Raw genomic sequence first — 756,392 nt, forward strand, 5'->3', positions numbered from 1 at the left:
TGCCGGATCGGGAAATGCCCCGGGTGCATCTGCTGTCCAATGGCTCCTATTCCCTGTTGTTAACCGATGGAGGAGCGGGTTACAGTAAATGGCAGGATCTGGCCTTGACCCGCTGGCAGGAAAACTGGCCCGGTTTCTGCAGCGGTTTTTACATCTATATTCAGAATCTCAATGCCAATAATGTCTGGTCTGCTACTTTTGAACCTTACCGGGTGGAGCCGGAGTATTACCAGGTGATTTTTGCGCCGGATAAAGCGGAATATTTGCGCAAGGATGGGAATATTGAAACCCACACTCGAATTACCGTTTCTCCGGAGGATAATGCGGAAATCCGCACTGTCACTCTGACCAACCACAGCCAGTACGAACGAGTGGTAGAGGTTACCAGCTACCTGGAGGTTGTGCTGGCGCCCCCGGAAGCGGATGCTGCCCATCCTGCTTTCAGCAAACTGTTTGTGACTACGGAGTTTGTACCTGGATATGATTGTTTGCTGGCGGTGCGCCGACCCCGCAGTCAGGGGCAGAAACCCCTTTATGCCCTGCACAGCATTAGTGTTAAGGGTGAAGTGGCAGGGGATCTGCAATACGAAACCGATCGGGCCAAATTTATCGGCCGTAATCGCAACCTGGACTATCCCCTGGCCCTGGAGGTAGACCAGCCTCTTTCCAACAGCAGTGGGGCGGTGCTGGATCCCATCTTCAGCTTGCGGCGGCGGGTGCGACTTAAACCAGGACAATCGGCCCAGGTGGCTTTTGTCCTAGCAGTAGCGGAAACGCGGGAAGAAGCCCTGCGCCTGGCGGATAAATATCGGGATGAAAAGGCCATTGCACGAGCTTTTGAACTGGCCTGGAACCGCAGCCGCCTTGAGGCTGATTATCTGGATCTGCCTGCCCGGGAGGTGGAAACTTACCTTAAACTGATTCCAGCCTTGCTCTTTCCCGGACCGGCTCGCCGCCAGTACGCAGAGGTGATCGCTGGCAACCGGAAGGGACAGCCTGATCTCTGGCCTTTTGGTATTTCTGGTGATTTGCCCATCGTGCTGGTTCGGATTGCTGATCAGGAGGAAGTCGAGCTGGTACAGCGACTGCTGCGGGCCCATGATTTCTGGCGGCGCAAAGGGCTGGCGGTGGATCTGGTATTGCTGGTGGAGGAAGAAGAAGGGTACACGCGGCCGCTGCAGGACCGGATCCGGGAACTGATCCTGGTCAGTCCGGCCCGGGAGCTGTTCCAGCGCAAGAGTGGAGTTTATCTGCTGGTCGAGCGGCAGTTAACTGAGGCGGACCGAACCCTGCTCTTTACGGTAGCGCGCCTGTGCTTTACTGCTGCTACCTCCTGGGAAGAGCTGGCGGCCAATCCCCGCTACCGGCCGGCCCTGCCGGAACTGGTGCCTGAAGCAGCAGAGGAGGAAGAGGAGACAGTGCCGCTAGAGCCCGGTTCCCTGCTTTTTTACAATGGCCTGGGCGGGTTTAGCCCTGACGGCAGGGAATACGTGATCTGGCTCAAGGAAGGGCAAACAACTCCGGCCCCCTGGCTCAATGTGCTGGCCAATCCCGGTTTTGGCTGCAATATAACGGAAGCGGGGGCAGGTTACACCTGGGCGGAAAACAGCCGGGAAAACAAACTCACCCCCTGGTCCAATGATCCGGTAAGTGACCCGCCCGGGGAGGTCATTTATCTGCGGGATGAAAGCAATGGCCGCTACTGGAGCCTAACGCCCCAGCCTATCCGGGAAAAACGGGACTACCTGATCCGCCATGGGCAGGGTTATACGGTGTTTCAGCAGCAGGGCCACGGGCTGGGCCAGGAATTAACTGTCTTTGTAGCCGGTCAGGATCCGGTTAAGCTCTGTCTGGTCAAGTTGCATAACTACTCTTCCCGGCCGCGACGACTGACTTTGACCTACTACCTGCGCCCGGTTATGGGGGTAGACAGCAAGAGCACAGCTCCCTACCTGGTCAGCCGCAGCTATGGGGAAAAAGGCATCCTGCTCTTTACCAATACCTATAACCACGATTTTCCGGGCCGCCTGCTTTTTGTTGACTGTTCCGAAAGCAGGCGCAGCTGGACAGCTGATGGGCTGGAGTTTATCGGGGCCAATGGCACTCTGGAATTCCCTGCGGCTATGAAACGGACCGGGCTTTCCGGCCGGGTGGGGGCTGGGCTGGTGCCTGCCGGGGTGATGCAGACAACCCTGGAGCTGGCTCCCGGCGAAACCCGGGAAGTGGTCTTTCTCCTCGGCCAGGCCCGCTCGGAGGCAGAGGTGGAAACCCTCTGCGCCCGTTATAGCCGGGTGGAGGAAGCCAGAGCCGAGCTGGCACGGGTCAAAGCTTTCTGGCAGGAGCGGCTGGGAGCCCTGCTGGTAAAAACCCCGGATCAGGCCCTGGATTTACTGCTCAATGGCTGGCTGCTTTATCAAGTGATAGCTTGCCGGCTCTGGTCCCGGGCAGCTTTCTACCAGTCCGGAGGAGCTTATGGTTTCCGGGACCAGTTGCAGGACGTGATGGCCGTGGCCTATACCTGGCCAGAGCTAACCAGGAAGCAGATAATGCTTCATGCTGCCCATCAGTTCCTGGAGGGGGATGTGCAGCACTGGTGGCATCCGGGGGCGGAGAAAGGCATACGCACTCGTTATTCCGATGACTTGCTCTGGCTCCCTTATGTGACTGCTGACTATATCAGGGTGACCGGTGACTGGTCTATCCTGGCGGAGGAAGCTGGTTACCTGGAGGATGAGCCTCTGGCCGCCGGGGAAGATGAGCGGTACAGCATACCCAGGCAGTCCCAGCACCGGGAGAGTCTTTACCAGCACTGCCTGAGGGCCATCGACCATGCCCTTAAATTCGGACCCCATGGCTTGCCCTTAATGGGTTGCGGGGACTGGAATGATGGCATGAACAAGGTTGGCCACCGGGGCCAGGGGGAAAGTGTCTGGCTGGCCTGGTTTCTGTGTACCGTGCTGGAGCGGTTTATCCCCATCTGCCGGGCCCAGGGGGACCTGGAGCGGGCTGAGAAATTCGCGGATTTGCGCCAGCAACTGGCTGAAGCTATTGAAAAACATGCCTGGGATGGCAGCTGGTATCGCCGGGCCTATTTCGATGACGGCACTCCCCTGGGATCGGCGGAGAACAGTGAATGCAAAATCGATGCTATCGCCCAATCCTGGTCGGTAATTTCCGGCCTGGGACGGCCCCGCCGGGCGGAGGAAGCTATGCGGGCGGTAGAAAACTATCTGGTGGACCGGGAAGCGGGGATTATCAAGCTTCTGACTCCACCCTTTGGTGATGGCGAGCTTGAACCCGGCTATATCAAGGGCTATGTGCCGGGTGTGCGGGAAAATGGCGGCCAGTACACCCATGCCGCTGTTTGGACCGCACTGGCCTTTGCCCTGCTGGGCCAGGGGGACAAAGCAGGAGAGCTGCTGAGTCTGCTCAACCCCATCAACCACGCCCGCACCAGTATCGAAGCCATGCGCTATAAAGTAGAACCCTATGTCCTGGCTGCTGATGTTTATGCTGTTGCCCCCAATACCGGCCGGGGCGGCTGGACCTGGTATACCGGGGCCGCCGGCTGGTTCTACCGGGTGGCTATTGAGCATATACTGGGGCTGAAAAAGGAAGGGAACCGGCTGCGTTTCAATCCCTGTATTCCCCGGGACTGGGCGGAGTATCAGGTGCAGTACCGCTTTGGTTCTACCCTCTACCTGATTCAGGTGCGCAATCCTGAGCGCATGAATCGAGGGGTAAAGAGGGTAGTGGTGGATGGCAGGGAAAAGCAGGATGGAGCGGTGGAGCTGGTGGATGATGGGGAGCAGCACCGGGTTGAGGTGATCATAGGGTAAAAGAAACCAGGGACACCGTTAGGGTAGTGTCCCTGGTTTCTTTGCTTAATACTAGCTAGGGTGAACATAAGGGAGAACGGTTTTGATCAGTTTTTTTACCAGCTCAAGTTCTTTTGGTGAGCATTTATTAAGTAATTCATTTATTTCAATATCACTAACATAATTGTAGGCGTTACCGACATCATGTATATAATAATTATTGTAGGCGGTTTTACCGAAAACGAGGAAATCCAGAGATACATGCAAACAATTAGCTACTTTAGCTAAAACGGGAAGGCTCATTTGTCGTTCTCCCCGTTCCAGTTGACCGACATAGTAGTCTGACAGCTCGATGATTTCAGCAAATTCTTCCCGGGAAAGCCCCAGTTTTTCTCTTTCTGTCCGTATTCTCTGTCCAATTTCTTTATTATTTATTTCCTTATTTTTTTTCATCCTGTTCACTCCCTGCTCAAAAATACTTTATCCAATTTCCAGCTGCAACTGAATATGCAACAAGCATATATTTTTTGTTTGCATTGATCTGAATTTTGTTGTAAAATTATGTTAATCTTTGGATACAGGGAGTGGAAAATGGGTGGGAAAGAAGGATAAAATAGAAATAGCAAGAAGTATCCTTACTAATGCCATGAATATGAATTTGAGCACAGATATTCTTCTTAAAATAAGTCAAAAAATTGATAAGTATATTGTTGAATATTATCAGATGTGTGACGGTACGAAAACTGAATTTGAAGAAAAAGAAAGTCAATAACGGAAATCAAACTTTGGTTGCTAATCTGGCAATCAAAGTATTTTTTTGCAGGAAATAGCTTATAAATATAGAATTAAATAGCTAAGAAAAAAATAAGGAGGCCAAACATGAAGCTTCAGCAATTGCTTGAGCAACTGCAAACTGATGGAGTCTGGTGTCTGGCAGTGCTTCCCCTATATAGAGATAGGAAGTCCTATACGACCTCACTGCCCCGTTATAGCCTGGTACAAAAATATCTACGCCTGGGAGAAAAAATAGTGGTAGTTAGCCTTAAACAGTATGATGTTGATTGGTCTTATATGATTGGCATCGAAGCATTTCCTCTCACTGGTATTGAATTTTCTGAGACAGATGGGAAAATTATCATAAAACGAGATTACATCGAGGTAGAAAAAATTTTACGAGGAGAAGAGTATCTTCAGGATGCCGGGGTATTCCTGGTTAAGGAACAGGACTTTACCCTCAGATATCGTCGCTACCGGCCTGGGCCCCAGTATAAAGTGGACATGGTGGCTACCGGTTTTCTTACCGCTGAGGAATTCGATTATTATAATCAGGACAGGGTAGCAGAGAAGTTACCTCAAATTGACCTGTGCGATATACACCGTTATTTACCTGCCAGAGACGCTGATCCGGAAATTTGTGCCTGGTGTCAATGTCCCAGAGAAAAACAGGAAACTCTCTGGAATTGTCCTTTACTGGGTAATAGACAGATTTGCCAGACCTGTTGTTATTATGATAGTCAGTCAATGGATATTTATCTGCGAGTACCGGAAATACTGGAAGTAGCTCGCTTCTTAACCGATCAAAATTTGACCCTGGAAGAAGCGATTAAGATTTGCCAGAATTGTGGAAAAGGTGGTTTGCAGAATTGGAACAGGAAACAAAAATTATGAACAGTCATTTTCAAGAGATTGAGCGGTTAAAACGACAAATTATTGAAAAATATAGCCCTGAAGCAATCATCCTGTTTGGCTCTTGTGCTAAAGGAAGAATTAGAAAAAACAGTGATATTGATCTTTGTGTTATTATAGAAACTGATAACAAACGAGAGCTTGTCCAGGAAAGTCATTTTTAGACCGTCAGAATGGGAAAGGGATAAGGATAATTTGGCCACTTTTGCAGGTTTAATAAATAGGACTGGAGTGAAGATATATGGTTGATACTCAGAACTACAGGAAGATGCTGAAGAAAGTCTGCGCATAGCTGAAAGATTCATAAACGTGGTAGAAGAATTGCTAAAGGCATGACCCCGGGCAGTCATGCCTTCTTGTGTATTACAGAAAGGAGTTGGGCTATGAAACGGGAATACCATACCCCGAATGTGATCGTCTACTGGGATTCTGACCTTTGTACCCATTCTGGCAATTGTGTGCGGGCCCTGCCCCGGGTCTTTCGGCCCATGGAGCGGCCCTGGGTGAAAACCGACAGGGCTGAAGCGGAGGAAATCATCAAAGCAATTGACCTCTGTCCTTCCGGGGCCTTGCGCTATGCTATTCCACCGGGCTCGCGGCTCAAACCTGATGAATGCCGGGGTCCTGGCCTGAAGCGGGATAAACTGAAACTGGCCCTGCTGCAAATGCCTGTAACTACAGACAAAGCAGCCAACCTGGAGACAGCAGCCCGGATGCTGGCTGAAGCGGCAGTTCAGGGGGCGGAACTGGCTATCTTGCCGGAGATGTTCAATTGCCCTTATCAAAATGACCAGTTCCCTCTTTTTGCTGAGCTGGAAGGGGAGCAAACCTGGCAGTTTCTGCAGGAACAGGCTAAAAAACATGGTCTTATCCTGGTGGGAGGCTCTATTCCGGAAAAAGATGAGGAAGGACACCTCTATAATACCTGTTATGTTTTTGGCGCGGAAGGACGCCCCCTGGCCAAGCACCGCAAAGTCCATCTCTTTGATGTGGATATTCCCGGCGGCCAGTATTTCAAGGAATCGGATACTCTGCGACCGGGGGATAAACTAACAGTATTTAACACACCCTATTGCCGGATGGGAGTAATGATCTGCTATGACCTGCGCTTCCCGGAAATGGCGAGGATAATGGCTTTACAGGGGGCCCGCCTGGTGATTGTTCCCGGGGCTTTCAACCTGACGACCGGGCCGGCCCACTGGGAACTTTTGCTGCGCAGCCGGGCGGTGGACAATCAGGTGTTTACCGTGGGGGTGGCTCCAGCCCGGGATGAAAGGGCCAGTTATGTTTCCTACGGGCACTCAATGGTGGTAGACCCCTGGGGCCAGGTAGTGGGCCAGCTGGGAGCAGAGCCGGGTTTGCTGACGGTAGAACTGGATTTGACCCGGGTGGACCAGGTGCGGCAGGCGATGCCTTTGTGGCAACACCGGCGGCCGGATTTATATACCCTTAAACTTACGTAAAATTTGTGGTATAAATATATATGTGATCATTTTGTGAAAGGTTGGTAGGAATGGAGAACAAACAAGCACCATCCAATTTTATCCGCAATATCATCCTCAATGATCTGGAGTCCGGTAAACATAAAACCATTGTTACCCGTTTTCCCCCTGAACCCAACGGCTATTTACATATCGGACATGCCAAGTCGATAGTGCTCAATTTCGACCTGGCCGATGAGTTTGGCGGCAAAACCCACCTGCGCTTTGATGATACCAACCCTCTGAAAGAGGATACCGAATATGTGGAATCCATCAAGGAGGATGTGCGCTGGCTGGGCTATGAATGGGACGGACTCTACTTTGCTTCCGACTATTTCGAGGAAATGTATCAGCGCGCAGTGTTGCTGATCAAAAAGGGCAAAGCCTATGTCTGTGACCTTTCACCTGAAGAAATTCGGGCCACCCGCGGCACTCTGACCGAGCCGGGGAAAGAAAGCCCTTACCGCAATCGTTCAGTGGAGGAAAACCTGGATCTGTTTGAGCGCATGCGCAAAGGGGAGTTTAAAGACGGGGAGAAAACCCTGCGGGCCAAAATCGATATGGCTTCTCCTAACCTGAATATGCGGGATCCGGTGCTGTACCGCATACTCCACGCTACCCATCATAATACCGGGGACAAGTGGTGCATCTATCCCATGTATGATTTCGCCCATCCCCTTGAAGATGCTATTGAAGGGGTGACCCATTCCATTTGTACCCTGGAATTTGAAGACCATCGCCCCCTGTATGACTGGGTGATCAGGGAATGTGAAATGGAATGCCAGCCCCAGCAAATTGAGTTTGCCCGCCTCAATATGACCAATACGGTGATGAGCAAACGCAAACTGAAACTGCTGGTGGATAACGGTATCGTAGACGGCTGGGATGACCCGCGCATGCCCACCATTGCCGGGCTCAGACGGAGGGGTTATACGCCAGAGGCTATCCGGGAATTCTGCCGGGCCATCGGGGTAGCCAAAAGCAACAGCACCGTGGACTACCAGATGCTGGAGCATTTTATCCGGGAAGATTTGAAACTGAAAGCTCCCCGCACTATGGCCATTCTGCGGCCTCTGAAAGTGGTGATTACCAACTATCCGGAAGGCCAGGTGGAATGGCTGGATGCGGAGAACAACCCGGAAAATCCGGAAATGGGGACGCGGAAGATTCCTTTTTCCCGGGAAATCTACATTGAACAGGATGACTTCATGGAAGTGCCGCCGCCCAAATACCACCGCCTCTATCCTGGCAATGAAGTACGCCTGAAACATGCTTATATTATCAAGTGTGAAGAGGTCATCAAGGATGAGGCTGGCAATGTGGTGGAATTGCGCTGTACCTATGACCCCACAACCAAAAGCGGTCAGGATACTTCCGGCAAAAAGGTCAAGGGCACCATTCACTGGGTGGAAGCCAATCACGCCCTGCCGGCGGAATTCCGCCTCTATGAACCTTTAATCCTGGAAGACGATCAGGAGGAGGAAGAAAACAAGTCCTTCCTGGAGCGCATCAACCCCAATTCCCTGGAGGTATTGCAGGGGTTTGTGGAGGCCCAGCTCAAAGGGGTGGCGCCTCAAACCAAGTTCCAGTTCTTCCGCCATGGGTACTTTAATGTGGACCCCAAATATACCACGGCGGAAAAACCGGTCTTTAACCGGATTGTTTCCCTGAAAAGCTCTTTCAAATTATAAGTGGGGGCTTTTGCCCCCCTGTATACTGTGTATGGGGCCAATACTTGTAATCTTTTGGAACCGCTGAGTGCGGACCCGCATGCTAGGTGGTGTGAGCGGATGGGGGTTAATCACCCCCTCCTACTCACTCGATGAGGATTTCAACAAGGCTTACAAAGCAGTAAGGAATTTCTTTTCCTCGACTAACATCGACCTTCCGCTGAACTGCATTATCCGCATGATAAACCCTCACCACCAGGCTGCCACTGCTATCAACCAGTCCCAGCACATCCCCATGGGCATTGACCAGATCGAAGTAGGCAGGAAGCTGGCGAAGGCAGAAAAAAGGGGGATTACTTCAGAGGTTATTGAAAAACTCCGCCTGGTAGTCAAAGGGCGGAACAACCGGGTAGCGTCTTTGGAGAAAAAGCTAGCTGAGTTTGATGCCCACCGGCAGAGCGGCACGATACCAAAGGTAATCTTTGGCGGCAGAAAACTCTGGGAAAGAATCTGCAAGGGGCCTTTCCCTTTGCGAAGATGGTGGAAGCGGTGTGCAGAAGGGTTGTCAAGGAAAGGATACCCTTCGAGCTTGTACCTGCCCGGCACACGTCCACCATAGGTTACTGGAAGTACATGGAGCGTTATGCCGTCCCGGTACACTGTGCTGCAGCACTGGTTATTGGCCGCCGGGCGATGGGCTTTAGGGAACGGGTAACGAAAGAGCTTCAGCAACTGGTAACCCAAATCAAGCAAGACCTAACCTGTAAAGTCAATCCTAATATACCGAGGGAAGGAAAAGGGATGACCCGCAGGGTCAGGGCCTGCTTGAGGTGGCTGGATGGTAAGCTCCTGTTGCACAACGGGTTTGCCCGACAGCAGCAGGAGGCATATTACTCCGTCTGGCACGACCTCAAAAAACTTGCCCTGTCCTTACGGTAACCCCGTTTAGCCGGTGTCGGGAAAACCGGTAGGCGTTCTAACAGGACGGTTCGGACGGCGGTGAGCTTGCCGCTTCTACTCCAGTTTACTTCGACCTGCTGGTGCCGAAAGACATTCCGAAGGCGAGCCTTGGGTACGGGAGAGGATAACCTCTTCGTTCGGGCTCCGGGTGGGACTCCCGGGCCGAGGTCCCCTGTCGCCCTGCCCCTCGGAGGGCAAATCAAATGTTCGGAAAGGAGGCGAAGACCTGGTCTGGGGGCCGGTTTGGCTGGAGATAAAAACAGTCAAGTTTTTTGAACCAGGTGTAAATAATGGACAAATTTTTTGTGAATAAGGACGAAGTGGTTTTAATGGTCATTGATATACAAGAGAGACTAGTTCCGGTAATGAAATATGGAAGTCAAATTATTAATAAGACAAATATCTTGCTAACTATAGCTAATAGGCTAAATATACCGGTGGTGGTTACACAACAGTATACAAAAGGCCTGGGAAAGACAGTAGAAGAGGTTGCAAGCAACTTTAATCAAGTAACGATTTATGAAAAGATAACTTTTTCAGCATGTACAGACCAGTTGGTTGCGGATTTAAAGAAGATAGGTAGACCGAAAATAATAGTTACAGGAATGGAGGCACACGTCTGTGTTTTCCAAACTGTTAGAGACTTATTGAAAATTGGATATAACGTTTTCGTTGTTAGTGATGCCGTTTGCTCACGTAGTAAAGAAAACTATTTGAATGCATTATCCTTAATGCAACAAATGGGAGCAGTCATTACCAATACTGAATCTGTATTCTTTGATTTGATGAAAGAGGCGGGGACACCAGAGTTTAAGGAATTATCTCGTTTAATCAAATAACCGAAATCGCCAAGGGCAAAGCCTATGTCTTTAATTTTGTTACTGCTTGTGGCTAATAAATGTAAGCATAAATAAAAGGGGCTGGTGATATGCCCCTTTTACTTATGTCGAAACTAATAAACCAAGCTGGTATTCGCATAAACTTTACTGAATTTTAGTCTGAAATGGGGGAGGTAGAGTGCGGAGACCGGTGATTTTTTTTCTCTCCTGGCGTCAGTTAAAATTTACCACATATGTTTTTATTATACTAGTTATAGTTATTTTTGTCTATAGAATTGGCTGGGAACTGGCCCGCCAGGTTTTTTATCCCCTCTGGCCCAGGGTGATTGTGATTGACCCGGGCCACGGCGGCATTGATGGTGGGGCTAATTGCCCCGGTTTTCTGGAAAAGGAGATCAATCTGGCGATAGCCCTGAAGCTGCGGCAGGAGCTGGAACAGCAGGGGGTCAAGGTGATTATGACCAGGGAAGATGACAAAGCCTTACAGGACGAAGTAAAGCGTTATACTTCCCGGCATCGGCAGGACCTGACGTCACGGATCGAAATAATTGAAAATTACCGGCCTGATTTATTTGTCAGCATCCACGTCAATGCCAATCCGCGGCGGCCCCAGACCTCCGGTCCCATGGTCTTTTATAACCGGCGGATACCAGCCGCTGCTCAACTGGCTACTCTGGTTCAGCAAAAACTGAATGAGGCGGCTGTAGAGGAGGGAGGCAAGCCCCATCAGGCCCGTCCGGCGGAATATTATTTGCTGCGACATAGTTCTTACCCCGGCTTGATCATTGAAACAGGCTTTATGACCAATACCAGGGAACGGGAGCTATTAAAACAGGAAGCCTATCAGAAACGGCTGGCAGAACAGATTGCGGCCGGTATCTATGCTTACTTCCTGCAACAGGATATTCCTGTACCTGAGCCGACTGCAACAAAAACTACACTGGCTGCCGATGGGCCTGGCTTACAGGTATATTTCCCCACGGCCGATGGGGAAAAGCTGGTGGCTGTTAGCCTGCCGGGGGAAGTGAAAACCTGGGCCCAGCCGCACAACAGTAAGGAACTGGTGCGTTTGCTGGTGGAACAGCTGCTGGCCGGGCCTCCGCAACAGGGTTTGGAGCCGGTTTTCGTGCTCGACACCAGGTTATTGGGAGTGGAGATAGATAACGGGATTGCAGTCCTCAATTTCTCGACGGCAGCAGTACCCACTGCGGGGGGCAGTTGCCAGGAACAACTGGCTCTCTGGGCCTTGACGGAAACAGTTTGCAGTATACCGGGTATCAATGGGGTCAAAGTGCTGATTAATGGTCAAGAACGGGAGACTTTTGGAAAACATCTGGATCTAACCCGGGTTTTAACCCCCATCAAACCCAAATTAAAGGTAGCTATCGTAATCGATGACCTGGCCGGGAGCAATCGGGGTCTGGAGGAAATGCTGGCTTTGCGGCGACCATTAACCCTGGCCATTATGCCCAAACTGGAATTGACCCGGCCCACGGCGGAAAAAGTTCATCGTCTGGGTTATCAGGTCTTTTTGCATCTGCCGATGGAGCCGGAAAAAGGGAAGAAAAGCTGGCTGGGGCCTGGGGCTGTGACGGCAGATATGACTCCAGCACAGGTGCGCCAGACGGTGCTGGAGGATCTGGCAGATGTCCCCTATGCCAGCGGCATGAATAATCATATGGGGTCAAAAATCACCAGGCGCAAGGATTTGATGTACGAGGTGCTCAGGGTAGCCAAGGAGAAAAACCTGATCTATCTGGACAGCCGTACAACGGAGGATACAGTTGTGCCGGTCCTGGCCCGGGAGTTGAACATGACAGTGCTGGAACGTTCGGTCTTTTTGGATGACATCAATTCCGTGACGGCGATCAAGAAACAAATCCGCGAACTGGCCCGGGTTTGCAGGCAAAACGGAGAAGCTATTGCCATTGGCCATGTGGGGGTAACGGGACCCAATCTGGCCAAGGCTTTGCGGGAAATGGTGCCCTGGCTGGAGGAACAGGGGATTGAGCTGGTCTATGTGGCCGACCTGTGGTCGGAACGCAGCCGCAGATAATAAGATACTATCTCATTTTTGGCACAGACCAACTTAAGATACCTATAGTAAATAATAATAAGATTATTAAAGGAATAAATTCCCTAGGAACTCTATCTATGTTAAATAATCTTTCAAAATCGTCAGAGGCGGCTAATATTACAAGTGGGCTACACCAAAGTGTAATGGCAGGTAAATATTTCTTAAGATTTGAATTTTCTTTGACCCAGGCATATATTGAAAAAAAAGGCCAGCCAATTGTGACTGCAAGGAAAATAATTGATAACCATACTGGCCAATTGCCATACAAACTATAGTAGGATAAATAAAAAAAAGCAATAGAAATAAGTGAAACAAATATAAGTATCTTTATCATCTTGATTAATTTATTTAATTCTTCATGCTCCTTGTTACTAGATAGTTTTAGAGTGAAGAGAAAGAAAACGGCAAAACCAAGCATACCCCAAATAATTAAAAACATCACCTCTACCTCTACCTCCTTCAATAAGGTTTGTTGAGATAGATATGTAAAATTTACTGTACAAGGAGCCATATACAGGCCCCTTGTACAGTAATAGTTAATATTTATCCGGAATAGGTAGTAGTTTGGTATTATATGTTCCTTTTTTTCCATCAACTGTTATTCTATAATATTGTGCTGGTTCACCGAATTTTCTTTTCGCAGAGCCGTGGATACTTAATTCTCCGTTGGAATATTTTACGAGTTTAACTTTGTCAAGAATTACTTCACTATTGGAGTCTGCTTTAAGCTCCTTGCTTTCAACAACAGTATTATTCTCTTTGAGCGTTGCAAAAGCCTGACCATTTATTGAGAGCATAAAGAAAGTTAATACTAAACCAATTATATGACGAATTTTCATTTCTGTTCCTCCCTTCCAATATTATTCTTTGGGCGTCCAATAAAATTATAGAATATCAAAAAAAAAAAAAAAACAACCATTATTTCCCAGCAAATTTCGCCAAATTATTCATTTTTCTGCCACAATTCGGCCTTAGTTTTGTCACAATCGAGGGGTATACTAAAGACAAGAGGAGGAACACGAAAGGAGTTGAGGTAAGATGATGATGGGACGCTGGTTTGGCGGTTGGGGATATGATCCCTTTATTGATGGAGGAGGTTGGTGGATGATGGGAATTGGCATGCTGTTCAATATCCTGTTCTGGGGAGCTTTGATTTACCTGGCGATCAGATTCTTGAACAAAAGCAGTGTTAACGGTTTTGACGGTAATCAGAGCGAAAACCCGGAAGAAATACTGCGTAAGCGCTATGCCCGGAGTGAAATCACCCGGGAAGAATACCAGCAAATGCTGGCAGACCTGAAAAAATAAAAGGAGGATGATGGACATGAAAAAGAAATGGTTAGCTCTGGTAGCGGCAGTACTTCTGGTGGCCTTTGCGGTTCCGGCCTTTGCGGCCATCACTGACGCTCAGAAGAAGGAAATCCTGGACTTGCAAAAACAAATTGTCGAGTTACGCAAGAAGATGGTTGACAAGTATGTGGAAGCGGGGCAACTAACCCCTGAACAAGGGAAGCTGATGAAAGAGCGTATGGACCAGATGGAAAAGTACCGGGAACAAAACGGAATCCTACCCGGGCCTGGTATGATGCAAGGTGGCGGCTGTGGGGGATTTGGTTTTGGTGCTAATGGCGGTTTCGGCGGGCCCATGATGCGGGGCGGCTGGGGCGCTCAAGCTCAGGGATTGTAAGTGAAAGGGGCTGAGATAGCCCCTTTTCTTATTGCTGGTCAGATTTGCCGACCTTATACCCGCGTTGCCAGTATCTCGATTCTCTAGGCAGTAATAATATCTTTATTATATGGATCGATAGCTATAACCTTTTTAGTTTCAGTAGCCAACTATACCTGTAATTTGCAGCCCCGCCATATCAAAAAACCAACTAGTATTTGCCAACAATTATCGCCAAATTATTCATTTTTCTGCCACAATTCGGCCTTAGTTTTGTCACAATCGAGGGGTATACTAAAGACAAGAGAAGGAACACGAAAGGAGTTGAGGTAAGATGATGATGGGACGCTGGTTTGGCGGCTGGGGATATGATCCCTTTATTAATGGAGGAGGTTGGTGGATGATGGGCATTGGCATGCTGTTCAATATCCTGTTCTGGGGAGCTTTGATTTACCTGGCGATCAGATTCTTGAACAAAGGCGGTTTTGGCAGTTTCGGCGGTAACCATGGTGAAACTCCGGAAGAAATTCTGCGCAAGCGCTATGCCCGGGGTGAAATTACCCGGGAGGAATACCAGCAAATGCTGGAAGATTTAAAAAAATAGGAGGAGGATGATGAAGATGAAAAAGAAATGGTTAGCTCTGGTAGCGGCAGTACTTCTGGTGGCTTTTGCGGTTCCGGCTTTTGCGGCCATCACTGACGCTCAGAAGAAGGAAATCCTGGATCTGCAAAAACAAATCGTTGAGCTGCGCAAGAAGATGATCGACAAGTATGTGGAAGCCGGGCAACTAACTCCTGAACAGGGTAAACTGATGAAGGACCGCATGGACCAGATGGAAAAATACCGGGAACAAAACGGAATCCTGCCCGGGCCTGGCATGATGCAAGGTGGCGGCTGTGGGGGATTTGGTTTTGGTGCTAATGGCGGTTTCGGCGGGCCCATGATGCGGGGCGGCTGGGGCGTTCAAACTCAGGGATTGTAAGGAAAAGGGGGGTAGATAGCCCCCTTTTTTATTTTATTAAATCTTGCAAAGCGGTAAGGAATTTTTTTCTTCATTTAAAAGGTATTTATTTTTATCCTTTATTTTTTTTACATGTTCAAGACTGGTAAACTCAAAATCTACTTTAGCTAAACCATTTTTATACGAAATTAGATATGTTGTCTGATACTCATCATTAATTATTTTTTGCATTTCTTTTTCCACAAAGGGAGCACTAGCATGCATACGATTTTGCAAAACTAAAATACTAGTATCTGTAAATTGAGGACAATAATATTATTCCTTTTCAGAGGTAAGCTTTTTCGGCGTGGATGTAGGTAAGCGGTAAAGATAAGTGCTGACTCCGAGAGCGGACATGACCAGGAGCATTTGCACTGGTAAGTTATTACGTAGCATCCAAATTGAAAAGCCAATAGAGAGGTTGAGCATGAGCAGAGAAATAACTTTGGCCCGTAGACTAATTGTACGGGTTTTTTCCCATTGTCTTAAGGGTGGACCAAAAATGTGATGGCTTAACAGCCACCGATGGGCTTTGGTTGAACTTCTGGCAAAACAGGCTGCAGCTAACAGCAAAAAGGGGGTAGTGGGTAAAACTGGCAAAAACATACCCAGTATCCCTAATACGACAAAAAGAAAACCTAAAATAACCAGAATACTGCGCATCCCTTTCCCCCTTTCATGAAAAATTTATTCGCCTCTATTATATCGTAGCTTTCACCTGCGAATCACTAGACATTTGCATTTTATCCCTGAAATGTAACAAAGCTTTTCTCAACTCACAAGTTCCCCGTCTGGAAAACACAATGGGAAGTTGGCGGCGTTTGGCCTGTTCCTTTATAACATCCATCAGTCCGTGGCTCACAAAATCGTAAAAAACGAGTACAATTTCCACATTGGCAGGGATACTTTTTTTCCTGGTTTTGGCTTTACGACCGCTCCAGTGAATTATTTCTTTACAACCATATTGTTTCAGTTCTTTTGGGATGTTACCAAGTTGATCGGCCCCAACCAGCAAGACTGTCAAAACAGCTCACCTCCATTTTACCCCCATATGTATAGAGAATGATTTTCATTTTCATTATATGCTTTCTTTTCAGCAATGTCAAGACAAAGTGTTCTCATAAAAGCCAAAAACTGCCGCCCAACGGACGGCAGTTTTTGGCCTTACTGCATTTGCAATTGCTGGGTAGCCTGGTTGATCTGATTTTGCACCCGGGCCAGTTCCTGTACAGTAGCAGCCTGAACCTGATACCAGCCCCGCTGGTTCATGGCCTGCCAGATTTGCTTCTGGTGATCCAGGGTCTTATTGAGGATATTCTGGCAGTCGGTGCGGAGAGCGTCATTGGCGCACTCCAGTACGCACATCAACATATGCTGGGCTGAGGCTTTGTGGTCAGAGAGCAACAGTTGCATTAAATCCTGGTCATTCAGTTTGGCGGGCATAGCTTTCACCTCCTATTGCAAATTGGTCTGAATGTGACGGGAGAGAGTGTTAATGAAATTCTGATGGTCGGCAATCATAGCCTGGCACATGCCTTTCAACTGGGGATCGGTGCAGTTTTCGGCGGCAAACTGCAAATGCTTGATACAGGCTGTTTCCATAGCGATGTGGTCATTGATCAGAGAAGCTTCTTTACCGGTTAAAGCCATCCTTGTTCCCTCCTTTCTCAGGCAATAGTTTGGCATATCTTACGGCCATTTATTAGCGTGAATTCTTGACAAATAGCAAGCAAAAGGATAAACTATTAGCCAGATATGGTAATGACAAGGAACGGGAAGAGTAGCCGGGACTGGCCTGCCAGGGAGAAGGGGTCGTGACTGGAAGCCCCTTTCAGGAAAAGCCGGTGAAAGACACCCGGGAGTTGGCGGTCGAACTTCAGCTTTAGCTGGATAGTAGGCTGGCCCGGTTGCCCACCGTTAACGGGCGAGAGGGGAACGGCTTTTTGGCTGTTCAACCAGGGTGGCACCGCGGGTAATGACCCGTCCCTGCGCAAGCAGGGACGGGTTTTTAGTTTTGGAGGGAATGGGAAAGGAGTGAAAGGATGCTAACCCAGAGACCAAAAGGAACCAATGATTTTTTGCCGCAGGAGACCTGGAAGTGGCAGTATGTAGAGCAAATTTTGCGGGAAGTTTGCCGTCAGTATGGCTATGGTGAATTGCGTACCCCTATTTTCGAGCATACCGAGCTCTTTCAGCGCGGGGTAGGGGAAACCACCGATATCGTGGAAAAGGAAATGTATACTTTTTTGGATAAAGGCGGTCGTTCTGTAACCTTACGGCCAGAAGGGACAGCGGCAGCAGCGCGGGCCTATCTGGAAAACCGGCTCCATGCCGGGCCCCAGCCGGTAAAGGTCTATTATATTGGTCCCATGTTCCGCTATGATAAGCCTCAGGCCGGGCGCTACCGCCAGTTCCATCAGTTTGGAGTTGAGGTTTTCGGTTCGGATGAGCCGGTGGTGGATGCGGAAGTAATCGCCATGGCCATGGAAATATACCGGCGCCTGGGTATCAAGGACCTGGAGCTAAACATCAACAGTGTAGGCTGTCCTGTCTGCAGGGCCCGGCACCGGGAAGCTCTGCAGGAGTTTTTGCGTCCGCAGCTGGCTTCCCTCTGCAAGGATTGTCAGAGCCGGTTTGAACGCAATCCCCTGCGGATTCTGGATTGTAAACAGGAAGGTTGTCAGGCAGCTACCCGGGGAGCGCCTACCATTACCCGGCAACTTTGTCCTGATTGCAAGGACCACTTCGACCAGGTGCAAACCCTTCTGAAGGCCCTGGGTGTACCTTTTACCGTCAATGAGCGACTGGTGCGGGGCCTGGACTATTATACCAAGACCGCTTTTGAAATTATGGTCAAGGATATCGGGGCCCAGAGTTCTATCTGCGGCGGTGGCCGTTATAATGGCCTGGTGGGGGAACTGGGCGGTGAGGATGTGCCCGGCATCGGCTTTGCCCTGGGCCTGGAACGCACCATTTTGACTATGGAAAAACAGGGGGTAGCCTGGCCGGAGGAGGCCGGCACCCGGGTCTTTGTGGCAGTATTAGGCACGGAAGCCCGGGAACAGGCCCTGGTGTTGACCCAGCAGCTGCGCAGCCGCGGCCTGGCTGCCGAAACTGACCTGCTGGGGCGCAGCCTTAAGGCCCAGCTGAAACAGGCGGACCGGCTCAAGGTCAGTTACACCGTGATTGTAGGTGGCGATGAGCTGCAGCGCGGCGAAGTGCAGCTTCGGAGCATGAGCGATAGCAGCCAGCAGGCTCTCAAGCTGGAACAGGTAGTGGATTACTTGACAGAAAAACTGAAACCGTAAGGAGGAAAAGGCAATGGAAGCATTACAGGGTTGGAAGCGGACCATGATGTGCGGCAGCTTGCGGGCAGCTGATGCCGGCAAAGAAGTAATTCTCATGGGCTGGGTCCAGCGGCGGCGGGACCATGGCGGCCTGATTTTCGTGGACCTCAGGGACCGGGAGGGTATCACCCAGGTGGTATTTAGCCCGGAAGTTGATCAGGAGGCGTTTGCTAAAGCGGAAGCGATTCGCAATGAGTACGTCATTGCTGTCAAAGGGGAAGTGCGCTTGCGTCCAGAAGGCACTGTTAACCCCAACCTGGCTACCGGGGAAGTGGAAGTGTATGCCCGGGAAGTGAAGGTGCTGAACGGGGCCAAAACACCGCCCTTCTATATCCAGGACAATATCGATGTAGATGAAAACCTGCGCCTGCGCTATCGTTACCTGGACCTGCGGCGGCCGGAGATGCAGCGGGCCCTGGGTTTACGGCATCGGCTGGTCAAAACTATTCGGGACTATCTGGACGCCCGGGGCTTCTGGGAAATTGAAACTCCCATGCTGACCAAATCCACCCCGGAAGGGGCAAGGGATTACCTGGTGCCCAGTCGGGTCAACCCGGGCAAATTCTTTGCCCTGCCCCAGTCTCCCCAGATTTTCAAGCAAATACTCATGGTGGCTGGTATGGACAAATATTTCCAGATCGTGCGCTGTTTCCGGGATGAGGACCTGCGCAGTGACCGGCAGCCGGAATTTACCCAGCTGGACCTGGAGATGTCCTTTGTGGAACGGGAAGAGGTGCTGACCCTGATGGAAGAGATGATTGCGGAAGTGGTCAGGACTACCCTGGGCCGGGAAGTGCCTACTCCTTTCCCGCGGCTGACTTATGCCGAAGCCATGGCCCGCTATGGCTCGGACAAGCCCGATACTCGCTTTGGCATGGAACTGGTGGATTTGACCGATATCGCCGCTGGCTGTGAATTCAAGGTCTTTCGGGCTGCTGCCGATAACGGCGGAGTGGTCAAGGCTATCAATGCTAAAGGCTGTGCCCACTTCAGCCGCAAGGAGCTGGATGAGCTGACCCAGTATGTGGCTATCTATGGTGCCAAAGGCCTGGCCTATATCCAGATGACCCCGGAAGGCCCCAAATCTCCTATTGCCAAATTCTTCAAGGAGGAAGAGCTGCAGGCTATCCTGGAGCGGCTGGGGGCGGAAACAGGTGACCTCCTGCTCTTTGGGGCGGATACGCCCAGGATTGTGGCCGACTCCCTGGGCCACCTGCGGGTACATCTGGCGGAGAAACTGGGTCTGATTGACCCCGAGGCCATGAATTTCCTCTGGGTAGTGGACTTCCCCTTGCTGGAATGGGATGAGGAAGAAAAACGCTATGTCGCCATGCACCATCCCTTCACCTCTCCGATGGATGAAGACATTGAGCTGATGGATACTGATCCGGGCCGGGTGCGGGCCAAAGCTTATGATATGGTTCTGAACGGGGTGGAAATCGGTGGTGGCTCTATCCGGATTCACCGGCGGGATGTGCAGGAAAAGATGTTCCGCCTCCTGGGTTTAAGTCAGGAGGAGGCTGTAGAAAAATTTGGCTTTATGCTGGAGGCTTTTGAATATGGCACTCCGCCCCATGGTGGCATTGCTTTTGGTATCGACCGCCTGGTGATGCTGCTGGCAGGCCGGGATACCATCCGGGATGTCATCGCTTTCCCCAAAACCCAGAGTGCCAGCTGTCTGATGACCGGAGCGCCTTCGGAAGTAAGTGCTAAACAATTGAAGGAACTGCATATCAAGCTGGATGTTATACCCAGGAAGTAATGCTGTCTTGTCAAACCATCGGGTTTGTGTTAAGATAAAGGCAGATAAAACCCTGCGGTGTGCGTGAGGTCAGCGCGTGTTTAGAGCCAACACGTTCAGAAAAGGGAGCCCGGTCTCTGCTGGTGGAATGAATGCCCCCATAGTCAGGGGACTCAAGAAGCCCGCAGGAGGGCACCCACCTGCTGGGAGCAGGTTCTGAAACAGGCGGGCCCACGGCATCATGGGGTTGTCCGCTATTAATTTATAAACAGGCAGTAGGCAAAAGGCCTACTGCTTTTTCTGTTTTTCATTGATGATAGTACGGGCCCCATTTAAAGCCAGCTTGAGAGCGCTGATCCAGACTTTAGCTTGTGCAGCCCAGTTGTTAAGCTGGCTGGGGTCTATCTTGATTTTTTTGGTCTTACCTGCCATTGCCCTCACCCTTTCAATTCTTCAGCGATCAAATTAATCACTTGTTGCCAGGCAGGAGGCATCTTGCTAAACTGGGGCTGCAGGGTGGTAAAAAGGGTCTTTACCAGCTGCAATCTTTCCGGAGTTGCGCTGGCAGCTCCCTGTCGGATTAGCTGTCTAACTTCTTCCAGCTCGGCAGCGCTGAGACTGCCGCCGGCATCAACTTTTTTGCCCCAGGTTAACAGTTTGTTTTTGGTTTCGGAATCCATATCGCCGCCGAATTGCTCCAGCAAAGAAACGATTACGCTGAAATTTAATTTGTTGGGGTTGGCCAGCAAATTCAGGGCCAGGGCCATAATTTCCTGGGGGGTAATTTTTTTACTCATCTTTTTTTGCCACCTCGCCTTTGATTTTTCATTTCTGTCCAGGCAGAAAGTACCGGTTCAGCTACTGCCAGTAACTCTTCGGCTATAACCAAAATGGACAAAAACTTATCCAGCCAGACCTGCCACTCCGTTTCCGGGCGGCTGACAGCACTGGTTCTGGCCGGAGATGCTACCGGTTGGCCACTGGAGAGGGGAATGATGATTTTTCTTTTTGCCACTGATTATCCCTTCTTTCGCAAAGACGGAAAGCCCCGCAGGGCTTTCCGCGGAGCTTAGTCCTGGTTGCCAGGATAGGGCCAGAAGGGGAATCCCAGCAACAGCAACACGATAATAATCACCACGATAACAACCACTTCTCTATTCCGGCGATGACCCATATGAATCCCTCCTTTTTAATACTTCAGATTACAGGACATCCAGTAACAAGAGGATGACCACAATCACCACAATGATGAAGATAAAATTGGGATAGTAATGCATAGGAGCTTCCCCCCTTCCCGATTTCTGCTTTATCTTACGGCAAAAGGCGGTCAGGGGTGCTCGGCGGTTAGCCTATTTTTCTGGGCTTGCGCTTGGGAAAGGAAATAGGGTATGATGGGAAAAAGAACTATTCTATGGGCTGTAGGAGGAAGACAGGTATGTTGCACAGATTTTCCCGCACAGAATTGCTGCTGGGGTCAGAAGGATTGGAACGGCTGCGCCAGGCCCGGGTGGCAGTCTTTGGTATTGGCGGGGTGGGTTCTTATGCTTGTGAAGCCCTGGCTCGAGCCGGGGTAGGGTCACTGGTGCTGGTGGACTATGATGATGTCTGTTTAACCAATATCAACCGGCAGATTCATGCTTTGAGCAATACAGTGGGGCGGCCTAAAGTGGAATTGATGGCGGAACGGATCAAATTGATCAATCCCGGAGCAGAGGTAGAATCCATCAAGGAATTTTATGCTCCTGAACATAGAGAGCGCCTGCTCAGGCCAGACTATGATTATGTAGTGGATGCCATTGATAATGTCACCGGCAAGCTGGACTTGATCAAGGGCTGTCTGGCGTTGAATATCCCCATAATTTCCGCCATGGGAGCAGGAAACAAACTGGATCCTACTGCTTTCCGGGTGGCAGATATTTCTGAAACGGCGGTCGACCCTCTTGCCCGGGTACTCCGGCGGGAATTGCGCAAAGCGGGGATCTACCGGGGGGTCAAGGTGGTTTATTCGGAAGAGCCACCCATCCCACCCAGGGTAGGGCTGGCTGATTGTAAGACCAATTGTGTTTGCACCAGCGAACAGGGCCGGGGCAGCTGCACCTTGCGGCGTCAGATTCCAGGCAGTGTTTCTTTTGTACCTCCGGTAGTAGGGATGATTATGGCCGGGGAAGTGGTAAAAGATTTATGCGGTCTTGTTGACAAAAGGACAAAAGGGGCATATAATAAAAAGCAAGATACCCGGGTATAGTATAGGGGGTGAGGATAGTGAACAGTACCGAAGTATCGGTAGAAGGCAAAGAGGAGATACTAAAAAGGCTGAGAAGGATAGAAGGGCAGGTCAAAGGGATACAGCGGATGATTGAAGAGGACCAGGATTGTCTGAAGATCCTCACCCAGATCGCCGCTGTTAAGGCAGCTGTTCAGGCTGTCGGAGTGACCATTGTAGAGCGCAATACCGTCAAGTGTCTGGAATCAGCCTGCAGCCAGGGGCGGCAGGATGAGTATGTCAAACATTTAGTAGAAGTGCTGATGCGCTTCGCTAAATAAGAAAAAAAGGAGGAGATTACATATGGCAGGCGCAAATGTTAAAACCTTTACTAATGCCAACTGGAAAGCGGAGGTTCTGGAAGCTACTCAACCGGTACTGGTGGATTTCTGGGCAGCCTGGTGTGGCCCTTGCCGCATGATCGCACCGGTAATTGACCAGCTGGCCGATGAATATGTCGGCAAAGTGGTAGTGGGCAAACTGAATGTGGATGAAAACCGGGAAACAGCCATTGAATACGGGGTCATGAGCATTCCCACCTTGTTGTTGTTCAAAGATGGCAAACCGGTAGAGCGGATTGTTGGCTACCAGACCAAAGAGCAACTGGCCCGCATTTTGGCCAAACACATCTAAATAAACAAAGGGGCATCCCTGGTGGGTGCCCTTTTAGTTTCATCTGGCCTGTTTCAGTAAATAAATTTCTCGCTCGTTTTCGGCAATTTTGCTGGTCTGGTAATCGATATAGGCTTGAATATTAAATAGTTTTTTGTTGATATTCTCAACTTTACCGGATAATTCAACAACATCTTCTGTTGTCCGTTGCAAAGCAGCGGAAATATATTCGGTGCGGTGTTCAATAGAACGGGTCACAAGATACAGCTCACCCTGGCGTGTATCAATTCCGTCAACCCGCTGTTCCAGGCCATTCACGCGTTGCTCCAGGTTGTCCATGCGCTGTTCCAGGCCATTCATGCGTTGCTCCAGGTTATCCATGCGCTGTTCCAGGCCATTCATGCGTTGCTCCAGGTTATCCATGCGCTGTTCCAGGCCATTCATGCGTTGCTCCAGGTTATCCATACGTTGTTCCAGCCGGTCGAAGCGCTGATTGAAAGTGCTATGCAAGTTTTCAACAGCATGCAGTATCTGGTATAACATTTGTTCCACCTTTTTCCCTCCCCCCATAGAAAATCCTGAATAAATTATAGCAAATGGGCATAGTGGAGAACAAGTGTTTTTGGGGAGAAAATTTTTAGAGAGCGATAATTTTATAGGGATGGGCGATCAGCCGTCTAGGGAGAGAAAAAGCCACCAGAGTCTGCTGATTATTGCAGATCTGCCAGCTGCCCACTTCTCTGGCCAGAGCCTGGGCCCGGGAGAAGACCAGGCCCAGGTTTTTCTGCAAACAAAGGGTGGCTCTTTGCAGAGCAGTATTCCAGGCGGTTTTGCTACTGGAATGGGATACTAGAAAAATCAAGGCATTAGGGGCTTCCAAAACAGGACCCTGTAACGGGAAGTCATCCAGTAAAGACATTTTTATATCTACCTGACAGGGAGGGGCTTCCCGGCAGTAGCTTGCGGAAACCATTGAGGGAACAGCTATCGGACCGAGATAAAGCAGGGGCTGACATTCAGAAACAGGCAAGTAGGCTGTCCAGCCAGCTTTGATAGTTATCGGCCAGAACCAGCCACCATGGCGGTTGAAATCAGCCAGGAGATGGGAGGAAAGTTTTAGTCCGGTCAGGCCCAGAAGCAAACTGGAGGGAATTTTGAAATGCAAAAGCTGTTGGATTTCCACAGCCAGTACGTGGCCAGTACGAGCCTGGGGTAAATATTTGCTGATTTGCCAGCTAAAGCGGTTTGGTTCCCGATGAGTCACCGGACAGACTGGAATTTGTAACTGAATTTCTTCCATATCCCTTCCCTCCTTGCCTTTTGTTCATTGATATGCAGCTAGCTCCCGGGAATATGTGGGGAAAGATGGCGAGGAAAGAGAAGGTTTTTGGGGAAGAATGTAGAATGGGAAAAAAACAGAAACTGTCACAGGGGGGAATAAAGTGAAGTACATAGACTTACGCAGTGATACCGTAACCCAGCCGACCGAGGAGATGCGGCAAGCCATGGCCCGGGCGGAAGTGGGGGATGATGTTTACGGGGAAGATCCCACGGTTCGGCGATTGGAGGAAAAAGCGGCCGAGCTGTTTGGCAAAGAGGCGGCCCTGCTGGTACCCAGCGGGACTATGGGCAACCAGCTGGCGGTGCTGGCCCATACCCAGCGGGGAGATGAGGTTATAGTAGAGGCAGAAGCTCATGTCTTTTTCTATGAGGTAGGAGGCCTGGGCGCCCTGGCCGGAGTCCAGACCCGTACCATCCGCGGGGAAAAAGGGGTGTTGCCGGCTGCCAGGGTGCGGGAGGCCATTCGCCTCAGTGATATTCATTTTCCACGCACGGCCTTGATCTGCCTGGAAAATACCCATAACCGGGCGGGGGGAACAGTAATGGGGCTTCAGGAAATGGAGGCTATTGGCCAGATTGGCAAGGAATATCAAATTCCCATTCATCTGGATGGGGCCAGGATTTTCAATGCTGCCACCTACCTTGGACTGCCGGTAAAGGTGCTGACCAAGGATATGGATTCGGTGATGTTTTGCCTCTCCAAGGGTCTGGCAGCTCCTATCGGTTCCATGCTGGTCGGGTCTGCCCAGTTCATTGCCCGCGCCCGGCGTTTGCGGAAAATGCTGGGCGGTGGTATGCGTCAGGCCGGGATAATTGCGGCAGCTGGAATGGTGGCCCTGGAGACCATGGTGGAGCGGCTGGCAGAGGACCACCGGCGGGCCCGTCAGCTGGCGGAGGGATTGGCTGCCATTCCCGGGCTGAAGGTGGACTTGGAACGGGTACAAACTAATATCGTAGTGGCTGATATTATGGCAACAGGCTTGAGTCCGGCGGTTTTCCTGGGCAAATTGAAAGAACAGGGGGTACTGGCCGCAGCATTTGGCGGCAATCTGGTGCGGTTTGTTACCCATAAAGATATCGATGATCTGGATATTGATCAGGCACTAATGGAAATCGAGAGGATTTGCCGGAAAGGGAGATAGTATGAATCTGTTTGAACAGGCTAATCTGACGGGACGGGGGAAAATGGCTCCCCTGGCGGACCGCATGCGCCCTCGTACCCTGGAGGAGTTTGTGGGGCAGGAGGAAATTGTGGGGCCGGGGCGGCTTTTACGCCGGGCCATTGAGGCTGACCAGCTCAGTTCCATGATATTTTACGGTCCGCCGGGCACGGGAAAAACGGCCCTGGCCAAAGTAATCGCCAACCAGACCCGGGCTGTGTTCACTCAGCTCAATGCCGTGACTTCTGGTGTCAGTGAGCTGCGCCAGGTCACAACAGCGGCAAAAGAACGCCTGCTGTACGAGCAAAAGCGGACTCTTTTGTTTATTGATGAGATTCACCGTTTTAATAAAAGCCAGCAAGATGCCCTGTTACCTTTTGTAGAGGATGGGACCATCATTTTGATTGGGGCGACCACGGAAAATCCCTACTTTGAAGTGAATAAGGCTTTGCTTTCCCGCTCCCGGGTTTTTCAATTCCGCCCCTTGACTGAACAGCACATCCTGGAACTGCTGCGTCGCGCTCTCGACGATGAGGAGCGGGGCCTGGCCGGTTACCGGCCGGAGGTGACCGAGGAGGCCCTGCGGCATTTAGCCCGGATGGCCAACGGTGATGCTCGCACGGCTTTGAATGCCCTGGAGCTGGCGGTGCTGACAACTCCGCCGCAGGAAGACGGCAGGCGGTTGGTAGACCTGGCGGTGGCGGAGGAATCCATCCAGCGCCCGGCCTTGCTTTATGATAAAAGCGGGGACCAGCATTATGATGTGATTTCGGCTTTTATCAAGAGCATGCGCGGTTCCGATCCTGATGCCACACTGCACTATCTGGCCCGCATGCTGGAGGCGGGGGAAGAGCCGGAGTATATAGCCCGCCGGATTATTGTCCATGCCGCCGAAGATGTGGGACTGGCTGATCCCCAGGCCCTGGTGGTGGCGGTAGCTGCTGCCCAGGCGGTGGAACGGATTGGTATGCCGGAAGGCAGGCTACCGCTGGCTCAGGCTGCTCTCTATGTGGCACTGGCACCCAAGGAAAACCGGATTATCAAGGCTATTGATGCGGCCCTGGCTGATGTGCGGGCTGGCAAAGGGGGGCCGGTTCCCCTCCATTTGCGGGATACCCATTACGCGGGAGCCCGGGATCTGGGCCACGGACAGGGATACAAGTACCCCCATAATTATCCGGGGGCCAGGGTGGAACAGCAATATCTGCCCGATGATCTGCGGGGTCGGCAGTACTGGCCCCGACAGGAGAAAAAAGACGAGTAAAATAGTTGGATTTCAAATTGACAAATATACCCCTGTATGCTATTATATGACCAGAAAGAAAACCGACGAATTTGCTAGGAATTGAGGTGAGGGGCATGAAGCTGTCCACGCGCGGTCACTATGGGGTGCAGGCTATGTTCGATCTGGCCCAGCACTACGGGGAAGGACCGATTCCTTTAAAAAGCGTGGCAGAACGCCAGAACCTCTCCGAACACTATCTGGAACAGCTGGTGGGCAGCCTGCGCAAGGCTGGCCTGGTCAAAAGCATTCGCGGAGCCCAGGGAGGTTATATCCTGGCCCGGGACCCGAAGGAGATCACCGTCGGGGACATTATCCGGGTGCTGGAAGGTCCGGTGGCTCCGGTAGAGTGTGTCGGTGAGGAGATGCAGGAAAGCTGCAATCGCCTGGATGTCTGTATTACCCGGCTGGTCTGGCAGCGGGTGAAGGAAACCATCGACCAGGTGCTGGATTCCATCACTCTGGCCGATATGCTGGAAGAAGCAGAGAAGTTGAAACAGCAAGGTGATTTTTATATGTACTATATTTAAAGGAGATGAAAGCAAATGCGGCGCATATACATGGACCACAGTGCTACCACTCCGGTGGATCCGGAGATTGCCCAGGCTATGGTCAAGTACATGACTGAGGATTTCGGTAACCCCTCCAGCATTCATGCCTTTGGCCGGGAAGCCCGCAAGGCGGTGGAAGAGGCCCGGGAGCGGGTGGCAAAAGCTATCGGTGCCAATCCCCAGGAAATCATTTTCACCAGTGGCGGTACAGAGGCGGATAATATGGCCATACTGGGGGTAGCCCAGGCTAACTGCAAGAAGGGCAATCATATCATCACTTCCTCGGTGGAACACCACGCTGTACTGGATACCTGCAAACATTTGGAGAAAAATGGCTATTCTGTCACTTACCTGCCTGTGGATGAATATGGCCGGGTACGGGTGGAGGATGTGGAAAAGGCTATAACCAAAAACACCATCCTCATTACCATCATGCATGCCAACAATGAGGTGGGTACCATCCAGCCCATTGCTGAAATTGGCCAGCTGGCCAAAAAGCATGGAGTGCTCTTCCATGTCGATGCCGTGCAGTCTTTTGGCAAGATTCCGGTGAATGTGGATGAGCTGCAGGTGGATTTGCTCTCCCTTTCCTCCCATAAAATCTATGGGCCGAAAGGAGTAGGAGCTCTCTACATCCGCCGCGGTACCCGCATCACTCCTATCACCCACGGTGGGGCCCAGGAGCGCAAGCGCCGGGCCGGTACGGAAAATGTGCCGGGGATTGTCGGCTTTGGCCTGGCAGCGGAAAAAATTGTAGCGGAAATGGCAGAAGAAAGCCCGCGCCTGCAGGCTTTGCGGGACAAGCTGATCAAAGGCATTATGGAAAAAATGGATTATGTCAAGCTCAATGGCCATCCGACTGAACGGCTGCCCCATAATGTCAATTTCAGTTTCCACTTCATTGAGGGCGAATCGCTGCTTTTAATGCTGGATATGAAGGGTATCGCCGCTTCCAGTGGTTCAGCCTGTACTTCCGGTTCCCTGGATCCTTCCCATGTCTTGCTGGCCATGGGGCTGAGCCATGAAGTAGCTCACGGTTCCCTCCGCCTGACCCTGGGCAAGGTCAATACAGAAGAGGATGTGGATTATGTCCTGGAGGAGTTGCCGAAAATTGTACAGCGGCTGCGGGAAATGTCTCCCCTGGGGCCGGGAGTGACTATTGAAGCAAAGGAGTGTTATCATCATGTACACTGAGAAAGTAATGGACCATTTCACCAATCCCCGCAATGTGGGGGAAATTCCCGATGCCGATGGGGTAGGGCAGGTCGGCAATCCTTCCTGTGGGGATATCATGAAAATTTTCATTAAAGTGGACAATGATGTGATTACAGATATTAAATTCAAGACCTTCGGCTGCGGGGCAGCAGTAGCTACCAGTTCCATGGTCACTGAGATTGTCAAGGGCAAGACCATTCAGGAAGCCCTGCAGGTCACTAACAAAGATGTGGCTGAAGCTCTGGAAGGTCTACCACCCCAGAAAATGCACTGTTCCAACCTGGCTGCTGATGCTCTGCACGCAGCGATCAAGGATTATCTGCAAAAGCAGGGACGCAGTGAGTAAGGATGAAAAAAATCGAAGCCGTAATTCGGCCGGAGAAACTGAATGAGGTTAAACAGGCATTAGAAGCCTACGGGATCAAGGGTATGACTGTCTCCCAGGTAGTAGGCTGTGGACTGCAAAAAGGGCGGACTCAGCTTTATCGGGGTACGGAAATCAACCTCAACCTTTTACCCAAAGTGAAACTGGAACTGGTGGTACCCAATGCCTGTGTCGAAGAAATTATGAATGTTATACTAAATTCTGCTTGCACAGGCGCCGTAGGTGATGGTAAAATATTTGTGACAGCAGTGGAAAATGCCATCCGGATTCGAACTGGAGAAGAAGGAGAGGCAGCTCTTACTTAATAAGTTTTAACCCGGTGCGATGGGGTACCGGTTGAAAAAGGCGATGACGCCGATAGGACAGTCAAGGTAGACTGTCTTGTCGGCGTTTGTTTTTTTATTCCACGAGGAGGAGGAGAAAGGACAATGGAGTTGAATTTGCAAAATCTGTCTGTGGGTCTGGATACTATCTGGGTTTTGCTGGCAGCAGCTCTGGTTTTCTACGGCCAAAGCAACGGCTGGTTTGGTAGGAGCGGCTTTTTCCTGCAGGGGGATTTCAGCTTTCTGGGCCTTAATATACCAGTCTCTGTTTTCTGGCTCTTTCAGGCTGCCTTTGCCGTGGCAGTGGCCACTATCGGCAACCAGCCATTGCTATTCCAGACCCAGCCGGCAGCCAGCGGGTAAATCAAGCCGGTCGCAACCGCACTGAAGAGATCAAATAAGCACTGAATTTCATCCGTTCTGCCACTGCACCTGATACGGCATAACCTGGGCATGCTGGATTTTGCCGGTTCCGCTGCGGTGCATGCCGTTGGCGGCTGGGCGTCCCTGGCGGCGGCGATGGTGCTGGGGCCGCGGCTGGGCAAGTATGGTAAGGATGGCACTATCAATGCCATTCCTGGACATAATATCCCGCTGGCAGCACTGGGGGGCTTTATCCTCTGGTTTGGCTGGTTTGGCTTCAATGCGGGCAGCACTCTTTCCGCTTTGCACAAAGACATCGGCCTGATTGCTCTCAATACCAACCTGGCGGCAGCAGCCGGGGGTACGATGGGTTGTCTCTACACAATGTTCCGTTTTGGCAAGGCCGATGTCAGTATGGCTATTAACGGGGCCCTGGCCGGGCTGGTGGCTATAACCGCTGGTTGCGCCTATCTGGAACCGGCGGCTGCGGTAGCGGTGGGCCTGATTGCCGGCTTGCTGGTGGTGGAAGCTATTGGTCTCTTTGACCGCCTGCGCATTGATGATCCAGTGGGGGCTATTGCCGTCCATGGGGTTGGCGGCAGTTTTGGCACCCTGGCGGTGGGCTTGCTGGCCAAAGACGGTGGCCTCTTCTATGGCGGTGGCTGGCATTTGTTCCAGGTGCAGTTGATTGGGTTACTGGCCGTTTCAGTCTTTGCTTTTGCTGCAACTTACCTGTTGTTCCGGCTGCTGGCTGCGACAATCGGCATCAGGGTAAGTGCCGAAGAGGAACTGGAGGGACTGGATATAGCCGAGCACGGCTTCCAGGCCTATAATGAACTGGTCAACGGTAGCTTCAGTACAGCAGCATTGCCATCAGTTCTGGCGGAAAGCTGGGTGGAAAAGGTAGAAACCAATTAGAGTATGTGCCGGCCTTCGGGCCGGTTTTTTGCTGGCAAGGTAAAGAAAATTTATGATAAAATGAGGATAGTAATACAAAATCGAAAGGACTGGGAGTATGTCAAAAGAGTCTATTTATTCTTTAGAGGACATAAAAAATAAACTTGAACCGATATTCAGGAAGTTTGGGTTAAAAAGAGCTGCTGTTTTTGGCTCTTATGCCAGAAAGGAAGCCAGCATGAGTAGCGATGTGGATCTGCTTGTTTTATTGGATGACACTTTTGAACTGGAAAAATACTTAAAATTCGAGGCAGCTGTTAAAAGGGCACTAAAGAAGAATGTAGATATTCTAGAATACAGATGTATTAACCCTGTTATGAGAGATGATATTTTAAAGGAGGCTATAGAAATTTATGGAAACAAGAGACAGGAAAATACTCCTGGTAATTCTTGAGGATATAGAAGACATTTATAAGGCACTAGATGAATTTAGTTGTGTTACGTAATATTGCCGCACATAAGTATGGAGCTATTAATTTTGTTGTAGTATGGAATATTATCAACAAAAATATCCCTATTTTCAAAAAAAGTATAATTAACATTTTAAAAGAAACTGAGATACAGCAATAAAAACTTTAGTTGGAGGACTACAATGCTAGTTTTACTGGTAGCTATCGGTACGGCCCTGCTGGGGGAAGTGAAAATTCAGCCTTTCGGGACGGCTTTTCGCTTTGGCCTGGGCAGTGTGTTCTTTCTGCTGGCCCTGATATTCTGGCGCCAGCTGCCATTGCGCCTGACCGGCCTGGTGGTGGGCCTGACCACTGTTGCCTGGCGGATAGGGCTGGCCAGCTATCACGGGCTAAGCTGGAGCGAGGCTTTGTGGCTGCATTTGCCGGCCCTGGCCTACTACCTGACCCTGGTTTTCTTCTTGCATAATGCGGGCTGGGAGAGCAAGCGGGAACAGCCCCTGCAACTGGGGGGACTGGTGGCTCTGGCTGATGGCGGGGCCAACCTGGTGGAGATGCTGGTACGCACCGGTTTCAATCTGGAGCTGCTCACCCCCGGAAAACTGTGGGCCTTGCTGGTCGTAGCCGTGCTGCGGGGGTTAGCCGTGGTTTTGCTGGCCGATGTCCTGCTGCAGGAACGGCATCGGACCACCAGGGAAGTGGAAGAGGAACACCTGCTCAGGCGGTTACTGGTGGGGTCTAACCTGCACATGGAGGCTTTTTTTCTGCGCAAATCCATGGCCCAGGTGGAAACGGTAATGGCGCGCAGCCATGAACTCTATCAGAAATTGAAAAATCGTCAACCGGTTCCTGATCCCCTGGCCAAAATGGCCCTGGATGTGGCCAAAGAGGTCCATGAAATCAAAAAAGATCTGAAACGGCTGGAAGAAGGCTTAAATCAGCTGCTGGCCGAAGAGCCGGTAACTGAGGTGCTGACGGTAGAGGAAATTCTGGAGCTGGTGGCAGCCACCAACCGGGCCTACGCCCAAACTCTGGGCAGGAAGATCGAAATACAGACTGAGGCGGAAGGACAGTATGTCACTGACCGTATTTATCCGCTGGTTTCCATCTTGAACAACCTGGTGCAAAATGCAGTGGAGGCCATGGAGGAAGGACAGATCATCCTGCGGGCCGGGCTGGTAGCGGGTAAACTGGAGCTGCTGGTAGCCGATAATGGCCCGGGGATTGCCCCCCGGGACCAGGAGCTGGTGTTTGAACCCGGTTTTACCACCAAATTTACCCCGGAAGGGCGGCCTTCCACCGGGATAGGGCTGACCCAGGTCCGGGATATGGTAGAGCATCTGGGCGGGGAGATCAGTTTGTCTTCCCAGCCGGGAACCGGAACCGTTTTTACTATAAAAGTACCCTTGTAGGGGAGGCGACATATGGGCGAATTCAAATTCATGATTATCGATGACGACCGTATCTGCAGGCGCATGTTGAGTATGATCATCGAACAGGAAGGTTTAGGGGAAGTAGTCGGGGAACTGGAGACCGGGGAAATGGCCGATATGGTGGTGATGCAGGTCCGGCCCGATGTAGTGCTGGTGGACTTGTTGCTACCCGGTCAGGATGGGGTTGAGGTAGTAGCTGCCCTGAAAGAAAGAGGTTTTACGGGGGCCATTGTCATGATTTCTCAGGTGGAAAACAAGGAAATGGTGGCCGGTGCCTATCAGGCGGGCGTGGATTTTTATATCCACAAACCCATCAACCGGGTGGAAGTGGTGTCGGTTTTGCAAAAAGTGCTGGCCAATTTGCGCCTGACCCAATCCCTGGCCCAGGTGCGCAATTCCCTGGCAGCATTGGATTGGATGGTGGGCAACCAGCAACCGGAACGGAGCAGTGACAGGGAGAGCGGCAGCAAGAAAATGCGCCGGGTTTTGCGGGACCTGGGACTGGCGGGGGAAATGGGCAGCCGGGAACTGAACTGGCTGGTGGAGATTTTGCGGGAGAAGGAAGAAGAAGGGCGCACTCCGGCCAACCTGCAGCTCAAAGAGCTATATCAGGAATTGCAGGAACGCTACCGCCAGGAAACTGGAGAAGAGGTGGATCTGGGTACCCTGGAGCAGCGCATTCGCCGGGCAGTACACGAAGCTATGGAACATCTGGCCGCTTTAGGGGCGGAAGATTACCATGATCCTCTTTTTGAATACTATGCTCCCCGCTTTTTTGATTTTAACGAAGTACGGGCCAAATTGCGAGGAGAAAAGGGCAAGATCAACCTGAAAAAATTCATCATGGCCCTTTATGATGAGGTTACGCATCAATAACTGGAGTATACAATGTAGGCTCCAGTTATTTTTTTGTAGTTTTTTGTGGGCTGGTCACCAAAATGGAGCCAGAGGTGAGAGCAGTGATCAAGTTCAAGAATGTCAATAAATATTTCGGCAACCATCATGTCCTCAAGGATATCAATCTGGAAATCCGGGAAGGGGAAGTGGTGGTGGTCATCGGCCCCTCCGGCTCAGGGAAGAGCACCATGTTGCGCTGTATCAACCAGCTGGAGAAGATTTCTTCCGGTGAATTGATAGTGGACGGTTTCCGGCTGGATGACCCAAAGGTGAATATAAATCTCTTACGGCAGGAAATCGGCATGGTTTTCCAGCATTTCAATCTCTATCCTCACAAGACGGTGCTGGAAAATATCACTTTGGCTCCCATCAAGGTCAAAAAAATGGACCCCCGGGAAGCGGAAAAAATCGCCCGTTACTATCTGCAAAAGGTAGGCATTGCTGAAAAGGCTGACGCCTATCCCAGCCAGCTTTCCGGTGGCCAGCAGCAAAGGGTGGCCATTGCCCGGGGTCTGGCCATGAAGCCGAAAATCATGCTCTTCGATGAGCCCACCTCAGCCCTGGACCCGGAAATGGTCAATGAGGTACTGGATGTAATGAAGTCCCTGGCCCGGGAGGGAATGACCATGGTGGTGGTTACCCATGAGATGGGCTTTGCCCGGGAAGTGGCCGACCGGGTGATTTTCATGGATGAGGGGCGCATTATCGAGGAAGGCACCCCGGAACATTTCTTCAAAGAGCCCAAAGAGGAGCGAACCAGGCTCTTCTTAAGCAAAATTCTCTAAAAACAAGGGAGGTTGAACCGATGAAACTGAAAAAACTGATAGCATTGGCTTTCGCCGGGATCCTGTCTCTTGGACTGCTGGCCGGCTGCGGAGGCGGCGGAGAGCAGAAACAGGCGGAAAACCAGCCGGCAGCCGGAAAGGCTGGCAAACTGGAGCAAATCAAACAGCGGGGCAAATTGATTGCCGGTGTCAAGTATGATGTCCCCCTGTTTGGCATGCTCAATACCCAGACCAACCAGGTAGAAGGCTTTGAAATCGACCTGATGAAGGAACTGGCCAAAAAGATTTTTGGTGATGAGAGCAAAGTGGAATTCGTCAAGGTTGAATCCAAAACCCGGATTCCTATGCTGCAAAACGACCAGGTGGATATTGTGGCCGGTACCATGACCATTACTGAAGAGCGGAAAAAGCAAATTGACTTTTCCGATGTCTATTTTGAAGCCGGTCAGTCCCTGCTGGTCAAGAAAGGCAGCTCCATTAAATCAGTGGATGATTTGAAAGGCAAGAAAGTAGCGACTGTCCAGGGTTCCACCAGTGCCAAGAACATTCGGGCCAAGGCTCCGGAAGCCCAGGTGCTGGAATTCCCCACCTATCCCGAAGCCTTCCTGGCTCTGCAAAATGGCCGGGCTGATGCTATGACCACCGATAACTCCATCTTGCTTGGTTTTGCCCAGCAGGATCCTAATGTAGAACTGGTAGGCGGGCTCTTTACTTCCGAACCCTACGGTATGGGCTTCAAGAAAGGCAATGATGACTTTGTCAAGTTTGTCAATGACTGGCTGAAGGAAATGAAGGACAGCGGCAAGTACGCTGAACTGTATAAAAAGTGGTTTAAAGAAGAACCCCCCAAGTAAGCGGCCGGGGTCCCCTGCCCGGGGACCCCTTTAAATTGCACCGGAGGAGGTAGTTTGTATGACCAACTGGGCAGATGTCTGGCAACGCTCGGATCAATTCTTCTCCGGGCTGGCCATTACCCTGCAGGTATCCTTGCTGGCCCTGGTTCTGGCCCTGGCGATTGGCGTAATTGTGGCGGTTTTGCGGGTTATCGAAAACCCGGTAACCCAGTTTATCGGCAAATGGTATGTGGAGTTTTTTCAAAATACACCCCTGGTAATTCAGGTCTTTTTCTTTTATCAAGGACTGCCCTCTTTGGGGGTAAGCCTGTCGGAATTTACCTGTGGCACCCTGGGGCTGGGCATTTATACCGGTGCCTATATTGCCGAAGTGTTTCGGGCTGGCATCCAGTCCATTCCCAGAGGACAGTGGGAAGCGGCCCGCTCCCAGGGCTTCACTTATCTGCAAACCATGGGTTATATCATTCTGCCCCAGGCCTTGCGGGTAGCTTTGCCCCCGCTGGGCAACCAGGTGGTAAACCTGGTGAAAAACTCGGCCATTCTCAGCACCATTGCCGTTGCTGACCTGATGTATAATGCCAACCTGGTTTCTGCCGAAACTTTTATCGTTTTTGAAGTCTATATTTTTGCTGCCTTACTCTATCTGACTTTGACAATTCCCCTGAGTGCCCTGGTGGAATACCTGGAACGCCGGGTAGCTCAAGGTTATCATTAAAGGAGGGCTGAAGGATGACTACAAGTGGCTGGGCTCCCTTTCTGGATTTAAATAACCTGACCTTTCTGGCGGCTGGTTTGCGCTGGACCCTGGGGTTAGCCGCCCTGAGCATAGCCTTCAGTCTGTTTTTCGGTGTGCTGCTGGCTCTGATGCGCATTTCGGGCTGGAAGTTCCTGAGCGGGCCGGCCTATCTCTATATCCATGCCTTGCGCAATAGCCCCTTGTTGCTGATCATCTTTTTTACCTATTTCGCCTTGCCCCGGATGGGGATCAGCCTTTCGCCCTTCTGGGCCGGGGTGGTGGCTTTGACCATCTTTACTTCTGCTCTGGTAGCGGAGATTTTCCGGGGTGGAATTCAGGCGGTGCCTAAAGGGCAATGGGAAGCGGCTCGCTCCCAGGGTTTCACCTGGGCCCAGACTATGGCTTATATTATTTTGCCCCAGGCTTTCAAGAAAATTATACCGCCCCTGGTCAGCCAGTTTACTTCCCTGATCAAGGATACTTCCTATTGTTTCATCATTTCGGTACCGGAGCTGTTCAGCCAGGGCCAGGTTTTCTTCAGCCGTTACAATAACCCGATGCAGACTTTGCTGGTGGAGGCAGTGATCTATTTTGTCATCTGCTATGCCCTGACTTCCTACAGCCGCCGCCTGGAACGCAAGTTGGCCTATGGCCACTGATTGTGGTATAGTATATCCTGAGGTGATTTGTAGTGAAACCCACAGTGGCGGTTGGCATGAGCGGAGGCGTGGACAGTTCGGTAGCGGCCGCTCTTTTAAAAGAGCAAGGATATAATGTTATCGGCATAACCCTGCAAATCTCCCCGCGGGAAATTGAAGATGAGGATTACGGGGGCTGTTGCTCTCTTTCCTCCATCAATGATGCCCGCCGGGTTTGTGACAAACTGGGGATACCCTTTTATGTCCTCAACTTTCGGGAATTGTTTGCTGAAAAGGTAATCGATTATTTCTGTCAGTCCTATTTGCGGGGGGAAACCCCCAATCCCTGTATTGCCTGTAACAAGGAAATCAAATTCGAAGCCTTCCTGCGCAAGGCCCGGGCTCTGGGAGCTGACTATATCGCGACCGGCCATTATGCCCGCCGGGAATATGATGAACAGAGGGGGCGCTGGCTGTTGCGCAAAGGGGTGGATCAGCGCAAGGACCAGTCCTATGTGCTGTACACCTTTACCCAGGAGCAGCTGGCCCATACCCTCTTTCCCCTGGGGGAAATGGTGAAGGAACAAACCCGGGAACTGGCCAGAAAGCTGGAATTGCCGGTGGCCAACAAGCCGGAAAGCCAGGAAATCTGTTTTGTGCCAGATGATGATTATGGCGCTTTTCTTGAGGAAAAGCTGGGTGAGCAAATCAAGCCTGGACCTTTCCTGGACCGCCAGGGCCGGGTGCTGGGACAACACAAAGGAATTGTCCATTATACCATTGGACAGCGGAAAGGGCTGGGCATTGCCCTGGGTAAGCCCATGTTTGTGGTGGATATCGATCCGGAACGGAATGCAGTGATTCTGGGGGAAGCGGAGGAAGTGTATTCGGACCGGCTGGTTGCCGATGAGCTGAACCTGATTTCCCTGCCCGTCCTGAACCAACCTGTGGAAGTGGAGGCCAAAATCCGCTATGCTGCCCGACCGACACCTGCATTGGTACGTCCTCTGGGAGAGAAGGCTGGTAATGGGGAGCAGGTACTGGTGGAATTTAAGGAGCCGCAGCGGGCAATTACCCCTGGACAGGCAGTGGTGTTCTATCAAGGGGAGTATGTGTTAGGCGGTGGAGTAATTAGAAAACTTCCTCTGCAAATATGCAACCCATAAAACTGCCGCAGTACCGGCAGTTTTTCTTTTTAAAACCCTTGCTTTCTGCACATACTAACAGAAACCGGAGGGATAAAGGATGGCAAAAAATCTTTGCCGGGGCCGCCATCTGACGGGCTTACCCCTGTACAATCAAGCGGGAGAAATGCTGGGGCGAGTACGGGAACTGGCTGTGGATGAAGAGGGAAAACTGCGGGCGCTGGCTATTTCTGATGATAAATGGTTTACCTGGGAACAAATTCTTGCTTGTACGGATGAGGGCATTAAAATCGCAGGGGAAGCCCTGGCGTCCTGTCCAGTACCCTGCCCGGCCTGGCTGGAACAAACTCTGCTCGATCAACAAAAACAGGAAATCGGACAGGTAGGGGATCTGATTCTGGATAAAACTACCGGAACTGTGCAGGGGATTGAACTGGCCCAGACTATTTTTGATGATTTGTGGCAGGGACGGCGGGAGATTCCATGGCAGCAATTGACCTGGGAAAATGGCTATCTGGTATGGTTAGAAAGTGAAAAAGCGGGTCAAACTATGAATGAAACCTGAAGAGAGAAAGGAGTCATTCTTATGATTTGTCCCGTTTGTGGTGGAAAAAGCACCGGGAAAGTGGGAGTGGACCAGTATTATTGCTGGGATTGTTTTGTGGAGTTTCGCCGCCAGGGTAATGAAATCCAGGTTTACGATGTTGCGGAAGATGGTAGTCTCATGGCCTGGGAGGAAGAATTGGCCGAGCCCTATCTCTAAGAGGAGGTGTTTTCTATGGCCAGAAGTTTCTGGAATGGGCTGGTTGCTGGAAGCGTGCTGGGAGCAATCATCGGTTTGGTAGCCGGACCACAGCTGAAACCCACTCCCAAACGGACTTTGCTGGGAAAAACCCGGCGGGTTACAGCCCGGGCAGCCAAAATGGTCAATGATGTGCGGGACGGTGTCAGGGATATCAAAAACATTCTGGACTAAAACCGGTGATGGCAAATGAACAGAGTTAAAATAATCGCCCGCCGCAGTTTCCTGATTGGAATGCTGTTGGCGGCGCTCTTTTTTTTCTGGACCATCAGAAAAGTTTTGCTGCTGTTTACTGGTGGCTGGCTGCTGGCCTATTTGCTGGGACCGCTGGTAGACAAGCTGGAAGAGAAGGGCTTGAGCCGTTTGCAGGCTCTGATTGTCCTCTATCTTGCCATGGCGACCCTGGTGCTGGCAGGCGCATTTTTTCTCCTGCCTGCTTTTCTGCGGGAACTCAGTCAGGTAGGGGAAGTATTGCCTCGGATCTGGACCAGATGGGAAGGTTTCTGGCAAACCTGGTTACAGCGCCTGGATGGAGCGGGCTTGCCGGCAGAAGTGCAGAAGGTTCTAAGTAGCCGTCTGGCCCTGGCGCAGAAAGAGGTGGAAGGCTGGCTGGCCCAGGGGGCAGCCGGAATTCTGGCTCTGGCCGGGGAAGTTGGCACATTTTTGATTTTGCCTATCCTGGCTTTTTACTTTTTACTGGATTGGAACCAGTTGCTTCAGGGCTGGGAGCGATTGCTACCGCGGATCGCCCAATTCCATGTAGCAGCTCTGCTGGCCGAATTGGACCAGATTATGAAAAAATTTATCAGGGGACATTTGTTGATTTGCTTGCTGGTAGGTCTGTTAACGGGTTTGGCCATGCTGCTATTAGGGGTTCCTTATGCACTTTTCCTGGGGGTAGTGGCTGGGATTCTGGACCTGATTCCTTTTTTTGGTCCCATTCTGGGCGGGATACCGGCAGTAGTACTGGCCTTGCAGATAAGCTGGTCCAAGGCAGTGGCAGCTACTCTGGCGATTCTGGTAATCCAGCAAATCGAAGCCCATCTGCTTTCCCCCAAAATTTTAGGGGATGCTTTGAACTTGCATCCCCTCACCGTTATTTTTGCCTTGCTGGCCGGTGGTGAACTGGCCGGGTTATGGGGGCTGTTGCTGGCGGTGCCGCTGACAGCTATGGGCAAGGCCATTTTACGTTATGTTTTTCTTTTACTGGTGGAGGAATAATCAGCAGGGGCAGTTGGATAGCTCATTCCACTACCTCTTTATCGCTTAGCATTTGGGAAAAGAACAAGGAAAACACTCATGTTCGTGTTCTTCGGGTTCTCTGGTAGCTGCAATCAAAGTGGCGATGGCTTTTTCTTTGGCTGCACTGGCCAGGAGGAAGCTGTTGGCCAGCCGCACTACCTGAGCCAGTTGCTCGAAGTCACAGGCTTTCACCACCTCCTTACGCAAACGGTGAGCGATTTCGCAGAAAAGCTGGGCTTCACAGCGGGTAACGGGACCCTGGGTGCCGAGAATGCAGGGCAGGCAATGACGGGTATAGATGGCCTGATTGCAATCGGGACACTTATAATGGGGATTGTCATCACGTTCTTTGTTCATTTTTCTGGAACCTGGTTCAAAAAACTTGACTGTTTTTATCTCCAGCCAAGTTGGCCCCCAGACCAGGATTTCGCCTCCTTTCCGAATACTTGATTTGCCCCCGCGGGGCAGAGCGACAGGGGACCTCGGCCCGGGAGTTCCACCCGGACGGGAGTACTGCACCGGTTTATGCTGACCTCCCGGTGGGAGTATAACTCCGCCTCCCGCGTCCTGTTAGGACGCCTACCGGTTTCTCCGACACCGGCTAAACGGGGTCACCGTACGGACAGGGCCAATAACTTCAGGTCAGGCCAGACGGAGTTATACGCCTCCTGCTGACACGGAGCAAGCCCGTTATGCACAGAAAGCCTCTCCCCCAGCCGCCTCAAGCAGGCCCTGACCCCACGGGTCATCCCTTTTCCTTCCCCAGGTCTATCAGGATTAACCTTCCGGGTCAGGTTTTGCTTGATTTGCGATACCAGTTGCCTGAGTTCTTCAGTCACCCGTTCCCTGAACCCCATTGCCCGACGACCTATAACCAGTGCCGCCGCGCAATGCACCGGAACGGCGTAACGTTTCATATACTTCCAGTAACCTATGGTTGAAGTATGCCGGGGTGATACTAACTTGAAAGGCACCCCTTCTTTTGTCGCTCTCCGATACATTGCTCCTACCATTTTTGCAAATGGAAAGTTAGAAGCCATGCGGTTAAACTTTTTATTAGTGTCCAGTCTGTCTTTGCCAAAGTTCAGGTTTTCTAAAACAATGGGTTTGCCTGAAAAGAAAGCTATATCTACCACTACTCTGGCTAAAACGCCTATCAGGTAGCTACGCCGGAAGCTGGAAGCATGGGTTAAGTCTGGTATTCTGATATAAAGAAAGCCGTTCGGGTAAGGGATAACCTGAAACTCTCCTTCATACTTGCCCAGGTTGCCGGGATAAGGAACACTGAAGCCCTCCGGCCACGGCTCCGGTTGGCCGGAAGCGCTAACGTTACACAGGGCTACCCCATCAGGGTTTGTGTCTATAGCCAGACAACCTTTAGCAAAGTCCGGTTCCTGCACCCTGACCAGTTCAAATGTCAAATGTACCAAATAGCGTCCTTCCAGGGTGCGGATCAGTTCTACCGCATAGGGTAACTTCATGGCCAGCCATATCTGCACCAGTTCCCGGTGTTTTTCCGGCAGCCACAACTTACCCTCAACCCTGGGGGCCTGGCTCATCCTGGGGCGACCAAGTTTATCTATGCCTGTCTGTTCAGAAAGGTGGGAGAGGGAAACCGCCAGGCGGAAGTCCTGTCCGCCATAAAATATCTTAATGTTGGGGTTGCCTCCCTTGCTCTCGTCTCCCCGGGAGTAGAGGCGGTTCCTGCGGGCGTGCCGCCATTTTTCACGGGCGGCCCGGCCCTGGCAGACCTTTTCCCATAGCCTTCTGCCCCCAAAGACTACCTCTGGTATTGTACCCTTCTCCTGGTAATCCTTCAGTTCAGCCAGCCTTTTTGCCAGTGAAACCACCCGCTTGTTCCGCCCCTTGACTGCCAGGCGGAGCTTTTCAATAACTTCTGAAGCAGCCCCCTTTTCCTCTGCCTTCGCCAGTTTCCTCATAGCCAGGCTGAGTTTCTTCCTGGCCCGGCCCAGTTTCTTTTCTGTTTCTTCATTTTCTAACTTCAGCAGTTCTGTTTGGGAGTCCAGCAGGGCCTGTGCTTTAAGTCTGGCATCATCCGTATAGCGGGAGTTCAGCCCGAAAAGTTCTTGTCCTGACTTCTTGATTTCACGGCGGGAAGCACCTTCCAGGAGCCGGTTAAAGGCCCACCGCATACAGGCACAGAAGAGACGCATCTCCGTAGTCAGCGGGTCTTCTTCGCCCCTGCTCCACTTCGAAGACCGGTAAGTCGGGTAAATCTCCGGAAAAAACTCCCCGCACACAGTCATGCTAAATTTGTTCTTCTCGTGTTTCTTTGGCATTCCTGATCAGCTCCCCGAAACCCTGCCGGACTTTGCTGCTTCTCCAATGGATAATAGTTCCATTTTTTTATTGTAGCAAAACAGTTAAATACAATCAATTATAGTCTAGTTTTCTGAAGCTGCTGCTTACCTCCTTCGTGGGAATTGCGAGTATATTCTCGTAAAAAATATGGCTGGGGAAGCAGGAATATGCCTGTTTAATCCAGCCATTTCAGCAGACGGGGATTTGGGTCAAGGATAGATTGATACTGCTTAATATTGCCGAATTTTCCTTCCGGATCCAGAGTCAGATAGCGGTGGTACTTAGCTATGCGATCCACCGGGCGGGCCCAGCCATAGTGCTTGATTCTGATAGCTGAGGCCAGGCCTGGTAACTCCGTGATATTTCTGGGAAAACGCCCGCAGTGCAAGGCAGTTTCCTGCCAGACATAGGGGAAAGAGGGAATATATCTAACCAGAAAGGGACGATAGGTCAGGTGGGCCTGCCAGTATTCATCTTCCCGGTAATGGTCTTCATCCCACATATCATAGAGGCGGAAGGCAATCCAGTCATATTCAGTCTGATTTATTAAGCTGGAAAACTCGCTATATATACGGTCTTCGAAAACTTCATCGGCATCTAAAGCCAGGATCCAGTCAGGCTCAGTCTTGATGGTTTCCAGCCACTGTTGCTGGCGTAATACGATTTCATTGTGAAAGGAAGATTGGGATCGGCGAATCAGTTTTAAAGGGATACCCTGCAAGATTTTTTCACAGAGCTCCGGGGTTTCATCTTCGGAACCGTCATCAATGATTACGGCAGTATCAACCAGCGGGCGGGCCTGTTCTAAAACCCGGGCCAGATAGCGATTGGCTTCGTTACGTACCACCATGGAAAGGGTAACGCGGTTGTTGCTGTTTTTTCTTTGCCAGCCGGGGCGGGGGAAATTCCAGAGGGGCTGGTAGCTTTTTTTATATTCCTCAATTCGGGCCATGTCTGCTTCCCGGTAAAGGTGCAGGGCGGGAAACTGGGTATCTACATAGAGAGGGAAACCGAGAACAGCAGCCCGGATGCAGAAATGACGATCTTCGCCCCAGTAATCCAGATTGGGAATAAAATTAAAATTAACACCGGCTGTTAGAGCCCGGTGGGAGATGAGGGTACAGGCCCCCAGCCCGCCCACCTGGTAAAGGCCGGGAACTTGCAGTCGTCGGAGAAATTCAGGACTTAACTGATACTGTCCCCTTTCCCAGACCTGGGGAAGGCGAGGTGTCTCCGGTTGCCAGCAGGTCCAGAAAATCTCCGAGACGATGTCTTTTTCACAGAGATAGAGATGCCGGAGGGTTAAGGGATGGAGGATTAGGTCGCTATCCACCAGAAAGACATGGGTGTATTCTTTTTCCAGTGCAAAATTGAGAATAAAGTTTTTTAAACTGGCTACAAATTTAATCAGCTCATCATTCCAGTGGTGAGTGGTAGTATTACAAAGATAAGGGGTGGAGTTGGGCGGGACCTGAGCGTAGAAGTAGGTAGAACCTTCCCGGCGAAAACCCTGCAGTAACTGGCTGGAGAGAGGATCATCATTGTTATCAATGAGGAGGAAATCGGCGGTTAAACCGGTCAGATCCAGCTCCTGCAGGGAGCGCAGAAACTCTCGTAAAATAGCAGGTTTTTGCCGAATGGGACTGGCAATCAGAATCATAGCCATCCTTCTTCCTTCCAGAATAAATCAGAGAGCAAAGACCAGCAGGGGTCGGGACTGAAGACAGCTCCCAGGGCCAAATAGATAACTGCCTGGTAGCAGGGCAAGGCTTGCTGCTCCAGTTGCTTTAATGGCAAGAAGGCTTTCTGGTAAGCCAGAGACATAATATAGTAAAGTACCAGCCGGGTATCGTGCTGCCAGTTCAGGAATTGCAACAGGCGCAAACAGGAGTCAGGAGTATAAAGACAGAACCACTCATCCTGCCAGAGCCGGGGATGAGTCTGAGCCAGCTCTAGCAATCTTGTCAGGGGATAGAGATAAGTCGGCTGGCTCTGGAGGGCCGCCAGATAATAGCGAGCAGCCATGGCAGGTTGCTGACGGGCCAGCGCCATATCCCCCCGGGCCTGCTGGATTTGGGCCCGGGCCTCCGGACAGCCCCTGGCTGCCAGGGTCAGCAGGGTTTCCGCAGCAGCATAATTATTTTGTTCCAGTTCCTGCAAAGCCAGGAGCAAATAAAGCTGAGGAGCCAGGGGGGCGTATTTTTCAGCATCAGCCCAATTGCCCAGCAGAAAATGGCAGTAACCTGCCCGCAGGGCCAGGTCAGGTAAGTAACCGGCACCGGTAGGGATGACTGCCAGGGCCTGTTCAAAATAATGCAGGGCGGTACGGGGATTAGCGGCGGTCAAATACTCACATCCCAGACTGTAAAGCAAAAAAGGGTCCTGCTTGTTCTGGGTCAGGGCCAGCTGGATTACCTGCTGGTTACGCTGACACTTTTGTTTTTGCTGGATTACTGCCGGGAGATAACCGTAATGGTAGATGGTGAGGGGAGCCTGACCAATGGCCTCCTTGCCGGCATGAGCGGCTATACTGGGCAGTACTTGTTCGTGGATTACCCCGCTGAAACGATAGTGAGGCCGGTTACGAAAAAGGCGGACAACCAGGTCCTGGCTGCGATACAGCCAGTTGTCTGGCTCATGCAAGTTAATAACCGGCAGGTAGAAGCCTTCATACAGACTGCCAGGCGCAGTCAAAAACCGCTGCAGCTGTTCTCTCCCCTGATGGATTAAAACCTCGTCGGCATCCAGCACCAGAATCCAGTCACCCCGGGCCTGCTCCAGGGCAAAGTTACGGGCCTGGCTGAAATCATGGGTCCAGGGACAGGAAAATAGGCGGGCAGAGAAACTGGCCGCAATCTCCAGGGTCCTGTCCGTAGAGCCTGTATCAACGATGATGATTTCATCCACCAGTTCCTGGATTGAGGTCAGGCAGCGGGCCAGACAGTTTTCCTCGTTTTTAACAATCATGCAAAGGGAGAGCAACATAATCAATCACCTCCGGCAATTAATGGGAGGCGATTCAGCCAGTACTGGCTGAGTTCCTGATAAAACCTGGCTACTTCCAGGGGAGGACTGGCAGCCAGCAGCCTGTTGCTGATTTCAATCATCCTTGTCAGAGCTGCCTGCCAGGCCAGCTCACGTACGGGGAAATTTTGTTGTTCATTGAGCCAGTTAGCCAGTCGTAGAGCCGGTTCCGAACAGCCGAGCCGACATAGGGTTTGATAAACCTGGACCGCTAAGTCCCTGGCAATTCCTTCCCCTGAAGGAGAAACGGATTGTTGCTCCAGTAGCCAGTTCAGGAGGGAAGCGTTAGCCTGGCCATCGGGAATGGAATTGAGTTCGGTCAGAATGGGAGTCAGTTCTTGCCGGGAGAGATATGCTGCCAGACAGGACCAGATGAGAGCAGCAGGACGCCGGTGATTCTTTGCAGGTATCTGCTGGAAATAAGCCAGGGCCTTGCTAAACTCCCCTTCCAACATGGCCGCTTCTCCCATTAACAGGAATTTATCAGCCAGTGCCACACAGGAAGTATTCTCAAGCAGTAAATTGAGAGCAGCAGTCTGAAAATGTTCCAGGAAAATCCGGCAAACCAGCAAGGTGGCTGCCGGGTTATTGAGGTTAAAATGGTAGTATAACCAGCGCAGGACGGTCAAACCATCAGCCAATTCCAGCCAGCAGGTTACCAGTTCCTTCAATGCTGGAGCGAAGGTAGGGTTATCCAGCAGAGCTTTAGTCCAGGCGATTACGGCCTGCCAGTGCTGTCGTAAAGCCCGGTAGGAAAGACCAAGATAGTAGAGACTGCGAAAACCGGTTACTCCCGCTCTGCTTGTGCCCCCGAAAGCTGGCCCGGTCCGGGCAAGAGCTGTCTGAAAAGCGCTGGCGGCCTGGCGGTGGTCGTCCAGAGCCCGGTAGCAGAGACCAAGGGCATAATGATAGTCGGGAAAATCGGGGTAGACCTTGATTTCAGCTTCCAGCATATTAAGGGCCTCCTGCCAGCGTTCCAGGGCGCTTAAACACTGGAAAGCGTTCATAACTGTAGCCGTACGGAACAGGATGACAGCCGGGGGTATTTGAGCCAGGGCCAGACTGAATTCTTCCCAGGCTGCTTGATAGTTTCTGATATAGAGATACTCAACTCCTAGATAATAGTGATAATAGGGATTGTCAGGCTGAGCAGCCAGGGCCCGCTGGAGGAGGTCAAGATTGCGCTGGTGCTTGTTCTGGCGGCGTTCCGGGAGATAGCCGCTATGAATAATCAGTGGTCCCTTGCTGGCGATTTCCGTTCGATAACCGGACGGAACCATGATCTGCTCGTGGATCTGACCCTGAAAGCGCATCCAGGGGTCCTGGCGAAAAAGACGCAATACCCAGGAGAGATGCCAGTCTGAGCCATCAGGAACCAGGAGATTTTTTACAGGTAATAGATAGGCGTCTACACCACTGGCATTAGTTACCAGTTGAGGTAGAAAGGCGGCGGATTCAGGCTCCAGGTATTCATCGGCATCCAAAACCAGAATCCACTCACCACGGGCTTGATCCAGGGCAAAATTACGGGCAGCGGCAAAATCATCCTGCCAGGGAAAAGTATAGATTTTATCGGTAAAGCGGGCGGCTATGGCCCTGGTGTCATCAGTGGAACCGGTATCCACCACAATTATTTCCGCAACCCAGGGCTGAGCAGAGCTGAGACAGGTGGCCAGGGATTCAGCCTCATTGCGTACGATTAGGCACAAACTGATATCAGCCATAGCTTACACCTCAATTAGACAGGCTTCGATCCTGGCCAGCAGCTGAGCACATTCCTGGTGCTGGGGGCTAATTGCCAGTTCAGTACGCAGGACGGAGAGAGCCAGCTCCTGGTAAAGGCGGGCCAGTTCCCGGGCCACTCTAGGTTCATTGTAGCCCTGTTGATAGGCCTTGACCATAAACTGTTCGGCTTCCGCCAGCTTACCCTGTAACCAGCAACTTTTGGCCAGCAAATATTTCAGATACGGGTCCGGACTCTGACTGACCAGCTGCCGGGCCTGTTTTTCTGCCTGAGCTCCCCAGCCCTGTTGCAGGTATAATTCCACCCAGGCAAGATCGGGCTCCGGTGGCAACCAGGGTTTAAGCCGTTTCCTGGCTTGCCAGAATTTTTTCAGCTTTTGGTACTCTGCAATTTGGACCAGCAGTTCCCAGGCAGCCTGCTGCCATTCGCCTTCAATAGCAGCAGAGCTGGTTGGCGGGAGATAGCCGTAAACCAGCAAGTGCAGCAGACAGGCAGTCGGGGAAAGGAACTGCTGCAAATTGCGGAGAGTTTGAAGGGCATGTTTCCGGTGACCATAAACCCAGTACCAGAGGATAAGGTGGTATTGAGCCGACAGAAAAAGGGAACCAGCCGGGGAAAGGCGGCCAAACAGAGATTGGGCGGCCAGGATATTACCCAGTTTCAGCTGACAGAGGCCAGCTAACCAGATGATATTCTCCGGACCGTCCTCCAGCTGGCTTAAAGCTTGTTCAAAACAGGCAAGGGCCAGCTGATAAGCTTTTTCATTGAATAACAGGCGGCCCAGTAACAAACGGGCAGAGGGCTCGGAAAAATCAAAAACCTTTTCCAAATCGGTCATAGTTTCCTGTGGATATTTGCGCGGTTCCAGAATGGCAATAATGCGGGCTAAAGCGGGAACCAGATTGGGATTGTGTTGAAGGGCAGTTAAGTAATACTTGAGTGCCCCTTCCCGGTCCTGAAAATATTCAGCCAGTTCTCCCAGATGGTAATTAACTTTATCCACCTGGCAGCTGTATACATTGGCATAAAAGGCTGGCTGGGGTGGCAGTTGCAGACATTGACGAAAGCTGGTTATAGCCAGGGCCGGTTGTTTGAGCTCCTTTAAAACCAGTCCGTGGATAAAATAAAGATCTCCCTGTTGGGGAAAGAGAGGACGCCATTCTTGCTCAATAAAATCCAGTAATTCCTGATAGTTTTTTAGATGTAAAAGACAGGAGGCAATGTAACGGTAAAGCTTGGGGGCATAAAGTGCCTGGGGAGCAAGCCGGGATTGAACCAGGCGGAACTGGGATAACGCTTCAGTATATTCCCGGGCGCGGAAATATTCCACTCCCAGGTGGAAACGGTTCAGAAGATGATCAGGGTTACTGTCTACTTCTTTCAACAGTAAGCGTAAATTGCGCTGCCGTTTGTCCTTGTTTTCGATCTCTTCATCCAGATAGCCATAGTGATAAAGCACTATATCTTCAGCAATTTCGATTTTAGCGGTAGGATTGACGGCCAGGATGTTGTCACAAATTTGTTCATGTACTGCCCCGGTAAAACGGTACTGGGGCCGGTTGCGGAAGAACCGGAATACCACATCAGCAGCTGTTAGTACTTCTGAGCCGGAATTGAAATAATTGATGATTTTCAGCAAATAGCCTTCAACTTCGGTAGCTGAAATTTTGTTGCGCAGACAGGCAATACTGTCAGGATGCAGCTCTTCATCACCATCAATAACCAGAATCCAGTCCCCTGTGGCCTGTTGCAGGGCGAAATTGCGCACCTGACTGAAATTATCCTGCCAGGGCTGGATATATATTTTTTCCGTAAAACGGCGGGCGATTTCTAATGTGTTATCGCTGGAACCGGTATCTACGATAACAATTTCCTCCACTGCCGGTTTAATGCTGGACAAACAGCGTTCCAGGTATTTACCTTCATTTTTTACTACCAGGCAGGCGGTGATGGTAGAATTGTTCATTTCTATCCCCCCTTTGCCTAAAACTATATTATTGTTTAAACCAAAGAAAGTTGCAGAAAAAGGTAACAATTTTTTTGAGCTTATCATAGTGTATATCAGCTATCTGATTAATTAGGGAGTGAAAGGTATGCCGAACTATAAAGTTTTTCAGGATAATCCTGATTCACTAAAAATCAAGATATTCGGCAGCCAGAATCAGGCTATTAATACTGATAACTCTGGTAGTATAGTTATTACTTCAACGGGCCTGGCGGTTACCGGAAGTATTAATGTAGGTACAGTCACAGTCACTTCTACGGGATTGTCAGTGACTGGTGCAGTAGATGTAGGCACAGTAACTGTGACCTCGACGGGCCTGGCGGTTACCGGAAATATTAATGTAGGGACAGTCACAGTAACTACAGGATCAGGACAACTGGCCGTTTCTCTAGGTACTGGTCTGGTCAATGTCTCAATGAATAATCTGGCAACTACAGATGTTACAGAAGTAATTGCCAATAATGCTTCTGTTACTGCCAGCGGCGCAACTGCCAGGCCGATTCTGGGTTACAATACCTGGACATTTGCTGTCAAAAACAGCTCTACGGTGGCAAATGCCCAGGCGGTTGTTCAGCTACAACTTAGCGCAGTGGGAGCTGATGAGTCCGACTGGGTCAATGATGGTAGTCCGGTCACTCTGAACCAGAACAGTGTGGCTTTTTTGGTTGGTTCCTACCAGGTCAAATATGCCCGAATTTATTACCGGGCAGTGAATGCAGCCAGTGCTGTAACCTTGAATATAACCTATCAGGCACAGGTTTAGAACTTAATTTAGATAGGGCACTTTGTCTGAGCAGACAAGTGCCTGTTTTCATGTTTATCCGGGTCAGGATACAGGTTTTTATTAAAATGACCACTGGTGGTGAATAGCCAATGCTATTGTATATACCGAATGTAATTGCTAATACTACTGAAAATTCCACCGGCCCGGTAGAAATCAGTGGCGCAAGTACTGTTACGGTTTTTCTCAAAAACCAGGGCTTATTCCCGGTTATCTGGTGGCTGGAAATCAGTCCGAATGGAGAGGATTTTCTCAGGGAAAATATCCAGACTTCGACCAATCCTGGTTGTTTGCAAAGGCTGATATTATCCACTCCCGCTCCCTTTCTGAGAGTGAAATATAAGACAGAGTTTTGCCAGACCAGTTTTGATTTGTGGATTTATTACTTCTGATTGGGAGGGGAGAAAATGAGCAAGCAGAGCAATTATTGTCCCAATGAGTTCAGGGTCCAGGTTTACGGAACCAGTACCTCCCAACCACTGAAAACCAATAACCAGGGGCAGTTGATTATAAAAAAAATTATTGAACCCATGAATGTTATTCAGGTACCTGTTTTTGTTTCACAAAAACTACAGGGTGTGCAGGTAACGGGCATACCCCAAAAATGGTTGCAGCAGGATGTAGCTACATTGCGTGAATATAGTTATCTGTTGCATAATGTAGGCAGTGTCACTGTGGTAGCTACTTTGCTGATCGCTCCGGAGAGCACCGGTCCGTGGGTAACGGATGGGTTGGCCCAGGTACTTGAACCCGAGAAAGCTAAGGTGATGAATCCAAACTTTTTCTTGCGCTACCTGGCGGTGGAGCTGGTAAAAATTGATAATCAAGGTCCGGATGGAATCGTGGATATATATTTTCAAGGTCATAGTTAAGAAAAAGAAGAATCGCCCCTGGCAACAGGAGCGATTTTTAATTACTTTGTATTCGCCAGGCTCAACCCGGGCAAACTGCAACTTAACTACAACTGCCTCAAAAAAGCCACCAGGTCCTTTTTCTCCTGATCACTCAGCTTCAATTCCAGCACCAGGTTGAAGAATTCCACCGTATCCTCGATGGTCAACAATCTCCCATCATGCAGGTAAGGTGGACTATCCTTTAATCCCCGTAACGGGAAAGTCTTGATAGGCCCTTCCGGACGGCCTTCATAGAAGCGCTCTACCTTCAGATCATGGGCCAGATTGTCGGTATAATAGGGAGCGGGATGGCACTTGCTGCAGCGGCCTTTGCCGAAGAAGATCTGCTCTCCCCGCAGTTCTGCTTCAGTGGCTTTGGCTGGATTGAGGCGACCATATTCATTCAGCTTGGGTGCGGGTGGGAAATCCAGCATGTTAATAAACTGGGCCATGTGCATTACCTGTTCCCGGGACAGGGGATTGATGCCCTTTTTGGCAGCAGCTACATGGTCGCCATCAAAATAGGCGGACCGCTGTTCAAATTCGGTGAAGTCCTCGACGGAACGCAGGGAACGCTTGGAACCGAATAGCTGCTGGATAAAGGTGCCGCGCAGGCTGGGAGTATCGATGCGGAAACGGGCTTCCTGGGGCCGGTTGTCAGGGTTAAGATGGAATTGACCGGTGGTGTGACCATTGACGTGACAGTCAAAACAGGAAACTCCCTGGCTGGGTTTTTCCGATTTGCGGTCATCGGTAGCATTGAACTGTTGCTGGGGAAAGCGGGTGACTAACAGGCGCAGGCCTTCCAGCTGGACGGGGGTGAGGATGTCCTTGAACAGCTCATAAAAATTGTCCAGGGTAATGACATGTCCTTTGGACACGTCTCCCAGTTCCGGTCTGGTGGTAAGAAATATGGCAGGCGGAAATTCGGGTAGATAAGCATCAGGCAGGTCGAAATCCACATCGAAACGGGTCAGCTCGGGAAACTGTTTTAACTGCACCGGGGGAAAGACCATACCGCCATTGGCCGGATGGGGATGGGGCAGAGGCAGATAGGGGAAAAGTCCTTTTTTCTTGATTTCCTCCGGGCTCATCTGGGCCAGCTCCTGCCAGGTCAGGCCCTTTTTCAGTCTGGCGGTGGGGCCCACGGGAATGGGTTTGCCCCGGGACATGGTAACTTCCTTGGTGGTTTTTCCGGTCAGGTTATAGCGTTCTTCCAGCAATTTGCGCTGTCTGGCCATCACCTCCGGTTTTTCTTTTTTCTCCTTTTCCATGATCTCCTTGAAATTGCTGCGTTTCCAGGACCAGACATTCAGGGCTTTGCTGCCCGGGGTCAGAAAAGCCAGAGCTGCGGCTAGGAAGCCGATAGCCAGGATGCCGGCAGTTACTTTTAGTAAAAATCGTTTCAAACTGCGATAAGCCAGAAACATAAAACCCCTCCCTTCGGACAATTTCCCTAACAATTTATGTCCGCCAGGCAGGGGATATGCGTTGAACATCATTTTAATTTCAACAGGTTTTTCTTTTTCTCAGCATGTACTCGTAAAATCCCCCACATTCCCGCCTCGACATCCCAGCGTAAGACCCCCGCCCGGTAGAGATAATCCCCCGGCACTCTGAATCTGCCCCCGGCTTTTTCCCGTAAATACAGGGTCCAGCTGTTGCCAATGCTCACTTTTCCCTGGCAGGCGATAATACTGGTCCCCAGAGTCCAGGTATGGCCGTGAATGAGGAAAGAGGTATTGCGGGGTTTGCTGGCAGCCATGCCGAAGTGAAAGACCAGGGGTTCACCGGTATAGGCTTCAAACAGGGGTGTTGCCGGGTCGCCATGAACAGCTGAGCTGAAGACCAGGGCCGGATCGGGGTTGAAGGCCAGTCGGTTAGCCAGCCGTTCACTGCGGTAATTGAAGGCTTTATGTCCCTGATCTTCAAAGTCCTCAACTTCCTGCGGGTCAGGTATCCGCTGACCCTGCTGATCAAAAAGTTCAATACCGTTGTGGGCAATGACTGCGAATTCCCGGTAGGGCGGTTGGCCAGGAGGATAGATGAGTAAATGAGCGCCATGGCTGCGGGGTTTGCCGCTATAGGGATCAAGCCAGTAGGAACCTGGCGGTTCAACAATTATGGCTCCGAACAGCCCCCGTTGCCGGTGGTTGCGCAGGTCAGTCATACTGTAGAAGAAATGCAGGCCCGGGACGTCAGCATGAAAGCGGTAGAGCCGGGAAGCGCCGGGAGGGATAGTGCTGTCGGGATTAAAGCCGACGGCAGCGCCATCCTGTTCCGGACCCAGGTAGGTCAGGGTCTGGATGTGCAGGGAAACCCGGCTGGAGGCAGGCCAGGGTATTTGCAGGGGCACTTCCGGGAAGGTGGCTGAAGGCAGGTACTCCGGCAGTTTGTTGGTGAGGTGGATTTCCACCACTTCACCCAGGTTGGCCCGCAGCAGCAAGGGTTCGGGAACTAGCGTGCCCTGCCGTATGGCCGCCTCATCGTGAGCCAGAGCGAAAAGCAGCCCATTGGGATCATGATCACCAAAGCGGTTATACACAATGGGGTGAGCCATGGCTACCACCTGGTAACGCCGCACCGGACCGGCTGGCAATGGCCGGATGGGAGCGGTCAGAGGCAGATATTGCCGGTCAGGCAACGGGTGCAAATGGGCAACCGGTCGGACATGGACCCGGAAAATACCCCATAGACCCAGCCAGAGGTCATCGATGCCGCCGAAATAATAGAGATAATCAGTACGACGCTGGGCCCGGGCGGTGAAAAAGAAATTGAAGGCTTCCGAAATACCGATGGTCTGGCTGGAAGTACGGGGGGATGCCGGATCCCGGGGCTGACGGTGCCAGCGGTGGCCGTGTAAAATAAAGGAATGCTGTTCTTCCTGGGCCCCATCCAGCAGCCGGATGCGGACGGGATCGCCGGCATAGGCTTCCAGCAGGGGGGTATCGGGCTCGCCGTGCACCCGGGAGCTGAAGACATAAGACGGATCCCCGGGACGGAACAGAAATGGGGTACAGCGGTAGTTAATCCCCATTACCCCGGGGTCCTGGGGCGAATCAGGAAAAGGCGGCGGATTCAGGGGTTGCCCTTCCCGATCGAACAGCAGGGCAAAGTCATGGACAAAGAGGACGAATTCCCGGAAATCCGGCAGGAAAGGGTTGTGAATGATGGCCCTGGTGCCGGATTTCAAGGGTATGCCGGTACCGGGATCGAGATAAATGGAATGAGGTGGCTCTACGATCAGGGCGCCGAAGACCCCGTGTTGCTGGTGCAGGTTGGCAAACTGATGGTCATGGAAAAAAACTGCATGCAATTCCCGGTCACAGTACCACTGGTAGACAATGGTCTCACCATAGGGGGCGCTGCTGTCGTAATTCCAGCCATTAGCGGATCCGTCAGAACATTGAACATCGAATTTCACCAGATGGATATGGATGCCGGCTTCAGTGGTATGATGCCGGTTTTGAAAAGCATTGCCGCCCAGTTGCAGGGGGAATTTGTTGGTGAATTTCACCCGCACCACTTCACCGGCATTGGCCCGAATCACCAGAGGTTCTGAGACTTTCTGGCCGGATAAAACAGCCTCTTCATCTTCGGCCAGTACGTACAGGCGTCCCTCCGGGTCATGCCAGCCCTGCTGATTGTAGACCAGGTCCCGGCTGATTCCGACAATCTCATATTCCCGTACCGGGGCATCGGGAGGGGCTGGATTGGCGAAAACCGCACCGGGCCGGGCATTGGCAGCAAAGGCCGCCTGTTCCAGCGGTGTCGGATCTCGTCCGCCGACTATGCCCAGAGGAGGAGCCGGGGGTTTCTGACCGAAAATGCCAGGAATAAAGAGGGGGAAGCCAGGGCGTTCCGGAGCAGGCGCTGGCGGCGGCTGGCGGTCAGGCAAAGGCTGCAGAGCCTTGATGGGGGTGCCATCGGGGTAGAAACGGCTGCCATCTTCCAGCACATCATGGGTACGCCAGAGGCCCCACATACCATTATCGAAGTGAGGATAGAGATGACAGTGAAAAATAGCGTCTCCGAAGCTACGGGCCAGGCTGCCGGCACCGTGCAGGGGTTTGAAGGTATAGGTTTCCTGGGGGCTGATGCTGATCGAGTCGATGATGGGAGAGCGGGGATTATCCGGTTCCAGATGCCACTGGTAGAGATGGAGGTGGAAGACATGGGTCTCCTTGATTCCGGCATGAATGAGATGGAAAACCGCCGGGTCCCCGATATAAGCGTGGAAAACAGGAGTGGCCGGATCACCGTGTACCCAGGAGCTCATCATACATTCCTCGCCGCTGCAGCCCCCGCGGGGGGGCCGAATGCGGCTGGGTTCGGAGCGATAACTGATGGTATGCACTTCCACCACTGGCTCCGGATGCATGGGATCGATGATGGGGCCGCCATCAGCTGCCACGGCCGGGAATTCGTCATGGAAGAAGACGACATATTCCCGAAAGGAGGGACGTCCGGGCGGGTGAATATCGGCTGCGGTGCCACTGGGCAATTCGCCTCCCGTCTCGGGATCGGTCCAGCGGGAGCCGGGAGGTTCGACGATCAGTGCACCCCAGAGGCCATTGGCATTGCTGCCGGTCTCACTGCTGAGGGGGTTGGCCAGGTCATTGAACAGGTAGGCCCCTTCCCGGGGACAGAACCAGCGATAGGTGCTAGAGCCACCCGATGGGGCCAGGGATGACTGGTTCAGGCCCACCAGGCTGCCGTCACTTGTCTGTATGGAATAGGCGGCTTTTTGGATATGCATGGAGACCGGGAAGGGAAGCTGGTTTTCCAGCAGCACTTCCACCCATTCGCCGGCACAGGCCCGGATGACCAGGGGCTGGACCAGAGGCACCGGTTGTCCGGGGTTGCTGGCAATTTGTTGCCGTAGCTCAGCTTCCCTTTCTTTCAGGACAAACATCATGCCATTGGGATTGTATTCTCCAGCCCTGTTGAGCACGATGGGCACAGAAAGAGCGACTACATGGTAGTAACGGGCAGGTGCAGACACAGGCATCCCTCCCGCTATTTGTTCCTTCTCTATATTATGGACCGCCGGTCAAATGAGTGCTTTGACACCTTTCTGGCTTTATGCCCATAAAATATAGCAAAAAAGCCCGGAGGTGGGCAAAATGGGCCATAATGATGACTGTAGCAAAGACAAACTGAAAGTGAAAATTCGCCAGTCGGAGGACGGGCGAAAGAAAAAAATCAAACTGGAAAATGACTTTATGTCCATCAGTATCCGTATTAAGGATGCTAAAGTTGATGTGGACTGCGATGGAGATTAATGCAAATATTGTCCATAAAATTGCAACTTTTAAAAAATGAGTCTTTAATCACAAGGATTTATTAGAATTGTAGCGAAGTATTAAAAATAAAAAATGGCAGCATGAGGAGAGCGAACAGGATGAAAGAAAAAGAAAGAGAAAATCTAATAGACATGGCTTTAGCGGAGAATACTGCTGGTAGTCTGGCCCGAGCCACTGGTCAGGCTTTTTTCCAGCAGCTTGTTTATTATCTGGCCCGCTTGTTGAAAATGAGCCATGTGCTGGTGGGTGAATATTTACCGGAAACTAACCAGGTGCGCACTGTTGCCGTTTGGGCTGAAGGGTTGGCCTGGGATAATTTCTGCTTTAATCTGAAGGAACTCCCCTGTGCCAGGCTGATGGCAGGACAGTTTTGTTGCTGCCCGCAGGGGTTGAGCCAGGCTCCGACATTCCCTCTCCTGAAGGGAAAGTTAGAAAGCTGTGTTGCTGCTCCCCTTCTTGATGCTGAAGGGAGATTGCTGGGGCTCTTGCTGGCCCTGGATCGTCAGCCTCTACGGGATCAGCAAGTGGTAGAAAAAGTGCTAAAGATTTTTACCATGCGGGCTGTATTGGAACTGGAACGCCTGCAACTGGAGGAAAAATTGCGGCAAATGGCTTACCGGGACCCGGTGACGGGTTTACCAAACCGGCGCTGGTTTTGTGAGCAGCTGGCCCAGGCTTTAGAACTGGTAAGGCTAAACCTGGACACGGTGGCGGTTATGTTCGTGGACCTGGACCGGTTGAAATTTGTCAATGATACTCTGGGCTTTCTGGCGGGAGATGAATTGCTGTTGCAAACAGCCCGGCGCCTGCTGGAGAGCGGGGGAGAAAAGCTGCGGATTGCTCGTCTCAGCGGGGATAAATTTGCCGTCCTGGCTCAGGGGATTGGGACAGAGAAGGAAGCGCTGGAGCTGGCCCGCAGGCTGATTAAAATTATGGCAGAGCCGTTTAAGATCAAAGGGGAAAAAATCTATACTTCCGTCAGTATCGGGATTACCCTGGCTCCTCAGCAGGGCATTGATAAAGAGGAATTAATGAGGCAGGCGGATACCGCCCTGTTTGAAGCCAAGGAACAGGGTCGCAATCTTTGCCGGGTCTTTGATCGGGACATGGGGGCCAAAAGCCTGGAAAACATGCAGCTGAAAGCCGATCTGGACCAGGCCCTGGCGCAGAAGGAATTAAGCCTGCATTATCAGCCCCAGGTGCTGGTGGAAAACGGTCAGTTGATAGGAGTGGAAGCATTACTGCGCTGGCAACATCGGGACAAAGGTCCCATCAGCCCCGGCGATTTTATTCCCCTTGCCGAAGAAAGCGGCCTGATTGTTCCCATCGGGGAATGGGTACTCTACCAGGCCTGCCGGCAAAACCGGCTCTGGCAGGAAGCGGGGCTTTCTTCCCTGCGGGTGGCAGTTAACATTTCCGCCCGCCAGTTTCTTCAGGATGATTTTGTACCCATGGTCAAGGGAATACTGAAGGAAACCGGCCTGGATCCCCGCTGGCTGGAGCTGGAGATTACTGAAAGCACCGCTATTAAAGATGTAGAGCGAACCATTGATATTCTCAAGGAACTGCGAGAACTGGGGATTCATGTAGCCATCGATGATTTCGGTACGGGTTATTCTTCCCTCAGTTATTTGACCCGTTTTCCTTTAACTGCCTTGAAGATAGACAAGTCCTTTATCCGTCAGGCACCTCATCATCCCAGTGACACTACGGTGGTAACCGCTATTATTCGCCTGGGACAGGCCCTGAATTTACATGTAGTGGCGGAAGGGGTGGAAACCCGGGAACAGCTGGAGTTTCTGCGGGAAAGCCAGTGCCACCTGGCCCAGGGTTTCTACTTTGGCAAACCCTTACCACCGGGGGAAATTGTGCCCTTGCTGCTGCGCCGCATTTGACATTGCTTGCCAGAACCCCTATGATGGTAAAAGGGGGGGGAGCAAGATGTTTGACCGGGAGAAAGGGAGAATAAAAGTAATCTTTGGTGAGCGCGGGGCCAATTTTCCTTACAGTAACAACCTCTACCTGGAAGGCAAGGAAGTCAAGGCTCTGGTGGATGCCGGGGCCGGAGAGGAAAAACTGCAGGCCCTGAAAGCAAGGTTGCCGGTAGAGCGGGTCTATCTGACCCACTACCATTTTGACCATGTAGTCTATACCTATTTGTTTAAAGAACAGGCGGAAATCTGGAGTAATCCCATCGATGCCCCTAATTTACTGGATTTACGGCAGCTGGTGCGCACTATTGGGATAACCTGGGCCCTAGGAGAGGAAAAAGTAGCGGCCTGGCTGGCGGATTTGCAGGCTGATCGGATCAAGGGACAGAGTCTGGCTCCCTGGGGTCGCCAGGAATGGCTCTGGTCCACCGGCCGAGTTGATGGGACCTATCCTTATGGAGAACCGATGGACCTGGGGGATTTACCCCTGGTCTTCCTGCATACACCGGGCCATACTGCCGGCATGGCCTGTCTCTGGTTCCCGGAGGAGAAACTGGTCTTTACTGCTGATGTGGATCTGACGGAATTCGGGCCCTGGTATATGGGGGAAGATGGGGACATCACCGCCTACCGGCAGTCGGCTCTGGCTTTGCTGGAACTGCCGGCAAAATACTATCTTACCTCGCATGTACCTGAGCTATTGAGTAAAGATGAGTTTTATCGGCGTTTAAAGGAATACTTGCAAATTATCGACCATAAACATGAAAAAATCCTGACTCTCTGGCGTCAGGGTCTTTCGGTAGCTGAAATCGCAGTCCAGGGGATTTTTTATCCTGCCCGTTTCCAGGTGGATCCCTGGATCAATGCCTGGGAACAGTTGACCATCCGCAAACATCTGCAGCTGGCAGAAGGGGAATGAAGATGGATAAAAAACAGGTAGCCCATGTGCTGGAAGAAATCGGCAAGTTGCTGGAACTGAAAGGGGAAAACCCCTTTAAGGCCCGGGCTTTTTACGGCGGGGCCCGCATTGTGGAGACCCTGACCGAAGACCTGAACCAGCTGGTTGACAGCGGCCAGCTGGAAGAAATCAAAGGTATCGGCAAGAGCCTGGCGGAACAAATCCGGGAGCTGGTAGTAGAGGGGCGGTCCTCTGCCTATGAAGAACTGCGGAATGAGTTTCCGCCAGGCGTGCTGGAAATGCTGGCGATACCCGGACTGGGCCCGAAAAAAGTGGGAACCTTATACCGGGAGCTGGGAATCAGTAATCCCGGGGAACTGGAATATGCCTGCCGGGAGAATCGGCTCCTGACCCTGCCGGGTTTTGGGGCCAAAAGCCAGGCCAATATTCTGGCCGCTATCGAGAAACGGCGGGAATATGCCGGGCGCTGGCGCTGGGCTGAGGCCAATGTCATCGGCTTTGACTTGCTGGCCGAGCTGCGTCTGTTGCCTCAGGTTAAGCGCGCCGAGATGGCGGGCAGCTGGCGCCGTTTACTGGAAGTGGTCAAGGATCTGGACCTGGTGGTGGAACTGGCCCCGGGTACTGACTGGCAGCAATTCCGGGCAGCTCTGGAGCAACTGTCCCTGGTCAAAGCGGTATCAAGTGGCGGCGAAAACAAGCTGACTCTGGAGCTGATGTCTGGTATCAACTGTGACCTGCGGCTGGCCAAAGGAGAGGAATTCGCCTGGACCTGGCTCCATTTCACCGGCAGCAAGGAACACAATACTCTCCTGCGCCAGCGGGCCAAAAAACAGGGCTTAAAGCTCAATGAATACGGCCTGTTCCAGGAAGAGAAACCGGTAGCCGCTGCTACTTCTGAGCGTGAGGCCTATGCAGCCCTGGGCCTGCCTTATATCCCGCCGGAGCTGCGAGAGGGTCTGGGCGAGATTGAAGTGGCGGAAAAGGGGCAGCTGCCAGAACTGGTGAACCTTTCTGATCTGAAGGGAGTATGGCATGTCCATACCAATTACAGTGATGGCATCCACACCCTGGCGGATATGGCTGAGGCCGCCCGCAGGCTGGGCTGGAAATTTCTTGGTATCGCTGACCACAGCCGCTCTGCTCATTATGCCCACGGTCTCTCCCTGGAGGATATCCAGCGCCAGCAGCGGGAGATTGATGTCCTCAACCGTAAGTGGCAGGAAGAAGGCATAGATTTTCGCCTCTTGAAAGGGATAGAAGTGGATATCCTGCCTGATGGTGGGCTGGATTATCCTGATGAGGTGCTGGCCAGCTTTGATTTTGTTATCGCTTCTGTCCATTCCGGTTTTAAACAGGATGAAAAGCTGATGACCCGGCGCCTGCTGCGAGCTCTGGAGCATCCAGCGGTCACCATGCTGGGCCATCCCACGGGCAGATTGTTGCTGGCCCGGCCAGGGTATCCGGTGGATCTGGAAGAGATTTTGCAGGCTGCTTCCCGCTATGGCAAGGCCATTGAACTCAATGCCAATCCCTATCGCCTGGACCTGGACTGGCGCTGGTGCCGCCGGGCCCGGGAGCTGGGAGTTAAAATCGCCATCAATCCCGATGCCCATCGCCGGGAAGAACTGGGCTATGTCATTTATGGGGTCAATATCGCCCGTAAAGGCTGGTTAACTGCAAAGGATGTCCTGAATAGCCAAATCCCTCCTTGGAAAAGCTAACCCGGGGAGGGATTTTTTATGCTTAATTGCATAATCCTCTTGTTAATTATGGTGGTGATTATAGGACCGGATGCTTATCAATACTGGCATCTGGGTCAGCATAAAGAAGTCTGGGTTATGTTAGGGTTAACTTTTTCTGCCTGGTTACTGGGAGTAGTGATTATCTTTAAACTGGCAGAACCGCTGATTGATGCCTTCTTTGATCTTATTCCGGAAAGGTGGTAGCCAGTTTATGAAAAAAACAGGGAATTGGCGTAAACTGGGCAAAAATGCGGGTCAAGACCAGACCAATTTTCAGTTACAGGGTCAGCCTGTTCAAGATAGTACTATTATTATAGAGTGGCTTAGCTGTCCTGATGATCTGGTAGTCCAGAGTATTAAATGGCAAGGGGCTGAAGCCAGAGTCCTTTACCTGGAAGGTTTGGTGGAAAAAAGTCAACTGGCCAGGCTGTTAGCTGCGGAACGGGCAGGGCCGGATTTGCGTAAAAGTGCTGATATTACAGAAATTGCCCGGGAGCTTCTCAATGGACGTACAGTCCTCCTGGTAACAGGGGAAAAAGAAGCCTGGCTGTTAGCGACTTCTGGCTGGGAACACCGTCAGCCGGAGCAGCCATTAGCGGAAATGGTACTTCGGGGTGGACGGGAAGGCTTTTGCGAAGTATTAAAAACTAATCTGGCTTTAGTACGACGTAGATGCCTCGATCGGCAGCTAAAAGTCAAATATATATCAATAGGAAGTGAACATCAGGTTAAAATCGCTTTTCTTTATCTGAATCATTTGGTCAGCCCATCCCTGGTTCGGGAAGTAGAGGGACGCTTGCGTCAGGTTCGGTTACGCGGAATATGGGATAGTGGTATGCTGGAAAGGTGGCTGGCCGACCGGCGCTGGTCCCCTTTTCCCCAGGTGCTGGCAACTGAGCGACCAGACCGGGTCGGGGCAGCTTTAGCCGAAGGGAGAATTGCCCTGCTGGTAGATGGGTCGCCGTTTGTCTTAATCGTACCTGGTTTATTTACTGATTTTCTCTTTTCGGCTGAAGATTATTATATTCACCCGATCCTGGCTACCAGCGTACGCTGGATTCGGGTTTTATCCTTCATGATTGCTTTGTCATTGCCGGCTTTATATATTGCACTCACTACCTTTCATCAAGAAATGGTCCCCACTTCCTTAATGTTATCGATTGCCGCCGGACGCAGTGGTGTACCTATGCCTGCCTTTGCAGAAGCAGTGATGATGGAAGTTGCGATCGAGCTGATTCGAGAAGCCAGTTTGCGTTTACCTGGGCCAATGGGTAATACCCTGGGAGTAGTGGGAGCACTGGTTATCGGGCAGTCAGCTGTCCAGGCCGGCCTGGTTGGGCCCATTCTGACTATTATCGTAGCCTTGACGGCTTTAGCAACTTTTGCTATTCCCAACTATTCCCTTGCCTTTAGTATTCGGTTGTTGCGATTTTTAGTTATGCTGGCAGCGGCAGTCATGGGGGGATTTGGCCTAACGCTGGCCCTGGGTTTGATTTTGGCTTATATATTGCAAATGGAGGTCTATGGTATACCTTATGCCTTGGGCCTGTTTCCTTCATCGTGGCGGGTGTGGGATGATCATCTGCTCTGCATCGGAGGAGAGGCTGCGGGTCAGGAACGCTTTCCTTTTAAAGGTGAGGTGGGCAAAGGGGAGGAACAACAATGACCGTTTGGCAGTTGTTCTGGTTAGAAACAATAGCAGGAATGGGCTTTTATTTTGTTACAATTCCCCGTACTTTAGTGGTATTGATGCAGTCAGGGGCATGGTTGGCTCCTCTGGGAGCAATCGTTTTGTTAGCCCCTTTCTTGTTCTGGTTAGTGCGAAGGATACCCTGGGGCAGCAGTATCAAGCTTGGACCAGGGCTGGCATTGGTAATTCTGGGTCTAACCATGATAGAGGGGGCAGTTACTTTACGCCGTTACGGAGAATTCATCAATACTGCCATAATGCCGGAAACCCCGATACTGGTTATCGTGATTTTGACATTGATACTGCCAGTTGTCTTAGCTCGTGGTGGGTTAAAGCTGATTGTTCGCTTTAATTTTTTGTTAACACCGATATTTATTTTAGCAACAGTCATAGTATTTATGTTATCCGCTCCTGACTTTGATCCCTTTCGCTTAAAACCCCTGTTTTTTATTGAATTTTCCGCCTTTATCAAAGCAGTAATCTTTATGATGGGCTTTACTTTAAATATGTTACCCTTGTGGTTTTTGAGTGAGTATTTTAAGATAAAGAAAGAATATGAGCACTGGTTAATCTGGGCCGGAATGCTAATGCCAGCCTTGCTTATCAGTCTTACCTGTACGCTGGTGGTGGGAATTTTTGGTTTATATACAGTACAACGTTTATTTTGGCCGATGTTGGATGTAGTTAAAAATATTTCTCTTGGGGGTTTTATTGAACGGATTGAAGTGGCTTTTCTAATGCTCTGGTTTCAAAATGCGGTGATTAGGCTCGCTTTACTGTTGTATATCGGGGCCTGGGCTGTGGGACGGCTATTTCAGCTGAAGAATGATCGAATGCTGGTATGGCCTTTAGCATTCTGGCAACTGGGCCTGGCCATGTTGCCTACTGATGCGGTACAGGCAGTACTTAAGATCGATACAGTGCATTTTTGGTTAATTTTACTACTCAGTCCCTGGTTGTGCTGGTGGCTGGCCCGCCCTAAACTGAATAGCAAAAGGATTTTAAGCCTGTTAATAATCTTTATGATGTTAATCAATCAGGGCTGTTGGAACCGCAAAGAAGCAGAAAAAATCCAGTATGCCTTAGCTGTGGGAGTAGATCGGGCACCGGATGGTAAAGTGTTGATAACTGTACAGATGCCTTTGCTGGATAAACTGAAAGCAGAGAAAGGGGCCGAGGGGCATAAGAGCTGGACTATTATCAGTAATGGGGAGACTACCTTTGAAGCGGTTCGCCACCTGATCATGGCTACAGGGGCGAAATTGTTTTTCTCCCACATGCAGGTTCTAGTGATCGGGGAAGATGCGGCCAGGGAGGGAGTAGACCAAATTATCGATTTTTTCAGCTCTGATCATGAATTACGGGGTACACCCTATGTTTTGGTTGCTAGAGGCAAGGCTTACCAGGTACTGCAAAATGCTCCTCCTTATACACCCCTGCCGGCGACTTTTCTTAAAGACCAGGTGGAAAAAGTTGCTTCTGGTACTTCTGGTACTGTAAAAGTGAAAATGGGAGATTTTCTTGCTGCCCTGGCCAGCCAGGGAGCACAGGCACCGCTGGCGACAGCGGTTGAGCCACTGAGCTGGCAAAAATACAGCCGGGAGGTTTTAGGGCTGGAGGTAGAACAACGGGGGGAATTATTGCCGGAAAGAGTACTCTATATGGCTGGGGCAGCCTTTTTAAAAGGTACACGGCTAGCAGGCTGGCTGGATGCCAGAGAGACCCGGGGGGTATTGTGGGTTAAAGGCAAGGTACAGAGCGGGATTATCGTTGCACCCCAGCCAGGAGGAGGAAAAATTTCCTTTGAAATTATTCGGATAGAAAAAAGACGGCTCAAGCCTGGCTGGCGAAATGGTAAACCCTATTATCAATTAGAGTTGGAGGTGGAAGGCAATCTCGGGGAAAAAAGCGGATTTACCAACCCGGCTACTGGTCCGAATGTAAAGCAATTGGAACAGCACTTAACCAGAATGATACTTCAGGAAATTCAACTGGCCTGGAACAAACAACGCCAGACCCGAGCCGATATATTCGGTCTGGGGGCGGCGCTAGCTGCTGAAAAACCGGAAATTTGGGAAAAAGTGAAAGAGCGGTGGAGTGAAGTAATGCCCACCGCTCATCTGGAATTGAAGATTAAAGTAAGAGTACGGCGTTTATCTACCACTATTTATAGTCCCTGGGCGAAAGGGAAGTAAGCAATTCCACCGGGTGTTTCACCAGTACCGGCAGTCCCTGCTGCCGCAAGCCATGGCTGATTTGCAAAATACAGCCTGGACAGGGAGTGACCACTACCTGAGCCCCACTCTGGCGGATATTGGCTACCTTTTCCGCCAGGATAGTCTGGGACAGCTGATAGTTGGTGGCGAAAAAGGTGCCGGCCCCCCCGCAACAGCGGTCAGCCTGAGCCATTTCCCGCACTTCCACTCCCGGCAGCTGCTGCAGGAACAGACGCAGGGCGGCTTTTTGTTTCAGGCCCCGGGCCAGGTGACAGGGGTCATGGATGGTTACAGTCAGGGGTAATGTACTGGAAGCGGTAATTTCCCGCAGGCCTTGCTCGGCCAGGAAAGCGGTAACTTCCCGCGTGCGCTCAGCCCAGGTACGGGCGGTGGCTGCCAGTTCAGTACCGGCCAGCAGCTGGGGGTATTCCTTTAAAGCTGCGCCACAGGAGGCACAATCACTGACTACCCACTGAGCCCCGGCGGTTTCGATTTGCTCTAGTACCCTGGCCGCCAGGCTGACAGCGGTATCACGGGCGCCGTTACCCAGCTGGGGCATACCGCAGCAGTTCAGCTCCGGACTGATTACCACATCAAAGCCCTGCTGACTCAAGGCCTTTACTGTGGCCTGGGCGATGTGGGGAAAGAGCATGTCAGTTGCACAGCCGAGGAAATAATAGACCCGGCCCCGCTTTTCTCCCTGAGCAGGAGTCACTGTGGGCAGCAGCTGACGGGCCCGTTGCCTGGGGACGGTGGTCAGGACGGCTTCCGCCTGCCCTAGAGAGCCGGGCAGCAACCGGGTCAACCCCAGCCCCCGGGCCAGGCTGCGGATACCCAGATGCTGATAGGCCTTGAGCAGCTCACCGGCCAGAGAGAGAAAACGGGTTCTGGGCCAGAGCTTGCCGAAGAGCTGGCGCTTGAATTTATAATACCCTTTCTTGGCCAGATGGCTGCGGGCGATACTGACATAGCGATGCACGGGAATCCCGGAAGGGCACTCCTGACTGCAGGCTTCACAGAGCAAACAGGCTGTGAGCTGGCCGGCCATTTCCTCCGACAGGGGCAGTTTTTCCTTGTGCAGCATTTCGGTCAGAAACACCTTGCCCCGGGGAGCGGCCGACTCCTTGCCCAGCACAGCAAAAACGGGACAGACGGAACGGCACTGGCCGCAGCGCACGCATTTTTTCAGCTGATTTAACAGTTCCGGTTCATGGGCCAGCATTTAGCTCTCCTCCTCAGGCAGCAGCACTTTCCCCGGATTCATGATATTTTTGGGATCCAGAGCTTTTTTAACTGCCCACATAGCTTTGAGGGCGGAACCGTGTTCCAGCCGTGCATAAGGAGCGCGGACCAGGCCGACGCCATGCTCACCGGTGGTGGTACCGCCCAGTTCCACGGCCAGACGGTGGATAGCATCAGCCAGACGGTGGGCCTGTTCCACTTCTGCCGGGTTTTCCGGGTCGATGACCGGGGCGGTATGGAGGTTGCCATCTCCGATGTGGCCATAGACCACCACCTTGACCCCGAATTCTTCCCCCAGGGCCTGAATGCGGCGCAGCGCCTCGGTTACCTGGGTAAATGGAACCGAAATATCTTCCCCGTGGAAAATCCGGCTGCCATCAGGGCGAACACGGGCAGCGGCAGTTGCCACCACGCCACGGGCGCGCCAGAGATCAGCCATGCGCTTGGGTTCAGTGGCCCATTCGATGCGCAGGGCCCGCTGTCCCACGATTTGCTGAATTTGTTCTCCTTCCCAGGCTACACTGGCGGGATTGCCATCCACTTCAAAGATCAGGATGGCCTGGGCATCCACCGGCAGATTCAGTTCCGGGGCGAATTCACTTACCGCCCGGATGGCGGAATTATCCATAATTTCGATGCCGGAAGGCAGGATACCGGCGCGATAGACGTCCAGGACAGCGGCAGGAGCATCTTCCAGGTTGGCGAAAACCGCCATGGCTATGCCCCGGCCTTTGGGTTTGGGCCAGAGGCGCAGGCGGATATTGGTGATCACACCCAGAGTGCCTTCCGAGCCGACAAAAACCTTGGTCAAATTGAGGCCGGTAACGCTTTTTACCGCTTTGGAACGGGTGCCACCGGTAATAATCACTTCCCCGTTGGGCAGAACCACTTCCAGGCCCAGGACATAGTTTTCTGTGGCTCCGTATTTGACCGCCCGCAGGCCACTGGAATTATTGGCTACCATGCCTCCGATGGTGCACATACGGGTACTGCCAGGGTCAGGGGGAAAGAAAAGTCCATAGGGAGCCAGGGCTTCATTTAGCTCAGCGTGAATGACACCCGGGCGTACCCAGACCTGCATATTGGCGGCATCGATTTCTTCGATGGTTTTCCAGCGGCTCAGGTCCAGTACGATTCCCCCTTTAACAGGAACACAGCCACAGGTTTCCCCGGTTCCGGCTCCCCTGGGGGTGACGGGAATTTCATGCTGCCAGGCCAGTTTCATAATGGCAGCGACTTCAGAAGTAGAGGTCGGGAAAACCACCAGATCAGGTAAAAAACTTTTTTCCCGGGCTAGAAAAGAACTGTCATAAGAATAGTAAGCCAGCTCCAATGGGCTGGTGAGCACTTTCTCATGGCCAAGCATCCGGATAATTTCTGTTTGGATTTGTTGGGCTAAGGCCACCCCGGTTCCCTCCCACGTATATTGAGTCTTATCTTAAAATATTATACGACTACAGCACTCCTCCTGTCTGCCCTAAATGAATAAGTATACAGTATTTTGCAAGTCTTGCTCTTTTCTCTGGTTCTGCGATTGGATAAGATGGAAGGTAGAGGGATGGAGGTAAGCAGCAGCTTCAGAAAACTAGACTATAATTGATTGTATTTAACTGTTTTGCTACATTAAAAGTATGGAACTATTATCCATTGGAGAAGCAGCAAAGTCCGGCAGGGTTTCGGGGAGCTGATCAGGAATGCCAGAGAAACACGAGAAAAACAAATTTAGCATAACTGTGTGCGGGGAGTTTTTTCCGGAGATTTACCCGACTCACCGGTCTTCGAAATGGAGCCGGGGCGAAGAAGACCAGCTGACTACGGAGATGCGTCTCTTCTGTGCCTGTATGCGGTGGGCCTTTAACCGGCTCCTGGAAGGTGCTTCCCGCCATGAAATCAAGAAGTCAGGACAAGAACTTTTCGGGCTGAACTCCCGCTTTGTCGATGACTCCAGACTTAAAGCACAGGCCCTGCTGGACTCCCAAACAGAACTGCTGAAGTTAGAAAATGAAGAAGAAAATGAAGAAACAGAAGAGAAACTGGGCCGGGCCAGGAAGAAACTCAGCCTGGCTATGAGGAAACTGGCGAAGGCAGAGGAAAAGGGGGCTGCTTCAGAAGTTATTGAAAAGCTCCGCCTGGCAGTCAAGGGGCGGAACAAGCGGGTGGTTTCACTCGCAAAAAGGCTGGCTGAACTGAAGGATTACCAGGAGAAGGGGACAATACCAGAGGTAGTCTTTGGGGGCAGAAGGCTGTGGGAAAAGGTCTGCCAGGGCCGGGCCGCCCGTGAAAAATGGCGGCACGCCCGCAGGAATCGCCTCTACTCCCGGGGAGACGAGAGCAAGGGAGGCAACCCCAACATTAAGATATTTTATGACGGACAGGACTTCCGCCTGGCGGTTTCCCTCTCCCACCTTTCTGAACAGACAGGCATAGATAAACTTGGTCGCCCCAGGATGAGCCAGGCCCCCAGGGTTGAGGGTAAGTTGTGGCTGCCGGAAAAACACCGGGAACTGGTGCAGATATGGCTGGCCATGAAGTTACCCTATGCGGTAGAACTGATCCGCACCCTGGAAGGACGCTATTTGGTACATTTGACATTTGAACTGGTCAGGGTGCAGGAACCGGACTTTGCTAAAGGTTGTCTGGCTATAGACACAAACCCTGATGGGGTAGCCCTGTGTAACGTTAGCGCTTCCGGCCAACCGGAGCCGTGGCCGGAGGGCTTCAGTGTTCCTTATCCCGGCAACCTGGGCAAGTATGAAGGAGAGTTTCAGGTTATCCCTTACCCGAACGGCTTTCTTTATATCAGAATACCAGACTTAACCCATGCTTCCAGCTTCCGGCGTAGCTACCTGATAGGCGTTTTAGCCAGAGTAATGGTAGATATAGCTTTCTTTTCAGGCAAACCCATTGTTTTAGAAAACCTGAACTTTAGCAAAGACAGGCTGGACACTAATAAAAAGTTTAACCGAATGGCTTCCAATTTTCCATTTGCGAAAATGGTAGGAGCAATGTATCGGAGAGCTGTAAAAGAAGGGGTGCCTTTCAAGTTAGTATCACCCCGGCATACTTCAACCATAGGTTACTGGAAGTATATGAAACGTTACGCCGTTCCGGTGCATTGCGCGGCGGCACTGGTTATAGGTCGTCGGGCAATGGGGTTCAGGGAACGGGTGACTGAAGAACTCAGGCAACTGATATCGCAAATCAAGCAAAACCTGACCCGGAAGGTTAATCCTGATAGACCTGGGGAAGGAAAAGAGATGACCCGTGGGGTCAGGGCCTGCTTGAGGCGGCTGGAGGAAAAGCTTTCTGTGCATAACGGGCTTGCCCAGAGTGAGCAGGAGGCGTATAACTCCGTCTGGCCTGACCTGAAGTTATTGGCCCTGTCCGTACGGTGACCCCGTTTAGCCGGTGTCGGAGAAACCGGTAGGCGTCCTAACAGGACGCGGGAGGTGGAGTTATACTCCCACCGGGAGGTCAGCATAAACCGGTGCAGTACTCCCGTCCGGGTGGAACTCCCGGGCCGAGGTCCCCTGTCGCCCTGCCCCGCGGGGGCAAATCAAGTATTCGGAAAGGAGGCGAAATCCTGGTCTGGGGGCCAACTTGGCTGAAAATAAAAACAGTCAAGTTTTTTGAACCAGGTGGACTGTCTTGGAAGTAAAACTGGCTTATGGAAAGGATAAACTTCAGGTTGAGCTGAATCCGAAGGGATATTGCCAGATTATTACACCCAGATCTTTGCCGGGAGTGAGTGATCCTCTAGCTGAGATCAGCCGGGCGCTGGCTGAGCCCATTGGAACTTCGCCTCTGGCAGAGCTCCTCAGGAAGCGGCAGCCGCAAAAGGTTGTAATTGTTGTCAATGATGTTACCCGGCCCACACCCTATGAGGTGATGTTGCCACCGCTGGTAGCTGAGCTGGAAAGGGCCGGGATCGGGGATGAACAGGTGACCCTGGTGGTGGCGACCGGGAGTCACCGGGCCAATACGGAAGAAGAAAATCGGGCCAGCTTTGGGGAAGAAATTTGCCGGCGTTTTAATATCATTAGCCATGACTGTGACCGGGATCTGGTAGCCATCGGACGCCTGTCCGATGGACAAGAGCTGGTTATTAACCGTCTGGTGGCTGAAGCGGATTTTATCATCACCACCGGCCTGATTACCATGCATTATATCGCCGGGTTCTCCGGTGGCCGCAAATCCATTCTCCCCGGGGTGGCAGCTCGCAATCTGATTCAGTACAATCACAGCCTCATGACCGATCCCCGCGCCTGTGCCGGCAACTGGCGCACTAATCCGGTCCACTGGCTGATGCTGGAGGCCGCGCGCCTGGTGGGTGTGGATTTTATCCTCAATGTAGTGACCAATGAGAAAAAGGAAATCGTGCAGGCAGTGGCCGGTGACCTGGAACAGGCCTGGCTGGCCGGAGTGGAAACCTGCCGCCAGATGAGTATGGTCACAGTACCTCGGGCCGCTGATGTGGTGCTGGTCAGTGCCGGTGGCCATCCCAAGGACATCAATCTCTACCAGGCCCAAAAGGCCCTGGAGGCAGCGGCAGCTGCCACCCGGCCGGGCGGAACCATCATCCTGCTGGCCCGCTGCAGGGAAGGACTGGGCGAACATACTTTTGAAAAATGGATGCTGGAAGCAGAGACTCTGGAAGATATTTTCCGCCGTTTTGAACAGGGGTTTGTCCTGGGCGGACACAAGGCCTATGCTATCGCCAGGGTCTTACAGGAAAAACAGGTAATTTTAATCTCAGATCTGGGAAAAGAGTTGACGGAGAGCCTCTTTATGCGTTATGCTGACAGTATCCCGACTGCACTGCTGCAGGTAGAAGAACAATACGGACAGGATTATTCCCTGCTGGTTATTCCCGATGGCAGCCAGGTGCAGCCGGAAGTTGCTTCAGCATAGGAGGCAGAGCATGGAAATCATACGCTGGTCAGAAATGTTAAGTCCCATTGGGCCGCTGGTCCTGGTCAGTACGGAAAAGGGGCTCTGTCGCCTGGTTTTGCCGGGAGAAGGACAGGCTACTTTGCTGAACTGGTTAAATCGGAAATGGACTGAGGAGATAGTGGTGGAACGCAACCTCAAAGTCCACCAGCAGGCAATAGAACAGCTGGGCGCTTATTTTGCCGGAGAGCTGCAACAATTTGACCTGCCGCTGGATGTAAGTGGTAGCCCATTCCAGCTGCAGGTCTGGCAGGAACTGCAGAAAATCCCCTATGGCGAAACTCGAACCTACCAGGAGATCGCTACCAATATCGGCAAACCGCGAGCAGTCAGGGCCGTGGGACAGGCCAACAACAGAAACCCCATACCCGTCATCATCCCCTGTCACCGCGTAATCGGCAAATCAGGGGCACTGGTTGGGTATGGGGGTGGACTGGAGGTCAAGCTCTATTTGCTGGGCCTGGAAGGGGCCCCGGGTTTTAGTGGCTAGAGCAGGTTGCGCCAGTGCAAGAGGCTGAGCAAGTCACCCACGGTTTTGATTCCCCGTTGCTGAAATTCCTGCAGAAAAGTCAAAAACAAGCGGCTGGTGATCAGCGCATCCCCCAGTGCCGTATGGCGCAGGGGGGTTTTTATTTGCCAGGCGGTACAGAGGCTATCCAGGGTATAGGAACTGCGATAGGGCTGCAGGGCCATGGCCAGAACTACCGTATCGAGGATAACTGGCTTGAATTTGGTTTTTAAAGCTTTTTTCAACTGGATATTAATAAAAGCCAGGTCAAAATCGGAATTATGGGCGATCAGCATCCGGTTCCCGCAGAAGTCAAGGAAACGGTTGAAGACCGTCAGAAAATCATCGGCCTCAGCCACCATTTCATTATCGATACCGGTAATCTGGGTGACCAGCGGTGGAATGGGACGACCGGGATTGACCAGCTCCTGAAAGGAATGTTCAGGGCAGATTTCACCATTTTTGATTAGAACAGCACCGATAGAGGTGATGGTATCACCGCTAAAGGGATACAACCCGGTGGTTTCCAGATCAAAAACAACAAATTCCATTTCCCGTAGCGGTTTTTGGGGATTGTGGCGCTGTTCCTGGAATTTCTTCAATTTTTCCTTAACCTCGGTCAAAATCAGGGAGTCACAGGCTCTATCTCCTCCCGCAGTTTCAAATCCCATCAATCGGGAGGTGCGGCCTAACCACGCGCGTAACATCATCATCTACCCCCTACCCGGCATGAAAAACAGTACCAGTAAAGCTCTGCAGTTTATCGACGGCCAGCATGGCATAACGCAAAGTGGCCGCTTCTTTTTTAGGCAACTGATTGGGATTGATCCAGTTATCGGCTTCCAGTCCCTGCTCCAGTTTCTTAAGGTTGGTTTTCAGGCGCAGGGTCATCAGGATTTTATAGGCAGTGGAATAATACTCACTATCCTCGGGGTTGAAAATATTGCGCTGTTCCATGATTTTCAAACGCCCCAGGGTACTGGTTTCGTCAATGCCCCATTTGAGGGCAAAAATCCGGGCACAATCCACCATATGCACACAAACCGCCCGCTTTAAATCGATTTCATTTTTATGCTCCCCGTGCTTTTCCGTAATGAATTGCCGGAAAAACCCCAGGGGCACTTTGTATTCCAGATCATCCTTGGCCAGAAAATGGAGCAGAACCGGATAATCCTCCACCCGGCGATGGACAAAATGGCGCAAATCCTGGGCCAGTTCCTTTTTGCCGTAGACGGGGCGGAAATCCAGGAAAATGGTGAGTTTGCGCACTATTTCCGGTACCGGCTGAGCGATCCAGCTGGTGACATCCAGGTACCACTGGCGCAGGGGTTTGGTCCACTCCGGATTGGAGGCCATGACATTGCCCTTGCAGCGGGCAAAGCCACAGGCGACCAGGCCATTGACGATTTTCTCCCCCAGGGTAAGAAAATAGTTCTGAGCTTCCTCGGCCAGGTTGGCCGGGACATCGGCATAGATAATGCCATTATCCTGGTCAGTGCGCAGGACCTGTTCCTTGCGGCCGCCACTGCCCATGGTGATAAAACAGTAAGGGACAGGAGGGGTACCCAGACCGGCCTGGACCATTTCCTCTTCCGCCAGCTGAATGACTTTGGCGGTGAGCCGGTCATAGAACTCACTCATAACCACGAAGATTTCTTCAATAGGGGCATTTTCAGCCAGCAAACCCACCAGTACCTGATCCACTTCCCGGGTGGCCTGGACCAGATCGTCCAGGTTGCGGGAGGTTTCAATGGTATCGACAGTAGTGAGGGCGCCGGAGCTGCGGGCCCGAATCAGATCCCGCATGGAGATAATCCCGAAAAGATGGCCCTGGTCTACCACAGCCAGATATTTGACTTTATTTTTGACCATGGCCAGCAAGGCCTCGGAATAAAAAGCATCAGGAGGCAGGGAAACCAGCTGGGTGTTCATTACCATATCGGCGGTAATATCCCCGGTTTGCGGACAGCCCTGGGCCAGCACTTTAGCTACCAGGTCCCGGTCGGTGACGATTCCCACCGGCCGCTCCTGACCATCCACCACGACCAGAGCCCCGATATTGCGCTCCGCCATGAGCTGAGCTACTTCGGTGACGGTCTGGTTGGCGCGGCAGGTCAGAACCGGGCTGGTCATGATTTCCGACAGCCGCTTGCGAAAAGGCTGGGTTTCCAGGTTGCCGGCCAGATAACTCTGTTCGGCAACCACTTCTTCATAAATTACCCGCATCCGCTCTAAAAGGGTTTGGGTAAAATAACCGGCGAATTTAGGATAGTTTTCCAGCAGACTTTCAAAAACTTCCCGGGGCATAAGCAAGCAGATACAATCCTCTACTGCTCGCACAGAACCGGGATAGGGCTTGTCATTGAACAGGACCGTTTCCCCGAAGAAATCCCGGGGCTGACGCAGTCCTACCACGTTGTCTTCTCCTTTTTCATTGGTCAGGACTACTTCGGCCAGGCCATTGGTAAGAATATAGAGGACAGCGCGGGAGGGTTCACCCTGTCGGAAGATATAGGTGCCTTTGGGATAAAGCCGGGATTCGCATTTGACTAAAGCTGCCTGCAATGCTTCCGGGGGCAGCAAGCTAAAGGGTTGAGCTTCGTGCAAGATAGAAAGGTATCCCATCGGCGCCTCCTCCTTCCTCTTTCTTAGTTTCAATATAAAGGGAGGACGGAGTGGACGGCAAGAAATTTGCGGTGAAGGGGAGAGAAATGCAGGCGGAAGGTCGAAAACAGCCGTTTCCCGCCGGGGAAACGGCTGTCCTTCTTCCTGAATGGTGACTCAGACGTAGTTAAGCAGTCCACCAGCCAGCAGGATGGCCCGCTGGCGGGGGGTAAGGTCTACCAGCAAGGGGATGGTCAAATTTTTATTTTCCACGATCAGATTTATTTCTTCGGCTCCGGCGCCAATCCGCTCAACCAGTTCGGGCAAGCGGATAATATCCCCCTGTTCAATAGCCTCATAGTCTTCTGCCCGGGCAAAAGTCAGGGGCAGGATGCCGAAATTGATCAGATTGGCCCGGTGGATACGGGCGAAGGACTGGGCAATCACTGCCCGTACTCCCAGGTACATGGGGGCGAGAGCGGCATGCTCCCGGCTGGAGCCCTGGCCATAGTTCTGGCCGCCCACCACAACGCCACCGCCTTTAGCCAGGGCCCGGGCGGGAAATTCGGGATCCACCTGGTGGAAGACATACTGGCTGATGGCCGGGATATTGGAACGCAAAGGCAGGATTTTGGAGCCGGCCGGCATGATGTGGTCGGTTGTGATGTTATCCCCTACCTTCAACAAGACCTCACCGCGGTATTCAGCAGGCAGCGGCTGGCCTTTGGGCAGGGGCTTAATATTGGGGCCCCGCCGTACCTCAACGGTTTCCGGCGCCGCTGCCGGGGGGATGATCATGCTGTCATCCAGCAGGAACTTTTCCGGTAAGGTCACTTCCGGATATGCGCCCAGTTCCCGTGGGTCAGTTAATTGGCCGGTCAGGGCGGCAGCAGCGGCTACTTCCGGACTGGCCAGATAGACCTGGGCATCTTTGGTGCCACTGCGCCCTTCAAAGTTACGGTTAAAGGTGCGCACTGATACGCCTGCAGAAGGAGGAGCCTGGCCCATGCCGATACAGGGCCCGCAGGTGCATTCCAGCAGGCGCACTCCGGCGCTGAGCAGGTCAGCCAGGGCGCCATTCTGGGCCAGCATAGTCAGCACTTGCCTGGAACCAGGACTGATCACCAGACTGGTGCGGGGATGGATCTTCTTACCCCGCAGGATAGCAGCTACCCGCATCAGGTCTACGTAAGAGGAATTGGTACAGGAACCGATGGCCACCTGGTCCACCGGGAGACCAGCTATTTCCCGCACCGGAACTACTTTATCCGGGCTGTGGGGACAGGCGATCAGGGGTTCTAGGGCAGAAAGGTCAATAGTCAATTCCTCATCATAGACCGCATCGGGATCAGCGCTCAGGGGTACCCAGTCCTCCTCCCGGCCCTGGGCGGCCAGGAAGGCCCGGGTGATTTCATCACTGGGGAAGATGGAAGTGGTGGCCCCCAGTTCGGCTCCCATATTGGTGATGGTGGCCCGTTCCGGTACCGTCAGGGTTGCTACCCCCGGGCCGGTATATTCCAGAATCCTGCCCACTCCGCCTTTGACGGAGAGACGGCGCAGCACTTCGAGAATGACATCCTTGGCACTGACCCAGGGGGAAAGGCGGCCCAGCAGCTCGACTTTGACCACTTTGGGCATAGTCAGATAAAAAGGTTTGCCCGCCATGGCCACCGCTACATCCAGGCCTCCGGCCCCGATGGCCAGCATGCCGATGCCCCCGCCGGTGGGGGTATGGCTGTCAGAACCCAGCAGGGTTTTGCCGGGTTTGCCAAAACGCTCTAAATGAACCTGGTGGCAGATACCATTGCCGGGACGGGAAAAATAAATACCATGTTTGGCGGCAATGGTCTGCAAAAACAGATGGTCATCGGCATTTTCGAACCCGGTTTGCAGGGTGTTGTGGTCCACATAACTTACGGACAGCTCGGTTTTGACCCGGGGCACGCCCATGGCTTCAAATTGCAAGTAGGCCATGGTACCGGTAGCATCCTGGGTCAGGGTCTGGTCGATTTTGATGGCTATTTCCTGGCCAGGCACCATTTGGCCTTCCACCAAATGGGCGGCGATGATTTTTTGAGTCAGATTCATGCCCATCTTGCCACACCTCCGTTTTATCTAAGGAAAAGGGTAACATAAAGAAAAGCCCGGTGTCTATAACACCGGGAAAAGTATACAATATATCGCTTGTGCTTTTAAACTTTGCCGGGAGGTGCCTGCAGACTGACGGTAAATTTATGACCAGCCTGATCCTCGTAGAGGACTTTATCCACCTGCTGGTCTCTGGGAATCTCAAACAGCAGGAGACCACCACCGCGGTAATGGGGCGGCAGGTCCATGGCTTTGAAGGCCCCTTTGCCGGTAATGGCAGTGCGGGCTTCCGAATACTGATAGCTCTTGCCGTCTTCGGTGATGATGGTAACGAATTCCGGCTTGATGTTCAGGTCCTGGTCGCTGTCATTGGTAATAGCGGTAAAAAGGCCAATTACCACTTTGCCTTCCTCAGCGGGCATCAGCTCAGGACTGAAATATTTGGGCTTCTGGCTCACTTCCAGGGTAAGGGGGCCCTGCACCAGTTTAATATGACCGGATTTTTCTTCCCTGTTGCTGGCATGAGGCGGCACCTGCGGCTGAGTGCTGGCACAGCCCCCGAGAAGCAGTGCAGCTGCCAGGAAGGAAAGGAGAAGGATTTTTTTCACAAACTTTCACCTGCCGTGTTAGATTTATACCATCACTAGTATTCCACGCCCGATTATTTTTTCCTGCTGGCGGGAAAAATATTGACAAAGGAGGGTGATTGCCATGAGCGACTGGCAGGTGGATTTACGGAATCTCCACGGTCAGAAAAAAGTGGAACGGGTCAAAGAAGTAGTCAGCCAGGTGGGGCCGGTGGACACCCTGAATATTGTCTTTGACCGGGTAGACCCGGTCTTCACCGATGAAGTGGTGGATATCCTGGAGGAAAACGGTTTCGCCTGGCAACCCAAAGGCAGTGAAGAGGGGTATTATATTCAGGCCAGAAGGCTGCACTAGCTTATTCTGGCAAAAGGGGACAGCTGGCAATACATATTCCGCAGCGTTTACCGGCGTTCACTACGAAAATGTAGTGGGCGCATTTTTCTTTATTGATGGTCCAGCCGGTGGTCGGATTATACTGGCCTTCCCAGCCCTGCAGGGCCCCGGCCGGGCACTGCCGGACACAGGCCTGGCACTGACTGCAAAGGTCGGGTCGGGCCGGGTTAGCCACCTGAAGCGGAGTATAAGGGGCAGAGGTAATCACCGCTGCCCAGCGCTGGGCCGGGCCATAGGCAGGGGTCAGAATCAGGTTGTTGAGGCCGAAAAAGCCCAGACCGGCCAGGACGGCAGCGTGTTTAAGGGAAAAATCCGCCTTCAGACGCCCATAATCGCCGATGGCTGCTTCTGAGCTGATGGGCAGGGCCTGGTGGCCCAGTTGCTGGAGTTGCCGGGCCAGCTGATAGGCAGCGTGAGTCAGATGCCAGTTGGCCATTTCGAATTCTACCATGTACTGGTTGCGGGTTTTCGGCAGATAGCGAATTGGTGTCGGATTCAGACTTCGAGCGATTACAATAACCTGCTGCGCGGTAGGCAACAGGTCCTGGGGTTTAAACCCCGGGGGAGCCTGGTCAAAGGCGGAGACAGGGGCAGTACCGTAAAGGTCCACGTCCAGGCGGGACAGGAGTTGCTCTAAGTCCATACTTATCACCTCTGCACAGGGTTTTTAATTAATTTTAAGCCAGCCCCTCTCGTATGGGCAATCTTCCTGCTCTCAAATGTGTTATAATGGGGCTGGGAGGAGAGAAAATGCGGCCTGAATTGCAACACAAACTGGAACATTTGCCGGAACAGCCTGGAGTCTATCTGATGAAAAATGCCGGGGGGCAGGTTATCTATGTTGGCAAGGCACGGGTTCTGAAAAACCGGGTGCGCTCTTATTTTCAATCCACTGCCAACCAGACGGAAAAGGTCAGGGCCATGGTGGAACAGATTGCTGACCTGGAATATATCATCACCGATACCGAAGTGGATGCCCTAATGCTGGAATGCAACCTGATCAAGAAATATCGCCCCCGTTATAATGTTCTGCTCAAGGATGATAAACACTACCCTTATATAAAGGTTACAGTTCAGGAGCAATATCCCCGGGTGCTTTATGTCCGCAAGGTCGAGCGCGACGGGGCCCGTTACTTTGGCCCCTATGTCCATGCCGGGGCGGTTAAGGAGACTTTGCATTTACTGAAAAAACTCTTTCCTCTGCGTTCCTGTCCGGGTAGCACCTTGACGGAACGCAGCCGCCCCTGTCTGCAATTTCACATTCGCCGCTGTTCAGCTCCCTGCAGCGGGGAGATCAGCCGGGAGCAATACCTGCGGACGGTGGAAGATGTATTGTTGTTTCTGGAAGGGAAATACGGCCACCTGATCAAACAATTGCAACAGGAGATGAACGAGGCGGCGGAAAAATGGGATTTCGAACGGGCTGCCCGTTTGCGGGACCAGATCAAGGCCCTGGAGATTCTGGGCGAAAAACAGAAGATGCTCACCCCTGGCGGCGGGGATCGGGATGTGCTGGCGGTAGCCCGGGGAATCTGGGAAACCTGCGGGGTGATTTTGCTGATCCGCCATGGTACTTTACTGGGGCGGGAGGTGTTTTTCCTGGGAGATACCCAGGGATATAGCCGGGAGGAAATCATGGCGGCCCTGGTCAAGCAATACTATAGCCAGGCCCAGTTTATTCCCGGGGAAGTGATTCTGGCCGAGGGGGTCCCGGAAGAGGAAAGAGAAGTGATTGAACAATGGCTGCAGGCCCGACGGGGGAAAAAGGTGGAACTGCTGGTGCCCCGGCGGGGGGAGAAAAAAGCCCTGACGGAAATGGCCCACAAAAATGCCGTTCAGGAACTGGAACTGAAGGAAGCGGCCATTCTGAAAGAGCGGGAAACCAGAGAACAGGGGTTGAAGGAACTGGCTCAGGCCCTGGGACTGGCAGCTCCACCCCGGCGCATCGAGTGCTATGATATTTCCAACACCCAGGGTAGCGAATCGGTAGGGTCGATGGTGGTTTTCCTCGATGGGAAACCTGCTCCTGAATGTTATCGCCGTTTCAAAATCAAGACAGTAATCGGTCCCGATGATTTTGCTTCCATGGCTGAGGTGCTGCGCCGGCGGCTGGAACGGGCCCGCAAAGGGGATGAAAAATTTGCTCAGCTCCCGGATTTGCTGATTGTCGATGGGGGCAAAGGTCAGCTCGCTGTTGCCCGGCGGGTAATGGAGGAGCTGGGATTTGGCCATATCCCTACCTTTGGCCTGGCTAAAGAAGAAGAATGGCTGTTTGCTCCCCACCAGTCTGAGCCCATCATCCTGCCACGGCAGTCCCAGGGGCTCTACCTCCTGCAGCGCATCCGGGATGAAGCCCATCGCTTTGCCCTGACTTACCACCGCAAATTGCGGACTCAGCGCAATTTGCGGAGTGTGCTGGAAGAAGTGCCGGGTATAGGCAGCAAGCGCAAACAGGCTTTATACAAACATTTCGGCTCTCTGGCCAAAATCCGGGCGGCAACGGTGGAGGAGCTGGCAGCTGTCCCTGGTATGAATCAGCAGGTGGCCCAGGCTTTGTGGGAATGGCTGCGGCGCTGGGAGGCCGAGAATTAACAATATAGGCAGGAAATCGCCGGCAAGTGCCGAATTTCTTAAGGATAAAACAGTTGAGCGGGAGGTGAAAAGATGACCGGTTTGTTAATTCGCTGGGGAATCAATGCTCTGTCCTTGATGCTCACCGCCTATTTGATTGAAGGGATTGAAGTGCGTGGTTTCGGTGCGGCTTTGATCGCAGTGCTGGTGCTGGGCATAGTCAATGCAGTGATCAGGCCGCTGGTGCTGTTATTGACTCTGCCCCTCAATATCCTGACTCTGGGGATTTTTACCCTGGTGGTCAATGGCATGATGCTCTATCTGGTAGGTTCAGTGGTGAAAGGATTTGATGTAGCCGGTTTCATTCCGGCTTTGCTGGGAGCGATTGTGTTATCATTTATCAGTTCCATTGCTAATGCTCTGGTGGAGTAGGAGGAATTATCTTGGTAAAATTAATAGCAATCGATCTGGATGATACCCTCTTGCGAACTGACTGTACTATTTCCCCCCGGGCCCAGGCGGCTATTAAGGCCGCCAGTGCCCGGGGGGTGGCGGTAACTCTGGCCACGGGCCGGATGTACCGTTCCGCCCGGCCCTATGCCCTGGAACTGGGACTGGATCTGCCCTTGATCACCTATCAAGGGGCTTTGATCAAATCCGGGCTGAGCGGGGAAGAGCTCTGGCACCGCCCCCTGCCGCCGGAAATGGCGGCGGAAATCATCACCCTGGCCCGGGAAGAAGGGATTCATGCCAATATCTATCTGGATGACCACCTCTATGTGGAAAAGGCGACAGCAGAGGCAGAAGCATACAGTCAACTGGCCCGGGTTCCCTACACGGTGGAAGAGGATTTGCGGGGCAGGATTCTGGCCAGCGGTCAGGGACCCAGCAAAATTCTGCTCATCGCTGAACCGGAACGGCTGGACCAGCTGGCGGCAGCCTTGCGCCCCCGCTGGCAGGGCAAAGTGCAGCTGGCCAAATCCAAGGATCATTATCTGGAGTTCACCCATCCGGAAGCCAGTAAGGGCCAGGCCCTAATTGCCCTTTGCCGCCATCTGGACCTGGAGTTAAAGGACGCCATGGCTATCGGGGACAGTTTCAATGACCTGGATATGATTGAGCTGGCAGGGATCGGGGTGGCCATGGGCAATGCCAAACCGGAAGTCAAGGCTATCGCCGATTATGTCACTCTGGCCAATGATGATGATGGAGTAGCAGAGGCAATTCACCGTTTTGTCTTGTGAAAAAAGACGGTTTTCGATAGAATGGAATGGAATACTGAAGCAGTGAGGGGGAAGTAAAAATGGCAAAGGTTACAGTCGAAATCACCAATGAAATGGGCTTACATGCCAGGCCGGCAGCCCTGTTTGTCCAGACTGCCAGCCGTTTCAAAAGTCAGATCAAGGTGAGCAAAGACAATCATGAAGTTGATGGCAAGAGCATTCTGGGTTTGATGACCCTGGCGGCCAAGAAGGGAAGCTATTTGACCATTGAAGCCCAGGGCGAGGATGAAGAGGCTGCGGTGGAGACTCTGGCCCAGCTGGTTGCAGGTGGATTTAATGGTTGAACTTAAAGTACGGGATCTGATCAAGGCCCTGGGCCTTGAGGTATTAAGCGGAGAAGAGGAGTTAGGGCGCAAGCTGAAGGTGGCGGACATCAATCGGCCGGGCCTGGTGCTGGCCGGCTTTTTGCAGCATTTTGACCATCAGCGCATTCAGGTACTGGGTACTACCGAGTTTGCCTACCTGGGCACCCTGCCAGCCGAAGAAGCCTGGCAGCGCTGGAATGTTTTGCTGAGTCTGTATTTTCCCTGCCTGATTATTACCAGGGGCATTGAAATCGAGCCAACCTGGCTGGAAGCGGCCCGGGAAAAGAGGATCCCCCTGTTGCGCACTCCGCAACCAACTACCAGTTTTATCAGTCGACTTACCGATTTTCTTGAAGAAAGACTGGCTCCCAGTGCCACCATCCACGGGGTGCTGGTGGATGTCCATGGCGTTGGGGTCCTGATTACCGGGGAAAGTGGCATTGGCAAGAGTGAGACAGCTCTGGAACTGGTGAAAAGGGGCCATCGCCTGGTTGCTGATGATGCGGTAGAAGTGATTAAAATCGGGGAACGCCTCTCGGGACGGGCGCCGGAGGTGGTCAGACATCTGCTGGAGATTCGCGGCCTGGGGATTCTGGATATCCGGACTCTCTTCGGGGCAGGGGCAGTGCGGATCGAGCAGACCATTCATATGGCTATCCGTCTGGAAGAGTGGCAGGAAGGTAAATATTATGACCGCCTGGGCCTGGATGAGGAAAAAGTTAAGCTGCTGGGCAATGAAATCCCCGGGATCACTATTCCCGTTCGTCCTGGACGCAATATTGCCAGCATCATTGAAGTGGCCGCCATGAATTTCCGGCTCAAGCTGCTGGGCCATAATGCGGCCCTGGAATTGACCCGGCGGCTGGCAGCCCTCTCCTTGCATGAGGGGGAATAATATGCGACGTTTTTCTGTGTTTCTGGTGTTTTTCCTGCTGTTAGGGCTGGCAAGCAGCAAGTCGGCAGCTGCTAATGCAGTCCCGCGGCAGGTGCTGTTTCAAATGGAAGATCCCCGGGGGGATGACCGGGGCCCGGGAACCTATGTCTATCCAAAGGGACCGGTATTTGATCCCCGGCATGGGCTCTATGACCTGACCACCTTTCGCGTGGAAGTGGATGATTCCAGTTATTATTTTTATTTTACCTTTGCCGAAAAGCTGTCCAACCCCTGGGGAGCGCCGGAAGGGTTTAGTCATCAGCGGATTGCTCTTTACATAGACAGCCAGCCCAATCAAGGCCGTTCTGAAACCTGGCGGGAAGGGGCCTATGTGGACTTTGACCCCCGCCATGGCTGGGAGTACTTTATCGATGTTACCGGCTGGCATAAAGGGGCGGTTTATTACTGGAACCAGCGCAAGACTGAACCAGGACGGCGCCAGGGCCTGCTGTTCCGGCGGGCAACAGATGGGAAAACGGTAGAGGCTGTCATCCCCAGGGAGGCCCTGGATGAGCATCCCGAGACCTGGTATTATTATGTCCTCATCGGCAGTCAGGATCCCATCGGTCCCGATGGCTGGCGGCCTGTACTGGCCAAAGCTACGGAATGGCAATTTGGTGGGGGTACCGATACCAATCTGGACCCCAATGTTCTGGATGTTCTGGCTCCGGCCGCGGGTGAAAACTCTCAGAGCAGTCAGCTGGGCTCTTACAGTGTGGAAAAACAGCGACTGGCAGTGGTTAAGCCTGTCCACCCGGAACAGCCGGTGAGCATAAAAAAATACACCTGGTATGATCGCCTGGTACTGGCAGTTAGAGAAAAAGGGAATGCTATTCTGAAAAAATATCCCTGGAACATTTATTTTCCGGTCTATGTTGCAGCTATCCTGGCGTTTTTGATACTGTTGCTGCTGATCGGGTTCAATCTGGCCAACTGGCGGCGGAGGCGGAAATAGGATGGATACGGTTCAGCGGCAGTACAGCAATACGGGGGCTTCTGAGAGAAGCTCTTTTTTATTTTCCTCTTGTCAAATCGTTTTGAAAGGGGTATAATAAAAACAAAGCTGGGCAAACGATTGCACATGCAAACGTTTGCTTAGGAGGTGGATATGTGGCGCCAACAATAAAAGATGTAGCTAAACTGGCAGGGGTGAATCCATCTACTGTTTCAAGAGTGCTGGCCAATAACCCCAAAATCAGTGAGGAAACCAGGCAGCGGGTTTTGCAGGCCATGAAAGAGCTGGGGTATCATCCCAACCTGGTAGCCCGCAATCTGGTGACACGCAGTACGGAAACTATTGGCCTGGTTATGCCCCGGGCTGCCGAAGAGGTATTCCTCAACCCATTCTTTCCGGAAGTAATCCGTGGCATCAGTTCGGTGGCCAGGCGGGAAGGCTATGACTTGCTGCTGGCTACCGGGGAAACGGAACAGGAGGAAAAGGAAGCGGTTCTGCGCATGGTCAGAGGGCGCAGAGTAGATGGCGTAATCTTGCTGGTATCCCGGGTTGATAACCAGCTGGGGGCGGAATTACAGGCCCGCAAGTTTCCTGCGGCTCTGGTGGGCAAGCCGTTGCATGACTGGGATATGTGCTGGGTTGATAATGATAATATCGAAGCTGCTTATCAGGCCACAGCATATTTGCTGGGATTAGGACACCGGCGGATCGGCTGTATTATCGGGTCGCTGGAGTTTGTAGTCAGCCTGGATCGTCTGGATGGGTATAAAAAGGCTCTGCAGGAGTTCGGGGTCGGTTTTGACCGCAGTCTGGTAGCCCATGGTGAGTATACCCAGGAAGGGGGAGAGCGGGCCATGCTGGAACTGCTGGACCGGCATCCTGATTTGACGGCTGTTGTTGTGGCGGATGACCTGATGGCTTTCGGTGCTATCCAGGCGGTTAGGGAACGGGGGATGAAAGTACCGCGGGATGTTTCAGTAGTGGGGTTTAATAATGTCCCTATGGCCCGGTTTACGGCTCCGCCTTTAACGAGTGTGGAGATTTTTACCTATGAGCTGGGAGTGCGGGTAACGGAACTCTTGATCGAGAAGATACGCAACCCGGCCCGGAAAGCTGGACATGATTTTATCAGGACCGAACTGGTGATTCGCAAATCCTGTGCTCCGGCAAAGGAGGCTAAAAACTGATGGCTCAAGTGATTTTGCGCAATGTTTACAAGCGCTATGGCGAAGTGGAGGTTGTTTCCAACTTTAATCTGGAAATCAAGGATCAGGAGTTTGTAGTTTTTGTGGGACCATCAGGCTGCGGCAAGTCTACTACCCTGCGTATGATCGCTGGACTGGAGGATATATCCGCAGGGGAGCTGTATATTGGCGACCGTCTGGTCAATGAACTGCCCCCTAAAGACCGCGATATTGCCATGGTTTTCCAGAATTATGCTCTGTATCCGCATATGAATGTTTATGATAACATGGCTTTTGGCCTGAAACTGCGCAAATTGCCGAAAGACGAGATTGACAGGCGGGTGCGAGAAGTGGCGAAAATCCTGCAAATCGAGCACTTGCTGGACAGAAAGCCGAAAGCTTTGTCAGGTGGTCAGCGCCAGCGGGTAGCTATGGGACGCGCTATTGTTCGCGAACCGGCTGTTTTCCTGATGGACGAGCCTCTTTCCAACCTGGATGCCAAGTTACGGGTACAGATGCGTGCGGAAATCACCCGTTTGCATCAACGACTGAAAACTACCACTATTTATGTTACCCATGACCAGACAGAAGCCATGACCATGGGTGACCGGATTGTGGTGATGAAAGATGGCGTCATTCAGCAGGTAGACACCCCCATGAACCTTTATCGCCAGCCGCGGAATAAATTTGTGGCTGGATTTATCGGTAGTCCCAGCATGAACTTCCTGAAGGTGGTAGTAAAAGAGGAGGAAGGAAACATTTGGCTGACTGCACCGGGACTGAAATTGAAGGTGCCTGAGGGTAAGCAGAACGGAATCAGAGCCTATCCTGGTAAAGAAGTGATTATGGGCATCAGGCCGGAACATATTCATGATGAACCGGTAGCACTGGAAACCTACCCTGACAGTCAACTGCAGGCACCTGTTGAAGTGGTGGAGCTGTTAGGGGCGGAAATATACCTGCATCTTAAGGTAGGCGAACAGGAGGTGACAGCCCGGGTGGCGGCACGCCAGCCTTACCGCATGGGGGATAAGGTAACTCTGGCGGTAGACATGAACCACCTGCACTTGTTTGATCCTGACACTGAACTGGCCATTTTATGAATGATTTGAAGGAGGACAGGGATATGAAGGGAATTGTGAAAAGCCTTAGTTTAGGACTGGCTACTGTATTGCTGGCATCCAGTTTTGTCACTGGCTGTGCCAAAAACGAAGAGCCCAGGACCGGGAATAAGCCGGGTGGAGAAAAAGTTACCATCAGTTTCTGGCATACTTTTAACCAGGAAGAAACCCAGACTATTAATGAAATCGTGAAGGAATTCGAGGCCCAAAACCCGGATATCAAGGTGGACATGCAAGCTGTTCCCTTTGCGGATGCGCAGAACAAATTTAAAGTGGCGGCCCAGGCAGGGAATGCTCCCGATGTTTTCCGGGCTGAAATAGCCTGGACACCTGAATTTGCCGCTCTCGGCTATCTTGCTCCTATTGATGATTTAATCAAGCCTGAAGATAAGGCAGATTACCTGGAAGCGCCTTTCAACTACAATGTATATAATGGCAAAATATGGGGTGTACCCCAGGTAACCGATGCCCTGGCGCTGCTCTACAATAAACGCATGTTGAAGGAAGCCGGGGTTGAACCGCCGAAAACAATGGACGAGCTGGTTAAAGTGGCTCAAAAACTGACCGACAAGCAGAAAGGGCGTTATGGCTTTTTCTATCGCGGAGATGCTTACTGGTATCAGCCCTTCATGTGGGCCTTTGGTGGTGGGCTGATCGATTCTAAGGACAAAACCATTCTGGTCAATACTCCCGGGGCAGTTAAAGGCTTGCAGTTTATGATTGATTTACGGGATAAATACGGGGTAGTTCCCAAAGAAATCGATTTTGCCAACGACTATGACAATATGCAGGTGGGCTTTAAAACCGGTAAATATGCTATGATTTTAAATGGTCCCTGGGCAACTTCCGATCTCCTCAGCGGTCCTGAATTCAAGGATCCTGATAACCTGGGCATTGCGCCCATCCCTGTCGGTCCAGAAGGTAAAACCGGTTCTCCTGTCGGTGGACATAACTATGTGATTTCTGCTAATACCAAAAACCGGGAAGCAGCGTATAAATTTATCGAATTTATCAACTCCAGGGAAGCTCAGGCTAAATTCGCTGTTAAAAATAATCTGTTGCCTACCAGGAAATCCGCTTATGAATTGCCGGAAGTCAAGAACAACCGGATTGTTTCTGATTTTAAAGCAGTGATTGAAAAAGCTACCAACCGGCCGGTAATTCCTGAAGGCGGTCAAATCTATACTGACTTTACTCCCAATTATCAGGCCGCATTGAAAGGACAAAAGACTCCACAACAGGCCCTGGATGATGTAGCAGCCGCCTGGAAGAAATTGCTGAACAAGTAGAGGCCAACTGCTGTTGGCCTCTCCCCTTCCTTGGCGAGAAGGAGGTTAAGTCAATGAATAAAAAGCTGAGCCAGAGCTGGCTGGCCTATCTGTTTCTGACCCCGGCTCTACTGGCCATGGCTGTACTGGTCTTTTATCCCTTGATTCTGGGTATATCCTATAGTTTCACTGATATGAATCAGTATAACATGGGCAACCAGTTTGTCGCCCCTTCATGGAAATGGGTGGGGCTGGCCAATTATCGCAAACTTCTGGGCAATTTGAACTCCGAGTTCTGGGATGTAGCTCTTAACACTCTTATCTGGACCTTTACCAATGTTTTTTTCCATTTTGTCATAGGTCTGTTTCTGGCTTTGCTGCTCAATCGCAAGCTCAAGGGCAGAGCTATTTACCGCATGTTAATGCTTATTCCCTGGGCGGTGCCCTCTTTTGTATCCGCCTTTTCCTGGAAATGGATGTTTAATGCCGAGTACGGTATAATAAACCTGATGCTGGGTAAATTGGGAATTGAACCGATCGCCTGGCTTTCCAACAAGTGGACAGCCATGTTTGCGGTAATTATCACCAATATCTGGCTGGGCGTCCCCTTTATGATGGTAACCCTGCTGGGGGGCTTACAGTCCATACCCAGAGAACTATATGAAGCGGCAGAGGTGGATGGCGCTTCCAAATGGCAGCAATTCCTGAATATCACTTTACCCCTGTTGAAACCGGTAGCATTTACTGCTACGCTGCTGGGGGTCATCTGGACCTTCAATATGTTTAATGTTATTTATTTAATAACCGGTGGCGGCCCCTACAAACAGACGGAGATTTTAGTTACCTATGCTTATCGGGAAGCATTTATGAACTGGAATTTCGGGATTTCGGCAACTTATGGTGTGATAATCCTGAGCTTTTTGCTGGCTTTCAGCTTTTTCTACAATCGCCTGCTCAAGAATGCGGGAGAGAAGGTGTACTGATGAAGAAAAAAACAGCAAAACGCTGGGTTGATTTGCTGGTACACATAATTCTGGCTCTGGCCTCCATAATTTCTGTCTTTCCGGTGGTATGGGTGCTTTCTACCTCCTTCAAACCGGAAAGCGAAGTTTTCAGCAATGTTATTCGCTTTATACCCGAACATCCCACTCTGGACAATTACCGGTACATTTTAACTTTCAAAAATCATATCTTTTTGACCTGGCTGGTCAACTCGGCGCTGATCGCTTTTCTTACCACCCTGGTCGGAGTGTTCCTGGCTGCAACTGCCGCCTATGCCTTCAGCCGCTTTGAATTTCTGGGTAAACAAACCGGGCTTTTTTCTTTCCTGGTTGCGCAAATGTTTCCCGGTTCCCTGTTGATTGTGCCATTATATAATATTATTAAATCCTATGGGCTCTTAAATAGCTATACCGGTCTGGTGCTGGCTTATTCTACCGTCAGCCTGCCCTTTTGTGTCTGGATGTTAAAAGGATTTTTTGATACAATTCCGGTGGAGCTGGAAGAAGCGGCTCGGGTAGACGGTCTGACTCCTTTCGGTACTTTCTGGCGGATTGTACTGCCCTTATCTCTGCCGGGCCTGGCAGTAACAGCCTTTTATTCCTTTGTAACAGCCTGGAATGAGTTTATGTATGCCCTGACTTTCATGAACAGGGAAGAACTCTACACTTTACCTGTTGGTTTAAGGACTTTTGTCAATGAATTCAATACTGACTGGCATTATATGTCGGCAGGAGCTATTCTGATTACCGTGCCAGTAGTGATCTTCTTTTTCTGGGCCCAAAAATACCTTATTTCCGGTCTGACTGCCGGTGGAACCAAAGGTTAAGGGAAGGAGTCGCAGTAATGGAAAGGAAACCCTATTTGATGAGTGCTGTAATCGGGAATTCCCGTTTGCTTGCTTCTCTGGGCAAGCGGGCGGAACTGGAGCGCCTGTTCTGGCCCCGTATCGATACACCCCAGAATATTGGCCGCAACTGGCTGGGGCTGGCTATCGATGGCCAGCCCCGGACTAGCTGGTTCCATGAAGACCAGTGGCAGAGCCACCAGTATTATCTGCCGGACAGTGCAGTCCTGGTCACCGTCTTGCAGGGGAGCGAGAATAGCATCAAGGCCGAAATTACTGATTTTGCTGTCCCAGGCCGGGATTTGCTGGTGCGCCATCTTCAGGTCACTAATACCGGTGCAGCAGATCAGCGCTTGCGCTTGCTGCTGTTTTCTCAGCTGCAAATCGGGGAATATGGGCGTTACCATACCACCATTTTCCGCCCGCAAGCGGAAGCGCTCTGGCAGTTCAAGCAAAATTACCATTTTCTCTGGGCAGCAGACCGGCCAGCTCAGCAATTCCAGTGCGGTGGCGCTATGATGAATGCCGACAATGGCCAGCTCTCACCTGTTATGCATGCCATGGCGGCCGATGGGGCGATGGCCTGGGATCTGGGGCTTTTGGCCCCCGGGCATAGTAATGCCATAACGATTTTCCTTTCCCTGGGGCCTTCCTATGAGCTGGCTTTAGCTCAGCTGGAAAAGGCACGGGAAGAAGGCTATGCAGCTTTGCTGGCTGCTACCCGCAGCTACTGGAAAGGATATTTGGCCCAGGCTAAACCGGTGCAGACAGGGGATGAGCGTCTGGATGCCCTCTATCGCCGTTCCCTGATAGTTTTTTCCCTGATGACTGATGCGGAACATGGTAGCATGATCGCTGCTCCTGAATTTGATGAGGATTTTACCCGCTGTGGCGGTTATGCCTATTGCTGGGGCCGGGATGCTGCCTTTATCACTTATGCCATCGACCGGGCCGGTTATAAGGAAGCTGCCGCCCGTTTTTACCGCTGGGCAGCAAAGGCCCAGAATGCAGATGGTTCCTGGGAGCAGCGCTATTACCTGGATGGAGCGATTGCACCAAACTGGGGTCTTCAGATCGATGAAACCGGCTCGGTACTTTGGGGCATGTGGCAGCATTATGCTCTTTACCGGGAACGGGCCTTTCTGGCAGAAATGTGGCCCTCATTCAAGAAAGGGGCGGAGTTCCTGATAAACTTCAGGGATGCAGAAACCGGTCTGCCGCAACCCAGTTTTGATCTCTGGGAAGAACGCTGTGGGGAACACACCTATTCGGCGGTAGCAGTCTGGGCTGGTTTAATGGCCGCTGCTGATGCTGCAACTACTCTGGGCTATCAGGAGGAAGCGGAACGCTGGAGACAGGCAGCAGAGGAACTGGGCCAGCGGATTCAGGAAAAGCTCTGGCATCCCGGCTATAACCGCTTTTTGCGGGGAGTCAAGCTCTGTGTCAACCGGGAAGAGTATCAATGGCGCACTGGCCAGGGAGAAAAGGGAGTTATCCTGCCAGGAGAGCGGGGACAGATGATTTACTGCCTGCAGGAAGATGCGGTGGTGGATGTCTCTTTACTGGGGTTGACAGTTCCCTTTGCCTTCCTGCCACCGGATGATCCCCGCGTGGAAGCCACGGCGCAAGCAGTGGAGCAATTCCTGACCTCACCCAGGGTGGGAGGAATCAAGCGTTACGAGAATGACCATTATATCGGGGGGAATCCCTGGATTCTCTGCACCCTCTGGCTGGCCCAGTATCATGGGGCCCGGGGCAATTACCAGCGGGCCAAAGAGCTGCTGTACTGGGCTGTTGACCACCAGACTGCTACCGGCTTGTTGCCGGAACAGGTGGATCGGGAAACTGGTCAGCCAGCCTGGGTAGTACCCCTGACCTGGTCCCATGCCATGCTGGTCTTAACGGTGCTGGATCTGCTGGAAAAAGGTCAGTTTTAGGGATATAATAAAGTCAGGCTGGGCTAAACTAAGCTCAGCCTACTTTTTACAGGTGGTGATATAATGCTCCATTTTCCCAAAAGCCAGCTGGCTGATTTAGACCAGGCTCTAAATAAGGAATGGCTGGTGACCAATGGTCTGGGCGGTTTTGCGGCTTCCACTATTACAGGCTGCAATACCAGGCGCTATCATGGATTATTAATCGCTTCCCTTAATCCCCCCACCCAGCGCCTGCTGCTGTTGAGCAAGCTGGAGGAAAAGGTGATCTGGCGGGGTAAGGAGTACCTGCTTGGGGTCAATGAGACGACGGGAGGTTTTTATCCCCAGGGGCAAAACTATTTGTTGCAGTTCAGCCGGGAACCATTGCCCCGTTTCCTCTATGCCATTGAGGACCTGTTGCTGGAGAAAATCGTCTTTATGATCCATGGTCAGAATACCACTGTTGTTCGCTATCGGGTCTGGAATGGGAGCGGGGAAAAGGTAGAAATACGGATAACCCCCTTAGTCAATTGCCGGGACTATCATGGGAATGTGCGGCGCTGTCCCTGGCCCTGGCAGCGGGAAGATGGGCCGGAACAGGTCAGGTTACAGGCCTGGCCGGAGGCTCCTGCCCTTTATCTGCGCGGACAAAACTGTCGCTGGCAAGCCGGTCCGGGCTACTGGTTCGAGAATATGGTCTACCGCATAGAGCAGGAACGGGGGCTGGAATCTGTTGAAGACCACTACATGCCAGGGGAGTTTATAGCTCAGCTGGACGGAGATGGAGAATTGGCCATTCTGGCTTCAGTCGAACCGATAGCTGAAATGCCTTCCGCCCGCCTGTTACAGGTTCGGGAAGAAAAGCGGCTTGCCGCCCTCCTGGAACAGGCAGGCTATCAGCATCCAATGCTTAATGCCCTTGTGCTGGCGGCAGACCAGTTTATTGTCCGCCGGGCCAGCACCGGCACGGCCACTGTGATTGCCGGCTATCCCTGGTTTACCGACTGGGGCAGGGATACTATGATCGCCCTGCCGGGCTTGACCCTGGTCACCAGGCGCTTTGAAGTAGCCAGGGAATTGTTGCAGACATTTGCCCGCTATTTGGAGGAAGGGCTGATCCCCAATCGTTTTCCTGATGGCGGGGAACGGCCGGATTATAATACGGTGGATGCGTCTCTCTGGTATTTCCAGGCAGTTTTTAAATATCTGGAATATACTGGTGACTATTCTTTTGTTTACAAGGAAATTTACCCCGTTTTACGGGAAATTCTGGCTTGGCATCAACGAGGAACCAGGTATAATATTAAAATGGATGAGGACGGCTTGTTGACTGCCGGCAGTCGTGGCACCCAGTTAACCTGGATGGATGCCAAAGTCGGGGACTGGGTGGTAACCCCCCGGGAGGGCAAAGCGGTGGAAATCAATGCTCTCTGGTATAATGCCCTCAAGATTGCGGCGGAGCTGGCTCGCAGGCAAGGAGAAAGCGCCAGGGAGCTGGAGGAATTGGCCAGGTTAGCTGCCAGCAGTTTTAATGCGAAATTCTGGTATGCCGAGGGCGGCTATTTGTATGATGTGATTGATCCCGCAGGCAACCCTGATCCAGCCTTGCGGCCCAATCAGATCCTGGCGGTAAGTTTACCCCATCAATTGCTGGATCCTATTCGCCAGAAACTGGTGGTGCGGGCGGTTTGGCGGGCCTTGTATACCCCTTACGGGCTGCGCAGCCTGGCGGCAGATCATCCCCGGTATCAGAGTACATACATCGGTGACCGCTGGAAAAGGGATGGAGCCTATCACCAGGGAACGGCCTGGAGCTGGTTGATTGGCCCTTTTTTGACAGCGCTGCGAAAAGTGCACAACTATGATGCCAGCAGCCGGGAAATAGCTGAAAAATTGCTGGAGCCCTTCCGGGGCCATCTATTCGAAGCAGGTGTTGGTACCATTTCCGAAATTTTTGATGGTGACCATCCCCACACTCCCCGGGGTTGTTTTGCCCAGGCCTGGGGAGTAGCGGAAGTGCTGCGGGCATGGGTGGAAGAGATCATGCAGAGATAGAAAGGGGAGATCCCGGCCATGCGTTGGTTGGTGGATTTACATTGCCATAGTGTTGCCAGTGGCCATGCTTACAGCACCGTGCAGGAAATGGCCAGGGCAGCTGCTGACAAGGGGTTGAAAATGTTTGCTTTGACCGATCATGGTCCAGCCATGCCGGGGGGGCCCCATCTTTATCATTTCGGTAACCTGCGGGTATTGCCGGAAACCATTTACGGGGTGAGAGTATTAAAAGGTGTGGAGGCTAACATTATCGGGCTGGATGGGACCCTGGACCTGCCAGACCAGTATCTGGCCAAACTGGAGATTGTGCTGGCCGGTTTTCATACCTACTGTTTTCCTGCTGACCAGGGAATTGTGACCAATACTGACGCCATGCTGAAAGCTATGGCCCACCCCCTGGTGGATGTGATTGTTCATCCGGGCAATCCCGAATTTCAGATCGACCCGGAAGTGATTGTCCAGGGGGCCAAACATTACGGGAAGGCGATTGAAATCAACAACAGCTCCCTGGGCGGCAGCCGCAAAGGCAGTGCTACCAATTGTGCCGCGATTGCCCGTCTGGCGGCGGAATACGGGGTGTTGATCAGTCTGGGCAGTGACAGCCACTATGCCGACTGGGTGGGTGAACTGACCGCTGCCTGGGATTTGTGCCAGCGGCAGGGAGTAAAAGAGGAGCAAATCCTCAATCGCTCTCCGGAAACGGTGCTGGCTTATCTGGAACAAAGGAGGAGAACGGGGACATGCAAGTAATCGCAGGAATTGATCTGGGCGGGACCAACATTAAAGGCGGATTGTTTACCACCGCGGGGGAGTTGCTGGGAAAAAAGGAAATCCCCACCCAGGCGGCAGCGGGGCCGAGGGCAGTGGTAGTGCGGATTGCTGACCTGGTGCGGGAATTGGTGACAGAGTTTGGCCAGGGGCATACTCTGGCCGGGGTAGGGGTAGGCGCTCCTGGCCTGCATGACTTCGCGCAGGGAGAATGCATTTTTTCCCCGAACTTGCCGGGCTGGCGGAATGTTCCCGTGACCACCTGGTTAACAGAGTTGCTGGGTGTACCGGTCAAATTGGACAATGATGCTAATCTGGCCACTCTGGGCGAGTTCTGGCAGGGAGCTGGCCAGGGGGCAAATAACCTGCTGATGCTGACCCTGGGTACCGGTGTAGGGGGTGGCCTTATCTTGAACGGTCAGCTCTTCCGGGGCCCGGATGGCACTGCTGGCGAGCTGGGCCATATGGTGATCTGGCTGGATGGCCCTGCCTGCAATTGTGGTAATCGCGGCTGTCTGGAGACTCTGGCTTCAGCCACGGCTCTGCTGCGGCTGGGCCGGGAGGCTGGCTTGCCGGTCAAGGAGGCCCGGGAAGTGATGCAACTGGCTACGGCAGCTGACCCCAGGGCAATAGAAGTAGTGGATCGATATATTTCTTACCTGGCAGTTGGAGTAGCCAGCCTGGTCAATATCTTTAACCCAGATCTGGTTCTAATCGGCGGGGGTGTAGTTAAGGCAGGGGAGCAGCTGCTTGCTCCCCTGCGGGAAAAAGTGGCCCGCCTGGCACTGGCTGTGCCGGCGCAGAGGGTGAAAATCAAAGCTGCGACCCTGGGCAATGATGCCGGCATTTATGGGGCGGCAGCATTGTTTGGGGATAAAAGATAATTTTTCCTTGACAAATACAGGAACTACCCGTATACTTTTACTTGTGATTTTTTGTTTGTAACAACTTTCTTTTCACAGAGACAGGAATAATCAGGTGGGGTGATAACGGTGTCCAAGGAGGAACTGCTGTCAGCGATCAGCCGACAGCAACGGCAACTGGCAGAGATACTGGCCCGAAATGGTCAGAACTTTTTAGCTGCTGATGTCTATGCCCTTTCCCGTGAATTGGACAAGCTGATCGTTCAGTATCTCAGGGAATATGGTTACTAATCCGGCTGGTAGGCCGGTTATTTTTTTGTTCCGGCGGATACACTGTTTGCCGGAGGTGATTTTGATGGCTAAGTGGGCGGACTGGCACACTCATACCCGGTACAGTGATGGTCGAGGTACGGTACGGGAAAATCTGGAGGCGGCCCGACAGCGGGGGCTGGCTTCCATTGCTATCACCGATCACGGACCGGCTAATATCGGGGTTGGGGTTGAAAACGGGCAAACCTACCTGGACATAAAAAAGGAAATTGCTGACCTGGCCCCTGCTTTTCCTGAACTGGAAATCAAGGTGGGAGCAGAAGCGGATATTATCAATCCGGCAGGAACAATCGACCTGCCGGAAGAAGTAATAAAAGAGCTGGATTTGCTGATTGTCGGGCTACATCCCTATGTCTGGCCTGCTGATACTGATGGAGCGGGCTGGGTCATCGCTAACCAGCTGGCCCGTCTTTCCCGGGGATACAAGGAAAAAATCCGGACCGACAACACCAAAACGGTCAAGGAAGCACTGCATCAATACCCGGTGGATATTCTCTCTCACCCTGATCTGGGCATGCCCCTGGATCGGCGGGAAATAGCCCTTTGCTGTGCTGAACAGGGAGTTGCTTATGAAATCAATACCGGACATCATTACCAGAAGGTGGAGGATATCAGGGAACTGGTGCTTACCGGGGTTGAATTTGTCGTAAACAGTGATGCCCATTTTCCCGCCACGGTAGGGAGGCTGACCGATGGAATTGAACTGTTGCAGAAAGCCGGAGTGCCGGAGGAAAGAATCCGCAATTGCTGGCAGGAATAAGCCGGATGGAAAGCGAAGTTAGTTAGCGGAAAGGGTGAAGGGAATGAAGGATATCAGTCTGATTATCATCACCGGCCTTTCCGGGGCCGGCAAAAGTACGGCGGTGAGGGCTTTTGAAGACATGGGCTTTTTCGTGGTGGACAATTTGCCTCCGGCCCTGGTCAGCAAATTTGTGGAATTGACCCGGCAGGTCAAAGGCCAGCCTTATCGCTATGCCCTGGTAATGGATATGCGGGGCGGCCGGTTTTTTGACCAGATGCAGGAAGCCCTGGATTATCTGCAACAACAGAAAGTAGATTACCGCATTCTGTTCCTGGAGGCGGCTGATGAGGTGCTGGTCCGCCGCTTTAAGGAAACCAGAAGGCGCCATCCTCTGGCTGGCGGGGGGACAGTGCTGGATGGCATCAGGCGGGAGCGGGCCAAGCTGGAAGAACTAAGGGGCCGGGCCCATCGCATTATCGATACCTCAAGTCTGAAGCCAGCTGAACTTAAAGAAGAAATTTTCCGGGCCTTCCAGCCGGAAGAGGAAGGGGCCCGGCTCAGCATTACAGTTATGTCTTTTGGCTACAAATACGGGATCCCGCTGGATGCGGATCTGGTAATAGATGTTCGTTTCCTGCCCAATCCCTTTTATATCAAGGAGCTCAGGCCTTTAACCGGCAATGACCCGGAGGTGCAGGAATACGTTGTCTCCCGGGAAGAAACTAAAAAGTTTCTGGACAAATTTCTGGATTTAATCACTTTCCTTATTCCCGAATATATTAAAGAAGGCAAAACCAGTTTAACTATTGCCATTGGTTGTACCGGGGGCCAGCACCGCTCTGTGACCCTGACCAATCGTCTGGCCGAATTGCTGGCTGACAGGGGGGATAAATCCTATCGGGTAGAGGTGCGCCACCGGGACATTCAACGGGAAAAAGGGAGGGAAATTTAGTGAGACGCCGGAGGCCTCGCCAGTGGAAATGGTTTTTGCCCGGCATGGGAGTAAAGCGCTGGTTCTTTCTGGCTCTAATTGGAGCCGGCTTCCTGGTTCTGGGCCTGACCTTTGTGCTTAACTGGGATATGCTGGTCTGGCTGGCCAATTTTTTTACCCGCTCCCGGCAGCTGCTGGGGGGTAAAGGGATAGCAGTGGTTGGAGCTGGTTTGCTGGTAACAGGGGCAGTATTGCTGGTTTACGGCCTGCTCAGTGCTATTACCTCTGTGGTGATGGCAGTTTTACCCTACCGCTCCTGGCGGCTGGTGGATAAAGTCTGGGAAAAACGCAACTTGCGCTTAGGGCCCAATATCGTGGTCATCGGGGGCGGCACCGGGCTATCGGTGCTTTTGCGCGGATTGAAGGAATATACCAGCAATTTGACTGCGGTTGTAACCATGGCCGATGATGGGGGCAGCTCCGGGCGGCTAAGGGAACATTATGGTATGCTGCCTCCAGGGGATGTGCGCAACTGCCTGGCGGCTCTGGCTGAACCAGGCAGCCGGTTAGGAGAGCTGCTGCAGTATCGTTTTAATGAAGAAGCCGGTTTAAAAGGCCACACCATGGGTAACCTGATGTTAACGGCTATGACTCAGCTCAGTGGCAGTTTTGTCAGGGCCATCAATGAGCTGGGCTTATTGCTGGCCGTGCGGGGCAGGGTGTTACCTTCTACCACCCAGCAGGTTACTCTGGTAGCGGAAATGAGTGATGGCCGGATTGTACGGGGGGAATCCCTCATCCCCGGGGCCAAAGGGCGGATACGTCGGGTCTGGCTGGAGCCGGAAGAAGTGGAGGCTTACGGGGAGGTAATCAAGGCCATTCAGGAAGCGGATATCATCGTTTTAGGGCCGGGGAGCCTGTATACTTCCGTGTTGCCCAATCTTTTGATTAAGCCCATTGCTGAGGCGCTGGCCCAGGCCCGTTGTCCCAAGGTTTATGTATGCAATATCATGACTCAGCCTGGAGAGACTGATGATTATACCGTCAGTGACCATGTTGCCGCTATCCAAAAACATGCGGGTGATATTGTGGATGTAGTGATTGCCAACAAGACGCGGATCCCGGCGGATTTGCTGCGCAAATATGCGGCTCAGGGTCAGTACCCGGTCCGTTATGATGGGGACAGGGTTAAGAAGCTGAATGTGGTGGCCCTGGTGGAACCGGTGGCCGATTTATCCGAGGTGGTGCGTCACAATGCCGGACGGCTGGCCCGGATTATCCTGCGTTTGACCAAACAATGGACTTATCCTTATTAATCTAACGTATAGATCCCTCCCGGACGGGCAAACTAAACTTGAGTTTGTGCCGAGGGAGGTGAAATTGATGTCAAAGCGCAAAGAGATAGCTTGGTTAACTGCTGTCCTGGCCGCAACCCTGATCTGGTCCGGAGGATGTCCGGCCCGGAAACCGGCACCGCCAACGGCGCCAGCACCTACCCCGCCAGGGACTATTACTACTCCGGCGCCTACTCCCACACCGCCGCGGACAGAAGGGCCCCGTACCCAGGCGCAGGCCTGGGATGCAGCCGATGATATTGCTGATGCCGTTTCCCGGATCGACGGAGTGAACAAGGCTTCAGTAGTGGTGGTAGGCAATGTGGCCCTGATCGGTCTGGACTTGAAGGCCGGGATTGAAGGAACCAAAGTGGAAGCTATTCGCGAAAAAGCAGCGACTACTGCCAAACGGGACCCGCGGATAGTCAATGCCGTAGTGGAAACTGATCCAGATGCAGTAGGCAGGATCAAAAAAATTGCTGCCGGTGTGCGGCAGGGCCGGCCTATCAGCGAGTTTTTTGATCAAATCAGTGAATTTTTCAAACGGTTAAAACCCACTACCTAAAGGTCAGCGGCGGAATTTCCCGCCGCTTTTGCTTTTCCTGCTCTCCTGGCTGTGTTAAAATGGACTGGGGGTGGGAAAATGTCTTTTTCACTGCAAACTAAAGAAGAACTGGCCCGGCTGTTACCACCTCATGAAGGTTGCCTGAAGGCGGAGCTGGCCGCTTTAATCAAAATGGATGGTTCCCTGCAGCTCAGTGCCGGGACGGGCTGGGCCTTGTCTATACATACTGAAAGCGCCGCTATTGCCCGCAAGGTTTTTTCCTTGCTCAAGAAATTATTTGGTGTACAGGCGGATATTCTGGTCAGCAAACAGAATAGATTGAAAAAACATAACACATATATAGTAAAAGTGGCAGATAGTGATGAGGTAAAAAAAATCCTGCTCTTTGCCGGGGTACTTGATGAAAGGGGAGAGCTCTGGGATGGAATTGCTGACCCATTGCTGGCCCGGGATTGCTGTAAACGCTCTTATTTACGGGGAGCCTTTCTGGGGGGCGGTTCTGTCAATGACCCGGAACGGGACTATCACCTGGAAATTATCGTTGACAACCAGGAAGACGGGGAAGCTATCGTCAATCTCTTGCGCGATCTGGGGCTAAAAGGCAAGCTGACTGCCCGCAAAAACAATTTTGTAGTCTACCTCAAGGAGGCAGAACAGATTGCCGATTTTCTCAGCCTGATTGGAGCCAATCGGGCCCGGCTGGAACTGGAAAATGCCCGGGTCGTGAAGGAAATGCGCAATAATGTTAACCGGCTGGTCAATTGTGAAACTGCCAATCTATCCAAAACGGTGAATGCTGCAGTCCGGCAGCTGGAAAATATTCGCCTGCTGGCGGAGAGGGTGGGTTTGTCCAATTTGCCGGAGGGTTTACGGCAGGTGGCAGAAGCACGGCTTAATTATCCCGATATCAGTTTGAAGGAACTGGGGGAACTGCTGGAACCGCCTTTGAGCAAATCCGGGGTGAACCATCGCCTGCGCAAGCTGGAGCAGCTGGCCAGTCGCCTGTTACAGGGGGAGAAAGGGGAATGAAAAAAGAGGAACTGGATGCTTTTTTGCGGTACAAAACAGCGATGGCTGTAGAGGCCAGCCGCCGTTTCTATAAACTGCGGGAAGGGCGGCAGGAGAAAGAGAAGAGCTGGACCCTGACTTTTCTTGGTACCGGCGGTAACCCGGAAGCGGTAATCAGCCAGCAACCGCGGACTGCTGGATTTTTTCTGCAGCTGGGGGATTTCTATTTCATGGTGGATCCAGGACCGGGGGCGTTATATGCTGCCCTGGAACTGGGGATTGATCTGGGTCAGCTGGATGCAGTCTATATCTCCCATGGCCATGTGGACCATTATGCCGGGGCGGAAAGCATTATCGAGGGCATGTGCTGGGCCATGTCCAGCCGCCGGGGAAAACTCTTGCTGCCCCGGGATATGGTGGAGGAAAATGCCCATATCAGCACCTTTCACCGGGGGGAGGCGGCCCATAGCGGCTATCTGGGCGGCCCGGAAGTGGTGTTTTTGCAGGCCTATCAGCCCATTGCCCTGGGAGAGCTGACTCTGATTCCTGTACCGGCATATCATGGTCCGGAAAACTATGGGTTTATTCTGAAAGCCCCGGGGTTAATCCTGGGCTACACCAGTGATACCAATTTTCTCCGCAGTTATCGCACTTTCAGTGGAATCAAGGAGGTTATCCCCTGGGGGCCGGTGCTGGATTTCCAGGAAGCGATCAGCTGGCGGGAGGAACTGGTAGAGGCCTACCGGAAAGTGGATCTCCTCATTGCCAATGTTACGGCCCATAATAGCTGGTTTCACCGGCATATTACCACCCTGGGCCTGCCTTATCTGTTGCGAGAAAGCAATATAAAACAGTGCTACATTACCCATTTTAATCACTGCTGTGTCTGGCCGGAAGATTTACGACCGGCCATGGCGGCCTACGTGGAAGCGGTCAGTGGGGTGCCGACCAGTGCCGCTTATGATGGCTTGCAGGTTGATTTACAGCGATGGCTCAAGCGGGAGGGAGAAGATGAAGCGCAGAGTTGAGAGCTACCGGGTAGAGGGACCGAATAGTATGCAACACTGGACCCGAATTATTTCACCCTGGCGGGTGATGTTCAATTTTGCTATAATACAGCTGGGACGCTATTGTCCTTCTTTGCGCCTGAAAGCCTGGCTCTACCGCCATTTGCTGGGAATGCAGCTGGGGAAGAATGTTTCTCTGGGTCTGATGATGATGCCGGATATCTTTTTCCCTAACCGCATCAGCATTGGGGATAATACAGTGATCGGATATAACTGTACCATCCTGACCCATGAATATTTGGTGGAAGAATACCGGCTGGGAGAAGTAAAAATTGGCAAAAATGTCATGATTGGGGCCAACACCACTATTCTGCCGGGGGTGACTATCGGTGATGGGGCCAAAATCTCAGCCATGTCACTGGTAACCGGGGATGTGGAAGCAGGAGCGGTAGTTGGAGGTATACCTGCCAGGCCCTTGCGAATAAATTAGCAGTAAAAAGAGGATTTCCCCGGTAGAGAAGAGAAGTTATTAGTATTAGCCTGGGAAGGGAAGTAGGGAGCTATGTCAATCCGCATAGGTTATGGACTGAACCTGGAACAGAGCCAGAAATTGATAATGACTCCCGAATTGCGCCAGGCCATCACTGTCTTGCAGTTATCGGCCCTGGAACTGTCTGAGTACGTGCAACAGGAGCTACAGGAAAATCCTGTTCTGGAAATCAAGGAAGACAAGGAAGAGCTGCCGGAAACGGAAGTGGAAGCTAACGGGGGGAAGGATGATGGCCTGGATGTTGACTGGCAGGAGTATTTTGCTGACAAATCCGATCTGGGCATAGTCAGGCAGGGAGCCGAGGAAGAAAAGGAACAGGTACAGTGGGAAAATTTCCTCACTCAGGGACCGACTCTGGTGGAACACCTGCTGTTCCAGCTTAATGTCAGCCCTTTGGACCCCGGGGAGAAGGAAATCGGCGAGTTTATTATCGGTAACCTGGATGATAATGGCTATTTGACCTGCAGTACGGAGGAAATTGCCCGTAGCTTGCAGGTTCCGGTCGAAAAGGTAGAGAAAGTTTTGCGTACCATCCAGACTTTCGATCCGGCCGGAGTAGCTGCCCGCAATTTACAGGAATGTTTACTTCTGCAGGTAGAAGCTCTGGGCTGGAATGAACCCCTCTTGCCGGCTTTGATCCAGCATCATTTGACAGCTCTGGGGGAGGGGAAAGGGCCGAAAGTAGCCCGGGCCCTGGGGGTGCCGGTGGAGGAAATTCAGCGCCTCTATGACTTGATCAAACAACTGGATCCCAAACCGGGGCGGCGCTTTGGGGGCAACCAGGATGTGCGCTATGTAGTGCCAGATATTGTGGTGGAAAAAATCGATGGGGAATATATCGTGCTGGTTAATGATTATGGTGTGCCGCAACTGACCATCAATTCCACCTATCGCTCCATTCTTTTGCAGGAAAAAGATTCGGAAGCCAGAAAATATGTAGAGGCCAAACTCAATGCGGCCAGCTGGCTGATTCGAGCCATTGAACAGCGGCGTCTGACCCTGTACCGGGTGGCCAACTGTCTGGTGCAATTGCAAAAAGACTTTTTTGATTTCGGTTTGCGTTATTTAAAACCGCTGAACCTGAAACAGGTAGCCGAGCTGCTGGACTTACATGAATCTACCATCAGCCGGGCTACCGCCAACAAATATATCCAGACCCCCCATGGCGTATTTGAGGTAAAATATTTCTTCGCCAGCGGGCTGGAAAGCGGGGGCGGGCAGGAAGTTTCCTCCCGCAGTGTCAAATTGCTGCTGAAAGAATTGATCAGCAATGAGGATCCGAAACAGCCCCTGTCTGATCAAAAACTGGCGGAACTCTTAGGCCAGAAGGGAATCCAGATTTCCCGGCGCACCGTGGCCAAATACCGGGATGAGCTGGGCATACCGGCAGCAGCAAGGCGCAAACGCTACTAGAATTGCATAGAATATTACAACTTGGTGCATCCTATAAATGCCCCTCTTGACAAGGTGGAATTGCTTACCTTAGAATATGGATGTGGGGCAAATGCACCATCTTTTTTTCGGAAAGGCGGGACCATAATTGAATGGGCGGGACAATAACGGGCCTAACAGCCAGGAACTGGCATTACAGGAGCTGGTTCACTACGGACAGAAAGTAGTGCCTGAGCTCATACAGCAGCTGGAGAAAAGGTATACTATTCTTCGCAGCATCTATTTTGCCCAGCCGATTGGACGCCGGGTATTAGCCGCCAACCTGCGCATGGGGGAACGGATTGTACGCAATGAAACCGACTTCCTGCGCACTCAGGGTCTGGTGGAGGCCCAGCCAGGCGGGATGGTCATTACTCCCGAAGGTGAAGAGGTCATTTTCGGTCTGGAGCAATTAATCCGCTTGCTGAAAGGACTCACTTCCCTGGAAGAGGAGCTGGCCAGTCGCCTCGGTTTACATAAAGTGATTGTAGTGTCCGGGGATCTGGACCAGGACCGCCAGGTTCTGAAGGAAATGGGTCGGGCCGGGGCCAACTTCTTGCAGGAAATTATCCACAAGGATAAAATTGAAACCATTGCTGTTACCGGCGGCACGTCCACTTTGAGTGTGGTGGAAAGCCTGCCAGAAATCAGTCCGGGGCGTTCCATTCTAGTGGTGCCGGCCCGGGGTGGTTTCGGAACAGAAATGCGCACTCAGGCCAACGCCATTGCTGCCTTACTGGCAGGCAAACTGGGCGGGGAGTATCGCCTGTTCCACGTTCCTGACGCTCTGTCGCCCCAGGCGCGCCTGGCCCTGCTGGAAGAGCCCCACATTCAGGAGATGTTGCGGCTGATGACCCAGGCTCAGCTGGTGATTCACGGGATCGGCGATGCGGTGGAAATGGCCAAACGCCGTCATCTGCCCCAGGTGGAAATCAGCTGGCTGATGCGCCATGGAGCCGTGGGAGAGGCCCTTGGCTCTTATGTAGACAAAGATGGTAAGGTAGTGCTTTCGGCGCGCAACATTGGCTTAAATCTTCAGGAATTACCCCCTGCTTCCACTCTGGCGGTGGCAGGTGGTAAACATAAAGCTCAAGCCATACTGGCGGTCGCTGCCACCGGTGTACTGAAATACCTGGTGACAGATGAAGGGGCCGCTCAGGCAATGCTGGAAACATTAAGGAAAAAGAATTAGCAGTAAAGGAGAGATGAATCATGACAGTACGCGTAGGTATTAACGGTTTTGGCCGCATTGGCCGCAATGTTTTCCGGGCCGCTCTCAACAAGCCGGAAATCGAAATCGTAGCCATCAATGACCTGACTGATGCTAAAACCCTGGCTCATCTGCTGAAATATGACTCTGTGCATGGCATCCTCAATGCCGAAGTACAGGCTGGCGACGGGGAGATCATCGTTAATGACAAGGCTATCAAGGTTTATGCTGAAAAGGACCCGGCCAATCTGCCCTGGGGCGATCTGGGGGTGGATATTGTGGTGGAATCCACCGGTCGTTTCACCAACCGGGAAGATGCTGCCAAACACCTGCAAGCTGGCGCTAAGAAAGTCATCATTTCTGCTCCAGCCAAAAATGAGGATATCACTATTGTGATGGGGGTTAACCAGGACAAATATGATCCAGCTAACCACCATGTAGTTTCCAATGCCTCCTGCACCACCAACTGCCTGGCTCCCTTTGCCAAAGTTATCCACGAGAAGTTCGGGATTGTGCGGGGCTTGATGACTACAGTACACTCCTATACCAATGACCAGCAAATTCTGGACCTGCCTCATAAGGATTTGCGCCGGGCCCGGGCTGCTGCTATGTCCATCATTCCTACCACTACCGGTGCAGCTAAAGCGGTCGGTCTGGTTCTGCCGGAACTGAAGGGCAAGCTGAATGGCTTCGCAATGCGGGTTCCCACTCCTAATGTTTCTGTAGTTGACCTGGTCTGTGAGCTGGCTACCGAAGCAACAGCGGAAGAAATCAATGCCGCTCTCAAAGCTGCAGCTGAAGGGGAATTGAAAGGCATTCTGGCCTACACCGAAGAGCCCCTGGTTTCCAGGGATTTCAATGGCAATTCCAATTCTTCTATTGTGGATGGCCTCTCCACCATGGTGATTGATAAAAAACTGGCCAAGATTGTATCCTGGTATGACAATGAATGGGGTTACTCCTGCCGGGTAGTGGATCTGGCTCTGTATATTGCTTCCAAAGGTCTGTAATGGTAAGATATAGAGTGGGTTAAAAAACAGGGAGGTGGGCCCGCGTGGAAAAAAAGACCATCCGCGATGTGGACGTTAAGGGCAAACGGGTTCTGGTTCGGGTGGATTTTAATGTCCCCACGGACGAAAACCGGCAAATTACCGATGATACCCGGATCAGGGCTGCACTGCCCACCATTAAATACCTGCTGGAACAGGGAGCCAAAGTAATTCTGGCTTCCCACTTTGGCCGGCCGAAAGGCCAGGTTAATGAAAAATACCGTCTGGACCAGGTTGCCAAGCGTTTAAGTGAGCTGCTGGGCCAGGAAGTGGCCAAAACCAGTGACTGTGTTGGCCCGGAAGCCGAGGCTGCCGTTGCTGCGCTGGCACCCGGGCAGGCACTGCTGCTGGAGAATGTGCGCTTCCATGCTGAGGAAGAGAAAAACGATCCTGAATTCGCGAAAAAACTGGCGGCTTTAGCCGATCTATTCGTCAATGATGCCTTTGGCGCTGCTCACCGGGCCCATGCCAGCACCGCCGGTGTGGCCCAGTACCTGCCGGCTGTGGCCGGTTTCCTGATGGAAAAGGAAATCAGCATCATGGGCAAGGCCCTGGCCAATCCGGAGCGGCCCTTTGTGGCTATTATCGGTGGGGCCAAGGTGTCAGACAAAATCGGGGTTATCCAGAATCTGCTCACCAAAGTGGATACTCTGATCATCGGTGGCGGCATGGCCAACACCTTCCTCAAGGCTCAGGGGTATGAACTGGGTAAGTCCCTGGTGGAAGAGGATAAGGTCCAGCTGGCAAAAGAACTGCTGGCTACAGCCCAGCAACGAGGAATAGAACTGTTGCTGCCCCGGGATGTAGTAGTGGCAGCCGCCTTCGCTCCCGATGCTGAACATAAGACAGTAGCCGTAGGGGAAATTCCTGCTGACTGGCAGGCCCTGGACATTGGCCCGGCTACCGCTGAAAAGTACGCTGGAGTAATTCGCCAGGCCAAAACTGTGGTCTGGAATGGACCTATGGGGGTCTTTGAAATGGATGCCTTTGCCAGAGGCACCGAAGCGGTGGCAAAGGCTATGGCCGAATGCCCTGGCACTACCATCATCGGTGGTGGCGATTCGGTAGCAGCAGTAGAAAAAGTGGGCGTAGCCGAAAAAATGACCCACATTTCCACCGGGGGCGGCGCTTCCCTGGAGTTTCTGGAAGGCAAGACCCTGCCTGGCGTAGCAGTACTGCAGGATAAATAAATTTCATACGTGAATGGAGGTGGCCCGGTTTGCGGCAACCAATTATCGCCGGGAACTGGAAAATGCATAAAACGGTAGCTGAGGCCCTGGCTTTTGTGGAAGCTATTAAGCCTGAGCTGGCCGGTGCCACCGCCGCGGAAACGGTCATCTGTGCACCCTTCACCGCCCTGGCCTCCCTGGCCGAGGCGGTGAAGGGCACTCCTATTCGTATTGGGGCCCAGGACCTGTTCTGGGAAGAACAGGGTGCCTATACCGGGGAAATTTCTCCCCTGATGTTAAAGGAACTGGGTGTCAGCTATGTGATAGTAGGCCATTCCGAGCGGCGGCAATATTTTGCTGAAACCGATGAGACAGTGAACAAGAAAGTCAAGGCAGCATTGAAACACGGCCTGGTTCCCATTGTCTGTGTGGGGGAAACCCTGGAACAGCGGGAAGCGGGCGAGACTTTTCAGGTGGTGGAACAACAGACCCGTCTGGGGCTGGCCGGTCTGACTGCAGAACAGGTTGCCGGTCTGGTTATTGCCTATGAACCGGTCTGGGCCATCGGCACTGGCCGCACTGCTACTGATGCTGATGCGGAGGAAGTGATCGCCTACATCCGCGGTGTGGTCAATGACATGTTTGGGGCTGAAGCCGCTGAACGAGTCCGGATTCAGTACGGGGGCAGTGTCAAGCCTGACAACATCGCTGGTCTCTTAGCCCAGCCCAATATAGACGGGGCTCTGGTAGGAGGAGCCAGCCTGGATCCAGTTTCCTTTATCGCCCTGGTCAGGAGGTAAAAGCAATGAAACCTGTCAAAAAACCGTTAGCCCTGATTATCCTGGATGGTTTTGGCTGGCGGGAAGAAAAGCGGGGCAATGCCATTGCCCAGGCTAACCTGCACTATTTCCATCAGTTGCTGCGGGAATGGCCCTGGACCACGCTGGAAGCTTCCGGTCTGGCTGTAGGTCTGCCCCAGGGTCAGATGGGTAATTCCGAGGTAGGGCACCTGAACATGGGGGCCGGTCGTATTGTTTACCAGGAATTTACCCGTATCAGCCTGGCTATTAAAGAAAAGACCTTTTTCCAGAATGAAGTGCTGAAGGAAGCCATGCAAAAAGCCAAAAACAGTGGTAAAGCGGTCCATCTGCTGGGACTGGTTTCCGACGGAGGAGTGCACAGCCATATTGAACATCTTTATGCCCTGCTGGACCTGGCCAAAGCAGAGGGGGTAGAGCGGGTTTATATCCATGCTTTCCTGGATGGACGGGATGTGCCTCCCGCCAATGCCCTGGAATATATAAGGCCCCTGGAGCAAAAGCTATCAGCGATAGGGTTAGGCAAAATCGCTACCGTCAGCGGCCGCTACTATGCCATGGACCGGGATAAGCGCTGGGAACGGGTGGAAAAAGCCTATGCCGCTATGGTATATGGCGAAGGTGTTACCGCTGCTTCGGCGGAGGAAGCAGTTCAGTCTGCCTATAACCGCGGTGAGACCGATGAGTTTGTGAAGCCAGCAGTGATTGTAACAGAAGGTAAGCCGGTAGCCACTGTTAAAGCCGGGGATACCATGATTTTCTTCAACTTCCGGCCTGACCGGGCCCGTCAGCTGACCCGGGCTTTTGTGGACCAGGAGTTCAGCGGTTTTGAGCGGCGGCAAGGCTATTTCCCGGTGTATTTCGTCTGCATGACAGAATATGATGCCACTATTCCGGCACCGGTGGCTTTCCCGCCCCAGTCTTTGAAAAATACCCTGGGGGAAGTGCTGGCTGCCCATGGCAAAACTCAGCTCCGCATTGCGGAAACGGAGAAATATGCCCATGTCACGTTTTTCTTTAATGGCGGGGTAGAGATCCCCAACCCCGGGGAAGACCGCCTGCTCATACCTTCACCCAAAGTGGCCACCTATGACCAGAAGCCGGAAATGAGCGCCTTTGAAGTTACCGCTGAACTGCTGAAAGAACTGGAACAGGATAAATATGATGTGATCATCCTCAATTACGCTAATCCGGATATGGTAGGTCATACGGGGGATATGGAAGCAACCATTAAAGCCGTAGAGGCAGTGGATCAGTGTCTGGCTAAGGTAGTTCCTGCCATCCTCAAGCGGGGCGGTGTGGCCATCATCACTGGTGACCATGGCAATGCGGACTGCAAACGGGATGATGAAGGCAATGTCCTGACTTCTCATACCACCAGTCCGGTGCCCTTTGTTCTGGTTTCTCCTGAACATAAGGAGGCCAAACTGCGCGCTGACGGCAAGCTGGCTGATGTGGCACCTACTATTCTGGAACTAATGGGCTTGCCCCAGCCAGAAGAAATGACAGGACAAACCCTGTTGATCAAGTAAGGGAGGGATTTTTTGTGTCAACCATTATCGAAAATATTTATGCCCGGGAAATCCTGGACTCCCGTGGCAATCCCACAGTTGAAGTAGATGTCTTCCTGGAAGATGGCACTCTGGGCCGGGCGGCTGTACCTTCAGGCGCCTCTACCGGCGCATTTGAGGCTGTTGAGCTGAGAGATGGGGACAAAGGCCGTTATCTGGGCAAAGGGGTCCAAAAAGCGGTGGATAATGTCAATTCCATCATCGCTCCCCAGCTGATCGGCATGGATGCCACTTTCCAGACCGAAATCGACAAGGTCCTGCTGGAACTGGATGGTACCCCCAATAAAGGCAAACTGGGGGCCAATGCCATCCTGGGCGTTTCCCTGGCGGTAGCCAAGGCCGCTGCCAAATCCCTGGGTCTGCCGCTGTATCAATACATAGGAGGCACCAATGCCAAGGAATTGCCGGTGCCCATGATGAACATCCTCAATGGCGGCAAGCATGCGGATAATAATGTGGACATTCAGGAATTTATGATCATGCCGGTGGGGGCCGATTCCTTTGCCGAAGCCCTGCGCATGGGTGCTGAAGTCTTCCACAATCTGAAGACTGTGTTGAAGGGCAAAGGGATGAATACTGCCGTTGGTGATGAAGGTGGCTTTGCTCCCAACCTCTCCTCCAACGAAGAGGCTCTGCAGGTTATTATGGAAGCCATTGAAAAGGCCGGTTACAAGCCGGGAGAAGATATCGCCCTGGCCCTGGATGTGGCTTCCACTGAGCTGTATAAAGATGGCAAATATGTGCTGGCCGGCGAAGGAGTATCCTACACTGCCGAGGAAATGGTAGCCTATTACGAAAAACTGGTGTCCAGATACCCCATCGTCTCCATTGAAGACGGTATGTCCGAAGAAGACTGGGAAGGCTGGGCCCTGCTCACTGCCAGACTTGGCAAAAAAATCCAGCTGGTAGGGGATGACCTGTTTGTTACCAATACCGAGCGCCTGAGCAAGGGGATCGAGCGCGGGGTAGCCAACTCCATCCTGATCAAGGTCAACCAGATCGGTACTCTGACCGAGACCCTGGATGCCATTGAAATGGCCAAACGGGCCGGTTATACCAATGTCATCTCCCACCGCTCCGGCGAAACTGAAGACAGCACCATAGCTGATATTGCCGTGGCTGTTAATGCCGGTCAAATCAAAACCGGTGCTCCTTCCCGCACCGACCGGGTAGCGAAGTACAACCAGTTGCTGCGCATTGAAGAAGAGCTGGGCAATCTGGCTATCTATCGCGGCAAAAAGACCTTCTATAACCTGAAATAAGCAATTAGCCCCGTCCTTAGCGGACGGGGTTTTTGCTATACTGGTTATAGTGGATTTTGTCGTAAGCCAGCTGCTCCAGGCTGGCTGGTGACCTGGTTTCGGCTGGATAGCCGATGGCCAGCAAGGCCAGGACCCGGTAAGGGGCCGGGACCTGCAGAATCTCCTTGACATATTCCTCCGAGGACTGCCCTGCTGCCGTTTGCCGCAGGCGAATCTGAATCCAGCAGGAACCCAGGCCCAGGGAGGTGGCAGCCAATTGCATCAGGATGGTAGCGATGGAGGCATCTTCGATCCAGACATCGCATTTGTTTTCATCGGCGATAACAGCGATACCCAGTGGTGCCTCAGCCAGAAAAGAAATACTGTGGGCCTTGGCTTTGGCCAGCTGTTGCAACAAACTTTTATCCTGGATGACAATGAATTCCCAGGGGCGCAGGCTGCGGGAGGAGGGCGCCAGCAGGGCCGCTTGCAGGATTTTTTCTATTTTTTCTTTCTCCACTGGCTGGTCGGTAAAACGGCGAATACTGCGGCGCTTTTGTAATAATTCCAGCATCTTACCCACTCCTTTCAAATTTTTATAACTATATTATAACATTGCTTTTTACTGGTGGAATATGCTAAAATGTCAGAAAAATGCCCTTGGAGGTGAAGGCATGCAGATAACAGGACGCCCGGTCACCCCGCTTTTTTTTCCGGGCAACCGGACCGGCATAGTATTGATTCATGGCTTCACCGGTTCACCGGGGGAAGTGGAGCCCCTGGGCCGGGCCCTGGCGGCTCAGGGCTGGACGGTACAGGTGCCCCTGTTACCCGGCCATGGCACTGATGTGGAAGAGCTGGCCCGCACCTGCTGGCGGGACTGGGTGGCTGCTGCGGAAAAAGCGGTAGTAGAGCTCAGGCAAAAGTGCGACCGGGTCTACCTGGCCGGGTTATCGATGGGGGGGTTGATCAGCCTCTACCTGGCCCATTATCAGCCGGTAGTAGGAGTGATCAGCCTGGCGGCCCCGATTTATCTCAAAAACAAGAAAGCCTATCTGGCTCCTTATTTACGCTGGGTCAGACGCTATGCTCCCAAAGAGAGGCAAGAAGATGGGCATTACCTGTTAACTCATTTCAATTATGATCACATACCGCTGGCCGCTCTGGTCAGTTTACTGGAATTTATTCGAACTGCCCGCAAGCAACTCCCCCTGGTACAAGTACCGGTCTTGCTTATCCAGGGTGATGCGGATGAGACTGTTGACCCGGCTAGTGCCGAATACATCTTTCACCAGCTGGGAAGCAGAGAAAAAAAGTTGTTGTCCCTTCCAGGAGGCAGACACCTTTTGCCTTTAGGGCCGCAGCGCCAGCAGGTGGCAGAAGCGGCCATCGCCTTTATTAACAGTTTGGAGGAACAGAGCAATGAAGGAGTTTCAAGGAGAATATGACCACTGGTGTTTTGCCTGTGGCAAGCAAAATCCCCGGGGTTTACATCTGGAATTTACGATAGAGGGGGAGGAGTATGTGACTACCTTCACTCCGGGCCCGGTCCATCAGGGCTATCCCGGTATCATGCACGGAGGGATTATCTGCACCCTGCTTGATGAAGTAATGGGCCGCTACCTCTGGAAGCAAGGCCTGACGGCACCTACGGCGGAGTTGACGGTGAGATTTCGGCGGCCTGTTCCCATCAATGAACCTTTACAGGTTCGGGGCCGGGTGGTCAACCGCCGGGGCCGGGTGATTGAAATGGAAGCCAGTCTGATTTTGCTCAAGGACCAGCAAGTGGCGGCCACAGCCACTGGCAAATTCATTCAAATCAAAGAAGGAGGACTGACTGATGGACAGAATTGAAGCAGTACAGCTGATGGAGAAATATGTAACCAACACAAATTTGCGCAAGCACTGCCTGGCAGCGGAATTCGTCATGCGCCGCCTGGCCCGCCATTTTGGCGAAGATGAGAAAATCTGGGGCTTAGCTGGCCTCTTGCATGATATCGATTATGACCAGACCAAGGATGACCCGGCCCGCCACAGTCAGGTGGGAGCCGACCTGCTGGCTGAACTGGGGCTGCCGGAGGAAGTGGTCTATGCCGTGCGGGTACATAACGAATACCACGGCCTGCCCCGCCTGTCCCGCCTGGATAAGGCCCTCTACAGCGTTGACCCCACCACCGGCCTGATTGTGGCCGGAGCCCTGATCCGTCCGGAAAAGAAGCTGGCGGCAGTGGATGTGCCTTTTCTGGTCAATCGTTTTCACGAAAAATCCTTTGCCCGCGGGGCCAACCGGGAGCAGATTCAAGCCTGTACGGAACTGGGTCTGAGCCTGGAGGAGTTCCTGGGGCTGGCGTTAGAGGCGATGCAGGAACATAGTGAGGAACTGGGATTGTAGAGATAAGACACCCTGGCGAGGGTGTCTTTTTTTATGTGCTGTATTTAGGAGGCAGATTTTCATTGAGTAAATGCAAGAAAGCTTGGAAAGGTGACATTTTCACAAGGTAAACACATGATTAAAATTACATTATTGACAAAATATTTACAGAAAAGGTAAAATAACATATATCAATGCGGGCGCTATCGCTGTCGACTTTTAGTCACTTGTTAAAGCAAATCAAAGATTCATCTTGCTGTAGACTGCAAAAGCGAAGTTACCAACTGCAATAGAAGTACACCAGATAACGTAAATGATGGGGAAATGGGTAGCACTTTAATTCAACTCTGCATTTTTATTTTATCTAGCCATAAATATATTACACAGAACTTTATTGGCTAGGGGGGTAACTTCACATGGCCTTAGTTGAGTTTCAGATATACTTTCCTATAGCGGATAGTGTAGTTTTAGAATTTTGGGATTCGAGGACAAAACTGGCGCATATTCCCATGGATATTGATTCCGATGGATATTGGGAAAAAAGTATTAACTTGGATGATGGCTTGTATCACTATTGTTTTTTCATTAATAACAGCTTTCGAGTCAATGACCCACAAACGTTTCCTGCTTATGTTCTAGAAAATGGTAAACCTATATCAAGTCTTGTAATCGAAAATTCCGAGGTTAGAAAATTAAATTATGATTCTGCTAATATAGAAGTTGAATACATAGACATGTATGCCGGAACGTCACGTTTGCCTAGACTCAACAGGGAATTCAGCAATTCTGATGGAGAAATAGGTATAAATATTGATTTCATTAAAGTTAAGGGCATACATCTAGTTAGTTTCGTATGGGTTAATCCTATGTTGGAAATAGCATACGTTTCTGATTGTATCGTATCAGGTAATCCTTCAGGCAAAGGACAAGCAGTTCAAGCTTCGGGTTGGATCACAACTGATCCCAATAATCAGCTAATCCCAGGCAAATGGCATCTTGTAGTTTTAGTAAATGGCAATGAAATTTGTTGTTTGCCATTCTATATACGAAGTTATTTCTACCGACTGCAACAGGGTAGAGTTATAGCCCTGTAAAAAATTAAAAATTATGGGATGCATGGTAAAATGGGTATGGGGGACTTAAGGGTCGCCGAGAGAAAAGCAAGGTCAACACAACAGTCGGCAGCAAACAAAACTTCTACTTCGACAGTTCAAAAAACTTCTACTTCAACTACTCAAAAATCTTCTACAACAACGAAACATACTCCAATAGTACAACTAGCCAAATCCGGAGGCGCGGCTTCTACTAGTAGTATTTCATCTACACATAAATTCTCTGGGGCAGCAAAACAATTTTCATCTGGTATGGGAGGATTAAGGGTAACCGAATCGAAAATATCGAGCAATTCTTCTTCCCCCACTAAATTCTTAGGAGCAGCGAAACAATCTTCACCTGGCATGGGAGGACTAAGGGTAGCCGAAGCCAAGAAGTTAGGCGAAAAAAATCTGGGGACAGGAAAATTTGTCGATGACAAAGCAACCTCAAAAACATTATTAGGAACTGATAACATGAAAAACGGTCCTAGTAACGCTAAGCTAAATTTGGGTAAGGCACAGGTATCTAGATTTAGTGGAGGACCTGGTGGAGTCAAAGGAGAAGCTTATACTGTGGAAACAGGTGTAGAGATAATAAGCCTTGACAATCCTAAAAACTTCTTAGGATTTACTGCAGGTGTAGATGTAAATACAGGTGTTGTAAAAGGAGGACTTTATCTAGAAAGTGATAAAGGACTTGCACTGGGCAGTCTTGGAGGGGGTGCTTATGCTACATTAAAAGAAGGAAATCTTCATGCAAAGTTAAGGGTTGGCAATTTAAATGTGTATGCTAATGTAGGAGGAAATGTGGCGGGAATAGGTGCCATGGGTGAAGTCTCTATACTTGATAGACGGTCGGATGATTCATATCATATTTTTTCTGCAGACGGGTTACTAGAATTTTTAGTTGGGGCAAATGTCAATATTGACATTTATTTACAAGACAAAAAAAGCAAACACTAAAAAATACTTCAGCCAGAAAGGGATATAAACTATGGCGTTTAAAACTTTAAAAAGTTTATTAAAAAAACTATTTATTTTTGATGAGTTTATGAGGATGTACTTAATAATGTTCTCTATATTATACGTCATAGGGATATTCAAATTTATCTATCTCATAAACAGTATTATAGGATTCGTTCAATACGTGGGGTTAATGATTGGGCTGCTCATAGTTATTGTACTTGGTCTTCACTTCTTTCAATTTCTATGTAGGTCGGTTGGTATGGACAAAATCTATACTAATATGAAGCAGATTATAATGAATAGAAATAAGAAAAACTAATCATTAAAGATGCTTGAAGAGAGTACTACTCTATTAAGGTATGATTTATTGGGGTATGTAAATAGTTTTGTGTAAATGGTTTTTCCCTGGTAATTGAGGGCATACTATAAACGGCTCTTACATTTCAGGAGGATAGGGCTCTGCTGGGGAGCAACCTGAGCGCCTGAAGTGGTTCTGCCAGGGGGGATTTCCCCCTTTTTTCTTCCTCCTTGGGAGAACAAAAGCGTAAAACCCCGGGGAGTTGGGGGCAGAGCCCCCAAGCATCCTTATTGCAGTTTACTAGATAAGCGATCACCAAAATATATTACTAATTGTGACATACATCTACCCCAGTCTCTGATTGGCATTGTCCATTTTTTGCTTATTTCCTGGGTTGCAAGATAAATTATCTTGCGCAAAGCATCATCCGTAGGATAAGCCGTTTTGGTTTTACATATTTTACGCAATTGTCTGTGGTAGCCCTCAACAATGTTTGTTGTATATATGAGCCGGCGGATTTCTTCAGGGTATCTAAAATATGCCGTAAGCTCAAGCCAGTTTCTTTCCCAGGATTTTATGACTAATGGATATTTACTTCCCCATTTTTCCCTTGAATTTTTCAAAATTCAGCTCTGCTTCTTCAAGAGTTAATGCTTTATAGATTGTTTTAAGATCTGTTACCAAGGCTTTACTATCTTTGTAAGAAACATATTTTAAGGAATTTCTAATTTGATGGATTACACATAGTTGTATTTCTGTCTGTGGAAATACAGCCGCAATAGCCTCAGAAAAGCCGGATAAATTATCCTTTGCGTCTTGTACACCGTGGTTTTTAAGATCGTTCAAAACTCCCAACCAAAAACTAGCACTTTCATTTTCACCGATCCATATCCCGAGTACAACTTTAAAACCATTTAGGTTAATTCCTAAAACTGTATATGCAGCTTTATTAATAATACGTCCATCCTGACGTACTTTGAAATGGATGGCATCAAGAAATATGATTGGATAAACTGGCTCAAGAGGTCTGGATTGTCATTCCGTTATTTGAGGTAATATTTTATCCGTTATTTTGCTGATTAATGCAGGGGAAACTTCTATACCATAAATTTCTTTTAAATTGTCCTCAATATCACGATTGGATATTCATTTTGCGTACTTGGTATTATTAACCATTTACACAAAACCCTAAACATTCTCATTTATTGCTTAAGCTTACCAACAAGTGCGCCGATAGGCGCTTTTTTTTAGTGCGCCCGGCATGGGCGTTGTCTATAGGGTGGAATTCCCGAACGGCGAAGGTAGCAGTAGCCGTAGCTTAAGACAAGGGTGTCCACCGTGAGGTGGAATCTGAAGGAAGTCGGCGGCAAACCTCCGGCCCGACGAACAGAAACCACATAAGAGGCTAGCGGCAGTTGGATGAGCTTGCCAAACAAAGCGAAGTCCTTGCTACCGAAGGCTGCCGAGAGTAAATGTGGCGGGTAGATGGAGGGAAAGACAGCGCTTTTACCCGGGGAGGTCTGCCGGAGATGTTGGTAATGCCAATAACCCAGGTTGTAAGGCCTGGCTGAACCGGCAGAAGTCAGCAGAGGTCATAGTAGCCAGTATTGACGTCAAACTGGTGAAGGGCCGAACACGAAGCGAGGGATGGACTTGGCAATAGCATGTATAGAGGGAAAGACAGAGTAGGAATCAGATTAGCCCCGGAAACAGTTAAACGGGTAAAGAATAGACTTCGGGAAATGACTTCTCGAAGCAAGGCAGAGAAGATTTCGGACCGCATCAAGAGCATCAATGCCTACCTTGGAGGCTGGATAGGATACTATGCGCTGGCGGAAACGCCGAGCGGATTCCAGGAAATCGAAGGGTGGCTAAGGCGAAGGCTACGGATGTGCGTCTGGAAACAATGGAAACGTGTCCGAACCCGATACCGTGAACTGCGGGCCCTGGGCCTACCGGAGCGAGTAGTCCACATAATGGCTAATGCCCGTAAAGGCTACTGGCGTATGTCTCGACAATTAAATAACGCCCTGAACAATGCCTACTGGCAAAGTCAGGGCTTGAAGAGTTTAACTGAACGTTATCATCGCATTCGTCAAGCTTGGTGAACCGCCGTATACCGAACGGTACGTACGGTGGTGTGAGAGGACGGGGGTTAATCACCCCCTTCTACTCGATTGTTTTGCGAGCTGGCTCCCTAATTTTGACACATACTCCTAATCTCAAGTTTTCATACCTGTTCAGAGTTCTGGCAGCATCTGTTTGATTTTCCTTATCACGAAGAATAGCTATTTCCCGTCTTTTTCACCAAGAAGTTTCTTTAGCTGCTCATTTTCCTTAGCAAGCTGCTTGTAATCAGGATAAATTTCATTAATAGTTGAATGACCCACTGACACAGATTGATGTTTGCCTTGTTTGTATTCTCTTGGCCAGCGGCTGACCATATTAGGATTCAGTTCATGCCTTCTTGCTACTATGGCATTATTTCCTGTTTCCAGCGCATCCTTAATGACTAATATCGCCTCCTAACATTTTTTAAACTATTAGTCGCAGTGTCCAAATTAGTTAGGGAGATAAAAAGGCAACCAGAAAAAATCCCGATTTACAAACTGGAAAAATAGTGCTAATATATAGTTAGCTGTATTATGTGTATTAATACGGATAGTGGGCCTGAGAAAGGAAGGGAATAAGGATGCTTCAACTGGATTTCAGGAGCAGGATGCCGGTTTATGAACAGCTTACGGAAAAAATCAAAGAGCTCATCGTCCATAACGTCCTGAAGAGCGATGAGCAGCTCCCTTCAGTCAGGGAACTGGCCCTTGAGCTTACTGTCAATCCCAACACCATTCAAAAAGCTTACCGGGAACTGGAACGCCAGGGTTATATCTATTCCATCCCGGGGAAAGGGAGTTTTGTTACGCCCAAAGAGAAAATTGACAACAGCCGGCGTCGAGAAGAACTTATGGAACAACTGAAAAAGGTAATTGCCGAATTGTTGTACCTGGGGGTTCCCGTCGAGGAAATCCGGGAGACTGTTGAAAAAACCAGAAAAGGGGGAAAGGGTACATGATTGAAGTAAGACAGCTGGTCAAGAAGTTTGGCAAACTTGAGGTGCTCAAAGGCCTGGACCTGAATGTGCACAAAGGGTCGATCTACGGGCTGGTGGGAGCCAATGGAGCCGGAAAGACTACCTTGCTCAAGCTAATTGCTGGTATTTACCGGCCGGACCAAGGAAGCATCCTGGTGGAGGGACAGCAGGTCTTCGAAAACAACCGGGTAAAGGAGAACATAATCTTTATCCCCGATGATCTCTTTTATTTTAGCCAGTATTCGATCAGGGAGACAGCGGATTTTTTCCGACAGGTTTATCCGACCTGGGATGAAGACAGGTTTACTGAACTGACGGAGGTTTTTGGCATTGATGTTAAACGCCGGGTAACCAGGCTGTCCAAAGGGATGAAGCGGCAGGTCGCTTTCTGGCTGGCTCTCTCTGTCAAGCCCCGGGTGCTTATCCTGGATGAGCCTCTGGATGGGCTGGACCCCATGATCCGCAGCAGGGTCAAAAAATTGCTGCTGGCCGATGTAGCTGAGCGTGAAATGAGCATACTCATTTCCTCCCATAACCTGCGGGAACTGGAGGATATCTGCGACTATATGGGGATTATTCACGACGGCAGAATAATCATAGAGAGTGAGCTAGACACCTTAAAACGAGGGATTAGTAAGGTTCAGATCGCTTTTTCGGAAGGGATACCGGAAGAATTGCTAAAGGCAGAAAACATTTTGTACCACGAAAAGAGAGGTAGTGTTCACCTGTTGATTATGCGGGGAGATGAGCAGGCCATTAAAACCCAGGTGCAAGCTTTTAATCCCCTGCTGCTGGATGTGTTGCCGTTAACTTTTGAAGAAATCTTCGTATACGAGATGGGAGGGGTTGGCTATGACATCCGGAATATCCTCTAGTAAATGGGTTGTGTTTAAAAGCGCGGTGAAGAGGTTCAAATGGCTGGGCATCCTCTATGCCGTGGCATTGTTTCTAGAACTGCCTCTGGTTTTATGGATGGAGCTCAACAGAGAAAAATCCATTCAGGGAAATCTCTGGGCCGAGGTTGCCGGTAAAAGTTTCCAGTCCCAAATCTTGTTCCACCCTGTTGCGCACCTTACCAGCATAGCCGTGGCGGTGATTTTCGGGTTGATACTGTTCTATTACCTGCAAAATGAACGGGCCAGCACCTTTTTCCATAGCCTGCCCATTAAACGGTGGTCCCTTTACTGGCAAAACCTCCTGGCGGGGTTGACCCTGATCTGGCTGCCGATCTTGATTAACGGGCTGTTGCTATACGGAGTTATGGCTGTTTTTGGAGTGACGGAAGTCCAGTGGCCCAATCATTATGCATATGACCCGTTAATGGAGACGGTTGATGCCAATCTTGCCAATGCCGTTTCCGTCGGTAAGCTTTTTGCTTTCTGGTTGTTCCTGAATTTATTGATGACCGGATTGTTCTATATATTTACCGTGTTTGTTGGCATGCTCACCGGCAATGTGCTGCTCCAGGGAGCATTAACCTTTATTGGCCTGATCCTGCCTTTAGGACTGTATTTACTGATAAAATTCAACCTGTGGAAGTTGTTATACGGTTTTCCGAGAGACATTGATGAAAGCACCGTGCTGTGGCTGTCCCCTCTGGTCAGATACCTGGATTATCAGAATTACCAGCTCCTGTTTAAATCACAGGCAGGATATATATGGTATGTGGTAGCTGCCGTGTTGTTCTGTCTGATTAGCCTTTTCCTTTACAGGAAAAGGCATGTGGAGGCTGCCGGGGAAACCCTGGCTGCCGGGTGGATACGCCGGGTATTCATATACGGAGTGGCGACCTGCGCGACTCTGACCGGTGGCCTGTACTTTAGCGCACTCAATGAAAGCAGCACCGGAGCATTATACCTGGGATATTTTATCGGCGGGGTGCTGGGTTATATCATCGCCGACATGATCGCCTATAAGTCCTTTCACTTTTATAGGAGATGGAAGGGGATGGTGGTTTTCGGCGCTGTCTTCATCGTGCTTCTCGCTTCAGTCAAACTGGACTTGTATGGCTATCAAAAATATGTCCCGGAACAGGATGAGGTAAAAGAAGTGTTCTTTAACGGCCTGAACAGGGATAGCGTACCGGCTGTCGAAAGTCTGAAAGGGCAGGACAACATCAGGCGGGTGCGTGAACTCCACCGGCAGATAATCAAGCTGGAAAAGGAGAACCGGAACCTGGAGAAATCTTTAAACAGGCCGATACCCGACGGTGCTTTCAGACCAGAAGAGCCTAGAAGGGTTATGACAGCTGATATAACTTATGTTCTGGACAGCGGCCGCAAGGTTAAGCGGACATACATGATTGACATGGACCGCTACCGTGAGTTTCTCTACCCCATATTCAATTCTGAGGAAACAAAGAGAAGTATCTACGGGCGCCTGTTCAAAACCGATGTGAAAAAGATAGACGAGCTAAATATAAGCAACTATCATCTGGGTAAAAGTGTCCGCATCTATAAACGGGCGGAAATAGACGAAGCTCTGGCGGCCCTGAAAAAGGATGTGTTAAATGTCTCTTATGAAGCAGCCGTGGAAAACAAGCGGCCAACCCTGGCGATGCTTGAATTTATCGCAAAGACAAGCTGGGAGAGTAAGTACGTTTACTATAATTTGAATTATTATGAGGACTTCAAAAACTTTACAGCTTTTCTGGAGAAACACGGTTATATGGAAGAACTGTTCCTGAACCCGGAGGATGTGTCCGAAATAATTGTGAAAAAAGCTGGTTCTGCTGAGACCGTGGCAGTGAAGGATAAGCAGAAGATAAAGGTACTCTTGAACTGGTGCAACCTGGAGGATGAGCGGGCCTACCTCATGAGGCAGCAGCAGCCGGTCAACAAAGGGATGGTTGAATATTACGGCAAAATAGTAACGAAAAAGGGCAGCCCCATCTTTGTTGTGTTTGATAGCAGCCCTTATGCTCAGCAGTTGATTTTTAAAATGATGCAAGAGAAGTAGAGGAACTGGGACAAATTAGTTTTCTTAGGCGATCTTTCTTCTCGTCGGTAACATTCCGCGAAGGGAAGATCGTCTTTTTTTATGTGCTGCATTTAGGAACCAGGTTTTCATTAACCAGGCGCAAAAAAGCCTGGACCGGAGCGGAGATTTTACTGTCCTTGTGCCGCAGTAGCTTGATTTCCCGGCGAATGGTGAGTTCGGGTATTTTGATCACCTGCAAACTGCCGGCACAGACTTCTTGATCAATTACAAACCGGGATAAGAGGGAAATACCCAGGTTGGCAGCTACAGCCTGTTTAATCGCCTCCAGGCTGCCGAATTGCATGGCGACTTTGATTTTTTTGCCCAGCAGTTGCAAACGTTGCTCCAGGGCAATCCGCGTACTGGAACCCGGCTCCCGCAAAATAAAGGGTTCGGCCAGTACTTGTTCCAGGGCAACTGTAGTTTCCCTGGCCAGGGGATGGTCTATAGCTGTAACTATTACCAGTTCGTCATAGGTGATGGTTTTAGCTTTGATTTGGGGATGAGCAATGACTTCGCCGCCACAGAAGGCGATTTCCAGCTCATGTTGCAGCAGTTTTTGCTCGATTTCCTGGGAGTTGCTAATTTCCAGCACTACTTCTATACCTGGATAGAGCTTGCGGTACTGGCCGAGAATCCGGGGCAGCACATAAATGCCGGGGGTGGTGCTGGCTCCTACCAGCAAGCGCCCTTTGCCCAGGCCCTTTAAGTCCTTGAGGGCATTTTCAGCCTCTTCCAGCTGGTTGAAAATTTTACTGGTGTAATGAAATAGAGTTCGACCAGCCTCTGTCAAATAGACCTTACGGCCGAGTTTTTGGAATAATTCCAGGCCCAGCTCCTGTTCCAGATTTTTTATTTGCACAGAGATGGTAGGTTGACTGATCAACAATTCTTCCGCTGCTTTAGTAAACCCCTGGTGTTTGGCTACGGTATGAAAAACTTTAAGATAATTTAAATTCATGCTCTCACTCCTGACACATGACAAATAGTCATTGATATTATCAATTGATAACATTGAAAAGATATATTTTTATTATAGATGATTTTACTTTAAAATGAAAGTAAGCAAAAGATGGGGAGATGAGAACATGAAAGAAAAAATCAAACAGATACTGGCGAAGCGAGCCAAAATACAGTGGTTTCTGGCCCTTGGTTTCATCGCCTTGAATGGAGTATTGTTTTTCGTAACACCCAGGGCAGCCTATATTCCTTTTTTTGTCTTACCATTGATGATCATTAGTGTTTTTTTCTGGTCCCGGGCCTTTTGCGGCTGGGCCTGTCCACGGGCGGCTTTTCTGGAAAGAATTTTGAGCAAGGTAAGTTTAAACAAACCTGTACCCAAATGGATGAATTACTACTGGGTCAGTGTCCTGGTTTTCATTATTCTGATTTCCAGGGTAACTTATGTTGGCTTTACCAGGGGCTTGCTGGCTGCCGGCTTTCTACTCTGCCTAGTTCCTACCATTGGTGCTTTGGTAGTCGGCTGGTATAGTCCTAAATCCTGGTGTGCTATTTGTCCCACCGGTACTTTGCTGAAAACCCTTGATCGCTTGCAAATTGCCCGGTTTAAAATCGCAAAGGAGGGCAAATGTACCAGTTGTGGTGCGTGTGATCGGGTTTGCCCTATGGGAGTTGAACCTTCAAAAGTACCATTGAATAGTGGCATTGAGCAGATGAACTGTACCCAGTGTGCCATCTGTACAGCCAGTTGCCCGTACAACAGCTTGCATTTACCGGAAAGGCTGAACAATCATATTAAACAGGGGGTAGCGGTAAGATGAAGGTGGGAATTATTCGTTGCCAGCAAACGGAAGATATGTGTCCCGGGACTACTGATTTTGCTGTTGCCAGAGAAAACAAAGGAGTTTTTAGTACCTGTAATGAACCCGTCGAAGTGATTGGTTTTGTCAGCTGTGGGGGTTGTCCGGGGAAAAAGAGTGTAACCCGGGCGGAAATGCTGGTTAAACGGGGGGCCGAGGCTATTGTACTGGCATCCTGTATTACCAGAGGTAATCCCATTGGCTTTGCCTGTCCACACCGGGAGAGCATGATTGCGGCTATCCAAAAGAAGATTGGAAATCAGGCAGAACTCTGGGATTGGACCCACTAAGGGAAAGAGACCTTCATAAAACTGAGGAGGATTAGCATGTCAATAACTTTAGAGACTGCATTAGATGAATATAAACGACGCTACAGGCGGAAAAAAGAATATGACATACTTATCAATTTTTTTCAAAACAGGAATTTCGCTATTAATGCTGACATTATTACAAACTGGAAGACCAAATTCAGAAGGGACAATGGTCGTTACAGAATGTTAGGTGTCAATTTTGGCAAGGTGCGGATGTAATAATTGCACCAGAGCTCACAGATGAACTGCAGCAGTGGGTATCAGAAGACAACCTGGTTGTGGATTTGTCCGGCGTTAATAGTAAAACCAGAGTACTGGTAGTTTCAAGGCATGCACGAAAGATCAGTAAGCTGTTTTACGAGATACGTGAAATATTTGGTGATTATATCGATTATGGAAACAAGTATTACTTCTATAGACGGCTTGGTATGAGGGCCAACGAGTGTATTGAACAGGGCAATAATTTGCAAGCGATTTTACTTGGGATTGTTGATGAAGCGAAGAAACTAGCTTATGAATTTGAAGGCCGGATGTATTTTGCCTAATTTCTGGTAAGCCCCGTCCCGGCTACCTGGAGAAGATCCTGGTTGCTGGAAAGAGATTCAATTTCAGTCCTGAGTATATGATAGAACTGGAAGGGTGGGTCAAGAAATAATATTTTATCTATTGACAATCGCAAGTTGTCTATTATAAAATATACTGTACCCTGTAAATCAGGTTGGAGGGACCCGCAATGGCAGACAAGCAACAGGAAAAGGTAGTGGCAGAAAACCGTCAGGCCCGCTTTGAATACGAAATCCTGGAGGTCTATGAGGCCGGTCTGGAGCTCAAAGGCACAGAAGTGAAAAGCCTGCGAGCTGGCAAGGCCAACCTCAGGGACAGCTTTTGCCTGATAAAAAATGGTGAAGCCTGGGTCCACAACCTGCATATCTCTCCGTATGAACAGGGTAACCGTTTCAATCATGATCCGACCCGGGTGCGGAAATTGCTCCTGCACAAACATGAAATCATGAAACTGTTTGGGGCTATTTCCCAGAAGGGGCTGACTATCGTCCCCCTGAAAATCTATTTTACCCGGGGGAAAGCGAAAATGGCCATTGCCCTGGCCCGCGGCAAAAAGCTGTGGGACAAACGCCAGGACATGGCCGAGCGGGATGCCAAACGGGAAATTGAACGGGCTTTCCGCGACCGGCAACGTCAATAAGGGGGCGTACTGGTTTCGACGGGGGCTGAATGAGCGTCAGTAGCGAGCCGGGGTTCCATCTGCCCGTCAAGACGGTGGGAAAACAACGAATGCCAACGAAAATTACGCTTTAGCTGCTTAATTTCAGCTAACCTCCAACCCTCTGGGCTCCGGGTGAGGGCTTGGGGGTCACATTGACGGAGCTGGCCTGGCCCCAATTCTCGGAGGGGTGAGGCGAGATTAATCGAGATAGCTGCGGAAAAGCCTGTCGGTGGGCGTTTCGGCAGCGAAAGGTAAAACACCTGACTGCGCTCGGAGAAGCTGGCGTGGGTTCGCCTTCGGACAGGGGTTCGACTCCCCTCGCCTCCACCATAGAAAACCCTAACAGTAAGTTTTACGTCTAAGCCGTTATCCTTAGAGTGTAAAACTACTACTGAATCAACATATTCCTGTAATACCTGCTTTTTATCTTCATCGTTATCGGAGAAAAGCAGGTATTTTTTATTTTCCAGTACTTAATAATTATTGCCTCATCAAAATGATGGTGGATAGCAAGATGGGCGCAGCAGCATAAAACAGCGGGTACGCGGTTCGTTATTGCTCATCCAAACCCTTACGGGTTTCACATACCCGCAAACCGTTATATGAAAGACTATGCCTTTTAAATATCAATCGTCAGGAAATATTTAAAGAGGATAAAAGAAAAAATTTGAGATAATTTTAGCAAAGTATTATATGAGCATAATATCAATATTCTGCGTTTGAGAGAAGTGTTTTTTTCAGTTAAAAATTCCCCCTTTAGTTTAAAAAAAGATATTAATATTTATACTTTTCTTGAACCCATCGTTTGGTTTCTTTTAATCTTTTTCTAACAGCCTGTGAAGGTATTCTTCATAACTTAATTCGACTAATGCTGCCTCTTCTTCAAAATATTCTTTATTTCAGTTGTTTTTTAGTTGTGTAGGATGATGATTAAATGTGGTATAATAATTCTGAGGTGAGATTTATGAATACAGCTAAGAGTATTTTATTAAAATTAATTGATGAAATTCCAGAAAGTCAAATACGAGAAGTTATTGATTTTATTTTATTTTTAAAAAATAAGCAGGATAATCAGGTATTCAAGGATTTATTGTCTGCCAGTGAGAGCAGTATAGATTTTTGGAACAATGATATTGATGATGAGGTATGGAACAATGTATAGGCAGGGCGATATCTTATTAATTCCTATTCCTTTTAGTGATTTGACTTCCAACAAAAAACGCCCTGTCCTTGTTTTATCTAAATGATAATTATAATAGCAGAACAGAAGATATAGTGGTTGCGGCTATTACTTCGAACCTGGTGGCAAAAGATTATATTAATCGAGCTTGATGTATATCACCTTGGATACCTTCTTAGGATTAGCGATTGTGACTTTTCCTTGTACAGCCTAATCCTGAGAGAGGTATCTTCTTTTTTAAAATCTTTAGTCTTTTAAATTATTCATATTTCTGCCATAATTCGGCCCTAGTTTTGTCACAACTTGGGGATATACTAAAGACAAGAGGAAGATATGAAGGGAGTTGAATTAAAATGATGATGGGAAATTGGTTTGGTGGCTGGGGATATAGTCCTTTTGATGGAGGAGGATGGTGGACGATGGGAATTGGCATGCTGTTTAATATCCTGTTCTGGGGTGCCCTGATTTACCTGGCTATCAGGTTTTTGAACAAAGGCGATTTTGAAGGATTTACTGGTAAAAGGGGGGAACCGCCGGAAGAAATTCTACACAAGCGCTATGCCCGGGGCGAAATCACCCGGGAACAATACCAGCAAATGCTGGGAGACTTAAAAAAATAGGAGGATGATGGACATGAAAAAGAAATGGTTAGCTCCGTAGCAGCAGTACTTCTGGTAGCCTTTGCGGTCCCGGCCTTCGCGGCTATTACTGATGCCCAGAAGAAGGAAATCCTGGATCTGCAAAAACAAATGGTCGAGCTGCGCAAGAAGATGATCGACAAATATGTGGAAGCCGGGCAACTGACACCTGAACAGGGTAAACTGATGAAGGACCGCATGGACCAGATGGAAAAATACCGGGAACAAAATGGGATTCTGCCCGGACCTGGCATGATGCAAGGTGGCGGTTGTGGGGGATTTGGTTTTGGTGCTAATGGCGGTTTCGGCGGTCCCATGATGGGGGGCGGCTGGGGCGCTCAAACTCAGGGGTTGTAAAAAGGAAAAGGGGGCTATGATAGCCCCTTCAGGCTGTCGACAAAGTCTCGGCAGCCTATTTTAGCTTTATTATCACATTTTGTGGGATATTGCGATTATAGTACTTGATGTTCAGTCCTCTGGATAATCTCATTCTGCAAAGCTTCACTGAGGTCACAAAAATAGTCACTATAACCGGCCACCCGCACAATCAGATCCCGGTAGCGTTCCGGCTGGCGCTGCGCTTCTCGCAACGTGGCGGCACTGACCACATTAAACTGAATGTGATGCCCTTTGAGACGGAAATAGGCGCGAATCAGGGCCATCAGCTTATGAATACCTTCTTCTGTTTGCAACAGGCCAGGGGTGAATTTCTGGTTCAAGAGAGTACCACCGGTGCGAAGATGGTCCATTTTGGCGGCAGACTTGATCACAGCCGTGGGGCCAAAGCGGTCAGCCCCCTGCACAGGTGAAATCCCCTCGGATTGGGGTTCCCCTGCCCGCCGTCCATCGGGGGTAGCGCCGGTGACTGCCCCGAAGTAGACATGACAGGTAGTGGGCAGGAGATTGATGTGATAGGTTGCCCCCCGGACCGATTTACGTCCTTCGATAGCCTGGTAGTAGGCTTCAAATACTTCCTGCATTATAGAATCAGCAAAATCATCATCATTGCCGTATTTGGGAGTTTTGTTCTGCAAGAGCTGGCGCAAATCCTCCTGCCCCCGGAAATTTTGGCGGAGGGCGGTGAGCAATTGTTCCATCGTAATGGTACCATCGAGAAAAACATGTTTTTTAATAGCTGCCAGGCTGTCGGTAAGGGTAGCTATGCCTACTCCCTGGATATAGTTAGTATTATAGCGGGCTCCCCCGGCATTATAGTCTCTGGCATTGGCGATGCAATCATCTATTATAATGGACAGAAAGGGAGCGGGCATGTATTCACCATAGAGTTTTTCGATGATCTGATTTCCTCGCAGTTTAATTTCCAGGAAATGCTGGAGCTGTTGTTTATAAGCCTGGAACAGTTCCTCATAACTGGTAAAGTTAGCAGGGTCGCCGGTTTTCGGCCCCAGCTGCTTGCCGGTGCGAGGATCGAGGCCGTTGTTGAGGGTGATTTCCAGTACCTTAACCAGGTTAAAGTAGCCCGTAAGCCAGTAGGCTTCTTTACCGAAAGCCCCGGCTTCCACACAGCCGCTGGTACCACCGCAGCGGGCATCTACCAGAGATTTGCCCTGGCGTATCAGCTCAGCGACGACGGCATCGGCATTAAAGACCGAGGGCTGGCCCCAGCCTTTGGCGATGATCTGACAGGCCCGTTTCAGGAAGTCATCGGGGTTTTTCTGGCTGAGCTGGATATTGGAGCTGGGCTGCAGCAGGCGCATTTCATCGATGACATCCAGGATAAGGTAGGTAACCTCATTGACTCCATCTTCGCCCTCAGCAGTCAAGCCGCCGCAATTGATATTGGCAAAATCGGTGTAGGTGGCACTTTCCTGCAAGGTAATACCTACTTTAGGGGGAGCAGGCTGGTTATTGAATTTGACCCAGAAGCATTGCAGCAGTTCCTTGGCTCGTTCCGAAGTCAGGGTGCCTGCTGCTATTTCTTTTTGATAAAAAGGATAGAGATGCTGGTCCAGTCGCCCGGGATTAAAGGCATCCCAGATATTGAGTTCGGTGATGACACCGAGATGGACAAACCAGTAAGCCTGCAGGGCTTCCCAGAAGGTGGAGGGAGCTTGAGCCGGGACTTTGCGGCAGATGGCAGCGATTTGTTCCAGCTCCTGGCGGCGCCGGGGGTTGGGTTCACTGGTTGCCAGCTGCAGGGCTTTTTCTGCATGGCGTTCGGCGTAGCGGATAATAGCGCGGGCGCAAATGGCCATTGCCCTCAGTTCCTCCTGTTTCCGATAGGCTTCGGGGTCATGGAGGTAATCAATCTGTTGTAATTGCTGTTCAATCTCCCGCAGAAAATCAAGAAAGCCCTTGCGGAAGACTTTGTCATCCCCGGCGGTATGGCCGGGAGCCCGTTGCTCCATGAATTCCGTAAATATCCCGGCTTGATAGCAATCAAGCCATTCCTGGCTCATCCGGGCAAAAATGCGGTCCCGCATGGAGCGGCCCTGCCAGTAGGGGATGATTTTTTCCGCTTGAATACGTTTTTCTTTGTCACTGACCCGGAAGAAGATTTTTTCCCGGCTGTCAATGATGGTGAAATCCTCCAGAGTATGACAGCAGAGCTCGGGGTAGGTGGGGGTGGCTTTGGGGGCCGGGCCCCGTTCGCCCACAATTAGTTCATCTTCGCCAATGTAGATGGTTTTGCGCTCCATCAGGGCCTGAAAAACCAGAGCCCGCAGGACCGGGATGGAAACCTTGCCGGAGTATTGCTGGTAAACCTCGGTTACGATTTCGGCCCGTTCAGTAGAAAGGGTAGGGATGGCTTCCAGGCTTCTCTGTCTTAATCTGGCTACACGCTCATTCATCTCTTCAACCTCCGATCTTGATTTTTTGACAGTAGGGGGCCAGCAAGGCGGCGATTTCCTCCAGCTGAGCGGCTGTGGGCTCAGGGGTATCTGCCAGGGGGTAGTCCTGCTGCAGGCGACGGTATTTGTCCCGGGCCAGGGCATGGTAGGGCAGCAGATTGATTTGTTCCACCTCGCCCAGCTCTCGCAAAAAGACAATCAAGGCAGACAGGTGTTCCTCATCATCATTGATGTCAGGGATGATGGGCAAACGCAGAAAAAAACGCTTTTTCAGCCTGGTCAGCAACTGCAAGTTGTTCAAAATGAGGCGATTGGATACCCCTGTATAAAGAAGATGCTTCTCCTCGGCCATCAGTTTCAGATCATAAAGAAAGAGATCTGTAAAAGGGGCGATGGTTTCGAGGATGGCAGGATGGGCATAACCGCTGGTATCCACAGCGGTTGGCAGGCCCTGTTCCTGACAGGCCTGCAGCAAAGCCAGAAGAAAAGCGGGCTGGGCCAGGGGTTCACCACCGGAAAAAGTCACACCACCCCCGGATTCTTCGTAAAAGACCCGGTCCTGGGTTACTACCTGCAGCACTTCAGCCACTGTCACCCTGCGTCCCACCAGTTCCCGGGCCAGAGCCGGGCAGGCAGCAGCACACTGGCCGCAATGCCGGCAGCGGGACGGGTTGTTCAGGGCCTGCTGGTAACAGGCGGACTGACAGCGGCCACAGCCGATACAGCGCTGGGGAAAAAGCAGCAATCTGGGCTGAAAGCTCTGGCTTTCCGGGTTATGACACCACTGACAGTGCAGGGGGCATCCCTGCAAAAAAACAGTGGTTCTGATTCCTGGTCCATCCTGGATGGAAAATTTCTGGATATTGAAGATCATACCGGTTTTCATTTCATCACCTCGATATCGGGATTATAAGCAAGAATGATGCCGCCTTCAAAACGGGCAAGAAAACAAGCCACTGTACCATTTTTGGTACGGTGGCTGTCAAATTTATGGGACTATGTCTCATTTTTGGGATGGAGCCCATATTTTTTTAATTTGTTATGCAGGGTCTGTTTGGGGATACCCAGCAAGCGGGCAGCCTGAGTTAGCTGATTGCCCGCCTGTTGCAGGGCAGTTTGCAGCAGGCGAGTTTCCAGGTCTTGCAGGGCTTGTTTCAGGGGCAATAGCGGCTGGGCAGGTTGGGGAAGCGGAGCCGGGTCCAGCAGACCGGGGTGTTCCCGGGGTAAATCAGCCTGAGTGAGCAGGGGACCATCAGCCAGGTTGACTGCACTTTCAATGACATGCTCCAGCTCCCGTACATTACCGGGCCAGTTATGGCGGTAAAACAGTTCCAGCACCTCCGGGGCAAGGCCCTGGATATCCTTTTTCAGCTGTTGCCGGTACTTATGGATAAAGTGTTCAGCCAGCAGTGGTATATCTTCCTTGCGTTCCCGCAGGGGCGGCAAATGAAAGAAAATCACATTCAGGCGGTAGTAGAGATCCTGGCGCAGCCGCTTTTCCTGCAATAGTTTGAGGGGATGTTCATTGCTGGCGGCAATCACCCGCACATTTACTGTTCGGGTCATAGTGTCACCAATACGGCGAATAACCCCATCCTGCAGCACCCGTAAGAGTTTGGCCTGCAGATCCCTGTCCAGGGAATTGATTTCATCCAGAAAGAGGGTACCGCCATCAGCCAGCTCAAACAGGCCGGGTCGGTCTTTGGCCCCGGTGAAACTGCCGGCAGCAGTGCCGAAGAGCAGGGATTCCAGCAGGGTAGGGGGCAGGGCAGCACAGTTCTGGGCAATAAAGGCGTGCTGGCGCCGTTCCGGGCAGGCATTATGGATGGCCTGAACCAGCAGTTCCTTGCCAGTACCTGTTTCGCCATAGATGAGGATAGGGGAGGGACTGGCGGCTACCTTGCGGGCCCGGTGCAGAATATCCTGCAATACCGGGTTATGGGTAAGAATATCGGCAAAGGTATAACGGGTTCCATTCCCCCGGGCTTTGCCAGGATTTTTGCGGCCAGCCAGTTCTTTTTGCAGGGCCAGGATTTTTTCGGACAGCTGTACTACCTGGGTCAGGTCCTTGAAGATTTCCACTGCTCCCACCAGCTGACCGTCTTCGAACATGGGGATGGTGGAGGTGACAGTGGCCACCTGTTTACCCTGATAGTTGGTATAGTGCTGGACATGATTGAGCAGCGGCTGACGCTGCCGTAAAACATAGTAGAAGGTGCTGGTTTCTTCCGTCAAACCGGGAAAGACCTCCAGGATATTTTTGCCGATGGCGGCTGCCGGGTCGATGCCAGCAATATTGGTGGCCGGCTCGTTATAGAAGATGATATTGGCCTGAGTGTCGGTAACAATGATGCCTTCATCCAGATTGGACAGGATTATATCCAATAGATGTTTGTAATCCACTTTGGTTGCCCCCTTGTTGCTGGCGATATACGTGAAGAATTCTCCACAGCCGGGGGAAGTCCTTTTTTTAACACATCTTTTCTGGACGCCAGAAATACCAGGAAACCTGTAACACAAAACCAAACCACCTCGCCGGACAGGCAAGGTGGTTTAGCTTTAGTCCTGGATTATCCGTATAGCCCCTGCTTCTTTCATCAAGGCCCGCACTTTGTCTCCTTCCCCTTTGGGAATCTCCACTGCTATCAGGATGCCGGCCTCTTCCTCCAGGCCATTAATTGAGCCGGCAAAGCTGCTCAAATCCGCCAGCCGCTCAGTTTCTGTTTGTACCCAGATTACATCCTGCACTGCCTTTTCCGGTGGCAGAGGCAGGGGTTTTTCCCCGATATTGCTGACGATCAGGTCCTGACGGTCCAGGCCGATCTGGTGCAAAGAATCAATGAGGGCACTGGCTTGCTGCTGGTCAGGCATTACTGCGATTATGCGCATAGTCTCACCTCCGCCTTTATTATGCCCGCTTGTGATAGCTTTAACCCGGATTGTTAACTTCACATAATTATGCTACAATGATTTTGATAAACAATGATTAAGGGGCTGATTACTTATGCCTGAGATTCGACCAATTAAGGACTTAAGAAACACAAATGAAATTTAACAGGAGGAAATAAACTTGCGAATAGCAGCTGCTGCGGTTAACAGCTATGAATATAAAGAAGTGGAAAAGGGAATAGAAGAGGTATTGGCCTGCTTCGGAGGGATCGAGGCTCTGATCCGGTCAGGGGAGAGGGTGCTCATCAAACCCAATATGCTGGAAGGACTGCCTCCGGAGCGAGCAGTAACCACCCATCCGGAAGTAGTAAGAGCGGTAATTCGTCAGGTAAAGAGGGCCGGCGGCATACCTTTAGTCGGAGATAGTCCTGGAATTGGCAGTGGCATGAAGGCGGCGGAAAAAAACGGCATAGCCGGGGTATGCCGGGAAGAAGGAGCGGAATTGCTGGCATTTGCCGAATCAGCGGAGTATTCCTTTCCTGAGGGAAAAGTAATCCGCAAGTTCCATTTGACCGGTGAACTGCAACAGGTGGATAAAGTTATCTCTCTGGCCAAAATGAAGACCCATTCCTTTATGGGCATCACCGGGGCCGTCAAGAATTTGTTTGGCTGCATAGTGGGTCCAGGCAAAGCTCAGTTTCACCTGCGCCTGAAGCGACGGGACGATTTTGCTGCTATGCTGGTTGACCTGGCCCTGCTGGTTAAGCCGGTTTTTTTCCTGGTAGACGGAATTGTTGGGATGGAAGGCAATGGCCCCCGTAATGGTTCGCCTATTCAAGCGGGAGTGATTTTGGGCGGCACTAATGGCTTTGCTGTTGACCTGGTCATGGGTCAGATGATGGGTTTCAACAGTGAGGAATTGCCGGTATCACGGCTGGCTCTGGCCCGGGGGCTGGTACCGGGGTTGAAGAGGATTGAAGTGGTAGGCAGTGGCCGGGAGTTACGCTGGGATTTTCAGCCCCCCTATAACCTGGAGTCTCTGGATGGGCGGGTCCCGCCTTTTCTGGTCCGCTTTTTCCAGAATCAGTTCACCTATCGGCCGGTTATGAATGAAAAGTGTACCGGTTGCAGCCGTTGTGCTCAGCATTGTCCACCGCAAGCCATAAAGATCGAAAATGGGAAAGCGATGGTAGACTATGAGCAATGTATTCGCTGCTATTGTTGCCAGGAACTCTGTCCCTTTGATGCTGTTATTCTGGAACAGGGATTATTGCTCAAACTGTTCGGTCGGAAAAAGTAACCAGATGCCAGTGGCAGGCATATACTAAGACAAGAAGCTTAATCAGAGCAGAAGGGATTATTGGGTCAGCTACAGCTAGCGGTATTTATGGCCTGGCTAAAGCGGCTATTAAAGAACAAACAACCCCGTGAGTACCAGGGCTCACGGGGTTTATTTTATGATCTGCACACGCTTTTGTTTACGCAGCACCAGGCGCCAGTAGATGCCTTCCCAGCCGGTGAGGGAGTGGTCATTAACAATTTGTTTGGACATTAACTCAAAAGGGCTGCGCGCTACCAGTTGTTCTACTTCTGCTTCGGTAAGGCAGCAAAGCTCGGGCAGGCCACAGCCGGGGATATCGGTCCAGAGGGCGGTAAAAACGGCAATTCCACCGGGTTTAAGCACTCTCCAGGCCTCATCTAATACCTGCTGCCGGTTTTCCTCGATGCTTTCTGTAAAAACATGAAGGAGCCCAAAGCTGTAAATGGCATCAAAGGAGAATTCCCGAAAGGGCAGATTAAGGGCATCAGCCACCAGGCACTCGAACTCTGCTTTTAAAGCCAGCCTACCGATAGCTTCAGCATCAATGTCTACAGCTACCACTTGCAGGCCTTGTTCAAAAAAATACAAGCTATCCCGCCCATTGCCACACCCCAGGTCCAGAACTGGGCCTTTGGTAGCATGGAAAAGGGGAAGAACCCAGCGGGCAGTCTGGCTGGGTGGAGTATTTTGCGCTTTTTCACTGGCAAGCAGAGTATGAAAATCAAAGGCCATGGGCTGGTTGCCTCCTGTAATTAGACATATCCTTATACAATTTACCAGTTTTATGCTAGATAATCAACAGGAAATTTCACGAAAAAACAAAATATGTGTCTGTATTTTATGCAGGGCAAAAAACTTGCATTTTTGCCTAAAATCAGGTATTATAAGGAATGTGTTAGCACTCTATTTAATTGAGTGCTAATAGTACATAAAGAGGAGGTTTCTCAGTGATGATTAAGCCGCTTGGAGACAGAATTGTCATTAAGCCCTTGGCATCGGAAGAAGTAACTGCCAGTGGGATTGTGTTACCCGATACAGCCAAGGAAAAGCCCCAGGAAGGGGAAGTAGTAGCTGTCGGCAATGGCCGTCTGCTGGAAAATGGTGAGCGGATAGCCCCGGAAGTCAAAGTAGGTGACCGGGTGGTCTACTCCAAATATGCCGGTACTGAAGTGAAATTTGAAGGCGAGGAATATCTCATCCTGAATGAACGGGATATCCTGGCTGTAATCGAATAATAAGGGGGTTTAGCAAGTGGCGAAGCAGATTATTTTCGGTGAAGAAGCCCGTCGGGCTCTGGAACGGGGGGTAAATACCCTGGCTGAAGCTGTGCGGGTAACTCTGGGCCCCAAAGGCCGCAATGTGGTTCTGGAGAAAAAGTTCGGTTCCCCGCTGATTACCAATGACGGGGTTTCCATCGCCCGGGAAATCGAACTGCCCGATCCCTTTGAAAACATGGGTGCCCAGCTGGTCAAGGAAGTAGCGACCAAAACCAATGATGTAGCCGGTGATGGTACCACTACTGCGACTGTGCTGGCCCAGGCCATTATCCGCGAAGGTTTGAAGAACGTAGCTGCTGGTGCCAATCCCATGATCCTGAAAAAGGGGATTGAGAAGGCTGTAGCCGTTGCTGTTGAGGAAATCAAGAAAATGGCCCGTCCGGTGGAAAGTAAAGAAGCTATCGCCCAGGTTGCTTCCATTTCCGCTGCTGATCCGGAAATCGGCAACCTGATCGCTGAAGCCATGGAAAAAGTGGGTAAGGACGGGGTAATCACCGTTGAGGAATCCAAAGGTATCGGTACCACCCTGGATGTTGTGGAAGGGATGAATTTTGACAGGGGTTATATCTCCCCCTATATGGTAACTGATGCCGAGCGCATGGAAGCGGTGCTGAATGATCCCTTTATTCTGATCACTGATAAGAAAATCAGCTCCATTCAGGAAATTCTACCTGTTCTGGAGCAAGTAGTGAAAACCGGTAAGCCTTTGTTGATCATCGCTGAAGATGTGGAAGGGGAAGCCCTGGCTACCCTGGTGGTTAACAAACTGCGGGGCACCTTTAACTGTGTGGCTGTCAAGGCTCCTGGTTTCGGCGACCGCCGCAAGGCTATGTTGGAAGATATCGCTATTTTGACCGGTGGCCAGGTTATCTCCGAAGAACTGGGCCGCAAGCTGGATGCAGCTAACCTGTCCATGCTGGGTCGGGCCCGTCAGGTCAAGGTAACCAAGGAAGAAACCGTGATTGTGGATGGGGCTGGCTCTGCTGAAGAAATTCAGAAGCGGGTGGCCCAGATCCGCAAACAGTGGGAAGATGCCACTTCCGAATATGACAGGGAAAAACTACAGGAACGGCTGGCCAAACTGGCCGGTGGGGTAGCGGTAATCCAGGTGGGGGCTGCTACTGAAACTGAAATGAAGGAAAAGAAACTGCGCATTGAAGATGCTCTCAATGCTACCCGGGCTGCTGTGGAAGAAGGAATCGTCGCCGGTGGCGGTACCGCTCTGGTGGATGTAATTCCGGCTCTGGCTGCCATTGAGGCTGAAGGCGATGAAGCTACCGGTGTGGCTATCGTCCGCAAGGCCCTGGAAGAGCCTCTGCGTCAGATTGCCAATAACGCCGGTCTGGAAGGCTCCGTAATAGTTGAAAAAGTCAAGAGCATTGATCCTGGTATTGGCTTCAATGCTTTGACCGGTGAATATGTAGATATGATCAGTGCCGGTATCGTGGACCCGGCCAAAGTTACCCGTTCTGCTCTGCAGAATGCTGCTTCCATTGCTGCTATGTTGCTCACCACTGAGTGCCTGGTAGCCGATGAGCCCAAAAAAGAAGAACCGGCTATGCCCGGTGGCGGCATGCCTCCCATGATGTAAGCCAAAAGAAGGCAGGGATAATTCCTGCCTTCTTTTTATGTGTCATCGTCAAGAAAGTTTTTGGCGAACTCAGCCTGGTCCAGCAAAACCAGGGTCTGATATTCATTGACCAGCAGTTTAAGCAATTTTAAAAGCTTATCAATAATTTCTCCCGTTTTCACTGTACGCTCTACAGCTTCATCGATTTCGCTGCGATGGGAGAAGGCGTTGGCGCTGAGCTGATTGGCGGCACTGGCCATAGATGAATAGGCGGAGGCAAGGGTACCGAGAAAGCTGATGGTTTCCGAGAGCCGCTGTTTGACATACTGTAGAGCAGTTTCGGTTTCCGGGGGAAGCAGATTGCGAAATTGCTGCTCTTCCTGGCTCATGCCGCCATTCCTCCTTTCACCCTCATTTTATGCATGGATGGGAAGAAAAAGAAATATATCTTATAGTAATGGAAGGAGGGATTGGTGTGGAATGTAGCAGATGGGAAGGTCAACTGCGGGAGGTGATGGTGCAGGCAGTCTGTGCCCGCGGTGAGAAAAATCATATCCTGGAGTTTCAGCTCAAGCCCCTGCATCCAGCCAGCAAAGTCCTGGGCTGCTGGGCGGCAGATCATAACTTTTCCGGTTCTATAATTGGCGATACTGTGATTATAAATGGTGATCTGGAGCTGACCGTCTGGTATGCCTATGAGCAAAACCAGAAAACGGAGCTGCTGAGGGAGAGGCTCAACTATCTCTGTGAGATCGAACTGGAGAACCTTACTGGTCGGCTGGAACAGGGGGAAGAATTGCATTTAACTGAGGAAAAAGAACCCCAGGTCAGCTCTTATTATCTGGAGGAAGAAGAGATCAAGGGTGCGGTGGAGATAGGTTTTACCGCTGAAATCATGGGATTGACCAAATTGCGGGTATTAGCTTATCCTGCCGAAGAAGATTAAGAAAAAAGAAGGAAAAAGAAAAAAACTGTCGAAAATACAATTAAGAGAAAGAGAGAAAGTGCAAGTTGTTACGAGGAGGGAATATGATGGACTGGCGCCGGATTGCGCTGGCTGTAACCGTTGGGTTGGGGCTTGTCCTTTTTTTATTTGGTTGTAGTGGGGACAAGCCAAAAAAGGTAACTGAACGACAACCGGCGGCTGTCAGCCAGGAACAATTGAGAGCTTTTGTTACCACTCTCTCCGGGGTAATAAACAAGGAAGCAGAAGGGTATCAGAAGCTGACTGACAGTATCAAGGCCCTGGGATATGGGAAAACAACACCGGCCCAAACCAAACAGGAAGCCGAAAAACTTCTGGCTTTGAACCAGCAGTTGAGGCAGGAACTGGATGGCCTGCAAACCACTACCCGGGAAATGGAGGAAGCGGAAGGCAATATCGCTACCTGTATTTATTTGCGCAATCAGGTAGTAGAGAAATTTGTTCAGCGCCTGGCCAAATCTCCTGCGCCCAAAACCAGTGAACTAAATGGGGTTTTAAAAGAGTTACGGGAGTCAGAAAGTTTTGCTGAAGCTGCCTCCGGCAAGCTGGCTGTTTTGAAGCAACAGGCAGGCATGGAATAAGGGTTTGCGAAAACCGGCTCAAGCTGGTTTTTTTTTCTTTCTTCATAGGCATAGACTTTTTTCACCGAATTAGGTTATATTTAAGGCAGGGAGGAATGAAAAATGGCCAAAAATACCCGCAAACAAACCTTATTATCTTTTGCCAAGTTATTTGGGGCTGCGTTACTGGGAGCTATCGGACTGGATCAGGTCAAAGAAGGGCTGGTATTACTGGCAGCGGTGCCGGGGACATCCTGGCCGGAAGCTCTGGTGCGTTTGGGCCTGGGCTCGGCAGCATTGCTGTTTGGGCTTTATGTGATATTGCGTTTTGTTTACCACTATGACAAGGCACGGGGACGGGTCAAAAACAAAATCAAGTTTCTGGAGTAGATGAGAATGGATAAAAAGTTTAAGATCACTATCTATTCCAAAGAAAATTGTTGCCTATGTGACAAGGCTAAAGCCATTATCGACAGGGTGAAGCGTTACTGGGAACTGGAAGTGGAAGAAGTGGACATCACCATGGATCCGCAGCTGTTTGAGCTGTATAAGGAGAAAATTCCGGTAGTGGCCATTGATGGTGAACCGATATTTTTCGGTAAAATCAGCGAACTCTGGCTCAAGCGGGAACTGGCGAGGAGAGGAGAGTGAGAGCTTTGGAATTGAAACTGGACGAGCTGGCCGGTCTTTGTGAAGGGCTGGACTTGCCTGCCTACTGGGTGGACCGTTATGGTTTTATCCAATGGGCTACATCTGCTGCCCTGCAGCGTTTAGGCTGGCCGGAAGGGCTCTGGCAGGGACGGCGGATCAGTGAAATGATGCCCCAGAGCCGGATTTTTGAGGTCCTGGCCGGAGGGCAGTCTCTGCGCTGTCGGGAGCTGACCTATATTGGAGAAACAATCCAGATCTCCTATCAACCTTGCTGGCGCGATGGGGAACTGCTGGGAGTCTGGGCGGTGATCGAACAACAGGAAAAAAGCTGTCTGGAACTGGAAGAAGAAGAAATAGGCGCTTCCCGACTCTTAATTCAAATGTATGAAACGCTGCTGGGTGACCTTCTATTAGGGCTGGCGGTAGTGGACAGCAATGGGGTCATCATTACCGTCAACCAGTACTGGGAAAAACTGTTCGGTGTCAATCTGGCTGAAATCCAGGGTATGCCTCTTAAAACCCTTTTTCCCGAAAGTAACATGGGTCAGGTACTGGCTACCGGTCAGCCCCGGATCGGGGAAACCTGGACCAGGGATGATGAAGTCTATTTCCTCTCTGAATTGCCTTTACGTTGCGGTGAATTGATTATTGGCGGCCTGGTCAAACTGGTGCCGGTGGAAAATGTCGAAACCCGGGATCTGGTGGCTCGCTATCAATTGCTGGAACGGAAGCTGCTTTTTTACCAGAGTGAGCTTTCAGCTTTAAAGCATGAGGAAGACCCCTTTGTGGCCATTATTGGCGAAAATCCGCACATGGTGAAAGTTAAGAATATGGCTCGCAAAGTGGCTCGCGGTGATGCTACGGTTCTGATTCTGGGAGAAAGCGGTACCGGAAAAGAGGTTTTCGCCCAGGCCATACATCGGGCCAGTCCCAGGGCTGATCAGCCTTTTATCAGTATCAACTGTGCTGCGATTCCGGAAAATCTGCTGGAAGCTGAGTTGTTTGGTTATGAGGAAGGGGCTTTTACCGGGGCGGTAAAAGGCGGTAAGGCCGGCAAGTTTGAACTGGCTCATGGCGGAACCCTCTTTCTCGATGAAATCGGGGATATGCCGCTGGCCATGCAGGCCAAAATCCTGCGAGCCTTGCAGGAGCGCCAGATTGTCCGCGTAGGCGGACACAAGCCCATTCCTGTGGACGTTCGGCTGATCGCCGCTACCAATCGGGATCTGGTAGCCATGATGCAGGCCGGGGAATTTCGCAGCGACCTTTATTATCGCTTGTCAGTAATAACTTTACAGTTGCCGCCACTGCGGGAGCGGCGGGATGATATTCCGGCCCTGGTTAAGATGTTGATTGAGAAGTTTAACAAAAAGTATCTGACTTCAGTAGAGGGTTATGACAAGGAACTGGAACGATTTTTGCTAAGTTATAGTTGGCCGGGGAATGTGCGACAGCTGGAGAATGTGCTGGAATATGCTTTTAATATGCTGGAACCAGGGCAGAAACTGCTTACTTTGCAGGATTTGCCGGAACAGGTTACCGGGGGTGGACCGCTGGGAGAAAATGACCTGCGCCTGGAAACAGTAGTAGCGCGGGCGGAGAAAAAGGCGATTCTGCAGGCACTGCAGGCAACCAGAGGCAATCGGATGGAAGCGGCCCGGCTACTGGGGATCCAGCGTTCAGCCTTTTATCAGAAGTTGAAGAAATATGGCTTGTCCGGCAAGGAGGAGGACCATGATTAAGCGATTGATGGATGCGGCCAGACAATTGCATAAAAGTACCGGTACCGTGCCGCCCCCGTCAGCGCTGGAAGATATGATGCTGGATTTGACCCGGCGGGCTTTGCATCTGGCGCGCGGTAAAGCCGAGCGCTGGGTATCCACTACCTGCGGGTATTGCTCTACAGGCTGTGGGCTCTTGCTGGGACTGGAAGGGGATACCCCGGTGGCGATCCGTGGTGATGAGGCCTGTGCAACCAACCGGGGCCAGCTCTGCATAAAAGGAGCCTATCAGTGGCGAACTCTCCGGCATCCGGAACGGGCTACCACGCCAATGGTCCGCAAAAACGGACAGCTGGTGCCGGTTTCCTGGGAGGAAGCTTTGCAGGTTGTTGCCGACAAAATACGGGAAGCTATAGCGGAACAAGGGCCGGAAGGAGTAGGTATTTATGGTTCCGGTCAGCTGACTCTGGAGGAGAATTATGCCCTGACCAAACTGGCACGGGGGGTACTGAAAACACCTAATTTTGATTCCAATACCCGACTCTGTATGAGCGGGACAGTACAGGGGTTGATCAAAGTTTTTGGTGCTGATGGGCCACCGGGTTGTTATGAAGATCTGGACCTGGCGGATTGTTTGTTGATTTTCGGTTGTAATCCGGCGGAGATGCATCCACAGCTGTGGCGGCGTATGCTCAAGAACAAACTGGAACGAGGAGCCCGCTTGATAGTAGTTGATCCGCGCCGCACCATTCCAGCACGAGTAGCAGATTTACATTTGCAGCTACGGCCAGGTACTAACATCTATTTGCTAAACGCTATTTTGCATGTACTGTTCCGGGATAATTTAATTAACCGGGAAGAAGTAGCCCGGCTGGCGGTCGGCCTGGAACGGGTAGAAGAAATCGTGAAAAAATATTCTCCAGCAGAAGTGGCTCCCCTTTGCGGGGTGGCGGCAGTGGATATTGAGCAGGTGGCTCGCTGGATTGCTGAAGCCAAGGCAGCTACCACTGTTTTTGTCCAGGGGGTTACTCAAAGTGCTGCCGGGGTGGAGGCTGTTTCCACCATTTGTACTCTTCATTTGCTGACCGGACATATTGGACGCCCGGGAGCGGCGCCTTTTTCCCTGACGGGGCAGGCGGCGGCCATGAGTGCCCGGGAGGTGGGAGCCAGTGGTTTTCTGCCTGGTTACCGCAACTGGCAGAATCCCCGGCATCGCCAGGAAGTGGCTGTTTACTGGGGGATTAAGCCGGAAGAATTACCCGCAGGTACCAATGACATTGGTACCATGCTGGACATGGTAGCCGAGGGCAAACTGAAGGTAATGTGGAATATTGCCACTAACCCGGTGGTTTCCCTGCCCGAGCAGGCAAGGGTTCGGCCTTTGCTGGAAAAAGTATTTCTCATCGTGCAGGATATCTTTTATCCAGTAGAAACCGCGCAGTATGCTGATGTTTTCCTGCCTGCTGCTCAGTGGGGCGAGAAAACCGGTACTTATACCAACTCGGAACGGCGGGTGAACCTGGCGGAACGGGCGGTGAATCCGCCGGGAATGGCCAAAACGGATCTGGAAATCATTCAGCTGGTAGCAAAACGACTGGGAGCTGAAGAGGCTTTTGCCTGGCCGGATCCGGAAGCGGTTTTTGAGGAGTGGAAAGGACTGTCCCGCGGTCGGCCCTGTGATATGAGTGGTATTACCTATGGCTTGATCCGCCAGGAGCGGGGAGTACAATGGCCTTATCCGGCCGGGGGTGTTAGCCAGCAGCGGCTCTATACTGATGGACATTTCTGGACTGATCCGGAACAGAGCCAGAGTTACGGTGATTTTAATCAGGCTGCGGGCAAGGCCTGGCTTTTTGCTACGGATATACCAGGGGAAATTTTGCGTCCAACTGAGGAATATCCTTTTTATCTAAATACCGGCCGGATTATGGAACATTACCATAGCCGGACCAAAACCAAACGCATTCCCGAGATTCAGCAATTAGCGCCAGAACCCTTTCTGGAAATCAATCCGCTGAACGCTCAGTCCCTGGGCATCAAGGAAGGAGAAAAGGTACGGATTGTTTCTCCCTGGGGGACGGCCGTTGCCCGGGCACGCTTGTGTGACACCGTTGCTCCCGGCCAGGTTTTTCTGCCCTTTCACTTCGGAGATGCCGATTACCAGCAACCAACTGCGGGCAACAACCTGATCGGCAATGTAGTTAACCCTCTCAGCCGTCAGCCATTGTTCAAACTGGGAATCTGTCGCCTGGAAAAGTGTCCTGATTAACGGACACTTTTCCGCATTTTTGGACACTTTTTATTCAAGAGGCGGTAGCCAGGTTACAACCGGTAAGTGGCATAAAATTTGCTAACTCAATATTTGCCTGGAGTAATTCTATAACATAAAGTGAAGAGAAAAACTTTCTCAAAGCGAAGGAGGGAAAAAGGATGTTCCAACAACAAGGCAAAGGGATTTTGCTGGGAGCCGTGCTGATGCTGGCTTTAGTAGTTTTGTTTACCGGCGGCATGGCTTATACTGACAGCGGTGCGTTTTGCAGCAGTTGTCACGTTATGGCAGAAGCCCATAAATCCTGGCAAAACTCGTCTCACCGGGAGCTCAAATGTAATGAGTGCCACGCCCCCCATAACCTGGCGGCAAAAATCCCCTTTAAGGCAAAAAGTGGCCTCAGAGACGTCTGGGCGGTAACTTTAGGGGATGTACCGGCCCAGATTAAAGTGACACCGGAATCGAAAGCAGTTATCCAGGCTAACTGTGTTGAATGCCATCGCACTACAGTGAGCCGGACCCACGTGGAAAAACTTTCCGGCCAGGATTGTACCTTCTGTCACCGGGGTCTGCCCCACGGCAGAACGCAAAAATAGCAGAGGAGGGATACATATGTGGCAAAAGGCGAAAAAATGGTTATTAATCGGTATGTCCATTACCAGCATTTTTGCTCTGGCTGCCTGTGGTTCTAATACCAGCAGTCAGCAGGGTGGGGTTGGCTTAAGTGAGGAAGAAGCTGTAGATTCATCTTTATGGAAGGATAAATATCCCCTGCAGTATGCCAGCTATCTGAAAAACAAAGAGGGCGGGATGACAGAATTTGGTGGATCTGATAAGGTTCCCAAGGCGGATACAGAGCCGGAAATCAAGAAGCTGTTCGCTGGCTATGGCTTTTCCAAGGATTATAATGAAGACCGGGGTCATGTTTATGCCGTTGAAGATGTAACTTCCACCAAGCGCTTAAAACCCAATACCCCGGCAACCTGTATGACCTGTAAATCCACCCAGGTGCCCCTTTTCTACAAAAAACTGGGTGAAGATGGGTATTATAATACCTTGTTCAGCGATATCGCCAAACAGACTAAACATCCCATTGGCTGTTCTGATTGCCATGATCCCAAAACCAATGAACTGAGAGTTACCCGTCCTGCTTTCATCGAAGCGATGAAAAGAAGAGGTATTGATGTCACCAAGGCAACCCGCCAGGAAATGCGCAGCTACGTTTGTGGTCAATGTCACGTGGAATATTATTTTGATAAAGGGAAAGTATTAACTTTCCCCTGGGATAATGGTTTTGGTGTGGATGATATTGAAAAGTACTATGATGCCAAGCAGGGCTTCAAGGATTGGGAACATCCTGATTCCAAGGCACCCATGCGGAAGGTACAGCACCCCGAATTCGAATGGTGGATTACCGGTACCCATGGTACTGCTGGTGTAGCCTGTGCTGATTGCCATATGCCCTACATGCGGGATGCTTCCGGGGAAAAATATTCTTCCCACTGGTGGACCAGTCCTTTGAAAACTCTGGAACAGTCTTGTACCAAGTGCCATACCCAGGGCACAGACTGGCTGAAACAGAAAGTACATGATATCCAGTCCCGGACCTGGGAATTGCAAACTATTGCTTCCAAAGAAATTGCCAAGGCTCATGACCAGATCAAACTGGCTCTGGCTACTCCCGGGGCAGATCAGAATCTGATTGCCCAGGCTCAGCGCAAGGTAGTGCAGGCCCAGTGGCGCTGGGACTGGATTGCAGCGGAAAACTCCCGCGGTTTCCACAACCCCGATATGGCTCTTAACACTTTAGGTAAAGCTATCCTGATGGCCAAAGAAACTCAGGAACTGGCTCAGCAGGCGATGGCCAAAGGGCAAAAGGCACAACCGGTTAAACCGGCCCAATAAAGAAGAGTTCCCGGCAGTTAATGCCGGGAACTTTTTTGCATTGGTATGATTTTTGCATATAAAAAAGATTGAAAAGGAGGTGGCGGGAACAGGATGGAGAGAAAACGGCAACTGGCCCATTTACTTGGGGGCGGCATAGCCATGTTTGTTCTCCTTTTTTTGACCAAAAACCAGGGTTTTTCACTGGCAGCCCCCTCGTTTGGTGCCTCGGCTATGCTGATTTTTGCCCTGGGAAAGGGTCAGCCGGCTGAAGGGAAAAATGCTTTCTGGGGACAAGTCCTGTCTGCCTTGGCCGGAGTGACAACAGCCAAAATCCTGGGCACTACCTGGTATGCAGTAGCGATAGCGGTTTTTCTGGCTTTTCTGGTAATGCTGGTCACCGACACCTTTCACCCTCCTGGGGGTGCTACTGCCTTCCTGGCCTGTGATACAGGCCAGGGCTGGTGGTTTGTGCTCCTGCCCGTAGCCAGCGGAATAGGTATCATGCTGCTTATCCGTTATATATCCTACCGGCTCACTGAATTAATTCCTGAATCCCGGGTTGAGGTGGAGGAAGGATAACAGGTGTCCTGAAAGATGGACAGTTTTCTTTCTGATTGCACAGTAGTGGAGCAAGCAAAGTTAGCTCATTTTCCTGAAAGGTGGTTTTTCTTAGTCCAATGGAAGTCAAATTTCTCACACAAATTGGTACTGGGAGTTCTGCTACTCAGGTTAGAGAGGTTTTATTAGCTGCTGTGAAAGCGATTGTGCAGGCAGTGGGAGAGCGGGACCGTTATACCAGACATCATTCTCAGAATGTGGCTGAATATGCTAAAATCATTGCCCGTGAGCTGGATTTGCCGTCGGAACAGGTGGAGAGTATCTATCTTGCTGCCTTGTTTCACGATATAGGTAAAATTGGGGTTCCCGACCAGGTTTTAAATAAACCAGGCAAATTAGAGGAAAACGAACTGCTACTGATTAGAGAACATCCATTGATTGCTGGCCGCATTCTGGAAAGTTTCGGCGAGTTCAGGGATATTCTCCCTGCCATTACGCAACATCATGAACACTGGGATGGGAGCGGTTATCCTTTTGGTTTAATTGGGGAAGCTATTGATTTGGGTGCCAGGATAATCGCTGTTGCTGATGCTTTTGATGCCATGACCAGCGATCGAATCTATCGTCCGGGAATGCCTCAGGCCCAGGCCATTGACATTTTGAGTAAAGGAGCGGGTCAACAGTGGGACTCCCGGGTGGTGAACGCTTTTATTAACTGGTGGGAAAAAACCTATAATCCCCGGGGTCGGCACGACTGGCAAATGAAACATATACAGACTATTTATCAAAACTTTTTAAAGGATACGACTGGTGGAAAAGTATTACTCCTTGACGAAAAAGAGATCGAGCAATTTCTCAAACCTCTGCAGTGTTTTGCGGAGCTGCCCATCGAAAATGGTTTGCATTTAAGCTGGTCAAGGCAGTTATTCAGTGACTGGCTGGGGGAGCTGGGACTGGACCAGGTATATCAACAGACCTATCAACTGGTCTTCTCTGAGCTGGTTAGCAATATGCTCAAACACGCTGAGAAAGGGACAATCCAGTGGGGCCGAAATAGTGCCGGGGAAATTGTACTCATTGCCAATGACCAGGGCCAGGGTTTTGTGCTGGAAAAATTGCCGCAGAGCATCATGGTCAGCGGTTTTTCCACCAAAAAGTCCCTGGGCTGGGGACTTCCTTTTATACTGGAGCATTGCCGACAACTGGTAATTGCGAAAACGGAAAGCGGTACCTTTATTGCAATCAAACTTGGTTGTGAACAGATTGAAGACATGGGCCAGACTATTTAGGTGTCCATTTTGGTGGACTGAGTTCCATTAATAAGCACAATTTTAATATGCAAAGCCGTGCTAAACCGCCTCGGGCTGGTTGGCACGGCTTTTGCTTTGTTGTTGGCCGCAAACAACAGCGTTTGCATACCTTTGTGAAGGGAGGGAACAAAGTGGAAAAAATGTGGCGTACTGCAACAAATCTGATGGTTTTTCTCACCTTACTGGCAGTTGCCACCATTGGCCTGATGGGCAAATACTGGCTAATCGGTGATAGCCGCGGAGTTTTCATCTATGGTGGCATCTTTTTTATGATTTCCGGTATTGCTCTCTATGTCTGGAAAAGTACAGTATTTCCCAATGAGGAGGTAGAATGGCGTGACTAAACAACAGGACATGTCCAGGCGCAAGTTTTTAACCCTCCTGGGGGGTATACCGCTGGCTGGTATTGTAGTATCATCCACCTCAGTCTTTACCCAGTATCTGTATCCCCCTGAATCCCTGCGGACTCCACCCAAGCCAATGGAGGTGGCAGCTGAAGGGGAGTTAAAGGTAGGGGAGCTGAAGGAATTTGAATACAATGATGCTCCGGCGGTACTGGTGCAGGTGAAAGAAGGGGAATACAAGGCCTTTTATCGCAAATGCACTCACCTGGGCTGTGTAGTGATTTTTAACCAGGAGCAAAAAGTTTTTGATTGCCCCTGCCATGGCGGCAAATTCGATTTGAACGGCAATGTGTTGGCCGGGCCACCGCCGGCTCCCCTGACCCAGCTGGCAGTTAAAGTCGATGGTGGCAAGATTATCGTCAGTGAGAGGAGTGCGTAACCGATGAAAGCCTGGTTGATCGAACGTTTTGGCACCGGCTGGCTGGAAACCTGGAAGGAGATCAAGGAACATCCGGTTCCGCCTCATGCCTTGAATCCCATCTATTGTCTGGGTGGCTTAACCTTTCTCTCTTTTTTGATCCAGGCTGTGACCGGAATCATTCTAGCTCTTTATTATCGGCCCACACCGGAAGAGGCCTATGCTAGTATTCAGTTCATTATGGAGCAGGTTTCCTTTGGGGCCATGATTCGTTCTGTTCATCACTATGCGGCTAATATCATGGTTTTGCTGGTCATGTTGCATATGCTGCGGGTCTTCTATACCGGTTCCTTTAAAAAACCGCGGGAACTGAACTGGGTAGTAGGGGTATTGCTCTATCTGCTCACTCTCGCCTTCGGTTTTACCGGCTATCTGTTGCCCTGGGACCAGGTAGCTTACTGGGCTTCAGTGGTTGGCACCGAAATCATGGGTGGAGTACCGGTAATTGGTAAATACCTGATGATTTTGGCCCGTGGTGGATTGAAAGTTACTGAATTCACCCTCACCCGTTTCTATGTCGCCCATGTCATTATCCTGCCCTTGCTGGCTATCCTCCTGATGGGTTTGCACTTCCTGATGGTAAGGCTGCAGGGTATATCGGAAGAACTGTAAGGGGGATGGAAAATGGCAAATAGCAAATACAAAAAAGGCACTATTCCCTTTATACCAAACCATTTGCTGACTGAAGTTGCGGTTGCCCTCTTTTTTATCGGTATCATCCTCTTTTTATCCGGGCTTATTCCCCGGGAACTGGGCGAGCCGGCCAACAAGCTGGCTACCCCGGAACATATCAAGCCGGAATGGTATTATCTCTGGATGTTTGAAATGTTAAAACTGATCCCCTCCAAGATTTTAGGACTACTGGCTTCCGGGGCGGTATTCGTAGTTCTAGCTCTGATCCCCTGGTTGGATAAGAGCCCTTATCGCCGGCCCAGCCAGCGGCCAGTGGCTTCAGCAGTAATGGGCCTGGCAGTAGTAGCAGTCATTATCTTGACTATTATGGCCTGGTAAGAGAAAAAAGGAGGCGAGGCCCATGCTGGATAAAGCCTGGGCGCTGATTGGCGGGGCTCTCGGTTATGGCGTTTTACGCATGCTGAAAGATAAAAACGGGCTGGTGCGTCCGCCGGGAGCCCTGGAGGAAACAGCATTTTTGGCTACTTGTGTACGTTGTGGGCAATGTGCCACCGCCTGTCCCTATCAAGCGATTAAGATTGCCGGTCCAGGCAGTGGTTTTGGAGTTGGCACTCCCTATCTTGCTGTCAGGGAAAATCCCTGTCGCCTCTGTGCTAATTTTCCTTGCATCAAGGCTTGCCCAAGTGGAGCTTTAAAGCCGGTCAAGGAACGGAAAGCAGTACGCATGGGAGTAGCTCGCTTAAACCGTAAAACCTGTTTATCCTGGCAGGGGATGCGCTGTGAAATCTGCTATCGCAATTGTCCTTTCCTGGATGAAGCAATTTACCTGGATTTGCAGCCCAACAGGAAAACCGGCTATCATACCATTTTTCAAGTTTGGGTCAATGAAGAAAAATGTACCGGCTGTGGAATCTGTGAACACTCCTGTCCGGTGGAACAGGCGGCAATTGTCGTTGACCCGGAGGGGCGGTGAACAAGATGAGGAAATGGACCTGGTTACGGCGGCTGGTGCAGGTACTGGTGATCGGATTACTACTAAGTCAGTTATTTGGTTTCAAATTTTTCAGCGGTGACCTCAATGCTTCCAACCTGCTGGGTATTCCCCTGACCGACCCCCTGACAGCGCTGCAGTATCTTTTACTGGGCCAGCTGGCAGGAAAAATCTTGCTGGGAGCACTGTTGATTACAGCCTTCTACTGGCTACTGGGGGGTAAGACTTTTTGTAGCTGGGTTTGTCCGGTGAATACCGCAGGAGAACTGCTGGATAAGTTGCGCCACTGGCTGGGGCTGCCGGAGCGAAAACTTGACCATGGCTTAAAATACCTGGTGCTGGGGCTGGTGTTGCTTTTAACCCCCATCCTGGGCTATCCGGCCTTTGCTCCCTTTAATCCAGTGGGTCAAACCAGTATGGCCCTGGCCTTTGGTCTGGCAGGAGCACTGGTGCCCCTGTTGCTGGTGCTTGCTTTTGAGTTACTGCTTTACCGGCGGGGCTGGTGTCGTAGTCTCTGTCCCATTGGAGCCTTTTATGCCTTGCTGGGGCGACTGAGTCCCTTCGTAGTCACCTACCGGCAGGACCAGTGTGTGAATTGCCGGGCCTGTGCCCGGGCCTGTCCCATGGGAGCTGATACTTTAAACGGCCCTCTGGTGCAGAAGGAAGCGCTGGTTACTGACTGGGACTGTACCCGTTGCGGCAGTTGTATTGATGTCTGTCCGCAACAAGCTCTGCAATATGGCTGGAAACTGAAGCGAAAGGGGAGAAAAGACCAATGAATTTATCCCGTCGGGATTTTATCAAATCTATCGCTGCTGCTACGGCAATGGCAGCTGCCGGTTGTTCAGCACAAAAGCCAGGAGAAAAGGTGGGCCTGGATAAAGGCACGGTAGAAGTGGATGAATGGCGTAAAGCCACTTGCCGCTTCTGTGGTACCGGTTGCGGCATTATGGTCGGGATCAAGGATGGCAAGGTTGTAGCTAACAAGGGAGACAAGGAGTCACCGGTTAACAAAGGGCTGAACTGCGTAAAAGGCTATTTTGTCCGCAAGATTTTGTATGCTGAAGACCGGCTGAAAAAGCCCTTGATCCGCAAAAACGGCAAGCTGGTGGAGGCCAGCTGGGAGGAGGCCCTGGATCTGGTGGCCCGGAAGTTCAAGGAAGCCATTGATCAGTACGGTCCAGACTCCGTAGGGATGCTGGCTTCCGGACAGATGTATGTCTGGGAAGGATATGCGGCAGTCAAACTGTTTAAAGCTGGTATCGGCACTAACAATATTGACCCCAATGCCCGTTTCTGTATGGCCAGCGCTGTTGCCGGTTTCATGACCACCTTTGGCAAGGATGAGCCCATGGGCTGCTATGAGGATATTGAACATGCCAATGTCTTTATCACCTGGGGCAACAATATGGCGGAAATGCATCCTGTGCTTTTCTCCCGGGTAACCGCGCGCAAGCTGGCTGACAAAAGCGTGATAATGATCGATATCGCGACCCGCCGTACCAGGACTACCGAGATTGCTGATGAATATCTGCAATTTGTTCCCGGTACTGACCTGGCGGTAATGAACGGGATCGCTAATGTAATTATCAATGAAAAACTTTATGATGAAGAATTTGTCAGCAAGCATTGTGTCTTCAAACGGGGTAAAGAAAATATCGGCTATGGTCTGGAAGACGGGGCTAAATTCAAGGATGAGCCGCAGCCCATGACCTTTGATGAGTACAAGGCTTATGTGGCCAAATATACTCCTGAGTATGTCCAGCAATTAAGCGGCGTCCCGGCAGACAAAATTCGCTGGCTGGCTCATCTCTTTGCCGACAAGAGCAAACGCATTATGTCTTTCTGGACCATGGGCTTTAACCAGCATGTACGGGGTACCTGGGCCAACAACCTGGTCTATAACCTCCACCTGCTGACCGGACAAATCTGTAAACCGGGAGCCACCCCATTCTCCCTGACCGGCCAGCCCAGTGCCTGCGGTACAGCCCGGGAAGTCGGTACTTTTGCCCATCGCCTTCCGGCCGACATGGTGGTGGAAAATCCCGAACACCGGGCCATTGCTGCGAAAATCTGGAATGTGCCAGTGGAAAAGATTCCGGCTCAGGTGGGTTTCCATGCTACGGAAATGCTGCGGGCAGTGGACTATGGCAAGATTAAGGTGCTGTGGGTGATGTGCAATAACCCCCTGGCTGCCGCTCCCAAAGCCGGTCGCTGGCGCAAGGCTTTTGAAGAAAACAAGGCGTTCCTGGTAGTATCTGATGTTTATCCCAACCAGACCACCAAATTTGCCGATGTCGTGTTGCCGGCAGCCATGTGGGTAGAGAAGGAAGGTATGTACGGCAATGCCGAGCGACGGACCCAGCATCTGGCCAAGTGTACTTTGCCTCCTGGCGAAGCCAAGGACGATCTGTGGCAAATCATCCAGATCGCCAAACGGCTGGGCTATGGTGACCTCTTCAACTATCCCGGGGTGGACAAATATGATGGCGCTCATCCGGAAGGGGAAAGCGAGTTGAAAAAAGCCCTCTGGGAAGAATATCGCCAGTTTACCATCGGCAAGGGCAAGGACCTGGCTCCTTATGAAGAGTATGTCAAGCACCGGGGCCTGCTCTGGCCGGTAGTGGACGGCAAAGAAACCAAACGGCGCTATGTGGAAGGGGAAGATCCCTATGTCAAGCCCGGGGAAGGCATTAAATTCTATGGTAACCACAAGGAAGGGGACCGGGCTGTTATCTGGGCCCGTCCTTATGAGCCCCCGGCAGAAGTGCCCGATGCCGAATATCCCTTCTGGCTCTGTACCGGCCGGGTGCTGGAGCACTGGCATACCGGCACCATGACCCGTCGGGTTCCGGAATTGAAAAAAGCGGTGCCCAATGCCTATGTGGAAATCAACCCGGCGGATGCGGAGCGGCTGGGTATAAAGAATGGCGATCTGGTCAAGTTGACAACCAGGCGCGGGTCCATTACCGCTCCCGCTATGATTGACGGGCGGGGCAAGCCGCCGAAAGGCTCTGTCTTCGTACCTTTCTTTGATGAGGAAATTCTTATTAACCTTCTAACTCTGGATGCTTTCTGTCCTATCTCAAAACAGCCTGACTATAAAAAATGTGCGGTGAAGGTGGAAAAAGCATGATCAACCGCCGGCAATTTTTCAGCTCCCTGGGTTTGAAAACTCTGGACTGGGCCAGACAAGCTCTGGTCCAGCTCCTCAGCCAGGAAGACCTGTGGCTGCGGCCTCCAGGTGCCTTACCGGAAGAAGCCTTTTTGTTAGCCTGCACCCGCTGTGGACAGTGTGTCAATGCCTGTCCCCGGGGGTGTCTGAGCCAGCTGGGGCCTGAAGCAGGGACAGCTGTGGGCACACCGATCCTGGCATTTATAGCTGGCAAGGCCTGTAATCTCTGCGGACAATGTGCAGCCAGCTGTCAAAACGGAGCCCTGGCTTCGAACCAGGTGGGAAAAACCCTGATAGCCAGGCTGGATGCAGAAAGATGTTTGGCCTGGCAGGGAGCAATGTGCCGTGTGTGTTATGAGAGTTGTCCTAAGTTGGGAAAAGCATTGATTTTAACAGATTTTCAATACCCCACGGTAATTCAGGAGGAATGTGACGGATGCGGGTGCTGTCAACTGGCCTGCATTCAGTCCGATCCGGCAATAGCCATAAGGAGGCGAGAAGATGGCCAGCAATAAATACTTGCTACCAATGATCTTTACCATACTGGTTACTATCCTGTTCGGCGCTACCTTCGCTCTCAGCTGGGAACCTTTTATCGCCGGCCCGCCGCCGGCGAAAGTAAATCCGCCCACTATCCCCCATACCCTGCAGGGACGGGAAGGGAAATGCATACTCTGTCATAAAGATGCCGCCGGGGTTAAAATCCCCCGCACTCCCCATCCCGACCGGGCGAACTGTCTCCAGTGCCATGTCCCCAATTAAATAAAGGTGGTGGACGCGATGGTGATTTCCGGATTGTACATTCAAGTTAAGGAAGAGATGATGGAAGAGGTGGCAAAGCAGCTGGCTGCTCTGCCCGGGGTAGAGGTGCATGGCTGCTTTCCGCCGGGAAAAATTATTATTGTCCTGGAAAGCAAAAATGAAGATGATGCCCATGAAATGGTAAGCCAGACTATTGTCAACATTCCCGGTGTCCTGGGGGCTTACCTGGCCTATTGTAATTTTGAAGAACTGGTGAGCTGAAAGAGGGCTCCTGCCCTCTTTCAGCTTGGAGAGGAGGTTAGAAGATGATTACCTGCAAATGCGGTTATCAGCACCATGACACAAGCAAAATCATCAACAAACGCGATTTGCATGGCCGCCTGCGCCCTGAGTGTGCTATCTGCGGGCGACGGATTATCATCCGTTCCGTTTCTCCGCGGGAGTACAAAGACTTGCTCAGCCGGAATAGAGCCAGTTAACAGGGACCCCTTGGAGCAAAGGGGTCCCTTGCTTTTGCTTCCGTTTAAGGGTAGAATGAAAACAAAACAGGGGGAAGGTGGAACAGGACGATGCAGGTTAATGGGATTATTCTGGCTGGTGGCCGCAGCAGTCGTATGGGAAGAAACAAGGCGCTCCTGCCTCTCCAGGGGAAAGTTTTTCTGGAACGCATCCGGCAGGCGATGTTGCCAGTAGTGAAAGATATTATTCTGGTCAGCAATGAACCGGAGTGTTATCCTGACTGGCAGGGCCTCCTGGTGACGGATATCATACCACGGCGAGGGCCTTTAAGTGGCATCCATGCCGGGTTGACTGTTTCAGACTGCCACTATAACCTGGTGGTGGCCTGTGATATGCCTTTTGTCAGCACGGAGCATTTGAAGCGGTTGCGCAAGGAAGCAGAGGGCTATGATGTGGTGGTGCCGCAACATGGTGATTATTTGCAGCCCCTGTTTGCTGTTTATAGTCGCAATTGTATTGCCGCCATTGAAGACTGTCTTCTGCGGGATATCCGGAAAATTATTGCCTTTTACCCCCAGGTTAGGGTCAAGTTCTTGCCGGTGGAACGCCTGGGCGACCCGGCTGAAATGGAGCAGGTCTTTTTCAATGTCAATACTCCTGCCGACTGGCAGCAGGCCCGGCAGCTGGCAGGAGAGATAGAGGAGGAAAAGCGGCATGAGTGAACGTTACTCTGTACATACTACTATCCGCTGGCAAAAACATGAACGGACAGAACTGGAGGATCCAATAATCAGGGAATCACCTCTGACCATTTACCTGAATGGCAAGGAGATGGTTTCCCTGCTCTGCACGCCCGAATATCAGGAGGATCTGGCTCTTGGCTTTCTAACGGCAGAAGGGCTTCTGGAAAACCCTGATGATCTGCTATCTGTTCGTCTGGATGAGGAACAGGGAGCAGTCTGGGTAGAAACCCTGCGCACTCCCATGATTGCAGAACAGCTTTTCCTGAAACGGTTTATCACCACCGGCTGTGGCAAGGGAACCACCTTTTACAATGTTATGGATCACAGCCTGGCCCGGCAGGAGCGTATACCCCTGCAGGTCAAGGCTGAGGATCTGGTAGAGCTGATGCGGGAAGTGCAGCAAAAATCCGAGCTTTATCGCCTGACCGGCGGTGTACACAGTGCGGCTCTCTGTCAGGGCCGGGAAATTTTGCTTTTCCGTGAAGATGTGGGCCGGCACAATGCGGCTGACAAAATTATGGGCTATTGTTTCCGCCACCGCATTCCTATGGAGGATAAAGTCCTCCTGACCAGTGGCCGCATTTCCTCGGAAATCCTGCTGAAAGCGGCCAAAATGGGAATCGGGGCCATTGTCTCCCGCTCAGCACCTACTGACCTGGCCCTGCAGCTGGCAGAAGAACTGGGTATAACGGTGATCGGATTTGTGCGCGGCAGCCGCATGAATATCTATACCAATGCAGAGCAGGTGATAGAATGAAAATACCGGTTCTGGCCTTTGTCGGTACTTCCAATTCCGGCAAAACTACATTGTTAACCAAGATAGTTTCCCTTCTCAGCCAGCAGGGTTACCGGGTGGCAGTGGTTAAGCATCATCACCATCGTCCCCAGCTGGACCAGCCTGGGAAAGATACTTACCGCTACGCCGAGGCCGGGGCTCAGGTGGTGGTCAGTGCTTCCCCGGAAATGACGGCTTTTCTGGAATACCGGCCGGAACCGCCCCTGGCAGCCATTCTGGAGAGGATAACAGATGTGGATATTATCCTGCTGGAAGGGTTTAAATGGGAACCGGTGCCCAAGGTGGAAGTTATCCGCCGGGAGATAAGACAACATCTCATCTGTCAGCCTCAGGAATTAAAAGCAGTAGTGGGAGATATCATTTTTCCTGAACTGGATATACCTCAGTTTGATATCAATGATACGGAAGGAGTGGCTCGGTGGCTGGTCGCCAGTTATCTAACCGCCAGTTAACAGTTTTGCTGGTCAGTGGAGTTATTTTGCTTGCTGCCATCTGGCTCTGGCCCTGGTTAAAAAACTTGACGGCGGCCCGTCTGGCCGCTACCGTCCTGGGTTGGGGCTGGGCGGGCAGGGTAGTAGTTTTTTTGCTGGCTTTATTACAGGGCTCGTTGCCTGTCATCCCCTTTTTTCTGCTCGCTTCCGGAGCCGGGCTGGCTTATGGATTCTGGCAGGGAGCTTTTCTGGTATGGAGCGGGGCCGTCCTGGGTTGCCTTTTGCCCTTTTATCTGGCGCGCTTCCTGGGCTACCAGTGGGCCCAGACCTATCTTGACAAAAAGGGCTGGCACTTTCAGGCCAGACCAGCTTTTGGCTTCATGGCTGTTCTAACCGGCCGCCTGTTTCCCGTGGTACCTTCCTCGGTTATAAACATTCTGGCCGGTCTCAGCCCTCTTTCCGTCCCGGTGTTTCTGTCAGCTACCGCCCTGGGTAAATTGCCCTGGACCTTGATGTATGCTGGTCTGGGGCGACTGCTGACTAAAGGAGAGCTGCCTCTCGGTTATATCCTGGTAGTTGTCAGCTTTTTGCTTATCGGCTTTACTCTTGTCTACCTGAAGTATCAAAAAAACCGCTTACTCCGGGAAAAACCGGAATAAGCGGTTTTTTTACTTGACGATCAGCACCGGACAGGGGGCCAGGTGGGCTACTTTACTGCTGATACTGCCCATAAACAGGCCTTTGACTGCTCCCAGCCCCCGGCTGCCCACTACAATCATATCATAGCCTTCATATTCTGCCACCTTGCAGATAACGGTAGCCGGGTGACCATATTTGCTCAGGGTTTGTACTTCAAAGCCATCAATGCGGAAGAAATCCCGGGCCCGGGCCAGCACGGTTTCAGCATTGATGCGAGCCTGTTCCTCGAAGACAGCGGGGCTGATTTCCCCGGCCTGATGGGCCAGAACATTGTTGGGAATATCAATAACATAGAGAACTGTTATTGCCAGGCTATCATTGAGCCGCAATAAATCCTTGACGGCTTTCAGGGCTTTATCAGAGTGGCGCGACCCGTCCACTGCCACCAGGATTTTTTTCATAGGCTATCCCTCCGCTTCAGCTTATTAATATTATCTTAGCCGCTCAGGGAGAAAATTACAAGCGGGAAAGCAATTGTATGAATATTTGATAAATTACGGCGATTGGCCGCTATCTTTATTGTAATCTTTGACAGGTTGTGGTATAATGTTGCCAGCAATTTAACATGCTATTACTGTCCTTTGGATAGGAGGTGATTATGTGCTAAAAGGTGTGCTCACAGCAGTTCACGTACTATTGTCCCTGGCTTTGATCGCCACTGTTCTTCTCCAGTCGGGCCGCAGTGCCGGTTTATCTGGAGCTATCGCCGGTGGGGCCGAGTCCATTCTGGGGAAGAAAAAGGGATTGGATGAACTACTGCACAAGCTAACCACCTTTGTAGCCATCGGTTTCATGGTGACTTCACTGGTTCTGGTTATCTTGTCCAAGTAGAAAAATCCCAAGGAACATAGGGACGAGGAGGGCGAGTGCAGGTGTCTTTACTCAATTCTGTGTGGGCTATCGTAGCAGGTTTGCTCGGTTTGGCTTTTGCCGGTTATCTGGCAGCCAGTGTTCTGAAAGAACCCCAGGGAACCGAGCGCATGAAAGAACTGTCCCAGGCTATTTTTGAAGGGGCAATGGCCTATCTCAACCGGCAGTACAAAACCCTGATTCCTTTTGCGGCTGTTATCTTCCTGGCCTTATTCTTTACTCGTGGGCAATCCTATGCTGTCTCCTTCCTGGTAGGGGCAGTCTTTTCCGCTCTGGCCGGTTATGCCGGTATGACCATTGCTACCAAATCCAATGCCCGGACTACCCAGGCCTGTATCGAAGGGCTGGACAAAGGGCTGAGCGTGGCTTTCCGCGGTGGCGCGGTGATGGGGATGTCCGTTGCCGGTCTGGGGCTGTTTGGTGTGTCCATTCTCTATTATTTTTATGGTGATCCGGAACTGATTGACCCCTTTGCCTTTGGGGCCAGTGCGATCGCTCTGTTTGCCCGGGTCGGTGGTGGTATCTACACCAAGGCAGCTGACGTGGGGGCTGACCTGGTGGGTAAAGTAGAAGCCGGGATTCCGGAGGATGACCCGCGCAACCCGGCGGTTATCGCTGACAACGTTGGTGACAACGTAGGGGACACCGCCGGTATGGGTGCAGACCTCTACGAGTCCTATGCAGCGACTACTATTGCTGCCATGTTGATCGGGGCTACTTCCATGGAAGGCGAGCTGAAAATCGCCGGCGTTATCTTCCCGCTGCTGGTGGGTGCAGCTGGTTTGATCGCTTCCATCATCGCCAGCTTCTTTGTCAAGATGGGCCCCGATGGCAACCCGCAGGCTGCCTTGAATAAAGGTTTGTGGGGTACCAATATCATCACCGGTATTGCTACCTGGTTCCTGGCCAGCTCACCGGAATTCTTCGGCAAGTTCACCGAGAAATCCGATACCTTCCCCCTGGGAATGCCTCTGGGTATCTTCCTGGCGGTAGTAGCGGGTCTGGTGGTCAATGTTGCTATCGGTTATATCACTGAATACTACACCTCCTATCAAAAGGCTCCGGCCAGGGAAATTGCAGAATCCTCCCAGACCGGCCCGGCTACTAATATCATCAGCGGTCTGGCTGTAGGTCTTAAGAGTACCATGTTGCCCATTTTGGTCATCGTAGCGGCGACCTTTATTGCCCATAACCTGGCTGGCATCTATGGTATCGCTATGGCAGCTATGGGCATGCTCTGTACAGCCGGCATGGTGGTAGCCATCGACTCCTTTGGTCCGGTGGCGGACAATGCCGGTGGTATTGCGGAAATGGCGGAACTGGGTCCGGAAGTGCGGAAGAAAACCGACAAGCTGGATGCTGTTGGGAACACCACTGCTGCTGTGGCCAAGGGTTTTGCTATCGGTTCGGCGGCTCTGACCGCCCTGGCGCTGTTCAATGCCTTTGCTGAAAAGGTAATATCTGCCGGCAAGATTCAGGGCGAATTTGCACTGAACTTGCTGGAGCCCACTATCGTTATCGGTCTCTTTATCGGTGCAGCTGTACCTTTCCTCTTCTGCGCCCTGGCCATGAAGGCTGTGGGCACTGCCGCCTTTGAAATGATCGGGGAAGTGCGGCGGCAGTTCCGGGAAATTCCCGGCCTGATGGAAGGTAAAGCCAAGCCCGATTATGCTCGCTGCGTGGATATCAGTACCAAGGCTGCGATTAAGCAAATGATCGCTCCTGGCCTGCTGGCTGTGGTCAGTCCCCTGGTTGTTGGCTTTATCCTGGGAGCCAAGGCTCTGGGTGGTTTCCTGGCTGGAACGACTGTGGCCGGGGTGTTGCTGGCCATCTTTATGGCTAACTCCGGTGGCGCCTGGGACAATGCCAAGAAATACATCGAGACCGGACAGTATGGTGGTAAGGGTTCTGATGCCCATAAAGCCGCTGTTATCGGGGACACTGTCGGTGACCCCTTCAAGGACACTGCAGGTCCTTCCTTGAACGCTTTGATCAAGGTTACCGGTACTATCTCCTTGATCATTGCGCCTTTCCTGAATCTGTAATTCAGATTGATTTTAATACGATTTGAGTTAAGAAAAGGGCACTTTGTTTGCTAGTTAAGCAAGGCAAAGTGCCTTTTTTATTTCATAACCGGTCTACTGCCAATCCGTTAAAGTCAAAAAAGTCTATTGGAGTGAGGTTAGGTGGGGGACAAAAATTTCTTTAATATCCAGAAACAATTGTTAACTCTCTATCTATGTATAGCAGTGGGGGGGATAGGTATGGGAGTAGTTATTCCTCTTATCCCTCTGACCCTGCGGGACCAGGGAATAAGTACAACAACTATCGGGCTAATCGCAACCACTATGTCGGTGAGCGGAGCTCTGTTTGCAGTACCCATCGGAAAACTGGTAGATAAGTTCGGCAGCAAGGTTGTTCTGCTGACAGGTTTGGCTATCTACGGGGTTTGTATGCTGATTTTTCCCTTTGCGAAAACAATAATTTCTTATTATATAATAAGAGCTATTGAAGGTATTGGCTGGGCTGCTATATGGGTAGGAACCGAAACTATAATTAACCTGTTGAGTAGTCCGGAAGACCGGATTCGTAACCTTGGTTTATATGGGGTATTTACCGGTTTGGGAATCGGTGTAGGGCCTCTCCTGGGAATGACTGGAGTGGAAAGGTTCGGTAATTATTTTCCATTTATAATATCCTTTGTCATTTCCCTCCTGGCCATGTTGATGGTCCTCTTTTTTGTGGAGAACATTAAGGCGAGCTATAAGAAAGAAAAACAGGTGGATAGTTATTTAATTTTAGGGTTAATCCAACTTCCCTTACTGGCTGCTTTTCTTTATGGAGTAACCGAAACAACGGTAACCTCTTTTCTGTCCCTTTATCTCCGTGAACTAGGTCTTAACAGTGTTGAGACGGGGACAATTATTACCATCTTTGTGCTGGGGGGAATTGCAGTACCTCCCTTAGTGGGATTCTTTGTCAAGGGTTTAAACAAGTTTATTATACTTTTGGCTGCGGGTTTAAGTTTGACGACATGTACTCTGGCCTTCCCCTGGTTTAAAACTTCTCTATTATTGAACGGGGGAACCTTGATTCTTGGTGGCAGTGCGGGGCTTTTATATGTAACGGCCTTGTCTATAATAGGTGACCGAGTTGACAGAAGCCACATGGGCACAGGCAACGCTTTGTTTACCAGTTTGTATGGGATAGGAAGTATTGTTGGTCCGATAACGGGAGGAGTCAGTTACCAGTATTTCGGGCCCAGGTTTATATTTTATCAGATTGCTGCCATGGCTGCAGTTGGCTTGATTCTTATATTGATAATCAGGTTAACTAGTTTGATTTACCGTAAAGTTTTAGACGAAAAAGAGGCTATTGGCAAGGGACGTGAGTCTTAGGGGCGGTCTGACCGGTTTGAATTTTGCTCGTAATTATGGTTCTTTGAAGACCTACCACTTGTTCTATTTTCCCTCCTTGTCCCATAAGATGTAATGGACAATCTATTGGGAGGGGAAAGACAATGAAACAGAAACTGGCCTTAATAATGATGCTGGTTCTGTTGCTGACAGTAACCAGCGGCTGCAATGGCGTCAAGGGGGCTCTGGCCTACCTGCTGGGCAGCAAGCCAGTAGCAACACAGCCTCAGCAGGGGGAAGAAAAACCCCTCTGGCTGGGAAAGCCGGAAGAGGCTCAAAAAACTGTGCCGCAATTAAAAGAAGTACTGGTGTATTTCCCGGATGCCCGGGGGCAGCTAATCGCAGAACAGCGGCAGGTGGACAAAAATCAGGGGATCGGCAAAGGAGCGCTGCTGGAATTGCTCAAAGGGCCCAAACAACATGGGTTATATCCGGCGGTACCGGCAGGGACGAAATTGCTGGGATTGAAAATACAGCAGGATGGGCTGGCGGTGGTTGATTTTTCCCGGGACCTGAAAGCTAATTTTAAAGGCGGCAGCCAGCAGGAAATTACCACCCTCTGGAGTATTGTAAATACTTTGGGGCAGTTCCCTACTGTCAAAAAGGTACAAATTCTGGTTGAGGGTCAAATCATTGAAACTTTAGGCGGGCATGTGGAAATCAATCAGCCCTTAGAACCTGATCAGACATTAGTTCCGGCAGGAAAAAATTAGGCCGCAAGGCCTTTTTTCTATTTTTCTGGCAGGAAAATAGCGAAGCTTGTAGAAGTTTTAACAAAATGGCTAATCTGTGAGCGAAGAGGGGGAGGAGAATGACAAAAACTCGCAAGATTTTTCATCTTCTGCTATTCATTTCCCTGTTCTGGCTGTTATTGCCAGGTTGGGCCATAGCCAGCGGTACAGCAACGGTAACGGGGACAAAGCTGAATATTCGCCAGTTTCCCTCGACAACAGCAAAAATTCTTGGGCAAGTCAAAAAGGGGGACAAGCTACCGGTTTTCAGTCAAAAAGGAGATTGGCTGCAGGTCAAATTTGGCAAACAAACAGGCTGGGTTTTTAAAAGTCTGGTTAGTTATCAGGCGGCTAATTCCCAGACCACTGCCGTTCGACCAGTACAACAGCAAACAACAACTTCTGGAACAGGCAGCAATTATGCGACAGTAACGGGGACAAAGCTGAATATTCGCCAGTTTCCCTCGACAACAGCAAAAATTCTTGGGCAAGTCAAAAAGGGGGACAAGCTACCGGTTCTCAGTCAAAAAGGAGACTGGCTGCAGGTCAAATTTGGCAAACAAACAGGCTGGGTTTTTAAAAGTCTGGTTAGTTATAAACTAGCTCAGCCGGAGGCAAAACCGGTTAACCAGGCTCCGGCTGCCGTGCAGAAAACAGTTTATGTAATCGCTACTACCGTCAATCTGCGGACTGGCCCGGGCACTAACTACGCCAAAGTAGGGGTAGCCAGACAGGGGCAGGAATTAAAGGTGGTCGCCCAGCAAAAAGCCAGTGACGGCAAGATATGGTACAAGCTGGCTAATAACGCCTGGGTAGCAGGCTGGCTGGTGCAGGAAAAACCGCAGGTAACGCCTGTCAGCAGTCAACCTCAGGACAAACCTGAGCCGGAACCGGTGCCAAACCTGCCGCCAGCTGAGCAGGGCCTTTATATTGACATCAGGGCCATTAAAGAAGGGGATGGCACCAGGATTAAGGTTTATGCCAACAGCTCTGTTACCGATCAGGTAGTGCTGGAGAAACAGGATAGACAGTGGAAAGTGATACTGCCAGGGGCGAAATTGCTCAATCCTTTCGATGGGGCGGGACAAAGCTGGCCCGGGCTGGAATTACTCCAGGTCCAGCAGCTGGAAGATGATGCTGCTGGGGTAGTGCTGACAGCAGTATATAGCAGTGTTTATGCTCCGGTGCTGATTCCCGGTCAGGATGGGCGCAGCCTGGAGATTCTGGTAGGTCTGGGCCGTCTGCAAGGACGCACGATTGTGATTGATCCAGGTCATGGTGGTACTGACCCCGGTGCCATCGGCGGGGTGCTGAAGGTTAAGGAAAAGGATGTAAACCTGGCTATCGCCCAGCGGGTACGGCGGTATCTGGCGGAAGAAGGGGCCCAGGTCATCATGACCCGGGAAGGGGATACCTACCCAACCCTGGCGGAACGCTATACCCTGGCCAACGACCAGCAGGCCCAGCTCTTTGTGAGCATCCACGCCAATTCCAATACTAGCAGCAGTGTTTATGGTTCTGCTACCTATTACAACAATGAAAACCGGACTTCTGAGGAAATTGCTGCCCGTCTCAAACTAGCGCAACTGATTCAGGAAGAGATTTTGAAAATCCCAGAGCGCAAGGCCTTTGGAGCCAATAATGGCGTCTGGCTGGACAGCAGGGGCCTGGCGGTTTTGCGCGGCACCAGGATGCCCAGTGTGCTGGTAGAAACGGCCTTCCTCAGCAATCCTACCGAGGAGCAGCTCCTTAATGATCCCGGTTTTCAGGACCAGATAGCCCGGGCCATTGCCCAGGGAATAATTCGCTATTTCACGGAATAAGGGTTCATCAGCACCTCTGTGCAGCAGAGGTGTTTTCTTTTATTTTTGGTGCATATTATATTCAGAAAAAATTTTGCAGTTAGCAGGAAAAAGCCATAGACTTGTCGAATTGGACTAATACATTAGTCCAATGCTCCATTAGAAAGGTGGTGAAGGAATGAACCTGAAAATTGAAATAGATCGCAAGTCCGGAGTACCGATCTACATACAGCTCAAAGAAGGAATCAAGCGTTTGATCGAGACCGGCTACTGGGAAGCGGGTCAGAAGATTCCCACCGAGCGGGAACTGGCGGAAATGCTCAATATCAGCCGCAATACCGTCAGCATGGCCTATAAAGAGCTGGAGGGGGAAGGGATTCTGGTTTCTACCCAGGGTCGGGGGACGTTTATTACCGATTCTGATGCTGTTCTGCGCCAGGAGGGGCGGAAGGAGCGGTTATTGCGGATAATCGATGTGGCTCTGGAAGAGGCGGCGGAAATGGGCTTTTCCCTGGATGAATTTGTGGCCATTGCCCATGTGCGGGCCCGGGAGAAGAAAGAGATGCTGGCCCGCATGAAAATCGCTTTTGTGGAATGTAACCGGGAACAGCTGGACTATTTTAGCCGGGAAATGCATCTGGGTATGGGGATTACCATCCTGCCCATCCTGCTTGAGGATTTTCGCCGCCAGCCGGCAAAAATCAATCAGGTGCTGGAAAATGTCGACCTGGTGGTCTCTACCTTTTTTCATTTGCAGGAAGTCAAGCAACTGGTGGCCGACAAGAAAAAGACGGTGCTGGGCATCGCTCTGAATCCGGAGATTGAAACGATTGTCCGCATTGCCCGCTATCCCCAGGGTAGTAAACTGGCTATTGTTTGCCTCTCCGAGACTTTTGCGGCTAAAATCAGAGCGGCCCTGAAACAGGCCGGACTCAATCATTTGCAGCTGCTAACATCAATAAGTCATGACGAGGCTGAATTGACTGCTCTCCTGCAGGACGTGGATGCAGTGATTGTTTCTCCCAACCGGAAAAAGGAGATTCAGACACTGGCTCCCCGGCTGGATGTCATTGAAATGAGGTTTTTACCTGACCCTGAAACTATCAATGTAATAAAATCGGCTTTACTGGAGCTTAAAGATAAATAGAGGTGATTGTTGTGGATAAATTTGCCCCCATAGGTGTATTTGATTCTGGAGTGGGCGGCCTGACTGTTGTCAGGGAGCTGTTGAAACATCTGCCAGCAGAAAATGTGATTTACTATGGAGATACCGCCCATGTCCCCTATGGGTCAAAAACCAGGGAACAGTTACTGGCTTATGGCCGCGGTATTATGGAGTATCTGACTGCTGCCGGAGTAAAACTGGTGCTGGTGGCCTGTAATACCAGCTCTTCTTTGACCCTGGAGGCTCTGGCGGCGGAATTTCCTGTCCCGATGATCGGCATGATCAAACCCGGGGCCAAAGCGGCAGCAGCAGCCAGTAAAAACGGGAAAATTGGAGTGATTGCTACAGAAGCCACCACCCGCAGCCAGGCTTATCCGGCGGCGATCAAAGCTCTGCGGCCCGAGGCGGAGGTGCTGGGGCAGGCTTGCCCCAAATTCGTTCCGCTGGTGGAGAGTGGTCGCTTTGATACAGAGGAAACGGTTGAGGCGGTGCGCGAATATGTCCTGCCCTTACTGGCAGAGGGCATAGATACTCTGGTTTATGGTTGTACCCACTATCCTTTCCTGGAGCCGGTGATTCGCCGGCTGGCAGACAGTAACCTCACCCTGGTGGATCCGGCCCAGGCAGTGGTGAGGGAAGCGGAGCAGCTGCTGGCCAGCAGAGGACTGGCAGCAGAAGGGGGGCAGGGTCAATATCGCTTTGTGGTCAGCGGGGATCCCCTGCAATTTCAGCGTGTAGGAAAAATTCTGCTGGGAGATATTATAAAACAGGTGGAAAAGGCAGACAGGTAACGGGGAGGATTCAGTCATGGCAAGAAAAAACAATACCCTGGTTCTGGGGGTAATAGGTGCTGATGTTCACGCTATTGGCAACAAAATTCTGGACCACGCTCTGACCGCTGCAGGATTTAAAGTGGTAAACATAGGGGTAATGGCCACTCAGGAGGAGTTTATCAATGCCGCCATTGAGACCGATGCCGCCGCTATACTGGTGGGTTCGCTGTATGGGCATGGTGAGCTGGACTGCCGGGGGTTAAGGGACAAGTGTATTGAAGCCGGGATTGGGGATATCCTGCTTTATGCTGGTGGTAACCTGGTTGTAGGTAAACAGGATTTCGCTTCGGTGGAGGCGCGCTTCAAAACGATGGGTTTTAATCGCGTTTATCCACCGGGCACATTGCCGGAAGTGGTAATTCGAGACCTCCGGCAGGACTTGGGGGAGGGAGAATCCAATGACAGCGAGGGCCCTCTTGGTTGATTTCGGCAGCACTTACACCAAGGTAACGGCAGTAGACCTGGAAAAACGGTGTTTACTGGGAACGGCCAGAGCCTTTACTACCGTTCAGGAGGATATTAATATCGGTTTGACCAGGGCCTGTCGCCAGCTGGGTGAAGAGTTGGGAGAAGATCCGCTGACTTACCCCCATAAACTGGGCTGTTCCAGTGCAGCCGGGGGTTTAAAGCTGGCGGCAATCGGACTGGTACGGGAATTGACAGTGGAAGCGGCCCGCCTGGCTGCCCTGGGGGCTGGAGCGCGGCTAACCCATGTGTTTTCCCGTTTTCTTACTCCGCAGGATGTGGAACAAATGGCTGCTACACCTCCTGATATTATCCTGCTGGCCGGAGGAACCGATGGAGGAAACAGGGAGACGATCATTGCCAATGCCCACACTCTGGCTGTCGGCTCTTTACGGGTACCGGTGGTGGTTGCTGGCAATAAAGTGGCAGCGGCTCAGGTGGCGGAGATTCTCAGCCAGGCCGGTTTTCCCGTGCGGGTGACGGAAAATGTTATGCCAGAACTGAATCAGCTCAATGTGGAACCGGCCCGGGAAACCATCCGGGAAGTCTTTCTGGAACGGATTATTGCCGCTAAAGGGCTGGATAAGGCAGAAACATTGCTGGGGATTGTAATGCCTACCCCGGCAGCAGTATTACAAGGAGCGCGGCTGCTGGCAGAGGGGACTCCAGGCCAGAGGGGCTGGGGGGAGCTGCTGCTGGTGGACATTGGCGGGGCCACTACGGATGTGCATTCCATTGCCGAAGGGGGGCCCAGCAAGCCGGGAGTTAACTGGAAGGGTTTACCGGAGCCTAAAGCCAAGCGCACAGTTGAGGGTGACCTGGGCATGCGTTATAGTGCCGAGGCCCTCTGGGAAGCAACCCCCAGGGCCCTGTTGCTAAAGCTATTTAGAGAAAAATGGCAGGAAGGTCAGGAATATGTACGGAAAGTACACCAGCAGCCTGATTATCTGCCGGTAAATGAACAGGAATGGGAGTGGGATACGCTGCTGGGCTACCTCTGTGCCCGCCTGGCCACTGAACGGCATGTGGGGCAGCTGGAAACAGTTTACACTCCTTTTGGGGCGACCTTTGTCCAGTATGGCAAGGATTTGACCCAAATCGGGCATGTCATCGGTACCGGCGGGGTGCTGGTCCATCATCCCCGGCCCCGGCGGATTCTGGAAGGAGTACTGTTTGAACCGGAACAGCCCATGTTGTTGAAACCCATGCAACCGCGCCTGTGGTTGGATCAGGAGTATATTCTGGCAGCGATGGGTCTGCTGGCTGAAATAGATGAAGAGGCGGCCATGACTATCATGACGGCCGGACTTAGAGAAATCTAGGAGGGGTAAGTGTGGAACTTGTGAACAAAAAGCTGGACTTAGAACAGTTTTGGGCTGAACGGCAGGAAGTATTGCAGTCCTGGCCTACCGGACGCGGAGTAGATCTGGAAGAAGCTATTGCCTATCATAAACAGTTACCGGCCAGCAAGGTGATGGCCAAAAAACTGGCTCAGGGCAAGCGGGAAGGAATTACCTTTGCCCAGCCCCGGGCCGGAGTAGCTCTCTTGCATGAACACATAGAGCTGTTGCGTTATTTACAGGACGAAGGCGGGGCGGATTTCCTGCCCACCACCATTGATTCCTATACCCGGCAAAACCGCTATAAAGAGGCGGAAACAGGAATCGAGGAGTCCCGGGCAGCAGGTCGCTCCATGCTCAATGGCTTTCCGGCAGTCAATTACGGGGTAGATGCCTGCCGTAAAGTGGTGGAAGCAGTGAATGTGCCGGTACAGGTTCGGCACGGTACTCCTGATGCCCGCTTGCTGGCGGAAATTACGCTGGCTGGAGGTTTTACCGATTTTGAGGGTGGCGGTATCAGCTATAATATTCCTTATTCCAAAGATATGCCGCTGGAAAAGTCTATCCGTTACTGGCAATATGTTGACCGCCTGGTGGGATATTATGAAGAAAATGGGGTCAGCATCAACCGGGAGCCTTTTGGGCCTTTAACCGGTACCCTGGTGCCTCCCAGTATATCCCATGCGGTGGCTATTATTGAAGCCTTACTGGCAGCCGAACAGGGGGTTATGAACCTGACCCTGGGCTATGGACAATGTGGTAACCTCTATCAGGATGTAGCGGCCATAAGGACCCTGGCCGAACTGGCAGAGGAATATCTGAACCGCTTTGGGTACAGTGGTCGGCAAATCACCACGGTGTTCCACCAGTGGATGGGCGGCTTCCCGCAAGATGAAAGCAAAGCCTTTGGTGTCATCTCCTGGGGCGCTGTTACTGCCGCCCTGGCCAGAGTTAATAAGGTAATTGTTAAGACTCCCCATGAGGCGATGGGAATTCCGACCAGGGAAGCCAATGCCGCCGGGCTCAAGGCCACCAAACAGGTACTGAACATGCTCAAGGATCAGAGTTTGCCCCTGACCAGTGAGCTGCAGCTGGAAATGGAGATGATTCGCAAGGAAACCCGGGCCATCCTGGACAAGACCCTGGAACTGGGAGAGGGAGACTGGGCCGTTGGGGCCGTACGGGCCTTCAAGGCCGGTGTAATCGATGTACCTTTTGCCCCCAGTCGCCACAATCTGGGCAAGATTTTGCCGGCCCGGGACAATCAGGGGGCGGTGCGTTTCCTGGATTTCGGCCAGTTGCCTTTTGATGCGGAAATCCGGGCCTTCCATCAGGAGAAAATTGCTGAACGGGGCCGTAAGGAAAATCGCCAGCCCAGTTTCCAGATGGTAATCGATGATATCTATGCCATTGGTAAAGGCATGCTGGTAGGCCGGCCCAGATAGAAAAGCGGAGGCGATGATAATGAAGATAATAGATGTTGTTTTTTCGGCAGGATTAACCGGATTCTTCTTTGATGACCAGAAAGCCATTAAAGCCGGAGCTCAGCCTGATGGCGGTACTTACCGGGGTCAACCTCTGACCCCGGGTTTTTCCGCTGTCCGGCAGCGGGGTGAATCCATTTCCATCATGTTAATGCTGGAAGATGGACAGATTGCTTTTGGCGATTGCGCTGCGGTACAGTATTCGGGAGCAGGGGGCCGGGATCCCCTTTTTCTGGCCAGAGATTTTATTCCTCTGCTGGAGGAAGAGGTAAAGCCCCGGTTGCTGGGTCGGGAACTGACCGCTTTTCGGCCCCTGGCCCAGGAATTTGACCATTTTATCCGTCCCAATGGGGAGAGACTGCATACTGCTCTGCGCTATGGTATTACCCAGGCCCTGCTGGATGCCGTAGCCAGAGCCCACAGGGAGACCATGGCGGAAACCATCGCCCGGGAATATGGGACTCAACTGGTTAACGCTCCTGTACCGATCTTTTGTCAGACGGGGGATGAAAGGCATAACAATGCCGATAAGGCCATTGTAAAAAGGGCTGATGTGCTCCCGCATGGACTGATCAATAACGTGGAGACCAAACTGGGCAAAAATGGAGAGCTGTTACTGGAATATGTAGAGTGGCTGCGGAAACGGGTAGAGGAATTAGGCCAACCCGGTTACCGTCCTGTTTTACATATTGATGTTTATGGCACCATTGGCCTGGCTTTTGGCCATGATACCAAACGGATGGCAGCTTACCTCAAGGAACTGGAGGCGGCAGCACGGCCCTTGCAGCTGCGCATTGAAGGGCCGATGGATATGGGCAATAAACCGGACCAGATGCGGGCCCTGAAGGACCTGAAACAGGAACTGACTGACACAGGCTGTACGGTGGAAATTGTGGCCGATGAATGGTGTAACACCCTGGAGGATATTATAGAATTCACCGATCACCAGTCAGCCCATATGGTGCAAATCAAAACACCGGACCTGGGAGGCATCAATAATACCATCGAAGCGGTCCTTTATGCCAAAGCCAGAGGTATGGGAGCCTATCTGGGCGGTACCTGTAATGAAACTGACCGTTCGGCTCAGGTCTGTGTGCACATCGCCCTGGCTACCAATCCCGATCAGATGCTGGCCAAACCCGGAATGGGAGTGGATGAAGGCCTGATGGTGGTGTATAATGAAATGGCCAGAACCCTGGCTATATTGAAAATGAAAGGGAAAATTTAGGTCAAGAATTTCGTGTAAAGGAGGAACGCCTGTGGGCAAGGTGGGCATAACCACCACGGTGCCGGTGGAAATAATTTACGCAGCAGGAGAGATACCAGTGGATCTCAACAATATCTTCATTACCAGCCCTGATCCCATGCAACTGGTGGAAGAGGCAGAAGTAGCCGGTTATCCCCGCAATTTGTGTGGCTGGATCAAGGGCATCTACAGCACCGTTCTGGCCAACCGGGAAATTGACCGGGTGATTGCTGTGACCCAGGGGGATTGTTCCAATACCCACGCTCTGATGGAGACCCTGCAGGTCCAGGGGATTAAAACCATACCTTTCGCCTTTCCCTACGATCGGGATCGGGACATGCTCAAACTGCAAATGGAAAAACTGATGGAGGCCCTGGGGGGAGTAACCTGGGACCAGGTTAATGCTACCAAACAGCGGCTGGACCGCATTCGCCGCAAGGTGGCAGAAATTGACCGTCTGACCTGGGAAGGCCAGCAGGTGAGCGGGTTTGAAAACCATCTTTTCCAGGTGTCCTGCAGTGACTTTAATGGGGATCCCGATACTTTTGAACAGCAAGTGGAAGCATTCCTGGCGGAAGTCCAGCACCACAAGGTGATTGAAGAGGATGTGCGCCTGGGCTATATCGGTGTACCCCCCATTTTCTCCGATATCTATCAATTTGTAGAGGAGCTGGGAGCCCGGGTGGTCTATAATGAGGTGCAAAGGCAGTTTGCCATGCCTTTTGCCACTGAGGATATCGTGGAGCAGTACCTGCTCTATACCTATCCCTATGATATTTTTGCAAGGCTGGAGGATATCAGTCGGGAAGTGGAACGGCGCAATCTGGATGGGATTATCCATTACACTCAGAGTTTTTGCTTCCGTCAGATTGAGGATATAATCATCCGGGAGAAGCTGGATATCCCTGTTTTGACTCTGGAAGGAGACAAACCGGGGCGGCTGGATGCGCGCAGTAAAATGCGGCTGGAGTCCTTTATCGAGATGTTGAGGTGAAATCGATGTTACTGGGACTGGATTTAGGCAGCCGGCAGGCTAAACTGGTGCTGGGCCCGCGGCAGGCAGGCTGGCAACCGGGGGAGCCTCTGCCGGAGTTGAGTTTTCACCGCTACGATACTATCCTCTTTTATCGCCAGTACGGCCGTAAAGTGGCAGAAGACCTGGCGGTGGATTTCGCTGCTCTGGGTCTGCCGCAGTTTGAAGCCATTGTTTCCACCGGCTATGGGCGCAATACCGTAAAAATAGCTGGTGGTAAAACGATTCCGGAGCTGAAAGCCCACATGCTGGGAGCAATGGCTCAGACCGGGTTGCAGGATTTTACCCTGCTGGATTTAGGAGGCCAGGATAGTAAAGTCATCGCTGTCAGCCGGGGGAAAATGCGGGATTTTGTCACCAATGACAAGTGTGCGGCCAGCTCCGGCCGCTATCTGGAAAACATGGCAGCGGTTCTGGGCATTAGTCTGGAGGAACTGAGTCAGTATGCCGATAACCCGGTGGAGTTGAGTTCTACCTGTGCTGTTTTCGGGGAATCGGAATTGATTGGCCGGATTGTTGAGGGCTATTCCGTTGCCGAACTGGCGGCAGGAGTGAACTATACCATTTTCCGGCGGGTCCAGCCTATGCTAAAACCTTTGTTAGGGAAAGGTCCACTGGTTTTCACCGGCGGGGTGGCCTTTAACCGGGCCCTCGTTACTATTCTGGAGCGGGAGCTGGGGGTAGAGGTGGTTATTCCGCCGGAACCGCAGATGAATGGCGCTATTGGTTGCTGGGTGGAAGCCCAATTACAGACAGAGAAGGAGGTTAACTGATGAAGTTGACAGTGCTGGGCTGCTGGGGCCCCTATCCCCGGGCTGGTGGTGCCTGTTCCGGCTATCTGGTTCGCTCCGGGGACACAGCGATTCTGCTGGATTGTGGCAATGGCGTTTTCGGCCGTTTGCGGGAACATATGGACTTCTGGCAGCTGACGGCAGTAATCATTACCCACTGGCATCCTGACCACTGGGCTGATTTGCATTGTATAAGGCATGCTATCGCAGGTGCCATTCGGGAAGGGAGGCGGCCAGGACCGCTACCAGTGTATGCACCCGTCGAACCGGCGCAGTTGTTTGAGCAGTTTGTTGCCTACCAGGAAGCCTTGCAGCTGATAGCAATTCCGGCTGCCGGAGGGCAGGCCAGGGCCGGCCAGCTGGAACTGAAATTTTTCCCGGTCAGCCACAGTTTACCTGCTTATGCCGTGCGGCTGGAAGCTGAAGGCAAAAGCCTGGTCTATACCGGGGATGCCGCATACAGCGAGGAATTGGCTGAATTCAGCCGGGAATGCGGACTGTTGCTGGCTGAAGCCAGTCTGCAGGTAGAGCATGAAAGCAAAGGTCAGGAACTGGGCCATCTTAGCTCCCGCCAGGCCGGACAGCTGGCCCGGCAGGCTGGGGCAGGCTTCCTGCTGCTTACCCATCTCTGGCCGGAATTCAATGCTGCCCTGTCACTGAAAGAGGCCAGAGAAGTCTTTAGTGGCCGTCTGGATCTGGCCCGGGAAGGGCGGAGCTGGACGGTGGAGGGGAGGTAAGGTAAGGAAGATGAAGGAGATGCGCATCTTGTCTCCTACTGCTATTTTAGGCTATGGCTTTCCGGAGGAAAGTTTTCGCCGCGGGTTGGAGTATCGGCCCCACTTGATCGCTGTGGATGCCGGTTCCACTGATCCGGGACCCTATTATCTTGGGGCAGGGGTATCCTTTACTGACCGGCGGGCGGTTAAGCGTGACCTGAAGCTGATGCTGACAGCCGGGCTGGCAGCCGGGGTTCCAGTGGTGGTGGGCACTGCGGGCGGTTCCGGAGCCACTCCCCATCTGGAGTGGACAGTGGATATCGTCCGGGAAATTGCCCGCGAAGAAGGTTTGCGTTTTCGGCTGGCAGTAATCGGTGCTGAACAGAGCCGGGAACAGGTTCAGACCTGGCTGGCAGCAGGGAAAATAACTCCTTTGCATCCGGCTCCTCCCTTAACTGCAGAAGCGGTGGCAGCCAGCAGCCATATAGTGGCACAGATGGGAACAGAGCCTTTCATTGCAGCCCTGGCAGCAGGGGCCCAGGTGATCATTGCTGGACGGGCCTATGACCCGGCGGTGTTTGCTGCTCTGGCCATCAAGGAGGGGTTTGATCCCGGCCTGGCCATCCATCTGGGTAAAATTCTGGAGTGTGCAGCCATCGCAGCTGTGCCGGGCAGTGGCAGTGACTGCATGTTCGGCTGGTTGCGGGAAGAACACTTTGAGGTAGAACCCTTGAGCCCGGAACGGCGCTGCAGCGTCACTTCTGTTGCGGCTCATACCCTGTACGAAAAAACCGATCCCTATCGCTTGCCAGGGCCAGGAGGAATACTGGATTTGACAGCTACCCGCTTCACCCAGGTCGGTGAACGGCGGGTACGGGTTACAGGGAGCAAACATAACCCGACTCCTTTGGCCTTCAAGCTGGAAGGGGCAAGGCAAATGGGCTACCGCACCGTTAGTATTGCCGGGGCCCGGGATCCCATTTTCATTGCGCGGCTGGATGAAATCCTGGCTGGAGTGCGGCAGCGGGTAAAGGATAATTTCCGCGATATACCCGGCAGTGAGTATTTCCTGCACTTTAATATCTATGGCCGCAATGGGGTAATGGGACCACTGGAGCCCACACCTACCATCACCTCCCATGAAATCGGAATAGTTATCGAAGCTGTAGCGCCAACCCAGGAGCTGGCCAATACCATTTGCGGTTTTGCCCGTTCCACCCTGTTGCATTACGGTTATGAAGGGCGGATTTCCACTGCCGGCAATCTGGCTTTTCCGTATAGCCCTTCCGATTTCAAGGCGGGTCCGGTTTACCAGTTCTCCCTCTACCATTTGGTGCAGGATGTAAGCTGGCAGGAACTGTTTCCCATTCACTATGAGGAAATCGGGGGTGGCGGCAATGGCTAAATACCGGTTGACGGAGCTGGCCCGGGTGATCAGGAGCAAAAACTCCGGCCCCTATGAACTGACCCTGGATATTATGTTCAAGGATGAGGAAACCTATCAGAAAGTGAAAGCATCCCGATTTTTTACTCCGGAGCTCTTCGCTCGCCTGTACGGGGTTAAACAGGAGGATATCATCGCCTTTGTAGAATTTGACCCGGCAGCAGCCATCAAATGCACCCTCAAGCGCCCCCTGGCTTCGGGGGACCTGGGAGAAACCGATGTCTACGGGGCCCAGCAGCATGGGCCTTTGCTGGAATTGGAACTGAATCTGGACTAGAAAAACAAGCCCTCAGGTAGCCTGGCTAACCTGAGGGCGAATTACTATTTATCTTTTACCAAAAAAGTAGATGGGTTCAGGGAGGCCGTAAACTGACATTCCCTTATCCAGTCTGTCTTGACCCTTTTTGAAAGTATGGGTGCGTACATAGAGGTTTTCAGCCGTTTTGCCAGTACCTGGCATTATCTTCTTCCAGAGGTCGGAAGGAGCACCGGTATGGCACTTGGCGCAGAGATCTTCCGGCTTGGCTCTTAAGCTGCCGGCCACTTTATCGCGCTTATGCGGGTTATGACAGGTGGTACAGGTAATATTCATCATAGTGGTTTGATAATGTTTGGACTGAATAAAACCTTGATATTGTTGATGGTGCTTGTTCTCTTCATATACTCCGGCTGTGACGGACTTATCATCCACGATAAAGAGGTTTTGCAAATCTCCGGTGTAAGGAGCACTGGCTGGATCTTCAGGTTGAACACCGGGGATAATTACTTCTTCGGGATACCACTTTGTCCAATCATCCCAGGGTTTCCAGGAAGTATTAAGGGTAGGAGCGGGGAAATCTTCCCTGGGTTTGCCCTGTCTGGATTTATACTTATCGTTTTCCAGTCTGATGTGGCAGTAGCCGCAGATTCTGGCCTGTTCCTGTTTTGATGCTTTGGCCGGGTTGAAAATATCAGCTTTATTTGCGGTTACGACGTGGGCGGAACCAGGTCCATGGCAGGCTTCACAGCCAACATTCAGTTCAGCCCAGGCTACTTTGGTAGCGCTGGGATTAGCCTCATCATAGCTTAAGATTTTATAACCGGTGGAATGGCAGGTGATACATTGAGTGTCCCAGTCATTTGCATTTCCATAATTTTCCCATTTCCTGGTAACGGCGTTAAATTGTTTATTCATCAGCTGGTAACCGCCGGTTTGCGGGTTTTTAACCAGATAGCGCTGTTTCCAGCGGGAGCCAATGACCATGACCACATCATCAAAAGTGAAGGGGGTTTTAGTGGCATTCCCGATAGTCGGACCCTGGTTGCCAGCGTCGTCATAAGTCCAGCTTAACACAGCGTCGCGCAGGATACCTTGTTCTTTGGGTTGAATCATTTTGCTATGGTAGGTTTCCTGCCAGCCTTGATAATAAGCGGTATGACACTGACCACAGCGTTTGGAACCGACGTATTGCCGGGCAGCCAGCGGAACCGGTTTAGGAGGTTGAGGCTTTACTGCAACTGTTCTTAATTTGGCAATTTGCTGTAAAAGATTTTCAGCCTCATTCTTTTTCATGATTGACTGGAGATTGAGGGTGTTGCCCTGTACCAGCCCCTTTTTGACAAAAAGGGCAACTGTGTATTTCATTTTTGCTGGTACTTTTCCTCTATCCTTATACTTTTTTAATAAGTTATCAGCTTCTTTGCCCAGTTTTTGCGCTTCCTGGGTCCAGCCCAGAGCATTTGCCAGGTAGAGATAAGCTTCACCCCGGGTAAGAGATGAATTTGGGCTGTTTACTTTCACTTTTACTTTCAGGATTTGATTTGCGCTGGCAGCGAAATCTTTTTCTTTATAAGCTGCTACAGTTGTTTTAGGTTGATTTGAAGTAGTTGATTTGGTTTGCGAGGTTGTTCCGGTTTTCACGTTCGTTGGCTGGCTAACAATTTTGTACCCGTTGGCTTTAAATTTTTGGCCGAAAGCATTCAGGGCTGGCAACTTACTGAGGTCATGGCAGTCAGCGCATGTCTTGCCGGTTGTTGAGGAAAACTTGGTACTGCCTGAAGCTCCGCTGAAGGCCAGCAAGGATGAGAGAACAAGGAAGAGTCCGATTAGAGCCGCTTTTTTGTTATGCATAACACCACTCCTCTCTGTTAATTTTTTGACAATTTTATTATTACAGACAATAGTAGCCAGGTCAATGCTTTTTACAGAAGTTAGAATTGAAAGAAAAAGTCGACATAATATTCATATGCTCACATTTATTTGTTTTTGCTTCTTTAATATAATATTATTAAGAAAATGAAGAGTATGAAGGTGAAAGGAATGGAAAGGGAAAAACTCGGCCGCTACCTGGCAGCAAAACCAAATATTCTATTTGCCTTTCTTTTTGGCTCCTGGGCCCGCGGGGATGCGCGGGAGGACAGTGATGTGGATATTGCTGTATATCTAAAAGATCGGGATTACGATATACTGGAATATTTGGACTGGAAAAGGGACCTGGAGGAGATTTGCGGTCGTACAGTGGATTTGGCTATCCTGAATGAGGCCACTCCTTTACTCAAATATCAGGTCTATCTGGATGGAGTATTGTTGTTCAGCAAGGACGATATCCTGGCCAGTAATTTCCTGGTCAGAGCCTTGTTCGAATATGAGGATATACGGCCTTATCTGGAATTGACATACAAACGCATGATAGATCGGGTACGTCAGGAGGTGAAAGGAAATGGTGAGACGTGAAGTGTTAGCGAAACGGCTGGAGCAACTTAATTTGTCAATCGAAAAAATCAATAGATATCGACATCTGACAGAAGAAGAATTTTTAGCCGACGAAATTGCGCAGGATGTGGTTGAGTACAACTTGTTTATTGCCATCAATATGATTGTGGACATGGCTACGCACATAGTTGTTGATAACAATATGGGTCGCCCGCAAAAAATGGCGGACGCTTTTGATATTTTGTACCGTGAAAAACTTATTAGTAAACAGCAAAAAGATATATTTCAAAAGATGGTAGGATTTCGTAATATTCTTTCTCATGAGTATTTAAAAATAGACAAAAAAATTGTATTTGCGATAATGAAAAAGCATCTTGATGATTTCAAAAATTTTATTTTAATGGTAAATGAAAATTTTATGCCCAAACAGGAGCTCTAAGGGAGTGACCACAAATGGCTGTTCTGCCCATGTATGAATACTTGATGTATGCCGCCTATTTTGCCCCCCGGGGCAAACAGCGCCTGCTGAACCTGGGCAACAATATCGGGCAGCGGTACTTGAGCCCGGAGGACCGCATTATAGGTTTGATCGGGGATGCCGGGGCTGGCAAATCCCTCTTGATTCGCGGCATGTTTCCTGGCCTGGAACTGACCAATGATGATGATGGCATCAATGTGCGGCCTTTGCCTCTGATCAGGGACTGGGAGCAAGGGCATTTTCGCACCCGAACCTATCATCTGGATGTTCGGTTTGAGACTGCTTTTACCCAGCTCTGGCAAATTGCTGAAGCGGTGAAAGCGGCAGTACGGGCCGGTCGGCGGGTGGTAATCGAGCATTTTGATCTGCTGTATCAGGCACTGGGGTTTAATGCGGAAATCCTCATCGGCGTGGGAGAGGAAGTAATAGTAACCCGGCCGGGGGTTTTCGGCCCCTATCCCCAGGATATAGCCAAAATCGTTTTCCGTTCACTGAAATACCGGAAGATGGCCCACAGCGCCGAGGACCTGGTGGCTATGGTGCTGGAGGAAATGGGGCTCAAAAAACCGGAAGTACATAGTGATATCAAACACGGCTTTGTCCTGGAATTTGCGGAAAAACCCAATATCGACCTGGCAGAGGTGGAAAGAAAAGTTAATGAACTGATTGCCAAAGACCTGCCAATTTGTTATCATGGTGAAGATCACATCAAGGTAGGAGAGGAAGTGCGGGAATGTACCGGGCCGCGCATTCACATGAAACGCACCGGGGAAATTCAGGGTTTCCATTTATTGAAGGAATTTAGATGGGACCCTGTGCGCAAGCTGTATGTAGTAGCAGGTCTGGTGGGACGGCGGGAAGAAAATCCCTTTGCCCGCACCTACCTGGACGAGTTTATGATCATTCCCTTAGAAGAAGCGCGGGAATGGGATAAAGGATAGGAGGATGTCCATGGAACAATTGCTCTGGCAGCGGGTGGATGGCAGAAAACCCGATGATTTGCGACCACTGAAAATCACCCGCAACTATATCAAACATGCGGAAGGTTCAGTCCTGGTAGAACTGGGAGATACCAGGGTGATTTGTACCTGTACAGTAGAGGATAAAGTACCTCCCTTTCAGAAGGGAACAGGCAAAGGCTGGATTACAGCCGAGTATGCCATGTTGCCGCGGGCTACTCATCAGCGCAGCCAGCGGGAAGCGGTCAAAGGCCGCATCGGCGGGCGGACTTATGAGATCCAGCGCCTGATCGGCCGGGCCCTGCGAGCAGTGGTGGATCTGGATTTACTGGGTGAACGGACCCTGACCCTGGATTGTGATGTGATTCAGGCCGATGGGGGAACCAGGACCGCTTCTATCACCGGTGCCTTTATCGCCCTGGCTGATGCCCTGCAGGGTCTGGTAGAGGCAGGCACTTTGCCTGGTCTGCCTTTGCGGGATTATCTGGCAGCCGTCAGTGTGGGCAAGGTGGAAGATCGGCTGCTGCTGGATTTGTGCTATGAAGAGGACAGCCGGGCCCAGGTGGATATGAATGTGGTAATGACCGGCCAGGGCTTACTGGTGGAAGTACAGGGCACAGCGGAGGATACCGCTTTTCCCCGGGAGGAATTGGACGCACTGCTGGATTTAGCCAGCAAGGGGATTGCGGAAATGGTGGCTTACCAAAAACAACTGGTGGTGTTAGGATAGTGGGTAAACTGGTGATCGCAACGGGAAACAAGGGAAAACTGGAGGAAATCAAGGCTTTGCTGGCAGGGACTGACTGGGAAATCAAAAGCCTGACCGATTTTCCCCATTTGCCGGAAGTGGTGGAAGATGAGTTGACTTTTGAGGGCAATGCTCGCAAAAAGGCCCTGGAAATAGCCAGGGCTACAGGTTGCTGGGCTCTGGCCGATGATTCCGGGCTGGAGGTGGCAGCTCTGGGGGGAGCGCCCGGCGTGCATTCGGCCCGCTATGCCGGTGAGGTTAAGGATGATGCCCGCAATAATGCCAAATTACTGGAAGAACTGGCGGGAGTGCCTTTTTCTGACCGGGAAGCCCGTTTTCGTTGTGTGATGGCTTTAGCCCATCCGGAACGCGGGGTAGTGGCAGTTACCGAGGGCAGCTGTCCTGGCATTATCCTCTGTGAAGCCAGAGGAGAAGGGGGCTTTGGTTATGATCCCCTCTTCTACCTGCCGGAAAAAGGCAAGACCATGGCTGAGCTGAGCCCGGATGAAAAAAATGCCGTCAGCCACCGGGGCCAGGCTTTGCGCAAAATGATAAGTGAACTGGAACGACTGGCCAGGGCAGGTGAGTAATTATGAAAATCCTGGTTTTCAGTGATACCCATGGTCGCTGGCAGTTATGCCGTGAGGTACTGGACAGGGAAGGCAGGGCTGATGCTATCCTGCATGCCGGGGATCATTATGATGATGCGATTGCCCTCAGCCAGGTAATCGAGGTGCCGGTGTACGGAGTGAAGGGAAACTGTGATTGGGCAGGGCCGGAGGAGAAAAAGCTGGTCCTTGCTGATGTACCCCTTTTGCTCCTGCATGGTCATCGTTATGGAGCCAAGTCAGGGCTGAGCTCCCTTTATTACAAGGGCCAGGAGGAAGGGGTAAGGATTGTAGTATTTGGCCACAGCCATATACCGGTTCAGGAGGATGACGGGCAAGTTTTGCTGTTCAACCCCGGCAGCCTGGCCAGACCGCGCACGGGTTCTCCTTATGGCAGCTATGGTCGCCTCTGGCTGGAGCAGGACGGGATACGAGTTGAAATTGTCGAATGGCGGCCCTGAGATTTTTCTGAAATTTATTTGCGTATCTTGACAGAATCATGTAAAATAAATATATGCCGTTTAAAGACTGGCTAAAAAACTACATAATCTTAAGGGGGAGCATTAGTTGATGAAAGCCACAGCCCAAAAAATAGAAAAGAACCTGGTACAACTGGATGTGGAAGTACCGGCTGAACGCTTCAGCCTGGCGCTGGATCAGGCCTATCGGAAACTGGTGAAAAAAGTGAATATCCCCGGCTTCCGGAAAGGAAAGGCGCCGCGGTTCATTTTTGAAAGATATTTTGGCAAGGAAAGCCTCTATAATGAAGCTCTGGATACCTTGCTGGCAGATGCCTATTTCCAGGCCGTTATGGAGACTGAAATTGAGCCCATTGACCGGCCACAGGTAGAACTGGTGCAGGCAGAAGAAGGTCAACCGCTGATCTTCAAGGCTACTGTTCAGGTAAAACCGGAAGTGGAACTGGGTCAGTATACTGAACTGGAAGTCAATAAGCCTGAAGTCAATGTAACCGATGAAGATGTGGAAAAGGAACTGGCCCAGCTGCAACAGCGCTATGCTAAAATCCAGACTGTGGAAGATGGCACTGTGGAAAAAGGCGATGTCGCTGTCATCGACTTTGAAGGCTTTATCGATGAGGAAGCTTTTGCTGGTGGCAAAGGGGAGGACTATCCCCTGGAAATCGGCTCTGGTACCTTTATTCCTGGCTTTGAGGAGCAGCTGATTGGGGCCCGGGTGGGCGAGACCAGAGATGTGAAAGTAACCTTCCCGCAGGAGTATCATGCCGAAAACCTGGCCGGTAAGGATGCCGTTTTCAAAGTTACTGTCAAGACCATCCGCCGCAAGGAATTGCTGCCTCTGGATGACGAATTTGCCAAAGATGTCAGTGAATTTAATACTCTGGAGGAATTAAAAGCTGACATTCGGAATAGACTATTGGAGACCGCAGAAAAGAATGCGGAAGCCTCTGTCCGCAGTCAGGTAGTGGAAAAGGCGGTTGCCAATGCCAAAGTGGAAATTCCGGCAGTGATGATTGAAAACCGCCTGGAAAACATGGTGCAGGATATGTCTGAGCGCCTGCAGCGGCAAGGTCTGACCATGGAAGACTATCTGCGTTACACTGGTTCCACTATCGAGCAGGTAAAGGCCGATCTGCGTCCGGAAGCGGAAAAATCTGTGCGCACCGATCTGGTTCTGGAAGCTATTGCCCGCAAGGAAGCTATTGATGCCACTGAGGAAGAAGTTACTGCTGAACTGGAAAAGCTGGCCAAAATTTATAACCAGGGTGTGGAAGAACTGCGCACAGCCTTTGAACGTTATGGCTCCATGGATGCGTTGAAAAATAGCATAGCTTTTGAAAAAACCATCAAGTTCCTGGTGGAAAAAGCCAAAATAGCTTAGGGTGGGAGGACAAGGCGGCTGTGTAATGCCGTCTTGTTTGCCCATTTACCCATTTAAGAGTAGAATGAGGTGATAACAAATGAGTTATTTGGTACCAATTGTGGTGGAACAGACTAATCGCGGTGAGCGCTCCTATGATATTTATTCCCGCTTGCTGAAAGACCGGATTATCTTCATTGGTGGTCCCATTGATGACCACATGGCCAACCTGGTCATTGCCCAGATGCTGTTCCTGGAAGCGGAAGATCCGGACAAGGACATTCATCTGTATATCAATTCCCCGGGTGGGGTTGTAACCGCTGGAATGGCAATTTATGATACCATGCAGTATATCAAACCCGATGTATCCACTATCTGCCTGGGCCAGGCAGCTTCCATGGGGGCTTTCCTGCTGGCTGCCGGGGCCAAAGGTAAGCGCTTCGCTTTGCCCCAGGCCCGGATCATGATCCATCAGCCCCTGGGCGGTGTACAGGGCCAGGCCACTGAGATTGAAATCCATGCCCGCGAGATTTTGCGCATGAAGCAGGTATTGAATGAATTGCTCTCCCATCACACCGGCCAACCACTGGAGAAAATCGCTGTCGATACCGAAAGGGATTTCTTCATGTCAGCAGACCAGGCTAAACAGTACGGGATCATCGATGAGGTGATTACCCGTAAGAAGTAAACTTTGAGGTGATATTTTATGTACAAATATGATGACAAAGGCCAACTGAAGTGTTCCTTCTGCGGCAAGTTACAGGATCAGGTCAAGAAGCTGGTGGCTGGCCCCGGGGTATATATCTGTGATGAATGTATAGAACTGTGCAATGAAATCATCGAAGAGGAATTGCACGAGGAAACGGAATTCGAACTGGGTGATATCCCCAAACCCAGAGAGATCAAGGAGATCCTGGACCAGTATGTCATCGGTCAGGAGGAAGCCAAAAAAGCCCTGGCCGTGGCAGTCTATAACCACTACAAGCGCATCAATCTGGGAGGCAAAATTGATGATGTGGAACTGCAAAAGTCCAATATCATCATGATCGGCCCTACCGGTAGTGGTAAGACGTTGCTGGCTCAGACTCTGGCCCGGCTTCTCAATGTGCCTTTTGCCATTGCCGATGCGACCAGTTTGACGGAAGCCGGTTATGTGGGTGAGGATGTAGAGAACATTCTCCTCAAGCTGATCCAGAATGCCGATTATGATATCGAGCGGGCGGAAAAAGGGATTGTCTATATTGATGAAATCGATAAAATCGCCCGCAAGTCCGATAACCCCTCCATTACCCGGGATGTATCTGGAGAAGGGGTACAGCAGGCCCTGCTGAAAATTCTGGAGGGGACTACTGCCAGTGTGCCCCCGCAGGGAGGACGCAAACACCCCCATCAGGAATTCATTCAGCTGGACACTACCAATATCCTCTTTATCTGCGGTGGTGCCTTTGATGGTCTGGACAAAATCATTCAAAACCGGCTGGCCAAGAAAACCCTGGGCTTTGGGGCGGAAGTCAAGTCCCGGCAGGAGCGCAACATCGGTGAGCTGCTGCGGGAGATCCTGCCCGAGGATTTGCTCAAGTACGGCCTGATTCCCGAGTTTGTCGGTCGTTTGCCGGTGATTGTTACCCTGGATGCCCTGGATGAAGAGGCTCTCGTCCGCATCCTGACTGAGCCCAAGAATGCTCTGGTCAAGCAGTACCAGAAACTTTTCGAGCTGGATGGCATCGAGCTGGAGTTTCAGCCGGAAGCCCTGCGGGTAGTGGCTCAGGAGGCGCTCAAGCGCAATACCGGGGCCCGGGGGCTGAGGGCTATTATAGAAGATATCATGCTGGATGTCATGTACGAAATTCCTTCCCGGGATGACATCGAAAAAGTGGTTATCACTGCTGATTGCATTTTGAAGAAGGAACAGCCCTTGATTATTACAGCGGAAAAGAAGAAAAAGAAAAAAGGCGTTACAGCCTAAAGATTAAAATCACCTCTGGCTGGTAATAATATCTAAGTAGACCAACCGGAGGTGATTTTTTATGAATTCCATTGGCATCAGTGGCATTGTCGGCTTGATTCAGCTTTTTTTTGCCATTGTGATCGGACTCTACTTTTTGAACTTGTTCAAGGCCCAGCAGGGCACCAAAATTGCGGTCAACCGGGAAAGCCGGAAGGAAATGGAGAAACTCCAGCAGCTCAGGCGCATATCCCTGACTGAACCCCTGGCGGAAAAAACCCGTCCAACCCGCTTCGAGGAAATCATCGGCCAGGAAGAAGGTTTAAAAGCTCTGCGGGCAGCTTTGTGCGGACCTAATCCCCAGCATGTTATCATCTATGGTCCGCCGGGGGTAGGAAAAACCGCAGCAGCGCGGCTGGTGCTGGAAGAAGCCAAACGCAATCCCCTTTCTCCCTTTGGGCCGGAAGCTACCTTCACGGAACTGGATGCCACTATTGCCCGTTTTGATGAACGGGGCATTGCCGATCCCCTGATCGGCTCTGTCCATGACCCGATCTACCAGGGGGCTGGTCCCCTGGGTATGGCCGGTATTCCCCAGCCCAAGCCGGGGGCAGTAACCAAAGCCCACGGAGGGATTTTGTTTATTGACGAAATCGGAGAATTGCATCCGGTACAAATGAATAAATTGTTAAAAGTCCTGGAGGACCGCAAGGTTTTTCTGGAGTCAGCCTATTACAGTGCGGAAGATGGCAATATCCCTTCCCATATTCATGATATCTTCCAGAATGGACTGCCAGCGGATTTTCGTCTGGTGGGAGCCACTACCCGCCTGCCCCAGGAATTGCCTCCGGCTTTGCGTTCCCGCTGTATGGAGGTTTTTTTCCGGGCCCTGCTGCCTGAAGAAATAGGGGTCATAGCGGCCAACGCGGCAGAAAAAATCAAGATGCCTGTGGAAGCAGGGGCTGTGGATGTGATTAAAAAGTATGCCACCAATGGCCGGGAAGCGGTCAATATGGTGCAAATCGCTGCCGGTCTGGCTTTGACCGAAGGACGCAATCTGATTCGGGTGGCGGATGTGGAATGGGTGGTTAACAGCGGCCAGTACAGTCCCCGGCCGGAGAAAAAAATCCCCCCGGCGCCCCAGGTGGGTCTGGTCAATGGACTGGCTGTCTATGGACCGGGCATGGGTACCGTAGTGGAAGTGGAAGCCACGGTAATTCCCGTCACTCCGGGGACGGGGCGGGTGCTGATGACCGGTCTGGTGGAAGAAGAAGAACTGGGGGGCGGGGGCAAGACCCTGCGCCGCAAATCCATGGCCCGGGCTTCGGTGGATAATGTCCTAACTGTTCTTCGCCGTTACCTGGGGATTGAGGCCCTGGATTATGACATTCACCTCAATTTCCCCGGGGGCACTCCTATCGATGGACCTTCAGCCGGAATCAGTATCCTGACCGCTATTTATTCGGCAGTGCGCAATTTGCCGGTGGACAATCGGGTAGCCATGACCGGAGAAGTCTCTTTAAGAGGTCTGGTGCGGCCAGTAGGTGGAATTGTGGCCAAAGTGGAAGCTGCTCGCCAGGCCGGGGCAGAAAAAGTGCTGATTCCCCAGGATAACTATCAGCAGCTGCTGGCGGAAATCAAAGGTATTGAAGTAATCCCGGTTAAACACATTTCCGAGGTCATCCGGCATGCTATCCTGGTGCGAGAAGAAAAAAGCCAGGGTCAAACCCTGGCGGCCATGTCATTGTAGTTTTACCCAGTACCAGCCGGTTTTGTCCGCAATTTGCTTGCCGTTGCTGCCAGTCATGCCGGCCAGCAACACCCGGTTGGCCTGGCCTAATAGTTCGGAAGGTATTTGCCATTCCAGTCCCTTTTCCTGCCAGTGAAAGGGGACTTTTTTTGTTGCCAGGTTGTACGCAGCAGTTGCCCAGAGTACCCTTGCCTTATCCCCCTCCAGCAGCAGATGGGCCAGAGGATGCTGATCCCGGTAAAGCCAGAGGTATAAACGATAGGAACTACTGCGTTCAGGGGTTCCATAGAGCTGTAAGTTAGCAGTCCAATCTGAGGCTGTGGGCTGGATGGCAAGGGCTTTGATATCTTCGCCTGGCTTTAGCCGTACCCGGACATGGTCCAGCTCGCCGTCTGGCATAGTAAAGGGCAGGTTGTAATCGGACCAGGACAGGAAAATTTCCGAAGCTCGCAGAAAGCCTTTCAGATATGGTTCCATCACCGCCAGCTGGGAATGGTGGGCAGCCAGAGCCTGGTCCTTGGCAGTTTTGGCTTCATTATTTAACTTCAGTCTTTCCCAGTTAAATTCCGGTCCGACCAGGCGTGGAGGCGGTTCTGCCTCCCGGTTTGGTTCTGCTGCCCACAATGCCGGCCAGGCCACATGGTGGACCAGGTAGGTATGGCGCCTGACGGGCAGCTGTAATTCCTGCAGGGCTATTTCGGTAAAGGTGCCTACCGCCCAGTGGTCGGGATGCTCATCAGCCGGAGTCGGATAGAAGATATCCGTAGGTTGAAAAGCCCGAATTTCTGCCTGCAGGGACTGGAGCAGATTTTCTCCTGTATAACTCAGACCGGGCTGTCTGGCCTGGGGATAGGGGACTTTATCGGTACGCACTCCGCCACTGAGCCGGGGTTTTTGCCAGGATTGTTCCCAGAGGAAACGCAGGCCTCCATCAGGAAAACCCAGGTAGACGGCTTGCTGGTCAGGTTTAAGACCCAGGCGGGTCAGTCCTTGCCTGCTTTCCTGCCACCTCTGCAGGCCGAGACGGAAAAAATCAGCTGCAGTCGGTTCTATTTTACCGCTGCTGTGTTCACAGGCCAGTTTAAAACTGTCGCCCATAGTTACCACGATTACTTTGACGGGCAGGCCCTGGGCGTGAGCCATCGCCAGCAACCCCCCGGTGGCCAGCACCTCATCATCAGGATGAGGTGCGATCACCAGCAGGCGCTGGTTTGGATTAAGCTGCAGGGGCGTATAACCGACCTGTTCTGATTTGAACAGAGCAGCAGCGGTGAAAATAACCTGGGGTTGCCACCACCAGAGCAGGCTGCTGACAGCAGTAGCCAGTAGAAAAAGCAAGAGGGGATATTTCAAGCGGTAATTGACCATTGTTAGCCCTCCCTTACAAGGGCTATTATATCATATCAGGCCGATTTTGTGGGCAAGAGGCTGAAAGAGTCTGGTGACAAATTGATCCAGATTAGGTAACGGTAATGCCAGAGCTGCCAGCATTAATAAGCCAATTCCGCTTAACCAGAGCAGGCTGAGCAGGATTTTTGCGGTACGGGAACTTTCCTGTTGCCAGAAACGAAAAACTGCAGGTAAGCTGGCAGCCAGAATCGCCAAAAAACTGAACCAGAGCAGTCCACCGGGGGTCATCTCGTTTCCTCCCTTGTAAAGGATTGACTGGTAAGGCCGATATTTTCCAGATTGACATTGACCTGAATCAGGATCTGGCTGCTGGCAATCAGGTCAGGCCAGTTCTTTTCATATTGATGCCAGAGGTGGTGCTGCTGGCGATGGAAGGTTTTGCCCAGGCCCAGCGGGTCAACCTGCCAGTGTTTGAATTTGTTAATGGTGCTGTTGAGGCGGATGGTCAAATCCCGGGCCAACAATTTTTCCACTTTTTTATAAGCTTCAGGGTCAGCTAAATTGAGATAGGTTTGTTGTTCTGTTAAATTGGCTTTTAGTCTAATATAAAGTTTAAAGGTTAAGGGCCGGGATTTGACCAGTTCCTTGCTGCATTCGGCCAGGCGAATCTGTACTGTTAATTTCTTATTGTTTCTCAGGTCAATGGTGATTGCCCCGTTTTTGATTTCATTGATCAACCACATATAAGCCCGCATTTCATTGACCGATAAAAACCCTTTCAGTCGAGAATTGTCAAAAACAGCCAGTCCCCCGAAAACAGGATTCTGTCCTTTCAATTCCAGTAAACCCAGGACCGGAGTTATTTCCGGATCGATCCATTGATTAATGAACTGATATAGTCTGAGGCTATAGCCACCGGAAGTGGTAGCCAGAAACCCGATTTGCTGGGCCATGGAAGTTTCAAATTGCGGTCTGGCAGCCAGAAATCTGGCTGCTGAACCTTTAGTAACAAAAAGCCAGACATTTTCCCGGATTTCCGGGTAACGGGTGAAAAAATCCAGCAGTTTGCCCGGATTTTCTCTGGCCAGATCTTCGTTAATCAAAACCGCAATAACATGCCCCCAGTAGAGTTCCCGGGATACCGAGAGGGATAAATTGCGGGCCGCAGCAAAAATCGTTTCCCCACTGCTGGAAACCAGGATCCGGCGCTGGGTTGGGGCTACTTCCCCGGCACTTTGTTCAGGTTTTATTACTTCTGCCGTCAGGCGCAGGGTGTTACCGGGGCCGGGGTCGATGGCCAGGCCCAGTGCTACTGCGCGGCGGTTTAATTCTTTAATACTCCAGCAGCCGCTATTAAGAAGCAGCAGAAAAATCAGGAGGGGAAAGAGCAGTTTACGGCCTGCCAGCCATAACAGCAAACAAAAGGGAATGACAAAACCAAAGGTCAGCAGGGTATAGACTGGCCAGATGCCACCCAGAAAGGCAACCAGCTGGGAAATATTATCATAGAGAAAATAATTGGATGCGACCATTAGAGGTAATAGCAGCAAACCAATAGTTACTTCCCGGCTTTTGAGATTAAAAATATCCTTGATAGCAAAACAGGTCAACCAGTACCAGATTGCCAGTTTAACGAATACTGTAAGAATCCAGAAGGAAAGAAAAAGGGATTCCAGTCTTTCCAGGAAATTAAAAAGGGAAATTACCCTGGCTCCACTCAAAGTTGGGAAAACCAGTTTACGGACATATAAGGGGCCGAAAATGGAAACAATCCCGATAACATTTATGGTAAACAAAAATCCACAGATGGCTATGATTCCATAGCCAATTTTTCGCCCCCGTCTTTGGGTTTGTTGATTACCATGATAGATGAGAAAAGATAGGCAGACTATTTCCGCAAACCAGCTGGCAGGAGTAACTGCACCTTTCAGCACCGGCAAAAAGCCCCGGTCCAGAAAGGGAAGCAGGTTATCAAACTGATAATTAGGTAAAGCCAGGAGAGCTAAAATTACGAAAAATATAAAAGAAACAGGCAGAAAAATTTCTGCAGTCCGGGCCAGGGTATGAATTCCCAGGTTCAGGCAGTAGAGAATGGGAACCAGAATGGTCAGGAAAAAAATCATTTTAGGCGTTTCCGGCATAAAGACCGCCACCAGGATGGTAGTAAATTCTTGAAAGACTTCAATGGTAACATGGAAGAACCAGAAAGCATAGCCAAGACCAATAAGCCAGCCCAGTTTGCCCCATGTCTGGCGCAGGATGCTCAGTAAATGTTGACCGGGATAATAAGATTGGAGTCTGATCTGGATTTCGGCCAGCAAGAAGCCGGCCAGAGTAGCCAGTATAGCAGATAACCAGCTGTCATTCAGGGCATGATGGGTGGTAATAGCCGGTACGAACAGAATAGATGTGGAAAAGATAGCGGAAACGCCCAGCAGAATCGCTTGCCAGGGAGTCATGTTTTTTGCCTCCTGTTAAACCAGATGGGTACCCGCAGAATAAAATCCTTCAGACCTTGAATATTAAGGGGGGCGATCGGTGACATATAAGGCTGTCCGAAAGAATGCAGGCTGGTAACATGCAGCACTATCATTATTACCCCAAGCATAATGCCATAAAGGCCAAGGATAGCTGCTAAAGCTAACATGGGGAAGCGCAAAAGCCGCATAGCGATAGCCAGGGGGTAATTGCCGGCAGCAAAGGATGCAATACCGGTAACTGCCACCATGATTACCATGGCAGGAGCTACCAGGCCAGCCTTGACCGCTGCTTCACCGATAACCAGAGCCCCGACAATACTGACAGCCTGACCCACGGCCCGGGGTAAGCGCACCCCGGCTTCCCGCAGGGCTTCGAAAGAAACTTCCATGATCAATGCCTGGACAAAGATGGGAAAAGGGACGCCTTCCCGTTGTTGCATAAAATTCAGGAGTAAAACAGTAGGCAGCATTTCCGGATGAAAGCTGATTACCGCCACAAAAAGGGAAGGCAACAGCAAGGACAAAAGCAAGGAAGCCAGACGAATAGTACGAATCAGTGAAGCAATGGGATAGCGTTCATAATAATCCTCATTGGCCTGCCAGAACTGGTTAAAGGTAGTGGGGATAATCAGCACAAAAGGAGTGCCGTCACATAAGATGGCCACCCTGCCCTCCAGCAAATTGGCTACCACCCGGTCAGGCCGTTCAGTATGGGCGATTTGGGGAAAGACACTGTATTTGTTATCTTCAATAAACTCCTCCAGATAACCTGACTCCAGGACGGTAGGCAATTTGATGGCCTGCAGGCGTTTTTTTACTTCCAGGACCAGATCGGTGCGGGTGGTGCTGGTCAGATAGATAACAGCGACTTTGGTCGGTGCCAGGTCACCGATTTCCATTAATTCCACTTTCAGGTCGACAGTATTGAGCCGGCGCCGAATCAGGCTGATATTGGTCAACAGATTTTCCACAAAACCTTCCCGGGGACCACGGACTACTGTTTCCGATTCCGGTTCAGTTACCTGACGATCAGGATAGCCTTTAACTTCCAGGCCATAACAGGAACGCTGGTTTTGCAATAAAAGCAAACAGCTACCATTGAGTATGGCCGGAATGGCTTCCTGCCAGCTATCGTATTTTTCCAGAGCATGGATGGTCAGGAGGGATTCATAATTAATCATTTCCAGTTTGGGTAGATGCAGAAGAAGGGGAGCAAGAACCTGGTCACTGACGGTCTTTTTAGTGACCAGGGACTCAAAAAACACCAGGGCCCCTTTACCATGGCGGGTATGAAAGGTTCGGATTTGCAAATCGGAGCTGGGGCTGAAAAGATTTTCAAGGAATTTGATATTTTTTTCTAATAGAGTGGAAATTGTGGGATTTGCCATATCCTGCTCACCTCCCCCATTATTATGTACTGTTTGTTTGATGAAAAATCTTATGATAGAATATACTAACGATAGTGTCATAGGGGTTTGGAGGTGAAAATATGGCAGCTGCTGCCAGTAAAGAAAACAAGACACTACCATTGCTGCCTCTGCGCGGTATTCTGGTCTTTCCTCACATGGTCATTCATCTCGATGTGGGACGGGAAAAATCCATCAGAGCCATCGATGAGGCCATGACTCAGGAGCGCTTGATTTTCCTGACCACTCAAAAAGAAGCACAAAATGATAATCCCGGTCCGGAAGATGTTTATGCTATTGGAACCATTGCGGAAGTCAAGCAATTGCTCAAATTACCGGGAGGTACCATTCGGGTGCTGGTGGAAGGTCTGGCCCGGGCACGGATTCGAAAGTACATAGCGGAAGAACCATTCTTCCAGGTTGAAGTCGAAGAACATATGGATGAAGAAAGAAAAACCCCGGAAACTGAAGCCCTGATGCGTACTTTGCTCAACCAGTTTGAGCAATACGTTAAGATCAGTAAAAAAATTCCTCCGGAAACTCTGGCCGGACTGATCAATCTGGACGAACCTGGGCGTCTGGCGGATATCATTGCTTCCCACCTGAGTCTGAAGGTAGAAGAAAAGCAGGCTATCCTGGAAGCATTCTCCGTGGCAGAACGGCTGGAAAAACTCTGTGAAATCGTCGGCAAGGAACTGGAAATCGTGGAGCTGGAACGGCGCATCAATATCCGCGTCCGCAAACAGATGGAAAAGTCCCAGCGGGAGTACTATTTGCGGGAGCAAATCAAGGCCATCCAGAAGGAGCTGGGAGAAAAGGACGAACGGGTAGCAGAAAGTGAGGAATACCGGGAAAAGATCAGGGCCGCCAAAATGCCGAAAGAAGTAGAGGAAAAAGCCTTGAAAGAGGTAGAGCGGCTGGAAAAAATGCCTCCCATGGTGGCAGAGACCGCTGTGATTCGTACATATCTGGACTGGCTCCTGGCTATGCCCTGGGCCAAAGAAACCAGAGATCGCATTGACATCAAACGGGCAGAACAGATTCTGGATGAGGACCATTACGGCCTGGAAAAGGTCAAGGAGCGCATCCTTGAATATCTGGCTATTCGCAAACTGGCCAAGAAGATGAAAGGTCCTATTCTCTGTCTGGTAGGCCCGCCGGGGGTGGGCAAAACCTCCCTGGTCAAATCCATAGCCCGGGCGTTAGAGCGCAAATATATTCGCATGTCCCTGGGTGGGGTACGGGATGAAGCGGAAATCCGCGGCCATCGCCGCACCTATGTAGGCGCATTGCCTGGCCGCATCATTCAGGGTATCAAACAGGCAGGGTCCAAAAACCCAGTTTTCTGTCTGGACGAAATCGATAAAATGTCCATGGACTTTCGGGGAGACCCGTCGGCGGCTCTGCTGGAAGTGCTGGACCCGGAACAAAATGCTAATTTTGTCGATCACTACCTGGAAGTGCCGTTTGATTTATCCAAGGTGATGTTTATCACTACTGCCAACAATCTGTATAGCATTCCGCGGCCTTTGCTGGACCGGATGGAAGTAATTCATGTCAGCGGTTATACCGAGGAGGAAAAAGTACAAATCGCCCTGCGTTATCTTTTGCCCAAGCAGGTCAAGGAACATGGGCTGAAACCGGAACAATTGCAGGTTTCGGAAAATGTTATCCGCCGCATCATCCGGCAGTATACCAAGGAGAGCGGGGTTCGCAACCTGGAACGGCAAGTGGCTGCTCTCTGCCGGAAAGCGGCCCGTCAGATTGTACAGGAAGAGGCAGAAACCGTCAAGGTCACGGTGCAGAATCTGGAGCAATACCTTGGTATTCCCCGTTTCCGCTATGGTACAGCGGAAAAGGCCAATGAAGTGGGAGTAGCTACCGGTCTGGCCTGGACGGAAGTAGGGGGAGACACCCTGGCCATTGAGGTTTCCCTGATGAAAGGAAAGGGCAAGCTCACCCTGACAGGCAAGCTGGGGGATGTCATGAAAGAGTCGGCCCAGGCAGGCTTTACCTATGTGCGCTCCCGGGCCGAACAGCTGGGAATTGACCCTGAATTCCACGAAAACACTGATATCCATATCCACGTACCGGAGGGAGCTATTCCCAAGGATGGGCCTTCGGCGGGGATTACCATGGCCACGGCCCTGGCTTCAGCTCTGCTCAACAAACCGGTGCGCTGTGATGTAGCCATGACGGGGGAAATTACCCTGCGGGGACGGGTTCTGCCCATAGGCGGGGTCAAGGAAAAAGTGCTGGCTGCCCACCGGGCCGGAATTACCACGGTAATTTTACCCAGCGAAAACAAGAAAGACCTGGAGGAAATTCCAGCGAATGTGCGCAAAAAGCTCAAGTTCGTCCTGGTTGACCATATGGACCAGGTCTTGAAAGAAGCCATAGTCTGGAATGAAACCGAAGCTCCCAGGTGTGGTGAGGAACAGCATGAAAATCATTAAGGCAGAATATACTGTTAGTGCAGTCAAAGCAGAACAATATCCTCAGGACGGCCGGCCGGAAATTGCCTTCGCCGGCCGTTCCAATGTGGGCAAATCTTCTCTTATCAATACCCTGGTGCAGAGAAAAAACCTGGCCCGTACCAGTTCCCAGCCGGGCAAAACCCAGACCATCAATTTTTATAGTGTCAATGACCTGCTTTACCTCGTGGATTTGCCCGGCTATGGTTTTGCCCGGGTTTCCAGGGCGGAACGGGAGCGCTGGGGACGTTTTATTGAAGCCTATCTCAATCAACGCCGGGAGCTGGTGGCAGTGGTGCTGCTGGTGGATATTCGCCATCCCCCTACCCGGGATGACGTGATGATGTATGACTGGCTCTGCTACTTCAACAAACCGACCCTGGTGGTAGCCACTAAGGCGGATAAAATCAGCCGGGGGCAATGGGCCAAACACCTGAAGATTATCAGGAATGAGCTGGGGTTAAAACCGGAACACCAGCTGCTGCCCTTTTCGGCAGAGACCAGGCAGGGTCGGGAAGAAGTATGGGACTGGCTGGCCCGGGCCGCAGGAATTACTGAGGAGAACGGAGGCTGAGGCATGCTGGAAATCGGTATTCTCCTGGTCAGTTTGGGAGTAATTTTGTTAGGAGCAGAGCTGTTCACCAACGGGGTGGAATGGCTGGGGAAACGATTAGGAATGAACGAAGGGGCGGTGGGCAGTATTCTGGCAGCGGTGGGGACGGCCCTGCCGGAAACCCTGGTACCCATTATAGCCATTCTCTTCAACGCTGGCCGGGAGGCTGGTACAGAAATCGGTATTGGAGCTATTCTGGGAGCTCCGTTTATGCTGGGAACCCTGGCTTTTTGTGTGTCCGGGCTGGCAGCTCTGGCTTTTGCCTATCGGCGCCCCAGCTGCACCTGGATGACAGTGGATAAGAGGGTAGTTGGCCGGGATTTGCGTTTCTTCTTGCTGGTCTATGCTCTGGCCATTGTGGCTTCATTCCTGACTATAAGGCAGTTGAAACTGGCAGTGGCAGTGGCCTTGCTGGGAGCCTATATTATTTATGCTTATAAAACCATTCAGGATGAGGAAGGGGTAGAATGTGAATGCCTTTCTCCTCTCACCTTTGCCAGAAATAATCCCAACCCCGCCCTGGGCATAATCCTGTTACAGGTTGTAACTGCTTTAGGGGCCATTGTACTGGGGGCTGAGTATTTCGTCAAATCTCTGGAAGTTCTTTCGGGACACTGGGGTATTTCGCCGCTGGTCCTGTCCCTGATTATCACGCCCATTGCCACTGAGTTACCGGAAAAGTTCAATTCAGTAATCTGGATTCGGCAGGGAAGGGACACTCTGGCGCTGGGCAATATTTCCGGGGCAATGGTTTTCCAGAGTTCAGTTATTCCCGCTCTGGGGATCTTCCTGACCCCCTGGCAATTTACCTGGCCTTCTTTACCGCTTATTAGCTCCTTTTTTGCTCTGGCCTCCGCAGGTTATGTTTATCTTTTGATGAACATCAAAGGCAGGATTAGTGCCTTTACCTTGCTGGCAGGCGGTATTTTTTACGGGTTATTTTTGTTAATCGCCTTTAGCCAGTGATATTGACAAGAAGCGGGGGAGAGGATATAATTAAGTTGCGGTAAACGATAATAACACTCATTAGCGAAAATGTAAAAAAGTTTACAAGTTTGGAGTTCATTTTTGAACTCCAATACCATAGACCCACACCCACTCATCCATCCTCTCCCCATGTTAAAGCCCCGGTCATGACCGGGGCCCTTGTTTTTATTGCTGTCGATCCAGATAGCGCACTGCTGCCAGAGCCGCTACCAGCCCTTCTCCTACAGCCTTGGCCAGCTGGTAGGGGGTACCGGTACAGTCCCCGGCGGCAAAAACACCTGGGAGATTGGTTTCCTGCTGGCGGTTGACTTTAATATGGTTATCCTCCAGCTCTAGCCCTGGAATCAGTTGACCGGGTGGTAAGGTCTCTTTTTCCAGAAAAACTCCATCCACTGTCAGCCGGGTACCGTCGGCCAGCTCCAGGGCCTCCACCTTATCCTGACCATGGATTGCCCTGGGCCTAATGAACACAACCTCCAGATTGGCAGCTTGAAAACCTATATTCTTTTCATAAAGGGGAAGATAGTAGACTTTGCCGCAGATCTGGGTCAAGAAAGGCAGTTCTTCTTCCCCTTTGGGGTTTTCGGCTATGTAGGCTACTGTTTTACCCTGATAAAGGGGACCATCGCAAGTGGCACAATAGCCTACTCCTTTGCCCAGCAGTTCCTGTTCTCCAGGCAAAAAGCGGGCCATAGGTATGCCGGTGGCGATAATCACCGTTCTGGCCTGGTAGAATTCATTTTTGGCCAGCAGGCCAAAAACTTCTCCCTGAGGTGCGACCTGAGTAACCTGCTGGGGCAGGATATTGAGCCCCAGACTCTGGTAATGGGCGAGAAAACGCTGGCGCATTTCATCTCCGCTCATTTCCGGCAGGCCCAGGTAATTGTCCACCCGGGGGGCTTTATGTAATTTAGGGGAACAAAAATCTGTCCCGAAGTGGATGATGGACTTACGGCGAATCTGACCATTGATGGCGGCTGAAAGGCCAGCGGGGCCGCAGCCGATGATGGCGATATCATAGATTTTATCCTCCATGCCAATCCCCTTTCTGTTGCTTGTGTTTCTTTCATAGTATGACCGGTAGAGGAAAAAGTTAGACCTGGCAGGGATTGGGGATTTAGTGGAGAATATAAACAAGGGATTCTGGAGGTGAGGGTTGTGTTGCGGGAGGAATGCGCTTTTTGTCTGCGGGATATTCCCCTTTTTGCCGGGGTACAGGAAGATCTTTTCCAGCATATTTGCCAGAATACAGGGAAAAGGCACCTGGAAAAAGGGGAGGAACTGTTTCGGCAAGGGGAACCGGCGGAAACGGTATTTCTGCTCAAAGAGGGTTCTGTCAAACTGATCCAGTTTACAGAAGAAGGCAGGGAAGTGATTGTTGATATTGCTGGCAAAGGGGATGTACTGGGGGAAGAAAACCTGTTTTCAGTGCAAAACTGGCCGGTAACTGCGATCGCTCTGGAGAACACCCGCTGCTGTACCATCAGCAGACAGCAGCTGGAAAAGGCGGTGCTGGCTCAGCCCCGCCTGACCATGCAGTTAATTAGCTATCTGGGGAGCAAGTTTTATCAGGCTCTGGAAAGCAAGGGGGAGTTATTGACCGATACCGTGCCGGTACGCCTGAGCAAGTTACTGGTCCGGCTGGCCCGGGAGCATGGTCGTTCCACTCCCCAGGGGACGGTGATCCAGGTTCAGCTGACCCAGCAGGACCTGGCCGATATGCTGGGAGTTTCCCGGGTAATTGTGGTCCAGGCCTTAAAAGAACTGAAGGAAAGCGGCAGAATTGACAAACAGGGGAGATATTATTTGCTCAAGGACAAATGTTTTTAATGGGACAGGGCTGAGCGGGCCGGCTCTGGATTGACCAACTCCTTTTCTGGCAGAGGAGCAGCCAGCTGGCCGGTACTGACCATCATTTCCTGGAGATTATTAAAAGCAGTCGCGGCAGGGAGAGGACTTTCGGCCCAGACTCCGGCCTGATAATAGCGGGTAAGCATTTGCTCCAGTTCTGCCTGGCTGTATTCGGGGAAGAAGGGCTTGATGGCAGCGGCCGTATCGGTCGGGGTATGTTCTGCCACCCAGCGCTGGGCCCGGGCCAGGGCCCGCAGGAAGGCCAGGGTGGAGGTCTTTTTTAATTCCAGAGTGGAGGGCAAGCTCAGGTAAACCGCAAAAGGCAATTCTGGCTCAGCCTGGCCCAGAGATGCCAGTACCTTTCCCTGTCCCTGTTTTTCCAGAGTAAAGGCCAGGGGCTCAAAAGCCTGTAGATAATGGCCACTGCCGCTGATGAAGGCTCCGGCTACCCATTCTGCCGGGATATTCTGGACTAATGTTACATCCCGGTAAGGTTTGAGGCCCTGTTGCTGTAATAGCCAGTTCAAAGCCATTTCCGGCATGCTTCCCCGGCGGCTGGTGATTACCATTTTGCCTTTGAGATTGTTCCAGGTGAAATCAGGTTCAGGCTGGCGGCCAATTAAAAAGGAACCATCCCGGCGGGTTAACTGGGCGAAAACCAGGGGCAATTCCCGAAGGGGAGGGTGCTGGCGGCGAGCCTGAAGGACCAGGTCAGGCCCGGCCAGGATAAAATCAGTTTCCTGCTTGATCAGGGAAGCTAGAGATTTATCCCCGCCCCAGGCAGTTTGAAGCTGAACTTCCAGGTGTTCGGCCTGAAAAAAGCCCTGGCTGAAGGCTACATACTGGGGAGCATAATAGACACTGCGCACAGCTTCGGTCAAACGGACCGGGGTTAATTTTTTTTCAGTGATAGGGGGTTTGGCTTCTTTGCTGAGACTGCAACCTGCCAGGAGCAAGGAAATAAGCATAACCAGTACCCATCTCAAGATGCTCATTTTCCACCCACCTCTCCTTCATCAGTATGGAGTCACTATTTTCAATATATGAATTTTTAATTTATAATAGAAGGGTAAAAAAGAAAGGAGGCAGGAAATGCTAGGGAAAATGGAACTGGCGACGGGAATTTTTCTTCTCACGTATGCTCTGATTGTGGCGGAAAAACTGCCACGAACAGCTGTAGCCCTGGCCGGTGGCCTGGCTATGATTTTGCTGGGTTTAGAGACCCAGGAGCAGGGGTTACATCATGTGGATTTTAATACCCTTGGCTTATTGATCGGGATGATGATCATTGTGGGGATTATTCGCAAAACCGGTGTTTTTGAGTATCTGGCCCTGACATCTGTGCGGCTGGCAAAGGGGCGGCCGTTAGCTTTGCTGGTTTACCTGAGTCTTTTAACTGCAGGGGCTTCCGCTTTTCTGGATAATGTCACCACGGTTTTGCTGGTAGCACCTGTTACCTTTACTCTCTGCCGGGAAATGGGGATTAGCCCTATACCCTTTCTCATCAGCGAGATCATCGCTTCTAACGTAGGTGGAACGGCGACTCTCATCGGGGACCCACCCAACATTATGATTGGTAGTGCCGTCAAGGAGCTGAGTTTCCTTGATTTCATGCTGCACCTTGGCCCGGTGGCGATTATTGTTATGGCAGTCACATTGCCGATTCTGGTTTTGATTTACCGGCGGCAGCTGGTTATCGATGAGGAGACCAGGCAACGGCTGTTACAACTGGATCCGGCGCGAGAACTGAAAAAGGGACCATTGCTTTATCAATCTTTGGGAGTACTGGCCTTGACCATTCTGGGCTTTTTCCTGCACCAGGTTTTTCATATTGAATCAGCCACCATTGCCATGGGGGGAGCGGTACTCTTGCTGTTGCTCTCCCGGATTGATCTGGAGGAAGCTTTTCATACAGTGGAATGGGGAACCATTTTCTTCTTTGTAGGCCTGTTCGCCCTGGTAGGGGGTCTGGTGGAAACGGGAGTAATCAGCCGGCTGGCCCAGTGGACTTTGACTGTCACCAGCGGGGATACGGAGCTGGCGGCAGGATTGATTCTCTGGGTGGCGGCCATAGCTTCGGCATTTGTGGATAATATTCCCTTTGTAGCTACTATGATTCCCTTGATTAAGGAGGTAGGCCTGACCGGCGGGATTGCCAATCTGGAGCCCCTCTGGTGGTCTCTGGCTCTGGGAGCCTGCCTGGGCGGCAATGGAACACTGGTAGGTGCTTCAGCCAACGTGATTGTAGCGGGAATGGCTGAGAGTCAGGGTAAACCCATCGGTTTCCTGCGCTTTATGCTGGTAGCCTTCCCCTTGATGTTGCTCTCGATTGTTATAAGCCATATCTATATAACCTGGCGCTACTTCTAAATCAAACCCCCTGACCTTACCGGCAGGTAAGGCCAGGGGGTTTTTTAAGTCCAGGGACAGGCCAGCGGATCACTGGTAAGATGGATGACCTGAAAACCGGCTTCGCTGAGGGCTCGTTTTACCAGCTCTTTATCCTCCTGAGCCAGTTTGAGAACAATTTCATCGGGCAAGACCACCAGTTTTTCCACCCGGAGATTGTACCGGTCAAGGGCGGTAACCAGACTGGCCAGAAATCCTTTGCGGGGACTGATGGCAATAGTTACCCGGGTACCGGGTTCGGCAAAACCGAAGGCGGTGGCAAAAATGCGAAAAACATCGGTTTCGGTGATAATACCTACCAGGCGCTGGTTTTCCACCACAGGCAGGCAATCCAGATGGCAGCTGGCAAAGAGATGGGCTGCTGCTTCAACCGTGGCGGTTGGTTCAATAAAATGGGGATCGGTTTTCATGATTTGTCGGACCGGGGTCCGGCTCAGCAAGTTGGCTTCATACTTATTCAACTCCTTGCGCGGAAAAAGGCGCAGGATATCGGTTTCACTGAGCAGGCCTACCAGTTTGCCCTCCCTGGTGATTACCGGCAAATGGCGAACACTGTGAGTGCGCATCAATTCCAGGGCCTGTCCCACCTGGGCATCAGCACTGATGCTGACCGGCTGGGGTGTCATGATCTCTGCAATTAGCATTTTATCCCCTCCTCCCCTATAGTTTTCGCTGAAAATGCAAAAAATCCTGTTAGCCGGGGCAAGTTATTACTGTGGAGGTGGTTATTATGCCTTTTTTCCTGGCACTGGCTTTGACCTGGGCGTCAATGCCCCTGGTTATGGAATTAGCCGAAAAAATGGGGGCGGTGGCCCAACCGGGAGGACGTCATATTCATGCCCGGCCTATACCCCGCCTGGGGGGACTGGGAATAGCTCTGGGCCTGTTTATTGGCTGGCCCCTGGCGGTAGGGCTGGATTCCCGGCTGGCAGGGCTGATTTTAAGCAGTTTGTGGCTGGTATTACTGGGCATAATCGATGACTGGCGGGGGATGAAAGCCTGGCATAAACTGCTGGGCCAGCTGGCTGCGGCCCTGATTCTGGTGGGCTATGGTTTTTACAGTCAGTGGGCTGTGAATCCTTTTGGTGGCCTGTTCTATATTGATGGCCTGGGAGCGGTATTTTCTATCCTCTGGATCGTCGGTCTGATCAATACTATTAACCTGACTGATGGTTTAGATGGACTGGCAGGCGGGATTACCCTTTTTGCCAGCCTTTTTCTGGCCTTGCTTTTTGCCGGGGCCGGGGAATGGCGGGCGGCCCGGCTGGCCCTGGTGCTGGCCGGGGCGGTACTGGGCTTTCTCTTTTATAACTTCCATCCAGCCCGCATTTTTCTCGGGGATACAGGCAGTATGTTGCTAGGATTTACCCTGGCGGCCATAACTCTGGAAGGAATGGCTGGTGCCCTCTCCCTAGTACGCATTCTGGTGCCGGTGCTTATCCTGGCCTTGCCCATCAGTGATGTCCTGCTGGCGATTATCCGGCGGCGGGCCAACGGGCAGGGCGTTTTTGTCCCCGATCGGGGGCATTTGCATCACCGTCTGCTGGATTGGGGTTTAAGCCAGCGGCAGGCGGTACTGGTCCTCTATGGCGGAACTTGCAGTCTGGGTTTACTGGCTATCGGCCTGTCAGGCATCAATCTCTATTACTCTTTTACTGCCCTCCTGGCAGGAGGCATCATCTTGCGCTGGCTCTATGGCCAGAGAAGGGAGGTAGCCTGAAATGCGGCGTACGCTGGGGATATTGCTGATTTTCATCCTTTTTGGGGCAGGAATCTGGTGGTACCGGGAAGGGAAAATTTCTCCTCCCATTAGCGGTCAGGCAGTACGTAAACCCCAGCTACCGGGTTTTACCGTGCTTCTGGTAGGACTGGACAAGCGCCCTCACGATCCTACCCCTCGCAGTGACTCCATTATCGCCGTGCGGGTGGATTCCGAGAAAAAGCAGATTGGCGCTCTTTCCATTCCCCGCGATACCCGGGTATTGCAGCCTGATGGTGTGATGGGGAGAATTAACCGGGTCTATTTCAAATGGAAAATCGATGGGTTGTTGCTGGCAGTTAATCACCTGCTGGGTACTGCTATTGAACGCTATATTATCACTGATATAGCAGGATTGGCTCAGGTAGTAGATGCCCTGGGAGGGGTAACTATCTATGTGGAAAAAGATATGTACTGGCGGGATGACCTGGGGGAAATCAATCTCAAAAAAGGCTGGCACAGACTCAATGGTCAGCAGGCTGCGGGCTATGCCCGTTTTCGCCATGACCCCCAGGCAGACATCGGCCGCACCCGGCGACAGCAAAAACTGCTCCAGGCTATCTGGCAGGAAGCCAGAAAGCCGCAAAACCTGGGGCGGCTGCCTCAGGTCTGGCTGAAAATCAATCAGGCGGTGACCAGCAATCTATCCTGGCAGGAAAAAAGCCAGCTGGCTGAGGCTTTTTTGACTATCGAGGGTTACCAGGTCAAAACGGCTACTCTGCCGGGCCGGCCGACTTATATCGGTGGAGCCAGTTACTGGCTGGTGGAGAGAGCGGCAGTTGAAAAAAGTGTAAAAGAAATTTTAGGCAGATAAAAATAAAAGGATTTTATTCCTTTCTGTCGAAATACATTATCATTATTGATATTGCTGGAATTTAAGGAGCGATGTTAGTTGAAAATCCGATTTGGTGCGGCAGGCAACCCTGATTCCTTTTATGCTGCCGGTTACAGGTCTTCGCTGCAGATGCCTGCCTATCTGGCCAGTCTGGGTCTGAATGCCTATGAGTATCAGCTCAGCCGCGGGGTACGGATTTCGGAAAAGATGGCCAGGCAGCTGGGGGAAGAAGCGGTTAAGCATGATGTTCTCCTTAGTGTTCATGCTCCCTATTACATTAATTTTGCCTCACCGGATCCGCAAATTCAGGCCAGTTCCCGGGAACACCTGCTCAAGTCAGTAGAAGCAGCCCGCTGGCTGGGAGCACAACGGGTGGTATTTCATCCCGGCGGAGCGGCCCGGATGGAGCGGGAAACGGCGGTACAACTGGTAAAAGAGAGGCTACAAGAGGTTATCGCCATACTGGAAGACCGGGGCTGGACGGATGTTTATCTTTGCCCGGAAACCATGGGCAAGAAAAACCAGGTGGGCACTCTGGCGGAAGTGATTGAATTTTGCCAGTTCAGCCCCATGCTATTGCCCTGTGTGGATTTTGGTCACCTCAATGCCCTCTTGCAGGGAGAGCTGGAGACGGAAGCGGGCATGAATCGGGTACTGGAGGACCTGGCAGCTGGTCTGGGCCCGGATGTGCTGAGCAAGTTGCATGTACATTTCAGTCCGGTGGAGTACACAACCGGTGGAGAAAAACGGCATGCTACTGTAGCGGATGGAATTCCTCCGGATTTTCGCTGGCTGGTTCCGGGATTGAAGGCATGGAAAGCAACTCCGGTGATTATCTGCGAATCAGCGGGGACCCAGGCGGAAGATGCCTGTCATTATCGCGACCTCTATCTTGAGGGATAATGGAGCAGAGAGAGGGAAACCGGATGAAAAGAAAGATGTCTCTAGTTAAGCAATTCAGTATCTCCAGTTTTATTGTCATCAGTTTGCTGGGAGTGGTGCTGGCTCTTACCTTTTCCGTTTTTTTCGAAAAACAGGTACTGAATGTGTCGGCAGAACGGACAGCTGATCTGGTCAATATCATTGTTTCCTATTCCTTGCGGCCGGAGGATTTCAGCCAGCCTATGAGCGGCCCTCGTCTGGATGCTATCGATACTGTGATCAGGGAAAATATTACTAATGAACCGGAAATGAAACTGGTAAAAATCTGGAATACCCAGGGGCAAATTATTTATTCCAATAAAGGGGACTTGATCGGTCAGAGTTTCCCGAAGGAAAGTGATCTAAAAGAAGCGCTGGCAGGAAAGATAGTTGCGGAAATAGCTGATATGCAGAAACCGGAAAACCAGATAGATGAGCTGGATCCATCCAGGCGCTATATAGAGGTTTATGTTCCCATCCGCGATAAAGCTTCTGGTCAGACGCTGGGCGTATTTGAGGTTTATCGGGAAGCGGATAATATCTACGAGTATATTGCCAATGGGCAAAAATTCGGTCGTTTCTTCATTGGCATCAGCTTTCTGGTCTTATATTTATCTCTGTACCAGATTGTTAAGCGGGCAGCTAAAACCATTGAGGAACAAAATGTGGCCATTCGGCGCCTGACCAGTCGTCTGGATGAGACCATGGCGGCCCAGGAGGCCATCCATGTAGGTACCATTAAAGCTCTGATGAGTGCCCTGGATGCCAAAGATCATTATACTGCCGGGCATTGCATGCGGGTGACTGACTATGCCCTTTTACTGGGGAGAGCTGTTAATTTGCCTCAGGAGCGTCTGGATTTGCTGGAAGAAGCCGCCCTTTTCCATGACATCGGCAAAATCGGTATTCCCGAGCAAATTCTGAACAAAAAGGATTCCCTGACCACGGAAGAATTTGAAGAAATGAAAAAACACCCGGTAATTGGTGCCGAAATCATTGCCTCTACCAGGGTATTTGCTGAACATGCCGAACTGGTCCGCCATCACCATGAGCGTTATGACGGGCGAGGTTATCCTGATGGGCTGAAAGGAGAGGAAATCCCCATTGAGGCCAGGATTATGGCCATAGCTGATACCTATGATGCCATGACCAGTGACCGGCCTTATCGCAGCCGGATGTCAAAGGAAAAGGCGATTAATATTTTGCTGGATTGCCGGGGTACCCAGTTTGACCCGCAACTGGTAGATGTTTTTGTGGAATTGATCCGTTAAAAAGGGGGGAGTTGAGTGGAGCTGACAGGTAAACATTTGCGCCGTCTGCCGCTTTTTGCCGGTTTGCCGGAAGAGGCCCTGAACGAACTAGCCAAACTGGTGAGGGTGAGGAATTATAAAAAAGACATGCTGATTTTTCTGGAAGGGGAGCCCGGAGAGGGTTTGCATTTTGTCCAGCAGGGGAAAGTAAAAATCTACAAAATGGCCAGTGATGGCAAGGAACAGATTTTGCATTTCCGTCAGCCCGGTGATATTTTCGCCGAAGTTACCCTTTTTGATGGCGGGCCTTATCCAGCTTCGGCGGAAACGATTGAGGAAAGCCAGATTGGCATTATCCGTAATGCTGATCTTTACCAGTGGCTGGAACATCATCCCTCCCTGACGGTGCAGTTGCTGAAGGACATGGCCAAAAAACTCAGGGAAGCCCAGCAACGGCTGGTGGAACTGGTTCAGAAAGACACCTACGGTCGGGTTGCTTCTACCTTACTAAGGCTCGCCGAAAGTTTCGGCAGTGAGTGTGCAGTTTGTAAGGAAAGCACAGTCATTAACCTCTACCTGGACCGTCAGGAACTGGCCAATTATGCTGGCACTTCCCGGGAGACGGCAACCCGGATTTTGCAGGACCTGGCCCGCAGTGGAATCATTAAACTGGAAGGCAAAAAAATCACCATTCTCAAACAAAAGGAACTGGAACGCTGGTTGTAGAGTGTGAGCAATCTCACACTCTTTTTTGTTTTTGCTTACAGTAACCTGCTGTCTGCCTCCGGTATAATTAGCCCTGAACAAAACTAAAGGAGGCCTGGTCATGGGTATTTTCGATTTTTTGCTGGGTGGCAATAAACAAAATCATAAGGAAAGTCATGGTTGTGCCAGCTGTGCTGCAGCGGATAGCTGTTATTCAGCCCACGAATCAGTGAACCAGCTGCAGGAAAGGATGAGCCAGCTGGGTTTACCCAGTGTATTTGATCGTTATCAGGCTCAACAGCCTCAGTGCGATTTCGGGAAAAAGGGAATCTGCTGCCAGCTGTGCAGTCATGGTCCCTGTCGGATTACTCCCAAAGCTCCTTACGGGATCTGCGGAGCTACTGCTGATACTATTGTTGCCCGAAATCTGGCCCGTTTAACAGTGCACGGAGTGTCAGCCTATACCCATCACCTGGAAGAATTGTGTAAAACTCTGAAAGCCACTGCGGAAGGGAAAACTCCCTTCACCATTGGCGATCCTGATAAACTGAAAGCTCTGGCTCAGGTACTGGGGCTGGAGCCGGAACAGCCGGTGAATGAACTGGCCAAAGCGGTAGCGGATATTGTGCTGGTGGAATTGCGCAAAGGAGCCGATGAACCTCTGGCTCTGGTCAAGTTGTTTGCTCCTCCTACCAGGATTCAGGCCTGGGAGAAGCTGGGGATTGTTCCCGGCGGTCCTCTGTCCGAGGTGCGGGATGCTTTGACCAAAACCATGTCCAACATCACCAGTGACCCGGTAGATCTGTTACTCACTACTTTGCGGCTTGGCATTGCTGCCGGTTACATGGGTCTGGTAGCAACCATCACCCTGCAGGACATCCTGCTGGGCTCTCCGAAATTGGTGAAGAGCGCGGCAGACCTGGGCATTCTGGATCCTGATACGGTCAATATTGTAGCTCACGGACACGTGCCTTTGATGGCCACTGCCGTGATTGAGGCCGTCAATGATCCGGAACTGATTAAGCTGGCGGAAGCCGCTGGCGCCAAAGGCATCAAGGTCTATGGTTCCATGTGTACCGGTCAGGAGCTGATGCAGAGAAATGCCCACAATCGTTCCGGCTATGCCGGCCAGCTGGGTAACTGGATAACCCAGGAATTTATGATTGCTACCGGTGCGGTGGATCTGGTAATGATGGATATGAACTGCTCGATTCCGGCCTTGAAATATGTGGCTGACCGCTTCCACACTAAACTGATCTCCGTATCCCACATTCTGCGCATGGCCGGGGTGGAAACCAATATCGATTACAAGCCGGAAAAAGTGGCAGAACAGGCCCGGGAAATCGTGAAAATGGCTATTGCTGCTTACAAGAACCGGGGCAAGGATGTGGTGATTCCGGTCAACCAGAAGCCGGTGGTAGCAGGCTTTGGCCTGGAAAGCATAGCTTCTGCTCTGGGCGGTAGCCTGAATCCCCTGCTGGATGCTATTAAATCTGGTGCTATTAAAGGGGTAGTCGCGGTAGTAGGTTGCACCAACAACCGCAATGGGCATGATTCCATGGGCATCGCCCTCACTAAAGAGCTGATTAAGCGGGATATTCTGGTGATCAATTCCGGTTGTATGTCCAGCGCTACCGAAAATGCCGGTCTGATGGACCCTGCAGCTGCGGAACTGGCCGGTTCCGGTCTGAAGGCGGTTTGCCAGTCCCTGGGCATTCCTCCTGCTTTGAACTTCGGTTCCTGTGTGGATATCGGCCGTATCGGGGTAGTGGTAACTGAATTGGCCAATGCCCTGGGTGTAGATCCTTCCCAGCTGCCGGTAGCAGCTTCTGCGCCTGAGTATCTGGAACAAAAAGCAGTTGCCGATGGGGCTTTTGCCGTAGCCTTTGGTTTACTAACCCATTTGGCACCTGCGCCACCGGTACTGGGCTCTGAACTGGTAACCAGGATTCTTACCAAAGATGTGGAAGACCTGACCGGCGGTCGCTTCCTGGTGGAACTGGATCCCGTTAAAGCTGCCGATGCCATTGAAGCCCATATTCTGAAAAAGCGCCAGGCCCTGGGCATTTAACCGGGGAGGGAGATAGGCGGCAGTCGCTGACTGCTGCCTTTCTGTGTTATAATAACGCTAAGAGAGAATGGGAAGGATGGGAGAAAAGATGTTTAACAGTGTTGCGGAACTGAAAGAAGCTTTTCGCCAGCAGGGTTATATCGGGGAAGAGGAGATCATAACCACTGTTTATCTGGCCTTGAAACTGGGCAAGCCCCTGTTGATTGAAGGAGCACCTGGAGTAGGGAAAACGGAAATTGCCAAGGTATTAGCCCGGATTTTTAACACCGAACTGGTGCGCCTGCAGTGCTATGAGGGTCTGGATGAAGCTAAAGCCCTGTACGAATGGAACTATCAAAAACAATTGATTGCTATCCAGATGGCCAAGGAGATGGGCTGTGTAGCTCCGGGGGCAGATAATCTCTTTTCCGGGGAATATCTGCTGGAAAGGCCTCTGCTCAAGGCCATTCGTGCTGAAAAACCGGTAGTATTGCTGATCGATGAAGTGGATAAGACGGAAACGGAGTTTGAGGCTTTCCTCTTCGAAGTACTGAGTGATTTTACTGTTTCCATTCCTGAGCTGGGGACCATGGTGGCCCGAACCCGGCCGATTGTGATTCTGACCTCCAATGCGGAACGGGAGCTGTCTGATGGTTTAAAGCGCCGTTGTGCCTATCTCTACATTGAATACCCCTCCTATGACAAGGAACTGGCAATTATCCGCACCAGAGTGCCGGAAGCTGAGGAACAGTTGGCCCGACAGGCTGCGGCGGTGGTTCAGACCTTGCGGCAAATGGACCTCAGCAAGAAGCCTTCCATTGCCGAGACGCTGGACTGGGTCCGGGGACTGCTGGCCCTGGGCGCAGCAGAAGTAAATGCCCGGAACCTGGAGCAGACAATGAATTTACTGCTGAAGCACCGGGAAGACCGGGAAATGGTCAAGGAAGCCGGTGGTTGTGCTGGTTTATGCCAGCGGGCAGGATGTGGAAGAAGGGATAAATAATGGATATGCTGGCCCGTTACTTGCGCTTTATTATCGCCCTGCGCAGCCTCAATTTGCGTATCAGCACTGCTGAAGTGATGGATGGGCTGGAGGCCTTACTTGCTGTAGACTGGACCAGCCGCTCCCAGGTAGAGACTGCTCTCATCACTACCCTGGCTAAAGACGCCCGCAGCCGGCGGCTGGTGCGCCAGGCCTTTGCCAGTTATTTTCGGCCTCCGGAGCAGGTAGCGGAAATGCTAGCCCAGTATGCGGCTCAGCAGCAGGAACAGGCCCAGCAGCTGGCTGAAGCGGAGGCGGAGCTGGTTTTCACCGGTCCGGAGGAAGAGTGGACTCAGGAACTGCAATTATCCCAGGAAGATAAAGAAACCTATGCCCGCCTGCCGGAAGAGGAAAAGCAAAAACTGCGGGATTTTTTACAGCAGTACGCAGCTGGAAACCAGATTGTGGACCCGCGCGGCCTGATGGAAAGGGTGGTGCAAAGTCAGCTCAATTACTGGAAACGCAAACTGCTGGCTGAAGAGGAAGAACGGGAAAGCAGGCAGGTGCAGTTGAAACCCCTGGAGACAGGGGATGCGGAGCTGGATGCCCTGCTGAGCCAGCTGGTAGTGAATGTGCCGGAAGAGGATAGCTTGCTCTATCAGGATATGAAGAACATCGAAGATGAGGACTTGCCCCGGGTAACCCGCCTGATTCAGCAGCTGACCCGGCGGCTGGCGGTGAAAATTTCCCGCCGTTACCGGCAAAGCCAGCGCCGTCGTTTACTGGATCTGCGCCGTACTATTCGCCACAATATCCAGTACGGGGGAGTAATGTTTCGGCTCAAATATCGACATCATCGCCTGGATAAACCCCGGGTAGTGCTGATCTGTGATGTTTCCGGTTCCATGGCCCGTTATGCCCGGTTTGTCCTGCAGTTCGTCTATGGTCTGGCCGGAGCGGTCCGGGATGTGGAAGCCTTCGTTTTCGCCGAGGACCTGGAACGCATTACACCGGTATTGAAACAAAGGCAGGGTTTTGCCGAAACCATGAGTGAGATCATGGCCCGCAGCAAGGTCTGGGGGCAGGGTACTAACCTGGCTCAGGCCCTGGCCCAGCTGGAACGGGATTATCAGCGGGTGCTGACTCCTTCCACGCTGGTGATTTTGCTCAGTGACGGCAAGACCACCGGGCTGGAACAGGCAGCAGCCCGGCTTAAGAAGGTGCGGGGACGGGTCAAGCATATCCTCTGGCTCAATACCCTGCCCCGCAAGGAGTGGCCTCTGACCCGGGCCCCCAGGTTACTGGGGCAACATGCCCGCTTACTGGAGTGCAACACTATCAGTCATCTGGAACAAATTTTGTCCCGCCATCTCTCATTTGCTTGACGATAGCTGGTACAGGTTTTATAATGTAATTAGAAATGATTATCGTTATGAGAGGGGACGGGGCCATGAAACAGACCCGGATGACCAGACAAAAAAAGATAATCCTTGAGGTTCTGCGTTCCACCAGGTCTCATCCTACTGCCGACTGGATCTACATGGAGGCACGCAAGCAGATTCCTAACCTGTCCCTGGGGACTGTGTACCGCAACCTCAACCAGCTGGCGGAAATGGGCGAGATTCTGGAATTGAATTATGGCAGCAGTTTCAGCCGTTTTGATGGCAATCCGGTACCCCACTATCATCTGGTCTGTGAAAACTGTGGCCGGGTTTATGACCTGGAACTGCCGGTAATGCACCAGCTGGAAACTTCCGCAGCTGCGGTGAGTGGGGCGGAAATTCGGGGACATCGCCTGGAATTTTACGGGATTTGCAACCACTGTAAAAGGGAACAATATCAACAGTAGAGGTAAACTGTATAAAAACAACCCCCTGACAGTAGCTTGTGCCAGTCAGGGGGAATTTATTTTTTCTGGATGATAGCTATAAACAGTTCGGTCAGCTCCGGGTCAAACTGGGTGCCGCTGGCCGCTGCCAGCCGCAGCAGGGCTTCATCCCGGGACAGGCCCTTGCGGTAAGGGCGGTCAGTGGTGAGAGCATCATAGGTGTCAGCTATGGCCAGGATGCGGCTTTCCAGGGGGATGGCCTTTCCTGCCAGACCGACAGGATAACCGGATCCATCCCAGTGTTCGTGGTGGTGGAGAATGATGCGGGCCTGTTGACTGAAACCGTCCATCACACCAATAATCTGGCTGCTAATGCGGACATGAGTTTGCATGGCGGCATATTCCTCTTTAGTAAGGTCTGTCGGCTTACCCAGCAGGTGTTCGGGAATACCGATTTTGCCGATATCATGGAACAGGGCAGCTTCCTCCAGAATTCGTAGTCTCTCGGCGGGTAAACCGATTTTTTTACCCAGCAGGAGGGCATAGTCTGCCACTCGCAGGCTGTGACCGGCGGTATAATGGTCCTTGGCATCCAGGGCGGCCAGCAGGGACTGGATGGTACCCCGGTAGATTTGTTGTTGTTCACTGAGAGAACGGATCAAGCGTTTTTCAATGCGATCCAGTTCATTTTTCTGGTGGGAAATGGTGTTGGCCGCGCCAAAGACAATGCGATACTGGACAATAAAGAGGATGAAAAAACTGGCTCCAATCAGGCCCCAGACGCTAAGGGCCACCTGTTTAAGTTTGGCAAAAAGTTCTTCAGTATTCCAGTAGGCTTCATATATGCCGGTAATCTTGCCATTGATTTCGATGGGCAGATAGACTTCAATTAATTCCTGATAGTTTTTGGTCAGGCCGGCTGCTTCGGCATGGGCGGTAGCAGAGTAGTCATCGGTAAATTCTGCTATGATCTGTCCGCTTAATGCGGTTTTGATATCCGGGTTATTGGGTTCCTGCTTTCCGATATATTTGTGATCAGTGGAATAGACGATCATTCCCTGCGAGTTCCAGAGCTTGATGAGCAAGACCTGGTTGCTGGCCAGATAGGCATTGAAGAAATTATCCAGCTCAGCCAATCGCCTGGGAGCAGGAATGGCAGCAAAGTCCGTCGAATTTATATGATCACGCATTAAAGGCAGTTGCTGAGCCTTGATTTGCTGCTTGAACAGCCAGATGGCCGTTTCTTTAATGGTATTATTCAAATCAAAACCCAGGATTGCACCTAAGATTATCATTGTTGCAATACTGTAGATGGCAAACTTTCTAACCACTGCTCTGGTGCCTCCTTAGACACGTTCAACACAAAATCGTTATAATTGTAGAATAAATTCGCTACAATTTCAATAGCCATTTTGCGCTATGAATTTATTTGCAGACTACTGAAAAAAATTGCAGATAGTTTCTGCAAATGATTGCGGAGTCGGGAGGTTGTCTGGCAAAATATTGCCATCTACTTATTTTTATCACTTGAATTTACTGAAAAATCTTAATTTTGGCCTGTTTTTTGCATAACTTATAGTCACGGCAAAGACAAGCTACAAATATGGGCATTTGTCTTTGAGTGATAGACAACAAAAGGGAGTAAAGGAGGAGATAGGGGATGAAGTTGTTCGAGTACATGGCCAAGGAAATCTTTCGCCAGGAAGGCATTGCTGTGCCGGCTGGACGAGTGGCGAACACCCCTGAGGAAGCAGCCCGGGCGGTGGCGGAACTCGGGCCGGCGGCTTTGAAATCCCAGGTGCTGGTAGGGGGCCGGGGCAAAGCGGGAGGCATCAAGTTTGCCAGCACTCCGGAAGAAGCTCTCCAGGTGGCAGAGCAATTGCTGAACATGGAAATCAAGGGCTATCGGGTGGAAACCTTGCTGGTGGAACAAAAGATAGGGATCGAAAAGGAGATCTATGTAGCGATTACAGTGGATGGCAGCGCCCGCAGACCCCTGTTAATCGCATCGGCCCAGGGGGGCATGGATATCGAGGAAGTGCCGGAAGAATACCTGGTCAAGCTGCATCTGGATATCAACCGGGGGATTATGCCCTATCTGGCCCGGGAAATCAGCCGGCGGCTGGGTTTGGCTGGAGATATATACAAGCAGATGACTGTGCTCCTGCAGAAATTGTGGCAGATCTTCCGCCGCTATGATTGTGAACTGGTGGAAATCAATCCTCTGGTGATAAGTGAGGGCAAATTGCTGGCTGCTGATGGCAAAATTAACATTGATGATGAAGCGGCTTTCCGCTATCCGGCAGGATTGCCCAGGGTGGAGGAACGGACAGAACGGGAGAGGCTGGCCCATGAACTGGGGATTTCTTACGTAGAGCTGGACGGGGATATCGCTGTTATGGCCAATGGAGCCGGGATTACCATGGCCACCCTGGATATTTTGCAATATTATGGCGGGCGAGCCCGCAATTTCATGGATGCTGGCGGCGGTGCCAGTGAAGAGGCCACTGCCAGGGCCCTGGAAATTCTTCTTTCCACTCAGCCCAAAGCCATACTGATCAACATCTTTGGCGGGATTACCCGTTGTGATGATGTGGCCCGGGCTTTCGTCAGGGTCAAGGAAAAACTGGGCATCACTGTGCCGGTTGTGATTCGCCTGGTGGGAACCAACCAGGAAGAAGGGGTGGCTATCCTGAAGGAAATCGGGGTAGAAGCCTATGAATCCATGGCAGAAGCAGCGGCCAAAGTGGTAGAACTGGCCAAACAAGCAGGTTAAGGGGGAGCAGGGAGATGGCGATTATTATTAACAAAGATACAAGGGTACTGGTGCAGGGGATTACCGGTAATCAGGGCAGTTTTCATACCCGCCAGATGCTGGCTTATGGTTCCAATATCGTAGCCGGGGTTTCCCCGGGCAAGGCCGGACAGGAAGTGCATGGGGTACCGGTATTTGATACGGTAGCTCAGGCGGTGGAAGCGGTTCAGCCCACAGCTTCCATTATCTTCATACCGGCGCCACTGGTAAAGGATGCAGCTTTTGAAGCCATAGATGCCGGTCTAAAAACGGTGGTTATCATTACCGAGCATGTGCCCTTACATGATGAAATGGAAATCATGGCTTTTGCCCGGGAACGGGGGACAACTGTAGTCGGGCCTAACACCTTCGGGATCATTTCTCCGGGTCAGTGCAAAATGGGGATTATGCCCAACCAGATTTTCCTGCCCGGTAAAGTAGGGGTAGTAGCCCGCAGTGGCACCCTGTCCTATGAGATCGTCTACAACCTGACCCGACAGGGGCTGGGGCAATCTACCGTAGTAGGCTTGGGCGGTGACCGGGTAGTGGGGCTGTCCTTTGTCGATGTGTTACAACAGCTGGAGGCTGACCCGGACACGGAAGCGGTGATCCTGGTCGGGGAAATCGGCGGTAATGCTGAAGAGGTGGCGGCGGAATATATCAAGACCATGACCAAACCGGTGGTGGCCTTCCTGGCCGGCAAGAGCGCGCCTCCTGGCAAGCGTATGGGCCATGCTGGGGCCATTGTGGAACGGGGCAAAGGCACTTTTGCCAGCAAGGTGGAGGCTCTGACGGCAGCAGGAGCCCGGGTAGCGGAATTGCCCTGGCAGGTACCGGAATTGCTTAAGCAGGCGCTCAAGAAATAAGGAGGGGGCGAGGTAATGAGGGAGAAACTGGCAGCCTGGGAAAAGAAAGTGGAAGAAAAGATATTGCCCAGGACACCGGAGCGACAGGCAAAGTTTGCTACCACTTCAGAGATTGAGATCAAAAGACTTTACACTCCGGAAGATACAAAAGACCTGGATTATCTGGAACAGCTGGGTTTCCCGGGGGAATATCCCTTTACCCGTGGGGTTCAGCCCACCATGTACCGGGGCCGATTCTGGACCATGCGCCAGTATGCCGGGTACGGCACAGCTGCGGAAACCAACCGCCGCTTCCATTACCTGCTGGAACAGGGTCAAACAGGGCTTTCGGTGGCTTTTGACCTGCCTACCCAGATTGGCTATGATTCCGATCATCCCATGGCCCGGGGGGAGGTAGGCAAAGTGGGGGTGGCTATCGATTCCCTGCAGGACATGGAAATTCTTTTGCAAGGCATACCCCTGGATAAAGTCTCCACCTCGATGACTATCAATGCCCCGGCAGCAGTGTTGCTGGCTATGTACATCGTGGTAGGGGAAAAACAGGGGGTCAGGCCAGAACAGCTCAATGGCACGATCCAGAATGATATTCTCAAGGAATATATCGCTAGGGGAACCTATATTTTCCCGCCGGAACCCTCCATGCGCCTGATTACCGATATTTTTGCCTTCTGTTCCCGGCATGTACCCAACTGGAATACCATCAGTATCAGTGGTTATCATATCAGGGAGGCGGGTTCGACGGCGGTTCAGGAAGTAGCTTTTACCCTGGCCAATGGCATCGCCTATGTGGAAGCAGCCATCAAAGCCGGGCTGAAGGTGGATGATTTTGCACCCCGTTTATCTTTCTTCTTTAATGCCCATTCCAATTTCTTTGAGGAAATCGCCAAGTTCCGGGCAGCGCGCCGGATCTGGGCCAAAATCATGCGGGAACGTTTTAAGGCGGAAAATCCCCGCTCCTGGATGTTGCGCTTCCATACCCAGACGGCAGGGTGTACCCTGACAGCCCAGCAACCTGATACCAATATAATGCGGGTGGCTTTCCAGGCTTTGAGTGCAGTTCTGGGGGGAACCCAATCCCTGCATACCAATTCCCGGGATGAGGCCCTGGCTTTGCCGACCGAGGAATCAGCTCTGATTGCCCTGCGGACCCAGCAGGTGATCGCCTATGAAACCGGGGTAACGGATACCATTGATCCCCTGGCTGGTTCTTACTTCATTGAGTCCTTGACTTCTGAGATTGAGAACAGGGTCTGGCAGTACCTGAACAAAATTGAGGAAATGGGCGGGGCAGTCCGGGCTATTGAGCTGGGATACCAGCAGAAGGAGATTCAGGAAGCAGCCTTCCGCTACCAGATGGAAATCGAATCCGGAGAGCGGATTGTCGTAGGAGTCAACAAGTTCGTGCTGCCGGAGGAAAAACAGCCGCAAATCCTGCGGGTGGATCCGGCGGTAGGAAAGGAACAGGTGGCCCGGTTACAGGCTTTGAAACAGGAGAGAGACAACCTGGCAGTTGCTAATGCCTTGCAAAACCTGAAGGAGACGGCCTGTAGCACGGATAACTTGCTGCCTGCCATCCTGCAGGCGGTCAGAGTATATGCTACTCTGGGAGAGATTTGCGATACTTTGCGGCGGGTGTTCGGAGAACATCAGCAGCATTTGACAATATAGAGTTATGGGAGAAAGAGGGGGGTAGCAGGTGGAGAAAAAAATCAGGGTATTGGTGGCCAAACCCGGTCTGGACGGTCATGACCGGGGGGCAAAAATCGTAGCCCAGGCGCTCAGAAATGCCGGCATGGAAGTGGTCTATACCGGGCTCAGGCAAACTCCGGAACAGATTGTGGCCACGGCCATTCAGGAGGATGTGCAGGTAATCGGGCTCAGTTGCCTGTCCGGAGCCCATAATGAGCTTTTTCCCCGGGTAATGGAACTGCTGCGGGCCCAGGGGATTGAGGACATACTGGTGATTGGCGGGGGGATTATACCACAGGAAGATATCCCGGGCCTGAAAGCGGCCGGTCTGGCGGAAATATTCACTCCTGGTACGCCCACTTCCGCTATTGTGGAGTTTATTCAAGAGCGGCTGGGAGGTGATGGTCATGCTGAAGAAAATTGACCATCTGGGCATTGCCGTCCGCTCCTTAGAAGAGGGGCTGGCTCTCTACCGGGATATTCTGGGCCTGGAAGTGAAGGGAATTGAGGAGGTACCGGCCCAGAAAGTCCGGGTGGCCTTCCTGCCTGTCGGGGAAACCAAGGTGGAGTTGCTGGAATCAACTGACCCCGATGGCCCCATTGCCAAATTCATTGCCAGCAAAGGGCCGGGGTTGCAGCATGTGGCCTTCCGGGTGGAAAACCTGGAACAGACACTGGCGGAACTGAAAGCGCAAGGGGTTCCGCTGATCGATGAGACCCCACGCCAGGGGGCAGGAGGAGCCAGAATTGCTTTTCTCCATCCCAAAGGCACCCAGGGCCTCTTGATTGAACTTTGTGAACGGCAGGAGGGGAAATAATGGCGACCATTGAAGAAAAACTGCAAGAACTGGCCGCCCGCCGGGAAAAGTTCAAGCTAGGGGGCGGAATCAAGCGCATCCAGCGCCAGCATATGGCCGGTAAAATGACAGCCCGGGAGCGGATTGAGCTGCTCCTGGACCCAGGCTCCTTTGTGGAAACCGATATGTTTGTCCAGGGGGAAGCGCCGGAATTTGGCAAGAGTGATGAACAGCTGGGTGAAGGGGTTGTCACCGGTTATGGTACCATCAATGGCCGGCTGGTCTACGTTTTTTCTCAGGATTTTACCGTCTATGGCGGGGCCCTGGGGGAAATGCATTCTCTCAAAATTTGCAAAATCATGGACCTGGCCATGAAATCGGGGGCCCCGGTGATCGGGCTCAATGATTCGGGGGGTGCCCGTATCCAGGAAGGGGTGATGGCCCTTTCCGCTTATGGCAATATCTTTTACCGCAACACCCTGGCCTCAGGGGTGATACCCCAGATATCGGCCATTATGGGGCCCTGTGCCGGTGGAGCCGTCTATTCCCCGGCTATCACCGATTTTATCTTTATGGTGCAGGAGACTTCCAAGATGTTTATCACCGGTCCGCAGGTGATTAAGGCTGTTACCGGGGAGGATGTTTCCACTGAACAACTGGGAGGTGCCATGACCCATAACCATGTTTCCGGGGTGGCCCAGTTCCTGGCTCATAATGAAGAGGACTGTTTGCGGCAGATACGCACCCTCCTTTCCTATATACCTCAGAACAATATGGAGGAACCGCCCCGGGTGGAGCCACGGGAGCCCTTCGGCCGGGCGGAAGACATCCTGAAAATCGTGCCCACAGAACCTAACAAACAGTATGATGTCCGGGATGTCATCCAGGCAGTAGTGGATGGGGGCGAATTCTTCGAAGTTCATCGCTACTGGGCGGAAAACTGTGTGGTGGGCTTCGCCCGTTTGGATGGCTACAGTGTGGGCATTGTGGCCAACCAGCCCAAAGTGCTGGCCGGTTGTCTGGATATCAACAGCGGGGACAAAATCGCCCGGTTTGTCCGTTTCTGTGATTGCTTCAATATCCCCATCATCACTTTTGTGGATGTACCTGGCTTTTTGCCGGGCACGGCCCAGGAATACGGGGGTATTATTCGTCACGGAGCTAAAATCCTTTACGCTTACTCAGAGGCGACAGTGCCGTTGATGACGGTGATTTTACGCAAGGCTTACGGAGGAGCTTATGTGGCCATGTGCAGCCGCTCGCTGGGGGCTGATGTGGCCCTGGCCTGGCCGACAGCGGAAATCGCCGTTATGGGTCCCGATGGTGCAGCCAATATCATCTTCAAGGATGAAATCAACAGTGCCGATAATCCAGAGGAAGTGCGGGCGCGCCGGACGGCGGAATACCGCGAAAGGTTTGCCAACCCCTATGTGGCCTGTGCCAAGGGGCTGGTGGATGACGTTATCGATCCCCGGCAGACCAGGGCCCGCTTGATTCAGTCCCTGCACATGCTGCGCAATAAACGGGAAAGCCGGCCGCCGAAGAAACACGGCAATATTCCGTTCTAAAGGAGGGAGAGCCGTGTTTAAAAAAATCCTGATTGCCAATCGGGGAGAAATTGCGGTTCGGATTATCCGGGCCTGTCATGAACTGGATATCGCCACTGTGGCCGTTTATTCCGAAGCGGATGCCCATAGTTTGCATGTGCAGCTGGCCGATGAGGCCTATTGTCTCGGGGGCCCCCGCAGCTACCTGGAGGCGGAAAAAATCATCGAGGTGGCTGTCAAAGCTGGTGCCCAGGCGGTGCATCCCGGCTATGGCTTCCTGGCGGAAAACGCTGATTTCGCCCGGCGCTGTGCTGAAAACGGTCTGGTCTTTATCGGCCCCTCCCCGGAGGCCATCGAAGCCATGGGGGATAAAGCGGTGGCCCGGGAAACCATGATCAAGGCCGGAGTGCCGGTAGTACCAGGCAGTGAAGCTATTATTGAGTCGGAGGCAGAAGCGTTGAAACTGGCTACCAGAATGGGCTTTCCTGTGCTGTTAAAAGCAGCTGCCGGCGGGGGCGGCCGTGGGATGCGGATTGTCCGGCAGAAGTCGGAGTTTGCCGAGGCCTGGCGGGCAGCCCGTTCTGAAGCCCAAACCTGGTTTAATAATCCTGATGTCTATCTGGAAAAATATCTGGAGAACTGCCGTCACATCGAGTTTCAAATTCTGGCTGATAACCACGGCAACGTAGTTTATCTGGGAGAACGGGACTGTTCGGTACAGCGCCGGAATCAGAAATTGATTGAAGAAGCGCCGTCTCCTGCCCTCAGCAGCCGCTTGCGCGAAATCATGGGGGGAGTGGCGGTCCGGGCAGCTCAGGCCGTTAACTATTCCGGTGCTGGCACGGTGGAATTTCTCCTGACCCGGGATGGCGACTTTTATTTCATGGAAATGAACACCCGGATTCAGGTAGAGCATCCCGTGACTGAAATGATTACCGGAATCGATTTGATCAAGGAGCAAATTCGCATTGCGGCCGGAGAGCCTCTGGGTTATGAGCAAAAGGATATCCAGATCCGCGGCCATGCCATTGAATGCCGGATCAATGCCGAAGACCCCTTTAACAATTTCCTGCCCAATCCAGGTACTATCACCTTTTACCGTCCGCCGGGCGGTTTCGGGGTGCGGCTGGACAGTGCAGCTTACCAGGGGTATACTATTACTCCCTTCTACGATTCCATGATCGGCAAACTGATTGTTTGGGGGCATGACCGGCAGGAAGCCATTCAGCGCATGCGCCGCTGTCTCAAGGAATTTCTCATTGAAGGAGTAACTACCACCATCCCCTTTCATCTACAGGTGCTGGATAATTTCTATTTTCAGAAAGGGGAGGTCTATACCAATTTCCTCACTACCCGCATGGGACCCCTGGCACCCAAGGAAAAAGCAGCGGTGCGCTCGCCGGTGGCTGAGGCTGTACCTCGACCTGGACCTGAAGCGGTAAAGGCGGTTACCGGCAGTGACAATCAGAGGGTGGCCGGGACCGGAGGGGAACTGACCCCGGAATTGCTGGCAGTGATTGCTGCAGCCGTGGATGCAGTCAGTGATGGCAAGCCGTTACAGATAAGAGAAATCAGGAGAGCAGACAGGGACGGCGGTTTGGCTGGCGGCAGTCCCTGGCGAGTGCTGGGATTGTATCAGCAGATGCAAAGCAGACTGCTGAGGTAGGAAGGGGAGAGATGCATGAAAAAGTTGCGAATAACCATTAATGGCATAGCTTATGAAGTTTTGGTGGAGGAACTGCCCACTGAAGCCGGGGCCCAGACGCCGGCCACCATTCAGCGTCCGGCGCAACCGGCGGCGACACCGCCGCCTCCTGCGATGGCTGCCCCGGCACCGGCTGCCGGTGGCAACGGCCAGGTTACTGCTCCCATGCCGGGGGTAATCAAAGGTGTAAAGGTCAAGCCGGGGGATAAGGTAGATGTCGGGCAGGTGCTGGTGATACTGGAAGCGATGAAAATGGAAAATGAAATTGCTGCCAAACAGGCTGGTACCGTTAAGGAAGTGCTGGTCAGTGAAGGCCAGAACGTGGGTATGAATGAAGTGCTGGTAGTAATAGAATAAAAAGAGGGCTAAGAGCCCTCTTTTACATTTTATGCCCGGTGGGATGGGGCTGGCCAGTTTGTCCCATCATACCGGATTCAGCCATCATCATTTTCATTTCTGCCATCATGGCTTTCATGTCTTTGATTAATTGCATCATTTTTTCTTTCTGTTCACCATTCATCGTAGACAGCATTTTTTCCATTTGCATAATTCTGGTCTGTTGTTCAGCCATCATTTTAGCCATTTTTTCCTTCATCATGCCCTGTTTCATATTCATGCTGGTTTGTTTTGCATCCATCATTTTATCAGCCAGTTCGGGACTGTTGTTTGAGGTTATTAAATTTTTCTGGGCCAGTTTGGCCAGCAGTGTTACTGCTTCGGCGCGGGTAATTTCCTGATGGGGGCGCAACTGGTTGTTTTCCTCTGCAGGCACCAGTACACCTTGCTGTACGAGATAAGCAACGGGCTTGCGGTCTGCATCCGGGATGTCCTGCTGGTCATTGTATGCAGACAGGAGTGCGGTGGTTTCTTCAGCGGTTAAAGCCTCAGCGGCGCTATTTAAACCGAACAGATCTACAATACCTTTAATTACTGCTACCCGGTGAGTCATGGTCAGGCTGGCTTCTTTGCCGGATACTCTGGTAAGTAAACGGTTGAGATGCTTCAGGTCCATTTTCATGTCGGGATGAAACTGGCCGTTTCCCGTGCCCTTTACCATTCCTTTACTTTGCATGAACTGAATATAAGGGGCGGCGGGATGGTTGGTTATGTCGCTAAACTGAGTTTCAGCAGCGAAACTCAAAGATGGCACAGCCAGCACAGCTGCAGTTACAAAGGTTACAATTGTTTTTTTCATAATACAGTCCCCCTTCGCTATTAATTAGTTTATCTATTACATAGTGTAATATACATTTTTGGCTAAAATATGTCGAATTTATGAAGATTTTGTGAAGATGTTGTGAAGACGTTGTCATATTTTTACTGTATTTTCCAGCTCTCACCCGGATTAAGGATAATTACTTCCGCTCCTGTTTCCGCTTCTACCCGCTGTTTGAAACTGGTGGCATCCTGGGCGATCAGGGGCCAGGTGTTGTAATGCATGGGGATCACATAACGGGGGGTAAGCATTTTCACCGCCTCCAGGGCATCATCAGGACCCATGGTGAAATTATCCCCGATGGGGATAAAGGCTACATCCAGCACATGCCGGCGGCCGATCAAGGCCATATCTCCAAAGAGTCCCGTATCGCCGGAATGATAGAGGGTCAAGCCATCCATTTCCACGATAAAGCCACAGGGGTTGCCCAGATAGATGGCAGGGTATTCGCCGCTGGAACTGCCATGCAGAGCCGGGGTTAGCTTGATTCTCACCGGGCCGAAATTGTAGCTGCCGCCGATATGCATGGGATGGACAGTGGCCCCCTGGGTGGCACAGTAGTTGGCGATTTCAAAAACGCTGACAATGGTGCCATTGCTCTGGCGGGCGATAGCCACACTATCTCCCAGGTGATCACCATGGCCGTGACTGACCAGGATATATTCGGCCTGGATTTCCCCGGGCTGATGTTTGGCGACGGGATTGCCGGTCAGAAACGGATCGATGGCAACTCGAGTCTGGTTTCCTGCCAGCCAGAAGCCGGCATGACCGAGAAATGTAATCTTCATAGCTCTCAACCTCCTGAAATAATTTTCTGATTATATTTTAACTGCTGGTGCAAACTTTGCCAAATTCAGTTATAATAGGAGAAGATAAAGGAGGCGAAAAAATTGCTGAAAAATAAAGGGGAGCTGGCTTTACTGGTAGTGACCCTGATCTGGGGCACTACTTTTATTGTGACTAAGCTGGGGCTGGGGGAGATGCCGCCATTTAGCTATCTGGCCATCAGGTTTACCATTGCGGCTCTGGTGCTGGGGGTGATCTTCTGGCGGGAGATTAAAGCCCTGCCGGCGGGGGGCTGGTGGGCAGGGATCAAGCTGGGATTGGTTCTGGGCGCTGGCTTTGTTCTGCAGACCCTGGGCTTATTGAGCACTACTGCCTCCAAGTCAGCTTTCATAACCGGCCTGGCTGTGGTATTAACCCCGGTAGTAGCTTTTTTCCTTTACGGGCAAAAGCCCTCCCGGGCAGTCTGGTTGGGGTCACTGCTGGCTTTCACCGGGCTGGCTTTGCTTTCCTGGTCTCCGGAACTGGTGCAGGGCGAGTTTAACCGGGGAGATGTACTGACCCTGCTGTGTGCCATTGCCTTTGCCCTCCATATTGTGCTGGTTTCCCGTTATGCCGGCCGCTACCCTACCGGCCCCTTTACCTGGCTGCAGTTACTGGTGATCGGTTTGGGTTGCTGGCTGTTCTCCTGGTGGACCGGGGAAAGCTGGCTGATGGCCGGAAAGGCAACCTGGCTGGGTTTACTGTACATGGGGGTAATAGCCACCGGTCTGGTATTATTTTTGCAAAACTGGGGCCAGCGCTTTACATCGGCCCAGCGGGCAGCTATAATCTTTACTCTGGAGCCAGTTTTTACAGCGGTGTTTGCATTTGTCTTTCTAAGAGAGACACCAACCCTGCAGCTGTGGCTGGGAGGGACATTGATTTTAGCAGGGATTCTTTATTCGGAAATCGGGGATCAGCGCATAAAATCCCGGGAACTGGAAATAATGGAGGCGAATGATGGGTAAGTCGATTGTACCAGCAGGGAAAACTATGATACAATAATGGTAGCACAATCGGGTTGTTATGCAACACAGGAGAGGAAGGAGTGCGGACCATGGCACCACAAACCAAACATGAGCAGATATTGCAGTATATTGAGGCATTACCGGTTGGAACCAAGGTTTCGGTGCGGCGAATTGCCCGGGAGCTGGAAGTAAGTGATGGTACAGCCTATCGGGCCATCAAGGAGGCGGAGGCCCAGGGGCTGGTCAGTTCCATTCCCAAAGTAGGTACAGTACGGATCGAAACTCCGGAGGCACGGGAAATTGAGGATCTAACCCTGGCTGAAATCAAGCGCCTGGTTGAGGGTACAGTGCTTACAGGTGAAGAGTATTTGAGCCGAGGGATTAAAGCTTTTACAATTGGAGCGTCAACGGTGGATGTATTGCCCCATTATGTTGAAGAGGGCAGTGTCTTTATTGTGGGTAACCGTACTGATGCTCAGCGGGCGGCCCTGGAGCTGGGGGCCCATCTGCTGATTATCGGGGGCTTTACCCCGGAAGAAGAGATTATCCAGCTGGCCCGGCAAAAAAATCGGGCGGTCATTTCCACCCCCTATGACACTTTTGCTGTGACCAGTATTATTAACCGGGCCCTGCTGGCAGCCATGCCGGACAAGGAGATTGTGCTGGTAGAAGATGCTATGGTGCGGGAGTTTCGCTATTTAAAAGCAACTGACCGGATTGCAGACTGGCACGCCGCGGTGGAGAAATATCACCACAGCCGTTTCCCGGTTTTGAACGAGGCCGGGGAGGTTATTGGCCTGGTTACCCCCGTAGATGTGTTTGGTCGGGAAGAGGATGAACCGATTTCGGCGGTAATGCGGCCGGCAGTTACAGTTGAACAGGATGTCTCCATTGGTCATGCCGCCCGTCTGATGATCTGGGAGGGCCAGGAGCTGCTACCTGTAGTGGATGACAGGGGCAGGGCAGTGGGGGTGCTCAGCCGGCAGGATATTATCAATGCCTACCAGCATCTGCAGAAGCAGCCCCATATAACTGATACCCTGGATAATATTGTCCTTTCCGGTTTTCGCATGGAAGATACCGAGCTGGGGGTGAAGCTGCTGGGGGAAATTACAGAATTTATGACCAATGAATTTGGCTTTGCATCGGTAGGTGTGCTGGTTACATTGATTAATTCCACCGCTTATATAGCCCTTAAACGCCGCAAACGTCTGGACTTGTCCACCGAGAGCCTAACTCTGTTACATATAGAGCCGGTACCCTTTGACCAGCAGGTAGAAGTAGAGGCTGCCGTCCTTTCCACCTCCCGTCGGGTAGCCAAAATTGAAGTAACAGTACGGCAGGGAGAGCAGCTGGTGGCTAAAGCCTTTATTACCGGCAAGAACCTGGAGAGGTGAGCGAAATGAAGAAAAAAATGGTACTGATCTGGGCCTTGACCGGGCTGGGACTGTTCTGGTTTGCCAAACTGGCTGAGGATCTAATCTATCATGAGCTTTACCCTTTTGATTCCCTGGTGTCAGGCTGGATTCAGGGCTGGCGCCAGCCCTGGCTGACCGAACTAATGCGGGCTATTACCTTTATGGGCAGCGGTAAGGCGGTTATTCCTCTGAGTTTGCTGGCTTTATGGCTGCTGGGGCATTCTCAGGCCGGGAAGCGGGCAGCCCAGCTTTCCGGGGCTGTACTCATTGGCGGAGTGGCGCTGGAGGAGAGTTTGAAGCGCCTCTTTCATCGTCCCCGGCCACCCCGGCCCTGGTTAACTGAGGCCAGTGGTTTTAGTTTTCCCAGCGGCCATGCCATGATCGGGATTATTGCCTATGGATTGCTGGCTTACTGGGCCTGGAAGCTGCTACCCCGGCCATATAACAGAATGGCAGCAGCCCTGGCGGTATTTTTGTTTCTCTGTATTGGTTTAAGCCGGGTCTATCTGGGGGTACATTATCCCAGTGATGTGCTGGCGGGCTTTGCGGCAGGAGTCTTCTGGCTGGGAACCTGGTGGCTGGCAGTAAAAAATTTTAACTGGCTGGTTGACGGGCAAAGAAAGAGGAGCGTATAATAATAATTGAAATAAATAATTCCTCGTTAGGTGAGGCTACTGTATAGACAGATGCCACTGCCCAGAAATGTCGAGAGACACCAATGGGTTAGCAGATATGGCCGGCTTAAGGCTTTATCTAATGTGGCTGGCGAACAGCCTAGCTATACAGAGCTAAAACTCAAACGAGTGGGGAGTGAAGATGAAACTTGGCTTCCCATTTTCGGGAAGTTTTTTTTTTGGAGGTGATGAAGAGCATGGATGGAAGTAAAGGAAAAGATAACAGTGACGATTTACGAAGTATATTGGCAAAGGAGTGTTATCCATGGTGGAAATCTTCATCACCGAAACTAATAATAATTCTCTGCAAAAAAGCCAGATTACCAAAGGGGTTTGGATTGATGTAACAGCACCTGAGCCTCATGAGATCGACCTGCTGGTTGAGCATACAGGGGTAAAGAGGGAATTTCTTTTTCACCCTCTTGATCTGGATGAGCAAGCTCGCATTGATCAAGAAGGAGACCAGATCCTGATCATTGTGGATATTCCTTACAGTGAAAGTGATCAGGATTTTTATACGGTACCTTTAGGTATTATCATTGTTAGAGATGAATTTATAATTACCGTGTGCAGTGTACAGAGCCCTGTGATTGAAGACTTTAAACGGGAAAAAGTCAAAGGTTTTTTCACCTATAAGAAAACTAGGTTCGTTTTTCAACTGTTTCAACAAATCGCCAGCTATTATTTAAAGTATTTGCGCATGATTAACCGTAAACGGGAACAAATAGAATCCATTTTGCACCAATCAATGAAAAATGAAGAAATTTTTAATCTATTAGATTTAGAAAAGAGTTTGGTCTATTTCACTACTTCCTTGAAAGCTAATGAACTGCTGATGGAAAAAATGCTGCGCTTAAAAATTTTAAACATGTATGAAGAAGACAAAGATGTACTGGAAGATGCTATAATAGAAAATAAGCAGGCTATTGAAATGGCCCACATTTACAGTAATATTTTGAGTGGAATGATGGATGCTTTTGCTTCCATCATATCCAACAATCTTAACATTGTAATGAAATTTTTAACATCGGTTACTCTTGTCTTATCGATACCTACTATGGTTGCCAGTTTCTTTGGCATGAATGTCAGTATTCCGATGCAAAATTATCCCCATGCTTTCCTGATGACAATCATTTTATCTTTATTACTATCTGTCTTGCTAGCCATCTATTTCAGGAAAAAAGACCTGTTTTAAAGGTGGTGCCGCCATTGAGTTTTGTTCATCTTCATGTTCATACTGAATACAGTTTGCTGGATGGAGCGGCCCGAATAAAAAAGCTGGTACAGAAGGCAGTCGAACTGGGTATGCCTGCCCTGGCCATCACTGACCATGGCGCCATGTTCGGCGTGATCGATTTTTATAAAGTCTGCCGTCAGGCGGGGATTAAGCCCATCATTGGCTGTGAAGTGTATGTGGCTCCCCGCAGCCGCTGGCAAAAAGAGGCCAAAATGGATGAATCCCCCTATCACCTGGTGTTACTGGCGGAAAACGAGCGGGGATATCGCAACCTGGTGACTCTGGTTTCCCTGGCTTATACCGAAGGCTTTTATTATAAACCGCGGGTGGACAAGGAGCTTTTACGCCAGCACAGTGAAGGCCTGATCGCCCTCAGTGCCTGTTTGGGCGGGGAAGTGGCCTGGCATTTGAGCCAGGGCCAGGAGGAGTTGGCCCGGCGGGCTGCGCTGGAATACCGGGAGATTTTTGGGCCGGCAAACTTTTTTCTGGAGCTGCAAAACCACTACCTGGAGGAACAGCTGCGGGTTAATGCCGGTCTGGTGCGCCTCAGTCGGGAACTGGGTTTGCCGCTGGTAGCTACCAATGATGTGCATTGTGTAGAAAAAACTGATGCGGAAGTACAGGAGATTTTACTCTGCATCCAGACCGGTAAAACCCTGGAAGATGCGGACAGGATGCAATTTGAGAGCCGGGAATTTTACCTCAAGTCCCGGGCGGAAATGGAGCTGGTACTGGGCCAGTATCCCGAAGCCCTGGATAATACCCTGGCCATTGCCGAGCGTTGCCAGCTGGAACTGGAATTCGGCCGTTTACATTTGCCCGAATATCAGGTGCCAGAGGGGCATAATTTGGACAGCTATCTGGAAGAGCTTTGCCGGGAAGGACTCAGGCAGCGCTACCAGCCGGTTACGGCGGAAATGGAGGCCCGGCTGGAGTATGAACTGGGTGTAATTCGGCGGATGGGCTATTCCGGCTATTTTCTCATCGTCTGGGACTTCGTCAACTATGCCCGCCGGCAGGGGATTTTTGTCGGGCCCGGCCGGGGCAGTGCTGCCGGCAGTCTGGTGGCCTATGTGCTGGGTATCACCAACATCGACCCTCTACGTTATAATTTACTGTTTGAGCGGTTTCTCAATCCGGAACGGGTCAGCATGCCGGATATAGATATCGATTTTTGCTTTGAACGGCGGGAAGAAGTAATCCAGTATGTGATCGAAAAATACGGAGCGGACCGGGTTTGTCAGATCATCACCTTTGGTACGATGGCGGCAAGGGCGGCAGTGAGGGATGTGGGCCGGGTACTGGGACTACCCTACGGGGAAGTGGATAGGGTAGCCAAGCTCATCCCCGCTGAACTGGGGATGACTATTGAAAAGGCCCTGCAGGTTTCCGGTGAGCTCAAGGCCCTGTATCAGGAAAAACCAGCGGTAAAGAGATTACTGGACCTGGCGGCAGCGGTGGAAGGTATGCCCCGCCATGCTTCTACTCATGCGGCCGGGGTAGTGATCGGAAAAGAACCCCTGCAGGAGGTGATCCCCCTCTATCGTTCCGCTGATGGGATTATTACCACCCAGTTTGCCAAGGAGACGGTGGAAGAAGTCGGACTGTTGAAAATGGATTTGCTGGGGCTGCGCACCCTGACGGTAATGCGGGATACCCTGGCTTATATCCGGGAAAGGCACGGTATCGAACTGGATCTGGATCAACTGCCGTTGGATGATAGAGCGACTTATGAACTTTTAAGCCGGGGAGAAGGAATCGGTGTCTTCCAGCTGGAATCCGCGGGGATGCGGCAGCTGTTGCGGGAACTGAAACCGGAGTGTATTGATGATATCATCGCTCTGGTGGCCCTCTATCGGCCTGGCCCCCTGGGTTCCGGCATGGTGGAGGATTTTATCAGGAACAAACATGGCCAGCAGCAGATTAAATATCTGCATCCCAAACTGGAACCAATTTTGCGCTCTACCTACGGGGTGATTCTCTACCAGGAACAGGTGATGCGGATAGCTTCTGACCTGGCAGGCTTTACGCTGGGAGAAGCGGACCTGTTGCGTCGGGCCATGGGCAAGAAAAAACCTGAGGTCATTGCTGGACTGCGCCAGCAATTTGTGGAGGGGGCGGTGGCCAATGGAGTAGAAGCGGAAGTGGCCGGACAGATCTTTGATCTGATGGAATATTTCGCCGGTTATGGCTTTAATGCCAGCCACTCGGCGGCCTATGGCCTGCTGGCCTACCAGACTGCTTACTTGAAAGCCAACTATCCCGAGGAATTCATGGCTGCCTTGCTAACCTCAGTGATGGGCAATGCCGATAAAGTAGCCATTTATATTGAAGAATGCCGCCGCATGGGGATTAAGGTTCTGCCTCCGGATGTTAACCAGAGCGGGCTGGGATTCACTGTGACCGAAGCAGGAATTAGAATGGGCCTGGCAGCCATCAAGAATGTGGGGCAGGGGCCGATCCAGGCCATTATTGCGGCCAGAAACGATGGGCCTTTTCTCTCTTTCCAGGACTTATGCGAGCGGGTGGATTTATCCCAGGTTAACAAAAGAGTGCTGGAGTCTTTGATCCGCGCCGGGGCGCTGGACAGCCTGGGCGGACACCGGGCCCAGTATATGGCAGCTCTGGATTTAATGGTAGAACACGGTCAACAGGTACAACGGGAACGCGCTGGCGGCCAGCTCAGCCTGTTTGATGTGCTGGGGGAAAAGGAGGCAGCGGAAATTCCCCTGCCGCAGGTTCCTGCCTGGACGGAGGCAGATATATTACAGAATGAAAAGGAATATCTCGGGCTCTATATTTCCGGCCACCCGCTGGACCAGTTTCGCACCTTACTTCATTCTCCTGGCTTTACCCCTCTGGCGCAACTGGGGGAAATGGCTGAAGGTAAGATGGTCTACTGTGGCGGCTTGCTGGTGGAAATCAAGCCCACTCTTAGCCGGCGGGGGGAAGAAATGGCCTTTGCCTGGCTGGAGGACCTGGCCGGGAAAGTGGAGCTGGTTATCTTCAGCAGTATTTTGAAAAAATACCGGAGTCTGTTACAACCGGAACGTACCCTGGAGATTAAGGGCAAGGTCAACCACAATGATGACGGAGTTAAGCTGCTGGTGGAAGAGGTATTGCCTCTAGAAGATTTTGTGCTGCCAGCACTGGAACCCCGGGCTCCGCAATTTCGGCCTTTAATACAGGTTTATCTGCGTTTACCAGGACCCCGGGCACAAGCGCTGGAAATCCGGGAAAAGGTGCTGACCTTGCTGTCCCGTTATCCCGGCCCTCATCCGGTGGTACTGGTCTATGTCAGTCCTGCGGGTAAGGAGGCGGAATACTTGCCGGTCAACTGGCGAGTAGAGCCAGGGGAAAGCATGGTGAAGGAATTGCAAAACCTGCTGGGCGAAGGGACGGTAGTGACCAGACCCTTCATAGCCAGAACCAATGGGAAGGAGCGAAAATATGAAGCGGCACAACCGATGGCTTAAAAGAATAGCGGTGTTCATTTTAATGACCTGGTTGCTGGGCGGGCTACAGGGGGAAGCGGCCACAGCTACGGTAACAGTTACTCAAAAAGGAGCAGCGGTGAGCGGTGGACCAGGGGTAAGTTACCGGCAGTATGATATAAAAATTGGCAGCAAGAAAACCCTGCTAAAAGCAGTAAGTGTGGATTTAAAGACTCCGGGCTTACGCCTGGCCGTGGCTCTGGGCGGAGGCCAGGTGGGAAAAACCGCATCCCTGGAGGCGCTGGCCCGCAGCAAGAATGGCATTGCGGCAGTAAATGGCACTTATTTTAACTCCTATTCCGATTTTCAGCCTCAGGGCAATCTGCTGGTTGAAGGTATACCGGTTCATACCGGCAATACCGGTACTACTGCCCTGTTCACTCGGACAGGGGAGCTGTTGATGGAAAGACTGCAAAGCGAAGTAACAGGGAGTATCAATGGTTCCTGGGATTATCGCAACAACTGGTATGCCTGGGGGCTAAATCACGTCTATGCTGAAGCTGATGCCAGTGCTGTCTTCACACCGGCCCGCGGCCTTAGGACCGGGACCCGTTCCGGAAAAGAAGTGATTGTTCGTCAGGGCCGGGTGGTGGCTATCAGTGGGCCCAACTCCCAGATTCCGGCGGATGGTTTTGTTATTCATTTTGGCCCGGGACCGAAGGCCCAGGCCCAGTTCAGCAAATTCAGAGCTGGCGACCGGGTGCAATGGCGGCTGAACTGGCATATTGGCAGCAAGACCGGTCCGGTTCTTGACTGGCGCCGAGGGGCAGTTGGTCTGGGGGCAGGACCGCTACTGGTTAAGAATGGCCGGGTGGTAGTTAACCCGCAGGCGGAAGGAATTACTCACTGGAAACAGACGCAGGCTGCCGGGCCCAAAAGCTTTGTGGCCATCCTGCCCGGCAAGGTTGTGTTAATGGGCAATATCAGTGACGCTACCGTATACCAGCTGGCAGCAGTTTTGCAGAAACTGGGCGTCAGGGATGCCATGGCTCTGGATGGGGGAGCTTCTACCGGTCTGTACTGGCAGGGAAAATATCTTACCCGCCCGGGGCGGCTGTTGAGCAATGCCCTGGTGGTAGTACGGGGAAGTGCCTGGCCAGCTGCCCAGGTCAAACCTGGCTGGGAAATTGCCGCCGATCTGGTTAAAGCGGGCAAATTTGAGGAAGCCTTACAGTATGACCCGCAAAATCCAGATGCCCATTATCAGCTGGGGTTGAAACTGAAAGCGGCTGGGCAACTGACTGAAGCTGCCCGGCATCTGGATGAAGCTTTTCGGTTAAATCCCCGCAATGAGGAGGCTATCAATACCCTGGGCTGGCTTTATTACAGTCAGCGCCAGTATGACCTGGCAATCCAGGCTTTCCAGGAGGAAATTCGCTGGTTTCCGCAGAAAGCCAATGGTTATTATGGACTGGGCCTGTGTTATGCCGCCTGGGATGTGAAGGACTACGCTGCAGCCAGGCTAAACCTGAACAAGGCCGTGGCTTTAGATCCCGGTGGCACCGTTGGGGCAAAGGCCAGAGCAGCTCTGGCCAGTTTGCCCCAGGTATAAGAAATTTTTCGCTAGTGGCAGCATGGTTCGCCCTGCCCTCCTTCGTGCATATGATAGGATACCTGAAGGAGGGGAAGAAGTATGAGTCAGGAGATGCTGGCCCTGTTAAAAGAGCGGGGAGTAGATGTCCGGGATATAGCCAGAATCGTGTTGAGGTTGCAAAAGCCCTTTAGTCCGGAACTTACCCTGGAAGAGTGTCTGGAGGCAGTCCATAGCGTATTGCGCAAGCGGGAAGTACAATATGCTTTGCTCACGGGACTGGCTCTGGATAAACTGGCAGAGCAAGGGCTGTTGCCTGAACCCTTACAGACCATTGTGGCGGGAGATGAACCTCTGTATGGAATAGATGAAAATCTGGCCATGGCTATTGCTAGTATTTATGGGACAGTGGGAATTACCAGTTTTGGTTATCTGGACAAGAAAAAGATGGGAATTATCGGCAGACTGGATAAAAACAAACTAAATCGCGTAAATACCTTTCTGGACGACCTGGTGGCTGGTATTGCCGCTGCAGCTTCTGCCCGGATTGCGCATCATTATTGCAAAACCCCCTGAGCTGTGATAACATTTAAGCTGAAATAAGTGTGAACAAAAAGAGGTGGCCGTTTTGTTAAACCTGGAAGATATTGCGGGTGACTATATTGTGGTCAAAGCCAAAGAAAATGGAGTGACTATTATCGGTTTGACCAGGGGCAAAGACACCAAATTTCATCATTCGGAAAAGCTGGATCGGGGCGAAGTGATGATCGCCCAGTTTACTGAACATACTTCAGCTATTAAAATCAGAGGCAAGGCTTCTATCTATACCAAACATGGTGTGGTGGAAGCGGGAGAATAACCAGAGAAAACCTGGCCGGAGAAGGAAAAGGGAGGGCGGAAAAAGGTGCTAAAAGTAGTTTATATCGCTCCCAGCAAAACGGCAGCGGAAAAACTGCGGGATGTGCTGATGGCAGAAGGGTTTCTGGTTTCACTACGTCCGGTGGGCCTGGCCAGTTCCACCCAGGATGACCGCGCTTATGAAATACTGGTTCCGGCTTCCGAACTGGAAGACGCTCTGGAAGTTATTAACAACCATGCTGTTTATGGACGTTAAAGGGAAATGAGGTGAAAGCCCGTTCATGGCTTTAAAGGATTTATTTAAAAAGCCCAAATATGTGACGGTCCAGCCCGGACCGGCTAAACCGGCAGAACCGGCAGTTAAACGGGAAATACCGGAAGGACTCTGGCAAAAATGTGCTAAATGCGGTCAGATTGTGTTTATAAAAGAACTGGAACGCAATCTCAAAGTTTGCCCCCATTGCCAGTTCCATTTCCATCTCACTGCCCGGGAAAGGATTCAGCAGTTAGTGGATGGGGACAGCTTTGTCGAACTGGATGCCGGGCTTACTTCCGTAAATCCGCTGGGCTTTCCCGGCTATGAGGGCAAACTGGCTGAAGCCCAGAGCAAAACTGGCTTAAAGGAAGCTGTTGTGTGTGGTACTGCCACCATTGGGGGCCAGCCTGTAATGCTGGTGGTGATGGACAATCAGTTCATTATGGCCAGCATGGGCTCAGCGGTAGGGGAAAAAATCACCCGGGCTATTGAGGCTGCTATTGAACGGCGGTTACCGGTAGTGGTTTTTGCCACTTCCGGGGGAGCCCGCATGCAGGAAGGCATTCTCTCTCTGATGCAAATGGGCAAAACCAGCCTGGCGGTGCGCCGATTGAAAGAGGCAGGCCTGCTCTACATAACGGTTCTGACTGATCCCACTACCGGTGGGGTGACTGCCAGTTTTGCCTCCCAGGGGGACATCATTCTGGCTGAACCGGGTGCTCTCATCGGCTTTGCCGGGCCCCGGGTGATTGAACAGACCATCAGACAGAAGTTGCCGGAAGGGTTTCAGCGGGCGGAGTTTTTGCAGCAACATGGTCAGGTGGACAGGGTAGTACACCGCAAGGAACTGGCAACGGTACTGACTAAACTGCTGGCCTGGCACCAGCCTCAGGAGGTGAAGGCTTAATGGCTGTGACTTTACTGGAGTTTGAAAAGCCTCTCCTGGAGCTGGAAAACAAAATCGCGGAACTGAGGAAATTTTCCCAGGAGAAGGGGATTGACCTCTCGCGAGAAATCGCTACTCTGGAGGAAAAAGCCCGGCAGCTGAGTCAGGAGATCTATACCAACCTGACACCCTGGCAGAAGGTGCAAATCGCCCGTCATCCCCAGCGGCCAACCACCCTGGACTATATTAATTTAATTTTTGATGATTTCATCGAATTGCACGGTGACCGCAATTTTGCCGATGATGCTGCTCTGGTAGGGGGGATTGCCCTCCTGGAAGGGCGGCCGGTAACGGTGCTAGGGCACCAGAAAGGGCGGGATACCAGGGAAAATATTGCCCGCAATTTCGGTATGCCCCATCCTGAAGGCTATCGCAAGGCCATTCGCTTGATGGAACAGGCGCAACGGTTTAAACGCCCCATCATCACCTTTATTGATACCCCGGGGGCTTTTTGCGGGATTGGGGCAGAGGAACGGGGCCAGGGAGAAGCCATTGCCCGAGCTCTTTACGCCATGGCTGGACTTTCTGTTCCCCTGCTGGCAGTAGTTATCGGTGAAGGGGGCAGTGGTGGAGCGCTGGCCCTGGGCCTTGGCAATAAGGTATATATGCTGGAATATTCTGTTTACTCCGTGATTTCCCCGGAAGGCTTTGCTGCTATTCTCTGGAAAGATGGCAGTCAGGCGCCCCGGGCGGCTGAAACCATGAAGCTGACCGCCCAGGATCTCCTGCAGCTGGGGGTAATAGATGGCATCATTCCTGAACCCCTGGCAGGGGCCCATCGGGATCATGAGTTTACAGCCAGCAAGGTCAAGGAGCAACTGCTCCAGGGACTGCAGGAGCTGGCCGGTCAGACGGGAGAACAGTTAATGGAACAGCGTTATCAGCGTTTTCGCCGTATAGGCAGTTTTCAGGAGGGATAAACTATTACCGATGAGGCATTGCCCCATCGGCTCCTTTATTACAAGGCTGGGACAGTTAAAGGCCCGCCAGGACAAAAAGTGGCAAGGGGGTAATTGGCATGAAAAGAATTGGCGTACTTACCAGTGGTGGCGATGCACCGGGCATGAATTCAGCAGTGCGGGCGGTGGTTCGGACTGCCATTTATCACGGTCTGGAAGTGGTGGGAATCGAACGGGGCTATGCCGGCCTGATCAATGGCGAAATGAGGCTGATGAATCTCAGTTCTGTTGGAGATATTGTGCACCGGGGCGGTACCGTTTTACGCACAGCTCGTTCCGAGGCCTTCCGCACTCCGCAGGGCAGGGCCCAGGCGGCTGATAATCTGCGCAAAATGGAAGTGGATGCCCTGGTTGTTATTGGTGGTGATGGGTCCTTCCGCGGTGCCACCTTGCTGGCCAATGAACATGGCATCAAGGTGATCGGCATTCCCGGCACCATTGATAATGACATTCCCTGCACGGATTACACAATTGGTTTTGATACCTGTGTCAACACGGTGCTGGATGCCATCAACAAAATCCGCGATACCGCTACTTCCCATGAACGCACCTTTATCATTGAAGTCATGGGGCGGCGGGCTGGTTACATAGCCCTGCAAGCCGGCCTGGCCGGGGGGGCGGAATCCATCCTCATCCCGGAAGTTCCCTTTAGCCTGGAGGATGTGGTGCAAAAACTTTTAAGAGGCCATGCCCGGGGTAAGTTGCATTCTATCATCCTGGTGGCAGAAGGGGCAGGCAGTGCCCTGGACATCGGTAAATATATTGAAGAAAAAACCGGTTTTGATACCAGGGTGACCATTCTGGGCCATATTCAGCGGGGTGGAGCGCCATCAGCCTTTGACCGGGTGCTGGCAGCCCGCATGGGTGCCAAAGCGGTGGAATTGCTGCTGGCAGGGGAGAGCAAAAAAATGGTAGGTATAGTTTCCGAGCAAATTAAAGACTTTGATATTGAATGGGCTTTGCAGCAGAAAAAGGAGATTGACCTGGAGGTCTATAAACTGGCCAATATTCTTTCGATATAGCAAGAGGAGGGAATTAAGGTGCGGCGTACCAAAATTATTTGCACCATTGGTCCTGCCAGTGAGCAGGTGGAGACTCTGGTTCAATTGATTGAAGCTGGAATGAATGTGGCCCGGCTGAATTTTTCCCATGGCACCCATGAGGAACACGGGCGGAGGGTGGAGGCTATCCGCCAGGCATCTGCTAAGGCCAACCGGCCGGTGGCCATCTTACTGGATACCAAGGGCCCGGAAATTCGCCTGGGGGTCCTGAAGGAAAAAATCACTGTCAACCCCGGGGACAAGCTGATTCTGACTGCGGAAGAGATGGAAGGAGAGGGCAACCGCATACCTGTAACCTACAAAGGTTTGCCTGAAGATGTGCGGGAAGGTACTTCCATCCTCATCGATGATGGCTTGATCGGCCTGAAAGTGGAGCGAATTGAAGGCACGGAAATTCACTGTGTAGTGGAAAATGGCGGGGAAATCAGCTCCCGTAAAGGGGTAAATGTTCCCGGTGCAGTTATCAACTTGCCTGCTCTTACTGAGAAGGACATTGCCGATATTGAATTCGGGATCAAGATGGGCATGGATTTTATTGCGGCCTCTTTTGTGCGCAAAGCGGCGGACGTGCTGGCCATTCGTGAGATTCTGGAAAAACATAGCTCAGATATGCAGATTATCGCCAAAATCGAAAACCATGAAGGGGTTAACAATATTGATGAAATCCTGAAGGTAGCGGATGGTATCATGGTGGCCCGGGGTGACCTGGGAGTGGAGATTCCCATTGATGAAGTACCGCTGGTCCAGAAAATGATCATCGAAAAATGCAACCGGGCCGGTAAGCCGGTAATCACAGCGACCCAGATGCTGGATTCCATGATCCGCAATCCCCGTCCTACCCGGGCAGAAGCTACCGATGTGGCCAATGCTATCTTTGATGGCACTGATGCGATCATGCTCAGTGGGGAAACAGCAGCGGGCAAATATCCTGTGGAAGCGGTAAAAACCATGGCTCGCATTGCCGAACGGGCGGAAAGGGCTTTGCGCTATGAGGAGTTAACGGTAAGGCGAGGGATAGTGCCGGAACGGACCACCACCGATGCTATCAGCCATGCCACGGTGACTACCGCCCATGATCTTGGGGCTTCCGCTATTATCTGTGCCACCAAATCAGGCCATACAGCCAAAATGGTTTCCAAATACCGTCCTCAGGCACCGGTTGTAGCCATTACTCCCAAAATGGATGTGGTCCGCAAGCTCTTGCTGGTCTGGGGGGTATATCCCCTGCTCTGTAAGGAAACCAAATCCACAGATGAAATGCTGAAGGTATCAGTGGAAACCGCCCTGGCTGCCGGTCTGATAAAAGCCGGTGATCTGGTGGTAATCACTGCCGGTGTACCGGTTGGGGTGCCGGGAACAACCAATTTGATCAAGGTACACACTGTGGGAGAGATTCTGGCCAAAGGAACCGGAATAGGGGCCCGGGCGGTAACAGGTACAGTAAAAGTGGCCCGCACAGCGAAGGAAGCGGAGGCCAAAATCAAGCCTGGCGATATTCTGGTTACCATCGCTACAGATAAGGATTTTGTACTGGTAATGGAAAAATGTGCCGCAGTGATTACCGAAACCGGTGGATTGACCTCTCATGCTGCCATTGTCGGCCTCAATCTGGGTATCGGTGTCGTAGTAGGTGTGGATAATGCTACTCACATTCTGGAGGATGGCACCCTGGTCACCGTTGATGGCATGCGGGGGCTGATTTATCGCGGAACTGCCAATGTTCTCTAATGGTGGTATAGCTCCCCTTTCTGTGCTATAATAGTCTCTGGGGAGGGGAAGAAAATGGACAAAAAATGGCAGGGACTGCTGGCAACTGTCATTTCGGCCATGGGCTTCGGCTCCATGGCCATTTTCGTTAAAATTGCCTATCAGCACGGGGCTGATCCCTACAGTTTGCTGGCTTTGCGCTTTCTGGCGGCCTGCGGGGTCCTCTGGCCTCTGCTGGTCTGGAAATATCCCGGCCAGTGGCGACTTGGACCGGTCCAAACCGTGCGTTTTGCTTTACAGGGCTGGCTGGGCTATGGGATTACGGCCATAGGATATTTCTCATCCTTGCAATATATACCGGCGGGGCTCACCGCTTTGATCCTTTATCTCTACCCCGCTTTGATTGCGTTGCTGGCCTGGTTTTTTGGCCTGGAGCGGCCTTCTTTCTGGCAATGGAGCGGAATAGCTTTGTCCTTTCTGGGTTGTGCCCTGGTGCTTAATCCTTTTGCGGGCGGGTTCAGCGCTACAGAGTGGCGAGGGATAGGTCTGGCTTTGCTGGCTCCAGGGGCTTATGCCCTGTTCGGGATACTGGGGCAGAAAAATGTTGAGGCGAAACCGCCAGTGGTTGTGACTGCCTGGATTTGCCTTGCCTGTGCCCTTTTGTTTAACGCGCTGGCCCCGCCCTGGCGCTGGTGGCCTGCTTTTGACAGTATAGGGTTGCTCGCCGGGCTTGCTATTGGAGTAGTTTCCACTGCTATGGCTATCCTGGGTTATCTCTACGGGATTGAAAAACTGGGGGCGAGCCGAGCAGCCTTGATCAGCAGTTTTGAGCCTGCCTTTACTGTCCTGCTGGCCGCATTTGTCCTGGGAGAGAATTTAAACCTGAAGGACTGGTTTGGACTACTGGCCATTCTAACCGGGGTAATGCTGGGACAATGGAAAAAAGAAAGAGCAGCCGCAACGGCTGCTCAATCTTAAACCTGGATTTCACCGCTGAAGCGGTTAACCAGGGTGCCATCGCCTTTTTTCACGACTACCTCCCAGGTATAGACACCAGGGGTGGCCCAGTCAGTGCGGCCGGGTTCCAGGGTGACTTTTTTATCCCAGACCACGGTGTTGAGGCCATCAGGCAGGGGTTCAGTAGGCCGGTCATAAATGACCGCAACTACCTGCTGCTGACTGTTGTAGATTCGAATCGATACATAGCTGGGTTCAGCCAGGTAAAAACGAATAGCATAGCCGGGAATGGCGGAGTTTTTCACCTCATCCACCCTTGGTACAGCATATAACCGGGCCAGCTCGTCTGCTGGCAGATTGTTTACCGGTTCCGACTGCGAGGACCCCGGTGGTGGAGTTATTACCGGTGGTGATGCCGACGGAGAAGGTGGAACCGGATTGTTTGTCCCCGGTGGAGTAGAGCTTCCCGTGCTGATGCTACCGCCGTTACTGTTGCCACCAGCTCCACTGCTGGAGCTGCCTCTCCCTGTACTGCTGCTGCCAGGGGTTTGCCGCCCGGGATTGCCGGGGCTAACGGCAGGAGGGCTACTGTTTGCCGGACGGTCACCTATCTTTACTGTCATTTTCCAGCGACTGCGGTTGCCGAACCGGTCCTGGGCGGTGAGCCAGAGGGTGTAGTTGCCTGCTGGCCAGTTTTTAAGGCTGATATTTACCCCGATAGGGCTTACCTGGTACCAGCGACCCTGGATGGGACGAACTAATGCCTTGCCTTTACTGTTATAGACAGCCAGCCAGACCCGGGATTTTTCATTAAAGCGAAAACGCAGGGGCCAGTTACCTCCGCTGACCAGAGGTGGATTGGGCTTTTGCAGCCAGCTGAGGACAGGCGGCTTGCGGTCTGTTATTTTTCTGGTGGTTTTAGCCAGAGCTGGTCCTGGAAAGGCTAATAGCAACAAGAGGAACAAACTCAACCACCTGGTTATTAGCTTCATAGTATCACTCCTCTATTTGATGCATGTTGGCCGCACACTCGTGACTTCAGTCATGAGTAAGGCCGACAAACATTGTACCCCTTGTCCCAAGTATACAACAAATGTAATAATATGTACAAGGGGTGAAGTTTTTGTGGCTAGCGTTAGCGAAAACACCGAGGAAGCGATCAAAAATTACATACGAGGAGGAAGAAGGCAATTGAAGAAAATCTGGGGACTGCCGCGGAATGTTTTCATACTGGGCTGGGTCAGTTTTTTCAATGACCTCTCCAGTGAGATTGTGATTCGTACCCTGCCCTTGTTTCTCAGCAATATCCTGGGGGTAAAGACTTCGGTTATTGGCTTGATTGAAGGGATAGCCGATACTACAGCTACCCTGCTGAAATTTCTGGCCGGCTATTTATCTGACCGGATTCGGCGCCGTAAACCATGGGTGGTAGCCGGTTATCTGATTCCGGCCCTTTCCCGGCCTTTTCTCTATTTTGCCAGTAGCTGGCTCTGGGTGCTGGGCATTCGCTTTCTGGACAGGGTGGGCAAAGGGATTCGCACCGCCCCCCGGGATGCGCTCATCGCTGATTCGGTGGCTCCGGAAGAGCGGGGGCAGGCTTTCGGTTTTCACCGGGCCATTGACCCCTTCGGAGCGGTGCTAGGAGCTACCCTGGCTGCCTTGCTGGTTTACTGGTCCCAGCAGGGGCAAGTACAACTAACGTTAACAGGCTATCGCTATCTGGTGCTGGCGGCGATCATTCCGGTATTTATAGGTACTATACTGCTGATTTTTTTTGTTAAGGAAGTGGAGCCGAAAGCGGAAAAATCAGCACTGAAGCAGGGATTGGACTGGTCTTTATCCGGGTTTGACTGGCGCTTTAAGGTATTTTTGCTGATTAATATTCTGTTTACCCTGGGTAATTCCAGTGACGCTTTCTTGCTGTTAAGAGCCCAGAACGTCGGTTTATCGGTGGTGCAGATATTCTTTCTGCTGGCTCTCTTTAATTTACTCACGACAGCAGTAGCGTGGCCCGCCGGTAAACTCTCTGACCGCATTCCACGGATTTATCTGATTGTTGGGGGCTGGCTGGTGTATGCTGTTGTCTATCTTGGTTTCGCCATAGCTGATAGCAGCTGGCAGGTCTGGTTTTTCTATGCCCTTTATGGAGTCTATTATGGCGCCACTGAAGGGGTGGCCAAGGCCCTGGTGGCGGACCTGGTTCCGGCGGAAAAGCGGGGGACAGCCTATGGCCTCTATAATTTCAGTCTGGGTATCAGTCTGCTGCCTGCCAGTCTGCTGGCGGGCTGGTTATGGCAATGGGCTGGTCCGGCTGCTCCCTTTTATTTTGGGTGCGGACTGGCATTGCTGGCAACAGCTGGTTTGTGGTATGTTTTTCGTTAAAAAAATTGTGAGCCGGGGGAACTTCTGGCTCATTTTTTTCGTCTAACTGATTGAAAGCGGAAAGGAGGCGAAGGGATGGAACTGGCAGAACTGCTGGCCCGCAGTCAAAAAGGGGATAAAGAGGCATTTGCCCGCCTGGCGGAACATTACCAGCCCTATGTCTGGCGCGTCGCCTGGCGTTTGATGGGGAACAGAGAGGATGCGGAAGATCTGGCCCAGGAGATCTGGCTGAAAGTCTTTTTACAATTACCGGGTTTCAAGGGGGAAGCGGCTTTTACTACCTGGCTCTATCGCGTGGCTGCCAATACCTGCAAAGATGCCCTTCGCCGGCGTTCCCGCCAGCAGGAAACAGCCTGGGAGGAAGAGATTGCTGTGACGGTCAGGGAGGACATCGAGGGGGAGCTGGAGGTCCAGCAGCTGTTAAATCAGCTGCCGCCAGAACAGCGCCTGATTTTGATTTACCGGGATGTACAGGGTTTCAGTTATGAGGAAATTGCCGCTATCCTGAGGATTAATCCGGGGACAGTCAAATCCCGTCTGGCCCGGGCCCGGCAGAATTTGCGCCAGCTCTGGCTGTCTGCCAGGGAAAGGGGGAGGGAACTATGACCTGTGAACGCGTGAAAAAACTGCTGTCTCCTTTCCTGGATGGGATGCTGACAGAAAAGGAAAGAATGGCAGTGGAGGAGCATCTGGCTACCTGTACCGCCTGTCAGCAGGAAAAAGAGGAGCTGCAGCGCTTGCAGAAACTGCTGGCGACTGAACCGGAGCAAACACCGGGTCCTGATTTCCAGCAGAGACTCAAAACAAGGCTGGCCCGCCAGCCTTTAGGTGCCGGGCACTGGTGGCTGCGGTTGAGCAAGGGCAAAATCGTTACTGGTGTAGCCAGTCTGGTGGCAGCTTTGCTGCTGGTGACTGTGGTCAGCTTTAGCCTCTGGCCTGGTGTTCGGGCCTTACTAAATCAAGAGAACGTTTATCATTCATATGCAGACCCAACTTTGACGGCTAAGAGTATGGCAGGGGCCCCAATGAAAGAATCGGGCAGTCCTCCTGCCTCCTCGAGTACAGTTGAGCGCAAATTGATTGTGACCGCTACTCTGGAAATCGCCGTAAAAGATGTGCAGGCCAGTTTCGAGCGCCTGCAAGCCAGAGCGGGACAATTTGGAGGCTATGTGGAAAATGCTTTTCTCCAGGGTAACCAGGAGAGGGAGGACCAGGTGCAGTCGGCCAGTGTTACGGTGCGTTTGCCAGTTGCCAAACTGGACAGCTTCCTGGCCGGTCTGGGTAAGGAAGGCCGCATCCTTACCAGCCAGCGCAGCAGCCAGGATGTTACCCTGCAGTACACGGACCTGGAAGCAAGGCTGAACAATCTTAAGGTCCAGGAAAAAAGGCTGCTGGAACTGTATCAGAAAGCCACCAAAGTGGAGGATATCCTGCGCATGGAGGAGCAGGTGGGCCGGGTGCGGGGTGAGATTGACAGTCTGACGGCCCAGCTAAAAGTAATGAACAACCAGGTGGAATTTGCCACTATTACTGTTAATCTGCAAAAAGACCAGGCGGCCGGAATCGGTGTAGATGGGGAAGGATTCTGGGCCCAGCTGCAACTGGCCTTCTGGGAGGGGACCAATCAGCTGGTTCAGGATGCCTGGCAAGTGCTTCTGAGCCTGGTCTATAACTTCTGGCGCTTGCTCCTGGCCGGTGGAATTCTGGGGCTGGCCATCTTCTGGCTCAAGCGCAAACTGAAAAATTAGCAGGCATTTCCTACCCGGGGAAGTAGCCCCGGGCCTGTTTTTTTGTTAAAATACTTTTGAGGTGACAGGAATGAAAAAACTGCTGTTAATTGACGGCAATAGTCTGGTACATAGAGCTTACTGGGCCTTGCCTCCCCTGACTACCGGTTCGGGGGTACCCACCAATGCCGTCTTTGGTTTTCTTAACATGCTTTTAAAATTGCTGGAAGAGGAAAAACCTGACCTGGTGGCAGTAGCTTTTGATGCCGGGCGTCCTCAGTACCGGCTGGAGCTGTATCCGGAGTACAAGGGACACCGGCCCAAAACTCCTGATGACCTGCGGCCCCAGTTTCCCCTGGTCAAGGAAGTGCTGGAGGCTCTGCGCATAGCCCGCTGTGAGTTGGAGGGCTATGAAGGAGATGATATCATCGGCACCCTGGTGGAAAGGGCCAGGACAGAAGGGGGAATCAGGAGTCTAATTGTCACCGGGGATAAGGATAGTTTACAGCTGATCGATGAACAGACGGAAGTTTTGCTGTGCCGGAAAGGCATCAGTGATCTGGAGCGGTATAATTTTGAGAATTTAACGGAAAAGACGGGACTGCAACCGGCTCAGATGCTGGATTTGAAGGGGCTGATGGGGGACAGTTCTGACAATATCCCCGGTGTACCGGGGGTAGGGGAAAAAACCGCCCTCAAACTGTTACAGCAATATGGCAGCCTGGAGAACCTTTATCAGAACATAGGGGAGATTGCCGGGAAACTGAAGGAAAAGCTGCTCCAGGGTCGGGAATTGGCTTTTATGAGCCGCGACCTGGCCCGGATACGCCGGGATGTACCTCTGGCTTTCAGCTGGGAGGAACTCAGGCGCCGGCAGCCTGATTATCCCCGTTTGCAGGAAATGCTGACCAAACTGGAGTTTAAAACCCTGCTCAAACGGTTCGGAGATACAACCAGTGCTGAAATTGAGGTGAGGGCAGAGGAACCAGCGGTAGTTCCTGGCAGTGAAGCAGACTGGCAGCGTTTGCTGGCCGGAGCCCGGGAGGCAGGATACCTGGTTGTGGGATATAACCCTTATGGCAGTGGCGATGCCAGATTTAAAATCGAAGAGTTCTGGCTGGCAGCGGAACAGGGAGAGCTGGCTTTTCCTCTGACCCGGGAGCGGGTTCAAACGCTGGTCGGGCTGGGTTTGCCCGTAATTACTTATGATGTAAAAACCCTGAACTGGGGTCTAAGCAATGCTCTGGGGCAGGCGGTCTGGTTGAATCCAGCAGGAGATTTACTGTTGGCCCGATATTTACTGGATCCGGGCAAGAAACAGGAACCACCGGCCGGTTCACTGCTAAAAGCCTGGGAACAGGCCCGGGAACAGTTAGAAGCCAGGGATTTAACCCATTTATTGACTGAGGTGGAACAGCCCCTGGCTGAGCTGCTGTTCCGCATGGAACGGACTGGAATAAGGGTTGATGCCGGGGAGCTGGAACAGATGGGCCAGGAGCTGCAGGCAGCGATCCAGCGCTTGACCGGGGAAATTTACCAGCTGGCGGGGGAGGAGTTTAACCTTAATTCTCCCAAACAGCTGGGGGAAATTCTCTTTAATAAACTGGGTTTACCGGTGCTAAAGAAAACCAAGACCGGTTTTTCCACCAGTGCCGAAGTGCTGGAAGAACTGGCTCTGCATCATCCTATCGTGGAAAAAATCCTGGAGTACCGGCAGCTGGCCAAACTGCAGTCTACCTATATAGCCGGCTTACAACAGCTACTGGGGGCTGATGGGTTGATCCATACTACTTTTAATCAAGCCGTTACTGCGACCGGACGGTTAAGCAGCACCGAACCCAATTTGCAGAATATTCCGGTGCGGCTGGAACTGGGCCGCCGCATCCGCAAGGCCTTTCGGCCCCTGGAACCGGGACATAAATTGCTTTCTGCCGACTATTCCCAGATCGAGCTGCGCATTCTGGCTCATTTCAGTGGGGATCCGGAGCTGGTGGCAGCATTCCGGCATGGGGAAGACATTCATACCAAAACCGCCAGCCAGGTCTTTGGCGTACCGCGGGAAGCGGTAACCAGGGAAATGCGGCGGGCGGCCAAAGCGGTCAATTTTGGGATTGTCTACGGGCTCAGTGACTTTGGTTTGGCCCGGGACCTGAAAATCAGCCGGACGGAAGCCAGGGCCTATATCGAAAGCTATTTTCGCCAGTATCCCGGGGTTAAGGACTATATTAACCAGACCATAGCCCGGGCCAAAGAGCAAGGCTATGTCACTACTCTGCTGGGACGCCGCCGCTATTTGCCAGATCTGTTCAGCAGTAACCGGAATGTCCGGGCTTTTGGCGAGAGGACAGCAGTGAATACCCCGATTCAGGGGACAGCGGCGGATATTATGAAAGTGGCGATGCTGAAAGCCGATGCGGCCCTGAAAAGAACCGGGCTCAAGGCCAGAATGCTGCTGCAGGTCCACGATGAACTGATTTTTGATGTACCGGCGGAAGAAGTCCGGGAAGTAGCCCGGGTTCTCAGGGAAGCAATGGACACAGCAGTACAGCTGACAGTGCCCCTGGAAGTGGAAGTTAAGGCCGGAGATAACTGGTATGATATGAGTCAGCTGGAGGTGTAATTATGCCGGAATTGCCGGAAGTGGAGACAGTGCGACGCAGCCTTTCCCCTCTTGTGTGTGGCCAGGAAATCAGAGCAGTAGAGGTATTGCATCCGGGGGTAATCAAAGGGGTGCTGAATGCCCGGGCCTTCGTTACAAACCTGATGGGACGGCGTTTTGTGGAAATCCGGCGGCGGGGCAAATATCTGCTTTTTTTGCTGGATGATGGGCAGGTACTGCTGATCCATTTGCGCATGACCGGCCGACTGGTGCTGGCAGAGGCGGAGGCGCCTTTGTTGCCCCATACCCATCTGATCTGGCACCTGTCCAGCGGTCAACAGCTGCGTTTCAGTGATGTGCGCCGCTTTGGTGAGGTGCGGCTTTGCCGCCAGGAGCAACTGGAGATAGAGCCAGGGTTGGCCCGGCTGGGACCAGAGCCTCTGGAGCAGGAATGGACAGTGGCAACACTGGCGGCAGCTGTACGGGGGAAAAAAGCTCCCATCAAGAATATTTTGCTGAACCAGGAAATAGTGGCCGGGCTGGGCAATATTTATGCCGATGAGGCTCTCTACCGGGCAGGTATCAAGCCGGATCGGCCTGGTCAATCTTTGAGCCAGGAGGAGATCGAGCGCCTCTGGCTGGCAGTACGTCAGGTTCTGGCCGAAGGGATAGAAAACCGGGGCACTTCTTTCAGTGATTATGTGGATGGGCTGGGCCAGAAAGGCCAGATGCAGACAAGGCTGAAGGTCTATGGTCGCAGCGGTTCACCCTGCCACAGCTGTGGCACTATCCTGGAGAAAATGCGCCTGGCGGGCAGGAGCACCGTTTACTGTCCTGTCTGCCAGCAGTAACCTTTCCCTTGCCCTTGCCATATAGTGAGATAGACTTATCTGGCAAGGGAGGGAAAGAGGTTGAATTTACTGGTCGGTATTTTATTCGCGGTTGCGTTGAGTCTGGATGGACTGGCTGCGGGGATGGCTTATGGTTTACGGCAGATCAGGGTGCCCTGGTATTCTCTCCTGATCATCAGCCTGGCGTCTTCCGCTACTCTGGCCCTGTCCCTGCTGGGCGGAAAGGGATTGTATCGCTTTTTGCCTGCGGTCTGGGCGGAAAAGATAGGCGGCCTGATTCTGATCGGGGTGGGGATCTGGATTTTTGCCCAGAGGCTGGGCTCCGCTGAAGAAAGGGGAGAAAAAGAGGAGGCTACCCTGGTCAAATTTCGCATTCCCGGTCTGGGTTTAATTATCCAGATTTTGCGGGAGCCCCAGCAGGCGGACCTGGATCGCTCGGGAGTCATTTCACCAGTAGAAGCCCTCTGGCTGGGGGTGGCCCTGGCGCTGGATGCCTTTGCCGCTGGAATTGGCCTGGGTCTAACCGATGCCAGTATGTGGGAAATACCCCTGCTGGTGGGGGTAACCACATTTATTATGGTGGGAGGAGGCTTGAAACTGGGACAGGTTTGCAGTCGGCTGGCTTTTTCCCGCTGGGCAGCAATTTTACCGGGAATGATTTTAGTGGTATTGGGGATAAATAAATTGAGATGAACAACAAGGGGACCGGCAGCGGTCTTCTTTTTCTGTAATCCAGGGCAGGAATTGCCGCCTCAGGCTCGAATATATACTGTATATAATGTGCCTGAAAGGAGCGGTAACCGTGCGGGTAATCGGTCTGACCGGCGGTTTGGCCAGTGGCAAGTCCACGGTTTCGTCTTATTTAAAAGAAAAAGGGGCAGAAATCCTGGATGCGGATTTGATTGCCCGGGAACTGATGGCTCCAGGCCAGCCGGCCTGGCTGGAAGTAGTGCGCTATTTCGGCCGGGATGTACTCAATGAAGATGGGTCTATTAACCGGCAGGTGCTGGCGGAGAGAGTCTTTACCCGTTCGGAAGACCTGGCTCTGTTAAATGCCATCACTCATCCCCTGGTCAGACAGGAGATAGTGCGCCGCCTGAATGAGCTGAACAACCGTCCTACCCCACCTCCGGTAGCGGTGGTGGATGCACCTCTGTTAATTGAAGCGGGTTTGACCGACCTGGTGGAAGAGGTCTGGCTGGTGGCGGTAGAGCCGAAAATTCAGATTGAGCGGGCGGTGGCCCGGGGTATGGCAGCTGAGGAAGCGCAAAGAAGGCTGGCTGCCCAGTGGCCTCTGGACAAAAAAATGGTATATGCTACCAGGGTTATTGATAATAATGGAAGCAGAGAAGAGATGAAAAAGCAAGTGGATGAATTATGGCTCCAGCTGCTTTAAATGGAGTGGTTGTGGTTTGAAAAAGTATGGAAAAGGAAGAAAAAGAGCACTCTATTGGACAGGGGTAGCTGTTTTGTTTTTGCTGATACTCATTATCGGGCAGAGCCGGGCCCTGTGGAAATGGCTCTACCCCTTTCCCTATCAGGAGGTGATCTACCGGGAGGCGGAACGCTATCATCTGGATCCCTTACTGGTGGCAGCGGTAATTCATACGGAAAGCAAATTTAATCCCCGGGCCCGTTCGGAAAAAGGGGCCATTGGCTTAATGCAGCTGATGCCGGAAACTGCCCGCTGGGCGGCTTCACAACTGCAACTGGGGTCGGTAAAAGAGGAGGATTTGTTAAGGCCGGAGCTTAATATCAAGCTGGGATGCTGGTACATAAATCAGCTGGCTCGGGAGTTTAATGGTGACATGATAATCGTCCTGGCTGCCTATAATGGTGGCAGTGGCAATGTGCGGAAATGGCTGGAAAAAGAGAAATGGAGCGGACAGCATTCCACCATCGATGACATTCCTTTTCCGGAAACCAGAGCATATGTTAAAAAAACCCTGCGAGCTTATGAAATTTATCAAATTTTATATGCAAAAAATAAATTTTTGCAAAATTCTCAAGATATTCAGCAGGATTCTTACGAAAAACGTAGAAATATATAAAACACGCTACGAAAAAAGATTGTAAACTAGAACATCTCATGCTATTATTAGGAGGGGAAAATGAAAGGCCAGGGAGAAATTGACGCACTTGACCGTGAGATTATCAAACTGCTCCAGGAAGATGGGCGCAAGCCCTACACAGAAATGGCGCAACGCCTGGGAGTGAGCGAAGGGACGGTGAGAAGCCGGGTCAACCGCATGGTGGAGGAAGGGATTATAGAAATTGTTGTCCATGCCAATCCTGGCCGGGTAGGGTTACATACCCAGGCTATTATCGGCCTTACTACCCAGTTAGGGATGACCGAAGAGGTAGCCCAGCAGCTGATACCTTTCAAGGAGGTTCGCTTTATCGCTGTCTCCTCGGGGGCCTATGACCTGATTATCCAGGTTTACGTGGAGAACAATGAAAGGCTCCTGGAATTTGTCCACCAGAAGCTGGCCAGGATTCCCGGAATTGTCAGGGCGGATGTGTCGATTGAACTCAAAGTCTACAAAGACACCTTTGATTTTGTGTAGGGTAAACTGATCTAAAGGAGGATTAGCGCATGAAATTTGGGAAAAAAGCACTGGCCGCTCTTCTTTCTCTCAGCCTGGTGCTGGGAGCCGGTCTGGCTGGTTGTGCCGGCAAGACTGAAACCAAAGAAGGGGGCAAACAGGCTGAAGTACAAATGGCCAAAGAACAGGTGATCAAGTACAACCTGGGAGCTGACCCGGAAACTCTGGATCCCGCCAAAGCTACCGGCGCTCCCGAAATGACAGTTCTAAATGCCCTGTTTGAAGGTTTGACCCGCTATGACAAGGATGGCAAAATTGCCCCTGGTATGGCGGAAAAGTGGGAGATTTCCGAAGATGGTACCAAATACACCTTCCATCTGCGGGATGCCAAGTGGTCCAATGGCGACCCTGTAACTGCTAAAGATTTTGAATACGCCTGGCTGCGGGCCCTGGATCCCAAGACTGCTTCTGACTACGCTTATCAGCTCTACTACCTGAAAAACGGGGAAGAGTACAACAGCGGCAAAATCACCGACCCTGCTCAGGTAGGGGTCAAAGCCATCGATGATAAAACCCTGGAAGTAACCCTTAAGGCTCCTGCTCCCCAGTTCCTGGGTCTGACTGCTTTCTCCACCCTCTATCCGGTGAACAAGAAAGCCGTTGAGGCCAATCCCGAAGCCTGGTTCAAAAAGCCGGAAACCATGATTACCAACGGACCCTTCAAGATGAAAGAATGGACACCTAAGCAGCAGATTGTGGTGGAAAAGAACCCCGGCTACTGGGATGCTAATACTGTGAAGCTGAATCAGGTTGTCTTCACTATGGTTGAATCTGCTGATACTGAACTGACCATGTTCAAGACCGGTCAGATCGATATTGGGAACAATCCGCCCACTCAGGAAATCGAAAACCTGAAGAAAGACGGTTCTTTGAAAATCGGACCCCAGTTGACCACTTATTTCTATCGTTTCAATGTAACCCGGAAACCTCTGGATAATCCCAAGGTGCGGAAAGCTCTGGCCCTGGCCATTGACCGGGAAGCTATTGTCAAGAATGTAACCAAGGCTGGACAGACTCCGGCTGATGCCTTTGTTCCCGTTGGTTTCCCCGATGCAACCCCGGATAAGGATTTCCGCAAAGTAGGCGGTTCCCTGATCAAGACCTTCGACGCAGAAGAAGCCAGGAAGCTGCTGGCTGAAGCTGGTTATCCCGATGGCAAGGGTTTCCCGGAGATCACCATTCTCTATAACACCAATGAAAACCATCAGAAGATAGCTCTGGCCATTCAGGAAATGTGGAAAAAGAACCTGGGTATCAATGTGAAACTGGTGAACCAGGAGTGGAAAGTCTACCTCAAGTCCCAGTCTAATCTGGATTATGACATTTCCCGTGCCGGTTGGGGTGCTGACTATCTGGATCCCATGACCTTCATGGATATGTTTGTCACCAATGGCGGTAACAACAATACTGGCTGGAGCAACGCCAGGTATGATGAGCTGATCAAAAAGGCTAACCTGGAGTCTGACAATGCCAAGCGCATGGAATACATGCATGAAGCGGAAAAGATCCTCATGGATGAAATGCCCATTGCTCCTATCTACTTCTATACTCATCCCTATCTGATGAAAGATAACCTGAAAGATGTAGTAGTACCCAGCTTTGGTCCCTATTTCGAATTCAAGTGGGCCTGGGTAGCAGAGAAATAAGCTACTTTTAGAGGACGGCAGGGAGGTATATGCGGCTCCGCTAAGGGAGTCCGCATATACCTTCTTACCTTGTTAGGGAACTAGTAAAATAATGGTACAGCCAGGAGGTGTTTTCGGGGTGCTGAGATTTTTAGTGAGGCGTGCGATTTCGGTGGTGACCGCCCTCTTTTTTGTGGTGACCCTCACCTTTTTTATGATGAAAGCCATTCCCGGCGGGCCTTTCGATGCGGAAAAGAAACTGCCGCCGGCTATTCAGAAGAACCTGGAGGAAAAATATCACCTTAATGATCCCCTGTACAAGCAGTACCTGGATTACTTGAAAGGGGTAGTAACCTGGAACCTGGGCCCGTCTTTCAAGGAAGAAGGGGTTACAGTCAATGATATCATCAAAACCTATTTCCCTGTCTCCGCTACCCTGGGGGCAGTAGCTGTTACCTTTTCATTGATAGTAGGTATTATTTCCGGAATCATAGCTGCATTACGACATAACAAGTGGCAGGATTATCTGGCCATGATTTTGTCCACTATCGGATTTGCTGTGCCCAGTTTTATTCTGGCGACCTTGCTGATGTACGTGTTTGCCCTCAAACTGCAATGGTTTCCGGCAGCGATGTGGGGGAGCTGGGAGAATGTGGTGCTTCCCGCTCTGGCGCTATCCGGGATGCCGACTGCGGTTATTGCTAGATTTATGCGCTCCAGCATGTTAGAGGTCTTACAACAGGATTATATCAAGACAGCTAAAGCCAAAGGGTTGTCTGAACGGGTAATTATCTACCGGCACGCTTTGCGCAATGCCTTAATGCCCATTATTACCTATCTGGGCCCTCTGGTGGCCGGTATCTTCACCGGTTCCTTTGTGGTGGAGCATATTTTTGCTATTCCTGGTCTGGGCCGCTATTTTGTCACCAGCATCAGCAACCGGGATTATACCGTGATCATGGGTCTGACTATCTTCTACAGTATTTTCCTGGTTTTGATGAACCTGCTGGTAGACCTGGCCTATGCGGCTGTTGATCCGCGCATAAAACTTGTGGAGAAGAAAGGGTGATCACGGTGGAGCTGTCCAAAGAGATGTTTCAACGGGTGGAAGTAGAAAAGGGGGCGGCAGAAGCCATCACCCGACCCAGTACCACCTTCTGGCAGGATGCCTGGCGGCGTCTGAAGAAAAACAAGCTGGCAGTAACCGGTCTGTGGATTATCGGGATTATGATCATTCTGGCTATTTTTGGCCCCTATATCAGCGGGTATACTTATTCAGATCAGAACCTGAACGCAACCAACCTGCCCCCTTCAGCTGCGCACTGGTTCGGCACCGATGACCTGGGCCGGGACCTCTTCACCCGGGTGATGTACGGTGCCCGCATCTCCTTGTTCATTGGGATTGCCACCAGTTTGATTACCTTTATCATCGGTGTTATCTATGGTGGCATTTCCGGCTACCTGGGCGGGAAAGTGGATGAAATCATGATGCGGATTGTGGAAATCTTCTGGTCTGTACCTTTCCTGCTCTACGTGATTTTGTTGATGGTGATCATGACTCCCGGCCTGAAAACCATCTTGATTGCCCTGGGAGCGGTTTACTGGATGGGGATGGCCCGGATTGTACGGGGACAGGTGCTGGCCTTGAAAGAACAGGAATATGTGCTGGCAGCCCGCACTCTGGGGGCCAGTTCCTGGCGTATCCTGTTCCGCCATCTGATTCCCAACGCCATGGGTCCGATTATCATTCAAATGACTCTGGCTATTCCGGAAGCAATTTTCACCGAAGCCTGGCTCAGCTTCCTGGGTCTGGGGGTTTCTGCGCCTATGGCATCCTGGGGTGTGCTGGCCAGTGACGGCATCAAGGGGATTTACTCCTATCCCTGGCAGATCTTCTTCCCCGCGATGTTTATCACCATTACCATCTTAGCCTTTAACTTCCTGGGTGACGGGCTGCGCGATGCCCTCGATCCCCGTATGCGCAAATAGGAGGTGCTGGGATTGCAACAGGAAAAACTCTTAGAGGTCAAAGACCTGCGGGTGTCTTTCTTCACCTATGCTGGTGAAGTACAGGCTGTCCGCGGTGTCAGTTTTCATGTTAATAAAGGAGAAGCAGTGGGGATCGTAGGGGAGTCCGGTTGTGGTAAGTCAGTAACCTCTCAGTCCATTATGCGGCTGATTCCCTGGCCCCCCGGGAAAATTGTAGGTGGTCAGATTCTTTTCCAGGGAAAGGACCTGGTTAATGCCACCGAACAGGAAATGGAAAAAATCCGGGGCAATGAGATCGGTATGATCTTCCAGGACCCCATGACCTCCTTGAACCCCACCATGACCATCGGTCGGCAAATTGCCGAAGGTTTGATCAAACACCAGGGTTTGAGCAAGGAGCAGGCCCGGGCTAAAGCAATTGAGATGCTGGGGAAGGTGGGCATTCCCAGCCCGGAAAAACGGGTGGACCAATATCCGCATGAATTTTCCGGAGGTATGCGGCAACGGGTTATGATTGCCATCGCCCTGGCCTGCAATCCCAAACTGCTGATTGCTGACGAGCCTACTACTGCCCTGGATGTGACCATCCAGGCCCAGATTATCGATTTAATGCGGGATTTGCAGAAGGATATGGATACTTCCATTATCCTGATCACTCATGATCTGGGGGTAGTGGCAGATCTCTGCGAAAGGGTCATCGTTATGTATGCCGGTAAGGTAGTGGAAGTGGGTACTGCCCGTGATATTTTCCACAAACCTCAGCATCCTTATACCTGGGGGTTGCTGCGTTCTGTACCGCGGCTGGATGCCCGCAAAAAAGAGCCTCTCAGCCCCATTTACGGTACACCACCGGATTTGCTCAATCCACCTAAAGGCTGCGGTTTTGCTGCCCGTTGCGAATATTGCATGAAAGTCTGTTTGGAGCAGGAACCACCGGTAACAGACCTGGGGAACGGCCATCAGGTAGCATGCTGGTTGCAACATCCTCAGGCGCCTAAACCGGAACGCCTGCAGGTAAAGGAGGTGGGCTAAGTGGCCAAACAACCACTGGTAGAAGTTAAAGGATTGAAAAAGTTTTTCGAGGTAGGCCACGGCCAGGTCCTGAAAGCGGTCAACAACCTCAATCTGACCATTCATAAGGGAGAAACTGTCGGTCTGGTAGGGGAGTCAGGTTGCGGTAAGTCCACTGCCGGTAGGACCATCATCCGGCTCTATGAGCCCACAGCCGGTCAGGTTCTATTCAATGGCCGCAATATCTATGATCTGAAGGGGAAAGAGTTGCTGCAATTGCGGCGGGGCATGCAGATGATCTTCCAGGACCCCTATGCTTCCCTGAACCCCCGTATGACGGTAGGGGATATCATCGGGGAGGCGCTGGATATCCACGGTCTGGCCAAGGGCAAGGCCCGCCAGGAACGGATTATCGAGCTCTTGCGTCTGGTTGGCCTCAATGCCGAGCATGCTAACCGCTTCCCCCATGAATTTTCCGGGGGTCAGCGGCAGCGGGTGGGTATCGCTCGAGCCCTGGCAGTAGAGCCCCAGTTCATTATCTGCGATGAGCCCATCTCCGCCCTGGATGTGTCCATTCAGGCGCAGGTGGTTAACCTGCTCAAGGATTTGCAGGAAAAAATGGGCCTGACCTATCTCTTTATAGCCCATGACCTGGCTATGGTTAAATACATCAGTGACCGGGTAGCGGTGATGTATCTGGGCAAGATGGTGGAGCTGGCTGAGTCCTTTGAACTGTATGACCGGCCGCTGCATCCCTATACCCAGGCCTTGCTGTCAGCTATTCCCATTCCCGATCCGGAAGTGGAGGCTTCCCGGCAGCGCATAATCCTGCAGGGGGATGTGCCCAGTCCCATCAATCCCCCCAGTGGGTGCCATTTCCGCACCCGCTGCCGTTATGCCAAGCCTATCTGTGCTGAACAGGAGCCGGAGTTAAGAGATATGGGCGGCGGTCACATGGTAGCCTGCCACTTCGCCGGTGAAGTGGGTAGATAAATGAAAAAAGCCCCTCTGGAAGAATTTTCTATTCCGGAGGGGTTTACGTTTGTTAAATTGATTCAATACCCAGCCTATCCGCCAGTTCCCGGGCAAAATTAACATACTTATCCCGGATCGCAGCATTTTCAGGATCAGCCTCAATTTCGGCAAACAGCCGATTGAGGCTTTCTTTTGTTTCCGGGGCCAGTTGACGCCAGGCCAGAGGATAGATGACATTGTCTTCCTTATGGATGTGTTCCTGCAACAACTGCTCATAGCCGATGGCATTGGCAATCACATCCAGTTTGGCACTCTTATCGCCCTGATCCCAGCGGTTGAGAGCTTCCGCCAGTTTGCTGATAAACCGCCGCCCCAGATCATGTTCCACCAGCATGCCCAGCACGGGACCATCCTTCAACCGCTGGTCCATTTCTCCTTCCATACGGTTAAACAGCTGGTCTTCTTCTTTCATGTGATGATATTTATCGGCATAGTTGCGGACAAATTCAATAATCTGCCGGAAGAGGGCGGTATCCACCTCCGCCCCTTCCACTATCTGAGAACAAAGCTGGCGAATAGCCTTTAATACCAGCAGGATAGGTTTATGTTCGGCAATCAGGATCTCTTTTGCATCCATTGAATTTCACCTCTTAATCTGAATGACGATGGTGGCCATGACTGTGACCGCCTCCGCAGCCGCAGGAAGGGGTACCACTGGTCAGTTTGCCTGCAAGGAAGGCTGCAACTGCTTCTTCAACAGTGCCACTGGCTCCACAATAGACATTAATACCGGCAGATTGCAAGTGAGACATAGCTCCCTGACCGATACCCCTGGCCAAGGCCACGCTGACCCCTTCTGATTGCAGCAGTTCAGCCAGGCGGCCGTGCTGATGCTGGTAGCTGGCTGTATCGACCAGAGCTTTATTGACAATCTGGTTGTCTTCCACTGTTACTATGGTAAACTGCCGGGAACGACCGAAATGGGGATTAACCTGACCGTTTTCAGTGGGTATAGCGATTTTCATCGTATATCTGCCTCCTCCGTGAATGAGTATGCCATGGCCCATGAGCAGGGCATGGGCGATTTTTTGCCGGGCCTGTTTGAGCAGGCGGTGAAAAGTAGGGCGACTCACCCCCATGGTCTGGGCACATTCCGCCTGTTCCAGATCCAGATAATCTTTAAGGCGAATAGCTTCCAATTCTTCAAAGGTGAGTTCAATATCATGCAAATGGCTAGCAGGAACACCTGCCGGTTTATAATAGCGTGCCCAGGGCAAAGCTCTAATATGTCGACACCGGGTAGGTCGGACCATTCCATCACCTCCTTATTTTCAACATAACACGATTATGAACATATGTCAATAATAATTGGCATGAAATACCATGAATTTTTTTCGTTAGAAATATAACACTATAAAAGGAAAATTACTGGGGAGGTGAAGTATATGCCTGGCCAACTGTCTCAAAAAGAGCTGACACTGTTGCAGGACCAGATCAATAATGAGCGCTTGCTGGTTGCCAAGTTCAACAGCTATGCAGCTCAAACTACTGATCCCCAAATTCGGGCTATGTGTCAGCAAATAGCCCAGCGCCATCAACAGCACTACAATACCCTGATTCAATTCCTGGGACAATAAGGAGGTGAAAGCCATGTTCGGCCAAATGACAGATAAAGATCTTCTGCAGGACTTGCTGGTAACGGAAAAGTACATTACCTCTGCCTATGACAATTTTGCCAATGAATCTGCCAATCCCAGCCTGCGTCAGTCGGTACTTAACATACTCAATGATGAACACAATATTCAGTCCGATCTCTGGAATACCATGAATCAGCGGGGCTGGTATCAGGTTCAACCGGCTCAGCCCCAGCAAATTCAGAGTGCCATCAGTCAGGTTATGGGCGGTGGTGTCACCATCAGTCGAATTGGTCAGCAATTTGGCCAACAGCCCATGGGTCAACAGCAAATGGGCCAATTTGGCCAGCAAGCCATTGGTCAGCAACAGTTTGGCCAGCAGCAGATGGGTGGCTTTGGCGGGGGTGTAACCCTGACCCCATCTCTGGCTCAGGCCCAGAATGTGCTGCAATCCAATCTGAGCAATATGCGGCAACAGGTGATGAACGACTGGACCCAGACCAACCCCGATTACCAGATGCAAGCCGGTGGTTATGGCCAGCAGCAATTCGGCAGATACTAAGACCAATGGGAGGAGCGATTTTTCGCTCCTCTTTTTATGTTATAATAGTAGAAAATGAATAAAGCGACACAGGGGGGATTAAACTGGAACAGATCAGGCAGGCAGCGCTGGCTGCTGGTTTTCTGGCTGCTGGTTTTACTTCATGGCAGGGCCAGACCGCCCTGGTAGTAGCAAGGGCCATGCCTGAGCAGGGATGGCAACGTCGACAGGAGGGAAGGTGCCAGGGCTATGTGGCCCGGGTGGCCTGGGGTCAGGATTATCACCGGGTTATGCGGGAAATGCTGGAACGAGTTTTACAGCGAATGGGGTTAACAGGACAAATCCAGGTAGACAGCGGGCCCTGGCCGGAAAAGGAACTGGCAGTAAAAGCCGGCCTGGGCTGGATTGGCCGCAATACCCTGTTTTACCACTGGCAAGCCGGCTCTTTTGTTAACCTGGGGGTAGCTTTATTGCCCTTCCCAGCAGATGGAGGGAAGAACGAAATAGAAAAAAAACCCGGCAGCCGTTGTGGACAGTGTCGGCGCTGTTTGGAAGCATGCCCTGGTGGCGCCTTGACTGAACAGGGGCTGGTGGTGAGCCGCTGCCTTTCAGCGGTCAGTCAGCGGCGAGGGGACATAACTGAAGCAGAGGCAAGGTTGCTGCCGCCCCGACTGTACGGTTGTGATGATTGCCAGAAAGTCTGTCCCTATAACCGGGAGCAGGTAAAGAAAATGGGGGACTGGGGCTGGATAGATGTGGATGAGGTATTGAGTTTAAGTAACCGGCAATTCAAGGAGAGCTGGGGCAAAACAGCGGCGGGCTGGCGCGGGGCCGGGGTAATCCGGCGCAATGCCAGGCTGATTACAATTTCACAGAATGGACAAAAAAATATGGTATACTGGAATAAAAAAGATAATGGGGGATAAATGATGGCGAGAGTACTGGTGGTAGATGATGAAGAGCGGATCAGAAGGATGTTGAGGTTGTTTTTGGAAAAAGAAGGACTGGAAGTCCTGGAGGGGGAAAACGGCCAGCAGGCAGTGGAGCTGGTGCGAAAGGAACGGGTGGACCTGGTGGTACTGGATCTGATGATGCCGGTCATGGACGGCTGGGAGGCCTGTCAGCAGATTCGCAGCCAATCCCAGGTTCCGATTATCATGTTGACGGCCCGGGGGGAAGAAGAGGAAAGGATTCATGGTTTTGAACTGGGAGCTGATGATTACGTAGTCAAACCCTTCAGCCCCAAGGAACTGGTGCTGCGCATAAAAGCCCTTTTGCGGCGCAGCCTGGGCTCAAGTCCAGTGGAGGGCGAAAAAAAAGGGCTGAGTTTTCCTGGCCTTACCATTTTGCCGGAGAGCCGGAAAATCCTGGTGGATCAGCAGGAGGTTGCCCTGACGCCCCTGGAGTATGATTTGCTCCATTTCCTGGCCCGGCATCAGGGGCGGGTATTTACCCGGGAGCAGCTGCTGGAAAAAGTCTGGGGCTATGATTATTTTGGCGATTTGCGTACCGTGGATACCCATGTCAAACGGGTACGGGAGAAACTGGGGAAAATCAGCACTGAAGTAGCAGGCTATGTGGTCACCGTTTGGGGTGTGGGCTATAAGTTTGAGGTGAAGAAATGACCTGGCTCAAGCAACTGAGAGAAAGTATCGTTGTCAAGCTCTGGCTTTCCATGGTATTGTTGTTTGTCGGAGTAATGATTATCCTGGGCCTGGTTCTGAGTTCCATGTTCGAACAGTTCTATTTTAACTGGCAGGCCCGGGATTTAATCAATCGCAGCCTGCAGGTTGGCAAGGTACTGGCTGAGGAAGGGGACTGGGCCAAAGCCTATACCTATGCGGAAATCCTCAGTAAAGAAGATGGCTCGACCATTGGTATTACCAACTCTCATGGTGTGGTAATGGGATGTTCCAACCCGGAACATTTCTCCCGGGGAGCGCGCCTGAGCCAGGAAGAACTGGAGGCCCTGGACGCTGGACGGATATTGATTAAACAGGGCAATATCCCCGGTCAACGGCAGACTCTGTTGATGGTCCTGGTGCCGGTGGAGTTGCCGGTTAGTGTCATGCCCGGCATGGGGCACTGGCGGGGCGGCCGTAATACCAGTTTGCAGCGGGTTGGGGTGTTTGCTTATGTACCGGTTGCGCCTATAACAGAAACCATCTTGCAGGTACGGCTGCTGTTAAGCGCTACTGCCATGGGGGCGGTGGCTTTAATCACCGTTCTGGGGCTGTTGATGAGCCGCAAGATTACTACTCCGGTGCTGGCTATTACTGAAGTGGCCATTGCCATGATTAAAGGAGATTTCAGTCGCCGGGTGGAAATCAGTTCCCAGGATGAAATCGGGCGGCTGGGTCAGACTCTGAACAAGCTGGGGGAAGAACTGGAACGTTCCCGGCAGGCTCAGGAGGGGCTGGAAAAAATGCGCCGGGATTTTATTGCCAATGTGTCCCATGAACTGCGCACCCCGCTGTTTTTGATTCAGGGTTACACTGAGGCCTTGCAGGAAGGGCTAGCAGCAGATGAGGCAGCCCGGGAGGAATTACTGGCAGTGATTATGGACGAAACCAGACGGATGCAAGGTCTGGTCAATGAACTGCTGGATCTGGCCCGCTATCAGGCGGGACAGGCTCCCCTGCGCATGGAGCCTATACAGGTAGAAGAATTGCTGGCCGGGGTGGCCCAGAAGTTTCGCCCCTGGGCCCAGGAACAGGGGATTAGTCTGGAAGTGGAGGCGCAGCCAGGGCCTCCGCTGACCGGAGATTATGATGCGCTGACCAGGGTGCTGATCAACCTGACGGATAATGCTCTGCGTCATACGCCGGCCGGGGGACAGGTGACCCTGCTGGCTGAGCCGGAAGCAGATGGCTGGAAAATCAAGGTCAGGGATAGTGGTTATGGCATTCCTGCAGCGGATATCCCCTATATTTTTGAGCGGTTCTACAAAGTGGACAAGGCCCGCACCCGGGGGCGGGGCGGAACAGGCCTGGGACTGGCTATTGCCCGTTCCATTGTGGAGGCCCATGGAGGTAGTATCAAGGTGGAGAGCGAAGAGGGCAAAGGTACCGAATTTCAGATCTTTTTGCCCGCTAAGGTGTAGGCAAGGGCCTACACCTTTTTTCCTTTTCCGGCATATGATGCTGTATGACCGGGAGGGAGGCAGTATTATGGCTGTGGAAACGGGACGAGCGCTGCGGCTGGCCTGCCAGGCCTATGGGGTGGAACCGGTGCTGGTGACCAGGTTGCAGGAGGATGTGTACCGGGTGGATTATGCCAGCGGTGCCCTGGCTCTGAAAATTACCGACATGAAACCGGAGCGCATCCAGTTCCTCTGGTTCTTGCAGGACTGGCTGTTTCGCCAGGGGTTTGAGCGGCTGGCTCCGCCTCTCTACACCCTGGCCGGGCAGCCTTATGTTCAAATCGGCTCCTTGACCTTTATCGCTACTGGCTGGGTGGAAGGCAAAAAATGCCGGTTCAGCAAGGAGAGCCATCTGACGGCAGCGGCCCGGGTGCTGGGTGAGTTTCACCAGAAAGCCAGCCAACTCAAGCCCAGCGGAGATGGGGGCGGAAAAGCCATGTGGCAGCGCTGGCCCCGGGTTTGGGAGAAACGCTGGCAGGAACTGCAGGAATTTCGCGACCTGGTACGAAAACGCGATTTACTTACCCCCTTTGACCGCCTTTTCCTGAATTCTGTCAATGATTACCTGCGGCAGGGGGAGCAGGCCATTACCATGCTGCAGGGCAGTGCCTATCGCAGCCTGGCCAGCTGGTCGGCCCGGGAAAGGACTTTTATTCACCGGGATGTGGCCGCTCGCAACTTCCTGATCGATGCAGAGGGGAGAGGCTGGTTGATTGATTTTGATTATGCCCGTTATGACCTGCATATTGCCGATGTGGCCCGTTTGCTGGATCGAAGCATGCGACGGTATCACTGGAAATTTAACCAGGCCCGTCTGATTCTGGCCGCCTACAACCAGGCCCGCAGCCTGAACCGGGAGGAAATCGAGGTATTGCAGGCATTTCTGCTTTTTCCCCAGCGTTACTGGCGGCTGGTCAACCGTTACTACCGGGAAAAACGGGATTGGAGCCAGAATGATTTTCTGCTCCGAATGGAAGATCTCTTGCGCCAGCGGGGGGAAAAGCATTATTTCCTGGCAGAGTTTGGCCGTTACTTTGGTTTGCGCAGTTATCGCGGGGGAGGAGTGGCCTGATGCAGCTGGAAAAACTATTGAAAGAGGAGTGGGGTTTGACGGTCAAAAAACTGACTCCGGTACGGTCAGCCTGGCGGGTGGAGGCAGAGGAAGGGATTTTTGCCTGCAAGTTTAGTCGTAGCAATCCGGAACGATTGAAACTGCTGGTAGAGGCCCAGGAATATTTGCTGGCAGCTGGATTTAACCGTTTTGCCCGGCTGGTGCCTACTCGGACGGGGCAATGGCTGGTACAACCGCAAGAGAAGGCCTGTCTGCTGACTACCTGGGTCAATGGAGAGGAACCCAGCTATTACCGGCAACGAGATCTGCTGGCGGTGAGTCGCGTTTTGGGCCAGTTCCACCGGGTGGCCTGCCAGTTCCCTGCTGCCCGGGTAGGCCAGGGCAAGGATAAGCTGGGGCAGTGGCCCAGGAAACTGGAGAAAAAAAAGGAGGAACTGGTGCAATCCCTGGAACTGGCCCGGCAGGAGGGAAACCGGGATCTGTTTAGCATCATTCTGTTATCCCGGCAAAAATGGTTACTGGAAATGGCCCGGGAGGCGGTTGAGGCTGTACGGCACTCCCCTTACCAGCAGCTGGTGGAAAGTTATCAGCGGGAAGGTCTGGCCCCTCTCTGCCATGGGGATACAGCGATGCGCAATTTTCTCCTGCGCTTGAATGGAGGTCAAACTGAGGGCTGGTTGATTGATTTTGATTCACTGGCGGTTGATTTGCCGGTGGTTGATCTCTGGCGTCTACTGCGCCGCAGTCTGCGCCGCAACTACTGGTCCCAGCCTCTGGCCTTTGCCATGTTGAGAAGTTATCACCGGGAAAGAAAAATGACCCGGGAGGAAGTAGAAGTGTTGACGGCCTTGTTGACTTTCCCGGAAAAGGAATGGCGGCTGGCCAAAGCCTACTATCGTCAGCTGGACCAGCTAAGTGCCAGGGATAAATGTCAGTGGGCCGGGAAATTGCTGGACCTGGTAGCGGGACATGAGGACAAGGAGGCTCTGCTCCAGCAGCTGCCCCAGGTCCCCCTGACGGAAGAATATATTCCCTGGCTAAATGGATTGGGTAAGGAGGGAGCAGACAGTGAAAATCGCCGTCCTGGCTGATACCCATGTGGGCGACCGGCGGGAAAAACTGAATGAACGTATACTGACTGCCATTCAGGGGGTGGATATGATTTTTCATGCCGGTGACATAGTACAACCGGAGACCCTGGAGGAACTGGCCCGCATCGCCCCGGTGGAAGCAGTAGCTGGCAACCATGATTGCCAGCGCTTTGGCCTGGCCCTGCCGCGGCGAAAAATCGTGGAAGTGGCGGGTTACCGTTTTGGGCTAATTCATGGGGATGAATTCTGGGGGGTACACATGAACAAGAGCCAGCAGCTGGAATATCTATACCAGCTGGCAGTGGAACCTTTTCTGGAAGAAGAACCTCTGGACATGATCGTTTTCGGCCATAGTCACCGGCCCATTCTGGATTCCTGCAAGGTGGTATTCCGTCCCTCCAGTCCCATGGGAAGAAAGGAAAAGCGGACAGTACTGCTCTTTTCTCCGGGCATGGGCCATCGCAACCGCTATTTGTCCACTATTGGCTTTCTTCATCTGCAACCGGCAGAGTTGCGGGCCGAAATAATGGTCTTCGGGGTACCGAAAGAAAAAAAAGGTCCGGTAATTGAATAATTTTGCTTTATTTTTTAGCCTCCTTTGGTATAATATTCATGTCTTATATTTAACCAAGGAGGCGTCAGAGCAAAAATGGAATTATGGTACACCGAAAAACAGACGGAAAATGTTGGTATTACCTGTAAAATCACTCAGACCTTGCATACAGAAAAGACTGAGTTTCAGGATCTGGCGGTGATCGATACCCTGCAATTTGGCCGCATGCTGGTTTTGGATGGCATGGTCCAGACTACCATCAAGGATGAATTCGTTTACCATGAAATGATCTCCCATGTAGCCCTGAATACCCATCCAAACCCCGCTAATGTCATGGTCATCGGTGGCGGTGATGGGGGAGCGATTCGGGAAATCATCAAACACCCCGGAGTGCAGAAAGCTACCCTGGTGGAAATCGATGGCAAGGTAATTGAGGCTTCCAAAAAATATCTGCCGGAAATCGCCTGTGCCCTGGATGATCCGAAAGTGGATGTGCGGGTGGAAGATGGTATCAAGCATATCGCTGAACATGAGAACCACTATGATATTATCCTGGTGGACTCTACTGAACCGGTAGGACCGGCTGTTGGTTTGTTTGCCGCTGATTTCTACCGTTCCATTTACCGGGCCCTGAAGGAAGATGGTATCATGGTGGCCCAGACTGAATCTCCTTTTTTTAATGCTGATCTGATCAGCCGGGTTTTCAAGGACATATCCGCTATTTTCCCTATCACCCGGCTTTATCTGGCTTCTATTCCCACTTACCCCAGTGGTCTCTGGTCCTTTACTATGGGCAGCAAAAAATATGATCCTCTCGCGGTTAAAGAAGAGGATATCGCTCAATATCCTACCAAATACTACAATGCGGCTGTGCACAAGGGAGCTTTTGCTCTGCCCAATTTTGTCGCCGAGCTGCTGAAGTAGGTGGCCAGGATGTTAAAACAGGTTGAACGCATCAGTGATTTCATGGGTTCCACCCGGGACTGGGCCGAGGCCAAATCGGTAATTATCGGCATTCCCATGGACTTTACCACTTCTTTTCGTCCTGGTACCCGGCTGGGGGCGGCAGCGGTAAGAGGGGTATCCTGGGGAATCGAGGAATACAGCCCTTACCAGGATCGGGACCTGGCTGACCTCAGCTATTATGATGCCGGGGATATGGCCCTGCCTTTTGGACAGGTGGAGGAAAGTCTTAAGATCATTGAACAGGTCACTGCTGAAGTGCTAACTGCTGGCAAGTTTCCTCTCTTCATCGGAGGCGAACATCTGGTCAGCTATCCCATTATCAAGGAATATGCCCGCCGTTATCCGGACCTGGCGGTTATCCATTTTGATGCCCATGCCGATTTGCGGGAAGATTATCTGGGCAATCCCCATTCCCACGCCACGGTGATGCGCAAAGTTGCAGAACTGATTGGGCCACAGAATGTCTACCAGTTCGGGATTCGCAGTGGTACCCGGGAGGAATTTGCCTATGGTCGGGCCAAAACCAATTTTTATCCTTTCCAGGTGTTAGAACCACTGCAGAAGGTGATACCGCAGCTGCAAAACCGGTCTATCTATGTGACCCTGGATATCGATGTGGTTGATCCTGCTTTTGCGCCGGGAACCGGCACGGCTGAACCGGGGGGCATATCGGCAGCGGAAATGCTGGCTGCCATTATCGCCCTCAAGGAATTGCAGGTAGTAGGATTTGACCTGGTGGAAATCGCGCCCCAGTATGACCAGAGTGAACGCACCGCCCTGCTGGGGGCCAAAATCGTCAGGGAAGCGCTGCTGGCTTTTACGGAAAAATAGTTGCCATTAATTACAATTTATGATAATATATATGTGTGATTTATCACATGACTTTTCACCCCACCTTTTATACGCCCGCATTATGCGGGTGTTTTTTTGTGTAAGTTTGTAAATTTTTTTGACTTCTATAAGGATAAAGCATATAATAATAGCAAAGGATGTGTTCAGTATAGAAGGTGGATGTTATGGCAACTGTATCTTTTGATAAGAATATTATTATCAGAGAACCAGAAGCAATTGAAAAACTGATTGATGTACTTTTGTCTGAAGATGTGAAACCTGTCAATAAGAAGCTGGCTTCTGCTGAGGAGATAGCAAGGGGTGAAGAAATATTAAGACGTTGCTTATCCCTCTCGAAAAATTCTTAGGGATGGCTTCCGAAAAGAAAGTATCGGAAGTCATCTCTATTTTTAAATGCGCAAAAGATCGTGATATTGAAAATTTTATTAAAGAGAAAGCAATTATTTATGAGAAAAAAGCAAAAAGCCGAACATACCTTGTTTTTGATGAGGAGGCATCATTAGAAGGAGAATTTAAGCTCCTGGGATATTTTGCCCTGGCATTACAGTCGCTCAAAATACCTGAAGGCACCAGCGTATCCCAGATTCGCAGACTCGATGGGCTTTATTCAAGAAAAGGAGACGGATTAATTACTGAAATACCTGCATTTTTAATTGGTCAACTGGGAAAAAATGATCTATATAAAGATGATATAAACGGAGATAAGTTAATGAAATATGCCCTCGCGGTTATCTCAAGAGCACAGGAAATAGTAGGTGGGCGGATTGTTTTTTTAGAATGCCAGGACAAGCCCAAGCTAATTGATTTTTATTCACGAAATGGATTCAAGATTTTTCGGAAGGATCCACTGGATAATTTAGTTCAAATGATTCGTTTAATTAACTAAGCAACAAGAGGACCGCTGATAGGTCCTCTTGTTTTTTTCCCACCCCTGACATATAATATAATTAACATATCAACATATCTAAATATATAAATAAAGGAGGCCTTATTAAACATGAGTGCCAAATCGGGTTTATCGCTCCTCGATCGTTTCCTCACTCTCTGGATTTTCCTGGCCATGGCGCTTGGAGTAGGGCTGGGCTGGGCCTTTCCCGGACTGGCGCAGTGGTTGGATAGTCTCTCGGTCGGTACCACATCCATCCCTATCGCTATCGGTTTGATTGTGATGATGTATCCGCCCCTGGCTAAAGTAAATTACCGGGAGCTGGGCAAGGTGTTCCGGGATGGTAAGGCCTTATCCCTTTCCTTGCTGCAGAACTGGGTGATTGGCCCGGTGCTAATGTTCATCCTGGCAGTAGCCTTTTTGCGGGATTATCCTTCATTTATGGTAGGCTTGATTCTCATCGGCCTGGCTCGCTGTATCGCCATGGTGATTGTCTGGAACAGCCTGGCCAAAGGGGATACGGAATATGCGGCAGCTCTGGTGGCCTTTAATTCCATCTTCCAGGTCCTGTTCTATTCTGTTTATGCCTATATTTTTATTACCGTCTTGCCCACCTGGATTGGGCTTAAAGGCTATGAAGTGCATATTTCCATGGCTGAGGTAGCCAAATCGGTAGCCATTTATCTGGGGATTCCCTTTGCGGCCGGGTTTTTAACCAGAACCCTGCTGGAACCGGCTAAAGGTAGCGAATGGTATATGAAAAAGTTTGTGCCTAAAATCAGTCCCCTGGCGTTAATTGCTTTGCTCTTTACAATTGTGGTAATGTTTACTTACAAGGGGAAATATATAATTGAACTGCCTCTGGATGTGTTACGCATTGCAGTTCCCCTCTTGATTTACTTTGTGGTTATGTTTGCGGTTTCCTTCTTCCTCAGCCGCCAGGCGGGAGTTGATTATGGCAAGACAGTGAGTCTGTCCTTTACCGCAGCCAGCAACAACTTCGAGCTGGCGATCGCGGTGGCGGTAGCTGTCTTCGGGATTGAGTCCAAAGAGGCCTTTACAGCGGTTATCGGTCCCCTGATTGAGGTGCCGGTGATGATCGCTCTAGTTAATGTAGCTCTGGCCTGGGGTAGAAAGTATTATGGCTTAAAGGATAGCAGCATCTGACAGGAGGCTAACCATGAAAGAACTGGCGGAAAAACTGCGGGCCCTGGCGGATGAGAATCGGCTGCAGATTATCCGGCTGCTGGCCCGGGGAGAGCTGTGTGTCTGTGAAATCATGGATTATCTGGAGATGAGTCAGCCAACAGCCTCCCATCATCTGAAAATCCTGAGACAGGCCGGACTGGTGACGGATCGCAAAGAGGGGCGCTGGAGTTATTACCGTTTGCAGTCTGAGGCTGTGCAGGCACTGACGGCAGAAATCCAGGGCCTGCTTGTCACCGGGGAACCACTACCTCCCCGGCCTGCCAGCCGGTGTCAGCCAAAGGAGTAAAAGAACATGAAAGCGGTCAAAGATGATGAACTAACCTGGATCCCTACCTGTTGCAATGGCTGTGGCGGCCAGACCGGTATTCTGGCCGGCATCAGGGATGGGGAGGTAGTCAAAATCAAGCCCAATTCCGAAAACCCGATCGGAGTGGCCCTGACCTGGGAGGAGTTTCAGGAGCAAAAACAGCGCGGTGGGCGGGTCTGCTTGAAAGGAGTGCATGCTCCCCGGCAGTGGGCGGATCCGGAACGCCTTACCCGGCCCCTTCTGCGCAAAGGGCCACGGGGCAGCGGGCAGTGGCAGACCATCAGCTGGGAAGAGGCCCTCGCACTACTGGCAGAACGGCTGGAGCAGTTGCGGCGGGAACATGGGCCGGAAAGTCTGCTCTGGTTTTGTGAAGATCATTCCTTTATTCACATTCAGGAGGAGTTTTGCCGGGCCTATGGCACTCCCAATTTCCTCAACCACACCAATATCTGCGATGCCGGTCGGCGGGCCGGATTTCTGCGGGTTCTGGGCATAGAGCGTCCGCTGGCCCATTTGTCTCAGGCCCGGGTCATTCTGCTGCTGGGCTGGAACCCCCTGGAGGCAGTGAAATGGATGTACTTGCCGGCAGCTCTGGAGCAGGCTCTGGACCAGGGGGCCCGGCTGTTTGTGGCTGACCCGGTCAGGAGCAAAACCGCCAGCCGCGGTCACTGGCTGCCAGTGCGACCGGGAACCGATGGGGCCCTGGTGCTGGCTCTTTGCCATATCCTCTGGCGGGATGGCAAATATCAGCGGGATTTTGTCCAGCAATACACCAGTGGCTGGGATGAATTCGCCGTCTATCTGCAGGACAAAACCCCGGCCTGGGCTGCCGAACTGACCGGCCTGGAGGAAAGGAAAATTGAGGAACTGGCTGCTCTGCTGGCCGAATATGCACCCAGGGTAGTGGTGGATGCCTGGTGTGGTGTCAGCCATTACAGTAACGGTATGGAAACTACCCGGGCGGTGGCCTGTCTCAATGCCCTGCTGGGAACCATTGATCGCCCCGGTGGATTGCTCTGGCCGGAAAGGTTTAAACTGACGGGGCGTCCTCCGCAACCGAACTGGCCGCAGATTGCCAGTCCTGCTGTCGATGGGCGAGGAGCAGCCTATCCCTTTGCCCACAAGTCCGGCAGTTATGTGGCAGCCCGGGAAGCCATTCTCAGCGGACAGCCCTATCAGCCGCGGGCGGCAGTGGTGGTTTTTCAGAATCTGATGCTATCCCTGCCCAATGTGGAGAAAAGCGAAGCAGCCCTGCGTCGCCTGGATTTTCTGGCTGTTTGCGATGTCTATCTGTCTGAAACGGCCCTGCTGGCTGATCTGGTCCTGCCAGGTACTCATTTTTATGAACGTTATGACCTGACAGTAAACTGGACGGCTTTTCCTTCCCTCAGTTTGCGCCAGCCGGTGGTGGAGCCGCGGTCCGGCATCTGGCCGGAATATGAATGGATTCTGGAACTGGCCCGGAAATTGAGCTTATCCGGATTTGACCTTTCTTACCAGCAGTACCTGGACTGGCAGGTGAAACAGGCCTGCGGACTTTCCTTGTCGGAACTGGCCAGCCTGCCGGGAGCGGTATTCAACCGGGGACCGACCCGTTATGAGAAATGGCGGGAACGGCCCTTTCCTACTGAAAGCGGCCGCATCCAGCTGGGCTGTGACTGGCAGCCGCCAGGGACTTTGCCCAATCAGGATTATCCCTTTTATATGGTTAACTGGAAAGTGTATCAGCATACCCATACCCGCAGCCAGAACAATCCGGCTCTGTTACAAGCCTATGGGGAAAACCCCCTCTGGATTCATCCCGAGACAGCAGCAGCTCTGGGTATTGGCCCGGAGGACCGGGTACGGGTAGAATCAGAGTATGGCTGGATTGAGAGCGGGGTTTTCCTTACAGAAGGTATCCATCCCCGGGTGGTAGGCCTGGCCCATGGTTTTGGCCACTGGGCCCTGGGCAGTCGGGCTAAAGGGCGGGGGGCAGCCGTAAATCGTTTGTTGGCCGGTACGGCAGAAGCAGGCAGCGGTCAGGCTATTCTCAAGGAATGCCGGGTTAGGCTAAGAAAGGTTGACAAATGAACCTTCCCTTGCTAAACTATACTTAGCATATACACAGGGGGAGTAGCTGTCGGGCAAATTGCCCGGTGAACAGAGTCGTCATTCCGGCCGTTTAGGCCCGGCTCTGTTGGCTGATGGAGCCAAGCAAGACCCTGTCTTTCCTGAGCAGGAAAGGCAGGGTCTATTTTTGTTAATAATAAAGTTGATAGGAGGGGATAGTTATGTTGTGGCAGTTATTGGGAGGACTGATTATTATCTTAATTGGGGCTGAACTTTTCACCAATGGGATTGAGTGGCTGGGCAAAAAGCTTAATCTGTCCCAGAGTGCAGTGGGAAGTGTGCTGGCGGCTGTCGGCACAGCCTTACCGGAAAGCATGATTCCGGTGATAGCCATTTTATTTGGTGTGGGAGAAGCCGGGCATCATATCGGGGTAGGGGCGATTCTGGGTGCCCCCTTTATGCTGGTCACCCTGGGGCTGGCCCTGGTGGGAACCGGGGCTCTGGTTTACCGGAAGCGACGGGAAACAGGCACTGAGGTGGCAGTCAACAAAGGACAGCTCAACCGGGATCTGGGCTTCTTCCTGGTCTTCTACGGTCTGGCGGTAGTCGCAGCTTTCCTGCCCGGTTGGGCCAAATATGGTATCGCTCTGGTGCTGGCCGGGGGCTATTTCTGGTATGTCTGGCGTACCCTGCAGGCTGACTGTGAAGCCATCGGCCACTGTCCCCCTCTCTATCTGGCTCGCAAAAACCCGGAACCGGGCAAGCCGCTGGTGATTTTGCAGGTAGTGCTGGCATTAGGGGTGATTATCCTGGGGGCCAAACTGTTCGTAAGTGGAGTAGAGGAAATAGCGGTCTGGCTGGGCCTCAGTCCTATGCTGGTCGCCCTGATTCTCGCCCCGGTGGCCACCGAGTTGCCGGAAAAACTGAACAGCATTATCTGGATGCGGCAGAATAAGGATGTAATGGCCACTGGCAACATGACAGGAGCGATGGTCTTTCAGAGCAGCCTGTTGCCGGCCTTTGGTATGGTTTTCACCGACTGGCAGCTGGGGCAACAGGGGCTGACCAGTATCGGCCTGGCCCTGGTGGCTGCTCTAGTCCTCTGGCTGGTGAACCGGCGGCGCCAGGGCCGCATTCCAGGCCAGCTGCTCCTTTTGTTTGCGATTTTTTATTTGCTTTTTGTACTGACCATTATATAATGACAGCAGGGGGTGGTGTTCATGTTGTTAAGGGAAATCCTGGAAGCTAACCGGGAATTTGTCCAGCGCTGGGAACAGGAGCGGGAAGCCCGGCAGGCGGGCAAGTTGCCGGCCAAAAAACTGGCCATTTTCTCCTGTATGGATACCCGGCTAGTGGAAATGCTGGAGCCGGCCCTGGGTTTAAAACGGGGGGAAGCCAAGGTTATCAAAAATGCCGGTACTATTTTAACCGAAGATGTGGTACGCAGCCTGGCCGTGGCTATCTATTTGCTGGGGGTAGAAGAGGTGGTGGTAATCGCCCACCTCGATTGCGGAATGGCCAAACCGGATGCGGATAGGATGCGGCAGGCCATGCTGGCCCGGGGTGTGAAGCCGGAAGACCTGGAGGGTGTGGACCTGGCTGCCTGGCTTCAGGGCTTCGGGGAAGATTACCACGGCCATGTGCGAGAAGTGGTGGCAGGATTGCGCAATCACCCGCTTTTGCCTAAAGATATTCCTTATCATGGCCTTTTATTCTGTCCCGATACCGGGCATCTGGAACTGGTAGTGGATGGGTATAAAGAGTAGCCCCTGTACAGGGGCTTCTTTTTTTGCAGCATAATCTGTTTTGATAACCGCAGGAAATCGACTACTGATGTCGAATAAACATAACTTAACTATTGTTGGTTGTGGGGGTAAAAGGGGTCAATGAAAAAAATTAAGCCTACTTTTTTAAAACTCATAGCATCATACATTTTATTGACTTCTATTATCTTGCTTGTTACTACAGTAATTTTATATAAAGGTTATAAAGAACAAATTATTGAACAAGCAGATATAGCATCCCAACAAATGCTTAGTCAAGCAAAGTATTACACTCAACATACGGAGAATTGGGCTAAATCATTCATTTATCAGCTTTATATTGATAAAGATATATATAAATTAATGTATGAAACTAATCGGGATTATTCTCAAAATGTTTTAATCGGTATGATGAAAATTCGTCAAGCAGCCACTTTGGTGCCGCTTATACATTCAATTTATATTTATAATAATGTTAATAAAATGTTTTATTCTTCTCTCGGGAACAGTGCTGACCGATTTACATTTGAAGATCAAGGCATTGTAGAGTTATTAAAAGAAAATAATCAAACATTTAGCAGTAATTTAATCCCGCGTTATGTTGATTTTAACACCAATGGTTTGAAGTATAGAAAAAACCTGCTAACTATCATTCTTTCCAATGTGAAAAATACCCGTAATAATATGCCAGATGGTGCAATAATTATAAATATTGATGCTGATAATGTTGAAAGTTATTTCAAAAATAGTATTTCTGGTCAAAATAATCTTATTTTGGCTATAAACACTGGCGGAAAAATAATTTTTCATCCTGACCCTAAATTATATTTAACTAATATTTCTAATAAAAGTTATATTAAAAAAATTTTAAAGGAACACAAAACAGGAGGAAGTTTTATTCAAGAAATTAGTGGGAAACCTTCAATTGTTACGTTTTTGAAGTCACCACGTTCAGATTTGATTTTTATTAATATAACTGCTTACGATACTCTTCTTGGCACAATCAATAAAATGGTACGGCTGATTATTATAGTAATCATTTTAACTTTACTGATAGGTATATTCTTTGCAATCTATTTATCGCGTAATATTTATCAACCTATTAACAAGGCTGTTAATTATTTAAAAGACATAGCACCAATGGACAGCTACAGAGATGAACTTGACTATTTGGTCCTTGCCGTGGATAAAATTTTAAACACTCCTTCATCTCTCAAAGATCTTTCAATAGAAGATAAAAAAATGATTAAAGAAAAGCTTTTACTTGGGATCGTCCTCGATACGATCGATGATTATGAAAAATTACAAGAAAAAATTGAAGAATTACAACTGAAAATTAGTAATAGTAATAGCTTTATTGTTATTGTCTTCAAGATTGATAATTATAAAGAAACTGGTCAATTTACCAACCATTTAGTTGAGTTTTTCGAAAGAGATGAAGTAGACTATGAGTTTTTACAATTAGAAGATAGTGAGATAACATTAATTAAGGGTTTTACAACTTTAGTTTCTGTTCCTGATATTATAGAAAGCATCAGGCTAATACAGAATGAAATAAAACAAAATCTAGGCATAACAGTATCAGCAGGCTTAGGGGAGTGTGTAGAAAGTTTAACAGAAATAAACAGATCATATAAAATAGCAAAAGAATGTTTAAATTACCGCTATAAATATGGTAAAGAAAATATACTTTATTATGATAAAATTGTTTCAGAACTATCAGAGGGCTATAAATATAATAGTAACCTGGAACAGAACATTTTTAACGCTCTGAAAATGGGTAACCTGACAAAAGTTGAAGAAGAATTAAATAAAATGTTAGCTGAAATCAAAAATTATACTTATCATGAAGTATTATTGGCTTTGACCCAATTGGCGTTAAATTCAAAGATTTTGATTACCAATTTGTCTCAGATGAGTAACCAGAGTTTGTATATTGACATCCAGGAATTTAAAAAAGTAATAGAAAATATGGAAGACCTGGATGAAGCAAAACAGTGGTTTATAGAACTATATAAAAATACCATAGAAAAACTAAAAGAAAAGAAAGTTAACCGCAAAAAAGATTTAATATATAATGTGATAAAATATATAGAAGAAAACTATCATGATCCCCAGTTATCACTGGAAATCATTGCTGAACATTTTGGGATTTCGCCTAATTATTTGCGGATGCAGTTTAAAGAAGCAGAAAACAAGTCCTTATCTGCTTATATTAACGAGTTGCGTTTTGAAAAGGCTAGACAATTGCTTGAAGAAACCAGTTTAACTGTAAAAGAGATAGCAATTAAAGTTGGGTTTGAAAATTATAACTACTTTTATACTGCCTTCAAAAAATATTATGGCTTATCACCTAATCAGTTCCGTTTAAATATTGAAAAAAAGAATAAGTAGTAAGACTGACAGACTCGCACGTTTTTTTCTGTGCGAGTCTTCTTTTTTGCAGAAAGTGATAAATTTTGAAGTCGTGGAGTAAGCGCATTTTGAAGAAAACTGTTATTTTAGAACTTTAACAAAGTTCAGAAAACAGTTAATATTCATGCTAGATTAAGCCCTAAATTAAAGGCCCCAAAATAAGAAAAATACGGAAAGGAGATGATATCAAGTAGCAAGGCCCAGACAAAACTAATTATTTAATATCAAATAAAAGTAGATGGGGGTGAAAATTATCGAAGTTTATAGCCGATATAAATCCAATTACAAGTAGGTTATGGGAGCTAAAAAATGATGGGGAGGAAAAAATGATGAAGAAATTTTTAAAGATCATTAGTTTAATAGTAATTTTGTCATTGGTAGTTGCCGGTTGTGGAACTAAAAAGAATGAAACAGCGCAAAACAACAATGAACAAAACAGCGGAGCTACACAACAGAAACCCAAAATTGCAGTAGTATTAAAGGCAGTGAACAGTGACTACTGGAAGATTGTGCAAGCAGGGGCAATGGATGCTGCCAAAGCTCTGGGAGTTGAGGTAGAAGTTTTGGGTCCCAATGCCGAAACGGATATTGCTGGGCAAACTTCTATAATGGAAGACCAAATTGTCAAGAAAGTATCGGCTCTGGTAGTAGCACCTTCCCAGCCAAGCGCTGCCGTTGCGACTTTTGATAAAGCCGATGCAGCCGGCATTCCGGTACTCTTAATTGATACTGATGCTAATTGGGATAAGAAGAAGTCCTTTATCGGTACCGGTAATTTCGCCGGTGGCAAAATCGGGGGCAAATTTTTGGCCGAAAAATTAGGTAAGGGTGCTGAAGTGGTAATCATTCGCGGTGCTTTGGGCGATGCTACCCATGATGAACGGGTTAACGGTGCCAAGGAAGAATTGGAAGCTGCCGGTTTAAAAGTGGTTGCCATTCAACCCGCTAACAGTGACAGGAATATGGGTATGTCAGTAATGGAAAACCTGCTGCAAACTTATCCTAATGTCAAAGGGGTATTTGCTTCTAATGATGAAATGGCTCTGGGGGCGGTAAGAGCGTTGAAGCAAGCCAAAAAGACTGATGTGGTAGTTGTTGGTTTTGACGGTTCGCCGGATGCCTTAAAGTCTATTAAAGCCGGGGAATTAAGTGGTTCTGTGGCGCAAAGTCCCTATAATATCGGTAAATTTGGCGTAGAAGCTGCTGTCAAAGTGGTAAAGGGAGAAACAATCGAAAAGCGGATTGATACTGGCACCAGCATGATTACAAAAGATAATGTGGATCAAGCTATCTCTGATTTGGAAAAAATTCTGGGCAAAAAAATTAACTAACTTAATCATGGCAGCCGCTGGCTGCGGCTGCCATTCCCTCAATACAAGAAGATTTGAGGTGTTTAAGTTATGATCCGGCCTTTTTTAGAGCTTAAAGGTGTATCTAAAGTATTTCCTGGAGTAAAAGCACTTGATGCGGTGGATTTAGAGATTTACCCCGGGGAAGTTCATGGTCTGATTGGTGAAAACGGCGCCGGAAAATCAACGTTAATTAAAATTTTAACCGGCGCTCATAAGCATGATGCCGGTCAGATTTTTATTGAAGGGCAAGAAATAAAAATTCTCAATACCAAAAAGGCAATGGAACTTGGAATTACTGCGATATACCAGGAACTTAACATAGTTAAAGAATTGTCTGTATATGAAAATGTTTTTCTTGGGCGAGAAATAAAAAAGAATAACGGCAAATCTGTATTTTTGGATATCAACCTGATGAAAGAAAAGTCCCGGCAGCTGTTAAGTGAGCTCGGGCAAAATATCGACCCCGGTGTAAATATCGGAACCTTAGGAATTGGCAAACAACAAATGGTGGAAATAGCCAAGGCTTTATCGGTTCAAACCAGGTTATTAATTATGGATGAACCTACGTCCAGTCTAAGTGGAAAGGAAGTCAGGGAACTTTTAAAAACGGTTAAAGAGTTAAAAAACAAAGGTATTGGTATTATCTTTATTTCCCATCGGTTGGATGAGGTAATGGAGATATGTGACCGCATTACAGTTATGCGGGATGGAAAAAAAATTACCACAATGCTGGCCCGGGAGGCTACCGTGGACGAGTTAATTAAATTGATGGTGGGAAGAAGCCTGGAGCAACAATTTCCCAAAATTAAAGTCACGCGCGGGGAAGAGATTTTAAGAGTTGAAAAATTAACCCGTCAGGGTGTTTTTAAAGATGTAAGTTTTTCGCTTTATCGCGGGGAAATCCTGGGCATTGCCGGTTTGGTGGGTTCGGGAAGAACGGAAGTAGCCAGGGCGATTTTTGGAGCTGATGAACTGGATAGTGGTGAGATTTATATAAAGGGACAGAAAGTGCAAATCAAATCACCTAAAGATGCCATGAAGTACGGAATTGCTTTCTTAACTGAGGATCGTAAAGGGCAGGGCCTGGTTCTGGATAACACAGTGGATTTCAATATGAATCTGGCCGTTTATGACAAAGATAAATCAATGCTGCTTGATTTAAAAAAATTAAAAGAATTAACTATGAAAAATATTAAGAAGCTAAATTTGAATCCTCCTTCTGCCAGCTTTATTGTCAGGCAGCTCAGTGGAGGTAACCAGCAAAAAGTGGTTATCGGTAAATGGTTAAATACCAATGCCAGTATTTATATTTTCGATGAGCCTACCCGCGGAATTGATGTTGGTGCCAAAGTGGAAGTTTATAATGTGATCAACGAACTGGTAGCAGGCGGTGCGGCGGTTATTATGATTTCTTCCGAATTGCCGGAGCTATTAGGTATGTCAGACAGAATTATTGTTATGAGCGAGGGCAAAGTGACTGCGGAATTGATGAGAGACCAAGCCAATCAGGAAAATATTATGAGAGCAGCAACAGGGGGAGTTTGAATGGGAGACTTAAATCAGCGCTTTCAATTGAATGAGGGTATGACACTTAAAAACGCAGTATCAAAATTTGGGTCACTCCTTGGCTTATTATTGCTTTCAATTATACTGGCCCTTGCTTCCGACCATTTTCTGACTTTGGATAACCTGATGAATATTGCCCGGCAATCAGCTATAAACAGTTTAATCTCCATGGGGATGTTATTGACAATATTAACGGCCGGTATTGACCTATCGGTAGGCTCTATTTTGGCTTTGTCGACAATGGTCATGGGAGTGACTACCGTTACCTGGGGATTAAATCCCTTTCTGGGCATTCTGGCCGGAATTTTAACCGGTACAGCCTTGGGATTGTTAAACGGCTTGTTATTAACCAAACTGAAATTACCCCACCCTTTTATTTCTACCCTTGGTACTAAAAACATTGCCCGGGGTTTAGCTCTTATAATAACCGGGGCCACTCCAATTTCCGGTTTTCCCAGGTCAATCCAGTTCATAGGTTCGGAATTTATCGGACCGGTGCCGGTGAGTTTTATTCTTGTCATAATCATGTGTATTCTATTTGCTGTTTTCCTCAATCGTACCGCCTATGGTAAACACATTTATGCCGTGGGTGGGAACCTGGAAGCTGCCAAACTTTCCGGGATAAATGTGGAAAAAACTTTAGTGATGGTTTATACCATCTCCGGGACCATGGCGGCAATTGCCGGGCTTGTTCAGGTAGGCCGGGTTAATGCAGCTTTTCCCCTGGCCGGTCTGGATTATGATCTGGATGCCATTGCGGCAGTAATCATCGGTGGCGCTTCTTTTATGGGCGGTCAAGGAACTGTTTGGGGAACCCTGATTGGAGCAATGATTATGGCAGTATTGCGCAATGGCTTGAATCTGCTTGGGGTTTCTGCCGATTTGCAAACTGTAGCCATCGGTATTGTTATCATTGGGGCAGTTTATGTAGATGTTTTACGCAGACAAGCTTTGAAGAAAGCCAAAGCAAACTAAAGTAAGGGGGTATTTAAAATGGTTAAAGTAGGTGTAGTAGGTTATGGTGTAATCGGACAACGTCTGGCTGACGGGGTAAAACTACAAAAAGACATGGAGCTTGTAGGAGTTGCGGATGTGGCTCCCACTCTGGCGGTAAGGGCTTTGAAGGAAAAAGGTATGCCCTATGATTTATATCTTGCTGTTCCGGAAAATAAACCCAAATTTGATGAACTGGGTATCCCCGTATCCGGTACTCTGGAAGATCTGGTGCAAAAATGTGATATCATCCTGGACGCTACCATTGCCGGTGTCGGAGCAAAAAACAAAGAGATTTATAAAAAGTATGGTAAAAAAGCTGTTTTCCAGGGTGGCGAAAAAAATGATGTGGCCGATGTATTTTTCCATGGTTATGCCAACTACGAAAAAGGTTTGGGCAAGCAATTTTTAAAACTGACATCATGTAACACTACCGGTCTAATCCGTGCTGTAGATTGCCTGGATCGTGCCGTGGGTATTGAAAAAGTTGCTATCACTATCATCAGAAGAGTGGCAGATCCTGGCGATTATCACCGGGGCCTGACCAATGCTTTGCAGGTTGAAAAGGCACCCAACCACCAGGCGGTGGATTTAATGACGATTATGCCCCATATTGACGCTACTGGTATCCTGGTACACACCCCTGTTACCCATGGCCATATAATTACGGTTTTGGCCACCCCTAAACAAGATCTTTCCGTTGAGGAAGCCATCAAGCTCTTTAATGCCCATCCGCGGATCAGAGTTGTTCGGATAGCTGACGGGTTCCAGGGCAATGCCGCTCTCTTCCGTTATGCCAGAGATCTGGGCAATCCCCGTGGAGACATGTATGAAATTGCAGTCTTTGAAGAAACGATTGTCAAATCCGGTCGCGATATTATGTTCGCTATTAATATTCCCCAGGAAGCAGTGGTTATTCCTGAAAGCATGGATGCTATCCGGGCTGCACTGGAACTGCAAACTGACCGTCTGGAAGCGGTAGGCAAAACTAACGAGTATTTGGGGATGGGAAAATGGATGCAAAAGTAAACATCGGAATCAGAACCATGGATGAATTTGACTACAGCGGCAAAAGGGTTTTGCTACGGCTGGATATCAATTCCCCCATCGATCCGGTAACTAAAAAAATCGTTAATGAAAACCGGATTAACATGAGTATTCCTACCCTTAAATACCTGCTGGACAGAGGGGCTAAAGTAGCCATCATAGCCCATCAGGGGGATACCCTGGATTATCATAACTTGATTCCTTTGCAGGAACATGCGGAAAAACTTTCACTCAAATTGGGAAAAACAATCCGTTATATTGATGATGTCTGCGGGCCAGCCGCTCAGGAAGAGATAAAGAAGTTGATGCCCGGGGAGGCAATTTTGCTCGGTAATTTACGTTATCTGACCGAAGAAGTTTCTACCTTTGAAAAAGATGTAAAATTACAGCCTGCGGAAATGTTGAACACTTATTTAGTAAGAAGCCTGGCGCCATTGTTTGATTACTATGTTAATGATGCTTTTGCAGCTGCTCATCGCAATGCCCCTTCCATGGTCGCCTTTCAGGAAATTTTGCCTTCGGCTGGCGGGATGTTGCTGATTCAGGAGCTAAATGCTTTGATCAGGGTTAGGGAAAATCCTGACAAACCGGCAGTTTTTGTTCTGGGGGGCCTGAAAATATCTGATGCCTTCGGCATGATGAAACAAGCTCTGCAAAGCGGTACGGCAGATAAAATCCTGGCCTGCGGGGTAACCGGTCATATTATGTTAATTGCTGCCGGCTACGATATCGGGAGTAAAAACACTAAATTTATTTATGACCGTTCCCTGGATGTATTTATTCAACCAGCAAAAGAGTACTTACGAGATTATCCCGGTAAAATTGTTTATCCTGTTGACCTGGCTTATGAAAATGATGGCCAAAGAGCGGAAATAGATATTGAAAACCTGCCAGCTGATGAGCTCTGTATGGATATCGGACAAAAAACCATTGCTATCTTTAAAAATGAGTTAGCGTCTGCAGGCACCATTTTCGTCAATGGTCCGGCCGGGGTTTATGAAAATCCTCTCTTTGCCGATGGTACCAGAGAAATCTGGGAAGCCATTGCCAACAGTAAGGGATATTCGGTCATCGGGGGCGGTGATACGGTCAGCGCAGCCCAGAGGTTTATTGATACTTCCAAAATTGATTATGTATGTACCGCGGGCGGAGCAATGGTCAGATTTTTATCCGGTGTCAAACTACCCTTGCTTGAAGCAATGAGAAAGGGGTGGACCAATGCTAAGCAGGGATAAAATTCAGCAATTGGAAGCCTTTGCGACCAAAATCAGGATGGAAACTATCAGAGCTATCGGGCATCTGGGCTTTGGTCACGTCGGTGGATCTATGTCCATTGCCGATACGGTGGCGGTATTATACGGGGAAGTAATGCGGGTAGATCCCCAAAATCCCCGCTGGGAAGACAGAGACTGGCTGTTCTGTTCCAAAGGGCATGCGGGACCGGCAATTTATGCGGCTCTGGCTTTAAAAGGTTTTTTCCCGCTAGAAGAATTGCTGACGTTAAATAAACCGGGGACTAAACTGCCCAGTCACTGTGACCGTAATTTGACTCCTGGCGTGGATATGACAACCGGCTCCCTGGGCCAGGGAGCCTCCACCGCCCTGGGGGTGGCTTTAGGTAACAAGTTGGACGGCAGAGAAAGTTATACGTATTTAATTCTTGGCGATGGCGAAATGCAGGAAGGGCAGGTCTGGGAAGCTATTCTCTATGCTGCCCAGAAGCAACTGGATAATTTGATTGTGTTCGTAGACTACAACAAAAAGCAGCTGGATGGAAATATCCAGGACATTAATGACCTGGGAGATCTGAAAGCCAAGTTTGCCTGTTTTAACTGGCATGCCCAGGAAGTGGACGGCCACAATGTAGAGGAAATCTACACGGCCATTCTCAAGGCCAAAGAAGTAAAACACCGGCCTTCAGTAATAATACTGCATACTATTAAAGGTAAAGGGTGTAATTTTGCCGAACAGGCTGCGGCAAACCACCATATGGTTGTAAGCCGGGAGCAGGCAGAAGCAGCAATTGCTTTTCTGGAGAAAGAGCTGGAAAAGGTGGTGCAGCAATGAAAGCAATCCTTGCAGAACAGAGAATAGCAGAAGCAAAGGAAATGCGTAGCGTTTATTGTGAAACCCTGATGGAACTGGCTCAGAAGGACCCAAGGATTGTAGTACTGGATGCAGATTTGATGAGCTCGATGGGAATGGTCCCTTTTGCCAAAGCTTTTCCGGAGAGAACATTCAATGTGGGGGTTCAGGAAGCCAATATGATTGGCGTAGCAGCAGGGTTGTCGGCAACCGGCAAAATTCCTTTTGCTCACACCTTTGGACCCTTTGCTACCCGGCGCGTTTACGACCAGCTCTTTTTATCCTGCGCTTATGCCCGTTTAAATGTCAGAGTAACCGGCAGTGATCCAGGTGTAACTGCTGCCTTCAATGGCGGAACCCATATGCCCTTTGAAGATATGGGGATTGTCAGGAATATACCGGGAGTTACTATTCTGGAACCGGTGGACTCGGTGATGCTGAAAGATTTATTAACTCAAACGGTGGACATGTTTGGTGTGTTTTATATCAGGCTGTTGCGGAAAAACGCCATTAAGATTTATCAGGAAGGCTCCAGCTTTACAATTGGCAAAGGTATAACTTTACGAGATGGAGATGATGTTACTGTCTTTGCTACCGGCATCATGGTGGATGAAGCCTTAAAGGCGGCCACAGAGCTAGAGCGGGAAGGGGTTTCCGTCAGGGTAGTCAATATTTTCACTTTAAAACCCATCGACAAAGAACTTATAATCAAGTGTGCCCGGGAAACCGGAGCGCTTGTTACGGCTGAAAACCATAGCATCATCAACGGCCTGGGCTCGGCGGTAGCGGAAGTGATTGCTGAAAATTGCCCGGTACCATTAGAACGGGTAGGGGTAAATGACCTGTTTGGTGAAGTGGGCCCAGTTGATTACCTTAAAGAAAGATTTAATCTGACTGCTAAAGATATTGTAGCAAAAGTCCGTAAGGTTTTAGACAGAAAATAAACCTGACGATGGTGGTGAGATGATGTACAGAATCAGAAGAGAAAGGCCTTTTGACTACGGTTATAACCCCATCACCTCTCACGATGAACAAGAAAACAATACGTTGATGGATTTCGGTATTCTGAAACTGAAGTCCGGTCAGATAGAGACTTCGGCGGAAAGCAAGGAGCGGGCTTATTTATTAATCAGTGGCCGGGTTTTACTGGAGTGGCAGGGAAAAACTCAAGAAGTTGCCCGTCAATCCTTTTTAGAGGAAAACCCCTGGGTGTTACACGTACCTCAGGGAGTGGAAGTGAAAATAACCGGAATTGGCCCAGATTCGGAGGTTTGTGTAATTAAAACCTTAAATAATGAGGATTTTGAGCCCAAATTATATTCTCCGGCCGACTGTGCCTGTGAAGATCGGGGTAAAGGCAGTATGCAGGAAACTTCAACCCGGGTGGTAAGAACTGTATTTGATTATTCTAATGCTCCTTATTCCAGGCTGGTACTGGGAGAGGTAGTTAATTATCCTGGCAAATGGTCCAGTTATCCGCCCCATCACCATCTTCAACCGGAAATTTATTTTTATAAATTCTATCCGGAACACGGTTACGGTTTTGCCCAACTGGGAGAAGAGGTACTTAAGGTCAAACACAATGATACAATAAAAATTTTAGATAATGTTTCTCATCCGCAAGTGGCGGCGCCGGGATATGCCATGTTTTATGTCTGGGTAATCAGGCAACTGGATAATAATCCCTATATCACTCCAGTGTTTGAACCGGAGCATCTATGGGTTATGGAAAAAGATGCCAAAATATGGCCGGACAAATAAGCTTGGAAAGAGGGTGAAAGGATGAAAACCATTCGACTGACAATGGCCCAGGCTTTAGTTAAATTTTTAGATAACCAGTATGTGGAGTTTGACGGCCAGGTGACGAAGTTTGTCAAAGGCGTGTTTTCCATTTTTGGCCATGGTAATGTAACTGGTTTGGGCCAGGCCCTGGAAGAGCATAAAGGCAGCCTGGTGTTATATCAGGGCAGAAATGAACAGGGCATGGCTCATGCGGCCATTGCTTACGCCAAGCAAAAAAACCGGAGAGAAATTATCGCTTGTACCACTTCCATTGGCCCGGGAGCCTTGAATATGGTGACAGCTGCTGGTACAGCAACTGTGAATAGAATTCCTCTCTTATTATTGCCAGGGGATACATTTGCCTGCCGGCAACCGGACCCGGTATTACAACAAGTTGAAGATCCCACTGATTATACAATCACTGCCAATGATGCCTTTAAACCAGTTTCCCGGTACTGGGACAGAATTACCCGGCCAGAGCAACTGATGACGGCAGCAATTAATGCCATGCGAGTGTTAACCGATCCGGCCGAAACCGGTACCGTCACATTGTGTCTGCCGCAAGATGTTCAGGCCGAAGCTTACGATTATCCGATCGAGTTTTTTGCCAAACGAGTACATCACATTGAAAGAATGCTGCCTACTGCCGGGGCTGTTGCCAGAGCAGTTGAGTTAATAACCAGGAAAAAGAAACCTCTCCTGATTTGCGGTGGGGGAGTGGTTTATTCTGAAGCACAAGAGGAACTGAAGAATTTTGTAGAAGCTTTTCAAATACCTTTTGCGGAAACCCAGGCAGGTAAAGGCTTGCTGCCCTGGAATCACAGCCTTAATCTCGGGGGAATCGGGGTAACAGGTACCCAGGCTGCCAATGAAATCGCCCGGGATGCTGACCTTGTTATTGCTGTAGGAACAAGGCTTTCCGATTTTACTACAACCTCAAAATGGGCTTTCCAGAATCCTGAGGTTGAAGTGTTAGCTATCAATGTCAATAAATTTGATGCCATGAAAATGAATGCTACCTTTATTCAGGCTGATGCCGCTGAAGGGCTGAAGGCTTTGACAGAAGCCTTAAAAAAGGCAGGTTATCGTTCCGGTTATCAAGATGAAATCAGGGTTGCCAAGGAAAAATGGGACAGGGAAGTTGACCGCTTATATGCCATCGAGCTGGAGGAAGGATTGGCTCAGACAAGAGTATTAGGGGAACTGAACCGTTCAATTGGTGAAGATGCAATTATAGTTGGTGCTTCCGGCAGTTTACCTGGAGATTTACAGCGAATCTGGCGTCCGCTAAAACCCAAAACCTATCACATGGAATACGGTTTTTCCTGTATGGGGTATGAAGTAAGCGGGGCCCTGGGTGTAAAAATGGCAGAGCCTGACCGGGAAGTTTATGTTATGGTAGGGGACGGCAGTTATTTGATGCTCCATTCCGAACTGGTAACCAGTATCCAGGAAGGCTATAAAATTAACATTATGCTCTTTGATAATAATGGTTTCCAGTGTATCAATAATCTGCAGCGCTCCCAGGGTATACCAACTTTTGGAACTGAGTTTAGATATCGCTCAGCAGAAACCGGCCGGTTAACGGGAGAATATATGGCGATTGATTTTGCAGCTAATGCCAGAAGTTACGGCGCCGAGACCTATACTGTTAGAACTGTCGATGAATTAAGAGAAGCTTTAGAAAAAATTAAACATAGTAAAGTTTCCACTTTGCTGGATATTAAAGTTACCCCTGATTCCATGACCTGTGGTTACGCTAGCTGGTGGAGAGTTGGCGTTCCAGAAGTAGCTGAAAGAGAATCGGTTCTGAATGCACACCAGAAAATGCAAGAAGAAATTAAGAAAGCTAAAAAATTCTAATGGGGGTAATAATATGTCACAAGTTTTACTGGGAATTGCTCCTATTGCCTGGACCAATGATGATATGCCGGAATTGGGAGCTGAAAATACCTTTGAACAATGTATCAGTGAAATGGCTCTGGCCGGCTTTGTCGGCTGTGAGGTTGGAAACAAATTTCCAAGAGATACCGCGGTCTTGAAAAAAGCCCTGGAGCTGCGCCAGCTCCGAATTGCCAGCGCCTGGTTCAGTTCCTTTTTGACTACCAGGACCTATGAAGAAACTAAAAACGCTTTTATCGCCCATCGTGATTTCCTGTATGAAATGGGAGCCAAAGTAATTGTGGTTTCTGAGCAAGGACACAGTATTCAAGGATTAATGGATGTCCCGGTCTTTGAACAAAAACCGGTTTTTACAGAGGAAGAATGGGATAGACTTGGAGATGGTTTAAATAAACTTGGGCAAATTGCGGCAGAAAAAGGAATGAAAATTGTTTATCATCACCACATGGGTACCGGGGTTCAAACTGCCGAAGAAATCCATCGACTGATGGAGATCACTGACCCGCAGCTGGTTTACCTGCTGTATGATACCGGACATTTAGCTTTCTCCGGTGAAGATCCGGTAGCAATTCTGCAAAAATATTTGCCGCGCATTAAGCATGTACATCTGAAAGACGTGCGTGCAGAAGTCCTGGAGATGGTGAAGAAGGAAAAGCTCAGTTTTCTCCAGGCGGTCAGGGCAGGTGTCTTTACCGTACCCGGTGACGGGATGATTAACTTTAAACCAATTTTTGAACTGTTAGCTCAAGGTAATTATGAAGGATGGTATGTAGTTGAGGCAGAACAGGATCCGGCTAAAGCCAACCCGTTTGAGTATGCCTTAAAAGCCCGTAAATATATCAGAGAAACAGCTGGATTATAAACTGGGAAGGGGTCATGGAGAATGAGCGATAAAATCAGAGTCGGGGTTATTGGTGCTGGTCGCATCGGCAAATTGCATACCGAAAATATCATCAAACACTTTCGACAGGTAGAAGTAAAAGCGGTTGCTGATGTTTATGCCGATAAAATAACAGATTGGGCCAACAGTTTGGGCATTAAAGAGATTTATGCCGATTATCACCAAATTCTGAATGACAGAGAAATTGATGCCGTCCTGGTCTGTTCCTCCACCGATACCCATTCGCAAATTACCATTGAGGCTGCCAATGCCGGTAAACACATTTTTTGTGAAAAGCCCATTGACTATGATCTGGACCGGATTTATGCCGCTTTAAATGCCGTGGAAAAAGCCGGGGTAAAATTTCAGGTAGGATTTAACCGCCGTTATGATCACAACTTTAAAAGAGTCAGAGATCTGGTAGCCGAAGGGAAAATCGGGGATGTGCATATCGTAAAAGTAACTTCCCGCGACCCGGAGCCTCCGCCGCTGTCTTATGTAAAAGTTTCCGGAGGACTTTTCCTGGATATGACCATCCATGACTTTGATATGGTAAGATATTTGTCCGGCAGTGAAGTAGTAGAAGTTTATGCCAATGCTGCCGTTCTGGTTGATCCGGCTATCGGTGAAGCCGGAGATGTGGATACTGCCCTTATCACCTTGAAATTCCAAAATGGCGCCATTGGAGTAATCGATAACAGTCGTAAAGCTGTCTATGGTTATGACCAGCGGGTGGAAGTGTTTGGTTCAAAGGGCAGTTTGCAGGCCTTTAACGATACTCCTACCAACGTGGTTTACAGCAACAATGAAGCTGTGTGCACGGATAAGCCCAAATATTTCTTCCTGGAGAGGTATCAGGACTCTTTTGTGGCTGAGCTGGAGGAATTCTTTGACTGTATAAAAAATGACCGCCAGCCTGCGGTTTCCGGGAAAGACGGTTTGATGGCCGTCATCATCGCTTTAGCGGCGCAACAGTCTTACAGGGAAAAAAGACCGGTGCAAATTACAGTGGACAGGACATAAACTGTCCACTGTAATTTATCCAAAGAGGTGTTATAAATGACAATTGAACTGGGGTTTGGCAAAACAAAATTAAAATTGAATATTAATCAAGAAAATTTGCTGGGGGTTTTGCAGCCTAATCAGGTTAAAGTTGAACTGACGGGACGAGAGGAAGTAATCAGGGCTTTGCGCCAGCCGATTAACTCGCCCAGGCTTAGCGAGATAGTAAAGCCCGGGGAAAAAGTAGTCTTTATCACCAGTGATATTACCAGACCTGTTCCTAACCAGATCATACTCCCTTTATTACTGGAAGAATTATGGCAAGCGGGGATAAAAAAAGAAGACGTAAAGATTGTATTTGCGCTGGGTAGCCACCGTTTTCATAGTGAAGAGGAAAAGAAAAGCCTGGTGGGAGAAGCTGTTTACCGGCAGGTGGAGTGCCTGGATAGTGATCAACGGGATTGTATTCGTTTAGGTTTTACCAGACTGGGCACACCGGTGGATATCTTTAGACCGGTAGTAGAAGCTGACAGGCGAATTTGTGTAGGAAACATCGAGTATCACTATTTTGCCGGTTACAGCGGCGGGGCTAAAGCGATTATGCCAGGGGTTTCTACTCGGGAAGCAATACAGGCAAATCACAGCCGCATGGTGGAAGCAGAAGCTCATGCCGGTAACATTACTACCAACCGGGTACGGCAGGATATTGATGAAGTAGCAGAATTTGTTCCGATTGATTTCATTGTCAATGTAGTGCTGAATGAGCAAAAACAAATAATCAAAGCCGTAGCAGGTCATTATCTGGATGCTCATCGGGAAGGCTGCAAATTTCTGGACTCTCTGTACAAAGTGAAGATTAAGGAACAAGCTGACATAGTTATAGTATCCGCCGGGGGCTTTCCCAAAGATATAAACCTGTATCAGGCCCAGAAGGCGCTGGATAATGCCAAACATGCAGTGAAAAAAAACGGGGTCATTATTCTTGTCGCCTCCTGTAAGGAAGGCCTGGGTGAGGAAATTTTTCAAGAATGGATGTTAAGCGCTTCCCGTCCGGAAGATTTGATCTTGAGAATTAAAGAAAAATTTCAGCTGGGTGGACATAAAGCTGCTGCCATCGCTATGGTTTTACAACATGCTGATATCTATCTTGTCTCTGATTTGGAACCAGATTCTGTAAAAAGAATTTTTATGCAGCCTTTCAACAGTCTCGAAGCAGCTCTGGACCAGGCTTTTCAGGCCAAAGGGGATGCTGCGAAAGTACTGGTTATTCCTTATGGAGGCTCGACATTGCCCTATCTGGAACTGTAAATCGTAAAAGAGGTGAAAAAAATGCGCAGAATTGCCGTATTAACAAGCGGGGGCGATGCGCCAGGCATGAACGCAGCCATCAGAGCGGTTGTACGCCGCAGTATCTACAAGAAAAAAGAAGTATATGGTGTCATGTATGGTTACGAAGGGTTGATGAATGGCAATTTTCTGCAACTGGAAGCAGGGAGTGTTGGTGACATAATCCACCGGGGCGGAACTTTCCTGTGCAGTGCTCGCAGTGAAAGTTTTAAAACTGAAGCAGGGCAATTGCAAGCTTTAACAAAGCTCAAAGAAAACGGGATTGACGGTTTAGTGGTCATTGGGGGTGATGGCTCTTTTCAGGGAGCGCTGAAATTGCATCAATTAGGTATGCCTACTATTGGTATTCCAGCAACTATTGACAACGATATAAACGGAACGGAATATACCCTGGGCTTTGATACAGCCGTCAATACTGTGATCGAAGCCATTGATAAAATAAGAGATACAGCTACTTCGCTGGAAAGAATTCATGTTATTGAAGTAATGGGTCGGCAAGCCGGCTATATTGCCCTGTGGGCCGGTTTGGCCGGAGGGGCAGAGTCGGTCCTGATTCCTGAAGCTCCCCTCGATATTGAAGAAATCGTTGAACGAATTAATAATGGTCTGAAGCGGGGTAAAAAACACAGTATTATTATTGTGGCTGAAGGGGTCGCCAGAGGGGCTGACATCGTTGATGCTATTCGTGGTGCAACGGGAAATGAAGTCAGATTGACCGTCTTAGGCCATATTCAGCGTGGGGGATCGCCGACTGCCTACGACCGGATGATGGGAAGCCGGATGGGTACATTAGCGGTGGACTGGTTGCTGGAAGGAAAATCCGGCGTGATGGTTGGATTGAAAAACAACCAACTAGTACCGGTACCACTGCAAACAGCTGTTAACAGAAACAGTCAGTTTCCTTTGGAGCTGTATGCACTGGCAGGCTCCCTGGCTATTTAGATTCTATGCAATAGAAAGGATTGGGAATATAATGAGCAATTTGCGGGAAGAAGCATTAAAATTACATCGGGAATATCAGGGTAAGCTCGGAGTTTATAGTAAAGTACCTGTTAGAGATGCGCGAGAATTGTCTTTGGCGTATTCGCCGGGAGTTGCTGAGCCCTGTAAAGAAATACATGCCAATGAGGATGAAGTCTATACCTATACTAACCGTGGAAATTTGGTGGCGGTGGTAACTGATGGCACTGCTGTACTTGGTCTGGGGAACATTGGCCCTAAAGCGGCTCTGCCGGTAATGGAAGGTAAGGCTATCTTGTTCAAAACTTTTGCCGGGATTGATGCTTTTCCTATCTGCCTGAATACAACTGATGTTGATAAAATTGTTGAAACAGTAAAGTTATTAGAACCGACTTTTGGTGGAATAAACCTGGAAGATATAGCAGCTCCCGGCTGTTTTGAAATTGAAGAGCGGTTAAAACGGGAATTGAATATTCCGGTATTTCATGATGACCAGCACGGGACTGCCATTGTGACCATGGCCGGCTTGATTAACGCCTTAAAAGTTGTTGGGAAAAAGCTGGAAGAAATTAAAGTGGTTACGAATGGTGCCGGTGCGGCAGGGGTTGCTATTATCAAACTTCTGCTGAGCATGGGAGTAAAAGATGTAATTATGTGTGATCGACAGGGGATTATTTATGAAGGACGAACAGAAGGAATGAACAAGTATAAAGAAGAAATCGCCAGGGTTACAAACCGGCAGATGCAGAAAGGGACGCTGGCTGACGCCCTGGTTGACGCTGATGTCTTTATCGGGGTTTCTGTTGCCAATACCGTAACTCAAGATATGGTGCGGACAATGGCTCCAGATGCTATTATCTTTGCCCTGGCCAATCCGGTACCGGAAATCCATCCGGACCTGGCCAAAGCAGCCGGAGCCCGGGTTGTGGGTACCGGGCGTTCGGATTTACCAAATCAGATCAACAATGTTCTGGCTTTTCCTGGGATTTTCCGGGGAGCTCTGGATGTTAGGGCAACCGCGATTAATGAAGAAATGAAAATTGCTGCAGCATATGCTATTGCCGGTTTAATTTCTGATGAAGAACTGAGCCCGGAATATGTAATACCTTCTGCCTTTGACCCGCGGGTTGCGCCAGCCGTAGCGGCAGCAGTAGCTGAAGCGGCGCTCAGGAGTGGTGTGTCAAAAAAAGACTCTATTAACAAATAAAGGGGGCATAAGGGCCCCCTTGCCTTTACCGGTTGGCAGGCTTGAAGGTATTGCACATGGTACCATCAGAAGAAGAGACCCGCTTATCACCGGTGGACATTACTTCGATGGTATTGGCAGTGCACATAGCATTATCATAATAGGTGCATTCTTCTACTTTGCATTTAATAGTGGCCATTTTTCTACACCTCCCCTTATAGATTTACAGGCATATTGTTTCATTTGTTTTCTGCTTTTATTCAGGATATAATTGTGTGGGGAGGGGATAATTGTGAGCAAAAAATGGTTAGTGCTGGCCAATGTAGCTCTTGGTACTTTTATGGCCACTCTCGACGGCAGCATTGTCAATGTTGCTTTACCCACCATAGCCCGGGATTTAGGTGTAACCATCGGGGAAATTCAGTGGGCAGTTACATCCTATTTATTAACTATTTCCGGTCTTTTGCTGGTATTTGGCCGGGCAGCGGATCTGTGGGGACGGCGGCGCGTCTATGCCAGCGGCTTTCTGGTTTTCTCCCTGGGTTCTTTTTTTTGTGGCCAGGCCAGTTCCCTGCTGGTCCTGATCCTGGCCCGCATCCTGCAGGCAGTGGGAGCAGCTATGTTAATGGCCAATAGCATGGGGCTGGTGACAGCAGCTTTCCCGCCCCAGGAACGGGGGCGGGCCCTGGGTCTAATCGGTACCGTGGTTTCGGCAGGCAGCATGACCGGGCCTTCCCTGGGCGGAGTAATGGTGGCTCAGTGGGGCTGGCCCAGTATCTTTTATATCAATATACCCATTGGACTTTTAGCTTTCATCTGGTCGATCTTCAACTTACCCCGGGAAGAAGAACTGAGCCGGGGGGAAACCTTTGACCGCCTGGGAGCAGTGCTGCTGGTTACCGGTTTAACTGCCTTTCTCTGGGCTCTGTCGGAAGGTTACAAACTGGGTTGGACTGATCCTCGCTTGCTGGCTGTTGGTAGCGCGGGGCTGGCACTCCTGATCTTTTTGTTTTACCGCATGCGCCGCATGGACAGTCCTTTAATCGACTTAACCCTGTTCCAGCGCCGCCCCTTTTTCTATGGCGGTATCACCGGTTTAATTTCTTTCATCTCCCTGTTCTCCACCAATTTGATTATGACCTTTTATGTCCAGCAGGTACTGGGTTATTCCCCGGCTCAGGCCGGAATCGCTCTTTCCGCTTTTCCGGTGGTAATGGCAGTTGTGGCCCCGGTGGCAGGCAGTTTGTCCGACAAATTCGGCTATCAGTGGTTGACCAATACCGGTCTGGCGGTCAATACCATCGGATTGCTGGCTTTGACTACTCTGAATAAAAACTCCTCTCTGCTGGCGGTTTTCCTGCACCTGGCCGTACTGGGCCTGGGTATGGGCCTGTTCCAGAGCCCCAATAACAGCAGTATGATGGAAGTTGTTCCCAAACCAAAACTGGGGATTGCCGGCAGCATCAATGCCCTGATGCGCAATGTGGGGATGGCTACCGGGATCGCCTATTCCATGTCTGTCTTTGGTACCGTCTACAAGCTCAGCCACGATTTTTTGCAGGCTATGGACTGGGTGTTTTATACAGGGGCCCTGATCAGTATACTGGGTCTGGTCATCAATATGCAGGGCCGAAAAGCGGTACAGGAGGGGGCCAGATAAGTTTTAGCTGTTCACCCTGGTAAAGCGACCGTTCAGAGGCCGGACAAGCCCGTTGGGGTGGTGAGTTAACATTAATTTAACATTAAAATTTTCGCTAAAAGTATTGACACATTCAGACATCATTAGTACAATAACTAACAAATATAGCTGTTATACATTATACAAGCGACGACGGGGAAGGCTGTCGGGAGAACGGACGCAAGAGAGCCGGGAGGGTGGAAACCGGTGTCACGGGCCCGGACGGGGATCACCCCTGAGCTGTCGGTCGAACCCTTGCTCAGGCAGTAGGCCGTACCGGGTTAGCCGCCGTTATCCGGCTACAGAGGGGTTCCGGTTTGCTTGACCGGAACAACCAGGGTGGTACCGCGGAAGGCATCTTCAGCCTCTCGTCCCTGTCGGGACAGAGAGGCTTTTTTACAAGTAAATAGGCATTACCGAGGGAAGTGTACCTAGGGTTCCGCCGCAAGTTCTTTGCGGGACTGTGACCAAGCGGTACAGGCGGCTTTGGCCGTTACACCGTGGGGATAAAAGACCCAAGCGGATAGGTTCCACTCGATCTTGGATCAAGATTGAACTGGTGGGGTCTGTCCGCTTGGGTTTTATTTATACACAAATTCAAAATTTGTCTCCCCTGGATAGACATGGGGGTGATGGGAGCGGTGGGGAGACAGGAGGTTTGAGCTGTAGAATTTTTGAGGGGAGGAATTTGTTGTGGGTCTGATCATTTATCTGGATGGCAAGTTCGTACCGGAGGAAGAAGCTAAAGTTTCCGTTTTCGACCATGGTTATCTCTATGGAGACGGGGTTTTTGAAGGCATTCGCGCCTATCACGGCCGGGTATTCAAGTTGAAGGAGCACATCGACCGGCTCTATGAATCGGCCAAAACCATCATGCTGGACATTCCGCTCAGCAAAGAGGAAATGACGGAAGTGGTGGTGGAAACCTGCCGCCGCAACAATATCCGCGATGGCTATATCCGCCTGGTGGTTTCCCGGGGCAAGGGGGACCTGGGTCTGGATCCGCGCAAGTGCCCGCGGCCGACAGTGATGTGTATTGCTGCTACTATTACTCTTTATCCCCAGGAATTTTATGAAAAGGGGCTGGAGGTTAAAACCGTTCCCACTCCCCGCAATCTGTCTGAAGCCTGTAATCCGCGGGTGAAGTCCCTGAACTACCTGAACAATATCTATGCCAAAATCGAGGCTAACCTGGCCGGGGTGCTGGAAGCCCTGATGCTCAATGCCCAGGGTTATGTCTGTGAGGCCACCGGGGATAATGTGTTCATTGTCAAGGATGGGGAACTGATTACTCCTCCCATTTATCTGGGGATTCTGAAGGGGATAACCCGGGATGTCGTTATGCAGCTGGCCCGCCAGCGGGGTATTACCGTCAAGGAAGAAGTTTTTACCCGGCATGATGTTTTCAATGCCGATGAGGTATTCCTTACCGGTACCGCTGCAGAGCTGATTCCGGTTATCAAAGTGGATGGCCGGGTAATCGGCGATGGCAAGCCCGGGCCCATGTTCCAGCAGCTGCTGCAGGACTTCCGGGCCCTGACAGAAGTGGATGGACCGGAAATCTTCGTACCTGCTACGGAAAAAGTCGGTTAAGTGAGGAGGAAACAGGGTGCAACTGCGCAGTTCTGCGGTCAAATCGGGATTGGAAAGGGCGCCCCATCGTTCGCTCTGGAAGGCGATGGGCTATACCGGGGAAGAATTGCAGCGTCCCATTATCGGGGTAGTGAACTCCCACAATGAAATTGTACCCGGACACATGCATCTCAATACCATTGCCGAGGCGGTCAAGGCCGGGATCAGGATGGCCGGGGGACTGCCGGTGGAATTTCCGGCCATTGCCGTCTGTGACGGGCTGGCCATGGGCCATAAGGGCATGCACTACAGCCTGGCCAGCCGGGAGCTGATCGCCGATTCGGTGGAAATCATGGCAGAAGCTCATGCCCTGGACGGACTGGTGCTGATTCCCTCCTGTGATAAGGTAGTGCCAGGAATGCTGATGGCGGCGGCTCGCCTCAATATTCCCGCCATTTTTATCAGCGGGGGGCCGATGCTGGCTGGACGCTGGCAAGGTCAGGCCGTTTCCCTCTCCACGGTGTTCGAGGGCGTAGGGGCAGTGGCGAATGGTCGCATGACCGAAGCCGAACTAGAGGAACTGGAAGAAGGAGCCTGTCCGGGTTGTGGTTCCTGTGCCGGCATGTTTACTGCCAATTCCATGAATTGCATGACGGAAGTGCTGGGGATGGCCCTGCCGGGCAATGGCACCATCCCGGCGGTGATGGCAGCCCGTTTGCGGCTGGCCAAGGCAACAGGAAAGCAGATCATGGAACTGGTGCGGCGGAATCTCAGGCCGCGGGATATTATGACTGCGGCGGCTTTCCGCAATGGCCTGAAAGTGGATATGGCCCTGGGTTGTTCCACCAATACCCTTTTGCATTTGCCGGCTATTGCCCACGAGGCGGGAGTGCCCTTTGAGCTGGATGATGTCAATCGTTTTAATGAAGAGATTCCCCAGCTTTGCAAGCTGAGCCCTGCTGGCCCTTACCATATGGAGGACCTGCACCGGGCTGGCGGTATCCCGGCGGTGATGAGCCGGCTGGCTGCCCAGGGCAAGCTGGAAACAGAGGTATTGACGGTAACAGGGAGAACCATGGCGGCCAACCTGGAGGGGGTCAGGGTGCTGGATGAAGAAGTCATCCGGCCCTGGGATCGTCCTTACCAGGCCACCGGGGGACTGGCGGTGCTGAAAGGCAGTCTGGCTCCCCAGGGAGCAGTGGTCAAGAAAGGAGCCGTGGCTCCGGAGATGCTGAAACATACCGGTCCGGCCCGGGTGTTTGACGGAGAGGAAGCGGCGGTTAAGGCCATTCTCGGCGGGCAAATTCGGCCGGGAGATGTGGTGGTGATCCGCTATGAAGGGCCGAAAGGCGGACCCGGTATGCGGGAAATGCTGACTCCCACAGCGGCGGTGGCCGGAGCGGGATTGGATAAAGAGGTGGCACTGATTACCGATGGTCGTTTTTCCGGAGCCACCCGGGGGGCTTCTATCGGTCACGTTAGTCCGGAAGGAGCGGAAGGGGGACCCATTGCTCTGGTCCAGGAAGGGGACTTAATTGCCATTGATATAGAAGCAGGCCGGTTGGATTTACTGGTAGATGAAACAGAACTGGCCCGGCGCCGGGCAAAATGGCAGCCACCGGAGCCGAAGGTCAAAACCGGCTACCTGGCCCGCTATGCCAAACTGGTAGGCTCAGCGGCGGGCGGGGCGGTTGTGAAGGGGTGAAAAGCGAATGGAAATGACAGGAGCCCAGATGCTGGTCAAATGTCTTGAGGCCGAGGGTGTAGAGCATATTTTCGGTTATCCCGGCGGGGCAGTGCTGAATATCTATGATGCCCTTTTTGATTCTAATATTTGCCATATCCTGGTTCGCCATGAGCAGGGGGCAGCCCATGCTGCTGACGGATACGCCCGGGCCACCGGCAAAGTGGGGGTCTGTCTGGCCACTTCCGGGCCGGGAGCGACCAACCTGGTTACCGGTCTGGCTACCGCCTATATGGATTCCATACCGATTGTGGCTTTCACCGGCCAGGTAGCCACGGGGCTAATCGGTAAGGATTCCTTTCAGGAAGCAGACATTTTCGGCATCACCTTGCCCATAACCAAGCACTCCTTTCTGGTTAAAAACCTGGAGGATCTGCCCTTTACTATCAAGGCAGCCTTCAAAATCGCCCGGGAAGGGCGGCCGGGCCCGGTGCTGATCGACTTGCCCCGGGATATTATGGCAGCTAAAGGCCATTTCCGCTATCCGGAAAAAATCTGCCTGCCGGGCTTCAAACCAGTTTATGATGGGCATCCGGAACAGATTGCCCAGGCTGTACGGCTGATCCAGGAAAGCAGCAAGCCGGTGATCTATGCCGGGGGTGGGGTGATCGCTTCCGGAGCTGCCAGACATCTGCTGGAACTGGCGGAATTGATTCAGGCGCCGGTGACTACCACCCTGATGGGGCTGGGGGCTTTTCCCGGAGACCATCCTCTCTTCCTGGGGATGCTGGGCATGCATGGTACCGTGGCAGCCAATTTTGCCGTCAGCCATTGTGACCTGCTGATTGCCATCGGTTGCCGCTTTGATGACCGGGTGACCGGCAAAATCGAGGAATTCGCCCCCGGGGCCAGGATCATCCATATCGATATCGACCCGGCGGAAATCGGCAAAAATGTGCGGGTGGATGTGCCCATTGTTGGTGATGTCGGCCGGGTTTTGTCTGAACTGAACAGCAAACTGGTAGCCCGGGCTCCCGGGGATTGGCTGGCCACCGTGGAAGCCTGGAAGGAAAACCATCCTTTGCGCTACAGCAAAGAAGGAGAAGGGATCAAGCCCCAGTATGTGGTAGAGGAGCTGCGGCGCCAGACCAGGGGCATGAAGGTGAAAATCACTACTGAGGTGGGACAGAATCAGATGTGGGCCGCCCAGTATTTCACCTTTACCGAGCCCCGCAGCCTGATTACCTCCGGTGGGCTGGGCACCATGGGCTTTGGTTTGCCCGCTGCCATTGGAGCGGCGGTGGCCTGCCCCGACCATGTGGTCATCGATATTGCTGGTGATGGCTCTATCCAGATGAACAGCCAGGAGCTGGCCACCGCTGTCCAGTACAACCTGCCGGTCAAGGTGGTTATCCTCAATAACGGCTATCTGGGTATGGTACGGCAGTGGCAGGAACTCTTCTACAACCGGCGTTACTCTCAAGTGGATATGAGCTGGGCCCCGGATTTTATCAAACTGGCCGAAGCCTATGGAGCCAAAGGCCTGCGGGCCACCCGGCCGGAAGAAGTGCCGGAGGTACTGGCTACCGCCCTGGCGACTCCGGGTCCGGTAGTGGTGGATATCGTTGTTGACCGGGAAGAAAATGTCCTGCCCATGGTACCGCCGGGCGGGGCACTGCACAAAATGATTGGAGGGTGAGGGATATGCGCCATATCTTAGCGGTGCTGGTGGAAAACAATCCCGGGGTGCTGACCCGGGTAGCGGGCCTGTTCAGCCGCCGGGGCTACAATATTGACTCCCTCACCGTGGGCAGAACGGAAAACCCCCGCATTTCCCGCATGACCATTGTGGTGGAGGGAGATGACCTGGTTTTAGAACAGGTGACCAAGCAATTGCACAAGCTGGTGGATGTGCTGAAGATCAAGGATATTTCTTCCGAGGATTATGTGGACCGGGAGCTGATGCTGATCAAGGTCAATGCCGCCGACCAGCAGGTGCGGGGAGAAATCATGCAAATCGTCGATATCTTTCGGGCCCGCATTGTGGATATCGGGCGCAAGACCCTGACCATCGAAGCTACCGGGGATGAGGGCAAAATCAATGCTCTGGAAAACGCCCTGCGGCCTTTTGGGATCAGGGAACTGGTGCGTACCGGCAAAATCGCCATGCTGCGGGGCCAGAAAACTACAACAGCAGACATAAAGGAGGAAGATTGAGAATGGTAAAGTGCTATTATGATCAGGATGCCAATCTGGAGTTATTGAAAAACAAGACCGTGGCAGTGATCGGTTATGGCAGCCAGGGCCATGCCCAGGCTCTGAACCTGCATGAATCCGGAGTACGGGTAGTAGTCGGCTTGCGGCCGGGCAGTGCCCGCTGGGCAGAAGCAGAGGCGGCTGGACTGAAGGTGGCCACTCCGGCGGAAGCGGCGGCTCAGGCGGATATTATCCAGATTCTCACTCCCGATGAAACCCAGGCCAAACTGTACCGGGAGGAAATCGCCCCCCATCTGACCGCCGGCAAGGCCTTGATGTTCTCCCATGGGTTCAACATCCACTATGGTCAGATTGTGCCTCCTGCTGATGTGGATGTCTTCCTGGTAGCGCCCAAGAGCCCTGGCCACATGGTGCGTCGCATGTACCAGGAAGGCCGGGGGGTACCGGGCCTGATCGCCATCCATCAGGATGCTACCGGACAGGCCAAAGACCTGGCTCTGGCTTATGCTAAAGGGATTGGCTGTACCCGGGCCGGGGTATTTGAAACCACCTTCAAGGAAGAAACGGAAACCGACCTCTTCGGGGAACAGGCGGTCCTTTGCGGCGGGGTTTCCGAGCTGATCAAGGCCGGTTTCGATACTCTGGTGGAAGCGGGTTATGCTCCGGAAATGGCCTATTTTGAGTGCCTGCATGAACTGAAACTGATTGTGGACCTGATCTATGAAGGCGGCCTGAGCTGGATGCGCTATTCCATCAGTGATACGGCTGAATTCGGTGACTACATGACCGGCAAGCGCATTATTACCGAAGAAACCCGGCAGGAAATGAAGCGGGTACTGGCCGAAATCCAGAATGGCGAATTCGCCAAAAAGTGGATTCTGGAAAACCAGGCCAACCGCCCTGTCTACAATGCCATCAAGAACAAGGAACAAAACCATCTGATCGAACAGGTCGGCCGGGAATTGCGGGCCATGATGCCCTGGTTGAAAAAGTAAGCAGTAAGAGGGGTTTTCGCAGATACAGGAGGGGTTTTGATGAAAATGAAGGCAGCTCAGGCCCTGATTAAATGCCTGGAGTTGGAAGAGGTAGAAATCATCTTCGGCTATCCCGGCGGGGCTGTGCTGCCCATCTATGACGCCCTGTACGGGAAGGGGATCAAACACGTACTGGTGCGTCAGGAGCAGGGGGCGGTCCATGCCGCTAATGGTTATGCCCGGGTCACCGGAAAAACGGGAGTGGTACTGGCCACTTCCGGTCCCGGAGCCACCAACCTGGTGACAGGTATAGCCAATGCCTATATGGATTCCATCCCGGTGGTGCTGATCACCGGGCAGGTATCTACCGGCATGGTAGGTACTGATGCTTTTCAGGAAGTGGATATTACGGGAATAACCATTCCCATTACCAAACACAATTACCTGGTCAAAAACGCCCAGGACCTGCCCCGCATTGTCAAGCAGGCCTTTTACCTGGCCCGCAGCGGCCGGCCGGGCCCGGTGCTGATCGACATTCCCCGGGATGTGCAGGAACAGGAAATAGAGTTCGCTATTCCTGAAGATTTTCGCCCCCAGGGCTATAAACCCACCTACCGGGGGAATGCCCGCCAGGTCAAGCTGGCCGCTGAACTCTTAAACCAGGCCCAGCGGCCGGTGCTCTATGTGGGAGGAGGGGCCATCCATGCCGGCGCCCAGCCGGAACTGGTAGCCCTGGCGGAAAAGCTGCAGGCACCGGTGACCACCACCCTGATGGGGTTAGGGGCCTTTCCCGGCGGGCATCCCCTGGCTCTGGGCATGCTGGGCCTGCATGGCTGGAAAAGCGCTAACCTGGCGGTGCAAAATTGTGATGTCCTGGTTTCCCTGGGCGCCCGTTTCGACGACCGGGTGACCGGAGCGGTGGAGAAATTCGCTCCTCAGGCCCGGATTATCCATATCGATATCGACCCGGCGGAAATCGGCAAGAATGTACGGGTGGATGTACCCATCGTCGGCGATGTGCGCCTGGTCCTGCAGGATCTGCTTCCCCGTCTGGAGCCGGTGGCGTCCCGGGAGGAGTGGCTGGCGCAAATCCGCCAGTGGCAGCGGCAGTATCCCCTGCCTACCCCCCGGGAAAAAGGCTGTCCTCAGGCCCAGATCCAGGGCTGGGAAGTAATCCAGGCCCTCTATCGCCTGACGGGAGGAGAAGCTATTATCGTCACCGATGTGGGCCAGCACCAGATGTGGGCGGCCCAGCATTTCCCCGTCAACCGGCCCCGCTCCTTCCTCTCCTCCGGTGGCCTGGGCACCATGGGCTATGGCATGCCGGCAGCGGTGGGAGCGCAAATGGGGCGGCCGGGGGAAAAGGTGATTCTCATCACCGGGGATGGCAGTTTCCAGATGTCCATGAATGAATTCGGGACAGCGGTGGAACAGGGCCTGCCGGTAAAGGTGATTGTGCTCAATAACCGGCAGCTGGCCATGGTGCGGCAGCTGCAGGAATTTTACTGTGGCGGCCGCTATCTGGGCGTGGATTATACTGGCCAGCCGGACTTTGCCATGTTTGCCCGCTGTTATGGCGCCCGGGGGTACAGCATCAACCGCAGGGAAGAACTGGAAGCGATACTTAAAGAAGCATTGACGGAAAAAGGGCCGGTAATTGTTGATATATCCGTCTGCGGCCGGGAAAATGTCTACCCCATGGTGCTGGGCGGCTGTGGTCTGGAAGAAGCCATAACCAGTAAGGAGGAATGGAACGGGTGAGCAGTAATCGCATCTATTTTTTTGATACTACCTTGCGCGACGGGGAACAATCCCCGGGTGTCAGTTTGAATATAAAGGAAAAACTGGAGATCGCCCGCCAGCTGACCCGGCTGGGGGTGGATGTGATTGAAGCCGGCTTTCCCATCGCTTCCCCTGGCGATTTCGCTGCTGTCCAGGCTATCGCCCGGGAAATCAGGGGAGCGACTATCGCTGCCCTGGCCCGGGCCAACCAGCTGGATATCGACCGGGCCTGGGAAGCCATCAGGGAGGCGGAAGAACCGCGCATTCATACCTTTATCGCCACCTCGGATATTCATCTCCAGTACAAATTGCAGAAAAGCCGGGAGGAAGTGCTGGCCCAGGCGGTGGAGGCGGTCAAATATGCCTGTCGTTATACCCCCAACGTGGAGTTTTCGGCGGAAGATGCCTTCCGCAGTGACATCGACTACCTGGCTCAGGTGGTAACTGCCGTGATCGATGCGGGGGCGAAGGTGGTCAATATCCCCGATACGGTAGGCTATGCTACACCGGAAGAATTCGGGACCTTTATCCGGGAACTGCGGGAAAAAGTACCCAACCGGGACCAGGCAATTTTTTCCGTCCACTGTCACAATGACCTGGGCCTGGCGGTAGCCAATTCCCTGGCTGCCATTCTGGCCGGGGCCCAGCAGGTGGAATGCACCATCAATGGTATTGGAGAAAGAGCGGGCAATGCCGCTCTGGAAGAGATCGTCATGGCCCTCTACACCCGGCGCTCCATTTTCCAGAAGGAGTTCCGGATTGTCACCGAGGAGATCTATCGTACCAGCCGCCTGGTTTCCGCTCTCACCGGAATGAAAGTCCAGCCCAACAAGGCGGTGGTGGGCAAAAACGCCTTTGCCCATGAGTCGGGAATTCACCAGGACGGGGTGCTGAAAAACCGGGCCACTTATGAGATTATGAACCCGGAATTGATCGGGCTGCACAAAAACACCATCGTCCTGGGCAAACATTCCGGACGCCATGCTTTCCGGGATCGTTTGCAACAACTGGGCTACCAGCTGGAAGGAGAACAGCTGGAACAGGCCTTCCAGCGCTTTAAGGAGCTAGCTGACCGCAAGGGGGAAATCTCGGACGAAGACCTGCTGGTCATAGTCGAAGGGGAAATATTGCGGGTACCGGAAACCTATACTCTGGAATACTTCCATATTTCCAGCGGCAGTGCAGTGGTACCTACTGCAACAGTTGTATTGACGCGGGCCGGAGAACGGCTGGAAGAAGCGGCCTGTGGCGATGGGCCGGTAGATGCCATCTACAAGGCCATTGATAAACTGACCGGCAATACCGGCTGTCTGGTCCACTATGCCCTCAATGCTGTTACCGGCGGCAAGGATGCCCTGGGGGAAGTAACTGTCCGCCTCAAGGATGAAAAGGGCAAAATCTTCGTCGGCCGTGGCCTGTCCACCGACGTGCTGGAGGCATCGGCCCGGGCTTATGTGGATGCTCTCAACAAACTGGAATACGAGCGGGCCCTGGGACTGGTCAATGGAGAACAGGTAAGGGAGAGTGTTTAAGACATGGCAATGACGATTACCGAGAAAATACTGGCTGCCCATGCCGGCCGGGAGCAGGTACAGGCCGGGGAATTGATCAATGTCAGGGTGGACCTGGTATTAGGCAATGATATCACCGCTCCCGTAGCCATCAAGGAATTCAGGAAAATCGGGGTGGAACGGGTTTTTGACCCGGAGCGGATCGCTCTGGTACCCGACCATTTCACTCCCAACAAGGATATCAAGTCAGCGGAACAGGCCAAACTGGTGCGGGAATTCGCCCGGGAGCAGGGCCTGACCAATTACTTTGAAGTAGGACGGATGGGGATTGAGCATTGTCTTCTGCCGGAACAGGGGCTGGTAGGGCCCGGAGATGTGGTGATCGGGGCCGATTCCCATACCTGTACCTATGGCGCCCTGGGGGCATTTTCCACCGGGGTCGGTTCTACCGACCTGGCAGCGGCCATGGCCCTGGGGGAAATCTGGTTCCGGGTGCCGGAAACCATCAAGTTCGTTTACCACGGTCAACTGCGGCCCTGGGTCAGCGGCAAGGACCTGATTCTGCATACTATCGGCCTGATCGGGGTGGATGGTGCCCGCTATATGGCCATGGAATTCACCGGTGAGGCTATTGAGAACCTCTCCATGGATGGCCGTTTTACCATGTGCAATATGGCCATTGAAGCCGGGGCCAAAAACGGCATTATCGCTCCCGACCAGAAAACCCTGGAATATGTGGAAGGTCGAGCTAAACGGCCCTGGCGGGTCTACCAGAGTGACCCCGATGCCAAGTACTATAAGGTCATCGAAATCGATGCCTCGGCCATAGAGCCTACTGTTGCCTTCCCCCACCTGCCGGAAAATACCCGCCCCATCAGCCAGGTGGGCACGGTGGAAATCGACCAGGTGGTAATCGGCTCCTGTACCAATGGCCGCATTGAGGACCTGCGCATTGCCGCCCGCATTTTAGAAGGCAAGAAAGTCCATCCCCGGGTGCGCTGTATCGTTATCCCCGGCACCCAGGCCATTTACCAGCAGGCTATGGCGGAAGGGCTGATCAAGACCTTTATTGAAGCGGAATGCGCTGTCAGCACCCCCACCTGTGGTCCCTGTCTGGGCGGCCATATGGGTATTCTGGCCAAAGGGGAACGGGCTCTGGCCACCACCAACCGCAACTTCGTAGGCCGTATGGGCCACCCCGAAAGTGAAGTCTATCTGGCCAGTCCGGCTGTGGCTGCCGCTTCCGCCATCGCCGGGCAAATTGTGGCACCTGAGGAGGTATTGTAGGATGAAACTGCGTGGACGCACCTGGAAATTCGGTCATGACATCGACACTGATGCCATTATTCCTGCCCGCTATCTCAATACTTCCGAACCGGCGGAGCTGGCCAAACACGTGATGGAGGATGCTGACCCCACCTTCCCGGGCAAGGTGCAGGCCGGGGATATCATCGTGGCCGGGAAAAACTTCGGCTGCGGTTCTTCCCGGGAACATGCCCCCATTGCCATCAAGGCAGCGGGAGTCAGCTGTGTGATCGCCCAGTCCTATGCCCGCATTTTCTACCGCAATGCTTTCAATATCGGCCTGCCTATCCTGGAAAGCCCGGAAGGGGCTGCGGCCATTGAGGAAGGCCAGGAGGTAGAAGTGGATTTGAATACCGGGGTGATCACCAATCTCACCACCGGGACTACCTACCAGGCTACCCCCTATCCGCCTTTCATGCAGGAACTGATCCAGGCTGGAGGCCTCATCAACTATACCCGCCGCCGGCTGGGGAAGGAGGCGTAGGGTGATGACAAAACTGATCGCCCTTTTGCCCGGGGATGGCATCGGCCAGGAAATCGTGCCTCAGGGCCGGAAAGTGCTGGAGGTAGTGGCCAGCCGCCTGAGGCTGGAACTGGAGTTTGAGGAAGGTTTGATCGGAGGAGCGGCCATTGATGCCACCGGCACCCCGCTGCCGGAAGCCACTCTGGATCTCTGCCGCCGCAGCACCGCTATCCTGCTGGGGGCAGTTGGGGGGCCAAAATGGGATAACCTGCCGGTCCATCTCCGTCCGGAAGCAGGGGCACTGCTGCCCCTGCGCAAGCAGCTGGGACTGTATGCCAACCTGCGCCCTGCTTTTCTCTTTGCTCCGCTGGCCAAGGCTTCCCCGCTGAAGCCGGAGCTGATTGAGGGGTTGGACCTGCTGGCAGTGCGGGAATTGACCGGCGGCCTCTATTTCGGGGAGAAAAAAACCTTCCGCCGGGAAGACGGCCAGGAAACGGCCATCGATACTCTGGTCTATACGGAAGGGGAAATCGAGCGGATTGTGCGCCTGGCCTTTGAGCTGGCCCGCAAGCGCCGCCGCAAGGTCACCTCTGTAGACAAGGCCAATGTGCTGGAAAGCTCCCGCCTCTGGCGGCGGGTGGCGGAACGGGTGGCTCAGGATTATCCCGATGTCACCCTGGAGCATATGTATGTGGACAACTGCGCCATGCAACTGGTGCGCTGGCCCAAACAGTTTGATGTGATTGTCACCGAGAATATGTTCGGGGATATCCTGACCGACCAGGCTTCGGTTCTGGCTGGTTCCATCGGCATGCTGCCTTCCGCTTCCCTGGGGGGCGAAGTGGCCCTGTATGAGCCCAGCCACGGCTCAGCTCCCGATATCGCCGGTCAGGACAAGGCCAACCCCCTGGCTACCATCCTTTCCGTGGCCCTGATGTTGAAGTTCTCCCTGGATTGTGAAGAGGGAGCAAAGGCCATCGAACAGGCAGTGGCTGAAGTGCTGGCTGAAGGCTACCGGACGGCTGACCTCTGGGAGGAGGGAGCCAAACTGGTAGGCTGTCGGGCCATGGGGGATCTGGTGGCAGAAAAAGTAGCCGCTATTTTAGGCTAAGGAAAGGAGGAACACCCTTGGCGGTAAAAATCTACGATACCACTTTACGGGACGGCACCCAAGGGGAAGGCATCTCCTTTTCTGTGGATGACAAGCTGAAAATCGCCGGGCGTCTGGTGCAGATGGGTTTTCACTGGGTGGAAGGGGGCTGGCCCGGTTCCAACCCCAAGGACATGGAGTTTTTCCAGCGGGCCCGGGAGCAGGAATGGGCCCGTTCCCACCTGACAGCCTTTTCCAGCACCTGCCGGGTAGGCCAGCGGCCGGAAACGGATGTTATCATTCAGGCCTTGCTGGAGGCCGGCACTTACTGGGTGACTGTATTCGGCAAGAGCTGGGACCTGCATGTCACCGAGGCCCTCAATACCACCCTGGATGAAAACCTGCGCATTATCCGGGAAACCATTGCCTATCTGGTGCAGCAGGGCCGGCAGGTAATCTTCGATGCCGAGCATTTCTTCGATGGTTACAAGGCCAATCCTGACTATGCCCGGGCAGTGCTGGCAGCAGCCCGGGACGGCGGAGCCAGCTGGCTGGTTCTCTGTGATACCAATGGCGGTTCCCTGCCCTGGGAAGTGCAGGAAATTACCCGCCAGATCGGGCAGGAATTTGCCCTGCCCCTGGGCATCCACTGCCACAATGATGGCGAACTGGCGGTGGCCAACTCCCTGGCGGCGGTCCAGGGAGGCGCTACCATGGTGCAGGGCACCATTAACGGGTTCGGGGAGCGCTGCGGCAATGCCAATCTCTGCTCCATCCTGCCCAATCTCACTTTCAAGATGGCTGCGGAGACCATTCCCCGGGAGCAGCTGGCCCATCTGACCGAGCTGTCCCGCTATGTCAGCGAGCTGGCTAACCTGCACCATCCCAACAATTTACCCTTTGTAGGCAAAAGCGCCTTTGCCCACAAGGGTGGTATCCATGTCAGTGCCATCCTGAAAAACCCGGGCACCTATGAACACCTGAACCCGGAGCTGGTGGGCAATGAGCGCCGCGTCCTGGTCTCCGAACTGAGCGGGGCCAGTAATATCGTCTATAAAGCAGAGGAACTGGGGCTGGACCTGGACAACATCAGTGCCGAAGCCAGAGCCATCCTGCAGGAGATCAAGGAACTGGAACATCAGGGCTTCCAGTTTGAAGGAGCGGAGGGCACTCTGGAACTGATGTTGCGCCGGGCTTTTGAGAACTACCAGTATCCCTTTAATCTGGTGGCCTTTCGGGTGATCAATGAGAAGCGGGAAGGGGAGCGCTTCCACTCGGAGGCAGTGATCAAATTGCAAGTAGGGGACGAAATTATTCATACCGCTGCGGAAGGCAATGGCCCGGTGAATGCCCTGGACCGCTGCCTGCGCAAGGCCCTGGAGGGGGTATACCCCGCCATCCGGGAGATGCAATTGAGTGACTACAAGGTACGGGTTCTGAATGAAAAGGCAGGCACAGAAGCAAATGTACGGGTGTTGATTGAAACCACCGATGGCCATGACAGCTGGAATACAGTGGGGGTATCGGAAAATATTATCGAAGCCAGCTGGCAGGCTTTAGTGGACAGTCTGGCCTATGGGTTACTGAAACGGAAAAAGACCTCCGGTCCGCAGGAGTAGCGGACCGGGGGTCTTTTCAAGAAAGAAGGTATATAATTATGGATGATAGTCCAAAGCAAAAAGAAACTGAGGGGGAAGTGGAGGTGGAGATGATGGCAGTTTCCATGAAGCCAGCACCAGTCTTTACTGGTTCAGCTGCGAAAAAATTGATTGAACGGCTGGAAAATCCTAAAGATAACACAGCAATATTTCAGAAATGCATAGAACTGGCAAAGGCCATAAGGGAGAAGAAAGAATAAATATGATATCTTGAGTTTGAAAAGCTAGGCGGACCTTGCTAAACAGATAGCAGGGTCCGCTAATTTATTTTTAGGTTCAAAATTAAAAAGAAGCTGGTCCACAGAAAAAAGGGGCCAGCGGTCTTTTTTAGACAAAATTTGACAAAAATATTTGCTTAACTCAAGTATACTTCGACAAAAAAATCCCCTTACCTTATGTTACTATATTTACGTGTATTACCAAAATCATGAAAGGGTGAGGGGTAAATGAAACAAAGGCTGCTCAGCTTAATGCTAGTTTTCATCCTGTTATTGAGCCAGGTCATGCCGGCGGCAGCTGGCACGGTACCAGGAAAAAACATGGGTCAGATACAATCTACCCCAGGCGAGTATATCGTCAAGCTGCGTAACAAGCAGGCAGGCAAGAAAGTCAAGGCTAACCTGCAAAAAGCCAGCATCACTGTCCTGAAGGAAAAGGGTGACCGGTTGCTGGTCAAGGCCAGGCCGGGACAGGATACCAGAAAACTGCAGGACATGATGGCAGCAGCCGACATCGAGTATGTAGAACCAAACTATATTCTTCAGAAGGCAGATGTACAACCGGCAGAACCTTTGCAGGAATTACAGTGGGGATTACCAGCAGTCAAGGCTCCGGAAAGCTGGAACCTTATCTATCCTACTGCTCCGGAAGTAACGGTGGCAGTGGTGGATACCGGGGTGGACTATACTCACCCTGATCTCAAAGATCGAGTGGACACCGAGTATGACCGGGATCTAGTTAACAATGACGATGATGCCATGGATGACGAAGGCCACGGTACCCATGTGGCCGGGATTATCGCTGCGGCTATTAATGGCCGGGGTATTAGCGGGGTAAGCGGGCCGGCCAATATCCGCATTTTGCCGGTAAAGGTGCTGAACGCCTGGGGTTCCGGCAGTGTATTTGATATTGCCGAAGGTATTCGCTATGCCGCTGACCGGGGAGCAGCGGTAATCAACATGAGCCTGGGTGGCAAGGTCTACAGCCGGACCCTGGCTGAGGCAGTAGCATATGCCCAAAACAAGGGGGCTCTAATTGTAGCTGCTGCCGGCAACAGCGATGATAATGTAGAATACTTTACTCCGGCCAGTTTGCCGGGGGTACTGGCAGTAGGCGCAATCGATGAGAACAAGGAAAAAGCATACTTTTCTAACTGGGGGCGCAAATTGGATCTGGTAGCGCCTGGTGTGGAAATTCTCAGCTCTATTCCGGAATTTGTCTATGATTATTATAAGGATGATAAGTACTTCCAGGAAAAGTTTATCAAAGATCAGGGCGCATCCTATCTCTACGCATCCGGTACTTCCATGGCTGCTCCCCATGTGGCCGGAGCTGCGGCATTGCTCAAAGCCGTTAAACCAGATTTAAAACAGCAGGAAATAGCCGCTATTCTCCTGGCCAATGCCGAAGACCTGGGGGCCCCGGGCTTTGATGATAAATATGGTTATGGCCTGCTGGATATCCAGAAAGCATTAAACAATCTGGAGAATAAAATAACCAGGGTCCAAATCCACAATCCGCGGCCAGGCCAGTTGATCTGGGGTAAGACAGACGTTAAAGTAGAACTGAACCAGCCACGCTCCGGGCAGACTTTGAAATTAACCTTAATCGGGCCTGATAACACGGAAATTTCTCTGCCGGATCAGGAAGTACAGGAAGACAAATTTGTTTATCTGACCGAGCTGGATATTGATAAAGTGCTGACCAATACCGGTGAGACCATTCCTTTACCTGACGGCGATTATCTGATCAAGGCGGAATTAGTTGAGGGCCAGGAAACAGTAGCAACAGAAGAATTATCTTTTCAGGTTAAACGAGAGCCCCAAAACGGGATACAGGTTCAGGTTTTTGATCCGGAAGGGAAACCGGCTGATCGGGCCTGGGTAATCCTGATGCACAAAGGCTACTGGGACGAACAGGGATGGCATGATGGCTGGCCTTTAGACATTGCCTATTTTGGCATTACCGACCATTTTGGCCAGTTAACTATACCGGCAGCAGATGCGGTAGACGGCAACAAGTATGACTTATATGTTTTGAGTGACCCGTATCTGCCGGACTCTACGCCCTTTTTATACCGCAAAACAGTGAGCCAACCCGGGAAAATTACTTTCTATGGTACAGGCTTACAGCAGGTTAAGGTCAAGCTGGAAGATCGCCAGAATCAGCCGGTAGCTGCTGCTGAAATCATGATAGACATGATAGAAAATGATTTTAACTATTACGGCTTCTCCTTGCCGCTGGGCAAAACTGATGCCAATGGCGAATTAATGGCATATGTGGATAAAGGGTTATACCGGTTCCAGGCTCTGGAAACCGATCCTTCAGACCATCAGATTATGATGTTGCAAACCGAGAATATTAGCCTGAACGGAATGCAGGACATAAAAACTGTAAATTTCGATCTGGAAAAAGCCGGGATTGTGCGTTTGAGCGATACCACGCCGGATAAGCTGCAGGTAACGGCTTTTCTGGACGGAGTCGGAATCGGATTGCCTTTGACCAAGGATGTGGAAGCCCTGGTAACAGCCCGCGATTATTTCCCTGCCTTTCTTAATGAAACTACGGATGAAACCAAAATGAACTGGTTTTATTTTACATCACTAATGCAACCACTCACAGTTACGGCCGGCCAAGTCCAGGAAATAGACCTGGGAGGAGAATGGTCAACTACGTTACAGGTTTTTGAACCTGATCCCTATATGCAGACGCAGGAAGTTGTTGGCCAGGTGTTGACCCAAACTCAAGCTGGCCAGCGTTTATGGGAAGTTTACCGGGAAAAAGGGGAAACAGAACCGGACGGTACAGTACAAATGTTGTTGAAAGGTGAAAAGGGTAAACCGAAATTTGTGAACCTGTCGGCAAAGGGTCTGCAGGAGGAAGAAGAAAGCGGCTTCGTCTGGCCGGAAATGAAGATTTATGATCAGGAAGGCAATGAAGTAGTCAATGCCAAAGCCGAAGCCTATTGGAGCAACTTTTTCATTGCCACGGAAAACCTGGCAGAAGGCAAATATACAGCCAGATATACCCTGAACGGCGGGCCTTTGGTAAAAGATCAGCAGGCTGAAACTGGGTTCCAGGTGGCACATGAAGATGGGAAAGATACCCTGGGCGAAATCACCGTTCAGGTAACCGATGTGGATGGCCAAACACCGGCCCGAAATCCGTTCCTGATGATTTTCGAAGTAACACCTGACCAGGAATCTTCTTTTCCAATTTATGCTGATTATGGCGATGAAAACGGCATGGTCGCCATCCCCGGCGGATTGCTCGCGGAAGACCGGCAGTATTATCTGCTGGTGCAAAATACCGAAGCAGAAGAACGGGCATTGGCCTGGTTTGAATTCAAGAAAGCAGAAACCGTAGATCATGTTCTAAAAGTTGATCTTTCTAAGACTACAAAGGTTCAGTTTAGGGCAGATTTGCCAGAGGACTTTAATGGCTATGCCTCTGCCATTGCCAGGTTGAAAGATGCCAGAGGGAAGGTGCTGTGGGAGACCTGGTTGACCGACATCAATGATCAGGAAAGTGTGCGCCTGACCCCGGGCAGCTACGATTTCGCCCTCTATGTCTGGGATGAACAAAACCAGCAAACTCTGGCCTATTTGACTGCTGCGAATCAGACGGTGCCGGCGGATGCAGGGGGCCAGATGGAATTTTCTCTGGCAAATGCTGTAACGCTCAGCGTGGAAAATGACGATGATTCCCTGATTGTACTGAATCAGGCAGGCGGCCTATTCGGATACTTAATTGATCCCGGGGCTGCACGGCAATTTAAAGTTTCTCCCGGCCAATACCGGTTCCAGTACTTGCTCAATAAACAGGAGAATGAAGAACACTGGTTCTATGTCCTGGGAGAAGATGTCGCCAGAACCGTTGACGGTGCAGCCACGCTCGAATTTGACGACGAAATGCACATGGAGTTTGAGCTAAAAGATGAGTTCCGCCGCGGAGATACGCTGACGGGAACGGTAAAGATTGCTGATTCTCATGGTAATCGCTTAACCAATATCTGGGCTTACTCTGATTACTATGAGATTTACCGCCAGGGCCAGGTGCTGGTGAAGGATAAGCAAGGCGACTATCTGTTTATGGATTTCCATAAACAGTCCGGATTGAATGTAATCCAGAAGAAAAATCACTTCCTGATTGCGCCCATTCTGAACATCTACGATCAACAAGGCAAGCAGCTGGTGCATAAAAAGGATTATCTCCACTATCGGGAAATCAGCCACTGGCTCAGTCCCGTTTTCCAGACCGGACAAACTTACAGGGCTGAGCTTTATCTGGGAGTGAGCCCATCGCAAACCCTGACGCAGAACAGGGAATTTACCATATTGCCGGGTAATAATGCCGATCTGGCCAGGATTTTGATTAACGGCCAGCCGCTGGCAGATTTCGAGCCGAATAAGACCGAATACACGGTGACGTTGCCCTATGGCGCGGAGTTGCCCACGGTAGAAGCCTTTGCTCAGGACGAGCTGGCCAGGGTGGAGATCCAGAAACCAGCGCCCGGCAATTCGCTAGCCCTGATTACGGTAACGGCGGAAGATGGCACAGAAAAGGTTTATACTATTAAATTTGTCTGGGCAGAAAATCCTTTTAGCATCAAGGTCCAATTCCTGTATAATGGTGAGCGGGCTGATTTCCTGGTAGACGGGAAAAGTCTGGATGCAGAGGTGGAAGTGAGAAATTGTCAGGCACAAGGGCAGCAAGTAATGGTCATCGTTGCCCTGTATAACCAGCATAACCAGATGGAGAATTTCGCTTATGTCTCCAAATTCATTGAAGCTGGAACTATTGAACATTTGCATGCCGGTTTTAACCTGCCCAGTAATGTTAATGGCTACAAAGTTAAAGTCTTTATCTGGGATGGCATGAATCTGGCTGAAACTAAAGCGACGCCATTAAGCAAGGAATTTTTTATCACTGCAGCGGAAAGGAATGGGGCCCGGTGAGAAAATATCCAATAATAATATTAGCCCTGTTGTTTATGCTGTTCGGGTCGGGAATTAACCCGGCCCGGGCAGCAGCGGGATTCAGCAATGTTAGCGTCAGTTTCCGGCACTCAGACAGCAGGTTTGTCATTACCGGAAATTTTGGCGACCTGGCTGGAAAAATGGTAACCCTCTTGATTTTTGACCCGGAAGGGAAACCGGTATATATTGATCAGGGTTTAACCGGCGCCCGGGGAGCCTTCAGTTTTCAGGGACCGGTCAGCCGCCCGGTTAAAGGTTTGTATAAAATCAGGCTGGGCGGTGAAGGTAATGATGCGCCCTATGAAACCGAATATGAATACAAACAGCCTCAAATAACAGGCGGAGGAGGCAGCGGAGGCGGTGGCAGCAGCAGCCCTGCGCCTGCTAGTGCCGTTGACCTGGGGAACAGTGCCAGTAGCCAGGTCCGGGAGGAGCATGGCCGTCAGGTGCAGGAGACAGTCCTGGATGAAGCCAGAGCCGCAGCTGCTCTCAGCCAGGTTGCTGTTCGGGGAGAGGTTAATCTTACTATAAGTGGGACAGCCGCGGAAAACCGCATAACCATACCATCCCCAGTATTTAAAATAATGGAGGAAAAAGCAGTAACCCTCGAAATCCAAACGGAGAGCGCCGGCTACACTCTGCCTCTACAGGCCCTGGAGGGGCAGAAGGCCAATGGCGGGCTGGTACTGACCATCAGTAAAATCAAGGCTGAGGAAGAGAAGCAGTGGCGGCAGGCAATGGCAGCAGCTGGACTGGAACTGGCCGTTACACCGGTAGAATTCAAGGTAGAAGTGATTAATGACGGGCAAAAGCAGGAAGTCAGGCAATTTAACCGCTATGTCAGCCGTACCCTGTATTATGCTGGCACAGGGCAGGAAAATCTGGTAGGGGTAGTATTAAATGCCGATGGCAGTTTTGCCCCGGTCCCCACCCTGGTGACCAGAGAGAACGGTAAAGTAGCAGTAGTGATAAAAAGGCGCAGCAACAGCACTTATGCAGTTGTTGCGGTTCCCCGGCGGACTTTTGCTGATCTGAACCAGCACTGGGCCAGGAAAGAGGTGGAACAGCTGGCCGGCAGGATGATCATTAAAGGGATCGATGCGAAACGGTTCAATCCTGCGGGCAAGGTGACCAGGGCGGAGCTGGCAGCCATGCTGGTGCGGGCCCTGGGTTTGTCCGAACAGCAGACTGGTTCGGCTAAAGCTTTTTCTGATGTACCGGCTCAGGCCTGGTATGCCAGGGCAGTGGCTGAAGCGACGGCGGCCGGTTTGCTGGTAGGTTATCAAGATGGGCGTTTCCGGCCTTTACAACCGGTAAGCCGGGAGGAGATGGCGGTGATCCTGGTGAGAGCTATGAAGCTGGCCGGTACCGAGGTAAAGCCGGAAACAAAGGCGGAGCTGGCCAAATTGCAGGACTGGCAGCAGATCAGCACCTGGGCGCAGGAGGATGTGGCCGCAGCGGTGAAACTGGAGCTGTTTGCCGGGGATGAGAAAGGACGGTTTAATGGTGGGAACAAGGCCAGCCGGGCGGAAACGGCTCTGGTGTTGCAACGATTGCTGGTGAAAGCCGGGTTGATGTAGTTAAAAGGGAAAGGACCTCCGGTCCGCAGGAATAGCGGGCCGGAGGTCTTTTGATTATCAAAACAAATTTAGCGACAGCAGAATATACTGGAGTAAAGGAAAAACTGGGAGGCTAACCAAAATGGAAGAAATTAAGCGCTATATTATCAGGCTGAAGCATAGGGGTTGGCGGAAAAAGGCTAAACTTCTGAATCGTTCGTTGGCGGGGAAAATAATTCATACTTATGAGACCCTACCGTATCTGGTGGTGGCATTAAGTTCTGAAGAAGCTAACAGCATACGGGGAGAGGATGGATTAGTGGAAATATTTGAGGACGGGTTGGCTACCACACAGGAGCAACAGGTACCCTGGGGAGTGTCGGTCATCAAAGGGTCCAAGGGCGCAACCCAGTCCGGTATCCGTGGAGAAGGGGTACGAGTGGGTATACTGGACACTGGCATTGACTTAAATCATCCGGACCTGCGAGTTGCTGGTGGAATAACCTTTGTGGGCAATTCCTTTCAGGATGACAATGGCCACGGTACCCATGTAGCTGGAATAATTGCAGCACAGGACAATGATCAGGGTGTGGTGGGCGTAGCACCGGGTGTTGAGCTGTTTGCTATTAAAGCACTGAACAGCGCCGGTAATGGCTGGTACAGCGATATAGCTGCCGGGCTAGAATGGGCGGTAAAAAACAAGCTTGATATAATTAACCTGAGTTTAGGTGGAAATCAGGATAATGCCTTACTGCGGGCAGCGGTGAAAAAGGCGGCTAATGCTGGAATATTGCTGGTGGCGGCAGCAGGCAATTCCGGCAATGAAGAGGGGAGCGGGGATACGGTACTGTTCCCGGCTAAATATCCAGAAGTGATTGCTGTGGCGGCTATTGACCGACAATGGCAACGAGCGGCTTTTTCCAGTACCGGACCCCAGGTAGAACTGGCTGCCCCCGGGGTGGAAATACTCAGCACCAATCTCTGGGGAGGATATAGGACAATGAGCGGTACCTCCATGGCTACGCCGCATATTACCGGGCTGGCAGCTCTGCTGAAATCTGCTCTACCTCAGTTAACAGCCCCAGAGCTCAGGCGGCGGCTGGGGGAAGGAGTAATTGATCTGGGGCCGAAAGGACGGGACTCCTGGTATGGTTATGGGTTGCCTACCGGGGGGTTAGTTTTGCCGCAAACACAACCTGACAATACGCCACCTCAGCTTTACCTTATGGGCTTGCCGCCTGGTGAACCTGTTAGCGGTGAAGTAAACCTGGAAATTCTGGCCTTTGATCCCAGTAGAATAAAAGAAGTACAGCTGTTGATTGACCAGATACCAGTGGCCAAATGGACGACAGCACCTTACCGTTATGCCTGGGATACTCGGAAAGTGCCTGTGGGTGAACACCAGTTAACGGTATATGCGCTTGATGGTATGGGTAACCTGGGAGAACTGAGGCAAATAGTAAAGGTTGTACCAACGGTAACTATCCTTGAGCCACCGGCGGGAACAGTAGCCAGGCATCAGGTGCGGGTACGGGCTGTGTTTTCACCTAATGCAGTGATCGAAGGGGCGGAATTTTATGTAGATGGCATTAAGCGGGAAGAGGCCCGAGTGACAGCTAATGAAGTGGAATTTAGCTGGGACAGCGGTGAGGTCAGTCAAAGTGGATTATCAGTGCATACCCTGAAAATTATCGGTATTACTGCTACAGGTATGACTGGAACAGGCAGTGTTCAGGTTAAGGTGCGCAATCCAGTAGTGCAAATTTATGCCCCGGCAGCTGGCAGTGTACTGGGCGGAGATACTGTCGATGTTTTTGTGCAAGCCAGTGACCAGGAAGGAATAGAACGGGTCGAGATGTTTTGGGACGAAGAACTTATTAGCAGTATAGCTGGTGGCACTCAACCATACCGGTTTGCCTTATCACTTAAGGAGAAAAGGGCGGGAAGCCATATTCTTAAAGCTATTGCCTACACACCAGGGGGCAGACGGGCTATAAGTCCGGCGGTAAAGGTGCAAAAAGGGGTGGAGATCCTGTGGCTCAGTCCCATTCCGGGGACGAGAATTTGGGGGAAAAAAGAAGTCAAGGTGCGATTCGGTGATCCGGTTAGCCGGGCAGAGCTGCTGGTAAATGATCAGCGGCTGGGAATCAGATACCCGAATGGCACGGGTCCGGTAAGTTGGACGCTGGATGCTACAGCGTATCCGGACTTGACGGTATTGGTGCTAAAAGTGCTGGTTCTGGCAGCAGAAGAACGAATTATCAGCTCAATGATTGTACCATTAACGGTGGACAGCCAGGCATGAAAAAAACGCAAGTTGCAGGTTTTTGTCGAAATATGACTAAAAATATTTGCTTAACCAGAGCAGGAAAATCAAAACAAATATAGAAAAAGAAATTTATTGTATAGAATATTCTGCAGAAAGGGGCTGAAAAGTTTGCATAAAAAAATAATTTCCGTCATTTGCGTCCTATTCTTGCTGTTGACGGAATTTTTTCCTGCGCGGCAGGCAGGGGCAGCTGAAGACAAGGCTGGTGTGGGCTATGTGGCCCTGGGGGATTCGCTGGCCCTGGGTGTAGGCAGCTCTAAAAGTTATGTCCAGAGATTTTACGAGCAAATAAAAGACAGGCGGGGCGTCAAGGAATTGACCCTGATCGCAGAAGAACAGGCTACCAGCAGGGATCTGCTCCGGTTTGTTACCGATCCGGCCAATCGGGAAGCGATCAAAAAGGCCAGGGTGATTACCATCTGGTTTGGCGCCCATGATTTCATGCAGGCAGTGAGACGCAATCCCCACAATTACCGGCAGGCCGGGAATGAGTTGAAAGAGAACTTGATTACTGCGGTGCAATTAATAAGGTCTATTAATACCGGTAAGGACACTACCATCTATCTGCTCAACTTCTACAACCCGGCACCCGGAGAAAAAGTTCCAGGGGTGAGAGCTACCGACCCGGCAGAGAAAAAGTATGAAGCCTTTGATTTGTTGATTCCTTACCTGAATGGTTTTATTGCTGATGCCGTGAAACAGGTCAACAGTGACCCCTATATGCCTCCTGTGGTGATTGTGGATGTGTTCAAGTCCCTGCAGGAGCTGGGGGTGGCCAAATATCTTGGCAAAGGAAAGGATCCCATTTATCAGGACTATAATAATGCTCATCTCTCCGATGCCGGGCACCAGGCAGTAGCTGAGGCACTGTTTAAAGCGCCGGTCAGTATCCGGCCGGGCAGGCCGCTGGCTCCTTCCCGGGTGGAGGAGTTTTCCCTGCCGACTAACGGGGCAGCAGTAAGTGCAGACCAGGGGCGCCTGGCAGTGGATTTCGGCAATGCCAGCTTGCCGGCCAATGCCTTGCTGTATGTTAAGACCTATGAAGAGCCTCCTTTTATCGTTAGGGGAGAATTGTTAAGTCCGGTTTATGATCTGGTTCTGTCCTTCAAGCCGCCACAAGCATTCAAAATTAGTTTGAAGCTAGATCAGAATAAAGTCAAGAATTGGAAAAATGTTTATGTTTTCGAATTTAAAGGCAATGGGCAAAAACTGAAAGTGCGGCAACAGAGCGCTGATACTACCAGGGGGACGATCACAGCAGTTGTTAAAAGGGGCGGTTTATATGGAGTAGTAGCTGTGAAAAACAGTTTCCCCGATACTGCTAAACACTGGGCCAGAGGGGAGATCGAAAAAATCGCCGGGTTGGCCGTAATCGATGGAGATGAGCAGGGATACTTCCGGCCAGAGCGGCCGGTTACCCGGGCAGAAGCGGCTAAAATGCTGGTGGAGGCTACAGGAGTAGAAGTTGAGGATAATACCGCTGCCACCTTTAGCGATGTACAAAGCTCAGCCTGGTATGCGTCCTATGTGGCAGCAGCAGCTAAAGCCGGACTGATGCAGGGGTATCAGGGCAAGTTTCGGCCAGGGGATAAGTTAACCCGGCAGGAGCTGGCAGTGATCCTGGAACGGGCTTATGGGAGCAAAATCAAGGGCGGAAATGGCGGTAAGCTGGAGAGCTACAGCGACCGGCAGCAGGTAGCCACCTGGGCGCAGGGAGCAGTGAACAAACTGGTGGAAGCCGGCATCCTGAAAGGACGGAAAAAAGATAAACTGGCTCCGGCAGGAGTGACGACAAGAGCTGAACTGGCAGCATTGCTGGCCAGATTGATGTCATAAGGGAAAAAGCGGTACCAGGCCGTAAGGCGAGGTACCGCTTTTGCAGTTTATCGGTATTCTTCCGCCCGGTGGTAGCGGTAGAACTGGCTGTAGGACATGGAGAAGTAGAGGGTTTGGGCACGAGGGATAAATCGGTTGCCCGCCAGGTAACCGGCATCCCAGGTAGGGTCCAGGGGTTGCCATTTGCCGTCCAGCAGGACTTCGGCCCAGGCGTGTTCGTACCAGATGCGGTCATAGGCTTGTCCAACCACGACTCGGGCAGGCAGGCTGGCAGCGCGCAGGAGAGCTACCGTCAGGTTGGCGTAGTCCAGACAGAGGCCCTTGCGGCTGGCCAGAGTGGCCAGGGCACCGGAACCGGGACCGTAAAGTTGCTGGCTGCTGAGGCGAGCAGCATCATAGGCGATGTTTCTGGTGACCCAGCGGTAGATATTATAGGCTTTTTGTCTGGCGCCAGCGTTTTTGCCAGCCAGATCCTGAGCCAGTTTACGCACAACGGGATGGTCGCTTTCCACGCCACTGCCAGGCAGGAGATAACGTCGGTCCGGCAAGTCGATAGCTTCCAGACGTGCTTCAGCCTCGATCTGGTAGAGGAAATTAGCACCGGCCGGGAGATAAACGGTCAGGTAATACTGGCCGCTGCCAAAGCGCAACCAGAAGGAACCATTGATAGCACCGTTACGAACCGGGAAGTAATAGGCGGCGCGGTCATCGCCGCGACGGATTTCCACCAGTACCTGTCCGGCAGGCAAGTTCTGACCCTGAATCAGCAATTGTCCCGGCTGGGCGGGATTGATTTTTACCTTCACCAATTCGGAAGTTAAGGGATCCAGCCACCTGACACCAGGCTGGGCAGCTGCCCAGGCCGGCACTGCGGCTATTAGCCCGAGCAGAAACAGGAGAATCAGACTCACGCTTCGCTTCCTCATAAAATATCGCCCCCAGCGGGAAGGGAAAGCCGGGGGCGCGTACAGTAAAGGGTGGGAAAGAAACAGCCTGCTTTCCACTGGAAAGCAGGCTGCTCAAAATGGCTATAGATGCCATTACCCTTTGCCATATGAGCAGCCTGGCAATCATAGTTCCCAACGGGAACCTTAGACCCATGGCTTTGCGCCCCAGGCTTTCGCCTGGTTTGCCCGTTGTCTTCTGTTCTTACCCAATATATTCGGGGTTAAATGGAAAAATCCTGCCTCTAGCAAGAAGTTCTAATTTAATAGAAAAATCGCCAATTTAACGACAGCGGAATATAATGCAACAAAAAGACAGAGGAGGCAAACCGGATGGAAGGCAAGAAGCGTTATATTCTCAAACTGGAAGAACGTTACTGGCGACGGCGGCGTGAAGGCTTACTGCGCTCTCTTTCCGGCAAGATAGTCCGCAGTTTTGAAACTATGCCTTATCTGGTAATTGAACTGAACCAGACTGAAGTTGAGCAGATACGGAACCTGCGCGGGGTAATGGAAGTTTTTGAAGATGAACAGGCCACCACCCAGGAACAGCAAATACCCTGGGGGGTGGCGGTGCTGGCAGGCCCGCAGGTGGCGAGCCAGCTGGGGGTCAATGGTTCAGGAGTAAGGGTAGGGGTGCTGGATACAGGAATTGATTTACAGCATCCTGATTTGAAGGTGGCCGGAGGGATTGCGCTGACAGGGGACAGCTTCCAGGATGATAATGGTCATGGCACCCATGTGGCCGGAATAATAGCGGCTCAGGACAATAGCCAAGGGGTAGTCGGGATTGCCCCGGGGGTCGAGTTGTTTGCCATCAAGGCCCTGAACAGTGCGGGGAGCGGCTGGTACAGTGATATAGCGGCTGGTCTGGAGTGGGCGATCAAAAACCGGCTGGATATAGTCAACCTGAGCCTGGGAGGAAAACAGAACAATCCCCTTTTGCGGTATGCGGTGAAAAGAGCAGCCAGAGCGGGAATCCTGCTAATGGCTGCGGCGGGCAATGCTGGGAACGAAGAAGGAAAAGGGGATACCGTTCTCTATCCGGCCAGGTATCCGGAAGTGATGGCCGTAGGAGCGATTGACCGTCAGTGGCAACGGGCTCCCTTTTCCAGCACTGGCCCGGCCCTGGATCTGGTAGCGCCGGGGGTGGAGATTCTCAGTACTATACCGGGGGGAGATTATAAGGTGATGAGCGGAACATCGATGGCCAGTCCCCATATCACCGGGCTGGCAGCCTTATTGAAATCCGCCTATCCCAGGCTGAAAGCGAAAGAGATCAGGCAACGGCTGACAGCTGGTGCAATTGATCTGGGCAGTAAAGGATGGGACAGCTGGTATGGCTATGGGCTGCCCACTGGCATCCAGGTTCTGGGCAAAAGAAAACCCCGCTAAGCGGGGTTTTCAGTTTGCGGCCAGCAATCTTTGCAGACCGGCCAGGGTGTCACTGACCAGCAGGGCCAGGGGTTTGCTGAGGGTCTGGATTTGCTGCTGGGGTGGTAAAGTGGTCAGGGGTTTTTGCAGTAATAGTTTTTGCTCTGCTTCTGGCAAGCGATAGAATTCGTAGAGGAAGCGGGCAGCCAGCTCATTGCGATTCCAGCCCACCAGTTTGTTGACGATGATCACAGTCAGTTGCTCTCGACCGGTATCAGGGGTGAGGTCCGGCAAAAGGGCCTGGATTTGCGCATCAGGAACGGTTTTGAGTTGAGCTAGCACCATCTGATCCAGCTGGGCCCGGCTCAGCTGCTTGGCCTGGCTGGCCAGGGCCAGAGCCACCGTTTCCGCACCGGTAGTACCGGGTTGCCGGGCCTGCAGCTGGGCGACAGGAGCGACCGGTTTCTGGTTAACCGGGGCGGGAGCCGGCGGGGCTGGTGTGGCTTTTTTGGCAGCCGCCTCTTTGATTTGTTCCTCCAGCTCCTGCCATTGCTCCACACTGAGCAGGCCCTTGTCCACAAATTGCAGTAACTGGGCCTGAGACAAGCCTCCCTGCTGATAGAGGGGCAGTAAATCCGAGGTAGTAAGCCGGCCCTGGGTTAAGAGCAACTGAAAGGTATCGAAGTTTTCCCCGTTGATTTTCCCTCTGGCTACAGCCTGCAATTCTCGCATGCGCTGCCGGGCCTGTCGGGTCTGTTCTGCCAGGGTTATTACTTCAGGATGGTCGACAGTGCTGGCCGCCTGGGCTGAGGCCAGAGCGGGCCCGCGAAAGTTTTTGTAGTAGTTGAGCCAGTGGGGATCGGTGGACCATTCGCTTTTATACTGGTACCAGTATACTGCGGTTGACAACCAAAAGCAGGCGGTAAGCCCCAGAGAAATCAGGGTTGGGCGGATTTTGCGCCTTTCCAGTAAGAGCAGGCTGAGGATGAAAGCTATTAATGATAGGACAACCAGAGTCAAGAAAATATATAAGGACAACAGTCTCACCCCGATTTATGTTTATATATTCAAATTTTAACATAAAGCGAAGATATTATATGTCGAAATATGATAGAGAAAAGAAGGAAAACTGAAAAATTTTCGACAAAAAACGAGAAAATTTGTCGATAAAAAAATAGAATTGCATACACAATTCGACATAAAATCAGGGGGGATTTAGTTATAATAAAAAATGATAAAAATGATTTTAAATAAACGAGGAGGCATGACAGTGCAGCTGGAAGAGGAAATTGACCTGCGCGAGCTGGGGCAAATACTGTGGAAACACAAATTGCTTTTAATCGTAATCCCTCTGATTGCGGTAATAACCAGCGGGATTCTCAGTTTTTTTGTGTTGCCACCGGTATATGAGGCATCAGCGACCTTACTGGTTAATAAAGGTGGCCAGAAATTGATTCGGGATGACTATACCAGCTTGCTAGCTGCCAAGGAGCTGGTGAAAACCTATAACGAAATTGTGAAAAGCCGCACAGTGGCGGAAAAAGTGGCCCAGAATCTGGGCGGGGAACTGAAACCGGAAGAAATCCAGGAGATGCTGAAAGTTAGTTTGCTGAAGGATACCATCATGCTGACCATCAGTGCCGAGGATACCAACCAGGAACGGGTGGCTCATCTGGTGAATACTGTCGCCTATGTTTTTGCCGATCAGATCAAGGATATGATGGCGGTAGACAATGTGAAGGTGGTTGACCCGGCGGTACGGCCGGAAAAACCCATCAAGCCGAAAAAGGCGCTGAATATGGCTATGGCTCTGGTACTGGGGTTAATGGTAGCTGCGGGCTTGATCTTCTTGCTGGAATTCCTGGATGACAGTCTCAAGACACCGGAAGATGTAGAAAAATATCTGGAAATCCCAGTGCTGGGCATCATTCCCCGCCGGGATTAAGGGAGGGCAGATGATGGAACGGCTAATCGTGGACAAGGAACCGAAATCCCCCGTAGCGGAAGCATACCGGCGGCTGCGGACCAATATCCAGTATGCCAATGTGGCCCATGAACTGAAAACAATACTGTTTACCAGCGCTGGCCCGGGTGAGGGGAAGTCTTCGGTAGCGGCCAATTATGCCGCCCTGGTGGCCCAGCAGAAAAAGGAAGTAATCCTGGTGGATTGTGATTTGCGCAGGCCCAGTTTGCACAGGATCTTTGACTTAAAAAACAGCCGGGGATTGACCAATGTCATGACCCATGATTTTGAACTAAAGGATGTTCTGCAGACTACCAGTGTGCCCGGGTTGAGGGTACTGACTTCTGGCCCGATTCCCCCCAATCCGGTAGAATTGCTGTCAGCAGAAGAAATGGAAAGTATACTGAGAAAGTTAAAAGAGATGGCAGATCTGGTGGTCATCGATACGCCGCCCATCCAGGCTGTAACGGATGCTCTGGTGCTGGCACCGAAGGTAGATGGGGTGGTGCTGGTGTTGATGGCAGCAGCGGTGAGCAGACAGCAGGCCCGACTGGCCAAAGAAGGGATTCAGCGGGTCGGGGGACGACTGCTGGGGGCTGTGTTGAATGGGGTGGAAATGAAGAAGGGTAGTTATTATTACTATAATTATCATTATAGCTATGGGGTGAGCGAATAGAAAACAGGAAGGAGAGGGGAAGAGAGTGGGGATTATCCGCAAAAGAGAACTTATCCGGGAGCTGATCTGGCTGGCCCAGGTACCGGTAGTCGGTGCAGCTGTGTTGACAGCGGCTATATTTCGTTTTGGCTGGATCGGGGCTATACCTGTCAATGATCGCTTGTTTTCCTTTTCAGCTGCTGTATTGTGGCTGCTGGCCGTCAAACTGGCGGAAGATAACCGTTTGATCTGGCAGGAACCGGGAAAGCAAATGATGCGCTTGCTCAAAACCTGGCTGGCATATATTTTTGCCTTGCTGGTGTTACTGGTAGGGATTAAGCTGGATATCAGCCGGGTGTTTCTGGGGGTATTTTCACTCTCGTTGCTATTATATAGCCTGCTTGCGCGTTTTGGTCTGCTCTGGTATGCCCGGCAGAGTCAAAAAGAGGACAGGGTGCGCGTTTTGCTGGTGGGCAGTGGCGAAATGGCCAATTATGCCGTGCGGCATATAGAAGAGAAAACGGGACAAGATGTGCAGATTATTGGAATCCTGGGAGAAGCGCAGCTTCCCGGCATCCGCTGGCTGGGCACCGTCAATGAACTGGGGCGGGTGCTGCATGAGGAAGTGGTGGATGAAATCCTGATCGCCATGCCGCTCAAGGATTATGAGGAATGGAAGTGGGTTATTGACCGGGGGGAAGAAGAAGGCAAAACGGTGCATTTGCTGGCAAACCTGGGTGAAAAACGGCTGATCAGAGGGCAGGCCGGTGAACTGGCGGATTTACCGGTGATTTCCTATATGCCGTCAAAGCAGAACATCTGGCAGAGGATGGCCAAAAGAGCTTTTGATGTGGTCTTTTCCTCCCTGGTGCTGATTGGTGGAGCGCCGGTTTTCTTGCTGATTGCTATCCTGATTAAGCTGGATTCCAAAGGCCCGGTCTTTTTCATTCAGCCCCGGGTCGGCCTGAATGGCCGGATCTTCAAGATGATCAAGTTCCGCACCATGGTGCCGGATGCGGAAGCCCGGCTGAAAGAAGTGGCCCATCTCAATGAAATGGACGGGCCGGTGTTCAAAATCACCAATGATCCGCGAATTACCAGGGTGGGCAAGTTTTTGCGCAAGACAAGCCTGGATGAGTTACCGCAGTTTATCAACGTGCTGCTGGGAGATATGAGTGTGGTAGGACCGAGGCCGGCGCTGCCCCGGGAAGTGGCCCAGTATGATAGCCGCTATCGCAGGAGGCTGTCGGTGAAGCCAGGGATTACCTGTATCTGGCAGGTGTCGGGGCGAAATGATGTGAGTTTTGAAGAGTGGATGGGAATGGATATGGAGTATATAGATCGGGCCAGTTTGTGGCTGGATCTGGCGCTGGTGGTAAAGACGGTATTTAAAATGGCTGAGGGGAAGTAACGTTTCACAAAAATATAATACTTAATTTATTCTAAATCTTAAATAGTTTGTTTTCTTTTTAGCTACACACATATTGATATTTAAGAGCTTGGTTATGATCTTTGTTATTTTTATAACAAATCAACACATGCTTCAACTTGTTTGGCTGTATGGATTGCGTCAAGACATTTTTCATACTTATATAATGGAGAGTAGCTATGCTATACTTTATTATTGGAATTATTTCTATTATATTTTTTAGTGTCACTCTTAAAAGTATTAGAAAAGGTGCAAAGTTGTTTCTTTTATTGGTATTAATTATTCCATATTTTAAATTAGGTCATAGCTATTTTAATATGGAATATATTTATATAATATTTTTATTTATTGTATTGCTAATAAAAAGATTTTTTTCAAAAAAAGCAATAGTTTGGCCCAAGGTCGCCAATTATTACCTTATGTTTGTAATGTATATTTTTTTTAATACTATTATTAATATAAACCATTATAGTGAAATTACTACTATATTTAAAAATTTTTTCTTTTATGTTAAACCTCTAATACTGATGTTCATCTTTTCAAATATACAGTTAAACCACAGAGATGTAAGAAATCTTCTTGATTCTTTTGTATATTTATCTATTATTTTTTTAATATTTGAGATAGGGCAAATTAATAATAATGAGTTTATTACTAACATTACTTTAGAGTATTATAGCTCTCCTTCAAGGCTTTCTATCCAAAATTTAATAGAATTTTATGGCGGTATTATACGAGGTGTTTCGGTTTTTGAACACCCTGCTTATGCATCAATATATTTTCTCTTATCGTTATGTATATCTATATATAGGTTATTATCCGGTATCCATGGCTTTAGATTTATAGCATGGCTTGTTCTTGTTTTTATAAATATAGTTGGTGGTTATTTAACAGCAAGTGCTACTTTTATTAGTGGGATTATATTATTACTTTTGTTTTTATCATCATACTTATTATATAAGCGTAGATTTATTAGTTTAATTAAAATTTATTTTTGTGTGTTGATACTCATATATTTAATTTCCCTAAATTGTAATTATTTATCTAATGGTGATGTAATCAAATACCAAATTGACAGGGTATATAATTTAGAAATATTTAATACTCGATTTAATTCTCAAAATGGATTCTTACTTGAAACAATAAGTCAAATAAAAAATAATTTTATTTTTGGGTTAGGAATTTTGAATTTTAATAATGTTTTTATTGGAGATTCTATGTGGGTGATAATTTTTTATTATGGAGGATTAGTTGGATTTATTATTTTTTCTACTTTCTTGATTCAAGTTATTCATAATTTTATTAAATTACAATATGATTTACTTATTTTAGTTTTATGGGTGTATGTTTTTGTTATAACAGGCTTTGGTATACCTAGTTTTTTTACTCCGAGAATACAAGATTGGTTTTGGGCTTTTGTTAGTATAATGTGTGTAAAGAGATATTCAATCTATTTAGGAATTGGGAGAGGATATTATCGTGAGAAAATTGAAAGTTTTGCACATTTTACCTAAACTTGGGTTTGGCGGAGCGGAGCGATTGGTTTTAGATTTAGTTAGATTTAAAAAAAATGTAGATACTGGATTATGTATTTTATATAATAATATTAATCCTTTTTTTGAACAGGAATTAATCAGCATTAATACAAGATATTGGTATCTTAATAAAAAAAGAGGCTTTGATGTTTCTATGTTTAATAAAATTTTAACAATAATTAATGATTTTGATCCAGATATTGTTCATACACATTTATATGTTCTAAGATATGCACTTGTTCCATCAATTTTAGCAAAAGTACCAGTAATAATACATACTGTTCATAATGACCCTTATTATGAGGTCGATAAAGTAGGGAAAATTATTCACTATTTAGGATTTAAAAAACAAAATTTAATTCCAGTAAGTATTTCAAATTTAATTTGTGACAAGTTAAAAAAATTTTATCAGGTAGAATATTCTCCTGTAATTTATAATGGTGTAGATACTGAAAACTTTAATATGAGGTTAAATGACTCAACTAAAATTGATTTTAAAAAATATTTTGGAATACCAATCGATAAAAAAATTATTTTACACATTGGTAGGTTTGCTAGACAAAAAAATCATATACTTCTCGTAAATGCATATATGATGATAAAAGAAAAGTTAAATGATACTATTCTCGTTCTTGTTGGTGATGGACCAGAAAGAGCAAAAATAGAGAGTTATGTAAAAGACAAAGATTTGCAAAAAAATGTTTTTTTTCTAGGTGAAATATCAAATGTTAATTCCTTATACCAAATAGCTGATGTTTTTGTCTTATCCTCTGATTGGGAAGGGTTTCCATTAGTGTTATTGGAAGCGATGTCAGCAGGGTTACCCATTGTTTCGACAAACGTAGGAGGAATATCAGAAATTATAGAAGATAAGGTTACTGGGTTTTTAGTAGAACCAAGAGATACTTATGGACTTGCGTCAAAAATTATTGAAATCTTAAAAAATCAACAATTGGCATATAAGATAAAAAATAACTTAGAAAAAAGGGCTAAAGAATTTGATATTAGAAAAACCGTGGAGAATTACGAAAAATTATATTTAGAAATGCTTAAAAAATTTAAAACTAATCCTGAATTAGTGAATTAGTCATAAATATCTTTTTAAATGTGCTATGTAAACATTTTAAGCCATTAAATTATCGTTTGCTGTTTAAAATTGGCACCTTGAAAAAGATAATAAAATCGACTCTGTTTTTTGGGTTTAGCAAGAATTTAATATTGTCAAGGCTATGATTTTGGAATCCAATCTTATCAAAGCAGCTGGTCGAAAATTATAAGTGCATAGCGGATGCTTTTTTCAAGAAGTTCATCCGTGCTTTTTTGACTGTGATCCTTTCCTTCGCGAAGCTCTGTATTGACACAATAACCTTCCTAGCCAAGATAGGCAAAAGATAGGAACATAACCATCATGGACTTATATGTCCGTGAAAGACCATACTTTTTGGTACTGAATTATCGAATTGGGAAATATCGATATCCAAGAGGAACCAATTCACGTTTACTGAGGTTGATTTCAGCGCCAGCAATTTTAATCACACGGGGGGATTCATCTAGAATAATAGCGTTTTACAGTCTCCTGCCATATCCAAACGTTGCGTAATGTTGGTTAACCTTGTTGATATTTAAACTAAATAAGAAGTCAACTCATCTTTACGAATAACTTCGATATAATCAAAATCATTTTTGCCCCTGGCATAAAAGACCAATATATGCTATTGCTCAATCACTATTACAAATCTTGAGGTTATCATTTTTTGTAAAGAAATTTTTAAAGACGATTAATAAACCTAGTTTGCAGCAATAGTAAGCCGACTAATGCCATGCCGGAGTGGGTAGTTAAAAGTTTATTTGTGTGTCTAGCTGGAATCTCACGAGGCACAACGAGGTAAAATCTAATTTAAACAAAATTATGTTGTCATATCTTATTATTCTTGCCAATTCTACCTTGAGAACGAATTATACATCACAGATTCAGATTGGGTTAATTTTATTTAAAGTGGTATGGGAAGTGTTTTGCAGTTATGAAGAATAAAATTTTATTAATTAGTCCATTGCCTCCTCCAATAGGAGGGATTAGTATCTGGACTCAGAATATTTTAAATTCAAAAATTAAAGATTTATTTATTCATATTAACACTTCTAATGGTATCAATGCTAATTTAATACAAAAAATATATAAATTATATAAATATATTTTTGATTTCTTGCAAAAAATTAATAAAGTTTACATTGTCCATATTAACACGTCTTCTTTTTTATCGTTTTATCAAAAATCAATTTTTGTATTGTTATCAAAAATTTTTAAAAAGAAAGTGATTCTACATATACATAGTGGCAATTTTTTGGACTTTTACAATAATGCTAATCTTTTATTCAAAATTTATATAAAAAAAATTTTGTTGATTAGCGATAGGGTTGCAGTATTATCTAACCAATGGGAAAAGCGTTTTAAAAGTATAGATTCAGAAATTAAAACAGTAGTATTGCCTAATTGGGTTGAAATGCCAAAAGAGGATTTTATGAGAAATTATAATAGTAGATGTGAACATACTAGAATAATTTTATATCTTGGTTCTATCATTGAAAATAAGGGAATACACGATTTAATAAAAGCAATTTTTTTAATTAATAACAATTTAATAAATTTTAAAGTTTTAATAGCAGGAGCGGGGAAAGCTGAGTATGTTAGTAAATGCAAAAAAATGGTAACAAATATGGGGTTAGTAGATAAGGTTCATTTTATCAATGAAGTTTCTGGTAACGAGAAATATTTGTTACTACGTAATGCTAGTATTTTTGTTTTGCCTTCATATTATGAAGGAATGCCTTTAGCTATGTTAGAAGCTATGTCATTTGGACTACCAATAATTGCAACAAAAGTAGGATCAATTCCTGAAGTTATTGAAGAAGAGGTAAATGGTTTTTTATTTGAGGAAGGCGATGCAGAAAAACTAGCTCAAAAAATTCTATATATATTAAATAATTATAAATTAGCTGAACAAATCGGAAAAAACAATATTGAAAAAATAAGCAAATATTTTTCTGATGAGGTTGTATTAAGAAAATTTGAAGAACTTTATTACAGTTTACAGGGGGGGAATTATGAGTAAAAATGTAATATTCATAAGTACAAATTTTTCACCAGAAACGTGTCCGGGTGCAAAAAGAATAAAATTTTTTGCTGAAGAAATTAATAAAAAGAATAATGTAATAATAATTACGTTACTACCCAATTACCCACAAGGTGAAATATATAAAAATTATAGAACGACAAAAGTTATTACAAAATATTTAGAAAATAATATGACAGTATATAGAATTTACCCTCTAATAGTACCTAAAAATAGAATATTTCTTAGAGTTTTAGCAGAATTATATTTTGCTTTTATAAGTTTTTTATTAATATTATCATTTAGTAAAGTTGATTTGGTTGTCACTACAACACCATCTATGTTCCTAGGACCTACAGGTTTTGTTGCTAGTAAGCTTAAAAGAGCATTTTTCATTTGGGATATTAGAGATTTAATTTGGTTGTATGCGGCAGATATAATAAAAAAAAGATTTACTGCGAAGCTAATTGAAAAATTGATAATTAAAATTGCTCATCGTGCTAATGGAATTATTACTACTACAGATTCTCAAAAAGAATATTTTATTGATAACGGTTGTTCACATAATAAAATACTAGTAATACCAAACGGTGTAGATGATGATTTTTATAGCTTTTTTTGTAACCAAATTCAGATAGATGATACATTTATGCCTCAAGAATATAAGGTGGTTTATTCAGGACTTATTGGTTATCCGCAGGATTTATCTGTATTAGTGGAAACAGCAAAACTTATGCAAAATGATAAAAGAATAAAATTTATTATTGCAGGCCAAGGTGTAGAATATAAAAAAATTAAAAATTTAATACTTTCCAACCAATTAAGAAATATAGAATTACTTGGTTACTTAGATCAAGAAAAGATTAAAAAATTATACAGGGATGCTCATATACTATTTGCGCACCTCAGGGATGACCAATCGCTGCGAACAGCCCAACCGTCAAAAATCTGGGAATATATGGCTGTTGGTAAACCGATAATTTTTGCTGGTGAAGGTGAAAGTAAAAAAGTGTTAAACGAAGTAAGATGCGGAATTGTAGTACCTCCAAATAAACCTGAACAAATTGTTAAAGCTATTTATGAGATTATAGAAAATTATCCACAATATTATTTAGAGTTTAAATCAAAAGCTCATAAATATATCTCAAAAAATCGTCTTAATAGTATTTTGGCTAAAAAATTTGAAAACTATGTCATGAATAAAATAGGTTTAAAAGATTAGGAGGCCGAAATGAACATCCTTGTCACCGGCGGCGCCGGCTACATCGGTAGCCACACCGTATACTACCTGCTCCAGCAGGGCTATCAGCCCATCGTGCTGGACAACCTCAGCACCGGCCATCGCCAGGCTGTACCATCTACCGTCCCCTTTTACCATGGCGACATTGCCGACTCTGCCCTGGTCACCTTCATCATCGACCGGCACCAGATCAGCGGCGTCATCCATTTCGCCGCTAGCAGCCTGGTGGGAGAATCCATGGCCAACCCGGCCAAATACTTTGAAAACAACGTCGTCAAAACCATCCTCTTCCTCAACACCCTGCTCAAAACCGGAGTCAAGCACCTGGTTTTTAGTTCCACGGCAGCCGTCTACGGCGAGCCGCGGCAACTGCCCATTCGGGAAGAGGATCTCACAGAACCTACCAATGTCTACGGTCAGACCAAGCTCATGCTGGAACAGGTCATGGCTCAATATGCCAGGACCTATGATTTTCACTATGCTGCTTTACGCTATTTCAATGCCTGTGGTGCCCTGCCTGATGGCTCCATCGGCGAGGATCATCAGCCGGAAACCCACCTGATCCCTTTGATCCTGCAGGTGGCTAATGGCAGGCGGGATCACATTACCATCTATGGCCAGGATTATCCTACCCCTGATGGCACCTGCATTCGGGACTATATTCACGTCCTCGACCTGGCTGAAGCCCATTTGCTGGCCTTGCAATACCTCTGGAATGGGGGAGAATCCGGGCCTTTTAATCTGGGCAATGGCCAGGGTTTCTCCGTTCAGGAGGTCATCAGCGTCGCCCGCCAGGTGACCGGTCATCCTTTGCCGGTACAGATCGGTCCCCGGCGGCCGGGAGATCCGGCCCGGCTGGTGGCAGCAGCGGAAAAAGCCAGGCAGGTACTGAGCTGGCAACCTCGCTACCCTGATCTGGCGGCCATGGTGGCATCAGCCTGGGCCTGGCATCGCCAGCATCCTGATGGATTTAAGTAGAACTTTTCATTAAGAAAGGAAATGGGAATGTTTGGACGGGGAAAATTGGTCTGGCTGGTACTGGGTTTTGGCTGGCTTCTTCTCATCTTCTGGTTTTCCAGTCAGCCCTTTGCCCTGCAGAGGGCTCTTTATTCTTCCTCCTTGCGGCATTTTCTTGCCCTGCTACCGGCACAGCTTACCTTCGTTGAAGCCGAATATCTTTTACGCAAGTTTGCCCATGTAGTTGAATATACTATCTTTGGTTTTATTCTCTTACGGGTGCTGGGCCGCTGGTGGCCAGCTCTGCTTTTCCTGCCTTTGATTGCTCTATTCGATGAACTCAACCAGCGCCAGATCAGTGGCCGCCATGGCCGCTGGCAGGATGTGCTGCTGGACTTGAGCATTTTTTATCTTTTGGCTATATTTAATTATTGTAGAGCAAAATTCAGGCAGGAAAAAACAAAATCTAACAGAAGATAAAAAATAATACTGTGTTTTACAGGGGGGAGTGAAGAGGATGAAAGTGCGTAAAGCGATTATTCCAGCGGCAGGTTTGGGAACCAGGTTTTTGCCTGCTACCAAGGCCCAGCCCAAGGAGATGCTGCCTCTGGTGGATAAGCCCACCATTCAGTATGTGGTGGAGGAGGCGGTGGCTTCCGGGATCAAGGACATTATCATTGTCACCGGCCGGGGCAAACGGGCCATTGAGGACCATTTTGACCGCTCCATTGAGCTGGAGACTTTCCTGGAGGAAAAAGGTAAACTCGATTTGCTGAAAGAAGTGCGTTCCATCTCCGATATGGTGGATGTTCACTATGTTCGGCAAAAGGAGGCCAAAGGTCTGGGCCATGCCGTCTGGTGCGCCCGCCGCTTTATCGGCAATGAGCCCTTTGCTGTCATGCTGGGCGATGATATTGTGGTCGGGGAACCGCCCTGTCTGGCCCAGCTGCTGGAGGTCTATTACCAGACCGGGGAACCGGTGGTAGGAGTGCAACCGGTGCCTCTGGCTGATACCCGGAAATATGGCATTGTGGATGTGGAGCATACCGGTGGTAACTGCTTGCCGGTTCGGGACCTGGTGGAAAAACCTGACCCGGAGGTAGCTCCTTCCCGGCTGGCCATCATGGGCCGCTATGTCCTGACTCCGGATATTTTCCCTATCCTGGAGGCCCAGGAAACAGGGGTAGGGGGCGAAATCCAGCTCACTGATGCCCTGCGCAAATTGAACCAGAAACGGCGCATTCATGCCTGCATTTTCACTGGCAAACGCTATGATGTTGGGGATAAGCTGGGCTATATTCAGGCTACGGTGGAACTGGCCTTGCGCCGCGAGGATTTGCGGGAACAGGTGGAAAAGTATCTGGAAGAACTGGTGGAGAAGAAAAAGGTGCTGTTGTAGCCTCAATTTGAGGCTATTTTTTCTGCAATTTTTGCTTGGATTTCCTGGATGTGCTATAATAAAATTAAGCAGCTTAATCAAAAGGCAGTGATCAAAATGAACGAAGATGTTATTCAAGAAATGGTGAATGCCATTCGGACAAAATTTAATCCAGAGCAAATAATAGTATTTGGTTCATGGGCTAGAGGAGAAGCAAATGAGGATAGTGATATAGACTTTTTAGTCATTATGCCTGATGAAATACCAAATAAGAGATTTTTACAAATAGAAATCAGAAAAGCTCTAAGAGGATTTGCTATCCCTAAAGATGTTGTAGTTCTGAGTAAAAATGAAATCTCCAAATATAAAAATATTAATGGGTTAGTATATAAAAACGCTCTTGAAGAGGGTAGAGTTTATTATGGAAGATAACCTTATTTATACAAAATGGCTCAATTATGCAAATGAAGACATCCGAACTGCAAAAGCCATAATTAAAGAAGATTTACCAGCTAGAAATGCCTGTTATATGGCCCAGCAATGTGCTGAGAAAAGCCTAAAAGCTTTATTATTAAAATTTAAAATTCCTTTTAAAAAATCTCATGACCTGGCATATTTGGCAGAATTGTTACCGAGGGAATATGCAAACACCTTTTTAGAATTTGACCTTGAATGGCTCACAGAATGGTGTGTTGAAGGTCGATATCCGGGAGATTACCCGGAAGCTGATAGAGAGGATGCAATGTTAGCCATTAATATAGCCGAAGCAGTTTACCATTTAGCATATAAGATCCTTACAGAACAAAAAATAATTATTAGTTAGCCTCAACTTGAGGCTATTTTTTCTGCATTTTTTGCATTTTTTTGCTTGAAATTCCCAGAATTGAATAGAAAAATTCGCCAGAGTTTGGTATAATATTTCTAAATTAGTATCTAAGGAGGTAGCATTTTGGCAACAAAAGTTTTAGTTACCGGTGGGGCCGGTTTTATTGGCTCCCACTTGACCGAAGCTTTGTTGGAACAGGGCTATGAAGTAACAGTAGCAGACAACTTGAGCACAGGCAAGTTGCTTAATTTACCTCATAAAGGGGAAAATTTTCACAAACTTGACATCACCGCTCCCGAATTTCGGCAGCTGGTACGAGAACTCAAACCCCGTTATATCTTCCACCAGGCGGCGCAAATCGATGTCCAGACCTCCCTGGCTGATCCCATCCTGGATGCTAAAGTCAATATCCTGGGCACCCTCAATGTCCTGGAAGCCTGCCGTGAGGCAGGGGTGGAAAAGCTGATCTATGCCTCTTCCGCTGCGGTCTTCGGGGAACCTCAGTATCTGGGCATCGATGAAGCTCATCCGGTAGAACCCCTTGCTCCCTATGGCGTCTCCAAGCATACTCCTGAACATTACCTGGCCCTCTATGGCCAGCTTTATGGCCTGCGCTGGACTGCCCTGCGCTATGCCAATGTTTATGGTCCCCGCCAGGATGCCTCCGGTGAGGGCGGGGTGGTGGCCATTTTCACCGACCGCCTGTTAAAAGGCCAGGAGCCGGTGATTTATGGCGATGGCCAGCAGACCCGGGATTTCATCTATGTTGCTGACGTGGTAGCTGCCAACCTGTCCGCTCTGGAACGGGGCGATGGCGGGATCTACAATATCGGCACTGGACAGGCTACCAGTGTGCTGGAGCTTTACCGGACTCTGGCGGAGCTGTTGCGCGAGTCAGGAGAAAGGGAGGTACCGTCCTACCGGCTGGCTCCGGCCCGGCCGGGCGATATCCGCCACAGCTATTTTAATCCACAGCGGGCAGAACAGGAACTGGACTGGCGAGCCCGTTACAGTTTGCGTCAGGGATTGGAGCTGATGCTGGCATGTCTCAGGGCCGATTAGCCAGAGCAGCTGCCGGCATGGTAGTGGTCAGCCTGCTCAGCAAGATCCTGGGTTTTGGCCGGGAAACGGTGATTGCCGCCCAGCTGGGGGCGACAGCGGCCGGGGATGCCTTCAAGGTGGCATCCTTTATCCCGATGATGCTGTTTAACATCATCGCGGCTGCTCTGGGCAACACCTTTATACCCCTGCTGACTGAACTGGAAACCAGCCGGGGGGAGAAAGAACTAAACCGCTATGTCGCCAATGTCACCAACTCCATCACTGTTATTGCCCTGGTCTTCGCCGGGCTGGGCATGCTCCTCAATCCCTGGTTGGTGAAACTGATTGCACCCGGCTTTAAGGCCGAAACCTATCAGCTTACAGTGGAACTGGTCTACTGGTTAATGCCCTGTATTGTGCTGCTGGGCTTTATTGGCCTGACCACCGGTTACCTCAATTTCCGCCATGTCTTTGCCAGGCCTCTGCTGGGCGGGGTGGTATTTAATATCATCATTATCGCCGGCCTGATTTTGCTGGTGCCCTGGCTGGGAGTGCAGGGAGCAGTGCTGGCCTTGCTGCTGGCCTATGGCGGCCAGGTGCTCTACCAGCTGGCGGTAGCAATCAGGTACGGTTTTCGCTTTCGGCCTGTCCTGGACTGGCGGGAACCATACCTGAAGCGGATGCTCAAACTGGCGGTGCCGGTGATTATCGGGACCGCAGTCTGGACGGTATCTACCCTGGTGGACCGCATTTTTGCCAGTTCCCTGGCCGAAGGCAGCATTTCTGCCCTGGACTATGCTGCCCGGTTGAACAGCTTTGCCCTCGGTCTCTTTGTTTCTGCTATTGCCAGTGTCTATTTTCCTACCCTATCCCGGGCCGGTGCAGCCCGGGACTGGGGGGCTTTCAACGACCATTTGTTGCGGGCTATTAACATTAACATCTATATTATCCTGCCCATGGCGGTGGGATTGCTGGTGCTGGCTCAGCCCATAGTGCGGCTGCTCTTTGAACGGGGGGCTTTTGACAGCAGGGCTACAGCCATGACTGCCGAAGCGCTGGCCTTTTTGTCCCTGGGTTTGCTGGCTTTTGCCCTGCGGGAGATTTTTAGCCGGGCCTTTTATTCCCTGCAGGATACGCTTACTCCGTTGACTAACGGGATCATGACGGTGTTGCTGAACGTGGGCCTCAATGCGATCCTGGTCAGGCTGATGGGCCTGAGTGGTATCGCTTTGGCTACTTCCCTGGCTTCCAATCTGATGATCCTCTACCTGGGCTGGCGCTTGAAAGGCAAGGCGCCCCGGCTCAGCTACCGCCCTGTCTGGATAGCAGCAGGCAAAGGGGTGGTGGCAGTGCTGGCCATGGCCCTGGCTGTGAAGGGCTGCGACCTGCTGCTGGCCCGCTGGGGCAGTCAGCACTGGGGCCTGGTCCTGCGGGTAGGACTGGATATTGTCCTGGGGGCAGGGGTGTATTTTCTGGCTCTCTGGTGGTTAAAGGTGACGGAATTGCAGGAGCTTTTAAGCTGGGCGGGAAAAAAATTAAAAATTTCCTTCTTAAAGGTTTAAACTTTATGGCTTCTGCATATCCTATATAAGGGAACTTTTATTTAAAGGAGTTGGGAGTCGTGAAAGGAAAAGGCAGAAAACTGAAAAAACTCATTCTGGACATGCAAGGTCAACTGAGTGAACGTCTGGAAGCCCTGGCCGATGAGGAAAAGAAGCTGAAAAAGGCTTTGGAATATCTGGCCAAAGGGGTTGAAATTCTGGATGAGTTGGAAGAAGCTCAGGCCAGAAAGCGGGCGCGGACGCCGCGGGCCCATGATCCCAATTCACTGGGGGGCAAGGACCTGCGGGCCAAGGTGGTGGAAGTTTTGCAAAACTCCCCCATGCCCCTGGCGGCAGCCCAGATTCTGCAGAGCCTTACTGATCAGGGCCTGACTCCTCGTAGCAAGGATTTGCTCCTGGTTTATCTGGCTGAGATGGCCAAGCAGGGGGAAATCGTGCGGCCGCGGCGGGGTTATTACACTGTGCCTGAGGCTATGGAAAATGTCTAGGTTCTGGCAGTGGACAGCCATTATTGCCGCCCTGGTGCTGCTGGGCGGTTGTCTGGGCCGGCCGCAGGCCGGCTCACCCCCTGCTGCGCCTCCGAATACGGTGACCCGGGAAATCACGTTGTACTTTGCTGATATGCAGGCGGAAAAGGTAACCCCGGAGCGCCGCCAGGTGCAGGTTGAGCCGGACCAGGCTCTGGTACCGGTGATTGTGCAGGAATTGATCAATGGCCCGCGGGTAAAAGGCCATTTTCCCACTATTCCTCCTGGGACCCGCTTGCTGGACTGGAAACTGGAAAAGGGACTGCTTACCCTCAATTTTTCCCGGGAGATTCAGGTCAACCATCCGGGTGGGACGGCCGGGGAAGCCATGACCATCTATTCCCTGGTTACCAGCCTGACTGAACTGCCGGAAGTGCGGGAAGTGCAGTTTCTGGTGGAAGGGGAAAAGAATGAAGCCATCTGGGGCCACGCTGATACCACCCGCCCGTTTAAACGCAATCCCGACATGATCGATAAACCCTGACAGGTCGAGGGAATCGACCTGTTTCTTTTTTATTGACCTGGTCCGGCTGGAATGCGTAAAATAGAGGCAGGAGGTATAAAACGATGTTTTTTCTCCTGGATTTTACCGCTCTGGCTTTGCTGCTGGAGGAAAGGCTGGAAGCTATATATATCTGGCGGGATTTCTGGGACCGGCTGGCCGGTCTGGGCCTGATGCTGGCTCTGGCCTGGTGGTTGCTGGCCTGGCGCTGGGGCTGGAGCTGGTGGCAGGCAGGGGCTGGTTTACTCTGGCTGGCCCAGGCGGGCTATCTGAAATGGCGCCTGGAGGGCCGGCGCCTTTCGCCCTGGTGGCTGGCGGCAGGTACCTGGCTGGCCCATGCGGGAAGGGGGTTTTGGGGCTGAAACAATGGGAAAAAATCGGACGTTTGTTACTGGCTTTGCTGGCCAGCTGGTACCTGACCTTGCTGGGACTGGTCATATGGCAGGGGGAAAAGGCGCAACCTGGGCGGGGAGACGTGATCATCGTCCTGGGGGCCAAACTCTGGAATGGTAAGCCCAGCCCCATCCTGGCAGAAAGGCTGAAAGTGGCGGCAGACCTGTACCGGCAGGGGCTGGCGGGGAAAGTGATTGTCAGTGGCGGCCTGGACCAGGGCCAGAAACTGACCGAGGCTCTGGCTATGGCCCAGTGGCTGAGAGAACACGGTGTCAGGGCAGAGGATATTATTACCGATGAGGTTTCCACCAGCACCTGGGAGAATGTGCTTAACAGCCAGCGCCTGATGCAACAGCATGGCTGGCAGCGGGCCATACTGGTTACCAACAACTTTCATCTCTTCCGGGCGGGTCTTACTGCCCGGTGGCTGGGAATGACCTACTCCCTGGCGGCCGCTCCCATGCCTTTTGACTGGTGGACTGTCAGTAAGTATTACCTGCGGGAGCCTGTTGCCCTGACTTATTACCTGTTTTTTGTTTTCGGCAAAACCATTTAACCCCATGCACCGACAGTTCGGGGCCTTTTCTGCCAGTTTGGCCCTTTCGCACTTTAACTATCCGGGCAAATAACTATAATAAGGGTAGGATAAGATAGGGGGAAAAAGCTGTGCGCGTACTGGTAAAAGATATAATGACCCGGGGTGTTATCAAACTGGACAAGAACAGCACTTTGCAGGAAGTGGCCAAACTCTTTGCCGAGCGCATGATTGACGGGGCGCCGGTGGTGGAAAACAAAAAGGTGGCCGGGGTTTTAACCAAAACCCATCTTTTGCGGGCCATGGCCCAGGGACTGGCTCTGGATACCCCCATCGAAGCCCTGATGTCCCGCAATGTCATTACCATTAACCAGATGATGCCGGCCGAGGAGGCCATGGCTATCCCGGTAGGGCGATTGCCAGTGGTCAATGACCGGGGGGAACTGGTGGGCTGGTTGACCAGGACCGACCTGGCCAATGCCTTCAGTGAAAAATACAAATTTTTCACCCAGGATCTGATAGCTGTGCTGGATTCTTTGCCCTATGCCCTGGTGGCGGTGGACCGGGAGGGGCGCATTACCACCATCAACCGGGCTGCCTGTGAGCTCTGCGGAGTAGAGGCTGAGGATGCCCTGGAGCAGCCAGTTCAGGAAGTCTTTAACTGTCCTGATCTTTTGAAAGTAGCTAGAAATGGCATTGCTTTGTATAATCAAAAATTGCAGATCAATAACCGTCCCGTTCTGGCTAATTATTTTCCTGTTTTAGCAGAAGAAAAGTTGATTGGAGCAGTGGCTTTGTTGCATAATTTATAATAGAGAAACAGGAAAGGGGAGAATGAGGATGATCTTAAAAGGCTTAATCGGATTGTTTGTGACAGGCTTTACCGCTTATGTGTTTACGGCCATGCTCTTTATCCCTGACCGCAGCAGCAAGTTTTACCACAGATAAGCAAGGGAGCAGGGGTTGACCCTGCTGGCACTCCTCGCTATAATAAATGATGTTGAGCAAAAGTGGGCGTGTAGCTCAGCTGGGAGAGCGCCAGAATCGCACTCTGGAGGTCGTGGGTTCAAGTCCCATCACGTCCACCAATTTTTTTGGAGGGTTGTTTGTGCCCGAGATTGCCAGATTTTATGGTATCGTTATTAAAATGTTTTTTAATGATCATTTGCCTCCCCATTTTCATGCTATTTATGGGGAGAGGGTAGGGATGTTTGAAATTTCTACTCTCGAAATGATCGAAGGAGATTTACCTAACCGAGCAATAAAGTTAGTTAAAGAATGGGCTGAAAAATATCAGACTGAGTTAATGGCAATGTGGAATAATCAAGAGTTTCGTAGGTTAGAAGGTCTTGAATAAGGGGGTAGGGAGATGTACCCTAAAGTTAAGGAAGTTAAGGCTAGTTCGGATTATACCCTCTTAATTACTTTTGACAATGGTAAGAAAAAAATTTACGACTTTAGTCCTTTATTAGATCAAGACAATTTTTTAGACCTTAAAAACATAGCTCTTTTTAAAGCGGCTCAAGTAGATGCAGGTGGCTATGGAGTTACCTGGCCCAATGGGGCGGATATCAGTGAATACGCCCTCTGGGTCGACGGAAAGGAAATAAAAGACTGAAGGCATAGGCCCTCAGTCTTTTTTTATTGTCTTTTTTTGTAACAGGTGCTAAGATAAATTTAAGAGCGAAGCAGAGGAGTGAACTAAATGAAAGAAAAGTCCGCCTGGCTGGCGTTATTTATAAAAATCGGTCTTATACTTGCTATAGCCATTCTGGTTGCCAATCAATCAATAGTTTTGTTTTTGGCAAATCAAATCCAGGCCCGGGAAAGAGAGGATATAGCTGCTATTACCCGGGTGATTCAGCTGGCTATCCGCAACAGTGATGCTGCGGTGAAGGAAATTGAGCGGTCAGTGGATCTGCGCCTGTATAATGCTTCCCTGTATTTGGCTCGTGAACTTAAGGGGCGCCGGATTGAAACCATCAGCCAGCAGGAGCTGGAGCGCTTACGGGACAAACTGAAGTTAACCCATATCTCTCTCTTCGTCCGCCAGGGTGAGGATATTGTTGTCGCTAAGTCCACAGACCCCAAAGAGATAGGCCTCAGCTCCAAACACTGGGGTTACTGGTTTCAAGCTTTTAATCAGCTTTTTGCCTTAAAACAGGTGGATGTGGGCAAGGGCTTCTACTTGCCCTACTACTGGGCCGGGCCCGTCTCTCTCTCTGATGCCGATGGGAAGTACTACAAATATGCTTACTACTATGATGGTACCACTGCCTTCATAATCAATCCCTTTATTTCCGAACAGGAAATTAAGGCTTTAAGTGCTCATTCCCGGCCGGGTAAGCTGATTGAAAGCCTGCTCAATGCCAATGAACATCTGGTTGAAATTGCTGTCATCAATCTGCCGGCCTATCTCAATGACAAGCCGAAAGTGATCGAACCGGAGCGGGATCTGCCTGTCCTGTATGGGGCCAATAAATTCAGCCTGCCCCAGGACCGCACCTACTTTCGGCAGGTATTGAACACCGGGCAACCGGTACATTCCAGTTTTAAACATCAGGGCAAGGATTATGAAAAACATTATATTCCCCTGGACAACAACCGGGTACTGGCGGTGGTGGTAGACAAACAGCCCCAGCAAAAGCTGTTTGTCCGGATCAAGGGATTTTTGCTTTCAGTAACCGGGATAATTTATTTGCTGGTAATGCTTCAGCTTTATGGGCTCACTCGCCGTTACTGGTCCTTGCTGGTCATGGAGAAAGAACGGCTGCAGGTAGCTGAGGAGTTTAAAAGCCTGATTGGGGTTTTACCCAATGTCATCTTCAAACTAAAACGGGATGAAGCTGGTAACATCTACCCCACTTATAGTGAAGGTTCTACTGTCACTCAAGCGGGCATGGAAACGGCCAGGGTCAAAGGCCTAAAACTCGCCGATCATCTTGAGCCCAGGCTCTATTCTCGGATCAAGCCCTACCTGGATCAGGCCTTTGCCGGACAGGAAACGGAATTTCATATCGAATACCAGGGGAGGGTTTTTCACTGCCAGATTAAACCCATCTGGCGCGAAGGCCAGGTGGTGGAAATCGCCGGTTTTGCCACCGATGTTACGGAAAAATATCAGGCGGAGGAGAGAATCAAGTTTCTGGCCTTTTTCGACCAGGTTACCGGTTTGCCCAATCGGGCCCATCTAATGCAGCATCTGGAGACGGTGCTGGCCGATGGGCGTCAGGATGGCTTTACCGCTGTCTTGCTGATGGACCTGGACCGCTTCAAGGTGATTAATGACACTCTGGGTCATATCCGGGGGGATATGTTGCTGGTGGAGACGGCCAAACGCCTGCGCCGGGCCGTTGGCCCCGGCCATTTCCTGGCCCGCATGGGGGGAGATGAATTCATCCTGATTTTGCATCGTATCCCCAGCATCCGGGAAATCAAGCAGGTGGCCGAACGCATTATTGCCAGCTTTCAGGAGTCCTTTCAGATCGATAACCACCAGGTGTATATTACCACCAGTATCGGTATCAGTCTGAAACACATCCATGGGGACGATGCCGAAACCCTGCTGAAAAATGCGGACAGTGCCCTCTACCGGGCCAAAGCTAAAGGCAAAAACAACTACAAATTCTATGTTAAAAATGGACAAGCTGTGGAGCGTTTGCAGCTGGAAAATGATTTGCGCCAGGCCCTGGAACGGGGGGAATTTTTCCTGGTCTATCAGCCCAAGTTTTACGTTTGCGATGGCCGCCTGGGCGGGGTGGAGGCCCTGGTCCGCTGGCAGCACCCTCAGCGGGGTGTAGTAATGCCCGGGGAATTTATCGGGCTGGCGGAAGAAATGGGCTTGATCATTCCCCTGGGGGAATGGATTTTGCGCCAGGCTTTGCGCCAGCTCAAGGCCTGGGAAGAGGCGGGCTTGTCACCGGTCAAGGTTTCTGTCAACCTCTCCGGTGTCCAGTTTTACCAGAAGGACCTGGTGGTGCGGATTGCTGAGATTATAAGAGAAGAGGGGGTAGATCCATCGTTGCTGATTCTGGAAATTACCGAAACGGTGTCCATGCAGAACCTGGATTATACCCTTTCTGTGCTGAAAAAATTGCGGGAACTGGGGGTCCAGATTTCCATCGATGATTTTGGCACCGGTTACTCGGCCCTCAATTACCTCAAACGGTTCCCGGTTGACTATCTCAAGGTGGACCGTTCCTTTGTCCTGGATATCGGACGGGATGCCAATGGGGAGGCGGTGATCAAGACCATCATTGCCCTGGCCCAGAATCTGGGCCTCAAGGTGGTGGCTGAAGGAGTAGAGACAGAAGAACAGGTCAGGTTCCTGCAGGCACTGGGGTGCCATTTGGCCCAGGGTTACTATTACAGTAAACCGCTGTTACCTGTGGAGCTGGCCGACCGGTATCTGGCTCAGCCTCTGTCCGTATAGGACAGGGGCTTGTTTTTGTACAGAAAGAGGAGCAGGTTTTCCTAAAATTGCAGGTTAACTTGCATCACAACACCGATAATGGTATGTTATAGAGTGACAGTAAAGGAGGTACATATCATGCTGGCTGAACGGATTGAACGCCTCTTGCCCCGGGTGCAGAAACCGGCCCGCTATGTAGGCAATGAGGTCAACAGCATAAAAAAGGACTGGCAACAGGTACAGGTAATCATGGCCTTTGCCTTTCCCGATGTTTATGAAGTGGGTATGTCCCATTTAGGCCTGCGCATCCTCTACCATGAGGTGAACAAGCGGCAGGATGCTCTAATGGAGAGGGTTTTTGCCCCCTGGACTGACCTGGAGGAATTGCTGCGCCAGGAAGGTTTGCCCCTCTTTAGCCTGGAGAGCCGCCGCCCCCTGGCTGATTTCGACCTGATCGGCTTTACCCTGCAGTATGAGCTGAGTTTCAGCAATATTCTCAACATGCTGGATTTGGCCCGGCTGCCTTTGTTTAGCCGGGAGCGGGGAGAGGAGCATCCCCTGATTCTGGCCGGGGGACCCTGTGCTTTTAACCCCGAGCCTCTGGCGGATTTCATCGATGCTTTTGTTATCGGTGAAGGGGAAGAAGTAATTCACGAAATTCTGGATGTGGTAAGGGACTGGAAGCAGGATGGCCGCCCCGGCGGGCGTCAGGAAGTGTTGCTGCGCCTGGCCCGGGTACCGGGGGTCTATGTGCCCGCTTTTTATACCGTCAACTACCGGGAAGATGGCAGCATTACCTCTATTGGTCCCAACCGGGAAGGAGTGCCGGCCCGGGTAACCCGGCGGCTGATCAGGGACCTGGACAGTCTGGATTTTCCCACTGCCCCCATCGTGCCCTTTCTGGAAACGGTGCATGATCGTATTATGCTGGAGGTACTCAGGGGCTGTACCCGCGGCTGCCGCTTCTGTCAGGCCGGGATGATTTACCGGCCGGTGCGGGAACGGAAGTCGGAGACTTTGCTGAGACAGGCCCGGGAGGCGGTACGTCACACCGGTTACAATGAAATTGCCCTCACGTCCCTCAGCACTGCCGATTATTCCTGTGTTGCCCCCTTGCTGGCTACCCTGATCAATGAACTGGGGGAAGAGGGAGTAGGGGTTTCGCTGCCCAGTTTGCGGGTGGATGCCTTTTCCGTAGATCTGGCCCAGCAAATCCAGCGGGTGCGCAAAACCGGCCTGACCTTTGCTCCCGAGGCTGGAACCCAGCGTATGCGGAATATCATCAACAAAGGGGTAACCGAAGCGGATCTGGAAGCGGCGGTCACTGCTGCCTTCCGGGCGGGCTGGAATCAGATCAAACTTTATTTCATGATCGGTCTGCCGGAGGAACGGGAAGAGGATGTGGCCGGAATCGCAGCCTTAGCTGCCAGAGTGGTGGAAATCGGGCGGCGGGAGAAAACGACCAGCCGCCAGGTCAAGGTGACGGTCAGTGTATCCTCCTTTGTGCCCAAGGCCCATACCCCTTTCCAGTGGGTGGGCCAGGACAGTATGGAAAACCTGCAGAAAAAGCAGGAATTGCTGAAAGAGCTGGTGAAAAAGAACAAAGCCATTACTCTCAACTACCATGATGCCCGTACCAGCCTCATTGAAGCGGCTTTTGCCCGCGGGGATCGGCGGCTGGGGGCTGTACTATATACTGCCTGGCAGCAAGGCTGCAAATTTGATGGCTGGAGTGAGCATTTCCGCTATGAGACCTGGCGGGAGGCTTTTGCAGCCCATGGTTTCACACCGGAAGACTTTGCCCGGCGCAGCTTCGGACGAGAGGAAATCCTGCCCTGGGAGCATATTAACAGCGGGGTCAGCAAGGACTTTCTCTGGCGGGAATATGAACAGGCCATACGGCAGGCAGTCACCCCTGATTGTCGCTGGTATGGCTGCAAGGGCTGCCGCCTCTGTCCTGACCTGGAAGTGGATAATCTGCTCCAGGGAGGTGAACGGGCATGAAATATCGTTTGAAATGGCAACGGGGCTGGGAAGTGCGGTTTGTTTCCCACCTCGATCTGTTGCGTACCTGGGAGCGGTCCTTGCGCCGGGCCGGTTTGCCCCTGGCTTTAACGGAAGGTTTTAATCCCCATCCCAAACTGGCTTTTGCCCATGCCCTGGCTGTGGGTATGACCAGTGAGGGAGAATATTTGGACCTGGAACTGCGGGAATACCTCCTGCCGGCTGAAGTGCAGGAGCGTCTCAATCAGGCCTTGCCCCGGGGTTTCCAGGTAGTAAAAATCCGCACTTTGCCGGAAGGGGCACCGGCCCTGATGAGTATCGTCAACCGGGCGGATTATCTGTTAGGCCTGCCCCTGCGGGAAGCGGTGACCGATGTCAATGAGCAGCTGCAGGCCCTGCTGACAAAGCCTGCTCTGCCTTTGCTCAAACGCAGCAAGAGCGGGGAGAGGGAAGTGGATTTCCGCCCCCTTCTTTACCGGCTGGCCGGCAGCAGTGATGGCCCGATGGTGCATCTGCGCTGTCTGGTAGCAGCCGGCAGTGAGGCCAACGTGCGGCCTGAAGATATAGTGAAGCTGCTGGAAAAATATCTGAGCTGGCCGGTGGTGGAACACGGCTTGCTGATGCATCGCCTGGATTTGCTGGTGGCCAGGGGAGGCGAACTGTATAGCCCAATGGAAATCGTGCATAAGGGGTGAGCCCTTTGGGCAGAGAACTGGTTGTGAATGTTAGAGAGGAAGAGACCCGGGTTGCCATGCTGGAAGAAGGCCAGCTGGTGGAGGTACTGGTGGAGCGCTCCCAGGCCCAGCGCCTGGTGGGCAATATCTACCGGGGCCGGGTGGAAAATGTCCTGCCGGGGATGCAGGCCGCTTTTGTCAATATCGGCCTGGAGAAGAATGCCTTTCTCTATGTGGATGATGCCGTGCCCCAGCGGCTGCCAGAGGAGTTTCTGGGAGAGGAGGAAACCCCTTTACCACAGGAAAAGCGGCCCCGGGCCAATATTACCGATGTGGTCAAGGAAGGCCAGGAACTGCTGGTGCAAATCACCAAGGAACCCCTGGGCACCAAAGGGGCTCGCATTACCACCCATATTACCCTGCCGGGCCGTTATCTGGTGCTGATGCCTACCGTGGACTATGTCGGGGTCAGCCGCCGCATTGAAGATGAAGAGGAAAGACAGCGTCTGCGGGAACTGGCGGAAAAGCTGCGGCCCCCTAAAATCGGGGTGATCGTACGAACGGTGGCAGAAGGTATGTCGGCCAGTGAGCTGCAGCAGGACCTGGAGATGCTGCTGAAACTGTGGAAGCGCATCCAGATGCGCAGCACTGGTGGGGGAGTGCCCAGTCTGGTGCACCGGGATTTGGATCTGGTGCAGCGCCTGGTTCGGGATTTGTTTACGGAAGAAATTGAACGGGTAATGATCGATCAGCGCCATGCCTATGAAAAGGTACTGGAACTGCTGGACCTGATGGCTCCTCAGTTGAAATACCGGGTGCAGCTGTTTGAGGGGGAAAACCTCTTCCAGCGCTTCAACCTGGAAGCCGAGCTGGAAAAGGCTTTAAAACGCCGGGTCTGGCTGAAAAGCGGCGGTTATCTGGTTATCGACCAGACAGAGGCTTTGACTGCCATCGATGTCAATACCGGTAAATATGTGGGTCAGAAGGACCTGGAGGAGACGGTGCTGCATACCAATCTGGAGGCGGCCCGGGAAATCGTGCGCCAGATGCGCCTGCGCAATCTGGGCGGCATTATTATTATTGATTTTATCGATATGGCGACCGAGGAGCACCGGCAACAGGTGCTGGCAGTACTGGAGGAGGAAATCAGGAAGGACCGGACTAAAACCCATGTGCTGGGTATTACCCAGCTGGGTCTGGTGGAAATAACCCGCAAGAAAACCCGCTCCGGCCTGGAAAGCCTGTTGATGCGCCCCTGTCCCTACTGTGAAGGCCGGGGCCTGGTGCTCTCCGAGGAGACGGTCGCCATCAAGGTCAGACAGGCCCTCTATGAGCTCTGCAGCCGCACCCTGGGCGAGGCCATTCTGGTGGAAGTCCATCCAGCGGTGGCTGCCTTGCTCATCGGCAGTGGTGGCAGCGGCCTGAGAGAGCTGGAAAGCCGCACCCGCCGGGAGATTTTGATTCGGGGTAATCAGGAGTTACATCTGGAGCAATTTAACCTGCGGGCCCTGTCATCCCGGGCTGAACTGGAAAACAATATTCCTGTCAAATTGGGACAGGTGCTGCAACTCAAGGTGGAAGAGCCCCACACCGGCAATCCTCGGGATGGGATTGCCCGCTATCATGGTTTTGTCATCAATATCGATGGCGGTGGGGCTTTTATTGGGGAAAAGCTGCAGGTTGAAGTGACCCGGGTGCAGAAAACTTCTGCCCGGGCCCGGATTTTGCGGATTGTTACTTGACATTTCTGCCCTTTTCCGGTAGAATAATTGAGTGTTCACAACCGCACGAAAGGGGCCGGAAAATGGCCGACAGGCCTGCCTGCTTTCGGCGAGTCTGGAATAGGGAGGTGCAAGCATGTACGCAATTATCCAAACTGGCGGTAAGCAGTACCGGGTACAGGAAGGCGATGTACTGCGGGTTGAAAAGCTGAATGCAGAAGTTGGCGCTACTGTGGAACTGGACCAGGTTCTGGCTGTAGCAAAGGATGGCCAGCTGGTAGTGGGCAATCCTACCGTACCGGGGGCCAAGGCTGTACTGAAAGTGCTGGAACACGGCAAAGGCAAGAAGATCATTGTCTTCAAGTACAAGCCCAAGAAAAACTATCGCCGTAAGCAAGGTCATCGTCAACCCTACACCAAGGTTGTAGTGGAAAAGATTATGGCCTAACTATGATTACCATCGAAATTTTCCGGACCGGTACAGGGGAAATCAAGGCTTACCGTTTCAGCGGACATGCTGGTGCGCGCCGTCCCGGGGAGACTTATGACTTCCTCTGCGGAGTGGTTTCCATGCTGGCTCTGGCTATCACCAACGGACTAACCGAGGTGGCAGGCGTTGAGCCCCGGGAACTGACGGTGGCTGATGGTTACCTGTACTGTGTGTTACCCGATAATCTGGCGGCTGACCGGCGCCTCCAGGCCCGAGTTTTGACAGAAACGCTGGCACTAAACGCTGAACAGCTGTCAGCCGACCACCCCGAACATGTAACTGTGATCAAGAGGAGGTGGACCTGATGTTAAAGCTGAATCTGCAGAACCTGCAACTGTTCGCTCAGAAAAAAGGGGTAGGTTCTTCCAAGAACGGCCGGGACTCTGAAGCCAAGCGGCTGGGGGTCAAGCGGCATGATGGCCAGGTTGTACTGGCCGGCAATATCCTGGTGCGCCAGCGGGGAACCAAGATTCACCCTGGCCGCAATGTCGGTATCGGCAAGGATGATACCCTGTTCGCCCTGATCGACGGGGTTGTGCGCTTTGAAAGAAAAGGTCGCGACAAGAAACAGGTCAGCGTATATCCTGTGGAAGCGGCTCTGTAAGATTTACCCCAGCCAGCCTCTGGCTGGGGTCTTTATCTTTGCGGGGGAAGGTGAGGGAGTCATGGGGGAACGCTGGCTGCAGCAATTGAACCGGCGCCGACATGACCTGTTCAATTATTTGCAGATGCTCAGTGGCTACCTGCAAATGGGGGATCTGGAGGCAGTGCGGCGGCAGCTGTCAAATCTACAGCGAACTCTGGAGGAAGAAAGCCATCTCTGCCGTCTGGGCCAGCCAGACCTGGTGCTGGCCTTGCTGGAGCTGAAGCAGTGGGCCCAGGCTCAGGAGCATGAGCTGGAAATAGTCTGTGCAGGGCAGCCGCAGCCCCGGGCAGCCCTGGCTCTGGTTGCCTTTCTGGAGGGTTTGTGCCAGCAGGGGCGGCTGCCAACAGGGGAAGACAGCATGCTTTTCCTGCAAGCATCCGGGCCCAGTCTGCGCCTCAGCTGGCAACCAGCCCCGGTGGGAATGGAAACGGGGCTGGCAGGGGCATATTACATAGCAGAGGATGGAGCCCTAATCTGGGAATATCCAGGGAGGGATAAAAGTGTTTCTGGATAAAGCAAGAATCTACGTCAAAGGTGGCGATGGCGGCAATGGGGCTGTTGCCTACCGGCGGGAAAAATATGTCCCCATGGGTGGTCCCTGGGGTGGTGATGGTGGCAAAGGCGGAGATGTTATCCTGGTAGTGGATGAGGGGTTGCGTACCCTCATCGATTTTCGCTACCAGAAGCATTACAAGGCGGAACGGGGCGAAAACGGCGGTACCAAGAACATGCATGGCCGCAAGGGTGAAGACCTGCTTATCCGCGTACCCCCTGGAACCGTGGTCCGGGATGCTGACACCGGAGCCTTGCTGGCTGACCTTACCGAACACGGCCAGCGGGTGGTAGTAGCCAGAGGCGGCCGGGGTGGCCGGGGCAATACCCGTTTTGCCAGCAACAAAGACAAGTGCCCAGCCTATGCGGAAAAAGGCGATCCGGGCGAAGAGCGCTGGCTGTTGCTGGAGCTGAAACTGCTGGCTGATGTGGGGCTGATCGGGTATCCCAATGTGGGCAAATCTACCATCATTTCCCGGGTTTCCGCCGCCAAACCGGAAATTGCCAATTACCACTTTACCACCATTGTCCCCAATCTGGGGGTGGTCAAGGTGGGAGAGGAAAGTTTTGTCATGGCCGATATTCCCGGTCTGATTGAAGGGGCCCATACCGGTGCTGGTCTGGGCCACGAATTCCTGCGCCATACGGAGCGAACCCGCCTGCTGGTACACGTGCTGGATATCGCCGGGTCGGAGGGACGGGACCCCTTGCAGGATTTTGCCGTCATCAACCGGGAGCTGGCCCTGTACAGTGAGCGGCTGGCCCGGCGTCCCCAGGTGATTGCGGCCAACAAGATGGACTTACCGGGAGCCGAGGAAAACCTGGCCCGCCTGCGCCAGGAACTGGGGGAGCAGTACCCTGTATTCCCCGTATCCGCTGCGACCGGACAGGGCCTGGATGAACTGGTAAAATATCTGGCCCGGCGTTTGCCGGAATTGCCGCCGGAAGAAGCGGTGGAGGCGGTAGAACCGGAGGAGGTCAAGGTCACCCGGGTGGAAGAGACGGAGCCCTTTACCCTGAAGCGGGATGAGGAGGGCGTTTGGGTAATCGGTGGCCAGGAAGTAGAGAAGCATTTCCATCGCACTGATTTCAACAATGAGGCAGCAGTACGCCGCTTCCAGAAAATCCTGGAGGTGCTAGGCGTGGATCGGGCTTTGCGGGAAGCTGGCATCCAGGAAGGGGATACTGTCAGGATTATGGATATGGAATTTGAATGGCAGGAGTAAAGCCTGCCTTTTTATTTTCTAACGTAAAAAATAATTATCCGCTGACGTAATAAATAATATATAATCCAGATGGAGGCCAGAGCGGTAACAGGCCATGGAATACTGATTAAATGCCAGTGCTGCGGTACTAGTATACCAAGGCTGACCAGGAGAGGTAAAATTACCGGGAGAGCGCAATGGAGTAGGTGCCAGACAACAGTCACAACAGCCAGGATAAATCCGAAAAAACCGTTTTTTATCATTGGACTTACCTCCTTCCATAAAATAATATAAGCTGGGATTGGAAACGATGTATGCAGATGATAACTACCGGGGTGGAGAGACCCTTTTTTTTATGGTATAATATAAGCCAAACTTAAACGAATGAGGTGCAAAATTCATGGTATTGACAGGGAAACAGAAACGCTATCTCCGGGGATTGGGCAGTTTAGAACCCGTCACCGTTCAGATTGGTAAAGGTGGGGTCACTCCCACTGTCATTCAGCAGCTGGATGAAACTCTGGAGGCCCGCGAGCTGGTCAAGGTCCGGGTGCTGAAAAACTGTCTCGAAGAAAAGGAAGACATTGCTCGCCGGCTGGCAGAAGGTACCGGGGCCGAGCTGGTACAGATGATCGGGCACAATCTCCTCTTCTATCGACCGGCCCAAAAGCCGCAAATTCAATTACCCGGATAAGCGATTTACGGTGTGGAGGGGAGCAAGATGGTTGAGGAGAGAAAGAGATATCTGAAGCAGGTAAAAAGGGTAGTTGTCAAGGTTGGTTCATCTACCCTGACCCACAGTAGCGGGCGGCTCAACCTGCAGCACATGGAGGCGCTGGTGCACCAGCTGGCTGATTTACATAACCGGGGTTTACAGGTGATTCTGGTTACTTCCGGAGCAGTAGGGGCCGGGATCGGCAAGCTGGGTTTGAAACGACGGCCTCGCACCATCCCGGAAAAGCAGGCCGCGGCTGCGGTGGGACAGGGGATATTATTGCATATGTATGAAAAATTGTTCGCCGAATATGGTCAGACGGTGGCCCAGATTCTCCTGACCCGGGAGGATGTGGCCCATCGTTCCCGGTTTCTGAATGCTCGCAATGCCCTGTTTACCCTGCTGAAGCTGGAAGTAATTCCAATCATAAATGAAAATGATGCGGTGGCGGTGGAGGAAATCAAGTTCGGGGACAATGATACCCTTTCCGCCCTGGTGGCCAGTCTGGTGGAAGCTGATCTGCTTATTTTGCTTTCCGATATCGCTGGCCTGTATGAGGCTGATCCGCGCAGCCAGCCTGATGCCCGTTTGCTCAACTGGGTGGCGGAGATTACCCCGGAAATTGAGGCTATGGCCGGGGGAGCGGGGACCCAGCTGGGTACCGGAGGAATGGCGACTAAAATCCAGGCAGCCAAAATCGCTGTTTCTTCCGGAACGGCTATGGTAATTGCTGATGGTTCCCGGCCCGGAGTGATTCAGGATATCCTGGCCGGAGAGGAGGTTGGCACCTGGTTTAAACCCCAGGACCATCCCCTGCAGGCCCGTAAGCGCTGGATTGCCTTCAGCCCTGGTGTGAAAGGGCGGCTGGTAGTGGATGACGGTGCTGTCCGCGCTCTGGTTAAGGGGCGCAAGAGTCTGTTAGCCAGCGGCTTGCTAGCGGTAGAGGGCAGCTTCAGCGAGGGACAGGTGGTAACGGTGGTGGACCGGGAAGGACGGGAGATCGCCCGGGGACTGGTCAACTACAGTGCTACTGAGCTGGAGCAGATCAAGGGTCTGAAAACCGAGGCGATTGAACGGCTATTAGGTCATAAAAACTATGATGAAGTGATTCACCGGGATAATCTGGTGGTTTTATAGGGAGGGTATAGGATGGATGTACGGCAGTATGTAGTGGAAAAAGCCAAACTGGCCCAGAAGGCGGCCCGGCAGCTGGCAGCTGCCAGCACTGATGTCAAGAATGCAGCCTTACTGGCCATGGCCGAGGCTTTGCAACAGCGGTCAGATGAGATATTGCGGGCCAATGCCCAGGATATGGAGGCAGGACGGCAGAAGGGGCTCTCCCAGGCCCTGCTGGATCGGTTGTTGTTGACGGAAAAGCGCATTGCCGACATGGCAGAAGGGTTACGCCAGGTAGCCGCTTTGCCGGATCCGGTTGGGGAAGTGGTAAAAATGTGGACCCGCCCCAATGGGTTACAGATCGGACAAATGCGGGTGCCGCTGGGTGTAGTGGGCATAATCTATGAGGCCCGGCCCAATGTCACGGTGGATGCGGCTGCTCTCTGCCTGAAAACCGGCAATGCTGTGCTTTTGCGTGGCGGCTCGGAAGCCATTCATTCCAATACCGCCATTGCCCGGATTATTTCCCGGGCGGCCCGGGAGGTGGGTCTGCCGGAAGGGGCTATTCAGCTGATAGAAATCACTGACCGGGAAGCGGTCAATGTTATGTTGCGTTTAAATGGCTATCTGGATGTCCTCATTCCCCGGGGGGGTGCCGGGCTGATTCGCACGGTGGTGGAAAATGCCAGCGTGCCGGTAATTGAAACCGGGGTGGGCAACTGTCATGTTTATGTGGATGCGGAAGCCGATCTGGCCATGGCGGAGGAAATTGTGATCAACGCCAAAACCCAGCGGCCGGCGGTTTGCAATGCCATGGAGACTCTGCTGGTCCACCGGGAGGTAGCCGCCGAATTTTTGCCCGGCCTGGCAGAAAGGCTGACGGAGCTGGGGGTAGAGCTGAGGGGCTGTCCTGTCACCCGGAGTCTGGTGCCGGGGATTCAACCCGCTACTGAGGACGATTGGGCCACGGAATTTCTTGATCTGATTCTGGCCATCCGGGTAGTGGATTCCCTGGATGAGGCTCTGGAGCATATCTACCTGTATGGTACCAAACATTCAGAAGCGATTGTGACCAGCAACTATTTTACTGCCCGGCGCTTCCTGCAGGAAGTGGATGCGGCTGCCGTCTATGTAAATGCCTCTACCCGTTTTACTGATGGTTTCCAGTTCGGTTTCGGGGCGGAAATTGGGATCAGTACCCAGAAATTGCATGCCAGGGGGCCGATGGGATTGACGGAATTGACAACCATCAAGTATATTGTTTATGGTGAAGGTCAAATCAGGGAGTAAACGGGAGATATTTTTGTTTTTTGATAGTACATGACAGAACAAGTCTCTTTTCTGCTGCTCAGGGGGTATTTTTGGCGGTTGCCGGAAAAGAACTGGTCCGGACAGCCCTTTGTCGCTTATGCTGTTATTACAAATCGGCGACAAAGGGGTGAAAGGCCATGGTGTGCAAGAGCTGTCAACTGTGTGGCAGGGAAGGGCAGGCTGACCTGGTCTGTAGCTGGATTCTGGCAGATGGGGAAGTAACAGAAGCCTGCTGGTGTGTGTGCAAAGATTGTCGCCAGCATCTAGAAGATCGGGTCTGGAGTGTTTATCGGGAATTGCTGGGAATGTGAGGCAAGGAGTGGACCATGGATAAGCGGGTTGCGGTGATGGGTGGGACTTTTGATCCCATCCATCTAGGCCACCTGGTGGTGGCTCAGGAAGTTGCGGATGAACTGGGGCTGGATCGGGTGCTGTTCGTTCCCTCCGGCCAGCCCCCCCATAAACAGGGGGCAAAAGTGACAGCGGCGGAGCTAAGGGCGGAAATGGTCAGGCTGGCCATAGCGGACAATCCCCGTTTTCAGCTTTGCCTGCTGGAGCTGGAAAGGCCAGGGCCTTCATATACATACGATACGGTTCGGCAGCTGCTGGACCAGGGGAATTACCAGGAGCTCTATTTCATCACCGGGGCCGATGCGGTGCTGGAGATTCTGACCTGGCACCGGGTGCGGGAATTGCTGGCCTTATGTCATTTTATTGCTGTTACAAGGCCGGGTTTTGAGCTGGAGCAATTGCGGGAGGTGCAGGGACGGCTGGGAACGCAGCTGGGACAGCGAATCCGGCCCTTTACAGTGCCCTCTCTGGCTATTTCCTCCTCGGACATACGGGCCCGGGTGGCCCGGGGGAAAAGCATCAAGTATCTGGTTCATCCCGAGGTAGAAAAATTTATTGTTAATAATAACCTGTACCGGTTTTAATTTGCTCACATACTTTGCGCCCACCATTCAAATACTAAACTTGCCTGAAAGGCAGACTTATTTTTGGAGAGGTGGGTTACCATGGTGACAACATTGTATGTAGGCAATTTGCCCTGGGCCATTAAACAGGATGACTTAATCCGGGCCTTTTCCCAGCATGGGGAAGTGCTGGGGGCCAGGATTATTACTGACCGGGAAACCGGGCGCAGTCGCGGTTTCGGTTTTGTGGAAGTCAACGATGCCGATGCCGATCGCATGATTCAGGCGATGAACGGGGCGGAGCTACAGGGACGTACAATTACTGTAAATGAGGCTAAACCCAGGGAATTACAGTAAGTAAAAGAAGACTGTCGACCTTTACGTCGGCAGTCTTCTTTTAAAATTCTTTTTCAGCAATCTTTTCACAGGCCAGTTTTACTGAAATAAAGGTACCCTTTCCAGTATAGGAGATAAGCAATTGTTCACATTGATTAAAAACCAGCGGCAGACCTCTTCCCAGGGAGTTCCGGGTGGAAAAACCATTAATTAGGATGAATTGTGGCAATTTTTCCAGCACAAACCCTTTTCCCTCGTCTCTAAGGGTAATAATGATGTTATAGCTTTTATCTAACCCCCATTGTACGTGCCCCCGGCCAGCATGTTTTACAATATTTGTGATTAACTCAGAAAAAACCACGGAATAGATCCTTTGCTTATGCTGGGGTACTAAAATTTTTTCCAGCCAGTTGCTAAACATTTGTCTGGCCTGGGATATATCAAAAACGCTTTTAATAGAAACTTTAGTAAAATAGGTGTAATCGAGTTCGTGGTGTTTAATTTCTTCATCGCTGATTAACTTTACCTTTCCGTTTGTGACATCCTCCAAAAAATTTTTATAAAGTGCTACTATATGTTTATACTGCCAATCATGGTGTCCTTCAGGGTTAAAAGTTTTTTCCCACCAATTAATGAAGACATTTACTACCTGCGGGTCCCATTGTTTACCTGCCTCTTGAATTAATATCCCGATTGCCTGTTCCTGGGACATACCTGGACGGTATACTCTGTCACTGGTCATTGCATCAAAAGCATCTGCCACTGCTAATATTCTGGCGCCTAAATCAATGGTTTCACCAACCAGGCCATAGGGGTAACCGCTTCCATTCCAGTATTCATGGTGCTGAGCAATGGCAGGCAATAGTTCCCGAAAACTTTCAAATCCTTCCAGAATACGACATGCTATTAAAGGATGCTGTTTAAGCAGGGTCATTTCTTCTTCTGTTAACTTATCTGGCTTTCTTAATATTTGGTCGGGTACTCCGATTTTACCGATATCGTGGAATAGTGCGGCCAGATAGATTTGCTCCACCTGTTCTTGTGGGAGATCCATTTCCAGGGCAATGATTCTGGCATACTCTGCTACTTTCTGGGAGTGATGTTTTGTATAACTGTCTTTTGCTTCAACAGCCTGGATGATTGTATTAATCGCTGCAATCATGACTTCATTAGTTGGTATTTCCGAGTATTTGGCAGCGAACAGGCTGATGTATTTGATGTCCATTGAATTTGTATCCCCTTCCCTATGTTATTAACCATGAAATAGCACATTAAATTAAAGCCAGCGGTACCATTTTTCCGGACTAGATTCTTAAACATCCTTAATAATAGAAAAAGCCTTTCCAGGGAAGCCCATGGAAAGGCAGAGCAACCATATGCTCGCTGCTTTCCAGCTTCGGCAACCTGGCAATCATAGCCCTGGAGGGGCCTTAGACCCATGGCTTTGCGCCCCCATCTTTCGATGGGTTTGCCTTTATCGACTGTTTTGCATTTTATTGTATAGCACAAATTTAATCTACTAAATAATTTATTACAATTAAACTAAAAATGTCAATACTGGATAAAGAATATTTTAACATACATCCACCACTTGACCACCGGTAATAACCTGCAGTTGCTCCAGGGTTACTGGCACAGCTGAATTGGGAGTACCGGCAGCAGCATAGACCAGCGGAAATCTCTGCATACTGATATCCAGATATACCGGCAGGGGCTGGGAGAGAGCAAAGGGACAAACTCCGCCAGCGGGATAGCCGGTATAGTGCAGGGCCTGTTCGGGATTAGCAAAACGGATTTTGCGGGCTCCGGTCAGGGCCTTTAATTTTTTGGTATCCACCCTGAGATCTCCACAGGTAACTACCAGCAGGGGCTTCTCATCAGCCAGGAATACCAGGCTTTTAGCGATTTGGGCCGGTGTCACCCCTAGCGCCCTGGCAGCCAGCTCACTGGTTTCGGTACTGACCTCAAACTCGATTACCTTTATTCCCAGCTGGAATTGATCCAGAAATTCCTGAATCCGTTGATGAACTGGATTTTGCAGGGTTTGTACCACCATTGTCTCCCCCTCATCTCCTTTTTTAGAGTCAGTATAAAGAAAAATGGGAGAAAATGCAAGGCACTCGCCATTTTTGCCTGTTTATGCTATAATGGGCGGAGAAAACTGTCAACAGGGGTTAACCGGGATGGAAGCAGTTACCTTTATTCAACAACAAGTAAAAGGAGAACGCTGGCAGCATATTGAAGGGGTACGCCAGCAGGCCCGCCGTTTGGCCCTTACCCACGGACTGGAGCCGGAAAAGGCGGAACAGGCGGCCGTCTGGCATGATGTCGCCCGCGATTATCCTCCGGAGCGGTTGCTGGAACTGGCCCGGCAGCAGGGGCTGGAACTGGATGCCGACTGGCTGGCTGTACCCATGCTTTTACATGGGCCGGTGGGAGCGCAGCTGGCGGCTGAACAGGGGGTAAGGGACAAGGAAGTTTTGCAGGCCATTGCCCGTCATACCCTGGGCCATCCGGAGGCGACAGCCCTGGACAAGCTGTTGTTTGTGGCCGATATGATCGAACCGGGACGGGATTACCCTGGAGTGGAGGAATTAAGACTGCTGGCAGCCAGGGATCTGGAAGGGGCCTATCTGGCCGGGCTGGATCATACTCTCCGCTATTTGCTGGAGCGCCAGCAATACATCCATCCGCTGGCGGTTAGGGCCCGCAATGCCCAGTTACTAAGACTTAAGGCAAGGGAGGTAAAATAAGTGTCTGAGCAAGAGACCAGAAAGTTACTGGATTTGATTAAAGCCGGTGCCGAAGACAAGAAAGCCCGCAATATCACTATTCTGGAACTGGGTGAACTCTCAATTATGACCGATTATTTTGTCATCATGAGCGGTAATTCCACTACCCAGGTGCGGGCTATCGCCGATGGGATTGAAGAGAAGGTCAAGGAAGGCCTGGGGGTAATTCCCCTGCGGCGGGAAGGCCTGCGTTCTGGCCGCTGGATTTTGCTGGATTATGGTCAGGCGGTGGTGCATGTCTTTCTGGAGGAAGAGCGCCAGTATTATAACCTGGAACGTCTCTGGGGCGAGGCTAAGCGCCTTGACAGTTAAGCCGCTTTTCAGTATAATATCGGACAAAATGGTAATTTAATGGCGATGAAGGGGAAGAGTACCTTATTAGCCGGTTGACAGAGAGCCGCTGGCTGGTGGAAAGCGGTAACCGCCATAGGGGAACTGGCCCCGGAGCTGGAAAGGCGAACCCGCTGGCAGTAGTCTTTCCCGGCCGCCGCCGTTACCGGCAGCAAGGGGATCGGGCTTTTTGAGTCCGGTCAATTTGGGTGGTACCGCGGAAGCAAGGCCTTTCGTCCCAAGGGGGAGGAAAGGCTTTTCTATTTGGCAAAAATAAGGAGGAGTGGACTGGATGGAGCAGCGCTATAATTTTGCTGAGATCGAACCGAAGTGGCAGGCCCGCTGGGCGGAGGAAAAGCTCTACCGGGTAGAAGAAAGTCAGGACAAGCCCAAGTATTATTGTCTGGAGATGTTCCCTTATCCCTCCGGCAATTTGCATATGGGGCATGTGCGCAATTATTCCATCGGGGATGTGGTGGCCCGCTTTAAAACCATGCAGGGTTACCAGGTACTGCATCCCATGGGCTGGGATGCTTTTGGCTTGCCGGCAGAAAATGCGGCAATTAAGCATGGGATTCATCCGGCGACCTGGACCTGGTCCAATATTGACAATATGCGGCGGCAATTAAAGGGCATGGGGATCAGTTATGACTGGGACCGGGAGGTAGCTACCTGTCATCCCGGCTATTATCGCTGGACCCAGTGGCTGTTCCTGCAATTCTTCAAAAAAGGTCTGGCTTATAAGAAAAAATCGGCGGTTAACTGGTGTCCTTCCTGTGCCACCGTGCTGGCCAATGAGCAGGTGGTGGACGGGCACTGTGAACGCTGTGATTCCCAGGTTACCAAAAAGGACCTGGAACAGTGGTTCTTGCGCATTACCGATTATGCGGAACGTTTGCTGAATGACCTGGAAAAACTGACCGGCTGGCCGGAAAAGGTCAAGATTATGCAGGAAAACTGGATCGGCCGCAGTGAAGGGGTGGAAATCACCTTTGGCATCAAGGGGCGGGAGGAAACCATTACCGTCTATACTACCCGACCGGATACCATTTTCGGGGTAACCTATATGGTGCTGGCCCCCGAACATCCCCTGGTGCCGGAACTGGTAAAAGGCCAGCCCCAGGAAGCTGAGGTTATGGCTTTCCGGGAAAGAATGAAAACCCTGAGCGAAATCGCCCGCACATCCACGGAAGCGGAAAAGGAAGGGGTTTTCACCGGGGCCTATGCCGTCAATCCCCTGACAGGCAAGGAAGTACCCATCCTGATTGCCAATTACGTCTTACTGGATTATGGTACCGGGGCGGTAATGGGGGTTCCAGCCCATGATCAGCGGGACTTTGAATTTGCCCGCAAATACAAGCTGCCGGTGGTTGTGGTAATCCAGCCGGAAGGGGAAGAACTGGATGGTGCCAGCATGACCGCGGCCTATGCCGGGGAAGGCAAGCTGGTCAACTCCGGGGAATTCAATGGCCTGCCCAATGAAGAAGCCTGGGATAGAATCGCCGAAACCATTGAGGCCAGAGGACTGGGGCGCAAGCGGGTTAATTACCGCTTGCGGGACTGGCTGATTTCCCGCCAGCGTTACTGGGGTGCGCCTATTCCCATTGTCTACTGCGATAGTTGCGGGATTGTGCCGGTACCGGAAGAACAGCTGCCGGTGCTGTTGCCGGAAAATGTGGATTTCAAGCCCGGGGGTCAGTCACCTCTGGCGGAATGCGAGGAATTTGTCCACACCACCTGTCCGCAGTGCGGCGGAGCCGCCCGGCGGGAAACCGATACCATGGATACTTTTATCTGCTCATCCTGGTATTTCCTGCGCTACACTACCCCACGGGCTACAGATGTGCCCTTCGCCAAAGAGCTGGTAGACTTCTGGATGCCGGTGGACCAGTATATCGGCGGGGTAGAACATGCTATTTTGCATTTGCTCTATAGCCGTTTCTTCACCAAGGTTTTGTATGATCTGGGTTTGGTCAGTGTGGATGAGCCCTTTACCAATTTGCTCACTCAGGGCATGGTGCTGAAGGATGGGGCCAAGATGTCCAAGTCCAGGGGCAATGTGGTCAGTCCGGAAGAGATTATGGCCAAATACGGGGCTGATACCGCCCGGCTCTTCATCCTTTTTGCTGCTCCCCCGGAACGGGATCTGGAGTGGAGTGACCAGGGGGTAGAAGGGGCTTATCGTTTCCTGAACCGGGTCTGGCGCCTGGTTCACCATTACCATCAGAATCTGGCCGGAGTCAGCGCCTACCAGGGTGGGGAACTGAGAGCTGAGGACAAGGAGTTGCGGCGGCAGCTGCATGCCACCCTGAAAAAGGTTACCGATGATATCTCCCAGCGCTTCAATTTCAACACCGCCATCAGTGCCATCATGGAACTGGTCAATGGCCTCTATAGCTACAAGGACAAGGTAACTGAGCCCAATCTGGCGGTAGTCAAGGAGGCGCTGGAGTTGCTGGTCATCATGCTGGCTCCCTTTGCCCCGCATATTACTGAGGAATTGTGGCAGGCTCTCGGCCACACTGACAGTGTCCATCGCCAGAGCTGGCCCCGGGTGGATGAGCAGGCCCTGGTGGCTGAGGAAATTACCCTGGTGGTGCAAATCAATGGCAAGGTGCGGGATCGGGTGAATGTGCCCGCTGGCCTCAGTGTCCAGGAACAGCAGGAGGCGGTACTGGCCCTGCCCAAAGTTAAAAGCTGGCTGGAAGGCAAGACGGTGGTCAAAGTCATTCCGGTACCCAATAAACTGGTGAATATCGTGATAAAATAACCAGAGCGGGACTGTCTGGCGGGACAGTCTCCTCTTTTTTGCAGGAAAAAATCGGCCGAGGGAGAAGTATAGAGGGTGGAGGGGATTTGAGTTGTGGTTTTTTGCTGCTGGCCCAGTTTTTTGGACAAATGGGCCGCGGGATGTTTGAAGTTCTCTATAATCTGCTATTATTAAAATACGGATATACTATGGCCTTTGCCGGACAGGTGATTGGACTGTCAGCTGCGGTTACAGCCGTGATGATGCCCCTGGCCGGCCGGCTGGGGGACCGGCGGGGGCGGAGGACTTTGCACATTCTGGATGGCCCTGATGAATGCTGCCCATCCGCTGGTGCAAAATATTACCCTGACGGCAGTGGCCGCAGATAAACGCGGGCTGGCTTCTTCCCTGAACGGCACTCTCTACCAGGCGGGCTGGGCCGTGGGAGGGCCGCTGACCGGTTATTTGCTGCACTGGGGAGGTTACCAAGCCGTCTTCTGGGGTGTCGGTTTGTTATATCTGGTAGGTACCGGCTGGTTTTATCTCTTTTTTGGCCGGCCATTGAAGGAGGAAGGGGTATGAGCAAGTGGCTAATTGTCAATGGCGATGATTTCGGATTATCTCCCGGCATCAACGAAGGGGTACGGCGCTGCCACCGGGAAGGGATTTTGACCAGCACTACCATCCTGGTCAACCAGCCCTGGGCCCGGGAGGCGGTGGACCTCAGCCGGGAATGTCCGGCCCTGGAAATGGGTGTGCATCTCAATTTGACAGTGGGCAAGGCCCTGACTGACGGCCGCCAGTTTGAACCCTATCCCGTTTTGTATGAACGCCTGCAGCGGGCCAGTGCCGAAGAGATCGCTCGTTTCCAGGAATGGGCGGAAGCAGAATGGCTGGCCCAGATTCAAACGGCCCGCAGCTGGGGCCTGGAACTGAGTCACCTGGATTCCCATCATCATGTCCACGGTTGGCCCTGGTTACGGCCGGTAGCACTGCACCTGGCCCGGCTCTTTGATTTACCCCTGCGGGCTCCCCAGGAGGAGGCTAAAGCCTTTTTCCGGCAGCAGGGAGTAGCAACTCCCGACTTTTTTGTGGAGCATTTTTTTGGTGCCGGGGTGACCAGGGAGAATTTTGAAAAAATCTTACAGGGGATGGCTGCTGGTTTTACAGAAGTGATGACCCATCCGGCGGTACCGGACTGGCAACTGCTGGCCATCAGCTCATATACCGAAAACCGGGGGCGGGAACTGGAGATTTTGCGCTGGCCGGGCTGGCAGGAAATAATGGCTGAGCTGGGCGTTAGCTATGGCCACTGGCGGGATTTACAGGGGAGGTAAAAAAGATGGAGAAAGAACAGATTTATGAACTGATGCGCAGCCGGCGCAGTATCCGGCTTTACAAGCCCGACCCTATTCCTCAGGAGACGCTGGAACGGATCATTGCCGGGGCCCTCTGGGCCCCCTCGGGGATGAACAAACAGGACTGGCTGGTGGTAGTGGTAACCGGCGAGAAAAAACAGGAGCTGATTCGCCTGTTTGGCGAAGGGGGAGAATATTTACGGGAACGGCTGGAACAGCTCTTCCCCCCCAAAATGGTCAATCTGACTATGCAGTTCTTTCGCACTGGCGGCAATGCCCAGGCCATCGTGCTGGTCTATGTACCCAGGGAACAGATAAAGATTTCGCCTGACATGAATCTTAATGAGCGCCATGCTGCCGAACATGATCGCATGGGCGCGGTCCAGAGCGCTTCAGCCCTGATTCAGAACCTGTTGCTGCTGGCTCATGCCGAAGGGCTGGGTTCCTGCTGGCTCAATGGGCCTCTGTTCGTGCAGGAGGAAATCAACGCCTTGCTGGGTATCAAGGATAAGGAACTGGTGGCTGCCGTAACTCTGGGCTGGCCGGATCAGCAACCACCGGTACCACCCCGCAAACCGGATCGCGTCCTCTGGTACAAATAAACGACAAAATCTCCCAAAAAAGCCCCCTTGTTCCCGGGGCTTTTCTTTTTTACAATGGGAGAGAGGTGAGAAAATTGGTCAGGAAAGTCATCATTGGTCTCTGTGCCGGTTTGGCCTGCTTTTTACTGGGCTGGCAAACCGGGCGGCTGGTGGAAAAAGAGCCGGCAGCCATGGTGCTAAAGGCGGACAAGCTCTTGAACCAGGTTAAACTGCCGGTTGATGCCAGCCTGGTGCCCGCAGCTCAGCCCCTGGTGGAGGAAGAAAAGCAAGAGCAATCCCTGACGGAGGTAAAAAAGGAGGCGCCGAAAAAGGTACAGACCAGAACAAAAATTAAAAATAACCAGCAAACGCAGCAGGTGGTGAACATTAATCAGGCTACCGCTGAGGAACTGGAGAATCTGCCTGGTATCGGTCCGGCCCTGGCCCGGCGAATAGTGGAATATCGCAATCAGCATGGTCTTTTTACTGATAAAGAGCAGTTACTGGCTGTGCCGGGCATCGGGCCGAAAAAGATGGTGGAACTCCGGCCCCGGGTCAGGATATGAATCCCCTGGTTGGAACTGCCCTCAGCTACGCTCTGGTGCTGCTCAGCTGGGAACAGGGGGGATGGCTGTTCTGGTTTGCTTGCCTGTTGGCCCTGCTGGCCCTTTTTAGCTGGCGGCCCCGGAAGATTCTACTGCCCATCGGGGCAGGGATAGTGCTGGCGGGGCTGGTGCTGGCTCTCTGGCAATATTCCTTTCCTCGCTTGCCCTGGCAGGAGGGGCAAAAGGTGACTGTGGAAGGGGAATGGCTGGAAACCAGTCCGACAGCTTATGGCTGGAAAGGCATCCTGCGTACTGATGCTGGCAAAGTGCTGGTCTATACCGGGACGGAGATCGGGGCAGGGCGCCGGGCCCGGGTTAGTGGTAAGGCGGAACAGCCGCCCCTGGCCCTCAATCCCGGCCAGTTCGATTACCGGCGCTATCTCTGGCACCGGAAGATCAGCTGGCAAATCAAGGCGGACAGGGTGAGTGACCTGGGGCCAGGCAGCAGTTGGCGCCTGGCTCTGGCAGGGCTGAGGGGACAAATCAGCCAGCAGGCACTAAACAATGCGCCGGGCCGCAGTGGCACCTTGCTGGCAGCCATGGTCTGGGGTCAGGAGCAGTACCTGGAGTCAGAGACCAGAGATGGACTGAACCGGGCGGGGCTGGCCCATCTCCTTTCTGTTTCCGGCTTCCATGTCTCCCTGCTGGCGGTGCCGGTCTGGCTCTGGAGCCGCCGGCTGGGGGGCTCGCCCTGGTGGCGGCTGGGGGCAGCTCTGACCCTGGCCCTTTTTTATGGCGCTCTTTCCGGTTTTGAGCCACCTGTACTCAGGGCGCTGATTATGCTGGCTCTGGCCATGCTGGGCCGGGAGCTAGGGCAGGGCAAAGATGATGAAGCCGGATTAGCCCTGGCCCTGTTTCTGACTTCCTTTACCCAGCCCTTGCTGATTACGGAAGCTGGTTACCAGCTGACCTTTCTTGCCACCTGGGCCTTGCTGGTGCCTGGGCGGCAGTTGAGGGGGCGCTGGGCCTGGCTGTCTTTGCCCCTGCTGGTACAGGCCTTCACTTTACCAGCACTGATTTACCACTTCCACTACTTTAATCCCTGGTCCCTGCTGGCCAATCTGCTGCTAACCCCGGTGGCTACTCTGGCTCTCTGGCTGGGGTTTCTGGCCGGGAGTCTGGGCTGGTTCTGGCCCCTCTGGGGACAGGCCCTTTATCCGGCAGCAGCGTTGCCGGCCCTGCTGTTGCTTGCAGCTGCTGACCTGATCCAGCAGTTGCCAGGGGCCCGGTTGGCTTTTCGGGGCTGGTCGGCGGCTGCTACCGTCCTGTTTTTGCTGGTGCTGGCCTGGTTTTTACGGGGCGGCTGGGCGGGCAGCAGTGGCCTCTGGCTGCGGGGTTGGGCCTGGCGGCTATTGCCTGGTCGCTGGCGCTACGGACTGGCGGTAGGGCTGGTAATAGGCTGTTTTAGCCTTTACTGGCGCTGGTCCCAACCGGCTTTACAGGTTACCTGGCTGGCTGTAGGGGAAGGGTTTGCTGCGGTAATCACTACCCGGACCGGGGAAACCTATTTGCTGGATGCCGGCCCAGCCGGCAAGCGGGTAGTAGGGGCCTATCTGGCCCAGGCGGGAATTGATCATCTGCGGGGAGTCATCATTACCCACCCTCATGCTGACCATTATGGGGGTCTGGAGGAGCTTATGGGGAAGGTGAGCATCGACTGGCTGGCAGCGGGGCCGGGAGCCTGGCAGGAACCGGCGCTGGCTGCCCTGGGGCAGAGCTGGCAGAGGGAGGGAACCCGACTACTCACCTGGCAGCAGGGGGAAGACAGACAGCTGGCCCCTGGTATGCGCCTCAGGGTATTAATGGCCAGAACAGCAGGAGAGGATTGGAATCAGCGCTCCCTTGTGATAGAATTGAAAAAGGATAATTACTCCCTCTTGTTTACCGGAGATGCCGATCGTCAGGGGCTGGACCAGCTGGCCAGTGCCTACCGGCCCCAGGACCTGCTGGCAGTAACTATGCCCCATCATGGCAGCCGGGATGGTGCTAGTGGCTACTGGCTGCAGCGCTGGCAACCCCGGCTGGCGGTGATTCCTGTAGGCCCTAATCGCTATGGTCACCCCCATCAGGAAACCCTGCTCAGGCTGCAAAGGCAGGGGATAGCCGTATTGCGCACTGACCGCCAGGGAGCGGTAAGCCTTAGTTGGCCGGAGGGAGAGGATCCGCAGATTAGCTTTTTCAGGCAGGAGGAACCTTAATGCTGGCAGCAGACGGAGTTTTACAGAGCATTAAAAGAGGGGTAGTCAGTCCCCTTTATTTTATCTATGGTGAGGAAACCTGGCAGATTCGGGAGCTGGTACGGGCTTTTCGGGAGTTGCTGGCTCCCGCGCTGCGGGATTTTAATTTACAGGTACTGGATGGGAAGAACACTTCCTGGGAGCAGCTGGTAAACAGCGCCCGCACCATTCCCTTTCTGGCTGAACGGCGGGTAGTAATCGTGGAAAACTGGCAGGCCCTGCTCGCGGGAGAAGGCGGGCAGGGGGAAGAAGTCTTTTTGAGCTACCTGTCTGATCCCAACCCGGCCACGACCCTGGTGCTGGTCCAGGAAGGCAAGCCGGATAAAGGGCGGAAAGCGGTGAAGGCCCTGGAAAAAGCAGCCCAGGTGGTGCAGTGTACCCAACCCAAAGGCAGTGAATTGCTGGAGTTTATCCGCAACCAGGCCAGGCAGCTGGGCTTGAGACTGGAAGAGGAGGCGATCCGGGAGCTGGCCCTGATGGCAGGTAGTAACCTGCCTTTGCTCCACCAGGAGCTGCAAAAACTGGCCCTGTATGCCCAGGGGGAGATGCTGAACAAGGACCAGATTCAGGAGCTGGTGGCCCCTAGTCCAGAAGCAACCATCTTTCAGCTGGTGGATGCGGTGGCTGAAGGGCGCTTTACCGCAGCCTTACCGCTGTTGAAAGAACTTCTTTTTCACGGGGAACCACCGGCACGCATCCTGTATATGCTTACCCGCCAGTTTCGCTTGCTCTGGCAGGCCAGTTTGCTGGCAGCACGGGGCTACGGGGATAAGCAAATAGCTGCCCAGATCAATGCCCCCCCTTTTGCTGTTCCCAAATTACTGCGCCAGAGCCGCCGGTTTTCTGAGGGGGATTTCTACACCATCTGGGACATACTGCTGGAGGCAGATCTGGCCCTCAAAACCAGTCGCCAGGACCAGCAGCTGGTGCTGGAGCTGACAATTTTACGGTTGTGCGGAAAAAAATAAAAACAGCAGGACTGTGAGCCTGCTGTTTTTTTAATGACTAATCTGTCGACAAATTAGCCGGCGATTTGATTGAATTTCCTGGTTAAACGGGATTTGCGCCGAGCAGCGGCGTTCTTATGTAGAACACCTTTGGTAACTGCCTTGTCCAACAGGCGGCAAGCCTTAACTAAAGCAGCTTTGGCGGTATCCACATCAGTGGTGGCCAGAGCTTCATGGAAACGCCGGATGGCAGTTTTTACGGTGGATTTGATGGCAGCATTGCGCAGAGCACGCTTTCTGGCTTTGATAGCTCTTTTGGCTGCGGACTTGATGTTGGCCACAGATTTCACCTCCTTCGGGGTTGCAGTCAACAAAAGTAATTTTAACATGAGTAACCCAAAAAAGCAAGAGTATAAATTAAGAATAGGATATGGTCAATTGGGTATCCTAACGTTGAACGTAAAAACAAGGGGGTGAAAATAATGCTGGGAGCGATTGTGCGTTTTATAGTCTCTGCCATAGTACTTATGGTTGTCAGTTTCCTGGTACCCGGCTTTAAGGTTGCCGGTTTCGTCGGCGCCCTGATAGCAGCAGCAGTTATTGCGATTCTGGGTTATGTGGCTGAGCTGGTACTGGGAGACAAAGTCTCACCGCGTAGCCGGGGTCTGGTCGGCTTTATTACCGCAGCGGTGGTTATCTATCTGGCCCAGTTTATCGTTCCGGCCCAGATCAGCGCTTCCATTCTGGGAGCATTGATTGCCGCTTTTGTCATCGGTTTGATCGATGCAGTGGTACCGACCATGATTCGCTAACAGGAAAAGTTAAAATAAAAGGACTGTCGGCAAAAGTGCCGGCAGTTTTTTTGTTCTATTTGCCTGAAGGCCTGCATAGATATATTCTGCAGGCAGGAGGTGGACAAAATGCGGTTCAAAGGCAGGACAGCGGGCTGGTTAGCCCTGGGTTTGACTACTTTGCTGGCGGCCTGGTGGAATATTCCCACCCGGGCCCAGGTGGAGGCGGTAGATAAGGTGGGGCAAATAGCACCCAAAATGGATGCCCGTCAGATGTTACAGCGGGAATTGCCTTTGCTGGGAACGGAAATGATGTGGACAAGCCCGGAATGGCTGCCGGTAGGCAAACCCCAGGTATATCTGGCCCAGGGGATTCCCTTCTTGCGAGTGATGGCCGAAGAGGAGGAATGGAATGACAGTGATAAACCAGTGGCCCGGACCGATAGGGTGGTGGATAGTGTCTATCAGCCCCAGGCTGATCCGCATGAAGAGGTCAAACCGGAACAGGTGCCGGGTTTAGGTCAGTTTCGCCTCTGGTTGCCAGCGGGACAGAAGGTTCCTCTGGTTGGGATTTATAATACCCATACTTCCGAAACCTATCGCCTTACTGATAAAACCGACAAGGTACCCGGGGAAAAAGGCGGGGTTTTTGCCGCTGCTTCCGCCCTGGCGGAAGAGCTGAGCAGCCGCTATGGCATTGGCGTAGTGCAGAGCCAGGCTATTCATGATGAAAACTGGCTTCTGCATAATCCCTATGCCAATTCGGCTGTGACGGCCCGGCAGATGCTGGAAAAGTATCCGGACTTGCAGCTTCTTATCGATATTCACCGGGATGCAGAAGTGCCCCGGGAGAACAGTGTGGTAAAAATCCAGGGCCGGGAGGCCGCCCGGATTATGCTGGTGGTGGGCACCAACAGCAGGGGCAATCACCCCAGCTGGCAAAAAAACCTGGCTTTTGCCCAGCAGCTGGCAAAGCAGATTGAGCAACAATATCCAGGCCTGGTGCGAAAGGTGATGACTAAACCAGGCCGCTATAACCAGCATCTCCATCCCCGGGCTGTTTTGATTGAAATTGGGAGTACAAGCAATTCTACAGCTGAGGCAGAATACACTGCCCGCCTGCTGGCTAAAATGGTAGCAGATGTTGTCAAGAAATAAAATCAGGAGTATAATCGTTGTTAAGTATAGAGAGATAGGGGATGGGGACAGGTGCAATATTTATTACTGGTATTGACAGCTTTTTTCTGGGGTGGGGCCTTTATTGCTGGAAAAGTGGCAGTAAAGACGACACCCCCTTTTGTCGTGGCTTTTTTACGTTTTCTGATAGCTGGTATTTTACTTTTGTTGCTACTGAGGCGTCGGGAGGGTTGGCCGGACTGGCGGAAGAAAGAAAATTTCTCTGGTCTTTTCTTTTTAGGTCTAACCGGGGTGTTTGGCTATAATCTGCTATTTTTTGAGGCTCTCAAACATACTTCTCCTGTCAATGGTTCCCTGATTGTGGCGGCCAATCCCGGAGTTACGGCTTTAATCAATCGCTTCTGGCATGGTGAAAGACTGGGTCCACGGCGCTGGCTGGGGATTCTGCTGTCCTTTACCGGGGTTACTCTGGTCATCTGCCGGGGAGATCTGGAGCTGCTGGCCAATTTGCGCTTTAATTTTGGCGATATTCTGCTGGTGGGCGCTACTTTGTGCTGGGCCCTTTATTCCATCAAAGGCAAAGAGGTCATGAACAACTTTACTCCCCTGGCGGCCACGGCTTTTGCCTGTACGTTCGGGGCCTTATTACTCTTGCCTTTTGCCCTCTGGCAGGGGGGGCAACAGGGATGGAGCTGGCTGGGACAGGCCCAGCCCTGGCTGGCCATTATCTTTTTGGCAATTTTTGCTTCTGTGCTGGGGTTTGTCTGGTGGTACCAGGGAGTGCAGGCTATCGGGGCATCCCGGGCTGCCATTTTCATCAATCTGGTGCCCATTTCAGTGATGCTGATGTCAGCCCTGCAGGGGGAAAAGTTGACCTGGGTACAGCTGCTGGGAGCAGCCCTGGTGCTGGGTGGGGTTTATCTGACCTCCATGGCTAAAGTCCAGCCTGGCCGGGCACACTAAAAAGTAAAAGCCTGGTTGAAAGGATGGACCCCTGTGCAAAAACTGGTGCTGGTACTGGCACTGACGGTGACTTTCTGGGGAGTGGCAACAGCCTACTCTGTATTTGTCCACTGGGTGAAGCCGCCTGCTGACCCCTGGCAACGAACGGTACAGGGGCTGGAGCGAAGCTTCAAAAAGGTGGAAAAGCGACTGACCGTGGAACTGGCGGCCCGCAGGGCTTTGCTGAAATACTGGCGAAAGGAAGACGGACATGAGTAGCAAAAGCGGTGGAGTGGCCCGGGCGGCCGGTATTTTAATGGTGACCATGATATTAAGCCGCATCCTGGGACTGGTAAGGGATCAGGTGCTTACTGCCCGCTTTGGCAGCAGCCATTTAACTGATGCTTATCTGGCGGCTTTTACCATACCCGATTTGCTATATAACTTGCTGGTGGGTGGCGCCCTGAGCGCCGCCTTTATTCCGGTTTTTTCCTCCTACCTGGCCCGGGGGGAAGAGAAAGAGGCCTTTACTGTTGCCTCTACAGCTATCAATCTGGTTATGCTGCTTCTCAGTCTGGGGACAGTGCTGGCCATGATATTTACCCCCGCTCTGATGCCCCTGGTAGCTTACAAGTTTCCTGCTGAGACCAGGGAAATAACCATTTATCTGACCCGCATTATGTTGCCTTCGGTGCTATTTACCGCCCTTAACGGGCTGATGATGGGCATTCTCAATTCCTACAAGCATTTTACCGCTCCGGCGGTAGGGGCACTCTGGTATAATGTGGCCATCATCCTGGCTGGTTGGTTTCTCGCCCCCTGGCTGGGGATTGCAGCCTTTCCGGTGGGGGTCTTGCTGGGAGTAATGGCCAATTTCCTCTGGCAGTTGCCCCGGGTGAAAAAAATAGGCTTTCGTTACCGGCCGGTACTGGAGCTCCGGCATCCTGGCCTGCAAAAAATGCTGTGGCTGATGTTACCGGCTTTACTGGGGCTGGCGGCCAATCAGATCAATCTGATTATCAATCAGAATCTGGCTTCCGGACTGGATGCAGGCAGTATCACAGCCCTACGGGTAGCCAACCGCCTGATGGCGGTACCTCTGGGGGTTTTTGCCTTTGCGATTGGGGCTGCGGTTTTTCCCACCCTTACCTCACTGGCGGCTGTGGGCAAAATGTCGGAATTCAAAAACACTCTGCTGGATGGCCTGCGTTCGGTTTTTTTCATTACCCTGCCGGCAGCCGCAGGTCTGATGGCATTAGCAGAACCCATTGTGCGCCTGCTGTTTCAGCAGGGCAAGTTTTCTGCTGCTGATACCCGGCTGACAGCCCTGGCCCTGTTCTGGTATTGTCTCGGCCTTTTTGCCCAGGGAGCGGTGCTGGTGGTAACCCGGGCTTTTTATGCTTTGCAGGATACCACTACTCCTGTAAGTGTGGCAGTGGTAACAATCTTAATCAACTATCTACTGAATGTAGCTATGGTGGAGCGCTTTGCAGCGCCCGGGCTGGCTTTTGGTTATTCGGTTACCGGTATTATCAATTTCCTGGCTTTGCTTTATCTTTTGCGGCGCAAGACCGGGCCTCTCGGACTGTCCCAGCTGGTGCGTTCCTGGGGCAAGGGCAGTACAGCTGCTCTGGTGATGGGGATAGCGGTTTATTTCCTGGACCAGGGGCTGGTGCAGGTGGTCCCGGTCAGCCAGAAGGGAGGGCAGTTGCTGGAAGTACTGCTCACTGTGACAAGTGGAGCTGCCCTGTACTGGTTGCTGGCTCGCCTCTTCAAAATGCAGGAAGCGGAACAGGTGCGCCAGCTGGTGGTGCGGCGTTTGAACAGGCAACGAGCGGCTTAGCTCTTGCCTGTATTTTTTTTCACCTCGGAGAAATACTAACCTCAGCAGGCAGAGTTTGGCTGAACGAGGTGAGAGTATGCGCTGGTTCGGGGGTAAAAAGAGCAATTCGCTGAAAGCACGGGTTCAGTACCTGCAGGGACGGTTTCAACAGGCCCCTGATTTTACTATTCGCTATTTTCGCATTGGCAAAAGCCTGGAACAGGAAGGCGCCATTGTTTTCTTGAAAGGCATTGTTGATCGCACCATGGTCCATGCCGATATTCTGCGGCCTTTGCTGATCTGGGGGCGGCAGACGGAGAGCGTGGACTGGCAGGCAACAGAATCTTTGTTGTTATCGGTAGGGCAAATCAAGGAACTGGGAAACATAGAGGAGGGGGTACAGTCCCTGTTGCGCGGGGATACCCTCTTGTTGCTGGATGGGCTGGACCTGATTTATGCCATCAATACCCGGGGCTGGGAAAAACGGGGCATAACGGAACCCTCCTCGGAGCCGGTTATTCGTGGTCCTCATGATGGCTTTACGGAAACCCTGGTCACTAACCTGTCCCAAATTCGGCGGCGGCTGAAAACCACCCGGCTCAAAGCCAAACGTTATCAGGTGGGGAGATATAGCAAGACTGATGTGGCTTTGCTTTACCTGGATGGTATCGCCAATCCCCAGGTAATCGAGGAGCTGGAGAAACGGATCGAACAGCTGGATCTGGATGCTTTGCAAAGCAGTGGCCAACTGGAACAACTGATCGAAGATAATCCCTATTCTCCTTTTCCCCAGATTCAGTCCACCGAGCGACCGGACAAAGCAGTGGCCAATTTACTGGAGGGCCGGGTGGTTTTGGTGGTGGATGGTAGCCCCCAGGTGCTGATTGCCCCGTCGGTTTTCAGCCAGTTTTACCAGAGTCCAGAGGATTACGGTTCCCGCTGGCTAATGGCCACTTTTGTGCGCCTGATGAGGCTGGGCGGGTTCATAGTGGCTCTGACTCTGCCGGCAATTTATATTGCCTTGATTTCTTTCAATTATGAGATGATACCTCTGCGTTTATTGATACCTCTGGCGGAAAGCCGTTCCCGGGTGCCTTTTCCGCCCATAGTTGAGGCAATGCTGATGGAAATAACCATTGAGCTGTTGCGGGAAGCGGGGATTCGCCTGCCCAGCCCTATCGGACAAACTATCGGTATCGTGGGCGGTCTGGTGGTGGGCCAGGCGGCCGTGCAGGCTGGCCTGGTCTCCAATGTTATGGTAATTGTAGTAGCGGTGACAGCCATTGCATCTTTTGTGGTGCCTACCTATGATGTGGGCTTTTCGGTACGGCTTTTGCGTTTCCCCCTTATGTTTCTGGCCTCAGCCTTTGGGCTGGTGGGGATTGCAGTGGGTTTGACCATGTTGCTGGCCCATCTGGCTATTCTGGAGTCGGTAGGTACTCCTTATGCCCTGGGTATCAGCCCCTTGCGCCTTAAGGACTGGCTGGATTCAGCTATTCGCGCGCCTAGCTGGTTTCTGAATCAGCGGCCTACCATCGGTCATCCCTTGAACCGGACCAGACAGCAGACGGGAAAGGGGGAGAAAAAGCATGAGTAAAACGGCACCAGCAGGCAAACTTACCCGACAACAGCTGTTTTTCCTTATTTCCGGGATCCAGATCGGGGTGGGTATACTTTCCTTGCCAGCTGGTTTGCACAAGGTTGCCCGCCAGGATGGCTGGATTTCCGCCTTTATTGCGGGTTTAATGGCTGCCCTGGGACTGGTGTTTATCCATCTGGTTTGCCGCCGCTTTCCCGGACAGGCCCTTTATGATATTCTGGACAGCGTTTGGGGGAAATATCTGGGTAAATTCTGGACTGGATTGTTTATTATCTATTTCTGGGCTACAGGGGCGGTAATTTTCCGTATATATTTGGAAATCCTGCAAATCTGGATGCTGCCCCTGACACCGCGCTGGGTCCTGATTATCCTTTTGATGTTACCAGTTTTTTACCTGGTATTCAATGGGTTGACTGTACTGGGACGTTTTGCGGAAATGCTGTTTCTCATCAGTGCCTGGATTGTGATCCTTCTTTATTTCCCTCTGCGGGAGGCTCACTGGTATTATCTCAAACCCATCGGTACGGCAGGCCTGAAAGCCATCCTGCTGGGGAGTTTTAAAGCAGCTCTGGCTATGCTGGGGTTTGAGTTTTACTGGCTGGCCTATCCCTATACCAGTCCACGGCGGCGCTTGCTCTTCTGGGCCCTGGCTGCCAACGGCCTGGTTACTATTCTCTACATGGCAGTAACAGTAATTGCTTTTGCTTTTTATAGCCCGGAGGAGATTGAAAGCTGGCGCTGGCCGACTCTAGGCCTACTCAAGGTGATTCAGTTTTCTTTTATTGAGCGGATGGAATATGTGATTTTAGCTCTTTGGGTGCCGGTAGTCCTTTTGACTGTGATTGGGATGTTTTATGGTGCCGGTTTAGGAACAGCGCATTTGCTGAAGCGTGAGGATCATCGTTATCTAACTTTGCTTCTGGTCCTGCTGGCAGGGGTTGTCGACATATTTTTACCTGATGCTGATAAATTGAGTAAACTGGGAGATTATCTGGGTTATGCCGGTTTAGGGCTGGGGATCCTCCTGCCAGGACTAAGCTGGTTGCTGGCCAGTTTGCTGCCCAGGGGAGGGATGAGGAATGAAAGGAATTAAAACCCTGGCTCTGGGCTTGATTCTATTAATCACCAGTGGTTGCTGGGATGCCAGACCCCTGGAAGAAAGTACCATCACCCTGAGTGTGGGGATTGACCGGGATGAACGGGGACGGTTGCTCATGACCACCGTGGCTCCAGTGCTGGAGGAAGATGCGAAAAAGAAGGTACTGGTTGTCTCCACTCTGGCCCATACTCCCCGCCAGGCTCGCATGAATCTGGACCGGATGTTACCAAATCCGATCAGTGGTGGTAAACTCCAATTTATTTTGATCGGTGAGGAACAAGCCCGAAATGGTATCCGGGGTATCATGGATGTGTTTTTCCGGGATCCTGGCAATCCTTCTACTGCCTATGTGGGAGTAGTGGAGGGCAAGGCCCAGGAGCTCTTTATGCAGGAATATCCTGATAAGCCCCGCATTTCCCTTTACCTGGCCAGCCTGGTCAAACACGGTAAGGGGGAAGGAAAGGTGATACCTGTTACAGTGCAGCGCCTGCGCACCATGATGTATGATGAAGGCCAGGATACCTTTTTGCCCTATTTTCGCCGGGGGTCCAAGGAAGTTAGCCTGGCTGGCACTGCCTTGTTTATAGAGGACAAATTCCAAACAGTCCTGCCGCCACGGGAAAGCGCCTGGCTCTCCCTGGTTAACGGCGATACCAGCAGAATAAAACTTACTATGCGCTGGCGCAAGGATGAACTGGAAACACCTGATGACTTCCTTTCGGTCTGTTATTTTGCCGAGGATCGGGACTTCAAGGTGCATAAAGGAGAGGGGTGGAAAGTGGAAATAAATCTAAAAACCAGGACGTCCCTGGAGGAAGTTCCCTGGGATTTAGATTTAAGTGATAAAAAAACTGTCAAGAAAATACAGAGTTTTTTAAGTCAGGAAGCTCAGAGGGAAATAATGAATATGTTGCGGTTTGTACAGAAAGTGCCTGCTGATGTCCTGGGTGTGGGCCAGCGGATACGGGCAGAGTTCCCGCGGGAATGGCAAAAAATGGACTGGAGGCAGGAATTTCCCCGGGTAAAGTTTCAGGTCAAGGTTCAGGTGGATATTGCCCGCACTGGATTGACCAAATAGGATTGCTCCTCAGGGCAGAAAATGCTATAATATTTTGGTAACTGATGCCCTGAAGGAGGACAGAACAGCATGGTCCATGACCATATTCGCAATTTCTGCATTATCGCTCATATTGACCACGGCAAATCCACTCTGGCCGACCGGCTGTTGGAATATACCGGCACCTTAAGTGAACGGGAAATGACGGAACAGGTGCTGGACTTGATGGAACTGGAAAAGGAACGGGGTATTACCATCAAGCTGCAGGCTGTGCGCCTCAATTATAAGGCCAGGGATGGCAGGGAATACATCCTCAACCTGATTGACACACCTGGCCATGTGGACTTTACCTATGAGGTATCCCGAAGTCTGGCCGCCTGTGAAGGAGCGCTGCTGGTGGTGGATGCCTCCCAGGGGATTGAGGCCCAGACTCTGGCCAATGTCTATATGGCCTTAGAGCATGATCTGGAAATCATCCCGGTAATCAATAAAATCGACCTGCCCAGTGCCGAGCCGGAGCGGGTGCGGCAGGAGATTGAAGATGTAATCGGTCTGGATGCTTCTGAAGCCATCCTGGCTTCAGCCAAAGCCGGTATTGGGGTGGAAGAGATTCTGGAAGCCATTGTAGCCAAAATTCCGGCTCCCAAGGGGGAGCCTGAGGCTCCCCTGCAGGCCTTGATTTTTGACAGTCACTTTGACCCCTACAAGGGGGTAATCGTCTACTTCCGGGTAGTGCAGGGCACCATCAAAAAAGGTATGAAGATTCGCTTCATGGCCACGGGCAAGGAGTTTGAAGTCACCGAAGTGGGGACTTTCCGGCCTTTCCCGGTGCCGACAGTGCAGCTGTCGGTGGGTGAGGTGGGCTATCTGGCGGCCAGTATCAAAAATGTGAAAGATACTACTGTTGGGGATACTATTACCGAAGCGGAGCGGCCGGCTGCTGAGCCTTTGCCCGGTTACCGCAAGGCCACGCCCATGGTCTTCTGTGGCCTCTATCCAGTGGATAGCGGGGATTATGATGATCTGCGGGATGCTCTGGAAAAGCTCAATCTCAATGATGCGGCCTTAATCTATGAGCCGGAGACATCGGTGGCGCTGGGTTTTGGTTTTCGCTGTGGGTTCCTGGGGCTGTTACACATGGAGATTATCCAGGAGCGCCTGGAGCGGGAATACGGCCTGACTTTGATCACTACTGCCCCCAGTGTGGTCTACCGGGTTTATCTGACCAACGGGGAAGTAATCGATATCGATAACCCTACCAAATTGCCGCCGCCTACTCAGATCGAACACCTGGAGGAACCCTATGTCAAAGCCACCATCATGGTGCCCAACAATTTTGTCGGGGCAATTATGGATCTGGCTCAGGAAAAGCGGGGCAATTTCCTCAACATGGAATACCTGAGTGAAAGCCGGGTCATGTTGCATTATGAACTGCCCCTGGCGGAAATCGTTTATGATTTCTTTGATCAGCTTAAATCCAGGACCAAGGGTTATGCTTCTTTTGATTATGAATTCATTGGCTACAAGCCATCCAAACTGGTCAAACTGGATATACTCATCCACGGGGAAGTGGTGGATGCCCTTTCCTTTATTGTCCACAAGGACAAAGCCTACCAGCGCGGGCGGCAGATGGTGGAAAAACTGCGGGATCTCATCCCCCGCCATCAGTTTGAAATCCCTATCCAGGCGGCCATCGGCAATAAAGTCATCGCCCGGGAGACGGTCAAGGCTTTGCGCAAAAATGTACTGGCCAAGTGTTATGGCGGGGATATTACCCGGAAGAAAAAGCTGCTGGAAAAACAAAAAGAAGGGAAAAAGCGGATGAAGCAGGTGGGAAATGTGGAAATTCCCCAGGAAGCCTTTATGGCAGTGCTCAGTATTGACCAGAAATAAAAGAGGCCGGGTTTCCGGCCTCTTTATACTTCGGCAATGGCATCAGTGGGGCAATTTTCCAGAGCTTCCCTGGCCTCATCCTCCAGGTCATCTGGCACCTCATCCACAATGGCTTTGGCTTTGCCTTCATCATCCCAGTCATAGACATCGGGGCAGGTGCTGACGCAGGCGCCACAGCTGATGCACAAATCAGGATCTACCTTGACTTTCATGGTCTCAACCTCCTTCGCCTACAGTTTGCCCGAAAGGGGGAAAAATATGCTGGGGGTCTATGTTCATGTTCCCTTTTGTTTGCGAAAATGCCATTATTGTGATTTTTATTCCCGGCCGGCCAGCGGGGAAGAAAGGGAGCGCTATCTTGACCTTGTTTGCCAGGAAACGGAAGCGGCTGTCCGGCAGGTGCCGGAACGAGAAGTGGATACCATTTTCCTGGGGGGCGGTACTCCGGGGCTGCTGGGTCCAGAGGGCATAAAAAAAATTCTGCAGGCTATTGCCGGGAATTTTCATATCATCAATACCGTTGAAATAACTATGGAGACAAACCCCGGAGCAAATAGAGATATATGGCCGCTAATGGCAGCAGCAGGCATCAACCGGGTGAGTCTGGGTGCTCAGGCGGCCCAGGAGCGACTGTTACGGGTTTTAGGCCGCTGCCATACCTGGCAGGAAGTCCAGAACACGGTGCAGGCAGTTCGCCGGGCTGGCTTAACCAACCTCAATCTCGACCTGATGTACGGATTGCCGGGACAATCCCTGGCGGACTGGCAGGAAACAGTAGCAGCTGCCCTGGCGCTGGAAGTGCCCCATCTCTCCCTTTATGCCCTGAAAGTGGAAGAAAATACCCCCTTTGACCGCTGGGAAAGGGAGGGCAGGATAACCCTGCCGGAAGAAGAGGAATGGGCGGAAATGTACTGGTGGGCCAGGGAAAAACTGGAGACAGCAGGTTACCTGAATTATGAACTGAGTAACTTCGCCCGGCCAGGATTTGAATGCCGGCATAATCTCAAATACTGGCGCCGCCAGCCTTATCTGGGACTGGGGCCGGCAGCCCATTCCTGCTGGGGGAATGTACGCTGGGCCAATCCCGCCAGCCTGGAGGAGTGGGAAGCAGAAGTTCGGGCTCGGGGCTGGAGCGGGCAGCTGGTGGAAAGGCTGAGCGAGAAAGAAATCCTGGCTGAACAGGTTATTCTCGGCCTGCGCCTGGCCGAAGGAGTGGTTCTGACCCCGGAAATTGAGGCAGAATGGTCAACAGTTATAGCTTCTCTGAAGCAGCGGGGTCTGGTCCAGGTTTCGGGAAACAGGCTTAAACTCACGCGGCAGGCCTGGTATATTGCCAATGAAGTGATGGCAGAGTTTATCTAGTACCTTGACATTCCCTGCCCCAGGTGGTATTTTTTAAGTAGTGGCCTTTAGCACTCGTCTGGTGAGAGTGCTAACAACGGGCCTGGCGGAAGGTGATGAGGGATGCAATTGGATGAGCGGAAAAAGCGCATTTTACTGGCGATTATTCAGGACTATATTGCTACCGCTGAACCGGTAGGCTCCCGAACCATTGCCAAAAAGTATGAGCTGGGGGTGAGCCCGGCTACTATACGCAATGAAATGGCCGACCTGGAAGAAATGGGCTATATCGAACAGCCTCATACTTCAGCGGGGCGGATTCCCTCAGACCTGGGCTATCGCTATTATGTGGACTTTTTGATGGAGAAATACCGCCTGGCTGATGAAGACCGGGAATACATCCGCCAGGGGTTTGAAACCAGACGGATGGAAGTGGCCCAGGTGATTCAGCGGACTGGCCAGTTGCTGTCCCAGATGACCAATTATACCACAATAGTGCTGGGACCACAGCTGGGCAAAACGGGGATTAAGCATGTGCAACTGGTACCGGTAGAACCAGGCAAGGCCTTGCTGGTCATGGTCAGCCTTTCCGGTCTGGTACAGAACCGGCTCATCGAGATTCCGGAAAATTTGTCAGCCGAGGATTTATGGCAGATTAGCCAGGTATTGAATGCCAAGCTCCATGGCAAAACCATAGCCGATATTCGCCGCACCCTGTTGCAGGAGATTTATTCTGAACTGGCCCGGCAACGGGCGGTGGCGGAACTGGTACTGGATTTACTCAGCCAGGAGGAGCTTCTGAGCGGGGAGGAAAAGGTCTATCTGGCCGGGATCCTCAATATTCTTAACCAGCCGGAATTTCGCAATATCGAGAAAATCAAGACTCTGTTGTCCCTGCTGGAACAGGAGGAACAGCTGCGCCACCTGGTTCAGCCCGAGGATGAAGGCTTGCTGGTGCGAATCGGGGCAGAGAACCCCATTCAGGTGATGCGGGATTGTTCCATGGTCACTGCTACCTATACGGTCGATGGTCAGGTGGTGGGAGCCATCGGGGTACTGGGCCCCACCCGGATGGAGTATGCCCGGGTGATGGCCCTGGTGGAATATATTACCGAAAACCTCTCCCAGATGCTGACCGATTTTTACCGCCGCACCTAGAGCGGCTGAAGGAGGGAAGGCAATGAGCTTAAAACAGCAAGCTGTCCAGGCCACCGAGGTGGATGAGAAACTGGCAGCTCTGATGACCAATGCCAATGCCATCAGGGCCATTGCCGCTGCTGTGGAAGGCACTCTGGGTCCTAAAGGTCTGGATACCATGCTGGTGGATAAATTCGGTGACGTGGTCATCACCAATGACGGCGTCACCATTTTAACGCTGATGGAAGCCAATCATCCGGCCGCCCGATTGCTGATCAATGTGGCAAAAGCCCAGCAGGCGGAAATCGGTGATGGTACTACCACTGCCACTGTGATGGCCGGGGCCCTGGTTGCAGAAGGGGTTAACCAGGTAGTACGGGGGGTGCCGGTCACCAGGGTGATCGAGGGCATCCGGATAGGAGTCAGGGGAGCCCTGGAGTTTATCGAACAACAGGCCCGCCCTGTACGCAGCCTCAAAGATCCCCTGCTCTATCGCATTGCCTACATAGCCGGACGGGAAAACGAAGATATTGCCCGCCTGGTAGTGGATGCAGCCCGCCTGGTGGGAATCAAGAAATTGAAGGAACCGGGCTTTAAGCTGGCAGATACGATTGTGGCCGAGGAAGGGGCCGATAACCAGGTCTTTTCCGGGGTGATCATCAACAAGGAACCTATGAATGACGAGATGCCCCGGGACCTGCGGGATGCAAAAGTCCTGATCATTGATGATGCCCTGGAACCGGAGGAGCTGGAAGATGAGGCCCTGGCTACTGAGGCCGGTTTCAACCGCTATATGGAATTACAGCAGGAATTCAAGGATAATGTGCGCAAAATCGTGGATCTGGGTGTAGGACTGGTTATCGTTGACCGCGGGGTAGAGGCCTGGGCGGAAGAAACTCTGACTGACGCCGGAGTGATGGTGTTACAGCGGGTTTCCAACAAGGAACTGCGCAAGGCAGCGGAACATACAGGAGCCCGACCCATTAAACGCACCGGTCTCAAGCGCTCCCCGGAAGAACTGGTTCGCTATCTGGGCCAGGCCAAATGGGTGCTGGCTGATGAGCGCCTGGAACATGTGCGGATTCTCGGTGGTGCTGGTAAACCTATGGCTACCGTGCTGGTGGGAGCCGCCACTGAAGAAGTAGTCGGTGAACGGGAGCGGATTGCCAAGGATGCCGCTTCCTCCGTTCAGGCTGCTGTTTGTGGCGGGGTAGTGGCCGGAGGCGGTTCCCTTGAGCTGGCTGCTGCTCGCCAGGTGGAAAAACTGCGGGAAAACACCCGGGGTATGGCTGCCTATGGTATTGATTGCGTGGTGGCTGCCCTCAAACGGCCCCTGGCCCAAATCGTGGAAAATGCCGGCTTCAATTCTCTGGAGAAACTGGGGGATGTGGTAGCTGCTCAGGCGGAAAAAGGCAATAACGCCCTGGCCATAGATTGTGACAGCGGTCAGGTAGTGGATATGTGGGAACTAGGCGTGGTTGATCCGGCCCTGGTGAAACTGCATGCTTTGCGCGCTGCCGGGGAAGTCGCTGAAGCTATTCTGCGGATTGATACCATCATCCGGAAAAAAGAGGAGAAAAGCAGCAAGCTGGAGCCAGAAATGGAGGAATAGGGAGACATGACCCAGATGGAAGAGGATAAAAAAATGGAAGCCAATGAACAGGAACCGGCCGGGGCCGGAGCTGCTCAGGAACAGACGCAGGAACCCGGTCAGCTGGAACAGCTGCAACAGCGAATAAATCAGCTGGAACAGCAGCTGGCCGAGGAAAAGAATGCCCGCTTGCGGGCCCTGGCTGATCTGGAAAACTTCCGACGGCGGGCCCGGCAGGAACGGGAAGAACTGTTGAAATATGAGGCAGAAGGCCTGATTACAGCCCTCTTGCCGGTTATTGACAATTTTGAACGGGCTCTGGCGGCTACCGGAGAAGAAGGCCAGTTACGGCAAGGGGTGGAAATGATTTACCGCCAGTTGATGGAAGTCCTGACCAGAGCGGGGCTGATTCCGATGGAATGTCAGGGCCAGGAATTTGATCCTCACCTGCATCAGGCTGTTATGCAGGTCCCAACTGAAGAACAGCCGGAAAACACCATTGTGGATGTGTATCAAAAAGGATATTATCTCAAGGATAAGGTAATTCGCCCGGCCATGGTCACAGTGGCCGTCAGGAACTGAGCAACATATAATCTTTAGGAGGGTGAAGGACAGCTATGAGCAAGATTATCGGCATCGACCTGGGTACAACCAACTCCTGTGTAGCAGTAATGGAAGGTGGCGAAGTGACGGTTATTCCCAATGCGGAAGGGGGCAGAACCACTCCTTCTGTTGTGGGCTTTTCCAAAACCGGGGAACGGCTGGTGGGCGAGGTAGCCAAGCGCCAGGCGGTAACCAACCCGGAACGGACTGTGATTTCCATCAAGCGCCACATGGGCACAGATTATAAAGTAAACATCGATGGCAAGCAATATACTCCCCAGGAAATCAGTGCTATGATTCTGCAGAAATTGAAAGCTGATGCGGAAGCCTATCTGGGCGAACCGGTGACCAAGGCGGTAATCACTGTACCGGCTTACTTTACCGACAGCCAGCGCCAGGCTACCAAGGATGCCGGGCGCATTGCCGGACTGGAAGTAATGCGGATCATCAATGAGCCTACCGCTGCGGCCCTGGCCTATGGTCTGGATAAGGAAGAAGACCAGACCATTCTGGTTTATGACCTGGGTGGCGGTACCTTCGATGTCTCCATCCTGGAACTGGGGGATGGGGTATTTGAAGTCAAGGCTACTGCCGGTAATAACCGCCTGGGTGGTGATGATTTCGACCAGCGCATCATCGACTGGCTGGTGGCCGAATTCAAAAAAGAAAACGGCATCGATCTGTCCCAGGACAAAATGGCTATGCAGCGATTGAAAGAAGCAGCAGAAAAAGCTAAAAAAGAACTGTCCAGCACCACGGTGACCACTATCAGCTTGCCCTTTATCACTGCGGACCAGAACGGGCCCAAACACCTGGAAATGACTCTGACCCGGGCCAGGTTTGAAGAGATGACCGCTGATCTGGTTGAAGCCACTATGGGTCCCACCCGGCAGGCTCTGAAAGATGCGGGTCTGGAGCCCAAGGATATCGACAAGGTCTTGCTGGTAGGCGGTTCTACCCGGATTCCGGCCGTTCAGGAAGCTATTCGCCGTTTCCTGGGCAAAGAACCTCACAAGGGTATTAACCCCGATGAATGCGTAGCAATTGGTGCTGCCATCCAGGGGGCAGTGTTGTCCGGGGAAGTCAAGGATGTAGTCTTGCTGGATGTTACGCCCCTCTCCCTGGGGATTGAAACCCTGGGTGGAGTGTTTACCCGGATTATTCCGCGCAACACCACTATTCCTACTTCCAAGAGCCAGATTTTCTCCACTGCGGCGGATAACCAGACCCAGGTGGAGATCCATGTCCTGCAGGGTGAGCGGGAAATGGCAGCTTACAACAAGACCCTGGGCCGGTTCATCCTGGATGGCATTCCGCCGGCACCGCGGGGTGTACCGCAAATTGAGGTTACTTTTGACATTGATGCCAACGGGATTGTGCATGTTTCCGCCAAAGACAAGGCGACCGGGCGGGCCCAGAGCATTACCATCCAGTCCTCTTCCGGTTTGAGTGAGGAAGAAATCCAGCGCATGGTCAAGGAAGCAGAAGCCCATGCGGAAGAAGACCGCAAGCGCAAGGAAGAGGTAGAAATCCGTAATAATGCCGATTCCATGGTTTATCAGGCGGAAAAAACCATCAAGGATTTCGGGGATAAGGCGGATCCGGCCAAGGTGGAAGCAGTGAAAAAGGCGGTAGAAGAACTGAAAACTGCCCTGGCTGGCAATAATATTGATGAGATCAAGGCCAAGACCGAAGCCCTGACCGCACCCCTCTATGACCTGACGGCGGCCATGTACCAGCAGCAGGCCCAGCAGCAGCCGCCTCAGAATGACAGTAAAGACGGTCAGGATCCCAATGTGGTAGATGTGTAAACTGGCGGGGGAGGAGACTCCCCCTTTTCCTAATTGCCGCAAAAAGTTTGAGGTGGTAGCTGATGAGCAAACGGGATTACTATGAGGTGTTAGGGGTTGGCCGTAACGCCACCGAAGAGGAAATCAAGAAGGCGTACCGCAAATTGAGCAAAAAGTATCACCCGGACCTCAACCCTGGAGATAAAAGCGCCGAGGAAAAATTCAAGGAAATCAATGAAGCCTACGAGGTGCTGTCTGACCCCCAAAAGCGGGCTGCCTATGACCAGTTTGGCCATGCCGGGGCCCAGGGCTTTGGCGGCCAGGGGGGCTTTGGTGATTTCCAGGGCGGCTTCGGTGGTTTTGGGGCCGAGGAAATCTTCGGCGATATTTTCGATATGTTTTTTGGCGGTGGTAGCCGTAAGCGCCAGGGCCCGCAGCGGGGTTCTGACCTGAGTGCGGAAATTGAGCTGACTTTTGAGGAGGCGGCTTTTGGCACCACCAAAACCATCGAAATTCCCCGCACCGAAACCTGTGAAATCTGCCATGGTACCGGGGCGAAGCCGGGCACCGGGCAGCGTACCTGTCCCACCTGTAATGGTACGGGACAGCAGCAGATTGTGCAAAATACGCCTTTTGGCCGCTTTATCCAGAGCCGCCCTTGCCAAACCTGTGCTGGACAGGGTAAAATTATTGAGCAGCCCTGTCAACACTGTCATGGCAAAGGCAGGGTAAGGAAATTGCGCAAAATCACCGTCAACATCCCTGCCGGGGTGGATAGCGGCACCCGGGTGCGCAAGGCGGGGGAAGGGGAAGCCGGCCTCAGAGGTGGGCCGCCGGGAGATCTCTATTTGATTGTACGGGTTAAACCCCATAAGATTTTTCGCCGTGAGCACAATGATGTGGTGATGAAATTGAATATTTCCTTCCCGCAAGCAGCGCTGGGAGATGAAGTGGAAGTACCCACCCTGGAAGGGAAGGAGAAAATCAAGATCAGTCCCGGCACCCAGAATGGCACAGTCATTCGCTTGCGCGGCAAAGGCATCGTAGATGTCCATGGCCGGGGGCGGGGTGACCAGCGCATCGAAATCCAGGTGGAAGTGCCGACCAAATTGACGGAACGGCAAAAACAGCTGCTGGAGGAACTGGCGGAAACCATGGGACAGAAGCCGGCAGGAGTTCACCAGGAAAAGAGTTTTTTTGATAAAGTGAAGGATGCCTTTATGGGCTAAATGATGGTGGTATGCAGCAGCTTCAGAAAACTAGACTATAATTGATTGTATTTAACTGTTTTGCTACATTAAAGGTATGGAACTATTATCCATTGGAGAAGCAGCAAAGTCCGGCAGGGTTTCGGGGAGCTGATCAGGAATGCCAAAGAAACACGAGAAGAACAAATTTAGCATAACTGTGTGCGGGGAGTTTTTTCCGGAGATTTACCCGGCTCACCGGTCTTCGAAGTGGAGCCGGGGCGAAGAAGACCCGCTGACTACGGAGATGCGTCTCTTCTGTGCCTGTATGCGGTGGGCCTTTAACCGGCTCCTGGAAGGTGCTTCCCGCCATGAAATCAAGAAGTCAGGACAAGAACTTTTCGGGCTGAACTCCCGCTATGCGGATGATGCCAGACTTAAAGCACAGGCCCTGCTGGACTCCCAAACAGAACTGCTGAAGTTAGAAAATGAAGAAACAGAAAAGAAACTGGGCCGGGCCAGGAAGAAACTCAGCCTGGCTATGAGGAAACTGGCGAAGGCAGAGGAAAAGGGGGCTGCTTCAGAAGTTATTGAAAAGCTCCGCCTGGCAGTCAAGGGGCGGAACAAGCGGGTGGTTTCACTGGCAAAAAGGCTGGCTGAACTGAAGGATTACCAGGAGAAGGGTACAATACCAGAGGTAGTCTTTGGGGGCAGAAGGCTATGGGAAAAGGTCTGCCAGGGCCGGGCCGCCCGTGAAAAATGGCGGCACGCCCGCAGGAATCGCCTCTACTCCCGGGGAGACGAGAGCAAGGGAGGCAACCCCAACATTAAGATATTTTATGACGGACAGGACTTCCGCCTGGCGGTTTCCCTCTCCCACCTTTCTGAACAGACAGGCATAGATAAACTTGGTCGCCCCAGGATGAGCCAGGCCCCCAGGGTTGAGGGCAAGTTGTGGCTGCCGGAAAAACACCGGGAACTGGTGCAGATATGGCTGACCATGAAGTTACCCTATGCGGTAGAACTGATCCGCACCCTGGAAGGACGCTATTTGGTACATTTGACATTTGAAGTGGTCAGGGTGCAGGAACCGGACTTTGCTAAAGGTTGTCTGGCTATAGACACAAACCCTGATGGGGTAGCCCTGTGTAACGTTAGCGCTTCCGGCCAGCCGGAACCGTGGCCGGAGGGTTTTAATATTCCTTATCCCGGCAACCTGGGTAAGTACGAAGGAGAGTTTCAGGTTATTCCTTACCCGAACGGATTCATGTACATCAGAATACCAGACTTAGCCCATGCTTCCAGCTTCCGGCGTAGCTACCTGATAGGCGTTTTAGCCAAAGTAGTGGTAGATATAGCTTTCTTTTTAGGCAAACCCATTGTTTTAGAAAACCTGAACTTTGGCAAAGACAGGCTGGACACTAATAAAAAGTTTAACCGCATGGCTTCCAATTTTCCATTTGCGAAAATGGTAGGAGCAATGTATCGGAGAGCGGTAAAAGAAGGGGTGCCTTTCAAGTTAGTATCACCCCGGCATACTTCAACCATAGGTTACTGGAAGTATATGAAACGTTACGCCGTTCCGGTGCATTGCGCGGCGGCACTGGTTACAGGACGCCGGGCAATGGGCTTCAGGGAACGGGTGACTATAGAACTCAGGCAACTGGTATCGCAAATCAAGCAAAACCTGACCCGGAAGGATAATCCTGATAGACCTGGGGAAGGAAAAGGGATGACCCGTGGGGTCAGGGCCTGCTTGAGGCGGCTGGAGGAGAGGCTTTCTGTGCATAACGGGCTTGCCCAGAGTGAACAGGAGGCGTATAACTCCGTCTGGCCTGACCTGAAGTTATTGGCCCTGTCCGTACGGTGACCCCGTTTAGCCGGTGTCGGAGAAACCGGTAGGCGTCCTAACAGGACGCGGGAGGCGGAGTTATACTCCCACCGGGAGGTCAGCATAAACCGGTGCAGTACTCCCGTCCGGGTGGAACTCCCGGGCCGAGGTCCCCTGTCGCCCTGCCCCGCGGGGGTAAATCAAGTATTCGGAAAGGAGGCGAAATCCTGGTCTGGGGGCCAACTTGGCTGGAGATAAAAACAGTCAAGTTTTTTGAACCAGGTTGGGCAAATGAAGTGGCAGGAAATTCAGGTGACTGTCCACCGGGATGGAGTGGAAGCGGTAGCCAATATTCTACATGAGACTGGAGCCAATGGAGTAATCATCGAAGACCCGCAGTTGAAATGGCAATACATTGAGGAGAAACGCTGGGATTATTATGAATTTCCCGAGGAAGAGGCGGGTGATCCCGATCTGGTGGTGGTCAAGGCTTACCTGCCCGAAGGAACAAAGCTGGCCGCCCAGGTGGAAGATGTGAAGCGGGCGGTCAATGACCTGAAACATTATCATTTGCCCGGACTCTATTGTGAACTGGCCTTTTCCCTGGTTGATGATCAGGACTGGGCGACCTCCTGGAAAAAATATTTTAAAACGGAAAAAATAGGAGAGAAGATAGTGATCAAACCCACCTGGGAGGATTATCAGGCTCAGGATGGGGAGATCGTGGTAGAACTGGATCCGGGGATGGCCTTTGGCACTGGAACCCATCCCACTACTGCCATGTGTATCCGGGCCCTGGAAAAACTTTTCCCCGGTCCCAGAGTTGTCTATGATGTGGGCACCGGTTCTGGCGTGCTGGCCATCGTGGCCGCTAAACTGGGGGCAGAAGATGTCCTGGCCATCGATCTGGATGAAACGGCGGTCAAGGTGGCCTGGGAAAATGCCGACCAGAATGATGTCACCCATATTGTCCGGGTGGAAGAAGGCAATTTGCTGGATACAGTGGCCGAGCCCGCGGATTTGATTATCGCCAACATTATCGCTGATATCATCATCATGGTTACACCGGCAGTAAAGGAACACCTGCTGCCTGGTGGCCGGTTCCTCTGTTCCGGCATTATCGAGGAAAGGGAACAGGAGGTCAGGGCTGCCCTGGAGGTCAGTGGCCTGACTATAGTGGAAACCTGGCGGGATAGCGGCTGGGTAGCTATGCTGGCCGAAAGGAGATAGGAGATGACCCGCTTTTTTGTCCAACCAGAGCAAATCGGTGAACAGTATATTACCATCACCGGGGACGATGCCTACCATTTGGCCCGGGTGCTGCGGGCCAAACCGGGAGAGCTGCTGGAGGCCGTCTGCGGTGATGGTTATGTATATTCCGGGGAAATTGTGGAAATTGCTAAAGATAGGGTGTTTGCCCGCAGGCAGGAGCGTCAGCCTGACCTATCCGAATCCCCTCTGGAAATCTGTCTGGTTCAGGGGCTACCCAAAGGGGAAAAAATGGAGCTGGTACTGCAGAAAGGTACAGAGCTGGGGGTCAAGCGCTTTATCCCCCTGGTTATGGCCAGGACGGTAGTAAGGCTGGAAGGCAATAAAGCCGCCGAACGAGTGGAACGCTGGCGCAAGATCGTACGGGAAGCGGCCAAACAATGCCGCCGTGGGCTGGTGCCGGAAGTGGACCCAGTTGCAACCTGGGAACAGCTCTGGCCGCAAATCCAGGCAGGGGACCTGCTACTTCTGCCCTGGGAAGAAGAGCAAAGCCGGGGGTTAAGGCAGCTGGCTGCTACTCTGCCGGTTCCTGGCCCCCGCCGCGTCTTTGTCATCATTGGCCCTGAAGGAGGGATAACCCCGGAGGAAGCAGCAGCGGCCCTGGAAAAGGGGGCCATCAGCATCAGCCTGGGGCCTCGGATTTTGCGCACAGAAACGGCGGCTATCACTGCAATCAGTCTGATCCAGTATCTCTGGGGCGACCTGGGAGGTGAGCCTAATGGCTGAACGAACAGTAGCTTTTGCTACTCTGGGCTGCAAGACCAATCAGTATGAAAGTGAAGCCATGGCCTCCCTCTTTCGTCAGGCCGGCTACCAGGTAGTGGATTTTGAACAACCGGCAGATGTCTATATCATCAATACCTGTTCTGTTACCCATCTCAGCAACCGCAAAAGCCGCCAGTTGATCCGGCGGGCTGCCCGCCGGGGTGGGCTGGTGGTGGTGACTGGCTGTTATGCCCAGACGGCTCCGGGGGAAGTGCTGGCCATCGAGGGTGTAGACCTGGTAGTGGGCACCCGCGACCGCCAGCAGCTGGTGCAGCTGGTGGAAGAAGCCCGCGCCGGTACGGAACCTCTGGCCCGGGTGGAGAATATCATGGAAGCAGCGGCTTTTGAGGAAATCGCTCCCGTTCTAGAGGAGGGGCGGGCCCGGGCTTTTGTCAAAATCCAGGAAGGCTGCAATAATTTCTGCAGTTATTGTATTATCCCCTATGCCCGGGGACCCCAGCGCAGCCGGGAGCCAGCCCGGGTGCTGGCGGAAATCCAGGCCCTGGTGGAACGGGGTTATCAGGAAGTGGTTCTGACCGGTATCTGTATCGGGGCCTATGGCCGGGAAGGCGGCGAGGGCGACCTGGCCTGGCTGGTGGAAAAAATCTGCCGGGAAACAGGCATATGCCGTTTACGCCTGGGCTCTATTGAGCCCACTGACCTGACACCGGCCTTGTTAGAGATAATGGCAGATTATCCACAGGTTTGTCCCCATCTACATATCCCCCTGCAAAGCGGCTGTGATGTAACCTTAAGGGAAATGAACCGCCATTACAGCACCTATGAGTATGCCCGCCTGCTGGGAGTGGTGCGGGAATTTTTGCCCCAGGCGGCTATAACTACCGATGTGATTGTGGGATTTCCCGGGGAATCAGGGGAACACTTTGCCGCAACTAAAGACTTTATCAGCCAGATGGGTTTTGCCCGCTTGCATGTTTTCCCTTACTCACCACGTCAGGGAACTCCTGCTGCAGAACGGACAGACCAGGTTCCGGCAGCGGTGAAGGAAAAGCGGGTGAAAGAGCTAAACCAGCTGGGACGACAGCTGGCCCGCAATTATGGACAGCGTTTTCTTGAAACAATCCAGGCAGTGCTGGTGGAACAGGAATATAAAGATGGTTTCTGGGAAGGCCTGACCGCCAATTATTTACGGGTTTTGTTACCAGCCCGGCCAGAGGAAAGAGGACAGCTAATTTCTGTTCGCCTCATCGGATGGCGTGGAGATTATCTGGTTGGGGAAAGATTGTAAATTTTTTGCGACAATAAGCAGGATTTGTTGTGGTAAATAGCGAATTATATAGTGTTGCAACCAGTATTCGGCGGAAGGAGGTGTACTATGCAGGACTGCATTTTTTGCAAGATCGTCAACAGGGAAATCCCGGCCAAAGTAGTATATGAAGATGAAAAAGTGCTGGTTTTCCACGATATTAACCCGGTGGCACCCATTCATCTTTTGCTTATTCCCAAGCAGCACATCCCTCATTTGCTGGCTGCGGATGAAGTTGACGAAGCACTGTTGGGACACCTTCAGCTTGTCGCCGGACGGGTTGCCAAGGACCTGGGTTTGGAGGAAAAGGGTTTTCGACTCGTAACCAATAATTTGAAGGATGCGGGTCAGGTTGTTTTCCACCTCCACTACCACCTGTTAGCCGGGCGTCCCTTTGGCTGGCCGCCGGGTTAAATGGGGTTATTGACACCCCTTTGTATTGTAGGATATAATAGGCAAGGCGCTTAATTAGCGCTAGGGTGCCAGTGGAGGGGAGGGAAACAGATGTCTGAAGTTCGCGTGGGTAAAAACGAATCCCTGGACAGCGCCCTGCGGCGGTTCAAGAAATCCTGCCAGCGGGCCGGGGTTCTTTCTGAAGTGAGAAAACGGGAACACTATGAAAAACCCAGTGTTAAACGGAAGAAGAAGTCCGAAGCTGCCAGAAAGCGTAAGTTCCGCTAATTAAGGGGGTTACCTTATGTCCCTGTTAGAGCGGTTGACAGCTGATATGAAAGAGGCCATGAAAGCCAAGGAAGCCGGGAAAGTCCGCCTCTCCACCATTCGCATGGCCAAATCAGCTATCAAGAACGCAGAAATTGAAAAAAAGCGGGAATTGACGGAAGAGGAAATCATCGAAGTCATTGCCCGTGAAGTCAAACAGCGGCGGGATGCCATGGAGGAGTACCGCAAGGCTGGCCGTGAGGATATCGTCCAGCAGCTGGAAGCAGAGGTGGCAGTCCTGCTGCCTTACCTGCCAGAACAGCTGGATGAAAACCAGTTACGGCAACTGATCCAGGAAGCCATCGCAGCTACCGGGGCCCAGGGGCCTAAGGAAATGGGCAAGGTCATGGGCTATCTGATGCCGAAAATTAAAGGCCGGGCCGATGGCAAACTGGTCAATCATCTGGTTAAGGAATATCTGGGATAAAAACAGGCCCGGGATCGAAGATCCCGGGCTTTTGATGTGCGCCCGGCATGGGCGTTGTCTATAGGGTGGAAGTCCCGAACGGCAAAGGTAGCAGTAGCCGTAGCTTAAGAAGCGGGGCTAAAGCTCATCCGCTGTTATCTTCAGGCCGGTGTAATGGTCAATGGGGTAGTAATGGACGGGCTAACCCCCTAATTTTGGATACATACTTTTAAATTCTCAAGTTTTCGTTGATTTTTCTCTCAATCTAATAAAATTTCATAAAATCACTTACTACTTTGTAGGCTTCGGCATATGTTTGGAACTCATACAAGCTTAAGCATTCTGCTTCTAGAATGTTTTTCCTGGAAAATACGAAATTTGATTTGTGGACCATTATCTGTTCTGATAACAGGTTTAATTTCTCCCTCAAGTAGTTTTCGCTTCCATAATGCCTGTTCCAGTGTTCGTAAGTCGAATTGTAGTAGATAAACAAGTTATTTGACGAAACTTTTTGGAAAATATTAGTTGACAATGTTTTTTTTTATTATTACTTACGGGGCCCCAAAAAACTTCAAAGAATTGGGGGAGATTATATTTGAAAGGTGGCATTTTAAGTAAATCCTATATTTGGGCTATTACTTTGGTCGTTTTAATTTTTATATTTACTTTAAGCCCTCATGTTCATGCATACAACAGTACAGGCGCTGTTTCATATGCTGAAAAGTGGGCAAAAAGTCGAAACTCTAACTATCCATCATTTGATAACGATTGTACAAACTTTGTTTCTCAGGCTATCCATGACCCTACGGGTGCTGGTAAACCCTTTGATGAGTCAGGATCATCCCAGTATTTTATGTGGTATATATATAAACGGTGGTGGGGATGGGATTATACCACAACCTGGTCAGTAGCAAGTCACTTTTATAATTACCTAAGAGAAAATCCAGCTGGCTCCTGGATTAACTCATGGAATCCTCCGCAACCTACCACACCTTCTGATATGAAGGAAGGTGACATACTTTTCTATGATTGGAATAACGATGGTTCTAAAGACCATGCAGCTATTGTGGTAGGATACGGGACTGATCCTACTTCCGGTTATGTTGGTAATTTACAAGACCAGCATACTACTGACAGATATTATGCCATTTGGCACTTACGCCCTTACAATTCCAAATGGACTACCACCGTAATTTATGATATGAGACCTTTTTGAAAAGGGGGCAAATAGATAATGCAAGTTACAAAGAAAAGTTTATTTATCAGTACTCTTATTGTCTTATCCGCCTTAGTCATAATATGGGGAGGTCTGGGCTTTGTTGATAAAAATACAGCCGATGACCAGGCAGAGATTCGCCAGACAATTTTAAAATCTGTTGAATTAAGCCAGTCTCTTCCAGTACTCCCTGAACCTCAGGCATCAACCCCCCAGGAAAAAATTCCTGATCAAGTAAAAAGAATAATGTATGATAAGATTACATCCAGCTTGATGGAAATCTACAGCTCCAAATCTCCCTTACTTATACAACGTATTAGCGCCTTACAACAAGCTGTTGACAAACAAGAGCTGGAAAAGTTCAGAGCCAGGGGTGGCGGCTACTCTAAAGTCGAAAACGTTCAGATTACTATCAATGGAGATTCAGCCACTGCCCAGGCTGATATTACCACCTGGTCAGAATTTATCGAGGCAAATGGTAAAAAATTCAGGCCAGAAAATGGCGGACATTATGTATTTAGCCTGGTTAAAGAAAATGGTAAGTGGAAAATAACCGGTGAAGAATTTAGCTTTCTGCCTGGACAAGAACCTTAATCAATGTTAAAAAGGGGCTTTTTCAGCCCCTTTTCCTTTTTAATCTCTGAGCTTAAGCACCCTAAGCCACATGTTTTTCTTCCTGGCCTAAAAGGGCGACAGAGCGGGGAGCCCGCGTCACCAGAGACAGGCCGGCGGCCAGGACGCAGAGCAGGGCAGCGATATAATAGGCATAAGTATAAGTGCCGGTGGTATCGGCTACCCAGCCTGCCAGTAACGGTCCCACCATACCGCCTACTCCCCAGGCGGTGAAAACAATCCCGTAGTTCAGCCCCAGGTTTCTGGTGCCGAAATAGTCAGCGGTAGCAGAGGGGAAGAGGGAGAGACAGGCCCCGTAATTGAAGCCAACCAGGGCAGCGCCGGCGGCCAGCAGGGACAGAGTGTTCAGTTTGGCGAACAGGCTCATGACAATTGCCTGCAGCACGAAGACCAGCAGCATGGTGCGGGTACGGCCGATAATATCAGAGAGGATCCCGGCAATTATTCGCCCTCCGGCATTGAAAATGGCCAGCAGAGCCACCAGGGCAAAACCCCACTGGATATTGAGCTGAACCTTGGCGATTTTGGAAAGATGGCCGATAATCATTAACCCGGCAAGGGAGCCGCAGGCAAACATGAGCCAGAGCAAATAGAACTGCCGGGTTTTCAGCATTTCCTGCCAACTGTAGTCATTAACAGCAGGAGCAGTATTCTGGGGTTTGCCCGCAGGGCTGGCCACGGGAGCTTTGTAATCAGCGGGCGGGTTAGTCAACAGCTGGGCCAGCAGGGTGGCGACCAGCAGAAAGGCGATGCCCAGGATCCGGAAAGAATCATTGATTCCATATACTTTTAACAGGTAGTTGGTCAATGGGGCGATATAGACGGAAGCAAGGCCAAAACCGCTGACCACAATCCCGGTGATCAAGCCTTTCTTTTCCGGGGGAAACCATTTGACGGCAGCGGGGGTGGCGGCGGCATAACCTAGGCCTATGCCGGCCCCGGCTAACAGGCCGAAAGAAATGGTGATCCCCATTACTGAATCGAAAAAGCTGGCCAGAATCAGGCCGCTACCAGTCAAGATGCCACCGACCGTAGCTACAATTCGGGGGCCGGCTTTATCCTGCCAGCGCCCGGCGGGAATCATCATCAGGGCAAAAACCAGAATGGCCAGGGTATAAGGTAAAGAGGATTGGGTTTTGCTCCAGTTCCACTGTTCAGTTAAAGCTTTGGCAAAGACGCTCCAGGCATATAGCACGCCCAGGGCCAGATTGATACCCGTCCCGGCCAGGGTCACAACCCAGCCGCGGGATGAATTAGCCATTTCACACACCTCCTGTTTTGAGGAAGGCGGGCCCCTGCCTTCCGGAGAGCTCTCCTGAATTTGTTATTTCCTGTTATCAATTGTAAGCCATAAAGAGAAAAAAAGCGGTACAATTTCCGGTAATAATAAAAAATAAATCCTGAATGGAAGTTATGAGCATATAAATGGTATATAGTAGAATTGACAAACAATTTGAAAATTTGGGTGAACGGGCTTGAATGATTATTCAATGGAAAGTTTGAAAAAATGGCATTTTTCCCCTGTTTCAGGTATAATGGTAGCAAAGGCGGTGAGAAGGATGGAAGAACTGGCTTTATTACATCCATTGTGGAAAAAAAATAAAGTAGTGGCGGTCTGGCTGTTTGGGTCACGGGCGCGCGGTGAGGCCAGAGAGGATAGCGACTGGGACCTGGCTCTTTTATTTAAGCAACCATATCCAGGGTTGCAGGAAAAAATGAGCTTAATTGCTGATGTTACGGGTATCCTTAAAACTGATAAAGTTGACATTGTTTTTTTACATGATGCCCCTCTGGTTTTGCAGAAGGAAATAGTATATGATGGTAAAGTCATTTTTGAAACTGACTGGGACTTCCGGACTGATTTCGAGGAAATGGTGGTTCGTCGCTGGCTGGATTTTGAACCAGTCTGGCAACAAATGACCAGGGATTTACTGGAAAACCTGAAGGAAGAGTTCGGAGGTGGTGAAAGTGGTCTATAATTCAACGCGCCTGTTTGCCTATTTAGAAAATTTAAAGGAAAGATATTTTAATCTTGCTGAAATGGCAAAGCTGAGTAAAGAGGAATTTTTAGCAGACAAACGCAATAGCGATATCGTGTTTGCCAATCTATATATTGCTTTAAATATAATTCTGGATGCTGGCTCACATATTATTGTCAAAAATGGACAGAAAAGGCCGGGTACCTATCGGGAAATTATTGATGAACTGGGTAAGCTGGGGGTAATTCCGGCGGATTTTGCAGAAAGAGTTAAAGGGCTGGCCGGATATCGCAATCGTATGGCTCATGGTTACATTGATATAACACCGGAAGAGCTATATCAGATAATTACTGAAAATCTTGATGATATTAAAAAATTCATTGGCTATTTCAGTCGATTGCTCACCTAGAGGGAGGGAGAGGGAATTGCCTTATCCTGCGTTTTATCTTAACGGCTGGGAAGCGCTATTGATCTTCATGATCGGGTTCCTGGCCTTACTGGTGGAAATCCTGGTTATCCCTGGTTTTGGGCTGGTAGGACTGGCGGGTATCCTGTTCATGCTCTTTGCCCTTTATCTGGCCCTGCATGCCCCGGGAGCGGTGCTGGCTGCTCTGGCTCTGGCTATTCTGGTTGCTGCCGTTGTTCTCTACTGGGCCTGGCGGCGGATGGAAGAAAAAAGATTGCTGAATCAGCTCATTCTCACCGATAACCAGGAAAGCAAAGCCGGTTATCTGGCCCCTGATCCTTCCTGGCAGAAACTGGTGGGAAAAAGCGGGCTGACGCTGACGCCTTTGCGTCCGGCGGGCAAGGTGGAAATAGCTGGCCAGGTGGTGGATGTAGTCTCAGAAGGGGAGTACCTCCCCGGAGGTGTAAAGGTGACAGTAATCAAGGTCGAGGGACAAAGGATTGTAGTGAGGAAAGAAAAACCCGGGCCATAAAGGCTCGGGTTTTCTCATAGCCTTTTTTATTTATGGTATTTCTGTTTCAGCATTATGCAGGCTGGGGTTAACAGTTTGATGGCGGCTTCCATATAGCTTGCAATCGCAGCTGTTGGGTCATAGATTTCTTCAATTCCCATGGCTTCAGCTACCAAATCGGTGATATCTTTTTGCTTGACGTTGGCGTTGAGCATATTGGAAGTAAAGTTCATTTGTGAGCCACAACCGGCACAGTTGGTTACAATGTACTCGGCTCCGGTGGCTGTGGCCTCATTAATCCGTTTTTGTCCGGAATAGCCGACAGTGGGAATGGATTGGAAGGAAGCGACCAGACCGCAACAAAGGCCTTTTTCGCGGTTATGCTCCATTTCAATCAGTTCAATCCCGGGAATGGCTTTCAAGATTGCCCGTGGTTCTTCATAAATATTAAACCAGCGCCCGCAGTGGCAGGAATCATGGTAAGTAACTTTAGCGTTGATGGGTTTGGTGAAGCGCAATTTTCCTTCCTGCAACAAGCGGTTAAGGAAAACCGTCACGTGTTCTGTTTCAATATCCCAGTCAATTCCCAGATGGTGAGCCATCTCCGGATAATTTTCCGTAAAGGTGGCAAAACAGCCGGGACAGGACAGGAGTAATTTTTTAACCCCTCGTTTTTTCAGATTTTCATAGTTGGCCTTAACTTTGGCCCCGAACTCTTCCATATACCCACCTAAAGCATGATAAAGTCCGCAACATCCTTCATCAGCACCAAGATAGACGAAAGGCACTCCTGCTTTGTTCATAATGCGCGCAATATTCTGCGGCATGTTTTTCATGATAATGGAAGCCCAGCAGCCTGGCCAGTAGGCTATTTCCCCTTCTTCCTCGTACTTGATTTCAGGGGTAATCCAGCTTTTGGTTTCTGCCGGCACGCCCCAGAAGTTACCGCTGTTAACTACATTATCTTTTACTAACTCAAGCCCGGTGTTGATAAAACCGGCCTGATTGACGGCAGGTCGCATTTCCAGCCACCGGTGGGCATTGGGTAACAGGGTCTGACAGACCAGATCGCATTTTTTACAGGTAGTACAGTTAAACAGGGCGGTCACTGCTGTCTCATCCAGATCGATATTGCCTTTGGCATATTCGTTCAGGATATACCACTTTCCTCTAGGTGAATTGGATTCCCAGGGGTCGGGCATAAATACGGTACAGTTAGTACGGCAGAAACCGCATTGGGCGCAAATGTAACTTTCGGCCAACACAGCACCGGAAAAGGGACCTTTGGCTTTTTCCTCGATATGATCTTTAGCTGAATTTCCGCCGAGCAGGCTGGTTAACCCGCCTAATAGGGATTTACCCATGGTAGCACCTTTTATGGCGGTATTTAACATCTTAAGGGGTGAATTTTTATCCAGACCGGGGGGAAGAATTTTTCCAGGATTAAGGATGCCCTGGGGATCGGTTTCTTGCTTGAACTTCACTATCTGTTTTAACAGGTTATTTCCCAGTAGCTGTTCGGCGTAATCGGTAAAGTACATGCCCAGGGCGAAAATTTTACCCCCCAGTTTGGTGGCAATGTCATTGATTATCAGGGAATTGGCATAGAGCAGAGGGAAATTGAGTTTGCGTTCATCAGCCGGCATCAGACCTAAAAAGGTAATGGCGTCTTGCCCGACGAAAGTACCCTCGAAAGCAAATTCTCCTTTGAATTTGTGTTCCACTTCACCAATAAATTCAGCGGCTTTTGCCAGGGGTACTATTACTTCTGACGCAATCAGGGAAGGCCCCAGTCTTTTCAGGCGCATGGTATAGAAACGGTTATTCCATTCATGGTGAGCAGCTTCGGAAGAAAGCAGCTGACCACCGGCCCGGGCAATCAGTGTTTGCGCTATATCGACCTGTTTTTCATCAGGAGAGGATAAAACAATATTGACCAGGTATTTATCCTCTGGTAACACCTTTTCCCGGGTAGTGCTTTGATGTAAGGCGATAAATTCTGGTGTCAGCACCGTTATGTTCCAGACAGGAAGATTATGGTTTTCCAGTTCTTTGACAAGCTCGGGTAAGGGCAAAAGATTGTTAAATACTGCGGCAAGGGGAAAATCATTTTTTTGCTTCATTACTTTCAAAGTAATTTCGTAAATAATTCCGGTGATACCTTCCAGGCCGTAAATCAAATCCAGGTCTTGCAGAGAGAATGTTCTTTCTGTACCATCGCCAAGGATAGCTTTTACCTCCACCAGATTATCTTTAAAACTGCCGTAGCGATAGCTGCCCAGTCCTGTTCCTCCTTGAGCTGTCCAACCGCCAACAGTGGAACCGGGATAACTGGAGGGATATAGCCTGAGGGTATATCCGCGGGAGGCAAGAAAACTATCCAGCTCTTCCCAGACAATACCTGGCTCGACAGTAACAGTTTGTTGCTCCGGATCAAAAGCGATGATATTTTTCATGCGGATCAGGTCCACTACTACGCCGCCTTTGGTGGGAATGGCTCCGCCGAAGCCTGATGTAGCGGCACCGCGGGGGATTAACGGAGTTCTGGTTTCATTGGCCCACTTCATTAAATCGATTAATTCCTGTTTGTTTTCCGGCTGCACTACTGCAGAAGGCATGGAATTGAAGGTTTTTTTCACTGCTGCTGGCAGCACTCCGACGTCATGGCTGTACAAAAGCCGTTCCAGTTGATTGTCCCGAAAACGGTTACCAAAAATGTCTTTTAGGGTTTGCATAATTCTACCTCCTCCGCTTATATTGATTGTGTATTTAATCACATATACAGAAAGAATAATCTTTCTGTATATGTGAAAAATATTTTAAGCTCTAAGGGCAGAGAAAATAAGTTCCGCTGTCTCATCTATCAGGTTGCTCAACGGTTCGGTAATGACACCGTCAGTTTTCAGTTCGATCATTCTCATAATGGGGCCGGAAACCATGGCGGCCAGCAATATGGGATTAACAGGTTTGAACTCACCGCAAGCCTGACCACAGCTGATAATTTCTTTGACCGCTTCCAAACCTTCAGCGGTACAGATAGTAAAATTACAGTTTAGCACTTCCGGGGGACGGGCGTGTAATAGATAATTTACGGTGATCAAATCCGTGTCCGCCCATTCAAACATCATTTTGACAAAATATCTCACCTTTTCGCGCCCTGATTGCCGGGGGCGGACATAGCAGTCATATTTGTTCAGAAACAGGTTTACCGCATCTTCATGGATGGTTCGGGCCAGTTCTTCCTTGGAGGGAAAGTGGTGGTAGATAGCTCCGATACTGACGCCGCTCGCCTTGACCAGATCGGGAATACTGGTCCGATGATAGCCTTTTTCCACAAACAGTTTTCGCGCTACATTGTAAATTTTGTTTTTGATCTCCGTATCGGGCGTCGTTTTCTTCAATCTGATGACCTCCACCGAATGATCTTTCTGTTTGATTTTATTATATACCAGTGCTGTTCTCTGCGCAAGACAAAAAATGGTTGTTATATGCTTAACAAATCGGATATAATTGTAAAGAGAGCAAGGAAAGGAGAGGATGGAAGCATGTATTTACCCCAAATAGCCGGTCTTGGGCTGGGATTGAGTTTTGTTTTGCTCTTTTTTATCATCATCGTTGTTTTTAGTTTTATTCCCCTGGGTTTGTGGATTAGTGCCCTGGCTTCTGGAGTGCCGGTGGGAATTGTCACCCTGATCGGGATGCGGCTGCGCCGGGTACCGCCGGCCCAGATTGTCAACCCTCTGATCAAGGCTCGTAAAGCCGGGCTGGACCTCAGTGTCAACCAGCTGGAGGCCCATTTTCTGGCCGGAGGCAATGTGGACCGGGTTGTGGATGCCCTGATTGCAGCGGAACGGGCCAATATTCCTCTGGCTTTTGAGCGAGCTGCGGCCATTGATCTGGCCGGTCGCAATGTCCTGCAGGCTGTACAGATGAGCGTGAACCCTAAAGTAATTGAAACACCCCTGATTTCAGCGGTGGCCAAGGACGGCATCGAGGTAAAAGCCATCGCCCGGGTGACAGTAAGGGCCAATATCGACCGCCTGGTGGGCGGTGCCGGGGAAGAGACCATCATCGCCCGGGTGGGAGAAGGGGTAGTAACCACGGTGGGCAGCAGTGAATCCCACAAGGCGGTGCTGGAAAACCCTGATCTGATTTCCCGAACGGTACTGGCCAAAGGTTTGGATGCCGGGACAGCTTTTGAGATATTGTCCATCGACATTGCCGATGTGGATGTGGGGCGCAACGTGGGGGCACAGTTGCAGACAGACCAGGCTGAGGCGGATAAACGGATTGCCCAGGCCAAGGCGGAAGAGCGGCGGGCGATGGCGGTGGCCCGGGAACAGGAAATGAAGGCGATGGTGCAGGAGATGCGGGCCAAAGTGGTAGAGGCGGAGGCGGAAGTACCGCGGGCCCTGGCCCAGGCTTTACGGGAAGGAAGGCTGGGGGCGATGGACTATTATGCCCTGCAGAACCTGCTGGCTGATACCCGCATGCGGGATAGTATCGCTGGACCCCGCCAGCCGGAAGCGGGAAAGGAGTAGGTCTGGATGGAGAAAAGGAAAAAAGAAAAGCAAAGCCAGCGGGAAACCAGGCGGGAGCAAGAGCTGGAGCCCCGGGAATGGCAACGGGAGGACTGGCGCCAGGCGATTCTGGCCCGGGAGATTCTGGGACCCTGTAAAGGCAGGAAATGGTTTTTTGGCAGGTAACAGGCAGGCATATAACCCCTCCTGTCCTCATAAATATGGATGAGGACAAAGGAGGGGATTTTTATGTCCTGGAAGAACTGGCGGCAGAATTTGAACCAGATTCTGGATTTACCCCGGGATGTGACTTTGAATTTGCCCAAAATCATTGTCTCTGGCCAGGTACAGGCCATTCTGGAAAACCATCGGGGGGTAGTGGAATACAGTCCGGAAAGAGTTCGCTTTCAGCTGGAGAAGGGACAATTGCTGCTGAAAGGCAAGGATCTGGTATTAAGGGGAATATTGCCGGAAGAAGCGGTAGTGGAAGGCTGGATTACCGGTATCGAGTTTCTGGAGTAGGGGGGAAAAGAGATGCTGGTACAGAGAATACTGGCCTGGTTAAGGGGATATGTGATTATTCGCATTCGCGGGCCTCGGCTGGAACGGCTGCTGAATATGGCTGTGAGCCGGGGTATTTATTTATGGGATATTGTCCGCTTAAAGGATGGGTCTGCCCTGGCCAAGGTCTCTCTCCCCGGGTTTTTGGCGCTGCGCCATTTGCGCCGAAGACTTAATCTGCAACTGGGCATAGCAGCTCGCCGGGGCCTGCCCTTCTGGTGGAGTGCCTTGAAAAAAAGACAAATGCTGCTCTATGGGGCGTTATTATTTGTTTTTGTCCTCTATCTGGGGGCGAGTTTTGTCTGGCAGGTTGATGTGGTGGGTAACAAAAACCTGAGTCGGGAACAATTATTGCGCGCGGCAGAGGCCCAGGGCTTAAAGCCCGGGGTGTGGAAGAAACAGCTGCCTTTGGAACGGCTGGAAAAACAGCTGTTACTGCAGTTTCCCCAGCTGGCCTGGCTGGAAATCGATTTTGAAGGAACCCGGGCCCTGATTCGGGTGGCCGAAAAAAAACTGCCACCGGAAAAGGAGGTAGCTATCGAGGGACCGGCTTCACTGGTGGCTAATAAAGAAGGGGTTATCTGTGAAATCCTGGTCTTCAGCGGGGAAGGCCGGGTGAAGGAAGGGGATACTGTCAAACCAGGAGATATCCTGATTGATGGGGTATTAACTCCCCCGGTGCCCACTACTCCCGATAGTCCCCCGCCGGAACCGAAAAAGGTACAGGCTCAGGGGATTGTGCGGGCCCGGGTCTGGTATGAGGCTATTGTGGAAACAGAACGGGAGCTGAGCTGGCAGGAACCGGGGGAAGTAATCGGACGGAAAGTGATTGTAAATCTGCGCGGGCACAGCTATACTTTATGGCAGTGGGAAAATAATCGCAGTTCTGGCCCCAGGGTTACCGCGGAAAAGAGAAGGAATCCGCTGCCCGGTGTCGAATTAATTACTGTTGAACAAAAACAGCTGCTGACCAGGCGCAAACAGCTGACAGCAGCAGAGGCAGAAACTCTGGTGCGGGAAAAAGCCTGGCAGCAAATTGCCAGCCAGCTGCCGGCCGGAGCCGAGGTGTTGCAGAAATCGTTTACCTTGCTGGATTCCGGCAATAATAGTACCGTAAAAGGCAGAATGATTGTGGAGACCAGAGAACCCATAGGAGAGTTGAGGAGGATTGAATAATTGGTCAGGACAGTAGAAGAAAAAGTGATATTCGGCGATAACGGTGAGGCAGCCCGGATTTTTGGCCAGCTGGATGGTCATCTGACCCTGATGGAGCGCGAATTTCCAGTCCAGCTGGCAGCCCGGGGCAATACTGTCACCATCCGCGGGGAAGAGGAGACAGTCAGCCAGGTACGGCAGGTTTTTGGCCAGTTAACCCAGCTGGCGCGACAACAGGAGGTTTTAACCAGCCAGGATGTGTTGCAGGTTATCGGCATGGTGAAAAAGGGCAGGGCGGAAGAGAGTGCCCTCTTGAGTCAAGAAGTAATCTTGCACAATGCCAGGGGCAAGGCGGTGCGGCCCAGAACCAATGGCCAGAAGGCCTATTTACAGGCGATCCAGCAGCATGATGTGGTTTTTGGTATCGGGCCTGCCGGCACGGGCAAGACTTACCTGGCGGTGGTGATGGCAGTCCTGGCTTTACGGCGGCGGGAGGTCAGCCGGCTTATCCTCACTCGCCCGGCGGTGGAAGCGGGGGAAAAACTGGGCTTTTTGCCCGGTGATTTACAGGAAAAAGTGGACCCGTATCTGCGGCCTCTCTATGATGCCCTTTATGATCTACTGGGGCAAGAAATTACCCAGCGTTATCTGGAGAAGGGCATTATTGAAGTGGCACCTCTGGCTTATATGCGGGGAAGAACCCTGGAAGACAGTTTTATCATACTCGATGAGGCGCAAAATACTACACCGGAACAAATGAAAATGTTTCTGACCCGATTGGGCTTAGGCTCCCGGGCAGTGATCACCGGGGATATCACCCAGATCGATTTGCCCCGGGGCCAGTTTTCCGGCCTGGTGGAGGTTCAGCAGATTTTGCGCGGAATCGAAGGGATAAGTTTTTGTTATCTCTCAGAAGCAGATGTAGTACGGCATCCGCTGGTGCAGCGAATTGTGGAGGCATATCGGCGGCGTAACGAACGGAGTGAATAGCAATGAACTGGCAAGAACAGTTACGCAACCTCTTGTTACGGGGATATGTCAGGAAGCTGTGGGAACAAAAAGAAGTGCGCCGGGCACTGCTGGCCGGATTTTTTTTCCTGGCCTATTTTGTCGTCCTCAGTGTTAATTTTCTGCCTGATAACATTAATTTGAAAGTAGGGCAGGTAGCACCAAAAAACATTTTTTCACCAAGCAGTGTGGTTTATGTGGATGAGAAAGCCACCGAAGCCAGGCGGCAGGCAGCGGCTGCCACTATCGTGCCGGTTTATGACCAGAATGTAACGGTAGCCAGTAAACTGGAGGAAGAAGTAACCGGGTTCTTTGACCAGATTCGCCAGGCCCGGCAACAGACCCAGCTGAATTTGACGGACAAGCGTCTGCTGGTGGAAAAAACCCTGACCATCCAGGTTCAGGACCAGGAAATCGAAATGCTGTTAACGGCCGATGACCGGACTATTGACAGTCTGGAGCAACAGGCTCTGCAGCTATTGCGCCAGGCCATGACCCAGGGCGTGCCAGAAGACAAGCTGGAAACGGAAAAAGAGCGGCTTCGCCGCCAAATAGGCGACCTGGGACTGAAAAAACCATACCGGGACTTACTGGTGCGGCTGACGGCCAATATCCTGCGGCCCAATCTGATTATCAACCAGGAGGAAACCAAACGGCGCATCAATGAGGCCCGACAGGCTGTGCCGCCGGTAACCAAGTCGGTATTGCAAAATGAGCTGATCATTTCCAAGGGGGAAAGAGTAACCCAGGAAACCCTGGAGAAACTACAGGCAGTGGGATTGATGCGGCCTAAGTCCACCTGGCCGGTTTTGCTGGGCATTGCCTTGATGCTGGCTCTCAATTTTGCCCTGACTCTGGCCTATTTGATTTATTTTCGCCCTGATCTGTATCACAATGAGAAACAGCTTTCCCTGCTGGCACTGATAGGGTTGATCAGCCTCCTGATTATTCGGGGCTTTTTGGCCCTCAATTTCAGTGACCGACCTGAAATCAATGTCCTGAGTGCCTATATGGTTCCAGTAGCTGCGGCTTCCATGCTGATAACAGTCCTTTTGGACAGCCAGCTGGCCCTGTTAATTACCCTTTTGCTGAACTGGTGGCTGGGAGTGCTGTCAGGATTTCAACTGCGCTTTGCCCTGGTGGGATTGGTCAGTGGCATTTTTGCCATCTATGGCCTGCGGCGGGTGACCCAGCGTTCCGATCTGGTGAAAACAGGACTGATGCATGTGGCACTATCAGCGGTGGCGATGATTATCTCCGTCTGTCTGGTAACGGATGTCAGTCCTACCCTGACCGGAGTGGCCATTGCCTATGGAGTGGTGAACGGGGTGCTCAGTGCCGTACTGGCAGGAGGCTTTTTGCCTTTGCTGGAATCGGCTTTTGACCTGACTTCACCCATGCGATTGCTGGAAATTACCAATCCCAATGCCCCTTTGTTGAAGGAGCTCTTGATGGAAGCACCGGGCACCTATCATCATGCCATTATCGTCGGTAATCTGGCTGAAGCAGCGGCCGATGCTATTGGGGCTGATTCTCTGGTCTGCCGGGCCGGTGCCTATTATCACGATGTGGGGAAAATTCAGCGACCGGGCTTTTTTATCGAAAACCAGATGAGTGGAACTAACCCCCATGAACGGATTGCACCGTCTCTATCCACCCTGATCATTACTTCCCACGTTAAGGATGGGGTGGAACTAGGCCGGAAATATCGCCTGCCCCAGGCAGTACTGGATATAATCGCCCAGCACCACGGCACCTGTTTGGTCAGCTATTTCTACCACCGGGCCAAGGAGGCTGACCGCCTGGAAACGGTACAGGAAGAAGACTACCGCTATCCAGGGCCCAAACCCCAGACACGGGAGGCTGCCATAGTCATGCTGGCGGATTCCGTTGAAGCAGCGGTCAGAGCCAAAATGCAGGCTGGCCAGCTGGCAGGCCTGGGCCCTCTGGAAGGGTTTGTGCGCAAGATTATCAAGGAAAAACTGACTGATGGCCAGCTGGATGAGAGTGATTTAACCCTGCGGGATCTGGAAAAAATCGCTCAGGCCTTTATGAAGGTATTAAAAGGGATAGTCCATGCCCGCATTGAATATCCTGAAGAATTGAAAGGATTGGAAAGGGGCAGTGCCAATGCCGATTCAGATCGAGAATCTCCAGAGCCAGCGGGAAATAACAGCGGAAATGCTTGATACAATCCGCCAGGTGGCGGAATACACCTTGCAAATCCATGAAGGTACAGAAGGAGCAGAGGTCAGCCTGGTGCTGGTGGACGATGAGGAAATCCGCCGCCTCAACCGGGACTACCGCGGCAAGGATATGCCTACGGATGTGCTGTCTTTTGCCCAGCGCGAACGGCTGGAAGAAGAGCCGGAGTTTACCTCCCCTCTGGAAACAGAAGTGCTGGGCGATGTGATTATCTCGGTGGAAAGGGCCGAAGAACAGGCCCGGGATTATGGTCACAGCCTGAAGCGGGAACTGGCTTTTTTGACTGTGCATGGAGTCTTGCATCTCCTGGGCTATGACCACCAGACTGAAGCCGAGGAAGCGGAGATGCTGGAAACACAGAGGGAAGTACTGAATGCCCTGGGTATCCACCGTTAGGAGCATTGGGTATGAGAAACCGCAATCTTTTACAGAGTTTTGCCTGTGCCTGGCAGGGGCTGTTATATGCCCTTAAAACCCAGCGCAATATGCGCATTCATCTGCTGGCTTTCATTCTGGTGATTGCCTTTAGCTTTATCCTGCACCTGAGCCGGGGAGAATTTTTATGGATCTGGCTGGCAGCTACCATGGTAATTTGCCTGGAACTGGTCAATACCGCTTTAGAAGCGGTGGTAGACCTGGCAGCCGGGCAGGAATGGCACCGTCTGGCAGCTATTGCCAAAGACGTGGCCGCCGGGGCGGTGTTGCTGGCAGCTATTCACGCTATGTTTGTCGGCTTACTGGTATTTGGCCCCCGCCTACTGGCTTTATTCAGCAGATAGAGGAGGTGCAGCAGCTTCAGAAAACTAGACTATAATTGATTGTATTTAACTGTTTTGCTACAATAAAAAAATGGAACTATTATCCATTGGTGAAGCAGCAAAGTCTGGCAGGGTTTCGGGGAGTTGATCAGGAATGCCAGAGAAACACGAGAAGAACAAATTTAGCATAACTGTGTGCGGGGAGTTTTTTCCGGAGATTTACCCGGCTCACCGGTCTTCGAAGTGGAGCCGGGGCGAAGAAGACCCGTTGACTACGGAGATGCGTCTCTTCTGTGCCTGTATGCGGTGGGCCTTTAACCGGCTCCTGGAAGGTGCTTCCCGCCATGAAATCAAGAAGGCAGGACAAGAACTTTTCGGGCTGAACTCCCGCTATGCGGATGATGCCAGACTTAAAGCACAGGCCCTGCTGGACTCCCAAACAGAACTGCTGGAGTTAGAAAATGAAGAAACAGAAAAGAAACTGGGCCGGGCCAGAAAGAAGCTCAGCCTGGCTATGAGGAAACTGGCGAAGGCAGAGGAAAAGGGGGCTGCTTCAGAAGTTATTGAAAAGCTCCGCCTGGCAGTCAAGGGGCGGAACAAGCGGGTGGTTTCACTGGCAAAAAGGCTGGCTGAACTGAAGGATTACCGGGAGAAGGGTACAATACCAGAGGTAGTCTTTGGGGGCAGAAGGCTGTGGGAAAAGGTCTGCCAGGGCCGGGCCGCCCGTGAAAAATGGCGGCACGCCCGCAGGAATCGCCTCTACTCCCGGGGAGACGAGAGCAAGGGAGGCAACCCCAACATTAAGATATTTTATGACGGACAGGACTTCCGCCTGGCTGTTTCCCTCTCCCACCTTTCTGAACAGACAGGCATAGATAAACTTGGTCGCCCCAGGATGAGCCAGGCCCCCAGGGTTGAGGGCAAGTTGTGGCTGCCGGAAAAACACCGGAAACTGGTGCAGATATGGCTGGCCATGAAGTTACCCTATGCGGTAGAACTGATCCGCACCCTGGAAGGACGCTATTTGGTACATTTGACATTTGAAGTGGTCAGGGTGCAGGAACCGGACTTTGCTAAAGGTTGTCTGGCTATAGACACAAACCCTGATGGGGTAGCCCTGTGTAACGTTAGCGCTTCCGGCCAGCCGGAGCCGTGGCCGGAGGGTTTAAATATTCCTTATCCCGGCAATCTGGGCAAATACGAAGGAGAGTTTCAGGTTATCCCTTACCCGAACGGCTTTCTTTATATCAGAATACCAGACTTAGCCTATGCTTCCAGCTTCCGGCGTAGCTACCTGATAGGCGTTTTAGCCAGAGTAGTGGTAGATATAGCTTTCTTTTCAGGCAAACCCATTGTTTTAGAAAATCTGAACTTTAGCAAAGACAGGCTGGACACTAATAAAAGGTTTAACCGCATGGCTTCCAATTTTCCATTTGCGAAAATGGTAGGAGCAATGTATCGGAGAGCGGTAAAAGAAGGGGTGCCTTTCAAGTTAGTATCACCCCGGCACACGTCCACCATAGGTTACTGGAAGTATATGAAACGTTACGCCGTTTCAGTGCATTGTGCGGCGGCACTGGTTATAGGTCGTCGGGCAATGGGGTTCAGGGAACGGGTGACTGAAGAACTCAGGCAACTGGTATCGCAAATCAAGCAAAACCTGACCCGGAAGGTTAATCCTGATAGACCTGGGGAAGGAAAAGGGATGACCCGTGGGGTCAGGGCCTGCTTGAGGCGGCTGGGGGAGAGGCTTTCTGTGCATAACGGGCTTGCCCAGAGTGAGCAGGAGGCGTATAATTCCGTCTGGCCTGACCTGAAGTTATTGGCCCTGTCCGTACGGTGACCCCGTTTAGCCGGTATCGGAGAAACCGGTAGGCGTCCTAACAGGACGCGGGAGGCGGAGTTATACTCCCACCGGGAGGTCAGCATAAACCGGTGCAGTACTCCCGTCCGGGTGGAACTCCCGGGCCGAGGTCCCCTGTCGCCCTGCCCCGCGGGGGCAAATCAAGTATTCGGAAAGGAGGCGAAATCCTGGTCTGGGGGCCAACTTGGCTGGAGATAAAAACAGTCAAGTTTTTTGAACCAGGATTGACATGAAACTAACGGAACAGCAAATCCAGCAGCTGATCAGTGAAGCCATTGCAGCCCAGCAAAAGGCCTATGCACCCTATTCCCACTTTCGGGTAGGGGCAGCGCTGCTGGGTAAATCTGGCCGCATATATCAGGGCTGCAATGTGGAAAATGCCTCTTATGGTTTGACCAATTGTGCTGAGCGGACTGCTATTTTCAGGGCTGTTGCGGAAGGAGAAAGGGATTTTGTGGCGCTGGCTTTGGTGGGAGATATAGCTGAACCCTGCTCCCCCTGTGGCGCTTGCCGCCAGGTGATGGTGGAATTTAACCCTGACCTGCAGGTGATAATGGCAGCACCGGACGGAAGTTACCGCCTAACCACGGCTGCCCAGTTATTGCCGGGATTTTTCAGCCCCCGGGCATTGCCCGCAGGAAAGGAGGAGTAAGATGGCTTTTCGTTCCGGTTTTGTAGCCATTGTCGGACGACCCAATGTAGGTAAATCCACTTTGATGAACAGTGTGGTTGGGGAAAAAGTGGCCATCATGTCCGATAAGCCTCAGACTACCCGCAATAAAATTCGCTGTATTTATACTACAGATAGCGCTCAGGTCATTTTTGTTGACACTCCCGGAATCCACAAGCCCAAACACCGGCTGGGGGAAGTATTGAACCAAGCTGCCCTCTCAACCTTAAAGGAAGTGGATGCCATTCTCTTTGTAGTGGAAGCTACTGCCCAGCCCGGACCAGGGGATGAATTCATTATCGAGCACCTGGTGAAAGTTAATACTCCGGTGTTGCTGGTAGTTAACAAAATCGATCAGTTGCCTGATAAGCAGGCGGTTTTGCCGATAATCGAAGCCTACCGTGATTTGCTGCCTTTTGCTGAAATCGTCCCTGTATCAGCTCTTTACCGGGACAATCTGGACCGGCTGGTAGAAGTCCTGTTCAACTATTTACCGGAAGGGCCGATGTATTATCCTCCGGATATGGTAACTGATCACCCGGAACGTTTTATTGTGGCAGAAATAATTCGGGAAAAAATCCTGCATCTGACCCGGGATGAAGTACCCCATTCCGTAGCTGTTGAAGTGGAGGAAATGAAGGAACGGTCCAGCAATCTGGTGTATGTGCGGGCCAATATCTATGTGGAACGGGAATCCCAGAAAGGCATTATTGTCGGCCATCAGGGCCGGATGTTAAAACAGGTAGGACAGCTGGCCCGTCAGGATCTGGAAAATTTGCTGGGTTCCAAACTTTATCTGGATTTATGGGTTAAAGTGAAAAAGGACTGGCGCAACCGGGAACAAATTTTACGGCAATTTGGCTACCGGGAGGAGGATTAGACAAGTTTTTGTCTAATTCTTTTATGGGTGTAAAAGTCAGACATCTGTCATCTTACAAAGGAGGAGTATCGAAATGAACACCAGAGAAATCGCTGCTATGATTGACCACACTTTATTGAAACCGGAAACCACACCGGAACAGATTATTAAGCTCTGTCAGGAGGCCCGGGAGCATGAGTTTGCCTCGGTTTGCGTCAATCCCGCCTATGTGGCTCTGGCAGCCAGAGAGCTGGCTGATAGTCCGGTCAAAGTCTGTACTGTGATTGGTTTTCCGTTAGGAGCCAACCGTCCTCAAATCAAGGCCCAGGAAACAGAACTGGCTATCCGGGAAGGGGCCAGGGAAGTGGATATGGTTATCAATATCGGGGCGGCTAAGGCCGGGGACTGGCAGCTGGTAGAGGAGGATATCCGGGCTGTGGTGGCTGCTGCCCGGAATCTGGAAAAGGAAGCGGGGCAGATTATCGTCAAGGTAATCATTGAAACCTGCCTGCTCACTGATGAGGAAAAAGTAAAAGCCTGCCAGGCGGCGGTAAACGCCGGGGCAGACTTTGTCAAAACTTCCACTGGATTTGCCGGTGGCGGGGCTACTGTGGCTGATGTGGAATTGATGCGCAAGACGGTAGGACCGACCATCGGAGTTAAGGCATCCGGCGGGGTGCGCAACTTAGAACAGGCCCGGGCCATGATCGCTGCTGGAGCCAATCGCATCGGTACCAGTAACGGAGTAGCCATTATGGCCGGATTGACTGTAAACGGTGGCTACTAATCACTGGGACGGGGCGGATAGCCGACACAGGTTCCGGCCAGTTCCCTGGCCACTGTCTCCAGGGCTTCTTCCTCGCTGCTGGCACCGCTGACCAGGTGAGTATTGATGACCAGCGGCAGAAAAGCTGCCAGCAGATTTTTCATGTTAATACAGCCTTCACTACCACTGAACAGCTGGTTAAGGGTGCGGTTCAGGCCGCGAGCTACCCGCACTCCCACCAGCTGTTTTAGTTTGGTTTCAATCAGGGGGCAGTAGGGGCTGGGGGTACGGTGGAAGCTGGCCTCTACCCTGGTGATTTCATAGTCCGGTAAGCCAATGAATAACAGTAATCTGATGTCATGGTAGCGGTCACAGATGCTCAGTTCAGCCTGGATAACCTCAGAACTGATTTTTTTGAAATCTGCCTGCATGGTACGGGAAAATTCCGCCATTTCTCTCTCCTCCTCCCTTTTCTTTATCTTAAAGTTCAACACCGGGTTTTATAATCCTGCTCTCTTTGTTAAAATATAAAATAAGATAAGAAACGGAGAGAAGGATAATGGCACTGATTCAAACAGAAGGACTGGTACTGGCAGTCAAACCCCAGTCCGAGGCGGATTTACTGGTGACCCTGTTTAGCCGCGAGCTAGGAAAAGTGCAGGTAGCAGCCAAAGGGGTAAGGAAGGCAGCCAGCCGCCGCCGGGCCCTGGCTCAGCCTCTGATCCATGCCCGCTATTTACTTTATGAAGGCTCAAATTATCTGCATTTGAACCAGGGCGAGCTGATTTCTGCCTTTCCGGAGCTCAGACAGGACCTGGAAAAGCTCCTTTCCGCCCAGTATTTGCTGGGGTTATGGGAACGGGTCCTGCCCCTGCGTCAACCGGCCCCGCGTCTGTATCGATTGCTGGGGGCAGCTCTGCATTTGCTGGCTCCTTTAGATACCAGCCTGGTTTTAACCTATGTAGAAGCCCAGTTTTTGCAGGTGCTGGGACTAAGGCCAGAGGTTAACCACTGTGTCCAATGCCGGCGGCCACTAGGGGCGGGTAAATCCTGGTGGGCCCTGGCTGCGGGAGGACTGCGCGGGGAATGCTGTGGCCCACCCTATCCAGGAGCAGTTTTGCTTTCACCCCGGTTGAAAAGGCTTTTGCGGTGTTTCTTTTATCTGCAGCCAGCGGAATTGGCTGCTCTGGAGGTATCTGCCGCGGAACTGGAGGCTATTCATCAGCTGCTGGCCGAACATGCCAGCCAGCATTTGGAAGGTATAAAACTGCAGCGACCCCTGATAGACCTTTCGGCTCCGGTTATACTAGGGGATGAAAGGGGGAATCAGGATGGCAATGGAACTGTACGAAAAAATGGATATTCTGCGGCAGAAAACAGGGGTGACTTATCGGGAGGCCCGGCGGGCCCTGGAGGCGACTAAAGGGGACCTGGCAGAAGCCTTGATCTGGCTGGAAGAACGTCGGCCACAGCTGCGGAAAAAACCGGCTTTGAAGCGTTTGCGCAGTGTACTGCAGTGGTCTGCGGAAACCAAAATCCGGATTAGCAAAGAGGGCAAAGTGCTGGCTGAACTTCCGGCGGCAGCAGGAATAGCCGCTTTGGGTTTAACTTTAACCAGTGCCAGGGCGGCATTTATCGGGGCCCTGGGAATTTCTGCTTTACTGAATCGAGGTTATCGACTGGAAATGGAATTAAATAATGAAAGATAACAGCCTGGAATAACAGACGGAGCCGGTCTCCTCAAAAGGAGCGGCTCCGTTTTTGGCTGGTTAGCGATTGGACTCTTCTTCATTATATTCCTTTTGAGTGTCATCATTATTATTTTCACCGTTTTTTTCCTCTTTGTCATCTTTTTGGTTCGCCGTTTCTGTTAATATTTCTGTTTTCGTTTCTATGGTTGTATCTGTTTCAAGTTTATTCTCATCTTCATCATTAAGACTATCTTTTTCTTTTTTCTTTTCTTTTTCAGTTTCTTTTTTGGTTTTCTCTTTCATTTCTTCTTTTGCTTCTGCTTGTTTTTCAATAGCTTCATTCAGCTTGTCCTGAGTCTCTTGCAGGTTTTCTTGTGCTTTTTCTATAGCTTCAGGATTACTGGTGTTAATAGCTTCATTTAAAGCTTTTTCAGCTGCTTTAACTTCCTGTTTAGCTTGTTGTAATTCTTTGTGTGAACTGACAAATTCTTTAATTAATTCCAGACGGTCTTTAACATCTTCGAGATTATCACTGGCTTCATCTGGGGCTTTTGCTAATACCTGGTTGAGAGTATCTACACTCTGTTGTTTTACCTCTTGGATTTTGGGCGAAATTGTTGTTGCTACTTCTGCCGGCAGTTGAGTTTGCATATTTTCCAGGGTCTGTACAGTTGTTACAAGGTCAGCGGTTGCTTTTACTGCTAAATCATATTTCCCTGCTGCCTGCATCGTTTTAGCTTCAGCCATACGCTCCTGGGCCAGAGTGGCTAATAATTCTGCTTTAGCCTGTTCAGAAAAGGTAATTGCTAATTGCAGTTGTTCCAGGAATCTCTCGAGAGGGTAGAGCCAGCTGTCAGGAGTAACACCGGCCTCAGCAGATTGTTGAATTACCGGGGGACTGGACACAGTCTCGGCGGCCCAGGTCAATCCAGGGGTGGTAACTGCCAGGGCTGTCGATAAAGCGATACTGAGCAATTTTCCAGAGTTTTTCATATTTCATCCCTCCGCTTCTCTATTTGTCATCAAATAATACGGATAAAAAGAGGTATTTTAGGGGGCTACTTGACAAAAAAACAATTTTTTTGTTTAATAATCTTCAAGTACAACCATTCCATATTTGCGCAGCGAGGAACAGGAGGAGTAACCATTTTAAGCCTGCCAAGCGAACCGGGGAGGGTGGAAGCCCGGTCAGGGGGGATGGTGAAGGGCGCCTGGGAGCTGCAGTTAAAGAGGTGGACCGCATTAGCGGTCAACCAGGGTGGAACCGCGGGTAGCAAGCCCGTCCCTGGCCTGATGGGCCGGGGACGGGCTTTTTAGATTGACAAGGAGGTTGATGCTATGAATTTTCAGGACATGATCCTGGCCCTCAATAAGTTCTGGGCCGAACAGAACTGCATCATTCAGCAGCCCTATGATGTGGAAAAGGGTGCTGGTACTATGAATCCTGCTACTTTTTTGCGGGCATTAGGACCTGAACCCTGGAATGTGGCTTATGTGGAACCTTCCCGGCGGCCCACGGACGGTCGCTATGGGGAAAACCCCAATCGTCTGCAACATTATTATCAGTATCAGGTGATCCTCAAACCCAGCCCTGATAATGTGCTGGATATCTATCTGGACAGTTTGCGGGCTATTGGCATTGATCCAGCCCAGCATGATATCCGCTTTGTGGAGGACAACTGGGAAAGTCCCACCCTGGGAGCCTGGGGTCTGGGCTGGGAAGTCTGGCTGGATGGCATGGAAGTAACCCAGTTTACCTACTTCCAGCAGTGTGGCGGGATTGATTGCCGTCCAGTTTGCGCAGAGATTACTTATGGTTTGGAACGCCTGGCTATGTTTATTCAGAAAAAGGACAATGTCTTTGACATCGAATGGGTAAATGGCATCACCTACGGCGATGTCCATCATCAGGGCGAAGTGGAACATTCCCATTATAACTTTGAAATCGCAGATACCGACATGCTCTTCCGCCTTTTCGATATGTATGAACAGGAAGCCAAACGGGTGCTGGAGGCCGGGTTTGTCCTGCCTGCCTATGACTATGTCCTCAAGTGTTCTCATACCTTTAACCTGCTGGATGCCCGGGGGGCTATCAGTGTTACCGAGCGGACCGGTTACATCGCCCGGGTGCGCAACCTGGCCCGTCTCAGCGCTCAGGCCTATATTGAACAGAGAGAGCGGCTGGGCTATCCTTTGTTAAAACAGGCGAAACAGGAGGGATAAGGGAATGACCAGGGAGTTTTTGCTGGAAATAGGCACAGAAGAAATACCGGCTAAATTCTTGCCCGGAGCCATCAAACAGCTGGAAGAACTGGCCCAGAAGGCCCTGGATAAAGAGAAATTAACTTATGAGCAAATCCGGGTCTGGGCCACACCGCGTCGGCTGGTGTTGAATATCACCGGTCTGCCGGAAAAACAGGCCGATGTGACCGAAGAAGTGAAAGGGCCGGCAAAAAAAGCGGCTTTTGATGCTGAGGGCAAGCCCACGAAAGCAGTGGAAGGTTTTGCCCGCAGTCAGGGAGTAGCCCTGGCTGATCTGCTGTTCAAAGAAGTGAACGGGGTGGAGTATGTTTTTGCCCGCAAGGAAATCAAAGGGCGCAGTACCGCTGAGGTGATGACTGAACTTGCCCCTACCTTCATCAGTGGCCTTTCTTTCCCCAAGCCCATGCGCTGGGCCCATTATGATTTTCGTTTTGCCCGGCCTATCCGCTGGCTGCTCTGTCTGCTGGATGACCAGGTGCTGGAATTTAAGCTGGAAAACCTGGTGAGTGGCCGCCTGACTTATGGCCACCGGGTGCTGGGTCCAGGCCCCTTCACTGTCAACCATGCTTCTGAATACCGGCAGCTATTGCTGGAGAAAGGCTATGTTATGGTGGATCAGGAGGAACGGCGGCGCCAGGTCTGGCAGCAGATTCAGGAGCTGGCCGCCCGGGAAGGGGGACAGGTGGAAGAGGATGTGGACTTGCTGGAAGAAATCATTCACCTGCTGGAATATCCCACTGCTCTTTGCGGCAGCTTTGAACCGGAATTTTTGCAACTGCCCGATGAAGTCATCATCACTCCCATGAAAGAACATCAGCGCTATTTCCCGGTCCGGGACCGGCAGGGCAAACTGATGAACAAATTCATCACTGTCCGCAATGGCACTGCTGATTACATCGAGATCGTGCGGGAGGGCAATGAAAAGGTGTTGCGGGCCCGTCTGGCTGATGCCCGTTTCTTCTATGAAGAGGACCAGAAACAACCCCTGGCTGCCTATTTGCCCAGACTGGATAAAATCGTGTTCCAGGAAAACCTGGGGACACTGGGGGAAAAGGTGCAGCGCATTCAGAACCTGACCTCCTACCTGGCGGAGACCTTGCAGGTAGTGGCGGAGGAAAAGGAAATTGCCGCTCGCACTGCCCGGCTGGCCAAGGCAGACCTGGTCACCAGCATGGTTTATGAGTTCCCCGAACTGCAGGGGATTATGGGCCGCTATTATGCCCGCCTGTCAGGCGAACGGGAAGAAGTGGCGCAGGCCATTTTCGAGCATTATTTGCCCCGTTTTGCCGGGGATATGCTGCCTGCCAGCATAGCCGGGGCCCTGGTTAGCATCGCTGACAAACTGGATACCATCGTGGGCTGTTTTGCAGTAGGTATTCAGCCTACCGGTTCCCAGGACCCCTATGCATTGAGACGGCAGGCCCTGGGTATCTGCCATATCCTGCTCCAGCGAGGCTGGCATCTGGACTTACCGGCAGCTATCAGTCAGGCTTATGCAGGTATTGCTGATAAACCTGGTCTCAAGCTGGACCGGGAAAAAACCGTTGTGGAAGTAATGGAGTTTTTCCGCCTTCGCCTCCGTTATATCCTGATGGAAGATGAAGGCCTGGCCTATGATACAGTGGATGCTGTCCTGGCGGCCGGTTATGCTGACCTGACCGCTGTGGCTGAACGGGCCCGCGCTCTGGCCAAAGTCCGGCAGGAGGCGGATTTTGCTGATGTGCAGACGGCTTTCACCCGAGTGGTCAATCTGGCCAAAAAGGATGAAGGCGGACAAATAGTAAAAGAGTTGTTGCAGGAACCGGCGGAGCAAGCGCTACTGGCTGCCTGGCAGGCTTTCCGGGAGGAAAGCGAGGAGCTCCTGCGGGCTGGACGCTATGAAGAGTGGTTCAAACAGGCTTCCCAGCTGCGGCCGGTGATTGACCGCTTCTTTACCGAGGTGATGGTCATGGCCAAAGAGGAGGATTTGCGCCGGGCCCGGCTGGCCCTGTTACGGGAACTGGCCGCTGATTTAAGTGCGGCTGCGGATTTGAGCAAACTGGCTTAAAAGGCAATCCCTGTCCTATTGGGGCAGGGATTTTTTTGTACAGGCATGGCATGGGCGAGAGCTGAGGTGTCTCTTGTTTTATGTCAATACGCATCATATAATATGTATATACAATTGATGAAAGGACGGTTTTCAAATGGAAGTAAGAAAAATATATAAAGCAGGGAACAGCTATGTTATTTCAATTCCAAAACAAGTTATTAAGTTACTGAATCTTAAAGTAGGAGACCAAATTTTATTTAAATGGCAACAGGACCAGGTAATACTTACACCGATAGTCAAAAAAAACAAGATTGAGGTTATTCGTCGAATTGCTGGTTGTCTGGCAGACCAAGAAGAACTGGTTCAGGATTTATTAGAGATCAGGGAGCTGGAATCAGACCGGGAGGGAACGGTCCTTGAGTAAGTTTTTAATAGATACAAATATAATAATTTACTTAATGAAAGGCGAGAAGGAAGTTATAAATTTTTTTGAAACTATTTTACAGGATGAAAACAATGAGCTAATATTTTCGGTTATCACAGTTACTGAAATCTTTTCCAGACCAATTTCTGAAAAAATCAAAGCAGCTGTTAATGAATTTTTAGCTTTAGGTACGGTAATAGATTTGAATCAGGAGCTGGCGCTGCTGACCGGGGTTTTGCGTGCAGAAATGTATCAACAGGGTCGAAAGGTACCGAAATTACCTGATGCTGTTATTGCTATGACAGCAAAAGTTACGGGAGCGGTACTGATTACCCACAATGTTAAAGATTTTAATCAGATTCCAGATTTGCAAATTTGCGACCCGTTTCAAGCCGAATATGATGAGGCAGACTAGACATATAATTTACCTGCTGTGATGAAAAACACATTTCCTTTCGTCAGCGGCCACAGCCTAATTCCGACTAAAACGGTAAACTATAAACAGAATCAGGGACGAAAGGAGAGAGCAAGATGAGTGAACTGATCGATAATGGCAAAGAAAAACGCCAGCAGCTCAAGGAAATTATCCTGGCCCTGCATGCTGGCAAAGACCCGGAGGTATTGAAAAGGGAGTTTAAACATCTCCTGGAGAAAGTAGGAGCCAGCGAAGTAGGGGCCCTGGAACAGGAACTGATCGCCTCCGGCGAATTGAGTGAACAGGAAGTGAAGCGGTTATGTGATGTCCATGCTGCCCTGTTCCAGGAGGGATTGGAGAAGCAAGGGCGGCCGGAGGAGGAACCGGGCCACCCGGTACACACCTTCAAGCTGGAAAACCGGGCCATTGAACAGGTTGTGGCTGAAGAGCGAAAAATTATTGACCGCCTGGCTACAGCAGAGCCCGAAGAGCTGAAGGAACTGCTGGCAGAGTGGCGACAGGTTCACAGCAGTTTAATGGAGATCGAAAAGCATTACAGCCGCAAGGAAAACATAGTTTTCCCCTATTTGGAGCAACATGGAATTTCCGGGCCTTCCAAGGTAATGTGGGCTGTCCATGATGATATCCGGGCTCTGCTCAAACAAGTCCGTCAGTTTTTGGCCAGCCCACCGGCAGAAAGGGAAGAAATAGTAGCTTTTGCCCGGAAGGTAGCCTTACCCGCTCTGGAAGCAGTAACCAGCATGATTTTTAAAGAAGAAAATATCCTCTTTCCTATGTGTCTGGACAAATTTACTCCGGCTCAGTGGCAGGCCATTTATGACCAGAGCGATGAAATCGGTTATACTCTGATTGAGCCAGCACAAAAATGGCGGGCAGCGGGGCTTGATGTCGCGGCAACTCAGGCGGAAGGCCAGGTTGCGGCGACAGGGAAGTTAAAAGTCGGTGTGGGGGAGTTGACTTTAGAAGAAATTACCCTCATATTCAACCACCTGCCGGTGGATATTACCTTCGTAGATAGAGATGATGTAGTGCGTTACTTCTCCCAGGGCCCGGAACGCATTTTTGCCCGTACTCCCGCTATTATCGGGCGCAGGGTGCAGAACTGCCATCCGCCTGACAGTGTGCATATAGTGGAGAAAATCCTGGACGATTTCAAGCACGGTCGGCGCAATAAAGCCGAGTTCTGGTTGCCTTTCAATGGCATGTATGTTTACATTACCTATTTTGCAGTGCGCAATGAGAAGGGCGAATATGCTGGTACCCTGGAAGTAACCCAGAATATCAAGCCTTTGCAGGCCATTAGCGGTGAAAAGCGGATACTGGATGAAAATTAAATAAAGACTACAATTTAGCCCTCGTTCAACTGGAATGAGGGCTTGCTTTTTTACCACTATGTTGTCACTGAACAAAAGTTGTCGAAAAAACCATAAATTTGCAGGAAAAAGTTTAGCGGTGAAGAATATATAAAATAAGATTGCAACTTATTGAACAAATTTGGCTGGCGGAAAGGCAGCGGGTATGGAAATCCAGAGAGGAGAGAATGGAAGTGAGTTACTGGACAATCAAAAGAAAATTGCTTGTCACATTCTTTAGCTTATTAGCGGTAGCGATCATACTCAGTATAAGCAGCTTTATCAATATGCGTAAAATGCATGAGATCTATGGTGAAATAATTAGACAGGATATGCCAGCTGCGCTAACTGTCGCGGAACTTCGGGGGGATGAATTAAATTTGCGCGGACTGGTCAGAGCCTACATGCTCTATGGGAACGAGGATTATGCCAGTCAGTTTACGGAGATGCAAAAGGAATGGGATGTAACAGCTGGTAGATTGGAAAAAGCGCTTGTTTCTCAAGCGGAAATTCAGAAACTCGAGCAGTTGAGAGCTGAACATAAAGCCTATGTGACGATCTGTCAGGAAATCATCAGTGCTTTTCGCAATGGCAATAAACAGAAGGGTATGGAACTGGCCCAAAAGTCTTTACTCTACGCCAAAGCCTATGATCAGATTAGCAGTGAATTGATTGGGCTGATTGAGCAAGAAGTGAAGAGGGCAGTGGACTCAGCTCAGCAAACTTCAATTCAGGCCAATCTTATCAATATTTTTATTACCCTGGTCGGTCTGGTCCTGGGTCTGCTGACTGCCTGGCGCATGGCTAATAAACTCTCCCGGCCTGTGGTTGAACTGGCTGCCACTACCGAGCTAGTAGCTCAAGGGGACCTGGCAGTTAAAATTCCGGAAGTGCAAACTGAAGATGAAATCAAGATTCTGTCCGGCAGTTTCACCACAATGGTAGAAAACCTGCGGCGATTGCTGGGCAATTTGCAAGATTCAGCCCAGCAGGTAGCAGCAACTGCCCAGCAACTGAATGCAGCAGCAGAAGCGGGAGTGTCGGTTTCCACCCAGGTTGCCCGCTCCATAACGGAGCTGGCAGCAGCTAACAATCAGCAGTGTGCTACTGCCGGAAACGCAGCGGTAATGATGGAACAGCTGAACAATGCTATCGACCAGATTGCCCGGGGGGCTCAGGAACAGGCACTGAACGTTACGCAAATGGCGGAAATGATTAATCAGATGGTCAAGGGGGTAGAAGAGGCCAGTCAGAACACGGCCCAGGTGGCCCAGGTAGCTACCCGCACGACCGAAGTGGCAGAAGCCGGGGGAAGGGCGGTAGAAGAAACCATCCGGGGGATGCACCGGATTCGCAATGTGGTGCTGGAATCGGCAGAAAAAATCCGGGAGCTGGGGCATTACTCCGAGCAAATCGGCCAGATTATCCAGGTGATCGACGAGATTGCTGAACAGACCAACTTGCTGGCATTAAATGCAGCCATTGAGGCAGCGCGGGCCGGGGAACACGGCAAAGGCTTTGCTGTGGTGGCAGATGAGGTGCGGAAGCTGGCGGAACGATCCAGCAAAGCTACCAAGGAAATCGCCAATCTGGTCAATACTATTCAGAGGGGCACTGCCCAGGCTGTAACAGCTATGGAAAGTGGAACCGAAGAAGTGGAAAATGGCGTGCAGCTGGCTGATGCCGCTGAGAAAGCCCTCAAGGAAATTATCACCATGATTGAGCAGGCCAATGAACAAATGCAAAATCTGTCTGCCGTAATTGAACAGATTTCGGCCGGGACAGGGGAAGTGTTGAAAGCGGTAGACAGCGTGGCTGCAATTACCGAAGAAAACAGCGCCGCTGCTGAGGAAATGGCGGCTTCCAGTGAACAGGTGCGGGATGCCATCGGTCAGGTACTGAGTAGCTGTGAAATCAGCTCCAGCAATAGTGAAGAAATCAGCGCTTCTACAGAAGAGCTGAATGCTACTTCCGAACAGATCAGCAATGCAGCTCAAAATCTAGCTCAACTGGCCAGTCAGTTACAGAGCTTAACGACCAAATTTAAATTATAGAATAGTTTGACAACTCAGCAGGAAAAATTCCCTTCCCGTAGAATATATACGGTTGAAATCATTGGGAGGGGAGTGATTTGAGTGGCTGCCAATTTAATCGATGGCAAAGCCATTGCCGCTACCATCAGGGAGGAAGTGGCGGCGGAGGTCAGCAAATTGAAAGAAGAGGGGATCAACCCCAAACTGGCAGTGGTGCTGGTGGGAGATGATCCGGCATCGGTGGTCTATGCCAACTCCAAGAAAAATGCCGGGACCAAACTGGGATTTGAATTTGAACTTTTCCATCTGCCCGGCTCCACCCAGGAAGAAGAGGTTATCGCGCTGATTGAAAAACTCAACGGGGATGAAACGGTCCACGGTATCATGGTGGAACTGCCCTTGCCCAAACACATCAGCAAGGAGCGGGTGATGAAAACCGTTTCTCCTTTAAAGGATGTAGATGGGGTACATCCCATCAACCGGGGCTACATACTGAGCGGGGAGGAGGGCCTCTTTCCTGCCACTCCGGAAAGCTGTATTGAGGTGATTAAGCGCTCTGGCCTGCCGATTGCCGGTAAACATGCTGTAATCGTGGGTCGGGGTGAAACAGTGGGTAAACCCCTGGTGTTCATGATTCTGAAGGAAAATGCTACGGTTACTGTATGCCATAGCCGTACCCCTGATCTGGCCTATCACACCCGCCAGGCGGACATTCTCATCGCCGCTGTGGGTAAGGCCAAAATGATCAAGGCTGATATGATCAAGCCAGGAGCAGTGGTAGTAGATGCCGGGATCAATGAAATCGATGGTGGCATCTGCGGGGATGTGGACTTTGAAGCAGCAAAAGAAGTAGCTGGCTGGATTACACCCGTACCCGGTGGCGTGGGTAGCCTTACCACAGCTCTGATTTACCGGAATGTGCTGAAAGGCATTCGCCTGCAGCGCCAGCAACAATAAAGGGGGTACTGGTTGGATGAGTCACGTTTTTGACCTTTCTGTGCGCGAATTTTTGAAAGTAGCTGCTTCTGACAGCCCAACCCCAGGGGGTGGCAGTGTCTCAGCCCTGGTAGGCAGTCTGGCAGCATCCATGGTTTCAATGGTGGCCAATTTGACGGTAGGCAAGGAAAAATACAAGGATGTAGAGCCGGAAGTTAAAGAAATTCTGCAGGAAATTCAAGCAGTAATGGCTCGCCTGGAACAACTGACTGCTCAGGATATTAAGGAATTCGGCAACTTCATGGAAGTATTGAAAATGCCCAAAAACACTGAAGAAGAAAAAGCCCTGCGGGCAGCCAAAATGCAGGAAGCTCTCAAAAGCGCTACTGACACGCCGCTGGAAATCGCCCGGGTTTGCTTAAAGGCCCTGGAGCTGGCCGACCGTTTGAGTGGAATTGGCAACAAGGGAGCTATCAGCGATGTGGGAGTAGGGGCTTATGTGGCGGAAGCGGCTTTAAATGCTGTTTTACTCAGCGTGGACATCAATTTGCCCATGATCAAGGATGAGGCCTATGTTGCCCAGGCCAAAGCCGAACGGGATCAGCTGGTGGCCCGGGCCCGGGAACTGAAGGAAAAAGCGGTGGCAGTGGTACAGAGCCGTCTGGCCTAGGTCAATAGAGCTGGGACATTTCCTCCAGCAGCTGCTGGGCCCAGCGGGTAAAATAGCCGGTTTTCAGCACTTGCTGGCAGTGGAAAAGGCATTTTTCCACTGCCTTCTGTTTTGTCAAAACCTGGTCAGAATAGAGCTGGGCCAGATTGGCATGAATGTGGGCCAGATCTGCCTGTAAGCCCTGCTTTTCCGCCAGCTGCCAGGCAAAGTGCAGGATGAACTCACAGAAATCCCAGTGTCCATGGGGCAGAGCATTGGCTGCTGTAACCCAGAGAAACTGGCAGGGGCGGCGCAGGGTTTGGGTGTAGACAGGGTCGGCAAAGCCATAACTTAGCAGCAGTTGCTTGTGTTCGGGGAGCAGGGAAAAGTAAAAAGGCAGTAATCCCAGCCGTTTCAGGTGGCGTAAATACATGGTTTGGCCTCCTTATGCGGATAAGTCAGGGATATCCTGCCCTTTTTCCCGTTCTTTTATTCCTTTTCCCAGGCGGCACAGGGGCCAACGGAACATTTGCCACAGACATCACAGATGCCAAGGTGAGTGAACCGGGCTGCTACCTCCAGTAGACGACTATAGCATTTTTGCTTGTCCAGCCCCGTTGCGGTCAAGGCACCGACTGGACAGACCCGCCAGCAATAGCCACAATCAAGACAGGGCTCTGGTGGCGGTGCCGGGGGCAGCTGGGTTGACAGCCAGTCGGGAGGGGCATCAGTCACCAGACTGCCAAAGCGCCCGGCACAGCCAGCTGCCGTGATGGCCTGCTGGTGGCGGCCAAAGACAGCCAGACCGGCGGCAACTGCCAGGCTTTTGTGGGACCAGGGAGCAGTCAAGGTCTTTTCATCAAAATTATGGGTAGCCGGTTGCCAGGCAGCATGATAACCTGCCTGTTCCAGCCAGTGAGCAATGGCCTGGTTAAATTGGCCGATTACCTGATTGGTCCGAACATAATATTCTGCCCAGAGGGGAGCGGTATCAGGTTGCTGGCGATTGGCAGCAATCACTTCTGGCGGGAAAGGTAGAAAATAAATGAGAATAGTCCGGGCTGAAGCCAGCAAATCTACGGGTTGAAGGTGATAGGGTAGATGATGATAAAGCTCTCCTAGCCCGGGATCGTCAACGGGCAGGAGGGCGAAAAGAGGAGGTCGGTAGAAACTGGCCCAGGGAGAAAAGAGGGTAGCTAAACTCATGTGAAAGCCTCCTTGCGTTGCTGTTTTTTACTATATTATAATTAAACAGAAGCAGGGTCAATTTTATTTGCCCGGAAAGGGGACAATAATTTATGAATGGACTGGAGATCAAAAGAGGAGATATCGTGCTGGCCCGGTATTTTTTTAACGACCGGGAGCGGACAGGGCCGGTACTGGTGATTCAGAATAACTGGGGCAACCGGGTCAGCCCGCTGGTAATTGTGGCTCCCATTGTACCCTGTAAACCGGGGGATTGTCTGGATGATCCCCTGCAAGTACCACTGGGGGCAGAGAATGCGGCAGAAACGGGTTTGAAAAACAGTTCGGTCTTGCTTAACGTTATTCTCACCATCGAACGCAAGCGTTTACTGGAGATAATCGGGAGACTGCCCGGGCGGCTGGTGCCCAAAATCGAGGCAGGTCTGAAATTTTCCCTGGGCCTGGAGCAAGGAGGAAACTGATGAAAAACAAAACCGTTGGTTTAATTATTAACCAACAAAAAATGGGAGCAGTGGAAACAGGAAACTATCTCCGCACTCGTCTCAAGGAGCTGGGCTGGCAAATCGACCAGGAGGAGGCAGATTTTGTCCTGGTGTTAGGAGGGGATGGTACCCTCCTGCAGGCCGCAAGGGACCTGGCACCCCGGGGTATCCCTGTTCTTGGTATCAATTTCGGCCAGCTCGGTTTTTTAACGGAAATCGAGGTACATGACCTGGACTGGGCCCTGGAGCGGCTGGCAGCAGCTGCCTACCGGATCGAGGAAAGGATGATGCTGGAGACCCGGGTACAGCGACAGGGAAGGCTGCTGGAAACCGCTATTGCCTTAAATGACGTGGTAGTGACCAAGGGGGCTTTTGCCCGCCTGCTGCCACTGGATATTTTCGTCAACCGGGAACATGTCTCCACCATACCCGCTGATGGGATTATCGTGGCTTCTCCTACTGGTTCTACTGCCTATTCCCTGTCCGCAGGCGGGGCCATTGTCCCACCCCATCTGGAAGTGCTGCTGATTACCCCGATCTGTCCTCATTCTCTTACTTCCCGGCCCATGGTAGTGGGGCCTGAAGCCGAAGTCATGATCAGAGTGGGTCATTATGAGGGACAGGCTATGTTGACCGTGGATGGACAGCATGGAGTAGTGCTGGAACCGGATGATTTGATCTGTGTGCAACGGGCTGGGGTAAGAGCGCGGTTTATCAAGTTAACGGACCGCACTTTCTTCCAGGTCTTGCGCCAGAAACTGAAAGCGGGTGACCGGTGCAATGTCTAGTCCATTGGCAGGAGCGGTGGCTCTCAGCCACTTCTGGTTGGCTCAGGTAGTACGGCCAGGCGACCGGGCGGTGGACGCGACCTGTGGCAATGGCCATGATACGCAGTATCTGGCTGAACTGGTGGGGGAAAACGGCAAGGTCTGGGCCTTTGATGTTCAGGAGACAGCTATTAGCAATACCAAAGAGCGGCTAGAGGCAGCCGGACTGGCTGCCCGGGTAGAACTGATTCCGGATGGGCACCAGCATCTTAAGCGGTATGTTTCAGAGCCGGTCAAGGCAGTGGTTTTTAATCTGGGTTATTTGCCAGGCAGTGACAAAAGGGTGATTACCCTGGCCGAGACCACCCTTAACGCCCTGCAACAGGCAGTGGAACTGCTTTTACCGGGAGGAATAATTGCCATTGCTATCTATACAGGTCACGCTGGCGGTGAGGAGGAAGCCCGGGAGGTGGAGAGCTGGGCAGCGGCTTTACCCAGATGTTATAATGTTTGGTCACAGCGGCTGTTGAACCGCTCTCAGACAGCGCCCTATTTATTACTGGTGGAAAAAGGAGGATAATTGGCGATGAAGGCAATGCGCCAGCGCCTGATTTTAGATATCATTGAGGAGAAAGTTATTGAAACCCAGGAGGAACTAGCGGAGGAATTGCGGGCCCGTGGCATTGAAGTAACTCAGGCCACTGTGTCCCGGGATATCAAGGAATTGCGCCTGGTCAAGATTCCCACCGGAGATGGGACCTATCGCTATGGTTTGCCCCGGGATTCGGTAATTGAGCACAGTGAAGAGCGAATGCGCCGTATTTTTCTTGATTCCGTAGCTCATATAGACCACTGTGATAACCTGATTGTCATCAAAACCTTGCCGGGAACCGCCCAGGCGGTGGCCTCCACCATTGATGGGGCTCAGTGGGAGGAAATCATGGGGACGGTAGCCGGTGATGATACTATTCTGGTTATTGTTAAACCCAAAGAGGCAACTGAACAGGTGGTAACCCGTTTTAAAGAGATGATGCTGGGATAGGGGGTAGCGATGATGCTCCTCACCTTGTGTATCGAAAATTTTGCCCTGATTGAGAGGCTGGAACTGGAGCTGGCAGAAGGCTTCACTGTTTTTACCGGGGAGACCGGGGCTGGTAAGTCCATTATCATGGATGCCCTTGCCCTTTTGACCGGGGCTAGAGGGGCTACTGAATTTATCCGCCATGGGGCCCAGGAAACCAGAGTAAGCGGGGTTTTTTTGCCAGCTGACCGGGAAGGCTGGGTGGTAAAACTGCAGCAACAGGGGATTGAACCGGAGGAAGACGGCACTATTTTTCTGGAGAGGGTATTGAACCTGAATGGCCGCAGCCAGTGCCGCATTAATGGCCGTTTATTGCCTTTGAACCAGTATCGGGAGCTGATAGGTGGCCTGGCCGAGATTCATGCTCAGCACCAGCAGCAGTTTTTGCTCAGACCGGAACGGCACTTAGAACTGCTGGACCGTTATGCCGGGCGGGACCATTGCCAGCAGGTCAGGCAGCTTGCCCAATTGGCCCGGCGTTATCGCCAGCTGCTGGCAACAAAGGAGGAACTGCAGGCCAGCGGCCGGCAGCGCTGGCGGGAAATAGATTTACTCCGTTACCAGCTGCAGGAAATCGATAAGGCCCAGTTACAACCAGGGGAAGAGGAAGAACTGCTGGAAAGGGTACAATTACTGGGTCAGGCGGAGAGGTTGGCCCAGTCCTGTGGCAGGGCCTATGAACTGCTGGCGGCAGGAAGTGGCCGTCAGCCGGCTGCTTTGGACCTGCTGGCCCAGGTGATGGAGGAAGTGAAACAGCTGGCTCGCCTGCATCAGGGAGCAACTCCGCTGGCTACTGAGGTGGAGGAGTGCTATTATCGCCTGGAAGAGCTGGCCCGGGAGCTGAGCCGTTATCAGGAAAAAATCGAGTTTGACCCGGAAGGGCTGGAACTGGCTCAGGAGCGACTGGATTTGATTAAACAGCTCTGTAAGAAATATGGCAGTACGGTGACGGATGTGCTGGCTTACCGGGAACAGATCAAACTGGAGCTGAACAAACTGGAACAGGCGGAAGAGAATCTGGAGGAAATCCAGCTACAACTGGAACAGCTGGAACAAGAGGGGAAAGAGCTGGCAGAGGTGGTCAATGGGCAAAGAAGACAGGCCGCTATTCTCCTGGCCAGAGCGATTGAAAATCAATTAGCGGATCTGGCCATGGCCGGTTCCCGTTTCTCTGTCCAGCTGTCTCCAACGGAACACTGGAGCCAGAACGGTGGCAGCGATGCGGAATTTTTCCTCAGCCCCAACCCGGGAGAACCTCTGAAGCCCCTGGCCAAAATCGCTTCTGGTGGGGAATTATCCCGGATTTTACTGGCTTTACGCACTGTTTTGCTAACTGAGGAACCGGGAATCACCCTGGTTTTTGATGAAGTGGATGCTGGCTTGAGCGGGGCAGCAGCCCGCAAGGTAGGAGAAAAGCTGGCCCAGCTGGGCCAGCAGTATCAGGTCCTGAGCATCACCCACTCTCCGGCGGTAGCAGGTCTGGCTGATCAACATTTCTACATTTATAAAGAAGTAGTTGGGGAAAGAACTTTTACCCGGGTCAAAACTCTGGCAGCGGAGGAAAGGCTGACAGAACTGGCCCGCATGGTAGGTGGCGAACATACGGGAGAACTTCTGAAAGCGCAGGGCTAAGGCTCTGCGCTTTTGCATATTTAAGTCCCTGAGCAGGCAAACTATGGTCGGAAAAGAATTGGCGGGAAAGGATGAAAAAAATGGAACGCAAAACCCTGCTAGGGATGCTGATGATCTTCCTCTTACTTCTGGGCTGGGGCTGGCACTGGGCAGAACAAAGTTTGCCAGCCATCTCCCGCACTCTGTTCTGGGGGAGCTCCGGGGCAGATGTAAGGTCTGTTCAAGCCAAACTCAAGGCCTGGGGGTATTACACGGGGCCAATTGACGGGATCTACGGGTCATCGACCTGGACGGCGGTGAGAAAATTCCAGCGGGCTAATGGATTGACTCCTGATGGAGTAGTCGGGCCTGCCACTCTGAAAGCTATGGGCCTCTGGACTTCTCCAGCCAGGGCAGTGCGGACCACCACAACAATCAGCCGGGGGCTGATGCGGCGCAATGACCTGACTTTACTGGCTCGCCTGGTACAGGCTGAAGCTGGTGGGGAACCCTATGAAGGACAGGTAGCTGTAGCGGCAGTGGTTTTAAACCGGGTGGCCAGCCCCCTGTTTCCCAACACTATAGCTGATGTGATTTTTCAGCCTCTGGCCTTTGAGAGTGTGTCCAATGGACTGATTAATAGGCCGCCTTCAGCTACAGCCCTGCAGGCAGCCCGGGATGCCTTGAATGGCTATGATCCTACCCAGGGAGCTCTCTTCTTCTGGAATCCCAGTAAACCGGTAAGCAGCTGGATCTGGTCCCGTCCGATTATTCGCCGGATTGGAGACCATGTGTTTGCGCGCTGAGAGGAGATGATGGTATGCGTGGACAGAGAATAGCGATTTTTTTGCTCAGTTTGGGCTTACTAGGAGTAGGCTGGTGGGGCTGGCAGCAAAAAATGATGAAAGAGGATCTGGAAAAACTGTTAAGTAATCACTATCAGCGTTCCTTTTATAATTTAGCCGACCATGTAGGCAATGCCGAGATGCTACTGGGCAAAAGCCTGGTGGCAATGGATCCTAAGGCCAATGCGGCTATACTGGCTGACCTCTGGTATGAGGCGATCACTGCCCAGGAAAATCTGGGTCAGCTGCCATTGAGCAATTCCACCACAGTTAAAACAGCCAAATTTCTAAACCAGCTAGGGGATTATGCCTATTTTCTCAATAAACGCAATGCTGAAGGCAAGTTACCGGGGAAGAAGGAAAGAGAGCAGCTGCAAAAACTCTATCGCCAGGCCCAGAAGCTGAATGCCGAATTGCAGGTGGCAGTCCAGGATGTGCAGGATGGGCGGGTTTATCTGGCCGAGGTGCGCCGGGAAAGCGGCAGTACCCTGGGGCGTCAGGCCCGTAAACCGCAGCCGCTGGATATGAAGCCAGTTGCCAAGGCAATGCAGGATACACCTGCATTAATCTACGATGGGCCTTTTTCCGAACATTTAGAACGGGCCTTGCCGCGGGGCTTAAGCGGGGAAAATATCACCCTGGCCCGCGCTATGGATATTGCTCGCAGTTTTATTGATGGTCAGGGCAAGGTCTGGGAAGTGCGGACTAAAGGGGATGTCAGGGGGAAAATCCCCGCCTTCAGTCTAGAACTGGTGCCGGCCGGGAAAACCTCAGAAGAACGGATAATTATGGACATTAGCAAAAAAGGCGGTAAAGTTATCTGGATGCTACACCGGCGCAAATTGGCTGAACCCGTACTCTCGGCTGAGGAGGCGGAAAAACGGGCAGTAGCTTTTGCCCGCTTGCGGGGTTATGATAACCTGGCACCCACTTATGTTTTACGGGAAGACGGAATTGCCACGGTGGCCCTGGTGGCGGTTCAGGACGGGGTGTTGCTTTATCCTGATCTGGTAAAGATCAAGGTAGCCCTGGACAATGGACAAATCCTCGGCTTTGAGGCTACTGGTTATCTGATGTCCCATATTCAGCGCCAGTTGCCCCCTGTCCTGGTTAAACCGGAAGCTATCAAGAAAAAACTGCCTCCGGAGCTGAAAGTGGAACATATTAAGCTGGCTTTGATTCCCACTCCCAGTCGCAATGAAATTCTCTGCTGGGAAGTGAAAGGCAAACTGGCAGGCGAATTGTATTATGAATATTTTAATGTAAAAAATGGTAGTGTCGAAAAGGTTTTAAAGGTGATTGAGACACAATTTGGTTCACTGACCATGTAAAAATTTGCTGCAGGCTTTTTAGCCTGCATTTGTTTTTCTTTCCCTGTTTTAAAGCGGCAGTATAAGAAAATAAGGAACAGGACAAGTTATGATTAGCCGCAAAAATCGCTTAAAGGAGGTGTCATTTAAAGCAATCAGGTCATAAAGGAGGGAAATAGGGTGAGGAAAGGTATTTTGCTGGTTTTCCTGCTGATTTCCGCCTTCATTCAGGCTCCAGTCCATTATTTTTCCGCTTTGCCTACCGCCCAGCAAGCAGTGGTGGGAGAAAAACTTACCCTCGCCATCAACTGGCCTAAAACCTGGCAGCGCTTTTTGCAAATCGTTAATGTTAATTACTCACCGGCTATTTCCTTGCAACAGGGTCAACCGGTTGCCAGAGAACCGGGAGAAGCCGAACTGGCGGTAAAATTGTTTGGGTTTTTACCGTTGCATCGCTTTACTGTCAGGGTTCTGCCGGAGATGCATTTGATACCCGGGGGACAGTCTATCGGAGTATTATTAAAATCCAGGGGTGTAATGGTAGTAGGTTATGCACCTATTACCAGTGAGGGGGAAGAAAAAATATATCCGGGCCGGGATGCCGGGGTGTTAATTGGAGATACCATTCTGGCTATCAATGGGAAAAATATTAACAATGAGAAGGAAATGGCAGAGATAATTACACAAATTGGGCAAAAAGGAGAAAAAGCTATCCTTACTATTGAACGGCGCGGTACCCGGTTACAGGTGGCCGTAACTCCGCGTTTTTGTCCCGAAACCCAGAGTTATCGGATTGGTTTATACATTCGGGATAGTGCTTCTGGAGTTGGCACTCTTACTTTTATTGAACCCAAAAAAGCTTATTTTGGTGCCCTGGGTCATATAATAGCCGATAGTGATACCAGTGAACCCATTGACATCCGGGAAGGCAAGATTGTACGAGCAGTAGTACAGGCCATTCATAAAGGCAAAGAAGGATTTCCTGGAGAAAAATTGGGAGTTTTTGTGGACGATGGCAGCTGGTGGGGTGAAATTACCCATAACACTCAGGTGGGTATTTTTGGCAGGATTTATGGCAAGTTTCCTGCCAGCCGGCCTCTGCCAGTAGTAAGCAATAACCAGGTAGAAACAGGACCGGCCCAAATTTTAACAGTTATAAATGGCGAAAAAGTAGAAGCCTTTACCATCAAAATAAAAAAATTGTTGCCCCCTGATCGACCGGATGGTAAGGGAATGGTGGTGGAAATTACCGATCCCAGGCTTTTAAAAGAAACAGGCGGAATCATTCAGGGTATGTCTGGTAGCCCCATAATCCAAAAAGGTCGAATTGTGGGAGCGGTTACTCATGTTTTAGTCAATAATCCCCGTCTGGGTTATGGATGTTATATCGAAAAAATGTTAGAAGAAGCGGGCCTTGTCGAAACCTGGAAAAAAGCCGCCAGTTAGGCGGTAAATTTTTTTGTAGAAATTGTTTATGCAATAAAAGCAGGAATAACCAGTCTAGCGTCGAATGGAATTATAGACAATAAAAAGAAAAAGAAGTGGTGTACAGGGGGCGAAAAGATGATGTACAAAGATGTGAAAATCCTCTTAGTTGATGATAACCGGGAATTTTGTGATATGTTGAGCAAACACCTGACCCGGGATGAGGATTTCATTCTGGTCGGAGTAGCTCATAATGGACTGGAAGCTCTGGAACTAATCCAATCGGAGCAACCAGATTTAATCATTCTGGATTTAATTATGCCTCATTTGGATGGGATTGGGGTACTGGAAAGAATGCAGACCCTGGATCTGCCGAAGCGGCCAAAAATTTTAATGCTTACCGCTTTTGGTCAGGAAACCGTGACCCAGAAGGCAATGCAGCTGGGGGCAGATTATTACCTGTTGAAACCCTTTGATTTCAATGTTTTAAGCCATCGCATCAGGCAAATGGTGGACACCGGCTATACCATTCCTGCCTATACTCCTGTCGCCAAAACCAAAAACCTGGATGTGCTGGTGACCAACATCATCCATGAAATGGGAGTACCTGCCCATATCAAGGGATATCAATATTTACGGGAAGCTATTTTGATGGTGGTGGACCATGTCCATTTGTTAGGAGCGATTACCAAGGAACTCTATCCTGCCATTGCTGAGAAATACAATACCACTCCTAGCCGGGTGGAAAGAGCCATTCGCCATGCTATTGAGCTGGCCTGGGACCGGGGCAATGTGGAGATGATGAACAAGTTCTTCGGTTACACAGTTAATAATGAAAGGGGCAAACCCACAAATAGTGAGTTTATCGCTATGATAGCCGATAAACTGCGTATAACTGCCAAAGTTAGCTAAGACAGCGAGGCTTGCCCTCGCTGCTCTTTTTTGCAAGGAGTTGCATAGAGGTAGTAAATAGGGTAAAATCTTTTTGAGGTGAAAAAACCATGGAAATCAAGGGCATTGCCCGTGTGGATAAAAAAACCAAGAACCTGGCCAAAAGAATCAAACCAGGAGAAATTGCGGTTATCAATCACCAGGATCTGGACGAAGTGGCAGCCATGAGCCTGGTTAAAGCCCGGGTAAAAGCGGTGGTCAATGCTGCAGCCAGTATCTCCGGCCGTTATCCCAACCTGGGGCCCAGGGCCCTTTTGCAAAACGGAATCCCCCTGATTGACCTGGCCGGGGAAAGTATCATGGAAACCCTGCGGGAAGGGCAACAGGTGCTGATAAAAGAGAACGGGGAAATTTGGGTGGGCGATAAATTGGCCGGTTTTGGGCAATGGCTGACTATTGATGAGGTGGAACGGCAGCTGGCCAATGCCAAGGCCAATATCGCCGGGGTTCTCAAGGATTTCCTGGAAAATACCCTGCAGTATGCCGAGAAGGAACAGGGATTGATTCTGGGGGAAGTGGCTATTCCGGAAACCAGGACTCAGTTTGCTGGTCGGCATGCCCTGATCGTAGTGCGGGGGCAGAATTACCGGGAAGATTTGCTGGCTATTAAAAGCTATATCGATGAAGTTAAACCGGTGCTAATCGGTGTGGACGGTGGTGCTGATGCCCTGGTGGAGTTTGGTTATTGCCCTGATGTGATTGTAGGGGACATGGACTCCATTTCTGATGAAACCCTGGCCTGTGGGGCAGAGTTGATCGTTCATGCCTATCCTGACGGTCGGGCGCCTGGGCTGGCCCGAGTGCAGCGACTGGGTCTTGAGGCCAGAACTTTTCCCGCTCCTGGCACCAGTGAGGATATAGCCATGCTACTGGCCTATGAAAAAGGTGCTGAATTGCTGGTAGCGGTGGGTACCCATTCCAATTTCATCGATTTTCTGGAAAAAGGCAGAAAAGGGATGGCCAGCACTTTTCTGGTGCGTCTGAAAGTGGGGTCCATTCTGGTAGATGCGCGGGGTGTAAATCGGCTTTATCGGCACCGGCTCAAACCCAGGCATGTGGTGGAAATCGTGGTGGCGGCCCTTATTCCCATCTTTATTATTATCGTCACGGCACCCGCTACCCGCGAGCTGGCGCGCTTGATGTATTTGCAGCTTAAATTACTGCTGGGGATTTAACTGGAGAGGAGTCTTAAGGCAATGTTTGATTTGCGCTACCATATAGTTTCCCTGGTAGCTGTCTTTTTGGCCCTGGGGATAGGGATTCTGATTGGCTCTGCCATGGAAACGGATAATACCCTGATCCAGCAACAAAAGGTATTGACCGATCGCCTGGCGGCTGATCTGGAAAAACTGCGGGGTGAAAACAAGGAGGCCATGGAAAAACTGGCCAAAGAGCAAAAGGAATCGGCACAACAAGAGGAATTTGTGAAAGAAGTTCTGCCGGTTTTGATTAAAAATCGCCTGACTGGCTACCGGGTGGCCATAATCGATACCGGTGATTATGGCTTTAATGATGACTTGCTGGATATTTTGAAAAAGGCAGGGGCGGTGGTAACCAGCACTTCGGTGCTAAGCCGGGATTTCGTGCTGGCTGATCCGCAATTACAAAAGGAAGTAGCGGCTTTTCTGGGAGTAGACCCCAACAGCCAGGCGGCCATAGTTAAGGAAATGACCTGGCAGGTAACCCGGGGTCTGGTAGTTGGAGATAATCTGGCGGTCATCAAGTTTCTGACCGATAAGAAACTGCTTAAAATTACAGGAGCCTACGGGCAGCCGCTGCAAGGGGTGATTATTATCGGAGGCAGTCAGCAACCCCAGACCGCTCAGTTCCGGGTAGAGAATATTGATTTGCCCCTGATTGAAGCCCTGCAGCAAAAAGGGATCGAAATTTTCGGAACCGAATATTCCAGGGTGGCAGTTTCCTACATGAAAAATTATCAGCGTTATAAGATTTCCACTATTGATAATATCGATACTCCCATGGGCCAGGTAGCACTGGTAGCAGCCATGGAAGGACGGCCCGGGGATTATGGTATCAAGGCAACTGCCGGCCGGCTGTTGCCGGATTTGAACAGGGAGGTTAAAAGGATTGTCTTGCCAGGATCGGTACCAGGTGCTGGTGTTAGTACCAGCCCACAATGAGGAAAAAAAGATAGCTGCTACGGTTAAAAGCGCTTTGACCATTCCGGGAGTGACCCGGGTAGTGGTGGTGGATGATGCTTCTACTGATCGCACAGCTGAACTGGCCGAGGCGGCTGGAGCAGAGGTGATTCGCCTCTCCCGCAATCTGGGAAAAGGAGGAGCTCTTAACCGCGGATTGAAAGAATTCCGGGAAGATTTGCTTTTGCTACTTGATGGCGATCTGGGGGAAACAGCGGCTGAAGGGGTTAAATTGCTGACTCCTTTACTGGAGGGACGGGCGGAGATGACCATTGCCCGTTTTCCCAGGGCCAGCAAAAAAGGGGGCTTTGGGCTGGTCAAAGGCCTGGCCCGCTGGGGGATCCAGCGTTTAAGTGGCTACCTGCCCCAGGCCCCATTATCCGGACAGCGCGGGCTAACCCGGAAGGCGATGGAGACGGCAGGCGGTTTCGCTGAAGGTTATGGTGTGGAGGTAGCTTTGACGGTGGCGGTAGCCCGGGCGGGACTGCCCATTCTGGAGGTAGAATGCGCCATGACCCATGATGAGACCGGTCGTGATTTGGCCGGTTTTTGGCACCGGGGACGGCAGTTCTATCACGTAGCGCGCACCCTCTGCTATTTGCACAGGAGGTATAGATAATGGTTTGGTGGATACTGGCTCTTGCTGGTGCAGGTCTGACCAGGTTGATCCTGCCGTCCCTGTTTGCCATCTGGCAGCAAGCGGGTTTTTTGCGTCCCAATTTTCGCGGTGAACAAATTCCGCTGGGGGTTGGGGTTTTTCTGCCTCTGGTCTGGCTGATACTATTGCCAGGGGTAGTTTGGCTGGTTCCTGAGCAGCGGGACCATGGCCTGCAACTACTTCTGGCGGTAACCTTTCTTACCTTGCTGGGTATGCTGGATGATGTGCTGGGGTCCCGCCGGGTAAGTGGGTTAAAAGGTCATCTGGGCAGTCTGTTCAGGGGCAGGATGACAACAGGAGCTTTAAAAGCAGTCATGGGAGGCTGGCTGGGTCTGGTACTGGCCTGGCTGGAATTCCAGCCCCGAACCGGGATTGGGTGGATTCAAACAGTGCTGGCCGGCCTGATGGTAGCCCTTTCTATCAACGCTATCAATCTGCTGGATTTGCGACCAGGCCGGGCGGGCAAGGGTTTTTTGCTTTTTGGCGGTTTACTGGTTTTGCTTTCCGGTCTGGCAGCGGCGGCGGGCTTTTGGCTGGTAACGGCCGGCATGCTGGTTGCCTATCTGCCTGCTGATTTAAAAGCCCGCTGTATGCTGGGGGATACAGGAGCCAATCCACTCGGGGTGATTCTGGGATTATCAGCCCTCTGGGCCTTGCCTGCCTGGGGACAGCTGGGCTGGCTTCTCTTTCTGATCGGCTTTCATTTTTTGACGGAAAAATATTCTTTGACTGAGCTTATTGCCCGCACGCCCTGGTTGGATTATATAGATAGATGGGGCCGGGAGTAACGGGAGGCAGCAAGAGGGGGAGGACTGGGCGATATGGAAATTAGCAGCAGGGAACTGGCAGTGATCCTGGATTCCACCCATGATGGCATGATCGCTGTAAACAGGGAGGGAGCTGTTACCCTCTTCAATGCAGCGGCAGAGCGTTTGACCGGACTGAAGCGGGAAGAGGTAATTGGCCGCAAAGCCCAGGAAGCTATTCCCAATACCAGACTGCATATTGTGCTGGAGACAGGCGTGCCGGAGCTCAATCAACAGCAGCATCTTGGTAAAACCACCATCATAACCAACCGGGTCCCTGTGAAAGATGAAGAGGGACGGGTAGTGGGGGCGGTGGCGGTTTTCCGCGATGTGGGGGATTTTGAAGCTCTGGCAGAAGAGTTGACCAATGTACGGCAAATCAAGACGATGCTGGAAGCCATTATCAATGCCACCAATGATGCGATTTCGGTAGTGGATGAGAACGGCATGCAAATTCTGATCAACCCGGCTTACACCCGTTTGACCGGTTTGACAGAGGCGGATGTCCTGTATAAACCGGCCACAGTGGATATTGTGGAAGGGGAAAGCATGCATTATAAAGTGCTGCGCACCCGGCAGCCGGTACGGGGCGTGCGCATGAAAATTGGACCCAACAAGAAGGAAGTTATGGTGAATGTGGCCCCGATTATCGTCAATAATGAATTAAAAGGCAGTGTTGGGGTTATTCACGATTTATCTGAAATCAAAAAACTGACAGAAGAACTGGAGCATGCCCGCCGTCTGATTCGCCATCTCGAAGCCAAATATACCTTTGATGATATTATCGGTCAGAGTGAGGAACTGAAACTGGCTGTGGAACAGGCGGAAAGGGCGGCAGCTACTCCTGCTACCGTTTTGCTCAGGGGGGAAAGCGGCACAGGCAAGGAGTTGTTTGCCCATGCCATTCATAATGCCAGTACCCGCAGCAGCCAGAAGTTTATCCGGGTCAATTGCGCCTCCCTTACTGATACCCTGCTGGAAAGCGAGCTTTTCGGATATGAGGAAGGGGCCTTTACCGGAGCGGTAAAAGGCGGAAAACGGGGGCTGTTTGAGGAAGCCAACGGGGGCACCATTTTCCTGGATGAAATCGGGGAGATTTCCTTGACCTTACAGGCCAAACTGCTCAGGGTCTTGCAGGAAAAGGAAGTGCGGCGGGTCGGGGGCACCAAGGCTGTTCCTGTGGATGTCCGTGTAATCGCTGCCACCAATGCCAATCTGGAGGAAAAAATCCGGGAAGGCAGTTTCCGGGAGGACCTTTATTACCGGCTTAATGTTTTTCCCATTTTCATTCCCCCGCTGCGGAGGCGGAAACAGGATTTACCCCTGCTGGTCCGTTTTCTGATCGGTAAGTTCAACCGGGAATTTGGACGGCAGGTGGAACGGATCGAACCGGAAGCCCTGAAAGTGCTGGAAAACTACGATTGGCCGGGAAATGTTCGGGAACTGGAAAATGTGATCGGCCGGGCCATTATCAATATGCGCCCGGGAGATACGGTAATTGCCGTCCGGCATTTGCCGTCCCTGGGCCTGGTCCGCCCTCAGGTTGAGGGAGAACACCGGCTACCGGATAGTGGCTGGCAGGGAGAAACCCTGGATGAAATTCTGGCCAGGGTGGAAAGACAGGTAATCTGTGATGTGCTGGCTCAATGCGGTGGCAACAAAACCCTGGCTGCCCGCAAACTGAATATCGCTGTGCGCAGCCTTTACTATAAAATGGATCGTTATGGCTTGCGTTAACCTGCAAAAAAATGCAGATGACCAGAAATCCTGCAATTTATTGCAGGATTTTTTTTGCAAAAGAAAAGACCTGGCCGAATTTGTGCTTGTGGGTATAAGTCCAATCCGGTCAAAACGGGAGTTATACAGCATAAAACTAAAATTTTCAGACAACACTTTTTTGGCATGGCTTTTGCTAAAACTAATAGCTGAAGGGGGAAGTATGATGGCAAAACAGGTAGTACTGGCGATTAACCCGGGTTCAACTTCAACAAAAGTGGCGGTTATTGCAGAAGACGGTACAGTGATCTGGCAGGAAACCTTGCGCTATTCGGTGGCTGAACTAGCATATAGAGAAAATGTTGTGGAACAGCTTCCCCTTCGTCTTTCTGACCTGGAGCGTCTGCTGGCGGAGAAAGGTCTGGGAGGCGGAAAACTGGTAGGTGTGGTTGGACGCGGTGGGTTACTGCGCCCCTTGCACAGTGGCACTTATCTGGTCAATGAGGCCATGCTTGCAGATTTAAGACAGGGCTGGGGAGGCCAGCATCCCTCCAATCTGGGCGGGATACTGGCCAGAATGCTGGCTGACCGTTATGGGGTGGAAGCATATATAGTCGATCCTGTTTCTGTAGATGAAATGATTCCGGAAGCTCGGAGAACTGGATTGCCGGAAATCAGGCGTTTTTCCCATTTACATGCCCTTAATATCCGACGGGCCCTGTTGCGCTGGCAAAAGGAACAATCCTGTTCCCCGCGGGAGTTAACCGGGGTAGCTGTTCACCTGGGTGGGGGCATCACCGTAGCGGCTGTACGGCAGGGTAGAATCATTGATGTCAGCAATGCCAACCAGGGCGGACCCATGAGTCCGGAACGGGCCGGGGCCCTGCCTTCAGCGGCACTGGCTTACTGGCCGGAAGAGACGGACTATCACTATCCACCCCTGGCCAAAAGGCTAGTCGGGGGTGGAGGACTGGTTTCCTACCTGGAAACCAACAGTTTGGTGGAAGCGGAAAAGCGGGCAGAGGCAGGAGATGAGAAAGCCCGCCTGGCTTTACAGGCCATGGTAAAGCAATTGATTAAGGAAATCGGGGCGATGGCCGCCATTTTAGATACATTACCGCGGTTTTTGCTGTTTACCGGAGGCATGGCTTTTTCCCACTGGTTAATGGAGCAATTGACTTCAGCTTTAAACTGGCTGGCGCCGATAACTGTCTACCCGGGAGAAGAGGAACTGCCAGCCCTGGCTGAGGGGGTTTTTCGTGTCCTGGCCGGGGAAGAATCTGTGCGAATTTATCCTGAAGGAGTGAGCGGTGAGTGATTACCAATTTTGACCAGCTGGTGGAAACTGCCCGCAGTTATCCCTCCCAGCGCCTGGCGGTAGCGGTGGCTCAGGACTGTGAAGTACTGGCAGCCGTCAGGGAAGCCATCGAAGAAAACCTGATTACCGCCCGCCTATTTGGGGATGAGGAGGAAATCAAGAAGGCTGCTGTCAAAGCAGGGCTGGACCTGAACAGGGCTGAGATTGAAGTTATCCATGAAAGGGATCCTGTCAAAGCCAGCCAGATGGCAGTGGTGGCAGTAAAAACCGGACAGGCGGATATGCTGATGAAAGGTCTGGTTCACAGTGCTGTAATTATGAAACAAATTCTGGACAAGGATACCGGGCTACGCAAAAGCAAGGTGCTGAGTCATGTGGCCTTGCTGGAGGGACCAGGACCTGACCGCATCACCTTCATGACTGATGGGGGCATGGTGATCAATCCCAATTTACAGCAGAAGGTTGAGATGATCAATAATGCCGTCGGGGTAGCCAGGGCGCTGGGCTACCAGCAGCCCAAAGTGGCAGTAATAGCCGGGCTGGAACTGGTTAATCCCGATATGCCTGCTACCCTGGATGCGGCTGTACTGGCCAAAATGGGTGAAAGAGGACAAATTCCTCATGCCATAGTGGATGGGCCACTGGCCTTAGATGTGGCTCTTTCCAGAGAAGCGGCTCTACACAAGGGGGTGAAAGGGGAAATTCAGGGGGATGCTCACATCCTGCTGGTACCCAATCTGGAAGTGGGAAATGTGTTGTACAAGACAGCGGTAGCTTTTGGTGGTGTTAAGACAGCTGGAACCATCACAGGGGCCAGTGCTCCTATTATTCTCACATCCCGGGCGGATAGCCACTATGCCAAGTTCTATTCCATTGCTCTCGCCCAGGTGCTGGCCTGGCAAAATCAAAGGAGGTAAGGAGAAATGAGTCTGGAAGTATTTGAGTACATGAAAAAATATGATTATGAACAAGTCGTTCTCTGTTACGACAAGGCTTCAGGGCTGAAAGCTATTATTGCCATCCATGATACTACCCTGGGCCCGGCTCTGGGTGGTACCCGGATGTGGACTTATGCCAGTGAAGATGATGCCATCCTTGATGCCCTGCGGCTGTCCCGGGGTATGACCTATAAGGCAGCTGCTGCCGGCCTCAACCTGGGCGGAGGCAAAACGGTTATTATCGGTGACCCCAGAAAAGATAAGAGTGAGGCGCTGTTCCGGGCTTTTGGTCGCTATGTGGAAAGCCTCAATGGCCGCTATATTACCGCTGAGGATGTAGGCACTTCGGTACAGGATATGGAATATGTACGCATGGAAACCCGCTGGGTAACCGGGGTAGCCAGTGGTTCGGGTGACCCGTCTCCCATGACCGCTTTTGGTGTCTGGAAAGGGATGAAAGCAGCGGTCAAAGAAAAATTTGGCACTGACTCCCTCTCCGGTATGACTGTAGCTGTTCAGGGCCTGGGCCACGTAGGTTATTACCTGTGTAAGTATCTTGCTGATGAAGGAGCCAAACTGGTTGTAACCGATATCTTCCCCGAACGGGTTGAAAAAGTGGTTCAGGAATTTGGTGCCCGGGCAGTAGAACCGGAAGCCATCTATGGCGTGGAAGCGGAGATATTTGCCCCCTGTGCGTTAGGGGCAGTAGTAAATGATGAGACTCTGCCCCAGTTCAAATTCCAGATTATCGCCGGTGCTGCCAACAATGTCCTGAAGGAAGAACGGCACGGGGATGAGCTGGAAGCAAAAGGCATCCTCTATGCCCCTGACTTTGTCATCAACGCCGGCGGTTTGATCAATGTGGCTGATGAGCTGGAAGGATACAATCGGGAACGAGCAATCCAGAAAATCGCAGGTATTTATGATAATATCTTGCGGGTATTTGCCATTGCTAAACGGGACAATATTCCCACCTATAAAGCAGCAGAAGTCATGGCTGAGGAACGGATCCGGACAATCGGGCAGGTGCGCAATAACTTTTTGCGCAAGTGAGGAGGATGTCTGTGAACACCTACCTGTGGTACTGGCAAGAACGACGGGACTGGCAGAGAATAATCGTCAGAGCAGAGCGAAAACAGGTGGGAGATCTCTGGCTGTCCAGAGCTGAAGCAAGGGCACGGCTGCACGGGTCCTTGCTTAGCACTTATCCGCCTCAGCGCATCATCCTGCTGGCTACTGACACTGAACAGAATATACCGGAGATTTTACTGGAAACAGGGGTACCGGTAGAGATGCAGTATCTGCTGGGGACGATTCAGTTACCAGCAGAACTGGAACTGAGCGGGCATGCTTCCGTAAGACGCCAGCCCCTGTTTCCCCTGGCCCTCTGGCAAAAACAGATACCGGCTGCGGATGAGCCCTGGCTTTATCTCTATCTGGGACAGTATCCCTTTGTCTCTCTGGGGGTTGGCAAAAAGCTGGTAGATGTGTTAAGCTATTGGGAAGGAGAGGGGCCGCTGGGACCATTATCCACTGGACAACTGCCGACCCTGGCCTGGCTGGAATGGCTCTGTCAGCAAAAGCTATCCGGAGCGAAAGCGCAAGAACTGGTGCGGAGTAAGGGCGGAATAGCCGCCTATCTGGGGAGGGAATGGCAGCCCGGAGAAAAATTGCCCCCTGAGCTGGCCAGCACGGTGGTATATCAGAGTTTAAAAGGGCTGGGCAGTTTATGGACATTGAGCCAGGGGCAGGCCAGACGGCTGGTGCTGGCCGGGGAACTTTTGCTGGATCAGCAAGTACTTGAGCCCATTCAGAACTGGGCTCAAGCTCGACAGCTACTGGTCAGGGTGTTGCCTGCCGGGGAGGAATTTTAGTGAAAAATTATGTTTTTGTTGGCTATTATGGCAGTGGTAAAACCGAAATGGCGGTTAATTTCGCTTATGCCAGAAAACAAGCAGAACAACGGGTGGCTCTGGTGGATCTGGATATTGTCAATCTCTACTTCCGCTCGCGGGAACTGAAGGAAAAACTGGCAGAGGACGGAATTGATGTGATCGTATCAGAAGGCAAGCTGGCTCTGGCTGATTTACCGGCTCTCACACCGGCTATTTACGGGGTCCTGAGCCAACCACAACTGCCAGTGATTTGGGATGTAGGCGGTGATGAGGTGGGGGCTACGGCTCTGGGCCGTTTTGCCGCACAGATTGAGGCCAGCAGCTATCAGCTGTACCTGGTGGTTAACACCTTCCGTCCCTTTACCAGAAAGCCCGCCGAAATCCTGAAGGTAAAAGAGGAGATTGAAAGGGCTGCCAGGCTGAAGATTACCCATTTTGTCGCTAATCCCAATTTAGGGGAAGCTACTACAGTCCAGCAGGTCTTTGAAGGTACCCTCCTGGTGGAGGAGGCGGCGATACAGGCCGGTATACCTCTGGCCTGGGTAGGGGTATTACCAGGGTTACTGCCAGAAGTCAGTGAACTTTTGCCGGGCCGCAATTTCCTTACCCTGGAACGTTTCATGCTAACACCCTGGCAACGGGACCAGCAGACTTTCAACACTGATCCCCGCACTATGTTTAAGCCCGGTAACAGGTAAGTGAGGAGGTAAGAAGCAATGCCCAGAGTAACATTCAGGGAAGAACGCTGCAAAGGCTGTGAACTGTGTTTGCACGTTTGTCCCCAGCAAATTATCACCCTGGCGGAGCATTTTAATGCCATGGGCTTTCATCCGGCCACCGTTAAGGAGATGGAAAAGTGCATCGGATGTGCTATGTGTGCCCGCATGTGTCCGGATGTAGTTATAGAAGTAGAAAAGGAAAGCAAGGAGGGGGAGTAAGATGGCCAAACTGCTGATGAAAGGCAACGAAGCGATCGGGGAAGCGGCTGTCCTGGCCGGATGCAAATATTTTTTCGGCTATCCCATTACTCCCCAGAGCGAGTTGCCCCACTACATGGTCAAAAGGCTGCCGGAAGTGGGCGGAGTTTTTTTGCAGGCCGAAAGTGAAGTGGCTGCCATCAACATGGTTTTTGGGGCTGGGGGTGCCGGGGCCAGAGTCATGACTTCATCATCCAGTCCTGGTATCAGTTTGAAACAAGAGGGAATTTCCTACTTGATCGGTGCTGAGGTTCCAGCGGTGATTGTCAATATCATGCGGGGCGGACCGGGACTGGGCAATATCCAGCCTTCCCAGGCCGACTATTTCCAGGCTACCAAAGCGCCTGGCCATGGTGATGGCCGCATGATCGTCCTGGCGCCTTCCTCTGTGCAGGAGATCGTGGATCTGGTTATTCTGGCTTTCGACCTGGCTGACCAGTATCGTAACCCGGTGATGGTACTGGGTGATGGAGTGCTGGGCCAGATGATGGAACCGGTAGAAATAGATGATAATTACCAGCCCCGGCTGCCGGAAAAGCCCTGGGCAGCAACGGGCAAGCGGGGACGCGCCAGCAACAATATCATTAACTCCCTGCATATCGTGGATAAGGACAATGAGGAATTCAACCGGCATTTGCAGAAGAAGTATGCGGAAATCGCGGCCAGGGAAGTTCGCTATGAAGAATACTGCACGGATGACGCAGAGATCATCCTGGTGGCCTATGGCACCTCAGCCCGGATTTGCAAGGGTGCGGTGGACCTGGTCAGGGAAGAAGGCATCAAGGCTGGACTGATCAGACCGATTACCCTCTGGCCTTTCCCTGCTGAGATCATCAATCGTCGGGCTGAACAGGCTAAAGCTTTTCTGTCCGTAGAGATGAGTGCCGGCCAGATGGTAGAAGATGTCAAGCTGGCGGTTAACGGGAAAAAACCGGTATATTTCTACGGTCGAATGGGCGGTATTCTGCCAATGCTGGATGAGATTGTGGCTGGTATTAAGGGCCTGGCGGAAGGAGGGGCTCTCTGATGGCAGAAATGAAAAAAGTTTTTACCAGAACCAGGGGGTTAACGGAAAAGCCCTTCCATTATTGCCCTGGCTGTACCCATGGGGTTATTCACCGTCTGGTGGCGGAAGTGCTGGAAGAGATGAATTTGCTGGACCGGGCTATTGGTGTGGCCCCGGTAGGTTGTTCTGTTTTTGCCTATGAGTACTTTAACTGTGATATGTTTCAGGCTGCCCACGGCCGGGCTCCTGCTGTGGCTACTGGCATCAAACGGGTTCATCCTGATGCAGCGGTGTTTACCTATCAAGGGGATGGCGACCTGGCTGCGATTGGAACCGGGGAAATCGTTCATGCTGCTGCCCGTGGGGAAAAGATTACTGTAATTTTCGTTAATAATGCAATCTATGGCATGACTGGAGGCCAAATGGCCCCCACTACTCTACCGGGTATGGAGACTACCACCTCACCTTTTGGTCGTAACACTGAAACCCAGGGATTCCCGGTCCGGGTAGCGGAAATGCTTTCAACCTTAGATGGCGCAGCCTATATTGCCCGGACAACAGTCATCAATCCCAGATATATTATGCAGGCTAAAAAAGCTATTCGCAAAGCCTTTGAAACCCAGATGGCCGGGAAAGGCTTTACACTGGTAGAAGTGCTGTCCACCTGTCCTACCAACTGGGGTATGACTCCCATTGAAGCAACCAAATGGTTGGAAGAAAAGATGATTCCCTATTATCCCTTGGGGGAATTTAAAACCCCGGCGGAGGTGAAATAGGATGTTACATGAAATTATCATGGCCGGCTTCGGGGGCCAGGGAATTATGTCCATGGGCCAGCTTCTGACCTATGCCGGGATGTTTGAAGGTAAACATGTGGCCTGGATTCCTTCCTACGGTCCGGAAATGCGGGGAGGAACAGCCAACTGCGGTGTGACTGTCAGTGACCGTCCCATCAGTTCGCCGGTAGTTTTTAACCCTACCGCTGCCATTATCATGAATATCCCCTCCCTGGATAAGTTTGAACCAGCGGTCAAGCCAGGTGGGTTGATTCTGGTCAACAGCTCCCTTGTGGACCGCCAGGTAAAACGAACTGATATTAAAGCTTTCTATATTCCTGCCAATGAAATCGCTGAAGAGCTGGGCAATCCCCGGGTAGCAGGTATGGTCATTCTGGGTGCGCTGGTGGCATTAACCAGTATGGTCAGTTTCAAGTCCCTGGAAGAGGCCCTGAAAAAGGTGCTGCCCGAGTACCGGCACAAGTTAATTCCGCTTAACATGCAGGCTTTGGAGCGCGGGGCCACTTATGTGAGCCAGCAGCTGCAAACCGCTGTTAGTTAAATCTTTTCAATTTTAATTTAGGCCTGCTGGGCCTTTTTTCTTTTCTTCCCGCTTATGATAAAATAGATAAAAAAGCCGGAGGCACTACTATGGCAACTATTATTGGAAAGGACGGAGGTAGTTTCATGGTAAATACTTCACGCTTGGTACACGAATTTTTGACAATGGTGCAAATCGATTCCCCTTCCCGCCAGGAACGGGCCATGGCGGATTGGTATAAAGCTCGCCTGATTGAACTGGGCTTGACAGTGGAAGAAGATGAGGCAGGTAAAGCTATTAATGGCACTGCCGGTAACTTGATTGCCCGGCTTCCCGGGGATGGGCAGGGCATGCCCATTTTTTTCAGCGCCCACCTGGATACAGTGGAACCAGGCCGGGGTATCAGGCCTTTAATCGAAGGAGATATCATCCGAAGTGCGGGTGATACCATCCTGGGTGGGGATGACAAAGCTGGACTGGCGGTCATTCTGGAAGCCATCCGTATAATCAAGGAAAACAACCTGCCCCATGGGGAGATTGAACTGGTAATCACAGTAGCAGAAGAATGTGGCTTGCTGGGGGCCAAACAGTTGCATCGCCAGCAATTGCAGAGTATAGCTGGGTTTGTTCTCGATGCTGGTGGACCGGTGGGCTCCATTGTGGTCAGGGGGCCGGCCCAAACCAAAATTGAGGCTACTATTCGCGGTAAGGCCGCCCATGCCGGGGTGGAGCCGGAAAAAGGTATCAGTGCCATTCAAGTGGCAGCCCGGGCCATTGACCGCATGCCCCTGGGCCGCATTGATGCCGAGACCACAGCCAATATTGGGGTAATCGAAGGGGGTAAGGCTACCAATATCATCCCCGATATGGTTAACCTGAAAGGGGAAGCCCGTTCTCTGGATCCGCGTAAACTGCATGCCCAGACCAAGCAAATGACCACCATTCTGGAACAGACAGCCCAGGAGTTTGGCGCCTATGTACAGCTGACTGTAGAAGATCTCTATCCTGAGATAAACCTGAAACCAGAGGAACCGGTGGTTCAGATTGCCCGCCAGGCTATCCAGGCCTGTGGTCTCACCCCCAGTCTGGACAGTACCGGGGGTGGCAGTGATGCCAATATCTTCATTGGACTGGGCTTGCCGACGGCCAACCTGGGGATTGGCATGCAAAATGTCCATTCAGTAGAAGAAAAAATGGCTATCAGCGATCTGGTTAAACTGACGGAGGTAGTACTGGCTATCGTTAAAACTGCCCATGACTGGAGGTAGAGGGCGTGATTGCCAGAAAAGAAGGGATAGTCCTGACGGTAAAGCGGGATTTAGGAGATTATCAGGAACTGGAAGTGGAAATGGGAGGGGAGAAAGCCCGGGCGGTCAATTATCCCCCCTTGACCGGGCCCTGTCAACCAGGGGACCGGGTTTTGCTCAACACCACTGCAGTAGAGCTGGGCCTGGGCACGGGAGGTTTTCACTATGTCATGGCCAATTTCTCCCGCCCCCGGGAAGAACTGCAGGGCCAGGGTCATATCATGAAACTGCGCTATACCCCTATGCAGTTAAAGGTGCTGGCTGCGGAAGAGGAGGCCAGCCCCTGGCATCAAGAATTGAAAAACTTTACCGGTCTAAAAAAGACGCCGGTGGTTTGTGCCACCCTGCATAGCCAGTTGCCGGCAGTATGTGTAGGTATTCAGCGGGAATGCCGTCATCGGTTGCGGGTGGTATATGTAATGACTGATGGGGCAGCTCTGCCCCTTGCCTTTTCCCGGCTGGTTCGGGAACTGAAGGAAAAGGGGCTAATTTCTGCTACTGTTACCTGCGGCCACGCATTTGGCGGAGACCTGGAAGCAGTTAACCTTTATTCTGCGCTGGCAGTTGCTAAAGTTGCTGCCCGGGCGGATGTAATTGTCATCGCCATGGGGCCAGGAATTGTGGGTACTGGTAGCAAGTGGGGATATACCGGGGTGGAGCAGGGACAGGCTATCAATGCCGTCCATACCATGGGGGGCAAGGCTATCGCCGTTCCCCGCCTCAGTTTTGCCGACCCTCGTCCCAGGCATCAGGGGGTAAGCCATCACACCCTGACTGCCCTGGCCGAAGTGGCCCTGGCCCCCTGTCAGCTGGCATTACCCCGGCTGGAGCCAGCCAAAGCCCACCTGGTCAGGCGCCAGCTAACCGGGGCAGGGATTCTGACCAAACATCGATTGTATGAACTGGAGGCTGATGACCTGGTCAAGGCCATGGTAGAGGAATATCAGCTACAAGTTACTACCATGGGCCGCTCGCCGGCGGAAGACAGGGAATTTTTCGCCGCCGCAGCGGCTGCCGGGCGGCTGGCTGCCCGGCAGATTGTCTGGTAATTTGGAGACGGGAGGAAAAGGATGCGCAGTTTTTATGCTGATTTGCATATACATTTAGGGGCTACCACAGCCGGGCGGCCGGTAAAAATCACCGCTTCCCGGCGGCTTACCCTGCCGGCAGTGCTGGCAGAAGCAGCTTACCGCAAGGGGCTGGATATTGTGGGAATTATCGATGCCCAGGCCCCTGGAGTACTGGCTGATTTGAAGGAAATGATAGCAGCAGGGGATTTGCAGCCACTGCCAGAAGGAGGGCTGCTGTACCGTCAGCGGACTTTGCTGGTTCCGGGGGCGGAGGTGGAGAGCAGGGAAGGGGCCCATTTCCTGGCCTATTTTCCCGGACTGGAAGAAATGGAGCAGTTTAGTACCTGGTTGGCCGGTTTTATGCGCAATTTGCACCTTTCCAGTCAGCGGGCCCACCTCAGTTTGAGCCAGATTTTGCAGCAAACCCTGGAACTGGGAGGTTTGCTGGCACCGGCTCATGCTTTTACCCCGCATAAGGGGCTATACGGCTGTGCTTGTGCCAGTCTCGGGGAACTGCTCACTCCGGCGGAACAGCAAGAAATCCGGGTGCTGGAACTGGGCTTGAGCGCTGATACTGCCATGGCGGAGCGGCTGGCCGAACTGGCACGGGTAGCTTTTTTGAGCAATTCTGATGCGCACTCCCTGGAGAAAATCGGGCGGGAATATAATGAACTGTTGCTGGCAGAGCTCAACTGGAGGGAAATGCTGAAAGCCTTCTACCATCAGGATGGCAGGAGAATCATAGCCAACTGGGGGCTCGATCCGCGGCTGGGCAAATATCACCGCAGTGCCTGTGCAGATTGTGGCTGGACTGCCGGAGAGGAGAAGCCGCCGGTGACATTTTGCCCTGCCTGTGGCAGCAAGCAACTGATTACCGGGGTGCTGGACCGGCTGGTGGCGATTACCACCGAGCCGGCGGTCGGGGGTAAGCATCCTCCCTATTACTATCAAGTGCCCTTGCAATTTCTGCCTGGTATCGGTAAGAAAACCCTGGAACGTTTGTTGAGCCAATTTGGGACGGAAATGGCTATTTTACATCAGGTGCCAGCAGAAGATCTCATTCGGACTGCCGGGGAGAAAATAGCCGCTCTGATTCTGGCCTGTCGCCAGGGCCAGGTGAAAATTCAGGCCGGAGGAGGCGGTACTTATGGGCGAATCCTGCAAGGTTAGTCACCCTGTCCCACTGGTAACGGTCACTGTTAATGCTTCCGGGGCTGCGGCTGCTGCCCGCCAGGGGCTGGTGGTAGTAATAGTGGATGTAATTGATATGTCCACCACTGCGGAAGGCCTGCTGGAGGCAGGGGCGGCAGCTGTGATCGGGGCCAGTCCCGATCAAACCAGGGCCCCGGTGGCTGTTCAGCCTCGACAGCGGGGAATGGAGGCGGGCCAAAAGGCCCGGGAGCTGGGGACGGGAGTGATTCTGGTCAGTGAACCCAGGTATGGCCAGGAAGAGGAACGGAGGGCGCGCTGCCAGAAGGCTCTGGCCGGGCTGGCGGAAACGGGATTAACACCCGAGCTGGTCCTGCCCAACCTGGGGGCGGAAACGGCGAAAATGGCGGATTTTGCAGGAAAGGTTATTCTACTGGTCAGTGATACCGGCGGGGTTGCCTATGATGCTGCTGTCACAGCAGGAGCTCCAGCGGTGCTAACGGCTACCATTGCCCGCACCATCGGGCGCCGGGGGACAGAGCCAGCCCGGCTGGGGGCGGAGCGGGCCAGACTAAAGGCCCGGGAACTGGGCACCGGGGTGGCGGTAGTGGCGGCCAGTGGCAATTCCCTGGAAGACGTGCTGGCTGCCGAGTATATTGGGCGTCTGTTGCTGGAAAGTCCTTGATTTTTCATCCTGACCTGGGATATTTTCCTCTCTTGTCCCATAAATATAGGACAGGGAGGAGGATGAAAATGCGGAGACTGAAGAAGATATTGAGCCAGTATTTGCGGGAGCGCTGGATGAGTTATCTCTGGGTGCTCCTCCTTTATTTCAGCGGCTATATTCTGGGGGCCCTGGGGCCAGGGGCTCTTGATGCTGGTCAGAAACAGCAGCTGACCCTGCTGGTGGACCATTTCTGGCAAAACCTGTCCAGTCTGGATGTGGATCGGGGCAGGTATTTCTGGTCCCTGGTCCTGGAACAGGGACGCAGCCTGTTTTTGCTTTTTCTGGGTGGCCTGTTTGTCCTGACCCTGCCGTTAGTCTGGGTTGTGGTCTTCTTGCGGGGGTTTGCCCTGGGTTTTACAGCAGCCTTCCTGACTGCGGAAAAAGCTGCTGCCGGGGCAGTTCTGGCCCTGGTTGCCCTTTTACCGCAAAATCTCTTCTTCCTGTCTATGTACTGGGCCGCTGCGGTCAGTTCCCAGCGTTTTGCACTGTACTGGCTTAAAAGCAGACTGGGGCGACGGCAGGGGGATGGCAGGGATGTGCTGCTGGCCTATTTTCTGGTTTTTCTGCTTTATGGCGGGTTATTATTTCTGGGGGCATTAACAGAAACTTACTTTACCCCGGTGTTGATGAAACAGATCTGGCGGTTGTTGAATTAAGAAAAATATTTTTTGATAAATCCTGCTGACCAGGCAGGATTTTCTTTTTCGGTGTGGAATAGAATAATTACTAAAAGGTCAGACGACTAACATTATTGGTGGAGAAACGTTTGCACAGAGGAGGAAGCTAAAATGGCAATATTTAAACGGGCAATCCTGATCGTACTGGACAGTGCGGGTATTGGCGCCCTGCCGGATGCCGACAGGTATGGCGATGCCGGGGCTGATACCCTGGGCCATATTTCCGAAAGGGTAGGAGGATTGAAAGTCCCCAACCTGATTCAGCTAGGGCTAGCCAATATCCGGCCTTTTCCCCACCTGCAACCGATCAGCAATCCCAGGGGAGCTTATGGTCGCTGTGCCGAGATGTCCAATGGCAAGGATACCACCACTGGCCACTGGGAGATGGCTGGCATCATTCTGGAGAAGGCTTTTCGCACTTATCCCCAGGGATTCCCACCGGAAATTATTGCTGAATTTGAACGGCGGATCGGCCGCAAGACCCTGGGCAATGTGGTTGCTTCCGGGACAGTGATTATTGAACAGCTGGGCGAAGAACACATGCGTACCGGCTATCCTATTGTATATACTTCGGCTGATAGCGTTTTCCAGATTGCCGCTCACGAAGAGGTTATACCTATCGAGGAGCTTTACCGCATGTGCCAAATCGCCCGGGAACTACTGGTTGGCGATCATGCCGTAGGGCGGGTAATAGCACGGCCCTTTATCGGGCAACCGGGAGCCTTTAAGCGGACTGAGCGGCGTCATGACTATTCCCTGCAGCCCCCCAAAACCATGTTGCTGGATAAAATCAAGGCACTGGGTTTGGAAGTAATGGCAGTGGGAAAAATTAAAGATATCTATGATGGCCGGGGTGTGACCCAGCATAAACTCACCAAATCCAATATGGATGCTGTGGACAAAACGCTGGAATTCATGGACCAGGGCGACCAGGGCTTGATTTTTGCCAACCTGGTGGATTTTGACTCCCTCTATGGCCATCGCAATGATGTAGAAGGTTATGCCCGGGCTTTAAGCGAATTTGACCAGCGCTTGCCGGAAATCATGGGACGGATGGGCAATGATGACCTGTTAATTATTACGGCAGATCACGGCTGTGATCCTACTGATGCCAGTACAGATCACTCCAGGGAGTATACTCCCCTCCTGGTTTATAGCCCCCGCTATCAGGGGGGCGTAAACCTGGGGACCAGGTCAACTTTTGCCGATATCGGGCAAACCATTGCCCGGGCCCTGGGCACGGAAATCGAAGTCGGCACCTCTTTTCTGGCAGAACTAAAATAGGGGAGGTTAAAGCATGGAACGAGCCTGGAAAGTCAAATTGACTGAAGCTGTGGAGTACATTCGCCGTCACACCGATTACCTGCCGGAAATTGCCTTGATCCTGGGATCCGGACTGGGGGCTCTGGCGGAGGAAATCGAGGAGGCAGTGACCATTCCCTACCGGGAGCTCCCTCATTTCCCGGTATCCACTGTGGAAGGTCATGCCGGTCGTCTGGTGCTGGGCAAGCTGAAAGGCAAAACGGTAGTGGCTATGCAGGGTAGATTTCATTACTATGAAGGTTACAGCATGGGAGAAGTCACCTTCCCTGTACGGGTCATGAAGCTACTGGGGGCACGCCAGCTGTTCGTTACCAACGCGGCCGGTGGTATCAACCGGGAGTTTAAACCGGGAGACCTGATGTTGATAACCGACCATATTAATTTGATGGGCAGCAACCCTCTGATTGGACCTAACTGGGATGATTTTGGCCCCCGTTTTCCGGACATGAGTGCTGCTTACAGTGCCCGTCTCCAGGAAATCGCAGACCGGGTAGCAGCCAGCCAGGGTTTTAAGCTGCAGCGAGGGGTTTATGCCGCCATGACCGGGCCTTCTTATGAAACCCCGGCCGAAATCCGTTATCTGGCTAAAATCGGTGCTGATGCGGTGGGGATGTCCACTGTGCCTGAAGTTATTGTAGCCAATCACAGCGGCATGGAAGTGCTGGGTATTTCCTGTATCACCAATATGGCGGCCGGAATTTTGCCAGATAAACTGGACCACAGTGAAGTAATGGAAACTGCTGAAAGAATTAAAAAGCAATTTTTAGCGCTGGTAAAGGGGATAGTGGAGTTATGTTAGAATTAAGGGAAAAAATTAAGGATGCAGCAAGCTATATTAAAAAAGCACTGGCTGGCCGGGAGCTGCCCCAAATCGGTCTGGTGCTGGGGTCCGGTCTGGGCTCACTGGCAGAGGAGATTGAGGAAACGGTAATTCTGGATTATGCCGAAATCCCCCATTTCCCGGTTTCCACTGTGGCAGGCCATGCTGGCCGCCTGGTTATCGGCTTGCTCTCTGGCAAACGGGTTATGGCCATGCAGGGACGCTTTCACTACTATGAAGGTTATAGCTTGCAGGAAGTAACCTTTCCCATTCGCGTGATGCAGGCCCTGGGGATAAAAGAGCTGATAGTTACCAATGCCTGCGGAGGGATGAATCCCACTTTTGCTCCCGGGGACTTGATGTTAATTTCTGACCATATTAATTTCATTGGCAGCAATCCCTTGATTGGCCCCAATCTGGAGGAATTTGGGCTCCGGTTCCCTGATATGAGTGAAGCCTACAGCCGCCGTTTGCGTGCCCTTGCCCGCCAGGTGGCCGGGGAACAGGGAGTAAAACTGCAGGAAGGAGTATATGTGCCGGTCAGCGGGCCTAACTACTGTACCCCGGCAGAACTGATTTTCCTGCGCCAGATCGGCGGCGACGCGGTGGGGATGTCCACAGTCCCGGAAGTGATTGTTGCTAACCATGGGGGCATGGAGGTACTGGGAATAGCCTGTGTCACCGATATGGCGATTGGAGAACACCTGGAAAAGCTGGAGCATGAGCAGGTAGTTGCGGTGGCGGAACAGGCCCGGCCCCGTTTCATTCAATTGATCAAGGGAATTCTGGCAGCGATGTAAGGAGGAAAGGGCATGCGCGCATATGATATTATCCGCAAAAAACGGGATGGCGGCGAATTGAGCCAGGCGGAAATAGAATTCATGGTTCAGGGCTATACCAGCAATGAAATTCCCGATTACCAGATGGCCGCCTGGGCCATGGCTGTCTTCCTGCGGGGGATGAATGCCAGGGAAACAGCGGATTTGACCATGGCCATGGTCCGTTCCGGCGATCAGGTGGACCTAAGTGGCATTGCCGGGATCAAGGTAGATAAGCATTCCACCGGTGGCGTCGGGGATACCACCACCCTGGTGCTGGCTCCTCTGGTAGCAGCAGCCGGGGCACCGGTAGCCAAGATGAGCGGCCGCGGTCTGGGACATACCGGTGGTACTCTGGATAAGTTCGAGTCCATTCCCGGTTTCCGTGTAGAGCTGAAAAAAGAGGAGTTTATCCGCAATGTCAACACAGTTGGGGCGGCTGTTGTCGGGCAAACAGGCAATCTGGCCCCGGCTGACAAAAAGCTGTATGCCCTGCGGGATGTCACAGCAACTGTGGATTCTATTCCCTTGATTGCCAGCTCTATTATGAGTAAAAAAATTGCTGCTGGAGCAGATGCCATCGTACTGGATGTTAAAACCGGCAGCGGGGCCTTTATGAAAACCCTGGAGGATTCTTTCGCCCTGGCCCGGGCCATGGTGGCCATCGGCCAGGAGGTAGGGCGAAAAACAGTAGCGGTAATTACCGATATGGACCAGCCTCTGGGTCGGGCGATTGGCAATGCCCTTGAGGTTAAAGAGGCTATTGAAACTTTAAGAGGCGGCGGTCCCTCCGATTTGAGGGAACTTTGCCTGACCCTGGGCAGTCACATGGTCACCCTGGCCGGCAAGGCTGCTAGCCCGGCAGAGGCCCGGGCCAGACTGGAGGAACTGCTGCAGAATGGGCAGGCTCTGGCCAAATTTAAAGAAATGGTAGCTGCCCAGGGTGGTGACCCCCGGGTTATCGACCAGCCAGAGCTCCTGCCTCAGGCTCAAAAGGTAATTCCTCTTCTGGCAGAACAGGATGGCTATGTGGCGCGAATCGAAGCCGAGGAGCTAGGGATTGCAGCCACCCTGCTGGGGGCTGGCCGGGAGACCAAGGAATCAAAAGTGGATCTGGCCGTTGGTTTAGTAGTTAACAAGAAAGTAGGAGAGGCGGTGGCGGCTGGCGAACCACTGGTTTGGCTCCATGTCAACGAGGAACGGCGGCTGGCGGAAGTAATGGCTAAAGTAAAAGCCGCTTTTACCATCAGCTATCAGCAGCCGGCACCGGCGACCTTGATCTATGGGGAAGTAGTTTAGTTGAGGTTCGAGGTTGGAAGATTGAAGTTGGATTAGGGACCATGGTGTTAGCCATGGTCTTTTTTTTGAATTACCCCAGGCGGATTACCGGGGTGGTTTCTTTTTGTCTGACCAGCGGTGTTACTGTTCGGTGTACTTAAATGACCATTCAGTCAGAAGATTTATCCTTTTGGAAAAAAAATATAGTGTAAAAAATTCAGATAAGTATAATTGTTCTTAGATATATATGAATGAAGATTCATTCCGAGGAAGCCGGGAGAAATAGCGTTAGGGAGGTTGAGAAGATGTTAAGCGTACTGAATTTAAACAAAAAATTATTTTTCTGGTCCCTGGGACTGACACTGGGCAGTCTGTTTTCCGTACTGGTAACTCTGGCCAATACAGGTAATCTCTTTGCTGCCATGCCACTGGCAGGAGTGGGTGGGTTTGTAATTGAAGCTGATAAAATCACGGGTACCAATTTTGAACTGATTCCTTCAGTTGCCGATACCAATTTGTCCAATAAGGAACAGGAAAGCTGGACAGCTTTTCCCCAGTCCCAGACTACCATGGATACTGTGAGTATCTGGGGCCTGCGCCTTTACAAGAATATAGATTTGTCGCATCTGGGTTTTCCGGTGGCCAATTATGTCCAGGTGTTAGTGGAAGCCAATACAACTGAAAGTAAATATGTCAGCGGTACCCAGCTGTTGATGAATGCCGATTATATTGAAGCGGAACAAATTGATTTCGGAGATCTGCAGATGGACGAGAATATGAGGACTGACTACCCCAACCTGGTGACCGGAGATGACCAAAAAGCTGATATAGGTATGAAAGCCAGTTCTGTTACCCTGACCAGGGCTAAAATCAATGCCCACTATATGTCCACCAAAACCATGAGCATTCCCGGCATGAAGCTGACTTTGCATCTCTACGACAGCAATAACAGGGAAGTAGCGCCAGCCAATATCATGCATAGCAGCCCCTGGAATAACTGATTTAAGGAAGGCCCGGCTTCCTTATTTTTTTCCTGGAGGGATGAAAATGAAAATTAAAATGCAGGCAATTATACTGGGCGGCTTGCTTGGGGCTTTTGCAGGCGGGGTGTGGTGGCAATTGGGCCTGGTTTCGGCCCTCATTGGTGCCATGGCTGGAATAGGAACAATGATGATTCTGGTCAGGTATTTTCCTCATAAACAGATTGCCTACGGTGTCGAAGGGGCCATTACCCTGGGGTTGATCGGAGGGGCTTTGATGCCCCAAAATTATATATATGCAGGGATAGCTCTTGGTATGACAGCTGGCAGCTGGCTATACAGCGGAATTTTTTCCTGCTGGCTTAACAGGATGCAATTGAAAGGCTGGTATATGGAGTTGCCTGGAAAAATGCTCTGGCGTCCCTTGCTGGCTGCAATAAGTGTAATGATAACGGAAATTGCTTTTAACCCCTGGCTGGCATGGCCTGTGGCTATTCTTGCTACTACCTCCTGGGGCTTTATCCTGGTGCAAAATCGGAAACGTCCTGTTTTGGGGGCAGTATTAACTCTTTTAGGGAGCATTTTAGTTATCTGGTTTGGGATTGATATTGCTCCGGTCCTTTTTTTGCCAGGGAGCGGGCTTTACTGGGCCGGAATGGTTCTGGGGCTGGGATTGCTGGCCTTATCATTACTGGCTCTGTTTTTCCCCCGCTGGCATCTGGGTTTAGGGGTTACCATCCTGATTCTGTCAATTCTCTCGTATGTTGGAGCTGCCGGTGGATTAGTGCTGGGAGGGTTGCTGTCTCTTCTGGGCGGATGTTTGATCCTGGCCTGGGCCGGTCAAAAAATTGAAAAAAATAATGTTAATTTAGCTCAATGACGGCAGGAATTTTCCTTTTCCTGCCGAATATATTTTTATCCAACAGTGGAGGCGAGAAGATGGAGGTTCGTTGGAAAGCGTGGCTGGTATATGATGATAAGGCAGTGGGTGGGAGCGGATTGTGTGCACTGCTTAAAGCTATACAGCAGTATGGTTCTCTGAACCAGGCTGCACAGAAATTGGGTATATCATACCGCCAGGCCTGGGGCCGGCTGCGCAAAGCTGAAGCTGTTTTACAGCGGGAACTGGTTTACAAGCAAACTGGAGGAGAAAATGGAGGGGGAATGAGTCTGACTGGAGATGGGGAGCGACTTTTACTGTTTTTTGAACAAATGACAGCAGAGATAAATGCGGTTGTCAGTTACTGGCAACAAAGAAAGCCATTTTAATTTTTTTATCTGCGTTATGTACATTTTAACAGAACGAGGGAGGAAGTTGTTTTATGAAAAGAACTGCTATCTTATTTACAGTTATCATGCTTTTTATCGCCAGTTTAACTGGTTGCGGTTCCCAGCAGGAAAAGGCTAAAAATACAATAGCAGAAAAAAGTAACAAAGATGTGATCCTGGCTACTACCACCAGCACCCAGGATTCAGGTTTGCTGGATGTGTTGATACCTGCTTTTGAAAAAGAAACTGGATATAATGTCAAAACAATTGCGGTAGGAACTGGTCAGGCTCTGGCTATGGGAGAAAGAGGAGAAGCTGATGTCCTGTTGACTCACGCACCGGCATCTGAACAAAAGCTGGTGGATAAAGGGATTGTGACTGACTACTCTCTGGTAATGCACAATGACTTTATCCTGGTTGGCCCAGCAGAGGACCCAGCCAGAGTTAAAGGAAAAGAAATAAAAGAGGCACTCAAAGCTATCTCTCAGCAGCAGGCTCTATTCTTATCCCGGGGGGATAATTCCGGTACCCACAAGTTTGAACAAAAAATATGGGAAAAGGTAGGAATAAAACCTGCCGGCAAATGGTATCAGTCTACTGGCAGCGGGATGGGACAAACCCTGAGTGTGGCTGCAGAAAAACGGGGTTATACAATTACAGACCGGGGCACTTACCTGGCCTTAAAAGACAAGTTGAATTTGGAGATTTTGGTCCAGGGCAGTAATGAGTTAAAGAATATCTACCATGTCATGGCAGTAAATCCTGACAAATATCCCAAAGTTAATGCTAAAGGAGCTCGAGCTTTTATCGCCTTTTTACTTAAACCGGACACCCAGAAGTTGATCGGCCAGTTTGGGGTGGATAAATATGGCCAGCCCCTGTTTTATCCTGATGCTATAAAACAGTAACAAAGTAGGTGCAAGGGATGGAATTGATCTGGGAAGGGATGGTTCAGGCGCTGAAATTATTGTTCCAGGGGGACCGGGAAACCTGGGCCATTATTGCCCTTTCTTTGCGGGTTTCAGGTACAGCTACTATCTTAAGTCTTGTCATAGGGATTCCCCTGGGTGTGTACCTGGCTTTAGGGGATTTTCGGGGGCGGCGCTTGCTGGTGACTCTGGTTAACAGCGGTATGGGTATGCCGCCGGTGGTAGCTGGTCTGCTGGTGACCATTTTGCTCTGGCGTAATGGGCCCCTGGGTTTCTTTCATCTTCTCTATACCCCTGCCGCCATGATTATCGCTCAGACTTTGATTGCTGCTCCTATCATTGTGGGGTTGACTATGGCCGCCATTCAACAGATTAACCCCAAATTGGTCTGGCAGCTGCAATCTTTAGGGGCGAGTCCTTTACATATTATCGGGATCCTGTTAAAGGAGGCCCGTTATTCCCTGCTGGCAGCAGTGATGGCAGGATTTGGGGCAGTGGTTTCGGAAGTAGGTGCTTCCATGATGGTAGGGGGCAATATCCAGGGGGAAACCCGGGTTTTAACCACAGCAACAGTAATGGAAGTAAGTAAAGGCAATTTTGGCCTGGCCATGGCTTTGAGTTTTGTTCTGCTATTTTTAAGTTATGGAGTAACCTATCTGCTCACCCTGTTGCAGCAAAGGAGAGGTTGAAATGGGCTGGCCGCTGTTACTGGAAAATCTACAGGTAAAGCGCGGGGGTAAGCTGGTACTTGCCGTGCCGCGCTTAGAGCTTGGAGCCGGGGAAATCATGGCGGTGCTGGGTCCCAATGGGGCAGGCAAAAGTACATTGCTGCTGACAGTGGCCGGGATCCTCTGTCCCAGCCAGGGCAGCATTCGCGCCGGGGAAATGGTCTGGGGCCCGGGCCGGGACCCTTATCAATGGCGCCAGGCGGTAACCCTGGTTTTTCAGGAGGCATTGCTGGTCAGTGGAACCGTACTGGATAATGTCACCCTGGGGCTGAAATTTCGTGGCCTATCTGCCCGGGAGCGGGAACAGCTGGCCGGGCCCTGGCTGGAACGGCTGGGCTTGACGGAGCTGGCCCGGCGCCGAGTTCAAGATTTAAGTGGAGGGGAAGCTCAGCGGGTAGCCCTGGCCCGTGCCCTGGTTCTTAAGCCCCAGGTGCTCTTGCTGGATGAACCTTTTGCCGCTGTGGATGCACCTACCCGTAGCCGTCTCCTGCGGGAATTGCGTCTGTTATTGAAAGAAACGGGCATCACCACCCTGTTCATTACCCATGACTTTCGGGAATTGCCGTTACTGGCTGACCGGGGGCTGGTACTGTTGCAGGGGCAAATGGCTCAGGTGGGAACGGTGCGGGAACTGGCCGAACGGCCGGCTAGTGAGGCGATAGCTCGTTTTTTTGGGGTGGAAAATCTCTGGCCTACCGGAGGAAGTCTGCCGGGTTTAAAGGAACTGCCGCCCGGTCTGGGGGCTATTCCGGCCCGGTGCGTGCGAATCCTCGGCGCCAAACCGGCTGTAGCCGGTGAGAGCTGGCTTTGGCCTGGGAAGGTAAAATATGTGGAAGAACACTGGGATGGGGTTTACTATTGTCTCCTTTGTGAAGGACTGGAAGTTTGGGGCTGGGCAGATAACCAGCTGCGGCTGCAATTAGGGGAACAGGCCTGGGCAGTAATCAATAAAAAACAGTTACATTATATTGAAACCCGGAATAGCCTAAATTTTTTGTCAGATCAAGAAGGACTTCCGGGTTAGTTGGCGAATATATTATAAATGGAGACCTGCCTTGAAACTGAATATACGGGGGAGGAAGAGGTCGGGAGAGACCCTTAAAGGGCGCCGAAGGAGCAAGATGGGCGGTTGGCGGCCGCAGATCAAAACTCTCAGGCAAAAGAACTGACTTCAGACCCCACTCTGGAGAGCTTTCGGGTAGACTGCCAGGCTGCCCGAAACACCCAAGGGGAAGCCCGTAACTATTGCGGGTAATCTCTCAGGTAACCAGGACAGAGAAAAGCCAAAAAGGCTTGTCTCTGTCCTTTTTATTTGTCCCCATTGGCACATACTAATGTTAAGGAGGTGTTCCTGTTGGCAGAATTGAAACGCACTCCCCTTTATGAGTTGCATATAGCCGCCGGAGCGAAGATGGTGGATTTTGGGGGCTGGGAAATGCCGGTTCAGTACAGTGGCTTTATCGATGAACACCAGACCGTCCGCCAGGCAGCAGGTCTCTTTGATGTCTCCCACATGGGGGAAATTACCGTTAAAGGCCCCGGGGCCCTGGCCTTTCTGGAAAAGTTGCTGCCCAACCAGGTGGCCAGGTTAGCAAAAGGGCAAATCCTCTATTCTCCCATGTGCTATGAACACGGTGGCACGGTGGATGACCTGCTGGTATACAAGGAGGATGAGGAGGAATATCTCCTTGTAGTCAATGCCGGCAATACTGATAAGGATTATGAATGGATCAAGCAGCTGGCCCCGGCAGGAGTGGAGGTGGAAAACATTTCCCATACTGTGGCCCAGCTGGCCATTCAGGGACCTCAGGCTACTGCGATCCTTAAGCCCCTTACTCCCGTTCAGTTAGATGCTATTCGCTACTACTGGTTCACCCGAGGTGAGGTTGCGGGCATACCCTGTATTATCTCCCGCACCGGCTACACCGGGGAGGATGGCTGGGAACTTTATTGTTCACCGGACCAGGCCAGGCAGCTCTGGCAAACCCTGCTTACGGCTGGACAGGATAAGGGTATTAAGCCTATCGGTTTGGGGGCCCGGGATACCCTGCGCTTTGAGGCTGCTATGCCTCTATATGGCCATGAACTGAGCGAAGATATTACACCCCTGGAAGCTGGCCTGAAGAGATTCATCGCCCTTGATAAACCGGAAGATTTCATCGGCAAGACTGCTCTTACGGCCCAGGCTGAAGCAGGACTGAAGCGCAAGCTGGTAGGTCTGGAAATGGTAGAGCGGGGCATTGCCCGGCAGGGTTACCTGGTAGTCAACCAGGGACAGGAAATCGGGGTAGTAACCTCTGGAACCATGGCACCTACCCTGGGCAAGAATCTGGCCATGGCTCTGGTGGCTATAGAAGTAGCTCAGCCTGGCCAGGAAGTGGCTGTATTAATTCGTAACAAGGAAGTAAAGGCAAAAATAACTAATTTGCCTTTTTATAAAAGAGGGAGGTAATTGAGTATGAGTAAGGTACTGGCAGACTTAAAGTATACCAAAGAACATGAATGGGTAAAAATCGAAGGCAATATTGCTACTATCGGCATTACAGATCACGCTCAGGAAGCCCTTGGCGACGTAGTTTTTGTAGATTTGCCGCCGGTAGGTACAGAAATCAGTGCTGGAGAAAGCTTCGGTACTGTGGAATCAGTAAAAGCCGTTTCAGATATTTATGCTCCTGTAACAGGCAAAGTGATAGAAGTAAACCAGGAGCTTATCGACGCCCCTGAAAAAATCAATGAAGATGCCTATGCTGCCTGGATGGTCAAGGTGGAAATCAGCGAAGAACCGGCGGAATTGCTGACTGCTGACGAATACGAAGAATTGCTGGCCAACGAATAAGAGCGAGGGGGCATAACCGCATGTATATACCGCATACCGAGGCTGAGCGGCGGGAAATGCTGGCCGCTATGGGAGTGAACAGTATTGAGGACTTGTTTGCTGACATTCCGGCGGAAGTGAAAATGCAGCGGCCATTACAGATTCCCGGGTTTAAGAACGAGATGGAAGTAGCTGCCCATTTGCGGGAACTGGCTGCCAAAAACGCCAGCCTGCAGGAATATGTATCCTTCCTGGGGGCAGGGGTTTATGACCATCATATTCCCAGTGCCGTAGATCATATTCTCCTGCGTTCCGAGTTTTACACAGCCTATACTCCCTATCAGCCGGAAATAAGCCAGGGGACGCTGACTGCGATTTTTGAATTCCAGACCCTGATCTGCCAGTTGACTGGCATGGATGTGGCCAATGCTTCTATGTATGATGGGGCTACAGCCACGGCGGAAGCGGCCCTGATGGGCTGTGCAGCCACCCGCCGGCCGCGGATTCTGATTTCCACTGCCGTTCATCCTGAATACCGGGCCGTGGTGAAGACCTATGCCCGGGGCCAGGGGCTGGAAGTGGTGGAAATCCCCTATGAAGACGGAGTAACCTCTGAAGCTGCGTTACAGGAACAACTGGATACATTGGCTGGGGTGGTGATTATCCAGCAACCTAACTTCTTTGGCTGTCTGGAGCAGGGCGAGAGGATTGGTGAGATGGCCAAACAGGCTGGGGCCAAATTTGTGGTTATCGCTGACCCCATTTCCCTGGGACTTTTGACTCCTCCTGGTGAATATGGTGCGGATATCGTGGTTGGTGATGGCCAGCCCTGGGGCAATCCTCCCAGTTTTGGCGGACCTTCTTTTGGCTTTATGGCTGTGAAAGAGGAGATGGTAAGACGGATGCCGGGCCGAATTGTCGGACAGACCGTTGACAATCGGGGCCAGCGGGCTTTTGTTCTCACCCTGCAGGCCCGGGAACAACATATTCGCCGGGAAAAAGCTACCTCCAACATTTGTTCCAACCAGGCTCTCTGTGCGCTGGCTGCCACTATTCACCTGAGTTTGCTGGGCAAGCAGGGGGTTAGGAAAGTTGCCGAATTGAATGTGCAAAAGGCCCACTATCTCTTTGAGGAAATGAAAAAACTTCCCGGCTTTGCACCAGCCTTTACAGCACCCTTTTTCCGGGAATTTGCTATCAAGACTCCTCAATCGCCCCGGCGGATCAATGAAAAGTTGCTGGCCCACAAATTTATTGGCGGTTTGGATCTGGAGCGGGTTTATCCAGAACTGACCAGTACCCAGCTGTGGACAGCCACTGAAAAACGAACCAGGCAGGAAATAGAACGTCTGATCGCAGTGCTGGGGGAGGTGAAGTAAGATGGCCAAACTCATTTTTGAGCTCAGCCGCCCTGGTTGTGTTGGTCATCCCCTGCCGGATTGTGATGTACCTGCCCGGGAGCTGGCTGAACTGTTACCGGGAGTGGAATTAAGAGAAGAAGTAAAGGGCTTGCCGGAAGTGAGTGAAGTGGAAGTCATTCGCCATTTCACCGAGCTTTCCCGTCTCAATCACGGGGTGGATTCCGGTTTTTATCCCCTGGGCTCCTGTACGATGAAATATAATCCTAAAATCAATGAAAATACCGCTCGCTTACCCGGTTTTGCCTGGCTGCATCCCTATCAGCCGGAGGAGTCGATCCAGGGGGCTCTGGAGTTGCTGTACCAGACCCAGGAGTATCTGGCGGAAATCGCCGGTTTGCCGGCAGTGACCCTGCAACCGGCAGCGGGGGCGCACGGGGAATATACCGGGATGATGATCATCCGGGCCTACCATGAGAGCCGGGGGGATAAACGCACCAGGGTGATTGTTCCTGACTCCGCCCATGGCACCAACCCGGCTACTGCCGCCATTTGCGGCTATTCAGTGGTAGCGGTGAAATCCGATGAGCGGGGCTGTGTGGATGTGGAAGCCCTGAAAAAGGTGATGGATGAGCATGTCGCTGCCTTAATGCTGACCAACCCCAACACTCTGGGTTTGTTTGAAGAAAACATCCGGGAAATTGCGGAAATCGTGCATAGCAAAGGCGGTTTGCTCTACTATGATGGGGCCAATGCCAATGCCATTATGGGAATTGCTCGGCCGGGAGATATGGGCTTTGATGTAATGCACTTTAACCTGCATAAGACCTTTTCCACTCCCCACGGGGGCGGCGGCCCTGGTTCCGGTCCGGTAGCAGTGCGGGATTTCCTGGCACCTTTCCTGCCTGTACCGGTTGTAGTGAAAGGCGAGGATGGTTACCGCCTGGATTATGACCGACCCCAGTCCATTGGTAAGGTGCGTTCCTTCTATGGCAACTTCGGGGTGGCAGTTAAGGCCTATACTTACATGCGGGCTCTGGGCGGAGAAGGCCTGAAGGCTGTCAGCGAAAATGCTGTACTTAATGCCAACTACTTGCTCAGTCAGTTGAAACAGCATTATTATCTTCCTGTTGACAGGATTTGCAAACACGAATTTGTGCTCAATTCCAAAAAGCAAAAACCTTATGGTGTCAGAACTATGGATATAGCCAAACGGTTACTGGACTATGGCTATCATCCGCCTACGGTCTACTTCCCGCTGATCGTGGAGGAAGCCCTGATGATCGAACCCACAGAAACGGAGTCCAAACAGACTCTGGATGAATTTATTGCCAGTATGATCAAAATCGCCCGGGAAGCGGAGGAAAATCCGGAGCTGCTGACATCAGCTCCCCATACTACCCCCATTGGTCGGGTAGATGAAGCCCGGGCGGCCAGACAGCCTGTATTGAAATGGGATGGTCAATAATGGAAAAGAAATTACAAACGGCCTGGCAAGTGCGCCAGGCCCATTTTCCCCCCAGAATTTATTTTGACCGCCCCCATGCAACCAAAGGGGTAAGTGTGACCGGCAAGGAATGTGCCCTGAATTGCAGTCATTGCGGTGGGCATTATCTGGAAAAGATGGCTGCTTTGAAACCAGAAATCTTAGGGCAAGCTAAAAGCTATCTGATTAGCGGCGGCTGTGATGGTCAGGGCCGGGTCCCCTGGTTCCGCCAGCTGGATCTACTGCTCCAGGCCAAAGGAAAGAGCCGCTACAACATGCATGTGGGATTGGTGAATGAGGAGGAAATTCCAGCTCTGGCCCGGATTGCTGATGTGGTTTCCTTTGATTTTGTTGCTGATGATGCTACCATCCGCGAAGCCCTGGGCCTGGAAAAAACGGTGGAAGATTATGTCCGGGTCTATCAGGCTCTCAGGCAAAAGGTCAGAGTTTTGCCCCATATTTGTATCGGTTTGCGCGGAGGAGAGGAAAGCGGGGAAGAAAGAGCGCTGGATTTGCTGGCCGAGCTGGGGACCGAGGGACTGGTTTTTATAGTCTTTACCCCGACTCCCGGCACCCGCTATGCCGATCGTCAGCCGCCGCCCTTAGAACGAGTGGTGGATTTGCTGAGCGAGGCCCGTTTGCGTTTTCCTAATTTGCCCATTCACCTGGGGTGTATGCGGCCCAAAGGCAAATATCGGGCCCGGCTGGACGAACTGGCCATCAGGGCCGGGATCAACCGGCTGGTGCAGCCCACCCCGGGAGCTGTTCAGCTGGCGCAAACCCTGGGACTGGAGATAGTCTACGGGGAGGAGTGTTGTGTACTATGATCAAGGTTTCAGCGGGTACAGCCCATGTACTGGGGCTAAAACAGCTTAAAACCGATGCCCCTCCCACCACCGCCTATTTGATGGCGGGGGAAAAGTGCAGTCGTTCCTGTGGCTTCTGTCCTCAAGGCCGGGACAGCCAGAGCCGTTCTGATCTCCTCTCCCGGGTGACCTGGCCGGGTTTTCAGATGCAGGAAGTGGTGCCCCGGATTGCTGCAGCTTTTCAGTCCGGGGAGATCAAACGCACCTGTTTGCAAGTGGTTAACAGCCGGGAGGCCTGGCTACATACCCGGGAGATGATTGCAGAACTGACACGGCAAACCGATGTGCCCATTTGCCTTTCCTGCACTCGCATGGATATGGCTCGGCTGGAGGAAATGCTGGCTGCGGGTGTAGAACGGATTGGATTACCTCTGGATGTAGCTAATCCTGAACTATATAGCCAGATCAAGGGCGGTTCCTGGAGTGAACAGCTGGCTTTTATCGAAGCTGCCGCCCGAACTTTTCCGGGGCGAATTAGCACTCATCTCATCGTTGGCCTGGGAGAGCGGGAAGAAGAAATTTGCCAGCTGCTGCAGCGTTTTACCGACCAGGGAATAACAGTGGCTCTTTTTGCCTTTACCCCTGTGCCGGGTACAGCTCTGGCAGACCGGCCGCCACCACCGCTGGCCCAGTATCGCCGCATCCAGGCTGCCCACTGGTTAATCAAAAACAAACTGGTCAGGGTAGAACAAATGATTTTTACTGCCAGTGGTCGCCTGGTTTATCTGGGAGCCAGGGAGCAGTTACGGCAATGGCTGGCCTGTGGCAGGGCATTCCAGACCAGTGGCTGTCCAGATTGCAACCGGCCCTATTATAATGAGAAACCAGGGGGTATTATGTATAATTATCCCCGGCCGCTGACTGAAGCAGAGAGAGAGCAGGAACTGGCTTTCCTTTTCAGCAGTCTGAAAACTGAGCCGAAGGAGGAGGAACAGTGCAGTGGCGCTTGATTGATAGTGGCAGCATGGACCCTTACTGGAATATGGCCGTGGATGAAGCCATTCTGGAAGCAGTAGCTGCTGGCCAGGTTCCTCCTACCCTGCGCTTTTATGCCTGGCAGCCTCCCGGGCTGTCCCTGGGGTATTTTCAGCGGCTGCAACAGGAAGTGGACCTGGTTGCCTGTCAGCGGCTGGGAGTAAAAGTAGTGCGCCGCCTGACTGGAGGCAGAGCGGTTCTTCATGAACATGAGCTGACCTATAGCCTGATAGCCCCGCAGGACCATCCGGCGGTTAGCGGTTCAGTGCTGGAATCATATTTAAAGATTTCCCGGGGTCTGCTGACAGGTTTAAAAAATCTGGGGATCGATGCATGTCTGGCAGAAGGTAAAAGCGGAACAGAACCGGCTTCTTCAGCCTGTTTTGATGCTCCTTCCCGGTATGAACTGACGGTAGAGGGCAAAAAATTAGTGGGCAGTGCCCAGACCCGCAAACAGGGAGTGGTTTTGCAGCACGGTTCCATCCTGGTGCGGCTGGAGACGGAGAAACTTTTCGCCTGTCTCCGCTTTCCCAGCGAAGAAATGCGGAGGCGGCTGCTCAGTAATTTTCACCAGCGGGCTATCACTATTGGTGCGATTCTGGGACGGGAACCGGAATATGAGGAACTGGTAACTGCCTTTACAGCTGGCTTTAGCCAGGGCCTGGGTATAGAACTGCAAACGGGTTTGCTTACAGAGCAGGAAAAGGCACAGGCAGCAATGCTGGTAGCGGAAAAATACAGCCAGGAAAGCTGGAACAATTTACGATAACTAATTTTTATTTTTATCATAAGTAATAATTGGGTATAATATGAGCGGGGAGAAGGGGGCTGGGTCCCTCCACGGACTGCAAATCCGCTCGGCCTGGACGTAACCCGTCCGGGGGTTGGTTCGATTCCAACTCTCCCCTCCATACCGGTACTGTTACCGGTATTTTTTTTAACTTGATTATAACAAAAAGTTATTAGCCAGATAATAATAAGTTATTGTATAATTTAACAGAGCATTGTTGATAAGGGGATGGAATAATGGGGAAAACTGGAGTGTTTGTCTGCTGGTGTGGGTCCAATATCGGTGGTGTTGTGAATGTACCGCAAGTGGTGGAAGCTGTACGTTCATTGCCAGGAGTAGTGCTGGCAACAGATCACAAGTATACTTGCTCTGAACCAGGGCAACAGATGATCATTTCGGCTATCCAGGAGCATGGTTTGGAACGGGTGGTAGTTGCTTCCTGCTCTCCACGCATGCACGAGCTTACCTTCCGTAAAACCCTGAAGCGAGCTGGTTTGAATCCATATATGCTGGAAATGGCTAATTTGCGCGAACATTGTTCCTGGATTCATTCTCATCTACCCCAGCTGGCCACAGAAAAGGCTATTGCCCTGGTCAAAAAAGCCATTGCCAAAGTTAGTCGGGCCAAACCGTTGTTTGAAGATTTTTTGCCTATAAATAAAAGAGCACTGGTGATAGGGGGCGGAATAGCCGGGTTGCAAGCTGCTCTGGATATTGCTGAACATGGCTATGAAGTGGTACTGGTAGAAAAAGAGCCAACCATTGGTGGTAAAATGGCAGCTCTGGATAAAACTTTTCCTACCCTGGACTGTTCAGCCTGTATATGTACACCAAAAATGGTGGAGGCAGCCCAGCATCCAAAGATAAAAATTTATACTCTGGCGGAAGTAGCTAAGGTTGAGGGCTATCTGGGCAATTTTACTGTTACCGTTCACCAGAAACCACGGTATATAGATCTGGCCAGATGTTCCGGGTGCGGCATTTGTGAAAGTAAGTGCCCGAGCAAGGTAGCCAGTGAATTTGAACAGGGCCTGAGCATGCGACCAGCCATTTATAGACCTTTTCCCCAGGCTGTACCCAATAAACCGGTTATCGATGCTAGAAATTGCCGTAAAATTCAGGAAAATAAATGTGGTCTCTGTGCTAAAATTTGTCCCAATGGAGCTATTGATTACACTCAACAGGAGGAATTGATCCAGGAACAGGTAGGAGCGATTGTGGTAGCTACCGGTTATGAGCTTTTTGACTGGACCAGATATGAGGAATATGGCGGGGGTAGATACCGGGATGTCATCAGCGGTTTACAACTGGAACGCCTGTTAAATGCATCCGGACCTACCGGCGGCAAAATCCTGCGGCCTTCTGACGGTAAAGTTCCCCGGAGTGTGGTTCTGGTCAAATGCGTCGGTTCCCGGGACTACCGGAAAGGCAAGAGTTATTGTTCCAGAGCCTGTTGCATGTATACTGCCAAACATGCAATGCAAATCAAGGAAAAAATCCCGTCAGCGGAGGTCTATGTCTTTTATATGGATGTGCGAACTGCCGGTAAGATGTATGAGGAATTTTACCTGAGGGCAGTAGAGGAATATGGGGTTAATTACCTGCGTGGCAGAGTCGCCAAAATTTATGAACGAGATAACAGATTGATCGTCTGGGGTGAAGATACCCTCAGCGGGCAGAAGGTAGAAATCGCGGCTGATCTGGTGGTTCTGGCTACCGGAATGGTACCGGCTGCCGGTGCGGAACAGCTGGCCCAGATTTGCAGCTTCGCTGCGGACAGCAATGGCTTTTACATGGAAGCTCACCCCAAATTGAGGCCAGTTGAAACCAATACTGCTGGCATATTTTTAGCCGGTTGCTGTCAGGGGCCCAAAGATATCCCGGACACAGTGGCGCAGGCCAGTGCAGCGGCCAGCAAAGTAACAGCCCTCTTTGCCCAGCAACATCTGGTAACCAATCCGATGGTTGCAGAAGTAAATGAGCAGCTTTGTTCAGGATGTATGCATTGTCAAAGCATATGTCCCTATCATGCTTTAGAGTTCAAGGAAAGCCAGGGGCGATGGGTGACTATGGTAAATAAAGGGCTCTGTCAGGGCTGTGGTGCCTGTACCGTTGCCTGTCGTTCCGGGGCGTTGAATCTCAGTGGTTACACCAATGAGCAATTGCTGGCGGAGGTGGTCTGGGCATGTCAGTAAAGGAATGGCAGCCTAAAATCATTGGATTTTGCTGTAACTGGTGTAGTTATGCCGGGGCAGACCTGGCAGGGATTAGCCGCTTGCAACAACCGCCTAATGTCAGGGTCATCCGGGTGCCCTGTTCCGGCAGGGTAAATCCGCAATTTATTCTTAAAGCTTTTCAGCATGGGGCCGATGGGGTACTGGTGGCTGGCTGTCATCCGGGTGATTGTCATTATGCTACTGGTAACTATTTCACGCGCAGAAGATTTTTGATTTTCAAGCGATTACTGGAATATGTAGGCTATGAACCGGGTCGGTTGAGAGCCCGCTGGATATCAGGAGCGGAAGGGCAAAAATTCGCTTCTACTACCCGGGAAATGGTAGAAGAGATTAAACTGCTAGGCCCCAATCGACGATTGAGGTGAAATTCGATGAATTTGGATTATTTAAAAACGCTGGTAGTAGTGGCTGAATGCAGGAATTTAACGGAAGCAGCTGAGAGATTGGGAGTTTCCCAGCCAGCAGTTACCAAACAGATTAAGGTGCTAGAGGAAAGGCTGAATACCAGACTGCTGATCAGGGGCAAAAAAAATCTGGAATTAACAGAAGCCGGTATTTTGCTGGAACTTTATGGACGGGAGTTGCTTCAGCTCTGGGAGAAGGCCCAGCTGGATTTGTGTAAACTCAGCTGCCAGCAGGCAAAACAGAGGCTAAGGATTGCCAGCATGATTAAAGGCCCTTTTCTGACCTGGTTACTGGAAAATTTTAAGAAGATTTATCCACGGGTCCCTGTTGAACAGGTGGAGGGATCCCTGGATTTTCTAACCGCCAGTAAAGATATTCTGGTTATCAGTGCTGAAAGACTGAAGATCCCGGAGTACACAGGCGAAGCAGTTTATCGAGATAAACTAGTTCTGCTGACAGCTAAAAAACATCCCCTTGCCAGTCTAAAAACCATTAATTTTTATGAACTTGCCCGCCAACGGATTTTTACGCTAAAAGCAAGTTATCCTTTTGCTATGGTTGCGGGTAAACATAACATTAATTGCAGTCAGGTCATCACTCTGGACAGTCTGGATGCTGTTTTAACAGCTGCCAGAACAGGACAGGGCGTAGCCCTGGTGCCGAAAAGGGTGACTCTGGCTTATTACCAGGCTAATATGCTGCTGCAAGAGCTTAAGGTTATAGGCTTTCAGGGGGAATACCAGCTCTGGGCAAATTATCCGGAAAGGGAATTTGCAGCAGCAGCTAGCTTCATGGCTTTTTTAAAAAATTCCCTGACTCAGGAAAAAATCGCCGCTTATTTTGCCAGTTCCGACCAGGGCTCAGAACGAATCCAGACCGGGGTCCAGATGCTAACCCGGGAAAAAAGCTCTTCGATATGCTGATTGTGGAGGCGCACACAGCCATTGGAAACGGCCAGGCCGATTGAAGCGGGATTGTTAGTACCATGAATACCGTATTTACCCCGGGGGACGAAATGAAAGGTTAGCCAGCGGCTGCCCAGGATGCCCCCGGGATTGATTATTTTCTCCAGTATACGAAAATTCCCCTGCGGGGTCGGAGTCTGGGGTTTGCCGATGGCAATAGGGTAGATGGCCAGGGGCTTGCCATTTTGCAGGAGATAAAGTTTGCGGACAGAGAGGGAGATATAGATACCATTCATATCCCTTCCTCCTCTTGTATCTCTTTAAAATTTATGGCACAATATAGGGGCTAGATGCGAAAATGTTGTTACAAGGAGTGGCAGTTGGTGCGCCATAATGGTTTCTATATCTTTCTTGCCATTTTTTTAAGCATCTATGTTTTGCTTAATTATTACGTTGGCCGGCGGGGCTGGCTGCTGTTCAGTTACTGGTTCCCCTGGCTGGACAGAAAGTTTTACTGGGTTGTTTTCTGGTTACTGGCGCTTGCATATCTAATTGGAAGACTGGGCAAAAGGTTTTTACCCTGGCTGGACAGCTGGGGATTTACTATGCTGGGATCCTGGTGGATGGGAGCATTTTATTATTTACTCCTGAGCTTAATTATTTTTGATCTGATTAAATTTGTACTGGGACGGATGGGTTTATGGCCGAATTCGCTGACACCTATTCTAGGCCTGGGGCTTTTTCTGTTTATTGTCGGGCTGTTAGTCTACGGTTTTTACAATGCCCGCCAGCCAGTGGTGCGTACCTATGCGGTCAATATCAATAAGCCAGGCGGGCAACTGGACAGCTTGAAGGTCGTTATGCTCAGCGACCTGCACCTGGGACGGATCAATCACAAACAGCGTCTGGAACAGGCTGTCCGGCAAATCAATACCATCAAGCCGGACCTGGTGTTACTAGTAGGAGATATTATTGATGAAGATACCGCTCCTTTTATCGAACAAAAGATGGCGGACGCCTTTCGCCAGCTTCATTCCCGCTATGGGGTTTATGCTGTCACCGGTAATCATGAATATATCGGAGGTGAAGCGGAAAGAGCAGTGGCAGCCTTAAGGGAAGCAGGCATTACCGTATTAAGGGATGAGGCTGTATTCGTAGCAAACAGTCTCTACCTGATTGGCCGGGAAGATCAGGTAAAGGAACGATTTACCGGTAAAAAAAGAAAACCCTTAGCGGAAATAATCAAGAACCTGGACCGCCATAAACCCATGCTGCTGATGGACCATCAACCCCGGCAACTGGAGGAAAGTTTAATGGCAGGTATAGACCTGCAGGTCTCCGGACATACCCATCGCGGTCAGCTCTGGCCTAATAATTATTTAACCAGTCGTATCTATGAGGTGGACTGGGGCTATTATCGCAAAGGTTCGTTGCAGGTGGTAGTGTCTTCTGGCTATGGTACCTGGGGGCCACCTTTCCGCATAGGCAATCAGCCGGAAATTGTGGTTTTGCAGCTATCCTTTCAGAAATAAAAAAGGCTTGCTCCGTTAGGCGAGCAAGCCTTTTTTGATGACCAGGGGCAGTCCTCCCAGTTTATAGAGGTAGCGGATAGCTACTGCTTCTTTCAGAATATGACCGATCAGGCCAGTGGCCCGGTATTTTTTGACCTTACCCACAGCATAACGGCGTCCCAGGGACGCTACCACTCCCCGATGAATAAATCGGAAGGGAGTAAGGGGTTGCCCTGTCAGCAAGTTAACCAGGTTTTCCCCTACATGCTCAGCTTGCTGTAAAGCGACCTGAGCAGTAGGGGGGAGAGGTTTTCCTTCCGGACCGAATGGCAAAGAACAGTCACCGATGACGAAAATGTTTTCCCAGCCCTGGGCCCGGTTAAATGCATCCACAGGGGTACGGCCTCGCTGAACAGGGAAGCCGCTCGCTTCGACGACACGATTGCCCCGGACGCCGCCGGTCCAGATGATGGTACCGGTGTGGATTTGCCGGCCTGATTTAAGACAAACCAGCTCGGATTCCACGTGATGAATGGGGTCCTGGGTTATAAGTTCGATGCCTTTGGCGGCCATAATTTGAGCTGCCTGTTCACAGAGGAAGGCATCATTGCCCGGCAAAACACAGGGAGCAGCTTCGATATTAATGATTTTGGTTTTTTCGACCGGGATATCATAGCGACGGGCCAGTTCCGGCAACCAGTCGGCCAGCTCAGTAGCCAGTTCTACCCCGGTAAACCCGGCGCCACCGATGACGAAGGTCAGCAGGTGTTTTTGTTCTGGCTCAGCTTTGTAGCGGGCCAGGGCGTTGGCAATGTGAGTATGGATCAAGCGGGCCCCATTTAAACTGTGCAAGGTCAGGGCATGGTCAGCCAGGCCGGGAATGCCGAAATACTCTGGCTCACTGCCCAGAGCGATAATCAGATAATCATAGCTGAGGACAGTGCCATCACTCAGGTGTACTTGCTGGCGTTCCCGATCTATGCTGGAGACAATCCCCTTGTGAAACCGGACCCGGTTTAAATCCAGCACTTCTGCGATTTCTACCCGCACATCTTCAAAATCATTGCGTCCGGCGGCGGGTTCATGGATTTGCGCCAGAAACTGATGGTAAGAGTGTTTATTGACCAGGATTATTTCCGCCTGTTCGGGGGGCAGTTTTTTGGAGAGCTTTTTGGCGCAAATCATGCCTGCATAGCCTGCGCCCAAAATCAGAATACGGGGTTTTGTTTGCATAGTCATTGCCAGACTCCTTTCCGATATGTGAAAGTGTGTACTTGCATTAGTTGTTGCTAACAATTATAACCCCACTATTCCTATTTGGCAAGTATATTTTTAACAAAAACGGGGCCAGTCCTTGAAGACCGGCTGATAGCCTTTACTTAACAACATCCTTTTTATTTCTTCTACAGGTCTTTCATCAGCAACACTGAACTGTCCAGCGCTGGCATCGGCTTCAACGGCATAACCCCCAACAGTGGTTTTGGAACCGGCGGACATAGAAGTGATACCTAGAGGCACCAGGTGATCCCGCAATTCTGCTCGCTCTCGGGTGGAGAGGGTTAGGCCAGCCTGGGGCAGAAAAAGACGAAAAGCCAGGATTATTTGGACTAATTCCCGGTCACTGACCGGATAGGGGGGCTGACTGCCTGGCAGTGGTCTTAACCTGGGAACTGAAAGAGCGATTTCCACTTCCGGGTATTTTTTTTGCAAGTAATAGGCATGCAGTCCAGCCAGAAAGGCTTCCATCCGCCATGGTCCCAGGCCCAGCAGAGCACCCAGGTTGACCCGGCGCATGCCCGCCCGGCAAGCTCGTTCCGGTGCGTCCAGCCGGAAATGGTAATCCTTTTTGGGCCCGGCCAGATGATAGCGGGCATAAAGCTCAGGATCATATACTTCCTGATAGATGGTCAAACTGTCTGCCCCGGCTGTTACCATCTGCCGGTATTCCGCCTCGGTCAGAGGGTAAACTTCCAGTCCCAGAGAGGAGAAATAGGGTTTTAGTATGTTAATACATTCAGCCAGATACTCCAGACTGGCATGACGGCGCGATTCGCCGGTTAGCAGCAGGAGATGGCGAAATCCGGCGGCAGCCAGAGTTTGCCCCTCTTGCCAGACCTCTTCCCTGGTCAGAGTACGTCGGGGCAGGGATTGACCGGCATGAAAATGGCAATAAGTGCATTTGTTAACACAGTAATTGCTGAGATAGAGGGGTGTATATAAAAGGATATTACGACCAAAATGTTTCATGGTCAGGGCATGGGCCCGCTGGGCCATTTCTTCCAGTAGTCCGCCGGCAGCGGGGGAGAGCAGGAGCAAAAACTCCAGGGGATGGAGGGAGTTTTTGCCCAGCAAGGCCCTGATTTGTTCCGGACGGGCAGTTGTCAGCCGTTCTTCCAGATTGGCGGCGGTATAGGTTTGAGCATAATCGAAAAAACTCATTTTTATTCACCTCAATCCAGGAAACCGGTCAGGGGGGAGCTGGCCCGGGCCAGGCTGGATTCCGGACCCAGTCCGGCCAGATAAGCTGTTCGTCCCGCTTCTACCGCCTGCCGGAAGGCAGCAGCCATTGCCACCGGGTCCCGGGCAGTGGCTATGGCAGTATTGAGCAGGACGGCAGCGGCGCCCATTTCCAGGGCTTCAGCAGCATGGGAGGGACGGCCGATCCCGGCATCCACAATCACTGGAACCTGGCACTCCTCGATCATAATGCCAATCAGCTCTCTGGTTTTCAGGCCCCGGTTAGTACCAATAGGGGCACCCAGGGGCATGACAGCGGCAGCTCCGGCTGCTTCCATGGCTTTGGCCATCATCAGGTCAGGAGACATATAGGGCAGAACGGTAAAGCCTTCTTTGGCCAGAATTTCCGTCGCTTTTAAAGTTTCGTAATTATCAGGCAACAAATATTTCTGGTCGGGGATTACTTCAATTTTAATCCAGTCACCGCAACCAGCTGCACGGGCCAGACGGGCCAGGCGCACCGCTTCCTCGGCATTACGGGCTCCGGAAGTATTGGGCATAAGGATAATGTCTTTGGGAAGATAATCCAGGATATTATCTTCCGGGTGGGTAAAGTCCACCCGCCGCAGAGCTACGGTAACAACCTGAGCCCCGGCAGCGGCAATTACTTCCGGCATGAGGGTATGGGGCAATTTGCCACTGCCGATAAAGAGCCGGCTATTGAGAGTATAGCGACCGATTTGCAACTGATCAGCCATAGTCTTAACCTCCTCCTAAAAATTTCACGATTTCCACCTGATCGCCCGGATTTAATGCCACTTCTGCGAAGCGGTTGCGGTCGATAATTTCCCGATTTACTTCCACAACCACCAGCTGGGGATTGAGGTTTTTGCTGGCCAGTAAGGCGGCGATAGTAGTGCCCGCTTCAATCGAAGTCGGTTGGCCGTTCAGGAGAATTTCCACCATAAAACCTACCTCCTTTGACAGATGCATTCAGGCTTAACGGCAAAGGGCAGGGTGCGGGCCGTCATGTCGAGGCCATCAAAAATGAACAAACGTCCGGTCAAGAGCTGGCCGGCACCCAGCAAAAACTTTATCGCTTCCTGGGCCTGGATGGTTCCCAGGGTACCGGCGACGGCACCCAGAATTCCCACCGTTTTGCTGGTGGGAGTAATTTCCGGCGGGGGAGCCGCCTGGAAGAAGCAACGCAGACAAGGAGTCTGGCCGCCTGGCACCCAGGTCAGAGTTTGCCCTTCCCAGGCCAGGACACCGGCGTGGGAAAAGGGGATTCCCGCCTGAACACAGAGGTCATTGATCAGGAATTTGGTATCGAAGTTATCACTGGCATCAATAACAAAATCATATTGGTACTCCCGGACCAGGGTCAACAGATTATCAGCGGTAATGCGCTCCTGGTGCAGGTTAACCTGTAAATCGGGATAAAAGTCCTGCAGAGTGCGGGCGGCCGAGGTGGTCTTGGGCCAACCCAGGCGGTGACTGCCATGTAAAATCTGACGATTGAGGTTGGAGTCTTCAACCCGATCATTATCGGCCAGCCCCAGGGTGCCGACACCGGCAGCAGCCAGGTAATAGGTAACGGCCGAGCCCAGGCCCCCGCAACCGATAACCAGCACCCGACCCTGTTTTAATTTGGCCTGCCCTTCCGGGCCGATTTCCGGCATCACCAGCTGGCGTTCAAAACGTGAGCTATTCATGCCTTTCTACCTCCGGCCACGAAATTTTTCAGCTCCCGGGCGGCAGCTGTTACATCAGGGGCGGCTACCACAGCGGATATGACAGCTACATTGCGGGCACCGGCAGCCAGTACTTGCTGGATATTACCGGCATTAATACCCCCGATGGCAACAAAGGGGACAGATAATTCCCGGGCTACACGCTGTACCAGGCTCAGGCCTACAGGTTTTTCCGCATCGGGTTTGGAACTGGTGGGGAAAACGGGTCCAACCCCGATATAGTCTACCGGCAGTTTACTGGCAGCCAGGGCCTGTTCCCAGGAATGGGTGGAAAGGCCGATGATCTTATCTGGTCCCATGATTTGCCGGGCCATGGTAACCGGCAGGTCATCCTGGCCTAAATGCACACCATCGGCATCAACGGCCAGAGCAATATCCACCCTGTCGTTGACGATAAAGGTGGCTCCATAGCGGTGGGCCAGTTCCTTGAGGGCCAGACCAGCAGCTACCAGCTCGCGGCCGGACAGATTCTTTTCCCGCAGCTGTATCACGGTGGCTCCACCGACCAGGGCAGCTTCCATCACTGCCAGCAATTCCCTGCCCTGAGCCAGATGCTGGCCGCTGATTACATACAGGGATAAATCCAGTTTTTTCATGCACATCCTCCTCCCCTAAGAAATAAGCACCTGACCGGGTCGGTCAGGTGCAGTGTAAGCAAAAAGCGCTGATCTTTTCACCTACCTTCCCTCCGCCGGTATTATCCGTCTCAGGTTCAAAGGGTTAGAACGGTTCATCGCCCGTCCTTCTCAGCCCGGCTCAACGAGCACCCCCAGGTAGTATCACTATTGCTTTTTTTCATTATATACCAGAATCCATTAAGCAGGCAATAGTCTTTTTGCGATCACTAGAACCTGTTGTCCCTGTCTAATCCCGGCAGCATTGGCCTCATCGGTATCGAGATGAAAGTCGGGCAGATAATCCCTGGAAACCCTGACCAGGACGTTATTGAATACCACTTCTTTTTCCCCTTCTGCTAATATCTGCAGGCGATCCCCGTCTTCCAGGCCATGCTGCCGGGCGGTAGCCGGGTCCAGATGCAGGTGGGGTGCGGCCTTGATAACCCCAAAAGGCAGGTCGACAGAACCCCGGGGTCCCACCAGAACGATGCCGGGAGTACCATCCAGATCCCCGGAATCCCGAATGGGTGGATCCAGTCCCAGCTGATAAGCATCGGTGCCGGAGAGTTCCACCTGGTTATAAGGGCGGCAGGGACCTAAAATCCGCACTTCCTCCAGGACACCCTTAGGGCCGACCAGAGTGAGGGTTTCCTGGGCGGCATACTGGCCCGGTTGACTGAGGGGTTTGGCCGGAGTGAGCTGATAGCCGGGGCCAAACAGTTCCTCCAGGTCGCGCTGGGTTAAATGGATATGGCGGGCAGAGATACCGACCGGTACCGGCCAGGGCTCGGGATAGGGCTCCAGATAAGGAGAGATGAAAACAGGGGCGGCTATTTCAGCTGGCAAAATTTCTTCTCTCACCAAGGGATACACCTCCTCCATTGTTAGGTTTAACCGCGCAAGTATCTTGCATACATCTAAAAAAGACTTGTCAGCAGGTATGTACTTGTTATAACATAGTAACTATAAGCTAAAGTCTGTGCAGAAACAGGGGTGGTAAAAATGAAAAAATCCAATCGCGCTATTGTAACGGTATTAGGACAGGACCGGGTAGGTATCATTGCCGGGGTAACGGGAGTTCTGGCTGGCTATAATGTCAATATTCTGGACATTCGGCAAACCATTATGCAGGAATTCTTTACCATGATGATGCTGGTAGACCTGGAAGAGGCCACTATAGATTTTTCTGCCCTGGCGGCGGCCCTGGATGCCAAAGGCCAGGAACTGGGAGTGCAGGTTCGCATTCAGCAGGAAGATATTTTCCGCTATATGCACCGGATTTAAGAAGGGGGACGGCGAACATGCTAACCAACAGAGAAATTCTGGAGACCATCCGGATGGTGCAGGAAGAAAACCTGGATATTCGGACCATTACTATGGGCATCAGTTTGCGGGATTGTGCTCATGAAGACATAAAGGAAGTACGGCGGCGTATTTATGACAAAATCACGACCAGGGCGGCCCGGCTGGTGGCGGTGGGGGAAGAGCTGGAAAGGGAATATGGTATTCCCATTGTTAACAAACGTATTTCCGTTACGCCCATCGCTCTGGTGGGAGAAGCCTGCCGGGCCGATGATTATACGGAACTGGCCCTGGCGCTGGATGAAGCAGCCAGAGAGGTTGGGGTCAATTTTATCGGTGGCTTTTCCGCCCTGGTTCATAAAGGTTTTACCAAAGGGGATATTAACTTGATCAAGTCCATTCCCCGGGCACTGGCCCAGACGGAACTGGTTTGCTCTTCCGTCAATGTCGGGACTACCCGGGCAGGGATCAACATGGATGCTGTTGCCTGGATGGGGCAAATCATCAAAGAAACCGCTCAGCTAACCGCTGACCGGGATGGTCTTGGCTGTGCCAAGCTGGTGGTTTTTTGCAATGCTACTGAGGACAATCCTTTTATGGCCGGCGCCTTCCACGGGATAGGGGAACCGGAAACGGTTATCAATATGGGAGTCAGTGGTCCAGGGGTGGTCCGCAATGTGGTCAGCAAAATGCCTGATGCTGATTTCGGCACCCTGGCCGAGACCATCAAGAAAACTGCTTTCAAAATTACCCGCATGGGTGAGTTGATCGGCCGGGAAGCATCCCGCCGGCTGGGAGTGCCTTTTGGCATTGTGGATCTGTCTCTGGCCCCTACACCGGCCATCGGGGACAGTGTGGCTGATATCCTGGAAGCCATGGGGCTGGAAAGGACAGGTACCCATGGGACCACGGCGGCCCTGGCATTGCTCAATGATGCCGTCAAAAAAGGCGGTGCCATGGCTTCTTCCTATGTTGGTGGACTGAGCGGAGCATTCATCCCGGTCAGTGAGGATGCCGGCATGATCAGGGCGGCAGAAGCCGGGACCCTGACCATCGACAAACTGGAGGCCATGACCTGTGTCTGTTCTGTCGGACTGGACATGATAGCTATTCCAGGAGATACACCGGCGGAAACCATCAGTGCCATTATTGCTGATGAAGCGGCTATCGGCATGATTAACCAGAAGACTACTGCTGTACGGGTTATACCTGTGCCAGGTAAACAGGTAGGGGAAGTGGTGGAGTTTGGCGGTCTCCTGGGCAGGGCTCCCATCATGCCGGTACACCGGGAGAGCAGCGCTGCCTTTGTGGCCCGCGGTGGCCGGATTCCTGCACCGATCAATAGCTTGAAAAATTAATTGCAAATCCTCCCTCTGGCAGGGAGGATTTTTTGATATATTGTCATTAATTTTAAGGCCAGGATAAAATGGTAACCGGGGGTGATGTTTTGTGGAAAGAATAATCAACGGAATTAGGTTACGGCTAATTCAGGGGGATATAACCCAGCAGCATGTGGATGCTATCGTCAATGCCGCCAATAACGCCCTGGCCGGGGGTGGCGGAGTAGATGGTGCTATTCATCGGGCCGGAGGGCCACAAATTATGGCTGAATGCCAGGCCATTCGTACCCAAAGGGGACCTCTGCCCACCGGGGAGGCGGTGATTACCACCGGGGGCAAGCTGCCAGCCAGGTATGTGATCCACACCGTTGGACCCATCTGGCAGGGAGGAAAGGCCGGCGAAGCCCAATTGCTGGCAAAGGCGTATCAGAGCAGTTTGCGTTTGGCCGAAGAAAGGGGGGTCAGCACTATCGCTTTTCCTTCCATCAGCACCGGGGCCTATGGCTATCCTGTGGCGGAGGCGGCACGAGTCGCGCTGGGCACGGTAATCACTTTTCTGGAAAAAGCCACTACCCTTAAGGAAGTGCGGTTTGTCTTATTCAAATCACGGGATTTAGCGACTTACCAGGAGGCTTTGCAGGAACTGCTTCCATGAATTTTTCCCGGTACACGGGGGTAAACTGAGGGCAGAAACGGGGGATGGGCATGACGGAGCGTGAAACCTGGGCCCGGTTGGAGAGAAAAATCGAGGAACTGGGCCTGGCGATGGAAAAGATGAAACTGGCCGAGTATGTAGAACTACTGCGCAAGCCAACCCGCTTGCTTTATCTCAATTTCCTGGCCGGTATTGCCCGGGGGTTTGGTATGGCCATTGGCTTTGCCCTGCTAGGAGCGCTGCTGATTTATATCCTGCGGCGCCTGGCCATCTTAAACCTGCCCCTGATCGGCTCCTTTATTGCTGAACTGGTGAAAATTGTCCAGACCCAGTTACAAATTCGCCCATAGGAGGAAGCGGTATGACCAAGGATGTCTTTGCTGCTATAGCAGAACGGCGGAGTGTACGCCGTTTCAGCGGGGAAGCAGTGGCTGATGCCACCATTACCCGCATTCTGGAGGCAGCTCTGCAGGCCCCCAGTGCCGGCAATCTGCAGCCCTGGAAATTTTACGTGGTCAAAAAGGAGGAGAGCAAAAAGGCCCTGGGAGAGGCAGCCTGGCAACAGGAGTTTATCGCTTCTGCCCCGGTAGTGATAGTGGTCTCAGCACTGCCGGAACTGGTCGCTGCCCATTATGGGCCCCGGGGACGGGACCTTTATGTCATTCAGGACACAGCAGCCGCCATCATGAACCTGTTGCTGGCTGCCCATGCCGTCGGCCTGGGCAGTTGCTGGGTAGGGGCCTTTCTGGAGAAGGAAGTCAGGCGTATAATCGGGGCAGGGGAGGATGAGCTTCCGGTGGCCATTATTCCTCTGGGATATGCTGCGGAGGAATCTGCCAAACCGGCCCGGCGCTCCCTCAATGATTGTGTGGTCATCCTGGACTGAGGAGGCAGTATGATGGACCAGCAGTTTATGCAACAGCAAGCAGAAAGAATCAAGCAAGCGATGGCAGAATGGCAGGAAAGCCTGCGGGATTTACGGGAGGATGGCCTGGGACGTTCCTTCCAGGAAACTACTTCCGAACTCTCCCTCTACGATAATCATCCTGCTGATGTGGCCAGTGAGCTGTATGAACGGGAAAAGGAACTGGGAATCCAGGACAATTTCGAAGTCCTGCTGTCCAAAGGAGAAAGAGCCTTACAGGCAATTGCAGCAGGCAACTACGGCATCTGCGAATTCTGTGGAGCAACCATTCCGCGCGAGCGGCTGGAAGCCATGCCCTGGGCTACTGCCTGTTTACGCTGCCAGCGCCATCAGGAACAGCTGGGCACCAAACGCCATCCCCGCCCCATTGAAGAGGATGTAGTGGTACCGCCCCTGGCCATGCAGAGCCATGATACCAATTTCCGGGAACTGGGCGATGCCGAAGATGAGCAGATGTTTGACGGGGAAGATGCCATGCAGGCTCTCTATCGCTGGAATGAACACAGTGATGCTGCCGGGGCAGGCTCCTATACCGGCGGTCTGGATTTTGACGAAAATGCTGGCTATACCGAAGATGTAGACCATATTCCCTATGACCGGGAAGATGGGGTGATCTGGGGTCAAACTCCCGGAGATGAAGAATAAATTGCTCTTGACGCCAGTGGATTTTCCCCCTTAAGATATTGACTAAGAATAATTTTAGGGGGAAAATTTGTGCAGGAAGTATTGCTGAATGTGATAAAAAGCTCAATCAATGAAATTTTAGCCGGTATGTATGATGCAGTGCGCATAGTTTGTTGTGCCAGCCATGACCAGTATATATTGACTGCTGATGGGGAACTGAAAAAGCAGGAAATCAGCTGTCATGAATTCTGGCAACGCCCTCACCCCTGCCAGAATTGCGTCGGCCAGCGGTCCAAACATTCCTGTGGGCAGGAGGAAAAGGTGGAAATCTATGAAGATAAAATCTTCCTGGTCGTTGCTATGCCCCTGGCCGGAGGCGAGTATGTGCTGGAAATCATCAAGGACATTTCCCATCTGATCGGTGCCAGAAATGAGATCATCCAGCGCTGTGAACAGCTGCGGGAACAGCTGGAGGTGCTGGCTCGCCAGGCTTATGTGGATAGCCTGACGGGCCTGTGGAACCGCCGCTACCTGGAGGAAAAATTTCCTGAGACCCTGAAAAAGGCCGGTCTAATGGGGAAACAGGTTGCCGTTTTGATGGTGGATATTGATCATTTTAAACAAATTAATGATACATATGGTCATAACTTCGGCGACCGGGTCTTAGAACGGGTGGGACAGATTTTACAACAGGGGATTCGCGGCCGGGATGCGGCAGTGCGTTATGGTGGGGAAGAATTTGTCGTTATTCTTTACGATGTGCCGGCGGAAGTAGCAGTGCGCATTGCCGAAAGGATGCGTAACCAGATTGCAGCCGAGGAGTTTCAGTTCTGTGACCGCCAGGTCCGGGTTACTGTCAGTATCGGTCTGGCTTTCAGTCGGGCAGACAAATCAGCTGAGGACTTGCTGGCCAGTGCTGATCGCCGCCTCTATCTGGCCAAACAACAAGGGCGCAACCGGGTGATCTGGACAGAAGCATAAAACAAGCCAGCCCTCCGCTTGCAGAATTTGCGGAGGGCCCATTTTATGCTTCCGAGCGCTGAATTTTATGCCAGTGATAGAGGTAAACCGGAGTGGCAACACCGAATATAGCCAGGGAGCTGATTAATTCTCTAATTCGATAGTAGCGCTGCCGTTCCTGTTCGAGTTGCAGTTCCTCCTTGCTGGCCTGGGTACTGATAGGATCTTTGTAAACTACCGGAGGAGGTTCGGGGTAAACGATATTGACCACTGCATCCACAACCCGGATGGCACCGATCACCATCATCATCAGGGTAGCAAAAGCGACCAGATATAGATAAATGCGGCGAATGTCCCAGTTGCTCGCCATTGAATTCACACTCCCTTCCTCTCTATTATACTATCAAGTAGCGGAGTTGTAAAAGCTATGATAAAATGAGGAGAGCGAAATTTTTTGGAGGGAAGAGAATGTTCTGGAGGCTTTTAGCGGGCTGGCTGGCCTTGGACCAGCTGACCAAATATCTGGTTTTAAATTATCTGCCGGAAGGCAATTCCATCCCAATCTGGCCGGGGGTGTTTCACCTTACCCATGTTTCTAATCCGGGGGCGGCCTTCGGTTTGATGCCCTTTAAGACGGGCCTGTTTTTGCTGGTGGCTCTGGTGGTAGTGGCTGTTGTCTTATTTTACCTGCCCCGGATTGGACGGGAACAGCTCTGGCTGCGGACTGCGCTGGCCTTGCAGGCAGCTGGTGCTATTGGCAATGCCATTGACCGCCTTAGATTTGGTTATGTAGTGGATTTTCTGGACTTTCAGGTTTGGCCTGTGTTCAATGTGGCGGATATCGGCATTACAGTAGGAGTGGGGATGCTGATCTGGCATTTGTGGCAACAGGAGAAAAAGGAGGAAGTATCAGAGCATGAAGGTTAATGAATTCTGGCCTGAAGATGAAGAGGATCTGGAATCTGAGGCTGAAACAGCTGAGGTGGAAGAACGAAGCTGGCAGGTAGAGCGAGAGTGGGCGGGCACCAGGCTGGATTTAGCATTGGCCAGAAAATATGATGATTTGAGTCGCAGTCGCGTACAAACTCTCATTGATGAAGGTCAGGTTCAGGTTAATGGTCAAAAAACAAAAGCCAACTATAAATTAAAAGCTGGAGATGAAGTCAATCTGCAGGTTCCTGCTCCTCGGCCCCTGACGGTAGAGCCGGAGCCCATTCCCCTGGAGGTGGTCTATGAGGACCAGGATGTAATTGTTATCAATAAACCCAGGGGCCTGGTGGTACATCCGGCGGTAGGTCACTGGACGGGGACACTGGTCAATGCCTTGCTCTGGCATTGCAAGGACCTGTCAGGTATCAATGGCCAGCTGCGGCCGGGGATTGTCCACCGTCTGGACCGGGATACTTCCGGCCTTCTGATGGTGGCCAAAAATGACTGGGCCCACCAGCAGTTGGCCCTTCAGATCAAGGAACGTTCAGTCAACCGCCGCTATCTGGCTTTAGTTCATGGTAATATCACAGAGCCAGCGGGAATAGTGGATGCACCTATCGGCCGGGATCCTAAAGACCGGCAACGCATGGCAGTTAACGTCAAAAACGGGAAACCTGCACTTACCCGGTACTGGGTGAAAGAGCGCTTTGGTGACTATACCCTGTTGGAATGTAAACTGGAAACAGGTCGCACCCACCAAATTCGGGTACACATGGCCTATCTGGGCTTTCCGGTAGTAGGGGACCCCAAGTATGGCCCCCAAAAAGCCCATTTTGGCCTGGCAGGGCAAATGCTCCATGCTTACCTGCTGGGGTTTAAACATCCGCGAACAGGGGAATATCTGGAATTTACTGCTCCACTTCCGGCAGAGATGGAGGACGTACTGGCACAATTGCGAAGAAGGTATGCAGCAGCTTCAGAAAACTAGACTATAATTATGGGACTATTATCCATTGGAGAAGCAGCAAAGTCCGGCAGGGTTTCGGGGAGCTGATCAGGAATGCCAAAGAAACACGAGAAGAACAAATTTAGCATAACTGTGTGCGGGGAGTTTTTTCCGGAGATTTACCCGGCTCACCGGTCTTCGAAGTGGAGCCGGGGCGAAGAAGACCCGCTGACTACGGAGATGCGTCTCTTCTGTGCCTGTATGCGGTGGGCCTTTAACCGGCTCCTGGAAGGTGCTTCCCGCCATGAAATCAAGAAATCAGGACAAGAACTTTTCGGGCTGAACTCCCGCTATGCGGATGATGCCAGACTTAAAGCACAGGCCCTGCTGGACTCCCAAACAGAACTGCTGAAGTTAGAAAATGAAGAAACAGAAAAGAAACTGGGCCGGGCCAGGAAGAAACTCAGCCTGGCTATGAGGAAACTGGCGAAGGCAGAGGAAAAGGGGGCTGCTTCAGAAGTTATTGAAAAGCTCCGCCTGGCAGTCAAGGGGCGGAACAAGCGGGTGGTTTCACTGGCAAAAAGGCTGGCTGAACTGAAGGATTACCAGGAGAAGGGTACAATACCAGAGGTAGTCTTTGGGGGCAGAAGGCTATGGGAAAAGGTCTGCCAGGGCCGGGCCGCCCGTGAAAAATGGCGGCACGCCCGCAGGAACCGCCTCTACTCCCGGGGAGACGAGAGCAAGGGAGGCAACCCCAACATTAAGATATTTTATGGCGGACAGGACTTCCGCCTGGCGGTTTCCCTCTCCCACCTTTCTGAACAGACAGGCATAGATAAACTTGGTCGCCCCAGGATGAGCCAGGCCCCCAGGGTTGAGGGTAAGTTGTGGCTGCCGGAAAAACACCGGGAACTGGTGCAGATATGGCTGGCCATGAAGTTACCCTATGCGGTAGAACTGATCCGCACCCTGGAAGGACGCTATTTGGTACATTTGACATTTGAACTGGTCAGGGTGCAGGAACCGGACTTTGCTAAAGGTTGTCTGGCTATAGACACAAACCCTGATGGGGTAGCCCTGTGTAACGTTAGCGCTTCCGGCCAACCGGAGCCGTGGCCGGAGGGCTTCAGTGTTCCTTATCCCGGCAACCTGGGCAAGTATGAAGGAGAGTTTCAGGTTATCCCTTACCCGAACGGCTTTCTTTATATCAGAATACCAGACTTAACCCATGCTTCCAGCTTCCGGCGTAGCTACCTGATAGGCGTTTTAGCCAAAGTAGTGGTAGATATAGCTTTCTTTTCAGGCAAACCCATTGTTTTAGAAAACCTGAACTTTGGCAAAGACAGACTGGACACTAATAAAAAGTTTAACCGCATGGCCTCCAATTTTCCATTTGCGAAAATGGTAGGGGCAATGTATCGGAGAGCGACAAAAGAAGGGGTGCCTTTCAAGTTAGTATCACCCCGGCATACTTCAACCATAGGTTACTGGAAGTATATGAAACGTTACGCCGTTCCGGTGCATTGCGCGGCGGCACTGGTTACAGGACGCCGGGCAATGGGGTTCAGGGAACGGGTGACTGAAGAACTCAGGCAACTGGTATCGCAAATCAAGCAAAACCTGACCCGGAAGGTTAATCCTGATAGACCTGGGGAAGGAAAAGGGATGACCCGTGGGGTCAGGGCCTGCTTGAGGCGGCTGGAGGAGAGGCTTTCTGTGCATAACGGGCTTGCCCAGAGTGAGCAGGAGGCGTATAACTCCGTCTGGCCTGACCTGAAGTTATTGGCCCTGTCCGTACGGTGACCCCGTTTAGCCGGTGTCGGAGAAACCGGTAGGCGTCCTAACAGGACGCGGGAGGCGGAGTTATACTCCCACCGGGAGGTCAGCATAAACCGGTGCAGTACTCCCGTCCGGGTGGAACTCCCGGGCCGAGGTCCCCTGTCGCCCTGCCCCGCGGGGGCAAATCAAGTATTCGGAAAGGAGGCGAAAGCCTGGTCTGGGGGCCGACTTGACTGAAAATAAAAATAGTCAAGTTTTTTGAACCAGGCAAGCTTAACATGGAGGATAAAGTATGGCGACTTCAAGCAGACATACTAAAAGCCCTGGCCCATCCGTTGCGTTTGCAGATACTGGAGAAATTGCGCCAGGGGGAAGTGTGTGTCTGTCAGCTTATTGCGGATTTACAGGCGGACCAGGCCAATATCTCCCAGCATCTGGCGATCCTGCGGCGGCAGGGCCTGGTGAGCAGCCGACGGGAAGGGAGCTGGGTACATTATAAAATAGTTCATCCTGAGGTTTTTGCGATTTTAGATCAGGTAAAAGGAATTTTGAGTCGGGAAGCGCAACAGAAAGCAGAAATAGTCAAAGCCGTCGATTGAAGGTCGACGGCTTTTTACGTGCGCTCGGCATAGGTACTGTCTATAGGGTGAAAGTCCCGAACGGTGTAGACAGCAGTAGCCGTAGCTTAAGACAAGGGTGTCCACCGTGAGGTGGAATCTGAAGGAAGTCGGCGGCAAACCTCCGGCCCGACGAACAGAAACCACATAAGAGGCTAGCGGCAGTTGGATGAGCTTGCGAAACAAAGCGAAGTCCTTGCTACCGAAGGCTGCCGAGAGTGAATATGGCGGGTAGATGGAGGGAAAGACAGCGCTCTTACCCGGGGAGGTCTGCTGGTAATGTCGGGGAACCCGATAACCCAGGTTGCAAGACATGTCAGAACCGGCAGAAGTTAGCAGAGGCCATAGTAGGCAGTACTGACGTCAGACTGGGATGAGAGTACCGATGCTAAGTATGGGGACGGAATGACCGTAGTGATGAAGCTCCTTGTGGGGCTTCCACTTGGATTTCTCCCTTAACATCGAAGTCGTAGGTTCCCACAAAGGGTCTACCCTTATCTTCTGTGTAGCATGGCTACTGCTCCCTAGCTGGATTATACGGTCTATGACGGTTGGGATTCCCAGTAACCTTATTCCGCCACCAGGTTTCGGAATTTCGACCCGGCGTACCGGTTGCGGTTTATAGGTTCTCGTGAGAAGTTCTTCACTTCTTTCAGCCCTTCACCCTTTAATGGGAGGGGAGCAAAGTGGGCGTGTTATTCAGTTTTGAACAGCGGTCAACCGCGAGGGGGGAACCAATGAACAAAACAATGCCTTACGAAATCTACAAACAAGTAGTACTGGAGGCATACCGCAGAGTAAAAGCGAATAGTGGCGCAGCTGGCATAGTAATAATTATGAGCCTTCTTTTTCTAAAGGAATATAGCCCCATTCATCGCAAATGAGCAGATCTAAATTCTCGAGTTGTTTAAGAAATTTCTTCAGTTCCCCGGATCTTTTGGTTTCCAGCAGCTGATTAACCAGAGCTGCAGTTCTGTAAAATTTAACTTTCTTAGCTCTACTACATGCCTCTACACCTATGGCTGTTGCCAAGTGTGTTTTGCCAGTCCCGACCGGCCCATATAATATCAAGTTTTCCTTCTTGTTTATGAAGGCGGTCGTCTTAATTGTTTCAATATCGATACTGTTAGGGATTTGTATATCATCAAAAGAGTAGTTCTCAAAAGTTTTGATCACATCAAAACAGGCATTTTTATAAATTCCGCCTGTCCAAAATCTACCTGGGCTTCTCCGAGCGGTTGTTCTAGTGGTTAATACCCTTCTTTCTGCCCGAAAAGTTCCAATTTCTTTTGAGCAACGTAGAACCTAACAATGCGGCTCGAGATTTCAAACTCTTCACCGAATTTTTCTTTAAGCCTATCATATACCCGTTGGGCAGTATGTCTCTGTTTGGGCTTTGCCTTTAAATTTTCTTGTAACTATTCATCAATAAGATATTTATATGGTTCAAGCTTGCTTTCCCTTTGCCGTCTTTGTTTTACCTCATTAAAATCCTCTTTACCGACGTATTTCTCTTAACTGTAGCAAAATCATGCCCAGTATCTCTGGCGATACTTCTTAGAGATTTTCTTTTCCTAATTGCCTGAATCTGATATCATAGATTTGATCCATTGCTAGTATCCTTTCTTTACCCCCTTTAGCCTAGTCAACTAAAGGGTACAGTTTTTGAGGGCTGCCGGTAATGTTTTTTTCAGTTTTGTGCTTGATTTTTAAATTTCCATTTGCTTGATTTTTATTTTACCGAAAACAACTATGCGCTGTCAGAAACGCCAAGTATATTCTAGGAAATCGAGGATGGCTAAGACAAAGATTGCGGATGTATGTTTGGAAACAGTGGAAGTGTGTCCGAACCAGATGCTGTGAACTGCGGGCCTTGAACTTGCCTGAGAGGCTTGTCCATATGATGGCCAACGCCCGTAAAGGCTACTGGCGTATGTCTCAACTATTGAACAAGCCCTGAGCAATGCCTATTGACAAAGTCAGGGCTTAAAGAGTTTAACTGAACGTTATCCTCGCATTCGTCAAGCTTGGTGAACCGCTGTATACCGAACGGTACGTATGGTGGTGTGAGAGGAAGAGGGGTTAAGCATTCCCTTCTATTGGATTTACCCCTTGGGAGAATAAAAAGCGTAAAATCCCGGGGGGTTGGGGGCAGCACCTCCAATATAACCGTAGTTTGCTAGCTTGGAAGGTGATTGCGGATATCGAATTTTAATCCGCCGATATTACGGCTCCTACTGTGGGCAAACCTTCATTTATGGACATTTTGAGATAATCACCAACTTATTCAGCCTGGCATCCGTCAGCTTATTCATGCGATTTCAATCATACTGTTAGGCTTATGAATTGTATGTTTTAAAATGAAATAAAGAGAATTTTGTCGATGTTTACAGAATTAAAAAAATAAAGAGTAAAAAGCGTTAAATTTGTTCCTTGAAAAAATTTTATAATAATTATATTCTGTAGTAGATGAGTGTGGGATAACTACAGGGCTACCTAATTATTCTTACTGGATCCCGTAAGGAAGAGTAGGAATTATTAGGGGCCTTTTTATGTTGAAAATTTAGTAAAGATAAGTTTAAAGAGTTAGAAGAGACAGATTTGCTAACGGTCACCTTTTTATTGATTGTGCCAATTTTCACTATAGCTATCTTGAGAAAGGTATTAGATTTTTGTCCGCCTTTGATGGAGAAAAAACACCCATACCCATATTAGAACCTTTAAAACTTCATATAGTAAAGGTGGCCATTATATTATAGCAAAGAAGAAGGTATTTGCTAGGTGCGGTCTTAAAGCATCTGGTAACGTTTACTAAACTTATTCTCTTATAGGTAGCTCGATGCTGGTTGAGTTTTTTTGGCTAGGACTTTACTAAATATATTAAACAATGTAAAATATTAAAAAATCACGAGAAACAAGGGATTTTATTGTTATTTGTAGTATATTTGTAGTATAGACAAATTAAATTTATATTTTTAGCCCATGGGTTTAGCAAAGCTACATGGCTACCTAATTATTCTTACTGAATCCCGAAAGGAGAAGTAAGAGTTATTAGGTAGCTTTTTGTTTTGATAAGGTAAAAAAAACAAAAAAAGGGGGATTTACAAAATGGATAACAACACAAATGTTCTTGAATTTTCTCTGGCCAAGAAGGTGAAAAAAATCTTGAATAAGGGACCTGAAGAAACATTTATTTTTTTTGATCATGGGGTGATAATAATAAAGCTTAAAGGACTGCTAAATGGTACCCAAAAAGAGCTAATAAAAAAAAAAACTGATTTTAATTTTATTACAAAAAAATTTTTAGAAATTATTATTAATGATTGTGTTTTAAAAGAGTTTATAGAAGAAGTTGAAGAGTTATATAAAGTTAAAGTTGAAGAACTTACTAAGAAAATTGACATGGAAAATGATATATGTAAAATAGTTTTATTTTACGAAGAAGCTATTGATTAAGAAGTAGTATTAGTATCTGAATTCGTGATTTTATAAATACATTGTGAAAAGATATTTAATGAACATTTTACATTTATTGGGCCGTAAGTAAGATAAGGCAAAATTACTCGAGTTACAAAATAATTTAAATAGTGCAGAATATTATTTCTTTTAGAAACAGAAAGGATTTCAACGACGTTTGTAGAATAATCTTTATATAATAAATAGCAGTTTTAATATTTTGCCCATGGGTTTGTAAAAGCTACAGGCTACCTAATTATTCTTACTGGAATCCCGAAAGGAGAAGTAAGAATAATTTAGGTAGTTTTTGCTTTTGTAAGGTAAAAAAATCAAAAAAAGGGGGAAGTCATAAAAGATGTAAAATGTTGAAAAGAATTTATGAATAAGGGAGATGTCTTAGGAATTATAAAATTTGGGAGGGGTATAAATGTTTGTTTCAAAACAAACTTTAACACATGACTGTATGGCAATTCAACAGCTACTGGATTCTATGCGTGAAAATGAGAAATTTGTCGACTTACAAAATAGTCTAATTAAAGTAAAAACAAATGAATTAAAAAAATTGGCATTTGAAGTCGTAGAGGTTATTAATAAACTTAATTCCGACTATAAAGTATGTAAAACTGAATATGAGAATTTAAAGGTTAATTTTGATTCGTACAAAAATAGAATATGCTTATTGTTAAATGATTGTTTTGATATAAATAATAATGACTCATTAGCAGTAGTGTTGCATAAAATTTTTTAAAATTTGTCAAGCTGGGAATTAATTCGATTTAACACAAAATAGGACGAATTATGCGTTTTTTAGCTGAGAAATATAAAAATCTCCTTTATAATAGAGATTAAGGGTAGTCCTTGCCCAAATCTCTAATATAAAGGAGAAGCTATAATGCAAGGCAAGGATATCACAAAATCCACATTTTTTCAATTGTTTCAGCCAATTTTTCACGAAAAAATTTTTCAGCTTATTAATAACGCAGGTGTTGACAAATACGTTAAAAAACTGACAGCACTTAAGCTATTCTATCTTCTGGCCTATGCCCAGTTAGAACAATTAAAAGGTCTACGGGATATTAGCAATAGCTTAAATAACGATCTTCAAAGTATATGCATTGCTCTTGACTCTATAAGCCATTCTCAGATATCACGTAGGCTGAACGCATTGCCAGTAAGCATTTTTAAAGCAATCTTTCAAGATCTTACGCGGCAAATTGGAGAGAAAGTTGGTTTCCAGAAAATCCGTAATTCATTGGGACGTATTTATCTAATTGATGCCTCGGTTATTAGCTTGTGTCTAAGCCGTTATCGCTGGGCAGAATTCCGTAAAGAGAAAGGCGGTATAAAACTTCATCTCAGGCTTAATTTGTTTGGGCAAGGGGTCCTGCCGGATTGCGCAACAATTACCACAGCAAAACATAGTGATAAGACAGAAATGGACAATCTGATAGTTGAAGAGAAGGATGCAATTAATATTTTTGACCGCGGCTATGTTGATTACAAGAAATTCGATCACTACTGTGAAAAAGGAATAGGTTTTGTAACTCGTCTCAAGTCAAATGCTGTGGTGTATGTGCAAAAAGAATTGCCACTTTCGCCGGAAAGCGAAATTAGCAGGGATTACATAGCTATCCTGGGCTGGGGTTCATCAAGAATGAAGCACCCTGTACGTCTGATTGAAACAACGGATACAGAAGGGAATCAAATTACAATTGTAACGAATGTCTTTGAAAAGACTGCCGAAGAAATCGGGCAGTTATATCGCTACCGCTGGCAGATTGAAATTTTCTTCAAGTGGCTCAAGCAACACCTGCACGTCAAACATTTATATGGTCTTGGTCAGCAGGCAGTAGAAAATCAGTTATATATCGCATTGGCAACATACTGTTTATTGAAGATGATCCAAATAAGGACAGGGTGTGAAGGCTCACTGCTGACTGTAAAAAGGCTTGTTTGCGCCTGTCTTTATGAGCCCTACGAGGTATTTAGGAAAAAACTATGTAAACAGAAAAAGCGAACGTCCAAAGGACGACGAAGACTAAATTACGAAGCAATATATGAGTTAACAGTAAGGCAAGTAATGGACGGAGAAACAAATTTTCTGAATGAAGTGAGTTATGACCCAATTATATTGTAAAGCAAAATGGCTGACAAAATGTGGAATAGGACTACCCTCTATTACCACTAGCCCTTTTGGCCAAAGAACTGGAGTCCTTAATTACATATAATTACATAAATGTCATATATACCATAATGCGTAATGACCAAAACATAGTTGACTACCATTCATAAAATTAATGCAACGCTACTGGACTCATTAGTTAATTTTTTAGAAAAAATCGCTGAGCAAGGAAATGCATTATTAGATGAATCTAATAAGCTGAAAAACAATCTAGACCTTGATATCAACAATAACCGATATTTAGATGATTTGAAAACAATTATATTGAATATAAATAATGTGATTAACAATATTTTCATTGAAACAAAAAATATTAATAATAACACCACTCAGCTGGCCTCAGGAGCAGAAGAAATCACCAGCACCATCAACGAGATGAGTGCCTCGATAAAGAATGTATCAGGGGATACTGAAAGCCTGGCAGAAGCCATCAAGGAGATAGTGGAACTTAACAGCAGCATGGCAGAAGGGATAAAAGGTGTAGCTCAGAATGTAACAGAGCTGGCCTCAGGAGCAGAAGAAATCACCAGCACCATCAACGAGATGAGTGCCTCGATAAAGAATGTATCAGGGGATACTGAAAGCCTGGCAGAAGCCATCAAGGAGATAGTGGAACTTAACAGCAGCATGGCAGAAGGGATAAAAGGTGTAGCTCAGAATGCAACAGAGTTGGCCTCAGGAGCAGAAGAAATCACCAGCACCATCAACGAAATGAGTGCCTCGATAAAGAATGTATCAGGGGATACTGAAAGCCTGGCAGAAGCCATCAAGGAGATAGTGGAACTTAACAGCAGCATGGCAGAAGGGATAAAAGGTGTAGCTCAGAATGCAACAGAGCTGGCCTCAGGAGCAGAAGAAATCACCAGCGCCATCAACGAGATGAGTGCCTCAGTTGAAGGAGTTGCCAGTGATATTCAGACTTTGACTGATTCCATAAATGAGATTGACTCATTAAATAATAATTTAGCAAGAATTGCAAGCAATATTGCCAGCGAAACAGATACTCTTTATTCCAGCACAGATAATATCAGGATTAACATCGAAAAAATGGAGCAATCATTTGAAGAAAATATTTATTTGGCAAATGAGTTGGACAAAAATTTAACTGATTCAAAAAGTAACATTGAGTCAGTAATTAAAGATGTGATTGAGGTATCGAACAGTGTCATAGATCTTACAGGGGACTTAAAACAAGAAAACGGAAACATTAGCACTTCTATTATTCAGATGAACAATGCTATAAATAATATTTCTGCTTCAATGAGTACTATTGCTGCAGCTACTGAAGAAGTGTCTGCGGCTCTTGAAGAAGTTAATGCTACAAATTACGATATAGAAAACAATGCTCAGAAAACTTATCAATTTGCAGAACAAACTCTTGAGTTATGCAGAAAGGGAGTAGATGCGGTAAACAGCAACTTGGAAGGATATGAACAGGTAAAAAATGTTGTTATGAATGCAGCGCAAGTTATGAGTGTATTAAGTAAAAGAAGTGATGAAATTGGTACAATTGTTGATATGATTACTGACATCGCAGAACAAACCAACTTACTGGCCCTAAATGCTGCAATTGAAGCTGCAAGAGCCGGTGAATATGGAAGAGGGTTTGCGGTTGTAGCAGATGAAGTGAGAAATCTTGCGGAAAGGTCTGCTAAAGCCGCTAAAGAGATTGTCTTACTAATTAAAAACATTCAAACTGAATCAAGTAATGCTGTTAAAGCAATAAATGAGGGAGTCAAAACCGTTGATGAAGGTATAAATCAAGCGGCGATGACAAGAGATGTGATTATTTCGGTAGAAAAGAATATGGAACAAACGGCAGATTTTATGGGACAAATTGTAAATGCAGTGTCAGAAACATCAAAAGCTATTAGCCAGGTCAGTGATGCAGTTATAAATATTCAACAACAGAGTGAACAAGTCGTTAAGGGATTGAATGAACAGTCTCAGGGTGCAGCTCAAATAATGAACGCTATAGATAGTGTAGCAAACAAAACTGAGAAGTTGTATGAGATGGCACGCGAATCCGGGGAAAAAAGTAATGAAATGGAAAAACAAATAGTAGACACTTTAAACAAATCCCTTGGACATGTTGAGGATATAAAAACCGCTATTGAAGACCAGGCTAAAGGTGCAACTCAAATTACTGCTTCAGTCAAACAAATTAATGATCGTGCAGCGGTTCTCGCAGAAATGGCAAAACAAATGGCAAATGATAGTAAAATTATTGTGGAACGGGTAGCACATGTAAGACAGATGGGAGAACAGATATCTGTAGCCAGCCGTGAACAGGCAAAAGCAGCGGAACAGATTACTGTTGCAATTGAAGACATAGCAAATCAGACCGTACAAGTGGCTGGTGCAATGCAGAAGATGGGAGAAGAAAGTGATAAAGTAGTAGAACGGGTAGCCCATGTAAAACAGATGGGAGAACAGATATCTGTAGCCAGCCGTGAACAGGCAAAAGCAGCGGAACAGATTACTGTTGCAATTGAAGACATAGCAAATCAGACCGTACAAGTGGCTGGTGCAATGCAGAAGATGGGAGAAGAAAGTGATAAAGTAGTAGAACGGGTAGCCCATGTAAAACAGATGGGAGAACAGATATCTGTAGCCAGCCGTGAACAGGCAAAAGCAGCGGAACAGATTACTGTTGCAATTGAAGATATAGCAAATCAGACCGTGCAAGTGGCTGGTGCAATGCAGAAAATGGGTGAAGAACAGGGTAAGGTGGTAGAAAGCTTGAAAGAGATTGACAAGGTCTTAAAAGATTTGACTATGGATGTCAATAAAGATACTGTTAACCCAGTTTATCAAATGGATAAAAAAATAGAAGAATTGCTAAAGGTGGTTAATGAAGTAAAAGAAAAGTCTATGAAATTAATGCTAAACTACAATAGAATATAAGGAATGAAGGACTAGCAATGCTTTTTTAGCATTGCTAGTCCTTTTCGAGATGGGGGGCGACGAATGAAAAGTTTGCTAAGAGATACAATTTATCAACTAACTGGTAATGTATTAAGTAATAGCAAAATAGATCGTATCGAAAATCAATTAGTAAAAATATACAATCTAAAGACAACTGAATTAAATGAATTTATTACTTCGAATTTAAAAACCTCAGAGTTTAGAAAAATATTAATCGATTTAGCTACAATAAATGAAACTTATTTTTTTAGAGAAGAGCATTTGTTGGATACCATGATATATTTGTTGAAAAAGTCTCCTTTTTATAAAGATATTTTTATTTGGAGTGCTGCGGCGTCTACTGGTGAGGAAGCATATAGTATAGCAATAAAAATTTTAGAGTCTGGGTTAATATTGCCGAATACCAACTGGCAAATAGTTGGTACAGATATAAACCCGTTAAATATCGAAAAAGCTCGTCAAGGCTGTTACAATAAAAATAGTTTTACTTTCAGACAAGTAAAAAATGAAAAATTAATAAAAAAATATTTTAGTAGGCACCCGGATAACCATGATATTCTTATAGTTAAAGATAGTATAAAGAACCATGTAATTTTTCATGTAGCTAATTTAATAAATTTAAGTGATCTAGAAACAAAAATTGGCAATATTAAATTTAATATAGTCTTTTTGAAAAATGTATTATTTTATTTTGATTCCGATAATAAAAAAATTGTTTTGGATAATATATATAATTTTATGGAAAGAAATAGTTATCTTATTTTAGGTTCCTCTGAGTCAATATACAACATAAAACATAATTTTATCAGATATGAAATTAATAACTCTATTGTTTATAAAAAAATATAGGAGGCTATAAGAAGATTTTAAGGTGGTAACGCTATGAGATATGAGTTATTTGAGAAAATTTATGATATTGATTCGAACATGAATATTAAGGAAATTTTATTAGCTACTATCAAGTCGATAGTACAGGCAATCGGGGAAAGAGATCGGTATACGAGAAAACATTCAGAGAATGTAGCAGCATATGCTAAGATAATTGCTAATGAGCTAAGACTTTCTCAGGATGAAATCGAAAAGATTTATTTGGCGGGATTATTTCATGATATAGGTAAGATAGGGATTCCAGATTATATACTGAATAAGCCGGGGAAATTAAACGATGAAGAATTAATGTTTATCAAGGAGCATCCTCGAATAGCCTGTCGTATTTTGGAAAGCTTTGATATTTTTAAGGATATTTTACCTGCAATTGAGCAACATCATGAACAGTGGAACGGTAGTGGATATCCCTTTGGCTTGATTGGGGAATCGATAGATCTAGGGGCAAGAATTATTGCGGTTGCAGATGCCTTTGATGCCATGATTACTGATCGGGTATATAGAAAGGGAATGAAGCAGGATGAAGCAATAGATAACTTAATCAAAGGTGCCGGTCAACAATGGGATCCTGAAATTGTGGACGTATTTGTCCGCTGGTGGGAAAAAATGTATAATCCTCAAGGTAAACATGACTGGAAACTAAAATACGTAAGAACTATATACAAGGATTTTTTAAATGATGCAACAGAAGGCAAGGTTATTCTTTTAGATGAAAGCGATATTGAAAAGTACAAAGAAGATTATAAAGTTTACGGTGAAATGCCAGTTTTATACTATCGGGACCTGATTGAGGCCAGAAAGCTTTTTAATGAATTTCTGGATCAATTAGATATTAACAAAGAAAAACAGCGTATTTACATTCTTGTTTTTTCAGAACTGGTAAACAATATTTTAAAACATGCTGAACGCGGTATGGTAGAATGGGGGATTGACAATTTTGATGATTTGGTTTTGACTGTTAATGATTATGGTCCCGGGTTTTTGCTGGAAAAGCTGCCACAAAGTTTGTTAATCAGTGGTTTTTGTACCACAAATACACTAAAATCAGTTGGATTAGGGTTGCCGTTTGTGTTAAAATATTGTAAAAAGTTAACAATTGCCAATTGCTCAGGTGGTACCTTTATTTCTGTAAAGCTGACTAAATAAACAGACTGTCGGCAAGATGTCGGCAGTCATTTTGCTTTTCTGTGTTTGAATTTTCAACAATTTCACAAAAGAAGCTGTCGAAAAGGGAGAGAATGCCGAGGCCTTAAACGAACTAGTCAGGTCAGGAAAGCAATGCAGAAGGCAAAACGGTAGATGGATGCTAAAAAAAGAGCTGAAGGACACATTATTGATTCAGCAACCATTCTCCCGCGGGAAGGCTTTGAAGCGTTGCTGGTTTTCGCAGCATTAATCGCATTTTTGCGCAAGGCCGGTCAAAGTGACAAGGGGAAATATCTCCTGGCAGCTCAGGGAGTATTGCTGGCAGCGGCAGTAGTAGCTCTGGTCTGGTCCTGGAAAAACAAACAAGCACAAAACTAAAGCTATTGCCGATAACTTCTAACTCCCTGCTCTGATAGCAGCGAGTTTTATGTTGGTCTGGCATGTTTATTGAGCCGATGGCTTGAAAGAAACCCTGTCACCTAACCAGCGGGAAGAAAACCCGTAAGCAAGGGCGTTACTAGCCAACAGTAGGATCTATTGGTGCGCCGAAGGGGGACTCTAAAACATAGCGCAAGCGAACCGGGGTTGGCTCGTCATGTGAGTAACCTTGAATAAAGTGGGAAAGAGAAAACTGCGGCTGGAAGGCCAAAAGGAACGGCTATCGAGGTGACGAAACTGTTGGAGAGTGAGTCCGCTCAGTTGGAGTAGCTTTCGGACAGAATCTGCAGGAGGAGCTGTGTCACCTTCATCACGAAATCAAAACCGGCACATATGAACCCAACCTGTATTGCGAGTAGAAATTCCGAAAGCGGACGGGACAAACGTCCGCTTTGGATACCTACTGTAAGAGACAGGGTAGTCCAGTAAGCCATACTCCAATATGACGTTTACCTACTTTATTTTGTTATAGTACAAATGGACTAAAAAAGGACTATAGCCATTGACAATGACTTTCATTAGCAGTATAATGCAATTGAAAATCATTATCATAAGGAGGAACAACAATGAAAGTCAAACAATGGCTAGCGGCATTAGGGGTGTCCACCATTTTGCTTACAACCAGCTCCGTCTGGGCTGCAACAAAAATGCCAGCAGAAGCTACTGCCAAAATCCCGGCTTTATTGCGTGTCCTGGAGGAAACGGAAGAGGCGGTAAAAAAGGGTGAAAATACCGAGGCTTTAAAGGAAATCAAGGAATTTTATGAGCTATACGAAGGAATTGAAACCCAGGTCAAGGCAGTAGCTGCTAAAGAACATGAGAAAATTGAGGAACATGTGGATGAGGTTAAAAAACTGCTGGCTGCCAAGCAGGTGAAAAGTGAAGAGGTAGAGCAACATCTTGAAGCGATTGCCGGTGAATTAAAAGAACTGTCCGGCCAGGAAGATGCTGCTGAAGGTAAGACAGTAGATGTGGCTGCCAAACAAAAAGAGTTAAAGGAAATCTTCGAAAAAGCGGAAGCAGCCGCAAAGGCAGGAGATTGGAATAAAGTAAAAGAGGAAATCGGGGAATTTTATCTGGGCTATGAAACCATTGAGAAACAGGTAGAGGTATCTAACCGGGAAGCCCATGAAGCTATTGAAGCAGGAGTAGATGAGATTAAATCCCTGTTGGCCCAGAATCCGGTTTCCGCAGAGAAGGTAAAAGAGGCCCTGGAAAAAATCGAATCCGGACTGGTTGCCATCGCACCGGCTGAGCAGAAAGCTGAAGGCAAAGTTAAAGTGCTGGCTGAGTTGCAGGAAAAACTGGAAGCAGCTTTGAAAGCTGTGGAAGAACAAAACTGGGAGAAAGCCAAAGCTGAACTGGCAGAATTCTATGAGAAATATGAAGTAATTGAGGCAGAAGTCAAAGCCAGTCAGAAAGGCTTGCACGAACAAATTGAAAATACCCTGGATGAAGCCAAGAAACTTTTAGCAACTTCTGCTCCTGAACAGGGAAAAATCAAGGAAAAGATAGAAGCCCTTGAGGCCCTGGTCAAGCAACTGAAAGAAGAAAAAGCCCCAGGGGAAGAAGCTCAGGTCCAAAAAGGCAATATGAGTGGCATAATCGATTCCGCCACTATTCTACTGCGGGAAGGTTTCGAGGCCTTGCTGGTGTTTGCAGCTTTACTGGCTTTTTTGCGCAAGGCTGGACAAAATGACAAAGTGAAATATCTTTATGCTGGCGCTATCCTCGGTGTTGTGGCCTCTTTCCTGGTGGCGTGGGTCTTTGGTGCAGCCTTTACTGCCAATGTGGCTAACCGGGAAATCGCTGAAGGGGTAATTTCTCTTATCGCAGCTGGCATGTTGTTCTATGTAAGTTACTGGTTAATCAGCAAAGCCAATGCTGAACAGTGGCAAAAATATATTTCCGGTCAGACGCAGGCGTCCCTGGCGCAAAATAATGTCCTGTCCCTGGCTTTTGTAGCCTTTCTGGCGGTATTCCGGGAAGGATTTGAAACAGTTCTGTTTTACGCTGCCCTGATCCCTCAGATTGGCTGGGCCAGTGCTGGTACCGGTATGGTTATTGCCACTGCCGCTCTGGCGGCTGTTGCCGTTGCCATTTTCGTCTTCGGGATGAAGGTTCCCATTAAACCTTTCTTCACCATTACCGGGGTCTTGCTCTATTATCTGGCCTTTAAATTTACCGGAGTGGGGATTCACGAATTGCAGGAAGGAAAGGTTGTTGGTGAAACGATCATTCCCTGGATTCCCAAAGTGCAAGGGATTGGCCTGTATCCTTCCATGGAATCCCTGGCAGCCCAGGGCCTATTGCTGGCAGCTGCTGTAATAGCATTAATCTGGGTATTAAAGAACAAACCTGCCCAGAATTAGGTTAATTCAAACTGCTCCCTGCTCAATAAAAGCAGGGAGTTTGCTTTTTGTCTTGCAGATTATGGTGGAATAGTATATACTTTTTTCCATGAACAGTTATTCATTAAGGGGGCAATGTAGATGCAACTGACAGTTCCTACACCTTTTCCGGTGGGGCCGGTTAACTTATATGCCTTACAGGGGGAAAAGGGTTTTTATTTAATTGATGCCGGGGTGGCGACCCCTGAAGCCCGGCAGCTGATTAAGGACTGGCTGCCTGCTCCTTTGCAGGGTATACTGGTTACCCATGGCCATCCCGACCATCTGGGGCTGGCAGCGGAAATAGCCCGTGAGCATAATTGTCCGGTCTACTTAAATGAAGATGAGTTTCAACGATTAAAGGAGCCCGGAAGCCAGGCTCTGGCCAGGGCGGAGCTGCTGATCCAGGGCGGCGTGCCAGGGGAGATGCTGGCGGAATTGACGGAAGTTTACCAGAAGTCGCGGCAATCCTATGTAGTGCCTTTGCAGGATGTAGAAGTAAGGGCATTAAAAGCCGGAGATGTTTTTGAAACGGTACAGGGCCCGCTGGAAACCCTGTTTACTCCCGGACACTCAGCGGGACATTGTTGTTTTTATCTGCGTCAGCATGGAATTCTCTATTCCGGGGACCACATTTTAAGCGATATTTCCCCCAATCCTATTCTGGACAAGGGTAAGGATGGCCAGCGGCGGCGGTCAATGCTGGAGTACTTGCAGAGCGTGGAAATGGTAGCAGCATTGCCGGTAAAGCTGGTCTATCCGGGACATGGCCAGCCCTTTACTGATCTGGCCGCGGTTCTGGAGCGGTTCCGTGACTATCATCAACAGCGGGAGCAAACGGTAATGGCAGCCCTGGATATCACGCCCCAAACTCCCTACCAAATAGCTTGCCAGGTGTATCCCGACATGAAGGCCCTGGATGTTTTCCTGGGCATCTCCAAGGTCTGGGGGCATCTGGACCTGCTAGAACAGGAAGGAAAAGTGACAGTAACCGCTAAAGATAATGTTCACTATTACAACCTCCGTTAGGGGGCTGTTTTTGGCATTTCATGGACGATTTTCGACCTTTCGGCGAAATGAATATATTTTCAGAAAATAATACTTTACAATCAAAGGAGGGGAATGAGCGTTCATTCATAGGGAGGTAAGAGACAATGAACTTGCGGGAGAATTTATTTAATAGTGTACAGCAAAGGGGAGAGGCGGAGGCCTATACTTATCTTGGTAAAACCTGCTCCTACACGGAACTGGGACAGCAGGTAGCCAGGCTGGCGGGTAAATTGCGAGAACTCGGGGTTAAGGAAGATTGTTCTGTAGCTTTGATTTTGCCCAATTCGGCGGAATTTCTCATCACCTATTATGCTGTGGTTAGCCTGGGTGCCCGTGTGATTCCCATTAATCCCCTTTATACCAGAGATGAGATCGGCTATATTCTGATGGACAGTCAGTCTATCGGGGTTGTGACTTTACCACAGATTGCTGCAGCTTTGCTGGAGTATAGAGCTTACTTGCCGCATTTGAGCTGGATAATTGCCTGTGGAGAAAAGGTAGAGGGGGCCATTAGCTGGGCTGAGGCTTTAGAGGCAGTGCCTTTAACCAGCTGGCAGGAGCTACATGAAGATGATGTAGCGGTAATCCTCTACACCTCTGGCACCACCGGGAAGCCGAAGGGAGCTATGCTCACTCATAAAAATCTTTGTTCCAATGCAGAGTCATTACGGCATTATGTCCGGGCTACTGCAGATGATCGTTTTGTAGTTGTTTTGCCTATGTTCCATGTGTTTTGCATGACTGTCTGCATGAATATGGCCGTACTGGTAGGAAGTCCGATGTATATCCTGCCCAAATTCTCACCAGCTGAAGTGGTAAATGTGATCAGGGACTGGCAGGCAACAGTCTTTGCCGGGGTGCCGACGATGTACAATTTTATTATGCAAATTCCTAACGCTCGTCCGGAAGATTTTCGCAGTTTGCGGCTGGCCATTTCCGGGGGAGCTTCTTTGCCGGTAGAGCTGTTGCGCAATTTCGAAGCCAAATTCCGGACTATTATTCTGGAAGGTTATGGGCTCTCTGAAGCAAGTCCGGTAGTGTCCTTCAACCCCATTGATGGGGCCCGCAAACCTGGGTCCATTGGTTTGACCATTCCAGGGGTGGAGGTAAAAATTGTGGATGACAATGACCGCGAACTACCGGCAGGAGAAGTAGGAGAACTGGTTGTAAAGGGACCGAATGTCATGGCCGGTTATTTCAATAATCCAGCAGCTACGGCGGAAGCCCTGCGGAACGGCTGGCTGCATACCGGCGATTTAGCCCGGCGGGATGAAGAGGGTTATCTCTATATTGTAGACCGCAAAAAGGACATGGTCATCGTTGGTGGCTACAATGTTTATCCCCGGGAAGTGGAAGAGGTCTTATATCAGATACCCCAGGTGCTAGAAGCGGCGGTAATCGGTGTGCCAGATCCGGATTATGGTGAAGCGGTAGTGGCCTTTGTCGCTACTAAAGCTGGTCAAACTTTAACTGAGGAAGAGGTTTTAGAGCATTGTCGCCAGCATTTGGCTAAATATAAAGTGCCGGCCAAAATAATTATTACGCCGGAGCTTCCCAAAAACAGCACTGGCAAAATTTTGCGGCGGGTGTTGAAAGAGCAGCTCGGGGCTTGACAAATGGCCTTTCCTTGGCTAACATGATAGAGAACCAGAAAAATGATTGGGTGGGGGCAGAGAGATGGCAAAGAAAAAGGGAGAGAAGTATGAGGCCATCCTCGATGCTGCGGTAAAAGTGATTGCTGCCAATGGCTATGCCAACTCCCAGGTCAGCAAGATTGCCCGGGAAGCCGGGGTAGCCGATGGAACCATTTATCTCTATTTCGACAGCAAAGAGGAAATTCTCATTGATTTGTTCAATGAGTTTATGGGCCAGTTTATTGAAGAAGTGCGCCAGGAAATCGCAGCAATGCCGGATGTGGTTAGCAAACTGCGTAAACTGGTGGAGGCTCATCTGACCAAGCTGGAAGCCAGTCCGGATCTGGCCACAGTCACCCAGGTGGAATTGCGCCAGTCCGACCCGCGCTTGCGCCTGGCTCTAGGGGAAACCCTGCGCGGTTATTTCCGTTTGATCGAAGAGCTGATTGAAGAAGGGAAGGCCCAGGGGGTTTTTGCCCCTGATCTGAATAAATATCTGGCCCGGCAAATGATCTTTGGCACCCTGGATGATATTGTTACTCGCTGGGTCTGGAGCCGTCGCCATTACAGTCTGGCGGCCCAGGTACCACAGGTTTTCCAAATGCTGCTACACGGTCTTTGTGGCCGTTAGCATATACCTACCCCCTATCTTTTCGGTTTGGCCCCTTTCGGGCCGTTTTTTCTTTCAGGCAGGAATACGGGCCAGGATGATGAATTATACTAAGCAGAAGATAAAGAAAGGAGTTGGCCGGATGAAACAGGAAGAACTCCTGCGTATAGGGGAACAGGCTCTGGCGTATTTGAAAAAAGCGGGAACGGTGGAAGGGGAAATTTATCTCTCCTCTTCCCGGGAATTGTCAGTAGATGTGGCGAATAGCCAGGTGGAAACCCTGAAAATGGCGGAGGAACAGGGTTTGGGAATTAGAGTGTTTCGGGAAGGCAAACTGGGGTTTGCCTATACCAGTGACTTTTCGCCTGCTGCTGTGCAAAGGGCAGTGGAGCAGGCGCTGGCTAATGCCGTACATACTGCGGCTGACCCGGCCTATGGCCTGCCGGAAAACGCTAAGGACTATCCTGAGCTTCAATTACTAGACCCCCTGCTGGCGCAGACGCCGGTTGAAACCAAAATCGAGCTGGCTAAAAGGGTGGAGGCGCAAGCCCATGCCGCTGATCCGCGGGTAAAAATCACTGAGTCCTGCGGGTATTCCGAAAGCCAGTACACCATCGCCATTGTCAATACCAGAGGTCTGAAGGCCAGTTATGAGGGAGGCTACTGTGGGGCTTATGCCTTTGTAGTGGCTGAAGATAAGGGGGAAGCCCAGACTGGATATCACTTTAATTATGCTCTGGATTTTAACAGCCTGAACCCGGAAGAAATCGGGCGGGAAGCGGGTTTGCAGGCAGCCCGCATGCTGGGAGCAGAACCTCTTACCACTGCGACCATGCCAGTGGTATTTGCTCCCCGCATTGCTACCGCTTTCCTGGGCGTGCTGGCTCCGGCTTTGTCCGCAGAGGCCGTTCAAAAAGGCAAGTCCCTCTTTGCCGGCAAAATCGGCAGCAATGTAGCGGCACCGCTGGTTACTCTTATTGATGACGGACGACGGCCAGGAGCGATTATGTCCGCTCCCTTTGACGGGGAAGGAGTGCCTTCCCAGGAGACCATCCTGATTCAGGCCGGGCGATTGGACAGCTTTTTATACAACACTTATGCAGCCCGCAAGGAAGGCAAACAGTCTACTGGAAATGGTCAGCGGCCCAGTGGGTTTAAAGGCACTCCTGAAATCGGTACTACCAATTTCTTTCTCGCACCTGGACCCGTCAGTCCTGAGCAGCTGCTGGCAGAGATTGAATATGGTTTCTATGTCACGGAAGTAATGGGCATGCATACAGCCAACCCCATTTCCGGGGATTTTTCCGTTGGAGCAGCCGGTTTCCTGATTGAGAAAGGCCAGTTAACCAAACCGGTACGGGGAGTGGCACTGGCCGGCAATCTGGCTGAGCTACTGCAAAAAATCGATGCCATTGCTGATGACCTGACCTTTTTTGGCGGCAAAGGCTCACCAACTGTGCGCATTCAAGCCATGCCCGTCAGTGGCAAGTAGCAGTCTGGCATGTCGGATTTTTTCCGGCATGCTTCTTTATTCCCTTGACTACTTGTGGTAAAATATTGTACTGATGGGTTTAAGACAGGTGGTGAAAAGGATGAAAAAAGTTCTGGTTTTAAATGGACCAAATCTAAATTTGCTGGGGATCAGAGAACCAGGGGTTTACGGGGAAACTACCCTGGTGGAGATCAACCGTATGATGGAAAAACTGGGGCGCCAGTTTGGCCTGGAGCTGGAGTTTTTTCAGTCCAATCACGAGGGCAGTTTGATTGACCGCATTCACCAGGCCTATGGCCGCTGTCAGGCTATTATTATCAATCCCGGGGCCCTGACTCATTACAGTTTTGCCCTGCGGGATGCCCTGAAAGCGGTGAATCTGCCGGTAGTGGAGGTGCACCTGACCAATATCCATGCCCGGGAACATTTCCGGCAGCTTTCGGTTATTGCCGATGTAGCAGCTGGAACCATATGCGGGTTCGGGCCGGAAAGCTACATGCTGGCAGTGCAGGCAGTTGCGGCTTTACTGGCCAAGGAGGAAAATCAATGAATTCAAGAGTACATAAGTTGAGACAATATTTGCAACAGGAAAAACTGGAGGGCTATCTGGTCAACCGGCCGGAGAACCGCCGCTACCTCAGCGGTTTTACCGGCAGTAATGGCTGGTTGTTGATTACGGAAAAGGATACCCTGCTGTTGACGGATTTTCGCTATCTAGAACAGGCTGCAGCCCAGGCGGATGGCTGGCAGGTAATCGACCTGGGCAATCAGCCCATGGAAAAACTGGTGCAGACCATCAGGGAGACCGGTATCAGTAATGTAGGTTTTGAAGCGGATTTTCTGCCCTATAAACAGGGACAAACCCTGCAGGAAAAACTTAAGCCCCTGGAACTGGTGGCCCGGGAAGGGCTGGTGGAACGGCTGCGCTGGCTCAAAGATGAACAGGAGCTGGCTCTGATCGAAAAAGCAGTACATATTGCCGACCAGGCCTTTGAGCGCTTGCTACCTGTAATTAAACCCGGGATTTCGGAACTGGAACTGGCTCTGGAATTGGAATTTATTCTGCGGCGGCTGGGCAGTGAAGGACTGGCTTTTCCTTCTATCGTGGCCTCCGGGCCCCGTTCTTCCTTGCCTCATGCTACTCCCAGCCAACGGCAGCTGCAGGCCGGGGATTTCCTCAAACTGGATTTTGGGGCAGTCTGGCAGGGTTATCATTCGGATATGACCCGAACAGTGGTGCTGGGGAAAGCCACGGCAGAACAGAAAAAAGTTTATGAAACCGTGCTGGCGGCGCAGCTACAGGCTCTGGCTGTCATCCGGCCGGGATTAACAGGACGGGAAGTGGACAAAGTGGCCCGGGATCTGATCAGCGCTGCCGGTTATGGCCGGAATTTTGGCCATGGTCTGGGCCACAGTCTGGGTCTGGTGATCCATGAAGAACCACGCCTTTCTCCCCAGGGAGATGTGACCCTTGCTCCCGGGATGGTATTGACTGTTGAACCGGGAATTTACCTGCCCGGCTGGGGTGGGGTAAGGATTGAGGATGTGGTTGTTGTTACTCCTGAGGGTTGCCGGGTGTTGACCAAAGCTCCGAAGACCCTTTTGGAAATAGAACTCTAGAGATAAAACAGGAGGTTGAGTTAACAGATGATTTCTTCCAACGATTTTCGTAATGGCATGACCATTGAGGTCGAAGGAGATGTTTATCAGATCGTGGAATTTCAGCACGTCAAACCGGGTAAGGGTGCTGCTTTTGTGCGCACCAAGCTGAAAAATGTGCGTACCGGTGCTGTCATTGAGAGAACTTTCAATGCCGGAGAGAAAGTGCCCAAAGCCCATGTGGAACGGAAAGAAATGCAGTATCTCTATAATGATGGCGAAAACTACAACTTTATGGATATGGAAACCTATGACCAGGTCATGTTGTCCAAAGAGCAACTGGGAGATGCCATCAAGTGGCTTAAAGACAATATGAATATCCATGTGTTGATGTTCCAGGGACAGACCATCGGGGTAGAAGTGCCCAATTTTGTAGAACTGAAAGTAGTGGATACTCCGCCGGGAATCAAGGGTGATACTGCTTCCGGCGGTTCCAAACCGGCCACTCTGGAAACCGGAGCGGTGGTACAGGTGCCCTTCTTTGTGGAAACCGGTGATGTCCTGCAAATCGATACCCGGACCGGCACCTATATCAAACGGGTATAATTGTTGACCTGGCGGGAAAACCTAAGGGGCAGGATTGAAAGAGAAAGGGGATGAAAATATGAAAACCCTGAAACAACGGGTAAGCTATCTCAAAGGACTGGCAGATGGGCTGAATATCAATAGTGAAACCAGGGAAGGGCGTTTGCTGGTAGAAGTCATCGATGTGCTCAAGCATATGGCCGAGAAGATCGATGAACTGGATGAAGCCTATGAAGAACTGGCTGATTATGTAGAGTCCATTGATGAGGATCTGGAAGAGCTGGAAGAGGAGCTGGATACTGTCTGCGACTGTGGCCATGACCATGATGAGTTTGAAGATCTGGATGAAGATGAATTTGTCGATGTGGAATGCCCCAACTGCCATGAAATAGTGGCCTTTGAACGGGATATCATTGATGATGAGGATTTGATTGAAGTAACCTGCCCCAATTGTGACACAGTAGTGTTTGTTAATGACCAGGATGTAGACTGGTCAGAAGTGGAAAAAGCTGGCCAACAAGCCAGAGCTGAAGAAGAAGACATTTAAATTTAATATGCTGCAACGGAAAACCTGGAGGCGATTTGCCTTCAGGTTTTTTTCATGCTGGCATAAAGTAGACAAGTTCGCATATACATGGGTACAGAAAGGGGGGTGAGGGGGTTGGAAAAGATAGCAGCCTGGCTGGCTCCTAACCTGGCTGCAGCGGTGCTGACAGTACCGCCTGAGCGCTGGCCCCTGGTGGAGGAAATCCGGTTGCGGGCTGGGCGACCGCTGCAGCTGCGGCTGGGAGATGAGGAGATGTGGCCGCGACTGGAAGGAGAGCCGGTACTGGTTACCGCTGAGGATATTGCCCGGACCCTGAATATAATGACGGCTGCTTCCATTTATGCCTATGAGGCGGAATTGAGCAAGGGATATCTTACCCTACCCGGTGGACACCGGGTGGGTATTGCCGGCAAGGTGCTAAGGGACGGCAACAAAATCCGGGGTTTTCAGCATTTCGGTTCCCTCAATATCCGCCTGGCCCGGCAGTATCCAGGGGTAGGAGAAAAGCTATTGCCCCAGCTGCTGGATAAAGTAACAGGCAGACTTCATAGCACCCTGATTATCTCGCCACCGCGCTGTGGGAAAACCACTTTGCTCAGAGATTTAGTCAGACTGGCTAGTAGCGGCTGGCCGGCAGCCGGACTGGCCCCTCTGACTGTGGGCCTGGTGGACGAGCGGTCGGAAATTGCCGGCTGTTATCAAGGGATACCTCAGCTGGAAGTTGGCCCCCGCACCGATGTGCTGGATGGCTGTCCTAAAGCGGAAGGGCTGTCTATGTTAATTCGCACCATGGGGCCGGAACTGGTAGTCTGTGATGAAATCGGAACTGCTGCTGATCAGCAGGCGTTGCTGGAAGCAGCCAATAGCGGGGCAATTTTGCTGGCCAGTATCCATGGGGCCGGGATCAACGATCTGGCCCGCCGGCCGTTTGGACGGGAATTGCTGGCCCTGCGCCTTTTCCAGAGAATCGTAGTGTTAAGCCGCCGGGAAGGGCCGGGGACAGTGGAAAAAGTTTACCTGCGCTGAGGAGGTGAAATTATGTGGCTGAAACTGGCCGGGATGCTGCTGGTAGTGGGGTCATCCTCAGCAGCCGGATTGACTATAGCTGGACAGCTGCGAAAAAGACCCCAGCTGCTGGCGGCCTTGCAGAACGGTTTACAGGTCCTGGAAACCCAGATCGTTTTCGGGGCGGTGCCATTAGCGGATGCTTTTTTGCATTGCGGAGCAGTGAATCAGGGGGCAGTAGGAGAGCTGTTTTTGCTGGCTGCCGCCAAAATGCAGGGAAACAAAGGTAAAACCGGTGGCGAAGTCTGGCAAGAGGCTGTAGAAGACTGGTGGCGGAACCAGCCTTTAACCCCTGTTGACCGGGAGGTGCTGGCCAGTCTGGGAGGCAGTCTGGGCAATTCTGACCGCCTGGACCAGGCCAAACATCTGGCCCTGGTTCGCCAGCAATTAGCCCAGCAGGAGGAAGTAGCCAGGGCAGCAGCCCGGCGCTATTGCCGGCCGGTCAGTTATCTGGGCTTACTGGGGGGCCTGGCTCTTACCATATTATTGCTCTGACGGGAGGTATAAACATGAAAATCGTCAATTTACAGCTCTTGTTTCAAATTGCTGGCCTGGGCGTGTTACTGATGGTGATTATGGCTGTATTGAAAGAGGCTAAAAATGAGGAGATCGGCAAAATGGCGGTACTGGCCGGGATAGTAATGGTGCTGGTGGTAGTAGTCAAGCTGCTGGGGGACCTCTTCCAGGAAGTCAAAAGCGTCTTTATGCTCTACTGACGGGGTGAGGGCGATGGAAATCATACAGGTAGTAGGAGTGGCCCTGCTGGCCAGTTTGCTGATTCTGGTGTTAAAACAGATTCGGCCGGAACTGGCCCTGTTTGTCACTCTGGTTGTAGCAGCGGGCTTGTTTGGCCTGGTTCTTACCAAGGTGGGAGCAATTTTTGATATTCTGCAACAGCTGGCCAGTAAAGCCAATGTCAACCAGGCTTACCTGGGGATGGTGCTGAAAATAATCGGCATCGCTTATATAGCTGAATTCGGGGCCCAGGTTTGCCGGGATGCGGGAGAAGGAGCCATTGCTGGCAAGGTAGAGCTGGTAGCCAAAATCCTGATTCTGATCCTGGCGGTGCCGGTCATTCTGGCCATCATCCAGTCGGTCCTGGGGCTGATGCCATGAGGTGAAGAATATGAAAAGAAAACTGTTAATAATTCTGTTATTAGTCAGCCTGGTTCTGGCGGCTGGAATCCAGCCGGTACTGGCCGCCAGCCCGGAAAATCAGGTGGATCTCAGTGGCTTGCAGGAATACCTGGCTCGCATAGACCGGGAGCTGGCCCCCTATATGCCCCAGATCAATTTTCGGAATCTGCTGGAGAGTTTGAAACGGGGCGAGTGGTCTCTCGGTGTGGGACAAGTATTGAGTGGATTGCTTAGTTTTTTCTCCCGCCAGCTTCTGGCCAACCTGAAACTGCTGGGTCAATTGCTGGTGCTAGGGGTCCTGCTGGGGTTAACGCGGACGGTAGCTGATTCCCTGGAAAACAAGGGAGTGGCGGAAACAGCGGCGGCTATCATCTATTTAGTAGTGTTCACGATTGTTTTGAAAACCTTTGCCGTTACGGCTGGAGTTGCAATTGATGGAGTTAAGGAAATGACCCGGTTTATTCAGATTCTGGCACCTGTACTGTTAACCCTGGTGGTATTAACCGGCTCCTTTCTCGGTTCCTCCTTTTTCAGTACTATGCTGGTGGGAGCGGCAACCCTTACCGCTACTTTGATGGAATTTGTGGTAATACCTCTCATTGGTCTGGCTGCTTTACTGGGACTGGTTAATGAGGTAACCGGCAAAGTTCAAGTCAGCAAACTGGCCGGGTTACTGCGTACCGGTGCAGTTTTTGCTATCGGCCTTTTGATGACGGTGGTACTGGGCATTATATCCGTCCAGGGGGTAGGCAGTGGTGTAGCTGACGGGGTAGCTTTGCGAACGGCCAAATTTGCCACCGATGCTCTGGTCCCGGTGGTAGGTGGCATGCTCAGTGATGCTGTGGAAACGGTGGTGAGCGGGGCGGTTCTGATGAAAAGTGCAGTGGGTTTAACCGGCCTGGTTATTATTGCTCTCCTGGCCGTACTGCCCGCCTTAAAAATCCTGGCAGTTACTTTTACCCTGAAACTGGCGGCAGCTCTCCTGCAACCTTTGAGTGCCGGTAAACTGGCGGATGCCTTAGAGCAGGTAGACACAAGCCTGACCCTGATGTTCGGGGCGGTTGCTATTACCGGTTTAATGTTCTTCTTGATGATTTCCGGCTTGATCGCTGCCAGCAATCTGGCTACTGCCTTGCGCTAAGGAGGGGAAATATGGAGCTCTTGCGACAGATTGTAGGACAACTTCTGGTTTTGTCCTTGCTGGCCTTGCTGCTGGAGCTGCTCTTGCCCCGCAGTGGCCTGAAAGGGACTGTACGTCTGGTAATCGGCCTCTTCTTGCTGGTTACAGTGCTAGAACCAATTCTGGGACTAGTCAAGGAAGACTGGAGCAGCCGCTTACAGGCTTTTAGCGGAGGCGGCCTGCCACAAATTGAGACAGCCCTGCGGGAAGGGGAGCGATTACGTCAGGAAGCTCTGGCTGAAAGTGAAAACAGGCTGAAGGAACAACTGTCTCAGCAGGTTAGTGCAGTAGCCGAAAGCATAACCGGTGCCAGGGTGGATAAAATCGATGTCCGGTTGGATACCAGCGGGGGAAAAGTTCAATTACAGGAGCTGACTGTCCAGCTGGAAGCACAGGGGCTGGCCGAGCATCAGAGTGTGGATGTAATGGCCCGGGGTGAGAGCGGGGCAGGGGTGGATACCCGACGCCTGGCGAAAACTCTGGCCCGGCTGTATGGACTTGACCCCGGGCTAATAAAAATAACGGTGGGGAGGTAAGCAGCAGCTTCAGAAAACTAGACTATAATTGATTGTATTTAACTGTTTTGCTACAATAAAAAAATGGAACTATTATCCATTGGAGAAGCAGCAAAGTCCGGCAGGGTTTCGGGGAGCTGATCAGGAATGCCAGAGAAACACGAGAAGAACAAATTTAGCATGACTGTGTGCGGGGAGTTTTTTCCGGAGATTTACCCGACTTACCGGTCTTCGAAGTGGAGCAGGGGCGAAGAAGACCCGCTGACTACGGAGATGCGTCTCTTCTGTGCCTGTATGCGGTGGGCCTTTAACCGGCTCCTGGAAGGTGCTTCCCGCCGTGAAATCAAGAAGTCAGGACAAGAACTTTTCGGGCTGAACTCCCGCTATACGGATGATGCCAGACTTAAAGCACAGGCCCTGCTGGACTCCCAAACAGAACTGCTGAAGTTAGAAAATGAAGAAACAGAAAAGAAACTGGGCCGGGCCAGGAAGAAACTCAGCCTGGCTATGAGGAAACTGGCGAAGGCAGAGGAAAAGGGGGCTGCTTCAGAAGTTATTGAAAAGCTCCGCCTGGCAGTCAAGGGGCGGAACAAGCGGGTGGTTTCACTGGCAAAAAGGCTGGCTGAACTGAAGGATTACCAGGAGAAGGGTACAATACCAGAGGTAGTCTTTGGGGGCAGAAGGCTATGGGAAAAGGTCTGCCAGGGCCGGGCCGCCCGTGAAAAATGGCGGCACGCCCGCAGGAATCGCCTCTACTCCCGGGGAGACGAGAGCAAGGGAGGCAACCCCAACATTAAGATATTTTATGACGGACAGGACTTCCGCCTGGCGGTTTCCCTCTCCCACCTTTCTGAACAGACAGGCATAGATAAACTTGGTCGCCCCAGGATGAGCCAGGCCCCCAGGGTTGAGGGTAAGTTGTGGCTGCCGGAAAAACACCGGGAACTGGTGCAGATATGGCTGACCATGAAGTTACCCTATGCGGTAGAACTGATCCGTACCCTGGAAGGACGCTATTTGGTACATTTGACATTTGAAGTGGTCAGGGTGCAGGAACCGGACTTTGCTAAAGGTTGTCTGGCTATAGACACAAACCCTGATGGGGTAGCCCTGTGTAACGTTAGCGCTTCCGGCCAGCCGGAGCCGTGGCCGGAGGGCTTCAGCGTTCCTTATCCCGGCAACCTGGGCAAGTACGAAGGAGAGTTTCAGGTTATCCCTTACCCGAACGGCTTTCTTTATATCAGAATACCAGACTTAGCCCATACTTCCAGCTTCCGGCGTAGCTACCTGATAGGCGTTTTAGCCAAAGTAGTGGTAGATATAGCATTCTTTTCAGGCAAACCCATTGTTTTAGAAAACCTGAACTTTGGCAAAGACAGACTGGACACTAATAACAAGTTAGTATCACCCCGGCATACTTCAACCATAGGTTACTGGAAGTATATGAAACTGGAAGTATATGAAACGTTACGCCGTTCCGGTGCATTGCGCGGCGGCACTGGTTATAGGTCGTCGGGCAATGGGGTTCAGGGAACGGGTGACTGAAGAACTCAGGCAACTGGTATCGCAAATCAAGCAAAACCTGACCCGGAAGGTTAATCCTGATAGACCTGGGGAAGGAAAAGGGATGACCCGTGGGGTCAGGGCCTGCTTGAGGCGGCTGGGGGAGAGGCTTTCTGTGCATAACGGGCTTGCTCCGTGTCAGCAGGAGGCGTATAACTCCGTCTGGCCTGACCTGAAGTTATTGGCCCTGTCCGTACGGTGACCCCGTTTAGCCGGTGTCGGAGAAACCGGTAGGCGTCCTAACAGGACGCGGGAGGCGGAGTTATACTCCCACCGGGAGGTCAGCATAAACCGGTGCAGTACTCCCGTCCGGGTGGAACTCCCGGGCCGAGGTCCCCTGTCGCCCTGCCCCGCGGGGGCAAATCAAGTATTCGGAAAGGAGGCGAAATCCTGGTCTGGGGGCCAACTTGGCTGGAGATAAAAACAGTCAAGTTTTTTGAACCAGGTAGGAATATGTTCAATGAAACACCGGTAAGCGAAAAAGCTCTGGCTTACTTAAAAAAATATGGCCTCTGGGGTTTAATTGGTTTAGGTTTGCTGGTTTATGGTTTATTACCTGGGGGCGGACAAAACCAGGAAGTGCCGGTTTCCGCACCGGCTACGTCCCAGCGGGATAGTGACATCGCCAGTGCGGAACGGGAACTGGAAACCAAGGCAACAGATATTCTGCGCCAGGTAGCTGGAGCTGGAGAAATCAAGGTGCGGGTAGTGTTAAAGGCCACGGAAAACCGTAACTTTGCGGTGAACTCCAATATCACCCGGCGCACAACCCAGGAAAAGGATGAGCGGGGTGGCAACCGGACCATAACGGAAGTAACGGAACAGAACCAGCTGGTTCTAACCCGTAATGGCTCACAGGAGGTACCGGTGATGGTGCAGGCGGTGCGTCCGCCCATTGAGGGGGTAGTGGTGGCTGCTACCGGGGCCCGCGATCCGGTTATTAAGGCCCAGCTGGCTAACACTGTGGCAACTCTGTTCCATATTCCTGTGCATCGGGTAACGGTGATTGCTGCGCAGTAAAAAATCATGGAGGAGGTTTTACAGATGGAGAGAAAGTTTAAAGACTGGGGAATGGTGGCGATTGTTGGCGGTTTGATTTTACTGGCAGGACTTTCGGTTAATGATGATTTTATCGATTTTGTTAATAGCCTCAGGCAGGCTAAAAGTACTGCTCATCAGTTAAGCGAGAAGCCGGCACCACTGCCTACCGGAAAAGAGGAACAGCCTAAATTGCCGGCTACTCCGGTACTGCAGCCGGAGACCCGGGAAAGCAATGGTTTTTTTGAGGACTACCGTCTGGAACGGGATCGGATCAGGAGTCAGCAAATTGAGACACTGAAGGAGATTGTAGCGGGGGATGGGGCAGCCGAAATCAAGCGCAAGGCACAGGAACAGTTACTTAACCTGACCGCCAGTGCCGCCAAAGAGGTGGAAGTGGAGAATTTGCTCAAAGCCAAAAATTTTCAAGATGTAGTAGTTTTTCTACAGGAAAAAGGGGCTACGGTGGTAGTGAAGGAACAGGCTCTGGATGGGGATGGACTGGCCCGTTTGACGGATCTGGTAGCCAAAGTCAGTGGCAGAAATCCTGCGGATATAATTATAATTCCTAAAAAGTAGATATATTGTATACTTGTTGTGGATTAGTTCCCAACTGAACTTTTGCACAGTATAATAACAGACAGAAAGGTGAAAATTGCCCAGGCACTTTAGGCCTGGGTCTTTGCTTATGAAGAAGTAAGGGGGAAAGTCATGGTGAAAAAGCGTGTGCGCATTACTGATACTACTTTAAGGGATGGACACCAGAGCCTGTGGGCTACCAGGATGCGAACGGAGGAAATGGTGCCCATTCTGGACAAATTGGATAAAGTAGGATATAATGCTTTAGAGGTCTGGGGGGGAGCAACCTTTGATGTTTGTCTCCGTTACCTGAATGAAGACCCCTGGGAACGCCTGCGCACCATCAAACGGCATGTTCACCGCACCCCCTTGCAGATGTTGTTAAGGGGCCAATCCCTGGTGGGATATCAGCATTATCCTGATGATATCGTTGAAGAGTTCGTAAAAAAAGCGGTGGAGAACGGAATCGATATCATCCGCATTTTCGATGCCTTAAATGATGTGCGCAACCTGGCCAAACCCATTGAAGCGGCGAAAAAAGCAGGAGCTCATGTTCAGGCCGCTGTGGTTTATACCATCAGCCCGGTGCATACCCTGGAACATTATCTGGAAACGGCCCGGCAGCTGATTGGCCTGGGCACTGATTCCATCTGCATCAAGGATATGGCTGGTCTGCTGGCGCCCTACCGGGCATATGAGCTGGTAAAAGCTCTGAAAGAGGAACTGAAGGTGACAGTAGAGTTGCACAGCCATTACATCGGGGGTATGGCGGTAGGGGCATATCTTAAGGCTGCTGATGCCGGTGTCGATATCGTAGATACAGCTGCTGTGCCCCTGGCTTTTGGCGCTTCTCAGCCCCCGGTAGAAACAGTGGTCCGGGCTTTTGAAGGGACGGAGTTTGACACCGGACTGGACATCCACCTGCTGTTCGAGATTGCCCATTATTTTGAAGAATTGCGGCGTAAAAACGGGTACGAGCGGGGCGTGACCAGGATTACTGATATGAAGGTCTTTGAACATCAGGTACCGGGAGGCATGATTTCCAACCTGGTTTCCCAGCTGGAAGAACAACGGGCCCTGCACCGGATCCAGGAGGTTTTGGCCGAAATACCACGGGTGCGGGAGGATCTGGGCTATCCGCCGCTGGTAACTCCCACCAGTCAGATTGTAGGTACCCAGGCGGTATTAAATGTGCTGGCCGGGGAACGCTATAAGCTGGTACCCGGTGAAGTCAAAGCCTATGTCCGCGGCTATTATGGCAGACCGCCGGCTCCTATCAAAGAGGAAATAGCACGCCGGATTCTGGGGAATGAGGAACCAATTGCTTGCCGTCCGGCTGACCTGCTAGAGCCCAGACTGGCCAGGTGTGCGGAAGAAATCAAAGATCTGGCGACCAGTCCTGAAGACGTGCTGTCTTATGCTCTCTTTCCCCAGGTCGCTCGCAAGTTTTTTGAGTTCAGACGGCAAAAACAGGCGGAAGCGGCAGCAGAAGCCGTTGGCCGGCCGCCCAAAAAAGAAAATCAGCCCCCTGTACAGCAAGAGGTTACAGGCGGGACAGCAGCTGAGGAGGAGAATATGCTGAACCTGAAGGAAATCAAGGAATTGATTAAGGTTATACAGGATACCGATATTACCGAAGTCCACCTGGAAAGCGATGGAGTTAAAGTAGCCATTCGCAAGGGAGGAGCAGCTCCGGTAATGATGGCTCCTACCCCGGTGATTACCCAGGTGGTAACAGAGGCAGCTCCGGCCCCGGCTCCGGCTGTAGCGGCGGAACAGCCTGCAGCAGCCCCGGCTCCGGCAGTGTCACCTGCTCCTGAGGTCTGCAAGGCCAATACAGTAGAAATCGTATCCCCAATGGTAGGTACTTTCTACCGGTCTCCGGCTCCGGATGCACCCCCCTTTGTGGAAGTGGGCAGCATGGTAACTGAAGGTCAGACAGTTTGTATTATCGAAGCCATGAAGCTGATGAATGAGATTGAGGCCGAAGTCAGCGGCAAGGTAGTGGCGGTACTGGTAGAGAACGGACAACCGGTGGAATATGGTCAGCCGTTGTTCCTGATTGAAAAAATGTAATGGGCCCTGGAGGTGGACAGATGTTTAAAAAAATCCTGATCGCCAACCGGGGAGAAATTGCGTTGCGCATTATCCGGGCCTGCCGGGAACTGGGGATTGCTACTGTAGCAGTCTATTCCGAGGCAGACCGGGACAGTTTGCATGCCAGAATTGCTGATGAAGCCTATTGTATCGGCCCTGCTCCTTCGGCCAAGAGTTATCTCAATATTACCAACATCATTGCAGCGGCGGAGGTTTCAGGGGCAGAGGCCATCCATCCCGGTTTTGGTTTTCTTTCGGAAAACGCAGATTTCGCTGAAATCTGTCAGAGCTGCGGCATTACCTTTATTGGTCCCCCGGTGGATGCCATCCGGAAAATGGGGGACAAGGCGGTAGCCCGGGAAACTATGATTAAGGCAGGGGTACCAGTGGTGCCCGGGACAGAAGGGGTTGTCCTTTCTGAGGAAGAAGCACTGCGAGTGGCCGGGGAAATCGGCTATCCAGTGATGATCAAGGCTGCAGCCGGTGGCGGCGGCCGGGGTATGCGGGTGGCTCAGAGTGAGCGGGAATTGCTGAAACAGCTGCAGACCGCCCAGGCTGAGGCCAAGGCTGCCTTTGGCAATGAAGCGGTTTACATCGAAAAATATGTGGAAGAACCCCGTCATATCGAATTTCAGATTCTGGGCGACAAGTACGGTAACATAGTTCACCTGGGAGAAAGGGATTGCTCTATCCAGCGCCGTAACCAGAAATTGCTGGAGGAAGCACCTTCCCCGGCCTTGACCCCGGAATTGCGGCAACGCATGGGAGAAGCGGCCATCCGGGCAGCCCGGGCTGTGGGTTACTACAATGCAGGTACCATTGAGTTTTTGCTGGATAAACACGGCGATTTTTATTTTATGGAAATGAATACCCGGATTCAGGTAGAGCATCCGGTAACCGAACTGATTACCGGAATCGATCTGATCAAAGAACAAATTCGGATTGCTGCCGGAGAGGAGCTGGGTTATACTCAAGAGGATATCCGCATCCATGGCCATGCCATTGAATGCCGGATCAATGCCGAGGACCCAGCCCGCAATTTTCTGCCCAGTCCAGGACAGATCACCTTCTACCATCCCCCGGCGGGGCCCTGGGTTCGGCTGGATAGTGCTGTTTATCAGGGCTATGTCATACCCCCCTATTATGACTCCATGGTGGGCAAGCTGATCGTCTGGGGGCGGGACCGGCAGGAAGCCATCGCCCGCATGCAACGGGCTTTACAGGAGTTTGTTATTGAAGGCATTCATACCACCATTCCCTTCCATTTGCGCATTCTGGAAAATGCCTTCTTCCAGAGGGGAGAAGTTTATACTAACTTTATCCAGCGCCGCCTGTTGAATGATGAAAGCTGATTTTGTATAATAAAGCTAATAAGTACAGGAGGTGGCGCCCATGGATACCAGTACTATAGTGGAGCATCAGGGAGACCTGGGGGCAGTTCGGATTGTTCCGGAAGTGATCAGCATCATCGCCGGCCTGGCAGCCAGTGATGTACCCGGGGTCGCCGGAATGAGCGGCAGTCTGATGGGGGGAATTGCCGAGATCTTCAAGAAAAACCCCAGTAAAGGCGTCAAGGCGGAAGTAGGGGAGCGCGAAGTGGCCATTGATATTTTCCTGGTGGTAGAGTACGGGGTGCGTATTCCCGATGTAGCCGGCCAGGTACAGGCTGCTGTCAAGAATGCAGTGGAAAGCATGACCGGAATGACGGTAGTGGAAGTAAACGTCCATGTTCAAGGTGTTGTTTTCCCGCAGGCTGAAACCCGGAATGAAGAACCCCAGCCTCCTAGAGTGCGCTAGCTTTAACCCGTGGCCGTTTGGTCACGGGTTTTTAATTAAAATAATTTAAAAAATAAGGCACTTTAAATTGCGCTGTTCGCAATCAAAGTGCCATAAATCCTATACTCCTTTGATTAACCAGTAAGTCAGATAAGCTACCAAACCGGAGGCAGGAATGGTTAAAAACCAGGCGGTAATGATATTGATGGCTACCTGCCAGTTCACAGCAGAAAAGCGTTTGGCCGAACCTACCCCCAGAATGGAGGAGGAGACCACATGGGTGGTACTGACCGGAACCCCCAGTAAGGAGGCACCGTAAATAACTGTAGAGGAAGTGACATCAGCGGCAAAGCCATGAATGGGTTCCATCTTGAAGATTTTGCTGCCCATGGTTTTGATAATGCGCCAGCCACCGGCAGCTGTGCCCAGCCCCATGGCCAGGGCGCAGGCTGCTTTAACCCAGGTTGGTACGGTGAATTCGGGAATGACCTGGGCACTATAGAGGGCGAGGGCGATAATACCCATCGTTTTTTGCGCATCATTGGAACCATGGGAAAATGCTGCGGACATAGCGGACAAAATCTGCAAACGCCGAAAGACATTATTGACTTTGCCAGGAGCGAACCAGCCGAATATCCAGTAAAAAACGGTCATCAAGGTAAAGCCGATTAAATAACCGATAATGGGGGATAATACCAGTGGTAACAGAACTTTTTCTGTAAAGCCTTTAATAATAACTGCTTGCCAGCCGCCCGAGGCGATGGCAGCACCTACCAGGCCGCCGATGAGGGCATGGGAGGAACTGCTGGGAAAACCGTAATACCAGGTGAGCAGGTTCCAGAAAATAGCCCCAAGCATGGCAGCGGTTAGAGTATGCATGTTGACCAGGGAAGTCTCAACGATCCCTTTACCGATGGTTTTGGCTACCGCTGTACCAGCCATAGCCCCGGCGAAATTGAGAACGGCAGCAAGCATTACAGCAGTTTGAGGCTTTAAGGCCCGGGTTGAGACAGAAGTAGCGATAGCATTGGCAGTATCATGAAAACCATTGATAAAATCAAAAGCGAGTGCTAGTACAATCACGATTATCAGCAGTGCTGTTATACTAAGCATACTTCAGCACTACTCCTTTAAGCACATCGCCTACATCTTCACAGAGGTCCAGCAGATGTTCCATGTGCTCATAAATTTCTTTCCAGCGGATAAAATCCATAGGATCTTTAGCGGTATCGAAAAGACTCTGGATACCGGCACGGAAAATTGCATCTCCACGGCTTTCCAGGCTGTTGATTTCCCGGCAGAGCTTGACGATTTCCTCTTGATTGGCGGATACTTTATTGAGCAGGCAGACAGCTTTTTCTACCCGGGCGCAGACATCAGCTAATACCTCTGCCAGTTCTTTCACGCACTGAGTGGGCTCAGTGGCCCGGTAAAGGATCATACGGTCGGCAGTGCCATAGATGTAATCCAGGATATCATCCAGGAACTGGGCCAGTCGGAAAACATCTTCTCGATCAAAAGGGGTGATTAACGCGGAGTTTAATTCATCCAGCAATTGACGGGTAATTTCGTCTCCTTCGCTTTCAATTCTTTTCAGGGTAGCCATATTGGTTTCCAGTTTGCTCATGTCATTGACTGTTTCCTTCAGGATCCGGGCGGCCTGGGAAATAGCCTGGCCGTTTTTGGAGAACAGTTCAAAATAAATGGGTTTACTGGGCTTTAAATTAAGCATGAACTGAATACCTCCTGCTACTATGTATTAACTTTAAATCGCCACTCTGATTTTATCCTTATCGTGCTCTTTCGACAAGACAATTTACAGAAGATTAACATTAAATTAACAAAGGTAAAAATCCCTGGTTCCCGGCAGGAAATAAGGTAATAAAAGCGAATAAATTACAATTGTACATATAGATAGAAAGGAGATAAAAACATGCGCGCTCTTGACCGTTTTCTCCTGGCAGTGTATTCTTTTATCGTTGGTTTAGGAATGGTAATACTGGCTCTTTACAGCCTGGGCTGGAATTTGCCTGCTTTTTTACTGGAAGAAAGCATGGGTTCTAGCAATTTTCGCTATGCTATGTTTGTTCTGGCTGTTATTCTGTTTTTATTGAGTGTACGCTTTCTCATTTCCGTTTTTGAACGCCGGGTTATCCCCCATATTTTGATTAAAGACAATCCACTGGGTCAAGTACATATCAGTGTGGAAGCCATTACCGGACTGGTTTCCAGGACTGCCTTCCAGTTGCCCGGAGTGCGGGAATGCCGGGCTCAGCTGGCCATGACTCCGGCCGGGTTGCAGATTCTGATTCGCCTAACCGTCAGCGGTGAGTTAAATCTGCCTGAACTGCTGACCTCCCTGCAGGAGGAGATCAAGCAGCGGCTGGCGCAAGTGGTGGGGCTGGAAGTCAATCAGATTCGGATACTGGTCACCTCCCTGCAGCCTGAAACCACTACCAGCAGCGGAAAGGTCAGGTGAGAGGAATGTGGAGAGAAATCATGGAAACATTAATAGTAGAACATCCGGGTAAAACAGCCGGTGCACTTATAGGATTGGTTTTTGGCTGGCTTACTATCCATTATGGGCTGTTTAAAGCTGTTTTTCTGTTGGCCTGTGTTGCTGGCGGTTTTTATTTGGGTAGCCGCTGGGAACGCGGTGAAGGCAGATTCTGGACCGAGCGCTTGATAAGGAGGCAAAACAGTGATACGTAGACAGGGCCGAGAAGCAGCATTACAAACCCTTTATCAGCTGGATTTAAGTGAAAGCGATTGGCAGGATACTCTGGTACACCTGACAGAAGAGTTTGCCTTGCCCCAGGAAGCAGTCACTTTTGCCCGCGAACTGGTCACAGGAGTGTTATCCTGCAGGTCCCAGCTGGATGAGGAAATCGAACAACGAAGTGAAGGTTGGCCTGTACGGCGCATGGGTGTCGTGGACCGCAACATTTTGCGGCTGGGGGCTTTTGAACTCCTGCACCGGGAGGACATACCCCCGGCAGTGGCTGTCAATGAAGCGGTGGAACTGGCCAAACGATATGGGGATAAAGATTCCAGCCGCTTTATTAACGGTATTCTGGGCCGGATGCTCAAGGAGCTGAAAAAGGATGAGAGATCTCTTTCTCGGCATTGATACCAGCAATTATTGTACTTCACTGGCACTGGTAGATGCAGAGGGGAAGCTGCTGGCGGAAAGGAGAAAGCTCTTGCCCGTAAAGCAAGGTGAACGGGGCCTGAGACAAAGTGAGGCCCTGTTTTTGCATTTAGGGCAGCTGCAGGAACTGGCCGGAGAAGTGCTGGGCCAGGCGGACCCCGCCCGGGTGGCAGCCATTGGGGTAAGCGTTAGGCCCCGGCCCCGGGAGGACAGCTATATGCCGGTTTTTAAGGCAGGAGAAACCCTGGCCCGGGCTCTGGCTGCTTTTTGTGGAGCGGCGGTAGTGGAGGTTTCCCATCAGGAAGGCCATCTAGCCGCAGGGCTGGCATCTGCCGGTGGGCCCGAAGCTTCTGCTTTTTTGGCTATTCACCTGTCAGGAGGCACTACTGACCTGCTGGAAGTGCGCCGGGTTGAGGAGCAAGGAAGTTTTTATCGGATTAAGCAGCTGGGGGGTAGCAAAGACCTCCATGCCGGGCAGCTGGTGGACCGGATAGGTGTGGCCCTTGGGCTTACCTTTCCCGCGGGCCCGGCCTTAGAGCAGCTGGCTCGCACCTGGTCTGGCCCTATTAAACCTTTATCCATCCCCTGCCAGCAGGGCTGGTTGCATTTAAGCGGGGCTGAGACCCAGGCCTACAAGGCCATCGCAGCTGGGGAACCGGCGGCAGCGGTAGCCAGAGCGGTGGAAAGCTGTCTGGCTAAAGGCCTGGAAAAGCTGATTCTGTATGGGCGGGAGCAGACTGGTCTTAAGGATGTGCTGCTGGTGGGCGGTGTAGCGGCCAACCAGTTTTTAAGGCAGAAATTAAGAAAGCGGCTGGAACATCCTGCCCTGGGTATAAGGCTATTTTTTGCAGAGGCGAGATACAGCGGGGACAATGCCCTGGGTCCGGCTCTACTGGCCCGTTATAATTTGTTAAAAAAATTACCGCTGACGGCAGGAATTAGTCCAATTGGCGAGAATAAATAAAAAATTGAAGACAATTATATTTTATGAGGGAGGGGAAGAAGGAGTGTACCGGATTTTACGCAAACAGGCGCTGTCGGAAAATATCAAGCTGATGGAAATTGAAGCGCCACTGGTTGCTCGCAATGCCAAGGCGGGACAGTTCATTATCCTGCGGGTAGACGAAAAAGGGGAACGGATTCCCTTGACCATTGCCGACTTTAATAAAGAAAAAGGCACTATTACCATTATTTTTGCCGAGGTTGGCTATACTACCCAGAAATTGGGCTGTCTCAATGAGGGAGATGCTGTTCTGGATTTTGTTGGACCTTTAGGCCATGAGTCGGAAATCGACAATTTTGGTCATGTGGTCTGTATCGGCGGTGGCGTGGGTATCGCCCCCATGTTTCCCATTACCCGGGAATTGTACAAGGCTGGCAACCGGGTGACTTCCATTATCGGAGCCCGTTGCAAGGATCTTTTGTTCTGGGAAGAGGAGATGCGGGCAGTTTCTCAGACCCTGCATGTTACCACTGATGACGGTTCTTATGGCCGCCATGGATTTGTAACCCAGGTCTTGCAGGAAATGATCGACCAGGGCGAAAAAATCGATCTGGTATATGCTATCGGTCCCTTGCCCATGATGCGGGCAGTGGCAGAAGTAACCAGACCCTATGGTATCAAGACTATTGTCAGCTTGAACTCCATCATGGTGGATGGCACAGGCATGTGCGGTGCCTGCCGGGTCACCGTGGGCGGAGAAACTAAATTCACCTGTGTGGATGGTCCGGAATTTGACGGCCATCTGGTGGATTTTGCTGAACAAATGCGGCGGGCCCAGATTTTCAAGGATGAAGAAGCACGGGCCAGGGCAGCTGGCAGTTGCGGGGGTGGTTGCGGATGTCACTAGAAAAAGGCAAAAAGGAGCTGGTCCTGAAGAAAACTCCGATCCCGGAACAGGACCCGGCAGTACGGGCCAGAAACTTCGATGAAGTAGCACTGGGTTATACGGAAGAACTGGCGGTTCAGGAAGCTAATCGCTGTCTCAGCTGTAAAAATGAACCCTGTGTCAAGGGCTGTCCTGTACAAGTGCCTATTCCTCAGTTTATCGCTAAAATCAAGGAAAAGGATTTTGCCGGGGCCATTCGGACCATTAAGACGAAAAACCTGTTGCCTGCTGTTTGTGGCCGGGTATGTCCTCAGGAAAACCAGTGTGAAAAGAACTGTGTAATGGCCAAGAAAGGCGAGCCGGTAGGGATTGGCCGGCTGGAGCGTTTTGCCGCTGACTGGGAAATGGCCCATGGGGTGGAAGTACCAGAGGTTGCTCCTCCCACTGGTAAGAAAGTGGCTATTATCGGTTCCGGGCCGGCGGGCCTGACAGCAGCAGCTGACCTGGCCAAGCTGGGCCATAAGGTAACTATATTTGAAGCTCTGCATGTCCCCGGTGGGGTGTTGATGTATGGTATCCCTGAGTTCCGTTTGCCCAAGCGGATTGTGCAGCAGGAAATTGATAATCTGCGCAAAATGGGGGTAGAAATCATCGTTAATGCCGTGGTCGGCAAGAGCATCACTGTGGATGAGCTGATGGAGCAGGAAGGCTTTGATGCGGTGTTCATCGGCACCGGTGCAGGTTTGCCCTACTTCCTGGGTATTCCCGGGGAAAACCTGAACGGCGTCTATTCAGCCAATGAATTCCTGACCAGAACCAACCTGATGAAGGGCTATCTCTTCCCCGAGTATGCCACTCCTATTAAGGTTGGTAAGCGGGCGGCCATTCTGGGTGCCGGGAACGTAGCCATGGATGCTGCCAGAACTGCCAAGCGGCTGGGGGCAGAGGAAGTATATATTGTCTATCGCCGTTCCCGGGAAGAAATGCCGGCTCGTTTGGAAGAAATCCATCATGCGGAAGAAGAAGGCATCAAGTTCCAGCTGTTGACCAATCCCATTCGCCTGCTGGGCAATGAGCAGGGCTGGGTGACAGCCATGGAATGCCTGCGTTATGAGCTGGGTGAACCCGATGCGTCCGGGCGCCGCAGCCCTGTGCCTATCGAAGGCTCCAATTTCATCATGGAAGTGGATACAGTAGTAGTGGCGATCGGTCAGGGTCCCAATCCTTTGGTACCGCGCACTACCAAAGGTTTGGAAACCAACCGGAAAGGCAATATTATGGCCAGTGAAGAAACAGGAGCTACTTCTAAGCCAGGAGTCTATGCCGGTGGTGATGTGGTGACCGGTGCAGCTACTGTTATTAAGGCTATGGGTGCAGGCCGGGTAGCGGCTACTGCCATTCACGAATATCTTATGAACAAGTAAGGCAGCCAGCGGCTGCCTTCTATTTTATCTGCGGAGGGCAAAAGATGACGGGAAAAACTTTCTGGACAGTGACAGAACTGAACAGCCTGATCAAACAGAGCCTGGAGACCAATTATCTGCTTAAAAGAGTCTGGATTAAAGGGGAGATAGCGGAATTTACCCGCCATCGCCTTTCCGGTCACTGCTATTTTACCCTGAAAGACCAGGAAAGCCAGCTTAAATGCGTTATGTTCCGGCAACAGGCAGCCAATCTACGTTTTCAACCCCGGGCCGGTATGGAGGTGCTGGTCCTGGGCAGTATCAATGTTTTTCTGCCGAATGGGATCTATCAGCTCTACGCCGAAGATATCCAGCCCTATGGCATTGGCAGCAGCCAGTTGCAGCTGGAACAGCTGAAGCGTAAACTGGAGGCAGAGGGGCTGTTCAGCACTGCCCGCAAAAGGCCTTTGCCGCCTTTACCTCGTCGGATAGCCCTGGTTACTTCCCGGCAGGGAGCAGCAGTACGGGATATGGTAAAAATACTGCGCCAGCGTTTTCCCATTATTGAGATCGTGATTGTGGATGTGCAGGTACAGGGTGAAGAGGCGCCTGCCTCCATCAAAGCTGGATTAGAACTGGCAGCAGCTCACACGGGGGCAGACCTGGTGATTGTAGGTCGAGGCGGAGGAGCCACTGAAGATCTGGCTGCCTTCAATTCGGAAATAGTAGTACGGGCCATTGCTGCCTGTCCCCTGCCGGTGATTGCTGCTATCGGGCATGAAAGTGATGTTACCCTGGCTGATCTGGTGGCTGATGTCCGCGCTTCCACCCCTTCCAATGCGGCGGAACTGGCGGTTCCAGTCTTACAGGAACTGCTGGGCCGTACGGCAGAAATGGCCCAGCGCTTAAGGGCTGCTATCAGCAATCGTTTTCGCTGGGAACGACAGCGGCTGGAACAACTGGCTTCCCGGCCTATATTGCAGCAACCTCAGCTCTATTTTGAGCGGAAATGGCAGGAGGTTGAAAGGATAGCAGGAAAATTGCAGACTGCTGCCGAAAATGTATATCTGCAAAAACAGCATCGCCTGGAGAAGACAGTAGCAGCTCTAAATGCCTTAAGTCCTTTAAAGGTGCTGGAGCGAGGTTACGCCTTCTGCCGAAGGGAACAGGAAGTAGTGACTTCAGTAGAACAGGTTCAGACTGGACAAGGACTGACCCTGCATATGAAGGATGGGGAAGTAGATTGTCAAGTTCAGGCGGTTAGGAGGAAAATGAATGGATAAGCAACTGAGCTATGAAGAGGCAATGCAAAAGCTCGAACGCATTGTCAGCCAGCTGGAACGAGGGCAGTTGCCCCTGGAAGATGCCTTGCGTGCCTTTGAAGAAGGGGTAAAACTGGTCCGTCTTTGCCAGGAAAAGCTGCAGGCTGCTGAAGGGAAACTGTTATTGTTACAGGCTCAGTCTAATGCTAAAATTGAGTTACAGGAAGCGACACTGGAATAGAGGGTGGAGATGGATTTGCAAAAGTGGCAGGAGCAATTACTGGCAAAAAACAGACTGGTAGAGGACTGGCTCGAAGAGGTGTTACCCGGACCAGAACTGGAGCCAGGGCGCCTACATGAGGCTATGCTCTATAGTCTTTTTGCCGGGGGCAAACGTTTACGCCCAGCCCTGGTTTTGGGGGCTGTGGAAGCAGTAGGGGGAGAAGTTCAGGCTGCTCTGCCGGCAGCAGCAGCACTGGAAATGATCCACACCTATTCCCTGATTCATGATGATTTGCCGGCTATGGATAATGATGATTACCGCCGGGGTAAACCTACCAATCATAAAGTCTTTGGTGAAGCAACAGCCATTCTGGCAGGAGATGCCCTGTTGACCCTGGCCTTTGAATTGCTGGCCGCGCATTTACCGGGGGCTGGTGTAAGTCCGGAAATCGCATTACGGGTAATCAGGGAAATTGCCGAGGCTGCAGGTACTCAGGGCATGATTGGTGGGCAAATGGCGGATATGGAGGCCCAGGGGCAACAAGTTAATGGGGAACAGCTGGAAAAAATCCATCGCCGCAAAACGGGGGCCCTTTTCCGGGCAGCTGTCAGGGTGGGAGGCCTGATAGGTGGTGCTACCCCTGAACAACTAGCAGCTTTATCCCACTATGCTGAACAACTGGGCCTGGCTTTTCAAATCACCGATGATATCCTGGACATTACCGGAGACCCGGCCAAAATGGGCAAGGATAAAAATTCAGACCTGAAAAACTGCAAGGCCACCTATCCTTCACTATATGGACTGGAACAGGCCCGGATCATGGCGGAAAAGGCTGTAACCGCTGCCATTACGGCTTTAGGGATTTTCGGCGCAAAGGCTGAATTTTTGAAGGAAACAGCTTTATTTTTATTAAAACGAGAGCAATAGCTACTGGTCTGGCATTAATTAGCTGTTGCATGCTTAGATGGATTATGATAGACTGTAGCAGCTGACAGGGCGAATTGCTAAGAACAGCAAAATAGCATATAATATTTATTGAGCAATGATTCATCAGCCTGGCCGCTACGGTGGCAGGTGGTGCAGTATCCTAGTCGGCCGCAGCGTTTTTGAAGGCGGGCCTAAAAATCCGTCAAAGGGCACATCGATGAAGTTCCTGGTGTCGGCTTTCGACGCCCCGTCGGGGGTTGGTGCTGGGAGTTAAGGAAGATGGGGCGATCCACAAGGGCATGTGGGCGTTGACCCCGCTTCCGCGGAGGCCCAAGTGCGTGGTGACCTATGGCGAGTAGGAAGCTATGGCTTGGGGTTGAACCTGCAATTCATTATCCTGTTACGGCAGGATGGTGGGTGCAGTGTAGCCTGCCTTGAGCGGGTGTAGAGGATGGCGAGCTATCAGGCCTTTTAACCGATGGCGCCGAGGTTAAGGGACCTGTCGCCTGAAACTGCATCTGCAAAAGAGGCTAGAAGACGCCGGCGGTCGCCGAAGAAATTTCCTAGGCTGCCCACCAGAGATGGAGTTTGCTGGGGATTAAAGTGTGGACTAAGTGGTAATCCAGTCTTGCCGGCGGTGACGCGGCAAAACGATGGGAAAGGGGAAACCGCCTCATGCGGCGACGCAGAGGAGCATCGTCTGGGAAAACCTACTGGACCTGAAGCCACAACGTTTACTCAGCAGACTACCACCTGCCAGTAGTAGCTGTTACATATATTTTTTTTTATCATTTAAGAGGTGACCGGATTGGGTAATAATAATCATAAATTGAGGGCACAGGTGCGGCGCCAGGTTTTAGTTGTAGGTTTATTGACTTTCTTTACAGCTATGGCTATCAGCAGTGGGACGGAAGCGGTTGTAAACCGATTTCCCTCGGCACTGGCGGCTTTGCCCTTTCTGTTAATTATCATCGCTGTAGGCATTATTTTTGATATGATCGGAGTGGCAGCCACGGCTGCTGCAGTAGCTCCGTTTCATGCCAAAGCAGCGCGAAAAATTCCAGGCGCAAAACAGGCGATTTCTCTCCTCAATCATGCTGATAAAGTGGCCTCTTTTTGTAATGATGTGATTGGTGATATTTGCGGTACAGTCAGTGGTGGACTGGGAGCAACTATCGTTTTTTTATTAGTCAGCAGTCATCCGGACTGGAATAAAGCCTGGTTGGGCACCATCATGACCGGTTTAATTGCTGCTGTTACCGTCGGAGGCAAGGCTGGTGGGAAAAAGCTGGCCATTGACCATGCAGAAGAAATCATCTTCCTGGTCGGCCGGTGCCTGGCCTGGATTGAAAGGCAAACAGGCTGGACGCTGTGGCCGGACAAGAAAAATAGCAAGGGCGGGAGAAAGAGGAATGACCACTTCAATTCTTAGTCAGATCAATGGACCGGAAGATTTGCAGGGATTAACCTTGAACCAGCTAAAACAGCTGGCGGAAGAAATTCGCCGGGAACTGATTGAAGTTACCTCCAGAACGGGAGGACATCTGGCGCCCAATCTGGGGGTTGTGGAGCTGACCATCGCCTTGCACCGTGTGTTCAATTCCCCTGCAGATAAAATTATCTGGGATGTGGGCCACCAGGCTTATGTTCATAAACTGCTAACGGGCCGGCGGGATCGGTTTGCTACTTTGCGTCAGCTGGGGGGAATTTCCGGCTTTCCCAAGCGGGAGGAAAGCCCCCATGACATTTTCGCTACCGGGCACAGTTCCACTTCTATTTCCGCTGCTCTGGGCATTGCCCTGGCCCGGGATATGAAAAAAGAGGATTTTAAAGTGGTGGCTGTAATCGGTGATGGGGCTCTTACCGGAGGTATGGCTTTTGAGGCGTTAAACCATGCCGGACACACCAAAACCGATTTGATTGTGATCTTGAATGATAATGAAATGTCCATTGCTGAAAATGTAGGGGCCCTTTCTTCCTACCTGACCCGCATGCGCACTGACCCCAAGTATTATAAGGGAAAAGAGGAAATTGAATACATATTAAAGCGTATCCCCAATATCGGTCCCAAGATGTTGCAACTGGCTAACCGTCTCAAGGATAGTGTCAAACACCTGGTAGTGCCTGGTATGCTCTTCGAGGAGCTGGGCTTTACCTATCTTGGTCCCATCCCCGGTCATGATCTAGCGGCACTGAAAAAGGTGCTGCATGATGCCAAAGCTTTGACAGGGCCGGTGCTGGTGCATGTGATTACCAAAAAAGGCAAAGGCTATTTGCCGGCAGAGGAGAATCCTGACAAGTTTCATGGCACCGGTCCTTTTGATATAGCTACCGGACAGAGTGCTGGCGGCACGGGGCCCATCTCTTACACCGAAGCCTTTGGCCGGGAGCTGGTGGCACTGGGACAGCAGGATGCCCGGATTGTGGCTATTACGGCAGCGATGCCTACCGGGACTGGACTGTACCATTTTGCCAGGGAAATTCCCCATCGTTTTTTTGATGTAGGGATTGCAGAACAACATGCCGTTACCCTGGCGGCCGGAATGGCTACCCAGGGATTAAAGCCGGTGGTGGCTATTTATAGTACTTTTTTGCAAAGAGCCTATGACCAGGTGCTACATGATGTCTGTTTACAAAAGCTGCCGGTGGTGCTGGCCATGGACAGGGCTGGCCTGGTGGGGGAAGATGGTCCCACCCATCACGGTGTTTTTGATATTGCCTATCTGCGTTCCATCCCCAATCTGGTTTTGATGGAACCTAAAGATGAAAATGAATTACGCCATATGCTTTATACTGCTATCCAGCATGATGGCCCTATTGCCCTGCGCTATCCCCGGGGGAACGGCATCGGAGTGCCGCTGGAACAGCAGCTACGCCAGCTGCCCCTGGGTAAGGCGGAAGTGCTGCGGGAAGGCAGTCAGGGCTGGATTCTGGCTCTGGGCTCTCTGGTTTATGATGCGCTGGCAGCGGCAGAAGAGCTGGCAGGAGAGGGGCTGGATATCGGGGTTGTTAATATGCGGTTTGTAAAACCCCTGGATGAGGATCTGCTGCATCGATTGGTAGCTACCAATACGCCCTGGTTAACGGTGGAAAACCATGTCCTGGCCGGCGGTTTTGGTTCAGCCATTCTGGAGTTCCTCCATCAAAATGGTTATCAACGACAGGAAGTGACCATGCTGGGTTTGCCCGACCAATTCATTGAACACGGCCGGGTGGAAGAGCTGAAAGCTATCTATTGCCTGAATCAGGACGGCATCAAGGCCAGTTGTCTGGAAATGCTGGCAAAGCGCCAGCAAAAAACCATTCTGGTTGCAGGGAAATAGAGGTGAACAGAATAATGAGCAAAAAGCGATTGGATGCCCTTCTGGTTGAGAAGGGCTTTTTTTCCAGCAGGGAAAGGGCTAAGGCGGCCATTATGGCCGGTCTCGTTTTTGTGCAAGGCAGAAAAGTGGATAAAGCCGGGGAAATGGTGGCTGAGGAAGTGGAAATCAAAATTAAAGGGGAGGACTTTCCCTGGGTCAGCCGGGGGGGACTGAAACTGGAAAAGGCCCTGCGGGTCTTTGCCTTTTCTGTAAAAGACCGGGTGGTGCTGGATATCGGGGCCAGTACCGGTGGATTTACCGATGTCTGCCTGCACTATGGAGCTCGCCAGGTGATTGCCGTCGATGTCGGCTATGGGCAGCTGGCCTGGAAACTGCGTCAGAACCCGCGGGTGCTGAATCTGGAGCGCACCAATATCCGCTACTTGACCAAAGAGGAACTACCCCTGGTGCCGGAAAGGGTGGTGATTGATACCAGTTTTATCTCCCTGGGGCTGGTATTGCCCAGGGCCTGGGAGCTCAGCAGCGCTGATGCCCAGGTAATCGCCCTGGTCAAGCCCCAGTTTGAGGCAGGCCGGGAGAAAGTGGGTAAAAAAGGGGTAGTACGGGACCCCGGTGTACATAAGGAAGTGCTGGAGAAGGTAACGGCCATGGCCCGGGAGCAGGGGTTTAGTATCCTGGGGCTGGACTATTCGCCTATTAAGGGTCCGGAAGGAAATATTGAATATCTCCTCTGGCTGGGCAAAATAGAAACTGGATGGAGTGAAGCAGAAGTAAGTCACCGGATAGAACAGGTGATACAGGAGGCATTTGCCGGAGCTCAATAATTTTTTTTAACAAATAGCAGGAAAACAAAAAGAAATATAGTATATAATATTTATCAGAGCAACAGGAAATAGTATGACACATTTCCTTATTAGCGAAGGCGGTGAGGACTATAGAACTGACCAAACGCCAGGCTGAGATCATCCGGATTGTTAAGGAAGAAGGGCCAATTACAGGGGAGCAGATAGCCGAACGGCTGAATTTGACCAGGGCCACCTTAAGGCCTGATCTGGCCATATTGACTATGGCGGGTCTTTTGGAAGCCAGACCCCGGGTAGGCTATTTCTATTCCGGACGTTCAGTGCCAAATCCTTTTACTGAAAAGCTGATGTCCATCAAGGTAGGGGATGTTCATTCCCTGCCCAAGGTAGTGGTGGATACCGCCACGGCTTATGATGCGGTAGTCACCATGTTTACGGAAGACGTGGGCACCCTGTTTGTGGTTACCAGTGAGGGACGGCTGGAAGGAGTTGTTTCCCGCAAGGATTTGCTCAAGGTAGCTATCGGTGGCAGTGATTTGCATAAACTGCCGATTGGGATTGTTATGACCAGGATGCCCAATATCATTACCACTACACCGGAGGAAAGTGTTTTCAAGGCTGCCCAGAAGCTGATCGCTCATGAGGTGGATGCATTGCCAGTAGTCAAACCCATGAATGAAGAAGATGGGACTGAAAGCTGGCAAGTAGTAGGTAGACTAACCAAAACCAATATCACCAGGCTATTTGTAGAGCTGGTGCAAGGAGGAGGGGATTTCCATATCCCGGGAAAACTCTAAGCCGGTAGTTTATGTACTTTCAGACTCCATCGGGGAAACCGCTGAGTTTGTAGTGAAGGCAGCCCTGAGCCAGTTTAACTCAGAAGGGGAAAGTCTGATCATCAAGCGGGTTCCCTATGTGCATGATGCTGAATATTTGCGGGAGGTCATCGATCAGGCCCGGGCTGATGGAGCGGCTTTGGCCTATACCCTGGTATTGCCGGAATTACGCCGGATTTTACAGGAGGAAGCCAGAGATCTGCCCCAGGTGGATATTATGGGGCCGATGATGGATGCCCTCAGTCTGGTGATGGCAACAGAGCCTAAGCTCAAACCCGGTCTGGTTCACCGCATAGATGAAGAATACTTCCGCAAGGTGGAGGCTATCGAATTCGCTGTCAAGTATGATGATGGCAAGGATCCCAGGGGTATTACTCACGCCGATATTGTTATAATCGGGGTTAGTCGTACTTCCAAAACTCCGCTCTGTATGTATCTGGCTCATAAGCGCATCAAGGCGGCCAATGTGCCACTGGTACCGGAAGTGCCTCCCCCGGAAGAGCTGTTCAAATTGCCACCGCGCAAGGTGATCGGTTTGACCATCAAGCCGGAACAGCTCAATATCATCCGGCAGGAGCGCCTTAAAACCCTGGGCCTGACATCCAGTGCCGAATATGCTTCCATGGAGCGGATTTTACTGGAACTGGACTATGCTGAGAGTATTATGAAAAAAATCGGCTGTCCGATTATTGATGTGACCAATAAGGCGGTGGAGGAAACAGCCAGCCGCGTTTTGGAAATTTTCTACAAGGGGGAGAGAAACAAGTATGTCTAAGAAGTGGGTATACCTTTTCCAGGAAGGAAAAGCGGACATGCGGGACTTGTTGGGAGGGAAAGGAGCCAACCTGGCGGAAATGACCAATATTGGTCTACCGGTACCTCCTGGTTTGACCATTACCACTGAGGCCTGTAATGAGTACTATGCCAATGGTCAGCAGTTCCCCGCCGGCCTGGTTGACCAGATCAAGGAAGCTCTGGCCCAGGTGGAAAAGCAAATCGGTAAGAAGTTTGGGGATGAAAACAACCCCTTGCTGGTATCCGTGCGCTCCGGTGCCAAGTTTTCCATGCCCGGGATGATGGATACTATCCTTAACCTGGGTCTGAATGACCAGACGGTGGAAGGGCTGGCCCGGGCCACCAGTAACGAACGGTTTGCCCTGGACTGCTATCGCCGGTTCATTCAAATGTTCAGTGATGTGGTGCTGGAAGTACCTCATTACCAGTTTGAAACCGTTCTGGAAAAACACAAAGAGCGGCTGGGCGTCCACTATGACCACGAACTGGATGTCGCTACCTTGCGGGAAGTGGTAAAGGAGTACAAGGCCATTACCCGGCGGGAAGCCGGGGTGGATTTCCCCCAGGATCCCATGGAACAGTTGCTGCTGGCTGTTAAGGCAGTATTCCGCTCCTGGAATAACCAGCGGGCCATTGTTTACCGCAAGATAAATGGCATTCCTGACCATCTGGGTACAGCAGTGAATGTTCAGACCATGGTCTTTGGTAATATGGGCAATGACTGCGGTACCGGGGTTGCTTTTACCCGTAACCCCAGCACCGGGGAACCTGTTCTCTATGGTGAGTATCTGATTAATGCCCAGGGTGAGGATGTGGTAGCCGGAATCAGAACACCTCAACCCATTTCTACCTTGCAGGCAGAAATGCCGGAAGTTTATCAGCAATTTGTGGCAGTATGCAAAATCCTGGAAAACCATTATAAAGATATGCAGGATATCGAGTTCACCATTGAACGGGGCAAACTCTATATTCTGCAAACCCGGACTGGTAAGCGGACTGCAGCAGCAGCTCTGAAAATTGCTGTTGATATGGTCAATGAAGGGCTGATTGACAGGAAAACTGCTATCCAGCGGATTGAACCCGCATCCCTGAACCAGTTGCTGCATCGCCGTATTGACCCCAATGCCAAACTGGATGTTGTGGCCAAAGGCTTGCCGGCATCTCCGGGCGCTGCATCCGGCCAGGTGGTATTTGATGCTGATGAAGCTGAGAAGCTGGGACTGAATGGGGAAAAGGTTATCCTGGTCAGAATGGAAACCACTCCTGATGACATCCATGGTATAATCCAGGCTCAAGGGATTTTGACTTCCCGCGGTGGTATGACCAGTCATGCGGCTGTGGTGGCCCGCGGCATGGGCAAACCCTGTGTTTGTGGCTGTGAGGCCATTAAGATCGATTATGAAAATGAGCAATTCCAGGTTGGAGAGCGGGTATTCCGCAAGGGAGATATCATTTCCATTGATGGTGCTACCGGTCAGGTTATCGCTGGTCAGGTACCCATGATCGATCCGGAAATTTCCGCGGAATTTGAGCTGCTGCTGAGCTGGGCTGATGAAATCCGGACCATGAAAGTGCGGGCCAATGCGGATACTCCGGAAGATGCTGCCAAGGCCCGCCAGTTTGGGGCAGAAGGGATTGGCCTTTGCCGCACTGAGCATATGTTTATGGCCCAGGATCGGTTGCCAATCGTGCAGGAAATGATTCTGGCCGAGAACAAAGAAGAACGGGAAGCTGCCCTGGCCAAACTGCTGCCCATGCAGAGGGAAGACTTCTATGGCATCCTGAAAGCTATGGCTGGCTATCCAGTCTATATCCGTCTGCTGGATCCGCCTTTGCATGAGTTCCTCCCCAATCAGGAAGAACTGGTAGTGGAAATAACTACGCTGAAATTGACCGGTGGAGACCCGGCGGTGATTAAGGCTAAAGAACAGTTGCTCAAGAAAGTCCGGGCCTTGCATGAGTTTAACCCCATGCTGGGTCATCGCGGTTGCCGCCTGGCCATCACCTGGCCGGAAATCTATGCTATGCAAGTACGGGCTATCTATCAGGCAACCGCCCAGCTGATCAAAGAGGGGGTTGACGCTCGACCGGAAGTGATGATTCCGCTGGTAATTGAAGCGGAAGAATTGCGCAAACTGCGGGAGCTGAGCGTTCAGGTTGCCAAAGAGGTGATGGCTGAGTATGGCGTAGAGGTGCCGATCAGTGTCGGTACCATGATCGAGCTGCCGCGGGCCTGTGTCACCGCTGATGAAATCGCTCCCCATGCCGATTACTTCTCCTTCGGTACCAATGACCTGACCCAGACTACCCTGGGCTTTAGCCGTGATGATGCTGAAGGCAAGTTCATGCAAGACTACCTGGATCAAAAGATCTTTGCTGAAAATCCCTTCATAGTTCTGGACACCAGGGGAGTTGGCAAATTGATGAAAATGGCTACCCAGCTGGGACGGCAGGCTAACCCTGCACTGAAGGTGGGTATCTGTGGTGAGCACGGCGGTGAGCCCAAATCCATCTTCTTCTGCCAGGAAGCCGGTCTGGATTATGTCTCCTGTTCACCTTACCGGGTTCCTATCGCCAGGTTGGCTGCGGCCCAGGCAGCTCTAGGGGATGTAACGCGGGATAAATAATAAATAAAAAAATCTAGAGCTCTGCCTTGTGGCAGAGCTCTTTTTTGTTGACAATCATATAATACAGGAGTATAGTTTAAATGTTAGGAAATCCGCAGAGACCGGAGGTGAGGGGAAAATGGACGGAGGCCCCAGTCGAGAGGGTTACTGGCAACAAATGAATAAACGGTGGGCAACTGCCTTTTCCCGCTCCGGAAAGGTGGTTGGCCCTGCCTGAAAAGGGGGGTAGCCATGCTCTGCATTTATTTCTATGATCATGCCACCAACAAAATCTACTTTGATGCCGACCTATCCCGCAAGGATGAGTACCTCAAGGACCCCCGCAATTTACTCTGGATTGATATTTATGATTGTACCGCCAAGGACCTGGAATTACTGGCCAATGCCTTCCAGTTTCACCCAATGGCTTTAGAGGATGTTTTGCAGGAAAGTCCCCGGGCCAAGGTTGACCGCTATGATGATTACTATTTCTTCGTTTTCCACTCCCTGCGTTATGATGAGGAAAGCGATGAAGAGATTACCACTGTGGAACTGGATGTTTTCCTGGGCAGTAATTACCTGGTAACCATTCACAAGGATGCCCTGTCCAGTGTGGCCCGGGTAGTGAAACAGTGCTGGTACACCAGCCGCTTGATGCAGCGGGGGCCAGATTATTTGCTATATAACCTGGTGGACGGTATTATCGATGAATATTTCCCCATTCTGGAGCGGATTGGCGTCCGGATTGACGAACTGGAAGATGAGCTATATGTCAATCCCATTCAGGAAGTAACCGATGAGTTCCTGGCCTTAAAGCGGACCATCCTGTTATTGCGAAAAGTAATCATGCCTCAGCGGCGGATTTTTGCCAATGTCAATGGGCGTTATTCCTTTCAAATTCAGGAAGAGAATAAACCTTATTATATGGACCTGGTGGACAATATTGAACGCATTATTGACACTACCGATACCTACCGGGATCTGGTCAATGGCGCTATGGACACCTATTATTCCATTGTTTCCAACCGCACCAACGAGGTAATGCGCTATCTCACCATTATCTCTACCATTATGATGCCGTTGACTTTTATCACCGGTTTGTTCGGGATGAATGTACCCTTGCCGGGGGCCCACAGCCCCTATACCCTGTATATTATATTGCTGGGGATGCTGGGGTTAACCGTGATCATGCTCTGGTACTTCCGGAATAAGGACTGGGTCTGATGGGGATGAGGGCTGTTAAAGACCGCTACCGCTGGTTTTTAACAGCCTTTTTCCTATGCGAAGGAGGAATTGACGTGCGTCTGTTTCTTGGTTTATGGTTGCCTGGGCAGTGGCGGGAGCGCTTAGCAGGCCTGGAGGTGCCCTGTCCCGGGGTCAAATGGGTAGAAAAGGAGAACTTGCATCTGACCCTGCGCTTTCTGGGAGAAGTAGATGAAAAAAGCCTTCCCAGCCTGCAAAAACATCTGGCTTCGATTTCACTATCGCCTTTTACTCTGCAGTCTTCCGGGCCAGGGGCTTTCCCCGATCGGTTGGCTCCCCGGGTGCTCTGGTGGGGGGTAAGAGGCAGGACGGAGAGGGATAGTCAGCGGCTATTTCAGTTAAAGACAGAGGTGGATGAAGCCTTGAGCCGCTGGGGAATGGCACCGGAAGCCAGGGGCTGGCGACCCCATATTACCCTGGCCCGGGTAAAAGAAGGGGCCAGGGTTTACTGGCCGCCGCAGCAAAATATCCTATTGCCACCCTGGCCGGTAACCGGATTTGCCCTGATTGCCAGTACCTTAACCGCTCAGGGGCCAATTTATCGAAACCTTTGTGAATTTTCTTTGTCGGGGCAGGAAGAAAAAAAGGGCTGAGCGAATATATTATTAGGAAATTAAGAGTAAGAGGTGAAGAAATAGATGCTGATAATAGGTATCAATGGCAGTCCCCGCCAGGATGGCAATAGCGGTTTTTTGCTGGAACAGGCCTTAAAGGGGGCAGCAACCTTAGGAGCGCAGACGGAAATTATCCAGGCCGCAGAAATTCTGGCAGATGTAAAGGTACCCTTTTGTACGGTCTGTACCAATCCCTGTGCCGGGGTCTGTGCCCATAACAATAAACTGGGCGAAACCTATGAACTGCTGAAAAAGGCCGATGGGGTTATTATGGCCAGCCCTGTCTATTTTGGTACTGTCAGTGGACAATTGAAAGCATTCTGGGATAAAACCCGATATTTGCGGCGGGACAAACATTTACTGAATGTGGTAGGAGCGGCTATGGCCTGTGGAGCATCCCGGTTTGGGGGCCAGGAGACGGCAGTAGCTGCCATGCATGATATGATGCTGGTCCATGGGATGATCATTGTCGGTGACGGTTATGCCGAACTCGATTGCGGTCACCAGGGGGTAGGGGCGCAAAAACCCGCTGACCAGGATCAGGATGCGGTCCGCCGGGCAGAAATGCTGGGGAAACGGGTGGCCCAGGTTGCTCTGGCCACGGCAGCTATTCGTCGTCGCTAACTTTTTGAGGTGAGAATATGATCAGAAGAGAAACAGAACTATGGGAGGAAGAACACCTTTCCCCGTTTGCTGCTCGCAGCAGCCTTAGCCGTGGCCGGCAGCGGGAGGAAAAAGAGTGTGATGTCCGCACCGCCTTTCAGCGGGACCGGGACAGGATCTTGCATTCCAAGGCTTTTCGCCGTTTAAAACATAAAACCCAGGTGTTTATTGCTCCTGAAGGAGATCATTACCGTACCCGGTTGACCCATACCCTGGAAGTAGCGCAAATCGCCCGCACTATTGCCCGGGCCCTGCGCTTGAACGAAGATCTGACGGAAGCTATTGCCCTGGGCCATGACCTGGGCCATACTGCTTTTGGTCATGCTGGGGAAGAGGCTTTGCAGGAAGTCTACCTGCCCGGGTTTGCCCATAATGAACAAAGTTTGCGGATCGTGGACAAAATAGAAGGCGGAGGAGCGGGTCTGAATTTGACCTGGGAAGTGCGGGATGGTATTCTCCACCATACCGGTGACCAGGATCCTGCTACCCTCGAGGGGCAAATTGTTAAAATTGCAGACAGAATTGCCTATATCAACCATGATATTGATGATGCCATCCGGGGCGGGGTTCTGGAACTGGATGATTTGCCCCGGGATTTGCTGACAGTGCTGGGTCGAAAACACTCCGAGCGTATAAACATCATGGTCAGGGACATGATTGAAGCCAGCCGGCAGCAGCCGCGCATCAGGATGAGTCCGGAAATCTGGGAAGCGACCATGGCTTTGCGGTCTTTTCTTTTTGAACGGGTTTATGTGGGTTCTCAGGCTAAAGCCGAAGAGGAGAAGGCCAAAAACATAGTGCAGGAGCTTTACAGTTATTATGTCGAGCATCCGGAGCAGGTTCCGGCTGAATTTTTGACCATCGCCCGGCAGGAAGGGGAAAGTCAGGGTCGCAGTGAGGAGGAGAACCGGGCCCGGGCTGTGGTAGATTATGTGGCCGGCATGACCGATCGTTATGCCATCAAAAAATATACCGACTTGTTTGTTCCCAGGGGGTTTCCCCTTTTTCAATAAATTTTTTCGAATAAAGCAGGAATTTGTCTTGTTAAGGCGAATATACAGTAAATTGTCTGACCTCTTAAAATTGCCTCTTGACAAGCAGCAGGAAATCTGTTATTAATGGCGAACTCTATTTTTATCCTAATTTTAAAGCAGGTGAGGCTGGTGGGAGGATTCCTTTCACCCCAATTCATAGAGCAAGTGCGCTCAGCCAATGATATAGTAGAGGTCATCAGTGAACATGTCCTGCTGAAACGCCAGGGGCGGGAATATGTGGGACTTTGCCCTTTTCATCAGGAAAAGACTCCTTCTTTCTTCGTTTCACCGGAAAAGCAGATGTTTTATTGTTTTGGCTGTCAGGCTGGAGGAGATGTAATCCGTTTTTTGATGGATAGCCAGCGCCTGACTTTCCCGGAAGCGGTGGAACGGCTGGCAGAACGGGCGGGATTGCCTCTGCCCGTGATGGAGGGAGAGACCAGGGAACTGGGTCAGAAGACAGAAGGGTATGAGCTCAACCAGCTGGCAGCAAGATATTTTAGCTGGCGCCTGGAAAGGCCGGAAGGTCAGGAGGCCAGACAGTACATTGTCCGGCGCGGTTTAAACCAGGAAACTGTACAGAAATTTGCCCTGGGCTATGCCGGCCCGGAGTGGGACCACCTGACCAGAGCCTTCCGCAAAAGGGGTTATGATCCCAGGGTGCTGGTGAAATGGGGGTTGAGCCGCACTGGCAGTTATACCGGCCAGTATCTGGACCTTTTTCGCCACCGCCTTATATTTCCCATTTTCGACACCCGGGGTAGAATTATTGCCTTTGGTGGCCGCATCCTGGGTGAGGGGCAGCCGAAATACCTCAATACTCCGGAAACTCCTGTTTTTGATAAGAGCAGTAATCTCTATGGGCTCTTTCAAGCCCAGCAAGCAATCCGGGACCAGAATCTGGCTATTGTTGTGGAAGGTTATCTGGATGTGCTTTCTCTCCATCAGCGAGGTATTACCAATGTGGTTGCTCCCCTGGGGACAGCTTTGACAGAAGCCCATGGCAAGCTGTTGCGCCGCTATACCGACCGGGTGGTGATCGCCTTTGATGCTGACCCGGCCGGACAGAAGGCAGCTCTGCGTTCCCTGGACCTGTTGCTGGGCCTGGGGCTGGAAGTGCGGGTACTGGTTTTGCCGGATGGGAAAGACCCGGATGAATATTTGCAAAAACATACAGTGGAAGAATTCAGGGAATTACTGGCTACAACTCTGGATTTGCTGGACTTTAAGCTCAAACTCTGTGCTGAGAGCTATGACCTTAGCACACTTACGGGCAAAAGGCAGACCTTGCAGCTGATTATACCCAGTCTGGCCGCAACTCGTGACCATTTGCGCCGGGAAGAATATATCCGACGCCTGGGCCAGGAACTCAACCTGTCCTGGGAGACCATTGAAAGCGAATTGCGACTTTTCTTGCGCCAGAGGGATAAAATTGTAAAAAATAGGCATACTATTGATAATGTAAGCCAGAATTCGCCAAACCATCCGATTCTGGATGGGTTAACCAAAGCAGAATGGTGGCTGGCCCGCCTGGTGGTGGAATATCCCCACTGGTGGCCGCGAGTGCAAGCCAGTCTGGGGGAGAAACCCTGGCGGGATGAACAGCTGACCAGGGCAATGCAGGTCTGGCAGGAGACAGGAGCCCTGCCGCAAAGTGATGTGGAACTGGGCCCGGTAACTGCTCGACTGTTGACTCTGCCAGTGCCCCTGGAACAGGCTGAAGCCACCTTGCAGGATTGCATACAAACCCTGGTGAAGGGAAGGCTACAAAGAGAGCGGGAAGAGATTTTGAAACAGATTAAGGCTGCGGAAGAACGGCGGGATTTTCAGACTGTAAAGGAGCTGGCCAGCCGTTTGACCCGGTTGCAGAATAATTCTAGCACCCTGGAAAGGGGGGGAGCTTGATGGCAAAAAACGAAGAACAACAAAATAGCAAAGACATGAACGCCCTCAAGGAAGAACTCAAGAAACTGATCGACAAAGGCAAAAAACGGGGCCTCTTGACCTATGGCGAAATCATGGACACCCTCCAGGGTGTGGAATTAACCCCGGAGCAGATCGATGAAGTCTATGAAACACTGGCAGGGATGAGCATTGAAGTGGTGCCGGAAACCGGGGAAGTGGACATGCTGCCGGCTGATGATTTGCCCCCTGTAGATGATGAATTTCCTCTCACCGAAAACCTGGAAGATGAACTGAACCTGGATATACCGGAAGGTATCGGGATTGATGATCCGGTTCGCATGTACTTGAAGGAAATCGGGCGGGTGCCCTTGTTGACCCCGGAAGAGGAAATTGAGCTGGCTAAACGCATGGAACAGGGAGATGAAGAGGCTAAACGCCGGCTGGCGGAAGCCAACTTGCGCCTGGTGGTCAGTATTGCCAAACGCTATGTGGGGCGAGGCATGCTGTTCCTGGATCTGATCCAGGAGGGGAATCTGGGTTTGATCAAGGCGGTAGAAAAATTTGACTACCGCAAAGGCTACAAATTCAGTACCTATGCCACCTGGTGGATTCGTCAGGCTATCACCCGGGCCATTGCAGATCAGGCTCGTACCATCCGGATTCCGGTGCATATGGTGGAAACTATCAACAAGCTGATTCGCGTTTCCCGCCAGCTCTTGCAGGAACTGGGGCGCGAGCCTTCACCTGAAGAGATTGCCGAGGCTATGGATGTACCGGTAGAAAAAGTGCGGGAAATTATGAAAATCGCCCAGGAACCGGTGTCCCTGGAAACCCCTATCGGGGAAGAAGAAGACAGCCATCTGGGAGATTTCATCGAAGATGAAGATGCTCCGGCACCGGCGGAAGCAGCCAGTTATCATCTGCTGAAGGAGCAGCTGGAGGAAGTGCTGAGCACTCTTACCCCCCGGGAAGAAAAGGTCCTGCGCTTGCGTTTTGGCCTGGAAGACGGTCGGGCCAGGACTTTAGAGGAAGTGGGTCAGGAATTCGGGGTGACCAGGGAACGGATTCGCCAGATTGAGGCCAAGGCTTTGCGCAAACTGCGCCATCCCAGCCGCAGTAAAAAGTTGAAAGACTTTTTGGAATAAAATCTCGGCAAAAAAGGCCTTGACCAGAAGCGGCATTTGCCTTATAATATCTAATGTCGCGGCATTCCCCGATAGCTCAATGGTAGAGCGCCCGGCTGTTAACCGGTAGGTTGCAGGTTCGAGTCCTGCTCGGGGAGCCATTGCTGGGCCTATAGCTCAGTTGGTAGAGCAACCGGCTCATAACCGGTCGGTCGCTGGTTCGAGTCCAGCTGGGCCCACCACTATCCAGTCAGGAGAGGGCGATTAGCTCAGTTGGTTAGAGCGCTTGCCTCACATGCAAGAGGTCACAGGTTCGAGTCCTGTATCGCCCACCAGCATAGATTACAAGCCAGGCTAAGGCCTGGCTCTTTTGCTATTATCAGGGAGGAGAACGAAGTGAAGTTAGTTTTGTTTGATCTGGATGGGACTTTGACGGAATCCCATCCGGGAATCATTAACTCAGTTCAATATGCTTTAGCCAAACTGGGGATAGAAGAAAAAGAGCCGGAGCGGCTGGTAGCCTTTGTAGGGCCGCCTTTGCGACAATCTTTTCAGAAATTCTACGGCTTAAGTGAAGCGGAAGCAGACCAGGCGGTGACGTTTTACAGGGAATATTTCCGGGAACGGGGTATGTATGAAAACCGGGTTTATGCCGGTGTGCCGGAATTACTGGCCGGGTTAACCAGGAGTGGCCGTCGCCTGGCAGTAGCCACTTCCAAGCCTACCCTTTTTGCAGAAAAAATACTGGCTCATTTTCAGCTAGACCAGTATTTTGCTGCGATTGTAGGCAGTCATCTGGATGGCAGCCGGGTCAATAAGGGTGAAGTGATTCGTGACGCGCTGGGACTGTTTGCAGTTGAACGGGACCAGGTGTTGATGGTGGGGGATCGGGAGCATGATGTGATTGGGGCCCGGGAAAATGGTATTAAAGTCATTGCAGTTACATACGGTTATGGTAGTGTGGCAGAGCTGACAGCGGCTAGGCCTGACTTTCTGGCTGCTTCGGTGACGGAGTTACGCCAGTTGCTGCTGTGATTGGCCTCTCGCCGGAGAGTGTGATATACTTGGTATGAGAAAGGGTGTGAGAGGAAGTGTGGCAAACGTTTACTAACTGGGTTATGGAGGAAGTGGCCCGTTATGGCTATCTGGCAGTATTCATTGGAATGGTGCTGGAGAGTGCCTGTATACCCATACCCAGTGAGATTATCATGCCCTTTGGGGGCTTACTGGCGGCCCGGGGACAACTCAACTTCTGGTGGGTAGGGCTACTGGGGGCACTGGCCAATGTGGTTGGCTCCTGGCTGGCCTATCTGGCAGGACGTTTTGGGGGCCGTGCGTTTATCGAGAAATACGGCAAATATCTGCTGATTTCCCGCCATCATTTGCAACTGGCTGATCGCTGGTTTGAGGAAAAGGGAGAAATAACGGTGTTTGTTACCCGTTTATTGCCTGGTATTCGGACTTTTATTTCATTGCCGGCAGGGATAGCCAGGATGGATTTTCTGCGCTTTACTCTTTATTCTCTGCTAGGAGTTTTGCCCTGGTCCTATTTTTTAGCTTATCTGGGCTATCTGCTGGGAGAAAACTGGGATAAGCTGACAGCTTATCTTCATACCGCCAATTATTTCCTTTTAGGTACAGCCCTGCTGGTAATAGCGCTCTTGTATTTATGGCAGAAAAAACAACGGCGGAGGTAGCAAAATGGAGCTTTCCCGACGGTTAGAGGCCATTGCCAGAATGGTACCGGCTGGGTCGGTTCCGGCCGACATCGGTACCGATCATGCCTATTTACCCATCGCGCTGGTGGCAGCGGATCATTGCCCCCGGGCAATAGCCGGTGATGTACACCGGGGACCATATCAACTGGCAATGGAGAGAGTGATTAAGGCTGGCTTACAGGACCGTATCTCTGTGCGTTTGGGCGATGGTTTAACCATTCTCCGTCCGGGTGAAGCAGATGGGATTATTATCGCTGGCATGGGCGGCCAGACGATGATTCAGATTTTGACTGCCGGTGCGATGGTGCGGGAAGCCTGTAGTTACCTGATTTTGCAGCCGATGACGGATATTCCCCTGGTACGGGAACAACTGGCAGCCTGGGGCTGGTTTGTTCTGGATGAAGAGTTGTTGCAGGAAGAGGGCAAGTTTTATCAAATTATTAAATATGGGCGCCAGGAAAAACACTGGCCGCAGCCTTTTTCATCCCGGATTACCAGAGTCTTTGGGCCGGCGCTCTTGGCCCGCAAACATCCCCTTTTACTCCCTTATCTGGAGAAGCTGAAAAATGAGACCCGCAAGGTACTGACTGCCCTGGGACAAACTCACAGTCCAAAGGTGCTGGCCAGAAGCAGGGAAATGGAAAAATTCCTCGAACAATTGGGGGAGGTGGAAGCATGGCTAAAATCGGGCAAATCATCAGCTGGATAGAAGAACTGGCTCCCCGCAAATTGGCGGCGGAATGGGATAATGTGGGCTTAATGTTAGGGGATCCAGGGGCTGAAACAGATAAAGTGCTGGTGGCCCTTGATTGCACACCGGCCGTAGCAGAAGAGGCTATTGAGCAAGGAGCCGGGTTACTGGTAACCCATCACCCTTTGATTTTCAAACCTTTGAAAAATCTTCGCTTTGATACGGCGACTGGCCGGTTGCTGGCTCGTTTGATTCAAAATAACATTGCTGTTTATAGTGCCCATACCAACCTGGATAGTGCTGAAAAGGGGATAAATGCCACTTTGGCCCGGGCCCTGAACTTGCAGGATATTCAGGTGCTGGAACCCGGCTGGAGGGAAGAGTATATTAAAATTGTGGTGTTTGTACCGGCTGGCCATGAGGAAGCAGTGCGGCTGGCGATGGCAGAAGCCGGAGCTGGTCATATCGGCAACTATTCCCATTGCACTTTTCAAACCCAGGGTACCGGAACTTTTTTACCATTAACTGGCACAAATCCTTATCTGGGACAGGTAGGGCAACTGGAACGGGCAGAGGAATACCGGCTGGAAACCATTTGTCCCAAAAGCAAACTGAAACGGGTTTTGCAGGCCATGCTGAAGGTTCATCCCTATGAGGAAGTGGCCTATGATCTTTATCCTCTCCTCAATGAGGGCCCGGCTCTGGGACTGGGGCGAATTGGACTTTTACCCCAGCCCCTGACCCTGGCTCAGCTGGCAGCCAGAATCAAGGAAATTGTGTCGGTTGCCCGCCTGCGGTTAGGTGGTAGTCCAGAGCAAACCGTGAAAAAAGTCGCCCTCTGCAGCGGCTCAGGGGCTTCTCTGGCAGCCCGGGCAAAAATGCAGGGAGCTGATGTTTTACTCACTGGAGATGTCAAGTACCATGAGGCTCAGGACATGCTGCAGATGGGGTTGAGTTTTATCGATGCCGGGCATTTTGCCACTGAAGCCTTCTATCTACCCTACTGGGTACGGGAATTACAGCAGAAGGCCGCCGGCGCCGGGGCGATTGTAGAAATCATTCAGTCCACCAGGGAAAAGGAACCCTGGCAGGAAATATAGGAGGCTTAGTCATGAAGGCAATTCTGTTTACCGATGGTGGCTCCCGGGGCAATCCCGGTCCAGCGGGTTGCGGCTGGGTACTGCTAAACCCGGAGGGAGAGGTGCTGACCGAAGGCTGTCATTTTCTCGGGCTGGCAACCAATAATGTAGCTGAATATACGGCTTTGATCAAGGGACTGGCAGCAGCTCAGGCCCTGGGGGTGACTGAGCTGGTGGTGAAGGCTGATAGTGAACTGATGATTCGTCAGCTGAAAGGAATCTATAAGGTTAAAAATGAGGGTTTAAAACCTCTCTTTGCCCGGGTTAAGGAGCTGGCCCGAAATTTTCGCCAGGTCACTTACCAGCACATACCGAGAGAACAGAACCAGCGGGCCGATGCTCTGGCCAACCAGGCCATGGACAGGCAGGCGAGTTTTGAAGCTTGAGAAACCAGAGAAACCGGGGGAGGAAAACCAATGGCACAAGCGGAATTAAAACAGGGGCTGGCAACAACTATCACAGTTGCTGATTATCTAAAACAACAGCATATTATCCCTCGTTCCCCTATTGTAGCAGCCAAAGTCAATAATTTACTAAAACCCCTGACAGCGGAAATTGACCCGGAGCAGGATAAAATCGAATTCGTAGATTTAACTTCTGATGAAGGTTTGCGCATTTACCGCCGCAGTCTTTATTTTTTGTTAACCATTGCTGCCAAACAGTTATTTCCCGAGTGCCAGATCAGCATCGAACATTCCCTGGGTGCCGGGGTCTATTGTGAATTCCGGCCCGCCTGCCCCCTTGACCTCGAAGATGCAGCGCTGGCTCTGGAAAAAAGAATGCGGGAACTGGTCGCTGCCGACTTGCCTTTTACCACCTGGAAAGGCAGTAAAAAAGACGCTTATCAGATTTTATTACAGCAGGGGCACACTGATAAAGCCCGGATTTTACGGAATCGTGTTAGAGGTGAGGTGGAATTAGCCAGGTTTGGAGAGATCTATGATTATTTTACCGGTTTTCTGGTGCCCAGCACCGGCTATTTAACCGTTTTTGGCCTCAGACCCTATCTGGAGGGGTTTGTCTTACAGTTACCTGATAAACAAAACCCCTTCCAGGTGGTGCCCTTTTACGAACAGAAAAAACTGGCTCTGGTTTATGATGAAAGCAAAGACTGGATTCGCAACCTGGACTTACATAATGTGGAAGATATCAATAAAATCATTGGTTCCGGGCAGTTTGCCGACCTCGTTCTGGTGGCAGAAGCCAGACATGAAAAGAAAATCAGCGAAATTGCGGAGGCTATTAGTGCCTGCTGTGAACAGGCCCAGCTGGTACTGGTGGCCGGGCCCTCTTCTTCAGGCAAGACCACCTTTACCCAGCGCCTGCGTATTCAGTTGCTGGCCAGTGGCATCAAACCCCTGGCCATCTCCCTGGATGATTATTTTGTCAATAGAGAAGATACACCGAAGGACGAAAATGGAAATTATGATTTCGAGAGCATAGATGCCCTGGATTTGCCCCTCTTTAATCAGCATCTGGTCCAGCTGCTGGCTGGTGAGGAAGTGGAAATTCCCAGATTCAATTTTGTTACAGGCCGCAGAGAGTGGACCGGGAACAAACTGCAGCTAAAACCCCGTCAGGTTCTAATCATCGAAGGTATTCATGGTTTGAATGAGCGGCTGACGGCTCAGGTGCCATTCTCTCAGAAAATTAAGATCTATGTGAGTGCTTTAACCCATGTCAATATTGACAAAACCAATCAAATCCATTCCTCGGATATCCGCTTGCTGCGCCGCATTTGCCGCGATGCCCAGTTCCGGGGTAATTCGGCTGCCAGCACCATTGCCATGTGGCCAGCGGTACGGCGGGGGGAAGAGCGCAATATTTTCCCTTTTCAGGAAGAAGCAGATTTCGTTTTCAATTCCGGTCTGGTGTATGAGCTGGCAGTGCTGAAGAATCTGGCTGAACCTCTTTTGCAGCAAATCACTCCTGATCAGGCTGAATACAGTGAGGCAGTACGTTTGCTGGAACTGTTACGTTATTTCCTGGCAGCACCGGCAGATGTGGTCCCAAACAATAGTGTTTTGCGGGAATTTATCGGTGGATGCTGTTTTTACCACTAATGGTTAATAGTTTTTCTTGTCAAAGAACTATCGTTCATGGTATTATTTCTTATGCGAGTAAACCGGATGGTCGCGGGAATAAAGGCCGAAAGGCGGATTCCTGAGGAAAGTCCGAGCTCCATAGGGCAGAGTGCCGGATAACGTCCGGTGGAGGCGACTCCAAGGATAGTGCCACAGAAACAAACCGCCTGGCTGAATAGAGGCCGGAGTCCTCGAGGCCGGAGCCCATGAGCCAGGTAAGGGTGGAAAGGTGAGGTAAGAGCTCACCAGCGGTTAGGCGACTAACCGGCTCGGTAAACCCCACTCGGAGCAAGACCGAATAGGGGAGCGTGAAGGCTGGCCCGGCCTGCTCCCGGGTAGGTTGCTAGAGGCGGCTGGCAACAGTCGTCCCAGATAGATGACCATCCTCGACAGAACTCGGCTTACAGGTTTACTCGCAATCCAAAATGAAACTTAGAGACCAATCCGGAGTGGATTGGTCTCTTGTTTTTTATAATGACTTGCATATTTTGAGAAGATTATATATACTACTATTAGTACCAGGTAATAAGAGAAGGTGCTTATTGATGGAAAGACCTTTGAAAAAAGATGAACGTCAGCAGTTACTGGCAGAACATATTCGGCATTCACCCTTCAGTACCGATGAGGAACTGGCCCAGCTCTTTGGGGTGTCGGTTCAGACCATCCGCCTGGATCGGCTGGAACTGGGTATCCCGGAAGTAAGGGAACGCATGAAACAACTGGCAGAAGGACAATGGAGCAAACTCAAGGCGCTGGCAGACACGGATCTAGTCGGGGAGCTGATCGAGCTGGAACTGGGTAAAAAGGGACTATCCCTCCTGACTATTGAGAGCAACATGGTTTTCAGCCGTACCGGGATTGCCCGGGGCCATCTGCTCTTCGCCCAGGCTAACTCCCTGGCCGTAGCGCTGGTGGATGCGCCGCTGGCTCTAACCGGGACTGTCCGGGTTTCTTTCCTGCGCCCTGTCCGGCTGGGCGAGCGGGTTATCGCCCGGGCCGAAGTAGTAAAAATCAAGCAAAACCGCTATTATATTCAGGTAACATCTTCGGTTAAAGGCCAGGATGTTTTAAAAGGCCTGTTTGTTGTATTTGCCCTGGAGGATGATGCTAATGAAAATCGTAGTTGATGCAATGGGCGGGGATCATGCTCCCCGGGAAATAGTAAAAGGGGCAGTGGCTGCGTGCCGGGAGCTCAATCTGGGTATAATTCTGGTAGGTCCGGCTGAACAGCTGCGGGAGGAAATAACGGCTGCCGGTGGGGATGGACTGATGATTGAAATTGTGGATGCACCGGAGGTAATCGGGATGGATGAACATCCCGGCCAGGCAGTCCGGAAAAAACGCAATTCCTCACTGGTTGTTGGCGTGAAACTGGTGAAAGAAGGAAAGGGGGCAGCCTTTGTATCTGCCGGTAATACCGGTGCCGCCATGGCTGCTAGTTTGCTGGGCTATGGTCGTATTAAGGGGATTAACCGGCCGGCTATTGCCACAGTCATGCCGACCCTGACGGGCCGCTGTCTGGTGCTGGATGTAGGGGCTAACGCCGAAGTAGATGCCAGTAATCTGTTGCAGTTTGCCTGGATGGGCAGTATATATGCAGAAAAAATCCTGGCCATCCCTAATCCCAGAGTGGGTTTGTTGAATATCGGGGAGGAAGAGAGCAAAGGGACTCCGGTAGTGCAGGAAGCCTACCAGTTACTGAAACAGCAGTCAGGACTAAATTTTATAGGCAATGTGGAAGGGCGCGACCTGCCCATGGGAGTGGCTGATGTCGTTGTCTGTGATGGTTTTACCGGTAACGTAGTATTGAAACTAGCAGAGGGATTAGCCAGAGCTTTGCTGGGTATGATTAAAGAAGCAGCTGCGCAGTCCATCCTGGCCCAGGTGGGTGGATTACTGATGAAGCCAGCTTTTACTGCCCTGAAGGAAAAAATGGATTACCGGGAATATGGTGGTGCCCCATTACTGGGATTACAGGGAATAACTATCATCAGTCACGGCAGTTCTGATGCCCGGGCGATTAAAAATGCTATCAAAGTAGCAGCGCGTTGTGTTGAGCAACAAGTAACAGAAATTATTAGCCGTTTAGGAGATGAGTACGATGAGGGAAAATAAACTGAGAGCTACCATTGCCGGCATCGGTGCTGCTGTGCCGGAACAGATCTTGACCAATTTCGATCTGGAGAAAATGGTGGATACTAATGATGAATGGATTCAGACCCGAACAGGGATAAAGGAACGGCGGATTGCCCCTGAGCAGATGGCCACTTCCCATCTGGCCATCGAGGCAGCCCGGGAGGCCCTGGCCCAGGCCCGGCTTTCCCCGGATGAACTGGACCTTATTCTGGTGGCCACTGTGACCCCTGACTATCCCTTTCCAGCTACAGCTTGTTTGGTGCAAGCTGCCCTGGGGGCCAGCCGTGCAGCAGCCATGGACTTATCGGCGGGATGTACCGGCTTTATCTACGCTTTAACGGTAGGAGCCCAGTTTATTGAGACCGGTCTTTACCGGAATGTGCTGGTGATTGGGGCAGAAGTACTGTCCCGGATCATAGATTGGACTGACCGCAATACCTGTGTGTTGTTTGGTGATGGGGCCGGAGCGGCAGTGCTGACCCCTGCACAGCCCGGTTATGGGTTCTTATCCTTCGAACTGGGGGCTGATGGCGGCGGGGCTGAATTGCTGTATATGCCGGCAGGCGGAAGCCGCCAGCCCATTACTCCGGAGGTACTGGCTCAGCGACTCAACAAGATTTATATGAATGGCCGGGAAGTTTTTAAATTTGCAGTGCGCATTATGGGAGATGCAGCAGATGCGGCTATTCGCAAAGCAGGCCTAACTTATGCCGATATAGATTATTTTATACCCCATCAGGCCAATATCCGCATTATTGAAGCTGCTGCTAAACGCCTGGAATTACCTATGGAAAAAGTTCATGTTAATGTTGATCGCTATGGTAACACATCAGCAGCTTCCATTGGCCTGGCACTGCAAGAGGCGGTAGCAGCAGGGAAAATTTCTTCAGGCGACTATGTGGTTCTGGTCGGTTTTGGCGCTGGACTGACCTGGGGAGCGATCACCCTGCGCTGGGGTTAAAACGGGAGAGGAGGGAAAAGAATGTTATTCAAAACTCCCTTATGTGATTTACTGGGAATTGAATATCCCATTTTCCAGGGAGGTATGGCCTGGGTGGCTACTGCCGAACTGGCAGCCGCTGTTTCCGAAGCCGGTGGACTGGGAATTATCGGCTCCGGCCATGCTCCGGCGGAGTGGGTTCAGGACCAGATTCGCCAGGTTAAAGAAAGAACCAGTAAACCTTTTGGTGTCAATGTGATGCTCATGTCCCCTCATGTCAAAGAGGTGATGGAGGTTATTGTCCGGGAAAAAGTGGCAGTGGTGACTACCGGAGCGGGAAATCCCGGGGTTTACATGCCAGCTCTGAAAGAAGCCGGGATCAGAGTAATTCCGGTGGTGGCCTCAGTGGCCCTGGCCCAGCGCCTGGAACGCCAGGGGGTGGATGCCATCATCGCCGAAGGTACGGAGTCCGGCGGACATGTGGGAGAATTGACGACCATGGCTCTGGTACCCCAGGTGGTAGATGCAGTCAGGGTACCGGTAATAGCTGCTGGCGGTATTGCTGATGGACGGCAATTTCTGGCCGCTCTGGCCTTAGGAGCTGTCGGGGTACAAATGGGAACCAGATTTATGTGTGCCAGTGAGTGTACCATCCATCCCGCAGTTAAAGAACAAATCCTCAAGGCTAAAGACCGGGATACAGTAGTTACCGGGCGTAGCACCGGGCATCCGGTCCGGGTAATCAAGAATAAGCTGGCTCGTCAGTTTGAGGAAATGGAAAAGCGCTGTGCCCCGCCGGAAGAGATTGAAAAACTGGGAGTAGGCAAAATGCGGGCGGCCATGATTGACGGAGATGTGGAATTTGGCTCCCTGATGGCCGGGCAAGTAGCAGCGATGGTCAAGAAAATTCAACCTGCTGCTGAAATCATCCGGGAGATTGTGCAGGAAGCTGAAGCTGTCCACAGCCGGCTGAGGGGGTTGGGAGGATGAAACTAGCTTTTGTCTTCCCGGGCCAGGGTTCCCAGTATGTAGGAATGGGCAAAAACCTGGCTGAGACTTATCCGGAAGCAGCAGCTGTCTTTCAGGAAGCTGATGCAGTCCTGGGCTTTAAGCTTTCCGAACTCTGCTTTAACGGTCCGGAAACGGAACTGGTAAGAACAGCTAACACCCAGCCGGCTTTGCTCACAGTCAGTGTAGCAGCATTAAGGGTACTGGCCAATGCAGGGATTCAACCAGCAATGGTAGCTGGACACAGTCTGGGAGAATATTCAGCTCTAGTAGCAGCAGAAGTGCTGTCCTTTGCTGATGCTCTACGGCTGGTGCGGCGGCGCGGGGAACTGATGCAGGAAGCAGCACCTCCGGGAACCGCCGGAATGGCAGCGATCCTGGGCCTGGAGAGGGAACAGGTAGTAGCTGTCTGCCGGGAAGCTGAAACCCTGGGAGTAGTTGAACCTGCTAACTTCAATTGCCCCGGGCAGATTGTAATTGCCGGGGAAAAGGCGGCTCTAGAAAAGGCTATGGAGCTGGCCAAAGCCAGAGGGGCCAAACGGGTGGTGACTTTAAATGTCAGCGGACCTTTTCACTCCAGCCTGATGTTACCGGCTGCCAGGGGCCTGGCTCCTGCTCTGGATGAGGTAGAGTTTTATCCACCGCAGGTGCCGGTAGTGGTCAACGTTTCCGGGCGGATCTTGACAGATCCCAAAATGCTGAAACAATCCTTATTGTTACAGGTGCAAAAATCCGTACTCTGGGAAGATTGCATCCAGACCATGGTGGCAGCTGGAGTGGATATATTCGTTGAGGTAGGAGCTGGAAAAGTTTTAAGCGGATTGATTAAGAAAATAAATAAAGGGGTCAGGGTGTTTGCCGTGGAAGATGCAGAATCTTTCCAGCGCACCCTTGCAGAGTTGCGGGAGGTTGGATAAAATGGTGCTGGAAAACAAAGTTGCCCTGGTAACCGGTGCCTCCCGGGGCATTGGGCGCGCCATTGCTCTGGCTTTTGCCCAGGCCGGAGCTGATGTGGTGGTGAATTATTCCGGCAGTGCAGATGCTGCGCAAGCAGTAGTGGATGAAATCAAGGCCATGGGCCGTCGGGCCCGGGCGGTACAGGCCGATGTCTCCCAGCCTGAACAGGTAGAAAACATGGTGAACCAGGTGCTTTCAGATTTTGGACGCATCGATATCCTGGTCAATAATGCCGGGATAACCAGAGATGGTCTGCTTTTGCGGATGAAACGAGAAGACTGGCAGCGGGTAATTGATATCAACCTGACCGGGGTCTTCCTCTGCACCAAGGCGGTTCTAAAGCCGATGATGAAACAGCGTTCTGGCCGTATCATCAATATTACTTCAGTGATCGGCCTGACAGGTAATGCAGGCCAGGCCAATTACGCAGCTGCCAAGGCAGGGATTATCGGCTTTACCAAATCGGTGGCCAGGGAAGTGGGCAGCAGGGGAATTACCTGTAATGCTATTGCTCCTGGGTTTATCCAGACGGATATGACCGGGGTGCTGGGGGAAAAGGTCAGGGAAGAGCTGCTGGCTCAGATACCCCTGGAACGGCTGGGTCAACCGGAAGATGTAGCCGCTGTAGCCTTATTCCTGGCTGGACCGGCGGCCAGTTACATCACCGGTCAGGTTATAAATGTAGATGGCGGCATGGTCATGTAGTTGGGGAAGGAGGTGAATGGAAGCGATGGCAAGCGTATTTGACAGAGTAAAGAAAATTATCGTGGAACAGCTGGGTGTCGAAGAAGAGGAAGTAACCATGGAAGCAGCTTTTATCGATGACCTGGGAGCTGACTCTCTGGACATCGTAGAGCTGGTCATGGCCTTTGAAGAGGAATTCGGACTGGAAATTCCTGATGAAGATGCGGAAAAAATCCGCACTGTTGGTGATGCTGTAAACTACATCAATGAGCGCCAGTAGTGGTGCAAGGCGGAAAAGTCCCGTAGCCTGCTGCGGGACTTTTTTAAAAAAGATTGGAGGCGCAGACAACCGTGAAACTGCCGGAGCTGAAAATTGGACATCTAATCGCCCCTGTGCCCATTGTCCAGGGCGGCATGGCGGTGCGCATATCCACCGCTCCTTTAGCTGCTGCAGTAGCTAATGAAGGCGGAATTGGCCTGATAGCCGGGACAGGTATGAGCATAGAAGAGCTGAAAGCTGAAATACGTAAGGCCCGGGACTTGACCCGGGGCATTATCGGTGTTAATGTGTTATTTGCAGCCAGAGAATTTGCCAGTCTGGTCAAGGCAGCCATAGAGGAAGGAATTGACCTGATAGTTTCTGGTGCAGGCTTTTCCCGGGATATGTTTGCCTGGGGTAAAAGCAGTGGAATACCGATTGTACCCATTGTCTCCTCTGCTCGGCTGGCTGTGATGGCAGAAAAAATGGGTGCCGCTGCTGTGATTGTCGAAGGAAAAGAAGCAGGGGGACATCTGGGAACCGAGCGTTCCATTCGGGAAATCTTACCGGAGGTGAAAAAAGCCGTCCACATTCCGGTGATTGCAGCTGGGGGGATTGTGGATGGAAAAGATATAGTGGAGGCTTTCCGCCTGGGCGCAGATGGGGTGCAAATGGGAACCAGGTTTGCGGCCAGTGTGGAATCCAATGCTTCCGATGAGTTCAAGCAATTATATTTAAAATCCCAGCATGAGGATGTTATTCTGGTCGACAGCCCTGTGGGCTTGCCGGGACGTGGTTTGAAAAGCACTTTTACGCAGAAACTGGCTGCCGAAGGCGGAGCTCCCATCGAAAAATGCGTTAATTGCTTGAAAAAATGTTCCCGCCGTTTTTGCATTATGGCGGCTCTGACCGAGGCTACCAGAGGTGGAGATTTTAGTAAAGCCCTGGTTTTCTCCGGAGAAATGGTGGAAAAAATCAAAGAAATTTTGCCGGTAAAGGAGATTTTCCGCCGGCTGCTGGCTGAAGTGGCGGAAATAAAGGAAGAGGTGAAGACATGAAAAAAAGGGTAGTTATAACAGGACTGGGGATAATTGCCCCCAATGGCCTCGGTAAGGAAGAATTCTGGACCAATATCAAAAATGGCGTCTCCGGCATCAAGGCGGTTACCCGTTTTGACGCATCCGCTTTGCCTACCCGTATTGCTGGACAGGTAGATAATTTTGATCCCCAGCAGTGGATTGATAAGAAAGAGGCACGGCGCATGGATCGCTTCAGCCAGTTTGCTGTTGCAGCCACAGCTATGGCTATACAGGATGCTGGTCTGGACTTAGAACAGGTGGATAAAAAAAGGGTAGGTGTAATTCTGGGCTCCGGGATTGGCGGCATGGAAACATTTGAAGAGCAGACCCGGGTCTTGCTGGAAAAGGGACCCAATCGGGTTAGTCCTTTCTTCGTGCCGATGATGATTGCCAATATGGCAGCCGGTCAAATTGCTATCCAGTTTGGTTTTCAGGGACCCAATATCACTACTGTGACTGCCTGTGCTTCTTCTACCAACTCCGTTGGCGATGCTTTCAAGCTTGTGCAACGGGGTGATGCTGATGTGGTGATTACCGGGGGTACAGAAGCTCCCATTACTCCGCTGGCTTTTGCCGGTTTTTGTGCCATGAAGGCCATGTCCACCCGCAATGAAGAGCCGAGCAAAGCCAGTCGTCCCTTTGATATAGAGCGCGATGGCTTTGTCATGGGCGAAGGAGCTGGGATTCTGGTACTGGAGACTCTAGAACATGCTCTGGCCCGTGGAGCCCGGATTTATGCTGAAGTGGTCGGGTATGGTTGTACCTGTGATGCCAGTCATATTACCGCTCCAGACCCGGAAGGGGCTGGAGCAGCAGCGGCTATGGCCCAGGCGCTGCAGGATGCGGGCTTACGACCGGAGGAGATCAATTATATCAATGCCCATGGCACTTCCACGCCTCTAAATGATAAATGCGAGACCATAGCGATTAAGCAAGTTTTTGCCGAACATGCCTATCGGTTGGCGGTCAGTTCCACTAAATCCATGACTGGCCATTTGCTGGGTGCAGCCGGGGGAATCGAGGCAGCTATCTGCGCTCTGGCTATTGCCGAAGACTTTGTCCCACCCACCATTAATCTGGAAAAGCCTGATCCGGAATGTGACCTGGACTATGTACCCAATCAGGGACGGCAAATGCCGGTGGAAGCGGCTCTCTCCAATTCCCTCGGGTTTGGTGGGCACAATGCGACTATTATTCTAAAGAAGTTCCGGGGGTAGAAACAATGCAGGGAGATCCACGCGCTCTTGCGGCTCTGGTAGAACAACTGGGCTTTACCTGGAATAAACCTGAATTGCTGACCATTGCCTTAACCCATACTTCCTATGCCAATGAACGCAAGCAGAGACAGGAACACAACCAGCGGCTGGAGTTTCTGGGAGATGCGGTGCTGGAACTGGTGGTCAGCGATTACCTGTATAATACCTATCCTGATTACCCGGAAGGGGTACTGACCAAAATCCGGGCTGCTTCGGTCTGTGAGCCTTCTCTGGCCGCTGTGGCCCGGCGCTTGAATCTAGGACAGTGCCTGGCAATGGGTAAGGGAGAAGAAAAGAGTGGAGGCAGGGAAAGGCCTGCCGCTCTGGCCGACGCCTTTGAAGCTTTGACCGGTGCGATCTATCTTGATCAAGGCTTTACACGGGCCCGGGCCTTCGTGTTGCAGCAGCTGAAGGATACAATAGATCATTATGCAGCCCAGGGTGGACAGCACGGGGACTTTAAGTCCGAGTTGCAGGAATGGATTCAGCAATACACCCAGCAGGAACTGCATTATACTCTGCTAAAGGAAGAAGGACCGGACCATAATAAAGTTTTTACCGCAGGTGTGAGTATCGGCGGGCAAGTTTGGGGCGTGGGCCAGGGTAAGACCAAGAAGGAAGCAGAACAGGAAGCAGCCCATGAAGCCCTGATTAAGCTGCGGGATCAGGGTGCCTGGAAAGGATTGAAGAAATAAATGGCGAAACAACATATTTTGCCCCTTTTTATTCCGCAGCTGGGCTGTGGACAGGCTTGCAGTTTTTGTAACCAGCACACTATAACTGGCCGGGTCAAACCTCTTTTACCAGAGGATTTGCCCGGCCTTTTACCCGCTGGACCGGAACCGGTGGAACTGGCTCTATATGGTGGCAGTTTCACTGCCCTGCCTTTAAAAGTGCAGGTGGCCTGGTTGGAGAGCCTTCAGCCCTGGCGGCAGCGGGGCAAAATCAGCACTATCCGCCTCTCCACCCGGCCGGATGCCATTAACCTTGAGCAAATGCTATGGCTGAAGAGCTACGGGGTCACCACGGTGGAGCTGGGAGTGCAGTCTCTGGATGACCAGGTGCTGGCCCGGGCAGGCAGGAGATACAGGGCAGCCGATGTTATTACAGCCATTCTCGCCGGGCATGTTGCTGGTTTAAAAATCGGTATCCAGCTTTTGCCGGGGCTGCCGGGAGAGACACCCCAAACTGCAGTGGCAGGAGCCAGACGACTGGCAGCGGTAGCTCCTGACCTGGTCAGAATTTATCCTCTGGTAGTGCTGGCCGGGACGCCGCTGGCCCGGGAGCTGGAGGCCGGCACCTTTCAGCCCTGGGATTTTGCCCTGGCGGTGGATACAGCGGCCAGGTTGAAAATTATTTTTCAATCCCGGGGCATTCCGGTGATCCGGATAGGGTTACAGCCTGGTCAGGATTTGGTGCCTGGTAGTAGCGTGCTGGCTGGCTGTTATCATCCGGCATTAGGACAAATTGTCGATAGCCGGATTTTCCTCTGGTTGCTGGAAAGCTTGCTTCAGCAGGGAGTAGATCCTAACCAGCCCCTATTTGTCAATCCTCGTGATTTTTCTAACCTGCGGGGTCAGCATGGTGTTAATCTTTGTTATTTAAGCAGGAAATTTAACATAAAACCACGAATTTTAGGAGATGGCTCTTTGCCGCGGGGAAAAATTCGGTGGGGAGATAAGTTGATAGACTGGAGTGATGAAGCCCTTGTTGCTAAAGCGCTTGGAGATTCAGGGGTTTAAGTCCTTTGCTGATCGAGTGGAACTGGCTTTTAACAGTGGTTTAACAGTGATTGTTGGTCCCAATGGCAGTGGTAAGAGCAATATAGCTGATGCCATCCGCTGGGTGCTGGGAGAGCAAAGCGTAAAAAACCTGCGCGGCTCTCGCCTGGAAGATGTGATTTTTTCCGGTTCCGTGAAGCGCAAACCGGTGGGTATGGCGGAAGTTTCCCTCACTCTGGATAACAGCAATGGCCGCTTTCCCCTGGAGTTTAATGAAATTACAGTAACCCGGCGGGTCTATCGCAATGGCGAGTCGGAGTTTTTGATCAATAAGACTCCCTGCCGCCTGAAAGACATCCATGAGCTGTTTCTGGATACCGGGCTGGGACGGGATGCCTATTCCATCATCGGTCAAGGCCGGGTGGAAGAAATACTGAATGCCCGGCCGGAAGACCGGAGGTCAATCATCGAGGAAGCTGCCGGGATTGTACGTTATCGCATGCGCAAACTGGAAGCGGAAAAAAAGCTGCAGGAAACTGAGGTTGACCTGGTCAGGGTGGAAGATATTATCAGCGAACTGGAAGGACAGCTGGAACCGCTGGCCCGACAGGCTGAAGTGGCGGAAAAATATCTGGCCTACCAGCGGGAAGAACAGGAGCTGGAAATCGGTTGTCTGGTAAGGCAGGGCCAGCAGGTGAGAGAGAAACTGGCTGAGTTGCAATGCCAGGTTCAGGAATTGGAAACAGCCCGGGAGGAAGCCGCTGCTGCCCTGGCCAGGGTGGAAGCGTCCCGGCAAAAGTTTCAGCGGGAATTAGAACCCCTGGAGGCGGAATTACAGGCTATTCAGGATAAATATACCAGCTTGCTTTCGGAAGGAGAACACACCCAGGGGCAGCTCCAGGTCCTTTCTACTCAGAAGCAGGGACGGCGGGAACAAGCTACCCTGTTACGACGTCAGCTGGAAGAAATCGAGACAGAGCTGGCAGACAGTGGTGAAACGGCAGCGGCTGATGCCCTGCTGGTGCAGCAGCTGGAAGGAAAACGTCAGCAATTGCAATCTGAGCTGGCCGCCGTAAATGAGCGGGCAGAGAGTTTGCAAAAAGAATTGGATACCATCAGGCAAGCCCTGGTTAGCCAGAAGGACAGCTCGGCTCAAGCTTTAAATGAGCTGACCAGACTGGAGCAACAGCAAACTGCCGGGGCAATTCGCCTGGCTGGTCTCAGAGAGAAGATTGAGCACTTGCGGAATCAGATACAGGAAATTGATAGAGCTATAACGACCTGGCAGGCCCGGGAAAAACAGAGTCAAAAATGGCAGCAAGAGCTAGAACGAGGAAGGCAAGAACATGAAAGTCGACAGGTTGGCCTTGCGCAGAGCAGGAAAGAGATGGAGGCAGAATTGGCCCAGCTGGAAGAGATTTTTAACCAGAAACAGCAACAATGGCAACTCCTCGCCTCTAAAGCCAGGGTCTTAGCTGATATGCAACAGGATTATGAAGGCTACCAGCGGGCAGTAAGAGAATTGTTATTGCGTCGCCAGAGAGGCGAACCCGCCTGCCAGGAAATCTGCGGAGTAGTGGCTGAGCTGTTACAGGTGCCCCAGGAATACGAAATTGCTGTTGAAGTGGCACTGGGCGGTGCTTTGCAGTATCTGGTAACAGAAACGGATCAGGGAGCCAAGCAAGCCATTGAATATCTGAAGGGCCATAACCTGGGTAGAGCCACTTTCCTGCCCTTAAACACTGTTACCGCTTCCACTTTACGAGAGGAGGAAAAGGCAACACTTCTCAAACGGCCAGGGGTAATTGGGATTGCGGCTGACCTGGTGAGTTATGCGGAAAAATACCGGCCGGTGATCAATAATTTATTGGGCCGTATTATTGTCTGCCAGGACCTGGATGCTGCTCTAGGGCTGGCCCGGGCCACCGGTTTTCGCTATCGGATTGTGACACTAGCCGGGGATATGTTAAACCCCGGGGGTTCTTTGACTGGTGGTTCCTATCAGCGTCGCAATGCCAATTTGCTGGGGCGGGCCCGGGAACTGGAGGAAATAAACCAGGCAGCTAAACAGGTCAACGGAGAGCGGGAAGAACTGAGAAAACAGATTGAGAAAATCCGCTCCAGCCTCAGGGAAAATCAGAAGCAAAAGGAGGAACTGGAAACCAGGACGGCAGAGCTAAGGCTCAAACTGGTTGAAGCCCAGCGTGACTGGCAGGAGGCGAGAAGTAGATGCCAGGAGCTGGAAGAACAGCGAGAGCAGCTGCTTCAGAATCTGGAGAGCTGTCAGCGGGAATATACTCAGGTCGAGCGTGAATTGGATTCTCTAGCCAGAAAGGCAGCCGAACTGGAAACAGTCCGACAGGAGACGGGTAATGCTATCGAAGCTGAAAACATCCGGCTGGCAGAGCAGGAAAAAGCATTGCAGAATCTGATGGCGCGTCAGACTGAGCTGAAGGTGGAATTGGCCCAGGTAGAGCAACAATTAACCGGTCTTAAAACTATAGATGTACGTCAGCGTCTGGAACGGAGACGGCGCCTTCAGCAGCTGGAGCAAATCCAGCGGGATCTAGCCGTACTGGAACAGGAAGGCGAAGCATTAGAACAAAGAAAGAACGAGCTGGCGGAACACTGGGCAAAACTGCAGCAGGAGACGGAAAGGGTCAGAGAAAAACTGCTGGAACTGCGCCAAAAGCGGCAAACCATGCAAATAGAGGAAAGAAAATTGCTGGAACTGTGGCAGTCCAGCCAGGAGCGGTTGCAAGAACTGGAACGGACTGCCCATCAGCTGGAGCTGAAACGTACCCGCCAGGAGGCCGAATGGGAAAATATTACCCAGCGCCTCTGGGATGACTTTGGCATGGTGTTTAACCAGGAACAGGTTATCGCCTATCAAGGTCTTGATTTGAAGCAAGCAATGCGCCGAATCAAGGAATTGAAGGCCCTGATGGCAGAACTGGGACAAGTCAATATCGGTGCGATCGAGGAATACCAGCGCATTCAGGAACGATATACTTTCCTGCAAAACCAGGCCCAGGACTTGAAAGAAGCCAAGGCTGCCCTGTATGATGTGATTGCCGAAATGGAAGCTATAATGGCTCAGCGTTTTGCCGAAACGTTTGCTCAGGTAGCTGAACATTTTAGCCGGGTATTTACGGAATTATTCGGGGGAGGTCAAGCCCGTTTGCAGTTGACTGATCCTGAGAATTTACTGACTACCGGGGTGGATATAATCGCTCAGCCACCGGGCAAAAAAACCCAGCAGCTTTCTCTGCTTTCCGGGGGAGAGAAGGCTCTGACTGCCATCAGCTTGCTCTTTGCTATCCTGGAAGTACGGCCTAGTCCCTTTGTGGTCCTGGATGAAATCGAGGCAGCCCTGGATGAGGCCAATGTTGCCCGTTTTGCTGAATATGTCAAAAACTTTAGTGACCGGGTACAGTTTCTGGCGGTTAGCCACCGCAAAGGGACAATGGAAGCGGCAGACATTCTGTATGGGGTCACTATGGATGATTCCGGCAGCAGTAAAGTTCTGGCCCTGGAAATGACCCGTTGAACAGCCATTCAATAAGCTGAATGGCTGAACTGCAATGAATAAGAAAAATCAAAGATTTTAAAAAAGCAGTCATTTCCACAGGTGAATGGCTGCTTTTTTGGTTTGAATGGTTTCTCAGTGGGGACAAAAAACGAAGGTGAACGGTCAGAAGAACAATTGGCGGGCAAAGGCCAATTTTTGGTTATTCACCGCCAAACCCATTCGATTTTCTAAAATTGATGCTACAATACCTATAAGAAATATCGAACCAGCAGGGGAGAAGGGGAAGGAGGGTTGTACAAACTTTTCCGGTGAGTGATGAGAGGTAAGCAGGGACCAAAATAAAAAAGAACAGGGGGATGGATCGATGGAGAAAACTGAAATTCTGGCACCCAGTCCGGGTAAACACAACCTGGAAAACTATGAAGAGGCCTATAAAAATTTCCGCTGGGAAGATGTTGAAAAGGAATTTTCCTGGTATACTACCGGCAAAGTAAACATGGCCTATGAGTGTGTTGACCGCCACTGTGAGACCTGGCGCAAAAATAAAGTGGCTCTTTACTACAGTGATGGGGTACGGGATGAAAAATACACCTTCCAGGACATGAAATTCATGTCCAATAAGGTTGCCAATGTTCTGAAGAAGCTGGGCATTGAAAAAGGAGATCGGGTCTTTATCTTTATGCCGCGTAGTCCGGAACTATATTTTGCTGTACTGGGCATTCTTAAGATCGGCGCCATTTGCGGTCCGCTGTTTGAAGCCTTTATGATGGACGCAGTACGGGACCGGATGCAGGATTGCGATGCGGTTGCCCTCTTCACTACTCCTAAACTGCTGGAACGGGTGGACTTGCCCAATTTGCCAGCATTAAAGCATGTAATCCTGGTTGGTGCCAAAGATGAGGACTTAACCGATCCCCGTTTCCATAGTTTCGAAAAGCTGATGGAAGAGGCTTCCCGGGAATTCGATATTGTCTGGGTAGACCGGGAAGACCCGATGATGATCCACTATACCTCAGGTTCTACCGGCAAGCCCAAAGGGGTATTGCATGTCCATAATGCCATGATTCAGCATTATCAGACAGCCAAGTGGGTACTGGACCTGCAGGAAGAGGATATCTACTGGTGTACCGCTGACCCTGGCTGGGTAACCGGTACTTCCTACGGGATTTTTGGGCCCTGGCTCAATGGCGCTTCCAGTGTGATTCGGGGTGGCCGGTTCAGTCCTGATGACTGGTATGCGACTATCGAAAAATATGGGGTAACTGTCTGGTACAGTGCTCCTACCGCTTTCCGGATGTTGATGGCAGCGGGTGATGAACTGGTCAAGAAATATGACCTGTCCAGTCTGCGTCACATTCTTTCCGTCGGTGAACCTCTTAACCCCGAAGTAGTTCGCTGGGGGATGAAGGTCTTCGGTATCCGCATCCATGATACCTGGTGGATGACTGAAACTGGCGGTCAATTGATCTGTAACTATCCTTGCATGCCCATCAAGCCCGGTTCTATGGGCAGACCTTTCCCGGGAGTCTATGCGGCGATTGTAGATGATCAGGGGAATGAATTGCCTCCCTATCGAATGGGTAACCTGGCCATTCGTAAAGGCTGGCCTTCCATGATGCGGGCCATCTGGAAGAATGAAGAGAAATACAAGGAGTATTTCCGCCTGGAGCCCTGGTATATTTCCGGCGACTCCGCCTACAAAGACGAAGATGGCTATTTCTGGTTCCAGGGCCGGGTTGATGATGTCATCAACACCTCCGGTGAACGGGTTGGTCCTTTTGAGGTTGAGAGCAAACTGGTAGAACATCCGGCTGTGGCAGAAGCAGGGGTTATCGGTAAACCCGATCCGCTGCGGGGTGAAATCATCAAGGCCTTCATCTCTTTACGGGAAGGCTATACCTGGACACCGGAATTGGAAGAAGATATTAAGCAATTTGTTAAAAAAGGTCTGGCAGCTCATGCTGCGCCCAGAGAAATTGAAGTACGGGATAAACTGCCCAAGACCCGTTCCGGTAAAATCATGCGGCGGGTACTGAAAGCCTGGGAACTGGGCCTGCCCACCGGTGACCTTTCTACAATGGAGGATTAAAAGGCTGATAACCCTCTTGCCCCTTTTTGTCTCCCTCCCCGGAGACTATCTTGGGGCAAGGGGGTTATTTTTCTGGTGTGACCGGGTTCACAGAAAAGATGGGAAGTTTTAGTTAAAATATAAAAAAGTGCTGTGAGGTGGTTGAAATGGCCGGGTTGGTAGATGCTTTGAAAAGTGATCATGCTGTGATTCTGGCGACCCTGAACAAAATTAAGGAAGTGGGCATATCCAGTAAAGAAGGACGGGATAAGCTTCTGGAAGTCAAAAACCTGCTACTGCACCATCTACAGAGAGAAGACAGGGAACTTTATCCCCATCTACGGCGAGCAGCAGAGGTTGATATCTCTTTGCGCCAGACTCTGGAGTTATTCGCCAAAGACATGGATGAGATTTCGCGGCTGGCTATGGAGTTTTTTCAGAAATACGCCCAGGGTGGGGCCGGGATCGAATTTGCGCGGGATTTTGGCCGTTTATATGCGACTTTGGGAGAAAGAATCAGGCGGGAAGAAAACATAATCTATGTTCGCTTTCAGCAATTAGAGAAAAAATAAGGGGGCAAGTGCCCTCTTATTTTTTACTGAATTTGTACTAAAAATAACTTTTGAAATTATCAAAAAATTTGCTTCTTTCAGCAGGAATTGTGATAAAGTTGTCGAATATGTTAATGGCAAAGTGGTCAGGCCAATAGTCCATCAAACAAGATGACAGGTCTGAAAGCCTGACAATAAGCGATTTTTAAGCCGGGGGTGAAATGAAGGGGGAAAAAGACAAACTAGTTATAATGAAAACGCTGGCACAAAATTGGAAAGGAGAGGTAAAAAATTATGACCTGGAAAATGGTGATTGATCCTTTAAACAACATCGGCCTCTCTGCATTGATGGCAGCTGTGCCCATTCTCTATATGTTCTGGGCTCTGGCTGTCAAGCGGATGAAGGGGCATATCGCCGGGGTCACAACAGTTATTCTGGCGGTACTGGTAGCGATTTTCGGTTACGGCATGCCTGCTAAACTGGCCCTTCTCTCAACTGGCTATGGTATGCTTTATGGTCTGTTCCCCATTGCCTGGATAGTTGTTACTGCTGTTTATCTCTACAACATTACTGTTAAAACCGGTCAATTTGAAATCATTAAAAACTCCATCGCCTCCATTACCGATGACCGGCGTTTACAGGCCTTATTGATTGCTTTTTCCTTTGGTGCCTTCCTGGAAGGGGCAGCTGGTTTCGGTACACCGGTGGCTATCTCCGGTGCGATGCTGGTCGGTCTGGGCTTTAACCCCCTCTATGCTGCCGGGATTTGTTTGATCGCCAATACTGCACCAGTAGCCTTTGGCGGTGTGGGTATTCCTATAATCGTAGCTGGACAGGTAACCGGGATTGATGCGATGGCGATTAGCCAGATGGTAGGCAGGACTTTGCCGTTCCTGTCTGTGATGGTACCTTTTTACCTGATTATACTGATGGCTGGATGGAAGAAGATGGTGGAAGTCTGGCCGGCGGTGCTGGTCAGCGGAGCTTCCTTTGCCATAGCCCAGTGGTATTCTGCTAACTACCTGAGCCCGATGTTGCCGGATATTATCGCATCTCTGGTATCCATTGTCGCTCTGGCTGCTTTTCTCAAAGTCTGGAAGCCGCCCACAACCTGGCGCTTTGCTGATGAAGCCCCCAGCCTGGGGAAAGAAAAATTGCAGTATAGTGCCGGGCAGGTTTTGAAAGCCTGGGCTCCCTTTATCATTCTGACCATCTTCATCACAGCCTGGGGCTTGAAGCCGGTTAAAGATGCTCTGGATTATTTCGGTCTGGTCAAGTTTGAAATTCCTGGCCTGCATAATATGATCATCAAAGGCGAAAAACCTATGGAAGCGATCTTTAAGCTCAATTATCTGAGTGCAGCAGGTACGGCTATCCTGATTTCGGCTTTTGTTTCCATCATTATGCTGGGCATGCCTATTTCCGAAGGGATCAAAACCTTCTTTGAAACCCTGAAGACTCTGCGTTATCCTATTTTGACCATAGCTTCCGTTCTGGGCTTTGCCTATATTGCCAACTTCTCTGGTATGTCCATTACCATGGGTACAGCTTTAGCAGCAACCGGTAAATTCTTCCCCTTCTTTGCACCTTTCCTGGGCTGGCTGGGTGTATTCATTACCGGTTCCGATACCTCGGCCAATGCTCTGTTTGGCAAACTGCAAGCAGTTACGGCCGATAAAATCGGCGTTGACCCGGTGGTCACAGTGGCCGCCAATACTTCGGGTGGGGTTACCGGTAAGATGATTTCTCCCCAGTCCATCGCAGTTGCTACTGCTGCCGTTGGTCTGGTTGGACATGAAGCCGATCTCTTCCGCTTTACGGTTAAACATTCCTTGATTTTTGCCACCATTATCGGTGTTTTTGTAACCTTGCAGGCATATGTACTGACCTGGATGATTCCCAAGTATAAAATGGTAGAAGCAGCGGCTGCTGCAGCTGCTCAAAAAGTATTCCCGACTCTGGGTGCGACTTACCTGGGGTATACAGTGGCACTGGTTGCTCTCGTTTTTATCCTGGTTCTGGTCATGAACCGGAAAAAGACAGCGTAAGTTGTGATGGCGGACAGGGAGGAAAAGCTCCCTGTCTCTTCCCTTTAGTGTGGTCAGACCATCAGACCTTAATAACAAGGAGGAGAAAACATGCTGGAGCATAAGATACTGGAGCAATTGCAGGAAATAGTCGGTACCCAGAATGTCCTGACCAAAAAAACTGACCTGATCACTTACAGTTATGATGCTACTGCTGATATGCCCCGCCAGTTACCTGATGTGGTGGTCTTGCCGGCAACTACGGAGGAAGTAAAGCGGATAGTAGAACTGGCCCGGTCGAACCAGCTGGCTATCTATCCCCGGGGAGCCGGGACAAACCTGAGTGGTGGCACCATTCCCTTGAAAAGGGGGATAGTTCTTTCCTTCCAGCGGATGAATGCTATTCTGGAAGTGGATGCCGATAACTTAACGGCCACCGTTCAGCCGGGGGTCATTATCCAGGATCTGAACAATGCGGTGGCTAAATTTGGTCTGATTTATCCCCCCGATCCCGGGACAGTGGCTACTGCCACCATGGGCGGCTCGGTTTCCGAGTGTTCTGGCGGATTACGTGGCTTAAAGTACGGGGTGACCAAACACTATGTCATGGGTATGGAAGTAGTACTGGCCAGTGGTGAAGTGGTACGATTTGGTGGGAAAACAGTGAAAAATGTGACTGCCTATGATTTTGCCTCTCTGTTTGTAGGTTCAGAGGGTACTCTGGGCATTATAACTGAAATTACGGTAAAATTGATTCCGGCGCCCAAATATCGTCGTTCCCTGTTAGCCCTCTTTGATCGTCTGGAGGACGCCGGTAACACCGTTTCCGGGATTATTAGAAATCATGTGATTCCGGCAACCCTGGAAATTATGGATAAAAAGACGATTGAAACTGTAGAAAATTACGCTAAAGTCGGTTTGCCAACCGATGTAGAGGCGTTATTACTGATAGAAGTAGATGGGATGGTACCGGAATTGGTAGAAGCAGAAGCTCAGGTGGTTCTGCGGGTAATCCAGGAGAATAATGGTAAGGTGCGGATGGCTGCCACTGACCAGGAACGGGAACAACTGTGGGCAGCCCGGCGGGCAGCATTGCCAGCTCTAGCCCAGCTCAGTCCGACTACAGTGCTGGAAGATGCAACTGTTCCCCGGACGCGAATTACCGACATGCTGCTGGCAATTCAAAAAATTGCCGAAAAGTACCGGCTGAATATCGGTACTTTTGGACATGCCGGTGATGGCAATTTGCATCCCACCATTCTGGCGGATGCCAGCAATCAAGAGGAGATGATCAGAGTCCATCAGGCGGTGGACGAGATTTTTGCTGCTGCCCTCAGCATGGGCGGAACTTTATCGGGAGAGCACGGGATCGGTATAGCCAAAATGAAGTACCTGAAGAATGAACTGGGTCAGCCAGGGTTGGCCTTAATGCGTCGGGTAAAAGAGGCCCTTGATCCTGATTATCTGCTCAACCCCGGCAAAATGGTCCCATTGAAAGGGGAGTAACTGCCATGGCTACACTTTACGATGATTTGCAACAGGTTAAACCGGAACTGGCCAAATGCATGAAATGCGGTAATTGTATGGCAGTCTGTCCTATATATATCACCGAGAAAACGGAAGCCGGGGTAGCCCGGGGGAAAATCACCCTGGCGGAGGCTTTGCTGGCAGGAGATTTGGACCTGCAGGATGAAGATTTAATCCACAAACTGTTTAACTGTCTGGTTTGTAAATCCTGTATGCAGAATTGTCCCTGTGGTGTAAAGTTTGACCGCATTATCCTGGCCTTGCGGGCAGAGATCGCCCGGCAGAAGGGGTTACACCCGCTGAAAAAAGCCATTTTTGCAGCCTTGAAAAAACAGGGTTTATTTGATCTGGGTATGCGTCTGGGCGGCAGTTTTCAGGGCCTGGTTTTCCGCCGCCATCCGGAAAAGAAAGCCTACTATCCCCGTTTTCGCATGGGTTTAAGTATGAAGCGAATCTTGCCTGCTCTGGCTCCAGTTCCTTTCCGCAGCCAGGTTCCGGCTCTGGTGTCTGCCAGCAAAGAAGGGGAAAAGCCATTGCGGGTGGCTTTCTTCACCGGTTGTTCGATCAATTATATTTACCCCCAGATCGGTCATGATGTTATAGAAGTACTGAAAGAAAACGGGGTGGAAGTAGTAATTACCAGGGACCAGTGCTGTTGCGGCATTGCAACCTTTGTGCACGGGGATGTGGCAACAGCCAGGGAACTGGCCCGCAAGAATCTGGAAGCTTTTGCCGATTGTGGTGCTGATTATATTATTACTGCCTGTGGCTCCTGCGGGGGTTCCTGGCAGCATGAATTCAAGGAATTGCTGGGGGATGACCCCATATATGGACCTAAAGCCGAATACTGGAGCAGCCGCACTTATGATATTTCTACCTTTTTAACCAGAGTTATCAACTACCGCAAACCTCAGGGAGAAATAAATGTAACAGTAACCTATCACGACCCCTGTCATTTGAAAAAGACCATGAAGGTTTATCAGGAACCGAGGGAAATCCTGCGGGCGATTCCTGGGGTGGAACTGAAGGAGATGAACAAGCCCGATGCCTGTTGTGGTAGTGGCGGTTCTTTTAGCTTAACCCATTATGAAACTTCTATGGAAATTAACCAGCGCAAAATTGCGGATGCCAGTCAGACCGGGGCAGAAGAAGTGATTACCGGCTGCCCGGCCTGTATGATGCATCTTGCCGATGGTATCAATCAGTTTGGCAAGGGTCAGGAGGTAGTCCACTATATTTCGCTCCTGGCTGAGTCCTACCGGAAGGAAAAAGGAGGAAAATAGCTGTGTGGGAAGCTTTTAAGACCCGGGCTGAAGCTGTGGGGGCAGAAGTTTATCGTTTTGCCAGTCAGACAGAAGCTCTGGATTTCATTTTAACTTTCCTGGTACAGGAGGGGGTGGCAAACAGACCTGGGGCTTATGCGTTCTGGGCAGATTCGCCCCTGATTCAGGGAATGGACTTAAGTGCTCTTGAGGAAAAAATTCCTGGCCTGAAATTCGCCTGCACTAAGGAACTGGCCGCCCAGGCGCGGATTGGTATCAGTCAAATGGACTGGGGTCTGGCGGACACTGGTACTCTGGTACAGGTTGCTACTCAGGTGGAGCAAAGACTGGTTTCCACTCTGCCGGAAATTCACCTGGCTATTCTGGGGACCCGGCAGATTCTGCCGGACATGGGCACTCTCCTGCCCCGGGTTAAGCCTACTGAAGCCAGCTACCTGGCGTTTATTACCGGTCCCAGTCGTACCGCTGATATCGAGCGGGTACTGACCATCGGGGTGCATGGACCTGGACGACTGGTGATAGTGCTGGTGGACGATCTGGGAGGTGGCAACTAATGACCGAGCAATTTAAACAGTCGATTGAACAGGCCCTGCACAATCCCAATCTGACCGGAGCGCTGGGTCGGTTTTCCGAGGCCTATGTCATCAGCCGGGCCAAAGCCTATGAAGGGATTGATTTTGAAGCTTTGCGCAGTCGTATAGCCGAAATCAAGGGAGGAGCGGCTGAACGGCTGGAAGAGCTGGCCCAGCAGTTTCAGCGAGAGGCGGAAGCCAGGGGAGCAAAAGTCTTTCGGACCAGCAGTCCCCAGGCGGTAAAGGAATATATATTAAACCTGGCCCGGGAAAAGGGAGTCAAACTGGTGGTCAAATCCAAGTCCATGGCCTCTGAGGAGATTCACCTCAATCCCTATCTGGAACAGGCCGGACTGACAGTGAAGGAGACTGACCTGGGGGAATGGATTATCCAGCTAGCTGGCCAAAAGCCCTCTCATATGGTGATGCCAGCAATTCACATGACCAAAGAAGAAGTGGCGGATTTGTTCAGCAAAGAAGTTCAGGAACGCCTTACCAGTGATATTCCGCGCCTGGTCAAGGTGGCCCGCCAGGAACTGCGCCAGTATTTTCTGGCAGCGGATATGGGCATTTCCGGGGCCAATATAGCAGTAGCGGAAACGGGCACCCTGGTGCTGGTGACCAATGAAGGGAATGCCCGGCTGGTCACTACTTTGCCCCGCATCCATGTGGCCATAGTAGGGCTGGAAAAACTGGTTCCCTCTTTTACCGATATAGCTCCGATTCTGCAGGCGCTGCCCCGCAGTGCTACCGGGCAATTGCTGACCAGCTATGTTTCCATGATCACCGGGTCCACCCCCAATCCCGACGGGTCGGGAAAAGAACTGCACATCATCCTCATGGATAATCGCCGCTCGGAAATGGCCCGGGATCCCAAATTCAAGGAAGCTCTGCAGTGTATCCGCTGCGCTTCCTGTCTCAATGTTTGTCCTGTTTACCGGCTGGTAGGGGGCCACGTTTTCGGGCATGTTTATGCTGGTGGCATTGGCACCATCTTGACAGCCTGGTTTGATGAGCTGAAGAAATCGGAAGAAATTCAGGGCCTTTGTATCATGTGTGGACGCTGCCGGGAAGTCTGTCCGGGCAAAATCGATATCCCGGAATTGATTGTGGAAATCCGGCGGCGGCTGGTCAAGGAAGAGGGGCAATCCCTGACTCAGAAGGCCATCTTTTCCGGGGTATTAAGCAATCGCCGCCTCTTTCATTCCCTGTTGCGGGCAGCATCCCTGGCGCAAAAACCCTTTGCCAGGGGAGGTTTTATCCGGCATTTACCTCTGTTTTTCTCCGGGCTGGCTGAGTTTCGCAGTTTACCCACCATTGCTGAAACGCCGTTGCGAGACCGGGTGAAGCAGATTAAACAAACCCCTGCTAGGGAAAAAGCAGTTTTTTATGCTGGCTGCCTGATTGATTTCGCCTATCCGCAGATGGGAGAAGCGGTCATCAAGGTATTGAACAAAGCAGGAATAGAAGTAGTTTTTCCGGAAGGGCAGACCTGCTGCGGAGCGCCGGCCCGCTACAACGGGGCTTTCGAAGTAGCGGCCCAGAATGCAGTGGATAACCTGAAAGCCCTGCTGTCAACCGAGGCAAGTTATGTGGTTTCCGCCTGTCCTACCTGTACCGCGGCCTTAAAACATGAATTCATCAGCACCCTGGAAACCCAGGGGCGGCAGGAATGGTTGTCCCGGGCCAGAGAACTGGCAGCTAAAACGGTGGATTTCTCAAGTCTGGTGAAAAAATTGGTGGATGAAGGACGGCTGACTCTGCTGGAAGGCGAGACACTGGAAAAGGTGACATACCACGACTCCTGCCATTTAAAACGAACCCTGAAGGTATGGCAGCAACCACGGGAACTGTTGCAAAAAGCTGGATACCAGCTGGCGGAAATGTTCGAAGCCGATATGTGCTGCGGTATGGGGGGGTCTTATTCCCTTAAATTCCCGGAAATCTCTGCCCCCATTCTGCAAAGGAAATTGCAGAATATCAAGAACACCGGCGCTACCACCGTGGCCATGGATTGTCCTGGCTGTGTGATGCAGATTGCCGGCGGTTTCGATAAACAAGGGGAAGGGATTCGGGTCAAGCATACAGCTGAACTTCTTGCGGAAAAATTAAAATAAAAAATCCCCTGCGTCTGAAGGAACTTGCCCCGCTTGTGTAGAAAATATTTTAATATTCTGTTCTTGCAGGGGGTAAAGTTATGGAATTTCGGCCTATAAAGCCCAAAAAAATATATGAGGAAATTGTCGAACAGATCAGGGATTTGATGGCGGAAGGCGATTTGAAACCGGGAGATAAACTCCTGTCCGAACGGGAATTAGCGGAAAAACTGCAAGTCAGCCGGGCTTCGGTGAGGGAAGCCCTCAGAGCCCTGGAAATGATGGGTTTTGTGGAAATACGCACCGGTGAGGGCACCTTTGTGCGGGAAGCCTGTAGTGACGCCATCATCCAGCCCCTGGCCATGTTTCTCTCCATCGAGCGGGGCAATTTCTTTGAAATTTATGAAGTGCGGAAAATATTCGAAACGGCGGCAGCGCGTTTGGCTGCGGAACGGGCTACACCGGAGGAAATCCAGAAGATAGAAGAAGCGCTGAAACAGATGGAAGATAATGTGGCAGATTTCGAGAAAGGGGAAGTTAGTGATACCGCCTTTCATTATGCCATTGCCGAAGCCACCCATAACGGTTGGCTGGTGCGATTGATGCGTACCATTTCCGACTCCTTTCACAGTGCAATAGTAGCGGCCCGCAAGCAGTTGTTCCTGACTCCGGGAAACGGGGAAAAGCTAATGGAACAGCACCGCCGCATTTATGATGCCATCCGGAACAAACAGCCCCAGGCGGCGGAGCGGGCCATGCTGGATCATCTCCTCTTTGCTGAGGCGGAACTGGCCAAAAAGATCAAAGAATAATTGCTAGACTGGAGGGGAAGAAAAATGGACTTGGCAGCTATCAGAAAAAACGCCAGGGAAAAATTACAGGGCTATTGCCGGGTTTGTCCGGTTTGTGATGGGCGGGCCTGTGCCGGTGAAGTACCAGGGATGGGAGGTCTGGGCACTGGTAGTGCTTTTCGAGCCAATCTGGAGGCCCTGGCAGCCTATCGCTTCAACATGCGGACTATTCATGAAGTTAAAGAGCCAGATACTACCCTGGAGCTATGGGGAGAAAAACTGGCCCTACCAGTACTGGCAGCACCCATGACCGGCACTCCTTATAATATGGGTGGCCAGTTAACCGAGGAAGAATTTATCGAGTATATTATTGCCGGGTCCTTGCAAGCCGGTACGCTGGGCATGAGCGGTGATGGAGCTGACCCGACCATGTATGACAGCGGCCTGAAAGCCATTGCCAGACACCAGGGGAAAGGCATTGCCATTATCAAACCGCGGGCCCAGGAGGAAATCATCAAGCGCATCCGCCAGGCAGAGGCAGCCGGGGCGCTGGCTGTTGGTGTGGATATAGATGGCGCTGGCCTGATCACCATGGCCCTCAAAGGGCAACCGGTAGGCCCCAAAACCCTGGCGGAAATCAAAGAGCTGGTAGAAGCTACAACATTGCCCTTCATTCTCAAGGGCATCATGACTCCGGAAGAGGCAGAACTGGCTGTGGAGGCAGGAGCTAAAGCCATAGTAGTTTCCAATCATGGTGGAAGGGTACTGGATTTCACACCGGGAGCTGCCGAAGTATTGCCGGAAATCGCCAGCCGGGTCAAGGGCAAAGTGCTGATTTTTGCCGATGGGGGAGTACGCAGCGGGGCCGATGTCCTGAAACTGCTGGCCCTGGGGGCAGATGCCGTTCTGGTAGGCCGTCCTCTGGTAGTGGGAGCTTTTGGGGGCGGTCAGGAAGGAGTTGCCTTCCTGCTCAACAAAATGAAAGGCGAACTGGTTCAGACTATGCTTTTGACCGGAACTGCCTCGGTTAAAAATGTAAAGCGGGAAATCCTGTTCTAAAAAACAAGACCGGAAGCGCAGAGGGCGTTTCCGGTTTTGTTTTTTAGATAAAAAAGTAAATACAAGTTATATAATTTGCATAAATTATACAGAAGCATTTTCAGTTATCTGACGGTAGGCGGTTTCCCTGAACTTGCCTTGTCGAAAGACGATTATTATGCCCAGAGGATGCTACGGGAAGATGTAGTGGATAAGGTATTAAAGCGAGACATTCCGTCGCTATTTAACATCCGTAATGCGGCAGTTCTGGAGAAAGTGTTCCTATACCTGTGTTTTAACTCATCTCAAATTATTAATATTACGACGATGAGTAAGGCGAAATAGTTGCTGCCATTGTCGTAACCAAAAGGCCGAAGGATTTCGGCGTGATGCCTCATCCTACCAGAATACCTATTATGCGAATCCCAGCCCACGTTTTTTTGTATTTATTAGGGCATGCTGAAAAGACTCGTATGAGTTGACAGTGGGTAGTTGCGGTTAAAATAAAACACAAAAGGAACAAGGAGGACTGACAATGAAAAAGGGTTTACCCCTCTTTTTAGCGCTAATTCTATTTACTGGCCTTGCCTTTTTTTATCTCTACCGTGATGCGGGATTACCGCGAGGGGCAGAAAACCTGCTGCAGCAACCTCAGCGAAAAGTGGGATTGAGACCGGAAAATCCGGCACCTCAGCTGCCCCTGCCGCCTCATCCCCTGGGGAGAGCAGGTACCGCGGGGAAGGCTCCGGCCACTCCGGCTGATGGGGCTCAGGCTGCTGCCGCCTGGGAACAATTCCTGGCAAAAAAACCGGGGATAGAACAACCGGTGGTAGTTATCTGGCATAACCGGATCTATATCGCTGTTCCTGAACTGACGCCGGAAAGCGAGCAGAAAATCAGGAAGATAGTCAAGGAACAGGAACCCGGCTGGCAAGAGGTGATCATAACCAGTAGCCCGGAAAACCGGGCCAGATTGCAAAAAATAGCTGCTGCCATTCGTCAGGGACGGATGGCAGCGGACTTTGCCAGTGAATTAAGTCAGATCAAATCCTGAACTTATTGACCTGGTGGTGGGGTGGGGAGTTTGCTCAGTAACTCAGTGGACTGGACTAGATATTTTTTACCCACTTTAGTTATACGAAACTTAAGGTAGACTTGACCTGTGCCTGCTGGTCCAATGGGGAAAAAGAGACTGTGGGTTACCACCAGCCGCTCATAGGAATCTCCTTCCAGTAAAGCCGCTTCAAAATCAGCGCGATTGAAGCGGATTGTTCCTATTTTATACTGGCGCGCTATTTTTTGCAGGGCAGCCGGATAACTAACCTCCAGCCAGCGGCGGTTGGCGGGACTGCTCATTTTTTTGGCTTTATCCAGCTGGTTTTTGGCGATCGCCCGTGCGTAGGCATCAGCAGTACCCATAATATCCAGGGGCAAGTCTTCTACTGGCGTGGGCAGCTGGGCCAGAGGTGGTGGTTCGGCTGGTTTGGGCTTGCGCTGGGGGGTACAGGCAAAAAGTACAGGCATCAGCAATACAATTAAGATAATAAAACGAATTTGGCGCATAGGACTAACCTCCTTGTCCGGATTTACACTATTAGTATGTCCAAAAATTAAAATCGCTTTTGACATTTTCAGCGAAAAAATGTTATAATATAGCTGTTGATACCCGGAGGGGGTAACGGTATGGAGAAAGAAATCATTCAGCGTTATACCAGAGAAGCAACAGCTTGCTCCAATCTGAGCTGTGGTTCCAATCTGGAGCTGGCTGATTTACAACCAGGTGAGTGGGTACTGGACCTTGGTTGCGGTCGTGGTGCTGATGTGCTGCGGGCTGTAGACCTGGTCAGGCCAGGAGGCAAAGCGGTTGGTCTGGATTTGACTCCAGCCATGCTGGAACAGGCGCGAGCAGCTGCCCGCCAGGAGGAGAAAGCAGAGGAATGTGAATTTATTCAAGGTGACCTGACCCGGCTGCCTTTTCCGGAGGCAACTTTTGACTGTGTGCTCAGCAACTGTGTGATTAACCATGTCCACGATAAATTTCGGGCCTACCGGGAAATCGCCCGGGTTCTGAAGCCGGGAGGCAGAATGGTAATCAGTGATGCTGTCTCGCTGGTACCACTGCCGGAGGAAGTAAAACAGGATCCACAGGCCTGGGCCGATTGCTGGGGAGGAGCCATTACGGAAGAGGAATATCTGGCAGCCATTGAGGCGGCTGGTTTCCAGCAAATAGTTATCCTCAAACGGCGAGAATACCTGAAGAACGGGTATCCTTTTGCTAGTTTGACCCTGCGTGCCAGTAAAGGCAGGGAAGGGAGGTGACATTATGCGTCCTGTAACCAAAAAACAGGAGAAAAAGTGCTGCAGCGGAGCCCTGAACCTGGCTCAGTGCTGTTCCAAACAATCCAAAGTGGTGGCTGGTTGCCACGACTAATCCAGTTTAAGGCAGGAGCCGGCAGTGACAGCTAAGCTGTCCTGTCGGCTGCTTGCCGTCAAGGAGGGCAAGCATGTACTGGAGTAAATATAACCTGATTTTGCCTTTGTTCGAGGGCAAGGAATATGCCCTGGTCAATGCGCTCATGGGGCTGGTGGATTTTGCTACAGCGGAGGAAGGAGCGCAGCTGGAAGCCGCGGCAGCTGGTCGCTGGGAAGAGGTAGGACCGGAATTATTGAGTTATCTGCAGGACAGAGGTTATATCCTGCCTGATGCCACCAGTGAAAGCCTGTTGCTGGCTGATAAATATGGGGAATTTCAGCAGGAATTAGCCACTTCTCCCACCCATATTTTGTTAGTGCCTACCTATGCCTGTAACCTGGCCTGTACCTACTGTTTTCAGCAGGGCATGAAAGAGGGAGAATTAGTCACTAAAGAAGTTGTGGATGCTTTTTTTCAACATATCAGCAGTAAATTTGGCCAGGAACAACCAAGGCCTTTTATTACTCTCTTTGGCGGTGAGCCGCTGATTGCCAGCCCCCGACAACTGGAAATTATTGATTATATTGCTCGTCAGGCAAAGACTAATGATTTCGAACTGGCTGCCGTAACCAATGGGTACGACCTGGAGCAGTTTGTTCCATTATTCCAGGCCAGTGGGGTAAGGATCAAAGAAATCCAGGTGACTATCGATGGGCCCCAGGAAGTTCACGATGCCCGTCGGGGTACAGCTGATGGTCGGGGTACTTTTGCTGAAATAATGAGAGGAATTAGGGCAGCGGTAGCGGCTGGTTTCCCCATCAATTTCCGGGTAGTAGTAGACAAAGAAAATTTACCTTCCCTCTTGCCCCTGGTGCGTTATCTGGAGGAACAGGGCTGGTTGGATTTGTCTCCTGGCCAGTTTAAAACTCAGCTGGGAAGAAATTATGAACTTTATGATTGCTACGCCAGGCCCCAGCATTTGTTCAACCGTCTGGAAATGTGGGCTGCTTATGCCGCTCTGGCTAAAAAAGAACCCCTCTTGCAAAAATTCCATCAGCCGGATTTCAAAGGCATCCGTTACCTGATAGAAAACGGAGAAATGCTGGTACCGGCTTTTGATACCTGTCCTGCAGCCAAAAAAGAATGGGTTTTTGATCTGCACGGCTATATTTATGGTTGTACCGCCACTGCCGGTCGGGCGGAGCATCGGCTGGGCACTTTCTGGCCGGAAGTGATATATGACCAGGAAGCCGTCAGACCCTGGCAAACCCGGAATGTGCTGACAATCCCAGAGTGTCGGGATTGTGCCGTAGCCCATGTTTGCGGCGGGGGATGCGGGGCGGTAGCCTGGAGTCGAACTGGCAAGGTTCAGGCACCGGACTGCAGACCGATTAAAGAACTTTATACCCTTGGTTTAGAATATTACCGGGATAAACTGGGGTAAACTAAGTCCGGAGGTGAGACCTGTGCCACAGGTAGTGCTGACGGAAGCGGAACGGGGTATTCTGGTGCAGGCGGCCCGCTATTGTTTGCAAAAATGCCGGGGTGGTGGGCCAGCTGCAGGTTGTGAAGATTGCAGTTTATTAGAGCGGGCATTAGGAAAACTGGAACAGGCCACCTGATCAGGTGGCTTTAATTTTTTTGAAGCAAAAATTTTGTTGACAGTAAGCTGAGCGGAATGGTAGAATAAGGTCAGGAAAATACCTATACGGGGTATAAGGAGGAAGAAAAATGAGTGAATTTGTAAAAGAGATCAGTGCAGCTGAATTTGAGTCTGAGGTATTGCACAGTGAACTGCCGGTAGCAGTTGATTTTTATTCCACAGATTGTCCGCCCTGTGCTTATCTGGCTCCCAGTTATGAACGGATCGCTGAACAATATGGTTCTATGATGAAATTTGTGAAAATCTATCGCCAGGGCAACCGGGAACTGGCCAATCAGCTGGGAGTGAAAGGCAGCCCGACTGTATTGTTTTTCAAGAACGGGGAAGAAGCAGGCAAGCGATTGACGGGATATATCTCAAAACCTCAATTGCGTCTGGCTGTGGAAGAAATCACCGGGCCCCGTGTCAGGGAAGGTGGTTTGGCCAAGGTAGAGTGTGATGTTCTGATCCTGGGCGGTGGTCCTGCTGGACTTTCAGCGTCCATATATGCCGGCCGGGCCAAACTGCACACTGTGCTGGTTGACGAAGGATTGCCAGGTGGCCAGGCGGCTACCACTTTCCACATTGCCAACTATCCCGGTACTCCTGGCACGGTGCGGGGTAGCGAATTGATGCAAAACATGGTCAACCAGGCCAAATCCTTTGGAGTGGAAATTCATGACCTCAAGGAGATTTTCCAGGTGGATCTGACTGGAGAAAGAAAATATGTGCGTACAGAAGATACCGAGTATTACGCCAAGACAGTGATTATCGCTACCGGGGCGGAACCGCGAAAACTGCCGGCTGAAGGGGAAGAAGAATTCAGAGGCCGGGGTGTTCACTACTGTGCTACCTGTGATGGGGCTATGTATCAGGATGCGGATAATGTAATTGTTGTCGGAGGTGGAAACTCAGCAGTAGAAGAAGCGGTATTTCTGACCCGCTTTGCCAAACAGGTTACTATTGTGCACCAGTTTGATCACTTCCAGGCTTCCAAAATTGCTCAGGAGGAGGCCCTTAACCACCCGCAGATTAAAGTGGTGTGGGATTCAGAAGTACGGAAAGTTAACGGAGAAGGACATCTCACTTCAGTTACAGTGGAAAATGTAAAAACTGGAGAGCTTACTGATATTCCTGCCAATGGGGTATTCGTCTATATTGGCACCCAGCCCCGGACCCACTGGTTTAAAGGCCAGGTAGAAATGAATGAATGGGGTTATATTCAAGCCAATGAAGATATGGAGACCAATCTGCCTGGAGTTTTTGCTGCCGGGGATGTACGGGTGAAAAAATTCCGCCAGGTGATTACAGCTGCTGCTGATGGAGCTATTGCCGGTATCATGGCGGAGAAATACCTGATGGAAAAAGCCAGAGGTTAAGAAAGATAGCTGCAGTGCTTAACTGCAGCTTTTTTATTGACGCCAACCAGCAACAGTAGTAAACTAGTTACGTAATATATATAAAGTTGGCGAAAAGGGTGGGAGAGAGGATGCAGATTAATGGCAACAAAATTCGGGAATTACGGGAAGCCCGCGGCTATAACCTGGTGGATTTTGCTGCAAAAGCCGGGTTATCCCCTTCCTATTTGAGCGAAATAGAACGGGGAGCGAAAAAGCCTTCACTGAAAACCCTGGGGCGTATTGCCAGTGCCTTGAATGTACCCCGTGAGGAGATAGTAGACATTTCCCAGGATGATGAAGGCCTGACTTTTGGGGACCGGGTAAGGCTGGCCCGTAAGAATAAGGGCTGGACGGTAACAGAACTGGCGCTAAAGGTGGGGTTATCTCCGGCCTATATCAGCGAGGTTGAAAAGGATAAAGTAATACCGGCAGTGAGTACCATGCGGCGTCTGGCCCAGGTGCTGGAAGTGAGTGTACCTACACTTCTCAATGAAAATGCCGCTTTAGGTCTGAAAGTGCGCATGCTGCGGGAAGAACAGGGCTTGACCCAGGCGGCTCTGGCTGGTGCGGCAGGGATTTCTGCTGGGATGATCGCCCAGATTGAACAGGGAAAAGTCCAGCCCTCTTTCCGCACCATTGAGCGAATTGCCCAGGTACTGGGGGTATCGCCCTGTTATTTTGTCATGGATAATGAGAAACCGGAGGAAATTATCACAACCTTCAGCCCGCAATTGCGAGAACTGTTACAGGAAGAAAATGTGCAGGCTATCCTGCGCCAGATCTGTCATATGACAGAAAAAGAAATCCGTTTTATTCTTAATTTCATTCAGCTCTATCGGAAATCACGGTTGGATGAATGAATTTTCTTATTGACAGCGAAAAACTTGTAGAATATAATTTGATTAGAATATACCCTATCAGGGTAGGGTGGAGGGAGAAGATGTCTTCGACAAAAAGGGCCTTTCTTGATCCTGCTATTTGTAAAAACTGTCAGAGCTGCCCTCCCGCGGAACAATGCCCGGCCTATGCTATTGTAAGGGAAGATGAAGACGATTTTCGTTTTGTCGATCCCATGTGTGTAGGCTGTGGCAAATGTATTACCAATTGCCCTTATCAGGCTATCCGGTTGGTGTAAAGGGGGAAGCACTGTGCTGGAATGCAGTGATTGTGCCGCCATCCTGGGTGATTACCTGCGGCCCAAATTTTATGGTTCTGAAAAAGGAAAACCTGCAGGCCGCGAATGTGAAAGAAATTATTGCCCAAACTGTGGCGGTATTAATTATGCGCTGGATTGTACTTTTTATCACAATTGCATCTATTCAGTATGGAAATGCCTTTAAGCCGGATGATGGCATGATGCCTGGTATGATCAAATTTGCCCTGAAAGGCAAAGACTGTCGGGAAGATTTACTCAATTTGGACAGAGTCCAACAGCAGATTCTGGCGGAAAAAACAGAAAGCCTGGGCGGCAATGTAAACCGTCTGGCTACGCTGTTTCTGTGATCTGGCTCTTGTATTGAAGCGGTACAATCTGCTATAATATACCCTAAGGGGGTAGGCGAGTGCTTGCACCCGCCTTTATTCACAATGGAGGGTGAGCGGTATGAAAAATAAAGAGATTCCGGAACTGGTAGTCCGACGACTCAATCTCTATGCCCGCTGTCTGGGCTATCTGGAGGAAATGGGGGTATTAACTGTTTCATCTAAGGAACTAGGGGATCGCCTGGGCATTGCTGATACGCTGGTGCGGAAAGATTTGTCCTATCTGGGGGAATTCGGTCATCGAGGGGTAGGTTACTATGTCAGCCAGTTGCGCCATTCCATCCGCAAAATGATGGGGGCGGACAAACCCCGAGCATTAGTAATCGTTGGCGCTGGCAACCTGGGGCTAGGAATTGGCAAATATCACCAGCATTTTCTGGATAATCACCGGGTGGTGGCATATTTTGATACTGATCCGGAGAAAATCGGTCAATCGGTAGAGGGAATTCCGATCTATCCCATGGAAAAGATGGAGGAGATAGTTGCTGGCATGGGAGTGGAGCTGGCGGTACTGGCGGTTCCCAAGGATCAGGCCCAGCGGGCGGCTGAAAAACTGGTACTGGCCGGGGTGAGGGGGATTTTGAACTTTGCTCCTATTGCCCTGCAATTGCCGCCTACAGTGAGGGTTGCCTATGCCGATTTGACCCTGGAACTGCAAAACCTGGCCTATTTTCTTGAAAAAGAAGCTAATAGCACTAGCCCGGCCGGCTTTGTCATCAGTCGTCGGCGTAAGGAGGGGTAGATTTGGAAAAATTTTTGGAACTGATTCCGGGCATCTTGCTGGTTCTCTTTATTTTATGGATGCTCCCCAAGAGCGGTACTGGCGGCGGTTGAGCGGGGGGCGCCTGTGAGGTTCCCTGGTCCAGGGAACAGGATGAAAAAAAGAGGAGGAAATAACCTGTGCAAAGAGATGCCTGTTTTGTCTGTGGTCAGCCCTTGATATATAATGACCAGACAGTTGAACAGACCTGTGTTTTCTGTGGGGAAAAGGAAATGAATGCTATAACTTGTCCTAACGGGCACTATCTCTGTAACCGTTGCCATGGCCTGGATGCCCTGGGGGTGATCCGGGAAACAACTCTGAAATCCTCAGAAACAGTGCCTGAAGTCCTGGCGGAATTTTTAATGCAACACCCCACGGTTGCTATGCATGGACCGGAACATCATGCCCTGGTGCCAGCGGTACTGGTAGCGGTAACGGCTAATTTACTGGGCCTGGAGGAAAAGGAGGCCCTGGTGAAAGAGGCTATCAAACGGGGTAGCAGGGTACCAGGTGGACATTGCGGCTACTTTGGCGCTTGTGGAGCCGGGGTCGGTGTGGGCATTGCTGTCTCCGTGCTGACAGGAGCGACACCGTTGAAAAGGGAAGAGTGGTCCTGGGCGAACCGGGCAACTGCTATGGCTTTAGAGAAAATGGCGGATACCGGCGGCCCCCGTTGTTGCAAACGCTGTACCATGCTGGCCCTGGCAGCCGGGAGGGAAGCCATTGCCCGCTTTTTGCAGGTGGAACTGCCCGCGGCTGCTGACTGGAAATGTCGTTATTTTTCCCGCAATCGCCAGTGTCTGGGACGGCAATGTCCCTTTTGGGGGGATAAATGATGACGAAAGTTCAACGTTATTTATTGCTGGTGGTCGCCATTATGGCTGCCACTTTATTTTTCTTCGGTTTGCGCCAATTTGCACAAACTGAGGAACATATTCGGTCTATTTATTTGGAACGGGGAGCCGGAGTGGCCTGGCAAGTGGAAAACCGCTTGCGTCAATCCGGCCCAGTTAAACTCGATGAGGTGTTGTTAAGTATTGTTGGCCAGCGGGAAATAGCCGGATTGGTCGTATATAACCGGGAGTTAAAGGCGCTGGCACGAGCAGGCAGTATTGACCCCAGGCCATTAAAGTTAGAGAAATTGCCCCATGTGGAACCAGGTGAACAGGGGCTTGTGGTCTGGGTTCCTGTTCACTTGCCCGGGATTGACGGCGAGGGGAAAGGAAACAGTGGCGAACACAGACCGCGGGTAAAAGGGTTGCAGATTGTGTTTGAACCTATTACAGCCCAAAGCCTGCGCAGGGTGTCCTACTGGCAGCTAATTGCCAGCCTGGGGATTAGTCTGGGGTTTGTGTTGATGTCCTGGAATTTGTTGCAAAAAGAAAAAGAGGATATAAAAAAAGAAAAACTGGCTGAAATTGGTTTGCTCATGGCGGGCATTGCCCATGAAGTGCGAAATCCCGTGGCTGCGGTCAAAGGATTGGGACAACTGCTGTTAATGGATGAGTCTGATCCGGAAAAAAGGGAATATTTACAGAGCATTGTTGAAGAAAGCGGGCGTCTTGAGGAGTTTGCCGCTATTTTACTGACCTATACCAGGAGCGGAATTTTGCCGGTTGAGCCTATTTATATAAAGGAAATATTCGAGGAACTGGCATGGAAGTACGGGCCGGAACGCCTGATTGTGGAAATGGACAAGCAAGAGGCCAGGGTATTAGCAAACGGCGAAGCCTTGCGTCATGTCCTGTTAAATCTGCTGCAGAACGCCTGGCAGGTCATGGGAAGAAAAGAGGAAGCGCTGGTGGTAAAATTTAGAGAAGAAAAAGACTGGTTGTGGGTAGACATTTTTGACCGCGGACCGGGTTTCGGCGAAAAAGTACTGCAAATGGAAGGACTAATGGAATCGGACAAACCCGGCGGTTACGGGCTGGGCCTTGCTTTATCCCGTAAAATAACCGAGCTGATGGGTGGCGAATTGATCCTGGCCAATTATAATGGCGGGGGTCGGGTTACACTCAAGCTGAGGAGGTGGGAGGATGAAAAAGATACTGGTTATTGATGATGAGAAATCCGTACGTTTGATGCTTGGTGGGATGTTAAAAAAGCTTGGCTTTGAAACGGAAGCAGCAGAAAATGCAGAAAGAGCCTTTGCACTCTGGCGGCAACAACATTTTGATGCTGTTTTTTGCGACTTGCGTTTGCCGGATAAAAACGGTATTGAGGTGGTGCGGGAGTTACGAGCTCAGGGTTTTGACGGTGCACTTCTGGTAATTACGGCCTATGGTACAATTGAAACTGCCGTTCAGGCTATTCAGGCAGGAGCTGATGACTTTCTGACCAAACCACTGTCTGGTCCGGAGCAGTTACAGACCGTATTAAATAAAGCATTGGAACGCCGTAAACTGTTGCGTCGGGTGCAAGCGGAAAAATACCGGGATGGGGTTCCGGAGTTTATAGGAGTGGACCCTTTGAGCAGGAATCTTTTAGAGAAAATCAAGGTAGTTGCCCAGGTGGACACAACCGTTCTGTTGACTGGCGAAACGGGAACAGGCAAAGAAGTAGTGGCCCGCCTCTTACATGCATTCAGTCAACGCAGGGATGAACCCTTTCTGGCGGTCAACTGCGCGGCGTTGACGGAAAGTTTACTGGAAAGCCAGCTATTTGGGCATGAAAAAGGGGCTTTTACCGGTGCCCAGCAGAGTTATCCCGGTTTATTGCGTCTGGCTGATGGTGGAACCCTGTTTTTGGATGAAATCGGAGAATTGCCTTTATCGTTGCAGGCCAAACTGCTTCGGGTTTTGCAGGAACGGGTTGTAATGCCGGTAGGAGGAGTGAAGGAAATCAGGATTGATGTGCGCCTGGTGGCGGCCACTAATCGGGATCTTGCGCAAGAAGTAGCCGCTGGACGTTTTCGGGCCGACTTGTATTATCGTTTGAATGTGGTTCAGCTCACCATACCACCATTAAGGGAGCGGAAAGGGGATATTCTGCCTCTGTTGCAGCATTTTTGTGCCAGGCAGGCGGCCAAACTGGGCAAGCCGAAGCCGGAATTTGATGAGGAATTAGAGGCCAGGGCGCTGGCATATTCCTGGCCGGGGAATGTGCGGGAATTAGCGAATGTGGCTGAACGATCCATGTTGTTTTGGGACGGGCGTCAGGAAACCTTTGATCTTGATTTGCCGGTCCTGCCTGAAACTGGTGAAAGTGAAGTAAATCTTTACCGGTTAGAACGTAAGGCCATAGAACGGGCACTGGTCCTGGCCGGGGGTAACAGGAAAAAGGCAGCGGCTTTATTAGGGATCAGCCTCAGGACTTTATACTATAAAATGCAAAATTATTGCATTAAATAGTGCAATTTTTGCAATTTAAATCCACTAAAACCGCCTTTGTTGGCGGTTTTTTGTTTGGCACGGTTTTTGCCTTATATTCTGGTGGAGGTGGTTTGAATGCAGAAAACACAATTATGGCGCAGACTGATTCTCACGAGCATGGTAGTTTTGGCAGCCTGGCTGGGCCTTAGGCACCAGTTAGTAGGAGGTGGACCAAAGGGAGCGGCCCCCCTTGATTCGTTTTGCCCTTTTGGGGCGGTGGAAACAGCTGCAACACTGGCAGTCAGCGGCACCTTTATAGAAAAAACCAACTGGTCAAATCTGATTTTATTTGGTGGCCTGGTTTTATCTGCTTTCCTGGCCGGTAGCTTTTTTTGCGGCTGGCTCTGTCCGCTGGGAGCATTACAGGATTTCTTTGCCTGGGCAAGCAAAAAAATATTTGGGCGGCAGCTGGAACTCGGGAGAAACCTGGATCATATTTTCAGTTATGGACGTTACCTGATGTTGGTAATAATTGTGGTTGCTACCTACTACGCAAATGAACTGGTTTTTGAAAGTTACGATCCCTACAAAGCCTTCTTTCACTTCAAGTTTGAGGATTATATACCTGTGCTGGTAATTGGCCTGTTTATAGCTGGCAGTATGGCCATATCACGCTTTTGGTGCCGCTATCTGTGCCCCCTGGGCGGTCTGGTGGGATTATTTAACAAACTGGGTTCATTACGACCCGGTCGTAAGGCTGAGACCTGTATTAGTTGCCATCGCTGTGATCGGGTTTGTCCGACAGCGGTAAAAATAACTGAACGGGAAAAAATAACAGATTCATCCTGTGTCAGCTGTCTGAAATGTGTAGATGCCTGTCCTGTACCGGAGACACTGACCATAAAGAGCAAGGGTTTATTTCTGGTGCTGGGGTTATTGGCTTTTTTCCTGCCACCCCTGATTACACAGGTGACAGGGATATGGCAGTCTACTCCGGTTGCTGCCGAAATAGAACAAATTAATGATCCGGCTCAGATTAAAGGGTGGATGACACTGGAAGACGTTGCCCGGGCTTTCGGACTGGATAAAAATCAGTTAGCAAGGGAATTGGGGTTATCCGAGGCGGAGACCGGCGAGCATCTAAAGGAAGTAATGGCGGAAAAAGGCAAAGATATGGATTACCTGAGAGCCTATATTGCTGAAAAATTGAAGGAAAAATAAAATTTAGTAGTTCCTCTCGCAGGGGTAGAGCATAAGATGAATTAAAACTCCTACCCTGCGGGAGGTATATTTTTATGTTTTACTGGCCCTATTATTGGCTATATTGCTGTTACAAACAACCCAATCAGCAGCCAGTCTGTCCGCACCCCACTCCTGCTCCCACGCCTTCATTGCCTGAAATCACAGAAGCCATTGAGCAATATTTGAACAGTCCGGAAGGTAGACAGCAGTTGAGCAAAATAGCGGAAGAATATATCAGCAAACCGGAACAACAGACCCGCATTCGCAGCTGGCTGCGAGCCAATTTGCCGGAATTATTGAAAAGCCCGGCTGTCCGCAGTGTGTTACGGGAAATAGTAAAGGATATATTGAGTGAAGGGGAACCCCTTGGTTGATGGCAAACAGGTGCGCTGGCACCTGTTTTTTGTTTGACGTTAATTATTTCCATCACAAATACAAAAAGTATTGACATAGATAAAAGAGTTGAATATAATAAACTACGACAAATACATATACCCAGTAAGGGTATAACGAAAAGGAGGTAGATTTTGGTGAAAGTATCGAGACGAGAATTCCTGAAAAGAAGCCTGACTGCCGGCGTGGCGGGAGCCATGGTTTTGAGTCAGGGCCCCCAGCAGGCCAATGCTGCGAGCGGAGAACAGGGTTATGGCACTGTCATAGATTTGACTAAATGCACCGGTTGCGGTGTTTGTGTAGACGCCTGCCGGAATGCGAACCAGCATAAATTCCCTGAGCCGAAAGGCCCTATTCCGGTAAACTGGCCGACCGGAAAATTTGAGGACTGGTCCAAAAAGAGAAGTATTAAAGATCGTTTAACTCCGTATAACTGGACTTATATTCAAAAAGTAAAAGTTAAACATCAAGGGCAGGATGTAGAGATTAGCATTCCGCGGCGCTGTATGCATTGCGATAACCCGCCCTGTGCTAATCTCTGCCCCTTCGGTGTCAATAACAAAACCCCTGAAGGAGCGGTAGTGATTGATGAAAATGGTTGCTTTGGCGGTGCCAAGTGTCAGGCTGTTTGTCCCTGGCATATTCCTCAGCGGCAAGGCGGAGTGGGGATTTATATGAAAGTACTGCCCGGTCTGATTGGAGGCGGGGTCATGTATAAGTGTGATCTTTGCCTGGACCGGGTGAAAGAAGGCAAACAGCCTGCCTGCGTGGAAGCCTGCCCGCACGGAGCTATCAGTTTCGGGCCCAAGGAAGAAATGCGGAAATTGGCTCATCAACGGGCTGAAGAAATTGGCGGTTACATCTATGGTGAAAAGGAAAACGGAGGTACTTCCACTTTCTATGTATCTGCCGTACCTTTTGAAGAAATCAATAAAGCCCTGATTGAACAAGGGGTAGCCGATCCCGAAAAACCCGGCAAACCTGCAATGCCGGTAAAAGTGAAAAATGCTTCCGATGATCCGAAAGAGGCTATGACCAGTATAGCCATTGCTCCTGTGGCCGGTTTGGTAGCGGCCGGTATTACCGCCTACAAAACCTTAACCAGGGAGGGGAAGTAAAATGGCTATTTTGCATGAGGAAGGAAAAGTTATTCGTCACAAACTGGCGACGCGCATAATTCACTGGCTGGTGGCTCTTTCTACCTTTACTCTGTTTTTTAGTGGCATAATGCAGATGCCAATGGCAAAACGCTATGGGATAGCTTCTATCCCTGGTCTGCAATGGTCGGCCAATTTTGCTCTGACCTTGAAAATCCATTACTGGGCGGCAGCGGTATTGATTTTTGCAGCTTTCTATCATCTGGCTTTGATGATTATTCTCAAAGAATACGATATCCTGCCCCGGCGAGGCGATTTAAAGGAATCCATTCATATCATCAAATGTATGTTAACCGGGCAACCGGAACCGGAGCATGACAAATACCTGGCAGAACAGAGAGTTGCTTATGGCTATATGGCCATAAGTTTTGCCCTGATCATTATTACTGGTGCCTTGAAGGTCTACAAAAACATGCCGGGAGTGGACTTGAGTCCTGATACTGTGTGGTGGCTGGCAACATTGCATAATATCGGTACTGGTATGCTGGCTTTTGGAATTGTAGCACACCTGGCCGCTTTTCTGATCAAGGAAAACCGCCACCTCTTGCCCAGTATGCTTAACGGAAAAGTCTCACTAGAATACTGTTTGCGGCGGCATCCCTTGCGGATGGCCAAATTGATGGGAATGGGAAAAAAGGAAGGCGCTTAAGAGAGTATAGAAGGGAGAGGAATGAGGATGAGCAAAGTGAAGGTGTTATTTTTACCCGACCAGGTAACAGTGGAAGTGGAACAGGGAACCAGTCTTCTGAAAGCAGCTGCGGTGGCGGGAATCAGTATTAAAAGTACCTGTGGCGGGGCCGGGACCTGTGGCAAATGTCTGGTTCAGGTAAAGGAAGGAGAGGTGCGGGTGGACAGTACCCGCAATCTTTCACCGGCCCAGCAGAAACAGGGGATGGTCCTGGGGTGTCAAGCTTTTGCAATCAGTGATGTGACAGTAGAAGTGCCGGCTGATTCCCGTTTGCGCCGGCATCAGGTACTCATTGGAGAATTGGAACAGCCTGATCTGGGGGATTTTCCCTTTGAACCTTTACTGCGTACAGTAACTCTGGATTTAACTCCCCCAACCTTAGATGATATCACCGTAGACAGCCAGCGTTTGCTGGCGGCTCTGGCCGTACAGGGATATCAGCCGGTACATTTGCCCTTGCGTTTACTGCAGCGTTTGCCGGAAGATCTGCGGACTGCGATGTGGAAAGTGGATGTAATCATGTCCCTTACTGATTGCGGCTGGCAGGTAATAGCGGTGGAACCAAACAACCCCGGCAAGGAACGCTTTGGTTTAGCGGTGGATATCGGCACCACTACAGTGGTAGTCAGCCTGCATAATCTGGCTAACGGCCAAACAGTGGCCAGGGCTGGCACATATAACCTGCAGGCCCAGTATGGCGATGATGTGATCAGTAGAATGATTCACGCTACGGAAAACAAAGACGGACTAACAGAACTGCAGCAGGCAGTTGTCAAGACGATTAATGATTTGATCCGGCAAATTGAAAAAGAAACCCAGATCAATCGGGAAGATATCTATGGTCTGGTAGCAGCGGGCAACACTACCATGTCCCAATTGTTTCTTGGCATTTCGCCCAAATACATTCGTCTGGAACCCTACATTCCAACTATATCCAGCGTGGCGGCAGTAGATGCCGCTGAGATCGGCGTTAAAATTCATCCCCGGGGCATGGTCTATTTGATTCCATCGGTCGCTTCCTATGTCGGGGGAGATATTACTGCCGGGGTACTGGCTACCCGTTTGACTGATGCGGAGGAAATCACGCTTTTTATTGACATCGGCACCAATGGAGAAATGGTGCTGGGCAATCGGGACTGGCTGGTGACCTGTGCCTGTTCCGCCGGTCCGGCTTTCGAAGGGGGCGGTATCACCTTTGGCATGCGGGCCATGGAAGGGGCCATCGAACGGGTGAAAATTGACTCCTCTACCGGAGAAATTGAGTACAAGACGGTGCAGGATGCCAAACCGATTGGCATTTGCGGATCAGGCTTAATCGAGTTGCTGGGCCAGCTGCGCCGGGCCGGTCTGATTGACCGTACCGGCAAGTTCACCGACCAGGTCCAAACTGACCGGCTGAGAGAGCGGGACGGAGAAAAGGAATACGTATTGGCCTGGGCCAAGGATAGTGGCAGCGGCAAAGATATTGTAATAACTGAAAGCGATATCAAAAACCTGATCCGCTCTAAAGGAGCCGTTTATGCCGGAGTGCGCAGCCTGTTAAGGGCGGTGGACCTGCCGCTTGAGGCCATCGACCGTATCTTCATTGCCGGCGGTTTTGGCCATTATCTCAGCATTCCGGAAGCGGTAGAAATCGGCTTGTTGCCCGATGTGGAACGAGATAAGTATGCTTATGTCGGCAATACTTCCTTGAAAGGGGCGCAATTGGCCTTGTTGTCGGTCTCTGCCTGGCATCGTGCTCGGCAGATCGGAGAAATGATGACCTATATTGAACTTTCTGCCGGCAATACCTTTATGGACGAGTATGTTTCAGCTTTGTTCCTGCCCCATACCGATCTGACCCAGTTTCCATCAGTGAAAGGATGATGACTATGCTGAAAAAAAATTTCCACTGGCCGGGTAAAAACCTGGTTTTAGCTATACCGATTGTTTTACTGATCGGGTTTATGGTAGGATACCAGTGGGATACTTCCTTTTTGAAAAAATATATCCTGGTGGCAACGGTGTTAATGATCTATCCCACCATGATCGGCTTTAAAATTAAAGAAGCTTTTGACCTGTCCCACTGGCAGGTGCTAGTGACCAGTTTACTGCTCAACTTTATTGTAATTCCCGGTATCGCATATATACTTGGCAAAACCCTGCTCACCAATGAACCGCTGCTGTTTGCCGGCCTGGTGCTGGCTTCCCTGTTGCCCACCAGCGGTATGACCATTTCCTGGACCATGTTGTTTAAAGGCAATGTGGCGGCGGCGGTGAAAATAACTGCTATCAGTTTGATTTTAGGTAGCCTGCTGGCGCCCTGGTACTTGCTGGTGATGGTAGGCAAACTTATTCCCGTTAATGTCCAGCAGACTTTCATTACAATAGCTTTAGTAGTATTTTTGCCTATGTTACTGGGGAATATCACCTATCGCTGGCTGATGAAAAAATACACTCAGCAGGAATTTCAGCAAAAAATTAAACCCATTTTCCCCAGCGCCAGCGTGTGGGCTATGCTGTTTGTCATTTTCTCTTCCATTAGCATGAAGGCAAAAATGATTGTAGAAAACCCCGGGCTGATTGGGCAGGCTCTAACGGTACTGGCAGTCTTTTACCTGTTGAATTTCTTCCTCAGTACAGTAGTGGGCAAACTCTTATTAAAACGCAATGATGCAGTAGCCCTGGTCTATGGGACGGTAATGCGCAATCTGTCTCTTTCCCTGGGATTAGCAGTGACTACCTTTGGTCCCAAGGCAGCCCTGATTGTAACCCTGGCCTTTATCCTGCAGGTGCAGGGAGCTGCCTGGTATGGCAAAATGGCGGAAAAACGGCAATGGCTGGGTAAGCCCCAGACAGCATAATCAAGATGGGAGGTAATGGGAGATGGAATGGGAAAAACTGAGCAAAGAGGAACTGCTGGAGCGGCTGGCTAAAGCCAAAGAGGAACTGGAAGAAGTGGAAGAAGAACGGATGTTTGTTCTTTCTCAAACCGGTCTCCACGTGTCCGGTGGTACTGTAAGGAAATATGAGGAAGAAGTTAACCGTTTGCGGGAGCTGGTGAAAGCTATTGAAGCCAGATTGGCACAAATGTGAGATACGGGGCATAGGTATTTATTGACGGCGAAAGAGATGATTAGTATAATTAAAGTAAGAGTTGGAGGTGATACCTATGCCAAACTATGATTTTCAATGCCTGGAATGTGGACATAAATTTACCAAACTGGTTCCTCTGCAGGAAAAGGATAATGTTCGCTGTCCTGAATGTGGCGGACATGTGAAACAGCTGTTTGGTAGTTTTGGCTTTGCTGTTAAAGGCGGCAGCGGCTCCTGTTCTTCTTCCTCTTCCTGCGGTTTTGGCGGATTCAGTTGAGGTTAAACCAGGAGAACCGGTGGTTCTCCAGCAGGGAGGCGGCGGGTTCAAACCCGCCGTTCTTTCTAAGCGGCCCTACATAATAGGGGGTGGTTATATGAAAACTAATAATGCTGAACAGGAGATAAAGGAACTGGAAGCCAGAATAGCTGACCTTAAGAAGCGCTGGCCAGCCCATTCTCTGCGTCCTGCCATGGTACAAGAACTGGAAGAGCTGGAGGAAAGGCTGGAAGAGCTAAAAAGGGAGAGATAGAGCATGACCCATCGCTTTGACCCAAAACAAATGGCCAAGCTGGATAGTCCGGTACGACGGCAAATTTTACCCCCGGAACTGGTAATCAGCAAACTTCCGCTGCTGCCAGGTCAGGTTATTGTTGATTTTGGCTGTGGCAGTGGTTATTTTACTGAACCACTGGCCCGACAGGTTGGTTTGAATGGAAAAGTTCTTGCAGTAGATGTGGCTCCGGAAATGCTGGCAGCGACCCGTGAGAGATGTGATCAGGCAGGCTTGCTCAATGTGGAATATGTACAGACAGATGGGGTAAATCTGCTCCTCCCACAGCCAGCTGATGGGGTTTTCCTGGCCAATGTACTGCATGAGATAGAGAAACCGGTAGAATTTTTACAGCAGTTAGCTGCTGTAATGACTACTGCTGGTTGGCTGGCTATTGTTGAGTGGTTGCCCCAGCCTATGGAATGGGGGCCGCCCCTTTCTGAACGGCTAACCATTCAGGCTATTTATGAGCTGGTAGAAGGTAGCGGTTGGGAGTTGTTGTGCTGGGAAAAATTACCGCCAGCCCATGGGCTGGCCATAGCGAGGAGGAAATATGATGATTGATTTAGGGATCAGCAAAAAGGTTTCAGGGGAGTTCAGCCAGGTAGAGGAAAAAGTCAGAACAGCTTTACAGAACAATGGTTTTGGTGTGATTACCGAAATAGATGTTAAAGAAACTCTCAAGAAAAAGTTAGATGTGGACTACAGGAATTATAAAATTCTGGGGGCATGTAATCCGCCTATGGCTTATAAAGCTCTATCCCTGGAGCCTGCCATCGGTCTGATGTTGCCCTGTAATGTGATTGTGGCAGAAGAAGATGATGGCATTCTGGTATCGGCTATCAACCCCATGACTATGATGGGGATCATGAACAACGAAGGTTTACTTGAGGTAGCTACCCAGGTGACTGAAAAATTGCAAAAGGTGATTGTTGAAGTTTAAGGAGGAGATAACCATGGCAGAGCAAACTGTTATACAAATTTTTGGGTCCCGCATTGCCAGTGCCTGTTTTTCCGGTGGTTGAGGGCCATCCATATCTCCGGAGGAGATAGCTTACTCGCTGGATCGTGATTTCCGTCGTCTCTATGACAACCGGGTGATTGTGAAATATATCGATGTCGATGATGACGAATTGGATGAATATCCGGAAGTGGAAAAACTGGTAAAAGATAACCAGACCCCCTTGCCCATTGTGGCAATTGATAAAGAACCCTTATGGGCGGGATATATTTTCTATCCCTATATCGTAACTGAACTTAATAACCGGGGAATTAAACCTACGGCTAAATAGCAAAAAGCGCCCCTGCGGGGGCGCTTTTCTGTTATAATATTCATGAGGTGAGGAAATGAGAAAACAGTGGTTTTTATTCAGTTTAGGCCTCCTGGTGATGATTTCAGTTGCCTGGTACTTATCCCGTCAGGCCGGGGGCCTGGCCGGTGCCTGGCTGTTTGGAATCATTTTTGGTTTTACGCTGCAGCGCAGCCGGTTTTGCATGGCCAGCATGCTCAGGGATTATTTTCTGTTCGGTTTTAAGCAACCTGCCCGTGCGCTATTTTTGCTGATGCTAGTCACTACAATCGGATTTACTATTGTGAGGGTATGGCGGCAAGCGACCGGACATACGATTGTCGGTTACTGGGAGCCCTGGGGATGGGGCACGGTGATTGGCGGCCTTTTGTTCGGCCTTGGTATGGTGTTAGCTGGAGGCTGTGCTTCCGGTATGCTGATGCGCATGGGGGAGGGTTATGCCATGCAATGGCTGGCCTTTATCGCCTTTCTGCTTGGTACCGGGCTGGCTGTCTGGCTCTTTCCCTGGTGGCAACAGGCCTTGAGGGCTCCTGTCGATTTGGCTACCCGTTTTCCTCTTTGGGGCCTGGCCACCACACAAATTGCGATCTTGACTCTGATCTGGTATAAACTACGGGGGGAGTAACTATGGCGGAAATATTTTTGGAAGCCTGGGGGGAAATGTGTCCCCTGCCATTATTAAAAGCGGAAAAAGAATTGAAGCAGCTTAAGCCGGGAGATTCGCTGGTTTTGGAAACAGATCACAGCTGTACAGCCCGCACCTTTGAAAACTGGGCTCGCAAGCACCAAGTGGTTTTGGAAGTGGAGGAAGTGGAATGCGGCGTATGGCAAATTCGCATCACCGTCCCTGGTACAAACGGGATTGGCCCTACTGGGCAGGCGCAATAGTATTGGCTATAGCCAATACCTTAATGCTGGCAGTTTATGCACAACCCTGGCGCATTACAACTGCCCTGGCGGGCTGGTGGGGAGCGATTTTAGAGAGCATAGGTTTCTCGCCAATTAGCTGGAGTTACTACCAGATTGAAGGGATGAAGCCTACTCTCAGTCAATGGGTTGCCGGCTATTTTGGTACCTGGCTGGTGGCCGGCATGGTTCTGGGATCTTTTCTGTCCAGTACTCTGGCGGGTCAATGGCGATGGCGGTCCATGGCCAATAGAACTATGGCGCTTCTCGCCCTGATTGGCGGCGGTCTGATGGGGCTGGGTGCCCGCCTGGCTTCGGGATGTAATGTGGGGGCTCTGGCCAGCGGAATTCCCTCTTTTTCCTTGCACTGTTACCTGTTTCTGCTGGCCGTAACGGCAGGAGCCGCCGTCGGAGCTTATCTGTTGCGCCGCTGGTTTGCTTAACAGAAGACCCGCTGGGCGGGATCAGATAAGAAATTCAGCAACAGCTTAACGCCAGGTGTCAATTTGGTTTGTTCCTTAGTAAGCAGATAAAAATAGAGCGGCATGTTGAGGCCTTCCAGCGGGAGGGCCTTTACTGTTTTCGTGCGGATTTCCCGCCGCATGACCGAACGAGGCAAAATGCTGATACCCATCCCTGCTTCCAGAGCTGATTTGATAGCGGCGATACTGTTTAATTCCAGGGTTTTTGGCAAGGCTTCAACACTGAGTCCCAGCTGTTGCAGATAATAGTCTATGGCAGAGCGCAGGCCGGAGTTCCGCTCTCCAGTAAGAAAAACTGCTCTTAATAAGTCCTGGGCGGTTACCTGAGCTGTTCCGGCCAGAGGGTGTTCAGCCGGTACGGCTACCAGCAGTTCGTCCTGGCCACAGGCATAATTGGTCCAGCCGGGATAGGTAGTGGCTCCTTCCAGCAAAGCCAGTTCCAGTTCGCCGTCAGCAAGCAATTTCACGATTTCTGCGGCTCTTTCCCGGCGTACTTTGACACAGTATTGTGGGTATTTTTCTTTAAAAACATATAAGGCACAGGGCAAGGGAAAGTCTGCTACCAGTGTGCTGGCCCCCAGTAAGATCTGTTCCTCACATTTTTGGGAGTAAACATTCAATTCCTGCAGCAGCTGTTTTGCTTTTTCCAGGATCTCCTTACCATGTTCATAGACGAGAAAACCAGCGGGTGTTAGCATCAGCTGACGGCCCTGACGGTTTAGGAGCTGGACGCCAAGAGTTTCCTCCAGTTTTTTTAACTGGGCGCTGACTGCCGGTTGTGACATATGCAACAATTTGGCTGCGGCGGAAAAACTGCCCTCTTTGACAATGGTGATGAACAATTGAATTTGATGTAAGTTGAGCATAATATGTCCTCCTAATATATATAAACGTTTGGTTATAATTCTATCAAAATAACGAATAAAAGCAAGGCAGGAAATAAAAATAGTAGAGCGAATTATAAAAGTGAACACAAGAACTAATAGAAACCAAAACGGATTGTGTTTCTCTGAACAAGTGAGAGGAGGAGCGATTATGCTACAAAAAGCCATGACACGCCGCTCGTTTCTAAAAACTACGGCGGTCACCGGGGCCGCCCTGGCCGCTTCGCAGTGGCTAAGTTTCGGCGATTGGCTGACAGCAGCGGAAAAAGCAGAAGTGGTTGTTAAGCCGACGCTGTGTAATGGCTGTTCCAGCCGCTGTGGTGTGCTGGTGCATTTAAAAAACGGCCGGATCTGGAAAATTACCGGCAATCCTGACCATCCGGCCAGCAAGGGTAAGGTATGCGCCCGCGGACAGGGGGTGGCCAGCTGGGTTTATCATCCGGACCGTTTAACACAGCCGTTGAAACGGGTCGGGGATAACAAGTTTGAACCAATTTCCTGGGAACAGGCCTTTAAAGAAATTGGCGAAAAGCTGCAGGAAATCCGGCAGAAATACGGTGGAGAAACTATTTTCTATGCTCACAACCCCAAGGAAATCGGTGAGTTTTACGGGGAACGGCTGGCCTATGCCCTTGGTACTCCTACTATCCTTTCTCATCACGTGATGTGCAGCCTTAACCGGGATGTAGGCATGCAGTGGACTTTGGGTGGAGTTCCTTCGGCCGATGTCAGCAAAGCCAAATATATGATTTTTATCGGCCGTAGTTATGCTGACGGGATTAAACCTTCTTCCATTTCTGCCCTGCTGAAGGCCAAGAGCAAAGGGGCCAAGATTATTGTCATCGACCCCCGTTACAACAGCACGGCGCCCCTGGCCGACAAGTGGCTGCCGATCAATCCTGGTACCGACCTGGCTTTCCTGCTGGCTATGGCGCATGTAATCATTCGGGATAAGCTTTATGATGAAGAATTTGTCACTAAGAATGCTGTCGGTTTCCCGGAATTTGCTGCAGCCATGGCTCAGTACACACCGGCCTGGGCGGAAAAAATCACCGGCATCAAGGCTGAGACCATTGAGGAAATCGCTACCGATTTTGCCAAAGCCAAACCCAAAGCTTTTATTGAGCCAAGCTGGAAAGGGGGCTTTGGTTGCAGCTATCAGAACAGCACCGAAACAGCCCGGATGGTGGCCCTGGTCAATGCCTTAATCGGCAATATCAACCGGCAAGGCGGTCTTGTTTTTGGCGCCAAACCGAAGCTGGGCAAATTAGATCATACCAAATTCCCGGAACCGGAAAAACCGAAAGTCAGACGTCTGGATGAAGTTGGTGAAAATGACACTTATCCATTAGCTTTGCCGTCCAAAGGCATTATTCAACTGGTAGCGCAAAAAGCCAAAGAAGGCAAAGCCAAAGCAGGAATTGTTTATCACTTCAACCCAATCCGCAATGTGCCAGATCCCCAGCATATGATTGAAGGGTTTAAGAATCTGGAATTGCTGGTTGTTATCGACATGTTCATGAGCGAAACAGCAGAGCTGGCTCACTATGTGTTGCCAGAACCCACTTATCTGGAACGGACAGAACTAGTGGAGCCGCAAAAAGGCTGGGTCCCGGCTGTGGCTATCAGAGCTAAAGTTATGGAACCACTGCACAAAGAAACCAGGCCTTTTGATGAAATAGTGACCGGGATTGCCCAAGCGGCTGGAGTTGGCCAGTATTTCAACTTCACTCTGGAGGAAGTTAACCGGATTATGCTGGCCGGAGCAGGCGTTACTTTGGAACAGTTGCTGGAAAAAGGAGTTTTCAGCTTCAAAGACCAGGAGATGCCGGAAGGTTTCACAGAACTGAAAACCCCCAGCAAAAAAGTGGAATTTGCTTCCCAGGCCTTTGCCAAGGCTGGTTTCAGCGCGGTGCCCCGTTGGATCGAGCCTCTGGTCAAACCCAATCCTGAACAGGGAGAATTCCGGTTGTTGCACGGCAAGCAGGGTATTCACTCCCATACCTCTACTGCCAACTTGCCTGTACTGCTGGAAATTACCAAACAGTATGACATGGAAAGGCTGTGGATACCGGCTAAACGGGCCAAAGCGCTGGGTATCAAAGATGGTGACTGGGTTATTGTCGAGAACGATCGCGCCAAAGGACGGATCAGGGCTAAAGTGACAGAACTTTTGCATCCTGATGTTGTGTACCTGCCCGGCCATTATGGCAGTTTTGCCAAAAAGATGCGTTATTCCAAAGGCTTTGGCATCAGCATGAACGACTTTATCAAATACATGATCGAACCCATGTCCGGAGCCGTCAATGCGATGGAAGTGGTCGTCAAAGTCCGGAAGGAGGCGTAAGACATGGCACGTTACGGGATGTTAATCGATACCAGGAAGTGTGTAGCCTGCTTTTCATGCAAAGTAGGCTGTCAGATGCAAAATGAACTGGAACCGGGTCAGGCTTTTACCCGGTTAGAGCAGAGAGAAAGCGGGGTGTATCCCGATGTCCGGGTGGAAAATGTCTTTATCCAGTGCCAGCACTGTGAAGACGCTCCCTGTGTCAAAGTTTGTCCCACCACTGCCAGCTACCGGCGGCCTGACGGTGTTGTCCTGGTTGACCCTGACAAATGTATCGGCTGTAAATACTGCATGGTGGCCTGTCCTTACCAGGCCCGGATCCAGGATGAGAAAACCGGGGTGGTGGAAAAGTGCCGTTTCTGTATTGAACTGGTGGAAGCGGGCGGTGAACCCCACTGTGTAACTTCCTGCATTACCGGTTGTCGGATCTTTGGGGACCTGGATGACCCCAAAAGTGAAATCAACAAGGAAATCATCAAACGGGGAGCCAAACCGCTCCGGCCTGATCTGTGTACAAAGGCCAAAATCTTTTACGTGAGGTGAGGACTTTATGGCATGGGGAACGATCATCGCAGCCTACCTCTTTTTAGCCGGGGTTAGTGCCGGCGCGTTTCTGACGGCAGTTAATGCTCCCCGCCTGTGGCCGCGGGGTAAGTGGGAGGCTTTGACTAAAAGCGGCATTTTACTGGCAATACCCTTAATGGCTCTTGGTTTGTTGTTACTAGTATTTGACGCTGAAGCGGGCTTGAAAGCGCCCTGGCGCTTTTTGTACCTCTTTTTGAACTTCCCGGGTTCAATGATGACCAACGGTACTATCATCATCTCCCTGTATATGCTGGTACTGCTTTACTGCGGCTGGCTGGTATGGAAAAAGCAAGAATTGCCGCGCTGGCTGGTAACAACCGGCAACCTGCTGGCGCTTGGTACAGCTGGATATACGGGCTTGTTGATCGGTGTAGTAAACACTGTTCCTCTCTGGAACACGGCAGTTTTACCGGTGTTATTCCTGGTTTCTGCGCTGTCGACGGGGATGGCAGCAGCCGTTCTCACTGCCCTCTGGCTGGATGGTGGAATTATTGGTCAGCTGCAGGGTATGAAAAAAGTGCACCTGGGTCTGCTGATTGGAGAGTTGATTTTGCTGTTTTTCCTGGTTTATGTAACCGGCACTTCTTCCGATGTAGCCCGGCAATCGGTAGATTTGCTGTTGACCGGCAAATTTGCTGCTCTCTTCTGGGGTGGACTTATCGGCCTGGGCCTGGTACTGCCTCTACTCATTGAATGGTGGGAAATGGGCAATGCTAAACATGAAAACAAAGCTTTGACTGTCTTAAGTGAAGTGATGGTACTGTCTGGAGGATTTATTCTGCGCTACCTGATTCTTGCCGCAGCCCTGCCGGTTAATCTCCTCGGTTAGGGGGATGAAAATGAACAGTGAAATATGGTTTGAATTGGCCGATGCCCTGAAGGAGCCGGAAGACTGGAATTACCGGGACGATTATCTGGAAGCCTTTGTTCATCCTAAGACCAGGATTATCCCCGTGGAATCCCTGTTTCGGCCCTGGAGCGAAGGGGAGAAAACTGAACTCCCCTTCGCCCGGCAAAAGGGCTATCTTTTATCAGACCGGGCCCTGCATATGAGAGAGCTGTTAAATCAGTATGGACTGGAAATACCGCCAGAAATGCAGGAGACCCCGGATCACCTGATAATCGAGCTGGAATTTCTGGGCTTTTTGCTGGCAAACGGAAAAGGGGAGGAAGCAAAAGCCTTTGTGGGGGAGCATTTGGACTGGGTACCGGAATTGGTAGAAAATGCAAGGGGGAAATTGCCTGCTGATAACCGGTATCTAAAAGTGTTACAGGAAATTGAGGCAAAAATTAAAGAATACTTTGCCTAGAGAATGGCCCTGTACATTTTGTACAGGGCCATTCTATTGAGGCTTATCAGGTGCCGTCCTCATTCTTCCCACGTCCTTTTCCTGAGTCTTGCTCTGTCTCGGGCTCCGCTTGCTCAGGTTGTTCAGATTGGGATGGCAGTTCATCCTGGGATGGTAGTTTGCCCTGTAATTTCTCTGGCCGTTGTTGAAGTTTGCGTTTATCAGGCTTCTGTTTTTGCTTTGGTTTTTCTGGTTTCTGCGAATGCTCTTTATTATTCCCGATCTCTGGCTGTTCGTCTTTGTCATCCTTAAACAGGTCTTCAGCTTCATCAGCCTGGATCTCTCTGATACTGCGCCTGTTCACTTCTTTGATATCCAGCTCTTTCCCTCTGGCTTTCAGGCGCTTCCAGGTCAGATATTTTCCTACGGAAACCTGTTGTTTATCCGCTTCCTCCTTGTCGGAGGGGTCAGCTTCCAGAGCAATGGCTTGAGCAGGAAGAGCTTTCGCTTTGATTTTTTCAGCCAGAACCAGCTTGACCCGCTCTTTTACTAATACCGGTTTTGCCTTATTTTTCTTTACTACCGTCAGAGTGGTTACAATCAAATTTTGCCTGTTACCGGGGAGGTAATTACTTTTTGCTGCCAGGTCGAGGATTTGATCCAGAGCTTCTTCCCAGGTCAGGCCTTCCAGTTTAGCTTTAGCCAATAGTCTCTGACCATCAGAGTTTAAACCGCGGGCGGAGATAATATGTCCATTTTCCGTTAAGGCGAGCTCAATACTGGGGTTGATATCGACCGTCAGAAAGGCAACAGGCTCAGCCTGAGCTAGCTGGATATTCTCCCCGGGTTTTACTGCTGGCGGCTGGCTCACGGTTTGTTGGATAGGGTTTTGCTGTGGCTTTAGACCAGCCAGCAGGAATAGAAGGGCGACAGCAGCTGCCAGGGTACCTAGAGCCCAGTTAGGCCAGGACAGGGAAGAGGCAGGAGTGAAAATGATTTCCTCACCGGGATTAACCTGGTGATTTTTAGCCGGTATCCGGTGAAAATCTCCGTCCGGGGTTAGGACAATCAAATATTTGCCATCGCGCTTGACTACCATGCCTTTAATTTTGGCTTTCATTCCTGCTCCCTCTCTTCCAGTTGTAACAGTGGTTTGAGATAATAGATTAAGTGAACAAACTCCGTTGCGTCATGTAGAATCAAAGCCACAGCAATCAGATATTTGCGCCCCTTTTCCAGGGTCTTCAGGCTGACACCGCTCACTTCAGCCAGCTGCTTCGCGGGCACAGTTTTTTTCTCCAGCAATTGCTGAAATAAGGATTGATTTTGGGCCAGGTAGCGGGCAGCTTTGACTAATGCCTGTTTGGTATCCCTGTGCCTGGGGGCTGAGTCCACCAGGTCATTAAAGCTAATGGCGAATGGTCGAAGTTTTTCTTCCAGCAGGGCCAGTTCCAGTCCGCGCTCTTCCGCCAGGGAACGGGCTTGATACTGGGCCAGAGAAAGTTGCAGTTCAGCGGGACTGAAATCCTCTTCCTGTTCGTTTTCAATATCCAGACTGAGATGCTGGTGCCGCTGTTCGGCCCGCAGCCAGTCCAGCAGCCGGCTCCGGATTACCAGAGCGGCAAAAGGAAGAAAGGGAGTACCCTTTTTCTGTTGAAAGCGAAGTATGGCTTCATCAAAGGCGGTCAGTGCAATATTTAGTTCCTCATCTACTCCCCAGTTTAGAAAACGCCCTACTGTCTGACTGGCTATTTTAACAATAAATGGTTGATATTCCTGCAAGAGCTGTTCCCTGAGTTGACGATCCCCTTGCTGGGCCCGGAGTACCAGTTCCTCCATCTTTACACCTCTATGGCTTTTTCTTTATATTATACGATAGAATTTAAATTTTTGGGGGTTAAATTAATGGCAAAACGTTATCGCGGCCAGGGCGGAGTCAGTACAGTCAGGCCTGGAGGCCATCCGGAGGAAGTTTTTTTAAAAATAAAAATAGCTCCAGGTTGTATTCGGTACCTGAAAAATATTCTTGAAGGATATGAGCATCTGGCGTTTATGGTACCTTTAAATGGGCGGGAAGGGATTGTGGCCCTGCATACTACCAGCAGCTTGAAAAACAATTTAATCGCTGTTCTGGAAAACTTACCCTTTCCTGTGGTTTTTCTCTATGATTAGGAATAGCGAAAAATTATTTTGATATTAGCAGGAAAATCGGCCTGACATAGCGAATTAGCTTATATCAGATTGTTCAGTTAAGTACAAAAGAGGTGGCCTCGATGTTTAACCGGATGGAACCATGGTTAAGCCCCCTGCCCTTACATAAAGGGGATATGATCGATTATGAATATCGTTATGGTTTCCTCTTTAGGGGAATGGTAGCAGGGATTACAACTGTTCTGGGCTGGTGGCATACCAATGGCTATGGCTTTTCGCTAGTTGGCGCTTTACTGGTGTTGTTGTTGTTAAATGTTTTTTATTACCTGGCCTTACGTCAATGTTATCGCATTCGCCTTATCTGGGGTATGCGGCTGTTAATTTCCCTGACCATGTTACTCTGGGTCTGTTATGTGACGGTCCTGCCAGGCATGTTAAACTTACAGGCGGCATTGTTGATGGCCGTCTTACTGGAGCTGGCCATGGCCCAACCGGGGCTGATGGAGTTTGTTTTACTGGGGCTGGGAGGCCATCTGGCCTTTGTGGCAGCCCACTGGTGGCGGGAAGGGAACTTGCTCTTTTATGCGAGTAAAGAGTTCTGGGCCACCATCATCGTTGTGTCTTTCTTTTACCTGGGAGTTTTGCTGGTGATTCGACGCACCTGGTGGCCGGAGCGTTTGCTGAATCAAGCGGATAATTATGCCGGTTTTTTGAACCGAAAATCTTTTATGCAAATGGCAGAAAATAAAATTCAGGAAGCGGAAAAAACGGGTGAAGAGCTGAGCCTGGTTCATATCGATTTGCACGGTTTGGATGAAATTGCGGCCCGCTACGGGGTAGCTATGACGGAGATATTTTTTCGCACCATCATCCAGGACAATCAACGCCAGCGCTGGGGTATAATGGGGCGATGCGGTTATCAGCGCCTGGGTTTGCTGGTGGAAGGAGATTATCAGCAGGCCCGGAACATGGTAGAGAGATTTTTTCAACACCTGCGGGAAAAACACCAATTCTTTTTCGGCGAAGAAGATGTCTTTGCCCAGGCGGGACTGGCTTCCTACCCTCAACATGGCCATGCGGTTTTTCAATTGATTGATTATGCTGATCTGGCCCTGAGCTATGCCGGGCATCAACCCTGGGCCATCCAGGTTTATCATGGACTGGGGGACTGCTGTTCCAATTTGTCAGCACGCCGGTATATAGGCCATCTTCAGACTTTGCTCAACCGGATTAAGGATTATGATGAAGAACTATACTGGCATTCGGTCAATGTCGCCCAGTATGCCGCTTTTCTGGCCTGCTTGCTGGGATTACCTGCTCCAGAGGTCAATCGTATACGCCTGGCCGGTTTACTGCACGATCTGGGCAAAACCAGCTGGAGCAGGGAACTGTTTTTGAAAACGGGGAATTTAACGGAAAAAGAGTGGCAGGAGATCAAGGAACACCCTCAACTGGGCTGGCAGCTGATTACTGAAACCACTTCCTGGATTCCCGATGAAATCCGATATGGGGTACTTTATCATCATGAGAATTTTGATGGGAAGGGGTATCCTAAGGGTTTGGCCGGGAAAAATATCCCTCTGGTAGCCAGGATTATTGCTGTGGCTGATGTCTATGATGCCTTGCGGGAAGAACGGCCTTACCGGCCCAGCAAGAACTTAAGTGAGGCCTTACGGGAATTAAACAGGATGGCCTACCAGCGGCTGGATCCCTATCTGGTAGAGTGTTTTATCCAGCAAATCAACGGGCTGGAAAAGGATTTGCCGCGCAAACTGACAACGAACACGGTAGAAGAATGGATTCGCATCACATTTTGTCATAAAAGTGCTTGACACCTCCCGCTGGAGGTGTTATATTTTTAGCAATAAAACAAACTAAACAAATCGGAATTATAGGAATAGGGGGAGTGGTCATGGCATTGGTGAATCGAGTTTTAACAGGACCGGAAAGGGAGGAGGCTTTGACCCGGCTGGAGAAAGCCGAGAAGATTCTGCTGGGGGCCAAAGAGTTATCGGATCTGGAAATGCTGGCAGTAGGGGCTTTTTCACCCCTAACCGGCTTTATGACTCAGGAGGATTATCGGCGGGTGGTGGCAGAAATGCGCCTGGCCGACGGGCAAATCTGGAGTATGCCCATCACCCTTTCGGTTTCAGCGGAACAGGCGGCCAGCCTGAAACCCGGGCAAGAAGTGGCTCTGGTGGGTGCCGACCAGACTATCTATGGGTCATTGCAGGTGGAAGAAGTTTACAGCTATGATAAACGAGAAGAAGCCCGGCAGGTTTTCCGCACCGAAGATGAGGCCCATCCCGGGGTAAAGCGCCTGTATGAGCAGGGAGAATATCTAGTCGGGGGACCTATCTGGCTGGTAAACCGGCCCAGACCTCAGTTTCCCGATTTTCACCGGGATCCCGAGGAAGTGCGGGCAATCATCCGTTCCCGGGGCTGGCAAACGGTGGTTGGTTTCCAGACCCGCAATCCGGTCCACCGGGCCCATGAGTACATCCAGAAATGCGCTCTGGAAATAGTGGATGGCTTGCTCTTGCACCCATTAGTAGGAGAAACCAAGGCAGATGATATTCCTGCCCATATTCGCATGGAGAGCTATCAGGTGCTGCTGCAAAAGTACTATCCCCAGGAGCGGGTGCTGCTTTCAGTGCTGCCGGCAGCCATGCGTTATGCCGGACCCAGGGAAGCAGTTTTTCATGCTCTGATTAGAAAAAATTACGGCTGCACCCATTTCATTGTCGGTCGAGACCATGCTGGAGTTGGCAATTATTACGGTACTTATGACGCCCAGCTGATTTTCCGGGAATTTAAACCAGAAGAACTGGGAATAACTCCCCTTTTCTTTGAGCATACCTTTTACTGCCGTGCCTGTGGCAATATGGCATCAAGCAAAACCTGTCCCCATGGTCGGGAAGAACATGTAGTATTGAGTGGTACCAAAGTACGAGAGATGCTCACCCGGGGAGAAGTGCCGCCACCGGAATTCACCCGGCCGGAAGTGGCGGAAGTCTTAATTCGGGGTTACAGGGAGGAATAGTTGATGAAATGCCATTACTGCGGCAACCGCCGTTCGGAACTATACCTGTATTGCCCGGCCTGCGGGGCAGAGGAGGGCAAGGAGTACCGGCAGCCCCCCCGGACTTTTGAGCTTTATCGTACTCATCGCCTGCCTGCTCAAATCTTACCGGAGGGAAAACGAGACCTGTTTCGGGATTTTATCAAAATGCCAGTTGGTAATCTCTGGATAGTCCGTATTCTCCTGCCTCTGGGCCTCCTGCAGGCGGATCAGCTGGCGGAAATAGGGCGTCTGGCCAGAGAATATGGCCAGGGGGAAGTGCACTGGACCACTCGCCAGGGCCTGGAAATTCCCGGAGTGCCGGGGGAAAAAGTGCTGGACCTCCAGGATGAATTAGCTGCCCTGGGGCTTAAAACAGCACCCCGGGGAGGCACTGGGCGCAATGTGGTTTGCTGTCCGGGTCAGCCCACCTGTACCAACGGGCTGGCGGCAGTGAGGGAACTGGCGCAGCAGTTACAGCAGGAGTTTGCCGGTAAACAGGGTTATCCTCATAAGTTCAAAATTGCCATTTCCGGCTGCCCCAACAATTGTGCCCGGGCTGAGGCCCATGATTTTGGCCTGATTGCGGTACAACAGGTTCGGGTGGAAAAAGAAAAGTGTACCGCCTGTGGGCTTTGCGCCAGGGCCTGTAAGGAAAAAGCTATTACCATTACCGCAGAGGGGGCAGTAATTGAGTACAGCAACTGTCAGGAATGCGGTATGTGCCTGCGGGCCTGCCCGGCCGGAGCGATTATAGAGACTGCCAGGGGCTACAGGGCACTGGTTGGCGGAAACGGGGGACGGCATCCCCGGTTGGGACGGCTCTGGCGTCAGCTGGCTCAGGCAGAGGAAATTGTGGATTTAATTAAAGAGGTACAGGCTGACTGGATTGCCCATGGCCGCACCAAAGAAAGAATAGGCGCTTATCTTATACGCAAAGAGCAGGAGGGGAAAGCAAATGAGCAATAAGGAAAAAGGTTTTATACTCTGGTTCACTGGTCTATCCGGGGCTGGCAAATCCACCCTTTCCGGTCTGGTAGCCGAGGAGCTGCGGCGGCGGGGTAAAAAAGTGGAGATCCTGGATGGAGATGAAGTCAGGGAAAATCTGTCCAAAGGTCTGGGGTTCAGTAAGGAGGATCGGGATACCAATATCAAGCGCATCGGCTTTGTAGCCAAACTGCTGGCCCGTAACGGGGTAGTGGCCATAACCGCTGCAATTTCCCCCTACCGGGAAACCAGAGACTATGTCCGCTCCACTTATCCTGATTTTGTGGAGGTATTTGTGGATTGCCCCCTGGAAAAATGCATAGAGCGGGATGTGAAGGGCCTGTACAAAAAGGCTCTGGCTGGAGAAATTCCCCAGTTTACCGGGGTTTCTGATCCCTATGAGCCTCCTTTAAATCCGGAAATTGTGGTAAAAACCCATGAGCAAACCCATGAAGAGTCAGTAGCTACTATTATTCGCCGGCTGGAGGAGTTAAACTATCTATAAATAGAGATTGTAAAGGAGGACCAGCCCATGATTGACCTCCATACCCATACCACAGCCTCTGATGGCACCTTCCGTCCGGCTGAACTGGTGGAGCTGGCTTATAAGCAGGGTTTGGCTGCTCTGGCGATTACCGATCATGATGTAGTAGATGGTTTAGCAGAAGGCATCGCCCGTGGCCGTGAGCTGGGCCTGCCTGTTATTTCCGGAGTGGAAATCAGTGTTGAATGGCAGGGGCGGGAGATGCATATACTGGGCTACTATATCGATCACCAGCATCCGCAATTACTGCAAAATCTGGCCCAGCTCCGGGAGTTTCGCGCCCAGCGTAACCCGAAAATGGTGGAGAAGCTACAAGCCCTCGGGATCGAGATAACCATGGCAGAAGTGGAAGCCAAAGCCCAGGGGCAGGTGGTGGGGCGCCCGCATTTTGCCGCTGTATTACTGGAAAAAGGGGTAGTAAGTTCGGTAAATGAAGCTTTTGATAAATACCTGGCCCGGGGGGGACTGGCTTATGTTCCGAAAGAGAGGCTAACCCCCCGGGAGGGAATAACTTTGATTCGTCAGGCTGGAGGGGTTCCGGTGCTGGCTCATCCCAGGTATCTAGGTTTAGCTCAGTCCCAGCTGGTTGATCTGGCCCGGGAATTGCGGGATTATGGGCTGGCCGGAATAGAAGTCTATTATTCGGAAAACAGCGAGGCTGATACTGCTCAGGCCAGAGCAGTTGCAGAAGAACTGGGGCTGGTGATGACCGGGGGCACGGATTTTCATGGTACCAACAAACCGGAAATCCAGCTGGGACGCGGTCATGGCAATTTAAGTATTCCCTATAGCCTGGTTGAGGAGTTGGAGAAAGCATGGAAAAGGTTGACCTCTTGATCATTGGCGGCGGGGCAGCCGGATGTATGGCTGCTATTGCCGCCCGGGAAATAGACCCGGCTTTAAGGGTAGTAATAATGGAGAAAGCGGAAATCAGCCGCAGTGGCTGCCTGGCAGCTGGAATCAATGCGATTAATGCCTATCTTAACCCGGGCCAGACCCCGGAAACTTTTTTGGCTTATGTGAAAAAAGATAACTATGGTCTGGTTCGGGACGATCTTGTCCTGACTATGGCCGAACGGTTTAACAGCATGGCTCGCCGTCTGGCCGAATGGGGGTTGCCCTTCAAACGGGATGCCGAGGGCAATTTTCTTCCCCGCGGGCCCCGTTCGGTACAAATCGAAGGGGAGAGCATTAAGCCGGTACTGGCCGCGGCGGTAAGACGGGCAGGAATAGAAGTCTGGAATCGCACGGTATTGCTGGATCTGGTCCAGGTGGAAGGCCGTGTGGTGGGGGCCCTGGGCTGGGAGACCAGAACTGGCCGTTTCCGCCCCGTCCTGGCCAGAGCCGTTATCCTGGCCACCGGGGGAGCAGCAGGTATCTATCGTCCTAATAATCAGGGAGAAGCCCGCCATAAAATGTGGTACTGTCCCTTTAATACGGGGGGTGGGCTGGCTGCTGGCTTACGGGTTGGGGCAGCCTTAACCTCTCTGGAAATGCGGTTTATAGCCCTCAGGACCAAGGATGCCATTGCTCCCACCGGGACGCTGGCGCAAGGAGTAAAAGCCAAAGAAGTAAATGCCCGGGGGGAAAACTATCTGGAACATTATGCTGACCGCACTACTCCGGGCCGACTGGCGGCCTTGCTGGCGGAAATGACGGCAGGACGGGGCCCCTGTTATCTGGATACCTCTCATCTGGGAGAGGAGCAGCAGCGGCAACTACAGGAGGCATATTTAAACATGGCTCCTGGTGCGGTGCTTTACTGGGCGGATCGGAATCTGAGGCCCAATCAGCCGGTGGAGATAATCGGGACTGAGCCCTATCTGGTGGGCGGTCATGGTATGGCAGGATTCTGGATAGATAGCGGTCGCCGAACCACTGTACCGGGCTTGTATGCGGCTGGAGATATTGCTGGTGGCGCCCCCAAAAAATATGTAACCGGGTCCATGGCTGAAGGGGAAATTGCTGCTCATACGGCTGTAGCCGAGCTGCAGGAATATGATGTTGAAAAGGCAATGGCTGCGGCCGAAACTCTATTAAAGCAGCGACAAAGTCAGTTTGAGCGATGGCAGAAACAGCAAGGGTATCTGACCCCCTGGCGTTTGGAGGAGAGATTGCAAAAAATCATGGATGAATATGCTGGCGGGATTAGCACCGGCTATAAATATACGGAAGCCGGGCTGAAACGGGCCCGGCAGGAGCTGGCCTGGCTGGGCGAAGATTTGCAGCAAATAGCCTGTACCGACAATTACCAGCTTTTACAGGCGATTGAAGTGGAAGAGCGCTGGTTGCTGGCCCGGGCCCTGGTTGAACACATGCTCTATCGCAAGGAGAGCCGCTGGCCAGCCTATCAGGAGTTTCTTGACTATCCCCGCCGGGATGACGGGCGCTGGCTCTGTTTCATCAATTCCCGCTATCGCCGGGAGCAGGATATGTTTGCCATAGAGGAGGTGCCCTATCATGCCACCTCTGATTAACCGTGAACGCTGCAATGGTTGCGGCCAGGCGGCAGAGAGCTGTTGCCAGCGGGTCTGTCCGGGAGATTTGTTAATCCGGAAAGATGGTAAGGCAGAGTTGCGTGACGGGCGGTCCTGCTGGGACTGCGCCGCCTGTGTCAAAGCCTGTCCCCGTCAGGCTATCCGGTTGGTCCTGCCGGCAGAAATCGGTGGCGGCCGGGCCTGGCTGGGGATTGAAGGGAAAGAATGGGTGCTGGCCTATCCTGATGGTAAAACTGAACGATTTCCTTTACCAGAAACCAAAACCCCGACCTGATCTTCAGGCCGGGGCTCTTTTATTTGCTTTGACAGAGGTATTCTTCGGGAAGCGGAGGGAAAGCGGGGTTTGGAGGGGCATCCCCGAAACGCATGATGTGTAACTCGCCACCTAATGCTTGCTGATAGAACTTAACTGCTTCTTCGCAATTGCCATTGAAAGTTACGTACGGTACTACCCAGTTACCCAATATTACCCCTTCTTTCTGAAGAATTTCTTGTATATTATAACGGATTGGGTTGTAATTGCAAAAAAAATCCCTTGACAAAACATCCCTACCATTAAAAAATGATTGCGCAAGGAAATAAGTTGCACTATAATAAAAACTGACCAGTCAGTACAAAAAGGGGGAGTTATAATGCCAAGAAAAAGGATGCTAACAATTACCGCCGCTGGAATACTGGCCCTGGCTTTTAGTGGTTTCTGGCTCATGGGCGGTGGCAGTAGTAGTGGCAGTATCCTGACAGGCGGGAACACCTACACAGCTACCATCGAGGGTACAGAAATAGACGTAGCCTTCAAGATCCCCGGCAAATTAGCGAAGGTATACATTGAAGAAGGAGACCAGGTAAAACCAGGTCAGCTCCTGGCAGAGCTGGAAAGTAAAGAACTGGCCGCCCAGCTGGAACAGGCCCGCGGTACCTATCAGGCGGCTGTGGCGAAAGTAGCTCAGGCTGAGGCAGCGGTTAAGGCGACCAGAGAAGGAGCCTGGGCCCAGCTCAGCAAAGCCCAGAGTGGCTATGCTGCCAAGGCTGATGCTAACCGCAAGAATGTAGCCATGGCCAAAGCTGCCCTGGATGCGGCCCAGACCGCTAATGACATTGCTAAAGCCAACTGGCAACGGGTTCAGGAACTGTACCGGGAGGGAGCAGTGCCAAAAAGCAAATATGAAGAAGCCCAGATGGCGTATGCCAAAGCCGAGGCAGAACTGGCAAGAGCCAGAGAGACCTATAATCTGGCCAGCGGAACAGCCGGGCAGAAAGAAGTAGAAGCTGCGGCCGATGATGTGGCTTTGGCCCAGGCCAATCTGGAGCAAATCAACTTGCGGGAAAAAGATGTGCAGGCAGCCAAAGCCGCAGTGGAACAGGCCAGGGGGGCCCTCAATGCTGCTCAGGCCATGTATGAAAATCGCCTGCTCTATGCTCCCGCTGGCGGGATAGTATTAACCCGCAATATGGAGGCAGGGGAGATGGTGGCAGCTGGCTTGCCTTTTGCCACCCTGGTGGATTTGGATGACCTCTTTATCAAGATCTATGTTACTGAGGACAAACTGGCCTCTCTGTCCACTGGCAAGGAAGTGACGGTAGAAATTCCTGCCCTGAATAATGCCGTCTATAAGGGTAAAATCGTAAATATCAGCGCTGCCGCTGATTTTGCGGTGAAAAAAGCTACCAGTGAACTGGGGCAGACGGATATTCGTTCTTTTGCCGTTAAAATCAAACTGGTGAACCGGGATCACAAATTGCGGCCGGGTTTGACAGCAAAAATACGCCTGTAAAGGGGTGGGAATAATGTTGGAAGTTAACAACCTCAGTATTGCCCGCCGCCGAGGTTACTATTTTCAGAATCTATCCTGGCGCTTGCAACCTGGTGAGTTACTACTGGTCTATGGAGCTCGCAATAGTGGCAAAACCCAGTTACTGGAGGTTCTGATCGGCGCTAGAATCGCAGCGTCCGGGGAAGTTAGACTGGCTGGCCAACCTGTGCGGGGAGGATTGCCCTTGCCCATTACCCGAGTGGGTTATGCGCCCCAGAGCCTGGGGCTATGGCCCGATTTGACCGGGGAAGAAACTATCAACTTTTTTACCGGCTATAATGAACAATTAACCAGGGAGTTAAAACATAACTGGCAACTGGAAGAAGCCTGGCGGAAACCGGTGGGAGAGCTGGAAGGGCCGCTCAGGCAGAGAATAAATCTTGCGGTCAGTCTCGCGGGGAACGCTCCCTTGATTGTCTGGGATGAACCTCTGGTAATAGCCGATCCTGGAACACGAACAGTGATTTTCGATAATTTGCAGCTTTCCTTGCAGTCTGGCAAAACGATAGTATTGACCACTGCGTTCTGGCAGGAGGCAGAAAATTTGCCAGTAGATAAAGTTCTGTGGCTGAAAGGAAATGAAGCTGTTCTGGTGGCACCGGTAGAACTCTCTCGGGCTTTGCAGGGAGGGGTGTCGGCATGAAAATCAGTGACATCGCCTGGCTGGAATTTCTGCATATTAAAAAGGACCGACGCCTGGCAGCGGTTTTATTCTTAATACCAGCACTTTATCTGCTGATTTTTGGTTATCTTTATTCGGCGCAAAAAGTAAGGGAATTGCCCACACTGGTGGTGGATGAAGAAAATTCCTATCTGAGCCGGGAACTGGTACGGGCCTATGACCAGTCGGAAACCTTTCGCATAAGCGGTTTTGCTCTGAATGAGACAGAGGCGCAAAAGGAAATAGATGCAGGTCGGGCGCAGATAGTGCTGATAATTCCGGCGGGATTGACCAGGGACTTAAAAGAGGGAAAAAGTCCGGCGATTATGACCCTGATCAATGGCAGCAATATGATTATCGCCAATGCTGCCACCAGGGCGGCCAATGAGATCGTCGCCACCTTTGGCGCCGGAGCCAGTCTGAAAGTCATGGAAGCAGCGGGCATAAATCCGGAAAAAGCCCGGCATACCCTGCAACCTTTGTTGTTCCGCTATCGGGTCCTTTACAATCCCACTTTTAATTATACTAACTTTCTCTTGCCCGGGTTGCTGGGAGCCGTAATTCAGCAGGTCCTATTGCTGGGGGTCGCTTTAGCTATCACCAGGGAAAAGGAGCAGGGAACCTGGATTCGTTTGCTGCAGAGCCCAGGGGGACTCAAGACGGTGCTTCTGGGTAAAGGATTGGTTTATTTCCTGGTCGGCTGTCTGGATTCCCTCTTGACCTTTGCCCTTTTACATTGGCTTTGGGGTGTTCCCATCAAGGGCAATGGTCTTTTGCTTCTGGTCTTTAATTTGCTATTTATTCTGGCTTTAGTCGCAGTGGGGCTGACAGCATCTCTTTTCAGCCGGACCCAGCTGGAGGCCACTCAGGTAACCATGCTGATTGCCATGCCCTCTTTTCTCCTGTCAGGCTATACCTGGCCTATGTTAGCAATTCCTGATCCCTTAAAACCCCTCAGCTTTATTTTGCCTCTGACCTATTATACCCATGGTTTACGGGCCCTGGTGGACCGGGGCCAGGGCTGGCAGGCTCTGAAGGTGGATGTGGCCGCTTTTCTGGCCCTGATTTTCCTCTGCTGGTTGCTGCTAAAAAAATTTGCAACAAATTTTGCGGAAAAGCAGGAAAATAACCCTGTCGGTGACGAATAATATAATGGTTTGTAACGGATGGTGCAAGAAAAGCGGCGGAGGTGGTGTTGTGAGCGCCCATGTAGTTTTGCTCACTCCTCCCTATCATGCAGGGGTTATTGAAATTACCGGAACCTGGCCGCCTTTAAATCTGGTGTATCTGGCAGGGGCTTTGCGGAATAAAGGCATACAGGTTGAAATTTATGATGCCATGTCTTTAAATCATAGCGTGGCTGAGATCCAAGCCAGACTGGCTCAGGTGAGGCCGCAAGTAGTAGGAATTACGGCTACCACTGCCAGCGCACCGGCGGCAATAGCCACACTGAAAGCGGTCAGAGAGGTGTTACCCACTGCCTTGCTGGTGATGGGAGGAATCCATGCCACCTTCTGCTGGGAAGAAATTTTAACCAGCTCTCCCTGGGTTGATGTGATCATCAGGTGGGAAGGGGAAGAGACTTTCCCGGAACTGGTGCAGGCCTGGCAGGATGGGCGCAGTTTCCGGACTGTCAGGGGCATTGCCTACCGGGAACAAGGCGAGCCTTGCGCCACCGAGCCAAGGCCTCTTATTGAAGATCTGGATACCCTGGCACCAGCCTGGGATTTGCTGGACTGGGATTTATACCGCTACCGGATTACCGATTCCCGGCTGGCAATTGTCAGTGGCTCCCGCGGTTGTGATCAGGAATGTCGCTTTTGTTCCCAGCACCATTTCTGGCGTAAACAATACCGGGAGCGCAGTCCTAAATCTCTGGTTCAGGAGATCCTGGAGTTGCGGGACCGTTTTGGGGTGGAGATGGTACTGTTTGCTGATGAATATACCACTAAAAACCGGGAACGCTGGGAAAAGTTCCTCGATCTTTTGCTTGAGGCTCAACCGGGGGTCATGCTGACGATGGAAACCAGGGCCCCCGATATTGTACGGGATCAGGACATCCTCTGGAAATACCGGGCCGCCGGGTTTATCCATGTCTATATCGGCGTGGAATCGGCCAACCAGGCTACTCTGAATGCCTTGCAGAAGAATATAAAGGCGGAAGAGGCGGAAACAGCCATCCGCCTGCTGAATGAGCAGGGAATTTTGACCGAGTGCTCTTTTCTCCTGGGACACTGGGAGGAAACGCCCCGGTCCATTGAAGAGACTTTGCAGCAAGCCTTGCGGTATAATCCGGATCTGGCCCATTTTCTCTTCCTGACGCCATGGCCTTATGCCGACCTGTGGCAGGAGGTAGCGGAAAGAGTAGAGGAATGGGATTTCAGCAAGTATGACCTGGTTCATCCCATCATGCCCAGCCGGGCTATGAGCCGGGAGGAGCTGCGGGAAGCCATGGTTCGCTGTTTCAAGGTGTTCTACCGGGAAAAAATGCGCCAGTATTGCCAGGAAGCTGAAGATAGTTTCAAGAAACGGTATATGCAAAAATCCATGAAAGTGCTGTTTAATAACTCTTTTTTGACCGAATTTCTGGCAGGAATGAAAAGATAGAATATAAAACCTCCGCTGCTGTGCGGCAGACGGAGGATCTTTTCATTCTGTATCGAATTGGTCCTTATATCGGTTTTTAAGAGGATGACCATATTCTTTTTCGGATTGGACTTTCTGGGAAGCTTGTTTAGAGAAAGCATTAATTACGTCAGCTACGACAAGCAATATAGAATAGAGAAGAGGAGGGGTATTTTTGACACAGGATGAAAAGCAGTTAACGATGTTTGACATTAAGGAGGCTCCTGGCCGCCCTATGCTTCATTGGCTAGGGAAACGGCCTTTGCGAGCCGTGAAATATTATGAAGCTTAACTTAAAGAGCAATACGGTGAGCCGATTGAAGACGGCTGGGTTAGCCGCCTCTACTGGGGTGACAATCTGCAGGTAATGAGCCATTTAATGAAAGAGTTCAGAGGGAAGATTAAACTCATCTACATAGACCCTCCCTTCGATTCTAAAGCGGACTATCGGAAGCGCATTAGGTTAAGAGGCAAGCAATTAGAGGGTGACACCTCCGTAATTGAGGAGAAGCAATATACAGATATTTGGGCTAATGACCTTTACCTCCAATTCATGTTTGAGAGATTGCAGTTGATGCGGGAATTGCTATCGGAAGAAGGCTTTATTTTTATTCATTTGAATGATGAACGAGTACATTATATAAAAATTATACTTGATGAAATATATGGTAATTCCAACTACCGGAATCAGTTAATCGTAAAGCGTATTAAGAAAAGTTATGTTGAAGAATCTGGAATATTTTCTTTTAACGAGGGCTGTGATTATATCTTGCTCTATTCTAAATCCGAAAACCCAAGATTAAGACCCTCCTTGAAGTATGCTCCGAAGGAAGAGCGGTGGCACGGGTTCGATGCTCCCAATATTCGTCCCAACTTGACCTATGAATTGTTCGGTCAATTGCCTCCGCCGGGCAGGCACTGGTTGAAATCACAAGAAGAAGCACAGAAAATGATTGAAGCAGGGGATTTACGGCCTAATCCAAATACCGGAAAACCTGAATATCGCATACCAGCTACTGAATATATCGGCAGGGATAACCTATGGGATGATATTACTGCATCCGCTTTTACGACAGGGTATCCAACCGAAAAAAATGAGACGTTGCTTAAGGAAATTTTAAATGTAGCTTCCAACCCTGGCGACCTTGTAGCCGACTTTTTCTGCGGGTCCGGCACTACCCTGGCTGTAGCCCAGAAGCTGGGCCGCCGCTGGATTGGCAGTGACATCAATTTAGGGGCTATTCATACCACAGCACGAAGGGTTTCGCAAATCATCAAAGAACAGCAGGAAAAGATGCGGCAACAAACCCTACTGGACGAAGGGAAAAAGTTTTACCCTGCCTTTGCCGTTTATAACGTTAACCACTATGACATTTTCAAGAATGCCCTGGAGGCCAAAGAGATAGTAATGAAACTTTACGGGGTAGAACCGGTAAAGCGCTCTTTCTTTGATGGTATCCTGAACGGCAAATGGGTTAAGGTGGTAGAACTAAACCGGGTCTGCTCCAAGGAGGATGTGCAGGCAGTTTTTGATGAGATACTCTCCAAAGGCGAAAATGAAATAGAAGCTAACTACAGGCGGGGCGTGCTCATTCTATGCAGCGGCCACGAGTACGACGTGTTGGATTATGCCAAACGCTTAAATGTGGTCAACATTCCCTTTGAAATACGCGACATCCTTACGGACCGCAAGGATATTATCTTCAAACGTCCCCCTGAAGCGGACATCGCTTTAAGGCTGGAGGGAGGCAAAGCAGTGGTAGAGATACGACAGTTCTACTCCCCCATGCTCCTGCAGAAACTGCAACTGGAGGATGATCCTGAAGAAATCGAGGACTGGCGGCAATTAGTAGAAGCAGTCCTCATTGACCCAAACTATGATGGTGAGGTGTTTAAGCCCGCTATTCAAGATATTCCCGGCAAGAAGGATATGGTATCTGGGGTCTACGAACTCCCTCTCACTGGACCCGGGCAGAAAATTGCCGTTAAGATTGTGGATGTGCTGTCGGAGGATTTTTTTGAGGTCCTGGAGGCGGAAGTAAAATGATGCCACTGGAACAGGTGTTAGAACTGGTTGGCGACCTAGATGATGCTCCAGGCGAGAAAACGCCAAGGGAACGATTCCGCCGATTCTTGTCCCAAAATTTGACCAGCGTTGGCGCTGTGCGCGATTACGTGGAAGAGTGTCTGCGCAGGCCCGGGGAGCAGTACAACCGGGCCTTACAAGACCTAGTGAACCACTTAGGCCGCCTTTTGGGTTTTGACGTAACCTTTGGTAGATATAAAGGCGTCCAGGGGGAAATCGGGTTTGACGGCGTGTGGAAGTCCCCTTCCGGTCTTTATATCGTCGTAGAAGTGAAAACAACTGATGTTTATGCCATAAAAACGGCTACTCTCCTCGGTTACATAGACCGGCTTATATCCGAACAAAAGATACCCGACTGGGACCATGCTCTGGGTCTTTATGTAGTAGGGCGCAGTGATGCTGAACTGAAGCAACTGGAAAACTCCATTATTGCTGAAAAGCGTATCCACCAATTACGGGTTGTTACCGCTGATAAACTGCTTACCCTGGCTGAACTTTTAGCCGATTACGAAATGGAACACGAGGCTGTTTTAACTATGCTCCGGCCAACGGGTCCTGTAGTTGATTCTCTGGTTGAACTGATTGCCGGTCTGGTAGCGAAAGAAATCCGCACTGCCGGCGAAGGCATACAACAGCCGCAGGAAGAAACTACTAATGAGCCTTCATCGGAGCCAGAAGGTACTGATGTTCAGTATTACCTCGCTCCGGTAGCGTCTGATGACACTCAAACCGCAGAAGAACGTATAAAAAAACTCCTAGGTGCAGGAATTTACGCCGTCAGCGAAAATTCTCTTGGCCGGAAAGTTAAGCCGGGCGACTGGATTTGTTTTTATGCCACCGCGACGGGCGTGGTAGCCCACGCCAGGGTAAAATCATCCCCTGTGCAGAAACATCACCCGCTGGTAAAGCATCCCGAAAAGTATTCTTACGTCTTCGAGGTGGATTCCGTCAGTATCTATACCGAAAATCCCGTTGTTTTGCGTGCTGAATTAAGGGAGAAGCTGGATGCTTTCAGGGGCGTGACTCTTCTAAAAGATGGGCATGGTTTGTCCAAGGCACGGGACGGGTCACTAAGCACGATTTTATGCTGCTTACCCGGCAAGCAAAGGTTGAGGTGGTATGATGAGCACAATTTCTTTTTTAGACCAACTGTGGCAGACTTTTGAACAGTGCCGGGGCTATTCCAGTGATGAATTTGCTGGGAAACGCTTGCGGCAGGAAGAGAACGAGCGCTTTTACGAGGGAGACTTTTTTAAAAAGGTCTTCCCCGAGACCCAGAACATCTTGCGCCACATCCGGGAGGTTGGCTTTTTACGCCCACCGCAGGTGGACGCTTTTGAGCTTTACGTCTACCTTAAAGAAATCCAAGGCAACCCTACCATCAAAGAATTATACCGCCGGCTTTTGTTACCGGAAGGCACACAGTTGGATGTATTAGCGCTAACAGCGGAGCAACTGGAAGAAATTAAGCAAAAGAAAGCCCTCCTGGAGGCTCTGGATAGCGAATTGCAGGGGCTTGCCTACCCCAACTGGCTTTTTGCCCTGGGTATGGGAACTGGTAAAACCATCCTCATGGCAACCATGATTTTTTATGATTTTATCCTGGCCGAGCATTATCCAGAGGACGGGCGCTTCGCCAAGAATGCCCTGGTCTTTGCTCCTGACACCACTATCTTTGATTCTCTACGGGAAATCCAGGATTTTGACTATTCCAGGGTAATTCCGCAGGAATATGCTCTTTTTCTGTCCAGCAATCTAAAGTTTCATTACCTTTCCGATGTCCAGACCGAGCTTTCCGTACTGTCCAGTTCGGCGTACAACATTATTGTCTCGAACGGGCAAAAGATTATCCTCAAGAAGCAGGGAAACAACAGCAACGGACAGCAGACCCTCTTCCCGGTGGTTAAAGATATAGAGGGTGAATGGAAAGTCAACGACCGCTTGCGGAAACTAGAACAGCTGGACAACCTGGCTGTATTTGTGGATGAGGCCCACCATGCTTTCGGGACATCAATTACCAACGACCTGAAGCGTGTGCGGGAGACAATCAACCGGCTTGACCGCAAGTCTCCTCTGGCTGGGTGTATCAATCTCACCGGTACCCCATATGTGGATGGTAAGATGCTCCCTGAAGTGGTTTTCTTTTATTCCGTCAAACAGGCCATTGATGACGGGCACTTGAAGCAGGTCAAATTCATTGACTACGCCAATACCAAGACGGAAGAGTTTATCAGGGACGTGGTAGACCGGTTCTGGCGTCAATACGGGGAAGAGCGGCGTGAAGGGATGCTACCTAAAATCGCTTTCTACTGCACTACTATTTCCGAACTGGAGGATGAGTTCAGGCCCCTGTTAGAAAAAGTCCTGGCAGAACAAAGCATTCCCCTGACTAAAATCCTGGTCAACCACAGTGACGTTGAGTACGAGAATATCCGCCGTTTCCGGCTCCTGGATACTCCAGAATCCGAAGACCAGTTTATTCTTCTGGTGGGTAAGGGTACGGAAGGATGGAACTGCCGCAGCCTGTTTGCTACTGCCATGTATCGCAGGCCCCGCAGCAAGGTATTCCTTCTCCAGTCATCCTTACGATGCCTCCGGGCCATTGGAGACATGCCCCAGACGGCAACCATTTTCCTCTCTACTGAGAACCGGGCCATACTGGAGAATGAAATTCAGAAGAACCTGGGCACCACCATGTCCGAACTTGAAGGGCGCAAGAACAAGCGCAAGGTTACCATTCAAAAGCGTAAAGACGTCAAAATAAAACTGGCTAAGCAGCGTGTAAAAGTTCTGCGCCAGGATCAGGAGGAGACCGGCCAAATTAAGCTGGCCCTGGATGAATATTACACCAATCATAAGAACGAATTCGTGGCTTTCGTAACGGAACGAGAGATGGCAACAAATGGTAAAAAGATAAAACTCGCCGTCAAGGACAGCCAGACTCTACAACGCCGCCAAAAGGACTATACCCTCTACACCCTGGTGGAAGAGATAAGCAGGTACACTCATTTACCCTGCCTCAAGGTGGAAAAAATTTTACGGAACAGCGATATGGGTATTGATGGTTGTCTTGCCTGGGTAAACTGCGAAAACCGCCTCATAGAGGTTATTGTCTACCGTATCTTAGATGCAGTTTTCCGGTATGAGGTAGTTAATGAGGTGGAATGGGAAGAAGTTGAGCTTGCTAAGAATTTCCCCGTAAATTGGGTAGTGGAAGAAGACAAGAGAGCTTTGGAAATGTATGACGGGAGGTACCCAAATAGTTTCCATATTGAGCCCTACATATTTGATAACGAGTCAGAGAAACGGCTTTTTGAATATTTCGTGGAGCATAAGGATATAGAGGAAATTTACTATACTGGCGGCATTACTGACGTCGGACATAATGAGTTTTACGTGGAATATTACGATGAGCTGGAAGAACGCTGGAGGCGCTATTATCCAGACTTTATACTTAAACTCAAAAATAATGGGTGGGCAGTGGTTGAAGTGAAGCAGGCAGACCAAACGGCGCACCCTAATGTGATAGCAAAAGAGCAAGCCGCCCGCGAACTCTTTGAAAAGCTGAATTCGTTTCACTACATTATCAAGCGGGACGATGAGATACGCCGGGGCATGTTCCAGGACATTTTTCTCGTGGAGTTTGAAAGGAAGTAAACTAAACTGAATCCCGGAAAAGGGCACAAAACCCCCTGTGGTAGAATTGTATGCTACTACAGGGGGGTTAATTTAGGGCCGGGAAAAGGGGGAGTAATAGTAAACTAGAGCCAGTAACAGATTTGGTACGGCAAACCAGAAGAGAAAAGTAAATATTTTTTTCTCCGCAAAAAATCTTCTGGATTTTCTGATGAGTAATTTGCTCGAATACGGTCGCCTCCAACCAGTATACCGGAAAAAATTGCTGCCAGACCTATAGAGACTAACCCTGTTATTCCGATGATCTTAATACCAGAGGCTAATTGTTTTTGTATTGACGAAATTAGCAGCACAGAGACAAGAAAAATGGTACCTGATAATACCGAGAGCATTTTACCAACCTCCTGGTGTGTAAAATATTTAGAGACTTTATTTTATGTATAGGATACTACCTATTAATAATAACCAGCCCCTGGCCCAATAAAGCCAGGGGCTGAATGATTAGCGGTCTAACTTTTTTATTCCAGTCTTTCCCCGACATAACGGGCCAGATCTACTACCCGGCAGGAATAACCCCACTCATTGTCATACCAGGCCAGGACCTTGGCCTGATGCTTGCTAATGGCCATGGTAGAAAGGCCATCGACAATCGAGGAAGCGGAGTGGCCGATGAAATCAGAGGACACCAGGGGTTCCTCGGTATAGGCCAGAATGCCTTTCAGCGCACCATTGGCCGCTTCCTTCAGGGCGGCATTGATGGTTTCCACTGAAACTTCTTGTTCAAAATCTGCGACCAGGTCTACCACTGAAACATTGGGGGTAGGTACCCGCAGGGCCAGGCCGTTCAATTTGCCATTCAGCTCCGGCAACACCTTGCCTACGGCTTTGGCAGCGCCGGTAGTGGTGGGAATGATGGACTGGGCACAGGCCCGGGCCCGCCGTAAATCCTTATGGGGATTATCCAGGTTTTTCTGGTCATTGGTATAGGCATGAACGGTAGTCATCATACCGCTGATGATGCCGAATTTCTCATGCAGCACCTTGGCCACCGGGGCCAGGCAGTTGGTGGTACAGGAAGCATTGGAAATAATATGATGATTGGCCGGGTCATAGGTCTGTTCGTTTACGCCCATTACGATGGTCACATCTTCGTTTTTGCCTGGAGCTGTGATAATTACTTTTTTGGCACCGGAAGCCAGGTGTAGACTGGCCCCGTCCCGGTCTTTAAATTTGCCGGTGGCCTCGATGACGATATCTATTCCCAGGTCACCCCAGGGCAAATTGCGGGGATCCCGGTCGGATAGACAACGAACTTTCTGGCCATTAACATAGATTTCCTGCTCTCCGGCAGCAACATCTGCACTATAAACCCGATGGATTGTATCATATTTTAACAAGTGGGCCAGTATGGATGGAGCGTAGGATGCATTGATGGCCACTACCTCAAAAACAGGATCCAGGGCCGCTGCCCGCATGACCAGACGGCCAATGCGACCAAAACCATTGATACCGATTCTAATTTTCTTCATCTCACCATAAACCTCCCCTTATTGTTAAGCCACATAACACTATTCGCCGAAAACAGAGAAAATCCTGCATACAAAATATATTTTTTCGCTAAATAAGTATGACACATTTGCTGCAATTGTGTCTATATATTGCTGCCAAATTTTTTGCTTGAATTTTGCAAAAATTATCTTGACACAGGTAAGGATTGACAGCTAAAATTAAATCAGAATGAATACTCATTCAGTAAGATGTGGGTAAAAGGGAGGTAGAGGGAATGAAAAGGGAAATCCGCACAGCTGCGGTCCTTGGTGCCGGGGTGATGGGTGCTACCATTGCTGGCCATCTGGCCAATGTGGGCATTCCGGTTCTGTTGCTGGACATTGTGCCCAGGGAACTGACTCCGGAAGAACAGGCCAAGGGGTTGACGATGGAAAGCCCGCAGGTCCGCAATCGATTTGCAGCCAGGGGCAAAGAACTTTTACTCAAGAGCAAACCGGCTCCCCTGTTTGTGCCGGAAGTAGCTCAACGTATTGAAATCGGGAACTTTGAGGATGATTTGCCGAAAATCAAGGATGCTGACTGGATTATCGAAGTGGTAGTGGAAAACCTGGCTATCAAGCAACAATTACTGGCCAGAGTAGCTCAGTATCGCAAGCCAGGAGCCATTGTCAGCACCAATACTTCTGGTATTTCCGTCAATAAAATGGTGGAGGGCCTGGCGCTGGAATTCAGACAGCATTTTCTGGGAACCCATTTCTTTAACCCTCCCCGCTATATGAAGCTGCTGGAAATTATCCCGGGAACAGATACCCTGCCGGAAATTGTGGAGTTTTTGTCCTGGTTCGGGGAACGTCGCCTGGGTAAAGGAATAGTTTTGTGCAAAGATACTCCCAATTTTATTGCTAATCGCATTGGAGTTTATGGTATGGTATCTACGGCCCAGGCCATGGAAGAACTGGGCCTGACTCCGGAAGAAGTGGATGCTCTCACCGGACCGGCTCTGGGGCGACCCAAGAGCGCTTCCTTCCGTACTCTGGATATGGTTGGACTGGACACTTTCCTGCATGTAGCGGCCAATGTACGGGATAATGTCACCGAACAATGGGAAAAAGAGGCTTTCCGCATTCCCGAGTTTTTGACCAAAATGGTGGAGAACAAGTGGCTGGGGGATAAAACTGGACAAGGGTTTTATCAAAAGGTAAAAACTCCGGAAGGCAAGCAGGTCTTGACCCTTGACTGGCAAACCTTGACTTACCGGCCCCAGCAGAAGGTGAAGTTGCCCCAGGTGGAGATGGCCAAACAGGCTCCCGGTGGGCTGGCCGGTCAGATGAAGGCTCTGGTTAATGGCAAGGACAAGTACAGTCAAATGGCCTGGCTTGCAGTCAGCCGTCCCCTGTTGTACGCTGCCCGCAAAGCCCAGGAGATTGCCGACAGCATTCTGGCCATAGATAAAGCCATGGAATGGGGCTTTAACTGGCAAATGGGGCCCTTTGCCACCTTTGATGCCCTGGGGGTAGAAGCTACTGTGGCCCGTATGGAGGCTGAAGGTCAGGAAGTACCCGCCTGGGTAAAAAACATGCTGGCTAAAGGCTTCAAGTCCTTCTACAAGAAGGAACAGGGCCAGTTATGGCAGTATGACTGGAACAAAGAGGACTATGTCCTGGTGGAAGATAAACCGGGGTTAATTATCCTGAAAAACCGGAAAGAGCAACCTGGAGCCGTGATTTACCGTAACTCCGGTGCCAGCCTGGTGGATCTGGGTGATGGCGTCGCTTGTCTGGAATTCCATTCCCCCAACAATGCCATCGGTGGGGATATCACTGATGCTATTCGCGTTGCGGTGGAAGAAGTGGAGAAAAACTTTGTGGGTTTGGTAGTTGGTAATCAAGGGAAAAACTTCTGTGTTGGTGCTAACCTGATGTGGATGCTGTTTGAATCCCAGGCAGGGGACTGGGATGAAATCGAGCTGATGGTCCGCACCTTCCAGAACGCCGTGATGAGCCTGAAATACTGCCGCAGACCGGTCGTGGCGGCGCCCTTCGGCATGACCCTGGGCGGAGGCTATGAGGTCTGTGCCCATACCCATAGGATTCAGGCAGCAGCTGAGACTTATATGGGTCTGGTGGAGCTGGGTGTAGGCCTGATCCCGGCTGGTGGTGGCTGCAAGGAGCTGTTATTGCGTATGTATGAAGGTATCCCGGCTGGCACCAGAACTGACCTGCAGCCCTTTGTCAACAAGGCCTTTGAAACCATTGCCATGGCCAAAGTTTCCACCAGTGGTCCTGAGGCTAAAACTCTGGGCTACCTGCGGGCAAGCGATGGGATTACCTTCAATAGTGATTATCTGATTGCTGAAGCCAGGGAAGCGGTTCTGGCCATGGATCGTACCGGCTTTATGCCACCAGAGCCCAAACAGATTCCGGTGGTCGGGGAGTCGGGTTATGCCACCATGGCCTTAGGAGCCTATTCTCTGAAGATGGGGGGCTATATCAGCGAATATGACGAACACCTGGCCAAAAAAGTTGCCTATGTCCTCTCCGGTGGCAAGGTGCCGGCTGGCACTCTGGTAACTGAACAGTATCTGCTGGATCTGGAACGGGAAGCCTTCCTGAGTCTGGCCGGTGAACCCAAGACCCAGGCCCGCATGCAACACATGCTGGCCACGGGCAAACCCTTGCGGAACTAGGAGGTGGAAAGAATGAGGGAAGCTGTGATTGTTGCCGGTGCTCGTACTGCGGTAGGGAAAGCACCCAAAGGGACCTTGCGGCATGTTCGCCCGGAAGATATGGGGGCAGCGGTGATCCGCAATGTGCTGGAACGGGTACCGCAGGTTCAACCTGAAATGATAGATGATGTGATTGTCGGTTGCTCTTTCCCGGAAGGGGAACAGGGTTTCAACATGGGCCGGGTGCTGGTCCTGCGGGCGGAATTGCCTATCACTGTACCCGGGTTTACTATTAACCGTTTTTGTTCCTCCGGTTTAAACGCCATTGCCCTGGCTGCCCAGCAAATTATGATCGGCCAGGCGGATATCATCCTGGCCGGTGGCGTGGAATCCATGAGTATGGTCCCGATGGGTGGCAATAAGATTGCCCCCAACCCCTGGTTAATGGAACACATGCCTGCTGCCTATATGGGCATGGGTCTGACGGCGGAAAATGTGGCCCAGCGCTATGGTATTACCCGGGAGGAACAGGATCGCTTTGCTCTGGCCAGCCACCAGAAAGCAGCAGCGGCTATTCGGGAAGGCCGGTTTAAGGATGAAATCGTTCCCCTGACTGTAAAACAGGGCAAAAAGGAAATTATCTTCGACACTGATGAAGGGGTGCGGTCTGACACTTCTCTGGAAGCGCTGGCCAAACTCAAGCCTGCCTTCCATGCAAAAGGTACTGTAACTGCCGGGAACTCTTCCCAGACCAGTGACGGAGCTGCTTTTGTCATGGTCATGGCCAGAGAGAAGGCAGAAGAGCTGGGTCTAGAGCCCCTGGCGGTATTCAAGGCCTTTGCTGTGGGTGGGGTTCACCCTGATGAAATGGGGATTGGTCCGGTAGTAGCCATTCCCAAGGCCTTGAAAATTGCCGGGCTGACTTTGGATGATATCAAAGTGGTTGAGCTGAATGAAGCCTTTGCTTCTCAGGCTCTCTATGTCATAAAAAAACTGGAGCTGGATCCTGCCAGGGTCAACCCCAATGGTGGCGCCATTGCCCTGGGTCATCCCCTGGGTTGTACAGGAGCTAAACTCACCGTCAGCCTGATTAATGAACTGAGACGGCGGGGCGGTGGTTACGGTATCGTCAGTATGTGTATCGGTGGCGGTATGGGTGCTGCCGGAATCTTTGAAGTACTGGCCTAATTATGAAGGGAGGAAATGAGCATGGGAGAAAGAGTAAAAGGGGGCGCATTTTTGCTGGGCCCTGTCAGTCCGGAACAGGTCTTTACTCCGGAGGAATTTACCGAAGAACATAAGATGATTGCCAAAACCGCCTTTGATTTTACCGCCAAAGAGGTAGAGCCGCGGGTAGAAGAATTGGAAAAATTAAACCCGGAACTTATGTCTTCCTTGCTGAAACAGGCCGGGGAGCTGGGCCTGCTGGCGGCCGATATTCCGGAAGAATATGATGGTGCTGGTCTGGATAAAATCAGCTCCATGTTGATTGCGGAAAACCTGACCCGGGGCGGATCCTTCGGGCTGGCCCATGGGGCTCATACCGGTATCGGCTCATTGCCCATTGTGCTGTTCGGTAATGCCGACCAGAAAAAACGCTATCTGCCTGCCCTGGCCAGTGGGGAAAAGATTGCCGCCTATTGCTTGACTGAACCAACTTCCGGTTCCGATGCGCTGGGAGCTAAAACCCGGGCTGACCTCAGTGCTGATGGAAAATATTACATCCTCAACGGTACCAAGCAGTTTATCACCAACGCCGGTATGGCTGATGTTTTCGTGGTTTATGCCAAAGTGGATGGTGACAAGTTTACTGCTTTTATCGTGGACCGGGAGACCGAAGGCCTCAGCCTGGGCCCCGAGGAAAAGAAAATGGGAATTAAAGGCTCTACCACTCGCCAGGTTATTCTGGAAAACGCCAAAGTGCCGGTGGAAAATGTACTGGGCGAAATCGGCAAAGGCCATGTCATTGCCTTCAACATCCTCAATATCGGCCGTTACAAGCTGGCGGTAGGTTGTCTGGGAGCAGCAAAACATGCCATCGAGCTGGCGGCCAAATACAGCCTGGAGCGTAAGCAGTTCGGCAAGCCCATCGCCTCCTTTGGTATGATTCGGGAAAAACTGGCCCGTATGGCTACCAGCATCTATGTCACTGAAAGTATGGTCTACCGTACCGGAGGCCTAATCGATGCTGCCCTGGCTGAAATCGACCACCATGCTGAAGATGCCGGACCCAGAATCGGGCGGGCAATCGAAGAATATGCTCTGGAGTGCAGTATTAACAAAGTCTTTGCTTCCGAGGCCCTGGACTTTGTAGCTGATGAAGCTGTTCAGATTCATGGCGGTTATGGTTATATTTCCGAATATCCAGTCGAACGCATTTACCGTGACTCCCGGATCAACCGGATTTTTGAAGGGACCAATGAAATAAACCGGCTGATCATTCCCGGCATGCTGATGCGCAAGGCGATGAAAAATGAATTGCCCTTCCTGCAAGTGGCTCAGGCCCTGCAGAAAGAGCTGTTACAGCCTCTGACTCCGGTTAGCGATGAACCGGTAACCCGGGAAGCCCAGCTGGTGGAACGGGCCAAGAAAATTTTCCTGCTGACTGCTGGTTCTGCTGTGCAGAAACTGGGGCAGAAACTGCAGGATGAACAGGAGGTCCTGGCTCGCATCGCAGATCTGGTCATCGAAATCTTTGCCATGGAAAGCGCGGTACTGCGCACCATCAAGAAAGTGCAGGCCAAAGACCTGTATGCCGATCTGGCTGTGGCCATGACTTCTTTCTATTGCTTCGATGCTTTCCGGCGGGTGGAAGGCTATGCCCGGGAAGTACTGCTGGCTATCGAAAAAGGGGATGTGCTGGCTACCCAGCTCAGTGCCCTCAAGAAACTGGCCCGTCCACCTTTTGTTGACTGGCTGGGTCTCACCCGTACCATTGCTGCCAAAGTCCTGGATTTTCAGGGCTATAAAATCTAAATCCTCTACCCACCTTGTACCCCGGCCTGGCAGAGCCGGGGAAATTTTTTGCTGAGAATGGGGGTGGGGTCAAACCTTTATTAACCGGGCGGGATTCCAGGACGTCCCTGGAGCATCATCATAGTTGCTGTCATAGTAGCAATGAGCTTTTGTTTTTCTCCCTCAAGGGAAAAAACTTCTCCTGCGCAAACGGTGATTGTATGCCCTGGTTTTACAACCTTACCTTTAGCCAAAAACAACTCTCCCTTTGCCGGTGAAAGAAAATTTACCTTAAATTCAATAGTCAGAACAGTAGCATTGTCTGGCATCAGACTCAAAGCGGCATAACCGCAGGCGTTGTCCACAATAGTAGTAATAATCCCGGCGTGCAGGAAACCATGTTGTTGAGTGAGGTCATTTCTAAAAGGGAGTTGAATTTCCACTTCACCAGGTGCTACTTTAGCCAGTTCAGCGCCAATAAGTTTCATTACTGCTTGTCTGGCAAAACTTGACCTAACCTGGTTTTCAAAATCCGGGGTTTTGGGGTTAAAGCAATTTTTATCCCCTTTCATTGTTGTTCCTTCCTTTCTTAAAGAAATTGTTAGGGATGATGGGGGTGTTTTTATGGCCAGAAAGGGTGGCCCAAAAGCGCTCCTTTTGGGCCACTTCTGCCTATAGTTATAGGTGCAAAATCCTTTCCTTCTGGCCGCTTATTTAGAGAGATGGAAAGGTACAGAACCAATAACCACATCTTTTTTCAGAGTCAGCGAGGCTTTTAAAATTAACCCGGTCTGATTGTGCAGGAAGAAGTGCCACCATTTGCGGGGAATAAACTCTGGCAAGAGGACTGTGATGATTTCATCAGGACCAGCTTCCTGTTCCAGTTTTTCTAGGTATTCCACCAGCGGCTGGGTGATTGACCGATAGGGTGAATCTAGAATAACTAAAGGAATATCCGATTCAAAACATTGCCATTTTTGCTGCAATTTCTCCAGATTGTGCTCATTGGTATTTACCGTAACTGCTATGATATGCTGACTAATTGAGCGAGCATACTGTACTGTATTGATGACAGCCTTGGTAAAGGTACTGACAGGAATGATAACGGTATTTTTTCGAAAGTGTCTTATTTCCACATTACAGGCTGTGGATAAATCCTCTGCTACATCGGCATAGTGCCTTTTTATGGCAATGAACAGATAAACCAGTAGAGGTATTAAAATGATGACTATCCAGGCACCAGCAGTAAATTTGGTAGTAGCGATTACTATAGTAACAATACCGGTAATGATTGCACCGATAGCATTGATTAAAAGATTAAATTGCCAGCCTCTATCCCGGTTTTTTAACCAGTGTTTTACCATGCCAATCTGGGAGAGAGTAAATGAAAGGAAAACACCAATAGCATACAAGGGAATGAGCAAATGGGTGTCTCCATGAAAAATCAGGACCAGAAAGGCGGCAGCTGCTCCTAAGAGAATGATTCCATTTGAATATACCAGGCGGTCTCCGCGAATGGTCAGAAAATGAGGCAGAAAACCATCGGCTGCCAGCCGGGAGGCTAACAAAGGCGCGCCATTATAACTTGTGTTTGCAGCCAGAATTAGTATTAAAGCAGTGCTGGCCTGTAAGAGATAGTAAGCCCAGTTACGCCCTCCGAAAGCAATTTCGGCGATTTGGGAAACCAGGGTCTCGCCTTTTACAGGTACTACCCCAAATAACTCCGCTAACAGGCTGGTGCCACCGAAAAGAAAAATGGCAATACCGCCTAATGCGAACAAAACAATAATAGCATTTCTGGCTTTGGGTTCTTTAAAGGTAGGCACACCATTACTAACTGCCTCTACCCCGGTTAGGGCTGTACAACCACCGGAAAAGGCGCGCAAAATCGCCAGTAGCCCGAAATTAGCATAAACTGGTTGCAGCTGAGCTGCTGGCATTACAGGTGGGGCACCATAGGTGTAGTAGCGCCACAGTCCAGCGAGGATCATAAAAGCCATACTGAAAAGAAATAAATAAGGTGGGTAGGCAAGAATAGTTGAAGCTTCACTAATACCCCTTAGATTAATAACAGTAAGAAGAAATATAAAGAATATAGCAATATGGACAGTATACGGCAATAATCTGGGGAAGGCAGAGGTAATTGCTGCAGTACCTGAAGAGATGCTAACGGAAACAGTGAGCAGATAGTCAATTAATAGGGAGGCACCGGCAATTAATCCATAGATTGTACCCAGGTTTTCCTTAGCTACCACATAGGAACCGCCGCCACTGGTGTAAACTCTGATTACGTGGCGGTAAGATAAAACGACGATCAGAAGTAAAAAGATAATGGCCAGGGAAATTGGTGTCAAATAACCCATGGCCTGAGCGCCGAATAATGCCAGCACCAGGGTGATTTCTTCGGTGGCATAGGCTACAGAGGATAGAGCATCAGAGGCGTATACGGCCAGAGCTTTTCTTTTAGGCATGGTTTCATGACTGAGTCGGCTAGTAGGCATAGGGTCACCGACCAGCAGTTTTTTCAAAATACGGTACATATATCCCCCTCCGAATTTTGTAAACTAAAGAACTACAGGAAAAGAATACAACTTTGCAGGTACATATACAAACTTAGTATTGCCCTGATTAAGCTGATTTAAGCCTGTGGCTGGTTATCGCATTAGATTAGCTCAGGCTGATATGATTATTTATTAACGGTTAAAGAAATATTATACTGTTTAACTTTTATAGAATTAAAGAGAAATGAAAAGAAATGACTGTCTGTTTTCAGACAGTCATTTTGTTTGTTTTTATACACTAGCCCAACAAGAGCCTAATCGAACCAGGTACAACCCCTGGCATGCAAATTGCAATATAAAGAAATGAAAAAATAAACGAGGGGGTTTAGAGATAAGTGAAGAAAGGAAAGTTGGCTTTAATCATCGGTATCAGTCTACTGGTAGTGGCAGGAGCGGCCTGGGGCTGGCTGGGCCGCAACAAAACAGCTGCCACCAGCCAGCAGGCAAGCATCGCTGTCCGGAAAGGCGAGTTACAAGTTACCATCAGCGGTAATGGCACCATTCAACCGGCAGCCAGTAAGAGTATTACCACGGCGGTCAGCGGGAAAATCAGCAGTATCAATTTCCAGAATGGTCAGCAGGTAAAAGCAGGGGACCTTTTGTTCACCATCACTGCCGATAGTCTGGCGTATGACCTGGCCCGCAGCCGCCTGGAACTAAAACAGGCGGAGCTGGAACTGGCCAACCTGAAAACCCAGCAACGGCAGCTGCAGATCACAGCTCCGGTCAGCGGATATGTGACAGGAGTTCAGGTAAGTACTGGACAGGAAATACAAAAAGGCATGACGTTATTGACTATTGAAGATCGCAGTAAACTGAAAACAAAAATATCCTTTAATGAAGCTCAGATTAACCAGATAAAGGTGGGGCAAAAAGCTGAAGTTACAGTTACCGATCTATTTACTACTTTAACAGGAACCGTAACCGAAGTCGACCGTAATGGTCGGGCCGATAGCAATGGCGCCAAACTCTATGATGTTACAGTTGAAATTACCAATCCAGGCTCTCTGTCCCCTGGAATGAAAACCCAGGTAACGGTTCAGACTGCGGCTGGAACGGAAACCGGATTGTCTGCCGGTACACTGGCCTGGGCTGATACCACTACCGTGAGGGCCTTAACCGGTGAGACGGTAACTAAACTGCTAGTGGATGAAAACAGCTATGTGCGGAAAGGACAGCTTTTGGTCAGCCTCAGCAATGACTCACTGGTTTCCCAGATCGCCAGTCAGGAATTGCGGGTAGAACAAGCCCGCCTGGCTTTGGCACAAGTGGAACAGCAACAGGCGGAAACGAAAATATACGCTCCCTGGGACGGAATTGTTTATTTAAGTCAGGCTAGTAGCACTTTAAGTGGAAGCAGCAATAACAGCTCTGCCACAACCAGTGCCAGCAATAATGGTAGTGGTAACTTGCAGGTTGGAGATGAGGTGAAAAGCGGGCAAATCCTAGCTACCCTGCTTAGCCCCAGCTTGCAGGTGGTAGTACCGGTAGATGAAACGGATATCGGCAAAATCTATACCGGTCAGAAAGCCGAAATCACTGTGGATGCCTATCCAGAGCGGAAATTTGCCGGCACTGTGACGGAAATTGCCGCTCAGGGTACGGTGCAGAACAAAGTGGCAAGTTTTGACGTGACTCTGGTCCTGGATGATACTACCGGGTTAAAAGCAGGGATGACTGCCAATGTGGAAATCCTGGTTGAGGATAAAAAGGATGCCCTGATGTTGCCAATTGAAGCTATCATCGAACGGGGCGACAGGAAGTTTGTCCGGACTGAGGCTGGCAGCTTGCAAGCGGTGGAAACAGGTCTGTATAATGAAACCATGATTGAAATCAAAAGCGGGCTGAAGGAAGGAGACCGGGTGGTCTTGCCAGAGGTAGTACGCAAGAACAATAGTAATCAGCAACCCCGCTTCCCGGGTGCTGGTGGGCCTCCGGGAGGGATGAGATAATGATCCGGCTGGAGGAATTGAGCAAACATTACCAGATGGGAAAAGTACTGGTCAAGGCATTGAATAATGTCAGTTTATCCATTAGTGCCGGAGAGATGGTAGGGATTGTTGGGCCCTCCGGGTCGGGCAAATCCACCCTTATGAATATACTGGGCTGTCTTGATGTGCCTACATCAGGCAAGTATTTTCTCGATGGCAAAGAAGTCAGTGAGCTGGATGAGGATGAGCTGGCGGAAATTCGCAACCGGAAAATCGGTTTTGTGTTTCAGAATTTCAATCTTCTTCCCAGTCTGACGGCTCTGGAAAACGTAGAATTACCTCTGATCTATCGCGGGATTGGGGGAGCGGAAAGGCGCAAACGGGCATTAGAGGCCCTGGAAAAAGTAGGGCTGAGTGATCGAATCGACCATAAGCCGGTGGAGCTCTCCGGGGGACAGCAGCAGCGGGTGGCCATTGCCCGGGCCCTGGCCGGGGATCCGCCGGTGATTCTGGCCGATGAACCGACCGGTAACCTGGACAGCCGTTCCGGTCGGGAAGTGATGGAGATTCTCGCTCAGCTACATCAGCAGGGTAAGACTATAATTATTATCACCCATGACCAGAATATTGCCGCCCGCCTGCCCCGGGTGGTCCGGATTCAGGATGGCATGCTGCTAGCAGAGGAGGGGAGGCGATGAGTAACTGGCAAATTATCAAACTGGCCTGGGCAGGGATCAAGGCCAATAAGCTGCGCTCCTTCCTCACCATGCTGGGAGTTATTATCGGGGTGGCAGCCGTGATTATCCTGGTTTCCATTGCTCAAGGTACCAGCCAGTCGGTTACCGGCCGGATTCAGGGCCTGGGTTCAAACCTGGTCAGTGTTTCCTTACGGTCCAGTGAAATTGATGATACGCTAACCTACGAAGAAGTATTAAAGTGGCAGGAACGTCCCGGAGTTAAGGGTGTGGCCCCGGTGCTCAATGGCAACGTTACTGTTAAATATGGCAATAAAAAATATGATACTTCCCTGGAGGGTGTAACTCCTGAATATGAAGAAGTACGTAACTTTCACACCCAGCGGGGACGGTTTCTGCTTGACTCCGATGTTAGCTTGCGCCAGCGGGTGGCCCTGGTTGGTACTGAGGTGGCCAAAGAATTGTTTGGTCAAACCAATCCGGTTGGTAAAACCATCAAAATCAATGGCGAAAATTTTGTTGTAGTCGGATTGCTGGAGGAAAAAGGGGCTGCTTCCTTTGGTTCCAATGACGATAAAGTAATGATACCTCTGAGTACGGCTGAACGCCTGCTCAATACCAGAGGAATTCGCTTTGTTTATGTTCAGGCTACCAGCCCTGAAGATGTAGACGGGGTAGTGGCCCAGCTGGATAATTTACTTTATCGTAAGCTTAAAAATACCGATGCTTATCGGGTTTTTAGCCAGGCAGAAATGCTTTCCACCGTAAGTCAGGTTACTGGAATGCTTACCCTGATGCTGGGGGGAATAGCTGGAATCTCCCTGCTAGTAGGGGGTATCGGCATAATGAACATTATGCTGGTAACCGTGACGGAGCGGACCAGGGAAATCGGGATCCGTAAAGCTATCGGAGCCAGACGGCGGGATATTCTGCGGCAGTTTCTAATTGAGGCCCTGGTAGTGAGTGGAGCAGGTGGTCTCTTTGGAATAGTGCTGGGTGTTGCTGGTTCCAAACTGCTTAATCAGTTTCTTGGTGTTAGCGCTGCTATTTCCTGGCAGATAATCGGTATCGCTTTTGGTTTTGCCTTGCTGGTAGGGGTTATTTTTGGAATCTATCCGGCCAACAAAGCGGCCAAACTCAATCCCATCGAGGCCCTGCGTTATCAGTAAGAAGAGGTGGCAAACTTGCGCAGAAAGTTTAACCAATCCCTGGTATTTCAGATGGGCACCATTCTGGGCAGTGTATTGACCCTGCTGATCTTTACCCTGGTTTCCCTGCACGTGGTGGCGGGTCGCTACAATGAGGAAATTCTGCAGGATAAGAAGGAAAAGCTGGAGGTAGCAGGCCAAAGCCTGCAGAGGGGGCTGGTTAGTCAACTGGAAAAGGGTACCTCGGCTGAACTGATCAAAACTTACTTTGAGGAACAGGCCGGACGGCTGACAGAAAGCAATCCGCGGGTAGTAGTGGCTCTTTCCCTGCCCCGGCTGGGATCAAACCTGATTTTCAGTCAGCCGGTACAGGGAGAAAAATATATTTTCTTTCCTCCCCCGGGCCGCCCCCCGGGAGAACCTGGATTCTTCGGGATTAAGCCGGAAGAACTGCAACAACCCCGCACTGTGGTCAGAGATGGACCAGGCGGTGTATTAATTGCCAGTGCTTATCCGATTTCAGCCCGAGGCCAGCGGCAGGGAACATTGCTGGTGGTAGAAAGGGTTCAGGAGGGTTTTAACCTGGTCAGAACCGGAATCAGGATTGTATCAATCCTGATTCCCCTTTCGGCTTTAATCGGTGTTCTGGCTACCTTCTGGCTATTGAACCGTATGAAACAACGGGTTCGGGAGATAACCGCCGGCCTGGAGCAATTATCCCAGGATTCTTCCTATCGGCTGCCGGTAAAGGGCAATGATGAGCTGGGGGAAATTGCAGCTGCCATCAATCAGCTGGCCAATGCAGTGGAAGAGAAAAAGTTGCTGGAGGAGCAGCTGGCCCAGAATGACCGCCTGGCTGCTCTCGGTCGCCTGGTGGCCGGGGTGGCCCATGAAATCCGTAATCCCCTGGGCATAATGAAAACCACTTTACAGGTAATGCGGGAGGAATTTGCGGACCAGGGGGAGTTGCAGGAATATTTGCAGGTATTGCAGGAACAGGTAGAACGGCAAAATAAAACCGTGCAAGAGTTTCTGGCTTATGCCAGACCGGTGCCACCGGTGATACAGCCGCTTAATGTAAATAGTGTCATTGATTCCGTTTTGTATCTGGCCGGTCCCTATATCCAGAGACAACAGGTCATGGTAAAAACTGCTCTGGAGCCAGAATTACCTCGGGTTGCCGGTGATGGAGAGAAATTGAAACAGGTTTTTCTCAATCTGGTTTTAAATGCAGTTGAAGCCATGCCCGATGGCGGAGAATTGAATATTAGTAGTTATCAGGAAGAGAACTGGGTGATAGTGCAATTTGCTGATACCGGGCCGGGGATAGCCGAAGAGGATTTAACCCGGGTGTTTGAGCCTTTCTATACCACCAAACCCGGGGGTATGGGGCTGGGGTTGGCCCTGGCCTATAAAATGATAGAACAGCAAAGGGGACTGATTGAAGTTAAAAGCAGCAGGGGAGCGGGAACGATTTTTCGCGTCAAGCTGCCTCTGGCCGGGCAAAGGGGGTGCTGAGATGGCAGCGACGATACTGGTTATCGATGATGAGGAGCATTTGCGCTGGATATTGAGCAAGGCATTGAACAAAACAGGTTACCGGGTTCTGACGGCCGCAACCGGACAGGAAGGCCTGAAGCTGGTCAGTGAACAAATGCCTGACCTGGTATTACTGGATTTGCGCTTACCGGACCTGGATGGGATAACAATTTTAAAGACCATTAAAAAAGACCAGCCCCAGCTGCCAGTCATTGTCATCACTGCCCACGGGACAGTGGAAACGGCCATCGAGGCTATGAAAACCGGGGCTGTTGATTACCTGACCAAGCCCTTTGACCTGGATGAGCTAAAACTTGTAATTGAACGCACCCTGACACTGGTGGAACTAAGCCAGGAAGTGGATTATTTGCGGGGAGAGCTGCGGGAACGGCAGGGGGAGGGCCTAATTGGCCAAAGTCCCTCTATGGTGGAAATTCGTGAGCTGATAGGTCGTATTGCCGATACGGCAGCCACGGTGCTGATCCAGGGGGAAAGCGGTACAGGCAAGGAAGTGGTGGCCCGGCAGCTGCATCTGCAGAGCAGTCGTGCCAATAAACCCTTTGTAGCCATTAACTGTGCTGCCATTCCGGAAAATTTGCTGGAAAGCGAACTGTTTGGCCATGAACGGGGGGCTTTTACAGGAGCCAATGCCAGAAAGAAGGGGAAACTGGAACTGGTACGAGGGGGTACTCTGTTTCTGGATGAAATCGGGGAAATGCCGCTGACCCTGCAGGCCAAACTGTTAAGAGTGCTGCAGGAACGAACTTATGAGCGGGTAGGTGGCACAGAGCCCTTGAAACTGGAAGCCCGCATTATTGCCGCTACCAACCGTGACTTGCGTAAAGCTATTCAGGAAGGCAAATTCCGGGAAGACTTGTACTATCGTCTGCAGGTTATTCCTATTCACTTACCCCCTTTACGGGAACGGCGGGAGGATATACCTTTACTGGTACAGCACTTTTTGCGCAAGTATGATCCCGGGAAAAGGCTAAAAGGGGTTGCCCCGGAAGCGATGGCCTTATTGCAACAATACCACTGGCCCGGCAACATCAGGGAGCTGGAAAACACTATCGAGCGAGCGGTAATCCTTTGTACGGGCCATGAAATCACACCGGAGAATCTGCCCCGGGAAATAAGCGGAGATAAGCAACGGGTAGCTGGAGTTTTACTGGATTTTCCCCCGGAGGGTATCAATCTGGAAGAAGTAGAACGGGAGTTAATCCGACTGGCTCTGGTCAGAAGTGGTGGCAATCAGACTCAGGCTGCCCGTTTACTGGGAATAACCCGTTCGGCCTTAATCTATCGTATGGAGAAATACGGGTTGTAACTTGGTAAGAGGTTGCCATTTCGGCAGCCTTTATTTTTTGTGAATTTAAAAGTAAAATGAAGATACTACGAAAGAGAGGAGAGAGATAATGGTTTACGTCAATATTATCCTTCTCTGGACTGCTTTTGGGTTTTTGCACAGTTTTCTTATTTCGCGGTGGATGATGAAGATTATGCAAGCCAGGTTAGGGAGATATTATGCCTTCTACCGTCTGGGATATAACATCTTTTCTTTGCTGACCTTTATTCCACCTTATCTTTATACTAAATCCGTTTCTACTCCTCTGGCATATTCTTTTAGTGGCTGGCGCTGGCTGCAGTTCGGCCTGTTAGTGCTGGCTTTGGGTCTGATGCTGGGCGCTTTTCTGACCTATGACTTAAAAGAGTTTCTGGGGATTAAACAGGCACAGACTTTTAAAAGGCCGGGTACAGTGGCAGCGCCACGCCATACCAGGATCGTAAAACAGGGCCTTTTGGCCTGGGTCCGCCATCCTGTCTACCTGGGAACGATTATCTTCCTGTGGAGTATGGATTCTACCTGGGCAGAGGTAGTAGCAAAAGGGGTGATGACTCTCTATATTCTGGTGGGCATCAGGCTGGAAGAACAGAAACTGGTAGCAGAGTTTGGTGAGGAATATCGCCGCTATCAGCAGGAGGTGCCGATGTTATTGCCCTGGCGGAGAAATAAGGTTTAAAGACTGGCAAACCCCGTCGCTATGGACGGGGTTAAACTGTCTTTTCAAACAAAACCACACCATTATGTCCACCGAAACCGGCTGAAAGAGAGAGGGCAAATTCCAGTTCAGCCTTGCGTCCCACGTTGGGAATGTAATCCAGATCGCAGTCGGGGTCAGGTTCTTTAAGATTGATAGTAGGAGGCAACCACTGCTGGCGCAAGGCTAAAATGGTTATAACCGCTTCCACAGCTCCGGCAGCCCCTAACAGATGGCCGGTCATGCTTTTGCTGGAACTAACGGGTGTTTTGTAGGCTGCCGAACCTAAAGCCTGCTTCAAAGCCAGGGTCTCGATTTTATCATTCAAGGGTGTGGAAGTGCCATGGGCATTGATATAGCCCAGTTCCGCCGGCGTAATGCCCCCTTCTTGCAGGGCCAGGCTGATGGCCCGGGCCAGGGCGGAGCCATCCGGCCGGGGAGCGGTCAGGTGGTAGGCATCACAGGTCTGGCCAAAACCCCTGAGCAAGGCCAGGGGGCGGGCACCCCGGGCCCTTGCATGTTCGGCCGCCTCCAGGACCAGAAAGGCGGCCCCTTCTCCCATGACATAGCCATCCCGGCGGGCATCAAAGGGACAGCAGGCCTCAGACGGGGGGCAGGGCCGGCTGGACATGGCTCTGGCGGCACAGGTGCCGGCAAATAATGAGGGAACCAGGGGAGCTTCGGCACCGCCTATGATAACCACTGGTATCTGGCCGCTTTTGATCAGCCAGTAGGCCTCGCCGATGGTGAGAGTGCCGGAGGCGCAGGCAGCCATATAGGTTTTGACCGGGCCCTGAACACCTGCCAGCTGGGCCAGCTTCACTGCCGTGAACTGGGGCTGGTACCAGCGCCAGGGATTAGAGACAGGGGAGGGCTCGCCCCGGAGCCAGGCCCAGGTAAACTGTTCCCATTCCACCAGCCCTCCCCGGCTGGTAGCCAGCAGAAACGCCCCTTTAGTCAGGTCAGCAGAGCTAAGGCCGGCCATTGTCAGGGCCTCTTGCATTGCTACCAGAGCCAGCTGACCGAACTGAGGCAGCTCCAGCTCGGCCGGCACTTGTGGCCAGGGGTCAATCTGGGCGGCCACTTTGGTGGGGAAGGGCTCGGGATCAAAGCGGGTCAAGTAAGATATGCCACTGCGGCCAGTCTGGAGAGCAGCCCAGAGCTGGGTTAAATTGGTGCCGAGGGGAGAAATAGCTCCCATGCCTGTAACAACTACGTCTATACTCATAATTTGTTCACTCGTTTCTGAAGTATGGTTTACAATAATTATACCCTACCAGGTGGTAGGGCGGCAATCGGCATTGAAAATCTGTCCGGTAATATAGCCGTTCTCCGGCCGGCAGAGAAAGGCGGTCAGGTTGGCTACATCCTGGCCCTGACCGGGGAAACCCCTGGGAATGGAGGATAGAATTCTTTCTTTATAACGCTCATAGGCAGCCTGACTCATTTCACTGAGCACAAAAGGGGGACAAATAGCATTGACACTGATTTGGTATTGAGCTGTTTCTAAGGCCAGGGATTTGGTAAGAGCGAAAAGGGCAGCCTTGGCGGCAGCATAGTTGGCCTGACCTCTGCGACCCTGCTGGCCGACTATGGAAGCGATATTGATAATGCGACCGAAGTTGCCGGAAAACATGTCAGGCAGTACTTGCTGGCAAAGGAAATAAGCAGCGTTGAGATGAACATCCAGCACCTCCTGCCACTGGGCTAGCTCCATTTTGTGCAGCAGGGCATCTCGGGCAACCCCGGCATTGTTGATGAGAGCGGTGATGGGTCCCAGCTGTTCCCGGATATTCAGTACCATTTGCAGGATGGCTGCCTGGTTCCGCAAATCAGCGGCAAAGATTTCGGCCCGCTGCCCCTGAGTTTGCAGCGAGCGGGCCAATTCCCGGGCAGCTTCCTCGCCCCGGTTATAATGTAAAGCCAGCGTCCAGCCCTCAGCGGCCAGGGTCTGGGCGATGGCCCGACCGATGGTGCCACTGGCTCCGGTTACCAGTGCTACTTTCATGCTTTCGTCCCCCTTTCCAGACTAACAAAACTTCCCTGTAATTCTCCGACCAGCTCCCCTTCCACCCAGGCCCGGCCCTGTCTTTTGCCAAACCCGCGCTTAAAAGCGATGATTTCGGCCTCCAGGTGCAGCTGTTCCCCGGCTAGCAGAGGACGGTGTAAAATAGCAGTGTCGATGCCTGTTAACATGGTAGCCTGGCCCAGGGCCAGGGCCGCCAGCTGGCCCAGCGCTTCCCAGAGCAAAGGGCCAGACCAGTACCGCCAGCCTTCACAGGCCGTAATCAGTTTATGACCCCGGGCTTTATACCCAGGTTCCACTATCTCCCACTGGTCCAGCAGGATAAAAGGGGGGCGGTGGGGCAGGGGATACATCACTTTTTGCCTCCTTTGCCGCTTTTGCCTGCTTTGGGCTGGAGGACAGCCAGAAACTCTTCCCGGTTGGCAGGGGTAAGGCCGAACTGGCCTTTTTTCGTATACAGCAGGACCACATTTTTTCTAGCGGTAGCGTAAAGATTATATTTTTCCCCGCGGTGAGCAAAGGTGCCGATGTGTAGCCCCGGCCAGCTGGCTCCCCAGAGACGGGCAAAGGTTTTGCCTTCCTGGCTCAGTTCGACTTTCTTAATTTCCTTGAGGGGAATGGTGAGCCGACGATTGGCCCAGCGGATGACCAGCTGTTTCTCATCCACTTCATAGGCAAGGGTATAGGCAGCATAGAGAAAATAACCGACCAGCCCAAGTGCCAGTAGAATTAGACCGACGAAAGGCACGGCTGTGGCCAGGGTCCACTCGCCCTGCTTATAGGTGAGATAAGCTGGAGCAGCAGCACTGACCACGATCAGCAGGATTAAGGCCCAGCCCCAGATAATGCGGGGACTGGCCTGGGGTTTAAATTCTTGCATGAAAAAAGCCTCCTTTTCTCTGCAGCAGCAGGATTTTTACGGAAAAGAGCGAATAAATGTTTGGGAAGGAGGAGAAAAAGTAATGGCGGATTCTCTTTTATTATTATCCATGATTGTCTCCCTTGCCAACCTTTTTTTGATAATTTTTCTGCTCTGGCGTCAGCAGGACCAGCGCCGGGAGGGGGAACGCCAGGAAAGGCTGATGCGGGAAGAACTGGCCCGTAACCGGGAAGAATTAATCCAGGCCTTTCACAGTTTCAGCCAGCAGGCTGACCGCTTGCGGGAAGGGGTTGAGGGACGCCTGCGGCTGCTGCAGGAGGATAATCACCGCCAGCTGGAAAAAATCCGCCAGACGGTGGATGAACAGCTGCATGCCACTCTGGAAAGGCGTCTGGGCCAATCTTTCCAGCTGGTCAGCGAACGGTTAGAGCAGGTACAGAAAGGTCTGGGGGAAATGCTGGCCCTGGCGGCAGGGGTCGGGGATCTGAAGCGGGTGCTGACCAATGTCAAGACCAGGGGGATCTGGGGCGAAGTCCAGCTGGCCCAGGTGCTGGAACAGCTCCTGACCCGGGAGCAATATGCCGAAAATATCGTGACCAAAGCGGGCAGCAATGAACGGGTGGAATTTGCCATCCGGCTGCCGGGCAGAGAGAGGGACAATGAATTTATCTGGCTGCCCATAGATGCCAAGTTTCCTCTGGAGGATTACCAGCGGCTGCTGGAGGCCCAGGAACGGGGGGAGGCCGCTCTGGCCCAGGAAGCAGGCAAACAGCTGGAATTACGGCTAAAAGCGGAGGCCAAGGCGATCCGGGACAAATATCTGGACCCGCCCCGCACTACCGATTTTGCCCTGCTCTATCTGCCGGTAGAAGGCCTCTATGCCGAGGTATTGCGGCGACCGGGCCTGTATGATTGCCTCTTGCGGGAATACCGGGTGGTAATAACGGGCCCCACTACCCTGGCAGCCTTGCTTAACAGCCTGCAACTGGGCTTTCGCACCCTGGCCATCGAGAAGCGTTCCGCAGAGGTATGGCAGTTACTGGGGGCGGTGAAAACGGAGTTTGGCAAATTCGGGGATCTGCTGGAAAAAACCCAGAAGAAACTGCAGGAAGCCAGCAATTCTATAGAAACCGCAGCGCGCAAATCCCGCACCATTGAACGAAAACTGAAAGATGTGGAAGCAATTCCAGTGGAAGAGACGGGATTACTGAAATAACAGGGAGGGGTAAAAATGGAAGTGCTACGGGTAAGGACTGGGGCCCGGGATCAACTGGTGGATATAACTGACCGGGTGCAGCAGGTAGTAAGTCAGAGGGGGGTGAAGTCAGGGCTGTGCGTAGTATTTGTTCCCCATACTACCGCCGGGGTGACCATCAATGAAAATGCCGACCCCGATGTAGTGACAGATATGCTGACGGTCCTTGACAAGCTGGTACCCTGGCGGGCTAACTACCGCCACGGGGAAGGCAATTCGGCAGCTCATGTCAAAGCATCCCTGTTGGGCTCATCTGTTACGGTAATCATTGAAGAAGGGCGTTTACAGCTGGGCACCTGGCAGGGAATTTATCTGGCGGAATTCGATGGGCCACGGGAGCGCAAGGTTTATGTCAAGGTCCAGGGCTAAAAAATCCAGAGGATAGTCTCTGGATTTTTTTATCTCTTAATGATATAATTATATTGTAATATACTTATAAGAAGGTGAGGAACTTGTGGAAAAATTTCGTTGACTGGCTGGTTTTTCAGCAAATGGGCCTAAAAGCCGATAGCGCGCTGGGGCAAGCAGTGCATTTTTTTATCTATGATACTGTCAAAATTTTTGTTTTACTGGCGGTGGTTATCTACCTGATCTCCTATTTGCGTTCCTATTTCCCGCCGGAAAGGACGAAAAAATATTTAAGCGGTAGTCGCCTCTTTGGCGGCAACATCCTGGCTGCTTTGCTGGGAATTGTCACTCCCTTTTGCTCCTGTTCAGCAGTACCCATGTTTATTGGCTTTGTTGAAGCCGGGGTTCCCCTGGGGGTTACTTTTTCATTCCTGATTGCTTCCCCCATGGTGAATGAGGTGGCACTGGCTTTGCTCTTCGGTCTGTTTGGCTGGAAAATCGCTTTTACTTACCTGGCGGCAGGTTTGACGGTCGCTATCATCAGTGGGATAGTTATCGGCAAGCTGGGCCTGGAAAGCTGGGTGCAGGATTATGTTTATCAGATTCGGGTCGGGCAGCAGGAAATAAAGGAAATGAGCCAGCAGGAAAGGCACCAGTATGCGCTGGGGTATGTCAAAGACATTATTCGCAAAGTCTGGCTTTATATTCTGGTGGCTATTGCCATCGGAGCCTGGATGCACGGGTATGTACCCCAGGACTTTCTCCTGCGCTATGCCGGGCCCGGCCACTGGTATGCGGTGCCGCTGGCGGTGCTGGTCGGGATTCCCCTCTATTCCAATGCCGCCGGGATTATTCCCCTGGTTAGCGTTTTCCTGGAAAAAGGGATGGCTTTAGGGACGGTACTGGCTTTTATGATGGCAGTAACTGCTCTCAGTTTGCCGGAGATGATTATCCTGAAACAAGTGCTGAAGCCCAGATTGATCGCGCTATTTGTGGCAATTGTGGGCAGCGGGATTTTGCTGGTGGGTTATCTCTTTAACTGGTTATGGTAGAGGGAGGAGGTGAGAGAAATGTTGAGTATCAAGGTTTTGGGCTCTGGTTGTGCTAACTGCACCAAACTGGAGGCCCTGGTCAAGGAAGCTATTGCTGAGCTGGGAGTAGAGGCGGAAGTGAGCAAGGTGCAGGACTGGCCGCAGATCATGGCTTACGGGGTGATGGCCACGCCGGGGCTGGTGATCAATGAAAAGGTGGTTCATGCCGGTTCGGTACCGGATAAGGCTAAGGTAGTAAGTTTAATTACATCAGCACTGGTATAGATAGAGTTGACGGAGCCGGCCAGGGGCTATCTGGGCCATTTGCTGGCCGGAAAAGAGAGCCTCAGTGCTGAACGCTGATTAATAGCCAGGGTTTCCTGGCCTTTTTTCTTGCCTCCGTCCTCTCTCTACAGTAAACTACAAGTGTAAGATTTCCCTGAAGGAGGAACAAGGATGAACATTTTCGATATAATGGGCCCGGTCATGATCGGGCCTTCCAGTTCTCATACCGCCGGAGCGGCCCGGATTGGCCGCCTGGCCGGGATTGTTCTGGGCGAACCGCCCGTTAAGGCGGATTTTTACCTGCACGGCTCCTTTGCCGAAACCTATCTGGGCCATGGCACCGACCGGGCCCTGGTGGGCGGCCTGCTGGGCTTTGACACTGCCGATGAGCGAATTCGCCAGTCCCTGGAGCTTGCAGAAGAGGCAAAAATCAAGCTGGCCTTCCACAAAACCGATCTGGGGGATGTGCACCCCAATACCGTCAAGGTGGTAGTGCGGGGACAAAGCGGTAAGGTGGTGGATCTGGTCGCCTCCTCCATCGGCGGGGGCAACATCCGGGTGGTCAATCTGCTGGGCTTCCCGGTGGATTTTTCCGGTCAGTTCCATACCCTCATCATTCCCCACCGGGACCGTCCCGGTCTGATTGCAGCGGTCAGCGGCCTGCTGGCTGAAAGCGGAATTAACATTGCCCAGATGAAAGTGACCCGGGAACAGCGGGGAGCAGAGGCGATTATGATCATTGAAACTGACCAGAACTGTCCGGAATCCCTGGCTAGCCAAATCAAGGGGATAGCCAATATTCAGGATGTAATTGTCGTTAAGCCACTGTAAAGGAAGGGAAATAAGATGTTAAGCTATTTAAAAGTACAGGAGCTGGTGGAAGCAGCGGAACGGACAGGCCAGAAACTGTGGCAGGTGATTCTCACCGATCAGGCTCAGGCACTGGGGCGCGACCAGGAGGAGCTATGGCAGGAGATGCAACACAGGCTGCAGGTGATGCGGGAATCGCTGGCTAAAGGCCTGAGCGGGGATAATATCTCCGTCAGCGGCCTGAGCGGGCGGGATGCGGGCAAGGTGCAAAGGGCGCTGGCGGCAGGGCGCCTGCTGGGCGGACCGGTACTGGACGGAGCCATCCTGAAGGCCCTGGCTATCGCAGAGGTGAATGCGGCGATGGGCAGGATCGTGGCTGCTCCGACAGCGGGTTCCTGCGGCATACTGCCTGGAGTGCTGTTAACAGCAGCGGAGGTATTGCAGGCTTCGGAAGAGGAACAGGTGGCAGCCCTTTTCACCGCTGCCGGGATCGGGATGGTGATTGCCAAAGTAGCAGGCGTATCGGGAGCAGCTGGAGGCTGCCAGGCTGAATGCGGCAGTGCTTCAGCCATGGCGGCAGCGGCAGTGGTGGAAATGGCCGGGGGTACACCGGCCCAGGCTGCTCACGCCTGTGCCATCGCTCTGAAAAATATTCTGGGTCTGGTCTGCGACCCGGTGGCCGGGCTGGTGGAGGTGCCCTGTATCAAACGCAATGCTGCCGGTGCAGCCAACGCCCTGGTGGCCATCGATCTGGCTCTGGCTGGGGTTAAGAGCGTTATCCCGGTCGATGAAGTGATTTCGGCTATGTACCAGGTAGGACAGGCCCTGCCGGCTAGCCTCAAGGAAACAGCTTTAGGCGGTCTGGCGGCCACTCCTACCGGCTGCCGGCTGGCCCGGGAGCTGCGTCAGGAGGGATAATATGAAAAAAAGCTGGAAGTATACTCTGATTATCTTTGTCCTGCTGGCTATACTGGCAGTGTTCTGGCGGCTAATGCCAGGTTGGAATACTAAGCAGCAGGGCCAGGGCAGTGGTGAAATCGTGCCACAGCAGCTCGCTTCCTTGCCCCGGGTAGAGCTGGTTACCGGGCCGGAAGCAATACGGCAGATTGCCATGATGCACGGAAAACCCATTGACCTGGCGGAAGGATATATCGCCAGCTACCGTAATGGTGAAAAGGAAGTAACTCTGTGGGTATCCGTATCCGCCAGTGCGGAAGCAGCGGCGGCTCTGTTCAGGCAAATGGATGAGAAAATGCCGACCAGTCCGGTTTTTACCGGCCGTCAGGAGCTGGACCTCGGGGGCCAGAAAGTGATCAGAGTGGAAGGTATGGGACAGGAGCACTACTAATGGGTAAAAGGGAAAAGCAACTACTGGGTGGCTGTAACCGGTCTTGATGGCAAAGAAGTGGCGACGGACCCATTCACGGCCCAGGTGCACAGAAAATCAAGGGGTGAAAGGATATTTCAAATACTTATGGACAAATCAAGCTCGTTTTGGTATCTTCTTATTAGCGATTATTGGTTGTCGCCACGGATGGTTGGCAGCGGGCTTGTGCGGTGTTTTCACAATGCCCGCATTTTCTTTTAAGAGCTAATTGCGCTGTCAGAAAATCCTGACAATCCAAGGGATTAGCGAAAGGGCGAAAATAAATTTACCCCAGAAAAAGGTGTATAGAAAAGGGTTTTTAGCGCAAAACAAGAGGTTGTGGGAAAAATTCACCCCAGCCTCAAATGTTGTAAAAAATAAGCAACAGGCATCCACCTGTGGTAAAATTGAAGTTGAAAGACAAACAATTCCACACAGGGAGGGATGCCTGTTATGGCTATTATACCACAAATTAAGCTATTTGAGTAGACAGAACAAGTACCGTCGCCCTGGGCATACACCCGGTTTTTAAAGGCGCTGATGAAACAAGAGAATTTAATAGACGAGATGTTCGATAAAATGGTGAAGCAATTGTCTGAAATGTTACCGGACTTTGGCAAGAACCTGGCTATGGACAGTAAGGCAATTTCATCATTTGCCAAACACAAAAATAAAAAGGGAGAAACAGACGGTCGCCGGGATACAGATGCGGACTATGGCAGGAAGGAATATAGAGGGGTGTACGAGAACGGTAAGGCATGGGAGAAGATCGTGAAATGGTTTGGGTACAAACTGCATCTGATAGTTGACGCGACCTATGAACTTCCGATAATATTCAGTTTAACGAAAGCGTCGGAGTCTGACATAAAAGAGGGGCATCGAATGCTGGAACGGATGGAGGAAAAGCAAGCAGAAATACTCAAGAGGGCGGAAACCATGGTGGCAGATAGAGGGTATGATGATACAAAACTAATAACAAAGTGCTGGGATAAATACCGAATAAAGCCTGTTATTGACATACGTAACTTGTGGAGAGATGGGGATAGAACGCGGCTACTGACCAATTACAAGAACGTGGCCTACAATTACAAGGGCAATGTATATTGCTATTGTCCGGAAACCGGAACGCAACGAGAAATGAGTAATGGTGGTTTTGAAAAAGACAGAGGGACACTAAAGAAGTTATGTCCGGCAAAGCGGTACGGAATCAAGTGTCAGGGAATGGAACAGTGTTCAGTTAGTCAGGGAATACGTATACCGCTAGCGGAAAACCGACGGATTTTCACGCCGATCGACCGGGCAAGTTATAAGTGGGAAAAAGAATATAAAAAACGCACAGCAGTAGAACGGGTAAATAGCAGACTCGATGTATCCTTTGGATTCGAACTGCATACCATTCGGGGCATGGCCAAAATGAAGCTGCGGTGTGGACTGGCCCTGTGTGTTATGCTAGCAATGGCGATAGGGCGAATTCGGGAAAATCAGGCAGAGAAGATGCGGAGCCTAGTAGCTTAAAAAGGAGAAGAAAAGCATCTCTAATATGGGCAAAAAGTTACAGGCCGGATGATTAAGAAGTCATTTTAGGGCTAGTGGGATTAGTGCGCCCTTTTTTAGGATTTAAAAAAAGAGAGATAGCGTTATCCTTGCTAAACAACTGAATGATAATGTTTAAAAAAATTTATTTATAATATTTTTAGCAATTTTCATTCTGAAAAAGGGTACATCACAAAAAGCATTTTTAAAGGAGTTTCTTGACGAATGGGCTTTTGAACTTCTTCCAGTAAGAATCTTTGTCCTTTGCATAAGACAAAAAGCTCTCCGCTTAGAGTTTCGCGAACTTCGACTCGCGTTTTAACTGGATAGTTTGTTTTGAGCTATTCGTTACAATTTTATAAATTTTGCCTTTGTATGATATTGTTTCGCCTTGGTGGACAGTGCGCCTTTCGCAGTAGCACAGGATATATTCAAGAGATTGTCCTTCGCCTAAAGGAACAAATGCACTTTCCGGATCACAGGTTGGACTGTAAAAAGCTGGTTATGTCTCCTAATTAGTTCTGGGAGAACCTGGTTTGCTTCTTCAATAGAGTTGATATTACGAAGTCGCAATTCTACCATCCAGCAATCTTGTAGTGTGCCAAAGAGGCGTTCGATTCTTCCCTTGGCTTGAGGAGAAAGGGCTTTAATATGGGTTATACCAATTCCTGCACTTCCGTATCCTCACGTGGGCGAAAAACTGCTGAGACAATTTCTCCAGTAGCATCGTCAATAGCTGCAATTAGAGTGAAAGGTGCAGACCGGTCTTCAAGCCAAGGATGAAAGCTACCATCTATTTGGACCAACATACCTGCCTGAGTTTTTCTGTTCCTTGGGCGATGAGCTTTAGGAGGACGTCTTTTTCTTAGGTGGAAGATTGGATTCGCAACGAATTCTGCGAATAGTAGAGGGGCTGACAGTAATCCCCTCATGCTCGGCTAGTAATTGGGCTAAATGATGATCATTGCAGTTGCGGTAGCGTTCGCTTTTGAGAATGTTCTGGATAGTATTTCGCAGCTCATTTGATAAAGCATGTGCCGGTTTTCGCCCGCGGTTTTTATGGATAATTCCGGTTTCTCCCTCCTCCAAGATTCTTTTTTTAAGGCGAAAAACCTGGCGAGTACTTAAATTCAGTTCGATTGCAGCTTCGTTAGCTGTGATAAGTCCTTGGATATGTTTCATAATTACCATGTAACGCTTCAATTCTTTTTTGCTCATAGTGATTCTCTCCTGTCCCATAGTGACATTTTATCAGAAGCGTTACAATATGACAATATCATAGACGTACGACAGTTTTATTTTTGTCTTGACAAAACTTTAAAATCCAGAGATAATGAGAATGAAAATCAATCTCTTAGAAAAGGGGAGGGAAGAAAATTGTTCAGCCTTATTTCACATACAGGAAAAGAGTTCATGCAAGAGCTTGTGGCTTTACAGGCAAAGCAGGCTGCTGTTATTCAAAGTGAACAGCTATTTGGGGAAGAATTTGTCATTTTTTGGCAAAAAGTGGGGCGGCTGTTGCTAAAAACGGACAAAAAACATGCTGAAATCATTGCACATCTGCTGGAAAGGGGTGAGGAAGTCTATAGATCTCTTCTGAAGACAGAGACTCCTGACCATATCCCGACTGAGCTAATCGGCAACTGGATCGAATGGACTTTACGGCCCTGGTATCTGGCCAAAGGCAGAAAAACAACTACTGCTAAAGACCATAAGTGCCCGGTTTGTAATTGCAGCGCTGATCTGGCCATTTTAGAGGCAGCCGACGGGAAGAAATATCTGGCCTGCAGCTATTGTGAGGTGCGCTGGCCCGCTCCCAGGCTGAAATGTCCCGCTTGTGGCACAACCGACCATCAACATTTAGGCTATTTTTTTGTCAATAATGCACCAGAACAACAAATTCACTATTGCCAGCAATGTAAGACTTATATAAAAACCCTGGATTTAAGACACTGTGCAGCTATGAAAGAACTGCCAGACCTGTTGTTAGTGCGGCATCTGTTGTCCCATCTGGATGTGCTGGCACAAACCAGGGGATATACCGGTCTGGCTGAGAAAATCACCGGCTTGGAGGGGAGAAAAATATGTTAATCAGCCGCAGGAGATTTTTGCAACTAATCGGGGTTTCGACAGCGGCCACTTTAATTTCCGGTTTGGAGTTTCTGCAACCGGATACCGCTAGCGCCATTAGCATCAAATTGACTGATGCTGTTGCTACGCCAACCATTTGTTCCTTTTGTTCAGTTGGCTGCGGGCTGCTGGTTCATACCAAAATAAAAGACGGTGTACCAGCACTGATTAACATTGAAGGAGATCCTGACCATCCCATTAACCGGGGGTCTGTTTGCAGCAAAGGAGCAGCCTCTTTTCAAATCAGGGAAAATAGCCGCAGAATTACCACTCCCCTTTATCGGGCCCCGGGGAGCAATGCCTGGGTGGCCAAAGACTGGAACTGGATGCTGGACACTATTGCCAGTCGGATAAAAACCCTGAGGGATGAGACTTTTATAGAAATGGAAAATGGCCTGACGGTGAACCGGACTGAAGCCATTGCCTGTCTGGGGGGAGCGGCCCTGGATAATGAAGAAGCCTATCTGCTCACCAAATTCATGCGGGGGCTTGGGGTAGTTTATTTAGAACATCAGGCCCGGGTTTGACATAGCTCAACTGTTGCCGGTCTGGCAACAACTTATGGCCGTGGGGCTATGACCAATCACTGGATTGATTTGCAAAATACCGACTGTGCTCTGATAATCGGCAGTAATGCAGCGGAAAACCATCCGATCGCCTTCAAATGGCTAAATGAAGCCCGGAGAAAACGGGGAGCTAAAATAATTCATGTTGATCCTCGTTTCAACCGAACTTCAGCCCAGGCTGATATTTACATAAAACTGCGGCCTGGGACGGATATCGCCTTTATGGGCGGGTTGATCAATTATGTTCTTACCGGAGGCTATTATGACCGGGACTATATGCTGGCTTACACCAATGCTGCTTATCTGGTCAATCCTGGCTTTAAATTTGAGGATGGGCTGTTTAGCGGCTATGACCCGGTGAACCGCAGCTATAACCAGGACAGCTGGAGCTTTCAACGGGATGCCGCTGGCAATATTCTTACCGATCCTACCCTGACCAATCCGGCTACCGTCTGGCAGCTTTTAAAACAGCATTATTCCCGTTATACTCCGGAACGGGTGGCGGCTACTTGTGGCATGACGGTGGAGGAATTTTTGCAGGTGGCTTCCCTTTTTGCCGCCACGGGGGCCCGGGATAAGACGGGGACCATTCTGTATGCCATGGGGGCAACCCAGCACAGTGTAGGCTCACAAAATGTCCGTTCCTATGCCATTTTACAGCTGTTGCTGGGGAATATCGGTAAGCCGGGGGGAGGCATCAATGCTCTGCGGGGTGAATCCAATGTTCAGGGCTCTACTGATCTGGGCTTGCTCTATGACAGTTTGCCGGGCTATCTGGCCTCCCCCACCAGCAGTCTTAAACACCAGAACCTCACTGAATACAACAAAAATGAAACTCCGGCGCAGGGGTACTGGGTGAATAAACCCAGGTTTATGGTCAGTTTGCTCAAAGCCTGGTATGGCCCAGCAGCGGTTGCGGAGAAGGACTTTGCCTATCATTATTTGCCGAAGCGAAATGCAGCCAAAAACTATTCCTATATCAACCTCTTTGAAGACATATATGAGGGCACCATCAAAGGCCTGCTTTGTTTTGGACAGAATCCGCTGGTATCAGGGCCTAATGCCGGGAAAACTGCCAGAGCCCTGGCCAAACTGCAATGGCTGGTGGTAGCGGATTTGTGGGAAACGGAAACTGCTGCTTTCTGGAAAGCTCCGGGGGTAAATCCAGCAGAAATCAATACTGAAGTCTTTATCTTGCCGGTAGCAGCGGCGATTGAAAAATCAGGCTGCATCACCAATTCCGGGCGCTGGCTGCAATACCGCTGGCAAGCTTTAAATCCCCCGGGGCAGGCCCAAAATGATGCCTGGATCGTGCATAACCTCTGTTTAAAACTAAAAGGCCTCTATGCTACCAGCCTGCAGGCTAAAGATGAGCCCATTCGACAACTATACTGGCCTTATGGTGCTGCCGGGGAACCGGATCTGAATCAGGTGCGGCTGGAAATGAACGGCTATACTGTGGCGGACGGAATGCCGGTCAGCGGGTTCAGTCAGCTCCAGGCCGATGGCTCTACCGCCTGCGGGATCTGGATTTATTCCGGTTTCTATACGGCAACAGGAAACAAGAGCCAGAACAGAAACAATGTGGATGATAGCGGCATAGGCAGCTACCCGGGCTGGGGTTATGCCTGGCCTGCCAATCGGCGCATTTTGTATAACCGGGCAGCCGCGGATCCACAGGGCCAGCCCTGGCATGCCGATAAAGCCGTAATCTGGTGGGATGGCCTGCGCTGGACCGGCAAAGACGTGCCTGACTTCAATGCCAGTCTGAGCCCGACAGCTGCAGGAGGCAACAAGCCCTTTATCATGTTACCGGATGGGGTAGGAGCTTTGTTTGGCAAACTGAAAGACGGGCCATTCCCCGAGCATTATGAACCCTATGAAAGTCCGGTAGCCAACCAGTTTTCTTCAGTACAAACCAATCCGGTACTTAAACCTCTGACCACTGCTTTAAATGCCAGGGGGACATCCAGTGCCTATCCCTTTGTTGCCACTACTTACCGGGTGTCGGAACACTGGCAAACCGGGGCCATGACCCGCAACTTACCCTGGCAGGCGGAGCTGATGCCGGAGATGTTCGTAGAAATCAGTGAAACTCTGGCAGCGTCCAGGGGAATCGCTAACGGAGACTGGGTGATTGTCTCTTCCGCCAGGGGAGAGATCAAGGCCAGGGCGCTGGTTACAAAAAGGGTCAAGCCCTTGCCGGTAAATGGTCAGTTGATAGAACAAATTGGCCTGCCCTGGCACTGGGGGCACCAGGGCGTTGTAACCGGGGAAATGGCCAATGTGCTCACGCCGAATATAGGTGATGCCAACACCATGATCCCGGAATATAAAGCATTTCTGGTTAACATCAGGAAGGTGGTGTAACCATGGCCAGAATGGGAAAATTCATCGATTTAAGCAAATGCCTGGGTTGCCGTGGTTGCCAGACTGCCTGCAAGCAATGGAACAATTTGCCGGCGGAAATTGAGGGCTTTAGTGGCAGCTATCAGACTCACCGGGATACTTTGCCCCGCACCTATACCATTGTAAAAATGAAAGAAATTGAAGAAAATGGCAAGCTGGAGTGGCATTTTCGTAAACATCAATGTCTGCATTGTGGTGAACCCACCTGTGTCCGGGTGTGTCCCCATAAGGCGCGCAAGCAGATGCCTGAAGGCGCAGTTTACCGGCAGGGGGGTTGTCGCGGTTGTGCCTATTGTGTGGTAAAATGTCCCTTTGGCGTGCCCAAAATCGGCAGCGATAAAAAGAGTTACAGTTGCTGGCTCTGTTATGACCGCATTACCAATAATCTGAAACCGGCCTGTGCCACCGCCTGTCCTACCGGGGCCATCACATTTGGGGTTTGGGATGAACTGGTAAACCAGGCCAGAACCAGACTGGGGGAAGTGCTTTCCCGCTGGCCGAAAGCTAATTTATACGGGGCAGATTTTCTGGGGGGTACAGGTGTGTTCTACCTGCTCTTACGGGAGCCGGAATTTTATGACCTGCCGGTTAATCCCCGGGTACCAGCGCCGGGAAGCTGGTATGGTTCTGCCAATAGCACCCCCGAGTGCTATACCTGTCATGACAGTGAGCCGGTAGCAAATGTTATTCACCCTGCTGAAGGGCAGACTGTTTCCGGGACCATTCAAGTAACTGCCTATGCTGACAGTCAGCAGACAATTACCAGGGTAGAATTCTACCTGGATGGAGCGTTGATTGGGACAGCAACCGGAACTCCTTATACTATCAACCTGGATACGACCCGTTACAGTAATGGTCTTCATACTTTGAAAGCCAAACCTTATACTGCCATTTCCTCTGGCGAGAGCAAAACCACTACCTTCTACATTCAAAACAGTCAGCAAGCTCCTGCTTCGGCACCTGATACCACTCCGCCCAAAGTAAGTTTTCTGGCGCCTGCTGCCAATAGTTCTCTGAAAGGGACTGTAGTAGTGAAGGTTAGTGCTACGGATAATGTGGCTGTAGCCAAAGTGGAGTTGTATGTCAGGGACCAGCTGGCCGGGGTCAAACTGGAAGCTCCTTTTGACTTTACGCTGGATACGAGCAAATATCCCGGCGGGAAAGCTACACTGAAAGCAGTGGCTTATGATAGTGCTGGTAACAAGGCCTCTGCCCAGATCAATGTGAAGTTTACTCGCTAGCCAGGGTTTCCTGGCTTTTTTCGTGCGCCCGGCATGGGCGTTGTCTATAGGGTGAAAGTCCCGAACGGCGAAGGTAGCAGTAGCCGTAGCTTAAGACAAGGGTGTCCACCGTGAGGTGGAATCTGAAGGAAGTCGGCGGCAAACCTCCGGCCCGACGAACAGGAACCACATAAGAGGCTAGCGGCAGTTGGATGAGCTTGCGAAACAAAGCGAAGTCCTTGCTACCGAAGGCTGCCGAGAGTAAATGTGGCGGGTAGATGGAGGGAAAGACAGCGCTCTTACCCGGGGAGGTCTGCCGGAGATGTTGGTAATGCCAATAACCCAGGTTGTAAGGCCTGGCTGAACCGGCAGAAGTCAGCAGAGGTCATAGTAGCCAGTACAGACGTCAAACTGGTGAAGGGCCGAACACAAAGCGAGGGATGGACTTGGCACGTTCGAGAGATACACAAAGACAGCAGAAAACCCCATATGGGGGGGGTGGAGGAGAACAAAGGTGCCCCAGGAATCGACCAGGTCACGGTAAAAGACCTCCGGGACTACGTAAGGGAGCACTGGGACAGAATCAGGGAAGAACTTCTCACGGGAACCTATAAACCGCAACCGGTACGCCGGGTCGAAATCCCGAAACCTGGCGGCGGAACAAGGTTATTAGGAATCCCAACCGTCATAGATCGCCTAATCCAGCAGGCCCTCCTGCAAGTGCTTACTCCCATCTTTGATCCGGAGTTTTCCCCGTACAGCTACGGGTTTAGACCCGGACGCAGGGGACATGATGCGGTCAGACAGGCAAGGAAGTACGCAGAGGAAGGATACACCTGGGTGGTAGACATGGACCTGGAGAAATTTTTCGACCGGGTAAACCATGACATCTTAATGGCCCGTGTTGCCCGCAAAGTGAGAGACAAGCGGGTACTAAGACTTATCCGCCGCTATCTTCAGGCCGGAGTAATGGTCAACGGAGTAGTAATGGACACTGAAGAAGGCACTCCCCAGGGAGGGCCATTGAGTCCATTGCTGGCTAACATAATGCTGGATGACCTGGACCGGGAACTGGAAAGACGAGGACACAGATTCGTGCGCTATGCGGACGACTGTAACATTTACGTCTGAAGTCAGCGAGCTGGGGAGCGGGTGTTTGAGAGCATTAAATTCTTCCTGGAGGACAAGTTAAAACTCAAAGTAAATGAGACAAAGAGTGCGGTAGACAGGCCGTGGAAGCGGAAGTTTCTGGGCTTCAGCATGTACAGAGGGAAAGACAGAGTAGGAATCAGATTAGCCCCGGAAACAGTTAAACGGGTAAAGAATAGACTTCGGGAAATGACATCACGAAGCAGGGCAGAGAAGATTTCGGACCGCATCAAGAGCATCAATGCCTACCTTGGAGGCTGGATAGGATACTATGCGCTGGCGGAAACGCCGGGCGTATTCCAGGAAATCGAAGGGTGGCTAAGGCGAAGATTGCGGATGTGCGTCTGGAAACAATGGAAACGTGTCCGAACCCGATACCGTGAGCTGCGGGCCCTGGGCCTACCGGAGCGAGTAGTCCATATAATGGCTAATGCCCGTAAAGGCTACTGGCGAATGTCTCGACAATTAAATAACGCCCTGAACAATGCCTACTGGCAAAGTCAGGGCTTGAAGAGTTTGACTGAACGTTATCATCGCATTCGTCAAGCTTGGTGAACCGCCGTATACCGAACGGTACGTACGGTGGGGTGAGAGGACGGGGGTTAATCACCCCCTTCTACTCGATTTGCCTTCCCACCTAAACTTCGGTTAAACTACTACTGTAAGTAACCATGAAGGAGGCACAGGAATGAACATCTTGGATATACTGGGCCCGGTCATGATCGGGCCTTCCAGTTCCCATACAGCCGGTGCCGCTCGCATCGGCCGGCTGGCTGGCATTGTGCTGGGCGAGCCTCCGGCAGCAGCGGATTTTTACCTGCACGGTTCTTTTGCCGAAACTTATCAGGGCCACGGCACTGACCGGGCCCTGGTAGGCGGCCTGCTGGGTTTTGACACAGCCGATGAGCGGATTCGCCAGTCCCTGGAACTGGCCGCGGCGGCTGGCATCAGCATCTCCTTTAACCGCACAGATCTGGGGGATGTCCATCCCAATACCGTCAAAGCGATGGTGAAAGGGAAAAGCGGCAAGACCATCGACCTGGTAGCTTCTTCTATCGGCGGGGGCAATATCCGGGTTGTGGAGCTGCTGGGCTTCCCGGTGGACTTTTCCGGCCAGTTTCACACCATCATCATCCCCCACCGGGATCGGCCGGGACTGATCGCTGCTGTCAGCAGCCTGCTGGCCGAAAGGGGCATCAATATCGCCCAGATGAAGGTGACCCGGGAGCAACGGGGGGCGGAGGCCATCATGATCATTGAAGCAGACCAATCTTGTCCAACCGAGTTAGTGGAGCAGCTAGCCGCTATTCCGGATATCAGGGACGTTATCACTGTCAGGCCGTTATAAGGAAAGGAGCAACAGGAATGTTCAGCTACAACAAGGTTCAGGAATTGGTGGACGCAGCGGAAACCAAAGGGCAGAAGCTGTGGGAGGTTATTCTTGAGGACCAGGTTCATGTCCTGGGCCGAACCAGGGCAGAGATCTGGAATGAAATGGAACAGCGGTTGGAAGTGATGCGGGAAGCCCTTGCACGGGGCTTGAATGGGGACAACCTCTCTGTCAGCGGTCTGAGCGGCCGGGATGCCGGCAAGGTGAAAAGGGCGCTGGCAGCAGGGCGCCTGCTGGGGGGACCGGTGCTGGATGGGGCCATTATGAAAGCTCTGGCGGTGGCTGAGGTGAATGCGGCCATGGGCCGGATTGTGGCCGCACCGACTGCCGGATCCTGCGGGATTTTGCCGGCGGTGCTGTTCACTGCCGCCGATGTGCTGGGTTCGAGCCGAGAGGAGCAAGTGGCAGCTCTGATTACCGCTTCCGGTATCGGCATGGTCATCGCTCGCATCGCCGGCGTATCAGGGGCTGCGGGGGGCTGTCAGGCCGAATGCGGCAGCGCCTCGGCCATGGCAGCAGCAGCGGCAGTGGAGATGGCGGGAGGTTCACCAGCCCAGGCCGCCCACGCCTGTGCCATCGCTCTCAAGAATATCCTCGGTCTGGTCTGCGACCCGGTGGCCGGGCTGGTGGAAGTTCCTTGCATAAAGCGCAATGCTGCCGGTGCAGCCAACGCCCTGGTGGCCATCGATCTGGCTCTGGCTGGGGTTAAGAGCGTTATCCCGGTCGATGAAGTGATTTCGGCTATGTACCAGGTAGGACAGGCCCTGCCGGCTAGCCTCAAGGAAACAGCTTTAGGCGGTCTGGCGGCCACTCCTACCGGCTGCCGGCTGGCCCGGGAGCTAAGAAAAGGGGGAGAAGAATGAAAAAGCACTGGAAAATTTTATCCATCGCTTTAGCCCTGCTGGCTGCCATAGCCATCATCTGGCGGCTGCCGGGCCAGAGCGCTGAGTCACAACAGGCGGAGCTGGTGCCACCGCAACTGGCGTGGCTGCCCCGGGTAAAACTGGTATCGGGGCCGCCGGCCATCCAGCAGATTGCCATGATGCACGGTAAACCTCTGCAACTGGCCGAGGGCTATATTGCCATCTACCAGAGCGGGGACAGTGAGATTATGCTGTGGTTATCAGTATCCAATAACGAGGAAGAGGCGCTGAAACTGTTCCAGCAAATGGATGAAAAGATGCCGGCCAGTCAGGTCTTTACCGGCCGGCAGGAGCTGAAAATCAAAGGCCAGCAGGTGATTCGGGTAGAGGGTATGGGTCAGGAACATTATTACTGGGTACAGGGTAAGTACAACTACTGGGTAGCGGCCAACGGGGTGGCAGGCAGACAGGCGGTGGAGGAGTTAGTTGAGAAAAAATAAGTCATAAAATAATAACAAACAAATGTTTGAGTGTTTATTTGGAGTATGCTATAATTTTTTTGAGGAAGGAAATGGCATCATCTCCCTGGGGAGGGGGTGAAAGGATGTTTCCAAAGCGCAAAGAAACAAATATTAAAGGGAAAATACTTCTGATACTGTTATTGACTAGCATGTTGCTATCGATATTGAAAACAGGAATTCCCTTGACAATAAACATAACTCCTGCAGGGATTTATATCAAATTCAATTAAAACTATTTTATGTTTGAATCAACTTCAGCCATTTCCTTCCTCTTCTACCTTGAAATTTTTCTTGAACTATGTTATTATAGTTATGCGCTTTGGAAACATGTTGTCAAGGGAAGTGTTTTCCCGCAAAAGGCTGTTTGCACAGCCTTTTTTCTTTTTTAATCAATTAAACATAACCCCAAATCCAGTGCCCACTGGCGGGCCTGGGCCAGTTCGGTGCCGGTGATGCGCCGGCGCAGGGCCGGTTCCTGCCTGGCCTGAAAAGCAGGATAATATTGTCCCATGATATTGATGGCAGTATGGGGGGAGATTTCCTGAGCCAGGAATTCCACCACTGCCCTGGTACCGGCCAGATCCTCGGGCAGTACCAGGTGGCGAACGATGAGACCCCGGCGGGCTAGGCCCTGCCCATCCACCTCCAGGTCGCCAACCTGCCGGTGCATCTCCTTGATGGCCTTACGGGCAACGGCGAAATAATCCTTGGCATCGGCCAGGCGCCGGGAGACAGCGGGGGAGACAAATTTCAGGTCAGGCAGGTAGATGTCCACTACCCCTGCCAGCAGCCTGAGGGCGCTGACCTCATCATAACCGCCGCTGTTGTAAACCAGCGGGATAGTCAGGCCCCGGGCCGCGGCCAGCTCCACTGCTTCCAGGATGGGAGCGACGAAATGGGACGGGGAAACGAAATTGATATTGACACAACCCTGTTTTTGGAGATAAAGCATGATTTCCGCCAGCTCAGAACTTGAGACTTCTTCACCCGCATCCGCTTGACTGATGTCACAATTCTGGCAGAAAATACAACGCAAATTGCAGTTACTGAAAAAAATGGTGCCGGAGCCGCCCTGGCCGACCAGTACCTCTTCCTCGCCAAAATGGGGGGAATAGGAGGCGACCAGGGCCCGGGCGCCGGAACGGCAGTAGCCTTTCTGGCCTTCCAGTCGATTGACCCCGCAGTGGCGGGGACAGAGATGGCAGCTGGCCAGGGCAGCCCAGGCCTTTTCGGCCCGCTCTGCCAGCTGGCCGCTGGCGTGCAGTTGCCGGTAGGAGGGCGCTATGTCCATAATGATCTCACCTCACATGGGGCGGTTTGATGCCTGCCGCATCAAGGGCGATTTCATAACCATAGGCGGCCTGGCTGAAAAGGCGCTCAGCTTCAACCTGGGCCGTGCAATTCGGCCGGGGGCCAGCTGAGGGCGATGTTCTTGATGCCGAGGGTGACGGTGGCCTCCTGGTGAACCTTGATTTGGGCCAGGCTGATGATGACATCTGCCTCTGCCAGCAGGCGGTTAACCTGCAGAACGGGTAAAAGGGGATGGTTCAATTTTAATTCTAGATAGGGCCCATAGTTTAAATCAACAAATTCCCCACCAGTTTCCTGAATGACATTGAGAAATCCCTGTTGTTGCAAAACCAGAGGAGTAGGGTCACCGCCCGAACCGGCCGCCACTACCAGGCGGGCAGGTTGAAAATCCTGCAGATACAGGAGCAAGCGCTGTAGAGTGCCGGGCCCGGTGATGGTGCCACTGGCTGGAGGCTGGTTTTTAACCAGATTGGGTACTACTACTACTGTATCCCCAGGGCGGAAGAGCTGGGTGTGGGGCAACAGTTCCAGAGCCTGGATCAGAGCATCTCCTTCGTAAGGATGGCGGGTAATGGCGATAAAAGGCTGATGAACGCGACGACGACGCTGATTCATGTTCTCGACCTCCTTCATCAAAGTATAAGGTGGACAGATTGACCGGGGAAAATGTACATTTACCCCAAACTTGTTCTTGCCAAACAAACAATGTTCTGGTAAACTATTAACAGTAAATCCTTTAAGTTAGCCCGGGAGGCTAGCAAGGAGCTGTTTAACAGTACATAAGCTTTACTGGTACTGGGTAAACTGTGCCTGCTTGCTGAACTGGGCAAGCAGGCATTTTTGCTGGAGAGGAGGGAATCCTCGTGGAACTCAGGGAAAAGACCCAGCTCATGGATCCGGAAAGCATCCGCCGCGCTCTTACCCGCATTGCCCATGAAATAGTGGAAAGAAACAAAGGGGTGGAAAACCTGGCCCTGATTGGCATTCGCAGGCGGGGTGTGCCGCTGGCCGAACGGTTAGCAGCCAAAATTGCTGAATTCGAGGGAGTAGCTTTGCCGGTTGGATTGCTGGATATCACCCTTTACCGGGACGACCTGACCACCCTGGCCCAGCAGCCGGTGGTACATAAAACCCAGGTACCCTTTCAGGTAGAAGGAAAAAAAATTATCCTGGTGGATGATGTCCTGTTTACCGGTCGAACGGCCCGGGCTGCGCTGGATGCCATCATTGATCTGGGCCGGCCCCGCTTTATTCAGCTGGCCGTGCTGGTGGACCGGGGACATCGGGAGCTTCCCATCCGGGCTGATTTCGTCGGCAAGAATGTTCCCACCTCCCGCAAAGAGGTCATTTCCGTATATCTGCAGGAAATTGACGGGGAAGATAAAGTAGTTTTACAGGAAATAGTGGAGTAGCCCTTTAAAACTGGTCCTGTGAGGCCGGCAAGGGTGGATATACTAACCGTTAATGTCGGGTTAGTCTGCCTTCCTGCCCTTTCAGGCCGGAAGGCTTTTATTTTACATATCAGAAGAGGAGGACTCATACATGAAGAAACGCTTTGATGTCCACGAAAGACCGCCAATAGGACAGGCCCTGGTCCTGGCCCTGCAGCATGTTTTCGCCATGTTCGGGGCGACGGTGCTGGTGCCTTTCCTGACCGGTCTGGATCCAGCAGTAGCCCTCTTTACTTCCGGGGTAGGGACTATCATCTTTCACCTCTTTACCGGCGGCAAAGTTCCTGCCTATCTTGGCAGTTCCTTTGCCTTTATTGCTCCTCTGGCAGCCTGGGTAACAGGGGCGAAAGACTTACCTGGCGCTATGGGTGGGGCTTTTGTGGCCGGTCTGGTTTATGTTCTGATGTTCTTTTTGATCCGTGCCTTCGGTACGGAATTCATTCACCGGCTGGTACCCAGTGTGGTGGTGGGTCCGGTAGTAATGATTATCGGTTTAAGCCTGGCAGGTGTAGCTGTCAACAACATGGCCTCCTTGCACTGGCCGACAGCCATCTTTACCTGTGTCATGGCTATCATTTTCAGCATCTTCGGCCGCGGTTTTATGAAAGTAATCCCTATTCTGCTCGGCATTATCTCTGGCTATATCTTCGCTATCGTTTGGAACATGGTGGAACCCACCACTATCGGTGAGAACATGAAACTGGTGGACTTTGCTCCCTTTGTCCAGTCGCTCAATCCTGATACATTGCTGGGTTATTTTCATCTGCCCCAGTTTGTTCTGCCCGGTTTCAAGATGGCGGCAATCTGGGCCATTGCACCTATAGCCCTGGTTACCATTATCGAGGACCTGGGCCATGTGCTGGTAATTGGCAATGTGACAGAACGGGATCTGATCAAGGACCCTGGTTTTGACCGGGTCTTGCTGGGGAACGGTCTGGCTACCTCCATTGCCTCACTGTTCGGTGGCCCGCCCAGCACTACTTACGGGGAAAATATCGGGGTACTGGCCATTACCCGGGTGTTCAGCTCCTTTGTTATCTGGTGTGCAGCCGGTATTGCCATCCTGTTGAGCTTTTTCAACCCGGTACGGGTGCTGATCAGTACCATTCCGGTGCCGGTGATGGGTGGAATTGTCATCCTGCTTTTCGGGATGATCGCTGCTGCCGGTATCCGCACCATGATTGAAGCTAAAACCGACCTGTCCAGTACCCGCAATCTGATTATTGTCTCCATCATCCTCATCCTCGGGGTAGGGCTGAAGGACCATGGGGTCAGCTATGCTACCCTGGCGGGGATTATCCTCAACCTGATTCTGCCCCAGGATAAAGTAGAAGATGATGCGGTTCTGACCTTAGAACCTGATACTGTAGAGGAAACAAAACGCCTGCATTAGGAAATACTCCTTTAAGGCAGTCCCGTGAGGCTGGCAAGGAGGGCAAAACAGGCGCGCTTGCTGCTGCCCTTCTCCGGCCTGTTGGGGGAGGGCGTTTTTTGTATAACCGGAAAGGAGGATGGACTATGGCCTGGCAACGCAAGGACCTGCTGGGTCTGGAGGACCTGAGCAGGGAAGAAATCGACCTGATTCTTGATACCGCTGACGCCATGAAGGATATTGTTCTACGCCCGATCAAAAAGGTGCCAACCCTGCGGGGGACGGTGGTACTGACTCTGTTTTATGAACCCAGTACCCGCACCCGTACTTCCTTTGAACTGGCGGCCAAGTATTTGAGTGCGGATACTGTCAATATTGCTACCAGTACCAGCAGTGTGACCAAGGGGGAATCCCTCAAGGACACGGTGCGGACCATCGAGGCTCTGGGTACGGATATTGTGGTTTTGCGGCACAGTGCCGCTGGCTCGGCGGCTCAGCTGGCTAGCTGGGTGAAGTGTTCGGTTATTAATGGGGGAGATGGTACCCATGAACATCCCACCCAGGCCCTGCTGGACATGTTCACAATCAAGCAGCGGAAAGGAACTATCGCCGGACTGACAGTGACCATTGTGGGGGATATCCTGCACAGCCGGGTGGCCCGCAGCAATATCTGGGGCTTGACCAAAATGGGAGCCAGAGTGCGGGTGGTAGGGCCGGCCACTCTGTTGCCCCGGGAGATCGAAAAACTGGGGGTAGAAGTCTATCATAGCCTGGAAGATGCTCTGCCCGGGACGGATGTCATCAATGTCCTGCGCATCCAGCGGGAAAGGCAACAGGCCGGCTTGTTCCCCAGCCTCAGGGAATATGCCTGTCTCTATGGTATCAACCGGGAGCGACTGGCCCTGGCCCGGCCGGATGTGCTGGTTTTGCATCCTGGTCCGATGAACCGGGGCGTGGAAATCAGCCCGGAGGTGGCGGAAGGGCCCTGGGCGGCCATTGAGGAACAGGTAACCAATGGGGTGGCTGTCCGCATGGCGGTTCTGTATTTGCTCAAGGGGGTGCATTCAGATGCTGCTCATTAAAGGAGCGGAAATAGTTAACCCGGCGGGTAGTTATAGCGGCAAAGGGGATATCCTGATTAAGGAGGGGAAAATAGCTGCCATTGGCCCGGAACTTCACCTGGAAGGGGTGCCGGTACTGGCTGCACGGGGATTGCTGGCCTTTCCCGGCTTGATTGATGTCCATGTCCATCTCCGGGAACCGGGACAGGAGGCCAAAGAGACCATAGCCAGCGGAACCCGGGCAGCGGCGCGCGGTGGCTTTACCGCTGTAGCCACCATGCCCAATACCAGCCCCCCGGTGGACCGGGCCATTCTGGTGGAAGGGCTGCGGGCCAAAGCGGAACGGGAAGGGGTGGTACGGGTTTATCCCGTTGCCTGTATCACCAAAGAGCAGGCCGGAGAGGAGATCACAGAAATGGCCGACCTGGCGGCTGCTGGAGCAGTAGCCTTTTCCGATGATGGACGGCCGGTGCCTTCTGCGGCGGTGATGCGGCGGGCTTTGGAGTATGCTAAAATGGTAGGCAGGCCCGTTCTTTCCCACTGTGAGGAACCGACCCTGGCCCGGGGTGGGGTGATGCATGAAGGTTACTGGTCTACCCGCCTGGGGCTCAAGGGGATTCCGGCAGCGGCGGAGGAAATCATGGTGGCCAGAGAGATAATGCTGGCCCGGGAGACCGGGTGTCCTGTCCATCTCTGCCATCTCTCCACTGCTGGCAGTGTGGAGCTGTTGCGCTGGGCCAAAGCCCGGGGTATACCGGTAACAGCGGAAGTAACTCCCCATCATCTGACTTTAACAGCAGCGGCGGTAGCTGGTTATGATACCAGTACCAAAGTCAATCCGCCCCTCAGGGGGGAAGAGGATCTGACTGCTTTAAAACAAGCTTTGGCCGAGGGGATTATAGATATTATCGCTACTGACCACGCCCCCCACACCAGGGAGGAAAAGGAACAGGAATATGATCTGGCTCCCTTTGGCCTGGTGGGGCTGGAAACGGCGCTGGCCCTCTGCTGGCAGGAGCTGGTTGGAAAGGGCATCCTGACCCCGGCCCAGCTGGTAGAAAAAATGGCGGTCAATCCGGCCCGCCTGCTGGGCATTGAGGGAGGGCGGCTGGTGGAAGGAGCTGCGGCTGACCTGGTGCTCTTTGACCCGCGACGGGTAGAGACGGTAACTGCCGAAAGCCTGGTCAGCAAAGGCAAGAATACCCCTTTTCTGGGCTGGACTCTGACTGGCTGGCCGGTTACCACTATTGTCGGAGGCAAACTGGTCATGCAGGAGCGCAAACTTTTGGTCTAATTCAGCAAGGGAAGGAGCTGGAGCATGGACGGCTTTTTGATACTGGAAAATGGCGCGGTATTTCAGGGCAAAGCTTTTGGCGCACCGGGGGAGAAAACCGGGGAAGTGGTGTTCAACACTTCTATGACCGGTTACCAGGAGATTTTGACTGATGCCTCCTATTGTGGTGAAATTGTAGTTATGACCTATCCCCTGCAGGGTAATTATGGCATCAATGCCGAGGATTTTGAGCATAAACAGTCCTTTGTCCGGGGCTTTGTGGTCCACGACCTCTGTGATGAACCCAGTAACTGGCGCAGCCAGTCCAGTTTGCACCGCTTTCTGGCCGAACGGGGGATTGTAGCCCTGCAAGGTATCGATACCCGGGCCCTGACCCGGATGCTAAGGCAGAAAGGCACCATGCGGGGCTTGATTACCACCAGCAAGGCGCCACTGGAAGAATGGTTGCAGACAGTGCGACAGGCTCCTACCCTTTCCATGGAGGAGCCGGTACCTACAGTTACCTGTGCCGCGCCTTATCAGGTGGAAGGAGGCGCAGGACCGCATATCGTGGTTATTGACTGTGGAGCCAAAGGCAATATCATCCGCTCCTTGCGGGAAGTGGGGGATTGCCGCATTACAGTAGTGCCGGCCCGTACTGGTGCGGAAACCATCCTGGCCTATCAGCCGGACGGGGTGCTGATTTCCAATGGTCCCGGCGATCCGGAACGGGTACCTTATGTGATCAAAACCGTACAGGAATTGCTGGGGAAAGTCCCCCTCTTCGGCATCTGTCTGGGCCATCAGATTCTGGCCCTGGCCTGCGGGGCCAGAACCTACAAGCTGAAATTTGGCCATCGGGGTGCTAACCACCCGGTACAGGATCTGGAAACAGGTCGGGTTTACATCACGTCCCAGAATCATGGCTATGCCGTAGCAGAGGATTCCCTGGCTGGCTTACCTCTGCGGGTGACCATGAAAAACCTCAATGATGATACAGTGGAAGGGATCAGGCACCTGCAATATCCGGCCTTCAGTGTGCAATATCACCCGGAGGCTTCGCCCGGACCGCGGGATAACCTCTATCTTTTTGAACAGTTCTTGACTCTGGTGGGGAGGGGATAAGATGCCGAAACGGAAAGATATCAAGAAAATCATGGTGATTGGCTCCGGCCCCATCATCATCGGCCAGGCGGCGGAGTTTGACTATGCCGGCACCCAGGCCTGCCGGGCCTTGAAGGAAGAAGGCTATGAGGTGGTCCTGATTAACTCCAACCCGGCCACCATTATGACAGATAGCAATATGGCCGACCGGGTCTATCTGGAGCCATTGACTCCAGAGTTTGTGGAGGCAGTATTGCGCAAGGAACGGCCCCAGGGACTGCTTCCTACCCTGGGAGGACAGGTGGGGCTGAATCTGGCCCGCAGTCTGGCCCAGTCCGGGGTGCTGGAGGAACTGGGCGTGGAATTGCTGGGAACGCCCCTGGCGGCCATTGAAAAAGCGGAAGACCGGGAATTATTCCGCAGTTTGATGGCTGAGCTGGGGGAACCGGTTCCGGCCAGTGAAATTGTGGAGCAATGGGAAGAGGCCCGGGCCTTTGCCGAAAAGATTGGTTTTCCCCTCATCATCCGGCCTGCTTACACTTTGGGCGGCACCGGTGGCGGGATTGCGCATAACTGGGAACAGCTGGAGGAAATTGTCCGCCGGGGCCTGAAGCTGAGTCCTATCGGCCAGGTGCTGGTGGAACAGAGTGTGGCAGGCTGGAAAGAAATAGAATATGAGGTGATGCGGGATAGTGCCGATAACTGTATCACCATCTGTAATATGGAGAATATCGACCCTGTGGGTATCCACACCGGGGACAGCATAGTGGTGGCTCCCTCTCAGACCCTCAGTGACAAGGAATACCAGATGCTGCGGTCTGCGTCCTTGAAAATCATCCGGGCCCTGGGTATTGAGGGAGGCTGTAATGTCCAGTTTGCTCTGGACCCCCATAGTTTCCGCTATGTGGTGATTGAGGTAAATCCCCGGGTCAGCCGTTCTTCCGCTCTGGCCTCCAAGGCTACCGGCTATCCCATCGCCAAGGTGGCAGCCAAAATTGCGGTAGGATTGACTCTGGCGGAAATTCCCAATGCGGTAACGGGTAAAACCAAAGCCGCCTTTGAACCAGCCCTGGATTATTGTGTGATCAAGATTCCCCGCTGGCCTTTTGATAAATTCACCACAGCAGACCGCCATCTGGGCACTCAGATGAAGGCTACCGGCGAGGTGATGGCCATAGACCGTACTTTTGAAGGGGCCCTGCAAAAAGCGGTGCGCTCTCTCGAAATCGGGCTGGATGGCCTCTATCACCCCCGGCTGGCGGCAGCAGCAGATGCCACTCTCTGGCATAAAGTAGAAAATCCCGATGATGAGCGGCTATTTGCTATAGCCGAGCTCATCCGCCGCGGGATGGAAGTGGATGAGCTCCATCAGCGCAGCCGGATAGACCGCTGGTTCCTGCGCAAAATCCGCAATATTGTCAATTTCGAATTTGCTATCAGCGCCTGGCGGGGCAAGCCTCTGGATGACAGTCTGGCCCGGCTCTTGCAACAGGCTAAAGCCTGGGGGTTCAGCGATTTCCGGCTGGCCCGCTTACTGGGACTAAAGCCGGAGAAGATGCGGGATTTGCGCAAACTGCTGGAAGTAGCCCCTGTTTATAAAATGGTGGACACCTGTGCGGCGGAATTTGAGGCGGAAACTCCCTATTATTACTCCACTTATGACCAGGAAGATGAAGTAGAGAGCAGCCCGCGGCCGAAAGTGGCGGTGCTTGGCTCTGGCCCTATCCGTATCGGCCAGGGGATTGAGTTTGACTATTGTTCCGTACATGCCGTCTGGGCTTTGCAGAAAGCCGGTTATGAGGCGGTGATTATCAATAACAACCCGGAAACGGTTTCCACCGATTTTGATACTGGAGACGCCCTCTACTTTGAACCCCTGACGGTAGAGGATGTCCTCAATGTGCTGGAAAAGGAAAAGCCCCTGGGCGTGCTGGTGCAGTTTGGCGGGCAGACGGCCATTAACCTGGCCGCTCCCCTGGCCCGGGCAGGGGTGAAAATCCTGGGAACGACGGTGGAAAACATTGACCGGGCCGAAGACCGGAAGAAGTTCGATCAGGTTCTGGAAGACCTGGACATTCCCCGGCCCCCGGGCCGCACAGTCTTCTCCGTTGATGCTGCCGTCAGGGCCGCTGAGGAAATCGGTTATCCGGTACTGGTGCGTCCCAGTTATGTCCTGGGGGGCAGGGCAATGGAAATAGTCTACAACCAGGAAGAGCTGCTGACCTATATGGAATGGGCAGTGGAAGTCAACCCGGAACACCCGGTGCTGGTGGATAAATATGTGGTGGGCAAGGAAGTAGAGGTGGATGCCATCAGTGACGGGGAAACGGTGGTAATCCCCGGCATTATGGAACATATCGAGCGGGCAGGGGTACACAGCGGTGACTCCATTGCCGTTTATCCTGCCCTGCATCTGGGACCGGAAGTCATTCGGCGCATTGAGGATTATACCATCCGCCTGGCTCGCCATCTGGAAGTGAAAGGTTTATTAAACATTCAGTTTGTCCTGGATGGAGAGACAGTGTATGTAATTGAGGTTAACCCCCGTTCCAGCCGGACGGTGCCCTATCTGAGCAAGGTAACGGATGTACCAATGGTGGAACTGGCTACCCGGGTAGCCCTGGGAGAAAAACTGGCCGACCTGGGCTACCGGACCGGACTGGTACCGGCCAGGGATTTTCATGCCGTCAAGGCCCCGGTTTTCTCCTTTGGTAAACTGACCCAGGTGGAAACATCCCTGGGACCGGAAATGAAGTCCACCGGGGAAGTGCTGGGGGTTGACCATGAATATACCATGGCCTTTTACAAAGCCCTGCGGGCAGCAGGCTGGCAGCTTCCCCGGGAAGGCACGGTCCTGCTCACAATTGCCGATAAGGACAAGGAAGAAGCCCTGGAGCTGGCCCGCTCATTCCTGGATCTGGGGTATAAATTGCTGGCTACGGGTGGTACCTGGCGATACTTACAACAAGCTGGATTGCCGGTAGAAAAGGTCAACAAAATCCGGGAAGGCAGCCCCCATATTCTGGACTACCTGCGGGAGGATAAAATCCAGCTGGTAATCAATACCATGACCAGAGGCAAGGTGCCCCAGCGGGATGGCTTCCAGATTCGCCGGGCAGCAGCCGAATATGGCGTCCCCTGTGCCACTTCTCTGGATACGGCCCGGGAGATGCTAAAAGTGCTGGCTGACCTTACCCGGGGCCAGAAATGGCAACTGGTCGCCCTGCAGGATTACCCGCGCCTGGGCCGAGGAGAAAGACAGTGGTATTAAGGAAAGGAGGTCAGTCCAGTGGCCGGGACCGGAGTATATAACGGGAAAATCCTGGAACACCGCCATCTCAATGATTATTACAGTCTTTTAACCATAGAAGTACCGGAAATCGCCATGTATGCCAAACCGGGACAATTTGTCATGGTAGCTTGCCGGGAGCAGGGGAGTCTGGATCCCCTGCTGCGCCGGCCCTTGAGCTTGCATAATATCCTCGCCGATGATGGGCAGATCCAGCTGCTCTACCAGCTACGGGGTAAGGGAACAACCTGGTTATGGCAGCGTAGACCCGGGGAAACTTTAAGCCTGCTGGGCCCGCTAGGCCGGGGCTTTCGTCTGCCTCCTGAGGTTAACAAGGCAGTGCTGGTGGGAGGAGGAATTGGCAATGCTCCATTGCTGCCCATTGCCCAGGTGCTGGCCCAGTTTGAGCTGGAAAGCCGCTTTTTCACCGGCGCCAGAAGCGAGGCCCATCTGGTAGGGGTGGAACCCATCGCTGCTCTGGGCATTCCGGTACATATTAGCACTGAAGATGGTTCCGTCGGTCGGCAGGGCCTGGTTACCGAGGAGCTGGCAGTTTATCTAGAACGGGAAAGGCCGGACTATCTCTATGCCTGTGGTCCTTTGCCCATGCTTAAAGCGGTAGTTAAACTAGCCCGGCAATATGGTATGGCCGGACAGGTTTCCCTGGAAGAGACTATGGCCTGTGGCATTGGCATCTGCCTGGGCTGTGACTGTGGTGGCAAAAAGGTCTGTAAGGAAGGGCCGGTCTTTGCCATCGAGGAGGTGGTGCTGAATGACTGAGCCCAACCTCACTACCAGCCTGGGGGCTTTGCAGCTGGCCAATCCGGTACTGACAGCTTCCGGTACCTGCGGCTTCGGGCTGGAACTCACTCCTTTCGGAGATTTGAACCAGCTGGGGGGAGTAATCCTGAAAGGCACTACCCTTACTCCCAGAGCAGGCAATCCAACTCCCCGTCTGGCAGAAACACCGGCCGGGGTTCTCAACGCTATCGGACTGGAAAACCCGGGGATAGAAGGATTGTGCCGGGATGTCCTGCCTCGGCTCACTGCTTTTCAATGCTCTTTTCTGGCCAATATTTCCGGCAATACAGTAGAGGAGTACGGGGAGCTGGCTGCCCGCCTGGAGGGAGAAGCGGTGATTGCAGCTATTGAAGTCAATGTCAGTTGTCCCAATGTCAAACAGGGGGGCATTATGTTCGGCACCCAGGCTGAAGCCCTGGCCGAGGTAACCAGAACGGTTAAAGCCCATACCACCAAACCGGTGATAATCAAACTTACCCCCAATGTAACGGACATCGTGGCTCTAGCCCGGGCTGCTGCTGAAGCAGGGGCTGATGCCCTTTCCCTGATCAATACCTTGCAGGGAATGGCCATTGATATCCGGCGCCGACGGCCGGTACTGGCCAATATTTTTGGGGGTCTGGCCGGACCGGCCATCAAGCCGGTGGCTTTGCGCTGTGTCTGGCAGGTTCATCAGGCTTTACCGGAAATGCCTCTGCTCGGTGGCGGAGGTATTATGAGCGGGGAGGATGCCATCGAATTTTTCCTGGCCGGTGCCAGTGCGGTCAGCATCGGTACTGCTACCCTGGTGGACCCCCGGGCTCCCTGGCGGATCCTGGCGGAAATCGAGGAGTTCTGCCGCCGGGAAGGGGTCAGGGATTTGGGTGAACTCATCGGGGCCGCCCACAGGAAGGAGGAATAATGGCCGTGGAAAAACTGATTCTGGCCCTGGATGTAGATACACTGGCGGAAGCCCAGCGCCTGGTCAGCCTCACTGCCGACTATGTAGGTATGTACAAAGTGGGGATGCAGCTTTATTATAGCTGTGGCCCTGAGTTGCTCAGCTGGTTTCGCCAGAATAACCTCAGAGTCTTTCTCGACCTGAAACTGCATGATATTCCCAATACTGTGGAACAGGCCAGCCGGGTTCTGGCCAGCTATGGGGTGGAGATGTTCAATGTCCATGCCGCCGGGGGACCAATCATGCTGAAAGCAGCTCTGGCCGGGGCTCAGGCCGGTGCAGTAGCAGGCAAGCGGCCACTGTTGCTGGCGGTTACCGTCCTGACCAGTTTTAGCCAGAGCGAATGGGAAGCCACTCTGGGGCAAAAAGAGGAAATCGGCCAGCGCGTCCAGGCCTGGGCCCGCCTGGCCAGGCAATGCGGCCTGGATGGCGTGGTAGCTTCTTCCCGGGAACTGCCTTTAATACAGCAAGCCTGTGGCCCTGAATTCGTTACTGTTATCCCCGGCATCCGTCCTCTTTGGGCGGCAGCAGGGGACCAGCAGCGCATCATGACCCCGGCCCAGGCTCTGCGGGCAGGGGCCCATTATCTGGTGGTAGGACGGCCGATTACCGGCAGTGCTGATCCTCGCGAGGCAGCACGCCGGGTGGCAGAGGAAATGGCTGAGGCTCTAGCAGAGGGAGGTAAGATGAGATGTTAAGTCAGGCTGATGTGATTGCCATTTTCGAGAAATGTGGTGCTTTACTGCAGGGACATTTTTTGCTGACCTCAGGAAAACACAGTGACCGCTACCTGCAATGCGCCCAGGTTTTACAATACCCTGAATATACCCGCATGATCTGTGCCAGTCTGGTGGAACAACTGGGGGAAGAACCGGAAATAGATGTGGTAGTAGGACCGGCTATGGGTGGAGTGATCGTAGCTTATGAAATCGGACGGCAGCTGGGCAAACGGGCTCTGTTCACGGAACGGGAAGAGGGGAAAATGCGGTTGCGCCGCAATTTCAGCATCAGGCCGGGAGAACGGGTGCTGGTGGTAGAAGATGTTATCACCACCGGCGGTTCTGTTCAAGAGGTTATTGATGTGGTCAAAGCGGCAGGAGGAGAAGTGGTAGGGGTAGCCGTTCTGGTGGACCGCAGTAACGGCAGGGCTGATTTTGGCGTACCCCTCTACAAGGCACTAACTGTGGCAGCAGTGGCCTGGGAACCGGAAGTCTGTCCCCTTTGCCAGGCCGGGGAACCGGCAGTCAAACCGGGTTCGCGGGGTTTAAAATGAGAGAGAGGTCCCGGATTTGGGACCTCTTTTCCTTTACAGGGGCAGAACTGCTCCCTGATACTTCTCTTCAATGAATTTCTTGATTTCCGGGCTGAGCAGGACTTCACCCAGAGCCTTGATAGCTTCCTTGTTCTCGTCCCCTTTACGAACAGCGATAATATTGCCAAAGGTTTGGGCAGCCTCACTGTTCTTGTCTTCAGAAACCAGGGCATCCTTACCGGCGTTCAAACCGGCCTCGACAGCATAGTTACCATTGATGACTGCCAGATCCACATCAGGCAGGGAACGGGGAATCTGGGCGGCATCCAGTTCCTGGATTTCCAGCTGTTTGGGGTTTTCGATAATGTCCTGTTTGGTGGCCTTTAAGCCTACTCCGGGCTTGACTTTGATCAGACCGGCCTTTTCCAGCAGGAGCAGAGCCCGGGCTTCATTGGTGGGGTCATTGGGCACTGCGATTTTGGCCTTTTCCGGCAGTTGAGCCAGGTCTTTGACTTTACCGGGGTAGATACCCATCGGCTCGAAGTGAACTTTGACGGTATAAGTCAGATCCAGCTTGTTTTCCTTACTGAAGTCCTCCAGATAGGGGACGTGCTGGAAGTAATTGGCATCCAATTCACCATTAGCCAGGGCTTTGTTAGGCAAGATGTAGTCAGTAAACTCCACAATTTCCAGCTTGATGCCTTTTTTCTCCAGCAGCGGCTTGGCTGCTTCCAGAATTTCCTTGTGGGGAACGGGGGTGGCACCTACTTTAAGTACTACTGTTTCTTTGGCAGCGGGTTGTTCAGCTGCCTTTTCCTGCTGGCCGCCACAGCCGCTGATTAATCCTGCCAGCAGGGCCAGACCGGTGATGAGAGTCAGAGCTTTGCGTTTGAACATTTTTGTTACCTCCTCGTATCATATATTTAGAGATTTAACCTGAACGGTAATATTAACCGTTCATTTTTTGTACCAAATTTGTTCTTTAAAAACTGGAAATTAGACTTCCATTTTGCTGCTGTTCCAGGCACAATGTAATCGTGAGATTGCTTTCTGGGTAGGTATTCGTCCTCCTTGAGGCTTGACCTTTTGAAAAGAGTGACCCCCAGCTCATGGTCTGCACTTTTTACGCGTAGGTTGCACAGACCTATTGTTTCCCCGCCCGTGTGCAGCAGAACGGACGGAAGCAGGTTCTTTAGGTTTAGTGCTCATTCCCGGCGAGGTTGCTGACCGGCCATGATGCCTGGGTCCCAGCAGCAATTTTCATTATACTTTCTTTATGAAAGCGAGGTGATACTGTGAGAAACCTTTTTGTCGGCATTGATGTCAGTATGAAAGATTTTAAGGTTCAATTTATGGACCACCTGGGAGAAACAATCACTAAACGCCAGCGTTTCTCAAATGATAATCCGGGCATGGAATCTCTGGTTCAACTTATCCTCGAAATTTGCCAGGCTAATGATATAGGCTGTGTTATGGTCGGGTTGGAAGCAACTTCAGTGTATAGCTGGCATCTGCAAATGGGGTTAACCTCTGACACCCGGCTAACTCCTTATAACTGTCAGGTATATTCCTTTAATCCTAAAGTAGTAGCTAATTTTAAAAAGGCTTATCCTGACCTTCCCAAGAATGACTGGACAGATGCCTGGGTAATTGCTGACCGGATTCGTTTTGGCCGTCTCCCGGAAAATAGCCAGGTCGATTTTCGTTATCTCCCTTTACAGCGGTTAACCAGGTTCCGTTATCATCTGATGCAGACTATTAGCAGGGAGAAAAACTATTTTCTCACTAATCTTTTTCTCAAGTTTAATACCCTGCAACAAAATGAGGTCTTCAGTAACCTGTTTGGCGCAACTTCAGAGGCAATTTTAACCGAGTTCCTTTCTCCTGAAGAAATTGCGGCTCGACCGCTTGAGGATTTAATTGATTTTCTGATGGAGAAAGGTAACAAGCACTTTTCAGATCCCAAAGCTACTGCTGAAGCGCTTAAAAAGGCTGCTCGTAATGCTCACAGGTTAAGGGGAGATCTTCTGGAACCGGTTAACTTGATCCTGGCTACAAGCCTTGAAACCATTAGATGCCTGGAAAAGCAGGTCAAAACCATTGATAAAGCCATTGCCAGGGAATTGGCTAACTTTAAGCACACGCTTGATTCTGTCCCAGGTCTTGGTCCTGTAATGTGTGCAGGTTTAATTGCTGAAATCGGTAATATTCACCGTTTTAATAACGATTCAGCATTGGCGAAATTCGCCGGTTTAACCTGGCGTAGCCATCAATCAGGTGAATTTGAAGCAGATGAAACGCCGCTAACCAGGACGGGTAATGCTTATTTGCGCTATTACTTTGTACAAGCGGCCAATCTGGTTCGGCAACATGAGCCTGAATATCGGGATTTCTATGCCCGAAAGTACCGGGAAAGCAAAACCCATCATCATCGCCGCGCCTTGGTTCTCACAGCACGCAAGTTAGTGCGTATGGTTGATGCTCTGCTGCGCAGCAACCAACTTTACATGCCCCAGGGGCAAAGGAGGGATTCAAACTAAGGACAACCCAAAATCTGTTTTACATTTTTGTAACTTGTTTCCAAATATATTAGGGAACAGGGTGGTTTTTTTGTTGCCTTTTTTAAAAAACTAAACTAGAAAATATTGACCTTATGGTCTTGACATATTACCGTAGGTCTTATTTATGTTTTTTATTGTATAGCTTGGCAAGATAGTTGCCAAAACTTTGAATGACTTGAACCAGAATAACCAGCACCGCGATGGTGGCCAGCATGATCTCGGTCTTATAGCGATAATATCCGTATTTGACCGCCAGGTCCCCCAGACCGCCGCCGCCGACAAAACCAGCCATGGCTGAATAACCGATGAGGGTAATGGCTGTAATGGTGGCACCCAGAATCAGTGAAGGGATGGATTCTGGCAACAGGACTTTAAAAATTATCTGGAGCGGGGTTGCTCCCATGGCTAAAGCTGCTTCCACCAGGCCGCGGTCCACTTCTTTGAGAGATGTTTCGACCATCCGGCCGACAAAAGGAACAGCACCAATGACCAGGGGCACTGTGGCAGCAGTAGTGCCAATAGATGTTCCCACCAGTAACCGGGTCAGAGGGATAACTGCCACCAGCAGGATAATAAAAGGGATGGAGCGGGTGGCATTGACGATAGCTCCCAGAGTCCGGTTGAGGAGAGGGCTTTCCCAGATGTGTCCTTTTTCAGTTGTTACCAGGATTACTCCCAAGGGCAAACCAAAGATATAGGATAGTACCAGAGCGATGCCGGTCATATACAGGGTTTCCCCCAGGCCTACCCAGAGCAGTTGCAATTCATTAGAACTCATATTCCAGCACCTCCACCTTTAGCCCGGTTGTGTGTAAGTAGCTAAGGGCCTTTTCCACTTCCAGGGAGTCACCGCTGATGTCCAGAGTCAGGATGCCCAGGGGTTGTCCCTTGATATAGTCGATATTGCCGGCCATGATATTTACTGTTACAGCGAATTTTTGCCCCAGGGTGGCCACTATCGGTTCAGCGGCATTGACGCCGGTAAAGACAAGCCGAACCAGGCGGTGAAAACCGGGCCGGTGGACAATCTGCCGGTAGAAGTCTGATGGCAGGTCCAGCTGATACAGGCTTTCGATAAAGGCTCTGGTGGTCTCCCGGGTGGGGTGGGCAAACACATCCAGTACCGGGCCGGATTCGATAATTTCTCCAGCTTCCATGACATAGACGGTATCACAGATTTCCTTGATCACATCCATTTCATGGGTGATAAGTAAAATGGTCAGTCCCAGCCGCTGATTGATATCCAGCAATAATTGCAGGATAGACCGGGTGGTGGCAGGGTCTAAGGCTGAGGTTGCCTCATCGCATAACAGGACACTGGGATTGCTGGCCAGAGCCCTGGCGATGCCAACCCGCTGTTTTTGGCCTCCACTGAGCTGGGCCGGATAGTTGTCGGCCCGATCGGTCAAGCCAACCAGCTCCAGCAATTCATCGACGCGCTTTTTGATTTCCGCCCGGGGTACACCGGCGATTTCCAGGGGGAAGGCGATATTTTCCCGCACGGTACGAGAAGAAAGTAAGTTAAAATGCTGAAAAATCATGCCCATTTTGCGCCGGGCCTGGCGCAGCTGTTCACCCCGCAAGCTGGTAATCTCCTGTCCATCGACGACAATGGTACCTGTAGTCGGAGTTTCCAGCAGGTTGACACAGCGGATGAGTGTACTTTTTCCGGCACCGCTGTAACCGATGATGCCGGCGATTTCCCCTTTGGATACAGACAGGTTAATATTTTTCAGGGCCTGTACCGGTCCATTGGGGCCTTGAAAAACTTTACTTAGTTCAGTAATTCTGATCATTGCTACCTCTCCTGTGCTAAAAATTAAAGGCACCCGAGAGGTGCCTTTTTATACAGGTTACCTCTCTTATCTCTCAGGCAGTTTGCCTGCAGGAATTGGCACATTTCCGTCTCATAGACGGCTGTTGCCGGGTTTCATCGGGCCAGTCCCTCCACCTCTCTGGATAAGAGTCTTATCCCTATGCGTTTATCGTAAGCCAACGATAAATAAATTATCAGGTATTACAGGAAGTGTCAAGAGTTAAAACTCAATTTTTATTAATTTATTTTCCCAGGTACGTAAAATGGCATGATCTTTGGCTATTACTTTAGCGTAGTCAGGACTAACGGGGATTTTACCAAGACCACCTGGTGCGTTTACGATATACTGGGGAACTGCCAGGCCAGAAGTTTGGCCTCGCAATTGGTCAATAATTTTTATTCCTGTGGTAATGGGGACACTGAAGTGAGCTGTACCCAGTACTTTTTTGGGATGGAAGATATAATAGGGACGGATTCGAACCTTGAGTAACTCCTGGTTCAGCTTTTTCATGACATGAGGATTATCATTAATACCCCTTAATAACACGGCCTGGTTGCCCAGCACCACTCCGGCCTTAATCAGGCGGTCAATGGCCTGTTTAGCTTCAGGGGTGACCTCTCGGGGATGGTTGAACTGGGTATTTATATATATAGGCGGATGCTTTTCTAATATAGCGGCCAGCTCTGGAGTAATGCGCTGGGGCAGGGTTACCGGTGCCCTGGTGCCGATGCGCTTGATTTCCACATGGGGAATCCGATCCAGCTCGGTTAATAACCAGTCCAGACGGGAATCGGAAAGCAACAGGGCATCACCGCCGGTAATCAGCACATCCCGGATTTCCGGGTTTTTCCGAATGTAATCCAGGGCCTGTTCCAGCTGATCCAGGGCCAGATGGCGATCGATTGTACCGATATTGCGTCTTCGCTGGCAATGCCGGCAGTACATGGCACACTGGTTGGTAACATTGATAATTAATCGATCAGGATAACGCCTGGTAATGCCGGGAGCAGGGGAAGAGTATTCTTCACCCATGGGATCAAGTTCTCCTTTTTCATCCTGCAGTTCCTGGATTTGAGGGATGGCTTGCAGACGCACCGGATCATCGGGGTTGTTCCAGTCCATTACAGCCAGGTAATATGGTGAAATGGCCCAGCGAAACCTTTTTCCAATGGTGTTTAAATCAGCTATCTTTTTTTCGGATAAAGGAATAAATTGCGCCAGTTGCTCCGCTGTAGTAATACGGTTACTGATTTGCCATTTCCAGTCCTGCCAGTTATGTTCTGAAGCTTGAAATGCTGTCAGGATACGTTCCTTTTGCTGAAGGAATTGTTCAAAAGTAGTGAACCCGGTTGGAATATGGTCTTTTATTTTCAGATAATCCTGGATGGTATCCTTTAGCTCACTGGCTCTGGACAGGGAAATGGACAACCTGGTATCCAGCTGTAACATAATTATCCCTCCTCTTCTAAAAATGTAAAATAAAAAACCCCGTAATTAACGGGGTTTTTGGCGCAGACAAAAGCTATCTAAACCACCTGTCAGTACTGACGGTGGCTGAAAACCTCTATCAACGCTTACGAAGTTAGCTGACGGATTCGGGCCGATAGCTAGCCCTACGCCAAAAGGCGATTCACCCCGAAAAAGTGGTTCCCCCGCTCTTCCATCAGGAAGATTCAGCGTTATCCTATTCAATTTTTTAATATTAGTATATCTTAAACAAAGTGAATTGTCAATGTAATTAGTTGGCGACAGACAAGTCTGTCCGCTGAGCGATAGTCATGGCTACAGGTTGATTGATTATAATAGCACCTGCAGCTACTAGATCTTTTAGCGCTTGCTGGGTTGCCAGAGTCAACTCGCGCGGATGGTTAATCCGGGTAAAGATATTGATTGGGCCTGACTGGTTCAGGACCTGGCAGAGTCCAGCAGTAATGCGCTGGGGTAAGACTGCCGGGGTTCTAGTAACGATGCCGACAGAGCGGATATGGCTTATTTTCCTGATTTCTCTTAACAACCATTCCAGGCGGCGATCAGAAAGCAAGAGGGCATCACCGCCAACCAGTACTATTTCCCGGATTTTCTTCTGCTGAGCCAGAGCATTAAGGGTAGATTGCAACAAATCTAGAGCCAGATGCCGTTCAATCAAGCCCTGCTGACAGGTCAGGGTACAATAGCTGCAATAGATGGCACACTGATTGGTTACTGTCAGCAGATACCTGGTCTCTTTTTTATCCAGCCCGACAGGACAGCCAGCCACGGTTTTGTCCCGCCAGGGCAGAACTTGCAATTTGAGTGGGTCATCAGGCTGTTCCCAGTCAATGGCTGCCAGGTAATGAGGGGTGATGGCCCAGCGTCTATGGGCTGAAGCATTTCTAAGCAGAGAAATTTCCTTTTCAGTTAAAGGGAGAAAATGAGCCAGGTCAAGAGGACTGGAGATGCGGTTAGCCAGATGCCAGCGCCAATCCTGCCACTCAGCCTCGCTGGCCTGCAGGTGCTTAAGGATAATGGATTTTTGCTGCTGGTACTTCTGGTTTCGTTCCATCTTCACTCCTCCTTTCCAATCATTCTATATACATCAGGAATGGTCAAAAAGTCAATGCCTTTTTGCAATTTTTCTGGTATAATTAGATAGAAAACTTGAGCGAAGGGGTGTTAATCTTGACCAATGTATCGGGTTGGCTGGCTTTTGCCGCTGGTGTAGTTTCCTTTGCTTCACCCTGTGTATTACCTTTGATTCCCGCCTATGTAGCTTATCTGGCTGGCAGTACCCAAAATGCCACTCTTGCCGAGGGGAAACGGCTCAGACTTTTAACCAGGGCGCTTTTGTTTATTCTAGGTTTTTCATTGCTTTTCATTTTGCTGGGAGCATCTGCCAGTGCAGTGGGCAAACTACTGTTGCAATATAAAGACATATTACGCCGAATAAGCGGGGCATTGATTATCATTTTTGGCCTGTTTATGACAGGGCTGCTGCCACTGGAGATGTTCTACCGGGAAGTGCGCTGGCAGGCCACTCCCCGGGCTGGTGGATTAGGGGCTTTTTTGCTGGGCCTGGCCTTTGCGGCCGGCTGGACTCCCTGTGTGGGGCCTATCCTTTCGTCTATCTTGCTTTATGCCAGTACGGAGGCTACTGTCAATAAAGGCATTTATTTACTTTCCCTTTATTCTCTGGGACTGGGTTTACCTTTTCTGGTTACTGCCCTGGCTGTTGACAAATTTCAGTCGGCATTAAACAGGATGGCCAGGTTTTTGCCCGTGGTTTCCCTGGTGGCCGGGGTGATTATGATCATCCTGGGGATCCTGATTTTTACCAATAAACTGGGGCTGATTGCCGGATATTTTTCCTGGTTGGCCATCTAGACGGGGTGAGAGGATGGAAAAGAGGGAAATAGTTTTCCAGGTGTTACAAGGACTCAAACCAGAAGTAACTCCCTGGGGAGAACTGCTGGCTCCTGCTGACCTAACCGGTTCCACCTGGGAAGAGAAAAGTCAGTTCTGGCAACAGTACGGCGCTTTCCTGGTCGTGGAAGGGCCGGAGCGGCCAGCGCCTCAGGATACCGGGCTGGAAATCGAAGGCAGAAGAATCTGGCTGGATGAATGGGGACGTTTTTTCTTCTGGTGGGAAGATTGCCCCCTTTATGTGGAACCGGCGGTGGATTTTTTGCGCTGGGAAACTACCATTAACTGGCCGGAAGCGACTGCATACGATTACGGTTATTTCAGGCGCTGGCGGCAGGAGAGTGACCTGTTTGTCTTTGCCCTGCTGGATGGCCCATATCAGCTGGCCAGTACGCTGGTGGAGTATACCGCTTTCCTCAATGCCTGTGAAAACAATACGGAGAAGATGGGGCAGTTCTGGCAGGCCCTGGGGGAATACCAGCTGGAACTGGCCCGGCTGGCCATTCAGGCCGGGGCCCAGGGGATAATAATCGCCGATGATTTTGCCAATCAGCTGGGCCCGGTAGTACCAGGCCATATTCTGGCGGTAGCTCTGTTTCCTGTTTATGATTTCCTGGCCCGGGAGTTAGAAAAGGATGGTATACCGGTATTATTGCATTGTGATGGGGACTTGCGTTCCATCTTGCCAGCCCTGACCCGTACCCGCTTACGGGGCATACAGGGACTGGAGTGGGCCTGTGGCCAGGATCTGGGCGATGCGGAACTGGTCAAGTTGCTAGGGAACCTGCTGGTGATGGGTAATCTGGATCCAGGCTGGCTGGAAGGGAATATCAGCCCGAAGGAATTTGAACAAAGGCTGGCGAAGGTCTGTGCTGCTGGTCGCACATTGCCGGGTGGGCATATTCTCGCCACCAGCAGCGGGTTAACCCGTAGAACCAGGAAGGAGTATCTGGATTTATTAAGCAAGAGATAAAAAAGGGGCAGGGCCAATTTCCGATCACCCTGCCTTTAAAAACATTACAAGAAAATATATGAGTTATGGGAGGTAAGAAGGGAGAAATAGCGTTGCGGAGGCAAGTGATAGTGAAGGTGTTCACTTAACCTCGACACAGTAATGATAACACTTATTTGCTCTTTTGGCAAGAGGTTGGCAAAAAATTTAATTTTTCAGAAAATGATAGGATAGGGCCAGCAGAAAAGCAAGTCCTGCATACCCTAGCAGGGGATAGAGGGTTTCTACCAGTAAGCTGAAAGGATAGTGGGAAAAGAGAATGGCTGCGGCCAGCAGGATGAAAGACCAGAAGAGGGGAGGTTTACCCCATTTATCCTGTAAACGGACAGCCAGACCAAAGAGATTGGCAATCATGGTAGTGAAGATTTCGGTCCACAGCACCAGGATAACAATCAGGCGGATAAAAAATGGGTGTGGCTTGACAATATACAGGATAGGGATTTCGAAGTCCAGGATCTGGGGAAAATGAACCAGCACCACCAGGGCAATCAAAACAGTAAGCAAGCCTATCCCGAGCGCACCCAGCCAGGCTCCCAGATAAAGGGGGCTGCTTTTTTGACTTTGGCCACCCAAAGGGGCTAAAATAGTGGCAGATAAAATCAGATTATAGGAGAGGTATAAAAGGGAAGCCAGCAGCCAGTGGGGCGCTACTCCTGGGCTGGCGGGAGGTTGGGCCATTACTTCCCAGCTCAGGCCGTGATAAAAGAGGGAATAAAGGCTGATCCCCAGAACCATAAGGATCAAGAGGGGCACCAGCCAGGCATTGGCGGCCAGGATGCCGCGAACACCAAAAAAGAGAACCAGCAAGGCGAGCAAGGCAGCCAGAAGAATTCCCCACCAACGGGACAGGCCCAGATGTTCTTCAAAGACAGCTCCGGAAGCTGCAAGCATGATTAGCAGGGTGGAAAAAAGAAAGGCATTGAGCAGCCAGTCGAGAAAACTACCCAGCAGGGGGCCAAACAGCAGACGAAAGAGAGCAGCGTGGCTGCTGGCATTAATTTGCCAGGCAAAGCGCATGACCAGCATACCAAAAAAGCCAAAGCCGAAAGTGGCCAGTAAAATGCCCCAGAGGCCCTGGGTGCCGTAGGAAGAAAAAAACTGCAGGGTTTCCTGACCGGAGGCAAATCCTGCACCTACCATGGTACCAATATAGGTGGCGGCAATTTGCCAGGTAGAAAAATTTTCTTTTTTAACCATGCACTTACCTCCTGCTTCAGTGTACAATTAAAATATATGCAGGAGGGATAGGGGAGAAGAAGATGCAATCCATACCTGTTTCTGTCAGTAAACAGAAAAAGGTGATATTGATTATTATTGACTCCCTCAATCCGGCTGTGGTCAGGGATTGCCTGGAGCAGGGAATGGTTCCAGGACTGGAGTTTCTGGTCAGGCGGGGACGGATTTTTTACGATTGTGTCAGTGTTTTCCCCACCATGACCCCTACCTGTACCAGTTCCATTGTTACTGGTACCTACCCGGATTTACACCAGGTTCCCGGATTTGTCTGGTTCAGCCGCTGGGAGAAGCGGATGATTAACTATGGCGCCAGTTTTACGGCTATCTGGAAATTGGGCCTGCCTACAGTGATGCAGGACCTTATCTTTAACCTCAATGGGCGGCAGTTAAGCCGAAGAATAAAAACTGTGTATGAGCTGCTGGAAGATCAGGGATTAACGACTGCGGCCATAAATTTCTACATTTTTCGCGGCCGCCAGGTTTTTGAAACCAGAATTCCCTGGCTGATTAACCTCCTGACCAGATTTCGCCTGGCTGGCAGGTTAATGGGGCCCAGTCTGCTGGTACTGGGCGAAATCTGCCGTCCGGCCAGGTTGTTTAAAGATGATGAATTCTGGGCTCCGGCCGGGCCGCTGAATAAATTCGGTGTTAATGATGAATTTTCCGGGACAGTGACCAGCTATCTGATCAGCCATGGGCATCAGCCGCCCTTGATGCTGGTCTATTTGCCCGATAATGATGGATACTGTCATCGCCATGATCCCCTGACTGCCTATGAGAGCCTGATGCGGGCCGATCGGCAGATTTGTAAAATTCTGGATGCCTATCCCAGCTGGGAACAGGCTCTGGCTGAAACGGTATTTATCGTAACGGGAGACCACAGCCAAAGCAGGATATTAAACAGTCCGGAAGCTATTATTGACTTGCCCGCTTTGCTGGCTCCTCTGAAACAGGTTCCCCTGGGTCGCAAACTGGCATTGCCTGGGAAGGATATTGCCATTGCTCCCAATGAACGGGCGGCCCATATCTATATCCTGCGTCGTAAGCCCCTGAAACGGGCCCGGGTCATGCAAAAACTGCTGGAGCTCCTGGAAGGGGATAGCCGCATTGATCTGATTCTCTGGAAAGAGGAATGGCAGGGGATGACCAAATTCTGGATCAAAAATGGTAATCGGGCTCTCTGGTTTGTTAAAGGAGGCACTGGCCGAGATCTTTACGGTAATAGCTGGCACTGGGAAGGAGACCTGTCCGCTATCGATGCCAGGGTGGAAGGGCAGTATCTGAAGTTCGGCCAGTATCCCGATGCTTTTCGCCGTATTTCGGCCCTGCTGCGATCCCGCAATGCCGGGGATGTGGTCATTACTGCTGCGCCGGGTTATGAATTTGGTGGCCTGGGGTCACCTTTGCATCTGGGCTTTGGCAGCCATGGTTCTCTACATGCCGTCGATTCCCTGGTACCGTTGATTGTCTGTGGCGCTGAATGGCAGAAGGAACATCCCCGGCTGGTTGATCTGGTACCCTGGCTACTGAAATATTTTGGCATACCTTATCCTGATTATTTAGTGAATGAGGAGGGTCACAATTGAACCAGGGAATTAAAGTATTCGTTTATGGTACATTGCTGAAAGGCCAGTCCAATCACAGGCTATTGCACAGGGCACTGGCTGGTCCGGTGGCGGCTGAGGTATGGGGCTATGCCCTTTATCAGGTAACACCAGCCTATCCGGGAGCAGTACCGGATGAAGCAGGCAAAATCAAAGGGGAGATCTACTGGGTTGATGAAGAGCTGCTGCGGGAACTGGATGAACTGGAAGATTACGATCCAGATACCCATAGTGGCTTATATATCCGACAAAAAACCAGAACAGTGGATCAGCAGGAGGTATATATCTACGTCTGGACCGGACCGGTTCGACAGGAATGGGAGGTGCCATATGAACAGCAACCCTGGCACTCAGATTGGGCCGGTGATCAAAACCCGGGAACTGGAAATTGATCTGGGCGGCAAAGTCCTTAATTTTACTGTAGTGGCCAATAGTGAAGAAATTTTACCCCATACCCTGCCGGATGGAGAATCTCCCGTTTGGGTGGAGTTGTGGCCTTCGGCCCTGGCCCTGGCCCGCTGGTACTGGCAGGGGGAGGATTTGACCGGTAAAAAGGTACTGGAGCTTGGGGCAGGCCTGGGGTTGCCTGGAATTGTGGCGGCTCTCAAAGGGGCATGGGTTATCCAAACTGACTATATTCCTGCCGCCGTGGAGCTGGCCCGTCAGAATGCCCTCAAGAACGGGGCGGCAGCTAATATGGTTCAGCAAGTGGCAGACTGGCGTCAATTTAACATCCAGGAAAAGTTCCATATAATTACCGGTTCCGATTTTATCTATCAGCCGCTAAATCATCCGTATCTGGAGCAAATCTTTAATAACAATTTGCTACCAGGGGGGAAACTGGTTATTGCTGAATATGGCCGGGTGGATGCCCTGCGATTTTTGCAGTTTTTGGAGCAGCAGGGCTGGCAGGTCGAGCAGCAAATCTGGCCAGTGGAGCAGGGGGGCTATACTTATAAAATCAAAATTTTTCAGCTGCAAAAATAAAAGGCGCACCCCTTAGCGGGCTGCGCTTTTTTTTCTGCGCCAGAGAATTATCAAACCTGCACTGGTAAAGAGTACCACACTCATCACCTGGGCGGCGCGGAGAGGTCCGAGCATCAAACTGTCGGTGCGGAAACTTTCCACGATGAAACGGCCCACAGAATAGGCCATCAAATAGAGGAGAAAAACTTCTCCCTTCCGAATGACTGGTTTGCGCCGAATCCAGAGCAGGAAAAAGAAAACCCCTAAATCCCAGAGGGATTCATAAAGAAAAGTGGGATGGCGATAGGCGCCATCGATATACATGGCCCAGGGTAAATCGGTTTCATAGCCATAGGCTTCCTGGTTGAAGAAATTGCCCCACCGTCCGATGGCCTGGCCCATAATCAAACTGGGGGCGCAGATATCAGCCAGCTGCCAGAAATCCAGGCGGTAATGGCGGCTAAACCAGAGTCCCACCAGGATGGCAGTTAAGATGCCGCCGTGAATAGCCAGACCACCATGCCAGATTTTGGGGATTTCAGAGGGATTGGCACTATAATAATCCCAGTTGAAAATGACATAATAGAGACGAGCGCCTAACCAGCTGAGGGGGGCGGCGATCAAGGCCAGATCCAGGATGCGTTCCGGATCAATCCCCTGACGCCGGGCTTCCCGGGAAGCCAGCGTTACCCCGATAATAACAGCGATAGCCATGATCACCCCATACCAGCGGATGGTGAGGGGGCCAATTTGTAAAGCGATAGGATCAATTTTCATTTTCATCCTCCTTTGTTGTCGTCAAGCGGGTGAGTATTTCCGGGCCCGGATTGACGTACAGGGTTTTTTGCTGTTCATAGATAACAAATCCCGGTTTGGCACCACGGGGTTTTTTAACATTTTTGCGCTGGGTATAATCAACCGGGACCTGGGAAGAATGGCGGGCCTTGCTGAACCAGGCGGCCAGCAGGGCACCGGTTTGCAACAATTCAGCCGGAGGGGGGTCTGGACTGTTCCATTTTAAAATTACATGGGAGCCAGGGATATCTCTGGTATGAAACCAGTAATCTTCACTCCGGGCCAGACGCAAGGTCAGGTAATCATTTTGCCGGTTATTACGGCCGACCAGGAAAAGGTAGCCATCCCGGGTTTTGAAACGGGTGGGCTGGCTGATTTCTTCCGCCTTTTCTGGCTTACGCTGTCTTCCGGTTTGTTTCAAAAGCCCGGCTGCCGCTATTTCCTCCCGGATTTCTGCCAGCACTCTGGCATCCTCGGCATTTTCCAGATTAGTGGCAACACTTTCCCAGTACTGCAAATCCCTGATTATAGTTTCCAGTTGCTCTGTCGCCATGCGCTCAGCTGAACGCAGTTTGCCATACTTTTTGTAAAAGTGTTCTACCTGTTCAGAAGCTGTCAGTTCCGGCTGCAAAGGAATAGTCAGCGGTTTTAATTCCGGGTCATAGTAATTGGGTACCGTCAGTTCAGTAAGGCCGGGCTGCCACTGATAAAGATGGGCAGCCAGCAGGTCTCCAAAGAGCTTATATTTTTCTCCTGAGGCCGCCTCGGCCAGGGCCTTTTCCTGAAATTCCCGCCGCTTTTGCAGGCGATTGATCTCCTCTTTGACCAGGCGCAGCAAGTTCTGACGCTGAGAGTGCAGAATTTCTTCCGCCTCTAATCGCTGATATTCCGCATCAGCCAGGTAATTGTAGTAAAGGGGATGAGGGCCTTTGCCCAGTTCAGCCAGCAAATCCTGCAGGGCTAACCAGGTTTTGGTCAGTTCATAGTTGCCCACCTGGTCCAGAGGGAAATCAGGGTCAAGACCTGCTTTCTTTACTAGATCGGCAGCCCGTTTGGGGCTAAAACCGGCGACTGTTTTCTGGAGCGCCTGGCTTAAAGTCAGATTTTCCCCGGCAGCCAGAAGCAAGGGCCCCCATTCCTCTTCCAGGATATGGCCAGGAATTGCTTTTTCCTGGGGCGGCGGGGGAAGGTAAGGACGGCCGGGAAGTACTTCCCGGTGACGGCTGACGGCGTGGGTATAGCGTTTGATGCCATCATAGATCAGGTTGCTGACAGGGTCTACCAGGATGATGTTGCTATGCTTGCCCATGATTTCTACCAGCAAACGGCGCTGGGCCAGCTGACCCAGTTCATCGGTATTTTCGATTAATATCTCTACCACCCGTTCAAAGCCTTCCTGATTAAATTGCAGAATTTTGCCCCCTTCCAGATGTTTGCGCATAACCATGCAGAACATGGGAGGGGAGAGAGGATTGATTTTTTGCCAGCGGCTTACATGTAGACGCGCCCATTTGGGATGGGCGGAAAGCAGGAGGCGGTAATTTTGACCTTGATTGCGTACCAAAAGGTGGATTTCCCAGGGGGTAGGCTGCTGGATTTTTTGAATGCGGCTGCCAGCCAGTACCTGATTCAACTCCGATACTATGGCAGCAATTGCGAAACCGTCCATGGTATGTAGACAAACCTCCTTGTATATTCCATATATATTGTATACAAAAAAGGTAGAGGTTGCAAAAGCATTGATGGTATTATAACATATTTTCCGTAGAGGAGGTAATCTGTGATGAATTTTACCAAAGTGCATGGACTGGGTAATGATTTTGTGGTAGTTAATGCCTTTCAGGAAGCCTTACCAGCTGACCTGGCAGCTCTGGCCCGGGCAGTCTGCGACCGGCATTTCGGAATTGGAGCAGATGGACTGGTCTTGCTTTTGCCAGCTGAAAACCCGGAAAATCATCTGCGCATGCGGATTTTCAACCCCGATGGTTCTGAACCGGAAATGTGCGGCAATGCCATCCGCTGTTTTGCCCGCCTGGCCTGGGAGGATGGTCTGGTAAAGGATACGGTGATCCGGGTAGAAACCCTGGCCGGGGTGATGGTACCGGAAGTGATTCTGGGGGAAAACGGACAAGTACGGGGAATCCGGGTGGATATGGGTGAACCCATCCTGGAACGGAATCTCATCCCCATGCAAGGTCCGGCTGGCACAGTGGTGAATGAACCTTTGCAGGTTGGGGAATATGCTTTACATATAACAGCAGTATCCATGGGCAACCCTCATGCTGTAACTTTTGTGGAGGATCTCTCCCATTTCCCCTGGCAAACTGTAGGACCGTTGCTGGAAAGCCATCCCGCTTTTCCCCGCAAAGTAAATGCTGAATTTGTCCAGGTGGTCAATCGCCAGGAAATGATCATGCGGGTGTGGGAGCGGGGAGCAGGGCCCACTCTGGCCTGTGGCACCGGGGCTTGCGCTACTCTGGTAGCGGCGGTTCTCAATGACCTAACAGAACGAAAGGCGACTATTCACCTGGCTGGTGGTGATCTGGAGATCGAATGGGATGCCAGCACCAACCATGTTTTTATGACAGGACCGGCGACAATTGTTTTTACAGGGAAATACCAGGTTCGATAGGAGGATGAAAAAATGGTAATGGAAGCTCAGCGTATTCGCCAGTTACCCCCTTATTTGTTTGCTCGCATCGAAGCTCAGATCGCTAAAGCGAAAGAAGAAGGAGTGGATGTCATCAGTCTGGGGATTGGTGACCCTGACCGGCCTACCCCTGACCATATCATTCAGGAACTGGTGAAGGAAGCCCATAATCCAGCCAACCATCAATATCCCTCTTCCGTGGGCATGCTGTCTTTCCGTCAGGCTGTAGCCGACTATTATCAGCGCCGTTTCCAGGTCAGCCTGGATCCCAAAACCCAGGTAGTATCCCTGCTGGGCTCTAAAGAGGGGATTGCCCATATGGCCTGGTGCTATCTGGATCCCGGCGATATTGCTCTGGTGCCCGACCCGGGTTATCCGGTCTATGGTATCGGAACCCTGCTGGCAGGGGGTACTCCGTACATCATGCCTTTGAAGGCGGAAAACAACTTTTTGCCTGATCTCAAGGCTATTCCTGAGGAGGTTGCCCGTAAAGCCAAGTTAATGTGGCTGAACTATCCCAATAACCCCACCGGGGCTATAGCTCCCCTGGAATTTTTCGAGGAAGTAGTGGCCTTTGCCAAAAAGTATGATATAATCGTCTGCCATGATGCCGCTTATCAGGAGATTTCCTTCGATGGTTACCGGCCACCCAGCTTTCTGGAAGTGCCGGGGGCTATGGAAGTGGGGGTTGAATTCGGCTCCTGTTCCAAGACTTATAATATGACGGGCTGGCGAATTGGCTGGGCTGTAGGTCGGGCGGATGTCATCAACGCTCTGGGACGGCTGAAATCCAACATCGACTCCGGGGTATTTCAGGCTATCCAGTATGCGGCTATTACCGCTTTAACAGGCCCCCAGGATTGTGTCGAAGCCATGAGTAAAGTCTATCAGGAGCGGCGGGACATTGCTGTGGAAGGTCTGAATGCTATCGGCTGGAAGCTGGAAAAACCCAAATCCACCATCTATGTCTGGGCTCCGGTACCGAAAGGCTTTACTTCCATGTCCTTTGCGGAACACGTCTTTGAGAAAACAGGTGTGGTTATTACCCCTGGCAATGGCTATGGTGAACATGGAGAAGGCTTCTTCCGTATCGCTTTGACTGTGGAGAAAGAACGAATGCTGGAAGCTTTTGATCGAATCAAGAAAAACCTGGGTCCCTTTGAGTTTTAAGGTGTTGACAGGCAAAAAATATCCTGTCTATAATAGTCATAAAAGAGGAAATAAGGAAATAATGTAACTAATGGTTGATAAATGTCTCCCAGGTTCTTGGGTCGGCAGTTATTGACATTAGTTTCATTAGCAGCAAACAGGGCGGGAGACATCTCCCGCCTGATTTTTTTGAGCAAGGGAGGGAGAAAACATGCGAATTGCCCAAATTCACTGGGCCTTTCCACCCATTATCGGCGGGGTGGAAAGCCATCTGGCCATGCTGGGCCCGGCTCTGGTGGAAAAAGGCTGTCAGGTGAGCCTGTTGACCGGAGCTGTTCCAGGAGAGCCTGAAATGGCTGAATATGAAGGGATGACAGTTAAAAGAACCCCTTTACTGGATTTAAACAGCCTCAATCCTGAAATCATCGCCGCCAGGGCGGAAGAGATTCGGACAGAGTTCAAAAACTTTATCGAACAGTTCAAACCGGATATGCTGCATGTCCATAACATGCATTACTTCAGCCCTGTTCATGCTGATATTCTTTTTGAATTAAAAAAGGAATATGGTATTCCCCTGATTTTGACCAGTCACAACGTCTGGGCTGATAGCGATCCCACCTGGCAGGAGATGAACAAACGGGCTCAGGCCTGGGATGCTATTATTGCTGTCAGTCACTATATTAAAAGAGAAATGATTCGTGTTGGCTATGAAGAGAAAAAAATCACAGTCATTCATCATGGCATTGACCTTAACCGCTTTGTTCCGCCTGGTAGCAAGGACCTGGCGGAAATTGAGCGGATTTATCCCCAGTTTAAGGGGCGGCGGGTGATTTTCCATCCTGCTCGCATGAGTCTGGATAAAGGCTGCCACATCAGTGTTCAGGCCCTGGCGGAAATCCGCAGGGAATTTCCCGGGGTTTTACTGGTCCTGGCAGGCACCAGTAAAACGGTGGACTGGGGCTCGCATCAGCAGAAACATGTGCGTCAGATCATGGATTTAATTGAGGAGCTTCAGCTGCAGGACCATGTTTTTGTGAAGTTGTTTGCCTGGTCGGAAATGCCCCTGGTTTACCAGGCAGCTGAGTTTTGTATTTATCCCTCCTGTTTTGAGGAACCTTTCGGTCTGGTCATGCTGGAAAGTATGGCTTCTGAGCGGCCCATCATCGTGAGCCGGGCAGGGGGCATGCCGGAAATTGTCAGAGACGGTATCAATGGCTATATCGTGCCCATGGGAGATGCCCGCGCCCTGGCAGAACGCTGTTGCCGCTTGCTGGCTGATCCCATTGCCTGCCGGCAGATGGGTAAGACCGGGCGCAGGATGGTGGAAAAGTTCTGGACCAGGGAAGTGATGACAGAAGCTACACTGGCCGTATATAAAAAAGTTAGCAGAGGCAAAGGGGTAGATTATGAACAGTTGCAACCTTACCAGGCAGGATGATTTTCGGATTGCCCCGGAGGATATTCGCAGCAGTGTGGAAATACTGAAGGAAGGGCAGATGTTCATGAACTCCCTGCCCGGGGGAGAAATCCCCTGTCAGGATACAGGCGGACTGGGATTTTATTATGCTGATACCCGTTTTCTCAGCTGTCTGGAGCTGCGACTGAACGGAACAGAACCAATTTTTCTTTCCCGCTCTGTACGGGACAGCCATATTGCCCAGGTGGAATTGACCAACAAGGACTTTGTCAGCAAGGGTCAGCTGGTACCATTGCATACTATCCATTTGCGCTTGTTGCGGCTGGTAAGAGATGGGTTTTACCAGCGGTTACGTCTTATTAATTTCAACCAGTATCCTGTGGAACTAACCTTGCGCTTTCGCCTGGGGGCGGATTTTGCCGATATCTTTGAGGTCAGAGGAACCAGGCGGCAGGTTAGAGGGCAAAGACTAAAACCGGAGTTTTCCCACCAGGGAATCAGCCTTGGTTATCAGGGCCAGGATGGGGTAGTGCGTAAAACGCGCATATATTTTGCTCCTGCTCCCTCCAGGATAGGGGAAGAGGGTACTTTGGCCTGGGCTGAGTATAAGCTGGTGCTACAGCCCCAGAAAAAATACTACCTTTACCTGAAAATCCAACCCTGGCTGGAAGAAAGCCGCCAGCAGGAGGAGACTTTACCCCGGGATCTTGGGTTTAAGAAGGCAGCCGGTTTTTTAATCCAATCCTACCGGGACTGGATTCAGGATTGCATCAATATCATTACTGACAATCAGCGCTTCAACCAGATGCTGAGAGTAGGGATTACAGATTTACGGGCCCTGACGACCCATTATCCCGGCAAAGGGGCGGTACTGGAAGCGGGGATACCCTGGTATGCTGCACCTTTTGGCCGTGATTCCCTGATTACTGCCTGGCAAACACTGCTGGTCAATCCCTGGCTGGCCCGGGAAACTTTGCTTTTCCTGGCCCGCTATCAGGGAGAAAAAATTGACCCCTGGCGGGATGAAGAGCCTGGCAAGATTTTGCATGAATTGCGTCTGGGGGAAATGGCCCGGGCTGGAGAAATTCCCCATACTCCTTATTATGGTTCAGTGGATTCCACCCTCTGGTTTATCATCTTACTGGCGGCTTACTACCGCTGGACTGGTGAGCGGGAGCTGCTGGAAAAACTGCGGCCCAATCTGGAACGGGCAATCCACTGGTGTGAAGTTTACGGGGACAGGGACCAGGATGGCTATATCGAATATCAATGTCAGTCAGAAAGGGGCCTCATTAACCAGGGCTGGAAGGATTCCTGGGATGGGGTTATTGATTCTGATGGCCAGCTTCCCACCGGTCCCATTGCTCTGGTGGAGGTGCAGGGCTATTATTACCTGGCCCTGCGGGAAGCAGCTTTTTTGTACCAGCAGCTGGGAGTGCCTTCATTAGGAGAGCAGCTCCTGGCCAGAGCCCGGAGTTTGCAAGCTAAATTCCTGCAGGATTTCTGGTTGCTGGAGGAGGAATTTCTGGCCTTTGCTTTAGATGGCCAGAAACGGAAGCTCAAAACCATTGTTTCCAATCCTGGCCATTGCCTGTTTACCGGTATCCTGCCACCGGAGTATGCCGACAAGGTGGCAAGGCGCCTGTTTGCCCCTGACCTCTTTTCTGGCTGGGGAATTAGAACTATGAGTGACCGGGAGAAGGCCTATAATCCTATGAGTTACCATAATGGTTCAGTCTGGCCCCATGATAATGCCATTATCGGTTATGGCTTGCGGCAAGCCGGGCAACTGGAAAGACTGTGTTATCTGACGGAAACTCTCTTTGCTGCGGCCGAGTATTTTCCCCAGTCCCGTCTGCCGGAACTGTTCTGCGGCTTTACCCGCCGGGGCAATGCTGGCCCGGTCAAATATCCCATTGCCTGTGATCCGCAGGCCTGGGCGGTGGGCAGTATCTTTTTGCTCCTCAGGGCCTTACTGGGGGTAGAATGCCGTGGTAACCAGATTTTTGTCCGGCAACCCCTGTTACCAGATTTTCTGAAAACCCTGCGGCTGGAGAATATCAGAGTAGGAGAAGGCAGAGTAGACCTGGAGTTCACCCGCAGAAATGGTAAGACCTATTGTGGAGTCACCGGTACAACTGGCCAGGTGCAAGTGATTTTTGCATAGGGGGTGAGAAACCATGGCTCAGCTGTCTTTTTCTGGTGGTAAGACGGGAGGTCGGTTGCTGGTAGTTTCCAACCGGGGGGCCTGTACTCTGCGTCAGACCCCGGGCGGATTGGCGATAATCCCGGCGGTTAGTGGCCTGGTTTCGGCAGTGGAGCCGATATTAAGACGGGAAGGGGGGATCTGGGTAGCCTGGGGTGGCCGTTGTGGCCAGGAGCCAGGCCACCTGTTACCCCTGCCGGAAGGAGAGAGTAAATATCTTTTTGCTGAAGTAGTTTTATCGTCAGAAGAAATTAAAGGCTTCTATGATGGATTTTCCAATAGCATTATGTGGCCTCTTTGTCATGGTTTTTTGGAAAAGGTTCAGTTTGAAGAAAACTACTGGCAGCTCTACCGCCAGGTCAATGAAAAATTTGCTCGTACTGTGGTCAAAATGAGCAGCCATAACGATCGGGTTTGGGTACATGATTATCATCTTACCCTATTGCCTGCACTGATACGCAGGCAACGGCCGGTTCTTTCTATCTCCTTTTTCTGGCATGTGCCTTTTCCACCAGTGGAATTATTTGCAACATTACCCTGGGCGGGGGAAATCCTGCGCGGCCTGCTGGCCTGTGACCAGATAGGCTTTCATACTGAAAGTTATGTTCGCAACTTTCTGCAGGCGGTGGAGGAAATCCTCCGGGCAAGGGTGGATTATCTTAACTCCACTATCCACTGGGGAGGGCGGAAAATCAGGGTTATTGCTGCCCCTATCGGGATTGACTGGCGGGAATATCTGACTCTGGCAGCCAGGGAGGAGATCAAAGGCAAGGCAGAGCAAATTCGCCTCGCTCTGCAAAGCGACTATGTACTGCTGGGTGTAGACCGACTGGATTATACCAAAGGTATACCCCAGCGATTGCAGGCCTTTTCTCATTTGCTGACAAATTACCCCTGGCTAAGGGGTAAAGTTGCTCTGTTACAGGTGGTTGTTCCCAGCCGGGTAGAGACAGCAGCCTATCAGAGCCTGCGGCAGGAAATTGAGAAACTGGTGGGAGAAATCAATGGGTTATTTACCACCGATTATCAGGTGCCGGTCCGCTATCTCTATCGTTCTCTGACCAGGCAGGAACTGGTGGCCCACTACCTGGCAGCAGATCTGGCTTTAGTCACTCCTCTCAGGGATGGGCTCAATCTGGTGGCTAAAGAATATGTAGCATCTAAAGCCCGAGGCACCGGGGGACTGTTACTCAGTCCTTTTGCCGGTGCTGCCTTGCAGCTAAAAGGTGCTCTGCTGGCCAATCCCTATCATCCCCGGGAGATGGCAGAACAAATCAAACGCGGTCTGGAAATGCCTCTGCCGGAACAGCAGCAGCGACTAAGTAGCATGATGCGGATTATTAGAGAACAGGATTTAGAGTGGTGGTGGCAGCAGGTGAAAGGAATGAGCAACAATGCGGAGCAGCCGGAAGTTGCTGCTAATGACTGATTATGATGGCACTCTGGTTCCCTTGCGGGAAAAGCCAGAGCTGGCAGTACCGGACCAGCAGCTTCTGGACCTGCTCACAGAACTGACAGAAAGACAGGAGCAGATTATCGCCATCATTAGCGGCCGGGATTTGCAACAGCTCAAGCAGTTTTTTCCCATCCCTGGTCTCTGTCTGGTCGGTGGACATGGTGGGCAAATCCTCTGGCCCGGGGGAGAGGTGGAAAACTGCTTTGATTCTGCAGCCGTCGCAGCGGTGGCAGCCCGCATTGGGGAGATGGCAGACAAAATTATGTCCAGGGAATGCGGGTTTTTGCTGGAGTACAAACAAACTGGGGTGGCTGTTCATTACCGGCTGGCACCGCCTCAACTGGCTACAGAGAAAATACGTCAGCTGCTCAGCCAGGTCAGACAGTGGCTTCCGGCAGACTGGGAAGTATTATCAGGAAAAAAGGTACTGGAATTCAAACCTGCCTGTACCAGTAAAGGCAATGCCCTGTTACGCCTGCTTCAGCGCTGGCCCCATTTCTGGCCAGTTTACCTGGGAGATGATGTCACTGATGAATCAGCTTTCCAGGTTCTGGCCCGGCGGGGTACGGGTATTCTGGTAGCGGACCTGTCCCGGCCAACAGCAGCTCATTTTCGCCTGCGGGATTACCGGGAAGTACGCCAATTATTAAAGACAGGGATTTCCTGTCTTTTTTGTTGACAATTACCCCGGATAGATTTAGACTGATATCAAAAGCAATGGGCGGCGATTGCAATGCAGAAAAAAATCCTATTCTTAACTAGTATCCTTAATTTCTTGTTAAATACGGCTATCCAGGGGTCGGTAATTTTTATCCCTTTGCTGGGTCAAAAGCTGGGAGCTACTGATTTTCAAGTTGGCCTGATTGGGGCTGCGTATGGTGGCGCTTATCTTGTTGCTTCCCTTGCCTCCGGTCAGCAATCAGACCGCCGTGGCAAATTAATTTTTGTGCGCTGGGGCCTGTTTTTCAGCACTTTGATGTTTTTGGCCCAGCTACTGGCCCAGCACTATCTGGTCTTGCTGCTGGTTCGGGCCGGGGTAGGGCTGGCTCTGGGAGTTACCACAGCCGCGCTGGTGGCCTATGCCTTTGAAGCAGGGGCCGATATGGGCAAGTTCAGCTCTTATGGCTCCCTGGGCTGGATTGGCGGAGCTGCAACAGCGGCGGTATTAAAAAGATTTGAGCTGATTTTTCTTAGCGGAGCCTTTTTTTGTGCCCTGTCCTGGCTCCTCAGCCTGTATCTGCCCCCGGGTGAGCAGCAAATCGGGAAAAAGGTAGAGAAGGACTCTTCCGGCTGGCTCAAGGTGTTGCGGCGGGAATATAAGGTCTATCTGGCTATTTTTTTACGCCAGCTGGGGGCGGCGGCGGTCTGGATCATCTTGCCTCTCTATTTCAACTCCCTCGGTTTGTCACCAACCTGGACCGGGATTTTGTGGGGGATTAATTTTACGGTACAATTTCTGGTAATGCGGCATCTTAATCATTATGATCCTGTCAAAATTTTTGCTTTTGGTCAAATCCTTTCTATTTTCGTTTTTTTAACTTATGGGCTGGTAACGCGGTTAGAGTTATTGATTCTGGTCCAGATTCTGCTGGGTATAGCCTGGTCAGGCCTGTATGTAGGAGCATTGTTGCTGGTACTCAGCTCCGGGCAGGAAAGGGGAACAGCCAGTGGCCTGTTCACGGCAACCCTTAACCTCTGCGGCACTCTCGGTCCCTTTCTGGGAGGTCTGGTGGCCCAGTTCTGGGGTTACAGAGGAGTGATGTTTCTGGCAGCTGCTTTATCAGCTGCTGGCATGCTGGTAGCAGTACCGCAGGCGGTGAAGGGAGAAAAAGAAAGAGAAAGAGTGGGAGATAGGAATGAAGGCAAACTTACTGACCTGGCGCGCCGGTTGTAAGGCGGGGCTGGCCATTGCGGTGGGCTATTTTCCGGTGGCGATGGCCTTTGGCCTCATGGCCAAAGCCATTAATGTCAGCGGCCTGGAAGCAACTCTTTTTTCCCTCCTGGTTTTTGCCGGGGCCAGCCAGTTTATGGCCCTTAACCTGATTAAGGCCGGGGTTTTTTCCGGAGAAATTATTCTGGCCACCTTGCTGTTGAATTTCCGCCATTTCTTGATGAGTGCGGCCCTTTCTACCCGATTGGAAGATCGCCGGTTCTGGCGGCTGGCCCTGGTGGCTTTTGGTATCACCGATGAAACCTTTGCCCTGGCTATGACTAGAGAGGGAAAGCTAAATTTTTCCTTTTTGCTGGGATTGGAAGGGACGGCTTATCTGGCCTGGGTACTGGGTACGGTAACGGGCTATCTGCTGGGAGATGGTTTGCCCCCGGCCTGGCAAAACAGTCTGGCTATTGGTCTTTATGCCATGTTTGCGGCCATTTTAGTACCGGAAGGGAAAAAATCTGCTCGCTTGCTGATGGTAGCTGCCCTGGCGGGGCTAATCAATACCGGTCTTTCATATCTGGGCAGATTGCCGGGGGGCTGGAATTTGATTATCGCAATGGTGGCAGCGGCAGCCTTTGCTCTGGTAATGGAAAGAGGAAGGGAGGAAGAGAGATGTCGAGCCACTACCTCTGGTTGATTATAGGCATGGCAGCAGTAACTTATTTGCCCCGGCTCTTGCCGCTAACCATCCTGACTGGAATCAGGTTGCCCCTATCTTTACAACGTTTTTTATCCTATCTACCATATGCTGCCCTTGGGGCCTTGCTGGCACCGGGGGCCTGGCAGGCTATACCCCAGCAACCGGCTGCTGGATTTCTGGGGGTTTTGGCCGCTGCCATCACTGCCTGGCTGGGAGGAAACCTGATGCTGGCAGTAACGGCGGGAGTGCTCACTACTTTTTTCTTAATTCAGTGAAGGATTTTAGTGATTTAAGTCGAACTATGTAGGCAAAACTATGGTTAAGATTGTATAAAAGGCGGTGCTGCGCTTGGTCAAAAGCATGACAGGCTACGGCCGAGGGGAAGGACTGGGAGCTGGCAAAAAATTTACAGTAGAAATGAAATCGGTGAATCATAGATTCTGTGAGGTGGTTGTTCGCTATCCCAGGGGCTGGGCGGCGATCGAAGATAAAGTCAGGTCGCTGGTCCAGTCAGGAGTGGCCCGGGGCCGGATCGATGTCTTCATCAATATAGAAGATACCGGGGAAGAGGCGAAAGGGGTAAAAGTTGACAAAGGATTGGCCCTGGCGTATTATAATGCAATGAGAGAGCTGGCTGGGCTTTTGGGGCAGCCTCTGGAATTCGATTGGACCCAGATTGCCCGCTGGCCGGATGTAATCACTCTGGACCAGGAGGAAGCGGATCTGGAACAGTTCTGGCCTTATCTGGCCCAGGCTGTAAATATAGCTCTGACCAATCTGGTCAGGATGCGGGAACAGGAAGGGGCCAAGCTGGTACAGGATCTGGAAGGAAAGTTCAGTGATTGTGAACACATAACCAATCGCATCAAGGAACGGGCTCACCTGGTGGTAGAGGAATACCGTCAACGCCTGCAACAGCGGGTGCAGCAACTGCTGGGCGAAGTACCAGTTGATGAAGCCAGATTGGCTATGGAAATCGCTTTGCTGGCAGAACGGGCAGCAATTGATGAAGAGCTGGTGCGCTTATTCAGCCATTACCAGGAGGCCCGGTTGTGTTTAAAGGCCCGGGAGCCGGTAGGGCGCAAACTGGATTTTCTTGTGCAGGAAATGAACAGAGAAGCCAATACCATTGGATCCAAAGCAGGGGATTTAACTATAAGCAAACTGGTAGTTGAATTGAAAACCGAGATCGAAAAAATCAGAGAACAGGTGCAAAACCTGGAGTAAGGAGGCTGTTGGCGTGGAGATTAAACTGGTGAATATCGGTTTTGGTAACATTGTCTCTGCCAATCGGATTGTAGCGATTGTCAGTCCGGAATCAGCACCCATCAAGCGGATTATCCAGGAAGCCCGGGATCGGGGCATGCTGATTGATGCCACTTATGGCCGGCGTACCCGGGCGGTGATCATTACTGACAGTGATCATGTCGTTTTATCAGCAGTACAGCCGGAAACGGTAGCTCATCGGCTGATGGCCAAGGAGGCCCCGGCAGCCATAGCTGATCTTGAAGATGATGAGACGGAGGAACAATAGGATGACCGGACAGGGCTTGTTACTGGTGATATCCGGTCCATCCGGTGCCGGAAAGGGCACCGTTTGCCGGGCCCTGATGGCACGACATCCTGAAGTAGCGTATTCGGTTTCGGCTACTACCCGTAAACCGCGGCCGGGAGAGATAGACGGGGTTCATTATTATTTTGTCACCAGGGAACGTTTCGAAGAAATGATCGCTGCCGGAGAACTGCTGGAATGGGCCATGGTTTACGAAAGCGGCAACTACTATGGAACTCCACGCCAGGCCGTGCTGGATAATCTGGCCGCCGGTAGAGATGTGATTTTGGAAATCGATGTTCAGGGAGCGTTACAGATCAGGGAGAAGTTTCCTGAAGCTATTTTTATTTTTATCCTTCCTCCGTCAATGGAAGAACTGAAAAAACGCATTACCGGCCGGGGCACGGAGTCGGCGGAAAGTATTTCGAAACGCCTGGCCTGTGCTGCGACGGAACTAAGTTATGTCAAAAAATATGACTACTGTATTGTCAATGATCTGGTGGAAAAAGCTGTAGAAAAACTGGAAGCCATTATCATAGCGGAAAAATGCCGCGTACAACGCTTGACCTTACCGACTGGAGGTGGAGAATCATGAATAAACCTTCGCTGGATATTCTGCTGAAAAAGGTGGATAGCCGTTACACCCTGGTGGTAGCTGCAGCCAAACGGGCCCGTATGCTGACCAACCCGGAGAGCTCTGCTGGCACCAAGCCTGTTTCCAGAGCACTGGAGGAAATTGCAGCCGATAGGTTACAATATGAACGGACCAAGAGTGGGATCAAGTAATGTGGCAGGGGAAAAGAATAATTGTCGGCATCACTGGCGGGATCGCAGCCTATAAGGCGGCGGACCTGGTCAGCCAGTTAGTGAAAGCAGGAGCTGAAGTCAGGGTTATTATGACCCCTTCAGCTCAAAAATTTATTACACCCCTGACCTTGCAGACCCTGTCCCGGCAGCCGGTGGGGTTGGATATGTTTGCTGAGCCAAAAGCCTGGGAAGTGCAGCATATCGCCTGGGCGGACTGGGCCCAGCTGGTGATTGTGGCACCAGCTACGGCCAATACCATTGGCAAGCTGGCCCATGGCCTGGCTGATAACCTGCTGACAGCGGTGCTGATGGCAACCAGGGCCCCCATTTTGCTGGCACCGGCCATGAATGTCCACATGTGGGAAAATCCGCTGGTTCAGGCTAATCTAAAAAAGCTGCAGGCAGTTGGGGTACGAATTGTTGAACCGGAAAGTGGTCGCCTGGCCTGTGGCTATGAAGGTAAAGGCCGGATGGCAGCGGTAAATACCATCCTCGAGGCGGCAGCCTTGATTTGCTGGGACCTGGATGGCAAAAGAGACCTGACCGGGCGCAAAGTCCTGATTACCGCCGGTGGCACCAGGGAACCGCTGGATCCCGTTCGCTTTATCGCCAATCGCAGTTCCGGCAAAATGGGTTACGCTCTGGCTACAGAGGCGGTCAGGCGGGGGGGCCAGGTAGTTCTGGTTTCGGGACCGGTGGAGCTGGCTCCTCCTCCTGGACTGGCGGAATTCATCCGGGTGGAGCGGGCAGAAGAGATGGCTGAGGCCGTATTAAGTCGAGCCCCGGAGATGGATGTAATTATCAAGGCCGCTGCAGTAGCCGATTTTCGTCCGGTCCAGGTAGCAGAGCAGAAAGTGAAAAAGGGGGACGGGGACTGGGTACTGCATTTGCAGAAAAACCCCGATATTCTGGCCATACTGGGAGCCCGGAAACGGCCAGGACAGGTGCTGGTGGGTTTTGCTGCCGAAACCCATGATTTGCTGGCCAATGGAGCGGAAAAAGCACGGCGAAAAGGGGCGGATTTTATAGTTGCAAATGATGTCAGTCGCCCGGGCAGTGGCTTTGGCAGTGATACCAATGAGGTAACTTTTATTTTTCCCGATGGCGCAACCATTTCCTGGCCTTTATTAAGTAAACAGGAAGTAGCAACCCGGATTTTTGATCAGATAGTTCAGCTCCTGGGAGAGGAGGAATAGAGAATGGCAAAAAGGTTATTTACTTCCGAGTCAGTGACCGAAGGACATCCTGATAAAATGGCTGACCAGATTTCTGATGCCATTCTGGATAGCATTCTAGCCCGGGACCCGGACGCCAGGGTGGCCTGTGAGACCATGGTGACCACCGGGCTGGTCCTGGTGATGGGTGAAATCACTACCGAGTGCTATGTTGATATCCCAAAGATCGTTCGGGAAACCATTAAAGATATTGGCTATACCAGGGCCAAGTTTGGTTTTGATGGGGATACCTGTGCTGTTCTCACAGCTATTGATGAACAATCGCCGGACATTGCCCTGGGGGTTGATCCCGGTGGGGCCGGGGATCAGGGGATGATGTTCGGTTATGCCTGTGATGAGACTCCGGAACTGCTGCCTGCCCCCATTGCCCTCGCCCACCGGCTGGCACGGCGTTTGGCCCTGGTACGCAAGGAGCGGCTGGTACCCTATCTCAGACCGGATGGCAAGACCCAGGTAACAGTGGAATATGATAATGATGAAGTAGTTAGAATTGATACCATAGTGGTTTCAGCTCAACACAAGCCCTCCATATCCCAGGAAACCATCCGGGAGGATATTATCCAGCAGGTTATTCGTCCGGCGATTCCCCCCCATCTGCTGGCTGATACCAGGATACTGGTCAATCCTACTGGCCGCTTTGTGGTAGGTGGGCCCCAGGGGGATTGTGGCCTGACGGGAAGAAAAATTATTGTTGACACCTATGGGGGAATGGCCCGGCACGGAGGTGGAGCTTTCTCCGGCAAGGATCCGACCAAGGTGGATCGCTCCGCTGCCTATTATGCCCGCTATGTGGCCAAAAATATTGTCGCAGCAGGACTGGCCCGGCGTTGTGAGGTACAAGTAGCCTATGCTATTGGCAGAGCCGAGCCTGTGGCTATAGATATAAATACTTTTGGTACCGGGCGAGTTGCAGAAGCAGAGCTAGTTGCTGCTGTTAAAAAAGTCTTTGATTTCCGGCCCGCAAAAATTATTCAGGAATTAAATTTGCGTCGGCCTATTTATAAGCAGCTGGCTGCTTATGGTCACTTTGGACGCCTGGATTTGGACTTGCCCTGGGAAAAAACAGATAAAAAAGATTTGCTGCTTTCCCTGTTTTAATGCAGGATTTTGTCACTTTATGTCGAAAAGTAAATTTGATAGATAGATAAGTGCTTGTGATAACTTGTTGGGGGCATATCCGGGGAAGGTGATAGACATGCTATGGATTTTGGCGGGGGCAGCAGGACTTATCCTGGTCATTATCGTTATCTGGTTACTGCGCTCCATGGATCAACAGTTGCAGGAAGTCAAAAATAGTTTAGATGAATGCTTGGAAAGAGTCCAGGAGGACAAAAGGCCGCGACTATCCGAGCGGTCATGAGCAAGCCAGGAAATCTCCTGGTTTTTTCTTTATCGGTCGGATATGATATAATACAACTGGAAACGAGAGTCCGGAGAGAGGGCGAAAAATGGGGAAAAATCCTGTTTATGCCGAGGTATATATAGATAGACCTGTAAAAGAACTGGACCGTCCCCTGACCTACAGGATCCCGGACCAGCTCCAGGGCCAGGTGCGTCCTGGCATGCGCGTGCAGGTTCCGCTGGGCAGACAGGGGCGGGTACAGGCTTTTGTAACAGCCATCACCGACCAGCGCCCACCGGTACAGGTACGGGACATAATAGGACTAATAGACCGGGAGCCTATTATAGATGAGGAGCTGCTGGGTTTGGCCCGCTGGCTGGCAGACTATTATGTTTGTCCGCTGGTAACAGCAATTCATACCCTGGTTCCGCCGGGTAAAAAGAACTCTGGTGGTACTCTGGTGGCCCTTACTCCCAGGGGCTGGGCCTATTTAAATCAGCAGGATGATGAGGAAGAAGAGGCTGGACTGGAAATGCTGGAGTGGCTGGCTGCCCGGGGCGGCGAGGCTGATGCTCCTTCCCTGCGGGCGATGTTCCGGAGCCAGGGACAACAGGTGCTAAAAAAGTTGCAGGCAGCCGGCCTGGTTCAGGTGGAACAATTTAAAATGGTGGGCGAGAAAGGGACCGGCAAGCTCGGTATTTATCCAGCCTTTCCGCCGGAGGAGCTGGCAGTACATTTGCTCAGTCTTTCACCCCGGGCCAGCAAAAGCCGGCAGGCCTTAACGGTCGCATGTGCTGTACCGGGCCTGACGGTAAAGGAGCTGGCGGCCCGGGCGGAAGTAACCGAGAGCGTAATTAGAGGCTTGCTGGACAAGGGGCTCCTCTGTCAAAAAGCTATTTCACTTCAAGCAGAGCAACCAGAACGCAAGGTAGTCTGGCCCCGGTTAACTCCGGCCCAGCAGGCTGCTTTTCAGGCTATAGAAGAGAGCATAGTAAAGGGCAGAAGGAAAAAATTCCTGCTTTTCGGAGTGACAGGCAGTGGCAAAACCGAGGTCTACCTGCGTGCCATTGCTAGCTGTCTTGAAAGAGGCCAGACAGCGATTTGTCTGGTCCCGGAAATTTCCCTGACCCCGCAAATTGCAGCCCGTTTTAAGGAACGATTTGGAGCAGATGTAGCTGTTTTTCACAGCCGCCTGTCTTTGCGGGAACGGCATCTGGAGTGGCAAAGAATTAAAGAAGGCAAAATTAAAGTAGTAGTCGGGGCCCGCTCTGCTATCTTCGCTCCTCTGCAAAAACTGGGGCTAATCATAATCGACGAGGAGCATGAAACCAGTTACAAACAGGATGTTACCCCCCGTTATCATGCCCGGGAGGTGGCCCAGGAACGGGCCAGACGAACAGGGGCTACCCTGGTGCTGGGCAGTGCCACTCCGGCAGTTGAGACCTTTTACCGCGCCCAGCAGGGGGAATTCACCCTCTTGACCCTGGCGGAAAGAATCGATGATCGGCCTCTGCCGCCGGTGACTGTGGTGGATATGCGACAGGAACTGGCAGAGGGCAATCGCAGCATTTTTTCCCGGGAACTGCAGGAAGCTCTCCGACATACTCTGCAGCGGGGGGAACAGGCGATTCTGTTTTTGAATCGCCGGGGCTACAGTACTTTTGTATCCTGCCGCAGCTGCGGGTATGTGCTGCGCTGTCCTGCCTGTGATGTGACTTTGACCTATCATAGTTCGGACCAGACGGTACGCTGTCACTATTGTGAACACAGAGAACCTTCCCCGGCCCTTTGTCCCCGGTGTAATTCCAGGTATATCCGTTATTTTGGGGCAGGTACCCAGCGGGTGGCAGAGGAATTTGCCCGGGAGTTTCCAGGTGTGAGCTGGCAGCGGATGGATGTGGATACTACCAGTCGTCGGGGAGCCCATGAAACTATCATTCAGAATATGCTGGAAGAAAAAATTCAGGTTCTAATCGGCACCCAGATGATTGCCAAGGGCCTGGATTTTCCTAAAGTAACTCTGGTCGGTGTGATTTCTGCCGATACTTCCCTGAATGTTCCCGATTTCCGTTCAGGGGAAAGGACTTTTCAGCTCCTGACTCAGGTGGGCGGTCGGGCTGGCCGGGATGTCCTGCCGGGGAGGGTGATTATTCAGACCTATTCGCCGGAACATTACAGCATTTTACGGGCAGTAGAACATGATTATCCGGGTTTTTACCGGGAGGAGCTGGAGCTGAGGGAAATGCTGGGCAATCCCCCTTTCAGCTACCTGGTCCGTCTACTGCTTAGCGGGCCCAGGGAAGAGGAAGTAATCAGGGGCAGTCAGCTGATCTGTGACTGGCTGCAACCGGGATTGCAAGCGGATCAGTCCCTGCTGGGGCCCGCCCCGGCGCCTCTGTCCCGCTTGCGGGGCCAGTATCGCTGGCATCTGGCCATCAAGGGCCCGGAGCTGGAGGGATTACGCAGCCTGGGCCGGGAAGTGTTACAGAAATGGAGCAAGCAACGCAGTGGGGAAGTGCGTCTGGTTCTGGATATTGAACCAGTTAGTTTGCTATAAAGTGAGGGAGATAATTAATGGCAGTATTTAAAATAGTGGAGATTGGCGATCCTGTTCTGCGTCAAGTTGCCAAACCGGTAAAAGAGATTACCCCCAATATCATCAAGCTCCTGGAAAACATGGCTGATACTATGTATGATGCGGAAGGGGTAGGGCTGGCTGCTCCCCAGATTGGCATCAGCAAACGGGTGATAGTAGTTGATGTGGGTGAGGGACTGATTGAACTGATCAATCCAGAGATTATCCATTGTGAAGGCAAGGAAGTGGCGGTGGAAGGTTGTCTTTCTGTTCCCGGCAAACAGGGGGATGTGGAGAGATGGGCTAGAGTCAAGGTCCGCGGTCTAAACCGCCAGGGGGAACTGGTGGAATATGAGGCCGAAGGCTTGCTGGCCCGCGCCTTCCAGCATGAAATTGACCATCTTGATGGTATCTTATATGTAGATAAAGCAGAAAATCTGCGCCCCAGCAAATAGGAGGGATACAGCATGCGGATTGTCTTTATGGGAACCCCTGATTTTGCTGTGCCCAGCTTGCTGGCATTGGACCAGCCCGGCTGGCAGGTGGTAGGTGTAGTAACCCAGCCGGACCGACCGCGGGGGCGGGGACAGAAAGTTTCTTTCTCCCCTGTTAAAGAAGCGGCTCTAAGCCGGGGCTGGCCGGTTTTTCAGCCCTTGAAAGTTAAAGATGAAAACTTTCTGGCAGAGCTGGAAGAATTACGGCCAGATGCCATTGTGGTAGTAGCTTATGGTCAGATATTGCCGGAAAAGATCCTGCAATTGCCGCCCCTGGGTTGTATCAATGTCCATGCTTCTTTGCTGCCTCGCTACCGGGGAGCTGCCCCTATCCAATGGGCAATCATTAATGGTGAACAGGAAACCGGTATTACAACCATGTACATGAGCAGGGAACTGGATGCCGGGGATATGATTCTGAAAGCCAAAGTGCCCATTACGGATACGGATACCTTTGGAACTTTGCATGACCGGCTGGCCACTCTGGGGGCAGAGTTGCTGGTGCAAACCCTGACCCAAATCGAGCAGGGCCAGGCGCCCCGGGAACCCCAGGACCATAGCCGGGCCACCTATGCGCCAATGCTGAATCGGGAAACAGAGCGGATTAACTGGGGGGCTGGCGGCCAGCAGATTGTCAACCTGATCCGGGGCTTAAACCCCTGGCCGGGGGCCTATACCCTCTGGGAAGGGAATCCCCTGAAAATCTGGCAGGCCAGGTTTGAACCTGGCACACCGCTGGCTGATCCGGGAACTGTAGTGGAATTGCGCGCAGAAGGACCAGTGGTGGCAGCCGGAGATGGGCACCTGGTGCTAACCCAGTTGCAGCCAGCAGGAAGCAGGGCCATGACCGGGGCAGACTTCCTGAGGGGGCGCAAACTGCAGGCTGGAACTAAACTGGAATAAAGTTGGTGGAATAACTTTGAAAGAACCACGTCAAATAGCAGTAGAAATAGTGGAACAGGTATTATGGCAACAGGCCTATTCCAACCTGACTCTGAATAAAGCCGCCAGTGCCCTGGATAGCAGGGAACGCAAGCTGGTAACTGAACTGGTTTATGGTACTGTAAAATACTATTTAGCATTGGCCTGGCTATTAAATCAGTTTTTAAGTAAACCCCTGGAAAAGATGCCCCACAGATTACAGGCTATCCTGCTGGTAGGTGCTTACCAGATTGTAAAAAGTGAAAGGATACCAGGCCCGGCAGCAGTACATACCAGTGTGGAACTTGCCAAAAAGAACAAATTTACCGGGCTTGCCGGCCTGGTTAATGGGGTATTGCGCAATCTGTTGCGCAACCAAGGTAACTGGAGCTGGCCAGATCGGAATCAGGATCTAGTGGGCTACCTCAGTGTTTTTTACAGCTATCCTCGCTGGCTGGTACAATTGTGGCTAAAGGAACTGGGGGAAGAAGACACAGAAAAACTGCTGGCTGCCGGAAATAACATCCCCCCCTTGACTTTACGGACCAATACCCTGCGCCTGACCCGGGCAGAACTGGTGGAACGCCTGCAGGCGGCGGGTACTGGAGTAAAAGAACTGTCCTGGCCACCAGAAGGGGTAGAACTGACGGACTTTGACTTGCTCACCCGTATACCGGGTTTTGCGGAGGGCTGGTGGCTGGTACAGGACCAGGCATCCATGCAGGTGGCCCATGTGGTAGCACCCCTTCCGGGTATGAAGGTACTGGATACCTGTGCTGCACCGGGAGGCAAAACCACCCATCTAGCCCAGCTGATGTCTGACCAGGGGGAAATCGTAGCCTGTGATATTCATCCCCATAAGTTGAAGCTGATTGAGGACAATTGTTTGCGTCTGGGGATAAAATCCATCCACACGGTATTGCAGGACGCTACCGCTTTGCCATCTGCCTGGCATAACCGGTTTGACCGGGTGCTGGTAGATGCCCCTTGTTCCGGACTGGGGGTAATCAGGCGCAGGCCAGAAATACGCTGGCAAAAAGCTGCGGCAGATTTAAAGAGTCTCCCGGAGCTTCAAAAACGGATCCTACAGGCCGCTGCGGCCTGTGTAGCACCAGGAGGAATCCTGGTTTATAGTACCTGTACCATCAACCGCCAGGAAAATCAGGAGGTTGCTCGCTGGTTTGGGGAAAATTTTCCCGAGTTTCAACTTTTGCCCTGGGAGGGAGCGCCTGCCGGAGAAATACAGCTCTTGCCTCACCGGGAAAATAGTGATGGCTTTTTCCTGGCCCGCTGGCGGAAGGAGGATAAATAGGAACGATGATCAATTTAAAAACCCTTTCTTTGCCTGAGCTTACCTGCTGGCTAACCGCTGAACTGGGGCAGCCCGCCTTCCGGGCCCAGCAAATTTACCAGTGGATCTGGCAAAAAGGGGTTACGGATTTTGAGGCTATGACCAATTTGAGTAAAGAAATGAGGCAACAGCTGCGGGAAAAGGCAAAAATCGAGAGTCTGCAGCTGGTTACCAGCCAGCAGGCCAGGGATGGGACCATTAAGGCCCTCTTTGCCCTACCCGATGGGCAGGCGGTGGAAACGGTGTTGATGGTGTATAATTACGGCACCAGTGTCTGCGTTTCCAGTCAGGTGGGTTGTCGTATGGGCTGTCGCCTTTGCGCTTCCACTCTTGGCGGTCTGGTGCGCAATCTGGAGGCCTGGGAGATTTATGATCAAGTGCTGGCTATGCAAAAACTGAGCGGATCCAGAGTAGGCCGGGTAGTGGTGATGGGGACTGGCGAACCTCTGGATAACTATGATGAGGTAGTAAAGTTTTTGCGTCTGGTCAGTGACCGCCAGGGTCTAAATATTGGTCAGCGTCACCTGACAGTTTCTACCAGTGGTCTGGTACCTCGCATCTATGACCTGGCCCGGGAAGGACTGGCCATTACCCTGGCCATATCCCTTCATGCGCCCAATGATCAGCTGCGCAGTTACCTTTTGCCGATCAACCGCAAATATCCCTTGCAAAAGCTGCTGGCAGCCTGTGATTTTTACACTGAGCAGACCGGGCGCCGGATTACCTATGAGTATGCCCTGATCAAAGGAGTAAATGACAGTGAAGAACTGGCGCGGCAACTGGGCAGTTTATTGCGGGGTCGCCTGGCTCATGTGAATTTAATACCCATCAATCCAGTTCCTGAATATGACTGGGAGCGGCCTGAACAGCAGGAAATTGCCCGTTTTCGTAGAATAGTCGAAACATACGGGCTGGAGGTTTCCGTCCGGCGGGAACTGGGCCAGGAAATTGATGCCGCCTGCGGTCAATTGCGCCGCAGGGTAATGGCTGAGAGGAGCGGGAAAGGATGAGCTGGTGGAGAAGGCTATGGCGGCGTAAAACAGAGTTGATGAGTGGTCAGGATGGCACCATTGTGTTTGCTTTACCGGCCCAGTGTCAGGAAATAAGTTCAGCCGCAGCTGCGGCGTTAGTAATATTATCCGGGGAGGATACTGGCATGCGCCTTGCCCTGCCCCGGCAAACGGTGTACATAGGCCGAAGAGAGGACTGCACCATTACTATTAATCATCCAACGGTATCGAGACTCCATGCCAGGATTCTGCCGACTGACAGAGGCTGGGTTCTGCAGGACCTGGACAGTGCCAATGGTACTCTGGTTAACGGGCGACCGGTAACAGAAGTACTGCTTTCCCCGGGGGACAGGATTAAGATAGGACCCTGGGAAGCAGAGTTTTATCTCTAGGGAGAGTATGTGTGAGGTGGGAAAATTGCAGTTTGCGGTAGGTACCCATGTTGGTCTGGTCAGAAAAAACAATCAGGATGCTTTTATTTTGGCTCCTGATCTCAATTTATTCGGGGTAGCTGATGGGATGGGCGGTCATGCTGCAGGGGAGATTGCCAGCCAGATGGCCGGGGAGATAATAATCCAGGAGTTGGCCCGGAATCGGGAGCAATTAATAGGTCCTGGGATACTGGGACTTTTACGCCAGGCAGTGGAGAAAGCCAACCAGGAAATTTATCACCGCGGGCGGCTGGAAAATCAAAACCTGGGCATGGGTACTACCGTGACCTGTGGTTATTTCTCCGGGGACAGTAACCTGTTAGTTATTGCTCATGTGGGTGATAGCCGGGCATACCGCTGGCGGCGAGGAGAACTGAAGTTATTAACCCATGACCATTCCCTGGTCTATCAGCTTTACCAGAATGGCGGAATCAGTTTGGAGGAAGCCTTTAAACATCCCCAGCGTAATATCCTGACTAGAGCTCTGGGGATGGATCCGGCCGTAGTGGTGGATTTAACGGAACTAACCATAGAACCTGATGACCTGTATCTTTTTTGCACCGATGGTTTAAGCGGTCAGGTTAGAGATGAGGAAATGCTGGAATTGCTGCAAACATGGCAGGAAGATAACAGTGACTTACCTACCCTGGCAAACAGGCTGATAGAGGAGGCACTTGAGCGGGGTGGCAAGGATAACATCACGCTGGTGCTGGTAAAACCGAGGTGAGGACCATGGAACTGATAGGCAGAGTAATAGCAGGCCGTTATCATGTAGAGGAGCTGTTAGGTGGCGGCGGCATGGCAGTAGTATATCGGGCTCATTGTCGCTATTTGCAGCGGGATGTTACCATTAAAATCCTGCGCCCGCAGTATTCTGATGATGCTGATTTTGTAGAACGCTTTCGGCGGGAAGCCCAGGCGGTGGCCCGTTTGTCTCACCCCAATATTGTCAATGTCTTTGATGTAGGTCAGGACGGAATTATCCACTATATCGTAATGGAATATATTGATGGCATCACCTTGAAAAGATATATCCGGGAAAAGGGCCCGCTGGCACCGGTGGAAGCGGTAGATATAGCCCGGCAGATCTGTGCGGCTTTGGTCCATGCCCATGCCAGTGGGATTGTGCATCGGGATATCAAGTCAGGTAATATCCTCATTGCCAAAGATGGAAGGGTAAAAGTCACTGATTTCGGCATCGCCCGCTCCACAACCGATGTTACTGTGACCCAAACCGGGACGATTGTAGGCTCAGTCCATTATATTTCCCCTGAACAGGCTCGAGGAGAACCGGCCTCTTTTCAGTCTGACCTTTACTCGGTGGGGGTCGTGCTGTTTGAAATGCTGGCCGGGCGGCTGCCATATGAGGGAGAATCGCCAATTGCAGTAGCCATGAAACATATGGGGGATCAGCCTCCCTCTCTATCCAAGCTGAATCCTGCCGTTAGCCCGGAGCTGGAGATGGTGGTTCGGCGGGCAATGGCCAAAGACCGGGCGCGCCGCTATGCCAGTGCGGAGGAGATGCTGGAGGACCTGAGGACAGTCCTCATAGGCCAAATTAGTGAACAGACGAAAAAACTGATGCTGGATGAAAATCCAACCATGGTTTTGCCCCGGGATGAACTGAAACAGGCTCTGGGTAAGCAGCAGGCTGCCAGGGAAAAGAAAAATAAACGTAAACTCTGGGCTTGGCTGGCTATTCTGGTTACCCTGTTAATTCTCGGGGGAGCTGGCTATTTTCTGCTTTTACCCAAAACGGTGGAAGTGCCGGATTTGACCAATTTGACAGTAGAAGAGGCAGAACAGCGCTTAAAGCCAGCTCATTTGCAACTGGAAGTGCTGGGGCGGGAATATAGTGACACCATTGCGGAGAACCGGATAATCAGTCAACGGGAAAAGCCCGGGACTGAAGTGCGGGAAGGGCAGGCTATTGGTGTAATTGTCAGTGTAGGAGTGGAAAAGGTGAATGTGCCTGATCTTTCAGGCCAGGATAAGGAAGATGCTCGTCTGGCCCTGGAAAAGGCAGGGTTAGCTCTGGGGACGATTGATTACCAGTACAGTGATGAATATGAAAAGGATACAGTTATTTCCCAGAACCCGGCTGCTGGTGAACAAGTCCCCCGCCAGACTGCAGTAAATCTGGTGGTCAGCAAGGGTAAAAAACCGGTGTTGCTGAAAATGCCCAATGTTACCGGGTTAAGCCTTACTGCTGCCAGGGCAGCCCTGGAAGCCATGGGCCTGAAAGTACCGGAGGAAAATATTACTCAGGAAGCCAGTACGGACTTTTTCCCTGGGACAGTTATCAGTCAGGAGCCTCAGCCGGGGACAGAAACGGAAAAGGGTAGCAGTGTCAAACTGAAAGTAAGCGCCGGTCCTGGACCTCAGCCTCAGCAAATTTCTATTTCGGTAAACATCCCCGGGGCAGGTGAGCCCCACCAGGTCTCCATCAAAGTAGTGGATAACAAGAGCCCGGAAGGCAGACAGGAGTTTATTGGCAGTGGCACCGGGGGTTCCACTCTGGTGGTGCCGATCAGATACTACGGTAAAGCTAAAGCTTTGATTTTCATTGATGGACAAAAATCAGAAGAACAGGAACTAACCCCATAGGAGGACGGTTATGGAGACAGGAATAGTGCTGAAAGGAATAGGCGGCTATTACTATGTCCGCGTTGGAGATACTGTCTACGAATGCCGTCTGCGGGGCAAATTCCGCAAACTGCAACAAACGGCTCTGGTAGGGGATGAGGTAAAGATAACCTCTTTAAACCGGGAACAGGGGGTAATTGAGGAAATTTTGCCCCGCCGTAACGCTCTCATCAGGCCCCCTATCGCTAATGTAGATCAGGCTTTGCTAGTTTTTGCCGCCGCCAACCCTGACCCTAACCGCTTATTGATCGACCGCTTATTAGTACAGGTCAGTGCGGAAGGAATTCATCCCCTACTGGTAATTAATAAAGGGGACTTGGATCCGGAGGGCGCACAACGGCTGACTGCTCTCTACCGGGCGGCCGGGTTTACGACATTGATTACCAGTGCTGTAACCGGGCAGGGGTTACCGGAATTAAAACAGCATCTGGCTACCCGGGTGTCAGTAATCTGCGGGCCATCTGGAGCGGGCAAATCCAGCCTGATCAATGCTCTGGCCCCCGGCCTTTCCCTGAAAACCGGGGAAGTTAGTGATAAAATCGGACGGGGGCGGCATACTACCAGGCATGTGGAGTTGCTGACCGTAGGGGAGGGCTGGCTGGCTGATACGCCTGGTTTTAGCTCTTTGAGTCTTCATAATGTTAATAGTAAAGAACTGGCCCATTTTTATCCCGATTTTTTGCCCTATATGCAATGCCGTTTCCCCGGCTGCATGCACCGGGCTGAACCTGATTGTGGAGTGCGACTGGCAGTAGAGCAGGGGCTGATCGACCAGACGCGCTACCATAATTACCTGGAATTGCTGGAAGAAGTGCTGGAACAGGAGAGGAGGTACTAGTCTTGGTTCAGATCGCCCCATCCATATTGTCAGCGAATTTTGCCAACCTCTGGGCCCACGTGGCACAGGTAGAAGCTGCTGGTGCGGAAATGCTGCATATCGATGTCATGGATGGACATTTTGTCCCTAACATTACCATTGGTCCGCTGGTGGTACAGGCCTTGCGGGATAAAAGCCGGATGACTTTCGATGTTCACCTGATGATCACCAACCCGGACCAGTTTATTGGAGAATTTGTGAAGGCCGGTGCCGATATTATTTCCGTACATGCGGAAGCCTGTACCCATTTACATCGGACCCTGCAAACCATTCGTAATCATGGTATCAAGGCAGCTGTCGCTTTGAATCCGGCTACACCTCTGACAGTGATTGAATATGTTTTACCTTATCTGGACATGGTCTTGCTGATGACTGTGAATCCGGGATTTGGCGGACAGCGTTTTATTCCGGAAATGGTGGAAAAGATTGAACGGCTTAATACCTGGCGGCGCGAAAGAAAGCTGAATTTTACCATTCAGGTTGACGGGGGCATTAACCAGGAAACTGCGCCCTTGGTGGTCAAAGCCGGAGCTGATATCCTGGTGGCCGGGTCCTATATTTTCGGTGCTGCCGACATCTCGACAGCAATCCGCAGTTTGCGGGAAAGGTGCGGGTAAAATGACAGAACCCCTACTCTTGCTTTATGATGAGATTTTTCTGAAACACGAGACCGATTCCCTGGAACATGGTAGCCGCTTGCAGGCTATTGTCGGGGAGCTGAAGGAGTACGGATTGTGGGAAAAAGTACCCCGCAGGCGGCCCCGTCAGGCCAGTCGGAGTGAGGTGTTGCTGGCTCATCCCCATGAATACCTGGAAGCATTGCAGGCATTCTGTGCCGCTGGCGGAGGCGTCTGGGCAGAAGATACTGTTGTTGACCGGGATACTTATGATGTTGCTCTGCGGGCAGTGGGTGCGGTGCTGGACGGGATCGATGCAGTCATGAAGGGTGTCTATCACCGTGCGCTGGCTCTGGTGCGGCCGCCGGGACACCATGCTGCCGCTTTGCGGGGAGGGGGCTTTTGTGTCCTTAACAACCTGGCCATAGGGGCCAACTATGCCCGGCAGGAGTATGGGCTAAACCGTATTGCCATTTTAGACTGGGATGCTCATCATGGCAATGGTTTACAGTCGTTTTTTTACTCTGATTCGGAAGTGCTATACATTTCTTTGCACCAGGATGGCTTATATCCCTATACTGGCTGGGCAACAGAAACAGGCGACGAACGGGGGAAAGGCTTTAACATCAATATTCCTCTGCCGAAAGATACAGGGGATACGGGCTACTACTATGCCATGCATAAAATTATTTTGCCGGTGTTAGAGCAATTCCAGCCCCAGCTTCTGCTGGTGGCGGCAGGATATGATGCCCATTTTGCTGACCCCCTTTCCAGTCTGGCCTTGACCAGTGAAGGATTTGGACAGCTGGCGAAAATGATCAAGCCCTGGCCTCTGGTGGCTGCGCTGGAGGGAGGTTATGATCCGGCTACAGTTGGCCACGCTGTGGCTGCTACAGTGGCCGTCTGGGGGGAGTTACCGGTGGCTGTCACCGACCCGGCGGCTCCTCCTTATGCTCCCGTGCGGCCTACCCAGCGTTTGCGCATCGATGATGCCTGGCAGATCCAGAAAAAATACTGGCGACTTTAAAAAGCCAGGGATTTCCTCCATTCCCTTGACAATCTTTTGTTGTAGAGGGTATAATCATTGTAAACTCCTTCGGGGATAGGTGAAATTCCTTACCGGCGGTAGGCAGCATAAGCTGCGAGCCCGCGAGCCGGCTCAGCCGGCAGATCCGGTGCGCCAGAAGGCAAGTCCGGAGCCGACAGTGACAGTCTGGATGGGAGAAGGAGGGCGAGCAAAACAGCCAGTAGTTACTGCACTGGCTGACTATTTAGTTTGCCCTTTTGCCCCGGGAGCGCTCCGGGGTTTTTTATTTGTGGGCCGAAGTGGTGATGAGGATGCGCGATGAAGAATATATGCGATTGGCTTTAGAACTGGCAGGGAGAGCCAGAGGTCGTACCAGTCCTAACCCGCTGGTGGGCTGTGTGATTGTCAAGGATGGGGAAATCATCGGAGAGGGTTATCATCAGAAGGCCGGCACACCCCATGCAGAAGTGCATGCCCTGCGGGAAGCAGGGGAACGGGCGGCTGGGGCCGATGTCTATGTAACCCTGGAACCCTGCTCCCATTATGGCCGTACTCCTCCCTGTGCTGATGCCCTGATTGCTGCAGGAGTGAGGAGAGTAGTTGCGGCCATGACTGACCCCAATCCCCTGGTAGCCGGGCGGGGATTGGCCCGGTTAAGGGAAGCGGGTATTCAGGTGGAAGTAGGTCTGCTGGAGAAAGAGGCCCGGAAGCTTAATGAGGGCTGGTTATACTATATTAGCCGGAAAATGCCTTTCGTGATCTGGAAGTATGCGATGACTCTGGATGGTAAAACCGCTACCCGCACCGGGGACAGTCGCTGGATTAGCAGTGAACAGTCCCGTTTGCTGGTACATCAGCTCAGGAATGAGGTAGATGGTATTCTGGTAGGCAGCGGGACGGTGCTGGCCGATGATCCTGCCCTTACTACCCGCTTACCGGAGGGCGGCAGGGATGCAGTTAGAATTGTGGTGGACAGCCACGGACGCACACCTCCGGGGGCCCAGGTCGTCCGGCTGGCGCAAATCTCAGCTGCTCCTACCCTGATTGCAACCACAGAACAGAGTTCTGTTACCTGGAGGCAGCAAATGCAGGCTGACGGGGTAGAGGTCCTGGTGCTGCCCGAACAGGCCGGGCGGGTTGATTTAACCGCTTTGCTGCAGGAGCTGGCCCGGCGGGGGCTGGTAAATTTGCTCCTGGAAAGTGGCGGTGAATTGGCCTGGTCCATGCTGGCGGCAGGGCTGATTCAAAAGGTCTATGCCTTTATTGCTCCTAAACTGGCAGGTGGGTTAATGGCTCCAACTCCTTTGCAAGGTGCGGGGATTGAGCGCATGGCAGCAGCCATTACCATGCAGCATGGAGAATGGCGACAAATCGGGCCGGATTTCCTTTACATTGGCTATCCCGCCCGGGAGGTGAAATAAGATTGTTTACAGGGATTGTAGAGGAGCTGGGAGAGGTAAGGGCTCTTAACAGAGGAGCCCGCTCGGCCAGGATAAAAATTGCAGCCCGTACGGTTCTGGAAGGGACCCGACTGGGAGATTCCATTGCAGTCAATGGGACTTGCCTGACTGTAACGGAACTGGGACCTGACTGGTTTATGGCTGATGTGATGGCTGAAACTCTGGACCGCACTAATCTGGGGGAACTGGGACCAGGCAGCCGGGTTAACCTGGAGCGGGCCCTGACTTTAAATACCCGCCTGGGTGGCCATCTGGTCAGTGGCCATGTGGATGGTGTAGGCACCATTATCGCTCAGGAGCGGGTGGATATCGCTCTCTTAACCACTATCAGCGCACCTGCAGGGGTTTTGCGCTATACTATTGAAAAAGGCTCCATTGCAGTAGATGGCATTAGTCTGACTGTTGTCAGTTTGATAGATAATGGTTTTCAAGTATCCCTGATTCCGGAAACAGTTAAACGCACCACTCTAGGCTTCAAAAAGGTAGGCGACCGGGTCAATTTGGAAGGGGACATCATTGGTAAATATATTGAACGCCTGTTAAAATTTCCACCGACATCTGAAAAACGGCAGTCTCAGTTAAGTATGGAATTTTTGGCGCAGCACGGTTTCCTGGAATAGAAGGGGAAAGGGATGAGGAAAATGGAAAAACAGTTTCACAGTATTGAAGAAGCTATTGCTGACATTCGGGCAGGAAAAATGATAATAGTAGTGGATGATGAAGACCGGGAAAATGAAGGAGATCTGCTGATGGCGGCGGAAAAGGCCACCCCGGAAGCCATTAACTTCATGGCTACTTATGGCAAGGGATTGATTTGTGTTCCGATGGAAGGCAAGCGGCTGGATGAACTGGATTTGCCCCCTATGGTTACCCATAACACTGACCCCCATGGCACGGCCTTTACCGTTTCGGTGGATTTTAAGGATACTACTACCGGGATTTCCGCCCATGAACGGGCTCGCACTATTCAGGCCCTGCTGGATCCAGCCACTAAACCGGCGGATTTGCGGCGACCCGGTCATATTTTCCCCTTGCGCTATCGGGAAGGTGGCGTGTTGCGGCGGGCGGGCCATACCGAGGCTGCTGTGGACCTGGCCCGACTGGCCGGTCTTTATCCCGCAGGGGTAATATGTGAGATTATGAAAGAAGACGGGACTATGGCCCGGGTGCCGGAGCTGCTGGAATTTGCCCGGGAACATGGTTTGAAAATAATCACCATCGCTGACCTGATTCAGTATCGTCGTAAAACGGAAAAGCTGATTCAGCGAGTGGAGACCATCAGATTGCCCAACCGCTTTGGGGAATTCCAGGCCACTGCCTATGAAAGTTTGATTGATGGCCAGACCCATCTGGCTATTCATAAAGGAGACCTGACCGCACCTGGCCCGGTGCTGGTAAGGGTTCATTCCGAATGCCTGACAGGAGATGTATTTGGCTCTGCCCGTTGCGATTGCGGCGACCAGCTGGCAGCAGCTATGCGCATGATTGAGCGGGAAGGCCGCGGCGTGCTGCTCTATATGCGCCAGGAAGGGCGGGGCATTGGCTTGAAAAACAAAATCCTGGCCTATAAATTACAGGAACAGGGGGCAGATACCGTTGAGGCCAATGAGGCCCTGGGTTTTCCGGCTGATTTGCGGGATTATGGTATAGGGGCTCAGATTCTGGCTGATCTGGGTTTAAAGCAAATCCGCCTGATGACCAATAACCCCCGGAAAATCAAAGGCCTGGAGGGTTATGGTCTGGAGATTGTAGAAAGGGTGCCCATTGAGATCGAGCCCTGTGACTATAATGAGCGCTACCTTAGCACTAAAAAGTCCAAATTAGGGCACATGTTGTCCTTCTAAATAATTTTTGAAAGGAGCAAGAACATGGCATATCAGTTATTGGAAGGTAAATTGCTGGCCCAGGACCTTAAATTTGCCATTGTAGTAGGCCGCTTTAATGAGTTCATCACCAACAAACTGCTGGGCGGGGCTTTAGATGCCATTAAACGCCATGGCGGTAAAGAAGAAGAAGTAACAGTAGCCTGGGTGCCGGGAGCATTTGAGATTCCCCTGGTAGCCCAAAAACTGGCGGCCTGTGGCCAATATGATGCAGTCATCTGTCTGGGGGCGGTTATTCGCGGTTCTACTCCCCATTTTGATTATGTAGCGGCTGAAGTGGCCAAAGGGGTGGCCAAAGTGGGACTGGATACCGGCAAACCTGTGATTTTCGGTGTCCTGACCACTGATACCATTGAACAGGCCATTGAACGGGCAGGCACCAAAGCTGGAAACAAGGGGTATGAGGCTGCGGTTACTGCTATTGAAATGGCCAATTTGTTGAAGCAAATGCAGGAATGAACCAGGCCGGTTTTACCGGTCTGTTTTTTTTAAGCAGGAATTGTGAAAAAAATGTCGTATAAAGTAAATTAGAGGAGGTGAAGTAAAGAGGTGTAATTTTGTCGAAAGGTTGACAAAAATTCAAAACAGTAGAGGAGGGAGCGAAATGTTCAAAAACAGAAAGGCAGGCATAATGGGATTTGCTCTGTTAGTTGCGTTTGCAGTAGGCAGCGGTACAGGTTGGGCCAGTACTGCCTATCTGAGCAAAGTACCCAGCAGTTTGCCAAAAAGCTGTACTACCTGTCATACAACAAATATACCACAATTGAACGAGACAGGTAAGAAATTCCTGAGCGCTGGAAGAAGTTTCTCTTTCTTGCAAAGTACAAAGACTACAACAACCAGGACAACAGTAACTAAAACAACCTCTACAACTAAAAAATCAACCAAAAAATCAAGCAAAAAACAACCAGTAAAACAAACTGCAGCTAAACCACAACCAGCTAAACCGCAACCAATCAAACCGACACCGCCGCCCAAACCAGCTTTTGATCCGGTAGCTTTCAACTATCAGGCCTGGGCAAGCAGCAAGCACAGCCAGCTGGTAGAGGAAGGGCCCGATAAATCAATTTGGCCCAATAACCGGGGTGGGACTTATAACTGTGCCAAGTGCCACACTACTGAAGGATTTAAAGCCTATATTACTGATGTAAAAAGCAATCCAGCTACTTTTGAAGCGGTATATGGTAATGCCAGCATCACCTTGAAACCTTATGGTCCTTATCCCAATGCCAAAGCGGTAGCAGCTTGTGATGCCTGCCATGACAACAAGGGGCTGCGGATTACTGGTATGGTGGGATTGCAAACTGTGGCAGTTCCAGGACAACCCGGTGCTGATAAACCATTTATGATGGTTAATGCCGGTAAAGCGGCCGCCTGTTTTGTCTGCCATGATTATCGCAAGGCTCCATCTTTCCCCAGGGACTTGAATGCACCTGGGGTAGCCATCCGTGGACCTCACGCCGCTGCCCAGAGTGAATTGCTGCTAGGTTTTGGTGGAGCAGAAGTAACAGGTGAAAAATATCAATCTTCCCCGCATGCTGCTATACCTAATGCCTGTGTCACCTGCCATATGGCAAAAAGCAATGTACCTGGTCTGGGTGGTCACACATTTAAGGTTGCAGCCAGAGATGCCAGCGGTAAATTGATTAAATCAAATCTTAATGCCTGTACTGCCTGTCATCCGGGCCTGAATACTATTAACCGTCAGGCTCTGGGCGATTATGACGGGGACAGGAAAATCGAAGGGATTCAGGATGAAATCAAAGGTTTGATCGCTGTGCTGGAAGAAGCTATTAATGAGAAACTGGGTTATCCTGAAGCCCATGCTGTCAGTACCGGTGGTCAAATCATTATCTACACTGATATGAAGCATACTGACTCTTTAACACATAAGTTTGAAAATAACAAATGGGTAGTGGATACAACCAAACCTTACTGGACTAACCCTGCAGCAAAAGAAATCTATAATGCTCTTTTCAATATCTTCTTTATTGAGGATGAAGGATCTTATGGGATTCACAACCCTGTTTATGCAGTACAGCTTCTGCAAAAATCCTATAAAGAACTAACTGGTCATGATGTACCTAATGCCAGAATTCGTTAAAATCTAAGGTATATTTCCCCCTTTCTGCCACATAATAATGTTGTACAAGCATGTGGCAAAGGGGGTTCTTTTTATGTGGAAGAAAATGATTATCTGGATAACAGCATTTACACTGCTTTTTCCGGCTGCAGCCGGTGCTGCAAAGATAAAAACTGGTCAGCAGCCTGCACAGCCGGTGGTTCAACTGGAGACTACAGCACAATCAGCCGTTTTGATGGAAGCTAATAGTGGACAGATTCTCTATGAAAAAAATATGCATCAGGCCTTGCCGCCGGCCAGTGTAACTAAAATCATGACTTTGCTGGTGGCTGTAGAGGCTGTGGAACAGGGCAAAGTAAAACTGGAAGACCGGATTAAGGCAAGCGAAAATGCTGCCGGCATGGGTGGATCCCAGATCTATCTTGAACCCGGGGAAGAAATGACACTAAAAGACCTGCTGATTTCGATAGCTGTTGGTTCTGCCAATGATGCCTGTGTAGCAGTGGCGGAGCATGTTGCCGGTTCCCATGAGGCTTTTGTGGAAATGATGAACCAGAAGCTTAAGGATCTGGGTCTGAAGGACAGTAAGTTTGTCAATGCTTATGGTTTGCCTGCTGAAGGTCATGTCGCTTCTGCTTATGACCTGGCTATGATCCTCCGGGAAGGGATGAAACATCCCCTCTTCCGGGAATTGACCTCTATTAAGGAATATGACCTCCGGGGTGGTGAATTTAAGTTATATAATACCAATAAGCTGCTCTGGTGGTATAATGGTGCTGATACAGGCAAAACGGGCTGGACCACTGAAGCCAAATACTGCCTGGCTTCTTCGGCCCAGCGGGATGGCTTGCGCCTGATTGCAGTGGTGATGGCAACCCCCGAGCCTCGCAGCCATTTCCGGGAATCTATCAAGCTGTATAATTATGGGTTTGCCCGATATAAGGCCGTTAATATCAGTCAGGCTGGGCAGGTTCAGGGTGTTATCCCGGTAAGTAAAGGCCAGGTCAAACAGGTAAAAGCTGTAAGCCAGGAACCGGTAGTAATGGTGGTGGAAAAAGGCCAGGAGAAAAAAGTAACCTATAAGGTAGAAATTCCTGCTCGAGTTCAGGCTCCGATTAAGAAGGGGCAGAAAATTGGTAAACTAATCATAATGTTTGAAGGTCAACCAGTAAAAATTGTGGATTTGGTGGCTGCGAGGGAAGTAGAGGCAGCTACCTTAAATCAGCATTTTGGTGCCATCTGGCAAAAAGCCACAGGAATTAAATAAGATAAATACTGGGTTTAAAAGGGTTTTGTTGTGGTCAATCAGCAAAACCCTTATAATATTTTTAAGAGTAAAAAGGAAAAGGTGTGGAGTATGAAACGCCAGGAATTAATCTTGAATTACCTGAAAGAGATGATTGGCCAATTTCCTCAGGGCCTAAGTGCAGGTGAAATTGCTGGAGCACTGGGTTTAGAGCGGGCCAATGTCAGCCGGGAATTAAATGAGGCGGTAAGAAAAGGCATACTGGGTAAAAGCAGTGGCAGACCAGTCAGGTATTTTTATCTGGCAGCTTCAGAACAGCAAAAGAATAGGATGGGTGCAACCGATGCTTTCCAGAGATTGATCGGAGCGGAACAAAGCCTGGAACAGGCTGTCTTGCAGGCTAAAGCTGCCATTTTGTATCCCCCGCAGGGGCTACACTGTCTTCTGATTGGGCCTACCGGTGTGGGTAAAACCCAGTTTGCTGAGACAATGTACCGGTTCGCCCTGGAAAAAGGAGTATTACCACCCACCGCGCCTTTTGTTTCCTTTAATTGCGCTGATTATGCCCATAATCCTCAGCTACTGCTGGGGGTACTTTTTGGGGTGAAGAAAGGAGCCTACACCGGGGCGGAGAGGGATCAGGAAGGACTGGTAGCCAAAGCTCACGGCGGGATTCTGTTCCTTGATGAAATCCATCGCTTGCCGGCAGAAGGGCAGGAAATGCTGTTCTATCTGCTGGACAAGGGACGCTATCGGCCGCTGGGGGAAACGGGGGAGTACAGGGAAGCCAGGGTTTTATTATTAGGGGCTACCACTGAAAATCCCCAGTCCCAGCTACTGTCCACTTTTTGCCGCCGGATTCCTATGTTGATTGAGTTGCCACCACTGGGGGAAAGAACCAGGGAAGAAAGATTATCACTGATTCGCAGCTTTCTTGAGGACGAGGCCCGAAGGATGCGACAGACCCTGGAAATTACCGAGGAAGCCGTTATGGCCCTTGCTTTATATGAACCCCGGGGAAATATCGGACAATTAAAAAGCGACATTCAGCTGGCCTGTGCCAAGGCTTTTTTGCATTTCGTCACAGATGGGGAAGAGCGGGTTAAAGTGGAGATTGGTGATTTGCCGGTGACTGTACGACAAAGTTTAGCGGAAAAAAGTGAGCAGGGAAGACAACTGCGCAGTTTGTTACTGGCCCAGCCTGCCTGGATTTTTGAGCCTGAGTCCAGGCAAAAGGGCCGAGTATTGCCGGCTGAACCAATTCAGGAACCGGATTTTTACCAGTTGATCAGTAAAAGGGTAAAAAGCCTGGCTGCCCGTAAACTGTCAGAACAGGAAATTCAACAGATCCTGTATAATGATATCGAAAGATATTTTCAGCGCTTACTGGCCGGTTTGCCGGAAAAGATTGATCAGATTATCCCATCCCAGTATCTTGAAAAAATATCCTTTCTGGTTGCCGAAGCGGAACTGGCCTTAGGACGCACCTTGCCAGCCCGGGTTTATTATGGAATAGCCATGCATTTGACTACAACCATAGAACATATAAAGAATGGCAAATCCATGCCCAGGACACCTATTGGTACCTGGGTGGAAGAGTATCCAGATGAGTTGAAGGCAGCGGAACAGATTATTGCTGCCCTGGAACAGGAAATGGGATTAAAATTTCCAGACGAAGAAGCCGCTCTGGTGGCGCTATTTTTAGCTTCGGAACGTAAACAGGAGGAAAAAAATCAGAGCGGGCAACCTGGAATTGTGGTACTCTGTCATGGCCGGGCTACAGCCAGCAGCATGGCAGAGGTTGCAGCGGAATTGCTGGGATTTCAGGAAATTCTGACCCTGGATATGCCTTTAACCATGAGTCCGGAAGAGGCCCTGGAACAGGCGACAGAACTGGTGCGTAAAGCAGACCAGGGCCTGGGAGTGGTACTCCTGGTAGATATGGGATCCTTTCTGGCTTTTGGAGAGATTATCAGTGAGCGGACCGGTATAGTTACTGAAGTAGTAGAGGGAGTAAATACGATGCTGGTCATGCAGGCTTTGCGTCTGGTACAAAAGGAAAAGCTTACTGCCCGCACTCTGGCAGCCAGATTGCGCAAAAGAGAACAGCCTGGGAGACAGACAAATAAAATTGTTGTTTCCGGTAGTGGACATAAGAGATTGGAAGGGGTGATTCTGGTAACCTGTTCTACTGGTGAAGGCAGTGCTCTTAAAATCAAGGCTTTACTGGAAGAAAAGTTGCCTGAACTGGCGGAAAGAAATATCAACTTGCTACCGGTAGGACCTCATAATCTGCAGGTTCCTGCGGGTAAACAGATTCTGGCTGTGGTAGGCAGTTTTCCCCTGCCAGAACTGCAGGTGCCCTTTATTTCCATTGATCGCATTCTTACAGCAGCAGGTTTAAGTCAGTTGCGCTGGTTAATCAACGGCGGAGAGCAGTTAAACTGGCTGGAGGCAGACTCTCAGGATCGTCAGCAATTGCTGGCTAAAATGGAAGAGACTCTGGCCAAGCACTTACGCTTTATTAACCCCTTACGGGCCTTACCTCTGGTCATTGACTGCCTGTCTCGCTATGAGCGGGAGATGGGGCGGCAGTTACCTGATGGTAACTGGGTAGGTTTGATAATGCACATTGTTTGCATGCTGGAAAGGAAAATCCAGAACAGATTGAACCTGCAAGAAGACGAGGTTTCGGGAAGTCAGATGGAACATCCGTTTCTGCAGTTGTTTCAGCCGGTACTGGCTGAATTTGATGTTAAGCTGACGGCCAGGGAAAAAGCCAATTTGCTGCATTTGCTGGAACAGGCCCTGCGGCAGAAGGAGGAAAAATAAATGAAACCAGTCCGTATCTTACTGGTATGCAGTTTTGGTATGTCAACCAGCTTACTGGTGGAAGCCATGCAGACTGAGGCTGAACTGCGCAAACTTACTGCTAAAATCGACTATATCGGCAGTAATGAAATCCATGACTACTGGGAGAGGACGGATGTTATCCTGCTGGGTCCACAGGTAGGTTATCTGCAAAAAACCTGGGCAGATAAGGGAAAGCCCCTGGCCGTCATACCCCCGCTAGCTTATGCTATGGCTGATGGTAAAGCGGCCCTGGATTTGGCTTTATCCTTAATCCAGCAGCAGAAGAGCGAGGAATAGGCTATGGTTAACTGGCTGGAACTAAAATTTCTGCCCTTTGCCGTGAAACTGGCGGAAAATCGCTATTTACAGGCTGTGCGTGATGCTTTTATTGGTTACGGTTTACCCATGATTTTACTGGGCTCTTTCTTTCTCCTGCTGGCCAATCCTCCCCTGCCGGCGGCCTGGCTGCCGCGGCAGTGGTTTCAGCTCAATACTACTCTACTGGTTATTTTCAATGCCACGTTCGGTCTGCTCAGTCTCTGGATTGCCTGGGGGACGGCCAACGCTTTAGCAGCCTATTATCGTCTGGACCGAGAGAGGATTGCCCTGACAGCGACAGCGGTTTTTGTGGCAGGCAGTTTTCCAGCTCGGCCAGTGGTTGCTACCGTAGAGAACTGGCTCACTGAACTTGGTCCGCAGGGTTTACTGTTTGCAGTGCTCTGTGCCATTTTGACTGTGGAAATATTTCGCTGGTTTCAGCAAAAAGGCTGGTTACTGCGTTTGCCCAAAGGGGTTCCGGCCGGGATAGCCCGCACCCTGGCCATTTTGTTGCCGGCTGGATTTGTTTTAACCCTGATCTGGTTAAGCAGGTTGCTGCTGGCTGTTGGATTAGGACAGGCTGATTTAACCTGGTCAGCGGCTGTGCGTCAGTTGATTACCCCTCTGGTTAGGGCCTCAGATACTTACTGGTCTGCTTTACTGCAGATTCTGGTGATGATGTTGCTCTGGAGTGTTGGCCTGCACGGTATGAACCTGGTTTCGGCCATTGCCTATCCCCTCTGGGCAGCCAATCTCAGTGAGAATTTTAGCTGGTCTCTGGCACAGCCAGGCACTGTATTGCCACATATTGTAACTGAGCCTTTCTATCATATTTTTGCCCACCTGGGTGGTTCAGGGGCGACGATGCCTCTGGTAATATATTTGCTGAAAAGCAAAAGCAAGACCTTACGTCAGGTAGGACGGGTTGCCTTATTACCGGCCCTGTTCAATATCAATGAGCCGATAACTTTTGGGGTGCCGTTGGCATTAAACCCGGTAATGATTATTCCTTTTATCCTGGCCCCAGCGATGATTGTAACTGTGAATTACTGGGCCATGGCCTGGGGCTGGGTAGCCAGGCCTTTGTATCAATTGCCTTTTACTGTACCGGTCTTATTCAGCGGGTATTTGAGCAATGGGCATATTAGCGGTACTGTGTTACAAGCAGTGGATTTGTTACTGGCAGCATTGATTTATTGGCCGTTTTTTCGCTTGTGGGAAACAAAAGTATTACACACTGAGGCTGAACAGTCTGACACACTAAAATGAAGTGTGTTAAAAAGCCTGTCCCTGAACAAAAAAGCCGCTGGGACAGGCTTTTTTCTGTTTTGGCACGCTCCTTGCTTAATATTAGGCTGGCAGGCAACAACAAGCAGAAGAAAAAAGGAGGGTCCTGGATGTCCAAATTCATGAAGCGAATCGCTCTACTGCTGGCACTATTAATTGGTTTCAGCGCCCTGGCCGGTTGTGGTAATACCAATAATGCTGGAAACAGCGGGGACAACCAGCCAGAAAAGAAGAAAATTAAAATCGGTGTTTCTGTCGCTACCATGCAGGAAGCTGTTTATACCTTTATGAAAAAGGCCATGGAAGACAATGCTGCTGCTAACAATGCGGAAATCATCTGGACTTCTGCAGATAACAAGGAAGAAAAGCAATTATCTGATGTCGAAAGTTTGCTGTCGCAGGGAATCGATGTTTTGATTTTGCATGCTGTTAACACTGGCGCTGCTGCTTCTCTGGTAGCCAAGGCTGAGGCTGCCGGGGTACCTGTAGTGGCTATGGACCGTCTCCCGGAAAATGCCAAAGTGGCCCTGTATGTAACTGCTGACTCCAGGCAGGTTGGTCGGATTCAGGCTCAGTATCTGGCCGAACAGCTGGGTGGTAAAGGGAATGTTATCATCCTGGAAGGGGAAGCTGGCAATGGCGTGGCCCGGGACATTACTGCCGGTAACAAGGAAGTACTGGCCAAGTATCCCGACATCAAAGTCGTAGTGGATCAGGCTCACAAAGGCTGGGCCCGGGACCTGGCCATGAATACTGTAGAAACTGCTCTGACCCAGTACAATAACAATATTCAAGGCATTCTGGCCAATAACTCCGGTATGGCTATGGGTGCAGTTCAGGCCTTGAAGAATAAAGGACTGGCTGGCAAGGTGGTAACTATCGGTTCTGATGCTGATGAAGACGCATGTAAAGCGATTAAAGCCGGGGAGCTGTCCGCTGATGTGGACAAAAAGCCCTATGAATTAGGGAAGGCCTCCTTCCTGGCTGCTGTAGAACTGGCTCAGAAGAAAACTCCTGCCAGTGATACCACAATTAAGAACGGTGACTTTGAAGTGCCTGTGAAACTGACTCCTGTTGAGCTTATTAAAAAGGATAATGTCGATACTATGAAATATCGCTGGCCCAATCTGTAAGGCCAAGAACCGCGGATAGAAAATCCGGCTGCCTGCCTTTCTTTCCGCGGTGTCTTTTTTGAGAAAAATAGGTGGTGAGAAAATGAAGAAAATCCTGGAAATGCGCCAGATCGAAAAAAGTTTTGGTAAAGTGAAAGTTCTGAAAGGAGTTAATTTAACTGCCTATCGGGGCGAAGTACTGGCTTTGATGGGGGAAAATGGGGCAGGTAAATCCACCTTAATGAAAATTCTCAGCGGTGTTTATCCTTATGGTAGCTATAGTGGTGAGCTGGTCATCAATGGCCAGATTTGCCAGTTTAACAGCACCAGAGATGCAGTTAAAGCCGGGGTTTCCATTATCCATCAGGAACTGAATCTTATCCCCGGTTTAAGTGTTATGGAAAATATTTTTCTGGGACGGGAGCCCAAAACAGCACCAGGCTTAATTGACTGGCAACAGATGCGTCAACTGACTGTGGAACTGCTGGAACGGGTAGGGATAACCCTGGAGCCGGAGGAACTGGTGGGTAACCTTAGTATTGGCCAGCAACAGCTGATTGAAATTGCCAAAGCCTTAAGTTTTTCTGCCGAAATCATTATTATGGATGAACCTACTTCTGCCTTGACTGATAGTGAAGTTGAGCAATTGTTCAACCTGATCCGTCTGCTGAAAAGCCAGGATAAAGCGATTATCTATATTTCCCATAAGATGGATGAAATTGATGTGATAGCAGACCGGGTGGAGGTTTTACGGGACGGGGAATCAGTAGGGGGAGGCATGAAAGCAGATCTGAGTCGGGATAAAATTATCAGCTTGATGGTTGGTCGCGACCTTACTGATTTGTACCCACGCCGGGAGAATAAACCCGGTGAAGTGATTCTGGAAATCGAAAGCCTGACGGTGCCGGGGGTATTAGAAACTTTGTCCCTGCAAGTGAGAAAAGGGGAAGTACTTGGTATAGCTGGTTTGATGGGCTCTGGTCGGACAGAATTGGCCCTGGCCCTGTTTGGAATTTACGGGAAGAGATTGACCGGAGAAATCCGTCTCAATGGTAAAAAACTTACCATTCAAAATCCACGGCAAGCGCTGGATAACGGGATAGCCCTGGTGACAGAGGACAGAAAAGTCAGCGGCCTGGTCCTGGGTATGTCAGTAGGTGAAAATTTGACTCTATCCTGTTTAGAACAGTTGAGCAACGCCCTGGGCATAATCAACCAGGAAAGAGAAAGGACTGTAATCAAAAATTACATTCAGGAATTGCGCATTAAAACGGCTGATGAAGATCTGGCTGTGGCCAACCTTAGCGGTGGTAATCAACAAAAAGTGGTACTGGCCAAAATGCTGGCCACCCAGCCCCGCATATTGATTTTGGACGAACCCACCCGGGGTGTGGATGTAGGGGCAAAGGCTGAGATCTATCAGATCATCAACCGTCTGGCTGCCAATGGAGTAGGCATAATCATGATCTCTTCCGAATTGCCAGAAATCATTGGTATGAGTGACCGGGTAGCGGTTATGGCTGATGGCAGTCTGGCGGGCATTCTGGAAAAAGAAGAAGTGACTCAGGAAAAAATCATGGCCTTGGCAACAGGAGGAAGACGCAATGAAAAAGAATCTGCATAAATACACGATCTTGCTGGTTCTACTGGCAATGGGAATTATTTCAACAGTAATTACTGATGGTGCTTTTGCCCGGCCAGAAAATATTATGAATCTGGCGGTACAGGTAGTTGTCAATGGCATACTGGCTGTGGGTATGACCCTGATCATTCTTACTGGCGGTATCGATCTGGGAGTAGGGTCGGTTATGGCCCTTATCGGGGTAGTTGTAGCCAAATTGCAGTTAACCTACCACTTTTCTACCTGGTCCTCTGTATTAATTTCCCTGGCTCTGGGTCTGGGGATTGGTCTCTGGAATGGCTTTTTCATCACCAAATTCAAACTCCCTCCGTTTATCGTAACGCTGGGCAGTATGACCATTGCCAGGGGTCTGGCTCTGGTTATCTCCAAAGGTAGTGCCATCGCTCCTGTCAACAATACCTTTGCTATGCTGGCGACCTGGCAGCTGCCTTCTCTGGTAGCCGTTGTCTTGACTGCCATTATTGGTGGTTTAATCCTGTTTAGAAATATCAGGAACAAACATTGGCTGGATGGCATAGCTACTGCATTGGTCACTTTATTTGTCATCTGGGTGCTTTTAAATAGCCGCGGCCTGCCTTTACCGGTTATTATTTTCGCCATTGTGGCCGCTCTGGGGATCTTTGTCCTGAAAAGAACTACCTTTGGCCGTTATCTTTATGCTTATGGAGGTAATGTTCAGGCTACCCGCCTTTCCGGGATAAACGTGGATAAACTACTGATCTGGGATTATGTCATTATGGGGGGGTTGGCAGCTCTGGCTGGCCTGGTCCTGGCCAGTCGCATGGCAGCCGGGGTTCCGACCGCCGGAAATATGGCGGAACTGGATGCCATCGCTTCTGTAGTTATCGGTGGTACTAGTTTGGCCGGAGGGGCTGGGGCAGTTGGTGGCTCCGTAATTGGAGCGTTCATCATTGGCTTGCTCAATAACGTTCTGGTCATTCTCAATGTGGAAGCAAACTATCAGTATATTATTAAAGGTTTTATTATCATGGGCGCTGTAATGCTGGATACTCTGAAACAGAAGCGGGGCTAGGGATGCTCCGCTTTTTTCATAAAACCCCTTGGAATTATTGGTTAACAGTTCTATAATTGATATTGGAGCAAAATGAAAAAGGAATCAGTTTTTGGAATGTGCAATTTTTCACAATCAAGGGTGGGAGGGGAAAATATGCTTGACGGGGTTACGGTGCTTGAACTGGCGGCAGTCCTGCCGGGGCGCTATGCGGGCAGGATTCTGGCTGACTTAGGAGCCCGGGTGGTCAGGGTGGTGGAGCCAGCCGGGCAGGAATATTTCCAGGGGACAGATCTGGGCAGAAACCTGAACGAAGGCAAGGAAACTGTTTTTCTGGACCTTAATGATCCTGAGCAACGACAATCTTTTTTTAACTATGTCTCAGAAGCTCAGGTCTTGCTCTGTAATTTTCGTCCGGAGCGCCTCAAAAAGCTGAACATTGAATATAAAGGATTGAAAAAATATCGGCCTGATTTGGTTTGTTGCCTGATTTCCGGTTTTGGTCAGAATAGCATCTATGGCAATCAGGGGGCTCATGATCTCAATTTCCAGGCGATGAGCGGCCTGCTGTTCGGACCTCATTTTCCAGTAAGTGCTTTAAGTGGTGCTCTCTGGGCCGTGATTGCAGTTCTGGCTGGACTATATCAGCAGCAAAAAACAGGGGAAGGAATTTTCCTTGATATTGCTATTTTAGCCGGAATGCTGGAGTGGTCGGGGCTTATAGCAGAGCAGAAAAATGTTCGTCCTACGGTGAACAACTGGATCTATGCGACCAAAGATGATGGTCAGGTTGCCATTTCAGCACTGGAACGACATTTCTGGCGGCGTTTTTGTGAGCGCCTGGCCAGGCCTGACTTGCTGGATTTTTATAATGTCCCTATAGCAGCGGACCACCCGGCATATATCACCCTGGTGGAGCTGTTTGCCAGCAAAACTCGTCAGGAATGGGAAGAGCTGCTGGCTGATGCTGATTGTTGTTTTAGCTCGGTTTTACCAGTTTCGGAAGCATTGACATCCTGTTATTTGCAGGAAAGAAGAAAAGGCTGGCCGCGAACTCTGGCAGTAAAGCTCTTTTCGGAACTTTAATAAGCGACAGCAAGTGACAAAATTAGTGGAATTATTTGGCAGGATTTTTGAAAATGACAACGAATATTATTAAATAAAAATGTACGGGAGAGGAGGACAAGCCTTGCGCCTGCTGCATAAAAAAATAGGGAATACTCTGGTGATTAGGCCGGAGGGAGAACTGGATATGTCTGTGGCTGAGCCATTTCGTCAAGGAGTAGACCAATTATTGGAACAGCATCCAGGCTGTGATTTGTGTCTGGATCTTGAAGCGGTCAGCTTTATTGATAGTTCGGGTTTAGGGGTGATTCTGGGACGCTATAAAAAACTGTCAGCTACCAGGTTAAAGATGTCCATTTGTTCACCCCGGCCTCCGGTCAAAAGAATTTTAGAGCTCTCAGGGGTAATGAGGATCATGCCTGTCTACGATTCACTGGAACAACTGGCACAAATGTAAGGGGGAGCGCACTGTGGAGAAAAAGAACTGGCTAAAAATTGAATTTCCTGCCCTGGCAGAAAATGTAGCCCTTGCCCGGGTGACTGTGGCAGCACTAGCAGCTCAACTGGATTTTACTCTGGCAGATATTGATGAAATCAAGGTGGCAGTTTCAGAAGCAGTTTCCAATGCTATAATCCACGGTTATGATAATGATGGCAGGCAATTAGTAGTGCTAGAAACTACCCTGTATGATCAGGGGATAGAAATCCGGGTCATAGACAGGGGTAAAGGTATAGCAGATTTAGCCCGCGCCATGGAGCCAGCTTATTCCAGCATGCCGGAGCGGATGGGATTGGGCTTTACTTTTATGAACTCCTTTATGGACAATTTACTGGTTGAGACCGCTGTCGGTCAGGGCACGACTGTGATTATGTTTAAAAAACTTACCGGCGGCGCTGAAGATCAGCCGGCCAGCTGATGGGGGCGATGGCATGGCTAACCTGTTTAAAGATATGAATTTGCCCTATTATCCCCTATTAACAGAGGAAGAGACCAGAGACTTGCTGCAAAAAAGTGTCAGGGGCGATCAGGAGGCCAGGGAAAAACTGATCAACCATAATCTGCGACTGGTATTTAATCTGGTCCAGCGCTTTGCCGGTAAGGGTTATGACCTGGAAGACCTGTTTCAAATCGGTGTCATAGGTTTAATGAAGGCTGTGGATCGTTTTAATCCCGATTTTGATGTGCGTTTTTCCACCTATGCTGTACCTATGGTTTTAGGGGAAATTCGCCGCTATCTCCGGGATGATCAGCCGGTAAAACTGACCCGTTCAATTAAGGAGGGGGCAGTGAAGGTACATAAAATGCGAGAGACTTTAATGAAAGAACTGGGCCGCGAACCAACGGTCCAGGAGCTGGCAGGGGCTCTGGATATGGCAGCAGATGAAGTGCTGGCTACGCTGGAGGCCATGCAGGCTCCCGTTTCCATGCAAGAAGCCTTGTATCAGGATGATGGTGACCCGGTTCTGCTGGAGGACCGATTGACTGAAGAGGGTACAGGAGAAAAAATGCTGGAGAAACTGGCTCTTAAGGAAGTAATAGATAAATTGCCACCCCGGGACCGGCAGCTTCTTATTTTGCGCTTTTTTGAAGATAAAACCCAGATGCAGGTGGCAGAGATTCTGGGCATTTCCCAGGTTCAGGTCTCTCGCCTGGAGCGGCAAGCTTTGCAAAATTTACGAGCTTTACTGTCAGGTTAGAGGATAATCCGCCTGGAAACGAAGGGCGGATTTTTTTTGTATATTTCTCTTTCTTCAGGGAGAGGCTAAAGAGTGAATGAAAGGAGGGAAAGGCATGTTTGTCAAGGTAGTAGAACTGGTAGGCGAGTCTCCCATTGGCTGGAAGGATGCAGTGCAGAGGGCGGTGGAGGAAGCATCCAGGAGTGTTCAGAACATCACCGGCGTGGAAGTATATAATATGACCGCCAACGTTGAAGATGGTAAACTGACAGAATTTAAAGCCAATGTTAAGATCGCTTACACTGATGAAGTACTGAAATAACCGGGAAGGACACCGGCAGGTGTCCTTTCTCAATGTGGGGGGGATATCATGGGTATTCTGGCACAATATCCTGGTAAAAAAAATAAACAGAAGGCATATCAGCAAATGATTCAGGAGTTAGCGCCCAGGCCGCCAGTATTGAAAAATGCCTTTTTTGCTTTCTTTTTCGGAGGTTTAATTTGCACTGTCGGGCAATTGTTAATTAATTTTTATCAGAGACAGGGATTGAGTTTTCTGGATAGCACAGCGGCAACTGCAGCTACACTGGTTTTTGTAGCTGCCTTTCTCACCGGTCTAGGGGTTTGGGATACATTTGGGCGAATTGCCGGTGCTGGAGCGATTGTTCCAATTACCGGTTTTGCTAACTCTATGGTAGCAGCGGCACTGGAGTATAAACGCGAAGGAATGGTTTTTGGGGTTGCCGCCCGGCTATTTACCATTGCTGGTCCTGTGATTGTTTTTGGTACGGTAACGGCCTGGTTAGTTGGACTGTTATTTTACCTGGTAGGGGGAGGGAAATAGATGAAAGGGAAAAAAATCGGCAAACAGACGATACAGTTTGCCAATCCGCCGGTAATTCTCGCTACTGCCACCACGGCTGGGCCTATGGAAGCCAAAGGACCGTTAGGCACTTATTACAGTCTAACCTATCCTGACCAGCTGATTGGACAGAAATCCTGGGAACAGGCGGAAAGAAAGATGTTGAAGGATGCGGTGGAGCTGGCCATCAGCCATTCTCGCCTTACGGTTATGGATATCGAGTTTCTGCTAGCGGGTGATTTGTTGAATCAGATTATCACTGCCAATTTTGCGGCCAGGGATCTGGGTATACCATTGATTGGTCTGTATGGGGCCTGTTCTACCATGGCCTTAGGCCTGGCCCTGGGGGCGATGATTATAGACGGTGGTTTTGCCCGTCACCTGGTGGTTGCAGCTTCCAGTCATTATGATACTGCCGAAAGGCAGTATCGCTATCCCACTGAATTAGGAACTCAACGACCGATGACGGCACAATGGACAGTGACCGGGGCAGGGGCCATGGTTTTAGGAGCCGTTGGGGAAGGTCTGTATATTACCCATGCTACTATCGGCAAGGTGATGGATTTAGGGCAGGATAATCCCAATGATATGGGCTCAGCTATGGCGCCAGCAGTAGCTGATACCATCCTTACCCATTTTGGCGATACAGGCCGCAGTCCGGCGGATTATGACCTGATCATCAGTGGTGACCTGGCCAGTATTGGAAAGGCTCTTTGCGAAAGGATATTGAAAGAAGCTGGCTTTGATGTGACTAATAAGTATACCGATGCGGGAATATTAGTATATGACCCCATTCAGGATGTGCACGCCGGTGGCAGTGGTTGTGGCTGCTCAGCGATCGTATGGGGTAGCTGGCTTTATCAGGAAATGTTGAAAGGGCGATTTAAACGGGTTTTACTGGTGGGTTCCGGATCTTTACATAGTCCCATTTCAGTACAGCAAGGGGAGACTATCCCGGGCATTGGCCATGCCATTGCCGTAGAAAGGCTTTAGGAGGAGAAAGGCATGATTTACTTTAAGGCATTTCTGGTTGGGGGGGCAATCTGTTTACTGGGACAGCTCTTGATGGATTTAACCAGTCATAAAATCACCCCGGCTCATATACTGGTCGGATTTGTTTCGGGGGGAGCCCTTCTAAGCGCCCTGGGTGTCTATCAGCCTCTGGTCAACTGGGCAGGGGCAGGAGCCACTGTACCTTTACCGGGGTTTGGCCATGCGCTGGCGCAGGGTGCCATTAAAGCGGTACAGTCTAAAGGGCTTTTGGGCGCTTTTGCTGGAGGCTTGCAAGCCGCCGCTGTTGGCCTTACGGCTGCCATTGTCTTTGGTTATTTAATCGCTGCCCTGTTCAATCCGCGGGGTGATTGAAATGGGGCAACGCAAGCGGGTAATCCTGGTTACTGACGGGGACAAGGTGGCCCGTAAAGCTGTAGAGAAAGCTGCGGCTAATATTAAGGCTCACTGTATTTCTGCTTCGGCCGGCAATCCAACGCCAATAAGTGGCCCGGAATTGTTGCAGTTAATCAGGGAAGCCCGGGGTGAGCCGGTAGTAATCATGGTGGATGACCGCGGCAAGGAAGGTCAGGGGAAAGGAGAGCAGCTGGCCCGTTTCCTGGCTAAATGCCGGGAAGTAGAAATTATTGGCGCAGTAGCGGTAGCTTCCAATGACAAGGGAGCGGATGGGGTCAGAGTGGATTGTTCCATAACAGCTGATGGAAAAATAATATCCGGTCCCGTGGACAAGGAAGGGCAACCAGAGCCGGAAGGCCATCTTTATCTGGAGGGAGATACGGTAGATATGTTGCGTTCTCTGGGGGTACCAGTAATTGTTGGTATCGGGGATATAGGCAAACAGCAAGGGGCAGATAGCTGGGCGAAAGGCGCACCTTTAACGACTAAGGCTTTACGATACATTATTGAACAAGGAGGCAACCAGCATGGCTGAACGGGAGGAAATGCTGAGCGGCAAATTGGGCCGTAATTTTCAGGAAAATGTGGCCCAGCTGGATAAAATCCTGGCTGCTGGAATTAGTTTTGATGTACATAGCCGCCCCCTGGAATTCGGTCAGAAAAAAATACAGATGTATTTTGTAGATGGTCTGGTTGACTCGACCTCCATTTTGGATATGACCCGGATTCTCTCTATGGTGGAGCGCAATGACCTGGTACCAGCCACTTTGCACAAACTGGTACAGACCTACCTCAGTCACGGCCAGGTGACCACAGAAGCTGCCCTGGACAAAATTGCTTCCCATGTACTGGCCGGTCGCACCGCTTTTATTGTCGAAGGCGAACAGGAAGCCATTATCGTTGAGGCCCGGCGCTATCCGGCCCGGGGGCCGGAGGAGCCCGATCTGGAAAAGGTAGTTCGGGGTAGCCGGGATGGCTTTACGGAAACCATTATTTTCAACACTGCCTTGATCAGGCGGCGGATCAGAGACCCCAAATTGAGATTTATCATGCTATCGGGAGGGAAGAGGTCTAAAAGCGATATTTGTCTGGCTTATATCGAGGATATCGCCAGCCCGGAACTGGTAGCTGATATCAAACGGCGTCTGGAAAAACTAAATATCGACGGTTTGCCTATGGCGGAAAAGTCTGTGGAAGAGATGATTACTAAAGAGGATAATGCCTGGAACCCTTTTCCCCAGGTACGCTATACTGAAAGGCCGGATGTGGCAGCAGCCCACTTGCTGGAAGGGCATGTGCTGATTATGGTGGATACTTCCCCCAGTATTATGATTGCACCTACAACCTTTTTTCACCACGTCCAGCATGCTGAGGAATACCGGCAGGCGCCAATCGTGGGTGCATATATCCGCTGGGTACGGTTACTGGCGATTGTAGCTTCCCTGGTAGTTGTTCCTTTATGGTTGCTTTTCTCCCTGCATCCCGGATTGTTGCCGAAAGCACTGAGTTTTATTGGGCCGAAAAAAATAGGGAATGTTCCTCTGATCCTGCAGTTTCTCATAGCTGAAGTCAGTATCGATGTGGTCAGGATGGCGGCTATCCATACTCCATCCCCATTGACCACTTCCCTGGGTTTGATCGCGGCTTTAATGATCGGTGAGGTAGCAATTAATATCGGGATGTTTGCTCCAGAGGTAATTATGTATATGGCCATTGCTGCTACTGGAACTTTTGCTACCCCCAGTTATGAGCTAGGAATGGCATTAAGATTGTGGCGCTATCTCTTGATTATACTGGTCTACGCTTTAAGCTGGCCCGGTCTGGTGCTAGGCGTGCTGGCCTTATTTGTCTTCCTGGCCCGGTCCAGGTCTTTTGGAGTACCCTATCTCTGGCCGCTAATACCTTTTAACTGGACAGCTTTGAAAGCCATTCTGATTCGTTATCCAGTACCGATTCAGAACAGCCGGCCCAGCATCCTGAAGCCAGTAGATACTGACCGGCAACCGGGGCAGTCCATTCCTATTCCCTCACGGAAACCTCAGTTTGGAAAAGGAGAGAAAGAGGAAAATGAGAAAGATTAAAATCAGTGAGAAACGGGCTCCGCGGGTGGGGATTCCCCGGGCCCTCCTTTATTATAGCTATAATCCTTTCTGGACCGAATTTTTTCGTCAGATAGGGGCAGAGCCTATTTTATCACCGGAGACTAACAAGGAAATCCTCGATGCCGGAGTGCGTCTGGCTGTTGATGAAGCCTGTTTGCCGGTAAAGGTGTTTCTGGGGCATGTTCAGGCCGTGATTAATCTGGGTGTGGACTATCTTTTCATTCCCCGGCTGGTGGCCGTGGAGAAAAGGGCTTATATTTGTCCCAAATTCCTGGGGCTACCGGATATGGCCCGGGCCTGTTTAAAATTGCCTGTACCCTTGCTAAAGCCTACTATCAATCTGAATGGCGGACGACGGCAGCTCTGGCTGGCGGCCCGGGAGACGGCTGAACAGCTGGGAGTGCATCCGATACAAGCGGGACGAGCCCTGCTTAAAGCCTGGGTGTTCTGGCAGAAAGCCGGGGGGATCAGCTGGTGGCGCCAGCACACCCGTTCGCTGAGAGGCGAAAACAGCCGCAGGGGACTGAAAGTAGCTGTAATTGCTCATCCCTATAATCTGTATGATAATTACATTAATCTGGGGCTCCTCCAGCATTTGGAGCAGCTGGGTGTAGAAGTGGTTACTCCGGAAGATGTGCCCGTCCAGGAAGCAGAAGCGGGAGCAGCCCAAATGCCCAAAAGGCTATTTTGGACCCTGAACCGCCATTTGCTGGGAACCGCGTTACACCTGGCTGAGCAAGAAGGATTATCCGGGTTAATCCATCTCTCTGCCTTCGGCTGTGGGCCTGACTCATTTACCGGTGAAATTATTACCCGGCGTTTACAAAGAGCAGGGCGGGTGTCGGTTCTTAACCTGACTATTGATGAGCATAGCGGGGAGGCAGGGCTGGTGACGCGGGTGGAAGCCTTTATCGATATGCTGCAGAGAAGGAGGAAACAGTGCGGTGCCTAAAGTAACTTTTCCCCACATGGGGACGATGGCTATCGGGGTAAAGGGACTATTAAGGGAACTGGGAGTGGAAACGATTGTGCCACCTCCCATTACAAAACGCACTCTGGAACTGGGGTGTCGTCATTCCCCGGAGTTCGCCTGTTTGCCGCTGAAAATAAATCTGGGCAACTTTATTGAAGCTGCCGAGCTAGGGGCAGATACAATTTTAATGGCAGGCGGCATGGGGCCTTGCCGATTTGGCTATTATGCCCAGGTTCAACGGGAAATATTGAAAGACCTGGGTTATGAACTGGAAATGGTAGTGCTGGAACCGCCGGAGAAACACATTTCCCAGTTTATACAGCGCCTGCGGAGAATTACCGGCAATCAGCCCCTCTGGCGGGTGATGAAGGCTTTGCGCCTGGCCTGGCATAAACTGGCGGCCCTGGACCGACTGGAACGACTGGTGGCTACCTTGAGGGCCCGGGCCTACCAGCCGGAGGAAGTGGAAAAAGCCTGGCGCCAGGTCCAGGTCTGCCTGGATCAGGCCCGGACTCTGGCGGAAATTAAGCAGGCGGTGACGCATTCCCAGCAACTGCTGTACAGTTTGCCAGTGGATTGGGCCAAAAAAGTTGTGCGTATCGGTTTAACGGGAGAGATTTATTGCCTGCTGGAGCCCTTTGCCAACCTGGAAATTGAACGCCGCTTAGGAGCGCTGGGGGTCGAGGTGGAACGGAGTCTGTATTTGAGCCATTGGATCAATGAACATCTTTTTCGGGGATTGATCCCCGGTATTCCGGATAGCCATCAGGCCTGTCAGGCTGCCAGTCCTTATTTAAATCATTTCGTGGGCGGACATGGTCAGGATACCATTGGCCATGCAGTATTGTGGGCTCAGAAAGGTTTTGATGGCTTGATTCAGGTTGCTCCTCTGACCTGTATGCCGGAAATTGTAGCGCAGAGTATTTTGCCTCAAGTGAGCAATGAGCTGGGCATTCCTGCCATGACGCTCTATTTTGACCAGCATACCGGTGAGGCTGGCTTGCAGACCAGACTGGAGGCCTTTGTGGATTTGCTGGTTCGCCAAAAGGAGGTTAACAGGAGAAATGAAAGCATTTCTCGGTATTGATGTAGGTTCAGTCAGTACCAATATTGTCTTGATGGATGAAAAAGGGGAGATTAAGGAAGCCCTTTATCTCAGAACCCGGGGACGGCCTATCCCTACGGTGCAGGAGGGTCTTGCCCAAATTGCTGAAAGCTGGGCCGGTAAAGCCACTATCCGCGGGGTGGGCACTACCGGTAGTGGGCGCCAGCTGGCGGCTTTACTGGTGGGTGCGGATGCGGTTAAAAACGAAATCACTGCCCATGCCGTGGCTGCTTCTACGCTGGTGCCTGGGGTACAAACAGTGCTGGAAATAGGTGGGCAGGATTCGAAAATTATTATTCTGAGAAACGGGATTGTGGCGGACTTTGCCATGAACACTGTTTGTGCTGCCGGTACCGGCTCCTTCCTGGACCAGCAGGCGGCGCGTCTTAATATACCCATTGAAGAGTTCGGGCCCCGGGCCTTAGCTGCCCGCCACCCGGTACGCATTGCTGGCCGTTGCTCGGTCTTTGCTGAATCGGACATGATCCATAAACAGCAGATGGGTCACGATCTGGCCGATATTCTCGCCGGTTTATGTGAAGCCCTGGTCAGAAATTATCTCAATAATGTAGGTAAAGGCAAAGAGATTTTGGCACCAGTGGTTTTTCAGGGGGGAGTTGCCGCCAATGCCGGCATCCGGGCTGCTTTTGAAAAGGCCCTGGGGATGGAAATTATTGTCCCGCCCCACTTTAATGTAATGGGAGCAGTAGGAGCTGCCATCCTGGCCCGGGAAGCGGTCCTGCAAGGACAAACTACCAGGTTTAAAGGCTGGAGTCTCTGTCAGCAAGATTTTGCCTCTGGCAGTTTTGAGTGCAAATATTGCCCCAATCTCTGTGAGGTTATTGAATTAAAACAAAACGGAGAAACCGTAGCCCGCTGGGGAGACCGCTGCGGGCGCTGGTCGCAAGCAGAAGCAGCCCGCGAAACAGCGGCTGGAAAATAAAATTGTTATTGAACAGTTGTGGGCTCTATGCTAAAATACAAGCATGGAGCCTTCTTTTTCCATTTGAGGGAGAAGAGCATGGCAAGAAGGAGTTGAGGAGAGATGAGAGCGGATACCAAAATCCTGCTCACTGAAAAAGAAATGCCTACCGTCTGGTATAACATTCAGGCTCATATGCCCAATTTACCGCCACCCCCGCTCAATCCCCGAACAGGTCAACCGGTCACTCCGGAAGATTTGTTGCCTATATTTCCGCTGGAACTGATCAAACAGGAGGTAAGCACTGAACCATATATCGAGATTCCTGAGGAAGTTCAGCAGCTTTATCGCTTATTCAGACCAACGCCCTTATTCAGGGCCCATCGCCTGGAAAAAGCCCTGGACACTCCGGCCCGGATTTACTATAAATATGAAGGGACCAGCCCGGCAGGCAGCCATAAGGTCAATACCTCCATTCCCCAGGCCTTTTACAATAAACAGGCTGGCATTAAGAGGCTGGCAACGGAAACAGGGGCCGGGCAGTGGGGTAGTGCTCTCAGCATGGCCTGCAGTTTCTTCGGGCTGGAATGCACTGTGTATATGGTTAAGGTTTCTTACCAGCAAAAGCCCTACCGGCGCTCACTGATGCGGGTGTTTGGCGCTGAGGTGATTCCCAGTCCTTCGCCTCTGACCCAGGCCGGGCGGGCAGTGCTGGAACAAAGCCCGGATTCACCGGGCAGTCTGGGCATTGCTATCAGTGAGGCGGTAGAGGATGCCGCCAGCCGGGAAGATACCAATTATGCCCTGGGCAGTGTCCTCAATCATGTCTGTCTGCACCAGACGGTAATCGGGCAAGAAGTTCAGGCCCAACTGGCCAAAGTGGATGAAGCAGCTGATATTGTAATCGGATGCTGTGGAGGCGGCAGCAATTTTGCCGGTATTTCCTTCCCCTTTGTCCGGGACAAAATTCTAAAGGGAACGAAAACTCGCATTATCGCCGTAGAACCGGCAGCCTGTCCCACCCTGACCAAAGGGGTCTATGCCTATGACTATGGTGATGTGGCCAAGCTGACTCCCATTATGCCTATGTATACTCTTGGCCATGATTTCATGCCTCCTGGCATTCATGCTGGTGGGTTACGCTATCATGGGGATTCCCCGCTGGTCAGTCAGCTCTTAAAGGACGGCTTGATTGAGGCAGTGGCCTATCCCCAGACTCAGGTTTTTGAGGCGGCTGTTCTCTTTGCCCGCACTGAAGGGATTTTGCCAGCCCCCGAATCTTCCCACGCCATTAAAGCGGCAATAGTAGAGGCCCTGCGTTGCAAGGAAGCCGGGGAAACTAAAACCATCGTGTTCTGTTTAAGCGGCCATGGACACTTCGATTTAAGTGCTTATGATGATTACTTGACCGGTAAAATCCAGGATTATGAATATCCGGAACGGCTGGTTAAAGAAGCCCTGGCTAACTTGCCTAAAGTGGAATTATAAATTACTCAAGCAGGAACACTCAGATAATGTGTTCCTGCTTTTTGCATTGTTATGCAGATATATTGTATACATAGGCAAAAGGACAGTGAGAAAGATTGTCAATAGGGAAAAAACATGTTATAGTGATTGATAGAATTTTCCCGGACTTTTGTGATTGAAGGTTAACGGTTTCTCAGAAAAAATCATAATATCTATTGGTGATAGGAGATGATGATATGCGTTTGCATGGTACTATGAGCATCAATGCCGAAGGGCGCTTAACCATTGGCGGTTGCGATACAGCAGGTCTGGTAGCGGAGTTTGGTACCCCCTTGTATGTTTTTGATGAGGAACTGATCAGGCAAAACTGCCGCGCCTACCGGGCTGCTTTTATGCAGGATGAGCGTATTCAGGGAGAAGTAATTTATGCCTCGAAAGCCTTCATGACCAAAGCCATGGCCCGCATTATTCAGGAAGAAGGACTGGGCCTGGATGTGGTTTCTGGCGGTGAGTTATATACTGCCCTGGAGGCAGGGTTTGATCCTGCCCGGATTTATTTTCATGGCAATAACAAATCCCCTGCCGAGCTCGAGATGGCGTTAGCTGCCGGTATCGGCTATTTTGTAGTGGATAATTTCACCGAACTGCATCTGCTCAATGGCCTGGCCGGGGAGCGGGGCGTCAAGGCCAGCATCCTTTTGCGAATTACCCCAGGGGTAGAAGCTCATACCCATGAATACATCCAGACCGGACAAATTGATTCCAAGTTCGGGTCAGCTATTTCTACCGGCCAGGCTTTGGCAATTGTGGAGGAAGCCCTGCAGCTGCCTCACATAGACCTAAAGGGATTGCATTGCCATATTGGTTCCCAGATTTTTGAACTTGAAAGCTACCGTTACACAGTGCAAGTTATGCTGGATTTTCTGGCTGAGCTGCGTAGCAGGCTGGGCTTTACAGCAGAAATACTGAACCTGGGTGGGGGTTTTGGTATTTACTACGCCGAAGGGGATGAACCGGCCTCTATCGCTGCGTATGGGCAACTGGTCCGGGAGTCAGTTCTTGCTGGCTGTGAAGAAAGAGATTTGCCTTTACCCCGCCTGGTAGTGGAGCCCGGTCGTTCTATCATTGGCCCGGCTGGTACTACTCTTTATACTGTCGGTTCAGTGAAGGAGATACCAGGAGTAAGAACTTACATTGCCGTTGATGGCGGCATGGGTGATAACCCCAGACCGGCGCTCTATCAGTCCAGGTATTCGGCCCTGCTGGCCAACAAAGCTGATCAACCGGCAGAAATAGTGGTATCTGTGGCCGGGAAATACTGCGAATCCGGGGACATGCTAATCTGGGATTTGGCAGTTCCCCGTACTGAGCCCGGAGATATTCTGGCTGTATTTTGCACTGGTGCTTATAACTACTCTATGGCCATGAATTATAACCGGGTACCCAGACCGGCTGCGGTACTGGTCAAGGATGGGCAGGCAGATTTGATTATCCGCCGGGAAAGCTATGCTGACCTGGTACAAAATGATGTAATTCCTGAGAGATTGAAAAAATAGGCAACAACCCGGCTGTAGCCGGGTTTTATTTATAGTACAAATGCACTAAAAATAGACTAGATGGCAGGGAAAGGGATAATTTTATTTAATATTTCTAACTAGGGGGGAGAGAGATGTTAACAGCCCAAAATCTTAAAAAAATTATACTGGTTTCAGGATTCTTGCTAATTGTAATTCTGGCAGGGGCAAGTTACTATACCAGTAAACCGCAGTTTTGTGCCAGTTGTCACTTGATGGAGCCTATTTATCAAAGCTGGACCCAATCTGCCCATAAAGATGTAGAATGTTATGCCTGTCATGCTGAGCCCGGCTTCGCTGGCGTGGTAAAGGCCAAAATTAGCGGAGTTAGGGAGCTGATGATAACTTTACTTAATCTGGAGCCCAGGCCGCAGGCTACGGTAAAAAATGAGCGTTGCCAGAGCTGTCATCAGCAATGGCCTGCTGAGTTAAAAAACATGCCTGGCATAATTTACAATCACGAAAAACATAGCCGGGGCTATAATTGTACTTTATGCCACAGTGGGGTAGCCCATGGTAGCAGAGCCCGGTTAAAAATGAAAGATTGTCTGGCCTGCCATCGGGTTAAAGGCGCTGGTAAAGCACCTGTAGATGAATGCTTGAAATGCCACCGGGATCCCAATAGTCTTAAACCCCGAAACCATCAGGAGCCAGCATGGGCAATAACCCACGGGCGGGAATATCGAAGGGATAAGAATAACTGTCTTGCCTGCCATCGTCCAGCAACTAATCTGTGTCAACAATGCCATCCTGCACCGAAATAAAAGGCAATAATATCATAGACTTGTTCTAAAGCTACGGGTATGGCTGCTTTGACCTGTGGGCTCAATTCCAGACCAGGTCTGATGTCAGCAGGTTGAATTCCCAGCAGGACCAGGTCAGGGGGCAATTTACCACGCCAGCAGGCCAGGGCCAGTAAATCAGCCAGGGCTACCTGGTGAGGGGAGAGCCGGGGCCGGGCCAGCTGGATTAACTGCTCATAACTAAAAAGACCCACGGTACCCGGGGGCTTGTCCCAGTTTACGGCATCGATGATCAAAAGCTGTGCAGCAGTTTCAATTACGGGCAATAAGGATAAACCCCCGGTGCCGCCGTCCACCAGTTTTATCTGAGAAGCAAGACCGGATTGACGTAATCTCTGCAGTAGATGAATTCCTATTCCTTCATCACGATAGAGAGGATTACCCAGCCCGAGAACAACCGGTTTAGCCATTTTCTCTGTCCTCTCTGACAGGAACATATTTATAGCCGCTAAAAATAGACGAAACGGTGCCATCATCATCCAGGATATCCTGACGTATTACGGTATAGAGATGCAAGACGACAAAGGCAGCAAAAAGCCAGGCCGCCAGGTGATGATAACTGCGCAGAACCAGTGAATTACCGCCAAAGAAGGGGATTAGCCAGCCAAACCAGCGTTCCTGCCAGCCGCCGGGATGAATCTCTCCTTGCAAGGCTAGTCCACTGGCAATCATAAAGGCGGAGTTGATCCAGATAATGAAAAAGTAGGTAAGCTGGGCCAGGACATTGTGGCCGGTATGTACCGTATGTTCTTTTTTGAGAAAAAGATAGTACTTTAACGTCTCCAGGCCATCGGCAAAAAATCCTTTTCGCCAGGGACGAAAGCGAGCATACTCATTGCCGACAAAAGCCCAGTAAAAACGGAAAAGGAAATTGGCTATAAACAGCCAGGCGGCCCAGCCATGCCAGTAGCGGGCTTTACCCATCAGAAAAAAGGAGTAGGCTTCGGTTCCAGCCGGCCTGTATTTGGGAAAGCCAATATAGAGGCCGGTGAGAAAAAGGGTAATGATCAAAAAGACATTTAACCAGTGATAGAAGCGGACCGGCCATTCCCAGACATAGATGGCTTTGCGCAGCATCGCATACCCTCCTTAGTAAAACCTTATTTCAGTCAGGGGTTGACTGGTAGTGAGATCAGTTAAATGGACAGCACAGGCAATACAGGGATCAAAGGAATGAATAATTCGCAAAATTTCCAGAGGCTTTGCCGGATCGGCCAGAGGTGTTCCGACCAGAGCTTCCTCATAAGGGCCGCGCTGCTCAAGACCATCCCGGGGGGAGGCATTCCAGGTAGTGGGGACTACTGCTTGATAGAGAGTGATTTTGCCATCTTTGATTTTTACCCAGTGCCCTAGAGCGCCGCGGGGAGCCTCAGTAATGCCCGCACCTCTGGCTTCTTTGGGCCAGGTGGAAGGATCCCATTTTTCCGGATTAAAAACCCGGGTATCACCGGCTTTGAGGTTGGCCAGCAGTTCAGCATAGGTTTTCTTCAGGAAGTGGACCAGGATCCTGGTTTCCAGGCCGCGGGCCAGGGTACGCCCCAGGGCGCTAAATAAAGCCTCCTTGCCCAATCCCAGTTTAGCCAGGGCGGAATCTACTTCTTCCTTAATCCGGGACTGGCCCCGGGCATAACCTACCAGTATACGGGCCAGTGGACCCACTTCCATAGGTTTACCCCGCCAGCGGGGAGCTTTGAGCCAGCTATATTTGCCGGTTGTATCCAGTTGCTTATAAGGAGGACGAGGGCCGGTATATTTGGGATTGGTCTGTCCTTCCCAGGGATGCAGCCCTTTGCTTCCACTATATTCATACCAGGAATAGTCAACGAATTCCTGAATCTGTTCTGGATCCTTTACATCTATGTCATGGACCTCATTCAGATTGCGATTTAAGATTACCCCGGCGGGAAAAATTTCTTCTCCGGTTTCTTTTTTACCCCGGTCAGCTAGATGGCCATAGACCAGAAAATTACCTACGCCACCACCATAGGTCCAGTCTTTATAAAAGGACGCAATGGCCAGCAGATCGGGAAGGTAGACTTTTTCCACAAACTCAATCGCTTTATCGATTTCCCGGCCCACCAGATTCAAACGTTCCATATTTATGGTATTATCGTTATCCAGATTAATGGTGCAGGCCATACCGCCAACCAGATAATTGGGATGGGGATTTTTACCACCAAAAATGGTATGTATCCTGACTATATCTTTTTGCCATTCCAGAGCTTCGAGATAGTGGGCCACTGCCAGTAAGTTGACTTCCGGTGGTAACTTATAGGCCGGGTGCCCCCAGTAGCCATTGGTGAAAATACCCAGTTGACCACTGGCAACAAAACTTTGCAAGCGTTTTTGTAAATCCCGGAAATAGCCAGGGGAGGATTTGGGCCAGTCAGAAAGAGATTGGGCCAGACGGCTGGTCGCAGCCGGGTCTGCTTTCAAGGCAGAAGTGATATCCACCCAGTCCAGGGCATGCAGGTGGTAGAAATGCACTACATGGTCATGGACAAACTGGGTAGCATTCATGATATTGCGGATCAAGGTGGCGTTTTTAGGCACTTCAATTTTCAGGGCATCTTCTACTGCCAGTACGGAGGCAATGGCATGGATATGGGTACAAACCCCACAGATACGCTGGGCAAAGGCCCAGGCATCCCGGGGATCCCGATCCTTGAGGATAAGTTCCAGCCCGCGAAAGGCAGTGCCGGAACTATAGGCTTCCTTGATCACGTTCCCTTCTACATCAGCTTCGATGCGTAAATGTCCCTCAATTCTGGTTAGAGGATCAACCACTATTCTTTGGGCCATGCTTTTCACCTTCTTCTTTCTTTTTGGTTTTTAACACTCCGGTGGCCAGGGCATGTAACCCCACTCCGGCAGCTGTGACACCAACCACTTTTTTACCCAGTTCATCGGGGTCAACCGGTTTAGCCTGACCAGGTATATGCGCCAGCCTGGTATAAAAGGGCGAGTTATCGAAAAAGTTGGGCTCCGAACAGCCCAGACAGGGATGGCCGGACTTGATAGGGTAGCTGACTCCATTATTCCACTGGGTAATGGCACAGGCATTATAGGTGGTGGGACCTTTGCAGCCCATTTTATAGAGGCACCAGCCCTGTTTGGCCCCCTCATCATCGAATTGCTCCACAAAAAGACCGGCATCGAAAAAGGCCCGGCGATTGCAGTTATCATGGATACGATGATTGTAGAAGGCTCTGGGACGGCCCAATCCAGTCAGCTCCGGCAAACGATCAAAGGTAACATAGTGGGCAACCACCCCTGCGATTACTTCTGCAATAGGTGGGCAACCAGGCACATCAATAACCGGTTTGTTCCGCACTATATCCTTAACGGCGACAGCTCCGGTAGGATTAGGGCTGGCCCCCTGAACACAGGTGTTGGTGGCACAGGAGCCATAGGCGATAACTGCCAGTGCGCCCTCTGCAGCTTCCAGCAGGACCTGGCGGGCAGTTTTGCCAGCAATAGTAGTGTATATACCATCATCTTTTAAAGGCACACTTCCTTCCACAACAAGCAAATAGCGGCCCCGATAGTCCTGCATGGTTTTAGCTTTAGCTGCTTCTGCTTGTTCTCCGGCAGCGGCCATCAGGGTTTCCATGTAATCCAGAGAAATCAGGTTGAGGATCAGGTCTGAAAAGAGGGGATGGGCGGTTCTGATAAAGGATTCGGAACAACAGGTGCATAGTTGCAATTCCAGATAAATAACCGGTAATCGCTGTTTGGTTTCCAGAGCATGAGCAACCTGGCTAATAAAGGAGGCATCCAGACCCATGGTAGCAGTGAGAATGGTGCACAGGCGTAAAAAATCGCGCCGGGTGTAGCCTTTTCTTAAAAGGGCGTGATAGTAGGTATCGGTCATGGTTTGCTCCTCCTTGCTGTGGATTTATTTTATTTTTTGCCGTTACTTGAGGATTATACAAAAAAAGACAGCAATTGTGAGCCCGGTCACAGGAGTTGCTGGCAGGGGATGGTATAATTGGATTAAGAACAGAAAGGAGTGAGGGAAAATGAGAGCCAGAGTGAATAAGGATCTGTGTATTGGCTGTGGAGCCTGCGCCGCCATTTGTCCCCAGGTGTTTGAGCTAGGGGAGGACGGATTGTCCCTGGTTATTGCGGATCCAGTTCCAGCGGAGGCTGAGGCCAGTGCCCGGGATGCGGCGGATGGTTGTCCGGTAGGGGCCATTGAAATTGAGGAGTAAAAAACAGGCCACCCGTTTTGGGTGGCCTGTTTTTTGGCGTTATAACTGTTGCAAAAGCATCAAAATAGGTTATACTTATGGATGAGAATGGAGGTAGAGCAAAGAACATGAAAAAAGCGGTTGTCTTATTATCCGGGGGCATAGATTCCACCGTCTGTCTGGCTTTAGCGCACCGGGATGGTTATGAGCTATATCCCATTTCCTTTGATTATAACCAGCGCCACAAACGGGAACTGGACAGTGCCCGCCAGATTGCCGAATATTATCACTGTCCCCGGCATTTAATTATTACTACCAACATGGATGCTATCGGGGGCAGTGCCCTGACGGGGACAATGGAAGTACCGGAAGGGGATATAGAGCGCAAGGACATTCCCCCTACTTATGTTCCAGCCCGCAATCTGATTTTCCTCAGTTATGCCGTCGGCTATGCTGAAGTGGTAGGAGCAGAACGGATATATATCGGGGTCAATGCCCTTGACTATGCCGGCTATCCCGATTGTCGACCGGAGTTTATCCAGCGCTTTCAGGCCACAGTGGATTATGCGACTAAAGCGACAACCAGGGATGCTCAAAGAATCGAGATTGTAACCCCCTTAATCAATCTGGATAAGGCTGGTATTATTAAACTGGGTATGGAGCTGAAGGCTCCCCTGCACCTTACAACCACCTGCTATCGGGGGGGAGAAAAGGCCTGTGGTCGTTGTGATGCCTGTCTTTTGCGTTTACAGGGTTTTTCCCGGGCAGGTTTTCAGGACCCGATAAATTATGTTCATCTCTAAGGAGCAGAGGTGAGAAGGATGAAAATAATCGCCTTCACCGGAGCTGGCATTTCTAAAGCCAGTGGTATACCTACTTTTGAAGAAATGCCCGGAATCAGAGACTACCTGACCCGGAACTATTTTCAAGAGGAGCCGCAGGAGTTCTACCAGAAGCTGTGGCAAATGTATGAAAGAATAAGCCAGGCAGAACCTAATCCTGCTCATCTGGCCCTGGCCCGCTATCAGATTCCGGTAATAACCATGAATATTGATGGCCTGCACCGTAAAGCCGGGACCAAAGAGCTAGTGGAAATTCACGGCAATCTGGACTATGTTTTTTGTCCGGTCTGTCAACGCCAATATCCTTTTACAGTAGTTAAAGACAATCATTTTTGTTCTGACTGCCGGGAGGTGCTGCAACCCAATGTCGTCTTATATGGCGACTGGCTGGCCCAGTTGCCCCAGGCCCTGGATCTGGTGGCTGATGCCGAACTGTTGCTGGTTATTGGCACTTCCTTTTATACTTCCACTGCCCGCTATGTTACCGAACGAGCTCGCCTGGCCGGGGCCAGGGTGGAGGTAATAAATGCGGAAGCGGAAAAAGTGCTGCCCGAACTACTGGACCGCCTTTTTAATGCCGAAAGGCATGCATAAGAATAGGGCCCTTTCGCCATCCTGTTAGTGAAATAACTGACAGGAGGTAAGGCCCATGATTATTACATTGCAGGCTAAAAGCCACTGGGTAGAACAAATGAAAAGCGAGATTACCATCAGGGAGTTTTCCCCCGTAACCATGGATGAGCCCGGAGATCTGGGCGGACAGGATTCAGCTCCCACCCCGATGGAATATGTCCTGGCTTCGTTACTGGGTTGTACCACCGTGATGGCGGTAATGATTGCGAAAGAAATGGCCATTGAAGTCAATGGTCTGATGATGCGGGCAGAAGGGGAATTAAATACCGATGGTATTATGGGTAAAGGAGATGTACCTCCCTATTTTACCCGGGTGAAACAGGAGATTAGCATTGATAGCACTGCCAATCAGGAACAGCTGGAACGCCTGGCCCAGCAAATCAAAAAACGCTGTCCGGTATATAATATGCTAAAAGCAGCCGGGACCGTGGTAGAGGTCAGCTGGCAACCTGGACCGGCAGTTCCCTAGTCAGTTTCTTCCCATAACCAGACGGTATCCAGCTGCAGAGTATTTTTAATTCTGACAGTTAAGCGGGGACGATGTCCCAGTATTCTGGAGGCCCAGTGCAGGGCCTCTTTTTCGTCGGCAGCTACGAGGGGTAGTTTGGCTCGCTCAAGAAATCCGGTAGTTAAGGCATTGGCATAGGTGGCTGTCCAGTCAATCTTGTTGACCAGCTGCCGGGTGGTAAGATCAGCCAGTCCGATTCCATAGGCATTGCCCTGGGATGCCGGGGCCAGGTCCAAAACCAGAATCAGTTTGATCAGAGGAGAGGGAGCTGGTGCAGGTAGGCCGGGAATACCCAGGCGATTGATAACATGGGTATCCATTCCAGTGCCACTAAAACATTTCCCGATTTCCTCCACCATCAGCAAATCGATCTCTGACCAGGGCAGACGGGGTTGCCAGCCTTTAACCCGGGCCAGTAATTGTGGTTCTTCTGCCAGAATTTCTGCAGGAGTAAGAGCCACCAGGTCGGCCAGTTCCTGATAGGCGTTTTCCAGAATGGCTATGCCTCCCCAGATCGGCAGGCGGGTAAGCAGCAGCCGGGCGGCTTCACCCAGACGCTGGCTTAAGCTCTGGGGGCCGCCAGCATGTAAGGCTGCTGCTCCAGCAGGACCGCCCATACCCAGAGCCAGCATTTTGACCAGACCGCTCTCCCAGGGACCAGTAAAAGAAGTATGAGGTTTAACCCGGTTAATTAACAGAATAGCATTGGTGGGCAGCGGTAATTCCAGGGTAAATATCGGGGTGCCATTCTTCAGCCTGTCAGTTTCCCGGGTAACAACCCCGGGATATACCGGGCAGCCCATAGTGTCAGCACTAATACCCAGTTCAGCCAGGACCCGCAATTGTCCTTCAGCGGTACTACCGCCATGACTGCCCATGGCGGCAATCAAATAGGGAGTAACCTGACGCTGACGCAAAAAATCCAGAATTTGTTTGAGCAGGGTGGGTAAAACGGCTATGCCCCGGCTGCCTACCGGTATGGCCACGGTAGCTCCGGCTGCCAGGGGCTGCTGCTGCCATAACCTTTCCAGTCCGGCCTGTAAAACTGCCGTCGGGTCAGTCAGACGAGGCCGGGGAAAACTTAAGGTGACTTTTTGCCAGTGTTGTTCTTGCAATTTCATCATCTCCCAACCAGAGGATGGTAATCAGATCGGCAGAAAGGGCAGAAAGCTTTTGCCAGGGCGGCTGGCGATACAGGTTCAAGGCCGGGAGAGGCCAGACAGGATCCAGGTCAGGATTCAGGGATTGCCAGGTGTGGCGCAAAACCTTTGTCAGCAGTTCCAGTGGTGAGTAGCCACACTGACCCAGGAGCTCCAGTTCCTTCAGTAAGCCAAAACCATGTCTGACTCCTGTGGCCCCGGCATCACTGCCTGCTACTACCGGCACTCCCAATTGCCGGGCCAGTTCTACCATTTGCATTTGCCTATCCAGGCTGCGGGCTGCTACCGGATAGGCCCGGGCCTGAGCGGCTACCGGAGCCAGAGTGGGGACCCAGTAAATGCCCTTTTGCGCTAGCTGGGTCAGGGTGGATTCGGTGAGGAAGTAACCATGTTCCAGACTGTGTACCCCGCAACTGGCAGCTAAGGCACTGGCTTCAGCACCGCTGGCATGTACCATGAGGGGTAATCCTGCCCCATTGGCCTGAGCTACTAAAGCGGACAATTCCTTCTCTGTAAACTGGCAGGGCCCGACCTGGCCGTATTCGGTAAAGGAAATAATGCCTGATAGCATCAGTTTCAGGTGCCGGGAGCCATTGGCTCTAATTTGTGTCGTCAGCTCGCCCCAGGGAGGCATGGCATTACGCCCCAGGGGATGGGCAAAGGCAGTACCATATCCCCCTTCCCGACAGTAGGCGGGATGGGTGGTATGTATATAAAAAAGGCTGTCCATTTGGGCGGCGAGACGATGGGCCCAGCCCTGGCGGTCCCCGCCATCCCGGGCTGCCAGCACACCGGCTCTGGCCATCGATTCCAGATTAGTTTGCCACATATGGTGCATACCTGTTTCGTCGTTCCAGCGGGCCCGGGCAGCTGCAAAATCCACCCCGTCTAGAGCCAGATGGACATGGGCATCTGCCAGCGGGGTGAGGGCATAACAATCAGCATAGGTTGTATCGGGAGCAGGTAAGTCCGCAGGGTAAGCCTGCCAGGGAATGAGCCGCTGGAGTTTGCCTTTTTTTATTTCCAGAACCACCGGGGTTTCCACAGGTTGATTCATACCACAGCTAAGAAACCCCGATAACAGCAGAAAGTGGCTGACCACGTATCTCTACACCCTCCTGTTTTTGCAAATTATTATATAATATAAAGGGAAGGATTGCTACTATTGCAAAAGTATGTGAGAATAGATATATAAGAGCACAGATTAGAGGAGGGTGTGGCATGCTGGCAGACAAGGAGAGTTTTAAGCAGGCATTTCTCGAGAAACTGGCAGCTTTGTTCGGCAAAACGCTGGAAGAAGCGACAGAGCAGGAGAAATATCAGGTGCTGGGACATCTGGTGCGGGAAGCCATTTACCAGCGCTGGGTGGAATCCAAACGACGACATGCCCAGCAACAGACAAAACAGGTTTATTATTTTTCCCTGGAATTCATGTTAGGGCGTCTATTGAGCAATAATCTAATCAACCTGGGCTGGCAGGAGAACTGGCAAGCGGCTTTACAGGAACTGGGAGTGGACTATTCCCTGCTGGAAGAAGTGGAACCGGATGCAGGCCTGGGAAATGGCGGTTTAGGCCGACTGGCAGCCTGTTTTCTCGACTCCCTGGCATCGCTGGGACTGGCTGGCCACGGTTGTGGTATCAGATATAAATACGGGCTGTTTGAACAAAAACTTGTTAATGGCTATCAGGTAGAGCTGCCGGAAAATTGGCTGAAAGAAGGGAATGTCTGGGAAACCCGGCGGGCGGATAAAGCAGTTAAGGTGCGCTTTGGCGGTCAGGTCAGGGTGGAGGAAAAACAGGGCCGGTTGAATTTTATTCATGAAAACTATGAGGAAATAATAGCAGTGCCTTATGACATTCCCATCATCGGTTATCGCAATGATTGTGTTAACACCCTGCGTTTATGGAGTGCAGAAGTGGCCAGGACGGAATTCGATTTCGCCTGTTTTAGCCGAGGGGAATACCTGAAGGCAGTAGAATATAAATATGCGGTGGAGGCTATTTCCCAGGTACTGTACCCGGATGATAATACATATAAAGGACGGGAACTGCGCTTAAAACAGCAATACTTCTTTGTCTCTGCCGGTATACAGAGTATCTTGCGCTATTTCAAAAAATGCTACGCCAATCAGTGGCATTTGCTGCCGGAAAAAATCGCTATCCAGGTTAATGATACCCATCCGGTACTGGTAATTCCTGAGTTAATGCGGATACTTATGGATGAAGAAGGGCTGGGCTGGGATGAAGCCTGGGATATAACCACTAGAACCGTGTCTTATACCAACCATACCATTCTGGCTGAAGCCCTGGAAAAATGGCCTATTGAGCTGTTCAAACAGCTTTTGCCCAGGATTTACATGATCGTGGAGGAGATAAATGAACGTTTTTGCAGGGCTCTCTGGGGGAGATATCCCGGTGATTGGGAGCGTATCCACCGGATGGCGGTAGTGGCAGACGGTTATGTAAAAATGGCTCATTTGGCTCTAGCCGGTAGTTACCGGGTCAATGGAGTGGCCAGAATTCATACAGAGATCTTGAAAACCAGGGAAATGCGGGAGTTTTACGAGTATTTTCCCGAAAAATTCACTAACAAAACCAATGGTATTACCCATCGCCGCTGGTTGTTAAAAGCTAATCCGCAGCTGGCGGAACTGCTTACAGAAGTGATTGGGGATAGCTGGATCCGGGAACCGGAAGAACTGAAACGTCTGTTACCCCTGGTTGATAACCGGGATTTACAGGAAAGGGCGGCATCTATCAAGCGTCAGAACAAGGAAAGGATGGCCCGGTTTATTTACCAGCATTGTGGTCTGAAAGTAGACCCGGCTTCTCTGTTTGATGTTCAGGTGAAACGTATTCATGCATATAAGCGCCAACTCTTAAATATTCTGCATGTACTGGACTTGTACCTGCGCTTGCTGGATGAGCCCAACCTGGACCTGGTACCCCGTACCTTTATTTTTGGCGGTAAAGCAGCACCCAGCTATTATATGGCTAAAAGTATTATTAAACTTATCAATACAGTTGCCGAGAAAATCAACAATGACCGCCGCTTTAATGACCGTTTACAGGTTTGTTTTCTGGAAAACTACCGGGTTTCCCTGGCGGAGCTGGTCATGCCTGCGGCTGAGGTGAGTGAACAGATCTCAACGGCAGGAAAAGAAGCTTCGGGTACAGGCAATATGAAATTCATGATGAATGGAGCTATTACCATAGGAACCCGGGATGGTGCCAATATTGAAATTGGAGAAGCAGTAGGAGAGGATAATATTGTCTTCTTTGGGCTTACTGCAGACAGGGTAATGCACTATTATGAACATGGCGGTTACAGTTCCTGGTATTTATATAATTCCCTGCCGCGGCTAAAACGAGTGGTGGATTCCCTGATCAATGGCTTTTTGCCCGCTGCCAGGGAAGAATTCAGCAATATTTATTCCAGTTTGACCCACAGTGATGAGTTTTTTGTCCTCAAGGACTTTTTGCCTTATGCCGAAGCCCAGGCTAAAATCGACAATTTATACCGGGATTTCCAGCGCTGGCAACGTATGAGCTTGACCAATATCGCCTGTTCGGGCCGTTTTTCCAGTGACAGAACCATCAGGGAATATGCCGGGGAAATCTGGGGACTGCTCTGATTGCTGCAAAAAATAGCAATCCAGGCCTGTTTCTGCTATAATACAAGGGTAAAGTAAGCAATGGCGGAGGACGGAGATGGAGATAATTATCAGCCACAGCAATACGGATTTCGACGGGCTGGCAGCCATGGTGGCTGCCAAAAAACTGCATCCGGAAGCTGTTCTGGTGGCAGCTGGGAAAATGTGCCGCAATGTAGAAGAGTTTATGGCCCTTTATAAAGATACTTTTCAGATCAGAAAGGCAAAAGAAATTCCGTTAAATAAAGTCAAGAAAGTGATTGTTGTTGATACCAAAACCGCTTCTCGCCTGGGACCAGTGGCTAAAATCATCGGTAAACCCGGCCTGGAAGTGATTATCTATGACCATCATCCCCGCAATGAAGAGGATGTAAAAGGCCAGGTGGAAGTGGTGGACCAGGTGGGGGCCACCACCACCTTGCTGGTGGAGGAAATCCAAAGGGCGGGCTTGCCTCTGCATCCATTGGAAGCCACTTTGCTGGCCATCGGTATTTATGAAGATACCGGCTCCTTGACCTTTACCACAACCACGGCCCGGGATGCGGCAGCAGTGGCATATTTACTTCGCCAGGGAGCTAACCTGAAGCTCCTGGCGGAATTCATTGAACGCCCCCTGACGGAAAGCCAGAAACAGTTGCTTAACCGCCTGATCATCAATGCCCAGCATCATCTGGTCAATGGGGTCAAGGTGTTGCTCAGCCGTTCCAGCGGGGAGGAATTTATCAGCGGGCTGGCATTGCTGGTGCACAAGCTGGGGGAAATAGAAGCAGTGGATGTGATCATTGCGGCAGTAGAAATGGAAGATCGGGTGCAAATTGTAGCTCGCAGCCGCTGCGAAGGGGTGGATGTGGCTGACTTGCTGGAACCCTTTGGTGGGGCTGGTCATGCCAAGGCAGCATCTGCCAGTGTGAAAGATATGACTTTGGATGAAGTTCTCAAGCAACTGGAACAAATCATGAAAGAACGGATCCGGCCCTTGCTAACTGCCCGGGATCTGATGTCAGCTCCCGTTAAGACCGTTTTTCCTCATACCTCCATTGACGAAGCCGGGAAAATCATGTTACGCTATGGCCATTCCGGCTTACCTGTTGTCAATGAAAACCTGGATTTGGTGGGGATTATCTCCCGGCGGGACATTGATAAAGCCCAGCTGCACAATCTGGGGCATGCTCCGGTCAAAGGCTATATGAGCCGTAAGGTGATTACCATTGAACCGCATGTACCTTTGCCGGAAATTCAAAGATTATTGATTGAACATAATATTGGCCGCCTGCCGGTGGTTGAGCAGGGACGGCTGGTAGGTATCGTTTCCAGGACCGACGTTCTGCGAACTCTACACGGGGATTTATTGCCCCATCGCATTCAGGCCGTTTATTTGCCGGAAGAGGACGCCAGCGGGGAGCGCAAGACCATAAAACAGCTTTTGCAGGAGCGCTTGCCGGCGGAAATCACTGATTTGCTGGCTAAAATCAGTTATGTAGCGGCCAAAAATCACCGTCAGGTTTATGTGGTAGGCGGTTTTGTACGGGACCTTTTGCTGGGAGTGGAAAACTTTGATATTGATCTGGTGGTAGAGGGGGATGGTATTGCTTTTGGTCAGGAACTGGCCGAGTTTTTCTGTGGCCGTGTCCGTACCCACGAAAAATTCGGCACGGCCATAGTCATCCTCCCCAATGATTTTAAAATCGATGTGGCCACCGCCAGAACGGAATACTATGAATACCCCGCTGCCCTGCCCAGGGTGGAAAAATCTACCTTACGGGAGGATTTGTACCGCCGCGATTTTACCATCAATGCCATGGCCATCGATTTGTCCCGGGACAACTTTGGTCAGCTGGTGGATTATTTTGGCGGTCGGCGGGATTTAGAAGAAGGGGTGATCCGGGTTCTCTATAATCTTTCCTTTGTAGAAGACCCCACCAGAATTTTACGTGCCATCAGGTTTGAACAGAGATATAATTTCCTAATGGAGACTACCACTTTGCGGCTGGCGCAACAGGCTATTAAGGATCAGTGGTTGACCAAACTATCCTATGACCGGATCAGGGAGGAACTGAAACATATTTTTAGTGAGGACAATCCTTCCAAGGCTATTTTCCGCATGCAGGAATTAGGTCTCTGGGACCTGATTATCCCGGAGCTTAATCTGGACCAGCAATGTTGTCTGGTATTGGAGGCCTTACCCAGGGAGATTTTATGGTTGAAGGAACAAGCGGTAGGCAAGGAGGCATTCCAGCCCTGGCTGGCTTATATGATGGGGTTGTTGTACCGTTTGCCTGTGGCCCAGCAGGAAGAGGTAGTGGAAAGAATGCGGCTGGCAGCGGTAGAACGGGACACTATCCTCGCTGCCATGAAAGCCTGGCCCCAGGTACAGCTGCTGTTGCGGGAATGGCCCCAGATTACCCTGGGCCGATTGGCTGCCCATCTGGATGAATTGGGCTGGGAGGCAGGAGCTTTTTTCCTGGCGGCCACTCAAAAACCGGGTCCCCACGGCATGTTGCAGGCCTATTATGCCCGCAGGCGCGAATTAAAACTGCATATCAGCGGCAATGATCTTATTCAGCTGGGCATTCCCAGAGGACCTGTATATCGTACAATCCTGGCCGAGATCCGCCGTTCTAAACTGGATGGGAAAGCGGTGACGCGAGAGGATGAAATACAATTGGCCAGAGAAATAGCAAGGAGAGAGGGATTTAATGTTTAATGATTTATATTCCTTAATTGCGAGTATACCAGGTTTATTATTGGGTTTTGCTTTCCATGAATTTGCCCATGCCTGGGTCGCCTATAAACTGGGAGATGATACAGCGGCAAGGGAAGGGCGGTTAAATATAAATCCTCTTTCCCATCTGGATCCAGTGGGTACATTGTTGCTCATCTTTACCGGTTTTGGCTGGGCCAAACCGGTTCCTGTCAATCCAGTGCGCTTTACCCGCCGAATAGATATGCGGACAGGGATGATGCTGGTAAGCCTGGCTGGTCCGCTGACTAATGTCTTAATAGCCTTGCTGACAGTAATTAGCTGGGGGTTGTTGGTCCGTTTTGGAATTGAACTATCTCCTGTCCTTGAAATCATTTTGCAGGGAATTCTCAGTATCAATGTAGGTTTGGCAGTTTTCAACCTTCTGCCCATTCCGCCTCTGGATGGCTCCAAAATCCTGTTTGGTCTGTTGCCTTATCGCTATACCCGCTGGCTGGAACTGCTGGAACAGTACTCCTATCCAATTCTTTTCTTGATGCTGCTAACAGGTTTTCATCGGGTTCTTTTAGTTCCCTTGCGGGATGTATTAATTACTTTCTTGCAATTTGTAGCCAATTTAATAGTCTAGCATAGATGGGGAAAGGAGCACAGTCAATGCAGAGAAAAACCATACTTAGTGGCATGCGGCCGACCGGGCGCTTGCATATCGGTCATTTAAGTGTTCTGGAAAACTGGGTTAAACTACAGGAAGAAAATGATTGCTACTTTATGGTAGCTGACTGGCATGCAATTACCACTGCCTTTGAAAATACCGAACAAATAGCGGCCAATACCCGGGAACTGGTACTGGATTGGCTGGCTGCTGGTCTGGACCCGGAAAAGGCGGCCATCTTTGTGCAAAGCAAAGTGCAGCAACATGCGGAACTACACCTGGTTTTTTCCATGATCACTCCTATTTCCTGGCTGGAAAGGGTGCCTACTTATAAAGACCAAATTCAACAGTTTGGTGACCAGGGGAAGGATATCAACACTTATGGTTTCCTGGGCTATCCTTTGCTGCAGGCGGCTGATATCCTCGTCTATCTGGCCGATGCTGTTCCGATCGGGCAGGACCAGTTACCCCACCTGGAGTTGACCCGGGAAGTAGGGCGCCGCTTCAACTATCTCTATCAGACCCAGCTCTTTCCCGAGCCTCAGGCTATTTTGGGGGAGGTTCCCCTTTTGCCGGGTCTGGATGGACGGAAAATGAGCAAATCCTATGGCAATGATATTAGCATGGTAGAAGAGCCGGAAAGCCTCTGGCAAAAAATCCGACAAATGGTCACAGATCCGGCCCGTGTTCGGCGTCAGGATCCAGGCAATCCTGACGTATGTGTGGTTTATACCTATCAGAAAATCTACAATCCTGCGGCTATTGTGGAAATTGCCGAAGGTTGCCGTACCGCTGGTATTGGGTGTATTGACTGCAAAAAGCAACTGGCGGAACGTCTGAATGAAGTAATGACTCCTCTAAGGGAGAGGCGGAGACATTACAGTGAACAGGCGGGTCTGGTGGAAGAGGTTCTGGCTGCCGGGAGGGACAAGGCCAGCCGCAAAGCTGAGGCGACAATGCAACGGGTCCGGGAGGCATTGAAGTTTTAGAAAGGAAGAAGATGGTGGCCTGCGAAATCCAGCTGGAAACATTTTCTGGACCTTTAGATTTATTATGTCATTTAATTGACAAAAACCAGATGAATATTTACGATATCCCCATTGCTACTGTGGTGGAACAGTATCTGGACTACCTGCAAGCCATGCAGGAACTGGATCTGGAGGTTACTTCCGAATTTCTGGTCATGGCCGCCAAGTTGCTGGCCATTAAAGCTAAAATGCTTCTGCCCCGGCCGCGCCTGGAAGGGGAGGAAGAGGACGAGCTGGTCTATGAGGAAGACCCTCGCGAGGAGCTGGTGGAAAAACTTCTGGAATATAAACAGTTCAAGGCTGTAGCCCAGCTTCTGGAAATACGGGAAAGAGAACAGGGCCAGATGTATTTTCGCCAGAACTGTCGCGAGCTGTATGAATATCTCTTTTGCCCCCGGAATCCACTGGCCGGGGTGACGCTGGAACAGCTGCTGGCAGCTTTAAAGCAAGTGCTGGAACGGGCTGAGGACCAGGAAGATCCCAAACCTGTTTCCTATACTCGGGAACAATTTTCGATACGGGATAAAATGCGGGAGATTTTGCGCCACCTGGTCCTCTACCCCGAAGGAATAACTTTTTCTTCCCTGTTTACCAGGCGATCCAGTCGAACCGAGGTTGTTACTACCTTTCTGGCTATTTTAGAGCTGTTTCGGCAGGGCAAGATTGCCCTTTTTCAAAGGCAGCTGTTTGGCGAAATTGAGATTAAAGGCAACAACACCATTATGATTGAGGAGGAACAGGAGTGACCACCCTCTTTTCCGAGGAATTACAGGCAGCCCTGGAAGCGGTTTTATTTGCTGCTACTGAGTCATTGACTGAGGAAAAACTGGCCACAATCCTGGGCATCAGCCAGGAAGAAGTGCAGGAACAGCTGCAAAAATTGCAGGAAGATTTGCAACGGCCGGAACGGGGATTAACGTTACTGCAAGGAACTGAGGGCTGGCGGCTGGTGACTAAACCAGTATTTGCTCATTATATTGAGCGCTTGTTTCGCCCTCAGCAAAGCAATTTTTTATCAAAAGCAGCCCTGGAGACCCTGGCCATTATTGCCTACCGGCAGCCAATTACCCGGAGCGAAATCGAGCTCATCCGGGGAGTGAAAACTGAGAAGGCCATCAATACTCTGCTGGAAAGAGGCCTGATCAAGGAAGTAGGCCGCCGGGAGGGTCTGGGTAAACCTATCCTGTATGGAACAACCGAAATGTTTCTCAGCCACTTTGGTTTGCAAAGTCTGGCTGATCTACCCCCATTGGAGGAATTTCTTACCGCCCTGGAAGAATAGGGCGGTTTTTTTGCGGTTAAATTAACAAGGGATCGAAATTTAAGGGGGAAGTGCGGTGTCGGGCCTGTATTGGTTTCTTATCCTGGCCTTCATAGGCTTAGCTGGTTGGGCTCTTTACCGCCTGCCTGTATATCTGGAATTAAAAATAAAACGCACTGGAACAGAGAAAAAAATAATCTGGCGTTTAGCTCTGGCCAGGCAGGGATGGACTGTGCTTTATTCGGAATGGCCGGCTCAGGAACTCCACTGGCATAAAAAGCAATTGCGTTTTTTCTGGTCAGAAGTGTTGCGGGACTACCTGGGTACCAATCTGAACAATTACCTTTATACATTTGAACCCTGGTTTAACAGTTTGCGCCGTCATGCCCGCGTATTGAGATTGCGCCTGGAACTAGAAGGAGGGTGGCCTTTTGCCCCTCACTTAACTGGCCTCTTTTCTGGTCTGGTCTGGATAGGGGTAGCCCTGGTTAACCGGATGATCCCCCGCTTTTTCGCTCCATCTTCCCGTACAGCAGAATTTGCCTATCGGCCTGATTTCCTTGCCTCGGAATGGCAAATAGGTTTTTTGTGCATAGTAAACCTTTCCTGTGGTCATATTATTAATGCCGCCGGGAAAACGCTCTGGCGGTTATGGAAGTGTAAAAAAGGGGGAAAAGCTGATGGCAGACCAGCATCCCATTGAGGCATTGATGAAAACAGCAATGGAAAGCATCAAGGAAATGGTGGATGTAAATACCATAGTGGGTGATCCGGTAGAAACACCGGATGGGACTGTGATAATTCCCGTTTCCAGAGTATGCTGTGGTTTTGCTGCTGGCGGCGGGGAGTTTGAGCTTTTAGGTGGGGGCAACAAGAAAGATAACAGCCAGGCCATACCCTTTGGGGGTGGTAGTGGTGCAGGAGTATCAGTACAACCGGTTGGATTTTTAGTAGTAGGTCAGAATCAGGTACGGCTCTTGCCGGTTGATGGAAATGCGGTGGTGGATCGATTGCTGGACATGGCTCCCGGTCTTCTGGAAAAAATACAGAACATTGTCAGTGGGAAAAAAAGCAAGGAAAAAGAGGAGAACAAGACAGATATCGGGGCGGGATTATAGTGATAGGGGCTTGTCCCCCTTTTTTCTTTGCGGTATAATTGTTGGTAAAATTTAATGCCACTAAAGGGGTAGGGTCGCATGGAATTACGAGCAGCTGTGGAAGCAATTTGGGCTAATCGTAAGTACAAGGTTTTGGATCCACGGCAGGTGATCAGCCATCTTAATGAAGAAGTGGCAGAAAGCCTCAAGGCTCTGTTACGGGGGGATGAAGAAAGCGCCCGCAAGGAGCTGGAAGATGCCCTTTCCTGTTTGTTTATTGCTCTGAAAGTAATGGATGTGGATCTGGAAGCTGCTATTGAGCGGCAAATAGCTCAGATGCAACGCAGTGCCCGCAATCAGTCAGAACGGGTGATGGTGATCAGGCCGGGAGAAGTGGAACTGCTGGTTCAGGGAGTGCGCAAAGGTGGTTGGTCCATCTGGGGTGAAGAAGATGTTGCAGAAGCGGAAAAAATAGCCAGAGAATTTGGTTTTGCTGTTATTTATGAATTATAAAAAGTTCTTTTCCTCCCGCTCAGAGCGTATATTGAAGGTAGCAAAAGTCGGGAGGTTTTTTTATGCTTAACTGGCTGTGGAGCGGTTTACTGCTTTGCGGTTTCCTCTTTGGGGCTATTAATGGGCAAATAGACCGGGTTCTTCAGGCTGCCTGGCAGGGAGCGCAACAGGCGGTGGAGCTGGCCCTGGGTTTGGTAGGCATTATGGCCTTCTGGCTGGGCATTTTGCGAATAGCTGAGGAAGCTGGGCTGGTAAATGGGCTGGCCAGGCTTTTGCGTCCTCTCCTGATCAGACTTTTTCCTGACGTTCCGGTGCAGCATCCGGCCATGGGCGCAATGCTGATGAATATTGCTGCCAATTTACTGGGCCTGGGCAATGCAGCCACCCCTCTGGGCCTGCTGGCTATGCAGGAGTTGCAAAAACTGAATGGCTACCGGGATGAAGCCAGTAATGCTATGTGTACATTTCTGGTACTAAATACCGCTTGTTTTACCTTGATTCCAACAACAGTCATTGCCTTGCGAGCCAAACTGGGAGCTCAGCAACCTACTGACATTATCGGACCCACGATGCTGGCTACATTGTTCGGGCTGGGAGCTGGCCTGCTGCTGGATCGCTGGTGGCGGAGGAGGCGATGGTGGTGATCACTGCACTGCAAGAGCTTTCCCGCTGGCTGGTGCCGTTTTTTCTGGTTCTGGTGATCTTAGTAGCGGCAGGTAAACGGATTAAAGCCTATGAGATTTTTATCGAAGGGGCAGAAAAGGTTTTTACAACAGCAATAAAAGTGATACCATATTTAGTGGCGATGCTGGTAGCCATTAATGTATTTCGGGCCTCCGGGGCCCTGGACTTTATCGGCAGAGCTTTGGCTCCTGTTCTTGGTTTATTTGATATACCACCGGATTTGCTGGCTTTGGCGATACTCCGCCCACTATCCGGTAGCGGTGCATTGGCTTTGAGTGGTGATATAATGAAGACATATGGCCCGGATAGTTTAATTGGCAGGATTGCTGCAGTTATGCAGGGTAGTACAGAAACTACTTTTTATATTCTGTCCCTTTATTTCGGGTCAGTGGGGATCAAGAAATTTCGGCATGCTCCCTGGGCAGGGTTAGTGGCTGATGCTGTGGCATTTCTGGCAGCAATTGTTATTTGTAAACAGGCTTTTGCTTAATAACAGGGGAGGAAAAAAGATGCCGCTGGAGAGATTGCAAAAAATCCTGGCTAAAGCGGGGATTGCTTCCCGGAGACGGGCAGAAGAACTGATTTTGGCAGGAAAAGTGAAAGTAAACGGCAAAGTGATAAAAGAACTGGGTTTTAAGGCTGATCCCGAGCGCGACCTGATCGAAGTTAATGGTAACAAGATAAAAATTAACGATGAGAAAATTTATATTTTATTATATAAACCGCGAGGTTATGTCACTACCGTCAGAGACCCGCAAGGGCGCCCTACGGTCTTACAATTGCTTAAGGATGTAAAGACCCGGGTTTTTCCCGTCGGTCGCCTGGATTATGACACGGAAGGACTACTTTTATTGACCAATGACGGTGAATTGACCTATGCTCTTACCCACCCGCGCTATAAAGTACCCAAAACCTATTTGGCTCTGGTAGAAGGGGTACCGGAGGAGGAAAAATTGCAGGCACTACGCCAGGGGGTCCCTCTGGAAGACGGGATGACGGCTCCGGCACAGGTCAGGTTAGCAGGCAAGGAAGGCAGAAGAGCCTGGCTGGAGATTACCATTCATGAAGGCAGGAAACGCCAGGTTAGACGCATGTGCCAGTACATAGGTCATCCGGTTCTATTTCTGAAACGTTCCAGCTTCGCTTTTTTAAATTTAAAAGGTCTTAAGAAGGGTGGATATCGTTATCTAAACAGTGAAGAGATCAGGAAACTCAGGCAAATAGCCAGGATTGAGAGGAAATAAATGGGGGAGACCGGGATGATTGTGCGTGAGGCAACCCGTGAGGATTTGTACGGGATTACAGCTTTATGGTATGAACTGGCTGTTTTCCATGAACAATACGGGGAACAATATCGGCTGGCGGCTGGAGCCAGGGAAAATTATTTTCGCTATCTCAATACGCTACTAGCAGATCCTACCAATTTTTTGATTCTGGCAGAAGAACATGGTGAGGTACTGGGTTTTTGCCATGGTATGTTGTTGACCCGGCCCCCAATTTTCACTATTACACGCCTTGGATTTATTTCTGAACTGGGAGTCCGGGCCAGTCGCAGACGGCAGGGCATTGGACAAGCCCTTTTACGCGCTATTCTGGAGTGGTTTGAAAAAAACGGCGTGGAACTGGTGGAAATTGCTAATGCCCAGGAAAATGAAATCGCCCGTAATTTCTGGAGCAGTCAGGGATTTGTTCCCTATATGGAACGGCGGGCCTTCTGGCTTAATCGCTAAACAGCCTGGGCATGCATTATAAATCAAATCCAGAGGAGGTAGCTTATGAAAAACATCACCCTTGACTATGGCAAAGCACTAGCTTTTGTTCGTGAGGAGGAATTAAGCCAGCTGGCACCGGCTGTTAAGCTCGCTCACCAGCTGCTACATGAAAAGAAAGGACCCGGCCAGGAATTCACTGGCTGGGTTGAATGGCCACAAACCTATGATCGCCAGGAGTTTGAGAGAATAAAAAATGCTGCTGCCCGCATCAAGGAACAGGCAGATGCCCTGATTGTTATCGGTATTGGGGGTTCTTATCTGGGGGCCAGAGCTGCGATTGAACTGCTTGGCCACACTTTCCGCAATCAACTTAAGGCGGAGAAAAGACAGGCACCGGAAATTTATTTTGCCGGTAATAACCTGAGTCCGGTATATTTAAAACATCTATTAGAAGTACTGGAAGGTAAGGAGCTGGCACTAAACGTTATTTCAAAATCAGGAACCACAACCGAACCGGCGCTTGCTTTCCGCTTCTTCCGGGAGCTGCTGGAACGCAAATATGGGGTTGAAGGGGCCCGGGAACGGATATATGTTACCACTGACAGGAACCGGGGAGCTTTAAAACGCCTGGCTACCGAAAAAGGCTATGAAACCTTTGTCATTCCAGACGAAATCGGGGGCCGTTATTCTGTGCTTACGGCAGTGGGAATGTTGCCAATAGCTGCGGCCGGGATTGACATTGAGGAAATCATGGCCGGGGCGCGCGAGGCCATGGAGTTGTATGCTAACCAAAACCTGGAACAGAACCCGGCATACCAGTATGCAGCTCTACGTAATCTTTTGTATGCCAAAGGCAAGACTCTGGAAGTACTGGTCAGCTATGAACCCCAGTTACATTCCTTTGCCGAATGGTGGAAACAGTTATACGGAGAGAGCGAAGGTAAAGACGGCAAAGGTATCTTTCCTGCGGCAGTAGAGTTTTCCACTGACCTGCATTCCCTGGGGCAGTATTTACAGGAAGGTTTGCGCAATCTGTTTGAAACCGTTCTCATGTTTGAACAATCTACAGCAGAATTGTTCATACCCGAAGATCCCGATGACAGTGATGGCCTGAATTTTGTTAGCGGGAAGTCGCTGGATTTTGTCAATAAGCAAGCTTTTGCCGGCACTCTCTTGGCCCATGCTGATGGCGGGGTACCGGCACTGGTTGTCAATATACCTGCCAATAATCCATATTATTTTGGCCAGTTAGTCTATTTCTTTGAAAAGGCCTGTGGAATAAGTGGCTATTTACTGGGGGTAAATCCATTTAACCAGCCTGGTGTAGAGGCATATAAAAAGAATATGTTTGCTTTACTGGGTAAACCTGGTTATGAGCAATTACGCCAGGAATTATTAAAAAGGCTATAAAACAGGACACCCCGTTCCCCCTGTGGAACGGGGTTATATTTTTAGTCGATAACATTGTGGTGATGATGGGATAAACGAATGACATCACCACAACCATTACACTTGAATTCTGAAACCCAGCCCTTTTCATCCACTAAACGGGTGTTGAGATGCCGAAATTCTTCACTATCACAGATACCACAACCATGATCCATGTTGATTTCAATGCTCTTCCCCATGCTGTTCAACCGGAAAGTACCAAACTTTTTTACCCGTGGCATGGTTTCCCACCTCCCTGATTCTATTTTAAAATGGGAGGCGGGACTTGGCAAGTCCCAATTTAACCGTAGGGGTAAAGAGCATGGTCAAGATCTCTGTCCCATTTCTTGACTGCATAACCGCCATAATTGGCCAGGAGGTTACCGATCTCATTAATTTTGCTGTTATCTGATTCAATCGCTACCAGGGTATTGCCTTCCAGCACTTCTGTAGCCAGATAGTTAGCCTCCTCAGTATGAACTCCCAGGTAGGACAGAGCATCAGCAATGCTCTTGTCTGGTTGCATAATTGCATCCGCCAGGGGGCCAACAGCTGCGAAGGTACCATGCTTTTCGAGTTCCACTATTTCAACAGGATACAGCCCCTGCAGCGGAGCCAATGGTTCAGACTGGCCATAAATATGACTGGTATATAGGAGTATCCCTTTTGGGCCTCCTAATACCTCTTCATTATCGGATTTTAGCTTAGTAACTACGGAAACCTGATCTGGTCCGAGAAACGGACTGATTTCTTGAACGGCTTTAATGGCATCACCGGCATTGTTAAAAAGAGCTGTTACTACTCTTTTCATAATCACACCTCCAGTAATAGCATTTCTTTTCTGATAAGTTTTCATGTATGGAAGCAGTCTCACTGGTAAATACTACTACAACGAAGGAGGGAGAATAATGCCACGCTGCAATAATTGTGGAAACACAGTGAACTTCTCCAGTTCCCTGATTCCTCCACCTGTCCCCGAGGCCTGTGGTCCCCCGACTGGCCTTTATGCTAACTTTGACGATGAGGGTTTTATCAGTACTATGGAGGCAACGGGAGCAGATCTGGACACGGCGCAACTGGCCTATGAAAACCCCAGGCGGTACTTTGATACTTGCGGGTTATGTGGCTCCAGAGACCTGACCTGGTAGAAAAAAATCCCCTGTCCGGCAGGAAAAGTGCCAGACAGGGGAGAATAATTTTTTTAGCTTCAGGGAAGGGAGAAGGAGAAAATGCGTCAGCGCTTAACACAGGGGCTAATTCAGGTTTATACAGGGAATAGCAAAGGAAAATCTACGGCTGCCTTTGGCCTGGCTTTACGGGCTATTGGTCATGGTTTTAAAGTTTATATTATTCAATTCATGAAAGGTAGCGGTTATTATGGGGAGCTAGCTACCTGGCATCGCCTTTATCCTTACATTCAATTCAGCCAGTACGGTCGTGGCTGTCCCTACAGTCACCTTATTCGCCAGGGGGAAGATTCTTGCCGGGGATGTGGTCAATGCTTTGTCAAAAAAGGGGAAGCTACAGCCGAAGATATAAGACAAGCTGCCATGGCTTTAGAAAAAACTAGAAAGATCATGGCTACCGATGAATTTGATATTATTATTTTAGATGAAGTACTAAATGCAATTTATTTTGAGCTAATTTCCACGAAAGAAGTTCTAGAACTGATCAATAATAAGCCTCCTCTGGTGGAGTTGGTCCTAACCGGGCGTAATGCTCCGCCGGAAATCATTGCAGCGGCCCATCTGGTTACAGAAATGAAAGAGATAAAGCACCCATTTCAACAGGGAATTTCAGCGAGAAGGGGTATTGAGTATTAGAAAAAGTTTGGAGGTTTATCTATGGTTAAATCTCTGGAAAATAACCAAGTTGTAATATCACCGGTACGGGCGAGAATTCGCCTGGATTTTAAAGGGACTGGAAAGAAAGCTTTATTTGGAGGTAAGTCTCCAGAAAAAATGGCTGAAGAAATCCGGGATCAGCAGGCAGCATTGCTGCGGAACGTACCCTGGCAAGGGGTAATTGTCGAAGAAATAGACATGGGTCTAGACATCTATACCGTGACTGATGAAGTGGATGGCAGGGAAATGGCCTTTGCGCCCTTGATTATAACTGTCCGCTGTGATACCCTTGAGGAGATTTTGCCCTTTATTGTGCGAGATGAGTTTCGCAAGATTGAAATCCTTGCTCCTGCGGACTTTGTCATGGATAGGTTGGAAATAGAACGACTGCTGTTTCGTCTTTTTACTGAATTGAAGAGAACCAAAGAATTATGGGAGAAACGTCTAAACAATCGATAATCAAACAAATTTTTACATAAGAGACCAGGAGGCAGGCATATGATATTGCGGGAGGGATTATTATGCCTGCCTGGGATTATGTATTTCGAGCTATTACGGCAGTAGCCATCTTAACAATTTTGAGCATAGGCTTTTATCAATTGTGGGACAATTCAATACCAATGGAGGGGTATTTTAAAGTCTCAGCCTTTTTAGAAAATCATCAGGACCCCAAGGGACATATATATTACTCTGAAGAAGCTATATCTGTTTTTAGCACCGAACAAAATCAAGCAGATTATTACTGGCGCCTCATACCTGAAAACTTTAGCCAATCAGCTGCAATAATAGTAGAAAGAAATGGTATAGCGATTGCAGATTTTTTACTGGG

The 756,392-nt window shown here is 50.9% G+C and carries 758 protein-coding genes, 5 tRNA genes, 3 other RNA genes, 5 pseudogenes, 8 riboswitches and 3 other annotated features (2 of these 782 only partly in view); of the genes and pseudogenes, 659 read left to right on the forward strand and 112 right to left on the reverse strand.

What is annotated here, in order from left to right:
- A protein-coding gene (locus CTH_RS02215; protein WP_107752902.1) for a glycoside hydrolase family 94 protein crosses the window boundary here: on the forward strand, positions 1-3,839 show its 3' portion. 4,465 nt of this gene lie to the left of the window's left edge; only the last 3,839 of its 8,304 coding nucleotides appear in the window; its start codon lies off the left edge, out of view; its stop codon occupies positions 3,837-3,839.
- Between the two features lie 51 nt (positions 3,840-3,890).
- Here the strand turns inward: CTH_RS02215 and CTH_RS02220 are convergent, their stop codons facing one another.
- Positions 3,891-4,271: a helix-turn-helix domain-containing protein gene (locus CTH_RS02220; RefSeq protein ID WP_078666477.1), complete on the reverse strand. Its 381-nt coding sequence runs from the start codon at positions 4,269-4,271 to the stop codon at positions 3,891-3,893.
- Between the two features lie 142 nt (positions 4,272-4,413).
- On the opposite strand from CTH_RS02220, the gene CTH_RS02225 reads away from it, so the two are divergent.
- From CTH_RS02225 to CTH_RS02260, 9 genes and pseudogenes are all read left to right on the forward strand, one after another.
- Positions 4,414-4,590 (forward strand): aspartyl-phosphate phosphatase Spo0E family protein, encoded by a 177-nt coding sequence (locus CTH_RS02225; protein WP_078666478.1) that lies wholly within the window; start codon positions 4,414-4,416, stop codon positions 4,588-4,590.
- Positions 4,591-4,697: 107 nt separating this feature from the next.
- Positions 4,698-5,486 (forward strand): hypothetical protein, encoded by a 789-nt coding sequence (locus CTH_RS02230; protein ID WP_107752904.1) that lies wholly within the window; start codon positions 4,698-4,700, stop codon positions 5,484-5,486.
- A complete protein-coding gene (locus CTH_RS02235; protein ID WP_242947942.1) occupies positions 5,462-5,668 on the forward strand; it encodes a nucleotidyltransferase domain-containing protein in 207 nt (68 codons plus the stop codon). Before CTH_RS02230 ends, CTH_RS02235 begins: the two co-directional genes overlap by 25 nt.
- 219 nt (positions 5,669-5,887) lie before the next feature.
- Positions 5,888-6,025 (forward strand): annotated as a pseudogene (locus CTH_RS14505) ((4Fe-4S)-binding protein); the annotation flags it as partial.
- A gap of 144 nt (positions 6,026-6,169) precedes the next feature.
- Complete coding sequence (locus tag CTH_RS14275; protein WP_477021183.1) at positions 6,170-6,967, forward strand: carbon-nitrogen hydrolase family protein; 798 nt, start codon at positions 6,170-6,172, stop codon at positions 6,965-6,967.
- Between the two features lie 50 nt (positions 6,968-7,017).
- Complete coding sequence (locus CTH_RS02245; protein WP_078666483.1) at positions 7,018-8,676, forward strand: glutamine--tRNA ligase/YqeY domain fusion protein; 1,659 nt, start codon at positions 7,018-7,020, stop codon at positions 8,674-8,676.
- A 528-nt stretch (positions 8,677-9,204) separates the two neighbouring features.
- Positions 9,205-9,594 (forward strand): hypothetical protein, encoded by a 390-nt coding sequence (locus tag CTH_RS14280; RefSeq protein WP_207656822.1) that lies wholly within the window; start codon positions 9,205-9,207, stop codon positions 9,592-9,594.
- A gap of 311 nt (positions 9,595-9,905) precedes the next feature.
- Positions 9,906-10,454: a hydrolase gene (locus tag CTH_RS02255; protein ID WP_078665475.1), complete on the forward strand. Its 549-nt coding sequence runs from the start codon at positions 9,906-9,908 to the stop codon at positions 10,452-10,454.
- A 178-nt stretch (positions 10,455-10,632) separates the two neighbouring features.
- Positions 10,633-12,510 carry a divergent polysaccharide deacetylase family protein gene (locus CTH_RS02260; RefSeq protein WP_107752908.1) on the forward strand — a complete coding sequence of 626 codons (1,878 nt, stop codon included), beginning with the start codon at positions 10,633-10,635 and terminating at the stop codon, positions 12,508-12,510.
- 7 nt (positions 12,511-12,517) lie between these two features.
- Here CTH_RS02260 and CTH_RS02265 read toward each other — a convergent pair whose 3' ends face one another.
- Both CTH_RS02265 and CTH_RS02270 read right to left on the reverse strand, forming a co-directional pair.
- Entirely contained in the window at positions 12,518-12,973 is a 456-nt protein-coding gene (locus CTH_RS02265; protein WP_079933590.1) for a hypothetical protein, read from the reverse strand.
- A gap of 94 nt (positions 12,974-13,067) precedes the next feature.
- A complete protein-coding gene (locus CTH_RS02270; RefSeq protein ID WP_078665472.1) occupies positions 13,068-13,370 on the reverse strand; it encodes a hypothetical protein in 303 nt (100 codons plus the stop codon).
- Between the two features lie 199 nt (positions 13,371-13,569).
- Here CTH_RS02270 and CTH_RS02275 point away from each other — a divergent pair, with 199 nt between their 5' ends.
- From CTH_RS02275 to CTH_RS02290, 4 genes are all read left to right on the forward strand, one after another.
- The gene (locus CTH_RS02275) at positions 13,570-13,839 is read left to right on the forward strand and encodes an SHOCT domain-containing protein (protein ID WP_078665471.1); all 270 of its coding nucleotides are present in this window, start codon (positions 13,570-13,572) and stop codon (positions 13,837-13,839) included.
- Between the two features lie 16 nt (positions 13,840-13,855).
- Complete coding sequence (locus tag CTH_RS02280; RefSeq protein ID WP_079906741.1) at positions 13,856-14,218, forward strand: YckD family protein; 363 nt, start codon at positions 13,856-13,858, stop codon at positions 14,216-14,218.
- Positions 14,219-14,531: 313 nt separating this feature from the next.
- Positions 14,532-14,801 (forward strand): SHOCT domain-containing protein, encoded by a 270-nt coding sequence (locus CTH_RS02285; RefSeq protein ID WP_200803479.1) that lies wholly within the window; start codon positions 14,532-14,534, stop codon positions 14,799-14,801.
- A gap of 16 nt (positions 14,802-14,817) precedes the next feature.
- On the forward strand, positions 14,818-15,180 hold the full coding sequence (locus tag CTH_RS02290) for a YckD family protein (protein ID WP_078665469.1): 363 nt from the start codon (positions 14,818-14,820) through the stop codon (positions 15,178-15,180).
- 36 nt (positions 15,181-15,216) lie between these two features.
- On the opposite strand, the gene CTH_RS02295 is transcribed toward CTH_RS02290, so the two are convergent.
- The 5 genes from CTH_RS02295 to CTH_RS02315 all read right to left on the reverse strand — a co-directional run bounded on the left by CTH_RS02295 (position 15,217) and on the right by CTH_RS02315 (position 16,848).
- Positions 15,217-15,402 (reverse strand): hypothetical protein, encoded by a 186-nt coding sequence (locus CTH_RS02295; protein ID WP_143311833.1) that lies wholly within the window; start codon positions 15,400-15,402, stop codon positions 15,217-15,219.
- Between the two features lie 72 nt (positions 15,403-15,474).
- A complete protein-coding gene (locus CTH_RS02300; protein WP_174182984.1) occupies positions 15,475-15,861 on the reverse strand; it encodes a YbaN family protein in 387 nt (128 codons plus the stop codon).
- Between the two features lie 37 nt (positions 15,862-15,898).
- A complete protein-coding gene (locus tag CTH_RS02305; RefSeq protein WP_078665468.1) occupies positions 15,899-16,222 on the reverse strand; it encodes a DUF2325 domain-containing protein in 324 nt (107 codons plus the stop codon).
- A gap of 140 nt (positions 16,223-16,362) precedes the next feature.
- Entirely contained in the window at positions 16,363-16,641 is a 279-nt protein-coding gene (locus tag CTH_RS02310) for a spore coat protein (RefSeq protein ID WP_078665467.1), read from the reverse strand.
- 12 nt (positions 16,642-16,653) lie between these two features.
- Positions 16,654-16,848, reverse strand: coding sequence for a ferritin family protein (locus CTH_RS02315; RefSeq protein WP_078665466.1), 195 nt, complete (start codon positions 16,846-16,848; stop codon positions 16,654-16,656).
- Between the two features lie 108 nt (positions 16,849-16,956).
- Positions 16,957-17,189: a binding site (T-box leader), on the forward strand.
- 51 nt (positions 17,190-17,240) lie between these two features.
- Between CTH_RS02315 and hisS the strand changes: the two genes are divergently transcribed.
- The 3 genes from hisS to ssrS all read left to right on the forward strand — a co-directional run bounded on the left by hisS (position 17,241) and on the right by ssrS (position 20,538).
- Complete coding sequence (hisS, locus tag CTH_RS02320; RefSeq protein WP_078665465.1) at positions 17,241-18,506, forward strand: histidine--tRNA ligase; 1,266 nt, start codon at positions 17,241-17,243, stop codon at positions 18,504-18,506.
- Positions 18,507-18,519: 13 nt separating this feature from the next.
- A complete protein-coding gene (aspS, locus tag CTH_RS02325; RefSeq protein WP_078665464.1) occupies positions 18,520-20,307 on the forward strand; it encodes an aspartate--tRNA ligase in 1,788 nt (595 codons plus the stop codon).
- A gap of 46 nt (positions 20,308-20,353) precedes the next feature.
- Positions 20,354-20,538: non-coding RNA, 6S RNA (gene ssrS / locus CTH_RS02330), on the forward strand.
- 36 nt (positions 20,539-20,574) lie between these two features.
- On the opposite strand, the gene CTH_RS14065 is transcribed toward ssrS, so the two are convergent.
- Genes CTH_RS14065 through CTH_RS02340 form a run of 3 tightly spaced genes read right to left on the reverse strand, consistent with a single transcriptional unit; the run spans position 20,575 to position 21,301 of the window.
- Positions 20,575-20,718 carry a hypothetical protein gene (locus tag CTH_RS14065; protein WP_159071793.1) on the reverse strand — a complete coding sequence of 48 codons (144 nt, stop codon included), beginning with the start codon at positions 20,716-20,718 and terminating at the stop codon, positions 20,575-20,577.
- Positions 20,719-20,723: 5 nt separating this feature from the next.
- Entirely contained in the window at positions 20,724-21,083 is a 360-nt protein-coding gene (locus CTH_RS02335; protein WP_078665463.1) for a hypothetical protein, read from the reverse strand.
- Positions 21,080-21,301 (reverse strand): hypothetical protein, encoded by a 222-nt coding sequence (locus CTH_RS02340; RefSeq protein ID WP_078665462.1) that lies wholly within the window; start codon positions 21,299-21,301, stop codon positions 21,080-21,082. The genes CTH_RS02335 and CTH_RS02340 overlap by 4 nt, the downstream gene beginning before the upstream one ends.
- Before the next feature lie 420 nt (positions 21,302-21,721).
- Here CTH_RS02340 and CTH_RS02345 point away from each other — a divergent pair, with 420 nt between their 5' ends.
- Genes CTH_RS02345 through trxA form a run of 3 tightly spaced genes read left to right on the forward strand, consistent with a single transcriptional unit; the run spans position 21,722 to position 23,182 of the window.
- Entirely contained in the window at positions 21,722-22,531 is an 810-nt protein-coding gene (locus CTH_RS02345) for a tRNA threonylcarbamoyladenosine dehydratase (RefSeq protein WP_078665461.1), read from the forward strand.
- Positions 22,532-22,548: 17 nt separating this feature from the next.
- Positions 22,549-22,830: a metal-sensitive transcriptional regulator gene (locus CTH_RS02350; RefSeq protein ID WP_078665460.1), complete on the forward strand. Its 282-nt coding sequence runs from the start codon at positions 22,549-22,551 to the stop codon at positions 22,828-22,830.
- Between the two features lie 22 nt (positions 22,831-22,852).
- On the forward strand, positions 22,853-23,182 hold the full coding sequence (gene trxA / locus CTH_RS02355) for a thioredoxin (protein WP_078665459.1): 330 nt from the start codon (positions 22,853-22,855) through the stop codon (positions 23,180-23,182).
- Between the two features lie 39 nt (positions 23,183-23,221).
- On the opposite strand, the gene CTH_RS02360 is transcribed toward trxA, so the two are convergent.
- Complete coding sequence (locus tag CTH_RS02360; RefSeq protein ID WP_107752914.1) at positions 23,222-23,713, reverse strand: coiled-coil domain-containing protein; 492 nt, start codon at positions 23,711-23,713, stop codon at positions 23,222-23,224.
- Between the two features lie 85 nt (positions 23,714-23,798).
- Positions 23,799-24,461 (reverse strand): hypothetical protein, encoded by a 663-nt coding sequence (locus tag CTH_RS02365; RefSeq protein ID WP_078665457.1) that lies wholly within the window; start codon positions 24,459-24,461, stop codon positions 23,799-23,801.
- A 142-nt stretch (positions 24,462-24,603) separates the two neighbouring features.
- On the opposite strand from CTH_RS02365, the gene ltaE reads away from it, so the two are divergent.
- The 21 genes from ltaE to CTH_RS02460 all read left to right on the forward strand — a co-directional run bounded on the left by ltaE (position 24,604) and on the right by CTH_RS02460 (position 39,656).
- A complete protein-coding gene (gene ltaE / locus CTH_RS02370; protein WP_078665456.1) occupies positions 24,604-25,644 on the forward strand; it encodes a low-specificity L-threonine aldolase in 1,041 nt (346 codons plus the stop codon).
- Between the two features lies 1 nt (position 25,645).
- A complete protein-coding gene (locus CTH_RS02375) occupies positions 25,646-26,926 on the forward strand; it encodes a replication-associated recombination protein A (protein ID WP_078665455.1) in 1,281 nt (426 codons plus the stop codon).
- A gap of 95 nt (positions 26,927-27,021) precedes the next feature.
- Complete coding sequence (locus tag CTH_RS02380) at positions 27,022-27,474, forward strand: RrF2 family transcriptional regulator (protein WP_078665454.1); 453 nt, start codon at positions 27,022-27,024, stop codon at positions 27,472-27,474.
- Positions 27,475-27,489: 15 nt separating this feature from the next.
- Positions 27,490-28,689 (forward strand): cysteine desulfurase NifS, encoded by a 1,200-nt coding sequence (gene nifS, locus CTH_RS02385; RefSeq protein WP_078665453.1) that lies wholly within the window; start codon positions 27,490-27,492, stop codon positions 28,687-28,689.
- Positions 28,679-29,056 carry a Fe-S cluster assembly scaffold protein NifU gene (gene nifU / locus CTH_RS02390; RefSeq protein WP_078665452.1) on the forward strand — a complete coding sequence of 126 codons (378 nt, stop codon included), beginning with the start codon at positions 28,679-28,681 and terminating at the stop codon, positions 29,054-29,056. The genes nifS and nifU overlap by 11 nt, the downstream gene beginning before the upstream one ends.
- A 2-nt stretch (positions 29,057-29,058) precedes the next feature.
- The gene (locus CTH_RS02395; protein ID WP_078665451.1) at positions 29,059-29,400 is read left to right on the forward strand and encodes a P-II family nitrogen regulator; all 342 of its coding nucleotides are present in this window, start codon (positions 29,059-29,061) and stop codon (positions 29,398-29,400) included.
- A 123-nt stretch (positions 29,401-29,523) separates the two neighbouring features.
- A complete protein-coding gene (locus tag CTH_RS14350; protein ID WP_318262738.1) occupies positions 29,524-29,781 on the forward strand; it encodes a hypothetical protein in 258 nt (85 codons plus the stop codon).
- 90 nt (positions 29,782-29,871) lie between these two features.
- Positions 29,872-30,699 carry an ammonium transporter gene (locus CTH_RS02400; RefSeq protein WP_318262739.1) on the forward strand — a complete coding sequence of 276 codons (828 nt, stop codon included), beginning with the start codon at positions 29,872-29,874 and terminating at the stop codon, positions 30,697-30,699.
- A 97-nt stretch (positions 30,700-30,796) separates the two neighbouring features.
- On the forward strand, positions 30,797-31,132 hold the full coding sequence (locus CTH_RS02405; protein WP_078665449.1) for a nucleotidyltransferase family protein: 336 nt from the start codon (positions 30,797-30,799) through the stop codon (positions 31,130-31,132).
- Positions 31,133-31,161: 29 nt separating this feature from the next.
- Complete coding sequence (locus CTH_RS14510) at positions 31,162-31,308, forward strand: HepT-like ribonuclease domain-containing protein (RefSeq protein ID WP_107752917.1); 147 nt, start codon at positions 31,162-31,164, stop codon at positions 31,306-31,308.
- Between the two features lie 22 nt (positions 31,309-31,330).
- Positions 31,331-32,557, forward strand: a complete 1,227-nt coding sequence (locus CTH_RS02415) for a sensor histidine kinase (RefSeq protein ID WP_078665448.1) — start codon at positions 31,331-31,333, stop codon at positions 32,555-32,557.
- A gap of 12 nt (positions 32,558-32,569) precedes the next feature.
- Entirely contained in the window at positions 32,570-33,454 is an 885-nt protein-coding gene (locus tag CTH_RS02420; protein ID WP_078665447.1) for a response regulator, read from the forward strand.
- A gap of 83 nt (positions 33,455-33,537) precedes the next feature.
- Entirely contained in the window at positions 33,538-34,260 is a 723-nt protein-coding gene (locus CTH_RS02425; protein WP_078665479.1) for an amino acid ABC transporter ATP-binding protein, read from the forward strand.
- Positions 34,261-34,280: 20 nt separating this feature from the next.
- Positions 34,281-35,114 carry an ABC transporter substrate-binding protein gene (locus tag CTH_RS02430; RefSeq protein WP_078665446.1) on the forward strand — a complete coding sequence of 278 codons (834 nt, stop codon included), beginning with the start codon at positions 34,281-34,283 and terminating at the stop codon, positions 35,112-35,114.
- A gap of 58 nt (positions 35,115-35,172) precedes the next feature.
- Positions 35,173-35,829, forward strand: coding sequence for an amino acid ABC transporter permease (locus CTH_RS02435; protein ID WP_078665445.1), 657 nt, complete (start codon positions 35,173-35,175; stop codon positions 35,827-35,829).
- Between the two features lie 14 nt (positions 35,830-35,843).
- Positions 35,844-36,509 carry an amino acid ABC transporter permease gene (locus CTH_RS02440; protein ID WP_078665444.1) on the forward strand — a complete coding sequence of 222 codons (666 nt, stop codon included), beginning with the start codon at positions 35,844-35,846 and terminating at the stop codon, positions 36,507-36,509.
- Positions 36,510-36,541: 32 nt separating this feature from the next.
- The gene (gene mnmA / locus CTH_RS02445; protein ID WP_477021182.1) at positions 36,542-37,654 is read left to right on the forward strand and encodes a tRNA 2-thiouridine(34) synthase MnmA; all 1,113 of its coding nucleotides are present in this window, start codon (positions 36,542-36,544) and stop codon (positions 37,652-37,654) included.
- A 79-nt stretch (positions 37,655-37,733) separates the two neighbouring features.
- Complete coding sequence (locus CTH_RS02450; RefSeq protein WP_107752919.1) at positions 37,734-38,198, forward strand: PRC-barrel domain-containing protein; 465 nt, start codon at positions 37,734-37,736, stop codon at positions 38,196-38,198.
- A gap of 21 nt (positions 38,199-38,219) precedes the next feature.
- The gene (locus CTH_RS14235) at positions 38,220-38,396 is read left to right on the forward strand and encodes a hypothetical protein (RefSeq protein WP_174183020.1); all 177 of its coding nucleotides are present in this window, start codon (positions 38,220-38,222) and stop codon (positions 38,394-38,396) included.
- A 15-nt stretch (positions 38,397-38,411) separates the two neighbouring features.
- Positions 38,412-38,609 carry a hypothetical protein gene (locus CTH_RS02455; RefSeq protein WP_079908019.1) on the forward strand — a complete coding sequence of 66 codons (198 nt, stop codon included), beginning with the start codon at positions 38,412-38,414 and terminating at the stop codon, positions 38,607-38,609.
- 15 nt (positions 38,610-38,624) lie between these two features.
- Positions 38,625-39,656, forward strand: a complete 1,032-nt coding sequence (locus CTH_RS02460; RefSeq protein WP_107752921.1) for an AI-2E family transporter — start codon at positions 38,625-38,627, stop codon at positions 39,654-39,656.
- A 45-nt stretch (positions 39,657-39,701) separates the two neighbouring features.
- On the opposite strand, the gene CTH_RS02465 is transcribed toward CTH_RS02460, so the two are convergent.
- From CTH_RS02465 to CTH_RS02490, 6 genes are all read right to left on the reverse strand, one after another.
- Entirely contained in the window at positions 39,702-40,034 is a 333-nt protein-coding gene (locus CTH_RS02465) for a hypothetical protein (protein WP_079933601.1), read from the reverse strand.
- A 254-nt stretch (positions 40,035-40,288) separates the two neighbouring features.
- Positions 40,289-41,977: an IS200/IS605 family accessory protein TnpB-related protein gene (locus tag CTH_RS02470; protein ID WP_107752926.1), complete on the reverse strand. Its 1,689-nt coding sequence runs from the start codon at positions 41,975-41,977 to the stop codon at positions 40,289-40,291.
- 197 nt (positions 41,978-42,174) lie between these two features.
- A complete protein-coding gene (locus CTH_RS02475) occupies positions 42,175-43,665 on the reverse strand; it encodes a glycosyltransferase family 2 protein (RefSeq protein WP_200805657.1) in 1,491 nt (496 codons plus the stop codon).
- Positions 43,656-44,984, reverse strand: a complete 1,329-nt coding sequence (locus tag CTH_RS02480; RefSeq protein ID WP_107752928.1) for a tetratricopeptide repeat-containing glycosyltransferase family 2 protein — start codon at positions 44,982-44,984, stop codon at positions 43,656-43,658. The genes CTH_RS02475 and CTH_RS02480 overlap by 10 nt, the downstream gene beginning before the upstream one ends.
- Before the next feature lie 2 nt (positions 44,985-44,986).
- Positions 44,987-46,747 carry a tetratricopeptide repeat-containing glycosyltransferase family 2 protein gene (locus CTH_RS02485; RefSeq protein ID WP_107752930.1) on the reverse strand — a complete coding sequence of 587 codons (1,761 nt, stop codon included), beginning with the start codon at positions 46,745-46,747 and terminating at the stop codon, positions 44,987-44,989.
- Positions 46,748-46,750: 3 nt separating this feature from the next.
- The gene (locus tag CTH_RS02490; protein ID WP_159073801.1) at positions 46,751-48,733 is read right to left on the reverse strand and encodes a TPR domain-containing glycosyltransferase; all 1,983 of its coding nucleotides are present in this window, start codon (positions 48,731-48,733) and stop codon (positions 46,751-46,753) included.
- A 127-nt stretch (positions 48,734-48,860) separates the two neighbouring features.
- On the opposite strand from CTH_RS02490, the gene CTH_RS02495 reads away from it, so the two are divergent.
- The 3 genes from CTH_RS02495 to CTH_RS02505 all read left to right on the forward strand — a co-directional run bounded on the left by CTH_RS02495 (position 48,861) and on the right by CTH_RS02505 (position 50,425).
- On the forward strand, positions 48,861-49,535 hold the full coding sequence (locus CTH_RS02495) for a DUF6385 domain-containing protein (protein WP_107752934.1): 675 nt from the start codon (positions 48,861-48,863) through the stop codon (positions 49,533-49,535).
- A gap of 110 nt (positions 49,536-49,645) precedes the next feature.
- The gene (locus CTH_RS02500) at positions 49,646-49,945 is read left to right on the forward strand and encodes a DUF6385 domain-containing protein (RefSeq protein ID WP_107752935.1); all 300 of its coding nucleotides are present in this window, start codon (positions 49,646-49,648) and stop codon (positions 49,943-49,945) included.
- A 15-nt stretch (positions 49,946-49,960) separates the two neighbouring features.
- On the forward strand, positions 49,961-50,425 hold the full coding sequence (locus CTH_RS02505; protein WP_107752937.1) for a DUF6385 domain-containing protein: 465 nt from the start codon (positions 49,961-49,963) through the stop codon (positions 50,423-50,425).
- 86 nt (positions 50,426-50,511) lie between these two features.
- Here the strand turns inward: CTH_RS02505 and CTH_RS02510 are convergent, their stop codons facing one another.
- Together CTH_RS02510 and CTH_RS02515 are read right to left on the reverse strand one after the other, a co-directional pair.
- On the reverse strand, positions 50,512-51,876 hold the full coding sequence (locus CTH_RS02510) for a hypothetical protein (RefSeq protein WP_207656823.1): 1,365 nt from the start codon (positions 51,874-51,876) through the stop codon (positions 50,512-50,514).
- Between the two features lie 68 nt (positions 51,877-51,944).
- Positions 51,945-55,451 carry a multicopper oxidase domain-containing protein gene (locus tag CTH_RS02515; RefSeq protein ID WP_318262740.1) on the reverse strand — a complete coding sequence of 1,169 codons (3,507 nt, stop codon included), beginning with the start codon at positions 55,449-55,451 and terminating at the stop codon, positions 51,945-51,947.
- A 121-nt stretch (positions 55,452-55,572) separates the two neighbouring features.
- Here CTH_RS02515 and CTH_RS14070 point away from each other — a divergent pair, with 121 nt between their 5' ends.
- The 7 genes from CTH_RS14070 (at position 55,573) to CTH_RS02545 (ending at position 64,229) form a co-directional block, all read left to right on the forward strand.
- Positions 55,573-55,731: a hypothetical protein gene (locus CTH_RS14070; protein WP_159071795.1), complete on the forward strand. Its 159-nt coding sequence runs from the start codon at positions 55,573-55,575 to the stop codon at positions 55,729-55,731.
- 119 nt (positions 55,732-55,850) lie between these two features.
- Positions 55,851-57,647, forward strand: a complete 1,797-nt coding sequence (locus CTH_RS02520; RefSeq protein WP_159073802.1) for a putative bifunctional diguanylate cyclase/phosphodiesterase — start codon at positions 55,851-55,853, stop codon at positions 57,645-57,647.
- A 46-nt stretch (positions 57,648-57,693) separates the two neighbouring features.
- A complete protein-coding gene (locus CTH_RS02525; RefSeq protein WP_078665432.1) occupies positions 57,694-58,602 on the forward strand; it encodes an MBL fold metallo-hydrolase in 909 nt (302 codons plus the stop codon).
- Between the two features lie 2 nt (positions 58,603-58,604).
- Entirely contained in the window at positions 58,605-60,323 is a 1,719-nt protein-coding gene (gene polX, locus CTH_RS02530; RefSeq protein WP_107752943.1) for a DNA polymerase/3'-5' exonuclease PolX, read from the forward strand.
- An 18-nt stretch (positions 60,324-60,341) separates the two neighbouring features.
- Complete coding sequence (locus CTH_RS02535; protein WP_079907752.1) at positions 60,342-60,548, forward strand: hypothetical protein; 207 nt, start codon at positions 60,342-60,344, stop codon at positions 60,546-60,548.
- A 7-nt stretch (positions 60,549-60,555) separates the two neighbouring features.
- Complete coding sequence (locus CTH_RS02540; protein ID WP_159073803.1) at positions 60,556-62,010, forward strand: spore germination protein; 1,455 nt, start codon at positions 60,556-60,558, stop codon at positions 62,008-62,010.
- Complete coding sequence (locus CTH_RS02545; protein ID WP_107752947.1) at positions 62,007-64,229, forward strand: Ger(x)C family spore germination protein; 2,223 nt, start codon at positions 62,007-62,009, stop codon at positions 64,227-64,229. The genes CTH_RS02540 and CTH_RS02545 overlap by 4 nt, the downstream gene beginning before the upstream one ends.
- Here the strand turns inward: CTH_RS02545 and CTH_RS02550 are convergent.
- A complete protein-coding gene (locus CTH_RS02550; protein WP_107752949.1) occupies positions 64,198-65,472 on the reverse strand; it encodes a (Fe-S)-binding protein in 1,275 nt (424 codons plus the stop codon). The genes CTH_RS02545 and CTH_RS02550 overlap by 32 nt on opposite strands.
- A complete protein-coding gene (locus CTH_RS02555; RefSeq protein WP_375804204.1) occupies positions 65,473-66,897 on the reverse strand; it encodes an FAD-binding oxidoreductase in 1,425 nt (474 codons plus the stop codon).
- A gap of 289 nt (positions 66,898-67,186) precedes the next feature.
- Between CTH_RS02555 and CTH_RS02560 the strand changes: the two genes are divergently transcribed.
- The 3 genes from CTH_RS02560 (at position 67,187) to CTH_RS02570 (ending at position 70,932) form a co-directional block, all read left to right on the forward strand.
- Positions 67,187-68,887, forward strand: a complete 1,701-nt coding sequence (locus CTH_RS02560; RefSeq protein WP_107752950.1) for an IS200/IS605 family accessory protein TnpB-related protein — start codon at positions 67,187-67,189, stop codon at positions 68,885-68,887.
- Between the two features lie 253 nt (positions 68,888-69,140).
- Positions 69,141-70,403: a nickel-dependent malate racemase, LarAH6 family gene (larAH6, locus tag CTH_RS02565; RefSeq protein ID WP_079907693.1), complete on the forward strand. Its 1,263-nt coding sequence runs from the start codon at positions 69,141-69,143 to the stop codon at positions 70,401-70,403.
- A 10-nt stretch (positions 70,404-70,413) separates the two neighbouring features.
- The gene (locus tag CTH_RS02570) at positions 70,414-70,932 is read left to right on the forward strand and encodes a methylated-DNA--[protein]-cysteine S-methyltransferase (protein WP_079907695.1); all 519 of its coding nucleotides are present in this window, start codon (positions 70,414-70,416) and stop codon (positions 70,930-70,932) included.
- Here the strand turns inward: CTH_RS02570 and CTH_RS02575 are convergent.
- The 4 genes from CTH_RS02575 to CTH_RS02590 all read right to left on the reverse strand — a co-directional run bounded on the left by CTH_RS02575 (position 70,929) and on the right by CTH_RS02590 (position 76,250).
- Positions 70,929-71,657 (reverse strand): 3'-5' exonuclease, encoded by a 729-nt coding sequence (locus tag CTH_RS02575; protein ID WP_159073804.1) that lies wholly within the window; start codon positions 71,655-71,657, stop codon positions 70,929-70,931. The genes CTH_RS02570 and CTH_RS02575 overlap by 4 nt on opposite strands.
- Before the next feature lie 13 nt (positions 71,658-71,670).
- The gene (locus CTH_RS02580) at positions 71,671-73,575 is read right to left on the reverse strand and encodes a DUF294 nucleotidyltransferase-like domain-containing protein (RefSeq protein ID WP_079907696.1); all 1,905 of its coding nucleotides are present in this window, start codon (positions 73,573-73,575) and stop codon (positions 71,671-71,673) included.
- 156 nt (positions 73,576-73,731) lie between these two features.
- Entirely contained in the window at positions 73,732-75,648 is a 1,917-nt protein-coding gene (locus tag CTH_RS02585; protein ID WP_078666020.1) for an aconitate hydratase, read from the reverse strand.
- 98 nt (positions 75,649-75,746) lie between these two features.
- Complete coding sequence (locus CTH_RS02590) at positions 75,747-76,250, reverse strand: DUF4352 domain-containing protein (RefSeq protein ID WP_078666019.1); 504 nt, start codon at positions 76,248-76,250, stop codon at positions 75,747-75,749.
- Between the two features lie 103 nt (positions 76,251-76,353).
- On the opposite strand from CTH_RS02590, the gene CTH_RS02595 reads away from it, so the two are divergent.
- Positions 76,354-76,584 (forward strand): hypothetical protein, encoded by a 231-nt coding sequence (locus CTH_RS02595; RefSeq protein WP_078666018.1) that lies wholly within the window; start codon positions 76,354-76,356, stop codon positions 76,582-76,584.
- A 1-nt stretch (position 76,585) separates the two neighbouring features.
- On the opposite strand, the gene CTH_RS02600 is transcribed toward CTH_RS02595, so the two are convergent.
- Positions 76,586-77,266: a 4Fe-4S dicluster domain-containing protein gene (locus CTH_RS02600; RefSeq protein WP_078666017.1), complete on the reverse strand. Its 681-nt coding sequence runs from the start codon at positions 77,264-77,266 to the stop codon at positions 76,586-76,588.
- Positions 77,267-77,373: 107 nt separating this feature from the next.
- Between CTH_RS02600 and uvrC the strand changes: the two genes are divergently transcribed.
- The 30 genes from uvrC (at position 77,374) to eno (ending at position 108,669) form a co-directional block, all read left to right on the forward strand.
- Positions 77,374-79,215, forward strand: coding sequence for an excinuclease ABC subunit UvrC (gene uvrC / locus CTH_RS02605; RefSeq protein ID WP_078666016.1), 1,842 nt, complete (start codon positions 77,374-77,376; stop codon positions 79,213-79,215).
- 72 nt (positions 79,216-79,287) lie between these two features.
- Positions 79,288-79,626 (forward strand): phage holin family protein, encoded by a 339-nt coding sequence (locus CTH_RS02610; protein ID WP_078666015.1) that lies wholly within the window; start codon positions 79,288-79,290, stop codon positions 79,624-79,626.
- A gap of 11 nt (positions 79,627-79,637) precedes the next feature.
- Positions 79,638-80,438, forward strand: a complete 801-nt coding sequence (locus CTH_RS02615) for a Cof-type HAD-IIB family hydrolase (RefSeq protein ID WP_307189629.1) — start codon at positions 79,638-79,640, stop codon at positions 80,436-80,438.
- Positions 80,439-80,497: 59 nt separating this feature from the next.
- The gene (locus CTH_RS02620) at positions 80,498-80,761 is read left to right on the forward strand and encodes an HPr family phosphocarrier protein (protein WP_078666013.1); all 264 of its coding nucleotides are present in this window, start codon (positions 80,498-80,500) and stop codon (positions 80,759-80,761) included.
- Positions 80,754-81,677, forward strand: a complete 924-nt coding sequence (gene hprK, locus CTH_RS02625) for an HPr(Ser) kinase/phosphatase (protein ID WP_078666012.1) — start codon at positions 80,754-80,756, stop codon at positions 81,675-81,677. Before CTH_RS02620 ends, hprK begins: the two co-directional genes overlap by 8 nt.
- A gap of 1 nt (position 81,678) precedes the next feature.
- Positions 81,679-82,671 (forward strand): glucodextranase DOMON-like domain-containing protein, encoded by a 993-nt coding sequence (locus tag CTH_RS02630; RefSeq protein WP_159071798.1) that lies wholly within the window; start codon positions 81,679-81,681, stop codon positions 82,669-82,671.
- A gap of 155 nt (positions 82,672-82,826) precedes the next feature.
- Positions 82,827-83,858: a LacI family DNA-binding transcriptional regulator gene (locus CTH_RS02635; RefSeq protein ID WP_078666010.1), complete on the forward strand. Its 1,032-nt coding sequence runs from the start codon at positions 82,827-82,829 to the stop codon at positions 83,856-83,858.
- Entirely contained in the window at positions 83,858-84,958 is a 1,101-nt protein-coding gene (locus CTH_RS02640) for an ABC transporter ATP-binding protein (RefSeq protein WP_078666009.1), read from the forward strand. Before CTH_RS02635 ends, CTH_RS02640 begins: the two co-directional genes overlap by 1 nt.
- A gap of 23 nt (positions 84,959-84,981) precedes the next feature.
- Positions 84,982-86,265, forward strand: a complete 1,284-nt coding sequence (locus tag CTH_RS02645; RefSeq protein ID WP_159071799.1) for an extracellular solute-binding protein — start codon at positions 84,982-84,984, stop codon at positions 86,263-86,265.
- Between the two features lie 53 nt (positions 86,266-86,318).
- Complete coding sequence (locus tag CTH_RS02650) at positions 86,319-87,227, forward strand: carbohydrate ABC transporter permease (protein WP_078666007.1); 909 nt, start codon at positions 86,319-86,321, stop codon at positions 87,225-87,227.
- Complete coding sequence (locus CTH_RS02655; protein WP_078666006.1) at positions 87,227-88,072, forward strand: sugar ABC transporter permease; 846 nt, start codon at positions 87,227-87,229, stop codon at positions 88,070-88,072. The genes CTH_RS02650 and CTH_RS02655 overlap by 1 nt, the downstream gene beginning before the upstream one ends.
- Before the next feature lie 17 nt (positions 88,073-88,089).
- A complete protein-coding gene (locus tag CTH_RS02660; protein ID WP_079906769.1) occupies positions 88,090-90,027 on the forward strand; it encodes a glycoside hydrolase family 15 protein in 1,938 nt (645 codons plus the stop codon).
- Positions 90,028-90,090: 63 nt separating this feature from the next.
- The gene (locus CTH_RS02665; RefSeq protein ID WP_078666004.1) at positions 90,091-92,061 is read left to right on the forward strand and encodes an amylo-alpha-1,6-glucosidase; all 1,971 of its coding nucleotides are present in this window, start codon (positions 90,091-90,093) and stop codon (positions 92,059-92,061) included.
- A gap of 18 nt (positions 92,062-92,079) precedes the next feature.
- Entirely contained in the window at positions 92,080-92,811 is a 732-nt protein-coding gene (locus CTH_RS02670) for a phosphatase (protein WP_078666003.1), read from the forward strand.
- Entirely contained in the window at positions 92,802-93,713 is a 912-nt protein-coding gene (locus tag CTH_RS02675; protein WP_078666002.1) for an ROK family protein, read from the forward strand. Before CTH_RS02670 ends, CTH_RS02675 begins: the two co-directional genes overlap by 10 nt.
- Positions 93,714-93,821: 108 nt before the next feature.
- Positions 93,822-93,983 carry an aspartyl-phosphate phosphatase Spo0E family protein gene (locus CTH_RS02680; protein WP_159071800.1) on the forward strand — a complete coding sequence of 54 codons (162 nt, stop codon included), beginning with the start codon at positions 93,822-93,824 and terminating at the stop codon, positions 93,981-93,983.
- A 64-nt stretch (positions 93,984-94,047) separates the two neighbouring features.
- The gene (locus CTH_RS02685) at positions 94,048-94,782 is read left to right on the forward strand and encodes a PHP domain-containing protein (protein ID WP_078666000.1); all 735 of its coding nucleotides are present in this window, start codon (positions 94,048-94,050) and stop codon (positions 94,780-94,782) included.
- 43 nt (positions 94,783-94,825) lie between these two features.
- A complete protein-coding gene (gene rapZ / locus CTH_RS02690) occupies positions 94,826-95,716 on the forward strand; it encodes an RNase adapter RapZ (protein ID WP_078665999.1) in 891 nt (296 codons plus the stop codon).
- Positions 95,716-97,011, forward strand: a complete 1,296-nt coding sequence (locus CTH_RS02695) for a gluconeogenesis factor YvcK family protein (RefSeq protein WP_078665998.1) — start codon at positions 95,716-95,718, stop codon at positions 97,009-97,011. Before rapZ ends, CTH_RS02695 begins: the two co-directional genes overlap by 1 nt.
- Positions 97,012-97,078: 67 nt before the next feature.
- Positions 97,079-97,594 (forward strand): YhcN/YlaJ family sporulation lipoprotein, encoded by a 516-nt coding sequence (locus tag CTH_RS02700; protein WP_078665997.1) that lies wholly within the window; start codon positions 97,079-97,081, stop codon positions 97,592-97,594.
- A 78-nt stretch (positions 97,595-97,672) separates the two neighbouring features.
- Positions 97,673-98,623 (forward strand): DNA-binding protein WhiA, encoded by a 951-nt coding sequence (whiA, locus tag CTH_RS02705; RefSeq protein WP_078665996.1) that lies wholly within the window; start codon positions 97,673-97,675, stop codon positions 98,621-98,623.
- Entirely contained in the window at positions 98,620-99,630 is a 1,011-nt protein-coding gene (locus tag CTH_RS02710) for an MBL fold metallo-hydrolase (protein ID WP_078665995.1), read from the forward strand. The genes whiA and CTH_RS02710 overlap by 4 nt, the downstream gene beginning before the upstream one ends.
- Complete coding sequence (locus CTH_RS02715; protein WP_078665994.1) at positions 99,614-100,099, forward strand: acyltransferase; 486 nt, start codon at positions 99,614-99,616, stop codon at positions 100,097-100,099. Before CTH_RS02710 ends, CTH_RS02715 begins: the two co-directional genes overlap by 17 nt.
- 72 nt (positions 100,100-100,171) lie before the next feature.
- Positions 100,172-101,572: an RNA polymerase factor sigma-54 gene (gene rpoN, locus CTH_RS02720; protein ID WP_307167976.1), complete on the forward strand. Its 1,401-nt coding sequence runs from the start codon at positions 100,172-100,174 to the stop codon at positions 101,570-101,572.
- A 127-nt stretch (positions 101,573-101,699) separates the two neighbouring features.
- The gene (locus CTH_RS02725) at positions 101,700-102,782 is read left to right on the forward strand and encodes a sugar-binding transcriptional regulator (RefSeq protein WP_107752952.1); all 1,083 of its coding nucleotides are present in this window, start codon (positions 101,700-101,702) and stop codon (positions 102,780-102,782) included.
- Between the two features lie 20 nt (positions 102,783-102,802).
- Positions 102,803-103,810 carry a type I glyceraldehyde-3-phosphate dehydrogenase gene (gene gap / locus CTH_RS02730; RefSeq protein WP_078666583.1) on the forward strand — a complete coding sequence of 336 codons (1,008 nt, stop codon included), beginning with the start codon at positions 102,803-102,805 and terminating at the stop codon, positions 103,808-103,810.
- Positions 103,811-103,854: 44 nt separating this feature from the next.
- The gene (locus CTH_RS02735) at positions 103,855-105,039 is read left to right on the forward strand and encodes a phosphoglycerate kinase (RefSeq protein ID WP_078666584.1); all 1,185 of its coding nucleotides are present in this window, start codon (positions 103,855-103,857) and stop codon (positions 105,037-105,039) included.
- A 29-nt stretch (positions 105,040-105,068) separates the two neighbouring features.
- Complete coding sequence (gene tpiA / locus CTH_RS02740; protein ID WP_107752954.1) at positions 105,069-105,818, forward strand: triose-phosphate isomerase; 750 nt, start codon at positions 105,069-105,071, stop codon at positions 105,816-105,818.
- 5 nt (positions 105,819-105,823) lie between these two features.
- The gene (gpmI, locus tag CTH_RS02745; protein WP_107752956.1) at positions 105,824-107,368 is read left to right on the forward strand and encodes a 2,3-bisphosphoglycerate-independent phosphoglycerate mutase; all 1,545 of its coding nucleotides are present in this window, start codon (positions 105,824-105,826) and stop codon (positions 107,366-107,368) included.
- A gap of 14 nt (positions 107,369-107,382) precedes the next feature.
- A complete protein-coding gene (gene eno / locus CTH_RS02750) occupies positions 107,383-108,669 on the forward strand; it encodes a phosphopyruvate hydratase (protein WP_107752959.1) in 1,287 nt (428 codons plus the stop codon).
- A 16-nt stretch (positions 108,670-108,685) separates the two neighbouring features.
- Here eno and CTH_RS02755 read toward each other — a convergent pair whose 3' ends face one another.
- Entirely contained in the window at positions 108,686-109,222 is a 537-nt protein-coding gene (locus CTH_RS02755) for a nitroreductase family protein (protein ID WP_107752961.1), read from the reverse strand.
- 100 nt (positions 109,223-109,322) lie between these two features.
- Here CTH_RS02755 and CTH_RS02760 point away from each other — a divergent pair, with 100 nt between their 5' ends.
- The 5 genes from CTH_RS02760 to CTH_RS14075 all read left to right on the forward strand — a co-directional run bounded on the left by CTH_RS02760 (position 109,323) and on the right by CTH_RS14075 (position 113,076).
- Positions 109,323-110,096, forward strand: a complete 774-nt coding sequence (locus tag CTH_RS02760; protein WP_159071801.1) for an alpha/beta hydrolase — start codon at positions 109,323-109,325, stop codon at positions 110,094-110,096.
- Positions 110,071-110,502, forward strand: coding sequence for a PaaI family thioesterase (locus CTH_RS02765; RefSeq protein WP_078666590.1), 432 nt, complete (start codon positions 110,071-110,073; stop codon positions 110,500-110,502). The genes CTH_RS02760 and CTH_RS02765 overlap by 26 nt, the downstream gene beginning before the upstream one ends.
- The gene (locus CTH_RS02770) at positions 110,489-111,040 is read left to right on the forward strand and encodes an HDIG domain-containing metalloprotein (protein WP_079906790.1); all 552 of its coding nucleotides are present in this window, start codon (positions 110,489-110,491) and stop codon (positions 111,038-111,040) included. The genes CTH_RS02765 and CTH_RS02770 overlap by 14 nt, the downstream gene beginning before the upstream one ends.
- A gap of 395 nt (positions 111,041-111,435) precedes the next feature.
- Positions 111,436-112,113, forward strand: coding sequence for an early set domain-containing protein (locus CTH_RS02775; RefSeq protein WP_079906791.1), 678 nt, complete (start codon positions 111,436-111,438; stop codon positions 112,111-112,113).
- 30 nt (positions 112,114-112,143) lie between these two features.
- Positions 112,144-113,076: a hypothetical protein gene (locus tag CTH_RS14075; RefSeq protein ID WP_159073805.1), complete on the forward strand. Its 933-nt coding sequence runs from the start codon at positions 112,144-112,146 to the stop codon at positions 113,074-113,076.
- 588 nt (positions 113,077-113,664) lie between these two features.
- On the opposite strand, the pseudogene CTH_RS02790 reads toward CTH_RS14075, so the two are convergent.
- Positions 113,665-114,523, reverse strand: a pseudogene (locus CTH_RS02790) (IS256 family transposase); the annotation flags it as partial.
- 518 nt (positions 114,524-115,041) lie between these two features.
- Here CTH_RS02790 and CTH_RS02800 point away from each other — a divergent pair.
- A complete protein-coding gene (locus CTH_RS02800; RefSeq protein WP_107752967.1) occupies positions 115,042-115,485 on the forward strand; it encodes a group II intron maturase-specific domain-containing protein in 444 nt (147 codons plus the stop codon).
- 180 nt (positions 115,486-115,665) lie between these two features.
- On the opposite strand, the gene CTH_RS02805 is transcribed toward CTH_RS02800, so the two are convergent.
- Complete coding sequence (locus tag CTH_RS02805; RefSeq protein ID WP_079906329.1) at positions 115,666-115,896, reverse strand: transposase; 231 nt, start codon at positions 115,894-115,896, stop codon at positions 115,666-115,668.
- A 173-nt stretch (positions 115,897-116,069) separates the two neighbouring features.
- Between CTH_RS02805 and CTH_RS02810 the strand changes: the two genes are divergently transcribed.
- From CTH_RS02810 to CTH_RS14080, 3 genes are read left to right on the forward strand one after another with little or no spacing between them, the layout of a single operon-like run.
- Entirely contained in the window at positions 116,070-116,447 is a 378-nt protein-coding gene (locus CTH_RS02810; protein ID WP_079906330.1) for a GntR family transcriptional regulator, read from the forward strand.
- Positions 116,444-117,340 carry an ABC transporter ATP-binding protein gene (locus CTH_RS02815; protein WP_107752968.1) on the forward strand — a complete coding sequence of 299 codons (897 nt, stop codon included), beginning with the start codon at positions 116,444-116,446 and terminating at the stop codon, positions 117,338-117,340. The genes CTH_RS02810 and CTH_RS02815 overlap by 4 nt, the downstream gene beginning before the upstream one ends.
- Positions 117,318-119,423 (forward strand): DUF6449 domain-containing protein, encoded by a 2,106-nt coding sequence (locus CTH_RS14080; RefSeq protein WP_078666654.1) that lies wholly within the window; start codon positions 117,318-117,320, stop codon positions 119,421-119,423. The genes CTH_RS02815 and CTH_RS14080 overlap by 23 nt, the downstream gene beginning before the upstream one ends.
- 79 nt (positions 119,424-119,502) lie before the next feature.
- Here the strand turns inward: CTH_RS14080 and CTH_RS02825 are convergent, their stop codons facing one another.
- The gene (locus CTH_RS02825; RefSeq protein ID WP_159071802.1) at positions 119,503-120,405 is read right to left on the reverse strand and encodes a selenium metabolism-associated LysR family transcriptional regulator; all 903 of its coding nucleotides are present in this window, start codon (positions 120,403-120,405) and stop codon (positions 119,503-119,505) included.
- 127 nt (positions 120,406-120,532) lie between these two features.
- Here CTH_RS02825 and CTH_RS02830 point away from each other — a divergent pair, with 127 nt between their 5' ends.
- The 8 genes from CTH_RS02830 (at position 120,533) to CTH_RS02875 (ending at position 124,975) form a co-directional block, all read left to right on the forward strand.
- Positions 120,533-121,225, forward strand: a complete 693-nt coding sequence (locus tag CTH_RS02830; RefSeq protein ID WP_159071803.1) for a 4Fe-4S binding protein — start codon at positions 120,533-120,535, stop codon at positions 121,223-121,225.
- On the forward strand, positions 121,222-121,554 hold the full coding sequence (locus tag CTH_RS02835; RefSeq protein ID WP_107752970.1) for a CGGC domain-containing protein: 333 nt from the start codon (positions 121,222-121,224) through the stop codon (positions 121,552-121,554). Before CTH_RS02830 ends, CTH_RS02835 begins: the two co-directional genes overlap by 4 nt.
- A 299-nt stretch (positions 121,555-121,853) precedes the next feature.
- Positions 121,854-122,120 (forward strand): hypothetical protein, encoded by a 267-nt coding sequence (locus tag CTH_RS02845; RefSeq protein WP_107752972.1) that lies wholly within the window; start codon positions 121,854-121,856, stop codon positions 122,118-122,120.
- Positions 122,121-122,308: 188 nt separating this feature from the next.
- On the forward strand, positions 122,309-122,779 hold the full coding sequence (gene smpB / locus CTH_RS02850; RefSeq protein WP_078665881.1) for an SsrA-binding protein SmpB: 471 nt from the start codon (positions 122,309-122,311) through the stop codon (positions 122,777-122,779).
- Positions 122,780-123,130, forward strand: a transfer-messenger RNA (tmRNA) gene (gene ssrA / locus CTH_RS02855).
- 634 nt (positions 123,131-123,764) lie between these two features.
- Positions 123,765-123,962: a DUF2281 domain-containing protein gene (locus CTH_RS02860; RefSeq protein ID WP_079906361.1), complete on the forward strand. Its 198-nt coding sequence runs from the start codon at positions 123,765-123,767 to the stop codon at positions 123,960-123,962.
- A 371-nt stretch (positions 123,963-124,333) separates the two neighbouring features.
- Entirely contained in the window at positions 124,334-124,600 is a 267-nt protein-coding gene (locus tag CTH_RS02870; RefSeq protein WP_207656824.1) for an SHOCT domain-containing protein, read from the forward strand.
- 24 nt (positions 124,601-124,624) lie between these two features.
- On the forward strand, positions 124,625-124,975 hold the full coding sequence (locus CTH_RS02875; RefSeq protein WP_107752977.1) for a YckD family protein: 351 nt from the start codon (positions 124,625-124,627) through the stop codon (positions 124,973-124,975).
- 95 nt (positions 124,976-125,070) lie between these two features.
- Here CTH_RS02875 and hypD read toward each other — a convergent pair whose 3' ends face one another.
- From hypD to CTH_RS02895, 4 genes are all read right to left on the reverse strand, one after another.
- Positions 125,071-127,431: a trans-4-hydroxy-L-proline dehydratase gene (gene hypD, locus CTH_RS02880; RefSeq protein ID WP_107752979.1), complete on the reverse strand. Its 2,361-nt coding sequence runs from the start codon at positions 127,429-127,431 to the stop codon at positions 125,071-125,073.
- A gap of 4 nt (positions 127,432-127,435) precedes the next feature.
- Complete coding sequence (locus CTH_RS02885) at positions 127,436-128,317, reverse strand: glycyl-radical enzyme activating protein (RefSeq protein ID WP_078665883.1); 882 nt, start codon at positions 128,315-128,317, stop codon at positions 127,436-127,438.
- Between the two features lie 110 nt (positions 128,318-128,427).
- Positions 128,428-129,834 carry a sigma-54 interaction domain-containing protein gene (locus CTH_RS02890; RefSeq protein WP_078665884.1) on the reverse strand — a complete coding sequence of 469 codons (1,407 nt, stop codon included), beginning with the start codon at positions 129,832-129,834 and terminating at the stop codon, positions 128,428-128,430.
- Positions 129,835-129,990: 156 nt separating this feature from the next.
- Positions 129,991-130,320: a hypothetical protein gene (locus CTH_RS02895; RefSeq protein ID WP_078665885.1), complete on the reverse strand. Its 330-nt coding sequence runs from the start codon at positions 130,318-130,320 to the stop codon at positions 129,991-129,993.
- A 181-nt stretch (positions 130,321-130,501) separates the two neighbouring features.
- Between CTH_RS02895 and CTH_RS02900 the strand changes: the two genes are divergently transcribed.
- Entirely contained in the window at positions 130,502-131,620 is a 1,119-nt protein-coding gene (locus CTH_RS02900; RefSeq protein WP_078665886.1) for a DUF362 domain-containing protein, read from the forward strand.
- A 150-nt stretch (positions 131,621-131,770) separates the two neighbouring features.
- Here CTH_RS02900 and CTH_RS02905 read toward each other — a convergent pair whose 3' ends face one another.
- A complete protein-coding gene (locus CTH_RS02905; protein WP_078665887.1) occupies positions 131,771-132,373 on the reverse strand; it encodes a class I SAM-dependent methyltransferase in 603 nt (200 codons plus the stop codon).
- Between the two features lie 218 nt (positions 132,374-132,591).
- On the opposite strand from CTH_RS02905, the gene groES reads away from it, so the two are divergent.
- Positions 132,592-132,876 (forward strand): co-chaperone GroES, encoded by a 285-nt coding sequence (groES, locus tag CTH_RS02910; protein ID WP_107752981.1) that lies wholly within the window; start codon positions 132,592-132,594, stop codon positions 132,874-132,876.
- A gap of 16 nt (positions 132,877-132,892) precedes the next feature.
- Entirely contained in the window at positions 132,893-134,509 is a 1,617-nt protein-coding gene (gene groL / locus CTH_RS02915; protein ID WP_078665889.1) for a chaperonin GroEL, read from the forward strand.
- A 35-nt stretch (positions 134,510-134,544) separates the two neighbouring features.
- Here groL and CTH_RS02920 read toward each other — a convergent pair whose 3' ends face one another.
- Positions 134,545-134,877, reverse strand: a complete 333-nt coding sequence (locus CTH_RS02920) for a hypothetical protein (protein ID WP_078665890.1) — start codon at positions 134,875-134,877, stop codon at positions 134,545-134,547.
- 86 nt (positions 134,878-134,963) lie between these two features.
- On the opposite strand from CTH_RS02920, the gene cotE reads away from it, so the two are divergent.
- From cotE to CTH_RS03040, 25 genes are all read left to right on the forward strand, one after another.
- Entirely contained in the window at positions 134,964-135,434 is a 471-nt protein-coding gene (gene cotE, locus CTH_RS02925; protein WP_159071804.1) for an outer spore coat protein CotE, read from the forward strand.
- Positions 135,435-135,520: 86 nt separating this feature from the next.
- Positions 135,521-136,054: a hypothetical protein gene (locus CTH_RS02930; RefSeq protein ID WP_078665892.1), complete on the forward strand. Its 534-nt coding sequence runs from the start codon at positions 135,521-135,523 to the stop codon at positions 136,052-136,054.
- Positions 136,055-136,156: 102 nt separating this feature from the next.
- Positions 136,157-136,423 (forward strand): DUF2627 family protein, encoded by a 267-nt coding sequence (locus tag CTH_RS02935; RefSeq protein ID WP_079906348.1) that lies wholly within the window; start codon positions 136,157-136,159, stop codon positions 136,421-136,423.
- A gap of 6 nt (positions 136,424-136,429) precedes the next feature.
- On the forward strand, positions 136,430-136,684 hold the full coding sequence (locus CTH_RS02940; protein WP_079906349.1) for a glutaredoxin family protein: 255 nt from the start codon (positions 136,430-136,432) through the stop codon (positions 136,682-136,684).
- Positions 136,681-138,426: a sigma 54-interacting transcriptional regulator gene (locus CTH_RS02945; protein WP_107752983.1), complete on the forward strand. Its 1,746-nt coding sequence runs from the start codon at positions 136,681-136,683 to the stop codon at positions 138,424-138,426. The genes CTH_RS02940 and CTH_RS02945 overlap by 4 nt, the downstream gene beginning before the upstream one ends.
- Positions 138,419-140,674 carry a molybdopterin oxidoreductase family protein gene (locus CTH_RS02950; protein ID WP_207656825.1) on the forward strand — a complete coding sequence of 752 codons (2,256 nt, stop codon included), beginning with the start codon at positions 138,419-138,421 and terminating at the stop codon, positions 140,672-140,674. The genes CTH_RS02945 and CTH_RS02950 overlap by 8 nt, the downstream gene beginning before the upstream one ends.
- 161 nt (positions 140,675-140,835) lie before the next feature.
- On the forward strand, positions 140,836-141,270 hold the full coding sequence (locus tag CTH_RS02955; RefSeq protein ID WP_078665896.1) for a cytochrome c3 family protein: 435 nt from the start codon (positions 140,836-140,838) through the stop codon (positions 141,268-141,270).
- A 16-nt stretch (positions 141,271-141,286) separates the two neighbouring features.
- Positions 141,287-142,579, forward strand: a complete 1,293-nt coding sequence (locus tag CTH_RS02960) for an ammonia-forming cytochrome c nitrite reductase subunit c552 (RefSeq protein WP_318262745.1) — start codon at positions 141,287-141,289, stop codon at positions 142,577-142,579.
- A 93-nt stretch (positions 142,580-142,672) separates the two neighbouring features.
- Positions 142,673-143,140, forward strand: coding sequence for an HPP family protein (locus tag CTH_RS02965; RefSeq protein WP_078665898.1), 468 nt, complete (start codon positions 142,673-142,675; stop codon positions 143,138-143,140).
- 98 nt (positions 143,141-143,238) lie between these two features.
- Positions 143,239-144,408, forward strand: a complete 1,170-nt coding sequence (locus CTH_RS02970) for an HD domain-containing phosphohydrolase (protein WP_107752985.1) — start codon at positions 143,239-143,241, stop codon at positions 144,406-144,408.
- Positions 144,409-144,560: 152 nt separating this feature from the next.
- Positions 144,561-144,773, forward strand: a complete 213-nt coding sequence (locus CTH_RS02975) for a hypothetical protein (RefSeq protein ID WP_078665900.1) — start codon at positions 144,561-144,563, stop codon at positions 144,771-144,773.
- Positions 144,766-145,212, forward strand: coding sequence for a QcrA and Rieske domain-containing protein (locus CTH_RS02980; protein ID WP_079933179.1), 447 nt, complete (start codon positions 144,766-144,768; stop codon positions 145,210-145,212). The genes CTH_RS02975 and CTH_RS02980 overlap by 8 nt, the downstream gene beginning before the upstream one ends.
- Before the next feature lie 3 nt (positions 145,213-145,215).
- The gene (locus tag CTH_RS02985) at positions 145,216-145,863 is read left to right on the forward strand and encodes a cytochrome b N-terminal domain-containing protein (RefSeq protein WP_079906356.1); all 648 of its coding nucleotides are present in this window, start codon (positions 145,216-145,218) and stop codon (positions 145,861-145,863) included.
- Positions 145,864-145,875: 12 nt separating this feature from the next.
- Positions 145,876-146,262, forward strand: coding sequence for a cytochrome b family protein (locus CTH_RS02990; protein WP_078665903.1), 387 nt, complete (start codon positions 145,876-145,878; stop codon positions 146,260-146,262).
- Between the two features lie 22 nt (positions 146,263-146,284).
- Positions 146,285-146,857 (forward strand): 4Fe-4S dicluster domain-containing protein, encoded by a 573-nt coding sequence (locus CTH_RS02995; protein ID WP_078665904.1) that lies wholly within the window; start codon positions 146,285-146,287, stop codon positions 146,855-146,857.
- A 5-nt stretch (positions 146,858-146,862) separates the two neighbouring features.
- Positions 146,863-147,654 carry a NapH/MauN family ferredoxin-type protein gene (locus CTH_RS03000; protein ID WP_107752987.1) on the forward strand — a complete coding sequence of 264 codons (792 nt, stop codon included), beginning with the start codon at positions 146,863-146,865 and terminating at the stop codon, positions 147,652-147,654.
- The gene (locus CTH_RS03005) at positions 147,651-150,011 is read left to right on the forward strand and encodes a molybdopterin-dependent oxidoreductase (RefSeq protein ID WP_078665906.1); all 2,361 of its coding nucleotides are present in this window, start codon (positions 147,651-147,653) and stop codon (positions 150,009-150,011) included. The genes CTH_RS03000 and CTH_RS03005 overlap by 4 nt, the downstream gene beginning before the upstream one ends.
- On the forward strand, positions 150,008-150,565 hold the full coding sequence (locus CTH_RS03010; RefSeq protein ID WP_159071805.1) for a 4Fe-4S binding protein: 558 nt from the start codon (positions 150,008-150,010) through the stop codon (positions 150,563-150,565). The genes CTH_RS03005 and CTH_RS03010 overlap by 4 nt, the downstream gene beginning before the upstream one ends.
- A complete protein-coding gene (locus tag CTH_RS03015) occupies positions 150,552-150,812 on the forward strand; it encodes a hypothetical protein (RefSeq protein ID WP_078665908.1) in 261 nt (86 codons plus the stop codon). The genes CTH_RS03010 and CTH_RS03015 overlap by 14 nt, the downstream gene beginning before the upstream one ends.
- An 18-nt stretch (positions 150,813-150,830) precedes the next feature.
- Complete coding sequence (locus CTH_RS03020) at positions 150,831-151,073, forward strand: chaperone NapD (protein ID WP_078665909.1); 243 nt, start codon at positions 150,831-150,833, stop codon at positions 151,071-151,073.
- A gap of 44 nt (positions 151,074-151,117) precedes the next feature.
- A complete protein-coding gene (locus tag CTH_RS14085) occupies positions 151,118-151,291 on the forward strand; it encodes a hypothetical protein (protein ID WP_159071806.1) in 174 nt (57 codons plus the stop codon).
- Between the two features lie 90 nt (positions 151,292-151,381).
- Positions 151,382-151,993, forward strand: a complete 612-nt coding sequence (gene mobA / locus CTH_RS03025; RefSeq protein WP_078665910.1) for a molybdenum cofactor guanylyltransferase — start codon at positions 151,382-151,384, stop codon at positions 151,991-151,993.
- Entirely contained in the window at positions 151,986-152,771 is a 786-nt protein-coding gene (gene fdhD, locus CTH_RS03030) for a formate dehydrogenase accessory sulfurtransferase FdhD (RefSeq protein ID WP_078665911.1), read from the forward strand. The genes mobA and fdhD overlap by 8 nt, the downstream gene beginning before the upstream one ends.
- The gene (mobB, locus tag CTH_RS03035) at positions 152,768-153,262 is read left to right on the forward strand and encodes a molybdopterin-guanine dinucleotide biosynthesis protein B (RefSeq protein ID WP_078665912.1); all 495 of its coding nucleotides are present in this window, start codon (positions 152,768-152,770) and stop codon (positions 153,260-153,262) included. The genes fdhD and mobB overlap by 4 nt, the downstream gene beginning before the upstream one ends.
- The gene (locus CTH_RS03040; RefSeq protein WP_107752989.1) at positions 153,229-153,900 is read left to right on the forward strand and encodes a TVP38/TMEM64 family protein; all 672 of its coding nucleotides are present in this window, start codon (positions 153,229-153,231) and stop codon (positions 153,898-153,900) included. Before mobB ends, CTH_RS03040 begins: the two co-directional genes overlap by 34 nt.
- 9 nt (positions 153,901-153,909) lie before the next feature.
- Here CTH_RS03040 and CTH_RS03045 read toward each other — a convergent pair whose 3' ends face one another.
- Positions 153,910-154,341, reverse strand: a complete 432-nt coding sequence (locus tag CTH_RS03045) for a universal stress protein (protein WP_078665914.1) — start codon at positions 154,339-154,341, stop codon at positions 153,910-153,912.
- A gap of 199 nt (positions 154,342-154,540) precedes the next feature.
- Here CTH_RS03045 and secG point away from each other — a divergent pair, with 199 nt between their 5' ends.
- The 16 genes from secG to CTH_RS03125 all read left to right on the forward strand — a co-directional run bounded on the left by secG (position 154,541) and on the right by CTH_RS03125 (position 171,553).
- Positions 154,541-154,771, forward strand: a complete 231-nt coding sequence (gene secG, locus CTH_RS03050; RefSeq protein WP_078665915.1) for a preprotein translocase subunit SecG — start codon at positions 154,541-154,543, stop codon at positions 154,769-154,771.
- 41 nt (positions 154,772-154,812) lie between these two features.
- Positions 154,813-156,855, forward strand: coding sequence for a sodium-translocating pyrophosphatase (locus tag CTH_RS03055; RefSeq protein WP_107752991.1), 2,043 nt, complete (start codon positions 154,813-154,815; stop codon positions 156,853-156,855).
- 219 nt (positions 156,856-157,074) lie between these two features.
- Complete coding sequence (locus CTH_RS03060) at positions 157,075-158,208, forward strand: MFS transporter (RefSeq protein ID WP_159073806.1); 1,134 nt, start codon at positions 157,075-157,077, stop codon at positions 158,206-158,208.
- Between the two features lie 122 nt (positions 158,209-158,330).
- Positions 158,331-158,939 (forward strand): GerMN domain-containing protein, encoded by a 609-nt coding sequence (locus CTH_RS03065; RefSeq protein ID WP_078665918.1) that lies wholly within the window; start codon positions 158,331-158,333, stop codon positions 158,937-158,939.
- Positions 158,940-159,037: 98 nt separating this feature from the next.
- Positions 159,038-160,780 (forward strand): N-acetylmuramoyl-L-alanine amidase family protein, encoded by a 1,743-nt coding sequence (locus CTH_RS03070; RefSeq protein ID WP_107752995.1) that lies wholly within the window; start codon positions 159,038-159,040, stop codon positions 160,778-160,780.
- A 157-nt stretch (positions 160,781-160,937) separates the two neighbouring features.
- Entirely contained in the window at positions 160,938-161,906 is a 969-nt protein-coding gene (locus tag CTH_RS03075; RefSeq protein WP_078664327.1) for a GntR family transcriptional regulator, read from the forward strand.
- Positions 161,907-161,917: 11 nt separating this feature from the next.
- A complete protein-coding gene (gene murI / locus CTH_RS03080; RefSeq protein WP_078664326.1) occupies positions 161,918-162,715 on the forward strand; it encodes a glutamate racemase in 798 nt (265 codons plus the stop codon).
- 16 nt (positions 162,716-162,731) lie between these two features.
- Positions 162,732-163,181, forward strand: coding sequence for a methylaspartate mutase subunit S (gene glmS / locus CTH_RS03085; protein WP_078664325.1), 450 nt, complete (start codon positions 162,732-162,734; stop codon positions 163,179-163,181).
- Positions 163,156-164,544 (forward strand): methylaspartate mutase accessory protein GlmL, encoded by a 1,389-nt coding sequence (gene glmL, locus CTH_RS03090; protein ID WP_107752997.1) that lies wholly within the window; start codon positions 163,156-163,158, stop codon positions 164,542-164,544. Before glmS ends, glmL begins: the two co-directional genes overlap by 26 nt.
- Before the next feature lie 11 nt (positions 164,545-164,555).
- Positions 164,556-166,007, forward strand: a complete 1,452-nt coding sequence (locus CTH_RS03095) for a methylaspartate mutase subunit E (RefSeq protein ID WP_078664323.1) — start codon at positions 164,556-164,558, stop codon at positions 166,005-166,007.
- Positions 166,008-166,026: 19 nt separating this feature from the next.
- Positions 166,027-167,274 carry a methylaspartate ammonia-lyase gene (locus tag CTH_RS03100; protein WP_078664322.1) on the forward strand — a complete coding sequence of 416 codons (1,248 nt, stop codon included), beginning with the start codon at positions 166,027-166,029 and terminating at the stop codon, positions 167,272-167,274.
- Positions 167,275-167,305: 31 nt separating this feature from the next.
- A complete protein-coding gene (locus CTH_RS03105; protein ID WP_078664321.1) occupies positions 167,306-168,286 on the forward strand; it encodes a 2-hydroxyacyl-CoA dehydratase family protein in 981 nt (326 codons plus the stop codon).
- 5 nt (positions 168,287-168,291) lie between these two features.
- Positions 168,292-169,098 carry an acyl-CoA dehydratase activase gene (locus tag CTH_RS03110; protein ID WP_078664320.1) on the forward strand — a complete coding sequence of 269 codons (807 nt, stop codon included), beginning with the start codon at positions 168,292-168,294 and terminating at the stop codon, positions 169,096-169,098.
- The gene (locus tag CTH_RS03115) at positions 169,098-169,853 is read left to right on the forward strand and encodes an MBL fold metallo-hydrolase (RefSeq protein WP_078664319.1); all 756 of its coding nucleotides are present in this window, start codon (positions 169,098-169,100) and stop codon (positions 169,851-169,853) included. Before CTH_RS03110 ends, CTH_RS03115 begins: the two co-directional genes overlap by 1 nt.
- Positions 169,854-169,863: 10 nt before the next feature.
- On the forward strand, positions 169,864-171,237 hold the full coding sequence (locus CTH_RS03120) for an acyclic terpene utilization AtuA family protein (protein WP_078664318.1): 1,374 nt from the start codon (positions 169,864-169,866) through the stop codon (positions 171,235-171,237).
- On the forward strand, positions 171,230-171,553 hold the full coding sequence (locus tag CTH_RS03125; RefSeq protein WP_078664317.1) for a DUF4387 domain-containing protein: 324 nt from the start codon (positions 171,230-171,232) through the stop codon (positions 171,551-171,553). The genes CTH_RS03120 and CTH_RS03125 overlap by 8 nt, the downstream gene beginning before the upstream one ends.
- A gap of 48 nt (positions 171,554-171,601) precedes the next feature.
- Here CTH_RS03125 and CTH_RS03130 read toward each other — a convergent pair whose 3' ends face one another.
- Positions 171,602-173,386 carry a cytochrome c3 family protein gene (locus tag CTH_RS03130; protein WP_107752999.1) on the reverse strand — a complete coding sequence of 595 codons (1,785 nt, stop codon included), beginning with the start codon at positions 173,384-173,386 and terminating at the stop codon, positions 171,602-171,604.
- Positions 173,387-173,575: 189 nt separating this feature from the next.
- Here CTH_RS03130 and mntA (CTH_RS03135) point away from each other — a divergent pair, with 189 nt between their 5' ends.
- The 10 genes from mntA (CTH_RS03135) to lonB all read left to right on the forward strand — a co-directional run bounded on the left by mntA (CTH_RS03135) (position 173,576) and on the right by lonB (position 182,295).
- Positions 173,576-173,989, forward strand: coding sequence for a type VII toxin-antitoxin system MntA family adenylyltransferase antitoxin (gene mntA / locus CTH_RS03135; RefSeq protein ID WP_107753001.1), 414 nt, complete (start codon positions 173,576-173,578; stop codon positions 173,987-173,989).
- Positions 173,976-174,407: a type VII toxin-antitoxin system HepT family RNase toxin gene (hepT, locus tag CTH_RS03140; RefSeq protein ID WP_079933201.1), complete on the forward strand. Its 432-nt coding sequence runs from the start codon at positions 173,976-173,978 to the stop codon at positions 174,405-174,407. Before mntA (CTH_RS03135) ends, hepT (CTH_RS03140) begins: the two co-directional genes overlap by 14 nt.
- Positions 174,408-174,421: 14 nt before the next feature.
- A complete protein-coding gene (locus CTH_RS03145; RefSeq protein ID WP_078664314.1) occupies positions 174,422-175,387 on the forward strand; it encodes an alanyl-tRNA editing protein in 966 nt (321 codons plus the stop codon).
- A gap of 10 nt (positions 175,388-175,397) precedes the next feature.
- The gene (rph, locus tag CTH_RS03150; protein ID WP_078664313.1) at positions 175,398-176,135 is read left to right on the forward strand and encodes a ribonuclease PH; all 738 of its coding nucleotides are present in this window, start codon (positions 175,398-175,400) and stop codon (positions 176,133-176,135) included.
- Positions 176,135-176,743 carry an XTP/dITP diphosphatase gene (locus CTH_RS03155; RefSeq protein ID WP_078664312.1) on the forward strand — a complete coding sequence of 203 codons (609 nt, stop codon included), beginning with the start codon at positions 176,135-176,137 and terminating at the stop codon, positions 176,741-176,743. Before rph ends, CTH_RS03155 begins: the two co-directional genes overlap by 1 nt.
- Positions 176,744-176,745: 2 nt before the next feature.
- Positions 176,746-177,222, forward strand: a complete 477-nt coding sequence (locus tag CTH_RS03160; RefSeq protein WP_078664311.1) for a metallophosphoesterase family protein — start codon at positions 176,746-176,748, stop codon at positions 177,220-177,222.
- A 109-nt stretch (positions 177,223-177,331) separates the two neighbouring features.
- Positions 177,332-178,621, forward strand: coding sequence for a trigger factor (gene tig, locus CTH_RS03165; protein WP_078664310.1), 1,290 nt, complete (start codon positions 177,332-177,334; stop codon positions 178,619-178,621).
- Between the two features lie 79 nt (positions 178,622-178,700).
- The gene (gene clpP / locus CTH_RS03170) at positions 178,701-179,288 is read left to right on the forward strand and encodes an ATP-dependent Clp endopeptidase proteolytic subunit ClpP (protein WP_078664309.1); all 588 of its coding nucleotides are present in this window, start codon (positions 178,701-178,703) and stop codon (positions 179,286-179,288) included.
- Positions 179,289-179,306: 18 nt separating this feature from the next.
- A complete protein-coding gene (gene clpX / locus CTH_RS03175) occupies positions 179,307-180,566 on the forward strand; it encodes an ATP-dependent Clp protease ATP-binding subunit ClpX (protein WP_078664308.1) in 1,260 nt (419 codons plus the stop codon).
- Between the two features lie 61 nt (positions 180,567-180,627).
- A complete protein-coding gene (lonB, locus tag CTH_RS03180) occupies positions 180,628-182,295 on the forward strand; it encodes an ATP-dependent protease LonB (RefSeq protein WP_107753003.1) in 1,668 nt (555 codons plus the stop codon).
- Here lonB and CTH_RS03185 read toward each other — a convergent pair.
- From CTH_RS03185 to CTH_RS03200, 4 genes are read right to left on the reverse strand one after another with little or no spacing between them, the layout of a single operon-like run.
- Positions 182,287-183,663: a PIG-L deacetylase family protein gene (locus tag CTH_RS03185; protein ID WP_078664306.1), complete on the reverse strand. Its 1,377-nt coding sequence runs from the start codon at positions 183,661-183,663 to the stop codon at positions 182,287-182,289. The two genes, lonB and CTH_RS03185, sit on opposite strands and share 9 nt — an antisense overlap.
- A 30-nt stretch (positions 183,664-183,693) precedes the next feature.
- Positions 183,694-183,933 carry a hypothetical protein gene (locus CTH_RS03190; protein ID WP_107753005.1) on the reverse strand — a complete coding sequence of 80 codons (240 nt, stop codon included), beginning with the start codon at positions 183,931-183,933 and terminating at the stop codon, positions 183,694-183,696.
- On the reverse strand, positions 183,930-186,104 hold the full coding sequence (locus CTH_RS03195; RefSeq protein ID WP_107753007.1) for a Ger(x)C family spore germination protein: 2,175 nt from the start codon (positions 186,102-186,104) through the stop codon (positions 183,930-183,932). Before CTH_RS03195 ends, CTH_RS03190 begins: the two co-directional genes overlap by 4 nt.
- Positions 186,101-187,513, reverse strand: a complete 1,413-nt coding sequence (locus CTH_RS03200; RefSeq protein WP_159073807.1) for a spore germination protein — start codon at positions 187,511-187,513, stop codon at positions 186,101-186,103. Before CTH_RS03200 ends, CTH_RS03195 begins: the two co-directional genes overlap by 4 nt.
- Before the next feature lie 101 nt (positions 187,514-187,614).
- On the opposite strand from CTH_RS03200, the gene lon reads away from it, so the two are divergent.
- From lon to CTH_RS03215, 3 genes are read left to right on the forward strand one after another with little or no spacing between them, the layout of a single operon-like run.
- Positions 187,615-189,987 (forward strand): endopeptidase La, encoded by a 2,373-nt coding sequence (gene lon, locus CTH_RS03205; protein WP_107753009.1) that lies wholly within the window; start codon positions 187,615-187,617, stop codon positions 189,985-189,987.
- Positions 189,974-190,579, forward strand: coding sequence for a ribosome biogenesis GTP-binding protein YihA/YsxC (gene yihA, locus CTH_RS03210; RefSeq protein ID WP_078664302.1), 606 nt, complete (start codon positions 189,974-189,976; stop codon positions 190,577-190,579). Before lon ends, yihA begins: the two co-directional genes overlap by 14 nt.
- 3 nt (positions 190,580-190,582) lie before the next feature.
- Positions 190,583-191,584, forward strand: coding sequence for a sodium:calcium antiporter (locus CTH_RS03215; protein ID WP_107753011.1), 1,002 nt, complete (start codon positions 190,583-190,585; stop codon positions 191,582-191,584).
- A gap of 186 nt (positions 191,585-191,770) precedes the next feature.
- On the opposite strand, the gene CTH_RS03220 is transcribed toward CTH_RS03215, so the two are convergent.
- Positions 191,771-192,640 carry an NAD(P)/FAD-dependent oxidoreductase gene (locus CTH_RS03220; RefSeq protein ID WP_078664300.1) on the reverse strand — a complete coding sequence of 290 codons (870 nt, stop codon included), beginning with the start codon at positions 192,638-192,640 and terminating at the stop codon, positions 191,771-191,773.
- A gap of 123 nt (positions 192,641-192,763) precedes the next feature.
- Between CTH_RS03220 and CTH_RS03225 the strand changes: the two genes are divergently transcribed.
- Positions 192,764-193,435 (forward strand): Crp/Fnr family transcriptional regulator, encoded by a 672-nt coding sequence (locus CTH_RS03225; RefSeq protein WP_143311760.1) that lies wholly within the window; start codon positions 192,764-192,766, stop codon positions 193,433-193,435.
- Here the strand turns inward: CTH_RS03225 and CTH_RS03230 are convergent.
- The gene (locus CTH_RS03230; RefSeq protein WP_107753012.1) at positions 193,432-194,451 is read right to left on the reverse strand and encodes an ABC transporter substrate-binding protein; all 1,020 of its coding nucleotides are present in this window, start codon (positions 194,449-194,451) and stop codon (positions 193,432-193,434) included. The genes CTH_RS03225 and CTH_RS03230 overlap by 4 nt on opposite strands.
- A gap of 97 nt (positions 194,452-194,548) precedes the next feature.
- On the opposite strand from CTH_RS03230, the gene CTH_RS03235 reads away from it, so the two are divergent.
- Complete coding sequence (locus tag CTH_RS03235; RefSeq protein ID WP_107753014.1) at positions 194,549-195,826, forward strand: ArsB/NhaD family transporter; 1,278 nt, start codon at positions 194,549-194,551, stop codon at positions 195,824-195,826.
- Positions 195,827-195,870: 44 nt separating this feature from the next.
- Here CTH_RS03235 and CTH_RS03240 read toward each other — a convergent pair whose 3' ends face one another.
- A complete protein-coding gene (locus tag CTH_RS03240; protein ID WP_078664296.1) occupies positions 195,871-196,509 on the reverse strand; it encodes a CBS domain-containing protein in 639 nt (212 codons plus the stop codon).
- 86 nt (positions 196,510-196,595) lie between these two features.
- Here CTH_RS03240 and CTH_RS03245 point away from each other — a divergent pair, with 86 nt between their 5' ends.
- The 9 genes from CTH_RS03245 to CTH_RS03285 all read left to right on the forward strand — a co-directional run bounded on the left by CTH_RS03245 (position 196,596) and on the right by CTH_RS03285 (position 206,216).
- Positions 196,596-197,585, forward strand: a complete 990-nt coding sequence (locus CTH_RS03245; protein ID WP_107753016.1) for a glycosyltransferase family 4 protein — start codon at positions 196,596-196,598, stop codon at positions 197,583-197,585.
- Between the two features lies 1 nt (position 197,586).
- Positions 197,587-198,438 (forward strand): LCP family protein, encoded by an 852-nt coding sequence (locus tag CTH_RS03250; RefSeq protein WP_107753018.1) that lies wholly within the window; start codon positions 197,587-197,589, stop codon positions 198,436-198,438.
- A 78-nt stretch (positions 198,439-198,516) separates the two neighbouring features.
- Positions 198,517-199,362 (forward strand): TIM barrel protein, encoded by an 846-nt coding sequence (locus tag CTH_RS03255; protein WP_078664293.1) that lies wholly within the window; start codon positions 198,517-198,519, stop codon positions 199,360-199,362.
- Positions 199,363-199,385: 23 nt separating this feature from the next.
- Positions 199,386-200,651 (forward strand): HD-GYP domain-containing protein, encoded by a 1,266-nt coding sequence (locus CTH_RS03260; protein ID WP_159071808.1) that lies wholly within the window; start codon positions 199,386-199,388, stop codon positions 200,649-200,651.
- A 15-nt stretch (positions 200,652-200,666) separates the two neighbouring features.
- A complete protein-coding gene (locus CTH_RS03265; RefSeq protein WP_242947907.1) occupies positions 200,667-201,356 on the forward strand; it encodes a Crp/Fnr family transcriptional regulator in 690 nt (229 codons plus the stop codon).
- 100 nt (positions 201,357-201,456) lie between these two features.
- A complete protein-coding gene (gene cooS, locus CTH_RS03270) occupies positions 201,457-203,406 on the forward strand; it encodes an anaerobic carbon-monoxide dehydrogenase catalytic subunit (RefSeq protein ID WP_107753020.1) in 1,950 nt (649 codons plus the stop codon).
- A gap of 88 nt (positions 203,407-203,494) precedes the next feature.
- The gene (locus tag CTH_RS03275; RefSeq protein WP_079906251.1) at positions 203,495-204,388 is read left to right on the forward strand and encodes an AAA family ATPase; all 894 of its coding nucleotides are present in this window, start codon (positions 203,495-203,497) and stop codon (positions 204,386-204,388) included.
- On the forward strand, positions 204,388-205,752 hold the full coding sequence (locus CTH_RS03280) for a VWA domain-containing protein (protein WP_078664290.1): 1,365 nt from the start codon (positions 204,388-204,390) through the stop codon (positions 205,750-205,752). Before CTH_RS03275 ends, CTH_RS03280 begins: the two co-directional genes overlap by 1 nt.
- A gap of 65 nt (positions 205,753-205,817) precedes the next feature.
- Complete coding sequence (locus CTH_RS03285) at positions 205,818-206,216, forward strand: Fur family transcriptional regulator (RefSeq protein ID WP_242946581.1); 399 nt, start codon at positions 205,818-205,820, stop codon at positions 206,214-206,216.
- Between the two features lie 56 nt (positions 206,217-206,272).
- On the opposite strand, the gene CTH_RS03290 is transcribed toward CTH_RS03285, so the two are convergent.
- Entirely contained in the window at positions 206,273-207,526 is a 1,254-nt protein-coding gene (locus CTH_RS03290; protein ID WP_078664289.1) for an HD-GYP domain-containing protein, read from the reverse strand.
- A gap of 329 nt (positions 207,527-207,855) precedes the next feature.
- Here CTH_RS03290 and sucC point away from each other — a divergent pair, with 329 nt between their 5' ends.
- The 8 genes and pseudogenes from sucC (at position 207,856) to CTH_RS03330 (ending at position 215,950) form a co-directional block, all read left to right on the forward strand.
- A complete protein-coding gene (gene sucC, locus CTH_RS03295; protein WP_078664288.1) occupies positions 207,856-208,971 on the forward strand; it encodes an ADP-forming succinate--CoA ligase subunit beta in 1,116 nt (371 codons plus the stop codon).
- A 14-nt stretch (positions 208,972-208,985) separates the two neighbouring features.
- Positions 208,986-209,855: a succinate--CoA ligase subunit alpha gene (gene sucD / locus CTH_RS03300; protein WP_078664287.1), complete on the forward strand. Its 870-nt coding sequence runs from the start codon at positions 208,986-208,988 to the stop codon at positions 209,853-209,855.
- Between the two features lie 15 nt (positions 209,856-209,870).
- A complete protein-coding gene (locus tag CTH_RS03305; RefSeq protein ID WP_078664286.1) occupies positions 209,871-211,523 on the forward strand; it encodes an acyl-CoA mutase large subunit family protein in 1,653 nt (550 codons plus the stop codon).
- 28 nt (positions 211,524-211,551) lie between these two features.
- A complete protein-coding gene (locus CTH_RS03310) occupies positions 211,552-211,968 on the forward strand; it encodes a cobalamin B12-binding domain-containing protein (protein ID WP_078664285.1) in 417 nt (138 codons plus the stop codon).
- Positions 211,952-212,362 carry a methylmalonyl-CoA epimerase gene (mce, locus tag CTH_RS03315; protein ID WP_078664284.1) on the forward strand — a complete coding sequence of 137 codons (411 nt, stop codon included), beginning with the start codon at positions 211,952-211,954 and terminating at the stop codon, positions 212,360-212,362. The genes CTH_RS03310 and mce overlap by 17 nt, the downstream gene beginning before the upstream one ends.
- Complete coding sequence (locus CTH_RS03320; protein ID WP_078664283.1) at positions 212,362-213,909, forward strand: acyl-CoA carboxylase subunit beta; 1,548 nt, start codon at positions 212,362-212,364, stop codon at positions 213,907-213,909. Before mce ends, CTH_RS03320 begins: the two co-directional genes overlap by 1 nt.
- Positions 213,910-213,922: 13 nt before the next feature.
- Positions 213,923-215,248, forward strand: a pseudogene (accC, locus tag CTH_RS03325) (acetyl-CoA carboxylase biotin carboxylase subunit); the annotation flags it as partial.
- A 321-nt stretch (positions 215,249-215,569) separates the two neighbouring features.
- A complete protein-coding gene (locus CTH_RS03330; protein ID WP_107753026.1) occupies positions 215,570-215,950 on the forward strand; it encodes a biotin/lipoyl-containing protein in 381 nt (126 codons plus the stop codon).
- A gap of 22 nt (positions 215,951-215,972) precedes the next feature.
- On the opposite strand, the gene CTH_RS03335 is transcribed toward CTH_RS03330, so the two are convergent.
- The gene (locus CTH_RS03335) at positions 215,973-216,788 is read right to left on the reverse strand and encodes an S-layer homology domain-containing protein (RefSeq protein WP_107753028.1); all 816 of its coding nucleotides are present in this window, start codon (positions 216,786-216,788) and stop codon (positions 215,973-215,975) included.
- Positions 216,789-216,910: 122 nt separating this feature from the next.
- A complete protein-coding gene (locus tag CTH_RS03340) occupies positions 216,911-217,597 on the reverse strand; it encodes a metal-dependent hydrolase (RefSeq protein ID WP_078664279.1) in 687 nt (228 codons plus the stop codon).
- A gap of 102 nt (positions 217,598-217,699) precedes the next feature.
- On the opposite strand from CTH_RS03340, the gene CTH_RS03345 reads away from it, so the two are divergent.
- The 14 genes from CTH_RS03345 (at position 217,700) to CTH_RS03410 (ending at position 233,721) form a co-directional block, all read left to right on the forward strand.
- Positions 217,700-218,602 carry a DMT family transporter gene (locus CTH_RS03345; protein WP_107753030.1) on the forward strand — a complete coding sequence of 301 codons (903 nt, stop codon included), beginning with the start codon at positions 217,700-217,702 and terminating at the stop codon, positions 218,600-218,602.
- A gap of 89 nt (positions 218,603-218,691) precedes the next feature.
- Positions 218,692-219,999 carry a DRTGG domain-containing protein gene (locus tag CTH_RS03350; RefSeq protein WP_078664335.1) on the forward strand — a complete coding sequence of 436 codons (1,308 nt, stop codon included), beginning with the start codon at positions 218,692-218,694 and terminating at the stop codon, positions 219,997-219,999.
- A 5-nt stretch (positions 220,000-220,004) separates the two neighbouring features.
- Entirely contained in the window at positions 220,005-220,655 is a 651-nt protein-coding gene (locus CTH_RS03355) for a phosphatase PAP2 family protein (RefSeq protein WP_078664277.1), read from the forward strand.
- Between the two features lie 15 nt (positions 220,656-220,670).
- A riboswitch (M-box (ykoK) riboswitch) is annotated at positions 220,671-220,835 on the forward strand.
- Positions 220,836-220,959: 124 nt separating this feature from the next.
- Positions 220,960-221,889, forward strand: a complete 930-nt coding sequence (locus tag CTH_RS03360; RefSeq protein ID WP_107753032.1) for a magnesium transporter CorA family protein — start codon at positions 220,960-220,962, stop codon at positions 221,887-221,889.
- Positions 221,890-221,903: 14 nt separating this feature from the next.
- The gene (locus CTH_RS03365) at positions 221,904-225,407 is read left to right on the forward strand and encodes a DNA polymerase III subunit alpha (RefSeq protein WP_107753034.1); all 3,504 of its coding nucleotides are present in this window, start codon (positions 221,904-221,906) and stop codon (positions 225,405-225,407) included.
- Positions 225,382-226,977 carry a phosphodiester glycosidase family protein gene (locus CTH_RS03370; RefSeq protein WP_159073808.1) on the forward strand — a complete coding sequence of 532 codons (1,596 nt, stop codon included), beginning with the start codon at positions 225,382-225,384 and terminating at the stop codon, positions 226,975-226,977. The genes CTH_RS03365 and CTH_RS03370 overlap by 26 nt, the downstream gene beginning before the upstream one ends.
- Positions 226,978-227,058: 81 nt before the next feature.
- On the forward strand, positions 227,059-227,532 hold the full coding sequence (locus CTH_RS03375) for a phosphatidylglycerophosphatase A family protein (RefSeq protein ID WP_078664272.1): 474 nt from the start codon (positions 227,059-227,061) through the stop codon (positions 227,530-227,532).
- A gap of 52 nt (positions 227,533-227,584) precedes the next feature.
- A complete protein-coding gene (gene mtrB / locus CTH_RS03380; RefSeq protein WP_078664271.1) occupies positions 227,585-227,815 on the forward strand; it encodes a trp RNA-binding attenuation protein MtrB in 231 nt (76 codons plus the stop codon).
- Between the two features lie 45 nt (positions 227,816-227,860).
- The gene (locus tag CTH_RS03385) at positions 227,861-228,070 is read left to right on the forward strand and encodes a hypothetical protein (RefSeq protein WP_078664270.1); all 210 of its coding nucleotides are present in this window, start codon (positions 227,861-227,863) and stop codon (positions 228,068-228,070) included.
- Positions 228,071-228,095: 25 nt separating this feature from the next.
- A complete protein-coding gene (gene accD, locus CTH_RS03390; RefSeq protein ID WP_107753038.1) occupies positions 228,096-228,977 on the forward strand; it encodes an acetyl-CoA carboxylase, carboxyltransferase subunit beta in 882 nt (293 codons plus the stop codon).
- Complete coding sequence (locus tag CTH_RS03395; protein ID WP_107753041.1) at positions 228,977-229,936, forward strand: acetyl-CoA carboxylase carboxyltransferase subunit alpha; 960 nt, start codon at positions 228,977-228,979, stop codon at positions 229,934-229,936. The genes accD and CTH_RS03395 overlap by 1 nt, the downstream gene beginning before the upstream one ends.
- A 98-nt stretch (positions 229,937-230,034) precedes the next feature.
- Positions 230,035-230,997, forward strand: coding sequence for a 6-phosphofructokinase (gene pfkA / locus CTH_RS03400; protein WP_078664267.1), 963 nt, complete (start codon positions 230,035-230,037; stop codon positions 230,995-230,997).
- A gap of 18 nt (positions 230,998-231,015) precedes the next feature.
- Positions 231,016-232,764: a pyruvate kinase gene (gene pyk, locus CTH_RS03405; protein ID WP_107753043.1), complete on the forward strand. Its 1,749-nt coding sequence runs from the start codon at positions 231,016-231,018 to the stop codon at positions 232,762-232,764.
- A gap of 54 nt (positions 232,765-232,818) precedes the next feature.
- Entirely contained in the window at positions 232,819-233,721 is a 903-nt protein-coding gene (locus CTH_RS03410; RefSeq protein WP_078664265.1) for a DMT family transporter, read from the forward strand.
- Here the strand turns inward: CTH_RS03410 and CTH_RS03415 are convergent.
- A complete protein-coding gene (locus CTH_RS03415) occupies positions 233,718-234,692 on the reverse strand; it encodes a hypothetical protein (RefSeq protein ID WP_143311757.1) in 975 nt (324 codons plus the stop codon). The two genes, CTH_RS03410 and CTH_RS03415, sit on opposite strands and share 4 nt — an antisense overlap.
- Positions 234,693-234,891: 199 nt before the next feature.
- Between CTH_RS03415 and CTH_RS03420 the strand changes: the two genes are divergently transcribed.
- From CTH_RS03420 to CTH_RS03485, 14 genes are all read left to right on the forward strand, one after another.
- A complete protein-coding gene (locus CTH_RS03420; protein WP_207656826.1) occupies positions 234,892-236,082 on the forward strand; it encodes an MFS transporter in 1,191 nt (396 codons plus the stop codon).
- 75 nt (positions 236,083-236,157) lie between these two features.
- Entirely contained in the window at positions 236,158-236,688 is a 531-nt protein-coding gene (locus tag CTH_RS03425) for an RNA polymerase sigma factor (protein ID WP_078664262.1), read from the forward strand.
- A complete protein-coding gene (locus tag CTH_RS03430; protein ID WP_107754254.1) occupies positions 236,685-237,830 on the forward strand; it encodes a DUF4349 domain-containing protein in 1,146 nt (381 codons plus the stop codon). Before CTH_RS03425 ends, CTH_RS03430 begins: the two co-directional genes overlap by 4 nt.
- A 70-nt stretch (positions 237,831-237,900) precedes the next feature.
- Positions 237,901-240,429, forward strand: a complete 2,529-nt coding sequence (gene polA, locus CTH_RS03435) for a DNA polymerase I (protein ID WP_078664260.1) — start codon at positions 237,901-237,903, stop codon at positions 240,427-240,429.
- 2 nt (positions 240,430-240,431) lie between these two features.
- Positions 240,432-241,259: a DNA-formamidopyrimidine glycosylase gene (gene mutM / locus CTH_RS03440; protein ID WP_078664259.1), complete on the forward strand. Its 828-nt coding sequence runs from the start codon at positions 240,432-240,434 to the stop codon at positions 241,257-241,259.
- Positions 241,260-241,319: 60 nt separating this feature from the next.
- Complete coding sequence (gene ytaF, locus CTH_RS03445) at positions 241,320-241,952, forward strand: sporulation membrane protein YtaF (protein ID WP_159073809.1); 633 nt, start codon at positions 241,320-241,322, stop codon at positions 241,950-241,952.
- A 109-nt stretch (positions 241,953-242,061) separates the two neighbouring features.
- Positions 242,062-242,655 (forward strand): dephospho-CoA kinase, encoded by a 594-nt coding sequence (gene coaE / locus CTH_RS03450; RefSeq protein WP_078664257.1) that lies wholly within the window; start codon positions 242,062-242,064, stop codon positions 242,653-242,655.
- A gap of 73 nt (positions 242,656-242,728) precedes the next feature.
- Complete coding sequence (locus CTH_RS03455) at positions 242,729-243,310, forward strand: lytic transglycosylase domain-containing protein (RefSeq protein WP_318262748.1); 582 nt, start codon at positions 242,729-242,731, stop codon at positions 243,308-243,310.
- Positions 243,311-243,370: 60 nt separating this feature from the next.
- On the forward strand, positions 243,371-243,826 hold the full coding sequence (locus CTH_RS03460) for an Lrp/AsnC family transcriptional regulator (RefSeq protein WP_078664255.1): 456 nt from the start codon (positions 243,371-243,373) through the stop codon (positions 243,824-243,826).
- A gap of 29 nt (positions 243,827-243,855) precedes the next feature.
- A complete protein-coding gene (locus CTH_RS03465) occupies positions 243,856-245,511 on the forward strand; it encodes a peptide ABC transporter substrate-binding protein (RefSeq protein WP_078664254.1) in 1,656 nt (551 codons plus the stop codon).
- Positions 245,512-245,629: 118 nt separating this feature from the next.
- Positions 245,630-246,559, forward strand: coding sequence for an ABC transporter permease (locus tag CTH_RS03470; protein WP_107753051.1), 930 nt, complete (start codon positions 245,630-245,632; stop codon positions 246,557-246,559).
- 23 nt (positions 246,560-246,582) lie between these two features.
- Entirely contained in the window at positions 246,583-247,479 is an 897-nt protein-coding gene (locus CTH_RS03475; RefSeq protein WP_107754256.1) for an ABC transporter permease, read from the forward strand.
- Positions 247,480-247,491: 12 nt separating this feature from the next.
- The gene (locus CTH_RS03480; RefSeq protein WP_078664252.1) at positions 247,492-248,511 is read left to right on the forward strand and encodes an ABC transporter ATP-binding protein; all 1,020 of its coding nucleotides are present in this window, start codon (positions 247,492-247,494) and stop codon (positions 248,509-248,511) included.
- Positions 248,512-249,483: an ABC transporter ATP-binding protein gene (locus CTH_RS03485; protein WP_079906277.1), complete on the forward strand. Its 972-nt coding sequence runs from the start codon at positions 248,512-248,514 to the stop codon at positions 249,481-249,483.
- A gap of 52 nt (positions 249,484-249,535) precedes the next feature.
- On the opposite strand, the gene CTH_RS03490 is transcribed toward CTH_RS03485, so the two are convergent.
- Positions 249,536-250,102 (reverse strand): hemerythrin domain-containing protein, encoded by a 567-nt coding sequence (locus CTH_RS03490; RefSeq protein ID WP_078664250.1) that lies wholly within the window; start codon positions 250,100-250,102, stop codon positions 249,536-249,538.
- Between the two features lie 13 nt (positions 250,103-250,115).
- A complete protein-coding gene (locus CTH_RS03495; RefSeq protein ID WP_078664249.1) occupies positions 250,116-250,778 on the reverse strand; it encodes a DUF134 domain-containing protein in 663 nt (220 codons plus the stop codon).
- Between the two features lie 132 nt (positions 250,779-250,910).
- On the opposite strand from CTH_RS03495, the gene CTH_RS03500 reads away from it, so the two are divergent.
- From CTH_RS03500 to ystJ, 32 genes are all read left to right on the forward strand, one after another.
- Positions 250,911-251,102: a ferritin family protein gene (locus CTH_RS03500; RefSeq protein WP_078664248.1), complete on the forward strand. Its 192-nt coding sequence runs from the start codon at positions 250,911-250,913 to the stop codon at positions 251,100-251,102.
- 13 nt (positions 251,103-251,115) lie between these two features.
- On the forward strand, positions 251,116-251,661 hold the full coding sequence (locus CTH_RS03505; protein ID WP_078664247.1) for a spore coat protein: 546 nt from the start codon (positions 251,116-251,118) through the stop codon (positions 251,659-251,661).
- A gap of 179 nt (positions 251,662-251,840) precedes the next feature.
- Positions 251,841-252,566: an epoxyqueuosine reductase gene (locus CTH_RS03510; RefSeq protein ID WP_078664246.1), complete on the forward strand. Its 726-nt coding sequence runs from the start codon at positions 251,841-251,843 to the stop codon at positions 252,564-252,566.
- Positions 252,567-252,569: 3 nt separating this feature from the next.
- Complete coding sequence (locus CTH_RS03515; RefSeq protein ID WP_107753053.1) at positions 252,570-253,265, forward strand: response regulator transcription factor; 696 nt, start codon at positions 252,570-252,572, stop codon at positions 253,263-253,265.
- A complete protein-coding gene (locus CTH_RS03520; RefSeq protein ID WP_107753055.1) occupies positions 253,262-254,743 on the forward strand; it encodes a sensor histidine kinase in 1,482 nt (493 codons plus the stop codon). Before CTH_RS03515 ends, CTH_RS03520 begins: the two co-directional genes overlap by 4 nt.
- Positions 254,744-254,810: 67 nt before the next feature.
- A complete protein-coding gene (locus CTH_RS03525; protein ID WP_159073810.1) occupies positions 254,811-255,854 on the forward strand; it encodes a CotS family spore coat protein in 1,044 nt (347 codons plus the stop codon).
- Positions 255,854-256,945 carry a CotS family spore coat protein gene (locus CTH_RS03530; protein WP_107753059.1) on the forward strand — a complete coding sequence of 364 codons (1,092 nt, stop codon included), beginning with the start codon at positions 255,854-255,856 and terminating at the stop codon, positions 256,943-256,945. Before CTH_RS03525 ends, CTH_RS03530 begins: the two co-directional genes overlap by 1 nt.
- A complete protein-coding gene (locus CTH_RS03535) occupies positions 256,923-257,519 on the forward strand; it encodes a metallophosphoesterase family protein (protein ID WP_159073811.1) in 597 nt (198 codons plus the stop codon). Before CTH_RS03530 ends, CTH_RS03535 begins: the two co-directional genes overlap by 23 nt.
- A gap of 75 nt (positions 257,520-257,594) precedes the next feature.
- Positions 257,595-258,422 carry a polyamine aminopropyltransferase gene (gene speE / locus CTH_RS03540; protein WP_078664240.1) on the forward strand — a complete coding sequence of 276 codons (828 nt, stop codon included), beginning with the start codon at positions 257,595-257,597 and terminating at the stop codon, positions 258,420-258,422.
- 9 nt (positions 258,423-258,431) lie between these two features.
- Positions 258,432-259,295, forward strand: coding sequence for an agmatinase (gene speB / locus CTH_RS03545; protein ID WP_079906284.1), 864 nt, complete (start codon positions 258,432-258,434; stop codon positions 259,293-259,295).
- 185 nt (positions 259,296-259,480) lie between these two features.
- A complete protein-coding gene (locus CTH_RS03550; protein WP_078664238.1) occupies positions 259,481-259,663 on the forward strand; it encodes a hypothetical protein in 183 nt (60 codons plus the stop codon).
- A 2-nt stretch (positions 259,664-259,665) separates the two neighbouring features.
- On the forward strand, positions 259,666-260,202 hold the full coding sequence (locus CTH_RS03555) for a hypothetical protein (protein ID WP_107754259.1): 537 nt from the start codon (positions 259,666-259,668) through the stop codon (positions 260,200-260,202).
- Positions 260,203-260,313: 111 nt separating this feature from the next.
- Positions 260,314-261,369, forward strand: a complete 1,056-nt coding sequence (gene arsB, locus CTH_RS03560; protein ID WP_107753063.1) for an ACR3 family arsenite efflux transporter — start codon at positions 260,314-260,316, stop codon at positions 261,367-261,369.
- A gap of 13 nt (positions 261,370-261,382) precedes the next feature.
- Complete coding sequence (locus tag CTH_RS03565) at positions 261,383-261,697, forward strand: ArsR/SmtB family transcription factor (protein WP_078664236.1); 315 nt, start codon at positions 261,383-261,385, stop codon at positions 261,695-261,697.
- Between the two features lie 6 nt (positions 261,698-261,703).
- Complete coding sequence (locus tag CTH_RS03570; RefSeq protein ID WP_078664235.1) at positions 261,704-263,791, forward strand: molybdopterin-containing oxidoreductase family protein; 2,088 nt, start codon at positions 261,704-261,706, stop codon at positions 263,789-263,791.
- A gap of 200 nt (positions 263,792-263,991) precedes the next feature.
- Positions 263,992-264,969 (forward strand): sodium:calcium antiporter, encoded by a 978-nt coding sequence (locus CTH_RS03575; RefSeq protein WP_078664234.1) that lies wholly within the window; start codon positions 263,992-263,994, stop codon positions 264,967-264,969.
- A 21-nt stretch (positions 264,970-264,990) separates the two neighbouring features.
- Positions 264,991-265,536 carry a beta-class carbonic anhydrase gene (locus CTH_RS03580; protein WP_078664233.1) on the forward strand — a complete coding sequence of 182 codons (546 nt, stop codon included), beginning with the start codon at positions 264,991-264,993 and terminating at the stop codon, positions 265,534-265,536.
- A 120-nt stretch (positions 265,537-265,656) separates the two neighbouring features.
- On the forward strand, positions 265,657-267,927 hold the full coding sequence (locus CTH_RS03585; protein ID WP_107753065.1) for a helix-turn-helix domain-containing protein: 2,271 nt from the start codon (positions 265,657-265,659) through the stop codon (positions 267,925-267,927).
- 350 nt (positions 267,928-268,277) lie between these two features.
- Positions 268,278-269,279 (forward strand): sugar ABC transporter substrate-binding protein, encoded by a 1,002-nt coding sequence (locus tag CTH_RS03590; RefSeq protein ID WP_107753067.1) that lies wholly within the window; start codon positions 268,278-268,280, stop codon positions 269,277-269,279.
- A gap of 69 nt (positions 269,280-269,348) precedes the next feature.
- The gene (locus CTH_RS03595; RefSeq protein WP_107753069.1) at positions 269,349-270,845 is read left to right on the forward strand and encodes a sugar ABC transporter ATP-binding protein; all 1,497 of its coding nucleotides are present in this window, start codon (positions 269,349-269,351) and stop codon (positions 270,843-270,845) included.
- Positions 270,846-271,841, forward strand: coding sequence for an ABC transporter permease (locus tag CTH_RS03600; protein ID WP_107753071.1), 996 nt, complete (start codon positions 270,846-270,848; stop codon positions 271,839-271,841). It begins immediately after the preceding gene.
- An 18-nt stretch (positions 271,842-271,859) separates the two neighbouring features.
- On the forward strand, positions 271,860-272,888 hold the full coding sequence (locus CTH_RS03605; RefSeq protein ID WP_107753073.1) for a type II glyceraldehyde-3-phosphate dehydrogenase: 1,029 nt from the start codon (positions 271,860-271,862) through the stop codon (positions 272,886-272,888).
- Entirely contained in the window at positions 272,873-274,141 is a 1,269-nt protein-coding gene (locus CTH_RS03610) for a phosphoglycerate kinase (protein WP_107753075.1), read from the forward strand. The genes CTH_RS03605 and CTH_RS03610 overlap by 16 nt, the downstream gene beginning before the upstream one ends.
- Entirely contained in the window at positions 274,125-274,973 is an 849-nt protein-coding gene (locus CTH_RS03615) for a transketolase (protein ID WP_107753077.1), read from the forward strand. Before CTH_RS03610 ends, CTH_RS03615 begins: the two co-directional genes overlap by 17 nt.
- Entirely contained in the window at positions 274,970-275,935 is a 966-nt protein-coding gene (locus tag CTH_RS03620) for a transketolase family protein (RefSeq protein WP_107753079.1), read from the forward strand. Before CTH_RS03615 ends, CTH_RS03620 begins: the two co-directional genes overlap by 4 nt.
- A gap of 22 nt (positions 275,936-275,957) precedes the next feature.
- Positions 275,958-276,752, forward strand: a complete 795-nt coding sequence (locus CTH_RS03625; protein ID WP_107753081.1) for a 5-deoxy-glucuronate isomerase — start codon at positions 275,958-275,960, stop codon at positions 276,750-276,752.
- 21 nt (positions 276,753-276,773) lie between these two features.
- Positions 276,774-278,636, forward strand: a complete 1,863-nt coding sequence (gene iolD, locus CTH_RS03630; protein WP_107753083.1) for a 3D-(3,5/4)-trihydroxycyclohexane-1,2-dione acylhydrolase (decyclizing) — start codon at positions 276,774-276,776, stop codon at positions 278,634-278,636.
- Between the two features lie 13 nt (positions 278,637-278,649).
- The gene (gene iolE / locus CTH_RS03635) at positions 278,650-279,537 is read left to right on the forward strand and encodes a myo-inosose-2 dehydratase (protein WP_107753085.1); all 888 of its coding nucleotides are present in this window, start codon (positions 278,650-278,652) and stop codon (positions 279,535-279,537) included.
- Positions 279,538-279,558: 21 nt separating this feature from the next.
- The gene (gene iolG, locus CTH_RS03640) at positions 279,559-280,578 is read left to right on the forward strand and encodes an inositol 2-dehydrogenase (protein ID WP_107753087.1); all 1,020 of its coding nucleotides are present in this window, start codon (positions 279,559-279,561) and stop codon (positions 280,576-280,578) included.
- 36 nt (positions 280,579-280,614) lie between these two features.
- Positions 280,615-281,865 carry a nickel-dependent malate racemase, LarAH6 family gene (larAH6, locus tag CTH_RS03645; RefSeq protein WP_107753089.1) on the forward strand — a complete coding sequence of 417 codons (1,251 nt, stop codon included), beginning with the start codon at positions 280,615-280,617 and terminating at the stop codon, positions 281,863-281,865.
- Positions 281,866-281,886: 21 nt separating this feature from the next.
- Positions 281,887-282,846: a 6-phosphofructokinase gene (gene pfkA / locus CTH_RS03650; RefSeq protein WP_107753092.1), complete on the forward strand. Its 960-nt coding sequence runs from the start codon at positions 281,887-281,889 to the stop codon at positions 282,844-282,846.
- 31 nt (positions 282,847-282,877) lie between these two features.
- A complete protein-coding gene (gene ystJ / locus CTH_RS03655) occupies positions 282,878-284,071 on the forward strand; it encodes an NADP-dependent malic enzyme (RefSeq protein WP_107753093.1) in 1,194 nt (397 codons plus the stop codon).
- 25 nt (positions 284,072-284,096) lie between these two features.
- Here the strand turns inward: ystJ and CTH_RS03660 are convergent, their stop codons facing one another.
- Positions 284,097-284,249 carry a DUF1540 domain-containing protein gene (locus tag CTH_RS03660; RefSeq protein WP_078664232.1) on the reverse strand — a complete coding sequence of 51 codons (153 nt, stop codon included), beginning with the start codon at positions 284,247-284,249 and terminating at the stop codon, positions 284,097-284,099.
- A gap of 93 nt (positions 284,250-284,342) precedes the next feature.
- Here CTH_RS03660 and CTH_RS03665 point away from each other — a divergent pair, with 93 nt between their 5' ends.
- From CTH_RS03665 to CTH_RS03745, 17 genes are all read left to right on the forward strand, one after another.
- Complete coding sequence (locus CTH_RS03665) at positions 284,343-285,710, forward strand: MFS transporter (protein ID WP_078664231.1); 1,368 nt, start codon at positions 284,343-284,345, stop codon at positions 285,708-285,710.
- 711 nt (positions 285,711-286,421) lie between these two features.
- Positions 286,422-287,321, forward strand: coding sequence for a branched-chain-amino-acid transaminase (gene ilvE / locus CTH_RS03670; protein ID WP_078664230.1), 900 nt, complete (start codon positions 286,422-286,424; stop codon positions 287,319-287,321).
- Positions 287,322-287,343: 22 nt separating this feature from the next.
- Positions 287,344-289,005, forward strand: a complete 1,662-nt coding sequence (gene ilvD, locus CTH_RS03675) for a dihydroxy-acid dehydratase (protein ID WP_078664332.1) — start codon at positions 287,344-287,346, stop codon at positions 289,003-289,005.
- 7 nt (positions 289,006-289,012) lie between these two features.
- Complete coding sequence (ilvB, locus tag CTH_RS03680) at positions 289,013-290,683, forward strand: biosynthetic-type acetolactate synthase large subunit (protein WP_078664229.1); 1,671 nt, start codon at positions 289,013-289,015, stop codon at positions 290,681-290,683.
- Positions 290,684-290,688: 5 nt separating this feature from the next.
- Positions 290,689-291,201, forward strand: a complete 513-nt coding sequence (ilvN, locus tag CTH_RS03685; RefSeq protein ID WP_078664228.1) for an acetolactate synthase small subunit — start codon at positions 290,689-290,691, stop codon at positions 291,199-291,201.
- A gap of 2 nt (positions 291,202-291,203) precedes the next feature.
- A complete protein-coding gene (gene ilvC / locus CTH_RS03690; protein ID WP_078664227.1) occupies positions 291,204-292,196 on the forward strand; it encodes a ketol-acid reductoisomerase in 993 nt (330 codons plus the stop codon).
- 39 nt (positions 292,197-292,235) lie between these two features.
- Positions 292,236-293,936: a biosynthetic-type acetolactate synthase large subunit gene (ilvB, locus tag CTH_RS03695; RefSeq protein ID WP_078664226.1), complete on the forward strand. Its 1,701-nt coding sequence runs from the start codon at positions 292,236-292,238 to the stop codon at positions 293,934-293,936.
- Positions 293,933-295,489, forward strand: coding sequence for a 2-isopropylmalate synthase (locus CTH_RS03700; RefSeq protein ID WP_318262751.1), 1,557 nt, complete (start codon positions 293,933-293,935; stop codon positions 295,487-295,489). The genes ilvB (CTH_RS03695) and CTH_RS03700 overlap by 4 nt, the downstream gene beginning before the upstream one ends.
- 3 nt (positions 295,490-295,492) lie before the next feature.
- On the forward strand, positions 295,493-296,755 hold the full coding sequence (leuC, locus tag CTH_RS03705) for a 3-isopropylmalate dehydratase large subunit (RefSeq protein WP_107753097.1): 1,263 nt from the start codon (positions 295,493-295,495) through the stop codon (positions 296,753-296,755).
- Position 296,756: 1 nt separating this feature from the next.
- On the forward strand, positions 296,757-297,257 hold the full coding sequence (gene leuD, locus CTH_RS03710; RefSeq protein ID WP_107753099.1) for a 3-isopropylmalate dehydratase small subunit: 501 nt from the start codon (positions 296,757-296,759) through the stop codon (positions 297,255-297,257).
- A gap of 4 nt (positions 297,258-297,261) precedes the next feature.
- Entirely contained in the window at positions 297,262-298,347 is a 1,086-nt protein-coding gene (leuB, locus tag CTH_RS03715; protein ID WP_079933311.1) for a 3-isopropylmalate dehydrogenase, read from the forward strand.
- 17 nt (positions 298,348-298,364) lie between these two features.
- Positions 298,365-299,945 carry a citramalate synthase gene (gene cimA, locus CTH_RS03720; protein WP_242946587.1) on the forward strand — a complete coding sequence of 527 codons (1,581 nt, stop codon included), beginning with the start codon at positions 298,365-298,367 and terminating at the stop codon, positions 299,943-299,945.
- 38 nt (positions 299,946-299,983) lie between these two features.
- Positions 299,984-300,184: a hypothetical protein gene (locus CTH_RS03725; protein ID WP_078664221.1), complete on the forward strand. Its 201-nt coding sequence runs from the start codon at positions 299,984-299,986 to the stop codon at positions 300,182-300,184.
- Positions 300,185-300,430: 246 nt separating this feature from the next.
- Positions 300,431-305,161, forward strand: coding sequence for a S8 family peptidase (locus tag CTH_RS03730; protein ID WP_107753101.1), 4,731 nt, complete (start codon positions 300,431-300,433; stop codon positions 305,159-305,161).
- The gene (locus tag CTH_RS03735; protein ID WP_107753103.1) at positions 305,158-306,762 is read left to right on the forward strand and encodes an S-layer homology domain-containing protein; all 1,605 of its coding nucleotides are present in this window, start codon (positions 305,158-305,160) and stop codon (positions 306,760-306,762) included. Before CTH_RS03730 ends, CTH_RS03735 begins: the two co-directional genes overlap by 4 nt.
- Positions 306,763-306,883: 121 nt before the next feature.
- Positions 306,884-309,046, forward strand: coding sequence for a S8 family serine peptidase (locus CTH_RS03740; RefSeq protein ID WP_107753106.1), 2,163 nt, complete (start codon positions 306,884-306,886; stop codon positions 309,044-309,046).
- Positions 309,047-309,178: 132 nt separating this feature from the next.
- Positions 309,179-310,906: an S-layer homology domain-containing protein gene (locus CTH_RS03745; RefSeq protein ID WP_159073812.1), complete on the forward strand. Its 1,728-nt coding sequence runs from the start codon at positions 309,179-309,181 to the stop codon at positions 310,904-310,906.
- Positions 310,907-310,953: 47 nt separating this feature from the next.
- Here CTH_RS03745 and CTH_RS03750 read toward each other — a convergent pair whose 3' ends face one another.
- Positions 310,954-311,832, reverse strand: coding sequence for a transglutaminase-like domain-containing protein (locus CTH_RS03750; RefSeq protein WP_107753110.1), 879 nt, complete (start codon positions 311,830-311,832; stop codon positions 310,954-310,956).
- A gap of 128 nt (positions 311,833-311,960) precedes the next feature.
- Positions 311,961-312,050, reverse strand: a riboswitch (cyclic di-GMP riboswitch).
- Positions 312,051-312,183: 133 nt separating this feature from the next.
- Between CTH_RS03750 and CTH_RS03755 the strand changes: the two genes are divergently transcribed.
- Positions 312,184-313,245, forward strand: coding sequence for a S8 family peptidase (locus tag CTH_RS03755; protein ID WP_078664215.1), 1,062 nt, complete (start codon positions 312,184-312,186; stop codon positions 313,243-313,245).
- Positions 313,246-313,254: 9 nt separating this feature from the next.
- Here CTH_RS03755 and CTH_RS03760 read toward each other — a convergent pair whose 3' ends face one another.
- Positions 313,255-314,262 carry a hypothetical protein gene (locus CTH_RS03760; RefSeq protein ID WP_107753112.1) on the reverse strand — a complete coding sequence of 336 codons (1,008 nt, stop codon included), beginning with the start codon at positions 314,260-314,262 and terminating at the stop codon, positions 313,255-313,257.
- Between the two features lie 232 nt (positions 314,263-314,494).
- Between CTH_RS03760 and CTH_RS03765 the strand changes: the two genes are divergently transcribed.
- From CTH_RS03765 to obgE, 31 genes are all read left to right on the forward strand, one after another.
- Positions 314,495-315,169 carry a YveK family protein gene (locus CTH_RS03765; protein ID WP_242946588.1) on the forward strand — a complete coding sequence of 225 codons (675 nt, stop codon included), beginning with the start codon at positions 314,495-314,497 and terminating at the stop codon, positions 315,167-315,169.
- 13 nt (positions 315,170-315,182) lie between these two features.
- Positions 315,183-315,863, forward strand: a complete 681-nt coding sequence (locus CTH_RS03770) for a CpsD/CapB family tyrosine-protein kinase (protein WP_079906298.1) — start codon at positions 315,183-315,185, stop codon at positions 315,861-315,863.
- Between the two features lie 25 nt (positions 315,864-315,888).
- A complete protein-coding gene (locus CTH_RS03775) occupies positions 315,889-317,253 on the forward strand; it encodes a sugar transferase (protein WP_107753114.1) in 1,365 nt (454 codons plus the stop codon).
- 197 nt (positions 317,254-317,450) lie between these two features.
- Positions 317,451-318,785: a hypothetical protein gene (locus CTH_RS03780; RefSeq protein ID WP_107753116.1), complete on the forward strand. Its 1,335-nt coding sequence runs from the start codon at positions 317,451-317,453 to the stop codon at positions 318,783-318,785.
- Complete coding sequence (locus tag CTH_RS03785; RefSeq protein WP_159073813.1) at positions 318,751-319,893, forward strand: glycosyltransferase; 1,143 nt, start codon at positions 318,751-318,753, stop codon at positions 319,891-319,893. The genes CTH_RS03780 and CTH_RS03785 overlap by 35 nt, the downstream gene beginning before the upstream one ends.
- Before the next feature lie 934 nt (positions 319,894-320,827).
- Positions 320,828-321,916 (forward strand): glycosyltransferase family 4 protein, encoded by a 1,089-nt coding sequence (locus CTH_RS03790; RefSeq protein ID WP_107753120.1) that lies wholly within the window; start codon positions 320,828-320,830, stop codon positions 321,914-321,916.
- On the forward strand, positions 321,909-323,138 hold the full coding sequence (locus CTH_RS03795; protein ID WP_107753122.1) for a glycosyltransferase family 4 protein: 1,230 nt from the start codon (positions 321,909-321,911) through the stop codon (positions 323,136-323,138). Before CTH_RS03790 ends, CTH_RS03795 begins: the two co-directional genes overlap by 8 nt.
- Positions 323,139-323,147: 9 nt before the next feature.
- Positions 323,148-324,134 (forward strand): UDP-glucose 4-epimerase GalE, encoded by a 987-nt coding sequence (gene galE, locus CTH_RS03800; protein ID WP_107753124.1) that lies wholly within the window; start codon positions 323,148-323,150, stop codon positions 324,132-324,134.
- 27 nt (positions 324,135-324,161) lie between these two features.
- Positions 324,162-324,593, forward strand: a complete 432-nt coding sequence (locus CTH_RS03805; protein WP_159073814.1) for a VanZ family protein — start codon at positions 324,162-324,164, stop codon at positions 324,591-324,593.
- Between the two features lie 37 nt (positions 324,594-324,630).
- Positions 324,631-325,512: a UTP--glucose-1-phosphate uridylyltransferase GalU gene (gene galU / locus CTH_RS03810; protein ID WP_078664201.1), complete on the forward strand. Its 882-nt coding sequence runs from the start codon at positions 324,631-324,633 to the stop codon at positions 325,510-325,512.
- Positions 325,513-325,608: 96 nt separating this feature from the next.
- Positions 325,609-325,923 carry a nucleotidyltransferase domain-containing protein gene (locus CTH_RS03815; protein WP_078664330.1) on the forward strand — a complete coding sequence of 105 codons (315 nt, stop codon included), beginning with the start codon at positions 325,609-325,611 and terminating at the stop codon, positions 325,921-325,923.
- Positions 325,913-326,314, forward strand: a complete 402-nt coding sequence (locus tag CTH_RS03820) for a HEPN domain-containing protein (protein WP_078664200.1) — start codon at positions 325,913-325,915, stop codon at positions 326,312-326,314. Before CTH_RS03815 ends, CTH_RS03820 begins: the two co-directional genes overlap by 11 nt.
- Before the next feature lie 126 nt (positions 326,315-326,440).
- Positions 326,441-327,379 (forward strand): SDR family oxidoreductase, encoded by a 939-nt coding sequence (locus CTH_RS03825; RefSeq protein WP_079907947.1) that lies wholly within the window; start codon positions 326,441-326,443, stop codon positions 327,377-327,379.
- The gene (gene murJ, locus CTH_RS03830) at positions 327,361-328,920 is read left to right on the forward strand and encodes a murein biosynthesis integral membrane protein MurJ (RefSeq protein ID WP_107753128.1); all 1,560 of its coding nucleotides are present in this window, start codon (positions 327,361-327,363) and stop codon (positions 328,918-328,920) included. Before CTH_RS03825 ends, murJ (CTH_RS03830) begins: the two co-directional genes overlap by 19 nt.
- Positions 328,921-328,979: 59 nt before the next feature.
- Entirely contained in the window at positions 328,980-329,408 is a 429-nt protein-coding gene (locus CTH_RS03835; protein ID WP_078664197.1) for a hypothetical protein, read from the forward strand.
- A complete protein-coding gene (locus tag CTH_RS03840; RefSeq protein WP_079907950.1) occupies positions 329,401-329,931 on the forward strand; it encodes a GerMN domain-containing protein in 531 nt (176 codons plus the stop codon). Before CTH_RS03835 ends, CTH_RS03840 begins: the two co-directional genes overlap by 8 nt.
- An 83-nt stretch (positions 329,932-330,014) precedes the next feature.
- Entirely contained in the window at positions 330,015-330,311 is a 297-nt protein-coding gene (locus tag CTH_RS03845; RefSeq protein WP_078664195.1) for a hypothetical protein, read from the forward strand.
- Positions 330,302-330,898, forward strand: coding sequence for a YdcF family protein (locus tag CTH_RS03850; RefSeq protein WP_159071816.1), 597 nt, complete (start codon positions 330,302-330,304; stop codon positions 330,896-330,898). The genes CTH_RS03845 and CTH_RS03850 overlap by 10 nt, the downstream gene beginning before the upstream one ends.
- Before the next feature lie 110 nt (positions 330,899-331,008).
- The gene (locus CTH_RS03855) at positions 331,009-331,689 is read left to right on the forward strand and encodes a CBS domain-containing protein (RefSeq protein ID WP_078664193.1); all 681 of its coding nucleotides are present in this window, start codon (positions 331,009-331,011) and stop codon (positions 331,687-331,689) included.
- A gap of 200 nt (positions 331,690-331,889) precedes the next feature.
- A tRNA-Ala gene (locus CTH_RS03860) sits at positions 331,890-331,965 on the forward strand.
- 20 nt (positions 331,966-331,985) lie between these two features.
- Positions 331,986-332,234 (forward strand): DUF4160 domain-containing protein, encoded by a 249-nt coding sequence (locus CTH_RS03865; RefSeq protein WP_078664192.1) that lies wholly within the window; start codon positions 331,986-331,988, stop codon positions 332,232-332,234.
- 12 nt (positions 332,235-332,246) lie between these two features.
- Positions 332,247-332,495 carry a DUF2442 domain-containing protein gene (locus CTH_RS03870; RefSeq protein ID WP_079932969.1) on the forward strand — a complete coding sequence of 83 codons (249 nt, stop codon included), beginning with the start codon at positions 332,247-332,249 and terminating at the stop codon, positions 332,493-332,495.
- Positions 332,496-332,582: 87 nt separating this feature from the next.
- The gene (locus CTH_RS03875; RefSeq protein ID WP_079932970.1) at positions 332,583-335,309 is read left to right on the forward strand and encodes a putative bifunctional diguanylate cyclase/phosphodiesterase; all 2,727 of its coding nucleotides are present in this window, start codon (positions 332,583-332,585) and stop codon (positions 335,307-335,309) included.
- Positions 335,310-335,426: 117 nt separating this feature from the next.
- A complete protein-coding gene (locus tag CTH_RS03880; RefSeq protein WP_107753130.1) occupies positions 335,427-337,292 on the forward strand; it encodes a TIGR03960 family B12-binding radical SAM protein in 1,866 nt (621 codons plus the stop codon).
- Positions 337,289-337,987: a TIGR03936 family radical SAM-associated protein gene (locus CTH_RS03885; RefSeq protein WP_078664188.1), complete on the forward strand. Its 699-nt coding sequence runs from the start codon at positions 337,289-337,291 to the stop codon at positions 337,985-337,987. Before CTH_RS03880 ends, CTH_RS03885 begins: the two co-directional genes overlap by 4 nt.
- Positions 337,988-337,992: 5 nt before the next feature.
- Entirely contained in the window at positions 337,993-339,708 is a 1,716-nt protein-coding gene (locus CTH_RS03890; RefSeq protein ID WP_079906734.1) for an Rne/Rng family ribonuclease, read from the forward strand.
- A 29-nt stretch (positions 339,709-339,737) separates the two neighbouring features.
- Positions 339,738-339,814: a sequence feature (ribosomal protein L21 leader region), on the forward strand.
- A gap of 9 nt (positions 339,815-339,823) precedes the next feature.
- Positions 339,824-340,135: a 50S ribosomal protein L21 gene (gene rplU / locus CTH_RS03895; protein ID WP_078664186.1), complete on the forward strand. Its 312-nt coding sequence runs from the start codon at positions 339,824-339,826 to the stop codon at positions 340,133-340,135.
- A 2-nt stretch (positions 340,136-340,137) separates the two neighbouring features.
- The gene (locus CTH_RS03900; protein ID WP_078664185.1) at positions 340,138-340,482 is read left to right on the forward strand and encodes a ribosomal-processing cysteine protease Prp; all 345 of its coding nucleotides are present in this window, start codon (positions 340,138-340,140) and stop codon (positions 340,480-340,482) included.
- Positions 340,482-340,781: a 50S ribosomal protein L27 gene (gene rpmA, locus CTH_RS03905; protein WP_078664184.1), complete on the forward strand. Its 300-nt coding sequence runs from the start codon at positions 340,482-340,484 to the stop codon at positions 340,779-340,781. The genes CTH_RS03900 and rpmA overlap by 1 nt, the downstream gene beginning before the upstream one ends.
- A gap of 61 nt (positions 340,782-340,842) precedes the next feature.
- On the forward strand, positions 340,843-341,337 hold the full coding sequence (locus CTH_RS03910) for a Spo0B domain-containing protein (RefSeq protein WP_107753132.1): 495 nt from the start codon (positions 340,843-340,845) through the stop codon (positions 341,335-341,337).
- On the forward strand, positions 341,324-342,601 hold the full coding sequence (gene obgE, locus CTH_RS03915; RefSeq protein WP_078664182.1) for a GTPase ObgE: 1,278 nt from the start codon (positions 341,324-341,326) through the stop codon (positions 342,599-342,601). The genes CTH_RS03910 and obgE overlap by 14 nt, the downstream gene beginning before the upstream one ends.
- Positions 342,602-342,612: 11 nt before the next feature.
- On the opposite strand, the gene CTH_RS03920 is transcribed toward obgE, so the two are convergent.
- A complete protein-coding gene (locus CTH_RS03920) occupies positions 342,613-342,843 on the reverse strand; it encodes a hypothetical protein (protein WP_078664181.1) in 231 nt (76 codons plus the stop codon).
- A 137-nt stretch (positions 342,844-342,980) separates the two neighbouring features.
- Here CTH_RS03920 and yhbY point away from each other — a divergent pair, with 137 nt between their 5' ends.
- The 6 genes from yhbY (at position 342,981) to CTH_RS03945 (ending at position 346,993) form a co-directional block, all read left to right on the forward strand.
- Entirely contained in the window at positions 342,981-343,274 is a 294-nt protein-coding gene (gene yhbY, locus CTH_RS03925) for a ribosome assembly RNA-binding protein YhbY (RefSeq protein WP_078664180.1), read from the forward strand.
- Positions 343,275-343,301: 27 nt separating this feature from the next.
- A complete protein-coding gene (gene proB / locus CTH_RS03930; protein ID WP_078664179.1) occupies positions 343,302-344,432 on the forward strand; it encodes a glutamate 5-kinase in 1,131 nt (376 codons plus the stop codon).
- Positions 344,433-344,444: 12 nt separating this feature from the next.
- Positions 344,445-345,701 (forward strand): glutamate-5-semialdehyde dehydrogenase, encoded by a 1,257-nt coding sequence (locus CTH_RS03935; RefSeq protein ID WP_107753134.1) that lies wholly within the window; start codon positions 344,445-344,447, stop codon positions 345,699-345,701.
- 158 nt (positions 345,702-345,859) lie between these two features.
- A complete protein-coding gene (locus CTH_RS14090; protein WP_159071817.1) occupies positions 345,860-346,033 on the forward strand; it encodes a hypothetical protein in 174 nt (57 codons plus the stop codon).
- Positions 346,034-346,048: 15 nt separating this feature from the next.
- Positions 346,049-346,657 (forward strand): nicotinate-nucleotide adenylyltransferase, encoded by a 609-nt coding sequence (gene nadD, locus CTH_RS03940; RefSeq protein ID WP_079907634.1) that lies wholly within the window; start codon positions 346,049-346,051, stop codon positions 346,655-346,657.
- A gap of 81 nt (positions 346,658-346,738) precedes the next feature.
- Positions 346,739-346,993, forward strand: coding sequence for an RNA recognition motif domain-containing protein (locus CTH_RS03945; RefSeq protein ID WP_174182986.1), 255 nt, complete (start codon positions 346,739-346,741; stop codon positions 346,991-346,993).
- 40 nt (positions 346,994-347,033) lie between these two features.
- Here CTH_RS03945 and CTH_RS03950 read toward each other — a convergent pair whose 3' ends face one another.
- Positions 347,034-348,197: an HD domain-containing phosphohydrolase gene (locus CTH_RS03950; RefSeq protein WP_107753136.1), complete on the reverse strand. Its 1,164-nt coding sequence runs from the start codon at positions 348,195-348,197 to the stop codon at positions 347,034-347,036.
- A gap of 170 nt (positions 348,198-348,367) precedes the next feature.
- Positions 348,368-348,455, reverse strand: a riboswitch (cyclic di-GMP riboswitch).
- A gap of 90 nt (positions 348,456-348,545) precedes the next feature.
- Positions 348,546-349,028, reverse strand: coding sequence for a YbaK/EbsC family protein (locus CTH_RS03955; protein ID WP_078664175.1), 483 nt, complete (start codon positions 349,026-349,028; stop codon positions 348,546-348,548).
- 127 nt (positions 349,029-349,155) lie between these two features.
- Between CTH_RS03955 and yqeK the strand changes: the two genes are divergently transcribed.
- The 10 genes from yqeK to holA all read left to right on the forward strand — a co-directional run bounded on the left by yqeK (position 349,156) and on the right by holA (position 358,592).
- A complete protein-coding gene (gene yqeK / locus CTH_RS03960) occupies positions 349,156-349,725 on the forward strand; it encodes a bis(5'-nucleosyl)-tetraphosphatase (symmetrical) YqeK (protein ID WP_159071818.1) in 570 nt (189 codons plus the stop codon).
- Positions 349,726-350,076 carry a ribosome silencing factor gene (gene rsfS, locus CTH_RS03965; RefSeq protein ID WP_078664173.1) on the forward strand — a complete coding sequence of 117 codons (351 nt, stop codon included), beginning with the start codon at positions 349,726-349,728 and terminating at the stop codon, positions 350,074-350,076. It begins immediately after the preceding gene.
- Positions 350,077-350,112: 36 nt separating this feature from the next.
- Positions 350,113-350,338 (forward strand) — a binding site (T-box leader).
- A 48-nt stretch (positions 350,339-350,386) separates the two neighbouring features.
- Complete coding sequence (gene leuS, locus CTH_RS03970) at positions 350,387-352,864, forward strand: leucine--tRNA ligase (RefSeq protein ID WP_079932976.1); 2,478 nt, start codon at positions 350,387-350,389, stop codon at positions 352,862-352,864.
- Positions 352,865-352,950: 86 nt separating this feature from the next.
- Positions 352,951-353,232 (forward strand): hypothetical protein, encoded by a 282-nt coding sequence (locus CTH_RS03975; protein WP_107753138.1) that lies wholly within the window; start codon positions 352,951-352,953, stop codon positions 353,230-353,232.
- Positions 353,174-353,425, forward strand: coding sequence for an MFS transporter (locus CTH_RS03980; RefSeq protein ID WP_159071819.1), 252 nt, complete (start codon positions 353,174-353,176; stop codon positions 353,423-353,425). The genes CTH_RS03975 and CTH_RS03980 overlap by 59 nt, the downstream gene beginning before the upstream one ends.
- The gene (locus tag CTH_RS03985; protein WP_107753140.1) at positions 353,422-354,180 is read left to right on the forward strand and encodes a carbohydrate deacetylase; all 759 of its coding nucleotides are present in this window, start codon (positions 353,422-353,424) and stop codon (positions 354,178-354,180) included. Before CTH_RS03980 ends, CTH_RS03985 begins: the two co-directional genes overlap by 4 nt.
- A gap of 5 nt (positions 354,181-354,185) precedes the next feature.
- The gene (locus tag CTH_RS03990) at positions 354,186-354,803 is read left to right on the forward strand and encodes a nitroreductase family protein (RefSeq protein ID WP_078666297.1); all 618 of its coding nucleotides are present in this window, start codon (positions 354,186-354,188) and stop codon (positions 354,801-354,803) included.
- Between the two features lie 74 nt (positions 354,804-354,877).
- On the forward strand, positions 354,878-355,348 hold the full coding sequence (locus CTH_RS03995; protein WP_207656828.1) for a ComEA family DNA-binding protein: 471 nt from the start codon (positions 354,878-354,880) through the stop codon (positions 355,346-355,348).
- Positions 355,345-357,585, forward strand: coding sequence for a DNA internalization-related competence protein ComEC/Rec2 (locus tag CTH_RS04000; RefSeq protein WP_078666295.1), 2,241 nt, complete (start codon positions 355,345-355,347; stop codon positions 357,583-357,585). Before CTH_RS03995 ends, CTH_RS04000 begins: the two co-directional genes overlap by 4 nt.
- Positions 357,585-358,592 (forward strand): DNA polymerase III subunit delta, encoded by a 1,008-nt coding sequence (gene holA, locus CTH_RS04005; protein WP_079907043.1) that lies wholly within the window; start codon positions 357,585-357,587, stop codon positions 358,590-358,592. Before CTH_RS04000 ends, holA begins: the two co-directional genes overlap by 1 nt.
- Before the next feature lie 53 nt (positions 358,593-358,645).
- Here the strand turns inward: holA and rpsT are convergent, their stop codons facing one another.
- Complete coding sequence (gene rpsT, locus CTH_RS04010) at positions 358,646-358,912, reverse strand: 30S ribosomal protein S20 (protein WP_078666293.1); 267 nt, start codon at positions 358,910-358,912, stop codon at positions 358,646-358,648.
- 141 nt (positions 358,913-359,053) lie between these two features.
- On the opposite strand from rpsT, the gene CTH_RS04015 reads away from it, so the two are divergent.
- The 9 genes from CTH_RS04015 to lepA all read left to right on the forward strand — a co-directional run bounded on the left by CTH_RS04015 (position 359,054) and on the right by lepA (position 368,912).
- Positions 359,054-359,383: a phage holin family protein gene (locus tag CTH_RS04015; RefSeq protein ID WP_174182987.1), complete on the forward strand. Its 330-nt coding sequence runs from the start codon at positions 359,054-359,056 to the stop codon at positions 359,381-359,383.
- A gap of 108 nt (positions 359,384-359,491) precedes the next feature.
- Positions 359,492-360,520: a stage II sporulation protein P gene (spoIIP, locus tag CTH_RS04020; RefSeq protein WP_078666292.1), complete on the forward strand. Its 1,029-nt coding sequence runs from the start codon at positions 359,492-359,494 to the stop codon at positions 360,518-360,520.
- A gap of 51 nt (positions 360,521-360,571) precedes the next feature.
- The gene (locus CTH_RS04025) at positions 360,572-361,462 is read left to right on the forward strand and encodes a DMT family transporter (RefSeq protein ID WP_107753142.1); all 891 of its coding nucleotides are present in this window, start codon (positions 360,572-360,574) and stop codon (positions 361,460-361,462) included.
- 33 nt (positions 361,463-361,495) lie between these two features.
- On the forward strand, positions 361,496-361,720 hold the full coding sequence (locus tag CTH_RS04030; RefSeq protein WP_078666290.1) for a hypothetical protein: 225 nt from the start codon (positions 361,496-361,498) through the stop codon (positions 361,718-361,720).
- Positions 361,713-363,284 (forward strand): murein biosynthesis integral membrane protein MurJ, encoded by a 1,572-nt coding sequence (murJ, locus tag CTH_RS04035; RefSeq protein WP_107753144.1) that lies wholly within the window; start codon positions 361,713-361,715, stop codon positions 363,282-363,284. The genes CTH_RS04030 and murJ (CTH_RS04035) overlap by 8 nt, the downstream gene beginning before the upstream one ends.
- A gap of 76 nt (positions 363,285-363,360) precedes the next feature.
- The gene (locus tag CTH_RS04040) at positions 363,361-364,860 is read left to right on the forward strand and encodes a spore germination protein (protein ID WP_078666288.1); all 1,500 of its coding nucleotides are present in this window, start codon (positions 363,361-363,363) and stop codon (positions 364,858-364,860) included.
- Complete coding sequence (locus CTH_RS04045) at positions 364,853-365,956, forward strand: GerAB/ArcD/ProY family transporter (RefSeq protein WP_107753146.1); 1,104 nt, start codon at positions 364,853-364,855, stop codon at positions 365,954-365,956. Before CTH_RS04040 ends, CTH_RS04045 begins: the two co-directional genes overlap by 8 nt.
- Entirely contained in the window at positions 365,943-367,040 is a 1,098-nt protein-coding gene (locus CTH_RS04050) for a Ger(x)C family spore germination protein (RefSeq protein ID WP_107753148.1), read from the forward strand. The genes CTH_RS04045 and CTH_RS04050 overlap by 14 nt, the downstream gene beginning before the upstream one ends.
- Before the next feature lie 69 nt (positions 367,041-367,109).
- Positions 367,110-368,912, forward strand: coding sequence for a translation elongation factor 4 (lepA, locus tag CTH_RS04055; protein ID WP_107753150.1), 1,803 nt, complete (start codon positions 367,110-367,112; stop codon positions 368,910-368,912).
- Between the two features lie 23 nt (positions 368,913-368,935).
- On the opposite strand, the gene CTH_RS04060 is transcribed toward lepA, so the two are convergent.
- Entirely contained in the window at positions 368,936-369,124 is a 189-nt protein-coding gene (locus CTH_RS04060) for a ferredoxin (protein WP_078666284.1), read from the reverse strand.
- Between the two features lie 46 nt (positions 369,125-369,170).
- Here CTH_RS04060 and hemW point away from each other — a divergent pair, with 46 nt between their 5' ends.
- From hemW to CTH_RS04135, 15 genes are all read left to right on the forward strand, one after another.
- A complete protein-coding gene (gene hemW, locus CTH_RS04065) occupies positions 369,171-370,274 on the forward strand; it encodes a radical SAM family heme chaperone HemW (protein ID WP_159073815.1) in 1,104 nt (367 codons plus the stop codon).
- A 102-nt stretch (positions 370,275-370,376) separates the two neighbouring features.
- Positions 370,377-371,411: a heat-inducible transcriptional repressor HrcA gene (gene hrcA, locus CTH_RS04070; protein ID WP_078666282.1), complete on the forward strand. Its 1,035-nt coding sequence runs from the start codon at positions 370,377-370,379 to the stop codon at positions 371,409-371,411.
- A 22-nt stretch (positions 371,412-371,433) separates the two neighbouring features.
- On the forward strand, positions 371,434-373,002 hold the full coding sequence (locus CTH_RS04075; RefSeq protein WP_078666281.1) for a TCP-1/cpn60 chaperonin family protein: 1,569 nt from the start codon (positions 371,434-371,436) through the stop codon (positions 373,000-373,002).
- Positions 373,003-373,008: 6 nt separating this feature from the next.
- Positions 373,009-373,563, forward strand: a complete 555-nt coding sequence (gene grpE, locus CTH_RS04080; RefSeq protein ID WP_242952068.1) for a nucleotide exchange factor GrpE — start codon at positions 373,009-373,011, stop codon at positions 373,561-373,563.
- Positions 373,564-373,598: 35 nt separating this feature from the next.
- Positions 373,599-375,395 (forward strand): molecular chaperone DnaK, encoded by a 1,797-nt coding sequence (dnaK, locus tag CTH_RS04085; protein WP_078666280.1) that lies wholly within the window; start codon positions 373,599-373,601, stop codon positions 375,393-375,395.
- A 62-nt stretch (positions 375,396-375,457) separates the two neighbouring features.
- Entirely contained in the window at positions 375,458-376,603 is a 1,146-nt protein-coding gene (gene dnaJ / locus CTH_RS04090; protein ID WP_078666279.1) for a molecular chaperone DnaJ, read from the forward strand.
- 139 nt (positions 376,604-376,742) lie between these two features.
- On the forward strand, positions 376,743-378,431 hold the full coding sequence (locus CTH_RS04095; protein WP_107753152.1) for an IS200/IS605 family accessory protein TnpB-related protein: 1,689 nt from the start codon (positions 376,743-376,745) through the stop codon (positions 378,429-378,431).
- A gap of 252 nt (positions 378,432-378,683) precedes the next feature.
- Positions 378,684-379,622, forward strand: a complete 939-nt coding sequence (gene prmA, locus CTH_RS04100) for a 50S ribosomal protein L11 methyltransferase (protein ID WP_078665068.1) — start codon at positions 378,684-378,686, stop codon at positions 379,620-379,622.
- 3 nt (positions 379,623-379,625) lie between these two features.
- Entirely contained in the window at positions 379,626-380,387 is a 762-nt protein-coding gene (locus CTH_RS04105) for a 16S rRNA (uracil(1498)-N(3))-methyltransferase (RefSeq protein WP_078664972.1), read from the forward strand.
- On the forward strand, positions 380,380-381,675 hold the full coding sequence (gene mtaB / locus CTH_RS04110; RefSeq protein ID WP_107753154.1) for a tRNA (N(6)-L-threonylcarbamoyladenosine(37)-C(2))-methylthiotransferase MtaB: 1,296 nt from the start codon (positions 380,380-380,382) through the stop codon (positions 381,673-381,675). Before CTH_RS04105 ends, mtaB begins: the two co-directional genes overlap by 8 nt.
- An 87-nt stretch (positions 381,676-381,762) precedes the next feature.
- Complete coding sequence (locus tag CTH_RS04115) at positions 381,763-382,107, forward strand: histidine triad nucleotide-binding protein (RefSeq protein ID WP_078664974.1); 345 nt, start codon at positions 381,763-381,765, stop codon at positions 382,105-382,107.
- 90 nt (positions 382,108-382,197) lie between these two features.
- The gene (gene rpsU, locus CTH_RS04120) at positions 382,198-382,374 is read left to right on the forward strand and encodes a 30S ribosomal protein S21 (protein ID WP_078664975.1); all 177 of its coding nucleotides are present in this window, start codon (positions 382,198-382,200) and stop codon (positions 382,372-382,374) included.
- A gap of 16 nt (positions 382,375-382,390) precedes the next feature.
- Entirely contained in the window at positions 382,391-382,840 is a 450-nt protein-coding gene (locus CTH_RS04125; protein WP_078664976.1) for a GatB/YqeY domain-containing protein, read from the forward strand.
- A 574-nt stretch (positions 382,841-383,414) separates the two neighbouring features.
- Positions 383,415-384,035, forward strand: coding sequence for an amidase domain-containing protein (locus CTH_RS04130; RefSeq protein ID WP_207656829.1), 621 nt, complete (start codon positions 383,415-383,417; stop codon positions 384,033-384,035).
- A gap of 18 nt (positions 384,036-384,053) precedes the next feature.
- Entirely contained in the window at positions 384,054-384,629 is a 576-nt protein-coding gene (locus CTH_RS04135; protein WP_078664977.1) for a nuclear transport factor 2 family protein, read from the forward strand.
- 61 nt (positions 384,630-384,690) lie between these two features.
- Here CTH_RS04135 and CTH_RS04140 read toward each other — a convergent pair whose 3' ends face one another.
- Positions 384,691-385,929, reverse strand: coding sequence for an L-lactate MFS transporter (locus CTH_RS04140; protein ID WP_078664978.1), 1,239 nt, complete (start codon positions 385,927-385,929; stop codon positions 384,691-384,693).
- 298 nt (positions 385,930-386,227) lie between these two features.
- On the opposite strand from CTH_RS04140, the gene mntA (CTH_RS04145) reads away from it, so the two are divergent.
- From mntA (CTH_RS04145) to CTH_RS04155, 3 genes are read left to right on the forward strand one after another with little or no spacing between them, the layout of a single operon-like run.
- Positions 386,228-386,647, forward strand: coding sequence for a type VII toxin-antitoxin system MntA family adenylyltransferase antitoxin (gene mntA, locus CTH_RS04145; protein ID WP_159071821.1), 420 nt, complete (start codon positions 386,228-386,230; stop codon positions 386,645-386,647).
- Positions 386,628-387,056 carry a type VII toxin-antitoxin system HepT family RNase toxin gene (gene hepT / locus CTH_RS04150; RefSeq protein WP_143311990.1) on the forward strand — a complete coding sequence of 143 codons (429 nt, stop codon included), beginning with the start codon at positions 386,628-386,630 and terminating at the stop codon, positions 387,054-387,056. The genes mntA (CTH_RS04145) and hepT (CTH_RS04150) overlap by 20 nt, the downstream gene beginning before the upstream one ends.
- Before the next feature lie 16 nt (positions 387,057-387,072).
- Positions 387,073-387,585 (forward strand): NfeD family protein, encoded by a 513-nt coding sequence (locus CTH_RS04155; protein WP_078664981.1) that lies wholly within the window; start codon positions 387,073-387,075, stop codon positions 387,583-387,585.
- A 26-nt stretch (positions 387,586-387,611) separates the two neighbouring features.
- On the opposite strand, the gene CTH_RS04160 is transcribed toward CTH_RS04155, so the two are convergent.
- Both CTH_RS04160 and CTH_RS04165 read right to left on the reverse strand, forming a co-directional pair.
- Positions 387,612-390,299 (reverse strand): FAD-binding and (Fe-S)-binding domain-containing protein, encoded by a 2,688-nt coding sequence (locus CTH_RS04160; RefSeq protein ID WP_107753156.1) that lies wholly within the window; start codon positions 390,297-390,299, stop codon positions 387,612-387,614.
- Between the two features lie 84 nt (positions 390,300-390,383).
- Positions 390,384-390,965, reverse strand: a complete 582-nt coding sequence (locus tag CTH_RS04165) for a TetR/AcrR family transcriptional regulator (RefSeq protein WP_107753158.1) — start codon at positions 390,963-390,965, stop codon at positions 390,384-390,386.
- A gap of 144 nt (positions 390,966-391,109) precedes the next feature.
- On the opposite strand from CTH_RS04165, the gene floA reads away from it, so the two are divergent.
- From floA to deoC, 12 genes are all read left to right on the forward strand, one after another.
- Positions 391,110-392,105 carry a flotillin-like protein FloA gene (floA, locus tag CTH_RS04170; RefSeq protein ID WP_078664984.1) on the forward strand — a complete coding sequence of 332 codons (996 nt, stop codon included), beginning with the start codon at positions 391,110-391,112 and terminating at the stop codon, positions 392,103-392,105.
- A gap of 6 nt (positions 392,106-392,111) precedes the next feature.
- Complete coding sequence (locus tag CTH_RS14095) at positions 392,112-392,270, forward strand: hypothetical protein (protein ID WP_159071822.1); 159 nt, start codon at positions 392,112-392,114, stop codon at positions 392,268-392,270.
- 63 nt (positions 392,271-392,333) lie between these two features.
- The gene (yqfC, locus tag CTH_RS04175) at positions 392,334-392,606 is read left to right on the forward strand and encodes a sporulation protein YqfC (RefSeq protein ID WP_078664985.1); all 273 of its coding nucleotides are present in this window, start codon (positions 392,334-392,336) and stop codon (positions 392,604-392,606) included.
- A 12-nt stretch (positions 392,607-392,618) separates the two neighbouring features.
- Positions 392,619-393,821 (forward strand): sporulation protein YqfD, encoded by a 1,203-nt coding sequence (yqfD, locus tag CTH_RS04180; protein WP_107753160.1) that lies wholly within the window; start codon positions 392,619-392,621, stop codon positions 393,819-393,821.
- Positions 393,822-394,790: a PhoH family protein gene (locus CTH_RS04185; protein ID WP_242946657.1), complete on the forward strand. Its 969-nt coding sequence runs from the start codon at positions 393,822-393,824 to the stop codon at positions 394,788-394,790. It abuts the gene before it with no gap.
- A gap of 2 nt (positions 394,791-394,792) precedes the next feature.
- The gene (locus CTH_RS04190) at positions 394,793-396,997 is read left to right on the forward strand and encodes an HD family phosphohydrolase (protein ID WP_078664987.1); all 2,205 of its coding nucleotides are present in this window, start codon (positions 394,793-394,795) and stop codon (positions 396,995-396,997) included.
- The gene (ybeY, locus tag CTH_RS04195; RefSeq protein WP_078664988.1) at positions 396,939-397,409 is read left to right on the forward strand and encodes an rRNA maturation RNase YbeY; all 471 of its coding nucleotides are present in this window, start codon (positions 396,939-396,941) and stop codon (positions 397,407-397,409) included. The genes CTH_RS04190 and ybeY overlap by 59 nt, the downstream gene beginning before the upstream one ends.
- An 11-nt stretch (positions 397,410-397,420) precedes the next feature.
- On the forward strand, positions 397,421-397,792 hold the full coding sequence (locus CTH_RS04200) for a diacylglycerol kinase family protein (RefSeq protein WP_078664989.1): 372 nt from the start codon (positions 397,421-397,423) through the stop codon (positions 397,790-397,792).
- Positions 397,793-397,925: 133 nt separating this feature from the next.
- A complete protein-coding gene (locus CTH_RS04205; protein WP_107753162.1) occupies positions 397,926-399,614 on the forward strand; it encodes an IS200/IS605 family accessory protein TnpB-related protein in 1,689 nt (562 codons plus the stop codon).
- A gap of 250 nt (positions 399,615-399,864) precedes the next feature.
- Positions 399,865-400,287, forward strand: a complete 423-nt coding sequence (locus CTH_RS04210; protein ID WP_107753164.1) for a cytidine deaminase — start codon at positions 399,865-399,867, stop codon at positions 400,285-400,287.
- A gap of 1 nt (position 400,288) precedes the next feature.
- Positions 400,289-401,185 carry a GTPase Era gene (era, locus tag CTH_RS04215; protein ID WP_107753167.1) on the forward strand — a complete coding sequence of 299 codons (897 nt, stop codon included), beginning with the start codon at positions 400,289-400,291 and terminating at the stop codon, positions 401,183-401,185.
- A 73-nt stretch (positions 401,186-401,258) separates the two neighbouring features.
- Positions 401,259-401,951 carry a deoxyribose-phosphate aldolase gene (gene deoC, locus CTH_RS04220; RefSeq protein WP_078664992.1) on the forward strand — a complete coding sequence of 231 codons (693 nt, stop codon included), beginning with the start codon at positions 401,259-401,261 and terminating at the stop codon, positions 401,949-401,951.
- Here deoC and CTH_RS04225 read toward each other — a convergent pair.
- Complete coding sequence (locus CTH_RS04225) at positions 401,948-402,382, reverse strand: DUF2889 domain-containing protein (protein WP_078664993.1); 435 nt, start codon at positions 402,380-402,382, stop codon at positions 401,948-401,950. The two genes, deoC and CTH_RS04225, sit on opposite strands and share 4 nt — an antisense overlap.
- Positions 402,383-402,489: 107 nt before the next feature.
- Here CTH_RS04225 and recO point away from each other — a divergent pair, with 107 nt between their 5' ends.
- Positions 402,490-403,353, forward strand: coding sequence for a DNA repair protein RecO (gene recO / locus CTH_RS04230; protein ID WP_078664994.1), 864 nt, complete (start codon positions 402,490-402,492; stop codon positions 403,351-403,353).
- On the forward strand, positions 403,262-403,639 hold the full coding sequence (locus tag CTH_RS04235) for a DUF4342 domain-containing protein (RefSeq protein ID WP_159071823.1): 378 nt from the start codon (positions 403,262-403,264) through the stop codon (positions 403,637-403,639). Before recO ends, CTH_RS04235 begins: the two co-directional genes overlap by 92 nt.
- Before the next feature lie 60 nt (positions 403,640-403,699).
- On the opposite strand, the gene CTH_RS04240 is transcribed toward CTH_RS04235, so the two are convergent.
- Positions 403,700-404,614, reverse strand: coding sequence for a DUF5667 domain-containing protein (locus CTH_RS04240; protein WP_107753169.1), 915 nt, complete (start codon positions 404,612-404,614; stop codon positions 403,700-403,702).
- Positions 404,615-404,959: 345 nt separating this feature from the next.
- Here CTH_RS04240 and glyQ point away from each other — a divergent pair, with 345 nt between their 5' ends.
- The 8 genes from glyQ to CTH_RS04285 all read left to right on the forward strand — a co-directional run bounded on the left by glyQ (position 404,960) and on the right by CTH_RS04285 (position 413,763).
- Positions 404,960-405,844: a glycine--tRNA ligase subunit alpha gene (glyQ, locus tag CTH_RS04250; RefSeq protein ID WP_078664998.1), complete on the forward strand. Its 885-nt coding sequence runs from the start codon at positions 404,960-404,962 to the stop codon at positions 405,842-405,844.
- A 4-nt stretch (positions 405,845-405,848) separates the two neighbouring features.
- Entirely contained in the window at positions 405,849-407,930 is a 2,082-nt protein-coding gene (glyS, locus tag CTH_RS04255; RefSeq protein WP_107753171.1) for a glycine--tRNA ligase subunit beta, read from the forward strand.
- A 136-nt stretch (positions 407,931-408,066) separates the two neighbouring features.
- Positions 408,067-408,336 carry an AbrB/MazE/SpoVT family DNA-binding domain-containing protein gene (locus tag CTH_RS04260; RefSeq protein ID WP_078665000.1) on the forward strand — a complete coding sequence of 90 codons (270 nt, stop codon included), beginning with the start codon at positions 408,067-408,069 and terminating at the stop codon, positions 408,334-408,336.
- Positions 408,329-408,751 carry a type II toxin-antitoxin system VapC family toxin gene (locus CTH_RS04265; RefSeq protein WP_078665001.1) on the forward strand — a complete coding sequence of 141 codons (423 nt, stop codon included), beginning with the start codon at positions 408,329-408,331 and terminating at the stop codon, positions 408,749-408,751. Before CTH_RS04260 ends, CTH_RS04265 begins: the two co-directional genes overlap by 8 nt.
- A 116-nt stretch (positions 408,752-408,867) precedes the next feature.
- Positions 408,868-410,106: a DUF438 domain-containing protein gene (locus CTH_RS04270; RefSeq protein ID WP_107753173.1), complete on the forward strand. Its 1,239-nt coding sequence runs from the start codon at positions 408,868-408,870 to the stop codon at positions 410,104-410,106.
- Between the two features lie 212 nt (positions 410,107-410,318).
- Positions 410,319-412,178 carry a methyl-accepting chemotaxis protein gene (locus CTH_RS04275; protein ID WP_159073816.1) on the forward strand — a complete coding sequence of 620 codons (1,860 nt, stop codon included), beginning with the start codon at positions 410,319-410,321 and terminating at the stop codon, positions 412,176-412,178.
- A gap of 81 nt (positions 412,179-412,259) precedes the next feature.
- Positions 412,260-413,114 (forward strand): bifunctional 5,10-methylenetetrahydrofolate dehydrogenase/5,10-methenyltetrahydrofolate cyclohydrolase, encoded by an 855-nt coding sequence (locus tag CTH_RS04280; RefSeq protein ID WP_107753177.1) that lies wholly within the window; start codon positions 412,260-412,262, stop codon positions 413,112-413,114.
- A gap of 16 nt (positions 413,115-413,130) precedes the next feature.
- Entirely contained in the window at positions 413,131-413,763 is a 633-nt protein-coding gene (locus tag CTH_RS04285; RefSeq protein WP_078665005.1) for a cyclodeaminase/cyclohydrolase family protein, read from the forward strand.
- Position 413,764: 1 nt separating this feature from the next.
- Here CTH_RS04285 and CTH_RS04290 read toward each other — a convergent pair whose 3' ends face one another.
- Together CTH_RS04290 and CTH_RS04295 are read right to left on the reverse strand one after the other, a co-directional pair.
- Positions 413,765-414,175 carry a hypothetical protein gene (locus tag CTH_RS04290; RefSeq protein WP_078665006.1) on the reverse strand — a complete coding sequence of 137 codons (411 nt, stop codon included), beginning with the start codon at positions 414,173-414,175 and terminating at the stop codon, positions 413,765-413,767.
- A gap of 56 nt (positions 414,176-414,231) precedes the next feature.
- Entirely contained in the window at positions 414,232-414,948 is a 717-nt protein-coding gene (locus CTH_RS04295) for a 4Fe-4S binding protein (protein WP_107753179.1), read from the reverse strand.
- 92 nt (positions 414,949-415,040) lie between these two features.
- On the opposite strand from CTH_RS04295, the gene CTH_RS04300 reads away from it, so the two are divergent.
- The 49 genes from CTH_RS04300 to CTH_RS04535 all read left to right on the forward strand — a co-directional run bounded on the left by CTH_RS04300 (position 415,041) and on the right by CTH_RS04535 (position 461,140).
- Complete coding sequence (locus CTH_RS04300) at positions 415,041-415,409, forward strand: type II toxin-antitoxin system PemK/MazF family toxin (RefSeq protein ID WP_078665008.1); 369 nt, start codon at positions 415,041-415,043, stop codon at positions 415,407-415,409.
- Positions 415,409-416,218 (forward strand): NAD(+)/NADH kinase, encoded by an 810-nt coding sequence (locus tag CTH_RS04305; protein ID WP_107753181.1) that lies wholly within the window; start codon positions 415,409-415,411, stop codon positions 416,216-416,218. Before CTH_RS04300 ends, CTH_RS04305 begins: the two co-directional genes overlap by 1 nt.
- Positions 416,211-416,777, forward strand: a complete 567-nt coding sequence (gene mnmM / locus CTH_RS04310) for a tRNA 5-(aminomethyl)-2-thiouridylate-methyltransferase MnmM (protein WP_079906990.1) — start codon at positions 416,211-416,213, stop codon at positions 416,775-416,777. The genes CTH_RS04305 and mnmM overlap by 8 nt, the downstream gene beginning before the upstream one ends.
- Positions 416,778-416,783: 6 nt before the next feature.
- Complete coding sequence (gene argR, locus CTH_RS04315; protein ID WP_078665011.1) at positions 416,784-417,239, forward strand: arginine repressor; 456 nt, start codon at positions 416,784-416,786, stop codon at positions 417,237-417,239.
- A 12-nt stretch (positions 417,240-417,251) separates the two neighbouring features.
- Complete coding sequence (gene recN, locus CTH_RS04320) at positions 417,252-418,910, forward strand: DNA repair protein RecN (RefSeq protein WP_159071825.1); 1,659 nt, start codon at positions 417,252-417,254, stop codon at positions 418,908-418,910.
- Positions 418,911-418,981: 71 nt separating this feature from the next.
- Complete coding sequence (sleB, locus tag CTH_RS04325) at positions 418,982-419,695, forward strand: spore cortex-lytic enzyme (protein ID WP_078665013.1); 714 nt, start codon at positions 418,982-418,984, stop codon at positions 419,693-419,695.
- Positions 419,696-419,709: 14 nt separating this feature from the next.
- Positions 419,710-421,065, forward strand: a complete 1,356-nt coding sequence (gene ypeB / locus CTH_RS04330) for a germination protein YpeB (protein ID WP_078665014.1) — start codon at positions 419,710-419,712, stop codon at positions 421,063-421,065.
- A gap of 159 nt (positions 421,066-421,224) precedes the next feature.
- Complete coding sequence (spoIVB, locus tag CTH_RS04335; RefSeq protein ID WP_159071826.1) at positions 421,225-422,490, forward strand: SpoIVB peptidase; 1,266 nt, start codon at positions 421,225-421,227, stop codon at positions 422,488-422,490.
- 117 nt (positions 422,491-422,607) lie between these two features.
- Positions 422,608-423,381 (forward strand): sporulation transcription factor Spo0A, encoded by a 774-nt coding sequence (spo0A, locus tag CTH_RS04340; RefSeq protein WP_079932898.1) that lies wholly within the window; start codon positions 422,608-422,610, stop codon positions 423,379-423,381.
- Positions 423,382-423,470: 89 nt separating this feature from the next.
- Positions 423,471-424,595: a putative cytokinetic ring protein SteA gene (gene steA / locus CTH_RS04345; RefSeq protein WP_078665017.1), complete on the forward strand. Its 1,125-nt coding sequence runs from the start codon at positions 423,471-423,473 to the stop codon at positions 424,593-424,595.
- Between the two features lie 21 nt (positions 424,596-424,616).
- A complete protein-coding gene (locus CTH_RS04350; RefSeq protein WP_078665018.1) occupies positions 424,617-425,561 on the forward strand; it encodes a copper transporter in 945 nt (314 codons plus the stop codon).
- Complete coding sequence (locus tag CTH_RS04355; RefSeq protein ID WP_078665019.1) at positions 425,509-426,198, forward strand: glycosyltransferase; 690 nt, start codon at positions 425,509-425,511, stop codon at positions 426,196-426,198. The genes CTH_RS04350 and CTH_RS04355 overlap by 53 nt, the downstream gene beginning before the upstream one ends.
- Positions 426,198-427,025, forward strand: a complete 828-nt coding sequence (locus CTH_RS04360) for an MraY family glycosyltransferase (RefSeq protein ID WP_078665020.1) — start codon at positions 426,198-426,200, stop codon at positions 427,023-427,025. The genes CTH_RS04355 and CTH_RS04360 overlap by 1 nt, the downstream gene beginning before the upstream one ends.
- A 33-nt stretch (positions 427,026-427,058) precedes the next feature.
- Complete coding sequence (locus CTH_RS04365; protein ID WP_078665021.1) at positions 427,059-428,780, forward strand: sigma-54 interaction domain-containing protein; 1,722 nt, start codon at positions 427,059-427,061, stop codon at positions 428,778-428,780.
- A 205-nt stretch (positions 428,781-428,985) separates the two neighbouring features.
- Positions 428,986-430,077 carry a butyrate kinase gene (buk, locus tag CTH_RS04370; protein WP_159071827.1) on the forward strand — a complete coding sequence of 364 codons (1,092 nt, stop codon included), beginning with the start codon at positions 428,986-428,988 and terminating at the stop codon, positions 430,075-430,077.
- Positions 430,074-430,994 (forward strand): bifunctional enoyl-CoA hydratase/phosphate acetyltransferase, encoded by a 921-nt coding sequence (locus CTH_RS04375; RefSeq protein ID WP_078665023.1) that lies wholly within the window; start codon positions 430,074-430,076, stop codon positions 430,992-430,994. The genes buk and CTH_RS04375 overlap by 4 nt, the downstream gene beginning before the upstream one ends.
- A gap of 12 nt (positions 430,995-431,006) precedes the next feature.
- Positions 431,007-432,068 (forward strand): Glu/Leu/Phe/Val family dehydrogenase, encoded by a 1,062-nt coding sequence (locus CTH_RS04380; protein WP_107754265.1) that lies wholly within the window; start codon positions 431,007-431,009, stop codon positions 432,066-432,068.
- A gap of 11 nt (positions 432,069-432,079) precedes the next feature.
- Complete coding sequence (locus tag CTH_RS04385) at positions 432,080-432,889, forward strand: acetate and sugar kinases/Hsc70/actin family protein (protein ID WP_079907903.1); 810 nt, start codon at positions 432,080-432,082, stop codon at positions 432,887-432,889.
- Positions 432,889-433,608, forward strand: a complete 720-nt coding sequence (locus CTH_RS04390; protein ID WP_107753185.1) for a nucleotide-binding protein — start codon at positions 432,889-432,891, stop codon at positions 433,606-433,608. Before CTH_RS04385 ends, CTH_RS04390 begins: the two co-directional genes overlap by 1 nt.
- A gap of 18 nt (positions 433,609-433,626) precedes the next feature.
- Positions 433,627-433,848 carry a 4Fe-4S dicluster domain-containing protein gene (locus tag CTH_RS04395; RefSeq protein ID WP_078665026.1) on the forward strand — a complete coding sequence of 74 codons (222 nt, stop codon included), beginning with the start codon at positions 433,627-433,629 and terminating at the stop codon, positions 433,846-433,848.
- A 1-nt stretch (position 433,849) separates the two neighbouring features.
- A complete protein-coding gene (locus CTH_RS04400) occupies positions 433,850-434,914 on the forward strand; it encodes a 3-methyl-2-oxobutanoate dehydrogenase subunit VorB (RefSeq protein ID WP_078665027.1) in 1,065 nt (354 codons plus the stop codon).
- 8 nt (positions 434,915-434,922) lie between these two features.
- The gene (locus tag CTH_RS04405) at positions 434,923-435,669 is read left to right on the forward strand and encodes a thiamine pyrophosphate-dependent enzyme (protein ID WP_078665072.1); all 747 of its coding nucleotides are present in this window, start codon (positions 434,923-434,925) and stop codon (positions 435,667-435,669) included.
- Position 435,670: 1 nt separating this feature from the next.
- Complete coding sequence (locus tag CTH_RS04410; protein WP_078665028.1) at positions 435,671-436,231, forward strand: 2-oxoacid:acceptor oxidoreductase family protein; 561 nt, start codon at positions 435,671-435,673, stop codon at positions 436,229-436,231.
- Between the two features lie 125 nt (positions 436,232-436,356).
- The gene (locus tag CTH_RS04415; protein ID WP_078665073.1) at positions 436,357-437,478 is read left to right on the forward strand and encodes a M20/M25/M40 family metallo-hydrolase; all 1,122 of its coding nucleotides are present in this window, start codon (positions 436,357-436,359) and stop codon (positions 437,476-437,478) included.
- A 5-nt stretch (positions 437,479-437,483) separates the two neighbouring features.
- Positions 437,484-438,566 (forward strand): DUF3866 family protein, encoded by a 1,083-nt coding sequence (locus CTH_RS04420; protein WP_318262763.1) that lies wholly within the window; start codon positions 437,484-437,486, stop codon positions 438,564-438,566.
- A 21-nt stretch (positions 438,567-438,587) separates the two neighbouring features.
- Complete coding sequence (locus tag CTH_RS04425) at positions 438,588-439,757, forward strand: endonuclease Q family protein (protein WP_078665029.1); 1,170 nt, start codon at positions 438,588-438,590, stop codon at positions 439,755-439,757.
- Complete coding sequence (locus CTH_RS04430) at positions 439,735-440,421, forward strand: hypothetical protein (protein WP_078665030.1); 687 nt, start codon at positions 439,735-439,737, stop codon at positions 440,419-440,421. The genes CTH_RS04425 and CTH_RS04430 overlap by 23 nt, the downstream gene beginning before the upstream one ends.
- 68 nt (positions 440,422-440,489) lie before the next feature.
- Entirely contained in the window at positions 440,490-441,119 is a 630-nt protein-coding gene (gene spoIIM / locus CTH_RS04435) for a stage II sporulation protein M (RefSeq protein WP_159073818.1), read from the forward strand.
- Between the two features lie 132 nt (positions 441,120-441,251).
- Positions 441,252-442,424, forward strand: coding sequence for a phosphopentomutase (locus CTH_RS04440; protein WP_078665032.1), 1,173 nt, complete (start codon positions 441,252-441,254; stop codon positions 442,422-442,424).
- A 13-nt stretch (positions 442,425-442,437) separates the two neighbouring features.
- The gene (locus CTH_RS04445) at positions 442,438-443,262 is read left to right on the forward strand and encodes a purine-nucleoside phosphorylase (RefSeq protein WP_107753189.1); all 825 of its coding nucleotides are present in this window, start codon (positions 442,438-442,440) and stop codon (positions 443,260-443,262) included.
- Positions 443,256-444,083, forward strand: coding sequence for a purine-nucleoside phosphorylase (locus tag CTH_RS04450; protein WP_107753191.1), 828 nt, complete (start codon positions 443,256-443,258; stop codon positions 444,081-444,083). Before CTH_RS04445 ends, CTH_RS04450 begins: the two co-directional genes overlap by 7 nt.
- 12 nt (positions 444,084-444,095) lie before the next feature.
- Positions 444,096-445,400, forward strand: a complete 1,305-nt coding sequence (locus CTH_RS04455; protein WP_107753193.1) for a pyrimidine-nucleoside phosphorylase — start codon at positions 444,096-444,098, stop codon at positions 445,398-445,400.
- Between the two features lie 284 nt (positions 445,401-445,684).
- Entirely contained in the window at positions 445,685-446,380 is a 696-nt protein-coding gene (locus tag CTH_RS04460) for a DUF6230 family protein (RefSeq protein ID WP_107753195.1), read from the forward strand.
- 46 nt (positions 446,381-446,426) lie between these two features.
- Positions 446,427-447,239 carry a DUF6114 domain-containing protein gene (locus CTH_RS04465; protein ID WP_078665037.1) on the forward strand — a complete coding sequence of 271 codons (813 nt, stop codon included), beginning with the start codon at positions 446,427-446,429 and terminating at the stop codon, positions 447,237-447,239.
- 59 nt (positions 447,240-447,298) lie between these two features.
- Positions 447,299-447,628 (forward strand): winged helix-turn-helix domain-containing protein, encoded by a 330-nt coding sequence (locus tag CTH_RS04470; RefSeq protein WP_079932891.1) that lies wholly within the window; start codon positions 447,299-447,301, stop codon positions 447,626-447,628.
- Between the two features lie 53 nt (positions 447,629-447,681).
- Positions 447,682-448,536: an ABC transporter substrate-binding protein gene (locus CTH_RS04475; protein ID WP_078665039.1), complete on the forward strand. Its 855-nt coding sequence runs from the start codon at positions 447,682-447,684 to the stop codon at positions 448,534-448,536.
- 17 nt (positions 448,537-448,553) lie between these two features.
- A complete protein-coding gene (locus CTH_RS04480) occupies positions 448,554-449,246 on the forward strand; it encodes an ABC transporter permease (RefSeq protein ID WP_078665040.1) in 693 nt (230 codons plus the stop codon).
- Between the two features lies 1 nt (position 449,247).
- Positions 449,248-450,309: an ABC transporter ATP-binding protein gene (locus tag CTH_RS04485; RefSeq protein WP_078665041.1), complete on the forward strand. Its 1,062-nt coding sequence runs from the start codon at positions 449,248-449,250 to the stop codon at positions 450,307-450,309.
- Positions 450,310-450,361: 52 nt separating this feature from the next.
- A riboswitch (glycine riboswitch) is annotated at positions 450,362-450,463 on the forward strand.
- Between the two features lie 176 nt (positions 450,464-450,639).
- Positions 450,640-451,737 (forward strand): glycine cleavage system aminomethyltransferase GcvT, encoded by a 1,098-nt coding sequence (gene gcvT / locus CTH_RS04490; protein WP_107753197.1) that lies wholly within the window; start codon positions 450,640-450,642, stop codon positions 451,735-451,737.
- Between the two features lie 6 nt (positions 451,738-451,743).
- On the forward strand, positions 451,744-452,121 hold the full coding sequence (gene gcvH / locus CTH_RS04495) for a glycine cleavage system protein GcvH (protein WP_107753199.1): 378 nt from the start codon (positions 451,744-451,746) through the stop codon (positions 452,119-452,121).
- 20 nt (positions 452,122-452,141) lie between these two features.
- Complete coding sequence (gcvPA, locus tag CTH_RS04500; protein ID WP_107753201.1) at positions 452,142-453,479, forward strand: aminomethyl-transferring glycine dehydrogenase subunit GcvPA; 1,338 nt, start codon at positions 452,142-452,144, stop codon at positions 453,477-453,479.
- A gap of 1 nt (position 453,480) precedes the next feature.
- On the forward strand, positions 453,481-454,926 hold the full coding sequence (gcvPB, locus tag CTH_RS04505; RefSeq protein ID WP_078665045.1) for an aminomethyl-transferring glycine dehydrogenase subunit GcvPB: 1,446 nt from the start codon (positions 453,481-453,483) through the stop codon (positions 454,924-454,926).
- Complete coding sequence (locus CTH_RS04510) at positions 454,926-455,771, forward strand: LipS1 family lipoyl synthase (protein WP_078665046.1); 846 nt, start codon at positions 454,926-454,928, stop codon at positions 455,769-455,771. Before gcvPB ends, CTH_RS04510 begins: the two co-directional genes overlap by 1 nt.
- Positions 455,768-456,760, forward strand: a complete 993-nt coding sequence (locus CTH_RS04515; protein ID WP_078665047.1) for a LipS2 family lipoyl synthase — start codon at positions 455,768-455,770, stop codon at positions 456,758-456,760. Before CTH_RS04510 ends, CTH_RS04515 begins: the two co-directional genes overlap by 4 nt.
- Positions 456,745-457,554 (forward strand): lipoate--protein ligase family protein, encoded by an 810-nt coding sequence (locus tag CTH_RS04520; protein WP_200803465.1) that lies wholly within the window; start codon positions 456,745-456,747, stop codon positions 457,552-457,554. Before CTH_RS04515 ends, CTH_RS04520 begins: the two co-directional genes overlap by 16 nt.
- Positions 457,555-457,600: 46 nt before the next feature.
- Positions 457,601-457,696: transfer RNA gene (locus CTH_RS14100), tRNA-Cys, on the forward strand.
- A gap of 115 nt (positions 457,697-457,811) precedes the next feature.
- The gene (locus CTH_RS04525; RefSeq protein ID WP_107753203.1) at positions 457,812-459,770 is read left to right on the forward strand and encodes a CoB--CoM heterodisulfide reductase iron-sulfur subunit A family protein; all 1,959 of its coding nucleotides are present in this window, start codon (positions 457,812-457,814) and stop codon (positions 459,768-459,770) included.
- Positions 459,761-460,177, forward strand: a complete 417-nt coding sequence (locus CTH_RS04530) for a hydrogenase iron-sulfur subunit (protein ID WP_078665049.1) — start codon at positions 459,761-459,763, stop codon at positions 460,175-460,177. Before CTH_RS04525 ends, CTH_RS04530 begins: the two co-directional genes overlap by 10 nt.
- A 6-nt stretch (positions 460,178-460,183) precedes the next feature.
- Entirely contained in the window at positions 460,184-461,140 is a 957-nt protein-coding gene (locus CTH_RS04535) for a LysR family transcriptional regulator (RefSeq protein ID WP_078665050.1), read from the forward strand.
- On the opposite strand, the gene CTH_RS04540 is transcribed toward CTH_RS04535, so the two are convergent.
- Positions 461,053-461,418, reverse strand: a complete 366-nt coding sequence (locus CTH_RS04540; protein ID WP_078665051.1) for a L,D-transpeptidase — start codon at positions 461,416-461,418, stop codon at positions 461,053-461,055. The genes CTH_RS04535 and CTH_RS04540 overlap by 88 nt on opposite strands.
- 87 nt (positions 461,419-461,505) lie before the next feature.
- On the opposite strand from CTH_RS04540, the gene CTH_RS04545 reads away from it, so the two are divergent.
- Positions 461,506-462,654, forward strand: a complete 1,149-nt coding sequence (locus tag CTH_RS04545; RefSeq protein ID WP_159071829.1) for a metallophosphoesterase — start codon at positions 461,506-461,508, stop codon at positions 462,652-462,654.
- Between the two features lie 15 nt (positions 462,655-462,669).
- Here CTH_RS04545 and CTH_RS04550 read toward each other — a convergent pair whose 3' ends face one another.
- The 7 genes from CTH_RS04550 to pduL all read right to left on the reverse strand — a co-directional run bounded on the left by CTH_RS04550 (position 462,670) and on the right by pduL (position 468,322).
- Positions 462,670-463,872 (reverse strand): NAD(P)/FAD-dependent oxidoreductase, encoded by a 1,203-nt coding sequence (locus CTH_RS04550; protein ID WP_078665053.1) that lies wholly within the window; start codon positions 463,870-463,872, stop codon positions 462,670-462,672.
- Between the two features lie 93 nt (positions 463,873-463,965).
- The gene (gene thiH / locus CTH_RS04555; RefSeq protein ID WP_078665054.1) at positions 463,966-465,072 is read right to left on the reverse strand and encodes a 2-iminoacetate synthase ThiH; all 1,107 of its coding nucleotides are present in this window, start codon (positions 465,070-465,072) and stop codon (positions 463,966-463,968) included.
- Between the two features lie 11 nt (positions 465,073-465,083).
- Positions 465,084-465,848 carry a thiazole synthase gene (locus CTH_RS04560; protein ID WP_078665055.1) on the reverse strand — a complete coding sequence of 255 codons (765 nt, stop codon included), beginning with the start codon at positions 465,846-465,848 and terminating at the stop codon, positions 465,084-465,086.
- Positions 465,849-465,852: 4 nt separating this feature from the next.
- Complete coding sequence (thiS, locus tag CTH_RS04565; RefSeq protein WP_200803466.1) at positions 465,853-466,056, reverse strand: sulfur carrier protein ThiS; 204 nt, start codon at positions 466,054-466,056, stop codon at positions 465,853-465,855.
- A 5-nt stretch (positions 466,057-466,061) separates the two neighbouring features.
- The gene (locus CTH_RS04570; RefSeq protein ID WP_078665056.1) at positions 466,062-466,805 is read right to left on the reverse strand and encodes a HesA/MoeB/ThiF family protein; all 744 of its coding nucleotides are present in this window, start codon (positions 466,803-466,805) and stop codon (positions 466,062-466,064) included.
- Complete coding sequence (thiE, locus tag CTH_RS04575; protein ID WP_107753206.1) at positions 466,802-467,440, reverse strand: thiamine phosphate synthase; 639 nt, start codon at positions 467,438-467,440, stop codon at positions 466,802-466,804. The genes CTH_RS04570 and thiE overlap by 4 nt, the downstream gene beginning before the upstream one ends.
- A 70-nt stretch (positions 467,441-467,510) precedes the next feature.
- Positions 467,511-467,625: riboswitch (TPP riboswitch) on the reverse strand.
- Between the two features lie 34 nt (positions 467,626-467,659).
- Entirely contained in the window at positions 467,660-468,322 is a 663-nt protein-coding gene (gene pduL / locus CTH_RS04580; protein WP_318262812.1) for a phosphate propanoyltransferase, read from the reverse strand.
- Between the two features lie 141 nt (positions 468,323-468,463).
- Between pduL and CTH_RS04585 the strand changes: the two genes are divergently transcribed.
- The 7 genes from CTH_RS04585 to CTH_RS04615 all read left to right on the forward strand — a co-directional run bounded on the left by CTH_RS04585 (position 468,464) and on the right by CTH_RS04615 (position 473,288).
- Positions 468,464-468,745 (forward strand): ACT domain-containing protein, encoded by a 282-nt coding sequence (locus CTH_RS04585; protein ID WP_078665059.1) that lies wholly within the window; start codon positions 468,464-468,466, stop codon positions 468,743-468,745.
- 17 nt (positions 468,746-468,762) lie between these two features.
- Entirely contained in the window at positions 468,763-470,121 is a 1,359-nt protein-coding gene (locus CTH_RS04590; protein WP_078665060.1) for a PFL family protein, read from the forward strand.
- Positions 470,122-470,212: 91 nt separating this feature from the next.
- Positions 470,213-470,758: an O-acetyl-ADP-ribose deacetylase gene (locus CTH_RS04595; RefSeq protein WP_078665061.1), complete on the forward strand. Its 546-nt coding sequence runs from the start codon at positions 470,213-470,215 to the stop codon at positions 470,756-470,758.
- A gap of 44 nt (positions 470,759-470,802) precedes the next feature.
- Positions 470,803-471,108 carry a DUF5665 domain-containing protein gene (locus tag CTH_RS04600; protein ID WP_200803467.1) on the forward strand — a complete coding sequence of 102 codons (306 nt, stop codon included), beginning with the start codon at positions 470,803-470,805 and terminating at the stop codon, positions 471,106-471,108.
- An 11-nt stretch (positions 471,109-471,119) separates the two neighbouring features.
- Positions 471,120-471,644, forward strand: coding sequence for a nitroreductase family protein (locus CTH_RS04605; protein ID WP_078665063.1), 525 nt, complete (start codon positions 471,120-471,122; stop codon positions 471,642-471,644).
- A gap of 12 nt (positions 471,645-471,656) precedes the next feature.
- Positions 471,657-472,328, forward strand: coding sequence for a TraR/DksA C4-type zinc finger protein (locus tag CTH_RS04610; protein WP_159071830.1), 672 nt, complete (start codon positions 471,657-471,659; stop codon positions 472,326-472,328).
- A gap of 69 nt (positions 472,329-472,397) precedes the next feature.
- Entirely contained in the window at positions 472,398-473,288 is an 891-nt protein-coding gene (locus CTH_RS04615) for a GGDEF domain-containing protein (protein ID WP_078665065.1), read from the forward strand.
- A gap of 43 nt (positions 473,289-473,331) precedes the next feature.
- Here the strand turns inward: CTH_RS04615 and CTH_RS04620 are convergent, their stop codons facing one another.
- The gene (locus CTH_RS04620; protein WP_078665066.1) at positions 473,332-473,637 is read right to left on the reverse strand and encodes a DUF5671 domain-containing protein; all 306 of its coding nucleotides are present in this window, start codon (positions 473,635-473,637) and stop codon (positions 473,332-473,334) included.
- 98 nt (positions 473,638-473,735) lie between these two features.
- Between CTH_RS04620 and lspA the strand changes: the two genes are divergently transcribed.
- From lspA to CTH_RS04640, 4 genes are all read left to right on the forward strand, one after another.
- Entirely contained in the window at positions 473,736-474,194 is a 459-nt protein-coding gene (lspA, locus tag CTH_RS04625; RefSeq protein ID WP_078665067.1) for a signal peptidase II, read from the forward strand.
- Positions 474,184-475,185, forward strand: a complete 1,002-nt coding sequence (locus CTH_RS04630) for an RluA family pseudouridine synthase (protein ID WP_174182988.1) — start codon at positions 474,184-474,186, stop codon at positions 475,183-475,185. The genes lspA and CTH_RS04630 overlap by 11 nt, the downstream gene beginning before the upstream one ends.
- Before the next feature lie 72 nt (positions 475,186-475,257).
- Positions 475,258-476,946, forward strand: a complete 1,689-nt coding sequence (locus CTH_RS04635) for an IS200/IS605 family accessory protein TnpB-related protein (protein WP_107753208.1) — start codon at positions 475,258-475,260, stop codon at positions 476,944-476,946.
- Positions 476,947-477,200: 254 nt separating this feature from the next.
- Positions 477,201-477,521, forward strand: a complete 321-nt coding sequence (locus CTH_RS04640) for an ArsR/SmtB family transcription factor (RefSeq protein WP_107753210.1) — start codon at positions 477,201-477,203, stop codon at positions 477,519-477,521.
- 852 nt (positions 477,522-478,373) lie between these two features.
- On the opposite strand, the gene CTH_RS04660 is transcribed toward CTH_RS04640, so the two are convergent.
- Both CTH_RS04660 and CTH_RS14355 read right to left on the reverse strand, forming a co-directional pair.
- Positions 478,374-478,715, reverse strand: coding sequence for an ATP-binding protein (locus tag CTH_RS04660; protein WP_278308392.1), 342 nt, complete (start codon positions 478,713-478,715; stop codon positions 478,374-478,376).
- 14 nt (positions 478,716-478,729) lie between these two features.
- Positions 478,730-479,127, reverse strand: a pseudogene (locus CTH_RS14355) (IS21 family transposase); the annotation flags it as partial.
- Positions 479,128-480,647: 1,520 nt separating this feature from the next.
- On the opposite strand from CTH_RS14355, the gene CTH_RS04665 reads away from it, so the two are divergent.
- From CTH_RS04665 to CTH_RS04805, 29 genes are all read left to right on the forward strand, one after another.
- Positions 480,648-480,995: a Na-translocating system protein MpsC family protein gene (locus tag CTH_RS04665; protein WP_107753212.1), complete on the forward strand. Its 348-nt coding sequence runs from the start codon at positions 480,648-480,650 to the stop codon at positions 480,993-480,995.
- 427 nt (positions 480,996-481,422) lie between these two features.
- The gene (locus tag CTH_RS04670; RefSeq protein ID WP_107753214.1) at positions 481,423-481,743 is read left to right on the forward strand and encodes a hypothetical protein; all 321 of its coding nucleotides are present in this window, start codon (positions 481,423-481,425) and stop codon (positions 481,741-481,743) included.
- Between the two features lie 144 nt (positions 481,744-481,887).
- A complete protein-coding gene (locus CTH_RS04675) occupies positions 481,888-483,132 on the forward strand; it encodes an IS4 family transposase (RefSeq protein ID WP_107753216.1) in 1,245 nt (414 codons plus the stop codon).
- Between the two features lie 138 nt (positions 483,133-483,270).
- Positions 483,271-486,084 carry a methyl-accepting chemotaxis protein gene (locus CTH_RS04680; RefSeq protein WP_107753218.1) on the forward strand — a complete coding sequence of 938 codons (2,814 nt, stop codon included), beginning with the start codon at positions 483,271-483,273 and terminating at the stop codon, positions 486,082-486,084.
- A gap of 63 nt (positions 486,085-486,147) precedes the next feature.
- Positions 486,148-486,954, forward strand: a complete 807-nt coding sequence (locus tag CTH_RS04685) for a CheR family methyltransferase (RefSeq protein WP_078666484.1) — start codon at positions 486,148-486,150, stop codon at positions 486,952-486,954.
- Positions 486,955-486,987: 33 nt separating this feature from the next.
- Positions 486,988-488,136 carry an HD domain-containing phosphohydrolase gene (locus CTH_RS04690; RefSeq protein ID WP_078666485.1) on the forward strand — a complete coding sequence of 383 codons (1,149 nt, stop codon included), beginning with the start codon at positions 486,988-486,990 and terminating at the stop codon, positions 488,134-488,136.
- 153 nt (positions 488,137-488,289) lie between these two features.
- Positions 488,290-488,514, forward strand: a complete 225-nt coding sequence (locus CTH_RS04695; protein WP_078666486.1) for a hypothetical protein — start codon at positions 488,290-488,292, stop codon at positions 488,512-488,514.
- Positions 488,515-489,140: 626 nt separating this feature from the next.
- Entirely contained in the window at positions 489,141-490,946 is a 1,806-nt protein-coding gene (locus CTH_RS04705; protein ID WP_078666487.1) for an FTR1 family protein, read from the forward strand.
- 120 nt (positions 490,947-491,066) lie between these two features.
- Positions 491,067-491,993: an MBL fold metallo-hydrolase gene (locus CTH_RS04710; RefSeq protein ID WP_107753220.1), complete on the forward strand. Its 927-nt coding sequence runs from the start codon at positions 491,067-491,069 to the stop codon at positions 491,991-491,993.
- Between the two features lie 125 nt (positions 491,994-492,118).
- Complete coding sequence (locus CTH_RS04715) at positions 492,119-493,627, forward strand: long-chain-fatty-acid--CoA ligase (protein WP_078666489.1); 1,509 nt, start codon at positions 492,119-492,121, stop codon at positions 493,625-493,627.
- Positions 493,628-493,691: 64 nt separating this feature from the next.
- The gene (locus CTH_RS04720; protein WP_078666490.1) at positions 493,692-494,279 is read left to right on the forward strand and encodes a TetR/AcrR family transcriptional regulator; all 588 of its coding nucleotides are present in this window, start codon (positions 493,692-493,694) and stop codon (positions 494,277-494,279) included.
- Between the two features lie 121 nt (positions 494,280-494,400).
- Positions 494,401-495,750, forward strand: a complete 1,350-nt coding sequence (locus CTH_RS04725; protein WP_078666491.1) for a TldD/PmbA family protein — start codon at positions 494,401-494,403, stop codon at positions 495,748-495,750.
- A gap of 100 nt (positions 495,751-495,850) precedes the next feature.
- Positions 495,851-496,300, forward strand: a complete 450-nt coding sequence (gene aroQ, locus CTH_RS04730) for a type II 3-dehydroquinate dehydratase (protein WP_078666492.1) — start codon at positions 495,851-495,853, stop codon at positions 496,298-496,300.
- On the forward strand, positions 496,297-497,370 hold the full coding sequence (locus CTH_RS04735; protein WP_078666493.1) for a M24 family metallopeptidase: 1,074 nt from the start codon (positions 496,297-496,299) through the stop codon (positions 497,368-497,370). The genes aroQ and CTH_RS04735 overlap by 4 nt, the downstream gene beginning before the upstream one ends.
- A gap of 27 nt (positions 497,371-497,397) precedes the next feature.
- Complete coding sequence (efp, locus tag CTH_RS04740) at positions 497,398-497,955, forward strand: elongation factor P (protein ID WP_078666494.1); 558 nt, start codon at positions 497,398-497,400, stop codon at positions 497,953-497,955.
- A 58-nt stretch (positions 497,956-498,013) separates the two neighbouring features.
- On the forward strand, positions 498,014-498,481 hold the full coding sequence (locus CTH_RS04745; RefSeq protein ID WP_079907096.1) for a CD1247 N-terminal domain-containing protein: 468 nt from the start codon (positions 498,014-498,016) through the stop codon (positions 498,479-498,481).
- Positions 498,482-498,586: 105 nt separating this feature from the next.
- Complete coding sequence (gene spoIIIAA / locus CTH_RS04750) at positions 498,587-499,507, forward strand: stage III sporulation protein AA (protein WP_375804197.1); 921 nt, start codon at positions 498,587-498,589, stop codon at positions 499,505-499,507.
- A 12-nt stretch (positions 499,508-499,519) separates the two neighbouring features.
- A complete protein-coding gene (locus tag CTH_RS04755) occupies positions 499,520-500,041 on the forward strand; it encodes a hypothetical protein (protein WP_078666497.1) in 522 nt (173 codons plus the stop codon).
- A gap of 14 nt (positions 500,042-500,055) precedes the next feature.
- Positions 500,056-500,262: a stage III sporulation protein AC gene (spoIIIAC, locus tag CTH_RS04760; RefSeq protein WP_078666498.1), complete on the forward strand. Its 207-nt coding sequence runs from the start codon at positions 500,056-500,058 to the stop codon at positions 500,260-500,262.
- A gap of 13 nt (positions 500,263-500,275) precedes the next feature.
- Entirely contained in the window at positions 500,276-500,662 is a 387-nt protein-coding gene (spoIIIAD, locus tag CTH_RS04765) for a stage III sporulation protein AD (protein WP_107753222.1), read from the forward strand.
- A gap of 10 nt (positions 500,663-500,672) precedes the next feature.
- Entirely contained in the window at positions 500,673-501,824 is a 1,152-nt protein-coding gene (gene spoIIIAE, locus CTH_RS04770; protein WP_078666500.1) for a stage III sporulation protein AE, read from the forward strand.
- A gap of 11 nt (positions 501,825-501,835) precedes the next feature.
- Positions 501,836-502,399, forward strand: coding sequence for a stage III sporulation protein AF (locus CTH_RS04775; RefSeq protein ID WP_078666501.1), 564 nt, complete (start codon positions 501,836-501,838; stop codon positions 502,397-502,399).
- A gap of 126 nt (positions 502,400-502,525) precedes the next feature.
- On the forward strand, positions 502,526-503,923 hold the full coding sequence (locus CTH_RS04780; RefSeq protein ID WP_318262769.1) for a transposase: 1,398 nt from the start codon (positions 502,526-502,528) through the stop codon (positions 503,921-503,923).
- Positions 503,898-504,143: a hypothetical protein gene (locus CTH_RS14360; RefSeq protein ID WP_318262770.1), complete on the forward strand. Its 246-nt coding sequence runs from the start codon at positions 503,898-503,900 to the stop codon at positions 504,141-504,143. The genes CTH_RS04780 and CTH_RS14360 overlap by 26 nt, the downstream gene beginning before the upstream one ends.
- Positions 504,144-504,394: 251 nt before the next feature.
- Positions 504,395-504,961, forward strand: a complete 567-nt coding sequence (locus CTH_RS04785) for a hypothetical protein (RefSeq protein ID WP_079933117.1) — start codon at positions 504,395-504,397, stop codon at positions 504,959-504,961.
- A gap of 24 nt (positions 504,962-504,985) precedes the next feature.
- A complete protein-coding gene (locus CTH_RS04790) occupies positions 504,986-505,558 on the forward strand; it encodes a SpoIIIAH-like family protein (protein ID WP_159071833.1) in 573 nt (190 codons plus the stop codon).
- Positions 505,559-505,690: 132 nt separating this feature from the next.
- A complete protein-coding gene (accB, locus tag CTH_RS04795) occupies positions 505,691-507,634 on the forward strand; it encodes an acetyl-CoA carboxylase biotin carboxyl carrier protein (protein ID WP_318262771.1) in 1,944 nt (647 codons plus the stop codon).
- Between the two features lie 20 nt (positions 507,635-507,654).
- On the forward strand, positions 507,655-509,007 hold the full coding sequence (gene accC / locus CTH_RS04800) for an acetyl-CoA carboxylase biotin carboxylase subunit (RefSeq protein WP_078665158.1): 1,353 nt from the start codon (positions 507,655-507,657) through the stop codon (positions 509,005-509,007).
- A 40-nt stretch (positions 509,008-509,047) separates the two neighbouring features.
- Positions 509,048-509,452 carry an Asp23/Gls24 family envelope stress response protein gene (locus tag CTH_RS04805; RefSeq protein WP_078665157.1) on the forward strand — a complete coding sequence of 135 codons (405 nt, stop codon included), beginning with the start codon at positions 509,048-509,050 and terminating at the stop codon, positions 509,450-509,452.
- Between the two features lie 99 nt (positions 509,453-509,551).
- On the opposite strand, the gene CTH_RS04810 is transcribed toward CTH_RS04805, so the two are convergent.
- Positions 509,552-510,544 (reverse strand): inorganic phosphate transporter, encoded by a 993-nt coding sequence (locus tag CTH_RS04810; RefSeq protein ID WP_107753224.1) that lies wholly within the window; start codon positions 510,542-510,544, stop codon positions 509,552-509,554.
- Positions 510,537-511,163 (reverse strand): DUF47 domain-containing protein, encoded by a 627-nt coding sequence (locus CTH_RS04815; protein ID WP_078665155.1) that lies wholly within the window; start codon positions 511,161-511,163, stop codon positions 510,537-510,539. The genes CTH_RS04810 and CTH_RS04815 overlap by 8 nt, the downstream gene beginning before the upstream one ends.
- A 201-nt stretch (positions 511,164-511,364) precedes the next feature.
- Here CTH_RS04815 and amaP point away from each other — a divergent pair, with 201 nt between their 5' ends.
- The 53 genes from amaP (at position 511,365) to CTH_RS05090 (ending at position 565,404) form a co-directional block, all read left to right on the forward strand.
- Positions 511,365-511,910, forward strand: coding sequence for an alkaline shock response membrane anchor protein AmaP (gene amaP, locus CTH_RS04820; protein WP_078665154.1), 546 nt, complete (start codon positions 511,365-511,367; stop codon positions 511,908-511,910).
- A 20-nt stretch (positions 511,911-511,930) separates the two neighbouring features.
- Positions 511,931-512,143, forward strand: a complete 213-nt coding sequence (locus CTH_RS04825) for a DUF2273 domain-containing protein (RefSeq protein ID WP_242952043.1) — start codon at positions 511,931-511,933, stop codon at positions 512,141-512,143.
- Positions 512,133-512,561, forward strand: coding sequence for a transcription antitermination factor NusB (gene nusB, locus CTH_RS04830; protein WP_078665152.1), 429 nt, complete (start codon positions 512,133-512,135; stop codon positions 512,559-512,561). The genes CTH_RS04825 and nusB overlap by 11 nt, the downstream gene beginning before the upstream one ends.
- On the forward strand, positions 512,536-513,546 hold the full coding sequence (locus CTH_RS04835) for a Kae1-like domain-containing protein (protein WP_078665151.1): 1,011 nt from the start codon (positions 512,536-512,538) through the stop codon (positions 513,544-513,546). The genes nusB and CTH_RS04835 overlap by 26 nt, the downstream gene beginning before the upstream one ends.
- Positions 513,547-513,589: 43 nt before the next feature.
- Entirely contained in the window at positions 513,590-514,432 is an 843-nt protein-coding gene (locus CTH_RS04840; protein ID WP_078665150.1) for a sulfide/dihydroorotate dehydrogenase-like FAD/NAD-binding protein, read from the forward strand.
- Complete coding sequence (gltA, locus tag CTH_RS04845) at positions 514,423-515,835, forward strand: NADPH-dependent glutamate synthase (protein ID WP_078665149.1); 1,413 nt, start codon at positions 514,423-514,425, stop codon at positions 515,833-515,835. The genes CTH_RS04840 and gltA overlap by 10 nt, the downstream gene beginning before the upstream one ends.
- Before the next feature lie 44 nt (positions 515,836-515,879).
- Entirely contained in the window at positions 515,880-517,097 is a 1,218-nt protein-coding gene (xseA, locus tag CTH_RS04850) for an exodeoxyribonuclease VII large subunit (protein ID WP_079906427.1), read from the forward strand.
- Positions 517,090-517,317 carry an exodeoxyribonuclease VII small subunit gene (gene xseB, locus CTH_RS04855; protein WP_107753226.1) on the forward strand — a complete coding sequence of 76 codons (228 nt, stop codon included), beginning with the start codon at positions 517,090-517,092 and terminating at the stop codon, positions 517,315-517,317. The genes xseA and xseB overlap by 8 nt, the downstream gene beginning before the upstream one ends.
- 9 nt (positions 517,318-517,326) lie before the next feature.
- Positions 517,327-518,226, forward strand: a complete 900-nt coding sequence (locus CTH_RS04860; RefSeq protein ID WP_078665146.1) for a polyprenyl synthetase family protein — start codon at positions 517,327-517,329, stop codon at positions 518,224-518,226.
- Between the two features lie 808 nt (positions 518,227-519,034).
- Positions 519,035-519,658 carry a hypothetical protein gene (locus CTH_RS04865; RefSeq protein ID WP_078665145.1) on the forward strand — a complete coding sequence of 208 codons (624 nt, stop codon included), beginning with the start codon at positions 519,035-519,037 and terminating at the stop codon, positions 519,656-519,658.
- Positions 519,639-521,549 (forward strand): 1-deoxy-D-xylulose-5-phosphate synthase, encoded by a 1,911-nt coding sequence (dxs, locus tag CTH_RS04870; RefSeq protein ID WP_078665144.1) that lies wholly within the window; start codon positions 519,639-519,641, stop codon positions 521,547-521,549. The genes CTH_RS04865 and dxs overlap by 20 nt, the downstream gene beginning before the upstream one ends.
- A gap of 14 nt (positions 521,550-521,563) precedes the next feature.
- Positions 521,564-522,373, forward strand: coding sequence for a TlyA family RNA methyltransferase (locus CTH_RS04875; protein WP_078665143.1), 810 nt, complete (start codon positions 521,564-521,566; stop codon positions 522,371-522,373).
- Positions 522,374-522,483: 110 nt separating this feature from the next.
- On the forward strand, positions 522,484-523,149 hold the full coding sequence (gene ccpN / locus CTH_RS04880; protein ID WP_078665165.1) for a transcriptional regulator CcpN: 666 nt from the start codon (positions 522,484-522,486) through the stop codon (positions 523,147-523,149).
- On the forward strand, positions 523,124-523,963 hold the full coding sequence (locus tag CTH_RS04885; protein ID WP_078665142.1) for a pyruvate, water dikinase regulatory protein: 840 nt from the start codon (positions 523,124-523,126) through the stop codon (positions 523,961-523,963). The genes ccpN and CTH_RS04885 overlap by 26 nt, the downstream gene beginning before the upstream one ends.
- Positions 523,956-526,610, forward strand: coding sequence for a pyruvate, phosphate dikinase (gene ppdK, locus CTH_RS04890; protein WP_107753228.1), 2,655 nt, complete (start codon positions 523,956-523,958; stop codon positions 526,608-526,610). Before CTH_RS04885 ends, ppdK begins: the two co-directional genes overlap by 8 nt.
- Positions 526,611-526,841: 231 nt before the next feature.
- Positions 526,842-527,813 (forward strand): magnesium/cobalt transporter CorA, encoded by a 972-nt coding sequence (gene corA / locus CTH_RS04895; RefSeq protein ID WP_078665140.1) that lies wholly within the window; start codon positions 526,842-526,844, stop codon positions 527,811-527,813.
- 74 nt (positions 527,814-527,887) lie between these two features.
- Complete coding sequence (gene thpR / locus CTH_RS04900; RefSeq protein ID WP_159071834.1) at positions 527,888-528,445, forward strand: RNA 2',3'-cyclic phosphodiesterase; 558 nt, start codon at positions 527,888-527,890, stop codon at positions 528,443-528,445.
- A gap of 45 nt (positions 528,446-528,490) precedes the next feature.
- A complete protein-coding gene (locus CTH_RS04905) occupies positions 528,491-529,090 on the forward strand; it encodes a flavodoxin family protein (protein WP_078665138.1) in 600 nt (199 codons plus the stop codon).
- 17 nt (positions 529,091-529,107) lie between these two features.
- Entirely contained in the window at positions 529,108-530,142 is a 1,035-nt protein-coding gene (locus CTH_RS04910) for a deoxyguanosinetriphosphate triphosphohydrolase (protein WP_078665137.1), read from the forward strand.
- A gap of 150 nt (positions 530,143-530,292) precedes the next feature.
- Complete coding sequence (gene dnaG, locus CTH_RS04915; protein ID WP_159071835.1) at positions 530,293-532,068, forward strand: DNA primase; 1,776 nt, start codon at positions 530,293-530,295, stop codon at positions 532,066-532,068.
- Between the two features lie 35 nt (positions 532,069-532,103).
- Positions 532,104-533,213, forward strand: a complete 1,110-nt coding sequence (gene rpoD / locus CTH_RS04920; RefSeq protein ID WP_477021184.1) for an RNA polymerase sigma factor RpoD — start codon at positions 532,104-532,106, stop codon at positions 533,211-533,213.
- Positions 533,214-533,278: 65 nt separating this feature from the next.
- Positions 533,279-533,353 (forward strand) — tRNA-Asn (locus tag CTH_RS04925).
- 5 nt (positions 533,354-533,358) lie between these two features.
- Positions 533,359-533,434: transfer RNA gene (locus tag CTH_RS04930), tRNA-Ile, on the forward strand.
- A gap of 16 nt (positions 533,435-533,450) precedes the next feature.
- A tRNA-Val gene (locus CTH_RS04935) sits at positions 533,451-533,527 on the forward strand.
- Between the two features lie 61 nt (positions 533,528-533,588).
- Positions 533,589-534,227: an HAD family hydrolase gene (locus CTH_RS04940; protein ID WP_159073820.1), complete on the forward strand. Its 639-nt coding sequence runs from the start codon at positions 533,589-533,591 to the stop codon at positions 534,225-534,227.
- A 56-nt stretch (positions 534,228-534,283) separates the two neighbouring features.
- Positions 534,284-534,889, forward strand: coding sequence for a DedA family protein (locus tag CTH_RS04945; protein ID WP_242946601.1), 606 nt, complete (start codon positions 534,284-534,286; stop codon positions 534,887-534,889).
- Between the two features lie 4 nt (positions 534,890-534,893).
- A complete protein-coding gene (locus CTH_RS04950) occupies positions 534,894-535,619 on the forward strand; it encodes a tRNA (adenine(22)-N(1))-methyltransferase (RefSeq protein WP_078665133.1) in 726 nt (241 codons plus the stop codon).
- The gene (locus CTH_RS04955) at positions 535,586-536,701 is read left to right on the forward strand and encodes a Nif3-like dinuclear metal center hexameric protein (protein WP_078665132.1); all 1,116 of its coding nucleotides are present in this window, start codon (positions 535,586-535,588) and stop codon (positions 536,699-536,701) included. The genes CTH_RS04950 and CTH_RS04955 overlap by 34 nt, the downstream gene beginning before the upstream one ends.
- Positions 536,702-536,712: 11 nt before the next feature.
- The gene (locus CTH_RS04960) at positions 536,713-537,126 is read left to right on the forward strand and encodes a ribonuclease HI family protein (RefSeq protein ID WP_078665131.1); all 414 of its coding nucleotides are present in this window, start codon (positions 536,713-536,715) and stop codon (positions 537,124-537,126) included.
- Positions 537,127-537,156: 30 nt separating this feature from the next.
- A complete protein-coding gene (locus tag CTH_RS04965; RefSeq protein ID WP_107753234.1) occupies positions 537,157-538,803 on the forward strand; it encodes a nucleoside kinase in 1,647 nt (548 codons plus the stop codon).
- Between the two features lie 54 nt (positions 538,804-538,857).
- Positions 538,858-539,244, forward strand: an RNA gene (gene rnpB / locus CTH_RS04970) — RNase P RNA component class A.
- Between the two features lie 125 nt (positions 539,245-539,369).
- Positions 539,370-539,951 (forward strand): transcription factor FapR, encoded by a 582-nt coding sequence (gene fapR / locus CTH_RS04975; RefSeq protein WP_078665129.1) that lies wholly within the window; start codon positions 539,370-539,372, stop codon positions 539,949-539,951.
- A complete protein-coding gene (plsX, locus tag CTH_RS04980) occupies positions 539,935-540,939 on the forward strand; it encodes a phosphate acyltransferase PlsX (RefSeq protein ID WP_078665128.1) in 1,005 nt (334 codons plus the stop codon). Before fapR ends, plsX begins: the two co-directional genes overlap by 17 nt.
- Positions 540,926-541,921, forward strand: a complete 996-nt coding sequence (locus CTH_RS04985) for a beta-ketoacyl-ACP synthase III (RefSeq protein WP_078665127.1) — start codon at positions 540,926-540,928, stop codon at positions 541,919-541,921. Before plsX ends, CTH_RS04985 begins: the two co-directional genes overlap by 14 nt.
- 21 nt (positions 541,922-541,942) lie before the next feature.
- Positions 541,943-542,890 carry an enoyl-[acyl-carrier-protein] reductase FabK gene (gene fabK, locus CTH_RS04990; RefSeq protein ID WP_107753237.1) on the forward strand — a complete coding sequence of 316 codons (948 nt, stop codon included), beginning with the start codon at positions 541,943-541,945 and terminating at the stop codon, positions 542,888-542,890.
- Positions 542,887-543,825 (forward strand): ACP S-malonyltransferase, encoded by a 939-nt coding sequence (fabD, locus tag CTH_RS04995; RefSeq protein ID WP_078665125.1) that lies wholly within the window; start codon positions 542,887-542,889, stop codon positions 543,823-543,825. Before fabK ends, fabD begins: the two co-directional genes overlap by 4 nt.
- A 1-nt stretch (position 543,826) precedes the next feature.
- A complete protein-coding gene (gene fabG / locus CTH_RS05000) occupies positions 543,827-544,570 on the forward strand; it encodes a 3-oxoacyl-[acyl-carrier-protein] reductase (RefSeq protein ID WP_107753238.1) in 744 nt (247 codons plus the stop codon).
- Positions 544,571-544,595: 25 nt separating this feature from the next.
- On the forward strand, positions 544,596-544,829 hold the full coding sequence (locus tag CTH_RS05005) for an acyl carrier protein (RefSeq protein WP_107754271.1): 234 nt from the start codon (positions 544,596-544,598) through the stop codon (positions 544,827-544,829).
- A gap of 71 nt (positions 544,830-544,900) precedes the next feature.
- A complete protein-coding gene (locus CTH_RS05010; RefSeq protein ID WP_078665122.1) occupies positions 544,901-545,866 on the forward strand; it encodes an NAD(P)H-dependent flavin oxidoreductase in 966 nt (321 codons plus the stop codon).
- Positions 545,863-547,104 (forward strand): beta-ketoacyl-ACP synthase II, encoded by a 1,242-nt coding sequence (fabF, locus tag CTH_RS05015; protein WP_078665121.1) that lies wholly within the window; start codon positions 545,863-545,865, stop codon positions 547,102-547,104. The genes CTH_RS05010 and fabF overlap by 4 nt, the downstream gene beginning before the upstream one ends.
- 5 nt (positions 547,105-547,109) lie before the next feature.
- The gene (gene rnc, locus CTH_RS05020) at positions 547,110-547,838 is read left to right on the forward strand and encodes a ribonuclease III (RefSeq protein WP_078665120.1); all 729 of its coding nucleotides are present in this window, start codon (positions 547,110-547,112) and stop codon (positions 547,836-547,838) included.
- Positions 547,839-548,885, forward strand: coding sequence for an elongator complex protein 3 (locus CTH_RS05025; protein WP_107753240.1), 1,047 nt, complete (start codon positions 547,839-547,841; stop codon positions 548,883-548,885). It abuts the gene before it with no gap.
- Entirely contained in the window at positions 548,854-552,414 is a 3,561-nt protein-coding gene (gene smc, locus CTH_RS05030; RefSeq protein WP_159071837.1) for a chromosome segregation protein SMC, read from the forward strand. Before CTH_RS05025 ends, smc begins: the two co-directional genes overlap by 32 nt.
- A 346-nt stretch (positions 552,415-552,760) precedes the next feature.
- Positions 552,761-554,485 (forward strand): acetate--CoA ligase, encoded by a 1,725-nt coding sequence (gene acsA / locus CTH_RS05040; RefSeq protein ID WP_107753242.1) that lies wholly within the window; start codon positions 552,761-552,763, stop codon positions 554,483-554,485.
- A gap of 146 nt (positions 554,486-554,631) precedes the next feature.
- Positions 554,632-555,036: a hemerythrin domain-containing protein gene (locus CTH_RS05045; protein WP_078665115.1), complete on the forward strand. Its 405-nt coding sequence runs from the start codon at positions 554,632-554,634 to the stop codon at positions 555,034-555,036.
- 273 nt (positions 555,037-555,309) lie between these two features.
- Positions 555,310-557,064 (forward strand): L-lactate permease, encoded by a 1,755-nt coding sequence (locus CTH_RS05050; protein WP_078665114.1) that lies wholly within the window; start codon positions 555,310-555,312, stop codon positions 557,062-557,064.
- A gap of 90 nt (positions 557,065-557,154) precedes the next feature.
- Positions 557,155-558,549 (forward strand): FAD-binding oxidoreductase, encoded by a 1,395-nt coding sequence (locus tag CTH_RS05055; protein ID WP_107753244.1) that lies wholly within the window; start codon positions 557,155-557,157, stop codon positions 558,547-558,549.
- Between the two features lie 5 nt (positions 558,550-558,554).
- A complete protein-coding gene (locus tag CTH_RS05060) occupies positions 558,555-559,853 on the forward strand; it encodes a (Fe-S)-binding protein (protein ID WP_107753246.1) in 1,299 nt (432 codons plus the stop codon).
- Positions 559,854-559,855: 2 nt separating this feature from the next.
- Entirely contained in the window at positions 559,856-560,407 is a 552-nt protein-coding gene (locus tag CTH_RS05065) for a LutC/YkgG family protein (RefSeq protein WP_078665111.1), read from the forward strand.
- Positions 560,407-562,542 (forward strand): L-lactate dehydrogenase (quinone) large subunit LdhH, encoded by a 2,136-nt coding sequence (gene ldhH, locus CTH_RS05070; RefSeq protein WP_079933101.1) that lies wholly within the window; start codon positions 560,407-560,409, stop codon positions 562,540-562,542. Before CTH_RS05065 ends, ldhH begins: the two co-directional genes overlap by 1 nt.
- Positions 562,543-562,622: 80 nt before the next feature.
- Positions 562,623-563,333 carry a FadR/GntR family transcriptional regulator gene (locus CTH_RS05075; RefSeq protein ID WP_078665109.1) on the forward strand — a complete coding sequence of 237 codons (711 nt, stop codon included), beginning with the start codon at positions 562,623-562,625 and terminating at the stop codon, positions 563,331-563,333.
- 24 nt (positions 563,334-563,357) lie between these two features.
- A complete protein-coding gene (locus CTH_RS05080) occupies positions 563,358-564,371 on the forward strand; it encodes an alpha-hydroxy-acid oxidizing protein (RefSeq protein ID WP_107753248.1) in 1,014 nt (337 codons plus the stop codon).
- Positions 564,372-564,885: 514 nt separating this feature from the next.
- A complete protein-coding gene (locus CTH_RS05090; protein ID WP_079906451.1) occupies positions 564,886-565,404 on the forward strand; it encodes a YhcN/YlaJ family sporulation lipoprotein in 519 nt (172 codons plus the stop codon).
- Positions 565,405-565,406: 2 nt separating this feature from the next.
- On the opposite strand, the gene CTH_RS05095 is transcribed toward CTH_RS05090, so the two are convergent.
- The gene (locus CTH_RS05095) at positions 565,407-565,913 is read right to left on the reverse strand and encodes a hypothetical protein (protein WP_107753250.1); all 507 of its coding nucleotides are present in this window, start codon (positions 565,911-565,913) and stop codon (positions 565,407-565,409) included.
- A 120-nt stretch (positions 565,914-566,033) separates the two neighbouring features.
- On the opposite strand from CTH_RS05095, the gene CTH_RS05100 reads away from it, so the two are divergent.
- The 26 genes from CTH_RS05100 (at position 566,034) to CTH_RS05220 (ending at position 585,186) form a co-directional block, all read left to right on the forward strand.
- Positions 566,034-566,669, forward strand: coding sequence for a methyltransferase domain-containing protein (locus CTH_RS05100; protein ID WP_078665105.1), 636 nt, complete (start codon positions 566,034-566,036; stop codon positions 566,667-566,669).
- Between the two features lie 185 nt (positions 566,670-566,854).
- Complete coding sequence (locus CTH_RS05105; protein WP_107753252.1) at positions 566,855-568,207, forward strand: radical SAM/SPASM domain-containing protein; 1,353 nt, start codon at positions 566,855-566,857, stop codon at positions 568,205-568,207.
- 22 nt (positions 568,208-568,229) lie between these two features.
- Positions 568,230-568,385, forward strand: a complete 156-nt coding sequence (locus tag CTH_RS14105; protein ID WP_159071838.1) for a hypothetical protein — start codon at positions 568,230-568,232, stop codon at positions 568,383-568,385.
- 109 nt (positions 568,386-568,494) lie between these two features.
- Positions 568,495-569,784, forward strand: a complete 1,290-nt coding sequence (gene trxB / locus CTH_RS05110) for a thioredoxin-disulfide reductase (RefSeq protein ID WP_078665103.1) — start codon at positions 568,495-568,497, stop codon at positions 569,782-569,784.
- Positions 569,785-569,894: 110 nt separating this feature from the next.
- Positions 569,895-570,665 (forward strand): helix-turn-helix domain-containing protein, encoded by a 771-nt coding sequence (locus tag CTH_RS05115; protein ID WP_078665102.1) that lies wholly within the window; start codon positions 569,895-569,897, stop codon positions 570,663-570,665.
- Positions 570,666-570,745: 80 nt separating this feature from the next.
- Positions 570,746-570,940, forward strand: coding sequence for a 4Fe-4S dicluster domain-containing protein (locus tag CTH_RS05120; RefSeq protein ID WP_159071839.1), 195 nt, complete (start codon positions 570,746-570,748; stop codon positions 570,938-570,940).
- A 107-nt stretch (positions 570,941-571,047) separates the two neighbouring features.
- Complete coding sequence (locus CTH_RS05125; RefSeq protein WP_159073821.1) at positions 571,048-571,308, forward strand: hypothetical protein; 261 nt, start codon at positions 571,048-571,050, stop codon at positions 571,306-571,308.
- A 100-nt stretch (positions 571,309-571,408) separates the two neighbouring features.
- Positions 571,409-572,089, forward strand: coding sequence for a redox-sensing transcriptional repressor Rex (locus tag CTH_RS05130; RefSeq protein ID WP_078665099.1), 681 nt, complete (start codon positions 571,409-571,411; stop codon positions 572,087-572,089).
- Between the two features lie 158 nt (positions 572,090-572,247).
- Positions 572,248-572,946, forward strand: a complete 699-nt coding sequence (locus CTH_RS05135; protein ID WP_078665098.1) for a DUF5714 domain-containing protein — start codon at positions 572,248-572,250, stop codon at positions 572,944-572,946.
- On the forward strand, positions 572,946-574,169 hold the full coding sequence (locus tag CTH_RS05140) for an ATP-binding protein (RefSeq protein ID WP_159073822.1): 1,224 nt from the start codon (positions 572,946-572,948) through the stop codon (positions 574,167-574,169). Before CTH_RS05135 ends, CTH_RS05140 begins: the two co-directional genes overlap by 1 nt.
- Positions 574,147-575,460 (forward strand): sigma-54-dependent transcriptional regulator, encoded by a 1,314-nt coding sequence (locus CTH_RS05145; RefSeq protein ID WP_078665096.1) that lies wholly within the window; start codon positions 574,147-574,149, stop codon positions 575,458-575,460. The genes CTH_RS05140 and CTH_RS05145 overlap by 23 nt, the downstream gene beginning before the upstream one ends.
- Before the next feature lie 96 nt (positions 575,461-575,556).
- Positions 575,557-576,642, forward strand: a complete 1,086-nt coding sequence (locus CTH_RS05150; RefSeq protein WP_078665095.1) for a 4Fe-4S binding protein — start codon at positions 575,557-575,559, stop codon at positions 576,640-576,642.
- 74 nt (positions 576,643-576,716) lie between these two features.
- Positions 576,717-577,037 (forward strand): hypothetical protein, encoded by a 321-nt coding sequence (locus CTH_RS05155; RefSeq protein WP_078665094.1) that lies wholly within the window; start codon positions 576,717-576,719, stop codon positions 577,035-577,037.
- Positions 577,038-577,193: 156 nt separating this feature from the next.
- Entirely contained in the window at positions 577,194-578,174 is a 981-nt protein-coding gene (locus CTH_RS05160; protein ID WP_242947900.1) for a 4Fe-4S dicluster domain-containing protein, read from the forward strand.
- 1 nt (position 578,175) lies between these two features.
- Positions 578,176-578,862: a formate dehydrogenase subunit gamma gene (locus CTH_RS05165; RefSeq protein WP_079933090.1), complete on the forward strand. Its 687-nt coding sequence runs from the start codon at positions 578,176-578,178 to the stop codon at positions 578,860-578,862.
- Between the two features lie 27 nt (positions 578,863-578,889).
- The gene (locus CTH_RS05170) at positions 578,890-580,767 is read left to right on the forward strand and encodes an ASKHA domain-containing protein (protein WP_078665091.1); all 1,878 of its coding nucleotides are present in this window, start codon (positions 578,890-578,892) and stop codon (positions 580,765-580,767) included.
- A 5-nt stretch (positions 580,768-580,772) separates the two neighbouring features.
- Positions 580,773-581,744, forward strand: a complete 972-nt coding sequence (locus tag CTH_RS05175; RefSeq protein ID WP_174183021.1) for an arsenic resistance protein — start codon at positions 580,773-580,775, stop codon at positions 581,742-581,744.
- Positions 581,745-581,766: 22 nt separating this feature from the next.
- Positions 581,767-581,976: a hypothetical protein gene (locus tag CTH_RS05180; protein ID WP_078665090.1), complete on the forward strand. Its 210-nt coding sequence runs from the start codon at positions 581,767-581,769 to the stop codon at positions 581,974-581,976.
- A gap of 76 nt (positions 581,977-582,052) precedes the next feature.
- Positions 582,053-582,253: an FmdB family zinc ribbon protein gene (locus CTH_RS05185; protein WP_079906554.1), complete on the forward strand. Its 201-nt coding sequence runs from the start codon at positions 582,053-582,055 to the stop codon at positions 582,251-582,253.
- Positions 582,254-582,350: 97 nt separating this feature from the next.
- On the forward strand, positions 582,351-582,506 hold the full coding sequence (locus CTH_RS05190; RefSeq protein ID WP_078665088.1) for a histidine kinase: 156 nt from the start codon (positions 582,351-582,353) through the stop codon (positions 582,504-582,506).
- 3 nt (positions 582,507-582,509) lie between these two features.
- Positions 582,510-583,091 (forward strand): class I SAM-dependent methyltransferase, encoded by a 582-nt coding sequence (locus tag CTH_RS05195; RefSeq protein ID WP_078665087.1) that lies wholly within the window; start codon positions 582,510-582,512, stop codon positions 583,089-583,091.
- On the forward strand, positions 583,084-583,470 hold the full coding sequence (locus CTH_RS05200; RefSeq protein ID WP_207656832.1) for a DUF302 domain-containing protein: 387 nt from the start codon (positions 583,084-583,086) through the stop codon (positions 583,468-583,470). The genes CTH_RS05195 and CTH_RS05200 overlap by 8 nt, the downstream gene beginning before the upstream one ends.
- Before the next feature lie 160 nt (positions 583,471-583,630).
- Positions 583,631-583,819: a hypothetical protein gene (locus CTH_RS05205; RefSeq protein ID WP_078665086.1), complete on the forward strand. Its 189-nt coding sequence runs from the start codon at positions 583,631-583,633 to the stop codon at positions 583,817-583,819.
- A gap of 55 nt (positions 583,820-583,874) precedes the next feature.
- Positions 583,875-584,462: a YeeE/YedE thiosulfate transporter family protein gene (locus CTH_RS05210; RefSeq protein WP_078665085.1), complete on the forward strand. Its 588-nt coding sequence runs from the start codon at positions 583,875-583,877 to the stop codon at positions 584,460-584,462.
- 2 nt (positions 584,463-584,464) lie between these two features.
- Entirely contained in the window at positions 584,465-584,725 is a 261-nt protein-coding gene (locus tag CTH_RS05215) for a sulfurtransferase TusA family protein (RefSeq protein WP_078665084.1), read from the forward strand.
- Positions 584,653-585,186 carry a YeeE/YedE thiosulfate transporter family protein gene (locus CTH_RS05220; RefSeq protein WP_078665083.1) on the forward strand — a complete coding sequence of 178 codons (534 nt, stop codon included), beginning with the start codon at positions 584,653-584,655 and terminating at the stop codon, positions 585,184-585,186. The genes CTH_RS05215 and CTH_RS05220 overlap by 73 nt, the downstream gene beginning before the upstream one ends.
- Here CTH_RS05220 and CTH_RS05225 read toward each other — a convergent pair.
- Positions 585,183-586,091: a LysR family transcriptional regulator gene (locus tag CTH_RS05225; protein WP_159071841.1), complete on the reverse strand. Its 909-nt coding sequence runs from the start codon at positions 586,089-586,091 to the stop codon at positions 585,183-585,185. The two genes, CTH_RS05220 and CTH_RS05225, sit on opposite strands and share 4 nt — an antisense overlap.
- Before the next feature lie 169 nt (positions 586,092-586,260).
- On the opposite strand from CTH_RS05225, the gene CTH_RS05230 reads away from it, so the two are divergent.
- The 4 genes from CTH_RS05230 to CTH_RS05245 are packed head-to-tail and all read left to right on the forward strand — an operon-like array spanning position 586,261 to position 590,351.
- A complete protein-coding gene (locus CTH_RS05230; protein WP_107753258.1) occupies positions 586,261-588,456 on the forward strand; it encodes a molybdopterin-containing oxidoreductase family protein in 2,196 nt (731 codons plus the stop codon).
- Between the two features lie 3 nt (positions 588,457-588,459).
- A complete protein-coding gene (locus CTH_RS05235; protein ID WP_078665080.1) occupies positions 588,460-588,999 on the forward strand; it encodes a 4Fe-4S dicluster domain-containing protein in 540 nt (179 codons plus the stop codon).
- Positions 589,000-589,006: 7 nt separating this feature from the next.
- Entirely contained in the window at positions 589,007-589,870 is an 864-nt protein-coding gene (nrfD, locus tag CTH_RS05240) for an NrfD/PsrC family molybdoenzyme membrane anchor subunit (RefSeq protein ID WP_107753260.1), read from the forward strand.
- Positions 589,871-589,880: 10 nt separating this feature from the next.
- Positions 589,881-590,351, forward strand: a complete 471-nt coding sequence (locus CTH_RS05245; RefSeq protein WP_159071842.1) for a molecular chaperone TorD family protein — start codon at positions 589,881-589,883, stop codon at positions 590,349-590,351.
- A gap of 46 nt (positions 590,352-590,397) precedes the next feature.
- Here CTH_RS05245 and CTH_RS05250 read toward each other — a convergent pair whose 3' ends face one another.
- Positions 590,398-591,450 carry an anti-sigma factor domain-containing protein gene (locus CTH_RS05250; protein ID WP_107753262.1) on the reverse strand — a complete coding sequence of 351 codons (1,053 nt, stop codon included), beginning with the start codon at positions 591,448-591,450 and terminating at the stop codon, positions 590,398-590,400.
- Entirely contained in the window at positions 591,447-592,169 is a 723-nt protein-coding gene (gene sigI, locus CTH_RS05255) for an RNA polymerase sigma-I factor (protein ID WP_078666356.1), read from the reverse strand. Before sigI ends, CTH_RS05250 begins: the two co-directional genes overlap by 4 nt.
- Positions 592,170-592,235: 66 nt before the next feature.
- Here sigI and CTH_RS05260 point away from each other — a divergent pair, with 66 nt between their 5' ends.
- The 15 genes from CTH_RS05260 to CTH_RS05330 all read left to right on the forward strand — a co-directional run bounded on the left by CTH_RS05260 (position 592,236) and on the right by CTH_RS05330 (position 610,411).
- Positions 592,236-592,502, forward strand: a complete 267-nt coding sequence (locus CTH_RS05260) for a DUF4911 domain-containing protein (RefSeq protein WP_159071843.1) — start codon at positions 592,236-592,238, stop codon at positions 592,500-592,502.
- Positions 592,503-592,603: 101 nt separating this feature from the next.
- Positions 592,604-594,313 carry a bifunctional diguanylate cyclase/phosphohydrolase gene (locus tag CTH_RS05265; RefSeq protein ID WP_078666354.1) on the forward strand — a complete coding sequence of 570 codons (1,710 nt, stop codon included), beginning with the start codon at positions 592,604-592,606 and terminating at the stop codon, positions 594,311-594,313.
- A gap of 80 nt (positions 594,314-594,393) precedes the next feature.
- Positions 594,394-595,524, forward strand: coding sequence for a sulfate adenylyltransferase (gene sat, locus CTH_RS05270; protein ID WP_078666353.1), 1,131 nt, complete (start codon positions 594,394-594,396; stop codon positions 595,522-595,524).
- Between the two features lie 3 nt (positions 595,525-595,527).
- A complete protein-coding gene (locus CTH_RS05275) occupies positions 595,528-596,511 on the forward strand; it encodes a 4Fe-4S binding protein (protein ID WP_078666352.1) in 984 nt (327 codons plus the stop codon).
- The gene (gene cysC, locus CTH_RS05280; RefSeq protein WP_078666351.1) at positions 596,501-597,034 is read left to right on the forward strand and encodes an adenylyl-sulfate kinase; all 534 of its coding nucleotides are present in this window, start codon (positions 596,501-596,503) and stop codon (positions 597,032-597,034) included. The genes CTH_RS05275 and cysC overlap by 11 nt, the downstream gene beginning before the upstream one ends.
- A 27-nt stretch (positions 597,035-597,061) precedes the next feature.
- Positions 597,062-597,910 (forward strand): PHP domain-containing protein, encoded by an 849-nt coding sequence (locus tag CTH_RS05285; RefSeq protein ID WP_078666350.1) that lies wholly within the window; start codon positions 597,062-597,064, stop codon positions 597,908-597,910.
- Entirely contained in the window at positions 597,889-599,550 is a 1,662-nt protein-coding gene (locus tag CTH_RS05290) for an adenylyl-sulfate reductase subunit alpha (protein WP_078666349.1), read from the forward strand. The genes CTH_RS05285 and CTH_RS05290 overlap by 22 nt, the downstream gene beginning before the upstream one ends.
- Positions 599,534-599,845, forward strand: coding sequence for a 4Fe-4S dicluster domain-containing protein (locus tag CTH_RS05295; RefSeq protein WP_078666348.1), 312 nt, complete (start codon positions 599,534-599,536; stop codon positions 599,843-599,845). Before CTH_RS05290 ends, CTH_RS05295 begins: the two co-directional genes overlap by 17 nt.
- 358 nt (positions 599,846-600,203) lie before the next feature.
- A complete protein-coding gene (locus tag CTH_RS05300; RefSeq protein ID WP_107753264.1) occupies positions 600,204-601,343 on the forward strand; it encodes an HlyD family secretion protein in 1,140 nt (379 codons plus the stop codon).
- A gap of 13 nt (positions 601,344-601,356) precedes the next feature.
- Complete coding sequence (locus tag CTH_RS05305) at positions 601,357-602,025, forward strand: ATP-binding cassette domain-containing protein (protein WP_078666346.1); 669 nt, start codon at positions 601,357-601,359, stop codon at positions 602,023-602,025.
- Positions 602,022-603,191: an ABC transporter permease gene (locus CTH_RS05310; RefSeq protein WP_079906568.1), complete on the forward strand. Its 1,170-nt coding sequence runs from the start codon at positions 602,022-602,024 to the stop codon at positions 603,189-603,191. The genes CTH_RS05305 and CTH_RS05310 overlap by 4 nt, the downstream gene beginning before the upstream one ends.
- Positions 603,192-603,240: 49 nt before the next feature.
- Positions 603,241-604,650: a B12-binding domain-containing radical SAM protein gene (locus CTH_RS05315; RefSeq protein WP_159073823.1), complete on the forward strand. Its 1,410-nt coding sequence runs from the start codon at positions 603,241-603,243 to the stop codon at positions 604,648-604,650.
- Between the two features lie 397 nt (positions 604,651-605,047).
- A complete protein-coding gene (locus tag CTH_RS05320; RefSeq protein WP_318262786.1) occupies positions 605,048-606,715 on the forward strand; it encodes a site-specific DNA-methyltransferase in 1,668 nt (555 codons plus the stop codon).
- Positions 606,712-607,920: an EVE domain-containing protein gene (locus CTH_RS05325; RefSeq protein ID WP_318262787.1), complete on the forward strand. Its 1,209-nt coding sequence runs from the start codon at positions 606,712-606,714 to the stop codon at positions 607,918-607,920. The genes CTH_RS05320 and CTH_RS05325 overlap by 4 nt, the downstream gene beginning before the upstream one ends.
- The gene (locus CTH_RS05330; RefSeq protein WP_107753268.1) at positions 607,877-610,411 is read left to right on the forward strand and encodes a DEAD/DEAH box helicase family protein; all 2,535 of its coding nucleotides are present in this window, start codon (positions 607,877-607,879) and stop codon (positions 610,409-610,411) included. The genes CTH_RS05325 and CTH_RS05330 overlap by 44 nt, the downstream gene beginning before the upstream one ends.
- A 104-nt stretch (positions 610,412-610,515) precedes the next feature.
- Here CTH_RS05330 and CTH_RS05335 read toward each other — a convergent pair whose 3' ends face one another.
- Positions 610,516-610,782, reverse strand: a complete 267-nt coding sequence (locus tag CTH_RS05335; RefSeq protein WP_107753270.1) for a DUF5316 family protein — start codon at positions 610,780-610,782, stop codon at positions 610,516-610,518.
- Between the two features lie 126 nt (positions 610,783-610,908).
- Positions 610,909-611,919, reverse strand: coding sequence for a glyceraldehyde-3-phosphate dehydrogenase (locus CTH_RS05340; protein ID WP_079906574.1), 1,011 nt, complete (start codon positions 611,917-611,919; stop codon positions 610,909-610,911).
- Positions 611,920-612,173: 254 nt separating this feature from the next.
- Between CTH_RS05340 and CTH_RS05345 the strand changes: the two genes are divergently transcribed.
- Genes CTH_RS05345 through CTH_RS05355 form a run of 3 tightly spaced genes read left to right on the forward strand, consistent with a single transcriptional unit; the run spans position 612,174 to position 617,540 of the window.
- Complete coding sequence (locus CTH_RS05345; RefSeq protein WP_079906575.1) at positions 612,174-614,585, forward strand: 3-hydroxyacyl-CoA dehydrogenase/enoyl-CoA hydratase family protein; 2,412 nt, start codon at positions 612,174-612,176, stop codon at positions 614,583-614,585.
- 12 nt (positions 614,586-614,597) lie between these two features.
- On the forward strand, positions 614,598-615,752 hold the full coding sequence (locus tag CTH_RS05350; protein ID WP_078666341.1) for a thiolase family protein: 1,155 nt from the start codon (positions 614,598-614,600) through the stop codon (positions 615,750-615,752).
- A gap of 21 nt (positions 615,753-615,773) precedes the next feature.
- The gene (locus CTH_RS05355; protein WP_207656833.1) at positions 615,774-617,540 is read left to right on the forward strand and encodes an acyl-CoA dehydrogenase family protein; all 1,767 of its coding nucleotides are present in this window, start codon (positions 615,774-615,776) and stop codon (positions 617,538-617,540) included.
- An 80-nt stretch (positions 617,541-617,620) separates the two neighbouring features.
- Here the strand turns inward: CTH_RS05355 and CTH_RS05360 are convergent, their stop codons facing one another.
- The gene (locus tag CTH_RS05360; RefSeq protein ID WP_078666319.1) at positions 617,621-618,091 is read right to left on the reverse strand and encodes a PaaI family thioesterase; all 471 of its coding nucleotides are present in this window, start codon (positions 618,089-618,091) and stop codon (positions 617,621-617,623) included.
- Between the two features lie 138 nt (positions 618,092-618,229).
- A complete protein-coding gene (locus CTH_RS05365; RefSeq protein WP_078666318.1) occupies positions 618,230-620,059 on the reverse strand; it encodes an APC family permease in 1,830 nt (609 codons plus the stop codon).
- 356 nt (positions 620,060-620,415) lie between these two features.
- Here CTH_RS05365 and CTH_RS05370 point away from each other — a divergent pair, with 356 nt between their 5' ends.
- The 6 genes from CTH_RS05370 (at position 620,416) to CTH_RS05395 (ending at position 627,414) form a co-directional block, all read left to right on the forward strand.
- On the forward strand, positions 620,416-622,032 hold the full coding sequence (locus tag CTH_RS05370; protein WP_078666317.1) for an efflux RND transporter periplasmic adaptor subunit: 1,617 nt from the start codon (positions 620,416-620,418) through the stop codon (positions 622,030-622,032).
- Positions 622,032-622,709, forward strand: coding sequence for an ABC transporter ATP-binding protein (locus tag CTH_RS05375; protein WP_078666316.1), 678 nt, complete (start codon positions 622,032-622,034; stop codon positions 622,707-622,709). Before CTH_RS05370 ends, CTH_RS05375 begins: the two co-directional genes overlap by 1 nt.
- The gene (locus CTH_RS05380; RefSeq protein ID WP_107753274.1) at positions 622,706-623,875 is read left to right on the forward strand and encodes an ABC transporter permease; all 1,170 of its coding nucleotides are present in this window, start codon (positions 622,706-622,708) and stop codon (positions 623,873-623,875) included. The genes CTH_RS05375 and CTH_RS05380 overlap by 4 nt, the downstream gene beginning before the upstream one ends.
- A 15-nt stretch (positions 623,876-623,890) precedes the next feature.
- Positions 623,891-625,372 (forward strand): sensor histidine kinase, encoded by a 1,482-nt coding sequence (locus CTH_RS05385; protein ID WP_078666314.1) that lies wholly within the window; start codon positions 623,891-623,893, stop codon positions 625,370-625,372.
- A 1-nt stretch (position 625,373) separates the two neighbouring features.
- Positions 625,374-626,720: a sigma-54-dependent transcriptional regulator gene (locus tag CTH_RS05390; RefSeq protein WP_078666313.1), complete on the forward strand. Its 1,347-nt coding sequence runs from the start codon at positions 625,374-625,376 to the stop codon at positions 626,718-626,720.
- Between the two features lie 163 nt (positions 626,721-626,883).
- Entirely contained in the window at positions 626,884-627,414 is a 531-nt protein-coding gene (locus tag CTH_RS05395) for an isoprenylcysteine carboxylmethyltransferase family protein (RefSeq protein ID WP_318262817.1), read from the forward strand.
- Between the two features lie 31 nt (positions 627,415-627,445).
- Here CTH_RS05395 and CTH_RS05400 read toward each other — a convergent pair whose 3' ends face one another.
- From CTH_RS05400 to CTH_RS05415, 4 genes are read right to left on the reverse strand one after another with little or no spacing between them, the layout of a single operon-like run.
- A complete protein-coding gene (locus CTH_RS05400; RefSeq protein ID WP_079933064.1) occupies positions 627,446-628,660 on the reverse strand; it encodes a beta-ketoacyl-[acyl-carrier-protein] synthase family protein in 1,215 nt (404 codons plus the stop codon).
- 45 nt (positions 628,661-628,705) lie between these two features.
- Positions 628,706-629,440 carry a 3-oxoacyl-ACP reductase FabG gene (gene fabG, locus CTH_RS05405; RefSeq protein WP_078666310.1) on the reverse strand — a complete coding sequence of 245 codons (735 nt, stop codon included), beginning with the start codon at positions 629,438-629,440 and terminating at the stop codon, positions 628,706-628,708.
- Positions 629,437-629,814, reverse strand: a complete 378-nt coding sequence (locus CTH_RS05410; protein ID WP_143311856.1) for a hotdog family protein — start codon at positions 629,812-629,814, stop codon at positions 629,437-629,439. The genes fabG (CTH_RS05405) and CTH_RS05410 overlap by 4 nt, the downstream gene beginning before the upstream one ends.
- Complete coding sequence (locus tag CTH_RS05415; protein ID WP_078666308.1) at positions 629,811-630,338, reverse strand: PH domain-containing protein; 528 nt, start codon at positions 630,336-630,338, stop codon at positions 629,811-629,813. Before CTH_RS05415 ends, CTH_RS05410 begins: the two co-directional genes overlap by 4 nt.
- Positions 630,339-630,420: 82 nt before the next feature.
- On the opposite strand from CTH_RS05415, the gene CTH_RS05420 reads away from it, so the two are divergent.
- From CTH_RS05420 to CTH_RS05455, 8 genes are all read left to right on the forward strand, one after another.
- Positions 630,421-631,554: a DNA recombination protein RmuC gene (locus CTH_RS05420; RefSeq protein ID WP_107754277.1), complete on the forward strand. Its 1,134-nt coding sequence runs from the start codon at positions 630,421-630,423 to the stop codon at positions 631,552-631,554.
- Positions 631,555-631,569: 15 nt separating this feature from the next.
- Positions 631,570-631,962: a secondary thiamine-phosphate synthase enzyme YjbQ gene (locus tag CTH_RS05425; RefSeq protein WP_079906589.1), complete on the forward strand. Its 393-nt coding sequence runs from the start codon at positions 631,570-631,572 to the stop codon at positions 631,960-631,962.
- A gap of 83 nt (positions 631,963-632,045) precedes the next feature.
- Complete coding sequence (locus tag CTH_RS05430) at positions 632,046-632,993, forward strand: permease (RefSeq protein ID WP_078666306.1); 948 nt, start codon at positions 632,046-632,048, stop codon at positions 632,991-632,993.
- An 18-nt stretch (positions 632,994-633,011) separates the two neighbouring features.
- Positions 633,012-633,257, forward strand: a complete 246-nt coding sequence (locus CTH_RS05435; RefSeq protein WP_107753276.1) for a thioredoxin family protein — start codon at positions 633,012-633,014, stop codon at positions 633,255-633,257.
- 171 nt (positions 633,258-633,428) lie between these two features.
- Complete coding sequence (gene sdaAB / locus CTH_RS05440; protein ID WP_107753278.1) at positions 633,429-634,088, forward strand: L-serine ammonia-lyase, iron-sulfur-dependent subunit beta; 660 nt, start codon at positions 633,429-633,431, stop codon at positions 634,086-634,088.
- Between the two features lie 15 nt (positions 634,089-634,103).
- Positions 634,104-634,985, forward strand: a complete 882-nt coding sequence (gene sdaAA, locus CTH_RS05445; RefSeq protein ID WP_107753280.1) for an L-serine ammonia-lyase, iron-sulfur-dependent, subunit alpha — start codon at positions 634,104-634,106, stop codon at positions 634,983-634,985.
- A 1-nt stretch (position 634,986) separates the two neighbouring features.
- The gene (locus CTH_RS05450) at positions 634,987-635,415 is read left to right on the forward strand and encodes a hypothetical protein (protein WP_107753281.1); all 429 of its coding nucleotides are present in this window, start codon (positions 634,987-634,989) and stop codon (positions 635,413-635,415) included.
- 597 nt (positions 635,416-636,012) lie between these two features.
- Positions 636,013-636,948 carry a transposase gene (locus tag CTH_RS05455; RefSeq protein ID WP_318262788.1) on the forward strand — a complete coding sequence of 312 codons (936 nt, stop codon included), beginning with the start codon at positions 636,013-636,015 and terminating at the stop codon, positions 636,946-636,948.
- Between the two features lie 864 nt (positions 636,949-637,812).
- On the opposite strand, the gene CTH_RS05460 is transcribed toward CTH_RS05455, so the two are convergent.
- Positions 637,813-638,184, reverse strand: a complete 372-nt coding sequence (locus tag CTH_RS05460; protein WP_159073824.1) for a helix-turn-helix domain-containing protein — start codon at positions 638,182-638,184, stop codon at positions 637,813-637,815.
- Between the two features lie 195 nt (positions 638,185-638,379).
- Here CTH_RS05460 and CTH_RS05465 point away from each other — a divergent pair, with 195 nt between their 5' ends.
- From CTH_RS05465 to CTH_RS05500, 8 genes and pseudogenes are all read left to right on the forward strand, one after another.
- Positions 638,380-639,057 (forward strand): formate dehydrogenase accessory protein FdhE domain-containing protein, encoded by a 678-nt coding sequence (locus tag CTH_RS05465; protein WP_159073825.1) that lies wholly within the window; start codon positions 638,380-638,382, stop codon positions 639,055-639,057.
- Positions 639,051-639,623, forward strand: coding sequence for a twin-arginine translocation signal domain-containing protein (locus tag CTH_RS14515; RefSeq protein ID WP_242947926.1), 573 nt, complete (start codon positions 639,051-639,053; stop codon positions 639,621-639,623). Before CTH_RS05465 ends, CTH_RS14515 begins: the two co-directional genes overlap by 7 nt.
- A gap of 48 nt (positions 639,624-639,671) precedes the next feature.
- Positions 639,672-642,032, forward strand: coding sequence for a formate dehydrogenase-N subunit alpha (gene fdnG / locus CTH_RS05470; RefSeq protein WP_242947925.1), 2,361 nt, complete (start codon positions 639,672-639,674; stop codon positions 642,030-642,032).
- A gap of 2 nt (positions 642,033-642,034) precedes the next feature.
- Positions 642,035-643,312 (forward strand): Ig-like domain-containing protein, encoded by a 1,278-nt coding sequence (locus tag CTH_RS05475; protein ID WP_078666301.1) that lies wholly within the window; start codon positions 642,035-642,037, stop codon positions 643,310-643,312.
- 468 nt (positions 643,313-643,780) lie between these two features.
- A pseudogene (gene ltrA, locus CTH_RS05485) lies at positions 643,781-644,995 on the forward strand (group II intron reverse transcriptase/maturase).
- A gap of 133 nt (positions 644,996-645,128) precedes the next feature.
- Positions 645,129-645,788: an L-serine ammonia-lyase, iron-sulfur-dependent subunit beta gene (gene sdaAB, locus CTH_RS05490; protein ID WP_078664869.1), complete on the forward strand. Its 660-nt coding sequence runs from the start codon at positions 645,129-645,131 to the stop codon at positions 645,786-645,788.
- Positions 645,789-645,805: 17 nt separating this feature from the next.
- Positions 645,806-646,693, forward strand: coding sequence for an L-serine ammonia-lyase, iron-sulfur-dependent, subunit alpha (sdaAA, locus tag CTH_RS05495; RefSeq protein WP_078664868.1), 888 nt, complete (start codon positions 645,806-645,808; stop codon positions 646,691-646,693).
- Positions 646,690-647,193 (forward strand): hypothetical protein, encoded by a 504-nt coding sequence (locus CTH_RS05500; protein ID WP_078664867.1) that lies wholly within the window; start codon positions 646,690-646,692, stop codon positions 647,191-647,193. Before sdaAA (CTH_RS05495) ends, CTH_RS05500 begins: the two co-directional genes overlap by 4 nt.
- Positions 647,194-647,599: 406 nt before the next feature.
- Here CTH_RS05500 and CTH_RS05505 read toward each other — a convergent pair whose 3' ends face one another.
- Complete coding sequence (locus CTH_RS05505) at positions 647,600-648,505, reverse strand: radical SAM protein (RefSeq protein ID WP_079906594.1); 906 nt, start codon at positions 648,503-648,505, stop codon at positions 647,600-647,602.
- Here CTH_RS05505 and CTH_RS14110 point away from each other — a divergent pair.
- Positions 648,498-648,635 carry a hypothetical protein gene (locus CTH_RS14110; protein ID WP_159073826.1) on the forward strand — a complete coding sequence of 46 codons (138 nt, stop codon included), beginning with the start codon at positions 648,498-648,500 and terminating at the stop codon, positions 648,633-648,635. The genes CTH_RS05505 and CTH_RS14110 overlap by 8 nt on opposite strands.
- On the opposite strand, the gene CTH_RS05510 is transcribed toward CTH_RS14110, so the two are convergent.
- Positions 648,598-649,140 (reverse strand): DUF362 domain-containing protein, encoded by a 543-nt coding sequence (locus tag CTH_RS05510; protein WP_107753285.1) that lies wholly within the window; start codon positions 649,138-649,140, stop codon positions 648,598-648,600. The genes CTH_RS14110 and CTH_RS05510 overlap by 38 nt on opposite strands.
- A gap of 275 nt (positions 649,141-649,415) precedes the next feature.
- Here CTH_RS05510 and pyrR point away from each other — a divergent pair, with 275 nt between their 5' ends.
- From pyrR to pyrE, 10 genes are all read left to right on the forward strand, one after another.
- On the forward strand, positions 649,416-649,937 hold the full coding sequence (gene pyrR, locus CTH_RS05515) for a bifunctional pyr operon transcriptional regulator/uracil phosphoribosyltransferase PyrR (RefSeq protein WP_078664875.1): 522 nt from the start codon (positions 649,416-649,418) through the stop codon (positions 649,935-649,937).
- 130 nt (positions 649,938-650,067) lie between these two features.
- Positions 650,068-651,369 (forward strand): uracil-xanthine permease family protein, encoded by a 1,302-nt coding sequence (locus CTH_RS05520; protein ID WP_078664864.1) that lies wholly within the window; start codon positions 650,068-650,070, stop codon positions 651,367-651,369.
- Between the two features lie 125 nt (positions 651,370-651,494).
- On the forward strand, positions 651,495-652,430 hold the full coding sequence (locus CTH_RS05525; RefSeq protein WP_078664863.1) for an aspartate carbamoyltransferase catalytic subunit: 936 nt from the start codon (positions 651,495-651,497) through the stop codon (positions 652,428-652,430).
- Complete coding sequence (locus CTH_RS05530; RefSeq protein WP_107753290.1) at positions 652,417-653,703, forward strand: dihydroorotase; 1,287 nt, start codon at positions 652,417-652,419, stop codon at positions 653,701-653,703. Before CTH_RS05525 ends, CTH_RS05530 begins: the two co-directional genes overlap by 14 nt.
- Positions 653,704-653,727: 24 nt before the next feature.
- Positions 653,728-654,807 carry a glutamine-hydrolyzing carbamoyl-phosphate synthase small subunit gene (gene carA, locus CTH_RS05535; protein ID WP_107753292.1) on the forward strand — a complete coding sequence of 360 codons (1,080 nt, stop codon included), beginning with the start codon at positions 653,728-653,730 and terminating at the stop codon, positions 654,805-654,807.
- Between the two features lies 1 nt (position 654,808).
- The gene (gene carB, locus CTH_RS05540) at positions 654,809-658,057 is read left to right on the forward strand and encodes a carbamoyl-phosphate synthase large subunit (protein ID WP_078664860.1); all 3,249 of its coding nucleotides are present in this window, start codon (positions 654,809-654,811) and stop codon (positions 658,055-658,057) included.
- Between the two features lie 18 nt (positions 658,058-658,075).
- Positions 658,076-658,855 carry a dihydroorotate dehydrogenase electron transfer subunit gene (locus CTH_RS05545; RefSeq protein WP_078664859.1) on the forward strand — a complete coding sequence of 260 codons (780 nt, stop codon included), beginning with the start codon at positions 658,076-658,078 and terminating at the stop codon, positions 658,853-658,855.
- Positions 658,848-659,777 carry a dihydroorotate dehydrogenase gene (locus tag CTH_RS05550; RefSeq protein WP_078664858.1) on the forward strand — a complete coding sequence of 310 codons (930 nt, stop codon included), beginning with the start codon at positions 658,848-658,850 and terminating at the stop codon, positions 659,775-659,777. The genes CTH_RS05545 and CTH_RS05550 overlap by 8 nt, the downstream gene beginning before the upstream one ends.
- Positions 659,777-660,514, forward strand: coding sequence for an orotidine-5'-phosphate decarboxylase (pyrF, locus tag CTH_RS05555; protein ID WP_107753294.1), 738 nt, complete (start codon positions 659,777-659,779; stop codon positions 660,512-660,514). The genes CTH_RS05550 and pyrF overlap by 1 nt, the downstream gene beginning before the upstream one ends.
- Positions 660,508-661,089, forward strand: a complete 582-nt coding sequence (gene pyrE / locus CTH_RS05560) for an orotate phosphoribosyltransferase (RefSeq protein ID WP_078664856.1) — start codon at positions 660,508-660,510, stop codon at positions 661,087-661,089. The genes pyrF and pyrE overlap by 7 nt, the downstream gene beginning before the upstream one ends.
- A gap of 33 nt (positions 661,090-661,122) precedes the next feature.
- Here pyrE and CTH_RS05565 read toward each other — a convergent pair whose 3' ends face one another.
- Positions 661,123-661,965: a MetQ/NlpA family ABC transporter substrate-binding protein gene (locus CTH_RS05565; RefSeq protein ID WP_078664855.1), complete on the reverse strand. Its 843-nt coding sequence runs from the start codon at positions 661,963-661,965 to the stop codon at positions 661,123-661,125.
- Between the two features lie 431 nt (positions 661,966-662,396).
- On the opposite strand from CTH_RS05565, the gene CTH_RS05570 reads away from it, so the two are divergent.
- On the forward strand, positions 662,397-663,608 hold the full coding sequence (locus tag CTH_RS05570) for an IS110 family RNA-guided transposase (protein ID WP_318262819.1): 1,212 nt from the start codon (positions 662,397-662,399) through the stop codon (positions 663,606-663,608).
- 139 nt (positions 663,609-663,747) lie between these two features.
- Here the strand turns inward: CTH_RS05570 and CTH_RS05575 are convergent, their stop codons facing one another.
- The 4 genes from CTH_RS05575 to CTH_RS05590 form a co-directional block, all read right to left on the reverse strand.
- Complete coding sequence (locus tag CTH_RS05575; RefSeq protein ID WP_079906603.1) at positions 663,748-664,407, reverse strand: methionine ABC transporter permease; 660 nt, start codon at positions 664,405-664,407, stop codon at positions 663,748-663,750.
- Positions 664,397-665,425 carry a methionine ABC transporter ATP-binding protein gene (locus CTH_RS05580; protein ID WP_107753297.1) on the reverse strand — a complete coding sequence of 343 codons (1,029 nt, stop codon included), beginning with the start codon at positions 665,423-665,425 and terminating at the stop codon, positions 664,397-664,399. Before CTH_RS05580 ends, CTH_RS05575 begins: the two co-directional genes overlap by 11 nt.
- 63 nt (positions 665,426-665,488) lie before the next feature.
- A riboswitch (SAM riboswitch) is annotated at positions 665,489-665,595 on the reverse strand.
- Positions 665,596-665,665: 70 nt separating this feature from the next.
- Complete coding sequence (gene eam / locus CTH_RS05585) at positions 665,666-666,895, reverse strand: glutamate 2,3-aminomutase (RefSeq protein ID WP_079906605.1); 1,230 nt, start codon at positions 666,893-666,895, stop codon at positions 665,666-665,668.
- A gap of 108 nt (positions 666,896-667,003) precedes the next feature.
- Positions 667,004-667,135, reverse strand: a riboswitch (cyclic di-AMP (ydaO/yuaA leader).
- A 49-nt stretch (positions 667,136-667,184) separates the two neighbouring features.
- Positions 667,185-667,988: a hypothetical protein gene (locus CTH_RS05590; RefSeq protein ID WP_079906606.1), complete on the reverse strand. Its 804-nt coding sequence runs from the start codon at positions 667,986-667,988 to the stop codon at positions 667,185-667,187.
- 116 nt (positions 667,989-668,104) lie between these two features.
- Between CTH_RS05590 and CTH_RS05595 the strand changes: the two genes are divergently transcribed.
- Both CTH_RS05595 and CTH_RS05600 read left to right on the forward strand, forming a co-directional pair.
- Entirely contained in the window at positions 668,105-668,806 is a 702-nt protein-coding gene (locus tag CTH_RS05595) for a cytochrome c biogenesis CcdA family protein (protein WP_078664850.1), read from the forward strand.
- Positions 668,807-668,819: 13 nt separating this feature from the next.
- Positions 668,820-669,818, forward strand: a complete 999-nt coding sequence (locus CTH_RS05600) for a uroporphyrinogen decarboxylase family protein (protein WP_078664849.1) — start codon at positions 668,820-668,822, stop codon at positions 669,816-669,818.
- 186 nt (positions 669,819-670,004) lie between these two features.
- Here CTH_RS05600 and CTH_RS05605 read toward each other — a convergent pair whose 3' ends face one another.
- Positions 670,005-671,054, reverse strand: coding sequence for a YkvI family membrane protein (locus tag CTH_RS05605; RefSeq protein ID WP_078664848.1), 1,050 nt, complete (start codon positions 671,052-671,054; stop codon positions 670,005-670,007).
- A 62-nt stretch (positions 671,055-671,116) separates the two neighbouring features.
- Here CTH_RS05605 and CTH_RS05610 point away from each other — a divergent pair, with 62 nt between their 5' ends.
- From CTH_RS05610 to CTH_RS05620, 3 genes are read left to right on the forward strand one after another with little or no spacing between them, the layout of a single operon-like run.
- Positions 671,117-672,679, forward strand: a complete 1,563-nt coding sequence (locus CTH_RS05610) for an alkaline phosphatase family protein (RefSeq protein ID WP_079906608.1) — start codon at positions 671,117-671,119, stop codon at positions 672,677-672,679.
- The gene (locus CTH_RS05615; RefSeq protein ID WP_078664846.1) at positions 672,676-673,089 is read left to right on the forward strand and encodes a gamma-glutamylcyclotransferase family protein; all 414 of its coding nucleotides are present in this window, start codon (positions 672,676-672,678) and stop codon (positions 673,087-673,089) included. The genes CTH_RS05610 and CTH_RS05615 overlap by 4 nt, the downstream gene beginning before the upstream one ends.
- The gene (locus CTH_RS05620) at positions 673,028-673,684 is read left to right on the forward strand and encodes a class I SAM-dependent methyltransferase (protein ID WP_078664845.1); all 657 of its coding nucleotides are present in this window, start codon (positions 673,028-673,030) and stop codon (positions 673,682-673,684) included. Before CTH_RS05615 ends, CTH_RS05620 begins: the two co-directional genes overlap by 62 nt.
- Before the next feature lie 12 nt (positions 673,685-673,696).
- On the opposite strand, the gene lgt is transcribed toward CTH_RS05620, so the two are convergent.
- Both lgt and CTH_RS05630 read right to left on the reverse strand, forming a co-directional pair.
- A complete protein-coding gene (gene lgt / locus CTH_RS05625) occupies positions 673,697-674,440 on the reverse strand; it encodes a prolipoprotein diacylglyceryl transferase (protein WP_078664844.1) in 744 nt (247 codons plus the stop codon).
- Positions 674,430-676,127: an Rqc2 family fibronectin-binding protein gene (locus tag CTH_RS05630; RefSeq protein ID WP_159071846.1), complete on the reverse strand. Its 1,698-nt coding sequence runs from the start codon at positions 676,125-676,127 to the stop codon at positions 674,430-674,432. Before CTH_RS05630 ends, lgt begins: the two co-directional genes overlap by 11 nt.
- A 114-nt stretch (positions 676,128-676,241) precedes the next feature.
- On the opposite strand from CTH_RS05630, the gene dapF reads away from it, so the two are divergent.
- From dapF to CTH_RS05900, 55 genes are all read left to right on the forward strand, one after another.
- Complete coding sequence (gene dapF, locus CTH_RS05635) at positions 676,242-677,090, forward strand: diaminopimelate epimerase (RefSeq protein ID WP_078664842.1); 849 nt, start codon at positions 676,242-676,244, stop codon at positions 677,088-677,090.
- A 12-nt stretch (positions 677,091-677,102) separates the two neighbouring features.
- Positions 677,103-678,278 carry an LL-diaminopimelate aminotransferase gene (locus tag CTH_RS05640; protein ID WP_107753299.1) on the forward strand — a complete coding sequence of 392 codons (1,176 nt, stop codon included), beginning with the start codon at positions 677,103-677,105 and terminating at the stop codon, positions 678,276-678,278.
- A 190-nt stretch (positions 678,279-678,468) separates the two neighbouring features.
- Positions 678,469-679,695 carry a glycosyltransferase family 4 protein gene (locus tag CTH_RS05645; protein WP_078664840.1) on the forward strand — a complete coding sequence of 409 codons (1,227 nt, stop codon included), beginning with the start codon at positions 678,469-678,471 and terminating at the stop codon, positions 679,693-679,695.
- A complete protein-coding gene (locus CTH_RS05650) occupies positions 679,664-681,841 on the forward strand; it encodes an amylo-alpha-1,6-glucosidase (RefSeq protein WP_107753301.1) in 2,178 nt (725 codons plus the stop codon). Before CTH_RS05645 ends, CTH_RS05650 begins: the two co-directional genes overlap by 32 nt.
- Positions 681,842-681,854: 13 nt before the next feature.
- A complete protein-coding gene (locus CTH_RS05655; RefSeq protein WP_107753303.1) occupies positions 681,855-683,309 on the forward strand; it encodes an alpha,alpha-trehalose-phosphate synthase (UDP-forming) in 1,455 nt (484 codons plus the stop codon).
- Positions 683,275-684,015 (forward strand): trehalose-phosphatase, encoded by a 741-nt coding sequence (gene otsB / locus CTH_RS05660; RefSeq protein ID WP_107753305.1) that lies wholly within the window; start codon positions 683,275-683,277, stop codon positions 684,013-684,015. The genes CTH_RS05655 and otsB overlap by 35 nt, the downstream gene beginning before the upstream one ends.
- Positions 684,016-684,069: 54 nt before the next feature.
- Positions 684,070-685,230, forward strand: coding sequence for an MFS transporter (locus tag CTH_RS05665; RefSeq protein ID WP_107753307.1), 1,161 nt, complete (start codon positions 684,070-684,072; stop codon positions 685,228-685,230).
- Positions 685,193-685,912: an AzlC family ABC transporter permease gene (locus CTH_RS05670; protein ID WP_078664835.1), complete on the forward strand. Its 720-nt coding sequence runs from the start codon at positions 685,193-685,195 to the stop codon at positions 685,910-685,912. Before CTH_RS05665 ends, CTH_RS05670 begins: the two co-directional genes overlap by 38 nt.
- On the forward strand, positions 685,888-686,190 hold the full coding sequence (locus CTH_RS05675; protein WP_078664834.1) for an AzlD domain-containing protein: 303 nt from the start codon (positions 685,888-685,890) through the stop codon (positions 686,188-686,190). Before CTH_RS05670 ends, CTH_RS05675 begins: the two co-directional genes overlap by 25 nt.
- Before the next feature lie 64 nt (positions 686,191-686,254).
- On the forward strand, positions 686,255-687,142 hold the full coding sequence (locus tag CTH_RS05680) for a YicC/YloC family endoribonuclease (protein WP_318262791.1): 888 nt from the start codon (positions 686,255-686,257) through the stop codon (positions 687,140-687,142).
- Positions 687,143-687,155: 13 nt separating this feature from the next.
- Positions 687,156-687,449, forward strand: coding sequence for an extracellular matrix/biofilm regulator RemA (gene remA, locus CTH_RS05685; RefSeq protein ID WP_078664832.1), 294 nt, complete (start codon positions 687,156-687,158; stop codon positions 687,447-687,449).
- A 1-nt stretch (position 687,450) separates the two neighbouring features.
- Positions 687,451-688,062 (forward strand): guanylate kinase, encoded by a 612-nt coding sequence (gmk, locus tag CTH_RS05690; RefSeq protein ID WP_107753309.1) that lies wholly within the window; start codon positions 687,451-687,453, stop codon positions 688,060-688,062.
- Positions 688,059-688,253, forward strand: coding sequence for a DNA-directed RNA polymerase subunit omega (gene rpoZ, locus CTH_RS05695; RefSeq protein WP_174182993.1), 195 nt, complete (start codon positions 688,059-688,061; stop codon positions 688,251-688,253). Before gmk ends, rpoZ begins: the two co-directional genes overlap by 4 nt.
- The gene (gene coaBC / locus CTH_RS05700; protein ID WP_107753311.1) at positions 688,253-689,470 is read left to right on the forward strand and encodes a bifunctional phosphopantothenoylcysteine decarboxylase/phosphopantothenate--cysteine ligase CoaBC; all 1,218 of its coding nucleotides are present in this window, start codon (positions 688,253-688,255) and stop codon (positions 689,468-689,470) included. Before rpoZ ends, coaBC begins: the two co-directional genes overlap by 1 nt.
- Positions 689,471-689,473: 3 nt before the next feature.
- On the forward strand, positions 689,474-690,607 hold the full coding sequence (gene metK, locus CTH_RS05705) for a methionine adenosyltransferase (protein WP_107753313.1): 1,134 nt from the start codon (positions 689,474-689,476) through the stop codon (positions 690,605-690,607).
- A gap of 97 nt (positions 690,608-690,704) precedes the next feature.
- Complete coding sequence (locus CTH_RS14115; RefSeq protein ID WP_159071848.1) at positions 690,705-690,869, forward strand: hypothetical protein; 165 nt, start codon at positions 690,705-690,707, stop codon at positions 690,867-690,869.
- Positions 690,870-690,957: 88 nt separating this feature from the next.
- Entirely contained in the window at positions 690,958-693,408 is a 2,451-nt protein-coding gene (gene priA, locus CTH_RS05710; protein WP_079906622.1) for a primosomal protein N', read from the forward strand.
- 17 nt (positions 693,409-693,425) lie between these two features.
- On the forward strand, positions 693,426-693,881 hold the full coding sequence (gene def, locus CTH_RS05715) for a peptide deformylase (protein ID WP_078664827.1): 456 nt from the start codon (positions 693,426-693,428) through the stop codon (positions 693,879-693,881).
- Positions 693,882-693,893: 12 nt separating this feature from the next.
- Positions 693,894-694,823: a methionyl-tRNA formyltransferase gene (gene fmt, locus CTH_RS05720; protein ID WP_078664826.1), complete on the forward strand. Its 930-nt coding sequence runs from the start codon at positions 693,894-693,896 to the stop codon at positions 694,821-694,823.
- Positions 694,824-694,839: 16 nt separating this feature from the next.
- Complete coding sequence (rsmB, locus tag CTH_RS05725) at positions 694,840-696,153, forward strand: 16S rRNA (cytosine(967)-C(5))-methyltransferase RsmB (RefSeq protein ID WP_159071849.1); 1,314 nt, start codon at positions 694,840-694,842, stop codon at positions 696,151-696,153.
- Positions 696,154-696,158: 5 nt separating this feature from the next.
- Positions 696,159-697,202, forward strand: a complete 1,044-nt coding sequence (rlmN, locus tag CTH_RS05730) for a dual-specificity RNA methyltransferase RlmN (protein WP_078664824.1) — start codon at positions 696,159-696,161, stop codon at positions 697,200-697,202.
- Positions 697,199-697,594, forward strand: coding sequence for an FHA domain-containing protein (locus CTH_RS05735; RefSeq protein ID WP_079906626.1), 396 nt, complete (start codon positions 697,199-697,201; stop codon positions 697,592-697,594). Before rlmN ends, CTH_RS05735 begins: the two co-directional genes overlap by 4 nt.
- A 16-nt stretch (positions 697,595-697,610) precedes the next feature.
- Entirely contained in the window at positions 697,611-698,360 is a 750-nt protein-coding gene (locus CTH_RS05740) for a Stp1/IreP family PP2C-type Ser/Thr phosphatase (RefSeq protein WP_159071850.1), read from the forward strand.
- 5 nt (positions 698,361-698,365) lie between these two features.
- Positions 698,366-700,240 (forward strand): Stk1 family PASTA domain-containing Ser/Thr kinase, encoded by a 1,875-nt coding sequence (pknB, locus tag CTH_RS05745; RefSeq protein WP_078664821.1) that lies wholly within the window; start codon positions 698,366-698,368, stop codon positions 700,238-700,240.
- A 10-nt stretch (positions 700,241-700,250) separates the two neighbouring features.
- Positions 700,251-701,117 (forward strand): ribosome small subunit-dependent GTPase A, encoded by an 867-nt coding sequence (rsgA, locus tag CTH_RS05750; protein WP_078664820.1) that lies wholly within the window; start codon positions 700,251-700,253, stop codon positions 701,115-701,117.
- Positions 701,118-701,119: 2 nt separating this feature from the next.
- Positions 701,120-701,773 (forward strand): ribulose-phosphate 3-epimerase, encoded by a 654-nt coding sequence (rpe, locus tag CTH_RS05755; RefSeq protein WP_078664819.1) that lies wholly within the window; start codon positions 701,120-701,122, stop codon positions 701,771-701,773.
- Between the two features lies 1 nt (position 701,774).
- Positions 701,775-702,800 carry a histone deacetylase family protein gene (locus tag CTH_RS05760; RefSeq protein WP_079906627.1) on the forward strand — a complete coding sequence of 342 codons (1,026 nt, stop codon included), beginning with the start codon at positions 701,775-701,777 and terminating at the stop codon, positions 702,798-702,800.
- A gap of 61 nt (positions 702,801-702,861) precedes the next feature.
- Positions 702,862-703,006: riboswitch (FMN riboswitch) on the forward strand.
- Between the two features lie 105 nt (positions 703,007-703,111).
- Positions 703,112-704,221 carry a bifunctional diaminohydroxyphosphoribosylaminopyrimidine deaminase/5-amino-6-(5-phosphoribosylamino)uracil reductase RibD gene (gene ribD, locus CTH_RS05765; protein WP_078664817.1) on the forward strand — a complete coding sequence of 370 codons (1,110 nt, stop codon included), beginning with the start codon at positions 703,112-703,114 and terminating at the stop codon, positions 704,219-704,221.
- Positions 704,222-704,223: 2 nt separating this feature from the next.
- The gene (locus CTH_RS05770) at positions 704,224-704,880 is read left to right on the forward strand and encodes a riboflavin synthase (RefSeq protein ID WP_078664816.1); all 657 of its coding nucleotides are present in this window, start codon (positions 704,224-704,226) and stop codon (positions 704,878-704,880) included.
- Positions 704,881-704,901: 21 nt separating this feature from the next.
- Positions 704,902-706,104: a bifunctional 3,4-dihydroxy-2-butanone-4-phosphate synthase/GTP cyclohydrolase II gene (locus CTH_RS05775; RefSeq protein WP_078664873.1), complete on the forward strand. Its 1,203-nt coding sequence runs from the start codon at positions 704,902-704,904 to the stop codon at positions 706,102-706,104.
- A 24-nt stretch (positions 706,105-706,128) separates the two neighbouring features.
- Positions 706,129-706,602: a 6,7-dimethyl-8-ribityllumazine synthase gene (ribH, locus tag CTH_RS05780; protein ID WP_078664815.1), complete on the forward strand. Its 474-nt coding sequence runs from the start codon at positions 706,129-706,131 to the stop codon at positions 706,600-706,602.
- Positions 706,603-706,747: 145 nt separating this feature from the next.
- Positions 706,748-708,247: a hypothetical protein gene (locus tag CTH_RS05785; RefSeq protein WP_078664814.1), complete on the forward strand. Its 1,500-nt coding sequence runs from the start codon at positions 706,748-706,750 to the stop codon at positions 708,245-708,247.
- A gap of 73 nt (positions 708,248-708,320) precedes the next feature.
- A complete protein-coding gene (locus tag CTH_RS05790) occupies positions 708,321-709,493 on the forward strand; it encodes a D-alanyl-D-alanine carboxypeptidase family protein (RefSeq protein ID WP_278307751.1) in 1,173 nt (390 codons plus the stop codon).
- Between the two features lie 90 nt (positions 709,494-709,583).
- Positions 709,584-712,304 carry a sigma-54-dependent transcriptional regulator gene (locus tag CTH_RS05795; protein ID WP_143311784.1) on the forward strand — a complete coding sequence of 907 codons (2,721 nt, stop codon included), beginning with the start codon at positions 709,584-709,586 and terminating at the stop codon, positions 712,302-712,304.
- Positions 712,305-712,622 (forward strand): PTS sugar transporter subunit IIB, encoded by a 318-nt coding sequence (locus CTH_RS05800; protein ID WP_078664811.1) that lies wholly within the window; start codon positions 712,305-712,307, stop codon positions 712,620-712,622.
- 3 nt (positions 712,623-712,625) lie between these two features.
- Positions 712,626-713,912 (forward strand): PTS sugar transporter subunit IIC, encoded by a 1,287-nt coding sequence (locus CTH_RS05805; protein WP_078664810.1) that lies wholly within the window; start codon positions 712,626-712,628, stop codon positions 713,910-713,912.
- A gap of 128 nt (positions 713,913-714,040) precedes the next feature.
- Complete coding sequence (locus tag CTH_RS05810) at positions 714,041-715,063, forward strand: sugar ABC transporter substrate-binding protein (protein WP_159071851.1); 1,023 nt, start codon at positions 714,041-714,043, stop codon at positions 715,061-715,063.
- Between the two features lie 82 nt (positions 715,064-715,145).
- Positions 715,146-716,666: a sugar ABC transporter ATP-binding protein gene (locus tag CTH_RS05815; protein ID WP_079906633.1), complete on the forward strand. Its 1,521-nt coding sequence runs from the start codon at positions 715,146-715,148 to the stop codon at positions 716,664-716,666.
- Complete coding sequence (locus CTH_RS05820) at positions 716,647-717,717, forward strand: sugar ABC transporter permease (RefSeq protein WP_078664807.1); 1,071 nt, start codon at positions 716,647-716,649, stop codon at positions 717,715-717,717. Before CTH_RS05815 ends, CTH_RS05820 begins: the two co-directional genes overlap by 20 nt.
- Before the next feature lie 135 nt (positions 717,718-717,852).
- Complete coding sequence (locus CTH_RS05825; RefSeq protein ID WP_159071852.1) at positions 717,853-718,782, forward strand: CoA transferase; 930 nt, start codon at positions 717,853-717,855, stop codon at positions 718,780-718,782.
- A gap of 103 nt (positions 718,783-718,885) precedes the next feature.
- Entirely contained in the window at positions 718,886-719,218 is a 333-nt protein-coding gene (locus CTH_RS05830; protein WP_242946609.1) for an STAS domain-containing protein, read from the forward strand.
- A gap of 13 nt (positions 719,219-719,231) precedes the next feature.
- Positions 719,232-719,678, forward strand: coding sequence for an anti-sigma F factor (gene spoIIAB, locus CTH_RS05835; RefSeq protein ID WP_078664804.1), 447 nt, complete (start codon positions 719,232-719,234; stop codon positions 719,676-719,678).
- Positions 719,679-719,691: 13 nt separating this feature from the next.
- On the forward strand, positions 719,692-720,459 hold the full coding sequence (locus CTH_RS05840) for a SigF/SigG family RNA polymerase sporulation sigma factor (RefSeq protein ID WP_078664803.1): 768 nt from the start codon (positions 719,692-719,694) through the stop codon (positions 720,457-720,459).
- A gap of 94 nt (positions 720,460-720,553) precedes the next feature.
- Entirely contained in the window at positions 720,554-720,760 is a 207-nt protein-coding gene (locus CTH_RS05845; RefSeq protein ID WP_078664802.1) for a dodecin family protein, read from the forward strand.
- Positions 720,761-720,808: 48 nt separating this feature from the next.
- Complete coding sequence (spoVAC, locus tag CTH_RS05850; protein ID WP_078664801.1) at positions 720,809-721,282, forward strand: stage V sporulation protein AC; 474 nt, start codon at positions 720,809-720,811, stop codon at positions 721,280-721,282.
- Positions 721,283-722,293, forward strand: coding sequence for a stage V sporulation protein AD (gene spoVAD, locus CTH_RS05855; RefSeq protein ID WP_079906636.1), 1,011 nt, complete (start codon positions 721,283-721,285; stop codon positions 722,291-722,293).
- Between the two features lie 12 nt (positions 722,294-722,305).
- Positions 722,306-722,665, forward strand: a complete 360-nt coding sequence (spoVAE, locus tag CTH_RS05860; RefSeq protein ID WP_079906637.1) for a stage V sporulation protein AE — start codon at positions 722,306-722,308, stop codon at positions 722,663-722,665.
- 1 nt (position 722,666) lies between these two features.
- Positions 722,667-723,242, forward strand: coding sequence for a stage V sporulation protein AE (locus CTH_RS05865; protein ID WP_078664798.1), 576 nt, complete (start codon positions 722,667-722,669; stop codon positions 723,240-723,242).
- Entirely contained in the window at positions 723,235-724,788 is a 1,554-nt protein-coding gene (locus CTH_RS05870) for a spore germination protein (RefSeq protein ID WP_107753317.1), read from the forward strand. The genes CTH_RS05865 and CTH_RS05870 overlap by 8 nt, the downstream gene beginning before the upstream one ends.
- Positions 724,775-725,761, forward strand: coding sequence for an acyl-CoA dehydratase activase-related protein (locus tag CTH_RS05875; protein ID WP_078664796.1), 987 nt, complete (start codon positions 724,775-724,777; stop codon positions 725,759-725,761). Before CTH_RS05870 ends, CTH_RS05875 begins: the two co-directional genes overlap by 14 nt.
- The gene (locus tag CTH_RS05880) at positions 725,754-726,869 is read left to right on the forward strand and encodes a CoA protein activase (protein ID WP_318262794.1); all 1,116 of its coding nucleotides are present in this window, start codon (positions 725,754-725,756) and stop codon (positions 726,867-726,869) included. Before CTH_RS05875 ends, CTH_RS05880 begins: the two co-directional genes overlap by 8 nt.
- Positions 726,847-727,830 carry an acyl-CoA dehydratase activase gene (locus CTH_RS05885; RefSeq protein WP_078664795.1) on the forward strand — a complete coding sequence of 328 codons (984 nt, stop codon included), beginning with the start codon at positions 726,847-726,849 and terminating at the stop codon, positions 727,828-727,830. The genes CTH_RS05880 and CTH_RS05885 overlap by 23 nt, the downstream gene beginning before the upstream one ends.
- A 102-nt stretch (positions 727,831-727,932) precedes the next feature.
- Positions 727,933-729,297 (forward strand): TrpB-like pyridoxal phosphate-dependent enzyme, encoded by a 1,365-nt coding sequence (locus CTH_RS05890; RefSeq protein ID WP_078664794.1) that lies wholly within the window; start codon positions 727,933-727,935, stop codon positions 729,295-729,297.
- 215 nt (positions 729,298-729,512) lie between these two features.
- On the forward strand, positions 729,513-730,832 hold the full coding sequence (gene lysA, locus CTH_RS05895) for a diaminopimelate decarboxylase (RefSeq protein WP_078664793.1): 1,320 nt from the start codon (positions 729,513-729,515) through the stop codon (positions 730,830-730,832).
- 113 nt (positions 730,833-730,945) lie between these two features.
- Positions 730,946-731,614 carry a NapC/NirT family cytochrome c gene (locus CTH_RS05900; protein WP_107753319.1) on the forward strand — a complete coding sequence of 223 codons (669 nt, stop codon included), beginning with the start codon at positions 730,946-730,948 and terminating at the stop codon, positions 731,612-731,614.
- On the opposite strand, the gene CTH_RS05905 is transcribed toward CTH_RS05900, so the two are convergent.
- Genes CTH_RS05905 through CTH_RS05920 form a run of 4 tightly spaced genes read right to left on the reverse strand, consistent with a single transcriptional unit; the run spans position 731,587 to position 735,527 of the window.
- Positions 731,587-732,063, reverse strand: coding sequence for a hydrogenase maturation protease (locus CTH_RS05905; protein WP_159071853.1), 477 nt, complete (start codon positions 732,061-732,063; stop codon positions 731,587-731,589). The genes CTH_RS05900 and CTH_RS05905 overlap by 28 nt on opposite strands.
- Complete coding sequence (gene cybH, locus CTH_RS05910) at positions 732,056-732,730, reverse strand: Ni/Fe-hydrogenase, b-type cytochrome subunit (RefSeq protein WP_078664790.1); 675 nt, start codon at positions 732,728-732,730, stop codon at positions 732,056-732,058. Before cybH ends, CTH_RS05905 begins: the two co-directional genes overlap by 8 nt.
- Positions 732,731-732,742: 12 nt before the next feature.
- Complete coding sequence (locus tag CTH_RS05915; protein ID WP_079906642.1) at positions 732,743-734,455, reverse strand: nickel-dependent hydrogenase large subunit; 1,713 nt, start codon at positions 734,453-734,455, stop codon at positions 732,743-732,745.
- A complete protein-coding gene (locus tag CTH_RS05920) occupies positions 734,433-735,527 on the reverse strand; it encodes a hydrogenase small subunit (protein WP_078664788.1) in 1,095 nt (364 codons plus the stop codon). The genes CTH_RS05915 and CTH_RS05920 overlap by 23 nt, the downstream gene beginning before the upstream one ends.
- Positions 735,528-735,675: 148 nt before the next feature.
- On the opposite strand from CTH_RS05920, the gene CTH_RS05925 reads away from it, so the two are divergent.
- The 4 genes from CTH_RS05925 to CTH_RS05940 all read left to right on the forward strand — a co-directional run bounded on the left by CTH_RS05925 (position 735,676) and on the right by CTH_RS05940 (position 737,790).
- Positions 735,676-735,867 carry a ferredoxin gene (locus tag CTH_RS05925; protein WP_078664787.1) on the forward strand — a complete coding sequence of 64 codons (192 nt, stop codon included), beginning with the start codon at positions 735,676-735,678 and terminating at the stop codon, positions 735,865-735,867.
- Positions 735,868-735,974: 107 nt separating this feature from the next.
- Positions 735,975-736,649, forward strand: coding sequence for a 7-cyano-7-deazaguanine synthase QueC (gene queC / locus CTH_RS05930; RefSeq protein WP_078664786.1), 675 nt, complete (start codon positions 735,975-735,977; stop codon positions 736,647-736,649).
- 18 nt (positions 736,650-736,667) lie between these two features.
- Complete coding sequence (locus tag CTH_RS05935) at positions 736,668-737,282, forward strand: SIR2 family NAD-dependent protein deacylase (RefSeq protein WP_078664785.1); 615 nt, start codon at positions 736,668-736,670, stop codon at positions 737,280-737,282.
- A 55-nt stretch (positions 737,283-737,337) separates the two neighbouring features.
- On the forward strand, positions 737,338-737,790 hold the full coding sequence (locus CTH_RS05940; protein ID WP_107753321.1) for an OsmC family protein: 453 nt from the start codon (positions 737,338-737,340) through the stop codon (positions 737,788-737,790).
- On the opposite strand, the gene CTH_RS05945 is transcribed toward CTH_RS05940, so the two are convergent.
- Both CTH_RS05945 and CTH_RS05950 read right to left on the reverse strand, forming a co-directional pair.
- Positions 737,787-738,944: a nickel pincer cofactor-dependent isomerase, group 22 gene (locus CTH_RS05945; protein ID WP_078664783.1), complete on the reverse strand. Its 1,158-nt coding sequence runs from the start codon at positions 738,942-738,944 to the stop codon at positions 737,787-737,789. The genes CTH_RS05940 and CTH_RS05945 overlap by 4 nt on opposite strands.
- Positions 738,886-740,091 carry an amidohydrolase family protein gene (locus CTH_RS05950; protein WP_107753323.1) on the reverse strand — a complete coding sequence of 402 codons (1,206 nt, stop codon included), beginning with the start codon at positions 740,089-740,091 and terminating at the stop codon, positions 738,886-738,888. Before CTH_RS05950 ends, CTH_RS05945 begins: the two co-directional genes overlap by 59 nt.
- A gap of 119 nt (positions 740,092-740,210) precedes the next feature.
- On the opposite strand from CTH_RS05950, the gene CTH_RS05955 reads away from it, so the two are divergent.
- The 14 genes from CTH_RS05955 (at position 740,211) to CTH_RS06020 (ending at position 753,701) form a co-directional block, all read left to right on the forward strand.
- Positions 740,211-742,625, forward strand: coding sequence for a glycogen/starch/alpha-glucan phosphorylase (locus CTH_RS05955; protein WP_078664781.1), 2,415 nt, complete (start codon positions 740,211-740,213; stop codon positions 742,623-742,625).
- 76 nt (positions 742,626-742,701) lie between these two features.
- Positions 742,702-745,347 (forward strand): CBS domain-containing protein, encoded by a 2,646-nt coding sequence (locus CTH_RS05960; RefSeq protein WP_078664780.1) that lies wholly within the window; start codon positions 742,702-742,704, stop codon positions 745,345-745,347.
- Positions 745,340-745,972, forward strand: a complete 633-nt coding sequence (locus CTH_RS05965; RefSeq protein ID WP_078664779.1) for a site-2 protease family protein — start codon at positions 745,340-745,342, stop codon at positions 745,970-745,972. The genes CTH_RS05960 and CTH_RS05965 overlap by 8 nt, the downstream gene beginning before the upstream one ends.
- A 26-nt stretch (positions 745,973-745,998) precedes the next feature.
- On the forward strand, positions 745,999-746,985 hold the full coding sequence (gene trpS, locus CTH_RS05970) for a tryptophan--tRNA ligase (protein ID WP_078664778.1): 987 nt from the start codon (positions 745,999-746,001) through the stop codon (positions 746,983-746,985).
- A gap of 14 nt (positions 746,986-746,999) precedes the next feature.
- Positions 747,000-747,770 carry a segregation/condensation protein A gene (locus CTH_RS05975; protein WP_318262796.1) on the forward strand — a complete coding sequence of 257 codons (771 nt, stop codon included), beginning with the start codon at positions 747,000-747,002 and terminating at the stop codon, positions 747,768-747,770.
- Entirely contained in the window at positions 747,767-748,306 is a 540-nt protein-coding gene (gene scpB / locus CTH_RS05980) for an SMC-Scp complex subunit ScpB (RefSeq protein WP_078664777.1), read from the forward strand. The genes CTH_RS05975 and scpB overlap by 4 nt, the downstream gene beginning before the upstream one ends.
- A gap of 55 nt (positions 748,307-748,361) precedes the next feature.
- On the forward strand, positions 748,362-748,988 hold the full coding sequence (locus CTH_RS05985) for a hypothetical protein (protein ID WP_079906653.1): 627 nt from the start codon (positions 748,362-748,364) through the stop codon (positions 748,986-748,988).
- Entirely contained in the window at positions 748,966-749,403 is a 438-nt protein-coding gene (gene ytfJ, locus CTH_RS05990; RefSeq protein WP_107753327.1) for a GerW family sporulation protein, read from the forward strand. Before CTH_RS05985 ends, ytfJ begins: the two co-directional genes overlap by 23 nt.
- Positions 749,404-749,481: 78 nt before the next feature.
- Positions 749,482-749,895, forward strand: coding sequence for a nucleoside triphosphate pyrophosphohydrolase family protein (locus CTH_RS05995; protein ID WP_078664774.1), 414 nt, complete (start codon positions 749,482-749,484; stop codon positions 749,893-749,895).
- Positions 749,896-749,957: 62 nt separating this feature from the next.
- Entirely contained in the window at positions 749,958-750,539 is a 582-nt protein-coding gene (locus CTH_RS06000; protein WP_078664773.1) for a nucleoside recognition domain-containing protein, read from the forward strand.
- Positions 750,530-751,069 (forward strand): spore maturation protein, encoded by a 540-nt coding sequence (locus CTH_RS06005; RefSeq protein ID WP_318262798.1) that lies wholly within the window; start codon positions 750,530-750,532, stop codon positions 751,067-751,069. Before CTH_RS06000 ends, CTH_RS06005 begins: the two co-directional genes overlap by 10 nt.
- A gap of 19 nt (positions 751,070-751,088) precedes the next feature.
- Positions 751,089-751,823: a pseudouridine synthase gene (locus tag CTH_RS06010; protein WP_078664771.1), complete on the forward strand. Its 735-nt coding sequence runs from the start codon at positions 751,089-751,091 to the stop codon at positions 751,821-751,823.
- Positions 751,824-751,838: 15 nt separating this feature from the next.
- A complete protein-coding gene (locus tag CTH_RS06015; protein WP_159071854.1) occupies positions 751,839-752,309 on the forward strand; it encodes a GNAT family N-acetyltransferase in 471 nt (156 codons plus the stop codon).
- A 45-nt stretch (positions 752,310-752,354) separates the two neighbouring features.
- Positions 752,355-753,701, forward strand: a complete 1,347-nt coding sequence (locus CTH_RS06020) for a glucose-6-phosphate isomerase (protein ID WP_079906656.1) — start codon at positions 752,355-752,357, stop codon at positions 753,699-753,701.
- Between the two features lie 41 nt (positions 753,702-753,742).
- Here CTH_RS06020 and CTH_RS06025 read toward each other — a convergent pair whose 3' ends face one another.
- Both CTH_RS06025 and CTH_RS06030 read right to left on the reverse strand, forming a co-directional pair.
- Entirely contained in the window at positions 753,743-753,961 is a 219-nt protein-coding gene (locus CTH_RS06025; RefSeq protein ID WP_078664768.1) for a hypothetical protein, read from the reverse strand.
- A 59-nt stretch (positions 753,962-754,020) separates the two neighbouring features.
- A complete protein-coding gene (locus CTH_RS06030) occupies positions 754,021-754,530 on the reverse strand; it encodes a hypothetical protein (RefSeq protein ID WP_078664767.1) in 510 nt (169 codons plus the stop codon).
- A gap of 97 nt (positions 754,531-754,627) precedes the next feature.
- On the opposite strand from CTH_RS06030, the gene CTH_RS06035 reads away from it, so the two are divergent.
- The 4 genes from CTH_RS06035 to CTH_RS06050 form a co-directional block, all read left to right on the forward strand.
- Positions 754,628-754,867: a hypothetical protein gene (locus CTH_RS06035; RefSeq protein ID WP_078664766.1), complete on the forward strand. Its 240-nt coding sequence runs from the start codon at positions 754,628-754,630 to the stop codon at positions 754,865-754,867.
- Between the two features lie 81 nt (positions 754,868-754,948).
- A complete protein-coding gene (gene cobO, locus CTH_RS06040) occupies positions 754,949-755,542 on the forward strand; it encodes a cob(I)yrinic acid a,c-diamide adenosyltransferase (protein ID WP_078664765.1) in 594 nt (197 codons plus the stop codon).
- 21 nt (positions 755,543-755,563) lie between these two features.
- Positions 755,564-756,022, forward strand: a complete 459-nt coding sequence (locus CTH_RS06045; RefSeq protein ID WP_078664764.1) for a hypothetical protein — start codon at positions 755,564-755,566, stop codon at positions 756,020-756,022.
- Between the two features lie 62 nt (positions 756,023-756,084).
- Positions 756,085-756,392: the 5' portion of a hypothetical protein gene (locus tag CTH_RS06050; protein ID WP_078664763.1), read on the forward strand. 163 nt of this gene lie beyond the right edge of the window; only the first 308 of its 471 coding nucleotides appear in the window; the start codon lies at positions 756,085-756,087; the stop codon falls past the right edge of the window.

The organism is Carboxydocella thermautotrophica, assembly GCA_003054495.1.
Lineage (GTDB): Bacteria > Bacillota.

Excerpts from the sequence above, each read along its gene's own strand:
- CTH_RS03475 (WP_107754256.1), top strand. The coding sequence starts at position 246,583 with ATGTTTCAACGGGTGGAAGTAGAAAAGGGGGCGGCAGAAGCCATCACC.
- CTH_RS03285 (WP_242946581.1), top strand. The coding sequence starts at position 205,818 with ATGAAACAGACCCGGATGACCAGACAAAAAAAGATAATCCTTGAGGTT.
- CTH_RS04210 (WP_107753164.1), top strand. The coding sequence starts at position 399,865 with ATGAAACTAACGGAACAGCAAATCCAGCAGCTGATCAGTGAAGCCATT.
- CTH_RS05180 (WP_078665090.1), top strand. The coding sequence starts at position 581,767 with ATGGAATGGGAAAAACTGAGCAAAGAGGAACTGCTGGAGCGGCTGGCT.
- CTH_RS02630 (WP_159071798.1), top strand. The coding sequence starts at position 81,679 with ATGCGACGTTTTTCTGTGTTTCTGGTGTTTTTCCTGCTGTTAGGGCTG.
- CTH_RS04665 (WP_107753212.1), top strand. The coding sequence starts at position 480,648 with ATGGATAACAACACAAATGTTCTTGAATTTTCTCTGGCCAAGAAGGTG.
- mobA (WP_078665910.1), top strand. The coding sequence starts at position 151,382 with ATGCAGGTTAATGGGATTATTCTGGCTGGTGGCCGCAGCAGTCGTATG.
- CTH_RS04585 (WP_078665059.1), top strand. The coding sequence starts at position 468,464 with ATGAAAAAATCCAATCGCGCTATTGTAACGGTATTAGGACAGGACCGG.
- CTH_RS05320 (WP_318262786.1), top strand. The coding sequence starts at position 605,048 with ATGAAAGAGTTCAGAGGGAAGATTAAACTCATCTACATAGACCCTCCC.
- CTH_RS05285 (WP_078666350.1), top strand. The coding sequence starts at position 597,062 with ATGATTGACCTCCATACCCATACCACAGCCTCTGATGGCACCTTCCGT.
- CTH_RS02510 (WP_207656823.1), bottom strand. The coding sequence starts at position 51,876 with ATGTTTCTGGCTTATCGCAGTTTGAAACGATTTTTACTAAAAGTAACT.
- CTH_RS02345 (WP_078665461.1), top strand. The coding sequence starts at position 21,722 with ATGTTGCACAGATTTTCCCGCACAGAATTGCTGCTGGGGTCAGAAGGA.
- CTH_RS03845 (WP_078664195.1), top strand. The coding sequence starts at position 330,015 with ATGTTTTTTCTCCTGGATTTTACCGCTCTGGCTTTGCTGCTGGAGGAA.
- CTH_RS02365 (WP_078665457.1), bottom strand. The coding sequence starts at position 24,461 with ATGGAAGAAATTCAGTTACAAATTCCAGTCTGTCCGGTGACTCATCGG.
- CTH_RS02460 (WP_107752921.1), top strand. The coding sequence starts at position 38,625 with ATGAACAGAGTTAAAATAATCGCCCGCCGCAGTTTCCTGATTGGAATG.
- CTH_RS02285 (WP_200803479.1), top strand. The coding sequence starts at position 14,532 with ATGATGATGGGACGCTGGTTTGGCGGCTGGGGATATGATCCCTTTATT.
- dnaJ (WP_078666279.1), top strand. The coding sequence starts at position 375,458 with ATGAGCAAACGGGATTACTATGAGGTGTTAGGGGTTGGCCGTAACGCC.
- arsB (WP_107753063.1), top strand. The coding sequence starts at position 260,314 with ATGAGTGCCAAATCGGGTTTATCGCTCCTCGATCGTTTCCTCACTCTC.
- CTH_RS02440 (WP_078665444.1), top strand. The coding sequence starts at position 35,844 with ATGACTACAAGTGGCTGGGCTCCCTTTCTGGATTTAAATAACCTGACC.
- fabF (WP_078665121.1), top strand. The coding sequence starts at position 545,863 with ATGAAAAAAAGGGTAGTTATAACAGGACTGGGGATAATTGCCCCCAAT.
- gcvPA (WP_107753201.1), top strand. The coding sequence starts at position 452,142 with ATGTATATACCGCATACCGAGGCTGAGCGGCGGGAAATGCTGGCCGCT.
- CTH_RS05505 (WP_079906594.1), bottom strand. The coding sequence starts at position 648,505 with ATGGACATAGCGCCCTCCTACCGGCAACTGCACGCCAGCGGCCAGCTG.
- lon (WP_107753009.1), top strand. The coding sequence starts at position 187,615 with ATGGCAGCTGCTGCCAGTAAAGAAAACAAGACACTACCATTGCTGCCT.
- CTH_RS03350 (WP_078664335.1), top strand. The coding sequence starts at position 218,692 with ATGGCACCACAAACCAAACATGAGCAGATATTGCAGTATATTGAGGCA.
- yqeK (WP_159071818.1), top strand. The coding sequence starts at position 349,156 with ATGGAAGCAGTTACCTTTATTCAACAACAAGTAAAAGGAGAACGCTGG.
- CTH_RS05775 (WP_078664873.1), top strand. The coding sequence starts at position 704,902 with ATGGAAAAACAGTTTCACAGTATTGAAGAAGCTATTGCTGACATTCGG.
- CTH_RS03045 (WP_078665914.1), bottom strand. The coding sequence starts at position 154,341 with ATGAAAAAAATCCTGGTGGCAGTGGACGGGTCGCGCCACTCTGATAAA.
- spoIIM (WP_159073818.1), top strand. The coding sequence starts at position 440,490 with ATGCGGAGACTGAAGAAGATATTGAGCCAGTATTTGCGGGAGCGCTGG.
- clpX (WP_078664308.1), top strand. The coding sequence starts at position 179,307 with ATGTACAAATATGATGACAAAGGCCAACTGAAGTGTTCCTTCTGCGGC.
- CTH_RS05140 (WP_159073822.1), top strand. The coding sequence starts at position 572,946 with ATGACGAAAGTTCAACGTTATTTATTGCTGGTGGTCGCCATTATGGCT.
- dapF (WP_078664842.1), top strand. The coding sequence starts at position 676,242 with ATGAATTTTACCAAAGTGCATGGACTGGGTAATGATTTTGTGGTAGTT.
- CTH_RS04610 (WP_159071830.1), top strand. The coding sequence starts at position 471,657 with ATGGACCAGCAGTTTATGCAACAGCAAGCAGAAAGAATCAAGCAAGCG.
- CTH_RS14075 (WP_159073805.1), top strand. The coding sequence starts at position 112,144 with ATGGGTATGGGGGACTTAAGGGTCGCCGAGAGAAAAGCAAGGTCAACA.
- CTH_RS14085 (WP_159071806.1), top strand. The coding sequence starts at position 151,118 with ATGATTACCTGCAAATGCGGTTATCAGCACCATGACACAAGCAAAATC.
- rpoZ (WP_174182993.1), top strand. The coding sequence starts at position 688,059 with ATGAATAAACCTTCGCTGGATATTCTGCTGAAAAAGGTGGATAGCCGT.
- CTH_RS04695 (WP_078666486.1), top strand. The coding sequence starts at position 488,290 with ATGGATGCTAAAAAAAGAGCTGAAGGACACATTATTGATTCAGCAACC.
- CTH_RS05795 (WP_143311784.1), top strand. The coding sequence starts at position 709,584 with ATGAAACGCCAGGAATTAATCTTGAATTACCTGAAAGAGATGATTGGC.
- CTH_RS06025 (WP_078664768.1), bottom strand. The coding sequence starts at position 753,961 with ATGCCACGGGTAAAAAAGTTTGGTACTTTCCGGTTGAACAGCATGGGG.
- CTH_RS02480 (WP_107752928.1), bottom strand. The coding sequence starts at position 44,984 with ATGTTGCTCTCCCTTTGCATGATTGTTAAAAACGAGGAAAACTGTCTG.
- CTH_RS05565 (WP_078664855.1), bottom strand. The coding sequence starts at position 661,965 with ATGTTCAAACGCAAAGCTCTGACTCTCATCACCGGTCTGGCCCTGCTG.
- CTH_RS02220 (WP_078666477.1), bottom strand. The coding sequence starts at position 4,271 with ATGAAAAAAAATAAGGAAATAAATAATAAAGAAATTGGACAGAGAATA.
- CTH_RS14065 (WP_159071793.1), bottom strand. The coding sequence starts at position 20,718 with ATGGCAGGTAAGACCAAAAAAATCAAGATAGACCCCAGCCAGCTTAAC.
- CTH_RS04360 (WP_078665020.1), top strand. The coding sequence starts at position 426,198 with ATGGTTTGGTGGATACTGGCTCTTGCTGGTGCAGGTCTGACCAGGTTG.
- yihA (WP_078664302.1), top strand. The coding sequence starts at position 189,974 with ATGAAAATCATTAAGGCAGAATATACTGTTAGTGCAGTCAAAGCAGAA.
- CTH_RS05195 (WP_078665087.1), top strand. The coding sequence starts at position 582,510 with ATGACCCATCGCTTTGACCCAAAACAAATGGCCAAGCTGGATAGTCCG.
- tig (WP_078664310.1), top strand. The coding sequence starts at position 177,332 with ATGAAAGCCACAGCCCAAAAAATAGAAAAGAACCTGGTACAACTGGAT.
- spo0A (WP_079932898.1), top strand. The coding sequence starts at position 422,608 with ATGATGTACAAAGATGTGAAAATCCTCTTAGTTGATGATAACCGGGAA.
- CTH_RS14080 (WP_078666654.1), top strand. The coding sequence starts at position 117,318 with ATGACATCCGGAATATCCTCTAGTAAATGGGTTGTGTTTAAAAGCGCG.
- CTH_RS05455 (WP_318262788.1), top strand. The coding sequence starts at position 636,013 with ATGGTGAAGCAATTGTCTGAAATGTTACCGGACTTTGGCAAGAACCTG.
- CTH_RS05655 (WP_107753303.1), top strand. The coding sequence starts at position 681,855 with ATGGCTCAGCTGTCTTTTTCTGGTGGTAAGACGGGAGGTCGGTTGCTG.
- CTH_RS04105 (WP_078664972.1), top strand. The coding sequence starts at position 379,626 with ATGACCCGCTTTTTTGTCCAACCAGAGCAAATCGGTGAACAGTATATT.
- CTH_RS05360 (WP_078666319.1), bottom strand. The coding sequence starts at position 618,091 with ATGAAAGGGGATAAAAATTGCTTTAACCCCAAAACCCCGGATTTTGAA.
- CTH_RS02405 (WP_078665449.1), top strand. The coding sequence starts at position 30,797 with ATGTCAAAAGAGTCTATTTATTCTTTAGAGGACATAAAAAATAAACTT.
- CTH_RS04910 (WP_078665137.1), top strand. The coding sequence starts at position 529,108 with ATGATCAGAAGAGAAACAGAACTATGGGAGGAAGAACACCTTTCCCCG.
- CTH_RS04815 (WP_078665155.1), bottom strand. The coding sequence starts at position 511,163 with ATGCTTAATTTAAAGCCCAGTAAACCCATTTATTTTGAACTGTTCTCC.
- mnmM (WP_079906990.1), top strand. The coding sequence starts at position 416,211 with ATGTCTAGTCCATTGGCAGGAGCGGTGGCTCTCAGCCACTTCTGGTTG.
- rnc (WP_078665120.1), top strand. The coding sequence starts at position 547,110 with ATGCAGGGAGATCCACGCGCTCTTGCGGCTCTGGTAGAACAACTGGGC.
- CTH_RS03565 (WP_078664236.1), top strand. The coding sequence starts at position 261,383 with ATGAAAGAACTGGCGGAAAAACTGCGGGCCCTGGCGGATGAGAATCGG.
- sucC (WP_078664288.1), top strand. The coding sequence starts at position 207,856 with ATGAAGTTGTTCGAGTACATGGCCAAGGAAATCTTTCGCCAGGAAGGC.
- gmk (WP_107753309.1), top strand. The coding sequence starts at position 687,451 with ATGACCGGACAGGGCTTGTTACTGGTGATATCCGGTCCATCCGGTGCC.
- CTH_RS04060 (WP_078666284.1), bottom strand. The coding sequence starts at position 369,124 with ATGAAAGTCAAGGTAGATCCTGATTTGTGCATCAGCTGTGGCGCCTGC.
- CTH_RS05260 (WP_159071843.1), top strand. The coding sequence starts at position 592,236 with ATGGCAAAACGTTATCGCGGCCAGGGCGGAGTCAGTACAGTCAGGCCT.
- CTH_RS06015 (WP_159071854.1), top strand. The coding sequence starts at position 751,839 with ATGATTGTGCGTGAGGCAACCCGTGAGGATTTGTACGGGATTACAGCT.
- CTH_RS05460 (WP_159073824.1), bottom strand. The coding sequence starts at position 638,184 with ATGAGCAAAAAAGAATTGAAGCGTTACATGGTAATTATGAAACATATC.
- leuC (WP_107753097.1), top strand. The coding sequence starts at position 295,493 with ATGGCAATGACGATTACCGAGAAAATACTGGCTGCCCATGCCGGCCGG.
- carA (WP_107753292.1), top strand. The coding sequence starts at position 653,728 with ATGGACGGCTTTTTGATACTGGAAAATGGCGCGGTATTTCAGGGCAAA.
- CTH_RS14090 (WP_159071817.1), top strand. The coding sequence starts at position 345,860 with ATGGTGTGCAAGAGCTGTCAACTGTGTGGCAGGGAAGGGCAGGCTGAC.
- CTH_RS02580 (WP_079907696.1), bottom strand. The coding sequence starts at position 73,575 with ATGGGATACCTTTCTATCTTGCACGAAGCTCAACCCTTTAGCTTGCTG.
- CTH_RS03360 (WP_107753032.1), top strand. The coding sequence starts at position 220,960 with ATGGTGGAAATCTTCATCACCGAAACTAATAATAATTCTCTGCAAAAA.
- CTH_RS04290 (WP_078665006.1), bottom strand. The coding sequence starts at position 414,175 with ATGTATTTACGCCACCTGAAACGGCTGGGATTACTGCCTTTTTACTTT.
- CTH_RS04905 (WP_078665138.1), top strand. The coding sequence starts at position 528,491 with ATGCTGATAATAGGTATCAATGGCAGTCCCCGCCAGGATGGCAATAGC.
- CTH_RS14095 (WP_159071822.1), top strand. The coding sequence starts at position 392,112 with ATGGAGAAAAGGAAAAAAGAAAAGCAAAGCCAGCGGGAAACCAGGCGG.
- CTH_RS04720 (WP_078666490.1), top strand. The coding sequence starts at position 493,692 with ATGGCAAAGAAAAAGGGAGAGAAGTATGAGGCCATCCTCGATGCTGCG.
- CTH_RS04775 (WP_078666501.1), top strand. The coding sequence starts at position 501,836 with ATGGAGCTCTTGCGACAGATTGTAGGACAACTTCTGGTTTTGTCCTTG.
- CTH_RS02430 (WP_078665446.1), top strand. The coding sequence starts at position 34,281 with ATGAAACTGAAAAAACTGATAGCATTGGCTTTCGCCGGGATCCTGTCT.
- CTH_RS05060 (WP_107753246.1), top strand. The coding sequence starts at position 558,555 with ATGGCTACACTTTACGATGATTTGCAACAGGTTAAACCGGAACTGGCC.
- CTH_RS02610 (WP_078666015.1), top strand. The coding sequence starts at position 79,288 with ATGACCGGTTTGTTAATTCGCTGGGGAATCAATGCTCTGTCCTTGATG.
- CTH_RS04960 (WP_078665131.1), top strand. The coding sequence starts at position 536,713 with ATGAAGGCAATTCTGTTTACCGATGGTGGCTCCCGGGGCAATCCCGGT.
- CTH_RS03945 (WP_174182986.1), top strand. The coding sequence starts at position 346,739 with ATGGTGACAACATTGTATGTAGGCAATTTGCCCTGGGCCATTAAACAG.
- CTH_RS03615 (WP_107753077.1), top strand. The coding sequence starts at position 274,125 with ATGCTAAGCAGGGATAAAATTCAGCAATTGGAAGCCTTTGCGACCAAA.
- CTH_RS04400 (WP_078665027.1), top strand. The coding sequence starts at position 433,850 with ATGGCCAAACTGCTGATGAAAGGCAACGAAGCGATCGGGGAAGCGGCT.
- ppdK (WP_107753228.1), top strand. The coding sequence starts at position 523,956 with ATGTCTAAGAAGTGGGTATACCTTTTCCAGGAAGGAAAAGCGGACATG.
- CTH_RS03245 (WP_107753016.1), top strand. The coding sequence starts at position 196,596 with ATGCCTTTTTTCCTGGCACTGGCTTTGACCTGGGCGTCAATGCCCCTG.
- CTH_RS02585 (WP_078666020.1), bottom strand. The coding sequence starts at position 75,648 with ATGGGCATGAATCTGACTCAAAAAATCATCGCCGCCCATTTGGTGGAA.
- amaP (WP_078665154.1), top strand. The coding sequence starts at position 511,365 with ATGCGCGCTCTTGACCGTTTTCTCCTGGCAGTGTATTCTTTTATCGTT.
- CTH_RS02955 (WP_078665896.1), top strand. The coding sequence starts at position 140,836 with ATGTTCCAACAACAAGGCAAAGGGATTTTGCTGGGAGCCGTGCTGATG.
- polX (WP_107752943.1), top strand. The coding sequence starts at position 58,605 with ATGGATAAAAAACAGGTAGCCCATGTGCTGGAAGAAATCGGCAAGTTG.
- CTH_RS04445 (WP_107753189.1), top strand. The coding sequence starts at position 442,438 with ATGGAACGAGCCTGGAAAGTCAAATTGACTGAAGCTGTGGAGTACATT.
- CTH_RS14360 (WP_318262770.1), top strand. The coding sequence starts at position 503,898 with ATGGGGTTCAGGGAACGGGTGACTGAAGAACTCAGGCAACTGGTATCG.
- nifS (WP_078665453.1), top strand. The coding sequence starts at position 27,490 with ATGCGGCGCATATACATGGACCACAGTGCTACCACTCCGGTGGATCCG.
- CTH_RS05630 (WP_159071846.1), bottom strand. The coding sequence starts at position 676,127 with ATGGACGGTTTCGCAATTGCTGCCATAGTATCGGAGTTGAATCAGGTA.
- mutM (WP_078664259.1), top strand. The coding sequence starts at position 240,432 with ATGCCGGAATTGCCGGAAGTGGAGACAGTGCGACGCAGCCTTTCCCCT.
- CTH_RS04810 (WP_107753224.1), bottom strand. The coding sequence starts at position 510,544 with ATGCTTAGTATAACAGCACTGCTGATAATCGTGATTGTACTAGCACTC.
- pyrE (WP_078664856.1), top strand. The coding sequence starts at position 660,508 with ATGTTAAGTCAGGCTGATGTGATTGCCATTTTCGAGAAATGTGGTGCT.
- CTH_RS02595 (WP_078666018.1), top strand. The coding sequence starts at position 76,354 with ATGAGCGACTGGCAGGTGGATTTACGGAATCTCCACGGTCAGAAAAAA.
- CTH_RS02640 (WP_078666009.1), top strand. The coding sequence starts at position 83,858 with ATGGCTCAAGTGATTTTGCGCAATGTTTACAAGCGCTATGGCGAAGTG.
- CTH_RS05925 (WP_078664787.1), top strand. The coding sequence starts at position 735,676 with ATGAGAGCCAGAGTGAATAAGGATCTGTGTATTGGCTGTGGAGCCTGC.
- priA (WP_079906622.1), top strand. The coding sequence starts at position 690,958 with ATGGGGAAAAATCCTGTTTATGCCGAGGTATATATAGATAGACCTGTA.
- spoVAC (WP_078664801.1), top strand. The coding sequence starts at position 720,809 with ATGGGTATTCTGGCACAATATCCTGGTAAAAAAAATAAACAGAAGGCA.
- aspS (WP_078665464.1), top strand. The coding sequence starts at position 18,520 with ATGGAAGCATTACAGGGTTGGAAGCGGACCATGATGTGCGGCAGCTTG.
- rph (WP_078664313.1), top strand. The coding sequence starts at position 175,398 with ATGGAACAATTGCTCTGGCAGCGGGTGGATGGCAGAAAACCCGATGAT.
- CTH_RS03935 (WP_107753134.1), top strand. The coding sequence starts at position 344,445 with ATGGATGTACGGCAGTATGTAGTGGAAAAAGCCAAACTGGCCCAGAAG.
- CTH_RS05870 (WP_107753317.1), top strand. The coding sequence starts at position 723,235 with ATGGCTGAACGGGAGGAAATGCTGAGCGGCAAATTGGGCCGTAATTTT.
- CTH_RS03495 (WP_078664249.1), bottom strand. The coding sequence starts at position 250,778 with ATGGTCCGACCTACCCGGTGTCGACATATTAGAGCTTTGCCCTGGGCA.
- CTH_RS02375 (WP_078665455.1), top strand. The coding sequence starts at position 25,646 with ATGAATCTGTTTGAACAGGCTAATCTGACGGGACGGGGGAAAATGGCT.
- fabD (WP_078665125.1), top strand. The coding sequence starts at position 542,887 with ATGAAACTAGCTTTTGTCTTCCCGGGCCAGGGTTCCCAGTATGTAGGA.
- rpmA (WP_078664184.1), top strand. The coding sequence starts at position 340,482 with ATGTTAAAGCTGAATCTGCAGAACCTGCAACTGTTCGCTCAGAAAAAA.
- CTH_RS02775 (WP_079906791.1), top strand. The coding sequence starts at position 111,436 with ATGGCCTTAGTTGAGTTTCAGATATACTTTCCTATAGCGGATAGTGTA.
- speE (WP_078664240.1), top strand. The coding sequence starts at position 257,595 with ATGGAATTATGGTACACCGAAAAACAGACGGAAAATGTTGGTATTACC.
- CTH_RS05475 (WP_078666301.1), top strand. The coding sequence starts at position 642,035 with ATGGCCAGAATGGGAAAATTCATCGATTTAAGCAAATGCCTGGGTTGC.
- thiH (WP_078665054.1), bottom strand. The coding sequence starts at position 465,072 with ATGAGTTTTTTCGATTATGCTCAAACCTATACCGCCGCCAATCTGGAA.
- CTH_RS03375 (WP_078664272.1), top strand. The coding sequence starts at position 227,059 with ATGAGTCAGGAGATGCTGGCCCTGTTAAAAGAGCGGGGAGTAGATGTC.
- CTH_RS02985 (WP_079906356.1), top strand. The coding sequence starts at position 145,216 with ATGAAAGCCTGGTTGATCGAACGTTTTGGCACCGGCTGGCTGGAAACC.
- CTH_RS02465 (WP_079933601.1), bottom strand. The coding sequence starts at position 40,034 with ATGAACAAAGAACGTGATGACAATCCCCATTATAAGTGTCCCGATTGC.
- ldhH (WP_079933101.1), top strand. The coding sequence starts at position 560,407 with ATGACCGAGCAATTTAAACAGTCGATTGAACAGGCCCTGCACAATCCC.
- sigI (WP_078666356.1), bottom strand. The coding sequence starts at position 592,169 with ATGGAGGAACTGGTACTCCGGGCCCAGCAAGGGGATCGTCAACTCAGG.
- CTH_RS04965 (WP_107753234.1), top strand. The coding sequence starts at position 537,157 with ATGGCACAAGCGGAATTAAAACAGGGGCTGGCAACAACTATCACAGTT.
- CTH_RS04630 (WP_174182988.1), top strand. The coding sequence starts at position 474,184 with ATGAAGGTTAATGAATTCTGGCCTGAAGATGAAGAGGATCTGGAATCT.
- hrcA (WP_078666282.1), top strand. The coding sequence starts at position 370,377 with ATGCAATTGGATGAGCGGAAAAAGCGCATTTTACTGGCGATTATTCAG.
- CTH_RS05865 (WP_078664798.1), top strand. The coding sequence starts at position 722,667 with ATGGGGCAACGCAAGCGGGTAATCCTGGTTACTGACGGGGACAAGGTG.
- CTH_RS02395 (WP_078665451.1), top strand. The coding sequence starts at position 29,059 with ATGAAAAAAATCGAAGCCGTAATTCGGCCGGAGAAACTGAATGAGGTT.
- coaBC (WP_107753311.1), top strand. The coding sequence starts at position 688,253 with ATGTGGCAGGGGAAAAGAATAATTGTCGGCATCACTGGCGGGATCGCA.
- CTH_RS04125 (WP_078664976.1), top strand. The coding sequence starts at position 382,391 with ATGTCCCTGTTAGAGCGGTTGACAGCTGATATGAAAGAGGCCATGAAA.
- hypD (WP_107752979.1), bottom strand. The coding sequence starts at position 127,431 with ATGAATGAGCGTGTAGCCAGATTAAGACAGAGAAGCCTGGAAGCCATC.
- CTH_RS03120 (WP_078664318.1), top strand. The coding sequence starts at position 169,864 with ATGAAGGAGATGCGCATCTTGTCTCCTACTGCTATTTTAGGCTATGGC.
- sdaAB (WP_078664869.1), top strand. The coding sequence starts at position 645,129 with ATGAACATCTTGGATATACTGGGCCCGGTCATGATCGGGCCTTCCAGT.
- nifU (WP_078665452.1), top strand. The coding sequence starts at position 28,679 with ATGTACACTGAGAAAGTAATGGACCATTTCACCAATCCCCGCAATGTG.
- pfkA (WP_107753092.1), top strand. The coding sequence starts at position 281,887 with ATGCGCAGAATTGCCGTATTAACAAGCGGGGGCGATGCGCCAGGCATG.
- CTH_RS03145 (WP_078664314.1), top strand. The coding sequence starts at position 174,422 with ATGGCTGTTCTGCCCATGTATGAATACTTGATGTATGCCGCCTATTTT.
- buk (WP_159071827.1), top strand. The coding sequence starts at position 428,986 with ATGGCAAAACAGGTAGTACTGGCGATTAACCCGGGTTCAACTTCAACA.
- CTH_RS02995 (WP_078665904.1), top strand. The coding sequence starts at position 146,285 with ATGCTGGATAAAGCCTGGGCGCTGATTGGCGGGGCTCTCGGTTATGGC.
- yqfC (WP_078664985.1), top strand. The coding sequence starts at position 392,334 with ATGTCCTGGAAGAACTGGCGGCAGAATTTGAACCAGATTCTGGATTTA.
- CTH_RS06045 (WP_078664764.1), top strand. The coding sequence starts at position 755,564 with ATGGTTAAATCTCTGGAAAATAACCAAGTTGTAATATCACCGGTACGG.
- CTH_RS05115 (WP_078665102.1), top strand. The coding sequence starts at position 569,895 with ATGCAGATTAATGGCAACAAAATTCGGGAATTACGGGAAGCCCGCGGC.
- CTH_RS05620 (WP_078664845.1), top strand. The coding sequence starts at position 673,028 with ATGAACAGCAACCCTGGCACTCAGATTGGGCCGGTGATCAAAACCCGG.
- CTH_RS02700 (WP_078665997.1), top strand. The coding sequence starts at position 97,079 with ATGTCAAAGCGCAAAGAGATAGCTTGGTTAACTGCTGTCCTGGCCGCA.
- CTH_RS02685 (WP_078666000.1), top strand. The coding sequence starts at position 94,048 with ATGGCTAAGTGGGCGGACTGGCACACTCATACCCGGTACAGTGATGGT.
- CTH_RS05570 (WP_318262819.1), top strand. The coding sequence starts at position 662,397 with ATGAAAGATTTTAAGGTTCAATTTATGGACCACCTGGGAGAAACAATC.
- CTH_RS04685 (WP_078666484.1), top strand. The coding sequence starts at position 486,148 with ATGAAAAGTTTGCTAAGAGATACAATTTATCAACTAACTGGTAATGTA.
- ystJ (WP_107753093.1), top strand. The coding sequence starts at position 282,878 with ATGAGCAATTTGCGGGAAGAAGCATTAAAATTACATCGGGAATATCAG.
- thiS (WP_200803466.1), bottom strand. The coding sequence starts at position 466,056 with ATGGTGGAAATTCTCCTGAACGGCCAACCGACTTCGATTGAAGCGGGC.
- CTH_RS14515 (WP_242947926.1), top strand. The coding sequence starts at position 639,051 with ATGTTAATCAGCCGCAGGAGATTTTTGCAACTAATCGGGGTTTCGACA.
- iolE (WP_107753085.1), top strand. The coding sequence starts at position 278,650 with ATGTCACAAGTTTTACTGGGAATTGCTCCTATTGCCTGGACCAATGAT.
- CTH_RS05575 (WP_079906603.1), bottom strand. The coding sequence starts at position 664,407 with ATGAGTTCTAATGAATTGCAACTGCTCTGGGTAGGCCTGGGGGAAACC.
- CTH_RS02230 (WP_107752904.1), top strand. The coding sequence starts at position 4,698 with ATGAAGCTTCAGCAATTGCTTGAGCAACTGCAAACTGATGGAGTCTGG.
- CTH_RS03320 (WP_078664283.1), top strand. The coding sequence starts at position 212,362 with ATGGCGACCATTGAAGAAAAACTGCAAGAACTGGCCGCCCGCCGGGAA.
- CTH_RS03500 (WP_078664248.1), top strand. The coding sequence starts at position 250,911 with ATGCCTGGCCAACTGTCTCAAAAAGAGCTGACACTGTTGCAGGACCAG.
- CTH_RS02710 (WP_078665995.1), top strand. The coding sequence starts at position 98,620 with ATGAAAAAAGAGGAACTGGATGCTTTTTTGCGGTACAAAACAGCGATG.
- CTH_RS04470 (WP_079932891.1), top strand. The coding sequence starts at position 447,299 with ATGGAGGTTCGTTGGAAAGCGTGGCTGGTATATGATGATAAGGCAGTG.
- CTH_RS03770 (WP_079906298.1), top strand. The coding sequence starts at position 315,183 with ATGGAACGGCTAATCGTGGACAAGGAACCGAAATCCCCCGTAGCGGAA.
- glmL (WP_107752997.1), top strand. The coding sequence starts at position 163,156 with ATGACAGCGAGGGCCCTCTTGGTTGATTTCGGCAGCACTTACACCAAG.
- CTH_RS04955 (WP_078665132.1), top strand. The coding sequence starts at position 535,586 with ATGGCTAAAATCGGGCAAATCATCAGCTGGATAGAAGAACTGGCTCCC.
- CTH_RS05190 (WP_078665088.1), top strand. The coding sequence starts at position 582,351 with ATGAAAACTAATAATGCTGAACAGGAGATAAAGGAACTGGAAGCCAGA.
- dnaK (WP_078666280.1), top strand. The coding sequence starts at position 373,599 with ATGAGCAAGATTATCGGCATCGACCTGGGTACAACCAACTCCTGTGTA.
- leuD (WP_107753099.1), top strand. The coding sequence starts at position 296,757 with ATGAAACTGCGTGGACGCACCTGGAAATTCGGTCATGACATCGACACT.
- prmA (WP_078665068.1), top strand. The coding sequence starts at position 378,684 with ATGAAGTGGCAGGAAATTCAGGTGACTGTCCACCGGGATGGAGTGGAA.
- CTH_RS04825 (WP_242952043.1), top strand. The coding sequence starts at position 511,931 with ATGGAAACATTAATAGTAGAACATCCGGGTAAAACAGCCGGTGCACTT.
- CTH_RS03195 (WP_107753007.1), bottom strand. The coding sequence starts at position 186,104 with ATGACTCCCTGGCAAGCGATTCTGCTGGGCGTTTCCGCTATCTTTTCC.
- nrfD (WP_107753260.1), top strand. The coding sequence starts at position 589,007 with ATGGCATGGGGAACGATCATCGCAGCCTACCTCTTTTTAGCCGGGGTT.
- CTH_RS05325 (WP_318262787.1), top strand. The coding sequence starts at position 606,712 with ATGATGCCACTGGAACAGGTGTTAGAACTGGTTGGCGACCTAGATGAT.
- CTH_RS03125 (WP_078664317.1), top strand. The coding sequence starts at position 171,230 with ATGGCTAAATACCGGTTGACGGAGCTGGCCCGGGTGATCAGGAGCAAA.
- CTH_RS02990 (WP_078665903.1), top strand. The coding sequence starts at position 145,876 with ATGGCAAATAGCAAATACAAAAAAGGCACTATTCCCTTTATACCAAAC.
- CTH_RS05420 (WP_107754277.1), top strand. The coding sequence starts at position 630,421 with ATGGCGGATTCTCTTTTATTATTATCCATGATTGTCTCCCTTGCCAAC.
- mntA (WP_159071821.1), top strand. The coding sequence starts at position 386,228 with ATGGAAGAACTGGCTTTATTACATCCATTGTGGAAAAAAAATAAAGTA.
- CTH_RS02770 (WP_079906790.1), top strand. The coding sequence starts at position 110,489 with ATGGACAGAATTGAAGCAGTACAGCTGATGGAGAAATATGTAACCAAC.
- CTH_RS02620 (WP_078666013.1), top strand. The coding sequence starts at position 80,498 with ATGGCAAAGGTTACAGTCGAAATCACCAATGAAATGGGCTTACATGCC.
- CTH_RS04235 (WP_159071823.1), top strand. The coding sequence starts at position 403,262 with ATGGCAATGGAACTGTACGAAAAAATGGATATTCTGCGGCAGAAAACA.
- CTH_RS02415 (WP_078665448.1), top strand. The coding sequence starts at position 31,331 with ATGCTAGTTTTACTGGTAGCTATCGGTACGGCCCTGCTGGGGGAAGTG.
- hepT (WP_079933201.1), top strand. The coding sequence starts at position 173,976 with ATGGTGAGACGTGAAGTGTTAGCGAAACGGCTGGAGCAACTTAATTTG.
- larAH6 (WP_107753089.1), top strand. The coding sequence starts at position 280,615 with ATGACAATTGAACTGGGGTTTGGCAAAACAAAATTAAAATTGAATATT.
- CTH_RS03795 (WP_107753122.1), top strand. The coding sequence starts at position 321,909 with ATGAGTAAAAATGTAATATTCATAAGTACAAATTTTTCACCAGAAACG.
- CTH_RS05600 (WP_078664849.1), top strand. The coding sequence starts at position 668,820 with ATGGAAAAGAGGGAAATAGTTTTCCAGGTGTTACAAGGACTCAAACCA.
- CTH_RS05220 (WP_078665083.1), top strand. The coding sequence starts at position 584,653 with ATGCGGCGTATGGCAAATTCGCATCACCGTCCCTGGTACAAACGGGAT.
- CTH_RS05825 (WP_159071852.1), top strand. The coding sequence starts at position 717,853 with ATGCTTGACGGGGTTACGGTGCTTGAACTGGCGGCAGTCCTGCCGGGG.
- CTH_RS04480 (WP_078665040.1), top strand. The coding sequence starts at position 448,554 with ATGGAATTGATCTGGGAAGGGATGGTTCAGGCGCTGAAATTATTGTTC.
- CTH_RS02520 (WP_159073802.1), top strand. The coding sequence starts at position 55,851 with ATGAAAGAAAAAGAAAGAGAAAATCTAATAGACATGGCTTTAGCGGAG.
- CTH_RS04725 (WP_078666491.1), top strand. The coding sequence starts at position 494,401 with ATGAAACAGGAAGAACTCCTGCGTATAGGGGAACAGGCTCTGGCGTAT.
- CTH_RS04535 (WP_078665050.1), top strand. The coding sequence starts at position 460,184 with ATGAATTTGGATTATTTAAAAACGCTGGTAGTAGTGGCTGAATGCAGG.
- CTH_RS02765 (WP_078666590.1), top strand. The coding sequence starts at position 110,071 with ATGAAGGAGTTTCAAGGAGAATATGACCACTGGTGTTTTGCCTGTGGC.
- CTH_RS02960 (WP_318262745.1), top strand. The coding sequence starts at position 141,287 with ATGTGGCAAAAGGCGAAAAAATGGTTATTAATCGGTATGTCCATTACC.
- CTH_RS05175 (WP_174183021.1), top strand. The coding sequence starts at position 580,773 with ATGCTGAAAAAAAATTTCCACTGGCCGGGTAAAAACCTGGTTTTAGCT.
- CTH_RS02825 (WP_159071802.1), bottom strand. The coding sequence starts at position 120,405 with ATGAATTTAAATTATCTTAAAGTTTTTCATACCGTAGCCAAACACCAG.
- CTH_RS03020 (WP_078665909.1), top strand. The coding sequence starts at position 150,831 with ATGGTGATTTCCGGATTGTACATTCAAGTTAAGGAAGAGATGATGGAA.
- mntA (WP_107753001.1), top strand. The coding sequence starts at position 173,576 with ATGGAAAGGGAAAAACTCGGCCGCTACCTGGCAGCAAAACCAAATATT.
- trxB (WP_078665103.1), top strand. The coding sequence starts at position 568,495 with ATGAGTGAATTTGTAAAAGAGATCAGTGCAGCTGAATTTGAGTCTGAG.
- CTH_RS04475 (WP_078665039.1), top strand. The coding sequence starts at position 447,682 with ATGAAAAGAACTGCTATCTTATTTACAGTTATCATGCTTTTTATCGCC.
- CTH_RS05080 (WP_107753248.1), top strand. The coding sequence starts at position 563,358 with ATGGACTTGGCAGCTATCAGAAAAAACGCCAGGGAAAAATTACAGGGC.
- CTH_RS06000 (WP_078664773.1), top strand. The coding sequence starts at position 749,958 with ATGCTTAACTGGCTGTGGAGCGGTTTACTGCTTTGCGGTTTCCTCTTT.
- CTH_RS04690 (WP_078666485.1), top strand. The coding sequence starts at position 486,988 with ATGAGATATGAGTTATTTGAGAAAATTTATGATATTGATTCGAACATG.
- CTH_RS02535 (WP_079907752.1), top strand. The coding sequence starts at position 60,342 with ATGCTTAATTGCATAATCCTCTTGTTAATTATGGTGGTGATTATAGGA.
- CTH_RS04735 (WP_078666493.1), top strand. The coding sequence starts at position 496,297 with ATGAATTCAAGAGTACATAAGTTGAGACAATATTTGCAACAGGAAAAA.
- CTH_RS03725 (WP_078664221.1), top strand. The coding sequence starts at position 299,984 with ATGGATGATAGTCCAAAGCAAAAAGAAACTGAGGGGGAAGTGGAGGTG.
- CTH_RS05805 (WP_078664810.1), top strand. The coding sequence starts at position 712,626 with ATGGTTAACTGGCTGGAACTAAAATTTCTGCCCTTTGCCGTGAAACTG.
- CTH_RS03005 (WP_078665906.1), top strand. The coding sequence starts at position 147,651 with ATGAATTTATCCCGTCGGGATTTTATCAAATCTATCGCTGCTGCTACG.
- holA (WP_079907043.1), top strand. The coding sequence starts at position 357,585 with ATGCTGGCAGCAGACGGAGTTTTACAGAGCATTAAAAGAGGGGTAGTC.
- CTH_RS02570 (WP_079907695.1), top strand. The coding sequence starts at position 70,414 with ATGGAAATCATACGCTGGTCAGAAATGTTAAGTCCCATTGGGCCGCTG.
- CTH_RS04635 (WP_107753208.1), top strand. The coding sequence starts at position 475,258 with ATGCCAAAGAAACACGAGAAGAACAAATTTAGCATAACTGTGTGCGGG.
- CTH_RS04590 (WP_078665060.1), top strand. The coding sequence starts at position 468,763 with ATGCTAACCAACAGAGAAATTCTGGAGACCATCCGGATGGTGCAGGAA.
- CTH_RS04270 (WP_107753173.1), top strand. The coding sequence starts at position 408,868 with ATGAGTGAACTGATCGATAATGGCAAAGAAAAACGCCAGCAGCTCAAG.
- CTH_RS02655 (WP_078666006.1), top strand. The coding sequence starts at position 87,227 with ATGAAGAAAAAAACAGCAAAACGCTGGGTTGATTTGCTGGTACACATA.
- CTH_RS03505 (WP_078664247.1), top strand. The coding sequence starts at position 251,116 with ATGTTCGGCCAAATGACAGATAAAGATCTTCTGCAGGACTTGCTGGTA.
- glyS (WP_107753171.1), top strand. The coding sequence starts at position 405,849 with ATGACCAGGGAGTTTTTGCTGGAAATAGGCACAGAAGAAATACCGGCT.
- CTH_RS03240 (WP_078664296.1), bottom strand. The coding sequence starts at position 196,509 with ATGCTAATTGCAGAGATCATGACACCCCAGCCGGTCAGCATCAGTGCT.
- CTH_RS14275 (WP_477021183.1), top strand. The coding sequence starts at position 6,170 with ATGCCTGTAACTACAGACAAAGCAGCCAACCTGGAGACAGCAGCCCGG.
- CTH_RS05915 (WP_079906642.1), bottom strand. The coding sequence starts at position 734,455 with ATGGCCCAAAGAATAGTGGTTGATCCTCTAACCAGAATTGAGGGACAT.
- CTH_RS04430 (WP_078665030.1), top strand. The coding sequence starts at position 439,735 with ATGGGCGAATCCTGCAAGGTTAGTCACCCTGTCCCACTGGTAACGGTC.
- CTH_RS05640 (WP_107753299.1), top strand. The coding sequence starts at position 677,103 with ATGGTAATGGAAGCTCAGCGTATTCGCCAGTTACCCCCTTATTTGTTT.
- CTH_RS04050 (WP_107753148.1), top strand. The coding sequence starts at position 365,943 with ATGAAAGGAATTAAAACCCTGGCTCTGGGCTTGATTCTATTAATCACC.
- murJ (WP_107753128.1), top strand. The coding sequence starts at position 327,361 with ATGTCTCAGGGCCGATTAGCCAGAGCAGCTGCCGGCATGGTAGTGGTC.
- CTH_RS03330 (WP_107753026.1), top strand. The coding sequence starts at position 215,570 with ATGAAAAAGTTGCGAATAACCATTAATGGCATAGCTTATGAAGTTTTG.
- CTH_RS05435 (WP_107753276.1), top strand. The coding sequence starts at position 633,012 with ATGTTGAGTATCAAGGTTTTGGGCTCTGGTTGTGCTAACTGCACCAAA.
- CTH_RS03740 (WP_107753106.1), top strand. The coding sequence starts at position 306,884 with ATGGAAGAAATTAAGCGCTATATTATCAGGCTGAAGCATAGGGGTTGG.
- CTH_RS03780 (WP_107753116.1), top strand. The coding sequence starts at position 317,451 with ATGCTATACTTTATTATTGGAATTATTTCTATTATATTTTTTAGTGTC.
- CTH_RS05025 (WP_107753240.1), top strand. The coding sequence starts at position 547,839 with ATGGCGAAACAACATATTTTGCCCCTTTTTATTCCGCAGCTGGGCTGT.
- CTH_RS05965 (WP_078664779.1), top strand. The coding sequence starts at position 745,340 with ATGTTTAATGATTTATATTCCTTAATTGCGAGTATACCAGGTTTATTA.
- CTH_RS03910 (WP_107753132.1), top strand. The coding sequence starts at position 340,843 with ATGGGGGAACGCTGGCTGCAGCAATTGAACCGGCGCCGACATGACCTG.
- yqfD (WP_107753160.1), top strand. The coding sequence starts at position 392,619 with ATGCTGGTACAGAGAATACTGGCCTGGTTAAGGGGATATGTGATTATT.
- CTH_RS04485 (WP_078665041.1), top strand. The coding sequence starts at position 449,248 with ATGGGCTGGCCGCTGTTACTGGAAAATCTACAGGTAAAGCGCGGGGGT.
- CTH_RS03115 (WP_078664319.1), top strand. The coding sequence starts at position 169,098 with ATGAAGTTGACAGTGCTGGGCTGCTGGGGCCCCTATCCCCGGGCTGGT.
- CTH_RS05935 (WP_078664785.1), top strand. The coding sequence starts at position 736,668 with ATGAAAATAATCGCCTTCACCGGAGCTGGCATTTCTAAAGCCAGTGGT.
- CTH_RS14070 (WP_159071795.1), top strand. The coding sequence starts at position 55,573 with ATGGGCCATAATGATGACTGTAGCAAAGACAAACTGAAAGTGAAAATT.
- CTH_RS05940 (WP_107753321.1), top strand. The coding sequence starts at position 737,338 with ATGATTATTACATTGCAGGCTAAAAGCCACTGGGTAGAACAAATGAAA.
- CTH_RS05105 (WP_107753252.1), top strand. The coding sequence starts at position 566,855 with ATGTACTGGAGTAAATATAACCTGATTTTGCCTTTGTTCGAGGGCAAG.
- CTH_RS05145 (WP_078665096.1), top strand. The coding sequence starts at position 574,147 with ATGAAAAAGATACTGGTTATTGATGATGAGAAATCCGTACGTTTGATG.
- otsB (WP_107753305.1), top strand. The coding sequence starts at position 683,275 with ATGCGGAGCAGCCGGAAGTTGCTGCTAATGACTGATTATGATGGCACT.
- CTH_RS04605 (WP_078665063.1), top strand. The coding sequence starts at position 471,120 with ATGACCAAGGATGTCTTTGCTGCTATAGCAGAACGGCGGAGTGTACGC.
- CTH_RS04460 (WP_107753195.1), top strand. The coding sequence starts at position 445,685 with ATGTTAAGCGTACTGAATTTAAACAAAAAATTATTTTTCTGGTCCCTG.
- whiA (WP_078665996.1), top strand. The coding sequence starts at position 97,673 with ATGTCTTTTTCACTGCAAACTAAAGAAGAACTGGCCCGGCTGTTACCA.
- CTH_RS03750 (WP_107753110.1), bottom strand. The coding sequence starts at position 311,832 with ATGAGGAAGCGAAGCGTGAGTCTGATTCTCCTGTTTCTGCTCGGGCTA.
- CTH_RS02575 (WP_159073804.1), bottom strand. The coding sequence starts at position 71,657 with ATGTTACGCGCGTGGTTAGGCCGCACCTCCCGATTGATGGGATTTGAA.
- CTH_RS05375 (WP_078666316.1), top strand. The coding sequence starts at position 622,032 with ATGATCCGGCTGGAGGAATTGAGCAAACATTACCAGATGGGAAAAGTA.
- CTH_RS02275 (WP_078665471.1), top strand. The coding sequence starts at position 13,570 with ATGATGATGGGACGCTGGTTTGGCGGTTGGGGATATGATCCCTTTATT.
- CTH_RS03805 (WP_159073814.1), top strand. The coding sequence starts at position 324,162 with ATGTTTGGACGGGGAAAATTGGTCTGGCTGGTACTGGGTTTTGGCTGG.
- mobB (WP_078665912.1), top strand. The coding sequence starts at position 152,768 with ATGAAAATACCGGTTCTGGCCTTTGTCGGTACTTCCAATTCCGGCAAA.
- accB (WP_318262771.1), top strand. The coding sequence starts at position 505,691 with ATGGTGAAAAAGCGTGTGCGCATTACTGATACTACTTTAAGGGATGGA.
- CTH_RS05130 (WP_078665099.1), top strand. The coding sequence starts at position 571,409 with ATGAAAAATAAAGAGATTCCGGAACTGGTAGTCCGACGACTCAATCTC.
- CTH_RS03425 (WP_078664262.1), top strand. The coding sequence starts at position 236,158 with ATGGAACTGGCAGAACTGCTGGCCCGCAGTCAAAAAGGGGATAAAGAG.
- CTH_RS03010 (WP_159071805.1), top strand. The coding sequence starts at position 150,008 with ATGATCAACCGCCGGCAATTTTTCAGCTCCCTGGGTTTGAAAACTCTG.
- CTH_RS04200 (WP_078664989.1), top strand. The coding sequence starts at position 397,421 with ATGAGAAACCGCAATCTTTTACAGAGTTTTGCCTGTGCCTGGCAGGGG.
- CTH_RS02970 (WP_107752985.1), top strand. The coding sequence starts at position 143,239 with ATGGAAGTCAAATTTCTCACACAAATTGGTACTGGGAGTTCTGCTACT.
- fabG (WP_078666310.1), bottom strand. The coding sequence starts at position 629,440 with ATGAAAGTAGCACTGGTAACCGGAGCCAGTGGCACCATCGGTCGGGCC.
- CTH_RS04570 (WP_078665056.1), bottom strand. The coding sequence starts at position 466,805 with ATGAATAGCTCACGTTTTGAACGCCAGCTGGTGATGCCGGAAATCGGC.
- hisS (WP_078665465.1), top strand. The coding sequence starts at position 17,241 with ATGCTAACCCAGAGACCAAAAGGAACCAATGATTTTTTGCCGCAGGAG.
- CTH_RS04240 (WP_107753169.1), bottom strand. The coding sequence starts at position 404,614 with ATGAAAAACTCTGGAAAATTGCTCAGTATCGCTTTATCGACAGCCCTG.
- CTH_RS02315 (WP_078665466.1), bottom strand. The coding sequence starts at position 16,848 with ATGGCTTTAACCGGTAAAGAAGCTTCTCTGATCAATGACCACATCGCT.
- CTH_RS05090 (WP_079906451.1), top strand. The coding sequence starts at position 564,886 with ATGAAAAAGGGTTTACCCCTCTTTTTAGCGCTAATTCTATTTACTGGC.
- CTH_RS03885 (WP_078664188.1), top strand. The coding sequence starts at position 337,289 with ATGAAATATCGTTTGAAATGGCAACGGGGCTGGGAAGTGCGGTTTGTT.
- CTH_RS02270 (WP_078665472.1), bottom strand. The coding sequence starts at position 13,370 with ATGAAAATTCGTCATATAATTGGTTTAGTATTAACTTTCTTTATGCTC.
- CTH_RS05275 (WP_078666352.1), top strand. The coding sequence starts at position 595,528 with ATGAAATGCCATTACTGCGGCAACCGCCGTTCGGAACTATACCTGTAT.
- CTH_RS03280 (WP_078664290.1), top strand. The coding sequence starts at position 204,388 with ATGGATATGCTGGCCCGTTACTTGCGCTTTATTATCGCCCTGCGCAGC.
- CTH_RS05890 (WP_078664794.1), top strand. The coding sequence starts at position 727,933 with ATGAGAGCGGATACCAAAATCCTGCTCACTGAAAAAGAAATGCCTACC.
- CTH_RS03985 (WP_107753140.1), top strand. The coding sequence starts at position 353,422 with ATGAGCAAGTGGCTAATTGTCAATGGCGATGATTTCGGATTATCTCCC.
- CTH_RS04790 (WP_159071833.1), top strand. The coding sequence starts at position 504,986 with ATGGAGAGAAAGTTTAAAGACTGGGGAATGGTGGCGATTGTTGGCGGT.
- CTH_RS04835 (WP_078665151.1), top strand. The coding sequence starts at position 512,536 with ATGAGAGATCTCTTTCTCGGCATTGATACCAGCAATTATTGTACTTCA.
- xseA (WP_079906427.1), top strand. The coding sequence starts at position 515,880 with ATGACGGGAAAAACTTTCTGGACAGTGACAGAACTGAACAGCCTGATC.
- acsA (WP_107753242.1), top strand. The coding sequence starts at position 552,761 with ATGGAGAAAACTGAAATTCTGGCACCCAGTCCGGGTAAACACAACCTG.
- CTH_RS02495 (WP_107752934.1), top strand. The coding sequence starts at position 48,861 with ATGCCGAACTATAAAGTTTTTCAGGATAATCCTGATTCACTAAAAATC.
- CTH_RS04425 (WP_078665029.1), top strand. The coding sequence starts at position 438,588 with ATGCGCAGTTTTTATGCTGATTTGCATATACATTTAGGGGCTACCACA.
- CTH_RS04785 (WP_079933117.1), top strand. The coding sequence starts at position 504,395 with ATGTTCAATGAAACACCGGTAAGCGAAAAAGCTCTGGCTTACTTAAAA.
- lonB (WP_107753003.1), top strand. The coding sequence starts at position 180,628 with ATGAATTCCATTGGCATCAGTGGCATTGTCGGCTTGATTCAGCTTTTT.
- CTH_RS02920 (WP_078665890.1), bottom strand. The coding sequence starts at position 134,877 with ATGAGCCAGGAAGAGCAGCAATTTCGCAATCTGCTTCCCCCGGAAACC.
- CTH_RS03980 (WP_159071819.1), top strand. The coding sequence starts at position 353,174 with ATGAATGCTGCCCATCCGCTGGTGCAAAATATTACCCTGACGGCAGTG.
- CTH_RS02800 (WP_107752967.1), top strand. The coding sequence starts at position 115,042 with ATGTATAGAGGGAAAGACAGAGTAGGAATCAGATTAGCCCCGGAAACA.
- CTH_RS02905 (WP_078665887.1), bottom strand. The coding sequence starts at position 132,373 with ATGGCCTTTGATTTTCATACTCTGCTTGCCAGTGAAAAAGCGCAAAAT.
- CTH_RS02400 (WP_318262739.1), top strand. The coding sequence starts at position 29,872 with ATGCTGGATTTTGCCGGTTCCGCTGCGGTGCATGCCGTTGGCGGCTGG.
- rpsU (WP_078664975.1), top strand. The coding sequence starts at position 382,198 with ATGTCTGAAGTTCGCGTGGGTAAAAACGAATCCCTGGACAGCGCCCTG.
- CTH_RS02545 (WP_107752947.1), top strand. The coding sequence starts at position 62,007 with ATGACCGTTTGGCAGTTGTTCTGGTTAGAAACAATAGCAGGAATGGGC.
- CTH_RS05265 (WP_078666354.1), top strand. The coding sequence starts at position 592,604 with ATGTTTAACCGGATGGAACCATGGTTAAGCCCCCTGCCCTTACATAAA.
- CTH_RS04305 (WP_107753181.1), top strand. The coding sequence starts at position 415,409 with ATGAAAAACAAAACCGTTGGTTTAATTATTAACCAACAAAAAATGGGA.
- CTH_RS03595 (WP_107753069.1), top strand. The coding sequence starts at position 269,349 with ATGATCCGGCCTTTTTTAGAGCTTAAAGGTGTATCTAAAGTATTTCCT.
- CTH_RS02760 (WP_159071801.1), top strand. The coding sequence starts at position 109,323 with ATGCAGATAACAGGACGCCCGGTCACCCCGCTTTTTTTTCCGGGCAAC.
- CTH_RS02815 (WP_107752968.1), top strand. The coding sequence starts at position 116,444 with ATGATTGAAGTAAGACAGCTGGTCAAGAAGTTTGGCAAACTTGAGGTG.
- CTH_RS04225 (WP_078664993.1), bottom strand. The coding sequence starts at position 402,382 with ATGGCGGAATTTTCCCGTACCATGCAGGCAGATTTCAAAAAAATCAGT.
- CTH_RS02485 (WP_107752930.1), bottom strand. The coding sequence starts at position 46,747 with ATGGCTGATATCAGTTTGTGCCTAATCGTACGCAATGAGGCTGAATCC.
- sat (WP_078666353.1), top strand. The coding sequence starts at position 594,394 with ATGGCATTGGTGAATCGAGTTTTAACAGGACCGGAAAGGGAGGAGGCT.
- CTH_RS04705 (WP_078666487.1), top strand. The coding sequence starts at position 489,141 with ATGAAAGTCAAACAATGGCTAGCGGCATTAGGGGTGTCCACCATTTTG.
- CTH_RS05155 (WP_078665094.1), top strand. The coding sequence starts at position 576,717 with ATGTTTTACTGGCCCTATTATTGGCTATATTGCTGTTACAAACAACCC.
- CTH_RS04440 (WP_078665032.1), top strand. The coding sequence starts at position 441,252 with ATGGCAATATTTAAACGGGCAATCCTGATCGTACTGGACAGTGCGGGT.
- CTH_RS05295 (WP_078666348.1), top strand. The coding sequence starts at position 599,534 with ATGCCACCTCTGATTAACCGTGAACGCTGCAATGGTTGCGGCCAGGCG.
- CTH_RS04350 (WP_078665018.1), top strand. The coding sequence starts at position 424,617 with ATGTTTGATTTGCGCTACCATATAGTTTCCCTGGTAGCTGTCTTTTTG.
- CTH_RS04410 (WP_078665028.1), top strand. The coding sequence starts at position 435,671 with ATGTTACATGAAATTATCATGGCCGGCTTCGGGGGCCAGGGAATTATG.
- ytfJ (WP_107753327.1), top strand. The coding sequence starts at position 748,966 with ATGGCAGACCAGCATCCCATTGAGGCATTGATGAAAACAGCAATGGAA.
- CTH_RS05650 (WP_107753301.1), top strand. The coding sequence starts at position 679,664 with ATGAACAGTTGCAACCTTACCAGGCAGGATGATTTTCGGATTGCCCCG.
- CTH_RS02525 (WP_078665432.1), top strand. The coding sequence starts at position 57,694 with ATGTTTGACCGGGAGAAAGGGAGAATAAAAGTAATCTTTGGTGAGCGC.
- CTH_RS03815 (WP_078664330.1), top strand. The coding sequence starts at position 325,609 with ATGAACGAAGATGTTATTCAAGAAATGGTGAATGCCATTCGGACAAAA.
- CTH_RS04675 (WP_107753216.1), top strand. The coding sequence starts at position 481,888 with ATGCAAGGCAAGGATATCACAAAATCCACATTTTTTCAATTGTTTCAG.
- CTH_RS03730 (WP_107753101.1), top strand. The coding sequence starts at position 300,431 with ATGAAACAAAGGCTGCTCAGCTTAATGCTAGTTTTCATCCTGTTATTG.
- CTH_RS05785 (WP_078664814.1), top strand. The coding sequence starts at position 706,748 with ATGTTCAAAAACAGAAAGGCAGGCATAATGGGATTTGCTCTGTTAGTT.
- CTH_RS02870 (WP_207656824.1), top strand. The coding sequence starts at position 124,334 with ATGATGATGGGAAATTGGTTTGGTGGCTGGGGATATAGTCCTTTTGAT.
- CTH_RS04045 (WP_107753146.1), top strand. The coding sequence starts at position 364,853 with ATGAGTAAAACGGCACCAGCAGGCAAACTTACCCGACAACAGCTGTTT.
- CTH_RS02420 (WP_078665447.1), top strand. The coding sequence starts at position 32,570 with ATGGGCGAATTCAAATTCATGATTATCGATGACGACCGTATCTGCAGG.
- CTH_RS03660 (WP_078664232.1), bottom strand. The coding sequence starts at position 284,249 with ATGGCCACTATTAAATGCAAAGTAGAAGAATGCACCTATTATGATAAT.
- glmS (WP_078664325.1), top strand. The coding sequence starts at position 162,732 with ATGGCAAGAAAAAACAATACCCTGGTTCTGGGGGTAATAGGTGCTGAT.
- CTH_RS02810 (WP_079906330.1), top strand. The coding sequence starts at position 116,070 with ATGCTTCAACTGGATTTCAGGAGCAGGATGCCGGTTTATGAACAGCTT.
- proB (WP_078664179.1), top strand. The coding sequence starts at position 343,302 with ATGGTTGAGGAGAGAAAGAGATATCTGAAGCAGGTAAAAAGGGTAGTT.
- CTH_RS04075 (WP_078666281.1), top strand. The coding sequence starts at position 371,434 with ATGAGCTTAAAACAGCAAGCTGTCCAGGCCACCGAGGTGGATGAGAAA.
- pknB (WP_078664821.1), top strand. The coding sequence starts at position 698,366 with ATGGAACTGATAGGCAGAGTAATAGCAGGCCGTTATCATGTAGAGGAG.
- CTH_RS05995 (WP_078664774.1), top strand. The coding sequence starts at position 749,482 with ATGGAATTACGAGCAGCTGTGGAAGCAATTTGGGCTAATCGTAAGTAC.
- CTH_RS02245 (WP_078666483.1), top strand. The coding sequence starts at position 7,018 with ATGGAGAACAAACAAGCACCATCCAATTTTATCCGCAATATCATCCTC.
- CTH_RS05250 (WP_107753262.1), bottom strand. The coding sequence starts at position 591,450 with ATGAAAGCCAAAATTAAAGGCATGGTAGTCAAGCGCGATGGCAAATAT.
- CTH_RS04875 (WP_078665143.1), top strand. The coding sequence starts at position 521,564 with ATGAGCAAAAAGCGATTGGATGCCCTTCTGGTTGAGAAGGGCTTTTTT.
- accC (WP_078665158.1), top strand. The coding sequence starts at position 507,655 with ATGTTTAAAAAAATCCTGATCGCCAACCGGGGAGAAATTGCGTTGCGC.
- CTH_RS05510 (WP_107753285.1), bottom strand. The coding sequence starts at position 649,140 with ATGAATCAGCGTCGTCGTCGCGTTCATCAGCCTTTTATCGCCATTACC.
- iolD (WP_107753083.1), top strand. The coding sequence starts at position 276,774 with ATGAAAACCATTCGACTGACAATGGCCCAGGCTTTAGTTAAATTTTTA.
- CTH_RS05675 (WP_078664834.1), top strand. The coding sequence starts at position 685,888 with ATGTCGAGCCACTACCTCTGGTTGATTATAGGCATGGCAGCAGTAACT.
- CTH_RS03510 (WP_078664246.1), top strand. The coding sequence starts at position 251,841 with ATGCCTGAGCAGGGATGGCAACGTCGACAGGAGGGAAGGTGCCAGGGC.
- trpS (WP_078664778.1), top strand. The coding sequence starts at position 745,999 with ATGCAGAGAAAAACCATACTTAGTGGCATGCGGCCGACCGGGCGCTTG.
- mce (WP_078664284.1), top strand. The coding sequence starts at position 211,952 with ATGCTGAAGAAAATTGACCATCTGGGCATTGCCGTCCGCTCCTTAGAA.
- CTH_RS06010 (WP_078664771.1), top strand. The coding sequence starts at position 751,089 with ATGCCGCTGGAGAGATTGCAAAAAATCCTGGCTAAAGCGGGGATTGCT.
- ypeB (WP_078665014.1), top strand. The coding sequence starts at position 419,710 with ATGCGTGGACAGAGAATAGCGATTTTTTTGCTCAGTTTGGGCTTACTA.
- CTH_RS03160 (WP_078664311.1), top strand. The coding sequence starts at position 176,746 with ATGAAAATCCTGGTTTTCAGTGATACCCATGGTCGCTGGCAGTTATGC.
- CTH_RS05735 (WP_079906626.1), top strand. The coding sequence starts at position 697,199 with ATGAGCTGGTGGAGAAGGCTATGGCGGCGTAAAACAGAGTTGATGAGT.
- CTH_RS04780 (WP_318262769.1), top strand. The coding sequence starts at position 502,526 with ATGCCAGAGAAACACGAGAAGAACAAATTTAGCATGACTGTGTGCGGG.
- CTH_RS03230 (WP_107753012.1), bottom strand. The coding sequence starts at position 194,451 with ATGAGCATCTTGAGATGGGTACTGGTTATGCTTATTTCCTTGCTCCTG.
- CTH_RS04540 (WP_078665051.1), bottom strand. The coding sequence starts at position 461,418 with ATGAATGGTATCTATATCTCCCTCTCTGTCCGCAAACTTTATCTCCTG.
- CTH_RS05380 (WP_107753274.1), top strand. The coding sequence starts at position 622,706 with ATGAGTAACTGGCAAATTATCAAACTGGCCTGGGCAGGGATCAAGGCC.
- CTH_RS02675 (WP_078666002.1), top strand. The coding sequence starts at position 92,802 with ATGCAAGTAATCGCAGGAATTGATCTGGGCGGGACCAACATTAAAGGC.
- CTH_RS03110 (WP_078664320.1), top strand. The coding sequence starts at position 168,292 with ATGTTACTGGGACTGGATTTAGGCAGCCGGCAGGCTAAACTGGTGCTG.
- rpoD (WP_477021184.1), top strand. The coding sequence starts at position 532,104 with ATGAACGCCCTCAAGGAAGAACTCAAGAAACTGATCGACAAAGGCAAA.
- glyQ (WP_078664998.1), top strand. The coding sequence starts at position 404,960 with ATGAATTTTCAGGACATGATCCTGGCCCTCAATAAGTTCTGGGCCGAA.
- accD (WP_107753038.1), top strand. The coding sequence starts at position 228,096 with ATGGCTTTAAAGGATTTATTTAAAAAGCCCAAATATGTGACGGTCCAG.
- CTH_RS03585 (WP_107753065.1), top strand. The coding sequence starts at position 265,657 with ATGAAAAAAATTAAGCCTACTTTTTTAAAACTCATAGCATCATACATT.
- CTH_RS03840 (WP_079907950.1), top strand. The coding sequence starts at position 329,401 with ATGTCTAGGTTCTGGCAGTGGACAGCCATTATTGCCGCCCTGGTGCTG.
- CTH_RS03355 (WP_078664277.1), top strand. The coding sequence starts at position 220,005 with ATGAAGAAAAAAATGGTACTGATCTGGGCCTTGACCGGGCTGGGACTG.
- def (WP_078664827.1), top strand. The coding sequence starts at position 693,426 with ATGGCAGTATTTAAAATAGTGGAGATTGGCGATCCTGTTCTGCGTCAA.
- CTH_RS03100 (WP_078664322.1), top strand. The coding sequence starts at position 166,027 with ATGAAGATAATAGATGTTGTTTTTTCGGCAGGATTAACCGGATTCTTC.
- CTH_RS02665 (WP_078666004.1), top strand. The coding sequence starts at position 90,091 with ATGCTCCATTTTCCCAAAAGCCAGCTGGCTGATTTAGACCAGGCTCTA.
- CTH_RS05390 (WP_078666313.1), top strand. The coding sequence starts at position 625,374 with ATGGCAGCGACGATACTGGTTATCGATGATGAGGAGCATTTGCGCTGG.
- CTH_RS03575 (WP_078664234.1), top strand. The coding sequence starts at position 263,992 with ATGTTGTGGCAGTTATTGGGAGGACTGATTATTATCTTAATTGGGGCT.
- CTH_RS05100 (WP_078665105.1), top strand. The coding sequence starts at position 566,034 with ATGGAGAAAGAAATCATTCAGCGTTATACCAGAGAAGCAACAGCTTGC.
- CTH_RS03415 (WP_143311757.1), bottom strand. The coding sequence starts at position 234,692 with ATGAAGCTAATAACCAGGTGGTTGAGTTTGTTCCTCTTGTTGCTATTA.
- carB (WP_078664860.1), top strand. The coding sequence starts at position 654,809 with ATGCCGAAACGGAAAGATATCAAGAAAATCATGGTGATTGGCTCCGGC.
- CTH_RS03070 (WP_107752995.1), top strand. The coding sequence starts at position 159,038 with ATGACAAAAACTCGCAAGATTTTTCATCTTCTGCTATTCATTTCCCTG.
- CTH_RS05300 (WP_107753264.1), top strand. The coding sequence starts at position 600,204 with ATGCCAAGAAAAAGGATGCTAACAATTACCGCCGCTGGAATACTGGCC.
- CTH_RS03305 (WP_078664286.1), top strand. The coding sequence starts at position 209,871 with ATGAGGGAGAAACTGGCAGCCTGGGAAAAGAAAGTGGAAGAAAAGATA.
- steA (WP_078665017.1), top strand. The coding sequence starts at position 423,471 with ATGGAAATCAAGGGCATTGCCCGTGTGGATAAAAAAACCAAGAACCTG.
- CTH_RS04205 (WP_107753162.1), top strand. The coding sequence starts at position 397,926 with ATGCCAGAGAAACACGAGAAGAACAAATTTAGCATAACTGTGTGCGGG.
- CTH_RS04040 (WP_078666288.1), top strand. The coding sequence starts at position 363,361 with ATGCGCTGGTTCGGGGGTAAAAAGAGCAATTCGCTGAAAGCACGGGTT.
- CTH_RS14110 (WP_159073826.1), top strand. The coding sequence starts at position 648,498 with ATGTCCATAATGATCTCACCTCACATGGGGCGGTTTGATGCCTGCCGC.
- CTH_RS04745 (WP_079907096.1), top strand. The coding sequence starts at position 498,014 with ATGAAAACCCTGAAACAACGGGTAAGCTATCTCAAAGGACTGGCAGAT.
- CTH_RS03530 (WP_107753059.1), top strand. The coding sequence starts at position 255,854 with ATGCAGCTGGAAAAACTATTGAAAGAGGAGTGGGGTTTGACGGTCAAA.
- CTH_RS05335 (WP_107753270.1), bottom strand. The coding sequence starts at position 610,782 with ATGCTCTCGGTATTATCAGGTACCATTTTTCTTGTCTCTGTGCTGCTA.
- CTH_RS02950 (WP_207656825.1), top strand. The coding sequence starts at position 138,419 with ATGATTAAGCGATTGATGGATGCGGCCAGACAATTGCATAAAAGTACC.
- CTH_RS05310 (WP_079906568.1), top strand. The coding sequence starts at position 602,022 with ATGAAAATCAGTGACATCGCCTGGCTGGAATTTCTGCATATTAAAAAG.
- fdhD (WP_078665911.1), top strand. The coding sequence starts at position 151,986 with ATGAGTGAACGTTACTCTGTACATACTACTATCCGCTGGCAAAAACAT.
- pyrR (WP_078664875.1), top strand. The coding sequence starts at position 649,416 with ATGGATCCGGAAAGCATCCGCCGCGCTCTTACCCGCATTGCCCATGAA.
- CTH_RS03130 (WP_107752999.1), bottom strand. The coding sequence starts at position 173,386 with ATGCATAACAAAAAAGCGGCTCTAATCGGACTCTTCCTTGTTCTCTCA.
- CTH_RS05170 (WP_078665091.1), top strand. The coding sequence starts at position 578,890 with ATGAGCAAAGTGAAGGTGTTATTTTTACCCGACCAGGTAACAGTGGAA.
- CTH_RS05305 (WP_078666346.1), top strand. The coding sequence starts at position 601,357 with ATGTTGGAAGTTAACAACCTCAGTATTGCCCGCCGCCGAGGTTACTAT.
- yhbY (WP_078664180.1), top strand. The coding sequence starts at position 342,981 with ATGGTATTGACAGGGAAACAGAAACGCTATCTCCGGGGATTGGGCAGT.
- CTH_RS02755 (WP_107752961.1), bottom strand. The coding sequence starts at position 109,222 with ATGCTGGAATTATTACAAAAGCGCCGCAGTATTCGCCGTTTTACCGAC.
- CTH_RS03950 (WP_107753136.1), bottom strand. The coding sequence starts at position 348,197 with ATGGACATCAAATACATCAGCCTGTTCGCTGCCAAATACTCGGAAATA.
- spoVAD (WP_079906636.1), top strand. The coding sequence starts at position 721,283 with ATGAAAGGGAAAAAAATCGGCAAACAGACGATACAGTTTGCCAATCCG.
- CTH_RS02380 (WP_078665454.1), top strand. The coding sequence starts at position 27,022 with ATGAAGCTGTCCACGCGCGGTCACTATGGGGTGCAGGCTATGTTCGAT.
- CTH_RS05525 (WP_078664863.1), top strand. The coding sequence starts at position 651,495 with ATGGCCTGGCAACGCAAGGACCTGCTGGGTCTGGAGGACCTGAGCAGG.
- CTH_RS05810 (WP_159071851.1), top strand. The coding sequence starts at position 714,041 with ATGTCCAAATTCATGAAGCGAATCGCTCTACTGCTGGCACTATTAATT.
- CTH_RS02300 (WP_174182984.1), bottom strand. The coding sequence starts at position 15,861 with ATGCGCAGTATTCTGGTTATTTTAGGTTTTCTTTTTGTCGTATTAGGG.
- CTH_RS04755 (WP_078666497.1), top strand. The coding sequence starts at position 499,520 with ATGTGGCTGAAACTGGCCGGGATGCTGCTGGTAGTGGGGTCATCCTCA.
- CTH_RS05395 (WP_318262817.1), top strand. The coding sequence starts at position 626,884 with ATGAAGATTATGCAAGCCAGGTTAGGGAGATATTATGCCTTCTACCGT.
- sleB (WP_078665013.1), top strand. The coding sequence starts at position 418,982 with ATGAAAAAAATGGAACGCAAAACCCTGCTAGGGATGCTGATGATCTTC.
- argR (WP_078665011.1), top strand. The coding sequence starts at position 416,784 with ATGAAGGCAATGCGCCAGCGCCTGATTTTAGATATCATTGAGGAGAAA.
- CTH_RS04560 (WP_078665055.1), bottom strand. The coding sequence starts at position 465,848 with ATGGCTGATCAGTTGCAAATCGGTCGCTATACTCTCAATAGCCGGCTC.
- CTH_RS02660 (WP_079906769.1), top strand. The coding sequence starts at position 88,090 with ATGGAAAGGAAACCCTATTTGATGAGTGCTGTAATCGGGAATTCCCGT.
- CTH_RS04300 (WP_078665008.1), top strand. The coding sequence starts at position 415,041 with ATGAATGGACTGGAGATCAAAAGAGGAGATATCGTGCTGGCCCGGTAT.
- pfkA (WP_078664267.1), top strand. The coding sequence starts at position 230,035 with ATGAAAAGAATTGGCGTACTTACCAGTGGTGGCGATGCACCGGGCATG.
- CTH_RS04190 (WP_078664987.1), top strand. The coding sequence starts at position 394,793 with ATGAACTGGCAAGAACAGTTACGCAACCTCTTGTTACGGGGATATGTC.
- CTH_RS05960 (WP_078664780.1), top strand. The coding sequence starts at position 742,702 with ATGGAGATAATTATCAGCCACAGCAATACGGATTTCGACGGGCTGGCA.
- CTH_RS02650 (WP_078666007.1), top strand. The coding sequence starts at position 86,319 with ATGAATAAAAAGCTGAGCCAGAGCTGGCTGGCCTATCTGTTTCTGACC.
- CTH_RS03600 (WP_107753071.1), top strand. The coding sequence starts at position 270,846 with ATGGGAGACTTAAATCAGCGCTTTCAATTGAATGAGGGTATGACACTT.
- CTH_RS03275 (WP_079906251.1), top strand. The coding sequence starts at position 203,495 with ATGTTTAACAGTGTTGCGGAACTGAAAGAAGCTTTTCGCCAGCAGGGT.
- CTH_RS03235 (WP_107753014.1), top strand. The coding sequence starts at position 194,549 with ATGCTAGGGAAAATGGAACTGGCGACGGGAATTTTTCTTCTCACGTAT.
- CTH_RS03625 (WP_107753081.1), top strand. The coding sequence starts at position 275,958 with ATGTACAGAATCAGAAGAGAAAGGCCTTTTGACTACGGTTATAACCCC.
- CTH_RS03515 (WP_107753053.1), top strand. The coding sequence starts at position 252,570 with ATGGCGAGAGTACTGGTGGTAGATGATGAAGAGCGGATCAGAAGGATG.
- CTH_RS03460 (WP_078664255.1), top strand. The coding sequence starts at position 243,371 with ATGAAAGGCCAGGGAGAAATTGACGCACTTGACCGTGAGATTATCAAA.
- CTH_RS05885 (WP_078664795.1), top strand. The coding sequence starts at position 726,847 with ATGAAAGCATTTCTCGGTATTGATGTAGGTTCAGTCAGTACCAATATT.
- CTH_RS03875 (WP_079932970.1), top strand. The coding sequence starts at position 332,583 with ATGAAAGAAAAGTCCGCCTGGCTGGCGTTATTTATAAAAATCGGTCTT.
- spoIIP (WP_078666292.1), top strand. The coding sequence starts at position 359,492 with ATGCGGTTCAAAGGCAGGACAGCGGGCTGGTTAGCCCTGGGTTTGACT.
- CTH_RS02455 (WP_079908019.1), top strand. The coding sequence starts at position 38,412 with ATGGCCAGAAGTTTCTGGAATGGGCTGGTTGCTGGAAGCGTGCTGGGA.
- CTH_RS04450 (WP_107753191.1), top strand. The coding sequence starts at position 443,256 with ATGTTAGAATTAAGGGAAAAAATTAAGGATGCAGCAAGCTATATTAAA.
- ilvC (WP_078664227.1), top strand. The coding sequence starts at position 291,204 with ATGGTAAAGTGCTATTATGATCAGGATGCCAATCTGGAGTTATTGAAA.
- CTH_RS04510 (WP_078665046.1), top strand. The coding sequence starts at position 454,926 with ATGGAAAAGAAATTACAAACGGCCTGGCAAGTGCGCCAGGCCCATTTT.
- CTH_RS03260 (WP_159071808.1), top strand. The coding sequence starts at position 199,386 with ATGAAAAGAAAGATGTCTCTAGTTAAGCAATTCAGTATCTCCAGTTTT.
- CTH_RS04260 (WP_078665000.1), top strand. The coding sequence starts at position 408,067 with ATGGAAGTAAGAAAAATATATAAAGCAGGGAACAGCTATGTTATTTCA.
- CTH_RS04525 (WP_107753203.1), top strand. The coding sequence starts at position 457,812 with ATGGGGAAAACTGGAGTGTTTGTCTGCTGGTGTGGGTCCAATATCGGT.
- CTH_RS03955 (WP_078664175.1), bottom strand. The coding sequence starts at position 349,028 with ATGGTGGTACAAACCCTGCAAAATCCAGTTCATCAACGGATTCAGGAA.
- CTH_RS02965 (WP_078665898.1), top strand. The coding sequence starts at position 142,673 with ATGGAGAGAAAACGGCAACTGGCCCATTTACTTGGGGGCGGCATAGCC.
- fabK (WP_107753237.1), top strand. The coding sequence starts at position 541,943 with ATGTTATTCAAAACTCCCTTATGTGATTTACTGGGAATTGAATATCCC.
- queC (WP_078664786.1), top strand. The coding sequence starts at position 735,975 with ATGAAAAAAGCGGTTGTCTTATTATCCGGGGGCATAGATTCCACCGTC.
- CTH_RS03920 (WP_078664181.1), bottom strand. The coding sequence starts at position 342,843 with ATGATAAAAAACGGTTTTTTCGGATTTATCCTGGCTGTTGTGACTGTT.
- rplU (WP_078664186.1), top strand. The coding sequence starts at position 339,824 with ATGTACGCAATTATCCAAACTGGCGGTAAGCAGTACCGGGTACAGGAA.
- CTH_RS03820 (WP_078664200.1), top strand. The coding sequence starts at position 325,913 with ATGGAAGATAACCTTATTTATACAAAATGGCTCAATTATGCAAATGAA.
- nadD (WP_079907634.1), top strand. The coding sequence starts at position 346,049 with ATGGATAAGCGGGTTGCGGTGATGGGTGGGACTTTTGATCCCATCCAT.
- era (WP_107753167.1), top strand. The coding sequence starts at position 400,289 with ATGGCTTTTCGTTCCGGTTTTGTAGCCATTGTCGGACGACCCAATGTA.
- CTH_RS05075 (WP_078665109.1), top strand. The coding sequence starts at position 562,623 with ATGGAATTTCGGCCTATAAAGCCCAAAAAAATATATGAGGAAATTGTC.
- CTH_RS02475 (WP_200805657.1), bottom strand. The coding sequence starts at position 43,665 with ATGGCTATGATTCTGATTGCCAGTCCCATTCGGCAAAAACCTGCTATT.
- efp (WP_078666494.1), top strand. The coding sequence starts at position 497,398 with ATGATTTCTTCCAACGATTTTCGTAATGGCATGACCATTGAGGTCGAA.
- CTH_RS03555 (WP_107754259.1), top strand. The coding sequence starts at position 259,666 with ATGGCTTCCGAAAAGAAAGTATCGGAAGTCATCTCTATTTTTAAATGC.
- CTH_RS05340 (WP_079906574.1), bottom strand. The coding sequence starts at position 611,919 with ATGAAGAAAATTAGAATCGGTATCAATGGTTTTGGTCGCATTGGCCGT.
- CTH_RS02875 (WP_107752977.1), top strand. The coding sequence starts at position 124,625 with ATGGTTAGCTCCGTAGCAGCAGTACTTCTGGTAGCCTTTGCGGTCCCG.
- CTH_RS03490 (WP_078664250.1), bottom strand. The coding sequence starts at position 250,102 with ATGGATGCAAAAGAGATCCTGATTGCCGAACATAAACCTATCCTGCTG.
- CTH_RS06005 (WP_318262798.1), top strand. The coding sequence starts at position 750,530 with ATGGTGGTGATCACTGCACTGCAAGAGCTTTCCCGCTGGCTGGTGCCG.
- CTH_RS03570 (WP_078664235.1), top strand. The coding sequence starts at position 261,704 with ATGAAAGCGGTCAAAGATGATGAACTAACCTGGATCCCTACCTGTTGC.
- plsX (WP_078665128.1), top strand. The coding sequence starts at position 539,935 with ATGAAAATCGTAGTTGATGCAATGGGCGGGGATCATGCTCCCCGGGAA.
- polA (WP_078664260.1), top strand. The coding sequence starts at position 237,901 with ATGAAAAAACTGCTGTTAATTGACGGCAATAGTCTGGTACATAGAGCT.
- CTH_RS03580 (WP_078664233.1), top strand. The coding sequence starts at position 264,991 with ATGTTGTTAAGGGAAATCCTGGAAGCTAACCGGGAATTTGTCCAGCGC.
- sucD (WP_078664287.1), top strand. The coding sequence starts at position 208,986 with ATGGCGATTATTATTAACAAAGATACAAGGGTACTGGTGCAGGGGATT.
- CTH_RS03520 (WP_107753055.1), top strand. The coding sequence starts at position 253,262 with ATGACCTGGCTCAAGCAACTGAGAGAAAGTATCGTTGTCAAGCTCTGG.
- CTH_RS04550 (WP_078665053.1), bottom strand. The coding sequence starts at position 463,872 with ATGACTATGCAAACAAAACCCCGTATTCTGATTTTGGGCGCAGGCTAT.
- CTH_RS02550 (WP_107752949.1), bottom strand. The coding sequence starts at position 65,472 with ATGCTGGCCCATGAACCGGAACTGTTAAATCAGCTGAAAAAATGCGTG.
- CTH_RS05350 (WP_078666341.1), top strand. The coding sequence starts at position 614,598 with ATGAGGGAAGCTGTGATTGTTGCCGGTGCTCGTACTGCGGTAGGGAAA.
- CTH_RS03340 (WP_078664279.1), bottom strand. The coding sequence starts at position 217,597 with ATGAAGATTACATTTCTCGGTCATGCCGGCTTCTGGCTGGCAGGAAAC.
- ribD (WP_078664817.1), top strand. The coding sequence starts at position 703,112 with ATGCGCGATGAAGAATATATGCGATTGGCTTTAGAACTGGCAGGGAGA.
- CTH_RS05920 (WP_078664788.1), bottom strand. The coding sequence starts at position 735,527 with ATGACCGATACCTACTATCACGCCCTTTTAAGAAAAGGCTACACCCGG.
- CTH_RS04600 (WP_200803467.1), top strand. The coding sequence starts at position 470,803 with ATGGGCATGACGGAGCGTGAAACCTGGGCCCGGTTGGAGAGAAAAATC.
- spoIIIAE (WP_078666500.1), top strand. The coding sequence starts at position 500,673 with ATGAAAAGAAAACTGTTAATAATTCTGTTATTAGTCAGCCTGGTTCTG.
- CTH_RS04000 (WP_078666295.1), top strand. The coding sequence starts at position 355,345 with ATGAATCCCCTGGTTGGAACTGCCCTCAGCTACGCTCTGGTGCTGCTC.
- gcvPB (WP_078665045.1), top strand. The coding sequence starts at position 453,481 with ATGGCCAAACTCATTTTTGAGCTCAGCCGCCCTGGTTGTGTTGGTCAT.
- CTH_RS04135 (WP_078664977.1), top strand. The coding sequence starts at position 384,054 with ATGCAAGTTACAAAGAAAAGTTTATTTATCAGTACTCTTATTGTCTTA.
- CTH_RS05800 (WP_078664811.1), top strand. The coding sequence starts at position 712,305 with ATGAAACCAGTCCGTATCTTACTGGTATGCAGTTTTGGTATGTCAACC.
- CTH_RS03015 (WP_078665908.1), top strand. The coding sequence starts at position 150,552 with ATGGCCAGCAATAAATACTTGCTACCAATGATCTTTACCATACTGGTT.
- CTH_RS03525 (WP_159073810.1), top strand. The coding sequence starts at position 254,811 with ATGGCTGTGGAAACGGGACGAGCGCTGCGGCTGGCCTGCCAGGCCTAT.
- CTH_RS02860 (WP_079906361.1), top strand. The coding sequence starts at position 123,765 with ATGAATACAGCTAAGAGTATTTTATTAAAATTAATTGATGAAATTCCA.
- CTH_RS03215 (WP_107753011.1), top strand. The coding sequence starts at position 190,583 with ATGCTGGAAATCGGTATTCTCCTGGTCAGTTTGGGAGTAATTTTGTTA.
- CTH_RS05590 (WP_079906606.1), bottom strand. The coding sequence starts at position 667,988 with ATGGAACGAAACCAGAAGTACCAGCAGCAAAAATCCATTATCCTTAAG.
- leuB (WP_079933311.1), top strand. The coding sequence starts at position 297,262 with ATGACAAAACTGATCGCCCTTTTGCCCGGGGATGGCATCGGCCAGGAA.
- CTH_RS03395 (WP_107753041.1), top strand. The coding sequence starts at position 228,977 with ATGGCTGTGACTTTACTGGAGTTTGAAAAGCCTCTCCTGGAGCTGGAA.
- CTH_RS05815 (WP_079906633.1), top strand. The coding sequence starts at position 715,146 with ATGAAGAAAATCCTGGAAATGCGCCAGATCGAAAAAAGTTTTGGTAAA.
- gpmI (WP_107752956.1), top strand. The coding sequence starts at position 105,824 with ATGAAACCTGTCAAAAAACCGTTAGCCCTGATTATCCTGGATGGTTTT.
- corA (WP_078665140.1), top strand. The coding sequence starts at position 526,842 with ATGCTCTGCATTTATTTCTATGATCATGCCACCAACAAAATCTACTTT.
- smpB (WP_078665881.1), top strand. The coding sequence starts at position 122,309 with ATGGCAGACAAGCAACAGGAAAAGGTAGTGGCAGAAAACCGTCAGGCC.
- CTH_RS04095 (WP_107753152.1), top strand. The coding sequence starts at position 376,743 with ATGCCAAAGAAACACGAGAAGAACAAATTTAGCATAACTGTGTGCGGG.
- CTH_RS05050 (WP_078665114.1), top strand. The coding sequence starts at position 555,310 with ATGACCTGGAAAATGGTGATTGATCCTTTAAACAACATCGGCCTCTCT.
- CTH_RS02450 (WP_107752919.1), top strand. The coding sequence starts at position 37,734 with ATGGCAAAAAATCTTTGCCGGGGCCGCCATCTGACGGGCTTACCCCTG.
- lspA (WP_078665067.1), top strand. The coding sequence starts at position 473,736 with ATGTTCTGGAGGCTTTTAGCGGGCTGGCTGGCCTTGGACCAGCTGACC.
- sdaAB (WP_107753278.1), top strand. The coding sequence starts at position 633,429 with ATGAACATTTTCGATATAATGGGCCCGGTCATGATCGGGCCTTCCAGT.
- CTH_RS04715 (WP_078666489.1), top strand. The coding sequence starts at position 492,119 with ATGAACTTGCGGGAGAATTTATTTAATAGTGTACAGCAAAGGGGAGAG.
- CTH_RS05210 (WP_078665085.1), top strand. The coding sequence starts at position 583,875 with ATGAGAAAACAGTGGTTTTTATTCAGTTTAGGCCTCCTGGTGATGATT.
- CTH_RS02310 (WP_078665467.1), bottom strand. The coding sequence starts at position 16,641 with ATGCCCGCCAAACTGAATGACCAGGATTTAATGCAACTGTTGCTCTCT.
- lgt (WP_078664844.1), bottom strand. The coding sequence starts at position 674,440 with ATGAAAATTGATCCTATCGCTTTACAAATTGGCCCCCTCACCATCCGC.
- clpP (WP_078664309.1), top strand. The coding sequence starts at position 178,701 with ATGAGTTATTTGGTACCAATTGTGGTGGAACAGACTAATCGCGGTGAG.
- CTH_RS04455 (WP_107753193.1), top strand. The coding sequence starts at position 444,096 with ATGCGCGCATATGATATTATCCGCAAAAAACGGGATGGCGGCGAATTG.
- CTH_RS02670 (WP_078666003.1), top strand. The coding sequence starts at position 92,080 with ATGCGTTGGTTGGTGGATTTACATTGCCATAGTGTTGCCAGTGGCCAT.
- hemW (WP_159073815.1), top strand. The coding sequence starts at position 369,171 with ATGCTGGGGGTCTATGTTCATGTTCCCTTTTGTTTGCGAAAATGCCAT.
- CTH_RS03060 (WP_159073806.1), top strand. The coding sequence starts at position 157,075 with ATGGGAGTAGTTATTCCTCTTATCCCTCTGACCCTGCGGGACCAGGGA.
- gcvH (WP_107753199.1), top strand. The coding sequence starts at position 451,744 with ATGAGTAAGGTACTGGCAGACTTAAAGTATACCAAAGAACATGAATGG.
- CTH_RS04530 (WP_078665049.1), top strand. The coding sequence starts at position 459,761 with ATGTCAGTAAAGGAATGGCAGCCTAAAATCATTGGATTTTGCTGTAAC.
- CTH_RS03900 (WP_078664185.1), top strand. The coding sequence starts at position 340,138 with ATGATTACCATCGAAATTTTCCGGACCGGTACAGGGGAAATCAAGGCT.
- CTH_RS02335 (WP_078665463.1), bottom strand. The coding sequence starts at position 21,083 with ATGAGTAAAAAAATTACCCCCCAGGAAATTATGGCCCTGGCCCTGAAT.
- pyrF (WP_107753294.1), top strand. The coding sequence starts at position 659,777 with ATGGCCGTGGAAAAACTGATTCTGGCCCTGGATGTAGATACACTGGCG.
- CTH_RS05425 (WP_079906589.1), top strand. The coding sequence starts at position 631,570 with ATGGAAGTGCTACGGGTAAGGACTGGGGCCCGGGATCAACTGGTGGAT.
- CTH_RS03990 (WP_078666297.1), top strand. The coding sequence starts at position 354,186 with ATGGAGAAAGAACAGATTTATGAACTGATGCGCAGCCGGCGCAGTATC.
- CTH_RS05670 (WP_078664835.1), top strand. The coding sequence starts at position 685,193 with ATGAAGGCAAACTTACTGACCTGGCGCGCCGGTTGTAAGGCGGGGCTG.
- CTH_RS05900 (WP_107753319.1), top strand. The coding sequence starts at position 730,946 with ATGTTAACAGCCCAAAATCTTAAAAAAATTATACTGGTTTCAGGATTC.
- CTH_RS03200 (WP_159073807.1), bottom strand. The coding sequence starts at position 187,513 with ATGGCAAATCCCACAATTTCCACTCTATTAGAAAAAAATATCAAATTC.
- sdaAA (WP_078664868.1), top strand. The coding sequence starts at position 645,806 with ATGTTCAGCTACAACAAGGTTCAGGAATTGGTGGACGCAGCGGAAACC.
- CTH_RS03250 (WP_107753018.1), top strand. The coding sequence starts at position 197,587 with ATGCGGCGTACGCTGGGGATATTGCTGATTTTCATCCTTTTTGGGGCA.
- CTH_RS05400 (WP_079933064.1), bottom strand. The coding sequence starts at position 628,660 with ATGAGTATAGACGTAGTTGTTACAGGCATGGGAGCTATTTCTCCCCTC.
- CTH_RS05215 (WP_078665084.1), top strand. The coding sequence starts at position 584,465 with ATGGCGGAAATATTTTTGGAAGCCTGGGGGGAAATGTGTCCCCTGCCA.
- CTH_RS05760 (WP_079906627.1), top strand. The coding sequence starts at position 701,775 with ATGACAGAACCCCTACTCTTGCTTTATGATGAGATTTTTCTGAAACAC.
- deoC (WP_078664992.1), top strand. The coding sequence starts at position 401,259 with ATGAACACCAGAGAAATCGCTGCTATGATTGACCACACTTTATTGAAA.
- leuS (WP_079932976.1), top strand. The coding sequence starts at position 350,387 with ATGGAGCAGCGCTATAATTTTGCTGAGATCGAACCGAAGTGGCAGGCC.
- CTH_RS02715 (WP_078665994.1), top strand. The coding sequence starts at position 99,614 with ATGAAGCGCAGAGTTGAGAGCTACCGGGTAGAGGGACCGAATAGTATG.
- CTH_RS14350 (WP_318262738.1), top strand. The coding sequence starts at position 29,524 with ATGGAGTTGAATTTGCAAAATCTGTCTGTGGGTCTGGATACTATCTGG.
- CTH_RS05955 (WP_078664781.1), top strand. The coding sequence starts at position 740,211 with ATGCTGGCAGACAAGGAGAGTTTTAAGCAGGCATTTCTCGAGAAACTG.
- CTH_RS04515 (WP_078665047.1), top strand. The coding sequence starts at position 455,768 with ATGATCAAGGTTTCAGCGGGTACAGCCCATGTACTGGGGCTAAAACAG.
- CTH_RS05450 (WP_107753281.1), top strand. The coding sequence starts at position 634,987 with ATGAAAAAAAGCTGGAAGTATACTCTGATTATCTTTGTCCTGCTGGCT.
- CTH_RS05845 (WP_078664802.1), top strand. The coding sequence starts at position 720,554 with ATGTTTGTCAAGGTAGTAGAACTGGTAGGCGAGTCTCCCATTGGCTGG.
- CTH_RS05235 (WP_078665080.1), top strand. The coding sequence starts at position 588,460 with ATGGCACGTTACGGGATGTTAATCGATACCAGGAAGTGTGTAGCCTGC.
- cobO (WP_078664765.1), top strand. The coding sequence starts at position 754,949 with ATGCGTCAGCGCTTAACACAGGGGCTAATTCAGGTTTATACAGGGAAT.
- CTH_RS03335 (WP_107753028.1), bottom strand. The coding sequence starts at position 216,788 with ATGAAAAAAACAATTGTAACCTTTGTAACTGCAGCTGTGCTGGCTGTG.
- gltA (WP_078665149.1), top strand. The coding sequence starts at position 514,423 with ATGTCACTAGAAAAAGGCAAAAAGGAGCTGGTCCTGAAGAAAACTCCG.
- lepA (WP_107753150.1), top strand. The coding sequence starts at position 367,110 with ATGGTCCATGACCATATTCGCAATTTCTGCATTATCGCTCATATTGAC.
- thiE (WP_107753206.1), bottom strand. The coding sequence starts at position 467,440 with ATGAAAAAACTGGATTTATCCCTGTATGTAATCAGCGGCCAGCATCTG.
- fabG (WP_107753238.1), top strand. The coding sequence starts at position 543,827 with ATGGTGCTGGAAAACAAAGTTGCCCTGGTAACCGGTGCCTCCCGGGGC.
- CTH_RS05245 (WP_159071842.1), top strand. The coding sequence starts at position 589,881 with ATGAACAGTGAAATATGGTTTGAATTGGCCGATGCCCTGAAGGAGCCG.
- aroQ (WP_078666492.1), top strand. The coding sequence starts at position 495,851 with ATGAAAAAAGTTCTGGTTTTAAATGGACCAAATCTAAATTTGCTGGGG.
- CTH_RS03550 (WP_078664238.1), top strand. The coding sequence starts at position 259,481 with ATGGCAACTGTATCTTTTGATAAGAATATTATTATCAGAGAACCAGAA.
- CTH_RS04015 (WP_174182987.1), top strand. The coding sequence starts at position 359,054 with ATGCTGGGAGCGATTGTGCGTTTTATAGTCTCTGCCATAGTACTTATG.
- CTH_RS04950 (WP_078665133.1), top strand. The coding sequence starts at position 534,894 with ATGGAGCTTTCCCGACGGTTAGAGGCCATTGCCAGAATGGTACCGGCT.
- murJ (WP_107753144.1), top strand. The coding sequence starts at position 361,713 with ATGAGTAGCAAAAGCGGTGGAGTGGCCCGGGCGGCCGGTATTTTAATG.
- CTH_RS06020 (WP_079906656.1), top strand. The coding sequence starts at position 752,355 with ATGAAAAACATCACCCTTGACTATGGCAAAGCACTAGCTTTTGTTCGT.
- CTH_RS02895 (WP_078665885.1), bottom strand. The coding sequence starts at position 130,320 with ATGCGCATAATCGCAGTAATGCCTGACCAGCAGCAAGCCAGTGCCCTC.
- CTH_RS05150 (WP_078665095.1), top strand. The coding sequence starts at position 575,557 with ATGCAGAAAACACAATTATGGCGCAGACTGATTCTCACGAGCATGGTA.
- CTH_RS02645 (WP_159071799.1), top strand. The coding sequence starts at position 84,982 with ATGAAGGGAATTGTGAAAAGCCTTAGTTTAGGACTGGCTACTGTATTG.
- CTH_RS06035 (WP_078664766.1), top strand. The coding sequence starts at position 754,628 with ATGCCACGCTGCAATAATTGTGGAAACACAGTGAACTTCTCCAGTTCC.
- CTH_RS05875 (WP_078664796.1), top strand. The coding sequence starts at position 724,775 with ATGAGAAAGATTAAAATCAGTGAGAAACGGGCTCCGCGGGTGGGGATT.
- CTH_RS05500 (WP_078664867.1), top strand. The coding sequence starts at position 646,690 with ATGAAAAAGCACTGGAAAATTTTATCCATCGCTTTAGCCCTGCTGGCT.
- hprK (WP_078666012.1), top strand. The coding sequence starts at position 80,754 with ATGGTTGAACTTAAAGTACGGGATCTGATCAAGGCCCTGGGCCTTGAG.
- CTH_RS03000 (WP_107752987.1), top strand. The coding sequence starts at position 146,863 with ATGAGGAAATGGACCTGGTTACGGCGGCTGGTGCAGGTACTGGTGATC.
- ilvN (WP_078664228.1), top strand. The coding sequence starts at position 290,689 with ATGCGCCATATCTTAGCGGTGCTGGTGGAAAACAATCCCGGGGTGCTG.
- CTH_RS04395 (WP_078665026.1), top strand. The coding sequence starts at position 433,627 with ATGCCCAGAGTAACATTCAGGGAAGAACGCTGCAAAGGCTGTGAACTG.
- grpE (WP_242952068.1), top strand. The coding sequence starts at position 373,009 with ATGACCCAGATGGAAGAGGATAAAAAAATGGAAGCCAATGAACAGGAA.
- trxA (WP_078665459.1), top strand. The coding sequence starts at position 22,853 with ATGGCAGGCGCAAATGTTAAAACCTTTACTAATGCCAACTGGAAAGCG.
- cysC (WP_078666351.1), top strand. The coding sequence starts at position 596,501 with ATGAGCAATAAGGAAAAAGGTTTTATACTCTGGTTCACTGGTCTATCC.
- ilvB (WP_078664229.1), top strand. The coding sequence starts at position 289,013 with ATGGAAATGACAGGAGCCCAGATGCTGGTCAAATGTCTTGAGGCCGAG.
- sdaAA (WP_107753280.1), top strand. The coding sequence starts at position 634,104 with ATGTTAAGCTATTTAAAAGTACAGGAGCTGGTGGAAGCAGCGGAACGG.
- CTH_RS02830 (WP_159071803.1), top strand. The coding sequence starts at position 120,533 with ATGAAAGAAAAAATCAAACAGATACTGGCGAAGCGAGCCAAAATACAG.
- rlmN (WP_078664824.1), top strand. The coding sequence starts at position 696,159 with ATGATCAATTTAAAAACCCTTTCTTTGCCTGAGCTTACCTGCTGGCTA.
- CTH_RS03220 (WP_078664300.1), bottom strand. The coding sequence starts at position 192,640 with ATGGAGGATAAAATCTATGATATCGCCATCATCGGCTGCGGCCCCGCT.
- CTH_RS05530 (WP_107753290.1), top strand. The coding sequence starts at position 652,417 with ATGCTGCTCATTAAAGGAGCGGAAATAGTTAACCCGGCGGGTAGTTAT.
- CTH_RS14235 (WP_174183020.1), top strand. The coding sequence starts at position 38,220 with ATGATTTGTCCCGTTTGTGGTGGAAAAAGCACCGGGAAAGTGGGAGTG.
- CTH_RS05055 (WP_107753244.1), top strand. The coding sequence starts at position 557,155 with ATGCTGGAGCATAAGATACTGGAGCAATTGCAGGAAATAGTCGGTACC.
- CTH_RS04805 (WP_078665157.1), top strand. The coding sequence starts at position 509,048 with ATGGATACCAGTACTATAGTGGAGCATCAGGGAGACCTGGGGGCAGTT.
- metK (WP_107753313.1), top strand. The coding sequence starts at position 689,474 with ATGGCAAAAAGGTTATTTACTTCCGAGTCAGTGACCGAAGGACATCCT.
- mtaB (WP_107753154.1), top strand. The coding sequence starts at position 380,380 with ATGGCTGAACGAACAGTAGCTTTTGCTACTCTGGGCTGCAAGACCAAT.
- CTH_RS05330 (WP_107753268.1), top strand. The coding sequence starts at position 607,877 with ATGAGCACAATTTCTTTTTTAGACCAACTGTGGCAGACTTTTGAACAG.
- xseB (WP_107753226.1), top strand. The coding sequence starts at position 517,090 with ATGGATAAGCAACTGAGCTATGAAGAGGCAATGCAAAAGCTCGAACGC.
- CTH_RS05225 (WP_159071841.1), bottom strand. The coding sequence starts at position 586,091 with ATGCTCAACTTACATCAAATTCAATTGTTCATCACCATTGTCAAAGAG.
- CTH_RS03620 (WP_107753079.1), top strand. The coding sequence starts at position 274,970 with ATGAAAGCAATCCTTGCAGAACAGAGAATAGCAGAAGCAAAGGAAATG.
- floA (WP_078664984.1), top strand. The coding sequence starts at position 391,110 with ATGTATTTACCCCAAATAGCCGGTCTTGGGCTGGGATTGAGTTTTGTT.
- iolG (WP_107753087.1), top strand. The coding sequence starts at position 279,559 with ATGAGCGATAAAATCAGAGTCGGGGTTATTGGTGCTGGTCGCATCGGC.
- CTH_RS05520 (WP_078664864.1), top strand. The coding sequence starts at position 650,068 with ATGAAGAAACGCTTTGATGTCCACGAAAGACCGCCAATAGGACAGGCC.
- CTH_RS05820 (WP_078664807.1), top strand. The coding sequence starts at position 716,647 with ATGAAAAAGAATCTGCATAAATACACGATCTTGCTGGTTCTACTGGCA.
- CTH_RS05045 (WP_078665115.1), top strand. The coding sequence starts at position 554,632 with ATGGCCGGGTTGGTAGATGCTTTGAAAAGTGATCATGCTGTGATTCTG.
- rsgA (WP_078664820.1), top strand. The coding sequence starts at position 700,251 with ATGGAGACAGGAATAGTGCTGAAAGGAATAGGCGGCTATTACTATGTC.
- CTH_RS05550 (WP_078664858.1), top strand. The coding sequence starts at position 658,848 with ATGACTGAGCCCAACCTCACTACCAGCCTGGGGGCTTTGCAGCTGGCC.
- spoVAE (WP_079906637.1), top strand. The coding sequence starts at position 722,306 with ATGATTTACTTTAAGGCATTTCTGGTTGGGGGGGCAATCTGTTTACTG.
- CTH_RS02540 (WP_159073803.1), top strand. The coding sequence starts at position 60,556 with ATGAAAAAAACAGGGAATTGGCGTAAACTGGGCAAAAATGCGGGTCAA.
- CTH_RS02470 (WP_107752926.1), bottom strand. The coding sequence starts at position 41,977 with ATGCCAAAGAAACACGAGAAGAACAAATTTAGCATGACTGTGTGCGGG.
- CTH_RS05095 (WP_107753250.1), bottom strand. The coding sequence starts at position 565,913 with ATGCGCCAAATTCGTTTTATTATCTTAATTGTATTGCTGATGCCTGTA.
- CTH_RS14510 (WP_107752917.1), top strand. The coding sequence starts at position 31,162 with ATGAATTTAGTTGTGTTACGTAATATTGCCGCACATAAGTATGGAGCT.
- CTH_RS05165 (WP_079933090.1), top strand. The coding sequence starts at position 578,176 with ATGGCTATTTTGCATGAGGAAGGAAAAGTTATTCGTCACAAACTGGCG.
- CTH_RS05355 (WP_207656833.1), top strand. The coding sequence starts at position 615,774 with ATGGGAGAAAGAGTAAAAGGGGGCGCATTTTTGCTGGGCCCTGTCAGT.
- CTH_RS04295 (WP_107753179.1), bottom strand. The coding sequence starts at position 414,948 with ATGAGTTTAGCTACCCTCTTTTCTCCCTGGGCCAGTTTCTACCGACCT.
- rpoN (WP_307167976.1), top strand. The coding sequence starts at position 100,172 with ATGTCAATCCGCATAGGTTATGGACTGAACCTGGAACAGAGCCAGAAA.
- CTH_RS05840 (WP_078664803.1), top strand. The coding sequence starts at position 719,692 with ATGGCTAACCTGTTTAAAGATATGAATTTGCCCTATTATCCCCTATTA.
- uvrC (WP_078666016.1), top strand. The coding sequence starts at position 77,374 with ATGCGGCCTGAATTGCAACACAAACTGGAACATTTGCCGGAACAGCCT.
- CTH_RS02940 (WP_079906349.1), top strand. The coding sequence starts at position 136,430 with ATGGATAAAAAGTTTAAGATCACTATCTATTCCAAAGAAAATTGTTGC.
- speB (WP_079906284.1), top strand. The coding sequence starts at position 258,432 with ATGTTAAAACAGGTTGAACGCATCAGTGATTTCATGGGTTCCACCCGG.
- CTH_RS04415 (WP_078665073.1), top strand. The coding sequence starts at position 436,357 with ATGGTAAATACTTCACGCTTGGTACACGAATTTTTGACAATGGTGCAA.
- galE (WP_107753124.1), top strand. The coding sequence starts at position 323,148 with ATGAACATCCTTGTCACCGGCGGCGCCGGCTACATCGGTAGCCACACC.
- CTH_RS05465 (WP_159073825.1), top strand. The coding sequence starts at position 638,380 with ATGCAAGAGCTTGTGGCTTTACAGGCAAAGCAGGCTGCTGTTATTCAA.
- CTH_RS03610 (WP_107753075.1), top strand. The coding sequence starts at position 272,873 with ATGGATGCAAAAGTAAACATCGGAATCAGAACCATGGATGAATTTGAC.
- fmt (WP_078664826.1), top strand. The coding sequence starts at position 693,894 with ATGCGGATTGTCTTTATGGGAACCCCTGATTTTGCTGTGCCCAGCTTG.
- CTH_RS04160 (WP_107753156.1), bottom strand. The coding sequence starts at position 390,299 with ATGCAAACCCTAAAAGACATTTTTGGTAACCGTTTTCGGGACAATCAA.
- fdnG (WP_242947925.1), top strand. The coding sequence starts at position 639,672 with ATGACCAATCACTGGATTGATTTGCAAAATACCGACTGTGCTCTGATA.
- CTH_RS05605 (WP_078664848.1), bottom strand. The coding sequence starts at position 671,054 with ATGGTTAAAAAAGAAAATTTTTCTACCTGGCAAATTGCCGCCACCTAT.
- CTH_RS05345 (WP_079906575.1), top strand. The coding sequence starts at position 612,174 with ATGAAAAGGGAAATCCGCACAGCTGCGGTCCTTGGTGCCGGGGTGATG.
- CTH_RS03755 (WP_078664215.1), top strand. The coding sequence starts at position 312,184 with ATGGAAGGCAAGAAGCGTTATATTCTCAAACTGGAAGAACGTTACTGG.
- CTH_RS03185 (WP_078664306.1), bottom strand. The coding sequence starts at position 183,663 with ATGGTCAATTACCGCTTGAAATATCCCCTCTTGCTTTTTCTACTGGCT.
- CTH_RS04115 (WP_078664974.1), top strand. The coding sequence starts at position 381,763 with ATGCAGGACTGCATTTTTTGCAAGATCGTCAACAGGGAAATCCCGGCC.
- spoIIIAC (WP_078666498.1), top strand. The coding sequence starts at position 500,056 with ATGAAAATCGTCAATTTACAGCTCTTGTTTCAAATTGCTGGCCTGGGC.
- ribH (WP_078664815.1), top strand. The coding sequence starts at position 706,129 with ATGGCATATCAGTTATTGGAAGGTAAATTGCTGGCCCAGGACCTTAAA.
- CTH_RS03870 (WP_079932969.1), top strand. The coding sequence starts at position 332,247 with ATGTACCCTAAAGTTAAGGAAGTTAAGGCTAGTTCGGATTATACCCTC.
- CTH_RS14115 (WP_159071848.1), top strand. The coding sequence starts at position 690,705 with ATGCTATGGATTTTGGCGGGGGCAGCAGGACTTATCCTGGTCATTATC.
- CTH_RS04285 (WP_078665005.1), top strand. The coding sequence starts at position 413,131 with ATGAGTCACGTTTTTGACCTTTCTGTGCGCGAATTTTTGAAAGTAGCT.
- rapZ (WP_078665999.1), top strand. The coding sequence starts at position 94,826 with ATGAAGGATATCAGTCTGATTATCATCACCGGCCTTTCCGGGGCCGGC.
- dxs (WP_078665144.1), top strand. The coding sequence starts at position 519,639 with ATGACCACTTCAATTCTTAGTCAGATCAATGGACCGGAAGATTTGCAG.
- CTH_RS03465 (WP_078664254.1), top strand. The coding sequence starts at position 243,856 with ATGAAATTTGGGAAAAAAGCACTGGCCGCTCTTCTTTCTCTCAGCCTG.
- CTH_RS02490 (WP_159073801.1), bottom strand. The coding sequence starts at position 48,733 with ATGAACAATTCTACCATCACCGCCTGCCTGGTAGTAAAAAATGAAGGT.
- cooS (WP_107753020.1), top strand. The coding sequence starts at position 201,457 with ATGGGTATTTTCGATTTTTTGCTGGGTGGCAATAAACAAAATCATAAG.
- CTH_RS03590 (WP_107753067.1), top strand. The coding sequence starts at position 268,278 with ATGAAGAAATTTTTAAAGATCATTAGTTTAATAGTAATTTTGTCATTG.
- recN (WP_159071825.1), top strand. The coding sequence starts at position 417,252 with ATGCTCCTCACCTTGTGTATCGAAAATTTTGCCCTGATTGAGAGGCTG.
- CTH_RS02255 (WP_078665475.1), top strand. The coding sequence starts at position 9,906 with ATGGACAAATTTTTTGTGAATAAGGACGAAGTGGTTTTAATGGTCATT.
- CTH_RS03790 (WP_107753120.1), top strand. The coding sequence starts at position 320,828 with ATGAAGAATAAAATTTTATTAATTAGTCCATTGCCTCCTCCAATAGGA.
- CTH_RS03880 (WP_107753130.1), top strand. The coding sequence starts at position 335,427 with ATGCTGGCTGAACGGATTGAACGCCTCTTGCCCCGGGTGCAGAAACCG.
- CTH_RS04620 (WP_078665066.1), bottom strand. The coding sequence starts at position 473,637 with ATGGCGAGCAACTGGGACATTCGCCGCATTTATCTATATCTGGTCGCT.
- CTH_RS02835 (WP_107752970.1), top strand. The coding sequence starts at position 121,222 with ATGAAGGTGGGAATTATTCGTTGCCAGCAAACGGAAGATATGTGTCCC.
- eam (WP_079906605.1), bottom strand. The coding sequence starts at position 666,895 with ATGTTACAGCTGGATACCAGGTTGTCCATTTCCCTGTCCAGAGCCAGT.
- CTH_RS02505 (WP_107752937.1), top strand. The coding sequence starts at position 49,961 with ATGAGCAAGCAGAGCAATTATTGTCCCAATGAGTTCAGGGTCCAGGTT.
- CTH_RS04860 (WP_078665146.1), top strand. The coding sequence starts at position 517,327 with ATGGATTTGCAAAAGTGGCAGGAGCAATTACTGGCAAAAAACAGACTG.
- CTH_RS02885 (WP_078665883.1), bottom strand. The coding sequence starts at position 128,317 with ATGAAAACCGGTATGATCTTCAATATCCAGAAATTTTCCATCCAGGAT.
- CTH_RS02290 (WP_078665469.1), top strand. The coding sequence starts at position 14,818 with ATGAAAAAGAAATGGTTAGCTCTGGTAGCGGCAGTACTTCTGGTGGCT.
- CTH_RS04465 (WP_078665037.1), top strand. The coding sequence starts at position 446,427 with ATGAAAATTAAAATGCAGGCAATTATACTGGGCGGCTTGCTTGGGGCT.
- CTH_RS05580 (WP_107753297.1), bottom strand. The coding sequence starts at position 665,425 with ATGATCAGAATTACTGAACTAAGTAAAGTTTTTCAAGGCCCCAATGGA.
- CTH_RS05200 (WP_207656832.1), top strand. The coding sequence starts at position 583,084 with ATGATTGATTTAGGGATCAGCAAAAAGGTTTCAGGGGAGTTCAGCCAG.
- CTH_RS05610 (WP_079906608.1), top strand. The coding sequence starts at position 671,117 with ATGCAATCCATACCTGTTTCTGTCAGTAAACAGAAAAAGGTGATATTG.
- CTH_RS04405 (WP_078665072.1), top strand. The coding sequence starts at position 434,923 with ATGAAAAAAGTTTTTACCAGAACCAGGGGGTTAACGGAAAAGCCCTTC.
- groES (WP_107752981.1), top strand. The coding sequence starts at position 132,592 with ATGATTAAGCCGCTTGGAGACAGAATTGTCATTAAGCCCTTGGCATCG.
- spoIIIAD (WP_107753222.1), top strand. The coding sequence starts at position 500,276 with ATGGAAATCATACAGGTAGTAGGAGTGGCCCTGCTGGCCAGTTTGCTG.
- CTH_RS03075 (WP_078664327.1), top strand. The coding sequence starts at position 160,938 with ATGAACCTGAAAATTGAAATAGATCGCAAGTCCGGAGTACCGATCTAC.
- CTH_RS05665 (WP_107753307.1), top strand. The coding sequence starts at position 684,070 with ATGCAGAAAAAAATCCTATTCTTAACTAGTATCCTTAATTTCTTGTTA.
- CTH_RS03190 (WP_107753005.1), bottom strand. The coding sequence starts at position 183,933 with ATGACCCCCGGTGGACTGCTCTGGTTCAGTTTTTTGGCGATTCTGGCT.
- CTH_RS02280 (WP_079906741.1), top strand. The coding sequence starts at position 13,856 with ATGAAAAAGAAATGGTTAGCTCTGGTAGCGGCAGTACTTCTGGTGGCC.
- CTH_RS05365 (WP_078666318.1), bottom strand. The coding sequence starts at position 620,059 with ATGTACCGTATTTTGAAAAAACTGCTGGTCGGTGACCCTATGCCTACT.
- lysA (WP_078664793.1), top strand. The coding sequence starts at position 729,513 with ATGCGTTTGCATGGTACTATGAGCATCAATGCCGAAGGGCGCTTAACC.
- CTH_RS05230 (WP_107753258.1), top strand. The coding sequence starts at position 586,261 with ATGCTACAAAAAGCCATGACACGCCGCTCGTTTCTAAAAACTACGGCG.
- CTH_RS05905 (WP_159071853.1), bottom strand. The coding sequence starts at position 732,063 with ATGGCTAAACCGGTTGTTCTCGGGCTGGGTAATCCTCTCTATCGTGAT.
- CTH_RS03065 (WP_078665918.1), top strand. The coding sequence starts at position 158,331 with ATGAAACAGAAACTGGCCTTAATAATGATGCTGGTTCTGTTGCTGACA.
- gap (WP_078666583.1), top strand. The coding sequence starts at position 102,803 with ATGACAGTACGCGTAGGTATTAACGGTTTTGGCCGCATTGGCCGCAAT.
- CTH_RS05645 (WP_078664840.1), top strand. The coding sequence starts at position 678,469 with ATGCGAATTGCCCAAATTCACTGGGCCTTTCCACCCATTATCGGCGGG.
- cybH (WP_078664790.1), bottom strand. The coding sequence starts at position 732,730 with ATGCTGCGCAAAGCCATCTATGTCTGGGAATGGCCGGTCCGCTTCTAT.
- CTH_RS05185 (WP_079906554.1), top strand. The coding sequence starts at position 582,053 with ATGCCAAACTATGATTTTCAATGCCTGGAATGTGGACATAAATTTACC.
- CTH_RS03430 (WP_107754254.1), top strand. The coding sequence starts at position 236,685 with ATGACCTGTGAACGCGTGAAAAAACTGCTGTCTCCTTTCCTGGATGGG.
- CTH_RS04670 (WP_107753214.1), top strand. The coding sequence starts at position 481,423 with ATGTTTGTTTCAAAACAAACTTTAACACATGACTGTATGGCAATTCAA.
- CTH_RS02600 (WP_078666017.1), bottom strand. The coding sequence starts at position 77,266 with ATGGACTTAGAGCAACTCCTGTCCCGCCTGGACGTGGACCTTTACGGT.
- CTH_RS03410 (WP_078664265.1), top strand. The coding sequence starts at position 232,819 with ATGGACAAAAAATGGCAGGGACTGCTGGCAACTGTCATTTCGGCCATG.
- CTH_RS02500 (WP_107752935.1), top strand. The coding sequence starts at position 49,646 with ATGCTATTGTATATACCGAATGTAATTGCTAATACTACTGAAAATTCC.
- galU (WP_078664201.1), top strand. The coding sequence starts at position 324,631 with ATGAAAGTGCGTAAAGCGATTATTCCAGCGGCAGGTTTGGGAACCAGG.
- CTH_RS06030 (WP_078664767.1), bottom strand. The coding sequence starts at position 754,530 with ATGAAAAGAGTAGTAACAGCTCTTTTTAACAATGCCGGTGATGCCATT.
- CTH_RS03370 (WP_159073808.1), top strand. The coding sequence starts at position 225,382 with ATGAAGCGGCACAACCGATGGCTTAAAAGAATAGCGGTGTTCATTTTA.
- CTH_RS03605 (WP_107753073.1), top strand. The coding sequence starts at position 271,860 with ATGGTTAAAGTAGGTGTAGTAGGTTATGGTGTAATCGGACAACGTCTG.
- CTH_RS04365 (WP_078665021.1), top strand. The coding sequence starts at position 427,059 with ATGGAAATTAGCAGCAGGGAACTGGCAGTGATCCTGGATTCCACCCAT.
- CTH_RS05290 (WP_078666349.1), top strand. The coding sequence starts at position 597,889 with ATGGAAAAGGTTGACCTCTTGATCATTGGCGGCGGGGCAGCCGGATGT.
- CTH_RS02560 (WP_107752950.1), top strand. The coding sequence starts at position 67,187 with ATGCCAGAGAAACACGAGAAAAACAAATTTAGCATAACTGTGTGCGGG.
- CTH_RS05005 (WP_107754271.1), top strand. The coding sequence starts at position 544,596 with ATGGCAAGCGTATTTGACAGAGTAAAGAAAATTATCGTGGAACAGCTG.
- CTH_RS04710 (WP_107753220.1), top strand. The coding sequence starts at position 491,067 with ATGCAACTGACAGTTCCTACACCTTTTCCGGTGGGGCCGGTTAACTTA.
- CTH_RS04640 (WP_107753210.1), top strand. The coding sequence starts at position 477,201 with ATGGAGGATAAAGTATGGCGACTTCAAGCAGACATACTAAAAGCCCTG.
- CTH_RS02935 (WP_079906348.1), top strand. The coding sequence starts at position 136,157 with ATGGCCAAAAATACCCGCAAACAAACCTTATTATCTTTTGCCAAGTTA.
- CTH_RS02930 (WP_078665892.1), top strand. The coding sequence starts at position 135,521 with ATGGACTGGCGCCGGATTGCGCTGGCTGTAACCGTTGGGTTGGGGCTT.
- CTH_RS05120 (WP_159071839.1), top strand. The coding sequence starts at position 570,746 with ATGTCTTCGACAAAAAGGGCCTTTCTTGATCCTGCTATTTGTAAAAAC.
- ilvB (WP_078664226.1), top strand. The coding sequence starts at position 292,236 with ATGAAAATGAAGGCAGCTCAGGCCCTGATTAAATGCCTGGAGTTGGAA.
- ybeY (WP_078664988.1), top strand. The coding sequence starts at position 396,939 with ATGCCGATTCAGATCGAGAATCTCCAGAGCCAGCGGGAAATAACAGCG.
- CTH_RS04985 (WP_078665127.1), top strand. The coding sequence starts at position 540,926 with ATGAGGGAAAATAAACTGAGAGCTACCATTGCCGGCATCGGTGCTGCT.
- CTH_RS05415 (WP_078666308.1), bottom strand. The coding sequence starts at position 630,338 with ATGCAAGAATTTAAACCCCAGGCCAGTCCCCGCATTATCTGGGGCTGG.
- recO (WP_078664994.1), top strand. The coding sequence starts at position 402,490 with ATGGCACTGATTCAAACAGAAGGACTGGTACTGGCAGTCAAACCCCAG.
- CTH_RS05790 (WP_278307751.1), top strand. The coding sequence starts at position 708,321 with ATGTGGAAGAAAATGATTATCTGGATAACAGCATTTACACTGCTTTTT.
- CTH_RS04140 (WP_078664978.1), bottom strand. The coding sequence starts at position 385,929 with ATGGCTAATTCATCCCGCGGCTGGGTTGTGACCCTGGCCGGGACGGGT.
- fapR (WP_078665129.1), top strand. The coding sequence starts at position 539,370 with ATGGAAAGACCTTTGAAAAAAGATGAACGTCAGCAGTTACTGGCAGAA.
- CTH_RS02435 (WP_078665445.1), top strand. The coding sequence starts at position 35,173 with ATGACCAACTGGGCAGATGTCTGGCAACGCTCGGATCAATTCTTCTCC.